Annotated in this window: 799 protein-coding genes, 17 tRNA genes, 2 other RNA genes, 11 pseudogenes and 4 riboswitches (2 of these 833 running past the window's edge); of the genes and pseudogenes, 352 read left to right on the forward strand and 477 right to left on the reverse strand. The window is 72.9% G+C overall.

Annotated features, from left to right (window positions below; translation table 11 throughout):
• From gap to D1J60_RS09520, 5 genes are all read right to left on the reverse strand, one after another.
• On the reverse strand, positions 1-43 hold the 5' portion of the coding sequence (gap, locus tag D1J60_RS09495; RefSeq protein WP_125820810.1) for a type I glyceraldehyde-3-phosphate dehydrogenase. 953 nt of this gene lie to the left of the window's left edge; only the first 43 of its 996 coding nucleotides appear in the window; the start codon lies at positions 41-43; its stop codon lies beyond the left edge, outside the window.
• Between the two features lie 122 nt (positions 44-165).
• Positions 166-1,122, reverse strand: a complete 957-nt coding sequence (locus D1J60_RS09500) for a DJ-1/PfpI family protein (protein WP_125820811.1) — start codon at positions 1,120-1,122, stop codon at positions 166-168.
• 85 nt (positions 1,123-1,207) lie between these two features.
• On the reverse strand, positions 1,208-3,709 hold the full coding sequence (gene pepN / locus D1J60_RS09505; protein ID WP_125820812.1) for an aminopeptidase N: 2,502 nt from the start codon (positions 3,707-3,709) through the stop codon (positions 1,208-1,210).
• An 81-nt stretch (positions 3,710-3,790) separates the two neighbouring features.
• Positions 3,791-4,111, reverse strand: a complete 321-nt coding sequence (locus D1J60_RS09510; protein ID WP_125605821.1) for a chorismate mutase — start codon at positions 4,109-4,111, stop codon at positions 3,791-3,793.
• A gap of 287 nt (positions 4,112-4,398) precedes the next feature.
• On the reverse strand, positions 4,399-5,217 hold the full coding sequence (locus tag D1J60_RS09520; RefSeq protein ID WP_125820813.1) for a serine protease: 819 nt from the start codon (positions 5,215-5,217) through the stop codon (positions 4,399-4,401).
• Positions 5,218-5,420: 203 nt separating this feature from the next.
• Between D1J60_RS09520 and D1J60_RS09525 the strand changes: the two genes are divergently transcribed.
• Entirely contained in the window at positions 5,421-6,110 is a 690-nt protein-coding gene (locus D1J60_RS09525; RefSeq protein WP_125820814.1) for an HAD family acid phosphatase, read from the forward strand.
• Between the two features lie 75 nt (positions 6,111-6,185).
• Here D1J60_RS09525 and D1J60_RS09530 read toward each other — a convergent pair whose 3' ends face one another.
• The 5 genes from D1J60_RS09530 to D1J60_RS09550 all read right to left on the reverse strand — a co-directional run bounded on the left by D1J60_RS09530 (position 6,186) and on the right by D1J60_RS09550 (position 9,992).
• A complete protein-coding gene (locus D1J60_RS09530; RefSeq protein ID WP_125820815.1) occupies positions 6,186-6,464 on the reverse strand; it encodes a hypothetical protein in 279 nt (92 codons plus the stop codon).
• Positions 6,465-6,697: 233 nt separating this feature from the next.
• On the reverse strand, positions 6,698-7,363 hold the full coding sequence (locus tag D1J60_RS09535; protein ID WP_125604920.1) for a DUF4360 domain-containing protein: 666 nt from the start codon (positions 7,361-7,363) through the stop codon (positions 6,698-6,700).
• 40 nt (positions 7,364-7,403) lie between these two features.
• Positions 7,404-8,066 carry a DUF4360 domain-containing protein gene (locus D1J60_RS09540; RefSeq protein ID WP_125604918.1) on the reverse strand — a complete coding sequence of 221 codons (663 nt, stop codon included), beginning with the start codon at positions 8,064-8,066 and terminating at the stop codon, positions 7,404-7,406.
• Between the two features lie 245 nt (positions 8,067-8,311).
• Positions 8,312-9,220: an SDR family oxidoreductase gene (locus D1J60_RS09545; RefSeq protein ID WP_125820816.1), complete on the reverse strand. Its 909-nt coding sequence runs from the start codon at positions 9,218-9,220 to the stop codon at positions 8,312-8,314.
• A gap of 7 nt (positions 9,221-9,227) precedes the next feature.
• Positions 9,228-9,992 carry an SDR family oxidoreductase gene (locus tag D1J60_RS09550; protein ID WP_125820817.1) on the reverse strand — a complete coding sequence of 255 codons (765 nt, stop codon included), beginning with the start codon at positions 9,990-9,992 and terminating at the stop codon, positions 9,228-9,230.
• Between the two features lie 67 nt (positions 9,993-10,059).
• Between D1J60_RS09550 and D1J60_RS09555 the strand changes: the two genes are divergently transcribed.
• Genes D1J60_RS09555 through D1J60_RS09570 form a run of 4 tightly spaced genes read left to right on the forward strand, consistent with a single transcriptional unit; the run spans position 10,060 to position 13,503 of the window.
• Positions 10,060-10,809, forward strand: coding sequence for an enoyl-CoA hydratase family protein (locus tag D1J60_RS09555; RefSeq protein WP_125820818.1), 750 nt, complete (start codon positions 10,060-10,062; stop codon positions 10,807-10,809).
• Positions 10,806-11,657: a CoA-transferase gene (locus D1J60_RS09560; protein ID WP_125820819.1), complete on the forward strand. Its 852-nt coding sequence runs from the start codon at positions 10,806-10,808 to the stop codon at positions 11,655-11,657. Before D1J60_RS09555 ends, D1J60_RS09560 begins: the two co-directional genes overlap by 4 nt.
• Positions 11,654-12,400 carry a CoA-transferase gene (locus D1J60_RS09565; RefSeq protein ID WP_125820820.1) on the forward strand — a complete coding sequence of 249 codons (747 nt, stop codon included), beginning with the start codon at positions 11,654-11,656 and terminating at the stop codon, positions 12,398-12,400. The genes D1J60_RS09560 and D1J60_RS09565 overlap by 4 nt, the downstream gene beginning before the upstream one ends.
• A 35-nt stretch (positions 12,401-12,435) precedes the next feature.
• Positions 12,436-13,503 (forward strand): nitronate monooxygenase, encoded by a 1,068-nt coding sequence (locus tag D1J60_RS09570; protein ID WP_125820821.1) that lies wholly within the window; start codon positions 12,436-12,438, stop codon positions 13,501-13,503.
• Positions 13,504-13,592: 89 nt separating this feature from the next.
• Here D1J60_RS09570 and D1J60_RS09575 read toward each other — a convergent pair whose 3' ends face one another.
• The 5 genes from D1J60_RS09575 to D1J60_RS09595 all read right to left on the reverse strand — a co-directional run bounded on the left by D1J60_RS09575 (position 13,593) and on the right by D1J60_RS09595 (position 18,359).
• On the reverse strand, positions 13,593-15,272 hold the full coding sequence (locus tag D1J60_RS09575; protein WP_125820822.1) for a DEAD/DEAH box helicase: 1,680 nt from the start codon (positions 15,270-15,272) through the stop codon (positions 13,593-13,595).
• Positions 15,273-15,373: 101 nt separating this feature from the next.
• Entirely contained in the window at positions 15,374-15,577 is a 204-nt protein-coding gene (locus D1J60_RS09580) for a cold-shock protein (RefSeq protein ID WP_007263537.1), read from the reverse strand.
• A gap of 189 nt (positions 15,578-15,766) precedes the next feature.
• Positions 15,767-16,924: an acetyl-CoA C-acetyltransferase gene (locus D1J60_RS09585; RefSeq protein WP_125820823.1), complete on the reverse strand. Its 1,158-nt coding sequence runs from the start codon at positions 16,922-16,924 to the stop codon at positions 15,767-15,769.
• Between the two features lie 19 nt (positions 16,925-16,943).
• On the reverse strand, positions 16,944-17,561 hold the full coding sequence (locus D1J60_RS09590; protein ID WP_125820824.1) for a TetR/AcrR family transcriptional regulator: 618 nt from the start codon (positions 17,559-17,561) through the stop codon (positions 16,944-16,946).
• Between the two features lie 15 nt (positions 17,562-17,576).
• Complete coding sequence (locus D1J60_RS09595) at positions 17,577-18,359, reverse strand: SDR family oxidoreductase (RefSeq protein WP_125820825.1); 783 nt, start codon at positions 18,357-18,359, stop codon at positions 17,577-17,579.
• Positions 18,360-18,544: 185 nt separating this feature from the next.
• Here D1J60_RS09595 and D1J60_RS09600 point away from each other — a divergent pair, with 185 nt between their 5' ends.
• Together D1J60_RS09600 and D1J60_RS09605 are read left to right on the forward strand one after the other, a co-directional pair.
• Positions 18,545-19,690 (forward strand): acyl-CoA dehydrogenase family protein, encoded by a 1,146-nt coding sequence (locus tag D1J60_RS09600; protein ID WP_125820826.1) that lies wholly within the window; start codon positions 18,545-18,547, stop codon positions 19,688-19,690.
• The gene (locus D1J60_RS09605; RefSeq protein WP_125820827.1) at positions 19,690-20,664 is read left to right on the forward strand and encodes an acyl-CoA dehydrogenase family protein; all 975 of its coding nucleotides are present in this window, start codon (positions 19,690-19,692) and stop codon (positions 20,662-20,664) included. Before D1J60_RS09600 ends, D1J60_RS09605 begins: the two co-directional genes overlap by 1 nt.
• 98 nt (positions 20,665-20,762) lie before the next feature.
• On the opposite strand, the gene D1J60_RS09610 is transcribed toward D1J60_RS09605, so the two are convergent.
• Together D1J60_RS09610 and D1J60_RS09615 are read right to left on the reverse strand one after the other, a co-directional pair.
• Positions 20,763-20,836: transfer RNA gene (locus D1J60_RS09610), tRNA-Lys, on the reverse strand.
• A gap of 70 nt (positions 20,837-20,906) precedes the next feature.
• Positions 20,907-21,236, reverse strand: a complete 330-nt coding sequence (locus tag D1J60_RS09615) for a hypothetical protein (RefSeq protein WP_125820828.1) — start codon at positions 21,234-21,236, stop codon at positions 20,907-20,909.
• A 65-nt stretch (positions 21,237-21,301) separates the two neighbouring features.
• Here D1J60_RS09615 and D1J60_RS09620 point away from each other — a divergent pair.
• A tRNA-Ala gene (locus tag D1J60_RS09620) sits at positions 21,302-21,376 on the forward strand.
• 3 nt (positions 21,377-21,379) lie between these two features.
• Here D1J60_RS09620 and D1J60_RS09625 read toward each other — a convergent pair.
• Both D1J60_RS09625 and D1J60_RS09630 read right to left on the reverse strand, forming a co-directional pair.
• Positions 21,380-22,279 carry an alpha/beta hydrolase gene (locus tag D1J60_RS09625; RefSeq protein ID WP_241253197.1) on the reverse strand — a complete coding sequence of 300 codons (900 nt, stop codon included), beginning with the start codon at positions 22,277-22,279 and terminating at the stop codon, positions 21,380-21,382.
• Positions 22,276-23,004 (reverse strand): glucose 1-dehydrogenase, encoded by a 729-nt coding sequence (locus D1J60_RS09630; RefSeq protein WP_125820829.1) that lies wholly within the window; start codon positions 23,002-23,004, stop codon positions 22,276-22,278. The genes D1J60_RS09625 and D1J60_RS09630 overlap by 4 nt, the downstream gene beginning before the upstream one ends.
• A 218-nt stretch (positions 23,005-23,222) precedes the next feature.
• On the opposite strand from D1J60_RS09630, the gene D1J60_RS09635 reads away from it, so the two are divergent.
• The 6 genes and pseudogenes from D1J60_RS09635 to D1J60_RS09660 all read left to right on the forward strand — a co-directional run bounded on the left by D1J60_RS09635 (position 23,223) and on the right by D1J60_RS09660 (position 27,237).
• Positions 23,223-23,882, forward strand: coding sequence for a helix-turn-helix transcriptional regulator (locus D1J60_RS09635; protein ID WP_125820830.1), 660 nt, complete (start codon positions 23,223-23,225; stop codon positions 23,880-23,882).
• A gap of 79 nt (positions 23,883-23,961) precedes the next feature.
• Positions 23,962-24,690 carry a VWA domain-containing protein gene (locus D1J60_RS09640; RefSeq protein ID WP_125820831.1) on the forward strand — a complete coding sequence of 243 codons (729 nt, stop codon included), beginning with the start codon at positions 23,962-23,964 and terminating at the stop codon, positions 24,688-24,690.
• Positions 24,691-24,719: 29 nt separating this feature from the next.
• Positions 24,720-25,229 (forward strand): pyridoxamine 5'-phosphate oxidase family protein, encoded by a 510-nt coding sequence (locus D1J60_RS09645; protein ID WP_125820832.1) that lies wholly within the window; start codon positions 24,720-24,722, stop codon positions 25,227-25,229.
• A gap of 61 nt (positions 25,230-25,290) precedes the next feature.
• A complete protein-coding gene (locus D1J60_RS09650) occupies positions 25,291-25,701 on the forward strand; it encodes a hypothetical protein (protein ID WP_125820833.1) in 411 nt (136 codons plus the stop codon).
• A gap of 217 nt (positions 25,702-25,918) precedes the next feature.
• The gene (locus D1J60_RS09655; RefSeq protein WP_125820834.1) at positions 25,919-26,461 is read left to right on the forward strand and encodes a UTRA domain-containing protein; all 543 of its coding nucleotides are present in this window, start codon (positions 25,919-25,921) and stop codon (positions 26,459-26,461) included.
• Positions 26,458-27,237 (forward strand): annotated as a pseudogene (locus D1J60_RS09660) (GntR family transcriptional regulator). The gene D1J60_RS09655 and the pseudogene D1J60_RS09660 overlap by 4 nt, the downstream one beginning before the upstream one ends.
• 129 nt (positions 27,238-27,366) lie before the next feature.
• On the opposite strand, the gene D1J60_RS09665 reads toward D1J60_RS09660, so the two are convergent.
• From D1J60_RS09665 to D1J60_RS09675, 3 genes are all read right to left on the reverse strand, one after another.
• On the reverse strand, positions 27,367-28,827 hold the full coding sequence (locus D1J60_RS09665; protein ID WP_125600100.1) for a glutamate synthase subunit beta: 1,461 nt from the start codon (positions 28,825-28,827) through the stop codon (positions 27,367-27,369).
• Positions 28,820-33,367, reverse strand: coding sequence for a glutamate synthase large subunit (gltB, locus tag D1J60_RS09670; protein ID WP_206436634.1), 4,548 nt, complete (start codon positions 33,365-33,367; stop codon positions 28,820-28,822). Before gltB ends, D1J60_RS09665 begins: the two co-directional genes overlap by 8 nt.
• 400 nt (positions 33,368-33,767) lie before the next feature.
• Complete coding sequence (locus D1J60_RS09675) at positions 33,768-34,499, reverse strand: VIT1/CCC1 transporter family protein (protein ID WP_125820836.1); 732 nt, start codon at positions 34,497-34,499, stop codon at positions 33,768-33,770.
• A 279-nt stretch (positions 34,500-34,778) separates the two neighbouring features.
• Here D1J60_RS09675 and D1J60_RS09680 point away from each other — a divergent pair, with 279 nt between their 5' ends.
• The 7 genes from D1J60_RS09680 (at position 34,779) to D1J60_RS09710 (ending at position 43,237) form a co-directional block, all read left to right on the forward strand.
• Positions 34,779-35,765, forward strand: coding sequence for an ADP-ribosylglycohydrolase family protein (locus D1J60_RS09680; RefSeq protein WP_125600092.1), 987 nt, complete (start codon positions 34,779-34,781; stop codon positions 35,763-35,765).
• Between the two features lie 515 nt (positions 35,766-36,280).
• A complete protein-coding gene (locus tag D1J60_RS09685; RefSeq protein ID WP_206436635.1) occupies positions 36,281-37,504 on the forward strand; it encodes an ADP-ribosylglycohydrolase family protein in 1,224 nt (407 codons plus the stop codon).
• A gap of 7 nt (positions 37,505-37,511) precedes the next feature.
• The gene (locus D1J60_RS09690; protein ID WP_125820837.1) at positions 37,512-38,657 is read left to right on the forward strand and encodes an ADP-ribosylglycohydrolase family protein; all 1,146 of its coding nucleotides are present in this window, start codon (positions 37,512-37,514) and stop codon (positions 38,655-38,657) included.
• Between the two features lie 242 nt (positions 38,658-38,899).
• Positions 38,900-40,276: an ADP-ribosylglycohydrolase family protein gene (locus tag D1J60_RS09695; protein WP_125820838.1), complete on the forward strand. Its 1,377-nt coding sequence runs from the start codon at positions 38,900-38,902 to the stop codon at positions 40,274-40,276.
• On the forward strand, positions 40,273-41,184 hold the full coding sequence (gene rbsK / locus D1J60_RS09700) for a ribokinase (protein WP_125820839.1): 912 nt from the start codon (positions 40,273-40,275) through the stop codon (positions 41,182-41,184). The genes D1J60_RS09695 and rbsK overlap by 4 nt, the downstream gene beginning before the upstream one ends.
• On the forward strand, positions 41,181-42,428 hold the full coding sequence (locus D1J60_RS09705; protein WP_125820840.1) for a CoA transferase: 1,248 nt from the start codon (positions 41,181-41,183) through the stop codon (positions 42,426-42,428). The genes rbsK and D1J60_RS09705 overlap by 4 nt, the downstream gene beginning before the upstream one ends.
• Complete coding sequence (locus D1J60_RS09710) at positions 42,425-43,237, forward strand: CoA ester lyase (RefSeq protein WP_125820841.1); 813 nt, start codon at positions 42,425-42,427, stop codon at positions 43,235-43,237. Before D1J60_RS09705 ends, D1J60_RS09710 begins: the two co-directional genes overlap by 4 nt.
• 584 nt (positions 43,238-43,821) lie before the next feature.
• Here the strand turns inward: D1J60_RS09710 and lgt are convergent.
• The 11 genes from lgt to hisI all read right to left on the reverse strand — a co-directional run bounded on the left by lgt (position 43,822) and on the right by hisI (position 52,951).
• Positions 43,822-44,826 carry a prolipoprotein diacylglyceryl transferase gene (gene lgt / locus D1J60_RS09715; protein ID WP_125820842.1) on the reverse strand — a complete coding sequence of 335 codons (1,005 nt, stop codon included), beginning with the start codon at positions 44,824-44,826 and terminating at the stop codon, positions 43,822-43,824.
• 90 nt (positions 44,827-44,916) lie between these two features.
• Entirely contained in the window at positions 44,917-45,915 is a 999-nt protein-coding gene (locus tag D1J60_RS09720) for a thioredoxin domain-containing protein (protein WP_241253198.1), read from the reverse strand.
• Positions 45,916-46,009: 94 nt separating this feature from the next.
• The gene (gene trpA, locus D1J60_RS09725; RefSeq protein ID WP_125603218.1) at positions 46,010-46,828 is read right to left on the reverse strand and encodes a tryptophan synthase subunit alpha; all 819 of its coding nucleotides are present in this window, start codon (positions 46,826-46,828) and stop codon (positions 46,010-46,012) included.
• Positions 46,825-48,078, reverse strand: a complete 1,254-nt coding sequence (gene trpB, locus D1J60_RS09730; protein ID WP_125603217.1) for a tryptophan synthase subunit beta — start codon at positions 48,076-48,078, stop codon at positions 46,825-46,827. The genes trpA and trpB overlap by 4 nt, the downstream gene beginning before the upstream one ends.
• Positions 48,079-48,287: 209 nt before the next feature.
• Positions 48,288-48,497 carry a tryptophan synthase subunit(beta) gene (locus D1J60_RS09735; protein WP_125594522.1) on the reverse strand — a complete coding sequence of 70 codons (210 nt, stop codon included), beginning with the start codon at positions 48,495-48,497 and terminating at the stop codon, positions 48,288-48,290.
• 7 nt (positions 48,498-48,504) lie between these two features.
• Positions 48,505-49,314, reverse strand: coding sequence for an indole-3-glycerol phosphate synthase TrpC (trpC, locus tag D1J60_RS09740; RefSeq protein WP_125594523.1), 810 nt, complete (start codon positions 49,312-49,314; stop codon positions 48,505-48,507).
• A 181-nt stretch (positions 49,315-49,495) separates the two neighbouring features.
• Positions 49,496-50,002, reverse strand: coding sequence for a DUF2752 domain-containing protein (locus D1J60_RS09745; RefSeq protein ID WP_125820844.1), 507 nt, complete (start codon positions 50,000-50,002; stop codon positions 49,496-49,498).
• A 68-nt stretch (positions 50,003-50,070) separates the two neighbouring features.
• The gene (locus tag D1J60_RS09750) at positions 50,071-50,322 is read right to left on the reverse strand and encodes an HGxxPAAW family protein (RefSeq protein ID WP_007263567.1); all 252 of its coding nucleotides are present in this window, start codon (positions 50,320-50,322) and stop codon (positions 50,071-50,073) included.
• 109 nt (positions 50,323-50,431) lie between these two features.
• On the reverse strand, positions 50,432-51,070 hold the full coding sequence (locus tag D1J60_RS09755) for a TIGR02234 family membrane protein (protein WP_125594525.1): 639 nt from the start codon (positions 51,068-51,070) through the stop codon (positions 50,432-50,434).
• A 14-nt stretch (positions 51,071-51,084) separates the two neighbouring features.
• The gene (locus D1J60_RS09760) at positions 51,085-52,575 is read right to left on the reverse strand and encodes an anthranilate synthase component I (RefSeq protein ID WP_125820845.1); all 1,491 of its coding nucleotides are present in this window, start codon (positions 52,573-52,575) and stop codon (positions 51,085-51,087) included.
• 19 nt (positions 52,576-52,594) lie between these two features.
• Positions 52,595-52,951 carry a phosphoribosyl-AMP cyclohydrolase gene (hisI, locus tag D1J60_RS09765; RefSeq protein WP_185899203.1) on the reverse strand — a complete coding sequence of 119 codons (357 nt, stop codon included), beginning with the start codon at positions 52,949-52,951 and terminating at the stop codon, positions 52,595-52,597.
• Between the two features lie 93 nt (positions 52,952-53,044).
• Here hisI and D1J60_RS09770 point away from each other — a divergent pair, with 93 nt between their 5' ends.
• The gene (locus D1J60_RS09770; protein ID WP_125594528.1) at positions 53,045-53,677 is read left to right on the forward strand and encodes a TIGR03085 family metal-binding protein; all 633 of its coding nucleotides are present in this window, start codon (positions 53,045-53,047) and stop codon (positions 53,675-53,677) included.
• 109 nt (positions 53,678-53,786) lie between these two features.
• Here D1J60_RS09770 and hisF read toward each other — a convergent pair whose 3' ends face one another.
• The 4 genes from hisF to hisH are packed head-to-tail and all read right to left on the reverse strand — an operon-like array spanning position 53,787 to position 56,309.
• Complete coding sequence (hisF, locus tag D1J60_RS09775) at positions 53,787-54,542, reverse strand: imidazole glycerol phosphate synthase subunit HisF (RefSeq protein ID WP_125594529.1); 756 nt, start codon at positions 54,540-54,542, stop codon at positions 53,787-53,789.
• Entirely contained in the window at positions 54,539-54,925 is a 387-nt protein-coding gene (locus D1J60_RS09780; RefSeq protein WP_125594530.1) for a RidA family protein, read from the reverse strand. Before D1J60_RS09780 ends, hisF begins: the two co-directional genes overlap by 4 nt.
• Positions 54,922-55,650, reverse strand: a complete 729-nt coding sequence (gene priA / locus D1J60_RS09785; RefSeq protein ID WP_125594531.1) for a bifunctional 1-(5-phosphoribosyl)-5-((5-phosphoribosylamino)methylideneamino)imidazole-4-carboxamide isomerase/phosphoribosylanthranilate isomerase PriA — start codon at positions 55,648-55,650, stop codon at positions 54,922-54,924. The genes D1J60_RS09780 and priA overlap by 4 nt, the downstream gene beginning before the upstream one ends.
• A complete protein-coding gene (gene hisH / locus D1J60_RS09790) occupies positions 55,650-56,309 on the reverse strand; it encodes an imidazole glycerol phosphate synthase subunit HisH (protein WP_125820846.1) in 660 nt (219 codons plus the stop codon). Before hisH ends, priA begins: the two co-directional genes overlap by 1 nt.
• A 163-nt stretch (positions 56,310-56,472) precedes the next feature.
• On the opposite strand from hisH, the pseudogene D1J60_RS09795 reads away from it, so the two are divergent.
• A pseudogene (locus D1J60_RS09795) lies at positions 56,473-57,675 on the forward strand (RNA-guided endonuclease TnpB family protein).
• Positions 57,676-57,689: 14 nt separating this feature from the next.
• On the opposite strand, the gene D1J60_RS37200 reads toward D1J60_RS09795, so the two are convergent.
• Genes D1J60_RS37200 through hisD form a run of 4 tightly spaced genes read right to left on the reverse strand, consistent with a single transcriptional unit; the run spans position 57,690 to position 60,881 of the window.
• Entirely contained in the window at positions 57,690-57,857 is a 168-nt protein-coding gene (locus D1J60_RS37200) for a hypothetical protein (RefSeq protein WP_164720866.1), read from the reverse strand.
• Positions 57,858-57,859: 2 nt separating this feature from the next.
• On the reverse strand, positions 57,860-58,453 hold the full coding sequence (gene hisB / locus D1J60_RS09800; protein WP_125594533.1) for an imidazoleglycerol-phosphate dehydratase HisB: 594 nt from the start codon (positions 58,451-58,453) through the stop codon (positions 57,860-57,862).
• Positions 58,450-59,562 (reverse strand): histidinol-phosphate transaminase, encoded by a 1,113-nt coding sequence (locus tag D1J60_RS09805; RefSeq protein WP_125820847.1) that lies wholly within the window; start codon positions 59,560-59,562, stop codon positions 58,450-58,452. The genes hisB and D1J60_RS09805 overlap by 4 nt, the downstream gene beginning before the upstream one ends.
• Entirely contained in the window at positions 59,559-60,881 is a 1,323-nt protein-coding gene (hisD, locus tag D1J60_RS09810) for a histidinol dehydrogenase (protein WP_125820848.1), read from the reverse strand. Before hisD ends, D1J60_RS09805 begins: the two co-directional genes overlap by 4 nt.
• 122 nt (positions 60,882-61,003) lie before the next feature.
• On the opposite strand from hisD, the gene D1J60_RS09815 reads away from it, so the two are divergent.
• Genes D1J60_RS09815 through ybaK form a run of 3 tightly spaced genes read left to right on the forward strand, consistent with a single transcriptional unit; the run spans position 61,004 to position 63,874 of the window.
• The gene (locus D1J60_RS09815) at positions 61,004-62,593 is read left to right on the forward strand and encodes an oxidoreductase (RefSeq protein ID WP_125820849.1); all 1,590 of its coding nucleotides are present in this window, start codon (positions 61,004-61,006) and stop codon (positions 62,591-62,593) included.
• A 41-nt stretch (positions 62,594-62,634) separates the two neighbouring features.
• Positions 62,635-63,375, forward strand: a complete 741-nt coding sequence (locus tag D1J60_RS09820) for an LON peptidase substrate-binding domain-containing protein (protein ID WP_125594537.1) — start codon at positions 62,635-62,637, stop codon at positions 63,373-63,375.
• Positions 63,376-63,379: 4 nt separating this feature from the next.
• Positions 63,380-63,874, forward strand: a complete 495-nt coding sequence (gene ybaK, locus D1J60_RS09825) for a Cys-tRNA(Pro) deacylase (RefSeq protein WP_125820850.1) — start codon at positions 63,380-63,382, stop codon at positions 63,872-63,874.
• Between the two features lie 242 nt (positions 63,875-64,116).
• Here the strand turns inward: ybaK and D1J60_RS09830 are convergent, their stop codons facing one another.
• The 4 genes from D1J60_RS09830 to D1J60_RS09845 form a co-directional block, all read right to left on the reverse strand.
• Positions 64,117-64,740 (reverse strand): hypothetical protein, encoded by a 624-nt coding sequence (locus D1J60_RS09830; RefSeq protein ID WP_241253199.1) that lies wholly within the window; start codon positions 64,738-64,740, stop codon positions 64,117-64,119.
• A 47-nt stretch (positions 64,741-64,787) separates the two neighbouring features.
• Entirely contained in the window at positions 64,788-65,576 is a 789-nt protein-coding gene (locus tag D1J60_RS09835; protein ID WP_125820852.1) for an ABC transporter permease, read from the reverse strand.
• Positions 65,573-66,547 carry an ABC transporter ATP-binding protein gene (locus tag D1J60_RS09840; RefSeq protein WP_125823944.1) on the reverse strand — a complete coding sequence of 325 codons (975 nt, stop codon included), beginning with the start codon at positions 66,545-66,547 and terminating at the stop codon, positions 65,573-65,575. The genes D1J60_RS09835 and D1J60_RS09840 overlap by 4 nt, the downstream gene beginning before the upstream one ends.
• 91 nt (positions 66,548-66,638) lie before the next feature.
• Positions 66,639-67,925: an NYN domain-containing protein gene (locus tag D1J60_RS09845; protein ID WP_125820853.1), complete on the reverse strand. Its 1,287-nt coding sequence runs from the start codon at positions 67,923-67,925 to the stop codon at positions 66,639-66,641.
• Positions 67,926-68,139: 214 nt separating this feature from the next.
• On the opposite strand from D1J60_RS09845, the gene D1J60_RS37205 reads away from it, so the two are divergent.
• On the forward strand, positions 68,140-68,304 hold the full coding sequence (locus D1J60_RS37205; protein WP_164720867.1) for a hypothetical protein: 165 nt from the start codon (positions 68,140-68,142) through the stop codon (positions 68,302-68,304).
• 91 nt (positions 68,305-68,395) lie between these two features.
• Here D1J60_RS37205 and dnaE read toward each other — a convergent pair whose 3' ends face one another.
• Entirely contained in the window at positions 68,396-71,938 is a 3,543-nt protein-coding gene (dnaE, locus tag D1J60_RS09850; protein WP_125598660.1) for a DNA polymerase III subunit alpha, read from the reverse strand.
• Positions 71,939-72,116: 178 nt separating this feature from the next.
• Here dnaE and D1J60_RS09855 point away from each other — a divergent pair, with 178 nt between their 5' ends.
• From D1J60_RS09855 to D1J60_RS09875, 5 genes are all read left to right on the forward strand, one after another.
• Complete coding sequence (locus tag D1J60_RS09855) at positions 72,117-73,442, forward strand: DUF2252 domain-containing protein (protein WP_125598657.1); 1,326 nt, start codon at positions 72,117-72,119, stop codon at positions 73,440-73,442.
• An 83-nt stretch (positions 73,443-73,525) separates the two neighbouring features.
• Positions 73,526-74,221, forward strand: a complete 696-nt coding sequence (locus D1J60_RS09860) for a hypothetical protein (RefSeq protein ID WP_125820854.1) — start codon at positions 73,526-73,528, stop codon at positions 74,219-74,221.
• 49 nt (positions 74,222-74,270) lie between these two features.
• Positions 74,271-75,065, forward strand: a complete 795-nt coding sequence (locus D1J60_RS09865) for a DsbA family protein (protein WP_125820855.1) — start codon at positions 74,271-74,273, stop codon at positions 75,063-75,065.
• Positions 75,066-75,192: 127 nt separating this feature from the next.
• The gene (locus D1J60_RS09870; RefSeq protein WP_125820856.1) at positions 75,193-76,842 is read left to right on the forward strand and encodes an alkaline phosphatase D family protein; all 1,650 of its coding nucleotides are present in this window, start codon (positions 75,193-75,195) and stop codon (positions 76,840-76,842) included.
• Between the two features lie 223 nt (positions 76,843-77,065).
• A complete protein-coding gene (locus D1J60_RS09875) occupies positions 77,066-78,031 on the forward strand; it encodes a zinc metalloprotease (RefSeq protein ID WP_125823945.1) in 966 nt (321 codons plus the stop codon).
• 90 nt (positions 78,032-78,121) lie between these two features.
• On the opposite strand, the gene D1J60_RS09880 is transcribed toward D1J60_RS09875, so the two are convergent.
• A complete protein-coding gene (locus D1J60_RS09880; protein WP_125598644.1) occupies positions 78,122-78,691 on the reverse strand; it encodes a dienelactone hydrolase family protein in 570 nt (189 codons plus the stop codon).
• 71 nt (positions 78,692-78,762) lie between these two features.
• Here D1J60_RS09880 and D1J60_RS09885 point away from each other — a divergent pair, with 71 nt between their 5' ends.
• On the forward strand, positions 78,763-79,806 hold the full coding sequence (locus D1J60_RS09885) for a mechanosensitive ion channel domain-containing protein (RefSeq protein WP_125823946.1): 1,044 nt from the start codon (positions 78,763-78,765) through the stop codon (positions 79,804-79,806).
• Positions 79,807-79,871: 65 nt separating this feature from the next.
• On the opposite strand, the gene D1J60_RS09890 is transcribed toward D1J60_RS09885, so the two are convergent.
• The 5 genes from D1J60_RS09890 to D1J60_RS38620 all read right to left on the reverse strand — a co-directional run bounded on the left by D1J60_RS09890 (position 79,872) and on the right by D1J60_RS38620 (position 84,697).
• Positions 79,872-81,464: a Na+/H+ antiporter gene (locus D1J60_RS09890; RefSeq protein WP_125820857.1), complete on the reverse strand. Its 1,593-nt coding sequence runs from the start codon at positions 81,462-81,464 to the stop codon at positions 79,872-79,874.
• Positions 81,465-81,533: 69 nt separating this feature from the next.
• Complete coding sequence (locus D1J60_RS09895) at positions 81,534-82,013, reverse strand: GNAT family N-acetyltransferase (protein WP_125820858.1); 480 nt, start codon at positions 82,011-82,013, stop codon at positions 81,534-81,536.
• Positions 82,010-82,951, reverse strand: coding sequence for an RluA family pseudouridine synthase (locus tag D1J60_RS09900; RefSeq protein ID WP_125820859.1), 942 nt, complete (start codon positions 82,949-82,951; stop codon positions 82,010-82,012). The genes D1J60_RS09895 and D1J60_RS09900 overlap by 4 nt, the downstream gene beginning before the upstream one ends.
• Before the next feature lie 52 nt (positions 82,952-83,003).
• Entirely contained in the window at positions 83,004-83,570 is a 567-nt protein-coding gene (lspA, locus tag D1J60_RS09905) for a signal peptidase II (protein WP_125820860.1), read from the reverse strand.
• A gap of 86 nt (positions 83,571-83,656) precedes the next feature.
• Positions 83,657-84,697 carry a TraR/DksA C4-type zinc finger protein gene (locus tag D1J60_RS38620; RefSeq protein ID WP_164720868.1) on the reverse strand — a complete coding sequence of 347 codons (1,041 nt, stop codon included), beginning with the start codon at positions 84,695-84,697 and terminating at the stop codon, positions 83,657-83,659.
• 557 nt (positions 84,698-85,254) lie between these two features.
• On the opposite strand from D1J60_RS38620, the gene ileS reads away from it, so the two are divergent.
• Positions 85,255-88,401, forward strand: coding sequence for an isoleucine--tRNA ligase (gene ileS, locus D1J60_RS09920; RefSeq protein ID WP_125820861.1), 3,147 nt, complete (start codon positions 85,255-85,257; stop codon positions 88,399-88,401).
• A 251-nt stretch (positions 88,402-88,652) separates the two neighbouring features.
• Here the strand turns inward: ileS and D1J60_RS09925 are convergent, their stop codons facing one another.
• The 16 genes from D1J60_RS09925 to rsmH all read right to left on the reverse strand — a co-directional run bounded on the left by D1J60_RS09925 (position 88,653) and on the right by rsmH (position 106,962).
• Positions 88,653-89,867 (reverse strand): DivIVA domain-containing protein, encoded by a 1,215-nt coding sequence (locus tag D1J60_RS09925; protein WP_125820862.1) that lies wholly within the window; start codon positions 89,865-89,867, stop codon positions 88,653-88,655.
• An 82-nt stretch (positions 89,868-89,949) separates the two neighbouring features.
• Positions 89,950-90,246: a YggT family protein gene (locus D1J60_RS09930; protein ID WP_007263603.1), complete on the reverse strand. Its 297-nt coding sequence runs from the start codon at positions 90,244-90,246 to the stop codon at positions 89,950-89,952.
• A 60-nt stretch (positions 90,247-90,306) separates the two neighbouring features.
• Positions 90,307-90,924 (reverse strand): cell division protein SepF, encoded by a 618-nt coding sequence (sepF, locus tag D1J60_RS09935; protein WP_007263604.1) that lies wholly within the window; start codon positions 90,922-90,924, stop codon positions 90,307-90,309.
• 169 nt (positions 90,925-91,093) lie between these two features.
• On the reverse strand, positions 91,094-91,813 hold the full coding sequence (locus tag D1J60_RS09940; protein WP_125820863.1) for a YggS family pyridoxal phosphate-dependent enzyme: 720 nt from the start codon (positions 91,811-91,813) through the stop codon (positions 91,094-91,096).
• Between the two features lie 3 nt (positions 91,814-91,816).
• Positions 91,817-92,548 (reverse strand): peptidoglycan editing factor PgeF, encoded by a 732-nt coding sequence (gene pgeF, locus D1J60_RS09945; protein WP_125820864.1) that lies wholly within the window; start codon positions 92,546-92,548, stop codon positions 91,817-91,819.
• Complete coding sequence (gene ftsZ / locus D1J60_RS09950) at positions 92,545-93,747, reverse strand: cell division protein FtsZ (protein ID WP_125598159.1); 1,203 nt, start codon at positions 93,745-93,747, stop codon at positions 92,545-92,547. The genes pgeF and ftsZ overlap by 4 nt, the downstream gene beginning before the upstream one ends.
• Before the next feature lie 280 nt (positions 93,748-94,027).
• Positions 94,028-94,885: an FtsQ-type POTRA domain-containing protein gene (locus D1J60_RS09955; protein ID WP_125820865.1), complete on the reverse strand. Its 858-nt coding sequence runs from the start codon at positions 94,883-94,885 to the stop codon at positions 94,028-94,030.
• 23 nt (positions 94,886-94,908) lie between these two features.
• Positions 94,909-96,000 (reverse strand): undecaprenyldiphospho-muramoylpentapeptide beta-N-acetylglucosaminyltransferase, encoded by a 1,092-nt coding sequence (gene murG / locus D1J60_RS09960; protein WP_125598165.1) that lies wholly within the window; start codon positions 95,998-96,000, stop codon positions 94,909-94,911.
• 6 nt (positions 96,001-96,006) lie between these two features.
• Positions 96,007-97,368 (reverse strand): putative lipid II flippase FtsW, encoded by a 1,362-nt coding sequence (gene ftsW / locus D1J60_RS09965; protein ID WP_125598168.1) that lies wholly within the window; start codon positions 97,366-97,368, stop codon positions 96,007-96,009.
• 69 nt (positions 97,369-97,437) lie between these two features.
• A complete protein-coding gene (gene murD / locus D1J60_RS09970) occupies positions 97,438-98,883 on the reverse strand; it encodes a UDP-N-acetylmuramoyl-L-alanine--D-glutamate ligase (protein WP_125598171.1) in 1,446 nt (481 codons plus the stop codon).
• Positions 98,865-99,935, reverse strand: a complete 1,071-nt coding sequence (gene mraY, locus D1J60_RS09975; protein ID WP_007263612.1) for a phospho-N-acetylmuramoyl-pentapeptide-transferase — start codon at positions 99,933-99,935, stop codon at positions 98,865-98,867. The genes murD and mraY overlap by 19 nt, the downstream gene beginning before the upstream one ends.
• Positions 99,932-101,356, reverse strand: a complete 1,425-nt coding sequence (murF, locus tag D1J60_RS09980; protein WP_125598174.1) for a UDP-N-acetylmuramoyl-tripeptide--D-alanyl-D-alanine ligase — start codon at positions 101,354-101,356, stop codon at positions 99,932-99,934. The genes mraY and murF overlap by 4 nt, the downstream gene beginning before the upstream one ends.
• A complete protein-coding gene (locus D1J60_RS09985; RefSeq protein WP_125820866.1) occupies positions 101,353-103,047 on the reverse strand; it encodes a UDP-N-acetylmuramoyl-L-alanyl-D-glutamate--2,6-diaminopimelate ligase in 1,695 nt (564 codons plus the stop codon). The genes murF and D1J60_RS09985 overlap by 4 nt, the downstream gene beginning before the upstream one ends.
• 37 nt (positions 103,048-103,084) lie before the next feature.
• Positions 103,085-105,010, reverse strand: a complete 1,926-nt coding sequence (locus D1J60_RS09990; RefSeq protein ID WP_241253546.1) for a penicillin-binding protein 2 — start codon at positions 105,008-105,010, stop codon at positions 103,085-103,087.
• Positions 105,011-105,520: 510 nt separating this feature from the next.
• Positions 105,521-105,937, reverse strand: coding sequence for a hypothetical protein (locus D1J60_RS09995; RefSeq protein WP_125823949.1), 417 nt, complete (start codon positions 105,935-105,937; stop codon positions 105,521-105,523).
• 65 nt (positions 105,938-106,002) lie between these two features.
• Positions 106,003-106,962 carry a 16S rRNA (cytosine(1402)-N(4))-methyltransferase RsmH gene (gene rsmH, locus D1J60_RS10000; RefSeq protein WP_125596271.1) on the reverse strand — a complete coding sequence of 320 codons (960 nt, stop codon included), beginning with the start codon at positions 106,960-106,962 and terminating at the stop codon, positions 106,003-106,005.
• Between the two features lie 311 nt (positions 106,963-107,273).
• On the opposite strand from rsmH, the gene D1J60_RS10005 reads away from it, so the two are divergent.
• From D1J60_RS10005 to D1J60_RS10020, 4 genes are all read left to right on the forward strand, one after another.
• Entirely contained in the window at positions 107,274-107,825 is a 552-nt protein-coding gene (locus D1J60_RS10005) for a carbonic anhydrase (protein WP_125596274.1), read from the forward strand.
• Between the two features lie 137 nt (positions 107,826-107,962).
• Positions 107,963-108,973: a MoxR family ATPase gene (locus D1J60_RS10010; protein ID WP_007263619.1), complete on the forward strand. Its 1,011-nt coding sequence runs from the start codon at positions 107,963-107,965 to the stop codon at positions 108,971-108,973.
• A complete protein-coding gene (locus tag D1J60_RS10015; protein ID WP_125820867.1) occupies positions 108,973-110,328 on the forward strand; it encodes a DUF58 domain-containing protein in 1,356 nt (451 codons plus the stop codon). Before D1J60_RS10010 ends, D1J60_RS10015 begins: the two co-directional genes overlap by 1 nt.
• On the forward strand, positions 110,325-112,742 hold the full coding sequence (locus D1J60_RS10020; protein WP_125820868.1) for a DUF3488 and transglutaminase-like domain-containing protein: 2,418 nt from the start codon (positions 110,325-110,327) through the stop codon (positions 112,740-112,742). Before D1J60_RS10015 ends, D1J60_RS10020 begins: the two co-directional genes overlap by 4 nt.
• A gap of 302 nt (positions 112,743-113,044) precedes the next feature.
• Here the strand turns inward: D1J60_RS10020 and D1J60_RS10025 are convergent, their stop codons facing one another.
• The 3 genes from D1J60_RS10025 to D1J60_RS10035 are packed head-to-tail and all read right to left on the reverse strand — an operon-like array spanning position 113,045 to position 116,776.
• Positions 113,045-113,671 (reverse strand): TetR/AcrR family transcriptional regulator, encoded by a 627-nt coding sequence (locus tag D1J60_RS10025; protein ID WP_125596284.1) that lies wholly within the window; start codon positions 113,669-113,671, stop codon positions 113,045-113,047.
• A gap of 29 nt (positions 113,672-113,700) precedes the next feature.
• Complete coding sequence (locus D1J60_RS10030) at positions 113,701-115,794, reverse strand: YhgE/Pip domain-containing protein (protein ID WP_125823950.1); 2,094 nt, start codon at positions 115,792-115,794, stop codon at positions 113,701-113,703.
• Positions 115,766-116,776 carry an ATP-binding cassette domain-containing protein gene (locus D1J60_RS10035; protein WP_206436507.1) on the reverse strand — a complete coding sequence of 337 codons (1,011 nt, stop codon included), beginning with the start codon at positions 116,774-116,776 and terminating at the stop codon, positions 115,766-115,768. Before D1J60_RS10035 ends, D1J60_RS10030 begins: the two co-directional genes overlap by 29 nt.
• 192 nt (positions 116,777-116,968) lie before the next feature.
• Here D1J60_RS10035 and D1J60_RS10040 point away from each other — a divergent pair, with 192 nt between their 5' ends.
• The 5 genes from D1J60_RS10040 to D1J60_RS10060 all read left to right on the forward strand — a co-directional run bounded on the left by D1J60_RS10040 (position 116,969) and on the right by D1J60_RS10060 (position 121,186).
• Positions 116,969-117,451 (forward strand): SAV_6107 family HEPN domain-containing protein, encoded by a 483-nt coding sequence (locus tag D1J60_RS10040; protein WP_125596293.1) that lies wholly within the window; start codon positions 116,969-116,971, stop codon positions 117,449-117,451.
• A 75-nt stretch (positions 117,452-117,526) separates the two neighbouring features.
• Entirely contained in the window at positions 117,527-118,285 is a 759-nt protein-coding gene (locus D1J60_RS10045; RefSeq protein WP_125596296.1) for a methyltransferase, read from the forward strand.
• A gap of 309 nt (positions 118,286-118,594) precedes the next feature.
• The gene (locus D1J60_RS10050; RefSeq protein ID WP_125596299.1) at positions 118,595-118,996 is read left to right on the forward strand and encodes a DUF3040 domain-containing protein; all 402 of its coding nucleotides are present in this window, start codon (positions 118,595-118,597) and stop codon (positions 118,994-118,996) included.
• Between the two features lie 101 nt (positions 118,997-119,097).
• Positions 119,098-119,721: a DUF4126 domain-containing protein gene (locus D1J60_RS10055; RefSeq protein ID WP_125820869.1), complete on the forward strand. Its 624-nt coding sequence runs from the start codon at positions 119,098-119,100 to the stop codon at positions 119,719-119,721.
• Positions 119,722-119,752: 31 nt separating this feature from the next.
• Positions 119,753-121,186 (forward strand): NAD(P)/FAD-dependent oxidoreductase, encoded by a 1,434-nt coding sequence (locus D1J60_RS10060; RefSeq protein WP_125596305.1) that lies wholly within the window; start codon positions 119,753-119,755, stop codon positions 121,184-121,186.
• Positions 121,187-121,207: 21 nt separating this feature from the next.
• Here D1J60_RS10060 and D1J60_RS10065 read toward each other — a convergent pair whose 3' ends face one another.
• The 5 genes from D1J60_RS10065 to D1J60_RS10085 all read right to left on the reverse strand — a co-directional run bounded on the left by D1J60_RS10065 (position 121,208) and on the right by D1J60_RS10085 (position 125,452).
• Positions 121,208-122,086 (reverse strand): hypothetical protein, encoded by an 879-nt coding sequence (locus D1J60_RS10065; protein ID WP_125820870.1) that lies wholly within the window; start codon positions 122,084-122,086, stop codon positions 121,208-121,210.
• A gap of 50 nt (positions 122,087-122,136) precedes the next feature.
• Complete coding sequence (gene metF, locus D1J60_RS10070; RefSeq protein WP_125596311.1) at positions 122,137-123,051, reverse strand: methylenetetrahydrofolate reductase [NAD(P)H]; 915 nt, start codon at positions 123,049-123,051, stop codon at positions 122,137-122,139.
• A gap of 86 nt (positions 123,052-123,137) precedes the next feature.
• Positions 123,138-123,776, reverse strand: coding sequence for a thiamine phosphate synthase (gene thiE / locus D1J60_RS10075; RefSeq protein WP_125596314.1), 639 nt, complete (start codon positions 123,774-123,776; stop codon positions 123,138-123,140).
• Between the two features lie 76 nt (positions 123,777-123,852).
• Positions 123,853-124,218: an Rv2175c family DNA-binding protein gene (locus D1J60_RS10080; protein ID WP_042803199.1), complete on the reverse strand. Its 366-nt coding sequence runs from the start codon at positions 124,216-124,218 to the stop codon at positions 123,853-123,855.
• 67 nt (positions 124,219-124,285) lie between these two features.
• Positions 124,286-125,452 (reverse strand): FAD-dependent oxidoreductase, encoded by a 1,167-nt coding sequence (locus D1J60_RS10085; RefSeq protein ID WP_241253547.1) that lies wholly within the window; start codon positions 125,450-125,452, stop codon positions 124,286-124,288.
• Between the two features lie 167 nt (positions 125,453-125,619).
• Positions 125,620-125,732, forward strand: a riboswitch (TPP riboswitch).
• On the opposite strand from D1J60_RS10085, the gene thiO reads away from it, so the two are divergent.
• From thiO to D1J60_RS10120, 7 genes are all read left to right on the forward strand, one after another.
• On the forward strand, positions 125,730-126,911 hold the full coding sequence (thiO, locus tag D1J60_RS10090; protein WP_125820872.1) for a glycine oxidase ThiO: 1,182 nt from the start codon (positions 125,730-125,732) through the stop codon (positions 126,909-126,911). It overlaps the preceding riboswitch by 3 nt.
• Positions 126,908-127,108 (forward strand): sulfur carrier protein ThiS, encoded by a 201-nt coding sequence (gene thiS / locus D1J60_RS10095; RefSeq protein ID WP_125596323.1) that lies wholly within the window; start codon positions 126,908-126,910, stop codon positions 127,106-127,108. Before thiO ends, thiS begins: the two co-directional genes overlap by 4 nt.
• Positions 127,109-127,112: 4 nt before the next feature.
• Positions 127,113-127,907 carry a thiazole synthase gene (locus D1J60_RS10100; RefSeq protein ID WP_125596326.1) on the forward strand — a complete coding sequence of 265 codons (795 nt, stop codon included), beginning with the start codon at positions 127,113-127,115 and terminating at the stop codon, positions 127,905-127,907.
• Between the two features lie 613 nt (positions 127,908-128,520).
• A complete protein-coding gene (locus D1J60_RS10105; RefSeq protein WP_125820873.1) occupies positions 128,521-128,949 on the forward strand; it encodes an ester cyclase in 429 nt (142 codons plus the stop codon).
• A gap of 525 nt (positions 128,950-129,474) precedes the next feature.
• Positions 129,475-131,388 carry a Stk1 family PASTA domain-containing Ser/Thr kinase gene (pknB, locus tag D1J60_RS10110; RefSeq protein ID WP_125820874.1) on the forward strand — a complete coding sequence of 638 codons (1,914 nt, stop codon included), beginning with the start codon at positions 129,475-129,477 and terminating at the stop codon, positions 131,386-131,388.
• Positions 131,389-131,394: 6 nt separating this feature from the next.
• A complete protein-coding gene (locus D1J60_RS10115; RefSeq protein ID WP_125820875.1) occupies positions 131,395-132,255 on the forward strand; it encodes a deoxyribonuclease IV in 861 nt (286 codons plus the stop codon).
• 100 nt (positions 132,256-132,355) lie between these two features.
• Positions 132,356-132,934, forward strand: coding sequence for a DUF4396 domain-containing protein (locus tag D1J60_RS10120; protein ID WP_125820876.1), 579 nt, complete (start codon positions 132,356-132,358; stop codon positions 132,932-132,934).
• A gap of 66 nt (positions 132,935-133,000) precedes the next feature.
• On the opposite strand, the gene D1J60_RS10125 is transcribed toward D1J60_RS10120, so the two are convergent.
• Positions 133,001-133,633, reverse strand: coding sequence for a sulfite oxidase-like oxidoreductase (locus D1J60_RS10125; protein WP_125603658.1), 633 nt, complete (start codon positions 133,631-133,633; stop codon positions 133,001-133,003).
• Between the two features lie 194 nt (positions 133,634-133,827).
• On the opposite strand from D1J60_RS10125, the gene bfr reads away from it, so the two are divergent.
• The gene (bfr, locus tag D1J60_RS10130) at positions 133,828-134,304 is read left to right on the forward strand and encodes a bacterioferritin (protein ID WP_037926968.1); all 477 of its coding nucleotides are present in this window, start codon (positions 133,828-133,830) and stop codon (positions 134,302-134,304) included.
• 9 nt (positions 134,305-134,313) lie between these two features.
• On the opposite strand, the gene D1J60_RS10135 is transcribed toward bfr, so the two are convergent.
• Together D1J60_RS10135 and D1J60_RS10140 are read right to left on the reverse strand one after the other, a co-directional pair.
• Positions 134,314-134,571 (reverse strand): (2Fe-2S)-binding protein, encoded by a 258-nt coding sequence (locus D1J60_RS10135; protein ID WP_125820877.1) that lies wholly within the window; start codon positions 134,569-134,571, stop codon positions 134,314-134,316.
• A 170-nt stretch (positions 134,572-134,741) separates the two neighbouring features.
• Entirely contained in the window at positions 134,742-136,097 is a 1,356-nt protein-coding gene (locus D1J60_RS10140; RefSeq protein ID WP_125603656.1) for a 3-deoxy-7-phosphoheptulonate synthase class II, read from the reverse strand.
• Positions 136,098-136,432: 335 nt separating this feature from the next.
• Here D1J60_RS10140 and D1J60_RS10145 point away from each other — a divergent pair, with 335 nt between their 5' ends.
• The gene (locus tag D1J60_RS10145) at positions 136,433-138,364 is read left to right on the forward strand and encodes an anthranilate synthase family protein (protein WP_125820878.1); all 1,932 of its coding nucleotides are present in this window, start codon (positions 136,433-136,435) and stop codon (positions 138,362-138,364) included.
• A 301-nt stretch (positions 138,365-138,665) separates the two neighbouring features.
• Here the strand turns inward: D1J60_RS10145 and D1J60_RS10150 are convergent, their stop codons facing one another.
• From D1J60_RS10150 to D1J60_RS10170, 5 genes are all read right to left on the reverse strand, one after another.
• Positions 138,666-139,676 carry a 2-hydroxyacid dehydrogenase gene (locus D1J60_RS10150; protein WP_125820879.1) on the reverse strand — a complete coding sequence of 337 codons (1,011 nt, stop codon included), beginning with the start codon at positions 139,674-139,676 and terminating at the stop codon, positions 138,666-138,668.
• Between the two features lie 100 nt (positions 139,677-139,776).
• Positions 139,777-140,808 carry a 6-phosphofructokinase gene (locus tag D1J60_RS10155; protein WP_007263649.1) on the reverse strand — a complete coding sequence of 344 codons (1,032 nt, stop codon included), beginning with the start codon at positions 140,806-140,808 and terminating at the stop codon, positions 139,777-139,779.
• A 155-nt stretch (positions 140,809-140,963) separates the two neighbouring features.
• Positions 140,964-141,608 carry a response regulator transcription factor gene (locus D1J60_RS10160; RefSeq protein WP_042803204.1) on the reverse strand — a complete coding sequence of 215 codons (645 nt, stop codon included), beginning with the start codon at positions 141,606-141,608 and terminating at the stop codon, positions 140,964-140,966.
• 47 nt (positions 141,609-141,655) lie between these two features.
• On the reverse strand, positions 141,656-142,867 hold the full coding sequence (locus D1J60_RS10165; RefSeq protein WP_164720870.1) for a DUF5931 domain-containing protein: 1,212 nt from the start codon (positions 142,865-142,867) through the stop codon (positions 141,656-141,658).
• Positions 142,868-142,924: 57 nt separating this feature from the next.
• Complete coding sequence (locus tag D1J60_RS10170; RefSeq protein ID WP_125823951.1) at positions 142,925-143,701, reverse strand: lysophospholipid acyltransferase family protein; 777 nt, start codon at positions 143,699-143,701, stop codon at positions 142,925-142,927.
• Between the two features lie 160 nt (positions 143,702-143,861).
• On the opposite strand from D1J60_RS10170, the gene D1J60_RS10175 reads away from it, so the two are divergent.
• Positions 143,862-144,641, forward strand: a complete 780-nt coding sequence (locus tag D1J60_RS10175; RefSeq protein ID WP_125604013.1) for an alpha/beta fold hydrolase — start codon at positions 143,862-143,864, stop codon at positions 144,639-144,641.
• Entirely contained in the window at positions 144,634-145,209 is a 576-nt protein-coding gene (locus D1J60_RS10180; RefSeq protein WP_125820881.1) for a hypothetical protein, read from the forward strand. Before D1J60_RS10175 ends, D1J60_RS10180 begins: the two co-directional genes overlap by 8 nt.
• A gap of 612 nt (positions 145,210-145,821) precedes the next feature.
• Here D1J60_RS10180 and D1J60_RS10185 read toward each other — a convergent pair.
• The 3 genes from D1J60_RS10185 to D1J60_RS10195 are packed head-to-tail and all read right to left on the reverse strand — an operon-like array spanning position 145,822 to position 147,960.
• Positions 145,822-146,154: an antibiotic biosynthesis monooxygenase gene (locus D1J60_RS10185; protein WP_241253201.1), complete on the reverse strand. Its 333-nt coding sequence runs from the start codon at positions 146,152-146,154 to the stop codon at positions 145,822-145,824.
• 25 nt (positions 146,155-146,179) lie between these two features.
• The gene (locus D1J60_RS10190) at positions 146,180-146,851 is read right to left on the reverse strand and encodes a YdcF family protein (protein ID WP_241253202.1); all 672 of its coding nucleotides are present in this window, start codon (positions 146,849-146,851) and stop codon (positions 146,180-146,182) included.
• Complete coding sequence (locus D1J60_RS10195) at positions 146,851-147,960, reverse strand: hypothetical protein (protein ID WP_125820883.1); 1,110 nt, start codon at positions 147,958-147,960, stop codon at positions 146,851-146,853. Before D1J60_RS10195 ends, D1J60_RS10190 begins: the two co-directional genes overlap by 1 nt.
• 150 nt (positions 147,961-148,110) lie before the next feature.
• Between D1J60_RS10195 and D1J60_RS37210 the strand changes: the two genes are divergently transcribed.
• Together D1J60_RS37210 and D1J60_RS10200 are read left to right on the forward strand one after the other, a co-directional pair.
• Entirely contained in the window at positions 148,111-148,260 is a 150-nt protein-coding gene (locus D1J60_RS37210; protein ID WP_164720871.1) for a hypothetical protein, read from the forward strand.
• Positions 148,253-148,507, forward strand: a complete 255-nt coding sequence (locus tag D1J60_RS10200; RefSeq protein ID WP_125820884.1) for a hypothetical protein — start codon at positions 148,253-148,255, stop codon at positions 148,505-148,507. Before D1J60_RS37210 ends, D1J60_RS10200 begins: the two co-directional genes overlap by 8 nt.
• Positions 148,508-149,039: 532 nt before the next feature.
• On the opposite strand, the gene D1J60_RS10205 is transcribed toward D1J60_RS10200, so the two are convergent.
• The 6 genes from D1J60_RS10205 to D1J60_RS10230 all read right to left on the reverse strand — a co-directional run bounded on the left by D1J60_RS10205 (position 149,040) and on the right by D1J60_RS10230 (position 154,042).
• Positions 149,040-149,798 (reverse strand): endonuclease/exonuclease/phosphatase family protein, encoded by a 759-nt coding sequence (locus D1J60_RS10205; protein ID WP_125820885.1) that lies wholly within the window; start codon positions 149,796-149,798, stop codon positions 149,040-149,042.
• 70 nt (positions 149,799-149,868) lie between these two features.
• Positions 149,869-150,810 (reverse strand): ROK family glucokinase, encoded by a 942-nt coding sequence (locus D1J60_RS10210; RefSeq protein ID WP_125820886.1) that lies wholly within the window; start codon positions 150,808-150,810, stop codon positions 149,869-149,871.
• Between the two features lie 61 nt (positions 150,811-150,871).
• A complete protein-coding gene (locus D1J60_RS10215; RefSeq protein ID WP_125820887.1) occupies positions 150,872-151,345 on the reverse strand; it encodes a DUF5304 domain-containing protein in 474 nt (157 codons plus the stop codon).
• 67 nt (positions 151,346-151,412) lie between these two features.
• On the reverse strand, positions 151,413-152,567 hold the full coding sequence (locus tag D1J60_RS10220; protein WP_125820888.1) for an ArsA-related P-loop ATPase: 1,155 nt from the start codon (positions 152,565-152,567) through the stop codon (positions 151,413-151,415).
• Positions 152,568-152,719: 152 nt separating this feature from the next.
• Entirely contained in the window at positions 152,720-153,163 is a 444-nt protein-coding gene (locus D1J60_RS10225; RefSeq protein ID WP_007263665.1) for an SRPBCC family protein, read from the reverse strand.
• 96 nt (positions 153,164-153,259) lie between these two features.
• On the reverse strand, positions 153,260-154,042 hold the full coding sequence (locus D1J60_RS10230; protein ID WP_125604040.1) for a metallophosphoesterase: 783 nt from the start codon (positions 154,040-154,042) through the stop codon (positions 153,260-153,262).
• Between the two features lie 254 nt (positions 154,043-154,296).
• Between D1J60_RS10230 and D1J60_RS10235 the strand changes: the two genes are divergently transcribed.
• Positions 154,297-156,093 (forward strand): AMP-dependent synthetase/ligase, encoded by a 1,797-nt coding sequence (locus tag D1J60_RS10235; protein ID WP_125820889.1) that lies wholly within the window; start codon positions 154,297-154,299, stop codon positions 156,091-156,093.
• On the opposite strand, the gene D1J60_RS10240 is transcribed toward D1J60_RS10235, so the two are convergent.
• The 7 genes from D1J60_RS10240 to D1J60_RS10270 form a co-directional block, all read right to left on the reverse strand.
• Positions 156,090-157,697 (reverse strand): GMC oxidoreductase, encoded by a 1,608-nt coding sequence (locus D1J60_RS10240; RefSeq protein WP_164720872.1) that lies wholly within the window; start codon positions 157,695-157,697, stop codon positions 156,090-156,092. The two genes, D1J60_RS10235 and D1J60_RS10240, sit on opposite strands and share 4 nt — an antisense overlap.
• A gap of 803 nt (positions 157,698-158,500) precedes the next feature.
• Entirely contained in the window at positions 158,501-159,643 is a 1,143-nt protein-coding gene (locus D1J60_RS10245) for a glycosyltransferase family 4 protein (protein ID WP_125820890.1), read from the reverse strand.
• A 21-nt stretch (positions 159,644-159,664) separates the two neighbouring features.
• Entirely contained in the window at positions 159,665-160,789 is a 1,125-nt protein-coding gene (locus D1J60_RS10250; protein ID WP_125820891.1) for a hypothetical protein, read from the reverse strand.
• 25 nt (positions 160,790-160,814) lie between these two features.
• Positions 160,815-161,867 (reverse strand): C40 family peptidase, encoded by a 1,053-nt coding sequence (locus tag D1J60_RS10255; RefSeq protein WP_125594491.1) that lies wholly within the window; start codon positions 161,865-161,867, stop codon positions 160,815-160,817.
• A 332-nt stretch (positions 161,868-162,199) separates the two neighbouring features.
• Entirely contained in the window at positions 162,200-163,219 is a 1,020-nt protein-coding gene (locus D1J60_RS10260; protein WP_164720873.1) for an NlpC/P60 family protein, read from the reverse strand.
• A 192-nt stretch (positions 163,220-163,411) separates the two neighbouring features.
• Positions 163,412-164,776 (reverse strand): NYN domain-containing protein, encoded by a 1,365-nt coding sequence (locus D1J60_RS10265; protein ID WP_185899198.1) that lies wholly within the window; start codon positions 164,774-164,776, stop codon positions 163,412-163,414.
• A 39-nt stretch (positions 164,777-164,815) separates the two neighbouring features.
• A complete protein-coding gene (locus D1J60_RS10270) occupies positions 164,816-165,055 on the reverse strand; it encodes a hypothetical protein (protein ID WP_007263676.1) in 240 nt (79 codons plus the stop codon).
• A 113-nt stretch (positions 165,056-165,168) separates the two neighbouring features.
• Here D1J60_RS10270 and D1J60_RS10275 point away from each other — a divergent pair, with 113 nt between their 5' ends.
• Complete coding sequence (locus D1J60_RS10275) at positions 165,169-165,903, forward strand: rhomboid family intramembrane serine protease (RefSeq protein ID WP_125594494.1); 735 nt, start codon at positions 165,169-165,171, stop codon at positions 165,901-165,903.
• The gene (locus tag D1J60_RS10280) at positions 165,900-166,181 is read left to right on the forward strand and encodes an Lrp/AsnC ligand binding domain-containing protein (RefSeq protein ID WP_007263678.1); all 282 of its coding nucleotides are present in this window, start codon (positions 165,900-165,902) and stop codon (positions 166,179-166,181) included. Before D1J60_RS10275 ends, D1J60_RS10280 begins: the two co-directional genes overlap by 4 nt.
• A 199-nt stretch (positions 166,182-166,380) precedes the next feature.
• Here D1J60_RS10280 and D1J60_RS10285 read toward each other — a convergent pair whose 3' ends face one another.
• From D1J60_RS10285 to D1J60_RS10310, 6 genes are all read right to left on the reverse strand, one after another.
• Positions 166,381-167,784: an aminotransferase class V-fold PLP-dependent enzyme gene (locus D1J60_RS10285; protein WP_206436508.1), complete on the reverse strand. Its 1,404-nt coding sequence runs from the start codon at positions 167,782-167,784 to the stop codon at positions 166,381-166,383.
• Positions 167,785-168,010: 226 nt separating this feature from the next.
• Positions 168,011-168,127: riboswitch (SAM riboswitch) on the reverse strand.
• A gap of 88 nt (positions 168,128-168,215) precedes the next feature.
• Complete coding sequence (gene trpD, locus D1J60_RS10290) at positions 168,216-169,280, reverse strand: anthranilate phosphoribosyltransferase (protein WP_125594495.1); 1,065 nt, start codon at positions 169,278-169,280, stop codon at positions 168,216-168,218.
• Between the two features lie 163 nt (positions 169,281-169,443).
• A complete protein-coding gene (locus D1J60_RS10295; RefSeq protein ID WP_125594496.1) occupies positions 169,444-171,081 on the reverse strand; it encodes a cytochrome bc complex cytochrome b subunit in 1,638 nt (545 codons plus the stop codon).
• Positions 171,078-172,136: a Rieske 2Fe-2S domain-containing protein gene (locus D1J60_RS10300; RefSeq protein ID WP_125820893.1), complete on the reverse strand. Its 1,059-nt coding sequence runs from the start codon at positions 172,134-172,136 to the stop codon at positions 171,078-171,080. Before D1J60_RS10300 ends, D1J60_RS10295 begins: the two co-directional genes overlap by 4 nt.
• Complete coding sequence (locus D1J60_RS10305) at positions 172,133-172,942, reverse strand: c-type cytochrome (protein WP_125594498.1); 810 nt, start codon at positions 172,940-172,942, stop codon at positions 172,133-172,135. The genes D1J60_RS10300 and D1J60_RS10305 overlap by 4 nt, the downstream gene beginning before the upstream one ends.
• A 76-nt stretch (positions 172,943-173,018) precedes the next feature.
• Complete coding sequence (locus tag D1J60_RS10310) at positions 173,019-173,639, reverse strand: heme-copper oxidase subunit III (RefSeq protein ID WP_007263684.1); 621 nt, start codon at positions 173,637-173,639, stop codon at positions 173,019-173,021.
• Between the two features lie 186 nt (positions 173,640-173,825).
• Between D1J60_RS10310 and D1J60_RS10315 the strand changes: the two genes are divergently transcribed.
• Positions 173,826-174,227 (forward strand): hypothetical protein, encoded by a 402-nt coding sequence (locus D1J60_RS10315; protein ID WP_125594499.1) that lies wholly within the window; start codon positions 173,826-173,828, stop codon positions 174,225-174,227.
• 97 nt (positions 174,228-174,324) lie between these two features.
• On the opposite strand, the gene D1J60_RS10320 is transcribed toward D1J60_RS10315, so the two are convergent.
• The 4 genes from D1J60_RS10320 to coxB all read right to left on the reverse strand — a co-directional run bounded on the left by D1J60_RS10320 (position 174,325) and on the right by coxB (position 178,795).
• Positions 174,325-175,572 (reverse strand): Ig-like domain-containing protein, encoded by a 1,248-nt coding sequence (locus D1J60_RS10320; RefSeq protein ID WP_125820894.1) that lies wholly within the window; start codon positions 175,570-175,572, stop codon positions 174,325-174,327.
• A gap of 126 nt (positions 175,573-175,698) precedes the next feature.
• Positions 175,699-176,097 (reverse strand): cytochrome c oxidase subunit 4, encoded by a 399-nt coding sequence (locus D1J60_RS10325; RefSeq protein ID WP_125594501.1) that lies wholly within the window; start codon positions 176,095-176,097, stop codon positions 175,699-175,701.
• Positions 176,094-177,824, reverse strand: coding sequence for a cytochrome c oxidase subunit I (gene ctaD / locus D1J60_RS10330; RefSeq protein WP_125594502.1), 1,731 nt, complete (start codon positions 177,822-177,824; stop codon positions 176,094-176,096). The genes D1J60_RS10325 and ctaD overlap by 4 nt, the downstream gene beginning before the upstream one ends.
• Positions 177,821-178,795 carry a cytochrome c oxidase subunit II gene (gene coxB / locus D1J60_RS10335; protein WP_125594503.1) on the reverse strand — a complete coding sequence of 325 codons (975 nt, stop codon included), beginning with the start codon at positions 178,793-178,795 and terminating at the stop codon, positions 177,821-177,823. Before coxB ends, ctaD begins: the two co-directional genes overlap by 4 nt.
• A gap of 304 nt (positions 178,796-179,099) precedes the next feature.
• Between coxB and D1J60_RS10340 the strand changes: the two genes are divergently transcribed.
• Complete coding sequence (locus tag D1J60_RS10340; RefSeq protein WP_125820895.1) at positions 179,100-180,482, forward strand: cysteine desulfurase/sulfurtransferase TusA family protein; 1,383 nt, start codon at positions 179,100-179,102, stop codon at positions 180,480-180,482.
• Between the two features lie 478 nt (positions 180,483-180,960).
• Here the strand turns inward: D1J60_RS10340 and D1J60_RS10345 are convergent, their stop codons facing one another.
• Positions 180,961-181,941 carry a carbohydrate kinase family protein gene (locus tag D1J60_RS10345; protein ID WP_125594505.1) on the reverse strand — a complete coding sequence of 327 codons (981 nt, stop codon included), beginning with the start codon at positions 181,939-181,941 and terminating at the stop codon, positions 180,961-180,963.
• 131 nt (positions 181,942-182,072) lie between these two features.
• Here D1J60_RS10345 and D1J60_RS10350 point away from each other — a divergent pair, with 131 nt between their 5' ends.
• Positions 182,073-182,288: a hypothetical protein gene (locus tag D1J60_RS10350; protein WP_125594506.1), complete on the forward strand. Its 216-nt coding sequence runs from the start codon at positions 182,073-182,075 to the stop codon at positions 182,286-182,288.
• 97 nt (positions 182,289-182,385) lie between these two features.
• Entirely contained in the window at positions 182,386-183,828 is a 1,443-nt protein-coding gene (locus D1J60_RS10355; protein ID WP_125820896.1) for a hypothetical protein, read from the forward strand.
• A gap of 109 nt (positions 183,829-183,937) precedes the next feature.
• Here the strand turns inward: D1J60_RS10355 and D1J60_RS10360 are convergent, their stop codons facing one another.
• The gene (locus D1J60_RS10360; RefSeq protein ID WP_030029080.1) at positions 183,938-184,294 is read right to left on the reverse strand and encodes an iron-sulfur cluster assembly accessory protein; all 357 of its coding nucleotides are present in this window, start codon (positions 184,292-184,294) and stop codon (positions 183,938-183,940) included.
• 361 nt (positions 184,295-184,655) lie between these two features.
• On the opposite strand from D1J60_RS10360, the gene nadA reads away from it, so the two are divergent.
• Positions 184,656-185,834, forward strand: coding sequence for a quinolinate synthase NadA (nadA, locus tag D1J60_RS10365; RefSeq protein WP_125594508.1), 1,179 nt, complete (start codon positions 184,656-184,658; stop codon positions 185,832-185,834).
• A 73-nt stretch (positions 185,835-185,907) separates the two neighbouring features.
• Here the strand turns inward: nadA and D1J60_RS10370 are convergent, their stop codons facing one another.
• From D1J60_RS10370 to cobS, 3 genes are all read right to left on the reverse strand, one after another.
• Positions 185,908-189,036 carry an efflux RND transporter permease subunit gene (locus D1J60_RS10370; protein ID WP_125820897.1) on the reverse strand — a complete coding sequence of 1,043 codons (3,129 nt, stop codon included), beginning with the start codon at positions 189,034-189,036 and terminating at the stop codon, positions 185,908-185,910.
• Positions 189,037-189,181: 145 nt separating this feature from the next.
• Positions 189,182-189,895 carry a response regulator transcription factor gene (locus tag D1J60_RS10375; RefSeq protein WP_125820898.1) on the reverse strand — a complete coding sequence of 238 codons (714 nt, stop codon included), beginning with the start codon at positions 189,893-189,895 and terminating at the stop codon, positions 189,182-189,184.
• Positions 189,896-189,908: 13 nt separating this feature from the next.
• Positions 189,909-190,727, reverse strand: coding sequence for an adenosylcobinamide-GDP ribazoletransferase (cobS, locus tag D1J60_RS10380; RefSeq protein WP_125820899.1), 819 nt, complete (start codon positions 190,725-190,727; stop codon positions 189,909-189,911).
• Between the two features lie 70 nt (positions 190,728-190,797).
• Here cobS and D1J60_RS10385 point away from each other — a divergent pair, with 70 nt between their 5' ends.
• Positions 190,798-191,565 carry a hypothetical protein gene (locus D1J60_RS10385; RefSeq protein ID WP_125820900.1) on the forward strand — a complete coding sequence of 256 codons (768 nt, stop codon included), beginning with the start codon at positions 190,798-190,800 and terminating at the stop codon, positions 191,563-191,565.
• Positions 191,566-191,655: 90 nt separating this feature from the next.
• Here the strand turns inward: D1J60_RS10385 and D1J60_RS10390 are convergent, their stop codons facing one another.
• Together D1J60_RS10390 and D1J60_RS10395 are read right to left on the reverse strand one after the other, a co-directional pair.
• Positions 191,656-191,934 carry a hypothetical protein gene (locus D1J60_RS10390; RefSeq protein WP_125594513.1) on the reverse strand — a complete coding sequence of 93 codons (279 nt, stop codon included), beginning with the start codon at positions 191,932-191,934 and terminating at the stop codon, positions 191,656-191,658.
• 14 nt (positions 191,935-191,948) lie between these two features.
• Positions 191,949-192,743: a PspA/IM30 family protein gene (locus D1J60_RS10395; RefSeq protein WP_125594514.1), complete on the reverse strand. Its 795-nt coding sequence runs from the start codon at positions 192,741-192,743 to the stop codon at positions 191,949-191,951.
• Positions 192,744-193,030: 287 nt separating this feature from the next.
• Here D1J60_RS10395 and D1J60_RS10400 point away from each other — a divergent pair, with 287 nt between their 5' ends.
• Entirely contained in the window at positions 193,031-193,630 is a 600-nt protein-coding gene (locus tag D1J60_RS10400) for a DUF3043 domain-containing protein (RefSeq protein WP_164720874.1), read from the forward strand.
• Between the two features lie 113 nt (positions 193,631-193,743).
• Positions 193,744-194,451 (forward strand): methyltransferase domain-containing protein, encoded by a 708-nt coding sequence (locus D1J60_RS10405; RefSeq protein ID WP_241253203.1) that lies wholly within the window; start codon positions 193,744-193,746, stop codon positions 194,449-194,451.
• A 151-nt stretch (positions 194,452-194,602) separates the two neighbouring features.
• On the opposite strand, the gene D1J60_RS10410 is transcribed toward D1J60_RS10405, so the two are convergent.
• Positions 194,603-194,812, reverse strand: a complete 210-nt coding sequence (locus D1J60_RS10410; RefSeq protein WP_125594516.1) for a hypothetical protein — start codon at positions 194,810-194,812, stop codon at positions 194,603-194,605.
• Positions 194,813-194,915: 103 nt separating this feature from the next.
• Here D1J60_RS10410 and D1J60_RS10415 point away from each other — a divergent pair, with 103 nt between their 5' ends.
• The 5 genes from D1J60_RS10415 (at position 194,916) to D1J60_RS10435 (ending at position 201,232) form a co-directional block, all read left to right on the forward strand.
• Positions 194,916-196,130 (forward strand): bifunctional adenosylcobinamide kinase/adenosylcobinamide-phosphate guanylyltransferase, encoded by a 1,215-nt coding sequence (locus D1J60_RS10415; protein ID WP_125820901.1) that lies wholly within the window; start codon positions 194,916-194,918, stop codon positions 196,128-196,130.
• A gap of 55 nt (positions 196,131-196,185) precedes the next feature.
• Positions 196,186-197,280, forward strand: coding sequence for a nicotinate-nucleotide--dimethylbenzimidazole phosphoribosyltransferase (cobT, locus tag D1J60_RS10420; RefSeq protein WP_125820902.1), 1,095 nt, complete (start codon positions 196,186-196,188; stop codon positions 197,278-197,280).
• Positions 197,281-197,362: 82 nt separating this feature from the next.
• On the forward strand, positions 197,363-199,246 hold the full coding sequence (locus D1J60_RS10425) for a phosphatidylglycerol lysyltransferase domain-containing protein (RefSeq protein WP_125820903.1): 1,884 nt from the start codon (positions 197,363-197,365) through the stop codon (positions 199,244-199,246).
• Positions 199,243-199,992 (forward strand): hypothetical protein, encoded by a 750-nt coding sequence (locus tag D1J60_RS37685; RefSeq protein WP_206436509.1) that lies wholly within the window; start codon positions 199,243-199,245, stop codon positions 199,990-199,992. Before D1J60_RS10425 ends, D1J60_RS37685 begins: the two co-directional genes overlap by 4 nt.
• Positions 199,993-200,056: 64 nt before the next feature.
• Entirely contained in the window at positions 200,057-201,232 is a 1,176-nt protein-coding gene (locus D1J60_RS10435) for a histidine kinase (RefSeq protein ID WP_125823955.1), read from the forward strand.
• Positions 201,233-201,729: 497 nt separating this feature from the next.
• On the opposite strand, the gene D1J60_RS10440 is transcribed toward D1J60_RS10435, so the two are convergent.
• The 6 genes from D1J60_RS10440 to D1J60_RS10465 form a co-directional block, all read right to left on the reverse strand.
• Positions 201,730-201,987 carry a hypothetical protein gene (locus D1J60_RS10440; protein ID WP_125820904.1) on the reverse strand — a complete coding sequence of 86 codons (258 nt, stop codon included), beginning with the start codon at positions 201,985-201,987 and terminating at the stop codon, positions 201,730-201,732.
• Between the two features lie 56 nt (positions 201,988-202,043).
• Positions 202,044-202,475: a hypothetical protein gene (locus D1J60_RS10445; protein WP_125820905.1), complete on the reverse strand. Its 432-nt coding sequence runs from the start codon at positions 202,473-202,475 to the stop codon at positions 202,044-202,046.
• A gap of 60 nt (positions 202,476-202,535) precedes the next feature.
• Positions 202,536-202,844 carry a hypothetical protein gene (locus D1J60_RS10450; RefSeq protein ID WP_125820906.1) on the reverse strand — a complete coding sequence of 103 codons (309 nt, stop codon included), beginning with the start codon at positions 202,842-202,844 and terminating at the stop codon, positions 202,536-202,538.
• A 426-nt stretch (positions 202,845-203,270) separates the two neighbouring features.
• Complete coding sequence (locus tag D1J60_RS10455; protein WP_125820907.1) at positions 203,271-204,119, reverse strand: helix-turn-helix transcriptional regulator; 849 nt, start codon at positions 204,117-204,119, stop codon at positions 203,271-203,273.
• Between the two features lie 3 nt (positions 204,120-204,122).
• Positions 204,123-204,650 carry a DUF6879 family protein gene (locus D1J60_RS10460; RefSeq protein ID WP_125820908.1) on the reverse strand — a complete coding sequence of 176 codons (528 nt, stop codon included), beginning with the start codon at positions 204,648-204,650 and terminating at the stop codon, positions 204,123-204,125.
• Positions 204,628-204,855, reverse strand: a complete 228-nt coding sequence (locus tag D1J60_RS10465; protein WP_125820909.1) for a hypothetical protein — start codon at positions 204,853-204,855, stop codon at positions 204,628-204,630. The genes D1J60_RS10460 and D1J60_RS10465 overlap by 23 nt, the downstream gene beginning before the upstream one ends.
• A 175-nt stretch (positions 204,856-205,030) precedes the next feature.
• Here D1J60_RS10465 and D1J60_RS10470 point away from each other — a divergent pair, with 175 nt between their 5' ends.
• Positions 205,031-205,444 carry a hypothetical protein gene (locus D1J60_RS10470; protein WP_125820910.1) on the forward strand — a complete coding sequence of 138 codons (414 nt, stop codon included), beginning with the start codon at positions 205,031-205,033 and terminating at the stop codon, positions 205,442-205,444.
• A 611-nt stretch (positions 205,445-206,055) separates the two neighbouring features.
• On the opposite strand, the gene D1J60_RS10475 is transcribed toward D1J60_RS10470, so the two are convergent.
• From D1J60_RS10475 to D1J60_RS10500, 5 genes are all read right to left on the reverse strand, one after another.
• Positions 206,056-206,883 carry an endo alpha-1,4 polygalactosaminidase gene (locus tag D1J60_RS10475; protein WP_125820911.1) on the reverse strand — a complete coding sequence of 276 codons (828 nt, stop codon included), beginning with the start codon at positions 206,881-206,883 and terminating at the stop codon, positions 206,056-206,058.
• Positions 206,880-207,533, reverse strand: a complete 654-nt coding sequence (locus tag D1J60_RS10480; RefSeq protein WP_125605169.1) for a spherulation-specific family 4 protein — start codon at positions 207,531-207,533, stop codon at positions 206,880-206,882. Before D1J60_RS10480 ends, D1J60_RS10475 begins: the two co-directional genes overlap by 4 nt.
• A 55-nt stretch (positions 207,534-207,588) precedes the next feature.
• Positions 207,589-209,172, reverse strand: a complete 1,584-nt coding sequence (locus tag D1J60_RS37215; protein ID WP_164720875.1) for a hypothetical protein — start codon at positions 209,170-209,172, stop codon at positions 207,589-207,591.
• Positions 209,169-210,713, reverse strand: coding sequence for a GT4 family glycosyltransferase PelF (gene pelF, locus D1J60_RS10495; RefSeq protein ID WP_125820912.1), 1,545 nt, complete (start codon positions 210,711-210,713; stop codon positions 209,169-209,171). The genes D1J60_RS37215 and pelF overlap by 4 nt, the downstream gene beginning before the upstream one ends.
• 156 nt (positions 210,714-210,869) lie before the next feature.
• Complete coding sequence (locus D1J60_RS10500; protein ID WP_125820913.1) at positions 210,870-212,897, reverse strand: hypothetical protein; 2,028 nt, start codon at positions 212,895-212,897, stop codon at positions 210,870-210,872.
• 356 nt (positions 212,898-213,253) lie between these two features.
• On the opposite strand from D1J60_RS10500, the gene D1J60_RS10505 reads away from it, so the two are divergent.
• The 6 genes from D1J60_RS10505 to D1J60_RS10530 all read left to right on the forward strand — a co-directional run bounded on the left by D1J60_RS10505 (position 213,254) and on the right by D1J60_RS10530 (position 222,771).
• Complete coding sequence (locus D1J60_RS10505) at positions 213,254-214,783, forward strand: leucyl aminopeptidase (protein ID WP_125595534.1); 1,530 nt, start codon at positions 213,254-213,256, stop codon at positions 214,781-214,783.
• A gap of 340 nt (positions 214,784-215,123) precedes the next feature.
• Positions 215,124-216,512, forward strand: coding sequence for a dihydrolipoyl dehydrogenase (gene lpdA, locus D1J60_RS10510; RefSeq protein ID WP_125595533.1), 1,389 nt, complete (start codon positions 215,124-215,126; stop codon positions 216,510-216,512).
• A gap of 53 nt (positions 216,513-216,565) precedes the next feature.
• Positions 216,566-218,335 carry a 2-oxoglutarate dehydrogenase, E2 component, dihydrolipoamide succinyltransferase gene (gene sucB, locus D1J60_RS10515; RefSeq protein ID WP_125820914.1) on the forward strand — a complete coding sequence of 590 codons (1,770 nt, stop codon included), beginning with the start codon at positions 216,566-216,568 and terminating at the stop codon, positions 218,333-218,335.
• Positions 218,336-218,544: 209 nt separating this feature from the next.
• Positions 218,545-219,171: a GntR family transcriptional regulator gene (locus D1J60_RS10520; RefSeq protein ID WP_125595539.1), complete on the forward strand. Its 627-nt coding sequence runs from the start codon at positions 218,545-218,547 to the stop codon at positions 219,169-219,171.
• A gap of 281 nt (positions 219,172-219,452) precedes the next feature.
• Complete coding sequence (gene aceE / locus D1J60_RS10525; RefSeq protein ID WP_125820915.1) at positions 219,453-222,134, forward strand: pyruvate dehydrogenase (acetyl-transferring), homodimeric type; 2,682 nt, start codon at positions 219,453-219,455, stop codon at positions 222,132-222,134.
• A 115-nt stretch (positions 222,135-222,249) separates the two neighbouring features.
• Positions 222,250-222,771: a DUF4240 domain-containing protein gene (locus D1J60_RS10530; RefSeq protein WP_206436636.1), complete on the forward strand. Its 522-nt coding sequence runs from the start codon at positions 222,250-222,252 to the stop codon at positions 222,769-222,771.
• Here the strand turns inward: D1J60_RS10530 and D1J60_RS10535 are convergent.
• Positions 222,768-223,538, reverse strand: coding sequence for an SDR family NAD(P)-dependent oxidoreductase (locus D1J60_RS10535; RefSeq protein WP_125820916.1), 771 nt, complete (start codon positions 223,536-223,538; stop codon positions 222,768-222,770). The two genes, D1J60_RS10530 and D1J60_RS10535, sit on opposite strands and share 4 nt — an antisense overlap.
• A gap of 86 nt (positions 223,539-223,624) precedes the next feature.
• Here D1J60_RS10535 and D1J60_RS10540 point away from each other — a divergent pair, with 86 nt between their 5' ends.
• Positions 223,625-224,278 (forward strand): TetR family transcriptional regulator, encoded by a 654-nt coding sequence (locus D1J60_RS10540; RefSeq protein ID WP_125595530.1) that lies wholly within the window; start codon positions 223,625-223,627, stop codon positions 224,276-224,278.
• A gap of 37 nt (positions 224,279-224,315) precedes the next feature.
• Here D1J60_RS10540 and D1J60_RS10545 read toward each other — a convergent pair whose 3' ends face one another.
• From D1J60_RS10545 to D1J60_RS38005, 3 genes are all read right to left on the reverse strand, one after another.
• Positions 224,316-224,594 (reverse strand): hypothetical protein, encoded by a 279-nt coding sequence (locus D1J60_RS10545; protein ID WP_125820917.1) that lies wholly within the window; start codon positions 224,592-224,594, stop codon positions 224,316-224,318.
• Positions 224,595-224,699: 105 nt separating this feature from the next.
• The gene (locus D1J60_RS38000; RefSeq protein WP_241253205.1) at positions 224,700-224,996 is read right to left on the reverse strand and encodes a helix-turn-helix domain-containing protein; all 297 of its coding nucleotides are present in this window, start codon (positions 224,994-224,996) and stop codon (positions 224,700-224,702) included.
• Positions 224,993-225,739 carry a hypothetical protein gene (locus D1J60_RS38005; protein ID WP_125820918.1) on the reverse strand — a complete coding sequence of 249 codons (747 nt, stop codon included), beginning with the start codon at positions 225,737-225,739 and terminating at the stop codon, positions 224,993-224,995. Before D1J60_RS38005 ends, D1J60_RS38000 begins: the two co-directional genes overlap by 4 nt.
• A 780-nt stretch (positions 225,740-226,519) precedes the next feature.
• Between D1J60_RS38005 and D1J60_RS10560 the strand changes: the two genes are divergently transcribed.
• Positions 226,520-228,970, forward strand: a complete 2,451-nt coding sequence (locus D1J60_RS10560; protein ID WP_164720876.1) for a tetratricopeptide repeat protein — start codon at positions 226,520-226,522, stop codon at positions 228,968-228,970.
• Here the strand turns inward: D1J60_RS10560 and D1J60_RS10565 are convergent.
• A complete protein-coding gene (locus D1J60_RS10565) occupies positions 228,912-229,883 on the reverse strand; it encodes a serine/threonine-protein kinase (protein WP_164720877.1) in 972 nt (323 codons plus the stop codon). The two genes, D1J60_RS10560 and D1J60_RS10565, sit on opposite strands and share 59 nt — an antisense overlap.
• A 195-nt stretch (positions 229,884-230,078) precedes the next feature.
• Between D1J60_RS10565 and D1J60_RS10570 the strand changes: the two genes are divergently transcribed.
• Genes D1J60_RS10570 through D1J60_RS10585 form a run of 4 tightly spaced genes read left to right on the forward strand, consistent with a single transcriptional unit; the run spans position 230,079 to position 238,922 of the window.
• The gene (locus D1J60_RS10570) at positions 230,079-231,488 is read left to right on the forward strand and encodes a PD-(D/E)XK nuclease family protein (protein ID WP_164720878.1); all 1,410 of its coding nucleotides are present in this window, start codon (positions 230,079-230,081) and stop codon (positions 231,486-231,488) included.
• The gene (locus tag D1J60_RS10575) at positions 231,485-232,582 is read left to right on the forward strand and encodes an HU-CCDC81 and SPOR domain-containing protein (RefSeq protein ID WP_125820922.1); all 1,098 of its coding nucleotides are present in this window, start codon (positions 231,485-231,487) and stop codon (positions 232,580-232,582) included. Before D1J60_RS10570 ends, D1J60_RS10575 begins: the two co-directional genes overlap by 4 nt.
• Positions 232,582-236,106: a hypothetical protein gene (locus D1J60_RS10580; RefSeq protein ID WP_125820923.1), complete on the forward strand. Its 3,525-nt coding sequence runs from the start codon at positions 232,582-232,584 to the stop codon at positions 236,104-236,106. The genes D1J60_RS10575 and D1J60_RS10580 overlap by 1 nt, the downstream gene beginning before the upstream one ends.
• Positions 236,094-238,922, forward strand: coding sequence for a DUF3962 domain-containing protein (locus D1J60_RS10585; RefSeq protein WP_125820924.1), 2,829 nt, complete (start codon positions 236,094-236,096; stop codon positions 238,920-238,922). Before D1J60_RS10580 ends, D1J60_RS10585 begins: the two co-directional genes overlap by 13 nt.
• 73 nt (positions 238,923-238,995) lie before the next feature.
• Here the strand turns inward: D1J60_RS10585 and glnA are convergent, their stop codons facing one another.
• The gene (gene glnA, locus D1J60_RS10590; RefSeq protein WP_007263729.1) at positions 238,996-240,405 is read right to left on the reverse strand and encodes a type I glutamate--ammonia ligase; all 1,410 of its coding nucleotides are present in this window, start codon (positions 240,403-240,405) and stop codon (positions 238,996-238,998) included.
• Between the two features lie 184 nt (positions 240,406-240,589).
• On the opposite strand from glnA, the gene D1J60_RS10595 reads away from it, so the two are divergent.
• Positions 240,590-241,057: an RDD family protein gene (locus D1J60_RS10595; RefSeq protein ID WP_125820925.1), complete on the forward strand. Its 468-nt coding sequence runs from the start codon at positions 240,590-240,592 to the stop codon at positions 241,055-241,057.
• A 157-nt stretch (positions 241,058-241,214) separates the two neighbouring features.
• Here the strand turns inward: D1J60_RS10595 and D1J60_RS10600 are convergent, their stop codons facing one another.
• The 5 genes from D1J60_RS10600 to D1J60_RS10620 form a co-directional block, all read right to left on the reverse strand.
• Positions 241,215-241,913, reverse strand: a complete 699-nt coding sequence (locus D1J60_RS10600) for a DUF4191 domain-containing protein (RefSeq protein WP_125595527.1) — start codon at positions 241,911-241,913, stop codon at positions 241,215-241,217.
• Between the two features lie 9 nt (positions 241,914-241,922).
• Entirely contained in the window at positions 241,923-242,120 is a 198-nt protein-coding gene (locus D1J60_RS10605) for a hypothetical protein (protein ID WP_125595526.1), read from the reverse strand.
• A gap of 265 nt (positions 242,121-242,385) precedes the next feature.
• Positions 242,386-243,333: a lipoyl synthase gene (gene lipA, locus D1J60_RS10610; RefSeq protein WP_007263733.1), complete on the reverse strand. Its 948-nt coding sequence runs from the start codon at positions 243,331-243,333 to the stop codon at positions 242,386-242,388.
• 112 nt (positions 243,334-243,445) lie between these two features.
• The gene (gene lipB / locus D1J60_RS10615) at positions 243,446-244,258 is read right to left on the reverse strand and encodes a lipoyl(octanoyl) transferase LipB (protein WP_125820926.1); all 813 of its coding nucleotides are present in this window, start codon (positions 244,256-244,258) and stop codon (positions 243,446-243,448) included.
• A 76-nt stretch (positions 244,259-244,334) separates the two neighbouring features.
• Positions 244,335-244,595: a hypothetical protein gene (locus D1J60_RS10620; protein WP_241253206.1), complete on the reverse strand. Its 261-nt coding sequence runs from the start codon at positions 244,593-244,595 to the stop codon at positions 244,335-244,337.
• Positions 244,596-244,768: 173 nt separating this feature from the next.
• On the opposite strand from D1J60_RS10620, the gene D1J60_RS10625 reads away from it, so the two are divergent.
• Positions 244,769-246,208: a regulator gene (locus D1J60_RS10625; RefSeq protein ID WP_125595524.1), complete on the forward strand. Its 1,440-nt coding sequence runs from the start codon at positions 244,769-244,771 to the stop codon at positions 246,206-246,208.
• Between the two features lie 63 nt (positions 246,209-246,271).
• Here the strand turns inward: D1J60_RS10625 and D1J60_RS10630 are convergent, their stop codons facing one another.
• The 3 genes from D1J60_RS10630 to D1J60_RS10640 form a co-directional block, all read right to left on the reverse strand.
• On the reverse strand, positions 246,272-247,546 hold the full coding sequence (locus tag D1J60_RS10630; RefSeq protein WP_125820927.1) for an NAD(P)/FAD-dependent oxidoreductase: 1,275 nt from the start codon (positions 247,544-247,546) through the stop codon (positions 246,272-246,274).
• Positions 247,547-247,708: 162 nt separating this feature from the next.
• Positions 247,709-248,602, reverse strand: a complete 894-nt coding sequence (locus D1J60_RS10635; RefSeq protein WP_125820928.1) for a TIGR01777 family oxidoreductase — start codon at positions 248,600-248,602, stop codon at positions 247,709-247,711.
• 158 nt (positions 248,603-248,760) lie between these two features.
• Positions 248,761-249,450 carry a VIT family protein gene (locus D1J60_RS10640; protein ID WP_125820929.1) on the reverse strand — a complete coding sequence of 230 codons (690 nt, stop codon included), beginning with the start codon at positions 249,448-249,450 and terminating at the stop codon, positions 248,761-248,763.
• On the opposite strand from D1J60_RS10640, the gene D1J60_RS10645 reads away from it, so the two are divergent.
• Both D1J60_RS10645 and D1J60_RS10650 read left to right on the forward strand, forming a co-directional pair.
• Positions 249,368-250,630 (forward strand): PP2C family protein-serine/threonine phosphatase, encoded by a 1,263-nt coding sequence (locus D1J60_RS10645; protein WP_125823958.1) that lies wholly within the window; start codon positions 249,368-249,370, stop codon positions 250,628-250,630. The two genes, D1J60_RS10640 and D1J60_RS10645, sit on opposite strands and share 83 nt — an antisense overlap.
• A gap of 52 nt (positions 250,631-250,682) precedes the next feature.
• Positions 250,683-251,651, forward strand: a complete 969-nt coding sequence (locus D1J60_RS10650) for a nuclease (RefSeq protein WP_347147185.1) — start codon at positions 250,683-250,685, stop codon at positions 251,649-251,651.
• A 63-nt stretch (positions 251,652-251,714) separates the two neighbouring features.
• Here the strand turns inward: D1J60_RS10650 and D1J60_RS10655 are convergent, their stop codons facing one another.
• Positions 251,715-251,972: a hypothetical protein gene (locus D1J60_RS10655; protein WP_125820930.1), complete on the reverse strand. Its 258-nt coding sequence runs from the start codon at positions 251,970-251,972 to the stop codon at positions 251,715-251,717.
• 106 nt (positions 251,973-252,078) lie between these two features.
• Here D1J60_RS10655 and D1J60_RS10660 point away from each other — a divergent pair, with 106 nt between their 5' ends.
• Both D1J60_RS10660 and D1J60_RS10665 read left to right on the forward strand, forming a co-directional pair.
• A complete protein-coding gene (locus tag D1J60_RS10660) occupies positions 252,079-252,459 on the forward strand; it encodes an ArsC/Spx/MgsR family protein (protein WP_125820931.1) in 381 nt (126 codons plus the stop codon).
• A gap of 135 nt (positions 252,460-252,594) precedes the next feature.
• Positions 252,595-253,806, forward strand: a complete 1,212-nt coding sequence (locus D1J60_RS10665) for an alpha/beta hydrolase-fold protein (RefSeq protein WP_241253207.1) — start codon at positions 252,595-252,597, stop codon at positions 253,804-253,806.
• Here D1J60_RS10665 and D1J60_RS10670 read toward each other — a convergent pair.
• A complete protein-coding gene (locus D1J60_RS10670; protein WP_125820932.1) occupies positions 253,775-254,704 on the reverse strand; it encodes an alpha/beta fold hydrolase in 930 nt (309 codons plus the stop codon). The two genes, D1J60_RS10665 and D1J60_RS10670, sit on opposite strands and share 32 nt — an antisense overlap.
• Between D1J60_RS10670 and D1J60_RS10675 the strand changes: the two genes are divergently transcribed.
• Both D1J60_RS10675 and D1J60_RS10680 read left to right on the forward strand, forming a co-directional pair.
• Positions 254,691-255,203, forward strand: a complete 513-nt coding sequence (locus D1J60_RS10675) for a MarR family transcriptional regulator (RefSeq protein ID WP_125823961.1) — start codon at positions 254,691-254,693, stop codon at positions 255,201-255,203. The two genes, D1J60_RS10670 and D1J60_RS10675, sit on opposite strands and share 14 nt — an antisense overlap.
• A gap of 118 nt (positions 255,204-255,321) precedes the next feature.
• Entirely contained in the window at positions 255,322-255,783 is a 462-nt protein-coding gene (locus D1J60_RS10680; RefSeq protein WP_125820933.1) for a hypothetical protein, read from the forward strand.
• Positions 255,784-256,423: 640 nt separating this feature from the next.
• On the opposite strand, the gene D1J60_RS10685 is transcribed toward D1J60_RS10680, so the two are convergent.
• Entirely contained in the window at positions 256,424-257,347 is a 924-nt protein-coding gene (locus D1J60_RS10685) for a GDSL-type esterase/lipase family protein (protein WP_125820934.1), read from the reverse strand.
• A gap of 605 nt (positions 257,348-257,952) precedes the next feature.
• Between D1J60_RS10685 and D1J60_RS10690 the strand changes: the two genes are divergently transcribed.
• Positions 257,953-258,462: a hypothetical protein gene (locus tag D1J60_RS10690; RefSeq protein WP_125820935.1), complete on the forward strand. Its 510-nt coding sequence runs from the start codon at positions 257,953-257,955 to the stop codon at positions 258,460-258,462.
• Here D1J60_RS10690 and D1J60_RS10695 read toward each other — a convergent pair.
• Positions 258,455-259,384 (reverse strand): Gfo/Idh/MocA family oxidoreductase, encoded by a 930-nt coding sequence (locus tag D1J60_RS10695; protein ID WP_125823962.1) that lies wholly within the window; start codon positions 259,382-259,384, stop codon positions 258,455-258,457. The two genes, D1J60_RS10690 and D1J60_RS10695, sit on opposite strands and share 8 nt — an antisense overlap.
• 199 nt (positions 259,385-259,583) lie before the next feature.
• Here D1J60_RS10695 and glnII point away from each other — a divergent pair, with 199 nt between their 5' ends.
• Positions 259,584-260,603, forward strand: coding sequence for a glutamine synthetase (gene glnII, locus D1J60_RS10700; RefSeq protein WP_125820936.1), 1,020 nt, complete (start codon positions 259,584-259,586; stop codon positions 260,601-260,603).
• A 551-nt stretch (positions 260,604-261,154) separates the two neighbouring features.
• Positions 261,155-261,766 carry a winged helix-turn-helix domain-containing protein gene (locus D1J60_RS10705; protein ID WP_125820937.1) on the forward strand — a complete coding sequence of 204 codons (612 nt, stop codon included), beginning with the start codon at positions 261,155-261,157 and terminating at the stop codon, positions 261,764-261,766.
• A 90-nt stretch (positions 261,767-261,856) separates the two neighbouring features.
• Here the strand turns inward: D1J60_RS10705 and D1J60_RS10710 are convergent, their stop codons facing one another.
• Both D1J60_RS10710 and D1J60_RS10715 read right to left on the reverse strand, forming a co-directional pair.
• Positions 261,857-263,341, reverse strand: coding sequence for a PepSY domain-containing protein (locus tag D1J60_RS10710; RefSeq protein WP_125820938.1), 1,485 nt, complete (start codon positions 263,339-263,341; stop codon positions 261,857-261,859).
• 74 nt (positions 263,342-263,415) lie between these two features.
• Positions 263,416-264,237, reverse strand: a complete 822-nt coding sequence (locus tag D1J60_RS10715) for a hypothetical protein (RefSeq protein WP_164720880.1) — start codon at positions 264,235-264,237, stop codon at positions 263,416-263,418.
• Between the two features lie 197 nt (positions 264,238-264,434).
• Between D1J60_RS10715 and D1J60_RS10720 the strand changes: the two genes are divergently transcribed.
• The 7 genes from D1J60_RS10720 (at position 264,435) to D1J60_RS10750 (ending at position 271,486) form a co-directional block, all read left to right on the forward strand.
• Entirely contained in the window at positions 264,435-265,019 is a 585-nt protein-coding gene (locus D1J60_RS10720; protein WP_125820940.1) for a rhomboid-like protein, read from the forward strand.
• Positions 265,020-265,163: 144 nt separating this feature from the next.
• Positions 265,164-265,958 (forward strand): tyrosine-protein phosphatase, encoded by a 795-nt coding sequence (locus D1J60_RS10725; protein ID WP_125820941.1) that lies wholly within the window; start codon positions 265,164-265,166, stop codon positions 265,956-265,958.
• A 130-nt stretch (positions 265,959-266,088) separates the two neighbouring features.
• Positions 266,089-268,011 carry a hypothetical protein gene (locus D1J60_RS10730; protein WP_241253208.1) on the forward strand — a complete coding sequence of 641 codons (1,923 nt, stop codon included), beginning with the start codon at positions 266,089-266,091 and terminating at the stop codon, positions 268,009-268,011.
• Between the two features lie 205 nt (positions 268,012-268,216).
• Positions 268,217-269,113, forward strand: a complete 897-nt coding sequence (locus D1J60_RS10735; RefSeq protein WP_125820942.1) for a metal-dependent hydrolase — start codon at positions 268,217-268,219, stop codon at positions 269,111-269,113.
• Positions 269,110-270,153 carry a PDR/VanB family oxidoreductase gene (locus D1J60_RS10740; protein ID WP_125820943.1) on the forward strand — a complete coding sequence of 348 codons (1,044 nt, stop codon included), beginning with the start codon at positions 269,110-269,112 and terminating at the stop codon, positions 270,151-270,153. The genes D1J60_RS10735 and D1J60_RS10740 overlap by 4 nt, the downstream gene beginning before the upstream one ends.
• Positions 270,154-270,206: 53 nt before the next feature.
• Positions 270,207-270,932: a TetR/AcrR family transcriptional regulator gene (locus D1J60_RS10745; protein WP_125820944.1), complete on the forward strand. Its 726-nt coding sequence runs from the start codon at positions 270,207-270,209 to the stop codon at positions 270,930-270,932.
• 29 nt (positions 270,933-270,961) lie between these two features.
• Entirely contained in the window at positions 270,962-271,486 is a 525-nt protein-coding gene (locus D1J60_RS10750; RefSeq protein WP_125820945.1) for a GNAT family N-acetyltransferase, read from the forward strand.
• Between the two features lie 92 nt (positions 271,487-271,578).
• Here the strand turns inward: D1J60_RS10750 and pulA are convergent, their stop codons facing one another.
• The 3 genes from pulA to D1J60_RS10765 all read right to left on the reverse strand — a co-directional run bounded on the left by pulA (position 271,579) and on the right by D1J60_RS10765 (position 280,189).
• Positions 271,579-276,984, reverse strand: a complete 5,406-nt coding sequence (gene pulA, locus D1J60_RS10755; protein ID WP_125820946.1) for a pullulanase-type alpha-1,6-glucosidase — start codon at positions 276,982-276,984, stop codon at positions 271,579-271,581.
• Between the two features lie 36 nt (positions 276,985-277,020).
• Positions 277,021-278,739 (reverse strand): carbohydrate-binding module family 20 domain-containing protein, encoded by a 1,719-nt coding sequence (locus tag D1J60_RS10760; protein ID WP_206436510.1) that lies wholly within the window; start codon positions 278,737-278,739, stop codon positions 277,021-277,023.
• A 664-nt stretch (positions 278,740-279,403) separates the two neighbouring features.
• A complete protein-coding gene (locus tag D1J60_RS10765; protein ID WP_125820947.1) occupies positions 279,404-280,189 on the reverse strand; it encodes an alpha/beta fold hydrolase in 786 nt (261 codons plus the stop codon).
• A 167-nt stretch (positions 280,190-280,356) separates the two neighbouring features.
• On the opposite strand from D1J60_RS10765, the gene D1J60_RS10770 reads away from it, so the two are divergent.
• Entirely contained in the window at positions 280,357-280,611 is a 255-nt protein-coding gene (locus D1J60_RS10770; RefSeq protein ID WP_241253209.1) for a hypothetical protein, read from the forward strand.
• Positions 280,612-280,669: 58 nt separating this feature from the next.
• On the opposite strand, the gene D1J60_RS10775 is transcribed toward D1J60_RS10770, so the two are convergent.
• Complete coding sequence (locus D1J60_RS10775) at positions 280,670-280,924, reverse strand: hypothetical protein (RefSeq protein ID WP_125820948.1); 255 nt, start codon at positions 280,922-280,924, stop codon at positions 280,670-280,672.
• Positions 280,925-280,944: 20 nt separating this feature from the next.
• Between D1J60_RS10775 and D1J60_RS10780 the strand changes: the two are divergent.
• Positions 280,945-281,439: pseudogene (locus D1J60_RS10780) on the forward strand (glycosyltransferase family 2 protein); the annotation flags it as partial.
• A gap of 620 nt (positions 281,440-282,059) precedes the next feature.
• On the opposite strand, the gene D1J60_RS10785 reads toward D1J60_RS10780, so the two are convergent.
• From D1J60_RS10785 to D1J60_RS10805, 5 genes are read right to left on the reverse strand one after another with little or no spacing between them, the layout of a single operon-like run.
• Entirely contained in the window at positions 282,060-283,073 is a 1,014-nt protein-coding gene (locus tag D1J60_RS10785) for a LacI family DNA-binding transcriptional regulator (protein ID WP_241253210.1), read from the reverse strand.
• Positions 283,061-284,653, reverse strand: a complete 1,593-nt coding sequence (locus D1J60_RS10790) for a glycoside hydrolase family 13 protein (RefSeq protein WP_125820949.1) — start codon at positions 284,651-284,653, stop codon at positions 283,061-283,063. The genes D1J60_RS10785 and D1J60_RS10790 overlap by 13 nt, the downstream gene beginning before the upstream one ends.
• A gap of 51 nt (positions 284,654-284,704) precedes the next feature.
• Positions 284,705-285,568, reverse strand: a complete 864-nt coding sequence (locus tag D1J60_RS10795) for a carbohydrate ABC transporter permease (protein ID WP_125604048.1) — start codon at positions 285,566-285,568, stop codon at positions 284,705-284,707.
• Positions 285,565-286,596, reverse strand: a complete 1,032-nt coding sequence (locus D1J60_RS10800; protein WP_125820950.1) for a sugar ABC transporter permease — start codon at positions 286,594-286,596, stop codon at positions 285,565-285,567. Before D1J60_RS10800 ends, D1J60_RS10795 begins: the two co-directional genes overlap by 4 nt.
• An 8-nt stretch (positions 286,597-286,604) precedes the next feature.
• Positions 286,605-287,876 (reverse strand): extracellular solute-binding protein, encoded by a 1,272-nt coding sequence (locus tag D1J60_RS10805; RefSeq protein WP_125820951.1) that lies wholly within the window; start codon positions 287,874-287,876, stop codon positions 286,605-286,607.
• 222 nt (positions 287,877-288,098) lie between these two features.
• Here D1J60_RS10805 and D1J60_RS10810 point away from each other — a divergent pair, with 222 nt between their 5' ends.
• The 4 genes from D1J60_RS10810 (at position 288,099) to D1J60_RS10825 (ending at position 292,769) form a co-directional block, all read left to right on the forward strand.
• Entirely contained in the window at positions 288,099-289,865 is a 1,767-nt protein-coding gene (locus D1J60_RS10810; RefSeq protein WP_241253211.1) for a glycoside hydrolase family 13 protein, read from the forward strand.
• A 26-nt stretch (positions 289,866-289,891) separates the two neighbouring features.
• Positions 289,892-290,923 carry a LacI family DNA-binding transcriptional regulator gene (locus D1J60_RS10815; protein ID WP_125820952.1) on the forward strand — a complete coding sequence of 344 codons (1,032 nt, stop codon included), beginning with the start codon at positions 289,892-289,894 and terminating at the stop codon, positions 290,921-290,923.
• A gap of 137 nt (positions 290,924-291,060) precedes the next feature.
• Positions 291,061-291,948, forward strand: coding sequence for a phosphatase PAP2 family protein (locus D1J60_RS10820; RefSeq protein WP_125820953.1), 888 nt, complete (start codon positions 291,061-291,063; stop codon positions 291,946-291,948).
• 227 nt (positions 291,949-292,175) lie between these two features.
• Positions 292,176-292,769: a dihydrofolate reductase family protein gene (locus D1J60_RS10825; RefSeq protein WP_125820954.1), complete on the forward strand. Its 594-nt coding sequence runs from the start codon at positions 292,176-292,178 to the stop codon at positions 292,767-292,769.
• A gap of 42 nt (positions 292,770-292,811) precedes the next feature.
• Here D1J60_RS10825 and D1J60_RS10830 read toward each other — a convergent pair whose 3' ends face one another.
• Positions 292,812-295,799 carry a bifunctional [glutamine synthetase] adenylyltransferase/[glutamine synthetase]-adenylyl-L-tyrosine phosphorylase gene (locus D1J60_RS10830; RefSeq protein ID WP_125820955.1) on the reverse strand — a complete coding sequence of 996 codons (2,988 nt, stop codon included), beginning with the start codon at positions 295,797-295,799 and terminating at the stop codon, positions 292,812-292,814.
• Between the two features lie 181 nt (positions 295,800-295,980).
• Between D1J60_RS10830 and D1J60_RS10835 the strand changes: the two genes are divergently transcribed.
• The 3 genes from D1J60_RS10835 to D1J60_RS10845 all read left to right on the forward strand — a co-directional run bounded on the left by D1J60_RS10835 (position 295,981) and on the right by D1J60_RS10845 (position 301,457).
• A complete protein-coding gene (locus D1J60_RS10835; RefSeq protein ID WP_241253212.1) occupies positions 295,981-298,380 on the forward strand; it encodes a PIG-L family deacetylase in 2,400 nt (799 codons plus the stop codon).
• Between the two features lie 261 nt (positions 298,381-298,641).
• Positions 298,642-300,720 (forward strand): PIG-L family deacetylase, encoded by a 2,079-nt coding sequence (locus D1J60_RS10840; RefSeq protein WP_164720881.1) that lies wholly within the window; start codon positions 298,642-298,644, stop codon positions 300,718-300,720.
• Between the two features lie 56 nt (positions 300,721-300,776).
• Positions 300,777-301,457, forward strand: a complete 681-nt coding sequence (locus tag D1J60_RS10845; protein ID WP_125820957.1) for a hypothetical protein — start codon at positions 300,777-300,779, stop codon at positions 301,455-301,457.
• 65 nt (positions 301,458-301,522) lie between these two features.
• On the opposite strand, the gene D1J60_RS10850 is transcribed toward D1J60_RS10845, so the two are convergent.
• Positions 301,523-302,884, reverse strand: coding sequence for a glutamine synthetase family protein (locus tag D1J60_RS10850; protein ID WP_007263785.1), 1,362 nt, complete (start codon positions 302,882-302,884; stop codon positions 301,523-301,525).
• A 175-nt stretch (positions 302,885-303,059) separates the two neighbouring features.
• Between D1J60_RS10850 and D1J60_RS10855 the strand changes: the two genes are divergently transcribed.
• The 3 genes from D1J60_RS10855 (at position 303,060) to D1J60_RS10865 (ending at position 304,820) form a co-directional block, all read left to right on the forward strand.
• Positions 303,060-303,434 (forward strand): hypothetical protein, encoded by a 375-nt coding sequence (locus D1J60_RS10855; protein WP_125820958.1) that lies wholly within the window; start codon positions 303,060-303,062, stop codon positions 303,432-303,434.
• Positions 303,435-303,504: 70 nt separating this feature from the next.
• Positions 303,505-304,155 (forward strand): DUF3105 domain-containing protein, encoded by a 651-nt coding sequence (locus D1J60_RS10860; RefSeq protein WP_125604828.1) that lies wholly within the window; start codon positions 303,505-303,507, stop codon positions 304,153-304,155.
• On the forward strand, positions 304,152-304,820 hold the full coding sequence (locus D1J60_RS10865; protein ID WP_125604830.1) for a DUF305 domain-containing protein: 669 nt from the start codon (positions 304,152-304,154) through the stop codon (positions 304,818-304,820). Before D1J60_RS10860 ends, D1J60_RS10865 begins: the two co-directional genes overlap by 4 nt.
• Here D1J60_RS10865 and D1J60_RS10870 read toward each other — a convergent pair.
• Together D1J60_RS10870 and D1J60_RS10875 are read right to left on the reverse strand one after the other, a co-directional pair.
• On the reverse strand, positions 304,811-305,680 hold the full coding sequence (locus D1J60_RS10870) for an alpha/beta hydrolase (RefSeq protein ID WP_241253213.1): 870 nt from the start codon (positions 305,678-305,680) through the stop codon (positions 304,811-304,813). The genes D1J60_RS10865 and D1J60_RS10870 overlap by 10 nt on opposite strands.
• Positions 305,677-306,405, reverse strand: coding sequence for a DUF998 domain-containing protein (locus tag D1J60_RS10875; RefSeq protein WP_125820959.1), 729 nt, complete (start codon positions 306,403-306,405; stop codon positions 305,677-305,679). Before D1J60_RS10875 ends, D1J60_RS10870 begins: the two co-directional genes overlap by 4 nt.
• A 546-nt stretch (positions 306,406-306,951) precedes the next feature.
• Here D1J60_RS10875 and D1J60_RS10880 point away from each other — a divergent pair.
• Together D1J60_RS10880 and D1J60_RS10885 are read left to right on the forward strand one after the other, a co-directional pair.
• Positions 306,952-308,436 carry a DUF4190 domain-containing protein gene (locus D1J60_RS10880; protein WP_125820960.1) on the forward strand — a complete coding sequence of 495 codons (1,485 nt, stop codon included), beginning with the start codon at positions 306,952-306,954 and terminating at the stop codon, positions 308,434-308,436.
• A gap of 82 nt (positions 308,437-308,518) precedes the next feature.
• A complete protein-coding gene (locus D1J60_RS10885; RefSeq protein ID WP_125820961.1) occupies positions 308,519-310,273 on the forward strand; it encodes an NAD+ synthase in 1,755 nt (584 codons plus the stop codon).
• Positions 310,274-310,354: 81 nt separating this feature from the next.
• Here the strand turns inward: D1J60_RS10885 and D1J60_RS10890 are convergent, their stop codons facing one another.
• On the reverse strand, positions 310,355-311,383 hold the full coding sequence (locus D1J60_RS10890; RefSeq protein WP_125602964.1) for an endonuclease/exonuclease/phosphatase family protein: 1,029 nt from the start codon (positions 311,381-311,383) through the stop codon (positions 310,355-310,357).
• A gap of 284 nt (positions 311,384-311,667) precedes the next feature.
• Here D1J60_RS10890 and panB point away from each other — a divergent pair, with 284 nt between their 5' ends.
• The 3 genes from panB to D1J60_RS10905 all read left to right on the forward strand — a co-directional run bounded on the left by panB (position 311,668) and on the right by D1J60_RS10905 (position 314,572).
• The gene (gene panB, locus D1J60_RS10895) at positions 311,668-312,549 is read left to right on the forward strand and encodes a 3-methyl-2-oxobutanoate hydroxymethyltransferase (RefSeq protein ID WP_125820962.1); all 882 of its coding nucleotides are present in this window, start codon (positions 311,668-311,670) and stop codon (positions 312,547-312,549) included.
• 155 nt (positions 312,550-312,704) lie between these two features.
• On the forward strand, positions 312,705-313,727 hold the full coding sequence (locus D1J60_RS10900) for an ATP-binding cassette domain-containing protein (RefSeq protein WP_241253214.1): 1,023 nt from the start codon (positions 312,705-312,707) through the stop codon (positions 313,725-313,727).
• Complete coding sequence (locus D1J60_RS10905) at positions 313,724-314,572, forward strand: ABC transporter permease (RefSeq protein ID WP_125820964.1); 849 nt, start codon at positions 313,724-313,726, stop codon at positions 314,570-314,572. The genes D1J60_RS10900 and D1J60_RS10905 overlap by 4 nt, the downstream gene beginning before the upstream one ends.
• Before the next feature lie 63 nt (positions 314,573-314,635).
• On the opposite strand, the gene D1J60_RS10910 is transcribed toward D1J60_RS10905, so the two are convergent.
• A complete protein-coding gene (locus tag D1J60_RS10910; protein WP_241253215.1) occupies positions 314,636-318,283 on the reverse strand; it encodes a BTAD domain-containing putative transcriptional regulator in 3,648 nt (1,215 codons plus the stop codon).
• Here D1J60_RS10910 and D1J60_RS10915 point away from each other — a divergent pair.
• Positions 318,282-319,082 (forward strand): site-2 protease family protein, encoded by an 801-nt coding sequence (locus D1J60_RS10915; protein WP_125820966.1) that lies wholly within the window; start codon positions 318,282-318,284, stop codon positions 319,080-319,082. The two genes, D1J60_RS10910 and D1J60_RS10915, sit on opposite strands and share 2 nt — an antisense overlap.
• Before the next feature lie 19 nt (positions 319,083-319,101).
• Here the strand turns inward: D1J60_RS10915 and D1J60_RS10920 are convergent, their stop codons facing one another.
• Positions 319,102-319,281, reverse strand: a complete 180-nt coding sequence (locus D1J60_RS10920; RefSeq protein ID WP_125599645.1) for a hypothetical protein — start codon at positions 319,279-319,281, stop codon at positions 319,102-319,104.
• Positions 319,282-319,385: 104 nt separating this feature from the next.
• Positions 319,386-320,090, reverse strand: a complete 705-nt coding sequence (gene npdG / locus D1J60_RS10925; RefSeq protein WP_125599642.1) for an NADPH-dependent F420 reductase — start codon at positions 320,088-320,090, stop codon at positions 319,386-319,388.
• 72 nt (positions 320,091-320,162) lie between these two features.
• Here npdG and D1J60_RS10930 point away from each other — a divergent pair, with 72 nt between their 5' ends.
• Positions 320,163-320,771, forward strand: a complete 609-nt coding sequence (locus tag D1J60_RS10930; protein ID WP_125820967.1) for a hypothetical protein — start codon at positions 320,163-320,165, stop codon at positions 320,769-320,771.
• Positions 320,772-320,796: 25 nt separating this feature from the next.
• Here the strand turns inward: D1J60_RS10930 and D1J60_RS10935 are convergent, their stop codons facing one another.
• Positions 320,797-321,039 carry a hypothetical protein gene (locus tag D1J60_RS10935; RefSeq protein ID WP_125599636.1) on the reverse strand — a complete coding sequence of 81 codons (243 nt, stop codon included), beginning with the start codon at positions 321,037-321,039 and terminating at the stop codon, positions 320,797-320,799.
• Between the two features lie 108 nt (positions 321,040-321,147).
• Between D1J60_RS10935 and map the strand changes: the two genes are divergently transcribed.
• Both map and D1J60_RS10945 read left to right on the forward strand, forming a co-directional pair.
• Positions 321,148-322,005, forward strand: a complete 858-nt coding sequence (map, locus tag D1J60_RS10940) for a type I methionyl aminopeptidase (RefSeq protein ID WP_125599633.1) — start codon at positions 321,148-321,150, stop codon at positions 322,003-322,005.
• 158 nt (positions 322,006-322,163) lie between these two features.
• Positions 322,164-322,811, forward strand: coding sequence for a biliverdin-producing heme oxygenase (locus D1J60_RS10945; RefSeq protein WP_125599630.1), 648 nt, complete (start codon positions 322,164-322,166; stop codon positions 322,809-322,811).
• Between the two features lie 150 nt (positions 322,812-322,961).
• Here D1J60_RS10945 and D1J60_RS10950 read toward each other — a convergent pair whose 3' ends face one another.
• Positions 322,962-323,612, reverse strand: coding sequence for a PhzF family phenazine biosynthesis protein (locus tag D1J60_RS10950; protein WP_125820968.1), 651 nt, complete (start codon positions 323,610-323,612; stop codon positions 322,962-322,964).
• 54 nt (positions 323,613-323,666) lie between these two features.
• Between D1J60_RS10950 and D1J60_RS38010 the strand changes: the two are divergent.
• From D1J60_RS38010 to efeU, 4 genes and pseudogenes are all read left to right on the forward strand, one after another.
• Positions 323,667-323,942, forward strand: a pseudogene (locus tag D1J60_RS38010) (hemin ABC transporter ATP-binding protein); the annotation flags it as partial.
• Positions 323,943-324,106: 164 nt separating this feature from the next.
• Entirely contained in the window at positions 324,107-325,258 is a 1,152-nt protein-coding gene (gene efeO, locus D1J60_RS10960) for an iron uptake system protein EfeO (RefSeq protein ID WP_125820969.1), read from the forward strand.
• 31 nt (positions 325,259-325,289) lie between these two features.
• On the forward strand, positions 325,290-326,561 hold the full coding sequence (efeB, locus tag D1J60_RS10965; RefSeq protein ID WP_125599620.1) for an iron uptake transporter deferrochelatase/peroxidase subunit: 1,272 nt from the start codon (positions 325,290-325,292) through the stop codon (positions 326,559-326,561).
• 24 nt (positions 326,562-326,585) lie between these two features.
• On the forward strand, positions 326,586-327,449 hold the full coding sequence (gene efeU / locus D1J60_RS10970) for an iron uptake transporter permease EfeU (protein WP_125820970.1): 864 nt from the start codon (positions 326,586-326,588) through the stop codon (positions 327,447-327,449).
• Between the two features lie 103 nt (positions 327,450-327,552).
• Here the strand turns inward: efeU and D1J60_RS10975 are convergent, their stop codons facing one another.
• Entirely contained in the window at positions 327,553-328,314 is a 762-nt protein-coding gene (locus D1J60_RS10975) for an SDR family oxidoreductase (RefSeq protein WP_125820971.1), read from the reverse strand.
• A 108-nt stretch (positions 328,315-328,422) separates the two neighbouring features.
• On the opposite strand from D1J60_RS10975, the gene D1J60_RS10980 reads away from it, so the two are divergent.
• Together D1J60_RS10980 and D1J60_RS10985 are read left to right on the forward strand one after the other, a co-directional pair.
• Positions 328,423-329,814 carry a multidrug effflux MFS transporter gene (locus D1J60_RS10980; RefSeq protein ID WP_241253216.1) on the forward strand — a complete coding sequence of 464 codons (1,392 nt, stop codon included), beginning with the start codon at positions 328,423-328,425 and terminating at the stop codon, positions 329,812-329,814.
• Positions 329,815-329,823: 9 nt separating this feature from the next.
• A complete protein-coding gene (locus tag D1J60_RS10985) occupies positions 329,824-330,843 on the forward strand; it encodes a small ribosomal subunit Rsm22 family protein (RefSeq protein WP_125820972.1) in 1,020 nt (339 codons plus the stop codon).
• 4 nt (positions 330,844-330,847) lie between these two features.
• Here the strand turns inward: D1J60_RS10985 and ddaH are convergent.
• A pseudogene (gene ddaH / locus D1J60_RS10990) lies at positions 330,848-331,675 on the reverse strand (dimethylargininase); the annotation flags it as partial.
• Positions 331,676-331,833: 158 nt separating this feature from the next.
• On the opposite strand from ddaH, the gene D1J60_RS10995 reads away from it, so the two are divergent.
• Positions 331,834-332,460 carry a TetR/AcrR family transcriptional regulator gene (locus tag D1J60_RS10995; RefSeq protein WP_125820973.1) on the forward strand — a complete coding sequence of 209 codons (627 nt, stop codon included), beginning with the start codon at positions 331,834-331,836 and terminating at the stop codon, positions 332,458-332,460.
• Between the two features lie 149 nt (positions 332,461-332,609).
• On the forward strand, positions 332,610-333,359 hold the full coding sequence (locus D1J60_RS11000; RefSeq protein WP_125820974.1) for a bifunctional DNA primase/polymerase: 750 nt from the start codon (positions 332,610-332,612) through the stop codon (positions 333,357-333,359).
• Positions 333,360-333,587: 228 nt separating this feature from the next.
• Here D1J60_RS11000 and yaaA read toward each other — a convergent pair whose 3' ends face one another.
• On the reverse strand, positions 333,588-334,388 hold the full coding sequence (gene yaaA, locus D1J60_RS11005; RefSeq protein ID WP_125604015.1) for a peroxide stress protein YaaA: 801 nt from the start codon (positions 334,386-334,388) through the stop codon (positions 333,588-333,590).
• 267 nt (positions 334,389-334,655) lie between these two features.
• Between yaaA and D1J60_RS11010 the strand changes: the two are divergent.
• A pseudogene (locus D1J60_RS11010) lies at positions 334,656-336,098 on the forward strand (RNB domain-containing ribonuclease).
• A 34-nt stretch (positions 336,099-336,132) separates the two neighbouring features.
• Here D1J60_RS11010 and D1J60_RS11015 read toward each other — a convergent pair.
• Together D1J60_RS11015 and D1J60_RS11020 are read right to left on the reverse strand one after the other, a co-directional pair.
• On the reverse strand, positions 336,133-336,942 hold the full coding sequence (locus D1J60_RS11015; RefSeq protein WP_125820975.1) for a hypothetical protein: 810 nt from the start codon (positions 336,940-336,942) through the stop codon (positions 336,133-336,135).
• Positions 336,939-337,673: a MerR family transcriptional regulator gene (locus D1J60_RS11020; RefSeq protein ID WP_125820976.1), complete on the reverse strand. Its 735-nt coding sequence runs from the start codon at positions 337,671-337,673 to the stop codon at positions 336,939-336,941. The genes D1J60_RS11015 and D1J60_RS11020 overlap by 4 nt, the downstream gene beginning before the upstream one ends.
• 78 nt (positions 337,674-337,751) lie before the next feature.
• Here D1J60_RS11020 and rnpB point away from each other — a divergent pair.
• Positions 337,752-338,154, forward strand: an RNA gene (gene rnpB, locus D1J60_RS11025) — RNase P RNA component class A.
• Positions 338,155-338,240: 86 nt separating this feature from the next.
• Here rnpB and D1J60_RS11030 read toward each other — a convergent pair.
• On the reverse strand, positions 338,241-339,017 hold the full coding sequence (locus tag D1J60_RS11030; protein WP_125820977.1) for a DUF4352 domain-containing protein: 777 nt from the start codon (positions 339,015-339,017) through the stop codon (positions 338,241-338,243).
• Positions 339,018-339,204: 187 nt separating this feature from the next.
• On the opposite strand from D1J60_RS11030, the gene D1J60_RS38625 reads away from it, so the two are divergent.
• Positions 339,205-341,190, forward strand: a complete 1,986-nt coding sequence (locus tag D1J60_RS38625; RefSeq protein ID WP_125820978.1) for a serine/threonine-protein kinase — start codon at positions 339,205-339,207, stop codon at positions 341,188-341,190.
• Between the two features lie 64 nt (positions 341,191-341,254).
• Here D1J60_RS38625 and D1J60_RS11040 read toward each other — a convergent pair whose 3' ends face one another.
• From D1J60_RS11040 to D1J60_RS11050, 3 genes are read right to left on the reverse strand one after another with little or no spacing between them, the layout of a single operon-like run.
• A complete protein-coding gene (locus tag D1J60_RS11040) occupies positions 341,255-342,679 on the reverse strand; it encodes a bifunctional RNase H/acid phosphatase (protein WP_125820979.1) in 1,425 nt (474 codons plus the stop codon).
• A complete protein-coding gene (locus D1J60_RS11045; RefSeq protein WP_125820980.1) occupies positions 342,679-343,422 on the reverse strand; it encodes a C4-type zinc ribbon domain-containing protein in 744 nt (247 codons plus the stop codon). Before D1J60_RS11045 ends, D1J60_RS11040 begins: the two co-directional genes overlap by 1 nt.
• Complete coding sequence (locus tag D1J60_RS11050) at positions 343,419-344,279, reverse strand: Nif3-like dinuclear metal center hexameric protein (protein ID WP_125605266.1); 861 nt, start codon at positions 344,277-344,279, stop codon at positions 343,419-343,421. The genes D1J60_RS11045 and D1J60_RS11050 overlap by 4 nt, the downstream gene beginning before the upstream one ends.
• 176 nt (positions 344,280-344,455) lie before the next feature.
• On the opposite strand from D1J60_RS11050, the gene D1J60_RS11055 reads away from it, so the two are divergent.
• Entirely contained in the window at positions 344,456-345,613 is a 1,158-nt protein-coding gene (locus D1J60_RS11055) for a hypothetical protein (RefSeq protein ID WP_241253218.1), read from the forward strand.
• A 33-nt stretch (positions 345,614-345,646) separates the two neighbouring features.
• Positions 345,647-346,282, forward strand: coding sequence for an HAD-IA family hydrolase (locus D1J60_RS11060; RefSeq protein WP_125820982.1), 636 nt, complete (start codon positions 345,647-345,649; stop codon positions 346,280-346,282).
• 70 nt (positions 346,283-346,352) lie between these two features.
• Here the strand turns inward: D1J60_RS11060 and D1J60_RS11065 are convergent, their stop codons facing one another.
• The 3 genes from D1J60_RS11065 to D1J60_RS11075 form a co-directional block, all read right to left on the reverse strand.
• On the reverse strand, positions 346,353-347,294 hold the full coding sequence (locus tag D1J60_RS11065; RefSeq protein ID WP_125603488.1) for a 3-oxoacyl-ACP reductase: 942 nt from the start codon (positions 347,292-347,294) through the stop codon (positions 346,353-346,355).
• An 83-nt stretch (positions 347,295-347,377) separates the two neighbouring features.
• The gene (locus tag D1J60_RS11070) at positions 347,378-348,454 is read right to left on the reverse strand and encodes a Zn-dependent alcohol dehydrogenase (protein WP_125820983.1); all 1,077 of its coding nucleotides are present in this window, start codon (positions 348,452-348,454) and stop codon (positions 347,378-347,380) included.
• 40 nt (positions 348,455-348,494) lie between these two features.
• Positions 348,495-349,367 carry a MaoC/PaaZ C-terminal domain-containing protein gene (locus D1J60_RS11075; protein WP_125820984.1) on the reverse strand — a complete coding sequence of 291 codons (873 nt, stop codon included), beginning with the start codon at positions 349,365-349,367 and terminating at the stop codon, positions 348,495-348,497.
• Positions 349,368-349,618: 251 nt separating this feature from the next.
• On the opposite strand from D1J60_RS11075, the gene D1J60_RS11080 reads away from it, so the two are divergent.
• On the forward strand, positions 349,619-349,978 hold the full coding sequence (locus D1J60_RS11080; protein ID WP_241253548.1) for a DNA-binding response regulator: 360 nt from the start codon (positions 349,619-349,621) through the stop codon (positions 349,976-349,978).
• A gap of 81 nt (positions 349,979-350,059) precedes the next feature.
• Here D1J60_RS11080 and D1J60_RS11085 read toward each other — a convergent pair whose 3' ends face one another.
• Positions 350,060-351,364 carry a cytochrome P450 gene (locus tag D1J60_RS11085; RefSeq protein ID WP_241253219.1) on the reverse strand — a complete coding sequence of 435 codons (1,305 nt, stop codon included), beginning with the start codon at positions 351,362-351,364 and terminating at the stop codon, positions 350,060-350,062.
• Positions 351,365-351,590: 226 nt separating this feature from the next.
• Between D1J60_RS11085 and D1J60_RS11090 the strand changes: the two genes are divergently transcribed.
• A complete protein-coding gene (locus tag D1J60_RS11090) occupies positions 351,591-352,853 on the forward strand; it encodes an amidohydrolase family protein (protein WP_164720882.1) in 1,263 nt (420 codons plus the stop codon).
• A gap of 85 nt (positions 352,854-352,938) precedes the next feature.
• On the opposite strand, the gene D1J60_RS11095 is transcribed toward D1J60_RS11090, so the two are convergent.
• Both D1J60_RS11095 and D1J60_RS11100 read right to left on the reverse strand, forming a co-directional pair.
• Positions 352,939-354,123, reverse strand: a complete 1,185-nt coding sequence (locus D1J60_RS11095; protein ID WP_125820987.1) for a lipid-transfer protein — start codon at positions 354,121-354,123, stop codon at positions 352,939-352,941.
• Between the two features lie 33 nt (positions 354,124-354,156).
• Positions 354,157-356,430, reverse strand: coding sequence for an acyl-CoA dehydrogenase (locus tag D1J60_RS11100; protein ID WP_125820988.1), 2,274 nt, complete (start codon positions 356,428-356,430; stop codon positions 354,157-354,159).
• Positions 356,431-356,532: 102 nt separating this feature from the next.
• Here D1J60_RS11100 and D1J60_RS11105 point away from each other — a divergent pair, with 102 nt between their 5' ends.
• The gene (locus D1J60_RS11105) at positions 356,533-356,874 is read left to right on the forward strand and encodes a hypothetical protein (RefSeq protein ID WP_125820989.1); all 342 of its coding nucleotides are present in this window, start codon (positions 356,533-356,535) and stop codon (positions 356,872-356,874) included.
• A gap of 71 nt (positions 356,875-356,945) precedes the next feature.
• Here D1J60_RS11105 and D1J60_RS11110 read toward each other — a convergent pair whose 3' ends face one another.
• Positions 356,946-358,796 (reverse strand): serine/threonine-protein kinase, encoded by a 1,851-nt coding sequence (locus tag D1J60_RS11110; protein ID WP_241253220.1) that lies wholly within the window; start codon positions 358,794-358,796, stop codon positions 356,946-356,948.
• Between the two features lie 64 nt (positions 358,797-358,860).
• Positions 358,861-359,964 (reverse strand): YafY family protein, encoded by a 1,104-nt coding sequence (locus D1J60_RS11115; RefSeq protein WP_125820991.1) that lies wholly within the window; start codon positions 359,962-359,964, stop codon positions 358,861-358,863.
• Between the two features lie 148 nt (positions 359,965-360,112).
• Between D1J60_RS11115 and D1J60_RS11120 the strand changes: the two genes are divergently transcribed.
• The 7 genes from D1J60_RS11120 (at position 360,113) to D1J60_RS11150 (ending at position 365,345) form a co-directional block, all read left to right on the forward strand.
• Complete coding sequence (locus D1J60_RS11120) at positions 360,113-360,523, forward strand: DUF3224 domain-containing protein (protein ID WP_125605829.1); 411 nt, start codon at positions 360,113-360,115, stop codon at positions 360,521-360,523.
• 113 nt (positions 360,524-360,636) lie between these two features.
• On the forward strand, positions 360,637-360,909 hold the full coding sequence (locus D1J60_RS11125; protein ID WP_125820992.1) for a hypothetical protein: 273 nt from the start codon (positions 360,637-360,639) through the stop codon (positions 360,907-360,909).
• A gap of 132 nt (positions 360,910-361,041) precedes the next feature.
• Entirely contained in the window at positions 361,042-361,689 is a 648-nt protein-coding gene (locus D1J60_RS11130) for a class I SAM-dependent methyltransferase (RefSeq protein ID WP_125820993.1), read from the forward strand.
• 104 nt (positions 361,690-361,793) lie between these two features.
• A complete protein-coding gene (locus tag D1J60_RS11135; RefSeq protein ID WP_241253221.1) occupies positions 361,794-362,780 on the forward strand; it encodes an N-acetylmuramoyl-L-alanine amidase in 987 nt (328 codons plus the stop codon).
• A 118-nt stretch (positions 362,781-362,898) separates the two neighbouring features.
• Positions 362,899-363,690: a DUF5336 domain-containing protein gene (locus tag D1J60_RS11140; protein ID WP_125820994.1), complete on the forward strand. Its 792-nt coding sequence runs from the start codon at positions 362,899-362,901 to the stop codon at positions 363,688-363,690.
• A 142-nt stretch (positions 363,691-363,832) separates the two neighbouring features.
• Positions 363,833-364,843, forward strand: coding sequence for an LLM class F420-dependent oxidoreductase (locus D1J60_RS11145; protein ID WP_125820995.1), 1,011 nt, complete (start codon positions 363,833-363,835; stop codon positions 364,841-364,843).
• Between the two features lie 40 nt (positions 364,844-364,883).
• The gene (locus D1J60_RS11150) at positions 364,884-365,345 is read left to right on the forward strand and encodes a hypothetical protein (RefSeq protein WP_125820996.1); all 462 of its coding nucleotides are present in this window, start codon (positions 364,884-364,886) and stop codon (positions 365,343-365,345) included.
• On the opposite strand, the gene D1J60_RS11155 is transcribed toward D1J60_RS11150, so the two are convergent.
• The 5 genes from D1J60_RS11155 to D1J60_RS11175 all read right to left on the reverse strand — a co-directional run bounded on the left by D1J60_RS11155 (position 365,342) and on the right by D1J60_RS11175 (position 369,909).
• Positions 365,342-365,764, reverse strand: a complete 423-nt coding sequence (locus tag D1J60_RS11155; RefSeq protein WP_125820997.1) for a hypothetical protein — start codon at positions 365,762-365,764, stop codon at positions 365,342-365,344. The two genes, D1J60_RS11150 and D1J60_RS11155, sit on opposite strands and share 4 nt — an antisense overlap.
• Positions 365,765-365,790: 26 nt before the next feature.
• A complete protein-coding gene (locus D1J60_RS11160; protein WP_125603956.1) occupies positions 365,791-366,429 on the reverse strand; it encodes a hypothetical protein in 639 nt (212 codons plus the stop codon).
• Positions 366,430-366,643: 214 nt separating this feature from the next.
• Positions 366,644-367,732, reverse strand: a complete 1,089-nt coding sequence (locus tag D1J60_RS11165; protein WP_125820998.1) for a prenyltransferase — start codon at positions 367,730-367,732, stop codon at positions 366,644-366,646.
• The gene (locus D1J60_RS11170) at positions 367,729-368,472 is read right to left on the reverse strand and encodes a class I SAM-dependent methyltransferase (protein ID WP_125604759.1); all 744 of its coding nucleotides are present in this window, start codon (positions 368,470-368,472) and stop codon (positions 367,729-367,731) included. The genes D1J60_RS11165 and D1J60_RS11170 overlap by 4 nt, the downstream gene beginning before the upstream one ends.
• Positions 368,473-368,598: 126 nt before the next feature.
• Positions 368,599-369,909, reverse strand: coding sequence for a glycosyltransferase family 4 protein (locus D1J60_RS11175; protein ID WP_125604761.1), 1,311 nt, complete (start codon positions 369,907-369,909; stop codon positions 368,599-368,601).
• A gap of 251 nt (positions 369,910-370,160) precedes the next feature.
• On the opposite strand from D1J60_RS11175, the gene D1J60_RS11180 reads away from it, so the two are divergent.
• Entirely contained in the window at positions 370,161-370,796 is a 636-nt protein-coding gene (locus tag D1J60_RS11180; protein ID WP_125820999.1) for a TetR family transcriptional regulator, read from the forward strand.
• Positions 370,797-371,332: 536 nt separating this feature from the next.
• On the opposite strand, the gene D1J60_RS11185 is transcribed toward D1J60_RS11180, so the two are convergent.
• The 3 genes from D1J60_RS11185 to D1J60_RS11200 form a co-directional block, all read right to left on the reverse strand.
• The gene (locus D1J60_RS11185; protein ID WP_125821000.1) at positions 371,333-371,935 is read right to left on the reverse strand and encodes a DJ-1/PfpI family protein; all 603 of its coding nucleotides are present in this window, start codon (positions 371,933-371,935) and stop codon (positions 371,333-371,335) included.
• 602 nt (positions 371,936-372,537) lie between these two features.
• On the reverse strand, positions 372,538-372,780 hold the full coding sequence (locus D1J60_RS11195; protein WP_125821001.1) for a ferredoxin: 243 nt from the start codon (positions 372,778-372,780) through the stop codon (positions 372,538-372,540).
• A complete protein-coding gene (locus D1J60_RS11200) occupies positions 372,780-374,231 on the reverse strand; it encodes an aldehyde dehydrogenase (protein ID WP_125821002.1) in 1,452 nt (483 codons plus the stop codon). The genes D1J60_RS11195 and D1J60_RS11200 overlap by 1 nt, the downstream gene beginning before the upstream one ends.
• Before the next feature lie 256 nt (positions 374,232-374,487).
• Here D1J60_RS11200 and D1J60_RS11205 point away from each other — a divergent pair, with 256 nt between their 5' ends.
• The 7 genes from D1J60_RS11205 (at position 374,488) to D1J60_RS11235 (ending at position 382,653) form a co-directional block, all read left to right on the forward strand.
• Positions 374,488-375,537, forward strand: coding sequence for an MBL fold metallo-hydrolase (locus D1J60_RS11205; RefSeq protein WP_125821003.1), 1,050 nt, complete (start codon positions 374,488-374,490; stop codon positions 375,535-375,537).
• Positions 375,538-375,642: 105 nt separating this feature from the next.
• Positions 375,643-375,721: riboswitch (cobalamin riboswitch) on the forward strand.
• Positions 375,722-375,851: 130 nt separating this feature from the next.
• A complete protein-coding gene (locus D1J60_RS11210; protein WP_125821004.1) occupies positions 375,852-377,090 on the forward strand; it encodes a prenyltransferase/squalene oxidase repeat-containing protein in 1,239 nt (412 codons plus the stop codon).
• A 65-nt stretch (positions 377,091-377,155) separates the two neighbouring features.
• A complete protein-coding gene (locus tag D1J60_RS11215; RefSeq protein ID WP_125823969.1) occupies positions 377,156-377,830 on the forward strand; it encodes an SCO2322 family protein in 675 nt (224 codons plus the stop codon).
• Positions 377,827-379,050 carry an energy-coupling factor transporter transmembrane protein EcfT gene (locus D1J60_RS11220; RefSeq protein WP_125821005.1) on the forward strand — a complete coding sequence of 408 codons (1,224 nt, stop codon included), beginning with the start codon at positions 377,827-377,829 and terminating at the stop codon, positions 379,048-379,050. Before D1J60_RS11215 ends, D1J60_RS11220 begins: the two co-directional genes overlap by 4 nt.
• Positions 379,047-381,065, forward strand: coding sequence for an ABC transporter ATP-binding protein (locus D1J60_RS11225; protein WP_125821006.1), 2,019 nt, complete (start codon positions 379,047-379,049; stop codon positions 381,063-381,065). The genes D1J60_RS11220 and D1J60_RS11225 overlap by 4 nt, the downstream gene beginning before the upstream one ends.
• On the forward strand, positions 381,062-381,931 hold the full coding sequence (locus D1J60_RS11230; protein WP_125821007.1) for an ECF transporter S component: 870 nt from the start codon (positions 381,062-381,064) through the stop codon (positions 381,929-381,931). Before D1J60_RS11225 ends, D1J60_RS11230 begins: the two co-directional genes overlap by 4 nt.
• Before the next feature lie 278 nt (positions 381,932-382,209).
• Positions 382,210-382,653: a transglycosylase SLT domain-containing protein gene (locus D1J60_RS11235; protein ID WP_125595411.1), complete on the forward strand. Its 444-nt coding sequence runs from the start codon at positions 382,210-382,212 to the stop codon at positions 382,651-382,653.
• 120 nt (positions 382,654-382,773) lie between these two features.
• On the opposite strand, the gene D1J60_RS11240 is transcribed toward D1J60_RS11235, so the two are convergent.
• Positions 382,774-383,943, reverse strand: coding sequence for a steroid 3-ketoacyl-CoA thiolase (locus D1J60_RS11240; protein ID WP_125603843.1), 1,170 nt, complete (start codon positions 383,941-383,943; stop codon positions 382,774-382,776).
• A gap of 265 nt (positions 383,944-384,208) precedes the next feature.
• On the opposite strand from D1J60_RS11240, the gene D1J60_RS11245 reads away from it, so the two are divergent.
• Positions 384,209-385,453 carry a cytochrome P450 gene (locus D1J60_RS11245; RefSeq protein ID WP_125821008.1) on the forward strand — a complete coding sequence of 415 codons (1,245 nt, stop codon included), beginning with the start codon at positions 384,209-384,211 and terminating at the stop codon, positions 385,451-385,453.
• Between the two features lie 282 nt (positions 385,454-385,735).
• On the opposite strand, the gene D1J60_RS11250 is transcribed toward D1J60_RS11245, so the two are convergent.
• Positions 385,736-386,257 (reverse strand): PaaI family thioesterase, encoded by a 522-nt coding sequence (locus D1J60_RS11250; protein WP_125603841.1) that lies wholly within the window; start codon positions 386,255-386,257, stop codon positions 385,736-385,738.
• A 108-nt stretch (positions 386,258-386,365) separates the two neighbouring features.
• On the opposite strand from D1J60_RS11250, the gene D1J60_RS11255 reads away from it, so the two are divergent.
• Positions 386,366-387,301, forward strand: coding sequence for a helix-turn-helix domain-containing protein (locus D1J60_RS11255; protein WP_241253223.1), 936 nt, complete (start codon positions 386,366-386,368; stop codon positions 387,299-387,301).
• A gap of 92 nt (positions 387,302-387,393) precedes the next feature.
• Here D1J60_RS11255 and D1J60_RS11260 read toward each other — a convergent pair whose 3' ends face one another.
• The 4 genes from D1J60_RS11260 to D1J60_RS11275 form a co-directional block, all read right to left on the reverse strand.
• Positions 387,394-389,436, reverse strand: coding sequence for a bifunctional glycosyltransferase 87/phosphatase PAP2 family protein (locus tag D1J60_RS11260; protein ID WP_125821010.1), 2,043 nt, complete (start codon positions 389,434-389,436; stop codon positions 387,394-387,396).
• Between the two features lie 413 nt (positions 389,437-389,849).
• Positions 389,850-390,233, reverse strand: coding sequence for a DUF6879 family protein (locus D1J60_RS38835; protein WP_347147186.1), 384 nt, complete (start codon positions 390,231-390,233; stop codon positions 389,850-389,852).
• A gap of 556 nt (positions 390,234-390,789) precedes the next feature.
• Entirely contained in the window at positions 390,790-391,434 is a 645-nt protein-coding gene (locus D1J60_RS11270; protein WP_125821011.1) for an MAE_28990/MAE_18760 family HEPN-like nuclease, read from the reverse strand.
• Positions 391,435-391,445: 11 nt separating this feature from the next.
• A complete protein-coding gene (locus tag D1J60_RS11275) occupies positions 391,446-392,549 on the reverse strand; it encodes a DUF262 domain-containing protein (RefSeq protein ID WP_125821012.1) in 1,104 nt (367 codons plus the stop codon).
• Positions 392,550-393,071: 522 nt separating this feature from the next.
• On the opposite strand from D1J60_RS11275, the gene D1J60_RS11280 reads away from it, so the two are divergent.
• Complete coding sequence (locus D1J60_RS11280) at positions 393,072-393,410, forward strand: antibiotic biosynthesis monooxygenase (RefSeq protein WP_125821013.1); 339 nt, start codon at positions 393,072-393,074, stop codon at positions 393,408-393,410.
• A 98-nt stretch (positions 393,411-393,508) separates the two neighbouring features.
• On the opposite strand, the gene D1J60_RS11285 is transcribed toward D1J60_RS11280, so the two are convergent.
• Positions 393,509-393,907, reverse strand: a complete 399-nt coding sequence (locus D1J60_RS11285) for a nuclear transport factor 2 family protein (RefSeq protein ID WP_125821014.1) — start codon at positions 393,905-393,907, stop codon at positions 393,509-393,511.
• Between the two features lie 106 nt (positions 393,908-394,013).
• On the opposite strand from D1J60_RS11285, the gene D1J60_RS11290 reads away from it, so the two are divergent.
• On the forward strand, positions 394,014-394,559 hold the full coding sequence (locus D1J60_RS11290; protein WP_241253224.1) for a GNAT family N-acetyltransferase: 546 nt from the start codon (positions 394,014-394,016) through the stop codon (positions 394,557-394,559).
• 222 nt (positions 394,560-394,781) lie between these two features.
• Here the strand turns inward: D1J60_RS11290 and D1J60_RS11295 are convergent, their stop codons facing one another.
• Positions 394,782-396,830 carry an MFS transporter gene (locus D1J60_RS11295; RefSeq protein ID WP_125821015.1) on the reverse strand — a complete coding sequence of 683 codons (2,049 nt, stop codon included), beginning with the start codon at positions 396,828-396,830 and terminating at the stop codon, positions 394,782-394,784.
• Between the two features lie 949 nt (positions 396,831-397,779).
• Complete coding sequence (locus tag D1J60_RS37220) at positions 397,780-397,944, reverse strand: hypothetical protein (protein WP_164720884.1); 165 nt, start codon at positions 397,942-397,944, stop codon at positions 397,780-397,782.
• A gap of 46 nt (positions 397,945-397,990) precedes the next feature.
• Here D1J60_RS37220 and D1J60_RS11300 point away from each other — a divergent pair, with 46 nt between their 5' ends.
• Both D1J60_RS11300 and D1J60_RS11305 read left to right on the forward strand, forming a co-directional pair.
• Positions 397,991-398,800, forward strand: coding sequence for a peptidoglycan-binding protein (locus tag D1J60_RS11300; RefSeq protein ID WP_125821016.1), 810 nt, complete (start codon positions 397,991-397,993; stop codon positions 398,798-398,800).
• A gap of 132 nt (positions 398,801-398,932) precedes the next feature.
• Complete coding sequence (locus D1J60_RS11305; RefSeq protein WP_125821017.1) at positions 398,933-399,631, forward strand: HAD-IA family hydrolase; 699 nt, start codon at positions 398,933-398,935, stop codon at positions 399,629-399,631.
• Positions 399,632-399,825: 194 nt separating this feature from the next.
• On the opposite strand, the gene D1J60_RS11310 is transcribed toward D1J60_RS11305, so the two are convergent.
• Entirely contained in the window at positions 399,826-400,407 is a 582-nt protein-coding gene (locus D1J60_RS11310; RefSeq protein WP_007263871.1) for a TMEM165/GDT1 family protein, read from the reverse strand.
• A gap of 548 nt (positions 400,408-400,955) precedes the next feature.
• On the opposite strand from D1J60_RS11310, the gene D1J60_RS11315 reads away from it, so the two are divergent.
• The 4 genes from D1J60_RS11315 (at position 400,956) to D1J60_RS37695 (ending at position 404,766) form a co-directional block, all read left to right on the forward strand.
• Positions 400,956-401,630 carry an HNH endonuclease family protein gene (locus D1J60_RS11315; protein ID WP_125821018.1) on the forward strand — a complete coding sequence of 225 codons (675 nt, stop codon included), beginning with the start codon at positions 400,956-400,958 and terminating at the stop codon, positions 401,628-401,630.
• 98 nt (positions 401,631-401,728) lie between these two features.
• Positions 401,729-403,390 carry an alkaline phosphatase D family protein gene (locus tag D1J60_RS11320; RefSeq protein ID WP_125821019.1) on the forward strand — a complete coding sequence of 554 codons (1,662 nt, stop codon included), beginning with the start codon at positions 401,729-401,731 and terminating at the stop codon, positions 403,388-403,390.
• Positions 403,391-403,493: 103 nt separating this feature from the next.
• Positions 403,494-404,108: a VTT domain-containing protein gene (locus tag D1J60_RS11325; protein ID WP_125595442.1), complete on the forward strand. Its 615-nt coding sequence runs from the start codon at positions 403,494-403,496 to the stop codon at positions 404,106-404,108.
• 172 nt (positions 404,109-404,280) lie between these two features.
• Complete coding sequence (locus D1J60_RS37695) at positions 404,281-404,766, forward strand: hypothetical protein (protein ID WP_125821020.1); 486 nt, start codon at positions 404,281-404,283, stop codon at positions 404,764-404,766.
• 11 nt (positions 404,767-404,777) lie between these two features.
• On the opposite strand, the gene D1J60_RS11335 is transcribed toward D1J60_RS37695, so the two are convergent.
• The 3 genes from D1J60_RS11335 to D1J60_RS11350 form a co-directional block, all read right to left on the reverse strand.
• Entirely contained in the window at positions 404,778-405,008 is a 231-nt protein-coding gene (locus D1J60_RS11335) for a DUF2277 domain-containing protein (protein ID WP_125595440.1), read from the reverse strand.
• 7 nt (positions 405,009-405,015) lie between these two features.
• Entirely contained in the window at positions 405,016-405,657 is a 642-nt protein-coding gene (locus D1J60_RS11340; RefSeq protein ID WP_241253225.1) for a hypothetical protein, read from the reverse strand.
• Between the two features lie 300 nt (positions 405,658-405,957).
• Positions 405,958-407,019 (reverse strand): HNH endonuclease, encoded by a 1,062-nt coding sequence (locus tag D1J60_RS11350; RefSeq protein WP_125821021.1) that lies wholly within the window; start codon positions 407,017-407,019, stop codon positions 405,958-405,960.
• A gap of 834 nt (positions 407,020-407,853) precedes the next feature.
• On the opposite strand from D1J60_RS11350, the gene D1J60_RS11355 reads away from it, so the two are divergent.
• A complete protein-coding gene (locus D1J60_RS11355) occupies positions 407,854-409,083 on the forward strand; it encodes a hypothetical protein (protein ID WP_125821022.1) in 1,230 nt (409 codons plus the stop codon).
• Positions 409,084-409,313: 230 nt separating this feature from the next.
• Here D1J60_RS11355 and D1J60_RS38840 read toward each other — a convergent pair whose 3' ends face one another.
• The 3 genes from D1J60_RS38840 to D1J60_RS11370 all read right to left on the reverse strand — a co-directional run bounded on the left by D1J60_RS38840 (position 409,314) and on the right by D1J60_RS11370 (position 410,705).
• Positions 409,314-410,024 (reverse strand): DUF6009 family protein, encoded by a 711-nt coding sequence (locus D1J60_RS38840; RefSeq protein WP_347147187.1) that lies wholly within the window; start codon positions 410,022-410,024, stop codon positions 409,314-409,316.
• A 212-nt stretch (positions 410,025-410,236) separates the two neighbouring features.
• Positions 410,237-410,419 carry an HAD hydrolase-like protein gene (locus D1J60_RS11365; RefSeq protein ID WP_241253226.1) on the reverse strand — a complete coding sequence of 61 codons (183 nt, stop codon included), beginning with the start codon at positions 410,417-410,419 and terminating at the stop codon, positions 410,237-410,239.
• A 211-nt stretch (positions 410,420-410,630) separates the two neighbouring features.
• Positions 410,631-410,705, reverse strand: a tRNA-Val gene (locus tag D1J60_RS11370).
• Between the two features lie 106 nt (positions 410,706-410,811).
• Here D1J60_RS11370 and D1J60_RS11375 point away from each other — a divergent pair.
• The 3 genes from D1J60_RS11375 (at position 410,812) to D1J60_RS11385 (ending at position 413,389) form a co-directional block, all read left to right on the forward strand.
• Positions 410,812-412,056, forward strand: coding sequence for a hypothetical protein (locus D1J60_RS11375; RefSeq protein WP_241253227.1), 1,245 nt, complete (start codon positions 410,812-410,814; stop codon positions 412,054-412,056).
• Between the two features lie 574 nt (positions 412,057-412,630).
• Positions 412,631-413,167, forward strand: coding sequence for a DUF4383 domain-containing protein (locus D1J60_RS11380; protein WP_125823972.1), 537 nt, complete (start codon positions 412,631-412,633; stop codon positions 413,165-413,167).
• 9 nt (positions 413,168-413,176) lie between these two features.
• Positions 413,177-413,389 (forward strand): zinc ribbon domain-containing protein, encoded by a 213-nt coding sequence (locus D1J60_RS11385; protein WP_125821025.1) that lies wholly within the window; start codon positions 413,177-413,179, stop codon positions 413,387-413,389.
• Between the two features lie 42 nt (positions 413,390-413,431).
• Here D1J60_RS11385 and D1J60_RS11390 read toward each other — a convergent pair whose 3' ends face one another.
• From D1J60_RS11390 to D1J60_RS11405, 4 genes are read right to left on the reverse strand one after another with little or no spacing between them, the layout of a single operon-like run.
• Entirely contained in the window at positions 413,432-414,091 is a 660-nt protein-coding gene (locus D1J60_RS11390) for a class I SAM-dependent methyltransferase (RefSeq protein WP_125821026.1), read from the reverse strand.
• Between the two features lie 36 nt (positions 414,092-414,127).
• Positions 414,128-414,961, reverse strand: coding sequence for an HAD family hydrolase (locus tag D1J60_RS11395; protein ID WP_125821027.1), 834 nt, complete (start codon positions 414,959-414,961; stop codon positions 414,128-414,130).
• Positions 414,958-417,513: a phosphoribosyltransferase gene (locus D1J60_RS11400; RefSeq protein WP_125821028.1), complete on the reverse strand. Its 2,556-nt coding sequence runs from the start codon at positions 417,511-417,513 to the stop codon at positions 414,958-414,960. The genes D1J60_RS11395 and D1J60_RS11400 overlap by 4 nt, the downstream gene beginning before the upstream one ends.
• Before the next feature lie 11 nt (positions 417,514-417,524).
• Positions 417,525-418,700, reverse strand: a complete 1,176-nt coding sequence (locus D1J60_RS11405; RefSeq protein WP_125821029.1) for an HpcH/HpaI aldolase/citrate lyase family protein — start codon at positions 418,698-418,700, stop codon at positions 417,525-417,527.
• Between the two features lie 194 nt (positions 418,701-418,894).
• On the opposite strand from D1J60_RS11405, the gene D1J60_RS11410 reads away from it, so the two are divergent.
• A complete protein-coding gene (locus D1J60_RS11410) occupies positions 418,895-419,677 on the forward strand; it encodes a TerD family protein (protein ID WP_125823973.1) in 783 nt (260 codons plus the stop codon).
• Between the two features lie 84 nt (positions 419,678-419,761).
• On the opposite strand, the gene D1J60_RS11415 is transcribed toward D1J60_RS11410, so the two are convergent.
• From D1J60_RS11415 to D1J60_RS11440, 6 genes are all read right to left on the reverse strand, one after another.
• The gene (locus D1J60_RS11415) at positions 419,762-420,502 is read right to left on the reverse strand and encodes a Tellurium resistance (protein WP_125821030.1); all 741 of its coding nucleotides are present in this window, start codon (positions 420,500-420,502) and stop codon (positions 419,762-419,764) included.
• A gap of 117 nt (positions 420,503-420,619) precedes the next feature.
• Positions 420,620-421,753 (reverse strand): DUF475 domain-containing protein, encoded by a 1,134-nt coding sequence (locus tag D1J60_RS11420; RefSeq protein ID WP_125595431.1) that lies wholly within the window; start codon positions 421,751-421,753, stop codon positions 420,620-420,622.
• Between the two features lie 25 nt (positions 421,754-421,778).
• Positions 421,779-422,354, reverse strand: coding sequence for a TerD family protein (locus tag D1J60_RS11425; RefSeq protein ID WP_007263892.1), 576 nt, complete (start codon positions 422,352-422,354; stop codon positions 421,779-421,781).
• Positions 422,355-422,480: 126 nt separating this feature from the next.
• Positions 422,481-423,056 carry a TerD family protein gene (locus tag D1J60_RS11430; RefSeq protein WP_007263893.1) on the reverse strand — a complete coding sequence of 192 codons (576 nt, stop codon included), beginning with the start codon at positions 423,054-423,056 and terminating at the stop codon, positions 422,481-422,483.
• Between the two features lie 170 nt (positions 423,057-423,226).
• The gene (locus D1J60_RS11435) at positions 423,227-423,685 is read right to left on the reverse strand and encodes a peroxiredoxin (RefSeq protein ID WP_007263894.1); all 459 of its coding nucleotides are present in this window, start codon (positions 423,683-423,685) and stop codon (positions 423,227-423,229) included.
• A 241-nt stretch (positions 423,686-423,926) separates the two neighbouring features.
• Positions 423,927-424,352: a DUF3052 domain-containing protein gene (locus D1J60_RS11440; protein WP_185899372.1), complete on the reverse strand. Its 426-nt coding sequence runs from the start codon at positions 424,350-424,352 to the stop codon at positions 423,927-423,929.
• A 438-nt stretch (positions 424,353-424,790) separates the two neighbouring features.
• On the opposite strand from D1J60_RS11440, the gene aceE (D1J60_RS11450) reads away from it, so the two are divergent.
• Both aceE (D1J60_RS11450) and D1J60_RS11455 read left to right on the forward strand, forming a co-directional pair.
• Positions 424,791-427,523: a pyruvate dehydrogenase (acetyl-transferring), homodimeric type gene (aceE, locus tag D1J60_RS11450; RefSeq protein ID WP_125595429.1), complete on the forward strand. Its 2,733-nt coding sequence runs from the start codon at positions 424,791-424,793 to the stop codon at positions 427,521-427,523.
• Between the two features lie 134 nt (positions 427,524-427,657).
• On the forward strand, positions 427,658-428,464 hold the full coding sequence (locus D1J60_RS11455; protein WP_125821031.1) for a potassium channel family protein: 807 nt from the start codon (positions 427,658-427,660) through the stop codon (positions 428,462-428,464).
• On the opposite strand, the gene D1J60_RS11460 is transcribed toward D1J60_RS11455, so the two are convergent.
• Both D1J60_RS11460 and D1J60_RS11465 read right to left on the reverse strand, forming a co-directional pair.
• Positions 428,461-428,841, reverse strand: a complete 381-nt coding sequence (locus tag D1J60_RS11460) for a peptidase inhibitor family I36 protein (protein ID WP_125821032.1) — start codon at positions 428,839-428,841, stop codon at positions 428,461-428,463. The genes D1J60_RS11455 and D1J60_RS11460 overlap by 4 nt on opposite strands.
• Before the next feature lie 199 nt (positions 428,842-429,040).
• Positions 429,041-430,639, reverse strand: coding sequence for an MFS transporter (locus tag D1J60_RS11465; protein ID WP_125821033.1), 1,599 nt, complete (start codon positions 430,637-430,639; stop codon positions 429,041-429,043).
• Between the two features lie 128 nt (positions 430,640-430,767).
• Between D1J60_RS11465 and D1J60_RS11470 the strand changes: the two genes are divergently transcribed.
• The 3 genes from D1J60_RS11470 (at position 430,768) to D1J60_RS11480 (ending at position 433,869) form a co-directional block, all read left to right on the forward strand.
• Complete coding sequence (locus D1J60_RS11470) at positions 430,768-431,430, forward strand: TetR family transcriptional regulator (protein WP_125821034.1); 663 nt, start codon at positions 430,768-430,770, stop codon at positions 431,428-431,430.
• 319 nt (positions 431,431-431,749) lie between these two features.
• Positions 431,750-432,919, forward strand: a complete 1,170-nt coding sequence (locus D1J60_RS11475; RefSeq protein ID WP_125823974.1) for an alpha/beta hydrolase — start codon at positions 431,750-431,752, stop codon at positions 432,917-432,919.
• 86 nt (positions 432,920-433,005) lie between these two features.
• Positions 433,006-433,869 (forward strand): DUF4429 domain-containing protein, encoded by an 864-nt coding sequence (locus tag D1J60_RS11480; protein ID WP_206436512.1) that lies wholly within the window; start codon positions 433,006-433,008, stop codon positions 433,867-433,869.
• 171 nt (positions 433,870-434,040) lie between these two features.
• Here the strand turns inward: D1J60_RS11480 and D1J60_RS11485 are convergent, their stop codons facing one another.
• Both D1J60_RS11485 and D1J60_RS11490 read right to left on the reverse strand, forming a co-directional pair.
• Positions 434,041-435,066 (reverse strand): aldo/keto reductase, encoded by a 1,026-nt coding sequence (locus D1J60_RS11485; protein ID WP_125821036.1) that lies wholly within the window; start codon positions 435,064-435,066, stop codon positions 434,041-434,043.
• A 23-nt stretch (positions 435,067-435,089) separates the two neighbouring features.
• Positions 435,090-435,530, reverse strand: a complete 441-nt coding sequence (locus D1J60_RS11490; protein WP_125821037.1) for a MerR family transcriptional regulator — start codon at positions 435,528-435,530, stop codon at positions 435,090-435,092.
• Positions 435,531-435,584: 54 nt separating this feature from the next.
• On the opposite strand from D1J60_RS11490, the gene D1J60_RS11495 reads away from it, so the two are divergent.
• Complete coding sequence (locus D1J60_RS11495) at positions 435,585-436,403, forward strand: serine hydrolase domain-containing protein (protein ID WP_125823975.1); 819 nt, start codon at positions 435,585-435,587, stop codon at positions 436,401-436,403.
• Between the two features lie 12 nt (positions 436,404-436,415).
• Here the strand turns inward: D1J60_RS11495 and D1J60_RS11500 are convergent, their stop codons facing one another.
• Entirely contained in the window at positions 436,416-437,075 is a 660-nt protein-coding gene (locus tag D1J60_RS11500) for a pirin family protein (RefSeq protein ID WP_125821038.1), read from the reverse strand.
• Positions 437,076-437,156: 81 nt separating this feature from the next.
• On the opposite strand from D1J60_RS11500, the gene D1J60_RS11505 reads away from it, so the two are divergent.
• The 5 genes from D1J60_RS11505 to fabF all read left to right on the forward strand — a co-directional run bounded on the left by D1J60_RS11505 (position 437,157) and on the right by fabF (position 442,050).
• The gene (locus D1J60_RS11505) at positions 437,157-438,368 is read left to right on the forward strand and encodes a helix-turn-helix domain-containing protein (RefSeq protein ID WP_125595165.1); all 1,212 of its coding nucleotides are present in this window, start codon (positions 437,157-437,159) and stop codon (positions 438,366-438,368) included.
• 89 nt (positions 438,369-438,457) lie between these two features.
• The gene (locus D1J60_RS11510) at positions 438,458-439,375 is read left to right on the forward strand and encodes an ACP S-malonyltransferase (protein WP_125821039.1); all 918 of its coding nucleotides are present in this window, start codon (positions 438,458-438,460) and stop codon (positions 439,373-439,375) included.
• A 19-nt stretch (positions 439,376-439,394) separates the two neighbouring features.
• Complete coding sequence (locus D1J60_RS11515) at positions 439,395-440,399, forward strand: ketoacyl-ACP synthase III (RefSeq protein ID WP_125821040.1); 1,005 nt, start codon at positions 439,395-439,397, stop codon at positions 440,397-440,399.
• A gap of 54 nt (positions 440,400-440,453) precedes the next feature.
• Positions 440,454-440,705 carry an acyl carrier protein gene (locus D1J60_RS11520; RefSeq protein WP_125595168.1) on the forward strand — a complete coding sequence of 84 codons (252 nt, stop codon included), beginning with the start codon at positions 440,454-440,456 and terminating at the stop codon, positions 440,703-440,705.
• Positions 440,706-440,784: 79 nt separating this feature from the next.
• Complete coding sequence (gene fabF / locus D1J60_RS11525) at positions 440,785-442,050, forward strand: beta-ketoacyl-ACP synthase II (RefSeq protein ID WP_125595169.1); 1,266 nt, start codon at positions 440,785-440,787, stop codon at positions 442,048-442,050.
• A gap of 67 nt (positions 442,051-442,117) precedes the next feature.
• Here the strand turns inward: fabF and D1J60_RS11530 are convergent, their stop codons facing one another.
• A complete protein-coding gene (locus D1J60_RS11530; protein ID WP_007263912.1) occupies positions 442,118-442,612 on the reverse strand; it encodes a DUF3145 domain-containing protein in 495 nt (164 codons plus the stop codon).
• Positions 442,613-442,860: 248 nt separating this feature from the next.
• On the opposite strand from D1J60_RS11530, the gene D1J60_RS11535 reads away from it, so the two are divergent.
• Entirely contained in the window at positions 442,861-443,751 is an 891-nt protein-coding gene (locus tag D1J60_RS11535; RefSeq protein WP_125821041.1) for an SGNH/GDSL hydrolase family protein, read from the forward strand.
• Positions 443,752-443,851: 100 nt separating this feature from the next.
• Here D1J60_RS11535 and D1J60_RS11540 read toward each other — a convergent pair whose 3' ends face one another.
• The gene (locus D1J60_RS11540; protein WP_125821042.1) at positions 443,852-446,317 is read right to left on the reverse strand and encodes a glycoside hydrolase family 3 C-terminal domain-containing protein; all 2,466 of its coding nucleotides are present in this window, start codon (positions 446,315-446,317) and stop codon (positions 443,852-443,854) included.
• A 153-nt stretch (positions 446,318-446,470) separates the two neighbouring features.
• Here D1J60_RS11540 and D1J60_RS11545 point away from each other — a divergent pair, with 153 nt between their 5' ends.
• The 3 genes from D1J60_RS11545 to D1J60_RS11555 are packed head-to-tail and all read left to right on the forward strand — an operon-like array spanning position 446,471 to position 449,009.
• Positions 446,471-447,046: a TetR/AcrR family transcriptional regulator gene (locus tag D1J60_RS11545; protein WP_125595172.1), complete on the forward strand. Its 576-nt coding sequence runs from the start codon at positions 446,471-446,473 to the stop codon at positions 447,044-447,046.
• 54 nt (positions 447,047-447,100) lie between these two features.
• A complete protein-coding gene (locus D1J60_RS11550) occupies positions 447,101-448,288 on the forward strand; it encodes a low temperature requirement protein A (RefSeq protein WP_241253228.1) in 1,188 nt (395 codons plus the stop codon).
• Between the two features lie 4 nt (positions 448,289-448,292).
• Positions 448,293-449,009 carry a carbon-nitrogen hydrolase family protein gene (locus D1J60_RS11555; RefSeq protein WP_125821044.1) on the forward strand — a complete coding sequence of 239 codons (717 nt, stop codon included), beginning with the start codon at positions 448,293-448,295 and terminating at the stop codon, positions 449,007-449,009.
• Between the two features lie 68 nt (positions 449,010-449,077).
• On the opposite strand, the gene D1J60_RS11560 is transcribed toward D1J60_RS11555, so the two are convergent.
• Both D1J60_RS11560 and D1J60_RS11565 read right to left on the reverse strand, forming a co-directional pair.
• On the reverse strand, positions 449,078-449,785 hold the full coding sequence (locus D1J60_RS11560) for a hypothetical protein (protein WP_206436513.1): 708 nt from the start codon (positions 449,783-449,785) through the stop codon (positions 449,078-449,080).
• Positions 449,786-449,836: 51 nt separating this feature from the next.
• The gene (locus D1J60_RS11565; protein WP_125823976.1) at positions 449,837-450,208 is read right to left on the reverse strand and encodes a helix-turn-helix domain-containing protein; all 372 of its coding nucleotides are present in this window, start codon (positions 450,206-450,208) and stop codon (positions 449,837-449,839) included.
• A gap of 98 nt (positions 450,209-450,306) precedes the next feature.
• Between D1J60_RS11565 and D1J60_RS11570 the strand changes: the two genes are divergently transcribed.
• Positions 450,307-451,200: an NAD(P)-binding domain-containing protein gene (locus tag D1J60_RS11570; RefSeq protein ID WP_125821045.1), complete on the forward strand. Its 894-nt coding sequence runs from the start codon at positions 450,307-450,309 to the stop codon at positions 451,198-451,200.
• Between the two features lie 348 nt (positions 451,201-451,548).
• Here D1J60_RS11570 and D1J60_RS11575 read toward each other — a convergent pair.
• From D1J60_RS11575 to D1J60_RS11585, 3 genes and pseudogenes are all read right to left on the reverse strand, one after another.
• A pseudogene (locus tag D1J60_RS11575) lies at positions 451,549-452,277 on the reverse strand (EI24 domain-containing protein); the annotation flags it as partial.
• 86 nt (positions 452,278-452,363) lie between these two features.
• Positions 452,364-452,789: an organic hydroperoxide resistance protein gene (locus D1J60_RS11580; RefSeq protein ID WP_007263921.1), complete on the reverse strand. Its 426-nt coding sequence runs from the start codon at positions 452,787-452,789 to the stop codon at positions 452,364-452,366.
• 64 nt (positions 452,790-452,853) lie between these two features.
• Complete coding sequence (locus D1J60_RS11585) at positions 452,854-453,876, reverse strand: NADP-dependent oxidoreductase (protein ID WP_125821047.1); 1,023 nt, start codon at positions 453,874-453,876, stop codon at positions 452,854-452,856.
• Positions 453,877-453,972: 96 nt separating this feature from the next.
• Between D1J60_RS11585 and D1J60_RS11590 the strand changes: the two genes are divergently transcribed.
• Positions 453,973-454,395 (forward strand): MarR family transcriptional regulator, encoded by a 423-nt coding sequence (locus D1J60_RS11590; protein WP_125595179.1) that lies wholly within the window; start codon positions 453,973-453,975, stop codon positions 454,393-454,395.
• A 139-nt stretch (positions 454,396-454,534) separates the two neighbouring features.
• On the opposite strand, the gene D1J60_RS11595 is transcribed toward D1J60_RS11590, so the two are convergent.
• Positions 454,535-455,221: a hypothetical protein gene (locus D1J60_RS11595; protein WP_125821048.1), complete on the reverse strand. Its 687-nt coding sequence runs from the start codon at positions 455,219-455,221 to the stop codon at positions 454,535-454,537.
• A 78-nt stretch (positions 455,222-455,299) separates the two neighbouring features.
• On the opposite strand from D1J60_RS11595, the gene D1J60_RS11600 reads away from it, so the two are divergent.
• On the forward strand, positions 455,300-455,884 hold the full coding sequence (locus D1J60_RS11600; RefSeq protein WP_125821049.1) for a hypothetical protein: 585 nt from the start codon (positions 455,300-455,302) through the stop codon (positions 455,882-455,884).
• Between the two features lie 13 nt (positions 455,885-455,897).
• Here D1J60_RS11600 and D1J60_RS11605 read toward each other — a convergent pair whose 3' ends face one another.
• The gene (locus D1J60_RS11605; protein WP_125821050.1) at positions 455,898-456,599 is read right to left on the reverse strand and encodes a triacylglycerol lipase; all 702 of its coding nucleotides are present in this window, start codon (positions 456,597-456,599) and stop codon (positions 455,898-455,900) included.
• 222 nt (positions 456,600-456,821) lie between these two features.
• Here D1J60_RS11605 and D1J60_RS11610 point away from each other — a divergent pair, with 222 nt between their 5' ends.
• From D1J60_RS11610 to D1J60_RS11635, 5 genes are all read left to right on the forward strand, one after another.
• A complete protein-coding gene (locus D1J60_RS11610) occupies positions 456,822-457,859 on the forward strand; it encodes a rod shape-determining protein (RefSeq protein ID WP_125595183.1) in 1,038 nt (345 codons plus the stop codon).
• Complete coding sequence (locus tag D1J60_RS11615; RefSeq protein WP_241253229.1) at positions 457,856-459,466, forward strand: GAF domain-containing protein; 1,611 nt, start codon at positions 457,856-457,858, stop codon at positions 459,464-459,466. Before D1J60_RS11610 ends, D1J60_RS11615 begins: the two co-directional genes overlap by 4 nt.
• Before the next feature lie 562 nt (positions 459,467-460,028).
• A complete protein-coding gene (locus D1J60_RS11625) occupies positions 460,029-460,283 on the forward strand; it encodes a hypothetical protein (protein WP_125821051.1) in 255 nt (84 codons plus the stop codon).
• 597 nt (positions 460,284-460,880) lie between these two features.
• Entirely contained in the window at positions 460,881-462,233 is a 1,353-nt protein-coding gene (locus D1J60_RS11630) for a carboxyl transferase domain-containing protein (protein WP_206436514.1), read from the forward strand.
• An 83-nt stretch (positions 462,234-462,316) separates the two neighbouring features.
• The gene (locus tag D1J60_RS11635; protein WP_125821052.1) at positions 462,317-462,619 is read left to right on the forward strand and encodes a putative quinol monooxygenase; all 303 of its coding nucleotides are present in this window, start codon (positions 462,317-462,319) and stop codon (positions 462,617-462,619) included.
• 38 nt (positions 462,620-462,657) lie between these two features.
• Here D1J60_RS11635 and D1J60_RS11640 read toward each other — a convergent pair whose 3' ends face one another.
• Positions 462,658-463,749 carry an esterase-like activity of phytase family protein gene (locus tag D1J60_RS11640; protein ID WP_125821053.1) on the reverse strand — a complete coding sequence of 364 codons (1,092 nt, stop codon included), beginning with the start codon at positions 463,747-463,749 and terminating at the stop codon, positions 462,658-462,660.
• A gap of 201 nt (positions 463,750-463,950) precedes the next feature.
• On the reverse strand, positions 463,951-465,207 hold the full coding sequence (locus D1J60_RS11645) for an MFS transporter (RefSeq protein WP_125821054.1): 1,257 nt from the start codon (positions 465,205-465,207) through the stop codon (positions 463,951-463,953).
• A gap of 249 nt (positions 465,208-465,456) precedes the next feature.
• On the opposite strand from D1J60_RS11645, the gene D1J60_RS11650 reads away from it, so the two are divergent.
• Positions 465,457-466,566, forward strand: a complete 1,110-nt coding sequence (locus D1J60_RS11650) for a glutamate--cysteine ligase (RefSeq protein ID WP_164720885.1) — start codon at positions 465,457-465,459, stop codon at positions 466,564-466,566.
• A 73-nt stretch (positions 466,567-466,639) separates the two neighbouring features.
• On the opposite strand, the gene D1J60_RS11655 is transcribed toward D1J60_RS11650, so the two are convergent.
• On the reverse strand, positions 466,640-467,626 hold the full coding sequence (locus tag D1J60_RS11655) for a LuxR C-terminal-related transcriptional regulator (protein WP_125821056.1): 987 nt from the start codon (positions 467,624-467,626) through the stop codon (positions 466,640-466,642).
• A gap of 307 nt (positions 467,627-467,933) precedes the next feature.
• On the opposite strand from D1J60_RS11655, the gene D1J60_RS11660 reads away from it, so the two are divergent.
• Positions 467,934-468,152, forward strand: coding sequence for a hypothetical protein (locus D1J60_RS11660; RefSeq protein WP_125821057.1), 219 nt, complete (start codon positions 467,934-467,936; stop codon positions 468,150-468,152).
• A gap of 168 nt (positions 468,153-468,320) precedes the next feature.
• Here the strand turns inward: D1J60_RS11660 and D1J60_RS11665 are convergent.
• The 3 genes from D1J60_RS11665 to D1J60_RS11675 form a co-directional block, all read right to left on the reverse strand.
• Positions 468,321-468,394, reverse strand: a tRNA-Ile gene (locus D1J60_RS11665).
• Positions 468,395-468,579: 185 nt separating this feature from the next.
• Positions 468,580-468,652, reverse strand: a tRNA-Asn gene (locus D1J60_RS11670).
• Between the two features lie 5 nt (positions 468,653-468,657).
• Positions 468,658-468,730, reverse strand: a tRNA-Asn gene (locus tag D1J60_RS11675).
• 145 nt (positions 468,731-468,875) lie between these two features.
• Here D1J60_RS11675 and D1J60_RS11680 point away from each other — a divergent pair.
• The 4 genes from D1J60_RS11680 (at position 468,876) to D1J60_RS11695 (ending at position 474,434) form a co-directional block, all read left to right on the forward strand.
• The gene (locus tag D1J60_RS11680) at positions 468,876-469,175 is read left to right on the forward strand and encodes a YtxH domain-containing protein (protein WP_125596886.1); all 300 of its coding nucleotides are present in this window, start codon (positions 468,876-468,878) and stop codon (positions 469,173-469,175) included.
• Between the two features lie 40 nt (positions 469,176-469,215).
• Entirely contained in the window at positions 469,216-470,661 is a 1,446-nt protein-coding gene (locus D1J60_RS11685) for an FGGY family carbohydrate kinase (RefSeq protein ID WP_125821058.1), read from the forward strand.
• Between the two features lie 120 nt (positions 470,662-470,781).
• Positions 470,782-472,515: an ABC transporter ATP-binding protein gene (locus tag D1J60_RS11690; RefSeq protein WP_125596880.1), complete on the forward strand. Its 1,734-nt coding sequence runs from the start codon at positions 470,782-470,784 to the stop codon at positions 472,513-472,515.
• Positions 472,512-474,434 (forward strand): ABC transporter ATP-binding protein, encoded by a 1,923-nt coding sequence (locus D1J60_RS11695; protein ID WP_125596877.1) that lies wholly within the window; start codon positions 472,512-472,514, stop codon positions 474,432-474,434. Before D1J60_RS11690 ends, D1J60_RS11695 begins: the two co-directional genes overlap by 4 nt.
• A gap of 69 nt (positions 474,435-474,503) precedes the next feature.
• On the opposite strand, the gene D1J60_RS11700 is transcribed toward D1J60_RS11695, so the two are convergent.
• The 4 genes from D1J60_RS11700 to D1J60_RS11715 form a co-directional block, all read right to left on the reverse strand.
• On the reverse strand, positions 474,504-475,649 hold the full coding sequence (locus D1J60_RS11700; RefSeq protein ID WP_241253230.1) for an RNA polymerase sigma factor: 1,146 nt from the start codon (positions 475,647-475,649) through the stop codon (positions 474,504-474,506).
• Positions 475,650-475,755: 106 nt separating this feature from the next.
• Positions 475,756-477,834 carry a molybdopterin oxidoreductase family protein gene (locus D1J60_RS11705; protein WP_125821059.1) on the reverse strand — a complete coding sequence of 693 codons (2,079 nt, stop codon included), beginning with the start codon at positions 477,832-477,834 and terminating at the stop codon, positions 475,756-475,758.
• Positions 477,835-478,022: 188 nt separating this feature from the next.
• A complete protein-coding gene (locus D1J60_RS11710) occupies positions 478,023-478,787 on the reverse strand; it encodes a glucose 1-dehydrogenase (RefSeq protein ID WP_125823979.1) in 765 nt (254 codons plus the stop codon).
• 68 nt (positions 478,788-478,855) lie between these two features.
• Positions 478,856-479,626: an ElyC/SanA/YdcF family protein gene (locus D1J60_RS11715; RefSeq protein ID WP_206436515.1), complete on the reverse strand. Its 771-nt coding sequence runs from the start codon at positions 479,624-479,626 to the stop codon at positions 478,856-478,858.
• Positions 479,627-479,938: 312 nt separating this feature from the next.
• On the opposite strand from D1J60_RS11715, the gene D1J60_RS11720 reads away from it, so the two are divergent.
• The 4 genes from D1J60_RS11720 (at position 479,939) to dnaG (ending at position 485,330) form a co-directional block, all read left to right on the forward strand.
• Complete coding sequence (locus D1J60_RS11720; protein ID WP_125821060.1) at positions 479,939-480,652, forward strand: sirohydrochlorin chelatase; 714 nt, start codon at positions 479,939-479,941, stop codon at positions 480,650-480,652.
• A gap of 56 nt (positions 480,653-480,708) precedes the next feature.
• Entirely contained in the window at positions 480,709-482,025 is a 1,317-nt protein-coding gene (locus D1J60_RS11725; protein ID WP_125821061.1) for a deoxyguanosinetriphosphate triphosphohydrolase, read from the forward strand.
• A 94-nt stretch (positions 482,026-482,119) separates the two neighbouring features.
• Positions 482,120-483,394, forward strand: a complete 1,275-nt coding sequence (locus tag D1J60_RS11730; RefSeq protein WP_125821062.1) for an FAD-dependent oxidoreductase — start codon at positions 482,120-482,122, stop codon at positions 483,392-483,394.
• Positions 483,395-483,428: 34 nt separating this feature from the next.
• Positions 483,429-485,330, forward strand: a complete 1,902-nt coding sequence (dnaG, locus tag D1J60_RS11735) for a DNA primase (protein WP_125821063.1) — start codon at positions 483,429-483,431, stop codon at positions 485,328-485,330.
• A 141-nt stretch (positions 485,331-485,471) separates the two neighbouring features.
• Here the strand turns inward: dnaG and D1J60_RS11740 are convergent, their stop codons facing one another.
• Positions 485,472-485,927, reverse strand: coding sequence for a gamma-glutamylcyclotransferase family protein (locus tag D1J60_RS11740; RefSeq protein ID WP_125821064.1), 456 nt, complete (start codon positions 485,925-485,927; stop codon positions 485,472-485,474).
• A 415-nt stretch (positions 485,928-486,342) separates the two neighbouring features.
• On the opposite strand from D1J60_RS11740, the gene D1J60_RS11745 reads away from it, so the two are divergent.
• On the forward strand, positions 486,343-486,885 hold the full coding sequence (locus D1J60_RS11745; protein WP_241253231.1) for a hypothetical protein: 543 nt from the start codon (positions 486,343-486,345) through the stop codon (positions 486,883-486,885).
• A 130-nt stretch (positions 486,886-487,015) separates the two neighbouring features.
• Positions 487,016-487,714, forward strand: a complete 699-nt coding sequence (locus tag D1J60_RS11750; protein ID WP_241253232.1) for a class F sortase — start codon at positions 487,016-487,018, stop codon at positions 487,712-487,714.
• Positions 487,715-487,736: 22 nt separating this feature from the next.
• On the opposite strand, the gene D1J60_RS11755 is transcribed toward D1J60_RS11750, so the two are convergent.
• Complete coding sequence (locus D1J60_RS11755) at positions 487,737-488,513, reverse strand: TSUP family transporter (protein WP_125821065.1); 777 nt, start codon at positions 488,511-488,513, stop codon at positions 487,737-487,739.
• Positions 488,514-488,685: 172 nt separating this feature from the next.
• Here D1J60_RS11755 and D1J60_RS11760 point away from each other — a divergent pair, with 172 nt between their 5' ends.
• From D1J60_RS11760 to nirD, 3 genes are read left to right on the forward strand one after another with little or no spacing between them, the layout of a single operon-like run.
• Positions 488,686-490,050, forward strand: a complete 1,365-nt coding sequence (locus D1J60_RS11760; RefSeq protein ID WP_125821066.1) for an FAD-dependent oxidoreductase — start codon at positions 488,686-488,688, stop codon at positions 490,048-490,050.
• The gene (gene nirB / locus D1J60_RS11765) at positions 490,050-492,581 is read left to right on the forward strand and encodes a nitrite reductase large subunit NirB (protein ID WP_125821067.1); all 2,532 of its coding nucleotides are present in this window, start codon (positions 490,050-490,052) and stop codon (positions 492,579-492,581) included. The genes D1J60_RS11760 and nirB overlap by 1 nt, the downstream gene beginning before the upstream one ends.
• A complete protein-coding gene (gene nirD / locus D1J60_RS11770; RefSeq protein ID WP_125821068.1) occupies positions 492,578-492,910 on the forward strand; it encodes a nitrite reductase small subunit NirD in 333 nt (110 codons plus the stop codon). Before nirB ends, nirD begins: the two co-directional genes overlap by 4 nt.
• 4 nt (positions 492,911-492,914) lie before the next feature.
• Here nirD and D1J60_RS11775 read toward each other — a convergent pair whose 3' ends face one another.
• Positions 492,915-493,319 carry a VOC family protein gene (locus tag D1J60_RS11775; protein ID WP_125821069.1) on the reverse strand — a complete coding sequence of 135 codons (405 nt, stop codon included), beginning with the start codon at positions 493,317-493,319 and terminating at the stop codon, positions 492,915-492,917.
• 301 nt (positions 493,320-493,620) lie between these two features.
• On the opposite strand from D1J60_RS11775, the gene D1J60_RS11780 reads away from it, so the two are divergent.
• On the forward strand, positions 493,621-494,781 hold the full coding sequence (locus tag D1J60_RS11780; protein ID WP_125821070.1) for an alkaline phosphatase PhoX: 1,161 nt from the start codon (positions 493,621-493,623) through the stop codon (positions 494,779-494,781).
• A 79-nt stretch (positions 494,782-494,860) separates the two neighbouring features.
• Here the strand turns inward: D1J60_RS11780 and D1J60_RS11785 are convergent, their stop codons facing one another.
• The 3 genes from D1J60_RS11785 to dusB form a co-directional block, all read right to left on the reverse strand.
• Entirely contained in the window at positions 494,861-495,889 is a 1,029-nt protein-coding gene (locus D1J60_RS11785; protein WP_125594794.1) for a winged helix-turn-helix domain-containing protein, read from the reverse strand.
• 458 nt (positions 495,890-496,347) lie between these two features.
• On the reverse strand, positions 496,348-499,056 hold the full coding sequence (ppdK, locus tag D1J60_RS11790; RefSeq protein WP_125594793.1) for a pyruvate, phosphate dikinase: 2,709 nt from the start codon (positions 499,054-499,056) through the stop codon (positions 496,348-496,350).
• Positions 499,057-499,422: 366 nt separating this feature from the next.
• Positions 499,423-500,565 (reverse strand): tRNA dihydrouridine synthase DusB, encoded by a 1,143-nt coding sequence (dusB, locus tag D1J60_RS11795; protein WP_125821071.1) that lies wholly within the window; start codon positions 500,563-500,565, stop codon positions 499,423-499,425.
• 70 nt (positions 500,566-500,635) lie between these two features.
• Here dusB and D1J60_RS11800 point away from each other — a divergent pair, with 70 nt between their 5' ends.
• The 4 genes from D1J60_RS11800 to D1J60_RS11815 all read left to right on the forward strand — a co-directional run bounded on the left by D1J60_RS11800 (position 500,636) and on the right by D1J60_RS11815 (position 504,833).
• Positions 500,636-502,159 (forward strand): MFS transporter, encoded by a 1,524-nt coding sequence (locus tag D1J60_RS11800; RefSeq protein WP_241253549.1) that lies wholly within the window; start codon positions 500,636-500,638, stop codon positions 502,157-502,159.
• Positions 502,160-502,308: 149 nt separating this feature from the next.
• Positions 502,309-503,370: an aldo/keto reductase gene (locus D1J60_RS11805; RefSeq protein ID WP_125821073.1), complete on the forward strand. Its 1,062-nt coding sequence runs from the start codon at positions 502,309-502,311 to the stop codon at positions 503,368-503,370.
• 21 nt (positions 503,371-503,391) lie between these two features.
• Positions 503,392-503,985 carry a TetR family transcriptional regulator gene (locus D1J60_RS11810; RefSeq protein ID WP_125821074.1) on the forward strand — a complete coding sequence of 198 codons (594 nt, stop codon included), beginning with the start codon at positions 503,392-503,394 and terminating at the stop codon, positions 503,983-503,985.
• Between the two features lie 146 nt (positions 503,986-504,131).
• A complete protein-coding gene (locus tag D1J60_RS11815) occupies positions 504,132-504,833 on the forward strand; it encodes a VC0807 family protein (RefSeq protein ID WP_164720886.1) in 702 nt (233 codons plus the stop codon).
• A 77-nt stretch (positions 504,834-504,910) separates the two neighbouring features.
• On the opposite strand, the gene D1J60_RS11820 is transcribed toward D1J60_RS11815, so the two are convergent.
• Complete coding sequence (locus D1J60_RS11820; RefSeq protein ID WP_125594789.1) at positions 504,911-506,293, reverse strand: glycine--tRNA ligase; 1,383 nt, start codon at positions 506,291-506,293, stop codon at positions 504,911-504,913.
• Between the two features lie 154 nt (positions 506,294-506,447).
• Between D1J60_RS11820 and D1J60_RS11825 the strand changes: the two genes are divergently transcribed.
• From D1J60_RS11825 to D1J60_RS11840, 4 genes are read left to right on the forward strand one after another with little or no spacing between them, the layout of a single operon-like run.
• On the forward strand, positions 506,448-507,425 hold the full coding sequence (locus D1J60_RS11825) for a metal ABC transporter substrate-binding protein (RefSeq protein WP_125821075.1): 978 nt from the start codon (positions 506,448-506,450) through the stop codon (positions 507,423-507,425).
• Positions 507,426-507,451: 26 nt separating this feature from the next.
• On the forward strand, positions 507,452-508,246 hold the full coding sequence (locus D1J60_RS11830; protein ID WP_125594787.1) for a metal ABC transporter ATP-binding protein: 795 nt from the start codon (positions 507,452-507,454) through the stop codon (positions 508,244-508,246).
• Positions 508,246-509,112, forward strand: coding sequence for a metal ABC transporter permease (locus D1J60_RS11835; protein WP_125594786.1), 867 nt, complete (start codon positions 508,246-508,248; stop codon positions 509,110-509,112). The genes D1J60_RS11830 and D1J60_RS11835 overlap by 1 nt, the downstream gene beginning before the upstream one ends.
• 51 nt (positions 509,113-509,163) lie before the next feature.
• On the forward strand, positions 509,164-509,592 hold the full coding sequence (locus tag D1J60_RS11840; RefSeq protein ID WP_007263971.1) for a transcriptional repressor: 429 nt from the start codon (positions 509,164-509,166) through the stop codon (positions 509,590-509,592).
• Here the strand turns inward: D1J60_RS11840 and D1J60_RS11845 are convergent.
• From D1J60_RS11845 to leuA, 6 genes are all read right to left on the reverse strand, one after another.
• Positions 509,589-510,116, reverse strand: a complete 528-nt coding sequence (locus D1J60_RS11845) for a YcxB family protein (protein WP_125821076.1) — start codon at positions 510,114-510,116, stop codon at positions 509,589-509,591. The genes D1J60_RS11840 and D1J60_RS11845 overlap by 4 nt on opposite strands.
• A gap of 23 nt (positions 510,117-510,139) precedes the next feature.
• Positions 510,140-510,961, reverse strand: a complete 822-nt coding sequence (locus tag D1J60_RS11850) for an isoprenyl transferase (protein WP_125594784.1) — start codon at positions 510,959-510,961, stop codon at positions 510,140-510,142.
• A gap of 10 nt (positions 510,962-510,971) precedes the next feature.
• Positions 510,972-511,718, reverse strand: a complete 747-nt coding sequence (recO, locus tag D1J60_RS11855; protein WP_125821077.1) for a DNA repair protein RecO — start codon at positions 511,716-511,718, stop codon at positions 510,972-510,974.
• 82 nt (positions 511,719-511,800) lie between these two features.
• On the reverse strand, positions 511,801-513,393 hold the full coding sequence (locus D1J60_RS11860; RefSeq protein WP_241253233.1) for a nucleobase:cation symporter-2 family protein: 1,593 nt from the start codon (positions 513,391-513,393) through the stop codon (positions 511,801-511,803).
• Positions 513,394-513,954: 561 nt separating this feature from the next.
• Positions 513,955-514,650, reverse strand: coding sequence for a TerB family tellurite resistance protein (locus D1J60_RS11865; protein WP_125594781.1), 696 nt, complete (start codon positions 514,648-514,650; stop codon positions 513,955-513,957).
• Positions 514,651-514,958: 308 nt separating this feature from the next.
• On the reverse strand, positions 514,959-516,722 hold the full coding sequence (gene leuA, locus D1J60_RS11870; protein WP_125594780.1) for a 2-isopropylmalate synthase: 1,764 nt from the start codon (positions 516,720-516,722) through the stop codon (positions 514,959-514,961).
• A 365-nt stretch (positions 516,723-517,087) separates the two neighbouring features.
• Here leuA and D1J60_RS11875 point away from each other — a divergent pair, with 365 nt between their 5' ends.
• From D1J60_RS11875 to D1J60_RS11890, 4 genes are all read left to right on the forward strand, one after another.
• Positions 517,088-518,164: a M4 family metallopeptidase gene (locus tag D1J60_RS11875; protein ID WP_125821079.1), complete on the forward strand. Its 1,077-nt coding sequence runs from the start codon at positions 517,088-517,090 to the stop codon at positions 518,162-518,164.
• 27 nt (positions 518,165-518,191) lie between these two features.
• Positions 518,192-518,464, forward strand: a complete 273-nt coding sequence (locus D1J60_RS11880; protein ID WP_125594778.1) for a protealysin inhibitor emfourin — start codon at positions 518,192-518,194, stop codon at positions 518,462-518,464.
• 55 nt (positions 518,465-518,519) lie between these two features.
• Complete coding sequence (locus D1J60_RS11885) at positions 518,520-519,329, forward strand: GNAT family N-acetyltransferase (RefSeq protein WP_125821080.1); 810 nt, start codon at positions 518,520-518,522, stop codon at positions 519,327-519,329.
• 121 nt (positions 519,330-519,450) lie between these two features.
• On the forward strand, positions 519,451-520,119 hold the full coding sequence (locus tag D1J60_RS11890) for a class I SAM-dependent methyltransferase (protein WP_125821081.1): 669 nt from the start codon (positions 519,451-519,453) through the stop codon (positions 520,117-520,119).
• Between the two features lie 18 nt (positions 520,120-520,137).
• On the opposite strand, the gene era is transcribed toward D1J60_RS11890, so the two are convergent.
• The 3 genes from era to D1J60_RS11905 all read right to left on the reverse strand — a co-directional run bounded on the left by era (position 520,138) and on the right by D1J60_RS11905 (position 523,934).
• Complete coding sequence (gene era / locus D1J60_RS11895) at positions 520,138-521,079, reverse strand: GTPase Era (RefSeq protein ID WP_042800876.1); 942 nt, start codon at positions 521,077-521,079, stop codon at positions 520,138-520,140.
• 411 nt (positions 521,080-521,490) lie between these two features.
• Complete coding sequence (locus D1J60_RS11900) at positions 521,491-522,174, reverse strand: hypothetical protein (RefSeq protein ID WP_125821082.1); 684 nt, start codon at positions 522,172-522,174, stop codon at positions 521,491-521,493.
• Between the two features lie 731 nt (positions 522,175-522,905).
• The gene (locus D1J60_RS11905; RefSeq protein ID WP_125821083.1) at positions 522,906-523,934 is read right to left on the reverse strand and encodes a helix-turn-helix domain-containing protein; all 1,029 of its coding nucleotides are present in this window, start codon (positions 523,932-523,934) and stop codon (positions 522,906-522,908) included.
• Positions 523,935-524,005: 71 nt separating this feature from the next.
• On the opposite strand from D1J60_RS11905, the gene D1J60_RS11910 reads away from it, so the two are divergent.
• Positions 524,006-525,322, forward strand: coding sequence for an MFS transporter (locus D1J60_RS11910; RefSeq protein WP_125821084.1), 1,317 nt, complete (start codon positions 524,006-524,008; stop codon positions 525,320-525,322).
• Here the strand turns inward: D1J60_RS11910 and D1J60_RS11915 are convergent.
• The 13 genes from D1J60_RS11915 to hrcA all read right to left on the reverse strand — a co-directional run bounded on the left by D1J60_RS11915 (position 525,303) and on the right by hrcA (position 537,420).
• Entirely contained in the window at positions 525,303-526,331 is a 1,029-nt protein-coding gene (locus D1J60_RS11915) for an aminoglycoside phosphotransferase family protein (RefSeq protein ID WP_125821085.1), read from the reverse strand. The two genes, D1J60_RS11910 and D1J60_RS11915, sit on opposite strands and share 20 nt — an antisense overlap.
• A 103-nt stretch (positions 526,332-526,434) precedes the next feature.
• The gene (locus tag D1J60_RS11920) at positions 526,435-526,800 is read right to left on the reverse strand and encodes a cytidine deaminase (RefSeq protein WP_125821086.1); all 366 of its coding nucleotides are present in this window, start codon (positions 526,798-526,800) and stop codon (positions 526,435-526,437) included.
• A gap of 220 nt (positions 526,801-527,020) precedes the next feature.
• A complete protein-coding gene (locus D1J60_RS11925) occupies positions 527,021-527,374 on the reverse strand; it encodes an MmcQ/YjbR family DNA-binding protein (RefSeq protein WP_125821087.1) in 354 nt (117 codons plus the stop codon).
• Complete coding sequence (locus D1J60_RS11930; RefSeq protein WP_125821088.1) at positions 527,371-528,678, reverse strand: hemolysin family protein; 1,308 nt, start codon at positions 528,676-528,678, stop codon at positions 527,371-527,373. Before D1J60_RS11930 ends, D1J60_RS11925 begins: the two co-directional genes overlap by 4 nt.
• Positions 528,675-529,172, reverse strand: a complete 498-nt coding sequence (ybeY, locus tag D1J60_RS11935) for an rRNA maturation RNase YbeY (RefSeq protein WP_125603535.1) — start codon at positions 529,170-529,172, stop codon at positions 528,675-528,677. The genes D1J60_RS11930 and ybeY overlap by 4 nt, the downstream gene beginning before the upstream one ends.
• Before the next feature lie 13 nt (positions 529,173-529,185).
• The gene (locus tag D1J60_RS11940; protein ID WP_125603536.1) at positions 529,186-530,223 is read right to left on the reverse strand and encodes a PhoH family protein; all 1,038 of its coding nucleotides are present in this window, start codon (positions 530,221-530,223) and stop codon (positions 529,186-529,188) included.
• Between the two features lie 122 nt (positions 530,224-530,345).
• On the reverse strand, positions 530,346-531,410 hold the full coding sequence (locus tag D1J60_RS11945) for a PfkB family carbohydrate kinase (RefSeq protein WP_125823983.1): 1,065 nt from the start codon (positions 531,408-531,410) through the stop codon (positions 530,346-530,348).
• A 146-nt stretch (positions 531,411-531,556) separates the two neighbouring features.
• Positions 531,557-532,471, reverse strand: coding sequence for a ribonuclease Z (locus D1J60_RS11950; protein WP_125594827.1), 915 nt, complete (start codon positions 532,469-532,471; stop codon positions 531,557-531,559).
• Positions 532,472-532,474: 3 nt separating this feature from the next.
• On the reverse strand, positions 532,475-532,834 hold the full coding sequence (locus tag D1J60_RS11955) for a histidine triad nucleotide-binding protein (protein ID WP_125594826.1): 360 nt from the start codon (positions 532,832-532,834) through the stop codon (positions 532,475-532,477).
• 428 nt (positions 532,835-533,262) lie between these two features.
• On the reverse strand, positions 533,263-534,009 hold the full coding sequence (locus tag D1J60_RS11960) for a 16S rRNA (uracil(1498)-N(3))-methyltransferase (RefSeq protein ID WP_125594825.1): 747 nt from the start codon (positions 534,007-534,009) through the stop codon (positions 533,263-533,265).
• Positions 534,006-535,097, reverse strand: coding sequence for a nitronate monooxygenase (locus D1J60_RS11965; protein WP_125821089.1), 1,092 nt, complete (start codon positions 535,095-535,097; stop codon positions 534,006-534,008). Before D1J60_RS11965 ends, D1J60_RS11960 begins: the two co-directional genes overlap by 4 nt.
• Before the next feature lie 166 nt (positions 535,098-535,263).
• Complete coding sequence (dnaJ, locus tag D1J60_RS11970) at positions 535,264-536,403, reverse strand: molecular chaperone DnaJ (protein WP_007263998.1); 1,140 nt, start codon at positions 536,401-536,403, stop codon at positions 535,264-535,266.
• The gene (hrcA, locus tag D1J60_RS11975) at positions 536,404-537,420 is read right to left on the reverse strand and encodes a heat-inducible transcriptional repressor HrcA (RefSeq protein WP_125594823.1); all 1,017 of its coding nucleotides are present in this window, start codon (positions 537,418-537,420) and stop codon (positions 536,404-536,406) included.
• Between the two features lie 159 nt (positions 537,421-537,579).
• On the opposite strand from hrcA, the gene D1J60_RS11980 reads away from it, so the two are divergent.
• Both D1J60_RS11980 and D1J60_RS11985 read left to right on the forward strand, forming a co-directional pair.
• On the forward strand, positions 537,580-538,311 hold the full coding sequence (locus D1J60_RS11980) for an MBL fold metallo-hydrolase (RefSeq protein ID WP_125821090.1): 732 nt from the start codon (positions 537,580-537,582) through the stop codon (positions 538,309-538,311).
• Positions 538,312-538,339: 28 nt separating this feature from the next.
• Entirely contained in the window at positions 538,340-539,140 is an 801-nt protein-coding gene (locus D1J60_RS11985; protein WP_125821091.1) for a DUF3097 domain-containing protein, read from the forward strand.
• A gap of 5 nt (positions 539,141-539,145) precedes the next feature.
• Here D1J60_RS11985 and D1J60_RS11990 read toward each other — a convergent pair whose 3' ends face one another.
• The 4 genes from D1J60_RS11990 to lepA form a co-directional block, all read right to left on the reverse strand.
• The gene (locus D1J60_RS11990) at positions 539,146-539,676 is read right to left on the reverse strand and encodes a Uma2 family endonuclease (RefSeq protein WP_241253234.1); all 531 of its coding nucleotides are present in this window, start codon (positions 539,674-539,676) and stop codon (positions 539,146-539,148) included.
• 124 nt (positions 539,677-539,800) lie between these two features.
• Positions 539,801-541,033 (reverse strand): radical SAM family heme chaperone HemW, encoded by a 1,233-nt coding sequence (gene hemW, locus D1J60_RS11995; RefSeq protein WP_125821092.1) that lies wholly within the window; start codon positions 541,031-541,033, stop codon positions 539,801-539,803.
• 250 nt (positions 541,034-541,283) lie between these two features.
• Positions 541,284-543,176 carry an AMP-dependent synthetase/ligase gene (locus tag D1J60_RS12000; protein ID WP_125821093.1) on the reverse strand — a complete coding sequence of 631 codons (1,893 nt, stop codon included), beginning with the start codon at positions 543,174-543,176 and terminating at the stop codon, positions 541,284-541,286.
• Between the two features lie 191 nt (positions 543,177-543,367).
• A complete protein-coding gene (lepA, locus tag D1J60_RS12005) occupies positions 543,368-545,233 on the reverse strand; it encodes a translation elongation factor 4 (RefSeq protein WP_125821094.1) in 1,866 nt (621 codons plus the stop codon).
• Between the two features lie 211 nt (positions 545,234-545,444).
• On the opposite strand from lepA, the gene rpsT reads away from it, so the two are divergent.
• Positions 545,445-545,705 (forward strand): 30S ribosomal protein S20, encoded by a 261-nt coding sequence (gene rpsT, locus D1J60_RS12010; protein WP_030030523.1) that lies wholly within the window; start codon positions 545,445-545,447, stop codon positions 545,703-545,705.
• A 365-nt stretch (positions 545,706-546,070) separates the two neighbouring features.
• On the opposite strand, the gene holA is transcribed toward rpsT, so the two are convergent.
• On the reverse strand, positions 546,071-547,066 hold the full coding sequence (gene holA, locus D1J60_RS12015; RefSeq protein ID WP_206436517.1) for a DNA polymerase III subunit delta: 996 nt from the start codon (positions 547,064-547,066) through the stop codon (positions 546,071-546,073).
• A gap of 61 nt (positions 547,067-547,127) precedes the next feature.
• Here holA and D1J60_RS12020 point away from each other — a divergent pair, with 61 nt between their 5' ends.
• Positions 547,128-547,370, forward strand: coding sequence for a hypothetical protein (locus tag D1J60_RS12020; RefSeq protein ID WP_125594816.1), 243 nt, complete (start codon positions 547,128-547,130; stop codon positions 547,368-547,370).
• Between the two features lie 15 nt (positions 547,371-547,385).
• Here the strand turns inward: D1J60_RS12020 and D1J60_RS12025 are convergent, their stop codons facing one another.
• The 14 genes and pseudogenes from D1J60_RS12025 to D1J60_RS37230 all read right to left on the reverse strand — a co-directional run bounded on the left by D1J60_RS12025 (position 547,386) and on the right by D1J60_RS37230 (position 561,534).
• Positions 547,386-548,246 carry a YceI family protein gene (locus D1J60_RS12025; protein ID WP_185899266.1) on the reverse strand — a complete coding sequence of 287 codons (861 nt, stop codon included), beginning with the start codon at positions 548,244-548,246 and terminating at the stop codon, positions 547,386-547,388.
• A gap of 157 nt (positions 548,247-548,403) precedes the next feature.
• A pseudogene (locus D1J60_RS12030) lies at positions 548,404-550,749 on the reverse strand (ComEC/Rec2 family competence protein); the annotation flags it as partial.
• Positions 550,750-550,865: 116 nt separating this feature from the next.
• Positions 550,866-551,834, reverse strand: a complete 969-nt coding sequence (locus tag D1J60_RS12035; RefSeq protein WP_125821095.1) for a ComEA family DNA-binding protein — start codon at positions 551,832-551,834, stop codon at positions 550,866-550,868.
• A gap of 166 nt (positions 551,835-552,000) precedes the next feature.
• Positions 552,001-552,846: a DegV family protein gene (locus D1J60_RS12040; RefSeq protein ID WP_125602771.1), complete on the reverse strand. Its 846-nt coding sequence runs from the start codon at positions 552,844-552,846 to the stop codon at positions 552,001-552,003.
• A gap of 115 nt (positions 552,847-552,961) precedes the next feature.
• A complete protein-coding gene (locus D1J60_RS12045; RefSeq protein ID WP_125821096.1) occupies positions 552,962-553,747 on the reverse strand; it encodes a hypothetical protein in 786 nt (261 codons plus the stop codon).
• Between the two features lie 119 nt (positions 553,748-553,866).
• Positions 553,867-556,731: a leucine--tRNA ligase gene (gene leuS / locus D1J60_RS12050; protein WP_125602769.1), complete on the reverse strand. Its 2,865-nt coding sequence runs from the start codon at positions 556,729-556,731 to the stop codon at positions 553,867-553,869.
• Positions 556,732-556,988: 257 nt separating this feature from the next.
• A tRNA-Ala gene (locus tag D1J60_RS12055) sits at positions 556,989-557,061 on the reverse strand.
• 135 nt (positions 557,062-557,196) lie between these two features.
• On the reverse strand, positions 557,197-557,430 hold the full coding sequence (locus D1J60_RS12060) for a hypothetical protein (protein WP_007264019.1): 234 nt from the start codon (positions 557,428-557,430) through the stop codon (positions 557,197-557,199).
• A 146-nt stretch (positions 557,431-557,576) separates the two neighbouring features.
• Positions 557,577-557,649: transfer RNA gene (locus tag D1J60_RS12065), tRNA-Ala, on the reverse strand.
• Between the two features lie 134 nt (positions 557,650-557,783).
• Positions 557,784-558,446, reverse strand: a complete 663-nt coding sequence (locus D1J60_RS12070; RefSeq protein ID WP_125821097.1) for a histidine phosphatase family protein — start codon at positions 558,444-558,446, stop codon at positions 557,784-557,786.
• Positions 558,443-558,889 carry a ribosome silencing factor gene (rsfS, locus tag D1J60_RS12075; RefSeq protein ID WP_125602767.1) on the reverse strand — a complete coding sequence of 149 codons (447 nt, stop codon included), beginning with the start codon at positions 558,887-558,889 and terminating at the stop codon, positions 558,443-558,445. Before rsfS ends, D1J60_RS12070 begins: the two co-directional genes overlap by 4 nt.
• A gap of 142 nt (positions 558,890-559,031) precedes the next feature.
• Positions 559,032-560,660: a LytR C-terminal domain-containing protein gene (locus tag D1J60_RS12080; protein ID WP_125821098.1), complete on the reverse strand. Its 1,629-nt coding sequence runs from the start codon at positions 560,658-560,660 to the stop codon at positions 559,032-559,034.
• 24 nt (positions 560,661-560,684) lie between these two features.
• Entirely contained in the window at positions 560,685-561,302 is a 618-nt protein-coding gene (gene nadD, locus D1J60_RS12085) for a nicotinate-nucleotide adenylyltransferase (RefSeq protein ID WP_125602765.1), read from the reverse strand.
• Between the two features lie 64 nt (positions 561,303-561,366).
• Complete coding sequence (locus D1J60_RS37230) at positions 561,367-561,534, reverse strand: hypothetical protein (protein ID WP_164720887.1); 168 nt, start codon at positions 561,532-561,534, stop codon at positions 561,367-561,369.
• Positions 561,535-561,675: 141 nt separating this feature from the next.
• Between D1J60_RS37230 and D1J60_RS12090 the strand changes: the two genes are divergently transcribed.
• Positions 561,676-562,794, forward strand: coding sequence for a M48 family metallopeptidase (locus D1J60_RS12090; protein WP_125821099.1), 1,119 nt, complete (start codon positions 561,676-561,678; stop codon positions 562,792-562,794).
• On the opposite strand, the gene D1J60_RS12095 is transcribed toward D1J60_RS12090, so the two are convergent.
• The 7 genes from D1J60_RS12095 to D1J60_RS12125 all read right to left on the reverse strand — a co-directional run bounded on the left by D1J60_RS12095 (position 562,763) and on the right by D1J60_RS12125 (position 569,226).
• Positions 562,763-563,956: a hypothetical protein gene (locus D1J60_RS12095; RefSeq protein ID WP_125821100.1), complete on the reverse strand. Its 1,194-nt coding sequence runs from the start codon at positions 563,954-563,956 to the stop codon at positions 562,763-562,765. The two genes, D1J60_RS12090 and D1J60_RS12095, sit on opposite strands and share 32 nt — an antisense overlap.
• Before the next feature lie 67 nt (positions 563,957-564,023).
• Entirely contained in the window at positions 564,024-564,563 is a 540-nt protein-coding gene (locus D1J60_RS12100) for a hypothetical protein (RefSeq protein WP_125821101.1), read from the reverse strand.
• Positions 564,564-564,640: 77 nt separating this feature from the next.
• Positions 564,641-565,924, reverse strand: a complete 1,284-nt coding sequence (locus tag D1J60_RS12105; protein ID WP_125821102.1) for a glutamate-5-semialdehyde dehydrogenase — start codon at positions 565,922-565,924, stop codon at positions 564,641-564,643.
• Positions 565,925-566,061: 137 nt separating this feature from the next.
• Positions 566,062-566,619 (reverse strand): hypothetical protein, encoded by a 558-nt coding sequence (locus D1J60_RS12110; RefSeq protein WP_125599674.1) that lies wholly within the window; start codon positions 566,617-566,619, stop codon positions 566,062-566,064.
• The gene (gene proB / locus D1J60_RS12115; RefSeq protein ID WP_007264030.1) at positions 566,540-567,667 is read right to left on the reverse strand and encodes a glutamate 5-kinase; all 1,128 of its coding nucleotides are present in this window, start codon (positions 567,665-567,667) and stop codon (positions 566,540-566,542) included. The genes D1J60_RS12110 and proB overlap by 80 nt, the downstream gene beginning before the upstream one ends.
• A gap of 93 nt (positions 567,668-567,760) precedes the next feature.
• Positions 567,761-568,246: a GtrA family protein gene (locus D1J60_RS12120; RefSeq protein ID WP_125821103.1), complete on the reverse strand. Its 486-nt coding sequence runs from the start codon at positions 568,244-568,246 to the stop codon at positions 567,761-567,763.
• Complete coding sequence (locus D1J60_RS12125; protein WP_125599671.1) at positions 568,246-569,226, reverse strand: glycosyltransferase family 2 protein; 981 nt, start codon at positions 569,224-569,226, stop codon at positions 568,246-568,248. Before D1J60_RS12125 ends, D1J60_RS12120 begins: the two co-directional genes overlap by 1 nt.
• A 159-nt stretch (positions 569,227-569,385) precedes the next feature.
• Here D1J60_RS12125 and D1J60_RS12130 point away from each other — a divergent pair, with 159 nt between their 5' ends.
• Together D1J60_RS12130 and D1J60_RS12135 are read left to right on the forward strand one after the other, a co-directional pair.
• Complete coding sequence (locus D1J60_RS12130; RefSeq protein WP_125599668.1) at positions 569,386-572,256, forward strand: bifunctional glycosyltransferase family 2 protein/CDP-glycerol:glycerophosphate glycerophosphotransferase; 2,871 nt, start codon at positions 569,386-569,388, stop codon at positions 572,254-572,256.
• The gene (locus D1J60_RS12135) at positions 572,253-573,434 is read left to right on the forward strand and encodes a glycosyltransferase (RefSeq protein ID WP_125821104.1); all 1,182 of its coding nucleotides are present in this window, start codon (positions 572,253-572,255) and stop codon (positions 573,432-573,434) included. Before D1J60_RS12130 ends, D1J60_RS12135 begins: the two co-directional genes overlap by 4 nt.
• An 83-nt stretch (positions 573,435-573,517) precedes the next feature.
• Here D1J60_RS12135 and galE read toward each other — a convergent pair whose 3' ends face one another.
• The 18 genes from galE to D1J60_RS12225 all read right to left on the reverse strand — a co-directional run bounded on the left by galE (position 573,518) and on the right by D1J60_RS12225 (position 597,878).
• Positions 573,518-574,534 carry a UDP-glucose 4-epimerase GalE gene (gene galE / locus D1J60_RS12140; RefSeq protein ID WP_125821105.1) on the reverse strand — a complete coding sequence of 339 codons (1,017 nt, stop codon included), beginning with the start codon at positions 574,532-574,534 and terminating at the stop codon, positions 573,518-573,520.
• A gap of 17 nt (positions 574,535-574,551) precedes the next feature.
• On the reverse strand, positions 574,552-576,192 hold the full coding sequence (locus D1J60_RS12145) for a glycosyltransferase family 2 protein (RefSeq protein WP_125821106.1): 1,641 nt from the start codon (positions 576,190-576,192) through the stop codon (positions 574,552-574,554).
• Between the two features lie 66 nt (positions 576,193-576,258).
• Positions 576,259-577,704, reverse strand: a complete 1,446-nt coding sequence (gene obgE, locus D1J60_RS12150; RefSeq protein WP_125599655.1) for a GTPase ObgE — start codon at positions 577,702-577,704, stop codon at positions 576,259-576,261.
• A gap of 170 nt (positions 577,705-577,874) precedes the next feature.
• Complete coding sequence (rpmA, locus tag D1J60_RS12155; protein ID WP_007264038.1) at positions 577,875-578,129, reverse strand: 50S ribosomal protein L27; 255 nt, start codon at positions 578,127-578,129, stop codon at positions 577,875-577,877.
• Between the two features lie 13 nt (positions 578,130-578,142).
• Positions 578,143-578,463: a 50S ribosomal protein L21 gene (gene rplU, locus D1J60_RS12160; RefSeq protein WP_007264039.1), complete on the reverse strand. Its 321-nt coding sequence runs from the start codon at positions 578,461-578,463 to the stop codon at positions 578,143-578,145.
• Between the two features lie 280 nt (positions 578,464-578,743).
• Entirely contained in the window at positions 578,744-582,838 is a 4,095-nt protein-coding gene (locus tag D1J60_RS12165) for an Rne/Rng family ribonuclease (RefSeq protein WP_125821107.1), read from the reverse strand.
• A gap of 233 nt (positions 582,839-583,071) precedes the next feature.
• Positions 583,072-583,851, reverse strand: a complete 780-nt coding sequence (locus D1J60_RS12170) for a TIGR03936 family radical SAM-associated protein (protein WP_125821108.1) — start codon at positions 583,849-583,851, stop codon at positions 583,072-583,074.
• Between the two features lie 109 nt (positions 583,852-583,960).
• Entirely contained in the window at positions 583,961-584,968 is a 1,008-nt protein-coding gene (locus D1J60_RS12175; RefSeq protein ID WP_125821109.1) for a hypothetical protein, read from the reverse strand.
• A 380-nt stretch (positions 584,969-585,348) separates the two neighbouring features.
• Positions 585,349-587,286: a TIGR03960 family B12-binding radical SAM protein gene (locus D1J60_RS12180; RefSeq protein ID WP_125821110.1), complete on the reverse strand. Its 1,938-nt coding sequence runs from the start codon at positions 587,284-587,286 to the stop codon at positions 585,349-585,351.
• Positions 587,287-587,361: 75 nt separating this feature from the next.
• Positions 587,362-588,885 (reverse strand): CYTH and CHAD domain-containing protein, encoded by a 1,524-nt coding sequence (locus D1J60_RS12185; protein ID WP_125821111.1) that lies wholly within the window; start codon positions 588,883-588,885, stop codon positions 587,362-587,364.
• A gap of 83 nt (positions 588,886-588,968) precedes the next feature.
• A complete protein-coding gene (gene rodA / locus D1J60_RS12190; RefSeq protein ID WP_125596870.1) occupies positions 588,969-590,168 on the reverse strand; it encodes a rod shape-determining protein RodA in 1,200 nt (399 codons plus the stop codon).
• 9 nt (positions 590,169-590,177) lie between these two features.
• Positions 590,178-592,340, reverse strand: a complete 2,163-nt coding sequence (gene mrdA / locus D1J60_RS12195) for a penicillin-binding protein 2 (RefSeq protein ID WP_125821112.1) — start codon at positions 592,338-592,340, stop codon at positions 590,178-590,180.
• A gap of 16 nt (positions 592,341-592,356) precedes the next feature.
• Positions 592,357-593,052 carry a rod shape-determining protein MreD gene (mreD, locus tag D1J60_RS12200; protein WP_125596849.1) on the reverse strand — a complete coding sequence of 232 codons (696 nt, stop codon included), beginning with the start codon at positions 593,050-593,052 and terminating at the stop codon, positions 592,357-592,359.
• A gap of 3 nt (positions 593,053-593,055) precedes the next feature.
• Positions 593,056-594,006 (reverse strand): rod shape-determining protein MreC, encoded by a 951-nt coding sequence (mreC, locus tag D1J60_RS12205; RefSeq protein WP_125821113.1) that lies wholly within the window; start codon positions 594,004-594,006, stop codon positions 593,056-593,058.
• Between the two features lie 167 nt (positions 594,007-594,173).
• Positions 594,174-595,193: a rod shape-determining protein gene (locus D1J60_RS12210; protein ID WP_030008578.1), complete on the reverse strand. Its 1,020-nt coding sequence runs from the start codon at positions 595,191-595,193 to the stop codon at positions 594,174-594,176.
• A 316-nt stretch (positions 595,194-595,509) separates the two neighbouring features.
• Entirely contained in the window at positions 595,510-595,920 is a 411-nt protein-coding gene (gene ndk / locus D1J60_RS12215) for a nucleoside-diphosphate kinase (RefSeq protein ID WP_125821114.1), read from the reverse strand.
• A 64-nt stretch (positions 595,921-595,984) separates the two neighbouring features.
• Positions 595,985-596,344, reverse strand: coding sequence for a DUF4233 domain-containing protein (locus D1J60_RS12220; RefSeq protein ID WP_125596843.1), 360 nt, complete (start codon positions 596,342-596,344; stop codon positions 595,985-595,987).
• Between the two features lie 7 nt (positions 596,345-596,351).
• Positions 596,352-597,878, reverse strand: coding sequence for a folylpolyglutamate synthase/dihydrofolate synthase family protein (locus D1J60_RS12225; protein WP_125596840.1), 1,527 nt, complete (start codon positions 597,876-597,878; stop codon positions 596,352-596,354).
• Positions 597,879-597,995: 117 nt separating this feature from the next.
• Here D1J60_RS12225 and D1J60_RS12230 point away from each other — a divergent pair, with 117 nt between their 5' ends.
• On the forward strand, positions 597,996-599,045 hold the full coding sequence (locus D1J60_RS12230) for a rod shape-determining protein (protein WP_125821115.1): 1,050 nt from the start codon (positions 597,996-597,998) through the stop codon (positions 599,043-599,045).
• A gap of 28 nt (positions 599,046-599,073) precedes the next feature.
• On the opposite strand, the gene D1J60_RS12235 is transcribed toward D1J60_RS12230, so the two are convergent.
• Both D1J60_RS12235 and D1J60_RS12240 read right to left on the reverse strand, forming a co-directional pair.
• Complete coding sequence (locus D1J60_RS12235; protein ID WP_125821116.1) at positions 599,074-600,222, reverse strand: histidine kinase; 1,149 nt, start codon at positions 600,220-600,222, stop codon at positions 599,074-599,076.
• A gap of 166 nt (positions 600,223-600,388) precedes the next feature.
• A complete protein-coding gene (locus D1J60_RS12240; RefSeq protein ID WP_125821117.1) occupies positions 600,389-603,010 on the reverse strand; it encodes a valine--tRNA ligase in 2,622 nt (873 codons plus the stop codon).
• 127 nt (positions 603,011-603,137) lie between these two features.
• Between D1J60_RS12240 and D1J60_RS12245 the strand changes: the two genes are divergently transcribed.
• Positions 603,138-604,106 (forward strand): hypothetical protein, encoded by a 969-nt coding sequence (locus tag D1J60_RS12245; RefSeq protein ID WP_125821118.1) that lies wholly within the window; start codon positions 603,138-603,140, stop codon positions 604,104-604,106.
• A gap of 67 nt (positions 604,107-604,173) precedes the next feature.
• On the opposite strand, the gene clpX is transcribed toward D1J60_RS12245, so the two are convergent.
• The 5 genes from clpX to D1J60_RS12270 form a co-directional block, all read right to left on the reverse strand.
• Positions 604,174-605,460: an ATP-dependent Clp protease ATP-binding subunit ClpX gene (clpX, locus tag D1J60_RS12250; protein WP_007264060.1), complete on the reverse strand. Its 1,287-nt coding sequence runs from the start codon at positions 605,458-605,460 to the stop codon at positions 604,174-604,176.
• 154 nt (positions 605,461-605,614) lie between these two features.
• Positions 605,615-606,268: an ATP-dependent Clp protease proteolytic subunit gene (locus D1J60_RS12255; RefSeq protein WP_042803356.1), complete on the reverse strand. Its 654-nt coding sequence runs from the start codon at positions 606,266-606,268 to the stop codon at positions 605,615-605,617.
• Positions 606,269-606,371: 103 nt separating this feature from the next.
• Complete coding sequence (locus D1J60_RS12260) at positions 606,372-606,989, reverse strand: ATP-dependent Clp protease proteolytic subunit (RefSeq protein WP_007264062.1); 618 nt, start codon at positions 606,987-606,989, stop codon at positions 606,372-606,374.
• Between the two features lie 286 nt (positions 606,990-607,275).
• Positions 607,276-608,643 (reverse strand): trigger factor, encoded by a 1,368-nt coding sequence (tig, locus tag D1J60_RS12265; protein WP_125821119.1) that lies wholly within the window; start codon positions 608,641-608,643, stop codon positions 607,276-607,278.
• Between the two features lie 180 nt (positions 608,644-608,823).
• Positions 608,824-608,900: transfer RNA gene (locus tag D1J60_RS12270), tRNA-Pro, on the reverse strand.
• 178 nt (positions 608,901-609,078) lie between these two features.
• Here D1J60_RS12270 and D1J60_RS12275 point away from each other — a divergent pair.
• Positions 609,079-609,149, forward strand: a tRNA-Gly gene (locus D1J60_RS12275).
• Between the two features lie 93 nt (positions 609,150-609,242).
• On the opposite strand, the gene D1J60_RS12280 is transcribed toward D1J60_RS12275, so the two are convergent.
• The 5 genes from D1J60_RS12280 to D1J60_RS12305 all read right to left on the reverse strand — a co-directional run bounded on the left by D1J60_RS12280 (position 609,243) and on the right by D1J60_RS12305 (position 613,952).
• Positions 609,243-609,437, reverse strand: a complete 195-nt coding sequence (locus D1J60_RS12280) for a hypothetical protein (protein WP_007264064.1) — start codon at positions 609,435-609,437, stop codon at positions 609,243-609,245.
• A gap of 164 nt (positions 609,438-609,601) precedes the next feature.
• The gene (locus D1J60_RS12285; RefSeq protein WP_125603371.1) at positions 609,602-610,057 is read right to left on the reverse strand and encodes an HD domain-containing protein; all 456 of its coding nucleotides are present in this window, start codon (positions 610,055-610,057) and stop codon (positions 609,602-609,604) included.
• The gene (locus tag D1J60_RS12290) at positions 610,054-611,445 is read right to left on the reverse strand and encodes a pyridoxal-dependent decarboxylase (protein ID WP_125821120.1); all 1,392 of its coding nucleotides are present in this window, start codon (positions 611,443-611,445) and stop codon (positions 610,054-610,056) included. Before D1J60_RS12290 ends, D1J60_RS12285 begins: the two co-directional genes overlap by 4 nt.
• A gap of 510 nt (positions 611,446-611,955) precedes the next feature.
• Entirely contained in the window at positions 611,956-612,690 is a 735-nt protein-coding gene (locus tag D1J60_RS12300) for an ABC transporter ATP-binding protein (RefSeq protein ID WP_125821122.1), read from the reverse strand.
• Between the two features lie 119 nt (positions 612,691-612,809).
• On the reverse strand, positions 612,810-613,952 hold the full coding sequence (locus D1J60_RS12305; RefSeq protein ID WP_125605290.1) for a PP2C family protein-serine/threonine phosphatase: 1,143 nt from the start codon (positions 613,950-613,952) through the stop codon (positions 612,810-612,812).
• 117 nt (positions 613,953-614,069) lie between these two features.
• On the opposite strand from D1J60_RS12305, the gene D1J60_RS12310 reads away from it, so the two are divergent.
• On the forward strand, positions 614,070-615,305 hold the full coding sequence (locus tag D1J60_RS12310) for a GNAT family N-acetyltransferase (protein ID WP_164720888.1): 1,236 nt from the start codon (positions 614,070-614,072) through the stop codon (positions 615,303-615,305).
• 174 nt (positions 615,306-615,479) lie between these two features.
• On the opposite strand, the gene D1J60_RS12315 is transcribed toward D1J60_RS12310, so the two are convergent.
• A complete protein-coding gene (locus D1J60_RS12315) occupies positions 615,480-616,286 on the reverse strand; it encodes a DNA-formamidopyrimidine glycosylase family protein (RefSeq protein ID WP_125821123.1) in 807 nt (268 codons plus the stop codon).
• 64 nt (positions 616,287-616,350) lie between these two features.
• Entirely contained in the window at positions 616,351-616,839 is a 489-nt protein-coding gene (locus tag D1J60_RS12320; RefSeq protein WP_125604030.1) for a ribose-5-phosphate isomerase, read from the reverse strand.
• A gap of 219 nt (positions 616,840-617,058) precedes the next feature.
• On the opposite strand from D1J60_RS12320, the gene D1J60_RS12325 reads away from it, so the two are divergent.
• The gene (locus tag D1J60_RS12325) at positions 617,059-618,534 is read left to right on the forward strand and encodes an amino acid permease (RefSeq protein ID WP_125821124.1); all 1,476 of its coding nucleotides are present in this window, start codon (positions 617,059-617,061) and stop codon (positions 618,532-618,534) included.
• An 86-nt stretch (positions 618,535-618,620) separates the two neighbouring features.
• On the opposite strand, the gene D1J60_RS12330 is transcribed toward D1J60_RS12325, so the two are convergent.
• Entirely contained in the window at positions 618,621-619,205 is a 585-nt protein-coding gene (locus tag D1J60_RS12330; RefSeq protein WP_125821125.1) for a biotin transporter BioY, read from the reverse strand.
• 281 nt (positions 619,206-619,486) lie between these two features.
• On the opposite strand from D1J60_RS12330, the gene D1J60_RS12335 reads away from it, so the two are divergent.
• From D1J60_RS12335 to D1J60_RS12345, 3 genes are all read left to right on the forward strand, one after another.
• The gene (locus tag D1J60_RS12335) at positions 619,487-620,875 is read left to right on the forward strand and encodes an amino acid permease (protein WP_125821126.1); all 1,389 of its coding nucleotides are present in this window, start codon (positions 619,487-619,489) and stop codon (positions 620,873-620,875) included.
• A gap of 144 nt (positions 620,876-621,019) precedes the next feature.
• Positions 621,020-622,435, forward strand: a complete 1,416-nt coding sequence (locus D1J60_RS12340) for an amino acid permease (protein WP_125821127.1) — start codon at positions 621,020-621,022, stop codon at positions 622,433-622,435.
• Positions 622,436-622,602: 167 nt separating this feature from the next.
• Complete coding sequence (locus D1J60_RS12345; RefSeq protein ID WP_125597991.1) at positions 622,603-623,259, forward strand: superoxide dismutase; 657 nt, start codon at positions 622,603-622,605, stop codon at positions 623,257-623,259.
• A 139-nt stretch (positions 623,260-623,398) separates the two neighbouring features.
• Here D1J60_RS12345 and D1J60_RS12350 read toward each other — a convergent pair whose 3' ends face one another.
• Positions 623,399-624,046: a DsbA family protein gene (locus D1J60_RS12350; RefSeq protein ID WP_125597994.1), complete on the reverse strand. Its 648-nt coding sequence runs from the start codon at positions 624,044-624,046 to the stop codon at positions 623,399-623,401.
• 125 nt (positions 624,047-624,171) lie between these two features.
• On the opposite strand from D1J60_RS12350, the gene pepN (D1J60_RS12355) reads away from it, so the two are divergent.
• On the forward strand, positions 624,172-626,727 hold the full coding sequence (gene pepN, locus D1J60_RS12355) for an aminopeptidase N (RefSeq protein ID WP_125821128.1): 2,556 nt from the start codon (positions 624,172-624,174) through the stop codon (positions 626,725-626,727).
• 201 nt (positions 626,728-626,928) lie between these two features.
• Positions 626,929-627,891, forward strand: a complete 963-nt coding sequence (locus D1J60_RS12360) for a hypothetical protein (RefSeq protein WP_125598000.1) — start codon at positions 626,929-626,931, stop codon at positions 627,889-627,891.
• Here the strand turns inward: D1J60_RS12360 and D1J60_RS12365 are convergent.
• Both D1J60_RS12365 and D1J60_RS12370 read right to left on the reverse strand, forming a co-directional pair.
• Positions 627,867-628,763, reverse strand: coding sequence for a pyridoxamine 5'-phosphate oxidase family protein (locus tag D1J60_RS12365; protein WP_125821129.1), 897 nt, complete (start codon positions 628,761-628,763; stop codon positions 627,867-627,869). The two genes, D1J60_RS12360 and D1J60_RS12365, sit on opposite strands and share 25 nt — an antisense overlap.
• A gap of 23 nt (positions 628,764-628,786) precedes the next feature.
• The gene (locus D1J60_RS12370) at positions 628,787-629,266 is read right to left on the reverse strand and encodes a VOC family protein (RefSeq protein ID WP_125821130.1); all 480 of its coding nucleotides are present in this window, start codon (positions 629,264-629,266) and stop codon (positions 628,787-628,789) included.
• 119 nt (positions 629,267-629,385) lie between these two features.
• On the opposite strand from D1J60_RS12370, the gene D1J60_RS12375 reads away from it, so the two are divergent.
• Both D1J60_RS12375 and D1J60_RS12380 read left to right on the forward strand, forming a co-directional pair.
• Positions 629,386-629,952 carry a CGNR zinc finger domain-containing protein gene (locus D1J60_RS12375; protein WP_125821131.1) on the forward strand — a complete coding sequence of 189 codons (567 nt, stop codon included), beginning with the start codon at positions 629,386-629,388 and terminating at the stop codon, positions 629,950-629,952.
• Between the two features lie 274 nt (positions 629,953-630,226).
• On the forward strand, positions 630,227-633,562 hold the full coding sequence (locus tag D1J60_RS12380) for a S8 family serine peptidase (protein WP_125821132.1): 3,336 nt from the start codon (positions 630,227-630,229) through the stop codon (positions 633,560-633,562).
• Positions 633,563-633,644: 82 nt separating this feature from the next.
• On the opposite strand, the gene D1J60_RS12385 is transcribed toward D1J60_RS12380, so the two are convergent.
• Positions 633,645-635,126, reverse strand: a complete 1,482-nt coding sequence (locus D1J60_RS12385) for a M28 family metallopeptidase (RefSeq protein ID WP_125598018.1) — start codon at positions 635,124-635,126, stop codon at positions 633,645-633,647.
• Positions 635,127-635,389: 263 nt separating this feature from the next.
• Between D1J60_RS12385 and D1J60_RS12390 the strand changes: the two genes are divergently transcribed.
• Entirely contained in the window at positions 635,390-636,418 is a 1,029-nt protein-coding gene (locus tag D1J60_RS12390) for an aspartate-semialdehyde dehydrogenase (protein ID WP_125821133.1), read from the forward strand.
• 56 nt (positions 636,419-636,474) lie between these two features.
• Here D1J60_RS12390 and D1J60_RS12395 read toward each other — a convergent pair whose 3' ends face one another.
• Complete coding sequence (locus tag D1J60_RS12395) at positions 636,475-636,981, reverse strand: DUF1203 domain-containing protein (RefSeq protein ID WP_125821134.1); 507 nt, start codon at positions 636,979-636,981, stop codon at positions 636,475-636,477.
• Positions 636,982-637,119: 138 nt separating this feature from the next.
• Here D1J60_RS12395 and pepN (D1J60_RS12400) point away from each other — a divergent pair, with 138 nt between their 5' ends.
• On the forward strand, positions 637,120-639,690 hold the full coding sequence (pepN, locus tag D1J60_RS12400; RefSeq protein ID WP_125821135.1) for an aminopeptidase N: 2,571 nt from the start codon (positions 637,120-637,122) through the stop codon (positions 639,688-639,690).
• 588 nt (positions 639,691-640,278) lie between these two features.
• Here the strand turns inward: pepN (D1J60_RS12400) and D1J60_RS12405 are convergent.
• Together D1J60_RS12405 and D1J60_RS37235 are read right to left on the reverse strand one after the other, a co-directional pair.
• Positions 640,279-640,533, reverse strand: a complete 255-nt coding sequence (locus tag D1J60_RS12405) for a hypothetical protein (RefSeq protein ID WP_125821136.1) — start codon at positions 640,531-640,533, stop codon at positions 640,279-640,281.
• A complete protein-coding gene (locus D1J60_RS37235; RefSeq protein WP_164720889.1) occupies positions 640,526-640,699 on the reverse strand; it encodes a hypothetical protein in 174 nt (57 codons plus the stop codon). The genes D1J60_RS12405 and D1J60_RS37235 overlap by 8 nt, the downstream gene beginning before the upstream one ends.
• A 137-nt stretch (positions 640,700-640,836) precedes the next feature.
• Between D1J60_RS37235 and D1J60_RS12410 the strand changes: the two genes are divergently transcribed.
• Positions 640,837-642,180, forward strand: coding sequence for a hypothetical protein (locus D1J60_RS12410; protein ID WP_125821137.1), 1,344 nt, complete (start codon positions 640,837-640,839; stop codon positions 642,178-642,180).
• 536 nt (positions 642,181-642,716) lie between these two features.
• Here D1J60_RS12410 and D1J60_RS12415 read toward each other — a convergent pair.
• The 3 genes from D1J60_RS12415 to D1J60_RS12425 all read right to left on the reverse strand — a co-directional run bounded on the left by D1J60_RS12415 (position 642,717) and on the right by D1J60_RS12425 (position 645,680).
• Positions 642,717-643,619: a LysR family transcriptional regulator gene (locus D1J60_RS12415; RefSeq protein WP_125821138.1), complete on the reverse strand. Its 903-nt coding sequence runs from the start codon at positions 643,617-643,619 to the stop codon at positions 642,717-642,719.
• 66 nt (positions 643,620-643,685) lie between these two features.
• A complete protein-coding gene (locus D1J60_RS12420) occupies positions 643,686-644,525 on the reverse strand; it encodes a DMT family transporter (protein ID WP_241253550.1) in 840 nt (279 codons plus the stop codon).
• 165 nt (positions 644,526-644,690) lie between these two features.
• The gene (locus D1J60_RS12425; protein ID WP_125821140.1) at positions 644,691-645,680 is read right to left on the reverse strand and encodes an EamA family transporter; all 990 of its coding nucleotides are present in this window, start codon (positions 645,678-645,680) and stop codon (positions 644,691-644,693) included.
• 166 nt (positions 645,681-645,846) lie between these two features.
• Between D1J60_RS12425 and D1J60_RS12430 the strand changes: the two genes are divergently transcribed.
• Positions 645,847-646,383, forward strand: coding sequence for a MarR family transcriptional regulator (locus tag D1J60_RS12430; RefSeq protein WP_125821141.1), 537 nt, complete (start codon positions 645,847-645,849; stop codon positions 646,381-646,383).
• A gap of 137 nt (positions 646,384-646,520) precedes the next feature.
• Here D1J60_RS12430 and D1J60_RS12435 read toward each other — a convergent pair whose 3' ends face one another.
• From D1J60_RS12435 to D1J60_RS12445, 3 genes are read right to left on the reverse strand one after another with little or no spacing between them, the layout of a single operon-like run.
• Entirely contained in the window at positions 646,521-646,754 is a 234-nt protein-coding gene (locus tag D1J60_RS12435; RefSeq protein ID WP_125604744.1) for a hypothetical protein, read from the reverse strand.
• 20 nt (positions 646,755-646,774) lie between these two features.
• Entirely contained in the window at positions 646,775-648,775 is a 2,001-nt protein-coding gene (locus D1J60_RS12440; RefSeq protein ID WP_125821142.1) for a 4-alpha-glucanotransferase, read from the reverse strand.
• 17 nt (positions 648,776-648,792) lie between these two features.
• On the reverse strand, positions 648,793-649,002 hold the full coding sequence (locus D1J60_RS12445; protein WP_125604740.1) for a hypothetical protein: 210 nt from the start codon (positions 649,000-649,002) through the stop codon (positions 648,793-648,795).
• A gap of 238 nt (positions 649,003-649,240) precedes the next feature.
• Between D1J60_RS12445 and D1J60_RS12450 the strand changes: the two genes are divergently transcribed.
• Positions 649,241-652,237, forward strand: a complete 2,997-nt coding sequence (locus D1J60_RS12450) for a beta-N-acetylglucosaminidase domain-containing protein (RefSeq protein WP_206436518.1) — start codon at positions 649,241-649,243, stop codon at positions 652,235-652,237.
• Positions 652,238-652,500: 263 nt separating this feature from the next.
• Here D1J60_RS12450 and D1J60_RS12460 read toward each other — a convergent pair whose 3' ends face one another.
• A complete protein-coding gene (locus tag D1J60_RS12460) occupies positions 652,501-653,055 on the reverse strand; it encodes an HNH endonuclease (protein WP_125821144.1) in 555 nt (184 codons plus the stop codon).
• A 258-nt stretch (positions 653,056-653,313) separates the two neighbouring features.
• Here D1J60_RS12460 and D1J60_RS12465 point away from each other — a divergent pair, with 258 nt between their 5' ends.
• From D1J60_RS12465 to D1J60_RS12530, 14 genes are all read left to right on the forward strand, one after another.
• Complete coding sequence (locus D1J60_RS12465) at positions 653,314-654,408, forward strand: mechanosensitive ion channel family protein (protein ID WP_125821145.1); 1,095 nt, start codon at positions 653,314-653,316, stop codon at positions 654,406-654,408.
• 122 nt (positions 654,409-654,530) lie between these two features.
• The gene (locus D1J60_RS12470; RefSeq protein ID WP_125821146.1) at positions 654,531-655,742 is read left to right on the forward strand and encodes an ROK family transcriptional regulator; all 1,212 of its coding nucleotides are present in this window, start codon (positions 654,531-654,533) and stop codon (positions 655,740-655,742) included.
• Positions 655,743-655,853: 111 nt separating this feature from the next.
• On the forward strand, positions 655,854-657,188 hold the full coding sequence (locus tag D1J60_RS12475) for an ABC transporter substrate-binding protein (protein WP_125821147.1): 1,335 nt from the start codon (positions 655,854-655,856) through the stop codon (positions 657,186-657,188).
• A gap of 5 nt (positions 657,189-657,193) precedes the next feature.
• Positions 657,194-658,156 carry a sugar ABC transporter permease gene (locus D1J60_RS12480; protein WP_125821148.1) on the forward strand — a complete coding sequence of 321 codons (963 nt, stop codon included), beginning with the start codon at positions 657,194-657,196 and terminating at the stop codon, positions 658,154-658,156.
• A 1-nt stretch (position 658,157) separates the two neighbouring features.
• Entirely contained in the window at positions 658,158-659,006 is an 849-nt protein-coding gene (locus tag D1J60_RS12485; RefSeq protein ID WP_125603722.1) for a carbohydrate ABC transporter permease, read from the forward strand.
• 5 nt (positions 659,007-659,011) lie between these two features.
• Positions 659,012-660,277, forward strand: coding sequence for a 6-phospho-beta-glucosidase (locus D1J60_RS12490; protein ID WP_125821150.1), 1,266 nt, complete (start codon positions 659,012-659,014; stop codon positions 660,275-660,277).
• Positions 660,268-661,257, forward strand: a complete 990-nt coding sequence (locus tag D1J60_RS12495) for a BadF/BadG/BcrA/BcrD ATPase family protein (protein WP_125821151.1) — start codon at positions 660,268-660,270, stop codon at positions 661,255-661,257. Before D1J60_RS12490 ends, D1J60_RS12495 begins: the two co-directional genes overlap by 10 nt.
• A 224-nt stretch (positions 661,258-661,481) precedes the next feature.
• The gene (locus D1J60_RS12500) at positions 661,482-662,888 is read left to right on the forward strand and encodes a hypothetical protein (protein WP_125821152.1); all 1,407 of its coding nucleotides are present in this window, start codon (positions 661,482-661,484) and stop codon (positions 662,886-662,888) included.
• 5 nt (positions 662,889-662,893) lie between these two features.
• A complete protein-coding gene (locus D1J60_RS12505) occupies positions 662,894-663,895 on the forward strand; it encodes a glutamate ABC transporter substrate-binding protein (protein ID WP_185899740.1) in 1,002 nt (333 codons plus the stop codon).
• A 110-nt stretch (positions 663,896-664,005) separates the two neighbouring features.
• Complete coding sequence (locus tag D1J60_RS12510) at positions 664,006-665,265, forward strand: hypothetical protein (RefSeq protein WP_125823986.1); 1,260 nt, start codon at positions 664,006-664,008, stop codon at positions 665,263-665,265.
• On the forward strand, positions 665,262-668,114 hold the full coding sequence (locus D1J60_RS12515) for a serine/threonine-protein kinase (RefSeq protein ID WP_125821153.1): 2,853 nt from the start codon (positions 665,262-665,264) through the stop codon (positions 668,112-668,114). The genes D1J60_RS12510 and D1J60_RS12515 overlap by 4 nt, the downstream gene beginning before the upstream one ends.
• Before the next feature lie 3 nt (positions 668,115-668,117).
• Positions 668,118-669,758, forward strand: coding sequence for a protein phosphatase 2C domain-containing protein (locus D1J60_RS38030; RefSeq protein ID WP_241253235.1), 1,641 nt, complete (start codon positions 668,118-668,120; stop codon positions 669,756-669,758).
• A gap of 41 nt (positions 669,759-669,799) precedes the next feature.
• Positions 669,800-671,128, forward strand: a complete 1,329-nt coding sequence (locus D1J60_RS12525) for a VWA domain-containing protein (protein WP_125821154.1) — start codon at positions 669,800-669,802, stop codon at positions 671,126-671,128.
• 16 nt (positions 671,129-671,144) lie between these two features.
• The gene (locus D1J60_RS12530; RefSeq protein ID WP_125821155.1) at positions 671,145-672,236 is read left to right on the forward strand and encodes an FHA domain-containing protein; all 1,092 of its coding nucleotides are present in this window, start codon (positions 671,145-671,147) and stop codon (positions 672,234-672,236) included.
• Here the strand turns inward: D1J60_RS12530 and D1J60_RS12535 are convergent.
• Entirely contained in the window at positions 672,233-673,234 is a 1,002-nt protein-coding gene (locus D1J60_RS12535) for a methyltransferase domain-containing protein (protein ID WP_125821156.1), read from the reverse strand. The two genes, D1J60_RS12530 and D1J60_RS12535, sit on opposite strands and share 4 nt — an antisense overlap.
• A gap of 108 nt (positions 673,235-673,342) precedes the next feature.
• Here D1J60_RS12535 and D1J60_RS12540 point away from each other — a divergent pair, with 108 nt between their 5' ends.
• On the forward strand, positions 673,343-673,747 hold the full coding sequence (locus D1J60_RS12540) for a globin (RefSeq protein ID WP_125821157.1): 405 nt from the start codon (positions 673,343-673,345) through the stop codon (positions 673,745-673,747).
• 409 nt (positions 673,748-674,156) lie between these two features.
• Positions 674,157-674,504 (forward strand): DUF1036 domain-containing protein, encoded by a 348-nt coding sequence (locus tag D1J60_RS12545; protein WP_125598939.1) that lies wholly within the window; start codon positions 674,157-674,159, stop codon positions 674,502-674,504.
• 96 nt (positions 674,505-674,600) lie between these two features.
• Here the strand turns inward: D1J60_RS12545 and D1J60_RS12550 are convergent, their stop codons facing one another.
• The 3 genes from D1J60_RS12550 to ettA are packed head-to-tail and all read right to left on the reverse strand — an operon-like array spanning position 674,601 to position 677,458.
• Positions 674,601-675,320, reverse strand: a complete 720-nt coding sequence (locus D1J60_RS12550) for a hypothetical protein (protein WP_125821158.1) — start codon at positions 675,318-675,320, stop codon at positions 674,601-674,603.
• Entirely contained in the window at positions 675,317-675,784 is a 468-nt protein-coding gene (locus D1J60_RS12555) for a thioesterase family protein (protein ID WP_125598945.1), read from the reverse strand. The genes D1J60_RS12550 and D1J60_RS12555 overlap by 4 nt, the downstream gene beginning before the upstream one ends.
• 9 nt (positions 675,785-675,793) lie before the next feature.
• Positions 675,794-677,458: an energy-dependent translational throttle protein EttA gene (ettA, locus tag D1J60_RS12560; protein ID WP_125598948.1), complete on the reverse strand. Its 1,665-nt coding sequence runs from the start codon at positions 677,456-677,458 to the stop codon at positions 675,794-675,796.
• A 208-nt stretch (positions 677,459-677,666) separates the two neighbouring features.
• On the opposite strand from ettA, the gene D1J60_RS12565 reads away from it, so the two are divergent.
• Positions 677,667-678,281: a hypothetical protein gene (locus D1J60_RS12565; protein ID WP_125598951.1), complete on the forward strand. Its 615-nt coding sequence runs from the start codon at positions 677,667-677,669 to the stop codon at positions 678,279-678,281.
• Here the strand turns inward: D1J60_RS12565 and D1J60_RS12570 are convergent.
• From D1J60_RS12570 to D1J60_RS12590, 5 genes are all read right to left on the reverse strand, one after another.
• Positions 678,266-679,756, reverse strand: a complete 1,491-nt coding sequence (locus D1J60_RS12570; RefSeq protein ID WP_241253236.1) for a bifunctional phosphatase PAP2/diacylglycerol kinase family protein — start codon at positions 679,754-679,756, stop codon at positions 678,266-678,268. The genes D1J60_RS12565 and D1J60_RS12570 overlap by 16 nt on opposite strands.
• Positions 679,757-679,789: 33 nt before the next feature.
• Entirely contained in the window at positions 679,790-680,974 is a 1,185-nt protein-coding gene (locus tag D1J60_RS12575; RefSeq protein WP_164720890.1) for a TQXA domain-containing protein, read from the reverse strand.
• Between the two features lie 257 nt (positions 680,975-681,231).
• Positions 681,232-681,639: a single-stranded DNA-binding protein gene (locus D1J60_RS12580; protein WP_125598961.1), complete on the reverse strand. Its 408-nt coding sequence runs from the start codon at positions 681,637-681,639 to the stop codon at positions 681,232-681,234.
• A 99-nt stretch (positions 681,640-681,738) separates the two neighbouring features.
• Entirely contained in the window at positions 681,739-683,730 is a 1,992-nt protein-coding gene (locus D1J60_RS12585; protein ID WP_241253237.1) for a YfjP family GTPase, read from the reverse strand.
• A 4-nt stretch (positions 683,731-683,734) separates the two neighbouring features.
• Positions 683,735-685,357 (reverse strand): dynamin family protein, encoded by a 1,623-nt coding sequence (locus D1J60_RS12590; RefSeq protein WP_125821160.1) that lies wholly within the window; start codon positions 685,355-685,357, stop codon positions 683,735-683,737.
• A gap of 324 nt (positions 685,358-685,681) precedes the next feature.
• Here D1J60_RS12590 and D1J60_RS12600 point away from each other — a divergent pair.
• Positions 685,682-685,754, forward strand: a tRNA-Arg gene (locus tag D1J60_RS12600).
• 270 nt (positions 685,755-686,024) lie between these two features.
• Here the strand turns inward: D1J60_RS12600 and D1J60_RS12605 are convergent.
• Entirely contained in the window at positions 686,025-686,534 is a 510-nt protein-coding gene (locus D1J60_RS12605) for a phospholipase (protein WP_125821161.1), read from the reverse strand.
• 265 nt (positions 686,535-686,799) lie between these two features.
• Between D1J60_RS12605 and D1J60_RS12610 the strand changes: the two genes are divergently transcribed.
• The gene (locus D1J60_RS12610; protein WP_125821162.1) at positions 686,800-687,369 is read left to right on the forward strand and encodes a hypothetical protein; all 570 of its coding nucleotides are present in this window, start codon (positions 686,800-686,802) and stop codon (positions 687,367-687,369) included.
• A 10-nt stretch (positions 687,370-687,379) separates the two neighbouring features.
• Here the strand turns inward: D1J60_RS12610 and D1J60_RS12615 are convergent, their stop codons facing one another.
• The gene (locus tag D1J60_RS12615; RefSeq protein ID WP_125821163.1) at positions 687,380-688,156 is read right to left on the reverse strand and encodes an alpha/beta hydrolase; all 777 of its coding nucleotides are present in this window, start codon (positions 688,154-688,156) and stop codon (positions 687,380-687,382) included.
• A gap of 94 nt (positions 688,157-688,250) precedes the next feature.
• On the opposite strand from D1J60_RS12615, the gene D1J60_RS12620 reads away from it, so the two are divergent.
• The 6 genes from D1J60_RS12620 (at position 688,251) to D1J60_RS12645 (ending at position 695,210) form a co-directional block, all read left to right on the forward strand.
• On the forward strand, positions 688,251-688,955 hold the full coding sequence (locus tag D1J60_RS12620) for a 4'-phosphopantetheinyl transferase superfamily protein (protein WP_125821164.1): 705 nt from the start codon (positions 688,251-688,253) through the stop codon (positions 688,953-688,955).
• 120 nt (positions 688,956-689,075) lie between these two features.
• A complete protein-coding gene (locus tag D1J60_RS12625) occupies positions 689,076-689,492 on the forward strand; it encodes a GNAT family N-acetyltransferase (RefSeq protein ID WP_125821165.1) in 417 nt (138 codons plus the stop codon).
• 352 nt (positions 689,493-689,844) lie between these two features.
• Positions 689,845-691,308 carry a S8 family peptidase gene (locus D1J60_RS12630; RefSeq protein ID WP_241253238.1) on the forward strand — a complete coding sequence of 488 codons (1,464 nt, stop codon included), beginning with the start codon at positions 689,845-689,847 and terminating at the stop codon, positions 691,306-691,308.
• A 211-nt stretch (positions 691,309-691,519) separates the two neighbouring features.
• Positions 691,520-692,815, forward strand: a complete 1,296-nt coding sequence (locus D1J60_RS12635) for a hypothetical protein (protein ID WP_241253239.1) — start codon at positions 691,520-691,522, stop codon at positions 692,813-692,815.
• Between the two features lie 103 nt (positions 692,816-692,918).
• Positions 692,919-693,956: a DUF916 domain-containing protein gene (locus tag D1J60_RS12640; RefSeq protein ID WP_125821167.1), complete on the forward strand. Its 1,038-nt coding sequence runs from the start codon at positions 692,919-692,921 to the stop codon at positions 693,954-693,956.
• A gap of 63 nt (positions 693,957-694,019) precedes the next feature.
• Positions 694,020-695,210, forward strand: coding sequence for a hypothetical protein (locus D1J60_RS12645; RefSeq protein WP_125821168.1), 1,191 nt, complete (start codon positions 694,020-694,022; stop codon positions 695,208-695,210).
• A gap of 99 nt (positions 695,211-695,309) precedes the next feature.
• On the opposite strand, the gene D1J60_RS12650 is transcribed toward D1J60_RS12645, so the two are convergent.
• From D1J60_RS12650 to iolC, 4 genes are read right to left on the reverse strand one after another with little or no spacing between them, the layout of a single operon-like run.
• On the reverse strand, positions 695,310-696,809 hold the full coding sequence (locus D1J60_RS12650) for a CoA-acylating methylmalonate-semialdehyde dehydrogenase (protein ID WP_125821169.1): 1,500 nt from the start codon (positions 696,807-696,809) through the stop codon (positions 695,310-695,312).
• 12 nt (positions 696,810-696,821) lie between these two features.
• Positions 696,822-698,708, reverse strand: coding sequence for a 3D-(3,5/4)-trihydroxycyclohexane-1,2-dione acylhydrolase (decyclizing) (iolD, locus tag D1J60_RS12655; RefSeq protein WP_125821170.1), 1,887 nt, complete (start codon positions 698,706-698,708; stop codon positions 696,822-696,824).
• The gene (gene iolB / locus D1J60_RS12660) at positions 698,705-699,562 is read right to left on the reverse strand and encodes a 5-deoxy-glucuronate isomerase (RefSeq protein WP_125823992.1); all 858 of its coding nucleotides are present in this window, start codon (positions 699,560-699,562) and stop codon (positions 698,705-698,707) included. The genes iolD and iolB overlap by 4 nt, the downstream gene beginning before the upstream one ends.
• 7 nt (positions 699,563-699,569) lie before the next feature.
• Entirely contained in the window at positions 699,570-700,493 is a 924-nt protein-coding gene (gene iolC / locus D1J60_RS12665; protein WP_125823991.1) for a 5-dehydro-2-deoxygluconokinase, read from the reverse strand.
• Between the two features lie 115 nt (positions 700,494-700,608).
• Here iolC and D1J60_RS12670 point away from each other — a divergent pair, with 115 nt between their 5' ends.
• The 5 genes from D1J60_RS12670 (at position 700,609) to D1J60_RS12690 (ending at position 705,762) form a co-directional block, all read left to right on the forward strand.
• Positions 700,609-701,523 carry a sugar phosphate isomerase/epimerase gene (locus tag D1J60_RS12670; protein WP_125821171.1) on the forward strand — a complete coding sequence of 305 codons (915 nt, stop codon included), beginning with the start codon at positions 700,609-700,611 and terminating at the stop codon, positions 701,521-701,523.
• Between the two features lie 26 nt (positions 701,524-701,549).
• Positions 701,550-702,563, forward strand: a complete 1,014-nt coding sequence (locus D1J60_RS12675) for a Gfo/Idh/MocA family oxidoreductase (RefSeq protein ID WP_125821172.1) — start codon at positions 701,550-701,552, stop codon at positions 702,561-702,563.
• A 274-nt stretch (positions 702,564-702,837) separates the two neighbouring features.
• Positions 702,838-703,038 carry a MerR family transcriptional regulator gene (locus tag D1J60_RS12680; RefSeq protein WP_042800909.1) on the forward strand — a complete coding sequence of 67 codons (201 nt, stop codon included), beginning with the start codon at positions 702,838-702,840 and terminating at the stop codon, positions 703,036-703,038.
• A 121-nt stretch (positions 703,039-703,159) separates the two neighbouring features.
• A complete protein-coding gene (locus tag D1J60_RS12685) occupies positions 703,160-703,384 on the forward strand; it encodes a cation transporter (protein ID WP_125821173.1) in 225 nt (74 codons plus the stop codon).
• Positions 703,385-703,482: 98 nt separating this feature from the next.
• Complete coding sequence (locus D1J60_RS12690) at positions 703,483-705,762, forward strand: heavy metal translocating P-type ATPase (RefSeq protein WP_125821174.1); 2,280 nt, start codon at positions 703,483-703,485, stop codon at positions 705,760-705,762.
• 356 nt (positions 705,763-706,118) lie between these two features.
• On the opposite strand, the gene D1J60_RS12695 is transcribed toward D1J60_RS12690, so the two are convergent.
• Positions 706,119-707,408, reverse strand: coding sequence for a citrate synthase (locus D1J60_RS12695; protein ID WP_007264147.1), 1,290 nt, complete (start codon positions 707,406-707,408; stop codon positions 706,119-706,121).
• A 183-nt stretch (positions 707,409-707,591) separates the two neighbouring features.
• A complete protein-coding gene (locus D1J60_RS12700; RefSeq protein WP_125821175.1) occupies positions 707,592-709,838 on the reverse strand; it encodes an ATP-dependent RecD-like DNA helicase in 2,247 nt (748 codons plus the stop codon).
• 277 nt (positions 709,839-710,115) lie between these two features.
• Between D1J60_RS12700 and D1J60_RS12705 the strand changes: the two genes are divergently transcribed.
• Both D1J60_RS12705 and D1J60_RS12710 read left to right on the forward strand, forming a co-directional pair.
• Positions 710,116-710,637 (forward strand): DUF937 domain-containing protein, encoded by a 522-nt coding sequence (locus tag D1J60_RS12705; RefSeq protein ID WP_125821176.1) that lies wholly within the window; start codon positions 710,116-710,118, stop codon positions 710,635-710,637.
• A 67-nt stretch (positions 710,638-710,704) separates the two neighbouring features.
• Positions 710,705-711,196, forward strand: a pseudogene (locus D1J60_RS12710) (GNAT family N-acetyltransferase); the annotation flags it as partial.
• Here D1J60_RS12710 and D1J60_RS12715 read toward each other — a convergent pair.
• On the reverse strand, positions 711,147-712,073 hold the full coding sequence (locus D1J60_RS12715) for an EamA family transporter (protein ID WP_125821178.1): 927 nt from the start codon (positions 712,071-712,073) through the stop codon (positions 711,147-711,149). The pseudogene D1J60_RS12710 and the gene D1J60_RS12715 overlap by 50 nt on opposite strands.
• An 82-nt stretch (positions 712,074-712,155) precedes the next feature.
• Here D1J60_RS12715 and D1J60_RS12720 point away from each other — a divergent pair, with 82 nt between their 5' ends.
• Complete coding sequence (locus D1J60_RS12720; protein ID WP_125595329.1) at positions 712,156-713,067, forward strand: LysR family transcriptional regulator; 912 nt, start codon at positions 712,156-712,158, stop codon at positions 713,065-713,067.
• A 59-nt stretch (positions 713,068-713,126) separates the two neighbouring features.
• Positions 713,127-714,947, forward strand: a complete 1,821-nt coding sequence (locus tag D1J60_RS12725; RefSeq protein ID WP_206436519.1) for a glycoside hydrolase family 3 protein — start codon at positions 713,127-713,129, stop codon at positions 714,945-714,947.
• A 34-nt stretch (positions 714,948-714,981) separates the two neighbouring features.
• Here the strand turns inward: D1J60_RS12725 and D1J60_RS12730 are convergent, their stop codons facing one another.
• The gene (locus D1J60_RS12730; protein ID WP_125821179.1) at positions 714,982-716,460 is read right to left on the reverse strand and encodes a S28 family serine protease; all 1,479 of its coding nucleotides are present in this window, start codon (positions 716,458-716,460) and stop codon (positions 714,982-714,984) included.
• An 85-nt stretch (positions 716,461-716,545) separates the two neighbouring features.
• Positions 716,546-716,911, reverse strand: coding sequence for a hypothetical protein (locus D1J60_RS12735; protein ID WP_125821180.1), 366 nt, complete (start codon positions 716,909-716,911; stop codon positions 716,546-716,548).
• A 154-nt stretch (positions 716,912-717,065) separates the two neighbouring features.
• Here D1J60_RS12735 and D1J60_RS12740 point away from each other — a divergent pair, with 154 nt between their 5' ends.
• Positions 717,066-717,620: an EF-hand domain-containing protein gene (locus D1J60_RS12740; RefSeq protein WP_125595325.1), complete on the forward strand. Its 555-nt coding sequence runs from the start codon at positions 717,066-717,068 to the stop codon at positions 717,618-717,620.
• 45 nt (positions 717,621-717,665) lie between these two features.
• Here D1J60_RS12740 and D1J60_RS12745 read toward each other — a convergent pair whose 3' ends face one another.
• The 3 genes from D1J60_RS12745 to speB form a co-directional block, all read right to left on the reverse strand.
• On the reverse strand, positions 717,666-721,448 hold the full coding sequence (locus D1J60_RS12745; protein WP_125821181.1) for an ABC transporter ATP-binding protein: 3,783 nt from the start codon (positions 721,446-721,448) through the stop codon (positions 717,666-717,668).
• Between the two features lie 133 nt (positions 721,449-721,581).
• A complete protein-coding gene (locus D1J60_RS12750) occupies positions 721,582-723,267 on the reverse strand; it encodes a thiamine pyrophosphate-binding protein (RefSeq protein WP_125821182.1) in 1,686 nt (561 codons plus the stop codon).
• 59 nt (positions 723,268-723,326) lie between these two features.
• On the reverse strand, positions 723,327-724,289 hold the full coding sequence (gene speB / locus D1J60_RS12755) for an agmatinase (RefSeq protein WP_125595322.1): 963 nt from the start codon (positions 724,287-724,289) through the stop codon (positions 723,327-723,329).
• 204 nt (positions 724,290-724,493) lie between these two features.
• Between speB and D1J60_RS12760 the strand changes: the two genes are divergently transcribed.
• Positions 724,494-726,023 carry a PucR family transcriptional regulator gene (locus D1J60_RS12760; RefSeq protein ID WP_164721054.1) on the forward strand — a complete coding sequence of 510 codons (1,530 nt, stop codon included), beginning with the start codon at positions 724,494-724,496 and terminating at the stop codon, positions 726,021-726,023.
• A 7-nt stretch (positions 726,024-726,030) separates the two neighbouring features.
• On the opposite strand, the gene D1J60_RS12765 is transcribed toward D1J60_RS12760, so the two are convergent.
• Entirely contained in the window at positions 726,031-727,182 is a 1,152-nt protein-coding gene (locus tag D1J60_RS12765; protein ID WP_125821184.1) for a serine hydrolase domain-containing protein, read from the reverse strand.
• Between the two features lie 295 nt (positions 727,183-727,477).
• On the opposite strand from D1J60_RS12765, the gene D1J60_RS12770 reads away from it, so the two are divergent.
• Genes D1J60_RS12770 through D1J60_RS12785 form a run of 4 tightly spaced genes read left to right on the forward strand, consistent with a single transcriptional unit; the run spans position 727,478 to position 730,949 of the window.
• Positions 727,478-728,635 carry an acyl-CoA dehydrogenase family protein gene (locus tag D1J60_RS12770; protein ID WP_125594120.1) on the forward strand — a complete coding sequence of 386 codons (1,158 nt, stop codon included), beginning with the start codon at positions 727,478-727,480 and terminating at the stop codon, positions 728,633-728,635.
• Between the two features lie 5 nt (positions 728,636-728,640).
• On the forward strand, positions 728,641-729,516 hold the full coding sequence (tesB, locus tag D1J60_RS12775; protein WP_125594121.1) for an acyl-CoA thioesterase II: 876 nt from the start codon (positions 728,641-728,643) through the stop codon (positions 729,514-729,516).
• A gap of 19 nt (positions 729,517-729,535) precedes the next feature.
• Complete coding sequence (locus D1J60_RS12780; protein WP_125821185.1) at positions 729,536-730,537, forward strand: cation diffusion facilitator family transporter; 1,002 nt, start codon at positions 729,536-729,538, stop codon at positions 730,535-730,537.
• A 4-nt stretch (positions 730,538-730,541) separates the two neighbouring features.
• Positions 730,542-730,949, forward strand: coding sequence for a helix-turn-helix transcriptional regulator (locus D1J60_RS12785; RefSeq protein WP_164720891.1), 408 nt, complete (start codon positions 730,542-730,544; stop codon positions 730,947-730,949).
• Between the two features lie 4 nt (positions 730,950-730,953).
• On the opposite strand, the gene D1J60_RS12790 is transcribed toward D1J60_RS12785, so the two are convergent.
• The 3 genes from D1J60_RS12790 to D1J60_RS12800 form a co-directional block, all read right to left on the reverse strand.
• Positions 730,954-731,778: a DUF4253 domain-containing protein gene (locus D1J60_RS12790; RefSeq protein ID WP_125821186.1), complete on the reverse strand. Its 825-nt coding sequence runs from the start codon at positions 731,776-731,778 to the stop codon at positions 730,954-730,956.
• A gap of 193 nt (positions 731,779-731,971) precedes the next feature.
• Entirely contained in the window at positions 731,972-732,778 is an 807-nt protein-coding gene (locus tag D1J60_RS12795; RefSeq protein WP_125594124.1) for a phosphatase, read from the reverse strand.
• A gap of 56 nt (positions 732,779-732,834) precedes the next feature.
• A complete protein-coding gene (locus D1J60_RS12800) occupies positions 732,835-733,413 on the reverse strand; it encodes a TetR/AcrR family transcriptional regulator (protein ID WP_007264172.1) in 579 nt (192 codons plus the stop codon).
• 99 nt (positions 733,414-733,512) lie between these two features.
• Here D1J60_RS12800 and D1J60_RS12805 point away from each other — a divergent pair, with 99 nt between their 5' ends.
• From D1J60_RS12805 to D1J60_RS12850, 10 genes are all read left to right on the forward strand, one after another.
• The gene (locus D1J60_RS12805; RefSeq protein ID WP_125594125.1) at positions 733,513-735,129 is read left to right on the forward strand and encodes a carboxyl transferase domain-containing protein; all 1,617 of its coding nucleotides are present in this window, start codon (positions 733,513-733,515) and stop codon (positions 735,127-735,129) included.
• Positions 735,130-735,154: 25 nt separating this feature from the next.
• Entirely contained in the window at positions 735,155-737,380 is a 2,226-nt protein-coding gene (locus tag D1J60_RS12810) for an acetyl-CoA carboxylase biotin carboxylase subunit (RefSeq protein ID WP_125821187.1), read from the forward strand.
• 11 nt (positions 737,381-737,391) lie between these two features.
• Entirely contained in the window at positions 737,392-738,312 is a 921-nt protein-coding gene (locus D1J60_RS12815; protein WP_125594170.1) for a hydroxymethylglutaryl-CoA lyase, read from the forward strand.
• A gap of 7 nt (positions 738,313-738,319) precedes the next feature.
• Positions 738,320-739,480 (forward strand): acyl-CoA dehydrogenase family protein, encoded by a 1,161-nt coding sequence (locus D1J60_RS12820; protein ID WP_125594127.1) that lies wholly within the window; start codon positions 738,320-738,322, stop codon positions 739,478-739,480.
• A 150-nt stretch (positions 739,481-739,630) separates the two neighbouring features.
• Positions 739,631-740,677, forward strand: a complete 1,047-nt coding sequence (locus D1J60_RS12825) for an ABC transporter substrate-binding protein (protein ID WP_125594128.1) — start codon at positions 739,631-739,633, stop codon at positions 740,675-740,677.
• Between the two features lie 123 nt (positions 740,678-740,800).
• Entirely contained in the window at positions 740,801-741,709 is a 909-nt protein-coding gene (locus tag D1J60_RS12830; RefSeq protein ID WP_125594129.1) for a siderophore-interacting protein, read from the forward strand.
• 156 nt (positions 741,710-741,865) lie between these two features.
• Positions 741,866-743,356: an aspartate aminotransferase family protein gene (locus D1J60_RS12835; protein ID WP_125821188.1), complete on the forward strand. Its 1,491-nt coding sequence runs from the start codon at positions 741,866-741,868 to the stop codon at positions 743,354-743,356.
• Complete coding sequence (locus D1J60_RS12840; RefSeq protein ID WP_125821189.1) at positions 743,340-744,641, forward strand: SidA/IucD/PvdA family monooxygenase; 1,302 nt, start codon at positions 743,340-743,342, stop codon at positions 744,639-744,641. The genes D1J60_RS12835 and D1J60_RS12840 overlap by 17 nt, the downstream gene beginning before the upstream one ends.
• Positions 744,638-745,228, forward strand: coding sequence for a GNAT family N-acetyltransferase (locus tag D1J60_RS12845; RefSeq protein ID WP_125821190.1), 591 nt, complete (start codon positions 744,638-744,640; stop codon positions 745,226-745,228). The genes D1J60_RS12840 and D1J60_RS12845 overlap by 4 nt, the downstream gene beginning before the upstream one ends.
• Positions 745,225-747,006 carry an IucA/IucC family siderophore biosynthesis protein gene (locus tag D1J60_RS12850; RefSeq protein ID WP_125821191.1) on the forward strand — a complete coding sequence of 594 codons (1,782 nt, stop codon included), beginning with the start codon at positions 745,225-745,227 and terminating at the stop codon, positions 747,004-747,006. The genes D1J60_RS12845 and D1J60_RS12850 overlap by 4 nt, the downstream gene beginning before the upstream one ends.
• A gap of 122 nt (positions 747,007-747,128) precedes the next feature.
• Here the strand turns inward: D1J60_RS12850 and D1J60_RS12855 are convergent, their stop codons facing one another.
• From D1J60_RS12855 to D1J60_RS12875, 5 genes are all read right to left on the reverse strand, one after another.
• Entirely contained in the window at positions 747,129-748,700 is a 1,572-nt protein-coding gene (locus D1J60_RS12855) for a YrhB domain-containing protein (RefSeq protein WP_125821192.1), read from the reverse strand.
• Between the two features lie 18 nt (positions 748,701-748,718).
• Entirely contained in the window at positions 748,719-750,362 is a 1,644-nt protein-coding gene (locus D1J60_RS12860) for a putative T7SS-secreted protein (RefSeq protein ID WP_125821193.1), read from the reverse strand.
• A complete protein-coding gene (locus D1J60_RS12865; RefSeq protein WP_125821194.1) occupies positions 750,362-751,003 on the reverse strand; it encodes a hypothetical protein in 642 nt (213 codons plus the stop codon). Before D1J60_RS12865 ends, D1J60_RS12860 begins: the two co-directional genes overlap by 1 nt.
• Entirely contained in the window at positions 751,000-751,464 is a 465-nt protein-coding gene (locus D1J60_RS12870; RefSeq protein ID WP_241253240.1) for an SseB family protein, read from the reverse strand. Before D1J60_RS12870 ends, D1J60_RS12865 begins: the two co-directional genes overlap by 4 nt.
• An 85-nt stretch (positions 751,465-751,549) precedes the next feature.
• Positions 751,550-753,136 carry a beta-N-acetylhexosaminidase gene (locus D1J60_RS12875; protein WP_125821195.1) on the reverse strand — a complete coding sequence of 529 codons (1,587 nt, stop codon included), beginning with the start codon at positions 753,134-753,136 and terminating at the stop codon, positions 751,550-751,552.
• A gap of 63 nt (positions 753,137-753,199) precedes the next feature.
• On the opposite strand from D1J60_RS12875, the gene D1J60_RS12880 reads away from it, so the two are divergent.
• From D1J60_RS12880 to glmS, 3 genes are all read left to right on the forward strand, one after another.
• On the forward strand, positions 753,200-754,084 hold the full coding sequence (locus D1J60_RS12880; protein WP_125821196.1) for a DUF4429 domain-containing protein: 885 nt from the start codon (positions 753,200-753,202) through the stop codon (positions 754,082-754,084).
• A gap of 106 nt (positions 754,085-754,190) precedes the next feature.
• A complete protein-coding gene (locus D1J60_RS12885) occupies positions 754,191-754,466 on the forward strand; it encodes a hypothetical protein (RefSeq protein ID WP_007264192.1) in 276 nt (91 codons plus the stop codon).
• Positions 754,467-754,544: 78 nt separating this feature from the next.
• Complete coding sequence (gene glmS, locus D1J60_RS12890) at positions 754,545-756,362, forward strand: glutamine--fructose-6-phosphate transaminase (isomerizing) (protein WP_125594138.1); 1,818 nt, start codon at positions 754,545-754,547, stop codon at positions 756,360-756,362.
• Positions 756,363-756,464: 102 nt separating this feature from the next.
• Here glmS and D1J60_RS12895 read toward each other — a convergent pair whose 3' ends face one another.
• Positions 756,465-757,031, reverse strand: a complete 567-nt coding sequence (locus tag D1J60_RS12895) for a GPR1/FUN34/YaaH family transporter (protein ID WP_125821197.1) — start codon at positions 757,029-757,031, stop codon at positions 756,465-756,467.
• A gap of 99 nt (positions 757,032-757,130) precedes the next feature.
• Complete coding sequence (locus D1J60_RS12900) at positions 757,131-757,661, reverse strand: universal stress protein (protein ID WP_007264195.1); 531 nt, start codon at positions 757,659-757,661, stop codon at positions 757,131-757,133.
• A gap of 415 nt (positions 757,662-758,076) precedes the next feature.
• Between D1J60_RS12900 and D1J60_RS12905 the strand changes: the two genes are divergently transcribed.
• From D1J60_RS12905 to D1J60_RS12925, 5 genes are all read left to right on the forward strand, one after another.
• Complete coding sequence (locus D1J60_RS12905; protein WP_125821198.1) at positions 758,077-758,463, forward strand: hypothetical protein; 387 nt, start codon at positions 758,077-758,079, stop codon at positions 758,461-758,463.
• 376 nt (positions 758,464-758,839) lie between these two features.
• Positions 758,840-760,012: a helix-turn-helix domain-containing protein gene (locus D1J60_RS12910; protein ID WP_125594141.1), complete on the forward strand. Its 1,173-nt coding sequence runs from the start codon at positions 758,840-758,842 to the stop codon at positions 760,010-760,012.
• A gap of 78 nt (positions 760,013-760,090) precedes the next feature.
• Positions 760,091-760,693, forward strand: a complete 603-nt coding sequence (gene orn, locus D1J60_RS12915; RefSeq protein WP_007264198.1) for an oligoribonuclease — start codon at positions 760,091-760,093, stop codon at positions 760,691-760,693.
• A 94-nt stretch (positions 760,694-760,787) separates the two neighbouring features.
• Positions 760,788-760,860 (forward strand) — tRNA-His (locus tag D1J60_RS12920).
• Positions 760,861-761,042: 182 nt separating this feature from the next.
• Positions 761,043-762,314, forward strand: a complete 1,272-nt coding sequence (locus tag D1J60_RS12925; RefSeq protein ID WP_125821199.1) for an MFS transporter — start codon at positions 761,043-761,045, stop codon at positions 762,312-762,314.
• Here the strand turns inward: D1J60_RS12925 and D1J60_RS12930 are convergent.
• The 4 genes from D1J60_RS12930 to D1J60_RS12945 all read right to left on the reverse strand — a co-directional run bounded on the left by D1J60_RS12930 (position 762,262) and on the right by D1J60_RS12945 (position 765,578).
• The gene (locus tag D1J60_RS12930; protein ID WP_125821200.1) at positions 762,262-762,558 is read right to left on the reverse strand and encodes a DUF3303 family protein; all 297 of its coding nucleotides are present in this window, start codon (positions 762,556-762,558) and stop codon (positions 762,262-762,264) included. The two genes, D1J60_RS12925 and D1J60_RS12930, sit on opposite strands and share 53 nt — an antisense overlap.
• 92 nt (positions 762,559-762,650) lie before the next feature.
• Positions 762,651-763,328: an NAD(P)-binding domain-containing protein gene (locus D1J60_RS12935; RefSeq protein WP_125821201.1), complete on the reverse strand. Its 678-nt coding sequence runs from the start codon at positions 763,326-763,328 to the stop codon at positions 762,651-762,653.
• 196 nt (positions 763,329-763,524) lie between these two features.
• Positions 763,525-764,892: a HAMP domain-containing sensor histidine kinase gene (locus tag D1J60_RS12940; protein ID WP_125821202.1), complete on the reverse strand. Its 1,368-nt coding sequence runs from the start codon at positions 764,890-764,892 to the stop codon at positions 763,525-763,527.
• The gene (locus tag D1J60_RS12945) at positions 764,889-765,578 is read right to left on the reverse strand and encodes a response regulator transcription factor (RefSeq protein WP_185899126.1); all 690 of its coding nucleotides are present in this window, start codon (positions 765,576-765,578) and stop codon (positions 764,889-764,891) included. Before D1J60_RS12945 ends, D1J60_RS12940 begins: the two co-directional genes overlap by 4 nt.
• 78 nt (positions 765,579-765,656) lie before the next feature.
• Here D1J60_RS12945 and D1J60_RS12950 point away from each other — a divergent pair, with 78 nt between their 5' ends.
• Positions 765,657-766,220: a hypothetical protein gene (locus tag D1J60_RS12950; RefSeq protein ID WP_125594146.1), complete on the forward strand. Its 564-nt coding sequence runs from the start codon at positions 765,657-765,659 to the stop codon at positions 766,218-766,220.
• A gap of 30 nt (positions 766,221-766,250) precedes the next feature.
• On the opposite strand, the gene D1J60_RS12955 is transcribed toward D1J60_RS12950, so the two are convergent.
• Complete coding sequence (locus tag D1J60_RS12955) at positions 766,251-767,090, reverse strand: fused MFS/spermidine synthase (RefSeq protein ID WP_241253551.1); 840 nt, start codon at positions 767,088-767,090, stop codon at positions 766,251-766,253.
• Between the two features lie 85 nt (positions 767,091-767,175).
• Complete coding sequence (locus D1J60_RS12960) at positions 767,176-767,625, reverse strand: hypothetical protein (RefSeq protein WP_125821204.1); 450 nt, start codon at positions 767,623-767,625, stop codon at positions 767,176-767,178.
• 282 nt (positions 767,626-767,907) lie between these two features.
• Between D1J60_RS12960 and D1J60_RS12965 the strand changes: the two genes are divergently transcribed.
• Positions 767,908-769,230 (forward strand): tetratricopeptide repeat protein, encoded by a 1,323-nt coding sequence (locus tag D1J60_RS12965; RefSeq protein WP_125821205.1) that lies wholly within the window; start codon positions 767,908-767,910, stop codon positions 769,228-769,230.
• Between the two features lie 218 nt (positions 769,231-769,448).
• Here D1J60_RS12965 and D1J60_RS12970 read toward each other — a convergent pair whose 3' ends face one another.
• Positions 769,449-770,045, reverse strand: a complete 597-nt coding sequence (locus tag D1J60_RS12970; RefSeq protein WP_125594150.1) for a histidine phosphatase family protein — start codon at positions 770,043-770,045, stop codon at positions 769,449-769,451.
• A 126-nt stretch (positions 770,046-770,171) separates the two neighbouring features.
• Between D1J60_RS12970 and D1J60_RS12975 the strand changes: the two genes are divergently transcribed.
• Genes D1J60_RS12975 through D1J60_RS12990 form a run of 4 tightly spaced genes read left to right on the forward strand, consistent with a single transcriptional unit; the run spans position 770,172 to position 774,891 of the window.
• Entirely contained in the window at positions 770,172-771,368 is a 1,197-nt protein-coding gene (locus tag D1J60_RS12975) for a hypothetical protein (RefSeq protein ID WP_125821206.1), read from the forward strand.
• Positions 771,356-772,936, forward strand: a complete 1,581-nt coding sequence (locus D1J60_RS12980) for a hypothetical protein (RefSeq protein WP_125821207.1) — start codon at positions 771,356-771,358, stop codon at positions 772,934-772,936. The genes D1J60_RS12975 and D1J60_RS12980 overlap by 13 nt, the downstream gene beginning before the upstream one ends.
• A complete protein-coding gene (locus tag D1J60_RS12985; protein WP_125821208.1) occupies positions 772,933-774,267 on the forward strand; it encodes an AAA domain-containing protein in 1,335 nt (444 codons plus the stop codon). The genes D1J60_RS12980 and D1J60_RS12985 overlap by 4 nt, the downstream gene beginning before the upstream one ends.
• Before the next feature lie 36 nt (positions 774,268-774,303).
• Positions 774,304-774,891: a hypothetical protein gene (locus tag D1J60_RS12990; RefSeq protein ID WP_125821209.1), complete on the forward strand. Its 588-nt coding sequence runs from the start codon at positions 774,304-774,306 to the stop codon at positions 774,889-774,891.
• Positions 774,892-774,907: 16 nt separating this feature from the next.
• On the opposite strand, the gene D1J60_RS12995 is transcribed toward D1J60_RS12990, so the two are convergent.
• Positions 774,908-775,324 carry a GNAT family N-acetyltransferase gene (locus D1J60_RS12995; RefSeq protein ID WP_125821210.1) on the reverse strand — a complete coding sequence of 139 codons (417 nt, stop codon included), beginning with the start codon at positions 775,322-775,324 and terminating at the stop codon, positions 774,908-774,910.
• 40 nt (positions 775,325-775,364) lie between these two features.
• Positions 775,365-775,859 (reverse strand): MarR family winged helix-turn-helix transcriptional regulator, encoded by a 495-nt coding sequence (locus tag D1J60_RS13000; RefSeq protein ID WP_125594156.1) that lies wholly within the window; start codon positions 775,857-775,859, stop codon positions 775,365-775,367.
• 136 nt (positions 775,860-775,995) lie between these two features.
• Between D1J60_RS13000 and D1J60_RS13005 the strand changes: the two genes are divergently transcribed.
• The 4 genes from D1J60_RS13005 to D1J60_RS13020 all read left to right on the forward strand — a co-directional run bounded on the left by D1J60_RS13005 (position 775,996) and on the right by D1J60_RS13020 (position 777,887).
• The gene (locus tag D1J60_RS13005) at positions 775,996-776,553 is read left to right on the forward strand and encodes an NAD(P)H-dependent oxidoreductase (RefSeq protein ID WP_125821211.1); all 558 of its coding nucleotides are present in this window, start codon (positions 775,996-775,998) and stop codon (positions 776,551-776,553) included.
• A gap of 72 nt (positions 776,554-776,625) precedes the next feature.
• Positions 776,626-776,973, forward strand: a complete 348-nt coding sequence (locus tag D1J60_RS13010) for a hypothetical protein (RefSeq protein ID WP_125594158.1) — start codon at positions 776,626-776,628, stop codon at positions 776,971-776,973.
• A gap of 256 nt (positions 776,974-777,229) precedes the next feature.
• A complete protein-coding gene (locus tag D1J60_RS13015; RefSeq protein ID WP_125821212.1) occupies positions 777,230-777,823 on the forward strand; it encodes a bifunctional DNA primase/polymerase in 594 nt (197 codons plus the stop codon).
• Positions 777,814-777,887, forward strand: a tRNA-Lys gene (locus D1J60_RS13020). Before D1J60_RS13015 ends, D1J60_RS13020 begins: the two co-directional genes overlap by 10 nt.
• Before the next feature lie 62 nt (positions 777,888-777,949).
• Here the strand turns inward: D1J60_RS13020 and D1J60_RS13025 are convergent.
• A complete protein-coding gene (locus tag D1J60_RS13025) occupies positions 777,950-779,149 on the reverse strand; it encodes a M6 family metalloprotease domain-containing protein (RefSeq protein WP_125821213.1) in 1,200 nt (399 codons plus the stop codon).
• Between the two features lie 411 nt (positions 779,150-779,560).
• Here D1J60_RS13025 and D1J60_RS13030 point away from each other — a divergent pair, with 411 nt between their 5' ends.
• Positions 779,561-781,399, forward strand: a complete 1,839-nt coding sequence (locus tag D1J60_RS13030; RefSeq protein WP_164720893.1) for an EAL domain-containing protein — start codon at positions 779,561-779,563, stop codon at positions 781,397-781,399.
• A gap of 69 nt (positions 781,400-781,468) precedes the next feature.
• Here D1J60_RS13030 and D1J60_RS13035 read toward each other — a convergent pair whose 3' ends face one another.
• Complete coding sequence (locus tag D1J60_RS13035) at positions 781,469-783,166, reverse strand: glycosyl hydrolase family 18 protein (protein WP_125821214.1); 1,698 nt, start codon at positions 783,164-783,166, stop codon at positions 781,469-781,471.
• Between the two features lie 266 nt (positions 783,167-783,432).
• On the reverse strand, positions 783,433-784,614 hold the full coding sequence (locus D1J60_RS13040; protein WP_241253241.1) for an LLM class flavin-dependent oxidoreductase: 1,182 nt from the start codon (positions 784,612-784,614) through the stop codon (positions 783,433-783,435).
• 264 nt (positions 784,615-784,878) lie between these two features.
• On the opposite strand from D1J60_RS13040, the gene D1J60_RS13045 reads away from it, so the two are divergent.
• Complete coding sequence (locus D1J60_RS13045; protein WP_125595628.1) at positions 784,879-785,637, forward strand: IclR family transcriptional regulator C-terminal domain-containing protein; 759 nt, start codon at positions 784,879-784,881, stop codon at positions 785,635-785,637.
• 105 nt (positions 785,638-785,742) lie between these two features.
• Here D1J60_RS13045 and D1J60_RS13050 read toward each other — a convergent pair.
• The 5 genes from D1J60_RS13050 to D1J60_RS13075 form a co-directional block, all read right to left on the reverse strand.
• Positions 785,743-785,816: transfer RNA gene (locus tag D1J60_RS13050), tRNA-Lys, on the reverse strand.
• 87 nt (positions 785,817-785,903) lie between these two features.
• Positions 785,904-787,610: an AMP-binding protein gene (locus tag D1J60_RS13055; RefSeq protein ID WP_125821215.1), complete on the reverse strand. Its 1,707-nt coding sequence runs from the start codon at positions 787,608-787,610 to the stop codon at positions 785,904-785,906.
• Between the two features lie 26 nt (positions 787,611-787,636).
• Positions 787,637-788,227, reverse strand: coding sequence for a lytic polysaccharide monooxygenase auxiliary activity family 9 protein (locus D1J60_RS13060; RefSeq protein WP_125823997.1), 591 nt, complete (start codon positions 788,225-788,227; stop codon positions 787,637-787,639).
• A gap of 319 nt (positions 788,228-788,546) precedes the next feature.
• Positions 788,547-790,799, reverse strand: a complete 2,253-nt coding sequence (locus D1J60_RS38035; protein ID WP_241253242.1) for an SPFH domain-containing protein — start codon at positions 790,797-790,799, stop codon at positions 788,547-788,549.
• Positions 790,800-790,810: 11 nt separating this feature from the next.
• Complete coding sequence (locus D1J60_RS13075) at positions 790,811-792,220, reverse strand: peptidoglycan-binding protein (RefSeq protein WP_125823999.1); 1,410 nt, start codon at positions 792,218-792,220, stop codon at positions 790,811-790,813.
• Between the two features lie 235 nt (positions 792,221-792,455).
• Here D1J60_RS13075 and D1J60_RS13080 point away from each other — a divergent pair.
• Positions 792,456-792,529 (forward strand) — tRNA-Lys (locus tag D1J60_RS13080).
• Positions 792,530-792,630: 101 nt separating this feature from the next.
• Here D1J60_RS13080 and D1J60_RS13085 read toward each other — a convergent pair.
• From D1J60_RS13085 to D1J60_RS13145, 13 genes are all read right to left on the reverse strand, one after another.
• Positions 792,631-793,305 carry a class F sortase gene (locus D1J60_RS13085; protein WP_125821217.1) on the reverse strand — a complete coding sequence of 225 codons (675 nt, stop codon included), beginning with the start codon at positions 793,303-793,305 and terminating at the stop codon, positions 792,631-792,633.
• The gene (locus tag D1J60_RS13090) at positions 793,302-793,901 is read right to left on the reverse strand and encodes a hypothetical protein (RefSeq protein WP_125821218.1); all 600 of its coding nucleotides are present in this window, start codon (positions 793,899-793,901) and stop codon (positions 793,302-793,304) included. Before D1J60_RS13090 ends, D1J60_RS13085 begins: the two co-directional genes overlap by 4 nt.
• 113 nt (positions 793,902-794,014) lie before the next feature.
• Positions 794,015-794,794, reverse strand: a complete 780-nt coding sequence (locus D1J60_RS13095; RefSeq protein WP_125821219.1) for an HAD-IIA family hydrolase — start codon at positions 794,792-794,794, stop codon at positions 794,015-794,017.
• Positions 794,795-794,912: 118 nt separating this feature from the next.
• Positions 794,913-796,514 (reverse strand): alkaline phosphatase family protein, encoded by a 1,602-nt coding sequence (locus D1J60_RS13100; protein WP_125821220.1) that lies wholly within the window; start codon positions 796,512-796,514, stop codon positions 794,913-794,915.
• A 169-nt stretch (positions 796,515-796,683) separates the two neighbouring features.
• Entirely contained in the window at positions 796,684-797,784 is a 1,101-nt protein-coding gene (locus tag D1J60_RS13105; protein WP_125821221.1) for a 2-aminoethylphosphonate ABC transporter substrate-binding protein, read from the reverse strand.
• Between the two features lie 83 nt (positions 797,785-797,867).
• Complete coding sequence (locus D1J60_RS13110) at positions 797,868-798,665, reverse strand: ABC transporter permease subunit (protein ID WP_125821222.1); 798 nt, start codon at positions 798,663-798,665, stop codon at positions 797,868-797,870.
• A complete protein-coding gene (locus tag D1J60_RS13115) occupies positions 798,652-799,590 on the reverse strand; it encodes a 2-aminoethylphosphonate ABC transporter permease subunit (protein ID WP_241253243.1) in 939 nt (312 codons plus the stop codon). The genes D1J60_RS13110 and D1J60_RS13115 overlap by 14 nt, the downstream gene beginning before the upstream one ends.
• Complete coding sequence (locus D1J60_RS13120; RefSeq protein ID WP_125821224.1) at positions 799,580-800,629, reverse strand: ABC transporter ATP-binding protein; 1,050 nt, start codon at positions 800,627-800,629, stop codon at positions 799,580-799,582. The genes D1J60_RS13115 and D1J60_RS13120 overlap by 11 nt, the downstream gene beginning before the upstream one ends.
• Positions 800,626-801,291: an HAD family hydrolase gene (locus D1J60_RS13125; protein WP_241253552.1), complete on the reverse strand. Its 666-nt coding sequence runs from the start codon at positions 801,289-801,291 to the stop codon at positions 800,626-800,628. Before D1J60_RS13125 ends, D1J60_RS13120 begins: the two co-directional genes overlap by 4 nt.
• 104 nt (positions 801,292-801,395) lie before the next feature.
• Positions 801,396-802,517 (reverse strand): TIGR03364 family FAD-dependent oxidoreductase, encoded by a 1,122-nt coding sequence (locus D1J60_RS13130; RefSeq protein ID WP_125821226.1) that lies wholly within the window; start codon positions 802,515-802,517, stop codon positions 801,396-801,398.
• A gap of 157 nt (positions 802,518-802,674) precedes the next feature.
• The gene (locus D1J60_RS13135) at positions 802,675-803,442 is read right to left on the reverse strand and encodes a GntR family transcriptional regulator (protein ID WP_125821227.1); all 768 of its coding nucleotides are present in this window, start codon (positions 803,440-803,442) and stop codon (positions 802,675-802,677) included.
• Between the two features lie 223 nt (positions 803,443-803,665).
• Positions 803,666-804,406 carry a hypothetical protein gene (locus D1J60_RS13140; RefSeq protein WP_125821228.1) on the reverse strand — a complete coding sequence of 247 codons (741 nt, stop codon included), beginning with the start codon at positions 804,404-804,406 and terminating at the stop codon, positions 803,666-803,668.
• Positions 804,407-805,185: 779 nt separating this feature from the next.
• Positions 805,186-806,292 (reverse strand): ROK family transcriptional regulator, encoded by a 1,107-nt coding sequence (locus D1J60_RS13145; protein ID WP_241253244.1) that lies wholly within the window; start codon positions 806,290-806,292, stop codon positions 805,186-805,188.
• 55 nt (positions 806,293-806,347) lie between these two features.
• On the opposite strand from D1J60_RS13145, the gene D1J60_RS13150 reads away from it, so the two are divergent.
• Both D1J60_RS13150 and D1J60_RS13155 read left to right on the forward strand, forming a co-directional pair.
• Complete coding sequence (locus D1J60_RS13150) at positions 806,348-807,475, forward strand: Gfo/Idh/MocA family oxidoreductase (RefSeq protein WP_125821230.1); 1,128 nt, start codon at positions 806,348-806,350, stop codon at positions 807,473-807,475.
• Between the two features lie 113 nt (positions 807,476-807,588).
• Positions 807,589-808,788 carry an ALF repeat-containing protein gene (locus D1J60_RS13155; RefSeq protein WP_125821231.1) on the forward strand — a complete coding sequence of 400 codons (1,200 nt, stop codon included), beginning with the start codon at positions 807,589-807,591 and terminating at the stop codon, positions 808,786-808,788.
• Between the two features lie 122 nt (positions 808,789-808,910).
• Here the strand turns inward: D1J60_RS13155 and D1J60_RS13160 are convergent, their stop codons facing one another.
• The 4 genes from D1J60_RS13160 to D1J60_RS13175 all read right to left on the reverse strand — a co-directional run bounded on the left by D1J60_RS13160 (position 808,911) and on the right by D1J60_RS13175 (position 811,931).
• On the reverse strand, positions 808,911-809,768 hold the full coding sequence (locus D1J60_RS13160) for a fumarylacetoacetate hydrolase family protein (protein WP_125821232.1): 858 nt from the start codon (positions 809,766-809,768) through the stop codon (positions 808,911-808,913).
• Between the two features lie 139 nt (positions 809,769-809,907).
• Positions 809,908-810,561 carry a YidC/Oxa1 family membrane protein insertase gene (locus D1J60_RS13165; protein ID WP_125821233.1) on the reverse strand — a complete coding sequence of 218 codons (654 nt, stop codon included), beginning with the start codon at positions 810,559-810,561 and terminating at the stop codon, positions 809,908-809,910.
• A 114-nt stretch (positions 810,562-810,675) separates the two neighbouring features.
• Positions 810,676-811,053, reverse strand: a complete 378-nt coding sequence (locus D1J60_RS13170) for a DUF6412 domain-containing protein (RefSeq protein ID WP_241253245.1) — start codon at positions 811,051-811,053, stop codon at positions 810,676-810,678.
• A gap of 8 nt (positions 811,054-811,061) precedes the next feature.
• The gene (locus tag D1J60_RS13175; RefSeq protein WP_345501397.1) at positions 811,062-811,931 is read right to left on the reverse strand and encodes a class E sortase; all 870 of its coding nucleotides are present in this window, start codon (positions 811,929-811,931) and stop codon (positions 811,062-811,064) included.
• Positions 811,932-811,987: 56 nt separating this feature from the next.
• Here D1J60_RS13175 and D1J60_RS13180 point away from each other — a divergent pair, with 56 nt between their 5' ends.
• Together D1J60_RS13180 and D1J60_RS13185 are read left to right on the forward strand one after the other, a co-directional pair.
• The gene (locus D1J60_RS13180) at positions 811,988-812,983 is read left to right on the forward strand and encodes an SEC-C metal-binding domain-containing protein (RefSeq protein WP_125821235.1); all 996 of its coding nucleotides are present in this window, start codon (positions 811,988-811,990) and stop codon (positions 812,981-812,983) included.
• Between the two features lie 59 nt (positions 812,984-813,042).
• Positions 813,043-814,764, forward strand: coding sequence for a DUF262 domain-containing protein (locus D1J60_RS13185; protein WP_125821236.1), 1,722 nt, complete (start codon positions 813,043-813,045; stop codon positions 814,762-814,764).
• A gap of 44 nt (positions 814,765-814,808) precedes the next feature.
• Here D1J60_RS13185 and D1J60_RS13190 read toward each other — a convergent pair whose 3' ends face one another.
• The gene (locus tag D1J60_RS13190; RefSeq protein WP_125821237.1) at positions 814,809-815,816 is read right to left on the reverse strand and encodes a hypothetical protein; all 1,008 of its coding nucleotides are present in this window, start codon (positions 815,814-815,816) and stop codon (positions 814,809-814,811) included.
• Positions 815,817-816,009: 193 nt separating this feature from the next.
• Entirely contained in the window at positions 816,010-816,552 is a 543-nt protein-coding gene (locus D1J60_RS13195; protein ID WP_241253246.1) for a GNAT family N-acetyltransferase, read from the reverse strand.
• Positions 816,553-816,710: 158 nt separating this feature from the next.
• Here D1J60_RS13195 and D1J60_RS37240 point away from each other — a divergent pair, with 158 nt between their 5' ends.
• Both D1J60_RS37240 and D1J60_RS13200 read left to right on the forward strand, forming a co-directional pair.
• Complete coding sequence (locus D1J60_RS37240; protein WP_164720782.1) at positions 816,711-816,893, forward strand: hypothetical protein; 183 nt, start codon at positions 816,711-816,713, stop codon at positions 816,891-816,893.
• A gap of 123 nt (positions 816,894-817,016) precedes the next feature.
• Complete coding sequence (locus D1J60_RS13200) at positions 817,017-817,319, forward strand: hypothetical protein (RefSeq protein ID WP_042800947.1); 303 nt, start codon at positions 817,017-817,019, stop codon at positions 817,317-817,319.
• A gap of 1,397 nt (positions 817,320-818,716) precedes the next feature.
• Here D1J60_RS13200 and D1J60_RS13205 read toward each other — a convergent pair.
• From D1J60_RS13205 to D1J60_RS13225, 5 genes are all read right to left on the reverse strand, one after another.
• Positions 818,717-819,931 carry a DUF445 domain-containing protein gene (locus D1J60_RS13205; protein WP_125824002.1) on the reverse strand — a complete coding sequence of 405 codons (1,215 nt, stop codon included), beginning with the start codon at positions 819,929-819,931 and terminating at the stop codon, positions 818,717-818,719.
• Positions 819,932-820,135: 204 nt separating this feature from the next.
• The gene (locus tag D1J60_RS13210) at positions 820,136-820,921 is read right to left on the reverse strand and encodes a DUF1707 domain-containing protein (RefSeq protein WP_125821238.1); all 786 of its coding nucleotides are present in this window, start codon (positions 820,919-820,921) and stop codon (positions 820,136-820,138) included.
• Between the two features lie 78 nt (positions 820,922-820,999).
• Positions 821,000-821,971: an ATP-binding cassette domain-containing protein gene (locus D1J60_RS13215; RefSeq protein ID WP_125821239.1), complete on the reverse strand. Its 972-nt coding sequence runs from the start codon at positions 821,969-821,971 to the stop codon at positions 821,000-821,002.
• A 2-nt stretch (positions 821,972-821,973) separates the two neighbouring features.
• Positions 821,974-822,837: an ABC transporter permease gene (locus D1J60_RS13220; protein WP_241253553.1), complete on the reverse strand. Its 864-nt coding sequence runs from the start codon at positions 822,835-822,837 to the stop codon at positions 821,974-821,976.
• A 28-nt stretch (positions 822,838-822,865) separates the two neighbouring features.
• Positions 822,866-823,657: an ABC-2 family transporter protein gene (locus tag D1J60_RS13225; RefSeq protein ID WP_125824003.1), complete on the reverse strand. Its 792-nt coding sequence runs from the start codon at positions 823,655-823,657 to the stop codon at positions 822,866-822,868.
• Between the two features lie 165 nt (positions 823,658-823,822).
• On the opposite strand from D1J60_RS13225, the gene D1J60_RS13230 reads away from it, so the two are divergent.
• Positions 823,823-826,270: a transglycosylase domain-containing protein gene (locus D1J60_RS13230; RefSeq protein WP_241253247.1), complete on the forward strand. Its 2,448-nt coding sequence runs from the start codon at positions 823,823-823,825 to the stop codon at positions 826,268-826,270.
• Between the two features lie 23 nt (positions 826,271-826,293).
• Here the strand turns inward: D1J60_RS13230 and D1J60_RS13235 are convergent, their stop codons facing one another.
• From D1J60_RS13235 to D1J60_RS13245, 3 genes are all read right to left on the reverse strand, one after another.
• Positions 826,294-826,614, reverse strand: a complete 321-nt coding sequence (locus tag D1J60_RS13235; protein WP_030158619.1) for a multidrug efflux SMR transporter — start codon at positions 826,612-826,614, stop codon at positions 826,294-826,296.
• A gap of 32 nt (positions 826,615-826,646) precedes the next feature.
• Positions 826,647-826,719: riboswitch (guanidine-III (ykkC-III) riboswitch) on the reverse strand.
• A gap of 60 nt (positions 826,720-826,779) precedes the next feature.
• The gene (locus D1J60_RS13240; protein ID WP_079427293.1) at positions 826,780-827,121 is read right to left on the reverse strand and encodes a co-chaperone GroES; all 342 of its coding nucleotides are present in this window, start codon (positions 827,119-827,121) and stop codon (positions 826,780-826,782) included.
• Between the two features lie 46 nt (positions 827,122-827,167).
• Positions 827,168-827,485: a DUF3618 domain-containing protein gene (locus D1J60_RS13245; protein WP_125596141.1), complete on the reverse strand. Its 318-nt coding sequence runs from the start codon at positions 827,483-827,485 to the stop codon at positions 827,168-827,170.
• Between the two features lie 116 nt (positions 827,486-827,601).
• Here D1J60_RS13245 and bcp point away from each other — a divergent pair, with 116 nt between their 5' ends.
• The 4 genes and pseudogenes from bcp to D1J60_RS13265 all read left to right on the forward strand — a co-directional run bounded on the left by bcp (position 827,602) and on the right by D1J60_RS13265 (position 829,642).
• Entirely contained in the window at positions 827,602-828,069 is a 468-nt protein-coding gene (gene bcp / locus D1J60_RS13250) for a thioredoxin-dependent thiol peroxidase (RefSeq protein ID WP_007264334.1), read from the forward strand.
• A 137-nt stretch (positions 828,070-828,206) separates the two neighbouring features.
• On the forward strand, positions 828,207-828,857 hold the full coding sequence (locus D1J60_RS13255) for an HNH endonuclease signature motif containing protein (RefSeq protein ID WP_125821241.1): 651 nt from the start codon (positions 828,207-828,209) through the stop codon (positions 828,855-828,857).
• Positions 828,854-829,510, forward strand: a pseudogene (locus D1J60_RS13260) (HNH endonuclease). The gene D1J60_RS13255 and the pseudogene D1J60_RS13260 overlap by 4 nt, the downstream one beginning before the upstream one ends.
• A 48-nt stretch (positions 829,511-829,558) precedes the next feature.
• Positions 829,559-829,642, forward strand: a tRNA-Leu gene (locus D1J60_RS13265).
• A 54-nt stretch (positions 829,643-829,696) separates the two neighbouring features.
• On the opposite strand, the gene rdgB is transcribed toward D1J60_RS13265, so the two are convergent.
• The 4 genes and pseudogenes from rdgB to D1J60_RS13285 all read right to left on the reverse strand — a co-directional run.
• Positions 829,697-830,299 carry an RdgB/HAM1 family non-canonical purine NTP pyrophosphatase gene (gene rdgB / locus D1J60_RS13270; protein ID WP_125821242.1) on the reverse strand — a complete coding sequence of 201 codons (603 nt, stop codon included), beginning with the start codon at positions 830,297-830,299 and terminating at the stop codon, positions 829,697-829,699.
• An 8-nt stretch (positions 830,300-830,307) separates the two neighbouring features.
• The gene (locus tag D1J60_RS13275; protein ID WP_125596129.1) at positions 830,308-830,703 is read right to left on the reverse strand and encodes a hypothetical protein; all 396 of its coding nucleotides are present in this window, start codon (positions 830,701-830,703) and stop codon (positions 830,308-830,310) included.
• A gap of 108 nt (positions 830,704-830,811) precedes the next feature.
• Positions 830,812-831,546: a ribonuclease PH gene (gene rph, locus D1J60_RS13280; protein WP_125821243.1), complete on the reverse strand. Its 735-nt coding sequence runs from the start codon at positions 831,544-831,546 to the stop codon at positions 830,812-830,814.
• Positions 831,547-831,653: 107 nt separating this feature from the next.
• Positions 831,654-831,905: pseudogene (locus tag D1J60_RS13285) on the reverse strand (PTS glucose/sucrose transporter subunit IIB); the annotation flags it as partial.
• A gap of 218 nt (positions 831,906-832,123) precedes the next feature.
• On the opposite strand from D1J60_RS13285, the gene D1J60_RS13290 reads away from it, so the two are divergent.
• Both D1J60_RS13290 and D1J60_RS13295 read left to right on the forward strand, forming a co-directional pair.
• Positions 832,124-833,425, forward strand: a complete 1,302-nt coding sequence (locus D1J60_RS13290; RefSeq protein ID WP_125821244.1) for a PTS transporter subunit EIIC — start codon at positions 832,124-832,126, stop codon at positions 833,423-833,425.
• Positions 833,426-833,748: 323 nt separating this feature from the next.
• A complete protein-coding gene (locus tag D1J60_RS13295) occupies positions 833,749-835,014 on the forward strand; it encodes a PTS transporter subunit EIIC (RefSeq protein ID WP_125821245.1) in 1,266 nt (421 codons plus the stop codon).
• Between the two features lie 128 nt (positions 835,015-835,142).
• On the opposite strand, the gene D1J60_RS13300 is transcribed toward D1J60_RS13295, so the two are convergent.
• The gene (locus tag D1J60_RS13300; RefSeq protein ID WP_125821246.1) at positions 835,143-835,895 is read right to left on the reverse strand and encodes an MBL fold metallo-hydrolase; all 753 of its coding nucleotides are present in this window, start codon (positions 835,893-835,895) and stop codon (positions 835,143-835,145) included.
• Between the two features lie 195 nt (positions 835,896-836,090).
• Between D1J60_RS13300 and D1J60_RS13305 the strand changes: the two genes are divergently transcribed.
• Together D1J60_RS13305 and D1J60_RS13310 are read left to right on the forward strand one after the other, a co-directional pair.
• Positions 836,091-836,507 (forward strand): hypothetical protein, encoded by a 417-nt coding sequence (locus D1J60_RS13305; protein WP_125821247.1) that lies wholly within the window; start codon positions 836,091-836,093, stop codon positions 836,505-836,507.
• Positions 836,504-836,857 (forward strand): DUF488 family protein, encoded by a 354-nt coding sequence (locus tag D1J60_RS13310; protein ID WP_125821248.1) that lies wholly within the window; start codon positions 836,504-836,506, stop codon positions 836,855-836,857. Before D1J60_RS13305 ends, D1J60_RS13310 begins: the two co-directional genes overlap by 4 nt.
• A 147-nt stretch (positions 836,858-837,004) precedes the next feature.
• Here the strand turns inward: D1J60_RS13310 and D1J60_RS13315 are convergent, their stop codons facing one another.
• From D1J60_RS13315 to clpS, 8 genes are all read right to left on the reverse strand, one after another.
• Entirely contained in the window at positions 837,005-837,415 is a 411-nt protein-coding gene (locus tag D1J60_RS13315) for a hypothetical protein (protein ID WP_125821249.1), read from the reverse strand.
• A 185-nt stretch (positions 837,416-837,600) separates the two neighbouring features.
• Complete coding sequence (locus tag D1J60_RS13320) at positions 837,601-838,551, reverse strand: cysteine synthase (protein ID WP_125596108.1); 951 nt, start codon at positions 838,549-838,551, stop codon at positions 837,601-837,603.
• Complete coding sequence (locus D1J60_RS13325) at positions 838,551-838,829, reverse strand: MoaD/ThiS family protein (protein WP_007264347.1); 279 nt, start codon at positions 838,827-838,829, stop codon at positions 838,551-838,553. The genes D1J60_RS13320 and D1J60_RS13325 overlap by 1 nt, the downstream gene beginning before the upstream one ends.
• A gap of 83 nt (positions 838,830-838,912) precedes the next feature.
• Complete coding sequence (locus tag D1J60_RS38845; protein WP_312847437.1) at positions 838,913-839,020, reverse strand: putative leader peptide; 108 nt, start codon at positions 839,018-839,020, stop codon at positions 838,913-838,915.
• Positions 839,021-839,097: 77 nt separating this feature from the next.
• Positions 839,098-839,520 (reverse strand): M67 family metallopeptidase, encoded by a 423-nt coding sequence (locus D1J60_RS13330; protein WP_007264348.1) that lies wholly within the window; start codon positions 839,518-839,520, stop codon positions 839,098-839,100.
• 140 nt (positions 839,521-839,660) lie between these two features.
• Positions 839,661-841,106 (reverse strand): amino acid permease, encoded by a 1,446-nt coding sequence (locus tag D1J60_RS13335; protein ID WP_125596105.1) that lies wholly within the window; start codon positions 841,104-841,106, stop codon positions 839,661-839,663.
• A gap of 349 nt (positions 841,107-841,455) precedes the next feature.
• Positions 841,456-842,058, reverse strand: a complete 603-nt coding sequence (locus tag D1J60_RS13340; RefSeq protein WP_125821250.1) for a DUF2017 domain-containing protein — start codon at positions 842,056-842,058, stop codon at positions 841,456-841,458.
• Entirely contained in the window at positions 842,058-842,372 is a 315-nt protein-coding gene (gene clpS / locus D1J60_RS13345; RefSeq protein WP_125596099.1) for an ATP-dependent Clp protease adapter ClpS, read from the reverse strand. The genes D1J60_RS13340 and clpS overlap by 1 nt, the downstream gene beginning before the upstream one ends.
• 81 nt (positions 842,373-842,453) lie before the next feature.
• Between clpS and D1J60_RS13350 the strand changes: the two genes are divergently transcribed.
• Together D1J60_RS13350 and D1J60_RS13355 are read left to right on the forward strand one after the other, a co-directional pair.
• Entirely contained in the window at positions 842,454-843,785 is a 1,332-nt protein-coding gene (locus tag D1J60_RS13350) for a nicotinate phosphoribosyltransferase (protein WP_125821251.1), read from the forward strand.
• A gap of 134 nt (positions 843,786-843,919) precedes the next feature.
• A complete protein-coding gene (locus D1J60_RS13355) occupies positions 843,920-844,504 on the forward strand; it encodes a nicotinamidase (RefSeq protein ID WP_125596093.1) in 585 nt (194 codons plus the stop codon).
• A 6-nt stretch (positions 844,505-844,510) separates the two neighbouring features.
• Here the strand turns inward: D1J60_RS13355 and D1J60_RS13360 are convergent, their stop codons facing one another.
• Positions 844,511-844,813, reverse strand: a complete 303-nt coding sequence (locus tag D1J60_RS13360; RefSeq protein ID WP_125596090.1) for a hypothetical protein — start codon at positions 844,811-844,813, stop codon at positions 844,511-844,513.
• Positions 844,814-844,925: 112 nt separating this feature from the next.
• Complete coding sequence (locus D1J60_RS13365; protein WP_125821252.1) at positions 844,926-847,337, reverse strand: immune inhibitor A domain-containing protein; 2,412 nt, start codon at positions 847,335-847,337, stop codon at positions 844,926-844,928.
• Positions 847,338-847,756: 419 nt separating this feature from the next.
• Here D1J60_RS13365 and D1J60_RS13370 point away from each other — a divergent pair, with 419 nt between their 5' ends.
• A complete protein-coding gene (locus tag D1J60_RS13370) occupies positions 847,757-848,113 on the forward strand; it encodes a hypothetical protein (RefSeq protein ID WP_125821253.1) in 357 nt (118 codons plus the stop codon).
• A 74-nt stretch (positions 848,114-848,187) separates the two neighbouring features.
• Here the strand turns inward: D1J60_RS13370 and D1J60_RS13375 are convergent, their stop codons facing one another.
• Positions 848,188-848,907: an RDD family protein gene (locus D1J60_RS13375; RefSeq protein ID WP_125821254.1), complete on the reverse strand. Its 720-nt coding sequence runs from the start codon at positions 848,905-848,907 to the stop codon at positions 848,188-848,190.
• A gap of 89 nt (positions 848,908-848,996) precedes the next feature.
• Positions 848,997-850,460 carry an RDD family protein gene (locus D1J60_RS13380; RefSeq protein WP_241253248.1) on the reverse strand — a complete coding sequence of 488 codons (1,464 nt, stop codon included), beginning with the start codon at positions 850,458-850,460 and terminating at the stop codon, positions 848,997-848,999.
• A 290-nt stretch (positions 850,461-850,750) separates the two neighbouring features.
• Between D1J60_RS13380 and D1J60_RS13385 the strand changes: the two genes are divergently transcribed.
• On the forward strand, positions 850,751-851,230 hold the full coding sequence (locus D1J60_RS13385) for an SsgA family sporulation/cell division regulator (RefSeq protein WP_125821256.1): 480 nt from the start codon (positions 850,751-850,753) through the stop codon (positions 851,228-851,230).
• A gap of 50 nt (positions 851,231-851,280) precedes the next feature.
• Here D1J60_RS13385 and D1J60_RS13390 read toward each other — a convergent pair whose 3' ends face one another.
• Entirely contained in the window at positions 851,281-852,651 is a 1,371-nt protein-coding gene (locus tag D1J60_RS13390; RefSeq protein ID WP_125821257.1) for an FAD-linked oxidase C-terminal domain-containing protein, read from the reverse strand.
• A 96-nt stretch (positions 852,652-852,747) separates the two neighbouring features.
• On the opposite strand from D1J60_RS13390, the gene D1J60_RS13395 reads away from it, so the two are divergent.
• Positions 852,748-854,289 carry a tetratricopeptide repeat protein gene (locus tag D1J60_RS13395; RefSeq protein ID WP_241253249.1) on the forward strand — a complete coding sequence of 514 codons (1,542 nt, stop codon included), beginning with the start codon at positions 852,748-852,750 and terminating at the stop codon, positions 854,287-854,289.
• A gap of 246 nt (positions 854,290-854,535) precedes the next feature.
• Here D1J60_RS13395 and hppD read toward each other — a convergent pair whose 3' ends face one another.
• Entirely contained in the window at positions 854,536-855,681 is a 1,146-nt protein-coding gene (gene hppD, locus D1J60_RS13400) for a 4-hydroxyphenylpyruvate dioxygenase (protein ID WP_125821258.1), read from the reverse strand.
• A 129-nt stretch (positions 855,682-855,810) separates the two neighbouring features.
• Here hppD and D1J60_RS13405 point away from each other — a divergent pair, with 129 nt between their 5' ends.
• The 4 genes from D1J60_RS13405 (at position 855,811) to D1J60_RS13420 (ending at position 858,518) form a co-directional block, all read left to right on the forward strand.
• On the forward strand, positions 855,811-856,281 hold the full coding sequence (locus D1J60_RS13405) for an Lrp/AsnC family transcriptional regulator (protein WP_125821259.1): 471 nt from the start codon (positions 855,811-855,813) through the stop codon (positions 856,279-856,281).
• Positions 856,282-856,361: 80 nt separating this feature from the next.
• On the forward strand, positions 856,362-856,958 hold the full coding sequence (locus D1J60_RS13410; RefSeq protein WP_125821260.1) for a helix-turn-helix domain-containing protein: 597 nt from the start codon (positions 856,362-856,364) through the stop codon (positions 856,956-856,958).
• Positions 856,959-857,013: 55 nt separating this feature from the next.
• On the forward strand, positions 857,014-857,226 hold the full coding sequence (locus D1J60_RS37245; RefSeq protein WP_164720894.1) for a hypothetical protein: 213 nt from the start codon (positions 857,014-857,016) through the stop codon (positions 857,224-857,226).
• A complete protein-coding gene (locus D1J60_RS13420; protein ID WP_125821261.1) occupies positions 857,223-858,518 on the forward strand; it encodes an MFS transporter in 1,296 nt (431 codons plus the stop codon). The genes D1J60_RS37245 and D1J60_RS13420 overlap by 4 nt, the downstream gene beginning before the upstream one ends.
• On the opposite strand, the gene D1J60_RS13425 is transcribed toward D1J60_RS13420, so the two are convergent.
• Complete coding sequence (locus D1J60_RS13425; RefSeq protein ID WP_125821262.1) at positions 858,448-859,245, reverse strand: S16 family serine protease; 798 nt, start codon at positions 859,243-859,245, stop codon at positions 858,448-858,450. The two genes, D1J60_RS13420 and D1J60_RS13425, sit on opposite strands and share 71 nt — an antisense overlap.
• Before the next feature lie 146 nt (positions 859,246-859,391).
• Positions 859,392-860,033 (reverse strand): helix-turn-helix domain-containing protein, encoded by a 642-nt coding sequence (locus D1J60_RS13430; RefSeq protein WP_007264382.1) that lies wholly within the window; start codon positions 860,031-860,033, stop codon positions 859,392-859,394.
• Between the two features lie 369 nt (positions 860,034-860,402).
• Here D1J60_RS13430 and D1J60_RS37700 point away from each other — a divergent pair, with 369 nt between their 5' ends.
• Positions 860,403-861,425 carry a hypothetical protein gene (locus tag D1J60_RS37700; RefSeq protein ID WP_206436522.1) on the forward strand — a complete coding sequence of 341 codons (1,023 nt, stop codon included), beginning with the start codon at positions 860,403-860,405 and terminating at the stop codon, positions 861,423-861,425.
• Between the two features lie 69 nt (positions 861,426-861,494).
• Here the strand turns inward: D1J60_RS37700 and D1J60_RS13440 are convergent, their stop codons facing one another.
• From D1J60_RS13440 to D1J60_RS13455, 4 genes are all read right to left on the reverse strand, one after another.
• The gene (locus tag D1J60_RS13440) at positions 861,495-863,282 is read right to left on the reverse strand and encodes a DEAD/DEAH box helicase (RefSeq protein ID WP_007264384.1); all 1,788 of its coding nucleotides are present in this window, start codon (positions 863,280-863,282) and stop codon (positions 861,495-861,497) included.
• 185 nt (positions 863,283-863,467) lie between these two features.
• Positions 863,468-863,863 (reverse strand): type II toxin-antitoxin system death-on-curing family toxin, encoded by a 396-nt coding sequence (locus tag D1J60_RS13445; protein WP_125821263.1) that lies wholly within the window; start codon positions 863,861-863,863, stop codon positions 863,468-863,470.
• Positions 863,860-864,066, reverse strand: a complete 207-nt coding sequence (locus D1J60_RS13450; RefSeq protein WP_241253250.1) for a hypothetical protein — start codon at positions 864,064-864,066, stop codon at positions 863,860-863,862. The genes D1J60_RS13445 and D1J60_RS13450 overlap by 4 nt, the downstream gene beginning before the upstream one ends.
• A gap of 379 nt (positions 864,067-864,445) precedes the next feature.
• Positions 864,446-865,921, reverse strand: coding sequence for an MFS transporter (locus tag D1J60_RS13455; RefSeq protein WP_125594909.1), 1,476 nt, complete (start codon positions 865,919-865,921; stop codon positions 864,446-864,448).
• Between the two features lie 204 nt (positions 865,922-866,125).
• Between D1J60_RS13455 and D1J60_RS13460 the strand changes: the two genes are divergently transcribed.
• Positions 866,126-866,200: transfer RNA gene (locus D1J60_RS13460), tRNA-Cys, on the forward strand.
• 94 nt (positions 866,201-866,294) lie between these two features.
• On the opposite strand, the gene D1J60_RS13465 is transcribed toward D1J60_RS13460, so the two are convergent.
• From D1J60_RS13465 to D1J60_RS13520, 12 genes are all read right to left on the reverse strand, one after another.
• The gene (locus D1J60_RS13465; protein ID WP_125821264.1) at positions 866,295-866,513 is read right to left on the reverse strand and encodes a hypothetical protein; all 219 of its coding nucleotides are present in this window, start codon (positions 866,511-866,513) and stop codon (positions 866,295-866,297) included.
• Positions 866,514-866,687: 174 nt separating this feature from the next.
• Positions 866,688-869,039 (reverse strand): hypothetical protein, encoded by a 2,352-nt coding sequence (locus D1J60_RS13470; protein ID WP_125821265.1) that lies wholly within the window; start codon positions 869,037-869,039, stop codon positions 866,688-866,690.
• A 19-nt stretch (positions 869,040-869,058) separates the two neighbouring features.
• Positions 869,059-869,469, reverse strand: a complete 411-nt coding sequence (locus D1J60_RS13475) for a hypothetical protein (protein WP_125821266.1) — start codon at positions 869,467-869,469, stop codon at positions 869,059-869,061.
• A gap of 28 nt (positions 869,470-869,497) precedes the next feature.
• Complete coding sequence (gene mycP, locus D1J60_RS13480) at positions 869,498-870,661, reverse strand: type VII secretion-associated serine protease mycosin (RefSeq protein ID WP_241253251.1); 1,164 nt, start codon at positions 870,659-870,661, stop codon at positions 869,498-869,500.
• A 631-nt stretch (positions 870,662-871,292) separates the two neighbouring features.
• Positions 871,293-872,132, reverse strand: coding sequence for a hypothetical protein (locus D1J60_RS13485; protein WP_125821268.1), 840 nt, complete (start codon positions 872,130-872,132; stop codon positions 871,293-871,295).
• Positions 872,132-872,653 carry a DUF2563 family protein gene (locus tag D1J60_RS13490; protein ID WP_241253252.1) on the reverse strand — a complete coding sequence of 174 codons (522 nt, stop codon included), beginning with the start codon at positions 872,651-872,653 and terminating at the stop codon, positions 872,132-872,134. The genes D1J60_RS13485 and D1J60_RS13490 overlap by 1 nt, the downstream gene beginning before the upstream one ends.
• An 84-nt stretch (positions 872,654-872,737) precedes the next feature.
• Positions 872,738-875,053, reverse strand: coding sequence for a xanthine dehydrogenase family protein molybdopterin-binding subunit (locus D1J60_RS13495; RefSeq protein ID WP_125824008.1), 2,316 nt, complete (start codon positions 875,051-875,053; stop codon positions 872,738-872,740).
• Between the two features lie 50 nt (positions 875,054-875,103).
• Entirely contained in the window at positions 875,104-877,467 is a 2,364-nt protein-coding gene (locus D1J60_RS38040; protein WP_241253253.1) for a 2Fe-2S iron-sulfur cluster-binding protein, read from the reverse strand.
• Positions 877,464-878,321: an FAD binding domain-containing protein gene (locus D1J60_RS13505; protein WP_206436639.1), complete on the reverse strand. Its 858-nt coding sequence runs from the start codon at positions 878,319-878,321 to the stop codon at positions 877,464-877,466. The genes D1J60_RS38040 and D1J60_RS13505 overlap by 4 nt, the downstream gene beginning before the upstream one ends.
• A 449-nt stretch (positions 878,322-878,770) precedes the next feature.
• A complete protein-coding gene (locus D1J60_RS13510) occupies positions 878,771-880,411 on the reverse strand; it encodes a beta-N-acetylhexosaminidase (RefSeq protein WP_125821270.1) in 1,641 nt (546 codons plus the stop codon).
• Positions 880,412-880,604: 193 nt separating this feature from the next.
• The gene (locus D1J60_RS13515; protein ID WP_125821271.1) at positions 880,605-880,889 is read right to left on the reverse strand and encodes a DUF3039 domain-containing protein; all 285 of its coding nucleotides are present in this window, start codon (positions 880,887-880,889) and stop codon (positions 880,605-880,607) included.
• A 28-nt stretch (positions 880,890-880,917) separates the two neighbouring features.
• A complete protein-coding gene (locus D1J60_RS13520) occupies positions 880,918-881,478 on the reverse strand; it encodes a YqgE/AlgH family protein (RefSeq protein ID WP_125594918.1) in 561 nt (186 codons plus the stop codon).
• Positions 881,479-881,740: 262 nt separating this feature from the next.
• Between D1J60_RS13520 and murA the strand changes: the two genes are divergently transcribed.
• Complete coding sequence (gene murA / locus D1J60_RS13525; protein WP_125594919.1) at positions 881,741-883,078, forward strand: UDP-N-acetylglucosamine 1-carboxyvinyltransferase; 1,338 nt, start codon at positions 881,741-881,743, stop codon at positions 883,076-883,078.
• Positions 883,079-883,237: 159 nt separating this feature from the next.
• Here the strand turns inward: murA and D1J60_RS13530 are convergent, their stop codons facing one another.
• The 9 genes from D1J60_RS13530 to D1J60_RS13575 all read right to left on the reverse strand — a co-directional run bounded on the left by D1J60_RS13530 (position 883,238) and on the right by D1J60_RS13575 (position 895,158).
• A complete protein-coding gene (locus tag D1J60_RS13530; protein WP_007264399.1) occupies positions 883,238-883,519 on the reverse strand; it encodes an HU family DNA-binding protein in 282 nt (93 codons plus the stop codon).
• A 320-nt stretch (positions 883,520-883,839) separates the two neighbouring features.
• The gene (locus D1J60_RS13540; RefSeq protein WP_125821272.1) at positions 883,840-885,273 is read right to left on the reverse strand and encodes an NAD-dependent malic enzyme; all 1,434 of its coding nucleotides are present in this window, start codon (positions 885,271-885,273) and stop codon (positions 883,840-883,842) included.
• 582 nt (positions 885,274-885,855) lie between these two features.
• On the reverse strand, positions 885,856-888,162 hold the full coding sequence (locus tag D1J60_RS13545; protein WP_125821273.1) for a UvrD-helicase domain-containing protein: 2,307 nt from the start codon (positions 888,160-888,162) through the stop codon (positions 885,856-885,858).
• Positions 888,163-888,832: 670 nt separating this feature from the next.
• Positions 888,833-889,363: a GNAT family N-acetyltransferase gene (locus tag D1J60_RS13550; protein ID WP_125821274.1), complete on the reverse strand. Its 531-nt coding sequence runs from the start codon at positions 889,361-889,363 to the stop codon at positions 888,833-888,835.
• A 637-nt stretch (positions 889,364-890,000) separates the two neighbouring features.
• Entirely contained in the window at positions 890,001-890,609 is a 609-nt protein-coding gene (locus D1J60_RS13555) for an ABATE domain-containing protein (protein ID WP_125824009.1), read from the reverse strand.
• A gap of 258 nt (positions 890,610-890,867) precedes the next feature.
• Positions 890,868-891,416 carry a GNAT family protein gene (locus tag D1J60_RS13560; protein ID WP_125821275.1) on the reverse strand — a complete coding sequence of 183 codons (549 nt, stop codon included), beginning with the start codon at positions 891,414-891,416 and terminating at the stop codon, positions 890,868-890,870.
• Positions 891,417-891,425: 9 nt separating this feature from the next.
• The gene (locus D1J60_RS13565) at positions 891,426-892,577 is read right to left on the reverse strand and encodes a uroporphyrinogen-III synthase (protein WP_125821276.1); all 1,152 of its coding nucleotides are present in this window, start codon (positions 892,575-892,577) and stop codon (positions 891,426-891,428) included.
• 127 nt (positions 892,578-892,704) lie between these two features.
• A complete protein-coding gene (locus D1J60_RS13570) occupies positions 892,705-894,084 on the reverse strand; it encodes a nitrate/nitrite transporter (RefSeq protein WP_125821277.1) in 1,380 nt (459 codons plus the stop codon).
• A 105-nt stretch (positions 894,085-894,189) separates the two neighbouring features.
• Positions 894,190-895,158, reverse strand: a complete 969-nt coding sequence (locus D1J60_RS13575; protein ID WP_125821278.1) for a LysR family transcriptional regulator — start codon at positions 895,156-895,158, stop codon at positions 894,190-894,192.
• Between the two features lie 96 nt (positions 895,159-895,254).
• Here D1J60_RS13575 and D1J60_RS13580 point away from each other — a divergent pair, with 96 nt between their 5' ends.
• From D1J60_RS13580 to D1J60_RS13595, 4 genes are all read left to right on the forward strand, one after another.
• On the forward strand, positions 895,255-896,673 hold the full coding sequence (locus tag D1J60_RS13580; protein WP_241253254.1) for an MFS transporter: 1,419 nt from the start codon (positions 895,255-895,257) through the stop codon (positions 896,671-896,673).
• A 94-nt stretch (positions 896,674-896,767) separates the two neighbouring features.
• Positions 896,768-898,195 (forward strand): SH3 domain-containing protein, encoded by a 1,428-nt coding sequence (locus D1J60_RS38630; RefSeq protein WP_125821279.1) that lies wholly within the window; start codon positions 896,768-896,770, stop codon positions 898,193-898,195.
• Between the two features lie 138 nt (positions 898,196-898,333).
• The gene (locus tag D1J60_RS13590) at positions 898,334-898,606 is read left to right on the forward strand and encodes a type II toxin-antitoxin system prevent-host-death family antitoxin (RefSeq protein ID WP_125601867.1); all 273 of its coding nucleotides are present in this window, start codon (positions 898,334-898,336) and stop codon (positions 898,604-898,606) included.
• On the forward strand, positions 898,603-898,866 hold the full coding sequence (locus D1J60_RS13595) for a Txe/YoeB family addiction module toxin (RefSeq protein ID WP_125601863.1): 264 nt from the start codon (positions 898,603-898,605) through the stop codon (positions 898,864-898,866). Before D1J60_RS13590 ends, D1J60_RS13595 begins: the two co-directional genes overlap by 4 nt.
• Positions 898,867-898,926: 60 nt before the next feature.
• Here the strand turns inward: D1J60_RS13595 and ssrA are convergent.
• The 5 genes from ssrA to ftsE all read right to left on the reverse strand — a co-directional run bounded on the left by ssrA (position 898,927) and on the right by ftsE (position 902,865).
• Positions 898,927-899,315: a transfer-messenger RNA gene (ssrA, locus tag D1J60_RS13600) on the reverse strand.
• A gap of 85 nt (positions 899,316-899,400) precedes the next feature.
• Entirely contained in the window at positions 899,401-899,886 is a 486-nt protein-coding gene (gene smpB / locus D1J60_RS13605; RefSeq protein ID WP_007264411.1) for an SsrA-binding protein SmpB, read from the reverse strand.
• A gap of 18 nt (positions 899,887-899,904) precedes the next feature.
• Positions 899,905-901,101: a S41 family peptidase gene (locus tag D1J60_RS13610; RefSeq protein ID WP_125821280.1), complete on the reverse strand. Its 1,197-nt coding sequence runs from the start codon at positions 901,099-901,101 to the stop codon at positions 899,905-899,907.
• A 67-nt stretch (positions 901,102-901,168) separates the two neighbouring features.
• A complete protein-coding gene (gene ftsX, locus D1J60_RS13615) occupies positions 901,169-902,158 on the reverse strand; it encodes a permease-like cell division protein FtsX (RefSeq protein WP_125821281.1) in 990 nt (329 codons plus the stop codon).
• A 17-nt stretch (positions 902,159-902,175) separates the two neighbouring features.
• Complete coding sequence (gene ftsE, locus D1J60_RS13620) at positions 902,176-902,865, reverse strand: cell division ATP-binding protein FtsE (RefSeq protein WP_007264414.1); 690 nt, start codon at positions 902,863-902,865, stop codon at positions 902,176-902,178.
• Positions 902,866-903,093: 228 nt separating this feature from the next.
• On the opposite strand from ftsE, the gene D1J60_RS13625 reads away from it, so the two are divergent.
• Entirely contained in the window at positions 903,094-903,282 is a 189-nt protein-coding gene (locus D1J60_RS13625; protein ID WP_125601854.1) for a hypothetical protein, read from the forward strand.
• 111 nt (positions 903,283-903,393) lie between these two features.
• On the opposite strand, the gene prfB is transcribed toward D1J60_RS13625, so the two are convergent.
• Positions 903,394-904,503 carry a peptide chain release factor 2 gene (gene prfB, locus D1J60_RS13630; protein ID WP_125601851.1) on the reverse strand — a complete coding sequence of 370 codons (1,110 nt, stop codon included), beginning with the start codon at positions 904,501-904,503 and terminating at the stop codon, positions 903,394-903,396.
• Between the two features lie 314 nt (positions 904,504-904,817).
• Between prfB and D1J60_RS13635 the strand changes: the two genes are divergently transcribed.
• The gene (locus tag D1J60_RS13635) at positions 904,818-905,864 is read left to right on the forward strand and encodes a 2-oxoglutarate and iron-dependent oxygenase domain-containing protein (protein ID WP_125821282.1); all 1,047 of its coding nucleotides are present in this window, start codon (positions 904,818-904,820) and stop codon (positions 905,862-905,864) included.
• A gap of 70 nt (positions 905,865-905,934) precedes the next feature.
• Here the strand turns inward: D1J60_RS13635 and D1J60_RS13640 are convergent, their stop codons facing one another.
• Both D1J60_RS13640 and D1J60_RS13645 read right to left on the reverse strand, forming a co-directional pair.
• Positions 905,935-907,200, reverse strand: coding sequence for a serine/threonine-protein kinase (locus D1J60_RS13640; RefSeq protein WP_125821283.1), 1,266 nt, complete (start codon positions 907,198-907,200; stop codon positions 905,935-905,937).
• Positions 907,201-907,391: 191 nt separating this feature from the next.
• Positions 907,392-909,161, reverse strand: a complete 1,770-nt coding sequence (locus D1J60_RS13645; RefSeq protein WP_125821284.1) for a serine/threonine-protein kinase — start codon at positions 909,159-909,161, stop codon at positions 907,392-907,394.
• Positions 909,162-909,610: 449 nt separating this feature from the next.
• On the opposite strand from D1J60_RS13645, the gene D1J60_RS13650 reads away from it, so the two are divergent.
• Together D1J60_RS13650 and D1J60_RS13655 are read left to right on the forward strand one after the other, a co-directional pair.
• Complete coding sequence (locus D1J60_RS13650; RefSeq protein WP_125824011.1) at positions 909,611-912,739, forward strand: FtsK/SpoIIIE domain-containing protein; 3,129 nt, start codon at positions 909,611-909,613, stop codon at positions 912,737-912,739.
• Between the two features lie 104 nt (positions 912,740-912,843).
• Positions 912,844-914,197, forward strand: partial view of an ABC transporter substrate-binding protein gene (locus D1J60_RS13655; RefSeq protein WP_125821285.1) — the 5' portion only. The gene runs 32 nt beyond the window's last position; 1,354 of the gene's 1,386 nt are visible here — the first part of the coding sequence; it begins with the start codon at positions 912,844-912,846; its stop codon lies off the right edge, out of view.

Raw genomic sequence — 914,197 nt, forward strand, 5'->3', positions numbered from 1 at the left:
TGCGTCCGATGCGGCCGAATCCGTTGATGGCGATGCGAGTCATGTGTGCGTGTCCCTTCAGTTCGCGCCCTCAGGTTCGCGCGTGGCGGGCGGGCCTGACAGGGGCGAGATCGCCACGGTTCGAAAGGATCCCGCCACAGGCCGCCGGGGAGGGGCGGGCGGGGGTCAGCCGCCCTGGGTGAAGGTGCGGCGGTATTCGGTGGGGGTGGTGTCGAGGATGCGCTGGAAGTGGAGGCGCAGGTTGGCGCCGGTGCCGAGGCCGACGTCGGCGGCGATCTGCTCGACCCCGCGTTCGGAGCGTTCGAGGAGTTCGCGGGCGAGGTCGATGCGGGCGCGCATGACCCACTGCATGGGGGTGTAGCCGGTGTCCTCGACGAAGCGGCGCGAGAAGGTGCGGGGGGAGACGGCGGCGTGCTGGGCGAGGGTTTCGAGGGTGAGGGGTTCGGCGAGGCGGTGCAGGGCCCATTCGCGGGTGGCGGCGAAGCGTTCGCCGAGGGGTTCGGGGACGCTGCGCGGGACGTACTGGGCCTGGCCGCCGCTGCGGTAGGGGGCGGCGACGAGGCGGCGGGCGGCGTGGTTGGAGGCGGCGACGCCGAGGTCGCGGCGCAGGATGTGCAGGCACAGGTCGATGCCGGAAGCGGCGCCGGCGGAGGTGAGGACGCTGCCCTCGTCGACGAAGAGGACGTTCTCGTCGACCTGGACGTGGGGGTGTCTGGCGGCGAGGGCGCGTGCGTAGTGCCAGTGGGTGGTGGCGCGTTTGCCGTCGAGGAGGCCGGTGGCGGCGAGGGCGAAGGCGCCGGTGGAGATCGCGGCGAGGCGTGCGCCGCGCCGGTGGGCGGCGGTGAGGGCGTCGAGGACGGGCCGGGGCGGGTCTTCGCGGTCGGGGAAGCGGTAGCCGGGGACGAAGACGATGTCGGCCCAGGCGAGGGCGTCGAGTCCGTGGGTGACGTAGTAGGAGAGTCCGTCGCCGCCGGTGACGAGGCCGGGTGCGGCGCCGCAGACGCGGACCTCGTACGGCATGCTCGCGCGGGTCGTGAAGACCTGTGCGGGGATGCCGACGTCGAGCGGTTTGGCCCCCTCGAGGACGAGAACGGCGACGCGATGCAGGTGGGAGGGCGGCACGGGACAAAGGGTACGCGGGTGGGCGGGGCCGTCGGGCGGCCTCCGCGGTGGCGGGGCCGCCCGGCGGGCGGGGGCGCGTACGGGGTCAGGCGCCGCGGACGCGCAGGGCGCGGGCGAGGTCGTCGAGCTGGTCGACCAGGACGCGGCGCAGCATCGGGATGATGCCGGGGTCTTCGAGGCAGGCGTGGCCGGCCTGGAGGTGGGCGGGGTCGATGGCGTGGGCGGGGAAGGCCCAGCGGCCGGCGGCTTCGCCGATGGCGGGGCCGCGGCGGCCGGCGAGGGCGACGGCTTCGGGGTAGTAGCGGGGGACGTAGTCGCGTACGAGGTCGGCTTGTTCGGGCTGCCAGAAGCCCTGGGCGGTGGCGGTGAAGAGGTAGTTGGAGAGGGTGTCGTCGTGGAAGAGGCGCTGCCAGGCGGCGGCCTTGGCCTCGGGGGTGGGCAGGGCGGCGTGGCAGCGGGCGGCACCCTGCTGTCCGGTGGCGCTGGGGTCCTCGGCGAGGGCGGCGTCGATGGTGTCCGCGTCGACGGCGCCGAGGACGCAGAGGCGGGCGAGGATGCGCCAGCGCAGTTCGGGGTCGAGTTCGGGTCCGCCGGTGACGGTGTCGGCGGCGAGCCAGGCGGCGATGGTGTCGGGCTGGGTGGCGCTGTCGATGAAGGTGCGCACGGCGGCCAGGCGCAGGCCCGGGTCGGAGCCGTCCTCGGTGCGGCGCAGCAGGTCGCGGGTGGCGCTGGTGATGAGGCCGAGGGCGGTGTCGCGGTCGGCGGGGGCGGTGTAGCGGTCGGCGATCTGGGTGCGGGCGAAGCCGAGGACGCCCTGGACGACGGCGAGGTCGGATTCCTCGGGGATGTGGGCGTCGAGGGTGTGGAGGTAGTCGAAGGGGTCGAGTTCGCCGTCGCGGACCATGTCGCGCAGGGAGCCCCAGACGACGGCCCGGGTGAGGGGGTCGGGGATGCGGGAGAGGTCGCGCAGGGCGGTTTCGAGGGAGGTCTCGTCGAGGCGGATCTTGGCGTAGGTGAGGTCGCCGTCGTTGAGGACGAGGAGGTCGGGGCGGGGGCCGGAGGCGGAGAGGACCTCGTCGGTGGGGACGTCGAGGTCGAGGAGTGCGGTGCGTTCGAGTACGCCGTCGGCGGCGCGGGTGTAGGTGCCGGCCTGGATGCGGTGGGGGCGGCTGCCGTGGCGGTCGACGGTGAGGGTCCAGCCGCCGTGGCTGTCCTCGACGCGGGGGGTGAGGGTGTCGGGGCCGGTGGTGCGCAGCCAGGTCTCGGCCCAGGTGTGGACGTCGCGGTCGGTGTTGGCGGCGAGGGAGTCCACGAAGTCGGCGAGGGAGGCGTTGGCGAACTTGTGGCGTGCGAAGTGGGTGTTGATGCCGGCGAGGAAGTCCTTCTCGCCGAGCCAGGCGACGAGCTGGCGCAGGGCGGAGGCGCCCTTGGCGTAGGAGATGCCGTCGAAGTTGAGGAGGGCGGAGGCGGTGTCGGGGACGTCGTCGGGGCCGGGGGCGACGGGGTGGGTGGAGGGGCGCTGGTCGGCGGCGTAGCCCCAGGGCTTGCGTTCCATGCCGAATTCGGTCCAGGTGCCGGTGAAGCGGGTGGCTTCGGTGAGGGTCTGGTAGCCCATGTACTCGGCGAAGGACTCGTTGAGCCAGATGTCGTCGAACCAGGCGAGGGTGACGAGGTCGCCGAACCACATGTGGGCCATCTCGTGGGCGATGACCATGGCGCGGCGCTGGCGTTCGGTGTCGGTGACGGCGGAGCGGAAGACGAATTCGTCGCGGAAGGTGACGAGTCCGGGGTTCTCCATGGCGCCGGCGTTGAACTCGGGGACGAAGGCCTGGTCGTAGGAGTCGAAGGGGTAGGGCTCGGTGAACTTCTCGTGGTAGCGGTCGAAGCAGGCGGTGGTGACGGAGAGGATCTCGTCGGCGTCGGCGTCGAGGTGGGGGGCGAGGGACTTGCGGCAGTGGATGCCGAAGGGGAGTCCGGCGTGGGTGGTGGTGACGCTGTGCCAGGGGCCGGCGGCGACGGCGGCGAGGTAGGTGGAGATGGCGGGGGTGGGGTCTGACATCCAGACGGCCGCTCCGTCTTCCTTGCGGTTGCCGAAGGGGCGGGCGACGCCGTTGGTGAGGACGGTCCAGTGTGCGGGGACGGCGACGCTGAAGACGAAGGCGGCCTTCAGGTCGGGCTGGTCGAAGGCGGGGAAGACGCGCTGGACGTCGTCCATGAACATCTGGGAGTAGACGTACGTCTCGCCGTCCGCGGGGTCGGTGAAGCGGTGCAGTCCCTCGCCGGTGCGGGAGTAGCGCATGCGGGCGCCGATGCTCAGCTCGTGGGGGCCGGGGGTGAGGCCGGTGAGCGGGAGGCGGTTGCCGTCGAGGGTGGCCGGGTCGAGGGGGTTGCCGTCGAGGGTGGCGGTGAGCAGCTCGTCCGGCTTGAGTTCGACGAAGGTGTCTCCGGCGGCGCGGGCGGTGAACCTGATGACGGTGTCGGACTGGAAGGTCTCGTCTCCGGTGGTGAGGTCGAGGCCGACGGCGTAGTCGTGGACGTCGAGGAGCTGGGCTCGGAGCTGCGCTTCGGTGCGCGTCAGTGCGGACATGCGGCCCATGCTGCCGGATGGGCGGGTCCGCTCCCAGGGTTTCGGGGGGCGGGGCCGGGCGCGGGCCCGGCCCCGGGGCCGTCACTCCTCGCCGGCGGCGATGGTCTCGTGGTGGCGGATGACTTCGGCGATGATGAAGTTGAGGAGCTTCTCGGCGAAGGCCGGGTCGAGTTTGGCGTTTTCGGCGAGCTGGCGGAGGCGGGCGATCTGGCTGGCCTCGCGGCCCGGGTCGGCCGGGGGCAGCTGGTGCTTGGCCTTGAGGTGGCCGACCTGCTGGGTGCACTTGAAGCGCTCGGCGAGCATGTGGACCACGGCCGCGTCGATGTTGTCGATGCTGTCGCGCAGGCGGGACAGTTCGGCGGTGACGTTCTCGTCGATCTCGTCGATGTCGCTGTTGTTCATGGTTCCCGAGCTTACGTGGCGGGCGTCGTCGGCACCTCTGTCAGTCGGTCCGTGAGACGGGGGGGCGGGGCGCGGGGTCACAGGGGCGGGTGGGCGGTGACGAGCCGGCCGCCTTCGGGGGCGGGTCCGGCAGTGAGGGAGCCGCCGGGGGCTTCGGCGCGTTCGGCCGTTCCGGCGAGCCGGTAGCCGCCGCCGCGGGCGTTCTCGGAGAGTCCGGGCGCCTCGTCCTTCCGGCCGGTTCGGGTCCGGCCGGAAGGACGAGTGCGCGGGTCGGGGGCTGCCGGGGGTTACAGGGTGGCGGCCGCGGACTTGATGGCGGCGGCGAAGGTGGAGACCTCGGTGTAGACGCCGGGGTAGTTGGGGCGGGCGCAGCCCTGGCCCCAGCTGACGATGCCGACCTGGATCCAGGCGTTGTTGTTGTCGCGGCGGAACATGGGGCCGCCGGAGTCGCCCTGACAGGTGTCCGTGCCGCCCTGGGCGTAGCCGGCGCAGATCTCCTCGGCGGGGACGAGTTCGCTGCCGTAGGAGCTCTGGCAGGAGGCGTCGGAGACGAAGGGGACCTGGGCCTTGAGGAGGTAGCGCTGCTGGCTGCCGCCTTCGCGGGCGGCGCCCCAGCCGGCGACGGTGAAGGTGCCGTTGTCGTAGGCCTTGGTCTCGGCGATCTTGAGGGTGGGCAGGTTGATGGGCTGGGCGAGCTTGATCAGGGCCCAGTCCTTGCCCTGGCCGTTGTAGCCGGGGGCCTGGAGCACCTTGGTGGACTTGACCTTGATGGCGCTGCTGCTCTGGAGGTCGACGACACCGGCGGTGGCGGTGATGGAGGTGTTGTTGCCGGAGCCGCTGACGCAGTGGGCGGCGGTGAGGACGATCTGCTGGGTGTAGAGGGCTCCGCCGCAGCCCATGGAGAGGCGGACCATGAAGGGGAACTCGCCCTGCGCGGCGCGGGTGCCGCCGACGACGGGGGCGGGTGAGGCGCTGGCTCCGGCGGGCTGGAGGCTGACGGCGGCGAGGGCGACGGCGCCGACGGCGAGGGAGCGCTTGACGATTCTGCCGAGGGTGGTCACGGTCAACACACTGCCTTTCGTGGGGGGTTGGGCCGTGCGTGTCATCGGGTGAATGACGCGTCCATGACACATCCATCGCCGCACCGCCAACAAGAACGCCTTTTCGGCCACGTTCGGCCCGCCCCGGGAAGAACGAAGATCATTCACCGATCGGCCATGAAAAGTTCCCTACCGGCCAGTAGACACCGGTGGGGTTCTGGCCAACTCTGGTCACGTACATGCCAACCCGTGACCGAGGAGCGCCCCCCATGCGCAGCACCCGCCGCACCCGCACGTCCCGCACCGCCGCAGCCACCGTCGCCGTCGCCGCCGCCGTGCTGGCCCTGCTCCCGGCCACCGCCGCCGAGGCGGCCCCCGCCGCCGCACCCGCGCCGGCCCCGGCCCCGGTCACCGCCGCCGCCCTCACCTCCGCGCCGGGCGGCAACGCCGCGATCCTCGGCATCGACTACGCCACCTGGCAGCGCGACGTGGCCGCCGTCATCGACGCCGCGCGCCCCGCCATCGAGCGGCGCATCGCCGCCTCCCCGGCCGGCGAGAAGCCCGCGATCGTCCTCGACATCGACAACTCCTCGCTGGAGACGGACTTCCACTGGTTCTGGACGTTCCCGACGCCCGCGATCGAGAAGGTCCGCGCGCTGACCCAGTACGCCGCCGAGCGCGGCGTGGCGATCTTCTTCGTCACCGCCCGCCCCGGGATCGTGTTCTCGCTGACCGAGCGGAACCTGAAGTCGGTCGGCTACCCGGTCAGCGGGCTGTACGTACGGGACCTGCCCGCCCTGTTCGAGCAGGTCAGCGCGTACAAGACGGCCAAGCGGGCCGAGATCGAGGCGCGCGGCCACACGATCATCGCCAACATCGGGAACAACGAGAGCGACCTGGTCGGCGGGCACGCCGAGCGCACCGTCAAGCTCCCCGACTACGGCGGCAAGCTGTCCTGACCCCGCGCGCCCGGACGGCCGCCCACCCGGCGGCCGCTCCGCTCCGGCGCCCGCTCCGCTCCGGTGCCCCCGTCCTCAGCCTCCGCAGCCGTAGAGCCGGCTTCCGCAGCTCTCCTCGTGCGTGTGGTCGGCCTCGCCGGAGGCGGGGCCGTCACCGGGTGCGGCGGGCCCGTCGTGGAGGATCGCGAGCGGGATGCCGATCAGCATGGGGAAGCCGAGGAAAATGGCGAGCATCCACCAGCCGATCGCGTCCTGGACGCCCTGGAGGCCGGGATCCCACAGGATCCAGAACTCCGCCGCCCACGCGGCGGCGTTCAGCCCCAGGAAGAGCGTCAACCAGCGTTCGTCCTTCATGCCCAACCCCTGCCGCCGCCGTATCGGGCATGTGTTCCCGTGACGCGGCGGCGGAACACCTACCTCCGTCACAACATGATGGGCGGCGGCGGTTCAGCGGGCGGACGGAGCGGGTAGTCATATGGCAGAGCACGAGAAGGGCTCCGGCCCCGACCCCTCGCCAGGGGGCCGGGCCCGGAGCCCTTTCGCCGTCCGCGCCGAGGCGCGGACGGCGGCGTGGCCGCCGGCGGGGGCTAGCCCTTCTTCGGGCCGGCCGGGCAGACCTGCCAGGCGAGGTGGTAGAGGGTGCTGACGCTGGCGTCGGTGGAGTCCATGGCCATGAAGCTCGTGCTCTGGGGGCTGGAGCTGCCGGCGTTCACGCGCAGTTCGGTGTTGATGTTGAAGTTGCGCTTCTCGCCGCACGGGGCCCAGACGAGGTCGGCGTACTCCGTCTTGTCGCTCGTCTGCCAGTTGTCGTTGAGGGGACCGGTGAACTGGTGGGTCCGCTGGGACGTCTGGGGCATTCCCTGGAAGTAGTAGTTCGCCCGTTCCTGGCCGGAGGCGCCGGGCTGGAGGAAGGCGAATCCGCGGTAGTCGGCCTGCACGATGGCGTAGGTGAAGCCGGAGGGCACGTGGACGCGGAGGTTGAGCTGGCAGTTCTTGCGGAAGGCGGTCGGCGGGGCGCCCGGGCCGACCTGGGCCATGTAGTCGCTGTAGGTGACGGTGAAGGCGGTGTTGTCCGGGGCTACGGCGACCTGGGCGGTGCCTTCGCGGCAGCCGGAGCCGTTGACGGTGGCGAGTTCGATCACGATCTTGTCGGGCGGGACGGTGATCGGGCCGCCGGCGACGGCGGGGGTGGAGGCGGTGACCAGCGCGGCGGCCGCGGCGCCGATGAGCAGGGGGGTCCTGAGGCGAGACATCGTTGTCACTCCTGACCTTCGTTGGCTTCAGGCGCTGCTGTCAGCGGGCGGGACATTCCTTCCACTCGAAGTGGTAGACGGTGCTGACGCTGCCGTCGGTGGAGTCCATGCTCATGAAGCTCAGCGCCTGCGGGCTGGAGGTGCCGCCGTAGACCCGCAGTTCGGTGTTGACGTTGAGGTTGCGCTCCTCGCCGCAGGGGGCCCAGACGAGGTCGGCGTACTCGGTCTGGTCGCTCGCCTGCCAGTTGTCGGTGAAGGGGCCGTTGAACTGGTGGGTGGTGCGGGCGGTCTGGGCGTTGCCCTGGAAGTAGTAGTTCGCGCGCTCCTGGCCGTAGGCGCCGCGCTGGAGGTGGGCGAAGCCGCGGTAGTCGGCGCGGGCGATGGCGTACGTGAAGCCCTGGGGGACGTGGATCCGCAGGGCCAGCTGGCAGTTCTTGCGGAAGTCGGTGCCGCCGGAGCCGGCGCCGGTCTGGGCGAGGTAGTTGCTGTAGGTGACGGTGAAGGCCGTGTTGTCGGAAGCGGCGGCGACGGTGGCGGTGCCCTGGGGGCAGCCGGAGCCGTTGACTCCGACGACGTCGACCGTGATCCGGCCGGGCGGCGGGACGTACGGGGGGTCCGCCGGGGCGTGCGCCTGGGCGGGTGCGGCGGCCACGGCGGACAGCACCGTGACGGCGGCACCGACGGCGATTCTGCGGAACGGCATGTCGGGGTTCCCCAATCGTCGGGAATTCGGCGTGCACATGCCATCACGCGGCCGCTGGGGCGGGGAGGGTGGGATCGGGCCAACGCCGTGCCGGGTTGCCCCGGGGCCGGCTTCCTGGCCGGAACCGGCGGAGCCGGCGCCTCCGCCACCCCGCCCATCAGCCCGGCCCCGCCGCCCCTGATCCACCCCACCCCCCACGATGGCCGGTTCCCCCGGGAACGCACCGCACCCGCATCCGCCCGGGCCTAGCGGGCTCCGTACACCGGCTGTGCCGGCTCCGCGTCGGCGAGGAGCTTCGTGACGGCGGCCCCCGCCCCCGACGGGGTCCAGCGGGCGCCGCGGTCCGCCGTGGGGCCCGGCCGCCAGCCCTCCATCACCGTGATGCGGCCGCCCTCGACCTCGAACACCCGCCCCGTGACCCCCGCCGACTCCTCCGAGCCGAGCCACACCACCAGCGGGGACACGTTCTCCGGCGCCATCGCGTCGAAGCCCCCTTCCCGCGGCGCGGCCATCGACTCGGCGAAGGTCCGTTCCGTCATCCGGGTCCGCGCCGCCGGGGCGATCGCGTTGACCTGGACGCCGTAGCGGTCCATCTCGGCCGCCGCCACCAGCGTCAGGCCGAGGATCCCCGCCTTGGCCGCGCTGTAGTTGCCCTGGCCGACGGAGCCCAGCAGTCCCGCCCCCGAGGAGGTGTTGACCACCCGGGCGGCCCGCGGCCGCCCGGCCTTCGCCTCGGCCCGCCACCACGCGGCCGCCGCCCGCAGCGGCAGGAAGTGCCCCTTGAGGTGCACCCGCATCACCGCGTCCCAGTCGGCCTCCCCGAGGTTGACCAGCATCCGGTCCCGCAGGAACCCGGCGTTGTTGACCAGGGTGTCCAGGCCGCCGAACGCGGAGACCGCGCAGTCCACCAGCGAGGCCGCGCCCTCCTGCGAGGCGATGTCCCCGCCGTGCGCCACCGCCTCGCCGCCCCGTGCCCGGATCTCCTCGGCGACCAGCGACGCCGGGCTGTCCGGTCCGGGATGGCCGTCCAGGCCCACCCCGAGGTCGTTGACGACCACCCGCGCGCCCTCCGCCGCGAAGGCCAGGGCGTGGGCCCGGCCCAGCCCCCGTCCCGCGCCCGTCACGATCACCACGCGTCCGTCCGCAATGCCCATGTCCGCCTCAGCTCTCCTTGTTGACCGTTGCCGCGTCCAGGAACGCGGGCCGCTCCCCGCCGCCGTGCACCAGCAGGCTCGCGCCGCTCACGTAGCCGGCCCGGCCGGAGGCCAGGAACACCGCCGCCTCCCCCACGTCCGACGGCTCGGCCAGCCGTCCCAGCGGCACCGTGGCGCCGACCGCGGCGACACCCGCCTCGTCCCCGTAGTGCAGGTGCGCCAGCTCGGTCCGCACCATTCCCAGGACGAGCGTGTTGACGCGTACCTCGGGCGCCCATTCCACGGCCATCGAGCGGGCCAGGTTCTCCAGGCCCGCCTTCGCCGCGCCGTAGGCGGCCGTCCCGGGCGAGGGGCGGGTGCCGCTGACACTGCCGACCATGACGACCGAGCCGCGGCTCTCGCGCAGCCACGGGTACGCGGCGAGCGAGGCCGTCATCGGGGCCACCAGGTTGAGTTCGAGGACGCGGGCGTGCCGCTCGGCGCCGCCCTCCTCCAGCAGCCGGTACGGGGTCCCGCCGGCGTTGTTCACCAGGCAGTCGAGCCGCCCGTGGCGCTCGCCGACGGCGTCGAGGAACGCCCGTACGGCGGCCGGGTCGCGCAGGTCCACGGCGGTGAATGCGGCCCGCCGCCCGTGCGCCGCCACCGGCTCCCGCGGCGGACGCCGGGCGCAGACGACGACCTCCGCCCCGGCCGTGAGGAACGAGCGCGCGATCCCGGCGCCCACCCCCCGGGTTCCGCCGGTGACGACGACAACCCTCCCCTTGAGCTCCATCGGCTGCTACCTTCCTCACCTGGCAAGCACCTAACAAATGTTTGGTGGAAAGGTAGCTGATCCGCTCATGGGTGTCTCCACCTCCGGCCCGGCCAAGGGCATCGCACTCGTCACGGCCGACTTCCCGCCCGTCAACGCCCTCCCCGTCCAGGGCTGGTACGACCTGGCCGACGCGCTGCGCGCCGCCGGCCGGGACCCCGAGGTCCGCTGCGTGGTCCTGGCCGCCGAGGGCCGGGGCTTCAACGCCGGGGTCGACATCAAGGAGGTGCAGCGCGACAACGGGCACGGCGCCCTCATCGGCGCCAACCGCGGCTGCTACGAGGCCTTCGCCGCCGTCTACGAGTGCGAGGTGCCGGTGGTCGCCGCCGTGAACGGGTTCTGCCTGGGCGGCGGCATCGGCCTGGTCGGCAACGCCGACGCGATCGTGGCGGCCGAGGACGCCGTCTTCGGGCTCCCGGAGCTCGACCGGGGCGCCCTCGGGGCCGCCACCCACCTGGCCCGGCTCGTCCCGCAGCACCTGATGCGTGCCCTGTACTACACCTCGCGCACCGCCACCGCCGCCGAACTCCACGCGCACGGCTCGGTCTGGAAGGTGGTCCCGCCCGAACGGCTGCGCGAGACGGCCCTGGAGCTGGCGGCCGAGATCGCCAGGAAGGACGGCTACCTGATCCGCCTGGCCAAGGCGGCCATCAACGGCATCGACCCTGTCGACGTGCGCCGCAGCTACCGCTTCGAACAGGGCTTCACCTTCGAGGCCAACCTCAGCGGGGTCGCCGGCCGCGTCCGCGACACCTTCGGCAAAGGACGGACCGCATGACGGACAAGACGATGACCCCCGAAGAGGTGGTCGGCCGGCTGGGCAGCGGTATGACCCTCGGCATCGGCGGCTGGGGCTCCCGGCGCAAGCCGATGGCCCTGGTGAGAGCACTGCTCCGCTCCGGGATCACCGATCTCACCGTGGTCTCGTACGGCGGCCCCGACGTCGGGCTGCTGGCCGCCGCCGGACGGATCCGCAGGCTCGTCGCCCCCTTCGCCACCCTCGACTCCATCGCCCTGGAGCCCCACTTCCGGGCCGCCCGCGAGAGCGGGGCCCTCACCCTCACCGAGTACGACGAGGCCATGTTCATGTGGGGGCTGCACGCCGCCGCGAACCGGCTCCCCTTCATGCCCGTCCGGGCCGGCCTCGGCTCCGACGTCATGCGGGTCAACCCGGAACTGCGCACCGTCACCTCCCCGTACGCCGACGGCGAGGAGTTCGTCGCCGTCCCGGCCCTGCGCCTGGACGCGGCCCTGGTCCACCTCAACCGCGCCGACCGGCTCGGCAACGCCCAGTACCTGGGACCCGACCCCTACTTCGACGACCTCTTCTGCGAGGCCGCCGACGCCGCCTACGTCTCCTGCGAGCAGCTCGTGGAGACCGCCGAGCTGGCCAAGTCCGGACCCCCGCAGTCCCTCCTGGTCAGCCGGCACTCCGTCACCGGCGTGGTGGAGACCCCGAACGGCGCGCACTTCACCTCCTGCGCGCCCGACTACGACCGCGACGAGGCCTTCCAGAAGCTGTACGCCACCACCCCCTGGCCCGAGTTCGCCGCCCGCTTCCTGGCCGGCGGCAGCGAGCACGACTACCAGACCGCCATCCGGACCTGGCACGAGGAGCAGAAGTGACCGCCGCCACCGCCGCCACCGCCGCCACCCGAGCGGAGTACTGCGTGATCGCCTGCGCCGAGGCATGGCGCGGCAACGGCGAGGTCCTCGCCAGCCCGATGGGGCTGATCCCCTCCTTCGGGGCCCGGCTCGCCAAGCGCACCTTCTCCCCCGACCTGCTGCTCACCGACGGCGAGGCCCTGCTCGTCGGCCTCGACGGCACGCCCGAGGGCTGGCTGCCGTACCGCCGCCACCTGACGACGGTCACCGGCGGACGGCGGCACGTGATGATGGGCGCCAGCCAGATCGACCGGTACGGCAACCAGAACATCTCCTGCATCGGCGACTGGGAGCGGCCCACCCGCCAGCTCCTCGGGGTGCGCGGCGCACCCGTCAACACCCTGAACAACCCGGTCAGCTACTGGGTCCCCCGGCACTCCCCCCGGGTGTTCGTCGAGCGCGTCGACATGGTCAGCGGGGTGGGCTACGACCGCGCGGAGGCGGCGGGGGTGACCCGCTTCCACCGGCTGCCGCGGGTGGTCAGCGACCTCGGGGTCTTCGACTTCACCGGCCCGGACCACACGATGCGCCTGGTCTCCCTGCACCCGGGCGTCACGGTCGAGCAGGTCCGCGCGGCGACCGGGTTCGAGCTCGTGGTCGCGGACGAGGTCCCGTACACGCGCGAGCCCGGCGCCGAGGAACTGCGGCTGATCCGCGAGGTGATCGACCCCCGGGGCCTGCGCGACCGGGAAGTACGGGTCTGAGGCGCGGCGGCGAAGGAGCGAGGAGTCGGTCGGCGATGGAGACGGCATTCACCAGGCTGGTCGGGGTCCGGTACCCGATCGTGCAGACGGGCATGGGCTGGGTGGCCGGGCCGCGCCTGGTCTCGGCGGCGGCGAACGCGGGCGCGCTGGGGATCCTGGCCTCGGCGACGATGACCGTGGACCAGCTGCGGGCGGCGGTCCAGGAGGTCAGGTCCCGTACGGACGCGCCGTTCGGGGTGAACCTGCGCGCGGACGCCGGGGACGCGGCCGAGCGGGTGCGGCTGGTCATCGACGAGGGCGTACGGGTGGCCTCGTTCGCGCTCGCCCCCTCACAGGAGCTGATCGCCCGGCTGAAGGACGCCGGGGTGGTGGTGATCCCCTCGGTCGGGGCGCGCCGGCACGCCGAGAAGGTCGCGGCCTGGGGCGCGGACGCGGTGGTCGTGCAGGGCGGCGAGGGCGGCGGGCACACCGGTGACGTGGCCACGACGGTGCTGCTGCCGCAGGTGGTCGACGCGGTGGACGTCCCGGTGATCGCCGCGGGCGGCTTCAGCGACGGCCGGGGCCTGGTCGCGGCCCTGGCGTACGGGGCGGCGGGCATCGCGATGGGCACCCGTTTCCTGCTGACCTCCGATTCCACCGTCCCGGACGCGGTGAAGGGCGAGTACCTGAAGGCCACCGTCAAGGACGTCACCGTCACCACGGCCGTGGACGGGCTGCCGCACCGGATGCTGCGCAGCGAGCTGGTCACGGCGCTGGAGCGGTCGGGCCGGGCCGGGGCGCTGGCGCGGGCGGTGCGGCACGCGGCCGGTTTCCGGAAGCTGTCGGGCCTGTCCTGGGCGCGGATGGTGCGTGACGGCCTGGCGATGAAGCACGGCAAGGACCTGTCCTGGAGCCAAGTGCTGCTGGCGGCGAACACCCCGATGCTCCTGAAGGCGTCCATGGTCGAGGGCCGTACGGACCTCGGCGTCATGGCATCGGGCCAGGTCGCGGGGGTGATCGAGGATCTGCCGTCCTGTGCGGAGCTCGTCTCGCGGGTCATGGCCGAAGCACGGCAGGCGATGGAGGCACTGCACTCGCTCCACGCCCCGCCCCCACCGGGGTGATCCCCCTGGGGCCGGGCGGGCCGGGGAACGCGGACGCCGGGCGGGGCGCGATGCGCGCCGCCCGGCGTCCTCTCGTTCGTGCCGCGGGGTCAGACCGCCCGGCGGCGGCCCTGGCCGCCCGTGCCGACGCGGCTGCGCGCGGAGGCCGCGGCGGCACCGCCGCCGGAGGACGAGCCGCCGGAGCGCCGGCCCTGGGCGGGGGCGCCGCCGGTGCCCTGGCCGCCGCCCTGGCCGCGCCGGGCCTGCCCGGAGCCGGCGGCGGGGGCCTGCCCGGAGGCGGAGCCGCCGGAGCGCCGGCCGCGGCCGGCGCCCGCGGGGGCGGAGCCGGTCGCGGAGCCGCCGCGGGGGCCGCCCGAGCGGCGGCGCGGGGAACCGGAGCCGGAGCCCGAGCCGGTGCGCGCCTTGGGCTGCGGGGGCTGGGGGACCTCCAGCACGACGGGGACGCCGGAGGGCTCGCGGGCGCCGGTGAGCCGGGACAGCTCCTCGTCGGAGGACTTGACCTGCGCGGTGCGCGGGGTGATCCCGGCGTCCGACATCAGGCGGGACATGTCGCGCTTCTGGTCGGGCAGGACCAGGGTGACGACGCTGCCGGACTCGCCGGCGCGGGCGGTGCGGCCGCCGCGGTGGAGGTAGTCCTTGTGGTCGGTCGGCGGGTCCACGTTGACGACGAGGTCGAGGTCGTCGATGTGGATGCCGCGCGCGGCGACGTTGGTGGCGATCAGCGCGGTGACCTCGCCGGTCTTGAACCAGTCCAGGGTGCGGTTGCGCTGCGGCTGCGAGCGTCCGCCGTGCAGGCCGGAGGCGCGGACGCCGTCCGCCAGGAGCTTCTTGACCATGCGGTCGACCCCGCGCTTGGTGTCGACGAACATGATCACCCGGCCGTCGCGAGCGGCTATGCGCGTCGCCACGGCCTTCTTGTCGGTCTCGTCCATGACGTACAGGACGTGGTGCTCCATCGTGCTGACCGCACCGGCGGAGGGGTCGACGGAGAACGCGACCGGGTCGGTGAGGAACATCTTGACGAGCTTGTCGATGTTCTTGTCGAGGGTCGCCGAGAAGAGCATGGTCTGGCCGTCGGCCTCGACCTGCTTGAGCAGGGCGGTGACCTGCGGCATGAAGCCCATGTCGGTCATCTGGTCGGCCTCGTCGAGCACGGTGATCGAGACCTGCGAGAGGTCGGCGTCGCCGCGGTCGATGAGGTCCTTCAGCCGGCCGGGGGTGGCGACGAGGACCTCGGCGCCGCGGCGCAGGGCGCCGGACTGCCGGTTGATCGACATGCCGCCGACGACGGTCGCGATGCGCAGGTTGACGGCCGTGGCGTAGGGCGCCAGGGAGTCGGTGACCTGCTGCGCGAGCTCACGGGTCGGTACGAGGACCATCGCGAGCGGCTGCTTCGGCTGGGCGCGGCGGCCGGCGGTGCGGGCGAGCAGGGCCAGGCCGAAGGCCAGCGTCTTGCCGGAGCCGGTGCGGCCGCGGCCGAGCAGGTCGCGGCCGGCGAGCGAGTTCGGCAGGGTGGCGGCCTGGATGGGGAACGGCTCGGTGACGCCCTGGGCGGCGAGGGTCTTCAGCAGCGCCTCGGGCATGTCCATGTCCTCGAACGCGGCGACCGGCGGGAGGGCCGGTACCTGCGGTTCGGGCATGGTGAATTCCTGGGGCCGGGGGGCGGGGGCGGACTTCTGCCGTCCCGCGCCAGCCTTCGGACGTCCCTGGGCCGCACCTCGACCCCGGGTGGGGCGGCGGCTGGGGCGTGCGGAGCTGGAGCTGGTCATGCGGGAAAGCCCTCCTGAAACCGGCAGGTAGAACAAAGGTCGAGACAGCAGACAAGCCGGGGTCCGCACCTCGCGGTGCGGACCCCGGCATGCTGAAGAACTTAGGCGGGGAGGATGTTCTCCGCCTGGGGGCCCTTCTGGCCCTGGGTGACGTCGAACGTCACGCGCTGACCCTCGGTCAGCTCACGGAAGCCCTGGGTGGCGATGTTCGAGTAGTGGGCGAAGACGTCCGGGCCGCCGCCGTCCTGCTCGATGAAGCCGAAGCCCTTTTCCGAGTTGAACCACTTCACGGTACCGTTAGCCATTTGAATCTCCTGAATAGGCGGCAAGGGCCCCATCCGGGAGAATCCGGCAAAAACAATAAAAGCGCCTGCGGAGCAATCCCGTCAGGCGCACATAAAGTTCATGGGTACCACAACTGCAACGCCTCTAAGCTAGCACATCCTGGCCGGGCGGCGCTGCGACCCACGCCACCCGGCCCCGGCCCGCTCCGGCTACAGCCGCTCGATGATCGTCACGTTGGCCTGGCCGCCGCCCTCGCACATGGTCTGGAGGCCGTAGCGGCCGCCGGTGCGTTCCAGCTCGTGCAGGAGGGTGGTCATCAGCTTCACGCCGGTCGCGCCCAGCGGGTGGCCCAGCGCGATGGCGCCTCCGTTGACGTTGACCCGGTCCGGGTCGGCGCCGGTCTCCTTCAGCCAGGCCAGCACCACCGGCGCGAAGGCCTCGTTGATCTCGACCAGGTCGATCCCGTCCAGGGTGAGGCCGGTCTTCTTCAGGGCGTACGCGGTCGCCGGGATCGGGGCCGACAGCATGCGGATGGGGTCCTCGCCGCGGACCGACAGGTGGTGGATCCGGGCCCGGGGGGTCAGGCCGTGCTCGGCGACCGCCCGCTCGGAGGCGATCAGCATGGCCGCCGCGCCGTCGGAGACCTGGGAGGAGACGGCGGCCGTGATGGTGCCGCCCTCGACGACCGGCTTCAGGCCGGCCATCTTCTCCAGGGTGGTGTCCCGGCGCGGGCCCTCGTCCACGGCCACGTCCCCGTAGGCGACGGTCTCGCGGGCGAAGCGGCCCTCGTCGATGGCGCGGACCGCCCGCTGGTGGGAGCGCAGGGCGAACTCCTCCATGTCCTGCCGCGAGATCCCCCACTTCTCGGCGATGAGCTGCGCCCCGTGGAACTGGTTGACCGGCGCGTCCCCGTACCGGGCCCGCCAGCCGGCCGATCCCGCGTAGGGGCCCTCGGTGAAGCCCAGCGGCTCGGCGGCCCGCCGGGAGGCGAAGGCGATGGGGATCATCGACATGTTCTGGGTGCCGCCGGCGACCACCAGGTCCTGGGTGCCGGACAGGACGCCCTGCGCGGCGAAGTGCACGGCCTGCTGCGAGGACCCGCACTGCCGGTCGACGGTGACCCCGGGGACCTCCTCGGGCAGGCCGGCGGCCAGCCACGCCGTCCGGGCGATGTCCCCCGCCTGCGGCCCGACGGTGTCCAGGCAGCCGAACACCACGTCCTCCACCGCGGCCGGGTCCACCCCGGACCGCTCGACCAGTGCCTTCAGGACGTGCGCGCCCAGGTCGGCGGGGTGCACGGCGGACAGGCCGCCGCCGCGCCGTCCCACGGGGGTGCGTACGGCGTCGACTATGTAGGCCTCGGGCATGGCGGGCTCCTCAACGGGGTCAGGGGCGTACGGCGATCCCGTCCAGCACCATCGACAGGTACTGGCGGGCGATCTCCTCGGGGCTGTGCTGGCCGCCCGGCCGGTACCAGGACGCCGCGACCCACACCGTGTCGCGGACGAAGCGGTAGGTGAGGCGGATGTCGAGGTCGGCGCGGAAGACCTGGGCGGCGACGCCCCGCTCCAGCGTCCCCAGCCAGGCCTTCTCGAACTTGACCTGCGAGTCGGAGAGGTAGTGGAAGCGGGGCTGCGTACAGAGGGTGCGGGCCTCCTTCTGGTAGATGGCGACGGCGGCACGGTGCCGGTCGATCTCCCGGAAGGACTCGGTGACGAGGGCCTCGATGGTCTCCCTGGGACCGAGGCCGGCGGCGAGGACGGTGTCGTACCCCGCCCACAGCTCGTTCAGGAAGGCCGAGAGGATCTCGTCGAGCATCGATTCCTTGGAATCGAAGTGGTAGTAGAGGCTGCCGGCGAGCATCCCCGCGGCGTCGGCGATCTTGCGGACGGTGGTGGCGTTGTATCCCTGGGCGGCGAAGACCTCGGCGGCGGTGTCCAGGAGTTCCCGGCGACGCTCCGGCGAGGCGGTCACCTGTGTCTTCTTCGGCTTGTTCGTTGGCACGGGCCCATTCTCGGCCTACGCGCGCTGGCTGCTGACCGACACCGTCTCGCCCGTCATGTACGACGAGTAGCCGCTGACCAGGAAGACGATGACGTTGGCGATCTCCCACGGTTCGGCGTACCGGCCGAAGGCCTCGCGGGCCGTCAGTTCGTCCAGCAGTTCCGCGCTGGTGACCTTCACCAGGTGCGGGTGCATGGCCAGGCTGGGGGCGACCGCGTTGACGCGTACGCCGAACTCCGCGGCCTCCAGGGCCGCGCAGCGGGTGAGGGCCATGACCCCCGCCTTGGCGGCGGCGTAGTGGGCCTGGCCGGTCTGGGCGCGCCAGCCGATGACGGAGGCGTTGTTGACGAGGACCCCGCCGCGCCCGGAGGCCTTCAGGGAGCGCAGTGCGGCGCGGGTGCAGCGGAAGGTGCCGTTCAGGGTGACGTCGAGGACCCGGTCCCATTGTTCGTCGGTCATGTCGACGAGGTGGGCGGTGCCGCCGAGGCCGGCGTTGTTGACGACGACGTCGAGGCCGCCGTGGAGTTCCCCGGCGTGCGCGAAGAGGGCCGCCACCTGTTCCCCGGAGGTGACGTCGCAGGGCAGGGAGGCGATGCGGCCGGGCCCGAACTCGGCGGCGAGGGCGTCCTCGGTCTCCTTCAGGCGCCGGGCGTGGGCGTCGCTGATCAGGACGGTGGCGCCCTCCTCCAGGAAGCGGCGGGCGGTGGCGCCGCCGATGCCGGCCCCGGCGGCGGCGGTGATGACGGCGGTGCGGCCTTCGAGGAGCCCGTGGGCCGGGACGTACGCGGGGGCGGTCATGCCCGTACCTCTTTCGCACGGCCGGGTTCCCGGGCGCGGAACTCGTCGGCGCTCTCGACGCTGCTCATGGCCGTACGTTAACCTACCAAACACTTGTTAGGGAAGGATGTCCCGATGCCCGCCGCCCACGCCCCTGCCGCAGACACCCTGGCCCGACCGGCCGCCCCGAAGGAGGCGAGCCCCCGGTGAACCTCGACCACTCCCCCGAGGTGGAGGCCTTCCGGGCCGAGGCCCGCGACTGGCTCCGCTCCCACGTCCCGGACCGCCCCCTGCCCTCCCTGGAGACCGAGGAGGGCTTCGCCGCGCACCGTGCGTGGGAGGCGCTGCTGCACGGGGACCGCTGGTCGGCGGTGTCCTGGCCCGAGGAGTACGGGGGCCGGGGCGCGGACATCGAACGGTGGCTCGTCTTCGAGGAGGAGTACTGGGCCGCGGGCGCGCCCGGCCGGGTCTCCCAGAACGGCATCAGCCTCCTCGCCCCCACCCTCTTCGACCACGCCACCCCCGAGCAGCGGGCGCGCGTCCTGCCCTCCATGGCGAGCGGCGAGGTGGTCTGGGCGCAGGCCTGGTCGGAACCGGAGTCCGGCTCCGACCTGGCCTCGCTCAGCTCCCGGGCGGTGCGCACGGAAGGCGGCTGGCTGCTGCACGGGCAGAAGACCTGGTCCTCCCGGGCCGCCTTCGCCGACCGGGCCTTCGGCATCTTCCGTACCGACCCCGCGGCGCCGAAGCCGCACCAGGGCCTGACCTACCTGATGTTCGACCTGCGGGCCCCCGGCGTGACCGTACGGCCCATCGGCCGCCTCGACGGCAAGCCGGCCTTCGCGGAGCTCTTCCTGGACGGGGTGTTCGTCCCCGACGAGGACGTGATCGGCGAGCCGGGGCAGGGCTGGCGGATCGCGATGTCGACCACCGGCAACGAGCGGGGCCTGACCCTGCGCTCCCCCGGCCGGTTCCTGGCCGCCGTCGACCGGCTGACCCGGCTGTGGCGCGAGCGGGGCGACCCCGCCGACACGGCGCTGCGCGACCGGGTCGCCGACGCGGTCGTCGGGGCCCGCGCCTACGAGCTGTTCACCTGGGCGGGCGCCTCCCGCTTCGCGGAGGGCGGGCGGATCGGCGCCGAGTCCAGCCTGAACAAGGTGTTCTGGTCCCAGTACGACATCGCCCTGCACGAGACGGCCCTGGACCTGCTCGGCCCGGACGCGGAACTGGCGTCGGGCGCCTGGGCGGAGCCGTGGCTGTTCTCCCTCGCCGGGCCGATCTACGCGGGCACCAACGAGATCCAGCGCGACATCATCGCCGAGCGGCTGCTCGGCCTCCCGAAGGGCCGCCGCTGATGCGCTTCCTGCCGACCGGGGAACAGTGCGACTACGCCCGTACCCTGCGCTCCCTGCTGGGCGCGGCCGCGGTCCCGGCGGCGGTACGGGCCTGGGCGGCCGGGGAGCACGGGCCCGGGCGGGCGCTGTGGTCCTCCCTCGCCGGGACGGGCCTGTTCGCGCTGGCCGTGCCGGAGGCGTACGAGGGGCTGGGCCCGCTGCCGGTGGAGCTGGCGCTCGGCTTCGTGGAGTTGGGGCGGGCGGGGGTGCCGGGCCCGGTGGTGGAGACGGCGGCGGCCGCGGTGCTCCTCGCCGCCCTGGGCGACGAGGCCCTGTCGAAGCGCTTCCTGCCGGGGCTCGCCTCGGGCGGGGCGTCGGCGACGGTGACGCTGCCGGGCGGCTCCCCGTACGCCCTGGACGCGGACGCGGTGACGCACCGCTTCACGGTGACGGAGGCCGGCGAACTGCGGCTGGCCGCCGGCCCCGGCGACCCGCTGTCCTCCACGGACCCGGCGAGGCGGCTGTACCGGCCCCCCGCGGACGGGGAGCTGCTGGCGGCGGGCCCGGAGGTGGCGGCGGCCGCGGGTACGGCCCTGCGCTGGGCTCGGCTGCTGACGGCGGCGCAGTGCCTGGGCGTGGGCGAGGCCCTGCTGGCGCGGACGGTCGAGTACGCGAAGCAGCGCACCCAGTTCGGGACGCCGATCGGCGGTTTCCAGGCGGTCAAGCACCGGCTGGCGGACACCCTGCTGGCGCTGGAGTTCGCCCGGCCGCTGCTGTGGGCGGCGGCGCTGTCCCTGTCCCCCCGGGACGTGGCGGCGGCGAAGCTGACCGCCGGCGAGGCGGCGTACGCGGCCGCGCTCACCGCCCTCCAGCTGCACGGCGCGGTCGGCTACACGGAGGAACTGGACCTCTCCCTGTGGCTGCGCAAGGCCCGCCCGCTGCGCGACGCGTGGGGCACGCCGTCGCGGTGCCGGGCGGAGGTGGTGGCGGGCTGAGTGGTGCCTTTCGGATCTTGCCTGACCCGCGCGGCCCGGGTGGAAACGACTTCGGGCGGCCCCCGGTGGACTGAACCGGAAACCGCCCGAAGGACAGGTGCGCCGCCAGGGACTCGAACCCCGGACCCGCTGATTAAGAGTCAGCTGCTCTAACCAACTGAGCTAGCGGCGCCTCGACAGGAAAAATACCCGGTCCGGCGGGGTCTTCCAAATCGCCGCCGGCCCGGCGGGACCCCTACCCCCTACCCCCGCCGCCCCCGCCGGCGGCGCCCCCGCAGGGACAGCCGCAGCAGCACCGCCGTCTGGAACAGCAGCAGCACCCCGAGCCCCACCGCGGCGGGCAGGCCGCGCCCCTCCCAGGCCGTGGCCCCCAGCCGGGCGGCCCCGACCGCGGTCAGCGCGACCAGGAAGCGCCCCCCGAGCTCCGCCTCGGTGCCGTGCGGTACGGCCGAGCCGGCCACGAACACCGCCAGCAGCACGGGGATCCACGGCGTCCCGGGCTCGCGCAGCAGCGCGGCGGCCGCGGCCTCCACGGCCAGGAGCAGGAGCAGGCGCAGCAAGAAGGCGGGCATGGACACATCATGCAGTCGATATCCCGGTGCGGACCCCGCCCGGTGCCGCCTAAGATCCAGCCCAGGCGGGGTCGTAGCACAGAGGTAGTGCGCCTACACAGCATGGAGGAGGACGCCGGTTCGAATCCGGCCGCCCCGCCCCCTCATCCCACCGGCTCCGTCGCCGCCAGCCAGGCCGCCGCTCCCGCCACCGCCGCCCGCGCGGCCGGCAGCGGGAGGCCCAGGAAGCCGTGGAAGACACCGGGGTGGAGGCGGACCTCGCAGTCGACGCCCGCCTCCCCCAGCCGGCGCGCGTACGCCAGCCCCTCGTCCCGCAGGACGTCGCAGTCCGCGAGGACGATCAGCGTGCGCGGCAGCCCCGACAGGTCGGCGGCCCGCAGCGGCGAGACGTGCGGGTGGGCGGGGTCGCCGCCGTACTGGTCCCAGTACCAGGCCATGTGCGCGGCGGTGTGGAAGTACCCCCGCCCGTACGCCGCCACCGACTCGGAGCCCATGGAGGCGTCCAGCGGTGGGTACGCCAGCAGCTGCCCGGCGACCAGGCCGGGGGCCCGCAGCGCGGTGACCGCCGCCAGGTTGCCCCCGCTGGAGTCGCCCGCCACCACCACGCGGGCCGGGTCGCAGCCCAGCCGTTCCGCCCCGGTCCGCGCCCACAGCAGTACGGCCAGCGCGTCGTCGGCCGCCGCGGGCCAGGGGTGTTCCGGGGCGAGCCGGTAGTCGGCGGAGACGACCACCGCCCCGGAGGCCGACGCCAGGGCACGGCACAGGGCGTCGTGGGTGTCCGGGCCGCACATCACCCACCCGCCGCCGTGGAAGTACACCGCCAGCGGCCGGCCCGCCGCCCCGGGCGCGGGGTCGTACACCCGCACCGGCACACCGCCCGCGGTGGTGTCGTACACGGAGGCCAGATCCGGCCCCGCCGGGCGGCCCGGGGCGCCGGCGGCCACCGCGGCCCGCAGGGCGGCCGCGTCCCCGGGGCCGGGGAACCCGGCGGCCATCGCGTCGCACAGCCGCCGCGCGTCCGGCGACAGCCCGTCCCGGGTCACCGCGCCGTCATCCCGCCGTCGACCGCGAACTCCGCGCCGGTGACGTACGAGGACGCGTCCGAGCACAGGAACAGCACCAGCTCCCCGACCTCCCCCGGCCGGCCCATCCGGCCCAGCGGGACGTGCGACCAGTCCCGCCCCGCGACGGCGTCGGCCACCATCGGGGTGTCAATGGCCCCGGGGTGCACCGAGTTGACCCGAATGCCGTCCGGGGCCAGGTCCAGCGCCGCCGAGCGGGTCAGTCCGCGCAGGCCGAACTTGGTGGAGCCGTAGGCCGCGTGGCCGGGGATGCCGACGAGCCCGGCGGTGGAGGAGACGTTGACGACGGAGCCTCCCCCGCCGGCGCGCAGCACGGGGGCGACGGCCCGGATCCCGAGGAAGGGGCCGAGCAGGTTGACCCGCAGCAGTTCCTCGAAGCCCTCGGGGCTCTGTTCCTCGACGTGCGCGGTGCGCCACAGAGCGGCGTTGTTGACCAGCGCGGAGATGGTCCCGAAGGCGGCGACCGCCTCGCGCACCACCCCGGCCCAGCTGTCGGCGTCGGCCACGTCGTGGCGTACGTACAGGCCCTGGCCGCCCAGTTCGGCGGCGACCGCCCGGCCCTCCTCCTCGCGGAGGTCGGTGACGACGACCCGCGCCCCGGCCCCGGCGCACAGCCGGGCCTCGGCGGCGCCCTGGCCGCGGGCGGCACCGGTGATGACGACGACCTTGCCCTCGAGCGACACCATCTCAGGCCCCCGGGGGGCGAGCGGGGTCGAAGCCCATCTCCTCGACGAGGCCGGTCCGTTCGACGCGGTCGTGGACCGGGCCGACGAGCCGGGCCCCGAAGGGCATCGAGAACTTCACGGGGGTCCCTCCTGCCGGAGTCATACCTAAGAGGAATACTTCTAACAGGCATGCCCCTTCGGGGGAAGAGGGCCGCGGGACCGGTCGTAGACTGCGCTGCGTGGCAGACGAGACGGCCGAGACGGCAGACGAGACGTCGGCGGGCACGAACCCGCGCCCCCTCCCCGCGACCAGCTGGGCGGTGCTCGGGCTGCTCTCCTTCGGCGAGGAGCTCTCCGGCTACGACCTGAAGAAGTGGTCCGACCGGTCGCTTCGCTTCTTCTACTGGAGCCCGTCCTTCAGCCAGATCTACAGCGAGCTCAAGCGGCTGGAGAAGGCCGGCTACGCCTCCTCGCGGATGGTCGCCCAGGACACCGGCACCCGCGACAAGCGCGTCTACCGGATCACCGGCGCGGGCATGGACGCCGTACGGACCTGGGCGCGCGAGGCGCCGGTCGACCCGCCGGTGCTCAAGCACGGGCCGATGCTGCGGCTGTGGCTGGGCCACCTGCTGGAACCGGAGCAGATGCGCGAAGTCCTGAGCCGCCACCAGGAGTTCGCGGAGGACATGCGCCGCCGCGCGGAGGCCGACGCCGAGAGCGCCAAGGACGAGGCGGCCTGGGCGTACCCCACCCTGACCCTCAAGTGGGCCGAGCGGTACTACACCTCCGAGCGGGACCTCGCGGCCGCGATGCTGGAGGACATCGACGCCCTGGAGGCGGCCCGCGCCGCCGCGGGGGCCGCCGGGAGCCCTGCCGGGAAGTCCGCCGACCACCCGTAGCGGCGGCGGAAGCCGGAGCGGCGCCCGCCCGGCGCGCACCCGGCCCGGCCGCACCGCCCGCTGCCGTACCCTCGGCCGCATGACGGGCAGCGCGATCGACCTCCGCAAGATCGAGGAGACGGCCCCGGCGCTCGTGAACCTCTACAAGAGCGCCGGCACCTCCCTCTCCCGGCACGGTCTGGAGGGCGGCCGCGCCTCGGTGTACCTGGTCCTGGACTACTCCGGGTCCATGCGGCCCTACTACGACGACGGCAGCGTGCAGGCCTTCGCCGACCGCGTCCTGGGCCTCTCGGCGCACCTCGACACCGACGGCCGGGTCCCGGTGGTGTTCTTCTCTACGGACGTCGACGCGGTCGAGGAGGTCACCCTGGCGAACCACGAGGGGCGGGTCACGGCGACGGCGGCCCGGCTCGGCCACATGGGCAAGACCTCCTACCACCTGGCGATGGACGCGGTCATCGACCACTACCTCGACTCGGGCTCCGACGATCCGGCCCTGGTCGTCTTCCAGACGGACGGCGGCCCGGTCAGCAAGCTCGCCGCCGAGCGCTACCTCTGCAAGGCGGCCCGCCTCCCGCTCTTCTGGCAGTTCGTCGGCTTCGGCAACACGCGCAGCACCCAGTTCGACTTCCTGCGCCGCCTCGACGAACTGCCTGTGCCCGGGAAACGGATCGTGGACAACGCGGGCTACTTCCACGCCGGCCCCGACCCGCGCGCGGTCCCGGACGCCGAACTCTACGACCGCCTCGTCTCCGAGTTCCCGGCCTGGCTGACGGCGGCACGCGCGGCGGGCATCGTGCGCGCCTGACATCCCTGCCCGGGTGCTTTCATAACGCCATGACGACGAACAACTGGGCAGCGTTCGAGAAGGCGGAACCGGAGTTCGCGGAGGCCGTGCGGGCCCGCTTCGCACGCTTCCCGCACCACGTCCTGGCCACCCTGCGCAAGGACGGCTCCCCCCGGGTCGCCGGACTCAACGTCGACTTCCGCGGCGGGGAACTGTGGCTCGGCATGATGGCGGGCTCGATGAAGGCCCGCGACCTCCAGCGCGACCCGCGCTTCGCCCTGCACACCAACCCGGGCGAGGGCATGGCCATGCCCGACGGGGACGTCCGCATCTCCGGGCGGGCGGTGGAGATGGTGGACCCGCCCGAACTGCACCGGTACGCGGAGGAGACCGACACCCCGCACCCCTTCCACCTCTTCCACGCCGACCTGACCGAGGTGGTCCACATCGCGGTGGACGGCGACGAACTGGTCATCCGCACCTGGACCCCGACCCGAGGCCTGCACACCCTCCGCCGCGGCAACGACGACGAACCCCCGCGCGAGGTCCCGGCCGACTGAGGCCTTGTCAGTGCCGCCCCCTACGGTGAACGGACCGTCACTCGGCACCGAGGGGGAACACATGGCACGCAAGGCACTCACGCTCGCGGCCCTCACCGCGGCACTGACCCTGTTCACCGGAGCGGCCCAGGCCTCCGCGGCCGGGGAACTGATCGGCTATCCGGGCCCGGACGGGGTGATCTGGGTCCCGGAGGTCACCGGTTCCAGCGGCTTCGTCTCGGGCGGCCTCAACGCCCACCTGGACACGTACACCACCTTCGCCTGCGAGGGCGACGGCAGCATCGAGGTGACCTTCGTCCTCGCCAACCACCCGGACCGCAACCCGGCCCCCTTCACCCTGCCCTGCGCCCCGGACTCCCCCACCCGCATCACGGTCCCCCTCGGCCCGGGCCTGTCGGGCGGCTTCGGCGCCACGGTGACCGCCTCGTCCCCGTCGATACGCTGGGGCGCGGTCGTGGTCCAGCCGGAGTAACCCCGCGAAGAACGCAGTGCCCGTCTCCCCCCGCAGGACGAGACGGGCACTGCGAGAACCCCCGCCACGCCATTCAGCCCTCCGGCAGCCGAAAGGCAACGCAAGCCGTCTTGCCGACCTCCTCGTCCCGAACCTCGAACTCTGCACCAGCCACAGCCCGTCGACGTCGTCGCATAGCGTGGGGGCGAAGCATCACCTGGGACGCGCCGGAGGCATCGTGACCAGCAACGAGTGGACGAGCAGCTCCATGCCGTACCTGACGCCACGTACCGCAGGGGACGTCGACGCCTGGACCGAGGAAGCCCGTGGTGCAGGTCGGCGGGGAAGCCAGCGCATCGTGCACGCCGGAGGGGTGCCGGCTCCGGCCGCTGTGGGCCTGATGCTCGGCCTGACGGACGGGGCCACGGTCGTCGTACGCCGCAGGATCATCGAACTCGACGACGAGCCGACCGAGCTGACGGACACCTACTACCCGGTGGCCATCGCCCTCGGCACCCCACTGGCCGGCACGGCGAAGATCCGCGGCGGCGCCGTGACCCTGCTGGCCACGCTCGGCCACGTCGGCGTACGGGTGGTCGAGAACGTGACCGCCCGCATGCCCAGCGACGAGGAGCGCGAGCAGCTCCGACTCGGCACGGGGGAACCGGTCCTGCAACTCGCCCGCACCACGTACGACTCGGCGGATCACGCGATCCAGGCAGACGTCATGGTCATGCCCGCCGGACGCCAGCAGTTGCGGTACGAGATCAGGATCGGATGACCTTGCCCATGCCCGAAGCCGAGGGAATCGACCCCCGACCCCTCCATGCCCGCATCGCCGCCGAACTTCGGGACGAGATCATGAGCGGCGACCTCGCGGCGGGAGCCAAGCTCCCGTCCACCGCCCGGCTGAAGACCCGCTTCGACGCGTCCAACGCCACCATCCAGAAAGCCGTCCAGCTCCTCAAGGACGAGGGCCTGGCGATCGGCCGCGCGGGCGCGGCGGTAACCGTGCGGGACAACCGCCAGCGGACCGTGCGGCCGGCCCGCTCACTCGAACCGGCGGCCGACGGAGCCACGTTCCCGTAGCTTCTCGAGGTGGCCGAAGGCCGTTCGGCGGCGCGCAGCTCTCTGCTTGCCGTCGGGGAGGCACAAGTCACCGGTGACGTGGCGCAGGCCCTCGTCCTTCCACAGGGCGGCTCAGCCGTGTGCCGCCGCCAGCTGATCAGCATCGACGGCGAGCCGGCGGAGCTGGTCACCTCGTACTACCCGCTGGACATCGCGAGTGGCACAGCGCTGGTCGAGGAGCAACGGATCAAGGGCGGCACCCCGAGCCTGTTGACCGCGCTCGGGTTCCCGCCACGCCGCAGCGTCGACCGGGTTTCGGCCCGGGTCCCGACGCAGGGGCAGTGCACCGCCCTACGGCTCCCGGGAGGCCTTCCGGTCCTCAGGACACTGCGCACGGTGTACGGCCCCGACAACCGTCCCATCGAGGTCACCGTCATGATCAAGGCAGGGCACCTCTACGAGCTCGAGTACGAGTTCAGCGCCGAGTAGCCGCACGGAAACGCCACCGCGCCCGCCATCCCTGGTCGGGGACATGGCGGGCGCGGGTCGGAGTTCCGTACGCCGTTGTACGGACCGTATGAGGGGTCCCGCCGTTCGCGCGGCGGGGGCGCTGGGGGGCTACACCATCAGGGAGCGGTCCGTCGGCTTGACCGGGTAGGGGAGGGTGCTGGTGCCGGTCAGGTAGCGGTCCACGCCGCGGGCGGCCGAGCGGCCTTCCGCGATGGCCCACACGATCAGCGACTGGCCGCGGCCCGCGTCACCGGCGACGAAGACGCCGTCGGCGTTGGTCGCGTACGAGGCGTCGCGGGCGATGTTGCCCCGCTCGTCCAGGTCCACGCCGAACTGCTCGACCAGACCGTTGGCCTGGTCGGTGCCGGTGAAGCCCATCGCCAGGGTGACCAGCTGGGCCGGGAGGACCCGCTCGGTGCCGGGCTTCTGGACCAGCTTGCCGTCGATGAACTCGACCTCGGTCAGGTGCAGGGACTGGACGTTGCCGTCCTCGTCGCCCTCGAAGTGGGTGGTGGAGACGGAGTAGATCCGCTCGCCGCCCTCCTCGTGGGCCGAGGTGACCTTGTACAGCATCGGGAAGGTCGGCCACGGCATGGACTCCGGGCGGTCCTCCGACGGACGCGGCATGATCTCCAGCTGGGTGACCGAGAGGGCACCCTGGCGGTGGGCGGTGCCCACGCAGTCCGCGCCCGTGTCGCCGCCGCCGATGACGACGACGTGCTTGCCCTCGGCGGTGATCGGCGGGGCCAGGAAGTCGCCCTCCTGGACCTTGTTCGCGAGGGGCAGGTACTCCATCGCGAAGTGGATGCCGTTCAGGTCGCGGCCCGGGACCGGGAGGTCGCGGGAGACCGTCGCGCCGGCGGCCACGACCACCGCGTCGAAGCGCTTGCGCAGGTCGGTCGCCGTGATGTCACGGCCGACCTCGATGCCGGTGCGGAACTTGGTGCCCTCCGCGCGCATCTGCTCGATGCGGCGGTTGATGTGCACCTTCTCCATCTTGAACTCGGGGATGCCGTAGCGCAGCAGCCCGCCGATGCGGTCGGCGCGCTCGTACACGACCACGGTGTGCCCGGCCCGCGTCAGCTGCTGGGCGGCGGCCAGGCCGGCCGGGCCGGAGCCGATGACGGCCACGGTCTTGCCGGACAGGCGCTCCGGCGCCTGCGGGGTGACGTCGCCGTTGTCCCAGGCCTGGTCGATGATCGAGACTTCGACGTTCTTGATGGTGACGGCCGGCTGGTTGATGCCGAGCACGCACGCCGACTCGCAGGGAGCGGGGCACAGGCGGCCCGTGAACTCCGGGAAGTTGTTCGTGGCGTGCAGGCGCTCCGCCGCGGCGGACCAGTCCTCGCGGTACGCGTAGTCGTTCCACTCGGGGATCAGGTTCCCGAGGGGGCAGCCGTTGTGACAGAACGGGATGCCGCAGTCCATGCAGCGGCCGGCCTGCTTGCTGATGATCGGGAGCAGCGAGCCCGGGACGTAGACCTCGTTCCAGTCCTTGACGCGCTCGGCGACGGGACGGGTGCAGGCGGTCTCGCGCGGGGTGGTGAGGAAGCCCTTCGGGTCAGCCATTGGTCGCCGCCTCCATCATCTTCTCGGTGGTCTCGGACTCGGAGAGTCCGGCCAGCTCAGCGGCGTCCTTGGCGGCGAGCACTGCCTTGTACGTGGTCGGGATGATCTTGCTGAAGCGGGCCGCGGCGGCGTCCCAGTCAGCCAGGAGCTTCGCGGCGACGGTCGAGCCGGTCTCCTCCTCGTGGCGGCGCACCACATCGTGCAGCCACTGCTTGTCGGCGTCGGAGGGGGCCTCCACGGCCTCCGCGTTGCCGACGTTGACCTGGCGGGGGTCGAGGTCGATGACGTACGCGACGCCGCCGGACATGCCGGCCGCGAAGTTGCGGCCGGTCTCGCCGAGGACGACCGCCGTACCGCCGGTCATGTACTCGCAGCCGTGGTCGCCCACGCCCTCCGAGACGACCAGGGCGCCGGAGTTGCGGACGCAGAAGCGCTCGCCGGTGCGGCCGCGCAGGAACATCTCGCCGCCGGTGGCTCCGTAGCCGATGGTGTTGCCGGCGATGGTGGAGTACTCGGCCAGGTGGTCGGCGGCGCGGTCGGGGCGGACCACGATGCGGCCGCCGGAGAGGCCCTTGCCGACGTAGTCGTTGGCGTCGCCCTCGAGCCGGAGGGTGACGCCCTTCGGGAGGAAGGCGCCGAAGGACTGGCCGGCCGAACCCGTGAAGGTCAGGTCGATCGTGTTGTCGGGCAGGCCCGCGCCGCCGAACTTCTTGGTGACGTGGTGGCCGAGCATGGTGCCGACGGTCCGGTTGATGTTGCGGATCGCGACCTGGGCGCGGACCGGCTGGGCCGTCTCGGCCGTCTCGGCGTTCAGCGCGTCGGCGGCGAGCTCGATGAGCTCGTTGTCGAGGGCCTTCTCCAGACCGTGGTCCTGCTCGATCAGGGCGTGGCGGACCGCGCCCTCGGGCAGCTCGGGCACGTGGAAGAGGGGTTCCAGGTCGAGGCCCTGGGCCTTCCAGTGCGTGACGGCCTTGCTGGTGTCGAGGAGCTCGGCGTGGCCGACGGCCTCCTCGATCGTGCGGAAGCCCAGCTCGGCGAGGATCTCGCGCACCTCCTCCGCGATGAACTCGAAGAAGTTGACGACGAACTCGGGCTTGCCGGAGAACCGGTCGCGCAGGACCGGGTTCTGCGTGGCGATGCCGACGGGGCAGGTGTCCAGGTGGCAGACGCGCATCATGACGCAGCCGGAGACGACGAGCGGCGCGGTCGCGAAACCGAACTCCTCGGCGCCGAGCAGCGCGGCGATGACCACGTCGCGGCCGGTCTTGAGCTGGCCGTCCGTCTGGACGACGATGCGGTCGCGCAGCCCGTTGAGCAGCAGGGTCTGCTGGGTCTCGGCGAGGCCGAGCTCCCAGGGGCCGCCCGCGTGCTTGAGCGAGGTGAGCGGGGAGGCGCCCGTTCCGCCGTCGTGGCCGGAGATCAGGACGACGTCCGCGTGGGCCTTGGACACGCCGGCCGCGACCGTACCGACGCCGACCTCGGACACGAGCTTCACGTGGATGCGCGCGACCGGGTTGGCGTTCTTGAGGTCGTGGATCAGCTGGGCCAGGTCCTCGATGGAGTAGATGTCGTGGTGCGGCGGCGGGGAGATCAGGCCGACACCCGGGGTGGAGTGACGGGTCTTGGCGACCCACGGGTAGACCTTGTGGCCGGGCAGCTGGCCGCCCTCGCCGGGCTTGGCGCCCTGCGCCATCTTGATCTGGATGTCGTCCGCGTTGACCAGGTACTCGCTGGTGACGCCGAAGCGGCCGGAGGCGACCTGCTTGATCGACGAACGCCGCGCCGGGTCGTACAGGCGGTCCGGGTCCTCGCCGCCCTCACCGGTGTTGGACTTGGCGCCCAGCTGGTTCATGGCGATGGCGAGGGTCTCGTGCGCCTCCTTGGAGATGGAGCCGTACGACATGGCGCCGGTGGAGAAGCGCTTGACGATCTCGGAGACCGGCTCGACCTCGTCGATGGAGATCGACGGACGGCCCGACTCACCGGTCTTGAAGCCGAACAGGCCGCGGAGCGTCATCAGGCGCTCGGACTGCTCGTTCACGCGCTCCGTGTACTTGCGGAAGATGTCGTACCGGCGGTTGCGGGTCGCGTGCTGGAGGCGGAAGACCGTCTCCGGGTCGAACAGGTGCGGCTCGCCCTCGCGGCGCCACTGGTACTCGCCGCCGATCTCCAGCGCGCGGTGCGAGGCGGGGATGCCGGTGGCCGGGTACGCCTTGGCGTGGCGGGCGGCCACCTCCTTGGCGATGACGTCGAGGCCGGCGCCGCCGATCTTGGTGGCGGTGCCCGCGAAGTACGTGCCGACGAACTCCTCGTTCAGGCCGACGGCCTCGAAGACCTGGGCGCCGCGGTAGGAGGCGACGGTGGAGATGCCCATCTTCGACATGACCTTGAGGACGCCCTTGCCGAGGGCGTAGATCAGGTTCTTGATGGCCTGCTCCGGCTCCAGGCCGGACAGGAAGGTACCGGCGCGCAGCAGGTCCTCGACGGACTCCATGGCCAGGTACGGGTTGACGGCCGCGGCGCCGTAGCCGATGAGCAGGGCGACGTGGTGGACCTCACGGACGTCGCCGGCCTCGACCAGCAGGCCCACCTGGGTGCGCTGCTTGGTGGCGATGAGGTGGTGGTGGACGGCGGAGGTGAGCAGCAGCGACGGGATCGGCGCGTGCTCGGCGTCCGAGTGGCGGTCCGACAGGACGATCAGGCGGGCGCCGGCCGCGATGGCGGCGTCGGCCTCGGCGCGGATCTCCGCGATCCGGGCGGCGAGGGCCTCGCCGCCGCCGGAGACCCGGTAGAGGCCCGACAGGGTGGCGGCCTTCATGCCGGGCATGTCGCCGTCGGCGTTGATGTGGATGAGCTTGGCGAGCTCGTCGTTGTCGATCACCGGGAAGGGCAGGGTGATGCTGCGGCAGGAGGCGGCGGTCGGCTCCAGCAGGTTCGACTGGGGGCCGATCGAGGACAGCAGCGAGGTGACGAGCTCCTCGCGGATGGCGTCCAGCGGCGGGTTGGTGACCTGCGCGAAGAGCTGCGTGAAGTAGTCGAAGAGCAGCCGGGGGCGCTCGGACAGGGCCGCGATGGGCGAGTCCGTGCCCATGGAGCCGAGGGCTTCGCCGCCCGTGCGGGCCATGGGCGCGATGATGACGCGCAGCTCTTCCTCGGTGTAGCCGAAGGTCTGCTGGCGGCGGGTGACCGAGGCGTGGGTGTGCACGATGTGCTCGCGCTCGGGGAGGTCCGTCAGCTCGATCTCGCCGGTCTCCAGCCACTCCGCGTAGGGGGCGGCGGCGGCCAGCTCGTCCTTGATCTCGTCGTCCTCGACGATGCGCTTCTGCGCGGTGTCGACGAGGAACATCTTGCCGGGCTGGAGGCGGCCCTTGCGGACGACCTTGGACGGGTCGATGTCGAGGACGCCGACCTCGGAGCCGAGGACGACGAGGCCGTCGTCGGTGACCCAGTAGCGGCCGGGGCGCAGGCCGTTGCGGTCGAGGACCGCGCCGACCTGGGTGCCGTCGGTGAAGGTGACGCAGGCCGGGCCGTCCCAGGGCTCCATCATCGTGGAGTGGTACTGGTAGAACGCGCGGCGGGCCGGGTCCATGGAGGCGTGGTTCTCCCATGCCTCCGGGATCATCATCAGCACGCTGTGCGGCAGGGAGCGGCCGCCGAGGTGGAGCAGCTCCAGGACCTCGTCGAAGGAGGCCGAGTCGGAGGCGTCCGGGGTACAGATCGGGAAGATGCGGTCCAGGGCGCCCTCGCCGAACGCGGCGGTCGCCAGCTGGGACTCGCGGGCCTTCATCCAGTTCCGGTTGCCCTTGACGGTGTTGATCTCGCCGTTGTGCGCGACGAAGCGGTACGGGTGGGCGAGCGGCCAGGACGGGAAGGTGTTCGTCGAGAACCGGGAGTGGACCAGCGCGAGCGCCGAGGCGAAGCGGCGGTCGGAGAGGTCCGGGAAGAAGGGCTCCAGCTGGCCGGTGGTCAGCATGCCCTTGTAGACGATGGTGCGGGCGGAGAGCGACGGGAAGTACACGCCGGCCTCGCGCTCGGCGCGCTTGCGCAGCACGAAGGCCTTGCGGTCCAGCTCGATGCCCGTGGTGCCGTTGCTGACGAACAGCTGGCGGAAGGCGGGCATGGTGGTGCGCGCGCCGTTGCCGAGCAGGTCGGGGGTGACCGGGACCTCGCGCCAGCCGAGGACCGTGAGGTTCTCCTCGGCGGCGATGGCCTCGATCCGCTCCACGGCGACGGCCTGTGCGGTGCCGTCGGCGGGGAGGAAGGCGATGCCGACCGCGTACGCGCCGGCCCCGGGGAGTTCGAAGCCGGCGACCTCGCGCAGGAAGGCGTCCGGCACCTGGGACAGGATGCCGGCGCCGTCGCCGGAGTCCGGCTCGGAGCCGGTGGCGCCGCGGTGCTCGAGGTTCCGCAGGACGGTCAGGGCCTGCTCAACGAGGGTGTGGGTGGCCTCGCCGGTGAGGTTCGCCACGAATCCGACGCCGCAGGCGTCCTTCTCGTTGCGGGGGTCGTACATGCCCTGCTGGGCGGGGCGACCGTCCATGGGCGACCAGGCGATGTTGCTGGGGCCGGTCGCGGAGTGCGTGGATGCGGAACGCATCGGCTCTCCCGTCGTCGTCGTGGCAATGTGCTGGCCGAGGGACGACGTTGGCCCTCTGCGAAATTTCGTGCAGGTTACATGATGACGGCAATTCCGAGAACCGGATATCACATTCCAGCATGCGGACACTGCGCGAGGCAGAAAGAAGGGACCTTCAAGGGATTCTCGAGTCGCAGACGCCTCTGTGGAGGCCTGCTGGGCAGTACACGGGGTGAAGGTCCCGGCGCGAGACGGGCATCATTGCCCGGCGCCCTGGTGTGATGCCCGGCGGTCACGGAATCGAAACCACCGGGTAACCGACTACTTATGTTGCGTGCTGCATAGTGTCTCACTCCCGCGGCCGTTAGCCTATGGCGCCGCCGATCCAGGTTCCCAGGATGTACGTCACACCCGCGGCGGCGCCACCCAGGACGAGCTGGCGCACACCGCTGTACCACCACGACCGGGCCGTGACCCGCGAGACCACCGCACCGCAGGCGAAGAGCCCGACGAGCGCCAGCAGCACGGCCGGCCACAGGGCGGTCGCCCCGAGCAGGTAGGGCAGCACGGGGAGCAGCGCGCCCAGGGCGAAGGAGCCGAAGGAGGACACGGCGGCGACCAGCGGCGAGGGCAGGTCGTCGGGGTCGATCCCGAGCTCCTCGCGGGCGTGGATCTCCAGCGCCTGGTCCGGGTCGCGGGAGAGCTGCATCGCCACCTCGCGGGCGAGGGCGGGCTCGACGCCGCGCGAGACGTAGAGCTCGGCCAGCTCCTCCATCTCGTCGACGGGGTGCTTGCGCAGCTGCTGGCGCTCCACGTCCAGCTCGGCGAGGACCAGCTCGCGCTGCGAGGCGACCGAGGTGTACTCACCGGCCGCCATCGAGAAGGCGCCGGCGGCGAGACCGGCGAGGCCGGTGATGACGATCGTCGCGGGGGCCACCGCACCGCCGGCCACACCGGTCATCAGGGCGAGGTTGGAGACGAGGCCGTCCATCGCGCCGAAGACCGCCGGGCGCAGCCACCCGCCGTTGACGTCGCGGTGGGTGTGGTTGTCGCGGTGGGCGGTGTGCAGCGGCGCTTCGATGTCGATGATGGACATGGCGTATCTCCCCTTTTGTACGAGTGGGTACGAGCGGGTACGCGAAAGCGACGCGCAGCTGTGCCCGGCGCGGGGCACTCCCCCTGAACACCTCGAAAGTACGCACGATTTCCGGCTCCCGCCAGCAAGGAAGGCCGTACTTACCTGGGGTTTCGCGGGTCGGCGACCGGGTGACGGGGGCGGGCGGGGCGCGTTTCGCGGCGACCGACAAACCTCATGCCGTGGCACAAATCCCCCAAGGGCTCATGATGAGTCCCCCACCAAGTGGAGAGGCGCGCCATGGAGCTGATTGCATGCAATCCGCAGGTCCTCCTCGAACGGGCCAGGGGAGCGCTTCTCGGCCTCGCGGTGGGTGACGCGCTGGGCGCCCCCGCGGAGAACATGAAGCCGTCGGAGATCCGCGCGAAGTGGGGCCGGATCGAGGGCTTCGTCTCGGACGACCCAGCGGGCACGGACGACACGGAGTACGCGATCTTCTCGGGCCTGCTGCTGGCCCGGCACGGCTCCGCCCTGACCGTCGCGCACGTCGAACGGGCCTGGCACCACTGGATCGCGGACCTGGACGAGGGCCCCTTCCGCGGCGCGGGCTTCTCCGAGCGCGGCACCCTGGAGAACCTCCGCCGGGGCCTGGCAGCGCCGATCTCCGCCCAGCACCGGCACGCCTGGTCGGACGGCCTGGCCATGCGGGCGGCGCCCTTCGGGGTGTTCGCGGCGGGCCGCCCGGCGGAGGCGGCCCGGCTGGTCGCGATCGACGGAACGGTCAGCCACGACGGCGAGGGCATCTACGGCGGGCAGGCCGTCGCCGCCGGCGTCGCGGCCGCCATGGCGGGCGGCTCCCCCGCCTCGGTGGTCTCGGCGGCCCTGTCCGTCATCCCGTCCGACTCCTGGACGGCCCGCTCGCTGCGCCGTGCGGTGACCGCGGCCCCGCGCGGGGAGCGGGCGGTGCGGTCGGCGGTGGTCATCGGCGGCTACCCGTGGACGGACCTGGCCCCGGAGGCGGTGGGACTGGCCTTCGGCGCGTTCGCCGCCTGCGCGGGCGACTTCCCGGGCTCGGTCCTCACCGCGGTGAACATGGGCCGGGACGCCGACACCACCGCGGCGGTGGCGGGCGCCCTGGCCGGCGCCCTGTCCGGCGCCCCCGCCATCCCCGCCGCCTGGGCCTCGGCCATCGGCCCGGTCCGCGGCAGCTGCCTCCCCTCGATGCGCGGCTACCACGTCCTGGACATCGCGGACCTCCTCACCCCGGAAACCGAGCCCGCCCGATGACCCAGCCCACCACCCTCACCGACCCGGCCCCGGAAGCGGAGTCCCCCGCCGGAGCCGCCGCCCCGGCCCCGGCTGTCCCCGCAGCCGCCCCCGCCCCGGCCCCGGCCGACGGGGCCGAACCGGTCCCGGACGCCCCCACCGCCGCCCCGGCCGCCCTCGCCGCCGCCCCGGCCAACTTCGCCGAACCGGTCCCGGCTGTCCTCGCCGCCGCGGTCTCGGCCGCCTTCGCCGCCGCCCCGGCCCCGGCCAATGGGGCCGAACCGGTCCCGGCCGCCTTCTCCCCCGTGGCCCCGGCCGCCCTCGCCTACGCCCCGGCCCCGGCCGGCCCCGCCGCCGCGACCCCGGCTGTCCTCGCCGGACCGGTCCCGGCCGGGCCGCCCGGAGGCGGGGGTCCGGCCTCCGCCCCCGCCCCCGGGCAGCCCCCTCGGGAGGCCGCCGCGTGGGCCGTCGTGTCCGCACTGGTGGCGGAGGGGGCCGTCCCGCCTGCCCCGCCCCCGGTTCCGGGAAGGGGCGGGGTGGGGGGAACCGCCCCCGGCCGGACCCCGCCCACGGGGCCGCGTACTCCCGCGACCGCCCCGGAGGCCGCCGCCCCGGCACCGCGTGCCCCCGCCCCGCCGCCGGAGGCGGGCCGGCGGATCGAGGGGTTGCTCCTCGGGCTCGCCGCCGGCGACGCCGCCGGGTGGCCCGCCGCCCGGCACCGCGCCAGCCGGATGCCCGAGTGGACCCGCCGCCTCACCCGCGAGCTCGACACCTTCGCCGAGCAGAACGCCACCACCACCCTCCCCGTCCCCATCGCCCTCAACCAGCCCCCCGAACCCCTGCGCCTCGGCCCCTCCGACGACGCCGAATGGGCCGCCTTCGCCGCCGAATCCGTACTCACCGCCGCGGGTGCCCTGCTCAGCGACCTCTCCCGGTCCCGCCGCATGCGCGCCGCCATCGACCTCGCCTGGAACGCCCTCGCCAGCGAGGTCGCCGCCGCCGCCGAACGGGCCCCCGAGGTCGAGTCCGCCGTCCTGCCGATGCGCGCCCGGATCTCCGTACGCGCCGGCCTCGGCAACCTCGCCGCCGGCCTGCGCCCGCCCGCCACCGGCCACGACAACCCGCACTACTTCGACGACGCCGCCTGCGTCCGCGCCTGCGTCCTCGCCGTCGTGCACCCCGGCGACCCGCAAGCCGCCGCGGACCTCGCCGAGTTCGACGCCCGCTACACCCAGGACGGCGACGGCGTCCACGGCGCCCGCGCCATGGCGGCCGCCGTCGCCGCCGCCCTCGCCGGCGCGGACACCGACACCGCCGTCGACGCCGCGCTCGCGCAGCTGCCCGCCCCCACCGAGATCGGCCGCAACGCCCGGCACGCCGTCAAACTCGCCCGCGCGGAGACCGGCGGCGCCTTCGCGCTCGTCCCCCTCCTGGAACACCAGATCGTCGACCACGTCTACAGCTACGGCATCGCCGCCGCCGAGACCGTCCCCGTCGCCCTCGCCCTCGCCACCGCCGCCGGCGGCAGGACCTGCGAGGCCGTCCCGGCCGCGGCCTGCCTCTCCCGCGTCGCCGACTCCGCCCCCGCCCTCGCGGGCGCCCTCACCGGCGCCCTCGGCGGCGGCGACTCCCTCCCCGCCGCCTGGCGCGACGCCTGCCGCACCCTCTCCGGCTGCGCCCTCCCCCGGCTGGCCGGAACCGACCTCGTCGAACTCGCCGCACTGCTCTCGCGTACGGAACTCACCTCACGGAAGGGATGATTCGGGCATGAGCCTCACACTGGAGGACCGGTTCTCGGGCGCCCTCGTCGGCGCCGCCGTCGGTGACGCCCTCGGCGGGCCGGTGGAGGGCTGGTCCCCGGAGCAGATCGCCGAGCGGCACGGCGGCCGCGTACACGGCATCGTCGGCCCCTGGTACGCGGACTGGCGCACCGCCCGGCCCATCGCGCCCTACCACAAGGGCGACGGGCACGTCACCGACGACACCCTCATGACGCACGCCCTGGTGCGCGTCTACACGGCCGTACGCGACCACCTGGACGCCTACGCCGTCGCCGAGCACCTCGTGCCGGACCTGATGGGCACCCCCCGCTGGATCCCCGAGCTGGAGGCCGAGGCACTGCCCCTCCAGCGGATCTTCCTCGCCGAGAAGTGGATCGTGACCCGGCTGCACTACGCGCACGCCGACCCCCGCGAGGCCGGCACCGGGAACATCGTCAACTGCGGCGCGGCGATGTACATGGCGCCGGTCGGCCTGGTCAACGCGGGCAACCCGGCCGCCGCCTACGCCGAGGCGCTGGACGTCGCGGGCGCGCACCAGTCCTCGTACGGGCGGGAGGCGGCCGGCGTGTTCGCCGCGGCGGTCGCGGCGGCCTGCGCCCCGGGCGCGACGGCCGCGACGGTGGTGGACACCGCGCTCGCCCTCGCCAAGGACGGCACCCGCGACGCCATCGCCGCCGTACGCGAAGTCGCGCTGCGGCACCGGGACTTCGAGTCCGCGCTCGCGCCGCTGCGGGCGGCCGTGGCCCCGTACGACTCGGTCGGGCCGGACTACCGGGCGCCCTCCCTCGGCGCCCGCCGCCCCTCGCGGCTGCACTCCATCGAGGAACTGCCGATCGCCCTCGGCATGCTGCTCGTCGCGGACGGCCGGTACGAGGCCTCCGTGCTCGGCGCCGTCAACTACGGCCGCGACTGCGACTCCATCGCCACCATGGCCGGGGCCCTCGCCGGCGCCCTCGGCGGGGAGTCCGCCGTGCCCGCCGCCTGGGCCAAGCAGGTCGCGGATGCCAGCCGGCTCGACCTGCACGCCCCGGCCGCCGAGCTGGCCGCCGTGGCCCGGGAGGTCTTCGACCGGGACCGGACCCGCCGGCGCGCCCACGAGGCCGCCTTCGACGCCATCGCCTCCCCCCGGTGACGGCCCCCTGCGCCGGCAACCCCCCGGCCACACCGCCCCCACCCCCAGCAGACCCGACCCCCACAGCCCCGGCCGACACGGGCCCAACCACGGCAGGCCCCACCACCACAGCCCCCGCCAGCCCGAACCCGGTCACGGCAGGCCCCGCCACAACACCCCCGGCCCAAACCAGCCCCGCCACGGCAGACCCCGCCCCCACAGCCCCGGCCGGCGCAGCCGCCGCGTGCGGCGCCGGCGGTGCCGTGCGGCTGACCTGGGTGCAGCCCGAGGACCTGGTCGGCCATGAGCTGCGCCAGGCCGCCGAGGACGGGCGCGACCCCGGGCCGGCCCGCTCCGCCTGGCTCGCGGCGGGCGGGCAGGAGGCCCCCGCCCGGGCCGGGGCCTCCCCCGCCCCCGCCGCGCCGGAGCTGCGCGCGCTCGCCGTCCGCCTGCTGGACGGCCTCGCGGAGCTTCCCGTCCCCACCGCCGCCGCGGAGCCCACCGACTGGCCGGCCATCCGTGCCACCTGGCCCGCACCCCTCCCGCCCGGCCCGGCCGCCCCGGTGGATCCCGCGCTGCGCCGCAGGCTGGAGGCCGCCTGGGTCGGCCGGGCCGTCGGCTGCGTACTCGGCAAACCCGTCGAGAAGCTCCCCCTCGACGGCATCCGCGCCCTCGCCCGCGCCGCCGGGAACTGGCCGCTGGACGACTGGTTCACCGCCCGCGGCGTCCCCGCGGAGCTGCTGGCCGCCCACCCGTGGAACCGCCGCTCCGCCCCCACCTCCCTCGCCGAGAACATCGACGGCGCGCCCGAGGACGACGACCTGAACCACCCCCTCCTCGGCCTGCTGCTGCTCCAGCGGCACGGCAAGGGCTTCGCCACCGCCGACCTCGCCCGGCTCTGGCTCGACGAGCTCCCCGCCGGCCGCACCTTCACCGCCGAACGCGTCGCCTACCGCAACCTCCTCCAGGGCCTGGAGCCCCCGCACACCGCCACCCACCACAACCCCTTCCGCGAGTGGATCGGCGCCCTCATCCGCGCCGACGTCCACGGCTGGACCAACCCCGGCGACCCGGCCGCCGCCGCCGAACAGGCCTGGCGGGACGCCACCCTCACGCACACCGCGGGCGGGGTGCACGCCGCCCTGTTCGCCGCCGCGGCCGTAGCCGAGGCCGCCGGCGGCCGGGCCGACGTGCACGGCGCGCTGCGGGCCGGGCTGGCCGTCGTACCGCCCGGCTCGCGCCTCGCCGAGGCGGTCCGGCACGGGATCCGCGCCGCCCGCGAGGAGGCCTGCTTCGACCGGGTCGTGGACCGGCTGCACGCCCGCTACGGCCACTACCACTGGGTGCACGCCGTCCCCAACACCGCCCTGATCGCCGCCGCCCTCACCCACGCCGACGGGGACTTCACCCGTTCCGTCTGCCTCGCGGTGTCCGGCGGCTGGGACACCGACTCCAACGGCGCCACCGCCGGCTCGGTCGCCGGGCTCCTGGCCGGATCCCCCGACCGGATCCCGGAGCGCTGGACCGCACCGCTGAAGAACCGCCTCGCCACCACCGTCGCGGGCTTCGACGGCACCGGCTTCGACACCCTCGCCCAGCTCACCGCCCGGCTCACCACCCAGGAGGCAACCCGCTCATGACGGCCATCGCCGTGCTCGGCAGTACCAACATGGACCTCGTCGCCTACGTGCCCAAGGCCCCCCGCCTCGGGGAGACCGTCACCGGCCGGGAGTTCCGCACGGCCCCCGGCGGCAAGGGCGCCAACCAGGCGGTGGCCGCCGCCCGCCTCGGCGGGGAGGTGGTGATGATCGGCGCGGTCGGGACGGACGAGTTCGGCGTACGGCTGCGGGCCGCTCTCGCGTCGGCCGGGGTCGAGACCGCCGCGCTGCGCACCGTCGAGGGCGCGAGCGGCACCGCCCACATCACCGTCGACGACGAGGGCGGCAACAGCATCATCGTCATCCCGGGCGCCAACGCCCGCGTCACCGGCCTGGAGGCGGGCGACGCGTCGCGGATCGGCGCCGCCGACTGCCTGCTGCTCCAGCTGGAACTCCCCCTGGAGGCCGTCCTCGCCGGGGCGCGGGCCGCCCGCGCGCACGGCGTCCGCACGGTCCTCACCCCGGCCCCCGCGCAGCCCCTGCCGGCCGGGCTGCTCGCCGCCACCGACCTGCTGGTCCCCAACGAGCACGAGGCCGCCGCCCTCACCGGCCTCACCGACCCGCACCGGGCCGCGGAGGCGCTGTTGCGGGAGGTGCCGGAGGTGGTGGTCACCCTGGGCGCGGCCGGCTGCCTGTACGCGGCCCGGGGGCGCGAGCCGCTGACGGTGGCGGCCCCGCGGGTGCGGGCGGTGGACACCACCGCCGCCGGGGACACCTTCGTCGGGGCGCTCGCGGTGGCGCTCGGGGAGGGGCGCGCCATGCCGGGGGCTCTGGCCTGGGCGTCGGTGGCGGCGTCGCTGTCCGTCCAGCGGCCGGGGGCGCAGGACTCGATGCCGGCCCGCGCCGAAGTGGACCGGGCGGCGGGGGCCGCGGCCGGGGCGGAGTCATGACCCCCTCGGACCCGCCCGCCGACGCGCCCCACGCCGACGCGCCCGCCGACGTGCCCCCGGCCGGCCCGCTGGCGGGGCTGCGCGTACTCGACCTGGCCACCCTGTTTGCCGGGCCGCTGGCCGCCACCCTGCTCGGGGACTTCGGCGCCGAGGTGGTCAAGGTCGAGCACCCGCACCGGCCCGACCCCTCCCGGGGGCACGGCCCCGCCAAGGACGGGGTCGGGCTGTGGTGGAAGCTGCTCGGGCGGAACAAGCGGACGATGACCCTCGACCTGTCCGTGCCCGCCGGCCGGGACACCCTGCTGCGGCTGGCCGCCACCGCCGACGTGGTCGTCGAGAACTTCCGCCCCGGCACCCTGGAGCGGTGGGGGCTGGGCTGGCCCGAGCTGTCGGCCGCCAACCCGCGGCTCGTCCTGGCCCGCGTCACGGCCTTCGGCCAGCAGGGCCCGTACGCCCGCCGGCCCGGCTTCGGCACCCTCGCCGAGGCGATGAGCGGCTTCGCGGCGATCACCGGTGAGCCCGACGGCCCCCCGACCCTCCCGCCCTTCGGCCTCGCCGACTCCATCGCAGCGCTGACCTGCGCGTACGCGGTGATGACCGCGCTCGCCGGGCGGGACCGGACCGGTCGGGGCCAGGTCGTCGACCTGGCGATCATCGAGCCGATCCTGACCGTGCTGGGCCCGCACCCGCTCTGGTACGACCAGCTCGGCTACGTCCAGCCCCGCACCGGCAACCGCTCCGCCAACAACGCCCCCCGCAACACCTACCGCAGCGCGGACGGCCGCTGGCTGGCGGTGTCCGCCTCGGCCCAGTCGATCGCGGAGCGCGTGCTGCGGCTCGTCGGCCGGGCCGAGCTGACCACCGAGCCCTGGTTCGCGACCGGCTCCGGGCGGGCCGCGCACGCGGAGGTCATCGACGGGGCGGTCGGCGGCTGGATCGCCCGGCACAAGGCCGAGGAGGTGGTCGCGGCCTTCGAGGAGGCCGAGGCCGCCGTCGCCCTGGTCTACGACGTCCGGGACGTGATGGCCGATCCGCAGTTCGCCGCCCTCGACACGGTCACCGAGGTCGAGGACCCCGAACTCGGCCCGCTCCGCATGCAGAACGTCCTCTTCCGGCTGTCCGGGACGCCCGGCGGGATCCGCTGGGCCGGCCGGCCGCACGGCGCGGACACCGAATCCGTCCTGACCGAGCTCGGCCTGACCGGGCCCGAGATCGCCGCTCTCCGTACCGGAGGTGCCCTGTGATCCTGACCTGGCTCTACGCGCCCGGGGACCGCCCGGAGGTGGTGGCGAAGGCCCTGCGCAGCGGGGCCGACGCCGTCATCGTCGACCTGGAGGACTCGGTGTCGGTCTCGCGCAAGGAGTACGCCCGCGCGGCCACCGCCGAACTGCTGGGCGAACGGCCGCCGGTCCCGGTCCACGTCCGCGTCAACGCCCTCGGCTCCCCCTGGTCGGGCGCCGACCTCACCGCACTGGCCCAGCTGCACGGTCTCGCGGGCCTGCGGCTGCCTAAGGTCGACGCGCCGGAACAGATCACCCGGGTCGCGGACCGCACCGGAGGGGTGGCGCTGTACGCGCTGCTGGAGTCCGCGCTGGGGGTGGAGAGGGCGTACGAGATCGCGCGCGCCCACCCGTCCCTGCAGGGGCTGACGCTGGGCGAGGCGGACTTGTGCGCGGACCTCGGCGTCTGCGCGGAGAGCGGGCTGGACTGGCCGCGTTCCAGGGTCGTCGTGGCGGCCCGCGCCGCCGGGCTGGCACCGCCGGCGCAGTCGGTCTTCCCGGACATCCGGGACCTGGAGGCCCTGGCCGCCTCCTGCGCGCGGGGCCGGGCGCTGGGCTTCCTCGGGCGTGCGGCGATCCACCCGCGGCAGCTGCCGGTGATCGAGCGGGCCTTCCTCCCGGGGCCGGAGGAGGTCACCGCCGCCGAGGAGATCGTCACGGCCGCCCGCGCCATGCCGGGGGCGCTCGCCCTCCCGGACGGCCGCTTCGTCGACCCGGCCGTCGTCGCGGCCGCGCACCGCACCCTGACCTTGTCCCGCCGCGCCCCTTCCTGACGCGCCGCTCGCACGACTCGGCCCCGGGGGCCTCCCCGGCTTCGCGCCGCCGCGCCGGACTCCGTCCGTCGGGCCGCGGGGCGGGGTCGGGTTCCGTGGCCGGGGCCGGTGGGTCGGGTGCGGGTGGGGGGCCGCTGCGCGGGGCTGGGTCCCCTACCCGCCCTTCGCCCGTTCCCAGGGGCTCCGCCCCTGACCCCGCGCCTCAAACTCCCCCAGCTACCGCTGGGAGGTGCCCCCAGGCGGGGCTGGAGTGCCGGGGCTGCGCCCCGGACCCCGATACCGGCCGGTCCGCGCCCGGTGCGCTCAAACGCCGCGCGGGCTGGAATTCCGCTGCGCGAAATCCAGCCCCGCCGGCCACTTCCAGCCCCGCCGGCGCTTGCGGCGCGGGAGTCCGGGGGCGCAGCCCCGAGCCCCTCCAGCCCCGCCGGCGTTTGAGGCGCGGGTCCGGGCAGAGCCCGGGGAACGGGCGAAGGGCGGGTAGGGGATCCAGCCCCGCGCAGCGGCGATCGGCACCGGCGCCGGCCGGGTACGCCGGAGGGGGCGCCGCGCGTCGCGCGGCGCCCCCTCCGGTACGACCCGGTAGGTCAGCTCTTGTCGGCCTCGGCGGCCTTGGTGAGGCTGGTGGCCGGCTTCGCTCCGGCGTCGGGGGTCTCGGCCTCGACGGCCTTCGCGTCGGCCGGGACGGCCTTCGGGTCGGCCTCCGCACCCGCCGGGACGGCCTTCGCGTCGGCCTCGGCCCCGGCCGCAGCGGGCTCACCCGAGCCCGAACCGCCGGAGGCGACCGGCTCGACCACCGTCTCCCGCCCCGGCCGCAGCTTCGCCGAGAGCACGAAGTACACCACCGCGAGCACGAAGACCACGATCGCGGTCCACACGTTCAGCCGCAGGCCCAGGATGTGGTGCGCCTCGTCGACGCGCATGTACTCGATCCACACGCGCCCGGAGCAGTAGGCCGCCACGTACAGGGCGAACGCCCGCCCGTGTCCCAGCTTGAAGCGCCGGTCGGCCCAGATGACCAGGGCGGCGACGCCCAGGCACCACAGGGACTCGTAGAGGAACGTCGGGTGGTAGGTGCCGGCGACCCGGTTCGGGCCGTCGCTGATCTTCAGCGCCCACGGCAGGTCGGTCGCGCGGCCGTACAGCTCCTGGTTGAACCAGTTGCCCCAGCGTCCGAAGGCCTGGGCGACGGCGATGCCCGGGGCGAGCGCGTCGGCCCAGGCGGGCAGCGGGATGCCGCGCAGGCGGCAGCCGATCCAGGCGCCGACCGCGCCGAGCGCGATCGCGCCCCAGATGCCGAGGCCGCCCTCCCAGATCTTGAAGGCGTCGACCCAGTCCCGGCCCTCGCCGAAGTAGAGCTGGTAGTCGGTGATCACGTGGTAGAGGCGACCGCCGACCAGGCCGAAGGGCACCGCCCACACGGCGATGTCCGCGACCGTGCCCGGCTTTCCGCCGCGCGCGATCCACCGCTTGTTGCCGAGCCAGACGGCGACGAAGACGCCGATGATGATGCAGAACGCGTAGCCGCGCAGCGGGATCGGTCCGAGATGGATCACGCCGGTCGACGGGCTGGGGATGTAAGCAAGGTCCATGGCAGACCTGACGCTACCCTGCCGGGCGGTACGGACCGCAACCCGCCCGGCAAGCTGAAACCAAAACCACACATGGCGGGGCCGCCCGGGTCAGCCTCCCGACCCCGTGCCCGCCCCCGCCCGGGAGCCGGAACCGGAACCCGATCCGGAACCGGATCCGGAACCGGTTGCGGAACCGGATGCGGAACCGGATGCGGAGCGGGAGCCGGTGACCGTGGAGGTCTTGGAGCCGGTCTTGGAGCCGCTGCTTCCGGACGCGGAGGCGGAGGGGGACGCCGACGGTGACGGGGCGGTCTTGCCGGCGGTGCCCTCGACCTTCTCCTTCAGCTTCTGCGGGGTCAGCGGGTTCGCCTGGTCGGAGAAGATGTCCTTGCCGTCGAGCAGCACGGTGGGGGTGCCGCGGAACTTCCCGTCGCGGAAGGCCTCGTGCGACTTGCCCACCCAGCTGTTGTGGGTGCCGTCCTGCACGCAGGAGCGGAAGGCGGGGGTGTCCAGCCCGTCGACCTTGCCGGCCAGCTCCAGCAGCTTGGCGTTCTTGCCGTAGGCGTCGTCGGTCTCCGGCGGCTGGTTCTGGAAGAGGACGTCGTGGTACGGGGAGAACTTGCCGGCGTCCTGGGCGCAGGCGGCGGCGTTCGCCCCCTTCAGGGAGCCGGTGCCGCCCATGTTCCCGTCGATCAGGGTGACCAGGTGGTACTCGACCTTGAGCAGCCCCTTGGCCTCCAGGTCGTGGATGGTGGTGCGGTAGTTGTCCTCGAAGGCCTTGCAGGCGGGGCAGCGGAAGTCCTCCCACACCGTGAGGGTGGACTTGGCCTCGTCCTTGCCGGTCTGGATGGCGAGCGCGTCCTTGCCGGTGGCTCCGGAGGGCGCGGCCACCGGGCCGGCCTTGGCGGACTTGTCGCCCTTGCCGGTGTTGGCCGCGATCACGCCGACGACGGCGGCCAGGCCGAGCACGCCGACGACGGTTCCGGCGACCAGGAAGGTCCTCCGGCGCTTGTCCCGGCTCTTCTGCCGCTCGCGCTCCTGCTGGAGTCGCTCCCGGGCCGATCGTTTCGTCGCATCGCGGTTCGCACCGTCGTTCTTCTCGCTCACGTTCGGCCAAACGAAGCGGGGAGGCACTCGCGTGCCTCCCCGCTGCCGAATCCACCCGATCGGGCTACAGAACCTCGTCCTGGGCCCGTCTGGGTCAGGACCTGCGTACGCCTTCCGCAAGCTCGCCCGCCAGTGCCCGCACGGCCGACAGGCCGGCCGGCAGGTCCGGGGCGTCCAGGAGGAGCTTCACGAAGGCGGAGCCGACGATCACCCCGTCGGCGAAGCCGGCGACCTGCTTGGCCTGTACGGCGTTGGAGACGCCCAGGCCCACGCAGACCGGGAGGTCGGTGGTGGTGCGGGTGCGGCGCACCAGCTCCTGGGCCTCGTTGCCGACGGACTCGCGGGTGCCGGTGACGCCCATGAGGGAGGCGGCGTAGACGAAGCCGGAGCCGGCGGCGGTGATGGTCGCCAGGCGCTCGTCCTTGCTGCTGGGGGCCACGACGAAGACGGTCGCCAGACCGTGCTCGGCGGCGTGCTCCCGCCACAGCGCGGACTCCTGGACCGGCAGGTCGGGCAGGATGCAGCCGGCGCCGCCGGCGGCGGCCAGCTCGGCGGTGAACCGCTCGACGCCGTAGCGGTCGATGGGGTTCCAGTACGTCATGACGAGGATCGGGACCCCGGTGGCCTCGAAGGCCTCGCGGACGGTGCGCAGCACGTCGGCGATCTTGACGCCGCCGCGCAGGGCGATGTCGTCGGCGGTCTGGATGACGGCGCCGTCCAGGACCGGGTCGCTGTGCGGCAGGCCGATCTCGACGATGTCGGCGCCGCCCTCGACGATCGCCTTGACGGCCTCGATGCCGCCGTCGACGGTCGGGAAGCCGGCCGGGAGGTAGGCGACGAGGGCCGCCCGGTCCTCGGACTTGGCCTTGGCGAGGGTCGCGCTCAGCAGTTCGATGTTGCCCTGGTTGCTCACTTGTGCTCCCCCTCGGTCTCCGTGCCGTCGTACAGCCCGAAGTAGCGGGCGGCCGTGTCCATGTCCTTGTCGCCGCGGCCGGACAGGTTGACGACGATGAGGCCGTCCTTGCCCAGCTCCTTGCCCAGGTCGAGGGCGCCCGCGAGGGCGTGCGCCGACTCGATGGCCGGGATGATGCCCTCGGTGCGCGACAGCAGGCGCAGGGCCTGCATGGCGGCGTCGTCGGTGACCGCGCGGTACTCGCCGCGGCCGGTGTCCTTGAGGTAGGAGTGCTCGGGGCCGATGCCCGGGTAGTCGAGGCCGGCGGAGATGGAGTAGGGCTCGGTGATCTGGCCCTCCTCGTCCTGGAGGACGTAGCTGCGGGAGCCGTGCAGGATGCCGGGCTCGCCCGCGGTGAGGGTGGCGGCGTGCTCGCCGGTCTCGACGCCGTGTCCGGCGGGCTCGAAGCCGACCAGGCGGACGTCGGCGTCGGGGATGAAGGCGTGGAAGAGGCCGATGGCGTTGGAGCCGCCGCCGACGCAGGCGGCGACGGCGTCGGGGAGCCGGCCGGCGCGCTCGATGATCTGGCGGCGGGCCTCGACGCCGATGACGCGGTGGAAGTCGCGGACCATCGCCGGGAAGGGGTGGGGGCCGGCGACGGTGCCGAAGAGGTAGTGGGTCTGGTCCACGTTGGCGACCCAGTCGCGGAACGCCTCGTTGATGGCGTCCTTGAGGGTCCGGGAGCCGGACTTCACGGCGATGACCTCGGCGCCGAGCATGCGCATGCGGGCCACGTTGAGGGCCTGGCGCTGGGTGTCGATCTCGCCCATGTAGATGGTGCAGTCGAGGCCGAAGAGGGCGCAGGCGGTGGCGGTGGCCACGCCGTGCTGGCCGGCGCCGGTCTCGGCGATGACGCGGGTCTTGCCCATGCGCTTGGTGAGCAGCGCCTGGCCCAGCACGTTGTTGATCTTGTGCGAGCCGGTGTGGTTGAGGTCCTCGCGCTTGAGGAAGATCCGGGCGCCGCCGGCGTGCTCGGCGAACCGGGGCACCTCGGTCAGGGCGCTGGGCCGGCCGGTGTAGTTGACCATGAGGTCGTTGAGCTCGGCGGCGAAGGCCGGGTCGCCCTTGGCCTTCTCGTACTCGACGGCGACCTCGTCCACGGCGGCGACGAGGGCCTCCGGGATGAACTTGCCGCCGAAGTCACCGAAGTAGCCCTCGGTGTTGGGGACGTGACCCTCCGGGTCCGGGATGAAGAACGAGCTGGTGGACATGTGCCACTACTCCTACGGGTACGGAATGCGAGGCTTCGCTCGACGCGGGCTGGATGCACCGTATTGCGCCGCCGGTCCGCCGCCCGCGCACCCCGCTGAGGGGGTGGGAGGGGATGCGGAGGGGACGGCCCGCACCCCCACGGGGGGCGGGGCCGTGCGGGGCCGCCCGTCCCCGGTACCTCAGGGATACCGGGCCGGGAGGGCCTCCGTCACGACGCGGCCGCGCCGCGCCATCGCATGCCGTTGACCTGTCCGGGCTCGGACCCGATCACGTAGCGCACCCGCCTGCCGTGCACGCGGCGGGCCGGGGCGCGACAGCCGCGGGGGCGGCAGCCGCGCGCCAGCGGCGCGTGTGCCGTCGGCACGGCGGCCGGGCCGTGGCCCGGCCGGGTGCGGACGGTGGAGGAGGCGGGAGGCATGGACGGGTCAGCTCCGCCCGTGACGCAGGGCGGGGTGGGCGCCGGCGGCGACGAGGTCGGCCACGGCCGCCTTCGGGTCGCGGCCGGTGACCAGGGACTCGCCGACGAGGACCGCGTCGGCGCCCTCGTTGGCGTAGGCGATCAGGTCGTGGGGTCCGCGGATGCCGGACTCGGCGACCTTCACGATGTGGGGCGGGATCTCTCCGACGACGCGCTCGAAGGTGGAGCGGTCGACCTTGAGGTCCTTCAGGTTGCGCGCGTTGACGCCGATGATCTTGGCGCCGGCGGCGACGGCACGCTCGATCTCCTCCTCGTCGTGCACCTCGACGAGCGGGGTGAGGCCGATGGACTCGGCCCGCTCGATGAGGGAGACCAGGGCCTCCTGCTCCAGGGCCGCGACGATCAGCAGCACGAGGTCGGCGCCGTAGGCGCGGGCCTCCCACAGCTGGTACGCCGTGACGATGAAGTCCTTGCGCAGGATCGGGATGTCCACGCGTGCGCGGACGGCCTCCAGGTCGGCGAGCGAGCCGCCGAAGCGGCGCTGCTCGGTGAGGACGGAGATGACCGCCGCGCCACCGGCCTCGTAATCGGCGGCGAGCCCGGCCGGATCCGCGATCGCGGCCAGCGCGCCCTTGGAGGGGCTGGAGCGCTTGACCTCGCAGATCACCTTGACGCCGTCGCCACGCAGGGCGGCGACGCCGTCCTTGGCCCGGGGCGCCTTGGCGGCACGCTCCTTGAGCTCGTCGAGGCTCACGCGGGCCTGCCGTTCGGCAAGGTCTTCGCGGACCCCTTCGATGATCTCGTCGAGCACACTCACGCGAGCGGCCCCCTTCCGGGTCGATGACGGTCGGCCGCCTTGCAGACACGTTCCACTGCAAGGTCAGCACTCAAATGGTATCCGCAGGTCGCCGAGGCCTCCGCACGGAGTTCTCGGTTTCCCAGGGACTGGACACTCGGAATATGGCCCTCCCGTAGTTCCCCCAAGGCCTCCGCCGGGTTCAGGGGGCCAGCACGGAGCCGAACGGGAGGTTCCGGACAATCGAGAACGCGAGCACCACGGCCCCGATGCCCCACCACCAGGCCGGCCGCAGCGCGATCCGGGGGGCCGGCCGCCCGCGGAGGGCGCTCAGCAGCCACAGGGCCGTGAAGGCGGCGAAGACGAGGTAGCCGGCCACCGCCACGGCGTTGGCGCCCAGCGCGGCCGGCAGGTCGCCGGTGGCGAAGGCGTGGGCGCTGCGCAGCCCGCCGCACCCGGGGCACAGCACCCCCGTGAGCCGGAACAGCGGGCAGACCGGATAGTGGCCCGGTTCGTTCGGGTCCACGGCGCCCACGTACGCGAAGGCCGCCACGGCCCCGGCCAGGGTCAGCACGGGCGCGGCCGCCCGCCGGGCCCGGGGGACCCGTACGGGCGCCCCGCCGGACGGCGGCGGCCCCCAGGGGCCCGCGTGCGGGGCGTGCGGGGCGTCGGTACGAGGGGCGTCCACCCGCTGATTCTCTCCGCTCATGGCAAAAGGCGCAGCCCGACGGGGCCGCGCCTTTCGAACAGCGGACCGGCAGACCCGCGGGATCGCGCTCAGACCTTGGCGGGAACCCGGTTGGCGGCGATGACCTCGGCGAGGTCGCGGTGGGCGGCCTTCGGCGCGCCCATGCCGGCGGCGCGCATCGCCAGGCCGACGACACCGCCGAGCGCGACGACGACCATGCCGGCCCAGAACCCGAGCGGGTTCGCCAGCACCATGAAGGCGCCGGAGACGCAGAAACCGATGAAGGCGATGATGACACCGGTCCAGGCGGCCGGGGTGTGTCCGTGGCTCGTGCCCGCCATGAGTTGCTCCTCGTTGCTCTGTCTCGCGTGCGGTGCCGCACGCTCGCTGTCATTGTCCCGCACGCCGCCGCCGGTTTCTCCAGTGGGTGGCGGTCTCCCGCGGCCCCGGCTAGCGGGTGGGGTCCTCGCCGCGGTCCAGCGCCTTCCACAGGTCCTCCGGCCGGTCCGGGTCCACCGGGGCGGGGGTGCGCCCGCGGGGGCTCCCGTCGCGCTCGTAGCGGCCTCCCATCGCGGGCCAGCCGCTGCCGAAGCGCAGCGCGAGCAGTCCCGCGAGCAGGATCAGGGCGGCGCCGGAAGCGGTGACGTACGGCCACGCCGTATGGGTCAGCTCCCCCACCCGGGCGGCGGTGTCGGCGGTCGCGGTGGCGGCCCGCTCGTCCAGGGCGGCCCGGTCGTCGGCGGCGGCCACCGCGGCCAGGGCCGCGCCCAGACCGCTCAGCGCGAGCAGCCCGGAGACCAGCAGCCGCCCCCGGCCCCGTACGGCGAACACCGCGACCAGGGCGGCGAGGCCGACGATGGCCAGGGCGGCCGGGAGGCCCGTGACGGCCCGCCCGTCCGCGGTCAGGGGCAGGGTCCCGCCCCCGATGGCGGCGCTGCCCCGGGCCCAGGTGCGGCCGGAGGCGAGCAGGACGACGGTGGCGCCGAGCGCGCCGAGCAGCAGGGCGACGGCCACGGTGCGGCGGCCGGTGCTGCTGTCGGGGGCCTCGGCCTCGCTGGGGGGGTGGGGTACGGCACTCACGTACCCCACTATCCCCTACGGCCTCAGCCGCGGTGGAGGCGGTTCGCCGCTCCGACCGCGCGGAGCACGGCGGCGGCCTTGTTGCGGCACTCCCGGTCCTCCAGCTCGGGCACCGAGTCCGCGACCACGCCCGCCCCGGCCTGCACGTACGCCGTGCCGTCGCGCAGCAGCGCGGTGCGGATGGCGATGGCCGTGTCGGAGTCCCCCGCGAAGTCCAGGTAGCCGACGCAGCCGCCGTACAGGCCGCGCCGGGAGGGCTCCAGCTCCTCGATGATCTGCATGGCGCGCGGCTTGGGCGCGCCGGAGAGGGTGCCGGCGGGGAAGCAGGCGGTGAGCACGTCGAACGCCGTCCTGCCCTCGGCGACCCGGCCGGTGACGGTGGAGACGATGTGCATGACGTGCGAGTACCGCTCGATGCTCATGAAGTCCACGACCTCGACGGAGCCCGGCTCGCACACCCGGCCCAGGTCGTTGCGGCCCAGGTCGACGAGCATGAGGTGCTCGGCGCGCTCCTTCGGGTCGGCCAGCAGCTCCTCGGCGAGGTCGTTGTCCTCCTGCGGGGTCGCGCCCCGGTGCCGGGTGCCGGCGATCGGGTGGACCATGGCCCGGCCGTCCTCGACCTTGACCAGCGCCTCGGGGCTGGACCCGACCACGTCGAAGCCGTTCTCGAAGCGGAAGAGGTACATGTACGGGGAGGGGTTGGTGGCCCGCAGCACCCGGTAGACGTCCAGCGCGGACGCCTCGCAGGGGGTCTCGAACCGCTGCGAGGGCACCACCTGGAAGGCCTCGCCGGCCCGGATGCGCTCCTTCACGTCCTCCACGGCCGCCTGGTACTTCTCGCCGCCCCACAGCGCGGAGAACTCCGGCAGCTCGGAGGCGGGCAGCGGGGCCGGGGCGTACGGCGCGGGCCGCGCGAGGTCGGCCTCCATGGCGTCGAGGCGGGCGACGGCGTCGGCGTGGGCCTCGTCGACCCCGGAGTCCAGGTCGTTGTGGTTGATCGCGTTGGCGATCAGCTGGACGGTGCCGTCCCAGTGGTCCAGGACCGCCAGGTCGGAGGTGAGGAGCATGGTCAGCTCGGGGAGCTCCAGGTCGTCCTCGGCGTGCTCGCCGATGCGCTCCAGGCGGCGGACGATGTCGTAGCCGAGGTAGCCGACCATGCCGCCGGTGAACGGCGGCATGCCGCCCGCGAGGTCGCGCGGAGTGTGCAGGGCCTCGACGGTGGCGCGCAGCGCGTCCAGCGGGTCACCGTCCACGGGGACGCCGACGGGCGGGGTGCCGATCCAGTGCGCCTGGCCGTCCTTGACGGTGAGGGTGGAGTCGCTGCGCACGCCGATGAAGGAGTAGCGGGACCAGGAGCGGCCGTTCTCGGCGGACTCCAGCAGGAAGGTGCCGGGGCGTTCGGCGGCCAGCTTGCGGTAGAGCCCGACCGGGGTGTCCCCGTCGGCGAGCAGCCTGCGGCTGACGGGGATGACACGGCGGTCGGCCGCGAGCTTGCGGAACGTCTCGAGATCCATGGGGTGGGACCCTAACTGGCTAGCGGCCGTCGCCGAAAAGGACATCGTCGTCGAAGCAGGTGCGGGCGCCCGTGTGGCAGGCGGCGCCGACCTGGTCGACCTTGACGAGCACGGTGTCCGCGTCGCAGTCGAGGGCGACGGACTTCACGTGCTGGAAGTGGCCGGAGGTGTCCCCCTTGACCCAGTACTCCTGCCGGCTGCGGGACCAGTAGGTGCAGCGGCCGGTGGTGAGGGTGCGGTGCAGGGCCTCGTCGTCCATCCAGCCGAGCATGAGCACCTCGCCGGTGTCGTACTGCTGGGCGATGGCCGGGACCAGGCCGTCCGGGGAGCGCTTGAGGCGGGCTGCGACGGCGGGGTCGAGTGAGGTCGTACTCATGGGCCCCATTGTGCCGCGCGGAAGGACCCGTTACGGATCACCGTCCGCCTGGTGGGCAGCCGCGCGGCCGGCCGCGGCCGTAGGCTGGCCCGTATGTCTACCCATGCGAAGCGTGAACGGCTGCTGCTGGCGGACCTTCTGGAGGCTGCGGGACCGGAGGCGCCGACGCTGTGCGACGGCTGGACCTGCCGGGACCTGGCGGCGCACGTGGTGGTGCGCGAGCGCCGCCCCGACGCGGCGGGCGGGCTGCTGCTGAACGTGCTGAAGGGCCGCCTCGACCGGGCGATGGCCGAGTACGCGGCCAAGCCGTACGAGGAGCTCATCCAGCTGATCCGCACCGGCCCGCCGAAGCTGTCCGTGTACGCGTTGAAGCAGATCGACGAGGCGGCGAACGCGGTGGAGTTCTACGTCCACGCGGAGGACGTGCGGCGCGCGCAGCCGGACTGGTCGCCGCGGACGCCGGACCCGGTGTTCTCGGACGCGCTCTGGTCCCGGCTGGAGAAGCTGGCCCGGCTGACGGGCCGCCGCTCGCCGGTGGGCCTGGTGCTGCGCCGCCCGGACGGGCGCACGGCGGTGGCGCACAAGGGCGTACCGGTGGTGACGGTGACCGGGGAGCCGGGCGAGCTGACGCTGTTCTGCTTCGGCCGGCAGAACGCGGCCGCGGTGGAGCTGGACGGCGAGAAGGAGGCCGTCGCGAAGCTGACGGTCGCCCAGCTGGGCATCTGACACGCCGACGCGCCCCGGGCACCGCCCGGCCGTGCCCAGCCTCCCGGGCTCCGGGCCGCCGCGGCGGCCCCCGGCCGCCCCGAGCGGGGCGGCCGGGACCGGCCAGGGCTCAGCGGACCGGGTGGCCGGCTTCCCGCAGGGCGCCCTTGACCTCGGAGATCCGCAGGTCGCCGAAGTGGAACACCGAGGCGGCCAGGACCGCGTCGGCGCCCGCGCCGATGGCGGGCGCGAAGTGCTCCAGCCTGCCCGCGCCGCCGGAGGCGATCACCGGGACGGTGACGTGCCGGCGCACGGCCGCGATCATCTCGGTGTCGTAGCCGTCCTTGGTGCCGTCGGCGTCCATGGAGTTCAGCAGGATCTCCCCGGCGCCCAGTTCGGCCGCCCGGTGCGCCCACTCGACGGCGTCGATGCCGGTGCCCCGGCGGCCGCCGTGGGTGGTGACCTCGAAGGAGCCGGTCTCCGTACGGCGGGCGTCGACCGACAGGACGAGGACCTGGCGGCCGAAGCGCTCGGCGATCTCCTGGATCAGCTCGGGCCGGGCGATGGCGGCGGTGTTGACGCCGACCTTGTCGGCGCCGGCCCGCAGCAGCTTGTCGACGTCGTCGGCGGTGCGGACGCCGCCGCCGACCGTGAGCGGGATGAACACCTGCTCGGCGGTGCGCCGCACCACGTCGTAGGTGGTCTCGCGGTTGCCGGAGGAGGCGGTGATGTCGAGGAAGGTCAGCTCGTCGGCGCCCTCGGCGTCGTACAGCTTGGCCATCTCCACCGGGTCGCCGGCGTCGCGCAGGTTCTGGAAGTTGACCCCCTTGACGACCCGGCCGTTGTCCACGTCCAGGCAGGGGATCACTCGTACGGCGAGGGTCATCGCGCGGGCTCCTTGTACGCCTCGACCTCCACCTCGACGACCATGTTCGGGTCGACGAAGCCGGAGACGATGATCATGGAGGCGGCGGGGCGGACGGCGTCGAAGAGGGCCTTGTGGGCACGGCCCACCTCCTCCACGTCCCGGGCGTGCGTGAGGTACAGCCGGGTGCGGACCACGTCCTCGGCGCCCAGGCCGGCCTCGGCGAGCGCCTTGAAGGCCACCTCGAAGGCCTTGACCGTCTGGTCGTACGGGCCGCCCGCGTCGGCCGCGGTGCAGCCGGAGACCAGCACCAGGCCGTTGGGCAGGGCGACGGCGCGCGAGTAGCCGATCACGTCCTCGTAGGGGCCGCCGGAGGAGATCCGGCGCACTTCCGCGGAGCTCATGCGCGCACCGCCTCCAGGGCCTCTTCCAGGGTGAAGGCCTTGGCGTACAGGGCCTTGCCGACGATCGCGCCCTCGACGCCCAGCGGCACCAGCTCGGACAGCGCGCGCAGGTCATCCAGGGAGGACACGCCGCCGGAGGCGACGACGGGCCGGTCGGTGGCGGCGCAGACGTTCTTCAGCAGCTCCAGGTTGGGGCCGGTGAGGGTGCCGTCCTTGCCGATGTCGGTGACGACGTAGCGGGCGCAGCCCTCGGAGTCCAGGCGGGCGAGGGTCTCGTAGAGGTCGCCGCCCTCGCTGGTCCAGCCGCGGCCCTTGAGGGTGGTGCCGCGCACGTCGAGGCCGATGGCGATCCTGTCGCCGTGCTCGGCGATGGCCTTGGCGGCCCACTCGGGGGTCTCCAGGGCGGCGGTGCCGAGGTTGACGCGGGTGCAGCCGGTGGCGAGGGCCGCGGCGAGGGTGGCGTCGTCGCGGATGCCGCCGGACAGCTCGACCTTGATGTCCATCGCACGGGTGATCTCGGCGACCAGGGCGCGGTTGTCGCCGGTGCCGAAGGCGGCGTCCAGGTCGACGAGGTGCAGCCACTCGGCGCCGGAGGCCTGCCAGGCGAGGGCCGCCTCCAGCGGGGAGCCGTAGGAGGTCTCGCTGCCCGACACGCCGTGCACGAGGCGTACGGCCTGGCCGTCGCGGACGTCGACCGCGGGGAGCAGTTCAAGCGTGTTCGGCATCAGAGGGTCTCGATCCAGTTGGTGAGGAGCTGGGCTCCGGCGTCGCCGGACTTCTCGGGGTGGAACTGGGTGGCCCACAGGGCGCCGTTCTCCACCGCCGCGACGAACCGCTCCCCGTGCGTGGCCCAGGTGACCCTGGGGCCCTTGATCCGGGGGTTGGTGACCTCCAGCGTCCAGTCGTGGGCCGCGTAGGAGTGCACGAAGTAGAAGCGGGCGTCGGCGTCCAGCCCGGCGAAGGCCTGGCTGTCGGCCGGTGCCTCGACGGTGTTCCAGCCCATGTGCGGGACGACGGGGGCCTTGAGCGGGCCGACGGTGCCGGGCCACTCGTCGAGGCCCTCGGTCTCCACGCCGTGCTCGATGCCGCGCTCGAAGAGGATCTGCATGCCGACGCAGATGCCCATGACGGGCCGCCCGCCGGACAGCCGGCGGCCGATGATCCAGTCGCCGCGCGCGTCCTTGAGGCCCTTCATGCAGGCGGAGAAGGCGCCGACACCGGGCACGAGGAGCCCGTCGGCGTCCATGGCCCGGTCGTAGTCGCGGGTGATCTCGACGTCCGCGCCGACGCGCGCGAGGGCGCGCTCGGCGGAACGGATGTTGCCGAAGCCGTAGTCGAAGACGACGACCGTCTTGTTCCGTCTGGCGGGACTAGCGGCGCTCATCCCAACCTCCTTGCGTGAAAACTCCCGGCTCCCGCCGGGGAGGAAACTCGTCTGCGGCTCGGGACCACACCCGGGCGCGGTGCCGCTGCGTGATGCCGTGACCTGTACTTGTGTTCTGTTCGTGGCCGCCCCTAGCGTGCGGGGCGTGGGGACCGATTCTTCCGTGAAGCGGGCGTTCAAGTACCGCTTCTATCCGACGGCCGAGCAGGCGGCCGAGTTGTCGCGGACGTTCGGCTGCGTGCGCAAGGTCTACAACATCGCCCTCGCCACCCGCAGTGAGGCGTGGTCGGCGCGTGGCGAGAGGATCGGGTACGCGCAGACGTCGGCCATGCTCACGGGGTGGAAGCGGACGGCGGAGCTGTCGTACCTGTCCGAGGTGTCCTCGGTGCCACTGCAGCAAGCCCTGCGGCACCTGCAGCACGCTTTCACCGGCTTCTGGGCCAAGCGTGCGCGTTACCCCCGCTTCAAGTCGAAGCGGAAGTCCCGGGCCTCGGCCGAGTACACGCGCAGCGCCTTCCGCTATGTCGACGGCCGACTGACCCTGGCGAAGATGTCGGAGCCGCTGCACATCGTGTGGTCCCGGCCGCTCCCCCAGGGCACAGTGCCTTCCACGGTCACCGTCTCCCGGGACGGCGCCGGGCGCTGGTTCGTGTCCCTGCTGTGCGAGGACGCTCCTGTGCCGATGCAGGTCACCGCTGCGGCGGTGGGCATCGACGCCGGACTGACCGCGCTCCTGGTCCTCTCTACTGGTGAGAAGATCCGCAATCCCAGGCACGGGCACCGTGACCGGGAACGCCTCGCGAAGGCCCACCGGGCGCTGTCCCGGAAGGAGAAGGGCAGCCGGAACCGGGTCAGGGCCCGCGCCCGCGTGGCGCGGGTCCATGCCCGGATCGCGGACCGCCGCCGCGACCACCTGCACAAGCTGACGACTTGACTCGTGCGCGAAAACCAAACGCTCGTGATCGAGGACCTCGCCGTCCGCAACATGCTCAAGAACCGCGGACTGGCCCGTGCCGTCTCCGACGCGGGCTGGCGCGAGCTGCGGGACATGCTGGAGTACAAGGCGGCCTGGTACGGGCGCACCCTGGTCACCGTGGACCGGTGGTTTCCCAGCACGCGCCTGTGCTCGGCCTGTGGGGTGATCGCCGAGCCGATCCCCCTGGAGGTCCGCGAGTGGACGTGCGATCACTGCGGGACCACCCACGACCGGGACGGGAACGCCGCGATCAATCTTCTGGCCGCCGGGCTGGCGGTCACTGCCTGTGGAGCGGGCGCAAGACCTCATCGGGAGTCCTCCTCTCGGTTGGGGCGGTCCGTGGTGAAACAGGAAACCCCGCCCGCGAGGGCGGGACTCCCCTCCCGGTAGGGAAGGGGAGCAGGTCAATCCCAGATTCCTTGGATTCGCAGGACTCCCGCGGCCAGACACATCACGGAGCCGAGGGCGAGCAGAATGATCACCGATTTCGGCATCTTCTGCTTCTGGAAGGAGTAGACGCCCCCGGCCAGGAACAGGCCGAGGACGATCAGGACGGTGTTGAGGCCGTTCACGGCTAGAGGGCGCCCTTCGTGGAGGGCAGGATGCCGGCGGCGCGCGGGTCGAACTCCGCGGCGTAGCGCAGGGCCCGGGCGAGGGCCTTGAACTGGCACTCCACGATGTGGTGGGCGTTGCGGCCGTACGGGACGTGGATGTGCAGGGCGATCTGCGCCTGCGCGACGAAGGACTCGAAGATGTGCCGGGTCATCGTCGTGTCGTACTCGCCGATCATCGGCGCCATGTTCTCGGGCTCGGTGTGCACGAGGTAGGGGCGGCCGGAGAGGTCCACGGTCACCTGGGCGAGGGACTCGTCCAGCGGGACGGTGCAGTTGCCGAAGCGGTAGATGCCCACCTTGTCGCCGAGGGCCTGCCTGAAGGCGGCGCCCAGCGCGAGGGCGGTGTCCTCGATGGTGTGGTGGCTGTCGATGTGCAGGTCGCCGTCCGTCTTGACCGTGAGGTCGAAGAGGCCGTGGCGGCCGAGCTGGTCGAGCATGTGGTCGTAGAAGCCGACACCCGTCGAGACGTCGACCTTGCCGGTGCCGTCGAGGTCTATCTCGACGAGGACCGAGGTCTCCTTCGTGGTGCGCTCGACCCGTCCGATGCGGCTCATGCCTGCTGCTCCTTCTTCAGTGCGCGAACCGCTTCCAGGAACGCGTCGTTCTCGGCCGGCGTGCCGGCGGTGACCCGCAGCCGGCCCGGTACGCCGTTGTCCCGGACCAGGACGCCCTGGTCGAGGATCTTCTGCCAGGCGGTGTGGGAGTCCTCGAACTTCCCGAACTGGATGAAGTTCGCGTCGGACTCGGTGACCTCGTAGCCGAGGGACCGCAGCTCGGTGACGAGGCGGTCCCGCTCGGCCTTGAGCTGCTCGACGTAGCCGAGCAGGGTGTCGGTGTGCTCCAGGGCGGCCAGCGCGGTCGCCTGGGTGACGGCGGACAGGTGGTACGGCAGGCGTACGAGCTGCACGGCGTCGACGACGGCGGGGTGCGCGGCCAGGTAGCCCAGGCGCAGGCCCGCGGCGCCGAAGGCCTTGGACATGGTCCGGGAGACCACCAGGTGGGGGCGGCCCTCGATCAGCGGGAGGAGGGAGTCGCGGTGGGAGAACTCCACGTACGCCTCGTCCACGACCACCAGGGAGGGCTTGGCCGTCTGGGCGGCCTCGTAGAGGGCGAGGACCGTCTCCGCCTCGACCGCGGTGCCCGTGGGGTTGTTGGGCGAGGTGATGAACACGACGTCGGGGGCGTGCTCGGCGATGGCCCGCTCGGCGGCCGCCACGTCGATGGTGAAGTCCTCGCGGCGGGGGCCGGAGATCCAGCCGGTGCCGGTGCCGCGCGCGATGAGCGCGTGCATCGAGTACGAGGGCTCGAAGCCGATGGCCGTGCGCCCCGGGCCGCCGAAGGTCTGGAGCAGCTGCTGGAGGACCTCGTTGGAGCCGTTGGCGGCCCAGACGTTCTCCTTGGCGACCGGGTGCTTGCCGGTACGGGTGAGGTAGGCGGCCAGCTCGGTGCGCAGCTCGACCGCGTCCCGGTCGGGGTAGCGGTTGAGGGTGCGGGCGGCGTCGGCGACGCGCTCGGCGATGCGCCGCACCAGCGGCTCGGGCAGCTCGTACGGGTTCTCGTTGGTGTTCAGCTGGACGGGGACGTCGAGCTGCGGGGCGCCGTAGGGGGTCTTGCCGCGGAGCTCGTCGCGGATGGGCAGGTCGTCGATCCCGATGGTGGTCACTGTCCGGGCACCTTCCATCCGAAGCGGGCCTTCAGGGCGGCGCCGTGCGCGGGCAGGTCCTCGGCCTCGGCGAGGGTGACCACGTGGTGGGTGACCTCGGCGAGGGCGTCGCGCGTGTAGTCGACGATGTGGATGCCGCGCAGGAAGGACTGCACGGACAGGCCGGAGGAGTGGCAGGCGCAGCCGCCGGTGGGCAGGACGTGGTTGGAGCCGGCGCAGTAGTCGCCGAGGGAGACCGGCGCCCAGGGGCCGACGAAGATCGCGCCGGCGTTGCGGACCCGGGCCGCCCAGGCGGCGGCGTCGGCGGTCTGGATCTCCAGGTGCTCGGCGCCGTACGCGTCGACGACCTTGAGGCCGTCCTCCAGGCTGTCGACCAGCACGATCGCGGACTGCTTGCCGGCGAGGGCGGGCTTGATCCGGTCCTCGACGTGCTTGGTCGCGGCGACCTGCGGCTCCAGCTCCTTCTCGACGGCTTCCGCGAGCTCCGCGGAGTCCGTGACGAGGACGGCGGCGGCCAGCGGGTCGTGCTCGGCCTGGCTGATCAGGTCGGCGGCGACGTGGACCGGGTCGGCCGTGGAGTCCGCGAGGACCGCGATCTCGGTGGGGCCGGCCTCGGTGTCGATGCCGATCCTGCCGGTGAAGTAGCGCTTGGCGGCGGCGACCCAGATGTTGCCGGGGCCGGTCACCATGTTGACCGGCAGGCACTCCTCGGTGCCGTACGCGAACATCGCGACGGCGACGGCGCCGCCGGCCGCGTACACCTCGTCCACGCCGAGCAGCGCGCACGCCGCCAGGATGGTCGGGTGCGGCAGGCCGCCGAACTCCTTCTGCGGCGGGGACGCGAGCGCGATCGACTCGACGCCCGCCTCCTGGGCCGGGACCACGTTCATGACGACGGAGGACGGGTACACGGAGCGGCCGCCGGGCGCGTACAGGCCGACGCGCTCGACCGGAACCCACTTCTCGGTCACGGTGCCGCCGGGGACCACCTGGGTGGTGTGCTCGGAGCGGCGCTGGCCCCGGTGCACGATCCGGGCGCGCCGGATGGACTCCTCCAGGGCGGCGCGGACGGCCGGGTCCAGCTGCTCCAGGGCGTCCGTGAGGGCCTGCGCGGGTACCCGGACCTGCGTGAGTTCGACCCCGTCGAACTTCTGCGCGTACTCGATCAGCGCCGCCGTGCCACGATGATGGACGTCCTCGCAGATGGGCCGCACCTTCTCCAGGGCGGCTTCCACGTCGAACTCGGCACGGGGCAGCAGGTCGCGCAGGGCGCCGCCCTCGGGGAGGGCGTCACCGCGCAGGTCGATACGAGAGATCACGTCCCAATTCTCTCAGACCGCCTCCCACCGCCGTCCGCCCGTATCACTGGCTGATACACGCCCCGGACGTCACCGGCGCCCCTTAGCGTTCTCGTACACGTGAATGACAGCGGGGGGCTGGCGTGACCGAAGTGCAGGGGGACGTACGGCCGGATGGCCTGACCGGGGCCGAACGGCGGATGTGGGAGGCCTTCCGCGCGGGCACGGTCTGCGACCTCGGCGCCCGTGACGCCGGGCTGGACGATCCGCACTCGGGGCGCGTCTGGGGGCCGGAGCGCCGGGTCCGGGCGGAGGTGGTGGCGCACCTGCTGCTGGCCGGGCCCGCGCCCCTCCCGGGGCGGGTGGGGCGGCTGAAGCTGCGCGGTGCGCAGATCACCGGGCTGCTGGACCTGTCCGGGGCCGCGGTCACTCCGTACGTGGAGATCCGCGCGTGCCGCTTCGACGGCGAGGTCCAGGTCTCCGAGACCCGGTTCGGCACGCTCCGGCTGGACAACTGCGCGGTCCCCCGGCTGGAGGGCGCCCGCCTGCACACCGAGGGCGACCTGCACCTGGCGCGCTGCCGGGTGGCGCGCGGGATCCGGCTGACCGACGCCCAGATCGGCACCGACCTGCTGCTCAGCCACAGCGTGGTCCACCGGGACCACCGGGGCCGGGCCATCGCCGCCGACGGGCTGGCGGTGGCGCAGGACCTCCAGGCGGACATGCTGGAGACGCACGGCGAGGTGAGCCTGCGCGGCGCGAAGGTGGGCGCCTCGATGAGCCTGCGCGGGGCGCGGCTGAGCAACAGCGACGGCCGGCGGGCGCTGAACGCCCCGACGCTGACGGTGGAGCGGACCCTGTACCTGACGTCGATCGGCCTGTCCTCCTCGACGGCCGACCCGGAGCGCCCGTACGACTGGGGCCGGACCCCGACGACGGGCGGGCCGGCGCAGCGCTTCGAGTGCCGGGGCGGGCTGCGGCTGGACGACGGCCGGTTCGGCGACTCGGCCGACTTCTACGGGGCCCGGTTCGAGCTGCGCGCGGACCAGGAGGTGTCGTTGCGGCGGGTCCAGACGCCGGAGCTGCGGTTCGTGGGCGAGGCGCCGGAGCGGGGCCGGGTGGTGGTCTCGGGGGCGAAGGTGGTCAAGCTGGTGGACCGGTCGACGAGCTGGCCCGGGCGCGACCGGGTGTCGATGGAGGGCTTCGTCTACGAGGTGCTGGCGCCCCGCGGCCACTTCCCGCTGTCGCGCCGGCTGGAGTGGCTGGAGGCGGCCACCCCCGAGTACTCGCCCGAACCGTACGAGCGGCTGGCCGCGGTGCTGCGGGCCGGCGGGGAGGACGCCGGGGCCCGCGAGGTGCTGGTGGCGAAGCAGCGCTGCCGCCGGGCGACGCTGCCGCCGGCCGCGCGGGCCTGGGGGTACCTCCAGGACTGGACGGTGGTGTACGGGTACCGGCCGGGGCGGGCGGCGCTGTGGATGGCGGTGCTGTGGGCGGCGGGCACCCTGCTGTTCCTGCGGCACGAGCCGGCGCCGATCAAGGCGGACGAGCATCCGCAGTGGGACGCGGCGCTGTACGCGCTGGACCTGCTGCTGCCGGTGATCGATCTCGGCCAGCAGGGGCAGTGGAAGCTGGAGGGCGGCTGGCAGTGGGGGTCGGCGGCGCTGGTGCTGCTGGGCTGGATCCTTGCCACGACGGTGGCGGCGGGTGCGTCGCGGCTGCTGAGGCGGGGTTAACGGGTGACGGGGCGGGCCGTCCGGCCACTACCCTGTGCCTCGTGACCACCGTTCGCCTGCCCCTCTTCCCGCTGAACTCGGTGCTGTTCCCGGGCCTCGTGCTGCCGCTGAACGTCTTCGAGGAGCGGTATCGCGCCATGATGCGCGAGCTGCTGAAGTCCGGGGAGGACCAGCCGCGCCGGTTCGCGGTCGTCGCGATCCGCGACGGCCGGGAGGTGGCCCCGACCGCGCCCGGGCTGCCGGACCAGACGGCGCTGCCCGAGAAGGGCCCGGCGGCCGGGTTCGGCACCGACCCGATCCAGGCGTTCCACCGGGTGGGCTGCATCGCGGACGCGGCGACGATCCGGGAGCGGGAGGACGGCAGCTTCGAGGTGCTGGCCACCGGCACGACCCGGGTGCGGCTGGTGTCGGTCGACGCGTCGGGGCCGTTCCTGGTGGCGGAGCTGGAGGAGCTCGCGGAGGACGCGGGCGAGGGCGCCGGCGCCCTGTCCGAGGGGGTGCTGCGGGCCTTCCGCAGCTATCAGAAGCGGCTGGCGGGGGCCCGTGAGCGGTCCCTGGCCTCGGGGCCGGACCTGCCGGACGAGCCGTCGGTGGTGTCGTACCTGGTGGCGGCCGCCGCCGTGCTGGACACCCCGTCGAAGCAGCGGCTGCTCCAGGCGCCGGACACGGCGACGCGTCTGGCGGAGGAGCTGAAGCTGCTGCGCACGGAGACGGCGGTCATCCGCCACCTCCCGTCGCTGCCGGCGGTGGACCTGACCCGTACCCCGACGAGCCCGAACTGAGGCCATGGCGAAGAAGAGGCCGCAGCCGGCCGGCACCCCGGCCATCACCGCCCTGACCGGGGCGGGGGTGGCGTTCACCACCCACGCCTACGAGCACGACCCCGCGCACCCCTCGTACGGGGAGGAGGCGGCCGAGGCGCTGGGCGTCTCCCCGGAGCAGGTGTTCAAGACCCTGGTCGCCGACGTGGACGGGGCGCTGACGGTGGCGGTGGTCCCGGTGTCGGGCTCGCTGGACCTGAAGGCCCTCGCGGGCGCGGTGGGCGGGAAGCGGGCGGCGATGGCCGATCCGGCACTGGCGGAGCGCACCACGGGCTACGTGCGGGGCGGGATCTCCCCGCTGGGGCAGCGGCGGCGCCTGCGGACGGTGCTGGACGCGTCTGCCCGCGGCCACGCCACGATCTGCGTCTCGGCGGGCCGCCGCGGCCTGGAGGTCGAGCTGTCCCCCGCGGACCTGGCGGCCCTCACGGACGCGGTCCTGGCCCCGATCGCCCGCCCGTAGCCCTCCCGGCCGGGGCCCGGCGCCGCTGCGCGGGGCGAGGTCCCCTACCCGCCCTTCCCCCGTTCCCAGGGGCGCTGCCCCTGACCCCGTTGCGCTCAAACGCCGCGCGGGCTGGATACATCCAGCCCCGCCGGCGTTTGAGGCGCGGGGGTCTGGGGGCGGAGCCCCCAGGGGGTCCGGGCACAGCCCGGGGAACGGGCGAAGGGCGGGGCGGGGAGCAGCCCCGCGCAGCGGGCCGCCCGTCAGGACTGGGGGGTTTCCGGGGTCGCGTGGACGTGTGGCGGCGGGTACTCGCCCTCCCAGGGCGCCGGCGCGGGGTCCCGGGGGCCCCAGACGGCCGTCAGGGCCAGGTGGGCGGCGACGGCCGCCATCGGCCACACCAGCAGCACCCCGTACGCCATCAGCTGCAGCGGAGCGTCGAACGGCACGCCCTTGCCCGCCTTCGCGGCCGCGGCCGCCACGTCCCCGCCGGGGCTCAGCCAGAGCCCGAGCCGCCACCCGGCCAGGGAGGCGAAGCAGGCCCCCACGGCCAGCCCGATCACCAGCGGCACGCCCCCGCGCCGGCGCCACAGGAACACCGCGACCGCGGTGAGCACGCCCAGCCCCAGCGCCAGCAGGAAGAACGTGCCGTCGGCGCCGATCCGCGCCTCGCTCTCGGTGTCGCGCAGGAAGACGGCCTCACCGTTGGAGACGTACTGCGCGCGCGGTGCGAGCCACGTCCACAACAGCCCGAGGAGCACCCCGGACAGGCCCACCGCCAGGGTGACGGCGGCCGCGTCGCGGATGTCCGCCGGGGTGACGGCGGCCTCCGGCTCGGGGAGCGGGGGCAGGGTCGGCTGCTGGTGCGGGGTCACGGCTTCGGTCACCCCCACATCGTGCCAGGTGCGGCCGCGTCCGGCGTCGGCGACCGGCGTCAGCGGACCGCGGCCCGCCGGTACGCCCAGGTGGCCACGGCCAGGGACAGCACGCCGACGGCGGCGCAGACGCCGAGGTCGAGGAGGACGGCCGTCCAGTCGGGGTGCGGGGCGAAGGTCTCCGCGAAGGCCTCGACCCCGTACGTGGACGGCAGCAGGTCCCGCGCCCACACGATGACGTCCGGCATCCGCTCGGCCGGGAGCACGCCCAGCAGCAGCGCTGCCGACATGCCCAGCTGCCCGGCCAGCGTGGCCAGCTCCTGGCGCGGCGCGAGCAGCCCGAGCGCGGCGCCGAGTCCGGCGAGCGCGGCCCCGGCCAGGGGGACGACGGCGGCGAGGATCCACAGGCCGCCCATCGGCAGGCCGAACAGCACGCAGCCGAACACGGCCGTGACCAGCGTCCCCGGCAGGGTGAAGGAGGCGTACGCGGCGGCCGCGCCGAGCACCACCGAGGCGGGCGGCACGGGCAGGGTGGCGTAGTGGTCGAGGCCCCCGCCGGCCCGCAGCTGCCCGAAGTACTGCGCGAGCAGGTTCAGCGCGACGAAGGCGACGACGAGGACGGAGGAGCCGGCGACGACGGCACGGGCCTCGGAGCCGCCGCCCCCGTCGACGACGCCCCGCATCAGGATCATGATGCCGACGGACTGGAAGGTGGCGACGAACAGCAGCGGTATCCGGGCGACCCGCGCCCGGGACAGCTGGGCCCGGTAGACGGCGGCGAGGGCGGGCAACAGCCGCGCCTTCGGGGCCAGGACGCCGACGGGGACGGCGGTGGCGGCAGTGGTCACGACTTGACCAGACCCTTCATCCGGCCGCCCAGCGCGAGGTACACGTCCTCCAGGCTCGGCGTGGCCAACGTGAAATCGTCGAGGGCGGCGAAGGCCGGGCCCGCGGTGACGGCGGCGACGGCCGCGCGGGCCTCGTCCTGCGGCACCCGCAGCACCCAGCGGCGGCCGGACTCGGCGGCCTTCGGGGCGAGCGCGGCCACCTCGGGCACGTCGAGCGGCGGGGCGGTGCGCCAGACGAGCTCCAGGCGGACCTCGTCGGAGACCTCGGCCTTGAGGCCGGCGGGGGTGTCGCAGGCGATGACCTTGCCGTGGTCGACGACGGCGACCCGGTCGAGGACGGTCTCGGCCTCGATGACGTTGTGGGTGACGAGCAGGACGGTGGCGCCGTGGGAGAGGCGGCGGCGGTCCACGGCCTCCCAGACGGCCCGCCGGGCCACGGGGTCCATGCCGGTGGTCGGCTCGTCGAGGACGAGGACGGGCCGCTCCCCCACCAGCGCGGCGGCGAAGCAGGCCAGCCGGCGCTGTCCGCCGGAGAGCTTCTTCAGGGGGCGCCCGGCGATCGAGGTGAGCCCGAGTTCCTCCAGTACGTCGTCCCGTGCGGCCCGGGCCTCGCGCGCGCCGAGGCCGCGCAGGCGGCCGGTGGTCTCGGCGGCCAGCGCGACGGTGAGTTCGTCCAGGGCGGTGGACTCCTGGCCGAGGTAGGCCAGCAGCCGGGAGGCCCGCTCGGGGTGGCGCACGAGGTCGTGGCCGAGGAGGGTGACGCTGCCCGCGTCGGGGCGCATCAGGCCGGTGAGCTGGCGGACCAGGGTGGACTTGCCGGCGCCGTTGGGGCCGAGCAGGCCGAAGACCTCGCCGCGCCGGACCTCCAGGGAGATCCCGTCGTTGGCGCGGGTCTCGGGCAGGGCGGGGGCCCCGCGCCGGCCGCGTACGGCGGGGTACGTCTTGACCAGGTCACGCACCGCGCAGACCACGTCCGAAGCGGCTCCGGCGGCCGCCGCCGTGGTCGTTCCTGCCTGTGCTGTGCCCGTGCTCACGAGGGAGCAGCCTACGCGGCTTCCGGCCCTACTCGGCCGCCGGGGTCATCGGGGCCTGGGGCACGGCGCCCGCCGGCCCGCCCACGTGCTCGGCTGCGGCGCGCACGTCGATCTCCCGCCAGAACCCGGCGCGGATGGCGTAGCGGTCGTGCTCGTCGATCTGGTCGTCCTTGTGGGCGAGGAGCCCGAACCGGGCGGCGTAGCGCAGCAGCTCCCCGTCGATGCGGTGCGGGACGCGGGGGTACATGGTGGCGAGTTTCTGCAGGTGGGCGGCTTCGGGGAGGCGTTCCATCCAGCGTCGGGCGAAGACCTGGCCGACCTCGAAGGGGTCTCCGCCGACGGTGGTGATGTCCTCCTCGCGGTCGGCCCAGCGCTGCTCGGCGCTGGTGAGCTGGGCGAGGGTGGGCAGGGAGGCGGTCTCGGCGGGTTCGCCGAGCGGGCCGGCGCGGTCGATCCACCCCTTGTCGGAGGACCAGCGCAGGGCGCTGCCCGCGGGGCCGGCGGCGGTGGGGGCGGCGGGCGCGGTGGCGGGGACGGCGGCGGGGGCGCGGAGCGCGGCGAGGTCCTTGGGGGTGGGGACGGGTTTGGCGCCTTCGGTGGCGGGCGCCGGTACGGGTGCTCCGTTCGGGCGGGGCTCGGGGGTGGCGGGGGTGCTGTTGCGGGCGGCTTCGGCGAGGGCGGCCTCGGGCAGGGGCGCGGAGAGGATCGCGGCGATCTCGGGGCGGGGGGCGGGCGGCGGGGGGCAGAGTCCGGCGAGGTCTCGGGCGCGGACGGCGCGGGTGATCCAGGCGCGGTCGAGCACGCGGCGTTCGTCGGCTTCGGCGACGAGGTCCTCGGACTGGTTGTAGTCGCCGTCGGCGGCCTGTACGGCCCAGAGGTGGACGGCGACGCCGTGTTCCTTGGCGGACATCAGGCCGGGCAGGAGGTCGCCGTCGCCGGTGACGAGGACCACGTCGGAGCAGGCCCGGTTGCGGGCGAGTTCGGTGAGTTCGGCGTGCATGGCGGCGTCGACGCCCTTCTGCGCCCAGCGGCCGTCGCTGCGGGTCAGGGCGCCGAGCCGGACGGTGACGCGGGGCATGACGCGGAGCCTGCGGTGTTCGGGCTGGGGGACCCGGTCGGGGGCGCCGTCGAACCAGTAGATCCGCAGGAGGGGCTGCTGGGTGTCGGCTTCGGCGCGTTCGCGCAGGCCCTGGATGAGGGCGGAGTGGTCGACGGTGATGCGGGAGCGGGAGGGTTCCCCGGCGAGCAGGCTCGCGGCGGCCCCCAGCAGGTATCCGGCGTCCACCAGGACGACGCAGCGGTCCACGCGTTCCACCCTCTTCCGTGGGGGTCCTCGACAGGTTTTCCCCGAGTCTGCCCGACCGCAAGGGCGTTGACGGCCGGAACTCGATCATCGGCGTGGCGTATCTCTCGGGGCGCCTCGAAAGCGGCCCCCCGACGCCCGTGTCAATGATCCAAAATGCGGGGTTTGTAGGGGTGTGTGAGTGTGAAGGCGGCCCTGGCCCCTACACACCCCACGGAGGCATTCCATGGCCAAGAACAAGAACCAGAAGCAGCCCGCCAAGCAGCAGCCCCGTTCGGGCGGCCAGGAGCGCAGTACGTCCGAGGTCTCGCCGGAAGAGCGCCCCTCGCAGTCGCCGAGTCCGCTGGACATGGCCCACAAGAGCAAGCAGAAGCGCTTCGGCCACAACTGACGCCGCGCGCACGCGTACGAAGGGCCCCGCCTGCAGCGTCGCCGGCGGGGCCCTTCGTGTGCGCGTGCGGGGGTACGGGCCCCCGTGCCGGCTATCCGGCCAGGCAGGAGGGGCCGAGCAGCACCTTGAGGTCGCCGAAGAGGGCGGGGTCGGGCTGGACCCGGTGCCGGTCCAGGCGCAGCACGGTGGTGGTGCGGGGGCCCTGGAGCTTGATCCGCACCTCGGTGTTGCCCTTGTGGTGGCGCAGGATCTCGCCCAGACGGGTCACCATCGGCGGGGTGACCTTGACGGTGGGGATGGTGAGGACGACGGGGGCGTTGGTGCCGGCGGAGGAGAGGTCGGGGACCATCATCTCCATGGCGACCAGGCGGGGGACGTCCTCGCGCTTGTCGAGGCGGCCCTTGACGAAGACGACGGTGTCCTCGACCAGCTGGGTGGAGACGAGCTGGTAGGTCGCGGGGAAGAACATGCACTCGATGGAGCCGGCCAGGTCCTCGACGGTGGCGATGGCCCAGGCGTTGCCCTGCTTGGTCATCTTGCGCTGGAGGCCGGAGATGATGCCGCCGATGGTGACGACCGCGCCGTCGGCGTGCTCCCCGCCGGTGAGCTGCGAGATCCCGGCGTCCGTCTTGTCGGACAGGACGTGTTCCAGGCCGAAGAGCGGGTGGTCGGAGACGTAGAGGCCGAGCATCTCCCGCTCCTGGGCGAGGAGGTAGGACTTCTCCCACTCGACGTCGGAGAACTCCACGTCGAGGCCGAAGCCGGGCTCGTCGCTGCCGCCCTCGTCACCCATTCCGCCGAACAGGTCGAACTGTCCCTCGGCTTCCTTGCGCTTGACGGCGACCACGTTGTCGATCATCGATTCGTGGTGGGCGACCAGGCCCTTGCGGGTGTGGCCCATCTCGTCGTAGGCGCCGGCCTTGATCAGCGACTCGACGGTGCGCTTGTTGCAGACGACGGCCTCGACCTTGTCGAGGAAGTCGGGGAAGGAGGAGTACTTCCCCTTCGACTTCCTGGTCTTGATGATCGAGTCGACGACATTCTGGCCGACGTTGCGGACGGCGGTGAGGCCGAAGAGGATCACGTCGTCGCCCTGGGCGGCGAAGTTGGACTCGGACTCGTTGACGTTCGGCGGGAGCACCTTGATGCCCATGCGCCGGCACTCGTTGAGGTAGATCGCGGACTTGTCCTTGTCGTCCTTGACCGAGGTGAGCAGGCCGGCCATGTACTCGGCCGGGTAGTTCGCCTTGAGGTAGGCGGTCCAGTAGGAGACCAGGCCGTACGCGGCCGAGTGGGCCTTGTTGAAGGCGTAGCCGGCGAAGGGGACCAGGACGTCCCAGAGCGCCTGGATCGCCTGGTCGCTGTAGCCGTTCTTGCGGGCGCCGGCCTGGAAGATCGTGAAGTTCTTCGCCAGTTCCTCGGGCTTCTTCTTGCCCATGACGCGGCGCAGGATGTCGGCCTCGCCGAGCGAGTAGCCGGCGATGATCTGGGCGGCCTTCTGGACCTGCTCCTGGTAGACGATCAGGCCGTAGGTGACCGCGAGCACCTCTTCGAGCGGCTTCTCCAGCTCGGGGTGGATCGGGGTGATCTCCTGCTGCTTGTTCTTGCGCAGGGCGTAGTTCGTGTGCGAGTTCATGCCCATCGGGCCCGGGCGGTAGAGCGCGGACACGGCGGAGATGTCTTCGAAGTTGTCGGGCTTCATCAGGCGCAGCAGGGAGCGCATGGGGCCGCCGTCGAACTGGAAGACGCCGAGGGTGTCGCCGCGCTGGAGCAGCTCGAAGGTCTTGGGGTCGTCGAGCGGGAGGGCCAGGAGGTCGATGTCGATCCCCTTGTTGGCCTTCACCATCTTGACGGCGTCGTCCATGATCGTGAGGTTGCGCAGGCCGAGGAAGTCCATCTTCAGCAGGCCGAGCGATTCGCAGCTCGGGTAGTCCCACTGGGTGATGGTGACGCCGTCGGTGTGCCGCACCCAGACGGGTACGTGGTCGGTGATCCTCTCGCTGGACATGATCACGCCGGCGGCGTGCACGCCCATCTGGCGGACCAGGCCCTCGACGCCGCGGGCGGTGTCGATGACCTTCTTCACGTCGGGCTCGTTCTCGTACATCCCGCGGATCTCGCCGGCCTCGCTGTAGCGGGGGTGCGAGGGGTCGAGGATGCCGGAGAGCGGGATGCCCTTGCCGAGGACGTCGGCGGGCATGGCCTTGGTGAGCCGGTCGCCCATGGCGTAGGGGTAGCCGAGGACGCGTGCGGAGTCCTTGATCGCGTTCTTGGCCTTGATGGTGCCGTAGGTCCCGATCATGGCGACCTTGTCCTCGCCGTACTTCTCGGTCACGTACCTGATCACCTCGACGCGCCTGCGCTCGTCGAAGTCGATGTCGACGTCGGGCATGGAGACGCGCTCGGGGTTCAGGAAGCGCTCGAAGATCAGGCCGTGCGGGATGGGGTCGAGGTCGGTGATGCCCATGGCGTACGCGACGATCGAGCCGGCCGCGGAGCCTCGGCCGGGGCCGACGGCGATGCCCTGGTTCTTGGCCCACATGATGAAGTCGGCGACCACGAGGAAGTAGCCGGGGAACCCCATCGAGATGATCGTGTCCATCTCGTACTCGACCTGCTTCATGCGGTCCTCGGGGATCCCGCCGGGGAAGCGGCGGTGCATGCCCCGCATGGTCTCCTCGCGGAACCAGGTGACCTCGGTGTAGCCCTCCGGGATGTCGAACTTCGGCATCAGGTTCCGGAACGTGAACATGCCCTCGGTGTCGATCTGGTCCGCGACCAGCTTCGTGTTGGCGCAGCCCTGCTGCCAGGCGTCCGAGGAGTCGATCGCGTACATCTCGTCGGTCGACTTCAGGTAGTAGCCGGAGCCGTCGAAGCGGAAGCGGTCGGGGTCCGAGAGGTTCTTGCCGGTCTGGATGCACAGCAGGGCGTCGTGGGCGCCGGCCTCGTGCGCGTAGGTGTAGTGCGAGTCGTTCGTGACCAGCGGCGGGATGCCGAGCTTCTTGCCGATCTCCAGGAGGCCGTCGCGGACCCGGCGCTCGATCTCGATGCCGTGGTCCATCAGCTCCAGGAAGTAGCGGTCCTTGCCGAAGATGTCCTGGTACTCGGAGGCCGACTTCAGGGCCTCGTCGAACTGGCCGAGGCGCAGACGCGTCTGGAGCTCGCCGGAGGGGCAGCCGGTGGAGGCGATCAGGCCCTCCGACCACTGGCTGATGGTCTCCTTGTCCATGCGCGGCCACTTCGTCAGCCAGCCCTCCTTGTACGCGTCGGAGGACAGCCGGAAGAGGTTGTGCAGGCCGGTGGCGTTCGCCGCCCAGATCGTCTTGTGGGTGTAACCGCCGGAACCGGAGACGTCGTCCCGCTTCTGGTGGGGCTGGCCCCACTGGATGCGGCGCTTGTTGCGCCGGGACTCGGGGGCGACGTACGCCTCGATGCCGATGATCGGGGTGATCCCGGCCTTCTGCGCGGAGTGGAAGAAGTCGTACGCCCCGTGGAGGTTGCCGTGGTCGGACATGGCGATGTGCGTCATGCCCATTTCATTGCAGGCAGCGAACATGTCCTTCAGCCGCGCGGCACCGTCCAGCAGCGAGTACTGGGTGTGGACGTGCAGGTGCGTGAACGGCGTCTTGGTCACGGTGGGGGCCTCCTGAGGAGAGAGGGGCGGCAGCTACGAATCCTACGTCCCACGAGTGACAGACCCGGGGCACCGACGGGTACGGTCGGCCGTTGCAGAAGTTGCAGAACCGGGAAGACCGGTCCGGCGTCCAGTCGGTCAGAAGCCGTACCACCCCTTGCACCAGGAGGCATCCGCCATGGCGGTCACCGAGACCACCGACGAGCAGCGCGCCGAGCAGATACTCGATGTGTTCGACACCGCATTCGGCCGGCTGCTCGCCGCCGACCCCGCCGCCTTCCAGGTCAAGTTCCGGAAGATGGCGGCCTCGGCCTTCGCCTTCTACCGGGGCACGGCCTGCCTCTTCTACGCCGACCTGGAGCGCGACCGGCACGGCGGCCCCTACCTGGACGAGCGCACCGGCCGGGTGTGGATCCACGGCGACCTGCACGCCGAGAACTTCGGCACGTACATGGACGCCAACGGCCGGCTCGTGTTCAACGTGAACGACTTCGACGAGGCGTACGTGGGCCCCTTCACCTGGGACCTCAAGCGGTTCGCCGCCTCCGTCGCCCTGATCGGCTACACCAAGGCGCTCAGCGACGAGCAGATCAGCTCCCTCGTGCGGACCTACGCGGCGGCCTACCGCGAGCGGATCCACCAGCTGGCCACCGGCGCCAAGAACGACGAGGTCCCCTCCTTCACCCTGGACACCGCCGACGGCGCCCTGCTCGGCGCCCTGCGGGCGGCCCGCTCGCGCACCCGCTTCGCGCTGCTGGACTCAATGACGGAGATCCGCGACCACGAGCGCCGCTTCACCTCGGACGCCGGGGCGATCGAGCTGGACGCGGCCACCCGCTACAAGGTGCTGGCCGCCTTCGACGGGTACCTGGAGACCCTGCCCGAGGAGTCCCTGGTGCGCCCGGACTCCTACCGCGTCAAGGACGTGGTGGGCCGCCGGGGCGTGGGCATCGGCTCGGCGGGCCTGCCCTCGTACAACATCCTGCTGGAGGGTCACAGCGACGCCCTGGAGAACGACGTCGTGATCTACCTCAAGCAGGCGCAGACCCCGGCCGCGTCCCGGCACATCACCGACCGGTCGGTCCGGGAGTACTTCCAGCACGAGGGCCACCGCACGGTGATCTCGCAGCGCGCCCTCCAGGCGCACGCCGACCCGTGGCTCGGCTGGACCGAGCTGGACGGCGCCGGGCAGCTGGTGGCGGAGGTCTCCCCGTACGCGGTGGACCTGGACTGGTCGGACCTGGACGACCCGGAGGAGATCGCGGCGGTGGTCGCGGACCTGGGCCGGGCCACGGCCACCATGCACGCCTCGGCGGACGAGGCCGAGAGCGGGCAGTCCCTGGTGCCGTTCTCCACCGAGCGGGCCATCGACGCGGTGATCGCCGCGGACGAGGAGGGCTTCCCCGAGCTGCTGGTCGACTTCGCCCACGCCTACGGGGCCCGGGCCCGCGCCGACCACCAGATCTTCGTGGACCTGTTCCGCAACGGCCGGATCATGCCGTAGGCCCTCCGGGAGCGGGGCCCGGCCTGGCCGACAGAACACCCCGCGCTCCCGGCCTCACAGGAACCCGTGGCAGACTCGCGGCGATGGACATATCAGGGGTGAGGATCCGAGGGCTGCGGGCCGCGCTGTTCAGCGCGCTCGTCGTGCTGCTCTCGGCCGGGTCCCACGTGCTCATGTCCCGGGTCCCGCTGCCGCCCTCGATGGTCGCCGGGGCCTTCGCCGGGGTCTTCACGGTCGCCTACGCGTTGGCCGGCCGGGAGCGGGGCTTCGGCCCGATCGCCGCCCTGCTGGTGCCGCTGGAGCTGGCGGCCGACACCGTCTTCACCGCCGGCCAGCACCTCTGCTACGGCCCCGCCGGCGGGCCGGTGGCCGGGCCGCTGCGCGCGCTGGGCCTGGACGAGCTGTGCGGCGGGGCCCCGGTGGGCGGCCCGCTGACCGGGGTGGCCGGGCCCGCCGGGGATCCGGCGGCGCTGCTGGCCTCGCCGGGGCCGTGGACGCCCTGGCTGCTGCTCGGCGCGCACGTCACCGTCGGGCTGGCGGCGGCCGCGTGGCTGCGGCACGGCGAGCGGGCCCTGGTGCGGCTGCTGCGGGCGGTCGCCGCCTTCGCGTTCCGGCCGCTGCTGCTGGCCGTCGCCCCGGCCGGGACCGTCCCCGGGCGGGCCGGGCGGGCGCTGCGGCCGGTGTTCCGCGGCGCGGTGGCCCGTACCCGCTTCCCGGCGCATTCCGTGGGCCGGCGGGGTCCTCCCGTACGCGCGGCGCTCGTGATCGCGAGCGTCTGAGCACGTACGGCACCACCCCCTCGTCCCTTCCCGTTCCACGGAGATCACCATGAGTGCACGCAACAACCAGCAGAACAAGGCCGCCGCCCGCGAGCGGCTGCGCGTCGAGCGCGAGCAGCAGGCGAAGAAGGCCAAGGCCCGCCGCCAGCTGGTGGTGGCCGGCGCGGTCGTCGGCGTCCTCGCCCTGGCCGGCGTTGTCGGCTACGCCGTCGTCCAGGCGAGCGAGCCCGGCCACTGGGAGAAGGCCGCCAAGGCCGAGCTGGTCAAGCCGAAGAACACCACGGGCGAGGACGGCCTGACGGTGGTCGTCGGCAAGCCCGAGGCGAAGAAGACCCTGGAGCTGTACGAGGACTCGCGCTGCCCGGCCTGCGCCGCCTTCGAGCAGTCGGCGGGCGACCAGGTCAAGAAGGACGTGGAGGCGGGCAAGTACAAGCTCCGCTACTTCGGCGCGACCTTCATCGACAACGGCGTCAAGGGCGAGGGCTCGAAGAACGCCCTGAGCGCGCTGGGCGCGGCCCTGAACGTGAGCCCCGAGGCCTTCCTGGAGTACAAGGGCGCGCTCTACTCGAAGGCGCTGCACCCCGAGGAGACCAACGACGCCTTCGCCAAGGACGACTACCTGCTGAAGGTCGCGGACACCGTCCCGGCGCTGAAGGACAACGCCGAGTTCAGGAAGGCCGTCCAGGACGGCACATACGACCGGTGGGCGATGGACATGTCGGCCGCCTTCGAGAAGTCCGGCGTGACGGGCACCCCGACGCTGAAGATGGACGGCAAGAAGATCGAGACCCCGGCGACGGCGGAGGCCTTCACCGCGGCCATCGACAAGGCGCTCGCGGGCTGATGCCCTGACAGATCCGGACATGGCTCCGGAAACACCGCACACGGGCGGGCGAACTCCTCGAGTTCGCCCGCCCGTTGCCTTTCCGCACCTGTTCCCCGCCACATACCGATCAGTAATATGATCGGCCGTGACCAGTCATCTCACCCCTCCACACCCGCGCCGCCGTACGGTCGTCCTGGCCGCGGCGGCCACGGCCGCGCTCGCGCCGATCGGCACCCTCGGCGCCCAGGCGGCCCACGCGGCGGGGGCCGCGCCCGCCTTCCTCCACGGCGTCGCCTCCGGCGACCCGCTGCCCGACGGGGTCCTGCTCTGGACCCGCGTCACCCCGACGCCCGAGGCGGTGCCCGGCTCCGGTCTGGGTCCGGCCACCGCGGTGGGCTGGGAGGTGGCCGAGGACAAGGCCTTCTCCCGGATCGTCGCGAGCGGTTCGGTCACCGCCACGGCCGCCTCCGACCACACGGTCAAGGCGGACGTGCGCGGCCTGCGCCCGCAGACCCCGTACTGGTACCGCTTCACCGCAGGCGGGACCGTCTCCCCGGCCGGCCGCACCCTGACCGCGCCGGCGGCCGGGACGACCACGCCCGGCATCCGCTTCGGCGTGGTCTCCTGCGCCAACTGGGAGTCCGGCTACTTCTCCGCGTACCGGCACCTGGCCGCCCGCACCGACCTGCACGCGGTGCTGCACCTGGGCGACTACATCTACGAGTACCAGACCGGCGGTTACCCCGAGGCGAAGTACGCCGTACGCCAGCACGAGCCGAAGAACGAGATCGTCTCGCTCTCCGACTACCGCACGCGGCACGGCAAGTACAAGACGGACGGCGACCTCCAGGCGCTGCACGCGGCCCACCCGATCGTGGCGATCTGGGACGACCACGAGTTCGCCGACAACTCCTGGTCCGACGGCGCCGGCAACCACACCCCGGGCACCGAGGGCGACTGGGCGGCCCGCGCGGCCGCCGCCAAGCAGGCGTACTTCGAGTGGATGCCCGTACGCCCCTCCATCGCGGGCACCGTCTACCGGCGGCTCCAGTTCGGCACCCTCGCCGACCTGCACCTGCTGGACCTGCGCTCCTTCCGCTCGCAGCAGGCCAAGACCGGCAGCGGATCGGTGGACGACCCGGAGCGCACCATCACCGGGCGGGCCCAGCTGGACTGGCTCAAGTCCGGCCTGGCGTCCTCGAACGCGACCTGGAAGCTGGTCGGCACGTCGGTGATGATCTCGCCGGTGGCCTTCGGCTCGCTGCCCGCGCACCTGCTGAAGCCCCTCGCGCACCTGCTGGGCCTGCCCGAGGGCGGGATCGCGGTCAACACGGACCAGTGGGACGGCTACACGGACGACCGCAAGGAGCTCCTGGGCCACTTGAAGGACCGGAACATCAAGAACACGGTGTTCCTCACCGGCGACATCCACATGGCGTGGGCGAACGACGTCCCCGTGGACATGGCGACGTACCCGGGCTCGGGCACGGCGGCCACCGAGTTCGTGGTGACCTCGGTGACCTCCGACAACATCGACGACATGCTGCACGTGGCGCCGCACACCCTCTCGGTCGTGGCCGAGGGCGCCGTCAAGGCGGCGAACTGGCACGTGAAGTGGCTGGACATGGACTCGCACGGCTACGGCGTGCTGGACGTGACGGCCGAGCGCTCGCAGATGGACTACTACGTCATATCCGACAAGCGGCGCCAGGACGCGAGCTCCGCCTGGGCCCGCTCGTACCGCACGCTGAACGGCAGCCAGAAGGTGGAACGGACCGACCGTCCGGTTAACTGACTTACCGTCAAATCTGCTGTGCGATGGGGTTTCTGGTGCAGACCAGGAGCCCCATCCGCCACATCGGCAACAAATCTTTAACTTACGAGTACTTGCCATCTTGATGACATGCACACATAAACTTCCGGCCAGCGTGAGGAAATACCTCACCCCCCACCACGCTTGCCGAGGAGCCATCGTGCGCGCTGCCGCCCGCATATCCCCCCTTCTCCGCCGCCGCCTCATGGGTACGGCCGTCCTGGCCTCCACCCTGGCGTTCGCCCCGCTGACCGCCCCCACCACGGTCGCCGCCGCCGCCTCCAAGACCGGTGCCGAGGCCTGTGCCGAGCAGGGCTCCGCCCCTGCCAACGCCCGCGTCGCCAAGCCCAAGGACAACCACGCGGCCGAGCCCAACGAGGTCAGCGAGGACCAGGTCAAGGCCATGGACGCCGACCTGCAGAAGAAGCTCAAGGGCCTCCAGCTGTCCCCGCAGCAGGTCTTCGGCTCCGGCGCCGGCGCCTCGCTCGCCGCCGCTGCCACGAACATCCCGGTGTACGTCCACGTCATCACCTCCGGCACCGCCGGAAAGCTGACCGCCACGGACATCAGCAACCAGATCGCCGTCCTCAACGCCGCCTACAGCGGCCAGGGCAACGGCAACGTCGACTCCGGCTTCCAGTTCACCCTGGCCGGCACCGACTACACCGACAACGCCGCCTGGTACAACGTCTCCGACGGCACCCAGGCCGAGAAGGACATGAAGAACGCCCTGCGCAAGGGCGACAAGAACGCGCTCAACATCTACACCGCCAACCTCGGCGGCGGCCTGCTCGGCTGGGCGACCTTCCCGAGCTCCTACACCTCCGCGCCCAAGATGGACGGCGTGGTCCTGCTCAACACCTCGCTGCCCGGCGGCTCCGCCGCCAACTACAACGAGGGCGACACCGCCACCCACGAGGTCGGCCACTGGATGGGTCTCTACCACACCTTCCAGGGCGGCTGCTCGGGCAGCGGCGACTCCGTCGCCGACACCCCGGCCGAGAAGAGCGCGGCCTTCGAGTGCCCGACCGGCCGCGACTCCTGCACCACCAAGGCCGGCGTCGACCCGATCCACAACTTCATGGACTACACGTACGACTCCTGCATGTACCAGTTCACCGCGGGCCAGGTCTCGCGCATGAAGAGCATGTGGACCGCCTACCGCGGCTGACCCGCAGGCTCCACCGCACCCACGACGATGCCCCCCGGCGCCCCGCGCCGGGGGGCATCGCCCTGCGTGTCCCGCTCCCGCTCCCGCTTCCTACAGCGTGTCGAGGAACGCCAGCGCGGCCTTCCAGGTCTCCTCCGCCGCCTCCGCGTCGTAGTCCTCCAGGTCAGGGTCCGTGAACAGGTGCCCCGCGCCCGCGTAGCCGTGCACCTCCACGTCCGCCCCGGCCCGCCGCATCCGCAGGTACCAGGCGGTCAGCCAGTCGTGCGTCTCGTACGGGTCCGGGTCCGCGATGTGCAGCTGCACCGGCAGCTCGTCGGCCGAGGCGTCCTCGTCCAGGTCCGCCGTGCCGTGCAGGAGCAGCAGACCGCGCGCCTTGTCGTCGGCCAGCGCCAGGTGCTGCGCGACCGAGCCGCCGAAGGAGAAGCCCGCGTAGACCAGGCCCCGGTCGGAGAACGGCGCCGACGCCAGCACCGCCCGCTTGAGCAGCTCGTCGCGGCCCACCTCCTCCTGGTAGGCCGCACCCTCCTCGAACGTGTCGAACGTACGGCCCTCGAAGAGGTCCGGTACCTGGACCTCGTGCCCGGCCGCGCGCAGCCTGTCGGCCGCCGCGTGGACCGCGGGCCGCAGCCCGTACGTCGAGTGGAAGAGCATGATGTTCATGCCCCCATCGTGCCATTCTCGGGAAACCGGGAGTCCCGGGGCGCCCCCTGGATACGGTCTCCGGCATGGAGATGCAGAACGTCCTGCGACCCGCCCTGGTCGTCGGCGCCGCCCTGGTCCTCACCCTGGTCGCGGGCTGGGTGCTCGACCTGCTGCTGCGCAAGGCCGACGCCCGGCACCCCGAAACCCCGCTGTGGGGCCTGCTGCGCCGCTGCGGCCCGCCCTTCCGCCTCGTCCTCGGCACCGCGGCGCTCCAGGCCGCGTACCGCCCGGCGGGCATCCTCCCCGCCCACGCGACCGGCGTCGGCCACGCCCTGACCCTGGTCCAGATCGCCTCGACCGCCTGGCTGCTCGTCGGCATCGCGGCGGCCGTGGTGGAGGCCACGTACGCCCGCTACGCCGCCGCCCACCCCGACGACGCCCGGGTCCGCCGGGTCCGCACCCAGGTCACCCTGATCCAGCGGGTGCTCACCGCCGTGGCCGTGGTGGTCGCCGCGGCCGCGATGCTGCTGACCTTCCCGCCGATGCGCACGGTCGGCGCCTCCGTGCTGGCCTCCGCCGGGGTGCTCGGCATCGTCGCGGGCATCGCCGCGCAGGCCTCCCTCGGCAACCTCTTCGCCGGACTGCAGATCGCCTTCGGGGACACCGTGCGCATCGGGGACACGGTGGTCGTGGACAAGGAGTGGGGCAAGGTCGAGGAGATCACCCTGACCTTCCTGATCGTCCGTACCTGGGACGAGCGCCGGATCACGATGCCGGTCTCGTACTTCACCGGCAAGCCGTACGAGAACTGGTCGCGCGGCGGCGCCCAGATGACCGGCTCGGTCGTGTGGCACCTGGACCACTCGGCGCCGGTCCCCCTCATGCGGGACAAGCTCGCCGAGATCCTCAAGGAGGTCCCCGAGTGGGACGGCCGCACCGGCAGCCTGGCCGTCACCGACACCACCCCGAACACCGTCGTGGTCCGCGCGGTGGTCACGGCGAAGGACGGCGACGACGTGTGGACCGTGCGCTGCGCCGTCCGCGAGCGGATGATCACCTGGCTGTCCGCCGAGCACCCGTACGCCCTCCCCCGCGTCACCATGGCGGAGCCGCCCCCGCGCGACACGGCCTGAGCCCGCGGGGGGCGGCGCACCGCGGCGCCCGCAGGCCGGCCGGGCCGACGACGGTCCCGTCCGGCCTACGGGCTGCGCAGGCTCCTGACGTCCAGGTGCCGCAGCACCCGGTCGACGATCTCCGGGTCGGAGCCCGGTTCGCTGCGCGCCGCGAGGACCTCGTGCCGGGCGGCGGACATCATCTCCCGCTGGATGCGCTGCACGTCGCGGATCCGCTCCACCCGCTTCGCGTACGCCTCCCGCCGCTCCTCGTCGACCAGGTCCGGGCTGATCCTGGCCCCGACGTCGTACGCGCGCCGGTGCAGGATCTCCACCAGGTCCTCGGGGAGGTCCTCGACCACCTCGATCTCCTTGAGCCGCCGCTTCGCGGCCTTCGCCGCGCGCAGCGCCAGCCTCCGCCGGGTCTCCCGCTCCACGTCCGTGTCCGCCTCCACCCCCAGCCGGCGCACCAGCCACGGCAGGGTCAGCCCCTGGATCACCAGCGTGGTCATGATCACCGCGAAGGCGATGAAGACGATCTCGTCCCGCGCCGGGAAGGGTTGCCCGGAGTCCGTGCGCAAGGGCAGGGCCAGCGCCAGCGCCACCGACGCCACCCCGCGCATCCCGGCCCACCACATCACGAGGCTCTCCCGCCAGCTCAGCGGGATCTCCTCGTCGTAGTCGCGGCGCCGGTGCAGCTTCTTGGCCAGCCAGGCCGCCGGCAGCAGCCAGACCAGCCGGACGCCGACCACCACCGTGACCACCGCCGCCGCCCACCCGGCCATGGCCCACTCGCGGCCCCCGGCCACCCCGAAGACGTGGTGGAGCTCCAGCCCGATCAGCCCGAACGCCACCCCGGTGACCAGCGTGTCGACGATCTCCCAGAACGTGTGCCCGGCGAGCCGCCCCAGAACGTCGTCGGCGTCGCCGGCGTACTCGGCGAGGAACAGGGCCGTCGTCAGCACGGCCAGCACCCCCGACCCCTGGAGCTCCTCCGCCACCACGTACGCCACGAACGGCACCAGCAGCGTCAGCCCGATCTGGAGCGTGGCGTCGCCGAGCCGGCCCATCAGCCGGTTCGCGGCCCAGCCGAGCGCCAGCCCGACGGCCACCGCCACCACGGCGGACAGCACGAACTCCCCGAGCGCCTCGGGCCAGGAGAAGCTGCCGCTCACGGCGGCGGCGACGGCGACGTGGTAGAGCACGATGGCGGTGACGTCGTTGAACAGGCCCTCGCCCTCCAGGATCGACACCATCCGGCGCGGCAGCCCGAGCGACCCGGCCACGGCGGTCGCAGCGACCGGGTCGGGCGGGGCGACGAGCGCGCCGAGGGCGACGGCGGCGGCCAGTGGCAGCCCGGGCACGACGGCGTACGCGACCCCGGCCACGGCGGCGGTGGTCACGAACACCAGGGCCACGGCCAGCAGCAGGATCGGCCGCACGTTGGCGGCGAACTGCCGCCAGGAGGTGCGCTGCGCGGAGGCGTAGAGCAGCGGCGGCAGCACCAGCGGCAGGATGAACTCGGGCGGGACGTCCACGTTGGGCACGGCCGGCACCAGCGCCAGGCCGACCCCGGCCAGGGTCATCAGCACGGGCGCGGGCAACCCGAGCCGGTCCCCGAGCGGTACGGTCACGACGGCGCCGAGCAACAACAAGAAGAGCAGAGCGAGCTGGTCCACGCCCTCACCCTGTCAGGCGCCCGGGCCACACCCCCGCAGGGGCACGCGGTCCCCTGCGCGGGGCGGGGTCTACGGCAGGCGGCGCCTCATCGCCCGGTGCGGGATGCCCGCGTCGTCGAACTCCGGCCCGTACGCCTCGTACCCCAGCCGCTCGTAGAAGCCCAGCGCATGCGTCTGCGCCCCCAGCGACACCGCCGCCAGCCCCAGCCGCCCGGCCTCCGCCTCGATCGCGCGGACCAGCGCCACCCCGACGCCCAGCCCGCGCGCGGACTTGCGCACGGCGAGCCGGCCCAGCGAGCCGACCTCCGGCGAGCCGGTCTTGGACAGGGCCTCGGGCCCGTGCAGCAGCCGGCCGGTGCCCAGCGGCTCACCGTCCGGGCCGACGGCCAGCACGTGCACCGCGACCGCGTCGTAGGCGTCGTACTCGATCGTCTCCGGCACGGACTGCTCCACCACGAACACCTCGGTCCGCACGCTGTAGCAGGCCGCCCGGTCGGCCTCCGAGGAGGCCACCCTCACCGAGACGGCGGGGACGGGGCCGGCAGTCACTGGCTCTCGGCCCGGATGACGTCCAGCGCGTGCTGCAGGTCCGCCGGGTAGCCGCTCTCGAACTCCACCCACTGCCCGTCGGCCGGGTGCTCGAAGCCGAGCCGCACCGCGTGCAGCCACTGGCGGGTCAGCCCGAGCCGCTTCGCGACGGTCGGGTCGGCCCCGTAGGTCAGGTCGCCGACGCAGGGGTGGCGGTGCGCGGACATGTGCACGCGGATCTGGTGCGTGCGGCCCGTCTCCAGCTTGATGTCCAGCAGGGAGGCGGACCGGAAGGCCTCGATGAGGTCGTAGTGGGTGACCGAGGCCTTGCCGTCCTGGGTCACGGCCCACTTGTAGTCGGCGCTCGGGTGGCGCCCGATCGGCGCGTCGATCGTGCCGCTCATCGGGTCCGGGTGGCCCTGCACCAGCGCGTGGTAGCGCTTGTCGACGACGCGCTCGCGGAACTGGTTCTTCAGCGAGGTGTAGGCGCGCTCGGACTTGGCCACGGCCATCAGGCCGGAGGTGCCGACGTCGAGGCGGTGCACGATGCCCTGGCGCTCGGAGGCTCCGGAGGTGGAGATCCGGTAGCCGGCGGCGGCGAGCCCGCCGATGACGGTGGTGCCGGTCCAGCCGGGGCTGGGATGGGCGGCGACGCCGACCGGCTTCATGATGACCACGATGTCGTCGTCGTCGTGGATGATCTCCATGCCGGGCACGGGCTCGGCGACGAGCTCGACGGGCCGCGGCGGGGCGGGCATCTCGACTTCCAGCCAGGCGCCGCCGTGGACGCGCTCGGACTTGCCGACGACGCTGCCGTCGACCGAGACCTTCCCCTCCGCCGCCAGCTCGGCCGCCTTCGTCCGGGAGAAACCGAACATACGGGCGATGGCGGCGTCGACGCGCTCGCCTTCGAGGCCATCGGGAACGGGCAGGGTGCGGATCTCGGGAATCGTACTCACCCGTCGAGTATGCAGGACTCGGCGCAGGAGCACGCCCGCCCGGGCTCGGCGGTCAGTCCTTGTGGACGGTCCCGTCCGGGTCCAGGCCCTTGAAGGACAGCAGGACGATCAGGATCCCGCCGCACACGATCGCCGAGTCGGCGAGGTTGAACACGGCGAAGTGGGCCGGTGCGATGAAGTCGACGACCGCGCCCCGGAAGACGCCCGGCGAACGGAAGATCCGGTCGGTGAGGTTGCCCAGCGCACCGCCCAGCAGCAGGCCCAGGGCGATCGCCCACGGCAGGCTGTACAGCTTGCGGGCCAGCCGGACGATCACCACGATCACGGTCGCCGCGATCCCGGTGAAGATGATCGTGAAGGCCTCGCCGATGCCGAAGGCGGCCCCGGCGTTGCGGACGGCGGAGAACTTCAGCCACTCGCCGACGATCTCGATCGGCGGCTGGTGCTCCAGCTTGGCCACGACGACCATCTTGCTGCCGAGGTCGAACAGGTACGCGAGCACCGCGACGACCAGCAGCGCCGCGATCCGCCTGCGCCCCCGGGGCGCGGCGGCCTCCGACTGCGGCTCGGCGTCGTCCCCGACCTCCGGCATACCGATGATGCGCTCCGCCTCTGCCACGTGAGTCCCTCGAACTAGCTCGAACCAGGTACGGGAACCTTCATCCCGACGAGACACGAGAGTACGTCAGTACGCGTAGGTCCTGGCTAGTGCCTTCGCTCCTGCTTCTGCTTGCAGTCCACGCACAGCGTCGCCCTCGGGAAGGCCTGCATGCGCGCCTTCCCGATGGGCCGGCCGCAGTTCTCGCAGAGGCCGTACGTGCCCGCCTCCAGCCGCTCCAGGGCCCGCTCGGTCTGCTCCAGCATCGAGGTGGCGTTCGCGGCGAGGGCCAGCTCGGACTCCCGGGTGATGTTCTTGGTCCCGGTGTCGGCCTGGTCGTCGCCCGCGCCGTCGCCGGAGTCCCGCATCAGGCCCGAGATGGCCACCTCGGAGGCGTCCAGCTCGGCCCGCAGCCGCAGCACCTCGCTCTCCAGCTCGGCCCGCGCCTCGGCGACCTCAGCGGGGGTCCAGGGGTCCTCCCCCTCGCGGACGGCCAGCTCGCCGGGGGCCGGCACCGCCGCCGCCTTCGCCTTGGGGAGCCCACTGGTGGCGGTCCCGGCCGTCTTCCTGGCCGTACCCGCAGTCTTCTTGGCAACCACTTTCCGAGCTCCCGTCTTCTGCGCGGCCGGGGCCGCCCCCTCGGACGCGGCCGACTTGGCCGCGGCCTTGCTCGTGGTGCGCCCGGCCGAGGCCGCGCCGGCCACCGCCGTCTTCCCGGCCACCGCCACCCCGGCCGGAGCCTTCCCGACCACCGCCTTCTCGGCAGCGGCCTTCTTGGCCGGAACCTTCCCGACCACCGCCTTCTCGGCAGCGGCCCTTTTGGCCGGAGCCTTATTGGCCGGAGCCCTCTCGGCGGCGGCCTTCTTGGCCGGAGCCTTATTGGCCGCCGCCTTCTCGGCAGCGGCCGTCTTGGCCGGAGCCTTCCCGACCACCGCCTTCTCGGCAGCGGCCTTCTTGGCCGGAACCTTCCCGGCAGCGGCCGATCGTGGCGAAGCCTTCTCGGCAGCGGCCACCTTGGCCGGGGCCCTCTTCGCCGCCGCCTTCTCCGCGGCAGCCACCCCGGCCGGAGCCTTCTTCTTCGCCGCCGCCGCCGATTCCTTGACCGCGGGCCCGGCCACCTCCCGAGTCCCCGTCTTCTTCGCCACCATGCCCGCGGCCCCTTTTCACATACTGTGATCTTCTTCGCAGATCGTGCCGGAACGATAAATCGCCTCCGACCCCACGGCAACGGGGCACGCGTCCGTCGAGGTCAACCTGCATCCGTTGTGCCCAGCGGGGAGCCCCGTAATCCGCCCCACCCGCCCCAGCGGATCCCGGAGCCGCCCGTCAGCCCATCCGGGTCACGCCGCGAGCCGCCCGGCGACGCGCCGCCGGGCCCCTCAAAACCGGTCTGCCGACCCGCGCTCCGGCCCGTACACTGGGCGCAGCGAAAGGCATGGATGGGGACGAGTAGCGTCGGACGCAGCCAGGAGCGACCCGGGGACGGTGAGAGCCCGGGGGCGAGCGCGATGCGAAGGATCACCCCGGAGCCGCCGGAAGAAAGCCCGCACGGACCCCCCGTACGGCGAGTAGAACCGGCTTCGCACCCCAATGAGGGGGCCGCCGGACCCGTCCGGAGGCCAAGGAGGGTGGTACCGCGGGAGCAGCAGACGCTCTCGTCCCTCCGGACGGAAGTGACACCCCGCCGGAGGAAGAGTTCAGCCTCATGACCACACCGCCCCAGTACCGTCCGGTACCCGCCCAGGTCGACCTGCCCGCCCTGGAACACGCCGTCCTCGACTTCTGGCGTGAGAGCAAGACCTTCGCCAAGACGCTGGAGCAGTCCGAGGGCCGCCCCGAGTGGGTGTTCTACGAGGGCCCGCCGACCGCGAACGGCATGCCCGGCGCGCACCACATCGAGGCCCGCGTCTTCAAGGACGTCTTCCCCCGCTTCCGCACCATGCGCGGCTACCACGTGGCCCGCAAGGCCGGCTGGGACTGCCACGGCCTGCCCGTCGAGCTGGCCGTCGAGAAGGAACTGGGCTTCAACGGCAAGCAGGACATCGAGGCGTACGGCATCGCCGAGTTCAACGCCAAGTGCCGCGAGTCCGTGACCCGCCACACCGACGCGTTCACCGAGCTCACGACCCGCATGGGCTACTGGGTCGACCTGGACGACGCCTACCGGACCATGGACCCCGAGTACGTCGAGTCCGTGTGGTGGTCGCTGAAGGAGATCTTCAACAAGGGCCTGCTGACCCAGGACCACCGCGTGGCCCCCTGGTGCCCGCGCTGCGGCACCGGCCTGTCCGACCACGAGCTCGCCCAGGGCTACGAGACGGTCGTCGACCCCTCCGTCTACGTCCGCTTCCCGCTGACCTCCGGCCCGCTGGCCGGCGAGGCGGCGCTGGTCGTGTGGACCACGACCCCCTGGACCCTGGTCTCCAACACCGCCGTCGCGGCCCACCCCGAGGTCACCTACGTCGTCGCCACGGACGGCGACGAGAAGCTCGTCGTCGCCCAGCCGCTGCTGGAGAAGGCCCTCGGCGAGGGCTGGGAGGCCACCGGTCAGACCTTCACCGGCAAGGAGATGGAGCGCTGGGCCTACCAGCGCCCCTTCGAGCTGGTCGAGTTCCCCGAGCCGGCCCACTACGTGGTCAACGCCGAGTACGTCACCACCGAGGACGGCACCGGTCTGGTCCACCAGGCCCCGGCCTTCGGCGCCGACGACCTCGCGGTCTGCCGCGCGTACGGCATGCCGGTCGTGAACCCGGTCCGCGCCGACGGCACCTTCGAGGAGGAGGTCCCGCTCGTCGGCGGCGTCTTCTTCAAGAAGGCGGACGAGCGCCTGACCGCCGACCTCGACGCGCGCGGCCTGCTCTTCAAGCACATCGCCTACGAGCACAGCTACCCGCACTGCTGGCGCTGCCACACGGCCCTGCTCTACTACGCGCAGCCGTCCTGGTACATCCGCACCACCGCCGTCAAGGACGCGATGCTGCGGGAGAACGAGAAGACGAACTGGTTCCCGGACTCGGTCAAGCAGGGCCGCTTCGGCGACTGGCTCAACAACAACATCGACTGGGCGCTCTCCCGCAACCGCTACTGGGGCACCCCGCTGCCGATCTGGCGCTGCGAGGAGAACCACCTCACCTGCGTCGGGTCCCGCGCGGAGCTGAGCGAGCTGTCCGGGCAGGACCACTCGGCCCTGGACCCGCACCGCCCGTACATCGACGACGTCACCTTCCCCTGCACGGCCGAGGGCTGCTCCCTGACCGCCGTCCGCGTCCCGGAGGTCATCGACGCCTGGTACGACTCGGGCTCGATGCCGTTCGCGCAGTGGGGCTACCCGTACAAGAACAAGGAGATCTTCGAGAAGCGCTACCCGGCGCAGTTCATCTCGGAGGCCATCGACCAGACGCGCGGCTGGTTCTACACGCTGATGGCGGTCGGCACCCTCGTCTTCGACAAGTCGTCCTACGAGAACGTGGTCTGCCTGGGCCACATCCTCGCCGAGGACGGCCGCAAGATGTCCAAGCACCTGGGCAACATCCTCCAGCCGATCCCGCTCATGGACCAGCACGGCGCCGACGCGGTCCGCTGGTTCATGGCGGCCGGCGGTTCCCCGTGGGCGGCGCGCCGCGTCGGCCACGGCACGATCCAGGAGGTCGTCCGCAAGACGCTCCTCACGTACTGGAACACCGTCGCCTTCCAGGCCCTGTACGCGCGCACCTCGAACTGGGCGCCGTCCGCCGCCGACCCGGCGCCGGCCGACCGCACGGTCCTCGACCGCTGGCTGCTCTCCGAGCTCCACACCCTCGTCACCGAGGTCACGGACGCGATGGAGGCCTACGACACCCAGCGCGCGGGCAAGCTGCTCTCCGCCTTCGTGGACGACCTGTCCAACTGGTACGTGCGCCGCTCGCGCCGCCGCTTCTGGCAGGGCGACGCGGCCGCGCTGCGCACGCTGCACGACGTGGTGGAGACGGTGACGCGGCTCATGGCCCCGCTCACCCCCTTCATCACCGAGCGGGTCTGGCAGGACATGGTCGTCCCGGTCACCCCGGACGCGCCGGAGTCGGTGCACCTGTCCACCTGGCCGGTGGCGGACACCGCGGCGATCGATCCGACGCTGTCGCAGCAGATGCTGCTGGTCCGCCGCCTGGTCGAGCTGGGCCGCGCCACCCGCGCCGAGTCCGGCGTCAAGACCCGTCAGCCGCTGTCGCGCGCGCTGGTCGGCGCGGTGGGCTTCGACGCCCTGTCCCCGGAGCTCCAGGCGCAGATCACGGAGGAGCTGAACGTCTCCTCCCTGGCCTCGCTGTCCGAGGTCGGCGGCTCGCTGGTGGACACCACGGCCAAGGCCAACTTCCGGGCACTGGGCAAGCGCTTCGGCAAGGGCGTCCAGGACGTCGCGAAGGCCGTCGCCGCGGCGGACGCGGCGGCGCTGTCGCTGGCGCTGCGGTCCGGTTCGGCGACGATCACGCTGAACGGCGAGGAGATCTCCCTGTCCCCGGAGGAGGTCATCATCACGGAGACCCCCCGCGAGGGCTGGTCGGTGGCCTCGGACTCCGGCGCGACGGTCGCCCTGGACCTGGAGATCACCCCGGAGCTGCGGCTGGCGGGCCTGGCGCGTGACGCGATCCGGCTGATCCAGGAGGCCCGCAAGAACTCCGGCCTGGACGTGGCGGACCGGATCGCCCTGCGGTGGTCCTCGTCGGACCCGGAGGTCGTGACGGCCCTGACGGACCACGCCGCTCTGATCGCGGACGAGGTCCTGGCGACGGACTACGCCTCGGGCGAGGGCGACGACTCCTTCGGAGCCCCCTTCACGGACGACTCCCTGTCCCTGACGTTCCGCCTGCGCAAGGCGTGACCCCCGGCCGAAGCGGCCCGTACCCCCACGGGGGTGCGGGCCGCTTCGCCGTTCCCGCCGGTGCCGGCCTTCCAGCCCCGTCGGCGTTTGAGGCGCGGGGTCTGGGGCGGAGCCCCAGGGAACGGTGGAAGGGCGGGTAGGGGACCTCGTCCCGCGCAGCGGTGTGCCCCGCGCCGGGGACGAAAACGGGCCGGGCCCGGCGCCCCCTCAGGGGAACCGGGCCCGGCCCGTGGTGACTGTCGACGGCTACGTCAGTTGTCGTCCTCGTCGATCAGGAAGCCCCGCATGGGAGACGGCGCCTGCATCGGCTGCGGCGCAGCCGGCCGCACCGGAGCCATCGGCTGCGTCATCGCCGGGGACATCTGCTGCTGGCCGCCGTAGGACGGGCCACCGCCCATCGGGGAGGGGCCGCCCATCGGCGACGGGCCACCCATCGGGGACGGGCCACCCATGCCCATGGCACCGGCCGGAGCCATCGACGGGGACGGCGACGGCGGCAGGGCCGGGCCGGCCGGGGTGCGCGGCGGCGCGAGGGAGTCGTCGGCCTGGGTCTCCAGCTGGCGCAGCTGCGACTCCAGGTAGGACTTCAGACGCGTGCGGTACTCGCGCTCGAAGCCCCGCAGGTCCTCGACCTTGCGCTCCAGCGTGGCGCGGGCGGACTCCAGGGAGCCCATCGCGACGCGGTGCTTCTCCTGGGCGTCCCGCTCCAGCGCGTCGGCCTTGGCGCGGGCGTCCCGCTCCAGGCCCTCGGCGCGGCTGCGCGCCTCGCCGACGATCTTGTTGGCCTCGGAGCGGGCCTCCGCGATCGCCTGGTCGGCGGTCTGCTGCGCGAGCGACAGGACGCGGGCGGCGCTGTCGCCACCGGGGCCCTGCTGCGGGAGCTGCGGCTGCTGCATCTGCTGCATCGGCTGCATCTGCTGGCCCATGGGCTGCATCTGCTGCCCCATCGGCTGCATCGGCTGGCCGAGCTGGTTCTGGCCGCCCATGGACTGCTGCTGCATCTGCTGCGGCATGGGCTGCTGGCCCATCTGCTGCTGCGGCGCCATCGGGTGCTGGCCGCCCATGGACTGCTGCTGCATGGGGCCGCCCATCGGGCCCGGACCCTGCGGTCCGTGTCCACCGGGACCGGGCGGCAGCTGCGGCTGGCCACCCGGGAGCTGCGGCGGGCCCATCTGCGGCTGCTGCTGCTGCTGCGGCGGGCCGGATATGGCCGCCGGCACGGGGGCGCCCGGGCGCTGGTCCTGGGGTTCCGGCTTGCGCATGTTCTGCTGCTGCTGCTGGTTCTGCGCGGCGGCACGCGTGGCGGCGGCCAGCTTGGCGCGCAGGTCCTCGTTCTCGCGCAGCAGACGGGTCAGCTCGGACTCGACCTCGTCGAGGAAGGCGTCGACCTCGTCCTCGTCATAGCCTTCTCGCAGGCGGACGGTCGTGAACTGCTTGTTCCGCACGTCCTCGGGAGTCAGCGGCATGTCTTCTTCACCTCTACGTAGTCGTCGGCAGTCGGCAGGACCGTATCGGGACTGTCCCCGCGCCTGCGGGGGAGCTCATCGTTCACACGCTTCTCGCAGCGGTGCTCACGAAGCTGATGAGGATGTAAACGATGATCATCAGAACGAAGAAGGACAGGTCGAGTGCCACGCCCCCGAGACGCAACGGCGGGATGAAGCGCCGAAGAAGCTTGAGCGGTGGATCGGTGACAGTGTAGGTGGCCTCCAGAACGACCACCATCGCCTTGCCGGGTGCCCATGAACGTGCGAACTGGAACACGTAGTCCATGACCAGTCGGAAGATCAACACGATGAGGAAGCACATCAGCGCGATGTAGACCACCTGCAGTGCGACGCCCATCCCGTGCTTCCCTCTCCCCTGCTTCCGCTCTGTTCCCGGTCCCGTTTCTGACGGATCGGTCTAGCTTTGGTTGAAGAACCCGCCCTCCGCGATGCGGGCCTTGTCCTCCGCCGTGACATCGACGTTAGCAGGAGACAGCAGGAACACCTTCTGTGTCACGCGTTCAATACTGCCGTGCAGACCGAAGACGAGACCGGCGGCGAAGTCCACGAGACGCTTCGCGTCGGTGTCGTCCATCTCCGTGAGATTCATGATCACCGGAGTGCCCTCACGGAAGTGTTCCCCGATGGTACGGGCCTCGTTGTAGGTCCGGGGGTGCAGCGTCGTGATGCGGTACGGCTCCCGCTCGGAGACGACCTTGGGCATGATCACGGGGGCGTTCTTCTCCAGGTTGGTGCGGTCAGGTGTGATGGATGCCACGGGGGCAATTCGCGCGGGACGTCCGTTTTCTGACGGAATTGGGAGGGGTTCGCGCGGAGCCGGCGGCTGTACAGCTCGTACCGGTTCGTCCGTTACGGGCGTTTGGTGCACCGGCTGCTGTCTACGATCCCGGTCTCGGGCCCGTTCCGGTTCCGGTTCGGGCTCGAACTCGTCATCGGGGTCGTACCCCGGGTTGTCGTACCGGTCGTCCTCCACGAGGCCGAGGTAGACCGCCATCTTGCGCATCGCGCCGGCCATTCTCCGAGTCCTCCGCTCTGTGGTGGATCGCCCTGTCGCAGGTGTCGAGTGTCCGTCAGCAAAGTAGCTGTGTCACCAAAGTCACCAACTGCCCGCGATCCACGTGGTCTGTCCGCTCATCTGCGGAAATGACCATATTTTCTGCTGTGGTCCGACTTTCTTCGCGACGTTACCCGAGCCGGGGTCTCGCGCCGAGTACCGCAGTGCCGACGCGTACATGTGTCGCACCCGCCCGCACGGCCTGTTCCAGGTCGGCGCTCATCCCGGCCGACACCATCGTGGCAGCCGGATGGGCCTCGCGCAGGCTGGATGACAATTCCATCATCCGCTCGAAGGCGGCCTGTTCGCGCCCCGCGTAGGGACCCGACAGGGGGGCGACGGTCATCAGGCCGTCGATCCGCAGACCCGGCGCGCCGGCGACGAGGTCCGCCAACTCCGCCATCAGGTCCGGGGCGGCGCCGCCCCGGGACCCGCGCTCGCCCGACTCGGCGTCGAGCGCGATCTGCACGAGGCAGCCGAGCTCGCGCCCCTGCGCCTGGGCCGCCGCCGACAGCGCGGTGACGAGCTTCGGCCGGTCCACCGACTGCACGACCTGCGCGTATCCCGCCACGGAACGGACTTTGTTCGTCTGCAACTGGCCCACGAAGTGCCAGCTCAGCGGCAGATCCGAGCAGGCGGCCGCCTTGGGGGCGGCGTCCTGGTCCCGGTTTTCCGCCACATGACGGACACCCAGGTCCGCCAGCAGTCGTACGTCGCTCGCCGGGTAGGTCTTGGTGACCACGATGAGGGTCACCTCCTCCCGCGCGCGCCCGGCCGCCGCGCAGGCGGACCCGATGCGCTCCTCCACCCGCGCGAGGTTCTCGGCGAGCTCGGCCTTACGATCCGTCATTCGTCAGTCCAACCAGACATATCCGGCAAGCCGCCCGGTCACCCGGTCGCGGCGGTACGAGAAGTGGTCCCGCGACTCCAGTGTGCAGACCGGGGATCGGTGCGCTTGCGCCACCCCCGCCTCCGCCAGCTGCGCGTGCACCCCGGCGACCACGTCGACGGACGGAGTCCCCCAGCTGGTCTCGGCCCACGCGGCCGGCACCACTTCGGCGACCGCCTCCCGCATCTCGGCCGGCACCTCGTAGCAGCGGCCGCAGACGGCCGGTCCGGTACGGGCGACGATCCGCGCGGGGTCCGCGCCCAGGGCGGTCATCGCCTCGACGGCGGCGGGCACCACCCCGGCGACCAGCCCGGGCCGCCCGGCGTGGGCGGCACCCGCGACCCCGGCGACGGGGTCGGCCAGCAGGACGGGCGTGCAGTCGGCGGTGAGCACCGCGAGGGCGAGCCCCCGGCGCGCGGTCACCACCGCGTCCACGGAGGGGACGGCGGCGCCGGCGGCCCAGGGGCCGTCGACCACCGCCACGTCCCGGCCGTGCACCTGGTTCATCCAGACCACCAGGTCCGGGTCGATGCCCAGGCCCTCGGCCGCGATCGTCCGGTTCGCGCGAACGGCGGCCGGGTCGTCTCCGACCGCGCCGCCGAGATTGAGCTCCTCGTACGGAACGGCGCTCACCCCGCCCCACCGGTCGGTGAAGGCGAAGTGGGCGCCGTTCTCGCCGTGCTGCCCCAGTGTCACTTCAAGAAGTCCGGTACATCCAGCTCTTCGGCCGGGCTGTCCTGGTAGGGCCGGGCCGTCGGGACCTGCGGTGCGGGGGCCGCGGGCTCGACCGGGATCTCCACCGGCGCCGGGGGCTCCTCGCGGGGGGTGACGGTGCCGAGTCCGCCGAAGGCCGGACGGACCGGCTCGGGCGCGCGGACCGGCGCGGGGGCCGGCTCCTCGCGCTTGGTGGACGCCGCGCCGATGACGTTGTCCCGGCGGGCCGGGGGCTGTCCGCCGTCGAAGCCGGCCGCGATGACGGTGACGCGGACCTCGTCGCCGAGCGCGTCGTCGATGACGGCGCCGAAGATGATGTTCGCCTCGGGGTGCGCGGCCTCGCTGACCAGCTGGGCGGCCTCGTTGATCTCGAAGAGACCGAGGTCCGAGCCGCCGGAGATGGAGAGCAGCACGCCGCGGGCGCCGTCGATGGACGCCTCCAGCAGCGGCGAGGAGATGGCCATCTCGGCGGCGGCCACCGCGCGGTCGTCGCCGCGGGCCGAGCCGATGCCCATCAGGGCCGAGCCGGCCTCGGACATCACGGACTTGACGTCGGCGAAGTCGAGGTTGATCAGGCCGGGGGTGGTGATGAGGTCGGTGATGCCCTGCACGCCGGAGAGCAGGACCTGGTCGGCCGACTTGAAGGCGTCGAGCACGCTGACCTGGCGGTCCGAGATGGACAGCAGCCGGTCGTTGGGGATGACGATGAGGGTGTCGACCTCTTCGCGGAGCTCGGCGATGCCGTCCTCCGCCTGGTTCGCGCGGCGCCGGCCCTCGAAGGTGAACGGGCGGGTGACCACACCGATCGTCAGGGCGCCGAGCGAGCGCGCGATGTTGGCGACGACGGGCGCGCCGCCGGTGCCGGTGCCGCCGCCCTCGCCGGCGGTGACGAAGACCATGTCGGCCCCCTTGAGGACCTCCTCGATCTCCTCGCGGTGGTCCTCTGCCGCCTTGCGGCCGACGGCCGGGTTGGCTCCGGCGCCGAGGCCCCGGGTGAGTTCACGGCCGACGTCGAGCTTGACGTCGGCGTCGCTCATCAACAGCGCCTGGGCGTCGGTGTTGATGGCGATGAACTCGACGCCCTTGAGACCGACCTCGATCATTCGGTTGATGGCATTGACACCACCGCCGCCGACACCGATGACCTTGATGACTGCGAGGTAGTTCTGCGGTGCTGCCACGTCGAAGGCCTCTCGCCTCGAGTTACGTGTCGCCGCCTCGCGGACCTGCGTAGCGACGACTGATGCCGAAATGTGGGACGGTCCGTACACGCCGACCCGAACCCTCACCCTTAAGTTTAGGGTTAGGGGTGTGTCTGTTCCCTTGACTCTTCCGAACAGGACACTAAGTCGACAAGTAGCGCGTGTTCAACGAACACGCCGAACCTCCCGTTTTTCTTTTCACCCTATGTGATCACCCGTATCGGTGGCCAACCAGGGTGCGTCGGTGTTCGACCTGACGTCAACTCCCGGACACCGCAGGTGCCGTGGGGACGCTCACGTCGAAGTGGTCGGCCTTGGGCGAGGCCTTCAGCAGAGCCGTCAGCGCCCGGCCTTTGGCCTCACCCAGTTCGCCGCTCCCCCAGACGACCGTGCGGCCCCTGGTGAGTTGCAGTACGACAGAATCGTACGACCGGACCGTGACCTGCAGCGTCTCCCGGGAGACGGCCTCGGGGAGGCTTCCGGCGATGCCGACGGCCTCGCGCAGCAGCCGCTCGCCGTCGAAACGGCGGGCGCTCGGGGAGCCCTCCGCCGCCAGTTCGAGGACCGGAACGTGCGCGGGTGCTTGCCGAACCGTGTCGAATCGCACACCGGAAGAGTCCACTTCGACGAACTGTCCGTCCTTCTTGATGAGCAGGACCGGTTTGCGTTCCGTCACCTTCAGGGCGATTCCGTGCGGCCAGGACCGCGCCACGTCGACCGAATCGATGCGGGGCAGCCTGACCCTTACCCGGGCCGCGATCTCGTCGGTGTCGACGCTCACCAGGGGTGCGCCGACGGGGACGGCCGCGGCCTCGAGGACCTGACCGGGGGTGAGCACCTCGGTGCCGGAGGCCGTGGCCTTCTCGACGCGGAGCCAGGAGGAGCCGTAGAGCGCCCAGGTGACGCCCGCGGCGAGGAGCACGGCGGCGGCGAGGGAGGCCAGCAGGCGGACCCGGCGCGGCAGTGCGCGCCGGGGCCCCCGCGGGCCGGATCTCCCGGGCGGTTTCGACGACTTGGGCCGCTTGGGTGTTTTGGGCGCTTTGGCGGCGTCCGCGCCCTTCCCGCCCTTGCCTCCCCGGCCGGATGGGCCGCGCTGTGCCGTCGTCGCTCCGGCCACTCCTGTGCCTCCTGGGTCGGCGGTTACCCGCGTGCGGCCGCAATCGCCTCGTACACGAGGCCGACGAGCAGGTCGTCGGCGTCCCGGCGGCCGAACTCGGCGGCGGCGCGGGACATCTCGTACAGGCGGTGCGGATCGGACAGCACCGGGAGGACCTGGCCGAGCACCCAGTCGGGCGTCAGCTCCGCGTCGTCCACGAGCAGGCCGCCGCCGGCCTTGACCACCGGCTGGGCGTTGAGCCGCTGTTCGCCGTTGCCGATGGGCAGCGGTACGTAGGCGGCCGGCAGTCCGACGGCGGAGAGTTCGGCGACGGTCATCGCACCCGCGCGGCACAGCATCATGTCGGCGGCGGCGTAAGCGAGATCCATCCGGTCCACGTACGGTACCGGCACATACGGCGGCATCCCGGGCATGTTGTCGACACGCGGCAGTTCGTTCTTGGGGCCGACCGCGTGCAGGATCTGGATCCCGGAGCGCTGGAGGGTCGGCGCGGCCTGCTGGATCACCTCGTTGAGGCGGCGGGCGCCCTGGGAGCCGCCGGAGACCAGCAGGGTCGGCAGGTTGGGGTCCAGGCCGAAGGCGGCGCGGGCTTCGGGGCGGACGGCGGCCCGGTCCAGGGTGGAGATGGAGCGGCGCAGCGGAATGCCCACGTAGCGGGCGCCGCGCAGTTTGCTGTCCGGGGTGGAGACCGCGACGGCGTGCGCGTAGCGGGAGCCGATCTTGTTGGCCAGTCCGGGGCGGGCGTTGGCCTCGTGGACGATGATCGGCACCCCGAGGCGCTTGGCGGCGAGGTAGCCGGGCAGGGCCACGTAGCCGCCGAAGCCGACGACCACGTCGGCCTTGGTGCGTACGAGGATCTCCTCGGCGGCCTTGATGGTGCCGCGCAGCCGCCCGGGGACGGTGATCAGCTCCGGGGTGGGCTTGCGGGGCAGCGGCACGGCGGGGATGAGGCCCAGCTCGTAGCCGCGCTCCGGTACCAGGCGGGTCTCCAGGCCCCGTTCCGTTCCCAGGGCGGTGATGCCCACGGTCGGGTCCTGCCTGCGCAGTGCGTCCGCGAGGGCCAGCGCCGGCTCGATGTGGCCGGCGGTCCCCCCGCCGGCGAGTACGACATGCACCGAAATTCACCGCTCTCCGGACGGACGCCTCTTGACGCGCCGTCTCATCGACTTCCATATCGGCCCGCTCCGCTTCCAGCCGGCTCTCGGCTGTCGCATCGCGAGCGCCGCCCGCGCCGCCGGTTCCTCCCGCGCGAACGCGATGAGCAGTCCGACCGCGAACATGGTCGGCAGCAGGGCCGACCCTCCGTAGGAGAACAGCGGGAGGGGGACCCCGGCGATCGGCAGCAGGCCGAGCACCGCACCGATGTTGATCACGGCCTGGGCCGTGATCCAGGTGGTCACGCCTCCCGCGGCATACCGTACGAAGGAGTCCTCCGTGCGTCCGGCCACGCGGATACCCGCATAGCCTAGAGCCGCGAACAGGGCGAGCACCGACAGCGTCCCTGCCAGGCCCAGTTCCTCACCGGTGATGGCAAAGATGAAGTCGGTGTGGGCTTCGGGCAGTTGACCCCATTTTTCCACACTCGCCCCGAGACCGGAACCGAACCATCCGCCGGACGCGAGGGCGTAGATCCCGTGTACGGCTTGCCAGCAGAGGTCGTTCTTGCCCGGTTCCGTCGCCCCGAGGCAGGCGAGCCGGTCCATGCGGTGCGGGCTGGTCTTGATGAGCAGTGCGACGATCACACCCGCGAAGGCGAGCACGCCCACGAACAGCCGCGTCGGCGCCCCGGCCAGCCACAGCAGCCCGAAGAGGACGGCCCCGAGGATCATCGCGGTGCCCATGTCCCCGCCGAGCATGATCAGCCCGAGCAGCAGGAAGGCCACCGGGACCAACGGCACCAGCAGGTGCTTCCACTGGGTCAGCAGCCCCTTGTCGCCCTTGCGGGCCAGCAGGTCGGCGCCCCACAGGATCAGCGCGAGCTTGCCGAACTCGCTGGGCTGGAGCATGAACGGGCCGCCCAGGGAGATCCAGTTCTGGTTGCCGTTGATCGAGACCCCTATCCCGGGGACCTGGACCAGGACCATCAGGAACAGGGTGCCGGCGAGCACCGGATAGGACAGGGCCCGGTGCAGCTTGACCGGCATCCGGGAGGCGGCGAAGAGCAGGACGCCGCCGATGAGGGCGGCCAGGAACTGCTTCTTGAAGAAGTAGGCGTCGCCCAGGCCCAGCTGGAGCGCCTTGATCATGGAGGCCGAGTAGACCATCACCAGCCCGAGCACGGTGATGAGCAACGAGCTGCCGAAAATCAGGTAATACGCCGTGAGCGGGCGGTCCCAGGCCTTGCTCAACTGCCGCTGCGTACGCCGCAGCCCGGACAGCGGCCCGCGCCCGCCGGGCCGTTTGGCCCCGCCCGCCGGGCGTTTGCGGCCCTGCGCCCTGACGGCGGCGGGCCGCCGCCCCGGCAGCATCTGCTTGGCCGGCATCTGTGATCTTCCCCTCCACTCGTACGGGGCGAGCGGCCGGCCGGAGGGAACCTGTACCGGTGCCCCGGCCTAGGCCGTGTCCGCGGCACTCCCGGAGGCCAGTTCGCGCACCGCGTCGGCGAACGCGTCCCCACGCTTGTTGTAGTTCGCGAACATGTCCATCGACGCACACGCGGGCGCCAGCAGGACCGTGTCCCCGGGCTCCGCGAGCCGGGCCGCTTCCCGGACCGCTGCGAGCATCGCCCCAGTGTCGGTCCGTTCGAGGTCGGTCACCGGGACCTCGGGCGCGTGTCGCGCCAGCGCCTCGGCGATCAGCGCCCGGTCGGCGCCCATCAGCACCACGCCGCGCAGCCGCTTCGCGGACTTCTGGACGAGCTCGTCGAAGGTCGCGCCCTTGGCAAGGCCCCCGGCGATCCAGACGACCGGTTCGAAGGCCGCCAGGGAGGCCTCCGCGGCGTGCGTGTTGGTGGCCTTGGAGTCGTCGACGTAGCGGACCCCCTCGACCTCGTCCACGAACGCGACGCGGTGCGCGTCGGGACGGAAGTCCCGCAGCCCGTCGCGGACCGCGCGCGGCTCGACGCCGAAGGCGCGGGCCAGGGCCGCGGCCGCGAGGGCGTTGGCGATGTTGTGGGGGGCGGGCGGGTTGACGTCGTCGACGTGCGCCAGCTCCTGGGCGTTCTTCTGCCGGTTCTGCACGAACGCCCGGTCCACGAGGATCCCGTCGACCACGCCGAGCATGGAGGGGCCGGGGGCGCCGAGGGTGAAGCCGATGGCCCGGCAGCCCTCCTCGACGTCAGCCTCCTCGACCAGGTGCTCGGTGGCCGGGTCGGCGACGTTGTAGACGCAGGCGATGGTGTTGCCCTCGTAGATGCGGCCCTTGTCGGCGGCGTACGCCTCCATGGAGCCGTGCCAGTCGAGGTGGTCCGGGGCCAGGTTGAGCACGGCCGCGGAGTGGGCGCGCACCGAGGGGGCCCAGTGCAGCTGGTAGCTGGAGAGCTCGACGGCGAGCACGTCGTACCGCTCGTCGCCGGTCACCACGTCGATGATGGGGGTGCCGATGTTGCCGACGGCGGCGGTCTTCAGACCGGCCGCCTTCAGGATCGACGCCAGCATCTGGGTGGTGGTGGTCTTGCCGTTGGTGCCGGTGATGGCGAGCCAGGGCGCGGCGTTCTCGCCGCGCAGCTGCCAGGCGATCTCGACGTCGCCGACGACGTCCACGCCCGCCTTGGCGGCCTCCAGGAAGAGCGGGCTGTCGGGCTTCCAGCCCGGGGAGGTCACGACCAGGTCGGTGCCCTCGGGGAGGGTCTCGGCGTCGCCGAGGCGTACGGAGACGCCCTTGGCCTGCGCCTCCAGCTCCGCGGCCCGGGCCCGGTGGCCCTCGCTGTCGCCGCCGTCGACCACGGTCACGACCGCGCCGAGGCCGGCCAGGGCGCGGGCGGCGCTGATGCCGCTCACGCCGAGACCGGCGACGGTGATGTTCCTGTCCTGCCAGGAGGTCACTTGTCTGCTGCCCATCCCGCGTAGAAGAGACCGAGACCGACGATCACGCACATGCCCTGGATGATCCAGAAGCGGACCACGACGAGGACTTCGGACCAGCCCTTGAGTTCGAAGTGGTGCTGGAGCGGGGCCATCCGGAAGACGCGCTTCCCGGTCAGCTTGAAGGAGCCGACCTGGATGACGACCGACATCGTGATGAGCACGAAGAGGCCGCCGAGGAGGGCCATCAGGAACTCCGTGCGGGAGCAGATGGCCAGGCCCGCGAGGGCGCCGCCCAGCGCGAGCGAACCGGTGTCGCCCATGAAGATCTTGGCGGGCGAGGTGTTCCACCACAGGAAGCCGAAGCAGGCGCCCATCAGGGCCGAGGCGACGACCGCGAGGTCCAGCGGGTCGCGCACCTCGAAGCAGGCGTTCGGGTTGGTGAGGTCGACCGCGTTGGCGCAGGACTCCTGGAACTGCCAGACGCCGATGAAGGTGTAGGCGCCGAAGACCATCACGGCGGCGCCCGTCGCGAGGCCGTCGAGGCCGTCGGTCAGGTTCACGCCGTTGGACATGGCCAGGATCATGAACAGGGCCCAGACCACGAACAGCACCGGCCCGATGGACCAGCCGAAGTCCGTGACGAACGAGAGCTTCTCCGAGGCCGGGGTCAGTCCGCGCGAGTCCTTGAACTGGAGCGCGAGCACGGCGAAGGCGATGCCGACGATCAGCTGGCCGGCCATCTTGGCCTTGGCCCGCAGACCGAGCGAACGCCGCTTGACGATCTTGATGTAGTCGTCGAGGTAGCCGACCAGGCCCATGCCCGCCATCAGGAACAGCACCAGCAGGCCCGAGAAGCTCGGCTCCTCACCGGTGATGACCTTGGTCAGGGCGTACGCGATGAGCGTGGCCAGGATGAAGGAGATACCGCCCATGGTGGGCGTGCCCTTCTTACCGGCGTGGCCGCGCGGACCGTCGTCGCGGATGAACTGGCCGTAGCCCTTGCGGGCCAGCAGCTTGATCAGCAGCGGCGTGCCGATGACGGTCAGGAACATGCCGATGACACCGGCGAACAGGATCTGCCTCATCGGCCGGCGACCTCGCCCTCGCCCTCGAGCAGCGCCAGCGCCACCCGCTCCAGACCGACCGACCTGGAAGCCTTCACCAGCACGACGTCCCCCGGGCGCAGTTCACTGCGCAACAGGTCGACGGCCGCCTGCGCGTCGGACACGAGCACCGACTCCTCACCCCACGAACCCTCGTTATATGCGCCCAGTTGCAGCCAGGACGCTTCCCTGCCCCCGACTGCCACGAGCCTGCTCACGTTGAGCCGGACGGCAAGCCGCCCCACCGCGTCGTGCTCGGCCAGCGATGCGTCGCCGAGCTCGGCCATGGGGCCGAGCACCGCCCACGTACGACCCCCGTCCGCCTTGCCGGCCTCCCCCATCGCGACGAGTGCGCGCAGGGCGGCCCGCATGGACTCCGGGTTCGCGTTGTAGGCGTCGTTGACGATCGTCACGCCGTCCTCGCGCTCGGTGACCTCCATCCGCCACCGGGACAGCGTGCCCGCTCCGGAGAGCGCTGTGGCGATCTCCTCGGCCGGCATGCCCAGGACATGGGCGACGGCGGCCGCGGCGAGCGCGTTCGACACGTGGTGCTCACCGTACAGCCGCAAGGTCACATCGCTGCACCCGGTCGGTGTGTGGAGTGTGAAGGAGGGCTGTCCCGCGGCCGTCAGCCGGACCTCGGTGGCGCGTACGTCGGCGTCCTCGGCCTCGCCGAAGAGGACCGTACGGGCCTTCGTGCGGGCGGACATGGCGCGCACGAGCAGGTCGTCGGCGTTGAGTACGGCGACGCCGCCCTCGGCCTCGGACGGCAGCGCCTCGACCAGCTCGCCCTTGGCCTGGGCGATGGCCTCCCGTCCGCCGAACTCGCCGATGTGGGCGGTGCCGACGTTCAGGACGAGGCCGATGCGCGGCGGGGTCAGGCCGGTCAGGTAGGCGATGTGGCCGATGCCGCGGGCGCCCATCTCCAGGACCAGGTGGCGGGTTTCCGCGGTGGCCTTCAGCGCGGTGAGCGGCAGGCCGATCTCGTTGTTGAGGGAGCCGGGCGTCCACACCGTGGGCGCGTGGTGCTGGAGCACCTGGGCGATGAGGTCCTTGGTGGAGGTCTTGCCGGCGGAGCCGGTCAGGGCGACCACGTCGGTGCCGAGACGTTCGACGACGGTGCGGGCGAGGGCTCCCAGCGCCTTCTCCACGTCGGGCACCACGATCGCGGGTACGCCGACGGGCCGGGCGGCGAGGACGGCGGCGGCGCCGGCGGCGACGGCCCGCTCGGCGTAGTCGTGGCCGTCGACGTGCTCGCCCTCGAAGGCGGCGAAGAGGCTGCCGGGCTCCACCTGGCGGGAGTCGATGACGACGGGTCCGGCGATCCGCACCGACGGATCCGGTATGTCGTGGGGCCGCCCGCCGGTGATGTCGGCGATCTCGGCGAGGGTAAGGGCGATCACTGGTCCACCTCGGCCTGTCGGGCGCTGAGCTGCTGGTTCTCGATGGCCGCGCGGAGCACGGCGCGGTCGTCGAAGGGGCGTACGACGCCGGCGGTGTCCTGGCCCTGCTCGTGGCCCTTGCCGGCGACGAGGACGGTGTCGCCGGCCTCGGCGCGCGCGACGGCGGCGGCGATGGCCGCGGCCCGGTCGGCGTCGACGAGGACGGTGCCGCGTTCCCCGGCGGGCACGGAGACGGCACCCTCGAACATCGCGGCGAGGATCTTCAGGGGGTCCTCGGAGCGCGGGTTGTCGGAGGTCAGGACGGCGGTGTCGGCGTACCGGGCCGCCGCGGCACCCATCGGGGCGCGCTTGGTGGTGTCGCGGTCACCGCCGCAGCCGAGGACGATGTGCAGCTTGCCGGTGGTGACCTCGCGCAGGGCGCGCAGCACCGACTCGACGGCGTCCGTCTTGTGGGCGTAGTCGACGACGGCCAGGTACGGCTGCCCCGCGTCGACCCGCTCCAGGCGGCCGGGGACGCCGGGGACCGCGGCGACGCCGTCGGCGGCGGTCTGCGGGTCGAGGCCGGCCGCGGCGAGCGTGACGATCGCGGCGACGGTGTTGGCGACGTTGAACGGTCCGGGCAGCGGGGCCTTGGCCCGTACGCGCTGTCCTTCGGGGCCGACCAGGGTCAGGGTGGAGTCCATGTGGCCGCTGACCACGTCCTCGGCGCGCCAGTCGGCGGCCGGGTCACCGGCGGCGGAGAAGGTGACGACCGGGATCGGCGCCTCCTTGGCGAGGCGGCGGCCGTACTCGTCGTCGAGGTTCACCACGCCGAGGCGGGCCCGGCGCGCGGTGAAGAGCTGCGCCTTGGCCTGGAAGTAGTCCTCCATGCCGGTGTGGAACTCCATGTGTTCCGGGCTCAGGTTGTTGAAGACGGCGACGTCGAAGACGCAGCCGTCGACCCGGCCCAGGACCAGGGCGTGGCTGGAGACCTCCATGGCGACGGCCTCGACGCCGCGTTCGCGCATGACGGCGAACAGGGCCTGGAGGTCGGTGGCCTCGGGGGTGGTCCGCTCGGACTTGATGCGCTCGTCGCCGATGCGCATCTCGACGGTGCCGACGAGTCCGGTGGTGCGTCCCGCCGCGCGCAGCCCGCCTTCGACGAGGTACGCGGTGGTGGTCTTCCCGGAGGTGCCGGTGATGCCGAGCTGGAGCAGGCCCTCGCCGGGCCGGCCGTAGATCTCGGCGGCGAGCTCGCCCATCCGGCCGCGCGGGTCGGCGACGGCCAGGACCGGCAGGCCGGTCGCGGCGGCGCGCTCGGCGCCCTCCGGGTCGGTCAGCACGGCGGCGGCGCCGAGGGCGGCCGCCTGGGCGGCGAAGTCGGCGCCGTGCAGCCGGGCGCCGGGCAGGGCCGCGTACAGGTCGCCGGGGCGTACCGCACGGGAGTCGTGCGTGATGCCGGTGATCTGAGCGGCGCCGGACTCGGGCAGACCCAGCAGGGTGGCCAGCTCGCCCAGGGGGGTCGGGCGGGCGGACACGGGCCGGGGCGCTCCCGGCGGCGCTGCCGGGGCGTCTTTCTGGGCGGTTCTGGGCTGATCAGCGTGAGGCACGGCGGTGAGCGTACCGGGCGCGGCGGGCCGCTCGCGAAGCGAGGGGCCCGCTTCGGCGCCGGCGGCCGTCTGGTTCCCCGGTTCCGGGGTGATCGTTGTCACTGGTCGTGCCTCGCGCTCTGGTGGCTGGACGGTCGGTTCACGGCCCGGGCTGGGGACCGGTGGGGGCGCTGCTCGGGGCGGCGGGCGGCGGGGCCGCGTCGTAGGTCACGGGCAGGCCGGCGGGGGCCGTTCCGGTGGGTGCGACCTGGAGGGTCTTGAGGGCGAACTCCATGACCGTCTTGTAGATCGGGCCGCAGATCTGGCCGCCGAAGTAGCTGCCCTTGGTGGGGTTCTGGATGGCGCAGTAGACGGTGATGCGGGGGTTGTCGGCGGGGGCGAAGCCGGCGAAGGAGGCGGTGTAGCCCTTGTAGCGGCCGGTGGCGGGATCCACCCGGTTGGAGGTGCCGGTCTTCCCGCCGACCCGGTAGCCGGGGATCTTCGCCTTGGTGCCGGTGCCCTCCTGGTCGTCGACGACGGATTCGAGCATCTCGGCGAGGGTCTTGGCCGTTTCGGCGCTGATCACCCTGGTCTGTTCGGGGGCCGGGGCCGGGGTGAAGCGGCCGTCGGGGCCCTTGGTGCCGCGGACCAGGGTCGGGGTGATGCGGACGCCGCCGTTGGCGATGGTGGAGTAGACGGAGGCGGCCTGCATGGCGTTGAGGGACAGGCCCTGGCCGAAGGGGATCGTGTACTGCTGGGAGGTGGACCAGGCCTCGGGCCTGGCGAGGATGCCGCGGGACTCACCGGGGTAGTTCAGGCCGGTGGGGCGTCCGATGCCGAACTTGTCCAGGTAGGAGTAGAGGACCTTGTTGGCCTCGGACTGGGTGGCGCCGAGCTGGCCGGTGGCCAGGATGGTGCCGATGTTGGAGGACTTGGCGAGTACCCCGTTGAGGGTCAGGTACCAGGTCGGGTGGTCGACGTCGTCCTTGAAGAGCCGGTCGCCGCGGTGGAGCCGGTTGGGGACCTCGACGCGGGTGTCGGGTCGGGCCTTCTTCTCCTCCAGGACGGCAGCCATGGACATCACCTTGGCGGTGGAGCCGGGCTCGTACACGTCCTGGAGCGCGGCATTGCCCATCGCGGTGGAGCGGGCCCGGGTGAGGTCGTTGGGGTCGAAGCCGGGGGCGTTGGCCATGGCCAGCACCTCGCCGGTGCGGGTGTCCTGGACGATGACGTAGCCGCGGTCGGCGCCGGACTTCTCGACCTGTTCGGCGATGGCGCTCTGCGCGGCCCACTGGATGTCGCGGTCGATGGTCAGCTCGATGTCGTCGCCGGGCACGGCGGGCTTCTCGCTGGATCCCGCGGTGGGGACGCGGCGGCCGCCGGACTGGGCGTAGGTCAGTTCGCCGTCCTTGCCGGCGAGCTTCTTGTCGAGGGCGGACTCCAGGCCGCCGCCGCCCTTGCCGTCGGCGTTGACGTAACCCAGTATCCCGGCGGCGAGGTCGCCGTTCGGGTACACGCGCTTGCTGCTGACCTCGTTGAAGACGCCGGCGATGACGTTGGCGCCGGGGCCGTTCTTCTTCTTGTCGGCGGCCGCCTTGTCGGCGAAGAGCTTCTTGAGGTCCTTGATCTGGTTCCAGACCTGGGGGGTCTGGCGGCGGGCCAGGATCACGTAGCGGCTGTTCTTGGTCTGGAGGCGCTTGGCGAGCTCCGCGGGGTCCGCTCCGAGGATGGGCGCGAGGAGGGCGGCGGCCTGCTGGGGGGCGTCGGGGGCCTTGCTCTCCTGCGGGGTGAACATCTTCGGGTCGGCGGTGATGTCGTACGCGTCGACGCTGGTGGCCAGGGCCACGCCCTTGCGGTCGGTGATCTCCCCGCGCTCGGCGGCCAGGGTGTGGCTGGCGAAGCGGTTCTCGGTGGCCTTGGCGGAGTACGCGGAGGCGTCGACGGCCTGCACCTGGAGGAGCCGGACGACGAAGGCGAGCATGACGAGGGTGAGCCCGACGCCGACGAGGCGCAGCCGGGGCTTGGGGTTCCCGAGCCGGATGGTGTGCGGGGGCCCTGGCCGGGCGTTGACCCTGGCCCGCGGCACCGCCGCTTTGGGGCTCACCGCCGCGCCCTTGCCCTGGCCGGGCGGGAGCACGCGGCCCCGGGGCCCGAGCCGTCGCGGCCGGTCCCCTCCGGCACGCGCCCCCCGGCCGGGTGCACCCCCCGGCGGCAGCCGCCGGCGCTCGAGGCCCGCGTCCGGGCAACGCCCGACCCGTCAGCCACGCCGGCGTATGAGGCCCGCGTCCGGGCAACGCCCGACCCGTCAGCCACGCCGGCGTATGAGGCCCGCGTCCGGGCAACGCCCGACCCGTCAGCCACGCCGGCGTATGAGGCGCGGGTCCGGGCGGCGCCCGACCCGTCAGCCACGCCGGCGTTTGAGGCGCGGGTCCGGGCGGCGCCCGACCCGTCAGCCACGCCGGCGTTTGAGGCGCGGGTCCGGGCGGCGCCCGACCCGTCAGCCACGCCGGCGTTTGAGGCGCGGGTCCGGGCGGCGCCCGGGGAACGGTGGAAGGGCGGGGCGGGGAGTTGCCCCGCAGGGGTCCGCGTCACGACGTCACCTGCCTGGCGTAGGGGTGGGCTGCGGGGTACCGCTGGGAGCCGGTGCCGGGGCCGAGGGGGCGGCCGACCCCGGGGCGGGACCCTGCGAAACCGGCGGGGCGGCTGACGGGGCCGGCGGTGGTGCCGGGGCCTCCGCCGGTGCCGGGGTGCCGGCGGTCTTGCCGTCGGGGCCGAGGAAGACGGGGCTGCCCCCGGGCACCAGCCCCAGCTCGCGCGCCCGCCGCTGAAGCGCGTCCGGCGCCGAGTACGCGTCCACGTCCCGCTGCAGCGCCTGCTGCTCGTCCGTCAGCGCGGTGGTCTCCTTCTTCAGCCGGCTCAGCTGGAAGGAGCCCTCGTTCAGCGCCGAGTTCAGCAGCAGCAGGCTGATCAGCCCGCCCGCGAGCAGTGCCACCACCAGCAGGACGAACGGCATCCGCGCCGCCCCGCCGCCGCCCTGCGGCCTCGGCCGGGCGGCGCCCCCGCCCGCGCGGGCCTTCGTCACAGCCGCGCCTCGCGGATGCGCTCGACGCCCCGGAACCGGGCCGGGGCGGCCCGCCGGTTCTCGGCGATCTCCTCCTCGGTCGGCAGCTCCGCGCCGCGCGTCAGCAGCTTCAGCTTCGGCTGGTACTTCTCCGGGACGACCGGCAGCCCCGGCGGGGCCGTGGAGGTGGCGCCGGCGGCGAAGACCTGCTTCACGAGACGGTCCTCCAGGGAGTGGTACGAGAGCACCGCGATCCGGCCGCCGACGGCGATCCGGTCGACCGCGGCCGGGATGGCCCGCTCCAGGCCGGAGAGCTCTCCGTTGACCTCGATGCGCAGGGCCTGGAAGGTCCGCTTGGCGGGGTTGCCGCCGGTGCGCTTGGCGGCCTGCGGCAGGGAGTCGCGGATCAGCTCCACGAGCCGCGCGCTGTTGGAGAAGGGCTCCTTCTCCCGTTCCCGCACGATCGCGGAGACGATCCGCTTGGCCTGCTTCTCCTCGCCGTACTGGCGCAGGATCCGCACCAGCTCGCCGGGGGCGTAGGTGTTGAGGACCTCGGCGGCGCTGATGCCGGTCGTCTGGTCCATGCGCATGTCCAGCGGCGCGTCCTGGGCGTACGCGAACCCGCGGTCGGCCTCGTCGAGCTGCATGGAGGAGACGCCGAGGTCGAAGAGGATGCCCTGGACGGCCGGGAGCCCGAGGCCGTCGAGGACCTCGGCGAGGTCGGCGTAGATCGCGTGGACGAGCGTGGCCCGGTCGCCGAAGGGCGCGAGCCGCTCCCCGGAGAGCCGCAGGGCCTCCTTGTCGCGGTCGAGGCCGATCAGTCGCGCCTCGGGGAACCGGGTCAGCAGGGCCTCGCTGTGGCCGCCGAGGCCGAGGGTGCAGTCGACGACGACGGCCCCCGGCCTCTCCAGCGCCGGGGCCAACAGGTCCAGGCACCGCTGGAGCATCACCGGGACATGTCGGGACTCGCTAGTCAAAGCGCCCTCTCAGATAACGGCGCGGCAGGCATACGCCGCGCCGCGCACGCGGAGTGTTACCAGGGGGCCGGGCGGCCGGTGAGGGCCGGGCTCCGGCCGGTTCGCGTCACTTTAGTGCAACGGTCGCCGCGGTCAACGAACCGCCCCGCGTCCGGTGCGCCCTTCCCCGGGACAATGCCCAAAAGCCGCGAACCACCCGAACGGCCGCCCCCGTCTCACCCCTGTGGGTTAGCTCACAACAAGGCTCGTTGACGTTCTTTGTCCAGCCTCACTCAGTGCCTCTCCCAGCCGTGACCACTAACGTCTTCACCATGACGACTTCCGCATCCCTGCCCGCCGGCCCCGCGTCCCCGACGCCCGGCGGCGACTCCGTCACCGACCGCCTGGTGGCCGCCAACCAGCGCTACGCCGCCCGGTTCACCGACCCCGGCATGGACGCCCGCCCCGTCCTGCACGTGGCCGTCGTGGCCTGCATGGACGCCCGCCTCGACCTGCACAAGGCCCTGGGCCTGGAGCTCGGCGACTGCCACACCATCCGCAACGCCGGCGGCGTCGTCACCGACGACACCATCCGCTCGCTCACCATCAGCCAGCGGGCCCTCGGCACCCGTTCGGTCATACTCATCCACCACACCGGCTGCGGTCTCGAAAGCCTGACCGAGGACTTCCGGCACGAGCTGGAGGACGAGGTCGGCCAGCGCCCCGCCTGGGCCGTGGAGGCCTTCCGCGACGTCGACCAGGACGTCCGCCAGTCCATGCAGCGGGTCCGGACCAACCCGTTCCTGCTCCACAAGGACGATGTGCGAGGCTTCGTCTTCGACGTGCACACCGGTCTCCTGCGCGAGATCGATCCGGCCACCTGAGTGACAGACCCGGCGGACGCCGTCAAGAATGCGGGGAGACGTCACCCGGAACCTTTCCGGGGCGGTGTCCGTGTTTCGGGGTGGGCCGGTTCATGCGCCAACGGCGTCGGCCCGGAGAAAGGGCCGAGGAGAACCAGGTGACCACGTACGACGACCGAGCGAGCCTCGCTGATCTGACCAGCACGGCCGAGCGGGTCCGCCGGTCGGTCGAAAGCGTGATCGAGGGCAAGCCCGAGGTCGTCCGGCTCGCACTGACCGTGCTGCTGGCCGAGGGGCACCTCCTGATCGAGGACGTCCCCGGCGTCGGCAAGACGATGCTGGCCAAGACGCTCGCCAAGTCCATCGACTGCTCGGTGCAGCGCATCCAGTTCACGCCGGACCTGCTGCCCTCGGACATCACCGGCGTCAGCATCTACGACCAGCAGCGCCGCGAGTTCGAGTTCAAGCCCGGCGCGATCTTCGCGCAGATCGTCATCGGCGACGAGATCAACCGCGCCTCCCCCAAGACCCAGTCCGCGCTGCTGGAGTCGATGGAGGAGCGCCAGGTCACCATCGACGGCACCACCTACGCCCTGCCCAGCCCGTTCATGGTCGTCGCCACCCAGAACCCGGTCGAGATGGAGGGCACCTACCCCCTCCCCGAGGCCCAGCGCGACCGCTTCATGGCCCGCGTCTCCGTCGGCTACCCCAGCCCCGAGGCCGAGCTCCAGATGCTCGACGTACACGGCGGGCCCTCCCCGCTCGACGACCTCACCGCCGTCGCGCACGCCCACGACGTGGTCAAGCTGATCGAAGCCGTCCGCGAGGTGTACGTCGCCGCACCCGTACGCCGCTACGTGGTCGACCTGGTCTCGGCCACCCGCAGCCACCCGGAGCTGCGGCTGGGCGCCTCGCCCCGCGCCACCCTGCACCTGCTGCGCGCCGTCAAGGCCTCCGCCGCCCTGTCCGGCCGGGACTACGTCCTGCCCGACGACGTCCAGCAGCTGGCCGCACCCGTCCTCGCCCACCGGCTGCTGCCCACCGCGCAGGCGCAGCTGAACCGGCGCACCGCCGAGCAGGTCGTCCACGACATCCTCCAGCGCACCCCCGTCCCCGCCGCGCACCACCGCGGCGAGATGCCGCCCGGCGCGGCCGCCCGGAGCTTCTGATGCCGGCCGGTGCCCCGCACGGCGCCGGCGGGCAGGTCAGGGAACCCGGCGGGCTGCGCACCTCGCTCGCCGGGCTGACCACCCGGGGCCGCTCGTTCCTGGCCGCCGGCGCCGCGGCCGCCGTCTGCGCGTACGTACTGGGCCAGGGCCAGCTGCTGCGGGTCGGACTGCTGCTCGTCGTGCTCCCCCTGATCTGCGTCCTCGCCCTGCACCGCACCCGTCACCGGGTCACCGCCACCCGCCGCCTGACCCCGCCGCGGGTGCCCGCCGGCGGGGAGGCCCGGGTGCAGCTGCGGCTGGAGAACGTCTCCCGCGTCCCCACCGGACTGCTGATGCTCCAGGACCGGGTGCCGTACGTCCTCGGCCCGCGGCCCCGCTTCGTCCTGGACCGGGTCGAGTCCGGCGGCCGCCGCGAGGTCTCCTACCGGGTCCGCTCCGACCTGCGCGGCCGCTACCCCCTCGGCCCCCTCCAGCTGCGCCTGACCGACCCCTTCGGGCTGGTCGAGCTGACCCGCTCCTTCACCGCCTACGACACCCTCACCGTCGTCCCGCGCACCCAGCCCCTGCCCGCCGTCCGGATGACCGGCGAGGCCGGCGGCTACGGCGACGGCAGCCGCCGCTCGCTCGCGCTGGCCGGCGACGACGACGTGATCCCGCGCACCTACCGGCGCGGCGACGACCTGCGCCGGGTCCACTGGCGCTCCACCGCCCGCTACGGCGAGCTGATGGTGCGCCGCGAGGAACAGCCCCAGCGCACCAAGGCCACCGTCCTGCTGGACACCCGCGACCTGGCGTACGCGGGCGCCGGCCCCGACTCCGCCTTCGAGTGGGCCGTGTCCGCCGCCGCCTCCACCCTGCTGCACGTCCTGGAGCAGGGGTTCTCGGTGCGGCTGCTGACCGACACCGGCGACTCGGTGCCCGGCGAGGGCGGCGGCTTCTCCTCCGGCGGGGCGGAGTCCGCCGCGGCGGCCGGGCTGATGATGGACACCCTCGCGGTCGTCGGCCACTCCGACGGCAGCGGCCTGGGCCGCGCCTACGAAGCGGTCCGCGTCAACGGAGCGGCCCTGGCCTCCTCCGGCGGCGACGGCCTGCTCATCGCCTTCTTCGGCGACCTGGACGAGGAGCAGACCGAGATGGCGGCCAGGATGCGGCAGCGCAGCGCGGCCGCGGTGGCGTTCGTACTGGACTCCGCGACCTGGACCGGAGCGCCCTCGCGGGCGGAGGAGCGGCTGCGCAGGCTGCGCGACGCGGGCTGGACGGCGCTGGCCGTCCCGCCCGGCGCCGCCTTCGCGGAACTGTGGCGTCAGGCCGGGAACGCTCCCCTCGGCCCGGAGACCTCCGGAGGCCGGGGATGAGCGGGCGCACGCGGGTGACGCTCTTCGCAATGCTGGCGACGCTGCTGACCTCCTGGTCGCTGGCCCCGCTGGTGGAGTCCTCCGGCTGGCTGCTCCAGGCGGCCGCGCTGCTCGGCGTACAGGCCGCGGTCGGCGCGGGCGGGCGGCGGGTGCCGCTGGCCCGGTCGCTGACCGTGGCGGCGCAGCTGCTGGTGTCGCTGCTGCTGCTCGCGCTCCTCTTCGCGGGCAAGGCCGAGTCCACGGGGGGCGGGCCACTGTCCTTCCTGGTCACCGACTTCGGGGCACTGTTCCAGCAGGGCGTGCGGGACGTGGGCGAGTTCGCCATACCGGCCCCGCTGACCGACGGCATCCGGCTGCTGCTGCTGTCCGGTGTGCTGGCGGTCGGGCTGCTGGTGGACGTGCTCGCGGTGACGCTGCGGACCGCCGCGGCGGCCGGGCTGCCGCTGCTGGCGCTGTACTCGGTGGCGGCCGGGCTCTCCACCGGCCAGGGCGGCTCCTGGTTCGCCTTCCTGCTGGCCGGCGCCGGCTACCTGATGCTGCTGCTGTCGGAGGGCCGCGACCGGCTGGCCCAGTGGGGCCGGGTCTTCGGCGGCGCCCCGAGCTCCCGGGTGTCGGCGGCCTCCGGGTACGGGGGCGGCGCGGGCGGCGGGCGGGCCGTGGCGCCCGTGCGCTTCGGGCGCCGGATCGGCGTGGTCGCGCTGGGCGTGGCCGTCGCGGTGCCGGCCGTACTGCCGTCGCTCGGCGGCGGGCTGCTGGGCGGCCAGGGCGACGAGACGGGCGCCTCGGGCCGGGGCGGCGGCACCATCTCGGCGGTGAACCCGCTGGTGTCGCTGCAGAGCAGCCTGAACGCGCAGGACAACCGGGTGGTGCTGAAGTACCGCACGGACAGCCCCCAGCTCGGCGAGCAGTACCTGCGGATCCTGGCGCTGGACGAGTTCAACGGCGTCAAGTGGGAGGCCTCGGGGCGCCCGCTGACGGACGTGCCCGAACGGCTGCCGAACCCGACGGGGCTCGGCGACCGGGTGCGCGAGGGCGCGACCGAGGTGCGGACCTCCGTCTCGGCGGCCGGGACGTACGCCCAGCGCTACCTGCCGATGCCGTACCCGGCCACGCAGATCGACATCGCCGGCAAGTGGCGGTACGAACCCGCCGGCCGGACCCTGGTCGGCGACCAGCTGGGCAAGGACCGCTTCCAGAACGTGCAGGGCGCGCAGTACACCGTACGCAGCCTGCTGCTGCGGCCCACGGCCGCGCAGCTCCAGGCGGCCCCGGCACCGAACCCGCTGGTGCGGGAGGAGTACACGAAGCTGCCGGACAACCTGCCGCCGGTGGTGGCGGAGACGGCGCGGAAGGTCACCCAGGGCGCGCAGGACGACTACACGCGGGCCGTCCGGCTCCAGGACTTCTTCGCGGTGAACGGCGGCTTCCGCTACGACACCAAGGTGTCGTCGGGGACCGGCTCGCAGGCCATCGCCCGCTTCCTGGCGGACAAGGAGGGCTTCTGCGTCCACTTCGCCTTCTCGATGGCGGCCATGTCCCGCTCCCTGGGCATCCCGGCGCGGGTCGCGGTCGGTTTCACCCCGGGCGAGAAGCAGGCGGACGGCAGCGTGAACGTCTCGATGCGCGACGCCCACGCCTGGCCCGAGCTGTACTTCGAGGGCGTGGGCTGGACCCGGTTCGAGCCGACGCCCCGCTCGGGCATCTCGCTGCCGGACTACAGCCGCCCCGAGGCCCCGGCCCCGCAGCCGTCCGCGCCCTCCGCGCTGCCCTCGCAGTCCACGTCGGCCCCGGCGCCCATGCCCTCGCAGGCCGAGGCGTGCCCGCCCGAGCTGAAGAAGCTCGGCGAGTGCGGGGTGCCGGCCGCGCAGCAGAGCACCGGCCGGGGTGCCGGCGGCTTCCCGCTGGGCGCTGTCCTCGGCTGGACCGGGGGCGTGCTGGCTGCCGTGGCGCTCCTGCTGCTGCCGCTGCTGTGGCGCCGCCGGGTCCGCGAGCGGCGGCTGGCCGCCCGGGACGTGCTGGCCGCCTGGCGGGAGCTCGGCGACAGCGCCTGGGACGTGGGCGTCCCGCCCGACGAGGCACTGTCGCCGCGCCGGGCCGCGGGCCGTGTCGTGGTCCTGGGCAAGCTGGACGGTGAGCCCGCGCAGGCCGTGCACCGGGTCGCGGGCGCGGTGGAGCGGGCGCTGTACGCCCCGCCCGGCGCGGACGTCTCGTACCCGGAGCTGGCCGCCGACGTCCGACTGGCCGGTACGGCCCTGCTGGCCGCCGTGGGCCGCCGGGCCCGGCTGCGCGCACTGCTGTTCCCCCGCTCGGGGGCGCGCGTCACCGCCGCGTTCTCGCTCCGCGCCGCCGCCGTCTCGGCCCGCCTGTCGTCCCTGACGGCCCGGGTCCGCCTCCCCCTCCGGAATCGCGGCTGACCGGGCCGGTCGGGCCGGGGCCGGCCCCGCGGGGCCGGCGCCGGGCAAAGGAAAACGCCGGTGCGGCATGGGCTCGTTCCCCCCGAGCCCGCCGCACCGGCGTTCCGTTTCCCCGTGCAGGGACCCGGTCCGCTCCGCGGCCCCGTGTCCGCGGTGCGGGCCGAGCGGCCCTGTCCATGGCTTCCAGTCTGCTGTCTTCGCAGGTGGGAGCCCATCCGTACGCGTACTCATCTGTACGTCTAGGTACGGATACTCAGTTCTACGCCGTCGCCCGGGGCCGGCGGCACCGCCGACCGGGGGGGTCAGCGGCTTCCGCTCACCCGTCCCCGCAGCAGCAGCGACAGCGCGGAGTGCACGTCGTCCAGGGACCGCTCGCTCTGGAACGCCTGCCAGTCCAGCGCCGCCACCAGCACCATCCCGACCAGCGCGGCCGCCGTCAGCGGCACGTCGATCTCGGCACTGAGCTCCCCGCGCTCCACGCCCTCCCGCAGCACCGACTCGACGACCGCCACCGCCTCGCCCCGCACCACCATCAGGGTGGACTGCCAAGCCCGGTTGGTGCGCCAGAGCTCGGCGACGTACAGCTGGGTGAAGGCCGGGTACCGGTCGATGAAGACCAGGCCCGCGCGGATCATCCCGTCGAGGGCCTCGATCCGGCTGCCACCGCGGGCCTCGGTCTCGTCCGCGGCGGCCCGCAGCGAGGCGGTCAGCAGACCCACCCCGTGCCGCAGCAGCTCCTCGAAGAGATCGGTCTTGCTCGCGAAGTTGTAGTACACGGTGCCCTTGGCCACGCCCGCCCGCTCGGCGATCTCGTCGACCGTGGTCGCGGAGAAGCCCTGTTCGGCGATCAGGGTGACGGCCGCCTCGTACAGCTTCTGCCGCGTGGCCTGCCGCCGGGCCCCGCCGGCGGTGGTGCTGCTGCTTTCCATGGCGCTGATTCTCACAGGTCAACAGCCCCTTACAGGCTCAGTTCGGGGTGCAGCCGGTCCATCGTCCACACCTGCTTGCCGCGGGCGGCGAGCGTGGTGAGGGCCAGGGCCCCGACCGTGAAGGCCGCCAGGACGGCGCAGCCCTGCCACACCGGGGTGAGGTCGCCGCCGGTGATCAGGCGGCGCAGGCTCTCGACGATGTACGACATCGGCAGGTACGGGTGGATGCCGTTGAAGAAGTCCGGGCTGGTCTGGACGGGGTAGGTGCCGCCGGCCGAGGTCAGCTGGAGCATCAGGACGGCGAGGACCAGGATGCGGCCGGCCGCGCCGAACTTGGCGTTCAGCCACTGGACGATCGCCGCGAAGCAGGCGGTGACCAGCACCAGGAAGCCGATGGTCAGGGCCGGGTGGGCCATCTTCAGGCCGAGGCCCGGCGCCCAGTGCAGTACGGACATCAGCGCGCCCACCTGCGCGGCGCCGAGGCCGACCACGGGCAGCCAGCCCGCGAGGGCGATCCGCCAGGGCGAGGCGCCGGCGGCCAGGGCCCGCTTGTTCATGGGGGCGATCAGCATGTAGGCGACCATCGCGCCGACCCAGAGGGAGAGCGGGATGAAGTACGGGGCGAAGCCGGTGCCGTAGTTGGGCGCCTTGTGCAGGGCCTGGCTGGCGAGCTGCACCGGGTCGGCCATGACCTGCGTACGGGCGTCGCGCTGCTGCTGGTCGTAGTCCGGGATCTTGCCGACGCCGTCGTGGAGGCCGCCGGCCAGCTGCCCGCTGCCGTCGACGAGCTTGACCATGCCGCCGCCCAGCTGCTGCGCGCCGTCGCCGAGCTTGCCGACGCCCTCGCCGAGCTTGCCGGAGCCGCCGGCCGCGGTGCCGATGCCCTTGTGCAGCTCGACGACGCCGGCGGCGACCTTGTGGGCGCCGTCGTTGAGGGCGTTGGCCTGGGCGACGGCCGCGTCGAGGTCGCCGGCCAGGGCCGGGGCCTTGACGGCGAGTTCGCGGGCCTTGTTCTCCAGGTCGGTGAGCTGGCCCTTGAGCTTGGTGACGTCGCCCTTGGAGTTGCCGAGGACGGTGTTCACGTCGCCCGTCAGCAGGGCGGCCTGGGCCGCGTCGTCCTTGATCTTCTTCTGCAGGTCGCAGAAGCCGGCGGGCAGCTGGGGGTCGGGCTTGACGCAGTACCGGCTGTAGTTGGAGTCGGCGAGCCCCGAGACCTGCCTGGTGATCGCGGCGGCGGCCGGGGCCTTCTCGACGGCCTTGTCGAGGTGGCCGTTGACGACCTTGGCGGTGTCGGCGACCAGTTTGGCGGTGTCCGCGAGGTTCTTGGGGTCCTTGACGAAGGGGCGGGCCTTGTCGGCGGCGCCGTTGACCACGTCGGCGACCTTCTGGGTGCCGTCCGCCACCTGCCGGGAACCGGTCTCCAGCTTGGCGGCGCCCTCGTTGAGCTTCTTCAGGCCCCCGGTGAGCTCGCCAGTCTTCTCCTTGGCGGTGTCGAGGCCGTCGGCGAGGTCCTTCGCGCCCTGCTGGGCCTTGCCCGCGCCGTCCTTGAGCTTGTCGGCGCCGTCGGCGGCCTCGGCGGTCTTGTCGTGCAGGTCGGAGAAGGAGACGAAGATCTTGTCGAGGAACCTGCGGGAGGCCTTGGTGGAGGCGGCCGAGCGGACCTCGGAGAAGACGGTGCGCGAGATCGAGCCGACGATGTAGTTGTTGGCGTCGTTCGTGCGGACCTGGAGGGCCCCGGTGGTGGGGTCGGCGCCGCCGCTGGAGGCGATCTTCTCGCTGAAGTCGGCGGGCATGGTCAGGGAGAGGAAGTACGTCCCGTCCTCCAGGCCCTCGGCAGCCTCCTCCGCGCTGACCTCGCGCCAGTCGAAGGTCTTGCGCTCGCGCAGGTTGCGGGTGAGCTCCCCGCCGACGTCGAGGTGCTCGCCGCCCACGTCCGCGCCCTTGTCGGCGTTGACGAGGGCGACGGGCACCTTGTCGAGGCGGCTGTAGGGGTCCCAGAACGACCAGAGGTACAGGGCCCCGTAGAGCAGGGGCAGCAGGAGCAGCGCGACGAGGGCGGCCCGGGGCAGCTTCCCCCGCCCGAACCGCTTCAGCTCAAGCGCGGCCAGTTTCGGCGAGCGCATCGTCCGTCCCCTTCCCGTCTTCGTCGTTGTCGTTGTCGGTGGTGCCGGCCGGTTCGGCGTGTTTCGGCTTCCGCGGCTCGGGCTCGTCGCGTTCGGGCTCGTCCGGTCCGGGCCTGTCCGGCCGTGGCTCGTCCGGTTCGGGCCGTGCGGCGGCGGGGGCGGCGGGGTCCGTGTCGTTGCCCGGGGGCAGGCCCCAGGTGATCTTCGGGCCGTCGGCGCCCGGGGCGGCGGCCCGCGCGGGCGCGGCCTTTTCCGTGTGCCTGCCGGTCCGCGGCTTCGCGGGGGCGGCCTCGCCGGTGCGCAGCACCGTCACGCCCTCCGGGGCCTCGCTGCACACCGCGAGGACGGTCGTCCCGCGGTCGGCGACCGAGCGGAGCAGGGCCCAGGCCTCGGCGCGTTCGGCGTCCGAGAGCTTGAGGTCGAGGTCGTCGAGGGCCAGCAGCCGGGGGCCGCCCAGCAGGGCGATGGCCACGGACAGCCGTACGGCCTCCAGGCGTTCCAGGTCGCGTACGGAGGTCCGCTCCCCCTTGGGCAGGGTGGCGGGGTCCAGTGCGACGGCGGCCAGCGCCTCGTCGATCCGGGTCCGGGCGGTGGCGCGGCGGTCGCCGCGCGGGCGCAGCAGGGTCCGCAGCGGGGCGTCGTAGCGGCGTTGGAGCATGGCTCCCTCGCGGAGCTGCTCGGCGACGGTGAGGGCCTGGTCGAGGTCGTTGACGCCGGGGACCGGTCCGAGGGCGGTGATCCGGCGGACCGCCGCCATCTTCTTCGGGAGCCGGTGGCGGCCGATCTCGGCGTGGCCCTCGGTGGCCTTCATCCGCCCGGTGAGGGCGAGGAGCAGGCAGGTCCGGCCGCTGCCGGAGGGGCCTTCGAGGGCGATGAGCGATCCGGGGGCCGCGTCGATCCCCACGTCGCGGAACACCCAGCCGCGCGGGCCCTTGAGTCCGAAGCCCTCGGCCTTGACGGCGGCGCCGTGCGGGCTGTCCACGCCCGTCCCCCTCCTTTTGAACTGACCGGTCAGTTCAAAAACTAGCAGGTTCGGGAGCCGGCCGCCGACGTTCGGCCGAGATCAGGACGAACCCGCAGGTCAGCGCGATTGTCAGTGGGGGCCGTCACGATGGATCCACGAACACAGACACCGGCAGCACGCCGAGCACCACGCAACGACAGGAGGTTCGTCATGGCCACACCGTCCCCGTCCCCTGTCCACCCCGTCCCGCGCAGGGCGTCCGCACCGCCGGCCGCCCTCGACCTGCTCGCCAAGGCCCGCAGCGGCCTGGCCGAGGCGGCCCTGCTGCCCCGGCCCAACGAGCGGTACGCCACGGCCCACCTGGCGGCGCTGCGCACCGCCGCGGCCGTGCTCGCCGCACGCGGGCGGCCCGAACCGGCGAACCCCCGGCGGCGGCCCCGGATCCGCAGCGCGTGGGAGGTCCTGCCGGAGATAGCGCCGGAACTGACCGAGTGGAGCGCGCTGTTCGCCTCGGGTGCGGCCCGCCGGGCCCGGGCCGAGGCGGGGATACCGGACGCGGCGAGCGGCCGGGACGCGGACGACCTCGTCCGGGAGGCGGGGATGTTCCTGCGGCTGGTGGAGCGGATGCTCGCCCTGCAGCCTGTGGCGCAGCCCCTGCCGCAACCGCGCCCGGAGCGTCCGAACGCCGGATGAGCTGGCAGGTCGGCCGAGGCAATAGGGTGGGGCACGCACCGCCCCACCCCATTTCGCGCCGAGGAGCCATCAGCCGTGTCGGACACTTCCCGCCCCCGCGCCTCCCTCCGCACCGCCGTGGTGTGGGAGGTCCTCAAGGAGGCCCTCGACCGCCGGGTGAAGGCGACCGGGCGGGAGACGCTGGAGGTGCTGGACACCGGCGGCGGCACCGGCAAGTTCGCCGTGCCGGTGGCCCGCCTGGGCCACCGCGTGACCGTGGTCGACCCCAGCCCGAACGCCCTGTTCGGACTGGAGCGCCGGGTCGCCGAGGCCGGCGTCGCCGACCTGGTGCGCGGAGTCCAGGGCGACGCGCAGGGCCTGCTGGACGTCGTCGAGCGGGACGCGTACGACGTGGTGCTCTGCCACGGCGTGCTGGAGTACGTGGACGACCCGGCCGAGGGCGTGGCCAACGCCGTCGCCGCCCTGCGCCCCGGCGGCATCCTCAGCCTGCTCGGCGCCGGCGTCGGCGGGGCCGTGCTGGCGCGGGCGCTCGCCGGGCACTTCACCGAGGCCCGCACCGCCCTCACCGACCCGGCCGGGCGCTGGGGCTCCGGCGACCCGGTGCCGCGCCGCTTCACCGCCGAGCAGCTGAGCGCGCTGGTCGGGGACGCCGGCCTGGAGGTCGGCGCCGTCCACGGCGTGCGCGTCTTCGCCGACCTCGTCCCCGGGGTCCTCGTCGACACCGAGCCCGGCGCGGTGGACGCGCTGCTGCGTCTGGAGGAGGCCGCCGCCGAGCTGCCCGCCTTCCACGCGGTGGCCACGCAGCTGCACGTCCTGGGCGAGAAGCCCTCCTGATCTGCGGGCTTGCTCGAGCGGGCTTCCGACGGATCCCCTACTTTCCGGCGCGCCGACCCGTATGATCGGGTGCACCGGTCGGCATGGCGGACTGCTCATTGGGGAATAAGCGCCTCGATGACCGCCTTGGCGCCGGTACGTTCGAAGCACCCGTTCGTTCGGCACCGCGTCCGGCTCGCTGGAATTGCCTGGCACGGTGGTTTGCAGAATGTGGCGTAGAGGGCGGGTATCACGGGGGCGATTCCCCGCCTATCCTGAAGGGGACCCCTGGTCGCTACCCCCCGCGACCGACGGATGAGGAGGACTCCCGTGCCGCTCTCGGAGCACGAGCAGCGAATGCTCGAGCAGATGGAGCGAGCGCTGTACGCCGAAGACCCCAAGTTCGCGACAGCGCTTGAGGGCAGTGGACTGCGCACGTACACCCGGCGACGGGTCTACCAGGCAGTCGTAGGCATTGTGGTGGGTATCGCGCTCCTCATGACTGGTGTGATCTGGCAGGAAGTGCTCTGGATCAGCGTGGTGGGATTCCTCGTCATGCTGGCCTGTACGGTCCTCGTGGTCACCGGTTGGCGCAAGGTACCCAAGCCCGGCGAGCAGCCCGTCTCCGGAAGTGCCGGCGGTTCGGCCCGTGGCCGAAACCGGCAGCGTCGGTCGATGATGACCCGTATCGAGGAACGGTGGCAGCGCCGCCGTGACGAACAGGGGCAGTAGCCCCGCACACACTCCGTCGGGGAGGGGACGGCCGCGCGACCGCGGCCGTCCCCTTGCCGTTTCCACCCGCCCGGTCGCCCGCGCTGCGGCATGCTGATCAGATGAGTGTCCTCCCCCTGGTCTTCACCAGCGGCTGGGCCAGCGGGATCAACGCCTATGCCGTGGTCCTGCTGCTCGGCGTGTTCGGCGCGACCGGCCTGTCCGACGAGGTCCCCGCCTCGCTCCAGCGCCCCGACGTCCTGATCGCCGCGGCCGTGCTGTTCCTGTGCGAGGCCGTGGCGGACAAGATCCCGTACGTGGATTCCCTGTGGGACACCGTCCACACCGTGATCCGGCCCGTCGCCGGAGCGGTGATCGGCGCCCTCCTTGCCGGGCAGAGCGGCTCGCTCTCCGACCTCGCCGCCGGCGCGATCGGCGGTTCCACCGCGCTGGCCAGCCATTTCGTCAAGGCCGGCACCCGGATGGCGGTCAACACCTCCCCCGAGCCGTTCAGCAACATCGTGCTGAGCACCGCCGAGGACCTCGGCGTGGGCGCCCTCGTCACCTTCGCCATGTTCAACCCGCAGGCGGCCGCGGTCATCGCGGCCGTACTGCTGCTGGCCGGCCTGGCCCTGATCGTCTTCCTCTGGAGCCGGATCCGACGCTTCCGCCGGCGGCGGGCCCAGCGCCGCGAGGAGAAACGCCTCGCCGCCGCCCGGACCGCCGGCGGGGCACCGCCCGGCTGAGCGGAAGGAACCGCTCGATAGGCTCAGCGCCATGGCAAGAATTGCGGTGATCGGCGCCGGCATGGGCGCGATGGCGACGGCGGCCCGGCTGGCCGTGGCGGGCCACCAGGTGACGGTGTACGAGCGCGGGACCACGTACGGGGGTGCCGTCGGCCGGTACGAGCGCGACGGCTTCGCCTTCGACACCGGGCCCGGGCTGCTGCACCTGCCCGCCGTCTACCGCGACCTGTTCGTCAAGACCGGCAAGCGGCCGCTGGAGGACTGCGTCGACATGGTCCAGCTGGACCCCGCGGTCCGGCACGTCCTGGACGGCACCGCCGTCACCCTCCCCGGCGCCTCCCGGGGCGGGGTGGCCACCGCCCTCGACGGGGCCTTCGGCGCGGGCGCGGGCGACCGCTGGAACGCCCTGCTGGGCCGGGCCCGCGACACCTGGGACGCGACCCGCCGCCCCCTGCTGGAGGAGCCCCTGCGCACCGACTGGCAGGTGCTGGGCCGCGACCCGTACCCGGCGCTGCGCGGCAGCGGCCTGCTGCGCCGCCGTCCGCCCACGCTGGCCGAGGTCGCCCGGCGCGAGCTCGGCGGCGGCCTCGGCGAGCTGCTGGCCGGCCGGGTCCTGGCGTACGGGCTGGACCCCGACACCGTGCCCGCCGCCGCGGCCGCGCTGCCCTACATGGAGCAGACCTTCGGCAGCTGGTACGTCCGGGGCGGCATGCGGGAGCTGGCCACCGCCGTGTACGAGCGCTGCCGGGAACGGAAGGTGGAGTTCGTCTTCGGCGCCGACGTCAGCTCGGTGCTGACCCGCGACGGCAGGGCGGCCGGGGTGCGGCTGGCCGACGGCACCGAGGCCGCCGCCGACCAGGTCGTCTGCGGCATCGACCCGAGGCAGCTGCCGGGCGCCTCCGTGCCCCGGCCGCGCGGCGGCGTACCGGCCCGGGGCGACGAGGCGCCCGGGCGGCTGACCCTGCTGCTGGCCCTGCACGGCGCCCGCCCGGCGGACGCCGTCCACCGCACGCTGGTGCACTCCCCCGGCACCGCCGGCGTCCGGCTGGTCACGGTGCTGCGCCCCGACGACCCCGCCACCCGGCCCGACGCGGACCACGAGGCGGTCACCGTGAGCGCCGTGTGCGGCCCCGCGGGCGGTGCGCCGGTCCCGGACCCGGAGAAGCTGCTGGACCTCGCCGCACGGGCCGTCCCCCGGCTGCGCGAGCGGCTGCTGTGGCAGGAGGTGCGCACCCCGGAGGACGTGGAGGCGGCCACGGGCGCGTGCGGCGGCTCGGTGCCGGCGCCCGCCCTGCCCGGTGACGGCGGCCGGATGCTGTACCCGGCGAACACGACGGCGCTGCCCGGGCTGTACCTCGCGGGCGGCTGGGCGCATCCCGGCGGCGGGCTGGCGCACGCCGGGATGACGGGGGCCCTGGTGGCCGGGCTGATCGTGGAGGGGGCGGAGTTCCGGGGCTCGCGGTGAGCCCCGGCCCGCCGGGCCCCCTCAGTGGCGGTACTGGCCGCCGTACTCCCCGCCGCCGTTGCCGGGGTACGGGTACGGGTACTCCTGCGGCTGCTGCGGGTAGGGCTGCTGCTGCGGGGCGGCGTCGGTGGCGCGCTGCTGCGGGACCCAGACCCCGCCGGGCGGGGTGTCCATGGAGTACTGCTGCTGGGCCGGGTCCGCGTACGGCGGGTAGGCCGTGCCGTCGTAGGGCGGGGCCGGGGAGACCTCGCCGCCGGTGCCGATGTACGGGTCCGAGTAGGCGGCGTAGACCTGCTGCTCGCCGCCGGGGTAGTAGCCGCCCTGGCCCTGCTGCTGGTCGTAGTAGGCCGCGTACTGGTGGGCGTCCTGCTCGGCCGTGGTGAACGGCGAGGCGAAGGGGGTGTCGGCGCCGGGCTGCTGGTCCTGCCGCGGCTGCTGGGGGGCGAAGCTCTGTATCCCGTACGAGCCGGTCTCCTCGGGCACCGGCTGCGGGGTGAACACCGGGTCCTGGGAGCCTGTGTCCCCGCCGGGGCCGGCGTCCTGGTCGGCGTACTCCAGCCCGGTGACCTCCAGCACGGGCTCCGGGGCCGGTGCGCCCCCGGAGCGGCGGCGTCTGCTCTGCGCCTGGGCCGGTGCGGGCCGTCCGCCGCGGCGCAGGGCCCAGCCGGCCACGAAGCCCTTGCGGAAGGACAGCGTGACGAGGGTCTGGCCGACGGCGAACGCGGTCGCACCCACGGCGATCACGAGCACCGACGGCAATATCACCCCGGCCACCACCCCGACGAAGCCGGTGAAGGCGAGCAGGCGCCAGCGCAGCCGGGCCTTGTACTGCATCAGGACCTCGGCAAGCAGCCACAACGCGACGATGCCGAACGCGATGTAGAGGACCGTCATTCCCATGCAAGGCCCCTCTCGGTACGGCCGCCCGCGCGGGAAGAGGAGACGGCCGGTCAGGCCCGCTGGTGCAGGCCCAGGTTCTCGTAGATCTCTAGGGTCGCCGTGGAATTGTTCAGCGTGATGAAGTGCAGTCCCGGAACACCCTCGGACAGCAGCCTCGCGCAGAACTCCGTGGCGAACTCGATGCCAATGGAGCGTACAGCGGCCGGATCGTCCTTGACGGCGAGCATGCGTTCTTTGACCGCGTCGGGGAAGACCGCGGTGCTCAGTTGCGGCAGCCGGTCGAGCTGCTTGATGCCCACAACAGGCATGACCTCGGGGATGATCGGGGTTTCACAGCCCGCCTTGGCGACGCTGTCGCGCAGCCTCAGATAATTCTCGGGATCGAAGAACATCTGGGTGATGGCGTAGTCCGCACCGGCGCGGCACTTGTCCACGAAGTGCCGGATGTCCGTGTCCCAGTCCTCCGAGCGGGGGTGCATCTCGGGAAAGGCGGCGACGCCGACGCAGAAGTCGCCGGACTCCTTGAGCAGGCGCACCAGGTCGGCCGCGTAGTCGACGCCCTCTGGGTGCCGGACCCAGGGGCCCATGGGGTCGCCCGGCGGGTCGCCGCGCAGCGCGAGCATGTTGCGGATGCCGGCGTCGGCGAACTGGCCGATGACGTGGCGCAGCTCGGCGACGGAGTGGTCCACCGCGGTCAGGTGCGCGACGGGCGTCAGGGTGGTGTCGGAGGCGATCTGCTGGGTGGCGCGGACGGTGCCGCCCCGGGTGGAGCCGCCGGCACCGTAGGTGACGGAGACGAAGCTCGGGGAGACCGCCTCGATGCGGCGGAGGGCGTTCCAGAGGTTGCGCTCGCCCTTCTCGGTCTTGGGAGCCCAGAACTCGAAGGAGTACGAGGTTCCGGACGCGAGGAGGTCGCGGACCGTGTGTGCACGGTCCGACCAGGTGGAAGCGGTGCCAAGGGCCATACCGGCAGGTTAGACGCGGCCCGGCGGACACCGAAGCGGTGTCCACAAGATGGACAGATTTTTGGACACCCTCGCGGTCGGCCCCGTCAGCCGAGGCGGGCGCGGACCCGCTTGGCGAGCTCGGCGGCGGCCGCGCCGGGGTCGGAGGCCTCGGTGATGGCGCGGACGACCACGACTCGGGTGGCGCCGGCGTCCAGGACCTCGTCCAGGTTGCCGCCGTCGATGCCGCCGATGGCGAACCAGGGGCGGTCCTGGGCGAGGGAGGCCGTGTACCGGACCAGGTCGAGGCCGGGGGCGTGGCGGCCGGGCTTGGTGGGGGTGGGCCAGCAGGGGCCGGTGCAGAAGTAGTCCACTCCCGGCTCGGCGACTGCGGCGTCCACCTCGGACTCGGCGTGGCAGGAGCGGCCGATCAGGACCCGGTCGCCGAGGATGGCGCGGGCGGCGGGGACGGGGATGTCGCCCTGGCCGAGGTGCAGGACGTCGGAGCCGATGGCGTGCGCGACGTCGGCGCGGTCGTTGACGGCGAGGAGCCTGCCGTGGCGGCGGGCGGCCTCGGCGAAGACCCGGAGGTGTTCGAGCTCCTCGCCCGCCTCCATGCCCTTGTCGCGGAGCTGGACGATGTCGACGCCGCCGGCCAGGACGGCGTCCAGGAACTCGGGGAGGTCTCCCTGCCGCTTGCGTGCGTCCGTGCACAGGTAGAGCCGGGCGTCGGACAGCTGCTGCATGGGAGTACCCCCCTGGTGGTGACGGTGTGCGGGCGGGCCGAGGTTACCCGGCCCGCCGCGTCCGTGGGTCAGCCGGTCAGAGGGCGAGCGCCTGGGCGCGGCGCTTCACCTCCGTACCGCGGTTCTCCCGCAGCGCCTGCACGGGGGTGCCGGGCAGGGAGGGGTCCTCGGTGAAGAGCCACTCCAGCATCTCCTCGTCGGAGAAGCGGTCGTCTCGCAGTACGGTCAGCAGCCCGACGAGGCCCTTGACGACCTTGTCGCCGTCGATGAACTGCGCCGGAACCTGCAGGGCGCGGTTCTCGCCCCGCCGTACGGCGATCAGCTGCCCTTCCTTGACCATCTGGCGGACCCGGGTCACCTCGATGTCGAGCATCTCCGCGATGTCGGGGAGGTACAGCCAGGAGGGGACAAGGGCGTCGATCTTTGCGTCAATCTCGGTCACGGGGACAAGCCTGCCACCTCGGACGGACGGCCGGTACCCGACCCCGTCCGTCCGGGGGCGGGAGGCCTCAGGCCAGGGCCGACTTCAGCGGAACGGCCGGGTCCGCGACCTTGGCGGGGTCCACGGCCGCACCGGTCTCGATCAGCTTCCGGCCCTGCGCGAGGTCCCGCGGGCGGCCCACGGCCAGTACGGCGGCCAGCGCGCCCCCGCGCAGCCAGCACACCGACCAGGCGGCACCGGCCGGGTCGCCGCGCCACAGCAGGGTGTCGGCCCCGCCGTGGTGGCCCGCGTACTGGACGAAGCGGCCGAACTGCTCGGACCAGAAGTACGGCACCGGGTCGTAGACCTGGACCGGCTCCCCGGCCAGGACGTTCGCCGCGACGGCCCGGGGGCCCTGGAGGGCGTTGTCCCAGTGGTGGACCAGCAGCCGCGCCCCGTAGCGGGCCGACGGGAAGGAGGAGCAGTCGCCGACCGCGTACACGCCGGGCAGCGAGGTGCGCAGGTACGCGTCCGCGGTGACGGAGCCGTCGGCGCCGAGCTCGACCCCGGTCCCGGCGAGCCAGTCGGTGGCGGGCCGGGCGCCGATGCCGACGACGACGGCCCCGGCGGGCAGCTCGCGGCCGTCCGCCAGCAGCACCCGGCCCTCGGTGATCCCGGCGACCCTCGCGCCGGTGAGCAGGGTGGCGCCGGCCTCGGCGTACCAGCGGGCCATCGGCTCGGCGACCTCGGCGGGCAGGGCCCCCGCCAGCACCCGGTCCGCCGCTTCCACCACCGTGACGGCGCAGCCTGCCTCGCGGGCCGCGGTGGCGAACTCGGCGCCGATCCAGCCCGCCCCGACCACGACCGCCTCGGGGGCGGCGGCCAGCACCGGGCGCAGCCGGGCGGCGTCGTCGAGGGTGCGCAGCAGGTGGACGCCGGGAACCCCTTCGGTGCCCGGCAGGGTCAGCGGCACGGCTCCGGTGGCCAGCACGAGGACCTCGTACGGGACCGGGCCGGCCTCGGTGTCGACCTCGCGGGCGCCGGCCCGGAGCCCGGTGACCTCGACGCCGAGGCGGAGGCCGATGCGCAGGTCCTCGAAGTCCACCTCGAACGCGGAGTCCTCAGCCTTCCCGAGGAGCACCGCCTTGGAGAGCGGGGGCCGGTCGTAGGGCTGGTGGGGTTCGGCGCCCAGCAGGGTCACGGGGCCTTCGTAGCCCTGTTCCCGCAGGGCCACGGCGGTCTGCACGCCGGCCATGCCGGCGCCCACGATCACGACGCCGGGGTTCGTCTGTTGCGTCTGCTCACTCACGCGGCCCACCCTAGTGAACTGACGCACCGTCAGGAACAGTGGGCGAAAGATCGCGGGCCCGGCACCGGGGAGGCAGCCTTACCGGGCTCCGGCCACGGGGTTAGTCTGGCCACCGTACCTATCGCGGGAGTCCGGGCGCACCGGGCTGAGAGGGAGGCTGGCCGGCCTCCGACCGTACGAACCTGATCCGGGTCATGCCGGCGAAGGGAGGGGCTGGACGCCCATGCACTCATCTAGGAACGGATCCGGCAAGGGATCCGACGTCCTCGTCATCGGGGGCGGCATCATCGGCCTGGTCACCGCATGGCGGGCGGCCCGCCACGGGCTGCGCACCGCACTCGCCGACCCCGACCCCGGGGGCGGCGCCGCCCGCGTCGCCGCCGGCATGCTGGCCGCCGTCACCGAACTGCACTACGGCGAGGAGACCCTGCTCGGCCTCAACGTCGCCTCCGCCGCCCGCTACCCCGCCTTCGCCGCCGAGCTCACCGAAGCCAGCGGCGGCATGGACCTCGGCTACCGCGCCTGCGGCACCCTCGCCGTCGCCCTCGACGCCGACGACCGCCTCCACCTGCGGGAACTCCACGCCCTCCAACGCCGCTGCGGCCTGGAGTCCGAGTGGCTCACCGGACGCGAATGCCGCCGCCTGGAACCCATGCTCGCCCCCGGCGTACGCGGCGGGCTCCGCGTCGACGGCGACCACCAGGTCGACCCCCGCCGCCTCGCCACCGCCCTGCTGGCCGCCTGCGAACGGGCGGGCGTACTGATCCACCGGGCGCGCGCGGAGCGCCTGACCGTCACCGCCGACCGGGCCGCCGGAGCCCTCCTCGACGACGGCACCGCGCTCCGCGCCGACCAGGTGGTACTCGCCGCCGGCTCGCTCAGCGGCCGACTGGCCGGCGTACCCGCCGAAGCGGTGCCGCCCGTACGGCCGGTCAAGGGACAGGTGCTGCGCCTGGCCGTACCACCCGCCTACGCGCCCTTCCTGTCCCGGACGGTACGCGCCGTCGTCCGCGGCAGCCACGTCTACCTCGTGCCCCGCGAGAACGGCGAACTCGTCGTCGGAGCCACCAGCGAGGAACTCGGCTGGGACACCACCGTCACCGCCGGCGGGGTCTACGAACTCCTGCGCGACGCCCACGAGCTGGTACCCGGCATCACCGAACTCCCCCTCGTCGAGACCCGGGCCGGCCTGCGCCCCGGCTCCCCCGACAACGCGCCCCTGCTCGGCCCCACCGACCTCCCCGGCCTGCACCTGGCCACCGGCCACTACCGCAACGGCGTACTGCTGACCCCGCTCACCGGCGACGTGATGGCGGAGCTGCTGACCACCGGCACCGTGCCGGAGATCGCCCGCCCCTTCACCCCGCGCCGCTTCTCCACCACGCGTCAGGAGTCCTACGCATGACCATCTCCGTCAACGGCGAGCCGCGCGAGATCGCGGCCGGCACCACCCTCGACGCGGTGGTCGCCACCCTCACCAGCGCCCCCTCCGGCGTGGCCGCCGCCCTCAACGAGACCGTCGTACCCCGCGGGCAGTGGCCCGCCACCCCGGTGGACGAGGGCGACCGGATCGAGATCCTCACCGCGGTCCAGGGAGGCTGAGCAGATGGCTGACGACGACTTCACCCTGGGCGGCCGGACCTTCACCTCCCGGCTGATCATGGGCACCGGCGGTGCCCCCAGCCTGGACGTCCTCGAACGCGCCCTCGTCGCCTCCGGCACCGAACTGACCACCGTCGCCATGCGCCGCCTGGACCCCACCGTGCAGGGCTCCGTCCTGTCGGTCCTGTCCAAGCTGGACATCGACGTACTCCCCAACACCGCGGGCTGCTTCACCGCGGGCGAGGCCGTCCTCACGGCCCGGCTGGCGCGGGAGGCCCTGGGCACCGACTGGATCAAGCTGGAGGTCGTCGCGGACGAGCGCACCCTGCTCCCCGACGGCGTCGAGCTGCTGGACGCCGCGGAGGTCCTGGTCGACGAGGGCTTCACCGTCCTCCCGTACACCAACGACGACCCGGTGCTGGCCCGCAAGCTGGAGGACGCGGGCTGCGCGGCGATCATGCCGCTGGGCTCCCCGATCGGCTCGGGCATGGGCATCCGCAACCCGCACAACTTCGAGCTCATCGTCGAGCGCGCCGGAGTCCCGGTGATCCTCGACGCGGGGGCCGGAACCGCCTCGGACGTCGCCCTGGCCATGGAACTGGGCTGCGCGGCGGTCATGCTCGCCTCGGCGGTGACCCGCGCCCAGCAGCCGGCCCTGATGGCGGCGGCCATGCGCGACGCCGTCTCGGCGGGCCGCCTGGCCCACCGCGCGGGCCGCATCCCCCAACGCCGCTTCGCCGAAGCCTCCTCCCCGGTGGAGGGCCGCGCGACCCTGGACCCGGAACGACCGGCGTTCTGAGCGGGGGCGCGGGGTGGGGGCGGGGCGGGGGCGGGGCGGGGGGCGGGATCCCCTCACCCCGTCTCAGGGAGGGGTGGGGGCTTCCCGTCAGTCCAATCGTCCTTCCGGTTCGGGCCGGTCCCTCAAGGGCGCTCCCTTCGGTCGCGTCGCTACGCGATGGCCTTCGGCCACCCTTGACCGACCGGCCCGAACCGGAAAGCCGAAAGACTGCCGGGAAACCCCCGAAGAAACGGGACGGACGATCCTTGGAGGGGCGGCCGCCTCAGGGACCAGGCGAGGGGCCGGGCGCCGGCCCGCCCACATCCGGTCCCCACATCTGCGATTCCGGACCAGGGGCGCGGCAACCCGCACGAGAAGACGATCAGAGCAGCCCAGGAAGCCCCAGACGCGTCAGATCGCTACGCGCTCCTCACGTCTCAGCGTCCGACGACCGCCTGTGGCTGATACCCGCACCAGAGGACGAACAGGGCAGCCCGGGGACCCGACGGGCGCGACAGATCGCTACGTGCTCCCCTCGTCTCGGCGGCCGGCGATCGTCTGGGGCTGGTCGGATCATCACCTCATCGAAGGGCCCGGACCTGCCGCAGCCTGAGCGGGGTGCCACACTTCGCCAATGATCAATTCCAAGGAGACCGTTCGCCAGTTCCTCCTGCAGGTGCGATCTGGGCTGCACCCTGACCGAGCCGGTCACTTCATGGCCGACCGGGTCCGGGCCCATCAGGTCGTCTCGGAGGCACCGGTGGTCGTGGAGCGAACGCCACAGCAGTACACCGAGCACGTCCAGGAGATGCTCGACGCATACGGCCCCTTCGCTCTGACCGTGGACGAGCTCATCGCCGAAGGGGATCGGGTCTACGCCCGCTGGACCCAGAACGGGCGACACATCGGACCGGTGGACCACCACCCGCCGACCGGTGCGCAGGTCACGGCGATGACCAGCGCGGTCTATCGCGTCGAGGACGGACTCATTGTCGAGTACTGGATCCAGATCGACCGGCAGGGAATCACTGCACAGCTACAGCAAGCGGTCACCGAGCACTGATCCCGCCCCAAAGCTGGTATTGCCCCCGTACCAGCCCAAGACGGCCGCCGGACGCTGAGATGTGAGGAGCGCGTAGCGATCTGTCGCGTCTGTCGGCTCCCTGGGCTGCTCTGCTCGTCCTCTCGTGCGGGTAGTCGCGCACCCGGCCCGGAATCGCAGATGTGGGGCCCGTATGTCGGGCGGGCCGGCGCCTGGCCCCTCGTCTCAGCGCTGAGGGACCCGCTCCTCCAGGATCGTCCGTCCCGTTTCTTTGGGGGTTTCCCGGCAGTCTTTCGGCTTTCCGGTTCGGGACGGCCTGTCAAGGGTCGCCGAAGGCGATCGCGAAGCGACGCGACGAAGGAGCGCCCTTGACAGGCCGGCCCGAACCGGAAGGACGATGGGACTGACGGGAAGCCCCCAACCATCGATGAGACCGCCCCAGGGGACACCGCCCCCACCCCCGCCGCCGCGCCCCCCATGTCACGGCTGCGCTGCAAGCGTGGACGCCCCGGACGGTCCCCGCAGCCCGGCTCGTAGAATCGGCGGGTGGATACGACCCTGGATGACCCCCTCGTCGGGCGCGTGCTCGACGGCCGCTACCGCGTCGACGCCCGTATCGCGGCCGGCGGAATGGCGACGGTCTACCGGGCCGTCGACACCCGGCTCGACCGGGTGCTCGCGCTGAAGATCATGCACCCGGACCTGGCCGCGGACGCCGCCTTCGTGGACCGGTTCATCCGCGAGGCGAAGTCCGTGGCCCGGCTGGCGCACCCGAACGTCGTGGCCGTCTTCGACCAGGGCACGGACGGCCCGTACACGTACCTCGCGATGGAGTACGTCTCCGGCTGCACCCTGCGCGACGTCCTCCGCGAGCGCGGGGCGCTCCAGCCGCGGGCCGCGCTCGACATCCTGGAGCCGGTCCTCGCCGCGCTCGGCACCGCCCACCGGGCCGGTTTCGTGCACCGGGACATGAAGCCCGAGAACGTCCTGATCGGCGACGACGGCAGCGTCAAGGTCGCCGACTTCGGTCTCGTCCGCTCCGTGGACTCGGCCACCAACACCACCGGCTCCGTCCTCGGCACCGTCTCCTACCTCGCGCCCGAGCAGATCGAGGACGGGATCACCGACACCCGCGTGGACGTCTACGCCTGCGGTGTCGTCCTGTACGAGATGCTCACCGGCGCCAAGCCGCACACCGGCGGCACCCCCGCCCAGGTGCTGTACCAGCACCTCAACGAGGACGTTCCGCCCCCGTCGGCGGCCGTACCCGGGCTGCCCGCCGCGCTCGACGAGCTGGTCGCGCACGCCGCCGCCCGCAGCCCCGAGCTGCGTCCGTACGACGCCGCCGCCCTGCTCGGTCTGACCCGGGAGGTCCGGGCGCGGCTGAGCGAGGCCGAGCTGGACGCCGTACCGCCGCAGGCGCGGGCGCAGGAGCGTTCCGCCGCCGAGGACCGCACCAGCGTGATCCCGCGGCCGGTGGGGCAGGGCGGGCCCGTGCACCACACCTCGCGGCTGGAGCGTCCGCCGGTCGCCGGGCAGCAGGCCCCGGCCCAGGCCCCGCCGCGGCGGGGGCCCCAGCGCGGGATGCTGCTCGTCATCGCCGCCGTCCTGCTCGTCCTCGGTATCGGCGGCGGTGTCTGGTACATCAACTCCGGGCAGTTCACCAAGGTCCCCAACCTCCTCGGCAAGACGGAGGCCCAGGCCCGCGACGAGCTGTCGGCGGCCGGTCTGGGCGTCAAGCAGGTCGACCGGAAGTTCAGCGCGGCCTTCGAGCGGGGGACGGTCATGGAGACCAGCCCCGGCGGCGGCAAGCAGATCCGGGGCAACGGCGCGGTGGTCCTCACCGTCTCGCGGGGTCCCGAGGTCGTCAGCGTGCCCGACCTGAAGGGCAGGCCGCTGGAGGAGGCGAAGGAGGAGCTGACGAAGGCGGGGCTGGCGCCCGGCATCGTCACGCAGGCCTTCAGCCAGGACGTCGCCCAGGGCTCGGTGATCGGCACCGACCCGGCGGGCGGCCAGAAGCGGGCCCCCGACTCGGCGGTCGCGCTGCTGGTCAGCAAGGGCCGCCCCGTGCAGGTCCCGAGCGTGACGGGCATGTCCGCGGACCAGGCGCGGGCAGCGCTGGAGGCGCTGGGCCTGAAGGTGGCCATCGCCCCCGACCAGGTCAACGCCCCCTCCGCGGCCGGTACGGTCGCCAACCAGTCGGCCGCCGCCGGCACCCAGGCCGCCGCGGGCGACACGGTCACGCTGACCCTGTCGAAGGGACCCCGCCAGGTGCAGGTCCCGAACGTCGCCGGGCAGGACGTGGAAGTGGCCCGCAAGACTCTGGAGGCCCTGGGCTTCAAGGTGAAGGTGGACCGCCCCTTCCTCTCCTTCAGCAACACCGTGGACACCCAGTCGGTGCCCGCCGGCCAGAGCGCGCCCGAGGGCAGCACGATCACCGTCAAGACCAAGGGACTCTGAGCTCCAGTGACACGCAATCCCGTGGGCGGGCACGTCCCCGTCGCCGGCGGGCTGGCCTCGGTCGGCCTCACCTACGCCCGTGACATGGGCGCGGAGGCCGTTCAGGTCTTCGTCGCGAACCCGCGCGGCTGGGCCACTCCGACCGGCAGTCCGGCGCAGGACGAGCTGTTCCGCGCCCAGTGCGCCGAGGAGTCGGTACCGGCGTACGTGCACGCCCCGTACCTGATCAACTTCGGCTCGCACACCGAGGCGACCGTCGAGAAGTCCGTGGAGTCCCTTCGGCACTCGCTGCGCCGGGGCCGGGAGATCGGCGCGCTCGGGGTGGTCGTGCACACCGGCTCGGCCACCGGGGGCCGCCCTCGAGAGGCGGCGTACGCGCAGGTCAGGGAGCACATGCTGCCGCTGCTGGACGAGCTGACGCACGACGACGACCCGTTCCTGCTGCTGGAGTCCACGGCGGGGCAGGGCTCCTCGCTGTGCTCGCGCACCTGGGACTTCGGCCCGTACTTCGAGGCGCTCGACCACCACCCGAAGCTCGGGATCTGCCTGGACACGTGCCACATCTTCGCGGCGGGGCACGACCTCGCCGAGCCCGGCGGCACCAAGCAGACCCTGGACCTGCTGGTGGAGACGGTGGGCGCGGGCCGGCTGAAGCTGATCCACGCCAACGACTCCAAGGAGGGCGTCGGCGCCCACAAGGACCGGCACGCCAACATCGGGCAGGGCCACATCGGCCGGGAGGCCTTCGCCGAGCTGTTCTCGCACCCGGAGACGGACGGCGTACCGCTGATCATCGAGACGCCGGGCGGCAAGGAGGGGCACGCGGCGGACGTCGCGCTCCTGAAGGAGCTCCGCGACCTCCACTGACCCCTTTGAAGATCTGTTGAGGAATACCCCCTAGGGGTATACGGTTCTGTCGTACCGACGGGACCGCTGCCAGGCGTTCCCCAGGCTCTCGGGGGTTGTCATGGAGCACGAGCACGGAAACCACGAGCACCACCAGCACCACGCAGACCACCAGCACCACAGCGGACCCGAGCACCAGGGCCATGAGGGCCACGAGGGCCACCACGGCCACGGCGCCCACGCCGGCCACACCCCCGGCGGCAAGGTCAGCTGGGCCATGGCGGCCCGGGCGACCCTGCACTGCCTCACCGGCTGCGCCATCGGCGAGGTGCTCGGGATGATCGTCGGCACCGCGCTGGGCTGGGGGAACGTCGCGACGATGATCCTGGCGATCATCCTCGCCTTCTTCTTCGGCTACGCGCTCACCCTGCGCGGGATCCTCGCCGCCGGCGTGGACTTCCGTTCGGCCGTCCGGGTGGCGCTGGCCGCGGACACCCTGTCGATCGCGGTCATGGAGCTGGTCGACAACGGGGTGATCGCCCTGTGGCCCGGCGCGATGGACGCCCACCTGTCGGAGCCGCTGTTCTGGACGGTGCTGGCGATCTCGCTCGCCGTCGCCTTCGTCCTGACCACCCCGGTCAACAAGTGGATGATCGGCCGCGGCAAGGGCCACGCCGTCGTCCACCAGTACCACCACTGAGCCCACCACGGGGGTACCACCAGGGGGTACCGCCCGACCACGGCGGCCCGTGAGCCACGGCGAGAGCTACAGCTCCGGGCCGTCGCCCGGTTCCTCCTGGTACGAGTAGCGCTGCTCCCGCCAGGGATCACCGATGTTGTGGTAGCCGCGCTCCTCCCAGAAGCCCCGGCGGTCAGCCGTCATGTACTCCACGCCGCGGACCCACTTGGGGCCCTTCCAGGCGTACAGGTGCGGGACCACGAGCCGCAGCGGGAACCCGTGCTCGGCCGTGAGCAGTTCGCCGCCCATGTGGGTGGCGAAGACGGTCCGGTCGGAGGCGAAGTCGGCCAGTCTCATGTTGGAGCTGAAGCCGTACTCGGCCCACACCATCACGTGCGTGACCTGCGGGGCCGGCGGGGCCAGTTCCAGGACGGTGCGCGCCAGCACGCCGCCCCATTCGGCGCCCGTCATGCTGAACTTGGTGACGCAGTGCAGGTCGGCCACGACGGAGTCGAACGGCATGGCCGCGAACTCCTCGTGGTTCCAGCAGTGCTTCTCGCCGTCCGCCGTCGCACCGAAGACGCGGAACTCCCAGCGATCCGGCTTGAACTTGGGCACGGGACCGTAGTGGGTGACGGGCCAACCCCTCTGCAACCGCTGCCCCGGAGGGAGCTCGAGCTGCTCTGCTCCCGGAGATTCCCGGCTTTCCGGCTGACCCATGCCTCCATGGTGACAGACGTGGCGGTGTGGTCACGACCAGGTACGACCCTATTCGGGCAAGTCACGGCAACTCCCACTAAGGAGGCACTTACTGGACGCCCCAGGGCGGCAGTGCGAGGATGCGCGCACTGCCAGTCACCAGCCCCGTCACTAGCCCATTCACTAGCTGACATTGCTTGGAAGGAGCCTCTGCGATGCAGGGCGACCCCGAGGTCCTCGAATTCCTCAACGAGCAGCTGACCGGCGAGCTCACGGCCATCAACCAGTACTGGCTGCACTACCGCATCCAGGACAACAAGGGGTGGACCAAGCTCGCCAAGTACACGCGTGAAGAGTCCATCGACGAGATGAAGCACGCGGACAAGCTCACCGAGCGCATCCTCATGCTCGACGGCCTGCCGAACTACCAGCGCCTCTTCCACGTGCGCGTGGGGCAGACCATCACGGAGATGTTCCAGGCGGACCGGCAGGTCGAGGTCGAGGCCATCGACCGCCTCAAGCGCGGCATCGAGGTCATGCGCGGGAAGGGCGACATCACGTCCGCCCGCCTCTTCGAGGAGATCCTGGAGGACGAGGAGCACCACATCGACTACCTCGACACCCAGCTGGAGCTCATCGAGTCCCTCGGCGAGGCGCTGTACATCGCGCAGCTCATCGAGCAGCCGAGCTAGCAGCAGCCCTCAGGCGGCTTCCACCAGCTGCGGTGCGGGTGCCGCGGCGGGCTCGGCGGCGAGGACGGCCGCGGCGTCGCCCTTCTCCAGCAGCTCCCGGCGGGGGCAGGCCCCACGGCCGAGGATGCCCTGGATGGTGCGCACGCAGGAGCCGCAGTCGGTGCCGGCCTTGGTGGCCGAGGCGATCTGGCGGGGGGTGCAGGCCCCGGCGGCCGCGTGTTCCTTGACCTGCTTGTCGGTGATGCCGAAGCAAGAGCAGACGTACACGCGGTTCACCTCCCTGGAGCGGAACGGTTCGGCAGGCCATCCCCTATTCGGTGAGGCTTACCTAACCGTACCCAAAGTTAGGGTCCCCTAAAAGACCCCGGTACGCCGATGGGGCGCGGATCACATCGATCCGCGCCCCATCGTCGTAGGAAGGCACCTACTGATCGCGACTACTGGTCGCGGTACATCTCGGCGACCAGGAAGGCCAGGTCCAGGGACTGGCTGCGGTTGAGCCGCGGGTCGCAGGCCGTCTCGTAGCGCTGGTGCAGGTCGTCGACGAAGATCTCGTCGCCGCCGCCCACGCACTCGGTGACGTCGTCACCGGTGAGCTCGACGTGGATGCCGCCCGGGTGGGTGCCCAGCGCCTTGTGGACCTCGAAGAAGCCCTTGACCTCGTCCAGCACGTCGTCGAAACGACGCGTCTTGTGGCCGGAGGCCGCCTCGAAGGTGTTGCCGTGCATCGGGTCGGTGACCCACGCGACGGTCGCACCGGACGCGGTGACCTTCTCGACCAGCTCGGGGAGCTTGTCGCGGACCTTGTCGGCGCCCATGCGGACGACGAAGGTCAGCCGGCCCGGCTCGCGCTCGGGGTCCAGGCGGTCGATGTACGTCAGCGCCTCGTCGACCGTGGTCGTCGGGCCGAGCTTGATGCCGATCGGGTTGGCGATCTGCGAGCAGAACTCGATGTGCGCGTGGTCCAGCTGGCGGGTGCGCTCACCGATCCAGACCATGTGGCCGGAGGTGTCGTACAGCTTGCCGGTACGCGAGTCCGTACGGGTGAGGGCGCCCTCGTAGGCGAGCAGCAGCGCCTCGTGCGAGGAGTAGAACTCCACCGCCTTGAACTCGGCCGGGTCGGTGCCACAGGCCTTCATGAAGTTCAGGGCGTTGTCGATCTCCCGTGCGAGCTGCTCGTAGCGCTGCCCGGACGGGGAGGACTTCACGAAGTCCTGGTTCCAGGCGTGCACCTGGCGCAGGTCGGCGTAACCACCGGTGGTGAAGGCGCGCACCAGGTTCAGCGTCGAGGCCGACGCGTGGTACATGCGCTTCAGGCGCTCCGGATCCGGGACGCGGGCCTCTTCGGTGAAGGCGAAGCCGTTGACGGAGTCGCCGCGGTAGGTCGGCAGGGTGACGCCGTCGCGGGTCTCGGTGTCCTTGGAGCGCGGCTTGGAGTACTGGCCCGCGATGCGGCCGACCTTCACGACGGGCACGGAGGCCGCGTACGTGAGGACGGCGCTCATCTGGAGCAGGGTCTTCAGCTTGGCGCGGATGTGGTCGGCGGAGACGGCGTCGAAGGCCTCGGCGCAGTCGCCACCCTGAAGCAGGAACGCCTCGCCCTTGGCGACGGCTCCCAGACGGGCGCGCAGCTGGTCGCACTCACCCGCGAAGACGAGCGGAGGATACGACTCGAGGTCCGCGACGACAGCGCGCAGGGCCTCGGCATCGGGGTACGAAGGCTGCTGCGCCGCGGGAAGGTCTCGCCAGGTCGCCTTGGCGGCGAGGGCTTGGTTTTCAGCGTTCACGGTCACCTCGTACACATTACGTCGTCAATCACCGTGTCCGGCCGGACGCCCACCTGATGAGACGGTGTCGTTCGAAGGCCGTGGGGCCCGGGATGAACGGAATGCAAGGTTCACATGTCGGAAAAAGTCAGATGCGGCGGAACGGCGTCCCCGTGGGCTAGGGTGCCTCCCATGTACGCGCACGCCAACCTGAACTGGTGGTGGCCCGCTCCCGGCGGCCCACTCCTCTCGCGTACCCACTGACACGAGCGAAGCGCAGGCCGCCCCGAGGGGCGGCCTTTTGCGTGTGCCGACACGGGCCGGCCGTCCCTCCCTCCGACACCCACCGGAAGGACGCCCCCATGACCCGCCCCACTCCCCTCACCCCTCCCCGCCCCGATTTCGATCTCGCCCGGCTCCTCGACGACTCCGCCCCGCCCTTCGCCCTGCTGCGCCGGCGGACCCCGGGCCGCGACCACGACACCGTCGAGGTGCTCCTCGGCCCCGTCCACGAGGCCGGCCGGCTCGCCGACCTGCCCGTACGGGAGCTCCCCACCCTCGCCCTGGTCCCCTTCCGGCAGATCCGCGAGCGCGGCTTCGACGTACGCGACGACGGCACGCCGCTGGCCGTGCTGACCGCCGAGGAGGCGTACGAGATCCCGCTCGCACAGGCCCTGGCCGGGCTCCCGGCCCACCACGTCCGGGTGGACGGCGGCGGCTTCGACGTCCCCGACGAGGAGTACGCGGCCACCGTCGACCGGGTGATCCGCGAGGAGATCGGCCGCGGCGAGGGCGCCAACTTCGTCATCCGGCGCACCTACGGGGGCCGGATCAACGGCTTCGGCCGGGCCGACGCGCTGGCCCTGTTCCGGCGGCTGCTGGAGGGAGAGCGGGGCGCGTACTGGACGTACGTGGTCCACACCCCGGACCGCACCCTCGTCGGCGCCAGCCCCGAGGTGCACGTGCGGATGTCCGGCGGCACGGTCGTGATGAACCCGATCAGCGGCACCTACCGCTACCCGGACTCCGGCCCGACCGCCGAGTCGCTCCTCGCCTTCCTCGCCGACCGCAAGGAGACCGAGGAGCTGTCGATGGTGGTCGACGAGGAACTGAAGATGATGTGCACCGTCGGCGACATGGGCGGGGTCGTCGTCGGCCCCCGCCTGAAGGAGATGTCCCACCTCGCGCACACCGAGTACGAGCTGCGCGGACGCTCCTCGCTGGACGTCCGGGAGGTGCTGCGGGAGACCATGTTCGCGGCGACGGTGACGGGGTCGCCCGTACAGAACGCCTGCCGGGTGATCGAACGGTACGAGAGCGGCGGCCGCGGCTACTACGCGGGCGCGCTGGCGCTGCTCGGCCTGGACGCGTCCGGCGCCCAGACCCTGGACTCCCCCATCCTGATCCGCACAGCCGACATCGCCCCCGACGGGGCGCTGCGGGTGCCGGTCGGCGCCACCCTGGTCCGCCACTCGGACCCGCTCGGCGAGGTGGCCGAGACCCACGCCAAGGCCGCCGGGGTACTGGCGGCCCTGGGCGTCCGCCCGGCCGCGCCCCGGCCGGCCCCCTCCGCCGGGGCGGCCGGGCTGGCCGACGACCCGCGGGTGCAGGCGGCCCTCGCCGCGCGGCGGGCGGACCTGGCACCGTTCTGGCTCCGCATGCAGGAGCGGCCGGCGGACGCGGCCGGGCACGCGCTGGTGATCGACGCGGAGGACACCTTCACGGCGATGCTGGCCCACGTGCTGCGGGTGGCCGGGCTGGAGGTGACCGTACGCCGCTACGACGACCCCGGGCTGCGATCCCTCGCCCTGGCCTGGGACGGCCCGGTCGTCCTCGGTCCGGGCCCGGGCGACCCGGCGGACGCGGCCGACCCCAGGATGCGGATGCTGCGCGGGCTGGCGCGGGAGCTGCTCACCTCCCACCGCGGGGGGCTGCTGGGGGTGTGCCTCGGGCACGAGCTGATCGCGGCGGAGCTGGGCCTGCCGCTGGTGCGGAAGGCCGCGCCGGCGCAGGGGGCGCAGGTGGTGGTCGACCTGTTCGGGACGCCGGAGGTGGTGGGCTTCTACAACACGTACGCGGCCTCGTGCGACGCGGAGGCGCAGGCGGAGCTGGCGGCGCACGGGGTGGAGGTGTCGCGTGACGCGCTCACGGGGGAGGTCCACGCGGTCCGCTGCGTGGCGCGGGGCTTCGCGGGCGTCCAGTTCCACCCGGAGTCGGTCCTGACCCTCCGCGGGGCGGACGTCGTCTCGACCCTGCTCCGCACGCTGGCGGGCGCCCCCGCCGAGCCGGCATAGCCGGGGGGCCGTTGCCCTGCGGGGCCGGTCCCCTACCCGCCCTTCCACCGTTCCCAGGGGCGCCGCCCCAGACCCCCGCGCCTCAAACGCCGGCGAGGCTGAAAGAACCGGGGCTCCGCCCCGGACCCCGTCGCGCTCAAACGCCGCGCGGGCTGGATGTGCGCAGCACATCTCAGCCCCGCCGGCGTTTGAGGCGCGGGGGTCTGGGGGCGGAGCCCCCAGGGGGTCCGGGGCGCAGCCCCGGGGAACGGGCGAAGGGCGGGGCGGGGAGCAGCCCCGCGCAGCGGGCCGCCCGCACCGATCAGCCCCCGTGAGGAGCAAGGGTGTTCTCGGAGCGGCGCCCCGCCAGATGGTCCGCCACGTTCCTGACCGTCGCCTCGACGATCTGCCCCACCGCGTCCAGCGTGTAGTACGCCTGGTGGCTGGTCACGACCACGTTCGGGAACGTGACCAGCCGTGCCAGCGTGTCGTCCTCGACCGCCTCCAGGGAGCGGTCCGTGAAGAAGACCCCGGCCTCCGCCTCGTACACGTCCAGGCCCACCCCCGTGAAGCGGCCCGCCCGCAGCTCCGCGACGAGGGCCTCCGTGTCGATCAGCCCGCCCCGGCTGGAGTTCACGAGGACCACGTCGTCCCGCATCGACTTCAGCGCGGCCGCGTCGACGATGTGGTGCGTGGCCTCCAGCAGCGGCACGTGCAGGCTGATCAGGTCGGCGGACGCGAACAGCTCGTCCTTGTCCACGTACGTCATGCCCAGCTCCACGCACGCCGGGTTCGGCGCGAGGTCCCAGCCCAGCAGCTTCATGCCGAAGCCGTGGGCGATCCGGGTGAAGGCCTCGCCGATCTTGCCGGTTCCGAGGACCCCGGCCGTGCGGCCCCGCAGGTCGCGGCCCATCAGGCCGTTCAGGCGGAAGTCGAAGTCCCGGGTGCGGTTGGAGGCCCGGACGATCCGCCGGTTCACGGCCAGGGCCAGGGTCCAGGCGAACTCGGCCACCGAGTACGGGGAGTAGTACGAGACCCGGCTGACGGTCATCCGGAGCTGCCGGGCCACGTCCAGGTCGATGTTGTTGAAGCCGGTGGAGCGCTGCGCGATCATGCGGGTGCCGCCGGCGGCCAGGGTGCGCAGGACCCGCCCGTGCAGGTCGGCGTTGACGCTGGAGGAGACGACCTCGTACCCGGCGGCGATCGGCGCGGTGTCCTCGCCGAGGAAGACGTCGAGGCAGCGGACCTCGTGGCGCCCCTGGAAGTGTTCCTCGAAGGCGCGCTCCAGGAGGGGCTTCTCGTCGGCGGTCACGCTGAAGGCCAGGATCTCCACGCTCGCTCGCTCCCCACAGGTCGTCGGCCACGGGTCGTTTCGTCACGATACGACCCGTGGCCCGGCCCCGCAGGCGCCGGCGCCGGCGCAGGCGCCGGCCTCAGCCGAAGAAGACCCCGACCTCCTCGTACAGCGCGGGGTCGACCGTCTTCAGCTTCGCCGTGGCCTCCGCGATCGGCACGCGGACGATGTCCGTCCCCTTCAGCGCGACCATCTTGCCGAAGTCGCCGTCGCGCACCGCGTCGATCGCGTGCAGTCCGAAGCGGGTGGCGAGCCAGCGGTCGAAGGCGCTCGGGGTGCCGCCGCGCTGGATGTGCCCGAGGACCGTCGTACGGGCCTCCTTGCCGGTCCGCGACTCGATCTCCTTGGCCAGCCACTCGCCCACGCCCGACAGCCGGACGTGCCCGAAGGAGTCGCGGGAGACCGCGTCCTTGAGGACCAGGTCGCCGTCCTTGGGCATGGCCCCCTCCGCCACCACCACGATGGGCGCGTAGCTGGCCTTGAAACGGGAGGTCACCCAGGCGCAGACCTGCTCCACGTCGAAGCGCTGCTCGGGGATGAGGATGACGTTGGCGCCGCCCGCCAGCCCCGAGTGCAGGGCGATCCAGCCGGCGTGCCGGCCCATGACCTCGACGACCAGGACCCGCATGTGGGACTCGGCCGTGGTGTGCAGCCGGTCGATGGCCTCGGTGGCGATGCCCACGGCGGTGTCGAAGCCGAAGGTGTAGTCGGTGGCCGAGAGGTCGTTGTCGATGGTCTTCGGCACGCCGACGCAGGGGACGCCGTACTCCTCGTAGAGCCGGGCGGCCACGCCGAGGGTGTCCTCGCCGCCGATCGCGACGAGCGCGTCGACCTCGAACTTGGCGAGGTTCTCCTTGATGGCCCGGACGCCGTTCTCCGTCTTGAACGGGTTGGTGCGCGAGGAGCCGAGGATGGTGCCGCCCCGGGGCAGGATGCCCCGGACGGCGGGGATGTCCAGCGGGACGGTGTCCCCCTCGACCGGTCCCCGCCAGCCGTCCTTGAAGCCGACGAACCCGTATCCGTACTCCTGCGTGCCCTTGCGGACGACGCCCCTGATCACCGCGTTGAGTCCGGGGCAGTCGCCGCCGCCGGTGAGCACTCCGACCTTCATGGAATCTCCCTTCGCCATGACGGGCACGCTAGTGGTGACCCAGGTCACGGCAAGGGGTGCGGAAAGCCCAATTCCGCCGGAAATGGCGGGCGTTGCGCACGCCCGTTCACTCGTACGGGGAGCCGGGGTGCAAGTAAGTACGACGTACGAACGGGTTACGCGTCGTCGAGCCCGCGCTCTATCGCGTACCGGACGAGCTCCACCCGGTTGTGCAGCTGGAGCTTGCCGAGGGTGTTCTGCACGTGGTTCTGCACCGTGCGGTGGGAGATCACCAGCCGCTCCGCGATCTGCTTGTACGACAGCCCCTTCGCCACCAGCCGCAGCACCTCGGTCTCCCGGTCGGTCAGCTGCGGCGCCTTCGGCACGTCGGGGGCGGCCGGCGCCGGGTCGGTGGCCAGCCGCCGGTACTCGCCGAGGACCAGGCCGGCCAGGCCCGGCGTGAACACCGGGTCTCCGGCCGCCGTACGGCGCACCGCGTCGATCAGCTCCTGCGCCCCGGCCGACTTGAGCAGGTAGCCCGTCGCCCCGGACTTCACCGCCTCCAGGACGTCGGCGTGCTCCCCGCTGGCCGACAGCACCAGCACGCGCAGCGCGGGATCGGCGCCGACCAGCTCCTTGCAGACCTGCACCCCGGGCATGCCCGGCAGGTTGAGGTCGAGGACCAGCACCCGCGGCGCCGCCGCACGGGCCCGGCGTACCGCCTCCGGCCCGTCGCCGGCCGTGGCGACGACGTCGAAGCCCGCGGCGGCCAGGTCGCGGGCCACCGCGTCCCGCCACATCGGATGGTCGTCGACGACCATCACCTTGATGTCCCGCAGCTGGAGCTGGAGCTCGCTGTCGGCGTCGTTCACTGGGTCCTCCCCCTCGGTACTTTCAGTTCCACTTCGGTGCCCTGTCCGGGGACGGACACCAGCTCGGCGCTGCCGCCGAGGTCGCGCAGGCGCCCGCGGATGGACAGGGCCACGCCCATCCGCCCCTCGCCCTCCGCCTGGTCGAGCCGGCCGGCCGGGATGCCCGGGCCGTCGTCCCGTACGGTCACGATCACCTCGTCGCCCCAGTCCTCGACCAGGATCCAGGCACTGGCCCCTTCCCCGGCATGCTTGCGCACGTTGTCCAGGGCCGCGCCGACCGCCGCCGCCAGCTCCCGCGCGGCGGGCGCCGGCAGCACCACGGGGCTGCCCGGCTCGGCGAAGCTCACCCGGGAGCCGGCGTGCGGGGCCAGCAGCGAGCGCAGGTCCAGCTCGGCCTCCTCCGCGCCGGACTCCTCCACCTCGTACGTGTCCACCAGCGCGCCGAGCGCCCCGTCACGCGAGACCCGGGACGGCCGCACCAGCCCGCTGGAGACCAGCGTGCGCAGCGCCACCTCCTGCTCCCCGGCCATCCGGCCCAGCTCGGCGGCCTCGCCGCCCAGCTCGGTGCCGCGCCGCTGGACCATGGCGAGGACCTGGAGGACCCCGTCGTGGATGTCGCGGGCGAGGCGCTCGCGCTCACGGGTCGCGGCCTCGATCTCCAGGGCGCGGGCGAGGGTGGCCTCACTGGCGCGGGCGACCTCGACGACGTAGCCGATGGCGATGGAGGCCACCCAGACCAGCAGCACGTTGTGCAGGGTGTCCCGGGTCGGGTCGCCGCCGTGGATGACGAGGTTGGCGGCGGCCACGAAGGTCGAGGCGAAACCGGCCCAGCGCCAGCCGCCCTTGAGGGCGAAGGCCAGGACCGAGCCGGCGGTCCAGATGCTGGGGAGGGTGGGGCCGCCCCCCGTGATCCGCTCATGGGTGTCGGCGAGCGGCGTGAGCAGGATGCCGGTCAGCGCGACGGCGAGGTCGGCGACGAGGAAGCCCCTGGTGCAGCTGGCCGCGTTGGCCACCCGGCGGTGGGTGGCCAGCGTCCAGACGGCGAGGAGGGCGAGGTAGCCCGCCGCCACCATCGGCTGGTCGAACTTGCGGTAGGCCGCCGCGAAGAGCAGGGCCGCGTAGACCATGGTGAGCAGCCGGTACGCGGTCAGGGCCCGCCACAGCGGCTGCTCGACCGACATCCGTACGACGCGCTCGCGCTTCGCCATCTCCCCCACCCGCCCCGTCCCCGCGGGCCCGCCCACCCGGCCGGCCCGCCGCGCGCGCTATTGCGCGCCCGTCTCTCCCTTGGCCTTCTCGGCCTGCTCCGCTTCGGCCTTCTCGGCCTTGGCCGCCTTGTCGGCCGCCTTGCCGCTCTCCCTGGCCGCCTTCTCCGCGTCCGCGATCTGCCGCTTCGCGGCCGTCGCGTAGATGTCCACGTACTCCTGGCCGGACAGCTTCATGATCTCGTACATGACCTCGTCGGTCACCGAGCGGAGGATGAAGCGGTCCCCGTCCATGCCCTGGTAGCGGCTGAAGTCCAGCGGCTTGCCGATCCGGATGCCCGGACGCATCAGCTTCGGGACGACCTTGCCGGGCGGCTGGATCTTCTCGGTGTCGATCATCGCGACGGGGATCACGGGCGCGCCGGTGGCCAGCGCCACCCGGGCCAGACCGCCCGGCTTGCCGCGGTAGAGGCGGCCGTCGGGTGAACGCGTCCCCTCGGGGTAAATACCGAACAGCTCCCCGCGCTCGATGACCTCGATGCCGCTCTTGATGGCGGCCTCGCCCGCACCGCGCGCACCGGAGCGGTCCACCGGGAGCTGGCCGACGCCCTTGAAGAAGGCAGCCGTCAGCTTGCCCTTGACGCCCGGGGAGGTGAAGTACTCCGCCTTCGCGATGAAGGTCACCTTCCGGTCCAGCACGGCCGGCAGGAAGAAGGAGTCGGAGAAGGACAGGTGGTTGCTCGCGAGGATCGCCGGCCCCTCGGCGGGAATGTTCTCGAGGCCCTCCACCCACGGCCTGAAGGCGAGCTTCAGGGAACCCCCGATGGAGAACTTCATTGCGCCGTAGATCAACTCGAAAGCCTTCCTGTGTCTGTCGAACAGACCATATCCCGTGGGCCCGCGCGGAGCGCCCGACGGCCCTGGTCGGTGTCATCCCGGTCGCGTACGGTGAAGTCACACAGCGCAACGCACCCCCCACCCTTCGAAGGAGACCCTGGTGCCCGTCCTCCCTGGAGCAGAGCCGTTCCGCCACGAGGGCGGAGAGGTGGGCGTACTCCTCTGCCACGGCTTCACCGGTTCGCCCCAGTCGCTCCGCCCCTGGGCCGAGTACCTGGCCGAGCGCGGGCTGACCGTCTCGCTCCCGCTGCTCCCCGGACACGGGACGCGCTGGCAGGACATGCAGCTCACCGGCTGGCGGGACTGGTACGCGGAGGTCGACCGGGCGCTGCGCGAGCTCCTGGAGCGGTGCGAGCAGGTCTTCGTCTTCGGCCTCTCCATGGGCGGCGCGCTGACCCTGCGGCTGGCCGCCAAGCACGGTGACGCCATCAGCGGCATCGTCCTCGTCAACCCGGCCAACAAGGTGCACGACCCGCTGGCCGTCGCCCTTCCGGTGGCCAAGCACTTCATCCGGTCGACGCCGGGGATCGCCAGCGACATCGCGAAGCCCGGCTCGGTGGAGGTCGGCTACGACCGCGTCCCGACGAAGGCCGCGCACTCGCTGCGGCAGTTCTTCCGGCTCGTGGACACCGAGCTGCCGCAGGTCACGCAGCCGGTGCTGCTGCTCCACAGCCCCCAGGACCACGTGGTCCCGCCGGTCGACTCGGCGCGGATCCTGTCCCGCGTGTCCTCGACGGACGTCACCGAGACCCTGCTGGAACAGAGCTACCACGTGGCGACGTTGGACCATGACGCGGAGCGGATCTTCGCGGACAGTTACGCGTTCATCGGGCGGCTCGCGAAGAGTGTCGGCAGGGAGGGGGCGGCCAGCGGTGGCTGAGCACGAGGAGTCCTCCGGGGGCGTTCCCCCGCTGGACGAGGAAGCGGCGTGGGCCGCGATCGTCGCCGGGTACGGGCAGGAACCGCCGGACCCGCCGGGCGCGAGGCCGTTCCGGCCGATCGAGAACCTGATGCTGCCGGAGGAGGACGTCAAGCCCGAGCCGAAGACCGCGACGGCCGACCCGGCCCCGGAGCCGAAGCCCGAGCCCAGGCCGGAGCTGGGCAGCTCGATCACGTTCGCCCCGGGCGTGGGCGCGGGCGTCCCCGTACCCACCCCGGCGCCGGGCCCCCGCGACCACACCCCGGCCGAGCCGACGGACGAGGGCCACTTCGTCCCGCCGGAGCCCGAGCTGCCGGAGGCGGACACGACGGCGAAGTTCGCCTGGCTCGCGGTGGTCGGCGGACCGGTGCTGCTCCTGCTGGCGGTGCTGCTCCAGTGGGACATGACCTGGTGGCTGACCACCCTGGGCATCGGCGGCTTCCTGGGCGGCTTCGCCACCCTGATCGCCCGCATGTCGACGGGCGACGACGACGATGACGACGACCCGGGCCGCGGCGCGGTCGTCTGACGCGCGAACCTGCGGTCTCCCCCCGGCAGTTGCCCACCCACCCCCGGGTGCGGGTGGGGCCGGGGGGGCGGGATCCCCTGGGGCGGTCTCATCGATGGTTGGGGGCTTCCCGTCAGTCCCATCGGCTTTCCGGTTCGGGCCGGTCCCTCAAGGGCGCTCCCTTCGGTCGCGTCGCTACGCGATGGCCTTCGGCCACCCTTGACCGACCGACCCGAACCGGAAAGCCGAAAGACTGCCGGGAAACCCCCAAAGAAACGGGACGGACGATCCTTGGAGGAGCGGGTCCCTCAGCGCTGAGACGCGGCGCCGGGCGCCGGCCCGCCCGACATCCGGGGCCTCAGGTGTCCTGATTCCGGGCCAGGGGCGCGACTACCCGCACGACAGGTTGATCAGAGCCCCCTCCAGACCCCCCAGACGCGACAGATCGCTACGCGCTCCTCTTTTTTCAGCGTCCGCCGACCGTCCCGGGCTGATACCCGCACCTAAGGACGAACAGATCCACCTAGGCATCCGACAGGCGCGTCAGATCGCTACGCGCTTCTCTGATCTCGGCGGCCGGCGGCCGTCTAGGGATACCTCCGGATGAAGCGGCATTGAGTCCGCTCATAGACGTCAATCCACGCTGCCCGTACGTTCGGCCCTCTTCCCCGTGATCGCGTCAAGGAAGGTGACCTCGACGCCTGCAAGGTATTGCTCCCGCTGGGCAAGGAAGTGCCTGGTGTGCGGCTGCGCCTCATGAGCAGCGAAAGCCTGACGGTCCGCGTACAGCTCGTAGAACACGCGCTGCAGGGGTTCACCCTCCGGGACGTGCACCATGTAGGTCAGCGTTCCGGGCTCCGCCCCCTTGATGCCTTCCAGGGTGACCGCACAGAGCGCGTCGAACGCCTTCGCAGCTTCCTGATCACGTAGGGAGAAGCGCACGACCAGGCCGAATCCCTCGCTCACACGTGCTCCTTTCGAGTAGCGACTATCACGGGGTGAGGAGGCAACCGGTGAAGCCGTCCCGGACCAGGGACTTGTATGCCGCATGCACGTCCTGCGGTACGTCCTGGGCGATGGCGAAGCCATGGTTCGGGTACTCGATCACACGTTGCAGGTCGCCGACCATCATGCTGATCACGGATTCCTCGTCGCCCATGCCCTTGAGATAGGCGTCGAAAGACAAGGGGGCAGAAGCGCACACCACTTCGACCTCGGGCCATTGCTGGCGGCAGGTGGCGAAGGCCCGCCGCTCCATGTACGGCATACAGAGCAGCAGCACGGAGCGGGGCCGAATACCGGCGGTGGTCAGCACCTCGCGGGTGAAAGCGATGTTCTGACCGGTATTGGCGGCATTCGGTTCCAGCAGCATCGCGTGGGCGGGAACACCGAGCGCAAGGGCCTGTTCGTGGAAGTGCACGGCCTCTCCCCGGGGGAACACGTCTCTGGTGGCCGCGCTGTTGCCACCGGTGAGCACGAGCGTGGGGAAAAAACCGGCCTTGTATAGGTCTGCGGCGTAGGTGCTGACGCCGAGGTCGTTGCAGCCCAGAGCGATCGCGACATCGCACGGGCGAAGGTCGTGACGCATGTGGTGGTAGTCCCAGATCAGCTCGGCGGCCTGCCGCTGATTCTCGGTGATCTCCTGCGGTCGTCCGTCTGCCACTACCTGCTCCCTGGTCGGTGATGTAGGGGTTTGAAGGCTCCCTCGCACGTCCGCCTGATGGCATCGATGCTACGGAGTTGATGTCCGAGCTCGGCCTTGGCGGCGATCTTCGCGGCTTCATTGAGGAGGCGGAGGCCCTCGTCACGGGTGGCGGGATCAGTGCGAAGAATGTGTGCTTGAGCGGTGGTGAGCTGCACCCGTTGCATCGGGGACCGCACGGTGCCCGTGCTACAGGCGATGTCCAGGAACCGGAGTGCGGCGGTGAGGTCGCCGGCATCGCGGCGGGCGAGCGCGAGTTTCTGGTGTGCCACCGACCAGTCTTCGGGTTCGGCGAGGTCCTCGAAGTCACGCGTCGCGGAGGTCATGACACGCGTCGCGTAGTCGTGCCGCCCGTCCTTGCTCAGCGCCGTCCCCACCCACAATCGGGCACTCGCGCGGTCGCGGGGAGAAAGCCGGTCATCGACAGCCAGGCTTTCGTAGGCTCGAGCAGCCGTCTCCAGCTTGCCGGACATTTCCATGACGACCGCCAGGGACAGGTCGAGCTGGGCCACACGGCGAGGGATGTCGAGGTGTGTGAAGACGGCGCGCGCACCGGCATAGGAGTGTTGGGCGGACTGCAGCCCGACGGGCGTTCCCCGATACCGCTTGAGGTCACCGAGCAAAGTGGTCGAGCGGGCGAAGAGGTAAAGGCCCCTCTCGTCCAGCTCGGGTCGGTTGAAACGGCTCAGCCACCTGGTGAGCAGGCAGTCGGCGAACGCGAAGTCCTGCTGATTGAGCGCCACCACGACCCGGTCCAGGTCATCAGCCCAGGATTCGTACTCCCAGGCGAGTGGAGCTGTGGACGTCACCGACCGGATCGTCCTGGAGCCTCCGGCGTCGGACAGAAACATTTCGAACCGCAGATGGGCGGCAGCGTCCGCACGGGCCAAAGCGGTATCAAGAATCGCTTGGGTGTCCGGGCGAGGTTCGGTAGACGCACGGAGCTTCTCCCACTTGGAGATGGTCCGCACTCCGACGCCAAGGTGATCGGCAAACGCGCGGACGCTCAGCCGCAGCGCCAGCCGGAGTGCCTTGGCCTCCAGCCCGGTCCAGTGGTGCACGGTCGCCACACGCCGCTCCCTTCTCGCCGTCATCGAACCACGGCAGACCGACGAAGGGAGACGCAAGTACAGCGGAAGTGCAACAAACGGCCATTCCCGCGCGGTTGGGACGAGTCCAGGCTGATGGGTGACACCACTGACCTATGGAGGAGTCGACCCGTGACCGACCTCATCACGCACAACTGCATCTGCGAGGTGCCCATCGAGAGGGTGCCAGCCACGTTCGGACCCAGCGCCGATCTGCTTGACCGGGCAACAGCCGGCTGGGAGCGCTTCCTCAGCACCTTCGAGGCGGCGTCCGATGAGTGAGTGCTACGAGTACGTCCCCCACCGCCTCCTCCACCGACGCGTCCGAGACATCGCCTCCGGCACCGAGGGCATCCTCATGGCCGTGATCAACGAGAACGTCTCCGACACCGGCATCGAACGCTGGATGGAACTCGCCTACATCCGAGGCGCCTGCGGCCGCGAATTCACCACCGCCGCCACCAACGTCGAACCCGCCCCGGACCAGACCAAGACGGCCGCCGGACGCCGAGACCAGAGAAGCGCGTAGCGATCTGACGCGCCCCCGTCTCCTTCGGCTGCCCTGTTCGTCTTCTGGCGCAGGTATCAGCCCAAGGCGGTCGCCGGACGCTGAGACGGGGGGAGCGCGTAGCGATCTGTCGCGTCTGGGGGCTCCGTAGGCCGCTCTGATCAACCTCTGGTGCGGGTAGCCGCGCACCCGGCACGGAATCAGGACTCTTGAGGGCCCGGATGCCCGGCGGGCCGGCGCCCGGTCCCTCGTCTCAGCGCTGAGACGCCCGTCCGCCCTCCTCTGGACCGTCCCGTTTCTTTGGGGGTTTCCCGGCAGTCTTTCGGCTTTCCGGGGCGGGTCGGTCTGTCAAGGGTCGCCGAAGGCGATCGCGAAGCGACGCGACGAAGGAGCGCCCTTGACAGGCCGGCCCGAACCGGAAGGACGATGGGACTGACGGGAAGCCCCCAACCTGCTCTGATCCGGTCCGTGGGGATACCGCCCACCCCCCCGGTCCGCGCCCCGGGGCGGGTGGGTAAACCCTCGAGGGGGAGATAGCCCGCCCGCACCGGGCTCACCCCGCCGGGAGCCGCAGCGCCGCCAGGACCGGGAGGTGGTCCGTGGCGGCGTGGAGGTCGGGGGTGGTGATGCCCGGGAGGCCGGTCGGGACTCCGCAGGCCAGGACTTCGACCCCCGGGGAGGCGAAGACGGCGTCGATGCGGCGGTTCGGGGCCGTCGAGGGGAAGGTGTCGCCGTCGCCCCACGGGGAGACCGTCCAGCAGTCCTGGAGCGCTCCCGACAGGCGGCCGAAGGCGGGGCCCCCCGCCGCCTCGTTGACGTCGGCCGCCGCGATCACGTGCGGGGCGCCCAGGGCGGCGGCCCGGTCCAGGAGGAGCTGCGCCTGCGCCTGCCGCTCCGCCGCGTCCAGTGAGAGGTGGGCGCTGACCACCCCGACGCGGGCGGCGCCGAAGCGGACGACGGCGGTGGCGAGGCCCCGGCGGTGAAGGCCGGGGGTACGCGGGAGGAGTACGTCCTCGGTGCGCTCCACGAAGGCCCGCAGGGAGCAGAGCAGCAGCGGTCCGGCCGCGGTGGCTCCGCCTCCCAGCACCACGAGGTCGGTCTTGGCGGCGAGCCTCGCCGCGTGCTTGCGCCAGCGGAAGAACCGGGGTGCTTCCTGGACGAACACCAGGTCGGGGGCGCAGGCGCGGATGACCCGGGCCAGGGCTTCCTCGTCGTCGCGCAGCGAGCGGATGTTGTAGCTGAGGGCCCGGATGACGGCTGAGCCGTCGGGCTCGGTCTCGGACTTCGGCAGCGTGTGCAGCGTGTGCGGCATGCCCCGAACATACGCAGCTGCCCGCCGCTCCCCCAGGGGGCACGGCGGGCAGTCGCGGCGAAAAGGGGTGTCAGCCCTGGCGGGCCAGGTCGGCGGCGCCGACGAGGCCGGCCTTGCCGCCGAGCTGTGCGGCGAGGACCTGGGCGTGCGGGCGCCAGGCGCCGCCGACGAGCCAGCGCTTGAAGGACTTGCGGATCGGGTCGAGGACGAGGTCGCCCTCGTCGGAGACGCCGCCGCCGACGATGAACGCGGACGGGTCGAAGAGGGAGGCCAGGTCCGCGAGGCCGGCGCCGGCCCAGCGGGCGAGCTCGCGGAAGGCGTCGATGGCGACGAGGTCGCCCGCGCGGGCGGCTTCGCTGATGTGCTTGCCCTCGATGCCGTCGGCGGTGCCGTCGCCGAGGCCGAGGAGGATCGCGGCGTTCTCGGGGGTGGCGTTGGCGCGCTGCTTGGCGTAGCGGACGAGGGCGCGGCCGGAGGCGTACTGCTCCCAGCAGCCCTGGCTGCCGCAGCCGCAGAGCAGGCCGTCGGGGACGACCCGGATGTGGCCGAATTCGGCGGCGACGCCGAAGCGGCCGCGGCGGAGCTTGTTGCCGATGATGATGCCGCCGCCGAGGCCGGTGCCGAGGGTGATGCAGATGACGTCCTCGTGGCCCTGGCCGGCGCCGAAGCGGTATTCGCCCCAGGCGGCGCAGTTCGCGTCGTTCTCGACGACGACGGGCAGGCCGATGCGCTGTTCGACCTTGTCCTTGAGGGGTTCGTGCCGCCAGTTGATGTTGGGTGCGAAGAGCACCGTGGCGCGCTTGTCGTCGACGTATCCGGCGGCGCCGATGCCGACGGCTTCGATGGTGTGGCTGCTGCTGACCTCGGAGACGGCGGCGCAGATGGCCTCCGTCACGCCGTCCGCGGTCGGCGGGGTGGGCACCTTGTACGTCTCAAGGATGGTGCCCTCTTCGTCGACCACGCCGGCCGCGATCTTCGTGCCGCCGATGTCGACGCCGATGGTGAGTCCCATTAGTCCCTCGGTTTCCGGTCAAACCCCGCCACGGCCAACCGTACACGGGCCCGGCGGAGGTTCAGTCGAGATCGATCCGCTGGGCTGGGCCGGTACCGGGGCCCTCGTCGCCCTTGCCGGAGGGCGCCGGGGGTGCGGGGGGTTCGTCGTGGGTCCAGCGGCGTTCGTGGCCCTCGACGGCGGAGCGGTAGGCGGCGAGGAGTTCGGATCCGGCGGCGGCGAGGTGGCCGAAGACCTCGGGGTTGCGCTCGATGACGGGCTTGGCGGCGGTTTTGGCCTGGTTGACGAACTGGCGCACGGCGTCCTGGGCGGCGGCGCCGACGGCGGGGTTGTTGAGGGAGGAGACCTTGTCGGCGACGGCTTCGAAGAGCTTGAACAGCTCCTCGGCGGCGGTTCCGGGGCGGTCGGCGCCTCCGGTGCCCCCGGTGTCCCCGGACCGGGCTGACCTGCGGCGTTCCTGTTCGGCGGCGAGGTCCTCGGCGCAGGCCCGCGCCCAGGCGTCGTCGGCGTCGGGGTGGTCGGTGGCCTCGCTCATGGCGGACTCTCCTGGCGGCAGCTGCGGTGGGTCTTCCTTCGACGGTACCCGAACGGCGGTACGGGTCTCAGCGCTCCCTCGGCCAGAGCCGCGGGTCGGGGGTGAAGCGGACGCGGAGGGCGCCGTCGGTGAGGGCGGCTCCGGAGACGGTGCAGCGGCGCAGGGCGGAGGGCAGCGGAACGATCCTGCGGTGCGGTCCCGCGGCGACGAGCAGTTCGTCGCCGCGTCGGATCAGGTCGAGCTCGCTCTTGCGGGCGCGGGGCAGCGGGATCGCCCAGACGAGCACCCCGTCGTCGGCGAGGCGGTCCTCGACGGTCCAGCCGGCGCCGGGTGCGGGGACGGGGCCGGGGGCGAGGTCCCGGGCGGCGGTGAGTGCGGCGAGGCCGCCGGTGCCGCGGGGGTCCCGGCCGAGGTGGGCGAGCTCGTGGACGGGGAGGCCGGCGCCGGTCCACGCGTCGAGGAAGGCGCGCTGCTGCTCGGCGATGCCGGCGGCCCAGGGGTGGGCAGCGGCGGCGTCCGCCGGTACGAGGCGGTTGGCCACGAGGGACTCGGTGCGCAGCTCGTGCAGGGCGAGGCCGAGCATGCCGGTGCGCAGGGCGGTGTCCGCCGCGGGGCCGGGCTCGGCGACGAGGCGGATCCGGGTGGTGGGGGCTTCCACGACGGCCTGGACGGCGGCGAGCTCCTCGTCCCAGCGGGCGGCGGTCTCGTACAGCCACTGCGCGGGCATGGGCACTCCGGCGAGCTGGGCCAGTACGGGGCGCAGGGCGCGGGCGGCCTGGCGTTCGGCGGGGAGGAGCCGGGCGAGGTAGCGGCGGAGCTGGGCGGGGAGGGCGAGGGTGGCCACGGCCTGGTGGAGCGGGGGCATGTCCACGACGACGAGGTCGGTGGCGGGTGCGGCGGCGGCCCGGCGCAGGGCGCGGAGCAGGGCGAACTGTTCGGCGCCGGGGAGCTCGGTGAGTTCCTCGGTGCCGAGGGGGCGGCCGCCGAGCATGCCGATGAGGGCGGCGCCGCGTTCCTGGAGGGCGGCGAGTTCGGTGCGGAACTCCTGGCCGGAGTCGACGGGGGTGACGCGCAGTCCCGGGACGGGGTCGGGGAAGGGGTCGGCGTCAGGGCCGCACAGGAGCAGGACCCGTCGGCCCTCGCGTGCGGCGGCGAGCGCGGTGGCGGCCGCGACGGTGCTGCGGCCTGCGCCTCCCGGGCCGGTGACGAGGAGGGTCTGCATGGTGGTGCCGTGCCTTTGCTGTGCCGGTGGTTCCGGTGCGGGTCGGGGGGCCGGGCGGGCCGGGGGTACCGGCACAGGCAACGGGCCGGGCCGGGCCCGTGCGGCCCCTTCCGGGTGCCGCGCGCGCGGCGTCCCGGTGGGGCCCGGGGGCGTCAGGGGCGGGGGGTCTCGACGCGCTTCTTGAGGCCGGCGAGGGCGCGGTCGATGATGACCTTCTCGGCCTTGCGCTTGATCATGCCCAGCATGGGGATCTTGACGTCCACGGTGAGCTGGTAGGTGACCTCGGTGCGTCCGCCGTCGAGCGGGGCGAGCCGGTAGGAGCCGTCCAGCTGGCGCAGCATCTGGGACTTGTCGAGGGTCCAGCTGACCTCGTCGGCGCCCTTCCAGGTGTAGGCGAGGGTGTGGTCGTCCTTGATGGCGCCGGCGTCCAGCAGGAGGCGGACCTTCTCGGCGCGGCCTTCGGCGTCGGTGGCCAGGACCTCGGCCTCCTTCACCTCGCCGGTCCACTCCGGGTAGCGGGCGAAGTCGGCGATCACGGCCATCACGTCGGCCGGGGAGGCGTCGATGGTGATGCTTGAGCTGGTGTGTTCCGCCATCGCGGTGGCTCCTCCGGGGAGTATTCGAGGAAGTGTGCGGCCCGCGGCCGCCGCGTGCAGGCTACCGTGCGTGTGGGGGTCACCACTCCAGGGAGGTCACCACTCCAGGGCCCATGGCTTTCCGGTGGCGGCGAAGTGGCCGACGTTCACGCACTCGGTGGCGCCGATCCGGGCCCGGCGGGCCAGCGGCTGGTGGACGTGGCCGAAGAGGGCGTAGCGGGGCCGGGTGCGGCGGATCGCGGCCAGCAGGGCTTCGCTGCCGCGTTCGAAGCGGCGGGCGACGGTGTCGTAGCAGAGTTCGGGGACCTCGGGCGGGATGTGCGAGCAGAGGACGTCGACCTCGCCGAGGGCTTCGACCTTGGCGGCGTACTCCTCGGGGTCGACCTCGTAGGGGGTGCGCATCGGCGAGGGGAGTCCGCCGCCGACGAACCCGAAGACGCGGCCGCCGATCTCCACGCGCTGGCCGTCGAGGACGGTGGTGCCGGTTCCGGCGTACTCGCTCCACAGGCCGGGGATGTCGACGTTGCCGTACGTGGCGTACGTCGGGCTGGGGAAGGCCGCGAACATCTGCGCGTACTGCCGTCGGACGGCTTCCTCGATCATCCGTTCCCTGTCGAGTCCGTCCCACAGGCGACGGCCGAATTCGCGCGCTTCCGCGAAGCGGCGGGCGGTGCGCAGTTCGACGATGCGGTGGGCGTTCTCGACGCCGAAGAGGTCGGGGAAGATGCCGCGGGAGTGGTCGGCGTAGTCGAGGAAGAGCACCAGGTCGCCGAGGCAGACGAGGGCGTCGGCGCCCTCTCCGGCGCGTGCGAGCGCGTCGGTGTTGCCGTGGACGTCGCTGACGACGTGGACCCGCGTACGACTCTTCCTGCCACCCATGCGCTCACCCTAGGGGGGCCTGGCTCCGGCCGGGTAGGGGGAGGGTCGCAGGCGGCCGGACCTGCGGTTACTTCCGAGTCGCGAACACGGTCGACTACTGTCGGCAGCGTATTGGCGGGTCTTGCGCCGCATCGCGATGTACAGAATGTGACGCACGGAACATCTGGCCGGTTCCCTCTACCGGGAACCCACTACCGGTGGGTAACGTCCGGTCGGTCCACACGGTGGCGATGGCGCCCAGAGGAGCAGCAGTCTTGCGCGAGTTCAGCCTTCCGGCCCTGTACGAGGTCCCGTCGGACGGGAACCTGACGGATCTCATCCGCCGCAACGCCGCCCAGCACCCAGACACCGCCGTCATCAGCCGCAAGGTCGACGGCCGGTGGCAGGACGTGACGGCGGTGGAGTTCCTCGCCGAGGTGCGGGACGTCGCCAAGGGCCTGATCGCGTCGGGCATCCGCCCCGGCGACCGGGTCGCCCTGATCTCCCGCACCCGCTACGAGTGGGTGCTGTTCGACTTCGCGATCTGGACCGCGGGCGGCGTCACCGTCCCCGTGTACGAGACCAGCTCCCCCGAGCAGATCCAGTGGATCCTCGGCGACTCCGGGGCCGTCGCGGCCGTCGTGGAGAGCCCCGGGCACAGCGCGAACGTGGCCTCCCTGCGGGACCGGCTGCCCGAGCTGCGCGAGGTCTGGGAGATCGAGAAGGACGCCCAGGGCCTGCTGAAGGCCGCGGGCGCGGAGGTCACCGACGCCGAGGTGGACGCGCGCAGCGCCCTCGCGGTCGCCGACGACCCGGCGACGATCGTCTACACCTCGGGCACCACCGGCCGCCCCAAGGGCTGCGTGCTGACCCACCGCAACTTCTTCGCCGAGTGCGGCAACGTGGTGGAGCGGCTGAAGCCGCTCTTCCGCACCGGCGAGTGCTCCGTGCTGCTGTTCCTCCCGGCCGCGCACGTCTTCGGCCGCCTGGTCGAGGTGGCGGCGGTGCTGGCGCCGATCCGGCTGGGCTGCGTACCGGACATCAAGAACCTCACCGACGAGCTGCAGTCCTTCCGCCCCACGCTGATCCTCGGCGTGCCGCGCGTCTTCGAGAAGGTCTACAACTCGGCGCGGGCCAAGGCGCAGGCCGACGGCAAGGGCAAGATCTTCGACGCGGCCGCCGACACGGCGATCGCGTACAGCCGGGCGCTGGACACCCCCTCGGGCCCGTCCTTCGGCCTGAAGCTGAAGCACAAGCTGTTCTCGAAGCTCGTCTACTCCAAGCTGCACGCCGTCCTCGGCGGGCGCGGCGAGTACGCGATCTCCGGCGGCGCCCCGCTCGGCGAGCGCCTCGGCCACTTCTTCCGCGGCATCGGCTTCACGGTCCTGGAGGGCTACGGCCTGACGGAGACCTGCGCGGCCACCGCGTTCCTGCCGTGGGACAAGCAGAAGATCGGTACGGTCGGCCAGCCGCTGCCCGGTTCCGTGCTGCGCATCGCCGACGACGGCGAGGTGCTGGTGCACGGCGAGCACGTCTTCAAGGAGTACTGGAAGAACGAGGCGGCCACCGCCGAGGCGATGACGGACGGCTGGTTCCACACCGGCGACGTCGGCACCCTCGACGAGGACGGCTACCTCAAGATCACCGGTCGCAAGAAGGAGCTCATCGTCACGGCCGGCGGCAAGAACGTCGCCCCCGCGGTGATCGAGGACCGGATCCGGGCGCACGCGCTGGTAGCGGAGTGCATGGTGGTCGGCGACGCGCGGCCGTTCGTGGCCGCGCTGGTCACCATCGACGAGGAGTTCCTCGGCCGGTGGGCCGCGGAGAACGGCAAGCCGGCCGGGGTGACGGCGGCGGAGCTGCGCGAGGACGCGGAGCTGATCGCCGCCGTCCAGAAGGCCGTCGACGACGGCAACGCGGCGGTGTCCAAGGCGGAATCGGTGCGGAAGTTCCGCATCCTGGGCTCCCAGTTCACGGAGGAGTCCGGCCACATCACGCCGTCGCTGAAGCTGAAGCGCAACGTGGTGGCGAAGGACTTCGCGGACGAGATCGACGCCCTGTACCGGGCCTAGGGCCGGGCGAGGATCCGCTCCATGTTCCGCTCGGCGAGGGCCGTGATCGTCACGAACGGGTTCACGCCGAGCGAGCCGGGTACGAGCGATCCGTCGAGCACGTACAGCCCCTGGTAGCCCTTGACCCGCCCGTAGGCGTCGGTGGCCTCGCCGAGGACGCAGCCGCCGAGCGGGTGGTAGGTGAAGTCGTCGGCGAAGGCCCTGTTGTCGCCGAACAGGTCGTGGCGGTAGACGGTGACGTTGCGGCGGTTGATCCGGTCGAAGAGGTTCCTGGCCGCCGCGACCGCCGGGGCGTTCTGGTCCCGGGTCCAGTTCAGCCGTGCCGAGTCGGTCGCGGCGTCGTAGACGAAGCGGCCGCGTTCCGGGTTCCTGGTGATGGCCAGGTACATCGAGATCCAGTGCTCGATGCCCATGGGGAGCGGGGCGATCTCCGCGAAGACCGGGTTGGCGGCGTTGTCCCAGTCGTCGATGCCGAGGGCGGGCATGGTGGCCTGGTTGCAGCCGACCGTGTCCCACAGGTGGTTGGCGCGGGCGGTCATCACGTTGCCGTTGGGGCCCCAGCCGAGCCCGACCTTCTCGCTGAGCGCGGGCAGCGCGCCGGTCTCGCGGGCGCGCAGCAGGATCTCGGTGGTGCCGAGGCTGCCGGCGCCCAGGAACAGCTGCCCGCAGCCGAGTTCGCGGACCTGGGTGACGCGGCCGGTGACGTCGCTCGTGTGGACGGTCAGGACGTAGCCGCCGGCCGGGTCCTGGCGTACGGCGACCACCCGCTGCATGGTCTCGATGGTGACGTTGCCGGTGCCGAGGGCGGCGGCGAGGTAGGTCTTGTCGACGCTCTTCTTGCCGTGGTTGTTGCCGTAGATGACCTCGCCGGCGAGGGCGGAGCGGGTGGCGGTGCCGGCCGCCTCGCGCTTCATGTACTCGAAGTCGTAGACGTTGGGCACGAAGGTGGTCTTCAGGCCGGTGTTCTGGGCGTGTCTTCTGGAGGTCCGCGCGAAGCGGTACCACTCCGTGGACTCGAACCAGGCGGGGTCGATCCCGTTGACGCCGAGCATGGCGCGGGCGCGGGGGAAGTAGGTGCCGTACATCTCCTCGGCGTCCACGCCGGGGAACACCTCGGCGAAGTAGGAGCGTCTGGGGGTCGGGGCCATGCCGCCGTTGACGAGCGAGCCGCCGCCGACGCCGCGGCCGACGTAGACGGAGATGCCGCCGTGGTTCACCCGGTCGAGGACCCCGGGGTAGGGGCTGATGTCGCGGTTGACCACGTCGAGCCAGAGGAACTGGGCGAGCGGGGCCTCGGTGCGGGTGCGGAACCACATGGAGCGCTGGTCGGGCGCGGAGGTGGAGGGGAACACCTTGCCGTCGGGGCCGGGGGTGTTCCACAGCCGCCCCATCTCCAGGACGACGGTGCGCACGCCGGCCTGCCCGAGGCGCAGCGCGGCGACGGCGGAGCCGTAGCCGGAGCCGACGACGACGGCGGGCGCGTACGGGGCGGCGGGGGGTTCGGCCGCGGCGGCGGCGCCGAGGCCGATGCGGGTGATGCCGAGGGCTGCGGCGGCGCGGAGGGCGTTGAGGCCGAGTTGACGGCGCGTCAGGTTGGGTGTCATGGGCGCATCATGAGCGGATTCCACCCAACCGGCCATAACGCGCACCGCCACGCATGTGAGTAACAGTCAGACATGTGTGGACCGTAACCACACCCCGGCGCCGGTCCGCCGCCCTGCACGTTTCCGCCCACGATTGCCCCTGATGGACCGACCTTGCCGCCTCATGCCGGTTCTTGACGCCCACTGCGTCCCTCCGAGGGTGCGTACGGGTCGCGTGCGGGTGCGGGTGCCGCTGCGCGGGCGAGGTCCCCTACCCGCCCTTCCACCGTTCCCAGGGGCTCCGCCCCTGACCCCGTAGGGCCCCCGACGGCCGCCAGTCGCCGAGATCAGAGAAGCGCGTAGCGATCTTCTGCGCCTCGGCGCTCCCCAGGGGGCTCTGATCAACCTCTCGCGTGGGCAGCCGGCCCCCGGCCCCCGGCCCATCGCTGAGGGAGCCGCTCCCCTCCCCCTGCCCCGTGACCGTTCCTCTGGAGGTTTCCCGGCAGTCTTTCGGCTTTCCGGGGCGGGCCGGCCGGTCAAGGGTCGCCGAAGGCGATCACGAAGTGACGCGACGAAGGAGCGCCCTTGACGGGCCGGCCCGAACCGGAAGGACGATGGGACTGCCGGGAAACCCCCAGCCCTTCCTGAGGCCGCCCAGCGGGACACCGCTCTCCCGGCCCCCGGACCCGCAGACAGGGAGGCGGGTGGGCAACCACCGCCCCGCCCCCACCCCTCGCGGGGGAGACAGCCGGCCCGGAGCGGCGCCACGCCCCACCGGCCCGCAGACAGGGAGGCGGGTGGGCAACCAGGCTGCCCGTTCAGCGCTACAGCAGCTCGCGCAGCCCCTCCGCCAGGTGGTCCCAGCGCCACTGGCGTTCCACCCAGGCGCGGCCCGCCTCGCCCATGCGGGCGCGGAGTTCCGGGTCGCCGAGCAGGGTGATGATGCGGTCCGCCGCTTCGTCGGGGGCGCCGCCGCGGACCACCCAGCCGGTCTCGCCGTCCAGCACCGCGTCCGGCGCACCGCCCGAGTCGCCCGCGACCACCGGCAGGCCCGTCGCCGAGGCCTCCAGGTAGACGATGCCGAGCCCCTCCACGTCCAGCCCGCCCCGCCGGGTCCGGCACGGCATCGCGAAGACGTCCCCGGCGCCGTAGTGGGCGGGGAGCTCCGACCAGGGGACGGCGCCCGTGAAGACCACCGAGTCGGCGACCCCCTTCGCGGCGGCCAGCGCCCGCAGGTCCGCCTCGTACGGGCCGCCGCCCACGATCAGCAGCGCCGCGTCCGGCACCGCCGCCAGGATCCGCGGCATCGCCTCGATCAGGGTGTCCTGCCCCTTGCGGGGAACGAGGCGGGACACACAGACGACCACCGGCCGGTCGGACAGGCCCAGCCGCGCCCGGACCTCCGCGCCGCCCGAGCCGGGGTGGAAGGTCTTCTCGTCCACCCCCGGCGGCAGCTGGACCATTCGCGCCGCCGCCCGGTCCGTCACCGCCGAGGCGATCCGCGAACGGGTGTACTCCCCCAGGTAGGTCAGGGTGTCCGTGCCCTCGCCGATCCGCCGCAGCAGCTGCCGCGCGGCCGGCAGCTGCGCCCAGCCGGCCTCGTGCCCGTGCGTGGTGGCGACGATCCGCCGCGCGCCGGCCCGCCGCAGCGCCGGGCCCATCAGCCCGAGCGGGGCCGCCGCCCCGAACCACACCGACTCGCAGCCGTGCTCGCGCAGCAGGGACACCGCCCGCCGGGTCACCCGGGGCGTCGGCAGCAGCATCGTCGTACGGTCGCGGACCACCGGGAACGGCTGTTCCGCGTCGAAGGCGGCGGTGGCCTCGCGGCCCTCCGCGCCGTGCTTCCAGGTGGACGCGTAGACGACGACCCGCTCGGGGTCCAGCCGCAGCGCCATGTTGTGCAGGAAGGCCTGGATGCCGCCCGGGCGCGGCGGGAAGTCGTTCGTCACGATCAGCGTCTTGTGCATCCCCGCCAACGTACCGGACCGCTACCGCAGGTCCGCCCCCAGCGCCTGCCGCCAGGCCTCCGTCAGCCCGGGGAGGTCCGTCCCCAGGGCCTGCTCCAGCGCCGCCGGCAGCGGTTCGCGGCCCGCCAGCTCGTACAGGCGGACCAGCGCCCCCTCGCCCCACCGGGCGGCGACCAGCCGGCAGGCCAGCCAGGCGCCCTCGTAGGCGCGGGCCGCCGCCGACGGGTCGGTGCCGAAGGCGAACGCGTCGTCGGCCGGCAGCGCGCCCGGCAGCTCGCCGCGCCGCACGGCCCGGGCCAGTTCCGGCGCGCCCTCCGCCGGGGTGGTCCCCGTCCCCCGGTACGCCACCCAGTCCGCGAAGCCCTCCGACAGCCACTGCGGGGTCCGCGCCGAGGTCGCGGCGCGGGTCGCGACGTGGGTGACCTCGTGGGTGAGGACGATTCGCCGCCCGGCCTCCGAAAGGCCCGCGTACCCCTCCGGGTTGACCACGACCCGGTCGGCCGGCGCCGGCCCGCCCCCGGTGCTGCCGGTGGTGACGGCGCCCAGGCCCCGGTAGGTGTCGGCCGGCCGCCCCAGCAGCGCGGCCATCGCGTCCAGCGTCGCGGGTGCCAGGACCACCACCCGCCGCGCCCACGGCCCCGGCCAGGCCGCGCCGACGGCCGGCACCGCCCGGTCGGCCCCGTCCGCGAGGGCGGACAGCTCCTGCGGGCTGCGGCCGACCCCGAGGACCAGGCTGTGCGCGCCCCGCACGACGGCCGGCTCCCCCTGGTCCCACAGCTGCGCCGGCGCCCCGGGGGCGGGCCGGTCGGCGGTGACCCGCCAGCCGGTGCCGTCCCGGGTCAGCTCCACCTCGCGGGCCGAGGCCGCCGGGGCCGCGTCGTAGCCGGCCAGCCGGTAGCGCAGCTCCGCGCGCGCGAAGGCGCGTACGCCGTCCTGCCGGACCGTGGCGACCCGGTACGACCAGTCCTCCAGCGGGATCCCGGCGAGCCGCGCGGGCGGGGCCGCCGACCAGTCGGCCACGGCCCGCCGTACCGCCGTGTCGGCCGGGGCCGCGGGCTCGGGGCCCGTGCAGCCGGCCAGCGCCGGGAGCGGGCACAGCGCGAGCGCGAGGAGGCGTACGGCGGTGCGTCGGCGGACCCGGATCATCCGCCGATCGTACGCAGGGGCGGGCTCAGGGCCGGGTCACCGAGGACACCGGCATCATCCCGACGGGGTCGTACCGCACCCGCGCGCCCGGGTACGGGGCGTGCACCACCTGGCCGTTGCCCACGTACATGCCGACGTGGCTGGCGTCGGAGCGGTACGTCACCAGGTCCCCGGGCTGCGCCTGCGACAGCGGCACCTGCCGGCCCGCGTACCGCTGGGCCTGCGAGGTGCGCGGCAGGGAGACGCCCGCCTGGCGGTACGACCACACCATCAGCCCGGAGCAGTCGAAGCCGGAGGGGCCGGTGGAGCCCCACACGTAGGGCTTCCCGACGGCGGCCCGGGCGGCCATCACGGCGGCCATGGCGCGGCCCGAGGCGCGGCCGCCGCCGACGGGCAGGTCGGGCAGGCCGTCGGCGTGGCCCCGGCCGCCGGAGCGGGAGGCGCGCTCGAAGTCGGCGCGCTCCTCGGAGGGCATCTCGTTGAGCAGCCGGCGCGCGGCGGCGAGCTTCGCCGTGACGGAGCGCTTCTGGGTGGCCACCTCGGTGCGCAGCGCCTCCAGTTCGGCGAGCTTGCGGGAGGCGTCCTGGCGCTGCTGTCCGATCCGGCTCTGCTCCTCGCGGAGTTCGGCCAGCTGCTGGGCGCGGCGGCCGCTGAGCCGGCCCAGGACGGCGGCCTTGTCGAGGTAGGCGGCGGGGTCGTCGGAGAGCATCAGCTCGACGGTGGGGTCCAGGCCGCCGGAGCGGTACTGGGCGCCGGCGAAGGTTCCGAGGACCCCGCGCATGGTGTTGATGCGGTCCTGGCCGCGGGCGACGGCGTCCTGGGCCCGGCTGATCTGGGCGCGCAGGGCGTCGGCCTTCTCGCCGGCCTCGTTGTACCGCTCGGTGGCCTGCTCGGCCTCCTCGAAGAGCCGGTCGACCTGGGCGCGGGCGCTTCCGGCGGGTTCCTGGGGGAGGCCCGGGGAGGCGAGCGCGGGTGCGCCCGTGATGGCCACGGCGGCGCCCGCCGCGGCGGCGGTGAAGGCGGTGACCTTGGTGTTCCGGTCGAGGCCGCTGAGCCCGGACCGGCGGTGGGACGCCATGGGGAACCGCTCCTTCCGCTGTGCGGGGCCCGGGTCCGCCCCCCGTGGACGGCCGTGTACCGGGTTCCGCGCTGGCAGACAGTAGCCGCGCGGCCACGCACCGGCCAACGGCCGGCGGGGGGCGCGCATGACGGCTACCCGCCTCAGACGCAGGTCATGGGCGGGGCACGGGGTCAGGGCCCCTCCGCGCAATTCGCCCGGATGGGCGGTGTACGGCGGGCCCGGGGCGGAGGGCCCGGGGCGGAGGGCCCGGGGCGGAGGGCCCGGGGCGGAGGGTCAGATGCGGCGGGCCCGGGGCGGAGGGTCAGATGCGGCGGGCCCGGGGCGGGGGGTCAGATGCGGACGCCGAACTGGAACGGCATGTTGTCCATCGACTCGTACTTGACGCCGCCGCGCGGGTTGGAGGCGTGCAGGGTCATGTTGTTGCCGGCGTACAGGCCGACGTGGTGCAGGTCGTCGTAGAAGAAGACCAGGTCACCGGGCTGGAGCTGGCTGCGGCCGATGCGCGTGCCGTCGTTGGCCTGGGTGTAGGTGGTGCGGCTGATGCCGACGCCGGCCTGGCCGTAGGCCCACTGGGTCAGCCCGGAGCAGTCGTAGGCGCTGGGGCCGGTGGCGCCCATGATGTACGCGCTGCCCAGCTTGGTCTTCGCGGCCGCCAGCGCGGCCCCCGCCCGGCCGGAGGCCTTCACCGCGGGGGCGGCCTTCTGCCCGGCCGCGCTCTGCCTGGCTTCCTCCTCCTTGAGCCGGCCGCGGTCCTGGGCGCTGAGCGTGTTGAGGAGGGCCTGGGCCTCGGCGAGCTTGTCCTGGGCGGCCTTCTTCTTCTCGGCGAGTTCCTTGCGGGTGGCGTCGAGGTCGGCGAGCTTGCTCGCGGCCTCCTGGCGCTGCTGGGCGAGGGCGCGCTGCTTGGCCTGGATCCGGGCGACCGCCTCCAGCTGTCTGCCGCTCAACTGCTGGAGGGTGGAGGCCTTGTCGAGGTAGGTCTCGGGGTCGGCGGAGAGCAGGAGCGCGACGGACGGGTCGAGGCCGCCGCCGCGGTACTGGGCGGTGGCCAGCGAACCGAGGGTGTTGCGCAGGTCGTTGAGCTCGTCCTGGTCGCGGGCCACGGCGTCCTGGAGCCGCGCGATCTCCTTCTCGAGTTCCGCCTGGTGCTCGCGGGCCCCGTTGGACTTCTCGGTGGCCTGCTCGGCCTCCTCGTAGAGGGCGTCGACCTTGCTCTTGACCTCGTCCTTGTCGGGTCCGGCGGGGGCGGCCACGGCGGACTGCGCGGAGAGGGCGACCGCCGCGGCGGCGGTGGCGGTGAGCACGGTCACGCGGGTGCGGGCCGGCGGCCTGGGTCGGCGGTGGGACGCCACGGGGGCGGGCTCCTTCTCCTCGGGGGCCCGCACCCGAACGGGTGCGCTACCGCACGAAGGTTTGAGCGGACCCTAGCGAGCCGTCCTTGATCACTTCAAACCCCCTGCAGAAAAATCCCGACGCCGTTCCGCTTCCTTCACACAAGCCCCACGCTGCGTGCCGAGGAGCTGACGGTACGTCTTCCGCTTGCGTTACGAAACGCGCGAAAGCCGCTTGAGCAGCAATGCGGACGTCACCGGCCGGGCGCCCGCCTTCGCCACCCCGTCGGCCACCTCGCGGTCGGTGGAGACCACCACCACCGGACGGCCGGGCGGCTCGGCCCGCACCAGCTGGCGGATCAACTCGTCCGCCGTCACACCCGCCTTGGAGAACAGCACCCGCACCCCGCGCGGCGGCGCGAGCAGCACCGGCGCCGCCAGCTCCGCACCGTCGAAGACGCACGTCATCTCGGCACCCGTCTGCGCGGCCAGCATCGACAGCCCGCCCAGCAGCCGCAGCCGCTGCTTCTCCAACGGCATCGTCGGATAGCCGGTCTTCGTCACGTTGTAGCCGTCGACCACCAGGTGCGCCTGGGGCAGCGCCAGCAGCTGGTCCAGCAGCGCCGGATCGGTCTCCGACAGGGCGCGCGCCGCGATGTCCTTCGGGGTCATCCGGCCCGGCTCCACCGCGTCCACGGTGTCGGCCGGCCGCGTGGAGACCGGCGGCAGCGCCAGCTCGCGGCGCAGTCCGGCCGCCGCGTCCAGCACGGTGTCCAGCAGCAGCCGCAGCCGCATGTCCTCGACGCTGCGCCCCTCCCGGGTGGCCCGGCGCGAGGTCTCCAGCGCCGACTCCACCTCCGCCAGGCGGGACTTCAGGCGCCGGGACTCGCTCTCGGCGGCGGCCACCTGCGCCGCCGCCTCACCGCGGATCCCGTCGATCTCGCCGCCCAGCTTGCGCAGGGCGGCCTCGCCCCGCTTGACGTCGCTCAGGGCGCTGCGCAGCTTGCGCTGAAGCGATTCCGCTTCCTTGCGGGCGGCCTCCAGCTCGGCCCGCACCTGCTCGCCGCCGGAGCGCTGGGCCTCCTTCAGCTGGGCCAGCTCCTCGCGCAGCCGCTCCAGCTCCCGCCGTGTCTCGTCGCCGACCCGCTCGGCGTCGGCGCGCTGCGCCTCCTCACCGGCGGACGCCACCAGCTTGACCCAGCCGGCCGGGCGCAGCACGTACGCGGCGGCCGCCACGTCCAGCGGGTCCGCGGCGGCGGGCGGGGCGCCCGACTCCAGGGCCCCGGTCAGCTCGGGCTGCGCCTCGCGCAGCTTCTCCGCGATCCGGCTGCGGAAGACCCCGTCGGTCTCCACGGCCGCGGCCATGGCGTTGCCCGCGAACTTGGCGCGGCGGGTCGGGGTGAAGCGGGCGTACTGCCGCAGCTGCGCCGGGAGGTCCCCGACCGTCAGACCGCCGAAGGCGTCCGAGACGATCGCGACGACCCGGCGCCGCACGCCTTCCGGCAGCGGGCGGTCGAGGACCTCCGCGGCGTCGCCGGCCGCGTCGGCCTGCGTCGCGCCGCTTGCTGGCTCCACAATCCGTCACCCCTACCGTGATCTACTGTGGGCCCCGCTCCGTCAGGAGTCGGTGCCCGGCCTGTCCACGAGCTCGATCTGGTCCACCGCGTTGCACCAGCGGCAGCGGACCGACTCGATGGTCTCACTGACCACCTCGCGCTCCTCGACCTTGGGCTCCCCGGCGAGATCGAGGTGGACGTACTCCACGACCTTCGACGATCGGGTGACATCGAACCGCGTGAGGTTGCCGCACAGGGTGCAGCGCCACCGGGTGGTGTCGGTCGGCAGGGGAACCGTCATCAGGCCGCTCTCTCCTTCGTAGCTCATTCAATTAAAGCCCTACGCCGCGGTCGGCGGACCGCAGCACGTAACCCTACGGCCTGGCACCACCCTCAGGTGGGTCCGCCTGCGTCATGCTCTGTCGCATGATCGTAAAGTGGCGGACCCTGTGCGATGCCGCCCGGGGGCCCGTGGTCACGTACGCGCTGATCGCCGCCTGCTGCGCGGTGTTCGTCCTCGGCCCGGCTTCTGGCCTGAACCCGGCCTACGGGACGGGCGATCTGCTCGTGGAGACGGGGACGGCGTACTTCCGGCACTGGGGCGTCGTCCCCGACGAGCTGTTCTCGGGGGCCGGACGCCCGCTCCTGACCCCGCTGACGGCGCTGTTCGTCCACGGCAGCTGGCTGCACCTGCTCGGGAACATGCTGTTCCTCTACGTCTTCGGCGCGATGACGGAGGAGCGGATGGGCCGGGCGCCCTTCCTCGTGTTCTACGTCTGCACGGGTTACCTCGCGCTGGCGGCCTACGCGGCGGCCAACGCGTCCTCGGACCAGACCCTGGTGGGCGCGTCGGGGGCGATCTCGGCGGCGCTGGGGGCCTTCCTGTGCCTCTTCCCGCGGGCGCGGGTGACCAGCCTGTTCCCGTTCCTGCTCTTCCTGCCGCTGCGCTTCCCGGCATGGATCGTGCTGCTGTTCTGGTTCGGCCTCCAGTGGCTGGCGGCGCACCGCGCGGGGAGCGGTCCGGGAGTGGCCTACCTGGCCCACGTGGTGGGGTTCTCGCTGGGCTTCTGCTACGCGTGGGCCCGCTATCGCCGTACGACTAGAGTGAGGAGACCAGTGACTGCCGGCGAGGGAGACAGCCAACCGTGATCACCGCGATCGTGCTCATCAAGACCAGCGTGGACCGGATCCCCGAGATCGCGGAGTCCATCGCGCAGCTGGACAGCGTCAGCGAGGTCTACTCCGTCACCGGTACGTACGACCTGATCGCCCTGGTCCGGGTGGCCCGCCACGAGAACCTCGCGGACATCATCCCGGGCCGGATCAGCAAGATCCCGGGCGTCGAGGCCACCGACACGCACGTCGCGTTCCGCACGTACTCGCAGCACGACCTCGAAGCCGCCTTCGCCATCGGCCTGGACGCGTAGCCCTCTCCCCGGGCCGGTACGGGGTGCCACTGCGCGGGGCCCGTCCTGGGGGCTCCGCCCCCAGACCCCCGCGCCTCAAACGCCGGCGGGGCTGGAATTTGCCGCTGCGCGGCGCTTCCAGCCCCGCCGGCGTTTGAGGCGAGAACGGTTGAAGGGCGGGGAGGGGCAGGCCCCGCGCAGCGGCCGGCCCCGCGCACACCTACACAGCCGGCACGCAGCGGCCCTCTTCCGTCCGGTAGGACCACTTCGCACCGTCCTCGACCAGCTCCCGCACCGCGCGGACGAACCGCTCCACGTGCTCGTCCGGCGTCCCCGCCCCGAAGCTGACCCGGATCGCGTTCAGCGACCGCTCCCCCGGCGCCGCCTCCGGCGCCCCGCACTCGCCCTGGGCCTGCGGCTCGCTGCCCAGCAGGGTGCGGACCAGCGGGTGGGCGCAGAACAGCCCGTCCCGCACCCCGATCCCGTACTCGGCGGACAGCGCGGCCGCGAAGTGCGAGCTGTTCCAGCCGTCCACCACGAACGAGATGACGCCGACGCGCGGGGCGTCGTCCCCGAACAGCGACAGCACCCGCACCGCCGGGACCTCCGCCAGGCCCTCGCGGACCTTGGCGATGAGGTGCTCCTCCCGGGCGACGAGGTTCTCGAAGCCGGCCTCCCGCAGGGCGCGGCAGGCGGAGGCGATGGAGTAGACGCCGATCACGTTCGGGGAGCCGGCCTCGTGCCGGGCGGCGGTGGTGTGCCACTCGACGTCGACGCCGCCGTCCTCGCGGCGGGCCACCTTGCGGGAGGCGCCGCCCCCGGCGAGGTACGGCTGCGCCTCCTGGAGCCAGTCGGCGCGGCCGGCGAGCACGCCCGAGCCGAAGGGCGCGTACAGCTTGTGCCCCGAGAACGCGACCCAGTCCACGTCCAGCTCCCGTACGGAGACGGGGTGGTGGGGGGCCAGCTGGGCGGCGTCCAGCACGATGCGCGCGCCGTGGGCGTGCGCGGCGGTGGCGAGCTCCTTCACCGGCCACAGCTCACCGGTGACGTTGGACGCGCCGGTGACGCACACCAGCGCCGGGCCGTAGCCCTCTTCAATTGATGCAGTGCGGTCGGCGAGGGCCCGCTCCAGGGTGGCGACGGCCTCGCCGGGGGTGCGGGGGGCGTTGAGGTAGGTGACCCGGGCGTCGCCCCAGGGCAGCAGCGAGGCGTGGTGCTCGGTCTCGAAGACGAACACCTGGCAGCCGGCCGGCAGCGCGGCGGCGAGCAGGTTCAGGGAGTCGGTGGTGGACCGGGTGAAGACGACCTGGTCGGCGGGGCGGCAGTCGAGGAACTCGGCGACGGTGGCGCGGCTCTGCTCGAACAGGTCGGTGGAGAGCTGCGAGAGGTAGCCGGCGCCGCGGTGGACGCTGCCGTAGTACGGGGCGTACGCGGCGACGTCGTCCCAGACCCGCTGCAGCGCGGGGGCGCTGGCCGCGTAGTCCAGGGCCGCGTAGGTGACCTCGCCGCCGGTGACGAGGGGAACGGTGACGTCCCGGCCGAGCACCGGCAGCGGCCCGTCACAGGCGGGGACGTCGGCGGCGGTGGCGCAGGCGGCGGTGGCGGCGTTCAGGGATGCGGACATGGCGGTATCTCCCGGCAGGCAGGGCTGAATGGCTTCGGAGTGCCCGTACGCGGGTGCGGCGACGCGCGGCGGCGGCCGTCAGGGGGTACGGGAAGGTCCTCGGACTGATCGGGGGTACGCGGAAGGCACCCTGATCCGAGGGTTGAAGAAGGGGCGGATTCGCCCTATCGCATTCGCTTGCTCACGGAAAACGCTCCTCGAGAGACCAGGACCCCTGGTGTCGAGGGATCCGCGCTTGCCGTAGACCTCGCTGCCTACGGCCTGGTCATCACCCGGGGCACCCCGCCACGGAAGGAGGGTTGCCGGACAGCAAGCCGGGGCCTAAACGCTGTCACTCGTGACCTTGGAGAGCATCCTGCCACAAGATCCCGCACGCGCAAGACCCCGGTCCACATCGTGGACCGGGGCCGTGACCGGAAGGGAACCCGGCCTCAGCGGTTGCTGGCCGCCACCCAGCGGTCCAGCACCGCGCGCGCGGACCCGGAGTCGATGGACTCCGCCGCACGGGCCATGCCGGCCGCGAGCTGCTCCTCCAGCGTGCCGGTGCCGGGGTCCAGCGCCACCAGGGCGCTCGCCGAGTTCAGCAGGACGGCGTCGCGCACCGGGCCCGTCTCCCCCGCCAGCAGGCGGCGGGCGACGTCCGCGTTGTACGAGGGGTCGCCGCCGCGCAGGGCCGAGATGTCGACCGTGCCGAGGCCCACGTCACGCGGGTCGAAGGCGTGCTCCGTGACCTCGCCGTCGCGGACCCACCACACCCGCGAGGTCCCGGTGGTGGTCAGCTCGTCCAGGCCGTCGTCCCCGCGGAACACCAGGGCGGAGGTCCCCCGCCCGGCGAGCACCCCGGCCATGATCGGGGCCAGCCGGGCGTCCGCCACTCCGACCGCCTGCGCCGTGACGCGGGCCGGGTTGGTGAGCGGGCCGAGGCCGTTGAACGCGGTGCGCACCCCGAGGTCGCGGCGGGCCGAGGCGGCGTAGCGCAGGGCGGGGTGGAAGACCACCGCGGCGCAGAAGGTGATGCCGGCCTCCTCGGCGACCTGCGCCACCCGCTGCGGGGTGAGGGCCAGGTTGACGCCGAGCTTCTCCAGGACGTCGGAGGAGCCGCTGGCGGAGGACGCCGCCCGGTTGCCGTGCTTGACGATCTTGGCTCCGGCGCCGGCGGCCACGATGGCGGACATGGTCGAGATGTTGACCGTCTTGGCGCCGTCGCCGCCCGTGCCGACGATGTCCACGGTCCGCCCCGGCACCTCGATCACGTTGGCGTGGGCGTACATCGTGCGGACCAGCCCGGTGTACTCGGCGACCGTCTCGCCCTTGGCCCGCAGGGCCACCGCGAAGCCCGCGATCTGCGCGTCCGTGGCCTCGCCCCGCATGATCCGCTCCATCGCCCAGGCGGTGTCCTCGGCGACGAGGTCCTGACGGGTGAGCAGCGCCTCCAGGATGCCCGGCCAGCCGCGGGCCGCCACGCTGTCGCCGCCTGCCGGGGTCGCAACGTTCATGGTCAGCTCCTGCTGCTCGTCGGGGTCGTACGTCCGATGGGAAGGATCTCAGCCTATCCAGCCCCGGAGACGGCAAAGAGCCCCGTCCAGCGACTGGACGGGGCTCTCGCCGTGGCGACACCAGGACCGGACGGGCCGGTCCCTCAAGCGGTCGTGCCGGAGATCAGTGGTGGCCGTGGCCGGACTGGATCTCCTTGTACTCCTCCACCGTGGGCTTCGGAATCTGGTTGTTCTCCGCGTAGAAGCCCTTGCTGAGCTTCGCCCGCAGCTTCTCGCCGCGCGTCACCTTGCGCTCGACGCCGTTCTCGTCGACCGTCGGGCCGATCTCGATCGGCTTGTACTGCTCGTGCGCGGTGAGCTTGTGCAGGTGGCCCTGCGACAGCGGCTCGTGGACCTCGACGAACTCACCGTGCGGCAGGCGCTTGATGATGCCGGTCTCGCGACCGTGCAGCACCTTGTCGTGGTCGCGGCGCTGGAGGCCGAGGCAGATCCGCTTGGTGACGATGAACGCCAGGACCGGGACGACGAAGAAGCCGATCCGGACGAACCACGTGATCGAGTTGATCGACAGGTGGAAGTACTGGGCGAACATGTCGTTGCCGCCGCCGATGAGGAGCACGATGTACTCCGCGATCCAGGCGACACCGAAGGCCGTGCGGGTCGGGACGTTGCGCGGGCGGTCCAGGATGTGGTGCTCGCGCTTGTCGCCGGTGACCCAGGACTCGATGAAGGGCCAGACGGCGATGGCGCCGAGGACCAGCGGGAAGAGCAGCAGCGGGATGAACACGCCCAGGACGAGCGTGTGGCCCCACAGGTTGATCTCCCAGCCCGGCATGGCTCGGATGAGGCCTTCCGGCATACCCATGTACCAGTCGGGCTGCGCACCGGTGGACACGTGGTCCGGGCGGTACGGGCCGAGCGCCCAGATCGGGTTGATCGAGGCGATCGCCGCGATGGCCGCGATGACACCGAAGACCAGGAAGAAGAAGCCTCCGGCCTTGGCCATGTAGACGGGCAGCAGCGGCATGCCGACGACGTTGTTGTTCGTCTTGCCGGGGCCGGCGAACTGGGTGTGCTTGTGGAAGAACACCAGGATCAGGTGCGCGACCAGCAGGCCCATCATGATGCCGGGCAGCAGCAGGATGTGCACCGAGTAGAAGCGCGCGACGAAGTCGCCGCCCGGGAACTCCCCGCCGAAGAGGAACATCGACAGGTAGGTGCCGACGACCGGGACGGACAGGATGGCGCCCTGCATGAAGCGGACACCGGTACCCGAGAGCAGGTCGTCCGGCAGCGAGTAACCGGTGAAACCGGTGAACATGCCGAGGACCAGCAGCAGGAAGCCGAAGATCCAGTTGACCTCACGCGGCTTGCGGAACGCGCCGGTGAAGAAGACGCGCATCATGTGCACGACCATGGCCGCGACGAAGATCAGCGCCGCCCAGTGGTGGATCTGGCGGATCAGCAGGCCACCGCGGACGTCGAAGCTGATGTCCAGGGTCGAGGCGAAGGCCTCGGACATCATGACGCCCTGCATCGGCACGTACGAGCCGTGGTACACGACCTCGTTCATGCTCGGGTGGAAGAACAGCGTCAGGTACACACCCGTGAGGATGATGATGATGAAGCTGTAGAGGCAGATCTCACCCAGCATGAAGGACCAGTGGTCCGGGAAGATCTTGCGCATGTTGGCCTTGGCGAGGCCGTAGATGCCCAGGCGGCCGTCCGCCCAGTCGGCTACGCGCTCGCCGCGCGACGCGTTGCGCGCCGGGCCGGCCGAGGTGTTCGTGGAGGTGCTCATCCGCGCTCCCAGAATGCAGGACCGACGGGCTCTTCGAAGTCGCCGTGCGCCTCGAGGAAGCCTTCGTCATTCACACCGATCCGCAGCTGCGGAAGCGCGTGACCGGCCGGGCCGAAGATGACGCGGGCGCCGTCGGAGAGGTCGAAGGTGGACTGGTGGCACGGGCAGAGCACGTGGTGCGTCTGCTGCTCGTACAGGCTGATCGGGCAGCCGACGTGGGTGCAGATCTTGGAGAAGGCCACGATCCCGTCGTGGGACCACTCCAGCTCCTGCTTGTCCTTGATGTCCTCCGGCTTGATGCGGACGATCATCAGGGCGGCCTTGGCGATCTGCGTCTGGAAGTCGTGCTGGTCCTCCTCCAGGCCTTCCGGCATGGCGAAGGTCAGCGAACCGACCAGGACGTCCTCGGGACGCAGCGGCTCCATCGTGTTCTGGTTGATGAGCAGCTTGCCCTTGGACCACAGGGTCTTGCGCAGCTTGTCCTCGGGCAGCGGGCCCAGGTCGCGCAGGATCACGACGGCGGAGAGCGGCAGCAGGGCCAGCGCGCCGAGCATCGTGTTGCGGATCAGCGGGCGGCGGCCGATGCCGGACTCGTTCGCACCGTCGGCGAAGTCCTGCATGACCTTCGCCTTGACCTCCGGGGAGGCGGCGATCTCGTGGCGCTCGTCGGCGACCTCGACGTCGGACATCAGCGTGCGGGCCCAGTGGACCGCGCCGGCGCCGATGCAGAACAGGGCCGTGCCGAGCGTCAGACCCAGCGCGAAGTTCAGCGCGCTGACCTTCCCGACGGGGAAGATGAAAACGATCTTGTCGACGGGGATGGCCACGTACGCGGCGATGAAGCCGATCGTGGCGAGCATCGACAGCGTGAAGAGCATCGCGACCGTACGCTCGGACCGCTTGGCGGCCTGCTCGTCGATGTCCTGGATGCGCGGCCTGTGGACCGGGAGGCCGGGGTCCGCGAACGGGTCGTCCGCGACCGCTACGGCACCGTGGTGCGCGTCGCCCTGCTCGCTCGGCAGGTGCTTGTCTTCGGGAATGTCTTGGCTACTCATGACTTCTTGGCCTTAGCGGTGTGGGCCGCGACCCAGACGGCGACAGCGATCAGCGCACCCAGACCGAAGATCCAGCCGAACAGACCCTCGGAGACGGGGCCGAGGCCACCGAGCTTGAGGCCGCCGGGGCTGGTCGACTTCTCGCCGTTGACGTTCTGGAGGTACGCGATGATGTCCTTCTTCTGCTTCTCCGGCATGGTGCTGTCCGGGAAGGAGGGCATGTTCTGCGGGCCGGTGAGCATGGCCTCGTAGATGTGCTTCGGCTCGACGTCCTCGAGGTTCGGGGCGTACTTGCCGAGCGTCAGCGCGCCACCCTCGCCGGTGAAGTTGTGGCACTGCGCGCAGTTGTTGCGGAACAGCTCGCCACCAGCGGCGATGTCGGCACCGGCCGGGTCGTACTGCTTCTCGGTCGGCGTGATCGGGCCGGCACCGAGGGACGCGATGTACGCCGCGAGCTGGTCGATCTGGGGCTGGGTGTAGATGTTCGGCTTCTTCGGCACCTGGGCGCCGGGCTGCTGGGCGGGCATGCGGCCCGTGCTCACCTGGAAGTCGACGGCCGCGGAGCCGACGCCGACCAGGCTGGGGCCGTCAGTGGAACCCTGACCGCCGGTTCCGTGGCAGCTTGCGCAGCCCACGGCGTAGAGCTTCTTGCCCTCCTCGATGGCGAGGGACTGGGCGGTTTCATCGGCCTGCGCCTTGCCCGCGGGCGCGAAGGCGGCGTACAGCCCCCCCGTGACCGCCAGCGCGAAGAGTAGAACGACGACCGCCGCCAGCGGATGGCGTCGTCGTGCGGAGAGCTTTTTCACGGATTACCCCGGTGTCAGGATCTTCTGCGTCGGTGTTTCTGGACGGTGTGCCGAGCGGTACCCGGCGACGTGATCGCTACTTGATCAGGTAGATCGTCGCGAAGAGGCCGATCCAGACGACATCGACGAAGTGCCAGTAGTAGGACACGACGATGGCCGACGTGGCCTGTTCGTGGGTGAACCTCTTGGCCGCGTACGTCCGGCCGAGGACCAGCAGGAAGGCGATGAGACCGCCCGTCACGTGCAGACCGTGGAAGCCGGTGGTCAGGTAGAACACCGTGCCGTACGGGCCGGACGAGAGGGACATGCCCTCGTGCTTGACCAGCTCGGTGTACTCGAACACCTGGCCGCCAATGAAGATCGCACCCATGACGAACGTGATGATGAACCACGTCCGGAGCTTCTTCACGTCACCGCGCTCGGCGGCGAACACGCCGAGCTGGCAGGTGAGGGAGGAGAGCACCAGGATCGTGGTGTTCGTCGCCGAGAAGGGCAGATTCAAGGCCTCGGCCTGCTCTGTCCAGTACTCGGCACCCGTCACGGATCGCAGGGTGAAGTACATCGCGAAGAGGGCCGCGAAGAACATCAGCTCGGAACTCAACCAGATGATGGTTCCGACGCTGACGAGGTTCGGCCGATTGACCGTCGGGTGCGCGTGCCCGGTATCTACTGTCGTTGCTGTCGCCACGACCGACATTATGTCGGTCGCTTATCCCGCCCTCACCCCGGGGGGTGCCGTTCGGAGTGTCAGGGGGGTGTGCAAGGCCCGAACGGCCCATCAGCGGAGCGCTCGCGAGGCTTGCGGAACCGATGTTGACAGCCGGTCGGACGGAGTAGCATCCCGCGCATCATCAGCGTGATTCACGGCCGGGTGGAGGACGAAATGCGGGCGACTGCGCGGGTTCTGGTCTACAGCGACGACGCGGGCACCCGGGAGCAGGTGCGGCTGGCCGCCGGGCGCAGGCCCGCCGCGGACCTGCCGCCGGTGGAGTTCCTGGAGTGCGCCACGCTTCCAGCGGTCCTCAAGGAGCTGGACGCGGGCGGCGTCGACCTGTGCGTGCTGGACGGCGAGGCGGTGCCGGCCGGGGGCATGGGCGTGTGCCGGCAGATCAAGGACGAGATCTTCCGGTGCCCCCCGGTGCTGCTGCTGATGGGGCGCCCCCAGGACGCGTGGCTCGCCACGTGGAGCCGGGCGGACGCGGCGGTCACCCTTCCGGTGGACCCGGTCGAATTCCCCGCCACCCTCGCGGGGCTGCTGCGGTCGCGGCTGTCGTCGGCCGCCTGAGGCTGCTGGGGCGCCCGGGGCGCCCGGTTGCGGACCACGGGCCCGCTGCCCGGCCTGTCGGCCGGGCAGCGGGCCCGTGCGGCCTTCTGCGGGGCTCTCAGACGGTGGGGCGCAGTCGCGCCTGGTCGACGGGGCTGCGGCCTTCCTGGGTGCCTTTGAGGAGGGCGCTGCCCTCGCGCCACTCCTTCCACTCCATGTTCCAGTCGCCGAAGCCGTTGCCGAAGGTGTCCATGTCGTCGCCGATGCTGTTGATCACCTTGACGATGTCGCCCTCGGTGATGTTCTCGTAGAACCAGGCGGCGTTGCCGGTGCTCATGCCGGTGCAGCCGTGGCTGACGTTCTCGTAGCCCTGGGAGCCGACCGACCAGGGCGCGGCGTGCACGTACTCGCCGCTCCAGGTGACGCGGGTGGCGTAGTAGACGGGCAGGTTGTAGTACTCGCTGCCGCCGATGCCCACGGTGTCGCCGCGCATCTGGACGAAGTACTGCTTGCCGAGCACCACCTTGACCCCGTTGCGGGTGGAGAAGCCGGGCTTGCCGGTGGTCACCGGGATGGTGTTGATCACTTCGCCGTTGCGCTCGAAGGTGAGGTAGTGGGAGGCGGCGTCGGTGGTGACCTCGACGCGGTCGCCGATCTCCAGCTTCAGCGGCTTGGACGAGGCTCCGTGGAGCTCGTCGGAGACCTTGATGCCCTCCAGGTTGCTCCGTACGGAGACGGTGGTGTGGGCGGGCCAGTAGTCCTTCGGGCGGTAGTGCAGGTTCTTGTCGTCCACCCAGTGCCAGGCGCCCTCGACGCCGGCGGGCGCGTCGACGACCAGGGCCCGTTCGACGATGGCGCGTGCGGCCTTGTCCTTGACGGGCTCGTTGAGTTCGGCCGTGAGGGGCTGCCCGACGCCGTACTTGCCCTCGTCCGGGCCGAATTCGACCTTGAGGACCTTCTTGGCGGGGGTGGTCTCGAAACTCAGCGTGCGCTGCCCGGGGGCGCCGCGCTGGTCCTCCGTGCTGACGAGGACCGTGTAGCGCACGCCCGCCGCCATGGGGACGGTGCTGTGCCAGCGGTCTCCCTTGGCCGACAGTTCGCCCGCCAGGCGGCGGCCGTGGGTGTCGACGGCCATCACGTCGGTGATCCGCGCCTCGGCTCCCTTGGCGGTGACCTCCAGCGGCTTGTCGGGGTCGGTGGGGCGGCCGCCCGGGGGCTGGTTGAAGGCGATCTGGTCGCCCGCGTCGTACGGGCGGGCGGACAGCGGGTTGTTGTCGCCGGACCCGCATGCGGTGACGCCGGCCCCGAGGGACGCGACCAGCAGGGAGCAGCTGAGTACCGTCCAAAGACGCGGTGAGTGCTTCATGCGCCCAACGCTATGAAGATATGACAAATCCAGCGCGCGGGGTGACTGCAAACGAGGGGCCCGGACTCCTCCGAAAAGGTGTCCGGGCCCCTCAGTACTGCTCGTGAACGCTCGTACCGCCGGTGCTTACTGGTTCTGGTTCTCACCGCGGTAGTACTCGTACACCCAGCCCCACAGGCCGATCAGGATGATCGGGGCCGAGAAGTACATGAGCCACCAGCCGAAGACGACGCCCATGAACGCGAGCGCGCCACCGATGCCCAGCGAGAGCGGCTGCCAGCTGTGCGGGGAGAAGAACCCCAGCTCGCCGGCCTCGTCCGCGACGTCGGCCTCCAGGTTGTCCTGGGCCATCTCGTCCACGCGCTTGGCCGTGAAGGCCAGGTAGTAGCCGATCATGGCGCTCAGGCCGAAGGCCAGCGCGAGAGCGGTGGTTCCGACCGGCTCCTTCGACCAGACGCCGTAGACGACGGTCATGATCAGGATGAAGGCGGAGAGCCAGAGGAACATCTTGCCCTGGATCTTCACTTGCCGGCCTCCTTGCCACCGGTGACGGCCTTGGCCGGGGCGTGGTCCTCGAGGTGGTCGAGGGCCGCGATCTCCGGGTGGTGCAGGTCGAACGCCGGCGACTCGCTGCGGATGCGCGGCAGGGTGAGGAAGTTGTGCCGCGGCGGCGGGCAGGACGTCGCCCATTCGAGCGAACGGCCGTAGCCCCACGGGTCGTCGACCTCGATCTTCTTGCCGTACTTGGCCGTCTTCCAGACGTTGTACATGAACGGCAGGAAGGACAGGCCGAGCACGAACGAGCTGATGGTCGAGATCGTGTTCAGCATGGTGAAGCCGTCGGCCGCGAGGTAGTCCGCGTAGCGGCGCGGCATGCCCTCGGCGCCCAGCCAGTGCTGGACGAGGAAGGTGCCGTGGAAGCCGATGAACAGCGTCCAGAAGGTGATCTTGCCGAGACGCTCGTCCAGCATCTTGCCCGTGAACTTCGGCCACCAGAAGTGGAAGCCGGCGAACATCGCGAACACCACGGTGCCGAAGACGACGTAGTGGAAGTGCGCGACGACGAAGTACGAGTCGGAGACGTGGAAGTCCATCGGGGGCGAGGCCAGGATGACGCCGGTCAGACCACCGAAGGTGAAGGTGACCAGGAAGCCGATCGTCCAGAGCATCGGGGTCTCGAAGGACAGCGAGCCCTTCCACATGGTGCCGATCCAGTTGAAGAACTTCACACCGGTCGGTACCGCGATCAGGAAGGTCATGAAGGAGAAGAACGGCAGCAGCACACCGCCGGTGACGTACATGTGGTGGGCCCACACCGTCACCGAGAGGCCGGCGATGGCGATCGTCGCGGCGATCAGACCGATGTAGCCGAACATCGGCTTGCGGGAGAAGACCGGGATGATCTCGGAGACGATTCCGAAGAACGGCAGCGCGATGATGTACACCTCTGGGTGTCCGAAGAACCAGAAGAGGTGTTGCCACAGCAACGCGCCGCCGTTGGCCGCGTCGAAGACGTGCGCACCGAACTTGCGGTCGGCCTCCAGCGCGAAGAGCGCGGCGGCCAGGACCGGGAAGGCGAGCAGGACCAGGACACCGGTCAGCAGCACGTTCCAGGTGAAGATCGGCATGCGGAACATCGTCATGCCGGGAGCGCGCATGCAGATGATCGTGGTGATGAAGTTGACCGAGCCGAGGATCGTGCCGAAGCCGGAGAAGGCCAGACCCATGATCCACATGTCGGCGCCGATGCCCGGCGAACGGACGGCGTCCGACAGCGGGGAGTAGGCGAACCAGCCGAAGTCGGCGGCACCCGAGGGGGTGACGAAGCCGGCCACCGCGATGGTCGAACCGAAGAGGTACAGCCAGTACGCGAACATGTTCAGCCGCGGGAACGCCACGTCGGGCGCGCCGATCTGCAGCGGCATGATCCAGTTGGCGAAGCCGGCGAACAGCGGGGTCGCGAACATCAGCAGCATGATCGTGCCATGCATGGTGAACGCCTGGTTGAACTGCTCGTTCGACATGATCTGCGTGCCCGGACGGGCCAGCTCGGCGCGCATGAAGAGCGCCAGCAGGCCGCCGATCAGGAAGAACACGAACGACGTGACCAGGTACATCGTGCCGATGGTCTTGTGGTCGGTGGTGGTGAGCCACTTCACGACCACGTTGCCCGGCTGCTTGCGCCGCACCGGCAGCTCGTTCTCGTACGAGTCAGCTGCGGCGGCACCCTGGGATTCGTTGAGGATGCTCACAGTTTGTTCACTTCCGCATTCCGGGCGGGGTCAGTCTGCTTGATGCCGGCCGGCAGGAAGCCGGTCTGCCCCTTCTCCGCGAGCTCCTTCAGGTGAGCCTTGTACTCCGCCGGGGAGACGACCTTCACGTTGAAGAGCATGCGGGAGTGGTCGACACCGCAGAGCTCGGCGCACTTGCCCACGAAGGTGCCTTCCTGGGTCGGGGTGACCTCGAAGACATTGGTGTGGCCGGGGATGACGTCCTGCTTGAACAGGAAGGGCACCACCCAGAAGGAGTGGATGACGTCGTTCGACGACAGGACGAAGCGGACCTTCTCGCCCTTGGGCAGGAAGAGGGTCGGCCCCGGGTTGTTGGTCTGGGGGTTCCGGTCGCCGGGAACGCCCTTCTCGTAGACGCCCTCGGCGCCCGCCGGGAAGTCCTTGATGAAGCGGTCCGGGAGGGAGGCGAGTTCCTTGGGGGTCTCGCCCGCCTTCGGGGTAGCGGCATCGCCGTCGACGTTCTCGACGTAGTTGAAGCCCCAGCTCCACTGGAAGCCGATCACGTTGATCGTGTGCGCCGGCTTGGCGGAGAGGGAGAGCAGCTTCGACTCATCACGCGCGGTGAAGTAGAAGAGCACCGAGACGATGATGAGCGGGACCACGGTGTACAGCGCCTCGATGGGCATGTTGTACCGGGTCTGCGCGGGGACCTCGATCTTCGTCCGGCTACGCCGGTGGAAGATGACGCTCCACATGATCAGGCCCCACACCAGGATGCCCGTGATGAGAGCGGCCGCCCAGGATCCCTGCCACAGGGAGAGGATGCGAGGCGCCTCCTCCGTGACCGGGGTGGGCATTCCGAGGCGGGGGAAGTCTTTCCAGGTGTACGAGCAACCAGTGGCGGTCGCCAGGACCACGCCCGCAGTCAGCGCCTGCAGCAGCTTCCGCCGCATCGGGCGCCGCGGCGAGCGGTCGGAGCCGTAGGGACTCACGTAGCGCCTTCCCGAGAGTCTCGGCCCGCGCGGCCGGCCGCGGCCGTGTTCGGGTCGGTCGCCGGCCCTGACGCAGGCAGGGGTTTGGATGTTTATGCGGACCAAACCCTACTGGACGCTATTTGGGGTCGCGCGGGGAGGGTGCCCAACGCGCCGCTACTGCCCCCGAAGGGATGGATCCGCCGTACGGGGGACGGGCCGGACGGCCCTGAAGGGCGGGCTCCGGACGGCATCTGACGGTCCCTGAACCGGACGCGCGCGGGGCGGCCCCGCCCTGTCTGCGGCCGCCGTCTACCGTGGCCGGATGCCGTACTTCGACACCGCGTCCGCCGCTCCCCTGCACCCCGTGGCCCGGCAGGCGCTCCAGGCCGCCCTGGACGAGGGCTGGGCGGACCCCGCCCGACTGTACCGGGAGGGGCGGCGGGCCAGGCTGCTGCTGGACGCGGCGCGCGAGGCGGCGGCCGAGGCGGTGGGATGCCGCGCCGACGAGCTCGTGTTCACTCCTTCGGGGACGCACGCGGTTCACACCGGCATGGCGGGCGTGCTCGGGGGCCGCCGGCGGGTGGGCGGCCATCTGGTCGTGTCGGCGGTGGAGCACAGCTCCGTACTCCATGCGGCGGACGCGCACGCGGCGGCCGGCGGGACCGTGACGGAGGTCGCGGTGGACCGGCTCGGCGCGGTCTCCGCCGCCGGGTACGAGGCCGCGCTCGGCTCCACCACGGCTCTGGCGTGCCTCCAGTCGGCCAACCACGAGGTGGGCACGGTCCAGCCGGTGGCCGAGGTGGCCGAGGTCTGCGGGGCCGCCGGGGTGCCGCTGCTGGTGGACGCCGCCCAGTCGCTGGGGTGGGGCCGGGTGGAGGGCGCGTGGTCGGTCCTGGCGGCCAGCGCCCACAAGTGGGGCGGCCCGCCCGGGGTGGGCCTCCTCGCCGTCCGCAAGGGGGTCCGGTTCTCCGGCCAAGGGCCCGCCGACGAGCGGGAGTCGGGCCGCTCCCCCGGCTTCGCCAACCTGCCCGCCATCGTCGCGGCGGCGGCCTCGCTGCGGGCGGTGCGCGCCGAGGCGGACGCGGAGGCGGCCCGGCTGCGGATCCTGGTGGACCGGCTGCGGCGGCGGGTGGTCCGGCTGGTGCCCGACGTGGAGGTGGTCGGGGACGCCGACCGGCGCCTGCCCCACCTGGTCACGTTCTCCTGCCTCTACGTCGACGGCGAGACCCTGCTGCACGAGCTGGACCGGGCGGGGTACTCCGTCTCCTCCGGCTCCTCCTGCACCAGCTCCACGCTGACCCCCAGTCACGTGCTGCGGGCGATGGGGGTGCTGTCGGAGGGGAACGTACGGGTCTCCCTGCCGCGGGGCACCTCCGCCGACGAGGTCAACGGCTTCCTGGAGGTGCTGCCGGGCGCGGTGGCGGGGGTACGGGAGAAGCTCGGCGTCCCGGAGGCCGCGGCGTCCGTCCCCCCGGTGGCGGAGTCGGTCGAGATCGACGCGCTGGGCCTGCGCTGCCCGCAGCCGGTGATCGAGCTGGCCCGGGCCATCGCCACGGTCCCGGTCGGCGGCACCGTCACGGTCGTCTCCGACGACGAGGTGGCCCGCCTGGACATCCCGGCGTGGTGCGCGATGCGCGGCCACACGTACCTGGGCGAATCCCCGCGGGGGGCGGCGGTGGCGTACCGGGTCCGCCGCGAGGGCTGACGCCGTTTGCCGACGCGCCGGCCTCACGGCTGCGCCGGTTCGCGTGGCGGGGGCCGGCGGGTCGTGTGCGGGTGGTGTGCCGCTGCGCGGGCTGCTCCCCGCCCCACCCTTCGCCCGTTCCCCGGGGCTCAAACGCCGGCGGGGCTGAAGTCAGCCCCGCCGGCGTTTGAGGCGACGGGCGCGGAGCGCCCGGAACGGGTCCGGGCAGCGCCCGGGGAACGGTGGAAGGGCGGGTAGGGGACCAGCCCCGCGCAGCGGCCCACCCGGCCGCACACGTCCACCGGCCCCAGCCACGCGAACCGGCCCCGCCCCGCAGGCCACCGGACGGAGTCCGGCGCAGCGGCGCGAAGCCGGGGAGGCCCCCAGGGGCCGAGCCGCGCGAGCGGCGCGGGAAAAGGCGTGGCCCCCAGGGGCCGAGCCGCGCGAGCGGCGCGGGAAAAGGCGTGGCCCCCAGGGGCCGAGCCGCGCGAGCGGCGCGTCAGGAAACGGCCAGGTGCGCACGGACCTCGGTGGCCGCCTCGTCGCCGTAGGCCTTCGTGAAGCGCTCCATGAAGTGGGCACGGGCCAGGGTGTACTCCTGGGTGCCCAGGGTCTCGATGACGAGGGTGGCCAGCATGCAGCCGACCTGCGCGGCCCGCTCCAGGCCGACGCCCCAGGCGAGGCCCGTCAGGAAGCCCGCGCGGAACGCGTCGCCGACGCCGGTCGGGTCGACCTTCGCGGTCTCCTCCGGGCAGCCGACCAGGATCGGCTCGTGGCCGACGCGCTCGATGCGCACGCCCTGCGCGCCGAGGGTGGTGACGCGGGTGCCGACCTTGGCGAGGATCTCCTCGTCGGTCCAGCCGGACTTCGACTCGATGAGGCCCTTCTCGTACTCGTTCGAGAAGAGGTACGTCGCGCCCTCCATCAGGGTGCGGATGTTCTCGCCGTCCATGCGGGCGATCTGCTGCGAGAAGTCCGCCGCGAAGGGGATCCCGCGGGTGCGGCACTCCTCCGTGTGGCGGAGCATCGCCTCGGGGTCGTCGGCGCCGATGAGGACGAGGTCGAGGCCGCCCACGCGGTCGGCGACGGCCTTGAGCTCGATCTGCCGGGCCTCGCTCATCGCGCCCGTGTAGAAGGAGCCGATCTGGTTGTGGTCGGCGTCGGTGGTGCAGACGAAGCGCGCGGTGTGCAGCACCTCGGAGATCCGGACGGACTCGGTGTCGACCCCGTGCCGGTCCAGCCACGCGCGGTACTCGTCGAAGTCCGAGCCGGCCGCGCCGACGAGGATCGGGCGGCTGCCGAGCTGGCCCATGCCGAAGCAGATGTTCGGGCCGACGCCGCCCCGCCGCACGTCGAGGTTGTCGACGAGGAAGGAGAGGGAGACCGTGTGGAGCTGGTCGGCGACGAACTGGTCGGCGAAGCGGCCCGGGAAGGTCATGAGGTGGTCGGTGGCGATGGAGCCGGTGACTGCGATGCGCACGGCGTGGATGCTCCTGCGGAGGACGGCGGGTGACATTCAAAACTACCGGGTCCGCGCCCATACGCCGACCCGGCGAAACTACCCCGTAGTAGGACTTCCTTCGCCCAGGATGGCGCCCATACGGTGCCCCCATGACCTATACCGATGGCTTCGGGTACGCGGACCACGCCTTCGACGCGCGGCCCGGCTTCGCACGGCTGCTCGGCGACTGCGCCCGGATGGCTCCGCACTGGGCCGTGGAGCGGGAGCCCCGGCCGGGGCGGGTGGCGCCCTCGCAGATCCACGGGGTCAGGGTCCCGCCCGCCTCCGCCCGGCTGATCGCCGGTACCGCCGCGTACGGCGACTAGGGCTCCCGGCGCGTCCGGGGGAACGAGGGGAACCGGTTTCGCGGCCGACGCGTCACACCCGCATCACGTACGGCGGGACACGCTAAGGAGCGATGCGGTGACCAGCGAACAACCCGACACATCACGCGGCACACGGCGGCGGCCCGCCTGGGCCGTCGGCTCGATCGCGGCCGCCGTCCTGCTGGCCGGCGGCGGTACGGCGTACTGGGCTTCGACGGCGTACGGCGACGGCTCGGGCGGCGGCACGGCCCGTACGGCTGACAGCGCGGCGGTCGCGCCGCGCTCGGCCGGGTCTCCGACGGGCCCCGGCATCGCCCCCGGTGAGCCGGACCCCTCCGGCGGGCCGGTGACGTACCGGGCGGACGTGAAGCTGCCCGACGGGCCGGGTACCGCGCCGGCCTTCGCCGCGTCCGGGGAGGTGGCCTCCGACGAGGTGGCCCGGCTCGCGAAGGCGCTCGGCGTCGCGGGCGTGCCCCGGCTGGTCGGCGACACCTGGCAGGCGGGCGAGGCCGCCGACGGCTCCGGGCCCCGGCTCACGGTGACCCGCAAGGCCCCCGGCACCTGGGCGTTCTCGCGCTACCAGGCCGGCGGCGGCGTGGGGGACGACTGCGTGCGCGGCAAGGACACCTGCGGCCCGGCCACGCTCCCCCAGGGCCCCCAGGAGGGTGCCGGCGCGGCGAAGCCCGTCTCCGAGCAGGCGGCGAAGGCCGCCGCGGCGCCGGTGCTCGCGGCCGCCGGGCAGGGCGACGCCAGGGTGGACGCGCACCTCACCCAGGGTTCCGTCCGGGTGGTGAGCGCCGACCCGGTGGTGGGCGGGCTCCCGACCCAGGGCTGGTCCAGCAAGGTCAGCGTCGGAGCCGACGGCGCGGTGGTGGCGGGCAGCGGGGAGCTGAAGGCTCCGGTCCGTGCGGGCGAGCAGGCCGTGGTCGGGGCCGCCGAGGCTCTGGAGCGGCTCAACGCGGCGGCCAAGGGCGGCGGCGACGGCACCGGCCCGGGCCCGAGCGGCTGCGCGACGACGGTGCCGCTGACGCCGGACACCCCGACGGGCGCGACGGACACCCTGCCCTGCAATCCGGAGCCGCGGCCGATGAAGCCGCCGCGGACCGAGAGCGTGCGGGGCGCCGTGCTGGGGCTGGTCGCGGGAACCGTGGACGGCGGCCGGGGCCTCGTGCCGGCCTGGCTGTTCGAGGTGGCGGGCTCGCAGGGCGGGCCGGGCCGTACGGTGGCCCAGCCGGCCGCGGCGCAGGACGCGGGTACCGCGGCGCCGTCGAAGCCGCACACGGTGCCCGGGTTCTCGTACGCCCAGGCCGACCGGACGCTGACGGTGAACTTCTGGGGCGGGGTGTGCAGCACCTACACCCTGGAGGCCCGGGAGGAGGCGGCCTCGGTCCTGGTGAAGATCACGGACACGCCGAACAAGCCCGGCCAGGCCTGCATCATGATCGCGCAGGAGATGGCGCTGACGGCGACGCTCCAGCAGCCGCTCGGCGACCGCAAGGTGGTCGACGCCACGTCGGGCAAGCCGATCCCGCGCCAGTAGGCGCACGCGCGAAGGGCCCGGGCCCGGTCGGAATCGACCGGGCCCGGGCCCTTCGGCGCACCGCTGAGGTGCAGCCCTGAGGCACAGCCCCGAGGGCCGCCCCCGAGGCTTAGCTGAACGAGTCGCCGCAGGCGCAGGAGCCCGTGGCGTTCGGGTTGTCGATCGTGAAGCCCTGCTTCTCGATGGTGTCGACGAAGTCGATGGAGGCGCCGCCCAGGTACGGGGCGCTCATGCGGTCGGTGACGACCTTGACGCCGTCGAAGTCCTTGACGACGTCGCCGTCGAGGGAGCGCTCGTCGAAGAAGAGCTGGTAGCGCAGGCCGGAGCAGCCGCCGGGCTGGACGGCGACGCGCAGCGCCAGGTCATCGCGGCCTTCCTGCTCCAGCAGGGTACGGACCTTCTCGGCGGCGGCGTCGGACAGGAGGATGCCGTCGCTCACAGTGGTCTTGTCGTCCTGTACGGACATCTGCATTCACTCCCGAAGTGGGCGGCTCCCCGCCGGTGGCTGGGGAAACGTCGGACTCTTGCCGTCGATGGCAACCAGCGGGACCGCGGTTTCATTCCGGGTCCGGCGCCTCGTTTTCTCGTTTCATGCTCGCACACCCCGGCGGCCCGGTGGACCCCGTGACGAGGACCGGTGGAGTGGCGTACCCCGCAGCGGCCCCGCGGGGGCCCCGCAACGGGCGAATGCGTCACATCGACACTATCGGCATCGTCAAAGTGACGTGAAGCGGCTATGATAGATAGCGTCAAATAGACGAGAAGTGGCGATCAAAGCCCCCCGCAGTCCCAGAATTCCTTGTCGCAGAACAGAAAGGGTGCGTGTCGTGACCACCGCCCAGCCTTTGGACGTCCAGCCGACGCCCCTTGCCCTGCTGCTGCTCGGCCGTGAGGCCGACCCCAAGAGCGAGCGCGGGGTGGAGTGTCCCGGCGACCTGCCCTCGCCGTCCGACCCGGACCTGGTCGCACGTGCCCGTGCCGCCAAGGAGAAGCTCGGCGACAAGGTCTTCATCCTCGGCCACCACTACCAGCGTGACGAGGTCATCGAGTTCGCCGACGTCACCGGCGACTCCTTCAAGCTGGCCAAGGACGCGGCGGCCAAGCCGGAGGCCGAGTACATCGTCTTCTGCGGCGTGCACTTCATGGCCGAGTCCGCGGACATCCTGACCTCGGACGACCAGAAGGTCGTCCTGCCCGACCTCGCGGCCGGCTGCTCGATGGCCGACATGGCCACCGCCGAGCAGGTCGCCGAGTGCTGGGACGTGCTGACCGAGGCCGGGGTCGCCGGCGCGACGGTCCCCGTCTCGTACATGAACTCCTCCGCCGACATCAAGGCCTTCACCGGCAAGCACGGCGGCACGATCTGCACCTCGTCCAACGCGAAGAAGGCCCTGGAGTGGGCCTTCGAGCAGGGCGAGAAGGTGCTCTTCCTCCCGGACCAGCACCTGGGCCGCAACACCGCCGTCCGCGACATGGGCATGTCCCTGGACGACTGCGTCCTCTACAACCCGCACAAGCCGAACGGCGGCCTGACCGCCGAGCAGCTGCGCGACGCCAAGATGATCCTGTGGCGCGGCCACTGCTCGGTCCACGGCCGGTTCTCGGTGGACTCGGTCAACGACGTGCGCGAGCGGATCCCGGGCGTGAACGTGCTGGTGCACCCCGAGTGCAAGCACGAGGTCGTGGCGGCCGCGGACCACGTCGGTTCGACGGAGTACATCATCAAGATGCTGGAGGCGGCCCCGGCCGGCTCCAAGTGGGCCATCGGCACCGAGCTGAACCTGGTCCGCCGCCTGGCGAATCGATTCGCCCCGGAGGGCAAGGAAGTCGTCTTCCTCGACAAGACGGTCTGCTTCTGCTCGACCATGAACCGCATCGACCTCCCCCACCTGGTGTGGACCCTGGAGTCCCTGGCCGAGGGCAACCTGGTCAACCGGATCCAGGTCGACAAGGAGACGGAGAGCTTCGCCAAGCTCGCGCTGGAGCGCATGCTCTCGCTGCCGTAGCGGTCGCGGAGCGGAACGCGAAGGGGCCCCGGCCGGCGTCGTCGACGCCGGCCGGGGCCCCTTCGTACGTCCCTCAGACCTTGACCGTGCTGTCGTCCGAGGCGGACGCCGCGGACGGGACCACCGTGAGGCGGGCCTTGCGCTTCGCCCGGCGGCGCTCCTTGCGGAGCTCGATCATCGTGTAGAGCGTCGGCACCAGGAGCAGGGTCAGCAGGGTCGAGCTGACCAGCCCGCCGATCACGACCACCGCGAGCGGCTGCGAGATGAACCCGCCCTCACCGGTGACGCCCAGCGCCATCGGGAGCAGCGCGAAGATCGTCGCCAGGGCCGTCATCAGGATCGGGCGCAGGCGGTGGCGGCCGCCCTCGACGACCGCTTCGACGACGCCCAGGCCCTGCGCCCGGTACTGGTTGACCAGGTCGATCAGGACGATCGCGTTGGTGACCACGATGCCGATGAGCATCAGCATGCCGATCATGGCGGGGACGCCCATGGGGGTGCCGGTGGCGATGAGCAGGCCCAGCGCGCCGGTGGCGGCGAAGGGGATGGAGACCAGCAGGATCAGCGGCTGGACCAGCGAGCGGAACGTCGCGACCAGCAGCATGAACACGATCGCGATGGCCGCGAACATGGCCAGGCCCAGCGAGGCGAACGCCTCGTCCTGGTCCTCGGAGACCCCGCCGATGGCGGCGGTGGCGCCCTCGGGCAGGTCCAGGGCCTTGAGCTTGGACTGGAGCGCGGCGCTGACCGCGCCCGTGTTGTCGCCGACCGGCTTGGCGGTGATGGTGGCGGCGCGGGCGCCGTCGATCCGGGTCATCGCGACCGGACCGGGGACCTCCTTGACCTCGGCGATGTCACCGAGCCTGGCGGGGCCGACCGGCAGGGCCCGGAGCTCGGCCAGGGTGGTGGCCGGCTGCGCGGAGCGGATGACGACGTCCCGCTCGGTGTTGTCGAGCACGGCCTTGCCCACCGGGTTGCCGCGGACGGCCTGGGCGACGATCGCGCCCAGCGCGGCCTGGTTGAGGCCCGCCTCGGCGGTCTTGGGGGTGGCCGTGACCGAGATGCGGGGCACGGACTGGGCCAGGTCGCTCTGGACGTCGGTGACGTCCTTCAGGGTGGCCACCTGCGCGCGGACCTGTTCGGCGGCCTTGGCGAGGACGGCGCCGTCACCGGCCTTGACGACCACGCTCAGGTTCTGGCTGCCGAAGCCGCCGCCCGCCGAGATGGAGGTGTCGCCGATGCCCTGGAGCGTGCCGAGGGCGTCCTGGATGCGCTTCTTGACGGCGTCGGACTGCCCGGCGTCGTCCAGGGTGACCTGGAAGGAGGCCTGGTTGGTGCCCGTACCGCCGCCGAAGGCCGCGAGGAACCCGGAGGAGCCCACGGTGACCTGGTGGTCCTTGACGCCCTCGACGGAGTCCAGGGCCTTCTCCACCTTGCGGGCGGCCTCGTCGGAGGCGGCCAGCGAGGTGCCGGCGGGCAGTTCCTGCTTGACCGTCAGGACGTCCTGGTCGCCCTGGTCGAAGAAGTTCGTCTTCAGCAGCGGGGTCATCCCGAAGGTGGCGACGAGGACGACGGCCGCGATGGCGACGCTGGTCAGCCGGCGGCGGGTGGCGAAGCCGAGGACCCGTACGTAGAAGCGCTGGAGGCGGCTGTTGGCCTCCTTCTCCTCCGCCTCGCGGCGGGCCTTCGCCCGGCTTTCGGCGTCCGCCGACGAGACGCCCTTGGGGGCGCGCAGGAACCAGTACGACAGCACCGGCACGACCGTCAGCGACACCAGCAGCGAGGCCAGCAGGGCGGCGGTGACGGTGAGCGAGAAGGAGCCGAAGAGCTCGCCGATCATGCCGCCGACGAGGCCGATCGGCAGGAAGACGGCGACGGTGGTGAGCGTCGAGGAGGTGACCGCGCCGGCCACTTCCTTCACGGCGGTGGTGATCGCGGCCTCGCGCTCCTCGCCGTAGCCGAGGTGGCGCTTGATGTTCTCCAGGACCACGATCGAGTCGTCGACGACCCGGCCGATGGCGATGGTGAGGGCGCCCAGGGTCAGCATGTTGAGGGACAGGTCGCGGGTCCACAGCACGATCAGCGCGAGGACCACGGACAGCGGGATGGAGACCGCGGTGACCAGCGTCGAGCGGAGCGAGGCCAGGAAGACCAGGATCACGATGACGGCGAAGGCGAGGCCGAGCAGGCCCTCGGTGGTCAGGCCCGAGATGGAGCGGGCGACGGCCGGGCCCTGGTCGCTGACGACGGTCAGCTCGGCGCCGGAGCCGAGCGTCGAGCGCAGCTCGGGGAGCTTGTCCTTGACGGCGTCGGAGATGGCGACGGCGCTGCCGTCCTTGTCCATGGTCAGGACGAGGGCGAGGCTGGGCTTGCCGTTGGTGCGGGTGAGGGAATCGGCCCTGGCCGGCTCCTGCTTGACGGCGGCCACGTCACCGAGGCGGACGGCGGTCCTGCCGGGGCCCGGGGTCAGCCGGAGGTCCTCCAGCTGGGCGAGCGAGGTGTAGCCGGAGCCGACGCGGACGGTGCGGTTCTTGCCCTGTTCGTCGAAGGAGCCGGCGGGGACGGTCGTACCGCCCGCCCGCAGGCCCTCGGCCAGCGCGGCGCCGTCGAGGCCGGCGGCGGCGAGCTTGGCGTTGTCGGGGGTGACGGTGACCTGGAGGTCGCGCACGCCGTCGACGCTGACCTGGCCGACTCCCTCGATGTCCTCCAGGACGGGGACGACGGAACGGTTCAGCTGGTCGGCGAGCGCCTGCTGGTCCTTGTCGGAGGTGACGGCGAGGACGACGGTCGGGATGTCGTCGGTGGAGCCGGCCACGACCTGCGGGTCCACCTCGGCGGGCAGCCGGACGCGGGCCCGGTTGACGGCCTGCTGGACGTCGGCGACGAGCTGCTTGGTGCCGCTGTCGCCGTAGTCGAAGGTGGCGCGGATGAGGGCGTTGCCCTCGCTGGCGGTCGAGGTGATGCCGGTGATGCCGTCGACGCCCTTGAGGGTGTTCTCGATCGGCTCGACGACCTGCTTCTCGACCACGTCGGGCGAGGCGCCCTGGTACGGCGCGAGCACGGAGACCATCGGGAGTTCGATGGAGGGCAGCAGCTGCTGCTTGAGCTGCGGGATGGCTATGGCACCGAACAGGAGCGCCACGATCGACACGAGGCCGACCAGCGCTCTCTGGGTGAGGCTGAAGCGGGACAGCCAGGACATGGGTGTGGGATCTCTCTGCTGGTCGTTCGCGAGGGCCCCTCCAGCCTTCCGTACCCGGGAAGCCCGCTGCGTCGCTCCCAGGTGCCGTCCTTATGTGCGGCATACCGCGTCCGCAGTAGTCCGTCCTACTGCGGTGCGTCGCGGGTCACTCGGCGCGCGGCCGGACCAGTCCCGATTCGTACGCGATGACCACCAATTGCGCCCTGTCGCGGGCCCCGAGCTTGGCCATGGCCCGGTTGACGTGGGTCTTCACGGTCAGCGGGCTGACCTCCAGCCGGGTGGCGATGCCGTCGTTGGACAGCCCGCCGGCGACCTGTACGAGGACCTCGCGCTCGCGCCCGGTCAGCGTGGCGAGCCGTTCGGCGTGGGCGGAGCCGGAGGCGGGGGCGTCTGTGCGGCCGCCCTGCGCGAGGAAGCTGGCGATCAGCCCCTTGGTGGCGGCCGGGGAGAGCAGTGCCTCGCCGGCGTGGGCGACGCGGATGGCGTTGAGGAGCTCGTCGGGTTCGGCACCCTTGCCGAGGAAGCCGGAGGCTCCGGCGCGCAGGGCCGCGGCGACGTACTCGTCGACCTCGAAGGTCGTCAGCATGACGACGCGTACGTCCGACAGCTCCGCGTCGGCGCTGATCATGCGGGTGGCGGCGAGTCCGTCGGTGCCGGGCATCCGGATGTCCATGAGGACGACGTCGGCCCGCCGTTCACGGGCGAGGGCGTACGCCTGGGCGCCGTCCGAGGCCTCGCCGACGACTTCCATGTCGGCCTCGGAGTCGACGAGCACCTTGAACGCGCTGCGCAGCAGCGCCTGGTCGTCGGCGAGCAGGACTCGGATGCGGGCGGGGCCGGCGTCGGCGGGATCGGTCATGCCGTCAGGGTATTCAGCCGAGGGCGAGGACCAGCAGGACGGTGGTGGCGGCGACCTCGCAGACGGCGCCGAAGACGTCCCCGGTGACCCCGCCGAAGCGGCTGACGCAGCGGCGGAGCAGGAGTTCGGCCGTGAGCAGGGCGGCGAGGACGGCGGCCGCGTGCTGTGCGGCGGCGGACGGGCCCGCCGGGAGGGCGGCCAGGGCGGCGAGGGCGACGACGGAGGCGGCCGCGCAGGCGGCGGCCCGGTGCGGGACCACGCCGGCCACCGCCGCGCCGAGCCCCTCGGGGCGGGCGGCGGGGACGCCCTCGCGGGAGGCCAGGGTCATCGCGAGGCGGGCGGTGACGGCGGCGAGCACGGCGGCCAGTGCGCCCCGGATCCAGCTGTCGGCGTACGCGTTGGCGAGGGCGGCCACCTGGACCAGGAAGACGACGAGGAGGGAGATGACCCCGAAGGGGCCGATATCGGACTGCTTCATGATCCGCAGGGCGTCCTCGGCGGGCTTGGCGCTGCCCAGCCCGTCGGCCGTGTCGGCCAGGCCGTCCAGGTGCAGTCCGCGGGTCAGCGCCGCCGGTACGGCGACGGTGACGGCCGCGGCGAGCAGCGGGCCGCCGCCGAGGAGCAGCAGGAGCGTGCCGGGTACGGCGGCGAGCAGGCCGACGGCGAGGCCGGCGAGCGGGGCGCAGGCCATGCCGGTGCGGGCGGCGGCCCGGTCCCAGCGGGTGATGCGCGCGGGCAGGACGGTCAGGGTGCCGAAGGCGAAGCGGATCCCGTCGGCCAGGGGGGCGCGTTGGCCGGGCGGCGGCAGCGGATCATCGGTCGAGTCTGTCATCGGCGCGAACGCTACCCGCTTACGGTGAGCGGTAAATTGCTCAATACGTGTCATATGGGGAGCGGGTGTCGTGGGTCACTGGTGGGAACGCAACATCATCGAGCCGGGCAAGCTCCCCCTGCTCCTCGCCCTGCTGTCCTTCGTACTGTCGTTCCTGGTCACACGGGTGATCACGAGGCTGATCCGGGCCGGCCGGGGGCCCTTCAAGAACATCACCCCGGGCGGGCTGCACGTCCACCACGTCGTGCCGGGCGTGGTCCTCGTCATCATCGGCGGGTTCGGCGCGATCGGCAGCGGCGGACACAGTTTCGGCGCCGGGCTGTCGGCGGTCCTCTTCGGCCTGGGGGCGGGCCTGGTGCTGGACGAGTTCGCGCTGATCCTGCACCTCGACGACGTCTACTGGAGCGAACAGGGCCGCAAGAGCGTGGAGATCGTGGTGCTGACGGCCGCCGTGGTGGCGCTGGTGCTGGGCGGCTTCCTGCCCTTCGGGGTCAACGAGCTGTCGGCGCAGGAGCGGCACAGCCGCGGGCTCGTCGTCATGAACACCGCCACCAACTTCTTCCTGGCCCTGATCGCCCTGTGGAAGGGGAAGCCGCGCACCGCGATATTCGGCCTGGTGATCCCCTTCGTCGCGCTGATCGGGGCGGTGCGCCTGGCCCGGCCCGGGTCCCCGTACGCCAAGCGCTTCTACGCCAACCGCCCGCGCGCACGGGCGAAGGCCGGGCTGCGGGCCTTCCACCACGACCGGCGGTGGGCCCGGCCCCGGCGCAAGTTCGAGAACTTCATCAGCGGGCTCTCCGACCCGGAGAAGCACCCCGCCGCCGACCGGCGCGAGTAGGACCCGGACGGCACGCGGGGCCCGCCCCCGTGCGGTACGGGGGCGGACCCTGCGCGGTGTCGGTGTGCGTACCCGGGTACCCCGGCCGCCTCAGCCCGGGATGAGGCCGTCGTCGCTGAGCATCTCCCGCACCTCTTCGAGCGTCGCGTCGGGCGCGGGCAGGATCAGCTCGGACGGATCCAGCGCGTCGTCCGGCAGCGGACTGCCCAGGCGCCGCACCGCGTCGAGCAGGGCGCCCAGCGTGCGCCGGAAGCCCGCCTCGTCGCCGGACTCCATCTCCTCCAGGAGCTCGTCGTCCAGCGCGGCCAGCTCGGCGAAGTGCTCGTCGGCCAGGCGGACCTGGCCCTCCCCCATGATGCGGACAATCATGACGGGCCCCTGTCCTACTGCTTGTCGAACCGGTGCTGGGTCTGCTGCGGCTGCGCCGTACCGGGGGCGCCGCCCTCGATGGCCTGCTGCTGCGCGGACGGGCCGCCGGCCAGCTCGGCCTTCATCCGCTGGAGCTCCAGCTCGACGTCGGTGCCGCCGGAGAGGCGGTCCAGCTCGGCCTGGATGTCGTCCTTGGATCCCAGACCGCTCTGGTCGTCCAGGGCCCCGGAGGCGAGCAGCTCGTCGATCGCGCCGGCCCGCGCCTGGAGCTGGGCCGTCTTGTCCTCGGCCCGCTGGATGGCGAGGCCGACGTCGCTCATCTCCTCCGAGATGCCGGAGAAGGACTCCGCGATGCGGGTCTGCGCCTGGGCGGCCGTGTAGGTGGCCTTGATGGTCTCCTTCTTCGTACGGAAGGCGTCCACCTTGGCCTGGAGGCGCTGCGCGGCCAGCGTCAGCTTCTCCTCCTCGCCCTGGAGGGTCTGGTGCTGCACCTCCAGGTCGCTGACCTGCTGCTGGAGGGAGGAGCGGCGGGACAGGGCCTCGCGGGCCAGGTCCTCGCGGCCCAGGGCGAGCGCCTTGCGGCCCTGGTCCTCCAGCTTGGCGGACTGGCTCTGCAGCTGGTTCAGCTGGAGCTCCAGGCGCTTGCGGGAGGTCGCCACGTCGGCGACGCCCCGGCGCACCTTCTGGAGCAGCTCCAGCTGCTTCTGGTAGGAGTAGTCGAGGGTCTCGCGCGGGTCCTCGGCCCGGTCCAGGGCCTTGTTCGCCTTCGCGCGGAAGATCATCCCCATACGCTTCATGACACCGCTCATGGGCTTCGCGCGCCCCCTTCTAGACGGACTGTGCTCCAGGTCACCGACAGGACCCACAGTACGGGCCCTGTCTCTATTACCGCACTGTTCGAGTACGGATGCGCTCCTCCTCCAGGACGAGTACCCCGGTGCCGTATCAGGCGTAAGGAGTAGGTGGTCCCCGAGACCCCGGACGCCCGGAATCCCGCGTACCGCGAAGAGGCCCGCACTCGGTAGACGCCCGCCGTTGCCGGATCGTTCCCCGCCGGGGTGGGGCCCGTGGCCCCGACCACGTAGGCTTGGGTTTTGTGTTTGGTAGCCGCTCCTCCAAGGAAGAGAAGGCCTCCGCCACCGACAAGGTGAGCGCCGGCCCCTCGCAGCCCCGTGACCCGCAGGCCCCGAAGGGCCGCCCGACGCCGAAGCGTGCTGTGGCCCAGTCGCAGCGCAAGGCCGTGGTGGCCTCGACCGGCAACCGCAAGGAGGACGCCAAGCGAGCCCGCGAGCGTCGCCGCGAAGAGATGGCCAGGCAGCGCGAGGCCCTCGCCAACGGCGACGAGCGCTATCTGCCCGCCCGCGACAAGGGGCCGGTCCGCCGGTTCGTCCGCGACTTCGTGGACTCCCGCTTCTCGGTCGCCGAGATGTTCCTGCCGCTGGCCGTGATCATCCTCGTGCTGAGCATGATCCGGGTGCCCTCGATCCAGAACATCGCCCTGATGCTGTGGCTCGGCGTGATCGTCCTGATCATCCTCGACTCCATCGGCCTGTGGTTCCGCCTGCGCAAGGCCCTGAACGAGCGCTTCGCGAACGAGCCGCGCCGCGGCGCCGTCGCCTACGGCCTCATGCGCACCCTCCAGATGCGTCGCCTGCGCCTGCCCAAGCCGCAGGTCAAGCGCGGAGAGCGGCCCTGACCGCAGCGACGCCCGGAGCACCAGGGGCATCGTCGGGGGAGGGCTTCTCAGGAGGAGCCCGGCTGTGGCTGGAGGGACTGGGCGGACTGCGCAACGCCGTCCGCCAGGAACTCGTGGGCCGGCAGGTCGAGGAACAGATCACGCACCGCTTCCCGGTGGGACAGCGGCTGCGGGTCCTCGACGTCGGCATGGGCCAGGGCACCCAGGCGCTGCGCCTGGCCCGGGCGGGACACCGCGTCACCGGCCTGGAACAGGACGCCGCCATGCTGGCGGTCGCCCACGCGGCACTCGCCGCCGAACCGGCCGGGATCCGCGACCGGGTCGAGCTGGTGGAGGGCGACGGCCGGGAGACCGGCGCGCACTTCGAACCGGGCAGCTTCGACGTGGTCCTGTGCCACGGCGTGCTGATGTACGTGTCGGAACCCGACGCGATGCTCGCCGGGCTGGCCCGCATGCTCGCCCCCGGCGGGCTGCTGTCCCTGCTGGTGCGCAACGGCGACGCGCTCGCGCTGCGGCCCGGACTGGCGGGCGACTGGGCGGGGGCGCTGGCCGCCTTCGACACCGTCGACTACACGAACCGGCTCGGCCTGGACGTACGCGCCGACCGGCTGGCCGACCTGACGGCGACGCTGTCGGGCATCGGCGCGCCGCTGCACACCTGGTACGGGGTCCGCGTCTTCACCGACGGCACCGAGGCGGCCGCGGAGCTGCCGCCGGACGAGGAACTGGAACGGCTCCTGGCCGCGGAGGAGCGGGCCGGCCGCACCGACCCCTACCGGGGGGTGGCGGCGTTGCTGCACCTGTGCGGAGTGCGCGGGTAGCACGCCGCCGGGGAGCCGCTGCGCGGGCTTGCTCCCCGCCCCGCCCCTCGCCCGTTCCCCGGGGGCTCCGCCCCCGGCCTCCGCGCCTCAAACGCCGGCGGTGCTGGATCCATCCAGCCCGCACGGCGTTTGAGCGCACAGGGGTCAGGGGTCAGGCTTCCGTGGCCGCCCGCAGGCTCATCGGGTAGATCTGCGTGCCGTCCTCGAACAGGGTCACCTTCTCCGCCCCGCCGTCCAGCAGCTCCTTCCAGACCTCACCGATCCAGGACTCCGCGTCCCCCTGCGTGGTGAACTCCTCCGGCTCCACCGCCGGAGCCACCTCGCTGCCGTCGGCCGCCTCGAACCGCCACGTCCACGCCATGTCCGCCTCCGTTGTTCGTCCGCGATCTCACGCTTCTCGCCTTGAGTGTGCCCAGAGAGTAGCCGGGCGCGCAGCACTACCGGCGACGCGGGAGGATCTCTGTGTGGAACTCACTCTGCTCGGCACCGGTACCCCCGAAGGCCTGCCCCGCCCCGGCTGTCCCTGCGCCGCCTGCGCGGTCTCCGTGGGCGGCCTGTCCCGCGGCGCGACCTCCGTCCTCGTCGACGGGGCGCTGCTGCTCGACCTCACCCCCGGAGCCGTGCTGGCCGGGGCCCGCGCGGGGCATTCGCTGGCCGGCGTACGGCAGGTACTGCTCACGCACCCGCACGACGGGCCCCCCGTCGAGCTGCCGCCCGGGCTGCCCGCGGCCGGGCGGGTGCCCGACGGGCGGGAGCTGTCGGTGATCAGCGGGCACCGGGTGCGGGCGGTGCCGATGGACGCCCCTGGCACCGGCTACGAGGTCACCGGCCCCGACGGCGCCCGGCTGCTGTACCTCCCCCCGGGCGGCGCCCCCTCCGGGACCGGTGACGGGGACGCGCAGCGCCCGTACGACCTGGTCCTCGCCGACGTCCTCGGCCGGCCCGAGGCACTGGCCCGGCTGCGCGCCGGCGGCGCCGTCGGCCCCGCCACCGACGTGATCGCCGTCCACCTGGACCACGACACTCCGCCCGGCCCGGAACTCGACCGCCGCTGCGCCGCCGCCGGGGCGCGGGCCGTGCCCGACGGCACCACCGTGGCCGCCGGCGAGTACCGCGCGGTACCGGACGTGCCGCGCCGCACCCTGGTGCTGGGCGGCGCCCGCTCCGGGAAGTCCTTCGAGGCCGAGCGGCGCCTGGCCGCGTTCCCCGAGGTGGTCTACGTCGCCACCGGCGGCACCCGCGACGGCGACGCGGAATGGGCCCACCGGGTCGGCCTCCACCGGGAGCGGCGCCCCGCCACCTGGCGGACCGTGGAGACCTGCGACCTGGCCCCCCTGCTGGAGCGGGACGGCCCCCCGCTGCTGATCGACTGCCTCGCCCTGTGGCTCACCGACGCCATGGACCGGGCCGGCGCCTGGGACGACGCCGTGTGGGCCGCCGAGGGCCGCAAACTGCTGCGCGCACGGGTCGACGAGCTGGTCTCGGCGGTCCGCGCGAGCCGCCGCCCCGTGGTCCTGGTGAGCAACGAGGTCGGGGCCGGAGTGGTGCCCGCGACCGCGTCCGGGCGGCGGTTCCGCGACGAGCTCGGCCGCCTCAACAACGCGGTCGCGGGCGAGTGCGAGCACGTACTCCTGGTGGTCGCGGGGCAGGCCCTCGTCCTCAAGGAACAACCGAGGTGAAGCGGAGCCGGTACACCCCCCGGAACAGGGCCCGGGCGGCTGTAATCTCTGGCAGATGACCACGCTGAATCTCGACGACTTCTCCGATCTGATCGAACGCCCCGACGGGGGCGTCCGGCGTGACGCCGAGGAGCGTCGTGAGCGGCTGGCCGTGCCGCCCGGCGCCCTGGGCCGGCTCGACGAGCTCGCCGAATGGCTGGCCGCCGCGCAGGGACAGGTCCCGGTCAAGCCGATCGAGCGGCCGCGCGTCGTCCTGTTCGCCGCCGACCACGGCATCGCCTCCCAGGGCGTCTCCGCCCGGCCCGCGGGCAGCGCCCACGAGCTGGTGCGCGCCGTCCTCGACGGGGCCAGCCCGGTCTCCGTGCTGGCCGCCCGGTTCGGCGCGGGCGTCCGCGTCGTCGACGCCGGCCTGGACTGCGACCCCGGGCTGCTGCCCGAGGACGTGGTGCGGCACCGCGTACGGCGCGGCAGCGGCCGGATCGACGTCGAGGACGCGCTGACGGCCGAGGAGGCCGAGGACGCGCTGCGGCTCGGGATCCGGATCGCCGACGAGGAGGCCGACTCCGGTACGGACCTCGTCGTCCTCGGCGACCTCAGCGTCGGCGGCACCACCGTGGCGGCCACGCTCGTGGCCGCGCTCTGCGGGACGGACGCCTCCGTGGTCACCGGCCGCGGCGGCCTGCCCATCGACGACCTGGCCTGGATGCGCAAGTGCGCCGCCATCCGCGACGCGCTGCGCCGCGCCCGCCCGGTGCTCGGCGACCAGCTGGCGCTGCTGGCTGCCGTCGGCGGCGCGGACGTCGCCGCGATCACCGGCTTCCTGCTCCAGTCCGCGGTACGCCGTACGCCCGTCATCCTCGACGGGGTCGTCTCGGCGGCCTGCGGGCTGGTGGCCCAGCGGGCCGCCTTCCGCGCCCCCGACTGGTGGCTGGCCGGGCAGTCCAGCGGGGAGCCGGGCCAGGCGAAGGCACTGGACCGGATGGCACTCAACCCGGTGCTCGACCACGGCGTCACAGTAGGGGAAGGCACCGGCGCCCTCCTGGCGCTCCCCCTGGTCCAGGCGGCCGCCGCACTAGCGGCGGAACTCCCGGTGGGGGCACCTCCCGGCGGTAGCCGGGAGCGGGCTGCTGCGCAGCAGCCGACGGACTGAGACACCGGGCACTACGGGCCTGACCAGTCCGCAGTGCTCGCACTGCGCTGCGGACCGGTGACGCCCCATATCATCGCTTTTCATGGGAGAGGTCCGCTTGACCAGCGTAGAAACCGACCGGAGCCTCGATCAGGCCTCCGGCAAGGGTTCCAACAACAAGAAGGAGCAGGGAGGGGAAGCGGCCGCGAAGCCGGAGAGCCGCAGGGGCACTCCCCGGTCGCGGCGCGGTGCCGCCTTCGCGGTCTGGTACCTGCGGATCGTCACCTTCGTCAACTTCCTCAGCGCGGTGTGGCTCTCGCTCGGGCAGGACCTGCGCCGCCACAACACCGCCGACTTCTACACCCCGTACCTGCTGACGGCCGGGTTCGCCTCCGGGCTGTTCTCGCTGCTGCTCGCGGTCACGATGGGCCGCCGCAAGCGGGCCGCCTGGATCCTGAACCTGGTGGTCAGCGGCATGCTGCTGCTCGCCTTCGCGGTCGCCGCGTTCGCGCCCTGCACGAGCGGCGAACTGAGCATGTGCTACCCCGAGTTCCGCCAGCACGCCCAGAACTGGGTCTCGCTCGCCCTGACCGCCGCCTTCGTCGGCGCCCTCCTGCTGGGCCGCCACGAGTTCTACGCCAAGGGCGACCGCTCCAACCCGAAGCTCGCCACCGCCGTGGCCGCCGTCGGCCTGCTGCTCACCTCGCTGATCGCCGCCCTGCTCGTCGGCGCCACCAACACCGACGCCGACCGCGCCGACGCCACCTTCCTGGCCCGCTGGCGGTACGGCGTGATGCGGCTGATCACACTGGCGCCCGACGACAAGGCCTACCGCGCCATCACCACACCCGCCTGGGTCGACGTCGCCATCAACGTGATGTCGATGCTGCTGCTGCTCGCCGTGCTGTTCGCCGCGTTCCGCTCGCGGCGCGCCGTCGACCCCATCACCCCCGCCGACGAGGAGCGGCTGCGGGCGCTCCTCGCCAAGCAGGGCGACCGCGACTCGCTCGGCTACTTCGCGCTGCGCCGCGAGAAGTCCGTCATCTGGTCCCCGACCGGCAAGGCCGCCGTCACCTACCGCGTCGTCGGCGGCGTCTCACTGGCCTCCGGCGACCCCATCGGTGACCCCGAGGCCTGGCCCGGCGCGATCGAGCCGTGGCTGGCCGAGGCCCGCGAACACGGCTGGGTGCCGGCCGTGATGGGCGCCAGCGAGGAAGCCGGGCAGATCTACGCCCGGCACGGCCTGGACGCCCTGGAACTCGGCGACGAGGCCATCGTGGAGACCGACGAGTTCACGCTGGAGGGCCGCGCAATGCGCACCGTCCGCCAGGCGTACAACCGCGTCAAGCGGGCCGGCTACACCGTCCGCATCCGCCGCCACGCCGACATCCCCGCCGACGAGATGGCCGTACTGCTGGAACGCGCCGACGACTGGCGCGACGGCGCGACCGAGCGCGGGTTCTCCATGGCACTGGGCCGTCTGGGCGACCCCGGCGACGGCCAGTGCGTGATGCTGGAGTGCACCGACGGCAACGGCGACCTGCGCGCCGTGCTCTCCTTCGTGCCGTGGGGCCCCAAGGGGCTGTCCCTCGACCTGATGCGCCGTGACCGGGACTCCGAGAACGGCCTGATGGAGTTCATGGTCATCGAACTCCTGGAGCGCTCGAAGGAGATCGGCGTCACACAGGTCTCGCTCAACTTCGCGATGTTCCGTTCCGTCTTCGAGCGGGGGTCCAAGCTCGGCGCGGGTCCGGTGCTGCGCATGTGGCGCTCGCTGCTGAGCTTCTTCTCCCGTTGGTGGCAGATCGAGTCCCTCTACCGGGCCAACGCCAAATACCGCCCGATCTGGGAGCCGCGGTTCATGCTCTTCGAGAAGAGTTCGGACCTGCTGCGGATCGGCATCGCGGCGGGGCGGGCCGAGGGCTTCCTGGAGGCACCCGGTCTGCCCAAGTGGCTGCACCGCAAACACCTGGAGACGATTCGTTGACGTCGTGGAAGACGGAGGTCCGGCAGTTCGCCCGCCGTGAGTGGGGCCCACTGCTGCTGACCGTGCGGGACGCACTCGTCCGCGACACGTGGCGGGCCGTCCCGATGACCCTCGGGGCGGTCGCCCTGACCTCCGTCTTCCAGATCGTCCAGAACACCCCCTGGGGCTTCCAGCCCGTACAGGACCTGGGGTCCGTGAAAGCCGCCGACCCGCTGTGGCTGGCCCTGCTGCGGACCCCCCTCTCCCTCTTCGTCCCCGCCCTCGACCTGCCCGTGTGGGGGGCGCTCGCCCAGATCCTGCTGGTCTTCGGCATCGCCGAGATCTGCATCGGCTGGTGGCGCACCCTGCTCATCGGCTACGTCGCCACCATCGCCGGGACCACGTACGCCCGCGTCGGGCTCTCCCTCGGCCCCGACCACCCCTTCGGGCTGCCGGTGACCGACCGGATCGTCAACGACACCGGACCCTCGGCAGCCGTGGTCGGCCTCGCCATCTACGTGTGCTGGCGCTACCGGGCCTACCTCACCGGGGCCCTGGTGATCATCGTGATGATCGGCGAGGTACTGGTCAAGAACAACCTCGCCGGCAAGGAACACCTCGCCGCCATCGCCGCCGTCATGGCCGTGTGCGTGGTCCGCGCCCGATGGGGACCCGCCCGCTCCCGCACCCCCCTCGGCCCCCGGCCGCCCGCTCCCCCCTCATCGCCCCCGCCGCCGCCCCCGCCGCCGGGATCCGCGCGGCTCTAGCCGCAGCCCGTACCGTGTCCGGGTGACGACAGACCTCGGGCCCTTCGCCGCCACCCGGCAGTGGATGCGGGCGCACCCGCTCGCCACCGACGCCGTGCTCGCGTTCGGGGCACTGGCCGCCATGGTCGTCGGGTCCTTCGCGGACCCCCACGGGCCGCACGGCCCCACCTTCGGCACGCGCACGCCCGAGTCCTTCTCCCTGCTGCTGATGCTGCTCGGCGCGGCCGCCCTCGTCCTGCGGCGCCGCAGACCCCGTACGGTGCTCGCCGTCACCTGCGGGCTGTCCCTGCTGGAACTGACCACCGGCGAGCCGAGGGCACCCGTCGCCATGAGCGCGGTGATCGCCCTGTACACGGTCGCAGCGCTCACCGACCGGCCCACCACCTGGCGGACCGGGCTGCTCACGATGGCCGGGCTCACCGGAGTGGCGATGCTGGCCGGCCCGATGCCCTGGTACGCGCAGGAGAACATCGGCATCTTCGCCTGGACCGGAATGGCAGCCGCCGCAGGCGACGCCGTGCGCAGCCGGCGGGCCTTCGTCGACGCCATACGGGAACGGGCCGAGCGGGCCGAACGGACCCGCGAGGAGGAGGCCCGGCGGCGCGTCGCCGAGGAACGGCTGCGGATCGCCCGGGACCTGCACGACGTGGTGGCCCACCACATCGCCCTCGTCAACGTCCAGGCCGGGGTGGCCGCGCACGTCATGGACAAGCGGCCCGACCAGGCGAAGGAAGCCCTCGCCCACGTACGGGACGCCAGCCGCAGCGCGCTGAACGAGCTGCGCGCCACCGTGGGTCTGCTGCGCCAGTCCGGCGACCCGGAAGCCCCGACGGAACCCGCGCCGGGACTGGCCCTGCTGGACGAACTCCTCGACACCTTCCGGCACGCGGGCCTCCCGGTGGCGGCGACCGTCCAGCTCGGCCCCGGCACCGAGCCGCTGCCGGCGGCCGTGGACCTGGCGGCGTACCGGGTCATCCAGGAGGCGCTGACCAACGTCCGCAAGCACGCGGGCCCGGGAGCGCGGGCCGAGGTCAGCGTGGTCCGGGTCGGGCCCTCGGTGGAGGTGACCGTACTGGACGACGGCGGCGACTCGGCGGACTCCTCCCCGACCCCCCTCGACCCGGGCGGCGGCCACGGCCTCCTCGGCATGCGCGAACGCACGGGCGCCCTGGGCGGCTCCTGCTTCGCGGGCCCCCGGTACGGGGGCGGCTTCAGGGTCCACGCGATCCTGCCGGGGTAGGGGCCCGTGCCTCGGGCCCTCTATCTCCCCTCGAGGGGGTGGGGGGCGGCACCCTGCGGGGCGGTCTCATCGATGGTTGGGGGTTTCCCGTCAGTCCCATCGTCCTTCCGGTTCGGGCCGGTCCCTCAAGGGCGCTCCTTCGTCGCGTCGCTACGCGATGGCCTTCGGCCACCCTTGACCGACCGACCCGAACCGGAAAGCCGAAAGACTGCCGGGAAACCCACAAAGAAACGGGACGGTTCAGAGGAGCAGGGACGGGCGTCTCAGCGCTGAGACGAGGAGCCGGTGGCCGGCCCGCCGGGCATCCGGGCCCTCAGGAGCGGCAATTCCGGACCGGGTGCGCGGCTACCCGCACGAGAGGTTGATCAGAGCCCCCTCCAGACGCGACAGATCGCTACGCGCTCCTCCCGGCATAGCGTCCGACGACCGCCTGTGGCCGATACCCGCACCAGAGGCCGAACAGAGCAGCCCAGGGACCCGACAGGCGCGACAGATCGCTACGCGCTCCTCTGGTCTCGGCGGCCGGCGGCCGTCTTGGGCTGGTCCGGGGCGGGTTCGACGTTGGTGGCGGCAGTGGTGAACTCGCGGCCGGAGGTATCGCGGATGTAGGCCAGCTCCATCCAGCGCTCATGGGCGGCGGAATCCGAGACGTTCTCGTTGATGACAGCCATCAGCTCGCCTTCGGCGCCGGAGGCGATGTCGCGGACACGGCGACGGAGGAGCCGGTGAGGGACGTATTCGTACTGCTCACTCATCGCGTCCTCCTGAAGGCGCATCCGTCAGTGCAGCCGAGGTGGCGGGCAAGAGGTGCCTAGGCACGGTAGATGGTCGGTCGTTCTGCCGTCTGGTCGGGGGTGAGGCCTTCAACGGTGAGGTTTCCCGTCCACAGGTGGTCGCGGTTGGCGTAGGTCGCGTCGAAGCGGACGCGCTTGCCGCCGGGTTCCAGCTTCCAGTCCTGTTCGTGAAAGTGAGTGATGTGGCCGCTTCCGCAGACGAACGAGCGAGTGGCCTGTGTGAGGATCCATTGGGCCAGCTCGTGATCCGTAGCCGTCGCGCGACTGCACGTGCGGGCCATCTGCCAGAGCCGGCCCCACTGGACCCCGGGGGTCAGGGGGCCGGTCACGGCCACATCACCGATACGCCGCTGATCAAGGTGGTGGGTGGCGTAACCGAAGACGATCCCGAACATCGTGAACACGGTGACCCGGCTTCGTCCTGTCAGGCCCTCGCCATTGCTGCTCATCAGTGGAACCCTTGGGATGGTGCGGTCCGGGCGCCGTAGCCACGCCCGGACCGCTGTCGTTCAGCAGCAGGGGCCGTCGCCGCAGCACGCGGACTGGTTGCAATCGGCGGCCGTGCCCCACAGGCTCGTGTCCACCGCGAAACCGGCCGCCTTGATCCGGTCCGCCGTGAACACCATTAGGGGCCTGGTGCGGACCTTGGAGTTCGGGGCGTGGTGCACGAAGAAGCCAAACCGAGCCTGGCACCAATCGGTGTACTCCTGGCTGTGGAGCATGAAGGTGTGCCAGCCCGGGTCCACCTGCTGACTCGGAGCGAGGTCGTAGGCCTTCTCGCTGCCGAGGACGTACACGAACGCGATGGCCTGGTCCATCACACGGTCCGCCAGCACACGCTCGTACCCGTACTCGTCCGCACAGAACGCGCGGCTCCGCCTTCTCCGGTCGTCGGGATTGGAAGGAGCGCCAGGCACGTGCTCGACGTTCCTCGGGCGTCATGTACTCCGCGAGCCGCCTCACGCAGGTACCCGGCACGACTCGACGTGCCGGTACATGGCGACAGGACTGCCAGAGGTACGTTCGGTGGCTCCGCGACGGACGGGCTCCAACAGCCCCAGCCGACAGCGACAGGCCGAACACTTGCTCCCCGGCGGGGGGGTACGTCACGTACTCCCACTCACAGTCCGGAGCCTTCGTCTTCGCCCTCGCCATGTCATCCGCCTTCAAGTCGCCGGCTGTGCTGACAACGGTAGGGACGAAGCCAGCACGGCCTCAACGAACTTGCATGGGCTTGCGCGGAGTCACCCGAGCGCGGTGATGGCTTCCGCGATCAGCGCGCGGGCCGCCTGCCCGTGGCAAGCCAGTTTGGCCAGCTCTGCGAACATGCGGGCGTACGTCTCGATCTCGCTGGGCTGCTTCACGGTGATCTGCGCGGTTGCCAGTTCGATGATCACTTGGGTGTCGTCGTAGATCCAGAACCCTTCGACAGGCCACATGACCCTTTCGACGGTGGTAGGGATCACGCCGAGGCTGACGTTCGGCAGCGCGGCTACTTGAAGCAGGTGTCCCAGCTGCGCGGCCATTACCCCAGGGCCGCCGAAGCGGGAGCGGAGCGCGGATTCCTCCAGCACGATTCCAAAGCGCCGGTGTGTGTCGTGGAGGTAGCACTGGCGGCGCACGCGCACCCTGACCGCCGCCTCGACGTCATCAGGGATCTGTCTGAACGTGACAATGCGGCTCATGATGGCGGTCGCATAGCCAGCCGTCTGAACCAGGCCTGGGATCACTCCGGGCTCGTAGATGCGGAAGCGGCTGGTACGTCCGTACAACGGGACATGGGCCTCTTGCCCATGCTTGAGGCCTGCGCGTTGCAAACGTCTCCACTCCACGTACATCTCGTCGATGCCGTGGGCAGTGGAACGCAGGTCTTCGTACGACTCGGGAACTCCGCAGATGGTGACGTAGGCAAGGAGGTCTCGATCAGAGGGCGACGTCTTGCCGTTCTCGAGGCGAGAGGCCTTGGACTCACTCCAGCCGGCACGCGCGGCCAACGCCCGCGCTGTCAGGCCGGTCGGCTTGCGAATGTCTCGCAGCCGTCTACCGAGAGCAGCGCGGGCGTCTTGGACTGCCGATGAAGGTGACGTGTTCACAGGCTAGGTGGGCTGGTACTCCGAGTGCGGCGTTGCGCGGTCCCAGACCGCTTCGAACGCGCTGGTGCACAGCTTGAGGACCGTCGGGTCCTCCGTCATCTCCAGCCACTCGCCCGGGGCGGACTCGCCGTTCCCGTCGAAGTGCAGGATGAGCACGGTCCTGTTGTCGAACACCCAGAAGTCGTTGCCTGGGAAGGCGATGTCAGTCGCGTGACGGCGGGAGAGCCATCTGATCTGCTCCCCTGCCTTGACGTTGGCGTCCGAGACGTGATGCTCGAAGCGGAGGTAGTCCGACTCCGGAACGGAGAACACGCGGGCCCTTCGAATCACAACGCCTCTGTCCGTGGCCTTGCGAACCCACTTGAGCCAAGGGCGGATCTCAGGATCGTTGTCTTCGGGCAGGTCACGGAAGCCCTGCTGCCAGGCGACGAAGCTTGGGTCGGACTCCATGTAGCCGTCCCGCATCTCCAGATGGATCGCACTGTGCTCGGTCGATGCGAGAAGCTCCTCAAACGACGGGACCGTCGACACCCTTAACCTCCAAGAAGTACTGCACCATGCGCCGTGGCAGCTCGATGACATCTTCGTGGTCCGGGATGTCCATCAACCGCCTACGCTCCGCGTCCGTCACCTTGAATCCCTGCACCAGGTACGTGTCCGTGACGTCGTCGAGGTAGATCGTGGGCGAGCCGCCGTCTTTGCTCTCAGGGTCCTTGCCGAGCTTGTGCAGAGCCATGGGTCCTCCTCGCTCAGGGCTGACGATCGCTGTGTGAAAGCTTGCGATGCAGACGGCATCGGATGCACCCGACTTGCATGAACTTGCACGGTGATGCCCTTGATCAACTTCAGGTAGGGTCCCGCTCGCTAAGGGAAGTCGGCAACCTTGGGGGAACTAAGCGATGAAGCGTTGGATGAAGTGGGCATCCGTCGCGGTGACGGCTGTTCCAGCGGCGCTCGCCGTTGCGGCCTGTGCGGGTGAGAAGTCCCTGGAGGAGGCCGCAAAGGGGACTTGGGACTGCACGATCGCCGCCGGCGCCCGAGGGATCTCCGGAACGGTCACCGTTGGAGACGGCACGTACCAGGTGAGCCAGGGCGGAGGCAGGGGCACCTCCGGGACGTGGCAGATCTCCGGCGGCAAGCTGGAGATCAAGGGTGACGACGGTCCCTACCACGTGAGTAACGTACCCGGCGAGGTGAAAGACCTCATGGAGATGGAGTTCGGTGAGGGCAGCAGCAAGAAGCTGTCGCCTTGGAATGTTGGCTGGAAGGGCAAAACGGTCACCTTCCCGTACCACGGCGCAAAGGTGAGCTGCCAGAAGATGTAGGCCCTCGCCAAGCCCAAACCGACGGTCGGACGCGAGATTCGAGGAGCGCGTAGCGATCTGACGCGCCCATCCGCTTCCCCGGCTGCTCTGGTCAACCTTTCGTGCGGGTAGCAGCCGCAGGCGGTCGTCAGACGCTGAGAAATGAGGAGCGCGTAGCGATCTGTCGCGCCTGGGGGCTTCCCAGGTCGGTCTGATCAACCTCTCGTGCGGGTAGCCGCGCACCCGGCCCGGAATCGCGGATTTGGGGGCCGGATGTCGGGCGGGCCGGCGCCTGGCCCCTCGTCTCAGCGCTGAGGGAGCCGCTCCTCCAGGATCGTCCGTCCCGTTTCTTTGGGGGTTTCCCGGCAGTCTTTCGGCTTTCCGGTTCGGGTCGGTCTGTCAAGGGTCGCCGAAGGCGATCACGAAGTGACGCGACGAAGGAGCGCCCTTGACAGGCCGGCCCGAACCGGAAGGACGATGGGACTGCCGGGAAGCCCCCAACCTGCTCTGAGACCGTCCGAGGGCACCCCGCCCCCCAGCCACCGGCCCGCAGATGAGGGCGCGGGTGGGCAACTACCGCCCGGCCCCAGGGGGTCGATGGGGAGATAGCGGGCCCGAACCGCCAACCCCCGTCAGCACGCCCTCCGCCACGCGTCCAGGTCCAGCTTCTTTTGCAGGGAGCTGAGTTGCAGGCGCTTGGACTGCTTGCAGAAGCGGGACGTCGGGAGTTCGTACTCCGCGTGGAAGACCGCCTTGCCCGCCTTGATGAAGGGGGTCAGGGTGTCGCACTCGTCGTATTCCGCGCACTGTTCGTTGACCGCGAAGTCGTAGTCGCCGACCAGCTGGGGGATCTGGTCGAGGTCGTTCTTGAGGCCGACGGCCATGCCCCGGTCGTGGGCCAGTTTCGCGATGAGGCGGTTGTACGTCAGCTGGTGTTCGGCGGTCAGCGGGAAGCCCGAGTCGTTGCGGTAGGCGTCCATGTTGTCGGGTTCGACCGCGTCGAAGCCCTTGTCGCGGCACATGTCGAAGCGTTTCGCCATCAGCGGTTCCAGGTCACCGACCCGGCGGATGTCGAGCCAGCGTTCGCCCTCCCAGCCGTTGCCCTTGCCGAGGAGCGGGGCCGGGAAGTCGCCCGCGTCGGGGCGGAAGTCCTCCCAGGCGCCGGTGGAGACGTAGCAGATGGTGTGACGGCCCCGGCCCTTGAGGGTGGCGACCTGCTCCTTCGTCGTGTTGAAGCCGTCGACGTCGTACACCGGCACGTCGACCGACGTGTCCAGCTTGCCGGTGAGCTGCCACTGCCAGGGCGTGCCCGGGCGGGGTTGCCAGCGTTCCCCCGGTTTCTGCGCGGGCCAGGTGGGGGCGGGGCCGACGCCCTCTTCGTCATCGCCGGGTTCCGCGGTGCAGGCCGCCGCCGTGAGCAGCAGCAGGCCCGCCACCAGGAGCGGGGGGAAACGCTTCATCCGGATGCCTCCAGGGCGTACGGGAGGGTGCCCCACGGGTGGGCCCCCGTGCCGGGGACCGCGCAGTGCACCCCCGCGTGGCGCTCGGCGGCGAGTTCGGCGGCGGGGGCGTCCGGCGGGACGGCGTACACGAGGTGGCAGAACCGTCGGGCGGGGTGGTCGGCGGTCCACGGGGGCGGGGTGGCGGCCTGGTCGCGGTAGGCGTCCCAGGGGCCTTCGAAGGTGACGAGCAGGTCGGCGAGCCGGAGGTACCCGGGGTGGGGGTGGACTCCGTGGTTCAGTACGAGCGTACGGGCGCCCGCCGCCCTGGCCGCGACGGCGAGCCGGCCGTAGTGCGGGAGGAGCTCCGGGTCGGCGGCGGCTTGGTCGAGGAAGGCACCGTCGGCCCCGTACCAGTCGCGGTGGCGCAGCAGGTCCTGGACGACGGCTGCGTGCGGGCGCCGCCCGTAGTCGGTGTCGGTGTAGCCGAGGACGGGTACGCCGGCGTCGCGGAGCCGGGCGGCGACGGCGGCGAACCGTTCGTCGGGGGCGCGGCCGGGTCCGCTGTCGGGGTTGAGCACCACCGAGTGCAGTTGTCCGGCGGAGCGGATGAGCCGTTCCCATTCCTCGGGCCGGTCGGCGGGGTGCTCGTAGAGCGGCACCAGCAGCATGGGGTTCCTTCGTCTTCCTTCGTCGGCGGTGCGTCGGCGGTGCATCGGCGATGCTTCAGCGGTGTGCGGTGGCGCGGCCGAGGAGCAGGCAGACCAGGACGGCCAGGGCGGCCGCCGCGGTGCCGGCCACCGCCAGCTGGACCAGGCGGGGCGGTCCGATTCCGGTGAGCAGGGCCAGGCTCTGGGCGAAGGCCGCGCCGGAGCAGACCACGGCGGCGGGGCGGACCGCGCCGAAGGACTGCAGGAGCAGCCCGGTCCACATCACGGTGCCGAGCAGCAGCAGGGTGGCGACGCGGAGTCCGGTGAGGCCGGGGGCGTGCGGCCACAGCAGGGTGCCGGTGACGCCGAGGACGAGCAGCACCGCGAGGTACGCGGTGAGGCAACGGGCCAGGGTGGCGAGCATCCGGCGCCAGAACGCGCCGGGTGAGCGGGCCGCCCGCAGCCCGGCGAGGCTGCCGCTGCGGAAGCGGTGGAGGAGCCATTCGGCGGGGCCCATGCTGAGGGTGAGGGCGACCGCGGAGGGTGCGGCGACGGCTTCGGCGGGGCCGCCGCTGAGGACCTCCCCCAGCGCGGCGTAGAGCACGAGCAGGCCGGTGCCGAGGCCGAACACCCCGTAGGGCGCGGAGTCCCCGATGCGGGGTCCGCGCCGGGTGTGGTCCTCCTCGGCGCCGCGCAGCATCCGCCAGCGCACGGGTCCGCCTTCGCCCGGGCGGCGTTCGGCCCAGCGGTGGATCCTGCGCACCCCGGCCCGTACGCCTTGGGCGACCGGCAGCTCCCGCAGGGCGAGGGCGCAGGCGGCCAGCAGGGACACGAGGAGCAGGGTGACGCGTACGGGCACGGGCGGGTCGGTGAACAGGGCGAGGACCGCTCCGGCGGCCATGGGGCCGAGTGCGGCGAGCAGCAGCCGTTCGCGGCCCAGGACCAGGAGCACGGTGGCGGCGCCGACGTAGACGGCCTGGCCGGCGGCGAAGGCGTACGAGAAGGGCGGGCCGCCGGGGACGGCGAAGGCGGCGGCGGTGCCGAGGAGGGCTCCGGCGGGGGCGCCGACGAGGAGGGTGCGTCCGGCGGCGGCCCGGTCGCCGAGGCCGAGCCAGGAGTAGGCGCGGTGGGACAGGCTCTGGTCCCAGACCCAGCCGATGAGGGCTCCGGCGAGGAGGGTGAGGGTGCCGGCGGGAAGTCCGAGCCGGTCGGGGGGGCCTTCGAGGAGGGGTGCTCCGAGGACGTAGGCGAGGCCGGGGAGGGCGAAGATCAGGCCTCGGAGCAGGCAGGCGGTGAGGGAGACCTTCCAGGGGTCGGGGAGGCGGTCGGGTTCGGGGAAGGTGCGGGGGACGCGGGCGTAGAGCTCTTCGGCGAGGGCGAAGGAGTCGTGGCGTCCGTAGGTGAGGCGGATGTGTTCGTCGGTCATCCCGTCGGATTCGAGGATGGCGGCGATCTCGTCGGGGTGGACGGCCGCGCCGGCGAACGCGCCCAGTCGGTCGGCGAGTTCGTCCATGGGGTCGGCGGCCGGGGCCCCGGGGCCGCCGGGGCGGGGCCGGGGCAGGTCGGGCAGGGTGTCGGTGCGTCCGGCGGGGGCGGGGCGGCCGATGTGGACCCAGGTGCCCTCGGGGCCGGGGGGCTTGAGCCAGAGGGATCCGCTCACCACATGCTCCCGTCGGCCGCGAGTTCCTTGTTCCGGGGGTCCTGGGACCAGGGGTCGGTGATCCGGCGGGTCCAGTCGTCGCCGGTGCGGAGGGGCAGGACGGGCCGGTCCAAACGGGTCCGGTCGGCGAGTTCGCGGTAGATGTGCCGGAAGCCGTCGACGGACTGGTGGAGGGTGAACTTCTCGACGACGCGTTGGCGGGACATCCGGCCGAGTTCGGCGCGGCGTTCGTCGTCGCGCAGGAGGGCGAGGGTGGCGCGGGCCATGGTCTCGGGTTCGCGGGGCGGGACGACGAGGCCGGTGTCGCCGACGGCTTCGCGGACGCCTCCGACGTCGGTGGAGACGGTGGTGCGGCCGCAGGACATGGCTTCGATGATGCTGAAGGGGAAGCCTTCGCTGATGCTGGAGAGCATGACGACGGAGCCGGCGGCGTAGGCCTTGGCGACCTGGTCGATGCGGCCCTCGTAGGTGATGCCGTCGGTGACGCCGAGTTCGGCGGCGAGTTTCTCCAGGCGCAGCCGGTAGTCCTCGCAGCCGGCCGGGACGGGTCCGAAGAGGCGCAGGCGCAGGGCGGGGAGTTCCTCGCGCATGAACGCGTAGGCGCGGATGAGGGTTTCGAGGTCCTTGATGGGGTCGATGCGGCCGCACCAGCTGAGGGTGGGCACGTCCGGTTCGGGGCCGGCTTGGGGGAAGGCGTGCGGGTCGACGCCGTTGTAGACGGTGCGGATGCGTTCGGAGTCGGCGCCCCCGCGTTCTTCCCAGCGGCGGTTGTACTGGTTGCAGGGGGTGATCAGGTCGGCCTGCCGGTAGCCCTCGGAGTTGAGCTCGCGGTAGAAGCCCAGCATCAGGGCCTTGACGGGCCAGCGCTGGGCGGCGGTGCGGTAGCCGAGGTAGCGCTCGCGCAGGTAGATGCCGTGCTCGGTGAGGAGGAAGGGCACTCCGTCGAGGCGTTTGGCGGCGAGGGCGGGGAGGGTGGCGAGGCCGCTGCTGACGGCGTGGGCGACGCTGTCGGGCGGGATGCGTACCGCGAGCGGGCGCAGGGCGTGTTCCAGCAGGTCGGTGGCGGTGAGCGCGTCGTGGACGGTGGGTTCGGCGGCGGCGGTGACCAGGCCGGGGCGGGTCCACGCGGTCATCAGCAGGCGCAGGACCGATTCGGAGCGCAGGGCGGGGGCGAGGCGGCCGGCGCGGGCGAGGCGGGCGAGTTCGCCGAGGGCCTCGGAGAAGCCCCCGTGCGCGGGGTCGATGAGGGAGAGCAGGAAGGTTTCGTACGTTTCGGTGAAGCGGCGGCGGGCCTTGCCGCGCAGGGCCGTGCGGCGGGTGCGGGCGGGCGGCGGTCCCCAGAGGGGGACGGCGGTGTGCCGGTAGACGTTGCGCGGCAGCTCCCAGGTGACCGGCTCTCGTCCGGAGCCGGTGAGGGCTATGACGTTGAAGTCGACCTCCGGCATGCCGCGTACCAGCTGGTCGCACCAGGTGCTGACGCCGCCGTGGACGTGCGGGTAGGTGCCTTCGGTGAGCATGGTGACATGACGCCCATGGCTCATGTGGTGTGTCCCCCCAGGACGGAAAAGGGGCCGGCGCCCGTGGTGCGCGCGTGGAGCGCCGGCTCTGGGTGTTACGTGTGCCGCGGTCGTCCGGGCGGCGGTACGGGCAGTACGGCCGGGACGGGTCGCGCGGGTGGTTCGGGTGTGGTGGGCGGGTCAGAGGAGCTTGAGCGTGACCTGCGACTGGAGTGCTTCGGGGGCCGTCCAGGCGGAGCGGGTGCCGGCGTAGGCGGTGCCGAAGTCGGCGGTGCCGAGGAGCAGCTGCTTCTTGGTGCCGTTCGGGGCGGTGACGGGGGCGGCGACTCCGGAGGGGGCCTTGACGACGACGTCCTTGCCGATCTTGTAGGCGGTCACCTTGCCTTCGGCGACGGCCTTGTTCCAGGCGGCGCGTCGCTGGAGCTCGACGCCGGTGTCCTTCATGCTCTGGTTGACGATCGGCGCGCTGGGCGCGTAGAGCGCGCGGTAGGTGTCGAGGACCTTGTTGAGCACCGGGTAGAGGGTGCGGTCCTCGGCGAGGTTGGACTGGTGGACGTAGTGCGGCCGGGGGTCGTTGGCCAGCACGTGGCGCATGGCGGTGCGCGCCTCGGCGGGGACGATGTGGTCGAGGTAGCCGGTGTTGGTGTCCAGCGGGGCCGGCAGGCAGGTGGAGGTCGCCGGGTTGTCCTCGCAGATGCCGCTGCCGCCGTCGGCGCGGCTGGTGTAGATCCAGTTGTACTCGTCGGCCATCTCCGCGTTGGTGCCCGTGTTGTAGTACACGTTCATCGGGTGGCGGGGGACGGTCAGGGCGGCGCCGACGGCCCGCTGGTCGGGTTCGCGGGAGTTGTCGCTGCCGGCCCACTTGACCCCGTTGTCGGCGAGGGCGCCGGCCAGGTTGGGGTTGTCCTGCGGCTGCTGCGGGAGGGTCTTGAGGCCGGAGTGCTCGCCGGTGACCAGCTCGGAGCGGTCGAGGGTGATGCCCTTGGCCGCGGCCCAGTTGTTGTTGTCGCGGATCTGGGCGGAGATGTCGGCGCGGCTCATCCAGTTGGTGGCGCCCTGGGCGTTCTTGGTGCAGGTCCAGGGGTTGGCGCTGGTGTCCTGGACGCAGCCGAGGAAGGGGTGCGTGTAGGTGTGGTTCATCCAGCGGAACTTGGCGCGGTCGGCGACGAGCTGGGCGGTCATCGCGTCGGTGCCGCCGTTCGCGGTCTTCCACTCCTCGCCGGCGCCCGCGTTGAAGAGCATGTCCAGCTTGAAGTTCTTGGACGTCTGCCACTGCGCCGCGTACTGGGCGTCGGCGGCGGTCATCCGGATGGTGCTCTCCTTGCCCTCGCCGCCGGCGCAGGCGTAGTCGCCGGGGGTGCAGTTGAGCTCCTTGCTCCAGCGGGCGTCGGGGGCGAAGACGTCGTCGACGTGGACGGCGAAGTAGCTGCGCTCCTGGCCGAGGTGGACGCCCTGGGTGAGCCAGTCGACGATGCCGCGGGCCAGCAGGCGGAACTGCTGCTGGTACTGGTTGTAGCCGAAGGTGACGACGAGTTCGCTGCGTCCGTCGTGGGTGTACTCGCCGACGAGGGAGGCGCGGCCGCCGGTGACGGGGGCGTCGAGGTAGCTGGTGTAGCCGGTGCGGGGCTTGGCCATGAAGCCGTAGCTCTCCGGAACCATGGCGGAGTTGTCCTCGAAGGTGACCTGACCGCCGAGGTAGCCGAAGGGGCCCGCCTTGCCGGCGGCGGTGACGGCGGCCTGGGTGCCGTCGAGCTGGCCGCTGTAGCCGCCGTTGTCCGTGTACTCCAGGCCGACCCCCGGGTGGGCCCAGGTGTAGGCGTCGACCTGGCGGATCCCGTACGTCGTCTCGTACGCGGTGAGCGCCGCCATCTCGGCGGAGCCTTCGCCGAAGGGGTTCTCGTTGGGCAGCACGACCCCCTGGTACTTGGCCCGCGGGCGGCCGTCGACGGTGTCGGCGAGGAACGCGGCGTCGATGACGGGGCGGCCGGCACCGGCCAGGTCGACCCTGGTGTAGGGGACGCCGGTGTCCTTGAGCTGCGCGGTGATCGCGCCGACCGAGCTGCCGCCGTCGTCGACGACGAGCACCTTCAGGTCGATGCGCGGTGTCGCCGTGGCCGCCTCGGCGGTCGCGGCGGGTACTGCCACGGACATCAGGGCTGCCGCCGCCATCGACGCGGCGGCCCTGTTCATCCGGTTCTTGTTGACCATTTCGGCCTTCCCCCCGCAGGCATCCCTCGACGACGACCCATGGCGGACGGCCGGGCCGGGGAGGCACTGTGGAAATCATGCAAAAGGACCCCACGTCCCCTTGCGAGAGTGATGCGAGTCTCTCGGACCCCGTCAGCTCTAAGGGGCAAACCTGGAGCAGAGTCCACAGATGGGTGAACCTGATGGCGCGTTGATCGAACAACTTGACAAACCTTGCAGTGGCGTACGGACGACTACCTGCGCGTAGGCTCGTTTCCGGCGGCCGCCGGGCCCTAATACGATCGCTGCGGAGCGGCCGGTGACCCCGACGCGACCCAAGCGCCCACTAACACAAACGGAAGCGAGACTTCACCACCGTGACTGCTCTGACTCTCAGCACTGCCGGCGCTGCGACGCTGCGCGCCGACGCCCTCGTGGTCGGCGTGGCGAAGGGCCCGAAGGGGCTCGTCGTGGCCGCCGGCGCCGAGGCCGTGGACAAGGCGTTCGACGGAAAGCTCGCCGCCGTGCTCGACTCGCTCGGCGCCACGGGCGCCGAGGGCGAGACCACCAAGCTGCCCGCCCCGGCAGGCCTCAAGGCCCCGGTCGTGCTGGTGGTCGGCCTCGGTGCGGCGCCTGAGCAGGACGAGTCCTTCGACGAGGAGGCCCTGCGCCGCGCCGCCGGCTCCGCCGCCCGCGCCCTGCACGGCTCGAAGAAGGCCGCGTTCGCCCTCCCCCTGGACGACGCCTCCGCGGTCACCGCCGTCGCCGAGGGCGCGCTGCTCGGCGCGTACGCCTTCACCGCGTACCAGGGTGGCGAGAAGAAGGCCGCCAAGAACGGCGGCCCGAAGCAGCCCCTGGCCGAGGTGGCCCTGCTCGGCGCCAAGCCGCGCGACAAGGAGCACAAGGCCGCGGCCGAGCGCGCCGTCGTCGTCGCCACCGAGGTCAACGTCGCCCGCGACCTGATCAACACCCCGCCGAACGACCTCACCCCCGAGGCCTTCGCCGCCGTCGCCTCCGCGACCGCGAAGGAGAACGGCGTCAAGGTCCAGGTCCTGGACGAGAAGGCGCTGGTCAAGGGCGGCTACGGCGGCATCATGGGCGTCGGCAAGGGCTCCGAGAACGCCCCGCGCCTGGTGAAGCTCTCCTACACCCACGCCAAGGCGGAGAAGACCCTCGCCTTCGTCGGCAAGGGCATCACCTACGACTCGGGCGGCATCTCCCTGAAGCCGGCCGGCCACAACGAGACGATGAAGTGCGACATGGCCGGCGCCGCCGCCGTCTTCGCCGCCGTCATCGCCGCCGCCAAGCTGGGCCTCCAGGTCAACGTCACCGGCTGGCTCGCCCTCGCCGAGAACATGCCCTCCGGCTCCGCCACCAAGCCGGGCGACGTGCTGCGCATGTACAGCGGCAAGACCGTCGAGGTCCTGAACACGGACGCCGAGGGCCGCCTGGTCCTGGGCGACGCCCTGACCAAGGCCTCCGAGGACAACCCGGACGCCATCGTCGACGTCGCCACCCTCACGGGTGCCATGGTGCTGGCGCTCGGCGACCGCACCTTCGGGATCATGGCCAACGACGACGCCTTCCGCACCTCGATCCACGAGATCGCGGAAGAGGTCGGCGAGGCCTCCTGGCCGATGCCGCTCCCCGAGGACCTGCGCAAGACCATGGACTCCCCCACCGCCGACATCGCCAACATGGGCGTGCGGATGGGCGGCGGCCTGGTGGCCGGCCTCTTCCTCCAGGAGTTCGTCGGCGAGGGCATCACCTGGGCGCACCTGGACATCGCGGGCCCGGCCTTCCACGAGGGCGCGCCGTACGGCTACACCCCCAAGGGCGGCACCGGCTCCGCCGTGCGCACCCTGGTGCGCCTCGCCGAGCGCACCGCCACGGGCGACCTGGGCTGACGCCCCGGACCCCGTCGCGCGGGCGTCCGCGTACCAGCTCGTGAGACGCCCGCTGTGACACGCACCGCGCCCCGGGACCCCTGTCGAGGTCCCGGGGCGCGTTCGCTCTGGAAGAAACGTCGAGGATCAGTAGGTTTCTACGCACGGGTAACCCGGATCTCGGGCAGAACGACGGTCCACACCCGGGGCCCGGCGTCCCGCGTTCCCCCGACAAATGCGAAGATGGGTTCTCGGCAGGACAGGGCCCCCACCACAGGGCCGAAGAAACAAGCGGCCGATTACCAGCCGCCGCCCGGTCACAGAGGACCGGTGCCCGGCGCACATGCATGGAGGACGTGACGTGGCGAACGACGCCAGCACCGTTTTCGACCTAGTGATCCTCGGCGGTGGCAGTGGCGGTTACGCCGCGGCTCTGCGCGCATCCCAGCTGGGTCTCGACGTTGCGCTGATCGAGAAGAACAAGCTCGGCGGCACCTGCCTGCACAACGGCTGCATCCCCACGAAGGCTCTGCTGCACGCCGGTGAGATCGCCGACCAGGCACGCGAGGCCGGACAGTTCGGTATCAAGGCCTCTTTCGAGGGCGTTGACATCGCCGGTGTGCACAAGTACAAGGACGAGGTCATCTCGGGCCTGTACAAGGGCCTGCAGGGCCTGGTCGCCTCCCGCAAGGTGACCTACATCGAGGGTGAGGGCCGTCTGTCCTCCCCGACCTCCGTCGACGTCAACGGCCAGCGCATCCAGGGCCGCCACGTCCTGCTGGCGACCGGCTCCGTGCCGAAGTCGCTGCCGGGCCTGACCATCGACGGCAACCGGATCATCTCCTCGGACCACGCGCTGGTCCTGGACCGCGTGCCCCAGTCCGCGATCATCCTGGGCGGCGGCGTCATCGGCGTCGAGTTCGCCTCGGCGTGGAAGTCCTTCGGCACCGACGTCACCGTCATCGAGGGCCTCAAGCACCTCGTCCCGGTCGAGGACGAGAACAGCTCCAAGATCCTGGAGCGCGCCTTCCGCAAGCGCGGCATCAAGTTCAACCTGGGCACCTTCTTCCAGTCCGCCGAGTACACCGAGACCGGTGTCAAGGTCACGCTGGCCGACGGCAAGACCTTCGAGGCCGAGGTGCTGCTGGTCGCCATCGGCCGCGGCCCGGTCTCCCAGGGCCTGGGCTACGAGGAGCAGGGCGTCGCGATGGACCGCGGCTACGTCCTGGTCGACGAGTACATGCAGACCAACGTGCCGACCATCTCGGCCGTGGGTGACCTCGTCCCCACCCTGCAGCTCGCGCACGTCGGCTTCGCCGAGGGCATCCTCGTCGCGGAGCGCCTGGCCGGCCTGAAGGCCGTGCCGATCGACTACGACGGTGTCCCGCGCGTCACGTACTGCCACCCCGAGGTCGCCTCGGTCGGCATCACCGAGGCCAAGGCCAAGGAGATCTACGGCGCGGACAAGGTCGTGGCCCTCAAGTACAACCTGGCGGGCAACGGCAAGAGCAAGATCCTGAAGACCGCGGGCGAGATCAAGCTCGTCCAGGTCAAGGACGGTGCCGTGGTCGGCGTCCACATGGTCGGTGACCGGATGGGCGAGCAGGTCGGCGAAGCCCAGCTGATCTACAACTGGGAGGCCCTGCCGGCCGAGGTCGCGCAGCTCATCCACGCGCACCCGACCCAGAACGAGGCCCTCGGCGAGGCCCACCTGGCCCTGGCCGGCAAGCCGCTTCACGCACACGACTAATCGTCACGGGCGCGACGACCACTTCCGCACTTTCGTTAGGAGCAACTGAAACCATGTCGGTTTCCGTAACCCTTCCGGCGCTCGGCGAGAGCGTCACCGAGGGCACTGTCACCCGTTGGCTCAAGGCCGAGGGCGAGCGCGTCGAGGCCGACGAGCCGCTGCTCGAGGTCTCGACCGACAAGGTCGACACCGAGATCCCCTCCCCCGTCTCCGGCATCCTGGCCTCCATCAAGGTCGCCGAGGACGAGACCGTCGAGGTCGGCGCCGAGCTGGCCGTCATCGACGACGGCTCCGGCGCCCCGGCCGCCGCTGCCGCCCCGGCCGCCGCCGAGGCCCCCGCGGCCCCGGCCCCCGCCGAGGCCCCCGCCGCCGAGGCCCCGGCCGCCCCCGCACCGGCCGAGACCCCGGCTCCGGCCGCCGCTCCGGCGGGCGCCGCCTCCGGCACCGACGTCGTGCTGCCCGCGCTGGGCGAGTCGGTCACCGAGGGCACCGTCACCCGCTGGCTGAAGGAGGTCGGCGAGTCCGTCGAGGCCGACGAGCCGCTGCTCGAGGTCTCCACGGACAAGGTCGACACCGAGATCCCCGCGCCGGTCTCCGGCACCCTGCTGGAGATCCTGGTCGCCGAGGACGAGACCGCCGAGGTCGGCGCCCGTCTCGCCGTCATCGGTGTCGCGGGCGCGGCTCCGGCCGCCGCCCCGGCCGCCGCTGCCCCGGCTCCGGCTCCGGCCGCCGCCCCGGCCCCCGCCGCTCCGGCTCCGGCCCCCGTGGCCGCCCCGGCTCCGGCCGCCCCGGCTCCGGCCGCCGCTCCGGCCCCCGTCGCCGCTCCGGCCGCTCCGGCGCCGGTCGCCGCCCCGGCTCCGGTCGCGCCGGCCGCTCCCGCCGCCGTCTCCGGCGACGAGGGCGCGTACGTGACCCCGCTGGTGCGCAAGCTCGCCTCGGAGTCCGGCGTCAACCTGGCGACGGTCACGGGCACCGGTGTCGGTGGCCGCATCCGCAAGCAGGACGTCCTGGCCGCCGCCGAGGCCGCCAAGGCCGCCGCCGCCCCGGCTCCGGCCGCCGCCGCTGCCGCCCCGGCCGCCAAGGCTCCGGCCGCGGTGTCCGAGCTGCGCGGTCAGACGGTCAAGATGACCCGCATGCGCAAGGTCATCGGCGACAACATGATGAAGGCCCTGCACTCGCAGGCGCAGCTCAGCTCCGTGGTCGAGGTGGACATCACCAAGATCATGAAGCTGCGCGAGAAGGCCAAGGCCGGCTTCCTCGCCCGCGAGGGCGTCAAGCTGTCCCCGATGCCGTTCTTCGTCAAGGCCGCTGCCCAGGCGCTGAAGGCCCACGCGGTCGTCAACGCCCGGATCAACGACGACGAGGGCACCATCACCTACTTCGACTCGGAGAACATCGGCATCGCCGTGGACTCCGAGAAGGGCCTGATGACCCCGGTCATCAAGGGTGCCGGTGACCTCAACCTGGCGGGCATCTCCAAGGCGACCGCCGACCTGGCCGCCAAGGTCCGCGGCAACAAGATCACCCCGGACGAGCTGTCCGGCGCGACCTTCACCATCAGCAACACCGGCTCGCGCGGTGCGCTGTTCGACACGGTGATCGTTCCGCCGAACCAGGTCGCGATCCTGGGCATCGGTGCCACGGTCAAGCGTCCCGTGGTCATCGAGACCGAGGAGGGCACCGTCATCGGTGTCCGCGACATGACGTACCTGACCCTGTCCTACGACCACCGCCTGGTGGACGGCGCGGACGCGGCCCGGTACCTCACCGCCGTCAAGGCGATCCTCGAGGCCGGCGAGTTCGAGGTCGAGCTCGGCCTGTAAGGCCCTGCGCACAGCCCCGGCTGTCGCTCGCGGCGCCCCCGTCCGGATTCGTCCGGGCGGGGGCGCCGTCGTTGTGCCCCGTCGCGCCCCGTTGTAACGAGCCTCACCCTGCGTCCCTGACCACGAACGCATCGGAGCAGGCCACGGCGGCCGTATTGTCTACGCATCAGGCCCCGCGTGTCCGCACACACAGGAGTTGAAACCCGATGATCACCCCACCCGTCGTGCACTCGCTGCGCGAGCAGATCCGCGAGCACATCGTGGAGGGGATCGTCAGCGGCCGCTGGAAGCCCGGCGAGCGGATCGTCGAGCGCCGGATCGCCGTGGAGCTGGAGGTCAGCCAGACGCCCGTGCGCGAGGCGCTGCGCGAGCTGGAGACGCTGCGGCTGATCGAGTCGGCGCCGAACAAGGGCGTCCGCGTACGGAACCTCTCGGCGGCCGACCTGGAGGAGATCTACCCGGTCCGGGCCGGCCTGGAGCAGATCGCGGCCGAGCTGGCCGCCCCGAAGCTGGCGGCCGACTGCTCGGCCCTGGAGCCGCACGTGGAGGCCCTGTGGGAGGCCGACCGGATCCAGGACGGCACGGCGCAGGTGCGGCACACGGTGGGCTTCCACCGGGAGATGGTGCGGGCGGCCGGGAACAGCGTGCTGCTGCACACCTGGGAGAGCCTGGGCATCGAGGTCTTCACGGCCCTGTCCATCCGGTGGCTGGGAACCGTCCAGAAGTCCTACGCCGAGGAGCACGAGGCCCTCGTCGCGGCGTTCCGCAGCCAGGACCCCGATATCGGGGTTCTGGTGAAGCGGCACGTCCTGGGCTGCGCCCCGCGTAGCGCCTGACCCCTCCCCCACACCCCTTCTGACCTGCGGGTTTTAGCGATCCTCCAGTGAATTCCAGCTGGGTTGACATGTACTGATGAAACCGGCACCGGGTGCCTGCCTTCATGGCACCGGGTGCCGACTTTCGTCCCGGCGTCGATTATTGGTCACTTTTATTTGATCGATCATCGATCAGGGATTTACAGTCACTGCGGGCCCCAACCGGGTCCATCGACCCTGTCCTGCCCGTCAGGGTTTTCTTCACCACCTCCTCTCCTTTGTCCGGAAGGCGGCGCACACCGATGTCCGACCCCGTAGGAAAGCTTCCGAGCGAGCTCGACCAGCTCCCGGACCGCGACACCGAGGAGACCGCCGAATGGGCGGCCTCCCTCGACGCCGTCGCCAAGGCCGCCGGTACGCGCCGCGCCGAATACCTGCTCCGCCGCACCCTCCAGCACGCCGAGGCCGCCGGCCTCGCCCTGCCGAAGCTGCTGGAGACGGACTACGTCAACACCATCCCCACCGCCGCCGAGCCGGCCTTCCCCGGTGACGAGGAGATGGAAGCCAAGATCACCGCCTGGAACCGCTGGAACGCGGCCGCCATGGTGACCCGCGGCTCCAAGTACGGCGTCGGCGGCCACATCGCCACCTTCGCCTCCGCCGCGTGGCTGTACGAGACCGGCTTCCAGCACTTCTTCCGCGGGAAGGAGGCCGACGGATCCGGCGACCAGCTCTACATCCAGGGCCACGCCTCCCCCGGCATCTACGCCCGCGCCTTCCTCGACGGGCGCATCTCCGAGCAGCAGCTCGACAACTTCCGCCAGGAGTCCGGCGGCAACGGCCTGCCGTCCTACCCGCACCCGCGGCGCCTGCCGTGGCTGTGGGAGTTCCCCACGGTCTCCATGGGCCTCGGCCCGCTCTCCGCGATCTACCAGGCGCGCTTCAACCGCTACCTGGAGAACCGCAAGATCAAGGACACCTCCAACTCGCACGTCTGGGCCTTCCTCGGCGACGGCGAGATGGACGAGCCCGAGTCGACCGCCGCCCTGGCCCTGGCCTCCCGCGAGCAGCTCGACAACCTGACGTTCGTCATCAACTGCAACCTGCAGCGCCTCGACGGCCCGGTCCGCGCGAACTTCCGCGTGGTCCAGGAGCTGGAGGCCCAGTTCCGCGGCGCCGGCTGGAACGTCATCAAGACCCTGTGGGGCACAGCCTGGGACGAGCTGTTCCAGCTCGACACCACGGGCGCCCTGGTACGCCGCCTGCGCGAGGTACCGGACGCGCAGTTCCAGACGTACGCCACCCGCGACGTGGCCTACATCCGCCAGCACTTCTTCGGCGCCAACGCCGAGCTCGCCGCCCTGGGCGCGCTGCTCTCCGACGCGAAGATCGCCGAGTGCTTCCACACCTCCCGCGGCGGCCACGAGCCCCGCAAGGTGTACGCCGCGTACAAGGCCGCCCTGGAGCACAAGGGCGCTCCGACGGTCATCCTCGCGCAGACCGTCAAGGGCTACACGCTGGGCGCCGGGTTCGAGTCGAAGAACGCGAACCACCAGATGAAGAAGCTGACGATCGACGAGTTCAAGGACATGCGCGACCTCCTTGGCCTCCCGATCCCGGACAGCGCCTTCGCCGACGGCAAGGTCCCGTACGGCCACCCGGGCGCGAACAGCCCCGAGGTCCGGTACCTGAACGAGCGCCGCGCGGCCCTCGGCGGCCCCGCCCCGGCCCGCAAGGTCCACCAGGTGGCGCTGCCGGCTCCGGCCGACCGCTCCTTCGCCCCGCTCATCAAGGGTTCCGGCAAGCAGGAGATGGCCACCACCATGGCCTTCGTCCGCCTGGTCAAGGACCTGATGCGGGACAAGGAGACCGGCAAGCGCTGGGTGCCGATCGTCCCCGACGAGGCCCGAACCTTCGGTATGGAGTCGCTCTTCCCGTCGGCCGGCATCTACTCGCCGCTGGGCCAGACGTACGAGCCGGTCGACCGCGACCAGCTGATGTACTACAAGGAAGCCAAGGACGGCCAGATCCTCAACGAGGGGATCACCGAGGCCGGCGCCATGGCCGACTTCATCGCCGCCTGCACGTCGTACGCGACGCACGGCGAGCCGATGATCCCCTTCTACATCTTCTACTCGATGTTCGGCTGGCAGCGCACCGCCGACCAGATGTGGCAGCTCGCCGACCAGCTCGGCAAGGGCTTCATCGTCGGCGCCACCGCCGGCCGCACCACGCTGACCGGTGAGGGCCTCCAGCACGCGGACGGCCACTCGCACCTGATCGCGTCCACGAACCCGGCGTCGCTCAACTACGACCCGGCCTTCGCGTACGAGATCGCGGTGATCGTCAAGGACGGTCTGCGCCGCATGTACGGCGAGCAGCCCGAGGACGTCTTCTACTACCTGACGGTCTACAACGAGCCGAAGGTGCAGCCCGCGATGCCCGAGGGCGTCGAGGAAGGCATCGTCAAGGGCCTGTACCGGTTCAACACGGCCGCCGACCTGGAGGCGGCCCCGGCCGCCGACGCCCCGAAGATCCAGCTCATGGCCTCGGGCACGGCGATCCACTGGGTCCTGGAGGCGCAGCGGCTGCTGGCCGCCGACTGGAACGTGGCCGCCGACGTGTGGTCCGCCACCTCGTGGGGCGAGCTGCGCCGCGACGCGCTGGAGTGCGACGAGGCGCTGCTGCGCGGCGAGGAGCGCACCCCGTACGTGACCCGCGTGCTGGAGGGCGCCCCGGGTCCGGTCCTCGCGGTCTCCGACTGGATGCGCCAGGTCCCGGACCAGATCAGCCAGTGGGTCCCGCAGGACTACACCTCGCTGGGTACGGACGGCTTCGGTCTGTCCGACACCCGTGAGGGCGCCCGCCGCCACTTCGGTGTCGACGCCCAGTCGATCGTGGTGGCCTCGCTGGCCCAGCTCGCCCGCCGCGGCGAGGTGCCGGCGTCCGCCGTCAAGGAGGCCCGGGAGCGCTACGGCCTCTGAGCCGTGTCCCGCTGACGTGCCGAAGGCCGGTGTCGCACCCCCAAGGGGGTGGGACACCGGCCTTTGGCCGTACGAGCGGTGGCGACGCGGGGGTGCAGCCGTGATGCTGGATCCCGTGATGGACGAGACGGAGTTCTGGGAGATCGTCGACCGTACCCGCGAGGCCGCCGAGGGCGACCCCGAGGAGCATGCCGAGCTGCTCGTGGAACGGCTGGCGCAGCTCGACCCCGACTCCGTGCTGGATTTCGCGCGGCACTTCGAGTCCCGGTACAACCGGGCGTACACCTGGGACCTGTGGGGCGCGGCGTGGGTGCTGCTCGACGGGGCGAGCGACGACGCGTTCGACTACTTCCGGTGCTGGCTGATCGGTCAGGGCAGGGAGGTCTTCGAGGGCGCGGTGCACGATCCGGACCGGCTGGCGGAGCTGCTGGGCGACTTCGACGAGGAGATCGACGGGGACGGCGAGGAGCTGGGGTACGCGGCCGACGAGGCCTACGAGCAGCTGACCGGGGTGGTGGCGCCGGACCTGGGGATCCCGTTGCAGGCGGAGGAGCCGGAGGGCACCCCGCTGGACTTCGAGAACGAAGCCGTGCTGGCGGAGCGCTTCCCCCGGCTCTGGGACCGCTTCCGCTCCTAGTAGTGGGTTCCGCCGTCGATGCGGATCTCGGTGCCGGTGATGAAGGCGCCGTCCTCGGAGCCGAGCATCGCGACGACGCCGGCGACGGTCTGCGGGCCGGCGAAGCCCTGGCCGAGGGCGGGGGCGAGCTTGGCGAACAGGCTCCAGTCGGTGTCCTCGGGCAGGCCGGGGCCGGTGCCGGTGGTCATGCCGCTCTCGATGGAGCCGGGGGCGACGCTGACGAAGCGCAGGCCCTGCTTGCTGTACTCGGCGGCCAGTGCGTGGGTCATGGACTGGATGCCGCCCTTGCTGGCCGCGTAGGCGGACATGTAGGGGTGGGCGAAGCTCGCCGAGGTGGAGCTGAAGTTGACGACGACGGGCTGCTCGCCGGCCAGCAGGGCGGGGAGCGACTCGCGGATCATCAGGAAGGTGCCGGTCAGGTTGACCGAGATCACCTGGTTCCACAGGTCGAGCGTGGTCTGGTGGGTGTGCGCGGAGCGCAGGATGCCCGCCGCGTTGACCAGTACGTCGACGCCGGTGAGCGCGTCGACGGCGGCGGCGACGCCCGTCTTGACGGCGGCCTCGTCGGATATGTCCAGGACGGCGGTGGTCAGCCGGCCGGCGGTGCCGTCGCCGGCCGCCCGGTCGGCGGTGGCCTTGAGTCCGGCCTCGTTCACGTCGACGGCGTGGACGCGGCCGCCCTCGGAGAGAATGCGGTGGACGGTGGCCTGGCCGATGCCCGAGCCGCCGCCGGTGATGAGGACGCGACGTCCTTCGTAACGGTTCATGGGGGCGAGCCTACCGAGCGTGTGACACGTTTTGCCAGCCTGGCATGAAATGCATTCTTCAGCCGGCGCTGGCGTAGTCTTCACCCGTGAGATCTCCCCGCCCGTACTCCCCCCAGAGCGGCCCCGGAACCCAGTCGCTGACCGAGCGCCGCAAGGCCGCCACCCAGCTCGACATCGCCCGCGCCGCGTGCGAGCTCTTCGCCGCGAACGGCCCCGACGGCACCACCGCCGAGGACATCGCCCACCGGGCGGGGGTCGCGCTGCGCACGTTCTACCGCTACTTCCGCAACAAGCAGGAGGCCGTGGCCCCGCTGCTGGCGGGCGGCGGCGACGCCTGGCGGGCGCTGCTCGCCGAGGAGCGCCCGGGAACCCCCCTGGCGGAGGCCCTGGAGCGGGCGGTGCGGCGCTCGCTGAGCGACTCCCGGACCGTCGAGGAGGGGCTGGAGGTCACCCGCGGCCTGCTGCGGGCGGCGGCCTCCGACGAGGCGCTGCGGGCGGTCTGGTACCGGGTGAACCAGGACTCCGAGGAGCGCCTGGTCCCGGTGGTGGCCCGGCTGGCCGGCCCGGAGGCGGACCCGATGTCGGTACGCCTGCTCGCGGCGGCGGCCACGGACGCGATCCGCGTCTCCCTGGAGCTCTGGTCGGCCGGCGACGCCCCGGTCTCGGGCCCCGGCTCCCCCGCGGACCTCGCGGTCCGGGCCCTGCGCGAGCTGACCGGCGCGATGCCCCTGCTCCGCTGAGCGGGGCAGGGGCACCGGGAGTGGGGGTGCGAGGTGGTCAGCGCCAGCCGCCCCAGTCGTCGTACCAGTCGCCGTGGTCGTGCCAGCTCGCGTTGTCCCAACGGCCCCAGTCGTTGTCGTTCCAGCCGTGGTCGTGGTCGCTCCAGCGGCCGTTCCCACCGCAGTCGTCATCGTCCCAGTGGTTCGAGTGGCGGTGGTCCGAGCGCGAGTCCCAGCCACCGTCATGGGCGGAGGCGTTCGCGACCGGCAGCAGACCCAGGGTGAGTCCGGCGGCCCCGGCGACAACGGCTCCGACGATCCTACGGCGCATCTTCATGCACCTCCGATACAAATAGCACTTATCGGGCTTTTAGGTCCTATCCACCGTTACTCCGATCAGGCGAGCTGTCAAAAGCAGCGGATCCGGACGTCTGCGGCCGGTTCAGTGGCCGTCGTCCAAGGGCAGCTGTTCCTGTCGGCATATGGCGGCTCCGTTCTCCACGTCGTCCAGGTAGACGGGCATCTCCTCGATGCCGAGCGACCGCATGAGGACCGCGGTGGCGATGCGGTAGCGCCCTCCCACCCTCCTCACCTCACAGGGGAAGCGGCCCTGGCGCACCAGCTTGTACGCCGTGGACAGGCTGAGCCCGTACGCGGCGGCGGCCGTCTGCAGGCCGACGGACAACGGCAGGTCAAAGGCTTCGCCGAGAGTCAGCCCCGGCTTCCCGGTCCCGGTCACAGCGCCTTCCTCGGGCAGCGAAGGGAAACCGTGGCCACGCGGGTGCGGCCTCGCGTACGGCACCGGGCACGGTCGAGCACATCCCCCAAACCGAGTTCCTCCGCGACCATCCCGAGCCGTTCGCCTTCCGCGGTCCGCGAGCCGGCCGTCAGGCGCAGGGGCGCCGAGAGGCCACCCTGTCGCGCCGGCGCCGGCAGGTGAATCTCCCAGCCGTCGACAGCGAGCGGGTCGCCCTGGGGCGCGCCCCGGCAGGCGGAGAGCAGTTCGGTGTCCTCCACCGCCGTCTCCCGTTCGGCGGACTTGGCGAACGCCCAGGCCCGGCGCCCGGCTGCCACCAGCAGGGCGTGCCCCACGTCCGACGCCTCCGGATCGGCGTCCCGTACCGCCTCGACGAAGCCGAGCAGCAGCTCGGATTCCACGTCCTTGCGCTCGCCACGCGCATAGCGGCCCACCCGGAAACTCAGTCCCCGCAGGACGGGCAGGCCCAGCCAGACGCCGAAGAGGCTCCACGGCTCGCCCGTGGAATCCTCGCCGCGTGCCCGGCGGACCACCTCCGCCCATACGGCGCGCCGCATCGAGTCACCGCCGCCGACGGCGAGAGCGGCGGCACGGGCCTCTCCGACCGGGAGGCTCAGTCCTCCCTCCGCCGTGGCGATCCACAGGTCACGGCTCCCGTCCGGGGCCAGTTCCCCGAACTGTTCGTCCACGGCGTCGAACACGCCGTTCCAGCGGAGCAGTCCCATGCGTTCCCTCCAGTAGGTGTCGCTGAGCAAGTTCGCCGTCGGATCGACCGGGCACCCGCCATCGCGCAGGCACCCGGCCTCCAACCCCTCGGTTTCAGAACCCGCTATACCGCGGGCGGCGCGGGCGGCGGGTCGGTCGGCGGCGCGGTCCTGGGCGGACCGGGGGGCCGCTTCCTGCGGTTCGGCGGAAACGAGCTGCGCCGGGGCGGCACTGCGGCCCGGCGACCGCGCGGCTTCTTCGGCATGCTTTGCACTCCTTTCTTGGGTCGGGTGACCGCGGACCTTCCCGTCGCCTTCTCGGCCGCGGCGATCCACAGAATGGCGGGGCGATCGCATCCGGTGCATCGCGCGTCGGTGACACGGTCGCGACACAGGCCTGTTTCACACCTCTCCCCATGGCTTGAACTGGCCTCACCATCCGGGGTCTTTCGTTGAATCCCCACGCGATCGGATCGACTCCGGGCATGATCGCGAATTACGGGTCAGACACCATTCCGAAAGAGAGCCATGGCGTTCCGCGTACTCGACCGAGTCACCGCCCCAGAGGGCTGTGAACTGGACGTCTTTCGTCATTCACGCCTCATGGGCGTCCTCGCCGCGCTCCTCGTCTCCCCTGGACAACAGGCCTCCCGCGACGACCTGAACAGATGGATCTGGGGAGACAGTCCCAAGAAGTACGCCCTGACGAAGGCGCTGAGCCGGCTCGGATCCTCTCTGCCGGGAGAAATCGCCACCGTGAAGAACGGGGAAATCTGTTCGATTAACGTCCCCCCGGAATCCGTGGACTACCTCAGGTTCCGGCATTCCTGGGCCATCGCCCGGGACCTCGCCAGGCCCGCCCCCGACCGCCTCGCCGCGCTCAGGCTGGGCATGCGCGAATGGAGCCCTCGGGAAATCCTGGGCGGGCTGACCGGCGAATGGGTCGTTCAGGCCCGGAGCCGGCTTCGCATCCAACAGAAGCGCGCCGCCGTAGAACTCGTCCGGGTCACACAGGCGCTGGGCGACCTCGAATCGGCGATCACCGAAGCCGAACAGTTCCTGATGCTCTGGCCCACGGACGAGCAGGTGGTCGAGCGCCTGCTGGACTGCATCGCCGCCGCCCACGGCACCCGCGCCGCCGAGCAGCGGCTCGCCGACTGGTACGCGGAACACCCCGACGGTTCCCCCCGGCTCCGCGCCTACATACGCGACCTGGCCACGCCCGGCCGGTCACAGCGTGTCCTAGGCCGTGCGGCCCACCTGGTGGTGCCCCGCGAGCTCCCTTCTCAGGGCCCGCCCCTCCGCGGCCGCGACAACACCCTGGACGAGCTGGTGTCGGCGATCGGGGCACCGGCCCGGACCTGCGGCGTATTCGTGATCACCGGGATGCCCGGTGTCGGGAAGACGGCTCTCGTCCGACGCCTCGCGAACCTGATCAAGCACCTGTTCCCGGACGGTTCCCTCCACCTGGACCTGCAGGGCTTCACCTCCCCGGACACCGCTCCCCTCGCGCCGGAGATGGCCCTGTCGCACTGCCTCACCGCCTTCGGCCTGACGGACATACCCTCGTCCCTCGCGGACAAGGCAGCCCTGTTCCGCTCGATCCTGGCCGAACGTTCCGTGCTGGTCGTCCTGGACAACGCCCGCAACAGCGACCAGATCCGTTCGCTCATCGGCAGTAACAAACGCTGCGCAACCCTCATCACCAGCCGCGACCGCCTCTGCGACCTGACGGCCGACGAGGAGGTTCACGTGACGGAAATCAGACCGCTCGCCAACGTGGCGGCGAAGAGTCTCTTGGTGGACGCCATGCACGGAGAAGTGGACGGCGAAGCCGACCTGCTGCTGGAGCAGCTGGTCCAATGGTGCAGCGGAGTGCCCCTGGCCTTGCAGCTGGTCGCGGCGCGCCTGCGGAACCAGCCGCCGTCCGCCCTGGGCGGCTTCGTGTCGTCCATGGGCGAGAACCGTGCCGCGGTCCTCGACGACCGGAACCGGCTCGCTGTGTGGCCGGCGTACCGCTGCTCGTACCAGACGCTCAGCCCTGACGCCGGCCGGCTGCTGTGGCAGCTCACCCTCTATCCGGGTGCCGACATCTCCTGGGGCGCCCTGGCCGACATCGCACGTGCCGGAGCCATCAAGGACGTGCACCGCGCGGCCGAGGAACTCGTCACGGGGAATCTCCTGGAGTGCTCCGGGGGCGCGTACCGCATGCACGACCTGATCCGCGCCTACGCCACCGAACTGGCCGAGGCCGACGACACGGGACTGGGCGAGCGGACCCGCGAGCGGGTCTTCGACCATCTCCTCCAGAACGTCTGGGCCTGCGACCGGGTACTCGCGCCGGACCGTGGCCTGCCGATCCAGCCCTGCGCCACCGTCGAGCCGATCCGGCCGAAGGACGAGAACGCCGCCATGGCCTGGCTGCAACAGGCCTACGGACCGGTGATGGCCGCCATCCGACTGGCGAGGGAAGCGGGACAGCACCGCACGATGTGGCTGCTGTCGCTCGCCGTCATGACCTACCAGTGGCGCCTCAACCTGTACGCCGCGGCCGAGGAGAACCTGTCCGCCGCTCTCCACCTGACGCGCGGCATCACCACGCCCGAAGAGCGCTCGACACTCCACCGGATGCTCGCCGGATGCTGCTTCAACCAGGGGCGGCTCGGCGAGGGGGTCGCCCACCTGCACAGGGCCATCGCCCTCGTCGAGGGCTCCGGCGCAGCCGCCGACCGGCTGAGCCTGGGCCGCTCGCTCCACACCCTGGGGTTGGTACGCAAGACCGAGAAGCAGGAAGCGGAAGCCATGGAGCACCTGCACCACGCGCTCGACGTCCTCCGTCCGCTGGACGATCACCCCACCATCGGCGCCGCCCTGGAATGCCTGGCGGAGATCCACTGCGACCGGGGGGAGTACGACCAGGCACTCGACCTCTGCTTCAAGGCCCAGGCCGCCTTCCAGCTGAGCAGGGACCGCAACGGCCGCGCGAGTGTCCAGCGGACCTTCGGCACCATCCACCAGGCACGCTCCGAACCCGGCCCCGCCCAGGCCGCCTTCCGGCAGGCACTGTCGATCTACAAGGACCTCCGCTACGACCGCAACATCGGCAGGACCCTGTGCGCACTGGCAGACCTGCACATCGAAACCGGCGCTGTCCAGCAGGCACGGGAGGCCCTGGAGGAGGCCCATACGGCGTTCACACGCGCGGGCGACGGCTTCGCGGAATCCGTGCGGCACAGACTGGACACGATGTGATCCGCTTGGCCCGCCGCGCAGCAGGGGGCGGCTCCGAGAACACGCAACAACGGTAACGAGCGGTCGGATCCGGATCCCAGGCCTTGACCGGGCGCGGGTCGCCGAGCCGCGGCAGCCGGCCGGCCAGTTCGGCCAGAACGGCCCCGGCATCGCGGGGACGGTGATCGGGGTCGTAGGCGACCATGCGCAGTGCCAGATCTCGGAGCGGAGCAGGGATGAGTGCGGCATCGCCTGCGGCCAAGGGTTCCAGGCCGGCCTCGGGCCTCCCCTCCTGGCCTCCGTAGGGGAGCTTCATCGTCGTCATCTCGATGAGGACGCAGCCGAGCGAGAAGACGTCGGCCCTGGCCGAGACCGGCCCCAGCTGATCCAGGTTCTCCGGTGCGGCATATCCGCTGGTGCCTCCCCTGAAGGGACGCCCGACGAATTCCGCGGACCCGAGATCGAGGATTTGGAGGAGATCGTTACGCGCACTGATGAGGAGGTTCTCCGGCTTGAGGTCGCAGTGGACCAGGCCTCGTTCGTGCATGACCGAGAGCGTCTCGCAGATCTGCCCCAACGTCGCGACCAGCGTGGGCACGCAGCGCACCGGCCTGGCCTTGGAGGTGGCTTCCTGCACCGAGATCCCGTCGACGAACTCGGTGGCCAGGCAGTGCCGTTCTCCGTGCCGACCGTGCCAGTACACCTCCGGCACCCCGCGCACGTCAGCGAGAAACATCCCCAGGTGAGCGGCGTGCGTGAGGTTCTCGCCGTCTGCGCGGTACGTCCTGACCGTCTCAGGACCCCGCGCAAATTGGAACTTCAGTGCGACCTCGTGGTCCGTTTCCTGGTCGACCGCCCGGTAGACCTGAGCCTCCGCGCCAGCGCCCAGGAATTCCCTTACGACAAAACGCTTTCCGACCAGTTGACCCTGCACAGCACTTCCTCCAGTCGTACGGCAGAGAGAGATGTGAGCGTGATGGAATCCAGGCACCACGGCGTGACCCGGACGAGCCGGGCCGTGAGGATGTCGCTGGGCATGTTCTCAGGCAGCAAGTACCGGTGTCCGGTACAGGATTCGATGAGGGCACTCGGATACACAGCGGACAGCCCGCCGCCCGGGCGTCGCGAGGTGCTCGAGCAGGTCGCCCTGCGGCCCCTCATGGACGAGCTGGACGGCCGGCGCGGGCCGACCGCCCCTTGGCGGCACCGGCTCGACCCGGTGCTGGAGAGCTGGACCCGACACGCCGTCGGGGCGTACGACTCGGCCTTCGCCCGCCCGGACGGCGACTCGGGCATGAGGGAGGTCCCGCGCCCCTGGACCTACCGGTACCCGGCCGCCGCGGACGACCACCGGGGCGCCACGGAGTACGGGATCACCGTGTGGGGGCGGTGTCTGGCCTCAGCGGACGGCAGCGTCCGCGAACTCCGTCTGCCGGTGCACCGGTCCGGAGCCCACAACGTACCCCCCGAAGGCTACGTGGCCCTCGCGGCCCTCGTCACCGCCGAGGCCCGGCAGGCGGACCCACCCGAACACGTTCGTGTCGTCCGCTTCCCCGCGGCGGGCACCGGACCCGAGCTGCTCTTCGCCGGAACCCCCGAAGAGGCCAGAGCGCTCCACCGCCGGCACGGGCGGCACACCGTACGCGCCCTGCTCGACTCCGCGGAGTACCGTCCGGGATCCGCCTGCGGCTCCTGCCCGTTCACGTCCGGCTGCCCCGCACTTTTGCGGGCCCCGGGCTTGACGGGCTTGTCGGGGAAGGGCCGTCCGCGGCGGACATGGTCCCCGACCGACGGACGGGAGTACACGGCCTGCCCCCGCCGGAGCAGGGCCCGGTCCCTGCGGCTTCCCACCCTGGACGCGGTCGAGCGGAGCCCGGCCGCCGAACGGGGGCGCGCGGTCCACGCGTACCTGGCGGCCCGGCACCGGGTGGACCCTCCGGTCCCCTGCTCGAACGACATACCCGAGGACTGGGTACCGGCCGGCTTCGCACTGGAGGCGCGGGAACTGCTGATCGCAACCGCCCAGCTCCGCCGGCACGCGGCGGTGTGCCCGCTGCACCGGGTGCTGGGCGCCGAGGACGTACGGGTGGAGCCCACCGTCACCATGGAGGACCCTGCCGCCCGTGTGGTCGTCGTGACCGATCCCGACCTGGTGTACCGCGACGGCGGTTCGTGGGTGTGGCGGGAGGTGAAATCGACCTCGCGGCGCTTCTCCGGCACGTCGAACCTGATGGAGACCTACCCTCAGCTGGCCCTGGCCGTCCTGATGGCCGCGGAGGCCGTATGGCCGGGCAAGCCCGGCAACGTCCGGGTCGAGGCCGAGATCCTCAGGCCGCACGGCGCCTCCCTCGTCACCCTGGACCCCTCGTCGCCCGCCGTCCGGGACCGTGCGCGCAAGGCACTCGCTCCGCTGACGGACGCATGGCACGCCGACGACGCGTTCGAGCCGCAACCAGGTCCGAAGTGTGCCGATTGCCCGGTCAGCCAGTGGTGCCCCGATGTGGCGCTCCCGACCTCCGGCGACCGGGACGACTCATGAGCGGGCGCAGCGCCGCTGCGCCCGCGGCGGACGCGCTGGACGAGGAACTGCTCGGAGCCGTCGCCCGCGCCGTCCTGACCGCCACGGCGCAGGACCGCCTGCAAGCACTCACCCTTCCCTATCCGCGGGACCTCCAGGTCGTGGCGGACCGGATCACCCTGCGATGCCTCCGGTACGGCGTTCCACCGCCCGGCAGTGTGCCGGAGCTACTCGCGTGGTGCGCCCGGCCGCTGGCGGACTGGCCGCTACCGGACTCGGGTCCCGCTTGCGTACTCCCCGGCACCCGGTTGGTCGACCCCGTGGGCCGCACCGCCACACGCTCCTGTGCCGAGCTCGCCGAGCTGGGGCCCGCACCGGGCCCGGAGAGCAAGGCCGAGGCCGCCATGCGCGGCCTCCGCTCCGAACTGGGCCCGCAGCGGTACCGGGAATGCCTGCGCTTCCTGGTGGAACACCCCGTCGTCAGCGCGGACCTGCGCTGGCGCAGGCACTGGGACGTGGCGCTGTGGACACGTGTCAGGCACCTCTACGGCGACGTTCCCAAGTCCCTTCAGGACGACGACAGGCTCCGGATGTGCCGGAGCTGCACCCTCCCGGGACGCCGCCCAGGACCGGCGGCGAGGTGGTGCGAAGGCGAACGCTGCGACCCGGAGGCCGGGTTTACCGAGCTGCGCAAACCGGGGGACGCACTCCTGCTGGACCGGAACCTGCGTCTGTTCGTGACACTGCCCGGGGACCACGAGCGCTCGGTCCTCACCGGGTTGTCCGAGGCCGGGGTGACGTGCACCCGGCTTCCGGTCGCCCGCTCCTCCTTCGAGCTGACCACGTCCGCGGGGCCGCCGGTCACGGCCCTGGTCGTGGACCGGGCACAGCCCCGTCTATGGGCCGACCGCGTGCCGTGGTCCGAGCTGCCCGTCCGCGACGGGCTCCTGGTCATCGTCCCGGAGACCCGCACGGAGCCCGGCCATGCCCGCGAACTGCGCGCCGCCGTCCACTCCGGCTGCGGCGTCCGGCCGGTCGTACTCACCACGCGGCGGGCGGTCCGCCACCTGCTCGCCCCGCCCCCTCGCCGTGCCCACCGTCCGGGAAGGACCTGATGCGTACCCTCGCGTCGCCCCTGAAGAACGTGATCGACGAGCTGGAGGACTTCTCCCGCACCCCACGCCGCCGCCGGCACCTGGAGCAACTCTGCCGCATCGAGTTGGGGCTCTTCCTCCAGCAACAGTTCCATCCCGGTGCACCAGCGCTCGACGCCTGGCCGCTCTTCAGCGGATATCCGTACGCCGTGGCACAGGGCATCGCCGTCTCACGACAGGACCGCCACCGGCTCCGTGTCGCCCGGTACGCGATGTGGACCCTCAGCAGACCGCGGGCCTGGGAGCACGCCCTGGAGTGGTACCAGCGGTTCGATCCCGGGCTGCGCGGCTATGACCTCCCCGACCCGTCGCAGCCCGCCGTACGCACGGACCCGGCACCCGGTGCGGAGCGCTGGGCGGTGTACGGGGAACTACTCGACACCGCACCGCCTTTCGTCCGGCGCCGAGCCACCACGGCGGGACCCGGCCCGTACGAGTTCGTGCTGGGCCGGCACACCGCACCCGTCGAACTGCCGGATCTGCCCGGGCTTGCGACGGTACCCCGCCACGACCTGGACATGCCTCCGGCGAACGGCGGGGATCCCCTGCACCTGACTAGGAGGGAACTCCTGCGGACAGCTGCCCTCATGGACGAGATCAACCCCCAGAAGTGGGTGGAGCGGCTGAACTCACTCGTGTTCCGAGTCCGGTCCGAGGACGCGTTCACGGAACGGCACGCCCTCACCATCGACGGCGTCCAGCACCTCCTGGGCATCGTCGGGGCCGGGAAGAGCACGCTCCGCGACATCGTCGCGGTCCACCTCGCCCGCGAGCGCGGTATGCGCGTGACCGTCGTGGTCAACGACGTGGCCGACGTACTGCGCCTCGTCCAGCTGTACAACACCTTCGCGCCCGGGTCCGCCGTCCCGGTCATCGGCGTGACCAGCCGGGAGCAGCACGCACAGCGCCTGCACCGTCGGCTCGCCGGCCGCGGCGAACACCGGCTCGCCGCACACGACGACCCCGCCTTCGCGCACCTCGGGACCTCGTGCGCCGTCAACGCCCTGCGGGTGGAGGGGAAGGTCCCCGGCGCAGGCGCCCTGCCTTACGGCGCGGCTCCGTGTTCCGGCCTGATGCCGATGGAGGACGGCCCCGGATCCGACGACCCTCCGGGGGAGGACGGCGGTACCCGTACGCGCCGGGGTCCGTCGGCCCGCTTCCTGAAGCGCCGGCCCCGCCACGTCTGCCCCTTCTGGGGAGGGTGTCCGCGCCACCACTCCGCGCGCGGGCTGGTGGAGGCACCCATCTGGGTGGCGACCTCGGCGAGCCTGGTCGACGCACGCCCTCCACGGCCGCAGAACGCCGAGTCGGTCCGGTACCTGGAACTGGCCTGTCGCCGCAGCGATCTCGTCGTCATCGACGAGGTGGACCGGGTCCAGATGCACTTCGACCGGATCTTCGCACCGGCAGTACCCCTGGTCGATCCGGAGGACCCCGAAAACTCCTTCATCGACAACCTGATGCGGCACACCAACCTGGAGCTGGCCACCGGTGCCCGGCTCCAGCTCTCCGACCGCTACGTGCAGGACTGGACGGCGGCGCTGCACACCGCCAAGCTCGCCATCGAGCGGCTCTACGGGATGCTGGTCGCCGACGAGAACCTCCGCGAGCATGTCCGGAGCGGCTATTTCAGCGCCTGGACCCTCCAGGCCGGATTGGTGGAGGAGCGTCATCCCGTGCCGGAGTCGGCCTCGGAGCCCGACCCCGACAAGGACGCGCGGGACCGGCTGACCGACCTGTTCGGAGCCTTCCGGGACGACCCCTTCGGGGACCGGGGGCTGCCGGGCGAACACGACACGGCCGAACTGACCTCCCTGCTGTTCCAGGTGCTCCACACCGACGAGCCCGAGCAGACCCGCGCCCGGCTCGGCGATCTCATGGACCGGATCTTCAACATGGGGCCGGCCGTGGAAGCACGACAGGCCGCCTACGACGAGGCCAAGGCCGAGGAGGCCCGCTCGGCGGGGAGCGGCCCCAAGGGCCGCCGCCGCAAGCTGCCGGCAGAGCCAGCCACGTGGCACCGCTCCCTGCTCACCCGCTTCGAGTTCATGCTGGTGCTCAGCGCCCTCGAACCCCGGCTGGCCCTGATCAACGCCATTTGGCCGCAGGTCCAGGGCGCTCTGAACCTGGATTTCAACTCCCTGTACCGGCGGCCGGACGACTACGGTCCGATGGTGCCCGAGGCACCCATGGGGAACGTCCTCGGCTTCCGCTTCCGCCCCGACGGCCCTCAGGACGACGGCGGCGGAGTGGGGAGCGGCGAGCTGAGCTTCTTCCGGTGCAGCGGACTCGGACGTGGGCTGCTCCAGGCCCTCCCCACACTCGCCACCGTGGACGGCCGTCCCACGACGAACCTCCTCCTGCTCTCCGGAAGCAGCTGGGCCGGGGCGTCCAACCGGTACCACGTCCCGTCCGAAGTCGGGATCGTGCTCGAACCGCGCGCCCGGCAAGTACCGCGTGTCGACATGCGCATGGAACTCGTCCGGGAGGGCGGCGAGGCCGTCACCGTGTCCGGGAGCGGCATGGAGGAGCGGCCCGTCCGGCTGGAGCGGATCGCCACGGCACTGGGCGCGAGTGCGGAGACCTTTCCGGAAGGCGGCCCTCTGGAACGGGAACTCGGGCGGCTGGCCCCCGAGCGGTCGCACATCCTCCTGCTGGTCGGCAGCTACGAGGAGGCCGCACTGGTGGCTGACACGCTGCACAATCTCAACGACCGCTGGCACGACAAGGTGCTCCGGCTGGTCCCGGACGGCGAGGACACCGACGACGTGGATCCGTCCGACCGTCACGGGCGCGCCCGTGTCCTGCGCCGGGGCGACGTGGAACGCCTGGAGGACTGCGGGGCCGACGTACTGGTGGCTCCCCTGCTGGCCATGGAGCGCGGCCACAACGTCCTCAACTCGAACGGCGAGGCCGCCATCGGCAGCGTCTACTTCCTGGTCCGGCCCAACCCCCATCCCGAGGACCTCTCCCTCGCCGTCAGCAGCATCAACAGCTGGATGAGCCGGGCCTTGGACGACGGCCGGTTCAACGCCTGGGCCGGAGCCGGGGCTGGTCTGGCCGCCGGCGCGCTCCGGGTCCGTGCAGCGGCCCGCTCCGAGTGGTACCGGCTGCTGCGCCGGAGCGTCGCCTGGAGCCGCTTGGAGGACGGTGACCGCGCGACGGTGACATGGGACCTGATGGTGGTGATCTGGCAGGTGATCGGCCGGCTCGTACGGGGCGGTGTTCCCGCCCGGGTGGCCTTCGTCGACGCCGCGTTCACACCGAACGCCGCCGCGGTTCCCGCTTTGCCGGACACCGCGGAATCCAGCCTGCTGCACAGCATGACCGACGCGCTGAAGCCCTACTTCACTCCGGGAACCGACGTCCCCGAAGACGACCGGTTCATCGTCACCGCACTCTACGAACCGCTGTGGGAGGGGCTGGAGCGACTGCTCCACCCGCTGCCCGGCACACCCGAGGAGACTCCCTCATGTACAGGCTGATCCGCACCGCCGCGTACGAAGTCGAACCCGATCACGGACCCGTCATCGAAGCGCACCACATGATGCGACCGGACCCCGCCTGGTGGGCCGAACTCGCGGAACGGTACCGAAGTACCAGGCGCAGCGACCCGGCGTACGGGCTGCCGACCAAGCACCTGGGCTCCCTGCTGTGCGCGCTGGCCCCGGGGGTGGTCACGGCGGATGCCCAGGCCGCCTCCACCCACGGCGACACGCCGTGGCTCTACGCCCGGGAGCACGTACCGGACGAGGTCGTCGTCCCGCTGATCGACACCTGGGCGACCGACCTGCTCACCCCCCGACACACCACCACCGACGTCCCCGGTACCGCCGGGGACGACTCCGACGACGAGGACGGCTTCGGGTACTGGTACGAGAACGGGACGCCGGAACACGAGCGCGCCGACTGCGAACCGGCCGGCGCCAAGGGCATCGAGCACCTGCTGGAACAGCTCTACGAAGCACCGCCCGCCTGGACGACGCAGGAGATCGACCTCACCGCCTCGGCCACGTCGCCCGCAGGCACCGCCCTGCCCGGCCGACACGTCTACCGACTGCTCACGGAGTGGGCCGCCGCCCGGCTCACGGCACGCCCCTGGCACGTCCGCGGGCGCACCCTTCGGTTCAAGGCGGTCACCGACGGGGAACGCTCCGAGCTCGTCTCCTGGCCTCCACTGCGCCACGTCACCCACCGGCGGGCCTGGTACTACTCGGCCCGGCTCTCCGTGACCGTACAGACCGTCCCGTTCCACGGTCGGTTCCGTGTGCACGTGAGTCCGGGGATCCGCCGTTGGGTCACCGGCAGCGGGGCCCGGCCCGGGCCCGGGCGGCGCGCCACGGTGCTGATCGACGCCCCGCTGCCGTGGGCCGACTCCGACGAGCGCACCCCACGGCTGATCGGGAACAGCGTCGGCTACGACCATCGGCTGCGCCGCCTGGCATGGCAGCGCAGGAGCACTGCGAAGCTCCTCCCTCACGTGGACATCGTTCGGACCTTCCCGGACCCCGAGGAACTCTTCCGTTCCCCGGAAGACCTGCTTCTCGGCCGCGACTCCTTCCGGGCGGGGATCACGTACCACCCGACCATGCAGGGGACCCACCGCATCGGCCCCGGGCTGATGCCTCGGGAACGCGCCGAGCTGGACGAATGGGTGGCGCAAAGCCTGGCTCCTGTCTTTCGCCGCGTCCCCGATCTCACCCGCATCAACCGCGTGAGCAAGCCGCTCCTCCGCAGGACCGCCGACCCCGACCCCGACCGGAGAGGGGTGACGGCCACCTCCCCGAATCCGGTCGCCGCAGCGGCCGCGGGGCGGCGGCAGGCACTGCACGACGTCCTAGGGGAGCAGCCGCTGCGGCTCGACGTCGTATGGCACTCGAAAGAAGTCCGTGACGAGGTGCTTCACGCCCTGCCGGAGCTTCTCGGGCTGCCACACCCCGAAAGGACGTCCCGCGACGAGTGGACCAGCGAAGCGCACGGCCTGACGGTGCGCATGCACGCCATCCGACGAGGCGGGCTGGGGGGCCCGCTGAAGCTCCCGCAGCGTCGCGGCCTCCGCCGGGCGGTCTCACTGGGGCAGGCGATCACTGCCAGGGCCGAGCAGGTCGCCGGCTCCCCCGCCACCCTGGCCCACGCCACCGTGATCGAACTCGACGGCCGGGCTCGCTACCCCCGGCCAGGAACCGATCCGAAGCACGCGCTGCGGCTCGGGTTCGCCGCGGCGGGCAAGCTGACCCAGTTCATCCAGCCGCCGGGCGAGGAAGCGCCCGATCTCGGGCAGCGGGCCAGATCGGCCTGCCTCGACGTGCTCCGTCAGATCGGTGCGGTGCCCTTCCCGCCGCACCAGGCCGGGAAGGGAGTGCCCGAAAACCTCCAGTACGTCGGGCTGTGGCTGGTCCGTCACACGTCACGCGGCCCCACCCGGTGCGCGACCCGTCGGCTGATCGCCCTGCGGATCCGCCCCGGTGATCACGAGCCGGTGCACGGCTGGGACGACATCGGGGAGGCCTGGGTGCCCTACCGTCGGCTGCTCCTCACCCTGGCGTCCGACCGGGGCCTCGCACAAGACGAACCGGGCACCTGGGTGCCCGGTCGCCCGGACGGCTCTGCCGCCCGCTGGAACGGCTTCGAGAACCCCTGGCGCGAGGATGCGCAGCGGCAGATCCAGAACATCCTGTTCCAGACCCGGGACCGGCCGACCCTGCTGCTGGCGAGCGCCGGCAACCTCCGACAGTGCTGGCCGGGGATCGCGAGCGCCGTCCTGACACCGGACGAACTCGCCTTCGGCGCCGGGGAACCCGGGCAGAGGCTCTCCCTGTACGGCCCCGATCTGCGGTTCGTGCTGCTCAGGGACGCCAACGGCCGGGGAGAGGTCCCGCAGTGGTGGGCACGGGACGAGACCGGAGCGACCGGCTTCTCCGCCGGTCTGTGGACGCCGGGCCACACCGCGGGTCGCGTCTTCTACAGCACGGCGGACGTGCCCCACACGGCCGCCCGGCCGAAAGGCCTGATGAAGCTGGTTCCCGACGCCGATGGCCGTACGGCCCCGACGAAGAACGCGTGGAATCCGCGCGGCTTGGAGATCACGGTCGCCGGATGCCTGTCCGCCAAGGCCCTGGCGGATGCGGGACGCGAGCAGGAGCAGCCCGACGATCCTGCCGACTGGGCCATGCTCGCTCACCAGCTGAGGTTCCATGACTCCTACAGCCCGCTGGCCTGGCCCCTGCCCCTGCACTTGGCGAAGCTCGCCGGCGAGTACGTCCTCCCGCTGGCGAAGGAGCATACGGAAGCTCGGCCGTAACCGAGACGAGGCCTGGGACGGCCGAGGGCCCCTCCGCTCCACAGGGGAGCGAAGGGGCCCTCGGGCACGGCTCTTACAGGTCGAAGTAGAGCTCGAACTCGTGCGGGTGCGGGCGCTGCGCGATCGGGGCGATCTCGTGCGTGCGCTTGTAGTCGATCCAGGTCTCGATGAGGTCGGGGGTGAAGACACCGCCGGCCAGGAGGTACTCGTGGTCCTCCTCCAGGGCCTTGAGGACGTCCTCGAGGCTGGTCGGGACCTGCGGGACGCTCGCGTGCTCGTCGGGCGAGAGCTCGTAGAGGTCCTTGTCGATCGGCTCCATCGGCTCGATCTTGTTCTTGATGCCGTCGAGGCCCGCGAGGAGCAGCGCCGAGAAGGCGAGGTACGGGTTCGAGGACGGGTCCGGCGCGCGGAACTCGACGCGCTTGGCCTTCGGGTTCGAGCCCGTGATCGGGATGCGCATGGCGGCGGAGCGGTTGCGCTGCGAGTACACCATGTTGACCGGCGCCTCGAAGCCCGGCACCAGGCGGTGGTAGGAGTTCACCGTCGGGTTGGTGAAGGCGAGCAGCGACGGGGCGTGCTTGAGGATGCCGCCGATGTAGTAGCGGGCGGTGTCCGACAGGCCCGCGTAACCGGCCTCGTCGTAGAAGAGCGGCTCGCCGCCGGCCCACAGGGACTGGTGGACGTGCATGCCCGAGCCGTTGTCACCGAAGATCGGCTTCGGCATGAAGGTCGCGGTCTTGCCGTTGCGCCAGGCGACGTTCTTCACGATGTACTTGAAGAGCATCAGGTCGTCGGCCGCGGCGAGCAGCGTGTTGAACTTGTAGTTGATCTCGGCCTGGCCGCCGGTGCCGACCTCGTGGTGCTGGCGCTCGACCTGGAGGCCCTGGGCGTCCAGCTCGAGGGAGATCTCGGCGCGCAGGTCGGCGAAGTGGTCGACCGGGGCGACCGGGAAGTAGCCGCCCTTGTAGCGGACCTTGTAGCCGCGGTTGTTCTCCTCGGAGCCGGTGTTCCAGGCGCCGGCCTCGGAGTCGATGTGGTAGAAGCCCTCGTTCGCGGAGGTCGCGAAGCGCACGCTGTCGAACACGTAGAACTCGGCCTCGGGGCCGAAGAACGCGGTGTCGGCGATGCCGGTGGAGGCGAGGTAGGCCTCGGCCTTCTTGGCGATGTTGCGCGGGTCGCGGCTGTAGGCCTCACCCGTGATCGGGTCGTGGATGAAGAAGTTGATGTTGAGCGTCTTGTCCTTGCGGAACGGGTCCAGGCGCGCGGTGGTGATGTCGGCACGCAGCGCCATGTCGGACTCGTGGATCGCCTGGAAGCCGCGGATCGAGGAACCGTCGAAGGCGAGCTCCTCCGCCGGGTCGAACGCTCGCGCCGGGATGGTGAAGTGCTGCATCACACCAGGCAGGTCGCAGAAGCGGACGTCGACGAACTTGACGTCGTTCTCCTCGATGTACTGCTTCACTTCGTCGGCGTTCTTGAACATCCAACTCCTCCTACTCCCGGTCCCGGGGCAGGGACGGGCTTTGTAGCTCGTGGTGCGTCAGTGCGGTGCCGCACGCTGACCGACCATAAGCAGACGGGATTTCCCAAGCATGACCCATTTGTTTCGCACAAGTTAACCAGGGTCCGGTCCAGGCCCCGTGGAGGAGCACCGGTACCGTGGTGGAGTGGACAACAGGCAAGCAATCGGTTCCTGGCTCTCCGGCCCGCGGGCGGCTGCCGAGGAGATGGGCGTCGACTTCGGCTATCCGGGCCAGCGGCTCGGCCTGCCCCAGTCGGGACCCGGCTCCGTGGCCCGCTTCGGACGCCGGCTCGGTGCCGTCCTCGTCGACTGGATCGGCTGCCAGCTGATCGCGTACGGCCTCATCACCCACGGCGACCTGTCCGCCGCGGGGAACTGGACGCTCGCGCTGTTCCTCTCCCTGACCCTGCTGACCGTGGGCACCGTGGGATTCACCCCTGGCAAGCGGATGCTCGGCCTCCGGGTGATCGGGCAGGACGGCGGCCGCCTGGGCATCCCCCGCGTGGTGCTGCGGACGCTGCTGCTGGCCCTGGTCATCCCGGCGCTGATCTGGGACCGCGACGGGCGCGGACTGCACGACCGCCTCGCGGGCGCCGTCCAGGTCCGGATCTAGGCCCGGATCCAGCGGGACACCAGCCGCGCACCACCGCCCGCGCGTAGAGGTGGACGCGTGCGGCGGCGGTGGCCGGAAAGCACCGGTCGTATACGCACAGGGGCGCCCCCGAGCCATCCGGCTTCGGGGGCGCCCCTGTGTGTGTACGAGGAGTGCGTCAGCGCATCTTTCCGCCGCGCGGCATGCGCATGCCCTTGGGCATCGGGCCCTTCGGCACCGGCATGTTGCTCATGAGGTCACCCATGGCGCGGAGCTTGTCGTTGGTCATCGTGATCTGCTCGCCGGACAGCACCCGCGGCAGCTTCAGCAGCGTGGTGCGGACCTTCTTGAGGGGCACCTCGCCCTCGCCGGTGCCCACGATGAAGTCGTGGACCGGGATGTCGGGCATGATCCGGGCCATCTTCTTCTTCTCGGCCGCGAGCAGGGCCTTGACCCGGTTCGGGTTGCCCTCCCCGATCAGGACGACGCCCGCCTTGCCGACGGCCCGGTGGACGATGTCCTGGTTCCGGTTCATCGCGACGGCCGGGGTGGTGGTCCAGCCCCGTCCCACGTTGTCCAGTACGGCCGCGGCAGCGCCCGGCTGCCCCTCCATCTGCCCGAAGGCAGCCCGCTCGGCCCGCCGCCCGAAGACGATCGCCATCGCGAGGAACGCCACCAGCAGGCCCAGGATGCCCAGGTAGACCGGGTGGCCGATCAGGAAGCCGATCGCAAGGAAGACACCGAAGGTGACGATTCCCACGCCCGCGACGATCAGACCGACCTTCGGGTCGGCCTTGCGCGTCATCTTGTACGTCAGGGCGATCTGCTTCAGTCGCCCGGGGTTCGCAGCAGTCTCTGCGTTTGACTTCCTCGCCATAAGGCGAGTTTACGTGTCCTGCGGGGTCCGGGTCGCCGCGGCCTCGAGTACGTGCTCGGTTTCCACGCGGTCCTTCGCCCGGCGGCGGTCCTCCAGGACGGCGGCCCACGCGTTGCGCCGGGCACCGCTCATGAGCAGCGATTCCAGGCCGCGGAAGGCCTCGGTGAAGGACGGAATGGCGATGGCGCGGACTGGCGCGGCCTGCATGATGTCGACCCCTACTCTCGCTGCTCGCATCTTCGGCGTGTGCGGTGCGTGGATCCAGCGTCACTGACTGGTGTTACCAGGGCATGACCGGTCGGTCAAATGTGATGGACACGTTGCAAACACAGACGCGACCCGCCGGGCTCCTCACACGAAAAGAGCCTAGGGGCCGCGTCGATGCGGTGTTACCGATTGGTAGGTATTGTGCGTGAGTTCACACTCACGCACGGTCATGCTCGGCCGCCGGGGATCGCGCGGCCGGGCCGGGTCAGACGGCGGCGCGCTTCTCCATCGCCTGGTTGTACAGGCGGCCCGCGCGGTACGAGGACCGGACCAGCGGGCCGGACATCACACCGGAGAAGCCGATCTCCTCGGCCTCCTTCGCCAGCTCCACGAACTCCGCCGGCTTCACCCAGCGCTCCACGGGGTGGTGCCGCGGCGAGGGCCGCAGGTACTGGGTGATGGTGATGAGCTCGCAGCCGGCCTCGTGGAGCTCCTTCAGGGCCTCCGAGACCTCCTCGCGCTCCTCGCCCATGCCCAGGATCAGGTTGGACTTGGTGACGAGGCCGTAGGCGCGGGCCTGGCGGATCACGTCGAGGGAGCGCTCGTAGCGGAAGCCCGGGCGGATGCGCTTGAAGATGCGCGGAACGGTCTCGACGTTGTGCGCGAAGACCTCGGGGCGGGAGGCGAAGACCTCCTCCAGCAGCTCCGGGACCGCGTTGAAGTCGGGGGCCAGCAGCTCGACCTTGGTGTGGCCGCCCTCGCGGCCGGCCGTCTGCTGGTGGATCTGGCGCACGGTCTCCGCGTACAGCCAGGCGCCGCCGTCGGCCAGGTCGTCGCGGGCGACGCCGGTGATGGTGGCGTAGTTCAGGTCCATGGTGACCACGGACTCGCCGACGCGGCGGGGCTCGTCCCGGTCCAGGGCCTCGGGCTTGCCCGTGTCGATCTGGCAGAAGTCACAGCGCCGGGTGCACTGGTCGCCGCCGATGAGGAAGGTGGCCTCGCGGTCCTCCCAGCATTCGTAGATGTTCGGACAGCCGGCTTCCTGGCACACCGTGTGCAGTCCTTCGCCCTTCACCAGGGCCTGCATCTTGGTGTACTCGGGGCCCATCTTCGCCCGGGTCTTGATCCACTCGGGCTTGCGCTCGATGGGGGTCTGGCTGTTACGGACCTCCAGGCGCAGCATCTTGCGTCCGTCGGGTGCGACTGCGGACACGACCGGCTCCCTGTGACTTCGATTCTTCGGCGCCCACCAGGGTACGCCCGTAAATTCGTACGCTCTTACGTCCGCCAACCGGGGGCCGGTCGGAGGCATTCCCCCGGCCCGGTCAGGCCCCGGCGGCCTCGATCTCGCGGGGCCGCAGCTCGGCGTGCTCCAGCACGTCCTTCAGGTGCCGTTCGACGACCGGGAGCACCTCGGCGATGGTGACCTCGCGGCCCAGTTCGTACGAGAGCGAGGTCACACCGGCGTCCCGGATCCCGCAGGGGATGATCCGGTCGAACCAGGTGCTGTCGGGGTTCACGTTCAGGGAGAAGCCGTGCATCGTGACGCCCTTGGCGACACGGATGCCGATGGCGGCGAGCTTGCGGTCCTCGCGGCGCTGGCCGGCGTTGGAGGGGGCGTACTCGGGGCCGTGGAGCCGGGCGTCGAACTCGTCGTCGCCGGTGCGCGGGTCCGGCGCGGGGACGCTGAAGTCCAGGGAGAGGCCGCCTATGGCCGGGCGATGCTCCACGGGGTCGCCGAGGACCCAGACCCCGGAACGGCCCTCGACGCGGGTGGTCTCCAGGCCGAACTCGGCGGCGGTGCGGATGAGGGCCTCCTCCAGCCGGCGCACGTGGGCGACCACGTCGACGGGGCGGGGCAGCTTCATGATCGGGTAGCCGACCAGCTGGCCCGGGCCGTGCCAGGTGATCTTGCCGCCGCGGTCCACGTCGATGACCGGGGTGCCGTCCAGGGGGCGCTCGCTGGGGTCGGTGCGGCGGCCGGCGGTGTAGACCGGCTCGTGCTCCACCATCAGGCAGGTGTCGTCGATCTCGTCCGCGAAGCGGGCCGCGTGCACCCGGCGCTGCTCTTCCCAGGCCGCGGTGTACTCGACGGATTCCGGCCCGAAGCCCAGATGGACAAACCGAAGCTCAGTCACCGCAGCGCCTCCTCGTTGAACCTGCTGTGTGCACCTATCGCACCGCTCAAGAGTACGGCGACCCGTGCGCGGCCCCTCAGGCCCCCGGCGTCCGGCGGGGGCGCCTGCGGCCCGCGGCCGGCCGGTCCGGGTCCTCGTCGGCCCGGGGCAGCCTGCGGTGGCCCTCGGAGTGGTCGTTGACCCAGCCGCACACCCCGCACGCGTACCGCCCGTCCAGCCCCGCGATGAGGGTGCCGCAGCGGCGGCACTCGGCCTCGGTGATCTCGGGGGCGGGCAGCGGGGCGGTGGATTCCGCGGACGGGTCGGGGAGGTACGCCCCGTGGGGACGGCTGGTCATGTGGCGCAGAGTACGCGGACCAAGCGGGTCGGTCCGTAAAGAGCCCTACCCATTCTGCACACGATCGGATGAATGTGGGGCAGAGAGGGCGGTGTGAGGGGAGTTGGCCGCTACATTCACGCCGTTCACAGGGCCGGGACCCCGGTCCGTCACGTACGGAAACCGTGGAGCCGATGACCGAACGACCTGCCCAGCGTGTCCCCAACCGGCAGCTCGCGGCACTGATCGCGGAAGCCGGGTTCTCCAACGCCGGGCTCGCCCGCCGTGTCGACCAGCTCGGTCTGGAACACGGTCTGGACCTGCGGTACGACAAAACCTCCGTGACCCGCTGGCTACGCGGCCAGCAGCCCCGCGGCACCACCCCGGCGCTGATCGCGGAGGTCTTCACGCGCCGCCTCGGGCGGCGGCTGTCGGCACAGGATCTGGGCCTGGACGCGTGCGCTCCCGTCTACGCCGGGCTGGAGTTCGCGGCCACCCCGGAGGAGGCCGTGGACATCGCGAGCGGGCTGTGGCGCAAGGACTCCGGCTCCCACGCCGAGCTCCGCAAGATCGCCTTCACCCCGGCCGGCCTGGTGGTGCCCAGCCGGGACTGGCTGATCGGACGCGCCGATGAACGCGTCGGCCGCGGCGCCGACCCCGCCGCGCACCGGGTCCCCACCCAGGGCCGCACCTCGGTGCCCCGGCAGCGGCAGATCGACCGGGGGCCCGGACAGCGGGTGACCAGCGGGGACATCGCGGCGCTGCGCTCGGTCAGCGAGCTGTTCCGGACCCTGGACCACACCTACGGCGGCGGCCACGCCCGCCAGGCCCTGGTGCGGTACCTGGAGCACGAGGCCGAGCCGATGCTGCGCGGCACCTACGGGGAGACCACCGGGCGCCGGCTGTTCGCCGCGGCCGCCGACCTGACCCGGCTCGCGGGCTGGACCTCGTACGACATCGCCGCGCACGGGCTGGCGCAGCGGTACTTCGTCCAGGCGCTGCGGCTGGCGCAGGCGGCCGGGGACCGGCCGTACGGGTCGTACGTGCTGATCACCATGAGCCGTCAGGCCGTCTACCTGGGGCACGGCCGGGAGGCGGTGCAGCTGGCCCGGGTCGCCCAGCAGGGCGTGGGCTCGGGGCCGCCGCCGGTGGTGCAGTCGCTGCTGCACGCCTCGGAGGCGCGGGGGCACGCGGTGCTGGGCGAGGTGCGGGCGGCGACGGCCTCGCTGGTGCGGGCGGAGCGGGCGCTGGGCGCGGCCCGGCCGGGGGACGACGTACCGCACTGGGCGCGGCTGTTCGACGAGGGGCAGCTCGCGGACGAGTTCGGGCACTGCCACCGGGACCTCCAGCAGTACCGGGCCTCGGCGCAGCACGCGGAGCGCTCGCTCCAGCTGAGGGCGCCCGGGTTCGCGCGGTCGCGGCTGTTCTGCCGGGTGGTGCTGGCCACGGCGCGGCTGGGGCTGGGCGAGCTGGACCAGGCGTGCGCGCTGGGGGCGGAGGCGGCGCAGCAGGCGATGGAGATGCGGTCGGTGCGCGCGGTGGAGTACGTACGGGACTTCGAGCGGCGGCTGGAGCCGTACCGGGACGCGGCGGCGGTGCGGACGTACCGGGACCGGGTGTCGGCGCTCAGCTGACGGGGCGGCCGGGGGCGGCCACGGGCCCGGCCCCCGGGGGGACCGGGCCCGCGGCCGGTGGTCTCAGGCGGCCGCCGGCAGGGCGGGCTCGGGCCGGGCGGGCAGCGGGATGCCGAAGTCGCGCAGCAGGGCGGTCGCGGCGCGGCGGGCGGAGTGCAGGGCGCCCTGGACGGTGTTGGAGTCGCGGTGGTCGCCGCAGACGTAGAGCCCGGCCAGGACGCGTACGGGCCGCTGCCTGTCGTGGGGCGGGGGCATCGCCGGGACGGCCTCCGGGGTGTGGTGGACGGCCAGCGGCTCCCAGTCCCGCGTCGAGGTGTCGTACAGCCGGGCCAGCCGGGAGGCGACGGTCCGGGCGGGCGGCGGCGGGCCGTGCACGGTGGTGGTGACCAGGCTGCGGCCGGCGGGGGCCCGAGTGGGGTCGATGGCGCTCATCACGGTGGTGTGGGCGAGCGGCCACTTCGGGTCGGCGTCCAGGAGCAGGGAGCCGTCCCAGGGCAGGGGTTCGGGGGTGGCGTGGTGGATGACGGTGACCTCGTGGAAGGCCGGCACGCGCAGTCCCGGGAGGAGTTCGGCGGCCGCCCGGGCGCCGGTGGCGAGCAGGACGGCGCGACAGCCGAAGTCGCCGTGCTCCTCGGTGGTGACGAGGTTGGTCGCCACCGAGCGCACGCGGATCCCGGTGCGGACGGTGCCGGGCGGCAGGGCCGCGGCGAGCATGCCGGGCAGGGTGGCCGCGCCGCCCTCGGGCACGGCGAGGCGGCCTCTGGCGAAGGTGCGCAGCGCGAGGTCGGCGACGCGGCTGGAGGTGGTGAGCTCCGGGTCGCGGAGCAGGGTGGACAGCAGGGGGCGCAGGACGCCGGTCACGGTGCGCGGGGGCAGGCCGCGGGAGCCGAGGGCGGCGAGGGCGGTGCGTTCGGGCCGGGCGAGGACGCGGTCCAGGGGCAGCGCCGCGAGCCGGCCGAGCGCGGCGCTGAAGCGGGCTTGGTCGAGGGAGCCGCTGGCGAGCGCGCGGGCGGGGGTCAGGGCCCCGGCCCGCTGCTGCCTGCCGTCGGCCCCGTGCACCAGGACGCCGGGGGCGAAGGGGCGCAGGACCAGTCCCGTGAGGCCCGGGGTGCGGGCCGGTTCGGTGTAGGCGGTGTTGAGGAGCTGGCCGACCCGGTCGAGCCGGAACCCGTCGGCCGATTCGGTGGCCATGCGGCCGCCGGGGTCGTCGGCGGTCTCCAGGACGCTGACGGTGACCCCTGCCGCGATCAGGTAGTGCGCGGCCGCGAGTCCTGAGACTCCGGCTCCTACGATGACGACGTCCGCGTGATGTGCGGCATGGTGTGAGCTGCTGAGCACGTGCCCCTCCCCGAGGTCGGCGCGGCTGTGTGGGGATCCTCCTTCCCCCAACGGGCTCCGGGAGAACCCGAGTCCGGCTGGGGATTGCGCACAGATCCGGTCGCACGACGGTCGCACACGGGTCACGAACGGTCGCACACGATCACACCCCTGCTCCCGCCTTTACTCGTTGATGGCCGCCCTGATCGACTCCTCGATGCCGGGGTACGTGAACGTGAACCCGGACTCCAACAGCCGCGCCGGACGCGCCCGCTGACTGCCCAGCACGTCCTGGGACAGCTCCCCGAGGGCCAGGCGCAGGGCGGGGGCGGGGACCGCGAACGCGACCGGGCGGCGCAGCACACGGCCCATGGCGGCGGTGACCTCACGGTTGGTCAGGGGCTGCGGGGCGGTCAGGTTGAAGGGCCCGTCGAGGCCGGGCGTCTCCATCAGGAACCGCAGGGCGGCGACCTCGTCGTGCAGGGAGATGAACGACCAGTACTGGCGGCCGCTGCCCAGCCGCCCCCCGAGGCCCGCCTTGAAGATCGGGAACATCCGCCCCCAGGCCCCGCCCCCGGCGGCGACCACCAGCCCGGTACGGGCGGACACGGTCCGGATCCCGGCCTCCCGGGCGGGGGCGGCGGCGGCCTCCCACTCGACGCAGACGGAAGGCAGGAACCCGCTCCCGGCGGGGGCGGACTCGTCGACGGCCCGCTCCCCCGTGTCCCCGTAGTACCCGACCGCCGACCCGCACACGAACACCCCCGGCGGATCGTCCAGCGCCGCCACGGCCCGGGCGAGGGCGCCGGTCCCCAGCACCCTGCTGTCGCGGATCTCCCTCTTGTACGCCTCCGTCCAGCGGTGGTCGCCGACGCCGGCCCCCGCCAGGTTCACGACGGCGTCACACCCGCGCAGCCCGGCGGGGTCGACGTACCCGCTCCGCGGATCCCAGCGCGCCTCCCCCTCCCGGGCGGGGTCGCGCCGCACGAAGCGGACGGTGTCGTGGCCGTCGGCGTGGAGGGAGCGGACGAGGGCCTTGCCGATGAGTCCGGAGGCTCCGGTGATGGCGATGCGCATGCGCCCAAGTCTTCCCCGTTTCCGCCGCCCCGCCCGCGCGGCTCCCCGGCCTCCACCGCCGGTGCGCAGCGAATCCCAGCCCCGTCGGCGTTCGAGGCGCGGGGGTCCGGGGGCGGAGCCCCCGGAGCGGACCCGTCCCCGCCCGGCCAGGGCAAGGGTCAGGCCGAGCCCAGCCAGGTGCCCACCGCGTACGTGACGGCCATCGCGACGGCCCCGCCCACCACGTTCCGCAGCACCGCCCTCGGCACCGGCGCCCCGCCCAGCCGCGCGCTGACGACCCCGCACAGCGCCAGCGCCCCCAGCACCGCCACCACCGTCACCGGCACCCGCCACGACGCCCCCGGCAGGACCACCGCCAGCAGCGGCAGCAGCGCCCCGGCCGTGAAGGCGAGCAGGCTGGCGAAGGCGGCGTGCCACGGGTTCGCCAGCTCGTCCGGCTCGATCCCCAGCTCCACCCGGGCGTGCGCCCGCAGCGCGTCCCGTTCCGTCAGCTGCACGGCGGCCTCCCGGGCCAGGTCGCGGCTCAGGCCCCGCGCGGCCAGCAGCTCCGTCAGCTCGTCCAGCTCCGCTTCCGGCTCCTGCGCCAGCTCCCGCCGCTCCACCTCCAGCGCCGCCCACTCGGAGTCCCGCTGCGAGCTGACCGACACGTACTCCCCCGCCGCCATCGACAGCGAGCCGGCGAGGAGCCCGGCCACGCCCGCCGTGAGGATCGCGGTGCGCGAGGTGGTGGCGCCGGCCACGCCGACGACCAGGCCCGCGGTGGAGATGATGCCGTCGTTGGCGCCGAGCACCCCCGCCCGCAGCCAGTTCAGCCGGGTGCTGATCGCCGCGCTCCGCGTATCCGTCACGCCACCACTGTCGCGGCGCGCGCCCGGCAGGGCCACCCGGCGTGCGCGGTCCGGGCCGCCGTACCAGGGTGGAGGGGTGAGACGCGGACGGGAGGAGCCGGGCTGGCTGCAGGGGGCACCGCCGCCGCGCTGGGCCCGGATCGCGCCCGCGGTGGCCCTGGTCGCCCTCTGCCTCACCCAGTGGACCACCCGCACGGAGGAGCTGGGCTACTTCCTGGCGGCCCTGCCCGCCGTGGCCGCCTTCGCCTACGGGCCCGCCGGCACGGCCGTCTTCGCCGCGATCGTGCTGCTCCTGCTCGGCGTCCCCGAGCTGCGGGTCGGACACGCGCGCGGCAGCGACCTGGCCACCGTGGCCACCGTCGGACTGCTCAGCATGGTCATCGCCTGGGTACGGCGGCGCCGGGACACCCAGCTGGTCAGCGTGCGTACGGTCGCCGAGGCGGCCCAGCTGGCGGTGCTGCCGCCGGTGCCGGAGCGGGTGGGCCGGGTGCGCTGCGCCGGGCTGTACCGGGCCGCGCAGCGGGGCACGCTGGTCGGCGGCGACCTGTTCGACGTACGGGCCGGGCCGTACGGGGTGCGGGTGGTGGTCGGGGACGTGCAGGGGCACGGGCTGGCGGCCGTCGGAACGGTGGCCTCGTTGCTCGGCGCGTTCCGCGAGGCGGTCCTGGACGACCGGGGGCTCGCGGCGGTGGCGACGCGGCTGGACCGGCGGCTGGCGGCGGACGCGGCCGCGGACTGCGTGGCGCACCCCGAGCTGTTCGCGACGGCGCTGCTGCTGGAGTTCCCGCCGGCGCTGGACCTCGTACGGGTCGTGTCGTGCGGGCATCCGCCGGCGCTGCTGCTGCGGGGGCCCACGGTCACGGAGGTGGCCGTGGAGCCGGGGCCCCCGCTGGGCCTGGGCCTGACCGGGCCGGCACTCCCGGCGGTGGCCGAGCTGCCGCTGCTGCCCGGCGACCGGCTGCTCGCGCACACCGACGGGGTCACCGAGGCCCGCGACGCGGCCGGGCACTTCTACCCGCTGGCGGTACGGGTCCCCGTGCTGGCGAACGACCCGGCGGGGCTGGTACCGGCGGTGTGGCGGGACCTCGCGGCCTTCACCGCCGGCGGCCCGCGCGACGACGTGGCGCTGCTGCTGCTGTCGCCCGAACAGCGGTTGCCGGGCGCGGCGGGGCCCGCCTAGTTTCAGGGGGCATGCACTGTGCGTCCTCGTCCCGACACCCGTGGGAGCCGCCATGTCCATGCCGATGCTGCTGATCAGGGGAACCTTCCGCGCGAAGGGCACCAAACCCGACGGGGACACCCTCTCCTTCACCCCGGACGACGTGAGCGACTGGAAGCGCGTGCCGGGCGCCAGGCCGGTCGTGCCAGGGGCCTTCGGCAGCGCCTCCATCCGCCTCGAGAGCATCGACGCCCTGGAGACCCACTACGGCGACAAGGACTCGCCCTCGGGCGTACAGCACCAGCCCCTGGCCCTGGCACACGCGGCCGCGGACGCGCTGCTGAAGGCGGTCGGCTTCACCGACTTCCACCGGGCCGGGGACACGGCCGGGGGCGGGACCGGGACCGGCGGCGGGACCGGGGCAGGAACCGGGACCGGGGGTACGGCCGGCGACGACGCCGAGAAGATCACCAGCACCATCCCGGAGACCGTCCAGGGCTGGATCCTCACCCGCGGCGCCGACGTCTACGGCCGGTGCGTGGCCCTCGTCGGCAAGGGCCTGCCGCCCGCGTTCAACGGCTACGAGGTCGACGTGGACGACGCGGTGCTGGAGAAGACGGTCAACTACCAGCTGATCAAGGACGGCCTGGTCTACCCCACCTACTACAGCGGCTTCTCCGAGGTGCTGCGCGCGTCCCTCACCTCGGCCGCCGCGGCGGCGCGGGAGACGGGCAAGGGCGTGTGGAAGGAGGACCGAACCCTCAGGGGGGCCGAGGTCGTCTCCCTGTCCTCGCTGACCGGCGACCAGGGGGCCGTGATCCTCCCGAAGCTCTTCCGCCGGCTGAAGGACTACCTGGACCTGGAGCCGGGGAACCCGTCCCTCGCCTGCTTCCGCGCCTACCTGGCGGGGGCGTGGGAGGACCGGTTCCACCTCCAGGGCAGGCCGGGCGTCTTCAGCGGCATGCACCACATCGTCGAGGTGGAGGGGCAGGTGGTGAGGATGACCCACGGCCCGACGGAGGTCGTCTTCGTGGAGCGGTGAGCGGCGGCCCGCCGGCACTTCCCCGGGCCGGCCGGCCGCCGCCCCCGCCTGCGCACCCGTGCGTCAGCCGCCGTTGGCCACGATGAAGGCGCGGACCATCCGGCAGGTGACGTTCGACGGGCGGCGGATGCCCACCCGCACCGCCATCGTGCGTATCTTGCGGTTGGTCGCGCGCTTGGCGTCGTACGTCCCCGTGTCGAGCAGGGAGATCGCGAGCCGCATCGCCTTCAGACGGCGGTTGTGGTTCTCGTACCACTCGCGGGGCAGGCCCGCCGGCAGCGGCTTCTTCTTGGGCATCGAAATGATCGCGGCAGCGGCCATCTACAGCCTCCCAAACGGTAGTTGGCTTCCTGTCGTTCTCCTTCGATTTTACCGGCGGGCACTGACAAAAGCCCTGGCCGGACAGAGTCTGACTACCCTTGCGGGCATGGAGATCTGGATCAATCCCGCCTGTTCGAAGTGCCGGAGCGCGCTGACCCTGCTGGACGCGGAGGGCGCCGACTACACGGTGCGCCGCTACCTGGAGGACGTACCGTCCGAGGCCGAGATCCGGGAGGTGCTGGGCCGCCTCGGACTGGAGCCGTGGGACATCACGCGCACCTCCGACGCCCTCGCGAAGGAGACCGGCGTACGGGACCTGCCGCGCGAGGAGACGGACGGGGCGCGGGCCCGCTGGATCGCCCACCTCGCCGCCCACCCGAAGCTGATCCAGCGCCCGATCATCACCGCCGAGGACGGCACGGCGGTGGTAGCCCGCTCGGAGGAGGCCGTCCGCGACGCGCTCTCTCGGTCGGGCGGGGGCCGCTAATGGTCACCGATAGGTGAACAAATGCGGCAAATTCTGCCTGTTCTGCAACCGGAAGGTACGTTCTCCCATCAAGACTGACAGGGAGATACCTCCGCTCGCCCGCTGGGCAGCCCCGACCGCTCGGAGTGAAGTTCGTTGCAGCAGCAGTACCCGCAGACATCGCCGTACGCGCAGCAGCCGCAGCCGCAGCCGCAGCCGTCGTACGGGCACCCGCCCATGGGCCACGGCGCCGGCCCCGAGCAGCTGTGCGTGCACTGCGGGCAGCCGCCGTTCGGCCCGCCCCGCCCCAAGCGGTCCCGGGCCAAGCTCTGGATCGGCGGGGCCGTGGTCGCCGCGCTGCTCGCCGGCGGGGGCGGCTACGCGTACTGGGGGACGGACTGGTTCGACGGCAACGGCGAGGACGTCACCTTCGCCAAGCCCAAGACCCCGGCCCAGGGCGCGGGCGCGGCCTCCGGCGGCGGCGCGGCCGCGAACGGCCCCGACCCGGACGTGTCGCTGCCGACCGGCCCCGCCTCACAGTTCAAGCAGTCGACCAAGCTCGACGACGGCACCCGAATATCGAAGACCCGCCTCAAGGGCGCCAAGTCCGGCTTCGAGGGCGACGTCTGGGTGTGGACGCCCAAGGAGTACGACGAGGCGAAGTACGCCAACAGCGCCTTCCCCGTGATGATCGCCCTCCCCGGCGGCAACGGCTACCCCGACAACTACTGGGCGACCATGCCCAACATCGGCCTCCAGAAGGCGATAGCGGAGTCCTCCGCCAAGGGCACGGGCCTGCCCTTCATCCTGGTCATGCCGCTGCTCAACCCCGACAACAAGAACTACTACGACGGCTCCGACATCCCCGGGCAGCCCAAGATGGGCACCTGGATCGCCGAGGACGTCCCCGACCTGGCCAAGGCCAACTTCCGGACGTACAAGTCCCGCGACGGCTGGGCCATCATGGGCAACTCCTCCGGCGCCTTCGTGGGCCTCAAGCAGGTCATGCAGCACCCCGAGAAGTTCCGCGGCGTCATCGCGAACGGCGGCGAGACGGCCCCCGACTCCCCGCTGTGGAAGAACAACAAGGCGGAGATGGACGCCAACGACCCCGCCAAGCTGGCCCAGAAGCTGATCCAGTCGAAGGGGCCGGAGGTCTACGTCAACTTCCAGTACGGGACGAAGGAGGGCGGCCGGGACCGGCTGGAGAAGTTCCAGCGCGAGAACGGCAAGGGCCCCATCAAGATCGACCTGTACGAGATCCAGGGCGGCGACCACAACGGCTGGGACTACGTGCGCGGCATGAAGGAACAGGGCCTGGCCGCCCTGAGCAAGGTCATGAAGGGCCCGAAGCCGAGCGCCGGCTGACCGGGGCCGCCAGGCGCCGGGCGATCTCGGCGGCCGCCGTCAGCGGCAGGGCGTGGTGCGACACCCCGGGCAGTACGTCGACCCGCGCGCCCGGCAGCGCCCGCCGCGCGGCGGCGGCAGCCCGGCCTGGGTCATGGCAGCGGGCCCGCCCGGCGAAGAGGACCTCGACCTCCACCTCCACCGGCAGCCCGCCGAGCCGGGCCAGGTCGGGGCGCGGACCGGTGACCGGCCGCACGGCGGGGAAGGCGGCCGCCGCCTCCTGGAGCCGCGTCCAGACGGGGTCGAGCGCCGCCCCGCCGGTCTCCCAGGCCAGGAAGGACCGGACCCGCGTCGGGGTGGGCCGCACCAGCATCGGCAGCGCCCGCAGCACGTACCCGGGGCGCAGCCCGGCGAAGACCCGGGTCGGGTCGAGCAGGACGAGCCGGTCGAACCGCCGGGGGCGCCGCGCGGCGACGTGGGCGGCGATCCAGGCCCCGTAGGAGTGCCCGGCGAGGGTCACGGGGCCACCGACGAGGCCTGTGAGCCCGTCGAGCCCGTCGAGCAGCGCGTCGAGCCAGGCGGCGAGGTCCCCGACCCGGCGCACCGGCCGCCCGGGCGCCGGCACGCTGAGCCCGGGCTCCCCCACCAGGTCCACGGCATGCACCCGCCGGTCCCGCCCCAGCCCGGCCGCCGCACAGGCCCCCCACCCGGCGGAACTGGCCCCACCGCCGGGCAGCAGCACCACCGGCGGCGCGGCGGCATCGACGGGCCCGAAGCTGTTGACCCGGGTGACCCCGTACGGCGTGGGCACGTCGACGGCCTCGACGGGGAGGGGCCACCGGGCGAGGGCCTGGTCGTAGGCGCTGCGGAAGGAGGTGGTGCGGGAGGTGGCGGTGCGGGAGGTGATGGTGCGGGACACGGTCGACTCCAATCCCTCGCTGAGCGATAATCTCGCCCAGCGAGAGATCCTAGAGCGGAGCGACGTGGACGACAACCTTGAACTGGTGCACCTGCTGCGCGCGGTGACCGTCGAATTCGGCCTCCGCCAGGCGGAGTTCGCCGCCGCCAACGGCATGCACCCGACCGACGTACGGGCCCTGATCTGTCTCCTGGACGCGGCCCGCGCCGCCGAACCCGCCACCCCGGGCCTCCTGGGCACGCGACTCGGCCTCAACTCGGCCGGCACCACGTCGGTGGTCGACCGCCTGGAGCGCCTGGGCCACGTGGAACGCGTCCGCGACCCCGCCGACCGCCGCCGCGTCCTCATCCGCGTCCGCCCGGAAGCCGTCACCCTGGGCCAGGAATTCTTCGGCCCCATGCTGAACGGCGTCCTGAAAGCCCTGACCCCCCTCTCCCCGGCCGAACGCACCACGATCCACGCCTTCCTGACGGCGGCGAGGGAGGCGTTCACGGCCTGAGGACCGCGCGCGCCGGAGGCGAAGTGGCGTTTCGGCTGGTGAAAGGGATGGGCCGAACGGGTGAGGGCGTCGTTTCTGCGCTGTCGCGGGCAGGTGCGGGGCGCCTAGAACGGTCGGCATGATCAAGAACCTCGTGAGGCGCGGTCTGCCCGCGCTCGCCCTCGCCTTCCTGCCCGTCCTGACCGCCGTGCCGGCCGCCGACGCGACCCCCGCCAACGCCGCCGCGTCCGCCAACGCCCTCCGGCGCGACGCCCACTTCTACGCCCCCTCCACCATCCGCCAGAACCAGGCCTGGACCTCCGGCAACGGCCGGACCGTCCTCCGGGTCCAGGAGGACGGCAACTTCGTCCTCTACAAGGACGGCCGCCCGGCCTGGCAGGCCCCCAACGTCTGGCCCAAGGCCGCCACCGCCGTCATGCAGGAGGACGGCAACTTCGTCGTCTACGACAGCTCCGGCACCCCCGTGTGGGCAGCTGGCACCTGGTCCAAGGGCCGCTACCTCGCGGTCCAGGACGACGGCAACGCCGTCGTCTACGACGGCTCGGGCCGCCCCGTCTGGGCCACCAACACCGGCGACTGAGCGGAGGGGGTTGGGGGAGGGCCTCGTCCGGGATCGGGCGGGGCTTTCCCTGCGTACGGGGGAGGCCGGGGGCGGGATCCCCTCGGGCGGTCTCAGGGAGGGTTGGGGGTTTCCCGTCAGTCCCATCGTCCTTCCGGTTCGGGCCGGTCCCTCAAGGGCGCTCCCTTCGGTCGCGTCGCTACGCGATGGCCTTCGGCCACCCTTGACCGACCGACCCGAACCGGAAAGCCGAAAGACTGCCGGGAAACCCCCAAAGAAACGGCACGGACGATCCTGGGAGGAGCGGGTCCCTCAGTGCCGAGGCGAGGGGCCGGGCGCCGGCCCGCCCGACATACGGCTCCCTATGTCCGTGATTCCGGTCCAGGGGCGCGACAATCCGCACCAAAGGTCGATCCGGGCGACCTGGGAAGCCCCCAGACGCGTCAGATCGCTACGCACTCCTCATCTCTCAGCGTCCGGCGGCCGTCCTGGGCTGATACCCGCACGAGAGGACGAACGGAGCAGCGCAGGGAGCCGACGGGCGCGACGGATCGCTACGCTCCCCTCGTCTCGGCGGCCGGCGACCGCCTGTGGCTGATACCTGCACCAGAGGGTGGTCAGGACGGGCGGGAAGCGCGTGGGCGGCAAACGACTGAAGCGGTCAGCCGACGAGGTACTCGTACAGCGCCTGGTGGCCCTCGCCACTGGGGTGTATGCCGTCGACGAGGAGGCCGGGCCTGTCGCGCAGGGGCTCCCACATGTCGACGAAGTCGACGTGGTTGTCGGCGCACCAGCTCCGCAGGGATTCGCGCAGCTTCAGGGCCCGGTCCCGGGTGAAGCGTAGACCCTCGTAGTCCCCGGTCCGTTCCTCGTCCAGCCAGATCGGTCCGAGGACGACCAGGCGCGCGTTGTGCGCATGGGCGGTGGCCGCCAGCGCGTCGAGACCGTTCGCGATGTCCGCCAGCCCGTCGGTGTCCGGCGCCGCGAGGGGGACGGCGGAGTCGTTGATCCCTGCGGCGAGAAGAATGGTGTCGGGCAGGCGAGGGCGCAACAGGACGGGGGTCTGCTCGCTGACGGCGGCCAGGGTCGTGCCGGGTATGGCGAGGTTGAACACCCGGTGCGCGGCCTCGTTCTCGGCGATGTGCGTAGCCGCCAGCCGGGCGGCCCATCCCCCCTCCGGGTCGCAACGCCCGTAGGCGATGCTGTCGCCCACGATCAGGATCCGCGCCGCCGGCCGCAGCGGCTTCGCGTCCAGGTACGCCCAGGCACTCTCCCCGGAGGCGAGGAGCACCCGTCGTCGCGCGTAGTCGTCGACCTCGTAGCCGTCGGCCGCCACCAACTGCTCGTCAGTGAGCTCGAGAACGACTCCGTCGACGACACCACCGATCCTGCGCTCCAGGATCAGGTGCACGTCGAGGCCACTGGCGGCGATCACGTCCGGGTCTGTGATCTTCAGCGGCCTGGTCGCGTACCCGGCCAGCGAGGCGGGGCGACTGGGTACGACCTGGCCGAAGAGGGCCGTCTGGACCTTGGGGTCCATCAACGTGCCGAACGAAAAGAGGACGTGGGGGCGCGAATCGCTCACGATGAGGCTTTCTTCAGAATCGATCAGCTGTGTGGATCAAGGTACCCATCCCCCTGCGCATCCCGGGCTGCTCCGTTCGTCCTCCGGTGCGGGTAGCAGCCACAGGCGGTCGCCGGACGCTGAGACGAGAGGAGCGCGTAGCGATCTGACGCGCCTGGGGGGTCTGGAGGGGGCTCTGATCGACCTCTCGTGCGGGTAGTCGCGCACCGGCTCCGAATCTCGACTCTTGAGGGCCCGTATGTCGGGCGGGCCGGCCACCGACCCCTCGCCTCAGCACTGAGACGCCCGCCCCTCCCAGGATCGTCCGTCCCGTTTCTTTGGGGGTTTCCCGGCAGTCTTTCGGCTTTCCGGTTCGGGTCGGTCGGTCAAGGGTGGCCGAAGGCCATCGCGTAGCGACGCGACGAAGGAGCGCCCTTGAGGGACCGGCCCGAACCGGAAGGACGATGGGACTGACGGGAAGCCCCCAACCATCGATGAGACCGCCCCGGGGGACACCGCCCACCCGCACCCGCACCCGGCCCCCACCTTCACGCCGCCCCCACCCCCGTCCCCCTTAGGGTGGCCCGAGGAGAAAACAGTACGAAACCCCACCAAAGGACCACCCCATGTCCCAGCCCACATCCCGCCCCACCCGTCACCGCCGGGGAGCCGACTGGATGTTCGGCGGGGTGTACGGGACCGTGCTGGCCAGTGCGCTGCTGGCCGCGCTGGACGAGCGGGGCGGGCATTACACCCCGCTCGCCGACGCCGCCTGGATCCTGGTCACCGCCGCCGCCGCAGCCCTCGCGCACGGGTACGCGCACCACATGGCCGACCACCTGGCCGGTGCCGCCGCGCACCGGTGGCGGTTGCTGGCCCGGGCGCTGTGGAACGAGTGGCCGATGATCGCGGCCACCGTCCCCACCCTGCTCCTGCTCCTGCTCGCCGAGATCGCGGGCTGGGAGCCGTACGGGGTGACGGCGGTCGGGCTCGGGCTGAACACCGCGCTGCTGTTCGCCTGGGGGTCCTTCGTGGCGTTGCGGGTCGGCTACCGGATCGCCTCCGCGCTGCTCATCGGCCTGGCCGACGCAGCCATCGGGCTGGCGATCATCGTCGCCAACGCCGTCATCAAGTAGGCAGCTGCCCCTCCGCCTCGGCCAGGATCTCCGTCAGCCGGGCCCCGAACTCCGCCCCGCGCGGGTCGGGTACCCCCGTCCGGGCGGCGTCGAGCAGTGCGTCCAGGGCGCGCCCGTAGGCGCCCGGCACGTCGCTCCAGTCCGGCAGCGAGAAGACGCCCTCGGCCCCCCGCAGTTCCAGGCCCACCCCGGCGGCCGCGCGCGGCGCGCCCAGGCTGAGCACGGCGGTGCTGGCGGCTCCGGAGGCGTGCCGCAGGGCCAGCTGGACCACGTCGGACGGGCCCCCGGTGGCGGTGACGGCGGTGACCTCGCCGAGCACGGGGATCAGGACGGACAGGGCGTGCGGGCCGACGTCCCACAGGCCGCCCTTGGCCTTGCGCCAGGGGGAGTCGGCGTACGCGCTGGGCTCGCCGTCGGGCGGGAAGACGGCGCCGAGCCAGTGCGCGGAGGCGGTGAACCAGCCGGAGCGCCCGGCTTGTTCGCGGACCCACCCGGCGGTCGGCTCGGCGAAGCGCAGCGTCAGGAAGACCACGGAGGCGACGCCGTGTGCCGCGGCGGCGTCGGCGACGGCGCGGGCGTCCTCCACGGTCGTTGCGACGGGCTTGTCGAGGAGCAGGTGGCAGCCGGCGGCGGCCGCGCGCACGGCGAGCGGGGCCTGGACGTCAGGCGGCAGGGCGAAGGCGGCGACGTCGCAGTCGGCGAAGAGGGCGTCGGGGTCTTCGTACACCTTCACGCCGTACGCGTCGGCGAGCTCGGCCGCGGCTTCGGGGCGGCGGCCCCAGACTCCGGCGAACTCGGAGCCGGTGTGCGCGGCAAGGGCGGGGGCGTGGGTGCGGCGGGCCCAGGGGCCGGTGCCGAGCAGGCCGACGCGGGGGCGGGGGCGCCGGGGGCCTTCGTCCGGGGCGCCACCGGCGGAGTTCAAATCGTATGAAATGCTCACCCGCCCAGTCTGCCGCACCCGGACGGATGTACGGTGACCGACTCGATCAAGCCACCCGACCTGCGGCGTAAACCCCGGTAACACGGGGTTCACGCACGGGCAACGGATGAGAAATCGCCACGGGGCACGCTGCGGTCAACACCGCAGCGTCCCGCAGCACCCGCAGAGTCAGGATGGTCCCGTGAGCTACAAGGCTGAGTACATCTGGATCGACGGCACCGAGCCGACGGCGAAGCTCCGCTCCAAGACGAAGATCCTTGCGGACGGTGCGGAGCTGCCGGTCTGGGGCTTCGACGGCTCGAGCACGAACCAGGCCGAGGGCCACGCCTCGGACCGGGTCCTCCAGCCCGTCTTCTCCTGCCCGGACCCGATCCGCGGCGGGAACAACCTCCTCGTCCTGTGCGAGGTCCTCAACATCGACATGACCCCGCACGAGTCGAACACCCGGGCGCTGCTGCGCCCCGTGGCGGAGAAGTTCGCCTCGCAGGAGGCCGTCTTCGGCATCGAGCAGGAGTACACCTTCTTCGACGGCACCCGCCCGCTCGGTTTCCCGGTGGGCGGCTTTCCGGCGGCGCAGGGCGGTTACTACTGCGGTGTCGGCTCGGACGAGATCTTCGGCCGCGACATCGTCGAGAAGCACCTGGACCACTGCCTGGCCGCCGGCCTGGAGATCTCCGGCATCAACGCGGAGGTCATGCCGGGCCAGTGGGAGTTCCAGGTCGGCCCGCTGGGCCCGCTGGAGGTCTCCGACCAGCTGTGGATCGCACGCTGGCTGCTGTACCGCACGGCCGAGGACTTCAACGTGTCGGCGACGCTGAACCCGAAGCCGGTGAAGGGCGACTGGAACGGCGCGGGCGCGCACACCAACTTCTCCACGAGGGCGATGCGCGAGGACTACCGCGCGATCATCGCGGCGTGCGAGGCGCTGGGCGAGGGCAGCAAGCCGCTGGACCACGTCAAGAACTACGGCGCGGGCATCGACGAGCGCCTGACGGGTCTGCACGAGACGGCTCCGTGGAACGAGTTCAGCTACGGCGTCTCGGACCGCGGGGCCTCGGTCCGCATCCCGTGGCAGGTGGAGAAGGACGGCAAGGGCTACATCGAGGACCGCCGCCCGAACGCGAACGTGGACCCGTACGTGGTGACCCGCCTGATCACGGACACCTGCTGCACGGGCCTGGAGAAGGACGGTCTGGTCTGACCGCCCCGGAACCGGCCGCGGCACCCACCCTCCCCTCCCGGAGGCGGGCGCCGCGGCCGTTGTCCGACCTCGTGGCGCCGCTGGACCCGGAGGTGGCGCAGGGGCTGGCGTGGGTGTGGGACGGATTGGTCCAGGATGCGGTACGGGTGACCGGGGTGGACTGGCGGAAGCGGGTCTTCGGTTGACGGTATGTCGAGATTGTGACGGGGTGACGAAGACTTTACGACAGAATATGAGATTGCTATCCAGCAGGTGAGATACCACCTGCCCCAGGCTCCTGGTTTCTGCTTCAATGGCGCCCATGGCCAGCCATTCGTACTTCCCGACAGGTCGCAGCGACCTGGAGCCGTTCTGGCCGTCCCGTCAGGATCACGACTTCGACCGGGTGTGTTGCCGCGCCGAGAACGCGCCGGCCCTCTAAAGCCTCCGGGACCCTCTCACCAGACCCGCCCCGGGGCCTTCGGTCTGCGCGGTACGCAACGACTACGTGCACTCGCACATGCACACGTACGTCTTCTGCCGATCACTCCGCGTGAAAGAGCTGACCACTCATGACGAACACCCGTTCCTTCGCTTCTGCCGCCTCCGCTGCGACCACCGCTCCGCTGCCCTTCCCGCCCAGTCCCCGCCACCGGCTGCGCGCCGTGGACCGGGACGAGGTGGCCCGGGTGGTGGACCTGCTCCCGCCGGGCGCCACCTGGCTGCCCGCGCCCCAGCACGCCGTTCCGACGCTGCCGGGCCAGCCCCCGATGGTCGGCTACCTGGTCCTCGTACCGGCCGACCAGCAGCAGATCGCGTTCGCCCCGCAGTCCGTCCCCGTGCCCGTCGCCGGACCGGTTCCTCACGCCCAGCTTGCGTCCGAGCCGTCGACGACGACTGGAGACGCGCTCGTGCGGATCGACTCCGCCCAGCGCACGGCCGAGGTCGACGGCGAGCTGCTGGACCTGACCTACCTGGAGTTCGAGCTGCTCGCCCATCTGGTGGCCCACCCGCACCGGGTCCACAGCCGGGACCAGCTGGTGACGACGGTGTGGGGCTACGGGCACGTCGGCGACGGCCGGACCGTCGACGTCCACATCGCCCGGCTGCGCCGCAAGCTGGGCGCGGCGCACCGCGGCGCGATCCAGACCGTCCGCCGCGTGGGGTACAAGTACACCCCCTGACGCCCGGCGGCCGGCGCCCTACGTGCCCGGCATGACGGTGGGCCCGTACCCGCTCTCGCGCGTACGGGCCCACCGCCGTTCGGGCACCGGTCAGGCGGCGGCGTCCGCCCCGCGACGGCGCGCGGCGAAGCCCACGGCCAGGTCGATCACGAGGAAGGCCACCAGGCTGAGCCCCAGCAGCGGGACGAACCAGCCCACGACCGCCGTCGCGCAGGCGAACGGCAGCAGCACGGTCACCGGCAGCTTCCGCCAGGCTCCGCGCGGCTGGGCGCGGCCGACCGAGCGGCGGTCCTCCTTGGTGGGGCGGCGCATCCACCACATCCGGTAGCCCCAGACGATCAGGAACATCACGGCGACGGCGAGGGCGGCCAGCGCGATCTGGTTGGCGAGCCCGAAGGTCAGGCCCATGTGCAGGTCGATGCCGAAGCGGGTCAGCTGGGCCAGCAGGGGGTAGTCGGCGAAGCGCAGCGTGTCCATGACCCGCCCGTCGGCGGGGTCGACGGCGACGGAGTCCAGGTGGACCGGCAGCGTCTTGTCGTTCTCCTTGATCACGTAGCCCTTGCCCTTGGCGGGCAGGGTGACGCGCAGGCTCTCGGTGACTCCGGCGGCCCGGGCGGCGGCCACGGCCCCGTCGATGCCGATGTCGGTGACGGGGGCGGGCGGGGGCATCTCCATGCCGTCGGTCATGACGTGCCCGGCGTGCTCGTCACCGCCGTCGGCGCCGGCGCCCGCGCCGGGGTTCAGCTTGGCGGCGACGGAGGGGGTGGCTCCGCCGAGTCGGTCCTGGAGCTGTCCGATGTTCTCGCCTGCGTAGTTGGACCAGGTCAGGCCGGTCGCGGAGAGGCCGACGAGGCCGACGGTGGCCCACAGGCCGACGGTGCCGTGCCAGGAGAGGGTCTTGCGGCGGCCGGTGGCCTTGCGGTCGGGCACGACGAGGTCTGCCTTGCGGGCGCGGCGGCGGCCGATCCAGAGGGCGAGGCCGCCGAGGGCGACGACCCACAGCCAGCTGGCGGCGAGTTCGCTGTAGTTGCGTCCGAACTCCCCGATCTGGAGGCTCGCGTGGAACTCGCTCAGCCAGGCGCGCAGCGGCAGGGCGTCACCGGAGGTGGTGAGCTGCCCGCGGACCTCGGTGGTGTAGGGGTCGACGAAGACGGTGAGGGTCTCGCCCTCCCCGAGCCCGGGCTTCTCCATGATGACCCGGGTGGTCGCGTCGGCCTCGGGGGCGGGCCACACGCCGAGCACCTTGCCCTCGGGGGCGGCGGCCTGGGCGGCCTTCACCTGGGTGCCGAGCGGAACGGCGCGCTCGCCGACGCTGTCGACGGTCAGCTCGTGGGAGTAGAGGACGCGCTCGGCCTGCCACGAGCCGGCGTACAGCAGTCCGGTGGCGGCGGCGAGGAAGAGGAACGGGGCTATCAGCAGTCCGGCGTAGAAGTGCATGCGCAGGAGCAGCGGCCGCAGCGCGGCCCAACCCCCGCCGGTGCGGCGGGGGGACGTGGCCGGGGCTTCGGCCGCGTCGGCCACGTCGACGGGGTCGGCGTCACGGCCGGGGCCGTGCTGGAGTTCGTCAAGGGACATGTCGGTCCTAGGGTTCGGCGAAACGGGGGGACCGGCCCCGGGTTCCGCTCCGTTCCGCGTCCGGAGCGCGCCGGTCAGGCGCGCGCGGGGTGCGGGACGGGTGCCGCCGGTGCCGCTCCGGCCGGTGCGTGCGCGCGCGAAGGGGCGCACCGGCGGCCCGCGGCGACGCGGTGTGCGTACGCGGCGGGGGCCGTCGGCCGGGCGGGGCTCTGGCGGCACGGCCTCGGGGCCGTGCTGTGGGTGTCTCGCCACCCGGGGGGACCGCGCCGGACCGCGGTGTGGGCGTGTACGGCTCCGCGCAGCCGGCGCGGGCGTTCGTACGCCGGGCGGTGCGCGGGCGGTTCCGGTTCGGGGGCCGGCCGGGCCGGCAGCAGCGCGAGTACGCGGGCGAGCGGCCGGGCGGCGAGCAGCGCGGTGGCGCCGAGGACGCGGGCGAGCCGGAAGACGGCGGCCTCGCCCCAGGCGAGCCAGGCGGCGCAGAAGACCCCGGCGAGGACGTGCGCGGCGATCATCCCGAGGCCGCCGTGCCCCGCCATGTCGGCCATGTCGGCCAGGCCGCCGCCGCCCATGCCGCCCAGCCCGTCGACCAGGTCGCCCACGCCGCCCGCCATGTCGCCGGCACCCGCCGCGCCGTCCGCCGCGGCGGTGGTGCCCGTGGGGGCGTCCATCCGCATGCCGGGTACGTGGTGGTGGCCGGGCATCGGTTCCGCGGGGGCGGGCGCGGTGTGCCCGTGTGCCGCGGCCTGGCCGGCGGAGAAGGCGATGTGCAGGACCCCTTGTACGGCGAGCAGCGCGGCGGTGATGCCGGCCGGTCCCCGGCGCCGTCCGGCGGCGGCCCAGGCGAGGGCCCCGGTGACGGCGAAGGCGGCCAGCAGGCTGCCGAGGGGGACATTCATCCCGGACATGTACGAATGCCCCACCGCACCCAATGCCACGCACACGGCCGCGAACATCGCGGCCCGCGTACCGCGCACCGGCGCACGGGGTGGGGATCCAGTCATGTTCCGGTCATGGTCTCACGGGGCCCGCCGCCTCCCGCAAGAGGGCGGTGTCCGATCATGGACCGGTGAACCCATCGCCACGGTCATGGTCATTGCCGCTGGGAGCGGCCTACGCGGGCGGCGTCCAGCTCGGCGCCCACGCCCTCGGACGGCTGGATCCGGCCGAGCGGGAACGGGTGCTGCGCGGCTGCTCGACGAACGTCGACAACCTCGGCACCGGCCACTGGGAGACCCTGCTGAGCAGCGCCTTCGTGGTCGAGGAGCCCATGCCGCTGCCGTACGCCCTGCTCCTGGTCGCGGTCCTGGGCTACGCGGAGTACGCGTACGGGGCGTGGTGGACGGCCGCCGTCTTCCTCTTCGGGCACGCCTCGGCGACCCTCCTGGTCTACGGCGCCCTGCGCCGGACCGCCGACCGGGAGACCCGCCGGGCCCTGGACGTCGGCACGAGCTACGGCTTCAACGCCGTCCTGGGCGCCCTCACCTCGGCGCTGCCGCGGGGGGCGGTCCGCAACTCGGCCCGGGCGGGGCTGCTGGCCGTCGCCGCGCAGCCGGTGCTGCGGCGCGGGCGGACCTTCACCGACGCCGGGCACCTCGTGGCGCTGGGCGTGGGCATAGGGCTGTCGGTGGCCGTCGATTGTCTTTCCGGATCAAACCGTCGGAAAATCGCACATACCTGACGCCACCTGTCGGCGCCGGACGACACCTGCCGGCACTTGCCGGCACCCGACGCCATGAACGAGCACCACCGGGCGCACCACCCGCATCCGCACCCCGCCCGGACACGTCACGCACGAACGAGCCTCACCGCTGGAGCCGCCACGATGACCGCCACCCCTTCCACCACCGTCGCCAACCTCCGCGACCTCGGTGGCACCCCGCTCGCCGACGGCCGCACCGTCCGCCCCGGCCTCGTCCTGCGCGCGGGCGCCCTCGACCGGCTCGACCTCGACGCCGACCCGGCGGTGGCGGCCCTGGGGCTGCGGACCGTCATAGACCTGCGCAGCGACGCCGAGCGGGCCGACCACCCCGACCGGATACCCGACGGGGTCCGGCTGCTGGTGCGCGACGTGCTGGCCGACAAGATGAGCGACCACCGCATGCCGGCCGCCACCCAGCTCAAGGACCTCCTCGGCGACCCGGCCGTGGCCGAGGAGCACCTCGGCGGCGGCAAGGCCCAGGCCCTGTTCGGCTCCGTGTACCGCTCCTTCGTCAGCACCGGCTCCGCGCACGCCGCGTACCGCACGCTGCTCACCGAGGCCGCCGACCCCGACGCGGGCCCGCTGCTCTTCCACTGCACCGCCGGCAAGGACCGTACGGGCTGGGGCGCGACGCTCGTCCTGTCGCTGCTCGGTGCCGACGAGGACACCCTGATGGCCGAGTACCTGTCCGTGAATCCGGCGGTGAAGGAGGCCTTCGCCCCGCTGATCGAGGGCTTCACCGCCTCGGGCGGGGACCCGGACATCGCCCTGGCGCTGATCGGCGTGTTCCCCTCCTACCTGGAGGCGGGCCTGGACGAGGTCCGCGTCCGGTACGGCTCGATGGAGAAGTACGTGCACGAGGGCCTCGGCGTATCCGAGGAGACCGTGGCGGCGCTGCGGGCGAAGCTCATCGCCTGATCCCGTGATCCCGTGATCGCGCTGTCCGGCAATCCCGGCAACTCGGCACGTACACCTCGAAACCCGAAATTCGCCCGAACGGGTGCGCGAAGACGGGTGACCATCCGACGATTCGCTCGTTCTGCTGAACGTGACTGCGCCGGATACCGCCACCCGCCCCCTGCCCCCCGACGTCGAGCAGGCCGAGGCCGCCATCGTCGAGCACTACCCGCGGCTGGTGCGGCTGGCCTACCTGGTGCTCCCGCCCTCCCTGGGCCGCAACCGGCGGGTGCTCACCGCCCACTCGCTGACCCAGCGGGCGCTGCCGCGCGGGCGGCGGGGTGCCGAACCGGCGGCCGTGCAGGGCGGTGTACCGGCGCAGCGCGGCGGGCTGGGCGGGCCCGAGTCCGGGTACGCGTACGTCCGGCTGCGCGTGCTGCGCTCCGCCCTGGAGGCGGGGATCCCGCTGACCTTCAAGGCGCTCCCGCTGCGCGGGCAGCTGCCCGCGCTGCTGCCGCAGGTCTGGGGGCTGCGGCTGTTCCCGCGCGCGGGCGGGGCCGAGGAGCTGGCGCTGGACCAGTGGCTCGCCACCCTCAACGGCCCGGGCCGCGCGGCCTGCGTCCTGCGGGCGCTGGAGGGGCTGGACGGGCCGGAGGTGCTGCGGGTGCTCGCGGAGGCCGGGGTCGCCGACCCGGCGGCGGCGGTCGCGGAGTCGGGGGATCCGGCGCACGACGGCCTGTTCTCCTCCCCCGAGTTCGACCCGTGCGTGCTCCAGGCCCGGCCCACCGACCTGCTGCGGCGGCGCCGGCTCGCGCGGGCCGGGCTGGCCGCGGCGGCCGCGCTCGCGGTGTGCGGGACGCTGCTGGCGCTGCCGGGCGGCGGCTGGGGCTCCGACGGGCCCTCCGCCCCGCCGTACGCGCGCAACGCGGCGGCCGAACAGGCCCTGGACCCGGGGCAGCTGCTGCGGGTGGCGCCCACGGTGTGGCGTACGTCCTCCCGTACGGACTACTCCGCCTGGCCTGCGCGCGGCGACCGCGCCCAGGACGCCGAGCTGCTGCGCCGGGCGCTCGCGGTGTGGGCCCGGCCCGGCAGGGAGGTGGTGGTCTCGGCGACGCCGGGCACCCCGTCGGGGCCGCCGATGGGCCCGCCGCAGCTGCTCTTCGCGGGCACCGTCGACCAGGCCGTGGTGGTCCTGCTGTACGACGGGCTGCGCGTGGTCCGGTACGCCGAGCCGCGCAACGGGACGGCGGGCGCCGCCCTCGACTTCGCCCGGACCGACGGGGCCACGGCCGACACGGCGACGGCGCTGGTGCTGAGCCGGGTCGACGGCAACGTCCGCTACCTGACGGCCCCCTGGGTGACCGCGGCCGCCCTGCGCGACCTGCTCAAGCCCGGCGAGGAGCCGGCCGCGCTGAAGCTCACCCCGGACGGGGTGACCCCGCCGGTGCTGGGTCCCGCCCCGAGCGGCGACTGCACCAGCTGGAGCGCGCTGTCCCTGACCGGCGACGGCGCCACCCGGCTGGTGACCGACCTGGGCGAGCTGACCCCGGCCCGGCTGACCTCGGGCGCGCCGGGCGCCGCGCGGGACGTCACGGAGGCGGCGGAGCTCGGCGAGTGGTCGAAGACGGCTTGCCTGCTGCCCTCGGTGCGCTCGCACGGGGTGCGGTCGGTGAACGCCTGGACGTACGCGAAGCAGCCGCTGCCCGAGGGGGACGGGACGGCGACCTGGCTGTGCAGCCGGGCCGAGACCTGGCGGGGCACGGCGGACCGGGTGCAGGCCCAGTTCCTGGCCCCGGGCGCGCCGCTGGCGGCGCAGGCGGCCAAGGCGGAGGGCTCCCCGGCGTGCGGGACGCGGGAGCCGCGGGTGCTGGCCGGGGTGCTGTGGAAGTCCCGGGCCGGGCAGTGGTACGTACTGGCGGCGGGCAGTGCGCAGTTCGCCTCGCTGTCGGCGTCGGGCGCGGGGGTGAGCGGGAGCGCGAACGGCAACCGGCTGGCGCTGAAGGCGCCGGAGGGGGCACAGGTGGACCTGTCGGGGAAGCTGACGGACGGCAGCAAGGCCGGGGCGCTCCGCTAGGTTTGCCGGGCGGGGTGCGGTGCGTTGCGTGTCGGCTGCGGGTCCTCCGTGGCTGGGCGCGCAGTTCCCCGCGCCCCTGTGCGTGGTGCTCGTCGCGTGTCGGGTGCGGTTCGGTGGGGGGCCGGTCGCTCGTTCCCCGCGCCCCCGCGGGATTCGGTGGTGCCGAGGGGTTTTCCTGGCGGGTACCCGTCAGTACATTGACGCCATGTCTAATAGGTCGCCCGCCCCCGCCCCCGTGGCGTCGGAACACATAGACCTCGCACCCCGCGACGTGTCCTTCTCCTGGGAGGACACCCCGCTGCACTGGCTGCCCGGCGAGCCCTTCGCCGGGCACACCATCAACGTGCTGCACCTGCTGCTGCCCGCCGGTGAGCGCTGGTTCGTGCACGTGTACAAGCAGGCGCTCCCGCTCATCACGGACGAGCGGCTGCGGGTGGACGTCATCGGCTTCATCGGGCAGGAGGCGATGCACGCCGCCGCGCACGACGACGTGCTCCCCCACCTCAAGCGCCTCGGCCTCGACCCGACCCCCTACACCGCCCAGGTCGACTGGATGTTCGAGAAGCTCCTCGGCGACCGGACCCTCCCCCCGGGCCGGGCCCGCCGCTGGTGGCTCATGGAGCGGGTCGCGATGATCGCCGCGATCGAGCACTACACCGCCTTCCTCGGCGACTGGGTGCTCAACGCGAAGGAGCTGGACCGGCGCGGCGCCGACCCGATGATGCTGGACCTGCTGCGCTGGCACGGCGCGGAGGAGGTCGAGCACCGCTCGGTCGCCTTCGACCTCTTCATGCACCTCGACGGCAGCTACCGCCGCCGGGTGCGGACCTGGGCCAGCGCCTTCGCCGCCCTGCTCTTCCTCTGGCAGCGCGGCGCCCGCTTCTTCGTGGAGAACGACCCCCACCGCCCCGGCGCCAAGGCCTCCTACGGGCAGTTCCTGCGGGCCGGCCGCAACGGCGTGCTGCCCTCGGCCGGGGCGATGGCCCGGTCCATCCCGACCTACCTCTCCCGCACCTACCACCCCTCCCAGGAGGGCTCCACCGCCCAGGCCGTCGCCTATCTGGCCTCCTCGCCCGGCGCCAACGGCGGGGTGCGGCCGTGAGGCGGGCCCTGGCCGTCACGGCGGTGGCGGGGGCCGCCGTCCTGACCCGGCGCGCACTGCTCAAGCGGATCGGCCGCTCCCCCCTGTGGCCGCTGCCCGCGCTGGAGGACCCGGTGTCCGGGTACTCGCCCCGCCGGACCCTGCACGCCCGGATCACCTCCCGCACCGAGCCGGCCGAGGGCGTGCTGCGCCTGGTGCTGGAGTCCGACGAGCTGCCGTCCTGGACCCCGGGCGCCCACGTCGACCTGACGCTGCCCTCCGGCCTGGTGCGCCAGTACTCGCTGTGCGGCGACCCGGCCGAGGCCGGCCGCTGGACCATCGCCGTCCGGCTCGTCGCCGACGGCCGCGGCGGATCCCGCGAGGCACACGAACGCCTCCTGGAGGGCACGGAGGTGCGGGTACGGCCGCCGCGCAACCGGTTCGAGCTGGAGCCCGCGCCCTCGTACGCCTTCGTCGCGGGCGGCATCGGCATCACCCCCGTCCTGCCCATGCTCCGCGCCGCCACCGCGGCCGGCGCCGACTGGACCCTCCTGTACGGGGGCCGCTCGCGCACCTCGATGCCGTTCCTGCCCGAACTCGCCGCCTACGGGGACCGGGTGACGATCGCGGCCGAGGACGAGACGGGCCTGCCCGACCTGGCCCCGCTGTCCGGGATCCGGCCCGGCACCCTGGTCTACTGCTGCGGCCCCGAACCCCTGATGCGGGCCGTCACCGAAACCGTCCCCGCCCCGGACGCGGTCCGGCTGGAACGCTTCGCGGCGGCGGCCCCCGCCGAGGCGAAGCCCTTCACCGTGGAACTCGCCCGCACCGGCACCGCCGTGGAGGTCGCGGCGGACGAGTCCGCGCTGGCGGCGGTGCGCCGGGTGCTGCCCGCCACCCCGTACTCCTGCGAGCAGGGCTTCTGCGGGACCTGCCGGCACCGCGTCCTCTCCGGGCGGGTGGACCACCGCGACGAGCTCCTCACCGACGGGGAACGCGCCGACTCGATGCTGCTGTGCGTCTCCCGCGCGGACTCGGACCGGCTCGTACTGGACCTGTAGCGGGGCGCCTTCACCCGTACGGCCCACCCCCGCCCGGGAAGTAGGGTGTCGGCATGACAACCGGGGTGCGACGCAGGATGGGTGTCGAGGAGCGGCGGCAGCAGCTGATCGGGGTGGCCCTGGAGCTGTTCAGCAACCGCTCCCCCGACGACGTGTCCATCGACGAGATCGCGGCGGCCGCCGGGATATCCCGCCCGCTCGTCTACCACTACTTCCCCGGCAAGCTCAGCCTGTACGAGGCCGCGCTGCGCCGGGCCGCCGACGAACTCGCGGCGCGGTTCGTCGAGCCGCAGGAGGGCCCGCTGGGGCCCCGGCTGCTGCGGGTGATGGGCCGTTACTTCGCCTTCGTCGACGAACACGGCCCCGGCTTCTCGGCGTTGCTGCGCGGCGGACCGGCGGCGGGCAGCAGCCGGGCCAACGCGATGATCGACGAGGTCCGGCAGGCCGCGTACGAGCAGATCCTCGTGCACATCGGCGTGCAGGACCCGCCGGCCCGCCTGGAACTCGTCGTACGGTCCTGGGTGTCGCTGGCCGAGTCCACGGCGCTGCTGTGGCTCGACGGGCGGCGGATCCCGCGGGCCGAGCTGGAACTCCAGCTGGTGCACGACTTCGCGGCGCTGGCGGCGGTGAGCGCCGCGTACGACGCGGAGATGGCGGGGATCCTCGTACGCATCCTCGCGGACGAGCCGGCCGACGGGCCGTTCGGGGAACTGGTCGGGCGGCTGGCGGGCCTCGTCCCGGGGACCGGGCCGCGAGAGCGGGAAGAGCCGGGAGACTGAGCGGTCGCTCGGCTGGCGATAATGCCCGCGTGATCATTGACGACGGGATACTGTTCCGGGCGGCCGGGGAGAAGGACGCCGCCACGCTGGCGAAGCTGTACGACCAGGCCGCCCGGTGGATGCTCGGCCGGGGGATCGACCAGTGGAAGCCGGGCGACAAGGACGCCGAGCACTTCCGCGCGCGGATGCGCGACGGTGAGGTCTGGCTCGCCGAGGACGCCGACGGGCGGCTCGTGGGGGCGTACGAGCTCTGGTGGTCCGACGAGGCGGCCTGGGGCGTGCAGCCGCCGGTCGCGGGCTACGTGCACCGGCTGATGGTGGAGCGGAAGGCCGCACCGCCCGGGACGGGCATGCGGATCCTGGAGCACGCCGAGTACCGGATCGCCCGGACGGGGCGGGAGCGGGCCCGGCTCGACTGCGTGTCCACCAACCCGAAGCTGCTGGCGTACTACCGGAGCGCGGGCTACCGGGTGGTCGGCGAGTTCCCCTCGAAGGTGGGCAAGGACGGCCGGGTGTACGGGGTGATCCTGCTGGAGCGGCGCCTCGACGTCTGAGGCACGGCCGGAGCGCCGCCGGGCACGGGCGGGGAACCGCCGAGGGGGAGGGACCGGACCGCAGCCGGTACCTCCCCCTCGGAGTGCGCGCGTCAGCCGCGCCTGAACACCGCGACCGTGCGCGCCGGGGCGGTGAACTCACCCGTCGCCGGGTCGTACGCGGACCGCTTCACCGCCGCATCCGCGCCCGCCGCCTGCACGGGGTGCAGGGCGTAGCCGGCGCCGGCGAGGGCGGGGACGCGCTGACGCTGGTCGGCGGGGGTGGCGTTGAAGACGACCACCAGGTCGCCGAGGGCCATGGTGAGGACGCCCGGGGTCTCCTCGGGCCCGGACAGCGGGAACGACAGCCGCTGCTGTACGGCCTCGGCGGTGGTGAGGGCGAACGCCGGCTCCGTCGTACGGATCCGCAGCAGGTCGCGGTAGGCGGCGGAGGCTCCGGTGATCTCCGCGCAGCCGGGGGCCGGGCCGGTCAGCAGGGGCTTCGCGTAGGGCCACTTGGCGCGGTTGTCGGCGGCGGGCGGCAGGCCCCGGCCGAAGCCGTTGCCGTCGCGGCAGTCCCAGTGCAGGGCGTTGAACCAGTCTCCGCTGTCGAAGGAGTTGCGGTCCAGCGACTTCGAGCGGAGCAGGTCGGTGCCCGCCTGGGAGAGGGCCGGGCCCTGGGAGAGGGCGGCGGTGGCCATGGCGAGGACCTGCATGCGGGCCCGGTCGGCGGTGGAGGTCCCGGCGGGCAGCTTGTAGGCGAGGGCGTCGTACAGGGACTCGTTGTCGTGGGCGTCGGCGTAGGCGAGGGCGTCGCCGGGGGCGGCCGCGTAGCCGGCCGGGGCGCCGTTGTAGTCGACCCCGGCGCCCGTGGTGCGGCGGCCGGCGGAGTCGGTGAACGCGTAGGAGGCCAGGTTGCCGGAGAGGCCGACCTTCAGGAGGTCCTGCGCGTGCAGCAGGCGGGCCCGCTGCTCGGCCGGGGTGCCGGCCGCCGGTGAGCCGTTGGGGTCGGTGAACAGGCCGGAGGCGAAGCCCTGGACGCGGGGGTCCTCGTCGAAGGGGCCGCCGCCGCGGACGGCGTCGCGGGCCCGGTCGGAGAAGGTGGCGATGCCGGTGCCGGCCATGTTCTTCTGCGTGGCCTGCACGAAGCGGGCGTCGTCGGCGACTTCGCCGAAGTTCCAGCCCTCCCCGTAGAGGACGATCTTCTTGCCGTCGACGCCGTCCTTGGCGACGGTCAGCCCGTCGAGGGCCTTGCGGACGGCCAGGATGTTGGCCTTCGGGTGGTGGCCCATCAGGTCGAAGCGGAAGCCGTCGACCTTGTACTGCCTGGCCCAGGTGACGACCGAGTCGACGACGAGGCGGCCCATCATGGCGTTCTCGGGGGCGGTGTTGGAACAGCAGGTGGAGGTGGCGACGGAGCCGTCGGCGAGGAGCCGCTGGTAGTAGCCGGGGACGATCCGGTCGAGGACCGACTTGTCCGACTGCCCGGAGGCGACGGTGTGGTTGTAGACCACGTCCATGACGGTGCGCAGGCCGGCACCGTTCAGCGACTGGACCATCCTGCGGAACTCGACGGTGCGGGCGGTGCCGTTCGGGTCGCTCGCGTAGGAGCCCTCGGGGACGGTGTAGTGCAGCGGGTCGTAGCCCCAGTTGAAGCCGTCCTTGGCGGCGGCCGCGGCGACGCAGGCCTGCTGCTGTTCGGAGTCGGGGGCGTGGGCCCCCAGGTCGCAGGCGGGTTCGGTGCGGGCCTTGGGGTCCTCGGGGACGGTCCCGAAGTCGAAGGCGGGCAGGAGGTGGACGTAGGAGGTGCCGGCGGCGGCCAGGTCGCGCAGGTGCCGCATGCCGTCGGAGCCGGTGTCGGTGAAGGCCAGGTACTGGCCGGGGTGTCTGGTGGTGGCGTCCGCGACGGAGAAGTCGCGGACGTGCAGCTCCTGGATCTGTGCGCTGGTGAAGGGGACGGGCGCGGGCTTGCGCAGTTCCTTCCAGCCGGGCGGGGCGAGCTTCGGGTCGGCCAGGTCGACGGCGAGGCTGTGGGTGGAGTCGGTGGTCAGGGCGGTGGAGTAGGGGTCGGTGACCAGGTTGCGGACGATCTGGCGGGTGCTGGGCGCCCAGACGGTGACGGCGTAGCGGTAGGGCTTGCCTGTCCAGGAGCGGTCGCCGCGCACCGACCAGACGCCGGTGGTGTCGTCGCGGCGCATGGGGACGGTGCGGCCGTCGAGTTCGAGGGCGACCTGCCGGGCGGTGGGGGCCCAGACGGAGAGGGTGGGGCGGCCGTCCTCGAAGGCGGGGCCGAGGGGGGCGTCGTTGGCGTACAGGTCGTCGAGGACGCCGGCGAGCTGGACGCCGGTGGCGGCGAGGACGGCGCCGTTCGCGGCGCGGGCGCTCGCGACGAGCTGGCCGCGCAGGGCCTCGCGTACGCGGTCGCGGTCGCGGGGGTCGACGGTGTGCGCGGTGTACCCGGCCAGGTGCGGGAACTTCTGCTTCTGGGCGGGGGTGAGGGCGGAGCGGTTCAGCCGCAGCCACTGGGCGCCGGCCTCGTGGAGGACGCCGCCGTCGGTGGTGATCCGGCCGTCGCGGGAGGCGAGGAGCTGGAGGGAGGCGGCCGTCGTGGGGGCGTTCCAGGCGAGGGTGTCGCGGTCGATCCAGACGGCCTCGGCCTTGGTGAGGTCGAGGGCGGCGGAGGAGCCGGCGGGCTGCGGGAGGAGGTACTTCTCGCGGCCGCCGAGCAGCCACACCTCGTGGCCGGTGGCCTTCAGGTCGAGGGACTGGTCGGTGGGCAGGTCCTTCTGGTCGCCCTTGTGGAGGATGTAGCTGAGGCTGGTCGCGCCGGGGGTGAGGGGGACCTCGTAGACGGCGCCGTAGGAGTCGGTGCGGGTGGGCGGGAGGGGCTTGGACCAGTCGGTGGGGGTGGCGGCGCCGTTCCACACGTGCAGGCCCCAGCCGTCGTGGGAGCCGTCGGGGCGCTGGTAGTGCAGGACGGCCTTGGCCTGGTCCTGCGGCGGGTAGGCGGGGCGGTCGGTGCGGGCGGGTTCCTGGCCCTGTTCGAGCCAGATCTCGCCGGTCCGGGTCAGGTCGAGGGTGCGGTCGGCGGCGACGTCCTTGTTGCCGTCCTTGTCGATGACGAGGTAGCCGAGCGAGGAGGCGCCGGGCTTGAGGCGGACGTAGGCGAAGGCGCCGTAGGCGTCGCGGCCGGTGAAGGGGTGACCCTCGGGCCAGGGGGTGGCCTCCCCGTCGGCGAGGTCGCCCCAGGCGTACAGGCGCCAGTTGGTGTAGTCGCCGTCGGGGCGGTGGTAGTGGACGACGGCGTGGTCGCGCTGGGTGGCGGTGGGGGGTGTGGGCGGCGGGGTCTGCCCGGTGGTGGAGGCGGCGAGGGCGGAGGCGGTGCGGCCGGCGGAGTCGACGGCGACGGCCTTGTAGCGCAGGGGTGTTCCGGCCGGGGTGGCCTGGTCGATGGGGTGGGTGACCTTGTAGGGGGCGTGGTCGGCGGAGCCGAGGACCTGCCACTTGCCGGTGCCGGTCTGCGCGGCGAAGACGACGCGGGTGAGGGCGCCGGGGCCGGTGCCGGGGGTGAGGTCGGCGGACAGCTCGACGGTGCCGGTGGCGCCGGGGGCGGGGGCCTTGAGGGTGAGCGACGGCTTGGCGGTGGGGGCGGGCAGGGGGGCGGTGGCCTGGAGGACGACGGTGCCGAGGGCGGGCAGGTTCAGGGTGAGCTTGCCGGCCGGGGAGGCGGTGACGGGGGCGGGGGCGGCGTAGGGGGTGCCGCCGGGGCCGGTGGCGCCGTACAGGGGCCGGTAGGAGGCGCCGGGCGGGGCGTCGACCTCGACGGTGCGGGCGGTACCGCTGTTGTTGGCGGCGACCAGGTATTCGGTACGGGTCTTGGGGTCGGTGCGGGCGAAGGCGTACGCGGAGCCGTCGGCGAGGCGCTCGCTCTGGATGCCGTCGCGCAGGGCCGGGTGGGCCTTGGTCAGCTTCGAGAGAGCACTGATCTGGGTGTAGAGCGGGTGCTCCGGATCGTATGCATCGCTCTCGTGCGTGCGCGCCGTTCCGAGCTGGTCGTCGTCCAGGTAGTCGGCGACGCGGGTGGCGAACAGCGGCTGGCGGGCGTCCTTGTCTCCGCCGGAGCCGGTGAAGCCCTGCTCGTCGCCCGAGTAGATCACCGGGTTGCCCCGGGAGAGGAACATCAGCTCGTTGGCCAGCCGGTACCGGTCGAGCAGCTCCCGCTCCCCCGCCCCGGGCCGGTCCTGCTTGAGGAAGGAGGCGAAGCGGCCCATGTCGTGGTTGCCGAGGAAGGTCACCTGCTCGTAGGCGTTGGCCTTGTCGGTGGTGTACCGGTAGTCGTCGGCGAGTACGGAGCCCAGCCGGCCGGCGGGCGCGCCCTGGGAGGCGTAGGCGCGGAGGGTGTCCTGGAGCGGGAAGTCGAGGGTGGCGTCGAGGCGGCCGCGGGTGACGTAGGGGGAGGTGACGGCGGTGTCGGCGGAGTACACCTCGCCGAACATGAAGAAGTCCGGGCGGCCGCGCTGGGCCGCGTACTTGTCGAGGGCGGTCGCCCACTGGGTCCAGAAGCCGGTGTTGACGTGCTTGACCGTGTCGATGCGGAAGCCGTCGATCTCGTAGTCCTTGACCCACTTCTGGTAGATCTTCTCCATCCCGCTGACGACCTCGGGGCGCTCGGTCCACAGGTCGTCGAGGCCGGAGAAGTCGCCCTGCTCCGAGGACTCCCCGGCGAAGGTGGAGTCACCCCGGTTGTGGTACATCGCCGGGTCGTTGAGCCATGCGGGGACCTTGGCGTCCTTCTTCCCCTCGGGCACGAAGGGCGTACGCGGGAAGGACCGGCCGGCGTCGACGGCGGGGAACCTCTCCTTCCCGCCGGCGCGGCCGTCGCCGTACTCGGAGTCGTCGAAGGGGACCCCGTCCTTGGTCAGGTAGGGGAAGGCCCCCTTCGACAGGTACTCGTGCGAACCCTCGCGGTAGTCGACGACGTCGGCGGTGTGGTTGGTGATGACGTCGAAGAAGACCTTCATCCCCTTCCGGTGCGCCTTGTCGACGAGCCGTTCCAGGTCGGCGTTGGTGCCGAAGTGCGGGTCGACCTGGGTGAAGTCGGTGATCCAGTAGCCGTGGTAGCCCGCCGAAGCGTCCGCGCCCCTGCCCTGGACGGGCTGGTTCTTGAAGATCGGCGCCAGCCAGATGGCGGTGGTGCCGAGCCCCTTGATGTAGTCGAGCCGGTCGGTGAGCCCCTTGAGGTCCCCGCCCTGGTAGAAGCCCTTGTCCGTCGGGTCGTAGCCGGTCTCCAGGCGGCCGCCGGCCAGCCCGCCCCGGTCGTTGCGCGGGTCGCCGTTGGCGAACCGGTCCGGGAGCACGAAGTAGAACTGCTCGCGCGTCAGGTCGTGCCGGGCGGGCTCGGCGGCCAGCTTCGCGTCCGACGGCGGCGCCGGGGCCTGCGCGGCGGCGGCCGCGGGGAGGGCGGGCAGGAGCGTCACGGCCAGGGCGGCTGCGACGGCTCCCGCGGCGGGGCGTATCAAGGGGTCACTCCTCGGGTGGGGCGGTGCGGTCGGGGGTCAGTTGCGCCAGGTGTCGGTCAGCGTGACCTTGCCGTTGGCGGGGACGGTGGCGTTGCGGTTGGCCCCGCTCTCCCAGGTGACGTTCCCGGAGGCGTCCTTGCGGACGTACTTGTATGCGAACGAGGTCCCGGCCGGGAGGGTGACGTCGAGCTTCCACACGGGGTAGGAGGCCGGGTCGAGCTTGAGGGCGGCGGCGGTGTTCCAGCCGCCGAGCTCGGGCCGGTCGCCGGTGACGTAGACGTCCTGGCCGGGGACGGTGGTGGCGTTCACGGCGAACGAGGCCCCGGCGGAGGACGCCTGCGTGCAGGCGCGGGCGCCGGTGTGCAGGGCGAGGGCGGTCTGCGGCTGGAGCGTGGCGGTGAACCGCCCGCCGGAGTCGACGGTCACGGCGCGGCCGCCCTGCACGTCGCAGTAGGTGCCGGCGGGGAGGGAGGTCTGGAAGGTCCGGGTCAGCGCGGTCGCCTCGTGGTTGAGGGCGACGTACGCCTTGGCCCCGCGCCCGAAGGCGATCTGGTCACCGCCGTTGTCCCACCAGTCGCTGACGCCCTGCCCGCGGGCGGTGTTGCGCCAGGCGACCATCGAGGAGATCTCCGGCCAGGCGTGCTGGCACTTCCACCCGTCGGTGTAGCAGGCGTTGACGGTACCGCCGTTGGGCGGGCCGGCGTCCTTGTCGGTCCACTCGTACCCGGAGTGCACGTCGGGCGAGCCGTAGGGCCAGGCCAGCATGAACACGCTGGCGAGGGTGTAGTCGGCGCCGTTCTTGTAGGTGAGGGTCTCGCCGTTGCGCTCGGTGTCGTGGTTGTCGACGAACACCCCGGACGCGCCGGAGGGCATGTACCCCCAGGCCTCCCCGAAGTTCTTGAGGTAGGCGAGGTTCTCGCTCTGGAAGACCCGCTTGAGGTCCCGGGCGTACCGGAACTCCTGCACGTCGCCGGACGGGAGGTACTCGGCCGGCGACACCGACTCGCCGGCCCCGTGTATCGCCTCCTGCTTCCAGTACGCGGAGGGGTTGCTCAGCCGGGACTTGATGTTGGCGAGGTCGGCGGCGGGCATGTGCTTGGCGGCGTCGATCCGGAACCCGTCGACCCCGAGGGAGAGCAGGTCGTTGAGGTACCCGGCGATCCGGCCGCGCACGTACTCCTCGCCGGTGTCGAGGTCGGCGAGCTTGACGAGCTCGCAGTTCTGGACGTTGGCCTTGTCCTGGTAGTTGGAGATCTCGGCCCGGCAGTCGTCCATGTCGGCGCCGGAGTAGAGCCCGGGGTAGGAGTACTTGGAGTACGCCGACCCGCCGGTCCCGGTGAACGTCGCACCGGGGTCGGCGGGGCCGGCCATGTGGTTGATCACGGAGTCGGCGACGACCTTCACCCCGGCGGCGTGGCAGGCGTCGACCATGCCCTTGAAGGCGGCCCGGTCCCCGAGCCGCCCGGCGATCTTGTAGCTGACGGGCTGGTACGAGGTCCACCACTGGGACCCCTGCACGTGCTCCTGCGGGGGCGACACCTGCACGTACCCGTACCCGGCGGGCCCGAGGCTGCCGGCACACGCCTTGGCGACATCGGCGAACCGCCACTCGAACAGCACGGCGGTGACGTCCTTCCCCCCGGGCGGAGCGGCCGAAGCCTGCGGCGCCTGAACGGTGAGCGAGACGGCGGCCAGCGCGGCCGTCGCCAGCGCGGCTCTGCCGGCGCGCGCGGACAGGGATCTGGATCGAGCCATGCGGGGGTCCTCCTGGCGGGAAGGCGTGGGGGGTTGCACGCGACCGTAGGGGGCGCCCAGGAGTGTTGCAAGACCTTGCGCAAGAGATTGCAGAATTGTTTCCGAGCAAGGGCGGAGGGCGGCGAACGAGTGAGACACGCGCCGCGCCCGGCTCAGGGGACTTTCCCAGGGGCAGGACGGGCGCCTACGTCATCACGGTCGCCAACCGGGCCAAAGGGGCCGGTCGTGCCGTACTTCCCGGGCCCGTCTCAGGGAGGGTTGGGGGTTTCCCGTCAGTCCCATCGTCCTTCCGGTTCGGGCCGGCCCGTCAAGGGCGCTCCTTCGTCGCGTCACTTCGTGATCGCCTTCGGCGACCCTTGACCGACCGGCCCGAACCGGAAAGCCGAAGACTGCCGGGAAACCCCCAAAGAAACGGGACGGACGATCCTGGAGGAGCGGGCGTCAGCGATGAGGCGAGGGGCCGGGGGCCGGCCCGCCCGACATACGGGCCCTCACATCCGCGATCCCGGACCGGGGCGCGACTACCCGCACGAGAGGCCGACCAGAGCCCCCTCCAGACCCCCCAGACGCGACAGATCGCTACGCGCTCCTCACGTCTCAGCGTCCGGCGACCGCCTTGGGCTGATACCCGCACCAGAGCCGAGGAGCGCCCTGTCGGCCAGTGCTACACGGCGAGGAACGTGCTCAGCTGCGCGGCGAGTTCGTCCGGGGCGTCCAGGGCGATGAGGTGGGCGGCGGTCGGGAATTCGACCAGGGTCGCGCCGGGGATCTCGGCGGCGTAGCGGCGGGCGATGTCCTGGAAGTCGGCGACATCGAGCTTGCCGACCCCCACCAGCGTGGGCACGGAGATGCCGGCGAGGTCAGACGTCCCCGGCCCCTGGCCGTGCTGGTCGCGGACGCCCATGTTCACCAGCGACGTCCGCATCGGCCCGCGGACCCGGTCGGCCAGACCGGCCGCGACGTCCGCCCACTCCCGGGCGGGACCCCGCAGCCACATGTCCAGGTTGACCTGCGTGGCGGCGTCCACGTCCCCCGCGGCCAGGGCGGCCGTCTCCGCGCCGTCGTACGCGTGCATCTGCGCGGACCAGTCGTAGCCGGGCCAGGGCGCGGCGAACAGCGCCAGCGAGTGCACCCGCTCCGGATGCGCGAGGGTGAAGTCCACGGCCACGCGGCCGCCCCAGGACGCGCCCACGAGCCGGACGCGCTCGTGGCCGAGGTGGTCCAGGAGGCGCCGCAGGTCGTCGACGTCGCTGTACGGGCCGGCCGGCGGGGCGGATTCGCCGAAGCCGCGCAGGTCGTGGCGGATGACGGTGTACCGCTCCGCGAGGCCGGGCACGACGGCGTCCCACATCTGGTGGTCGGCTACGCCGGCGTGCACGAGTACGACGGCCGGCCCGTCACCGGAAACGACGTACGCGAGATGTCCGAGATCATCGGCAAGTCTGATCATCCGGAGATGCTTGCACAGCCCACCCAACCGGCGGAAGCGCGGGAAGGCGAAACGATACAGCTGCGGGCATTGGAGTGAACGGCCGTTCCTGGCGGCGCCCGCGGACGGTTGGACCGGCCGACGCGCGGATCGACCGGCGCGTCCGTCCATTGATCCTTAGGGGAGTCATGCGTATTCGTTCCGCTGTCACCGCGTCCGTCCTGGCTGCCGGCATCCTCCTGGGCGGGGCCGGTGCCGCCCTGGCCAACGACGGGGTCGAGATCGACTACTTCGACGCCGGCCACAAGACCTACTCGTCGGACTGCTCGACGTTCGCCGCGGTCCCCCACAACCTCCCGGCGTTCGCCGGCCCGGTCTACCAGTCCTCCTGCCACAAGGACGGCGAGAAGGACTGGGCGAACGGCTCCCACCTGGGCGCCTGACCCGGAACGACCCCGCGGGGGCGGCCCGACGACAACGTCGGTCCGCCCCCGCGGCGTTCTAGCGCAACGTGAGCTGCTTCCCCCGCTCCCGCGGCGTCCAGCCATGACGCTCCAACGCCCGCCGGATGACACCCGCGACGAGCCCGGGCGCGATCACCGTCCCGTGCTCGACCCACGTCACCATCCGCTGCCCGTCCACCTGGTCGTGCACGACCACGATCCCCAGCCCCGGCTCGTCATCGGCCGCGACCACCCACCGGTACCTCTCGCCGTCCACGACGATCGTCCGCGTGCCCTTCTTGGCGATCCCCATGCGGCGCAGGCTCTCACAGCGTGGATACGGTCGAGCCGCCGGAGAACCTCGGCATCCCGGGCGGCCGCAACGAAGGTGTCCGCGCGCTGCGTGAGGCACACGCGGCGGACCTCGTCGTCGTCTTGGACGACGACGGCCTCCTCCCCCGCACGGACACCCTTCGACTGGTCAGCGACGCCTTCGCGGAGAACCCCCGGCTCGGCCCGTGAGCTTCCGGATCGCCGACGAGAACGGCCTGAGCCAGCGCAGGCACGTCCCCCGCCTGGGTGGGGCGGACCCTTACGGGCCGCAACCGCGTATGGCTGGCCAAGCGCCACCTGCCCGCCGTCCTCGTCCCCGTCTACCTCGCGACCTGGGCCGCCTACACCCTGGCGCAGCGACCCCCGCTCCCGGGCCTCGCCGCATGGTGGGCCGGCTTCTTCGAGGGCGTCCGCCGCCCCTGCCCACCCCGACGCCCCATCAGCTGGCGAACGGTGTGGCGGATGGCCCGCCTGGGCCGCCCACCCGTGATCTGACACTGCTCTGATCAACCTCTGGTGCGGGCACCAGCCTCGGACAGCCGCCGGACGCCGAGAAATGAGGAGCGCGTAGCGATCTGACGCGCCCCTGCGCATCCCGCCCTGCTCTGCTCGTCCTTTCGCGGCGGTATCAGCCACAGGCAGCCGCCGGACGCCGAGAAAAGAGGAGCGCGTAGCGATCTGACGCGCTCGGAGGCTCCGCAGGTCGCTCTGGTCAACCTCTCGTGCGGGTGGTCGCGCCCCGGCGCTGGGCCAAGGCTGGACGGGCCCGGATGCCCGGCGGGCCGGCGCCCGGCCGCTCGCCTCAGCACTGAGACGCCCGCCCCTCCAAGGATCGTCCGTCCCGTTTCTTTGGGGGTTTCCCGGCAGTCTTTCGGCTTTCCGGGGCGGGTCGGGCTGTCAAGGGTCGCCGAAGGCGATCACGAAGTGACGCGACGAAGGAGCGCCCTTGACAGGCCGGCCCGAACCGGAAGGACGATGGGACTGACGGGAAGCCCCCAACCTGCTCTGAGACCGCCCAGCGGGACACCGCTCGCCCGGCCCCGGACCCGCAGACAGGGAGGCGGGTGGGCAACCCCCGCCCCCACCCGCCCGAGCCGCAAGCGGCGTACGCCCCCCTACCCCCGCACCATCCCCGTCGACCCCCGTACCACCAGCTCCGGCTGGAAGACGTACTCCGTGCGCTGGACCGGGGTGCCGGCCACCGCTTCCAGGAGGGCGCCGACCGCCGCCGTGGCCATCGCGCGGACCGGCTGGCGGACCGTCGTCAGCGGGGGGTCCGTGAAGGCGATGAGCGGGGAGTCGTCGAAGCCGACCACCGAGACGTCCTCGGGGACGCGCAGCCCCCGCTCCCGGGCGGCGCGGATGACGCCGAGGGCCATCATGTCGCTGGCGCAGACCACGCCCGTGCAGCCCCGGTCCAGGAGGGCGCCGCCCGCCGCGTGGCCGCCCTCGACGGTGAACAGGGTGCGCTGGACCAGCCCTTCCTCCGCCGCCCCGGGCCGTACGGCCAGGAACCCCTGCTCCTTGCGCGCCGAGGGGACGTACCGGGTCGGCCCGATGGCGAGCCCGATGCGCCGGTGTCCGAGCTCCTCCAGGTGCCGTACGGCCATCTCCGCCGCCGCCCGGTCGTCCGGGGAGACGAAGGGGGCGCTGATGGCCTCGTTGAAGCCGTTGATCAGTACGAACGGCAGCCCGCGCGACGAGAGCCGCTGGTAGCGCGCCGGGTCGGCCGACGAGTCCGCGTGCAGCCCGGACAGGAAGACGATGCCGGTGACCCCCCGCTCCTCCAGCTGTTCGACCAGTTCGTCCTCGGTCGCGCCGCCCGGGGTCTGGGTGCACAGCACCGGCGTGTACCCCTGCCCGGCCAGGGCCTGCTCGATGACCTGCGCGAACGCGGGAAAGATGGGGTTGGTCAGTTCGGGGATCAGCAGCCCGACCAGACCGTTGCTGCGCCGCTTCAGCCGCACCGGCCGCTCGTAGCCGAGCAGGTCCATGGCGGCCAGCACCCGGTGCCGGGTGCCGGCCGCCACGCCCGCCTTGCCGTTGAGGACGCGGCTGACCGTCGCCTCGCTGACCTGGGCCTGCGAGGCGATGTCCGTCAGCCGCAGCGGGGAGCTCACCCCTGCCACCACACCGCCGTGTCACCGGGGAGGACGTCCGCCTCCGGCAGTTCGCCGCTCGCCAGCAGCACCGCACCCGTCATCCCGGGTATCCGCACCGCCTCGCCCGTCGTGTTGGCCGCGCACACGAAGCCGCCCCGGCGGAACATCAGGACCCCTTCGGGGGCGTCCAGCCACTCCACGGCGTCCCCGGCGCCCAGGTCGGCGTGCTCGCGCCGGATGCGCAGGGCGGTGCGGTACAGCTCCAGCGTGGACTCCGGGTCCCCGGTCTGCGCCTCGACGCTCAGCCCCGCCCATTCCTCCGGCTGCGGGAGCCAGCTGCCGCCGGTCCCGAATCCGTACGGGGCGGCGTCGCCGGACCACGGGAGCGGGACGCGGCAACCGTCGCGCAGCCCGTCCTGCCCGTTGGCCTTGAAGAAGGAGGGGTCCTGGCGCACCTCGTCCGGGAGGTCGGTGACCTCGGGCAGTCCGAGCTCCTCGCCCTGGTAGACGTACGCGGAGCCGGGCAGGGCCAGCATCAGCAGCGCGGCGGCGCGCGCCCGGTCCAGGCTGCCGAAGCGGGTCCGGTGGCGGACCACGTCGTGGTTGGACAGCACCCAGGTCGTCGGGGCGCCCACGGGCCGCATGGCGTCGAGTGACGCGTCGATGGTGGCGCGCAGGGCGGCCGCGTCCCAGCCGGTGGTCAGGTAGTGGAAGTTGAACGCCTGGTGCAGCTCGTCGTGGCGTACGTAGAGGGCGGTGCGTTCGACGTTGGGGGCCCAGGCCTCGGCGACGCCGATGCGGTCGCCGGCGTACTCGTCGAGGACGGTGCGCCACTTCCGGTAGATCTCGTGGACGCCGTCCTGGTCGAAGAAGGGCAGTACCTGGTTCCCCAGCAGCTTGAGCTGCTCGTCGCGCCCCAGGTCGGGCAGTCCGGCGGCCTTCACCAGCCCGTGCGCGACGTCGATCCGGAAGCCGTCCACCCCCAGGTCGAGCCAGAACCGCAGCACGGACCGGAACTCGTCCTGTACGGCGGGGTGTTCCCAGTTGAAGTCGGGCTGTTCCGGCGCGAAGAGGTGGAGGTACCACTCCCCGTCCTCGACGCGGGTCCAGGCGGGGCCGCCGAAGATGGACTCCCAGTCGTTCGGCGGCCGCTCGCCCGACTCGCCCTTCCCCGGGCGGAAGTGGAAGCGTTCGCGCAGCGGGGTCCCGGGGCCCTCCCGGAGTGCCTGCTTGAACCATTCGTGCTGGTCGGAGCAGTGGTTGGGGACGAGGTCGACGATGATCCGCAGGCCCAGGGCGTGCGCTTCGCGGATCACGGCGTCGGCGTCGTGGAGGGTGCCGAACATGGGGTCGATGGCCCGGTAGTCGGCGACGTCGTAGCCGGCGTCGGCCTGCGGGGAGGCGTAGAAGGGGCTGAGCCACACGGCGTCGACACCCAGGTCGCGCAGGTAGGGCAGCCGGCTGCGGATGCCTTCGAGGTCCCCCATGCCGTCCCCGTTGGAGTCGGCGAAGCTGCGCGGATAGACCTGGTAGATCACCGCGTCTCTCCACCAGCCGGGCTGGGTCCCGGTCGGGGTGGGGAGTGCGTCGGCGAGGTGCTGGGTCATGGTGTCCTTGAGAGATCGGGCCGGTGGAACGCGGGAACGGACGCCGGGTGGTCAGCCCTTGGTGGCGCCCGCCGTCATACCGGCGACGAGGTGACGCTGGGCGAAGAGGAAGAAGACGGCCGCCGGGATCGCGATGAGGACGGATGCCGCGCTCATGGCGCCCCAGTTGGAGGTGTACTGCGTGACGAAGGTCTGCAGGCCGCCCGCGAGGGTGAGGTTCTCCTCGCCGACCATGAAGGCGGAGGCGTACGCGACTTCGCCCCAGGCGGTGATGAAGGCGTAGAAGCCGGTCACGGCGAGGCCGGGCTTGGCGAGCGGCAGGATCAGGCGCCAGAAGGTGCCGAAGGGGTTGAGTCCGTCGACGCGGCCGGATTCGTCGATCTCGACCGGGATGGTGTCGAAGAAGCCCTTCATCATCCAGGCGCAGAACGGCACGGCGATGGTGAGGTACGTGATGATCAGCCCGAGCGGCTGGTTGAGCAGCCCGAGGTCTCCCATCAGGTTGTAGAGCGGGACGATGAGGATGGCCATTGGGAACATCTGCGTGATGAGCAGGGTCCACATCAGCGGCTTCATGCCCGGGAACTTGAAGCGGCTGACGGCGTATCCGGTGGTGGCGGCGATGAACACGCCGAGCACGGTGGTGACGCCGGCGACGAGCACGGAGTTCCAGAACCAGCTGAGGAAGTGGCTGTCCTCCAGCAGGTGGGAGTAGTTCGAGAGGGTGGGTTCCTTCACGAAGTCCGTGGTGATGGCGTACTTGGCCGGCTTGAGCGAGGTCAGCAGGATCCACAGCACGGGGAAGACGGCGATGACGGACGCGACGACGAGCGTGGCGTGCAGTGCGAAGGAGGCGAGCGGGGAGCGGCTGCCGCGCGGGCGCGCCGCCTGCGTCTCGTTGGTGGTCACGGTCACCACACCTCTCCCTGCTTGCGCAGCGAGCGCCGGTAGACCAGCGCGAAGATCATGAGCAGGCCGAGGATCAGCACGCCCCAGGTCGCGGAGCCGGCGAAGTCGCGCGGGCTGGCGATGAAGGCCTCGCGGAAGGCCTGGGTCACCAGGATCTCGGTGGAGTCGCCGGGGCCGCCCCGCGTCAGCAGGAAGATCACCGGGAACATGTTGAAGGTCCAGATGGTGGAGAGCAGGATCACCGTCATGCTCACGGCCCGCAGTCCGGGCAGGGTGATGTGCCGGAAGCGCTGCCAGGGGCCGGCGCCGTCCATCTCGGCGGCTTCGTACAGCTCGCCGGGGATGGACTGGAGGCCGCCGAGGAGGGCGACCATCATGAAGGGGATGCCGAGCCAGACGTTGACGGCGATGACGGAGAGCTTGGCCCAGGTGGGGTCGTCGAGCCACGGGATGGCGGAGATGCCGCCGCCGTCGAGGACCTTGTTGAGGATGCCGTTGTCGCGGTTGAAGAGGAACCGCCAGGCGAAGACGGAGACGAAGCCGGGCACGGCCCAGGGCAGGATGAGCGCCATCCGGTAGGCGGCGCGGCCCCGGAACTGCCGGTTGAGCATGGTGGCCAGGGTGAGGCCGAGGACGAAGGTGAGGGAGACGCAGGCGACGGTCCACACCACCGTCCACACCAGCCGCTGCCAGAAGACGGGGTCGCCGAGGACCTCCGTGTAGTTGTCGAGCCCGACGAACTCGTACGTGGCGTCGATGTGGCGCACGCCGATGGTGCGGGCGACGTTGCGCTCGTTGGCGTTCGTCAGCGACAGGTAGATGCCGCGGACGAGCGGCCAGCCCACGATCACGCCGAGGACGAGGACGACCGGGGCGGCCATGGTCCAGGCGTACCAGTGCGTGGCGAGGGCGCGGCGGAGGCCGCCGCGCGGGCTTCCGGCGTTCTTGGCAGTCGTGCGGCTGGGGCCGCGGGCGGCGAGGGTCGTCTCGCCGTCCGCGGCCTTCGCCACCGACCGGCTGGTGTCAGCAGCCATCGTCCGTACTACTTCCAGCCCTTGAGGATCTTGCGGAACTCGGTGCCGGCCGCCTTGGCCGCGTCCTCGGGGGTCGAGGCGCCGGTGACGGCCTTGGTGTACTCGACCTTCAGCGGCTCGAAGAGGGAGCCGTTCTCCGGGATCCAGGCGCGCTCGACGGCCTTGTCGACGGCCGGCTTGAAGAACTGGACCATCTCGCTGCTCTTGACGTCCGGCTGCTCGTAGGCGGCGGTGCGCGTGGGCAGCAGGCTCAGGTCCTTGGCGGACTGGACCTGGACCTCCTGGGAGGTCATGTACTCGACGAAGGCGTGTGCGGCGGCGGTGTTCTTGGAGCCGGCGTAGACGGCGAGGTCGTGGCCGCCCTGCGGGGCGCCGGCCTTGGCGGAGCCGGCCGGGACGGGGGCGACGCCGAGGTTGGACTTGTCCTTGAACTGGTCGCCCGCGTAGCTGTCCGCGACGGCCCAGGGGCCGTTGATCATCATCGCGACCTCCCCGGACTTGAAGGCGGTCTGCATGTTGGTCCAGCCGTCGGTGGCGTTGGTGACCGCCGCGCCGGAGGTGACCAGGTCGCGGGCGGCCTTGAAGCCCTTGACGCCGGCCGCGTTGTCGACGGTGACCGTCTTGGTCTTGGCGTCGACGAGGTCGCCGCCCTCGCCGTAGATGAAGGGCAGGAACCAGTAGGAGTCGTCGCCGCGCAGGTAGAGGCCGGTCTTGCCGGTCTTGGCCTTGATGGCGGTGGCGGCGGCCTTCAGCTCCTCAAGGGTCTTGGGGGGCTGGACGCCGGCGTCGGCGAGCATCTTCTTGTTGTAGAAGAGGCCGAGGGTGTCGATGACCTGCGGGACGGCGTAGGTCTTGCCCTCGAACCTGCCGCTGGCCGCGGCCTGCGGGAGGAACTCGGTGTCGATCTTCTTCGCGGTGTCGGCGGGGACCTCGTCGAGGTAGCCGAGCGAGGCGAAGTCGGCGACCCAGCCGACGTCGGCGCGGATCACGTCGGGGGCGTCGGCGCCGCTGCTGAAGGCGTTCTTGACCTTGTTCTGGGCGTCGCCGTAGGGCACGTTGACGTACTTGACGGTCACCTTCGGGTGCTTCGCGGTGAACGCCTCCGCGATCTTCTGGAAGCTCGCCTTCTCGGCGTCGTTCGAGGTGTCCCACCAGGTGACGGTGCCGGACAGCTCGCCGCCGGCCTTCTGCCCACCGTCGTCCTTGGTGTCACCGCCGCAAGCCGTCGCCGCGAGCGCCAGGGTCGCGACCAGCGCGGTGGCCGCTATGCCACGCCGCATATGAACTCCTTCGATGATCCCGGCCGCGCCCTCGCGGTCCCGAGTTGCCAGGAACGTAACAAGCCTGAAAGCCGACCGAAAGACCTTGCGGCAATTTTCTGCAAGCGGAGGCGATCGTTACATCCGTGTGTCCCTACGGTTGCCGCAGCTTGCTGTTAGTTCGAGTCCCCTTCGACTGCACGGGCCCGCAACCACGGGGTGTGTACGCGCGTTGACTGCGGTATGAACCACGAGTTGACGGCCGTGCCGCTTGCAAGAGCTTCCAGCAACGCTTCCAACGGCGCCTGCGGCGACCCGGCCGTGAGCGGTGCCTGGTGGCGCGATGCCGTCATCTACCAGGTGTACGTCCGCTCCTTCGCGGACAGCGACGGCGACGGCGTGGGCGACCTTCGCGGGGTGCGCGAGCGGCTGCCGCACCTGGCCCGGCTCGGGGTGGACGCCGTGTGGCTGACCCCCTTCTACGTGTCCCCGCAGGCGGACGGCGGCTACGACGTCGCCGACTACCGGGCCGTCGACCCCCTCTTCGGGGACCTCTCCGACGCCGACGACCTGGTCCGGGCCGCGCACGCGCTCGGCCTGCGGGTGATCGTGGACGTGGTGCCGAACCACACCTCGCAGGCCCACCCCTGGTTCCGGGACGCCCTCGCCGGCGTGCCCGGCGCCCGCGAGCGGTACCTGTTCCGCCCGGGGCGGGGCGCCGACGGGGAGCTGCCGCCCAACGACTGGGAGTCCGTCTTCGGCGGCCCGGCCTGGACCCGGGTGCCGGACGGCGACTGGTACCTGCACCTCTTCGCCCCCGAGCAGCCCGACCTGGACTGGGAGCACCCGGAGGTCGCCGCGGAGTTCGAGTCGGTGCTGCGCTTCTGGCTCGACCTCGGCGTCGACGGCTTCCGGGTGGACGTGGCCCACGGCATGGTCAAGGCCCCGGGCCTGCCCGACATCGGCCGGGGCGCGCAGGCCACCCTGATCGGCACCGAGCCGCTCCCCTTCTTCGACCAGGACGGGGTGCACGCCATCCACCGCTCCTGGCGGCGGCTGCTCGACTCGTACGGGGACGGGCGGATCGGGGTCGCCGAGGCGTGGGCGCCGTCCTCGGAGCGGCTGGCGCTGTACGTGCGGCCCGACGAGCTGCACCAGGCCTTCAACTTCCGGTTCCTGAACTGCCCCTGGGACCCGGCGGCGATGCGGACGGTGATCGACGAATCCCTGGCCGCGACCGCATCGGTGGGCGCCCCGACGACCTGGGTGCTGTCCAACCACGACGTCGTGCGGCACGTCACCCGCTACGGGGGCGGGGCACGGGGCCTGGCGCGGGCGCGGGCGGCGGCGCTGCTGATGCTGGCGCTGCCCGGGTCGGCGTACGTCTACCAGGGCGAGGAGCTCGGCCTGCCCGAGGTCACCGACCTCCCGGACGCGGCCCGCCAGGACCCGGCGTTCCGCCGCTCCCCCGCGGGGGGCCGCGGGGGGACCGGCGGGGGCGGGGCGGAGGCCGGGGCCGGGGAGGCCGAGGGGCAGGACGGGTTGCGGGACGGGTGCCGGGTGCCGCTGCCCTGGTCCGGCGAGGAGGCCCCGTACGGCTTCGGACCCGGCGGCAGCTGGCTGCCGCAGCCCGCCGGCTGGGCGGGGCTGAGCGTCGCCGCGCAGACGGGCGACCCGCACTCGACGCTGGAGCTGTACCGCGCCGCCCTGGAGCTGCGCCGGGCCATGCCGGGGCTGGGCGCGCCGGAGTCGGGGCAGGGCGGCTGCCGCGAGGAGTGGCCCGGGGCGGGGGCGGGACCGGCGGTGTTCGCGCGGGGGATGCGCTGGCGGCCCGCGCCCGACGGGGTCCTCCTCTTCACCCGCCCCGGCTTCGCCTGCACCCTGAACACCAGGTCCACCGCCGTGGAGCTGCCCTCTCCGGGCCGGCCGGTGCTCTCCAGCGCACCGGTGGAGACCGACGGCCGCACCGTCCGTCTTCCCCCCGATTCCTGCACGTGGTGGGCGATGTGAGCCGGCTACCGGTACAGTCCAGTGCCGTGACCGCACGGCTAGCCGACATCGCAGCCCAGGCGGGGGTCAGCGAAGCCACAGTCAGCCGGGTGCTCAACGGCAAGCCCGGTGTGGCCGCCGGCACCCGTGAGTCCGTGCTGGCCGCGCTCGACGTGCTCGGCTACGAGCGGCCCGTGCGGCTGCGGCAGCGCAGCGCCGGGCTCGTCGGGCTGATAACCCCCGAGCTGGACAACCCCATCTTCCCGGCGCTCGCGCAGGTCATCGGGCAGGCGCTGACGCGGCAGGGGTACACGCCGGTGCTGGCGACGCAGACGCCCGGCGGGTCCACCGAGGACGAGCTGACCGAGATGCTGGTGGACCGGGGGGTTTCCGGGATCATCTTCGTCTCGGGGCTGCACGCCGACACCACCGCCGACATGGGCCGCTACGACCAGCTGCGGGCGCAGGGCGTCCCGTACGTCCTCATCAACGGTTTCTCCGACAAGGTGCGGGCCCCCTTCGTCTCCCCCGACGACCGGGCCGCGATGCAGCTGGCCGTGACCCACCTGACGGCGCTGGGGCACACCCGGATCGGCCTGGCGGTCGGCCCGAAGCGGTTCGTGCCGGTGCTCCGCAAGATCGAGGGCTTCCGGGCCGCGATGCGGGACCGGCTCGGGCTCGGCGAGGCCGAGGTGGAGGAGCTGGTCCAGCACTCCCTGTACACCCTGGAGGGCGGCCAGGCCGCGGCGGCCGCGCTCGTGGGGCGGGGCTGCACGGCGGTGGTGTGCGCGAGCGACATGATGGCGCTCGGTGCGATCCGGGCCGCCCGGCAGCAGGGGCTGCGGGTGCCGCAGGACGTGTCGGTGGTCGGCTTCGACGACTCCCCGCTCATAGCGTTCACCGATCCGCCGCTGACCACCATCCGGCAGCCGGTGCAGGCGATGGGGCAGGCGGCGGTACGGACCCTGCTGGAGGAGATCGGCGGTACGCCGGCCCCGCACAGCGAGTTCGTGTTCCTGCCCGAGCTGGTGGTCCGGGGCTCGACGGCCTCGGGGCCGGCGCAGCGGCGCACCGTTTAGAGCCCCTTGGCACTGCCTGGCACCTACCCCGGTACCCCCTAGGGGTTGCGGGGTAGTCCCCCGGGGTGAGAAGAGGCGGAGAAGACCGTCCCGAGGGATGATCGGAGGCGGTAACGCATCTGGCAGACTCTCTGCCCATGGGTGAAGCGAGCGTGAAGACACTGGAAACCCGGACGGACGTCTCGTCACCCACCGTGACGGAGCACGGGACCCGTCCGGAGCCGGACGCTGCGCTGCTGACCCGGTTGCGGGCTCCGCGGCGGCCGCGGATCTGGTTCGAGGTCCTGCTGATCGCCGTCAGCTACTGGACGTACTCGCTGATCCGGAACGCCGTGCCCGAGCAGAAGGCGGCCGCGCTCGCGAACGCCGACTGGATCTGGTCCGTGGAGCGCGGGCTCGGCATCGCCGTGGAGCAGTCCGTCAACCACGCCGTGAACTCGGTGACGTGGCTGGTCGTCGGGATGAACTACTACTACGCGACGCTGCACTTCATCGTGACGATCGGCGTGCTGGTGTGGATCTACCGCTTCCATCCCGGGCGTTACGCCGCCACCCGCCTCGTCCTCTTCGCCACCACGGGCGTCGCCCTGGTCGGCTACTACTTCTACCCGCTCGCGCCGCCCCGGCTGATGAACGGGGGGCACTTCGTCGACACCGTGCTGGTGCACCACACCTGGGGTTCCATGGCCTCGGGCAACCTCAAGCACATGTCGAACCAGTACGCGGCGATGCCCTCCATGCACATAGGGTGGTCCCTCTGGTGCGGGCTGACGATCTTCGCGGTGGCCTCGGCGCCGTGGGCGCGGCTCCTTGGGCTGCTGTACCCGGCGGCGACCCTGGTCGTGATCGTGGCCACCGCCAACCACTTCTGGCTCGACGCCGTCGGCGGCGTGCTCTGCCTGGCCTTCGGGTACACCGTGTCCCGCGCCTGGTACGGCTCGCTGCCGCACCGGCTGCCGCGCCGGCCGGTGAGCACCGGCCCGCACCCGGCGTCGGATCTGCTGAACCGCTTCCGCAGGGCCTGAAGCCCGTCGCGGCGGGGCCGGCGGCGGGCGTGCGTTCACCTCCACCCATTGCAATGGAACGACCGCCAGACCTTGCGTTCACTTCAGATCCACTGCAACGATTAACCCCGCTTGACCATTGCATACACCCGCCTCCCCCAAAGATCTGATTGCCGTCTCACTGAACGCCGCATAGCTTTCCCCTGTCGTGAACGAACCCGACGGACAGCAGGAAGCGAGGCATTCCCATGCGCATCGTGGTGGGCGAATTCATCAGCCTGGACGGCGTCGTCCAGGCACCGGGCGGCCCGGAGGAGGACACCGACGGGGGCTTCGCCCACGGCGGTTGGACGCACCCTTTCTTCGACCCGGAGGTCATGGGCGGCGCGCTGGCCGAGTGGGCCGCCGCCACGGACGCCCTGCTGTTCGGGCGCCGCACCTGGCAGACCATGGCGGCGGCGTGGCCGGAGCGGGCGGGCGACCCCTTCGCCGACCACATGAACGGCGTCGCCAAGTACGTCGTGTCGGGCACGCTCGGCAAGTCGGACCTGACGTGGAACAACACCACGCTCATCCCGGCCGGCGAGGCCCTCGCGCAGGTCCACAAGCTCCGCGAGGCCGAGGGTCGCGACCTGGTGGTCATGGGCAGCGCCTCGCTGGCGCGGACCCTGCTGAGCGAGGACCTGGTCGACGAACTCCGGCTGATGATCATGCCGGTGGTCCTGGGCGGCGGCAAGCGGCTCTTCCCGGACGACGGCGTGCTGCGCACGTTCGACCTGGCCGCGACGGTCACCACCGCCACCGGCGTCCACGTCTCCACCTACCGCCGCCCGACGGCCTGACCCGAGCCGCCCGCCTGTACGGCCGCGGCCCGCATCGTGGAGCTAGGCCCCGTAGAAGAGTTCGTCCACGACCGCTCGGGCGCGGCGGGTGGTGCGGCGGTAGTCGTCCAGCATTTCGCCGACCTTGCCCTCCGGGTAGCCCAGGTAGCGGCCGACGGCGGCCAGTTCGCGGGCGTCCGAGGGGAAGGTGTCGCCGGCGCGGCCGCGGACCAGCATGACGGCGTTGCGGACGCGGGTGGCGAGGACCCAGGCCTCGTCGAGGATCTGCGCCTCCTCCGTCGGGAGCAGCCCGGCGGCGTGGGCGGCGGCCAGGGCCTGGCGGGTGCGGGTGGTGCGCAGGCCCGGCTCGGCCCAGGCGTGCTGCATCTGGAGCAGCTGGACGGTCCATTCGACGTCGCTGAGCCCGCCGCGGCCGAGTTTGGCGTGCAGGGTGGGGTCGGCGCCGCGCGGCAGGCGTTCGGACTCCATGCGGGCCTTGAGGCGGCGGATCTCGCGGACCGCGTCCTCGCCGAGGCCTTCGGCGGGGTAGCGCAGCGGGTCGATCAGTTCGATGAAGCGGTTGCCGAGGTCGATGTCGCCGGCGACGGGCTCGGCGCGCAGCAGGGCCTGGCTCTCCCAGGTCAGCGACCAGCGCCGGTAGTAGGCGGCGTACGAGGAGAGGGTGCGTACGAGGGGTCCTGAGCGGCCCTCGGGGCGCAGGTCGGCGTCGATGAGGAGCGGCGGGTCGGCGGTGGGGAGCTGGAGGAGCCTGCGCATTTCGGCGATGACCGTCTGGGCGGCCTTGGCCGCTTCCTGTTCGTCGACGCCTTCGCGGGGTTCGTGGACGAAGAGGACGTCGGCGTCGGAGCCGTAGCCCAGCTCGTGTCCGCCGAAGCGGCCGACGCCGATGACGGCGAAGCGGGTGGGGAGGGTCTCGCCCCACTGGTCGCGCACGGCGGCGCGCAGGGCGCCGGCGATGGTGGCGGCGGTGAGGTCGGAGACGGCGTCGCCGACCCGGTCGACGAGGGCGCCGCAGTCCTTCTCGGCGGGGCTGTCCTCGGTGCCGTAGGAGGCGATGATGTCGGCGGCGGCGGTGCGGAACAGCTCGCGGCGGCGGACGCCGCGGGCGGCGGCGACGGCCGCTTCGCCGCTCTCGGCACGGCCGACGGCGGAGAGCACCTCCTGTTCGAGGGCCTCGTGCGTACGGGGCTGGAGGCCTTCGGGGTCGCCGAGCAGGGCGACGGCCTCGGGGGCGCGCATCAGCAGGTCGGGGGCGAGGCGTCCGGCGGAGAGCACGCGGGCGAGGTTCTCCGCGGCGGCGCCCTCGTCGCGCAGCAGGCGCAGGTACCAGGGGGTCTTGCCGAGGGCGTCGGAGACCTTGCGGAAGCCGAGGAGTCCGGCGTCCGGGTCGGCGGAGTCCGCGAACCAGCCGAGGAGGACCGGCAGCAGGGTGCGCTGGATGGCGGCCTTGCGGCTGACGCCGGAGGAGAGGGCCTCCAGGTGGCGCAGGGCGGAGGCGGGGTCGGCGTAGCCGAGGGCTTCGAGCCGCTGGCCGGCGGCGCGCGGGGAGAGCCGGGTCTCACCGGGGGCGAGCTGGGCGACGGCGTCGAGCAGCGGCCGGTAGAAGAGCTTCTCGTGCAGGCGGCGCACGACGGAGGCGTGCCTGCGCCAGGCCTTGCCCAGCTCGGCGACGGGTTCGGTGCGCAGGCCCAGGGAGCGGCCGAGGCGGCGCAGGTCGGCCTCGTCCTCGGGGACGAGGTGGGTGCGGCGCAGCCGGTAGAGCTGGATGCGGTGCTCCATGGCGCGCAGGAAGCGGTACGCGTCGTGCAGCTGGGCGGCGTCGGCGCGGCCGACGTAGCCGCCGGCGGCGAGGGCGTGCAGGGCGTCGAGGGTGGTGCCGGAGTGCAGGGTGGCGTCGCTGCGGCCGTGGACGAGCTGGAGCAGCTGGACGGCGAACTCGACGTCGCGCAGGCCGCCGGGGCCGAGCTTGAGTTCCCGGTCGACCTGGGCGGCGGGGATGTTGTCGACGACGCGGCGGCGCATCTTCTGGACGTCGGCGACGAAGTTCTCGCGTTCGGCGGCCTGCCAGACGAGGGGGGTTATGGCGGCGACGTACTGGGCGCCGAGGTCGGGGTCGCCGGCGACGGCGCGGGCCTTGAGCAGGGCCTGGAACTCCCAGGTCTTGGCCCAGCGCTGGTAGTAGGCGAGGTGGGAGGAGAGGGTGCGCACGAGGGGGCCGTTGCGGCCCTCGGGGCGGAGGTTGGCGTCGACGGGCCAGATGCTGCCCTCGACGGTGGTCTCGGAGCAGATCCGCATGAGGTGGGAGGCGAGGCGGGTGGCGGACTGGAGCGCCTTGTGTTCCTCGGCGCCGGGGACGGCCTCGCCGACGAAGATCACGTCGACGTCGGAGACGTAGTTGAGCTCGTTGCCCCCGCACTTGCCCATGGCGATGACGGCGAGGCGGCACCGGGCGGCGTCCTCGGGGGCGGCGGCGGTCGCCATGCGCAGGGCCGCGCGGAGGGTGGCGGTGGCGAGGTCGGCGAGTTCGGCGGCGGTCTGGGAGAGGTCGATGGTGCCGCAGACGTCGCGGGCGGCGATGGAGAGCAGGCAGCGGCGGTAGGCGACGCGCAGGGCGACGGGGTCGTGGGCGTCGGCGAGGCCCTGTTCGAACTCGGCGAGGCCGGGGTGCAGGTCGGCGGCCTCGTAGGTGACGAGTGCCTGCCAGTCGCGGGGGTGGCGGGCGAGGTGGTCGGCGAGGGCCTCGGAGGCGCCGAGCACGCCGAGGAGGCGGTCGCGCAGGGGCTTGGCGCTGACGAGGGTGTCGAGGAGCCGGGGCAGGTCCTCGGGGGTCTGGGCCTCGGCGAGGCGCACCAGCCCGTGCAGGGCGAGGTCGGGGTCGGCGGTGGCGCCGAGGGCGTCGAGGAGGACCGGGTCGGCGCGTACGGAGGCCAGCGCGTCGGCGTCGAGGAGCCGGGCGGCGTGCGTGGGGTCGGTGAACCCGCTGCGCAACAGCCTGATGAAGGTGCTGCTCCTGCGTCCCGGGACTGTCATCCCGTCGCCTCCCGAGGTGCGTCGCTGGCGTCTGGCCCAGGGCGAGCCTAGCCGGAGCAGGCGTTCGACTCACCGGGTGCCGTGGCCGATATCATGAGGCGGATTATCGGATTATCTGCTTACTTGTTAGATCTATGTCCGAGGGGCCCGGTCCCCGCCCGACCGGCCGCGAGGAGCCCCCATGTCCGACGGACCCGCCGGCTCCGCCGCGACCCCGGCCGAGCCCCTCGCGGGGAGCCAGGAGAAGGACGCCCCCGCCCCGGCCGCGGCCCCGCAGACTGCGCCCCGCGTACCGGCGCCCCGGGCCGCGGGCGCGGAGGCGCATGCCCGCGTGCCCGCCCCGCGGGACGCCGGGACGGGCGCGGCCGGGTCGGCGGCGGAAGCCGACCCCGGCGCCCCCGCCGCCGCGGGCCGCGCGGCGGAAGCCGGGCGGGACGCGGACCGGGGTCCCGGGAGCCGCGGCGCAGCCACCCCGCACCCGGTCGCCCGGAAGATCGTCAAGGCCGTCGGCCTCGTCGCCGCCACCGCCGCCGGCGGCATGCTCGTCATCCGGGGCAACGAGGCCCTGGCCGCCTACGACGCGCCGACCGCCGCCGATTCCAGGGCCACCACCGCCACCGCCGTGGACGCCCCCGACCCCGGCCGGGTGCTGCAGATCGTCGCCCACCCCGACGACGACCTGTACTTCATGAACCCGGACCTGCGGTACTCCATAGCCGCCGGCCACCCCGTCACCTCCGTCTACCTCACCTCCGGCGAAGCCGACGGCATCAACGCGGGCGCCGCCAAGCTGGCCTCCACCCGGCCCGACAAGCCCGCCTACGCCGAGGCCCGCCAGAACGGCATCCGCGCCGCCTACGCCAAGATGGCCACCGGCGACCGCAGCAGCGCCTGGAAGCGCACCGTCATCCCGACCAAGGGCGGCGGCCAGGCCGAGGTGGACGTCCTCGTCGCCAAGCCCGAGATCAACCTCGTCTGGCTCCAGCTCCGCGAGGCCGGCAACGTCTACGCGGACGTCCCCGACAGCCTCCACGGCCTGTGGGACGGCCGCGTCCCGCACCTGGAGTCGGTGCTCGCCTCCGGCTCCCCGGTCCGGCACGGGTTCACGTACACCAGGGAGCAGGTCGTCCGGACCATCGAGGGCATCCTGGAGCGCTACCGGCCCACCACCATCCGCGCCCAGGACCCGACCCCCGGCCGGTTCCAGGACACCAAGCGCTACACCGACCACCAGGACCACTTCTACGGCGCCCGGTTCGCGCAGGCGGCCACCGCCGCCTACGCGCAGGAGGTCAAGGACCGCCCGCACTTCGCCGTGCAGAACTACATCGGCTACTTCAACGGCTCGCTCCCCAGCGCCCTCGACCCCGGCGAAGCCAAGGAGAAGCTGGACATCCTGGACACCTACGCCTGGCTCGACAAGGAGAACCACTGCGGCAGCGAGGCCGGCTGCGGTGACCTCAAGGTCGCCGACCACCCCTCGGGCAACCGCTGGACGCAGTCCATCAACTACGCCCGCGGCACCAGCACCTCCTGGCTCGCCTCCGACGCCGAGCACGGCCTGTGGGCCTTCAAGGTGCTCGACGGCCAGGTCGCCGTCTGGCACCGCACCGGCCTGATCGGCAGCTGGACCGGCCCCGACCTGCTCCCCGGAACCGGGATGGACCAGGGCATATCCACCGTCACCCTCCAGGACGGCCGGATCGCGGCCTTCGGCACCCGCACCTCCTTCGGCGACAAGCCCGCCGACTACCTCCGCGAGGTCGTGTACGCGGTCCAGCAGGCCCCCGGCTCCGCCGAGTTCGGCCCCTGGCAGTCGCTCGGCACCCCGGAGGGCGCCGACGACGCCTGGACCTCCGACATCAGCGCGCCCGCCGTCTCGGTCGACGGCACCGGGGCGCTCGCCGTGTACGTCCGCGACGGCGCGTCCACCCTGCGCGGCCGCGTCCAGCGCCCCGACGGGGAGTGGGGCCCCTGGGACTCCCTCGGCGGCTCCGACCTGCACGGCACCCCGGCCACCGCCACCGACGGCGCCGGGCGGCGGATGGTCTTCGCCGCCACCACGAAGACGGTGACGGCCTGGGCGCAGCCGGAGCCCGGCGCCCCGTTGGGCCCGGCCACCCCCACCGGACTGCCGGACACCACGCTCCCGCTGACGGCGCAGGGGCGCGAGGGCGGCGTGCGGCTGCTGTTCCGCAAGCCGGGGTCGGGCAACGTGCGCTCCGCGCTGGTGACGGCCGACGGCGGGCTCAGGGCGGACGCCCTCACCGACCTGGGCGGGCTCCAGGGCTACGGGCCGGTGACGGCGAGCGGGCACGTGCTGGCGGGCCGCTCGGCGGGCGGGCAGCTGGGGTCGGACGTCGGCCCGGGCGGGGCGTGGCAGCGCTCGCCGCTGATGTTCGTGGGGGCCCCGTCCAGCACGATGACGGGGAAGAACCTGGTCAGCCTGGCCGTCGTCGGCCTGGACGCGCGGCTGTACGTCACCTCCTCGACGGACGACTCGAACGCGTACCTCGCGCCGTGGCAGCCGGTGGGCCCACGCAACACGGCCCCGTCACCGGCGCATCCGCCGGCCCCGTAGCCGGCCCGGGCGTCGGCCCGGCCTCGGTCCGGCCTCGGTCCGGCCTCCGGTCCAGCCGCCGCCCCCGTAGCCGGCACCAACCCCGTCCACGATCCGGGCGGTTCGGCAGGGCACGGACGCCGGCAGGGCACAATCACATCCGGTCGTTTTCGGAAAAGTGCGCGTCATCGGCGAAATCGGTGAACCAACTCCCCCGATTTGGCCTCTCACTGACTGCACAGCGGTTCTTCCTGCCCGAAGCGACCTCAAGAGGCCGTGACCATGCCCCTTTCCCGCCGCCGCTTCCTCCTCGCGGCCGTGCTGCCCATGCTGACCGTGGGCGCCTCCGGTGTCCTGTCCCTCACGTACGGCCAGCAGACCTCGGCCGAGACCGCCGACGGGAAGGGCCCGGCCGCCGCCCTGCCCGCCAGCACCACCTCCGGCACGGTCGTCCAGATCGTCGCGCACCCCGACGACGACCTGTTCTTCATGAACCCCGACCTCAGCCGCTCCCTGCTGGCCGGAATGCCCGTCACCACCGCCTACCTCACCTCCGGCGAGGCCGACGGCCGCAACGAGGCCCGCGGCGGCGAGGCCAAGGACCCGGAACAGCCCGCCGACCGCGCCCAGTACGCGGAGGCCCGGCAGAACGGCATACGGTCCGCCTACGCGGAGATGGCCACCGGCGACCGCACCGGCGCGTGGAAGCGCACGGTCATACCCACGGCCGGCGGCGGACAGGCCGAGCTCGACGTCCTCGTCGCCCGCCCGCAGGTCAACCTGGTCTGGTTCCAGCTGCGCGAGGCCCGCAACCCGGCCGCGGAGAACCCCGACAGCCTGCGCGGGCTGTGGAACGGGCGGATACCGGCGCTGGAGGCGCAGCTCACCACCGGCACCCCGGTCAAGCAGCAGTTCTCGTACACCAAGGACCAGGTGGTCCGCTCGATAGCCGGGATCCTGGAGCGGTACCGGCCGACGACGATACGGATGCAGGACCCGACGCCGGGCCGGTACGCGGAGACCGGGAAGTACACCGACCACCAGGACCACATGTACGGCGCACGCTTCGCGCAGGCCGCCGCCGCCCTGTACGCCGAGCAGGTCCCGGACCGGCCGCGGTTCTCGGTCCAGAACTACCTCGGCTACCACAACGGCAGCCTCCCCCACGCGCTCGACCCGCAGACCGCCGAGACGAAGACCGGCTTCCTGAAGACGTACGCCTGGCAGGACCGGTCCGACTACTGCGGCGGCTCCCCCTCCGGCTGCGGCGACCGCAAGGTGGCGGGCAGCCCCACCGGCCGCAACTGGGCCCAGTCGCTGCGCTACGCCCGCGCCGACACCTCCTCCTGGCTCACCGAGGGCACCCCCGGCCGGCTCTGGGCCTTCGCCGTGCTGGACGGGCGGATGGCCGTCTGGAACCGCGACCGGGCCGGGGCCTGGACCGGGCCCGCCCTGCTCCCCGGCACCGGCATCGACCCCGGCGCCACCGCCGTCCGGCTCCCCGACGGCCGCGTCACGGTCCTCGCCACCCGCACCACCCTCGGGCCCGGGCCGGCCGACTACCGGCGCGAGGTGGTGTACGCGGCCCAGGCCGCGCCCGACGGCCCGTTCGGGGCGTGGCAGTCACTCGGCACCCCCGAGCCGGGGGACGAGCCGGGCACCTCGGCCGTCAGCGCCCCCGCCGCGGCCGTCGACGCCGGGGGCCGGCTCACCGTCTACCTCCGCGACACCCGCCGCACCCTGCGCGCCCGCGAGCAACAGCCGTCGGGGGCCTTCACGGACTGGCAGCAGCTGGGCGGCGAAGACCTCCAGAGCGACCCGATAGCCGTCGTCGACTCCGCCGGCCGGCGCCACGTGTACGCCACCACCACCAAGTCCGCCCTGGCCTGGACGCAGCCCACCCCCGGCGCCCCGCTGGCCGGGCCGTTCCCGACGGGGCTCCCGGCCACCACGGTCCCCCTCTCGGCGGCCCCGGACGGCGCGGGCGTCCGGCTCTACTTCCGCCGGCCCGACTCCGGGGTGGTGCGCAGCGCGCTCGTCACCGCGGGCCCGGGCGCCCCGCAGGTCTCCAGCGTCTCGGAGTCCGGCGGCCGGGCCGGCTACGGCGCGGTCGGCGTCGCGGGCCGCTCGGTGACGGGCCGCGCGGACTCCGGCACCGTCGCGGCGACCACCCTGGGCGGGCCGCCCGCCTGGACGGAGTCCCGGATGCTGTACGCGGGTGCCCCCTCGGCCGTCCTCGACCCGTCCGGCACCACGACGACGGCGGTCCTGGGCCTGGACGCCCGGCTCCACACCACCACCGGCCGCCCCGCCGCCCCCGCCCCGACCTGGCACCCGGCGGTCATCCCGCCGCCCGCCTGACCCGCCGATATCCTGGGAGGAGCATCGGGGGCTTTCCCGTTCCGGAGGTCAGCACGATGATCCGGCACCGCAACCTCACGCTCCTCGCCGTCCCGCTCCTCCTCTCCCCGGCCGCCGCCCTCGCGTCCCCGGCGGCCGCGGCCCCGCTGCCGGCCGCCTCGTGCGAGCTGGTCGCCACCGGAGAGGGTGGGAGCGGCCCGTACACCCTGGTCCTGGAGGGGTTCGAGCCGAACCAGTCCGTCACGATCAAGGGCCCGCAGGGCAGCCAGCGCACCCGGGTCGGCGCCGAGGGCACCCTCGACCGGCAGGGCGCCCGCTACGGCCAGTACACCGTCACCGCCAAGGGCAAACGCACCGGCTGCCTGACCCCGCCCCGGCAGCAGCCCGACGGGGGCAAGCAGGGGAAGGTACAGGTCACGAAGGTCGAGGTGTTCACCCTCACCAAGCCGGGCACGGTCGTCGACTGCACCAAGCCGAGCAGGGCCGAGTTCGACGGCAAGATCACCGGATCGGGCAACGGCAAGGTGCCCTACTACTGGACCTACGCCTCCAGCAGCGAGCCCTACGCCTCGGGCACGGCCACCTTCGGCCCGGGCGTCGAAAGCGTCTCGCTCCTGAAGGTCGTCCCCCTCTCGCCGACGGTGAACGGCGTCTCACCGAGCGTCTTCGTCACCCTGCACGTGGGGAACATGTCGGCCCGCAGCGACCAGGTCACCCTCACCTGCGCCAAGCCCTGAAACACCTCCGGGCCCCGGGTTGACGCCCGGGGCCCGGAGGAACAGGAAACGGTGCGGCCGCCGCCCTAGAGCACCGGGAGGTTCTTGCGGAGTTCGAAGGCGGTGACCTCCGAGCGGTACTCCTCCCACTCCTGCTTCTTGTTGCGCAGGAAGAAGTCGAAGACGTGCTCGCCGAGGGTCTCGGCGACCAGTTCGCTGCGTTCCATCAAAGAGATGGCCTCGCCCAGGTTCTGCGGGAGGGGTTCGATGCCCATCGCGCGGCGTTCGGCGTCGGAGAGGGCCCAGACGTCGTCGTCGGCGCCCGCCGGGAGTTCGTAGCCCTCCTCGATGCCCTTGAGGCCCGCCGCCAGGAGGACGGCGTACGTGAGGTACGGGTTGGCGCCCGAGTCGATCGAGCGGACCTCCACCCGGGAGGAACCGGTCTTGCCCGGCTTGTACATCGGGACGCGGATCAGGGCCGAGCGGTTGTTGTGGCCCCAGCAGATGTACGAGGGGGCCTCGCCGCCGGAGCCGGCGGTGCGGGAGGAGCCGCCCCAGATGCGCTTGTAGGAGTTGACCCACTGGTTGGTGACCGCGGCCGTCTCCGCGGCGTGGCGCAGGAGGCCCGCGATGAAGGAGCGGCCGACCTTCGAGAGCTGGTACTCGGCGCCCGACTCGTAGAAGGCGTTGCGGTCGCCCTCGAAGAGGGACAGGTGGGTGTGCATGCCGGAGCCCGGGTACTCGGAGAAGGGCTTCGGCATGAAGGTGGCCTGGACGCCCTGTTCGAGGGCGACCTGCTTCATGACCAGGCGGAACGTCATGATGTTGTCGGCCGTCGAGAGGGCGTCGGCGTAGCGGAGGTCGATCTCCTGCTGGCCCGGGGCGCCCTCGTGGTGGCTGAACTCCACGGAGATGCCCATGGATTCGAGCATGGTGATCGCCTGGCGGCGGAAGTCCATGCCCACGTTCTGCGGAGTGTGGTCGAAGTAGCCGGAGTTGTCGGCGGGGACGGGGCGGGTGCCGTCGAGGGGCTTGTCCTTCAGCAGGAAGAACTCGATCTCCGGGTGGGTGTAGAAGGTGAAGCCCAGGTCGGAGGTCTTGGCCAGGATGCGCTTGAGGACGTAGCGCGGGTCCGCGAAGGACGGGGAGCCGTCCGGCATCAGGATGTCGCAGAACATCCGGGCCGTCCCGGGTGCCTCGGCGCGCCACGGCAGTATCTGGAAGGTCCCCGGGTCCGGCTTGGCGATCATGTCGGACTCGTAGACCCGGGCGAAGCCCTCGATCGCGGAGCCGTCGAAGCCGATGCCCTCGTCGAAGGCCTGCTCCAGCTCGGCGGGGGCGACCGCGACGGACTTCAGGAAGCCCAGCACATCGGTGAACCACAGGCGCACGAAGCGGATGTCGCGCTCCTCGAGCGTCCGGAGGACGAATTCCTGCTGCTTGTCCATGCCTTCATCCTCGCAGTTCAGACGATCTGTGCACCACCACCCCAAAGGGACGGGGGGCGCAGCCGGGCCCGTCCAGTATCGCCAGTGGTGGTTTCCGCCACATTACGCACCCCCGAAGGCCGATGGCACCCCCGCTCTGACCCAGGGCCCGTCATGAGCATTACCATCAGCGCCCATGGGGGGCTGGGAGCACACGCGGAGCGGACGCCACGGGCGCCCCTTCCGGCGTGCCGTCCTCGTGCTGCTGGTCGCGGCCGGGGTGGCGGCCGGCATGGCCTTCCTGTGCGTGCGGCCGGCGGCGGAACCCGGACGGGTGCACGCCGGACACGGAGCGCACGCCACCTGCGTGTCCCCGTACGACCCTCCGGGCTGCTCCCCCCTCTCCCATGTGACCCCCGCCGTGCTGCCCGCCCCGCCGCCCGCCGCGGCCCTGCCCGGGAGCGGCCCGGCACCCGCCGCCCGCCCGGGCGCGGCCCAGGGGCCGGTGCGGCCGCCCGGCACCCTCGCGCGCGCCCCCGGCCTGCACGTCCTGCAAGTGCTGCGGACCTGAGCGCTCCGGCGCACCGCACGGCATCACGGCACCATCCCCACACCCCCCTCAGCAGAAGGATCAAGGGCACATGGCCAGCAGGACGTCACAGCAGAACTCCCGCCAGCAGCGCATAGCCGAGATGCGCCGCGCCGAGCAGTCGCGCGAGCGGCGCAACAAGTTCCTCGCGATCGGCATCTCCACGGCGATCGTCGCCGGACTCGTCGGTTTCGGGGCCTGGGTGCTGATGGACCAGAAGCAGAAGGAGAAGGACGAGGAGGCGGCCCGCAAGGCCCCCGTCTCGGGCGAGCAGACCTGGGACGCGAAGAAGCTCGGCCGCAACCACGTCGAGACGCCGGTCAAGTACGAGATGAACCCGCCCGTCGGCGGTGACCACCACCCGCGGTGGATGAACTGCAACGGCGACGTCTACAAGAACGCGGTCCCCGAGGTGAACGCCGTGCACTCGCTGGAGCACGGCGCGGTCTGGGTGACGTACAACGACAAGGCCGACAAGGCCGAGGTCGACAAGCTCGCGGCGAAGGTCGGCAAGACCCCCTACACGCTGCTGAGCCCCGTCAAGGAGCAGACCGGGGCGATCATGCTCAGCGCCTGGGGCAAGCAGCTGACGGTGGACAAGGCGGACGACCCCCGCGTGGCGCAGTTCTTCACCAAGTACGTGCAGGGCCCGCAGACCCCCGAGCCGGGCGCGGCCTGCACCAACGGGCTGGGCGAGAAGTGACCCGTACGTACTGGGCGGCGGGCGCGGCGGTCGTGCTGGCCGTGCTGTTCGCGGTGGGGGCCACGGTCGCCACCGCGAACGGCCCGGACGGCCGCGGCGAGCGCGCCGCGCCGGCCGCGCCCGCCCTGTACTCGCCGGACGCCGGCTTCGCCCGGGACATGGCGGTGCACCACCAGCAGGCGGTGGAGATGTCCTTCATCGTCCGCGACCGCACCCAGGACGAGCCGGTGCGCGGGCTCGCGTACGACATCGCGAACACGCAGGCCAACCAGCGCGGGATGCTGCTGGGCTGGCTGGACCTGTGGGGGCTGCCGAAGGTGGTGGCCGACGAGCCGCCGATGTCCTGGATGCAGGCCGGCGAGGGGCACGGCGGCCACGCGGGGCACGGCGCCGCCAAGCCCGGGGCTCTGATGCCGGGCATGGCCACCAAGGAGGAGCTGGAGCGGCTCGGCGCGGCGAACGGCCGGGACGCCGAGGTGCTGTACCTCCAGCTGATGACCGACCACCACAAGGGCGGCGTCGCGATGGCCGAGGGCTGTGCCCGCCAGTGCGCCACCCCGGCGGAGAAGGCGCTCGCGCAGGGCATGGTCGAGGCGCAGCAGTCGGAGCTGAAGCTGATGGAGGACATGCTCCGCCAGCGGGGGGCCGCGCCGCGTCAGGCCTGAGCCGTCCGCAGGACCGCCCGGGCCACCTGGTGCGGGCGGTCGAGCATGACCAGGTGCCCGGCCGGTGCGGCGACCTCGAAGCGGGCGCCGAGCGCGTCGGCCAGGGCCGCCTGGCGGCCGAGCCAGCGCGGGGCGGGGCCGCCGGGCGGCCCGTCGTGGCCGGCCAGGACGGTGGCGGGGGCCTTCAGCGGGTGCTCCGCGCGCAGGGCGAGCAGCTCGGCGGCGGTGTCCGGGTAGCGGGAGTTCTCCAGGAGGGCCCCGCGCCAGACCCGGCCCGTGCGGTAGCAGCGGCGTACGAGGTCCCGCGCGGCCGGGTCCGCGGCCCGGCCGGCCCGGGAGGCGCGTACGGCCGCGCCCCGCAGCGCGGGCCCCAGCGCGGCGGGCAGCCCGGCGGCGGTGACGGCCCGGCCGAGGGCGCGTGCGGCGCCGGTGCGCAGCGCGGCGGGGAGCTGCGCGCGGGGGGCCTCCTCCACGCTGGAGTCAACCAGCACCAGGGCGGCGGTGCGCTCCGGGTACAGGCGGGCGAAGGCCTCGGCGTGGAACCCGGCGATGGAGTGCCCGACGACGGTGACGGGGGCGGTGCCCGGCCCCGGCGTGCCCGGCCCCAGCGCGTCCAGCAGCCCGGCGATCCGGTGGGCCTCGGCGGCGGCGCCGGACGGCGCGTCGGCGGGGGCGCTGAGGCCGTGCCCGGGGCGGTCGAAGCGGATCACGGTGCGGCCCCGGGCCACGAGCAGGGCCGCGACGGGGTCCCAGTCGAACCAGGCCATGGCGAGCCCGGCGCTCAGCACCACCGGGGGCCCCGCGCCCTCGACGACCACGTGCAGCGGGACGCCGTCCACGCGGACGAAGCGGGTGTTCACGTACGGCCCTCCTTGTGGACGGAGCGGGCCAGCAGCCCCAGCCAGAGCGCGACCAGCAGCACCTGGAGCCGCTGCCCCGCCCCGAGCGCCCAGGTGCCGTGCCCGGCGGTGAACAGGGCGATGGCGGTCAGGGTCCAGGCGGTGGCGAGGAACTCCAGCAGGACGAGGGCGGGACCGTAGCGGGCCAGGGGCGCGTGCCGCCGGTAGCGGCGGGCGGCGACGGTGAGGGCCACTATCCCGATGAGGGCGCCGGTCATGGCGAGGCTGCTGCTGACGGCGTGGGCCTGGTGGGTGGCCGGGACGAGGCCGGCGGTCTCGCGGGCGGCGCACTCCGGGTCGGCGGTCGGCTGGCAGCTGAGCGGCAGCCACGCGTCTGCGGCGGTGGCCGCGCCGAAGAGGGTGACCCCGGCCCAGCCCGTGACGGCCCAGAAGCCGCGGGACCCGGGGTGGCGGACCAGGCGGGCCAGGGCGAGCAGCCCGCCGAGGAAGACGAGCAGGCCGGCGGTGAAGTCGGTGGCCCGGAAGAGTCCGCCGAGGGGCTGGTCCTGGGCGGCGAGCTCGCTGACGTAGGTCTCGATGGGGTTCAGGCCGGTGGAGAGGACGACTTCGAGCACCCAGGCGGTGTAGGCGGCCGCGCCGAGACCGACGAGGAGGGCGACGGGCCAGGTGGTGGGGGGTGGGGCTCCTTCGGGGCGGTACGGGTGGTTCGGGCGTTCTGTACGCATGGTGTGAATGATCCTCAGCAGATCCGGCGTCGGCGTGCGGCACCCCCGGGCGGCGCGGCCGCTGGGGATCGCCGGGATGCGCGTCCTGGGCCATCCGGCCGAATCCCCACGCTGGAAACGTGCGCACCCGCCACCGCGTTCCCCGCGGGGCCCGGTCACGGCCGCCCGACCCGCGGCTCCCGCCCACGTCCGACACCGACGCGCGGGCTGCCGCGTTCCCGGGGCGCCGGGCGGATCACGGCCGGACGGCCCGGGTGCCCGGCGGATCACGGCCGGACGGACCGGGGCCCGGCGGATCACGGCCGGACGGACCGGGGTGCCCGGCCACCGCCGGGACGTGCCCGAGGTGCCCCGCCGGGGTCCGGGCGGCCGGGGCCGGCCTGGGTGGAGGTCCTGATTCCGGCACATCGGCCGATACCGTTCGCCGGTGCGGGGGCCGGGGCCGAAACGGCTTGGAGGGGGCCGGGGGGCATGGCAGTCTGCCCGCATCGTCCGTACACCGCGTTCCCGCCCCGTACGCCGCACACTCCAAGGACGCCGCCAGGTATGAGCACGCCCCCGAACCCGCCCGGGACCCCGTCCGGTCCGCCGCCCGAGCCCGAGGCCACGCCCATACCGGAGGCGGCGAAGCCGTCCCTGGAGAAGCCCCCGCCCGCGGACGCCCCGGCGCCCGCGGCACCGGCGCCGGAACCGGCGAAGCCGTCGCTGACGAAGACCCCGCACGACGCGACCGCGCCGACGGAGCACGCCGCCCCCGCGACCGCGGCCCCGGCACCCGAGCCGGAGAAGCCGTCGCTGACCAAGACCCCGCACGACGCGACCGCGCCGACGGAGCACGCCGCCCCCGCGACCGCGGCCCCGGCACCCGAGCCGGAGAAGCCGTCGCTGACCAAGACCCCGCACGACGCGACCGCGCCGACGGAGCACGCCGCCCCCGCGACCGCGGCCCCGGCACCCGAGCCGGAGAAGCCGTCGCTGACCAAGACCCCGCAGGGCGGGGCCGCGCCGGCGGAGCACGCCGCCCCTCCCGGACCGGCGCCGGTCGCCGGCCCGGCCCCGGCACCCGCCCCGCAGGCGCAGGCGCCGGGCGGCGGGGCGTTCAACCCCTGGGCGAGCCCCGCCCCCGGGGCCGTCCCGCCGCCCCCGCCGCCCGCCGCCGGGTGGGGGCCGCCCGGGCAGCCCCCGACGGCGCCCTACGGCGCGTGGCCCGGATACCCCGCGTACCAGCCCGTGCCCCCGGCGCCGTCCAACGGGATGGCCGTCGCCGCGCTGGTGCTGGGTCTGGCGGCGGTGCCCGTCGCCCTCGTGCCGTTCGTGTTCTGGATCGGCACGCTCCTCGGCGTGACCGCCGTCGCCCTCGGCATCGCCGCCTTCGTGCGCGCCCGGGCCGGCGCCCCGCGCAAGGTGATGTCCCTCTTCGGCGTCGCCCTCGGCGTCCTCGGGCTCGGCGCGAGCGTCGGCGGCTGGCTCTTCACCGTGTCCCTCGTCGACAAGGCCGTCGACCGCGCCCGCCACGCCGCCGCGGTCGATCCCGACTGGGACGAGGACTGGGAGGACGACGGGGACTGGGAGGACGGCGAGGACTGGGAGGTGGACCCGCACCCCACCCCGCCGCCCGGCCCCGGCATGACCACCCCGCTCGAATTCGGCCGTACGTACACGTACCCCAACGGCGTCAAGGTGACCGTCGAGGCGCCCCGGAAGTACACCAGCGGCAGCAAGTGGATCGAGGTGGTCAACGCCGTCGAGGTGCCCTTCACCATCACCAACACCTCCAACGAGCCCCTCCGCGTCGTCCACGCGATCCCCGAGGTCCGCGACGGCAGGGGCTCCGCCGGCAAGCTCGTCTTCGACGGCCGGATGCCCAAGCGCGTCGACCGGGTGCTCGAACCCGGCCAGACGGCCTCCGGCAGTGCCGCGTACGAGCTGCCCGGCGGCACCACGAGCATCGGCGTGGAGCTGTCCCCCGCCGTCATGCTGGCCCCGGTGAAGTTCAGCGGCCCCGTCAGCCAGGCGCCTGCCCGCCCCTGAACCGCCCGTCGGACCACCCCGAACCGCCCGGAACGGCCGGGGCCCAGGACATCGCGTCAGAAAGACGATTAGACTGGGCCCCGTGCCTCAACTTCGCCTCGCTCTGAATCAGATCGACTCGCAGGTCGGCAACATCGCCGCCAACTCCGACTCGGTCGTGCACTGGACGCGGCACTCCGCCGAGCAGGGCGCCCACCTGGTGGCGTTCCCGGAGATGACGCTGACGGGCTACCCCGTCGAGGACCTGGCCCTGCGGGCGTCCTTCGTCGACGCCTCCCGTAACGCGCTGACCGCGCTGGCCCGGCGGCTGGCGGACGAGGGGCTCGGCGGGCTCCCCGTCGTGGTCGGCTACCTCGACCGCAGCGAGCGGGCCGCCCCCCGGCTCGGCCTGCCCGCCGGCTCCCCGGAGAACGCCGCCGCCGTGCTGTACGGCGGCGAGGTCGTGCTGCGGTTCGCCAAGCACCACCTGCCCAACTACGGCGTGTTCGACGAGTTCCGGTACTTCGTGCCCGGCGACACCCAGCCCGTCGTCCGGGTCCACGGCGTCGACGTGGCCCTCGCCATCTGCGAGGACCTCTGGCAGGAGGGCGGCCGCGTCCCCGCCACCCGCTCCGCCGGGGCCGGCCTGCTGATCTCCGTCAACGCGTCCCCGTACGAGCGCAACAAGGACGACGTACGCCTCGAACTGGTCCGCAAACGCGCCAAGGAGGCCGGCTGCACCCTCGCCTACCTGGCGATGATCGGCGGCCAGGACGAGCTGGTCTTCGACGGCGACTCGATCGTCGTCGACGCCACCGGCGAGGTCGTCGTCCGCGCCCCGCAGTTCTCCGAGGGCTGCGTCCTGGTCGACCTGGACCTCCCGGCCGCGCGCCCCGACGCCCCCGAGGGCGTCGTCGACGACGGCCTGCGCATCGACCGCGTGATCCTCTCCGAGGAGCCGCTGGAGGCGTACGAGCCGGTCGTGACCGGCGGCTACGCCGAGCGGCTGGACGACGACGAGGAGGTCTACGACGCGCTGGTGGTGGGGCTGCGCGCGTACGTCCGCAAGAACGGCTTCCGCTCCGTCCTGATCGGGCTCTCCGGGGGCATCGACTCGGCGCTCGTCGCGGCCATCGCCTGCGACGCGGTCGGCGCGCAGAACGTGTACGGCATCGCCATGCCCTCGAAGTACTCCTCGGAGCACTCCGAGGGCGACGCCGCCGATCTGGCGGCGCGGACAGGGCTGAACTTCCGCACCGTCCCGATCGCGCCGATGTTCGACGCCTACATGGGATCGCTGGGCCTGACCGGCCTGGCCGAGGAGAACCTCCAGTCCCGGCTGCGCGGCACCATGCTGATGGCGGTGTCCAACCAGGAGGGCCACATCGTGCTGGCGCCGGGCAACAAGTCCGAGCTGGCCGTCGGCTACTCCACCCTGTACGGGGACTCGGTCGGTGCCTACGGGCCGATCAAGGACGTGTACAAGAGCGACGTCTTCCGGCTCGCCCGCTACCGCAACCGGGCCGCCGAGGAGCGGGGCGAGACCCCGCCCATCCCGGAGAACTCGATCGTGAAGCCGCCGAGCGCCGAGCTGCGCCCGGGGCAGGTGGACACGGACTCGTTGCCGGACTATCCGGTGCTCGACGCGATCCTCGACCGGTACGTGGACCGGGACCAGGGCCTGGAGGAGATCGTCGCGGCCGGCTTCGACCGGGAGCTCGTCGCGAAGACGCTGCGGATGGTGGACACGGCGGAGTACAAGCGCCGCCAGTACCCGCCGGGCACCAAGATCTCCGCGAAGGGCTTCGGCAAGGACCGCCGGCTGCCCATCACCAACGGCTGGCGCGAGGGCCCGTAGACCGTACGGGGCCGCCCGCCACCGGGGCGTCCGCCACCGGGGCGGCCGGCCCCGGCGGCGGACGCCCCGCAGCCGCGCCGCCTACTTGCGCACGCTCAGCCGGGCCGCGACCGGCAGGTGGTCGCTGCCCGTGCGCGGCAGGGTCCAGGAGGCCTCCGGCTTCGCCCCGCGGACCATGATCTGGTCGATGCGGGCCATCGGGAACTGCGCGGGCCAGCTGAAGCCGAAGCCGTTGCCGGCGGCGCCCTGCGTGGAGCGCATCTGCGAGGTGACCTCGGACAGGGAGCGGTCGTTCATGGTGCCGTTGAGGTCGCCGAGCAGGATGACGTTCTTCAGCGGTTCGGCGGCGAGGGCCGCGCCGAGCGCGTCGGCGCTGTTGTCGCGCTGGTTGGCGGTGAAGCCGGCGTTGAGCTTGACGCGGACCGAGGGCAGGTGGGCGACGTACACGCCGATCTCGCCGAAGGGGCTCGCGACGGTGGTGCGCATGGCGCGGGTCCAGCCGAGCCGGATGTCCACGGGCTTGCTGGAGGTCAGCGGGTACTTGCTCCACACGCCGACCGTGCCCTCGACCGCGTGGTACTTGTACGTGCCTTCGAGGGCCTTCTCGTAGACGGGGACGGCGCCCGCCTTGAGCTCGGTCAGGGCCAGGACGTCCGCCTTCGACTTGGCGACCGCCTCGGCGGTGCCCTTCGGGTCCGGGTTGTCGGCGTCCACGTTGTGGGTGGCGACGGTCAGGTTGCCGCCGGAGCCCGACTTGTCGGTGACCAGGCCGCCGAAGAGGTTCACCCAGACCGCGGCCGTCAGCAGTATCGCGATCAGGGCGGTCGCGGACTTGCGGACCACGGCGATGGCCAGCAGCACCGGTACGAACACGCCCAGCCAGGGCAGGAAGGTCTCGGTGAGACTGCCGAGGTTGCCGACGTCGTTGGACAGCTCCGCATGGAAGATCATGATCAGCGAGATCAGCGCCGCGAACCCGGCGGTGACGGTCCCGCGCTTCCAGATGCCCCGGTCACGGCGTAGCTCGGCGAGCCGGCGCTTCAGTCCGGATCCGGAGGGCCCGGGCTCGGAGCCGCCGTTCCCCGTCTCCGTCATGTACGCCTGTGCCATGCCCATTCCTCGCTGCCGTGCTCGCGCTCCGTCCCCGCCCCTTGACCCTAGGCGATGACGGGAGCCTTCCGTGCCGACCTCGCGGCCGTACAACCGGGAGGACGAACGGCCGTGCGGCAAGGGTTCCGGTTGTCACGAAACGCGCACATTGGCTCCGGCGCGCCCGGAGCGGGCCGGGAGTGTGACGGACGGGTCAGCGCGTCGCGGCTCGGACACTTCCGTCCACGGCCGCACGGGTGCCACCATGGTGGGTGAGTCCGGGGACGCCGTGAGGGCGCCTCGAGATGACACAAGGAGCAGTTGCAATGACGCATGCCGTTTCGCCTGCCCGCGAAGCCGTCTCCCCCACCCTGTACGGAGGCACCGGCACCCGGCGGATCACCGTCCGCGACCTCATGCTCGCCAAGGAGCGCGGCGAGAAGTGGCCCATGCTCACCGCGTACGACGCCATGACGGCGTCCGTGTTCGACGAGGCCGGCATCCCGGTGATCCTCGTCGGTGACTCGATGGGCAACTGTCACCTCGGCTACGACACCACCGTCCCCGTGACGATGGACGAGATGACCCTGCTGTCGGCGGCCGTCGTACGGGGCACCAGCCGTGCCCTGGTCGTCGGTGACCTGCCGTTCGGCTCCTACCAGGAGGGCGCCGTGCAGGCGCTGCGCAGCGCCACCCGGCTGGTCAAGGAGGCCGGTGTCGGGGCGGTCAAGCTGGAGGGCGGCGAGCGCTCGCTGCACCAGACCGAGCTGATCGTGCAGTCCGGCATCCCGGTCATGTCCCACCTGGGTCTGACCCCGCAGTCCGTGAACGCCATGGGCTACCGGGTGCAGGGCCGCACCGACGAGGCCGCGCACCAGCTGCTGCGCGACGCGAAGGCGGCGCAGGACGCGGGCGCGTTCGCGGTGGTCCTGGAGCTGGTCCCGGCCGAGCTGGCCGCCGAGGTCACCCGGTCCCTGCACATCCCGACCGTCGGCATCGGCGCCGGCTCGGAGTGCGACGCGCAGGTGCTGGTGTGGACCGACATGATGGGCCTGACCGGCGGGAAGATGCCGCGCTTCGTGAAGCAGTACGCGAACCTGCGGCAGACCATGGGTGACGCGGCGAAGGCCTTCGCCGAGGACGTGGTCGGCGGAACGTTCCCGCAGGAAGAGCACGCCTTCCACTAGTCCCGAAGGCGCCGCCCGGTGACACCGGCCGGCGGCACCGCCCGGCACCGGCCGTCCGGTGCCGGGGACCCTCCGACAGCCCGCCGACAGCCCCGTCGGCGGGCTGTCGGTCGGCTGTCGGGGCTTTGTCAGTGGCGGCTGGTCCCATGGTGGACATGACGCGAAACGACAAGAAGCCCAACGCCGTGGAAGTGCGGGGGCTGGTCAAGCACTACGGCGAGACCAAGGCCCTGGACGGGGTCGACCTGGACGTCCGCGAGGGCACCGTGCTCGGTGTCCTCGGCCCGAACGGCGCCGGCAAGACCACCCTGGTCCGCTGCCTGTCCACCCTGATCGTCCCCGACGCCGGCACGGCCACCGTCGCCGGCTTCGACGTGGTCCGCCAGCCCCGGCAGCTGCGCCGCACGATCGGCCTGACCGGCCAGTACGCCTCGGTCGACGAGAAGCTCTCCGGCTGGGAGAACCTCTACATGATCGGCCGGCTGCTGGACCTGTCCCGCAAGGACGCCCGGGCCCGCGCGGACGAGCTGCTGGAGCGGTTCTCCCTCACGGAGGCCGCGAAGAAGGCGGTGATGAACTACTCCGGCGGCATGCGCCGCCGGCTCGACCTGGCCGCCTCGATGATCGGCCACCCGGCGGTGCTCTACCTGGACGAGCCGACCACCGGCCTGGACCCCCGCACCCGCAACGAGGTGTGGGACGAGGTGCAGCGGATGGTCGCCGAGGGCGCCACCGTCCTGCTCACCACCCAGTACATGGAGGAGGCCGAGCAGCTCGCGAACGAGCTGACGGTCATCGACCGCGGCAAGGTCATCGCCAAGGGCAAGGTCGACGAGCTGAAGGCCCGGGTCGGCGGCCGCACCCTGCGGATCCGCCCGGTGGAGGCCTCCGACCTGCCGGGCATGGCCCGCGCGCTGGCGGAGACCGGCCTGGACGGCGTCGCCGGCTCCCAGGCGGTGCCGGACGAGGGCGTGCTGCTGGTCCCGGTCCTCAGCGACGAGCAGCTGACCGCGGTGGTCGGCCTGCTGGCCGCCCGCGGGTACGCGATCGCCGACATCGGCACGTACCTGCCCAGCCTGGACGAGGTGTTCCTGTCCATCACCGGCCAGAAGCCGGAGAAGGCCGGGGACGCCGCGCCCGCCCGTAAGACCGAGACGGATCAGGAGGTCGCGGCATGAGCACCGTAACCACGACGAAGCCCAGCACCACCGCGGCCCCCACGGCCGCCTCCCCGCTGCCCGGCGAGGGCCGGATCGGCCTGCGGGGCAACGTGCGTCACATCGGCGCGCTCGTCCGCCGCAACGCCCTCCAGATCAAGCAGGACCCGGAGTCGATGTTCGACGTCGTGTTCATGCCGATCATCTTCACGCTGCTGTTCGTGTTCGTCTTCGGCGGCGCGATCTCCGGCAAGGGCAACAACGGCGAGTACGTCAACTACGTCGTCCCGGGCCTGATGGCGATGATGGGCATGAACATCGCCATGGGCGTGGGCACCGGCGTCAACGACGACTTCAAGAAGGGCGTGATGGACCGCTTCCGGTCCATGCCCATCGCCCGGTCCTCGGTCCTCATCGCGAAGATCGTGGTCGAGCTCGGCCGGATGATGGTCGCCATCACGATCCTGCTCACCGTGGGCTTCGTCCTGGGCCTGTCCATCAAGTCCTCGGTGCTCGACCTGTTCCTGGCCATCGGGCTGTCGGCCGTCTTCGGCGCCTCCCTGATGTGGATCTTCATCCTGCTCGGTCTGACCCTGAAGACCGCCCAGGCCGTCCAGGGCATGGCGATGATCGTCCTGATGCCGCTGCAGTTCGGCAGCTCGATCTTCGCCCCGCCGACGACGATGCCCGGCTGGCTGCAGAGCTTCACCGACGTCAACCCGCTGTCGAACCTGGCCGACGCGGCCCGCGGTCTGATCAACGGCACCCCGCTGGGCAACTCCGTGTGGATCACGCTGGCGTGGTCGGTGGGCATCACCGCCGTCACCATGCCGATCGCGGTGCGCAAGTTCCGCCAGAAGACCTGATCCCGGGCGGCCGGTCCGTCCGGATCGCGTCCCGGACGGCACCGCACGGGGGAGCCGGCCGGATCAGATGAGGGCGGTGGCCTCCTCCAGGGAGAGGCCGCCGCCTTCGGCGTACGCGGCCTCGTACGCCGCGTCGCCCAGCACCGCCCTCGCCCCTTCCTCGGCGCGGGCGGCGTCCGCGCGTTCGGAGGAGACCGGGACGTGCCCGGGCGGCAGCTGGGCGCGGTAGGCGCCGACCAGCCGGGCGGCCTCGTACGCCTGCTCCGGGCCGCCGAGGCCGAGCCGGGCCACCGCGGCCGTCAGCAGGTACAGGGCGGGCATGTACGGGGCGACCATCATCGCCAGCGGGTGCCGGACGGCCCCGGCGGCCTCGCGGGCCACGCTCAGGGCCGCCTCGTACTCGCCCTCCTGGTTGTCCAGCCAGGCCGTCGTGGCGAGCAGGAACACGTCGAAGACGGCGAACGCGCCCATCGCGAACTCCTCGCGCAGCAGCCGGACCTGCTCGCGGGCCTCGGGGATCCGGCCGGTGCGCCCGTAGACGGAGGCGAGGAACATCCGCGCGGCGGGCACGGACTCGTTGGCGAACCGCACGGTGGTGGTGAGGGTGTCGGTGAGGATCCGCTCGGCCTCCTCGATCCGGCCGCTCTCGACGAGGGAGCCCGCCATCCGCACGCGCAGCACCGTCACCTGCGCCTTGGCGCCGAGGCGTTCGGCGTGTTCGATCGCTTCCAGGTAGTCCTGGGCGGACAGGTCGTACTCCCCGCACTTCTCCCGGGTCTCGGCGCGGGCCGACAGGGCCTCGGCGCAGCCCCAGTCGTCGCCGAGCTCGCGGAAGAGGGCCAGGCTCTCGTCCGCGTCGCGGGAGGCGTCGCCGGCCCAGTCGGCCCGGTTGGCGAGGATGTTGGCGCGCAGCTGGAGGCCGGAGGCGAGTTCCCAGCGGTAGCCGAGCTCGCGGGCGGTGTCGACGGTCGCGTCGACGACCCGTTTGAGCAGCCCCGCGTCCCCCGCGATCATCACGGCGTAGATCCACAGGGAGGCCGGGGTGCGGCAGGTCTGCGGGAGGCCGGGCCGGTAGGTGGCGAGCACCCCGGCGACCTGCTCGCGGACCTCCGGGCTGTCCCAGTCGGTGTTCGTCTGGTCCCGGGCGGCGAGCCGTACGAGGTGCAGGGCGCGCCAGCCCTCGGCGAGGATCTCGCCGGAGTAGGGCGGGGGCGAGTCGACGAGCCGTTCGTGGACGGGCTCGGCGGGGGTGTGGGGCGCGAGGAAGGGGTCGGGGCCGAGTTCGGCGACGGCGTCGGACCAGTGGCGGGACTCGGCGCGCAGGTCCTGCATGTGCCAGTACCAGCCGAGGGAGTGGACCAGGCACAGCGCCTCGTGGGCGTCGCGGGTGGCGACGGCGCGGCGCAGGGCGCTGCGGAGGTTCTCGTACTCGGTGGCGATCCGGTCGGCGGCCGCGCGCTGGCCGTGGCCGCGGAGCAGGGGTTCGGTGGCGCGGGCGAGTTCGCGGTAGTGGACGAGGTGGCGGTGCTCGGTGGCCGCGCGGTCGCCGGCTTCGGCGAGGCGCTCGGCGGCGTACTCGCCGACGGTCTCCAGGAGGCGGTAGCGCATGTCGCCGGCGGGGCCGGGGGCGGCGACGACGAGGGACTTGTCGACCAGGGTGGCCATGGCATCGGCGACGTCGACGGCGTCCTCGGCTCCCGCGCAGACGGCTTCGGCGGCCTCCAGGTCGCAGCCGCCCGCGAAGACGGACAGCCGCCGGAGCACGGCCCGTTCGGGCTCGTCCAGCAGCTCCCAGGACCAGTCGACGACGGCGCGCAGGGTCTGCTGGCGGGGCAGGACGGTGCGGGCGCCGCCGGTCAGGAGGCGGAAGCGGTCGTCGAGCCGGTCGGCGATCTGGCGGGGGGTGAGCAGCCGCAGCCGGGCGGCGGCCAGCTCGATGGCGAGCGGCAGCCCGTCCAGGCGGCGGCAGATCTCGGCCGCGGCGGCCGGGTCCGCGGCGACGCTGAACCCGGGCCGGGCGGCGGCACCGCGGTCGCCGAGGAGCCGTAGCGCGACGGGGTCCGGCAGGGGTTCGACGGGGCGCAGGAACTCCCCCGGCACGCCGAGGGGTTCGCGGCTGGTGGCGAGGATCCGCACGCCGGGGCAGTGGGTGAGGAGGCGTTCGGCGAGGTGGGCGGCGGCGGCGATGACGTGCTCGCAGTTGTCGAGGAGCAGCAGGAGCCGGCGGCGGGCGCAGTGCTCGGTGAGCCGGTCGAGGGGGTCGTCCCCGCCGCGGTCGGTGAGGGCGCGCAGTTCCTCGGCGGCGGCGCCGCGCAGTTTGGTCTCGCGGGCGCCGAGTGCGGTGAGGACGGCCTCGGGGACGTCCTCGGGATCCTCCACGGGCGCCAGCTCGACGAACCACACCCCGTCGGGCCAGCCGGCGCCGTCGCCGGCGGTGCGGGTGTGGGTCTCGGCGGCCTCCTGCGACAGCCGCGTCTTCCCGGCCCCGCCGGGACCGAGCAGGGTGACGAGCCGCGCCCTGCCGAGGTCGTCGCCGATGACGCGGATGTCCTCCTCCCGCCCGACGAAGGTGGTGAGCCGGGCCCGCAGGTTCCCGGGAACGGGTGCCCCGGCCGCCCCGGAGCCCGCGGCGGCCGGGTGCGGGGCGGGGGCGGTCCCAGCCGGGTGCGGGGCCGGGGCGTGCCCGCCGGAAGCCGCCGCGGGGTCCCCGTCGGCCGCGGGCCGGGCGCCCTCGGCCGCGCGCCCGGACGGGCCGGAGGGCGCCGGGGCGCCGGGAGTGGCCGGATGCGGGGCCGGGGCGGTGGGCCGCGGGGCGGGGGCGGGGGCCGGGGTGGTCCCGGTCGGTTGCGGGGGGTGCGGGGGCGGGGCGTCGCCGGCGTCGGGGGTGGGGGCGGTCGCGGGCCACCGGGCCGGGGTGGGGCCGGCGGGCGGGGCGGGTGCCGGGGCGAGGAGTTGCGCGTGGAGGGCGCGGAGGGCCGGTCCCGGGTCCGTGCCGAGGCGGGCGGCGAGGTCCTGACGGACGGTCTCGTAGGCGGCCAGCGCCTGCGCCGGGCGGCCCGCCGCACGCAGGGCCCGGATCCGCAGCACCTGAAGGGACTCGTCCAGGGGCTGCCGCGCACACAGTTCGGTCAGCTCCGGGAGGGCCTGTTCCGCTTCGCCCAGGGCCAGCGCCGCGCCCAGGCGGCCCCGGCGCGCGTCCATCCGTACGGCCTCCCAGCGCGCGGACTCGGCCGCCGGATCGGGGAGGGAGGCCAGCGCGGGGCCCCGCCACAGCGCGAGCGCCTCGTCGTACAGGGCCGCCGCCCGGGCCGGGTCCGGGTCCGCCGCGGCGGCGCGCGCGAGACGTTCGAAGCGGTACAGGTCGACGTCCTCCCGCTCCGCCTCCAGCTGGTAGCCGCCCTCCACGGACCGTACGGCCGCGTGCCCCAGCGCCCGCCGCAGCCGCCCCACCAGCGCCTGGAGCGCGGCTATGGCTTCGGCCGGCGGGTCGGCGTCCCACACCTCGGCGACGAGCAGCCCGGCCGGGACCGCGCGGCCGGGGCGCAGGGCGAGGGCGGTCAGGAGCGCGCGCAGGCGTGCTCCGCCGACGGCGACGGGGCTGCCGTCGTCGCTGATGGCCTGGGCGGTGCCGAGAATCGCGTAGCGCACCGGCCCATTCTCCCCGGCCCCGCACCCCCCTCGCCGCCGAGCCCGGGATAGGTTTCGCCGCATGGGTCATCAGGGCGTCCGCGGCGAGCGGCAGATCAGTTCCGTGTTCCTCGGCATCGTCGCCGTCATGGCGGTGACCGGCTGGGCGGTGTGGACGGGCTACGCGGCGAGCCCGGGGCTGGCCGTGTTCCTCTTCGTCACGTCGGCGTGGGTGGTCTCGCTGTGCCTGCACGAGTACGCGCACGCCCGCACCGCGCTGCACGGTGGTGACATCACGGTCGGCGCCAAGGGCTACCTGACCCTGAACCCGCTGAAGTACACGCACGCGCTGCTCAGCATCGTGCTGCCGGTGGTCTTCGTGATCCTGGGCGGGCTGGGCCTGCCGGGCGGGGCGGTGTACATCGAGCGCGACCGGATCCGGGGCCGCTGGAGGCACAGCCTGGTGTCGGCCGCGGGCCCGCTGACGAACGTGGCCTTCGCCGTCGTCTGCACGGCACCGTTCTGGCTGGACGCCCTCGACGGGGTGCCGCTGCCGTTCCGCTTCGCGCTGGCGTTCCTCGGGCTGCTCCAGGTCTCGGCGGCGATCCTGAACTTCCTGCCGGTCCCGGGTCTGGACGGCTACGGGATCATCGAGCCGTGGCTGTCCCACCGGGTCCGCCGCGAGCTGGCCCCGCTGGCGCCGTTCGCGCTGATCGGGGTGTTCGCGCTGCTGTGGATCCCGGAGGTGAACGCCGTGTTCTTCGACGCGGTGAGCGGGGTCCTGCGCGGGCTGGGCGTCTCGGACCTGGAGACCTACTGCGGCCGCGACCTGTACCGCTTCTGGCAGGACTCCGACGGGTTCTGCACGGCGCCGCAGGACTGACCCGGACCGGCCCGGCGGACTACGCCGCCCGCTGCTTGTCGGCCTTGGCCTTGCGGACGTAGAACCAGGCCATGTTGGACGTGACGCCGGCCAGCAGCACCCACACGATCCCGAGGAAGCTGCCCTCCACGAAGGCGACCACGGCCGCGGCCACGGCGAGGACGCAGACGACAACGGCGAACAGGGCAAGGCGGGGCATCCGGAACAGCTCCTCGGCGACACGGAAGGGGGTCGAACCCCTCCAGTGTCCCCCATCCCGTCCGGGCCCCGTCGTCGGTGCGGGGCCCGGGAGGGGCGGCGGGGTCACACGTCGGTGAGGCGGAGGCCCGCGTGGGCCTTGTAGCGGCGGTTGGTGGAGATGAGGTTGGCCACCATCGCCTCGACCTGGTGGGCGTTGCGCAGGCGGCCCGCGAAGACGCCGCGCATCCCGGGGATGCGGGCCGCGAGGGCCTGGACGACGTCGGTGTCGGCGCGGGATTCGCCGAGGACCATCACGTCGGTGTCGATCTCCTCGACCGAGGCGTCCTGGAGGAGGACGGCGGAGAGGTGGTGGAAGGCGGCGGTGACGCGCGAGTCGGGGAGCAGGGCGGCGGCCTGCTGGGCGGCGCTGCCCTCTTCGACCTGGAGGGCGTAGGCGCCCTGCTTGTCGAAGCCCAGGGGGTTGACGCAGTCCACGACGAGCTTGCCGGCGAGGTCCTCGCGCAGGGCTTCGAGGGTCTTGGCGTGGCCCTCCCACGGAACGGCGATGATCACGATGTCGCTGCGGCGGGCGCACGCGGCGTTGTCGGCGCCCTCGACGCCGAGGCCGAGTTCCGCGGCGGCGGTCTCGGCGCGGTCCGCGGCGCGGGAGCCGATGATCACCTTCTGGCCCGCGCGGGCGAGCCGGTAGGCGAGGCCGCGGCCCTGGTCGCCGGTGCCGCCGAGGACGCCGACGACGAGGCCGGAGACGTCGGGGAGGTCCCAGGGGTCCCTGGCCGGCGGCTTCTGCGTGCTGTCTGAGGAAGTCATGCTGGCGAGCGTACTGCCGGGTAGGCCGGACGAGGAGGGCCGGATGGTGCAGGATGCGGCCATGGATGCCGCATGGATGCCGTGAGGGTGGCGCTGCTGCGCGAGGTGCTCGCGGGGACGCGGTGGCCGGACGAGGCCCGGCGCTTCGCGGGTTCGCTGCGGCGGTCGGTGGCGCCGGCCGGCGGGAGCCTGCTGCTGGTGGGCACCGAGCAGTACGAGCCCTGGCACCTGGCGGCGCACCTGGTGGACGAGGCCGCCTGGTCGGGTCAGCCGGAGCTGGCTCCGACGCTGGTGCGCCATCACGTGCGGCCGGGCGAGCCGCCGCACCTGTCGGTGGGGCTGGGCCGGCTGGAGGCCGCCCGGCGCGGGCACACGCTGCTGGTGGTGGCTCCGGAGCGGCCCGGCGGGGGGCTGCTGGAGCGGGTGCACGACGCCCGGCGCGCGGGGGCGACCGTACTGTCCCTGGACGGCGGGGACCCGGACCTGGCGGGGCTGGCCCACGACGCCCTGTCGGTGCCGGCCGCCGGCTCCGAGCTGGACCTGGACACGGTGCAGCACCTGGTCAGCGCGGCGGCCGGGGAGAACGTCCCGCCGGAGCGGCGCGGCCCGCGGCGGCTGCGCGACCGGCTGGCGCGGCTGGCCGACCAGCTGACCGCCCCGCCGTCGCCCGCCCGCTGGTAGGCCCGGGTCTGGTGGGCCCGGGGCTTCAGGGGGTGGCGCCGCCGCCTTCCTCCTCCTCGCGGGTCTTGTCGTTCCACTTGGGGTCGTTCTGCCATTCGAGGTTGCGCTCCTGCGCCGTCTCCATGGCGTGGGCGGCCTCCTCGCGCGTGGTGTAGGGGCCGAAGCGGTCCTTGGCGGGGCACTCGGGCCCTTCCTCCACCTTGCGGTGGACCAGGCAGTAGTACCACTCGCCCGGTTTGCCCACCTGACGCTTCTTGAACAGGGCCATCGCCTCGGGACTCCTTCCGGCGCGGTCTCCCGGCACCGCCGCTCGATACCGTTCGATACCGCTCCTCGTCGCCATGCTGCCCCATCACCGCTGGATACACTCGCTTGCATGTCTGGCCAGTCGCTGCTCGTTCCAGGCGAGCTCTCTCCCGTCCGTTCCGTCCCCGGAAACATCCGCCGGCCCGAGTACGTGGGCAAGCCCGCGCCCGCTCCGTACACCGGACCGGAGGTGCAGTCGGCCGAGACCATCGAGGCCATGCGCGTCGCCGGCCGGATCGCCGCGCAGGCGATGGAGGAGGCGGCGAAGCACATCGCGCCGGGGGTGACCACCGACGAGCTGGACCGGGTCGCGCACGAGTACATGTGCGACCACGGCGCCTACCCGTCGACGCTCGGCTACCGCGGGTTCCCGAAGTCCCTGTGCTCCTCGCTCAACGAGGTCATCTGCCACGGGATCCCGGACTCGACCGTCCTGCGGGACGGCGACATCGTGAACCTCGACGTGACCGCGTACATCGGCGGGGTGCACGGCGACAACAACGCCACCTACCTGTGCGGCGAGGTCGACGAGGAGTCGCGGCTGCTGGTGGAGCGCACGCGCGAGGCCCTGAACCGGGCGATCAAGGCGGTCAAGCCCGGCCGTCAGATCAACGTCATCGGCCGCGTCATCGAGTCGTACGCGAAGCGTTTCGGGTACGGGGTGGTCCGGGACTTCACCGGGCACGGCATCAACTCGTCGTTCCACTCGGGCCTGATCATCCCGCACTACGACAGCCCGCACGCCACGACCGTCATCGAGCCCGGGATGACCTTCACGATCGAGCCGATGCTGACGCTGGGCACCCACGAGTACGACATGTGGGAGGACGGCTGGACGGTCGTCACGAAGGACCGCAAGCGCACCGCGCAGTTCGAGCACACGCTGGTGGTGACGGACACCGGCGCGGAGATCCTGACCCTGCCGTAGGGGCGGCCGGCGGACGCCGGTGGCGGGATTCCCGCCGCCCGGAGGTTTTTACCGACAACGCGTCGGGAACACATTGACTTAGGTAAGCCTAAGCAGGAGGATCGGGCGTGGCGGCGGCGTGCCGCCACGGCCCGCTCCTCACCTGACGGAGGTCAGTCTTGGACGCGTTCTCCACGGTCATCCGTGTCGCCTCGCACGAGCAGCACACCGAAGCCGAGACCTCCTCGTTCATGAGCGACCTGCTCGGCGGGCGGCTCGGTGTGGACGCGTACACCCGCTACACCGAGCAGCTGTGGTTCGTGTACCGGGCGCTGGAGGACGGCGCCGCGTCCCTGCGGGACGACCCGGTGGCGGGTCCCTTCATACGGCCCGAGCTGATGCGCGTCGCGGAGATCGAGCGCGACCTGGCGCACCTGCTGGGCACCGGCTGGCGCGACGCGGTCAGCGCGCTGCCGGCGACGCGGGCGTACGCGGCCCGGGTCGCGGAGTGCGCCGCGTCCTGGCCGGGCGGGTACGTGGCCCACCACTACACGCGCTACCTGGGGGACCTCTCCGGGGGCCAGATCATCCGGGACAAGGCCGAGCGCACGTGGGGCTTCGAGCGCAAGGGCGACGGGGTGCGGTTCTACGTCTTCGCGGACATCTCCAACCCGGCGGCCTTCAAGCGGGGTTACCGGGAGCTGCTGGACGCGATCGCCGCGGACGACCTGGAGAAGCAGCGGATCATCGACGAGTGCAAGCGGGCCTTCGACTTCAACGGGGCGGTCTTCCGCGAGCTGGGCGAGGAGTTCCCGCTCAGCGCGTAGGCCGGGGCCCTGACCGGGCGGTTTCGGGTGAGGGGGCCGGGGCGGGTGCGGACGCACCGTCCCGGCCCCCTCGGCGCGCATCACGCCGACGTGGCGCCGGGCCCGGTCGCGGTGCCCGCGGGCCCGTGGTGCGGTCGAGGCCCACGAGGCCTACGAGGCGAAGCGGACGCGGCCGCCGATCTCGATCGTGCCGTCGGGGCCCGGGGCGGTGAGGATCTGGGAGCCGGCGCCCTGGGTGATGTTGAGGGCGCGGTTCAGCTGGGCGGTGAGGAGGATCGCCGCCGAGCCGGTGGCCTCGTCCTCGGTGATGGCCCCGTCCGGGCGGCGGGGGAAGCCCCGGGCGCGGATCCGTCCGGCGGCCTCGTCCTCCCAGGCCCACGCGTACAGCCAGCCCTCGCCGGGCGGCGGGGCCGGCAGGGCGTCGACGTCGGCGGGGGTGGCGTACTGCTCGGTGCGCTTGCCGGTGACCCACTCGGGGCGGGCGGTGATCCAGGTGAACTCCCCGTCGTCGCGGGCCCATACGGGGCCGGCCGGCGGCTGGAGCTCCTCGATGTCCAGCAGCCAGGCGACCCCGACCAGCGGGTGTCCGGCGAAGGACATCCGCGTGCCGGGGGTGCGGATGTCGACGACCCCGCGCTCGGGGTCGTCGACGAACACCGTCTCGCTGTAGCCCAGTTCGGCGGCGAGGGCCTGCCGGGAGTCGTCGTCGGGGCAGGTGCGGCCGTCGCGGACGACTCCGAGCAGGTTGCCGAAGCGGCCGTCACCCGCGCAGAAGACCCTGATCACGTCTAGATCGTTCACGCTGGCATTCAAGCACGCCCCGGTGTACGGGCTTTGTCAGCTCCGGGCCGCCCGGCGGCGGCGTACGCGGACCGGGCGGCGGTGCCGCACGGTGGCCGGATCCCGACGGCCGGACCCCCGGCGGAGGTGTTCGTGGGCGGGCTCCCGAGCCGGGTCCCCGGGCAGCCGGCGGAGGTGCCGGCGCACCCCCGGACGGGGGCTGCGCTGGTGCTCCCGGTACGGGACGCGGGCGTTCCGGATCAACCTCCCGCCCAGGCGCCGCAAGGGATCGAACCGGTCGGTAACAACGGCTCCGCACGGAACGCGGACGGCGACTTGACTCCCGCTTGACCCTCGCTTGAGCCGGTCATGGAACGCCCGTGACGGGCTCGTGTCCGTGGCCGGAAGGTGAGAGCTGAATCACTGGACGACTGGGTATCGGTCAGGTAAGCCTCGGTTAAGTTAGGTCCGCCTCACCGGCCCTCGTCCAGCCTCCACCCCCGCCAGGAGCCCACATGCGCCCCGCCCGCCTCACCGTCCTCACCGCGGCCGCAGCCGTCGCCGCGCTCACCGCAGTCACCGGCTGCGCCGAGAAGAGTGACAAGGCCGGCTCCGGCGCGATCCACGTGAACGCGACCGACAGCGCCTGCGAGGTCTCGAAGACCGAGTTCCCGGCGGGCAAGGTCACCATCGAGGTCGAGAACAAGGGCTCCAAGGTCACCGAGCTGTACGTGCTCTTCCCGGACGACCGGATCGTCGCCGAGCGCGAGAACATCGGCCCCGGCACCAAGGCCACCATCACCGCCGAGATCAAGGCGGGCTCCTACACCTTCACCTGCAAGCCCGGCATGAAGGGCGACGGCATCCGCACCCAGGTCAAGGCCACCGGCAAGGGCGGCACCGAGAAGCGCAGCCCCGAGCTGGACGCCGCGGTCGCCGCGTACCGCAAGTACGTCCAGGAGCAGGCCGACGAGACCCTGCCCAAGGCCCAGGCCTTCGCCGACGCCGTCAAGGCCGGCGACCTGGAGGCGGCGAAGAAGGCCTACGCCCACTCCCGCATCGGCTGGGAGCGCACCGAGCCCGTCGCCGAGTCCTTCGGCGACGTCGACCCGAAGGTCGACGTCCGCGAGGACGGCCTGGAGGCCGGCCAGGACCCGGCCAAGGACTGGACCGGCTGGCACCGCCTGGAGAAGTCCCTCTTCCAGGACAACAAGATCGACGACAACGACAAGAAGCTCGCCGACACCCTGATCACCGACCTGACCGAATGGCAGAAGAAGGTCGGCCAGGCCGAGATCACCCCCACCTCCATGGCCAACGGTGCCAAGGAGCTGCTCGACGAGGTCGCCACCGGCAAGGTGACGGGCGAGGAAGAGCGCTACAGCCACACCGACCTGGTCGACTTCAAGGCCAACGTCGAGGGCGCCCAGAAGTCCCACGAGCTCCTGAAGGCGGTCACCGCCAAGAACGACCCGGAGCTCGCCAAGCAGCTGGATACCCAGTTCGCCGCGATGAACACCCTCCTGGACAAGTACCGCGCCGACAAGAACGGCTACGAGTTCACCTCCTACGACAAGGTCGGCGAGGCCGAGCGCAAGGAACTCTCGGACGCCGTGAGCGCGCTGGGCGAGCCGCTGTCCAAGCTGGCCGCCGCGGTCGCCAAGTAGTCCGGATCCAGGCAGAGGCGGGAGAAGCACCATGACCGACCAGGTGTCGGAAGAGACCACGGGCGCCACGGGCGCCGCGGGCGCGCCGTCGCGCCGTGCCGTCCTCGGCTGGGGCGGCGCGGGGCTGGCGGTCGGGGCGGCCGCCGCCGGCGGCGCGGTCGCCGCGTTCGGCGGCGGCTCGGACCTCTCCCCGGCGGCCTCCGCCGGGGCGGCCGTGCCCTTCCACGGCGAGCACCAGGCCGGCATCGCGAGCGCCGTCCAGGACCGGCTGCACTTCGCGGCCTTCGACGTGAAGACGAAGAGCCGCGACGAGCTGGTCACGCTCCTCAAGGAGTGGACGGCCGCGGCCCGGCTGATGACGGCAGGCCTGCCGGTCGGCGACGTGTTCGAGGGCGCGCCCGAGGCGCCGCCCACCGACACCGGCGAGGCCCTCGGCCTCAAGCCCTCCCGCCTCACCCTGACCATCGGCTTCGGCCCGGGGCTGTTCGCCAAGGACCGCTTCGGTCTGGAGGGCAAGCGCCCCGAGGCCCTGGTGGACCTGGAGCTCTTCCCCGGCGACAACCTGGACCAGGCCCGCTCCGGCGGCGACCTGTGCGTCCAGGCCTGCGCCGACGACCCGCAGGTCGCCGTGCACGCCATCCGCCAGCTGGCCCGCATCGGCTTCGGCAAGGTCGTCGTCCGCTGGTCGCAGCTCGGCTTCGGCAAGACCTCCTCGACCACGCCCGACGAGCAGACCCCGCGCAACATGATGGGCTTCAAGGACGGCACCCGGAACATCTCCGGCACCGACAAGGCCGCCCTGGACAAGCACGTGTGGGTCGGCGCGGGCGACGGCAGCGACTGGCTGACCGGCGGCTCGTACCTGGTCGCCCGGCGCATCCGGATGCACATCGAGACCTGGGACCGCACCCCCCTGCAGGAGCAGGAGGACATCTTCGGCCGCGACAAGGGCGAGGGCGCCCCCGTCGGCAAGTCCAAGGAGCGCGACGAGCCGTTCCTGAAGGCGATGAAGCCGGAGGCGCACGTGCGCCTCGCGCACCCCGACAGCAACGACGGGGCGACGATCCTGCGCCGCGGCTACTCCTTCACCGACGGCACCGACGGCCTGGGCCGCCTCGACGCCGGCCTGTTCTTCCTGGCCTACCAGCGCGACGTCCGCAAGGGCTTCATCCCGATCCAGCGCCGGCTGGCGAAGGCGGACGTCCTGAACGAGTACATCCAGCACGTGGGTTCGGCGATCTTCGCCGTCCCGCCGGGCGTCCGCGACAAGGACGACTGGTGGGGCCGGTCCCTGTTCGCGTAGTCCCCGCCGGAGAGGAAAAACGCCGTGTTCGGCAACTATCTGATCGGCCTGCGCGAGGGGCTGGAGGCCAGCCTGGTCGTCTGCATCCTCGTCGCGTACCTGGTCAAGACCGGGAACCGGGCCGCCCTGCGCCCGGTCTGGCTCGGCATCGGAATCGCCTGCGGGCTCTCGCTCACCTTCGGCGCGCTGCTGGAGTTCGGGACCCAGGAGCTGACGTTCCAGGCGCAGGAGCTGCTCGGCGGCAGCCTGTCGATCATCTCGGTGGGCCTGGTGACGTGGATGGTCTTCTGGATGAAGCGCACCGCGCGGCACCTGAAGGCCGAGCTGCACGGCAGGCTCGACTCGGCGCTCGCCATGGGCACCGGCGCGCTGGTGGCCACCGCGTTCCTGGCGGTGGGCCGCGAGGGCCTGGAGACGGCGCTGTTCGTGTGGGCGTCGGTCCGCGCGAGCGGCGAGGGCTCCTCGGCCCCCCTGATCGGCGTGCTGCTGGGCATCGCGACCGCGATCGTCCTCGGCTGGCTGTTCTACCGGGGCGCGCTGAAGATCAACCTGGCGAAGTTCTTCAAGTGGACCGGCGGGATGCTGGTGGTCGTCGCCGCGGGCGTGCTCGCGTACGGGGTCCACGACCTCCAGGAGGCCGAGTTCCTCGGCGGCCTGAACGACAAGGCCTTCGACATCAGCTCGGTGATCGCGCCGGACAGCTGGTACGGGGTGCTGCTGAAGGGCGTCTTCAACTTCCAGCCGGACCCGACGGTCTTCCAGCTGGTGGTGTGGTCCCTGTACCTGGCGCTCGTGCTGTCCCTGTTCCTCCTCCCGGCCCGCCGCCCGCGCACCCCCGCGCAGGCGCCGGCCCCGGCGGCGTCCGTGGGCGGCCGCGCCGAGGGCTGACCGGATCCGCACGCGCGAGGGCCCCGGCCGCGTTCCCCCTCGGGGTGGGGCGGCCGGGGCCCTCGCGCGTACCGGGCCGTGCCGGGAGCGTCAGGGGATGCGGTCAGCCGCGTCCGATGTACGGCATCGCGGTGGCCATCACCGTCGCGAACTGGACGTTGGCCTCCAGCGGGAGCTCCGCCATGTGCAGCACGGTGCGGGCCACGTCGGCGGCGTCCATCACCGGTTCCACCGCCAGCTGCCCGTTGGCCTGGAGGATGCCGGTCTGCATGCGCTCGGTCATCTCGGTGGCCGCGTTGCCGATGTCGATCTGCCCGCAGGCGATCCGGTACGGGCGCCCGTCGAGCGACAGGGACTTGGTCAGGCCGGTCATGGCGTGCTTCGTCGCGGTGTAGGCGATGGAGTTCGGGCGCGGGACGTGGGCGGAGATGGAACCGTTGTTGATGATCCGGCCGCCCTGCGGGTCCTGCTCCTTCATCACCCGGAACGCCGCCTGGGCGCAGAGGAAGGAGCCGGTGAGGTTGACGTCCACGACCTGGCGCCAGGCCTCGTAGCCGATGTCCTCCAGCGGGACCCCGGCGGGGCCGAAGGTGCCGGCGTTGTTGAAGAGCAGGTCGAGCCGCCCGTACCGGTCCCGTACGGCCCCGAACAGCGCGGCGACGTCTTGCGGGTCGCTGACGTCGGCCGGTACGGGCAGTACGTCCGCGCCCGCTCCGGCCGCGGCGGCCGTCTCCTCCAGGGGCCCGGGCCGACGCCCGGCCACGGCCACCGACCAGCCCGCCCCGGCCAGGGCCAGGGCCACGGAACGGCCGATCCCGGAGCCGGCGCCGGTCACTACGGCGATCTTCTTCGCGGATGCGCTCATGGGGCCGCAGGGTACGTCACAGCCGTCATCCGGCCCGGGACGTTCCGACAGCTGAGAGCATGGGTCGGTCAGGGGTGCATAAAGCAGATGAAAAGACTGGAGTTCCGCATGTCGGAGAGCGGCCCTTCCACGGCCCCCTCGCACGGGCCGTCGGCCCAACCGTCACCCGATCCCTCACCCGCTCCGGCACCCGCCCCGGCACCCGGCGCCGCCCCCCTGACGGCCGCGCGCCGCACCGGCCTGCTGGTCACCTTCATCCTGGGCGGCCTCACCGCCCTCCCCCCGCTGTCCATGGACATGTACCTCCCGGCCCTGCCCGAGGTCACCGCCGCCCTGCACAGCCCCGCCGCGACCGTCCAGCTCACCCTCACCTCCTGCCTCGCCGGCATGGCCCTCGGCCAGCTGGTCATCGGCCCGATGAGCGACAAGTGGGGCCGCCGCAGACCACTGCTGACCGGCATGGCCGTCTACGTCCTCGCCACCGCGATCTGCGCCCTCGCCCCGAGCGCCGAGCTGCTCATCGCCTTCCGGCTGCTCCAGGGCCTGGCCGGCGCGGCCGCCATCGTGATCGCCCGGGCCGTCGTGCGCGACCTGTACGAGGGCGTCGAGATGGCCCGCTTCTTCTCCACGCTGATGCTGATATCCGGCACCGCCCCGATCATCGCCCCGCTCATCGGCGGCCAGGTGCTCCGGTTCGCCGACTGGCGCGGGGTCTTCGTCGTCCTCACCGCCGTCGGCCTCGCGCTCACCGTCGTCGTGTGGCGCAGCCTCGGCGAGACGCTGCCGCCCGAGCGCCGCCAGACCGGCGGGGTGGGCGCCGCGCTGCGGACCATGCGCGGACTGCTCGGCGACCGGGTCTTCGCCGGCTACACCCTGGCGGGCGGCTTCGCCTTCGCGGTGCTCTTCTCCTACATATCCGCCTCGCCCTTCGTGGTGCAGGAGATATACGGGGCCTCCCCGCAGGCCTTCAGCCTGCTGTTCGGCCTGAACTCCGTCGGGCTGATCGCCGTCGGCCAGGTCAACGGCAAGCTGCTGGTCGGCCGGGTCAGCCTGGACAAGGCCCTGGCCACCGGGCTCGCCGTGATCACCGCCGCCTCGGTCGCCCTGCTGCTCATGTCCGCCGGGGTGTTCGGGAAGGCCGGGCTGCCGGCGGTCGCCGCCGCGCTGTTCGTGCTGATGTCGGCGATGGGCCTGGTCCTGCCGAACACCAACGCGCAGGCCCTCATGCGCACCCCGCACGCCGCCGGATCGGCGTCCGCGCTGCTGGGCACCTCCTCCTTCCTGGTCGGCGCGGTCGCCTCGCCGCTGGTCGGGATCGCGGGCGAGGACACCGCGGTGCCGATGGCGCTGGTGCAGCTCAGCTGCTCGCTGCTGGCGGTGGCGTGCTTCCTCGGCATGTGCCGGCCCTGGCGGACGCGGGAGCCCATGGCCGGGCCCGGGGCGGGTTCCGGGGCGGTTTCCCCGGGCACGGGCTCCGAGGCGGGTTCCGGGGCGCCGTAAACTTTCCAGGTGAACGCCGCACCCGCCCCCACCACCGCCGAAACCCTCCGCAGCGCGCTCGCCGGGCTGCTCGACGGGCTCCCGCCGAAGCAGGCCTCGGCCGCCGTCGAGCGGCTGATCGCCAACTACCGGGGGGCCACCCCCACCGACGCGCCCGTGCTGCGCGACCGCTCCGACGTGGCGGCGTACGCGGCGTACCGGATGCCGGCCACCTTCGAGGCCGTACGGTCCGCCCTGGACGGGCTGGCGGAGGCCGCCCCGGACTGGACGCCGGGCTCGCACGTGGACGTGGGCGGCGGCACGGGCGCCGCGACCTGGGCGGTGGACGCGACCTGGGACGGGCCCCGCGCGACGACGGTGCTGGACTGGGCGGAGCCGGCGCTGGCGCTCGGCAAGGAGCTGGCGGGCCGTTCGCCGTCGGCGGTGCTGCGCGCGGCCGAGTGGCGCCGGGCCGTCATCGGCAGCGGGATCGGCCTGCCGGACGCGGACCTGGTGACCGTGTCGTACGTACTGGGCGAACTGACGGCGGAGGCCCGTACGGCGGTCGTCGCCGAGGCGGCCCGCGCCGGACGGGCCGTCGTCCTGATCGAGCCGGGCACGCCCCAGGGGTACCTGCGCGTCCGCGAGGCCCGCGAGCAGCTGCTCGCGGCCGGGATGACGGTGGCGGCGCCGTGCCCGCACGACGGGGCCTGCCCCATCGAGGTCGGGCAGGACTGGTGCCACTTCTCGGCGCGGGTCAGCCGCTCCTCGCTGCACCGGAAGGTCAAGGGCGGGTCCCTGCCGTACGAGGACGAGAAGTTCGCCTACGTCGCCGCGACGCGGTTCCCCGTGACGCCGGTCCCCTCCCGGATCACACGCAAGCCGCAGATCCGGAAGGGGCTGGTCCTGCTGGACCTGTGCGGTCCCGAGGAGGCGGGGCTGTCCCGGGCGACCGTGACCAAGCGCCACGGCGGCCTCTACAAGGCGGCCCGGGACGCCGAGTGGGGCGACGCCTGGCCGCCCGCCTCCGCCGGCGCCGAAGCCGAGTAGGGGTCTACGGCCTCAGCTCCTGGGTGCAGCACTTCACGCTGCCGCCGCCCTTGAGCAGCTCGCCCAGGTCCATCGGGACCGGCTCGAACCCGCGGTCGCGCAGCCGGGCCGGCAGTCCGGTCGCGCCCTGCGGGAGCAGGACGTGCCGCCCGTCGGAGACCGCGTTCAGGCCGAAGGCCGCCGCGTCCTCGTCCTCCACGACCAGGGCGTCCGGGAACAGCCGGCGCAGCACGGCCCGGCTGCCGGCGGAGAAGGCCGGCGGGTGGTACATGATCTCGTCGCCGTCGAGGACGCAGAGCGCCGTGTCCAGGTGGTAGTAGCGCGGGTCCACCAGGTCGAGGCCGATGACGGGGCGGCCGAAGAACTCCTGGGCCTCGTCGTGCGAGAGCGGGCTGGAGCGGAAGCCCCGGCCGGCCAGGATGTAGGTGGCGGTGACGGCGAAGTCCCCCTCGCCCTCGTTGACGTGCGAGGGCTCGTGGACGTCCGTGAAGCCGTGCGCGCGGAACCAGTCGAGATGGATCTCCGCCTCGGCGGCGCGTTCCGGGTGGGCGAAGCGGGCGCCGAGCACCCGGCCGTCGACGACGAGCGCCCCGTTCGCCGCGAAGACCATGTCGGGCAGGCCGGGGTCGGGGGCGAGGGTCTCGACGGTGTGCCCGAGGGAGAGGTAGCGGTCCCTCAGGTCCTCCCACTGGGCGAGTGCGAGGGGCAGGTCCACCGGTTTCGTGGGGTCCATCCACGGGTTGATGGAGTACGTGACCTTGAAGTGCGCGGGTGGGCACATCAGGTAGCGCCGGGGTGTGGCGTCTCTGCGCAAAGAAGGCTCCTCACGACTACGACTACGACTACGACTACGACTACGGACTCACGGTGCTGTGCGCGTGTCGAGAGAATCGTCTCTCCTCGGGGGTTGCCGCGCAGTGAACCGACCGGGTGAATTACCACAACGGCCGGAAGACGAGACGTCTCGGACCGACTTGGTACGTTGGGGCGGTGACCAAGACCCCCGATGCCACCCGCCGCAGCGACCGCTCCCGGCGCGCCATCCTCGACGCCTCCCTCGTGCTGGTCGGCGAGCTCGGCTACAACAAGCTGACCATCGAGGCCATCGCGGCCCGTGCCGGAGTCGGCAAGCAGACGATCTACCGCTGGTGGTCCTCGAAGGCCGAGGTGCTGCTGGACGCATCGCTGGCGCTGGCCGGGGAGGCGGGCGCGGAGGCCGGCTGGACGGGCTTCCCGGACACCGGGGACCTGGCGGCGGACCTGAAAGCCGTACTGCGGGCCACGGTCGACGAGTTCGCCGACGCCCGGTACGAGGCCCCCGCGCGCGCCCTGACCGCGGCCGGCGCGACCGACCCGGAGCTGGGGGCGCGCTTCACCGAGCGCCTGCTGGAGCCGCAGCTCGCGCTGTACGAGGCCCGGTTGCGGTCGGCCCGGGAGGCCGGGCAGCTCCCGGCGGCCACCGACCTGCGGCTGACGGTGGAGATGCTGGTGGGCCCGCTGACGTACCGGTGGCTGCTGCGGACCGCGCCGCTGACGCACGGCTTCGCCGACGCGCTGGTGGACCGGGTGCTCGCCGGCGTGGGATACGTCACCGCCGGGCGGCCGGACAGCGGGTGACTCCGGCACGGCCGAGAACCATATGGCCCGATTGTGCGGTTATGTGGGGCACTCGTTCGGGGAGTCCCTCCGGGGGGTGCGGTCACCCGGCGCTCCCGATGGTGGGACCATGGAATGGTCTGCCGGGGCAACGGTGAGGTAGGGGATAGATGGGGTCTGAGTCCGGCCGCGTCAAACGCGGCGAGCTGAGCAGGATTTCCCAGTGGCTGCGCCGCCGCTCGAAACCCGCCCCCGAGGACCCCGGCGAGGAGCGCGAAGCGCTCCTGCTCGCCGTCGCCGCCGCCGGACTCCCCCTCGCCCCCGCCGCCCATCCCTCGGGGTACCGGTGTTCGTGCGACCGCATCGGCTGTCCCACGCCGGCCCGGCACCCCGTCTCCTTCGCCTGGCAGACCCAGTCGACCACCGACCGCGCGCAGATCGAGCGTTGGGCCCGCAACCAGCCCCACGCCAACTTCATCACCGCGACGGGCATGGTGCACGACGTCCTGGACGTCCCCCTGGAGGCCGGCCGCAGCGCGCTGGAGCGCCTGCTGGCCGCGGGCATCGAGGTCGGCCCCGTCGCCGAGTCCGGCGGCACCGGCGACCAGGCCCGGATGCTCTTCTTCACGGCGACCCGCGGTACGCCGGAGGACGAGGACGAATGGTGGCCCTGCGAACTGGACTGCCACCCCGAGACGATGGACGAACACCCCGGCCTGCGCTGGCACTGCCGCGGCAGCTACGTCCTGCTCCCCCCGGCGGCCCTCCCCGGCGACCACGCGGTGACCTGGCTCCGCGACGTCCGCCACCCCCTCCCGGACCCGCTGACCCTCCTGGAAACCCTGACGGACGCCTGCGCCCAGTACGCGGGCGCGCTGGACCAGACCCCGGCCGCAGTCGCCTGGCCCCCGGGCCACTAGCCGGCCGCTGCGCGGTGCGGGTGCTGTGCCGCCGCTGCGCGGGGCCGGTCCCCGGGGGCTCCGCCCCCAGACCCCCGCGCCTCAAACGCCGACGAGGCTGGATGTGCCGCTGCGCGGCAACGGGGTCAGGGGCAGCACCCCTGGGAACGGGCGAAGGGCGGGTAGGGGACCTCGCCCCCGCGCAGCGGCACAGCCACCCGCACCCGACCCGCCAGCCCCGCCACGGGATCAGTGGATCTGGGTGACCACCACATCGAGGGACCACGCCTTCGCCGGCTTCGCCGGAGCCTCGGCCTCCACCGCGTAGCCCAGGTCCCGCAGGGCCGTCACCAGCTCCGCCGGCGAAGCCGGAACGGCGCCGGCGAGCAGCAGGTCGCGTACCAGGCGGCCCTTGGTGGCCTTGTTGAAGTGGCTGACCACCGACCGCTTCTCCACCCCGTCCACCACCTGCGAGTGCAGCACCCGCACGGTGGCCGTGCGCCCCGCCGTCTCCCCCTTCGGCTTCCACGCGGACGCGTACGCCGACGAACGCAGGTCCAGCACCAGCCCGTCCCCCGCCGCCTGCGGCATCACCTCGGCCATCGGCGTGCGCCAGTACGCGCCCAGCGCGCCCAGCCCCGGCAGCTTGACGCCCATCGAGCAGCGGTAGGAGGGGATCCGGTCCGTCACCCGCACCGCGCCCCACAGCCCGGAGAACACCAGCAGCGTCCGCTCGGCCAGCTCCCGCGCGGGCGCCGGCAGCCCCGCGAGGTCCAGGGCGTCGTAGAGCACACCGGTGTAGATCTCCCCGGCCGGGAGGGCCGGCGCCGAGAGCAGGGCGGCGTTCTTCGCGACCTCACCGCGCAGGCCCTCGCTGAGCCCGAGCACCTCGCGCGCCTTCGGCTCGTCCGCCGCGCACAGCTCGACGAGCTCCTCCAGGACGGCCGCCCGCGCGGGGGCCAGGCCCGGCAGCGACAGGGACGCGGGGTCGAGCGGTGCGCCGGAGCCGCCGGCGGCCTTTCCCTCGGAGGGCGGCAGCAGCACGAGCACGGTGGTTCTCCTTCAGACGACGCGGCGCAGGGGATGCGGCCCCCCGGCCAGGGTAGACGCCCCGCCGCCCCCCGCTCACAGCCGAACGCCCACGGCCGCGGCCGCTGGGGCCGGGGGCGGACCGTGGCCGCCGTGGCGTCGGCGGACGACGGGCCGGCGAAGCCGAGCAGGGAGGCCACTGCCAGTGCCGGCGCTGCTGCCGCGTTCCACCGCGCGGCGGGATTGCGGGCCCGCGCGGATCCGCCGGAGTCGGCCTACGCTCGGTCCATGCCACGCCGTCACATGCACATGGCCGGAGCGGACGGGGCGGTGCTGCGCGCCGCGCTGGGCGAGCTGCGGACGCGACTGGGTGTGCCCGGGACCTTCCCGGCGGAGGTGCTCGCCGAGGCCGAGCGGGCGGCCGCCGCGCCCCGGCTGCCGTCCGAGGACCTGACCGGCCTCCCCTTCTTCACCGTCGACCCGCCCGCCTCCGTCGACCTCGACCAGGCCATGCACCTGGCGAAGCGCCCCGCCGGCGGGTACCGCGTGCACTACGCCATCGCCGACGTCGCCGCCTTCGTCAGCCCCGGCGGCGCCCTCGACGCCGAGGCCCACCGCCGGGTGACCACCCTCTACTTCCCCGACGGCAAGGTCCCCCTGCACCCGCCCGTGCTCTCCGAGGACGCGGCCAGCCTGCTGCCCGACCGCACCCGCCCGGCCCTCGTGTGGCGGCTGGACCTCGACTCCGACGGCCGGGTCGAGACCACCGACGTCCGCCGCGCCCTGGTGCGCAGCAGGGCCAGACTCGACTACGACGGCGTGCAGAAGGCCATCGACACCGGCACCGCCGAACCCTCCCTGGCGCTGCTGAAGGACATCGGGATCCTGCGCGAGGCCCTGGAGGCCGAGCGCGGCGGCGTCTCCCTGAACGTCCCCGAGCAGTAGGTCGTCGAGCACGGCGGCTCGTACAGCCTGGCCTACCGGGTCCCGCTCCCGGCCGACGGCTGGAACGCCCAGGTCTCCCTGATGACCGGCATGGCGGCCGCCCAGCTGATGCTCTCCTCCGGCACCGGGATCCTGCGCACCCTCCCCCCCGCCCCCGACGGCGCGGTCGGGCGGCTGCGCCGGGCGGCGAAGGCGCTGCGGATCGACTGGCCGCACCACGTCCCGTACGCGGCGCTGGTCCGCTCCCTCGACCCGCGCGTCCCGGCGCACGCCGCCTTCCTCCAGGAGTGCACGGCCCTGCTGCGCGGCGCCGGCTACACGGTCTTCACCGGCGGCCGGACCCCTGACCCGGCCCTGCACGCGGCGGTCGCCGCCCCGTACGCGCACTGCACCGCCCCGCTGCGCCGGCTCGTCGACCGCTACGCCGGCGAGCTGTGCGTGGCGGCGGTGGCGGGGGCGGAGCCGCCGGCGTGGGCGGTCGAGGCGCTGGAGGCACTGCCGCGCGAGATGGCGGAGGGCACCCGGCTGGCGAACTCGGTCGAGCGGGAGTGCGTGGACCTGGTGGAGGCGGCGCTGCTCAAGGACCGCGTCGGGGAGACCTTCGAGGCGATGGTGATCGACGTGAAGGAGCAGGAGCCGAAGACCGGCACCGTCCACCTGGAGGAGCCGGCCGTGGTGGGGCGGGTCGTGTCGCCGACGGGGCGGCTGCCGCTCGGGGAGCGGATCCGGGTCCGGCTGACCCAGGCCGACCCGGGCACCGCGAAGGTCCTCTTCGCGCCGGCCTAGAGCGACGCGGCGGACCACGCGGTGCGGCAGCCCGTCACGGGGGTGCGGGTTGCCGCAGTGCGGCAACCAGCGCGCGGGGTTCGTCGGTGTGGAAGCGGATCGTACGCGCCCTGGCGCGGGCGCCGAGCGGCCGGCGGAAGTCCAGCGGGCGGTTCAGCTCCAGGGTGACGGTCGTCTGGCTGCCCACGATCAGGTCGAGCACCCCGTCCTCGGAGACCGTGACGAGCCGCCCCTCGGGGTAGCGGCGCTCCGCCCGGGCCGAGGCCACCGCGTCCGGCGGGACGGTGAGGTCGAACAGGGCCCCGTAGCGGATCCGCAGCGACCCGTCGGCCCGCAGCACGTGCGGCCGGGTCACGCAGGCGGCGTGCAGGGCCAGGAACAGCAGCACCCCGTACACGTCGAGGACCAGCACCACGCGGTGCACGGCGGGCCAGGGGACGAGGACGGCCAGGCCGACGGTCTCGACCACCGACACGAAGAGGAACCCGTACATCATGGCCGTCTGCGGCCCCGTGTACGCGGCGGCGAGGTCGCCGGGGCCCACCCCGTGCCGGCGGCGCACGATCCACCGGCCGAGCGAGGCGGCGGCCCGCAGCTCGTGCAGCAGCAGCCGCAGCACCGGCTCGGGCACGACGGCCCTCACGGCCCGCCGCCAGGAGCCGGTGCGCCGCCGCAGCGAGCCCAGCACCCAGGCCTCCAGCGCCAGCACGCCGAGCACCAGCGCCTCGGCGGCGGCCGTCGCCCACGGCGGCGGGCGCACCCCGGCCGCGAGGCACAGTACGAGGACCAGCTCGGCGGGTACGACGGCGCAGGCCGCGGTCCGCGCGACCCGTACGGCGCTCACGCCCGCCCCCGGCCGACGAAGGCCGCCATCACCCGGCGTACGACCTCCGCCTGCGCGGGGGCGTACTCGGCGAGCAGCGCCTCACCGAAGCCGGGGACGACGGGCCCGCCGGACGGGATCGCGGCGAAGGCCTCCTCCGGTACGGCGGCGACCATCGCCTCGGCGAGCGGCCCGATCCGGGGGTCGTCGACGGCGGCGCCGGCCAGCTCGTCGAGCCGCTCGTACAGCGCGAGGACGTCGGGGTCGGCGGCGAGCGGCCCGAGGACGGAGTACAGCTCCTCCCCGGCGGCGCCGGTGGCGTCGAGCAGGGTGAGGTGCTCGCGGTCCTTCGCGGCGGCCGGCGAGTCCGTCGCCGGGGCCTTCGCCAGCAGGGCGGCGAGCGCCGGTGAGACCGGCTCGGCGTCGCCGGGGCCGGCGGCGAGCAGCACGGCCAGCCGGCGGCGGCGCCCGGCCAGCTCGGCCTCCTGCCGCGCGAGGTCGGCGTCCAGTTCCCGCAGTACGTCGGCCGGCTCGCGACCGGCGTCGCCGGCGAGGACGTCCCGCACCTCGTCGAGGCCGAGCCCGAGCTCGGTGAGCCGGCGCACCCGGGCCAGCAGCACGGCGTCGCGCACGGTGTAGGCCCGGTACCCGTTGGGTCGCCGCTCCGGCTCCGGGAGCAGCCCGACATGGTGGTAGTGCCGGACCGCCCGGGTGGTGACCCCGACCAGCGCGGCGATCTCTCCGATCCGCATGGCCCCCAGTAGAAACCCTGCCGCTGCGTCAAGGTCAAGGCGGTGCGGACGGCCGGGTAGCATGGTCGGCACGACAGACGAGTCGGCCGGGCGGCCGCGTCGGGGTCCCCGGACCCCGCCGAGGAACGTCCGGGCTCCACAGGGCAGGGTGGTGGGTAACGCCCACCCGGGGTGACCCGCGGGACAGTGCCACAGAAAACAGACCGCCGGGGGCTTCGGCCTCCGGTAAGGGTGAAACGGTGGTGTAAGAGACCACCAGCGCCTGGGGTGACCCAGGCGGCTAGGTAAACCCCACCTGGAGCAAGGTCAAGAGGATCCGTCCCCGGACGGGTCTGCGCGAACGCTTGAGGGCTGCCCGCCCGATGTTCGCGGGTAGACCGCACGAGGCCGGCGGCAACGCCGGTCCTAGATGGATGGCCGTCTCCCCGGCGACCGCGAGGTCTCCGGGTGACAGAACCCGGCGTACAGGCCGGCTCGTCTGTCGTTCTCCTCCCCCCGGAACCCCCGGGCCCTCCCCCGGGCCCCCGGGCGGGACCCGCCGCAGCGGGGCCCGCCGGAGTCGCGCGGCTACTTCACCGGGGCGGTGTACGACTTGCCGACGAAGCCGTTCCTGAAGGTGACCGTCTTCGCGGTGATCTTGCCCTTGACCGTGATGGTCCCGGTGGCCTTCTCCCCCTTGGCGAGCTTGACGGTGTCGATCTGGTCCTCGGCCGCCGCCAGTTCGATCTGCCTGCGCGTGCCGTCGTCCCCCGTCACCTCGAAGTAGAAGACGTTGACGTCGACCTGCTTGGCGGAGTTGTTGACGATGGTCACCTGGACGGAGGTGTAGTCGCCGCTCTGGGCCAGGACGCTGGGCTTGAAGGGGGTCGGCGAGGCGGTCAGCGTCACGTCGGCGTTCTTGTCGGCCGTCCCGGCCGGGGCGTCGGAGTTCCCGGGCGCGGGCTGCATCGGCGCCGCGTTGGGGGCCGAGGAGGCGCCGGGCGCGGTGGGCACCGTGATCGGGGTGTCCTTCTTGGCACCGCTCTTGGCGGCGCCGGTGAACACCGCGCCGCAGGCGAAGAGGACCAGCGACAGCAGGACGATGCCGCCGCAGCCGAAGCCGATGATCTTGCCGGCGTTGCTCTTCTGCGGCTGCGGCTGCGGCGGCGGGGCCGGGTAGCCGTAGGGCGGCGGGGGCTGCTGCCCGTAGGGCGGCGGGGGCTGCTGGCCGTACGCCGGCGGGGGCTGCTGGCCGTAGGCCGGGGGCTGCTGGGGGTATCCGTAGCCGGGCTGCTGACCGTACGGCTGCTGCGGCTGCCCGCCGTAGGGCTGCTCCGGCTGCTGGCCTGGGTAAGGGGTGGTCATGGGGACTCCTCCGCTGGGTGGTTGCCGTCGGGCTCAGGGCCGGATGCCGAACACCCTCGGAAGGAGCGCCGTGAACGCGGAACATGAGCGCCGCCCAGCTTAAATAAAACGCCAAAGCGTGACATAGGGAGTTCCAAAAATGAGACGGTCTCCTCCGAATCAGCCGCGCTGACAGAGAGAAGCCCCCTTGAGAAGCACCGCCCCCGGCGGGCGGGTTCACCCCGCCCACCCCGGCGACCCGAAGAGGATCGGCCCCTACCGGATCATCGGGCGCCTCGGCACCGGCGGCATGGGCACCGTCCACGCCGCCCTCGACCCCCGGGGAACGCGGGTCGCGGTCAAGTCCGTTCACCTGGCCCAGGCCCAGGACCCGGAGTTCCGGGCCCGGTTCCGCCGCGAGGTCGCGCTGTCCGCCCGCGTCCAGGGCCCCTGCCTGGTGCCCGTGCTGGCCGCCGACACCGAGGCCGAACGCCCCTGGCTGGCAGCGGAGTACGTGCCCGGCCCCACCCTGGACCGGCACCTCGCCGCCCACGGCCCGCTCACCGGCGGCAGCCTGTACGCCTTCGCCGCCGGGACCGCCCAGGCCCTCTCCGCGATCCACCGCGCCGGCGTGGTCCACCGGGACGTGAAACCGCAGAACGTCATCCTGAGCCCGGCCGGCCCCCGGATGCTGGACTTCGGCATCGCCCACGCCGCCGACGGCACCTCCGTGACCCGGACCGGCGTCATGACCGGCACGCCGGGCTGGATCAGCCCCGAGCACTACCGCTCCGGCACGACCGGCCCCGCCGGGGACCTCTTCGCCTGGGGCGCCCTCGTCGCCCACGCCGCCACCGGCCGCCTCCCCTTCGGCACCGGCGCCCCCGACGTGGTCGCGTTCCGCGTGATGTCCGGGGACCCCGACCTCGACGGACTGCCCGCCGCCCTCCGCGAAGTGGTGGAGGCGGCCCTCGCCAAGGACCCCGCGGCCCGGCCGACCGCCGAGCGGGCCGCCGGCCGCTGCTCGGCCCTGCTCGCCGCGGAGGCCACCCAGCTCCTCGCGGCCGGCGCCGCGCCCGCGGCACCCACCCTGGCCGGCGACCCGATCGCCGCCCAGTGGCACCTGCCCGCCGTCGACGACCCCGCCTGGCCCTCCCCGCCGGCCCCCGGCCGGGGGCGCCTGCTGCTCGCCGTCACCGTGGGCGCGGCCGTCCTCGGCGGGGCCGTCGGCGGGCTCCTCGCCCTGCCCGCCGCGTCCCGCGACGACGCCCGGGCCGGCGGGGCCCCGGCCGTCGCCACCCCGGGGAACGCGTCCCGCACCACCGGCACCCCGGCCGCCCCCGTCCCGTCCGCCGACCCCAAGGGCGCCACCGCCGACGGCGGGCCCACCCTCGCGACCTGGCGGCAGGCCCGCGCGGCGCTGACGCCCGCCGAGCACGACGCCCACCCGTCCATCGGAACCGGAGCCTGGCTCGGCACCGGCGACGGTCCGGGCCAGGACTTCGCCCTGACCTTCCACCAGCCCCGGGGCGAGGTCTACGTCACCTCCTCCGGCCCGGCGCTCGACGCGCCTTCGCTCCGCGAGGTCGCCCGGACGGTGTGCCTGGGCCTGCGCCACCTGCGCAGCGCCTACCCGGACCTCCCGTACGGCACCTTCGTGATCGTCGACACCGGGCGCGCGGCGGGTCCCGGCATCGTCTGGTCGGACGACTTCCGTACGAACACCACCTGCTCGGCCTCCCTCACCGACCGGGCCGCCGACCGACCGACCGGCCCGAGCGGACCGGGCGGACAGGCAGCCGACTGGTACCCGGCCGCGGGCGGACTGGCCGTCGCGAAGATCCCGTCCAGCGACGCGGACGAGATCCGCGTCGCCGACCGGACCGCGACGTCGATCATCGGCGAGTGGAACGCCGGCGGCGCCTCCGGCGGCCGGCTCGGCCACGAGAACCTGGCCGTCGGCTTCGACCCGGCCGACCGGGTCATGTACGTCTGGGCGGTCAAGCCCCTGTGGGACCGGACCACCCGCGAGGAGTGGGCCCTCAAGGCCGCCCGGCGGGCCTGCGCGGACCTCACCTCCGAGTCCGCGAGGTCGGCCGGCTGGCCCTACGCCCGGTACGCGGTCTTCGCCGAAGACGGCTCCGGCGGCGGCGAGTTCCTGCGCTGGGGCACCGCCGGCAGCTGCGGGGACTGACGGCGCACGCGCAGGCCCCCGCCCGGGATCGGGCGGGGGCCTGCGGGTGCGCGTGGCGGGGCCGTCAGCGCAGGTGCGAGGTGTCGTTCAGGAGCCGGACCGAGGCGTTGCCGTCGGCGTAGTAGGCCACCGCCGACAGGGACGCCGCCGACAGCTCCATCCGGAACAGGGACTCCGGCGGGGCGCCCAGCGCGAGGCGGACCAGCGTCTTGACCGGCGTCACGTGCGTGACCAGCAGCACCGTGCCGCCCGCGTGCGCGGCCAGCAGCCGGTCACGCGCCGCCGACACCCGCCGGGTGACGGCCGTGAAGCTCTCGCCGCCGCCCGTCGGGGCGGCACGCGGGGAGTCCAGCCACGCCTGGAGGTCGTCCGGGAAGCGCTCCCGCACCTCGGCGAAGGTCAGCCCCTCCCAGGCCCCGAAGTCCGTCTCGCGCAGCCCCTCTTCGACCGCGACGGGCAGCCCGAGCCGGTCCGCCACGGCCTGCGCGGTCTCCCGGCAGCGGCGCAGCGGGGAGCTGACGACGGCCTGTACGGTGCCCCGCGCGGCCAGCGCCTCGGCGACGGCCGCGGCCTGGCGGCGGCCGGCCGGGGACAGCTCCGGGTCCGTGCCGCCGCTGCCGGAGAAGCGCTTCTGCGGGGTCAGGGCGGTCTCGCCGTGACGCAGCAGCACGAAGGTGGCGGGGGTCCCCATGTCGGGGCCGCCCCATCCGGTCCCGGTGGCGGCGGGAGCCGCCGCGGCTCCGGCCGCGGGGGCACCGGCGGGGGCCGGGACACGGGCGGGGGCGGCCGGTACCTCGGCCGGCGCGTCCGCGAACAGGGTGTCCGCCCCGGACGCGGCAGCGCTGCGGGCGGCCCGCACGTCGGCGCCGGCCGCACGGGTGCCCGTACCGGCGCCTACGGCCGCTTCGGCCCCGGCGGCACCGTGGGAGCCGGTGCCGACCTCGGCCGCACGGGTGCGCGTACCACCGCCGGAGGCCAGGGCGGCGCGCACCGCGGCCGCGCCCTTCGCCGCGTCGCCGGGGGGCCCGGCCGGGGCGGGGGCGAGGTCGGCCGTCGAGGCGGACGGCTCCCACTGCCTGCCGCGCTTGCCCGCGTCCATGGCCTCGTTCGCGAGCCGGTCCGCGTGCTTGTTCCGCTCGCGCGGGATCCACTCGTACGTGACCTGCGCGCGCGGGAGGATCTTCGCCGCCTCGGCCGCGAGCGGCTTCATGTCGGGGTGCTTGATCTTCCAGCGGCCCGACATCTGCTCCACGACGAGCTTCGAGTCCATCCGGACCCGGACCTCCGCGTCCGGCGCCAGCTCGGCCGCCGCCCGCAGGCCCGCGATCAGGCCCTTGTACTCGGCGACGTTGTTCGTCGCGACGCCGATGAACTCGGCGCGCTCGGCCAGCGTCTCACCGGTGGCCGGGTCGAGGACGACCGCCCCGTAGCCGGCGGGGCCCGGGTTGCCCCGGGAGCCGCCGTCCGCCTCCACGACGAAACGCGGCATCAGATGCCCGAGTCCGCCGCACGGACCAGGATGCGGCCGCAGTTCTCGTGGCGGACGACCTGGTCGCGGGCCGCGGCCTTGATCTCGTTGATCTCGGCCATGTCGAGCTCCAGCCGGCAGCCCTCGCAGCGGCGCTGGTACAGGCGCGCGGCGCCGACCCCGCCCTGCTTGACGCGGATCTTCTCGTACAGCGCCATCAGGTCGGACGGCATGGAGGCCACGATCACCTCGCGGTCCTTGGCGACCTTCGCGGCCTCGGCGTCGAGCTCGCCGGTGGCGGCGTCGCGGCGCGCGGTGGCGTCCGCCAGCTTGGCCTCCAGGGCGGAGACGCGCCCGGTGATCTCGGTGACGCGCTCCTGGGCGCCCTCCAGCCGCTCCATGACCTCAAGGACGACGTCCTCCAGGTCGGCCTGGCGCTTGGCGAGCGAGGCGACCTCGCTCTGCAGGTTCGCCAGGTCCCGGGCCGAGATGCCCGCGCCGGAGTCGAGCCGCTGCTGGTCCCGGGCCGCGCGCTGGCGCACCTGGTCGACGTCCTGCTCCGCCTTGGTCTGCTCGCGGGCGGCGTCGCTGGCCTGCGTCTGGGCGGCGACGAGGAGGTCGCGCTGCTGGCTGAGGTCCTTGGTCAGCGAGTCGACCTCGGCGTGCTCGGGCAGCGACTTGCGCTTGTGGGCGAGCTGAGACAGCCGGACGTCCAGGGCCTGGACGTCGAGAAGTCGGATCTGGTCGGCGGGCTCGGCGTTCAGTTGGGGGCTCCAGAGGCACTAGAAGGGGGTGTGGCGGACGGCGCGTGCGCCGTCCAGGGGTCGGTGACCGTGCGCGAGACGTGGGTCCGCAGACCCCAGCCGTGGCGCTCGGAGATCGCGTCGAGCTGCGCGGCGGCCTGCTCGCACCAGGGCCACTCGGTGGCCCAGTGCGCGGCGTCGACGAGGGCGAGCGGGCTCTGCTCGCGGGCCTCGGACACCGGGTGGTGGCGCAGGTCGGCGGTGAGGAAGGCGTCCACGCCGGCGGCGCGGACCTGCGCGAAGAGGCTGTCGCCGGAGCCGCCGCTGACGGCGACGGTGCGGATCAGCGCGTCCGGGTCGCCGGCGGCGCGAATGCCCTGCGCGGTGCGCGGCAGCCGGGCGGCGGCGCGGGCGGCGAACTCGCGCAGGGTCTCGGGGTGGTCGAGCTCGCAGATGCGGCCCAGGCCGCGGCGGCCCGCCGGGTCGGTCGGATCGGGCACGAGGGGGCCGGTGACACGCAGGTCGAGGGCGCCGGCGAGGGCGTCGGAGACGCCGGGGTCGGCGGTGTCGGCGTTGGTGTGGGCCACGTGCAGGGCGATGTCGTTCCTGATCAGGGTGTGCACGACACGGCCCTTGAAGGTGCCCGCGGCGACGGTGGTGGTGCCGCGCAGGTAGAGGGGGTGGTGGGTGACGACCAGGTCGGCGCCGAGCTTCACCGCCTCGTCGACGATCTCCTGTACGGGGTCGACGGCGAACAGCACCCGGGTGACCTCGGCATCGGGGTCGCCGCAGACGGTGCCGACGGCGTCCCACTCCTCGGCCCGCGAGGGGGGCCACAGAGCGTCCAGCGCGGCGATGACTTCAGAGAGACGGGGCACGGGCCAAGGCTACCGTCCACGGCGACCGCCGGTCCCCTGACCGGGGCGCCAGCACAACCGCCTCCGGCGCCACCGGCGAATCGGTGGTCGGCCACCCGTACGTGTGAAGCGGGCCGGGACGTGTTGTTCGGCTGGAAGTGCGAAAACTAGCTTCCTGCCCGGAGGTGACGGCCCGGATGACTGTCTGTGCCACCGAGATCACGACGAACACCGCGCTCCCGGACCCCGAGATCCCCGAGGTCCCCGAGGTCCCCGAGCTCCCGGATTCCCCGGGGGCTCCCGAAGGCCCGGCCCCGGCCCCCGCCCTGGCGGTGTCCGCCGACGGGGCGTACGCGGCCCGGCTGGCCGGGGAGGGGGAGGCGCGCTACCCGGAGCGGTGGACGCTGGGCGGCCCGGAGCCGTACGCGGTGCCGCTGCCGCTCGCGCAGCCGGAGGAGGCCGACAGCGAGGTGCTGGCACTGGCCGACGGGCAGGTGCTGATCCACCGCCGGGTCGCCGACCGGCACGAGTTCTCCCTCCTCTACCCCTCGGGCGCCGCCTCCGGCCCCCGCACCGGGGAGTTCCGCCTCGGCGCGGTCGACGCCGAGGAAGGGCTGCGGGTCCGCCTGCTGCCGCCGTCCCCCGACGGGTGCGGGGCCTTCGCCCTGGCGGTGGGGGCCGGGGAGAGCACCGTCTGGCGGGTGGCCGGGGGCTCCGGCGGGCCCGAGCGGGTCGCGGTGGTCCCGGGCCGCTGCTCGGGCGGGGTCTGGCTGGACCGTACGGGCCGGCTGCTGGCCCTGGACCGCGAGGCCGACGGGCGCACCAAGGCCGTCGCGGTGGACCTGGGGCGGGGCGGGGTGGTCAGCCCGCTGCTCCAGATCGCCGAGGACAGCGACGACCGGCTGCTGCTGGCGGCCCCGGACAGCGGGCTGCTGCTGATCCGCTCGGACGCCCCGGGCGAGCCCCGGCTGGGCTGGGGGGTGCTGGGCAGCGAGCGCCCGGTCCGCTTCCCGGAGTGCCTGCGGCTGGAGGACGCCCACCCCTTCGCGGTGCAGCCCGGGCAGGTCCTGATGCCGGAGACCTGCGGGGTGGCGCTCCGGCTGGGCGACGGCGGGCTCGCGCTGTGGCGTCCCGCCGACCGGTACGTCTTCCGGCTCGGCGCCCCGCAGGGCTGGCTCGGGAGCGGGCTGTGGACCCCGGACGGGCGGCTGTGCCTGCCGTACGCCACCCCCGGGGTGCCGTGCGGCGTCGTCAGCCTGAGCCAGCCAGCGGCCCCGCCGCCGCCGGTGCGCGTGGACCCGCCCCCGGCGCCGGCGCCGCGGCCGGTGCCGCTGCAGCAGGCGCCGCTGGGCTGAGCCGCGTACGGGGCCCCGTGATAGGGAAGGGGCGTGACGATCACCGAACGCCCCGCCGCCGACCGGCCCTTCGACGCGCTCCTGTGCGACCTCGACAACGTCATCCGCTTCTACGACTGCGGCGAACTGGCCGCGCTGGAACGCCTGGCCGGCCTGCACGAGGGCACCACGGCGAAGCTGGCGTTCTCCCCCGAGCTGGACCGGCCGCTGCTGCTCGGCCGGATCACCCGGGAGCAGTGGGCGGACTCCATAGCCGAGCGGCTCCGCGAGGACTACGCCGAAGCCCGCTCGTGGGAGCTGGCCGAGGCGATGACCCGGTCCCCGTTCGCGGCCGACGAGGCGGTGGTGTCCGTACTGCGCGGGGCGCGGGCGGCCGGGCTCTGCCTGGTGCTGGTGACGAACGCCGCCCTGGACCTCGACGAGGACCTGGCGGCGATGGGGCTCACCGACCTCGCGGACCACGTGGTCAGCAGCGCACGGGAGGGCGTGGCCAAGCCGGACCCGGAGATCTACGCGATCGCCGCCGCGCGGGCGGGCGCCGCCCCGGAGCGGTGCCTGTTCGTGGACGACCGGCCGGAGAACGTGGAGGCGGCCGTCGCCTTCGGGATGACCGGTGTGCACTACCGCGGGCCGGACGACCTGCGCGCGGCGCTCGCCTTCCTGGACTGAGGGGCACCGCTGCGGACGAGGTGCGGCGGTGGCCCGGGGGTCCCCTCCCCGGGCCGCCGCCGTGCACCGCTCAGCCGTGCTTGAGGCCCAGGACCTCGGCCGCCGCGAAGGTCTCGTTCGCCGGGCGGGAGTCGTAGTGCGGGGTGAGGAGGGCGTCGAGCTCCTCGTAGGAGAAGACCTCCTTGGCCGTGTCGAACTTCGCGGCCACCCGCGGGCGTTCCATCACGACGACGATCCCGCCGTGCACGACGAAGAGCTGTCCGTTGGCCTTGGCGGAGGCGGGCGAGGCCAGGTAGCCGACCAGCGGGGAGACGTGCTCGGGGGCGAGGGCGTCGAGCTCGCCGTCCTCGGGGACCTGGAAGCCGGCGAAGACGTCCTCGGTCATCCGGGTGCGGGCGCGCGGGCAGATCGCGTTGGCCGTCACCCCGTACTTGGCCAGGGCCAGGGCGGTCGAGGTGGTCAGGCCGACGATGCCGCCCTTGGCGGCCGCGTAGTTGGGCTGGCCGGCCGAGCCACCGAGGAAGGCCTCCGAGGAGGTGTTGACGATCCGCCCGTACACCGGCCCGCCGGCCGCCTTGGAGCGTTCCCGCCAGTGCGCGGCGGCGAAGCGGGTGGTGTTGAAGTGGCCCTTGAGGTGGACCCGGATCACCGAGTCCCACTCGTCCTCCGTCATGGAGAAGACCATCCGGTCGCGCAGGATGCCGGCGTTGTTGACGAGGACGTCGAGCTTGCCGAAGGAGGAGACGGCGAGGCCGACCAGCTCCCGGGCCTGCTCGAAGTCGGCCACGTCGCCCAGGTGGGCCACCGCCCGGCCGCCCGCCGCGCGGATCTCCTCGGCCACCTCCTCCGCCGGCGCGGCCGAGGCCTCGCCCGAGCCGTCGCGGCCGCTCTGCCCGAAGTCGTTGACGACGACGCTCGCGCCGAGCCGGGCGAGTTCGAGGGCCTCGGCCCGGCCGAGGCCGCGGCCCGCGCCGGTGACGATGGCGGAGAGCCCCTCAAGTGGGAGTGACATCCGTGGCGTTCCTCTCAACGGTGAGCAGCGGTGGACAGTGGCCGGTGGGCGGCGGTCGGTCGGCGGCCGGTCGGTCGGCGGTCTCAGAGTTCGATGCAGGTGCGCAGGGCCACGCCGGTGCGCATCTGGTCCAGGGCGTCGTTGATCTCGGCCAGGTTCACCCGGTGGGTGATCAGGTTCTCCAGGTCGATCCGTCCGGCCCGCCACAGCGCGATGGTGCGCTCGTAGGAGCGCAGGACGTCGCCGCCGCCGTACATGGAGGGCAGGATCTTCTTCTCGTCGAAGAACAGGGAGAACATGTTGACCTGGAAGTCGTCGTCGAGGGCGCCCGCGCCGACCACGACGACGGAGCCGCCGCGGCGGGTCGTCTCGTACGCCTTCTGCGCGGTCGCGGACTTGCCGACGACCTCGAAGACGTAGTCGAAGCCCTCGCCGGCGGTGATCCGGTTCTTGGCGTCGGCGAGCTCCTGCGGGGAGACGGCCTCGGTGGCCCCGAACCGCAGGGCGGCCTCGCGCCGCGAGGCGACCGGGTCGACGGCGATGATCTGTGCCGCGCCCTGGACCTTGGCGCCCTGGATGACGGAGATGCCGACGCCGCCGCAGCCGATGACGGCGACCGAGGAGCCGGCCTCCACCCTGGCGGTGTTGATGGCCGCGCCGAGTCCGGTGGTGACGCCGCAGCCGATGAGGGCGGCGATGTCGAAGGGCAGGTCGTCGGGGATGGGGATCGCGCAGGCGGCCGGGACGACCAGCTCCTCGGCGAAGGTGCCGGTGCCGGCGAAGCCGAAGACGTCACTGGCGGCGCGCCTGAAGTTGGGGGTGGCGACGTTCCCGAAGGCCTCCAGGCACAGGTGGCCCTGGCCGCGCTTGCAGGCGGGACAGTGGCCGCAGGGCGGCAGCCAGCAGACGAGGACGCGGTCGCCGATCCGGTGGGAGGTGACCCCGTCGCCGACGTCCGTGATCACGCCGGAGCCCTCGTGGCCGGGTATGAAGGGGGCCGGCTGCGGCAGTACGCCGCTCATCGCGGAGAGGTCGGAGTGGCACAGGCCGGTGGCCTTGACGCGGATCCTGACCTTGCCGGGGCCGAAGCCCACGGCCTCCATGTCGTCGACGACCTCCAGCTTGTCCTGGCCTATCTCGCTCTGCAGTGCTGCGCGCACGGTGCGGCTCCTTAATGGGTGCTACGAGTGCTACGAGGTGCTACGAGTGTTCGACGACGGTGTCGGCGAGGACCGGCGCGTCGTCCCGTTCGGCGGCGGTCACCGAGACCAGGACGCGGCCCTCCTCGCGCCACATCCGGATGCGCAGCGTCTCTCCCGGGAAGACGATCCCGGCGAAGCGCGTGCGGTAGGCGCGGACCCGGGAGACGTCCCCGTCCAGGACGGTGTCGACGACGGCCTTGAGGGTCATCCCGTACGAGCACAGGCCGTGCAGGATCGGCTTGTCGAAGCCGGCCAGTTTGGCGAACTCCGGGTCCGCGTGGAGGGGGTTCCAGTCCCCGGAGAGGCGGTAGAGCAGCGCCTGCTCCTCGCGGATGGCCCGTTCCTCGGTGCGGTCGGGGGCGCGGCCGGGCAGTTCCTCCTTGACGGAGGGGCCGCGCTCGCCGCCGAACCCGCCTTCACCGCGTACGAAGATCTGCGCGTCGCTGGTCCACAGCGGCCCGTCGGCGTCCGCGACCTCGGTGCGCAGCACGATCACCGCCGCCTTGCCCTTGTCGTAGAGGGCGGCGACCTTGGCGGAGGAGGTGGCGTTCCCCTTGACGGGGATGGGCCGGTGCAGCTCGATGGACTGGCCGCCGTGCAGGACGTTGGCGAGGTTGACCTCGATGCCGGGGGCGGCGAGGCCGCCGAGCATGGCCATTCCGGCTCCGGCGACGGTCGCGAAGCTGGGCAGGACGTGCAGCTTGGACTCCAGGGTGTAGCGGAGCTCGTCGGGGTCCGTGGCGAGGCTCTGGCCGTTCAGCGACGCGCCCGCTCCGAGGCCGAGGTGGTAGAGCTGGACGTCCTTGTGGTCCCAGCCGATGTTCCCCTGTCGGGGTTCGGCGGCCAGGGCCCTCGCGGCATCGATCGGCATGAGGATGCTGCTCCTTCGGTTCCTTGGAAGACCTCGGTGCGGCCGTCCGCACCGTCGGCCGCACCGAGGTCGTGTGCGGAGCCGGACGCCACCGCACGCGTTCTAGAACGCGTTCTAGCGTCGGCTGAAGGCATGTATAACGCACGCCCCAGCACTTGGGAAGACTCCTGACCTCGCGTCAGATGACCTTTGGCCGGAGCGTGTTGCCCACCGCGCCGGACACCGGCGGATACGCTTCGCCGGTGGACGAAATGCCCGTGACGCACCGGCCCGCACGCTCGCTGCGCGTCCTGCTGGAGCCCCCGGACCCGGCCCTCGCGCTGCTGCTCGGCCTCCAGCCGGACATCGAGGTGGTCGACTCCCCCGTGGCCCGGCCCGAGGTGGCGCTGGTGGAGGAGGTCGCCGCGGTGACCGCCCTGCTGGCCGAGGACCCCGAATGCCGGGTCCTGGTCACCGCCCGCTCGGCCCGCCCCGGCCTTCCGGAGGCGGCCCTGGCGGCGGGCGCGGCGGGACTGGTCCTGCGGGACGGCCCCGTCGAGGACCTCGCGGACTGCCTGCGCCGGGCCTCCATGGGCGAGACGGTGATCGACCCCGCGCTCGGGGGTACGTAGACGTCCCCGGACGCCCCCCGGACATCCCCGAGGCCCTCCGCCGGCGCCGGCGGAGGGCCTCGGGGATGTCCCTGCGGGGGCTCAGCCCGCGGGCTTGGTCCAGTCGTCGACCATCCGCGACGGGTCCAGCGCCACCGGCAGCCGCTCCAGCCCCCGGAAGGCGGGGAACGGCCCCTTCAGCCAGTCGCCGCCGTGCGCCGACGGCATCGCCAGCACCATGTCCGGGAAGCGGTCCAGCAGCGACGTCAGGCAGATCTCCAGCTCCAGGCGGGCCAGCGGGGCGCCCAGGCAGTAGTGCGCCCCGAAGCCGAAGCCGAGGTGGTTGCCCTGGAGCCCCTCGCGGGTGACGTCGAGCCGGTCGGGGTCGGGGAACTTCTCCGGGTCGCGGTTCGCCGAGGCGAGGGCGATCTGCACGACCGCACCCCGCGGAATGAGCGTCCCGCCGATTTCCACGTCCTCCAGCGCGTAACGGAAAGTGGAGGTTTCCACCGATCCCTCGAAACGGACCATTTCCTCGATCGCCTGCGGCAGGAGTTCCCGGTTCGCCTGGACCGCCTCCAACTGGTCCGGATTGGTCAGCAGGCTGTACACGCAGTTGCCGATCTGGAGGGTGGTCGTCTTGTGCCCGGCGAAGAGCAGCACCCAGATCATCGAGACGAGTTCGTCGTCCGTCAGCGGTTCCTCGTCGTGCGGGGTTTCCGCCAGCACGCTCAGGAAGTCGTCGGTGGGGTTCTCGCGGGTGCGGTGGATCAGGTCCGTGAAGTAGTCGCGCAGCCAGTGCTCGGCCTCGACCAGTTCGTGCCTGAGGTCCCGGCTGAAGCGCGAGCGGGTGACCTGGGAGAACCACTTCAGCACCTCGACGCGCTCGTCGCCGACGATGCCGAGCAGCTCGCAGATGACCATGACGGGCAGCGGCAGGGCGAAGGCGGCCATCAGGTCGACGGGCTCGTCGGTCGGGCACCGGTCCAGCAGCCCGTCCACCAGCTCCTGGATGTGCGGGCGCAGGTCCTTGACGTGGCGCGGGGTGAAGGCGGTCTTGGCGATGTGGCGCAGCCGGGTGTGCCGGGGCGGGTCCGCGAAGAGGAGGTTGTCGTCGAGCGCCTCGCACGCGTCCCCGAAGAGGGCGTGGTAGGTGTCGATGGCCTCGTGCATGTCCTTGCCGATGCGGTGGTCGGCGAGGATCGCGTGGGCGTCCTCGTACCGGGTGACGAGGTACGTGTCGACCCCGTGGCCGGGGGTCAGCCGGGCGATCGGGGCCTGTTCGCGCAGCGACCGGTAGACCGGGTAGGGGCACTGCCGGTATTCCGGCGTGCCCTTCGTCACCGCCTCCACCGCGTCTTCGAGGGCGGGTCCGTCCCCCACTGCCACCGTCGGTTCAGTCGTCACGCGCCCATACCTCTCGGGTATCCCGGAATTGACAGTCGGCTCCTTTCCCTGGGCCGAACGAAGACAAAACCGCGTTGACCCGTTCGGAGCCGAATCCTCCCCCTCGGGAATGTCCGGGCGACGGCGGCCCGGGCCCGCCCTAGGGTGTGCGCTGATCCCGTTCCGCGACACTTTCCGCGACACGTCGTGCGAAACGTCGTGCGGCCCGAAGAAAGGGAATGCGCGCATGCCGGAATACGGTGCCGGCGGTTTCACCGCCAGCGGTGCGTCACTGACCGGTTCCACGGCCCCGGAGCACGAGGACGACGGCAGCCGGGCGGTGATCGACGTCCACCACCACTTCTGCGCGCCGCAGTGGCGGGAGTGGGGTGAGGCGCGGGGGCTGGTCAACCCCGCGGCGCTGCCGCCGTGGGCCCACTGGGACGCGGAGTCCGCGCTCGCGCTGATGGACCGGGCCGGGATCGCCACGGCCGTTCTCAAGCCGATGCTGCCGGCGCGGTACGAGAGCTCCGCGCAGCTGCGGGAGGCCATCACGGTGACCCTGCGGGCGGCGGTGGAGGCCGTCGAGGCGCATCCGGGCCGCTTCTTCTTCCACACCCCGCTGTTCCTGGACGATCTGGAGGTGTCCTCCTGGGCGCTGCGCCACGGGCTGGACGAGCTGGGCGCGGTCGGGGTGAACGTCACCGCCAACTACGGCGGGGTGTACCTGGGAGACCCCGTGTACGACGGGATCTTCGCCGAACTGGACGAACGCTCGGCGGTGGTGGACACCCACCCGCACAACCTCCCGTCGCCACCGAGTGCCGGGATCCCCGCCAGACCGGTCCCGGGCGCAGCCGCCAGGCCCGGAGCACCCGAGGCACCCGGCGCGGGGCTGCCAGGCGGGCCCGGCGCGGCCGGCGGGACACCCTTGGGCAGGCCCGGAGCGCGGGTACCGGCAGGCGGGCCGACGGCGGCCGGGGGCCCGTACGGGTCCGCCCGGCCGGGAGGGCCCGGGGGCGCCACCACCGCCGGCCGGCCGGGGCCTCCGGGGGTGACCGTGCCCGGGGTTCCGAACTTCCTCTGCGACTTCCTCCTCGACACCACCCGCGCCGCCGCCAACATGATCCGCAACCGGACCCTGGACCGCTTCCCCCACCTCTCCGTGATCCTGCCGCACGGCGGCGGGTTCCTCCCCCACATCGCGACCCGGCTGGAGGCCTTCGCGGGCTCCTTCGACCCCCCGGTCGAACCGGCGGTGGTCCGGGACCACCTGCACCGCTTCTACTACGACACCGCCGGCCCCATGTCCCCGGCCGGCACCCTGCTGGCCACCGTCGACCCCTCCCGGATCCTGTTCGGCAGCGACTGGCCGGCCTGCCCCGCCGACATGGTCACGGACGTCGCCGTCCCCGCGCTGGCCTCGGACCCGGCGCTGACGCCCGCGCTGCGCCGCGCCGTCAACCGGGAGAACGCGCTGCGCCTGATGCCGCGCCTCGTCCCGGCGTAGGGGCACCTGGCGGGCCGGGCCGTGGGTCCGGGGCGCGGGCCGTACCCCGGCCCGGCCCCCGGAGCCCCCCTCCCCCCGGCGTGAGCTACCTCCGCAGCAGGGTCACCACCGCCGCGCCGCCGAGCCCGATGTTGTGCGCGAGCCCGACCCGGGCGCCGGGGACCTGGCGGGCGCCCGCCTCGCCGCGCAGCTGCCACACCAGTTCCGCCGCCTGCGCGAGCCCGGTCGCCCCGAGCGGGTGGCCCTTGGAGATCAGGCCGCCCGAGGGGTTGACCACCCACCGCCCGCCGTACGTCGTCGCGCCGCTCTCCACGAGCTTGCCGGAGGCCCCGTCCGCGCACATGCCGAGCGCCTCGTACGTCAGCAGTTCGTTGACGGAGAAGCAGTCGTGCAGCTCGACGACGTCGACGTCCTCGATGCCGAGCCCGGAGTCCTCGTACGCCTTGCGGCCGGCGGCGGCCGTCATCGGCTTGCCGACGACGTCGATGCAGGAGCCGCCGAAGCTCTCGGCGGTGTCCGTGGTCATCGCCTGGGCGACGATCTCCACGGCCTTGTCGTGCAGCCCGTGGGCCACCAGGAAGCGCTCCGAGACGACGACGGCCGCCGCGGCCCCGTCGGAGGTGGGCGAGCACTGGAGCTTGGTCAGCGGGTCGTGGATGGTCTTGGCCGCGAGGACCTCCTCGACCGTGTACACGTCCTGGAACTGCGCGTTCGGGTTGTTCGCGGAGTGCCGGTGGTTCTTGGCGCCGACCGCCGCCAGCTGGGCGGGCGTGGTCCCGTACCGCTCCATGTGCTCGCGGGCCGCGTTCCCGAAGATCTGCGCGGTGGGCGGGGACATCTCGAAGCCGTGCGCGGCCGCCATGATCCCGTAGTGCCGGGCCACCGGAGACGTCTTGAAATCACCGCCGTCGGCGCCGCCGCCCAGCGCGCCGCGCTTCATCTTCTCGAAGCCGACGGCGAGCACGCAGTCGGCCAGTCCGCCCTGGACGAACTGTCGCGCCATCATCAACGCCGTCGAACCCGTCGCGCAGTTGTTGTTGACGTTGTAGACGGGCACGCCGGTCAGGCCCAGTTCGTACGCCGCCCGCTGCCCGGCGGTGGAGGGCTGGAAGCAGTAGCCGGCCGGCACCTGCTCGACGAGGCCGTAGTCCACGCCCGCGTCGGCGAGCGCCGCACCGCCGGCCTCCTTGACCATGTCCCAGTACTGCCAGTCCCGTGACTCCGGCTTCTCGAACCTCGTCATGCCGACGCCCACGATGTACGACTTCATCTGCGTGACTCCTCGTCCGTGTCCGTTGGTCGTTCAGTCCCTGGGGAGGCCGAGGATCCGCTCGGCGACGACGTTCAGCTGGACCTGGGTGGTGCCCCCGGCGATGGTCAGGCAGCGGGACATGAGCGTCCCGTGCACCGCCCGCTCCCCCGCGCCCTCGCACACCGCGCCCGCCGGGCCGAGCAGTTCGAGCGCCAGCTCGGCCGTCCGCTGCTGGTGGGGGGTCTGCACGAGCTTGCGTACGGACGCGCCCGCGCCCGGCTCCAGCCCGGACACCTGCTGGAGGGTGGTCCGCAGGCCGATGCAGGCGAGGGCGTGCGCCTCGGCGGCGAGCGCGCCGATGCGGGCCCGGTAGGAGTCGTCGAGTCCGGTGGAGCGGGCGATCAGCGCCTCCAGTCCGGTGTCGAAGGTCATCTGGTCGGCCATGTGGACGCGCTCGTTGCCGAGGGTGTTGCGGGCCACCTTCCAGCCGCCGTCGGCCGCTCCGACCAGGGCGTCGGCGGGGAGGACGGCGTCCTCGAACCAGACCTCGTTGAAGAGGGCCTCGCCGGTGATCTCCTTCAGCGGGCGGATCTCGATGCCGGGGGTGTTCTTCATGTCGACGACGAAGTAGCCGAGCCCCTTGTGCTTGGGTGCGGCCGGGTCCGTGCGGGCGAGCAGGATCCCGAAGTCGGCGGTGTGCGCGGAACTCGTCCACACCTTCTGCCCGTTGACCTTCCAGGAGCCGTCGGGGGTACGCTCGGCGCGGGTCCGCAGGGAGGCCAGGTCGGAGCCCGCTCCCGGCTCGGAGAAGAGCTGGCACCAGGTGGTGTCCCCGCGCAGGGTCGGCAGGAGGTGGGCCGCGCGCTGCTCGTCGGTGCCGTAGGCGAGGAGCGAGGGCACGACCCAGGTGGCGATGCCGAGGTCGGCGATCCTGACCCCGGCCTCCTTCAGCTCCTGCTGGACGACGAGCTGTTGGGCGGGTCCGGCGCCGAGTCCGTACGGCGGCGGGAGGTAGGGGGCCGCGTAGCCGGTGGGGGCCAGCGCGCGGCGGGCGGCGGCCGGGTCGAGTCCCCGCGCGGCCGCGACGGCGGCGCGGGCGGCGGCCCGGTGGGCCTCGGCCTCCGGCGGGAGTTCGAGGCGCAGCTCGCGCCGGGCGCCGGCGGCGGCGAGGCGCACGGCGTGGATGCGGTGGGCGTCGCCGGGGCCGAGGAGCTGGCGGGCGACGAGGGCGCGGCGCAGGTAGAGGTGGGCGTCGTGCTCCCAGGTGAAGCCGATGCCGCCGAGGATCTGGATGCAGTCCTTGGCGCAGGACCAGGCGGCGTCGAGGGCGGTCGCGGCGGCGAGCGCGGCAACGAGCGAACGCGCCTGCGGGGCCTGAGGGGCGGGCCGGTCCAAGGGCTCGGCTGCGGTCTCGGCCGCGGGTCCGGTGGTGGGTCCGGTGGTGGTCTCGGTGGCGGGCCGGGCGGCAGTCTCAGCCGCAGGTCCGGCGGCCCCGGCCACGGGCCGGGCTGTGGTCTCGGCTGCGCTGTTCGCGGCGTCCCAGGTGAGGGCGCGGGCCTGTTCGAGGCGGACCAGCATGTCGGCGCACAGGTGCTTGACGCCCTGGAAGCGGCCGATGGGGCTGCCGAACTGCTCGCGCGTCTTCGCGTACTCGGCGGCGGTGTGGAGCGCCCAGGCGGCGGTGCCGCAGGCGTCGGCGGCGAACAGGGTGCGGGCGAGGTCCCGGACGAGGTCGGGGTCCAGCTCCAGCAGCCGACCGGGCGGGACGGTGACGGCCCGCGCGCGGACCTCGGCGGTGGGTCGGGTGGGGTCGGCGCTCTCGTGGGTGCGGATCTCCAGCGCGGCGGCGTCCACGGCGTACCAGCGGGTCCCGCCGTCCGCCTCGGCGGCGAGCAGCACGAGGTCGGCCTCGGCGGCACCGAGCACGGGCGGCGCGACCCCGTCCAGCCGCCAGCCACCCCCCTCGGCGGGGACGGCGGTGACACCGCCCACCCCGAGGGCGACGGCCCCGACCCGCGCGTCGAGCGGTTCGGCCCCCGCCCGGTCCAGGAGTACGGAGGCCAGCGCGCTCGGCAGGAAGGGCCCGGGCAGCGCCGCCCGGGCGGCCTCCTCCACCACGACGGCCAGATCCAGCAGGGTCCCGCCCTCCAGGTGAGGCGACAGCAGCCCGGACGCGGCCAGCCCGTCCCAGTAGCCGGGCCGCGTACCCGCCTGCGGCGGGGCGTCGAGCAGCTTGCGCACCTCTTCGGGCGGGACGGCCCGCGCCACCCAGCCGCGCACGGCGTCGGCCAACTCCCGCTGTTCTTGCGTGATTCCGATGCCCATGCGCGGCAGACTAGAACACGTTTCAATCTGACGGAAGGTCAGAAACGTTCTCTTCTCGACACTCCCCTTGCGGCGGTCCGGGGGCTGCGGTGGGCTGTCGCCATGAGCCCGGACTGCCCGCGTTGCGGGAGAGCGCTGACGGCGCTGAGCGTCACCTACCGCCGCAACCGCTGGGGCGGGGCACCGCCGTCCCCGAGGCCCGAACAGTGGTGGCAGTGCACCGGATGCGGCTGGCTGGGCTACCGTCGGGCGGCCGACCGGCCGCTGCACCCGATGCGGCGCCTGGAGGGCGACGAGGGGACCTGCGTCTTCTGCGGCGAGGAGGACTCCAACGCCGCCGGCGAGCCCTGGGAGACCGACACCGGCCAACTCCACGACTGGCTGGTCTGCCTCACCTGCGGCACGAGCAACCGCCGCCGCCTCACGCCGCCCGCGGGAACCTGACGCCGCCCCGAACCGCCGGCCGTCCACCGGCGGAAGGCGCCCGCCGGGGGGCCGCGCCGCAGGCGCGGGCGTCAGTCGGCCGGCACGGCCGCGAGGGCGGCGCGGGCGATCGCCACGACCTCCGAGCGGCACTCCGGCGGCGCGGCGGGCGACTCGCTTGCGCCGGACCCGTTCCCGGACGGCGTGCTCTCACCCGAGTCGCTTCCGCTTCCGCTCCACACGGAGAGCCTCAGGTTCCCGTCGCGGACCACGAGCTCACAGCTGTCCTTCCACAGCGTCTCGTCGCCGAGCCCCACCTTCGTCTGCTCCACCGGGCGCACGGCCGCCTCCACCGTCCGCCGGTCCGAGGCGAGGCGCTCGCGCTGCTCCTCCGGCCCGTCGCGGCCGCCCACGCCGTCGAGCTTCAGGGCCCACTCCGCGATGACGCGGGGCTTCCCCCCGCCGAACCAGTAGCAGCGCACCGAGGTGGTGGGCCCGGCCCCGCGTTCCGGCAGGACGGTGTCCAGCGTCGGCGCCCGGTCCACCCCGGCCGGCAGCGGCAGCTTGGCGCCCGCGCTGTCGCAGCGGCTCAGCTTCGTGTGCACCTTCTCCCCCCACCACCCCCCGGGCTGCTGCCCGTACGCCCACACCCCGGCACCGGCCGCCACCAGGGCGAGGGCCCCCAGCAGCGGACCGGCCACGCGCAGCACGCTCCGGCGCCCGGGCCGCCCGTCCGCCCCTGGAGCCGGGGCTCCCACGGCGACGGGCGGTTCGTCCGGAAGGTGGACGAGCGTCGGCCGGGGTTCCCCGGCGGCACGCCCTGGAACGGCCGCGACCGTCGCCGCGTCCCCGGCCGGGCCGCGATCCCCGACCGAGTCCGGGTCCGTGGCCGCATCCCCGGCCGGGCCGCGGTCCCCGCCCCGGCCCGGGTCCGCGTACGGGTCCTGCGTCCCGCCCGGCGCCGCCGCGCGCGCCCGGCCCGGGGCCGGGTCCTGCCGCCGGGCCGGGGGCTCCGCGGGCACGGGGCCCGCGACCGGCGCCGGCGCCTCCGGCTCGGCCGGGCGGACCGCGCCCCCGGCGGCGGCGCCCAGCAGACGGTCGATGGCGGTGCCCTGCTCGGCGATCATCCGGTGCACCGCCGGAGGCCACGGCAGGCGGCCCGCCGGGACCACCGGCCCGAGGAGGCCCAGCAGCTCCGCCGGGGCCGGGCGGGCGGCGGGGTCCTTGGCCAGGCAGCGCTCCACCGCGAGCCGCAGCCCCGCCGGGACCGCGGCCAGGTCCGGCTCCGCGTGCACCACGTCGTACAGGGTCATGAGGGTCGACGAGCCCGCGAACGGCTTGCGTCCCGTGGCGGCCAGGAACAGCACCGAACCCAGCGAGAACACGTCGCTCGCCGGGGTCAGTTCCCGCCCCTCGGCCTGCTCGGGCGACATGAACGGCGGCGAGCCGATCACCAGACCCGTGTGCGTCAGCCGGGTGTCGGCCCCGCTCTCGGCCGCCCGCGCGATGCCCAGGTCGATCACCCGGACCCCGTCCTCGGCGAGCAGTACGTTTTCGGGCTTCAGGTCCCGGTGCACCAGACCCGCCCGGTGGATCTCCGCGAGGGCCGACGCCAGCCCGGCCGCGAGGCGGCGTACGGTCTCCTCGGGCAGCGCCCCGACCGCCTCGACGGCCGCCCCCAGCGAGGGCCCGGAGACGAACACCGAGGCCAGCCAAGGGGTACGCGCGTCCGCGTCGGCCTCCATCACGGCCGCCGTATAGGCCCCCGAGACCTTGCGGGACGCCGCGACCTCCCGCCGGAACCGGGCCCGGAACCCGTCGTCGTCGGCGAACCGCGCGAGGACCTGTTTGACGGCCACCAGCCGCCCGTCCGGCGCGGCGCCCAGCAGCACCCGGCCCATACCGCCCTCGCCGAGCACGCCCAGCACACGGAACGGCCCCACGTGCGACGGCCCCGACGGCCCTAACGGCTCCATGCCTCCCGCCCTCCCCAGGTACGGGAGGGGATCATACAGAGCCGTCAACTCCCGCTGCCGGTACGGGCGGTACGGACGGCGACCCTGACGCCACGGTCGGCCCCGCCGCCACGGCCGGCCCGGACGCCACGGTCGACCCCGGCACCACGGCCGGCCCCGCCACCGGCACCGCGTACCGGCCCGCCAGGACGGCCACCGCCGCGGCCACCGCCGCCCGCAGCTCCGGCGGGCCGAGCACCTCCGCCTCCGCCCCCAGCCGGAGCAGGTCCCCCACCGCCACGGCCCGCGACTCCACCGGCAGCTCCACCTCCGCCCAGCCGTCCCCGTCCGCCGGCCCGGCCCCCTCCAGGGCCCGCACCCCCGGCGCCCCGAACTGCACCGGCAGCAGCCGCTGCGCACGCGGCGAGACCCGCAGCCGCGCCACCCCCTGCCGCAGCGCCGCCTCCAGGCGCCGGGAGGACTCCTCCCAGTAGGCCGCCAGCCCGAACCCGGCGGGCCGCTCGAAGCCCTCCCCCGTCTCCCGCACCGACAGCAGCCGCGACACCCGGTAGGTGCGTACGCCCTCGCCCGCCGGCGCCGCCACCAGGTACCAGATGCCGCCCTTGAGGACGACGCCCAGCGGATGCAGCTCCCGCTGCCGGACCTCACCCGACCAGCGCCGGTACTCCACCCGCACCGCCCGCTGCTCCCACACCGCCGCCGCCACCGCGGCCAGGTGCGGCACCGGGTCGGCGTCCCGGAACCAGGCGGGCGCGTCCAGGTGGAAGCGGTCCCGCACGAGCCGGGCCCGGTCCGCCGGTCCGGCCGGCAGCGCGGCCTGGAGCTTCAGCTGCGCGGTGGCCAGCACCGCGCCCAGCCCCAGCTCCCGCGCGGGCCCCGGCGCCCCGGCCAGGAACAGCGACGCCGCCTCGGCGTCGGTGAGCCCGGTCAGCCGCGTCCGGTAGCCGTCCATCAGCCGGTACCCGCCGGCGGGCCCCCGGTCGGCGCGTACGGGGACACCGGACGCGCCGAGCGCCTCGACGTCCCGGTACACCGTACGGACGGAGACCTCCAGCTCCGCCGCCAGCTCAGGGGCGGTCATCCGGCCGCGGTTCTGGAGCAGCAGGAGCAGGGAGAGGAGCCGGTCGGCGCGCATGCGCCCATTCTGGCCGCGGCAGCGCCGTACCTGACAGGAGGTGTCAGGTACGGCATCCAGGCTGTTCACAGCACGGGGAAAGACCCCCGCGCCGCCCCGAGCCCCGCACCCCGCACCCCGCACCCCGCACCCCGACGAGAGGACCCCCATGCCCACGCGCACCACCACCGGCCACTTCACCTTCGCCGACTGGGAGGAGCGGCCCGCCGGCCCCGCCGACTCCCTGCCCCGGCTGGCGCAGGCCACGGTCGCCAACACCTTCTCCGGCGGCATCGAGGCCGCCGGCACCGTCTGCGCCTACACGATCGCGTACCTGACGGCGACGACCGGCTCCTACTCGGGCACGGAACTGCTCACGGGCAGCCTCGACGGCCGCGAGGGCGGCTTCGCCCTGGAGGAGCGCGGCACCTTCCACGAGGACGGCACCACCCACTGCTCCTTCGCGGTCGTCCCCGGCTCCGGCACGGGCGGGCTGACCGGTCTGCGCGGCACCGGCAGCTTCCTCGCCCGGCACGGCGAGCGGTCCGTCCCCTACACCTTCGCGTACGACCTCGGCTGAGCGACCCGAGCGGCCGACCCGAACGGCCCAGCCCGGACCGCCAGTCGGGCGAAAGCCCGGCCCCGCCCGGCCCACACCCACAACCGGGCGGGACGAAGGCCGTTGGGGCGGTCATGGCTCACCTCAACCTCGCCCGCGCCCTGTCCGGCGCCGCCCTGGCCCTGGCCATCGGTCTCGCCGCCGCCCCCGCAGCCCAGGCCGCCCCCTCCGCCGCCCGCCCGGCCCCCGCCGGCCGGGCCGCCGGCCCCCTCAGCCTGGACAACCTGCTGTCCCTGCGCTTCCTCACCCCGACCGTCAAGGACGCCAAGCACCAGGTCTCCGGCCTGCTCACCGGCCTCTCCCCGGCCCCGGCGAGCTCCACCGCCCTCGGCGGCCTGCTCAGGTAGGTCACCGGCGGGGGCCGCGCCCGGACCTCCGTGGTGGACGTCATCGACGGCGCCCATGACCCCGGCATGGTGCCCTACCGGGCGGTAGGGCACGATGGGCCGCCACACCCGCTCACCGCCGGAGGAACACCCATGGCAGCCGCCGCCCCCAAGCCGGAGACCCTCGCCGCCTTCGAGGCCGCCAAGGGGTTCATGCCCGTACGCGAGGGCCTCGCCCTGTACGAGGCGGCCGCCGAGGCCGCCGCCCTCGGGCTCCCGCTGCTGGAGGTCGGCACGTACTGCGGGCGCTCCACCATCCTGCTGGCCGACGCGGCTCGCGAGGCGGGGGTCGCCGCGATCACCGTCGACCACCACCGGGGCAGCGAGGAGCAGCAGCCCGGCTGGGAGTACCACGACCCGACGGTCGTGGATCCGGAAGTCGGGCTGATCGACACCCTCCCCACCTTCCGCCGCACCCTCCACCGGGCCGGTCTGGAGGAGCACGTCATCGCGGTCGTCGGCCGGTCCCCGCAGGTCGCCGCGGCCTGGGGCGGCAAGCTCGGCTTCGTCTTCATCGACGGCGGCCACACCGACGAGCACGCCACGGGCGACTACGAGGGCTGGGCCCCGCACGTCGTGGAGGGCGGCACGCTCGTGATCCACGACGTGTTCCCGGACCCGGCCGACGGCGGCCAGGCCCCGTACCGGATCTACCTGCGCGCGCTGGCCTCCGGCGCCTTCGAGGAGGTCTCGGTGACGGACTCCCTGCGCGTCCTGCGGCGCACCGGCGCGGGCGTCTAGGGGGCGCCTCCGGGGCGCGGCGGGGCGTAAGACGACAATCACACCACGCCCCCGGATGGCCCATGGTCCGTACGGGGCCCGCGCGGGCGTTCTAGCATCGCGACGTGCGCTACGACGACAGCCCCCCGCTTCCCGAGTCCCGGTCCTCGATCAGCCCGGACCGGCCCTGGTTCGCGCGCCGGCCCGCCCTCACGGTGGCGCTGGCGGCGCTCGCCCCGACCTGCCTGGCGGGCTGGGTGCTGACCCAGGTCCTGACCGGCTCCGACTCCGGCGGGCGGCAGCCCGGGGGCATGCCGCTCGCCGCCTCGCACACCACGGCGGGGTCGGACGCCAAGGCCAGCGCCTCCCCGACGCCGGGCGCGGGCACGGCCGCGAGCCCGGCCCAGAGCCCGTCCGCGGCCGCCGCTGCCGCGAAGGGTCCGCTCACGGGCCGGACCGTGGTCATCGACCCCGGCCACAACACGGGCAACTTCCGGCACTCCGCCGAGATCAACAAGCTGGTGGACATCGGCACCAACCGCAAGGAGTGCGACACCACCGGCACCACCACCAACTCCGGTTACATGGAAGCGGAGTTCTCCCTCGACGTCTCCCGCCGGGCGCGCGCGCTGCTGGAGGCCAAGGGCGCCAAGGTGGTCTTCACCCACGAGGGAGACCGCCCGTGGGGCCCCTGCATCAACGAGCGCGCCCGGATCGGGAACGAGGCGGCGGCCGACGCCGTGGTCTCGGTGCACGCCGACGGCGCCTCCGCCGGCAACCGGGGCTTCCACGTCATCCTCCCCGCCCGGGTCAAGGGCGGCGCTGCGGACACCGCGAAGATCGTCGGCCCCTCCCGCGACCTCGGCGAACGCGTCGCGAGCAACTTCGGCCGCACCACCGGCTCCTCGCCCGCCAACTACCTGGGCAGCGGCACCGGGCTCGTGGTCCGCGACGACCTGGGCGGGCTCAACCTCTCGACCCGGCCGAAGGTGTTCCTCGAATGCGGCAACATGCGTGACGACAAGGACGCGGCGCAGCTGATGAGTGCGGAGTGGCGGCAGAAGGCGGCGCAGGGCATCGCGGACGGCATCACCGGCTTCCTGGGCGGGTAGTTCACGGGGCAGTCGTCGCGGGGCGGCTCGGCCGCCCCGATCCTCTCGGCCGCGCGAAGCTCCGTACCATGGGGGCGCCCGCTCGCCCCAGCCAAGACCGAGAAGGACACCCCCAGACGTGAACATCCGCTCCCTCACGCGAGGTGACGGCGTGGTGATCGGAGCAGCGGTCCTGCTGTTCATCGCCTCGTTCCTCGATTTCTACTCCGCCACCCTCCTGAACCTCCCGAGTGCGTGGGACACGGACTACTTCGGGCTGGCGCTGCCGACCGTCTTCCTGACCGGCTTCATCGCCGCCGGGCTGCTGATCGGGGCCCGCTTCCAGCCCGAGGGCCGCAAGCTCGGGAACCTGACCCTGACGGCGTGGGGCACCGTACTGGCCGTGGCGGCGGCCTGGGCCTCGCTGTGGTCGCTGATCACCTGCCCGTCCAAGTGGGACCTGGGCGCGGGCAGCATCATCGCCTTCCTCGCCAACCTCGCCCTGGCGGGCGTCGCCGTCGCCGGTACGAAGATCCCCGCGCTGGCCGGGCCGCTCGTGCCCGAGCCGCGGCCCGCCGCGCCGCAGCCGTACGGCGCCCAGCCCGGCAGCGGCTACGGCTACCCGGGGCAGCAGCAGCCGCAGGGCTACGGGTCCACGCCGCAGCCGGTCCCGCCGTACGGGGGCACCTCGGCGCCCGGCCCGCAGGAGGCGGCGCCGGCCCCGGCGGCGGACTTCACCCCGTTCTGGTTCGCGGTACCGGTGGCCCGGCCCCTCTACGGCGAGGACGGCTCCCCCGTCCCGGTCGCGGAACTGGCGCCGGGCACCTGGTACCTGGCCGTCGACCAGCGCGGCCCGTCGACGCTGGTGGCCCAGACCCAGGACGGCCGCCGCGGCGTCCTGAACGACACCTCCGGCATCCAGCGCGGCTGACCCGGCCCCGCACCACGGCCCACGGCCCCCCGCCCCGACCCGGGCGGGGGGCCGCCGCACTTCCCGGCGGGGCGCGCGTGCCCTACAGTCGCCTGACGTCAGCTGACGCACCGTCAGATCCGGCTTGCGGAGAGGACCGTACATGCGCCTCGGACTCGCACTCGGCTACTGGGGCCGCGGGCCCAGCCCCGCCCACCTCGACCTCGCCACCGAAGCCGAACGCCTCGGCTACCACTCGGTGTGGACCGCCGAGGCCTGGGGCTCCGACGCCTTCACCCCGCTCACCTGGATCGCCGCGCACACCTCCCGCATCCGGCTCGGCACCGCCATCGCCCAGATGGCCGCCCGCACCCCGACCGCCACCGCCATGCACGCCCTCACCCTCGACCACCTCTCGGGCGGCCGGATGATGCTGGGCCTCGGCCTGTCCGGACCCCAGGTGGTGGAGGGCTGGTACGGGCGCCCCTTCCCCGCGAGCCCGCTCACCGCGACCCGCGAGTACGTGGACGTCGTACGCCAGGTGCTGCGCCGCGAGGCCCCCGTCACCCTCGACGGCCGCTTCCACAGCCACCCCTACCGCGGCGGGGACGGCACCGGCACCGGCAAACCCCTCAAGCCCATCACCCACCCGCTGCGCGCGGACCTCCCGCTGCTGCTCGGCGCGGAGGGCCCCAAGAACATCGCCCAGACCACCCGCATCGCGGACGGCTGGCTCCCCCTCTACTGGTCACCCACCCGCACCGACGTCTACCAGGCCTCGCTGACCGGCCTCCCCGACGGGTTCATGATCGCCCCGATGGCCCGCGCCCAGGTCTGCGACGACGTCGCCGAGGGGCTGCTCCCGGTCAAGGCGATGCTCGGCTTCTACATCGGCGGCATGGGCCACGCGGCCCGCAACTTCCACGCCGACCTGATGGGCCGCATGGGCTACGAGGCCGAGGCCCGGCGCGTCCAGGAACTGTTCCTGGCCGGGCGCAGGCAGGAGGCGGTACTCGCCGTCCCGGACGCGTTCGCGGACGAGATCTCCCTCGTCGGGCCGCGCGAGCGGATCGCGGAGCGGCTGGAGCTGTGGCGCAAGGGCCCCGTCACGGACCTGCTGGTCACGGCCCCGGACCCGCACACCCTGCGGGTGCTGGCGGAGCTGGGCGGCTGAGCAGCCGTACGTTAGCGAAGCGTTTGCGCCGCCCCGGAGCATGGTGCCCGACCACCGGTACACAGCTCCACAAAGGGGAACAGCCATCATCACCAACCGGATCAAGGCGGGCGTCCTCGCCGCCGCCACCGTCGCGGGCCTGGCCCTGGCCACCGCTCCGGCCGACGCGGCCGACCACTGCAAGGCCGGCGGCGGCGCCGTCTACGTCTGCCAGTACGGGGTGACCAAGCACAAGCTGCCCGACGGCGGGAAGCAGCAGTTCCTGGTGGGCACGGACAACGCCGTGTGGACGCGCTGGACCGACTCCGACGGCGACTGGACCCACTGGTCGTCCATGGGCGGCACCGCCAGGAGCAGCATCGTCGTCATCGACCGCTTCAGCGGCGGCGACCCCTGGCAGTTCAGCCTCTCCGTCGAGGGCAACGACGGCTGGCGCTTCGTGAAGACCCGTCACCACGACGGCAGCTGGACCGACTGGTTCCCCATGCCCGACCCGGTCTAGCCGGTCGGCTCGGGCCGCTGGGGCGGCTCCGGCCGGCCCGTCGCCTCCGGCACGGCTTCGAGAAGCTCGCGCAGGTCCAGCGGCATCACGGCGATCTCCATCGTCCCGCCGCCCTCCAGGTCGCAGGCCACGATCCGCGAGCCCGGGTTGATGGAGAGGCCCTCCCGCACGGAGGGCGCCCGTACGGCGGTGGCCCGGGCGCCCGCCAGGGACACGGCCGGGCCCCGGCCGGGCTGCCAGCGGGCGGCGCCCCCGTCCGCGTACAGCCGTCCGGAGCGCCAGCGGCCACCGCCCGCCGGGGTCCGGGCCATGCCCGGGATCCCGGCGGGGCTGCCGGCCGCCACCCGCCGCCGGTGCTTGCGGCGCAGCAGCCAGCCCAGGCCGGCGGCCACGAGGGCGAGGAACAGGAACTCGATCACACCGGCCATTCAAACAGGCGGGCGGATCAGCCGGTCAGCTGCGAGGTGCTCGGCACCGTGTCGGTGACCGTGGCGCCCGCGCTCTTCCCGGCTTCCTTGACGCCGTTGATGACGTTGTTGAAGGCGTCGATGTCGGCGTCGCCCGCCTCGCCCTTGCGGAGCTTGGTGGCCAGCCCCTTGAGGGACTCGATGCCCGCCGTCAGCGGGCCCATCGCCTTCGACAGCAGCGGGTCGCCCTTGGCGTTCTCCGCGGCGGCCTTCAGCCGGTTGTACGCGAAGGCACCCGCCAGACCCGCCTTGATCAGCGCGAACGTGCGCCCCTTTGCGCCCTTCTTGAACTTGCCCTCGCGGTACGGCTTCACGATCCACTGGTACGTCGCCCCGGCCGCGAGCCCCGCGTTGGCCACGAACCGCGTCTTGGCGAACTTCTGCTTCTCCGCCGAAGTCGTCGGCGAGGGCGTCGCGGCGGCCAGCTCGTCGGCCGCCGCCGCGTCCGGCTCCGCCACGGCCAGGACCGCCAGCTCGGCGGCGGCCGCCGAGGAGATCTCCTCCCGCTGCCCCCGGTCGCCACCGTTGCCGCACGCGGTGGCACCGGCCAGCAGCGCGGTGGACAGCACCACCGCCGTGAGGGCTCGACGGATACGGACGGTTGCGGGTACGGCCACGGTTGCCTCCGGGGACTGAGGTGTCCCCCGCAGCCTCGCCCCGTGCACCGGGCCCCACCACCGGGGGGACCCGTTCGGGGGTCCCCGCAGCCCGCGGCACGGCCGGCACCGGGACCCCGGCCCCGGATCCCGCCCCGCGGCTCCGGCCTGGCGACTCCGGCCCCGCGGCTGCGGCCCGGCGACTCCGGCCCGCCCCCGGTTCAGGAGCGGCAGCTCAACGGCAGCAGTCCGGCTCCAGGCCCGCCGGCAGGGCCAGCCCGCCGAAGACCTCACCGGTGGCCTCGTCCCCGCCCAGCGCCGCCACCGCGAGCAGCAGCGAACCCGCCGTCCAGGCCGTCTGCTCCACCGGCCACACCGCCCGGTCCTCGAAGACGTAACCCGTCCAGTACATGCCGTTCTCGGCGCGCAGGTGCCCGATCGAGCGCAGCACCTCCAGCGCCCGGTCCGACTCCCCCATCACCCACAGGGTCAGCGCCAGCTCGCAGGACTCCCCGCCCGTCACCCACGGGTTCGGCAGCACGCAGCGCACCCCCAGGTCCGGGACGACGAACTCGTCCCAGCGCCCGTCGATGCGCGCCTTCGCCTCCGGCCCGGACAGCGCCCCGCCCAGCACCGGGTAGTACCAGTCCATCGAGTAGCGGTCCTTGTCCAGGAACCGCTCCGGGTGCCGGCGTATCGCGTGCGCGAGCGCACCCGTCGCCAGTTCCCAGTCCGGCTGCGGGTCGCCGCGGTGGTCCGCGATGGCCAGCGCGCAGCGCAGCGCCTGGTGGATCGAGGAGGAGCCGGTCAGCAGGGCGTCCGTGACGGGCGTGCCGTCCGCCTCCCGCTTCCAGCCGATCTCGCCGCCCGGCTGCTGGAGCGCGAGGACGAACTCGACGGCCGCGACGACCACCGGCCACATCCGGTCCAGGAAGGTGTCGTCGCCGGTGGCCAGGTAGTGGTGCCAGACGCCGACGGCTATGTAGGCGACGAAGTTCGTCTCCAGGCCCGCGTCCTGCGGGACGGCCGTGTCCACCCCGTCGGGCCGGTCCGCGTACGCCGCGTACCAGGAGCCGTCCTGGTTCTGGTGCCGGGCCAGCCACGCGTAGGCCCGCTCGGCCGCCTCGTGCTCGCCCGCCGTGTCCAGGGCCATCGCGGCCTCGGTGTGGTCCCACGGGTCGAGGTGGTGGCCCCGGAACCACGGTATGGCCCCGTCCGCGCGCTGCACCGCCAGGATCCCCGCGACGGTCCGCGCCGCCTCCTCGGCGGTCAGCACGCCGTCCAGGACGAGGTGCTCGGGTACGGTGCGCTCCGGCGAGCTCACTGGGCGGAGCCGGCCGCGCCGACGGGCAGGTGGGGCTTGGTCGCGTACGCCACGAAGCTCTTGCCGATCACCGGGTTGAGGGCCTGCTCGGCGAGCCGGGTCGCGAGGGGCTTCTTCATGATGTCCCAGACCAGGAGCTTGTGGTACGCCTTGACCGGCAGCGCCTTGTCGTTGTCGACGCCGAAGGCGCACTTGAGCCACCAGTACGGGGAGTGCAGGCCGTGCGCGTGGTGGGTGCCGTAGGGCTTGAGGCCCGCGGCCTCCATCTTGGCGAGGAGCTCGTCCGCCTTGTAGATGCGGATGTGGCCGCCCTCGACCTCGTGGTAGGCGTCGGACAGCGCCCAGCAGATCTTCTCCGGGCCGTAGCGCGGGACGGTGACCGCTATCCGGCCGCCGGGCTTGAGCACGCGCACCATCTCGGCGAGGACGCCCTTGTCGTCCGGGATGTGCTCCATCACCTCGGAGATGATGACGACGTCGAAGGACTCGTCCGGGAAGGGCAGCGCCAGCGCGTCGCCCTCCATGGCGGTGGCGGTGGCGCCGGCCGGCGCCTCACCGGCCTCCTTCATGGCGGCGAACCACTTGGCGACCTCGCGGATCTCCTCGCCGTTGCGGTCGACGGCGACGACCTGGGCGCCGCGCCGGTAGCACTCGAAGGCGTGCCGGCCTGCGCCGCAGCCCAGATCGAGCACACGGTCGCCTGCGGCGAGCGGGAACCGGGAGAAATCGACGGTCAGCACGGGGTCCTGCCTTCGCGGTCACGGGGGTGAAGGGTGGTGCGGGTCATACGGGTCACGCGGGTGCTACGGGTGCTACGGGGCTACGGATATCGCGGATGCTGCGCGCGGGGCCCTGGGGCGCGCCGCTCACCGCGTCCGGGCGGCGGCGGCCCGCGCGATGGCGGCTCTGTAGTGCGCGGCGGTGCCCTCGGCCGCCTTGGCCCAGGTGAACCGGGTCAGCACCCGCTCCCGGCCGGCGGCCCCCAGACGGGCACGCAGCTCCGCGTCGCCCAGCAGCCTGCCCAGCGCACCGGCCAGCGCCCCCGCGTCACCGGGCGGCACGGCCAGGCAGGTCTCCCCGTCGGGGCCGGACACCTCGGGGATGGCCCCGCCGGTGGTGGCGACCAGCGGGGTGCCGGTGGCCATGGCCTCGGCCGCCGGGAGCGAGAAGCCCTCGTACAGGGAGGGCACGCAGGAGACCTGGGCGCTGCGCACGAGGTCCACGAGCTCCGCGTCGGTGATGCCCTTGACGAACCGCACCGCGTCCTGGAGCCCGTACGACTCGATCGCGCGGGCGACCGGCCCGCTCTCGGCGCGCTTGCCGACGACGACGAGGTGGGCGTCGGGGCGCTCGGTACGGAGCTTGGCGAGGGCCTCGACGAGGTGGACGAGCCCCTTGAGCGGGACGTCGGCGCTGGAGGTCGTCACGATCCGCCCGGGAACCTCGGCGACGGACGGGTCCGGCGACCAGAGGTCGGTGTCCGCGCCGATGTGCACGACGTGGATGCGGTCGTCGCGCACCCCGAGGTGCTCGGCGATCTCCTGCTGCGAGGAGCCGGAGACGGTCAGCACGGAGGGCAGCCGGCGGGCCACCCGGCCCTGCATGCGCGTGAACGCGTACCAGCGCCGCACGGAGGCCCGCTTCTTGCGGTCCTTCGCGGCGGCGAGGTCGAGCCCCCGGTCGACGGTGATGGGGTGGTGGATGGTGGTCACCAGGGGCGCGCCGAGGTCGCCCAACAGGCCGTAGCCGAGGGTCTGGTTGTCGTGGATGACGTCGAACTCGCCCGCGCGGGCCCGCAGGTGGCGCCGGGCGCGCAGCGAGAACGTCAACGGCTCGGGGAAGCCGCCCGTCCACATCGTCGCGACTTCCAGGGCGTCGATCCAGTCCCGGTACTCGTCGCGCTTCGGGGTGCGGAACGGGTCGGGGCTGCGGTACAGGTCCAGGCTCGGCAGCTCGGTGAGCGTGGCGCCGGTGTCCAGCACCGGGTAGGGCTGCGCGCCGATGACCTCGACGGAGTGCCCGAGCTTCACCAGCTCCCGCGAGAGGTGGCGGACGTAGACGCCCTGGCCACCGCAGAACGGGTTCCCCTTATAGGTGAGGAGCGCGATGCGCAACGGGCGGTCGCCGTCGGTGGCGGAACCCGCGAAAGGGCTCGCCACCATGGCCTCTGCGGACACTCTCGGCCCCCTTCTCCCTGCACTTTCGCCGGAGCGTAACCGCTCGGATAATGTAGAACAAGTTTCAGAGTTGATCCTCTGAAGACCATTGAATCTACCGGCCGGAAACCACACCGTAAGAGGCGGAGCAGGTGATTCGCGCCACGACTCGGACGCCTGACATGCTGACCCCCGGACCATCCCGGAATCAGCCGCCGCAACGACGCGTACGACACGTAACACCAGGAAACGGAACGCCAGGAACGGGACACATGACAGCGGATGCGAAGACCGTGACGCCTCCCCTGACGGAGCGCCAGGAGGCGCGCCGTCGTCGGATCCTGCACGCGAGCGCGCAGCTGGCCAGCCGGGGCGGCTTCGACGCCGTGCAGATGCGGGAGGTCGCCGAGTCGTCGAACGTCGCGCTGGGCACCCTGTACCGCTACTTCCCGTCCAAGGTGCACCTGCTGGTCGCCACCATGCAGGACCAGCTCCAGCACATGCACACGACCCTGCGCAAGCGCCCCCCGGCGGGCGAGGAGCCGGCGGCCCGCGTCGCGGAGACCCTGATGCGCGCCTTCCGCGCCCTCCAGCGCGAGCCGCACCTCGCGGACGCCATGGTCCGCGCCCTGACCTTCGCGGACCGCAGCGTGTCCCCCGAGGTGGACACGGTCTCGCGGCTGACGACGGCGATCATCCTGGACGCCATGGGCCTCGACGCCCCGCCGACGGCGGAACAGCTCTCGGCGGTCCGGGTCATCGAGCACACCTGGCACTCGGCCCTGATCACCTGGCTCTCGGGCAGGGCGTCCATCGCCCAGGTGAAAATCGACATCGAAACGGTGTGCCGCCTGATCGACCTGACGGGGGCCGGGACGCGGGCGGGGACGCGGCCCGGAAAGGCCTGATTTCGGCGGGGGGGGTGGGGCGGTATCCCCCGGGGCGGTCTCCGAGTGGGTTGGGGGCTTCCCGTCAGTCCCATCGTCCTTCCGGTTCGGGCCGGTCCCTCAAGGGCGCTCCTTCGTCGCGTCGCTACGCGATGGCCTTCGGCCACCCTTGACCGACCGACCCGAACCGGAAAGCCGAAAGACTGCCGGGAAACCCCCAAAGAATCGGGACGGACGATCCTTGGAGGGGCGGCCGCCTCAGGGACCAGGCGAGGGGCCGGGCGCCGGCCCGCCGGGCATCCGGGCCCCCACATCCGCGATCCGGGACCAGGGGCGCGACAACCCGCACCAAAGGTTGCTGCGGGCGACCTGGCAAGCCCCCAGACGCGTCAGATCGCTACGCGCTCCTCACGTCTCAGCGTCCGACGACCGCCTATGGGCGATACCCGCACCAGAGGACGACCAGGGCAGCCCAAGCAGTGGATGGGCGCGAGAGAGATCGCTACGCGCTCCTGCCGGCATGGCGTCCGACGACCGCCTTGGGCTGATATCCGTACTCAGGAGGTCATCGCGGCCTCACCGGCGCGGACGGCACGGAGGGAACGCTCGACGGTTTCGAGCTTCTCACCGACCGGGCCGGCGTAGTCGATGACGGCGCGCGCGACCTCCTCACCGAGGGTGCGGGTGATGACCCACGTGGCCAGGTACTGGGACGCGAGGCAGCCGCCTGCGGTGGCGATGTTCCCCTCGGCGTGGAAGGGGGCGTCCAGCACGGTCACGCCCTCGGCCTCGACGAACGGGCGGCTCGTCATGTCCGTGCAGGCCGGCATGTCACCCAGCAGCCCGAGCTTCGCGAGGACCAGCGCACCGGAACACTGCGAACCGATCAGCTGCCGAGAGGGGTCGAGCGGCAGCATGGAGAGCAACCGGTCGTCGGCGACCACGTCGCGCGTCTTCACACCGCTGCCGATGAGTACGACATCCGCCTCGGTCACGAAGTCCATCGACCGCTGGCCGGTCACCTCGACACCGTTCATCGAGGTCACCACGGGGGTGGGCGTCGTGATGCAGGCCTTGAGCCCGGCCTTGCTGATCAAAGCCGAGGCAATGAAGCTGTCGAGCTCGTTGAACCCGTCGAAGGTGACCACTGCTACCTGCATCACAACTCCCTTGATGGACAGGCCCGCAGTCTCGCATCCGCAGTCTCACCGAATGGTCTCCTGCCCGACGACGACCAGCCCAAGACGGCCGCCGGACGCTGAGATCCGAGGAGCGCGTAGCGATCTGACGCGCTCACCCGCTCCCTGGCTGGCCTGTTCGTCCTCCGGTGCGGGTATCAGCCCAGGGCGGTCGTCGGACGCTGAGACGGGAGGAGCGCGTAGCGATCTGTCGCGCCTGGGGGCTTCCTGGGCTGCTCTGGTCGTCTTCTCGTGCGGGTTGCCGCGTCCCTGGCCCAGAATCACGGACATGGGGAGCCGTATGTCGGGCGGGCCGGCGCCCGGCCCCTCGCCTCATCGCTGAGAAACCCGCCCCTCCAAGGATCATCCGTCCCGTTTCTTTGGGGGTTTCCCGGCAGTCTTTCGGCTTTCCGGTTCGGGACGGTCTGTCAAGGGTCGCCGAAGGCGATCACGAAGTGACGCGACGAAGGAGCGCCCTTGACAGGGCGGCCCGAACCGGAAGGACGATGGGACTGACGGGAAGCCCCCAACCATCGATGAGACCGCCCCAGGGGACACCGCCCCCACCCCCCGCCCCGCCCCCCTCACTCCTCCGGCGGGAACACCGCCTCCCCCGTGCCCGACAGGGTGATGAGGATGGCCTCCACCGGGCAGCCCTCGGCGGCCGTCAGGGTGGGTTCGTTGGCGGTCGTCTCCGCCGACCGGGGGTGGGACTGGCGGGCCGAGTCGAGGGTGAAGGCGTCGGGGGCGTGGGTCACGCACATGCCCGACCCGATGCAGACCCCCCGGTCGACCTCGACCTGCCAGCGGTCCCCTCGGTCCCCCATCACGCACCCGCCGGGAGGTGGATCATCTTGTGCTCCAGGTACTCGCCCAGTCCCTCCGGGCCGAACTCCCGCCCCACGCCGCTGTTCTTGTAGCCGCCGAACGGCCCCAGCATGTCCAGGCTGAAGGTGTTCACGTTGAAGGTGCCGGTGCGCACGCGCCGGGCGAAGTCGATGCCGTGCTCCACGTCGGCCGTCCAGACGCTGCCGCTCAGGCCGAACTCCGAGTCGTTGGCCACCCGTACGGCCTCCGCCTCGTCCCCGTACGGGATCAGGCACACGACCGGGCCGAAGATCTCCTCGCGGGCGATCCGCATCGAGTTGTCGACGTCGCCGAAGAGGGTGGGTTCCACGTACCAGCCCCGCTCCAGGCCCGCCGGGCGACCGCCGCCCGCCAGGACCTTCGCACCCTCCTCCTGGCCGATCCGGATGTAGTCCAGCGAGCGCCGCTGCTGCCGCTCGGCGACCAGCGGCCCGAGCTGCGTCGCCGGGTCCAACGGGTCGCCGACCACGAGGGCGCCGGCGGCTGCCGCGAGGGCCTCGGCGACCTCCTCGTAGCGGCTGCGCGGGGCGAGGATCCGGGTCTGCGCCACGCACGCCTGGCCGTTGTTCATCCAGGCGGCGGGGACGATGCCCGCCACGGTGGCCGCCAGGTCCGCGTCCGGGAGGATCACGGCGGCGGACTTGCCGCCGAGTTCGAGGGTGACCCGGGTCAGGTTGCGGGCGGCGACCTCCATGACCCGCTTGCCGGCGGCGACGGAGCCGGTGAAGGCGACCTTGTCGACGCCGGGGTGCCCCACCAGGTACTCGCTGACCTCCCGGTCGGCGGGCAGGATGGACAGCACCCCCTCGGGCAGCCCGGCCTCCCTTGCGATGTCCGCCAGGATGAAGGAGTCCAGCGGGGCCTCGGGCGAGGGCTTGAGGACCACCGAGGAGCCGGTGAGCAGCGCGGGTGCGAGCTTCGCGGCGGCCACGAACTGGGGGACGTTCCACGGGATGACGGCGGCGACGACCCCGACCGGTTCGCGGCGTACGAGGATCGGGCCGAGCGCGCCCTGGCGGCGCTCCTCGTACGGGTAGGCGGCGGCGACCTTGATGGCGGAGTCGTAGACCATCATCGCGCCGAGCGCCTGGGCGAGGACGCTCCAGGAGTACGGGGAGCCGTTCTGGGAGCTGATGGAGCGGGCGATCTCCTCGTGCCGGACGGCGATGGCGTCCTTGATGCGGGAGACGACGGCGATCCGCTCCTCCAGGGACAGGCGGGGCCAGGGCCCCTCGTCGAAGGCCCTGCGGGCGACGGCGACGGCCCGGTCCACGTCCGCCTCGGAGGCGTGGGGGACGCTGCCGATGACCTGCTCGGTGTGGGGGGAGACGATCCGGATGGTGCCGGTGCCCAGCGGATCGGTCCATTCCCCGCCGATGAACAGTTGGCCGTGTTCCACGAGCTCGGTCATGTCCGATGCCTCCAGGGGCTGCGCACGATCTCACCGATGTCGCAGAACTGATACCAGTTCTAGTTCCAGGAGTCCACGGTCGGCACAGGGCTCCGGATGATCCGATGAGCGGTCAGGGCTTTTGGGAAACGGTCGACTTGGGCTACTACTGAAACGCGTTCTCGTCAGAGCGGGGTCGAGCCGGCGAACCACCACCCAGCGGACCAACCAGCGAACAAGCGAATCAGCGAACCAGCGGACCACCCAGGGAGCACCCATGCCAGAGGTCATGCCACAGGTCACCGACCACGGCGGCGGTGTCCACGCCATCCAGGTCCCGATCCCCGACAACCCCCTCGGCCACACCCTCGTCCACGTCCTCGACACCGACGCCGGGCCCGTCCTGATCGACACCGGCTGGGACGACCCCGCCTCCTGGGACACCCTGACCGCCGGGCTCGGCGCTCTCGGGATCGCCGTCGCCGACGTGCACGGGGTGGTCATCACCCACCACCACCCCGACCACCACGGCCTGTCCGGGCGGGTCCGGGAGGCGTCGGGCGCGTGGATCGCGATGCACGCCGCCGACACCGAGGTCGTGCTGCGGACCCGCTCCTCCGAGCCAGGCGTCTGGTTCGACTACATGAGCGGGAAGCTGGCCGCCGCCGGGGCGCCCGAGGAGCACGTCGCCCCGCTCCGCACGGCCCGGGCGAGCGGCCGCGTGCGCACCCTGCCCGGGCTCAGTGCCGCCGTGCCCGACCGGGAGATCGTCCCCGGGGAGCTGCTGCCCCTCGCCGGGCGCCGGCTCCGCGCGATCTGGACCCCCGGGCACACCCCCGGCCACGTCTGCCTGCACCTGGAGGAGCGGCACCCCGCCGGCCTCCCCGGCAACGGCCGGCTCTTCTCCGGTGACCACCTCCTGCCCGGGATCTCCCCGCACATCGGCCTGTACGAGGCCCCGGAGGACACCCGCGTCACCGACCCGCTCGGCGACTACCTCGACTCCCTCGAACGCGTCGGCCGCCTGGCGCCCGCCGAGGTGCTCCCGGCCCACCAGTACGCCTTCACCGACGCGCCCGCCCGCGTCCGGGAGCTGCTGGAGCACCACGAGGAGCGGCTGACCGGGCTGTGGCGGCTGCTGGCCGAGCCCCTGACCCCCTGGGAACTCGCGGAGCGGATGGAGTGGAACCGGCCCTGGGAGCAGATCCCGTACGGCTCCCGGAACATCGCCGTCTCCGAGGCGGAGGCGCATCTGCGGCGGCTGGTGAAGCAGGGCCGGGCGGAGGCCGTCTCCGGGACGGAGCCGGTGGCCTACCGGGCGCTGTAGCCCGGCGGCGGGTATCGGCCAGGGCCGACCGTACGGGCCCCCGGGCCCCGGGGCCCGGGAGCTACGGGCCGGTAGAGTGAGCCCGTCGTCCACACATCCGTATGGGGGGAAGCCGGTGCGAATCCGGCGCTGACCCGCAGCCGTGACCCGGCCCGCACAACGCGGGACGGCAGCCGGAATGCCCCGTGCCGGAGGTGCGCGGCTCGTGCCGCCGGGGCCTCCGGCGGCCGGCACCGTCGAGGTAAACGGAGCCGGAGCCCGGTGCCTGCGCGTGCCTGTCTCCCGCCCCCCGTACGAGAGGCACCCGCCCCGCCATGAACGTCCGCCGCAGCGCAGCCGCGCTCGCCGCCTCCGCCGTGCTCTGCGTGGGCGCCGCCCCCGCCGCCCTCGCCGACACGCCGTCGCCCTCCGCGCCGCCGGTCGTCCCGTCGGGCCTGTTCGGCAAGGCCGACCCGACGTACGACGGGGTGTGGCGCCAGTCCCTCGCGCTGCTCGCGCAGCGCACGGTGGGCCTGAAGCCCGCCGCGCAGGCCGTGGACTGGCTCACCGGCCAGCAGTGCGCGGGCGGCGGCTTCGCCTCGTTCCGCGCGGACGCCGGCGCGGCCTGCGACGACAAGACGATGTACGACACCAACGCGACGGCGGTCGCCGTGCAGGCCATGAAGGCCCTCGGCGGCAAGGACGCGCAGGTCAAGAAGGCGACGGACTGGCTGAAGTCCGTACAGAACGACGACGGCGGCTGGGCGTACGTGCCCGGCTCGCCCAGCGAGGGCAGCTCCACCTCCCTCGTGATCAGCGCGCTCGCCACGGCCGGCGAGAAGCCCGCCGAGGTGAAGTCGAAGGCGGGCAAGTCCGCGTACGACGGCCTGCTCTCCTTCCAGCTCGGCTGCTCCGCCGAGCCGGCCGCCGACCGGGGCGCCTTCGGGTACCAGCCGGCCGACGGCAAGCTCGCCGCGAACGCCGACGCCACGGCCGCCGCCGCGCTGGCCGCCCTGGGCAAGGGCATCGTCGTCGAGCCGGCCGCCACGGACACCCCGGCCGCCGCCCTGGCCTGCCCGGCCGGCCCGGCCGACCCGGCGGGAGCGGCCCAGGGCGCGGCCGGCTACCTGGCCGAGGCGTTGAAGAAGGACGGCCACCTGACGGCCGTCACCCCGGGCTCCGACCAGCCCACGGCCGACACGGGCAACACCGCCGACGCCGTGATCGCCCTGGCCGCGGCCGGGCACCGGCAGGCGGCGGCGGGCGCCCTGGAGTGGCTGCAGAAGAACTCCACCGCGTGGGCCAACCGCAACCCGGCCGCACTGGCCACCCTGGTCCTGACCGCCCACGCGACGGGCACCGACCCGAAGGCCTTCGGCGGCGTCGACCTGGTGGCGGCGCTGAACGCCACGGGCCCGGCCCCGGTCGCGCCCGACGCCGAACCGCAGAAGGTGGAGGGCGAGGAGAAGCCGGGCTCCGGGAACCAGAACATCTGGTGGATCGTCGGCGCGGGCGCCGCGGCCGGCATGGGCATCGGCATCCTGCTGAGCGGCCGCAGGAAGAAGCAGCAGTGATCCGCCGCCGCACCCGCACCCGGGCCCGCCGCACGGCCGGCGCGCTGACCGGCGTCCTGGCCGTGCTGGGCCTCGTACTGGCCCTGTTCGCGGCGTCCCCCGCCCTGGCGGCCGGCTACCGCTACTGGTCGTTCTGGGACGGTGCGGGCGGCAGCTGGGCGTACGCCACCCAGGGCCCTTCGACGGCCCGCCCCGCGGACGGCGCCGTGCTCGGGTTCCGCTTCTCCGTGAGCAAGGACGCCGCCGCCGAGGCGGCCCGGCCGCGCGCCGCCGCCGACTTCGAGGCGGTCTGCGGCGGCACCGCTCCGGCGGAGGGGAAGAAGCGGGTGGCGCTCGTCGTCGACTTCGGCGTGCCCGAGGACGCTCCCGCCGGCGAGGCCCCGCCGCAGGGCAGCCCGCGTACGGCCTGTGCGCAGCTGGCGCCCGCGGCCACGGCGGCCGAGGCGCTGGCGGAGGTGGCGAAGCCGCTGCGCTACAACGGCGCGGCGCTGCTGTGCGGGATCTCCGGCTATCCGAAGACGGGCTGCGGCGAGCCGATCGAGGACGCGGCACAGCCGAAGCCTTCCGCTTCGGCAGCGGCCTCGGCCGCGGCCGCGGCTTCCGCTTCGGCTTCGGCAGCCGCGGACGCCGGCTCGGACTCCCCCGGCAGCGGCCCCTCGGCCGGCCTGTTCCTGGGCGTCGCGGCGGTCCTCGCCCTGGGCGCCGCCGCCGTCTGGCAGTCCCGCCGCCGCAGGCGATGACGCCGCGCCCCACCCTCGGCGCGGGCACGCACGGCGCGGCACGTGCCCCCATATCCCCGGCCGGGCGCGGTGCCGCCGGGCGGCCGGGTACCCCGCACGCGCCGGCGTACGACCGACGGAGGCGTTGGCGGGCCCCCGAGGCACGGCGCGGGAACGCCCTGCACGCGGGGGCCTGGTGGCTGTGGGCCCTGGGGCTTGCCACCGCCGCGTCCCGGACCACCAACCCGCTGCTGCTCGGGCTGATCGTCGGCGTCGCCGGGTACGTGGTGGCGGCGCGCCGGACGCAGGCGCCGTGGGCGCGTTCCTACGGGGCGTTCGTCAGGCTCGGCCTGTTCGTCATCGGGCTGCGGCTGGTCTTCTCGATGCTGCTGGGCTCGCCCATCCCCGGCACACACACCCTGTTCACCCTCCCGGAGGTCCCGCTGCCCTCCTGGGCGCAGGGCATCCGGTTCGGCGGCCGGGTCACCGCCGAGCAGCTGGTCTTCGCCCTCTACGACGGCGCGAAGCTGGCGACCCTGCTGATCTGCGTGGGCGCGGCGAACGCGCTGGCCAATCCGGCGCGGCTGCTGAAGTCGCTCCCCACCGCGCTCTACGAGGCGGGCGTGGCCGTCGTCGTGGCCATGACGTTCGCGCCGAACATGGTCGCGGACGTGGCCCGGCTGCGGACCGCCCGCCGGCTCCGCGGGCGCCCCACGGGCGGGGTGAAGGCCGTCCTCCAGATCGGGCTGCCGGTGCTGGAGGGCGCCCTGGAACGTTCCGTCGCGGTCGCCGCGTCGATGGACGCGCGCGGCTACGGGCGTACCGCGCAGGTCCCGCCGGCCGTGCGGCGCACCACGAACGCCCTCACCCTGGGCGGGCTGCTCGGCATGTGCGCCGGCACGTACGGGCTGCTCGCGGCGGAGGGTGCCGCGTACGGGCTGCCCGTGCTCGGCATCGGCCTCGTGCTGGCCCTCGCGGGGCTGCGCCTCGGCGGCCGGCGCAGCCTCCGCACCCGGTACCGGCCGGACCGGTGGGGGGTGCGGGCCTGGCTGGTCGCCGGTTCGGGCGCGGCGGTCGCGGCGCTGCTGGTCCACGCGGCCTCGGTGGATCCGGAGGGGCTGCGGCCGGGCGTGGTCCCGCTGGTCGCGCCCGCACTGCCGCTGTGGCCCGCGGCGGCGGTCCTGATCGGCCTGCTCCCGGCCTTCGTGGCCCCCGTACCTTCCGAGGAGTCCTCCCGTTGATCCGCTTCGAGCAGGTGTCGGTGACCTACGACGGTGCCGCGCGGCCGTCCCTCCGCGACGCGGACTTCACCCTCCCGGAAGGGGAGCTGACGCTCCTCGTCGGCCCGTCGGGGGTCGGCAAGTCGACCCTGCTGGGGGCGGTGTCGGGGCTGGTCCCGCACTTCACGGGCGGGACGCTGCGCGGGCGGGTGACGGTCGCGGGCCGGGACACGCGTACGCACATGCCGCGCGAGCTGGCGGACGTGGTGGGCACGGTCGGGCAGGATCCCGTGTCCCACTTCGTGACGGACGTGGTGGAGGACGAGCTGGCGTACGGGATGGAGTCCCTGGGCCTGCCGCCCGCGGTGATGCGGCGCCGGGTGGAGGAGACCCTCGACCTGCTCGGCCTGAACGAACTCCGCGACCGCCCGATCGCGACGCTCTCGGGGGGCCAGCAGCAGCGGGTGGCGATCGGTTCGGTCCTGACGACGCACCCGAAGGTGCTCGTCCTGGACGAGCCGACCTCCGCGCTGGACCCGGCGGCGGCGGAGGAGGTACTGGCGGTGCTCCAGCGGCTGGTGCACGACCTGGGCACGACGGTGCTGATGGCGGAGCACCGTCTGGAGCGGGTGGTCCAGTACGCCGACCGCGTCCTGCTCCTCCCGTCCCCGGGCGAGCCCCCGCGCCTGGGGACCCCGGCCGAGATCATGGCCGTCTCCCCGGTCCACCCCCCGGTGGTCTCCCTGGGCCGTCTCGCGGGCTGGACCCCGCTGCCCCTCTCGATCCGCGACGCCCGCCGCCAGGCCGCTCCGCTCAGGTCCCGCCTGTCCCTCGTCCCGGCCCTGCCGGCCCTGCCGGTGGCGACCGGCCCGGACCCGCTCTGCGGAACTGCCGCTGCGCGGGACGGGTCCAGGGGCGCTGCCCCTGACCCCGCGCCTCAATCGCCGGCGGGGCTGGAAGAACGGGGCTCCGCCCCGGTGCGCCCAAACGCTGTGCGGGCTGGATTCGCGCAGCGAATTCCAGCCCCGCCGGCGTTTGAGGCGCGGGGGTCTGGGGGCGGAGCCCCCAGGGGGTCCGGGGCGCAGCCCCGGGGAACGGGCGAAGGGCGGGTAGGGGACCAGCCCCGCGCAGCGGCCCCCGCGGCACCGGCACCGGCACCGGCACCGGCGGGCAACGCCACCGGCAGCGGCCTCCTCGCCCGGCTCCGCCGACTGGCCGGACGCCGTCCGGAGCCGGGCGCGGACGCCGGCCCCGCCACCCCGGCGGAGGCCTGCCGTACCGCCGCCTCCGCGAGGAACCTCGGCGTGCGCCGCGCCCGCACCGAGGTCCTGCACGACGTCACCCTCCAGGTGGCCCCCGGCGAGACCGTCGCCCTCATGGGCCGCAACGGCGCCGGCAAGTCCACCCTCCTCGCCGCACTCACCGGCACCCTGGCCCCCTCCACCGGCCAGGTGACCGTCGGCGGCCGCACCCCGCACCGCACCCCGCCCCCGGAGATGGTCCGCCGGGTCGGCCTGGTGCCGCAGGAGCCGCGCGACCTCCTCTACGCCGACACCGTCGCCGCCGAGTGCGCCGCGGCCGACGCCGACGCCGGGGCGGCCCCCGGGACCTGCCGGGCCCTGGTCGGCGACCTGCTGCCCGGGGTGCCGGACGACACCCACCCCCGGGACCTGTCCGAGGGGCAGCGCCTGACCCTGGCCCTGGCCCTGGTGCTGACGGCCCGCCCGGCCCTGCTCCTCCTCGACGAGCCGACCCGCGGTCTGGACTACGCGGCCAAGGCCCGCCTGGTGGCGACCCTGCGCGGACTCGCCGCCGAGGGCCACGCCATCGTCCTGGCGACGCACGACGTGGAGCTGGCCGCCGAGCTGGCCCACCGGGTGGTCGTCCTGGCGGGCGGGGAGATCGTCGCGGACGGTCCGACGGCCGAGGTCGTCGTCTCCTCGCCCGCCTTCGCGCCCCAGGTGGCGAAGGTCCTGGCGCCGGGCCACTGGCTCACGGTGTCCCAGGTCGCCGCCGCCCTGGAGACCGCCCCGTGACGAAGCCCCCCGTGACGAAGCCCCCCGCGCCGCCCCGCCCCGTCCGCGTCGGCCCACGCGCCGCCGCGGCCCTGGTCCTGGTCACCCTCATCGGCATCGCCGCCTTCGGCTGGCCCCTGCTCGCCGACCGCCAGTCCGGCCTGGCCCACTCCCAGGACGCCCCGTGGCTGTTCGCCGCGCTGCTCCCCCTCCTCGTCGCCGTGGTCATCGCGACCATCGCCGACAACGGCATGGACTCCAAGGCCGTCGCCATGCTCGGGGTGCTCGCCGCGGTGGGGGCGGCGCTGCGGCCGCTGGGCGCGGGCACGGCCGGCCTGGAGCCCATGTTCTTCCTGATGGTGCTCAGCGGCCGTGTCCTCGGCCCCGGCTTCGGCTTCGTCCTCGGCTCCGTCACGATGTTCGCGTCCGCGCTGCTCACGGGCGGGGTCGGGCCGTGGATGCCGTTCCAGATGCTGGCCCTGGGCTGGTTCTCGCTGGGTGCCGGGCTGCTGCCGGGGCCGGAGCGGATCCGGGGGCGGGCCGAGCTGGCGATGCTCGCCGCGTACGGGTTCCTGGGCTCCTTCGCGTACGGCACGGTCATGAACCTGCAGGGCTGGGTGCTCCTGCAGGGCATGGGGCAGGGGATCTCCTTCCACCCCGGTGACCCGGTGCCGCAGAACCTGGCGCGCTTCGCCGCGTACTGCCTGGCGACCTCGGTGGGCTGGGACCTGGGGCGGGCCGCGCTGACGGTCGTCCTCACGCTCACCCTCGGCGGCACGCTGCTGAGGGCGCTGCGCAGGGCGACTCGGAAAGCCGCGTTCGACGCGCCCGTTTCCTTCGATTCGGGGGCTGGAAGTGACGCGGGACACCCACCACACAGGGTCTGACCGGTTACGTGGGGTGACATCCGGGCGGTCTGCCGGTGAGGCGGCCCACAGGACCCAGGTCACATCCGGCCCGGGTTAGTAGCCCGCCCGGCCCGCTCCCGCCCGCGTTTGGGGCCGGGGCGCGGGTCCCGGTGTGCGAGGGCGGCTAGTAGGCGGGGGCTTTGCCAGGGCGTCGGGGGCCTGGCTAACTGGGTGATGTCGCCGAGGCGGCCGGGGCGCGAGCCCCCCGCCGGCAGAGCCCCTCCCACCTGTGTGAGTGGTTCACGCATGTCTTCGGCATGCGGCGGCCGTCCTTGTTCCCGTCGGAAGGTTCCTCCGTGTCCAACGCTGTCATCCGCCGCATCGCCGCTTCGAAGAAGGCTCTGGCCGGTTCCGTGCTCGCCCTGGGTGTCGCGGGTTCCGTGCTCGCCGCCGTTCCGGCGCAGGCGGCTCCGACGGGCGCCAAGGCGATCGCCCAGCAGATGATCAAGGACCCGGCCCAGTTCGCCGCCTTCGACAAGATCGTCACGCACGAGAGCGGCTGGGACTACACCGCCACGAACTCCTCCTCCGGCGCCTACGGCCTGGTCCAGGCGCTGCCCGCGTCGAAGATGTCCTCCGCGGGCTCGGACTGGAAGACCAACCCGGCCACCCAGATCAAGTGGGGCCTGGACTACATGAACGAGCGCTACGGCAGCCCCGTCGAGGCCTGGAACTTCTGGCAGGCCAACCACTGGTACTAGACCGGCGGGCACCACAGCAGCAGACGTGTGAAGGCCCCGGTGGCCGGCCTCCCCAGGCCGGCCACCGGGGCCTTCCGCCCATCCCATCCCAGGGGGTTCAGCGGGCGCCCGGAGCGGTGCTCACAGGCGCTGGATGATCGTGCCGGTCGCCAGCGCGCCGCCCGCGCACATGGTGATCAGCGCGAATTCCTTGTCGCGCCGCTCCAGCTCGTGCAGCGCGGTGGTGATCAGCCGGGCGCCGGTGGCGCCGACGGGGTGGCCGAGGGCGATGCCGCCGCCGTTCACGTTGACCTTCTCCAGGTCCTGGCCGAAGACCTGCGCCCAGCTGAGGACGACGGAGGCGAAGGCCTCGTTGATCTCGACGAGGTCGATGTCCTTGAGGGACATCCCGGCCTTGCCCAGCACGGCCCGGGTGGCGTCGATCGGGCCGTCCAGGTGGAAGTGCGGGTCGGAGCCCACCAGCGCCTGGGCGACGATCCGGGCGCGCGGCCTGAGCTTGAGCGCGCGGGCCATCTTGCGCGAGGCCCACATCACGGCGGCGGCGCCGTCGGATATCTGGGAGGAGTTCCCGGCGGTGTGCACGGCCGTCGGCATGACCGGCTTCAGCCGGGCCAGGCCCTCCATGCTGGTGTCGCGCAGCCCCTCGTCCCGGTCGACCAGCCGCCACATGCCCTGCCCCGCGGCCTGCTCCTCCTCCGTCGTCGGCACCTGGACGGCGAAGGTCTCGCGCTTGAAGCGCTCCTCGGCCCAGGCGGTGGCGGCCCGCTCCTGCGAGAGCACGCCGAGCCGGTCGACGTCCTCGCGGGTCAGGCCCCGGTGCCGGGCGATCCGCTCGGCGGCCTCGAACTGGTTGGGGAGGTCGACGTTCCACTCGTCCGGGAAGGGCTTGCCAGGGCCGTGCTTGGAGCCGGATCCGAGCGGGACGCGGCTCATGGCCTCGACCCCGCAGGCGATGCCGATGTCGATGACGCCGCCGGAGACCATGTTGGCGACCATGTGGTTGGCCTGCTGGGAGCTGCCGCACTGGCAGTCGACGGTGGTCGCGGCGGTCTCGTACGGGAGTCCCATGGCGAGCCAGGCGTTGCGGGCGGGGTTCATGGACTGTTCGCCGGCGTGGGTGACGGTGCCGCCGACGATCTGCTCGACGCAGTCGGGCTGGATTCCGGTTCGGGCCAGGAGTTCGCGGTAGGTCTCGCCGAGGAGGTAGGCGGGATGGAGGTTGGCCAGGGCTCCCCCGCGTTTCCCGATGGGGGTGCGTACGGCTTCGACGATGACGGGTTCCGCGGCCATGAGCTCGTCCTCTCCTGCACACTCTGCACAGCGCCGGCGTGGCGGGCCGTCCGGCGACTGCCCCGCGCGAACTAGTACGCGTTCTACTTCTCCCCCGCAGTCTTATGACCTCGGCGCCCGGCACGCAAGGGTCTTGCACGCGGCTTCCACGGATTCCACACGCAACAGTTGACGCGGGAGCCCTTGTGACTTCTAGAACTCGTTACTACCTTCAAGCCAACATCTGATGGGCCGTCAGACCCTTGTCAGACCTTGGAGTCGCCCGATGCCCTGTCCCGCGCTGCCCGAAGGCTTCGACGCCACCGACCCCGACATCCTCCAGGACCGCGTCCCCTTCCCGGAGTTCGCTCAGCTGCGGCAGACCGCGCCCGTGTGGTGGTGCCCGCAGCGGCGGGGCGTCACCGGATTCGACGACGAGGGCTACTGGGCCGTCACCCGGCACGCGGACGTCAAGTACGTCTCCACGCACCCGGAGCTGTTCTCCTCCACCACCAACACGGCGATCATCCGCTTCAACGAGCACATCCAGCGCGAACAGATAGATGCCCAGCGCCTGATCATGCTGAACATGGATCCGCCGGAGCACACCCGCGTACGCCAGATCGTGCAGCGCGGCTTCACCCCGCGCGCGATCCGCGGCCTGGAGCAGGCGCTGCGCGACCGGGCCCGGAAGATCGTGGAGGAGGCCCGGGAGGCCTCCGCGGACGGCTCGTTCGACTTCGTCACGCAGGTGGCGTGCGAACTCCCGCTCCAGGCGATCGCCGAACTCATCGGCGTACCGCAGGAGGACCGCTCCCGCATCTTCGACTGGTCGAACAAAATGATCGCGTACGACGACCCCGAGTACGCGATCACCGAGGAGGCCGGCTCCAACGCGGCCGTGGAACTCATCGGCTACGCGATGAACCTCGCCGCCGAGCGCAAGGAGTGCCCGGCCAAGGACATCGTCACGCAGCTGGTGGCGGCGGAGGGCGAGGGCAACCTGCGCTCCGACGAGTTCGGCCTCTTCGTGCTGCTGCTGGCGGTCGCGGGCAACGAGACCACCCGCAACGCCATCAGCCACGGCATGCACGCCTTCCTCACCCACCCCGAGCAGTGGGAGCTGTACAAGGCGACCCGGCCGTCGACCGCCGCCGAGGAGATCGTGCGCTGGGCCACGCCCGTGGTGTCCTTCCAGCGGACCGCCACCCGGGACACCGAACTCGGCGGCCAGAAGATCAAGGCCGGCGACCGGGTGGGGCTCTTCTACTCCTCCGCCAACCACGACCCCGAGGTCTTCGAGGACCCGGACGCCTTCGACATCACCCGCGACCCGAACCCCCACCTCGGCTTCGGCGGCGGGGGCCCGCACTTCTGCCTCGGCAAGTCCCTGGCGATCCTGGAGATCGACCTGATCTTCAACGCCCTGGCCGACGCCCTGCCCGACCTGCGCGCCGCCTCGGACGGACCGCGGCGGCTCCGCGCGGCCTGGCTCAACGGCATCAAGGAGCTCCGGGTCAGCGCCGGCTGACGGACCCACGAACCGCGGGCCGGCGCGAGCCCGCCCGTGAACCGGTGCGGCAGGGGCCGCCACACCCACGCCCCGGCCCCTGCCGTCCGCCGGTGTGCCGCCGCGCCGTCCGCTGGTACACCGCTACGCCGTCCGCCGGTGCGGTGTTCGCCCGAGTGGCGGAATCCCGCGACCTGGCCGATCCTGACAGGACGCGACGATCCACCGAAGGGGCGCCGGGGACACCATGCCCCGGCGTTCCTTCGGCCAATGCCCGCCCCCTCCAGGTCGCGTGCCCCTCCGTCAGGCGGGTCGCAGGACCGCGCAGGTCGTCGTCCCGTGGGCGTAGAGCTTGCCGTCGTGCGTGCCGACGACCCGGGCCTCGGCGGTCGCGGTGGTACGGCCGACGTGCAGGGCCGTGCCCTCGCAGCGCAGGGCGGGGGTGTCCGCCAGGACCGGGCGGATCATGTGGACCCCCAGCTGGACGGTGGTGTAGGCGGTGCCCGCCGGCAGCCGGGTCATCACGGCCGAACCGAGCGCCGAGTCCAGCAGGGTCGCCAGGAAACCGCCGTGGACCGTGCCCATCGGGTTCAGCAGGTGGTCGCCGGGGTCCCCCTCGAAGACGACGGAGCCCTCCTCGACCTCGGTGAGCCGGAAGCCCAGGGTGCTCATCATCGAGGCGGCCGGCAGGGTGCCCTTCAGCGCCGCCCGGAGGATCTCCAGGCCGCTCATGCCCAGGATCTCCGGCGTGGCCGCGGGCCTCGGCTCCCAGGTGTGGGTACGGCTGCGCAGGCCCTCGGGGGCGGTGGTGCGATACGTGGTCATGCCATCGACCCTAGGCGGGGCGACACCCGCCCGGGAGTGTCGGATCCGGCAGCTTGCGGATCGATTCCGACACCCCGGCGGCCCGGGTCCCGGAGCTACCCTGGGCCGGTGAAAGTCGCCGTACTGGCCCTCGACGGGGTCTTCGACTCCGGGATCTCGGCCGTCCTGGACGTGCTGCACACCGCCAACGCCCTGCGCCGCGAGCTCCCCGGAGCCGCCCCGCCCGCCTTCGACATCCGCACGGTCGGCGTGCGCCGGCACGTCCGCAGCGGGCTGGGCCACCGCATCGACACCGAGCCCGCCCGCGAGGCGGAGGACGCCGGGCTCCTCGTCCTGCCCGCCCTGGTGGAACGCCGCCCCTCCGCGCTGCTGGAGGCCGTCGCCGCACCCGGGCAGCGCACGGCCCGCCGGATCCTGGCCGAGGCCCGCGAGCGGCGCACCCCGCTCGCCTCCTCCTGCACCGGCACCTTCCTGCTCGCCGAGTCCGGAGTCCTGGACGGGCTCCGGGCCACGACGAGCTGGTGGCTCGCCCCGGTGTTCCGCGAGCGCTACCGGCGGGTGACGCTGGAGGAGACCCGGATGGTGACCACCTCGGACGGGGTCACCACGGCCGGCGCCGCCTTCAGCCACCTCGACCTCGCGCTCTCCCTCGTCGCCGGGCGCAGCCCGGCCCTGGCGGACCTGGTGCGGCACTACCTGGTGGTCGACGACCGGGCCTCGCAGGCCGCGTACATGATCACCGGCGCCATGGCCCGGCACGAGCCGCTGGTCGCCGCCTTCGAGCGGTGGGTGCGCGCCCGCATCGAGGAGCCCCTGTCCATCGCCGACGCGGCGCGCGACCTCGGCGTCAGCGAGCGCACCCTCCAGCGCACCATGGCCCGCACCCTGGGCCGTTCCCCGATCCGCCTGGTCCAGGATCTGCGGGTCGAGCAGGCCGAGCACCTGCTGCGCACCACCGCGCTGCCGCTCGCCGCGGTCGCCCGCCGGGTCGGGTACGAGAGCCCCGGCCCGCTGCGCGCGCTGCTGCGCCGGGGACGGGCGTAGGAACCCCGGCGGCCGGGGCGGACGCTCGGGGGCGGGCCCGCGCTACGGCCGGCCCGCGTTACGGCCGGGCCCGCGTTACGGCCGGGCCCGCGCTACCGGCGTCCCGAGCGCGCGGGGGTGCGTACGGGATCCAGGGCGTCAGCGGCCTCGTCCGCGTCCTCGGTGGTCCGGCGCTGGCCGGGGACGGCCGCCTTCAGCCCGCGCGGTCCGGACAGCACGTGGACCAGCCCGAAGCCGACGGAGACGACGGCCGCACCGCCGACCGCGTCCAGCACCCAGTGGTTGGCGGTGGCGACGATCGCGCAGACCGTGATCAGCGGGTGGAGGGCGCCGAGCAGCTTCTGCCACCCCCTGGGCGCGAGGACCACGATCACGGTCCCGCACCACAGGGACCAGCCGAAGTGCAGCGAGGGCATCGCCGCGTACTGGTTGGAGATCGCGGTCATCGCCCCGTAGGAGGGGTTGGCCAGGTCCTGGACCCCGTGCACGGTGTCGACGAAGCCGAGGCCCGGCATCAGGCGCGGCGGCGCGAGCGGGTACAGCCAGAAGCCCGCCAGCGCCAGGACGGTGGCCAGCCCGAGGGAGGCGCGCGCCCAGCGGTAGTCGGCGGGGCGGCGCCAGTACAGGACGGCGAGGATGGTGAGCGGGACGACGAAGTGGAAGGAGGTGTAGTAGAAGTTGAAGAAGGCCTCCAGCCAGGGCGTGTCCACCACCGCACGGTTGACGGCGCGTTCGATGTCGATGCCGAGCGTCCGCTCGATCCCGAGGATCTGGCCGCCGTTGCCCTCGGCGAGGGAACGGCTGGTGGGGGCCGCGGCGCGGATGTGCGAGTAGATCGAGTAGCCGACCCGTATCAGCAGCAGTTCCAGCAGCAGGTTGGGGCGCGAGCGCACCCGCCGCCAGAACGGCAGCAGCGGGATCCGGGACCAGCGCGCGTCGGCCGGCTCGGCGTAGGCGGTGGGTACGGGCCGGCGCCAGTACGGGGAGGAGCGCGGCAGGAACGGCACGGCGCAGGCCGCCGCGAGGGCCGCGAGGAGCAGCACGTTGTCGCGTACGGGGGCCAGCGCGGCCAGGTTGGGCAGCAGTACGGCGCTCGGCAGGCTCATGGCCAGCACGACGGCGACGGGCCACACCCGGCGGTCGGCGGCGCGCGTGCCCACCTTGCCGGCCACGGCGAGGAGCACCCACAGCAGCTGGTGGCGCCAGCCGGCCGGGGACACGGCGACGGCGACGCAGCCGGTGACGGCGACGGCGAGGAGCAGCTGGCCGTCGCGGGCGTAGCGGACGGCGCGGCGCAGGCCGGTCCACGCGACGGCGGCGGCGAGCGCGAGGGCGAGGGCGATCTCGCCGGGGCCGCTGAGGCCGAGGCGCAGGAGGGCGCCGTGCAGGGACTGGTTGGCGAGGGCGTCGGGGGCGGCGCCGAGGCCGGTGCCGGCGAGGTACTCGACCCAGTACGTCCACGAGTCGCGCGGCAGCGAGGCCCAGGACAGCACGGTGGCTCCGGCGAAGGTCACGGCGGCGGCCCGGGCGGCCGGGCGGCGGCCGGTGAGCCAGAGCAGCGGGGTGAAGAGCAGCAGCGCGGGCTGGAGGGCGGCGGCGAGGCCGGCGAGGAAGCCGGCGGGGCGGCCGCCGGGGACCCGGAACACGGCGAGGAGCACCAGCAGGACGGGCAGCACGGCGGTCTGCCCGGGGGAGGCGGCCTCGCGGACGGGGAGGGAGGCCATCATCAGCGCGACCAGCGCGGGCGCGGCGAGCAGCGCGGTGCGGCGGGGCACGGGGTCGGGGAGGGCCCGAGCGGCGACGAGGCCGACGCCGGCGACGAGGAGCAGCGTCACGCAGGTCCAGGCCACCTCCAGGGAGGGGGCGGCGAGGCCGGCGAGCGGTTTGAGGACGAGGCCGGCGAAGGGGGTTCCGGTGAACTGCCCGGCGCCGTAGAGCGGTCCGGGCAGGCTTCCGGGGAGGTCGAGGCCGCTGAGCCACTCGCCGGGCGGCACGCGCAGCACCGCGGCCGCCTGTCGGACGCCGAGGACCGCGGCGAGCGCCCACAGCAGGATCCGCACCGCCCCGAGCCGGCCGCCACCGCCTATGACCCCGGCATGCCCCCCGGCACCACCGCGCTCCACCGCATCAGCCACGCCCCGCCGCCCTCCGCCCTGTCGACCGCCGGTGTCGCTCCGCCTGGCTGCCGCGCGTCGTGCCCCGTTCCCTTACCGGGACGACGATATCCCGGGCGGGATCCCGGGGATGGCGGGCATGAGGGTGTCAAGGCACTCGCACGGGGCCTCACCACCGGGCGGTACCCGCCGTGGCGCCCCCATAGGCCCCCCTGGCCCTCCGGAATCTCACGGACGCGGGCTCTCGACGCTCCACATGACCTGTAGGCAGCGCAGGCACCCGCAGGGCGGGAACACGTCCCTGAAGCCGTCCCAGTAGGCCACATCGACCGGGGCGCGTACGAACGGGCGACCGGGCTTACCGGAACGGAAAATCCAAAGGGGGCCGACGGAGCCGCCTTTCACCACGCGCACGTTGAGGCGGGAACGCCCCCTCATGCCCCGGTCACCGGACACGCTCCACCACGGCGTCTTCGGAAAACTCCCGTGGGAACGTCATGTGCCCGGTGCGGCCGGTGTGCTGAATACCGGAACGATTCGCCGGCCGCGATGTTCGTGCACGTGCAGTCGTACTCGTAGCGCACGTAGGCACTGACCCGTTCCGACGCGATCCGGAGCCGCAGGACGACGACCTCCCGGCCGGTCGCCTCACGCACGACGTCGTGCACCCACCACGAGGTCAGGTTGGCAGGGTCGAGGCGCTCACCCCGCTGCCACGCCATGAACCCGGGGTCGTCCAGCGTGTAGCGGTCGCGCAATTCGAGGTGCACCGCCGAGTGCCGCGCTCGCGCCAGGGCTTGCCCTGCGGGTGGCTGCACTGCGTGCCTCTCAGTCGTCTTCGCGGGGCGGGATGTACTTCAGCATGACGCCGGAAGCCTGACGATCGCCTCATGGTCCGGAACGTCCGTGGAGCGGACCGGAATTGAACCGACCCCGGCACGCCTTCACCTCGTCCTCGGTCGCCTTGTATGACTGGATCAGAAGGTCGCCGGTCTCCTCGTGGAGCCAGCTCGTCAAGACTCGTCAGTTGGCGAGTTGGGGATGATGCCGAGAAACTCCAAGGTCACGGTCGCCCCCGCCGTCGAGTGGGTTGCACCAACGCGCACGAGCGATTCCCTCGGGGAGCATGAGCACAAGAGGCTCTATATCCAAAGGGGTTGGAACAGCCAAGCGGCAAGAGAAATCGACACAGCGAACTGCGGCAGTGGCGTCCGGCGTGCCTCACGGGCGTTCAACCTTGCCGCAGGGGTACGGCCCACATCTGCCAGGGGTCAATCGTGTCCCCTCGATACCGCAGGCGCATCAAGGCGCGGCCGCGAAATCCACGATATCCACCCTCCCATCGACCCTTCCTCCACAAAAAGGAATCCAACATCACCGCATTCGAAGGAAAGAGCTGTCCCGAGCCGCATCAAGAACCTGATTCGCAAACATGTCCAGCAGAATTCGCACGGTTTCGATTCTTTCAGCGACATCCGCAGACCTGAAGGGGACTAGCTCCCCATGTGCGATCTGATTTCGACTGAATACCAATTTTTCATCGATGAAAGCCTGCCGGGTGGAGTAGAATTCCAGATAAGGGAGCCCAATAGATCCGACAATGTTTCGGAAAACCTCTGACGTCAAGTTGCTCTCAGTATCAACAAGCTTGGCTGGATCGACGAAAAATGTCGCCCTTCTATCCAAGTCTATCTTGTCCAATAATTCGGCAAGAAAAGGTATCCGCACACCCTTCGACGCCCGATTCAGGTGAGTCTGTACATGTGCTGCCTGAAAACACGGCTTCAGGTCAAGGACGGGAACCTTGCAAGAATTTACGTACTCCACATAGAGCTTACTGACCTGCTTTACAAATCCCTCCCAATGCGCGTAGGCCAGGACGATCGAGGACCGGCACAAAACCGACTCCTGCGAGGTATCCCGATGAGATCCGTTAACCATGATGCTAAGACGCGAAAGCTCGGCTTTTCGATGCGCCAAGCCCTTCTGGGTCTTTTCGGCGAACTTCTGGAGGTCCAAAAGACGCTCCGTCAGCTCGAAAAAAGCTGACGACCGAATGGGATTGTCCTCTTCATCCTCTGGTCGCCACGAACACCTGTCGCACGGCCAGCCGAGAACTGAGGATTCGACCACAGGACTCTCTGCTTGCCTCCGATATCGCTAAAATTAGACTTTCGCCCGGGAAGGTTGTACGCAATCCCGAGGGCCAATACCTCGAATGCGGTGAGCGAGAAGTATCCTTCGGGACGGCTCTTTGCGTAATTCCACCGCCGGAGCAAGTCAGCACCACCCGATTCCGCAAGAATCTCGAACGTCCGCGTGAAAACGCTCATCTCCTCCTCCAGCCGACGAGGCGAGAGGTCGGCAAAGTTTACAAGTTGCTCGGTGAGGAATTCTCCGATGTTACGGATGGACGACAAGCGGGGCTCTGGAATCGAGTGGAGGAGAGTGAATCGGAGAGCGAGCTCCATGTGGTACCGTTCGTCGAGAAGCCTCTGCGGCATGTCGAGAACTTCAAGGAAGTTCCGATCGCTAGAGACAGCGGTGAGCCACTCGAAGTGAGGCTTGCTCATACTGACGAGCAAGCAATTGCGAAGCTCTTGCTCCGTCGCAACCGACCCAAAGGAATTCAAGCGCTGAAATAGGTCATACTTTGCCCTATTGTCGCTTTCACGCTTAATGATCTTCATGTCAACGCGAGCACGCTTGAAGTCCAGCCTCTGCGTTGGAGTCAGAGACTTCTCGGCCCCCTCGACCGCGTCGTATGAGCACCCATCCAAGTGGGTTAGAAACGGGGCGTCAATGCAGATGAGAGGATCAAAAAGTTCTCCCTCCTCTCCTCGCAGGATCCCCATGAACTGAAAAATGGTTGACAGCCTCTGCACTCCGTCGACCACATCCCAGATTCCTTTGTCATTCTGAGCGACGAAGATGCTAGGCAACGGGATACCCAGAAGTACGCTCTCGACCAGGCGGCTCTTCTGTCCATCCCTCCACCTGAAGATCCGCTGGAATTCCGGGTGGATGTCTATTTCGCCGTCGCGGTAAAGATTTGCCAACTCGCCGATCGACATGGGATAGGAATCCGTGGCAATCTGACGCCTGTACATTTCAATCTGGTCTTCAAGAAGCACTGCGCGCTCCCCCCGCGTGAAGTGTCGTCCGTTAAGGCTGCGGAGAGTCTAGCGCTCAAGGCATACGAACTTGTCTTAATCCTCCAAGTCCGTGCCGCATCACTCGCCGCCGCGGTTGTCCTGCAGTCCTCTGCAGGAGCCGTGCCACGAGGTGCAGCAGGGGAAGCAGAGCAGCTACCCCCGCCGCCTGGTGGGCCGGTGGGGGCGCCACGATGAGGCGATGAACCTGGCAGCTGTGGCCCTGATAGGGGCGCCGGCAGCGGTGATTCCAGCTTCGATGATCATCATCCTCCAACCCCGGTCTGCGGAAGCTCGGGTCGCAACTGGACTTGCCGGCGTCCTCGAAGTGGCAACGCGTCGCCCACCCCGTCGAGCGGCGAGCCGGGCGGACCGGTCGCGCTGCGCCATCGGGGGCGCCCGGGAGTCGTCCTCACGACGCTTTGACTGGCGGATAGAGGAGACTGCACGTACGTGATCAAGGCTAGGTGCAGTGCCCGGCCTGTGTTTCCTGAGAGGTGCCACGTGCCGAGCATCGTGAAGATCAACGTGCTGACCGTCCCGGACGAGCAGCGGGAGCTGCTGGAGCAGCGGTTCGCCTCGCGGGCGGGCGCCGTGGAGGGTTCGGACGGGTTCGAGTGGTTCGAGCTGCTGCGGCCGATCGAGGGTACGGACCAGTACCTCGTGTACACCCGGTGGCGATCCGAGGAGGACTTCCAGGCGTGGATGGAGGGTCCGATGAAGGCGGCGCACCAGGGCGGCGGCGCGGGCGGCGCCGGCGGTGAGCGGCCGAAGCCGGCGGCTTCCGGGTCGCAGGTGTGGTCGTTCGAGGTCGTACAGCAGGCGGCGCCGAAGAAGGCCTGACGCCTCCGGTCGGTGCGAGGTGCGCGGAGGGGCCCGGGGCGCTTCACCCCGGGCCCCCTTCGTCTTCTCAGGCCGCCTCGGGCCGCCCTCGGGCCGTCTCAGGCGGCCCAGAAGGCGTCGCTCTCGTCGATGTCCTGGGTGCACTGGTCGATGTCGGTGATCTTGCCTCCGACGATGGTGAAGAAGAGCCCTTCGTGGATCTCGATGCCCCGGTCGCCGCGGTCGCCCTGGGCGACGTGCACGGACATCGCGTGGCCGCGGCCGTCCACCATGACGTTCTCCAGGCGGACCCGGAAGGTGCCGTTGGTCTCCTCCCCGAAGCGGCGGTAGAGATCGAGGACGGCCTCCCGGCCCTTGTGGTGCCCCGAGAGCATGTTGTTGCCGGGCACGTGGTGGATGACGTCGGCCGTCATCAGCGTGCCCAGGGTCTCCATGTCGCCCTTGCCGAAGGCCTCGTAGCCGCGGCGGATCAGGGCACAGTCCGGATGCTCCGACATGACGGTTCACACCCTCCGTTTGTGCGATTTACGTCTTTCCTCATCATCGGCCCGTGCCTGTGGATATTCCACGCGGGCCATCAGGGAGGCGTCGGACAATGACGCCATGGACAGAAACACGATCATGACGACAGGAGCCACGCCCCCAGGGAACAGCAGGTGGGAGGTGGTGGCCGAGCCCTTCACCACCCCGGACGCGACGGTGCTGCGGCGGGCCTACTACGCGGAGGTCGCCGGGCGGTACTGGAAACGGTCCGTCACCGAGGCCGAGATCGACCAGGGGATGCTGGACTTCCCGGCCGACGAGCTCCTGCCGCCGACGGGGCAGTTCATGGTCGGCCGGCTCGACGGGCGGCCGCTCGCGTGCGGCGGCATACGCCTGCTCGACCCCGCCACCGCCGAGCTGACCAGGGTGTACGTGGACCAGCGCGCCCGCGGCACCGGCGGCGGGGCGGCCCTGCTGGCCGCGCTGGAGGAGGCCGCCCGCGGGCTGGGCGCCACGCGGATGCGCCTGGACACCCGTTCGGACCTTGTGGAGGCCCGCGCCCTGTACGCGCGCCACGGGTACCGGGAGATACCGGCGTACAACTCCGGGCCGTACGCCCAGCACTGGTTCGAGAAGACCCTCGACCCCGTGGCATCCGCGCCCTAGGGTCTGTCGTCAAACTCCCGTCGTCGCCCGGAGGGCGGCCCCGCGGCTCCCCCAGCTACCGCTGGGAGGTGCCCCCAGGTGCGTGCTCTCGGCGCGCCGGGCGGAAGCCCGCGTACTGGACGTACTTGGCTTTCGCCCGGTGCGGCGAGAGCGCGTGCCAGGCATCGCGGGGCTGGGGGCACCTCCCAGCGGTAGCTGGGGGAGGGAGTTTGACGACAGACCCTAGCGAGCGGAGTGGTCCCGGCGGGGCAGGGCGTCGTAGGGCTCCTCGGCGTCGGATCCGCAGAGCTCCCGGTTGAGTTCCTCGACCAGCTTGATGAGGTCGGTGGGCCGGTCGGGACCCCACCAGTCGCCGAGCAGCTCGGCCAGGGACTCCTGCCGCGCCTGCGCGAGCCTGCCCGCCACCTCCCTGCCCCGGGTGGTGAGGACGAGCCCGAGCCCGTCCCGGGTGGCCAATCCGCGCTCCTCGGTCTGGCGGGCGGCGTCCGTGACGATCTTGAGCGGGATGGCGGTGCGCTCCGCCAGTACGGCCGGTTCGACGGAGCCGTACTTGTTGATCCGCAGCAGCAGCCAGCTGGCGGCGGGCAGCAGGTCGTAGCCGGCCTTCGCGGTGATCTTCTCGTAGACGTGGCGGCGGCCTTCGCGGGTGCCGAGCAGGGACAGCGCGCGGGCCACCTCCTCGTGCGAGGAGCGGTGCACGGGGTTGGAGGCGAGGGTCTCCGTCACATCGGGCGCGGTGACGGACGCGCGGAGCTTGTCCTCCTTCAGGAACCAGGAGATGACGAAGGCGACCAGGACCACGGGCACCGCGTAGAGGAAGACGTCGGTGATCGCGGAGGAGTAGGCGTCCAGCACCCTGGGGCGCAGTGCGGGCGGGAGCGCGCCGATGGCCCGGGGATCGGCCTCCAGCCGGGCGGGCGTCGCGGTGGGCGGCAGCGGGACTCCGGCGAGGGCGGCGTCCAGCTTGTCGCCCAGCCGGTTGGTGAAGACCGTGCCGAAGATGGCGACGCCGAAGGAGGCGCCGATGGAGCGGAAGAAGGTGGCACCGGAGGTGGCGACCCCGAGGTCGGCGTAGCTGACCGCGTTCTGCACGACGAGGACGAGCACCTGCATGACCAGTCCGAGGCCCACGCCGAAGACGAAGAAGTAGGCGCTCGTCTCCCAGTCGGAGCTGGTGCGCTCCAGCTGGTGCAGGAGCAGGAGGCCGACGGCGGTGACGGCCGTGCCGGCGATCGGGAACACCTTCCAGCGGCCCGTGCGGCTGACGATCTGCCCCGAGAGGGTGGAGGCGATCAGCAGGCCGAACACCATCGGCAGCATGTGGACGCCCGACATGGTCGGTGAGACGCCCCGCACGACCTGGAGGAAGGTCGGCAGGTAGACCATCGCGCCGAACATGGCGAAGCCGATGACGAAGCTGATCACCGAGCAGAGGGTGAAGGTGCGGATCCGGAACAGCCCCAGCGGCAGGACGGGTTCGGCGGCGCGCCGCTCGACGAGGAGGAAGGCGACGAGGAGGACGGCCCCGAGGACCGCCAGCCCGATGATCCGGGTCGAGCCCCAGCCCCAGGTGCCGCCGAGGGACGCGACGAGCACGAGGCAGGTGGCGACGGAGGCGATGAGGAAGGTGCCGAGGTAGTCGATGGTGTGCCGGGAGGAGCGGACCGGGATGTGCAGGGCGGCGGCGATGACGACGAGCGCGACGAGACCGATGGGGAGGTTGATGTAGAAGACCCAGCGCCAGGAGAGGTGGTCCACGAACAGGCCGCCCAGCAGGGGCCCGAGCACACTGGTCGCACCGAAGACGGCGCCGAAGAGCCCCTGGTACTTGCCGCGTTCGCGGGGCGGGACGATGTCGCCGACGATCGCCATCGACAACACCATCAGTCCGCCGCCGCCGAGGCCCTGCAGGGCCCGGTAGCCGATGAGCTGGGGCATGTTCTGGGCGAGGCCGCAGAGGGCGGACCCGATGAGGAAGATGACGATGGCGGCCTGGAAGAGCTTCTTGCGCCCGTACTGGTCGCCGAGCTTGCCCCACAGGGGTGTCGCGGCGGTGGACGCCAGCATGTACGCGGTGACCACCCAGGACAGGTGCTCCATGCCGCCGAGGTCGCTGACGATCGTGGGGAGGGCGGTGGAGACGATGGTCTGGTCGAGTGCGGAGATCAGCAGGCCGAGCAGCAGCGCCCCGATCGAGACGAGCACCTCGCGTGAGGCGTGCTCGGCGGCGGGCTTCGGGTCCACGGCCGACGCGGTCACGTCCTGAGCCATCGGCACCTCCTCAGGCAGGATCAACATCTCCATCCTGAGCGGTGTGTCCGGTTATGGCCTCTCGGAAGGGTTGGGTGGGGCCAAAGGGGTCTGCATAATCGCTGGCAGTGTCCAGGGAGGGGTACCCAGTGAGCGCAGAGCGCTGTCCGGAATGCGACGCCGTGGGCGTCGGCTGCGAGTGTGGGCGGGGCGTGGGATTCAACCCTCTGCGCATCCGCCCGTACGTGGCCATGCCGGAACCCGACCAGAGCCCCCCGCCACCCCAACCGGTCCTGGGCGCCCTGACCCCACCGAACGCACCCCCCACCACCCCCTTCCCCACCCTCCCCCCGAACCCGGCCCACGCGGAGCCCCCGACGTCCCCACCGGGAAGCTTCGCGGCCCCACCGACCCCGACGGGAAGCTTCGCGGCCCCACCGACCCCGACGGGAAGCTTCGCGGGCCCGGCGACCCCGGCGGGGGCCGCCCCAGGCAGCCCGGCGGGTTCGGCGACCCCGGGCGGCCCGTCGGCGGGCCCCCCGGGAAGCTTCGCGGCCCCGGTGGGAGCCTCCTCGGCGCCGGCCGACGGCACGGCGCCCCCGGCCGGAGCAGCCACAAGCAGCCCGGCGGGCCCGGTAACCCCGGGCGGCCCGTCGGCAGCTCCGCCGGCGGGCCCCGCGGAAAGCTTCGCGGCCCCGGTGAGAGCCTCCTCGCCCCCGGCCGACGGCACGGCGCCCCCGCCGGAATTCTGGGCTCCCCAGCCCGCCGCCCCCACACCCCCGCCGGGCAGCCCGAGGCCTGCGACCGAAGCCCCACAGGGCCCGACGGGAGCCTTCGCCGCGCCGGACGAGTCCTGGGCAGGCCAGCCGGGCGTCCCGACATCTCCGCCGGGCACTCCGACGCCCCTGGCCGATGCCCCGCAGAACCCGACAGCCCCGACAGCCCCGACAGGAGCCTTCGCGGCCCCGGCTCACGGCATGGCGGCCTCGGCGGAGTCCTGGGCGGCCCAGCCGGGCGGCCCGACGCCCATGGCCGCAGCCCCCGCGGACGCCTTCGCGGCCCCGGCCGACAGCCAGACGGCCCTGACGGAGCCCTGGGCGCCCCAGTCCGGTCTGCCAACGCCCCCGCCGGGCACTGCGACACCCGTAGCCGACGCCCCGCAGGGCCCGGCAGGGCCGTGGATGGCTCAGCCCGGCGGACCGGCACCCGTAGCCGACATCCCGCCGGGGTCGGCCGGTCTGCCCGCGTCCGACGGTGACGAGGCCCCGACCGCCATACTGGCGCCCGTCCCGGCCGGACCGCCGGCCGAAGACCCCGTCACCCCGGCGTTCGGAACACCCGCGCCCGTACCAGTACCGCCGACGGAGCAGACGGTGCAGCTGCGGGCCGTCCCGCCGCGCCGGCGCGGCGGCGGCGCCGGGCAGCCGCCGCGCTCCCGGCGGCTGCCGCTGCTGGCCGCGGCCGGTGCGGCGGTGGCCGTCGGCGCGGTGGCCCTGGCCCTGGTGATGTTCACGGGGTCCGACGGGCACGACGCCGCACTGGTGGATCCCAAGCCGTCGTCGCCCGTGACCGAGTCCGCCCCGGCCGGCCCGTCGGAGGCGCCGTCCGCCCCGACGGCGAGTTCCTCCGCACCGGCCTCGCCCTCCCCCTCGGCAAGCGCCTCCCGCTCGGCGTCCGCGTCCGCCTCCCCCAGCGCGTCCCGCTCGGCCTCGCCCTCCCCCTCCGCGTCGGCGGGGACGAGCCGCGCCCCGAGCCCCACCGCCCCGGCGAAGCCCGTACAGGCCGCGACGCTGCGCCGCGGTGACTCGGGGCCCGAGGTGGAGAAGCTCCAGCGGCTGCTGTCGGAGCGCGGCATGTACCGGGGCAGGGTCGACGGCCGGTACGGCCGCAGCGTGGAGGGGGCGGTGGCGAGCTTCCAGATGGAGCACGACGTGTACGACGACGAGTTCGGCGTCTACGGCCCGGCGACCCGCCGCGCCCTGGAGGGATAGGTCACTCGCCCCACGGTGGCGCGCACCCCGCCGGGTTTTGTATCGTGAAGAAACAAAGTGGTTCCGTCCGCAATCCCTGACCGGTGGACGGAACCGCTTGTTCTCTTTAGCCGCCCGTCTGGAGCCCCGCCGATGCCGGCCAGCACCACCACGACCACCACCCCCGAGTCCTCCACCGTCCTCACCGCCCGGGCACTGCTCCTGGACATGGACGGGACCATCGTCAACTCCGACGCGGTGGTAGAACGCTGCTGGCGGGAGTGGGCGCTGGAGCACGGGCTGGACCCGCAGGAGGCCCTGAAGGTGGTCCACGGCCGCCAGGGCTACGCCACGATGGCGATCCTGCTGCCCGAGCGCCCGATGGAGCTGAACCACGCCGAGAACGCGGTGATGCTGGCGCGCGAGACCGCCGACACCGACGGCGTGGTCCCCGTCGCGGGCGCCCCGGAGTTCATGGCGTCGCTCGCGGGCCTGCCCCACGCGCTGGTGACCTCGGCCGACGCCGCCCTGGCCGAGGCCCGGATGGCGGCCGCCGCTCTCCCGATGCCGCAGGTGCGGGTCACCGCCGAGTCCGTCGGGGCCAGCAAGCCCGACCCCGAGGGCTTCCTCAAGGGCGCCGCCGAGCTGGGCGTGGACCCGGCCGGCTGCGTCGTCTTCGAGGACTCCGGCGCCGGTATCGCGGCGGGCCTGGCGGCCGGCATGCGCGTGATCGGCATAGGCCCCCGCGCCGCCGAGCACGGCCCGACGGCCCACGTCCCGGACCTCACCGCGGTCCGCGTCGCCCCCGCCGCCGACGGCACCCTCCGCCTCACCCTCACCCAGCCCGCCTAGACAGACCCTCTGCCTCAGGACCGGCGCACGGCGCTCGTCCCGGCCGGGGCCTCGCAGGGGACGCCGTAACCCGCCCACCTGATGCGGAACGGCGGGCCCGCCCCCTGACGCGGACCGCCCGCCCCCCTGGCACGGCGCGGACGGCGCCGGCCAGCCCGCCGCCCCGCCCCCGCCCCCGCCGGGACCCGGCCGGGTCAGCCCGCGATGGCCTCGTACAGCGAGAACGCGGCCAGTGCCGCCATGACGGCCGCCGCGACCTTCGTGATCAGCCGCAGCGGTACGTACTTCATGAGCGTCCGCCCGCCCAGGATGCCGATGCCGGCGACCGCCCAGAGCGCCAGCACCGCGCCGAGGCCGACGGAGAGCGGGTTGTCGTACCGGGCCGCGAGGTTCGCCGTCATGATCTGGGTGAGGTCACCGAACTCGGCCACGAGGATCAGCATGAAGCCGGCCCCCGAGACCTTCCAGAAGGACTGGTCGGCGGGCGGCTTGACCTCCTCGTCCTCGTCGTTCTTCTTCAGGAGCAGCATGGCCGCGCCCGCGAGGAAGAGGACGCCGACGACGGCCTGGACAAGCCGGTGCGGCAGGAGCGTGAGCACGCTGCCCGCGGCGATGGCGAGCGCGACGTGCACGGCGAAGGCGGCGGCGACGCCCGCGAAGACGTAGGAGGCTCGGTAGCGGGTGCCGAGCATCAGGCCGGCGAGGGCCGTCTTGTCGGGGAGTTCGGCCAGGAAGACGACGCCGAAGGCGATCGCGAGGACGGTGAAGCTGAACACGGGGTGAAAACCTCGATCGGTCGGTCGGGCAGGACGCCGTGGGACCGAGAGACCTGGGGTGTTTCAGGGGTCGCTTCGGCTCAGCGGCGCCCTGGGAGGCGTGAACACGTCACGCGCCACGCATCAGCATGCGTCGCACGCGCCGCACCACATGGACAGGGCACTGCGGCCGAAGGTCTCGCTGGCCGACCGCTGACGCGGCCTGCCTCCGGGCGCCGGCTGGGTGACCCAGCAGTATGTCGACGGTCCGGCGAAGAGCTACTCCCCTTCTGCTCCGTCCAGGGTACGTGACGGCGCCCGCGGGACGAAGGCGTCCGTTATGTGAGCTTGGCCCCACTCCAGCTCCGCTCCACCGCCGGTCCACCTCCGCCCCGAGAGCCGGAATCTCAACTTCCCTTTGAATCCGGGGCATTGATTGCCTTGATGTGACGTGCCCATGTCGGCAATCTGTCACCTGGTGCCCGTCCCAGCGACATCTGGCGCCGCCACCATGGCCGCGCCCCGCCGGGGTCCGCACGGCCACCACCCCCCGCACCAGGGAGCCCTCCATGGCCCTCATAACCACCCGCACGCCCTCCGTCTACGCGCGTCGCATCGGGCGCGCCGGCGTCCTCGCGTCCGCCGTCGCCCTCGCCTCCCTCACCTCGCTGGTGAACGCCCCGGCCGCCCTGGCCTCCCCGCCCGCCCCCATCAGCGCCGCCGAGGCCCGCTCCTACCTCGCCACGGTCACCCCCGCCGCCGAGGGCTCCCTCACCGGCTACAGCCGCGCCCAGTTCCCGCACTGGAGCACGGTCTCCGGGACCTGCAACACCCGCGAGACGGTCCTCAAGCGCGACGGCGTCAACGTCGTGACCGACTCCTCCTGCGCCGCCGTCAGCGGCAGCTGGTACTCGGAGTACGACGGGGCCACCTGGACCGCCGCTTCCGACATCGACATCGACCACATGGTGCCGCTCGCCGAGGCATGGCGCTCGGGCGCCAACTCCTGGACCACCGCCCAGCGCCAGCAGTTCGCCAACGACCTGACGCGGCCCCAGCTCATCGCGGTCACGGACAACGTCAACCAGGCCAAGGGCGACCTCGACCCCGGCAAGTGGCTGCCGCCGCGCACCGCGTACCGCTGTACGTACGCCCGCATGTGGGTCCAGGTGAAGCAGTACTGGGGCCTGAAGATGGACTCCGGGGAGAAGACCGCCCTGGTGAACGTCCTGAACGGCTGCTGACGCCGAGTTTTCACCCTGCCTATCCCCCGCGAGGGGGAGGCCGGCCCCCACTCCGCCCCGTACCGTGATCGAAAGGGCTTCCGAGGAGGGGGAATTGGATGGCCGGGCTGCGACTGGGACCACTGCTGCGACACGTCGACTGGGACACGGGCGACTCCGCCACGATATGGGTCGAGGCGGACCGCCCGTGCACCGCCGAGGTGCGGTGCGCCGACGGATCCGGCGGCAGCGCCCGCACCTTCCAGATCTCCGGCCACCACTACGCGCTGGTGCCGGTCACCGGCCTGACACCGGGCACGGCCACGGCGTACGAGGTACTGCTCGACGGGGTCCTCGTCTGGCCACAGACCGGCGGCGGCTTCCCGCCGAGCACCATCACCACGCCCGCCGTCGGCGGCCGCCCCGGACGGCCCTCGCCCGGACTGCGCGTCACCTTCGGCTCCTGCCGGCAGGCGGCGCCGCCCGCCGACCGCCGCGGACCGCACGGGGCCGACGCCCTCGACACCCTCGCGGCGCGGCTGGCCCGCGACCCAGCCGAGGTCCGTCCGGACGTCCTGCTGCTGCTCGGCGACCAGGTCTACGCCGACCACCTCTCGCGGGAGACCCGCGCGTGGCTCGCCGCCCGCCGCGACCTGCGGGAGGCACCGGGCGCGCAGGTCGCGGACTACGAGGAGTACACCCGGCTGTACTACGAATCCTGGCTCGACCCCGAGATCCGCTGGCTCCTCTCCACCGTCCCCAGCCTGCACGTATTCGACGACCACGACGTCATAGACGACTGGAACACCAGCGCGTCCTGGCTGGCGGAGATGCGGGCGACGGCCTGGTGGCCGGAGCGGGTGCTCAGTGGGCTGATGTCGTACTGGGTGTACCAGCACCTGGGCAACCTCTCCCCCGCCGAACTCGCGGCGGACGCGCTCTACGCTGCCGTACGCGCCACCCCGGACGGCACCGACGCGCTGCGCGCCTTCGCGGCCGGGGCGGACGCCGACCCGGCTTCGGCGCGCTGGAGTTACCGGCGGGACTTCGGCCGGACGCGGCTGCTGATGGTGGACACCCGGGCGGCCCGGGTGCTCGCCGAGGACGGCCGGGCCATGCTCGACCCGGCCGAGCAGCTCTGGCTCCGGGAGAACGCCCTGGAGGGGCACGGGGATTACGACCACCTGCTGATCGGGTCCTCCCTGCCGTGGCTGATGCCGCCGTTGATCCATGACGCCGAGGTGTGGAACGCCGCGCTCTGCCGGGGCGAGCGCGGGCCTCGGTGGGCGCGGATCGGGGAGGACCTGCGGCGGCGCAGCGATCTGGAGCACTGGGCGGCGTTCCCGGCCTCGTTCGCCGCCCTGAGCGACCTGATCGAGGAGGTGGGCACCGGCCCGAAGGCCCCCGCGACGGTGTGCGTACTGTCCGGGGACGTCCATCACGCGTACGTGGCCGAGCCCCGAATACCCAGCACCGCGAGGGTGTTCCAGCTGACCTGTTCCCCCGTGCACAACTCCATCCACACGGCGGTGAAGTGGGGGTTCCGGCTGGGCTGGTCGCGGCTGGGCCGGTGGCTGGGGCGCGGCTTCTCCCGGCACGGCCGGACGGGCCGGCCGCCGGTGACCTGGCGGCGTACGGGCGGCCCGTGGTTCGGCAACCAGCTGATGACGCTGGCGCTGGCGGGCCGGAGCGCCCGGCTGCGGCTGGACCAGGCCCGGTCGGGCCGCCCGGGGGCCCGACTGGTGACGGTGCTGGACCGGGAACTCACCGCCGCGGAGTAGGGCGGCCCGCCGCCGCAGCGGTGGCGGGCGTACGCTGTATGGCTGTCAGCCGCCCCTGCCGCTCCCCGCGACGACGCGGCGCCTCGGACGGGGGAGTCCCGCTTTGCTTGAGACTCTGGGGTCGTTGACCGCGAGCCCCTGGATCTACGCCGCGGTGGCGGTGTCGGTGCTGCTCGACGTGTTCCTGCCGGTGCTGCCGAGCGGAATGCTGGTGATCAGCGCCGCCGCGGCCGCGGCGGCGGCCACCGGCCCGTCGGCGGAGGTCCCGGACATCCGGCTGCTGCTGGTGGTCGCCGCGACGGCCTCGGTGCTGGGTGACATGGCGGCGTACCGGCTGGCCCGGCGCGGCGGTGCCCGGCTGGACCGTGCCGTCGCCCGCTCGCGCCGGCTGACCCGGGCACAGGAACGCCTGGGCACCGCCCTGGCGCGGGGCGGCGGCGCACTGGTGGTCCTCGCCCGCTTCGCCCCGGCCGGCCGCTCGGTGGTCTCCCTGGGGGCGGGCCGGACCCGGCGGAAGGTGACGGAGTTCCTGCCCTGGTCGGTGCTGGCGGGCATGAGCTGGGCGAGCTACAGCGTGTCGCTGGGCTGGTTCGGCACCCAGTGGCTGGGCGGTACGGCCTGGCTCGGCACCGCGGTCTCCACGGTCGCCCTGTTCGCGGGCGGCTCCCTGGCCGCCTACCTCGTGCGCCGCCCTTCCCCGGACCCGGCGCCGGCGTGACACACCGGCGGGGCGCCTCACGTCCCCCGGAGGGAGCAGCCCAGTCACCCGTTCACCCGGCACCGATCGCCGCCCCACCCCCGGGCTTCTAGCGTCCGGAGAACGGCGCGACCGAACGCGTCGACGTCCGGCCCTGGCCGCGCCGTTTCGACGAGCCCGAGGAGCCCCCTCCATGTCCCCCACGCGCCCGCGCAACCGGCGCCGCCTGACCGGGATCGCGGCCGCGGCACTCATCGCCGCGACCGTCACACCCGCCTCAGCCGCCCCCTCCGCCACGGTCTCCCCGGGCACCGTCGCGCCCGGCAGCCGCGTCACCCTCACCGTCGACGGCTGCGACAGCTCGGCCGCGCGGGCGTCCTCCCGCGCCTTCGGCGACGTCTCCCTCTCCCCGGCGAGCCGCGCGTACGGCTTCACCGGCTCCGCAACCGTCTACCGCGACGCCGCCGCCGGCTCCTACCCCGTGACCTTCGACTGCGGCGGCAGCGGCCGCCGCGTCACGGTGACCCTCACCATCAGCCCCGGCGCCGCCCGCGGCGGCCTCGGCGGCAGCATCGACGCCATGAGCCCGGCCCGGATCGCCCTCGGCGGCACCCTGGCGGCCGGCGCGCTCGGCACCGGCGTCTGGCTGCTGCGCCGCCGCTGGGCCCACGCCCGCTGACGGCCGGCCGGTCAGACCGCCGCGGCGGACGTCCGGCCCCGGACCTGCACCCCGTCGAGCAGCGCGGCGGTCGCCTCCGCGACGGCGTCCACGGCGGCGTCGAACACCTCCTGGTTGTGCGCGGCCGGAGCACGGAAGCCGGACACCTTGCGTACGTACTGGAGCGCGGCCGCCCGGATCTCCTCCTCGGTGGCCTTCTCGGGGATGGCGGGCGGGCGCAGGGTCTTAATGGAGCGGCACATACCTCCACTATGGCGCGGACGGCGGCAGCTCGGCCCCGGAAAGCTTCATGATGAGCGCGGCCTGCAGCCTTGCGCGCAGCACCGGGTCGGCTACGTCCTCCAGGAGCCCCATCGCCTGCTGGGTGCTCTCCGCGGCCCGCCGGTCCTCGCGCAGGGCGGCCGTCTGGGCGGCCATGTGCCGCAGGGCCAGGTCCGCGCGCCGGTGGAACAGCTGCCCGACGAGGGTGACGACAAGACCGACGGAGCTGGTGACCACCCCGAGGTAGGCGTCCCCGGCGTCCTCGGCCTTCCACACGGCAAGCCCGACCCCGAAGAGCAGCACGGCCGCACCGACCCCGGCGAACAGCTGGCTGGTCGCGAAGCTGCTGCGCGCCTGCGTCAGCCCGTAGGCGTAGTACTCCACCAGGATCGGGGTGAAGTCGTCGTGCCGGTCCCCCAGCTCGGCCGGCGCCCCCCGGTGCGCCCCGGCGTCGACCAGCCGCGGCTCGCCCTCGTCCCGCGGCCCGCCGCCCAGCCCCGCGAGGAGCCTCTGCCGCTCGGCGTCCCGCTCCCGCTCGAACCGCGCCCGGCTCATCACCGCAGCCGTCAGCAGCCCGAGCCCGGCCACGCCGAGCCCCACGACCCAGACCCACTCCGCCGCGCCTGCCACACCTTCCAGTTCCCCGCCCCACCGCGCGGGAAACCGGCCCGGAACCTAGACTGACGAACGCCCGACCCTTCCGGCCCCCAGGGAGCGACACATGGCCAAGCGAGGAAACAAGAAGCGCGCCCGCAAGAAGAAGAAGGCCAACCACGGCAAGCGCCCCAACGCCTGAACCGCGAACCCAGACACACAAGAGGCCCCCGACCGCAACCGGTCGGGGGCCCTCGCGTTTCGAACCGCCGACAACCTTGTGAGTTCGTCCGATGACGGCCGAGCACCCCGACGGCTCCGGCAGTGGCTGTCAGATCACGGGTTCGGCATCTGCTCGTCAGCCGCCCTGCGTGGCCGTGCGATGGCTTCCGCGGCACGCCTGTCAGCTGCGTGCTTTCGCTCGATGGAGGCCCGCAGCTCCTCAGGGGTCGGCCATGGCGCCCGCCGATGGATCATACGGTGACAGTTGGCGCATATGAGAGCAAGATCGCTGAGCTTGGTCCGCCCCTCGCCCGCTTCGTGCAGTGGCACGACGTGATGGCACTCGATGTACCCGGCGCCGCGGTCGCCGTAGACCTCCTCGAAGTCGAACGCACACGCCTCACAGGCCAGCCGCCCACCGCGCTCAATTACAGAAGCGATCTTCTTCTTCCGCAGGCTCTTGTTCCGCTCGCGGGCGTGGTGCCGGCGCATGAGGAGCCGTCCCTCGGGAGCGCTGTAGTCGTCGAACTCTTCGTCCTCGATCGGGGGAAGACTCTGCAGCTCGCCGCTCACGATGCCCTGCCGAATGAGCCGAGCGGCCTCGGCCATCTCGTCGGGCCGGTCAAGGAACTCCATCAGCACCGCAACATCCAGAGCGCCGCCGTTGGTGGGCTTGCCCTGGTACTCCGGATGCCGCGTGGCAATATCGAACGTCTTGCGTGCCACTCCGTTCGGGTTGCGGAACTTCTCGTTGCGCTCCGCCTCCGCGTAGATGGGAAGCAGCTGCAGCAGGCCGGACAGCTCGACCACCCTGGCGTCCTGAGCGTCCAGCCCCTTCCAGCCGTTCTCCATCACGAGCTGACAGGCAAGGATGATCTCGTCGCGAGCCCAGTCAGGATTCTTGACCGCCTTGACCTGGAAGCCTGCCCGCTTCAGCCACGCCGCGGCATGCTCCTTGCCTCCGCTGAACTCATCTGGTCTGAGGGCTCGCCCCTGATCCCATTGGTGCGCCACGCCCGCTATGGCTTTGGAGTCGTACTCCCGCCCGTCGTGCACCACAACGTACGAGCGCGCCTCGCCAAAGCCGTACTGCGCCAGGAACGCTTCCCGACCCAACTCGTCGTACTCCGCAATGGCCTTGAGCACGGATCCATGTGTGATCACTCCTCTGTGCATGGCGGCAGCGTACGGCCCACCAGGCTGACCAAGAACGAACGGCTTCACGACCGAACGTCCCCGTTGGGGTCAGCCGTGGACGCAAAAGACCCCCCGCCATGATCGGCGGGGGGTCTTCTTGCTGGTGGGCGTGGACGGTCGAACCGCCGACATCTGCTTTGTAAGCTCGCCCAGGGGCAACCTGTCACGGGCTGATCCCAGGATGCGGAGCCTCTACGCGGCTGCTCGCGAGTGCCACGGTCCACCCACGTTGATGTCAGCTACGGATGTCAGCGGTCGGTCACCACCAAGACCACTTCTTCTTCCGAAGCACCTGCTTCTTCGCCTTGGCTTCCGCCGCCTCGCGGTCCACCACCCCACGGGGCGTCCACTTGCCTTGATGCTGGTAGCACTGACCGCTGCCTACGATGGCCGGCCTCGCGCACCGGCCACCGCCCTTCTTCGCAGCTCCACACTTCGGCTGGCTCACTCCCTCGTGCCTCCTTTCCCCTGACCACACGGACGCTGGCAGCGTCTCGCTGGCTATACAGACTGGGAAGGCGCACACGGGAGCACAGCAGGGCACACGGCTCCGGAGGGCCCGTGCGTCTCGCGCGTTCCAGCAGGTCAGCAGGGTAGGGGTCGGCGGAAGGAACATGCCAGTCCACGAATAGGCCACACAGGCAGGATCATCCTGCGTGCAGGATGAGGCAGGTGGAATCAGTCGGTCGATCGGAGGCGGGAAGGGGCCGGGAGTAGTTCACCTCACCAGTCGCTCCAAGGCATGCCTCAGAGGACCGACACTTCGGCATCATCGAGGGAGGGAAGCGACCAGTACAAGGAGACGGGGGCAGGTTGCACACCCAGCGCTTTATGGAGATGGCCGGCGAGATGATGCGCTCGGCTCTAAAGGCATGGCGAGGCGGGAACCGTTTGTTTGCAGCTCTGCATGCGGGTATGGGGGCCGAGCATGCTCTCAAGGCGATTCTCTGCCACCACGATCCGCTGCTCATCTCCGCGCACGGTGACCGTGCGTTGAGGTTCCACGCTCTAGGGTTCAGCGGTGAGAGGGGCGTCAAGCCTCTGGAACAGGCCCGCACGATCGGCATGGCGGAGGCGTTCAAGGACGCTGAGGTTGTGATGCGTGGCCAGATGCCAGTAACACTCGAATCCTTCACGCCAGTGATGGACGCCCGGAACGGCATCGCTCATCTTGCCCACCACGACCCGGCCACTGGGGAGCATGTGGTCGCCACAGCACTCAAGGTGGCGGAGGCCGTACGAAAAGTGTTGAAAACGCCGACGCGTGACTTCTGGGGCGACTACGTTCACGTCTTTGGCGACCTTGCGCAGGTCGCGGCTATGCCCGACCTTCCGGAGATCGACCTGCAGAGGGCCGCAGAAGGCCTTGCCCAGGTGGAGGCGGCCGAGGCTGAGCACGCGGCGCGGGAAGTTGTTCGTGCCGTGGCTGCCACGGCGAGTGAGGCGATCACCCAGACCCCACTCTGGGGTGATCCTCTGGGCACCAGCGAGGCTGCCAAGAGTGCACTTAACGTAGCCCGCCGAGCCATCGTTTCGGCTGCCCTCTATACGACTGCCACGCGGGCTCAACGCGCAACATCGGCGCTCTTGCGGTCGTACGGCTATCTGTCGCGCAGGGAGCCGACCGCTCCCGTGTCGGCGCATGATGCGGTGGCTGTGAAGACCCTCGTGGCGCGTGAAGTCGAAGGAGCCTTTGCGTCTGCGCTCCCGAAGGAGTTGCAGTACATCCTCACGGCCCCCTCCAGCGACGTGATCTGGCGCCCGCGCCTGTATGAGCCGTCGGCCTACGGCATGAATCTCTCCCGTTGGGAGACGTGCCCCGCGTGCCCGGCCTGGGGAGATTTCTACGGATACCTAGAGCCTGGTAGGTGCAGCGACTTCGAGTGCAATGCGGGTGGGTCCTACTGCGGGCAGCACGACGAGGGACCTCCCACGACGGCCCACGCGCGAGCCTACGTTTGCCCGATGTGCTGCCTGGTTCTCGACACTGACCAAGAGCTGGAAGCGGCCTACATGGAGATGGTGTCTCTATACGAAGGCTAGCAAGTTCATGTGCCCTGGCTCGCTCGTGCCCGAGCCAGGGCACATGGCTTACGCCCTTCGAACCGAAGCAACTCGGGCGGGTCTCCGCATTGGGCTGGAGTGTCTTTACACCTGCCTTGATGCTGCGCACACGGTCGCACTTGTCCGCCGCTGTTCGTCGGCGTTGTCTCTCAGTTAGACACTCACGACCGGCACGGATGGGGCATGGCGAAGCCACACCGACTGATGGTTCACGGGAGCTTTCCACCCCAAGCTCGCTCCGTCAGCTCGCCCCAGACGCCAGGGGCTACTGTGCGGGGGTCTACTGCTTCGGTAGGTGCACCCGTGCTGTACACCCCGTCTGGCTGCTCAGAACGATCATGCTCCTTAACCCAAAAGACGCGGCGCGAAAACATGCCAGGGGCACCGTCGGAGTTGGGGGCGTCTTGCTTCAGAACCGCGTAGCCGACTCGGCGCCCTGCGTGGCCACGCCAAGAGACAGGCCGTCGCCGAGTGCCGGCGTTGTCCACCACAGTCTCGCGGACGTAGTCGAACGACTCGACGTCCTCCGTCCACACGATGTCGTCTTCGTGCCCGATGTCCCCGTGTCGATTCTTCACCCTGTACCCCTCCCGAAGATCTCTGAATGCGGAGCCTTCCCAGGCTGGCATAGCTGAGGGGGCGATGGGGCTGGATGGCGCAGATAGGCCGCTAGCCCACCCGCCCCCAACTCCCATCCCGTCTGCCGTCGACCCACACGCATGTGGAGCGGGCGCGGTGCCGGGCGTCCAGGTGGAGCGCCCAACTGGACGTACGACCTGGACGCCCGGTGCCGTGGCTGCTCGGCTTGTCCTGGGTCGATGGCAGACGGGATGGGAGTTCCCCGCCTCAGCCCCATTCGGCCGGCACTCGCCAGCGGCGCCCCCGCCATCCCGGAGTCGGAGCGCCCCCGCCGGAGGCATGTCGGTGAGGGAGGGATCCTGCGGCCCGTAGAGCTCGCCTCATGCCTTCGGACCTATCCCGTCTTGCAGGGGCGGGCGTCGGCGCAGCGCGCGCGGAGCGGGCCGAAGGCAGGAGCGTCGCGCGGAGCGGAGCCGGAAAGCCCGCCCGGCGGAGCGGAGCGCAGCCGGGTGCTTGATGAGGTAGAGAAACCTGTAACAGCTCCGCGTGACTCCTACGGCGAAGCCGTGGGGAATGCCTGCGCGATGGCGTGCATGGTGTCGGTGATGGCGTCGGCTCCGGCTTCGGCGAAGAGCGGGGGCTTGTTGGCGTAGGCGATGACCGTTGCGCCGGCGGCGTGAGCGGCCTGAACGTCGGTGAGCGAGTCACCAATAAGGGTGCAGTCCGCTACCCCCACCCCGCGCGCTCCGCCGCCCTCATGATCGGGAATGGGTTGGGCTTCATCAGGTGTGGGGGCTGCCCGACCGGCGTCCGGCTATACCCCCGCCACCGCCTGACGGCATGGACCGGCTGCTCAGGACCCGGCGCGGTCGTCCCTGACCGTCCCCGATGATGTCAGCCGTGGATGCAGAAGACCCCCCGCCATGATCGGCGGGGGGTCTTCTTGCTGGTGGGCGTGGACGGTTTCGAACCGCCGACATCTGCTTTGTAAGAGCAGCGCTCTACCCCTGAGCTACACACCCGTGGACGAGTGGACAGCCTACATGCAGGGCGGACCCCCCACGCAATCTCGTTCCCTTGGGGGAGAATGGACCGGGGCACGGGCGGACGGGGTACGGGAGTGGGACTGTGACGACGGCATCCCGGCGGTGGTTCGGCGGGCGGGACGAGGGTCGGCGGGCGGATGCGCAGGCGGCCAAGGACGCCGCCGCGGCCGCGTTCTACGAGCTGGACACCGCGCAGCGGGATCTGCGGATCTCCATGGAGACCATCGCCGCCGCGGACGGGTCTCCCGCGGCGCGGCAGGCCGCCGAGGGGTTCGCCGCGCTCGGGCGGCGGATCGACGAGGTCAGCCACGCCTACATCGAGGCCGTCGACGCGCACGACCTGGACCGCGTCGACCTGGAGGGCTCCGTCGCGGCGCAGGCGCGGCAGCAGCTGACGCGGGCGCGGGACGAGCTGGTGCGGGTCAAGGGGGAGCTGGAGCGGTTCGCGCAGGGGCTGCAGCCGCTGCTGGACAAGGCGGAGACGCAGCTGGCGCGGGTCGCGCCGGCGCGGGAGCGGGCGCGGGCCGCGCTGCTGGCGGCGAGTGACGCGCTGGACGCGGCTCGGGCCGGGGGGATGCGGGCCGACGACCTCGCGGCGCGGCTGGCGGCGCTGGGGCCGGAGCTGACGAAGCTGAACCAGGGCGCGGCCCTGCACGGGGTGCAGGAGACGGTGCAGCGTGCCGACCGGATCCTGCGGGACGCGGAGGCCGTGCGGGCCGAGGCGGCGCGGCTGCCGGAGCGGGCCGCGGAGATCGACCGGCGGCTGGTGAGCCTGCGGACCCGGGCGCAGGCGCTGCGCAACCGGGCGGACCGGGTGGATCCGGTGCTCAGCGAGCTGAGGCGCCGTTTCAGCGCGGCCTGCTGGCAGGACCTCCAGCACGTCCCCGACCAGGCGGTGCGGGACGTCGCGCAGGCGGAGGACCGGCTGGCTGAGGCCGCCCGGGCGCGCGAGGAACAGCGCTGGGCCGACGTAACGGCACTGGTCGAGGCGGTGCGGGCCGCGCTGGACGCCACCGACGAGGCGGTGTCGGCCGCGCAGGACCGGCTCACACGGCTGGAGGCGGTGGCGCGGGACCCGAAGGCCGAGGTGGAGCGGACCCGCTTCGCGATCCGGGACGCGCAGCGGCTGGCGATGGCCGGCCGGAGCGTGCCCGATCCGCGGCACGCCCGGCCGCTGGACGAGTCGGTGGCGCGGATGGAGCGGGCGCTGGCCGGGCTGGAGGGGCGGCACCCGGACTACTGGCACTTCCTCCAGGAACTGGAGCAGGTCCGGGCGGCGGTGGCCCGGGTGGTATCGGACATCCGCGGCGAGCGCGCGGTCGGGTAGCGAGGCCGCGGGCTGCGCGCGGGCGGGCGGGGAGGTGCGGGCTGCGCGCGGTCGGGTAGCCAGGGCGCGGGCGGCGCACGGTCGGGCAGGCGCAGGCGGCGGGCGGGCGGGCGGGCGCGGCCGCGGTCGGGCAGGCGCAGGCGGCGCGCGGGCGGGCGGGGAGGTGCGGGCTGCCCGCGGCGGGGTAGCCAGGGCGCAGGCGGCGCGCGGTCGGGCAGGCGCGGGCGGCGCGCAGTCGGGCAGGCGCGGGCGCAGGCAGGCGGGCGCGGACGGGCAGGCGCGGGCGGGCGGGGCCGCGGGCGGCGGGGCGGTGCGGGCTGTGGGCGGTGGGGTGGCCTGGGCGGGGGCGGCGGCGGATGCTGGAACGGAACAGAGGACTGAGGAGGGCGCCATGGCTGCCCACACGTTCCACCGTCCCCGCACGCGCCGGCCGGCTCCCCCGGTACCCCACGAGCCGTACGTGGCGCACGCGGCGTACGGGTGCACCGAGCCGCACGAGCACTACGCGCCGTACGTGCCGCACGAGCCGTACGGTCCCCCGCCGGAACGGCAGGGGCCGCGCCGGCTGGAGCGGATGCTGCACCCGGTCAACGCCCGGCTGGACGAGCACCTCCCCGCCGACCACAAGCTCAGCAAGGTGTACCGGATCGGCGCGGGCCTGACCGGGCTGCTGCTGGTGGCCTTCGGCATCCTGGGCCTGATCGACCGGATCGGCTTCTTCGACACGGGCGGCGACACGGTGCTGGCCCTGAACACGAACGGCGCGCTGAGCGTGCTGTCGATCCTCATCGGCGCACTGCTGTTCGCCGGGATGGTGATCGGCGGGACCTTCGCCTCCACCCTGAACATCGTGCTCGGGATCGCCTTCATCGTGAGCGGGTTCGTCAACCTCGCCCTGCTGGACACCGACCTGAACTTCCTGGCGTTCCACATCCCGAACGTGCTGTTCAGCTTCGTCGTCGGCGTGATGCTGATGTGGTTCGGGATGTACGGGCGGGTGGGCAGCGCCCTGCCGCACGACAATCCGTACTGGCGCGCCCGCCACCCCGAACAGGCGGCGCGCGAGACGCGGGTCCGCGAGGGATTCCGGTCGGGCCGCCCCACTGCGTAGCCTGTGCGCATGCCTCGTTACGAATACCGCTGCCGGACCTGCGACGACACCTTTGAGGTCAGCCGGCCGATGGCCGAGTCGTCCGCGCCCGCCGACTGCCCCGCGGGGCACGCCGACACCGTCAAGCTGCTCTCCGCCGTCGCCGTCGGCGGGACCAGCAGTGCCCCCGCGCCCGCGCCCGCCGCCGGGGGCGGCTGCTGCGGCGGGGGCGGCTGCGGCTGAGCGGGCGCCGGGCGCCGGGCACTCGGCACTCGGCACTTGCGCTCAGCGCTTGCGCGAGAGGGTCAGGCCGTCCGAGATCGCCAGCAGGACGGAGTCCATGCGGGTGTCGGCCTTGGCGTGCTCGTTGAACGCGCGGACGCTCGCGCCGCGGCTCTGCGGTGACTCGTCGAGAACGGTGCCGTGGTACAGGGTGTTGTCGGTGACGATCAGGCCGCCCGGCCGCAGCCTCGGCACCAGTTCCTCCCAGTAGAGGATCTGGTTCTCCTTGTCCGCGTCGACGTACGCCATGTCGATGTGCGGCTCCTCGGGCATGGCGCGCAGCGTCTCCAGCGCGGGGGCGATGCGCAGGTCGATGCGGTCCGCGACGCCGGCCGCGGCCCAGGCCTCGCGGCCGTAGGCCGTCCACTCCTGCGAGACGTCGCAGGCGATCAGGCGCCCGTCGGCGGGGAGGGCCTGGGCCATGGACAGGGCCGAGAAGCCGGTGAAGGTGCCGATCTCCACGATGTGGCGGGCGCCGGTCAGCCGGACCAGGAAGGCCAGCAGCGGGCCCTGTTCCTCCGCGGACTGCATGCCGGCCGACTCGGGGAACTTCTCCCAGGTGGTCCGCACGAGCCCCCGCTGGATCTCGTCCAGCGGGGGGTTGTGGGCCAGGACGTACTGGTAGAGCTCGTCGGTGATCTTGGTGCTGTTGCCCTTGGTCATGCGGTCAGTGTGCCAACCGCCCGCGGCGGCCCGGGGTCATGCGGCCGGTGTGCCGACCGCCCGGACGAACTCGCGGACGATCTCCTCGCCCGCCAGGACGCCCGCCGCGCTCAGGGCGGTCACCGTGGGGGCGGTCCAGCCCGCGTCGGCCAGTTCGCCGTGCCCCGGCCGCCAGGCCCGGTCGGCCGCGAGCAGCAGGTCGGCGTCGAGCAGGGAGTCGCCGGCGGCGAGGGTGGTGGCCGCTCCCGTGCGGCGGACGACCTCGCGCATCGCGGCGCTCTTGGTCAGCGGGCGCGGGACGGCGTAGATCTTGCGGCCCTGGAGGGAGACCGTCCAGCCCCGGGCCCCGGCCCACTCGGTGAGGGCCTTGAGCCACTCGTCGGGCACCAGCGCCCGTTCGACGACGAGGTACGCGAAGAGGTCCTCGGCGAGGCGCGTCTTGCGCAGCCACACGGGGTCGGAGACGGCGACCAGGTGCTGGTGCACCTCCTCCAGCGGGGCGCACTCCGCCGCGAGGCGTCCTGCGACCGCGCGCCGCCAGTCCCGGTCGGGGACGCCGTCCACCAGCAGCTGGCCGCCGTTGGCGCAGATGGCGTACCGGGCCGGGGGGCCGGGGAAGCGGATGCGCTGGTACTGCTTGCGGGTGCGGGTGGTGGTGGGGACGAAGACCGCCGACGGGTCGGCGGCCAGTGCGGCGAGCAGCGCCGCGGCCGTCTCCGTCATGAAGGACAGCGGCCTGCCCTCGTGCACCTCGACGCACAGCAGCCGGGGGGCCTGCGGGTCGGGCACGGTCAGGCCGAGGGCGGCCGAGGAGTAGATGAGCGTCCGGTCGAGGTCACTGGCTACGAGGACGGTCTCTTGGCGGGTCACTGGGAGGCCACTGCCTTTCCGTCGGCGCCCGTGGCGCCGCGCGTGAAGCGGGGGTGGATGAGTCCTACACAGGTGTACGGGAGGTCGTCGGCCTCCTCGACCGGTACCCCGCGCTGCGCGGCCAGCAGGCGTACGTGGTCCAGGTCGGAGCCGGCCCCGCGCCGGGCCAGGATCTTCCACGGCACGCGGCGCAGCAGCACGCGCGTGGTCTCGCCTACGCCGGGCTTGACGAGGTTCACGTCGTGGATGCCGTACTCCTCGCTGATCCGTTCCACCGCCGCCCAGCCCACCCATGTCGGGGTGCGGTCGGCGGCGAGGAGCTCCTTGACCTCGGCGGCGACGGCGTCGGCGACCTCGTCGAAGCGGTCGGCGACGGTGTCGACGAAGGCGGCGGAGACATCGGCCCCGGCCAGCTCCCGGTAGAACTTCGCGCCGTGGAAGTCGTGGGGGCCGACCAGGTCGGACCTGAGCACCGTACGCGAGACGAGTCCGGAAACGGTGGAGTTGAGGCAGGCGGAGGGGATCAGGAAGTCCTCGCGGGTGCCGTAGGTCTTGACGCAGGAGCCGGGGTCGGCGAGGACGACGATCTCCGGGTCGAAGCCGGGGAACTCCTCCAGGGCCTCGCGCAGCTCGCGGGTGATGGCGCCCTTGCCGGTCCAGCCGTCGACGAAGACGACGTCGGCGGGGTCGTGGTGGGCGGCGAGCCAGCGCAGGGCGTTGGCGTCGATGCCGCGTCCCCGGACGATGGAGACGGCGTAGTGCGGCAGGTCCAGGCCGTGCCGGGCGCGGGCCCAGCGGCGCATCAGTACGCCGACGGGCGTGCCGGCGCGGGCCAGGGAGACCAGTACGGGCGAGGGGGAGCGTTCGGCGAGCACGGTCTCGGTGACGGTGCCGACGGCGCGGGCGATCCGGGCGGCCGAGGCCTCCAGGGCGCCGCGGTAGAGCTCCTGGTAGCGCGGTGAGGGCTGGTACTCGACGGGCAGGGACTCGGCGTAGTGGGCGCCGCCGGCCTGGATGGCCTCCTCGCGCTCCTCGGTCGGGGCCTCCAGCCGCACGTCGGAGAGGTCCTGCAGGAGCCAGCCGACGTCCTCGGGGGCGTACGAGGAGAAGGCCGGCCCCCGCAGCGGTTCGGGCAGCGGGGGCTGGGTCACGGTCGGCTCCTGCCGGTCGTCGGGTACGTAGGACGGGACGACGGCCAGGACGACCCGGCCGGTGTGCGGGGCGAGCCGGGCCAGCAGGCCGGTGTGCAGCTCGGGGGTGTCCCCGGCGGAGTCGACGACGGCGACGACGGTGTCGAAGCCGGCGCCGGCGACGTTGTAGGCGTAGCGGTCGCCGGGCCCGTCGGCGGGGGCGTCGTGGGCGGGGAAGACCAGCCGGGTGCGGATGGCGTAGCCGGGGTCGTCGACGGCGAGGACGGGCGAGCGGGTGGTGGTGGAGAACCGCACCTCGCGGGCCGTCCCGGACTCCTCCAGGGCCCGCGCGAGGCGCAGCGGCGCGTACATCAGCTCCTCGTTGCCGAGTACGAGGACTCGTCCGGGCCGCGCGCCGAGCGCGTCGGCGAGCCGCGCGGCCATGGCGGGCAGGGCGGCCTCCAGTTCCTCGCGGTGGGCGGCGGTGAAGCCGTGGCGGCCGCCGTCGGGCAGCCCGGCGGGCCAGCCGAGCGGCACCCGGGTGACCACCGGAACCTCAGGGTCCGGGGCCGCGCCGTGCGGGACCGTGCCCTCCGAGGCCGTGCCGCGCGGGGCCGTGCCCTCCGGGGCGCCGGCGGCGGCAGGGTCGGCCGGGGGCGTGGTGCCCGCGGCCGTGCCCGGTGCCGGGTCGTGTTCCTCCACCAGGGCCCGCCCCTTCTCCAGGACCCCGTCCGGGAGGGAGACCGTCCCGGACGCCAGGGCGATCAGGTCCACCCGCGCGCCCAGCTCGGCGGCGAAGCCGGTGAGCCGGTCGCGGTCGGCGGCGGAGCGCATGTCCACGAGGGCGACGACCACGTAGTGCGTGCGCGGGTGGCGGGCGTGCAGGTCGCGGATGGTGTTCAGGACGGTGTTGCCGGTGGAGAACTCGTCGTCGACGAGGACCAGCGGCCCCTCCCCCGCCAGCAGCGCGGGGTCCTCGGGCAGCAGGAGGTGGGACGTGGCGTGCGAGTGGGCCTCCTCGAACCCGCCCGCCGGCCGCAGCCCGGGCACCGGGCGGCGCGTGGAGTGCAGGTAGGGGGCGGGGCCCAGGCCGTCGGCGACGCAGTGGCCGAGCCCGGTGGCGGTCTCCGCGTAGCCGAGGACGACCGCGTCGGCGGCCGAGTCGCCGAGCAGCTCGCGGACCCGGACGCCGAGCCCGTGCCCGGCCGCGTAGACGGCGGCGGGCGACTGCGGGACGTGCTTGCCCAGCACCTGGGAGACCAGCAGGTGGGCCCGCTTCGGGTTGCGCCGCAGGGCCAGCCCGAGCAGTTCCCTCAGCTCGGGCGAGGGCCCCCCGTCGGCTCCGCTCAGGTCCACGCCCAGCCGCTCGGCGACCCAGGTTCCCGACCACACCGTGTCGATCGTCTTGCCCTTCCTCGTCATGGCCGGCCCGCTCACACCTGGAGCCCGGCCGTCAGGAGGTCGACGAAGCCGACCTCCTCCTTCGCCACACCGAAGACCTCGGCGCGCAGCATGGTGCGCTCGGCCCAGGCCCGGTGGGGCTTCACCTCGTTCATCTTGTTCGTGTAGGCGGAGCGCATCACTCCGCCGCCGCCGCGCTCGGGGCGCAGGATGTCCTGGGCGTCGCTGAACTCCTCGTGGGAGACCACCGACAGCGCGTGCACCGGCGTGACGTGGCCCGGGTGGATGCAGGTCTTGCCGGTCAGCCCGTTGGCGCGGTCGAGCTCGATCTCCCGCAGCAGGCCGTCCAGGTCGTGTTCGATCAGCGCGGTGCGCAGCTCCTCCACGCCCTCCTCCAGGAAGGGGCTGCGGCGCAGCTGCGGCTTGAAGAGGCGCTGCTGGCTGCGGAAGTACTCCCAGACGGGGCCGGTGACGGTGAAGCCGGTGCCGTCGGCGCGGCCGAGGACGTTGACCACGTCGGCGATGACGCCGGCGACGATCTGGACGTCGTAGGCGGTCATGTCGGGGGTGCGGCGCAGTCCGTACACGGAGCAGAAGTCGGTGACGCCCAGGCGCAGGGCGAGGACCCGCTCGCGGTAGCGGTTGACGGTGTGCTTGATGCCGGCGAGGGCCGGGGCGCGGGTCTCCAGGTGGAGGAGGTCGGGGGTCTCCAGGACGGGCATGGCATACAGGCGGGGCAGTCCGGCCTCCGCCTCGGCGTCCGCGACGGCGTCCAGGAAGGCCGTGCCACGGCTTTCGGTGAACTTCGGTAGTACGAATCCGGCCAGGTTCCGGGCCGAGGCCCCGAGCCGCCGGACGAGGTCGGGTATCTGCTCGGGGGTGCGCACGCGGATGAACAGGAGCGGCAGCCCGTGGGGGCCGGGGCCTTCGGCCTCGAGGGCCGCGAACTGCCGGACGAGGTTCTCCTCGCCGCCCACGACCTCGGCGTCGCTGATGGAATCCTCCAGGCAGAGGACCATGGAGACGACGCCCCGCCCGGCCTGCTTGCGGATGTCGTCGGCCAGCCTGGGGCGGACGGCCGGGCTGTAGAGGGTGGCTCCGAGGGCGGCCGCGAGGGTGCGGGCCGGGGAGGCCAGGTCGAACTCCGCCGGCTCCTGGTGGAAGAGGTCCTTGCGAACAGTGGGCGATATGTGCCCGAAGTGACGCATGCGCTTCCCCCGTACTGCCTCGGCGGCCCAACTGGCGTGGCCGGTAATAGTACGTACGAACGTGAGTCAAGAGTTCCTCAAGCACATGAAGTTCAGGTAACCCTCTTGCACCATGCCCAGCTCTCGCGTCCGGTACAAGGCCCTACGGGGGGCCGCATTGTCCCGGTCGGCCCCGGGAGGGCAGGATGACGGGCATGACGCACGCGATGCAGAAGGGCTCCAACATCCCGGTGACCGCCACGGCGGTACGGGCGGTGCTGCGCTGGACCACCGGACCGGAGGTGCCGGACGTGGACGCCTCCGCGCTGCTCGTGGGGGCGGACGGGCGCGTGCGCTCGGACGAGGACTTCGTCTTCTACAACCAGCCGCGGCACCCTTCGGGGTCCGTGTGGCGGCTGGGCAAGAAGCAGGTGGGCGACGGGGTCACCGACGCGGTCCAGGCGGACCTGCGGTCCGTGCCGCCGGCCGTGGACCGGGTCCTGGTGGTGGCCTCCGCCGAGGACGTGCCGTTCGAGCAGGTCCGTGACCTGCGGATCCAGCTGTACGACGCCACGCCGGCCGGCGCTCCCGAGCCGCTGGCCCACTTCGACGTCCGCCCGGAGACCGGCGCCGAGACGGCGCTGATCTGCGGGGAGCTGTACCGCCGGGGCGAGGGGTGGAAGTTCCGCGCCCTGGGCGAGGGCTACTCCGACGGCCTGGTGGGACTGGCCACCGACCACGGGATCTCCGTCGACGAGAACGCCGCCGAGGCGGCGGGAGCGGCGCCGGAGCCTGCCCCGGCCGGCGCCGGCGCTCCGGGGGACGACCGGACCGCCGCGATGCGGCCGCCGGCGCAGACCCCGGTCACGCAGGCCCCGCCGGCCGCCCAGCCCGCGTACGGGTACCCGCAGCCGGTGTCGCCGGTGCCGGTGCCGGCTCCGGGCGGGGACCCGTCGTTCCGGCTGCCGGTGCAGGGTCCGCAGTTCATCCGCCGCTGAGGCCGGGAGGCCGCAGACGCCACTGGCGCCGCCGACGCCGCTGACGGGACGGGGGCTTCCCGGCCCCCGCCCCGCACCCTGCTCTCAGGCCTTGGTGCTCTTGTAGCCCCGACCCCACTGGAGCCCCCAGCCGTACAGCCGGTCCAGCTCGGCCTGGAACCCGTACACGAACTTCACCTCGCGGCGCACGATCAGCTCGCCCCTGACCTTCTCCATGGACAGCACCGCGCAGGAGCGGGCCTGCGGGTGCCGCTCGTCCAGCGGGATCTCGATCCGGGGCCCGGCGGTCGGGTAGAGGGTGACCAGGGCGTGGGTCCGGTCGAAGGCCGGGGTCTGGTCGTAGATGTAGACGAAGACCAGCAGCCGTTTGATCTCTTCGGCGTGGTCGAGGTTGACGTAGAGGGTCTCCCCCGAGGCCGAGCCGAAGCGGTCGTCGCCGCTGAGCTTCACGTAGGGCGGGTCGTTGAGGTCGCCGAGCAGGTTGCCCAGCGGCTGGACGGCGCCGCGGGTGCCGTCGGTCAGCTCGTAGAGGCAGCCCATGTCCAGGTCCACGTTGACCATGCCCTGGGTGTGGGCCTGCACCATGTCGGGTTTGAAGAGTTTGAACGGGTGCCGGAAGAGCTGCCCGCTCTGGCCGGAGCGGCCCCCGAAGTCGGAGGTGCGCATCCGCCAGGACAGGTTCACGCGCATGTTGCCGTGGACGGCCTGCTGTTTGGTGAGCGACACCGTCGGCTGCCGCCGGGTGAGCTCGATGGCGTTCGACGAGGCGTTGCCCGAGTCGAAGCCCATGGCGCGAGCGCCCCTGATCCCGTCGAAGAACCCCATGTTCCAACCCCCCAGGTCGGTCCGTGCAGCGGAGAATGCGGCGAGGCGGCCGCGCGGTCCAGTGGATCCGCGCGGCCGCCCCGTCGTTACTGGAAGCGTTCCGCAATCAGCGCCGGGTCACACCCCGGCACCGACCTCCGCGGGGCTCTCTCCGCCCTCGGCCTCCAGCCGCTTGTTGCGGCGCACGGAGGACCAGAAGGACCAGGCGATGAGCACGACACCGACGAGGCCGGTGATGACCTCGTTGATCTCGTACTGGATGGTGACGAGCAGGATCACGGCGAGGGCGCCGATCGCGTAGTGCGCGCCGTGCTCCAGGTAGACGTAGTCGTCGAGGGTGCCCTGGCGGACCAGGTAGACCGTGAGCGAGCGGACGTACATGGCACCGATGCCGAGGCCGAGGGCCATGAGCACGATGTCGTTGGTGATGGCGAAGGCGCCGATGACTCCGTCGAAGGAGAAGGAGGCGTCGAGGACCTCGAGGTAGAGGAACATGAAGAACGCGGCCTTGCCGGCCATGGCGACGGCCGAGACGGGCTTGCCGGTCTTCTTGGCCTCCTCCTCGGCCTCGTGCTCGGCCTCTTCCTCTTCTTCGAGCTTGTTCTCGAAGTAGCCGGAGAGACCGCCGACGATCATGTAGGTGATCAGGCCGAGGACGCCGGAGACCAGGACGGTCTGCGCCTTGTCGACGTGGACGCCGCCGTGCTGGTGGGCGTGGGCGGCGAAGGTCATCGAGGTGATCACGAGGACGATCAGCGCGATGCACGCCGACAGCATGTCGATCTTGCCGAGCTTGGCGAGCGGGCGCTCCAGCCAGGCGAGCCACTTGATGTCGCGGTCCTCGAAGATGAAGTCGAGGAAGATCATCAGCAGGAACATCCCGCCGAAGGCGGCGATGGACGGATGGGCGTCCGTCACCAGCTGCTCGTACATCTCCTTGTCGGTCAACGCCAGATTGACGGCCTCGATGGGCCCGATCTTGGCGCTGATCGCCACGATGACGACGGGGAAGACCAGCCGCATGCCGAACACGGCGATGAGAACGCCGACCGTGAGGAAGATCTTCTGCCAGAAGGCGTTCATCTTCTTCAGGATTCCGGCGTTGACCACCGCGTTGTCGAAGGACAGCGAGATTTCGAGGACGGACAGGATCGCCACGATCCCAAAAGCGGTCCACCCCCCGTAGAACACCGCTGCGACCAGACCGAGCGCAGTGACTGCGAACGACCAGCCGAAGGTTTTGAGAACCACTGGCACCCCATCGTCTTGTACGGCTTTACGAAACGTTGACCCCGAAGTCTAGAGCGATGCCCCGCAGCCCCGACGCGTACCCCTGTCCTACCGCACGGAACTTCCACTCACCCCCGTACCGGTAGACCTCGCCGAAGATCATCGCGGTCTCGCTGGAGGCGTCCTCGGTCAGGTCGTAGCGGGCGAGTTCCTGGTCGTCGGCCATGTTCACCACGCGGATGAAGGCGTTGCTCACCTGGCCGAAGCTCTGCCGGCGGGAGTCCGCCTCGTGGATCGAGACCGGGAAGACGATCTTGTCGACCTGGGCGGGGACCTTCGTGAGGTCGATGATGATCGACTCGTCGTCGCCTTCACCCTCGCCGGTGAGGTTGTCCCCGGTGTGTTCGACGGAGCCCTCGGGGCTCTTGAGGTTGTTGTAGAAGACGAAGTACTCGTCCCCCAGCACCCGGCCGCTGTTGCACAGCAGTGCGCTGGCGTCGAGGTCGAAGTCCGCCCCCGTGGTCGAGCGCGCGTCCCATCCCAGTCCGACCAGAACCCGGGTGAGGTTCGGTGCGGCCTTGGACAGCGAGACGTTGCCCCCCTTGGCGAGTGTGACGCCCATGATGTGGTCCTCCCCGGACGACGTGATGGTGGTGGCCGAGCCACCCGCTCATGGTGGCAAAGCCGGTCCGGCGCCGTACACAGGGGTGCACGGCGCCGGACGGACGAACTGCTCTGGGGTTTCGGCTCAGACGTTGACGCCGAAGTCCTGCGCGATGCCGCGCAGGCCCGAGGCGTAGCCCTGGCCGATGGCGCGGAACTTCCACTCGGCGCCGTTGCGGTACAGCTCGCCGAAGACCATGGCGGTCTCGGTCGAGGCGTCCTCGGAGAGGTCGTAGCGGGCGAGCTCGGTGTTGTCGGCCTGGTTCACGACGCGGATGTAGGCGTTGCGGACCTGGCCGAAGCTCTGCTGGCGGGTCTCGGCCTCGTAGATCGAGACCGGGAAGACGATCTTGGCGACGTCGCCCGGGACGCCGGCCAGGTTGACCTTGATGGCCTCGTCGTCGCCCTCGCCCTCGCCGGTGGTGTTGTCACCGGTGTGCTCGACCGACCCGTCCGGGCTCTTCAGGTTGTTGAAGAACACGAAGTTCGAGTCGTTGGCGACCTTGCCCTGGTCGTTGGTCAGGATCGCGCTGGCGTCGAGGTCGAAGTCGACACCGGTGGTGGTGCGAGCGTCCCAGCCCAGACCGACGATGACCGCCGTCAGGTTAGGCGCGGCCTTGGTCAGCGAGACGTTGCCGCCCTTGCTGAGGCTGACTCCCACGGGTCCTCCATTGGTATTCGTATGGGGCGGGGCCCCGTCGTGCGTTGCTACCGGATCAACGGTTCGATCCTAGTGACGGGTTCCCGCCCACAGGCGGTTTTCGTGCGGAAGCCGAGGACGGGTCCGCTCACGGGCCGGCTCCGGCCCGGTACGGGAGCCGTCGGGGCGCCTCAGAGGCTGTCGAGGGCCTTGATGTACTCGTTCAGGTCACGCGCGTCGGGCAGGCCGTTGACGACGGTCCAGCGCACGATGCCGTCCTTGTCGATGACGAAGGTGCCGCGGACGGCGCAGCCCTTGTCCTCGTCGAAGACGCCGTAGGCGCGGGAGGTCTCGCCGTGCGGCCAGAAGTCGGACAGCAGCGGGTACTCCAGGCCCTCCTGCTCGGCGAAGACGCGCAGGGTCGGGACCGAGTCGTTGGAGACGGCCAGCAGCTGCACGTCGTCGTTCTGGAAGCGGGGCAGCTGGTCGCGCAGCTCGCACAGCTCACCCGTGCAGACGCCGGTGAAGGCGAAGGGGTAGAAGAGCAGCACCACGGCCTTCTCGCCGCGGAAGTCGGAGAGCCTCACGGTGGCGCCGTGGTTGTCCTTGAGCTCGAAGTCCGGGGCCTTGTGTCCGACCTCGATCGCCATCTCTCGCATCCCTTCGTTTCCTGCGTCCCCGCACGGGGCCGTTCGGGTGAGACCCAGCCTACGGCCCGCCCCCGCGGGGCGGACCGCAGCGGCGCGCCGGAAGCGCCGCCCGCGCCGGCGGCCGCGGGGAAGTACCGCCCGCGCCGCCCGCGCCGGCGCCCGGTCCCTGAACGCGCACACCCCGCCGGCCGGGGAGTCCCGGTCGGCGGGGTGTGCGTTCCGCTTGGCTGCGGGGCGCAGATCAGCGCTTGGACTTGGCCGCCTTCGGCGTCACCAGCTTGGTGGAGGTCCACTCCTTGCCGACGGGGCCGCCCTTGGCGAGCGACAGTCCGGCCGTCTCGGCGGCCTCGCTGATGTCGCTGGCCTCGATGTATCCGTCACGGCCCGTCTTGGGGGTCAGCAGCAGGATCAGTGCGCCGTCCTCGACCAGCTCGGTCGCATCGACCAGGGCGTCCGTCAGATCGCCGTCCTCGTCGCGGAACCACAACAGCACCGCGTCGGCGACGTCGTCGTATTCCTCGTCGGCGAGCTCGCTGACGAGCTTCTCGACGGCGTCACGGAATTCCTGATCGACGTCCTCGTCGTAGCCGATCTCCTGGACCACCTGTTCGGACTGGAAACCCAGCCGGGCGGCCAGGCTCTCCGCGTGGTCCGCGGTCGCGCTCACGGGGTGCCTCCTGCTCATGTTCGGTGAATGTCTTTCGGCGGCGCGCGTACGCGCAGCATTGGGCGTAGTCCACACGGGCGCGGCGGATCGCGCAAGTACCCGGCCGCCGAGACCGTCTAAACGGTGACGATTACGGCCGTCTCGCCGCAACTTTCAGGCTTCCCTGATGGACCACCGGTGATTCATCCCACACCATTCCAGCTCATTCGGCATCGCATGAGGACTTTCCTACCTGTTTGAGCGACGAACGTCCTTACGATCCGGGTGATCGCCTTGGGCGTAAGGTTGCGATTCGGCCCGGCAGCCGGCCAGGGCACACCGGCCGCTCCTTCGCCGCTCGAGGTGTTACCCAGTGGTAGAGGTGAAGATTCGGGCCGGGCGTAAGACCATGGGAGGCGGCGACCCAGGGCACGACTCCCCCGACAGCGAAGGAACAGCGTGGCTTCCGCATCCGATCGCAACCCGATCATCATTGGCGGTCTTCCGAGCCAGGTCCCGGACTTCGATCCGGAGGAGACGAAGGAGTGGCTCGACTCCCTCGACGCCGCGGTCGACGAGCGGGGCCGCGAGCGCGCCCGCTACCTGATGCTGCGGCTGATCGAGCGGGCCCGCGAGAAGCGCGTGGCCGTTCCGGAGATGCGCAGCACGGACTACGTCAACACCATCGCCACCAAGGACGAGCCGTTCTTCCCCGGGAACGAGGAGATCGAGCGCAAGGTCCTGAACGCGACCCGCTGGAACGCCGCGGTCATGGTCTCCCGCGCCCAGCGCCCGGGAATCGGCGTCGGCGGCCACATCGCCACGTTCGCCTCCTCCGCCTCCCTCTACGACGTGGGCTTCAACCACTTCTTCCGGGGCAAGGACGAGGGCGACGGCGGCGACCAGATCTTCTTCCAGGGCCACGCCTCCCCGGGCATCTACGCCCGCGCCTACCTCCTGGACCGGCTCTCCGAGCAGCAGCTCGACTCGTTCCGGCAGGAGAAGTCGAAGGCCCCGCACGGCCTGTCCAGCTACCCGCACCCGCGGCTGATGCCGGACTTCTGGGAGTTCCCGACGGTCTCGATGGGCCTCGGCCCGCTCGGGGCGATCTACCAGGCGCGGATGAACCGGTACATGGAGGCGCGCGGGATCGCGGACACCTCCAAGTCCCACGTTTGGGCGTACCTCGGCGACGGCGAGATGGACGAGCCGGAGTCGCTGGGCCAGCTGTCGCTGGCGGCGCGTGAGGGCCTGGACAACCTGACCTTCGTCGTGAACTGCAACCTCCAGCGCCTCGACGGCCCGGTGCGCGGCAACGGCAAGATCATCCAGGAGCTGGAGTCGATCTTCCGCGGGGCCGGCTGGAACGTCATCAAGCTGATCTGGGACCGCTCCTGGGACCCGCTGCTGGCGCAGGACCGCGACGGCATCCTGGTCAACAAGATGAACTCGACCCCCGACGGGCAGTTCCAGACGTACGCCACCGAGTCGGGCGCGTACATCCGGGAGCACTTCTTCGGCGGCGACCAGCGGCTGCGCGCGATGGTCGAGAACATGACCGACCAGCAGATCCAGCACCTGGGCCGCGGCGGTCACGACCACAAGAAGGTCTACGCCGCGTACGCGGCCGCCAAGGCCCACAAGGGCCAGCCGACGGTGATCCTGGCGCAGACGGTCAAGGGCTGGACGCTCGGCCCGAACTTCGAGGGCCGCAACGCCACGCACCAGATGAAGAAGCTGACGGTCGACGACCTCAAGCGCTTCCGGGACCGCCTGCACATCCCGGTCACGGACGCCCAGCTGGAGAGCGGCGCCCCGCCGTACTACCACCCGGGCCGCAACTCGCCCGAGATCCAGTACATGCACGACCAGCGCAGCGCCCACGGCGGCTACGTGCCGACGCGCGTGGTGCGGGCCAAGCCGCTGCAGCTGCCGGACGAGAAGACGTACGCGGCGGCCAAGAAGGGCTCCGGGCAGCAGTCGATCGCCACCACGATGGCCTTCGTCCGCATCCTGAAGGACCTGATGCGAGACAAGGAGATCGGCAAGCGCTTCGTGCTGATCGCCCCGGACGAGTACCGCACCTTCGGCATGGACGCGTTCTTCCCGAGCGCCAAGATCTACAACCCGCTGGGGCAGCAGTACGAGGCGGTCGACCGCGAGCTGCTCCTCGCGTACAAGGAGTCCCCGACCGGCCAGATGCTGCACGACGGCATCTCGGAGGCGGGCTGCACGGCCTCGCTGATCGCCGCGGGTTCGGCGTACGCGACGCACGGCGAGCCGCTGATCCCGGTCTACGTCTTCTACTCGATGTTCGGTTTCCAGCGCACCGGTGACCAGTTCTGGCAGATGGCCGACCAGCTGGCGCGCGGTTTCGTCCTGGGCGCGACCGCCGGCCGGACCACCCTGACGGGTGAGGGCCTCCAGCACGCCGACGGTCACTCCCTGCTGCTGGCGTCGACGAACCCGGGCTGCGTCGCGTACGACCCGGCCTACGGCTACGAGATCGCGCACATCGTCAAGGACGGGCTGCGGCGCATGTACGGGCCCGACGCCGAGGACGTCTTCTACTACCTGACCGTCTACAACGAGCCGATCCAGCACCCGGCCGAGCCGGCGGACGTCGACGTGGACGGCATCCTCAAGGGCATCCACCGGGTCTCGCAGGGCACCTCCGGCGCGGTCTCGGCGCAGATCATGGCCTCCGGCGTGGCGGTGCCGTGGGCCCTGGAGGCCCAGCGGATCCTGGCGGCCGACTGGAACGTCCGGGCGGACGTCTGGTCGGCGACCTCCTGGAACGAGCTGCGCCGCGAGGCCGTCGAGGTGGAGGAGCACAACCTGCTCCACCCGGAGGAGGAGCAGCGCGTCCCGTACGTGACGCGGAAGCTGTCGGGTGCGGAGGGGCCGTTCGTGGCGGTCTCGGACTGGATGCGCGCGGTGCCGGACCAGATCTCGCGCTGGGTGCCGGGCGCCTACACCTCGCTGGGCGCGGACGGCTTCGGCTTCGCGGACACGCGCGGCGCGGCGCGGCGCTTCTTCCACATCGACGCCCAGTCGGTGGTCCTGGCGGTGCTCACCGAGCTGGCCCGGGAGGGCAAGGTCGACCGTTCGGTGCTGAAGCAGGCCGTCGACCGGTACCAGCTGCTGGACGTGGCGGCGGCCGACCCGGGCGCGGCGGGCGGCGACGCCTGACGCCTGCGGCGAGCCGGTGAGCGTGGGCCCCGTCCGGATGTTCCGGGCGGGGCCCTCGCGCGTGAGGCCCCCCGTCCGGGTGCTCCCCGATCCGCCGGGCGCCCGTCTTGCACCCTTTCCCTACGATGCTCCGCATGAAGGAAACCTCCCGCCAGCTGCTGTGGGAGCGGCGGAGCCAGACCCCGCTGCTCGTCCTCGCGGTGGCCTTCGCCGCCGCGTACGCCGTGCCGATCGTCGCCCCGGACGCCGACCCGTCCGTGCACCGGGCCTGCACGTACGCGGAGTGGGCGGTGTGGGGTGCCTTCGCCGTCGACTACCTCGTACGGCTGGGCCTGACGCGGGACCGGCGGCACTTCGTGCGGACGCACTGGCTGGACCTGGCCGCGGTGGTGCTGCCGCTGGTGCAGCCGCTGCGGCTGCTGCGGCTGGTGGCGACCCTGCTGCTGGTGGGGCGGCGGGCGCGGATGGCTCCGCAGATCCGGCTGACCACCTATGTGGCGGGGGCCGTGGTGGGGCTGCTGATGTTCGGCTCGCTCGCGGTGTTGAGCGTGGAGCGGGACGCCCCCGACGGGAACATCAAGAACCTGGGCGACGCGGTGTGGTGGTCCTTCACCACGATGACCACGGTCGGGTACGGGGACCACTCCCCCACCACCGGTCTGGGCCGGGTGCTGGCGGTCGGGCTGATGCTGTCGGGGATCGCGCTGCTCGGTGTGGTGACGGCCAACATCGCCGCCTGGTTCATCGCCCGCTTCGAACGGGACGACCAGGCGGAACGCCTCCAGCTGGCGGCGATCCGTGAGCTCCGGGAGGAGGTACGGGCGCTGCGTGCCGAGGTCGCGCTGCTGGGCGGCGGCCAGGGCGCGATGCCCGCCCAGGCCGCCCCCGGCGTCCCCTCCGGCGCCTCCGCCGGGGAGCAGGCGGGCCAGGCCGTGTCCTAGCGCTCCCAGATCTTGAACGCCCTGATCTGGAAGGCGGACTGCGGCAGCCAGGTGCCGTCGCCCGGGTAGGTCTGGAACTCTCCGGTCTCCGCGCACTCGGCCGACTGGTACGTGGTCACCGGGCGCCCGGTCCGGTTGATCAGCGACTGGTAGGCGGGGCCGGCGGGCAGGGCCGTGCAGCTGTTGATGTCGAGGGTGCTCAGGTCGTACACCTGCTTGGTGCCCTTGAAGTCGGGTTTCGCCCACAGGCACAGCTGCCCGGTGGCGCAGGGCGGCCCGGCCGCGTGGGCTTGGCCGGCCGTGCCGGGGACGAGGGTGGCGGCGGCCAGCAGGGCGGCGGCGAGGGCGGTGGCTCGTGCGGTGCTCCACGTACGCATGACGGGGTCAACTCCTCCTTGACGGACGGGCTCCGGACTCCTTCCGGTGCTCCGTCGACACCACGCTGACCTGCGGTGACGGCCGGGCGGAAGGGGCTGCGGGCGGGTCCACCCGGATAGGCGACAGCCCCGCCGGAACCGTCCGGCGGGGCTGTGGCGGGCGCGGGGTTGACGTACCCGTAACGCGTCGGCGCGCTGCTCAGATGTGGGCCGCCGCGCCCGCTCCGGCTTCGGCGTTCTGTCCGCGCTTGGTGAAGCAGGCCACCACCGCGGCGAGGACGGCGACGACCGCGGCGCAGGTGAAGGCCGTGCTCATGCCGGACACGAAGGTGTCGTGCGCGACGCCGGCGATGGTCCGCGCCACCGGCTCGGGCACGCCGGGCGGGACGGGGGCGATGCCGACCTGTACGCCCTTCTCCGCGAGGTCGAGCTGTTCCGGGGTGAGCGGGGGCAGGCCGGCGCCCCGCCAGTTGTCCCCGAACGTGTGACTGACCTCGGCCGCCATGACCGCTCCGAGGACGGCGGTGCCGAGGCTGCCGCCGACCTGCATGGCTGCCTGCTGGAGGCCGCCCGCCACACCGGACAGCTCCAGCGGGGCGTTGCCGACGATGACCTCGGTGGCGCCGACCATGACGGGGGCGAGGCCCAGGCCGAGCAGGGCGAACCAGAGCGACATGGTGAGCGTGCCGGTGGCGGGGGTGAGCCGGGCCATGCCGAAGCAGGCGACGGCGGTGGCGACCATGCCGGCGACGAGCGGGATCCGCGGGCCGACCTTGGTGATGGCGGCGCCGGCCAGCGGCGAGCCGACGATCATCATGCCGGTGAGGGGCAGCAGGTGCAGGCCGCTGTCGACCGGGCTCATCCCGTGGACGTTCTGCAGGTAGAAGGTGACGAAGAACAGGCCGCCCATGAAGGCGAAGGCCATCAGCACCATCAGCACGGTGCCCGCGGACAGCGGCAGCGAGCGGAACATGCCGAGGGGGATCAGCGGCTCGGGGACCCTGGTCTCCCAGACGGCGAAGAGGACGAAGCACAGCAGCGAGGCGCCGAGGAACAGCAGGGTCTTCGTGTCGCCCCAGCCCCACTCGGCTGCCTTGATGAGCGCCCAGATCAGGGAGAACATCGCGGCCGACAGCAGCACGATGCCCGGCAGGTCGAAGGAGCGCGGGGCGTTCTCGGCGCGGTGGTCGAGCAGGATGACCAGGCCGAGGACCAGTGCGATCACGCCGACCGGCACGTTGATGAAGAAGACGGACTGCCAGCTGACGTGCTCGACGAGCAGGCCGCCGACGATCGGGCCGGCGGCGGTGGAGGCGCCGATGACCATGCCCCATATGCCGATGGCCATGTTGAGCTTCTCGGCGGGGAAGGTGGCGCGCAGCAGGCCGAGGGCGGCCGGCATCAGCAGGGCGCCGAAGACGCCCTGGGCGACGCGGAAGCCGATGACGAGCCCGACGCCGGTGGACAGGCCGATCGCCGCCGAGGAGAGCGCGAAGCCCGCGATGCCCACGAGGAAGGTCTGGCGGTGCCCGAAGCGGTCGCCGAGCTTGCCGGCGGTGATCAGGGAGACCGCGAGGGCCAGCAGGTAGCCGTTGGTGATCCACTGCACCTCGGCGAGGCTGGCGCCGAGGTCCTTCTGGATGGCGGGGTTGGCGACGGCGACGATCGTGCCGTCGAGGGTGACCATCATGACGCCGACGGCCACCGCGAACAGGGTGAGCCAGGGGTGGCCGCGCAGACCGGCGCGCGCTGCCGGATCCGGGCCCGTTTCCTTGGCGAGCGTGATCTGATTCGTCATGCGAACAGGCTAGTGACAGTCGCTGACACTTCACAAACGGCTTAACGCGACAGCGGCTGTCAGGTCCGTCACAGGTACCCTGACCGCTTACTCAGCGTCAGATCAGGATCAGAGGGGACCCCGCGGCGATGACCGACCAGCGGCCCGCGCCGGCGGCCGGACTGCGCGAGCGCAAGAAGCGCCGCACCCGGGACGCGCTGCTGCGCGCCGCCCTGATGCTCTTCGTCTCACAGGGCTACGAGCGGACCACGGTCGACGAGATCACCGACACCGTCGAGGTCTCGCAGCGCACCTTCTTCCGGTACTTCGCGAACAAGGAGGAGGTCGCCTTCGCCGTGCAGGACGTGGTCGAGTCCCACTTCCTGGCCGCCCTGCGGACCCGGCCGGCGTCCGAGGCCCCGCTGGAGGCCCTGCGCAACGCCGTGCTCGCCTCCTGGGACACGGTCGAGGAGGCCCTCTCCGACGTGGTGCCGGTCGACCTCTACATGCGCAGCTACCGGCTGATCGAGTCCACCCCCGCCCTGCTCGCCGTTCACCTGCGGCGCTCCACCGAGCTGGAGGAAGAGATCGCCCGGCTGATCGCCGCCCGGGAGGGGCTCGACCTGGACGCCGACCCGCGGCCCCGGGTGGCGGTGGCGGCGTTCAGCGGAGTGATGCGCGTCACGGGGCGGCTCTGGGGGCAGGGCGAGGACACCAGCGTGGCCGCGATCCGGCGGATGACCGTGGCCTACCTCGACCAGATCGGCCCGGCCCTGGCGCAGGACTGGCGCCGGGCGCCCCTGGCGGGCTGACCGCGGGCAGGCCGACGGGGTCCGGGGTGGCCGCGAGCCTGGCTGGGGCGGACGCGGACCGGGGGCGCGGGAGGCGCCGCGCGAGGGGTTCGAGGAGGGGTTGCGGGAGTGGTTCCGGGCACACCCGCCGGGCCCGCGCGGGCCACCGGAGCCGCAACAGAGCGTGATCGGCGGGGAGATGTGTCCCACGACCGGCCGTGAGCCCGGTCACCCGGCGCGCCGCAGCCTCCACCGGTCTCCTAGTCTGGCTCCAGTGAACCTGCCCGGCCGCCCCGCCCCCACCACCCCGGACGCTCCCGAGCGCCCCGCCGCCCTGCGCATGCTGCTCGCGCTCGGCGTCGTGTTCCTGATGCTGGCGACGACCGGCTGGACCGCCGTGCACCGACCCGACGCCGGGATCCAGGCGCGGGCCGCCGAGCTCGTCGCGTGGGCCTCGGCCCGGATCGACGGCCGGCCCGTACCGCCCGCCGACGCCCCCGTACGCACGGTCGCCCGGTTCTTCGCCGACCTCGACGGCGCCCAGCGCAGCCACCTCGTCGACGGCTACCCGCTGGTGGTCGGCAACCTCGACGGGGTCCCCGCCGAGCTGCGCTACCGGGCCAACCGCCGCTCCCTGGCGCTGGCCGCACGCCTGGAGGAGTCCCGGGGACGGGACGTCGCCCTGACCCCCGCCGACCGGAGCACCGCCGTCCGGCGCGCGCACCGCTTCGAGTCCCTCGCCGAGCCCGGCCGGCAGATCCTCGTCTTCGACCCGACCGGCGGCGGCCTCGTCGCCGAGGTCTTCGGCGACCTCTCGGCGGCCCGCCGGGTGTCGGTGGTCGTCCCCGGCGTCGACACCGACGCGCTCACCTTCGAGCGCTCCCAGCGCCGCCTCACCGCCCCCGCCGGCATGGGCCGTTCCCTCTACGAGGCGGAGCTGTCGGCCGCGCCGGCCGGCCGCACCGCCGTCATCGCCTGGGCCGGCTACACCGCCCCCACCGGCGTCGGCGTGGACGCCGCCACCGGCAGGCTCGCCGTCCAGGGCGCCGCACGGCTGGAGGCCCTGGCCGCGGCCCTGCCCGGGGACGCGAGCGTGGCCCTGTTCTGCCACAGCTACGGATCGGTGGTGTGCGGCGTGGCCGCGCACCGGCTGCCCGGCCGGGTGACCGACCTGGTGGTGGCCGGCAGCCCGGGCATGCGCACCGAGAACGTCGCCGGGCTGCACACCTCGGCCCGGGTCTGGGCGATGCGCGACGAGGGCGACTGGATCTCCGGCGTACCGCACATGGAGGTCGGCGGGCTGGGCCACGGCGCGGACCCGGTCTCCCCGGCCTTCGGCTCTCGGCTGCTGTCCTCGGAGGGCGCCAGGAGCCACACCGGCTATTTCGAGCCAGGCACGGCCTCGCTGGACAACTTCGCCAAGATCGGAACCGGCACCTTCGGTTCCGTCGCGTGCGCGAACGGGAGCGAGGACTGCCGCCTCGGAATTTCCGCCACGCACGGTGACTGACGGGGACATCCCCGCCGCGGACCCGTAGCAAGCAGAAAAACCGGGCCGGAAGACGAGGGGGACGCGCGGGGGCGCGTCCCTCTACCATGTGCCGCATGGGTGACGTACTGGCCGGAAATCATGCCGTCTGGGAGTTCGACTCGGACTCGGTGCTCATCCGCTTCGCACGGGGGATGCGAACTCCACGGCTCTGGCACGCGCTGGGCGAGCGCCGGATCCCCCTGGAAGCGTTGTCCGGGGTGGACGTGAGCGCCGCCGCCGGGGCGATGGGCCGACGGGAGACGGTGGTGCTGCGCGCCGTCCCGCGCGCGGGCGCCGATCCGCTGATGGAGGCTGCCGCCGGGCAGCTGAAGGAGGGCTGCGACCCGTACCGGCTGGTGCTGCCCGGGGACCGGGCGCCACAGGCCGCCGCCTTCGCCGACGCCGTGCGCGAGCGGCTGGCGCCCGACCGCGCCGAACCCGCCGACCGCTTCCTCGTCGAGGTGCCGCAGCCGCCGCTCCAGCTGAAGGCGTACGACGCCCGGCTGGGCTTCGACGGCTCCGCGGTCACCTTCCACTGGTCCCGTACGGGTGCCAGCAGCGCCAAGTGGCGGGCGGGCGACCAGCGTTTCGCGCTGGCCGACCTGTCCGGCGTCGAGTGGGCCTCCCCGGACCGCCCGGGCGGCGGGTACCTGCGGCTGCGGCCCCGGGACACCGCCGCGGACCCCGCCCCGCCGGACCACGACCTCGCGGCCGCGGTCTTCGGCACGGGGTACGGGGCGGTGCACGAGTCGCTGCCGTTCGCGGCAGCCGTGCTCGCCGCGCTGCGCGGACGGGCGCCGGTGGCCGCGGTCCCGCGCGCACGGGCGTCCGACGACCGCCTGACGCACCTGAGCGAACTGCACAGCACGGGCCTGCTGACGGACGCCGAGTACGCGACCCTCCGCGCCAGCTTCACCGCCGGCGCCTAGGCCGTGTCTTTCGGATCTTGCCGGTTAAGCCCGCGTTGTCCGGTGCCGTGCCTCGGCGCGTTGGCGGGGCGCCCTTGTACTGGACGTACTCGGGTGCTCCGCCAACGCGGCGAGGTGCGGTGCCGGGCGGCGCGGGTCAGGCAAGATCCGGAAGACACGGCCTAGCACGGCCTACGCCTCGCGGGAGTCCGAGGTGTAGGTCATGTCCGGGTAGCGGGCGCCCGCCACCTGCCCGGCGAGCGGCTCCAGCAGGGCCAGTTCCGCGTCGGTCAGCGTGATCCGGGTGGCGGCGGTGTTCTCCAGCAGCCGGCCCGGCTTGCGCGTGCCGGGGATCGGGACGACCGTCAGCCCGTGCACCACCGCCCGCTGCTGCACCCAGGCCAGCGCCACCTGCGCCGGCGTGGCCCCGTGCGCGGCCGCGATCTCCCGGACCGGGGCCAGCAGGGCCGCGTTGGCCCGGGCGTTCTCGCCCGAGTACCGGGGCTGGTGCCGCCGGAAGTCGTCGGCCGGCAGCTCCGCCGCCGCGTCCGCGAACGCGCCCGTCAGGAAGCCCCGCCCGAGCGGGGAGTACGGCACCAGGGCCACGCCCAGTTCCGCCGCCGCGCCGACCACGCTGCGCTCCACGCCCCGGCTGAACAGCGACCACTCCGACTGGACCGCCGCGACGGGGTGCACGGCGTGCGCCTCGCGCAGCTCGGGCCCGGTGACCTCGCTGAGGCCCAGGTGGCGCACCTTCCCCTCGCGCACCAGCTCGGCCATGGTGCCCACCGACTCGGCGAGCGGCACCCGCGGGTCGCGGCGGTGCATGTAGTACAGGTCGATCACGTCGACGCCGAGCCGCCGCAGGCTGTCCTCGACCGCCCGGCGGACGTACGCCCGGTCGTTGCGGACGCCCCGGTACGCCGGGTCGTCGTTGCGCTCGATGCCGAACTTCGTGGCGAGGGTGATCTCGTCCCGGTGGGCGGCCACGAAGGGCGCCAGGAACTCCTCGTTCGCGCCCCGCCCGTAGACGTCGGCGGTGTCGAAGAGGGTGACCCCGGCGGCCAGCGCCGCGTCCAGGGTCTCGCGGGCGGCCGTCTCGTCGGTCTCCCCGTAGAACTCGCTCATGCCCATGCAGCCGAGGCCCTGGACGCCGACCACCGGTCCGCCCTTGCCCAGTTCGGCCCGCTCGATGGGGGTGGTGCCGTGCTCCGTCATGTCCGTGCCTTCCCCGCGACCGTTCAGGCGCTCGTCGCCCGTGTACCCGTCGCCCGTGTGCTCGTCGTCTGTGCGCTCGTCGTGCTGATCGTGTTCATCGCATACATGTTGATCTTGAAGTCCAGGACGCCGAGCGCGTCCGTCAGCTCCGCGAGCCGCGCCCGTACCTCGCGGCGCGTGCGCTCCAGCAGCTCACGGCGCTCGTCGACGGTGTGGTCCCCCTCGCGGACCAGCTCGGCGTAGCGGACCATGTCCGCCACCGACATCCCCGTCGCGCGCAGCTTGCCCACGAAGGACAGCCAGCCCAGATCCTTGTCGGTGAACCTTCGCTGCCCCGAATGGGAGCGGTCCACGTGCGGCATCAGGCCGATCCGCTCGTACCAGCGCAGCGTGTGCTGGGTCAGACCGGTCCGCGCCTCGACCTCGCTGATCGTGTACCGCGTCTCCGTCAGGTCCATGCCCATACGCTAGAACCCTGGAGTGCACTCCAAGCAAGTAGGCTCGGCCGCATGGAGACCATGCACAGCCTGCGGACCATCGAGACGTGGCCGGTACCCGCCGCCGCGGCGGCCGTCGTACGCGCCGACGGGAGCATCGCCGGCTCCCACGGGGACACGGCCCGCCGCTTCCCGCTCGCCTCGGTCACCAAGCCGCTCGCCGCGTACGCCGTCCTCGTCGCGTACGAGGAGGGTGCGCTCGAACTGGACGAGCCGGCCGGCCCCGAGGGGTCGACGGTCCGTCACCTCCTCGCCCACACCAGCGGCCTGGCCTTCGACGAGCACCGCGCCACGGCCCCGCCCGGGCAGCGCCGGCTCTACTCCAACGCCGGTTTCGAGGTGCTCGGCGACCACCTCGCCAAGGCCACCGGGATCCCCTTCGCGGAGTACCTGCACCAGGCCGTCTTCGAGCCGCTGGGCATGACCTCCTCCAGCCTGGAGGGCTCCCCCGCCAAGGACGGCGTCTCCACCGTCGCCGACCTCGTGCGCTTCGCCGCCGAGCTCCAGGCGCCCCGGCTGCTCGACGTGCGCACCGTCGCCGAGGCCACCTCCGTGGTCCACCCGGGCCTCAAGGGCGTCCTGCCCGGCTACGGGCACCAGTCGCCCAACGACTGGGGCCTCGGCCTGGAGATCCGTGACGGCAAGTCCCCGCACTGGACGGGCCTGACCTCCTCCCCGCGCACCTTCGGCCACTTCGGCCAGTCAGGCACGTTCCTGTGGGTGGACCCCGACGTCCGCGCCGCCTGCGTGGCCCTGACCGACCGCGCCTTCGGGCCCTGGGCCGTCGAGGCCTGGACGCCCTTCACCGACGCGGTCCTCGCGGAACTGCGCGCCGGCTAGGCCGCCGGGCCGCTACGCCGGAAGCTCCCAGATCAGCAGCTCCCCCGGGGACCCCGCGGTGATCTCCAGGCCCTTCTCGCCGGTGATCCGCGCCGAGTCCCCGGGGCCCAGCTCCTGCCCGTCGATCCGCAGGTCCCCGCGCACCACGTGCAGGTAGACCCGCTCGCCCTCCGGTACGGGGACCCGCTCGCCCGCGCCCGGCCGCCGCACGTGCAGCACCGCGCCCGCCCCCGGGACCTCGTACGGGGTGCCGTCCGGGAGGTCCCGCACGACCTCGTACGACGGCTCCCCGCCCGCCGTCAGCGGCGCGAGCCAGGTCTGCACGAACCGCAGGGGAACCCCGCCGTCGTTGCGCTCGACGTGCCGCGCCCCGGATCCGGCACCGAGCCGCTGCACGTCCCCGGGCCGGACGGCGGCGGTGTGCCCGCCGGTGCTGTCCTCGTGGGTGAGCTCTCCCTCCACCACCCAGGTGACGATCTCGGTGTGGCTGTGCGGGTGCTCGTCGAAGCCCGCGCCGGGCGCGAGGCTCTCCTCGTTGCAGGCCAGCACCGGACCGAAGCGGATGTTGTCGGGGTCGTAGAAGGACCCGAAGGAGAAGGCGTGGCGGGTGGTGATCCCGGCGTCCGGATCCCCGCCGGCGTACCGGTCGGCGGCGCGGCGTACATCGATCATGTGGGCCACCGTAGCCGCCGCCCGGGGCCCTCGGCGCGGACCCGAGTCCGAGCCGGGCCGCCGATAAGGCAGTCTTGTCCCGTGCCCCAACCCGAACGTGAGCAGTCCCCCGAGGTGCGTCCCGCGCATCCGGTCCACCCGCACGCCGCGACGCTGCGCCGGCTGGAGAAGTCCTCCGGCCGGCTCGCCGCCAACGCCATCGCGCGGATGGACGAGAACCTGCCCTGGTACCGGGCGATGCCACCGGAGAACCGGTCGTGGATCGGTCTGGTGGCGCAGGCCGGCATCGCGGCCTTCACGGAGTGGTTCCGGCACCCGGAGACCCCGCAGGCCATTTCCACCGACGTCTTCGGAACGGCTCCGCGCGAGCTGACCCGGGCGATCACGCTGCGCCAGACCGTCGAGATGGTGCGTACGACGATCGAGGTCATGGAGGCCGCGATCGACGAGGTGGCCGCCCCCGGAGACGAGTCGATCCTGCGCGAGGCGCTGCTGGTGTACGCCCGGGAGATCGCCTTCGCGACCGCCCAGGTGTACGCGCAGGCCGCCGAGGCGCGCGGCGCGTGGGACGCCCGGCTGGAGTCCCTGGTCGTGAACGCCGTGCTGTCGGGCGAGGCCGACGAGGGCGCGCTGTCGCGGGCGGCGGCGCTCGGCTGGAACTCCCCGGAGCACGTGTGCGTGGTCCTCGGCACCGCTCCGGAGGGGGACAGCGAGCTGACGGTGGAGGCGATCCGCCGGGCGGCCCGCCACCACAAGCTCCAGGTGCTGACCGGGGTGCTCGGCGACCGCCTGGTGGTGATCGCGGGCGGCAGCGACAACCCGATGCAGGTGGCCAAGTCCCTGATCGGGCCGTTCGCCGCCGGTCCGGTGGTGGCGGGGCCGGTGGTCCCCGACCTGCTGAACGCCACGAAGTCGGCGCAGGCCGCGGCCGCCGGGCTGAAGGCCTGCACGGCCTGGCAGGACGCGCCCCGCCCGGTGCTGGCGGACGATCTCCTGCCGGAGCGCGCCATCGCCTCGGATCCCTCGGCCAGGGAGCAGCTGGTGGAGGAGATCTACAGACCTCTGGAGGAGGCGGGCTCGGCGCTGCTGGAGACGCTGAGCGTCTACCTGGAGCAGGCCAGCAGCCTGGAGGGGGCGGCGCGGATGCTGTTCGTGCACCCCAACACGGTGCGCTACCGGCTCCGACGTGTGACCGACGTCACCGGCTGGTCGCCGTCCGATGTCCGTTCGGCGTTCACGCTGCGGATCGCCCTGATCCTCGGGCGTCTGGCCGACGGCGATCAGCAGCCCTAGACTTTTGTCGGACATCAACAATTAGCCCGACGGTTCTTCGTCCCTGTCCCCACGGGCGGCGGAGACCATCAACAAGAGAGAGTGTGAGGGTGCTCGTACTCGTCGCTCCCGGCCAAGGCGCTCAGACGCCCGGCTTCCTGACTCCCTGGCTCGAACTCCCCGGCGCCGCCGACCGCGTCGCGGGCTGGTCCGACGCCATCGGGCTCGACCTCGCCCACTACGGCACGAACGCCGACGCGGACGAGATCCGCGACACGGCGGTGGCCCAGCCGCTGCTGGTCGCGGCCGGCCTGCTGTCCGCTTCCGCGCTCGGTTCGCCGACGGCCTTCGGTGCCGTCGCGGGCCACAGCGTGGGTGAGATCACCGCCGCCGCCGTCGCAGGTGTGCTGAGCGAGGGCGACGCGCTGTCCTTCGTCCGCACCCGCGGTCTGGGCATGGCCGAGGCCGCCGCCGTCACCGAGACGGGCATGGCCGCGGTGCTGGGCGGCGACCAGGACGTGGTCGTCGCGCACCTGGAGAAGCTCGGCCTGACCCCGGCCAACATCAACGGCGCGGGCCAGATCGTGGCCGCCGGCACCGCGGAGCAGATCGAGGCGCTGGTCGCCGAGAAGCCCGAGGGCTCGATGAAGGTCGTGCCGCTCAAGGTCGCGGGCGCGTTCCACACGCACCACATGGCCCCGGCGGTCGCCACGCTGGAGAAGGCCGCCGAGGCCCTCGCTCCGGCGGACCCGGCGCTGACGTACGTTTCGAACAAGGACGGCCTCGTCGTCGCCTCGGGTGCCGACGTCGTCGCCCGCCTGGTCGGCCAGGTCGCGAACCCGGTCCGCTGGGACCTGTGCATGGAGAAGTTCGCCGAGCTGGGCGTCACCGGGATCATCGAGCTGTCCCCGGGCGGCACCCTGACGGGTCTGGCGAAGCGCGCGCTGAAGGGCGTGCCCAGCGTGGCCCTGAAGACGCCGGACGATCTCGACAAGGCCAAGGCGCTCATCGCCGAGCAGACGGCCTGAGAGAAGGAGCCCACACAGCATGTCCAAGATCAAGCCGGCCAAGGGCTCCCCGTACGCCCGCATCCTCGGTGTCGGCGGCTACCGCCCGACCCGGGTGGTGCCCAACGAGGTCATCCTCGAGACGATCGACTCCTCCGACGAGTGGATCCGCTCCCGTTCGGGCATCGCGTCCCGGCACTGGGCCTCGCCCCAGGAGACGGTCGCGGCGATGTCGGTGGAGGCCTCCGGCAAGGCGCTCGCCGACGCCGGCGTGTCCCCCGAGCAGATCGGTGCGGTGATCGTCTCGACGGTCTCGCACTTCAAGCAGACCCCGGCGGTCGCGACGGAGATCGCGCACCGGATCGGCGCGGGCAAGCCCGCCGCGTTCGACATCTCGGCGGGCTGTGCCGGCTTCGGCTACGGCCTGACGCTCGCCAAGGGCCTGGTGGTGGAAGGTTCCGCCCAGTACGTGCTCGTCATCGGTGTCGAGCGGCTCTCGGACCTGACCGACCTGGAGGACCGCGCGACGGCCTTCCTGTTCGGCGACGGTGCCGGCGCCGTGGTCGTCGGCCCCTCGGACGAGCCGGCCATCGGCCCCACGGTGTGGGGTTCGGAGGGCGACAAGTCCGAGACCATCAAGCAGACCGTGCCGTGGGACGAGTTCCGCAGCACGGACACCGCCCAGAAGTTCCCGGCCATCACGCAGGAGGGTCAGGCGGTCTTCCGCTGGGCCGTCTTCGAGATGGCCAAGGTGGCCCAGCAGGCGCTCGACGCCGCCGGGATCACCCCGGACGACCTGGACGTCTTCATCCCGCACCAGGCCAACATGCGGATCATCGACTCGATGGTGAAGACTCTCAAGCTGCCGGAGCACGTCACGGTCGCCCGTGACGTCGAAACCACCGGCAACACGTCGGCCGCCTCGATTCCGCTCGCCATGGAGCGGCTCCTGGCGACCGGAGCGGCGAAGAGCGGCGACACCGCGCTCGTCATCGGCTTCGGGGCGGGGCTCGTCTACGCCGCGACGGTCGTTACCCTCCCCTAGGGCCGGGATCACTTCCCACCCTGATCCACCAGTTAGCTACAGAAGGAGCGCCACATGGCCGCCACGCAGGCAGAAATCGTCGAGGGTCTCGCGGAGATCGTCAACGAGATCGCGGGCATCCCGGTCGAGGACGTCGAGACCGACAAGTCCTTCACCGACGACCTGGACGTCGACTCGCTGTCCATGGTCGAGGTCGTCGTCGCCGCCGAAGAGCGCTTCGACGTCAAGATCCCCGACGAGGACGTCAAGAACCTCAAGACGGTCGGCGACGCCGCCGACTACATCCTGAAGCACCAGGCTGCCTGAGCCTGACGAGCGTTTGTCGCCACCCGGCGGTGGCGCCGTGACAATTCAGCACCCCCTTAGACGTGGAGAAAGAATTCCTGTGAGCCCGACCAATCGCACCGTGGTCGTCACCGGTATCGGCGCAACCACTCCGCTGGGTGGCGACAGCGCTTCGACCTGGGAAGGTCTGCTCGCCGGCCGGTCCGGCGTCTCGCCCCTGGAGGGCGAGCGCTTCGCCGAACTGCCGGTCCGCATCGCCGCCCAGGCCGCTGTGGACCCGGGTGAGGTACTCCCCCGCCCGCTGGCCCGCAAGCTCGACCGCTCGGCGCAGTTCGCCCTCATCGCGGCCCGCGAGGCCTGGGCCGACGCGGGTTACACCGCCCCGGCCGGCGAGGACGAAGCCGTCGTCCCCGAGCGCCTGGGCACCGTGATCGCCTCCGGCATCGGCGGTGTCACAACCCTGCTCGACCAGTACGACGTACTGAAGGAGAAGGGTGTGCGCCGGGTCTCCCCGCACACCGTTCCCATGCTCATGCCGAACGGCCCCTCGGCCAACGTCGGCCTCGAGGTCAACGCCCGCGCCGGTGTGCACACCCCGGTCAGCGCGTGCGCTTCGGGCGCCGAGGCCATCGGCTACGCCGTCGAGATGATCCGTACCGGGCGTGCCGACGTGGTCGTCGCCGGCGGTACCGAGGCGGCGATCCACCCGCTGCCGATCGCGGCGTTCGCCAACATGATGGCGATGTCCAAGAACAACGAGAGCCCCACCACGGCCTCCCGCCCGTACGACAAGGGCCGCGACGGCTTCGTCCTCGGCGAGGGTGCCGGCGTCGTGGTGCTGGAGTCCGCCGAGCACGCGGCCAAGCGCGGCGCCCGCGTCTACTGCGAGGTGCTGGGCCAGGGCCTGTCCGCGGACAGCCACCACATCGCGCAGCCGGAGCCGACGGGCCGCGGTGTCGCCGCCGCCCTGCAGAACCTGCTCGACAACACGCAGCTGGACCCGTCCGAGCTGGTCCACGTCAACGCGCACGCCACGTCCACCCCGCAGGGTGACACGGCCGAGGTGAAGGCCCTGCGCAAGGTCCTGGGCGACGACCTCGACCACATCGCGATCTCCGCGACCAAGTCGATGACCGGTCACCTGCTGGGCGGCGCGGGCGGCATCGAGACCGTCGCGACCGTGCTGGCGCTGTACCACCGGATCGCCCCGCCGACGATCAACGTCGACGAGCTGGACGACGACATCGACGCGGACATCGTGCTCGGCGAGCCGCGCAAGCTGCCCGTCGACGGCCCGATCTCCGCGATCAACAACTCCTTCGGCTTCGGCGGCCACAACGTGAGCCTCGCGTTCCGCACCGTCTGATCCCGTACCACGACGAAGGCCCCGCCCGGCAGCTGCCGGGCGGGGCCTTCGTCGTGGTACGGGGCGGCTAGACGACCTGGTGGAGCCAGCGGACCGGGGCGCCCTCGCCCGCGTAGCGGAAGGGCTCCAGTTCGTCGTCCCAGGGCTTGCCGAGCAGTTTGGCGATCTCCGCTTCCAGGTCGGTCTCGCCGCGCGCGGACCGGGCCAGCGCCGCGCGCAGCCGGTCCTCGGGGATCAGGATGTCACCGTGCATGCCGGTGACGGCGTGGTAGATGCCCAGCTCCGGGGTGGAGCTGTAGCGCTCGCCCTCGGCGGTGGGACAGGGTTCGGCGGTCACCTCGAAGCGGAGCAGGTGCCAGCCGCGCAGGGCGGAGGCGAGTTTCGAGGCGGTACCCGCCTCGGCCTGCCAGGAGAACTCGGCTCTCCAGGTACCGGGGGAGGCGGGCTGCCTGATCCAGTCGAGGTTCACCCGCACCCCGAGCACGCCCGCAACGGCCCATTCCACGTGCGGGCAGAGCGCACGCGGTGCGGAATGCACGTACAGAACTCCACGTGTCGTCACCGGGACCTCCAGTGTGGGACGAGGTCGGGAATAAACTCCAGAAAACGGACAGTATGTGACGTGATGTAATGTAACGGAAATTATTTGACATTGCGCTACGGCACCTGCGGCCGAAACGCCACGGGAAAAAGCTACCGTGCGCCAGGGGTCATGGTGTGACGTACGGTCGCTCCGAGGCCCGTAAACGCAGAGCATTCACTCAGCAGGACGCCCCCGGAAGCACGGGGGCGACGAGGGAGGACCACCCGATGCGCACCACCGCCGTCCGCCGTCGCGCACGCCGGACGTCCGCGGGCCTGGCGGTGGCCCTCCTGGCCGCGACGGTCACGGGCTGTGACTCCACCGCCCCGCCGGCCGGGGGTGACCGGGGCGCGCAGGCCGCGCCCCGCTGGAACACCGCGCCCGCCTCGGTCGCCGCCGTCGGCGACTCCATCACCCGTGGTTTCGACGCCTGTTCCGTACTGGCCGACTGCCCGGAGGTCTCCTGGGCCACCGGCAGCGATCCCGCCGTGCGCTCGCTGGCCGCCCGGCTGCTGGGCGACGCCGAGGTGCCCGCGCGGAGCTGGAACTACGCGGTGACCGGCTCGCGCATGGCGGACCTCCCGGGGCAGGTGGCCACGGCCGCGCAGCACAAGCCCGGCCTGGTCACGGTCATGGTGGGCTCGAACGACGCCTGCCGGCCCACGCCTTCGTCGATGACCCCGGTGGCCGAGTTCCGCGCCGATTTCGAGCGCGCCCTGAAGGAACTGCGGGGCGCGTCGCCGCAGTCCCAGGTCTACGTGTCCTCCGTGCCGGACCTCCAGCGGCTGTGGCAGCAGGGCAAGGACGACCCGCTCGTCCGGCAGGTCTGGAAGCTGGGGATCTGTCAGTCCATGCTGGCCGAACCGCTGTCGGCCGAGGCGGGGGCCACCGCCCGCCGGGAGAAGGTGCGGGCGCGGGTGGTCGAGTACAACGAGGTGCTGCGCGAGGTGTGCGCGGCCGACGCGCTGTGCCGCTACGACGGCGGGGCCGTCTTCCAGTACCCGTTCGGGGCGGAGCAGCTGAGCCACTGGGACTGGTTCCACCCGGGCCGGGACGGGCAGGCGCGGCTCGCCGAACTCGCGCACCGACAGGTGACGGCGGCGGCGCCGCCGCGTTGACGCGCGGAGGGCCGGAGGCGCTGTCAGGGTTCGCCTCCGGCCCGGTTCACGGGTTGTTTCCGGCCAATTGCGCGCTACGGCGTGTCGTGGCGGCCCGCGGTCACAGGCCGAGGGTGGCGGTCAGCCGGGTGTCGGCGTGCGAGCGGCTCGCGCGGACTTCGTAGGTGCCGCCGATCCGGCGCCAGGCGTGCGCCTGCTCGTCCCAGATCTCGAAGGCCCGGGCGGGCAGCTCGATCTCCGCCTCGACGCTCTCGCCGGGGCCGGCCTCCACGGCCGCGAAGCCGGCCAGCCAGCTCGCCGGGCGGCCGTCGCGGTCGTCGGCGGGCGCCAGGTAGACCTGGACCACCTCGCGGCCCGGCCGGGTCCCGGTGTTGGTGAGCCGGACCCGCACCCGGTCGGGGCCCGCCTCCAGGGACTCGTACGCCCAGTCGGTGTAGCCCAGGCCGTGCCCGAACGGGTAGGCGGGCTCCACCCCCCGCGCCTCGTACGCCCGGTAGCCGATGAACAGCCCCTCGTGGTACTCCAGCCGCCCCCCGTCGGGGACGACCTCGGTGACGGGCGCGTCGGCGAGCGCGGCGGGCCAGGTGGTGGGCAGCCGCCCGCCCGGCTCCGCCCGGCCCAGGAGTACGTCGGCCAGCGCGGCCCCGCCCTCCTGCCCGGGGAACCAGGTCAGCAGCACGGCGGCGACCTCCCCGCGCCAGGGCAGCTCCACCGGGGAGCCGGCGTTGACGACGACCACGGTGTTCGGGTTGGCGGCGGCGACGGCCCGCACCAGGTCGTCCTGGCGGCCGGGCAGGGCCAGGTCCCGCCGGTCGAAGCCCTCGGACTCCACCCGCTCGGTGGTGGCGACGACCACGACGGCCGTGTCGGCGTCGCGCGCTGCCTCCACCGCCTCGGCGATCAGCTCGTCGGCGTCGCGCCGCGGCCCCAGGTGGAGCAGGGAGAACATGACCGCCCGCAGCGGCAGCGCGCTCAGGTCGGGCACCTGGTAGGTCAGCGACACCTCGACCGGCTCGCCCGCGGTGAGGAGGACCCTGGCACGTTCGCTGGGCGCCCCGAAGAAGGCCTCGAAGGGGTCGGCCTCGTCGCCCATCTCCTGGACGCCCTCCCACAGGACGCGGCCGCCGACGGCGAGGGTGAAGGCGCCCAGGCCGCGGGTGCCGAAGGCGTGCTCGCCGCTCTCCCGCGGCACGTAGGTACCGGTGACCTCGATGGAGGCCATCGTCTCGTACGAGGCCCCCTCGGGCAGGTCGTCGCCGATCCACTGCACCTGCCCGCTCGGCAGGCCGCCCTCGCCGACGACGGCCCCGGCGGCGTCACGGCAGACGGCGCGCAGTTCGAAGCCCTGCCCGGCGGGGACGAGTTCGTCGCTCGGGTCGGCGCCGACGGCGAAGGTGAGCGCGCCCTCGGGCAGCGCGGCGGTGAGCCCGTCGAGCGGGGACAGCACCCGCTCGGGGAAGACGGTCGCGGAACCGCCCCCCAGGACGCGGGCGTCGCGGGCGGCGGCGCCGATCAGGGCGACGGTGCGGCCGGGGCCGGCGTCCAGCGGGAGGGCGCCGGCTTCGTTGCGTACGAGGACGGACCCGCGGGCGGCCAGCTCGCGGGCCAGTGCCTGCCCGTCGACCGGGGCCGGCGGCCGGGGGACGGCGGCGGGGGCGCCCTCCAGGAGGCCCACGCGGGCCGCGAGCCGCAGGACGTTGCGCACGGCGGTGTCGACGGCGGACTCGGGGACCTCCCCGGCGCGGACGGCGGCGGCGAGGGCGGGACCGTAGACGGTCTGCGGGCCGGGCATGGCCACGTCGAGGCCGCCGAGGATGTCCCCGGTGGTGGAGCGTGCGGCCATCCAGTCGGAGACGTTGCAGCCGTCGAAGCCCCACTCGCCGCGCAGGACCTCGTTCACCAGGTGGTGGTGCTCGGTCATGGTCGTGCCGTTGACCCGGTTGTAGGCGGTCATGACGCCCCAGGGGCGGGCGTTCTTGACGATGGCCTCGAAGGGGGCGAGGTAGACCTCGCGCAGCGGGCGGGGGGCGATGACGCTGTCGACGGTGAAGCGTTCGGTCTCGGCGTCGTTGCCGACGAAGTGCTTGACGGTGGTGCCGACGCCGCCGTCCTGGACGCCGTTGACGTAGCCGCTGCCGATGGCGCCGGTGAGGTGGGGGTCCTCGGAGTAGCACTCGAAGTGACGGCCGCCGAGCGGGGAGCGGTGCAGGTTGACGGTGGGCGCGAGGAGGACGTGGACGCCCTTGCGGCGGGCCTCCTGGGCGAGCAGCCGGCCGGCGCGGCGGGCGAGGTCCGGGTCCCAGGAGGCGGCGAGGGCGGTCGGGGAGGGCAGGGCGATCGAGGGATCGTCGGCGGTCCAGCGCACGCCGCGGACCCCGACGGGGCCGTCGGACATGACCAGGGAGCCGAGCCCGATGCCGGGGAGGGCGGGCAGGGTCCACATGTCCTGGCCGGACAGCAGGCGGGCCTTGGTGTCGAGGTCCAGCTTGCCCAGCGCGGTTTCCACGGCGTCCTCGCGGGCCTGCTCGTCGCTGCCTTCTTGGCGTACCTGATCGGCATCGGTCACGGCCGTGCCTCCTCGTCGATGGGGTGCGGGTGCGGTGCGGTCGGGCCCCATCGTGAACCTGCTACCTGTAGAACGGTAGGGCTTGTAATCTTTTCGTGATGTCATCATGTCGTACGGCCCTGCTGGCAGGTGTGAGCGGAAGGGGTGCCGGCGATGGCCAGGGCGAAGAGCGAGGAGCGGCGCGGCGAGATCGTCCGCGCGGCGGTCGAGGTGATCGCCGAGCGCGGCTACCGGGGCGCCTCCCTGGGCTCCGTCGCCGAACGCGTCGGCCTCACCCAGCAGGGGCTGCTGCACTACTTCCCCACCAAGGAGGCCCTGCTCGTCGCCGTCCTGGAGGAACGCGACCGCTGGGACACCGGGGGCGGCTCGCGCGCCGCCGCCGGCACCTGGCGCCTGGACCTGCTGGAATCGCTGGTCGAGTACAACGCCATGCGCCCCGGCATCGTGCAGACCTTCTCGGCCCTGCTCGGCGAGAGCGTCACCGACGGGCACCCGGCCCGCGACTTCTTCACCGACCGGTACGCGCAGGTGCGCGCGGAGATGGGCGCGCTGCTGCGCGCCGAGTTCGGCGACCGGCTGCCCTCCGGCCTCACCCCGGAGCAGGCCGCTCCGCTGCTGACGGCGGTGATGGACGGCCTCCAGTACCAGTGGCTGCTCGCCCCGGAATCGGTGGACATGCCCGCCGCGTTCCGCTCGTTCATCACCCTCCTGAGGGGCCCCGGCGCATAGTCGCGCCGCCCGAGCGGGCATCCTTTCCCCGAACTTCTAGTGGGGGGACACGAGATGGAGTCACACGAGCCGACCGGACACCCGGCGGCCGGGGCGCACGAGCAGCCCGAGAAGAAGGTCGCCTGGTCGGAACTCTTCTTCGACCTGGTGCTCGTCTTCGCCGTCACCCAGGTCTCCGCCCTGCTGCACCACGACCACGGCTGGGCCGGCACCGGCCGCGCCCTGATCGTCTTCGTGCCCGTCTACTGGGTGTGGGTCGGCAACACCGTCCACGCCAACACCCACGACGCGGACCGGCCGCTGAACCGCATCGCGCTCTTCGCCGCCGGGCTGTGCGGCCTGCTGATGGCCCTCGCCCTGCCCGAGGCCTTCGGGGACCGCGGGATCCTCCTCGCCGGCGCCTACTTCTGCGCCCGCCTGGTGCTCGCCGCGCTCGCCCACGGCCGCAGCCGCCGCCTGCGGCCCACCCCCGTGACCCTGTCCGTGCTGGTCAGCGGGCCGCTCATGCTGGCCGGCGCCTTCCTCGACGGTGGGCTCCGCGTCGGACTGTGGGCCCTGGCCGCCGCCGTGGACCTGGCCGCGCCCCGCCTGACCCGCTCCAGCATGGTCCGGCTGAACCTCGACTCGGGCCACCTCGCCGAGCGGTTCGGCCTGTTCGTGATGATCGCGCTCGGCGAATCCATCGTCGCCGTCGGCGCCCCGGTGGCCACCGCCCCCGACCTCGACACGGGCACCCTGACGGCCGTCGCCCTGGCCTTCGTCCTCGTCTGCAGCCTGTGGTGGGTGTACTTCCACCTGGCCGCCGGAGCCGTCCGGCACGGGCTGGAGACCGCCGCCGTACGGGCCGACGTGGCCCGGCAGGTCCTGTCGTACGGCCACCTCTCCCTGATCGCCTCGATCATCGCGGTGGCCGTCGGCATGGCCGAGGCCGTCGCCCACCCCGGGGCCCGGCTGCCGCTCGGCGTCGCCGCCCTGCTGTACGGCGGCTGCGCCCTCTACCTCGCCACCTTCGGGTACACCCGCTGGCACCTGTTCCGCTCCTGGTCGGTGACCCGGCTGGCGGCCGCCGCGGCCGTGCTGGCCCTGCTGCCGGTGGCCGCGCTGCTGCCCTCCCTCGGGGCGCTCGCGCTGCTGACCCTCCTCGTCACCGCCCTCAACCTGGCGGAGCTGGGCCTGGTGCGCCGCCAGGGCACCCTCCCCGGGGGCCGGGCCCAGGAGACCCCGCGGGCCTTGGCATCCTGAGGCCATGAAGATCGCCGCCGCGCAGCTCACCTGCGTCCCCGCCGACGTCACCGCCAACTGCGCCGGCGCCGCCGCCCTCGCCGACCGGGCCCGCGAGCGGGGCGCGGAGCTGGTGGTGTTCCCGGAACTCACGCTCACCGGGTACCAGCTGGAGGCCCTCGCCGCCGACCCCGGCCTGTGGCTGGCCGACGCCGAGGACCCCCGCCTGGACGGGCTGCGCTCCACCGGGATCGCCGTGGCGGTCAACGCCGCCCTGCGCACCGACGGGCCGCTGCCCGCCCTCGCGACCCTGGTGTACGACGCGGACGGCGCGCACGTGACGACGTACGCGAAGCAGCACCTCTACCAGCACGAGCAGGGCGCCTTCGCCGCGGGCACCGCCGACGGCCGCTTCGAGCTCGGCGGCGTCCGCTTCTCGCTGGGGGTCTGCTTCGACAACCACTTCCCGGACCTCGCGGGCCGGGCCGCGGCCGACGGCTGCACGGTGCACCTGGCGAGCTCCCTGTACGGCACGGGCGACGGCATCGCCGAGCGGGCCACCGTGTACCCCGGGATCGCGAAGGAGCACGGCCTGTACGTGGTCCTCGCCAACCACGTCGGCCCGGCGGGCCCCTGGACGGGCTGCGGCGGCGCGGCCGTCTGGTCCCCGGACGGCACCCTCCTCGCCGAGGCCGGCGCCGACGGCCCGGACGTGGTCACGGCCGACGTCCCCGCGGCCTGAGAGCTCGGGGCCTTCCCCCTGGGAGCCGCTCGGGCCCCGGGCCGTCCCCCTCCGCGTCCCCGCCCGGTCTACGCCGCGGGCCCCGGGCCGTCGCCGGTGCGGGGCGGGCCCTGGCCCGGATGACCGGCGCGGAGCCGCTCGGCGAGGGCGTCGAGGTGCTGCGGGCCCGTCAGGACGGACACCACCGCCTCCTGCATGCGGTGGAGGGCGGCCGCGTCCCGGCGCAGCGCGCGAAGGCGCACGCGCAACCGCGGCCGCGTCCGCCAGGGCTGCCACAGCGCCCCGAGCAGCAACTGGGCGGTGGCCTGCCGGTACTCCTCGCAGGCCACCGTCAGCTCGTCGAGCGGCGCACCGAGCACACCGCCCAGCCGGGCGTCGACCGCCCGGAGGACCTCGCACCGCAGGGCATGCTCCGCGCCGCCGCCGGCGAAGTCCAGGACCCGGCGGGGCACACCGGCCGAGAGGGCGGCCACCACCAGCTCCGCGACCGCCTCCCGCTGCGCCCGCTCGGCGTCCCGGCCGTCCTCCAGGACCGCCACCGCTCCGAAGCGCGCCGCGACGGGCGCCCGCACCCCCGCCGGCTGCCGCGCCGGGCCCTCCCGCCGGCTCGGCGCGATCCCGTACACCTCGTCGCGCACCGCCGTGACGCGGAGCAGCTGCTGCATGACCGCCGCCCGCAGCTCGCGGCGTTCCTGGGTCCTGGACAGGTGGTGGGTCACCGCGGCGCCGACGACGCCGCCGGCCGTCGTGTACGCCAGGTCCATCCAGCCGGGCATGGGCGCCGCCTCAGGGTGCCGGGAGCGGGCAGGTCCTCGCGACGCCGAAGCCTAGGCGGGCCCGGCACGCTCCGGAAGACGGCCCCCGGCCGCGTCCGCCAGGAGGTGCTTCGCACCCCACTCCCCCAGCGCCTCCAGGGCCCCGTTCAGCTCCTCGCCGAGCGGGGTCAGGGAGTACTCCACGCGCGGCGGGACCTCGTCGTACACCTCGCGGTGGACTATGCCGTCGGTCTCCAGCTCGCGCAGCTGCGCCGCGAGCACCTTCTCCGACACCCCCGGGACCAGCCGGCGCAGCTCGCCGAAGCGGCGGCGCGGACCGCGCTCCAGCTCCCACAAGAGGGAGACCTTCCACTTGCCGTCGATCACCGCCATCGCCGCGGCGATCCCGCAGTGATCCGCCCCCGGCCTCCGTACCACCGCCATCGCGCACACCCCTCCCACCTGCTCGCTCACCGCGGGGTAACCACCCACTCCGAAGTGCGTACTTGAGCGCTCCACCGCCCGCAACCAGGCTAAACGGCATGACCGACACACACGTGACGAACCGTCCGCTCACCCTGCTCGGCCTCGGCGACATGGGCACCGCCCTGGCCCGCACCTGGCTCGCCGCCGGGCACCCCCTGACCGTCTGGAACCGCACCGCCGCCAAGGCCGACGCCCTGGCCGCCGAGGGCGCCGCCGTCGCCGCGAGCCCCGCCGAGGCCGTCGCCGCGAACACCCTCGTGGTGCTCTGCCTGCTCGACGACGCCAGCGTCGGTGCCACCCTCGAAGGCATCGACCTCACCGGCAAGGACCTGGTCAACCTCACCACCGGCACCCCCGCCGAGGGCCGCACCCGGGCCGCCTGGGCCGAGGCCCGCGGAGCCCGTTTCCTGGACTCCGGGATCATGGCCACGCCCGCGATGATCGGCGTCCCCGAAGCCGGCGGGTACGTCTTCCACAGCGGTTGCCGCGCCCTCTTCGACGCCCACCGGGCCACCCTCGAGGTCCCGGCGGGGGCCCGCTTCGTCGGCGAGGACCCCGGGCACGCGGCCCTGCACGACGTGGCGCTGCTCAGCGCGATGTACGGGCTGTTCGCGGGGGTCTCGCACGCCTACGCGCTGATCGAGGGCGAGGAGATCGCCCCCGGGTCCCTGGCGCCGCTGCTGTCGGAGTGGCTGGGCGCGATGGGCTTCTTCGTCGGCAACGCCGCCGACCGGCTGGCCTCCCGGGACTTCACCACCGGGGTGGTGTCCAACCTGGCCATGCAGGTCGCCGGCAGCGGCACCCTCCTGCGCGCCTCCGCCGAGCAGGGGGTCAGCGCCGAGCTGGTCCGCCCGTACCTGGACCTGATGCGCGAGCGCCTGGAGGCCGACCTGGCGGCCCACGCGGGCGAGGACACCACCGGGGCGATCACCCTGCTGCGGCGCCGGTAGCCACGGTCAGCCCTGGGCGTAGGGGTTGGCGGCCTGCCCGTGGGGCCCGGGACCCTGGGCGTACGGGTTGGGGGCCTGCCCGTAGGGGGCCTGACGGTGCGAGGCCTGCCCGCTCGGGGCCTGCCCACTCGGGGCCTGACCGTAGGGGGCCTGCCCGTACGGAGCCTGCCCGTGCGGGGCCTGACCGTGCGGGGCCTGGCCGTAAGGGCCGTACGCCTGGGACTGCCCGTACGGCTGCTGGCCGTACGGCCCCTGGGGCGCCGCCGGGCCCGTGCCGTACTGCTGCCCGCCGGGCCCGTCGTCGCCGTCCGGCCCGTCCTCGGACCCGTCCTCGGAGGAATCCGCTCCGACCAGCTCCCGCGCCATCAGCGTCGCCCCCGCCACCGCGCCGGGCATCAGGAACACCGCGACGAACGGGACCAGGAACAGCAGCACCAGCGGCACGCCGAAGCCCAGCGCCTGCGCCCGCCGCGCGCGCAGCAGGACCAGCTGCTCGGCCAGGTCCACCCGGCGCCGCTGGAGGGCGACGGAGGTGAGCTCCTGGGTGAGGAAGAAGCCGGACACGCAGAACCCGATCGCGGGCACCACGGTCTGTCCGATCACCGGGATGAAGCCGAGGGCGAAGAGCAGGATCCCGTACAGCATCACCCGCACCAGCAGCCGCGCGCTGTCCCGGGCGGAGATCCACACGTCCTCCCAGAACGAGCGCCCCGACTCGGGGACCTCGCCGCCCTCGGTCCGGTCGACCTGCTCGGAGAGGGACTCGTAGAAGGGCTGCCCGACCAGCAGGGTCACGGCGGTGAAGGTGATCACCGAGAGGAAGAGCCCGAGGGAGACGACCACGGCCGTCAGGAAGCCCCGGAACACCTTCAGCCAGCCCGAGGACCAGTCCGAGGCGAAGGGCGTGGCCCACCGGACGAAGTCGTCGGCGCCGTAGAGCAGGCCGACGAGCGCGGCGGCGTACAGCGCCAGCGCGACGAGGCCCGGCAACAGGCCGAAGCCCAGCCAGCGGCCGTTCCGGAACACCCATCTCTGTCCGGCCAGCAAGTACCGGAAGCCCCCCGCAAGATCACGCATGGGGCCAGTTTATGGGCCGGGTACGGCGAAGGCCGCACCCCCTGGGGGGTGCGGCCTTCACCAGGCGTGTGACGCGGTCACAGACGTCAGGCGACGTTCAGCTCGACCGTGATGTTGCCTCGGGTGGCCTTGGAGTACGGGCAGATCTGGTCGGCCTTCTCGACCAGGTCCTTGGCCGTGGCGGCGTCCACGTTCGGGATGGAGGCCGTCAGCTTGACGATGATGCCGAAGCCCTCGTCGTTCTTGCCGATGCCGACCTCGGCGGTCACGGTGGAGCCCGTGACGTCGAGGTTCTCGTTGCGGGCGGCGACGCTGAGGGCACCCTGGAAGCAGGCGCTGTAGCCGGCGGCGAACAGCTGCTCCGGGTTGGTGCCGGCGCCGCTGCCGCCGAGCTCCTTCGGCGGGTTCACGACGACGTCGAGCTGGCCGTCGTTGGTGGCGACGCGGCCGTCACGGCCGTTCTCGGCGGTGGCGACGGCCGTGTACGCGACGTCGGTCTGCGTGATGGACATGAAGACTTCCTCCAGATGAATCGCCGCGATGCGCGCCCACGATCGCGACGGTCGTGGGGTGAGCCTAACCCGAGAAGGAAACGATCATCTTTCCGGTGTTCTCCCCGCGCAGCATTCCGAGGAAGGCCTCGGTGGCGTTCTCGACGCCCTCGACGACCGTCTCGTCGTAGCGGAGCTCGCCGGAGGCCAGCCATCCGGCCACGTCCTTGACGAACTGCTGCTGCAGTCCGTAGTGGTCGCCGACGAGGATGCCCTGGAGGCGCAGCCGCTTGCCGATGACCATCATGAGGTTGCTCGGGCCCGGGGCCGGCACGGTGTCGTTGTACCCGGCGATGGCGCCGCAGAGGGTGGCGCGGCCGTGGACGTTCATGGCGGAGATGGCCGCCTCCAGGTGGTCGCCGCCGACGTTGTCGAAGTAGACGTCGACGCCGCCGGGGGCCGCCGCGGGGAGCTGCTCGGCGACGGGGGCGTTCTTGTAGTTGAAGGCGGCGTCGAAGCCGTACTTCTCCGTGAGGAGGGTCACCTTCTCGTCCGAGCCGGCGGAGCCGATCACCCGGGAGGCGCCCTTGATCTTCGCGAACTGGCCGACGAGGCTGCCGACCGCGCCCGCCGCGCCGGAGACGAAGACGGAGTCGCCCTCCTTGAAGGAGGCGACCTCGAAGAGGCCCGCGTAGGCGGTCAGGCCCGGCATGCCGAGGACGCCGAGGTAGGCGGAGAGCGGGGCGAGGGAGGCGTCGACCTTGGTGGCGTGCTGCGCGTCCACGTCGGCGTACTCGCGCCAGCCCAGGGGGTGCAGGACGTGGTCGCCGGCCTGGAAGCCCTCGGCGGCGGAGGCGACGACCTCGCCGACCGCTCCGCCCTGCATCGGCTGGTCGAGCTCGAAGGGCGGGATGTAGGACTTGCCCTCGTTCATCCGGCCGCGCATGTAGGGGTCCACCGACATGTGGAGGTTGCGCACCAGGATCCGGCCGGGGGCGGGCTCGGCGGAGACGGGCACCTCGCGCAGGGCGAAGTCCTCGGCCACGGGCCAGCCCTGCGGACGGCGGACGAGGTGCCACTCGCGGCTGACGGCGGGGATCTGAGACATGAGGGACTCCTGGGGGAACGAAGATTTACTTCAGAACGTGAAACAACCATGCGCCTGGATATTTCATGTTGTCAAGTAAACGGGTACCCTGGAGCCATGCCCAGTCGTCGCGCAGACCCAGTCACCGTCGAGGTCGTCGAGCTCATCGGCGACGTCGTGGCCCGCTACCACATGGAGTACGAGGAGGCGGCCGCCCGCCACCAGCTCACCGGGGCCCAGGCCAAGGTGCTGAACCTGCTCTCCCTGGAGCCGCTGCCCATGCGGCGCATCGCGCAGAAGCTGCGCTGCGAGCCCTCGAACGTGACCGGCATCATCGACCGGCTGGAGACCCGGGGCCTGGTCGAACGCCGCCCGGACCCGGCCGACCGCCGGGTGAAGCTGGCCGCCCCCACGGAGGCGGGCGTCGAGACGGCGGAGCGGCTGCGCGAGTCCCTGGACTTCGCGCGCGAGCCCCTGGCCGGCCTCTCGGAGGAGGAGCGTACGGCGCTCCGCGACCTGCTCAGGCGCATGCTGGCCTGATCCGGGTACCGGCCAGCCGGGCCGGGCGGGCAGGGACGCCGGGACGGACGGGCCGAACGCCGGTCGGGGGCCGGTGCCGGCAGACCGCGCCGGGCCCTCTACCGCCGCACCGGGCCGCCGGGCCACCGGCGGGGCCCGATCAGCAGAAGATCCAGAAGACGCATTCCTCTGTCGGCTCGGGCTTCGGCTTGCCCGGCTTGGTCTTCGTCGGGGACGGCTTCACCGTGCCCGTGGGGCCCGGCGCGGGCTGCTCCGACCTGGACGGCTGTACGGACGTCCCCCCGCCGGAACCTTTCTGCGAGGGCGTCGCCGCCGAGGCGGAGGCGCTCGCGCTCGCCGAAGGCGTCGCCGAGCCGCTCGGGCTCCCGCTGGGCCGGGCCGTCTTCGCCGCCCCGCCGGAGGCCTTCGGCAGGACCGCCGGCACGGAGGGCCCCGCCACGCTCGGCACCGCGTCGGGCTGCTTGGGCCCGCTGTCGGTCAGCACCACCTTGTCGGCCCGGTCGACGCCCTCGTCGTCCCCGACGATCCGGGCCACGGCGATCGAGCCCCCGGCCGCGAGCACCACCCCCAGGCCGAGCGCCAGTACGCCCCGGCCGCGCCTGCGGCGGGTGGCGGCCCGCTTGCGAGTGCCCGCCCGGCCCTCCGGGGGGCCCGACAGCACGACGAGCGAATCGGCGAACACCTCGGCCAGCGCGGGCTGCGGCTCGGGACCCCGGCCCGGCGCGCTGGGCGCCGCGACCTCCAGGTGCTCGGCCGGCGTTCCGCACCCGGCGCAGGCGAGCGCGCCGTTGAGGTGCCTCTGACATGCGGGACAGAAGTAGTTCATGGCGCCCACAAACTATGCGGTCCCCGGCAACATAAGCATTCCGGGATCGTAAGGATCCTGTGTGGAATCGTTACGTCCATGACAGCGACCCCGAATCCGGGACGGCCCGCGACCTTCGGGCCGGCCGCCTTCCAGCTGGTGCTGCTGCGCAGGATGGCCGACTTCCAGCCCGGCCTCGCCGAGGAGGCCCGGCTGCGCCTGGGCGCCTCGCTCGCGGAGCAGCGGGAGGCCAACCGGCGCTGGCAGGCCATGGTGCGCTCGCCCCGCTCCCGCGGGGCCCTGGCGCGCTACCGGTCGGTGCTGGGGCCGCCGGAGGCCGCGCAGCCGCGCCGGATCGGGGACCTGGAGTGCGAGGCCCTGCTGTGGCCGGTTCCGCTGTGGCCGGAGCTGCGGTTCGAGGTGCTGGCCGCACCGGACGGGGCGGTGTGGAACGAGTGGCTGGTCCGGGCCCCGGGCGCGCGGGGGCCCGTACTGGAGACGGCCGGGGACCTGCTGCCCTGGTCGGCGACGGTGGACGAGGTGGCCCGGGCCTTCGCGCCGGCGCGGCCGATGGAGGGCACGGCGCCGACGCGCTGGCGGCTCGCGTTCACCGCGTCGGGCCGGCCGCTGGTCGCGGAGTTCACGTACGGGCTGCTCCAGCGGGTGGAGGAGGGGACGGCCTAGCGGAGGGGACGGCCTAGCTGCGCAGGAAGGCGCGGACCCCGGCCGAGGTGGTGTCGTCGCCGAGCAGGTCGTTGTGCTTCAGGCAGCCGACCGGCGTGTTGAGGGCGCCGGAGAGCGGGACGCTGCTGTCGGGGTTGACCACCTCGTCGCAGTCCGACCAGAAGGTGGCGTACTTGACCGCGCCCGGCGTCTCGTCGCCCGCCGCCAGGTTCTTCACCACGTACGAGCCGGGGGTCATGTCGCGGCACGCCTGGTCCCACAGGGCGCAGGCCCAGGCGGTGGACGTGCCGTGGTTGGGGCCGGCCAGCGAGATCCAGTGGTCCACGGTCGCGGCGCCGCCGCCGTACTTGACGTACCAGCGGCTGACGAGCGATCCGAAGGAGTGCCCCACGACGTCCACGCGCGCGGCGCCGGTCTGCCGGCGCACCTGGTCGACGTAGGCGGCGAGGCGGCCCGAGAGCACCTCGTTGACGGACTGGTGGGTGTCGTAGCCGAAGGAGAAGAGCTGGGAGTCCGCGTAGCCGTCGGCCCTCAGGTCCTCGCGCAGGGACCCCCAGACCCCCGGGTCGGCGTTGTACCCGTGGACGAGGACCACGGGATTGCGGGCGGTGGGCGTGTCGGCCGCCGGTCCGGCGGCCGCCCGGGCCGGAAAGGGCGCCAGGAGGGCCGGGCAGAGGGTCAGGAACGCCAGCGTTCTCTGGCGGGGCGTCAGCATCGGGTCCCCTTTACCTTGTTACGGGCGAGTAGCGCGGATGGTCCGCGCATGCTGCTGCCTGTCGGTACAGAAATCCACCCCCGTGCAGCACCCCTCACCCGTACGACACGCCCCACCCGGAGCATTCCAACGGGCGATATGACCTATTTATCCGAGAAGATGTGGAGTGCGATCGGCAGCTGCCGGTCTCATCCTTCGTCAGCGCTCTCGGGAGGATCTGCCGTGACCGTCAGTCTTGAGCAGTTGCGCCGCTGCCACGTCGCCGTCGACCTGGGAGCCGCGAGGACCCGCGTCTACGTCAAGGGAGCCGGACTGGTCGTCGACGAGCCCAGCGTCGCCGCGGTCAACACCCGCACCGGCGCCCTCATCGCCGTCGGCACCTTCGCCGAACGGATGACCGGACGCACCCCCGACTACATCCGCGTCGTGCGCCCCGTCTCCGGCGGCACCGTCGTCGACATCGAGATGGCCCAGCGGATGCTGCGCCACCTCCTCGGCGAGAAACTGCGCCGCGCCCTGCGCCGCAAGCCCCGCCTGCGCGCCGCCTGCTGCACCCCGCACGACGCCGACCCGCTCGCCCAGCGGGCGGCCGTGGAGACCATGGTCGGCCTCGGCGCCCGGCGCGTCGAACTCGTCGACACCCTCATCGCGGCCGCCGTCGGCTGCGGCCTGCCCGTGGAACAGCCGACCGCGACCATGATCATGGTCTGTGGAGCGGCCGCCACCCAGATCGCCGTGCTCTCCCTCGGCTCGATCGTCACCGCCGAACGCATCCCCGTCGGCGGCGAGGCCATCGACCACGCCGTCGTCCAGCACCTGCGCCACGCCCACGAGCTGATGCTGCCCAGCCAGGCCGTACGCCCCCTCCAGCTGGCCCTGCACGGCAACGGCATCACCCCCGAAGGCCCCGCCTCCACCCTGATCCACGGCCGCGACGTGGCCACCGGGCTCGCCCGCTCCGTCCACGTCGACACCGCCGCCGTCCGGGACGCCATCCACACCCCGCTCACCGCCGTCCTCGACGGCATCGGCAAGGTGCTCCGCGACTGCCCGCCCGACCTGGTCGCCGACCTGACGGACAAGGGGATCATGATGGTGGGTGGCAGCGCCCTGCTGCCGGGCCTCGACCAGATGCTGCGGGACTCCACCGGAATGCCCGTCGCCATCGCCGAACGGCCAGACGTGTGCGCCGTGCTGGGACTCGGCGCGATGCTGGAAGGAAAGATCGCCCCCATGGTCCTCAACCCGCTGGCCGGATGACCCTGGACGGACCCGCCGGAGCCGACGACGGTGCCGGCTCCGGTGGGGCCGGTGCGCCTTCGAGCAGCCTCCCGGTCCTGCTGGAGGCGGTGCTCAGCGTCGGCTCCGAACTGGAGCTGCACACCACCCTCCAGCACGTCGTGGACTCCGCCACCGAGCTGTGCGGGGCCCGGTACGGAGCGCTCGGGGTCGTCGACCCCGAGCGCGCCCGGCTGACCCAGCTGTTCACCTCCGGAATGACCGAAGCCGAACGGGCCGCGGTCCCCCGCCTGCCCGACGGCCGCTCCGGCGTGCTCGGAGCCCTGATCAGCGACCCCCGGCCACTGCTGCTCGACGACCTCACGAAGGACCCCCGCTCGGCCGGCTTCCCGCCCGGCCACCCGCCCATGCGCAGCTTCCTCGGCGTGCCCATCCGGGTGCACACCGAGGTCTTCGGCAACCTCTACCTCACCGAGAAGCGCGGCGGCGGCCCCTTCACCGACGAGGACCTCGCCCTGATGCGCGTACTGGCCTCGCAGGCCGGGATAGCGATCGGCAACGCCCGGCTGTACGAGACCGCCCGCCGGCGCGAACGCTGGATCGAGGGCGCCGCCGCCGTCACCACCACCCTGCTGGCGGGACGCCCCGCGGCCGACGCCCTGATGTGCGTCGCCGAACGCGCCCGGCTGCTCGCGGACGCGGCGGCCGGCGTCATCCTCCAGCCCACCCCGGAGGGCGGCATGGAGATCGTCGCCGCCTCCACCCACGGCGACCCCGGCGACCTGGTCGGCACCGCCATCGCACCCGGCTCACCGGTGCTGGTCCAACTGCTGGGCGGCGAACCCGTCTTCATAGAGGACTCCGCCACCGACCCCCGCATGACCACCCACGTGCGCGAACGCTTCGGGCCGAGCATGATGCTGCCGCTACAGAGCGGCGGACAGCTGATCGGCACCCTCGCCCTGCCCAGGGCCCGGGGCGGCCAGCCGTACGACGCGGTGGACCGGCTGCTGGCCTCCCAGTTCGCCTCCCAGGCCGCGCTGGCCCTGGTCCTCGCCGACGCGCAGCACGACCGCGAGCAGCTGGCCGTCTACGAGGACCGGGACCGCATCGCGCGCGACCTGCACGACCTGGTGGTGCAGCGGCTGTTCGCCACCGAGATGATGCTGGAGAGCACCCGGCGGCGCTCGGCCAACGCCGCGGCCGGCGACGACGGGGCCGGGGACGAGGTCGGGGAGGAACTGGGCCGCGCGGTGGACGAGCTGGACTCCACCATCCAGGAGGTCCGCACGGCCATCTTCGCCCTCCAGCAACCCCCGAGCGACGCCCCCACCACCTTCCGCGGACGGGTGCTCCGCGAGACGGGCGGAGCCGCGGTGCTGCTGGGCTTCCAGCCGTCGGTGCACTTCGCGGGCGCGGTCGACGCCCTCCTCCCGGACCCCGTCACCACGGCCCTCCTCTCCACCCTGCGCAGCGCCCTGGCAGCGGCCCACCGCCGCAGCGAGGTCACGTCGATCGAGGTCGAGGTCGACGCCACCCCCTCCCGCGTCCGCCTCACGGTCTCCGACGACGGCCGCACGGAATCGGGCACGCGGGGAACGACGGTGGTGTGGGAGGCGGGGCTGTAGGGGGCTCGCGGCGGGGGCCGGCTATCTCCCCCTCGAGGGGTGGGGGCTGGGCGGTGTTTGCCCACCCGCCTCCCTGTCTGCGGGCCGGTGGGCCGGGGGCGGTAGCCCCCTGGACCGGATCAGAGCAGGTTGGGGGCTTCCCGTCAGTCCCATCGTCCTTCCGTGTCGTGCCGGCCTGTCAAGGGCGCTCCTTCGTCGCGTCGCTACGCGATGTCGCTTCGCTCCACCCTTGACAGACCGACCCGCCCCGGAAAGCCGAAAGACTGCCGGGAAACCCCCAAAGAAACGGCACGGTCCAGAGGAGGAGGGACGGGCCTGTCAGGGACGAGGCGCAGGGCCGGGGGCCGGCCCGCCGGGCATTCGGGCCCCATATCTGCGATTCCGGGCCGGGGGCGCGGCTACCCGCACGAGAGGTTGACCAGAGGGATCATGACGACGGACATCAGATGTGACGCTGAAACCTGCCGGGCATGTGGCGAAGCTCGGACGCCCAGCCCGGACCTGCTCGATCGCGCCTGGGCCGGCTGGCAGCGCTTCCTCGGCTCCATCGAGGAGTCGGCCGGTGAGTGAGTGCTACGAGTACGTCCCGCACCGCCTCCTGCGCTGCCGCGTCCGCGACATAGCCTCCGGCGTCGAGGGCGTGCTGATGGCAGTGATCAACGAGAACGTCTCCGACACCGGCGTCGAGCACGGGATGGAGCTCGCCTACATCCGCAACTCCACGGGTCGTGAGTTCACCACGGCCGTCACCAACGTCGAGCCCGCCCCGGACCAGCCCCAGACGGCCGCCAGCCGCCGAGACCGGAGAAGCGCGTAGCGATCTTTCGCGTCTGTCGGATTCCCGGGCTGCTCTGTTCGTCCTCTCGTGCGGGTATCAGCCCAAGGCGGTCGTCGGACGCTGAGATGTGAGGAGCGCGTAGCGATCTGTCGCGTCTGTCGGCTTCCCGGGGGGATCTGGTCAACCTCTCGGGCGGGTAGCCGGGCCACGGCTCGGAATCTCGACTCTTGAGGGCCCGGATGCCCGGCCGGCCAAGCCCCGGCCCCTTGCCTGATCCCTGACGGACCCGCTCCTCCAACGTTGGACCGTGCCGTTTCTTTGGGGGTTTCCCGGCAGTCTTGCGGCTTTCCGGTTCGGGGCGGGCTGTCAAGGGTCGCCGAAGGCGATCACGAAGTGACGCGACGAAGGAGCGCCCTTGACAGGCCGGCCCGAACCGGAAGGACGATGGGACTGACGGGAAGCCCCCAACCGGCTCTGAGACCGCCCAAGGGGACACCGCTCCCCCGGCCTCCGGCCCGCAGAGAAGGGGGCGGGTGGGCAGCCACCGCCCCACCCCACGGGGTCGAGGGGGAGGTAGCGGGCCCGCGCCACGAGCGGTCGATGGCCGTGCGAGCCGGCTGCGCCTAGGGTGGGCGGGTGACGACCCGTCTGTCGGCCCGTGCCGCCATCGCCGCCCTCATCGACCCCGACTCGTTCGCCGAACTCCCCGTCCCGGGTGCGGAGTCGCCCGCCGACGGGCCCATCGGCTGGGCCGGGTACGACGCCTCCCGGGCCCGGGCCGGTGCGCGGACCGGCGAGTCGGAGTCGGTGGTCATCGGCACCGCCCTCGTCGGGGGCCGGCCGGCCACCGTGATCTCCTTCGAGTTCGGCTTCCTCGGCGGATCCCTCGGGCAGCGCACCGGAGACCGGCTCGAAGCCGCGTACACGCACGCTCGGGAGCAGCGGCTGCCGCTGGTGTCCCTGATCGCGACCGGCGGCTCGCGGATGCAGGAGGGGATGCTCGCGCTGACCCAGCTCCAGCGGGTGGCGCGGCAGTGCGTGCTCACCCGGGCCGCCGGGCTGCCGCAGATCGCGGTGCTGCGCGACCCCACCACCGGCGGCGGGTGGGCCACCCTCGGGGCGGGGGCCGATGTCGTGCTGGCGCTGCCGGGGGCGCAGGTCGGCTTCGCCGGGTCCCGGGTGCGGCCGGCGGACGCCGATCCGGCGGCGTACACCGCCGAGGGGCAGTACGGGGCCGGGCACGTCGACGCCGTCGTCCCCGCGGCGGAGCTTCCGGGGACGGTGGCGGACTGGCTGCGGGTGCTGGGCGCGCCCCGGCCCGCCGGGCCCGCCACGCCCGTCGAGCCCCCGGCCGCGCTGGCCGGCGTCACGCCCCCGGAGACCGGCTGGGACGCCGTCCGGCAGGCCCGGCGCCCGGACCGCCCGCGGGCGCAGGCGTACCTGGACGCGTACTTCGAGCTGCGCCTCCCGCTGCGCGGGGACCGGGCCGGGGCCGCCGACCCGGGGATGCTGTGCGGGTTCGGGCTGCGCGGGGGGCGGGCGGTCGCGTACGCCGCCCAGTGCGGCACGGCCACCCGTCCGGCGGGTTACCGTACGGCGGCCCGGGTGATCCGGCTGGCGGACCGGCTCGGGATCCCGGTGCTCACCCTGGTGGACACCCCGGGCGCGGCCAACGACGCGGCGGCCGAGCACGCCGGTGCCGGGCCGGCCATCGCCGACACGTTCGCGGCGCTCGCGGAGGCCTCCGTGCCGGTGACCACCCTGCTGATCGGGGAGGGCGGCTCCGGCGGGGCGCTGGCCCTGGCCGCGCCGGGGAACACCTGGGTGACCCCGGACAGCTACTTCTCGGTGATCGCCCCGGAGCTGGCGGCCGCCATCCTCAAGCGTCCCGTCGAGGAGGCCCCCGCCACGGCGGAGCAGCTGCGCATCCGGCCGCAGGACCTGGTCGCGCTGGGCGTGGCCCGGGGAATCGTCCCTCCCGCGGGCTGACTCCGGCGGCTGTCGCCGCCCGCCGGTCTCACCCACTGAACGCGCCTTCCGGCCTCCGGAGTTGGCGACGTACGCTCCGCCACATGTCCCAGCCCGTGCAGCTCCTCGTCCTGATCACCACCCTTCCCGGCCGGGGGCCCGAGCAGGTCGAGGCGTACGACCGCCTCGCGCCGGTCGTCCGGGCCGAGGAGGGCTGCCTGCGCTACGACCTGCACGGGGTGAGCGGCGATCCCGACCGGTTCGTCCTCATCGAGCGGTGGGCGTCGCAGGCGGCTTTGGACGCCCACGACGCCGCTCCGCACATGGCCGAGTCCGACGTGGCCTGCGCCGCGTTCCGGGCGGGGCCGGCCGAGGTGCTCCGGCTGGACGCCGAGCCGCCGGCCTGACCGGCCGGGCGACGGGCCGGGCCGCCGGGCCGGTCCCGTCAGCCGAAGCGGCGGGCCGGCAGCCGGAGGTCCACCGTGTACAGCCGGGTGATCTGCTGCGGGAACTCGTTGTCGTCACTGGCCAGCAGCAGCCGTACGCGGCCGCGGCCGTCGTGGTCGGTGACGACCATGCCCTCGATGTTGTCCACCAGCGGGTGGTTCTGCGGCAGCTTCGAGGGGGCGCCCAGCGTCGGGCAGTCGTCGAAGTCGCCGAGCGGCGTCTTGCGGGCGGTCCGCAGTCCCGGGCCCTCGGCCAGTGCCTGCGTCCTCGAGGTGTCGCTCGCCCCGAGCGGGTCGGCGAGGTACAGCCTGGCCGTGATCGCGAACTCCCGCGTGAAGCCGCGCTCCAGCACGATCAGCCGGCCGTCGCGGGTCGCCGCGAGCTCGGCGAGGCCGTGGCCCGGGTCGACGGGATACGCGTACTGCCGGCCGAGGACGAACTCGCCGCTCGCGCGCCGCTCCCAGGTCTGGATGCGCTGGAGGGTGCGGCCCTTCGCGTCCTTGCCGTCGCCCGCGAGCGGCCCCTCCAGGCCGGCGACGAGGGTGTGCCCGCCGGGGAGGAGGGTGAGCGACTCGAAGGTCTGGTTCGCCGTGGCCCGGCCCTGGGGCGCGAGGGCGAAGGCGGGCGGGACCGGCAGGGTGGCCAGGACCTGGCCGGTGCGGCTGTAGCGGCGGATGGCCGGCGCGGTCTCGTCGGTGACGAGGTAGGTGCCGTCCCGGTCGACGACCACGCCCTCGGAGTCGGTGACCTTCCCGGCGCCGTCGGTGAGCGGGAGCCGGGCGGTGGCCCTGGCGGAGGGGGTGTTCCCGCGGGCCACTTCCAGGCGGTAGAGCGCCGACTTGTCGGAGACGGCGGCGACGCTCCCGTCCCGGTCGAGGGCGAGGCCGGAGATGCCGCCGGCGAGCTTCCCGTCGAGCAGGGTCTTGTCGAGCGAGTCGGAGAAACCGGCGACGGACACGTACGGGGAGCAGGCCGCGGGCTTGGCGGGATCCTCGGCGGGGTTCTGTCCGGCGGCGGTGGCGGTCGGGGCGAGCGCCCCGGTGAGGGTTGCGGTGGCCACCGCGGTGGTGACGAGCGTGCGAAGGCGCATGCGGCCTTCCTCCTGGACGGGTCGGGGGTACGGAGCTGGACCGGGACCGGACGGGGACCCTGCCGAACTGTCATATGCCTGACCGAAACAAAAGGGAAGGGTGGGCGGCGCGGTGGCAACGAACTCGCCAACTCCCGTTCACACGGGGGGCGTCTCCGGGGCTGCCGCTGCACGGAGCCTGCCCCTCCCCGCGGCCCGGGGCTACGGCTCCGGCGTGCGGGCGTCGTAGCGGGCGAAGGAGCGCCAGCGGGCGGCGAGCAGGGCCAGCACCAGGACGCACGTGAGGCCGCCGCCCGTGATGGCCACGGCCGGGGACGTGAGGTCGGCGGCGGTGCCGGCCAGGAAGTCCCCGAGCCGGGGCCCGCCCGCGACGACGACGATGAACACGCCCTGGAGGCGGCCCCGCATCCCGTCCGGGGTGGCGGTCTGCATCATCGTGGAGCGGAACACCATCGAGATGGTGTCGGCGCACCCGGCGAGGGCCAGGAAGAGCAGCCCGAGCCAGAGGTTGCGGGTCAGGCCGAACACGGCGATGGCCAGCCCCCACGCCGCGACGGACAGCAGGATCGCCAGCCCGTGCCGCCGGATCCGTCCCTGCCAGCCGGAGAACAGCCCGCCGAGCAGCGCGCCGACGGCGGGGGCGGCGACCAGCAGGCCGACGGTCCTGGCGTCGCCGCCGTACCAGAGGACGGCGACGGCGGGGAACAGCGCCTTCGGCTGCGCGAAGACCATCGCGGCCATGTCGGAGAAGAAGGTCATCCGGATGTTGGGCGTGGTCGCGAGGAAGCGCAGCCCGTCCATCACGGAGGCCCGCCCGCCCGTGCGCCCCTCCGGCAGCATCGAGGGGAGCCGCCACATGGCGTACAGGGCCGCGACGAAGGTCACCGCGTCGATCAGGTACGCGGCCTGGTAGCCCCACCAGCCGACGATCACGCCGCCGAGCACCGGGCCCAGCATCGTGCCGGAGGTCATGGTGACGGAGTTCAGCGCGTTGGCGGCGGGCAGCTGCTCGGGCGGCAGCAGTTTGGGGATCATGGCCGAGCGGGCGGGTCCGTTGAGCGCCCCGCAGACGGCCTGGAGGGCGACGACGGTGTAGAGGAGCCAGACCCGGTGGTAGTCGAGCAGGGCGGCGGCGGCCAGGCCGACGGAGAGGACGGTGAGCCCGATCTGGCTGTGGAGGCCGAGCTTGCGCCGGTCGACGGTGTCGGCGATGGCACCTCCGTACAGGCCGAAGGCGACGAGCGGGACGAGCGAGAACAGCCCGACCAGGCCGACGGAGAAGCTGGAGCCGGTTATCTCGTAGACCTGGAGCGAGATCGCGAGGGCGGTCATCGCCTGGCCCATCCAGGAGATGGTGCCGCCCACCCACAGCCGCCGGTAGTCGGCGGAGGTGCGCAGCGGGGTCAGGTCGGCGAAGAGGCGACGCTTCTGTCGCGGCGGGGAGGCGGTTCCGGTCACACGGGATCCTAACCAGGTCCCGCTGGGGCGGCTCTGGAGACCGGGGAGCGTTCACACACCCGCAACGCCCTCACCACGAGGATCCGGGGCCCCAGAGGGGGGCCGCCCTTGCCGCTAACCCGCCACTGTCTCCAGACATTTGACCAAATCGGCGTACCCTCCACGCCCCCTGTCCGCTCATGATGAAAAGACTCGTATGTCCAGGGAGGCGTAGTGATCGAACCTGGCAACAGCACAACGAGCACCACCGTGAGCGGAGTTCCCGCCCCCCTCACGGTCGGCGTCGAGGAGGAGTTCCTGCTCGTCGACGCGACCACCTTGCGGGTGGTCCCGGCCGCACCGCTCGTCCTGGCCACCGCCGCCGGACTCCCGCAGCAGCTGCACGCCGAGGGGACCCGGTACCAGGTGGAGATCTCCACCCCGGTCGCGGATTCGGCGGTGACCCTCCGCGAGGAGCTCGCCGTCCTGCGGCGCGCGCTGTCCGCGGCGGCCCGTGCGCACGGCTGCCGTCTGCTGGCCGCGCCCTCGCCCGTCGTGGCGGTGGAGGGGCCCCTGCACCTGACCGACGACGAGCCGCGCCAGCGGGAGCAGCACCGGCGGTTCGGCGCGCTGACGGACACCCTGGTGAGCTGCGGCCGCCACATCCACATCGGCACCCTCGACGTGGACACCGCGGTGGCCGTGTCCAACCGGGTCAGACCATGGCTGCCCACGCTGATCGCGCTGGCCGCCAACTCCCCCTTCTGGGGCGGCCGGGACACCGGGCACTCCAGCTGGCGGGCCATGGCCTGGTCGGGCTGGCCCTCCGCGGGGCCGCCTCCGCACTTCACGTCCACGGCCCATTTCCGGCACTCGGTGGAGACCCTGCTCGGCTCCGGTGCGGCCCTGGACACCAAGATGGTCTATTGGGACCTACGTCCCTCCGGGAACTGGCCCACGCTCGAGATCCGGGCGCCCGACATGTCCCCGGACATCGACACGGCCGTGCTCCAGGCGGAGCTGGGGCGCGCCCTGGTGGCGTCGGCGCTGCGGGCCATCGCGGAGGGGCGGCCGGATCCGCCCGCACGGGACGACGTACTGCGTCTCGCGCGGTGGCGGGCGGCGCACGACGGCCTGGAGGGCTTCGGCCTGGACCCGTACACGGGTGCCGAGGTGCCGGCGGCGGACCTGGCGGAGGCGCTGCTCGACCTGGTCGCCCCGGACCTGGCCGCCGTGGGTGACCTGGACCACGCGGCGAAGACCCTGGGCGGGCTGCTGCGCGACGGGTCGGGGGCCGCGCGGCAGCGGACGGCCTTCGCCCGCCGCGGGGACCTCACGGACGTGCTGCGCCATCTGGTGGAGGAGACGGAGAACTTCTAGCCGGTCCGGCCCGTCCGTTCCGGCCGCCGCGGCCGCGGGTGCCCGTTCGGGGCGTCCGCGGCCGCGGACCGTCTCAGAGCCAGCCGCGCTGGGCGGCGCGCAGTCCGGCCTCGAAGCGGCTGGTGGCGTTGAGGCGTTCCATCAGCGCGGACATCTGGCGGCGGACGGTGCGCAGGGAGACCCCGAGCCGCTTGCCGGCGGCCTCGTCGGTCAGGCCGGAGGCCAGCAGCTTGAGGAGTTCGCGTTCTGCGGCGGTGATGCCGTCCTCGGTGGCCTGTTCGCGGGCGGCGCCGAGGGGGACGGCCTGCTCCCAGGTCTGTTCGAAGAGGGTGACGAGGGAGGCGACGATTCCGGGGGCGGTGGTGCAGAGGGCGCCGAGCTTGGAGTTCGTGGGGTCGATGGGGACCACGGCGGTCTTCCGGTCGAAGATCACCAGGCGGGGCGGCAGCACGGGGCTGGTGCGGACCTGCGCCCCGAGGTCGGTCGCCCACTGGACGTAGGTGAGGGTGGCCGGGTCGTTGCGGACGCTGTCCTGATAGACGGAGCGCAGCTGGATCCCGCGCCGCAGGGCATCCTCGTCCAGCGGCCGCGAGGCGTCCAGGCTGGCCTGGGACTGGGCGCCGCCCGGCATGATGGAGAGGCATTCGGCGGTGAGGTCCCGGGCGAGGACCTCCAGCCGGGACTGGATGGCGTCGAGGCCCACGAGCCGTTCGGCGCCGTCGGACTGGGTGTTGGGCCGCAGGCCCGCGAACTCCGCGACGGCCCGGGCCGCCGCCGCCTTGCTGGCCGCCAGTTCCTGCTGGCGGCGGAGCAATTCCTCTTCCTGACGGCGCAGGATCTGCTCCAGCCCGGCCTCGGGGCTGACGGCCCGCAGCCCGCCCGCGTGGTCGCGGGACGGGGTGAGCAGGTCGAGGTCGACGAGCCGGTCGAGTCCTTCGCGCACCTCCGCCTCGGTGATCCCCAGCCGTGCGCCCAGTTCGGCCACTCCGCCGGTCGGATCGGCGAGCATCTCCCGGTAGACGGCCTCTACGAGGGTGTCCAGTCCCAACGCTTCCAGCATGCTCGTGCCCCCCGGCCAGTCGGTCAGGCGGATGATTTCCCGCCGTTGTCTTGATCTTAAAGGTGCGCAGGTGGGGCCATAGGCAGTCTCTTTCGATCTTGTTCGATCCGGCCGTCGCGGCACCTTGGTGCCTGTCACCTTGGTGCCATCCGTTTCCTCTTCTGCGTCCATACGCGGGCTTGCAGGATGGTGTTCACCGGGACGGCGGGGCACACGGAGCCCCACCCCAGGCCAGGGCCGAAAGGCCGGACCGGTGCAGCGCGCCCCAGCCGCACCACGCCGATACCGCTCACGTCCAGGGGGATCCATGTCTCGCACCGCTCGCCTGATCGCCGCCGCCGGCCTGACCGCCCTGCTGTCCTGCACCGCCGCCGTCACCACCGGGCCGGAGATCATCGGCTGGGACTCGGTCCAGGCGGCCACGGCCCCCGGCATCATCGGGTGGGACTCGGTGCGGGCGGCGGGCCCCCTGGCGGTCGGCGTGGGGTCGGCCACCACCGACAAGCGCATCATCGGCTGGGACTGATTCCCCGTTCGGCGCCGGACGGAGGGCGGCGCCGAACGGGCGAGGACCGGCAGCGGGGACCGACCATCCCTCCCCTGCCGTGACGTACGCCACACCCCCGCCCGCGTTCCCCTTCCCCGGGAACGCCGAAGCCGCAGGTGCAATCGTTTCTGCACCTGCGGCTTGCGGTGGGGCGGGTGGGACTCGAACCCACGGCCGACGGATTATGAGTCCGCTGCTCTAACCGGCTGAGCTACCGCCCCGTTACGGCGTGGCGCGTACATGTGTGCGCGCCGTCTGCCGCAGCATAGCCGCTCATACGATCTCCTGCCTCGGATGCCCCGCATGATCGGCTGCGCTCGTTCAGAGAGACCGTACCGAGGGCTGCCCGGTTCCCGGATCAGGGCAAAAAGAAAGAGGACCCTCCCGGGTCCTCTCCTCTTCAATGCTCCCCCGACTGGACTCGAACCAGTAACCTGCCGGTTAACAGCCGGCTGCTCTGCCAATTGAGCTACAGGGGACCGCGCTCCCCCGACTGGACTCGAACCAGTAACCTGCCGGTTAACAGCCGGCTGCTCTGCCAATTGAGCTACAGGGGATTGCTGCGGTGCACCGAACAGCCCACCTCCGGCCTTGCCGGGGGGCGAGCGCCCGTTGCGAGTCATAGATTAGCGCAAGCAGGGGGGTGCTCCGCCAATCGGTATCGCAGCAGGCCGGGCACCGAGACAACGAAGGGTGGCAGGCATGCGCTACAAGGTCACGTTCCTCGCCGGGGTAGCCCTGGGATACGTCGTGGGCACGGCGGCGGGGCGCGAGCGGTACGAGGAGTTGAAGAAGTCCGCCCGGCGCATCGCGCAGAACCCGGCGGTGCGCAACGCCGCCGAGACCGCCGGGCAGACCGGACGGCAGTTCGCGGGCAAGGCGTTCGCGGCGGTCGGCGACAAGGTCGGCGACGTCGTTCCCGATTCCGTGGCGAAGCACGTGCGGTCGCTGCGCGAGCGGGGGCAGGGCACCGACGACGAATGGGGCACGAGCAACACCTGAGGCGGATGGTTCCGGCCCGGCGTGCGGCAGAATTCTCCGCATGGGGATAGTCGCCGGGCTGGACAGCTCTTCCGCCTTCACTCGCATCGTCGTCTGCGACACGGACACGGGGGCCGTGCTGCGCCAGGGCTACGCGCCCCATCCGCAGCCCGCCGGCGAGGCCGTCCCCCACGAGACCGACCCGCAGGCCTGGCTGCTCTCCCTCGGCGAAGCCGCCGGGGGCGGGCTGCTGGAGGGCGTCCAGGCCATCGGCGTCTCCGCGCAGCAGCACGGCCTGCTGCCGCTGGACTCGCAGGGCGCCCTGGTCCGCCCGGCCATGATCGGCAACGACAAGCGCGGTCAGGTCGTCGCCGCCGACCTGATCGGGGCGCTCGGCGGCAAGGCCGCCTGGGTGGCCGCCGTCGGCGCCGTCCCGCACGCCGCGCAGCCGATCACGAAGCTCGCCTGGCTGGCCCGCAACGAGCCCGAGGCGGCGCGCCGGGTGGCGGTGGTGCTGTCCCCGCACGACTGGCTGGTCTGGCAGCTGCTCGGCCGGCCCGCGCGCCGCACCACCGACCGGGCCGGGGCCTCGGGTACCGGGTACTGGTCGGCGGCCACCGGTTCCTACCGTCCCGACCTGGTCGAGCTGGCGCTCGGGCACCAGGCGCTGCTGCCCGAGGTGCTCGGCCCCGCCGACGCCGCCGGGATGACCCCCGAGGGGCTGCTGATCTCCGCCGGGACCGGGGAGACCACGGCCGCCGCGCTGGGGCTGGGCATCGGCCCGGGCGACGCGGTGGTCTCGCTGGGCGCCTCCGGTTCGGTGATGGCCGTGCACCACGAGGCGCTGTCCGACCCGGGCGGCCTGATCACCTCCCTCGCCGACGCGGGCGGCATGCACCTGCCGGTGGTGAACACCTCCAACGCCGTACGGGCCCTGCGCGGCACCGCCGACATGCTGGGCACCGACCTGGAGGGGCTGAGCGCGCTCGCGCTGAAGTCGACCCCCGGTGCACACGGCCTCGTACTCCTGCCGTACCTGGAGGGAGAGCGGACCCCGAACCTGCCGCACACCGCCGGGACCCTGTCGGGGCTGCGCCGGGACTCGATGAAGCCCGAGCACCTCGCGCGGGCCGCCTTCGAGGGCATGCTGTGCGGGCTGGTCGACGCCCTCGACGTGCTGCGGCACCGGGGCGTGGGGATCCGCCGGGTGTTCCTGCTCGGGGCCGCCGCCGAGCTGCCCGCCGTACAGGCCGCCGCGCCGGGGCTGTTCGGGACGCAGGTCGTCGTGCCCGCTCCGGCGGACTACGCGGCGCTGGGCGCGGCCCGTCAGGCGGCCTGGGCGCTGGGGGTGCGGCAGGGCACGCTGGCCCCGCACGTCCCGCCGCTGTGGCCGGCCCCGCCGGCCCAGGTGTTCGAGCCGGGCGAGGACTACCCGGCCTGGCAGGCCGTCCGCCAGCAGTACGTCACCACACGGGAGCAAATGCACCCGGGGGCGTTCGGGTTCTAGGACGGAAGCCGCGGGCTCCTGGTCCTTTTGACCGGCCTTTGCGAAATCCGGTGGGGTTCGGCCCTGCGTTGGCCGAAGATGGAGTGAACCCCCCTCGATCTTGCCTACCGGAGCCTGCGCGTGCTCATACGACTGCTGCGGACCCACCTGGGTCCGTACAAGAAAGCCATCGCCGCACTGGTGCTGCTGCAACTCCTGCAGACCAGTGCGAGCCTCTACCTGCCCACCCTCAACGCGGACATCATCGACAACGGTGTCGTCAACGGGGACACCGGCTACATCCTGCGCTTCGGCGCGCTGATGCTCGGGGTCTCCCTCGTCCAGCTCGTCTGCAACGTCGGGGCCGTCTACTACGGGGCGCGCACGGCGGCCGCGCTCGGCCGCGACGTGCGCGCCTCCGTCTTCGACCGGGTGCAGAGCTTCTCGGCGCGGGAGCTGGGCCAGTTCGGCGCCCCGTCGCTGATCACCCGTACGACGAACGACGTCCAGCAGGTCCAGATGCTGGTGCTGATGACCTTCACCCTGATGGTCTCGGCGCCGATCATGTGCGTCGGCGGCATCGCCATGGCGCTCTCGCTCGACGTGAAGCTGTCGGGCGTGCTGCTCGCGGTGGTGCCCGTGCTGGGCGTGTCGGTCGGCGCGATCGTCTGGAAGACGCGACCGCTGTTCCGCCTGATGCAGGAACGCCTCGACGTCGTCAACCGGGTGCTGCGCGAGCAGATCACCGGCAACCGCGTGATCCGCGCCTTCGTCCGCGACGGCTACGAGGAGGAGCGCTTCCGCCGGGCGAACTCCGAGCTGACCGCGGTCTCGCTGGCCTCCGGCAAGCTGCTCGCGCTGATGTTCCCGGTCGTCATCCTGGTCGTGAACATCTCCAGCGTCGCCGTCATCTGGTTCGGTGCGATGCGGGTGGACGGGGGCGGCATGGAGATCGGTCAGCTGACCGCCTTCCTCGCCTACCTGATGCAGATCGTCATGGCCGTGATGATGGCCACCTTCATGTTCATGATGGTGCCGCGCGCCGAGGTCTGCGCCGAGCGCATCCAGGAGGTCCTGGACACCGAGTCCAGCGTGGTCCCGCCCGTCGACCCGGTGCGTACGCTCTCCCGGCGCGGGCAGCTGGAGCTGCGCGGCGCCGACTTCCGCTACCCGGGCGCCGAGGCCCCGGTGCTGCGCGGGGTGGACCTGGTGGCCCGCCCCGGCGAGACCACCGCGGTGATCGGTTCCACCGGCAGCGGCAAGTCGACGCTGCTGGGCCTGGTGCCCCGGCTGTTCGACGCGACCGGCGGTGACGTGCTGGTCGACGGGGAGGACGTACGCCGGATCGACCCGGAGCTGCTGGCGCGGACGGTCGGCATGGTCCCGCAGAAGCCGTACCTGTTCTCCGGGACGGTCGCCTCCAACCTGCGCTACGGGCGCCCGGACGCGACCGACGAGGAGCTGTGGCGGGCCCTGGAGGTGGCCCAGGCCAAGGACTTCGTGTCCGAGCTGGAGGGCGGTCTGGAGGCGCCGGTCACCCAGGGCGGGACGAACGTCTCCGGCGGCCAGCGCCAGCGTCTGGCCATCGCCCGCACGCTCGTGCAGCGCCCGGAGATCTACCTGTTCGACGATTCCTTCTCGGCCCTGGACTACGCGACGGACGCGGCGCTGCGCGCGGCGCTCGCCCGGGAGACCGAGGACGCGACGGTCGTCATCGTCGCCCAGCGGGTCTCCACGATCCGCGACGCCGACCGGATCATCGTCCTCGACGAGGGCCGGGTGGTGGGCGAGGGCCGCCACCACGAGCTGATGGCCGGCAACGAGACCTACCGGGAGATCGTGCTCTCCCAGCTGACGGAGGCGGAGGCCGCATGAGCGGGCCCGGAGGACGGATGATGATGGGGCCGGCCCAGCGGTCCATGGACTTCAAGGGGTCCGGCAAGCGGCTGCTGCGCCAGCTGGCGCAGGACCGGGGCAAGCTGTGGGGCATGGTCGCGGCCGTGGTCGGCAGTGTCGGCTGCGCCGTGCTCGGGCCGAAGATCCTCGGCGGGGCCACCGACCTGGTGTTCGCGGGGATCGTCGGCCGGCAGATGCCGGACGGCCTGACCAAGCAGCAGGCGCTGGACGGGCTGCGCGAGCGGGGCCAGGGCGGCATGGCGGACATGCTGTCCGGCACCGACTTCACCCCGGGGCAGGGCATCGACTTCGGTGCCGTGGGGGTGACGGCGTTGTGGGCGCTGCTGGTGTTCGTCCTGGCGGGCCTGCTGATGCTGGTCGCCACGCGGCTGTCGAACCACGTGATGAACGGCACCGTCTACCGGATGCGCGAGGAGCTCCAGGCGAAGCTGTCGCGGCTGCCGTTGTCGTACTTCGACCAGCAGAAGCGCGGGGAGGTGCTGAGCCGGGCGACGAACGACATAGACAACATCGGCCAGACCCTCCAGCAGACGATGGGCCAGCTGCTGAACTCGCTGCTGACGATCGTCGGCGTGCTGGTGATGATGTTCTGGATCTCGCCGCTGCTGGCGTTGGTCGCGCTGCTGACCGTGCCGGTGTCGGTGGTGGTCGCGGCGAGGATCGGCAAGAGGTCGCAGCCGCAGTTCGTGGCGCAGTGGAAGACCACGGGCGCGCTCAACGCCCACATCGAGGAGATGTACTCCGGCCACGCGCTGGTGAAGGTCTTCGGGCGGCAGAAGGAGTCGGCGGCGGTCTTCGCCGAGCAGAACGAGGAGCTGTACCGGGCCTCGTTCAAGGCGCAGCTGGTCAGCGGCATCATGCAGCCGGTGATGTTCTTCATCTCGAACATCAACTACGTGCTGGTCGCGGTCGTCGGCGGTCTGCGGGTGGCCTCGGGCACCCTGTCGATCGGTGACGTGCAGGCCTTCATCCAGTACTCGCGCCAGTTCTCGATGCCGCTGTCGCAGGTGGCGTCGATGGCGAACCTGGTGCAGTCGGGCGTCGCCTCGGCGGAGCGGGTGTACGAGCTGCTGGACGCGCCGGAGCAGGAGCCGGACGCGGAGGTCCCGGAGCGTCCGCGGGAGCTGCGCGGTCAGGTGACCCTGGACAAGGTGGCCTTCCGCTACGAGCCGGACAAGCCGCTCATCGAGAACCTCTCGCTGACGGTGGAGCCGGGGCAGACGGTCGCCATCGTCGGCCCGACGGGCGCCGGCAAGACCACGCTGGTCAATCTGCTGATGCGGTTCTACGAGGTCACGGGCGGGGAGATCGCCCTGGACGGGGTGGACATCGCCAAGATGACCCGCGAGGAGCTGCGCGGCGGGATCGGCATGGTGCTCCAGGACACCTGGCTGTTCGGCGGGACGATCGCGGAGAACATCGCCTACGGCGCGTCCCGCGAGGTGACGCGCGGCGAGATCGAGGAGGCCGCGCGGGCGGCGCACGCGGACCGTTTCATCCGCACGCTGCCGGACGGCTACGACACGGTGCTGGACGACGAGGGCGCGGGTGTCAGCGCGGGTGAGAAGCAGCTGATCACCATCGCGCGGGCGTTCCTGTCGGATCCGGTGATCCTGGTGCTCGACGAGGCGACGAGTTCGGTGGACACCCGTACCGAGGTGCTGATCCAGAAGGCGATGGCGCGCCTGGCGCACGGCCGTACGTCCTTCGTGATCGCGCACCGGCTGTCGACGATCCGCGACGCGGACGTGATCCTGGTGATGGAGAGCGGCTCGATCGTGGAGCAGGGCACGCACGAGGAGCTGCTGGCGGCCGAGGGCGCGTACGCGCGGTTGTACGCGGCGCAGTTCGCGCAGGCGGTGGCCGAGGTCGACTGACCGGCCGGCGGTGTGCGGGTGGGGGCGTCCTTCGGGACGCCCCCTCTTCCGTTCCGCGGCCGGCGCGGGTCAGTCGAGGTAGCCGCGCAGCTGGTCGGCGAAGGCGTGGTCGCGCAGCTTGTTGAGGGTCTTGGACTCGATCTGGCGGATCCGCTCGCGGGTGACGCCGAAGATGCGGCCGATCTCCTCCAGGGTGCGGGGGCGGCCGTCGGCGAGGCCGTAGCGGAGCTGGACGACCTTGCGTTCGCGTTCGCCGAGGGTGGAGAGGACGGCTTCGAGGTGTTCGCGCAGCAGGAAGAAGGCGGCGGACTCCATGGGGGAGGCGGCGTCGCCGTCCTCGATCAGGTCGCCGAGGGCGACGTCGTCCTCCTCGCCGACCGGGGCGTGCAGGGAGACGGGTTCCTGGGCGAGGCGGAGCACTTCCAGGACCCGCTCGGGGGTCAGTTCCAGGTGGACGGCGACTTCCTCGGCGGTGGGTTCGTAGCCGCGTTCCTGGAGCATGCGGCGCTGGACGCGGATGACGCGGTTGATGAGTTCGACGACGTGGACGGGGACGCGGATGGTGCGGGCCTGGTCGGCGAGGGCCCGTGACATCGCCTGCCGGATCCACCAGGTGGCGTAGGTGGAGAACTTGTAGCCGCGGGCGTAGTCGAACTTCTCGACGGCCCTGATCAGGCCGAGGTTGCCCTCCTGGACCAGGTCGAGCATGGTCAGTCCGCGGCCGACGTAGCGCTTGGCGACGGAGACGACGAGCCGCAGGTTCGACTCGATGAGCCGGCGTTTGGCCATCCGGCCCATGACGACGAGTTTGTCGAGGTCGACGGCGAGCTGGGAGTCGAGGTCGGTGGCGCCGGCGAGTTTCTCCTCGGCGAAGAGTCCCGCTTCCACGCGCCGGGCGAGTTCGACCTCTTCGGCGGCGGTGAGCAGCGGGATCCTGCCTATCTCGCGCAGGTACTGGCGGAAGAGGTCGGCCGAGGGCCCGGTCCCGGCGCCGTTGTCGCGGGCGCGCTGCGGGGGTACCGGTTCGATGAGTTCGAGGACCTCGGGTTCCTCGTCGCCGGCGTCCTCCACCGTGTCGGCCTCGGCCTCGGGATCCGGATCGGAGGCGTCTGCGGCGGGGCGGCTCGCGTTCACGGTCAGGGTCTGGGTCTGCACGGGGGCGACCTCCAGGGCTCCGAGGACGGTGGCACCGCACCTCAGTGTGGGGTACGACACATCGCTGCCACGAGGGGCGTGCGAGCACTTTCTGAGCCCGCTGCGTGACGGATGGTTACCCCCTGGCGGGAATCCCGATGCGGATCGGACTCATGTCCGACCGGAGTCACGCGGGTTCCACGCGGACCGCGCAGACCTTGAACTCGGGCATGCGCGAGACGGGGTCCAGGGCCGGGTTGGTGAGGGTGTTGGCGCGGCCCTCGCCGTACCAGTGGAACGGCATGAACACGGTGTCGGCGCGGACGGCGTCGGTGACGCGGGCGGGGGCGACGGCGCGTCCGCGGCGGGAGGTGACCGCGAGCGGGGTGCCGTCGGTGACGCCGAGGCGGGCGGCGAGGCGCGGGTGGAGTTCCACGAAGGGGCCGGGGGCGGCGGCGTTGAGTTCGGGCACGCGGCGGGTCTGGGCGCCGGACTGGTACTGGGCGACGACCCGGCCGGTGGTGAGGAGCAGCGGGTAGTCGGCGTCAGGGACCTCGGCGGCGTCGCGGTGGGAGACGGGCGTGAAGCGGGCGCGGCCGTCGTCGGTGGCGAAGCGGTCGAGGAAGAGACGGGGCTGTCCCGGGGAGCCTTCGGGGCAGGGCCAGAAGACGCCCTGTTCGGCTTCGATGCGGGCGTAGGAGATGCCGGAGTAGTCGGCGGGACCGCCTTCGGAGGCGCGCCGCAGCTCGGCGAAGACCTGTTCGGGGTCGGTGGGGAAGCCCTTCTCCACGCCGAGGCGGGCGGCGAGTCCGTGCAGGACGTCCAGGTCGCCGCGGACGCCGGGGGGTGGGGTGAGGGCGCGGCGGCGCAGCAGGACGCGGCCCTCCAGGCTGGTGGTGGTGCCGGTCTCCTCCGCCCACTGGGTGACGGGCAGGACGACGTCGGCGAGTGCGGCCGTCTCGGAGAGGACGACGTCGGCGACGGCGAGGAAGTCCAGGGAGCGGATGCGGTCTTCGACGTGGGCGGCGCGGGGGGCGGAGACGAGGGGGTTGGAGCCCATGAGCAGGAGGGCCTTGACGTCGCCGCCGAGGGCGTCGAGGAGTTCGTAGGCGCTGCGGCCGGGGCCGGGCAGGCTCCGCGGGTCGACGCCCCAGACGCGGGCGACGTGTGCGCGGGCGGCGGGGTCGGTGAGCTTGCGGTAGCCGGGGAGCTGGTCGGCCTTCTGGCCGTGTTCGCGGCCGCCCTGGCCGTTGCCCTGGCCGGTGAGGCAGCCGTAGCCGGAGTGCGGGCGGCCGGCGCGGCCGGTGGCGAGGCAGAGGTTGATCCACGCGCCGACGGTGTCGGTGCCCTTGGACTGCTGCTCGGGGCCGCGGGCGGTGAGGACCATGGCGGCGGTGGGGGCGCAGAACATGTCGACGGCGCGGCGCAGTTCCGGGAGGGCGATGCCGGTGATCCGCTCGACGAGTTCGGGCCAGTGGGCCATGGCGGCGGCCCGGGCGTCTTCCCAGCCGGTGGTGCGTTCGGCGATGAACGCCTCGTCGGTGCGGCCCTCGGCGACCACGAGGTGCAGCAGGCCGAGGGCGAGGGCGAGGTCGGTTCCGGGGCGCGGCGCGAGGTGCAGGTCGGCCAGTTCGGCGGTGCGGGTGCGGCGGGGGTCGACGACGATCAGGGTGCCGCCGTTCGCCTTGAGTTCGGTGAGGTAGCGCACGAACGGCGGCATGGTCTCGGCGGGGTTGGAGCCGACGAGGACGACGCAGCCGGTGCGGGGGATGTCCTCCAGCGGGAAGGGCAGTCCGCGGTCGAGGCCGAAGGCCTTCTGGTGCGCGGCGGCGGCCGAGGACATGCAGAAGCGGCCGTTGTAGTCGATCTGGGAGGTGCCGAGGGCGACGCGGGCGAACTTGCCGAGGGCGTAGGCCTTCTCGTTGGTCAGGCCGCCGCCGCCGAAGACGGCGACGGCGTCGGGGCCGTGGGCGCGGCGCGTGCGGGCGAGGCCGGCGGCGACGGCGTCGAGGGCCTCCTCCCAGGTGGCCGGGACGAGCGGGCCGCCGGCGTGGGTGCGGATGAGCGGCTCGGTCAGGCGTACCCGGGAGGAGAGCAGGGCGGGGGCGGTGCGGCCCTTGCCGCACAGGGCGCCCCGGTTGACGGGGAAGCCGGTGCGCTCCTCGACGGTCACCGCGTCGCCCGCGGGGGCGGGGCGCAGGTTCATGCCGCACTGCAGGGCGCAGTAGGGGCAGTGGGTGGCGGTGGCTTCCGGGGAGCTGTGCATGCCCCTCAGGGTGTGGTCCGGGTGTTACGGAGGCCGCGCGCCCCCGTTACGGGCGGGGGTGCTGACCCTCATCCCGGTCCGGCGGGGGCGGTGAGGGGGCGGGCAGCCGCGGGGGGTGTCGGGAGGGATGGTTCGCCACCCGCCGCGCGCCGGCGCCGGCACGGCTCGCGCGGTGAGGCCGGGAGGGGTCACTGGCCCGTGAGGTACTTGACCGTGAGGCCGGCCGTCCAGCCGCCGTCGACGGCGAGTTCCGCGCCGGTCATGTAGCCGGCGGCGTCGGAGAGCAGGAACGCGACGGCGGCCGCGATCTCCTCGGGGACGCCGACGCGGCCCAGGGGGGCGCCGGGGTAGTTGCCCTCGCCGGCCTGGATGCCGATGGGGGCGGTCATCGGGGTCAGGGTCATGCCGGGGTGGACGGAGTTGACTCGGATCCCCGCCTCCGCCAGTTCGACGGCGCCGATCTTGGACAGGCCGCGCACGCCCCACTTGGAGGCTCCGTACCCGGCGGTGAGGGCGAGTCCGGTGAGGCCGGCCGCGGAGGAGATGTTGACGACGGATCCGCCACCGCCCGCCCGCAGCAGGGGTATCGCGGTCTTGATGCCGATGAACACGCCGACCAGGTTGACCTCGACGACCTGGCGGAAGTGCTCGACGCTCTCGTGTTCCAGGAACTCGCCGGTCGGGATGCCGGCGTTGTTGACGAGCCCGTCGATCCGGCCGAACTCGGCGACCGCGTACTCCAGCGCCGCCGTCCAGTCGGCCTCGCTGGTGACGTCGTGCCGCAGGAAGCGGGCCGCGTCGCCGAGCTTGGCGGCCGTCTCGGCGCCCTCGTCCTCCAGCAGGTCGGTGATCAGCACCTTGCCGCCGCCGTCGACGACCGCCCGTGCGGCCGCCGCGCCCAGGCCCCGGGCCCCACCGGTGATGACGACCACCTTGCCGCCGAGATCCACCACAGCCACGATCCACACCCCTGACGCAGACAGATAGGTATATGACTAATCGGCATACGCCGATCGAGGCGTCAGTCTGTCAGAGCGGCCAGGACCCGCGACACCCCTTCTTCCTTCGGGCCGAGGAACCTCGGCTCCGGCTGGAACGCCGCGTCCAGGGCCGCCTTGCCGGCCGCGAGGACCTCGCGGGCGCCGCCGTAGTACCAGGTGACGTCGTGCTCGTCGTCCACCCCGACGCCGTAGGAGTCCACTCCCGCCGCCTGGCACAGGGCCACCGCGCGGTGGATGTGGAAGTGCTGGCTGATCAGCACCGCCCGGCGCACCCCGAATATCTCCCGGACCCGCACGCAGGAGTCCCAGGTGTCGAATCCGGCGTAGTCGCTGACGATCCGGTCGTCGGGTATGCCGTGCCCCCTGAGGTACGTCCGCATCGCGCCCGGCTCGTCGTACTCCGTGCGGCTGTTGTCGCCGGTCACCAGGACCACCTTCACCTTGCCCGCCCGGTAGAGCTCCACGGCCGCGTCGAGCCGGTAGGCGAGGTACGGGGTCGGGCGGCCCTTCCACAGGCCGGCCCCGAAGACCACCGCCACCCCGGCGTCGGGCGCCTCCGCGGTGGTCCGCAGCCGGTCGGCGGCCGCCGCGTGCGTCCACGTCGAGGGCAGCAGGGCCAGCACGCACAGCACCATCACCGCCTGCACGGCACGCCGACGCCCCCGCACCGTCCGCAGCCATACCCTCCAGCGGCCGACACCGAGCCGCCCCGCCCGTCCCCGTCCCCGTCCCTGCTCCTGCTCCTGCTCCTGCTCCTGCCCCTGCCCCTGCCCCTGCCCCTGCTGTCCCATGACCGGCCCCCCTCGTCCGCACGCCCTTCGCACGGATTGACGAACCGCCCCCGCCCCCCAGTTCCGCCCGACCCCCCTTTCACTCGTACGAATGACCGAGTGAGCAGCAGGAAACCACCCGTCACCCCCGCGCAACGCCCACGCAATCCGGGCCCCGCAGGATCGGTCCATGACGGAGCCGGTGCACCCTCCCGCCACCCAGTCCTTCCCCTTCGGCAGCGCGGCCGAGCTGCTGACGCGGATCACCGACCAGCTCGGCACCCAGCTCAGCGGCCTGCGCCCGCCACGCGCCCGGCACCACGGAGTCCCCCCATGCACCCCACCCTCGTCGCCGTGGCCCACGGCAGCCGCGACCCGCGCGCCCCGCACACCGTCCTCGCCCTGCTCGAACGGGTCCGCGAGCTCCGCCCCGCCCTCGACGTCCGCCTCGGCCACGTCGAACTGAACCGGCCGCTGCTGGCCGACACCCTGCGGGACACCGCCGGAGCGGCCGTCCTCGTGCCGCTGCTGCTCGGACGCGGCACCCACGTCAAGCGGGACCTGCCCGCCGCCGCGGCCCGCGCCGGGCACCTGCGGATCCGGATCGCCGCCCCGCTCGGCCCCCACCCGCTGCTCGTGGAGGTCCTGTTCGAACGGCTCCTGGAGGCCGGCTGGACCCCGGGCACGGCCGTCGTGCTGGCGTCGGCCGGGTCCCTCGACCCCGACTCCGCCGCCGACACCCGCCGCGCCGCCGACCTGCTCTCCGAACGGCTCGGCGGGGTCCCCGTGGTCCCCGCGTACGCCTCGGCGGCCGCCCCGGGCGTGCCGGACGCCGTCCGGGCGCTGGCCGCCCGCGGGTACCACCGGGCCGCCGTGGCCTCGTACTTCGCCGCCCCGGGCCGGTTCGCCTCCGCGAGCGCGGCCGCCGCGACCGGCCCGGCGGCGGCCCCGCTCGGCGCGCACCCGGCACTGGCCCGGCTGGTGCTGCGCCGCTACGACGAAGCGCTCGCGCGCGGCGCGCGGGAGCCGGAACCGGCCATCGCGTAAAGGCCGCGTAGGTTCGGATTGCTCGGATTGTCGGTGACTCCGGTTAACGTCTCAGCATGGAAGGCACCGCGCACGTCCCCGCCTACGAGTCCTACGATCCGGCCGCCACCGAGCGATGGGCCGCCGAGCCGGACAAACGGCCCGGCCGCACCGCCTTCCAGCGTGATCGCGCCCGCGTACTGCACTCGGCCGCCCTGCGCCGCCTCGCCGGGAAGACCCAGGTCGTCACCCCGGGCACGCGTTCCTTCGACTGGGACGCCAGCCCCCGCACCCGGCTGACGCACTCCCTGGAGTGCGCGCAGGTCGGCCGGGAGCTCGGCGCGGCCCTCGGCTGCGATCCGGACCTGGTCGAAGCGGCCTGCCTCTCCCACGACATGGGCCACCCGCCGTTCGGGCACAACGGCGAGGAGGCGCTCAACGAGTTCGCCAAGGACTGCGGCGGCTTCGAGGGCAACGCCCAGTCGCTGCGCCTGCTGACCCGGCTGGAACCCAAGCGCTTCGTGCCCGACCCGGCCACCGGCGACCCGGTCAGCGTCGGCCTCAACCTGACCCGCGCCTGCCTGGACGCGGCCACCAAGTACCCGTGGGCGCGCGGCGGCCACCCCACCGACCCGGACTCGGTGAAGTTCGGGGCCTACGAGGACGACCTGCCGGTCTTCGAGTGGCTGCGGCGGGGCGCACCCGCGGACCGCAAGTGCTTCGAGGCCCAGGTCATGGACTGGGCGGACGACGTCGCGTACTCCGTGCACGACTTCGAGGACGGGCTGCACGCCGGGCACCTCGACCCGAACCTCCTCTTCGCCGAGCCCGAGCGGGCCGCCATCTGGCAGGTCGCCATCGGCCGCTACGTGCCCGCCGGCACCTCCCCGGAGGAGCTGCGCGAGGCGCTGGACCGGCTGATGGAGGAGGACTGGTGGCCGCACGGCTACGACGGGTCCGCCGTGGCGCAGGCCCGCCTGAAGGACGCCACCAGCCAGCTGATCGGCCGGTTCTGCCTGGCCGCCGAGGGCGCCACCCGCGAGGCGTACGGCTCCGGCCGGCTCACCCGCTACGCGGCGGAGCTGGTCGTGCCGCGCGAGGCGCGCAACGAGTGCGCGGTCCTCAAGGCGGTGGCCGACCTGTACGTGATGCAGCGCGACGAGCAGGAACGGCTGCGGGCCGACCAGCGCATCGTCCTGGCCGAACTGGCGGAGGCGCTGAGCGCCCGCGCGCCGGAGGGCCTGGACCCCCAGTTCCGGGCGATCTTCGACGCTGCGGCGGACGACAAGGCCCGCAAACGCGCGGTCATCGACCAGATCGCCTGCCTGACCGACGCGTCCGCCCGTTCACTGCACGCACGCCTCACCCGGCGCGGGCGGCGCGCCGAAGGGTGAGCCGATCGGGCCATTCCCCCTTCACGAGGCAGGCTGGGTGCGGGACGCTCGCAAGGTGGCCGCAAGTGGCCGAGAGGTTATGAGGAGGCATCAGGTGGTCGACGCAAACCAGACGTTCATCATCGTCGGCGCGGGGCTGGCCGGGGCCAAGGCCGCCGAAACGCTGAGGGCGGAGGGGTTCACGGGCCGGGTGATCCTGATCGGCGACGAGCGCGACCATCCCTACGAACGGCCCCCGCTGTCCAAGGGCTACCTGCTGGGCAAGGAGGAGCGCGACAGCGTCTTCGTGCACAAGCCGTCCTGGTACGCGGGCGCCGACATCGAGCTGCACCTGGGCCAGCCCGCCGTGCACCTGGACCGCGAGGCCAAGACGGTGCGCCTGGGCGACGGCACGCTGATGCACTACGACAAGCTGCTGCTGGCCACCGGTGCCGAGCCGCGCCGGCTGGACATCCCGGGCACCGGGCTGGCCGGGGTGCACCATCTGCGCCGGCTCGCCCACGCCGACCTGCTGCGCAAGGCGCTGGCCTCCCTGGGCCGGGACAACGGCCACCTGCTGATCGCGGGCGCGGGCTGGATCGGCCTGGAGGTCGCGGCGGCCGCGCGCGGGTACGGCGCCGAGGTGACGGTGGTCGAGCCGCTGGCCACGCCGCTGCACGCGGTGCTCGGCCCGGAGGTCGGCCGGCTCTTCACCGACCTGCACACCGAGCACGGGGTGCGGTTCCACTTCGGGGCGCGGCTGACGGAGATCGTCGGCCAGGACGGCATGGTGATGGCCGCCCGGACCGACGACGGGGAGGAGCACCCGGCGCACGCGGTGCTCGCCGCGATCGGGGCGGCGCCGCGCACCGCGCTCGCCGAGACCTCGGGGCTGGCGCTGGTGGACCGGGAGCACGGCGGGGGCATCGCCGTGGACGCCTCGCTGCGCACCTCCGACCCGGACGTCTTCGCCGTCGGTGACGTGGCCGCCGCCCACCATCCGGCGCTGGGCACCCGGCTGCGCGTGGAGCACTGGGCGAACGCCCTCAACGGCGGCCCGGCCGCCGCGCGGGCGATGCTGGGGCAGGAGGTCTCGTACGAGCGGGTGCCGTACTTCTTCTCGGACCAGTACGACGTGGGCCTGGAGTACTCCGGGTACGCGCCGGCGGGCGGCTACGACCAGGTGCTGGTGCGCGGGGACGCGGGCAAGCGGGAGTTCATCGCGTTCTGGCTGTCGGACGGCCGGGTGCTGGCCGGGATGAACGTGAACGTGTGGGACGTCGTCGAGCCCATCCAGGCCCTGATCAGGTCGAAGGCGCCGGTGGACCGCGAGAGGCTGGCGGACCCCTCGGTTCCGCTTGAGTCGCTGGTGGCGGCGGAGGGGGCCTGACGGGATTGCCGCCGCCCGGCCGTAGAATTCACGGGTGGCAGGACGGATCAACGACGACGACGTGAAGGCGGTACGGGACGCGGTCCCGATCGACGCCGTGGTCTCGGAGTACCTCCAGCTGCGCAACGCCGGCGGCGGCAACCTCAAGGGCCTGTGCCCCTTCCACGACGAGAAGTCCCCGTCCTTCCAGGTCAGCCCCAGCAAGGGCTTCTACCACTGCTTCGGCTGCCAGGCCGGCGGGGACACCCTCGACTTCATCATGAAGATCGACCACCTCTCCTTCTCGGAGGCGGTCGAGCGGCTGGCCGGCCAGGCCGGCATCACCCTGCGGTACGAGGAGGGCGGCTACACCGCCGGCACCAGCGGCCGCGGCGAGCGGATCCGCCTGGTCGAGGCCCACAAGGCCGCCGCCCTCTTCTACGCGGACCAGCTCGGCGGCGCCGAGGCGGAGATCGCCCGCCGTTTCCTGGCGGAGCGCGGCTTCGACCAGGCGGCGGCCCAGCACTTCGGCGTGGGCTACAGCCCGGCCGGCTGGGACCACCTGACCCGGTTCCTGCGCGGCAAGGGCTTCACCGACAAGGAGCTGATCCTCTCCGGGCTCGCCCAGGACAGCCGCAGCGGCAAGCCCATCGACCGCTTCCGGGGCCGGCTCATGTGGCCGATCCGGGACATCAGCGGCGAGGTGGTCGGCTTCGGCGCGCGCAAGCTGCGCGAGGACGACAACGGGCCGAAGTACCTGAACACCCCCGAGACGGCGATCTACAAGAAGTCCCAGGTGCTGTACGGCATCGACCTGGCCAAGAAGGAGATCGCGAAGACCTCCCGGGCGGTGGTCGTCGAGGGCTACACCGACGTCATGGCCTGTCACATGGCCGGGGTCACCACCGCCATCGCCACCTGCGGCACGGCCTTCGGCGGGGACCACATCAAGATCCTGCGACGGCTGCTGATGGACAACGCCACCGCCGAGGTGATCTTCACCTTCGACGGTGACGCGGCGGGCCAGAAGGCCGCGCTGCGGGCCTTCGAGGACGACCAGAAGTTCGCGGCGGAGACCTCCATCACCATCGCCCCGGGCGGCATGGACCCCTGCGACCTGCGCCTCGCACAGGGCGACGCGGCGGTCGTCGACCTGGTGGACGCCCGCACCCCGCTGTTCGAGTTCGCCCTGCGCCACATCGTGGGCCGGCACAACCTGGAGAACCCGGCGGGGCGGGCGGCCGCGCTGGCCGAGGCGGCGCCGGTCGTCGCCAGCATCAAGGACCTCTCGATCCAGCACGAGTCGGCCGTCCAGCTGGCCGGGATGCTGGGCATCCTCGACGAGCAGTTCGTGGTCAAGCGGGTGGCGCAGCTGGCGCGCTGGGCCCGCGAGCGCGGCAACCAGCCGCAGCAGCAGGGCCGGGGCCGCCCCCAGGAGCCGGCCCCCGCACCGCCGTCGGCGGCCGTCGGCGGCGGGCCCGCGCTGAACCTGCGCAGCCCCGCCCACCGCACCGAGCGCGAGCTCCTCAAGCTGGCGCTCCAGCGGCCGGCCCTGGTCTCCCCCGCCTTCGACGCGTACGGGATCGACGAGTTCACCGCCCCGCCCTACGCGGCCGTGCGCCAGGCCATCCAGGACGCCGGCGGCGCCGCTCAGGGCACCGAGGACTACCTGGCCCGGGTCCGCGAGGCCGCGCCGAACGACACCGTCCGCGCGATGGTCACGGAGCTGGCGGTGGAGGCCATCCACGCCAAGACGGTGGACGAGGTCTACGCGGGCGTCCAGCTGGTGCAGGTCCGGCTGCGCGCCGTCGACCGCCGGGTCCTGGAGATCCAAGGCGCCCTGACCCGGCTCAGCCCGCAGGCCCCGCCGGAGCAGCACGCGGCGATCCAGCAGGAGCTGTGGGTGCTCCAGCAGTACGGGCAGCGCCTGCGCAACCGCGGCGCCGAAGGACTCTGACCGCCGGGACCGGGCCGCGGTGACCCGGCAACGGACCGGCCCCCGCTCAGCCGCACCCCGTGGAGCCGTGCCGCCGGGCACCCCCACCGGCCCGGCAGGACCCCGGGCGGGGCAGGGCCGGCCCGGGCCGCCGGGCGCCCCCTAGCGGCGCAGCCAGTCCCCGCCCGGGATCTCGGTGCCCGTCTGCGCGAGGCGGCGGGCCAGCGGGGCGGCCGCCAGGTAGACCCAGGCCCGGACCCGGCCGCCGTCGGGGCGCACGGCCTCGCGGGCGACGCGGTCGTAGACGTTCCCCGGGCGCCCCGGGCCGGCGTACTCCTCCAGCAGGTCCAGCGCGACCAGCAGTTCCGCGTACTCCCCCGGCGCGGCGGTGATCAGCTCCCCGGCTATGGCGGAGCCCGGGCGGTCGACGGCGTACGGGTAGCCGGGCCCCTCGTACAGCGCCGCGTCCGGCAGCCGGGCGGGCTCCTCGGCCGCCGTCCGGCCCTTCAGGAACAGGTCGTGGTTGACCTCCCCCGGCCGCAGCGTCCCGTACACGAAGAACGGCAGTACGCCCGGTCCGGTTCCCGCTCCCGATCCCGGCCGATCGACCGATGCCACAGGTCCCTCCCTCGACTACCACTGGACGGTGCGGGGTCCGGGCCCAAAGGCCCCTCATCGCCGCGCACCACCACCGTACGCACCGCTGTTACACAATCTCCCGGCTCCCGTGACGGGCGCCCCATAACGTCAGGTTCGCCCGTTTCCCCACCCCGCCCCGCACCCCTCATGACGCAAAGGCATGCGCCGGCCGCCGCCCGCGCCGCTGCCGGACGGGCCCGAGGTGGGTGACCCTGCCGCCGGCCTGACGTCACCCGGACGGCGTGGGCGCACACGGATGCCCCAGCACGGCCCTGACCTGCACGGATACGGTTCGACGGGGTGCCTGCGGCGGGATCCGGGGCGGACTTCGGCAGGCGGTGGGCGGGCGGGCCGGTTTTCCTCGGAACACGACCCCGTGTCCCCTGGAGTACCCATGCGCCGCAGCACCGCCCACGTGCTCACCGCCACCGCGCTGACCGCCGTCGCCTTCGCCGGTCCGGTCGCCGGGGCGGTGGCCGCCGCGGAGCTCGGCATGGCGCCCTTCGCGCCCGGGGACTTCGCCGTGCTGGAGGTGTGGCCGAAATCCGCCGCCCCGGGCACCACCGTCACCGTGCACACCAAGGCCTGCGGCCGGGGCAGCCGGGCCGAGGGCGACGCCAGCACGGTGGCGGGCGGCCGCTTCGAACTGGCCCCGGGCAGCCGCGAGGACGCGGTCACGGGCCGGTTCCGGATCGGTCAGGGCCTGCGGCCGGGCACCTACGGAATCGGCGCCACCTGCGCGAACGGCAAGTTCGCCACCGGCGACCTGGTCGTCACCGAACGCGGCCCGCAGGGCCACGTACGGACCGGGGTGGGTGGTGGCACGACCACCGCCACCGACCCCGCCAAGATCACGGCGGGAGCGGCAGTGCTGGCCGCGGCCGCCGTCGGCGGTACCTGGCTCCTGCGTCGCCGGGCGAGCGGCACGCGGAGCTGACGGGCGCCCACCGCGGCTGCGGCCGCGGTCCGACCGGTACCGCCCCCCGTCGCCCGCCCCGCGAGGTCCCCCCGTTCGCGGGGCCGGGCGACGGCCACTGCAGGAACGGCGAGACGAGGGGGTACGGCGCATGCGTGGCGGCTTCCCGGGTCTGCGGGGACGCCCCCCGGCCAGGGCGAGCGGACGCCCCGGCGCCCGCGCGAGGGGCTCCGCCGGGGCGCTCGCGGCGCGGGCGGGCCTGGTCGCGGTGGCCGTGTGCACCGGGGTCTGGCTCATCGGCAGCGGCTCGGCCGTGACCGTGCGGCCCCCGCTGCCCTCCGCGGCGGAGGCGTTGAGCGCGCAGCCCCTCTACGCCGGGAGCATCGACCCGCTCCCGGGCTCGCCGCCGGTGCGGATCAGGATCCCGTCGATCCGGGTGGACGCCCCGCTGACCGGTCTGGGCCTGGACCGCGACGGCAGCCTCGAAGTGCCCCCGCCGGCCCGCCGGGAGCTCGCCGGCTGGTACCGGGACGGGACCACTCCGGGTGCGACGGGCACCGCGGTGATCGCGGGGCACGTCGACCACGCCAGCGGCCCGGCGGTCTTCTACCACCTGGGGGCGCTGCGCCGGGGGGCCGCGGTGGAGGTCGACCGGGCGGACGGGCGGACGGCCGTGTTCACCGTGCACGCGGTCGAGGTGTACGACGCCGGGGCGTTCCCGGACCGGCGGGTGTACGGGCCCTCGCCGCGCGCCGAGCTGCGGGTGATCACCTGTGGCGGCGCGTTCTCCCCGCGCACCGGCTACCAGGGCAACGTGGTCGTCTTCGCGCACCTCACCGGGGTGTCGTGAGACCGGCTGGGAAGGGGCTCCCCTAGCCCCACTGTTCGAGGCCGAGCTTGACCACCAGGGCGCCCACCACGGTGAGGAGCACGCCGCGGACGAAGCCGCTGCCCTTCGTCAGCGCCATCCGGGCGCCGACCATGCCGCCGGCCAGGTTGAAGACCGCCATCAGGGCGGCCAGCTGCCAGAACACCATGCCCTGGTAGGCGAACATCGCGAGCGCGCCGGCGTTGGTGCAGCAGTTGACGATCTTCGCGGTGGCGGAGGCGGTGACCAGGTCGAGGTGGAGCAGGGCGGTCAGGGCCAGCACCAGGAACGTGCCGGTACCGGGTCCGATGAGGCCGTCGTAGCAGCCGATGCCCAGGCCGGCGAGGGCGATGGTGAGGAGCACGCGGCCGCGGGAGACGGGCACGGCGGAGGGGGCGGCGCCGAAGCCGGGCTTGAGGATGACCACGGCGGCGACCACCACCAGCACCCCCATGATCAGGGGCCGCATGGCGTCCTTGCTGATCCCGCCGGCGAGTGCGGCCCCGCCCATCGATCCGGCGAGCGCGGCCAGCCCGATGCGGACGGCGAGCTTCACGTCGCCGGCGGTCTTGCGCGCGTAGGTGACGGCGGCCCCGGCGGTGCCGACGATGGCCACCGCCTTGTTGGTCCCGAGGACGGCGGCGGGCTGGGCGGCCGGCAGGCCGAGCAGCAGGGCCGGCAGGAGCAGCAGTCCGCCACCGCCGACCACCGCGTCGATCCAGCCGGCCGCGGCGGCGGCCGCACACAGCACGATGATCATGGTCGTTGATATGTCAGGCACGGCCACGACCCTAGGTACCGCATCGGTGCAGGGACCATCGATCCCCGGAAACTTGCGCAAAGGTTGAGGTTGCGCGGCCTCACGCGCCGCCGGCCCGGGCGCTGAGGCCGGTGTTCCGTCCGGGTAACAGGGGCGATGCGGCGGGGAAACAGCCCGCCCGCACGCTCGTGCCATGACCTCGGAACAGCGTGTGGTGGTGATCGGCGGCGGCCTGGCGGGCCTGCGGCTCGCCGCGCGGCTGGGCCCCGGTGCGGCGGTGACCGTGCTCGGGGAGGAAAGCCGCGCCCCCTACAACCGGGTCCTGCTCGCCGAGGTGCTGGCGGGCCGGTACGCCCCCGAGGTCACCGCGCTCCCGGCCCCCGGCCCGGCGCTGCGCCGGGGCGTCCGGGCGGTGCGGATCGACCGCGCGGACCGGACCGTCCACTGCGACGACGGTTCGGCGGAGCGGTACGACACGCTGGTGCTGGCCACCGGCTCGAACCCGGTGCTGCCGCCGCTGCGCGGGCTGTTCGCCCCCGACGGGCGGGAACTCCCCGAGGGGGTGCACGCGTTCCGCACCATGGACGACTGCCTGGCCCTCGCGGCGGCCGTACGCCCGGGCGTACGGGCGGTGGTGATCGGCGGCGGACTGCTGGGCGTCTCGGCGGCCCGTGCGCTGGCCGTGCGGGGTGCGCGGGTGGTCCTCGCCCAGCAAGCGGAGCGCCTGATGGAGCGCCAGCTGGACGCCGACGCCTCCGCCCTGCTGCGGGACCACCTCACGGCGCTCGGGGTCGAGGTCCACACCGAATGCCGCGTCAGGGGCCTGACCACGACGGGTGCGCCGCAGGGGGTTCCCTCCCCGCCCCGCCCTTCCTCCGTTCCCCGGGGCTCCGCCCCGGACCCCGGTCCTCAAACGCCGGACGGGCTGGTTGATCCGCCCGCCCGTCGGCGGCCCGGTACCGCGCCCGGCCAGGGCACCCGGCGGGTGAGCGGGGTCGAGCTGGCCGACGGGTACCGGCTCGACGCCGACGTCGTCGTCCTCGCCTGCGGGGTCCGGCCGCGCACCGGGCTCGCCCGGGCGGCCGGGCTGGAGGTCCGCAAGGGCGTCGTGGTCGACGGCCGGCTGCGCACGAGCGACCCGCGCGTGCACGCCGTCGGCGACTGCGCCGAGCACGACGGCCGGGTGTACGGACTGGCCGGTCCCGCCCTGGAGCAGGCCGACGCCCTCGCGGCGGTGCTGCGCGGGGACGACGCCGAGTACACCGGCACCCGTGCCCTCACCCGCCTCACCCTCCCCACGGCCGGCGGCCCCGGCCCCTTCGACCTCGCCGCGTTCGGCGACCCCACCCCGCTCCCCGGCGACGACGTGCTCCGCCTCGCGGACGCCACCCGCCGCACCTACCGCAAGGTCGTCCTGCGCGGCGGCCGGCTCGTCGGCGGGGTGCTGCTCGGGGAGCTCTCCACGGTGGGGGCCCTCGCCCGCACCTGGGAGGGCGACGCGTACCTGACCGCCCCGCACGACCCGTTCCACCTGCTCACCGACGACGGAGGCCACTGATGACCGTGCCCGAGCCCCTGCCCGCGATCGTGCTCATCGGACACGGCATGGTCGGCCAGCGCTACCTGGAGGCCCTCGCCGAGCGCGGGGCCACCGCGACGCACCGGATCACCGTGCTCTGCGAGGAGCCCCGGCCCGCATACGACCGGGTCCACCTCACCTCGTACTTCTCCGGAAGGACCCCCGAGGACCTCTCCCTGACCCCGGCCGGCTTCATGGAGCGGCACGGCATCGAGCTGCGCCTCGACGACCCCGCCGAGCACGTCGACACGGCCGCCCGTACCGTCACCGCCCGCTCTGGGCGGGTGGTCCCGTACGACGTGCTCGTGCTGGCGACCGGCAGCCACCCCTTCGTGCCGCCCGTCCCCGGCAGGGACGCCCCGGGCTGCTTCGTGTACCGCACCATCGAGGACCTCCTCGCGATCGAGGAGTACGCCAAGACCCGCTCCAGCGGGGCCGTCGTCGGCGGCGGCCTGCTCGGGCTGGAGGCGGCCGGCGCCCTCCAGGGGCTCGGGCTCGCCACCCGCGTCGTGGAGTTCGCCCCGCGCCTGATGCCCGCCCAGGTGGACGAGGGCGGCGGCGCGGCCCTGCTGCGCACCATCGAGTCCATGGGGCTGACCGTGCACACCGGCGTCGGCACGCAGGAGGTGCTGACCGGCCAGGACGGCTCGGTGTGCGGGATGAGCCTGTCGGACGGCTCCACCGTCGAGACCGGGCTGGTGGTGTTCTCGGCCGGGGTCCGCCCCCGGGACCAGCTGGCCCGCGCGGCCGGCCTGGCCGTCGGTGAGCGCGGCGGCATCACCGTCGACGCCCGCTGCCGCACCTCCGACCCGCGCGTGTACGCCATCGGCGAGTGCGCGCAGGCCGTCGACGGCCGCGTCTACGGGCTGGTCGCGCCGGGCTACGAGATGGCCGAGACCGCCGCCGAGGACCTCCTGGGCCGGGAGAAGGAGTTCACCGGGGCCGACCTGTCCACCAAGCTCAAGCTGCTCGGCGTGGACGTGGCCTCCTTCGGCGACGCGCACGGCACCGCCGAGGGCAGCCTGGACGTGGTCTGGTCGGACTCCCGCTCCGGCGTCTACAAGAAGCTGGTCGTCTCCCCCGAGGGGGTGCTGCTCGGCGGCGTGCTGGTCGGCGACGCCGACGCGTACGGGCTGCTGCGCCCGCTGACCGGCAGCGTCCCGCCGGTCGCCCCCGAGCGGCTGGTGCTGCCCGCCGGGGCCGGCGCGCCCGTCGCGCTCGGCCCGTCCGCGCTGCCGGACACGGCGGTGATCTGCTCCTGCCACAACGTCACCAAGAAGGCCGTCACCGCCTGCGCCACCCTGGCCGAGGTCAAGAAGTGCACCAAGGCCGGCACCGGCTGCGGAAGCTGCCTGAAGGTGATCGGACAGCTGCTGCCGGCGGCCGCCGGCCAGGGGCTGTGCGGCTGCTTCCCCTACACCCGGGCCGAGCTGTACGAGATCGTCCGCACCCGGCGCCTGGCCTCCTACCGGGACATCCTGGACGGGCACGGCAGCGAGGAGGCGCGCGGCGGCGACGGCTGCGAGGTCTGCAAGCCCGCCGTCGGCTCGATCATCGCCTCCCTGGCCCCGGCCCTGGGCGCCAGCGGCTACGTGCTGGACGGGGAGCAGGCGGCCCTCCAGGACACCAACGACCACTTCCTCGCCAACCTCCAGCGCAACGGCTCGTACTCGGTCGTCCCGCGCGTCCCGGGCGGTGAGATCACCCCCGACAAGCTGATCGTGATCGGGGAGGTGGCCCGCGACTTCGGCCTCTACACGAAGATCACGGGCGGTCAGCGCATCGACCTGTTCGGCGCGCGCGTGGACCAGCTCCCGCGGATCTGGGCGCGGCTGGTGGACGCCGGTTTCGAGTCCGGGCACGCGTACGGCAAGGCGCTGCGGACGGTGAAGTCCTGCGTGGGGCAGACCTGGTGCCGCTACGGGGTGCAGGACAGCGTCCGGATGGCCATCGACCTGGAGCTGCGCTACCGGGGCCTGCGCGCCCCGCACAAGCTGAAGTCGGCGGTGTCCGGCTGCGCCCGCGAGTGTGCGGAGGCGCAGAGCAAGGACTTCGGGGTGATCGCGACGGCGAGCGGCTGGAACCTGTACGTCGGCGGGAACGGCGGGGCGGTCCCGCGCCACGCGGACCTGCTGGCGCAGGACCTGTCGGACGCCGAACTGGTGCGGCTCGTCGACCGGTTCCTGATGTTCTACATCCGCACCGCCGACCGGCTGGAGCGGACGTCCACCTGGCTGGAGCGGCTGGAGGGCGGCCTGGACCACCTGCGGGACGTGGTGGTGCACGACTCGCTGGGGCTGTGCGACGAGCTGGAGGCCCTGATGGCCGACCACGTGGCGCACTACCGTGACGAGTGGGCCGAGACCCTGTCGGACCCGGAGCGGCTGCGCCGGTTCGTGTCCTTCGTCAACGCGCCCGGCGCGCCCGACCCGACCGTGAGGTTCGTTCCCGAGCGCGACCAGGTCAAGCCCGACCTGGCCGTCCTGACCGTGGGAGGGGCGGCCCGATGACCGTCGAACTGGAGGTGGCCGGGGGGTGGCTGACGGTATGCCCGCTGTCGGCGCTGGTCCCGGGGCGCGGGGTCGCGGTCCTGCTGCCCGACGGGAGCCAGGCCGCGGTCTTCCTCGACCGCGCGGGGCGCCCGTACGCGATCGGCAACCAGGACCCCTTCACCGGGGCGCACGTCCTGTCGCGCGGGCTGGTGGGGCGTGCGCAGGGGCGGCCCTTCGTGGCCTCGCCGCTGCTGAAGCAGCGCTTCGACCTGGAGTCGGGGCGCTGCCTGGACGACGAGGAGGTGGCGGTCCGGACGTACCGGGTACGGACCGCCCCCGCCCCGTAGGGCCTCAGCCCTGGACCGCGGCCGGATCCATCCACACGAACTCCCACACGTGGTGGTCGAGGTCCTCGAAGGCGCGGCCGTACATGAAGCCGAGGTCCATGACGGGGCGGGGTTCGACGGCGCCGGCCGCGACGGCGGCGTCGACGACCTCGTCGACCTTCTCCCGGCTGTCGGCGCTGAGCGCGACCATGACCTCGGTGGTCTTCGAGGCGTCGGCCACCGGCTTGGTGGCGAACTCCTTGAACTTCTCCTCGGTCAGCAGCATCGCGAAGATGCTGTCGCTGACGACCATGCAGGCGGCGGTGTGGTCGGTGAACCGGGGGTTGAAGGAGTAGCCGAGCTTCTCCCAGAAGGCCTTCGCGGCGTCCAGGTCCTTCACCGGCAGGTTGACGAAGATCATCTGGCTCATCTCGGTTCCTCTTCCCTGGTGGGGCGTGGTGCGTGGTGCTTTGTCGAAGGGGTAGACCCGGGGATCCGGCAGAACTCATCGCTGTCCGGCGGAGTTTTTTCAGGGATCTCGTTTCCGCAGTTCACAGGCTTCGGAAGGGCGGCGTCCGGCTGCCTGGCGGGGGTAGGGCGACTGCCCGCGCACCGGTCGCCCCGGCGTCACGGGGAGTTGGCGTCCCGTCCATGCCGCGCCCCTAGGTTCCTCGACGCATGCGAACCCGCGCCCGGCCGGTCGCGGGGGCCCTCCTCCCACAGGAGTGACCGTGGAACGTCGTACCTTCCTGCGCGGTGCCGTGATCGGCACCTCCGCCGCCGCCTTCGCCGGAACCCTCGGCCACGGGGCCGCGTACGCCGCCCCGGCCCAGCCGGGCGCCGGTCCCTACGGGGCCCTCGGCGCGGCGGACGCCAACGGGATCATGCTCCCGTCCGGGTTCACCAGCCGGGTCGTGGCCCGCTCCTCGCAGACGGTCAGCGGCACGTCGTACACCTGGCACAGCGCCCCTGACGGCGGCGCGTGCTTCGCGGACGGCAGCGGCTGGATCTACGTGTCGAACTCGGAGATCAACCCGAGCGGCGGTGCGAGCGCGGTGAAGTTCAATTCCTCGGGCACGGTCACCGGGGCGTACCGGATCCTGGCGAACACCCGGCAGAACTGCGCGGGCGGCAAGACCCCGTGGAACACCTGGCTGTCCTGCGAGGAGGTCAGCCTCGGGTACGTCTACGAGACCGACCCGTACGGGGTGAACGCGGCCGTGCAGCGGCCCGCGATGGGCCGCTTCAAACACGAGGCGGCGGCGGCCGACCCGGTCCGCCAGGTGGTCTACCTGACCGAGGACGAGACGAACGGCTGCTTCTACCGGTTCGTGCCCACCACCTGGGGCAGCCTGTCCGCCGGCACGCTCCAGGTCATGGTCGCCGGAAGCGGCACCTCCGGCTCCTTCAGCTGGCAGAACGTGCCGGACCCCGACGGCTCCCCGACCACGACCCGCACCCAGGTGTCCGGCGCCAAGCACTTCAACGGCGGCGAGGGCTGCCACTACGCGAGCGACACCGTGTGGTTCACCACCAAGGGCGACAACCGGGTCTGGCAGCTCAACCTGGCGAGCAGCACCTACGAGCTGGCCTACGACGACTCCCTGGTCCCCGGCGGCGCGGCGCCGCTGACCGGTGTCGACAACGTCACCGGGTCGACGTTCGGGGACCTGTACGTCGCCGAGGACGGCGGCACCATGGAGATCTGCGTGATCACCCCGGACGACGTGGTGGCGCCCTTCCTGCGGATCACCGGCCAGTCCTCCTCGGAGATCACCGGCCCGGCCTTCTCCCCCGACGGCAGCAGGCTGTACTTCAGCAGCCAGCGCGGCACGACCGGCTCCTCGACCGGCGGCATCACCTACGAGGTGACCGGGCCGTTCCGCGTCTGACGCGCCCGCCCGGCACCCGGCCCGGCGGGGAGGAGCCGACCTCCCCGCCGGGCCGCGGCGCGTCCGGAGAACCGATCCTTCAGGAGACCACCGCGCCTCCCTTGAGCAGGGCCGCGCCCAGCGGGGTCACCGTGTGCAGGACGGCGTTGCCGTGGCGCAGGGTCGTCACCAGGCCCGCCTCGCGCATCACGCAGGCGTGCTGGCTCGCCGAGGCCAGGGAGACCCCGGCACGGCGGGCCAGCTCGCTGGTGGTGGCCCCGTCGCCGATGGCCCGCAGCACCACCGAGCGGGTGTGGCCGACCAGCTTGCCCAGGGTGCGCTGGCGCTGCTCCTCGGCCGGCCGGGCGGCCTCCCCGTTCCCGGCCGCGGAGGCCAGCTGGGCGGCGGCCGGGTAGACCAGCACCGGCGGCAGCTCCGGGTCATGCAGGGTCACGGCCGTACGGCGGCAGAAGAAGGACGGCTGGAGCAGCAGCCCGCGCCCGCGCAGCCGTACGTCCCGGTCCACCGGGTACTCGCACTCCAGCACCGGGGCCCGCCAGCGCAGCATCGGCGGCAGGGAGGCGAGCAGCTCGTCCGCGCCGCCGTCGAGGAGCGCGCGGCCGCGTGCCGCCCGTTCGGCCTCTATCTGGGCCTGGATGTGGCTCCAGTACGGCTCCACGGCCGCCCGGTGGTAGGCGCGCAGCTCGCCCAGCAGCCGGGGCAGGTGTTTGGTGCCGCCGTCCATGAACTCCCGCAGCCGGGTCGGCGGCGGGGTCCCGAAGGCGGCCCCGAAGCCGGTCCCGGCGCCGGCGCCCACGAGGGACAGCTCCCGGCGCAGCCGCTCGGGGCGCAGCGCGCGCAGCGCGTCGAGCCCGAGGTCCCACCCGTACTGGCCCTCGGCCGGGGTCAGGAAATCGGGGAAATAGCCGCGAGCCGGTATGAGCGCACCCAGCAGCCTTGTTTCACCATTCAACCTGCTCCGGGTTTCCGTGCGCCATTCGCCGAAGAACCGGGCGTCACGCCGGTCTCTTAAGCGATGAAAACTAAGAATCGTTTCCCACAACGCATCGGGACGCCCTGCCATCCGTACGCGTGCCAGGTCCACTCCAGTGAAATGGATACGAAGCACCGAACCCCCACCTGTGCAACCGCAATCCCCCCGCCCCACGAGTATGCATGCCGTCACACGTGGTCACCACGCCCTTTCGGCCACAGTTGAAACCCCTTTCGGCGGAGGCGTGACAAGCGAAATCCTGTACTCCGCCAGGCACACTCCGGTGCGACCGAAACGCTCCGTGAAGGCCGTGGGGGGCTTTGCGGGGCCTGGCGGTCGGTCGCACCGGGAAGCGCCGACGTGCCTGGCGGATAGGCGGCAGGCGGTGGACGGGTGGGGATCCGTCCACCGCCTGGCGCTGTAATGACATTGTTGAAAATTTCGCGATACGGGCGGTCTCGCACCCGCCCCCGAAATGGGATGCGCCCTCCCCCGGCAGTCAGGGAACCGGGGGAGGGCGCAGTCTGTGGGGCTCGGGGAGCCCTGGGGGCCTCACGGGCCCGGGCGGGGCCCCGAAGGGCCCCTGGAGGGTCTCAGCGGCTGTCGGAGCCCTTGGCCTCGGCGGCGGCGCGGCCGGCCTCCAGGCGCGCCACCGGGATCCGGAACGGCGAGCAGGAGACGTAGTCGAGGCCGACCTCGTGGAAGAAGTGCACCGACTCCGGGTCGCCGCCGTGCTCGCCGCAGACGCCGAGCTTGAGGTCGGGGCGGGTGGCCCGGCCCTGCTCGACCGCGTGGCGCACCAGGGAGCCGACGCCGTCCCGGTCGATGGTCTCGAAGGGCGAGACCCCGAAGATGCCCTTCTCCAGGTAGGCCGTGAAGAAGCTGGCCTCGACGTCGTCGCGGGAGAAGCCCCACACCGTCTGGGTCAGGTCGTTCGTGCCGAAGGAGAAGAACTGCGCGGCCTCGGCGATCTGGGCGGCCGTCAGCGCGGCGCGCGGCAGCTCGATCATCGTGCCGACGGAGAGCTTGAGGCTGGTGCCGGTGGCGGCCTCGACCTCGGCGATGATCGCGTCGGCCTCCTCGCGGACGATCTCCAGCTCCTGGACGGTGCCGACCAGCGGGACCATGATCTCGGCGCGCGGGTCGCCCTTGGCGTTCTTGCGCTCGGCGGCGGCCTCGGCGATCGCCCGGACCTGCATGGCGAACAGGCCGGGGATGACCAGGCCGAGGCGGACGCCGCGCAGACCCAGCATCGGGTTCTGCTCGTGCAGCTTGTGCACGGCCTGGAGCAGGCGCAGGTCGTTCTCGTTGGCGTCCTTGCGGGACTCGGCGAGGGCGACGCGCACCGACAGCTCGGTGATGTCGGGCAGGAACTCGTGCAGCGGCGGGTCGAGCAGGCGGACGGTGACGGGCAGGCCGTCCATCGCCTCGAACAGCTCGATGAAGTCCTGCTTCTGCAGCGGCAGGAGGGCACTGAGTGCCTCCTCGCGCTCGCCGTCGGTGTCCGCGAGGATCAGGCGCTCGACCATCTCGCGGCGCTCACCGAGGAACATGTGCTCGGTGCGGCACAGGCCGATGCCCTGGGCGCCGAAGCGGCGGGCGCGCAGCGCGTCCTCGGCGTTGTCGGCGTTGGCGCGGACCCGCAGGCGGCGGACGCGGTCCGCGTACGCCATGATCCGGTGCACGGCGGCGACCAGCTCGTCGGCGTCGTCGGCGCCGGCGTGCATGCGGCCCTCGAAGTACTCGACGACCGGGGACGGCACGACGGGTACCTCACCGAGGTACACCTTGCCGGTGGAGCCGTCGATCGAGACGACGTCGCCCTCTTCGATGACCGTCTCGCCGACCGTCATCCGGCGGCGCTTGGTGTCGACGTCCAGCTCCTCGGCACCGCAGACACAGGTCTTGCCCATGCCGCGGGCGACGACGGCGGCGTGCGAGGTCTTGCCGCCGCGGGAGGTCAGGATGCCCTCGGAGGCGATCATGCCGTCAAGGTCGTCCGGGTTGGTCTCGCGGCGGATCAGGATGACCTTCTCGCCGGAGCGGGACCACTTGACGGCCGTGTACGAGTCGAAGACGGCCTTGCCGACCGCCGCGCCCGGGGAGGCGGCGATGCCGCGGCCCAGCAGGGTGGTCTTCGCGCCCTCGTCGAAGCGCGGGAACATCAGCTGGGCCAGCTGGTGGCCGGTGACGCGCTGGAGCGCCTCGGCCTCGCTGATCAGGCCCTGGTCGACGAGCTGGGTGGCGATGCGGAAGGCGGCGCCGGCGGTGCGCTTGCCCACGCGGGTCTGGAGCATCCACAGCTGGCCGCGCTCGATCGTGAACTCGATGTCGCAGAGGTCCTTGTAGTGGTTCTCCAGCGTCGTCATGATCGTCATGAGCTGGTCGTAGGAGGCCTTGTCGATGGTCTCCAGGTCCGCGAGCGGGACCGTGTTGCGGATGCCCGCGACGACGTCCTCGCCCTGGGCGTTCTGCAGGTAGTCGCCGTAGACGCCGGCGTGGCCGCTGGCGGGGTCGCGGGTGAAGGCGACGCCGGTGCCCGAGTCGGGGCCGAGGTTGCCGAAGACCATGGAGCAGACGTTGACCGCGGTGCCCAGGTCGCTCGGGATGCGCTCCTGGCGGCGGTAGAGCTTGGCGCGGTCGGTGTTCCAGGAGTTGAAGACGGCCTCGACGGCGAGGTCGAGCTGCTCGCGGGCGTCCTGCGGGAACTCCCGGCCGGCCTCCTTGGAGACGATCTTCTTGAAGACCTTGACCAGCTTCTTGAGGTCGGCGGCGTCGAGGTCGGTGTCGACGGCGACCTTCTTGGCGGCCTTGGCCTCGTCGAGGGCGTCCTCGAAGAGCTCGCCCTCGACGCCGAGGACGGTCTTGCCGAACATCTGGATGAGGCGGCGGTACGAGTCCCACGCGAAGCGCTCGTTGTCCGCCTGCGCGGCGAGGCCGACGACGGACTCGTCGGAAAGGCCGATGTTGAGGACCGTGTCCATCATGCCCGGCATGGAGAACTTGGCTCCGGAGCGGACGGAGACCAGCAGCGGGTCGTCCGACTGGCCGAGCTTCTTGCCCATCTTCGCCTCGAGGGCGGCGAGGTGCGCGCTGACCTCGTCGCGGAGCTCGGCCGGGGCCGAACCGCTGTCGAGGTAGACCTTGCAGGCCTCAGTGGTGATGGTGAAGCCGGGAGGGACGGGAAGACCCAGGTTGGTCATCTCGGCGAGGTTGGCCCCCTTGCCGCCGAGAAGGTCCTTGAGGTCCCGGTTGCCCTCGGTGAAGTCGTAGACGAACTTCTGATCTTTGTTTTCCGACACGGGTCTCGACTCCTCGAGGACTCGGGTGGCTGCCCTGACGGCCAGGAACATACCCAGATCGAAGGCTTATCGGTACGTCCACTTGGCGGTCATGGGGCCGTAACCACCCGTGCGCCACCGTATCGAAAGTAACCGATGGGTAATGCGATCGTACGAAGAGCCTTCAGAAGCCGAAGCCCGAGCAGCCGTTTGAGGCTTGATCCCGCTCGGATGAGCGATCATCGATACATTTGCGTTCAACTCTTGAACGAACAAAGGGTGGCACCCAGTGCCACCCTTTGAAAGTCTTACCCGTGACTTACGCGCTCATCTGAGCGAAACCTCTCCCATGCGTGGCGTATATCACGCGGCACGCAGGGCGATTTCTCAGCCTCCGGACGTGTCCAGCTCGGCATCCTCGCTCACGCCGGCGCAGTCGTAGGGATCCTTCAACCAGCCGTCCGGCAGGACAACTCGGTTGTTTCCGGACGTCCTGCCCCGCGGACCGTCCGCACCGTCAGGCCAGGGCTGGTCCAGGTCCAGCTCGCTCAGATGAGCGTCCAGTTCGGCCAGGGAGGAGGTGACGGCCAGCTTGCCGCGCATCTCGGAACCGACGGCGAAGCCCTTGAGGTACCAGGCCACGTGCTTACGGAAATCGATCACACCGCGCGCCTCGTCGCCGATCCACTCCCCCAGCAGCTGCGCGTGCCGCAGCATCGTGGCGGCGACCTCCCGCAGGTTCGGCTTGTGGAAGTCCTCGGGGCGCCCCTCGAAGGCGGCGACCAGGTCGTTGAACAGCCAGGGCCGCCCCAGGCAGCCGCGTCCGACCACCACGCCGTCGCAGCCGGTCTCGCGGACCATGCGCAGCGCGTCCTCGGCGCACCAGATGTCCCCGTTGCCGAGCACCGGGATCTCCGGGACGTGCTCCTTGAGCCGGGCGATGGCCTCCCAGTCGGCGGTGCCGCCGTAGTGCTGGGCGGTGGTGCGGCCGTGCAGGGCGATGGCGGTGATCCCCTCCTCGACGGCGATCCGGCCGGCGTCGAGGTAGGTGAGGTGCTCGTCGGTGATGCCCTTGCGCATCTTCATCGTCACCGGCAGGCCGCCGGCGCCCGCGACCGCCTCGCGCAGGATGGCGCGCAGCAGGTTGCGCTTGTAGGGCAGGGCCGAGCCGCCACCCTTGCGGGTGACCTTGGGGACCGGGCAGCCGAAGTTGAGGTCGATGTGGTCGGCGCGGTCCTCTTCCACGATCATGCGGACGGCCTTGCCGACGGTCACGGGGTCCACCCCGTACAGCTGAATCGAGCGCGGCTTTTCCGTCGCGTCGAAGTGGATCAGCTGCATGGTCTTCTCGTTGCGCTCGACCAGGGCGCGTGTCGTGATCATCTCGCTCACGAACAGCCCCTTGCCGCCCGAGAACTCGCGGCAGAGCGTACGGAACGGGGCGTTGGTGATGCCGGCCATGGGCGCGAGCACCACGGGGGGCTGCACGGTGTGCGGGCCGATCGCGAGGGGCGGAGGGAGCGTGGTCATCCCTCCATTCTCGCCCACGCGCCGTTCGTTAGTTAGCCGTACTATCGGCGGTATGCATCACACGAGTGTCGTGGATCACATGAGCCGTAGGCGCCGCCTGCTGGTCCTCGCGATCTGCTGCATGAGCCTGCTGATCGTCAGCCTGGACAACACCGTGCTGAACGTGGCGCTGCCCGCGATGCGCCGCGAGTTCCACGCCTCGGTCTCGGGCATGCAGTGGACCATCGACGCCTACACCCTGGTCATCGCCTCGCTGCTGATACTGGCCGGGTCCACGGCGGACCGGATCGGGCGCCGCCGGGTGTTCGCCTGGGGGCTGGTCCTCTTCACGGCGGGATCGGTGCTCTGCTCACTGGCGCCGACCCTGGAATGGCTGGTCGTCTTCCGGATGCTCCAGGCCGTCGGCGGGGCGATGCTCAATCCGGTCGCCATGTCGATCATCACCAACACCTTCACCGACCCGAAGGAACGCGCCCGGGCCATCGGCGTCTGGGGCGCGGTGGTGGGCATCTCGATGGCCGCGGGGCCCCTGGTCGGCGGGCTGCTGGTGGACTCGGTGGGGTGGCGGTCCATCTTCTGGGTCAACGTGCCGGTGGGGCTGCTCGCCCTGGTGCTGACCCTGCGGCACGTCCCCGAGTCCCGGTCCGAGCGGCCGCGCCGGGCGGACCCGGTGGGCCAGCTGCTGGTGATGGCGCTGCTGGGCGGGGTGACGTACGCGATCATCGAGGCGCCGGCCGAGGGCTGGAGCTCGCCGCCGATCCTCGGGTGCGCGCTCGGCGCGGCGGCCGCGCTGGCCGGGCTCCTGTACTACGAGTCCCGGCGGGCGGACCCGCTGATCGACCCCCGGTTCTTCCGCAGCGCCCCCTTCAGCGGGGCGACCGTGATCGCGGTGAGCACCTTCGCCTCGCTGTCCGGCTTCCTCTTCCTGACCACCCTCTACCTCCAGGAGGTGCGGGGGCTGGACGCCCTGGACGCCGGGCTGCACATGCTGCCGATGGCCGCGTTCGCCTTCCTGTGCGCGCCGGTGTCGGGGCGGCTGGTCGCCAGCCACGGGCCGCGGCCGTCGCTGCTCGTCTCCGGCGTGGCCATGGGGGCGAGCGGGCTGCTGTTCGCGGCGTTCTCGGCGGAGACGTCCACACCGTTGATGTTCACCGGGTACGTGCTGTTCGGCATCGGCTTCGGGCTGGTCAACGCGCCGATCACCAATACGGCGGTGTCCGGGATGCCGCGCGCCCAGGCGGGGGTGGCGGCGGCGGTGGCCTCCACCAGCCGACAGACCGGCGGGGCGCTGGGCGTGGCCGTGATCGGGGCGGTGCTGGCGGCCGGCACGGCGGGCGGTGCGGACTTCGCGACGGCGACCCGGCCGGCCTGGTGGATCATCACCGGCTGCGCGCTGCTGGTCGTCGTGGTCGGGGCGGTGACCACCGGCCCGTGGGCCCACGCCACCGCGCTGCGCACGGCGCAGTCCCTCGAAGCGCCCGCCGCCCCGCCTTCCGCTCCCCCGCCGGCTCAGGCCTCCGGCCCCGCTCCGGGCTCCGGCTCCCGGATGGACGGCGGGCTGCCCCCGGCGACGGGTCCGGCCCCGGCCGGCTGACCTCCCGCGACGCGCGTCCCCGTGCGGCCGGACCCTTTCGCGGGTCCGGCCGCACTCGTGTCTCCCGCTCCTTCCCTTCCCGGGCCGTCTCCGCACACGTACGGATGACAGATATTGAAATCTGTCATCCGTCATGCCATTCTCGTTCCATGACGACGAACGAGAACACCGCGACCGCCACCACGTCCGCCCCCGCCCCCACCCGCCGGCTGGGTACCACGGGCCCCGCCGTCTTCTCCCTGGGGCTGGGCTGCATGGGCATGTCCGCCCTCTACGGCGAGGCGGACCGGGCCGAGTCGCTCGCGACCATCCACGCCTACCTGGAGGCCGCCCCGGAGGGCACGAACGCGCTGCTCGACACCGGCGACTTCTACGGCATGGGCCACAACGAACTGCTGATCAACGAGGCCCTGCGCACGGCGCCGACGGCGGCCCGCGAGCAGGCGCTGACCAGCGTCAAGTTCGGTGCGCTCCGTACGGTCGAGGGCGGCTTCACCGGCTACGACGGCCGGCCCGAGGCCGTGAGGAACTTCCTGGCCTACTCGCTCCAGCGGCTCGGCCGGGACCACATCGACATCTACCGGATCGCCCGCGTGGACCCGGACGTCCCGATCGAGGAGACGGTCGGGGCCATCGCCGAGGCCGTCCAGGCCGGGCACGTACGGCACATCGGCCTCTCGGAGGTCGGCGCGGACACCCTGCGCCGCGCGGCGGCCGTCGCTCCGGTCTCGGACCTCCAGATCGAGTACTCCCTGATCTCGCGCGGCATCGAGGACGAGATCCTGCCCACCGCCCGCGAGCTCGGCATAGGCGTCACGGCGTACGGGGTGCTCTCCCGCGGCCTGATCAGCGGGCACTTCACCCGTGACCGCGCCCTGACCCCCGGCGACTTCCGCGGGATGAGCCCCCGCTTCCAGGGCGACAACCTGCACCGCAACCTCGACCTGGTCGAGGCCCTGCGCAAGGTCGCCCAGGAGAAGGGGGTCACCGTCGCGCAGACCGCCATCGCCTGGGTGCTCTCCCGGGGCGAGGACATCGTGCCGCTGGTCGGCGCCCGGCGCCGGGACCGCCTCACCGAGGCACTGGGTGCCATGCGCGTGGAGCTGACCGCCGGCGACCTCGCCGCCATCGAGGAGGCCGTCCCCGCGGGATCCGCCTCGGGCGAGCGCTACCCGGCGGCGCAGATGGCCCACCTCGACAGTGAGCACTGAGCTGGCGGTACGGTCGTACCCATGCCCTCCGCTGCCGCCGAGCCCCTGACCCCCGAGCGCATCCTCGAGACCACCGAGGAGGTGCTGCGCCGCTTCGGCCCCACCAAGGCGACCGTGGTGGACGTCGCGCGCGCCCTCGGGGTGAGCCACGGCAGTGTCTACCGGCACTTCCCCTCGAAGGCGGCGCTGCGCGAGGCGGTCACGGACCGCTGGCTCGCCAAGAGCGTGGTCATGCTGGAAAAGATCACCTCGGCGCCCGGGGAGCCCGCGCCCTCCAAGCTGGAGGCCTGGCTGGAGGCCCTCTTCGAGGCCAAGCGGCACAAGGCGGGCGACGATCCCGAGCTGTTCGCGACGTACACGGTGCTGCTCGGCGAGAACAGCGGGGTGGTCGAGGCGCACCTCGGCGAGCTGATCGACCAGCTGACGCGGATCATCGCCGAGGGCGTGGCCGCCGGCACCCTGGTCGCGCCCGACGTCCCGGCGGCCGCCCGCGCCGTCTTCGACGCCACGGGCCGGTTCCACGACCCGCAGTACGTGGCGGACTGGCTCTCCCCCAGCATCCTCACGGAGTTCGAGGCCGTCACGGCGCTGCTCATCCGGGGCCTTCGCCCCTGAACGGCCCCCGCTGCGGGCCCGGTTGACCGGAATCATCCCTTCCGGACAGCTTGGCGATCATTTTGGGGCATGTCGGCTTGTACATGTCACTGGTGGTTCTTTACGGTCCCCTTACCGCACTCATCAGGTACGTCCAGGGGGACCCCTTGTCCACAGCAGCGCAGCCCGCACCACCCGCACGGTCCGGCGGGGCCGCCGCGATCGGTTTGCTCCTGACCATCGCCTTCAACGTGGTCGCGCCGATCCTCACCTACAACATCCTCACCGAGGACCACGGCTGGAGCGAGGCCTCGGCGCTGCTGGCCAGCGGCATCTGGCCGGTGCTCGACAGCGTGGTCATGGTGGCCTGGCGCCGCAAGCTGGACGAGTTCGCCGTCATCACCCTGGTCTTCCTGGTGATCACGGCCGTCGTCTCGCTCGTCGGCGCCCAGTCCACCCGGGCCCTGCTGGTCAAGGACTCCGCCGTGACCGGCCTGTTCGGACTCCTGTGCCTGGCCACGCTGCTCGCGCCGCGTCCGCTGATGTTCTACTTCGGCCGGAAGTTCGGCACCGACGGCACCCCGGCGGGCGTGGCCTACTACAACGGCCTGTGGCAGTACGAGGGCTTCCGCAACGCGCAGCGCCGCATGACGCTGGTGTGGGGCGTGGTCTACCTCATCGAGGCGGCCGTCCGTGTCGCCCTGTCGTACGCGCTGGACACCTCCACCATGGTGGCCCTCAGCCCGTTCCTGATCTACGGGACGCTCGGCGGCCTGGCCCTCTGGACGGTCCGCTTCGTCAAGCGCACCAAGGCCGAGGGGGAGAAGCGCGCGGCGGCCGCGGCCGCCGCGGAGGCCCCCGCGGCCTGACGCCCGCGGCGGACGCACGAAAGACCGGTGGCCCGGTGCGCGGATCGCGCACCGGGCCACCGGTCTTCGAGCGGGAACTAGCAGCCCAGCAGACGGCTGCCGAGGTAGCTCTGGATCTGGTCCAGGGAGACGCGCTCCTGCTTCATGGTGTCGCGCTCGCGCACGGTCACCGCGTTGTCGTCGAGGGTGTCGAAGTCGACGGTGACGCAGAACGGCGTACCGATCTCGTCCTGACGGCGGTAGCGGCGGCCGATGGCGCCCGCGTCGTCGAACTCGATGTTCCAGTTCTTGCGCAGGTCGGCGGCGAGGCCCTTGGCCTTCGGCGACAGGTTGGCGTTGCGCGAGAGCGGGAGGACGGCGACCTTGACCGGCGCGAGGCGCGGGTCGAAGCGCATGACCGTGCGCTTCTCCATGGCGCCCTTGGCGTTGGGGGCCTCGTCCTCGACGAACGCGTCGAGCATGAAGGCGAGCATGGCGCGGTTGACGCCGGCCGCCGGCTCGATGACGAACGGCGTGTAGCGCTCGTTCGCCTCCTGGTCGAAGTAGGACAGGTCCGTGCCGGAGGCCGCGGAGTGCGCCTTCAGGTCGTAGTCGGTGCGGTTGGCCACGCCCTCGAGCTCGGAGAACTCGCTGCCGCCGAAGTTGAAGCGGTACTCGATGTCGGCGGTGCGCTTCGAGTAGTGGGACAGCTTCTCCGCGGGGTGCTCGTACCAGCGCATGTTCTCCTCGCGCATGCCGAGGCCGCGGTACCAGTTCCACCGCTCCTGCATCCAGTACTCCTGCCACTGCTCGTCCTCGCCCGGCTTGACGAAGAACTCCATCTCCATCTGCTCGAACTCGCGGGTGCGGAAGATGAAGTTGCCGGGCGTGATCTCGTTGCGGAAGGACTTGCCCATCTGGGCGATGCCGAACGGGGGCTTCTTGCGCGAGGAGGTCTGCACCATGGCGAAGTTGGTGAAGATGCCCTGGGCGGTCTCGGGACGCAGGTACGCCTTCGAGCCGGTGTCCTGGGTCGGGCCGAGGTGGGTCTCCAGCATGCCGGAGAACTGCTTCGGCTCGGTGAACTGGCCCTTCACACCGCAGTGGGGGCAGTTGATGTCGGCCAGGCCGTTCTCGGGGAGGCGGCCGTGCTTGGCCTCGTACGCCTCTTCCAGGTGGTCGGCGCGCTGGCGCTTGTGACACGAGGTGCACTCGGTCAGCGGGTCGGAGAACGTGGCGACGTGGCCCGAGGCCACCCAGACCTCGGGGGCCAGGATCACGGAGGAGTCGAGGCCGACGACGTCCTCACGCCCGGTGACCATGGCCTTCCACCACTGGCGCTTGATGTTCTCCTTGAGCTCGACACCGAGCGGGCCGTAGTCCCAGGCAGCCCTGGAGCCGCCGTAGATGTCACTGCACGGGTAAACGAAGCCACGGCGCTTGCTCAGGCTGACGATGGTTTCGATCTTGTCGGCGGCCACGGTGCTCTCTTCATTACGAGGACGAACGCGAATGCCTCAGGTTACCGGCGCCCGCACCCCCCCTTTCAAATCGGGTATGCCCTTCCGCGGCCCCCGCTACCCCTCCCACCTGGGTTTTTGACAACGGTTTCCATCTTTGATGAAAATGGATGTCATGAACGTACGACGCCTCATACCCACGACCGCCCTCGCCGCCGCCGTCGCCCTGGGCGCGACGGCCCTGACCGCCTGCTCCGGCACGGCCGGCGCTGCGGGCGCGGAGGACGGAAAGCTGCACGTCACGGCGTCGTTCTACCCCCTGCAGTTCCTCGCCGAGCAGATAGGCGGGGACCACGTGAAGGTCGACACCCTGACCAAGCCGGGCGTCGAGCCGCACGACCTGGAGATCACCCCGAAGCAGACCGGGCGGCTCTCCGAGTCCGACGTGGTCCTCTACCTCAAGTCGCTCCAACCGGCCGTCGACAAGGCCATCGCCCAGTCCGGCGTGAAGAACATCGTGGACGCGGCCACCCTCACCAAGCTGGAGGTCCACGGCACCTCCGGCGAGGAGGACCACGACCACGCCGCCGAGGGCCACGACCACGATCACGGCCACTCCCACGGCGAGGCCGCCGAGGACCCGCACGTCTGGCTGGACCCCGTCAAGTACACGGAGATCGCCAAGGGGTTCGGCGCCGCCCTGGAGAAGGCCGACCCCGGCCACGCGGCGGACTACCGGAAGAACACCGGCGAACTCGTCGCCAAACTGGGCGCCCTGGACACCGAGTTCAAGGACGGCCTGAAGAACACGGCCTCCAGGACCTTCATCACCACCCACTCCGCCTTCGGCTACCTCGCCGAGCGCTACGGCCTCGACCAGGAGGGCATCTCCGGCGTCGACCCCGAGTCCGAGCCGAGCCCGGCCCGGATGAAGGAGCTCCAGGCCGTCGCGAAGAAGGACAATGTGACGACCGTGTTCTTCGAGACCCTGGCCAGCGACAAGACGGCCAAGACCCTCGCCCGGGACACCGGCCTGCAGACCGACGTCCTCGACCCGCTCGAGGGCATCACCGACACCTCGCAGGGCACCGACTACCTCGAGGTCATGCGGTCCAACCTGAAGAACCTCCAGAAGGCGCTCGGAACCAAGTGACGACAGCAGCAACGGAGGCGCGAGCCATGCAGTCAACGCCCCGCCCGGCGGACGACGACCAGACCGTCATATCCCTGCGCGGGGCCACCGCCTCGCTCGGCTCGCGCCCCGTGCTGCGCGGGATCGACCTCACCGTCCGCCGCGGCGAGGTCGTCGCCCTCCTCGGCGCCAACGGCTCCGGCAAGTCCACGGCCGTCCGCGCCGTCGTCGGCCAGGTCCCCCTCACCGACGGCGCCCTGACCCTCTTCGGCACCGACTTCAAACGCTTCCGCCAGTGGTCGCGCATCGGGTACGTCCCCCAGCGCACCACCGCCGCCAGCGGTGTCCCGGCCACCGTCCGGGAGGTCGTCTCCTCCGGCCGCCTCGCCCGCTCCCGCTTCGGGATCCTGCGCAAGGCCGACAAGGCCGCCGTCGAGCGGGCCCTGTCCCTGGTCGACATGGACGGCTACGCCGACGCCTCGGTCAACGCCCTCTCCGGCGGCCAGCACCAGCGCGTGCTGATCGCCCGGGCCCTCGCCGTCGAACCCGAGCTGCTGATCATGGACGAGCCGATGGCCGGCGTGGACCTCGCCAACCAGGAGGTCCTCGCGAGCGCCCTGCGCGAGCAGGTCGCCGCCGGGACCACCGTGCTCCTCGTCCTGCACGAGCTGGGCCCGCTGGAGCCCCTGATCGGCCGCGCCGTCGTGCTGCGCGACGGCTGCGTCGTCCATGACGGCCCGCCCCCGGAGGCCGTCGGGCAGCACGCCCTCCCCGGCCACGACCACGTACACCCCCACGCGGCGCACGACGCCGAGCCCCTGCGGACGGGACTGCTGAGCTGATGGACCTCCTGCACTACGCCTTCATGCAGCGCGCGCTGATCGCCGCCGCGCTGGTCGGCATCACCGCGCCCGCGATCGGCACGTACCTCGTCCAGCGCCGCCAGGCCGTCATGGGCGACGGCATCGGCCACGTCGCCATGACCGGTGTCGCCCTGGGCTTCCTGCTCAACACCAGCCCGGTCTGGATGGCCACCCTGGTCGCCGTCGCCGGCGCGGTCGGCATGGAGCTGATCCGCTCCCGCGGCAGGACCAGCGGCGACATCGCGCTCGCCATGCTCTTCTACGGCGGCCTGGCCGGCGGTGTCATGATCATCAACCTGGCGCCGGGCGGTTCCACCGCCAACCTGAGCAGCTACCTCTTCGGCTCGATCACCACCGTCTCCGCCGAGGACATCACCGCCGTCGTGATCCTCGCCGCGTTCGTCGTCGCCGTCACCCTCGGCCTGCGCCGCCAGCTGTTCGCGATCAGCCAGGACGAGGAGTTCGCCCGCGTCACCGGTCTCCCGGTGCGCGCGCTGAACCTCCTGATGGCCGTCACCGCCGCCGTCACCGTCACCGTCGCCATGCGCATCGTGGGCCTGCTGCTGGTCAGCGCCATGATGGTGATCCCCGTCGCCGCCGCCCAGCGGGTCACCCGCGGCTTCGCAGCGACCCTGTCGCTGGCCATGGCCATCGGCGTGGTCGTCTCCCTGAGCGGCACCGCCGCCACCTACTACATCGACGCGCCGTCCGGTGCCACGATCGTGCTGCTCGCCATCGCCGTCTTCATCGTCACGACGGCCCTGTCCACACCCCTGGCCAGGCGCCGCGCGAAGGCCTCCCGGGCCGCCGAGGAGGTCTGCGTCCAGGACGACGTGAAGGTCTAGGCCCCTCGGCCGCCTGGCACAATGGCGGCAGGCCGAAACGAGGAGGAACCGGTGGCGACTGCGCCTGGCGAGACGGGTACCGCGCCAGTACGAGGGCGATCCACCCGGCAGCGGGCAGCCGTGGCGGCGGCGCTGGACGAGGTGGACGAGTTCCGCAGCGCCCAGGAGCTGCACGACATGCTCAAGCACCGCGGTGACTCCGTGGGCCTGACCACCGTGTACCGCACCCTGCAGTCCCTCGCGGACGCGGGCGAGGTCGACGTGCTGCGCACCAGCGACGGCGAGTCCGTCTACCGGCGCTGCTCCACCGGCGAGCACCACCATCACCTGGTCTGCCGCAAGTGCGGCAAGGCCGTCGAGGTGGAGGGCCCCGCCGTGGAGAAGTGGGCGGAGTCGATCGCGGCGGAGCACGGCTACGTGAACGTGGCGCACACCGTGGAGATCTTCGGCACCTGCGCCGACTGCGCGGCCGCCGGCTAGCCGATCCGGGTCAGGTTCCGGTCGAAGAACGATCGGATCCGGTCGAGATCCCCGGGGGCCGCGGCGGCACGCTTCGGCAGCCAGCCCAGGTCCCCGCCCCGGAACACGAGGACGAACAGGCTCCGGGTCTCGGCCCAGCCCCGGTACCTGTCCCACGTGTGGGCCACCGCCGTCCCGTCGGGGCGGTGGTTCCGCGTCCCGAGCGCCGTGACCACGCAGGTGTACTCGGGGTGCTCCGCGGCCCAGCGGTGCATCCGGCGCGCCCGCCGCCGCAGGTCCAGGCAGTGCCAGACCGCCCCCAGGACCATCCCCACCCCGCCGGCGAAGGCCAGGCCGGCCGGGTCCGCCGCACGGCCGTGCTGGGCCGCGACCAGCGCCACGGGCACGGCCGGGAGGGCCACCAGCCACAGCAGCAGTCCCCTGCGGCCCGCGGGCGTCCTCAGGGCGCGCCACCGCAGCACCTCCCACGCGTCGCGGCCGGCCGCGACGTACCGCAGCTCCACCGCCGGTTCGGTCGTGTCCATGGCGGCGGAGCCTAGCGGAGGCCTCAGCTCCCGGTGCCCTCGGGCTGGTTCGGGACCGCGCCGCCGAAGCGGCGGTCGCGCTGCGCGTACTCCAGGCAGGCGTCCCAGAGGTTGCGGCGGTCGAAGTCCGGCCACAGCACGTCCTGGAAGACCATCTCGGCGTATGCGCTCTGCCAGATCAGGTAGTTCGAGGTGCGCTGTTCGCCGCTGGGCCGCAGGAACAGGTCCACGTCCGGCATGTCCGGGTAGTAGATGTACTTGGCGAAGGTCTTCTCGTTGACCTTCGACGGGTCCAGCTTGCCGGCGGCCACGTCGCGGGCGATCGCCTGCGCCGCGTCCGCGATCTCGGCGCGGCCGCCGTAGTTGACGCAGAAGTACAGGGTCATGGCGTCGTTGTCGACGGTCTGCTCCTGCGCGACCTGGAGCTCCTGGACGACGGACTTCCACATCTTCGGCATCCGGCCGACCCAGCGGATCCGGATCCCGAGCTCGTTCATCTCGTCGCGGCGGCGCCGGATGACGTCGCGGTTGAAGTTCATCAGGAAGCGGACCTCGTCGGGCGTGCGCTTCCAGTTCTCCGTCGAGAAGGCGTAGAGGGAGAGGTTCTTGACGCCCATCTCCAGGCAGCCCTTGAGCACGTCGAGGACGACGCCCTCGCCGACCTTGTGGCCCTCGGTGCGCGGCAGGCCGCGCTCCTTGGCCCAGCGGCCGTTGCCGTCCATGACGATGGCCACGTGGTTCGGGACCAGCTCGCCGGGGATCTTCGGCGGGCGCGCACCGGACGGGTGCGGCTCGGGAACCTTGTACTCGCGGCGAGAGCGTCCCAGAATCCCGCGTCGTGCCATGTGCCAGCTCCTATTTCTCGACGTATCGGAGCGAGCGTAGCCCGCGCTCCAGATGCCAGTGCAAATAGGCCGAGACCAGCCCGCTGCCCTCCCGGGCGTGACGGGCCTCGCAGGCGTCCGCGTGCTTCCAGTCGCCCGTCAGCAGGGCGCTGAGCAGGGCGATGGCCTCCGACGAGGGTACGACGGAGCCCGGCACCCGGCAGTCCCCGCATATGACCCCGCCGGCGGCGACGGAGAAGTGCCGGTTGGGACCGTGGATCCCGCACTTCGCGCAGTCCTCGAAGCTGGGGGCGTAGCCGTTGACGGCGAGGGAGCGCAGCAGGAAGGCGTCGAGGATCAGGTGCGGTTCGTGCTCGCCCCGGGAGAGCGTGCGCAGGCCTCCGACCAGCAGCAGGTACTGCTGTACGGCGGGTTCGCCCTCGTTCTCGGTGAAGCGCTCGGCGGTCTCCAGCATGGCCGTGCCGGCGGTGTAGCGGGCGTAGTCGGTGGCGATGCCGTTGCCGTAGGGGGCGATGATCTCGGTCTGGGTACACAGGGGGAGGCTGCGGCCGACGAGGTCGCTGCCGCGCGCGAAGAACTGCACGTCGGCGTGGGAGAAAGGTTCCAGCCCGGCACCGAACTTGGACTTGGTGCGCCGGACGCCACGGGCGACGGCCCGGACACGGCCGTGGCCTCGGGTGAGGAGCGTGATGATGCGGTCCGCCTCACCCAGCTTCTGGGTGCGCAGCACGATGCCGTCGTCGCGGAACAGACTCATGGCCCCATTGTCCCCCGGGCGCGGACAGCGCCGACCCCCGGCCGGACCGTGTCCGGACGGGGGTCGGCACCCCTTGGGAGGATCAGGAGGCGGGGGCACCCGCGTCGTCGGCCGTCTCGGTCTTCTCGGCCTTCTCGGTCTTCTCGGCCGTCTTGACGGCCCCCTCCTCGGCCGTCTGCTCGGCCGTCGCCCCGGCAGCCTGCCCGGCCGTCGGCGCGGCGGCCGTCGGCGCGGCGGCCTTCTCCGCGCCGGCCGGGGCGGCCGCCGGCTGGCCGGGCAGCCCGATCTCGGCGGGGCCCGGGAGGGCGGTCCGGGCGTCGTCCCCGGCCAGGCCGTTGAAGATCAGGTTGAGGACGATGGCGGCCGTGGCACCGAGGGTGACGCCGCTGTTGAGGAGGGAGGACAGGTCCGGGTCCATGTGCTTGGAGAAGAGGACCGGGACGGTGGCCGGGAGCAGGGCGAAGGCGAGGGAGACGCCGACGACCAGCGCGTTCCTCTCCTCCTTGAGGTCCACCTTGGCCAGGGTCTGGATGCCGGCCAGGGCGACCATGGCGAACATGACGGTCGCGGCGCCGCCGAGGACCCCGTGCGGGACGGCGGCGACGATCGCGGCGGCCTTGGGCAGCAGACCCAGGATGATCATGAAGACGCCCGCGGCGACCACCACGAAGCGGCTCTTGACCTTGGTCATCCGCACCAGGCCGACGTTCTCGGCGAAGGCGACGTAGGGGAAGGAGTTCAGGACGCCGCCCAGGGCGGTCGCGGCGCCGTCGGCACGCAGGGCGCGGGCCACGGTCTCGCTGTCGACCTCCTTGCCGACGATGTCGCCGACCGCGTAGGTGTCGCCGGTGGTCTCGACCATGGTGATCAGCATGACGATCAGCATCAGGACGATCGGGAACCACTCGAACTTCGGGACGCCGAAGTGGAAGGGGGTGCTGACGCCGATCCAGCCGGCGTTGCCGACGTCGCCGAACTTCGCGTCCCCGAGGACGAACGCGACCACGGTGCCGGCCACCAGTCCGAGGAGGATGGCGATGCTGGAGAGGAACGGCTTGCCGATCTTCATCAGGACGAGGATGAAGAGCATCGTGCCGCCGGCGTAGGCGAAGTTCTTGGGGTCGCCGAAGTCCGGGGTGCCGAGACCGCCGGCCGCGTCGTTGAGGCCGACCGGGATCAGGACGATGCCGAGCACCGTGATGACGGTGCCGGTGACCACCGGCGGGAAGAGCCGCATGACCGCCCGGAACGCCTTGGCGGGCAGCCAGGCGAAGGCGAAGGTCGCCATGCCGGCGGTGATGACCGCGCCGTAGATGACCAGCAGCGCGGCGGTGCCGCCGCCGGCGCCGAGGCCTATGGCGATCATCGGGGACACGGCGGTGAAGGTGACGCCCTGGATCAGCGGCAGTCGCGCGCCGATCCTGCCGATGCCGAAGGCCTGGATGATCGAGGCGATACCGCAGGTGAAGAGGTCCGCGTTGATCAGGTAGACCAGTTGTTCAGGGCTCAGCTTGAGTGCGCTGCCCACGATGATCGGGACGATCACCGCGCCGGCGTAGAAGGCGAGTACGTGCTGGAAGCCGTACAGCGCGAGCTTGGGGAGGGGGAGCACCTCGTCGACCGGGTGCGTGCTCTGCTCTCCGTTGGCGGAAAGCCGGGCGGCGACACGTGCCATCTCTGCCTTGCCCTTCAAAGGTAGGTAACTGAGAGGAATTCGGGGGGGATCTGGTTGCCCCTGGCCGGAGTGGGTCGTTAACCCGTTGGTCCGCCTGGGTCGTCCGTGGGAACACGCGAATCTCGTCGTCGTGTGACCGGAATTGAACGCCTGTGGAAGTGCTCACAGATATCGGCGACTTCGACAAAGAGTTGACGTTCTGGGACGCCCGATCTGGAGGTTCCTCCAGTGGCGGAGGCCCGCGCCGAGGAGTATGGGACGACGGGCCCCGAGCACCCCGTTCCGCTGCACACCTGCGAAGTTCCCCGCCCCTGACAGGCGCTTACCGGGTTCGCAAGTATTCGGTCACGCAAATCAGGGGGGCTAATTCCGGCCGTCCGGAATGCGGAAATCTTGTACGGAAGTGGGGGATCCACCTCTTGCACGGATCAAACTACCGGCCGGTTCGGCTCCGCGAGGCCGGATCGTTACCTCTCGGAACTCCGCATGCCGGAATTCCGCCCCAAAAAACGTCCCGGGCCCGGCGGAAGACCGCCGGGCCCGGAGTCGTACGTGCTCCTCCTACGGCGCGCGGACCGCCGACAGCAGCCCGTTCACCTCGTCCGCTGTCATCCGCAGCGCCGCGCCGACGGTGGCCAGCACCTCGCGCTCGGCCGGGATGTAGGGCCCGTCCGCGAGCGCGATCCGGGCGCCCTGGAGCAGGATCGACTCCCGCCCCGGCCCCGCCAGGTGCGGGGCGAGCGGCTCCAGCGCCTCGTGGAGCTCGATCGACAGCGCGGCCCCGCAGCACTCGGGCCCGTCGTAGAGCCCCAGCCGGCCCTCGTCGGTGGCCAGCGCGTCCACGAGGGACTCCAGCTGCTCCGCGGTGCAGTCCTGGAACCCGGCGGCCCGTACGGCCGACACGGCGGCCTCCAGGGCGCTGCGCGAGGCGGTCCCGCCCGCCGCGAGGACGGCCAGCGCCACGGTGTGCTGGGCGTCGCGCAGCAGGGCCGAGAAGCGGGTGGTGGTCAGGTGGTCCAGCACGTCGGTGTCGAAGCGCTGCCGGCAGCCCTGGCACTCGACGACGGGCCCGGCCTGGCCGCGCGGCAGCAGCGGCACGCCGAGCACGGTGAAGCGCCGGCGTCCGGTGCGCCTGCGGTAGTTGCGGTCACCGCCGCAGTCGGGGCAGAAGAACTCCCCGTCTCCCACGGTGCTCCAGGTGGTGCGGATGCCCCAGACGGTCAGCTTCCGGCCGTCCCCACCCCGAACTGGCAGCACGTCGCACCTCCATAACCTTCCGGCGGCACCGCCGGACTGGCGTGATGTTAGCCACATCGGTGAGGCTGCGTCAGTCGTGCGACAAGACAACATCGCGCGGGGCCGGGAGTTGGCCGAAGTGCGCCCCCGCCGCCTGGCGGTTTCGGCGAAGGGCCGTGCGCGTGAACGCCGTTCGGGTTCCCCGCCGCTCCCACGGACGAGTGACCGAGTACACGTACGTCGACCGGTAGCCCCTCCACACCGGCCCGCGGCGGGAACGGCGGAGCCCCCGCCCCTCCGGTCGGAGGGGCGGGGGCCCGTCGGGATGACTAGCGGCCCGCGCGGTTGACGGCGGAGATGACCGCCTTCAGGGAGGCGCGGGTGGTGTTGGCGTCGATGCCGATGCCCCACAGGACCCGGCCGTCGATCGCGCACTCGATGTACGAGGCGGCCACGGCGGAGGCGCCCTCGCTCATGGTGTGCTCGGTGTAGTCCAGCAGGCGGGCGTCGACGCCGATGCCGGCCAGCGCGTCGAAGAAGGCCGAGATCGGGCCGTTGCCGGTGCCGTTCAGGACCGTCTCGACGCCGTCCACGACCGCCTCGACGGTCAGCGTGTCGGTGCCGTCCTTGTCGGTGGCGGTGGAGCCGGAGCGCAGCTGGATGCGGCCCCACGGGTTCTCGGGGTTGGGCAGGTACTCGTCCGAGAAGACGTCCCAGATCGCCTTCGGCGTGACCTCGCCGCCCTCGGCGTCGGTCTTGGCCTGGATGATCCGCGAGAACTCGATCTGCATGCGGCGCGGCAGGTCCAGCTTGTGGTCGTTCTTCAGGACGTACGCGATACCGCCCTTGCCGGACTGCGAGTTGACCCGGATGACCGCCTCGTAGGACCGGCCGACGTCCTTCGGGTCGATCGGCAGGTACGGGACCGCCCACTCGATGTCGTCCACGGTCTTGCCCTGGGCGGCCGCGTCGGCCTCCATGGCGTCGAAGCCCTTCTTGATGGCGTCCTGGTGGGAGCCGGAGAAGGCGGTGTAGACCAGGTCGCCCGCGTAGGGGTGGCGCGGGTGGACCTCCATCTGGTTGCAGTACTCGCTGGTACGGCGGATCTCGTCGATCTGGGAGAAGTCGATCTGCGGGTCGATGCCCTGGGAGAACAGGTTCATGCCCAGGGTGATCAGGTCGACGTTGCCGGTGCGCTCGCCCTGCCCGAACAGGCAGCCCTCGATGCGGTCGGCGCCGGCCATCAGCGCCAGCTCGGCGGCGGCGACGGCGGTGCCGCGGTCGTTGTGGGGGTGGACGGAGATGCAGACGTGCTCGCGGCGGGTCAGGTTGCGGGCCATCCACTCGAAGCGGTCCGCGTGGGTGGACGGCGTCGAGCGCTCCACGGTGGCGGGCAGGTTCAGGATGATCTCGCGGCCCTCGCCCGGCTGCCAGACGTCGCAGACGGCCTCGCAGACCTCCAGGGCGAAGTCCAGCTCGGTGTCGGTGAAGATCTCCGGGCTGTACTGGTAGCCGAAGACGGTCTCGGGGCCCAGCAGCTTCTCGGCGTACTCCATGACCAGGCGGGTGCCGTCGACGGCGATCTGCTTGATCTGCTCCTTGGAGCCGCGGAAGACGACCCGGCGGAAGGTCGGGGCGGTCGCGTTGTACAGGTGCACGGTGGCGCGCTTGGCGCCGATCAGCGACTCGACGGTCCGCTCGATCAGGTCCTCGCGGGCCTGGGTCAGTACGGAGATGGTGACGTCGTCCGGGATCGCGCCCTCTTCGATGATGGAGCGGACGAAGGCGAAGTCGGTCTCGCCGGAGGAGGGGAAGCCGACCTCGATCTCCTTGTAGCCCATGCGCACCAGCAGGTCGAACATCTCGCGCTTGCGGGCGGGGGTCATCGGGTCGATCAGCGACTGGTTGCCGTCGCGCAGGTCGGTGGAGAGCCAGCGGGGCGCCTTGGTGACGCGGGCGTCCGGCCAGGTGCGGTCGGGGATGTCCACCTGCTCGTACGCGCCGTACTTGTGGATCGGCATCCCGGAGGGCTTCTGGGTGTGGGTCGCGTTGGTGATGGGCGTGGGGCGACCGACGAAAGTGTGCTGGCTCATGGCGTTGGGCTCCTCGCGTGTCCGCGTGTAGTTCGCTGAACGGCCGACGGCGGTCGTAAAAACCGCAACACCAAACTCCGCGGGGAGGGGGCCGGCCTACGACTACAGACCCTCGCCGCGGCAGCTAAGGAGAAGCAGCCCGAAACGCATGATGGGCCGAGCCTAACCGAGCCGCGCCGTATCGCGAGGACCTGTTTCAGTATGCAAGACCCGGGTGCCCGATTTGCACCCTTTGTGAGTTACGACTCCTTCCGTGCGCCCGGTTCAGGGTGATCCGTCAACACGGCGCGTCAGGTTTGAGACAACCGAATGAATCATGGTCGCCGCTAGTGACAGCGTCATGACCCACTGCCACATTTCCGTGCATGGATGCCATCCTTTCCCCAGGCCACACCCCCCACCGCCCCGTCTTCTGCACCGTCGTGCCGCCGCACCTGCTCCGCAAGGCCGCCCAGTCCGCGGACAGCGCGCGGGCCGACGCCGCCCTGCGCACCCTCGAACACGACAGCGGCCTGCGCGAACGGCGCCAGGTCAACGCCCTCAGGGGGGTCGCCCCCTCCCTGGCCGACGCGCCCTCCGAAGGGCCCGCCCGGACGGTCTACGACGCCCAGCACCGCACCCGGCTGCCGGGGAAGAAGGTCCGCGCGGAAGGCTCCGAACCGGTCAAGGACGCCACCGCCAACCGTGCCTACGCCGGGCTCGGCGCGACCTACGAACTGTTCCTCAAGGCCTTCGGGCGCCATTCCATCGACGACTCCGGGCTGCCGCTGGACGCCACCGTCCACTACGGCCAGGACTACAACAACGCCTTCTGGGACGGCCGCCAGATGGTCTTCGGCGACGGCGACGGCGACCTCTTCCTCGACTTCACCGTGTCGGTGGACGTCATCGGGCACGAGCTGGCCCACGGCGTCACCCAGTACACGGCCAACCTCGATTACCACGGCCAGTCCGGGGCGCTCAACGAGTCCATGTCGGACGTCTTCGGCTCGCTGATCAAGCAGTACTCCCTGGACCAGACCGCCGACCAGGCGGACTGGCTGATCGGCGCCGGGCTGCTGGGGCCGAACGTCACCGGGGTCGCGCTGCGCTCCATGAAGGCGCCGGGCACCGCGTACGACGACGACGAGCTCGGCAAGGACCCGCAGCCCGCGACCATGGACGACTACGTCACCACCTCGCGCGACAACGGCGGCGTCCACATCAACTCCGGGATCCCCAACCACGCCTTCTACATCGTGGCCACCGAGCTGGGCGGCAAGGCCTGGGAGCGGGCCGGGCGGATCTGGTACGACACGCTGACCGGCGGACAGCTGGGCGAGAAGGCCACCTTCAAGGACTTCGCCCGGCTGTCGACGGCCGCCGCCGTCGCCCGCTACGGCGAGGGCGGCGCGGAGCACCAGGCCCTCCAGAAGGCCTGGTCGGCCGTCGGCCTGGCCTAGGCCGTCCCGCTCCGATAGAAGGGCACCATGCGGATCGAAGTGGTGCGGACGGGCGGTTTCGCGGGGATCGAGCGCCGGGCCGAGGTGGACACCTCGGGCCGGCCCGACGAGGAGGAGTGGCAGGCGCTGGCCCTGCTGGCGCTGCGCCCGGACCCCCGGGCCGCCCAGGGGCCGGGCGGGGTGCGGGACGGGTTCTCGTACCGGATCACGGTGGACGGGCGGACGGTGTCCTGCCAGGACCCCCACCTGTCGGACGCCCAGCGCAGCCTGGTCTCCCGGGTGCTCAAGGAGGGCGCGTAGGCACGGCCCGGGAAAGGGGATGCCCGGGTCGTGGTGGTCCTGCTTGGATGGCGGGATGACTGGAACGATCTTGAACGCCCTGGAGCAGTACTACGACACGGTCCCCCGCCGGGGCGGTGCGCGGGGCGAGGACTTCGGGCCGCTGACCCTGTTCGTGCAGGAGGGGGAGGGCTGGCAGTACTACGCGCGGCCCGCGCCCGGCGGCGCCGACGCGACCGCCGCCGACGTGCTCCGGGTGCTGGAGAGGCAGCGGGAGCTGAAGGTGCCGGAGGCCTTCGAATGGGTGGCCGAAACCACCCCCTCGCTGCGGGCCGCCGTGGAAGCCGCCGGGCTGCACGTCCACGCCCACCCGCTGATGACGCTGGACGCCGGCGCCGAGCCGCTCCCGCCGCATCCCGAGGTCCGGCTGCTCGGCGCCGACGACCCGCTGCTCCGGGCCGCCGTGACCGTACCGGCGCTGGCCTTCGGCGAGCCGGGCACGGCCCTGGGCACCGCGGGCCCGGCGGAACTGGCGGCGGCCGTGGCGGACCCGGGGGCCGAGGAGCGCCGGGCCCGCGTGTCGGCGATGCTCGCGGACGGGCGCACCGCGGTGGCCGCGGCCGTGCGCGACGGGCTGGTCCTCTGCTCCGGCCAGTACAACCCGGTCGGTGACGTCGCCGAGATCGTCGGCGTCGGCACCCTGCCCACCGCCCGGCGCCAGGGGCTCGCCCTCGGGGTGACGGCGGCACTGGTCGCCGAGGCCCGCGCCCGGGGCGCCCGTACGGTCTTCCTGTCGGCCGGGGACGAGGACGTGGCCCGGATCTACGCCCGCGCCGGGTTCCGGCGGGTGGGCACGGCCCTGATAGCGGAGCCGGCGGCCGGCTGAACGGGGAAGGAGTTGCCGGTTCGGCAACGGAAGTTGCCCGGGCGGCGGCACCGGCGCAGCATCGGCCGTACCGGCAGACCCTCCCCCGGCCACCACCGGGGGACCCCATGGAAGAGGCCCCGTGACCCAGCACCAGCACCACCAGCACCAGGACCAGGAGCAGCACCCCGACGGCGCGAGCGAGGGCTGGTGGGACGCCCGCTACCGCGAGAGCGACCGCATCTGGAGCGGCAGGGCCAACGAGGTCCTGGTCCGCGAGGCGTCCGGCCTCACCCCGGGCCGCGCCCTCGACCTCGGCTGCGGCGAGGGCGCCGACGCCGTGTGGCTGGCCCGGCAGGGCTGGCGGGTCACCGGCACCGACATCTCCGGGGTCGCCCTCGCGCGGGCGGCCGGGCACGCCGCCGAGGCGGGGCTCGGCGACCGCGTCGACTGGCAGCGGCACGACCTGGCCGAGTCGTTCCCCGACGGGCGGTTCGACCTGGTCTCCGCGTGCTTCCTGCACTCGTACGGGGACTTCCCGCGCGAGCGGATCCTGCGTACGGCCGCCTCCGCCGTGGCCCCCGGCGGGATCCTGCTGATCGCCGGCCACGCGGGCGGACCGTCCTGGGACCCGGACGCGCACGCCGACGTACGCTTCCCGACCCCGGACGAGGTGCTCGCGGACCTGGAGCTGCCGGAGGGCGCCTGGGAGGTGCTGGTCTCGGCCGAGCACGAACAGGCCCTGACGGCCCCCGACGGCCGGCCGGGGACCCGCAGGGACAACGCCCTGAAGCTGCGGCGCCTCGCCTGACGGCGGCCGGGGCGTCCCCTAGAAGCCGAGCTTGCGGAGCTGCTTGGGGTCGCGCTGCCAGTCCTTGGCGACCTTGACGTGCAGGTCGAGGAAGACCGGCGTGCCGAGCAGCGCCTCGATGTGCTTGCGCGACTTCATGCCGACCTCCTTCAGGCGCGAGCCCTTCGGGCCGATGATGATGCCCTTCTGGCTGGGGCGCTCGATGTAGACGTTGGCGTGGATGTCCAGCAGCGGCCGGTCCGCGGGCCGGTTCTCGCGCGGGATCATCTCCTCGACGACGACGGCGATGGAGTGCGGCAGCTCGTCGCGCACGCCCTCCAGCGCGGCCTCGCGGATCAGCTCCGCGACCATCACCATCTCGGGCTCGTCGGTGAGGTCGCCCTCCGGGTACAGCGGGGGGCTCTCGGGCAGCAGCGGCGCGATCAGGTCGGCCAGCAGCTGCACCTGGGTGTCGCCGACCGCCGAGACGGGGACGATCTCCGCCCACTCGATGCCGAGCTCGGCGCCGAGCTGGTGGATGGCGAGGAGCTGCTCGGCCAGCTGCTTGGACTCGACCAGGTCGGTCTTGGTGACGATGGCGATCTTGGGGGTCTTCTTGATCCCCGCGAGCTCCTTGGCGATGAACTTGTCGCCGGGGCCGAGCTTCTGGTCGGCGGGCAGGCAGAAGCCGATGACGTCGACCTCGGCCCAGGTGGTGCGCACGACGTCGTTGAGGCGCTCGCCGAGCAGCGTGCGCGGCTTGTGCAGGCCGGGGGTGTCGACCAGCACCAGCTGCGCGTCCGGGCGGTGCACGATGCCGCGGACGGTGTGGCGGGTGGTCTGCGGCCGGTTGGAGGTGATCGCGACCTTGGTGCCCACGAGCGCGTTGGTCAGGGTCGACTTGCCCGCGTTGGGGCGGCCGACGAAGCAGGCGAAGCCCGCGCGGTGCGGGGCGGTGGGCTCGGGGGAACGATCGCTCATACGGGCCATTCTCCCCGATGCGGCCCCCCGCGCCGACCAGGCTCCCGCGGAGGCGGGTGGGGCGCCGCCCGGCTCGGACCCACCGGGCCCCGAAGCCGCCGCCCGCTGCGCCGTCCCTGCGGGGCCGCGCGGGCCCCGGCCGCCGCCGACCGAGCCCGGTGGCCCGTGCCGTCGGCGGGTCCGCTGCGCGGGCCGAGTTCCCCTACCCGCCCTTCGCCCGTTCCCCGGGGCTGCGCCCCGGACCCCCTCCCGGGGGCTCCGCCCCCAGACCCCCGCGCCTCAAACGCCGGCGGGGCTGGATGCATCCAGCCCGCGCGGCGTTTGAGCGCAACGGGGTCAGGGGCAGCGCCCCTGGGAACGGGCGAAGGGCGGGTAGGGGGCCAGCCCCGCGCAGCGGTCCGGCGGCCCGCGTCAGGAAGGCAGCAGCGTCAGGGTGAGGAGCGCCCGGTAGGCGCCCGGCCGGGTGTACGCGGGGAGCGTGAGGGTGAGCACGGCGTCGACCGTGGCGGTCCCGGCCCCGCCCGTGGCCAGGACGGCCCCCTCCGGCCCCGCCGGCCCCGCGGGACCCGCGGCGCAGCCGCCCCGGCAGGACGGGGTCCAGGACGGCACGCCCCCGGGGGCGCCCGCCGTGAGCGTCGCCGTCAGCTTCCACCGCCCGCCGCCGGCCCGGGTGTCCGTGACCGTGACCGTGCCGATCCGCCCGGGGGCCGCGCCGCCGCCCCCGTACGCGACCGCCCCCAGGGTCACCGCCGCCCCCGCCTGGGTCAGCGTCAGCCCGCCCGGGGCGGGGGCGGAGACCGCGTAGGGCGCCGGGGCCGAGCCCCGTGGCGGCGACCAGGCCGGGCCCTCGTACGCCAGCACTCCCGTCGTGGCCCGGTCCGTGACGGGCAGCTCCACCGCGACGGCCCCGCGCGCGTCCGCGATGACCCGCGCCCGGTCGGCCGTCGGGGCGGCGGCCGCGCGGCCCTCCACGGTCACGGCCGCGCCGGGGGTGAAGCCGACGCCCGCGACGCGGACCCGCGCCCCGGGCTCGCCGCCGGCCGCGCCGAGGGTGACGCGGCGCAGGTTCATCAGCGGCGGCGGGCCGTCGGGCATCCCGCACGCCCCGCCCCCGTCCTCCCGCGCGGGGGAGGACCCTCCCGTCGACCCGGGGTCGCCGCCCCCTGGTTCGGAGGAAGCCCCGCCAAACGCCGGGGCCGCCACCCTGGTCGGGTCGCCGCCGCCCGGGGCCGCGCCGGGAGCGGACGCCCCGTTCGCGGTCTCCCGCTCGGGGGAAGCCCCGCCCGGGGTCGCGCCCCCGCCCGGCACCGGGGCCGGCACCGGGCCCGGGTCACCGCCGCTCGGCTCCACCCCACGGGCGGACGCCCCGCCCGCGACCCCGGAGCCGGACAAGGTCCCACCAGACGCCGGGGGCGTGACCGTAGCCGGGGCACCCCCGCCCGGCACCGGGGCCGGCACCCGGCCCGGGTCACCGCCGCTCGGCTCCACCCCACGGGCGGACGCCCCGCCCGCGACCCCGGAGCCGGACAAGGTCCCACCAGACGCCGGGGGCGTCACCGTGGATGGGGCACCGGCGCCCGGGGCGGAGGGGGCCTCGGGGGGCGGCGGGAGCGGTGCCGCGGCGGGCCTCGGCTTCGTGGTGGGGGCCGACGACGGGCAGTGCCCCGGCCGTGGCTCCTCCTCGGCCGCCGCCGGGGTGCCCAGCGCGGCCGCCGCGAGCACCGCCGTACCCACGGCCGCCGACCACCTCCTGCTGCGCGCGCGTGTCCGCACCTGCCCGCCCCCTCCCCGACCGGGGGCCATTCACGGGCGGGCGGCGGGAGAAGTCAATGCACGGACCCCGCACCGACTGATGGCCCATCAGAAGACGGCACGGTCTCCGTCGCCCGGAAGGTGCGCCGGTAGGCCGTCGGGCTGACCCCCAGCGCCGCCTGCACGTGCTTGCGCAGTGACTGCGCCGTCCCGAAGCCCGCCTGCCGGGCCACCGCCTCGACCGGCAGCTCCGTCCGCTCCAGCAGTTGCCGGGCCCGCTCCACCCGCTGCCCGGTGATCCACTCCCCCGGGCTCACCCCGCACTCCTCGCGGAACCGGCGCGTGAAGGTCCGTACCGACATGGACTCCTGCCGGGCGAGGTCGCTCAGCCGCAGGGGCTCGTGCAGCCGGTCCAGCACCCAGGCCCGCGCGGCCGTGGTGCTGGCCTGCTGCGGCCCGGGCACGGGCCGCCGGACGAACTGGGCCTGCCCGCCCTCGCGGTGCGGCGGTACGACGGTCCTGCGGGCGGTGTCGTTGGCGACGGCGGCGCCGTGGTCGCGGCGCACGATGTGCAGGCACAGGTCGATGCCGGCGGCGACCCCGGCGGAGGTCAGCACGTCCCCGTCGTCGGTGTAGAGCACGTCGGCGTCGACCCGCACGGCCGGGAACATCCGCTGGAAGTGCTCGGCGTGGGCCCAGTGGGTGGTGGCCCGGCGGCCGTCGAGGTACCCGGCGGCGGCCAGGACGTAGCCGCCCGTGCAGATGGACACCATCCGGGTGCCGGGCCGGACGTGGGCGAGGGCCGCCGCCAGGCCGTCGGTCAGCCGGCCCTCGGAGTGCACCGGGCCCAGCTCGTGCGAGGCGGGGACCACGACGGTGTCGGCCGTCGCGAGCAGCTCGGGGCCGTGCTCGACGTACACCGTGAAGTCGGCGTCGGTGGGGACCGGGCCCGGGGCGAGGCCGCAGGTGAGGATCTCGTACAGGTGCCGCTCTTCGGGGTCCTTGGCCCGGCCGAAGATCCGGTGCGGGATGCCGAGTTCGAAGGGCAGCAGCCCGGCGAGGGCGAGGACGACGACGCGGTGCGGCTTCTCGACGGTGGCCATGGCCCGATCGTAGCGAAGCATGACAGTCAGGCCACTGGTCGCGCAGGGGCCCCGGGCCGGAAGCTGTCGGCGTGACCCAGACAGCCCCCGCCTCCCCCGCCTCCTCCACCACCGCCGCCCGCGCCCCGCGCGAGCCCGGCCGCGTCCACCGGGCCTGGTTCGCCGCCGCCGTGGCCTTCGTGACGATCATCGGCGCGGCCGCCTTCGCCTCCCTCCCCGGGCTGCTCATCGAGCCGCTGCACGCCGAGTTCGACTGGTCGCGCGGCACGATCGGCTTCGCGGTCTCCGTCAACCTGGCGCTCTACGGGCTGACCGCGCCCTTCGCCGCCGCGCTGATGGACCGTTTCGGCATCCGCAAGGTCGTCGCCGTGGCCCTGACCGTGATCGCGGGCGGCTCGCTGGCCACGGTGTGGATGACGGCCGCCTGGCAGCTGGTGCTGTTCTGGGGCGTGCTGGTGGGCCTGGGCAGCGGCTCGATGGCACTGGCCTTCGCGGCGACGGTGACCAACCGCTGGTTCACCGCCCGGCGCGGCCTGGTCACCGGCATCCTGACCGCGGCCGGCGCCTCCGGCCAGCTGATCTTCCTGCCGCTGCTGTCCTGGCTGGTGGAGAACCACGGCTGGCGCCCGGCCTCGGTCACGGTGGCGCTGGCGGCCCTCGCCGTCGTCCCCTTCGTCTGGCTGCTGCTGCGCGACCACCCGGCCGACGTCGGCCTCGCCCCGTACGGAGGTGCGTACGAGCCCAAGCCCGCGCCCGTGCCGGGTGCGGCCCGCCGGGCCGTGGGCGTGCTCTTCCGGGCGGCCCGCACCGGCCCGTTCTGGCTGCTGGCGGGCACCTTCGCGATCTGCGGGGCCTCGACCAACGGACTGGTGCGCACCCACTTCACCCCGGCGGCGCACGACCACGGCATGCCGGTGACGGCCGCCGCCGGACTGCTCGCGGTGATCGGCGTGTTCGACGTGCTCGGCACCATCGCCTCCGGCTGGTTCACCGACCGCTTCGAGGCGCGCCGGCTGCTGGCCGTGTACTACGCCCTGCGCGGGGTGTCCCTGATGTTCCTGCCGGTGCTGCTGGCGCCCAGCGTGCACCCGCCGATGGTGTTCTTCATCGTCTTCTACGGCCTGGACTGGGTCGCCACCGTCCCGCCGACCATCGCCCTGTGCCGCGAGCACTACGGGCAGGACAGCGCGGTCGTCTTCGGCTGGGTCCTGGCCTCGCACCAGGTGGGCGCGGCCCTGGTGGCCTTCCTCGGCGGGGTCGCCCGTGACGCCTTCGGCTCGTACGACCTGGTCTGGTACGCGGCGGGCGGGCTGTGCGCGGTGGCGGCGCTGATGGCGATGGTCATCCGCCGCCGGGTGCCGGAGCCGGCTACAGCGGCGGCCGGTTGAGCAGTTCGCGCAGCCAGCGGGCGCGGTCGGCGTCGCCGGTGTCCCCGGCGGCTCCGCCGTCCGCTTCGCGGGGGCCCGCGGGGAAGAAGCGGCCCCAGGCACTGACCCGGCCGATGGCCGCGAGCCGCCAGGCCAGCCGGGCCGCGCGGCGCAGCTCGCCGGGGGTGCGCCCGGCTCCGGTCCACGGCTCCAGGTAGGCGTCGCGCAGCCGGGGCAGCACGTCGGGCCCGTACCGCCGGGCCGCGGCCCGGCCGGGGACCAGCAGGCTGCAGAAGGGGTGGGTGACGCGGGCGTCGCCCCAGTCGAAGAAGGTGTACCGGCCGGGTTCCGGGGTGAAGACCTGCGCGTCGTGGAGGTCGCAGTGGTCGAGGGTGTCACCGATGCCGGCCCCCGCGAGTTCCGCGCACCAGTCGGCGAAGCGGGGCCGCAGCGCGTGCAGGGCCCGGCGGTCGGTGTCGTCCAGGGCGGTGTTCTCCTCGGCCATCCGGTCGAGGATCCCGGGCAGTGCGGCGGTCCGCGCGCCGGGGACGCCGAGCGCCTCGATCTCGGGGGTGTGCGGGAGGAGGGAGCGCTGGAGTTCGGCGTACCGGCCGAGCACCGCCTCCCAGGCGCGGGGTCCGCCGCCCCGGCGGTCCTCGTCCAGGGTCTGCCGCAGGAGCGGGCCGCCGTCCGGCAGCAGGGCCCAGCCCCGGGCGGCGTCGACGGCCAGGGGCCGCAGCACGCTGCCGGGGACCCAGTCGGCCAGGGCCCGGGTGAGCCCGGCCTCGAAGGCGCCGGCGGGCGGGTTGGCCTTGAACCAGACGGGCCCGCTCCCGCCGACGGAGAACCGGAGCAGTACGGACCACGGCCGCAGCCGGACCTCCCTGGGACCGTTCTCGGCCAGTCCGTGCGCGGCCAGGGCGTCGGCGGCCCAGCGGAGCGCCTCCGCGCGCCAGTCGGGCCGGTCCCAGGGGGTCACGGCCCGGGGGAAGTCCCCGCGGTCCGCGGTCTCGCGCGCGTCGGGCTGCATCGGCCCATCACACCACCGCGCCGGCGGGCGCCGCCATCGGATTCCAGCCCGCCCGGCGGCCCTGCCGGGCCGTCGCCCGCCGCGGACCGCCGGAGGGCTCGGCTCAGGCTCCGGCCGGGGTGGTGGACTTCAGGGTGCCGTCGGGGGCGGCGAGGAGGACCGGGGTGTCGGGGCCGCCCAGGTCGCGGACGGCCGCGCGGTCGGCGTCGGCGGGGGCGTCGGCCGCGCTGACGACGGCGGCGGCCTCCAGGGAGGTCGCGCCGCTGGCGACGGCCATGGCGACGGCCGTCTGGAGGGCGCTCAGCCTGAGGGAGTCGAGCTCCACGGTGCCGGCGACGTACGTGCGGCCGGTCTCGTCCCGTACGGCCGCCCCTTCCGGGACTCCGTTGCGGGCCCGCGCGCTGCGTGCCAGCGTGATGATCTTGCTGTCCTCGGGGTCGATCCCGTTGCCCACGGTGCTCTCGCTCATAGGCGAAAGCATAGGGAGCGCCCCGGTGCGGTCGTGCGACGACCCCGCCGGGGCGCTCACTCGCGCTCCCCGCCCCCCGCCGTTCCCCCGTGGAGCAGGACAAACCTAAGCGAAAGGTAAGGGACTCCTGGGTTCCAAAGGTCCCGTCCCCACATGACCTTCGACCCTCTTCCGTGCGGCGGCGGCACGCCCCGGCCGCACCGCCGCGCCGCACCCGTCGTCACGCCCGGTCGAGCTTCAGCCGCTCCGCCCGCGGCAGCCCCGCCACGACCAGGTCGTACGAGTCCTCCACCAGCTCCCGCACCAGCGCGTCCGGAAGGCCGCCCACCGTCACGGTGTTCCAGTGCCGCTTGTTCATGTGCCAGCCCGGCACGATCGCCTCGTGCTCGGCCCGCAGCCGCACGGCCGCCTCCGGCTCGCACTTGAGGTTCACCTTCAGCGGTTCGGCGTCCAGCGCGGTGAGGGCGAACATCCTGCCCAGCACCTTGAACACCGAGGTCTGCGGGGTGAAGGGGAACTCCTCCACCGCCGCGTTGAAGCCCAGGCAGAACGCGCGCAGCTCCGCGGGGGTCATTCCCCCTCCTCCCCTTCGGCCGCCGCCCCGGCGACCGGCTCCACCAGCACCGTCACGATCTTGTTCCGGCGTCCCGCCGGGGACTCCGCCGTCAGCCGCAGCGGCCGCCCGTCGGGCAGGTCCACCACCGCCGAGGCGCCCGCGATCGGGACCCGGCCCAGCGCCTTGGCCAGCAGCCCGCCGACCGTCTCCACGTCCTCGTCGTCGAAGGCCTCCACCCCGAACAGCTCGCCGAGGTCGGTGATGTCGAGCCGCGCGGTGACCCGGTAGCGGTCCTTGCCCAGCTCCTCGACGGGCGGGATCTCCCGGTCGTACTCGTCGGTGATCTCGCCGACGATCTCCTCCAGGATGTCCTCGATGGTGACGATGCCGGCCGTGCCGCCGTACTCGTCGATGACGACGGCCACGTGGTTGCGCACCGACTGCATCTCGCGCAGCAGGTCCCCGGCGTTCTTGGTGTCGGGGACGAAGACCGCCGGCCGCATCACCGTCGAGACCAGGTCGGCCTCCGCCTCCCGGTTGATGTGCGTACGGCGGACGAGGTCCTTCAGGTACACCATGCCGACGATGTCGTCCTCGTTCTCCCCGGTGACCGGGATCCGCGAGAAGCCGGACCGCAGCGCGAGCGTCGTCGCCTGCCGGATCGTCTTGTAGCGCTCGATGCAGACCAGGTCGGTGCGCGGCACCATCACCTCGCGCACGAGGGTGTCCCCCAGCTCGAAGACCTGGTGCACCATCCGGCGCTCGTCGTCCTCGATCAGGGATTCCTTCTCCGCGAGGTCCACCATCGCGCGCAGCTCGGCCTCGGAGGCGAAGGGTCCCTTGCGGAAGCCCTTGCCGGGCGTGAGCGCGTTGCCGATCAGGATCAGCAGCTGCGGGACCGGCCCCATCACCCGGGCCAGCGGTACGAGGACGTACGCGGCCGCCGTCGCGGTGTTCAGCGGGTGCTGGCGGCCGATGGTGCGGGGGGAGACGCCCACCGCCACGAACGACACCAGCACCATCACGCCGATGGCGGTGAGCAGCGCCGTCCAGTTCTCGCCGAACGCGTCGAGGCAGACGTACGTGACGAGCACGCCGGCCGCCATCTCGCAGGTCACCCGCACCAGCAGGGCCACGTTGACGTACCGGGTGGGGTCGGCGGCGACCTGGGCGAGCTTGGCGCTCCCGCGCCGGCCCTCCCGTACGGCCTGCTCGGCGCGGAAGCTGGAGACGCGGGCGATCCCGGACTCGGCGCAGGCCGCGAACCAGGCCACCACGGTCAGCAGGACCGCCCCGGTGATCAGCTGGGCGGCGCCGGTCACGAGACGGTGGGGGCCGGGGAGGGGCCCGTGAGGCCGCGCTCGGCGCGCCAGCCGTCGACGATGGCCGCCTGGAGGCCGAACATCTCGGCCTTCTCGTCCGGCTCCTCGTGGTCGTAGCCGAGCAGGTGCAGCACCCCGTGGACGGTCAGGAGCTGGAGCTCCTCGTCCATGGAGTGCCGCGTCGGCGCCTCGTCGCCCTGCTTCTTGGCCACCTCGGGGCAGAGCACGATGTCACCGAGGAGCCCCTGCGGGGGCTCCTCGTCGTCCTTCGCCGGCGGACGGAGCTCGTCCATCGGGAAGGACATGACGTCGGTCGGTCCGGGGAGGTCCATCCACTGGATGTGGAGCTGCTCCATGGCGTCCTCGTCGATGACGATGACGGAGAGCTCGGACAGCGGGTGGATCCTCATCCGGGTGAGCGCGTAGCGGGCGATGTCGAGGATCGCCTGCTCGTCGACCTCGGTTCCGGACTCGTTGTTGACGTCGATCGACATGGTGCGCTGGGTTCTACTTCCGCTGGTGGCCGTTCGGGGCCGGGTGGGCATCGTCGTACTTGGCGTACGCGTCGACGATACGGCCGACCAGCTTGTGCCGGACCACATCCTCGGACGTGAGCCTCGAGAAGTGGATGTCCGGCACCCCGTCGAGGATCTCCTGGACCTGGCGCAGACCGCTCTTGGCGCCGCCCGGGAGGTCGACCTGGGTGACGTCACCGGTGACGACGATCTTCGAGTCGAAGCCGAGCCTCGTCAGGAACATCTTCATCTGCTCGACGGTGGTGTTCTGCGCCTCGTCCAGGACGACGAAGGCGTCGTTGAGCGTCCGGCCGCGCATGTACGCCAGCGGCGCCACCTCGATCGTGCCCGCCGCCATCAGGCGCGGGATCGAGTCGGGGTCGATCATGTCGTGCAGGGCGTCGTAGAGCGGCCGCAGGTACGGGTCGATCTTGTCGAAGAGCGTGCCCGGCAGGAAGCCGAGCCGCTCGCCCGCCTCGACGGCGGGGCGGGTCAGGATGATCCGGCTGACCTGCTTGGACTGGAGCGCCTGGACGGCCTTCGCCATGGCGAGGTAGGTCTTGCCGGTGCCGGCGGGGCCGATGCCGAAGACGATCGTGTTCTTGTCGATCGCGTCGACGTACCGCTTCTGGTTGAGGGTCTTGGGGCGGATGGTGCGGCCGCGGCTGGAGAGGATGTTCTGGGTGAGCACCTCGGCCGGGGTCTCCGTGTCACCGCCACCGCTGCCGTTCGCCTTGAGCATGGCGATCGAGCGTTCCACTGCGTCCTCCGTCATCGGCTGCCCGGTGCGGAGCACCAGCATCATCTCGTCGAACAGGCGCTGGATCAGGGCGACTTCCGCCGCCGCTCCGATCGCGCTGACCTGATTGCCCCGAACATGGATGTCGGCCTTCGGGAAAGCCTTTTCGATCACGCGCAGCAGGGCGTCGCCCGAGCCGAGCACGGTCACCATCGGGTGCGTCGCCGGGACCGTGAAATGGGCTCGCGCCTGGCCCTGCGCCGGGGTGTGGGCTGTCGGTGTCTGAGTCATGGGCCGGCACTGTGGCCTGCGCATACCTCCCACTGAGGGGCCGATCCCATCGCCGGCCTCCGGAGTACCAAGGGTACGTCCACGCAGGGTCGCGCCCGAGGGGTTTTCCGGGCGGGCCGGGCCTAGACGGGGTGGCGGAAGCCGATGGTGGGGACCGCGCGGCGGCGCGGGCAGGGGGCGGCGCCGGGCGGGACCAGGGCGTCCAGGAAGGCGTAGCGGCCGCGGAGGGCGTCGGGGGCCGTGCGCCACCAGTGGGCCACCTCGGGCCAGCCCGGGGCGGAGAGGGAGCCGCCGAACTCCTGCACCGACAGGGCGGCGGTCAGCCCGGCGAAGGCCAGCCGGTCGGCGAGCGGCCACCCCGCGAGGCTGCCGGTGACGAACCCGGCCACGAACACGTCCCCGGCCCCGGTGGGGTCCAGGGCGTCCACCGTGATCGCGGGGACCTCCGCGGTCTCCCCGGTGCGGCCGTCGACCGCGTACGAGCCCTCCGAGCCCATGGTCACCACCGCGACCGGGACCTTCTCCGCGAGGGCCCGGGCCGCGGCGCGCGGACACTCGGTCCGCGTGTAGCGCATCGCCTCCCCCGCGTTGGGCAGGAACGCCTCGCAGTGCTCGAGGTCGGCCAGGGCCCCCAGGTCCCACCGCCCGGTCTCGTCCCAGCCGACGTCCGCGAAGATCCGCGAGCCCCGGCGGGCCGCCTCGGAGATCCAGTCCGCGCCCTGTCCGGCGCCGAGGGAGGCCACCGCGGCCCGGGCCTTCGGGGGGCACCAGGGGAAGGGGCCGGGGCCCGCCGGGGGCGGCGCCTCGTGGCCGTGGGAGACCATCGTGCGCTCGCCCTCGTACGCCATGGAGACGGTGACGGGGCTGTGCCAGCCGGGGATGGTGTGCGACATGGACAGGTCGATGCCCTCGCCCTGCTCCAGGGCGTCCCAGCAGTACTCGCCGTAGTGGTCGTCGCCGAAGGCGGCGGCCAGCGAGGTGCGCAGGCCCAGGCGGGCGAGGGCGGTGGCCATGTTGGCGACGCCGCCGGGGCTGGACCCCATGCCGCGCGCCCAGGACTCCGTACCGCGCACGGGCGCGGAGTCCAGGCCGGTGAAGATGATGTCGAGGAAGACCGTGCCGGTCAGGAACACGTCGCAGCCGGGCTCGTGAGGGTCGCGCACCGGGCGGAGCGGGTCGAGGGTGATGCGGCTGTCCCGACTGGTCACGGCGTACTCCCCGTTGGTGTGTCGTTTCTGCGTACGGTCCGGAAAGCTGCCAGCCCTGCCCGGGCCCGACCGGACCAAACCCCAGTGTGACGCACCTCACTGGACGCGGTGCGCCCACGGAGCCCCTAGCGCTTCGGCAGTGCCACCCGCCCCAGGTCCGCGGCGACCGTCAGCTCGCCCTCGAACCCCGCCGCCCGGGCCTGGCGTTCGAACTCCGACGGGTCCGCGTACCGCTGCGAGAAGTGCGTCAGCACGAGGTGCCGCACCCCGGCGTCCCGCGCCACCCGGGCCGCCTGTCCGGCGGTGAGGTGGCCGTGGTCCTCGGCCAGCCGGACGTCCGCGTCGAGGAAGGTCGACTCGATGACCAGCATGTCGCAGCCCTCCGCCAGCGCGTCCACGCCCTCGCAGAGCCGCGTGTCCATGACGAAGGCGAACCGCTGACCCGGCCGGTGCTCACTGACGGCCTCCAGCGTGACCTCGCCCTCCGGCCGCTCCAGCCGCCCCTCGCGCTGGAGCCGGCCCACGTCCGGCCCCTTGACCCCGTACCGCGCGAGCAGTGCGGGGACCATCCGGCGCCCGTCCGGCTCGGTCACCCGGTAGCCGAAGGACTCCACCGGGTGCGAGAGCCGCCGCGCCTCCAGGACGTACGAGGGCCCGCTCGCGAGCACCCCGTCGGCGGCCACCGGCTCCTCCCGCAGCGCCACGGTCTCCCGGTAGGCGGTGGCGTACCGCAGCCGGTCGAAGAACCTCTGCCCCGAGGCCGGGTAGTGCGCCGTCACGGGGTGCGGGACCTGGTCGAGGTTGATCCGCTGGATCACCCCGGCCAGGCCCAGGCTGTGGTCACCGTGGAAGTGCGTGACGCAGATCCGGTTGATGTCGTGCGCCGCGACGCCGGCCCGCAGCATCTGCCGCTGCGTGCCCTCGCCTGGGTCGAAGAGGATGCCCTCGCCGTCCCAGCGCAGCAGGTAGCCGTTGTGGTTGCGGTGCCGGGTGGGAACCTGGCTGGCGGTGCCGAGGACCACGAACTCGCGTACGGACACGACTTATCCGGGCGGCCACTGGAGGCCGCGGCCGCCCAGGACGTGCAGGTGGGCGTGGAAGACGGTCTGGCCCGCGCCGGCCCCGGTGTTGAACACGACCCGGTAGCCCTGGTCGGCGACCTCCTCCGCCGCGGCGATCTCCCCGGCCTCACGCAGTATGTCGGCGATCACCGTCGGCTCGGCGGCGGCGAGGGAGGCCGCGTCCGGGTAGTGCACCTTGGGGATGACGAGCACGTGGGTCGGCGCCTGCGGGTTGATGTCCCGGAAGGCGAGGGTCGTCTCCGTCTCGCGGACGAGCGTCGCCGGGACGGACCCCGCGACGATCTTGCAGAACAGGCAGTCCGCCTGCGGTTCCCCGGCCATTGCTGCGCCTCCCGTGACGTTGATCGGTCCGGGCATGCTATCGGCCCCGCGGCGCGGGCTCCCGCCGCCCTGGCCGGGCACGACCGGCTCCCGACCGCCCCGCCCGGCCGGGACCCGGCGCCGCTGCGCGGGGCTGGGTCCCCTACCCGCCCTTCGCCCGTTCCCCGGGGCTGCGCCCCGGCCCCCCTGGGGGCTCCGCCCCCAGACCCCCGCGCCTCAAACGCCGGCGGGGCTATATGTAGCCCCGCCGGCGTTTGAGGCGCGGGTCCGGGCAGAGCCCGGGGAACGGTGGAAGGGCGGGTAGGGGACCTCGCCCCGCGCAGCGGCACCCCCCGCGCCGGCCCCGCAGCGCAACGCCCCGCAGCTCAACGCCCCGCACCGGCAACCGCCCGGCCAAAGCAGAGGCCCGGCCAGGGCAGGGGCGATCGTTACGACCAGCGGCCCGTGCGGGCCAGGAGGACGGCCGCCGCAGCCGTGCCCGCGGTGGACGTGCGCAGCACCGACCGCCCCAGCCGGTACGGCCTGGCGCCGGCCTCCGCGAAGACGGCCAGTTCCTCCGGCGAGACCCCGCCCTCGGGGCCGACCACCAGCACCACCGACCCCTTCTCCGGCAGCGGAGCCGTCGCCAGCGCCTGCGACGGGGTGTCACGGTCCTCGTGCAGCACCACCGCCAGATCGGCCTGCGCCAGCAGCGCGGCCACCTGCTTCGTGGACATCGCCTCGGCCACCTCCGGGAACCGGACCCGGCGCGACTGCTTGCCCGACTCCCGCGCCGTGGAACGCCACTTGGCCAGGGACTTCGCCCCCCGGTCGCCGCGCCACTGCGTGATGCACCGCGAGGCCTGCCACGGCACGATCACGTCGACGCCGGTCTCCGTCATCGTCTCGACCGCCACCTCGCCCCGGTCGCCCTTCGGCAGCGCCTGCACCACCGTGATCCGGACGTCGGGCTCCGGCTCCTCCAGCACGGCCTCCAGGTCCGTGACCACCAGCCGGTCCTTGCCCTCGGCCGCCTTGACCACGCCCTGCGCCCACCGGCCGCGCCCGTCCGTGAGGACCACGTCCTCGCCCGGGCCCAGCCGCTTCACGGACACCGCGTGCCGCCCCTCGGGGCCGTCCAGCACGAACTCCGGCCCCGCCGGAACCTCTTCGACCACGAACACGGGGGCCGTCATGACGTTCTCCTCATCTGCAATGCGTTCAACGCGTTCTGCGCCCCGGCCAGTTCGGCCGCCAGCACCTCCACCAGCTCCCCGGCCGGCAGCGCCCGTGCCAGCCGGTGCCCCTGGCCCGCCCACAGGGACATGCCCTGCGGGTCCCCGGCCGCCGCGGCCGCCTTGCGCAGCCCCGCGGTCATGTGGTGGACCTGGGGGTAGGCGGCCGGCGCGTACGGCCCGTGCTCCCGCACGAAGCGGTTGACCAGGCCCCGCGCGGGCCGGCCCGTGAAGGCCCGGGTCAGTTCCGTGTGCGGGAACATCAGGTCGGTCAGGGCCTTCTTGTGCATCGGGTGCGCGCCCGACTCCGGGCAGGCCAGGAAGGCCGTGCCGAGCTGCGCCGAGTCCGCCCCGGCCGCCAGCACCGCCGCGATCTGCGCGCCGCGCATCAGGCCGCCCGCCGCGGTGATGGGCAGGGCCACGGCCTCCCGTACCTGGGCGACCAGCGCGAGCAGTCCGACGCCGGCCGTGCCGTCGGTCTCCGGGTCGTCGCGGTGGGTGCCCTGGTGGCCGCCCGCCTCGACGCCCTGGACACAGACGGCGTCGGCGCCCGCCGCCTGTGCGGAGCGGGCCTCCTCGACGGAGGTGACGGTGACGACGGTACGGGTGCCGGCCCCGCGCAGGCGGGCGAGGACGTCGGGGGCGGGCGTGCCGAAGGTGAAGGAGACCTCCGGGACGGGGTCCTCCAGCAGGATGGCCAGCTTCGCCTCGTAGCCGTCGTCGCAGTTGCCGACGGTGTCCTCGGCGGCGAGCGAGACCTCGTACCAGCCGGCCTCGCCGGCCAGCTGCCCGCGGTAGGTCTCGACGGCGGCCGGGTCGACGTAGCCGGTCTGCGGCATGAAGATGTTCACGCCGAAGGGCCGCCGGGTGAGGCCGCGCGTCTGCTTGATCTCCTGGTACATGCCGTCGGCGGTCTTGTATCCGCCGGCCAGGTAGCCGAGTCCGCCGGCCTCGCACACGGCGGCGACGAGCGGCGGGCACGAGACGCCGCCCGCCATGGGACCCTGCACGATCGGGTACCGGGGGAGGCCGTTCGGTGCGGAGGACATGCACCGCATCGTGCCACGTCCCGGCCACCGGGCCGAACCGTCGCATTCGCCTGGCATAGTCCGCTTCCCCGGTGTGTCCGGGAATCGCCCCGCGCGGTGTCCGGGAAGCACGGAGCCCGGCCCGGGATTCCCCGGACCGGGCTCGTACGACGTGCCGCCGCCCGCGTCAGCGGCCGTTGAACGCGTCCTTCAGGCGGCTGAACAGGCCCTGCTGGCCGGGGGCGAACTGGCCCATCGGCCGCTCCTCGCCGCGCAGCTTCGCGAGCTGGCGCAGCAGCTCCTCCTGCTGGGCGTCCAGCTTGCCGGGGGTGGTGACCTCGACGTGGACGATCAGGTCGCCGCGGCCGCCGCCGCGCAGGTGGGTGACGCCCCGCCCGTGCAGCGGGATGGCCTGGCCGGACTGGGTGCCGGGCCGGATGTCGATCTCCTCCATGCCGTCCAGCGTCTCCAGCGGGCACTTGGTGCCCAGGGCCGCGGCCGTCATGGGGATGGTGACCGTGCAGTGCAGGTCGTCCCCGCGCCGCTGGAAGGTCGGGTGCGGCAGCTCGTGGATCTCCACGTAGAGGTCGCCGGCGGGGCCGCCGCCGGGGCCGACCTCGCCCTCGCCCGCGAGCTGGATCCGGGTGCCGTTCTCGACACCGGCGGGGATCTTGACGGTGAGGCTGCGGCGGGAGCGGACCCGGCCGTCGCCCGCGCACTCGGGGCACGGGGTCGGGACCACGGTGCCGAAGCCCTGGCACTGCGGGCAGGGGCGCGAGGTCATGACCTGGCCCAGGAAGGACCGGGTGACCTGGGAGACCTCGCCGCGGCCGCGGCACATGTCACAGGTCTGCGCCGAGGTGCCGGGGGCGGCGCCCTCGCCGGAGCAGGTGCCGCAGACGACGGCGGTGTCGACCTGGATGTCCTTGGTCGTGCCGAAGGCGGCCTCGTCCAGTTCCAGGTCCAGGCGGATCATGGCGTCCTGGCCGCGGCGGGTCCGCGAGCGCGGGCCGCGCTGCGAGGCCTGGCCGAAGAAGGCGTCCATGATGTCGGAGAAGTTGCCGAAGCCGCCCGCTCCGAAGCCGCCCGCGCCGCCACCGCCGCCCGAGGAGGACAGCGGGTCGCCGCCGAGGTCGTAGACCTGCTTCTTCTGCGGGTCCGAGAGGACCTCGTAGGCCGCGTTGATCTCCTTGAAGCGCTCCTGCGTCTTCGGGTCCGGGTTCACGTCCGGGTGGAGTTCACGGGCGAGGCGGCGGAAGGCCTTCTTGATCTCGTCCTGCGATGCGTCGCGGCGCACGCCGAGTACGGCGTAGTAGTCCGTGGCCACTTACGACTCCGCCAGGATCTGTCCGACGTAACGTGCCACTGCGCGTACCGCTCCCATCGTTCCGGGGTAGTCCATGCGGGTCGGTCCGACCACGCCGAGTTTGGCGACTGCTTCGCCGCCCGAACCGTAGCCGACGGACACGACCGACGTGGAGTTGAGTCCCTCGTAGGCGTTCTCGTGACCGATTCTTACGGCCATTCCCGACTCACCGGCCTCGCCCAGCAGCTTCAGGAGCACGACGTGCTCCTCCAGCGCCTCCAGCACGGGCCTGATGGTCAAGGGAAAGTCATGTCCGAAGCGGGTGAGGTTGGCGGTGCCGCCGATCATCAGCCGCTCCTCCGCCTCCTCCGCCAGCGTTTCGAGGAGGGTCGCGAGGACGGCCTTGACGGTCGCCCGGTCGTCGATCTCGAACGACTCCGGAAGGTCCTGCACCAGCTGCGGCACGTCCGTGAAGCGGCGGCCGACGACCCTGCTGTTCAGACGCGCCCGCAGGTCGGCGAGGGAGTTCTCGCCGAAGGGGGTCTGGGTGTCGACGAGGCGCTGCTCGACGCGGCCGGTGTCGGTGATGAGCACGAGCATCAGCCGGGCCGGGGCCAGCGACAGCAGCTCGACGTGCCGCACGGTGGAGCGGGTCAGCGACGGGTACTGGACGACGGCGACCTGCCGGGTGAGCTGCGCGAGCAGCCGTACCGTGCGGCCGACCACGTCGTCGAGGTCGACGGCGCCGTCGAGGAAGTTCTGGATGGCCCGGCGCTCCGGCGTCGACAGCGGCTTGACGCCGGCCAGCCTGTCGACGAAGAGGCGGTAGCCCTTGTCCGTGGGGATGCGGCCGGCGCTGGTGTGGGGCTGCGCGATGTAGCCCTCCTCCTCCAGCACGGCCATGTCGTTGCGCACGGTGGCGGGCGAGACGCCCAGTTTGTGCCGCTCGGTGAGGGCCTTGGAGCCGACGGGCTCCTCCGTCCCGACGTAGTCCTGGACGATGGCACGCAGCACCTCGAGTCTGCGTTCGCTGAGCATCGCGCACACCTCCGGATGCGGTCGGTCGTCGGTCAGGCCGTCGGGGCCGGTCCTGGCTTGTTGGCACTCTGCGCGTGTGAGTGCCAGAGATCCCCCGGTCAGTGTACGGCCGGGTAGTACGCCGCAGGCAAGGGCGGCCCGCCAGGGTAGCGTCACCGCATGGACGTACGTTGGGAAGAGGCGGGCTGGGAAAGGGTCACCGGACGGGTCGGCCGGAGACGGCTGCCGGTGTGGGACTGCACCGTGGGACTGGTGGTGGGGGACGAGTCGGTGCTGCTGATCGACCCGGGATCGTCCGTGCGCGAGGGCGCGCAGGTGCGGGCCGAGGCGGAGCGGCTGACGGGCCGGCGCGTGACCCATATCGCATTCACCCACGGACATTTCGACCACGTGCTGGGCGGCGGAGCCTTCGCCGGTGCCGAGTTCTTCGGGGCGGTGGGCCTGGAGCGGCTGCTGTCGGCGCCGACGGGCCGCGAGGAGGTGCGGACGAGCGCGGTCCGGATGGGTCTGGCGGAGGCGGAGGCCACCGAGGCGGCGGACCTGCTCCAGGCGCCCCGGCACCTGGTGTCGGGCGAGTGGACGCTGGAGCTCGGCGGGGTACGGGTGCTGCTGGCGAACCTGGGGCCCGCTCACTCCGAGCACGACCTGGCCGTCTTCGTGCCGGGCGAGCGGGAGGCGGTGTTCTGCGGGGACCTGGTCGAGGAGTCGGGCGAGCCCCAGGCCGGCTCGGACGCGGTGCCGGGCCAGTGGCCGGCCGCACTGGACCGGCTGCTGTCGCTGGGCGGAGACGACGCGGTGTACGTGCCGGGTCACGGAGCGCTGGTGGACGCGGAGTTCGTGCGTGCGCAACGCGACACACTGGCGGCCAGGTTCGGCGTGTCGGGGGCCTGAGGGCGCCGGCTCTCCTAGTGTCGGCCGGATGCGTGAGTACTCCCCCGACCTGACCCCGCAGTGGAAGCGCTCCAAGCCCGTGCCGGAGGTGCCGGCGGACCCGGACCTGGTGGTCGAGGTGGCGGGTACGGACTTCTGCGGCGCGGTGGTGGCCTGCGAGGCGGGCACGGTGACCCTGGAGGACCGCTTCGGCAAGCGCCGGGTGTTCCCGCTGGAGCCGCGCGGCTTCCTGCTGGACGGCGCGGTGGTGACCCTGACCCGCCCCGCGCGGGGCCCCGCCGCGCCGGCCCGTACGGCTTCGGGCTCGATCGCCGTCCCGGGGGCGCGGGCGCGGGTGGCGCGGGCGGGGCGGATCTACGTGGAGGGGCGGCACGACGCCGAGCTGGTCGAGCGGGTCTGGGGCGACGACCTGCGCATCGAGGGCGTGGTGGTGGAGTACCTGGAGGGCGTCGACGACCTGGCGGCGGTGGTCGCCGACTTCGCCCCCGGCCCGGACGCCCGTCTCGGCGTCCTGGTCGACCATCTGGTGCCGGGCTCGAAGGAGTCCCGGATCGCGGCCTCGGTGACGGGCCCGGACGTGCTGGTGGTGGGCCACCCGTACGTGGACGTCTGGCAGGCGGTGAAGCCGTCGGCGCTGGGCATCCGGGCCTGGCCGGAGGTGCCGCGGGGGCAGGACTGGAAGACGGGCGTGTGCAGGGCGCTGGGCTGGCCGGAGAACACCGGGGCCGCCTGGCAGCACATCCTGTCCCGTGTGACGTCCTACCGGGACCTGGAGCCGACGCTGCTGGGGCGGGTGGAGGAGCTGATCGACTTCGTCACCGCTCCCTGACCGGGCTACGACAGGGTGCCGAACTCGGTGGTGTCGAGCGTGACGCCGAGGACGTCGAGCGGGACCGGATCACCGAACTTGCCGGTCCACTCGTTCCGGTAGTCGGCCTCTTCTCCGGCACCGAAGGGTTCGGTGAGCACCACGCACTTGGCCTGGAAGGGGTCGATGATCAGGTAGGCGGGGATCCTCCCGCCCGCGTAGATGGAGCGCTTGGTCACGTAGTCGCGCAACTTGCTGGTCTTGGAGACGACCTCGACCACCATCGTCAGCACCCCTGCGGGCAGCAGACGGCCCGACTCGGGCGCAGCCTCGATGGGGAGGACCACGAGATCCGGCTGCGGCTCGGACGATTCCGCCGGGATGTCCACGTCCTGTGTCTGGAGCGGATACCAGCGATCCATGGGGATCTGCCGCTGCACGAACATGACGATCAGGTTGTGGACCACGTCCGGCCCCGCCATCATCACGATTTCCCCCCTGAGGAGCTCGACCTTGATCCCCTCGGGAGCCTCGAAGCTCTCGAAGTACTCGGTCATCCGGCGATCATCCACAGCGGTCATCTCCGTGCCCTCCACTTCTGCCGCCGGGGTTGCGACAGAAGGCTACGAACAGGCTAGGCCGCACCCGCCCGTATTCGCAGCGATTCACTCCGGGGAGTGATCAGTCCACCAGGTCCCGCACCACCGCGTCCGCCAGCAGTCGCCCGCGCAGGGTCAGGACCGCCCGTCCGGCCTCGTACGGGGCCGGCTCCAGCAGGCCGTCGGCCAGGGCGCGGCGGGAGGCCGCCAGGCCCGCGGGGGCCAGCAGGGACAGCGGGACGCCGTCGACCAAGCGGAGCTCCAGCAGGATCCGCTCCACGCGGCGGTCCTCCGCCGACAGCAGCTCGCGGCCCGCGCCCGGGGAGCGGCCCTCCGCGAGGGCGGCCGCGTAGGCGCCGGGGTGCTTCACGTTCCACCAGCGGACCCCGCCCACGTGGGAGTGGGCGCCGGGGCCCGCGCCCCACCAGTCGGCGCCGCGCCAGTACAGCTCGTTGTGCAGGCAGCGGCCGGCCTCGGTGGTGGCCCAGTTCGACACCTCGTACCAGGAGTAGCCGGCCCGCTCCATGATCTCGTCGGCGATCAGGTACCGGTCGGCGTGGACGTCGTCGTCGGTCATCGGGACCTCGCCGCGGCGGATCCGGCGGGCCAGCTGGGTGCCCTCCTCGACGATCAGGGCGTACGCGCTGACGTGGTCGGGCCCGGCGCCGAGCGCGGCCTCCAGGGAGGCCCGCCAGTCGTCGTCGGACTCGCCAGGGGTGCCGTAGATCAGGTCGAGGTTGACGTGTTCGAAGCCAGCCGCGCGCGCTTCGGCGACGCAGGCCTCGGGGCGGCCGGGGGTGTGGGTGCGGTCGAGGACCTTCAGGACGTGCTGCTTCGCGCTCTGCATGCCGAAGGAGATCCGGTTGAAGCCGCCCGCGCGCAGCTCGGCGAGGTACTCGGGGTCCACGGACTCCGGATTGGCCTCGGTGGTGACCTCGGCGTCCTCGGCGAGCCCGAACTCGTCGCGGATCGCCGCGAGCATGCGTACGAGGTCTCCGGCGGGCAGCAGCGTGGGCGTGCCGCCGCCGACGAAGACGGTCCGCACGGGGCGCGGGTCGTCGCCGAGCACCTTGCGGGCGAGGCGGACCTCGTCGATCAGGGTGTCGGCGTAGTTCTCGCGGGAGGCGAGGACGCCGCCGGTGCCGCGCAGCTCGGTGGCGGTGTAGGTGTTGAAGTCGCAGTACCCGCAGCGGGTGGCGCAGTACGGGACGTGCAGGTAGAACCCGAGCGGCCGCTCCGCGGCGCCCTCCAGGGCGTGCGACGGCAGCGAGCCGTCTTCGGGCATGGGGTCACCGTCGGGCAGTGCGGAAGGCATGCCGCCATTGTCCCGCACCGCCCCATGGTCGTTTACGCCTCGCCGGACGCGGGCGCGGGGCGGCGCGTGGCCGCGTACGGCGAACGGCGGTCGGGACCGGGCCCCCGGCCCCGACCGCGCCGCCGTCCCCGACCGCGCGGGCAGGACCCGACCGCGCCGCCGCGCACGGCCCGCACCCGTCCCGGGCACCGGCGCGCGGGGTGCGCGGGGCGGCCGCACCGCCCCGCCCCGTCCGGCCCGCCGCCAGGCGTCAGGCTTCCCGGGAGCCCTCGTACATCTCCTCGATGAGGTGCTTGAACTCACGCTCGACGGCCGGCCGCTTCAGCTTGAGGCTGGGGGTGAGGTCGCCGTGCTCGACGTCGAGGTCGCGCGGCAGGATCCGGAACTTCTTGATCGTCTGCCAGCGCTGGAGGCCCTCGTTGAGGGTCTGGACGTAGGTCTCGACCAGCCGGTTGGTCTCGGCCGCGGCGAGGACCTGGGCGTACGTCCTGCCCTCCAGGCCGTTCTCGGCGGCCCAGCCGAGGATGGCGGGCTCGTCGAGGGCGATCAGGGCGGAGCAGAAGTTCCGGTCGGCGCCGTGGACGACGATGGTCGACACGTACGGGCAGATCGCCTTGAACTGGCCCTCGATCTCGGCCGGGGCGACGTACTTGCCGCCGGAGGTCTTGATCAGGTCCTTCTTGCGGTCGGTGATGCGCAGGTAGCCGTCCGGGGAGAGTTCGCCGATGTCGCCGGTGTGCAGCCAGCCGTCGCTCTCGAGGACCTCGGAGGTCTTCTCGGGCTGGCCGTGGTAGCCCTGCATGATGCCGGGGCCGCGCAGCATGACCTCGCCGTCGTCGGCGATGCGGACCTCGGTGCCGGGGAGCGGCTTGCCGACCGTGCCGGTGCGGTAGGCCTCGCCGGGGTTGACGAAGGAGGCGGCGCTGGACTCGGTGAGGCCGTAGCCCTCCAGGATGTGGATGCCGGCGCCGGAGAAGAAGTAGCCGATCTCGGGGGCCAGGGCGGAGGCGCCGGAGACGGCGGCGCGCAGGCGGCCGCCGAAGGCCTCGCGGAGCTTGGAGTAGACGAGCGCGTCGGCGACCTTGTGCTTGGCGGTGAGCGCGAGGGGGGCGGTGGCCCGGCCGGTGCGGCGGTAGTTGTCCTGGGTGACCTTGGCGTACTCGCGGGCGACGCCCACGGACCACTGGAAGATCTTGTACTTGGCCCCGCCGCCGGCCCGGGCCTTGGCGGCGACGCCGTTGTAGACCTTCTCGAAGATGCGCGGGACGGCCGCCATGTAGGTGGGCTGGACGACCGGCAGGTTCTCGATGATCTTGTCGATGCGGCCGTCGACGGCGGTGACGTGGCCGACCTCGATCTGGCCGGAGGTGAGGACCTTGCCGAAGACGTGGGCGAGCGGCAGCCACAGGTACTGGACGTCGTCCGAGTTGATCATCCCGGTGGCCACGGTGGCCTTGGCCATGTACGACCAGTTGTCGTGCGGCAGGCGCACGCCCTTGGGGCGGCCGGTGGTGCCGGAGGTGTAGATCAGGGTGGCGAGCTGGTCGGGGGTGATGGCCGCGATCCGGTCCTTGACCGCCGCGGGGTGCTTGGCGAGGTACTCGTTGCCGCGCTCCTCCAGCTCGGCGAGGGAGAGCACCCAGCCCTCCGGGTCGCCCTCGGCGGGGACGGCGTCGGCGGCTTCCAGGACGACGACGTGGGCGAGGTCGGGAAGGTCGGCGCGGCGCTCGCGGGCCTTGGCCAGCTGCTTGGCGTCCTCGGCGATCAGGACCCGGCTCTCGGAGTCCGAGAGGATGAAGGAGGACTCCTCGGCATTGGTGCTGGGGTAGATCGTGGTCACCGCGCCGCCCGCGCACATGACGCCGAGGTCGCAGAGGATCCACTCGACGCGGGTGTTGGAGGCGAGCGCGACGCGCTGCTCGGAGTGCAGCCCGAGGGAGATCAGTCCGGCGGCGATGGCGAAGACCCGGTCGGCGGCCTGCCCCCAGCTGAGCGACTTCCAGTCGTCGGGACCACCCTCTCGGCCGGCCGCGGCCACGGGGAAGCGGTAGGCCTCCGCGTTCGGCGTGGCGGCGACGCGGTCAAGGAAGAGGGCCGCCACGGTGGGCGGACGGTTCTCGATCAAGGTCTGTGTGTCGCTCACGGACGTCCTCCGGACCACGCGGCAGGGCCTGCTCGGGCATGACTAGGGCATGACTACGGGCTTGTAACTGGCGAGTAACCAATGCTCAGAGTAGGGGGACTCCGGCTGGCGCGTAAGAGCCAACCGGCGGCCGATTCATAACGAAAGAGGCCCCCGGGCGTACGCTCGGGGGCCTCTTTCGCATACAGCCGCTACTTCTTCTTGGCGCCGGACTCGTCGCTGGACAGGACCGCGATGAAGGCCTCCTGCGGGACCTCCACGGAGCCGACCATCTTCATCCGCTTCTTGCCTTCCTTCTGCTTCTCCAGCAGCTTCCGCTTACGGGAGATGTCGCCGCCGTAGCACTTGGCGAGGACGTCCTTGCGGATGGCGCGAATGGTCTCGCGGGCGATGACGCGGGAGCCCACGGCGGCCTGGATCGGCACCTCGAAGGCCTGCCGCGGGATGAGCTCGCGCAGCTTGGCGACCAGGCGCACGCCGTAGGCGTAGGCGGCGTCCTTGTGGCAGACGGCGGAGAAGGCGTCGACCTTGTCGCCGTGCAGCAGGATGTCGACCTTGACCAGGCTGGAGGCCTGCTCGCCGGTGGGCTCGTAGTCGAGGGAGGCGTAGCCGCGCGTCTTGGACTTCAGCTGGTCGAAGAAGTCGAACACGATCTCCGCGAGCGGGAGCGTGTAGCGGATCTCGACCCGGTCCTCGGAGAGGTAGTCCATGCCGAGCAGGGTGCCGCGGCGCTGCTGGCACAGCTCCATGATCGCGCCGATGAACTCGGTCGGCGCGAGCACGGTGGCCCGTACGACCGGCTCGAAGACGTCCTTGATCTTGCCTTCGGGGAACTCGCTCGGGTTGGTGACGGTGACCTCCGTGCGGTCCTCCATCACGACCCGGTAGACCACGTTGGGCGCGGTGGCGATCAGGTCGAGGCCGAACTCGCGCTCCAGGCGCTCGCGGACCACGTCCAGGTGCAGCAGGCCGAGGAAGCCGACGCGGAAGCCGAAGCCGAGCGCCGCCGAGGTCTCGGGCTCGTAGACGAGCGCGGCGTCGTTGAGCTGGAGCTTGTCCAGGGCCTCGCGCAGCTCCGGGTAGTCCGAGCCGTCGAGCGGGTACAGGCCCGAGAAGACCATCGGCTTCGGGTCCTTGTAGCCGCCGAGGGACTCGGTGGCGCCGCCCACCTGCTGGGTGATGGTGTCGCCGACCTTGGACTGGCGGACGTCCTTCACACCGGTGATCAGGTAGCCCACCTCGCCGACGGAGAGGCCGTCGGCCGGGAGCATCTCCGGGGAGTTGGTGCCGATCTCCAGCAGCTCGTGCGTGGCGTTCGTGGACATCATCCGGATGCGCTCGCGCTTGTTGAGCGTGCCGTCGACCACACGGACGTACGTGACGACGCCCCGGTAGGAGTCGTAGACCGAGTCGAAGATCATCGCGCGGGCGGGGGCGTCCTTGACGCCGACCGGGGCCGGGACGGTCTCGACGACCTTGTTGAGCAGGGCGTCCACGCCGAGGCCGGTCTTCGCGGAGACCCGCAGGACGTCCTCGGGCTGGCAGCCGACCAGGTTCGCCAGCTCCTCGGCGAACTTCTCCGGCTGGGCGGCCGGCAGGTCGATCTTGTTCAGGACCGGGACGATCGCGAGGTCGTTCTCCATCGCCAGGTACAGGTTGGCGAGGGTCTGGGCCTCGATGCCCTGGGCGGCGTCCACCAGCAGGATCGTGCCCTCGCACGCGGCCAGGGAGCGCGAGACCTCGTAGGTGAAGTCGACGTGGCCAGGGGTGTCGATCATGTTCAGGATGTGCGTGGTGCCCGTGCCGGCGCCCTCGGTGGGGCTCCAGGGCAGGCGGACCGCCTGCGACTTGATCGTGATGCCGCGCTCACGCTCGATGTCCATGCGGTCGAGGTACTGGGCGCGCATCTGCCGCTGGTCGACGACACCGGTGAGCTGGAGCATCCGGTCGGCGAGGGTCGACTTGCCGTGGTCGATGTGCGCGATGATGCAGAAGTTACGGATCAGCGCCGGGTCGGTACGGCTCGGCTCGGGCACGTGGCTGGGGATGGCGGGCACGCAGTGTCCTGATTCTCGGGTCGCTGTCGGGATCTGCTGTCGGATCGGTAGGCAGACTTGTACGCAGACTCCCATGGTCCCATGGACGCGGGCATGCGCTCGGTTTGGGCCGGTCGAAGCACGCCTGGTAGCCTGGGTGGCTGTGTCTCGCATGCCCTCTCAGCAGACGAGGCACATTCCGAAAAAACTCTGAACCTGAAAAGGCTCTTTCGTGGCGAACATCAAGTCCCAGATCAAGCGGAACAAGACCAACGAGAAGGCTCGCCTTCGCAACAAGTCGGTCAAGTCCGAGCTGCGCACCTTCATCCGCAAGGCCAACGAGGCCATCCTCGCCGGCGACGCGGAGAAGGCCACCGCTGCGGCCCGCCTGGCTTCCAAGAAGCTGGACAAGGCCGTCTCGAAGGGTGTCATCCACAAGAACGCCGCCGCCAACAAGAAGTCGGCGCTGGCCTCCAAGGTTGCCGCCATCTGAGTTCCGCACTCGATGTGATCGCCGGGACGGACCCAGCGGGCCCTCTCTCCCGCTCCTGACCGGCACCCCGCGCCGCACGCGGCCTGCGTTCGCCACGCGGGTGCGGCGCACACAGCAGTGACCGAAGGCCCCGGTTCCCCCTTCCCCAGGAAGGAACCGGGGCCTTCGCGTACCCAGCCGACCCCGCCGACCCTTACTTACCGCCCCGCCGGCCCACCCGGCCCCTACAGCCCCGCCGGCGTTTGAGGCGCGGGGGTCTGAGGGCGGAGCCCCCAGGGAACGGCGGAAGGGCGGATAGGGGACCGGCCCCGCGCAGCGGCGCCCCGCACCGGCACCGACCCCACCACCAAGCGGCAGCGCGCCGGCTACCGCCCCCGCGAGGCCCTGGCGGCACGGGCCACCGCCACCACGGCCTTTTCCAGCGCGTACTCCGGGTCGTCCCCGCCCCCCTTGACCCCCGCGTCGGCCAGCGCCACCGCGCGCAGCGCCTCCGCGACCCCGTCCGCCGACCAGCCCCGCATCTGCTGCCGGACCCGGTCGATCTTCCACGGCGGCATGCCGAGGTCCCGCGCCAGATCTCCCGGCCGGGCCCCCCGCGGGGCGGACGCCAGCTTCCCGATGGCCCGCACCGCCTGCGCCAGCGCGCTGGTGATCAGCACCGGTGCCACGCCGGTCGCCAGGGACCATCGGAGGGCTTCGAGGGCCTCCGCGGCCCGCCCCTCGACCGCCCGGTCGGCGACCGTGAAGCTGGACGCCTCCGCGCGGCCCGTGTAGTAGCGGCCGACCACGGCCTCGTCGATGGTGCCCTCGACGTCCGCGCACAGCTGCGCCGCCGCGCTCGCCAGCTCGCGCAGGTCGCTGCCGATCGCGTCCACCAGCGTCTGGCAGGCCTCGGGGGTCGCCGAGCGCCCCAGGGTCCGGAACTCCCCGCGGACGAACGACAGCCGGTCCGCCGCCTTCGTCATCTTCGGGCAGGCGACCTCGCGGGCACCCGCCTTGCGCGCCGCGTCCAGCACGCCCTTGCCCTTGACCCCGCCCGCGTGCAGCAGGACGAGGGTGATCTCCTCGTACGGGTCGGCGATGTAGGCCTTGAGCTCCTTCACCGTGTCCGCGCCCAGGTCCTGCGCGTTCCGCACGATCAGGACCTTGCGCTCGGAGAACAGCGAGGGGCTGGTCAGCTCCGCCAGGGTGCCGGGCTGGAGCTGGTCGGAGGTGAGGTCCCGCACGTCGGTGTCGGCGTCGGCCGCGCGGGCTGCCGTCACGACATCCCGTACGGCGCGGTCGAGCAGCAGGTCCTCCTGCCCCACCGCGAGGGTGATCGGGGCGAGCAGGTCGTCGGTGGGGTTCTTCCTGGTGGCCATCGCCCCCAGCATCCCACGCCGCACTGACAGCACCCCTCGCCCGGTGCCCGAGAATGGTCGGGTGAACGTGCGACATGTACTGGTCCTGCCCGACCGCGACGCCGCCGAGGAGGTGGCCCAGGAGGCCGTGGACCGCTTCGGCCTCCCGGAGGAGCCCCAACTGGTGCGCGACGCCCTCGCCGGCGAGGACGACGCCGAGGACGCCCAGTGGCTGGTGGTCGTCGAGGACCCCGCGGAACGGCTCGACGCCACCTCCCTGGACGAGCTCGCCGCCGAGTACGAGGGCTGGCTCGAAGCCCCCTAGGGTCGGCGCCCCCTCCTACGCCTTGTGGACGATCTGCACGTCCAGCGCCACTTCCACGCTCGGCCCGATCGCCGCGATCCCCTGCGCCAGCACCGACTGCCAGTTCAGCGCGAAGTCGCCGCGGTTCAGCTCGGCCGTGGCACGGCAGGCGGCGCGCGGCTCGCCCTCCAGGCCCGTGCCGTGGCCCAGGTACTGGGTGTCGAGGGTGACCGAGCGGCTGACCCCGTGCAGGGTGAGGGCGCCCGCCACGGCCCAGCGGCTGCCGCTGCGGTGGATGAACCGCTCGCTGTAGAACTCCACCCGCGGGTGCCGGACCGCGTCCAGGAAGTCGGCGGACCGCAGGTGGTCGTCCCGCCTGCGCATCCCCGTGTCGATGCTCGCCGTGTCGATGATCACGTGCATGGAGGAGTCCTCCATGCGCTCGGCGATCCGCACCGCGCCGGCGAAGGTCGTGAACCGGCCCTGGATCCGGGCGAAGCCCATGTGCCGGGCGGTGAAGGCGATCGACGAGTGCGTCGGATCGATCTCCCAGTGCCCGGGCTGCGGCAGCAGCGGCGGCTCCACCGAGTCCAGGATGATCTCCGCGGTGCCGGGCTGCGCGGGGTCCCCCACCAGCGTCGCCCCGTGGAAGGCCGCGTAGCCCTCGGCGGTGACGGAGAGCCGGTACTCGCCCTCCGGCACGGCGGCGGTGAACCCTCCGTACGGGTCCGTCTCCCCGCTGACGACCCGTCGGCCTATCGGGTCGGTGACCTCGAACTTGGCCTGTCGGATGGGCTGGTGGACCGTATCGAGCACCCGACAGCTCAACAGCCGCGCCGTGTGCGGCAGTGTGAGAGTGGCGGATGTGGTCGAAGCGGCACCATTGGTCGTCTCCATCCCCCGTCGGCGACCGAACATGGCTAGTGCACCCCCGTGCTGTGTGGACTTGGACCGTTCTGGCGACGACGCATTCGATCATGCTGTCGGGTTGTGGGCAAACAGAATGGTCGCGCCCGGTATGACCACGCGCTTTCGGACGCCGTCCGGCTGGAAACGCACGCATCCGCGCACCGCTTCCGGAGACCGCCACGGAGCCGTCCTCGTCGGTGCGCAACACGGCCGCTCCACGCCCTCTGAGCTGCGCGATCGTGCTCGGAGCGGGATGGCCGTAGCGGTTGCCGGCGCCGACGGGGACGATCGCGAGGCGTGGCCGGATCCGGTCCTGGAGGCCCGGGTCCTGGTGCGCCGATCCGTGGTGGGCGACCTTGAGCACGTCCACCGGCCCCAGTTCCGGATGCTCCCTCAGAAGTGCTTGCTGGGAAGGGGGTTCGAGGTCCCCGAGCAGCAGGAGCACGAGGCCCGCGGAGCGCACCAGCACGGCGACGCTGGCGTCGTTGGGCCCGTCCGGCGGCGGGGCCGTCGCCGAGGGCCACAGCACCTGCCACTCCAGCGGGCCGGTCCGCCTCCGCTCCCCCGGCACCGCGGGCACGACGGGCACCCCGGCCCGCGCCGCCGCCCGGCGGACCGCGGCCGCCTGCGCGGGCGGCTCCTCCAGCACGGTGGTCTCGATCACACCCACGGACCGGCCCCGCAGCACCCCCACGACCCCTCCCACGTGGTCGGCGTGAAAGTGCGTCAGCAGGAGCAGCGGGACCCGGCTCACGCCGAGGGCGCGCAGGCAGTCGTCCACCGGCCCCGGTTCGGGCCCGGCGTCGACCACGACGGCCGTACCGGGACCGGCGGCCAGCACCCCGGCGTCGCCCTGGCCCACGGCGCACTGGACGTAGCTCCAGTCCGGCGGCGGCCACCCGGTGACGGTACGGATCAGCTGCGGCGGCCGCACCACCGCGACCAGCAGCACCACGGCCAGGGCGGCGCAGACCCCGCGCCGGCGCCCGAACCGCACCCCGAGCGCCACCGCGGCCGCCGTCACCGCGGCCAGCAGCAGCCCGCCCGCGAGCCCGCCGGGCCAGGGCAGCTCCGCCCCGGGCAGCCGCGCCCCGCCCCGCGCCACGGCGGCGATCCACCCGGCCGGCACTCCCGCGCACCGGGCCAGCAGCTCCGCCACGGGCATGGACAGCGGGGCCGCGGCGAGGACGGCGAAGCCGAGCACGGTGGCGGGACCGGCCGCCAGCTCCGCCAGCAGGTTGCACGGCACGGCGACCAGGCTCACCCGGGCGGAGAGCACCGCCACCACCGGCGCGCACACCGCCTGGGCCGCGAGGGCCGCCCCCAGGGCGTCGGCGAGGCGCGGCGGCGTCCCGCGCCGCCGCAGGGCCTCGCCCCAGCGCGGCCCGAGGGTGAGCAGCGCCCCGGTGGCCAGCACCGAGAGGAGGAACCCCGCGCTGCGGGCCAGCCACGGGTCGTACAGCACCAGCAGCAGCACGGCCCCGGCCAGCGCGGGGACCAGGGACCTGCGCCGCCCGGTGGCGAGGGCCAGCAGGGTGACCGCCCCGCAGGCGGCGGCCCGCAGCACGCTCGGGTCGGGCCGGCACACCACCACGAAGGCCAGCGTCAGCGCGGCCCCACCCAGGGCGGTGGCCCGCAGCGAGAGCCCGAGCCTCGGCGCGAGCCCGCTCCGCTCGGCGCGCTGCGCGCGGGCCGGGGGCCCGATCAGCAGATACAGCACCACGGTCAGGTTGGAGCCCGAGACGGCCAGCAGGTGCAGCAGGTCGGTGGCCCTGAACGCCTCGTGCAGCTCGGGCGGGACCCGGGAGGTGTCCCCGACCACCAGCCCCGGCAGCAGCGCCCTGGCGTCCCCCGGGAGCCCCTCGGTGGCGTCTCTCAGCCCGGCCCGCAGCGCCCCCGCGAGCCGCTGCACCCGGTCGGGGCCGCCCGTCACCCCGGGCGGGGTGTCAGCGGCCGGGCGGAGCAGGGCCACGGCCCGCTCCCCGTCCCGGGCCGGCGCCAGCCGGGCCACCACCGCGACCCGGGTCGAGGGCTCCAGGCAGGCCCACCCCGGATGCCCGGCCAGCACCCGGACGGGCGTCTCCACCCGGGTCCGCGTCCCGTCGGGCCCGCTCACCCCGGTCAGTACCGCGTCCAGCACCACCAGCGGCGGCCCGGCCCCGCCGCGGGCCGTCCGGGGGTCCGAGCCGACGGTGAGCTCCGCGCGCACCCGGGCGTGTTCCCCGGCCAGCCGGGCCACCGGCCCCGCCCGCGCCTCGGCCCGCTCCAGCCCGGCCACCCCCGCCCCGGCGGCGGCGCAGAGCAGCGCGGCGGCCACGGCCGGTCCGACCCCCCACCAGGGCTGCGACCCGCGACGGCCGACGAGCAGCAGCACCCCCGCCGCGGCCGCCGCGAGCCCCGCCCCGGCGGCGCTCCACCCGCCCGGCACCCCGAGCGCCAGCGCCGCCGCGCCCCAGGCCGCCACGGCCGGCACCGCCAGCCGCAGATCCACGGGCCCGGCCCGCTCGCCCCCGGCCGCCTCACCCGAGCCCCGCTCGCCCCCGGCCGCCTCACCCGAGCCCCGCTCTCCCGCGGCCGGCTCACCCGTGCCCGGCTCCCCGGCGGCGCTCACGGCCTTACCAGCCTTCGCAGCTCGGCGAACCTCCGCTCGCCGATCCCGTCGACCTGCCGGAGGTCCTCCACGGCCCGGAAGCCGCCCCGGGCCGTCCGGAACTCGACGATGTTCCGGGCGAGGACGGGGCCCACCCCGGGCAGCCCGTCCAGCTGCTCGACCGTCGCGCCGGCGAGGCTCAGCGGACCGGCCCCGCCACCGGCGCCCCCGCCGGGGGCCGGGCCGCCCGCGGCCGGCTGCGCGGTGACGCCCACCAGCACCTGTTCGCCGTCCACCAGCACCCGGGCCCTGTTGAGCCCGGTGGTGTCCGTGCCCGGCCGCACTCCCCCGGCGGCGGCCAGCGCGTCCTCCACCCGCGAGCCGCTGGGCAGCCTCCGCACGCCGGGGTCGCGGACCCTGCCGCCGACGTCCACCACGATGCGGGCCCCCGAACCGGCCGGGCCCGCCGACGGCACGGGGGCGGCGGCGACGGTGCCGGGCCCGAGCACGGCCGGAGCCGTCACCGGCCGGGGCCGGCCCGACCAGTACTGCTGGGCGGCGAACCCGACGGCCACCACCAGCACCACCGCCACGGCGGCCACCGTCCTCGGCTCCACCCCGCACCGCACCTGCACCCACACCGGCAGCCGCTCCCGCAGCGCGAGCCCGCGCGCCTCCCGGGCCCCGAGCGGCTCCCCGGGCTCCGGCCCGGCACCGGCAGCCGGATCCGCCGCACCGCCCGGCGGGTCGGCGACCCGCAGGGCCGTCTCCTCCACCCCGGCCCGGCCGCCCAGCAGGGCCTCGGCCCTGCGCCGCAGCACGACGGGGTCGGGGCGGGTCCGGTCCCGCCCCCGGATCCGGTCCCGCCCCCGGGGGCGGGAGCGGAGCCTGCCGTCGGACCGGCGCGCCCGCCCGGGCCCGCTCCCGCCGGGGCCGTCGGAAGGGGAGGCCGTGGAGATGCCTGGAGTACGCGTTCGAAGAGTCATGCCCCGAAGCTAGAACCGACCCCCGGTTCCCCGCTCGGAGGCCTCAATTCCGGTGAATAACCACCCCGTTGTGGACAACCCCGCCACCCTTCCGGGTGACCAACGGACCCGAGCCCAACCAACCCCGGGCACCCAACAGGCAGGCTGACCAACGGACCCCCGACGCTCAGCGCGGCGAGACGACCGCCGCCAGCAGCCCCGGCCCGGTGTGGGCGCCGATCACCGCGCCGACCTCGCTGACGTGCAGCTCGACCAGGCCGGGGATCCGCTCGCGCAGCCGCTCGGCGAGTTTCTCGGCCCGCTCCGGGGCCGCCAGGTGGTGCACGGCGACGTCGACACCGCGCGCCCCGGCCCGCTCGACGGCCAGCTCCTCCAGCCGGGCGATGGCCTTGGAGGCCGTGCGCACCTTCTCCAGCATCTCGATCCGCCCGCCGTCCAGGGTCAGCAGCGGCTTGACCGCCAGCGCGGAACCGAGGAGCGCCTGGGCGGCCCCGATCCGGCCGCCGCGCCGCAGGTAGTCGAGGGTGTCCACGTAGAAGTAGGCCGACATCTCCGCGGCGCGCTTCTCGGCGGCGGCCACGGCCTCGTCGGCGGACCCGCCGGCCTCGGCGGTCTCGGCGGCGGCGAGGGCGCAGAAGCCGAGGGCCATGGCGACCATGCCGGTGTCGACGACGCGGACCGGCACGGGGGCCGTCCGGGCCGCGACCACGGCGGCGTCGTAGGTGCCGGAGAACTCGGCGGACAGGTGCAGGCTCACGATGGCGGTGGCACCGGCCTCGGCGGCGTCCTGGTAGGCGCGTACGAACTGCTCCGGGCCGGGGCGGGAGGTGGTGACGGAGCGGCGCTTCTGCAGGGCCGCGGCGAGGCTGCGGGCCGAGATCTCGGTCCCTTCCTCCAGGGCCTCGTCGCCCAGGACCACGGTCAGGGGTACGGATGTGATCCCGTGCCGCGCCATCGCCTGCGGGGGGAGGTAGGCCGTGGAATCGGTGACGATCGCGACATGGCGGGACATGAGCCGGAGGTTACCGGCAGCGGAGGCCTTCCGGCAGCCCGGTCCGCCCCCTCGCCCGGAACCACCCCCGGACGCCCCTCTCCTCACACGCTCACACGCGCTCAGGCGCAGGCGCTCAGGTGGTGGCCTCCGGCCGGGCCGCCTTCTGCCAGGGGTGCGCGGCCGCCGGGGCGGCGGGGTCCAGCGCCGGCCGGGCGGGCTCCGCCGGCCGTGCCGCTTCCCCGGCCCGCTGCGCCGGCCGGGCGGCCCGGGGACCGGGCTCGGCGTCCGGGGCCGCGCCGGGGCCTCCCGCGGCCTCCTGGCGCGCGTCCCAGGCCGCCGCCGCGGCCGCCAGGTCGTCGACCGACTCCCGGGACCAGTCGCGCAGCGCGTCGGACTCGACCTCGATCTGCTCCGAGAGCAGCGTCAGCTCGTCGTCCGCGAACCGCCGGGCGCGGTCGCGCGCCGCCCACCGCAGGGAATCGGCCGACTTCGTGATCTTGAGGGTGCGCTCCCGCAGCTCGGGCAGGGACTCCGCGATCCGCTGGCGGTCGGGCTCCTGCTCCAGCCGCTTCAGCTCGTCGTCCAGCTCGTGGCCGTGGCGGCTCAGCCGCTCGAAGAGGGCGACGGACTCCTTGAGCGAGCTGTCCGACTGCACCCCCTGGTACAGGGCGGCCTGCGTGGCACGCATGGAGTTGCGCAGGTCGAGCCGCAGCTGCGCCAGCGCGCCGGCGACCCCGCCCTGACCGATGCTCCGGGCCCGCAGGGTGGTGTCCTCCACCGTGCGGCGAGCCTGCGTGATCGTCCGGTCCACGCCGCGCTTGGCCGCGCCGACCGCCTTGACCGTCGCCCAGGCACCCAGCCCCAGGAAGGCGAACAGCACCACCAGGGCAAAGATGATGATCAACGCGCCTACCTCCATGAGGTTCCCTTCCCCGGCTTGTTCCCGTCCCTCCCACCGTAAACGCCACGGGCAGGCCGGGGGTTCCATTCGAACCCCCAACCTGCCCGTACGGGATCACCCCGAGGGGCCGTCACCCGTCAGACGACGATGTTCACCAGCTTCGGCGCGCGCACGATCACCTTGCGGATCTCGGCCCCGCCCAGGGCCGCGACGACACCCGCGTCGGTGACGGCGAGCTGCTCCAGGTCGGCCTCCGAGATGCCCGGCGGCACCTCCAGGCGCGCCTTGACCTTGCCCTTGACCTGCACCACGCAGGTGACCGTCTCGTCCACGACGTACGCCGGGTCCGCGACCGGGAAGTCCTGGTGGACGACCGAGCCGGTGTGGCCCAGGCGGTGCCACAGCTCCTCCGCGATGTGCGGCGCCAGCGGGGCGACCAGCAGCACCAGGCGCTCGGCCACGGAGCGCTCCAGCGGGCGGCCCGCCTTGGTCAGGGTGTTGTTCAGCTCGGTGATCTTCGCGATGGCCGTGTTGAAGCGCAGGGCCGCCATGTCGGAGCCGGCCCCGTCGATGGCCTTGTGCAGGGCGCGCAGGGTGGCCTCGTCGGGCTCGCCGTCGACGACGGTGACCTCGCCGGTCTCCTCGTCCACGATGTTGCGCCACAGGCGCTGCAGCAGGCGGTACTGGCCGACGACGGCGCGGGTGTCCCACGGACGCGAGACGTCCAGCGGGCCCATCGCCATCTCGTACAGGCGCAGGGTGTCCGCGCCGTACTCCTCGCAGATCTCGTCGGGCGTGACGGCGTTCTTCAGGGACTTGCCCATCTTGCCGTGTTCGCGCTTGACCGGCTCGCCCTGGTGGAAGTACCCGCCGTCGCGCTCCTCGACCTCGGCCGCCGGGACGTACACGCCGCGCGCGTCGGTGTAGGCGTACGCCTGGATCATGCCCTGGTTGAACAGCTTGTGGAACGGCTCGGCCGAGGAGACGTGGCCCAGGTCGAAGAGCACCTTGGACCAGAAGCGGGCGTACAGCAGGTGCAGCACCGCGTGCTCGGCGCCGCCCACGTACAGGTCGACGCCGCCGTGCGGCGCGCCCTCGCGCGGGCCCATCCAGTACTGCTCGATCTCCGGGTCCACCAGGGCGGACTCGTTGTTCGGGTCCAGGTAGCGCAGCTCGTACCAGCAGGAACCGGCCCAGTTGGGCATGGTGTTGGTCTCGCGGCGGTAGGACTTCACGCCGTCGCCCAGGTCCAGCTCCACGTTGACCCACGCCTCGTTGCGCGACAGCGGGGTCTCCGGCTTGGAGGTGGCGTCGTCGGGCTCGAAGGTGCGCGGCGAGTAGTCCTCGACCTCCGGCAGCTCCAGCGGCAGCATCGACTCGGGCAGCGAGTGGGCGACGCCGTCCTCGTCGTAGACGATCGGGAAGGGCTCGCCCCAGTACCGCTGGCGGCTGAACAGCCAGTCGCGCAGACGGAAGTTGACGGTGCCCTCGCCGATGCCGCGCTCGGTCAGCCAGTCGGTGATGGCGGCCTTGGCCTCGACGACGCCCAGGCCGTCCAGGGAGATGCCCTCGCCGGCGGAGTTCACCAGCTTGGCGTCGTGGGAGACGAACGCGTCCTCCCACTCGGCGGTGTCGGTGCCCCGGCCGTCCGTCGGCTCGACGACGCAGCGGATCGGCAGCTCGAATGCGCGGGCGAACTCGAAGTCGCGGGTGTCGTGCGCCGGGACGGCCATGATGGCGCCGGTGCCGTAGCCCATCAGCACGTAGTCGGCGATGAAGACGGGGACCTTGGCGCCGCTGACCGGGTTGACCGCGTACTCGCCGGTGAAGACACCGGTCTTGTCCTTGGCCTCGGCCTGCCGCTCGACGTCCGACTTGGAGGCGGCCTGCTTGCGGTAGGCGGCCACGGCCTCGGCGGGGGTGGCGTAGCCGCCGGTCCACACGTCGTGGGTGCCCTCGGGCCAGGCGGCCGGGATGAACTTCTCGACCAGCGGGTGCTCGGGCGCCAGGACCATGTAGGTGGCGCCGAACAGGGTGTCGGGTCGGGTGGTGAAGACGGTGATGGCTTCGTCGCCCAGCGCGAAGTCGACGCGGGCGCCCTCGCTGCGGCCGATCCAGTTGCGCTGCTGCAGCTTGATGGCCTCGGGCCAGTCCAGCGCGTCCAGGTCGTCCAGCAGGCGGTCCGCGTAGGCCGTGATTCGCATGTTCCACTGGCTCAGGCGGGACTTGAAGACGGGGAAGTTGCCGCGCTCGGACCGGCCGTCGGCGGTGACCTCCTCGTTGGCCAGGACGGTGCCCAGCCCGGGGCACCAGTTCACGGGCGCGTCGGAGGCGTAGGCCAGGCGGAAGCCGTTCAGCACGTCGGCGCGCTCGGCGCCGGTCAGGTCAGCCCAGGCACGGCCTCCGGGGACCTCGCGGGTGCCGTCCTCGAAGGCGGCGACCAGCTCGGAGACCGGGCGGGCCTTCTTCGCGTCGGCGTCGTACCAGGAGTTGTAGATCTGGAGGAAGATCCACTGGGTCCACTTGTAGTACTCGGGGTCGATCGTCGCGAAGGAGCGGCGCTTGTCGTGGCCCAGGCCCAGGCGGCGCAGCTGGACCTTCATGTTCTCGATGTTCGCCTCGGTCGACACGCGCGGGTGCGTGCCGGTCTGCACGGCGTACTGCTCGGCCGGCAGGCCGAAGGCGTCGAAGCCCAGGGTGTGCAGGACGTTGTGGCCGGACATCCGCTGGTGGCGGGCGTAGACGTCGGTGGCGATGTACCCGAGCGGGTGGCCGACGTGCAGGCCCGCCCCGGAGGGGTACGGGAACATGTCCATGATGAACTTCTTGGGGCGGGCGACGACGGCCGGGTCGCCGGCCAGGTCACCGGTCGGGTTCGGCGCCTCGTAGGTGCCCTCCGCGTCCCATACGTCCTGCCAGCGTGCCTCGATGTCGGCGGCCATGGCAGCCGTGTAACGGTGCCCCTCGGCCGCCTCGGGGGCCGGGGTGTTCGTCTCGCTCATGATTCCTGAAGCTCCATCGATCGTCTCTGCCGTCTCTGCCCGCCCAAACGAAAAAGCCCCTCGCACAGGAGGGGACGCCGCGCCGATGCCGACCTTCTCGAGGGGTCGGTACTGATCAGCGCGGCTCGGTAAGCAGAAGGCGCACGGCACGCATGGCGTCAGGGTACCGCAGCGGCCCCGGCGGGCGCTCGGACGTTCCACCGGTCGGGCACGACGAGAAGCGGGCCACCCGATCCGGGTGGCCCGCTTCTTCACTGTGGAGCTAAGGAGAATTGAACTCCTGACCTCCTGCATGCCATGCAGGCGCTCTACCAACTGAGCTATAGCCCCTTGTTTCTCTCTGCCGCCGGGCCCCTTCTCGGTTTCCCTTGCCGGTTCCCCCTGGCGACATCGAGAACATTACACGGTCATGGCCCCAGACCAAAAATCGGTTTCCGGTGGGCCGTTATGTCCGTTTCGCACCGATCACGCCCGGGCGAACTGGTAGAAACGCTTCAGCGTGCAGTGCTCGTCGAGCAGACGGCCGTAGATCGGCTCGCCCTCCAGCTCCCGATACGTCTCGATCGGGTCGCCTTTTATGATCAGCGCCCGCGCGCATTCCTCGCACCAGTACTGGTAGTCGGGATTGACGGGCTCCATGTCCCGCACGATCGGCGTGCCGTTGTTGCACCAGTCGCACCGCCGCCGGTGTGCACCCATCCGTCAGCGACTCCCTCCCGCGTCGGGCCGTCGTGTCCCCCTCCGGCCGTCCGATTCTGCCACGTCGGCAGCGGACGGGTCAGCAAGCACACAAAAGGGAACAAACGCAAGGATCCCGCCCCCTGTTGGGGACGGGATCCTGATTGTGGAGCTAAGGAGAATTGAACTCCTGACCTCCTGCATGCCATGCAGGCGCTCTACCAACTGAGCTATAGCCCCGCTCTCCGCCGCGTTCCCCCCGTTTCCGGTGTTCTTCGCTGCGAACAAGAAGAACTCTAGCCTGTGACCAGCCGGAAAGTGAAATCCGGGTCCCGGCGGCCCTGCGGGCCACACGGAGGGCCCCGGCGGAAGCCTCAGTCGTCGTCGCCGAGCACCGGCTCCGGCAGGGTGCCGGCGTTGTGCTCCAGCAGGCGCCAGCCGCGCGCGCCCTCGCCGAGGACGGACCAGCAGCAGTTGGAGAGCCCGCCCAGGCCCTCCCAGTGGGGCGGCTCCAGACCCAGCAGCCGCCCGATGGTCGTACGGATCGTGCCGCCGTGGCTGACGACGACGAGCGTGCCGCCCTCGGGCAGCCGGTCCGCGTGCTTCAGCACCACCGGGGCGGCGCGGTCGGCGACCTCGGTCTCCAGCTCGCCCCCACCGCGGCGCACCGGCTCGCCGCGCTTCCACGCCGCGTACTGCTCGCCGTGCTTGGCGAGGATCTCCTCGTGCGTGAGGCCCTGCCACTCGCCCGCGTACGTCTCGCGCAGCGCCGCGTCGTGCGCCACGGACAACCCCGTGACGCCGGCCAGCTCGGCGGCCGTGTCCGCGGCCCGCCGCAGGTCGGAGGCGACGATGGCGTCCGGCTTCAGCGAGGCGAGCAGGCGGGCGGCGCGGCGCGCCTGCGCCACACCCGTCTCGGTCAGCTCGATGTCCGTCGAGCCCTGGAAGCGGCGCTCGAGGTTCCACGAGGTCTGGCCGTGCCGCCAGAGGACGATCTTCCTGCCGGGCTTGCCGGCGGTCGTCGTGGTCGTGCTCAGAACAGATCACCGTCCATCTCGTCGTCGCCCTGCGCCTCGCGCAGCTTGGCGTGCTCCTCTGCCTTGCCGATGGTGAGCTTGGCGTCCTCGGGGAGCTCGATCTCGGGGCAGTCCTTCCACAGGCGCTCCAGCGCGTAGAAGACGCGCTCCTCGCTGTGCTGGACGTGGACGACGATGTCGACGTAGTCGAGCAGGATCCAGCGGGCGTCGCGGTCGCCCTCGCGGCGCACCGGCTTGGCGCCGAGCTCCTTGAGGAGGCGCTCCTCGATCTCGTCGACGATCGACTTGACCTGGCGGTCGTTGGGCGCCGAGGCGAGCAGGAAGGCGTCGGTGATCGACAGCACGTCGCTGACGTCGTACGCGATGATGTCGTGCGCGAGCCGGTCGGCCGCCGCCTGGGCGGCGGTGGTGATGAGCTCGATGGAGCGGTCCGTGGCGGTCACTGGCCATGCTTTCGGGTTGGCGGACAGATATCCCCAAGGGTCTCACGTACCGCCGACGCCGCCCGCGCGGAAGGTCCGGCGCGGGCGGATGCGCAGGTGGGAGCCGGGACGGGACGGGGGCCGCCCGCTCCGGGCCGCCCCGTCAGGACGGCTTGTAGTCCTTGCCGAGCACCACCACGACGTCCGCGTTCACCGGGCTCTCGGCCTTCTGCACGGCCGATTCCGGCAGGCCCAGCGTCTTGGCGACGTCGACGGCCCGGTCCCGCTGGGCCTGGTCCTGGTACGTGATCCGCGTGGCGGCCGCCGTCCGGTCGGCCCTGCCGCCGTCCACGAAGCCGTAGCCGCCGTTGAGCAGCGCCGCCTTCGCCGCGACCTGCGCCTTCTCGTCCCCGGTGGCGTCCTTGAGGCCGACCCGCGGGGAGGCGCCGGGCTGGGCCGCGCCGAAGGAGCCGCCGAGGACCTCCTTGACGACCTTCCGGCCGGCCTCGTCGGTCAGGCCGCCGTCCGGTTTCACGGTGAGCACCTCGGTGCGGTACGCCGCCACCTTGGCGTGCTCGCCGATCCGCGACAGCAGCCCGCCGAGGTTCTTCGCGTCGAGCCCCGGGTCGAGGATCTGGCCCATGCTCTCGACGGTCGTGGCCGCCGCCCCGGGGTCGCCCGGGATCTTGCGGAGGACGGCGTAGAGCACCCGGCCGGTGCGCTCCAGCTGCTTGGCCTCCGGTTCGCCGCGGCCCCGGTACGTGGCGTACGCGACGGCCATCGCGCCGGTGAGGCTCTGCTTGGGCCCCTGTGCCACGGCGGGGGTCTTGGCCTGCTCGTCGGCCGGGACGGCGGCGTCGGTGTCGGCCTCGATGCCCCCGACCAGCTCGACGAGGCGTTCCAGGAAGGGGGTGTCCAGGCGCCAGGTGCCGCCGATGCGGGTGCCGAGGACGGTGTCGAGGGACTCGCGGGTGCCGAGACCGCCCTCCTCGACGGCCTTGCCGAGGGTGGTCGCGGTGCCGTCCTGCTGGGGGACGCCGAGCGTGTTGGGGATCAGGACGGTGGCGCCCTGCCCGGTCGTGACGTTGTCCACGAGGAGGGCGGTGGAGCTGCCGCCCCGCTTGGTGTTGTGCAGGTGGACGACGATCATGTCGCGCTTCTGCGCGCCGGCGGCGGCCGCGGCGGGCTTCTTCCGTCCCGGGCCGTCGAGGAACGGCAGCCCGCCCGTGTACCAGAGGTAGCCCAGCCCTCCGACCGCGGACAGGGCGAGGACGACGACCAGCGCGACGACCCGGTTGCGGCCGCGGCGGCGGGCCTCCTCACGGCGTTCGGTCCGGCTCTCGGTGAAGGCGAGCCAGTCGATGACGTCCTCGGAGTCCTCGTCGGGCTGGTCGATGAACGAGAACTGCTCCGTGCGGTAGTCGCGGCCGCCGGGTGCGTCCGCGACGCCGGCGGCGGACTCGGCGGGCGCGGCCCGGCGCGGCTCGGGCACCGGGGCGGGCGCGGGTGCCTGGGCCGGCTGCTGCTGCGGGGCGGCCTGGTGCGGGATCCACTGCGCGGGGTCCGGCGGGCCCGGGTACGGGTCGGGAGGCTGCGGCTCCGGGTACGGCTGCTCGTACTGGGGGTACTGCGGGTACGCCGCGTACTGCTGCTCGTACGGGTGCGGTACGGGCTGTGCGGGCTGTACTGGCTGCGCGGTCACCTGTCCGTACACCGGTCTGCCGTACGCGTCGTAGCCGATGAGCTGCTGCTGGGCGGCGTACGGGTCGTACGGATCCTGTGGGTCGTTCACCGCGGGGCCCCTCTCTCCGGAAGCTCAGGCTCCCCGGTACAGCTCGCGCTTGTCGATGTAGCGCACCACACCGTCCGGAACCAGATACCAGACCGGGTCGCCCTGGGCGACCCGCGTGCGGCAGTCCGTGGAGGAGATCGCGAGCGCGGGGACCTCGACCAGCGAGACCCCGCCCTCGGGCAGTCCGTCGTCGGTGAGGACGTGGCCGGGCCGGGTCACTCCGATGAAGTGGGCGAGGGAGAACAGCTCGTCCGCGTTGCGCCAGGTCAGGATCTGGGCGAGGGCGTCGGCACCGGTGATGAAGAACAGGTCGGCGTCGGCGTTGAGCGCGCTCAGGTCCCGCAGGGTGTCGATGGTGTACGTCGGTCCGCCGCGGTCGATGTCGATGCGGCTGACGGAGAACTGCGGGTTGGAGGCGGTCGCGATGACCGTCATGAGGTAGCGGTCCTCGGCGGGGGACACGGCCCGCTGCGACTTCTGCCACGGTTCGCCCGTGGGTACGAAGACCACCTCGTCGAGGTGGAAAAGGGCGGCCACCTCACTGGCGGCCACCAGGTGTCCGTGGTGGATCGGGTCGAACGTCCCGCCCATCACTCCGAGCCGGCGCTTGACCGGGCCCGTAGGCCTTTCCTGCTCTCCCATGAGCGCAGAGCCTACTGGCCCGGTGACACGCGCGCGGCGGCCCGGTCCCTACGAGGAGCCCGGTCTAGCGGTCGCGGTTCAGGCGGGTGGTCACCCAGAGCATGAGCATCAGGATCACGAACGCACCGCCACCGGTCAGGTAAGGGCTCAGGCTGTCGTGGTTGCCGCTGTGCTGCCCACCTTCCTCCGCAGCGAGGAGGACCAGGTCGTGGGCGGTGGTGGAGAGGCTCATCAGGCAGGTACCTATCGAGTCGGGGAGCGAGCGGAGACTTCCCTCACATCGTATGCGGGGGCCCCGGGCACGCTCACGCCGACTCAGGCGTTGGGGAGGATGGGCACACGTCACCACAGCCGACCGAGGGGGAAGGGCGCCATGACGAACAGCGGTTCCGAGACGTCACCGGCACGCGATCGCAGGAGGTTCCCGGGGATTTCCTCGCGGGCCTACGAGCATCCGGCGGACCGCTCGGCGCTGGTCGCGCTGCGCAGGCTCGCCGGTTTCGACACGGTGTTCAAGGCCCTCAGCGCACTGCTCCCGGAGCGCAGCCTGCGGCTGCTGTTCCTGTCGGACTCGGTGCGGGTGGGCGAGACCCAGTTCCCCCACCTGCACGCGATGCTGCGCGACGCCTGTTACGTCCTGGACCTGGAGAAGGTCCCCCAGATGTACGTGCAGCAGGACCCGAGGCCCAACGCGATGTGCATCGGGCTGGACGAGCCGATCATCGTGGTGACCACGGCCCTGGTCGAGCTGCTCGACGAGGAGGAGATGCGGGCGGTGGTGGGCCACGAGGTGGGCCACGCGCTGTCCGGGCACGCCGTGTACCGCACGGTGCTGCTGTTCCTGACGAACCTGGCGCTGAAGGCGGCGTGGATCCCGCTGGGCAATGTGGCGATCACGGCGGTCGTCACCGCGCTGCGGGAGTGGTTCCGCAAGTCGGAGCTGTCGGCGGACCGGGCGGGGCTGCTGGTCGGGCAGGACGTGAACGCCTCGATGCGCGGTCTGATGAAGCTCGCGGGCGGCAACCACCTCCACGAGATGAACGTCGACGCCTTCCTCGCCCAGGCCGAGGACTACGAGCAGGGCGGTGACCTGCGCGACTCCGTCCTGAAGATCCTCAACATGCTGCCGCGCACCCACCCCTTCACGACGGTGCGGGCGGCCGAGCTGAAGAGGTGGTCCCAGAGCCGGGAGCACCAGCGGATCATGGACGGGCACTACCCGCGCCGGGAGGAGGACAAGGACACCTCGGTGACGGACTCCTTCCGCCAGTCCGCCTCGCACTACGCGGAGTCCGTGCGGACCAGCAAGGATCCGCTGATGAAGCTGGTCGGCGACATCGCGGGCGGTGCGGGGGACCTGGGCGGGAAGCTGCGCGACAGGTTCACCGGATCGGGCGGCGGCGCCGCGCGGCAGTCCGGCGACCCGAAGGGAGCCCCCGGCACCCCCGGCCCCGCGGGCGCTACGGACTCGGGCTCGGGCGGGCGGGACTGACGGTGGACGGCGGGGCCGCCGGCCGGGTCGGGTCCGGCGGGCCGCTGGGCGCCCCGGCCGGTGCCAGGACGCCGCACAGCCCGGCCGTGCGCCGTGGGTTCCCGGCGGCGTACGGGTCGCTCGCGGGCGGTCCCACGGTGGTGGGCCCGGCTCCGGCCGGGAGGGGCCGGAAGCCCTCGGCGGGCTCGGTGGCGCAGTCCTGCGGCCCGGCCATCACGTAGGCCGAGGAGATCTCCGCCCGGCGGGCCGTGAGGTCCTCCCGGTCGAAGCGCAGGCGCAGCTCGCGGCGGACGGTGAACAGCGAGGCCCCGTCGGCGGCGGCGGGCGGTCCGGTCGCCGGCCGGACGGCGTACACGAAGGTGTGGTCGGTGCTCACCTCCAGCGACTCGGGGTTCAGCTCCTGGAAGGCGAGGATCCCGCTGACCCGGACGCGGCTGTCGGCGACGACGGCGGTGGCGGGGTCGAAGCGGACCAGCCAGCCGGTGGCGGCGTGCCGGCCGTCGCCGGAGGGTGAGGCCACGCTCTCGTCGAACTGGGCCAGCTGCCCGGGGTCCAGGAGCACCCGCACGGGCCGGGAGGCCACGCCGGCCAGGACGTCCGGGTCCAGCGAGGACTGCACCAGGTAGTCCTTGGCGATGGACAGGGCGGCGACGACCTGGCTCTCGGTGAAGTGGTGCGTGCGCCGCACGGCCGGGAGGGTGATGCCGGCGGCCCCGATCCCGTAGTCGGCCGCCGGGCTGTTCGCGTAGAGGTCGGCCGGGCGGCCGCCCGGCACCGGGACGGCCGGTGCCAGGGGGACGACGGTGCTGGTCAGCGGCTCGGCGTTACCGCCGGCCGGGGGTACGTACGGATTGCGCATGCCCATGTACACGGCGATGGCGAACGCCGACGCGATGAGCAGCACGAGCAGCATCCCCTGGCGGGCGCCGCGGCCCGGGCTGCCGGTGCGGGGGCCGGCGGAGCCGCCGGACCAGATGGAGCGGCTGCGGACGGCCCGGGCGTGCTCGCCCATGCGTTCCTGGGCGGAGAACTCCTGGAGCCGGGCAGCACGGACGAAGTCCTCGTCGAACACCACCGAGCGGAGTTCGTCCGGGCGCAGTTCGTCGTCACCCCCGCCGATGCCTTCGGGGGTGCCGTTGGGCGGATCTCCTGGTACGGCCATCGCTTCTCCCGCTGTCCCCGCTTCAGAGAAGCCCCCAGCTCCGGAGCGAACGAGTGGGGTCGTACCTTCAGGGTTGGCGGCCGACGGGGTACGTAAACGCGCCGACGCCCGTGACTTCCCTGAGCGGCGTGCTGGCCGGGGCGGGAGCGGGGTCCTGGTCGCCGGCGGCGCTGCGGTAGACGGCGCTGAAGGCCAGCGCGACCATGCCGAGCCCCATCACGACGGCGAGCACCCACGCGACGGGGCGCAGCCAGGGGGCGCGGCCGCGGTAGGGGCGCATGGCTCCGCCGTAGACGCCGTACGGGCCGTCCGCGTAGCCGTGCCCGTACGGGCCGTGCTCCCATCCGGAGTCGTCGAAGCCGTACCCGTCGGGGTGTCCGTAGTCGTCGTCGGCCGCCCAGCCTCCGGCGACGCGGGCGGCCTCGGCCTCGGCGCGCGCCCGGTCGGCGGCGCGCTGGCGCTCGGCCGCGCTCGGTTCATGGATCTCGGCGTTCCGGACGAAGTCCTCGTCGAGCACCACGGAGGCGAAGTCGAAATCCGCGCCTCCGCGGTCGTCGTCGGGCTCCCCGTCGTCCGGGAACGGCTTGCCCCCCACGTCGTCCGGCACGGGACCAGCGTAGACCTGGGGGGCGGGTTTGGGCAGGGTGTAAGGCCGAATCCGGCCACACCGTGTCCGGGCGGCGGTTACCGGACGTGACCGTCGCCGGTGACGATGTACTTGGTGGAGGTCAGCTCGGGAAGGCCCATGGGGCCCCGGGCGTGCAGCTTCTGGGTGGAGATGCCGATCTCGGCGCCGAAGCCGAACTGGCCACCGTCCGTGAACCGGGTGGAGGCGTTCACGGCGACCGTGGTCGAGTCGACCAGCTGGGTGAAGCGGCGGGCGGCGGCCTGCGAGGTGGTGACGATCGCCTCGGTGTGGCCGGAGGTCCAGCGGCGGATGTGGGCGACGGCGTCGTCGAGGGAGTCCACGACGGCGGCGGCGATGTCGTACGACAGGTACTCGGCGGCCCAGTCCTCGTCGGTGGCGGGGACGGCGGTGACCTTGCCGCCCTCGGCGGCGGCCAGCACCTGTCCGTCGCCGTGGACGGTCACGCCGGCCTCGGCGAGCGCGTCGAGGGCGCGCGGCAGGAAGGCGGCGGCGATGTCGCGGTGCACGAGGAGGGTCTCCGCGGCGTTGCAGACGGAGGGCCGCTGGGCCTTGGAGTTGACGAGGATGTCCACGGCCATGTCCAGGTCGGCCTGGGCGTCGACGTAGACGTGGCAGTTGCCGGTACCGGTCTCGATGACCGGAACGATGGACTCTTCGACGACGGTCTTGATGAGCGAGGCACCGCCGCGCGGGATGAGCACGTCGACGAGGCCGCGGGCGCGCATCAGCTCGCGGACGGAGTCGCGGGACTCGCCGGGGACGAGCTGGATGGCGTCGGCGGGCAGGCCGGCGCTCTCGATGGCGTCGCGCAGGATGGTGACGAGGGCGGTGTTGGAGGCGTAGGCGGAGGAGCTGCCGCGCAGCAGGACGGCGTTGCCGGACTTCAGGCAGAGCGCGGCGGCGTCGACGGTGACGTTGGGGCGGGCCTCGTAGATGATGCCGACGACGCCGAGGGGGACGCGGATCTGGCGGAGGTCGATGCCGTTGGGGAGGGTGGAGCCGCGGACCACCTCGCCGACGGGGTCGGGCAGGGCGGCGACGTCGCGCACGTCGGAGGCGATGGCGCGGACGCGCTCGGGGGTGAGGGTGAGGCGGTCGATGACGGTCTCGCTGGTGCCGGCGGCGCGGGCCTTGTCGGTGTCGACGGCGTTGGCGGCGACGATCTCGGCCGTACGGGCCTCCAGCGCGTCCGCGATGGCCAGCAGGGCCGTGTCCTTGGCGGACCGCGGGAGTGGCGCGATGGCGGCGGCGGCGGTGCGGGCCGCGTGCGCGGTGGCGGTGACGGGGGAGGCGGTGGTGGCGTCGTCGAGCGAGGTCATGCCGCCCAGGGTAATCCCCGCCGCCGTGGGCCCCACCGGCCCTTCCACCCCCCGAGACGTCCTGCCTCTCGCCGCGCCGCGCACACGGCGCGGCCCCCGGGGGGCCTCCCCGGCTTCGCGCCGCGCGAGCGGCGCGTCTAGTAGGGGTGCACGCCGACCGGGTGGGCCGGTGGGGGGCCGTAGCCCTCCGCGACGCGGGCGTGGTACGTGGGGCGGTCGATGACCTCCAGGCCGACGATCTCCCACGGCGGCAGCTGTGCCGTCGAGCGGTGTTCGCCCCAGAGCCGCAGGGCGACGGCCGCCGCGTCGTGGAGGTCTCGGGCCTCTTCCCAGTACCGGATCTCCGCGTGGTCGTCGGCGTACCGGCTCGTCAGCAGGAAGGGGTGGTCGTGCGCGAGCTGTTCCAGCCCGCGCCGCACCTCGGACAGCGGCGCCGGCTTGCCGGAGACGCTGAGGGTGATGTGCCACAGGCGGGAGGTCTCGGCCTGTTCGTCCCCGCCGCCGCCCACGCTGGTCAGCGCTCGTCTCACCAGCCCGCCTCCTGTCTGCGCTACGCGTGTCCGCCCCACACAGTTGACCAGTCCCCGGCCCGCCGTGCGGCGGTTTTCCCGAACCTCAGCCCTGCAGCAGCACCAGATCGTCGCGGTGGACGACCTCCCGCTCGTACGCGGGTCCGAGCTCCCGCGCAAGCTCACGGGTGGAGCGGCCGAGGAGCTGCGGGAGTTCCTTGGCGTCGAAGTTGACCAGGCCCCGGGCCACGGCGCGGCCGTCGGCGGCGCGCAGTTCGACGGGGTCGCCCGCGCTGAAGTCGCCTTCGACGGCGGCGATGCCGGCGGCGAGCAGTGAGCTGCCGCGTTCGGTGACGGCGCGCACGGCGCCGTCGTCGAGGACCAGGTGCCCCTGGGGGGTGGAGGCGTGCTGGAGCCAGAGCAGCCGGTCGGCGGAGCGGCGGCCGGTGGCGTGGAAGTGGGTACCGGTCTCGCGGCCGGCGAGGGCGTCGGCGGCGTGGCTGGCGGAGGTCAGGACCACCGGGATCCCGGCGGCGGCGGCGATCCGCGCGGCCTCGACCTTGGTGACCATGCCGCCGGTGCCGACGCCCGCCTTGCCGGCGCTGCCGATGGAGACGTGGGCGATGTCCTCGGGGCCGCGCACCTCTTCGATGCGGGTGGTGCCGGGCAGGGACGGGTCGCCGTCGTACAGCCCGTCGACGTCGGAGAGGAGGACGAGGAGGTCGGCGCGGACGAGGTGGGCCACGAGGGCCGCCAGCCGGTCGTTGTCGCCGAAGCGGATCTCGTCGGTGGCGACGGTGTCGTTCTCGTTGACGACCGGCAGGGCGCCCATGGCCAGGAGCTGGTCCAGGGTCCGGTAGGCGTTGCGGTAGTGGGCGCGCCGGCTGGTGTCGTCGGTGGTCAGCAGGACCTGGCCGACGCGGATGCCGTAGCGGGCGAAGGAGGCGGTGTAGCGGGCGACGAGGAGGCCCTGGCCGACGCTGGCGGCGGCCTGCTGCCGGGCGAGGTCCTTGGGGCGGCGGGCGAGGCCGAGCGGGGAGAGGCCGGCGGCGATGGCTCCGGAGGAGACCAGGACGATCTCCTTCTCGCCGCCGCTGCGCGCCTTGGCGAGTACGTCGACCAGGGCGTCCACCCGGTCGGCGTCGAGCCCGCCGGCCGCGGTGGTCAGGGAGGAGGAGCCGACCTTGACCACGATCCTGCGGGCGTCCACGACACCTTGCCTAGCCGTTGACACGTCTTTCCCCTCACCACAGAACCCGATGGCCCACTGGCCTACCGACCGACTGGCCCAATCTACGGGGTGGGGCGGCGGGGCCGCCCGCCGGTTTCAGACCGTGGACGAGGACCGGCCCCGCGCCGGGCCCTCGGTGGTGCCCGAGGCGGTGCCCGAGGCGGTGCCCGAGGCGGGGGCCGCGGCGGCGGCTCCGGTGCCGGGGATGAGGATCTTGCGCGAGAGCAGGAAGGTGAAGGGGATGGCGACGACGGCGGCGACCAGCGGCGCGATGCGGGTGTCCATCGCCGCCCAGGTGACCAGGGCGTAGAGCCCGGCGGACTGGATGACGTAGTTGGTGACGTTCGTCAGCGGGAAGAGGAGGAACTTCTTCCAGGTGGGGCGGGTGCGGTAGGTGAAGTAGGTGTTCATGAAGAACGACCCGATCATCGACAGCACGAAGGCGAGCGTGTAGGCGGCGAAGTAGGGCATCCACGGGTGCAGCAGCAGGTAGATGCCGAAGAAGGTGCCGGTGTTCACGCCGCCCACCAGGGCGAACCTCAGGATCTGGCCGAGCTGGTCGCGCCGGCTGTGGTCGCCCATCAGCGGCTGCGCTCCGCGATCACGGCTTCCGAGATGCCGGGCATGCGCTCGGGGTCAGCGCCGTGGGCCTCCTTGACCAGGAAGTGCGGGCGGCGCTTGGTCTCGTAGTAGATGCGGCCGATGTACTCGCCGATCAGGCCCAGCATGATCATCTGCATGCCGCCGATACCGGCGATCATCGCGACGATCGTGACGTAACCGGGCGAGTCGATGCCGTTGGTGATCGCCATCACGGTGATCCACAGCGCGTACAGTCCGGTCAGCGCGACCAGCGACACGCCGAGCCAGATGCCGAGGCGCAGCGGCTTGTTGTTGAAGGAGATCAGCCCGTCCATGCCGTAGTTCAGCAGGGACCCGAACTTCCACTTGGTCTCGCCCGCCTCGCGCTGGGCGTTCTGGTAGTCGAAGTGGACGGTGTCGAAGCCGATCCAGGAGAACAGGCCCTTGGAGAAGCGGTTGTACTCGGGGAGCGCGAGCAGGGCGTCGACGGCGGGCCGCGAGAGCATGCGGAAGTCGCCGACCCCGTCGGTGAGCTCGACGTCGACCCAGCGGTTGACCCCGCGGTAGTAGAGGCGGCTGAGCGCGGAGCGGACCTTCTTGTCGCCCTCGCGGGTGCGCCGGGCGATGATCTGGTCGTGGCCCTGCCGGTAGTGCTCCAGCATGGTCGCGATCAGCTCCGGCGGGTGCTGGAGGTCGGCGTCCATGATGACCACGGCGTCGCCGGTGGCCTCGCGGAGCCCGGCGAGCATGCCCGCTTCCTTGCCGAAGTTGCGGCTGAAGGAGACGTAGCGGGTGCGGTCACCGTGGTCCGCGGCGATCTTGCGGAGCTTTCCGAGGGTGCCGTCGCGGCTGCCGTCGTCGACGTAGCAGACCTCGTACTCGACGGGCAGGGCGTCCAGCACCTTGCGGATCTCGGCGTCGAACCGGTCGATGACGGCTTCTTCGTTGTAACAGGGGACAACTACCGACAGCTTGGTCATGAGCACTTCCTGCTGGCGTCCTAACGGGTGATTGTCGGCGACCGGGCCCGCCACTCACCTCTTCCTTAGAAGTATGCACGCCGGCGGTCGGCCTGCCCGAGTCGCGTGCGGCACACGGTAGCTTTGACGGGATAAGCGGAATGGAACGAAAGGATCGAGGTGCACGTGCCTGACGTCTCCGTGGTCGTCATCGTCTACAACGACGCAGAGCGTCTGCCGGCGGCCGTCCAGTCGGTTCTGGACCAGACCCTGCACGGGGTCGAGGTCGTGATCGTGGACGACTGCAGCAAGGACCGTTCCTACGCGGTCGCCCGGGAGCTGGAAGCCGCGAACCCGGGGCGGGTGCGGGCCTTCCAGCTGCCCGAGAACAGCGGGGGCTGCGGCGCCCCCCGCAACCACGGCATCAAGCAGGCCACCGGCACCTACGTCATGTTCCTGGACAGCGACGACGTCCTGGACCGCAACGCCTGCCGGAACATGCTGGCGGCCGCCGAGCGGACCGGATCCGACCTGGTCTCGGGCATGTGCGTGCGCGTGCACCTCGACAACCGGTGGGGCAAGACCACCGAGTGGTACCCGTGGATCTACTCCCGCACCCGGACGCTGGAGTCCATCACCGAGTACCCGGACCTGCTGGTCTACGACACCCTCTCCACGAACAAGTGCTACCGGCGCGCGTTCCTGCTGGAGCAGGGCCTGGAGTTCCCGGTGGGCATCCACTACGAGGACCTGCTGTTCTCGGCGCAGGCCTACGTCGCCGCCCGCCGGATCACGCTGATCCCCAACCACGTCTACTACTGGAACGTGGTCGAGAAGGCCGCCGCCAAGTCGATCAGCAACCGGCGCCACGAGATCGCGAACTTCGTCCACCGGATGGAGATCCACCGCCGGGTCGACGAGCTGCTCGCGGCCAAGGGCCACACGGCCATCAAGACGGCGAAGGACGCCAAGTTCCTCAAGCACGACCTCGTGCTGCACCTGCGCGACCTGCCGCTGCTGGGCGACGCCTACCGCCAGGAGTTCGCCCGGCTCGCCAACGGCTACCTGGCCGGCATCGACCCGGCCGCGTACGAGAACGTCACGTACCTCCAGGCCATCTGCGCCTACCTGCTCGGCAAGGAGGACTGGAAGAACCTCCTCCCGGCCGCCGACGCGATGACCAACAAGGGCCGGCTGTCCTCCCCGCTGGCCGAACGCGACGGGCGGGTCTACTGGTGCGCCGAGCACCTCGACGACGCCGAGGGCCGCCGGATACTGGACGTCACCGGCCAGGGCTTCCACACGGCCCCGCTGTCCTCCCTGGCCCTGGGCAACCGCCTGACCTCGTACGAGGACGACGGGCGCGGCACCGTCACCCTGTCCGGCACGGTCGTGAACCCCCTGGGCCGCATCCAGGAGGACGCCGGTCTGAAGGCCTCCCTGGAGTTCCGGGCCCGCCGGCAGATCGGCGTCCGCTCCTTCAGCTTCCCGGTGGCAACCGTGCGCCACGCCGGTAACACGATCGAGTGGACCGCCACCGCCGACATCGGCAGCACCGTCCGCCCCCTCGGCATCATCGACGCCGTCTGGGACGTGCGCCTGAAGCTGACGGCCGGCGCCGACAAGCTCACCACCCGCGTCTCGGTCGGCGGCGTCGACCTGGAGTCGGCGGCCCGGCTGCGGGTGCGCCCGCGCCTGACCCGGCTGGTCTCGGACCGCTTCGAGCCCGAGGTGACCAAGAAGGGCAACCTCTCCTACGTCCTGACCGCCGAGGGCCCCGCGGCCGTGCGCACCCAGACGCTGCTCGGCAGCGCCATGCACGGCAAGGCCGCCGGCCTGGTCAAGCGGAGCCTGCGCCGGGCCCTGAAGGCCCGCCGCAACATCGGCTCGGGCGAGCAGAAGGTGAAGGTCTACCACGAGGTCTTCTCGAAGCTGCCGGTCAAGAAGGGCACGGTCGTCTTCGAGAGCCACATGGGCAAGCAGTACAGCGACAGCCCCAAGGCGATCTACGAGGAGCTGGTCCGCCAGGGCGCCCCCTTCGAGGCGATCTGGTCCTACGCCGGCGCCAAGCCCACCGGCTTCCCCGAGCAGGCCACCCTCGTCAAGCGCTGGAGCTGGCAGTACCTGCGGGCCCTGGCACAGGCCGAGTACTGGGTCGACAACCAGGGGTTCCCGCTGGCACTGACCAAGCGCCCCGGGACCACGTACATCCAGACCTGGCACGGCTCCGCACTCAAGCGCATGGGCTTCCACGAGCCCCGCACCAAAGCGCAGGGCAAGACCGCCCAGGACCGCTTCCAGAAGGCCGTCGACCGCTTCGACCACTTCCTGATCCGCTCCGAGCACGACGTGCGCACCCTCGCCAAGGGCTTCCGGCTGCGCGACGAGGTGCTGCTGCGCACCGGCTACCCGCGCAACGACGCCCTGGTCGAGGCCCACCGCGCCGAGGCGCAGAGCGGGGAGCGCGTGCGCGGCCCGCTCGCCGCCGAGCTGGGCATCGACCCGGACAAGCGGGTGCTGCTGTACGCGCCGACGTTCCGGGCGAGCGCGGACGGCACGGTGGAGGGCTTCGAGTTCCCCTTCGACGTGGAGGAGTTCGCGGACCGGCTCGGCGACCGCTTCACGCTGCTGGTGCGCACCCACTACCTCAACAGCGTCTCGCTGCCGCCGTCGGTGGCGGGCCGGGTGGTCGACGTGTCCCGGCACCACGACATCACCCCGCTGCTGGCGCTCGCCGACGGGCTGATCACCGACTACTCGTCCGTGATGTTCGACTACGCGGTGCTGGACCGGCCGATGCTCTTCTTCGCGTACGACTACGAGAAGTACTCCACCGACATCCGCGGCACCTACTTCGACCTGAAGGAGAAGGCGCCCGGCCCCGTGGTGGCCACGGCGGACGAGCTGATGCAGGCCGTCTCCGCCTTCGACGAGGCCGACGCCAAGTACGCGGAGGCCCGGGAGCGTTTCCTCGCCGAGTTCGGCGAATACGACCGCGGGGACGCGGCCCGCCGGATCGTAGAGAAGTTCTTCACCAGGAGCGGCAAGTGACCCAGCAGCCCCACGAACCCGCGGCGCAGGGCGGCCGGGACGTCTTCATCGTCTCCAACAGCGTGGACGAGCTCGGCGGCGTGACCACCTGGTCCCACCAGATGGCCCGGCTCTTCACCGACCGGGGCCACCGGGTGCACATCGTCGGCATCGCCCCCGTCGCCGAGGAGATCCGCCAGCAGCTGCCGGAGGACCTCCCGTACGAGATGACCACCCTGTACGAGACCCACCCGCCCCGGGCCCGCCGCCTGCGCGGCCTCAAGGGCCGCCTCAACGCCCCGGAGCGGCGCCGGCAGGCGGCCCGCCGGGCGGGCATGCGCGCCAAGGCGGAGACGCTGAGCGCCCTCTTCCGGGCCGCCCGGCCCGGCGCCGTGGTCATCGTCACCCAGGTGTGGGCGATGGAGTGGGTGGCCCTCGCCGACACCAAGGGCCTGTCGGTCATCGGCATGAGCCACGAGTCCTTCGAGGCCAGCCAGACCTCCACCCGGGGCGCGCGGGTCCGCCGCTTCTACCCCGAGGTGGACCGCCTGCTGGTGCTCACCCCGGAGGACGCGGACCTGTGGATCCGGGCCGGCATGGAGAACGTGGCCAGCATGCCGAACCCGCTGCCGTTCATGCCGGACTCCCCCGCCCCCCGCACCGAGAAGGTCGTCGCGAGCGTCGGCCGCCTCGCCTTCGAGAAGGGCGTGGACCTGCTGCTCGACGCCTGGGCGGACGCGGCCCCGCGCCACCCGGACTGGACCCTGCGGATCTACGGGGCGGGCACCGAGGAGGCGACGCTCCGGGCGCACTGCACCTCGCTGGGCCTGGACGACTCCGTGGAGTGGATGGGCAGCACCGCCGACGTGCTGGGAGCGCTGCGCGGGGCGTCCGTCTTCGCGCAGGCCTCCCGGGCCGAGGGCTTCCCGATCACCCTGCTGGAGGCGATGGCCGCCGGCCTGCCGGTGGCCGCGTTCGACTGCGCGCCGGGCGTGCGGGAGATCGTGCGGCACGGCGAGGACGGGCTGCTGGCCCGCCTGGGCAACACGATGGAGCTGGCCGGGCACCTGGACGCCCTCATGTCGGACCGCGAGACGCGCGAGGCCCTCGGCGACGAGGCGTTCCGCAGCGTGCGACGCTACTCCCCCGCGGAGATCACCGACCGGTGGGAAGAGCTGTTCGCCTTCCTGGAGCGCTGACCCGCCCCGCGCCCGGTACGTACGAGGGAGCCGCCCGCCCCGGACCTGGTCCGGGGCGGGCGGCTCCCTCGTACGGGCGGTGCTCAGACCGTGTGGACGTCCCGGTGGTGGCCCGGGTGGCCGGGCTTGCGGTTGGCCTCCCAGCCGGCCCACGCCGAGGTGATCATCTCGCGGACGTCGTGCCGCGCCTTCCAGCCCAGCTCCGAGGCGATCCGGTCGGCCGAGGCGACCACCTTCGCCGGGTCACCGGGGCGCCGCGGGGTGACGACCGGCGCGTAGGTGTGCCCGGTGCCCGCGTTCAGCAGCTCGACCATCTCCTTGACGGAGACGCCCTCACCGCGGCCGATGTTGACGGTGAGGTCCTTGTACTCCCCCGCCGCACCCCACTCGGCGAGCCGGCGGGCCGCCACCACGTGCGCGTCCGCGAGGTCCTCCACGTGGATGTAGTCGCGGATGCAGGTGCCGTCCGGGGTCGGGTAGTCGTCGCCGAAGATGCGGGCGCCCTCGCCGGCGTCGTAGCGCTCGAAGACCATCGGCACCAGGTTGAAGACCCCGGTGTCCGCGAGCTCGGGGGCCGCCGCGCCGGCCACGTTGAAGTAGCGCAGGCAGGCGGTGGAGATGCCGTGCGCCTTGCCGGCGGCGCGGACCAGCCACTCGCCGGCCAGCTTGGTCTCCCCGTACGGGCTCAGCGGCCTGCACGGGGTCTCCTCGGTGACGGAGTCCACGTCGGGCATGCCGTACACGGAGGCGGAGGAGGAGAACAGGAAGTTGCGGATGCCCGCCGCCGCCACGGCCTCCAGCAGCACCGTGAGGCCCTGCACGTTCTCGCGGTAGTAGTACAGCGGCTTCTCGACGGACTCGCCGACCTGCTTCTTGCCGGCCAGGTGCACCACGCCGGTGATCTTGTGCGCGCGGATGGCCTCGTCCAGGGCGAGACGGTCCAGCACCGAGGCCGTCACCAGCGGGACTCCCTCCGGCACGCGGTCCTCCCGGCCCGTGGAGAGGTCGTCGAAGACCACGACCTTCTCACCCGCGAGCAGCATCGCCCGGACGACGTGCGCGCCGATGTATCCGGCGCCACCGGTGATCAGAAATGTCATGCGTATTCTCCCGAGCTCTAGCGTGACCTGCGCGTGCGGGCGCGGTCGAGGCGGTTGCGTACGAAGGTCAGCGCGCCCCCGGCACCGGGCGCGAGGCGCACGGCCAGCGCACCGGCGGCCGTGCGGTAGGGCTGCGCCAGCAGAACACCGTACCGGCTGCTGGGCAGGGCCCTGCGGCGGAGCAGACCGCCCAGGGGGCGCAGGGAGGTGTGCAGGGAGCTCCCGTCGGCGCAGCGCACGCCCACCCGGACGTCCCACGCCTGCATCCCGCGCAGCCCCCGGCGGCGCCCCTCGGCGGCCAGCGCGGCCGGCCGGAAGGGCACCTCGGCACTCCACCCGTCCCCGTCGCCGGCGGCCCGCAGCTCCACCGGCCGCAGCAGGACGGGGTCGCCTCCCGCCCGGGGCGGGAAGCTCAGCTGGACGGTCTGCGGACCGGCCCCGGCGAGCCGCCCGTACAGGTCGCGCACCCGCAGCCGGAGGGCCCCCGCCCCCGCGGGCTCGGCGTCGACGGTGACGGGCAGCTCCGCCACCGGCAGGGCGTCGAGCCCGTCCAGCGGCACGGGCAGCTCCGCGCTCCACACCGGCTCCCCGGCCGCGTCACGCGCGTACGGCGGCAGCAGCCGCGCCGGCTCGGCGGCGAACCGCATCAGCCGCTCCATGTCCCCGGGCGGGGTCTCCGCGGCCGCCAGCACCCGGGCCGCCCAGCGGGCACGGGCGGGCGCGGCGGCGACGTCGGCGGGGTCGAAGCCGGCCAGGTACTCGCGGGTCAGCGCCCACCAGTCGGCCCGGTACTCCGGGTCCTTGCCCAGCTCGCGCAGGTACATCCGCAGGTCGTAGTCGAGGAACTTCACCTGGCAGGCGCGGCCCAGCACCGGGGAGGCCGCGGCGAGGGTGCGGGAGGCCGTGCGGTGGGCCTCGACGCGCGAACGCCAGTTGCCGACGTCCTCACGGGCCAGGGAGATCGACACCTGGGCGGCGCTGCGGCGCACGTGCCACACGTAGACGAGGTCGCCGACGACCGCGATCCGGGGCCCGGCGGCCAGGACGCGGGAGGTGAAGACGAAGTCCTCGTACACGAACCGGCCGTCGGGGAAGCGGATCCCGTGCTCGTCGAGGAAGGCGCGGTCGTACAGCTTGTTCACGCAGAGGGTGTCGCGGACCAGCTCGGGCCGGTCCGCGGGCCGCTCGATGACGTCGCCCGGCGCGTACAGACCCGGCATCCAGGGCACCTCGCGGCCCTCGGGCAGCTCCCGGCGCACGCACGCGCCGACGGTGACGGGCGCCCGGTGCTCCTCGGCGGCCCGCAGCAGCGCCTCGGCGGCACCCGGCGGCAGGACGTCGTCGCTGTCCAGGAAGAGGATGTACGGGGAGGTCGCGGCGGCGATCCCGTCGTTGCGGGGGGTGCCGCAGCCGCCGCTGTTCTCCGTGCGGTGCAGGACCTTGAGGCGCGGGTGGGCCGCCGCCAGCTCGTCCAGCACGCCGGCGGTCCCGTCCGAGGAGGCGTCGTTCACCGCGATGACCTCGGCGACCACCGGGCCCTGGGCGAGGGCCGAGGAGACGGCCTCGCCCACGAGCCCGGCGTCGTTGTACGCGATCACCACCACCGAGACCGAGGGGCCCGCGGCGGTGTCACTGCTGGAATGGCTGCTGCTGCTCACCCGCAGGATCCTAGGCGAACGGCGTAAAGCCGACTTCAAAGCCGGCCCTCCGCCGCCCCCGCCCGGTCAGAAGGGACGGAACTCGTCGTACTCCTTCTGGGCCGAGTCGCCCCGGCGGGCTTCCTTCTCGTTGCGGCGCTGGGTCGCCGGACGCGGAGCCTCCAGGCGGTGGTCCTCACCGCGGCGGCCCAGCATCTCGGCGCCGGCCATCACGGTCGGCTCCCAGTCGAAGACGACCGCGTTCTCCTCGGAACCGATCGCGACGCCGTCGCCCGCCTTGGCACCGGCCTTCTTCAGCGCGTCCTCGACACCGAGGCGGTTGAGCCGGTCGGCGAGGTAGCCGACGGCCTCGTCGTTGTTGAAGTCGGTCTGGCGGACCCAGCGCTCCGGCTTCTCGCCGCGCACCCGGTACACGTCCTCGACCTCGTCGTAGGTGACGGTGAACCCGGCGTCGTCCACGGCCTTCGGGCGGATGACGATGCGGGTCGCCTCCTGCTTGGGCTTGCGGGCGCGCGCCTTGGCGACGACCTCGGCGAGGAAGTAGGAGAGCTCCTTCAGACCCGTACGGGCGACGGCGGAGACCTCGAACACCTTGTAGCCGCGGGCCTCCAGGTCCGGGCGGACCATGTCCGCGAGCTCCTGGCCGTCGGGGATGTCGACCTTGTTCAGGACGACGAGGCGGGGACGCTTCTCCAGACCGCCGCCGTAGATCTTGAGCTCTTCCTCGATGACGTCGAGGTCGGCCACGGGGTCGCGGTCGGTCTCCAGGGTGGCCGTGTCCAGCACGTGCACGAGGACGGAGCAGCGCTCGACGTGGCGCAGGAACTCCAGGCCGAGGCCCTTGCCCTGGCTGGCACCGGGGATCAGGCCCGGGACGTCGGCGATGGTGTAGACGGTCGAGCCGGCGGTGACCACGCCCAGGTTCGGGACGAGGGTGGTGAAGGGGTAGTCCGCGATCTTCGGCTTGGCGGCGGAGAGCACCGAGATCAGCGAGGACTTGCCGGCGCTGGGGAAGCCGACCAGCGCCACGTCGGCGACGGTCTTCAGCTCCAGGACGATGTCGCCGCTGTCACCGGGGACGCCGAGGAGGGCGAAGCCGGGCGCCTTGCGGCGGGCGGAGGAGAGCGCGGCGTTGCCGAGGCCGCCGCGGCCGCCCTCGGCGGCGACGTACGTGGTGCCCTGGCCGACGAGGTCAGCGAGGACGTTGCCCTGCTTGTCGAGGACGACGGTGCCGTCCGGCACGGGCAGGACGAGGTCCTGGCCGTCCTTGCCGGAGCGGTTGCCGCCCTCGCCGGGCTTGCCGTTGGTGGCCTTGCGGTGCGGGCTGTGGTGGTAGTCCAGCAGGGTGGTGATCGCCTGCTCCACCACGAGGATCACGTCACCGCCACGGCCGCCGTTGCCGCCGTCGGGGCCGCCGAGCGGCTTGAACTTCTCCCGGTGTACGGAGGCGCAGCCGTGGCCCCCGTTACCCGCGGCGACGTGCAGCTCGACGCGGTCCACGAAGGTGGTCATGGGTGTTCCTCCAGATACATACGGGAATGTCCCGGGCAGGCCTTGCTGCCCATTAAACGTGTCTATGTGACAACGCGCCGAGGGCGGACCTCTCTTCCCGGCGCCTGCCGGAAAGAGCTGAGATCCGCCCTCGGGGTGTTACGAACGCGTGTGATTCAGCAGGAGCTGGATCAGGCGGCCGGAACGATGTTGACGACCTTGCGGCCACGGTGCGTACCGAACTGCACCGCACCCGGCAGCAGCGCGAACAGCGTGTCGTCGCCACCGCGACCGACGCCCGCACCCGGGTGGAAGTGGGTGCCGCGCTGGCGGACGAGGATCTCGCCGGCGGAGACGACCTGACCGCCGAAGCGCTTCACGCCGAGCCGCTGAGCATTGGAATCGCGCCCGTTCCGGGTGGACGATGCGCCCTTCTTGTGTGCCATGTCTCAGTCCCTCTTACTTCGCAGCCGTGGGGATACCGGTGACCTTGATCGCCGTGTACTGCTGACGGTGACCCTGGCGACGGCGGTAGCCGGTCTTGTTCTTGTAGCGCAGGATGTCGATCTTGGCGCCCTTGGTGTGGTCCACGACCTCGGCCGTGACCTTGATCCCGGCCAGCACCCACGGGTCGCTGGTCACGGCGTCGCCGTCGACAACGAGCAGGGTCGAGAGCTCGACCGTGTCGCCAGCCTTGGCAGTGGAAATCTTGTCAACCTCAACGATGTCGCCGACAGCAACCTTGTGCTGGCGACCACCGCTGCGCACGATGGCGTACACGCGGATCTCTCTCTCACTCGGGACGGATGCTCCTGAAGCCAGCCGCTCACACGGGCCGGGGCCCACGGTGATCCGGATTGGACGAGCGGCCTCTCCCGTGACCCGGCCGCTTGCGCGGTCGTCCGGGAGGAAGGTGCTCAGGAGCGCGACGCACGCTGAACGGAAAATCGTCCAAGACACGCCGACGGTCTAGGTTACGGGGCTGGTTCCGGAGGGTCAAACCGGGCCCCGCAGCACCGTGGACCCCGCCCGGAGGCGGGGTCCACGGTCACGGAACGGATCAGGCCTCGGTCGGAGCCGTGACGGACGGAGCGTTCTGCTCCGCCGCCGCGGTCTTCTTCGTGGCCCGCTTCGCCGTGGTCTTCTTGGCCGTCGCCTTCTTCGCGACGGTCTTCTTGGCGGCCGCGGCCTTCTTGGCCGGAGCCTTCTTCGCCGTGGTGGCCGCCTTCTTGGCCGGAGCCTTGCGGGCGGCCTTCTTCGCGGGAGCCGGCGCCTCGGCCTCGGCTGCCGGGGCCTCGGCCGGGACGGCCTCCGCGACCGGCTCGGCGGCCGGGGTCTCGACGACCACGACGGCGGCCTCGGCCGCACCCGCGGGCGCGGTGGCCTTGCGGACGGCGCGACGGCGCGGACGGGCCGGGGCGGCCTCCACGACGGGCTCGGCCGGGGTCTCGACGACGGGCTCGGGCTGCGCCTCGGGCTCGACGACGGGCTCCTCGACCACGGGCACCGCCACCGGCTCGGCGACGGCCTCAACGACCGGCTCCGGCTCGGCCACGGCCACCGGCTCCTCGGCCACGACGGGCTCCGGCTCCGGGGCGGTCGCCTTGCGCGTCGCCCGGCGACGGGTACGGCCCTTCGGCGCGGCCTCCTCCACCGGCGCGGCGGGGACCGCCTCGACCGTCTCGGAGGCCGCCACGGCCTCGGCGACGACCTCGGCGGCCGGCTCCAGCACCGTGTCCGCGGGCTCGGTGACCGGCTCCGCCTCCACCACCGGGGCCACCGGCGCGGGAGCGGCCGGCGCCGGGGCGGCGTACCGCTCGGCACCGCGCGGGGCACCCGCCGGAGCGGTCGCCTTGCGGGTCGCACGGCGACGGTTGCGGCGCCCGCTGATGCCCGCGGCGGCCTCGGCCTCGGCCGGGCTGCTGTACAGCTCCTCGTCCGGCACGAACGCCGGCTCCGGAAGGGCGCGCGGAGCGGCGATCTCCGCGGCCACCTCGGCCTCGGTCTCGGCTTCCAGCACCTCGGCCTCGGCGGTCTCGACCGTCTCCGCCTCGTGCCCGTGCTCGTGCTCGTGCTCCACGGCGCGGCCACCGCGGCGCTTGGCGCGCTTGCCGTTGCCACCGCCGCCGACCGCGGTCGGGGTCTCCATGTGCACGATCACACCCCGGCCGTTGCAGTGGACGCAGGTCTCGGAGAAGGACTCCAGCAGACCCTGGCCCACCCGCTTGCGGGTCATCTGCACCAGGCCAAGCGAGGTGACCTCGGCCACCTGGTGCTTGGTGCGGTCACGGCCCAGGCACTCCAGCATGCGCCGCAGCACCAGGTCGCGGTTGGACTCCAGGACCATGTCGATGAAGTCGATGACGACGATGCCGCCCAGGTCGCGCAGCCGCAGCTGGCGCACGATCTCCTCGGCCGCCTCCAGGTTGTTCCTGGTGACGGTCTCCTCGAGGTTGCCGCCCTGACCGGTGAACTTGCCGGTGTTGACGTCGATGACGATCATCGCCTCGGTCTTGTCGATCACGAGGGAGCCGCCCGAGGGCAGCCACACCTTGCGGTCGAGCGCCTTGGCGAGCTGCTCGTCGATCCGGTACGTCGCGAAGACGTCGACCTCGGAGGTCCAGCGGGACAGCCGGTCGGCCAGGTCCGGCGCCACGTGGTTCACGTAGCCGTGGATGGTCTCCCAGGCACTGTCACCACTGATGATGACCTTGGAGAAGTCCTCGTTGAAGATGTCGCGCACGACGCGGACCGTCATGTCCGGCTCGCCGTACAGCAGGCTCGGCGACGAGGTCGTGATCTGCTTCGACTTCTTCTGGATGTCCTCCCACTGCGCCTGCAGACGCTCGACGTCGCGGCGCAGCTCGTCCTCGCTCGCACCCTCGGCGGCGGTGCGCACGATGACGCCCGCGTCCTCGGGGACGATCTTCTTGAGGATGGTCTTCAGACGCGCGCGCTCGGTGTCGGGCAGCTTGCGGCTGATACCGGTCATCGAGCCCTCGGGCACGTACACCAGGTAGCGGCCGGGCAGCGAGACCTGGCTGGTCAGACGGGCGCCCTTGTGGCCGATCGGGTCCTTGGTGACCTGCACCAGGACCGACTGGCCGGACTTCAGGGCGGACTCGATGCGGCGCGGCCCGTTGGCCATGCCGAGCGCCTCGAAGTTGACCTCACCGGCGTACAGGACGGCGTTGCGGCCCTTGCCGATGTCGATGAAGGCGGCCTCCATCGACGGCAGCACGTTCTGGACCTTGCCCAGGTAGACGTTGCCGACGTACGAGGTGGCCTCTTCCTTGTTGACGTAGTGCTCGACGAGCACGTTGTCCTCGAGGACGCCGATCTGGGTGCGCTCACCGGACTGGCGGACGACCATCACGCGCTCGACGGCCTCGCGGCGCGCCAGGAACTCGGCCTCGGTGATGATCGGCACGCGGCGGCGGCCCTGCTCGCGGCCCTCGCGGCGGCGCTGCTTCTTCGCCTCCAGACGGGTCGAGCCCTTGATGGACTGCACCTCGTCGGACGGCTCGGCCTTCTCGCGTGCCGGGCGCGGCTCGCGGACCTTGAGCACGGTGCGGACACCGTCCTCCTCGCCCGCCTCGACCTCGACGGCACCGTCACCGCTGCGGCGGCGACGACGGCGGCGGCGACGGCTGGAGGTGGAGGCGAGGGCGTCGTCGCCCTCCTCGTCCTCTTCGTCCTGGTCGGCTTCCTGCGGCTCGGCCTCCTGCGCGGCGGCCTCGCCCTCGGTCTCCTCGTACCCGGACTCGTCCAGGTCGGCGGCCTCCCCGCGACGGCGGCGACGGCCACCACGACGGCGGCGGCGCGACGGGCGCTCACCCGACTCGTCCGACTCGTCCTCGTCGAAGCCGTCGGCCTCGGCCTCCGGCTCCTCCTCGACGAGCTCCGGCTCGGCCGCGGGCACGGGCTCGGCGACGGCGCCGCGACGGCGGCGACGGCGGCCGGCGGGCTGCGCGGCGGGGGCCTGGACCTCGGCGGCGGCCTCGGCCTCGGCCTCTTCCTCCTCCTCGGCCTCCTCCGCCGAAGCGGCGGCGGCAGCGGCCGCGGCGGCCATGGCCGCGGTCTCCGGGGTCTGGAACATCGGCTCGGCGAAGACCGGAGCCTGGAAGACGGCCACGGCCGGACGCGCGGCACGGCGGGCGGCGCGGTTCGGGGCGGCCTCCGGCGCGGCGGCGGCCGGAGCGGGCTGGGCGGCGGCGGGGGCGGCCGGGGCCGAGGCGCGGGTGGCGCGGCGGCGGCCGCGCTTGGGGGCGTCCACGGCGTCGGCGACGGTGACGGCGCGGGTGGCGGCCTTCGGGGCCTCCTCCGCGACGGCCCGTACCTCTTCCTCGGCCTCCTCCTCGTCCTCCACGGCGGGGGCGTCCTCGGCCACGGGGGCCGGAGCGGCGACGGCACGGGTGGCACGGCGGCGGGCACGCGGGGCGGGAGCGGCCGGAGCCTCCTCCTCCACCGGCGCGGGAGCCGGCGCGGCCTCCACGACGACCTCGGCGGCCTCGGCGGCCGGAGCGGCGACGGCACGGGTCGCACGACGGCGGGCACGCGGGGCGGGGGCGGCCGGAGCCTCCTCCACGGCCGGCGCGGCAGCGGCGGCGGGCGCGGCCTCCACCACGACCTCGGCGGCCTCGGCGGCCTCGGCGGCCGGAGCGGTGGCGGCACGGGTGGCACGGCGGCGGGCACGCGGGGCGGGAGCGGCCGGAGCCTCCTCCTGCACCGGCGCGGGAGCGGCGGCCGGCGCGGCCTCCGCAGCGGCTTCGGCGGCCTCGGGCGCCGGAGCGGTGGCGGCACGGGTCGCACGGCGGCGGGCACGCGGGGCGGGAGCGGCCGGAGCCTCCTCCTCCACCGGCGCCGCAGCGGCGGCCGGCGCGGCCTCCACCACGACCTCGGCGGCCTCGGCGGCCGGAGCGGCGACGGCACGGGTCGCACGACGACGCGTACGCGGAGCGGGTGCGGCCGGAGCCTCCTCCACGGCCGGCGCCGCAGCGGCGGCGGGCGCGGCCTCCACGGGCGCCTCGGCGACGGCGCCGCCGGGCGGCCCGGCCGGCCGGGAAGCCGCTCGGCGACGCCTGCGCGGGGGCAGGTTGTCGCTGGGGCTGCCACTGTCGGCGGCGGGGGTGTTGTCGTTTTCGTTGTTGAGCATGCGGGGTTCTCCCGTCACGCTCCCGGGCGCCGCGGCTGACGTCCGGTCCGGCACGGCTCCGCGCGATGGGGCGCGGAACCGGCCTCCGGGGCGCGTTCGCCACACGGGAGCTGTAGTCCATGGCCGCCGGTTCCGTACGTGTTGTCCGTACGGCCTGGCGGAAGTCTTCAGGTCAGTGCGCTGCCCGACCCAGGTGGCTCCCGAGTTCCAGGGCGGCGCGACGACGACGGTCCTTACGCGGCGGGACCTTCCGGCGCCTTCGCGTCGGCGTTCACGGCGGCCGTGGGTGGGGCGGCCGTGACAGCCTCGCGGTCGGGCGCGAGCGGGTCGGTCACCGTGCCGGACTCCTCGTCGAAGAGCCCCTGCGCCAGCCTGGTCACCGCTGCGGGGACCGGCGGCGCCAGGTCGGCCACAGCTTGGAGACCGGACAGGACGTCGTCGGGTCGCACGGCAGGTGTCAAATGCCGAACAACCAGCCGCAGTATCGCACAGGCATTGTCCAGCGGCCTATCAACCTGGGCAGGAAGGGCTTCGAGGCTGACGACGGCGCCGCGGGTGTCGAAGGTCCGCATGCCGTTCTTGGTCCGGCGCTGCACCTCCACCGTCTCGGCGGCGAGGAAGACCTCCACCGCCCGCGCGGCGTCGGCGGGCTCGACGCCCTCCAGGCGCAGCTCCCAGACGGAGGCCGTCAGCCGGTCCGCGAGCCCGGAGGTCCGGGCCTCGACGGCGTCGACGATGTCCAGGCCGACCGGCATCGACTCGTCGAGCAGCTCGCGGAGCTTCTCGGGGTCGCGGTGCTGGGCGAGGCCGATCTCCAGGTACTCGGCCTCACTGCCGGTCCCGGTGGGAGCGGCGTTCGCGTACGAGACGCGGGGGTGCGGGGTGAAGCCCGCCGAGTACGCCATGGGCACCTCGGCGCGGCGCAGGGCGCGTTCGAAGGCGCGCTGGAAGTCTCGGTGGCTGGTGAACCGGAGGCGGCCACGCTTGGTGTAGCGCAGTCGGATGCGCTGCACCACCGGTGCGGGAGGCGGGCCTTCGGGCTGTCGCTTGCCCAGGGGTTCTTCTCCTTGTGCGGGGCGTCGCGGCTCGCGCGTCGCCCTGAGGTCTGTCGACCCGTCCGGCTCACCCCCGCCGTTTGCGCGGGGAGATCTCGGGAGCGGGTGCCGCGTCGGCGGCTGTCGTACTACCCAGAGTACGCGCCCGTGACCTCGTCGGTTCCCCCGGCGGCCCCCCGAACAGCAGGCGGCGCACATCGGCCCGCGCCTCGCGCACCGCGGCGCGGGCGGTGCGCCACACCTCGCGCACGGCGTGCCCGACGGGTGTGGCCACCTGCCGGTACACCCACGCGGCGGGCCGGGCGACCCAGCCGCGCCACAGCCGGCGCAGGCCGCGGCCGAGGGCGCGCAGGATCCGGCCGGCGAGGTGCCAGGCGCCGACGAGGAGCTCCCCGAGCGGCAGGAGGACGTACCGGTACAGCAGGGTGAGCGGCGGCAGGAGCAGGTACCGCCCCACCCAGGCCGCTCCGTGCCCGGCCGGTACGAGCACGTTGCGCCCCACCCAGGCCATCCCGTGCCCGGCCGGCACGACCGCGTACCGCCACGCACCCACCCATGGCCAGACGAACACCAGCATGCCGAGCCCGCGCACCAGCCACCGCAGTCCGTGCCCGACGGGCGTCAGCACCTCCCGGTACAGCCATCCCGTCGGCAGCACCACCACGTGCCGCAGCACCCAGGCAATCCCGGTCCCGGCCGGCACCAGCACGTACCGCCCGAGGGCCACGCACAGCCAGGCGGTCCCGAGCCCGAGCGGCCGCAGCAGGTACCGGTAGGCCACCTCGCCGACGGGCACGGCGACGTAACGCCACAGCCCCACCCACGGCCAGTAGAAGAGGACGAGCAGCAGCGGCCGCAGCAGGTACCGCCACACCCGCACCAGGACCCACCCGGCAGCGTCCCCGAGCGGCGCCAGCACATGCCTGCGCGCACCCCGCGCCGCCACCACGAGCAGGTCCCACAGGGCCCGCACCGGCAGCACCACGAGCACGGCGACGACCTTCACGGGCACCCGGACCACCCCGGCCAGACACCCGCCCCCACCAGGCGCGGCCTGCGCCTTCTCCATCTGCATGCCGCTAAGGACACCAGATCCCGCGCTTCCGTTGCGCCGCGGTCCCGCCCATCCGTCGATCGCCCCGGGCTCGGCCGTCAGCCGACTCCCCTACCGAGAATTCGACATTCGGTGCTCACGGATACCACCACTTCCCCCTTACGCCAGCCGGGGCCACCAGGCGCCCGTCGAAGAGCGGTGGCCAAGGACCTGGTCCGCGCGGGCATCACCTGCAAGGTCACGAGGACCAGGGTCCGGAAGGTCCGCGCCCCGCAGGTCCATATGGAGCTCGTCATACCTGAGGACGCGCGCCGACTCCTCGTGATCACCAGGGACGGGTTCGCGTCCGGGCCCGGGAAACGTGAATGCCCCTGCCTTGTGCCAGGGGCATTCACTCAACGTCACGACTTGGGGTTGTCGCCCACCACGCTCAGTGGGAGCAGCTTCTTGCCCGTCGGTCCGATCTGAATTTCGGTCTGGAGCGCAGGGCACACCCCACAGTCGAAGCACGGGGTCCAGCGGCAGTCCTCGACCTCGGTCTCGTCGAGGGCGTCCTGCCAGTCCTCCCAGAGCCAGTCCTTGTCCAGGCCCGAGTCCAGGTGGTCCCAGGGCAGGACCTCCTCGTACGTGCGCTCGCGGGTCGTGTACCAGGCCACGTCCACGCCGTACGCCGGCAGGGTCTTCTCCGCCGCCCGCATCCAGCGGTCGTACGAGAAGTGCTCGCGCCAGCCGTCGAAGCGGCCGCCGTCCTCGTAGACCGCGCGGATGACGTCGCCGATGCGGCGGTCGCCGCGCGAGAGGAGGCCCTCGACGATGCCCGGCTTGCCGTCGTGGTAGCGGAAGCCGATGGAGCGGCCGTACTTCTTGTCGCCGCGGATCTTGTCGCGGAGCTTGCCGAGACGGGCGTCCGTCTCCTCCGCCGAGAGCTGCGGGGCCCACTGGAAGGGGGTGTGGGGCTTGGGGACGAAGCCGCCGATCGACACCGTGCAGCGGATGTCGTTCTGGCCGGAGACCTCGCGGCCCTTGGCGATGACGTTGACCGCCATGTCACCGATCTGGAGTACGTCCTCGTCGGTCTCGGTCGGCAGGCCGCACATGAAGTACAGCTTCACCTGGCGCCAGCCGTTGCCGTACGCGGTGGCGACGGTACGGATCAGGTCCTCTTCCGAGACCATCTTGTTGATGACCTTGCGCATGCGCTCGGAGCCGCCCTCGGGGGCGAAGGTCAGACCGGAGCGGCGGCCGTTGCGGGTCAGCTCGTTCGCCAGGTCCACGTTGAACGCGTCCACGCGGGTCGACGGGAGGGACAGGCCCACCTTGTCGTCCGAGTAGCGGTCCGCGAGACCCTTGGCGATGTCGGCGATCTCCGTGTGGTCCGCGGAGGACAGGGAGAGCAGGCCGACCTCCTCGAAGCCGGTCGCCTTGAGGCCCTTCTCGACCATTTCGCCGATGCCGGTGATGCTTCGCTCCCGCACGGGGCGCGTGATCATGCCGGCCTGGCAGAAGCGGCATCCGCGGGTGCAGCCGCGGAAGATCTCCACGGACATGCGCTCGTGGACGGTCTCGGCGAGCGGGACCAGGGGCTGCTTGGGGTAGGGCCACTCGTCGAGGTCCATGACGGTGTGCTTGGAGACGCGCCACGGAACGCCGGAGCGGTTCGGGACGACACGGCCGATGCGGCCGTCCTCCAGGTACTCGACGTCGTAGAAGCCCGGGATGTAGACGCTGCCGGTCTTCGCGAGGCGCAGCAGCACCTCCTCGCGGCCGCCGGGGCGGCCCTCGGCCTTCCAGGTGCGGATGATCTCGGTCATGTCGAGGACGGCCTGCTCGCCGTCGCCGATGATGGCCGCGTCGATGAAGGCCGCGATCGGCTCGGGGTTGAAGGCCGCGTGGCCGCCCGCGAGCACGATGGGGTGGTCGACCGTACGGTCCTTGGCCTCCAGCGGGATGCCCGCGAGGTCCAGGGCCGTGAGCATGTTGGTGTAGCCCAGCTCCGTGGAGAAGGACAGGCCGAACACGTCGAAGGCGGAGACGGGGCGGTGGCTGTCGACGGTGAACTGGGGCACCTGGTGCTCGCGCATCAGGGCTTCCAGGTCCGGCCACACCGAGTACGTGCGCTCGGCGAGGACGCCCTCGCGCTCGTTCAGCACCTCGTAGAGGATCATGACGCCCTGGTTGGGCAGGCCCACCTCGTAGGCGTCCGGGTACATGAGCGCCCAGCGGACGTCACAGGACTCCCACGGCTTCACGGTGGAATTGAGCTCACCACCGACGTACTGGATGGGCTTCTGCACATGCGGGAGCAGAGCTTCGAGCTGTGGGAAGACCGACTCGGACATCACGCGACTTTCGTGAAGCGGGCAGGGGGCGACTCTCAAGCGTACCTTGAGGGCCGGATACCCCCGCCCACGTGATCACTTGAGGGCGGCCCGCAGCCCGGGGGCGGCCGCCTCGGCCCAGGCGGCGGGGAGGGCGCGTTCGACGCGTTCCGCGCGGGCTTCCTCGCGGCCGTGGAGCAGGCCCCAGGTGAAGGAGGGTTCGCCGGCGCCGTGGGCCTGGTGGGCCAGTTCGCGCAGGGCGGCGCGGGCGACGACGCTGTCCTGGTGCTCGCCGAGCAGGCTCTGGACGCCCTTCATGGCCTTGGCGAACTTCCGGGCGGGTTTCCCCAGGGCGGGCTCGGCGGCTTCGGCGGCGTAGCGGGCGCGTTTGGCGGCCTTGCGGGCCTGGTGGAGGGCGCGGTCGGCTTCCTGGCCGGGGTCCAGGGAGAGCGCGTGCTCGACGCGGGAGGCGAGTCGGGCGTAGTCGCGGAGCACGGCCTTGGGCAGGGCCTTGGCGGCGGGCTTGGCGGCGCCGGGCAGCAGGGGCGGGTCGGTGAGGAGGGCTTCGAGGGTGTCGAGGAGGGTGAGGTGGCGGGGGCTGTCGAGGACCGTGAGGGCGCGGCGGCGCGAGGCGGCGCGGCGGGTGGTGTTCCAGGTGCGCAGGCGCCCCCGGACGGGTCCGGCCTGGAGGGGGCGGGGGAGGTCGGCGAGGGCGGTCCGGAAGTGTTCGTGGAGGACCTCGCGGTCGCGGTCGGCGCCGAGTTCCGTGCCGAGGCGGCGCAGTTCTTCCCCGATGGGGTCGGTGACCTCGCGGTCGAGGACCTTGCGGTAGGTCTTGAGGGCGCTGCGCAGGCGGCGGGAGGCGACGCGCATCTGGTGGACGGCGTCGGGCTGGTCGCGGCGGACGCCGGGGTCGTGGGTGATCAGGGCGGTGACCTGTTCGCGCAGGTACGCCAGGACGTGCGCGCCGGCGGTTCCCTCGTCGGCCGGGTCGGGGCGGGGGCGGGCGGGGGGCTCGTCGCCGGTCTCGGCGAGGGCGCGGGCGAGTTTGGAGGGGGCGGCGGAGACCTTGAGCCCGGCGTTCCCGAAGGCCTTCTCGACGGCGTCGAGGAGGGCGGGGTCGGTGCCGTCGGCGAGTTCCACCTCGACCTCGGTCCAGGTGGCGGTGGTGTCCCGGTGCTCGGCGGTGACCTGGTCGGTGGTGAGTTCGGCGAGGAGGGCGCCGTCGGCGTCGAGGAGGTGGCTGGTCCGGCGGGAGGAGAGGAGCCGGACCATGGGTTCGAGGGGGGCGTCCCGGACGCGGGAGCGGACGAGGTCGGCGAGGGGGCCGGGGACGGTGTCGCCGAGGGGGGCGGTGACCTCGTCGCGTACGCCGGGGGCGACGGGGAGTTTGAGGTGCCAGCCGGAGTCGTGGCCGCCGGTGCGGCGGCGCAGGGTGAGGCCGTCGGCGGCGAGCCGCTGGTCGGGGGTGTCGTAGTAGACGGCGTCGAGGTCGGTGACGCCCTGGTCGACGACGGCGGCGATGCCGGCCGTGCCGGTGAGGTCGGGGACTCCGCGCTGCTCCGCCCCGGGCGTCGTGAACTCGAATTTCCGCTCGATTTCGCGCTTCGTGTCCGCCATGGACCGAATCTAGTCCGGATCGGTGCGCAGTGGGAGGCCGCCTCGGCGTCCGGCGGAAGGCCTCCCACCGCTTGGGGTGCGCGTCAGGCCGAGAGGGGCCGTTGCACCTTGATCGACTGGAGTAGGCCGATGGCCACCCAGACGGCGAACATCGACGAGCCTCCGTAGGAGACGAAGGGCAGGGGCAGGCCGGCGACGGGCATGATGCCGAGGTTCATCCCGATGTTCTCGAAGGCCTGGAAGGCGAACCAGGCGATGATCCCGGCGGCCACGATGGTGCCGTACAGCTCGGTGGTGGCGCGGGCGATCATGCAGGCGCGCCACAGGACGACGCCGAGGAGGCCGAGGATGAGGATGCCGCCGACGAAGCCGAGTTCCTCGCCGGCGACGGTGAAGACGAAGTCGGTCTGCTGTTCGGGGACGAACTGTCCGGTGGTCTGCGGGCCCTTGAAGAGGCCGGAGCCGGTCAGGCCGCCGCCGCCGATGGCGATGCGGGCCTGGTTGGTGTTGTAGCCGGCGCCGGAGGGGTCGAGCTCGGGGTTGGCGAAGGCGGCGAAGCGGTTGATCTGGTACTGGTCGAGGACGCCGAGCTGCCAGATGAGGAGGGCCCCGGCCGTGCCGGCGCCCATCAGGCCGAGGACCCAGCGGTTGGAGGCGCCGGAGGCGAGCAGCACGCCGAGCACGATGACGACCATGACCATGACGGATCCGAGGTCGGGCATCAGCATGACGATGCCCATGGGGGCGGCGGCCAGGCAGAGGGCCTTGACGACGGTGCGGTGCTCGGGATGTTCGAGGTCGCCGGCGTCGACCCGGGCCGCCAGCAGCATCGCCATCACCAGGATGATCGTGACCTTCACGAACTCCGAGGGCTGGAGCGAGAAGCCGCCGCCGATGACGATCCAGGCGTGGGCGCCGTTGATGGTGGCGCCGAGCGGGGTGAGGACGGCGGTGACGAGGACGAGCGAGAGCCCGTAGAGGACCGGGACGGCGCCCCGCAGGTTGCGGTGGCCGAGGAGGACCGTCCCGATCATCAGTACGAGGCCGATGCCGGTGTTGAGCAGGTGGCGCCAGAGGAAGTACTGCGGGTCGCCCTGGTTGAGGGTGTCCCGGTGGCGGGTGGCGGACCAGACGAGCAGGGCACCGGTCAGGGACAGGCCGAGCGCCGACAGCAGTATCGGCCAGTCGAGCCGGCGCAGGACCGAGTCGCGGGCCGTCAGCCGGGCGAGCGTGCCCTTCTGGGGCGCGTACCGGGACACGGAGAAGTTGTTCGCGGTCTGCATCATCACGTCTCAGTCATGCCGCAGGGGCGGCGGGCCGGCGAGCACGGGCGGCGTCAGCTCCTCCGGGGACGGGGGCACGTACGGCTTGATCTCGGGGGAGTCGATGGTGCCGTCGGGGTGGACGGTGGGCAGCTGTGCCTGCGGCTTGGGCAGGAGGGCCTTGCCGGTCTCCTTGCCGTCCATGGTGAGCCCGTACATCGCGTTGTAGATGTTGCGGACGGCGGGGCCGGAGGCGCCGGAGCCGGTGCCGCCCTGGGAGATCGTCATCACGATGGTGAAGTCGTCGGTGTAGGTCGCGAGCCACGAGGTGGTCTGCTTGCCGTAGACCTGGGCGGTGCCGGTCTTGGCGCGCAGCGGGATCTTGTCCAGGGGCCAGCCGATGAACCGCCAGGCGGCGGTGCCGCCGGGTTCGACGACCATGCGCAGGCCCTTGTCGAGGTCGCCGATGGTCTTGGCGTCGACGGGCAGTTTGCCGTGGGACTGGGGCTTGATCTCCTCGACCTTGCCCTGGGGGCTGACGACGGCCTTGCCGACGGTGGGGTTGTAGAGGGTGCCGCCGTTGCTGATGGCGGCGTAGGCGGTGGCCATCTGGATCGGGGTGACGAGGACGTCGCCCTGGCCGATGGCGAAGTTGATGCTGTCGTAGGCCTTGAGCTGGTTGCCTTCGAGGCAGCTCTCGTAGGCGATCTGCTCGACGTAGGTGCCGCCCTTCTTGCCCTGCTTGCACCAGGAGTCCTTGTTGGCCTCCCAGAAGCTCTGCTTCCAGTGGCGGTCGGGGATGCGGCCGCTGACCTCGTTGGGCAGGTCGATGTGGGTCTCGGAGCCGAGTCCGAACTCGCGGGCGGTCCGGTAGAACCAGTCGTGCGGGTTCTTGGGCTCGAGGCCGCCGTCGCGCTGCCACTCCTTGTGGCCGAGGGCGTAGAAGACGGTGTTGCAGGAGAACTTGAGGGCTTCGCCGAGGGTGATGGGGCCGTGGCCCTTGGACTCGAAGTTGGCGAAGCTGCGGCCGCCCATGTTGTAGGAGGCGCTGCAGTTGTACTTGTCGTCGAAGCCGTAGCCGGCGCGGACGGCGGCGCTGGCGGAGACCACCTTGAAGATGGAGCCGGCGGGGGCCTGGCCCTGGATGGCCCGGTTGAGGAGGGGGTAGTTGGAGTCCTTGCTGGTGAACTTGGCGTAGTCCTGGCCGGAGATCCCGCCGACCCAGACGTTGGGGTCGTAGTCGGGCTGGGAGGCCATGGCGACGACGCGGCCGGTCTTGGTCTCCATGACGACGACGGCCCCGGAGTCGGCTTCGTACTTGCGGCCGGTGATGTTGTCGGTCTCGTTGCGGACGACCTTCATCGCCTCGGCGAGCTCGTACTCGGCGACGGCCTGGACGCGGGCGTCGATGCTGGTGACGAGGGTGGATCCGGCGATGCCGGGGTCGGACTTGGTCTCGCCCATGACGCGGCCGAGGTTGTCGACCTCGTACGAGGTCACCTGGGCCTTGCCGCGCAGCTCCTTGTCGTACGTGCGCTCGATGCCGGAGCGGCCGACCTGGTCGGAGCGCAGGTGCGGCGAGTCGGTGTTCTTGGCCTTCTGGATCTCGTCGTCGGTGACGGGCGAGAGGTAGCCGAGGACCTGGGCGGCGCGGCCGCCGCCGACGGCCGGGTAGCGGCGTACGGCGGTGGGTTCGGCGGTGATGCCGGGGAAGTCCTCGGGGCGTTCGCGGATCTGGAGGGCCTGCTGGGTGGTGGCCTCGGTGGTGACGGGGATCGGCTGGTAGGGGGAGCCGTTCCAGCAGGGCTTGGGGGTCTGGGAGTCGCAGAGCCGGATCTTGTCCATGACGTCCTGCGGCTTCATGTCGAGGACTCCGGCGAGGCGGGTCAGTACGGCCTTGCCCCGGTCCTTTATCCGCATCAGCTCGGTGCGGGAGGCGGAGACGACGAGGCGGGTCTCGTTGTCGGCGAGGGGGACGCCGCGGGCGTCGAGGATGTCGCCGCGCACGGCGGGCTGCACCACGCGCTGGACGTGGTTGCTGCGGGCCTCGTCGGCGTATTCGTGGCCGTTGCGGATCTGGAGGTACCAGAGGCGGCCGCCGAGGGTGAAGAGCAGGGAGAAGACGAGGATCTGGATGATGACGAGCCGGATCTGCACCCGGGGGGTGCGGCCGGTCTCGGGAATGTTGGTCATGCCTGGTGCTCCCCCGTCACAGCTTCTTGACGTTCTTCACGCCTTTGACGCCCTTTATCCGCACGGCCCGGTTGGCGCGGCCGCGGGCGGTGCGCAGCCGCAGGCCGCCGCGCTGGCTGCCGATCCTGAGGCCGGTGCCGCCGGTGAGCCAGCCCGTGGAGACGTCGGCGCCCTGCGGCGGGCCGTTGTTGGCTTCGACGGCCATGGGGTCGTTCTCGGCGCGGCGGGCCAGGGCCATGATCCACGGCACGGTGAAGGGGGCGAGCAGGAGGTCGTAGAGGACGGCGGTGAACAGCAGCCCGCCGAGGCCGACGTGGCGTTCGGCGGTGTCGCCGACCAGGGCGCCGACCCCGACGTACAGCATGATCGATCCGGCGGCGGCGGCGAGGACGGTCAGCATGGGGCCCCAGGCGGAGCGGAACCGGCCGTTGTCGGGGCGGGCCAGGCCCACCAGGTAGCCGATGATGCACAGGACGAGGGCGTACCGGCCGGCGGCGTGGTCGGCGGGCGGGGCCAGGTCGGCGAGGAGGCCCGCCCCGAAGCCGAGGACGGCGCCGGAGGTGGGTCCGTACACCAGGGACAGGGCGACGACCGTGAGCAGCATCAGGTCGGGGACGGCGCCGGGGAGCTGGAGCCTTCCCAGGACGGTGACCTGGATGACGAGGGCGACCACGACGAGGGTGGCGGAGAGCAGGATCCGGTTGAAGCGCATGGCTCAGCGTTCCTCCTCGTCCGCGGGCCGGCCGGAGACGCTCGGGGTGGGCGTGACCGTGACGGTGACCGTGGGTGTGGGCTTGGGGGGTTCGGGCTTGGGGGGCAGGACGGTGTCGCGGGGGTCCTGGCGGGGCGGGACCACGACCACGCCGACGATGTCGAGGCGGGAGAAGCCGACGAAGGGGCGGACGTGGATGGTGCGGGTGAGGCCGCCGTTGGAGGGGTCGACCCGGACGACCTCGCCGAGCGGGACGCCGGGGACGAAGGGCTTGTTGGCGCGGGAGCCGAAGGTGACCAGGCGGTCGCCGGGGCTGACCTTGGCGCGGCCGTTGAGCATCTGGACGGCCAGGGGGCGGTCGCCCTGGCCGGTGGCGAAGCCGAGTTCGCCGCTGGCCTCCAGGCGGGTGCCGACGGTGAAGTCGGGGTCGCTGGCGAGGAGGACGGTGGAGGTGTCGGGGCCGACGGTGGTGACGCGGCCGACGAGTCCGTCGCCGTTGAGGACGGTCATGTCGCGTTCGATGCCGTCCTTGCTGCCGGCGTCGATGGTGACGGTCCAGGAGAAGCCCTGGGCCGCTCCTATGGCGATGACTTCGGCGCCCTTGATGCCGTACTGGCCGGCGCCGGCCCGCTTGAGCATCTCGTCGAGTTCGCGGATGCGGCTCTTGGCCCGTTCGTCGCTGCCCATCCTGGTCTTCAGGAGGGCGTTCTCCTGCTCCAGGCGGGTGACGCGGTTGTGGCGCTCGTCGGAGTCGCGTACGGCCCCTATGGCGTTGGCGACCGGGTCCACGGCGGTCGCGACGCCCTTCTCGACCGGACCGAAGACCGCTGCGGCGGCCTTGCGGGCACCGTCGACCGGTGACTCCTCGCCCGCTCTGATGTCCACCGTGATCAATGCGAACGCGATGGCGATCAGCAGCACCAGGAGCAGCCGGCTCTCTCGTGTGTCCCTCACGTGCGGCGGCCGTGCCTTCCTCGTAGAAAACCCGTGCGGCGGAGCCGCTCCGGCGGAGCCGGGGCTGCACCGGACTGTGCCTGTATATCAACGATCCGCCGCACGGGCGCGGTAGCACCCGTACGGCGGATCCTTGTGTTCCGCATGCCCCGTTGGAGGGGGTTTGGTCATCGCCGGGGCTGGGCGTCCAGGACCTGCTGGAGGGCTTCGAACTCCTCGACGCACTTGCCGGAGCCGAGGGCCACGGAGTCGAGGGGGTCCTCGGCGATGTGGATCGGCATGCCGGTCTCGCGGCGCAGCCGCTCGTCGAGCCCGCGCAGGAGCGCGCCGCCGCCGGTGAGGACGATGCCGCGGTCCATGATGTCGCCGGAGAGTTCCGGCGGGCACTTGTCGAGGGTGGTCTTGACGGCGTCGACGATGGAGTTGACGGGCTCCTCGATGGCCTTGCGCACCTCCGCGGCAGAGATGACGACGGTCTTCGGGAGACCGGAGACCAGGTCGCGGCCGCGGATCTCGGTGTGTTCGTCCTTGTCGAGGTCGTACGCCGACCCGATGGTGATCTTGATCTGCTCGGCGGTGCGTTCGCCGAGGAGGAGCGAGTACTCCTTCTTGATGTGCTGGATGATCGCGTTGTCCAGCTCGTCGCCGGCCACCCGGATGGACTGCGCCGTGACGATTCCGCCGAGGGAGATGACGGCGACCTCGGTGGTGCCGCCGCCGATGTCCACGACCATGTTGCCGGTGGCCTCGTGGACGGGCAGGCCCGAGCCGATGGCGGCGGCCATGGGCTCTTCGATGATGTGCACCTGGCGGGCGCCGGCCTGCGTGGACGCCTCGATGACGGCGCGCCGCTCCACCCCGGTGATACCGGAGGGCACGCACACGACGACGCGCGGGCGCGCCAGGTAGCGGCGCTTGTGGATCTTGAGGATGAAGTACCGGAGCATGCGCTCGGTGATCTCGAAGTCGGCGATCACGCCGTCCTTGAGGGGCCGTACGGCGACGATGTTGCCGGGCGTGCGCCCGATCATCTTCTTCGCCTCGGAGCCGACCGCCAGGATTCCACCGGTGTTCGTGTTGATGGCGACCACGGACGGCTCGTTGAGAACGATTCCCCGGCCCCTCACGTACACCAGCGTGTTGGCGGTCCCGAGGTCGATCGCCATGTCACGGCCGATGAACGACATGTTGTTCCCCTTGTTCCCCATGAGGAGCGTCTGGCCTTCCAGTTGATAGCGGCTGCTGTCAGGTCGGCGAGGTGGGTGTGTGGGTGGAGGCCCCATCGTAAGGCCGCGAGTACCGGTACCGCGCGACGGGACTCCGGCGATGCCGCCGGACGGGCAACCCGCCCCCATAGTGGTGACGTCGTGTTCTTGCCATGCGTTCCCGGATGCTTCCGGCAATACCGAAGGGCGACCGAAATTACTTCGGTCGCCCCAGGTCATGAGCGCTATTTGGCTGATGTCTCGTCAGGAAAGTGCGCTCGGGAACGCTCCGCTACGCTCAGAGGGCCGGGAAGAAGAGCTTCAGCTCGCGCTCCGCGGACTCCTCGGAATCCGAGGCGTGGATCAGGTTCTCGCGCACGATGGTGCCGAAGTCCCCCCGGATGGAGCCGGGCGCCGCGGCGATCGGGTCGGTGGGGCCGGCCAGCTGGCGCACACCCTCGATCGCGCGTTCCCCTTCCACGACCAGGACGACGACGGGGCCGCTCGCCATGAAGCCCATCAGGGGCTCGTAGAAGGGCTTGCCCTTGTGCTCACCGTAGTGGGCCTCCAGGGTCTCCGCGTCCAGCGTGCGCAGCTCCATCGCGGGGATGGTCCAGCCGGCCTTCCGCTCGATGCGGCCGATGATCTCGCCGACCAGGCCGCGACGGACGGCGTCGGGCTTGAGGATGACGAGCGTGCGCTGGGTCATGTGACAACTCCTTGCGGCAAACGGGTGCGGTGCGACGAATCTACAGGGCCGAAACGGTGAACCGTCACGCAGCGTCAGGAGCTGCGGCTTCCGCCTGACGGGCCGCCCAGCTGGCCTTGATCGCGTCGATCCTGCGGCCGTAGTGCACCGAGCACCACCACAGGCCCGCGAAGACCGCGCCCAGGAAGAACATCGTCGGGACCACGAAGCCGCTCGCGATCAGCCCGATCTGCAGTGCCCAGCCGATCTGCACCGCCCCGGGGCGCGACAGCATCCCGCACAGCAGCACCGACAGCAGCATCGTCACACCGCAGACCGTCCACACCTGGGCCTGGGTCAGGTCCGGGTTCTTCATGGCCACCAGGCCCGCGAAGCCGACGATGAAGAATTCACCGATCAGCGTGCTCGCGCAGAGCGTGCGCATCGATCCCTCAGCCCTTCTTGAACAGCAGGCGGGCCTCGCCCACCGTGATGACGGAACCGGTCACCAGGACGCCGGCCCCTCCGTATTCGGCCTCTTCCTCCGCAAGGGTGACGGCCGCCTCCAGGGCGTCGTCCAGGCGGGGCTCCACCTGCACCCGGTCCGGGCCGAAGACCTCGACCGCGATGGCCGCCAGCTCGTCCGCGCCCATGGCCCGGTGGCTGGTGTTCTCGGTGACCACGACCTCCGCGAAGATCGGCTCGAAGGCCTCGAAGACGCCCTTGACGTCCTTGCCCTCGCTCGCGGCCACGACCCCGATCAGCCGGCTGAAGCCGAAGGCCTCGGTGACCGCCTCCGCGGTGACCCGCGCGCCCGCCGGGTTGTGCGCGGCGTCCAGGATCACCGTCGGGCTGCGGCGCACGACCTCCATGCGGCCCGGCGAGGTCACCGAGGCGAAGGCCTGCCGCACCGTGTCCGCGTCCAGCTCCCGCGCGTGCTCCCCGCCGACGCCGAAGAAGGCCTCGACGGCGGCCAGCGCGACCGCCGCGTTGTGCGCCATGTGGGCGCCGTACAGCGGCAGGAAGATGTTCTCGTACTCGCCGCCCATCCCGCGCAGGGTCAGCATCTGGCCGCCGACCGCCACCTCGCGGGAGACGACACCGAACTCCATCCCCTCGCGGGCGACGGTCGCGTCGACCTCGACGGCCTTCTTCAGCAGCACCTGCGCCGCGTCCACCGGCTGCTGGGCCAGGATCACGGTGGCGTCCTGCTTGATGACGCCCCCCTTCTCCTGGGCGATCTCACCGGGCGTGGAGCCGAGCCGGTCCGTGTGGTCCAGGCTGATCGGGGTGATCACCGCGACCGTCCCGTCGATCACGTTGGTGGCGTCCCAGGTGCCGCCCATGCCGACCTCGACGACGGCGACGTCGACCGGCGCGTCCGCGAAGGCCGCGTACGCCATGCCGGTGAGCACCTCGAAGAAGGACAGCCGGTACTCCTCGGCCGCGTCGACCATCTCCACGTACGGCTTCACGTCGTGGTAGGTCTCGATGAACCGCTCGGCGCTGATCGGCGCGCCGTCCAGGCTGATCCGCTCGGTCACCGACTGCACGTGCGGGCTGGTGTAACGGCCGGTGCGCAGGTCGAAGGCGTTCAGCAGGGCCTCGATCATGCGGGCCGTGCTGGTCTTGCCGTTGGTGCCGGTGACGTGGATGGACGGGTACGCGTGCTGCGGCTCGCCCAGGACGTCCATCAGCGCGGCGATCCGGCTGACGGACGGCTCCAGCTTGGTCTCGCCCCAGCGGGTGGCGAGCTCCTGCTCCACCTCCAGCAGCGCCTTCGCCACCTCCGGGTCCTCGGGGCGGGCCGGCACGGGGTCGCCCGCGGGCGGCCCGGCCTGGGCGCGCAGGGTACGGCTGCCGGCCTCGATCACCGCCAGGTCGGGGTCGCGGTCGGACTCTTCCGCCACGATCTGGTCGAACTCGTCGAAGGGACGGTCGCGGTCACGGTCGTGGCTCTCGGGCTGCTGCTCACTCACGGGTCCAGTCTACGGACGGGGTCCCGCGGGACTTTCGACCCGGCCGTTTCAGGACCATCGGCCGCGAAAGCGACCTGATCGTTATGCAAGCCTTGCGGACAGGAGATAGGGGAACGAATGCCGCAGGCCAGCACCACCACGTCCGCTTCCAGCCGCGACATAGGGATAGACCTGGGGACCGCGAACACCCTCGTCTACGCCCGCGGGCACGGGATCGTCCTCAATGAGCCGTCCGTGGTGGCGGTCAAGGCCGGCACCACCACCGCCCTGGCCGTCGGGGCCGAGGCCAAGGAGACCATCGGCCGCACGCCGGGTTCCATCACCGCCATCCGCCCCCTCAAGGACGGGGTGATCTGCGACTACGAGGCCGCCGAGGAGATGATCCGGCACTTCGTGCGCAAGGCGGTGCCCGGCCGCCGCCCCCGCACCCGGATGGTGATCTGCGTCCCGTCCGGGGTGACCCCCGTCGAGCGGCGGGCCATCGTCCACGCCTCCACCCGGGCCGGGGCCAGGACCGTCCACCTCATCGAGGAGCCCATGGCCGCCGCGATCGGCGCGGGCCTGCCGGTGGCCGAGCCGCGCGGCTCCATGGTCGTGGACATCGGCGGCGGCACCTCCGAGGTCGCCGTGATCTCCCTCGGCGGGATCGTCACCTCGCGGTCCCTGCGGGTCGGCGGGGACCGGATGGACGCCGCGGTCATGGACTACGTGCGCAAGGAGCACGCGCTGCTCATCGGCGAGCGCACCGCCGAGGACGTGAAGGTCGCCATCGGCTCCGCCTGGCCCGTCCCGGACCGGCCCGAGCTGGAGACCCGGACCTTCACCGTGCGCGGCCGCGAGAAGGTCGGCGGCATGCCCAAGACCCTGGAGCTGACCGCGCCCGACGTCCGGGCCGCCCTCGACGAGCCCGTCGAGGCGGTCATCGCCGCGGTCCGCGCCACGCTGGAGGACTGCCCGCCGGAGCTGTCCGGCGACGTCATGGAGCACGGCATCGTCCTCACCGGCGGCGGCGCCCTGCTGCCCGGCCTGGACCTGCGCATCGCCTCCGCCACCGGCATCCCGGTCTTCGTCGCGGACGCCCCGCTGGACTGCGTGGCCCTCGGCTCCGGCCGCTGCGTCGAGGACCTCGACACCCTCAGCGGCCTGCTCTCCCCCGCGAAGGCCTGACCACGCCCCTCGTCCGGGACGGGCCCGGTCAGCCGCGCGGCAGCACCGCCACGACCTCGTACGAGTCGGGCGTCCGCGTCGCCGTCAGCGTGCCGCCCAGGCTGCGGACCCGCTCGGCCATGCTCGCCGTGCCCGAGCCCGCCGAGACCGGGGCCCGGCCCGGGACGCCGGCCGGCAGGCCGTTGCTGACCGCGATCCGCACGTGCGGGCCGTCCGCCCGCACCGACACCTCGATGGTCTCGCCGCGCGCGTGCTTGGCCGCGTTGGTCAGGCACTCCTGCACCACCCGGTACACCGCCGCCTGCCGCAGCGGCGACAGCCCGTGCGCCTGCGGGTCCATCGCCAGCCGGACCGGCGAGCCGGCCCGCCCGCTCTCCTCCGCCAGCGCCGCGAGCCCCTCCACGCCGGGCGTGGCGGCGCGCTCCCCGCGCTGCACGATGATCTCGTTCAGCACCAGGTGCGCCCGCCGGGCCGTGTCCGACAGCTCCTCGAAGTCCTTCGCGTACGGGGTCTCGCGCGCCCGCATCGACAGCACCTCCGAGCGCACCGTCAGCAGGGTCAGCTCCCGGCCGACGAAGTCGTGGACGTCCCGGGCGACGGAGGTCCGCTCCTCCTGCACCGCGTTGAGCACCGCCGACTCGGCCCGCCTGGCCTCCAGCTCGCGCACCAGGTCGTGCCGGTAGGCGGCGATCCCGACGGCCGAGGCGAGCACCCCGATGGGCACCACAAGGCCGAGGAAGGCGCTGAGCGTCGCGGCCTTCGGCTCGGGCCAGCCCGGCACGCAGAACACCGCCACCGCGAAGACCAGGTACCCGACGGTGGCCGACACCGCGGCGCGCCGCCCCCGGTAGCGGCCGACGGAGTACAGGGCGAACTGGATCAGGGTCAGCTCGTGCAGCCAGCCGATGAACACCAGGGCCGTGAGGTACGCCGCCCACGGCATCCGGCGGCGCAGCAGCAGCGTCGAGCAGCCGACGGTGAGCACGACGGCGGCCCCGGCGCCGTTGAGGGAGTTGTCGGCGGCGGCCAGGCCCGGCAGGTCGAGCGCCATCAGGGCCAGGCAGCTCAGCGCCGCGAGGACGTCCTGCGCCCGCGGGGAGGCGCCCGGGCCCTCGGCCGGCCGGCGGCCGGGGGCCACGAGCCGGAGGAACGCCGACGCGGCGGGCTTGACGTGCATCTCCCCATCATCCGTGGTCCGCGCCCGGGATCGGATCGGCGGGTGGGGCATATCAAGTGATATGCGGCACTCCGCTTCGGCGCCGGCCTCCTCCGAGCACGCGCGAGGGCCCCCGCACCGTCCGGGAACGGTGCGGGGGCCCTCGTACGACGGTCCGGCTACGCGGCTACGCGGCGGGCAGGCCGGCCAGCTGAGCCTGGATCCGGGCGATGTCCGCCTCGGCCTTGGCCAGACGGCCCTTGATCTTGTCCACGACGTTGTCGGGCGCCTTGGCGATGAACGCCTCGTTCGCCAGCTTCGCCTCGGCCTGCTGCTTCTCCTTCTCGGCGGCGCCCAGGTCCTTCGTCAGGCGCTTGCGCTCCGCCTCGACGTCGATGGTGCCCGACAGGTCGAGGGCCACCGTGGCACCGGCGACCGGGAGGGTCGCCGAGGCGCTGAAGGCGTCGCCCTCCGGCTGGAGGCGCAGCACCTGGCGGATGGCCGCCTCGTGCGCGGCGAGCACCGTACCGGACAGGTCGAGGCGGGCCGGGACCTTCTGCTTGTCGTCGAGGCCCTGCTCCTTGCGGAAGCGGCGGACCTCGCGGACCAGGTTCTGGACGCTCTCGATCTCGGCCTCGGCGGCCTCGTCGCGGAAGCCACTGTCCTTCGGCCAGTCGGCGATGACGAGGGACTCGCCGCCGGTCAGCGTGGTCCACAGGGTCTCGGTGACGAACGGGACCACCGGGTGCAGCAGACGCAGCATGACGTCGATGACCTCGCCGAGGACCCGGCTGGAGACCGTCGCCTGCTCGCCGCCCGCGAAGAAGGTCGTCTTCGACAGCTCGACGTACCAGTCGAAGACCTCGTCCCACGCGAAGTGGTAGAGCGCCTCGCTGAGCTTGGAGAACTGGAAGTCCTCGTAGTAGCCGTCGACCTGCGCGACCGTCTTGTTCAGGCGGGAGAGGATCCAGCGGTCGGTGGCCGACAGCTGCTCGGCCGGCGGCAGCTCGCCCTCGATCGTGGCGCCGTTCATCAGCGCGAAGCGCGTGGCGTTCCAGATCTTGTTGGCGAACTTGCTGGACGCCTGGACCCAGTCCTCGCCGATCGGCACGTCGGTGCCGGGGTTGGCGCCCTTGGCCAGGGTGAAGCGGACGGCGTCGGAGCCGTACTTGTCCATCCAGTCGAGCGGGTCGACGACGTTGCCGAAGGACTTCGACATCTTCTTGCCGCGCTCGTCGCGGACCAGACCGGTCAGCGCGATCGTCTTGAAGGGGACCTCGCCGTCCATGGCGTACAGGCCGAACATCATCATCCGGGCGACCCAGAAGAAGATGATGTCGTGGCCGGTGACCAGGACGTCGGTGGAGTAGAACTTCGCCAGGTCCGGGGTCTTCTCCGGCCAGCCCAGCGTGGAGAACGGCCACAGGCCGGAGGAGAACCAGGTGTCCAGGACGTCGGTGTCCTGGGTCCAGCCCTCGCCCGAGGGCGCCTCCTCGTCGGGGCCGACGCAGACGACCTCGCCGTCCGGGCCGTACCAGACCGGGATGCGGTGGCCCCACCACAGCTGGCGCGAGATGCACCAGTCGTTGAGGTTGTCGACCCAGTCGAAGTAGCGCTTCTCCATCTCGACGGGGTGGATCGCGACCCGGCCGTCGCGGACCGCGTCACCGGCGGCCTTGGCCAGCGTCTCGACCTTGACCCACCACTGGAGGGACAGGCGGGGCTCGACGGTGGTGCTGCAGCGCGAGCAGTGCCCGACGGAGTGCAGGTAGGGGCGCTTCTCGGCGACGATCCGGCCCTGCTCGCGCAGCGCGCCGACGACCGCGGAACGGGCCTCGAAGCGGTCCAGGCCGAGGAAGGGCCCGTGGACGGTGATGACGCCGTGCTCGTCCATGATCGTCATGTTGGGCAGGTTGTGGCGCTGCCCGATGGCGAAGTCGTTCGGGTCGTGCGCCGGCGTCACCTTGACGCAGCCGGTGCCGAACTCCGGGTCGACGTGCGCGTCCGCGACGACCGGGATCGAACGGTCGGTGAGCGGCAGCTTGACGAGCCGGCCGACGAGGTGCTTGTAGCGCTCGTCGTCGGGGTGGACGGCGATGGCCGTGTCACCGAGCATCGTCTCGGCGCGGGTGGTGGCGACGACGAGGCTGTCCTCGCCCTCGCCGTACCGGATGGAGACGAGCTCGCCGGCGTCCTCCTGGTACTCCACCTCGATGTCGGAGATGGCCGTCAGACAGCGGGGGCACCAGTTGATGATGCGCTCGGCGCGGTAGATCAGCTCGTCGTCGTAGAGCTTCTTGAAGATGGTCTGGACGGCCTTGGACAGGCCCTCGTCCATGGTGAAGCGCTCGCGCGACCAGTCGACGCCGTCGCCGAGGCGGCGCATCTGGCCGAGGATCTTGCCGCCGTACTCTTCCTTCCACTGCCAGACGCGCTCGACGAACTCCTCGCGGCCCAGGTCGTGGCGGGACTTGCCCTCCTCGGCGAGCTGCTGCTCGACCTTGTTCTGGGTGGCGATGCCGGCGTGGTCCATGCCGGGCAGCCACAGCGACTCGAAGCCCTGCATGCGCTTGCGGCGGGTCAGGGCGTCCATGAGGGTGTGCTGGAAGGCGTGGCCCAGGTGGAGCGAGCCGGTGACGTTCGGCGGCGGGATGACGATGGTGTACGCGGGCTTCTCACTCGCGGCGTCGGCCGTGAAGTAGCCACGCTCTACCCAGCGCTCGTAGAGCTTCCCCTCTACCTCGGCCGGCGCGTACTGGGTCGGCAGTTCGGAGTTGGGGGCACTGGGTGTCTGCGTGTTCTCGGTCACGGGCACAGTTTAGAGGCGTAACGGTCCGGTATTGAAACCGGTAATCCGGGGGCCCGGCGCCCCTGCCGCCCCGGCCTTCCGCCAGGATGTGTGAAACGGATAAGCACACCTCACAGGGGGACGCGGGATGAGTTACAACCAGCCGGGGCCATACGGCCAGCAGCCGCAGCAGCCGGGTCCCTACGGACAGCAGCCGAACCCGTACGGCCAGCAGCCCCAGCAGCCGGGCTACGGCTACCCCCAGCAGCCCCCCGCCCCGTCCTACCCCCAGCAGGCCCCGCCGCCGCCCCCGGCCTACCCCCAGCAGGGCGGCTACCAGACGCCTCCCCCGCCCCCGCCGGCCCCGCAGCCCGCGTACGGCTACCAGACCCCGCAGCAGCCGCAGCCCGCGTACGTCCCCCCGGCACCGGCCCCGCCGAAGAAGTCGAAGGCCGGCCCGGTCATCGCGGCGGTCGTGGCCGTCGCCGTCATCGCGGGCGGCGCCTGGTGGTTCCTGGGCTCCGGCGGCTCGGTCTCCGACGCGACGAAGGGCTACAAGCTGGTCGCACCTGAGTCGGTGGGCGAGTTCCAGAAGAACCCGAAGTACACCGAGAAGCCCATGACGGACAAGGACAAGCAGGAAGCGCAGGCCGCGGGCATCAAGAACCCCACCCAGGTGGGAATGAGCTACCTTTCCGGCGACCCGAAGAACCCGCTGACGCAGAAGGGGCTCACCTTCAGCGGCCTCTACGGCGAGATCGCCGACCCGGAGAAGGCGGTGGACGGATACTTCGCGCTCTTCAAGGCGAAGACGACCGAGAGCAACGACAAGTCGACGGCCGAACTCATCGGCAGCCCCAAGGAGATCACCCCGGACGGCTTCGAGGGCGCCATACTCAAGTGCCAGGACCTCAAGCTCACTTCGAAGGACCCGGCGACGGCCAAGGGGCCCAAGGAATTCACGCTCCCCGTCTGCATCTGGGGTGACTACAGCACCCTGAGCGTCGTGAGCGCCAGCGACGCCGTCTCCATCCTCGCCGGCAAGCCGGGCTACACCCTGGAGCAGGACGCGGAGCTCGCCGCGAAGCTCTACAAGACCGCCCGCGTCAAGAAGTAACCGCACGGCACGTACGCGGAAGGGGCGCTCCCGGTGGGGAGCGCCCCTTCTCGTATGTGCCGTGCGGTTACGCCGACTTCTCGTGCGGGCCCTGGTCCTTCGGGACGATGCGGGGGACCAGCGTCGGGTTGACGTTGGAGCGGACCACGTCGGCCGTGATGACCACGCGGGCCACGTCCTTGCGGGACGGGACCTCGTACATCACCGACATCAGGACCTCTTCCATGATGGCGCGCAGGCCGCGCGCGCCCGTCTGGCGGAGGATCGCCTGGTCCGCGATGGCCTCGAGGGCCTCGCGCTCGAAGTCCAGCTCGACGCCGTCGAGTTCGAACAGGCGCTGGTACTGCTTCACCAGGGCGTTGCGCGGCTCGACCAGGATCTGCAGGAGCGCCTCCCGGTCCAGGTTGTGGACCGAGGTGATGACGGGCAGGCGGCCGATGAACTCCGGGATCATCCCGAACTTCACCAGGTCCTCCGGCATGACCTCCTGGAACTGGTCGCTCGCCTCGATCTCCCGCTTCGAGCGGATCGTCGCCCCGAAGCCGATGCCCTTGGCGCCCGCACGCGACTCGATGATCTTCTCCAGGCCGGCGAAGGCGCCGCCCACGATGAAGAGCACGTTCGTCGTGTCGATCTGGATGAACTCCTGGTGCGGGTGCTTGCGGCCGCCCTGCGGGGGGACGGAGGCCGTCGTGCCCTCCAGGATCTTCAGGAGGGCCTGCTGGACGCCTTCGCCGGAAACGTCGCGCGTGATCGACGGGTTCTCGCTCTTGCGGGCGACCTTGTCGATCTCGTCGATGTAGATGATCCCGGTCTCGGCCTTCTTGACGTCGTAGTCGGCCGCCTGGATCAGCTTGAGCAGGATGTTCTCGACGTCCTCGCCGACGTACCCCGCCTCCGTCAGCGCCGTCGCGTCGGCGATGGCGAACGGGACGTTGAGCATGCGGGCCAGGGTCTGGGCCAGCAGGGTCTTGCCCGAGCCCGTGGGGCCCAGCAGGAGGATGTTGGACTTCGCGAGCTCGATCGCGTCGTCACGGCCCTGCGCGCCGCCGTTCTCGCCGGCCTGCACGCGCTTGTAGTGGTTGTAGACCGCTACCGAGAGCGCCTTCTTCGCCGGCTCCTGGCCGACGACGTAGCTCTCCAGGAACTCGTAGATCTCACGGGGCTTGGGGAGTTCCTCCCACCGGACCTCGGAGGTCTCCGCGAGTTCCTCTTCGATGATCTCGTTGCAGAGGTCGATGCACTCGTCGCAGATGTACACACCGGGTCCTGCGATGAGCTTCTTCACCTGCTTCTGGCTCTTTCCGCAGAACGAGCACTTGAGCAGGTCGCCGCCGTCACCGATGCGTGCCACGAGGTGCTTCCCCTTCGCCTGGGAGACGCTTTGGTTCAGCGCTCCTGGTGCCTCATATCCGACGGTACCTTGCCGGGGGCCCCGTTCGGGGCCCCCTTGACGCGGTTCACATCGCGGGATTCCGCGGTGCGGCCGCGCCGAGTGGCGGCAAGGATCAGACCGCGTTCATCTTCCGGGTCGAGACGATCTGGTCGATCAGCCCGTACGCCAGCGCGTCCTCGGCCGTGAGGATCTTGTCGCGCTCGATGTCGTCGCGGATCTTCTCGATCGGCGTCGACGAGTGCTTGGCCAGCATGGTCTCCAGCTGGTCGCGCATGCGCAGGATCTCGTTGGCCGCGATCTCCAGGTCGGAGAGCTGCTCGCGGCCGGTGCCGCCGGACGGCTGGTGGATCAGCACGCGGGCGTTCGGGAGGGCCATGCGCTTGCCGGGGGTGCCGGCGGCGAGCAGGACCGCGGCGGCGGAGGCCGCCTGGCCCATGCAGACCGTCTGGATGTCCGGCTTCACGAACTGCATCGTGTCGTAGATGGCCGTGAGGGCGGTGAAGGAGCCGCCCGGGCTGTTGATGTAGATCGAGATGTCGCGGTCCGGGTCCATCGACTCCAGGCACAGCAGCTGCGCCATGACGTCGTTGGCCGAGGCGTCGTCGATCTGCACGCCGAGGAAGATCACGCGCTCCTCGAAGAGCTTCGCGTACGGGTCGTACTCGCGCACGCCCTGCGAGGTGCGCTCGACGAAGCGCGGGATGACGTACCGGTTGTCGACCTGAGGGCCGGAGTAGAGGCCGCTCGCGGAGAAGTTGTTCTGCATCTGGGTGTTCACCGTCCTGGTGGCGTTCTGCGGGCTGTGGGTGCCTGGCACGGGCGGGCGGGGCGCAGGGTCCTCGTACGGGACCCCGTGCGCCGGGCCGGGGTCAGGCCCCGGTGCCGCCGCCGCCCGGGACCAGGGACGCGGCGGAGATGATCTCGTCGATGAGGCCGTAGTCCTTGGCCTCCTCCGCCGTGAACCAGCGGTCGCGGTCGCCGTCGCGGATGATCGCCTCCACGGTCTGGCCCGAGTGGTGCGCGGTGATCTCGGCCATGCGCTGCTTGGTGCGCAGCAGGTACTGGGCCTGGATCTTGATGTCCGAGGCGGTGCCGCCGATGCCGGCGGAGCCCTGGTGCATCAGGATGTCGGTGTTGGGGAGCGCGAAGCGCTTGCCCGGCGTACCGCCGGTGAGCAGGAACTGGCCCATGGAGGCGGCCATGCCCATGCCGATGGTGACGACGTCGTTCGGGATGTACTGCATGGTGTCGTAGACCGCCATGCCCGCCGTCACGGAGCCACCGGGGCTGTTGATGTACAGGTAGATGTCCTTCTCCGGCTCCGCGGCCAGGAGGAGGAGCTGCGCCGTGATCTTGTTCGCGATGTCGTCGTCAACCTGCTGGCCGAGGAAGATGATGCGTTCGCCGAGCAGCCGGTTGTAGACATGGTCGCCGAGGCCGCCACCGATGGACGGCTCACCCGCGGCGTAAGGCTTCAGATTCGTCACGTATCCACCTGCTCGTCTCCGACGGCCACATGCCGTCTCAGCGTCTCGTTCTGGGGCGCGGACCTACCGGGGGTCGATGCCCGCCGGCTTCGGGTACTCCCGTGCCCTCGTATTCATGGACCCTAACGCGCAGGTAGGACAACGCCATCCCGCTTCCCGAACTGTTCGCTCGGAGCGCAAGGTCCCGAGCGCCCCGCGAGGGCACGCGCAAGGGCCCGGACGCGGCTGCGTCCGGGCCCTTCGGGGCACTGCTCAGGGGGCTCCGCAAAGGCGCCTCCCGGAGGTGTTACTTGGCCTCGGCGTCACCCTCGACGGCCTCGGCGGCCGTCTCGGTCTCGTCCTCGTCGTCGGAGAGGTCGACGACCTCACCGTTGGTGTCGACGACCTTGGCGGCCTCGACGACGACCGCGAGGGCCTTGCCGCGGGCGACCTCGCCGACCAGCATCGGGACCTGGCCACCCTCGACGACGGCCTGGGCGAACTGGTCGGGGGACATGCCGGAGGACTGCGCGCGGCGCATGAGGTGCTCGGTGAGCTCCTCCTGGTTGACGCCCAGCTTCTCCTTGTTGACCAGCGCGTCGAGGACGAACTGGGTCTTGATGCCCTTGACGGCCTGCTCGGAGGTCTCGGCGTCGAACTCCTCGACCGTCTTGCCCTGGATCTCGAGGAACTTCTCGAGGTTCAGGCCCATCTGGCCGAGCTGGTGGTGCTCCAGGTTGTGCTTGCGGGTCTGGACCTCGTCCGCGAGGAGCTTCTCGGGGATCGGGACCTCGACGAGCTCCAGCAGCTTCTCCAGGACGCGCTCCTGGGCCTGCGTGGCCTGGTCGTACTGCTTCATGTTCTCGAGGCGCTTGCGGCTGTCGGCCTTCAGCTCGTCGAGCGTGTCGAACTCGCTCGCCATCTGGGCGAACTCGTCGTCCAGCTCCGGCAGCTCGCGGGCGGAGACCTTGGTGACCTTGACGGTGACCTCGGCGTCCTGGCCCTCGGCGGAGCCGCCCTTCAGCTGCGAGGTGAAGGTGGCCTCGCCGCCGGCCTCGAGGCCCGTGACGGCCTCGTCGATGCCGTCGAGGAGCTCGCCGGAACCGATGGTGTAGGAGACGTCGGTGGCGACGCCGTCCGCGAGGACCTCGCCGTCGACCTTGGCCTCCAGGTCGATGGTGACGACGTCACCCTCGGCGGCGGCGCGCTCGACGTCCTTGGTGGACGCGAAGCGGCCGCGCAGCTGCTCGACCGACTTCTCGACGTCCTCGTCCGAGACCTCGACCGCGTCGACCTCGACCTCGATGCCGGAGTAGTCCGGGATCTCGATCTCGGGGCGGACGTCCACCTCGGCGGTGAAGGTCAGCAGCTCGCCGTCCTTCAGCTCGGTGATGTCGACCTCGGGCTGGCCCAGCGGGTTCAGGTCCGCCTCGTTGACGGCCTCGGTGTAGAACTTCGGGAGGGCGTCGTTGACGGCCTCCTCCAGCACCGCACCGCGGCCGAAGCGCTGGTCGATGACGCGCGCAGGGATCTTGCCCTTGCGGAAGCCCTTCACCGTGACCTGCTGGTTGATCTTCTTGTACGCCGCGTCGAGGCTGTCCTTGAGCTCCTCGAAGGGCACCTCGACAGTGAGCCGAACCCGAGTCGGGTTCAGGGTCTCCACGGCGCTCTTCACGGTTCGGTCTCCTTGTGGCTGACTGCTGGGGGTTCTGCCGGAACGCTGCGATTCAGCGGCCTCGACGGATTCGGCCCGGTACATCAGACACACGGGCACGCAGCTTGCATAGTAACCGCAAGCGGCAATCAGCCCACAACGCGATCTTGGCGGACGATCGATGGCGCGGGCGGTACTGAGTGGTCGGGGTGGCCGGATTCGAACCGACGACCTTCCGCTCCCAAAGCGGACGCGCTACCAAGCTGCGCCACACCCCGTCGGTGCGACACGTAGGGTACATGCCCGGAGACCCTCCGACGCCCCCGGTTTCCCCGGCGGGCGCACGCGCGTACGGGGGCGGGCCCGGACACGGCGGGAAAAGCGGTGTGCACTCCCCCCGCGCGACCCGCTAGGATGCTGTCGTGCCGCGGTCCACGGACCTGCGGCGCGCGTGTTGCGGGTGTAGCTCAATGGTAGAGCCCTAGTCTTCCAAACTAGCTACGCGGGTTCGATTCCCGTCACCCGCTCTTCATGGCTCGGGGCCAGGCCGGAGATCTTCTCCAGGACCTGGCCCCTCGTCGTTTCCGCGGTCTTCCCGCCGTCGTTCCCGCGGCGTCCGCTCAGAGCTTGATGCCCGCGATGGTGTCCGCGAGGGAGTTCAGGAAGCGGTTGACGTCCGGGGCGATGGAGCTGGACGCGAGGAAGAACCCGAAGAGGACCGCGATGATCGCGGGGCCCGCCTTGATGTGGTTGCCGCGGATCAGGATCACCAGGATGACCGCCAACAGAACCACCACTGACAGCGAAATGGCCACTACTGATCACACCTTCGGTCGTCCCCTGGCCGGCCCGGCGCGCGCGGCGTTGCGCGCCCCACATGCACCATCCTCCCACCAACCGGGCCCGGCTATCCGCACCGTGACGAATCGCCATCGCGGCTTTCCCGCCAAACGGCCGCCCACCCGGCACATTTCGGGCGTCAGGGGACGGTGATGCCGAGGAGGGAGCGGACGTGTGCGTACTTGGCGGTCAGCCGGTCGCGGGTGGGTGCGTCCAGTACGGACAGGCGTACGGGGTCCGCGTTGTGCGCGAGGTCGGCCTCCTTCACCAGGACGGCGCCGGGGGTGGCGAGGATGCGGGCGGCGTACTCCCCGACCGGTTCGCCGGGACGTTTGGTGAGGGCCAGCACCATGTCCTTGACCTCCTGCGGGAGGGCGGCGGCCGCGAGCTGTTCCGGGCTGAGCGCGTCGTCCTCCACGGCGTCGTGGAGCCAGGCGGCGGCCTGCTGGGCGGGGCTGCCGCCGCGCAGGCGGACGCCCTCGGCCACGGCCGCCAGGTGCTCGGCGTAGGGCCGTCCGGCCTTGTCGGTCTGGCCCTCGTGCGCGGAGCGGGCGAGGGCCTCCACCTCGGCGAGGGTCAGGGAGCGGTCCGTCATGCGATCTCCTTCGCTGCCGCGCGCAGGGCCCGGGCGGCCCGGTCCACGTCCGCGGGTGTGGTGCGCCAGTTGGAGAACGCGGCGCGCAGGCCGGCGGTTCCCCCGAGGACGGTGGGGGTGACGAAGACGTCGGCGGCGACGGCCTCGCGCAGGGCGGTCAGCCGCTCGGGGGTGGGGGCTGCGGCGAGGGTGAAGCAGACGACGTTGAGGCGGACCGGGGCCAGCAGCCGGAAGGCCGGGTCGCGGTCGAGGCGTGCGCCGAGGTCGCGGGCGCAGGCGACGTCCCGTTCGACGATCTCGCGGTGGCCCTCGCGGCCGTAGGCGCGCAGGGTGAACCAGGCGGCGAGGGCGCGGAGCCGGTGGGAGTTCTCGGGGGTGAGGTGGACGAGGTCGGGGTCGGGGCCGAGGGGGCCGAGGTAGGCGGCGGCGTTGGCGAAGACCCGGGACTGGAGGTCGCGGCGGCGGGTGAACTGGACGGCGCTGTCGTAGGGGACGTTGAGCCACTTGTGCAGGTCGACGCAGACGGAGTCGCAGGCGTCGAGTCCCGCGACGAGGTGGGCGTGCTCGGGGCTGAGCGCGGCGAAGGCGCCGAAGGCGGCGTCGGTGTGGAGCCAGAAGTCGTGGCGTTCCCTGAGGGCGGCGACGGCCCGCAGGTCGTCGAAGTCGACGGTGTTGACGGTGCCGGCGTTGGCGACGACGACCGCCGGGCCGGGTGCGTCGGCGAGGGCGCGGTCCAGGGCGGCGGGGTCGACGGCCTCCCGGCCGGGGAGGGTGGGCACCGGTACGAGGGCGGAGCGGCCGAGGCCGAGGACGGACAGGGCCTTGGCGATGGAGGAGTGCGGGGCTCCGGAGAGCACGCGGACGGGGCCGAGGGCGGCGACGCCGTCCTGGGCCGGGGAGACGCCGAGGCGTTCGCCGAGCCACTCGCGGGCGATGGCGAGGCCGGCGGTGTTGGACATGGTGGCGCCGCTGACGAAGGTGCCGGTGTGGGCGTCGGAGAGGCCGAAGAGCTCGCGGAGCCAGCCGGTCGTCTCGCGTTCGAGGTGCTGGCCCGCGCCGTCCATGGCGGAGTTGGAGTTCTGGTCGTGCACGGCGGTCAGCCAGTCCCCGGCGAGGGCGGCGGGGGTGGCGCCGCCGGTGACGAAGCCGAGGTAGCGGGGGCCCGCGGAGGCGGAGAGGCGGGGCTCCCAGCGGGCCCGGAACTCGGCGAGGGCCGCTTCCGTGCCGGTGCCCTGCGCGGGGAGCGGCGCGGGTCCGGGCGGCGGGGCGTCCTGCGGGGGTACGACGGGGCGTTCGTCCAGGGTCGCGAGGGCCTCGGCGGCGGCGCGGCGGGTGGCGTCGAGGAGCTCGGGGAGGCGGGCCAGGTCGGCGGCGAGGGTGCGGTCCATTCCCCGGACGCTAGCCCCCGCCGGGGGTTCGGGGACGGGCCAATCCGCGCCGAGTGGCCTTTGCCGTGAGGGGCGTTGCCGTTGCCGTGGCCCGGCGGGGTGGGCCGCTGCGCGGGGCTGGTTCCCCTACCCGCCCTTCACCCGTTCTCGCCTCAGACGCCGGCGCGGCTGAAAGACCCGGGGCTGCGGCCCGGCCCCCTGGAGGCTCCGCCCCCAGACCCCCGCGCCTCAATCGCCGGCGGGGCTGGATTCTCCAGCCCCGCCGGCGATTGAGCGCACCGGGGCGGAGCCCCGGTTCTTCAGCCCCGCCGGCGTTTGAGGCGCGGGGTCAGGGGCGGCGCCCCTGGGAACGGGCGAAGGGCGGGTAGGGGACCCAGCCCGCGCAGCGGCCCGCCCACCCGCACCCGGCCCGCCGGCCCCGGCCACGGAACCCGGCCCCGACGGACGGAGTCCGGCGCAGCGGCGCGAAGCCGGGGAGGCCCCCTGGGGCCGAGCCGCGCGAGCGGCGCGTCAGAAGGGAGCGGCGGTGGTGCGGGGGACGCGGTCCGCGATGAGGCCGTCGGCGAGGAAGAGCACCTCGTCGGCGTGGGCGGCGGCGGCCGGGTCGTGGGTGACCATGACGACGGTGGCGCCGAGGGAGTCGACGGCGTCGCGGAGCAGGCCGAGCACCTCGGCGGCGGTGGTGGTGTCGAGGGCGCCGGTCGGCTCGTCGGCGAAGACCACGTCGGGCCGGGTGACCAGGGCCCGGGCGATGGCGACCCGCTGCTGCTGTCCGCCGGACAGTTCGGCGGGGCGGCGCCGGCCCTTGCCGTCCAGGCCGACGCGGGCGAGCAGCTCGGCGGCCCGGGCCCGGTCCTGGCGGCCGCCGCCGAGGCTCAGCGGGAGCATGACGTTCTGCTCGACGGTGAGCGAGGGCAGCAGGTTGAAGGCCTGGAAGACGAAGCCGAGGCGGCTGCGCCGCAGCTCGGTGAGCTCGTTCTCGTCCATGGTGGCGATCTCGGTGCCGCCGAGCCGGACGGAGCCCTCGGTGGGGGCGTCGAGTCCGGCGGCGCACTGGAGGAAGGTGGACTTGCCGGAGCCGGAGGGGCCCATCACGGCGGTGAAGCTGCCGCGCGGCAGGGTGAGGTCGATGCCGCGCAGGGCGTGCACGGCGGCGGCGCCGCGTCCGTAGACGCGTCGTACGCCGTTCAGCTCCACGGCGGGTCCGGTCCGCGCGTCGTGTCGCCTGGTCCGCCTGAGCCCCATGGTCTGCCGCCTTCCGTACCGGTGTGCGCTGGTGTCCCCGACGCTACGGAGGGGCGTGGCGCGGGGGCCATGGAGCGGCCCGGCGGACGGCTGGTGGGGTAATCCCCACCCCGGGGCCGTCAGGGTGAGCGGCGGATGAGGAGCAGCGCGCGGTCGTCGTTGACGTCCTTGGCGACCTTCTCGATGAGGTGCCAGGCGGCGCCGTCCCAGCCGGCGGCGACGTAGCGGTCGGCTTCGCCGGTCAGGCGGTCGATGCCTTCGCTGATCTCGCGGTCGGCGGTCTCGACGAGGCCGTCGGTGAAGAGCATGAGGACGTCGCCGCGCCGCAGGTTGCCGCGGGCGGGTTCGAAGTCGGCGCCGTCGTAGACGCCGAGCAGTGGGCCCTCGCCGGTGACTTCGCGCCAGCGGCCGGTGCCGGCCGAGAGCTGGAGGGCGGGGAGGTGTCCGGCGGACAGCAGTTCGTAGTCGCCGGTCTCCAGGTCGAGGACGAGGTGGATGGAGGTGGCGAAGCCCTCGTCCCAGTCCTGGCGCAGGAGGTAGCCGTTGGCGGCGGGGAGGAAGTCCTGGGGCGGGAGGGCACCGAGGAGGCCGCCGAAGGCGCCGGAGAGGAGGAGGGCGCGGGAGCCGGCTTCCATGCCCTTGCCGGAGACGTCGGTGAGGACGACTTCGAGGGTGCGGCCGCCGTTGGTGCGGGCGGCGACGACGAAGTCGCCGGAGAAGGACTGGCCGCCGGCCGGGCGCAGGGCCATCTCACGGTGCCAGCCGCGGGGCAGGGCGGGCAGCTTGCTCTGGACGCGGATGCGTTCGCGCAGGTCGAAGAGCATGGTGCCGCCGCGTCTCCAGGGCACGCCGACGCGGCTGCGGAACTGGGCGATGACCAGCCCGAAGAACCCGCACGCGGCGACGACGAGCACGGTGCCGGGGGTGACCCGGGCGGGGCCCTGGGTATAGGGGCCGAGGACGAGGGCCTCGACGATCAGGGCGGCCGCGGCGGCGGCGTACAGCCCGAGGAGGCTGGCGGGGCGCAGCAGGAGGCCGCCGGCGACGATGGGCAGGACCAGGGCCGACGGGGAGAACCAGACGGGCATCAGGAGGGTGCCGCAGGCTATGGCGGGGACGGTCAGCAGGAGGCCGGCGAAGGCCAGCCAGTCGGAGGCGTCGCCGCGGAAGTAGTCGACGGCGGATTTGCGCAGGGCTGTGCGTGCCCGGTGCGAAAGCATGCGCATCCGGGCCATGAACGTCTCCACGCGTGCTCCGGCCATTGCTTCGGGACCATATCCATCCCGGCTGTGAGTGCGCAGGGGGACCCCCGGACCAATGGCGCTTCGCGGGGCGAAAACCCTTCGACTGCGGCGGACGGGCCGCGTGAGGATGACCGCATGGCTCTTGAGATGCGGGTTTTGCAGCGGAATGAGTGGGATGTCTGGTTCGATCATCTGGAGCTGGCCTTCGGTGGTGTGAGGGAACCCGCACCGAGCCGGGAGCACCTGCGCTCGCTGACGGAACCGGAGCGCTCCCTCGGTGTCTGGGACGGCGAGGACTGCGTCGGCTCGGCCTCGGCCTTCGGTTTCCGCCTCTCGGTGCCGGGCGGGGCCCTGGTTCCGGTGTCGGGCGTGACCCTGGTGGGTGTCGCGCCGACGCACCGCAGGCGCGGGGTGCTGACGTCGCTGATGCGGCGCCAATTGGACGACATCCGTACGAGTGAGGAGCCGATCGCCGTGTTGACGGCATCGGAGCCGGAGATCTACGGCCGCTTCGGCTACGGCACGGCCGCGTACTCCCTGGCCGTCGACATCGACACCACCCGGGTACGCCTGTCCGTGCCGCCGGGGACGGACGCGGTGCGGCTGCGGCTCGTGGACCCGGACGAGTCCCTCGCGGACTGCGAGCGGGTGTACGCGGGTCTGGTCGCGGCCCGGCCGGGCATGCTGGCGCGGCAACCGGGCTGGGAGCGGGACGGGGTGCTGGACGTGCCGGAGCTCCGGGGCGGGGCCTCGCCGCTGAAGTGCGTGGTGGCCGAGGACGCGGACGGCGGGGTGGCCGGGTACGCGCGCTACCGGGTCAAGCCCGACTGGGAGCTGTCCGGCTCGGACGGCAAGGTCGAGGTCAGCGAGGTGCACGCGCCGGATCCGGCGGCCTACGCGGCGCTGTGGCGCTACCTCTTCGGGATCGACCTGACCTGGCACGTACGGGCGTACAGGCGGCCGGTCGACGACGCGCTGCTGCACCTGGTCAGCGACGTCCGGCGGTGCGGGATCCAGCAGCGGGACGCGCTGCACCTGCGGCTGGTGGACCTGCCGGCGGCGCTGGAGGCGCGGGGGTACGGGGCCGCGGTGGACGTGGTGCTGGAGGTCGAGGACGCGTTCTGTCCGTGGAACGCGGGGCGGTGGCGGCTGACCGCCGGGCGCGACGGGGCGGTGAGGTGTGCGCCCTCGTCGGACGCGGCGGACCTGGCGCTGTCGGTGCGGGAGCTGGGGGCGGCGTACCTGGGCGGGGTCACGCTGACCTCGCTGGCGGCGGCCGGGCGGGTGCGCGAGCTCCGGGTGGGGGCGCTGCGGGAGGCCTCGCGGGCCTTCGCCGCCGACGTCGCCCCTTGGCTCCCGCACAACTTCTAGCCTCTGCCGCGCGGGGGCGGACGCGGGGCGAGGTCCCCTACCCGCCCTTCGCCCGTTCCCCGGGGCTGCGCCCCGGACCCCCTGGGGGCTCCGCCCCCAGACCCCCGCGCCTCAATCGCCGGCGGGGCTGAGATGTGCTGCGCACATTCAGCCCGTTACCGGTGCGCCGCGCGGCTAGCGCTGTTGGCAGGTGGGGCACCAGAAGAGGTTGCGGGCGGCGAGGTCGGCGGTGCGGATCTCGCCCCCGCAGATGTGGCAGGGCATGTTCGCCCTCCGGTAGACGTACACCTCGCCGCCGTGGTCGTCCACCCTCGGCGGGCGCCCCATCGCCTCGGGGAGGTGCTCGTCGCGGACCGTGTCGATGCGGTTCTTCCGGACGCCCTCGCGCATCAGCGCCACCAGGTCGGCCCACATCGCGTCCCATTCGGCGCGGGTGAGGTCCCGGCCGAGCCGGTAGGGGTCGATGCCGTGCCGGAAGAGGACCTCGGCGCGGTAGACGTTGCCTACGCCCGCGACGACCTTCTGGTCCATCAGCAGGGCGGCGACCGTGGTGCGGCTGCGGGAGATCCGGGTCCAGGCGCGGCCGGGGTCGTCGGCGGGGCGCAGCGGGTCGGGGCCCAGGCGGTCGTGTATCGCCTTCTTCTCGCCCTCGCCGATCAGCGCGCAGGCGGTGGGGCCGCGCAGGTCGGCGTAGTGGTCCTCGTTCAGCAGGCGCAGCCGGACCGTGTCGGTGGCCGGCGGGGCGGGGGCGGGGCCGAAGCCGAGCTTGCCGAAGAGGCCGAGGTGGATGTGGATCCAGGCGTCGCCCAGCTCCAGGAAGAGGTGCTTGCCGTGCGCCTCGGCGCTCTCCAGCTCGCGTCCGTCGAGCAGTGCCGCGCTCTCGGCGAAGCGGCCCTGGGGGCTGCTCACCCGTACCGGGCGGGCGGCGAAGCGCTCGGTGTGGTCCTGGGCGAGGCGGTGGATCGTATGCCCCTCGGGCACGGCGGCGCTCCTCGATGCGAACGGGCGTGCCGCCGGACGGGGGGGTGTCCGGCGGCACGGCGTACTACTGGTCCTGCGGGTGGTGGGCCGGGATCGGGGGCAGCTCGCCGGTGGTCTCGTACGCGGAGAGCATGTCGATGCGGCGCGTGTGGCGCTCCTCGTCGGAGTACGGGGTGGCCAGGAACGCCTCGACGAAGCTGGTGGCGTCCTCCTGGCTGTGCATGCGGCCGCCGACGGAGATGACGTTGGCGTTGTTGTGCTCGCGGCCGAGCTTCGCGGTCTCCACGCTCCAGGCGAGGATGGCGCGGACGCCCTTGACCTTGTTGGCGGCGATCTGCTCGCCGTTGCCGGAGCCGCCGATCACGATGCCCAGGCTGTCGGCGTCCGCGGCGGTCTTCTCCGCGGCGCGGAGGCAGAACGGCGGGTAGTCGTCGACGGCGTCGTAGATGTGGGGCCCGCAGTCGACGGGCTCGTGGCCGTTGTTCTTGAGCCAGTCCACGAGGTGGTTCTTGAGCTCAAAGCCTGCATGGTCGGATCCGAGATACACGCGCATGGGTCGAGTGTGGCATGCGCGCCCCCCGCCGACCGCAGAGGGGTGTCGCATAAATCACTTCTAAACCTCAAGTAAACCCAAAGAACGCAGACAGGAGGGGTCGGGACCTTGGTCCCGCACTGGGGGCCTCAGGTAACTATCGGAAGAAGGTCTTCCGTACTGGCCGGAAATCGGGTTTGAATGCCGGAACTCTCCACCCGAGAACCTAAGGATTCGTCCATGAGCACGACGACGACCCTTCAGAAGGCAGGCGGCCCCGGCGAACCCGGTTCCACCCAGCCCTCCGACGGTCTCAAGGCCGGTCTCAAGAACCGCCACCTCTCCATGATCGCCATCGGCGGTGTCATCGGCGCCGGACTCTTCGTCGGCTCCGGCGGCGGCATCGCCAAGGCCGGCCCCGCCATCCTGATCTCGTACGCCCTCGTCGGCGCGATGGTCGTCTTCGTGATGCGGATGCTGGGCGAGATGGCCGCCGCGAGCCCGAACTCCGGCTCCTTCTCCGCCTACGCCGACCGCGCGCTGGGCCGCTGGGCCGGCTTCTCCATCGGCTGGCTGTACTGGTTCTTCTGGGTCGTTGTCCTGGCCGTCGAGGCCACCGCCGGCGCCGTCATCCTCGAAGGCTGGATCCCGGCCGTCCCGCAGTGGGCCTGGTCCCTGATCGTGATGGCCGTCCTGACCGCCACCAACCTCGGCTCGGTCGCCTCCTACGGCGAGTTCGAGTTCTGGTTCGCGGGCATCAAGGTCGTCGCCATCGGCGCCTTCGTCGTCGTCGGCATGCTCGCCGTCTTCGGCGTCCTGCCCGGCTCCGACAACCCGGGTGCCGGCTTCGCGCACCTCACCGACGCCGGCGGGTTCATGCCCAACGGCTGGGGCTCGGTCCTCACCGGTGTGCTGATGGTCGTCTTCTCCTTCATGGGCAGCGAGATCGTCACCCTGGCCGCCGGCGAGTCCGAGGACCCGCGCCGCGCCGTCACCAAGGCCACCAACTCGGTCATCTGGCGCATCGGCGTCTTCTACCTGGGCTCGATCTTCGTCGTCCTGACCCTGCTGCCGTGGAACGACAAGTCGATCGTCGACAAGGGCTCCTACGTCGCGGCCCTCGACTCCATCGGCATCCCGGCCGCTGGCCAGATCATGAACGTGATCGTCCTGACCGCCGTGCTGTCCTGCCTGAACTCGGGCCTCTACACCGCCTCCCGCATGGCGTTCTCGCTGGGCGAGCGCGGTGACGCGCCCAAGTCCTTCGCGAAGGTCAACAAGCGGGGCGTGCCGATGGCGGCCATCCTCGGCTCCACGGTCTTCGGCTTCGTCGCCGTGATCTTCAACTACACCAACCCGGACACCGTCTTCAGCTTCCTGCTGAACTCCTCCGGTGCGATCGCGCTCTTCGTCTGGCTGGTCATCTGCCTGACCCAGCTGCGCATGCGCAAGATCCTCGTCGCCGAGGCCCCGGAGAAGCTGACGGTGAAGATGTGGCTCTTCCCGTACCTGACCTGGGCCACCGCCGCGATGATCACCTTCGTCCTGGGCTACATGCTCTACGACGACGGCAACCGCGAGACGGTGCTGTACTCCCTGCTCGTCGCCGCCGTCGTGATCGTGGTCGGCGTGGTGCGCCAGTCGCGCCGCAAGGGCGAGCTCGCGGCCGGGGCCGCCGCCGAGGTGGCCGTCGACGCCGCGGTCGACGCCTCCTGACCCGCCCCCGCACATGACAGCAGCCCCGGACCGCACGCTCGCGGTCCGGGGCTGCTGTACGAGGGGGCGCCCGTACGAAGGGGGCGTCAGCCGCGCCGGCCGGCCAGCTTCCAGGCGGCCGGGAGCGCGCCCATGGCCAGGGCGGCCTTGAGGGCGTCGCCGATCAGGAACGGGGTCAGGCCCGCCGCGACGGCCGCGCCGAGCGACATGCCGGTGGCGGCCATCAGGTAGGGCACGCCCACCGCGTAGATCACGGCCGAGCCCACCACCATCGTGCCCGCGGTGCGGAGCGCCGAGCGGTCGGCGCCGCGCCGCGCGAGGGCGCCGACGAGGGTGGCGGCCAGCAGCATGCCGAGGACGTAGCCGAAGGAGGCCCCGGCCGCGCCGGAGGTGCCGTCCGCGAACCACGGCACGCCCGCCATCCCGGCCAGGGTGTACAGCGCCAGCGCCAGGAAGCCCCGCCGGGCGCCGAAGGCCGTGCCGACGAGCAGGGCGGCGAAGGTCTGGCCGGTGACCGGTACGGGCGAGCCGGGGACGGGTACGGAGAGCTGCGCGGCCAGGCCGGTGAGCGCGGCTCCGCCGACGACGAGGACGGCGTCCCTGACGCGGCTCGCGGGCAGCAGGTCGGCGAGGACGGCGCCGGGCCGGAAGGAGACGGAAGCGGTGCTCATCGAAGGCTCCGGGAGGTGGGTGATCGGGCGGGACACCGCGACGTTAGCCGTCGCCGCACGGCCGCCCCCACCGCCGACCGGGACAAAGCCATACTGTCCGGTTTGGTGGAGACCGCACAAAGATGCTGCCTTACACCTGAGTTGAAGTGATCCCGATCACGGGCCACATTCGACGACACATCCTTTTTGCTCCCCGGGGTCCACTCCAGCGAGACTGTAGGTTCCCGCCAAACCCCCCGGATACCCTGCGTCGCTTGCCTACCGAGAGTACGAATCTGCTCATGCGCGAAGATCTGTCCGTCACCGGGAGCGAACTGCCCCCGGAACCCCTGAGCCACAGCCTCAAGCAGCGGCACCTGACCATGCTGGGCCTCGGCGGCGTGATCGGCGCCGGCCTGTTCGTCGGCTCCGGCGCCGGCATCGGGATCGCCGGCCCCGCGATCATCTGCTCGTACCTGCTGGCCGGCGTGCTCGCCATGCTGGTGATGCGGATGCTCGGCGAGATGTCCGCCGCGATGCCCGCCTCCGGCTCGTTCTCCGTGTACGCGGAGAAGGCCCTCGGGCGCTGGGCCGGCTTCTCGGCCGGCTGGCTGTACTGGTTCCTGCTGGTGGTGGTGCTCGCCGTGGAGGCGACCGGCGCCGCGAACATCGCCCACGGCTGGGTGCCCGCGGTCGACCAGTGGCTGTGGGTGCTGATCTTCATGGTGGTCTTCACCCTCAGCAACCTGGCCGCCGTCCGGAACTTCGGCGAGTTCGAGTTCTGGTTCGCCGCCCTCAAGGTCGGCGCGATCGTGCTGTTCCTGATCCTGGGCACCCTGGCGGTCTTCGGCCTGCTCCCCGACACCGAGCCGGTGGGGATGGCCAACCTGACCGGGCGGGGCGGCTTCTTCCCGGCCGGGATCGGCGGGGTCATCGCGGGCATGCTCGCCGTGGTCTTCGCCTTCGGCGGCCTGGAGGTCGTCACCATCGCGGCCGCCGAGTCGGACGACCCGGCCAAGTCGGTGTCGCGCGCGGTGCGCAGCGCGGTGTGGCGGATCCTCTTCTTCTACGTCGGCTCGATGCTGGTCATCGTGACCCTGCTGCCGTGGGACTCGCTGGAGCCGGGTCAGAGCCCGTACGTGGCCGTGCTGGACTCCATCGGGATCCCGGCGGCCGGCCAGATCATGAACATCGTGGTGTTCGTGGCGCTGCTGTCGGCGCTGAACGCCAACCTGTACGGCTCCTCGCGGATGGTGTTCTCGCTGGCCGAGCGGGGCGAGGCGCCGAAGTCGCTGCTGAAGGTGTCGGGCAGCGGGGTGCCGACGCGGGCGGTGCTCGCCTCGGTGGCGTTCGGCTTCGTGTCGGTGGTGCTGAACCTGCTGTGGCCGGACACGGTGTTCCTCTACATGCTCAACGCGGTCGGCGCGGTGCTGCTGTTCGTGTGGGCGCTGATCGCGGTCTCGCAGCTGCGGCTGCGGCCCCGGCTGGAGCGGGACATGCCGGAGCGGCTGACGCTGCCGATGTGGGCGTTCCCGTACCTGACGTGGGCGGCGCTGGCGGGGATGGCGGCGGTGCTGGTGCTGATGCTGTTCGACGACTCGGCGCGGCCACAGCTGCTGTGGTCCTCGGGTGCGGCGGCCGTCGTGCTGCTGGTGGCGTGGTACCGGGAGGTCCGGGACCGGCGGTCCTGACCGTCCGGCGATCGTGGCGCGGGCCCGGGACTTCGGTCCCGGGCCCGTTCCGCTTTCCGGGGCGGGCGGTCACGTCCGGTGAGAGCGGTGTCCGGATAATGGACGTACGACGTCCGATAAACGGACGATCGGCAGACTGGCGCCATGAGTCAGAGCACCACCACCGCACCTCCCGAGCCCGGGGCGCCCGCGCCCGCGCCCGCGAAGGCCGCCTCCCCCCTCGGCAACGGCCTCAAGCAGCGCCACCTCTCGATGATCGCCCTCGGCGGGGTCATCGGCGCCGGCCTCTTCGTCGGCTCCGGCGCCGGCATCGCGGCCGCCGGCCCCTCGATCGTGCTGGCGTACGCAGCGTCCGGGCTGCTCGTGATGTTCGTGATGCGGATGCTCGGCGAGATGTCGGCTGCCAACCCGGCCTCCGGTTCCTTCTCGGTGCACGCCGAGCGCGCCGTCGGGCCCTGGGCCGGCTTCACCGCGGGCTGGATGTTCTGGACCCTGCTGGTGGTGGGCGTCGCCATCGAGGCGATCGGCGCGGCGCACATCCTGGCGGGCTGGTTCCCCGGCACCCCGTCGTGGATGTGGGTGCTGGTGCTCATGGTGGTCTTCACCGTCGCCAACCTGGGCGCGGTCGCGCGCTTCGGCGAGTTCGAGTTCTGGTTCGCCGCCCTCAAGATCGGCGCCATCGCGCTCTTCCTGGGCCTGGGCGTGCTCGCCGTCCTCGGCCTGCTGCCCGGCACCTCCTCCCCCGGCGCCGGCAATCTGCTGCACGACGGCGGCTTCCTGCCCAACGGCGTCGACGGCCTCCTCGTCGGCCTGCTCGCCTCGGTCGTCGCGTACGGCGGCCTGGAGACGGTGACCATCGCGGCCGCCGAGTCCGAGGACCCGGTCAAGGGCGTGGCCAAGGCCGTGAAGACGACCATGTGGCGGATCGCGATCGTCTACGTCGGCTCGATGCTGGTGATCGTCACCCTGCTGCCCTGGAACGACCCGGCCGTCACCGAGCACGGCCCGTACGCGGCCACCCTGGACCACCTGGGCATCCCGGCCGCCGGCCAGATCATGAACGTGGTGATCCTGATCGCCCTGCTGTCCGCGATGAACGCCAACATCTACGGCTCCTCGCGCATGGCCTACTCCCTGGTCGCCCGGGGCCAGGGCCCGAAGGCGCTGGGCAAGGTCTCCGGCGGGGTGCCGCGCCGCGCGGTGCTGGCCTCCGCGGGCTTCGGGTTCGTCACCGTCCTGCTGTCCTACTGGTACCCGGACACCCTGTTCGCCTGGCTGCTGAACATGGTCGGCGGGGTCATCCTCATCGTCTGGGGCTTCATCGCCGTCTCGCAGTTCGTGCTGCGCCGGCGCCTGGAGCGCGAGGCCCCGCAGAAGCTGGTCGTGAAGATGTGGGGCTTCCCGTACCTGACCTGGGTGGCGCTGGCGGGCGTGGCCGGCGTGCTGGTGCTGATGGCCCTGGGCGAGGACACCCGGACGCAGGTGGTCTTCACCGGCGGGCTGACGGCGGCCCTGGCGGCGACCGGTTACGCGATGCAGCGCCGGGCGGCGCGCGGCTGACGCCCCGACAGGCCTTTCCCGAGAGGCGGACCCCGTGTGCGACGCGGGGTCCGCCTCTCTTCGTACAGAGGTGACCCTTACGTGTGAGGCGGAATAGATACTGCTAGCGTGCAGTTGCGCATTAATTGCAATAAGCGATTGGCACGCCGAGGGGACCGGATACACGCATGGCCATCTACACGCTTCCTGAGCTTCCGTACGACTACGCGGCCCTGGAGCCGGTGATCAACCCGCAGATCATCGAGCTGCACCACGACAAGCACCACGCGGCCTACGTCACGGGCGCCAACACCACGCTGGAGCAGCTGGAGGAGGCGCGCGACAAGGAGAACTGGGGCGCCCTCAACGGCCTGGAGAAGAACCTCGCGTTCCACCTCTCCGGCCACATCCTGCACAGCATCTACTGGAACAACATGGCCAGCCCGAAGACCGGCGAGGGCGGCGGCGAGCCGACCGCGGCCGACGGCGTCGGCGACCTGGCGGACGCGATCACCGAGTCCTTCGGCTCGTTCGCCAAGTTCAAGAAGCAGCTGACCTTCGCGTCCTCCGCGACGCAGGGCTCCGGCTGGGGCGTCCTCGCGTACGAGCCCGTCAGCGGCCGGCTCGTCGTCGAGCAGGTCTACGACCACCAGGGCAACGTGGGCGTCGCGAGCACGCCGATCCTGGTCTTCGACGCCTGGGAGCACGCCTTCTACCTCCAGTACAAGAACCAGAAGGTCGACTTCATCGAGGCCATGTGGAACGTCGTCAACTGGCAGGACGTGGCCAGGCGCTACGCCGACGCCAAGGCGAACACCCCGCTGCTGATCCCCGTCAAGGGCTGATCCGCACCCCCGCAGACCCGTCCGCCTCGTGATCGTCTTCTCAGCCTTCGCGTGCGGGCGTGTACAGCGGAAGACCCCCGTGAGGACGTGACTCACGGGGGTCTTCCGTACGTACGGGGCCGGACGGGCCTGGGCCGGACTACTCGAAGGACGGGCCCTGGGTCCGGGTGCGCTTGATCTCGTAGAAGCCGGGGGTCGAGGCGACCAGCAGGGTGCCGTCCCACAGGCGGGCCGCGGCCTCGCCGCGCGGGGCGGGCGTGACCACCGGGCCGAAGAAGGCCACCTCTTCGCCGTCGGCGCCGGGCACGGAGATCACCGGGGTGCCGACCTCCTGGCCGACGCGCTCGATGCCGTCGTTGTGGGAGTCGCGCAGGACCTCGTCGTACTCGTCGGAGTCGGCGTAGGCGAGCAGCTCCGCCGGCAGGCCGACCTCGGCCAGGGCGTCGGCGATGACCTCGCGGGTCGCGCCGCGGCCGTCGTTGTGGATCTTGGTGCCGAGGGCGGTGTACAGCTTGCCGGTGACCTCGTCGCCGAACTTCTGCTGGGCGGCGACGACCACGCGCACCGGAGCCCAGCCCTTGGGGCCGAGCAGCTCGCGGTAGCGCTCGGGCAGTTCGTCGAGCTTGTTCTCGTTGAGCACGGCGAGGCTCATCACGTGCCAGCGGACTTCCACGTCGCGGACCTTCTCGACCTCCAGCATCCAGCGGGACGTCATCCAGGCCCAGGGGCAGAGCGGGTCGAACCAGAAGTCGACCGGCGTCTTCTCGCGCACCTGGGTGTCGGTCATGGCTCTCCTCAAGTCACATAAGGCGTCACGGGTCATGTTCTTATCCGCCAACCAGCCCGGGATCGCCCGCATTCCCCGTGGGAGGATTCCAGCGAAGACCGTGATCACGCACGAAGGAGTGCAACGTGCCCGGAGAGAACCTGTCCCGCGACGAGGCCCGCGAGCGGGCCGAACTGCTGTCCGTCGACGGGTACGAGGTGGTCCTCGACCTGAGGTCCGCGGTGGACGAGGCCGAACCGGCCGAGGGCCCCCGCACCTTCCGCTCGGTGACCACCGTGCGCTTCCGGGCCGCCGTCCCCGGCGCGTCCTCCTTCGCCGACCTGATCGCCCCCTCGGTGAACTCCGTCACCCTGAACGGCCGCGCGCTGGACCCGGCCGCGGTCTTCGACGGCGCGCGGATCGCGCTGGAGGGCCTGGACTCCGAGAACGTGCTGGTCGTCGACGCGAACTGCGCCTACAGCCGGACCGGCGAGGGCATGCACCGCTTCGTGGACCCGGAGGACGGCGAGGTCTACCTCTACACCCAGTACGAGCCGGCGGACGCCCGCCGCGTGTACGCCAACTTCGAGCAGCCCGACCTGAAGGCGCCCTACCGCTTCGAGGTGACCGCGCCCGAGGGCTGGCGGGTGTGGAGCAACGGCGCCGAGGAGTCCCGCGACGGGCAGACCCGGCGCTTCGCCGAGACGGCGCCCATCTCCACGTACATCACCTGCGTGGTGGCGGGTCCGTACCACTACGTCACGGACACCTACACGCGCGGGGACCTGACCATCCCGCTGGGCGCGATGTGCCGCAAGGGACTGGCGAAGCACTTCGACGCCGACGACGTGTTCCTCGTCACCAAGCAGGGCTTCGACCTCTTCCACGAGATCTTCGACTACCCGTACCCCTTCGGGAAGTACGACCAGGCCTTCGTGCCCGAGTACAACCTCGGCGCCATGGAGAACCCGGGGATGGTCACCTTCCGCGAGGAGTACATCTTCCGCGGGAAGGTCACGCAGGCCTCCTACGAGCGGCGCGCGAACGTCATCCTGCACGAGATGGCGCACATGTGGTTCGGCGACCTGGTCACCATGAAGTGGTGGGACGACCTGTGGCTGAAGGAGTCCTTCGCGGACTTCATGGGCTCCTTCGGACTCGTCGAGGCCACCCGCTTCGACCAGGCCTGGGTCACCTTCGCCAACAGCCGCAAGGCGTGGGCGTACCGGGCCGACCAGCTGCCGTCCACGCACCCCGTCACGGCCGACATCCGTGACCTGGAGGACGCGAAGCTGAACTTCGACGGCATCACGTACGCCAAGGGCGCCGCGGTGCTCAAGCAGCTCGTCGCGTACGTGGGCCGGGAGGCCTTCCTGGACGGCGCGCGGCGCTACTTCAAGGCGCACGCGTACGGGAACACCACCCTGGACGACCTGCTGTCGGTGCTCGGGGAGGTCTCCGGGCGGGACATGGCCGAGTGGTCGCGGGCCTGGCTCCAGACGGCCGGCGTGAACGCGCTGACGCCGGTGGTGACCTCCGACGCGGCCGGGCGGCTGACGGAGCTGGCGGTGGTCCAGGAGGGCGACGAGCTCCGCCCGCACCGGGTCGCGGTGGGCCTGTACCGGCTGGAGGCCGACGGGTCGCTGGTGCGCTACGCGCGGGCCGAGGCGGACGTGGCGGGCGCCCGGACGGTGGTGGCGGAGCTGGCCGGGCTGGAGCGGCCGGACCTGGTACTGGTCAACGACGAGGACCTCACGTACTGCAAGATCCGCTTCGACGAGGCCTCCCTGGCCACGCTGCGCGGCCACCTGGGCGACCTGACGGACCCGCTGGCGCGGGCGCTGTGCTGGTCGGCGCTGTGGAACCTGACGCGGGACGCGCTCATGCCCGCGCGGGACTTCGTCTCGCTGGTCCTGGCGCACGCGGGCCGGGAGACCGACGTCGGCGTGCTCCAGCAGCTGCACGCGCAGGCGCTGAGCGCGGTGGCGCACTACACGCCGGCCCAGCGGCGCGAGCAGACCGGACGGGACCTGGCCGCGGGCGCGCTGCACGAGCTGCGGCTGGCCGAGCCGGGCTCCGAGCACCAGCTGACCTGGGCCCGGTTCTTCGCGGCCAGCGCGGCGACGGAGGGCGACTTCCAGCTGCTGCTGGGCCTGCTGGACGGCACCGCGCGGATCGACGGGCTGGAGGTCGACCAGGAGCTGCGCTGGGACTTCCTGCTGCCTCTGGTGGCGCACGGCGCACTGGACGAGGCGGCGGTGGAGGCCGAGCTGACCCGGGACGACACGGCTTCGGGCAAGCGGCACCAGGTCCGGTGCCTGGCCGCCCGGCCGTCGGCGGCGGTCAAGGACCAGGCGTGGGCGGCGGTGGTGGAGTCGGACGCGCTGTCGAACGCGCTGGTGGAGGCCACCATCTCCGGGATGCAGCAGGGCTCGCAGCGCGAGCTGCTGGCCGGCTACACGGAGCGCTACTTCGAGGTGATCGAGCGGGTCTGGGCGCAGCGTTCGATCCAGATCGGCATCGACGTGGTGAAGGGGCTCTACCCGATGCTCCAGGACGCGCCGGCCACGGTCGAGGCCACCGACGCGTGGCTCGCCGCCCACCCGGACGCGGCCCCCGCGCTGCGCCGGCTGGTGCTGGAGTCCCGCGACGACCTGGCCCGCGCGCTGCGCGGCCAGGCCTGCGACGCGGCCGCGGGCTGACCCCGTGTCCGGCGGGGTGCGGGCCGGCGGCCCGCACCCCGCCGGCGTCGGGTGGCGGCGCCCGTGAGTTCGTAGGATGGTCGGACCCAGCGGGCCTATTCGGCACTCGAACGCCCGTACTTTAGCCCCAGCTTGTCCGGATTTGTCGACGGGCGTGTAACAGGGGTTAGCAAGGCCATGGCCTGAGGGAATCACCGCGTCATGAACCAGAACGCACCCCTCCCCCTCGCCCACCTCACCGCCAGCCGCCCCCGCGTGCTGACCCTCGCACAGCTGCGCGAGCACGGCGTCAGCGCCTCCGAGGCCGCCGGGCGGCCCTGGCAGCAGGTGCTGCCCGGGGTGTTCCTGCTCCACTCCGGCCCCGCGACCAGCGAGGAGCGGCTGCACGCCGCCCTGCTGTACGCCGGCCGGCGCGGCAGCGGCGAGGTCATGATCACCGGGCTGGCCGCCCTCGCGCTCTACCGGTTCTCCGCCACCCCCGCCCTGCTCGCCCTCTCCCACATCGACGTGCTCGTGCCCAACACCCGCCGGCTGCGCTCCACCGGTGACGTCCGCGTGGTCCGCGCCCACACCCCGCCCCGCCCCGTGGAGGTGACCGGCCTGCCGGTGGCCCCGGTGGCGCGGGCCGTCGCCGACGCCGTCGGACAGGTCTCCGACGCCGGCACGGTACGCCGCATCCTCAGCGAGGCCGTGCGCGGCGGCCACTGCGAACCGGCCGCCGTCGTACGGGAGCTGACGGTGGCCCGGCTGCTGAACCGGCCGCACGTGGTCGACGCCGTCGAGTCCCTCCTCGCCGAGGGCCGGGCCATCGCGGAGGACCGGCTGTACCAGCTCGTACGCGGCTACGAGCTCCCCGAGCCCGTCTGGAACGTGGACCTGCGCCTGCCCGGCGGCCCGCACCTGGGCGGGGTCGACGCGTACTGGCCCGAGCAGGCCGTCGCCATCGAGATCGACACCCGGGCCCCGCGCCAGGGCGAGGACGAGGACTGGTCGGAGGCGGTCCGCAAGCGGGAGACCCTGGAACGCCTCGGGGTGACCGTCCTGTACCTGACGCCCCGCAAGCTGCGCGACTGGCCCGAGCAGCAGGCGGCGGTCGTCCGGACCGCCCTGACGGCGTCCGGCGACCGCGAGCCCGCCGCCTACCTGGTCGTACTGCCCCGGTGAGGCGGGTTGGCCGGGGAGTACTCCGGGGCGCTCCAGCGCAGCCGCCCCGGATGCAGGCTCTCCACCACCGCCTCCACCCGGAAACGCACCGCCCGGCTGCCGCCGGGGCCGTACTCGGTCCGGGCCCGCCCGCTCAGCTGGAGCAGCCCGCCGCCCTCCCAGTCGGGGAAGAGCAGACCGGCCCGCTCGTCGGCGGCCAGGTTGCCCAGGGTCAGGAACATCGCGTTGCCCGCGTAGTCCGGCCAGAGCAGCTCCGTCGGCGAGAGCACCTCCACGAAGCCGGGCATCCCGCCCCGGTGGCTGGCGTCGACCCCGTCCGCCTCGGCGGTGGTGGCGACGAAGAAGGTGTCGGCGGCGCGGACGGCCCGCTCCTGGCCGGGGGTGAGCGCCTCCCCGCGCCGCACCACACCGGGCCCGTCGGGCACCAGCTCCAGCGGCTGCCGCTTCTGCAGGTACTTGGGGCAGTTGGAGAACACCTGCTCGGCCGCCACCGCGAAACCGCCGGGCGCCACGGCGAGGGTCCCGTTGAGCCGCATCCGGCGCCGGGTGCGCGGGTCGAGGGAGATCGTGCCGACCCGGGTGCCGGCGGTGGCCAGCGCCCCGGCCAGCGGGTCGCCCTCCGGAAGGCCGCCCGAGACCCGGACGCGGTCCGGCCCGGTGGCCCGTACGAACCCGGGCGCGCCGGTGAGCAGCGAGGCCCACAGCCGCCCCGCGCCGTCGGCGGCGCCGACGACCAGGTGGGGCTGCTGGGCGAGGAAGGCCGCCGCGACGTCGCGGATGTCCGCGCCGATGGAGCGGCCGACGTGCTCGGCGAGCTCGCGTACGCCGACCCGTTCCTGCACGGCCAGCGAGCCCTGGTGGTACCGGCCCATGATGTCCCCCAATCCTTGAGTTCCTAGAAGAAGCCGCAGGTCGGAGCGTCCGCCGTGGGGGCGGGAGCACCCTGCGCGCCGGTGGGCACGGAGATCTCCAGACGGGTGCCGTCCGGGTCGTGGAAGAAGATCCCCCCGGAGGCGGCGCCCTCGCGGTGGGCGACGACGCCCTCGTGGGCGAACTCGACGCCGAGGCCGCGCAGCCGCTCCTCGTACGCCCGGACCTCCTCGATCGCGCCGGCCGAGAACGCGAGGTGGTGCAGTCCGGCGGCCCGCGGCCGGTAGGGGCCCTCCGCCTGCTGCCAGAGGGTCAGGACGAGTTCGCCGTCCCGGCCGAGGAACGCGTACCTGCGGCCCTCCTCCTTGCCCTCGCCCAGCAGCGCGAAGCCGAGGGCGTCCCGGTAGAAGGCGAGCGAGCGCTCCAGATCGGTGACGTTGAGGCCGATGTGGCCGGTGCGGAGCGTGCCGGTGGTGTCCGTGGTGCCTGTGGTGGCGGTCGACATGAGGGTCCCTTCCCCGAGGTCCGAGAGTTTCTAACCTTCTATCTCGAGATTACGGGTTAGGCAGAACTCCGTCAACCGGTCACGTACCCTTGAGGGGTTAGCGGCGCGAGGAGGCGGACATGACGGCGGCGACCACGGACCCACGCCCACTGACGGGCGAGCCCGTCTCCCTGGACCTGCTGAACACGCGCTGGATGCTGGACGGCGAGATCGCCGACCTCTTCGCGGGGGCCTATGGGCTCAGCCGGCTGGAGGGACTGGCCGTCTGGCTGGAGAGCACCGGCCTGGCCGGCCGCTTCCGTGCCGACAAGTCGACCCTGGTCCACCTGCTGACCGCGCGCGAGGCCATCGCCCGCGCGGTCGCGGACCCGGCCGACGAGGGCGCGCGCTCCCTGGTGGACGCCGTACTGGAGCACGGCCGGATCCGGGCCACCCTGACCTCCGACGGCCCCGGCGAGCGCGCCGAGTTCGCCGACCCCTCCTGGGGCCCGGCCTGGACGGCGGCCCGCGACTACCTCGGCCTGCTGGCCACCGCGCCCGACCGGATCCGCAAGTGCGCCTCGGAGACCTGCGTCCTGCACTTCCACGACACCTCGCGCAACGGCACGCGGCGCTGGTGCTCCATGGCCGTCTGCGGCAACCGCGCCAAGGCCTCGCGGCACTACGCGCGCACGCGCGAGCGCTGAACGGTCGGAATCTGTCACACCGGTCGTGAGACGGAAGGCCGATCCTTCCCCGTAAGAAGGTCGGAAAGTCGATAAATCAACTCACCGGGCCTTGCGAGTCGCCCCGGCTTGCCCCGTCATGTCCTCACTGGCGGAGCCTCCGCACTGACGGGAACCCGCCATGTCAGGTCTCGGTCAATGACAACACTCCCCAAACAGCAGTCACTTAGGCAAAGCTGACCGGTCATCCGGCACCGAATTCCGGACCGTATCTTTCACTTAGCCAGGGATGCTGATGACCCTCGACTCCCCCAGCTCCACCACCGGGGCCATACCCGGCACCAGGCGCGCGGCCCGCGTCGCGGCGGCCGCGGGCCTGGTGGCCGCCCTCTGCGCCACCGGCGCGGTGCCCGCCTTCGCGGCGGCCGGCGACGACCCGTGGACGACCGCCCCGGTCAAGTCCGCGGACCAGAAGCTCGGTTCGGCCGACGCCGAACTGCTCCAGGAGGCCAAGGCCAAGGGTGACGCGACCGTCACCGTCATGGTCGCGACCGCCCCCGGCCAGACCAAGCAGGTCGCCGACCAGCTGGACGCCGTCCAGGGCGCCTCGATCGGCCAGACGTACGACAAGCTCGGCTACGTACGCGCCACCCTGCCGACCGACAAGGCGGAGGCCGCCCTGAAGGCGGCCGCCAAGCTGGAGTCCGTGCACGGCATGGACCTGCGGCACGAGATCCGGCTCCCGGACCCGCGCCCCGAGGCGAGCAAGGACGGTTCGGCGAAGAAGACCGCCGCCGAGACCTACCCGGCGCCGGACAAGAACACCCCGGCCAAGAACCCGTACAACCCCTCGTTCGAGACCGGCTCGGTGGACTTCGTCAAGAAGAACCCGCAGGCCGACGGCCGTGGCGTGACCATCGGCATCATGGACTCGGGCGTCGACGTCAGCCACCCCGCGCTGCAGAAGACCACCACCGGCGAGCGCAAGATCGTCGACTGGGTGACCGCGACCGACCCGATCACGGACAACGACGGGACCTGGCGCGCCCAGATCACCCCGGTCACCTCCGCGGGCGGCGCCTTCACCGCCGGCGGCCAGAGCTGGAAGGCCCCCGAGGGCAGCTTCCAGTGGAGCCGCTTCAGCGAGTCGATCACCGCCAACGGCGACATGAAGGGCGACGTCAACCGGGACGGGGACACCACCGACCGGTTCGGCATGCTCTACGACCCGGCCGCCGGCACCGTCCGCGTCGACACCGACCAGGACGGTGACTTCACCAACAACGAGCCGATGAAGCCGTACAAGGACGGCTTCCAGATCGGTTACTTCGGCAAGGACGACCCGGCCACCGAGGTCGCCGAGCGGATCCCGTTCACCATCGAGATCCGCAAGGACGTCAAGATGGACCCGCTCGGCGGGGACTGGGTCGGCAAGAAGGCCGACTTCGTCAACATCGGCATCATCGAGTCCGAGCACGGCACGCACGTCGCGGGCATCACCTCCGCCAACGGCCTGTTCGGCGGCCAGATGAACGGCCAGGCGCCCGGCGCCAAGCTCGTCTCCTCCCGCGCCTGCTCCTGGTCCGGCGGCTGCACCAACGTCGCGCTGACCGAGGGCATGATCGACCTCGTCGTCAACCGCGGCGTCGACATCGTCAACATGTCGATCGGCGGCCTGCCGGCGCTCAACGACGGCAACAACGCCCGCTCCGAGCTCTACAAGAACCTCATCGACACCTACGGTGTCCAGCTCGTCATCTCGGCGGGCAACGAGGGCCCGGGCGTCAACACCATCGGCGACCCCGGCCTCGCCGACAAGGTCATCTCCGTGGGCGCCGCGGTCTCCAAGGAGACCTGGGCCGCCAACTACGGCTCCGGCGTGACCAAGAAGTACAACATGTTCCCCTTCTCCTCGCGCGGTCCGCGTGAGGACGGCGGGTTCACGCCGACCATCACCGCCCCCGGCGCTGCCATCAACACCATCCAGACCTGGCTGCCCGGCGCGCCCGTGAAGGAGTCCGGCTACAGCCTCCCGGCCGGCTACGGCATGCTCCAGGGCACCTCGATGTCCTCGCCGCAGGCCGCGGGCGCCAGCGCCCTGCTGATCTCGGCCGCCAAGCAGGCGAAGATCGCCCTGCCCCCGGCCAACCTGCGCGTGGCGCTGACCAGCACCGCCAAGAAGATCGACGACGTCCCGGCCCACGCACAGGGCGCCGGTCTCATCGACATCCCCAAGGCGTGGGAGTCGATCCAGCGCGGAGCCAAGGCCAACGAGTTCACGGTCAAGGCCCCCGTCGACACCGCGCTCGACCAGTTCCTGAAGACCCCGGGCTTCGGCACCGGCCTCTACGACCGCGAGGGCGGCCTGAAGGTCGGCCAGAAGAAGGTCTACGACGTCGTCGTCACCCGCACCACCGGCGTCAAGTACGGCACCCGGCACAACATCAGCTGGCGCAACAACGACGGCACCTTCAAGGTCGTCGGCGGTGGCGGCTACGACTACGTCACCCTGCCGCTGAACAAGCCGGTCACCATCAAGGTCGAGGCCAACGTCAAGTCGGCCGGCGTCCACAGCGGCATCCTGCAGCTCGACGACCCCACCACCGAGGGCGTCGACAAGCAGATCCTGGCCACGGTCGTCGCCTCCACCCCGCTGGCGCAGCCGTCCTTCACGCTGTCGGACACCTCCACCGTGCAGCGCAACAGCCACAAGTCGTACTTCGTGACCGTTCCGCAGGGCGCCAAGACCCTCGAGGTCGCCCTCGGCGGGCTCGCGGCGGGCAGCCAGACGCGCTTCATCTCGATCCACCCGTACGGCACGGGCGTCGAGGACAGCGCGACCACCCAGTGCTACCCGAACTACGACAACCCGGCCAACAAGTGCCGCCCCGACCTGCGCTCGTACGAGAACCCGCAGCCGGGCGTCTGGGAGATCGAGGTCGAGTCGCGCCGCACGTCGCCGCTGCTCGACAACCCGTTCAAGCTGGACGTCTCCGTCCTCGGCGCGGGCTTCGACCCGGCCGTCAAGGTCCTGCCCGAGGTCAAGCAGGGCACCCCGGCGCCGGTCCAGTGGACCGTGAAGAACGACGCCGCCGCCATCTCCGGCGGCAAGCTGCGGGGCGGCCCGCTCGGCTCCGCGAAGGTCGACAAGCCGACCATCGCCGCCGGCGAGACCAAGACCACCGAAGTCACCGTCGGTGAGGGCGCCGCCCGCCTCGACGTGGCGATCAACAAGCCCTCGGACACCGCCGCCGACCTCGACCTCGAGGTCTACAAGGACGGCGTCAAGGTCGGCTCCTCCGCCGACGGCGACTCCGACGAGTCCGTCAGCCTGCTCAAGCCCGCCGCCGGCACCTACACCATCAAGGTGATCGGCTACGCGGTCCCGGCCGGCACGACCACGTACGACTACCGCGACGTGTTCTTCTCCGCCGCCCTGGGCTCCGTCCAGGTCGACGAGGCCGCCGCGGTCAACCTCGCCACCGGCGCCTCCGCGCAGGTCTCGGCGAACGTCCTGGTGACGGGCGCGGCCCCCGAGGGCCGTCAGTTCTTCGGCCAGGTCCAGCTGCTCAACGCCCGCGGCACCGCCGCCGGCACCGGCAGCGTGCAGATCGACAAGGTCATCCCGTAACGGTGTGAACGCATGACGGAGGGGCGGTGCTCGACCGAGCACCGCCCCTTCGGCTTCCCCCTCGCGTTCCCCCCTCGCGGCGCTACTTGCCGAGCGTGCGCAGGGACTCCGCGTACGTGCCGACCGCGTGGGCGATGACGTCCAGGTTGGTGTCGAACGCCTTGAGGTCGATGTTCTTCAGGTTGTCGCCCGCCCCGTGGTAGTTCGGGTCGTACGCCGCCCCGGCCGTGCCGCCGTAGCGCTTGGCCTGCTCGGCGGTCTTGATGCCCTCGGCCCCGGTGAAGGTGCCGCCCGCCGGGATGCCGTTCTCGATGAACGGGCCGTAGTCGGAGCGGCCGTCGAAGTCACTGCCCTCGTGCGGCTTGCCCTTCTTGTCCAGGAAGCCGTTGATCAGCGCCTCGATCTGCGCCGAGCCCGCCGGGCCGGCGCCCGCGCCGGTCTTGTCCGAGTCGTCGCCGTCGTAGACGAACTGCGCCGGGTTCGGCGAGGCGATCATGTCGAAGTTCAGGTAGAGCGCGATGTCCTTCTTCTGCTTCTCGGACAGCTGCGCCACGTAGTGCTCGGAGCCCAGCAGGCCCAGCTCCTCCGCCGACCACCAGGCGAAGCGCACCTTGTTGGCGGGCCCCTTGTTCTTCTTGTTTGCACCCTCGTCGGCGAGCTTGAGGGCCACTTCCAGGAGGCCGGCCGAGCCGGAGCCGTTGTCGTTGATGCCGGGGCCCTCGGGAACCGAGTCCAGGTGCGAGCCGACCGTCACCACGCGGTCGGCGCGCCCGCCGCGCGTCTCGGCGATCACGTTGCGGGTGGTCTTCTTCACGTGCTCCTGGTCCAGGTCCAGGCGCACCTTCACCTCGCCCTTGGCGGCGGCCGCGGCCAGCGCCTCACCGTCGGCCAGGGTGATGCCCGCGCTCGGGATGACCCCCTCGGCCGGGGAGGAGAACCCGCCGCGGACCGGGGTGGTGCCGCTGTGGTTGTAGACGATCACGCCGACCGCGCCCGCCGCGGCGGCGGCCCGCTGCTTCTCCACGAAGGTGCACGCACCCCGCTTGACCAGCGCGATCTTCCCGGTGAAGGTGCCGGACGCGTAGTCGTCGGCGGTGCAGCCCGGGGTCTCGTCGACCCGGGCCAGGGCGAGCGGGGCCGCCAGGCCGCCGGCCGGGGTGGACTTGGTGAAGGTGAAGGCGGCGGTGGCCAGCTCGCGCGGCTGGTCGCCGAGGACGGTGGTCCTCTCCGTCTTCGTGTGCGCCTCGTAGATGTCGAAGTCCTGGTACGAGACGTCGTACCCGGCCTTCTTCAGCGTGTCGTGGACGTACGCGGCCGAGGCGGCGTGGCCCGGGGTGCCCGCGGCCCGGTTGCCGCCGTTGGCGTCCGCGATCTGCTGGAACTTCGCCAGGTGGCGGTAGGCCCCGCGCGCGGTGACCTCCTCCACCAGCTCCTGGGCCAGCTTCCCCTCGCGCGGGTGGGCGCTGGCCGGCGTGGCCGCCAGCAGCACGGGAGCGGCGACGGCCGCCGCCGCGAGGGCGGCGAGGGCCGGTATGGACCGGCGGTGGCGGTGGATCTTCGGCATGGTGTGGTCCCCCCGGGGTGCGGGTGTATCGGAGTCTGGTGCGCCGCGTCCGGATAACGATCACGGCTGAACGGAAGCTAACCGCCCCTGACCAGGCAAAACGGACTTTCGGTGGCGGTGAAACACGGCCGTCACGGACTCGTCACCCCGGTTCACGAACCCGACACTGTCCGCACCTCGGACAATGGATTGGACAAGCCTCGTGGGGTCGAACGCATGATGGCCTCACGCGCGCCCGCGTCCACGTATTTGAAGGAGTCACCGTGAGGGTCGGAATCGTCGGAGCCACCGGACAGGTCGGCGGAGTCATGCGCGGCATCCTCGCCGAGCGGAAGTTCCCGGTGGACGAGCTGCGGCTGTTCGCCTCGGCCCGTTCCGCCGGCTCCACCATCGACTGGCAGGGCCGGGAGATCACCATCGAGGACGCCTCCACGGCCGACTACTCCGGCCTGGACATCGTGCTCTTCTCCGCGGGCGGCGCGACCTCCAAGGCCCTCGCCGAGAAGGTCGCCTCCCAGGGGGCCGTCGTGATCGACAACTCCTCCGCGTGGCGCAAGGACCCCGAGGTCCCCCTCGTGGTCTCCGAGGTCAACCCGCACGCGATCAAGAACCGCCCCAAGGGCATCATCGCGAACCCGAACTGCACCACCATGGCCGCCATGCCGGTGCTGCGCCCGCTGCACGAGGAGGCGGGGCTCACCGCCCTGATCGCCACCACCTACCAGGCCGTCTCCGGCTCCGGCCTGGCCGGCGTCGCCGAGCTCGACGGCCAGGTCAAGGCCGTCGCCGCCGACGCGACCAAGCTGGTCCACGACGGCGAGGCCGTCGAGTTCCCCGAGCCGGGCGTCTACAAGCGCTCCATCGCCTTCAACGTGCTGCCGCTGGCCGGCGCCATCGTCGACGACGGCTCCTTCGAGACCGACGAGGAGCAGAAGCTCCGCAACGAGTCCCGCAAGATCCTGGAGATCCCCGGCCTCAAGGTCTCCGGCACCTGCGTGCGCGTCCCCGTCTTCTCCGGCCACTCGCTCCAGGTCAACGCCCGCTTCGAGCGTCCGATCAGCGTCGAGCGCGCCTACGAGCTGCTGAAGGACGCCCCCGGCGTCGAGCTGTCCGAGATCCCGACCCCGCTCCAGGCGGCCGGCAAGGACGCCTCGTTCGTGGGCCGCATCCGCGTGGACGAGACCGTCGACAACGGCCTCGCCCTGTTCCTCTCCAACGACAACCTCCGCAAGGGCGCCGCGCTGAACGCCGTCCAGATCGCGGAGCTGGTCGCGGACGAGCTGCGCGGCTGACGCCACCGGTCCGACGCGGAGGGGCGGTGCCGGTACGGCACCGCCCCTCCGGCGTGTCAGGGCCGGCGGACCTCGAAGAGGAAGCAGCCGTACTCGGCCGCGCGGACGTGGACGAGGGCGGTGCGCGGGTCGGCGAAGGCCTCCGCCAGGGCCTGGTCGACGGATTCGGCGGCACCGGCTTCGGGCAGCGTGAGGACGCGGCCGCCGAGGATGCGGCCACCCGCGTCGTAGCGGCGGACCGTACGCAGGGCCCCCGCGTTCGCGAAGGGGTGGCCGGACCCCGCCCCGGGTCCGCCGCACTCCGCGCCGTGGACGAAGACCGGGCCCTGCTCGTCGTACGCGCCCGGGTCGGCTCCCGTGGCGGCGGCCCAGCGGCGCAGCGGGGCGTAGGAGACGAGGGCGATCAGCTCCCCCGGCCGGCTGCGGCGCAGGCAGCAGCGCAGCGGCGCGCCGCCCTCGGGGTCCTCGTACGGAACGCAGGGGCGCCCGGCGTCGTCCCGCGCCCGCAGGGCGGTCAGGGTGGCGGGCGGGATGGGGAGCGCGGTGTGCGTCGTCGTGGTCATGGGTCCAGGGTGCGCGGGCGGCCCCGCCGGGTCTGGCGGGAATCGGACCTCGTGTTCGCCTCTGGATTAGTCCCGCCCGGCGGCCCGGCCCGCGTGGAAGGATGGCCGGGCAACGTCACCATCAAAGGAGATGAACGCGTGCCTGGCACGAATCTCACCCGTGAAGAGGCTCAGCAGCGGGCGAAGCTGCTCACCGTCGACTCGTACGAGATCGAACTCGATCTCAGCGGCGCGCAGGAGGGCGGCACCTTCCCGTCCGTGACCACCGTGCGCTTCCAGTCGGCCGAGGCAGGCGCCGGGACCTTCATCGACCTGGTCGCGCCGGCCGTCCACGAGGTCGTCCTGAACGGCAAGTCGCTGGACGTGGCCGCCGTCTTCCGCGACTCGCGGATCGCCCTGGACCACCTCGCCGCCGGGGCCAACGAGCTCCGTGTCGTCGCGGACTGCGCCTACACCAACACCGGCGAGGGCCTGCACCGCTTCGTCGACCCCGTCGACCAGCAGGCTTACCTGTACACCCAGTTCGAGGTGCCGGACGCGCGGCGCGTCTTCGCCAGCTTCGAGCAGCCCGACCTGAAGGCGACGTTCCAGTTCACCGTGACGGCCCCCGAGGGCTGGACGGTCATCTCGAACTCCCCGACGCCCGAGCCGAAGGACCGGGTGTGGGCCTTCGAGCCCACCCCGCGCATCTCCTCGTACATCACCGCGCTGATCGTCGGCCCGTACCACGCGGTGCACAGCTCGTACGAGGGCCCGGACGGGCAGTCCGTGCCGCTCGGCATCTACTGCCGCCCCTCGCTCGCCGAGTTCCTCGACGCCGACGCGATCTTCGACGTCACGCGGCAGGGCTTCGACTGGTTCCAGGAGAAGTTCGCCTACGACTACCCCTTCGCGAAGTACGACCAGCTCTTCGTGCCGGAGTTCAACGCGGGCGCGATGGAGAACGCCGGCGCGGTCACCATCCGCGACCAGTACGTCTTCCGCTCGAAGGTGACGGACGCGGCGTACGAGGTGCGCGCCGAGACCATCCTCCACGAGCTCGCCCACATGTGGTTCGGCGACCTCGTCACCATGGAGTGGTGGAACGACCTGTGGCTGAACGAGTCGTTCGCCACCTACACCTCGATCGCCTGCCAGGCCTACGCCGAGGGCTCGAAGTGGCCGCACGCGTGGACCACGTTCGCGAACTCCATGAAGACCTGGGCGTACCGGCAGGACCAGCTGCCGTCCACGCACCCGATCATGGCCGACATCCGCGACCTGGACGACGTCCTGGTCAACTTCGACGGCATCACGTACGCCAAGGGCGCCTCGGTGCTCAAGCAGCTCGTCGCGTACGTGGGCATGGACGCCTTCTTCAAGGGCGTGCAGGCGTACTTCAAGGCGCACGCCTTCGGCAACACCCGCCTTTCGGACCTGCTGGGCGCGCTGGAGGAGACCTCCGGCCGCGACCTGACCGCCTGGTCGAAGGCGTGGCTGGAGACGGCCGGCATCAACGTGCTGCGGCCGCAGATCGAGACGGACGCGGACGGGGTCATCACCGCGTTCGCCGTCCGCCAGGAGGCCCCGGCGCTGCCGGCGGGCGCCAAGGGCGAGCCGGTGCTGCGGCCGCACCGCATCGCGGTCGGCCTGTACGACCTGGAGGGCGGCAAGCTCGTCCGCAAGGACCGGATCGAGCTGGACATCGACGGCGAGCTGACCGCCGTACCCGAGCTGGCGGGACGCGCCCGTCCGGCGGTCGTGCTGCTGAACGACGACGACCTGTCGTACGCGAAGGTGCGGCTGGACGAGGTCTCGCTGGCGAACGTCACCGCGCACCTCGGCGACTTCACCGAGTCGCTGCCGCGCGCGCTGTGCTGGGCTTCGGCGTGGGACATGACGCGTGACGGCGAGCTGGCCACGCGCGACTACCTGTCCCTGGTCCTGTCGGGCATCGGCAAGGAGACCGACATCGGCGTGGTGCAGTCCCTGCACCGCCAGGTGAAGCTGGCCGTCGACCTGTACGCCGACCCGGCGTGGCGGGACCAGGGCCTGGCCGTCTGGACCGAGGCCACGCTGGAGCACCTGCGCGGCGCCGAGCCGGGCAGCGACCACCAGCTGGCGTGGGCGCGCGCCTTCGCGGCGACGGCCCGCACCGAGGGGCAACTGACCTACCTGGCGGCGCTGCTCGACGGCTCGGCCGAGGTCGAGGGCCTGGTCGTGGACACGGAGCTGCGGTGGGCGTTCCTGGAGCGCCTGGCGGCCACGGGTCGCGCCGACGAGGCGGCCATCGCGGCGGAGCTGGAGCGGGACGCGACGGCCGCCGGCGAGCGCCACGCGGCGACGGCGCGGGCCGCGCGCCCGACCGCCGAGGCCAAGGCGGAGGCCTGGGCCTCGGTGGTGGAGTCGTCCGACCTGCCGAACGCGGTCCAGGAGGCCGTGATCGGCGGCTTCGTCCAGACCGACCAGCGCGAGCTGCTCGCGCCGTACGCGCAGAAGTACTTCGCGGTGGTCAAGGACATCTGGGAGAGCCGCAGCCACGAGATCGCGCAGCAGATCGCGGTGGGCCTGTACCCGTCCCTCCAGGTGTCGCAGGCGACCCTGGACGCGACGGACGCGTGGCTGGCCGCCGCCGAGCCGAACGCCGCGCTGCGCCGCCTGGTCTCGGAGGCCCGCGCGGGCGTCGAACGCGCCCTGAAGGCCCAGGCAGCGGACGCGTCGGCAGCCTGACGGTTTGGGCCCCCGCCCCTGCCCCTGGTGGGGGCCGGGGCGGGGGCCGGCTATCTCCCCCTCGAGGGGGTGGGGCGGGTCGGTGTTTGCCCACCCGCCCCCTCGTCTGCGGGCCGGAGTCCGGGGGCGGTGTCCCCCGGACCGGTCTCAGGGAGGGGCGGAGGCTTCCCGTCAGTCCCATCGTCCTTCCGGTTCGGACCGGTCCCTCAAGGGCGCTCCCTTCGGTCGCGTCGCTACGCGATGGCCTTCGGCCACCCTTGACCGACCGACCCGAACCGGAAAGCCGAAAGACTGCCGGGAAACCCCCAAAGAAACGGGACGGACGATCCTTGGAGGAGCGGGTCTCTCAGCGCTGAGACGAGGGGCCGCGGGCAGGCCCGCCTGACATCCGGCCCTCAGGTGTCCTGATTCCGGGCCAGGGGTGCGGCTACCCGCACGAGAGGTTGATCCAGGTGGCCTCCAGACCCCCCAAGCGCGACAGATCGCTACGCGCTCCCCATTTCTCAGCGTCCGACGACCGCCTTGGGCTGATACCCGCACCAGAGGACGAACAGATCGACCTGGGAGTCCGGCAGGCGCGACAGATCGCTACGCGCTTCTCTTGTCTCGGCGGCCGGCGGCCGTCTTGGGCTGGTCCGGGGCGGGTTCGACGTTGGTGGCGGCGGTGGTGAACTCGCGGCCGCAGGCGCCACGGATGTAGGCCAGTTCCATCCAGCGTTCGATGCCGGTGTCGGAGACGTTCTCATTGATCACCGCCATCAACAGGCCTTCGGTGCCGGAGGCGATGTCTCGGACGCGTCGGTGGAGGAGGCGGTGGGGGACGTATTCGTACTGGTCAGTCATCGCAGGGCTCCTCGAAGGACGCGGTGAAGCGCTGCCAGCCGGAGCGGGCTCGGTCCAGCAGCTCCTGGGTGGGCGTGAACGAGGCCTCCAGGCCGAGCCAGGGGTCGCCCGACGTGTCGATCCCCAACACGCCCTTGGCGCAGCTGTGGATGATCCGGCTGGTCATGGTCGGCTCCTTACGTCGGCGCGGGACGGCCGCGCGATCACTGATCGGTGTGAAGAGGTAACCGCGTGTCGCCCCCGCGCGAGTACCGTTGGAGGGTCGGAGAAGCATGCAAGTCATGCACTTGTGGGGAGTTGCTCATGGCTCGACGCTCACGCACACCCAACACCGGCCTGTCGACGCTCCTTGAGCAGGCCGGATGGTCAAGAAGCCAATTCGCCTCGATCGTCAACCGCATGGGGGCGGAGGCCGGACTCGCGCTCAAATACGGTCAGCCTGCGGTGTCCCAGTGGGTAGCGGGGCACCAACCGAGGCCGCAGGTCAGGGCGCTGGTCGTCGAGGCGTTCGAACGGAAGCTGGCACGGCCGGTCACCTACGCCGAGGCGGGGCTCACGCCCCCGGGCGGAACGGCTGAGGCGGACACTGTGCGGGAACTCGTAGACCTCGGAAGGGCCGACATGGATCCGTCCCGGCGCCGCGTGATCGCGGCCGGAGTCTTCTCCGCAGCGCTCAGCATCCCGCTGTTCCCGACCCTCGCGCGGGCCGACAGCCCGGAGCCGATCAGGCCCGGGAAGGCGACGACGAAGGTCGGACAGGCGCAGGTGGACGCTGTGGCTGCGATGACGGACCGGATCGCCGACATCCTCGACGAACTCGGCGCTGGCCACGCCCGGCCGATGGCGGCAGCCTTCCTCGTGAACACCGTCGGCCCATGGCTGAAGGCTGAGGCTGCGGCCCCGGTCCGGCGCAGCCTCCTCGCCGCCGCCTCAGACCTGGTCTACCTGACGGGGTGGATGGCCATGTACGAACGGCAGCACCGGCTGGGCCAGGACTACTACGTGTCCGCGCTGAAGCTGGCCGGGGAGGCGGAGGAGCACACCACCTACTGCCGGACCCTGCGCGGCATGTCGCTCCAGGCATCCAACCTCGGGTACGGGAGGAGGGCCCTGGAACTCGCCGACTCGGCGGCGGAAGCGGCACCCTCCGCCGGCCCGCGCCTAGTAGCGTTCCTGCGCGGCCAGCAGGCGCATGGCGCGGCCATGGTCGGAGACAAACGACAGGCCTTCGTCCGCCTGCGCGAGGCCGAGGAAGCGCTGGCCCGAGCCGACGACCGCCGGGAATCCATCGGCGGCTACGACCGGACCGCCTACCTGTTCCACGTCGCGCACGTCCTGAACGAGACGAAGGATGTACCGGGCTCGGTAAGGACCTTGCGTGAATCGATCCGGCTGCAGCCCGCCAACGAGCGCCAAGGCCGCCTGCACGCCTACGGAGTCCTCGCACAGCGACAGCTGTCCATCGGCCACGTCGAGGCCGCGTGCGAATCGTGGAGCCGCTTCCTGGACGAGTACGAAGCCCTCTCCTCCGCACGGGGCGACGAGCACTTCGAGGTGATGAACCTCAGGCTCCGCCCGCACGGCACCGTTCGCGCAGTACGAGAACTCCGCGAGCGCGCCCGGCTCGTTGGCGCGCTCAAGGGCTGACCGGGCAGTCGCCATTGGGTTCATGTGCCAGCCCAGGACGACCGTCGACGCTGAGATCCGAGGAGCGTGTAGCGATCTGTCGCGCCCGTCGGGTCCCTGCGCTGCTCTGATCGGCTCTTGGTGCGGGTATCAGCCACAGGCGGTCGTCGGGCGCTGAGACGAGAGGAGCGCGTAGCGATCTGTCGCGCCTGGGGCGCCGCAGGTCGCTCTGATCAACCTCCCGTGCGGGCTGTCGCGCCCCTGGTCCGGGATCTGGACTCTTGAGGCCCCGGATGTCGGGCGGGCCGGCGCCTGGCCCCTCGTCTCAGCGCTGAGGGACCCGCCACTCCTCCTCTGGACCGTCCCGTTTCTTTGGGGGTTTCCCGGCAGTCTTTCGGCTTTCCGGTTCGGGCCGGTCGGTCAAGGGTGGCCGAAGGCCATCGCGTAGCGACGCGACGAAGGAGCGCCCTTGAGGGACCGACCCGAACCGGAAGGACGATGGGACTGACGGGAAACCCCCAACCCTCCCTGGGACCGCCCCGCGGGGTGCCGCCCCCTCAGCCCAGCCTCCCCGCCGCCCTCTGGAGGGCCCGCAGGGCCTGGGCCAGGGCCGGGGCCGCCTCCGTGCCCCGGCGGAGGGCGGCGATGACGTGGCGGGTGGGGCGGTCGTGGGTGAGGGTGCGGACCGTTACGCCCGAGGCGCGGGCCGAAACCATGCGGGGGACCAGGGCGACGCCCATGCCCGCCTCGACCATCGCCAGGATCGCGGTCCACCCCGAGGCCGAGTGGGCCTGTTCCGGGACGAAGCCCGCCGGTTCGCAGGCCGACCGGGTGATCTCCGACCAGGGGCCGCTGCCGCCGTAGATCCACCGGTCCGCCGAGAGGTCCGCCAGGCGGAGTACGGGTGCGGCCGCCAGGGGGTGGTCCGGGGGGAGGGCCACGTCCAGGGGGTCTTCCAGGAGGGTGATCCGGGTGAAGCGGGTGTCCTGGGCGGTCGGGGCGTGCGCGGCGAGGGAGAGGGCGAGGTCGACGGTGCCGGCGGAGAGGAGTTCGTACGACTCGGCCGCCTCGGTCTCGCGGACGCGGAGTTCGATGCCCGGGTGGGTGAGGCGGAGGGCGGCGACCGCCGGGACCACGAGGACCGGGACGGCGGTGGAGAAGGCGCCGACGCGGACTTCGCCCGACTCGCCGGACCGGTAGCCGGTGAGTTCGGCGTCGGCGCGTTCGAGCTGGGCGAAGACGGCTTCGGTGTGGCGCAGCACCAGGTGGGCGGCGTCGGTGAGGCGGACCCGGCGGCCCTGGGGTTCCAGGAGCGGCACCCCCAGCTGGCGGGAGAGGTTGGTCAGCTGCTGCGAGACGGCCGAGGGCGTCATGTGCAGCGTCTCGGCCGTCGCGGTCACGGTGCCCTGGTCGGCCAGGGTCCGCAGGATGCGGAGCTTCTTGATGTCCCAGTCGGTCACAGGGGGGAAGTTACCTGCGGGCAGTTACCTGCGGGCAGTTACCTGTTGGCAGATACCCGCAGGCAGTTACCTGCGGGCCGTGCTGCCGAAGGCGACTCCGCCGAGGATCAGGGCCATGCACAGGAGCTGGGCGGGGCCGGTGCGTTCGCCGAGGAGGAGCAGGCCGAGGGCTGCGACGCAGACGGGCTGGAGGTAGTAGACGACTCCCGCGCGGGCCGCGCCGATGAGGGAGATGGCCTTGTTCCAGGCGAAGAAGGCGACGGCGGAGGAGAAGACGCCGACGTAGAGGAGGGGGCCGACGGTGTGGGGGGTCGCCTCGAAGCCGCCCTGGACGGTGAGGGAGACGGCGTACGCGGGGGCCAGCATCAGGGCGCCGAGGACGAAGGTGCTCAGGAGGAAGGCGAGGCCGCCGATCTCGGCGGGCTTGCGCTTGAGCAGGGCGCTGTAGGTGGCGAAGGAGAGGGCGGCGCCGAACATCCAGAGGTCGCCGGCGCCGAAGTCGAAGCCGAGGGAGCCGTCGCCGACGAGCAGCAGGACGCCGAAGGCCGCGAGCAGCATGCCGCAGGAGCGGCGGGCGCCGAGCCGTTCGCCGCCGAGGCGGGCGTAGAGAGCCATGATGACCGGCGAGGCGGCCATGATCATGCCCATGTTGGAGGCCGAGGTGGTCAGGCCGGCCTGGTGCACCAGGGTGTTGTAGAGGGTGACGCCGAAGAGCGTGGCGAGGCTGATGTAGCCGAGGTGCTTGCGGAGCAGGGCCCGCTGCTGCCAGGCCTGGCGGGCGGCGAAGGGGGTGACCGCGACGGCGGCGATGATCCACCGCCAGAAGACGGCCTGGACGGGCGGGACGGTCTCGGCCATGCCGCGGGTGGCGACGAAGCTGCCGGACCAGACGACCGTGGCGACCAGGGCGAGGAGTACGCCGAGTCCGGCGGCTCCCTTCCTCGCCTTGTCTCCGGCAACGGCGCCGCCGCCGGCGAGGGTGCCGGCGGCGGTGGGTGCGGTGCGGATGCGGTCGGTGACGGTCACTGGTGGTGTCCCCCTGCGTGTGTGGTGTGGGTCGTGGACCCACTCTCACACCTTCGCTTCACCCAGGTCCATCGAAAGATTTTGACGGTTTCCTTCAGTCTTGCTGAACGGTCCCGGCGCGACCCGGGCCTCGGGCCCCACCTCACCCCCGGCCCCACCCCCGGCCGCGCCCTTCGGCGCCCGCCCCGGGAGCTGCCCGAAGACCGTGGCGCCGAAGGCGATGGTCATGCCCACCAGCTGTACGGGGGTCAGGGCCTGGCCGAGGGCGGCCCAGCCGATGACGGCGGCGGTGAGCGGCGACAGCGGGCCGAGCAGGGTGACGGACGTGGCGGTGAGCTGGCCGATGCCGCGGAACCAGAGGAAGTACGCGGCCCCGGTGTTGATCAGCATCATGTAGCCGTAGCCGAGGAAGGCCTTGCCGTCGAGGGCGGGCGGCGCCCCCTCGACCAGTGCGGCGATCGGGATGATGACCAGGCCGCCCGCGGTGAGCTGCCATCCGGTCACGGCCAGCGGGCCGACGCCCTCGGGGCGGCCCCAGCGCTTGGTCATGACGGTGCCCGCGCCCATGGAGGCGGAGGAGACCACGCCGGCTATGACGCCGATGAGGTCGAGCTTCGCCTCGGCGGTCAGCACCACCATGCTCACGCCGAACGCGGCGACCACGGCGGCGAGTACGGTCCGCAGCCGGGCCCGCTCCCCGAGGAGGAGGGCGGCGAGCCCCACGACGAAGAGCGGCCCGGCGGAGCCCAGTACGGCGGCGACGCCGCCGGGGAGCCGGTAGGCGGAGAGGAAGAGCAGCGGGAAGAAGGCGCCGATGTTGAGGGTGCCGAGGACCGCGGACTTCCACCACCAGGCGCCCTTGGGCAGGACGCGGGAGAGGGCGACCAGCAGCAGGCCGGCGGGCAGGGCGCGCATGGCCCCGGTGAAGAGGGGCCGGTCGGCGGGCAGCAGCTCGCTCGCGACGAAGTAGGTCGAGCCCCAGGAGATGGGGGCGAGCGCGGTCAGGAGGGTGGTGGTGACGCGGTTCACGGTCACTCCTCGGCGGTGAGGATCGGCTGGCGGGGTGAGGCTGGCCGCGACCTGCCCGGGGGCCCGTCCCCGGACCTCCCCGGGTAGGTCGCTGATAAGTAGCTTACTCCTAAGCTACTTTTAAGCAAGCTACTTTCTTGCGAACCACTGAGCGGAATCGGATACTTCATTTATGACCGAGGTGAAGAAGGACGCCCAGCCGGACGCCGTCGACGCGATCACCACGCAGTGGGCCGCGGAGCGACCGGACCTGGACACCGCCCCGATGGCCGTCTTCGGCCGGATCTACCGCATCGCCAAGGCCGTCGGCGACGCCGTGGAGCGCGCGTACAACGGCTACGGCATCAGCCGCGGGGAGTTCGACGTCGTCGCCACTCTGCGCCGCGCCGGGGCCCCGTACACCCTTTCGCCGCGCCAGCTGGCGGCCACGCTGATGCTGACCACCGGCGGGATGACGGGCCGCCTGGACAAGCTGGAGAAGGCCGGCCTGCTCACCCGCAGCCCCGACCCGCACGACCGGCGCGGCCTCCAGGTGACCCTCACCGACCGCGGGTTCGCCCTCGCCGACGAGGCCGTCTCCGCCGGCCTGGCGGTGCACCGCCGGGCCCTGGAGGGCTTCGACGCCGAAGAGGTCGAACAGCTCACCGGGATGCTGCGCAAGCTGCTCGCCGACGTGTCCCGGGGGACCCTGGGGGCCGAGGGACCCTGAGGACCGCCGGCCCCGGGGGATCCCGCGGGCCCCATCCGGGTACGCCAAGGCGCCGGAGGTCGCGTCGGGACCGGCTCACACCGGTTCCGCGGACCTCCGGCGCCCGGAAGCCTTGACGAAGGACCTGCCCGGTCGGGTCAGGCCTGGTTCTTGCGCGACTTGTCGCCGACCATCACGAGACCCGCGATGACCAGGAACAGCACGATCGGCGCGGCCACGAACACGCCGAGCGTCTCGCCAATGCTCAGGCCCGGGCCCGGGTCGTCACCGTCGTCGCGGGTCCGCGCGAGGGCGGGAGACGTCATCAGCAGCATCATCAGCGTCGATCCGGCCGTGACAACGCCGGCGCGCAGAGCGTTCTTCTTGTCCACGGTGCAAACGTAGCGAACACCTAAACGGGGCGCGCGCCCGGGGGTGCCGTACGGGTCTGCGCGCCCTCCCGCACCGCGCTCAACAGGGCGTTCGCCCGGGGTGAGGCGGTCAGCGCCTCCAGGGTCACGGGGCGGCCCTCCGCGTCGGCGACCGGCAGCCGCCAGTTGGGGTACTGGTCCCAGGTGCCCGGCAGGTTCTGCGGCCGCCGGTCCCCCACCGCGTCCGGCAGCCAGACGCCGACCAGCCGGGCCGGGGTGCGCAGCAGGAAGGCGTACAGGGCCCGTACGGCGGCCTCCTCGCCCTTGGCCTCCAGCCCCAGCCGGTCCAGTACCGCCAGCCACTCGGCGGTGTCGGCGGCGTCCTCGGCCCGCTCCAGGTCCAGAGGGCGGGTCAGCAGGCCCAGCCGGTCGCGCAGTTCGACGTGGGAACCGGCCAGCTTGGCGGCGGTGGGCGGCAGGTCGTGGGTGGTGGCGGTGGCCAGGCACTGCGACCGCCAGGCCCCGGCCGGCAGCGGTGCGCCGTCGCCCGCCCAGTCCCGCTCGAACCACAGCACCGAGGTGCCGAGGATCCCGCGCCGGGCCAGCGCCCGCCGTACCTCCGGCTCGACGGTCCCGAGGTCCTCGCCGACCACCAGCGCCCCGGCCCGGTGGGCCTCCAGGACCAGTACGGCCAGCATCGCCTCCCCGTCGTAGGAGACGTACGTACCCTGCGCGGGCGGGGTGCCCCGCGGGATCCACCAGAGCCGGAAGAGGCCCATCACGTGGTCCACGCGGACCGCCCCCGCGTACCGGAACACCCCGCGCAGCAGGGCCCGGAACGGGGCGTACGACCGGGCCTCCAGGACGTCGGGCCGCCAGGGCGGCAGCCCCCAGTCCTGGCCGCGCGCGTTGAAGGCGTCCGGCGGGGCGCCCACGGACATCTCCCGCAGGTGCAGGGGGCCGCTGCGGGCGTCCGAGCCGTCCGGGTGCACCCCGACGGCCAGGTCGTGGACGATGCCCACGCTCATCCCGGCCTCCCGCGCGGCCCGCTGGGCACCGGTCAGCTGGGTGTCCGTCAGCCAGACCAGCCAGCAGTGGAAGTCGGTGCGCTCCTTCGGGTCCTCCCCCGCGACGGCCGCGCACCAGGCGGCGTGCCGGGCGAGCTCCTCGCCCTGCGCGGCGCGGAAGGCCCGGTAGGCGGCCTCCCGGGCGGGCGCCCGCGGGACGGCGTACAGCAGTTCCAAGGCCGCGCGCTTGAGGGCCCACACGGCGTCCCGGTCGATCAGCGCCCCCTTCTCCAGCACCTCCCGGCGCAGCTCCCCGCCCCGGCCGGCGAGTTCGGCGAGGGCGTCCCGGTCGGGGCAGTCCGCCCACTCGGGGAGGTCCTCGACGCGCAGGTACACCGGGTCGGGGAAGCGGCGCGAGGCCGGCCGGTAGGGGGACGGGTCGGTCGGGGTCCCGGGGAGGGCCGCGTGCAGCGGGTTGACCTGGACGAACCCGGCGCCGTGGGTGCGGGCGGCCCAGCGGGCCAGCTCCGCGAGGTCGCCGAGGTCGCCCATGCCCCAGGAGCGCTCCGAGAGCAGGGAGTAGAGCTGGACGAGCAGCCCGTGGGCGCGGTCGGGCGCCGCCGGGGCCCGGTCGGGGGCCACGATCAGGGTGGCGGAGGCGGTGTGCCCGTCCGGCGTCCCGGCCGCCAGCCGGTGCACCCCGGGGGGCAGGCCGGGGTGCCAGTCGGCCTCCCCGGCCCCGTCCTCCAGGGTCACCCGCAGCCGGGTCCCGGCCGGCAGCGCGGCCAGGGCCGCCGGGGCGGGCTCGCCCCGCCAGTGCACCAGCGTCCGCGGGAGCAGCCGCCCGGCCCGCTCCCGTTCGGCCGCTGCGGCCTTGACCCGCACGTCCTCGGGGGTGTCGACGGGTACGCCGATCAGGCCCAGCACGGTCCGGACCGTGGCCTCGGGGACCTGGACGGTGACGTCCTCGGCGGGCTGGTAGGAGGTGGCGACGCCGTAGAGGGCCGCGAGCCGGGCGAGGTCGTCCATCGTCATCCTTGGCTGGGTGAGGGTTAGGTGAGCGGCTCGCTGGTGAGGGGGGCCTCGGCCACGAGCGGGGACTCACTGGTCAGGGGCGCGTACGCGGCACCGGCCAGCGGGGGTTCGCTGGTCAGCGGCGGGTGCGCGGCGCAGGCCGGCCCGTCGGCGGGGCCGGACGGCACGGGCAGGTGGGCGAGCGGGGCGGGTTTCCTGCGGTGGCCGGACGCGGTGCGGGCGTTCATGGGGTCCTCCCTCTGCGGTCCTCGGGACCGCCGTGCGGTTCTCGGGACCGTGCTGCGGTTCTTCGGACCTCCCATGCAACACCCGCGTCGAACACCGCAGCCATACCCAGTCAGGGGCATCGCATTCCTGGCGGATCCCGGTCAGATCACCCCACGCGCATTGACACCCCGGCAGCACGGGTGGTGGGCTCGGGCCCGTTCACACGGTCGGGGGACGACTCGGGACTGGGGAGGCTCCGTGCAGCTCAGGGGCAGGAAGCGGACCACGGCCGCGGCCGTCGCGGTCATCGGGAGCCTGCTCGGCGGGGCCGTCGCCTCGGCTCCGCCGCGGATCACCGCCTCGCCGGGGAACTCGGGATCCCCGCGCCCCGACAGCGGGTCCGTCCCCGTCTCCGCGGCGGGACTCGGGTCGGCCATCGACCCGGGCTCCGACGTTCCCCGAGCCGCTTCCGAGGGGCCGGCCGTGTGGCCGCGGCCGCAGTCGGCCACCGCCGATCCGGGCCGGGAGCTGCCGGTGCCGGCGGAGGCCGTCCTGGTGCTGCCGGTGGACGTGGACCCGTACGCCGCCGACGTCGTACGCGCCTCCCTGCGCGCGGCCGGGGTGCGCACCCTGCACGAGCGGCCCCCGGGCGCGGCGCTGCCCGAACGGGCCCTCGTCGTACGGCTCCAGGGCGCGGACGCCGAGGAGGCCCTGCTGGCGCTGGGCGCGGCCCCGGCCGGTGACCTGCCGGCCGGCGGCTACCGGCTGGCGGTGGGCCGGACCGGCGGGCGGGACACGGTCGCGCTGGCCGGGGTGGGCGGGGACGGGCTGTTCCACGCCGCGCAGACGCTGCGCCAGCTGCTGGCGGCCGGGCACGGCAAGGTGCCGGGGATGCTGGTGCGGGACTGGCCGATCGCGCCCGTGCGCGGGATCACCGAGGGCTTCTACGGGCAGCCCTGGAGCCGGGAACAGCGGCTGGCGCAGCTGGACTTCCTGGGCCGCACCAAGCAGAACCGGATGCTGCTGGCGCCCGGCGACGACCCGTACCGCACCACGGCCTGGCGCGAGGAGTACCCGCGCGAACGGCAGGAGGAGTACCGGGCGCTGGCGGAGCGGGCCCGCGCCAACCACGTCGTCCTCGGCTGGGCGGTGTCGCCGGGGCAGTCGATGTGCCTGGCGTCGGCGGACGACCGGGCGGCGCTGCTGCGCAAGGCCGACGCGATGTGGGAGCTGGGCTTCCGGGCGTTCCAGGTGCAGTTCCAGGACGTCAGCTACACCGAATGGGGCTGCCGGGCCGACCGGGTGCGGTACGGGACGGGCCCGGCGGCGGCGGCGAAGGCGCACGCGGAGGTGGCGGGCGAGCTGGCCGCGCACCTGGCGGCGCGGCATCCGGGGGCGGCCCCGCTGTCGCTGCTGCCGACGGAGTACTTCCAGGACGGCGCCACCACCTACCGGACGGCGCTGGCCGGGGCGCTGGACCCGCGCGTGGAGGTGGCCTGGACGGGCGTGGGCGTGGTGCCGCGCACCATCACGGGCAGGGAGCTGGCGGGGGCTCGGGCGGCGCTCGCGCACCCGCTGGTCACCATGGACAACTACCCGGTCAACGACTGGGACCCGGGCCGGATCTTCCTGGGGCCCTACGCCGGGCGGGATCCCGCGGTGGCGGGCGGTTCGGCGGGGGTGCTGGCCAACGCGATGGCGCAGGGCACCCTGTCGCGGATCCCGCTGTTCACGGCCGCGGACTACGCGTGGAACCCGCGCGGCTACCGGGCCGGGGAGTCGTGGGCGGCGGCGGTGCGGGACCTGTCCGGCCCGGACCCGAAGACGCGGGCCGCGCTGGCGGCGCTGGCCGGGAACACCGCCTCCTCGGGCCTGAAGGTGGAGGAGTCGGCCTACCTGAAGCCGCTGGTGGAGGAGTTCTGGCGGGCCCGTGCCCTCGGGGACAAGGCCGCCGGCGAGCGGCTGCGGGCGGCGTTCACGGTGCTGCGGGAGGCCCCCGGGCGCCTCGACGCACCGGTGGCGGCGGAGGCCGGGCCGTGGCTGGAGCGGCTCTCGCGGTACGGGGCGGCGGGCGAGCTGGCCGTCGACCTGCTGCGGGCCGAGGCCCGGGGCGACGGGGCGGCCGCCTGGCGGGCCTCGCGGGAACTGGCGGCGGCGCGGGAGGCGCTGGCGGAACCGGGCGGGGTGCGGGTGGACGGCTCCGTGCTGGACCCCTTCCTGGCGAGGGCGGCGGCGGAGTCGGACGCCTGGACGGGCGCGGCCCGCGAGGACGGCACCGTCCGGGAGGAGCCCGGCGCCTACACCGTCCGGCTGGACTCCGCGCGGCCGCTCGCCGCGGTCACGGTGATGACGGACCCGCTGGCGCCGGGCGCGCGGGGCGCGGCCGTGGAGGTGCACGTGCCGGGCGAGGGCTGGCGCCGGCTGGGCGAAGCGGCGGTGTCCGGCTGGACGCAGGCCGACGCGCAGGGAGTACGGGCGGACGCGGTCCGGCTGTCGTGGGCGGGGCCGGCGCCCGTGGTGCACAAGGTGGTCCCGTGGTTCGCGGACGGCCCGCGGGCCCGCTTCGAACTGGCCGACGGGGGCCGGGCCGACGTGGAGGCCGGGGGCGGCGCGCGCACGGTGACGGCGCAGCTGTCCGGGCTGCGCCCGGGGGAGTTCCGGGGCCCGCTGACGGCGGCCCCGCCGGCCGGGGTCCAGGTCCGGCTGCCGCAGGACGTGGTGGTGCCCCGGGGTGCGACGGTCGCCGTCCCGGTGGAGGTCACCGTCGCGGCGGGCACCCCGTCCGGGGAGTACGCGGTCCCGCTGTCCTTCGACGGGGAGGTGCGGGTGCTCACCGTCCGGGCGGTGCCGCGCACCGGCGGCCCGGACCTGCTGCGCGGGGCCCGCGCCACCGCCTCGGGGGTCGAGGGCCCGCAGTTCCCGGCGTCGGCGGCGGTGGACGGCTCCGCCGCGACGCGCTGGTCGTCCCCGGCGGTGGACGGCGCGTGGTGGCAGGCCGAACTGGCGGCGCCGGCGCGGGTGGGCCTGGTGACCCTGCACTGGCAGGAGGCGTACCCCGTGAGGTTCCGGGTGGAGACGTCGGCCGACGGCGTGACGTGGCGCCCGGGTGCGGTGGTGTCCTCCCGGGGCGGGGTGGACGCGGTCCGGCTGGACGCGCCGGACACGCGGCTCGTCCGCGTGACGTGCGAGCGGCGCGCGACGCGCTTCGGCTGCAGCCTGTGGTCCGCGACGGCCCAGGCGGTGGCGGCCCCCTGACGGGTGCCGGGCCGCTGCGCGGGTCTGCCCCTCCCCGCCCTTCACCCGTTCTCGCCTCAAACGCCGGCGGGGCTGATCTCAGCCTCGCCGGCGTTTGAGGCGCGGGGTCTGGGGCGGAGCCCCAGGGAACGGGGGAAGGGCGGGTAGGGGACCGGCCCCGCGCAGCGGTTCCCGCACCCCGGCACCGAGCGGCAGCGGCAGCGGCAGCGGCAGCGGCAGCGGCAGCGGCAGCGGCAGCGGCAGCGCACCCGCCCGGTGGTCCGTCAGGACGCGGCGGCGGCCGTCGCCGTCGGGACGCCGATGCGCTCCAGCGCGTCCTGCGCCCCGTACGGCTGGAGGTACGGCATCCACCGCGGATCCCGGTGCCCCGTCCCGATGATCCGCCACGCCAGCCCCGACGGCGGAGCGGGCTGGTGGCGCAGGCGCCAGCCGAGTTCCAGCAGGTGCCGGTCCGCCTTGACGTGGTTGCACCGCCGGCATGCGGCGACCACGTTGTCCCAGACGTGCTGGCCCCCGCGGCTGCGCGGGATCACGTGGTCCACGCTGGTGGCGACGGCCCCGCAGTACATGCAGCGTCCGCCGTCGCGGGCGAACAGCGCGCGGCGGGTGAGTGGAACGGGCCCCCGGTAGGGGACCCGCACGAAGCGCTTGAGCCTGACCACGCTGGGCGCGGGGACGGCGCGTGTCGCGCTGTGCAGGAAGGCGCCCGATTCCTCCAGGGAGACTGCCTTGTTCTCCAGGACGAGGACGAGCGCGCGGCGGAGCGGTACGACGCCGAGGGGCTCGTACGACGCGTTGAGGACCAGGACGTGCGGCACGGACTGCCTCCTTGTACGCCGGCGGCGCGTGGCTCGCGCCGGGACGATCTGCTCTCAGTCTCCCCTTACGGCTGGTCGAAGCGCCACCACGCGCCGGTAACGGGCCCGGGGTGTTTTCGACCACACTCCCTTTCATCCCCAGGTGAGTCCTGTCTCTCCCTCGAACAACGCAACGAGGTCGCTCCCGTGCCCCGTTAGTGTGGATGGCCTGCCCGCACCACCAGCACGACCGCATGACGGTTCCGCGGGCGGACCGCTATGCCCCTGGAGGTTCCCGCCGTGCCCTCGCCCGCCACCCTGCTGCCGCAGGCCGCGTCCACCACCGACGACGCCGCCGAGAGCGTGACGAACGCCGCGAGCTTCGTCGAGGAGAACTGGGCCACCTGGCTGAGCATCGGCCTGCGGATCCTGCTGATCATCGTGATAGCGGTGGCGCTGCGCAGCGTGGTCCGCAAGGCCCTGACGAAGCTGATAAGCCGGATGAACACCAGCGCGGAGGCCGTGGAGGGCACGGCGCTGGGCGGGCTGCTGGTCAATGCCGAGCGGCGGCGCCAGCGGTCGGAGGCGATCGGGTCCGTGCTGCGTTCGGTGTCCTCGTTCCTGATCCTGGGTACGGCCGCGCTGATGGTGCTGGCGGCGCTGAAGATCGATCTGGGGCCGCTGCTGGCGAGTGCCGGTGTGGCCGGTGTGGCGATCGGTTTCGGTGCGCGCAACCTGGTGACGGACTTCCTCTCCGGCGTCTTCATGATCATGGAGGACCAGTACGGCGTGGGCGACAAGATCGATGCCGGGGTGGCCTCCGGCGAGGTGATCGAGGTCGGTCTGCGCGTGACCAAGCTGCGCGGCGACAGCGGTGAGATCTGGTACGTCCGAAACGGCGAGATCAAGCGCATCGGGAACCTGAGCCAGGGCTGGGCGACGGCGGGCGTGGCCGTGCAGGTCAAGCCGACGGAGAACCTGGCGCACATCCGCGAGGTGGTCCAGGGCGTCGCGGACACCCTGGCCAAGGAGACCCCGTGGGACGAGCGCCTGTGGGGCCCGGTGGAGGTGCTGGGCCTGGACGAGGTGCTGCTGGCCTCCATGACGGTGAAGGTGTCGGCGAAGACCATGCCGGGCCAGCAGTTCGCGGTGGAGCGCGAGCTGCGCTGGCGGATCAAGGAGGCCTTCGACGCGGCCGGCATCCGGATCATCGGCGGCGCACCGGCCCCGGGCGAGGACGAGGCCCCGGCCGACCCGGCGGCGGCCGTCTCGGCGCCCTCCGCACTCGCCAACCCGGCCTCCCCCCAGTCCCTGGCCACCGCCCCGATACCGCCGGCGCCCGCGCCCGCTCCGGGGGTCCGGCTGCCCAAGTAGACCTCCGCCCGCCCCCTGCGCAGCCCCGCCGGTCCGTTCCGGCGGGGCTGCGGCATTGACAGGCCTCCGAAGCCAATAGGAAACTTACCTAACAGTCTTCTCGGTGAGGGAGGGACCCCGCCATGCCCGCCACCACCCCGGGAACACCCAGCCTGCTGCGCGCCATGAACGACCGCGCCGCCCTGGAGCTGCTGCTGGCGCACGGCCCCCTGTCCCGGACCCGGATCGGGCACCTCACCGGGCTGTCGAAGCCCACCGCCTCCCAGCTGCTCGCCCGGCTGGAGGCCGCCGGGCTCGTCGTCGCCACCGGCACCGACGGCGGCCGCCCCGGACCGAACGCCCAGCTGTACGCGCTCAACGCCCGGGCCGCCCACGTCGGCGGCCTCGACGTGACCCCCGACCGGGTGCTCGCCGCCGTCGCGGACCTGGCCGGCACCGTGGTCGGCGGCTTCGAGCTCCCCTACACCGAGGGCGCCGACGCCGTCGGCCAGGTCACCCGCGCCCTCGGCGGAGCCCTGGAGGACGCCGGGCTGACCCTGCCCGACCTGCACCGCCTGGTCATCGCCACCCCCGGCGCCTTCGACCCGCGCACCGGACGGCTGCGCTACGCCAGCCACCTCCCCGGCTGGCACTCCCCCACCCTCCTCGACGAGCTGGCCGCGGCACTGCCCCTGCCGGTCGAGTACGAGAACGACGTCAACCTCGCCGCGGTCGCCGAGCAGCGCCTCGGCGCGGCCCGCGGCCACGAGGACTTCGTCCTGCTGTGGAACGAGGAGGGCCTCGGCGCCGCACTGGTCCTCGGCGGACGGCTGCACCGCGGCTGGACGGGCGGCGCGGGCGAGGTCGGCTTCCTGCCCGTACCCGGCCACCCCCTGGTCCGCCAGGTCACCCGGGCCAACACCGGCGGCTACCAGGAGCTGGCCGGCGTACAGGTGCTGCCCGCGCTCGCCGCCGCGGCCGGACTCGGCCCCGGCTGCGCCCCGGGCGCCCCGCACACCGCGCAGGTGGCCGCCGGGGCCGAGCTGCTGCGGCGGGCCGCCGCCGAACCGGAGGGCGCCCGCCTGGCCTTCCTCCGGTCGTACGCCACCGCGCTCGCGACCGGTCTCGCCTCGCTGGTCGCCGTACTCGACCCGGAGATCGTGGTCCTGTCGGGCGCCCTGATCACCGCGGGCGGCGACCCGCTGCGCGCCCTGCTGGAGGACGAGCTCGCCGAACTGGCCCCCTCCCGGCCGCGGCTGGTCACCGGCGAGGTGCGCGAGCGTCCCGTGCTGCGGGGCGCCCTGGAGAGCGCGCTGGCCGCCACCCGCGAGGAAGTCTTCGACACCTCCCGCTGACGCCGCACCCGTCGCCCGTAGCCCATAGCACCTGGTCCGTAACCGCAGCCCGCAGCCCGCAGCCCCCGTGACGCCCCCCATCCAGTTCTCCCCCAGAGAGCGAGCCCCGCCATGCCCCGAGCCGCACGCCTGACCACCACCGCGGCCGCCCTTGCCGCCATATCCGTACTCGCCACCGCCTGCACCGGCCAGAACGGCACCGCCGCGGCCGACGACCCGAAGGCCGACGTCACCCTCTCCTTCTGGCACGGCTGGTCCGCGCCCTCCGAGGTCAAGGCCATCCAGGACAGCATCGACCGCTTCGAGAAGGCCCACCCGAACATCAAGGTCAAGGCCACCGGCAACATGACCGACGACAAGATCAACCAGGCGCTGCGCGCGGGCGGGGACAAGGCCCCCGACGTCGTCTCCTCCTTCGCCACCGACAGCGTCGGCAAGTTCTGCAACTCCGGCGCCTTCGCCGACCTGAACCCCTTCATGGAGAAGTCAGGGATCGACAAGGCCAAGGTCTTCCCCGCGACCCTGCTGGAGTACACGCGGTACAAGGACAACCAGTGCACCCTGCCGCTGCTGCACGACGCCTACGGCCTCGTCTACAACAAGACCGCGTTCGCCGCCGCCGGGATCACCGAAGCGCCCGTGACGTGGAGCGAGTTCGCCGAGGCCGCGCAGAAGCTCACCAAGGCCAAGGGCGATTCGTACGAGCAGCTGGGCGTGATGCCCACCTTCCACGGCTACGAGACCACCCCGATGCGGCTGGCCGCGCAGTGGAGCCCCACCTACTTCACCGCCGACGGCACGTCCAACCTGGCCGGCGACCCGGCCTTCGCGAAGATGCTGACCGCGCAGAAGGACCTGGTGGCCAAGCTCGGCGGCTACGAGAAGCTGGAACGGTTCCGCGCCGGCTTCGGTGACGAGTGGAGCGCCGAACACCCCTTCCACAAGGGGCTCGTCGCCATGCAGATCGACGGCGAGTGGCGCCCGGCCATGGCCAGGGAGGCCGGCGTCCCCTTCGAGATCGGCACCGCCCCGCTGCCCGTGCCCGACGACCAGCGGGCCGACTACGGCAAGGGCTACCTCTCCGGCACCATCATGGGCATCTCCTCCGCGAGCCGGAAGCAGAACGCCGCCTGGGAGCTGGTGCGGTACATGACCACCGACACCGAGGCCGTCGTCGCCTTCGCCAACGCCATCCACAACATCCCGTCCACGCTGGCCGCGCTGCGCTCGCCGCAGCTCCAGGTCACCCCCGAGTCGAAGACGTTCCTCGACATCGCCCGGCACGCGAAGTCGAACACCACCCCCGCCCGGGCCGACGGGGGCGCCTACCAGCTGACCTTCCAGGACTTCGCGTACGCCGTGGAGAAGGGCGACGTCCCCGACCTCGCCGCCGGGCTCGCCCGGACCGACCGGCAGATCGACACGGACATCGCGAAGGCCGAGTAGCCCCGATGACCACGGCCGCGGACACCCCGCGCACCCCCGCCCTGCGGGCCAGGCACCGGCGCGCCGCCCTGCGGACCCTCGCCTTCCTGTCGCCCTGGCTGATCGGCTCCGCCGTCTTCTTCGCCTACCCGCTGCTGTCCACCCTCTACTTCTCCTTCACCCGCTACGACGGCTTCCGGCCCCCGGTCTTCAACGGCCTGGACAACTGGAGCTACGTCTTCACCGACTATCCGCTCTTCTGGCCGGCCATGCGCAACACCCTGTGGCTGGTCGTGGTCATGGTGAGCTGCCGGGTCGTCTTCGGCCTCGGCGTCGGGCTGCTCGTCACCCGGGTCAAGACCGGCGCCGGCCTCTTCCGGACCCTGTTCTACCTGCCCTACCTGGCCCCGCCCGTGGCCGCCACCCTCGCCTTCGTCTTCCTCCTCAACCCCGGCACGGGCCCGGTCAACACCCTGCTGGACGCCGCGGGGCTGCCCGCGCCCGGCTGGTTCACCGACGCCGGCTGGTCCAAGCCCGCGCTCACCGCCCTCGCGGTGTGGGGCACCGGCGACCTGATGGTGATCTTCATGGCCGCGCTGCTCGACGTACCGAAGGAGCAGTACGAGGCCGCCGAGCTGGACGGCGCCGGGGCCTGGGCCCGCTTCCGGCACATCACCCTGCCGAACATCTCCCCCGTCGTGCTGTTCGCCGTGGTCACCGGGGTCATCCAGGCCATGCAGTACTACACGCAGCCGACGGTCGCCTCGAAGGCCGCCGCCGGGATCATCGGCGGCTCCGGCCAGCAGACCGAGCCCGGCTACCCCGGCAGGTCCACGCTGACCCTCCCCCAGACCGTCTACCACCTCGGCTTCCAGCGCTTCGACTACGGCTCCGCCTGCGTCCTGGCCCTGGTGCTGTTCGCCCTCTCCATGGCGTGCACCGCGCTCCTGATGCGCCGCCGCGGCGGACTGGCCGGAGCGGGTGACTGACATGGCCGACATGCGCGCACACCGCCGCACAGCCGTACTGCACTGGGTCGGGGTGCACTCCCTGGCCGTCGCCGCCGCCCTGTTCTTCGTCCTCCCCTTCGTCTTCCTCCTCCTCACCTCCCTGATGAGCGACCAGCAGGCACTCACCCGCGAGCTGTGGCCGCGCACCTGGGAATGGGGCAACTACGCGCAGGTCTGGCACACCCCCGGCTTCCTGACCTGGTGGCGCAACACCCTGCTGTACGCCGGGCTGGGGACCGTGCTGACCGTGGTGTCCTCGGTACCCGTCGCCTACGCCCTCGCCAAGTTCCGCTTCCGCGGACGGCGGCTCGCGCTGCTCCTGGTGATCGCCACGATGATGCTGCCACCCCAGGTGGTCGTCATCCCCATGTACCTCTTCTGGGCGAAGCAGCTCGACCTGTCCGGCACCCTGTGGCCGCTGATCGTGCCCCTGGCCTTCGGCGACGCGTTCGCGATCTTCCTGCTGCGGCAGTTCCTGCTGACCATCCCCGACGAGTACCTCGACGCGGCCCGCGTCGACGGCTGCGGCGAGGTCCGCACCCTGCTGCGCGTCGTCCTGCCCATGGCGAAGCCGGGGATCGCGGCCGTCGCCCTGTTCCAGTTCTTCTACGCCTGGAACGACTACTTCGGCCCGCAGATCTACGCCTCCGACAACCCGGCCGCCTGGACCCTCAGCTACGGCCTGGAGTCCTTCAAGGGGGCGCACCACACCAACTGGAACCTGACCATGGCGGCGACGGTGCTCGTCATGGCCCCGGTGATCGTCCTCTTCTTCTTCGCCCAGAAGGCGTTCGTCGAGGGAGTCACCCTGACCGGAGTGAAAGGCTGATCCCGATGAAACTCGCAGTGGTGGGCGGCGGTTCCACCTACACGCCCGAACTGGCCGACGGCTTCGCACGGCTGCGCGACACCCTGCCCGTCAGCGAACTCGTCCTGGTCGACCCGGCCGCCGAACGGCTTGAGCTGGTCGGCGGCCTGGCCCGGCGGATCTTCGCCCGCCAGGGCCACCCGGGGCGCGTCACCACCACCTCCGACCTGGACGCGGGCGTCGCCGGCGCCGACGCGGTACTGCTACAGCTGCGCGTCGGCGGGCAGGCAGCCCGGCTCCAGGACGAGACGTGGCCGCTGGAGTGCGGCTGCGTCGGCCAGGAGACCACCGGCGCGGGCGGGCTCGCCAAGGCCCTGCGGACCGTACCGGTGGTCCTCGACATCGCCGAACGGGTCCGCCGGGCCGCGCCCGACGCCTGGATCATCGACTTCACCAACCCGGTCGGGATCGTCACCCGGGCCCTGCTCCGGGCCGGGCACAAGGCCGTCGGGCTGTGCAACGTCGCCATCGGCTTCCAGCGCAAGTTCGCGGCGCTGCTGGACGTGGCGCCCGCCGAGGTCCACCTCGACCACGTCGGCCTCAACCACCTGACCTGGGAGCTCGGTGTCCGGCTCGGCGGCCCGGACGGCACCGACGTGCTGCCGCGGCTGCTGACCGAGCACGGGGACGCCGTCGCCGCCGACCTGCACCTGCCCCGGGCGCTGCTGGACCGGCTCGGCGCGGTGCCCTCGTACTACCTGCGCTACTTCTACGCCCACGACGAGGTGGTCCGGGAACTCGGCGCGAAGCCCTCGCGGGCCGCCGAGGTCGCCGCGATGGAGCGGGAACTCCTCGCCCTGTACGCCGACCCCGCGCTCGACGAGAAGCCCGCACTGCTGGCCAAGCGGGGCGGGGCCTTCTACTCCGAGGCCGCCGTGGACCTCGCGGCGGCCCTGCTGGGCGGCGGCGGGCCCTGCGTCCAGGTCGTCAACACCCGCAACGGCGGCACCCTGCCGTTCCTGGCGGACGACGCCGTGATCGAGGTGCAGGCACGGGTCGACGGAGGCGGCCCGGTACCGCTGCCCGCGCCCCGGCTCGACCCCCTGTACGCCGGGCTGGTCGCGCACGTCACCGCGTACGAGGACCTCGCCCTGGACGCGGCCCTGCGCGGCGGGCGCGAGCGGGTCTCCAGGGCCCTGCTGGCCCATCCGCTGGTCGGACAGTACGACCTCGCCGAGAAGCTCGCCGACCGGCTCCTCGCGCACAACAAGGAGCACCTGCCGTGGGCGTAGCCGTCCCGCCCGCCTGCGCCGTCGTCGCGATCGACGCGGGCAACAGCAAGACCGACGCCGCGCTGGTCGCCGCCGACGGCACCGTCCTCGGCACCGGGCGCGCCGGGGGCTTCCAGCCGCCCGTGACCGGTGTGGAGGCCGCCGTCGACGTCCTCGCGGAGGCGGTGGCCGGGGCGGCGGCGGCCGCCGGGCTGCCCGGGGTGCCGCGCGCGGCCCGGGTCTCGGCCTGTCTGGCCAACGCCGACCTGCCGGTGGAGGAGCGCCGGCTCACCGAGGCGGTGGCGGCGCGGGGCTGGGGCGCGGCCACCGAGGTGCGCAACGACACCTTCGCGATCCTGCGGGCGGGCGCGGACGGCCCGCTGGGGGTCGCCGTGGTCTGCGGGGCGGGCATCAACTGCGTGGGCATGCTGCCCGACGGGCGGACCGCCCGCTTCGCCGCCCTCGGGCAGATCTCCGGGGACTGGGGCGGCGGGGGCGGCCTGGCGCAGGAGGCCCTGTGGTGGGCGGCCCGCGCCGAGGACGGGCGGGGCGGTCCGACGGCCCTGGCGGCGGCGCTGCCGGGGCACTTCGGTCTGGCTTCGATGGCGGCGCTGATCGAGGCCCTGCACCTGGGCGGGCTGGACCGGGGGCGGCTGCACGAGCTGGTGCCGGTGCTGTTCGCGGTGGCGGGGGCGGGCGACGCGGTGGCGGCGGCGCTGGTGGAGCGGCAGGCCGAGGAGGTGGTGGCGCTGGCGGCGGTGGCGCTGGAGCGGCTCGGCCTGCTGGGGCGGGAGGCGCCGGTGCTGCTGGGCGGCGGTGTGCTGGCGGCCGGGCACCGGGGGCTGAACGGCCGGATCGGGGAACTGCTGGCCGCCCGCGCGCCCCTGGCCCGGCCCTCGGTGGTCACGGCCCCGCCGGTGCTGGGCGCGGCCCTGCTGGGCCTGGACGCGCTGGGTGCGCCGGCCCGGGCGATGGCGAGGCTGCGTGCCCGGTTCGAGTGAACCCGGGGCGCGGGCGGGCGTCTCAGGAACCACGGGGACCGCTGCGGCGTATTGACGGTGAAGGGTGACGGGGGAACGGCCGGGGGCAGGAGCCGGGGGCGGCGGCCGGAGGTCCGTGAGGGGGTCCGGGAGGGGGATCGTCCAAGATCGGGCACCGGGTGCTGTGGTCGGGCGCCGCTACGGCCATACTGCTGCGGAGCAGAGGGACCGAGGGGGAGGTCACGGTGGCCATCACGACACGCGCGTCCGCGCCCGGGGGCGGTACCTCCGGGGCGCCCGCCGGGCCGGGCGGGAGACCGTCCGCGCCGCCGGGGCGCAGTACGGCCTGGGCCGAGGGCGTGGAGCGGGTGCGCGCCGCGGCGACGACCGAGCCGGGCCGGCTGCGGATCATCGGCGCGGTGCTGGCCGCCCTGGTCGTGCTGTTCGGCGCGGTGGCGGTGTGGGAGGTGGCCGGCCGGGTCACCGCCGCGGAGGACGTGGTGGGCCGCAGCCAGCCGCTGAGCGCGGACGCCGCGAGCATCTACCGCTCCCTCGCCGACGCCGACACGGCCTCCTCCAGCGGTTTCCTCGCGGGTGCCCAGGAGCCCCGGGAGGTCCGCCGGCGCTACGAGAAGGACATCGCGAACGCCTCCCGGCTGCTGGTGAGCGCGGCGGCCAACACCGGGGCCGGCGGGGAGTCCCGCAAGGAGATCGCGCTGCTCGGCGAGCAGCTGCCCCGGTACACCGGTCTGATCGAGCAGGCCCGCGCCACCAACCGGCAGGGCCTGCCGCTGGGCGGCGCCTACCTGCGCTACGCCAACGAGCAGATGAGCACGGTGCTGCTGCCCGCCGCGCAGCGGCTGTACGAGGCGGAGACGGGCCGGCTGTACACGGACTACGACGAGGCCCGGTCCTGGCCGGTGGCGGCGACGGGCGCGGGCGTGCTCGCGCTGGGCGCCCTGGTGTGGGCGCAGCGGCGCAACTACCGTCGTACCAACCGGGTCTTCAACCACGGGCTGCTGGCGGCGACGGCCGCGGCGTCGGTGGTGCTGCTGTGGCTGACGGTGGGGCAGTCGGTCGCGCGGGCGGGGCTGGGCGAGGCCCGGGCCGAGGGGCAGGAGTCCCTGAAGGTGCTCAACGACGCGCGGATCGCCTCGCTCCAGGCGCGGGCGAACGAGAACCTGACGCTGATCGCGCGGGGTGCCGTACTGGCCGAGGACAAGAAGTCCGACAAGTACGACGTGGACTACGAGAAGAACATGAAGCAGCTCGACGCCGGTCTGGCGCGGGCGCTGCGGCTGGCCGACGACGCGAGCGGCCGGGAGCCGGTCTCGAAGGCCGTCGAGGGTGTGGCGCAGTGGAAGCAGCGGCACGCGGCGGCCCGGGACGCCGACGTGAAGGGCGACTACGAGCAGGCGCTGCCGCAGGTCATCGGGGACGCGCGGCACAAGGACAGCAGCGGGGCCTCGTTCGACACGGTGGACGCCTCCCTGGAGCGGGCCGTGGCCCATGAGCAGAAGCAGTTCACCCTGGCCGCCCGGGACGGGCTCGGCGCGCTGGGCGGCCTGCTGACGGGCTCGGCGGTGCTGGCGGTCGCCGGCGCGGCGGCGGCCCTCCTCGGCATCGGCCGCAGGCTTTCGGAGTACAGGTGAGATCGATGCGGATACGAGGCACACGGGTGCGGCGCGCGGCGGACCGGCTGCGGGGCTGGGGCGGGGTCAGCGCGATGGCCGCGGCCTGCGCGGTGACGGCCGCGGCGGTGCTGCTGCCGCTGGCCGGGTCCGCGCCGTCCGGCGGCTCCGCGGTGGTCCGCGACCCGGCGTCGGTGGCGGTGCTCCCGTACGCGCCGGCCGACACCTGTCAGGACCCGGAGGCCAGTCTGCGCCCGTCGGGGCTGGACGGCCCGGCGATCGAGCGGATCCGCAAGGCGGGCAAGCTCGTGGCGGGCGTGGACCAGAACAGCTTCAAGTGGGGCTACCGCAATCCCGACGGCCACCTGGACGGTTTCGACATCGACCTGGTCAAGGCGATAGCGAAGGACATCCTGGGCAACGAGGACCTGGTGATCTACCGGGCGATCCCGACCAGTCAGCGCGTCCCGGCGCTCCAGGAGGGCCGGGTCGACATCGTGGTGCGGACCATGACGATCAACTGCAAGCGGCTGGAGGACGTCGCGTTCTCGACGGCCTACTTCGAGGCGGGCCAGCAGGTGCTGGCGCCCAAGGGTTCGCCGATCACCGGCTACGACGCCTCGCTGAAGGGCCGCCGGATCTGCACGGCGACCGGTTCGACGGCGGAGGCGGCCCTGAAGTCCCAGTCGTACGGGTCGGTCGGGGTGTCGGTGGCGAACCAGCTGGACTGCCTGGTGCGGCTGCAGCTGGGCGAGGTGGACGGGATCATCACGGACAACGCGCTGGCCGCCGGGCAGGCGGCGCAGGACCCGTCGGTGCAGCTGGTCGGGGCGCCGTTCACCCGCGAGCTCTACGGGGTGGCGATGAACAAGGACGCCTCCGACCTGGTGCGCCGGGTGAACAAGGTGCTGGAGAACTACCGGGCGGGCGGTGACCAGAGCCCGTGGGCGACCTCGTACCGCAAGCACTTCGAGGACGTCCTGCCGAGGGCGAGCGTGCCGCCGGCGCCCAAGTACCGGGACGGCTGAGGCCCATGGCGGATTCGGAGCGGTACGTGAGCGAGCGGGGCGGACTTCATGCGGGCGGGGACCGGGCGGGCGGCTTCCGTGCCGGGCGGCCGTGGCCGGGGGCCGCGGTGATGGACCGGGACGACGTGGACCGTGCGCTGGCCCGTCTGGGCGCGGAGCACGAGGCCGTGGAGACGTCCCTGCTCGCGCTCCAGGACCACGCGGGCCGGCGCCTGCTGGAGGGCGCCGCGCTGAGCGGGGTCACCAAGGAGCGGTGGGCCGCCGCGGACGCGGCGGTGACCCGGCTGTGGACGTACTTCGACGCGTACAGCGGGGCGCTCGACGCGGCCCGGGAGATCCGCGAGCGGCGCCGCTGGCCGAGCCGGGAGGACCTGGCGGAGCTGACGGAGCGGCTGCGCGGCCCGGGGGTGACGATCGCCGGGGCCGGCGCGGAGGGCGTCGCGCTGGCGGAGCGCTTCTCGCTGGCCGAGCTGGTGTCGCGGATGAACGAGCTGTACGCGGCCTCCCTGGACGTGGTGGTCGCCGCCGACGCGGTGTGGTCGGCGCTGCCCGCGCGGATCGACCTGCTCGCCGCCGAGCTGCACCGGACGCGTTCGCTGGCGCACTCGGTGGGGGTCCGGCCGGGCGAGCACCCTTCGGGGGACGACCTGGAGGAGATCACCGCCGAGCTGGCGGAGCTGCGGCGGGCGGTGATCGCCGACCCGCTCGCCTTCTGGGTGCCGGTGGCGGGGAGTTCCGCCCCGGGCGGGGGCCGTCCGGACACCGCCCGCTACGACCGGGCGGCGCGCGCGCTGGACGACGTACGCCGGGAGGTCGAGGCGGTCCTGACGGTGCGGCAGGACGCGGAGCAGCGGCTGATCGCGGTGCGGGACCTGCTGTCGCGGGCGGACCGGACCCTGGCGGAGGCGCGTACGGCGCGCGGCGAGGTGCTGGCGAAGATCGCGGCGTCGGAGGTGCCGGCGGTCAGCGGCCCGCCGACTGCCCTGCAGGAGCAGCTGGCGGCGGCCGCCGAGTACCGGCGGCAGTCGCAGTGGCACCGGCTGTCCCCGCTGCTCGACGCGCTGGAGGACCGGGCCGAGGAGGAACTGCGGCGGGCCCGTGAATCGTTGACCGCGGTGACGGCGCCGCTGGCGGTCCGGGCGGAGCTGCGCGGGCGGCTCGACGCGTACAAGGCGAAGGCGGCCCGGCACGGCCTGGCGGAGGACCCGTTGCTGACCGAGCGGTACGACGCGGCCCGGCGGATGCTGTGGAGCGCGCCCTGCGACCTGCGGGCCGCCGAGCAGGCGGTGTGGCGCTACCAGCAGGCGACGGCGGAGGCGCTGGCCCCGCAGGACCACCGGCCCGGACGGCCGGGAGAGGAGGAGGCATGAGCCTGATCGGATCGCCCTGCCTTCGTCCGGGCTGCCCGGGGTCGTACGAGGACATGGGCGGCGGCGAGGTCTACTGCGACACCTGCGGGCTCGCCCCGGTGGGAGCGGTCGCGGCGGGCGCGGAGGAGCTGGTGTCGCCTCCGACGGGGATGACGAGCGCCGCCCGGCAGGGCGACTCGCGGGGTTCGGCGGGTTCGCGCGGTTCGGGGCGTTCCTCGGCGTCGGCCCGCTCCTCGCGGTCCTCGCGGTCCTCGTCCTCGCGGCGTTCGGTGTCGGGGCGGCTGTCGCGCGCGCTGTCCGGTTCGGGGTCCACCCGGTCGGTCTCGGTGCGCAGTTCGGGCTCGTCGGCGTCCTCGTCGGGGCGCGGCCGGCTGGGCGCGGGGCTGGTCAGCGTCCCGGAGGTGCCGCGTCCGGATCCTTCGGCGGCGGTGCTGGAGAACCCGGAGGTGCCGGAGCGCAAGCGGTTCTGCTCGCGCTCGGACTGCGGGGCGCCGGTGGGCCGGGCGCGCGGCGACCGGCCGGGGCGCACGGAGGGCTTCTGCACCAAGTGCGGGCACCCTTACTCGTTCGTGCCGAAGCTGCGCGCCGGGGACGTGGTGCACGGCCAGTACGAGGTGGCGGGCTGTCTCGCGCACGGCGGGCTCGGCTGGGTCTACCTGGCGGTGGACCGGGCGGTGTCGGACCGGTGGGTGGTGCTCAAGGGCCTGCTCGACACCGGGGACCAGGACGCGATGGAGGCGGCGATCTCCGAGCGGCGCTTCCTCGCGGAGATCGAGCACTCGAACATCGTGCGGATCTACAACTTCGTGGAGCACCTGGACCAGCGGACGGGTTCGCTGGACGGGTACATCGTCATGGAGTACGTGGGCGGCAAGTCGCTGAAGGAGATCGCCAACGAGCGGCGGCGGCCGGACGGCCGGCGCGACCCGCTGCCGGTGGAGCAGGCGTGCGCGTACGGGATCGAGGCCCTGGAGGCGCTCGGGCACCTGCACAGCCGGAACCTGCTGTACTGCGACTTCAAGGTCGACAACGCGATCCAGCAGCAGGACCAGCTGAAGCTGATCGACATGGGCGCGGTGCGGCGGATGGACGACGAGGAGTCGGCCATCTACGGCACGGTGGGCTACCAGGCACCGGAGGTGGCGGAGCTGGGGCCCTCGGTGGCCTCGGACCTGTACACGGTGGCGCGCACGCTGGCGGTGCTGACGTTCGACTTCCAGGGCTACACGAACGTGTTCGTGGACTCGCTGCCCGATCCTGAGCACATCGAGGTGTTCCAGCGGTACGAGTCCTTCTACCGGCTGCTGGTGCGGGCCACGGATCCGGATCCGGGGCGGCGTTTCGCGTCGGCGCAGGAGATGGCCGACCAGCTGACGGGGGTGCTGCGGGAGGTCGTGGCGCTGCAGACGGGGCGGCCGCGGCCGTGGCTGTCGACCCTGTTCGGGCCGGAGCTGCGGGTTCCGGACACGGAGTTGTACGAGGACGCGGCCGGGGCGGAGGTGTCCCGGCTGGGTGTGCGGGCGGTGGCCCCCCGGCGGGGCGGGTCCCTCTTCGGGCGGCGCTCCGGCGGGGCGGGTGCGGCGGGTGCCGTGCCGACCGGTGCCGCGGCGGCCGTGCCTGCCGGTGCTGCGGCGGCTACCTCCGGCGGCGGGGGCGTCGCCGGCGGCGGGACCGTGGCCCCGGGTGTGGCCGGGGGCGCCGGTGCGGCCGGGAGCGGGGCGGCGTACGCGGGTGCGGCCGGGGCCGAGGCGGCCGCCGCCGGGGCCGTTGCGCCCGCCGGGCGGGGGGCGTTGCCCTCGCTCGGGACCACCGCCACGCACGTCGCCGGGGCCCCCGTGCCCGGGCCGCGGCACGCCGCGCCGGCGCCCGCGCAGGCGTTCGCGCCGCTGGCGGTGGCCCGTACGCCCGTACCGGCGGCGGCGGGGCTTGCCGTGCTCGACGCCCGTGACACCGCCCTCGCCCTGCCGGTCCCGCTGGTGGACCCGGCCGACCCCAATGCCGGGTTCCTCGCCGGACTCCTCGCTTCCGCGCCCGCCGACCTGCTCGGCGCCCTGGCCGCGGCCCCGGCCGACTCCGCCGAGCTGAGGCTCCGCGAGCTGCGCGCCCGGCTCGAACTGGGCGAACTGGCCGTGGCCGGCGAGGCCCTGGCCGAGCTGGAGGCCCGCCATCCGGACGACTGGCGGGTGGTGTGGGCGCGCGGGATCGCCTCCCTGGCCACCGGGGACGACGAGATAGCGGCCCTGTCCTTCGACGCCGTCTACGACGCCTTCCCGGGCGAGCCGGCTCCGAAGCTGGCGCTCGGGCTGTGCGCCGAGGTCCTGGGCCAGCTGGACAACGCCGCCGAGTACTACCGGCTCGTCTGGATCACCGATCCGGGCTTCGTCAGCGCGGCGTTCGGGCTGGCCCGGGTCCAACTGGCCGCCGGCGACCGGGAAGCGGCGGTGGACACCCTGGAATCGGTACCGGAGGCGTCGATCCACTACACCGCCGCACGGGTGGCGGCGGTACGGGCACGCCTGCGCGACCGGTCCCCGGACGAGGAGCTGCTGGCCGATCTGGTGGCTGCTTCCGGCCAGGTGGAGGCGCTGCGGCGGTTCGGCCTGGACCCGGAGCGGCAGGAGCGGCTGACGACGGAGGTTCTGGGCTCCGCCCTGGACTGGGTACTGTCGGGTAGCCGGGGTGCCGACCCCGGCCGGACCTCGCTGCTCGGCAGTCAACTGGACGAGCGGGGGCTGCGCTTCGGCCTGGAACGCTCCTACCGTGTCCTCGCCCGGCTGGCGCAGCGGGGCGAGGAGCGGATCGAACTGGTGGAACGGGCAAACCGTTTCCGTCCCCGGACGTGGGTGTGAGTGATGTCGATGCATCGGCCGTCGGGCTGCCCCAGCTGCGCGGAACCCCTGGAAGAGGGTGACCGTTTCTGCGGGGTGTGCGGATACGCCCTCTCCGCCGCTCCACCGGACGCGGACCCCACCCCGACCCTCCCGGTCACCCCGACCGCGGGCGCGACGGGCCGGGCCGGTCACGAACCCCCGTCCGCCCCGCCGCCGGCACCGGCCCCCGCGCCGCCGGCCGCGGCCCCGGCGCCACCGGTTCCGGCGGCGGCTCCGGTTCCGCCTGCCCAGGTCCCGGCTCCGGCTGTGCCCCCGGCACCGGCGGCCGCGCCACAGACTCCTCCGGCCCCGGCCCCGGCCCATCCTGCCGCGCCGTCGGGGGCCGCGGCTCCCGTGACCGCGCCCGGCTGGGAGCCCGGGTACGGGGCCCCGGCGGGCGGGGCCCCCGACGCGCCCGGCGCCGAGGCCGTGCCCGCCCCGGTCCCGGCCGCGGCCGCGTACTCCGCCTCCGCCCCCGGCTACGGCGGGACCCCGGCCGGGTACGGCGTGCCCGCGCCCGGCTGGGAGGGCGAGCCCGGCCCGGACGCCCCCTGGGCCTCCGCCGGCGCCGGCCCCGACGGCCCGCACGAGGACCCGTACGCCCCGGCCGCGCCCCCGCAGAACACCGCCACCGGAAGCGGGGAGGCGCTCGCCGCCGCCCCGCAGGGCGAGGGCCGGACCTGCGTCGCCTGCCGCGCCGGGCACGTGGACACCGACGGGTACTGCGAGCACTGCGGCCACGCGCAGCCCCGCGAACGGGACCACCTGGAGGAGGAGCTCTGCAGCGTCGCGGCCGTCAGCGACCGCGGCCTGCGCCACCACCGCAACGAGGACTCCTTCGCCGTCTCGGCCACCGCCCTGCCCGACGGCTCCGCCGCGACCGTCGCCATCGTCTGCGACGGCGTCTCCTCCGCCAGCCGCCCCGACGAGGCGTCGGCCGCCGCCGCCGGCGCCGCCAACGAGGCGCTCCTGGAGGCCCTTCCGCGCGGCGCCGACCCGGTGGAGGCCATGCACGGGGCGATCCTCGCGGCGGCCGCCGCGGTGACCGCGCTCGCCCCGCCCACCCCCGGCGCGCAGAACGCCCCCGCCTGCACGCTGGTCGGAGCCGTCGTCAGCGGCGGCGTGCTGACCATCGGCTGGGTCGGCGACAGCCGCGCCTACTGGGTGCCGGACGACCGCGCCGCCCTGTCCCGCCGGCTCACCGAGGACGACTCCTGGGCCGCGCAGATGGTCGCGGCTGGCCTGATGGGCGAGGCCGAGGCCTACGCCGACGTCCGGGCCCACGCCATCACCGGCTGGCTCGGCGCCGACGCGTACGACCTCGAACCGCACACCGCCAGCTTCAGACCGGACCACCCCGGCGTGGTGGTCGTCTGCACGGACGGCCTGTGGAACTACGCCGAGTCCGCGCGGGAGATGGCGCAGGTCCTGCCCGCGGACGCCGCGGACCGGCCGCTGCACAGCGCGCAGGTCCTGGTCGGGCACGCCCTGGACGGGGGCGGCCATGACAACATCACCGTCGCCGTCGTGCCCTTCGCGGGCCCGGCGGAGCCCCACGCCCAGACCGGAGCGGAAGCCGGAGCGGAGCCCGAAGCGGAACCGCAGGCCCGCCCCCGGGCCTGAGCACGCACCACCCCAGCCGGCCCGGAGGAGGAGACCGACCGATGGCGAACTTCGCCAAGCCGAGCGCACCCCGCTTCAGCGTGGAGGTGTACCAGAACGAGTTCCTGCCCGAGGGCGGGCGGGACGTGCACGCCATCGTGACGGTCACCTCCACCGGCGGAGCCACGGCCACCGCCGCGCACGCGCCCGGCGGCCAGGACGCGGCCGTCGTGATCATGGTGGACTGCTCCGGTTCCATGGAGTACCCGCCGGACAAGATGCGCGGCGCCCGCGAGGCCACCGCCGCCGCCATCGACACCCTTCGCGACGGCACCGCCTTCGCCGTGATCGCCGGGACGCACGAGGCCCGGGAGGTCTACCCCGGCCAGGGCGGCCTCGCCACCGCCGGACCCGCCACCCGCGCCCAGGCCAAGGAGGCCCTGCGCGGCCTGCGGTCGGGCGGCGGCACGGCCATCGGCACCTGGCTGCGGCTCGCCGACGGCCTGCTGCGCCGCACCCCGGCGACGATCCGGCACGGCATCCTGCTCACCGACGGCCGCAACGAGCACGAGGACCCGGCCGTGCTGCGCGCCACCCTCGACGCCTGCGCCGGCCGCTTCACCTGCGACGCCCGCGGGGTGGGCACGGACTGGGAGGTGAAGGAGGTCACCGGCATCGCGAGCGCGCTGCTCGGCTCCGCCGACATCGTCGCCGATCCGGCCCACCTCGCCGAGGACTTCACGCGCATGATGGAGCAGGTCATGGGCAAGGAGGTCGCGGACGTCGCGCTGCGCCTGTGGACCCCGGTCGGCGCGGAGGTCCAGTACGTCAAGCAGGTCTCGCCCTCCGTCCACGACCTGACCGGCCGCCGCACCGAGGCGGGCCCGCGCGCCGGGGACTACCCGACCGGCTCGTGGGGCGACGAGTCCCGCGAGTACCACGTGTGCGTCCGGGTGCCGGGGGCCGCCGTGGGCCAGGAGATGCTGGCCGCCCGCGCCTCGCTGGTCCTGCCGGGACCGGACGGCGAGCCCCGGCCGCCGCTCGCGCAGGGACTGGTCCGGGCGGTGTGGACGGACGACCTCGCCGCGTCGACGGCCATCAGTCCCCAGGTGGCGCACTACACGGGACAGGCGGAACTCGCGGAGGCTATCCAGCAGGGCCTGGAAGCCCGCAAAATGGGCGATGTCGACAGTGCGACGGCGAAGCTGGGCCGTGCCGTGCAGTTGGCGAGCGCCTCCGGGAACGCCGACACCGCCAAACTGCTCGCGAAGGTGGTGGATGTCGTCGACGCGGCGGCGGGTACTGTGCGGCTGAAGGCGAAGGTCGCCGATGCCGACGAGATGACCCTTGAAACGCGTTCGACGCAGACCGTCCGAGTGAAGAAGACCTGAGAAGAAGCCTGACGCGATGACGCAGGAAAAAGGGGGAACCGCCGCGATGCCGACCTGCCCGAACGGCCACCAGTCCGCCTCCGACGACTGGTGCGAGGTCTGCGGCCTCCGCATGACCGCCCCCGCCGGCGCCGCCTCCGCCGCCCCCTCCTACGGCTACGGCTACCCTCCCACCGGCGGGGAGCCGACCGCCCAGGCCGAGCTGTGCCCGCAGTGCCGGACCCCGCGCGAGGCGATGGCCCCCTTCTGCGAGGAGTGCCGGTACAACTTCCTCACCCGCTCGGCGACCCCGTACGCCGCCGAGCCCGCACCGGCCGCCGCGCCGGGCGCGTCCGGGCCCGGCACCGGCGCGGTGACCGCCCCGCCGCCCCCGCCGCCGGCCCCGCCGCAGCCGGTGTTCTCCCAGGACCACTTCGAGTACCAGGGCTCCCGCCCCTCGCGGGTCAACCGGCCGGCCGAGCCGCTGCAGAGCGATGACGACTGGCTGCTCCAGCCGCCCGCGCAGGAGCAGCCCGTCGTGGCGCCGGAGCGGCCGCAGCCCGTGCCGCAGGAGTTCCGTCCCCAGTCGGAGTACCAGCAGTCCGAGTACGCGGCTCCCGAGCACCCGCAGTCCGAGTACCAGCAGCCCCGGCCGCCGCAGCCGTCACAGTCGCCGCAGCCGTCACAGCCGGAGCCGTTCGCGGCCCCGGACCGCGGCGGCAGCGCCTCCTGGTCGGCGACGATCGGCCCCGACCGCTCGTACTTCCTGGCGATGATGCAGCGCAGCGGCCCCGAGGCCGCCGCGCTCAACCTGCCCGCCTACTCCCCGGAGCTCCACCTCCCGCTCTCCGGCGGGCAGATCACCATCGGCCGCCGCCGCGCCTCCACGGGCGAGTCCCCGGACATCGACCTGTCGGTGCCCCCGGAGGACCCGGGCGTCTCCCACCAGCACGCGGTGCTGGTCCAGCAGCCGGACCTGACCTGGGCCGTGGTCGACCAGAACTCCACCAACGGCACCACCATCAACGGCGGCGAGGACCCCATCCAGCCGTACGTCCCGGTCCCCCTCGCCGACGGCGACCGCGTCCACGTCGGCGCCTGGACCACCATCACGGTCCGCCGCGGCTAGTCGCGGGGCGGGGCCTCCTCGCCCAGGGGCCACACATAGGGGCCCTGGGGGTCGTCGAGCCAGGCCCACTGTCCCTCCGGCGTGACCGTGACCCCGAAACGTTCGCGCGCCGGCCGGCCCTCGCCCCGCCACAGGTCCAGCGCCTCGCGCGGGTGCAGCACGTCCGCGGTCAGGATCAGCAGGAACTGGAAGCGCTCGTTGTCGACCAGTTCGTACGGGATCCCGTGCAGCGGCCCGGTCGCCCCGGGCGGGCCCGGCGCGGCCGTGGCCCCACGCAGCGGGACGAAGTAGGCCGGGGTGTGCAGGAAGCGGCCCTCCGCGAAACCGGCGTCCCGGACGGTCAGCGCGATCAGCCCGGTCGACAGCGGGGCCAGGATCCGCGCCCCCGGCCGGCACTGGCCGAGCCAGGCGGGCGGGATCAGCGGCAGGGTGCAGGTCACGAGGATCCGGTCGAAGGGCGCCCGGGCGGGACAGCCGCGCGCCCCGTCGCCGGTGACCACGGCGGGCCGGTAGCCGACCCGGGCCAGGTGGGAGCGCGCCGACTCGGTGATCTCCTCGTCCAGGTCCACCGTCGTGACGAGGCCGTCGCCGAGGCGGTGGCAGAGCAGGGCCGCGTTGTAGCCGGTACCGGCGCCGATCTCCAGCACGTTGTCCCCGTCGCGCACGCGCAGCGCGTCCAGCATCTTCGCCATCAGGGAGGGCTGGCTGCTGGAGGAGACCAGCTCGCCGTCGCGCAGCCGCGTGGCGAGCGGGGCGTCGGTGTACACCCCGCGCAGCCAGCGGGCCCGCTGCTCGGGATCCGGATCCTCGCCCCACAGCCGCTCGTGCCCCGCTCCGCGGCCGGTCCAGAAGTACGGCACGAACAGGTGCCGGGGCACGGCGGCGAAGGCCGCCCGCCAGGCCGGGTCCTCCAGCACGCCGGCGGCGGTGAGTTCCCGTACCTGGGCGGCGTGCGCCGTCTCCCGCAGGTCCTTCTCCGCGGCCCTCGCCGTGCCCATGTCTCCACTGTGATGCGGGCGGGCGCGGGGTGCGACCTCTCGGCAGGGACGGGCGGCGGCGGTCCTAGGACCGGGGTCCTCCGTCCGGGCGTCTGAGACGATGGTCGGGTGAATGACGACGCGCAGAGCACGGTGCAGGAGACGACCTTCTACGATCAGGTCGGCGGCGAAGAGACCTTCCGCCGTCTGGTCCACCGCTTCTACCAGGGGGTCGCGGGGGACCCGCTGCTGCGCCCGATGTACCCGGAGGAGGACCTCGGGCCGGCCGAGGAGCGGTTCGCGCTGTTCCTGATGCAGTACTGGGGCGGCCCGACGACGTACAGCGAGCACCGCGGGCACCCGCGCCTGCGCATGCGGCACGCGCCGTTCCAGGTGGACGCGGCCGCGCACGACGCGTGGCTGGCCCACATGCGCGTGGCGGTGGACGAGCTGGGGCTCGCGCCGCAGCACGAGGCCCAGCTGTGGCGGTACCTGACCTACGCGGCCGCCTCGATGATCAACACCGCGGGCTAGCCGGGCCTCCGGCCCCTACCGGACCGGCGCCCCCTGCGTGCAAGGGTCCCTGCAAGCGGCCGAACGCTTCCCCTCGGCCGAGGGCTCCTGCCAGGCCCGTACGGGGCACGGGCGGGGCGCCCGCGGTACCCGGTGGGCCCTCCCGGGAACCCCTTCCGTCGCACCAACACCGACGGAACTGGAGGTTCCATGTCGCAGGGCACCGCAGACACGGTTGATCCGACCACCGACGCGGACGGGGAGGCGCTGGACCGCGCCCTCGCCGCGAACGCGTCCGGCGCGGATCCCGGCCTGCACGAGAGTACGAGCGCGAGTTCCTCCCAACCCGCCCGCGGGCCGGCACCCGAGTACGGGTCCGGCGGCCGCACGGCCGCCCGCAGGCAGCTGGACTCGGAATAGGGGGCGCGCCATGTCCATGAGGTTCCAGAACAACTACCACCGCGAGATCTGGACGATGGTCGAGCGGCACCATCCCGGCTGCTCCGACGGCAGCAACTGGGTCAAGGAGGGCTGGTGGAAGCTCGGCCCCGGGGAGAGCGCGGTGGTCTACGGCGGTGACGTCCTCGCGCTCAACCAGATCTGGTACTGCTACGCGTTCGCCGGCGACGGCGCCGAGTGGCGCGACCGCTTCCGGGAGACGGTCCCGAACAGCGCCTTCGAGTGGTGTGCGAACACGTCGGACTCCAACTCGCGGACGATCTTCATGAGCGAGTTCGTCGTGAGCCGCCCGAACCACGTGCACTCGTTCAACCCGTAGCCCGGCCGGGAACGGCAGGGCACGGCACGACGCACGGAGCAGGCCCGTCCGCCCCCGGTCCCCGGTGGGCGGGCGGCCCGGCCCGGGACGGGAGCCCTAGACGGGCCGCACCTGGATGCCGCCCAGGCCGGCGAGGGCGCCGGGGCGGCGCGTGGCGACGGAGCCGTACGGGGTGCTGAGCCGCAGCCAGCCGCCGGAGGCGAACAGGGCCACCGGGGCGGGAGCGCTCGCGTCGGGGGCGCCCGCGGGCACGGGGGTGCGTACCGGACGCAGGAAGCCCAGGGACTGGGCGGCATGCGCGGCGCGCAGGGGCAGCTCGGTGTCGCCCAGGGTCCGGGACCAGATCTCGCGGCCGATGCGGTCCCGCTCGGAGCGGGTCCGGTGCTGCGGGGGCAGGGCCTCGTCGCGGGCGCGGAACTCGGCGACGGCGGCGGCCACGGCCGCGCGTACCGCCTCGGCGGCGGGCAGGCCGGGAACCGGACTCCAGCCACCGCGGGGCGGCAGGACGCCCGTCCAGGGCGGGCCGGTGACGGGTCCGGGCACGGTCACCGCGGCGCCGCTCTCGTCGACGGCCTCCAGCAGCTCGCCCGCGGAGACGGTGACGTCCAGCGGGGCAGCGAGGGGCTCGGCGAGGCGTGCCGCACGGACGGCCAGGACCTCGAAGGAGGGCGGGCGTCCGAAGACGGCGAGCGCGCCGCCGCCCGCCGCCGCCTGGAGGCGTACGGCGGCGGCGCGGTCGTAGTGCACCAGCCGGCCCAGGAAGGCGGCGAGGTCCGCCGCCTCCCCGGAGTCGGCGAGGCGCAGCTGTCCGCTCATGCCGCGAGGCGCCCTTCGGCGGCCGCGGGGGCTTTCTCGGGCTGGTCGAGGTACTGCTCCAGGAAGTGCCGTTCCTCGTCGGTGATGCGGCGGGGCCGCCCCTCGGCGAGGTTGTAGGGCACGACGACCGTCTCCGCGCGGACGTAGACGGTCTCCGGAGCGTCCTCGGTCGCCTCGTCCTTGACCTCGTAGCGGATGGTCAGGGACGCGGCGCCTATCCGGGTCACCCAGGACTCGATGAGCACCGGCTCGTGCCGGTGCACGAGGGGGAGCTTGTAGTCGATCTCGTGGCGGGCCACGACGGACCCGCCCGTGAAGGACTCGCTGCCCTCCCCCGGCGCCAGGCGGAACATGAAGTCGATGCGCGCCTCCTCCAGGTAGCGGAGGAAGACGACGTTGTTGACGTGCCCGAAGGCATCCATGTCCGCCCAGCGGAGGGGGCACCGGTAGTGGTGTCTGGCCATGACCGCGACCTAGCCCCGGGTGAGCTTCTTGTAGGTGGCACGGTGCGGACGGGTGGCGTCCGGGCCGAGCCGCTCGACCTTGTTCTTCTCGTAGGACTCGAAGTTGCCCTCGAACCAGAACCACTTGGACTCGCCCTCGTAGGCGAGGATGTGCGTGGCCACCCGGTCCAGGAACCAGCGGTCGTGGGAGACGACCACGGCCGCACCGGGGAACTCCAGCAGCGCGTTCTCGAGGGAGCCCAGGGTCTCGACGTCGAGGTCGTTGGTGGGCTCGTCGAGGAGCAGCAGGTTGCCGCCCTGCTTGAGGGTGAGCGCGAGGTTCAGGCGGTTGCGCTCACCGCCGGAGAGGACGCCGGCCGGCTTCTGCTGGTCCGGGCCCTTGAAGCCGAAGGCGCTGACGTAGGCGCGGGACGGCATCTCGACGTTGCCGACGTTGATGTAGTCCAGCTCGTCCGACACGACCGCCCAGAGGGTCTTCTTGGGGTCGATGTTGGCGCGGCCCTGGTCGACGTACGAGATCTTGACGGTCTCGCCGACCTTGATCTCGCCGGAGTCCGGGGTCTCGAGGCCCTGGATCATCTTGAAGAGCGTGGTCTTGCCGGCGCCGTTCGGGCCGATGATGCCGACGATGCCGTTGCGCGGCAGCGTGAAGGACAGGTCGTCGATGAGGACCTTGTCGCCGAACGCCTTCGAGAGGTTGTTGACCTCGACCACGATCGAGCCCAGGCGGGGGCCCGGCGGGATCTGGATCTCCTCGAAGTCGAGCTTGCGCATCTTGTCGGCCTCGGCCGCCATCTCCTCGTAGCGAGCGAGACGGGCCTTGGACTTCGCCTGGCGGCCCTTGGCGTTGGAGCGGACCCACTCCAGCTCTTCCTTGAGGCGCTTGGCGCGCTTCTCGTCCTTCTTGCCCTCGACCTTGAGGCGCTCGGCCTTCTTCTCCAGGTAGGTGGAGTAGTTGCCCTCGTAGGGGTGGGCGCGGCCGCGGTCGAGCTCCAGGATCCACTCGGCGACGTTGTCGAGGAAGTAGCGGTCGTGGGTGACGGCCACGACGGCGCCCTTGTACTGGGCCAGGTGCTGCTCCAGCCAGTTCACGGACTCGGCGTCGAGGTGGTTGGTGGGCTCGTCGAGGAGCAGCAGGTCGGGGGCCTCCAGCAGCAGCTTGCAGAGGGCCACGCGGCGCTTCTCACCACCGGAGAGGTTGGTGACGGGCCAGTCGCCGGGCGGGCAGCCCAGGGCGTCCATGGCCTGCTCCAGCTGGGCGTCGAGGTCCCACGCGTTGGCGTGGTCCAGGTCGTCCTGGAGCTTGCCCATCTCCTCCATCAGCTCGTCGGTGTAGTTCGTCGCCATTTCCTCGGCGATCGCGTTGAACCGGTTGAGCTTCTGCTTGATCTCGCCGACGCCGTCCTCGACGTTCTCCAGGACGGTCTTGGACTCGTCGAGCTTGGGCTCCTGCATGAGGATGCCGACGGAGTAGCCGGGCGACAGGAAGGCGTCACCGTTGGACGGCTGCTCGATGCCCGCCATGATCTTCAGGACGGTGGACTTACCGGCACCGTTCGGGCCGACCACGCCGATCTTGGCCCCCGGCAGGAAGTTCAGGAAGACGTCGTCGAGGATCACCTTGTCGCCGTGCGCCTTGCGCGTCTTGCGCATGGTGTAGATGAACTCAGCCAAGAGAAACCGTCCGGCAGATCGATGGTGGGCAGATACACCCCATACTGCCGTACGTCCATCCCCCGGGGGAAACCAGTACGTGCGCGGGGGGAGGCCCGGGGCGGTCCGGCCTGGGCGGCCTGACCGTGAGTACTCCTGGTATTACGGGTACGACAGGTGCCGCTCGGCAGGTACGACGCGGCGGGTACGAAGCTCTGGGGGGAGTTCGATGGACGGCTGGCTGCTGCCGCTCTCGATAGCGCTCATCGGCATGACGGGCACGCTCTTCGCGCCGCTGCTGACGCAGCGGCTGGTGGGACGGGTCCAGTCCGAGCAGTTCGAGCGGCAGGAACGGATGGCCGAGGGCCAGTGGCAGCGCGAGCAGCGGGCGGCGGAGCTGGACGTCCGCCGGGCCTGCTACGTGGCGGCGATGGCCGGGTACCGGCGCTACCGGATCGAGCTCATGAACTTCCTGTGGCTCGCCCACAAGGCCGGGGCGGCCGGGGACGGGGACGGAGCCGGGAACGGGAACGGGGACCGGGACGCGGTGAGGGCCGCGGGCCGGGCCGACCTGGAGGCGGCCCGGCAGGCGATGCACCTGGCGTTCGCGGAGGCGCAGCTGGTCGGCTCGGAGGCCGTGGTGGCGGAGCTGGACGCCACCGCGGAGCGGCTCTCGCAAGCCTTCTACCGGGTGCTGCGGCTGGACGAGGGCGATCCGGTACCGGACGGCGGCTTCGAGGCGGTCAAGGCGGATCTGCTCGGGCTCGGAGAGCGGTGGAAGGAGATGCGCGCCGTGATGCGGGCCGACCTCGGGACGGACGCCCGGCTTCAGCGGGGGCGGTAGACGGTCAGGGCGTCGGGGAGGGCGTCCAGGGTGAGGGCGGTGGGCGCCTGGGCGTACTCGCCGTCGTAGGCGAGCGGGGTGCCGGGCGGGACGTCCGCGACGCGCAGGCGGCGCAGCCGGGTGGCGACGTGGACGGGGGACCGGCTGAGCGGGCCGGCGAACGCGGCGGCCAGCAGGCGCGGGCCGGGGCGGCCGCCGCCGTGGACGATCCGCAGGTCGAGCAGGCCCTCGCCGAGACCGGCCCGGCGGCGGGGTGTGGGGCCGGTGCCCTGGTAGGTGCCGTTGCCGGCGAAGAGCAGCCACGCGCTGCGGGGCCGCCCGGCCAGGGTCATCCGTACGGGCCGCTCGGCCCGCAGCACCCGCCAGGCCGCCAGCACCGCGGCCGGCCCGCCCCCGATCCGGGGCGCCCACCGCAGACGGTGCCGCAGCAGCTCGGGGTAGGCGCCGATGCTGAAGTTGTTCAGGAAGTACCGGACCCCCTCCCCGGACTGCCCGGACCCGTCGGCCGGGGTGATGCGGCCCAGGGAGACGCGGACCGCCTGGCCGGCGAGGAGGGCGCGGCAGGTGTCCTCCGGGCCGATGAGGCCGAGGTCCAGCGCGAAGTGGTTGAGGGTGCCGCCGGGGAACACCGCGAGCGGCACCCCGGCCCGCAGGGCGGCGGTCGCGGCGGTGTTGATGGTGCCGTCGCCCCCGTACACGCCGAGCACCTTCGCCCGGGCGGCGGCCTCCGTCATCGCGGCCTCCACCTCGTCCCCCGCGCACTCCACGACCTCCGCCAGGGGCAGCAGCTCACGCAGTACGGCGAGTCCCGCCCCGCGGGGCGTGCCGGACGCGGTGTTCACCACGACCGTCAGCCCGGCCCCGTCCGGCAGTGCGGGCGCGTCGGCCGCCGGGCGCTCCGCGCCGGGGACGGCCCGCGCCCGTTCGGCGCGGCGCACGAGCCCGCGTACGGCGAACCCCGCCGCGACCCCGAGGGCCGCGCCCGCCAGCACGTCGGAGGGGTAGTGCACGCCGGTGTAGACCCGGGAGAAGGCCACCGACGCGGCCACCGGCGCCACCGCGGCCCCCCACCCGGGGGATTCCAGGGCGAGGCCGGCGGTGAAGGCGGCGGCCGAGGCGGAGTGCCCGGACGGGAAGGAAGTGGTCCACGGCTGCACGGCCGGCAGCCGCGCCACGGGCACCCCTTCCAGCAGCGGCCTGGGCCGGCGCACGGACCACTTGCCGACGGTGTTGATGGTGGCCGAGGCCAGCGCCAGCGAGGCGGCGGCCGTCAGCGCGCCCTTGCGGGCCCGGGCCGAGCCGACGACGGTGATCGCCGCGGCGGTCGCGCCCCACAGCACCCCGTGGTTCGCGGCCCGGCCGAGGGCGGGCAGCACCCGCTCGCCCCCGGGCCAGTGCCGTTGCGCCACGAAGTCGAACAACCGTCGGTCCCAGGCCGCGAGGGTGCCGCGCCAGGTCAGTTTCTGATCAGCCACAACCACGCCTCTACCCCGGGCCGCCGCCCGGAATCAGCCCTCGCCGTCCTCCCCCTCGAACGGCCGCTTGCGCAGCAGCAGCACGACCATGCCGCCCAGCACCACCAGCCCGACCGCGAGGGAGGCGATGACCGGGGTGGCCGCGGAGCTGCCGCTGGTCGCCAGCCGCTCCTCGTCCGGGGAGTCCGGACCGGCCGAGGCGGACTCGGCGGCCACCGCCACCTCGGACGTTCCGCCCAGCTGGCCCACGGCTGCGGCCGTGCCCGCCGCGACGGCCGGCGGCTGCGGCCAGACCGCGGTGGCGGTGGCGGCCGCCGCGGACTCGCTGGAGCCGGCCACGATCTGCGTCTCGGCCGGGATCCCGCTGGTGAACACGCGCCCTACGGGCACCTTGGTGGAGCCGTGCACGGTCACCGAGGCCGTCCCGTCGGGGGTGCCGGCGGGCACCTCGAAGTAGAGCCGGCTGCCGTTGCCCGCGGAGGTCACCGGCCGCCCGTCGGAGTCGACCACCCGCACCCCCATGGCGGTGGCGGCCGTGTCAGGGCTGACGGTGACGCTCTGCGCGCCCGTCCGGACGGTGACCGGGCCGAGCCGGGTGCCGACGGCTCCCGTCAGCGGACCGGACACCTGGCCGGGGTCCAGGTCCAGCGACGCCGGCGGCTCCGGCAGCCGGCCGGCCTCCCGCTGGAGGTAGTCGGCGAGCAGTTCCGCCGCCGGGTCGGCCGCCTCCACCTGCGCTCCGTCGGCCAGCCGCCAGATCGCCACCTGGGTCCCGGCGGCCGCGCTCTCCGCGGTCAGCGTCCCGGCCCCGGCGGCCTTCGCCAGCCCGGCCAGGTCGTTGTGCTGGGGGTAGGAGTGCTCCAGGACCCAGCGGATCCGGCCGCCCGCGTCGGTGTTCCGGGCGAGGGGGCTGCCGCCCCAGCCGCTCTCCGTGTACCGGGCCTGGGGCTGCGCGTAGCCCGCGATCCCGACTCCGTACGTCTGGAGCATGCCGCCGCCGTCGACCCGCATCTCGTACAGGCCGGCGGGGATCTGCCGGACCGAGCCGTCCCCGCCGCGCAGGACCGCCTGCCCGTACGTCTTGAGGCCGTCGAGCACGGCGCTCGCGCCCCCGGAGGTCCGGCCGGCGGCGGCCGGGCCGGAGTCCGCCGCGGCGCGGGCACCGGGCGCGGCGGTGAGGGCCGCGGCCAGCAGGGCCGCCGCCAGGGGCCGGCGCACGGAGCCGCGTACCGCACTCGCGGCGGCGGTGGCGGCACCGGGACCGCCACCGGCTGGAAGCGGAACGTCCGGCCGGACGGGTCCGGCCTCGGGTGGGACGGTGGGCGCGGAGGCCGGCCCGCCCGCGGACGCGGTGGACGCCGCGCGGGGCTCGGAGGATGCGGAGGATGCGGGAACAGCAATCGACACAGTTCTCCCCTTCGGGCCGAAGACCAAGGTGCCCGTGAGTACCGGGGAATCCTAGCCGCCTCGAACACTCAGACCACCGCCGCCTTCTGAGGGCCCATCAGTGGGGTGTCCGTCCTGACCACCCTGCGGAAGGCCGCCGTTCCGCGGGTGAGGTCGTGTCCGACGGCGATCGCGTCGATGTCCGCCGAGAACCAGCGGACGCCCTCGCCGTCGGGCGGGTCCTCCCGGACCCGCAGACGCCCGTGCACCACCAGCGGTTCCCCGACCGAGACGGAACTGGCCAGGTTGACCGCCAGCACCCGGCGCGCCCACACCGTGTAGAAGCTGGTGGGAGCGTCCGTCCAGGTCTCCGTGCGCCGGTCGAAGTACCGCGGGGTCACGGCGAAACGGAATCTCGCCGACGGACCGGTCACCGTCTCCTTGAAGTCGATCTGCGTCGCCACGTGCCCCACCAGCGTCACCAGGGTGTCGTTCATCCCGGCCGCCCTCCCCCGCACTCCGTACCCGTGCGGACCATCCGCACGAGGTACGACCATGCTGGCCCCGGGCCCCGGCATCCCGCTCCGGCCTGTGGATTACTGGCGGGTTGTGGACAACTTCGTCCCCCCTGCGGCGACCGCCGCGTACTGTTCGCGCACCTCGCGGTAGCGCAGCAGCTCGGCCGCCACCGGTTCCAGCACCCGGGCCCGGCCGCAGCCGGCCGCCGCCTGCCTGAGCCGCCGTTCGGCGTCCTGGCCGTACCTGCGCGCCGGGCCCCGGGCGGCGATCGAGCAGGCCCACTCCACCAGCGGCCCGCCGACGATGCCCGCCACCATAAAGAGCACGGGCGGCAGCAGTTTCGGCTCCAGGACACCGACGATCTGCCCGACCAGCCACAGGCCGCCGAAGATCTGCACCAGTGTCATGGCCGCCTGCGCCAGCACCGCGACCGGCCACCAGGCGGGCCGCGGCGGCTTCGCGCCGGGTACGGCGACGGCCGCGCCCAGGGTCACCGCCAGCTCGTCCAGCGCCTCCGGCAGCCGCTCGGCGCCGCGCACCGCGGTCTCCCGTACGGCCTGCGCCCAGGGGTCGGGCAGGCCGGTGACCGCTTCGTCGGCGACCGTGCGTACGGCCTGCTCCACGCGCTGACGGGCGGTCACCTCCTCCTCGGGGGGCGGGGCCGCGACCGCGCCGGAGCCGCGGCCCTTGGCCGACATCAGGGCCAGGGACGCGAGCGAGCGCGGGGCGCGCCGGCTCTCGTACCAGCGCCACAGCCGCAGCCAGGGCGTGCCGCAGGCCTTGCCGGCGTTGCGCCGCCAGGCCCGCTCGGCGGCGAGGCCGGCCGCGTACGCCCCGACGGCTTCCGCGAGCCGGTCCTCGAACTCGGCGCGCGCCGCCTCGCCGATCTCGGGCCCGGAGGGTCCGCAGTGGCCGTCGGCGACGTAGAGCGGGCGCAGGCGCAGCGCGGCCTGGTCGACGTCGGCGGAGATCCGCCGGGTCGCGGCGCCCTTCTCCTGGGTGAACTGTCCGAGGAGCTCGCGGAGTTCCCCGACGCCCTCACCCGTCAGGGCGGACAGTCCGAGGACGGTGGCGCCGGGCTCGCCGTGCTCGCCGAGGGCGATCCCGTCGTCGTCCAGCAACCGCCGCAGGTCGTCGAGTACGAGGTCGGCGGCGTCGCCGGGGAGCCGGTCGACCTGGTTCAGCACGACGAAGGTGACCTCGGCGTGCCCGGCCAGCGGCCGCAGGTACCGCTCGTGCAGGACGGCGTCCGCGTACTTCTCCGGGTCCACCACCCACACCACGGCGTCGACCAGCGCCAGCACCCGGTCGACGTGCTCCCGGTGCGCGCCGAGCGCCGAGTCGAGGTCGGGCAGGTCGACGAGGACCATGCCGCGCAGCGCCTCGGCCTCCGGGGTCTCGCGGGGGCGGCGCCGCAGCCGTCCGGGGATCTCCAGCCGGTCGAGGAGGCCGGCGGCGCCGTCGGACCAGCTGCAGGCGATGGGGGCGGCGGTGGTGGGGCGGCGCAGTCCGGTTTCGGAGATCTGCACTCCGGCGAGTGAATTGAAGAGGGTGGACTTGCCGCTTCCGGTGGCTCCGGCGATGGCGACGACGGTGTGCTGGGGGGACAGGCCCCGGCGTGCGGCGGCTTCGTCGAGGACCCGGCCGGCTTCGGCGAGGGTCTTGCCGTCGAGGCGGGTGCGGGACAGCCCGACCAGCTGGCGCAGGGCGTCGAGGCGCGTCCGCAGGGCCTGGGCCTCGGGGCTGAGCGGGGGCGAGGGCGCCTTGCCGCCGTCGCTGCCGGCGCCGGAGACGGCCCGCACGATCGCCTCGTCGGCGCCGTCCGCGTCGTCGTCCTCGGCGCCCGCCGCCTTCCGTCGGCCTTCCGCTCCGTCTTCCGCCTGCTCGTCGAGGCCGCCGGCGAGGAGGGCGGCGTCGAGCAGCGCGTCGTCGATGAGGGCGTCGCCGGCCCGCGCGCCGCTGCCGCGCGGGCCTCCCTTGCGGTTGGCCCGGTGGCGGGAGCGTGCGATGAACCCGTCGTCCCACCGGTCGCCGGCGTGGTCGCGGTCGCGGTCGGTCACGGCGGTCACCGCGTCACCTCTCCTTCTGCAGTACGGACAGCGCGGCGATCAGCTCGGCCTGTGGTTCGGGGGTGACTTCGAGGGCCTGGAGGGGGGCCAGCCGGCGGTCCCGTTCGGCGCGCAGGACCTCGTCGAGGTGGTCCCCGACGAGTTCGCCGCCGCGGTCGCGCAGGCGCAGGGCGGCCTGTGCGCCGATCCGCTCGGCGAGCTTCTCCCCGGCCGGGCGGGCCCGTTTGCCGCCGAGGAGGGCGGCGACGAGGAGGGCGGCGACGCCGTCGGGGTCGGGCGCGGGCTGCTTGCCGAGCTTGGCGACCTCCTCCTCGGCGAGCTCCTCCAGTACGCGCCGCCAGCGGCGTACGGCCACGCCGATGCGTTCCGCCGCCTCCCGGTCGGGCGCGGGCAGCGGCACGGCGCCGGAGGCGGGTTCGCGCCGCCAGACCTCGGCGATCCGCTCGTCAGCGGCGGCGACGGCGCACTGGAGGAGCGCCGCGAGGGATTCCGCGAGGGAGTCGAGGAGTTCGTCGGCGCTGGTGTCGAGGGGGTAGCCGCGCCACCGGGTGAGGGCGTCGCCGGCGAGCACGGCGCCCTTGTCGAGGCGGTTGCGGACCCGCTTGCCCTCCTGCCGGTACGCATCCTCGACGGCGGTGGTCAGCCGGACGGCGGCGGCGTGCTGCGCGGCCACGGCGGAGGCCAGCTCCGGCATGCGGCGCTTGAGGGAGTCGAGGGCGCCGAGGGCGGTCCGGCCGACCGCGTACTGCCGGGCGGCGGGGTCGTGGACGTGGTGGGTGAGCCAGGCCAGCAGCGGCGCGACGGCGCTGGCCGGCAGCAGCCCGCCCCCGCCGGCCGACTCGGGCAGTTCGGGCACGGTGAAGCGCGGTACGTCCCCCAGCCCGGCACGGGTGAGCAGTGCCCCGTACTGGCGCGAGACCTCGGCGAGCACCTGGTGCGGGACGCGGTCGAGGACGGTGATCAGGGTGGCGTTGTACTGCTTGGCGGTGCGCAGCAGGTGCCAGGGGATGGCGTCGGCGTACCGCGAGGCGGTGGTGACCATGACCCAGACGTCGGCGGCGCAGATCAGCTCGGCGGCGAGGGTGCGGTTCTCGACGAGGAGGGAGTCGATGTCGGGGGCGTCGAGGACGGCGAGTCCGCGCGGGAGGGTCGACACGGTCTCGATCCGCAGCTCGCTGGTGGCGCCGGGGTGGCCGGGGGGCCGCACGCGGTTCTTCCTGGAGGAGGGCACCAGCTCCTCGTCCTGCTGGGGCGCCCAGACGCGCATGAGGTCGGGGAGGATCCGCATCCCGGCGAACCAGTGGTGGTCGTCCGGGTGGCAGACGAGCACCGGGGTGCGGGTGGTGGGGCGGAGCACTCCGGCTTCGCTGACCTGGCGGCCGACGAGGGAGTTGACGAGGGTGGACTTACCGGCCCCGGTGGAACCGCCGACGACGGCGAGGAGCGGCGCCTCGGGCGCCTTCAGCCGGGGAACGAGGTAGTCGTCGAGCTGCGCGAGCAGCTCTGCTCTGGTCTGGCGGGCGCGTGGGGCGCCCGGCAGGGGCAGCGGCAGACGCACGGACGCGACCCGGTCGCGCAGGGCGGACAGGGCATCGAGCAGCTGAGGCCGAACATCCAAGGTCACCACAATGCGAAGAATGCCCAATTTGGGACCATTTTTGAAGCTTATACGCCCTCTGCGCGCCGACCGCGACTCCTGAGGGACATCATGGACACGGCGGACGAGTGGGACGCAGGCATAACGAGTGCACAACACCCAGGCCGACGCGGCGCAAAAGCGGTGCGAGAATCGCACCTGCCTGCGATTATCGGGACCGCTTCACCGAACCTCCACAACGTGGCACGCGAGTGAAGCAACCGGGACAAGGCAACCGGAGCCCTATCCTTGACCCGGCACGGACCGCAGTCCCACCCCCACCAAGGGGCTCCAGGCCACCACGGTCACCTTCCGGCCCCCGTAGCTCAGTGGATAGAGCAGGCGCCTTCTAAGCGCTTGGCCGCAGGTTCGAGTCCTGCCGGGGGCACTTCCTTCCACCTCCCCGGGGTTTCCCGGGCCGCCCGGGCCGCCTCGAAGAGCGGTCGTCGCGGCGTCCGCGACTGGCGGAAATTCACTCGACCGGACCCTTGCGGGATCCTTGCACCCGCAAAAGCGGAAAGCCCGGAACCGGAAGAGCACCGTCCCGCCCGACGGGGGTTTGTTCGGGCGGGACGGCGTGCGGGGCGGCGCCGGATCGGGTCCGGTCCGGATCGGATCGGGCCCTGGTCCGGGTCCCGTTCCTGGTCCGGGTTCTGGCTCAGCCGGCCTGGGGGGCGGGGGCGGGTTCGGCGGGGGCCGCGTCGGCCGGGGCGTCCTGCGGGGAGACACCGAAGGCCTTCACGGCCTGGTAGTACGTCCAGGCCGTGCTGTCGCAGGAACCCTTCTTGACGCCCGAGTACTGCGAGCAGACCCGCTTGAGGTCGGCGTAGAAGGCGTCGTCCAGCCGGGACTTGTTGGCGGAGAAGGTGCCGGCCGCCTTGTAGTTGCGGTAGCCGAAGTCGTGGCGGGCGCAGGCCGTCTGGAAGGGGAAGCCGAAGGGGTTGTCGGGGGACGAGGAGCAGTAGTCCGTCGACCAGTCGAAGGCGTACGAGGCCCAGTTGCCCTGGCTGCCGCGCGCCGCCACCCAGGCGTTGTGGCTGGAGGCGCTGGTCTGCGTCCAGCCGCTCAGCACCTGCGGCTTGTCCGCCGGGACCGCCGAGGCCGGGGTGGCGAGGGCCAGCAGGCCCGCGGACACGGACGCGAGCAGGGGTACGAGACGGCGACGCATGGCATTCCTCCGAGTGGGGGCGGCGGGCGGGCGGGCGACGGGGCCGCCCGGTCCAACTCCCGGCGCGGCGTCGGGACTCACCCTCGGAGCACGCCATATCCCCGACCCCTACCGCCCCTATAACGCGGCCCGGACGCCTACGTGTCGGCCCCTCCCCCTGGACCGCACCCCTCTCAGGTATGACCCCGCCTCCGACCTCCGGCAGATTCGAGGTTGATACCGGGGAGGGACGCGCGCGTGACTCCCACCCCGAACACTTATGGGTATGAACCGCCGTCCGCTCGTCATCGCCGCCGCCGTCGCGGGAGTCCTCGCCCTGGCCGCCTTCGCGCTGCCCAACCTGCCGCCCAACCCGGTCACGGACGCCCTGCAGAAGCAGGTCCTGCGGGAGAAGGGCACGCGGTACGCCAGTGCCGCCGACGCCCCGAAGAAGGGCGACCGGGCGTTCGTCCTGCCCAGCTGGATACCGGGGGACGCCACCGACATACGGATACGCGCGCGCGGCGACGGCGGGGCCCGGCTGATCCGGTTCACCCTCGGCAAGACCCCGCTCGACGGCCCGCAGTGCGCGGCCGGAACGCCGAAGAAGGCGGGCGGCCCCCGCCTGGGCGCCCGCTGGTGGCCCGGCGACACGCGGCGCGAGGAGCGGCCCGAGTGCCGGGACCGCTACCAGTACCAGGTGTCGGTGCGCGGCCGGCAGGTGTACGCCTGGACCGACGGCACGCCCTCGCCCGGAGCCCGAATACCGGACGGCGGGGGCCTGAACGGCGGCGCCCCGAACGGCGGCCCGGCCGTCGCGCCCGCCGCGGTGTCCGGCGGCACCCCCGCCAGGTAGGGGAAGCCGCTCAGACGGCCTCGCGGTCGAGGACCGCGGCCGTGGCCCGGGCGAAGCCCTCCGGGTTGTCGAGCATGATGTTGTGCCCGCAGTCCGGTACGGCCACCACGGTGACTCCGGCGGCCTCCAGGGCTTCGGCGCCGGCGAGCGGCCCGTCCTGCTCCGGGAGGAGGAAGCCGCGCGGGATCTCCAGCTCCAGCAGGAGCTCCCGCATGGTGGGCGTGGTGCCCGCGGCCAGGTTCACGGCGCTGCGGTACAGGGCGGTGCGGCCGGCCAGCCGCATGGTCGACCACCAGTGCGCGCCGACCCGGTCGCGGACCTCCGCCCAGCCTCCGGCCAGGAACTCCTCCTCCGTGTAGGAGGCGAGGCCGCTGCTGCCGGCCGTGCCCGGGACGGGCGGCTGCGGGTCCAGGTTGGCGTCCACCAGGACGAGGCGGGAGACCAGCCGGGGGTGACGGGCGGCCAGCACGATGGCCACCGCTCCGCCCATGCTGTGGGCGATCACCTCGGCGCCTTCGGCACCGGCCGCGGTCATGGCCCGCGCCACGGCGTCGGCGTGGGCCTCGAGGGTGTACGAGAACGTCTCGGGACGGTCGCTGTGCCCGTGCCCCAGCATGTCGAGCAGCAGCGAGCGCCGCCCGGCCAGCAGCGGGTGCACGGCGCTCGCGGCGAAGTAGGCGGGAGAGGTCGAGCCGAGCCCGTGCAGGTAGACGCGGGGCGCGTCCGCTCCCGGCAGTTCGACCCAGCGGATCCGGTCGCCTTCCGGCGTCACGATGGCACTGTGCACGGCGAGTTCCCCCTGAAGTGATGCGCGAAGTGATGATCGACAAGTCCGGCACGAGGGTAACCAGGGCTCCAGCGGCCTCCTCTACCCTCGTCGGATGACCTTGTACGTGAACCAGCTCGGCGGCGCCGTGCCCCTGACCGGACCGCCCCCGGCCGGGGCGGGTGTGGCGGTGTGGTCGCTGGACACCACGCGCGAGGCGATCGGCGGTCACGAGGCCGGCGGGGCGCGGGCGCTGCTGGACGCGGCCGAACGGGAGCGCGCCGAACGGCTGCTGCGGCCGGCCGACCGGCGCAGCTACCTCGCCTCGCACCTGGGGCTGCGCGTGCTGCTCGGCGGGTACCTGGGGCTGCCGCCGGAGGAGGTCGCCCTGGTCCGCGAGGACTGTCCGGGGTGCGGGGGGCCGCACGGCCGTCCCGCCGTGGCCGGCGGCGCGGTGCACTTCTCGCTGTCCCACAGCGACGACGTCGCGTACTTCGCCTTCTCGGGGGTGCCGGTGGGCGTCGACGTGGAGGGGATACCGCGGGCGAGCGCGGTGGCGGACGTCCTGAGCAGCCTGCATCCGGCGGAGGCGGGTGAGATCACCGCGCTCCCGGAGGCGGAGCAGCGGGTGGCGCTGGCCCGGGTGTGGGCCCGTAAGGAGGCCTGTCTGAAGGGCACCGGCGCGGGGGTCGCCTTCGGCCTGGCCGAGCCGTACGTGGGTTCCGGCCCCGACCCCGCCCCGGTCCCCGGCTGGACCCTGCGCGACCTCCCCGCCCCGGCCTCCTACGCCGCCGCGGTCGCGACCCGCGCCGCCGCCTGACCTCCGGCGGCCGGCGCCGCGTGGGCCGGTTCCAGCGCCCGCCGCACCGCCTCCGGCGCCGACCGCGTCCTGCGTCATATCCGCATGCTCAGACGTCCCCGCCGCCCTACCCTGGCCGTCATGGACATCCGCCGCGCCCGCAGCGCCGCCGAACTCGCAGCCGCGGAGGGGCTCTTCGACGGGCCCGCCCGGACCGAGTGGTCCGAGCTCTTCCTCGCCCGGTCCGGACACCTGATGCTCATCGCCTACGTCGACGGGGTGCCCGCCGGCATGGTCTCCGGCGTCGAGATGACCCACCCCGACAAGGGCACCGAGATGTGCCTGTACGAGCTGTCCGTGGGCGAGGGGTACCGGCGGCGCGGCATCGGCCGGGCCCTGACGCTGGCCCTCGCCGACGAGGCCAAGACCCGCGGCTGCTACGGCATGTGGGTGGGGGCCGACACGGACAACGAGGCGGCGCTGGCCACCTACGCGTCGGCGGGCGCCGAGGACGAGGGCCTCTTCTCGATGCGCGGCTGGCCCCTGCGCGACGCCTGAAGGTGCGCGGCGCCCCCGGGGAAGCCGGGCCCCGACGGCCGGGGACGACGCCGGTGCGGACCCGGTCCGGGTCCGGCCCGGTCCGTCCGCACCCTGCGGCGGCGATTAGGGGGCCAGACCGCGACGCCTGGAGGTGCGCGGCCCGCCACGTGCCGGAAACCCGGTCCAGGGCCGGCCCGTCCGCCCGCACCCCTGCGCCGGCGTGTCGGGGGCCGGTCGGCGACGCGGGCGCACCATGTGCCGGGAGACCCGGTTCGGGGGCGGTCCGGGCGCACCCCTCCGGCGGCGTGTCGTGGGGCCAGTCGGCGCACCCTCCGCGCGGGGGCGGTCGCGCTGGCCGAGCATCGGCCGCATGACCGCCATGACCTCCCTGCTCCCGGCCGCCGTCCTGCTGGTGGCGGCCGCCGTCCTGCCACCGCCGCACCCCGCCTCCGCCGCCGCCCCGGCCGCCGAAGACGCCCCCGCCTCCTACGTCGTGATGCTGAAGGACACCACCTCCCGCGCCCCGACCCGGGCCCTGGCCGCCGAGGCGGCGCGGGCGGGGGACGCGGTCGGAGCGGTCTACGACGCCGCCCTCAACGGCTTCGCGGTGCGCACCACCGCGGCTCGCGCCGCCGCCCTCGCCGCCGATCCCCGGGTCGCCTCCGTGGAGCCGGACGCGCCGTTCCGGATCTCCGGCTCGGCCCCCGCCCCGGAGCCCCCGGCCGGCTTCCCGCAGCCCCCGGCCGTCCCGGTCTCGGTCCCGGCCCCCACCCCCGCGCCGGTCCTCACGCCCGCACCCGCACCCGTCCCCGTGCCAGCCCCGGCCCCGGTCCCGGTCCCGGCCCCCGTCCCGGCGCCGGTCCTCACACCTGCTCCCGACCCCGTCCCGGTCCCGGCCGTCCCGGCCGTCCCCGTCCCCGTCCCCGCGCCCGTCCTCACGCCCGCGCCCGCGCCCGCCCCCGCCGCCCTGACCCAGCGGCCCGCCCCCTGGGCGCTCGACCGGATCGACCAGCGCGAGCTGCCGCTCGACGGTTCGTACACGTACTCCGGCAACAAGGGCCAGGGCGTCACCGTCTACGTGGTCGACACCGGGATCAACACCCTCCACCAGGAGTTCGGCGGCCGCGCCCGCAACGGCTACAACGGCTACAACGGCCTGTTCCAGGGCGGCGCCCAGGACTGCAACGGCCACGGCACGCACGTCGCGGCCACCATCGGCGGGGCGACGTACGGGGTCGCCAAGGGGGTCTCCCTGGTCGGTGTGAAGGTGGCCGACTGCCGGGGCGACGGGAGCCTCTCGGTGATCCTGCGCGGCCTCGACTGGATGGTGAAGGACCACCTCAGGAACCCGGCCCGGGGTCCCGCCGTCGCCAACATGAGCATGGGCGGCACCCGGAGCCACTCCATGGACGCGGCGGTGATCCGCGCGGTGGCCTACGGGATCACCTTCACCGTCGCCGCCGGCAACGAGGCCCGGGACGCCTGCGCCGGCTCCCCGGCCGCCGTCCCGCAGGCCCTGACGGTCGGCGCGACCGACGACGCCGACCGGCGTCCGCGCTTCTCCAACCACGGCCGCTGCGTGGACATCTCGGCACCGGGGCAGTCCGTCGTCTCGGCCTGGAAGGGCTCCCCGACCGCCCTCGCCCGGGCCTCGGGCACCTCCATGGCCGCCCCGCACGTCGCGGGCGCCGCCGCGCTGCTCCTGGCGGACGGCCGGGCCGGAACCCCCGCCGAGGTGGGCCGGCTGCTCGTCCTCGACGCCGTCCCGGACCGGATCACGAACCTGCCCGCCGGAACCCCGAACCTGCTCCTGCACGTCCCCGCCGCACCGTAGCCCGACGACACGGCAGCCACCGACCAGTCGGTATCCGATGTCCCACCAGACCGGGTCTGATGGGACATCAATGTCTGTGCGCTTCGGGCGAAAGCAAGCCATTGACTTCTCGGCACCGCGACGCGTCAATGACGGCCATCCGCACCGGCTCGGCCTTCCCCACACAGCGGGTGGGGGGAGGGGTTCGTCATGACGAAGGAGTCGCGACCCTGTGAGTACGAGAACCCTCAGACGAAGAGTGCTGGCCGGGGCGGGCGCCCTGTCCCTGGCCCTGACGGGCGGCGTCGTGGCCCTGACGGGGCCGGCGCAGGCCGCGACCAAGACCACCCCCGTGCCGGTGAAGTGCGTCGCCCCCGCGCCCCAGCCGGGCGCCAACGGCAGCCAGGACTACACCGTCACGGTGCCGGACACCGCCAAGGCGGGCGAGACCGTGCCCATCACCATCGACCCCGGCGAGACGCCGGTCGTCCCGATGTTCACCATCGACACGGTCAACACCATCAAGGCGAAGCTGCTCGTCGGCGGGGTCGCGCAGACGGTCACCAGTCCTGCCGTGAACAGCCACCAGGAAGCCGGCAAGAAGGCCGACCCGCCCGCGTTCAGCGGCACGGTCAAGATCCCGGACGGCACCGAGGGCACGACGGTCCAGATCACGATCGACCAGGTGGTCACGGACGCCGACCTCGGCGGGACGGTCTACACGACGACCTGTACGCCGGACCCGCGCCCCAGCGCCCCGGTCGCCTCGATCGCCGTCGAGGCCCTGCCGAAGGACCCGGTCACCACCAAGCTGACGCCGAACAGCGGCAAGGCCGGCACCGCCGTCACCGCGACCGGCGCCAACTTCCCGGCCGGCCCGGTCACCTGTTCCGCCCAGCTCGCGGGCGCGGCGACCGGTGACGCCGGTACCGGCACGGCGGACGCGTCCGGTGCCGCCACCTGCAACATCACGATCACCAAGAAGGCCGACACGATCAAGATCGACGGCTCGGTCGCCCCCGGGAAGCCCTTCGTGTTCATCGAGGAGCAGGCGGGCGTGCGGAACCCGGTGGACATCGAGGTGCTGCCCGGGCCGCTGGCCCTGGGCCCGAAGGACGGCCAGCCGGCCGTCAGCTTCGGAGCGGTCACCATCAACGGCAAGGCCCAGTCGGTGTTCGGCGCGTTCAACGCCGCGACCGTCCAGGACTTCCGCGGGGGCAGCCTCGGCTGGGACGTGACGGCGACCCGTACGCCGTTCCTGAACCAGGCGACGGGCCACTCGATGGCCAAGGCGCAGCTCGGCATCCAGCCGTCCTGCACCGTGACCAACCCGGACAGCCCGAGCACCTGCACGGCCGGCGCGCCGGGCGCCATCTCGGGCACGCCGATGAAGGTCGCCTCCCAGGCGGCCGGCGGTGAGGAGCTGACCGGCGGCGAGTTCGCCGTGGGCGGCGCGGCGATGATCCAGCTGCCGCCGTTCATGTTCGCCGACACCTACCAGTCGGTCGTGACCTTCTCCATCGCCTGATCGCCTGATCGCCTGACGGACGACCCGACCCGGGTGGTGCGGCGCCGTTGCGCCGCACCACCCCCTCCGCGTTCCACCCGCCGCGACCTGGAGACCGACGCCCATGCGCCTCCGCACCGCTGTCCGCTCCCTCCTCCCGGCCCTGTCCGGCACGCTGGTGCTGCCGGCGCTGCTGCTCCCCGCCGCCCCCGCGAGGGCCGCGGACAACGGCACGTGGGGGGTCTTCCCGACTCCGCCGGCCGGCGCGTCGGTGACCGACCGGGCGTACTTCTTCCACCAGGGCGCCGCCGGGACCACCGTCAGCGACAGCGCGACGATCGTGAACTCCTCCGACAGGGAGCTGACCTTCCGGGTCTTCGCCACCGACGCGATGAACACCCCGTCGGGCGGTGCCTTCGCCCTGCTGCCCGTGCAGACCAGGCCGAAGGACGTCGGCGCCTGGGTGGCGCTGGCGCCCGGGGCGGAGGCCACCGTCACCGTCCCGCCCCGGGGCCGCAAGGACGTCCCCTTCACCGTCAAGGTCCCCCAGGACGCCGTGCCGGGCGACCACGTCGGCGGGATCGTCGCGCTGAACACCGAGGTCGAGGGGGTGCGCAAGGAGGGCAAGGTGCAGGTCGGGGTGCAGCGCCAGGTGGGCGCCCGGATGTACTTCCGCGTTCCCGGCCCGCTGACGCCCGGACTGACCGTGGAGGACGTACGGGTCACCCGGGGCGCCCCGCTGCTGCCGTGGGTCAAGGACGCCCGGGCCACCGTCACGTACACGCTGGTCAACCGGGGCAACGTGGTCGTCGAGCCGAGGGTGGCGGTGTCCGCCGAGGGGCTGTTCGGGCGCCGGGTGCTGAACCGGCCCGCCCGGGACCCGAAGCTCGTGCTGCTGCCCGGACAGCGCGTCGAGCTGACCGAACCGTGGCCGGACGCCCCGCAGTTGGACTGGGTGTCCGTCAAGGTCCGCGCGGGTGCGGCCGCTCACCCGGACCTCGCCCCGGAAGCCGGTACGGACTTCGTCGCCGTCCCGTGGCCCGCCGCGGGCGTGCTCCTGGTCCTGGCGGGGGCCGGCACCACCCTCCTGGTGCTGCGCCGGCGGCGCCGCGCCACCACGGAAGAAGCGCTGAGCGAACCGGACTTGGCGCGGGCCCGCTGACCGGCGAGGGTGTCCCCGGGGTGACGGCATCCGGCCATCACCCGTGACGGGGAGGCACGACGGATGGAACGAGAGCACAGCGAGACCGGGTCCGCCGCGCCCGTCGCCCGGCCGGTCAGGGGCGTGGGCCTGCTGACCCGCATCGAGCGGGCGCTGGGCACCGGGACCGCCGCCTACCTGCCCGGGGACGGCTGGATACGGCTCACCCTCCCGCTCGACGACGGCGGCCCGGCGCCCGTCACCGTGGACGTGGTCGCCGACACCCTGCGGGCCCCGCACGGGATCGCGTACCTGCTGCCCGGCGGTGGCCTGAACTTCGCGGCGGACTTCTTCACCCCGGCCCGCGACAACCTGGCCCACCACCTGCGCCGCCAGGGCCTGCTGGTGGTCGGGGTGACCCCGCGCGAGGACGCCGCCCGCCCCGAGGAGGTCACCGCGGACTTCGGACTGGCCGCGCACCGCCGGGACCTGGCGGCCGTGGTGGCCGCGCTGGACTCCGTACTGGGCCTGCCGTACGCGTACGCGGGCCACTCGGCCGGCGCCGCCCTGGCCCTGGACGCGGCCTCCCACGACTCCTCGGAGCGGCTGCTGCGGGTGCTGGCCCTGGACACGACCGGCCCGTACGCGGGAGCCCTGGCCGAGCGGGCCGCCGAGACCCGGGAGGCGTACGAGGAGCAGCTCGCGCGGGGTGTCCACGCGGCCGACCCGGGCCTGGCGGCGCTGGTCGCCCGGGCGGTCGCGGACCCGGCGGGCGCGTCGCAGGCGCCCTGGCCGCCGGACCCGGCCCGGCGCTTCACGCACGCGGGCCTGGCCCACTTCGCGCTGCTGCGCACCGCGGCCCTGCCCGGTCCGGCGAACTGGATCTACCGCCAGGGCCACGCCGCGGGCGAGTACGTCTTCGGCGCCTCCCCCGCCGAGGACCGCTTCGCGCCGGCCCACACCCCGCTGGCCGCCTGGCACGCGGCGACGGCGGCCCTGGGCAGCGGGCTGGTCCCGACCGCGCTGATGCGGGACCTCGCGGCGGTGTGGGCGGGCGACGGCAAGGCGTACGGGATCGCGTGGGAGCGGATCCGCTGCGAGGTGGTGTGGGTCAACACCGAGCTGGGCCGGGGCGACGAGCCGCGCGGCGCGGAGCTGATCCGGGCGGCGGGCAACGACCGGGTCCGCTTCGCCGTGGTCCCGGGCTACGGGCACGGCGACGCGGTCTGGTCGCGGACGGCGGCGGCGGACGTCTGGCCGCTGCTCCGGGGCTGAGGGGACGGCGCAGCCCCCGGCCGGTGAGGGTTGGCCGGGGGCTGCTGGTGCGGCGGGGCGCCGGGCCCGGGCGGTCGCGGCCCGGGGGACGGCCCGGGCTCAGTGGTTGCGGGGGAAGCCCAGGTCGACGCCGGCGGGGGCGTCGGCCGGGTCGGGCCAGCGGGTGGTGACGACCTTGCCGCGCGTGTAGAAGTGGATGCCGTCGTTGCCGTAGATGTGGTGGTCGCCGAAGAGCGAGTCCTTCCAGCCGCCGAAGGAGTGGTAGCCCACCGGCACCGGGATCGGGACGTTGACGCCGACCATGCCGGCCTGGATCTCCAGCTGGAAGCGGCGGGCGGCGCCGCCGTCGCGGGTGAAGATCGCGGTTCCGTTGCCGAACGGCGAGGCGTTGATGAGGGCCACGCCCTCCTCGTAGGTCTCGGTGCGCAGCACGCACAGGACCGGGCCGAAGATCTCGTCGCGGTAGGCGTCGGAGTCGGTCTTCACGTGGTCGAGCAGGGACAGGCCGATCCAGTGGCCGTTCTCGTACCCGTCGACCGTGTAGCCGGTGCCGTCCAGGACCACGTCGGCGCCCTGGGCGGCCGCGCCCTTGACGTACGAGGCGACCTTGTCGCGGTGGGCGGCGGTGATCAGCGGGCCCATCTCGGAGGTCGCGTCGTTGCCGGGGCCGATCTTGATCTTCTCGGCGCGCTCGCGGATCTTCTCGACCAGCTCGTCGGCGATGGCGCCGACGGCGACGACCGCCGAGATGGCCATGCAGCGCTCGCCGGCCGAACCGTACGCGGCGGACACGGCCGCGTCGGCGGCGGCGTCCAGGTCGGCGTCCGGGAGCACCAGCATGTGGTTCTTGGCGCCGCCCAGTGCCTGGACGCGCTTGCCGTTGGCGGAGGCGGTGGTGTGGATGTGGCGGGCGATCGGGGTGGAGCCGACGAAGGAGACGGCGGAGATGCCGGGGTGGGCGAGGAGGGCGTCGACGGCGACCTTGTCACCGTGGACGACGTTGAGGACGCCCGCCGGCAGGCCGGCCTCGGTCATCAGCTCGGCCAGCTTGACGGAGGCCGACGGGTCCTTCTCGCTCGGCTTGAGGATGAAGGTGTTGCCGCAGGCGATGGCCAGCGGGAACATCCACATCGGGACCATCGCGGGGAAGTTGAACGGGGTGATGCCCGCGACCACGCCGAGCGGCTGGCGGATGGCGGAGACGTCGACGCGGTTGGAGACGGAGGTCGACAGCTCGCCCTTGAGCTGGGTGGTGATCCCGCAGGCCAGCTCGACGATCTCCAGGCCGCGCGCGACCTCGCCCAGCGCGTCGGAGTGCACCTTGCCGTGCTCGGCGACGATCAGCTCGGCGATGGCGTCGCGGTGGGCGTCCAGCAGGGCGCGGTAGGCGAAGAGCACCTTGGTGCGGGCGGCCAGCGAGGACTGACCCCAGGTGAGGAAGGCTTCCTGGGCGACCTTGACGGCCGCGTCGACCTCCTCGGCGGAGGCCAGGGCGACCTGCGTGGTGACCTCGCCGGTGGCGGGGTCGGTGACCGGGCCGTAGTTGCCCGACGCGCCCTCGACGGTCTTGCCACCGATCCAGTGGTTGACGGTCTTCATTGTGCTGCTCCTTCACAGATGGCGACGTCGCTGCGCGGCTTGCCGGTCGTACTCTTCACGGGCCAGGGCCGCCGACGCACGGGTCGCGGTCTCGGCCACAGGAACATCCCACCACGCCTGTGCCGGGGGCGGGCCCGACACAGTGTCGGGTGTTCGGGTCTGTGCGTAGACACATGTGGGCCGGTCCGACAGGCGGGCCTCGGCCAGGGCTTTTCGCAGGTCACCGATGGTGCGGGTGTGGATCACGGCCATCCCGAGGGAGGCGGCGTTGGCCGCGAGGTCGACCGGAAGCGGGTCCCCGGTGTACGCGCCGCCGGGTGCCCGGAAGCGGTAGGCCGTGCCGAAGCCCTCGCCGCCGACCGCCCCGGAGAGCCCTCCGATGGAGGCGTAGCCGTGGTTGTCGAGGATGACCACCTTGACGGGGATCCCCTCCTGGACGGCGGTGACGATCTCGGTGGGGTTCATCAGGTACGAGCCGTCGCCGACGAGCGCCCACACCGGGCGGTCCGGGGCGGCGAGGGCCACGCCGAGGGCGCCGGGGATCTCGTAGCCCATGCAGGAGTAGCCGTACTCCACGTGGTACTGGTACGCGGAGCGGGCCCGCCAGAGCCGGTGCAGGTCGCCGGGGAGCGAGCCGGCCGCGTTGACGATCACGTCGGTGTCGTCGACGAGGGCGTCGAGGAGGCCGAGCACCTGGGCCTGGGTGGGGACGGCGTCCCCGTCGGGGGCGTGGAAGGCCTGGTCCACCAGGGCCTCCCAGAAGAGCTTGGCCTTGCGGTACGTCCGCTCGTACGCCGGGTCCACGCGGTGGCCCGCCAGCTCCGCGCGCAGCGCGTCCAGGCCCTCGCGGGCGTCGGCGACCAGCGGCAGCGCGGCCTGCTTGTGGGCGTCGTACGGGTCGAGGTTGAGGCCGAGGAAGCGGACGCCGGGGTCCTGGAACAGGGTCGAGGAGGCGGTGGTGAAGTCGGTCAGCCGGGTCCCGGCGGCGATGACCAGGTCGGCGGCGCGGGCCAGGTCGTCGGCGGTGGCGGTGCCGGTGTGGCCGACGGCGCCGACCTCGGCGGGGTGGTCGTGGCGCAGTGCGCCCTTGCCGGCCTGGGTGGCGGCGACGGGGATGCCGGTGGCGTCGGCGAAGGCCCGCAGGGCGTCCTCGGCGCCGCTGTGGCGGATGCCGCCGCCGACGACGAGGAGGGGCCGGCGGGCCGCCCGTACGGCCTCGGCGGCGGCCCGCAGCTCGTCGGTGTCGGGCCGGGGGCGGCGCACCCGCCACACCCGCTCGGCGAAGAACTCCTCGGGCCAGTCGTACGCCTCGGCCTGCACGTCCTGCGGGAGCGCGAGGGTGACGGCGCCGGTCTGCACGGGGTCGGTGAGCACCCGCATCGCCTGGAGCGCGGCCGGGACCAGGGCCTCGGGGCGGGTGATCCGGTCGAAGTGGCGGGACACCGGCCGCAGGGTGTCGTTGACGGAGACGTCACCGGCCCAGGGCACCTCCAGCTGCTGGAGCACCGGGTCGGCGGGCCGGGTCGCGAAGGTGTCCCCGGGCAGCAGGAGCACCGGGATCCGGTTGATCGTGGCGAGGGCGGCGCCGGTGACGAGGTTGGTGGCGCCGGGCCCGATGGAGGTGGTCACGGCGTGCGCGGAGAGCCGCCCGCGCTGCCGGGCGTACCCGACGGCGGCGTGCACCATGGCCTGCTCGTTGCGTCCCTGGAGGAAGGGCATGGCCTGCGGCCCGCTCTCCAGCAGCGCCTGCCCGATCCCGGCGACGTTCCCGTGCCCGAAGATCCCCCAGGTGGCGGCGATCAGCCGGTGCCGGCGCCCGTCGCGCTCGGCGTACTGCACGGACAGGAAGCGCACGAGGGCCTGCGCGGTGGTGAGCCGGACGCTGCGCCGGGCCGTCACGGGGTCTCCTCGGGTCGGGGGGCGGTGGGTTGCGCACGGGGTCCCGTGCCGGGGTCCGGGGTCCGGGGGAAGGGGAGGCGGGGGTCGACGGCCCGGGCGGGCCAGGTGTCGCGGATCCAGGCGTGGTCGGGGTGGTCCCGGATCAGCCACTCGCGCTCCGCGTCCGGGCCGGCCATCACGTTCAGGTAGTACATGTCGTGCCCGGGCGCGGCGATCGACGGGCCGTGCCAGCCGTCGGGGATCAGGACGACGTCACCCGACCGCACCTCGGCGAGGACGTCGGTCTTCCCCGCGGGCGAGGGCGTCACGCGCTGGTACCCGACGCCGGGGGTGCCGCCGTGCGGGGCGATCTCGTAGAAGTAGATCTCCTCCAGGCGGGACTCCTCGCCCGGGTGGTGCTCGTCGTGCTTGTGGGGCGGGTACGAGGACCAGTTCCCGCCGGGGGTGAGCACCTCGACGGCGATGAGCCGGTCGCAGTCGAAGGCGTCGGCGGCGGCGAAGTTGTGCACCTGCCGCGAGCACTGGCCGGCGCCGCGCAGCTCGACGGGCACCGCGGCGGCGGGGCCGTACCGCGCGGCCAGCCGCCGCTCGCACCGCGCCCCGACGAGCGCGAACCGGCCGCCCGCGGCGGAGGCGATGCCGGCGCGGGCGTCCCGCGGCAGGTACGCGAAGTCGGTCGGCCCGTCGAACACCGACGCCCGCCCCCGCAGCGGGATGCTCCCGGCGGAGTTGGCCGCGTAGCGGACGTCGCAGGCGCCCGACAGGGGGAGGACGATCCACTCCGCGTCCCCGCACGTGTGCGCGTACTCCTCCCCCGGCGCCAGTTCCAGCACCACCAGCCGGGTGAGTTCCATCCCCGCCTCAGACCGCACCGGCACGTCCCAGCACCTCCTCCACCTCGTGCGGGAACGGCATCGCCGACGAGCACGCCAGCCGCGAGGCCACGATCGCCCCGGCGGCGTTGGCGTACCGCAGCACCCGCTCCAGGTGCCAGCCGGCCAGCAGCCCGTGGCACAGGGCGCCCCCGAAGGCGTCCCCGGCGCCGAGCCCGTTGACGACCTCCACCTCCACCGGCGGCACCTCCACCGCCGTCCCGTCGCGGTGGACCGCGAGGACGCCCCGCGGCCCCCGTTTGACCACCGCCAGCTCCACCCCGGCCGCGAGCAGCGCCTCCGCGGCGGCGTACGGCTCGCGGCGGCCGGTGGCCACCTCGCACTCCTCGGTGTTGCCGACGGCCACCGTCGCCAGCCCGAGGGCCCGCTCGTACCAGGGCTGCGGCGGGCCGTCCCACAGCGTCGGCCTCCAGTCGAGGTCGAAGACCGTGGGCCCGGACTTCGAGCGGGCCTCCAGCGCGGCCAGGGTCGCGGCGCGGCTCGGTTCGGCGCTCAGGCCCGTGCCCGTCATCCAGAAGACGCGCGCCGCCCGCACCGCCGTCCGGTCGATCTCGTCCGGGGCGATCTCCAGGTCGGGCGCCTTCGGGAGGCGGTAGAAGTAGAGGGGGAAGTGGTCGGGCGGGAAGACCTCGCAGAAGGTGACGGGTGTCGGGTGGGCGGCGACCTCCGTCACCCACCGGTCGTCGACCCCGAACGCCCGCAGCTCGGCGCGCAGGTACGCGCCGAAGGGGTCGGCCCCGGTGCGGGTGATGACGGCCGTGCGCCGTCCCAGCCGGGCGGCCGCGACGGCGACGTTGGCCGGCGAGCCGCCGAGGAACTTGCCGAAGGTGTCGGCCTCGGCCAGCGGTACGCCGGTCTTGAGCGGGTAGAGATCCACCCCGATCCGCCCCATCGTGATCAGGTCGTGGACGGCCCGTCCGTCCGACGTCTGCACAGCCGGTTCTGCTCCCACGCGTTCTCCCACTCGTCCTCCCTCTTCGCCCAAGCCCGCACCTAAGGTGGCCGTCATGACCTCCTCCCCGCCCGCGTTGACCCGTATCCGTGTCGGTTCGGCTCCGGACTCCTGGGGTGTCTGGTTTCCGGAGGATCCCCTGCAGACCCCCTGGGAACGGTTCCTCGACGAGGTCGCGGACGCCGGGTACGAGTGGATCGAGCTGGGCCCGTACGGGTATCTGCCCACCGATCCGGTCCGGCTCGCCGACGAGACCGCCAAGCGCGGGCTGCGGGTGTCCGCGGGCACCGTCTTCACCGGACTCCATCACGGCCCCAGCGTCTGGGAGCAGACCTGGGCGCACGTGTCGCGGATCGCCGCGCTGGCCCGGGACACGGGGGCGGAGCACCTCGTCGTGATCCCGGCCTTCTGGCGCGACGACAAGACCGGCGGGATGCTGGAGGACCCGGTCCTGAGCCCCGCCCAATGGCGTGAGCTGACGTCCCAGACCGAGCGCCTGGGCCGGGAGGTGCGGGAGCGGTACGGGCTGCGGATCGTGGTCCACCCGCACGCGGACACGCACATCGACACCCCGCAGAACGTGGCCCGGTTCCTGGACGCCACCGATCCGGCACTGGTCTCCCTGTGCCTGGACACGGGGCACTACGCGTACTGCGGCGGGGACAGCGTCGAGGCGATCGAGACGTTCGGCGAGCGGATCGGCTACCTGCACCTGAAGCAGGTCGACCCGCGGGTCCTCGCCGAAGTGCGGGCGCAGGGGACGCCGTTCGGCCCGGCGGTGGCGCGCGGGGTGATGTGTGAGCCGCCGTCCGGGGTGCCCGCGCTGGAGCCGGTGCTGGCGGCGGCGCAGCGGCTCGGGGTGGAGCTGTTCGCGATCGTGGAGCAGGACATGTACCCGTGTCCGCCGGAGCGTCCGCTGCCGATCGCCCGGCGCACCCGTGCCTATCTGCGCTCCTGCGGCGCCCGTTGACGACCCCGAACCCCTGGAGGACAGACATGAGCACGCTCGGCATCGCCGTCATCGGCACCGGGAAGATGGGCGCCGACCACGTCCGCCGGATCGGCGAGGCGGTGGGCGGGGCGCGGGTGGTGGCCCTGGCCGACCCGGACGGGGACCGGGTCAAGGAGGTCGCGGCGGGCCTGGACGGGGCGGGCGCGTACACCGATCCGGCCGCGGCGGTGGCGGCGCCGGGGGTGGACGCCGTACTGATCGCCTCGCCGGGACCGGCCCACGAGGAAGCGATTCTGCACGCCCTGGGGCGGGAGTTGCCGGTGCTCTGCGAGAAGCCGCTGACGCCGGATCCGGAGGGGGCCCTGCGGGTGCTGGAGGCGGAGCGCAGGCTCGGCCGGCGGCTGGTGCAGGTGGGGTTCATGCGGCGCTTCGACGCCGAGTACGAGCGGCTCAAGGAGCTGCTGGACGCGGGCGGGATCGGCCGGCCGCTCTTCCTGCACTGCCGCCACCGCAACGCCGCCTCGCCGTCCTTCTTCACCAGCGACATGCTGATCAGCGACTCGGTGGTGCACGAGGTGGACGCGGCCCGCTGGCTGCTGGGCCAGGAGGTGACGGCGGTGACGGTGCTGTCCCCGACGCCGTCCTCGGCCGCGCCCGAGGGGCTGCGCGATCCGCGGCTGGTGCTGCTGGAGACCTCGGGCGGGGTGGTGGTGGACGTGGAGATCTTCGTGAACTGCGGGTTCGGCTACCAGGTGCAGTGCGAGGCCGTCGGCGAGTCGGGCAGTGCCCGGATCGGTGACGGGCACGCGATGGTCGTCCAGTCGGGCGGCCGCTGGGGCGGGGAGATCACCCAGGACTTCACCACGCGCTTCGCCGACGCCTACGACCGGCAGGTGCGGCGCTGGGTGGCGGCGGCCGCGCGGGGCCGGGTGGACGGCCCCGACGCCTGGGACGGGTACGCGGCCGCCGCCGTGTCGGAGGCCGGGCTGGCAGCGGCGCGCAGCGGCGTACGGACCCCGGTGCGGCTGGCGGAGCGGCCGCGGCTGTACGCCCGCTGAGCGCGCGGGGTCGGGCCCGGGAGCCCCGCCGGGGCCCGGCCGGGCCCACCACGGGGGGGGAGGGCTCCTGTGTCACTTACGTCACGGGAGTCGCCGTCGTGTCACACATGTCCGTACTACGCGGGTTTTCCGTCACAGGGAGTTCACAGACCCTCCCCCGCCCTCACCGAGCGTCGTTCTCCGGGCACAACCCGAGTGATCGTCAGTGTCCACGCGCCGGCTCCCCCGACGGCCTCCCGGCCGGCCCCGCGCCGTGGACCAGGAGGTGGCGTGGATGAGCGACCGACAGCTGTGGTCCTACAAGGAGATCGCCGCCCATATCCGGGTCCAGCCGGACACCGTGCGCTCCTACCGCAAGCACGGACTGCTGCCCGCCCCCGACCACGTGGAGGGCGGCAAGCCCTACTGGTACGCCGACACCATCCGGACCTGGGTCTCGCGCCGCCCCGGCAACCGGGGCCGCCGCGAGGAGTGATCCGGCGGCGGGCGCACCGTGGTGGCCATGATGGGGGTGGACGCGCGCCCAATTCCCGCTCAATACCCCCTAGGGGTATAGACTGGGAGAGACAGACGTCCCCCCGACAGAGGAGAACGACATGACCGCCGTGACGGTAACCGTGTACAAGGTCACCGGGATGACCTGCGGGCACTGCGAGGGCGCGGTGACCGCCGAGCTCACCGCCCTTCCCGGCGTGACCTCGGTCAAGGCCGTCGCCGCCACCGGCGAGGTCACCGTCGAGTCCCAGGCCCCGCTCTCCGAGGAGGACGTGCGCGCCGCCGTGGACGAGGCCGGGTACGAGCTCGCCGGCGTGGCGGCCTGAGCCAGGCCCCGGCACCCCTCGCACGGCAGTACCCGCCGGGCCGCACCCGCCAGCTCATACTGGACCGTACGGCCCGGCCCTCCCCCTGGAGCGGGAACATGAGCAGCAGCACAGTGCACGACGGGCCCATAACGGAGGCCCCCGCCTCCGAGGTCGAACTGACGATCGGCGGGATGACCTGCGCCTCCTGCGCGGCCCGCATCGAGAAGAAGCTCAACCGGATGGACGGCGTCAGCGCCACCGTCAACTACGCCACCGAGAAGGCCCGGGTCTCCTACGGCGGAGCGGTCCAGGTGGCCGACCTGATCGCGACCGTGGTCAGGACGGGCTACACCGCCGAGGAACCCCCGCCGCCACGTCCCGAACCGGAAGCGGAAGCGGAGCCCGGGGACACCGCCGCCGTACGCGACCCCGAACTCGCGGCGGCACGGCAGCGGCTGCTGGTGTCCGCCGTCCTGGCCCTGCCGGTGGTCCTGCTCTCGATGGTCCCGGCCCTCCAGTTCGACAACTGGCAGTGGCTCTGCCTCACCCTCGCCTCACCCGTCGTGGTGTGGGGCGCCCTGCCCTTCCACCGGGCCGCCTGGACCAACCTCCGGCACGGCGCCGCGACCATGGACACCCTGGTCTCGGTCGGCACGCTGGCGGCCTACGCCTGGTCGCTGTGGGCGCTGTTCCTCGGCCACGCCGGCATGCCCGGCATGCGGCACGGCTTCGACCTCACCGCCGGGCGGACGGACGGCTCCTCCGCCCTCTACCTGGAGGTCGCGGCGGGCGTCGTGACCTTCATCCTGCTCGGCCGCTACCTGGAGGCCCGCTCCAAGCGGAAGGCGGGCGCGGCGCTGCGTGCGCTGATGGAGCTGGGCGCCAGGGACGTGGCCGTCCTGCGCGACGGCCGCGAGGTGCGGATCCCCGTCGGCGCGCTCGCGGCCGGGGACAGGTTCGTGGTCCGGCCCGGCGAGAAGATCGCCACCGACGGCACCGTCGTCGAGGGCTCCTCCGCCGTGGACGCCTCCATGCTGACCGGGGAGTCCGTCCCGGTCGACGTCACCCCCGGGGACGCCGTCACCGGCGCCACCGTGAACACCTCCGGGCGGCTCGTCGTCGAGGCCACCCGGGTCGGGGCCGACACCCAGCTCGCCCGGATGGCCCGCATGGTCGAGGAGGCCCAGAACGGCAAGGCCGAGGTGCAGCGGCTCGCCGACCGGATCTCCGCCGTCTTCGTGCCCGTCGTCCTGCTCCTCGCGCTCGGCACCTGGGTCGTGTGGCTGCTGCTCACCGACGACCCCACCGCCGCGTTCACCGCCGCCGTGGCCGTCCTGATCATCGCCTGCCCCTGCGCCCTGGGCCTGGCCACGCCGACCGCGCTGATGGTCGGCACCGGCCGGGGCGCGCAGCTGGGCATCCTGATCAAGGGGCCGGAGGTGCTGGAGTCCACCCGGCGGGTGGACACCGTCGTGCTCGACAAGACCGGGACGGTCACCACCGGCCGGATGACCCTCACCGGGGTGCACGCGGCCGAGGGCGTGGACGAGGGGGAACTGCTGCGGCTCGCCGGCGCCCTGGAACACGCCTCCGAGCACCCGGTGGCCCGGGCGGTCGCCGCCGGTGCCGCCGAGCGGGCCGGGGAACTGCCCGCGCCCGGCTCGTTCGAGAACCTCGCCGGCCTGGGCGTCCGGGGCACGGTCGAGGGGCACGAGGTCCTGGTGGGGCGCGAGCGGCTGCTCAGGGACCACGGCATCACCCTGCCCGCCCCGCTCGCCGCGGCCAGGGAAGCCGCCGAGGCCGCCGGCGCCACCGTGGTGCTGGCCGCCTGGGACGGCGCGGCCCGCGGGGCGCTGACCGTGACCGACGCCGTCAAGGGGACCAGCGCCGAGGCCGTGGCCCGGTTGCGGGCCCTCGGCCTCACCCCGGTGCTGCTGACCGGCGACAACAGGGCCGTGGCCGAGGCGGTGGCGCGGGAGGTGGGCATCGACGAGGTGATCGCGGAGGTGCTCCCGCAGGACAAGGTGGACGCGGTCCGCCGGCTCCAGGCCGAGGGCCGCACGGTCGCCATGGTCGGCGACGGTGTCAACGACGCGGCCGCGCTCGCCCGGGCCGACCTGGGCCTCGCCATGGGCACCGGCACCGACGCGGCCATCGAGGCCGCCGACCTGACCCTCGTACGCGGTGACCTGCGGGTGGCGGCGGACGCGATCCGGCTCTCCCGGCGGACCCTGGCCACCATCAAGGGCAACCTGTTCTGGGCCTTCGGCTACAACGTGGCGGCGCTCCCGCTGGCCGCCGCGGGGCTGCTGAACCCGATGATCGCGGGGGCCGCGATGGCGTTCTCGTCGGTCTTCGTGGTCACCAACAGCCTGCGGCTGCGCTCGTTCCGCTAGAGGACCTCCTCCCCGTTCCCTCCACAGGTCCTTCACTGGAGACGCAGATCACAGTGATGGCAACGTAACCATCCGGGGTGGTCACGGGTCTAATGGGGCGATGCCGGAAAACGTCTTGGGGGACGTTTCACGGAGGTCCTTGGGGGGGCTTCCGGGCATCCGCCGGCCGGGACGCGTGCCCTCGGGAAGCTTTGAGCGGCCCACCCGACCCGAACGGGTCCCGGCACCCACCGACGCCCCGGCGCGGATCCCGTGGGGGGAATCCGCCGCCGGGGAAAAGGGAAGCGCCCCGACCGTCGACCCGTGGGGGGATCGACGGCGGGGCGCTTTCCGCGAACCGGAGCGGCCGGGAGGACCTAGCGGGCCTCGACCGGGACGAACTCGCGCAGGACCTCGCCGGTGTAGATCTGGCGCGGGCGGCCGATGCGGGAGCCGGGCTCCTTGATCATCTCGTGCCACTGCGCGATCCAGCCGGGAAGGCGGCCGAGCGCGAAGAGCACGGTGAACATCTCGGTCGGGAAGCCCATGGCCCGGTAGATCAGACCGGTGTAGAAGTCCACGTTCGGGTAGAGGTTGCGGGCGACGAAGTACTCGTCGGCCAGCGCGTGCTCTTCCAGCTTGAGCGCGATGTCCAGCAGCTCGTCGCTCTTGCCGAGCGCCGAGAGGACGTCGTGCGCCGCCGCCTTGATGATCTTCGCCCGGGGGTCGAAGCTCTTGTAGACGCGGTGCCCGAAGCCCATGAGGCGGACGCCGTCTTCCTTGTTCTTCACCTTGCGGATGAAGGCGTCGACGTCGCCGCCGTCGTTCTTGATGCCCTCGAGCATCTCCAGGACGGACTGGTTGGCGCCACCGTGCAGCGGGCCCCACAGGGCCGAGATGCCGGCGGAGATCGAGGCGAACATGTTCGCCTGCGAGGAGCCGACCAGGCGCACGGTGGAGGTCGAGCAGTTCTGCTCGTGGTCCGCGTGCAGGATCAGCAGCTTGTCGAGCGCGGAGACCACGACCGGGTCCAGGTCGTACTCCTGGGCCGGCACGGAGAAGGTCATGCGCAGGAAGTTCTCGACGTAGCCGAGGTCGTTGCGCGGGTAGACCACCGGGTGGCCGACCGACTTCTTGTACGCGTACGCGGCGATCGTCGGGAGCTTGGCCAGCAGACGGATCGTCGAGAGGTGGCGCTGCTTCTCGTCGAACGGGTTGTGGCTGTCCTGGTAGAACGTCGACAGCGCGCTGACCACGGACGACAGCATGGCCATCGGGTGGGCGTCGCGCGGGAAGCCGTCGTAGAACCGCTTCACGTCCTCGTGCAGCAGCGTGTGCTGGGTGATCTCGTTGCGGAACGACGCGAGCTGGTCGACCGTCGGCAGCTCACCGTTGATCAGCAGGTAGGCGACCTCGATGAAGGTCGAGCGCTCCGCCAGCTGCTCGATCGGGTAGCCGCGGTAGCGCAGGATGCCCTGCTCACCGTCGAGGTAGGTGATCGCCGACTTGTAGGCGGCGGTGTTGCCGTAGCCACTGTCCAGCGTGACGAGCCCGGTCTGGGCCCGGAGCTTCGAGATGTCGAAGCCCTGGTCACCGACGGTGCTTTCGACCACCGGGTAGGTGTATTCACCGTCCGCGTACCGGAGTACTACAGAGTTGTCGCTCACGTCATCCCTCACCGACGTAGTGCCTCTTCTTCGAGGTGCCCTGACTGCCTCTACCTTCCCCCATTTGGCGCAGGAGAGTGCACTCGGGGTCGGCCTTTGGTCTCTTTGACGGCACTGAGTGCCTTCAACCTGCTCATCCTGCCCCCTCCCCACCTGTTGTCGGAACCCCAAATGATCGATCATCTAGGTGATGTTTCCCACCGAGACCCGGCCGGCGAGCCGCGCGGCCACCGCCGTGTACCTCCTGCCTGCGGAAACGGTACGCACCGCCTGCCCCAGGGCCTTGCGGGACCCGACCAGGACGACCAGTTTCTTCGCCCTGGTCACGGCCGTGTACAGCAGGTTCCGCTGGAGCATCATCCAGGCCCCGGTGGTGACGGGGATCACGACCGCCGGATATTCACTCCCCTGGGAGCGGTGGATGGTGACGGCGTACGCGTGCGCCAGCTCGTCCAGCTCGGCGAATTCGTACCCCACCTCCTCGTCCTCCTCTGTACGCACCGTCAAGCGCTGCTCGTCCGGGTCCAGAGCGGTGACCACGCCGACGGTGCCGTTGAAGACGCCGTTGGCGCCCTTCTCGTAGTTGTTGCGGATCTGGGTGACCTTGTCGCCCACCCGGAAGACCCGGCCGCCGAACCGCTTCTCGGGCAGGCCCGGCCGGGCCGGGGTGATCGCCTGCTGGAGCAGGCCGTTGAGGTTCCCCGCGCCGGCCGGGCCCCGGTGCATGGGGGCCAGGACCTGGACGTCCCGGCGCGGGTCGAGTCCGAACCGGGCGGGGATCCGGCGGGCGGCCACGTCCACGGCGAGGAGCCCGGCCGCCTCCGTGTCCTCCTCCGGGAAGAGGAAGAAGTCCGGCAGGCCGTCGGTGATGGGCGGCACCCCGGTGTTGATGCGGTGCGCGTTGGTGACGACGCCCGACTGCTGCGCCTGGCGGAAGATCCGGGTCAGCCGGACGGCCGGCACCGGCCCGCCCTGCGCCAGCAGGTCCCGCAGGACCTCGCCGGCGCCGACCGAGGGCAGCTGGTCCACGTCGCCGACCAGCAGCAGGTGCGCTCCCGGCGCCACCGCCTTGACCAGCTTGTTCGCCAGCAGCAGGTCCAGCATCGAGGCCTCGTCGACCACGACCAGGTCGGCGTCCAGCGGCCGGTCCCGGTCGTACGCCGCGTCCCCGCCGGGCTTGAGCTCCAGCAGCCGGTGCACGGTGGAGGCCTCGGCCCCGGTCAGCTCGGACAGCCGCTTCGCGGCGCGGCCCGTGGGGGCGGCGAGCACCACCTTGGCCTTCTTGGCCCGGGCCAGCTCCACGATGGAGCGCACGGTGAAGGACTTGCCGCAGCCGGGCCCGCCCGTGAGCACCGCCACCCGGCGGGTGAGGGCCAGCCTGACCGCGTCCCGCTGCTCGGGGGCGAGGCTGGCCCCGGTACGGCCGGCGAGCCAGCCGAGGGCCTTGTCCCAGTCCACGTCCTGGAAGCCGGGCATCCGGTCCTCCTCGGCGTTCAGCAGCCGGCGGACCTGGCCGACCAGCGAGAGCTCCGCCCGGTGGAAGGGGACCAGGTAGACCGCGGTGAGGGGATCGGGGCCGCCCTGGGGGTCGGGCACGGGCTCCCGCACGACGCCCTCCGGATCGGCGGCGAGCTCGGCCAGGCACTCGATGACCAGCCCGGTGTCCACCTGGAGCAGCTTCACGCCGTCGGCGATGAGGCGCTCCTCGGGGAGGAAGCAGTGCCCCTGGTCGGTGGACTGGGACAGGGCGTACTGGAGGCCGGCCCTGACCCGCTCGGGGCTGTCGTGCGGGATGCCGACGGCCTGGGCGATGCGGTCGGCGGTGAGGAAGCCGATGCCCCAGACGTCGGCGGCGAGCCGGTACGGCTGGTTCTTGACCACCGAGATGGAGGCGTCCCCGTACTTCTTGTAGATGCGGACCGCGATGGAGGTGGAGACGCCGACGCCCTGGAGGAAGACCATGACCTCCTTGATGGCCTTCTGCTCCTCCCACGCGGCGCCGATCAGCTTCGTCCGCTTGGGGCCGAGGCCGGGGACCTCGATCAGCCGCTTCGGCTCGGCCTCGATGACGTCGAGGGTGTCGAGGCCGAAGTGTTCGACGATGCGGTCGGCGATCCTCGGGCCGATGCCCTTGATGAGGCCGGAGCCGAGGTAGCGGCGGATGCCCTGGATGGTGGCGGGCAGGATCGTCGAGTAGTTCTCGACGGTGAACTGCCTGCCGTACTGGGGGTGCGAGCCCCAGCGGCCCTCCATGCGCAGGGACTCGCCGGGCTGCGCGCCGAGCAGCGAGCCGACGACGGTCAGCAGGTCCCCCGCGCCGCGGCCGGTGTCGACCCGGGCGACCGTGTAGCCGCTCTCCTCGTTGGCGTAGGTGATGCGCTCCAGCACCCCCTCGACGACTGCCGGTTGCACCGCCCCGTTGTTCACCATGGCACGAAGCTACAGTCCGCCGCCGACAGGGCGCCGGGGCCTGTGGACGAACGAAAGGGGGTCCGGCCTCGCGGCCGGACCCCCTCACGGTTACCCCTCCCTCGTCGGACTTCCCGATCCCCCCAGATCCCCACCCGGAAGTCCCGACGTTCCATACGACCCGCGTGGCGCCCGGAGGGTTGCATGCGGAATCACAGCTTTACCTTTCCATTACGTTCAGCCACCCGGGGAGTACTCCGAGGTGCCGTGAAATCACCGCACACGTAGCGTTTCCGGCATGAGCGACTCTTCCTTCGAGGACGACGTACTGGGCGAACTGGGCGAGGACAGGCTCCAGGAGATCGCCACCCTGCTCGGCACCGACACCGACGACGCCCGCGCGACCGTCTCTCAGACCGTCGGGGCGATGACCGGCGGTCTCCAGGAGAAGGCCGACGCCGGCGACGACGAGGTCCGCCAGGCCTTCGCGGAGGTGTCCGAGCCCCCGCTCCAGGGCGTGGCCACCCTCGGCGGCGGCCTCGGCGGCCTGCTCGGCGGCGGGATGATGGCCGGGGTGCTCTCCAAGGTGAGCAGGCCGGTGGCCAACGCCGTCTCGAAGAAGACCGGCATCCCCGCGCCGACGGTCATGCGCGTCATCGAGCTGCTGATCCCCGTGGTGATGGCCGTCTTCGCCAAGCGCGCCGCGGGCAGGGGCTCCGCCACCGCCGGGGCCCCGGGTGCCGCCGCCCCGGGCGCCGCGGCCTCCGACGGTCCCGGCCTCGGCGACCTGCTGGGACAGATCCTGGGCGGCAGGAAGTAGCCACGTCCCGCCCGTCGGCCCCGCGCTATCCTCGGCAGCCATGGAGACTTCCGCCGCGGCGGTGCGGCTGCGGGAACCGGGGCCCGGTGAGCTGGGCTGGATCGTGCAGCGCCACGGCGCGCTGTACGCCGCCGAGTACGGCTGGAACCAGGAGTTCGAGGGGCTGGTGGCGCGGATCGTCGCGGACTTCGCCGAGGACCACGACCCCCACCGGGAGCGGGTCTGGATCGCGGAGTACGAGGGCGAGCCGGTCGGCTCGGTGATGTGCGTGCGCGAGGACGGCTCGCCCGGCACGGCCCGGCTGCGGCTGCTGCTCGTGGACCCCGCCGGGCGCGGCCTCGGGGTGGGCACCCTGCTCATCGCCGCCGTCGTCGCCTTCGCCCGTTCGGCCGGTTACCGCGAGCTGGTGCTGTGGACCAACGACGTGCTGACCGCGGCCCGTTCGCTCTACGAGCGGGCCGGCTTCACCCTGGTCGCCGAGCGCCCGCACCGCTCGTACGGGGTCTCCCTCACGGGGCAGGACTGGCGGCTGCCGCTGCGCGAGGACCCCCCGCGCTGACCGGGCCCGTACGGGTCTTCGCGCGCGCGGGGGCCAGCGAGGTCAGGCCCACCCCGCCGACCAGCAGCACCGCCGCCACCCAGCGCGGCCCCGAGATCCCCTCGCCGAGCACCAGCGCGGCCGAGGACATCCCGAACACCGGCACCAGCAGCGAGAACGGCGCCACGGACGAGGCCGGGTAGCGGCGCAGCAGGTAGCCCCAGGCGCCGAAGCCGAACACCGTGGACACCCAGGCGACGTAGCCGATGACGGCCACGCCGGACCAGTCCAGGGCGCGCAGCGCGGCCAGGTCCCGGCCGGGTCCCTCCAGCAGCAGCGAGAGCCCGAACAGCGGGACCACCGGGACGGTGCACACCCACACCATGAAGTTCAGCGCGTCGGGCGGGGCGGCCTTGCGGGTGAGCACGTTGGACACGCCCCAGCAGGCGGCGGCCGCGACGACCAGGACGAAGCCGGTGACGGGCCCGGACAGGCCCCGGTCGACGGCGGCCACCGCGATCCCCGCCAGCGCCACGGCCATGCCCAGCAGCCGCACCCGGCCGGGCCGCTCGCGCAGCACGACGGCGGCCAGGGCGGCGGTGAAGACGGCCTGGACCTGGAGCACGAGCGAGGACAGCCCGGCCGGCATGCCGGCCGCCATGCCCGTGAACAGCAGCCCGAACTTGGCGATGCCGAGGGCGGCGCCGACCCCGAGGACCCACTTCCAGGCGACCTTGGGGCGCCCCACGAAGAACACGGCGGGCAGCGCGGCCACGAGGAAGCGCAGCGCGGACAGGAGCAGGGGCGGGAAGTGGCCGAGGCCGATCTCGATGACGACGAAGTTGAAGCCCCAGACGGCGGCGACGAGTACGGCGAGTGCGGTGTGTACGGGACGCATGCTCCGAGCATCGACGCCCGGATCATGTAGCACCAGCGCGGATCCCTACCGGGATGGATGAAGCAGTGCTTACGATTGGCGGATGCTCGACCTGTCCCGGCTGCGCGCCCTGCACGCCGTCTCCGTCCACGGTTCGGTCGCGGGCGCGGCGGCCGCCCTCGGCTACACCCCCTCCGCGGTCTCGCAGCAGATCGCCAAGCTGGAGCGGGAGACCCGCACGACGCTCCTGGAGCGGCGCGGGCGGGGGGTCGCGCTCACCGAGGAGGCCCGCCACCTGGCCGACACCGCCCGTGAGCTGCTGGCGATCGTGGAGCGCGCCGAGACCACCCTGGAGGAGCGGCGCGGCCGGCCGAGCGGCCTGCTGACGGTGGCGGCCTTCGCGTCGGCGGCGCGCGGCCTGCTGCCGGGGGTGCTGGCCGAGCTGGCGCGACGCCATCCCGCGCTGGACGTACGCCTCACGGAGGTCGACCCCCACCTGTCGGTGGACCTGGTCGCCCGGGGCGTCACCGACCTGGCGGTGGCCCACGACTGGGACATCGCCCCGCTGCCCGCCCCCGAGGGCGTGGAGCAGGCCGTCATCGGCGACGACCCCTGCGATCTGGTGGTCCCGGCCGGACACCCCTTCACCACCCGGCGGGCGGTGCGCCGGACGGACCTGGGGGGCCAGCGGTGGGTGTGCCAGCCGCCCGGGCGGGTGTGCCACGACTGGCTGGTGCGGACCATGCGCACGGCGGGGTTCGAGCCCGACATCGCGCACACCGCCGAGGAGAACCACACGATCGTCGCGCTGGTCGCGGCCGGCCTCGGGGTGGCGGTCGTTCCCCGGCTGGGTACCGGGGCGCTGCCGCCGGGCGCGGTGGCCGTACGGCTGGAGCCCGGGCCGGTGCGCAGGCTGTACGCCCTGTGGCGGACGGGAGCGGCCCGCCGGCCCGCGATCACCGAGACCGTGCGCACCCTCCAGGGCCACTGGACGGCGGCGCGGGAGCGTCCCTAACGGGCCATTCCCGAGTGTCCGTCAGGCGTGGCGCCGGGTACGGCAGTAGGGTCCCACGGGTGCCGAACCACGCCTCCCGCCGGGCCCTGCTCGCCGCCGCCGCGATGGCCGCCGTCACGGCCGCCGGAGCCGCCGGGGCCGCCTCCACGGCCTCCACCGCCGCTCCCGGGACCCCGGACGACTCCCGGGCCCCCGGCGGGCCGCCGGGGCGCGGCCCGGACCGGGAGCGGCTGCGCGCGCTGGTCTCCGGGCTCGGGCTGCCCGAGCTGGTGGGGCAGCTGTTCGTGTCCCGGGCCTACGGGCATTCGGCGACGGACCCCGACCCGGCGGACGCCGAGCTGAACCTGAAGCACTTCGGGGTGCGCACCGCCGCCGAGCTGGTGGCCCGCTACCACCTGGGCGGGGTCGTCTACTTCGCGTGGGCCCACAACACGCGTGACCCGCACCAGATCGCCGCCCTGTCCAACGGGCTCCAGCGGGCCGCCGCGGACTCGGGGGCGGGGATCCCGCTGCTGCTGTCGGTGGACCAGGAGCACGGGGCCGTCGCCCGGATCGGCCGGCCCGCGACCCTGCTGCCGGGGGCGATGGCGCTGGGCGCGGCGGGCTCCGCCGAGGGGGCCCTGCGGGCGGCCCGGGTGGCGGGGACGGAGCTGGCGGCGCTGGGCATCCGGCAGGACTGGGCTCCGGTGGCCGACGTGAACGTGAACCCGGCCAACCCGGTGATCGGCGTGCGCTCCTTCGGCTCCGACCCGTCCGCCGTCGCGGCCCTGGCCGCGGCCCAGGTGCGCGGCTACCAGGGGGCGGGGGTGGCGGCGGCGGCGAAGCACTTCCCGGGACACGGGGACACCGAGACCGACAGCCACGTCGGGCTGCCGGTGATGCGGCACTCCCGCGCCCAGTGGGAGGAGCTGGACGCGCCGCCGTTCCGGGCGGCGGTGCGCGCGGGCGTGGACGTGATCATGACGGCGCACATCGTCTTCCCCGCCCTCGACCCCTCGGGGGACCCGGCGACCCTCTCGCGGCCCATCGTGACCGGCCTGCTGCGCGAACAGCTGGGATTCCGCGGGGTGGTGGTCACCGACGCCCTCGACATGGCGGGGGTCCGGCAGAAGTACGGGGACGACCGGGTCCCGGTGCTGGCCCTGAAGGCGGGCTGCGACCTGCTGCTGAACGCGCCGGACCTGGGCCTCGCGCAGCGCGCGGTGCGGGCGGCGGTGGAGTCGGGCGAGCTGTCGCGCGGCCGGGTCGAGGAGTCGGTGCTGCGGGTCCTGGAGCTGAAGGCCCGCCGGGGCCTGTTCGAGGACCCGTACACCTCCGACGCGGCGGTGGACGCGGCGGTGGGGACGGGCGGGCACCTGGCGGCCGCCGACGCGGTCGCGGCGGGTACGACGACGCTGCTGGCCAATCCGCGCGGGCTGCTGCCGCTGGACGCGTCGGCCGGGCCGAAGCTGCTGGTCACCGGCACCGACCCGGTCTCCCCCACCGGCACCACGGGCCCCCCGACGGCGGTCCTGGCGCGGGAGCTGACCGCCCTGGGGTGCCGGGCGCAGGCCCTGCCGCCCGAGCGGGCGGCGGCGGCCGCGCCGGGGCACGCGGCGGTGCTGGTGTGCACGTACAACGTCCCGGAGGGCGAGAGTCCGCAACGCGCGCTGGTGGCGGAGCTGGTCGCGACGGGCGTCCCGGTGGTGCTGCTCGCGGTCCGCAACCCGTACGACCCGGCGCGCCTGCCCCGGTGCGCCGCCGAGGTGGCCACGTACACGTGGACGGACGTGGAGATGCGGGCGGCGGCCCGGGTGCTGACGGGCGCGAGCCGGCCGTCGGGCCGGCTCCCGGTGCCCGTCCCGGGCCGCTACCCGCTGGGCCACGGGCTGTCGTACTGAGGCGCGCCCCCGTACGACAGCCCGTCGGGGACCCCTACCGGCGCAGCGAGTCGCGGCGCAGGTCGGTCTGGTCGAGCACCGGGTCCGGTGCGGCGAGCGGGGCCACCGCCTGCGGGGCGGCGGCGCCGTCGGTGCGGAACACGTCGGCCGCGGGGGCGACGCCGGCCCACTGGAGGATCCGCGCGGTCGCGAGGGCCTTCTCGCCGTCCTGGAGCTTGGCGACGTTGGCCCCGTGGTTGGCGCCCGGAGCGGTCATCACGTAGCTGTCGCGCGTCCCGTACCCGAGGTGGAAGGGCTCGGCGCCCCACGGGTCGTTCTGCCCGTACACGAACAGCATCTGGTGGGCGTTGTTGCGGACCCAGTTGTCCACGTCCGCCATGGCCGCCGGCTGGAAGGTCATGGGGATGTCGCGCGGCACGAAGTTGCGCGGGGGCTGGTAGCCGTAGCGGCTCAGGCCCTTGAGGTGGGGCTGCTTGATGTCGGGCGAGCCGAGCTGCGTGCCGGCCTGGTAGTAGTACGGCGTGTACGTCTCCAGGCCCTGGTCGGCGTAGGCCGAGAAGCCGGAGATCGTGTCGACCGTGTCCCAGATCTGCTGGTCGGTGGCGGTTTTGGCGTCCGGGATCGTGGCGCAGTCGGCGAGCAGGCTGTACTGCCAGAAGGCCCAGGTGTAGTCGAGGACCACGGCCTCGAAGGCCTTGTCGAGGCTGCCGACGGTGTTGAAGGTCCAGCCGTTCTCGGCCGCGGCGGCCTTGTACTTGGCCTCCAGCGGCTCGCGGCGGATCAGGGCCTCGCGCTGGACGTTGTTCAGCTTGTCGCGGCACTCCTTGGTGCCGACCTTGCCGAAGAACCGGTCGTAGGCCGAGTCCTCCTTGTTGACGACGTCGTTGGGCGCCACGTAGGCGACGACACCGTCCATGTCGCGCGGGTAGAAGCGCTCGAAGTACGTCGCCGTCATGCCGCCCTTGCTGGCGCCCGTGGACAGCCAGTTCTTGGGGTAGATCTTCTTCAGGGCGGTGAAGAGGCGGTGCTGGTCGCTGGCCGCCTGCCAGATGTCGAGCTTCGACCAGTCCGCCGGGTCGGGGCGGGACGGGTTGAAGAATCGATACTCCATGGACAGCTGGTTGCCGTCGATGATGGTCGTCGGCTCCGCGCGGCGCGGGTTGGTGTTGACGTTGTAGCCCGAGGTGAAGAACACCGTGGGGCGGGAGACGTCCTTGTGCAACAGGGTGACGCGCTGCTTGAAGGTGCCCTTCCACGGCTGCCGGTGGTCGACCGGCTGCTCGTAGTTCAGTACGAAGAACCGGTAGCCGGGGTACGGCTTCTCCTCGATCAGGCTCATGCCCGGGATCGCGAGGATCTGGTCCTTGATGTCCGCGGCGGATGCCTGTCCCGCGGTGGCCCGCGTGGCGGCGGCCGGCTCTGCGGCGGTGGCCGTCTGAGCCGTGAGACCGGCCGTGCCCGCGGCACCGATCAGCACCGCGACGGGCAGTATCCGGCCAAGCGTCTTGCGCATTCACCCTCCCCTTGAGTTCACTGTGGTCGCCCGTGAACCTAGCGGGATCAACGCGTCCGTGAACAGCCCCAGTTGGGACGCCGGCTCAGCACAGGATCCAGCCAGATTCGACGGATCCGGCCGCCATCTCGCCCCTTACATACACACACCGGCTGATCGCGCCCACGGTGACGGGGCCCGCGTAGCGGGTGAATTGCCCCGCATCGCCCACCGGCACCCCGCCGCGCGGCTGAACGCTGACGGCCATGTGGCGGCGCTCCCCCGGCCGCAGGGCGACGGTCATCGCGCAGACCTGGGTCCGGCTCTTGAACACCCGCACCTCGCCGCCGGGCAGCGGCATCGCCTTGACCAGCTGGCCGGCACAGCCGCCGGTCGCCGCCGACGCGGCGGGCGCCGCGAGGACTCCCCCGACCGCGAGCCACAGCGCGCCCCCCAACACCCCCAGGGACACGGCCCGTCCCCGACGCCCGCGGTCCTGCCTCATCCTGTCCCCCCGATCGGTCGTACGTAACACGTACGCACGTACGACGCTCAGCCGACCCGGAAGGTTGCACTACCCTGGGCGATCGACCGAATGCACACCGTAGCCGTGAAAGGCAGCCGACATGACGACCGATCTGCTCGACCGCAAGCTGGAGCGCGCGTTCGCCCACCTGGACGCCGACGACAACGGCGTGATCGACGAGAAGGACATGATCGCGCTCGGGTCGCGGCTGCTGACGGCGCTGTCGGAACCCGCCGACTCCCCCAAGGCGGCCGAGGTGTTCCGCGGGCTCACCGACTTCTGGGTGGACCTCTTCAACGAGCTCGGCGTCGGCCAGGACCAGAAGCTGACCCCGGCGCAGTACCGGGACGGCATGACCCGCCTGTACAAGGACGGCGGCCCGGCCTACGAGAAGTCCTTCCGGCCGATGATGAAGGCCATCCTCACGGTCGCCGACACCAACGGCGACGGACACATCAGCCCCGAGGAGTTCCACAAGGCGCAGCTGGCCTTCGACACCCGGCTGGAGCCCGCCGACGCGGACACCCTCTTCGCGAAGATCGACAAGAACCACGACGGGTACCTGTCGGTGGACGAACTCCTCGACGCCGTGCGCGAGTACTACACCGGTGACGACGAGGACGCCCCCGGGAACCTGCTCTTCGGCGAGCTCTGATCCCGGGGGCGCCCTCCCGCGGCCGCGGCCGCGGCGGCCGGCCGGCTACGCGGCGGCGGCCGCCTCGTCCTCGCCGGCGAAGGTCTGCCACAGCACCGCGTACCGCCCGCCGCGGGCCAGCAGTTCCGCGTGGCTGCCGTCCTCGACGACCCGGCCCCGGTCCATGACCACCACCCGGTCGGCCCGGGCCGCGGTCGTCAGCCGGTGCGCCACCACGAGGGTGGTCCGCTTGCCCGCGAGGCGTTCGGTGGCCTGGTTGACCTGCGCCTCGGTGGCCAGGTCCAGGGCCGCCGTGGCCTCGTCGAGCAGCAGCACGTCCGGGTCGACCAGCTCGGCGCGGGCCAGCGCGATCAGCTGGCGCTGGCCCGCCGAGAGGTTGCGGCCGCGCTCGGCGACGGCGTGCAGGTAGCCGCCGTCGAGGGTGGCGATCATGTCGTGGGCGCCGACCGCGCGGGCGGCGGCCTCCACCTCGGCGTCGCTCGCCCCGGGCCGCCCGTAGGCGATGGCGTCGCGGACCGTCCCCGGGAAGAGGTACGGCTCCTGGGGGACGACCCCCAGCCGGTGTCGGTACGCCGTCAGGTCCAGCTCCCTCAGGTCGGTGCCGTCGGCGGTGACCCGGCCGGAGGTCGGGTCGTAGAACCGGGCCACCATCTTGACCAGCGTGGACTTGCCCGCCCCGGTCTCACCGACGAAGGCGACGGTCTGCCCGGCGGGTATCCGCAGGCTGATCCCGGCCAGCGCCTCGCCCTTGCTCCCGCGCTCCTCCGCGGTGCCGTACCGGAAGCGCACGCCCTCGAAGGCGATCTCCCCGCGCAACGCGGTGACCTCGCGGGGCTCGGCCGGGCGCGGGGTGGTGGTGGGCTCGCGCAGCAGGTCCTGGATCCGGCCGAGGGAGACGGTGGCCTGCTGGTAGCCGTCGAAGACCTGGGACAGCTGCTGGACCGGCGCGAAGAACAGGTCGATGTACAGCAGGTACGCCACCAGCGCGCCCGTGGTGAGGGTGGCCGCCTCGACCCGGCCCGCGCCGACGATCAGCACGGCCGCCGCCGCGCCCGAGGACAGCAGCTGCACGAAGGGGAAGTAGACAGATATCAGCCACTGGCCGCGCACCCGCGCCTCGCGGTACGCGTCGCTGCGCTCGGCGAACCGGGCCCGGCCCGCCTCCTGCCGGCGGAAGGCCTGCACCAGCCGGATGCCGGCCACGGACTCCTGGAGGTCGGCGTTGACCAGGCTGACCCGGTCGCGGGCGAGCTCGTACGCGGCGACCGACTTGCGGCGGAACACGACCGTGCCGATGACCAGCACGGGCAGGGTGGCGAAGACGATCAGCGCGAGTTCGACGTCGAGGACCAGCAGGGCTACCAGGATGCCGAAGAAGGTCAGGACGGAGACGACGGCGGTGACCAGCCCGGTCTGCAGGAAGCTCGACAGGGAGTCCACGTCGGTGGTCATCCGGGTCATGATCTTGCCGGTGAGCTCGCGCTCGTAGTAGTCCAGGCCGAGCCGCTGGAGCTGCGCGAAGATCTTGACGCGCAGGGAGTAGAGCACGCGCTCGCCGGTGCGCCCGGTCATCCGGGTCTCCGCGAACTGCGCGGCCCACTGGCCGAGGACCACGGCGAGGGCGAGCAGGGACGCCGCCCACACCGCGCCCAGCGCGGCCTGCTCGACGCCCTGGTCGATGCCGTGCCGGATCAGGACGGGGAGCAGCAGCCCGGCGCCCGCGTCGAGGGCGACCAGGCCCAGGCTGACGGCGAGCGGGGCCCAGAAGCCGGCCAGCAGCCTGCGCAGGCCGTAGCTCTCCTCGGCGGCCGCGGACCGGGCCTCGTCCACACCCGGCTCGTCGTCGGCGGCCGGCAGCGCGGCCACCTGCGCCAGCAGTTCGGGCGTGGCGCCCGGAGCCGGTTCGGCCTCGGTCCGCTCCTCGCGGCGCCACAGCTCGGGGGTGACGCCGGCCACGCGCCGCTTGGCGTTCACCGGCTCGGAGTCGATCTCCGCCTCGAGCTCGATGTCCTTCTCCAGGTCCCGCTCGAACTCCGCCATGGCCGGCGCGTCCGGGGTCCGCGGCGAGTGCGCGCCGAGGACCTCCGGGTCGGTGAGCAGCCGCCGGTACAGCGGGGAGCGGCGCTCCAGCTCCTCGTGCGTGCCGATGTCGGCGAGCCGCCCGTGCTCCATGACGGCGATCCGGTCGGCGAGCGCGAGGGTGGAGCGCCGGTGGGCGATCAGCAGGGTGGTGCGGCCCGCCATGACGGCCCGCAGCGCCTCGTGGATCTCGTGCTCGACGCGGGCGTCGACGGCCGAGGTGGCGTCGTCCAGGAGCAGCAGGCGGGGGTCGGTGAGGATGGCGCGGGCGAGCGCGACGCGCTGGCGCTGGCCCCCGGAGAGGGTCAGGCCCTGCTCGCCGACCTTGGTGTCGTAGCCGGCGGGGAGGGCTTCGATGAAGCCCTCCGCCTGGGCGGCGCGGGCGGCGGCCCGGACCTCCTCCTCGGAGGCGCCGGGGCGTCCGAAGGCGATGTTGGCGCGGATGGTGTCGGAGAAGAGGAAGGAGTCCTCGGGCACCAGGCCGATGGCGCCGCGCAGCGAGTCGTAGGTCAGATCGCGCACGTCACGGCCGCCGACGCGGACGGTGCCGCGGTCGGCGTCGTAGAAGCGCGGCAGGAGCAGGGAGACGGTGGACTTGCCGCTGCCGGAGGCGCCGACGAGGGCCACGGTCTCGCCCTCGGCGAGGGCGAGGGAGAACCCGTCGAGGACGGGGCGGCCGGGCTCGTACCCGAAGCGGACGTCCTCGAACTCGACGGTGGCGGGTGCGTCGGCGGGGAGCTCCTCGGTCCCCTCGCGGATGTCGGGCTCGGTGTCGATCAGCTCGAAGACCCGCTCCGCTCCGGCCCGGGCCTGCTGGGCGACGGTGAGCACCATGGCGAGCATGCGGACGGGGCCGACGAGCTGGGCGAGGTAGGTGGAGAAGGCGACGAAGGTGCCGAGGGTGACCTGTCCCCGGGTGGCCATCCAGCCGCCGAGGGCCAGGACGGCGACCTGTCCGAGGGCGGGGACGGCCTGGAGGGCGGGGGTGTAGCGGGAGTTCATGCGGATGGCGCGCATCCGCCCGCCGAAGAGCCGGCGGCCGGCCGCGCGCAGCTTGCCGGTCTCCTGCTCCTCCTGCCCGAAGCCCTTGACGACGCGTACGCCGGTCACCGCGCCGTCGACGACGGAGGCGACGGCCGCGGCCTGCTGCTGGGCGTACCAGGTGGCGGGGAAGAGCTTCCTGCGGCTGCGCTTGGCGATGAACCAGAGGGCGGGGGCCATCAGCAGCGCGACGAGGGTCAGCAGCGGGGAGAGCCACAGCATGACGCCGAGGGATATCCCGAAGAGCAGGAAGTTCCCGATGGTCATGGGCAGCATGAAGAGCAGCCCCTGGATCAGCTGGAGGTCACTCGTGGCCCGGCCGACGACCTGTCCGGTGGACAGCTCGTCCTGCCGGCGCCCGTCGAGGCGGGCGATGGTGTCGTACATGTCGGTGCGCAGGTCGTGCTGCACGTCGAGGGCGAGGCGGCCGCCGTAGTACCTGCGTATGTAGGTCAGTACGTAGACCAGTAGGGCGGCGCCCAGGAGCAGGCCGGCCCAGGGCCCCATGGGCCTGCTCTCGTCGCCGATGACGTCGTCGATGATGACCCGGGTGACGAGGGGGACGAGTGCCATGACGGCCATGCCCGCCAGCGAGGAGCCGAGCGCGAGGAGCACGTTGGCCTTGTACCGCCAGGTGTAGGCGGCCAGCCGTCTGCCCCAGCCCCGCTTCTCACCAGCCGCTGTCTCCCCAGCCTGCGCCGCCGTCACGTGGTCGCCTCCCCGTAGGTCCTGTCCTGCCGCCTCCCCCAACGCCCCCACCGGGGGATTTCATCCCGCTGCAACAATCGCACCGGTGTTCCGGGAGGGCTCGGCGACTTCGCCCGGACGGGCTAGACACGGGCTAGAGGTGGGTCGGGGCGAACATCTTGAGGGTGGCCGGGAGGACCAGGACCGAGGGGCCCGGGGTCTTCAGGGCCCGGGTGAGGTCCTCGCGGAGGGTGTCCGGGGTGGTGGTGGACGCCGGGACGCCGAAGGAGGCCGCCAGGGCGGTGAAGTCCGGGCGGGTCAGTTCGGTGGCCGTGGTGCGGCCGTCGAAGGAGGCCGTCATGTACTCGCGGAGGATGCCGTAGCCGCCGTCGTCGACGATCAGCCAGGTGACGTCCAGGTCGTGTTCCCTGGCGGTGGCCAGCTCCGAGAGGGAGTACATGGCGCCGCCGTCGCCGGAGACCGCGAGGACGGGGGCGCCGGGTTCGGCGACCGCCGCGCCCAGGGCCGCCGGGAAGGCGTAGCCGAGGCCGCCCGCGCCCTGTGCCGAGTGCATGGTGTTGGGGTGCTTCGGGTCGAACGCGGACCAGGCCCAGTAGGCCAGGATCGTCATGTCCCAGAAGGACGGTGAGCGGGGCGGCAGGGCCTGCCTGATGGAGTCCAGGAGTTCCCGTTCGAGGGTGACGTCCTGCGGGGCGAGGCGGTCCTCGACGGCGGCGAGGAGCCCGCGGACCCGCTCGGGGGCCTCGTCGTCCTCACGGGGTTCGACCGTCTCCAGGAGGGCCTGGAGGGCGAGGCGGGCGTCGGCGTGGATGCCGAGGGCCGGGTGGTTGGACTCCAGCTTGCCGAGGTCCGCCTCGATCTGGACGACCCGGCCGGTGGGGAAGAACGTGTGGTAGTTCGAGGACAGCTCGCCCAGGCCGGAGCCGACGACGAGGAGGACGTCCGCGTCCTCCAGGAAGTCCGTCGTGTGGCGGTCCTCCAGCCAGGAGCGCAGGGAGAGCGGGTGGTTCCACGGGAAGGCGCCCTTGCCGCCGAAGGTGGTGACGACGGGGGCGTTCAGGCGCTCCGCGAGCTGCCGGAGCTTGCCGGCGGCGTCGGCGCGGACCACGCCGCCGCCCGCGATGATCACGGGGCGGGAGGCCTTCGAGAGCCAGTGCGCGGCCAGTGCGGTGAGCTCCGGGCGCGGGGCCAGTTCGTGCGGGGTCGCGTCCATGCCGGTGACCTCGGGGATCAGCGTCCCGGCGCGCAGCACGTCCTCGGGGATCTCGACCCAGACCGGGCCGTGGGGGGCGCTCAGCGCGGACTCCCAGGCTTCGGCGATCACGGAGGGGATCTGGGAGGGGGTGCGGGCGGTGTGGACGGACTTCACCACGTCGCGGAAGGACGCCGACTGGTCCCGCAGCTCGTGCAGGTGGCCCCGGCGGCCCCCGCCCAGGCCCGCGGTGGGGACCTGGGAGGAGATCGCGAGGACGGGCGCGGAGGCGGCCGCGGCCTCCGCGAGGGCGGGCAGGGACATCAGTGCCCCGGGCCCGGTGGAGAGCAGCAGCGGCACGGCCTCGCCGGTGAGGCGCCCGTACGCGTCGGCGGCGAAGCCGGCGTTGTTCTCCGTGCGCAGGGTGACCAGGCGCAGGTCGGAGCGGCCGACGGCGTCGAAGAGGCCCAGCGCGTGCTGGCCCGGCAGGCCGAAGACGGTGGTGGCGCCGAGCCCGCGCAGCGTCTCCACGACCAGGTCCCCGCCCGTGCGGCCCGGCGGCGGGGCCAGGGCGGCCGCCGTCTGGGCCTCGGTGGGACGGAGTACCAGGTCGTGGTCGTGCGTCACGGGTGTGGGGTGCCCTTCGTGCTCGGCTGCCGCACCGTCCTCGCCGCCGCGGCGGGGGTTCAGCCCTGGCGGGAGGCGGCGATCTGACGGCTCATGATCGTGGTCAGCTCGTACGCGGTGTGCGAGGCCGCGACCGAGGTGATCTCCGCGTGATCGTACGCCGGGGCGACCTCGACGACGTCGGCCGAGACCAGGTTGCAGGACGACAGGCCGCGGATGATCTCCAGCAGCTCGCGGGAGGTCATGCCGCCGGCCTCGGGCGTGCCGGTGCCGGGCGCGTGGGCCGGGTCGAGCACGTCGATGTCGATGGAGATGTACAGCGGGCGGTCGCCGATGCGCTGGCGCAGCTGGTCGGCGACCTCGTCGGCGCCGCGGCGGTAGACGTCGGCGGAGGTGACGATGCCGAAGCCCATCTTGGCGTCGTCGTCGAGGTCCTGCTTGCCGTACAGCGGGCCGCGGGTACCGACGTGGGAGAGCGCCTCGGTGTCGAGGATGCCCTCTTCGACGGCGCGGCGGAACGGGGTGCCGTGGGTGTACTCGGCGCCGAAGTAGGTGTCCCAGGTGTCGAGGTGGGCGTCGAAGTGGAGCAGGGCGACCGGGCCGTGCTTCTTCGCGACCGAGCGCAGCAGGGGGAGGGCGATGGTGTGGTCGCCGCCGAGGGTCATCAGGCGGGAGCCGGAGGAGAGGAGCTCGTCCGCGGCGGCCTCGACCGTCTCGACGGCCTCGTTGATGTTGAAGGGGTTCACCGCGATGTCACCGGCGTCCGCGACCTGCGCGAGGGCGAACGGGGAGGCGTCCTGGGCCGGGTTGTACGGGCGCAGCAGGCGGGAGGCCTCGCGGATGGCGTTGCCGCCGAAGCGGGCGCCGGGGCGGTAGGAGACGCCGGAGTCGAAGGGCACGCCGACGACGGCGACGTCGGCGGAGCCGACCTCGTCGAGGCGCGGCAGGCGGGCGAAGGTCGCCGGGCCCGCGTAGCGCGGGATGCGGGAGGAGTCGACGGGGCCGCGCGGCTGCGTGCTCATGGGGGGGTGCCCTTCTGGTGGTCCTGCTGGTGCGGTCCTTCGAGCGTAAGCGTGCCGCGCGGGGGTGGGGAGGGTACGTTTCATCCATCGGGCAGCACTGGAATGTACGGAGTATCCATGGCGGAGGTTCCGCTCGGGGTCCCCTCGAGCCCCGGCGACGGGCCGCGGGCGGGGGTGCCGGCGTCGGCGCCCGCCGGTGAGCCGATGACGCCGCCCGTGGGGCTGGCGGCGCTGCTCGGCGAGCGGGGGCTCGGGCTGCGGCACCTCGCGGGTCCGGCGGTGGCGGAGGTGCACGGGGTGCACGCCTCCGAGATGGCGGACCCCTCCCCCTACCTGCTGGGCGGTGAACTCCTGCTGACGGCCGGGGCCGAGCTGACGGAGGCCGGCGCCGCCGGCTACGTCGCCCGGCTGGCCCGCGCGGGGGCCGCCGCGCTCGGCTTCGGCGTGACCCCGGTTCACGAGGTGGTGCCGCCGGGCCTGGCCGGGGCGTGCGAGCGGTACGGGCTCCCGCTGGTCGAGGTCCCGCCCGGGACCCCGTTCACGGCGGTCGCCCGCAGCGTCGGGCGGCTGATGGCGGAGGCCCGTACCCGGGAGCTGCGCCGGGTCGCGGAGGCGCAGCAGGCCCTGGCGGCGGCCGCGGCCCGCCCGGACCCGGTCCCGGCGCTGCTGTCCCGCCTGGCGGCGAGCCTGACCGGCTGGGCCGCCCTGCTCGACCCGGCCGCCGGGCCGGGGGCCGGGGCCGGGGCCCCCGGCCCCGCCGGGGGAGCCCGGAGCACCGGTACCGCCCGGGCCGCCGGAACCGCCCCGGGTGCCGCTCCGGGTGCCGCCCGGGCCGCAGCTTCGGCGGGGGTTCCCGCGGCGCCCGCGGCCGGCGGAGGCACCGACACGGTTCCGGGCGCCGTCGCCGCCGCCGGGGGCGTTCCGGACGCGGAGGTGCTCGGGGCCCTGGCCGCGCTGGTGCGGCGGGTGGGGCCCGGGGCGGCGGCCACCGCCACCGATGCGCTCGGCCCGGTGAGCCTGGCCGCGTACGCCGTCGGCGGCGGGCGGGTGCTGGCCCTGGCCACCCCGGGGCGGACCCCGGGCGACCACACCATCGCCTCGATCGCCGCCGTACTGCTGAGCCTGGTCACCGCGGAGCACCCCGCCGGGGACGAGGCGGCGGCCCTGACCCGGCTGCTGCTGGACGGGGATCCGGCCGGGGCGCTCGCGCCCGGGCCCTGGTACGCGGTCCACGCCCGCGGCGACGGCGACCCCCGGGCCCTCGCCGCCGCGCTGGGCACCGTACTGCTGGACCCGCGCGGGGACGGCGTACGCCTGCTCACCGACCGCGAGCCCGGCCCGCAGCCCGGCTGGCGGCTCGGGGTCAGCGCCCCGGCCGCGCCCGGCGCCCTGGCCACCGCCGCGGCGCAGGCCCGCCGCGCCCTCGCGCGTGCCGAGGCGGCGCGGACCCCGCTGTCGCGGCACACGGACCCCGGCTTCGCGGGCCTGGTCGGCGAGGAAGAGGCGCGGGCCCACGCCGAGGCCCTGCTGGAGCCCCTCTCCCCCGCCCTGCGGGACACCCTGCGCGGGTGGCTGGCCCACCACGGCAGCTGGGACCGCAGCGCGGCCGCCCTCGGCCTGCACCGCAACACCGTCCGCCAGCGCGTCGCCCGCTGCGCGGCACTGCTGGACCGGGACCTCGACGACCCGGACACCCGCATGGAGCTGTGGTTCGCGCTGCGCCGCCTGCCGTGAGGCCGGCTCAGCGGTTGAACGCGGCGAGCCCGAAGCGCTGGACGATCTTCAGGCCGTCGCTCTTGGCGTCCGTGCTGTTGACGGAGTAGACGAGGGTGCGGGACAGGTCCCGGGTCGCGGCGATGACCGTGTGGTAGCCGGGGCGGGCTCCGGTCTTGCCCCAGACCTCCCTGCCTTTGACGACGAGCCGTTCCAGACCGGCGCTGCGGGTGGCACCGGGGAGATCGGGGACGGTGAACATCTCCTTCAGCTGCGGTTCGGGTACGACCTGGCCGCGGAACAGGGCGAAGACGAAGCGCTCCAGGTCCCGGGTGGTGGAGATCATGTCGCCCGCGGCGAAGCGGTCCGTCATGTTCCATTCGGTGACGTCCACCTGTTCACCGCCGATCAGCTGGTAGCCGCGGTTGTGCGGGCCGTGGATGCGCGGGTCGGCGCCCCTGGGGAAGGAGCTGCCGGTCATGCCGACCGGGCGGAAGATCCGGACCTCGGCCTGGTGGGCGTACGAGTCGCCGGTGACCTTCTCCACCAGCATGCCGAGGATCGTGTAGCCGATGTTGCCGTACTGCTGCCTGGTGCCCGCTTCGAACGCGGGGCCCTTGGACAGGCCCCCGGCCACGACCTCCTGGTAGGGGAGGGTCTCGAAGCGGTGCGGGTACTCCTCCTCGACGGTGTCGCCGAAGGAGGCCCCGGGCTGGATGCCGCTGGTGAAGTTCAGCAGGTGGCGGACGGTGACGGGCGTGGTGAAGCTCGCCGGGACCAGGCCCGGCAGGTAGGTGTTCACGGGGGCGCCGAGGTCGACCTTGCCCTCGGCCGCGAGCTGGAGGACGAGGGCGGCCGTGACGACCTTGGTGGTGGAGCCGGCCCGGAAGCGGGCGTCGGCCAGGGCCGGGGCCCCGGTCCTGAGGTCGCGCACGCCGGCGGTGCCGGTCCACCGGCCGTCGCCGCCCACGCGGATCAGCGCGGCGGTCGCGTCCCGGTCGGGCAGCCCGGCGATCCCGGCGCGCAGGGCCGCCACGTCGGGGCCCTGTCCGTCGGCGGCCCTGCCTTCGGCGGCGCCCGGGGCGGACGGCGCCGCGAGGGCGGCGGTGGCGGTCACGGGTCCGGCGGCGAGGCCGAGGAGCAGGACTGCGGCCAGGGCGGTGCGGGTGCGTCGGTTCACTGCGGCTCCGGTGGGCTCGGTTCGGCGGCGTTCGTTCGGACAGGTCCATCCTGGTGAGCGCGCCGCCCCGCCGGATCCTGCGCGCAGAGGACCCCGACGGCCCCTTTCCCCTCCGGGACGGGGCCGTCCGCCTCAGGGTGATCCCGGGGTCCGGCCCCGGGGGCGGCCCGCCTCCGGGCGGCGTCGGACGGTGTGACCGACCCGCTATGGACAGGATCGACAACCCGCCGGTAACTTAGCTATGAGCAAGCGCTTAGACATGGGCGGCGGACCGCCGCGACGAAGGGAGCCGGCCGTGCGCCGTACGGTGTTCAACGAGGACCACGAGGCGTTCCGCGAGACCCTCCGCGCCTTCATCGAGGCCGAGGTCGTCCCCGTCTACGACGAGTGGTTCCAGGCCGGCCAGGCGCCGCGCGACTTCTACTACAAGCTCGGCGAGCTGGGCATCTTCGGCATCAACGTGCCCGAGGAGTTCGGCGGCGCGGGCCTGGACACCCACAAGTTCGAGGCCGTCCTCTACGAAGAGACCTCCCGCGCGGGCGTCAACTTCGGCGGCTCCGGCGTGCACGTGCTGCTCGCCCTGCCCTACATCAAGATGCTCGCCACCGACGAGCAGAAGAAGCGTTTCCTCCCGAACTTCGTCTCGGGTGAGGAGATGTGGGCGCTGGCGATGACCGAGCCGGGCACCGGTTCCGACGTCGCGGGCATGAAGACCACCGCCAAGCTCTCCGAGGACGGCACCCACTACGTCCTCAACGGCTCCAAGACCTTCATCACCGGCGGCGTGCACGCCGACCGCGTGATCGTCTGCGCCCGCACCTCCGCCCCGTCGGCCGAGGACCGCCGCTTCGGCATCTCCCTCTTCGCCGTGGACACCAAGTCCGAGGGCTACTCGATCGGCCGCAAGCTCGACAAGCTGGGCCTGAAGACCTCCGACACCGCCGAGCTGGCGTTCGTCGACGTCAAGGTCCCGGTCGAGGACCTGCTCGGCGAGGAGGGCAAGGGCTTCTACTACCTCGGCCACAACCTGGCCTCCGAGCGCTGGGGCATCGCCTTCGGCGCCTACGCCCAGGCCGCCGCGGCCGTCCGGTTCGCCCAGCAGTACGTCACCGACCGCACCGTCTTCGGCAAGCCGGTCTCGCACTTCCAGAACACCAAGTTCGAGCTGGCCGCCTGCCAGGCCGAGGTGGACGCGGCCCAGGCCGTCGCCGACCGCGCGCTGGAGGCCCTGGACGCCGGCGAGCTGACCCCGGCCGAGGCCGCCTCCGCGAAGCTCTTCTGCACCGAGGTCGCGCACCGCGTCATCGACCGCTGCCTCCAGCTGCACGGCGGCTACGGCTACATGAACGAGTACCCGATCGCCCGCCTGTACGCCGACAACCGCGTCAACCGCATCTACGGCGGCACCAGCGAGATCATGAAGTCGATCATCGCGAAGTCGATGGGCCTGTAACCCACTTGAACGACTCGCTGGCGGACCTCCTCGATCTGCTCGACCTGGAGCAGATCGAGGAGAACATCTTCCGCGGCACGAGCCGCACCTCCCTGGTGCCGCGCGTGTTCGGCGGCCAGGTCGCGGCCCAGGCACTGGTCGCGGCCGGCCGCACGGTGCCCGCGGACCGGCTGCCGCACTCGCTCCACTCGTACTTCCTGCGCACCGGCGACTCCGGCGCGCCGATCGTGTACTCCGTGGACCGGATCCGCGACGGGCGGTCCTTCACCACCCGCCGCGTGGTCGCCGTCCAGCACGGACAGCCGATCTTCCACCTCTCCGCGTCCTTCCAGACGTACGAGGAGGGCATGGAGCACCAGGCCGTGATGCCGGCCGCGCCGGACCCGGAGTCCCTGCCGACGGCGGCCGAGGCGCTGCCCGCCCACCGGGACGTCTTCCGGGACCCCGGCACCGTCGAGCGGCTGCTGGAGGCGCGCGGCGCCGTGGACCTGCGGTACGCGACCACCCCGCCGTGGGGCTCGGTCGGCGAGCCGCGGGAGCCCCGCTCCCAGGTCTGGTTCCGCACGCAGGGCAAGCTCGCGGACGACCCGCTGCTGCACATCTGCCTGGCCACCTACGTGTCCGACATGACCCTGCTGGACTCGGTGCTGCTCGCGCACGGCCGGGGCGGCTGGGCGGTCGGCGACGTGGTCGGCGCCTCGCTGGACCACGCCATGTGGTTCCACCGTCCCTTCCGCGCCGACGAATGGCTCCTGTACGACCAGGAGTCCCCCTCGGCGTCCGCGGGACGGGGCCTGGGACAGGCCCGCATCTGGACCCAGGACGGCCGCCTGGCGGTCACCGTCATCCAGGAAGGTGTCGTGCGCGTCCCGCGCGGCTGAGCGGACATACCGTCGGCCCATGCCGGTCGTAGCCGAATCCGACGTCGCAGCCGACGGGGCGGGATCCGAGAGCGTCACCACGGTGGTCGTCGCCGTGGTCACCAACCTGGCCATCGCCGCCGCGAAGGCCGTCGCCGGGATCGTCAGCGGGTCCAGCGCGATGCTGTCCGAGGCCGCGCACTCGGTGGCCGACACCGTCACCGAGGTGCTGCTGCTGGCCTCCCTCAGACGCAGCGCCCGCCCCGCCGACGAGGCGCACCCGCTGGGGTACGGGCCCGAGCGCTACATCTGGGCGCTCCTCGCCTCGATCGCCACGTTCGCGGGCGGTGCGGTCTTCGCCGTCTACGACGGGATCCACACCCTGGTGCACGGCGAGGACCCCCGCGACCCGGTGTTCTCGTACGCCGTCCTCGCGGTCGCGTTCGTCCTGGAGGGGTACTCGCTGCTGGTGGCGTGGCGGCAGGTGACCGGCGAGGCGGCGCGGATGCGGGCGCCGCTGGGGCTGTACGTGAAGCACACCCCGGACACGGCGGTGAAGGCGGTCCTGCTGGAGAACGCCGCCGCGCTGGCCGGCCTCGTGCTGGCGGCGGGCGGGCTGCTGGGGGCACAGCTGACGGGGTCGGGCGTCTACGACGGGGTGGCCTCCCTGCTGATCGGGGCGCTGCTGGTGGCGGTGGCGTGGGAGCTGGGGCGCTCGAACGCGGGGTACCTGATCGGGCGGCCGCTGCCCGCGGCGATGCGGGCGGAGGTGCGCGAGGAGCTGCTGTCGGTCCCGCACGTCGAGGGGGTGCTGGAGCTGACCACCCTGGTGCAGGGGCCGGACGAGGTGCTGATCGCGGCGAAGGTGGACTTCCACGACCTGGCGTCGGCCCGGCAGGTGGAGGCGGCCTGCGAGGACGCGGAGGCCCAGCTGCGGGAGCGGTGGCCGGCGGTCCGCCGGGTCTACCTGGACCCGACGCCGACCCCGCCGCCCGCATCCGCGGCGGAACCTTCGCTACCGCCCGGGGCTGTGCAAGGCTGACCGGGTGAACCTGGAGGACCTCGCCCGACTGCGCCGGGCCCGCGACCTGATGGACCGCAACTACGCGGAGCCGCTCGACGTCACCGCGCTGGCCCAGGTCGCGCTGATGTCGGCGGGGCACTTCTCGCGCAGCTTCCGCGCCGCCTACGGGGAGACCCCGTACAGCTACCTGATGACGCGCCGGATCGAGCGGGCCAAGGCGCTGCTGCGGCGCGGCGACCAGTCGGTGACGGAGGTGTGCTTCGCGGTGGGCTGTACCTCGCTGGGGTCGTTCAGCGCGCGGTTCACGGAGCTGGTGGGCGAGAGCCCGAGCGCGTACCGGGCCCGTGACCACGGGGCGGACGCGGCCCTGCCGGCCTGCGTCTCGAAGGTCCACACCCGGCCGGTCAGGAACGGCCCCCACGCCGGCTGACCGGTCAGTCCCACCAGAACGACCAGTGGGCCGTGCCCACCAGCGCCTGCGCGGCGTAGGCACGGACCGTGCCGGAGCCCTGCCGGACGTTGTCGGGGCAGAACGCGAAGTGCTCGGCGGCGACCGGGAGGGCCTCGGCGAGCGTGCGGGGCGGGGCCGCCACCGAGAGGTCGAGCCGGTCGAAGCCGAGGGCGAGGACGCGGGCGCCGAAGCGGTCCTCCCAGGAGCGCAGCACGGCGCAGATCCGGGCGGTGTCGCCCTCGTGGTGGACGGGACCGCGCCAGCCGATCGCGGCCGGCAGATCGGCCCCGCGCCCGGCCGGGGCCAGCGCGAGCCGGGGGCCGTCACCCAGCCACCCCCGCGCGAGCAGCCCGCCCGCCACCGCGTCGGCGGCCGCCCCGGGCTCCGCCGTCGGGGTGCCGGACCGGGCGGCCCCGGGCCAGGCCCGGCCGAAGGGGGCGATCAGCTCCGCGCCCTCCTCCCCTTCCTCCGGGTCGGGGACGACGGCGTCCCAGTACTCCCGCAACACGGTCCGGGCGTCGTGGTCGCCCGGGTCGGAACAGCGCTCCGGCTCCACGTGGTCCTCGTCCCGCCACCACTCCCGCGGCCCGTACCGGTCGTGGAGCAGTACGGGAAGCAGCCCGGCGGGAACCGGGTACGCGGCGGCCGGGGCGTCCACCGGCCCGTCGGAGAGCCACAGCAGCGCCTCGTACCGCACCCGCCGCAGCGGCCCGCGCCGCACCGGCCGGGTGACGAGACCCCCCGGCGGCAGCCCGGCGATCCCGCCGGCGGCATCGAACGCGGACCACGGGCTCGGCACATCGACCATGCCGCTGACCGTACCGCCGCCCCCCCGACACCCCCACCGAACCGCGAGCCGGCGCCGCTGGGCCGGGACGGCGCGGCCAGGCCGCCGAGCCTGGGCCGGGGCAAGCCGATGCCGCAGGGCCGGCCCGCCAAGCCGGGGCCGGGCCAGGGCAGGCCGGGGCCGGGCAGGGGTCCCGCACCCCGCCCGGCCAGGCCTAACGCAGGCCCGCCGCCGCGAGGAGGTACGCCACCATCGGGTCGTAGAAGCGCGGGTCGCGGACGTGGTCGTCCAGGGGGACGGCGACCTGGAGGGTGCCCTCCGCCTCGCCGAGGAACAGCGCCGGGTCGTTGCAGTCCGCGTACCCCACCGCATCCAGCCCGCGCTGCGCCGCGCAGCCCGCCCAGCCGTGGTCGGCGACGACCAGGTCGGGCTGCGGGCGGCCCTCCGCCGCGAGGCCGTCCAGGATCGCGGCCATCGGGGCCGGGGAGTGGGTGTGCCACAGGGTCGCGCCCCGCTCCAGCACGGCCACGTCGGCGAACTGCCACACCGAGCCCTCGTCGGCGACCAGGCCGGACGGGATCCGGACGATCTCGCAGCCCGCGGCGCGCAGCGCGTCGGCGGTGGCGCGGTGGACGTCGAGCAGGCCGCCGGGGTGGCCGGTGGCCAGCAGCACGCTGTGCCGGTCGAGAGCGGCCTTGTGCAGCCGGGCGGCCATGCGGTCCAGGCCGGCGAGGGTCAGTTCGGGGTCGATGGTGTCCTGGCCGGTCCGGTGGGCCGGGTCGTCGACGACGCCGACGCGCTCGGCCATCACGGCCAGTACGTCCTGCTCGTCGGCCCAGCGGTCGCCGAGTTCCAGGCCGAGCCAGTAGTGCCGGTCGCCGTTGGCGAGCTTGCGGTAGTGGGAGAGGTTGTTCTCGCGCGGGGTGGCGACCTGCCCCGCGATCCGCGTGCGGACCAGGTGGTCGATGAGTTCGGCGCGGCTGGGTACGGGCGTCTCTATCGGCTTCGGCATGCGGCCCATTCTGCCGCCGCCCGCCCGGAGGCGTCCGTTCCACCAAGCACCCCTCGAGCCGGGCCTCACCCCGACAGCGCCCCGAAGGCCCCGTTGGCCAGCCTGCGCAGCAGGGACTCGGTGGCCTCGCGGCCCGGCGCGGCCAGGTGGGGGGTGGAGTTCAGCAGGCCGAAGACGGCGTGCACGGCCACCCGCACCTCCGCCTCGCCGACCTCGGGGTGCAGTTCCCGTACGACCTCCACCCACAGCTCGACGTACTGCCGCTGGAGCTGGCGCACGAGTTTGCGGTCGGCCTCGCGCAGCCGGTCGAGTTCGCGGTCGTGCAGGGTGATCAGCGCCCGGTCGTCCAGGGCGAAGTCGATGTGCCCCTCGACGAGGGAGGCGAGGATCGCCTCCGGGTCCCCGGCGGCCTCCTCGACCCGCCGCCGGCCGCCGGTCAGCAGCCGCTCGCTGATCCCGACGAGGAGCTCGGCGAGCATGGCGTCCTTCCCGGCGAAGTGCCGGTAGAGGCCGGGGCCGCTGATGCCGACCGCCGCCCCTATCTCGTCCACGCCGACGCCGTGGAAGCCGCGCTCCGCGAAGAGACGAGCGGCCTCACTGAGGATCTGCTCACGACGGGTCGGGGTGGCCGCTCTGGTGCTCATGGAAATCCATTCTAGACAGGGCGGTTAGCGCTCGTTAACCTGAACCCAAACGCGTTAACGGTCATTAACAAAGCGTGCACGAGCAAGGGAGCTCGACCGATGCAGCAGGCACCAGTGCTGACGAGCGCCGCGGACCCGGCGTCCGAGGCCTGGCGGACCAATGAGGCCGCCCACCGCGAACTGGCCGAAGGCCTGCGCGCCCGGCTCGACGCGGCCCGCCTCGGCGGCGGCGAGAAGGCCCGCGCCCGCCACACCGCGCGCGGGAAGCTGCTCCCCCGCGACCGGGTGGACACCCTCCTCGACCCCGGTTCGCCGTTCCTGGAGCTGGCCCCGCTGGCCGCCGAGGGCATGTACGGGGGCGCGGCCCCCGCCGCCGGGGTGATCGCGGGCATCGGCCGGGTCAGCGGGCGCGAGTGCGTGATCGTCGCGAACGACGCCACCGTCAAGGGCGGCACGTACTACCCGATGACCGTGAAGAAGCACCTGCGCGCCCAGGAGGTGGCCCTGGAGAACCGTCTCCCCTGCCTCTACCTGGTCGACTCCGGCGGCGCCTTCCTCCCCATGCAGGACGAGGTCTTCCCCGACCGGGAGCACTTCGGCCGGATCTTCTACAACCAGGCCCGCATGTCCGGGGCCGGCATCCCGCAGATCGCCGCCGTCCTCGGCTCCTGCACGGCCGGCGGGGCGTACGTGCCGGCGATGAGCGACGAGGCCGTCATCGTCCGCAACCAGGGCACGATCTTCCTCGGCGGCCCGCCGCTGGTGAAGGCCGCCACCGGGGAGGTGGTCACGGCCGAGGAGCTCGGCGGCGGCGAGGTCCACTCGCGCGTCTCCGGCGTCACGGACCACCTCGCGCAGGACGACGCGCACGCGCTGCGGATCGTACGGAACATCGTGGCGACCCTGCCCGCGCGCGGGGCCCTGCCCTGGTCGGTCGAGGCTCCCGAGGAGCCCAAGGTGGACCCGTACGGCCTGTACGGCGCCGTCCCCGTCGACTCCCGCACCCCCTACGACGCCCGCGAGATCATCGCCCGCGTCGTGGACGGCTCCCGCTTCCAGGAGTTCAAGTCGGAGTTCGGGCAGACCCTGGTCACCGGCTTCGCCCGGATCCACGGCCACCCGGTCGGGATCATCGCCAACAACGGCATCCTGTTCGCCGAGTCCGCCCAGAAGGGCGCCCACTTCATCGAGCTGTGCGACCAGCGCGGCATCCCGCTGCTCTTCCTCCAGAACATCTCCGGCTTCATGGTCGGCCGCGACTACGAGGCGGGCGGCATCGCCAAGCACGGCGCGAAGATGGTCACCGCGGTGGCCTGCGCCCGGGTCCCGAAGCTGACCGTGGTCGTCGGCGGCAGCTACGGCGCGGGCAACTACTCGATGTGCGGCCGGGCGTACTCGCCGCGCTTCCTGTGGATGTGGCCCAACGCCAAGATCTCGGTGATGGGCGGCGAGCAGGCCGCCTCGGTGCTGGCCACCGTCAAGCGCGACCAGATCGAGGGCGCCGGCCAGGAGTGGCCCGCCGAGGACGAGGAGGCCTTCAAGGCCCCGGTCCGCGCCCAGTACGAGGAGCAGGGCAACGCCTACTACGCCACCGCGCGGCTGTGGGACGACGGGGTCATCGACCCGCTGGAGACCCGGCAGGTGCTGGGACTGGCCCTGACCGCGTGCGCGAACGCCCCCCTGGGCGACTCCGGCTTCGGCATCTTCCGTATGTGACGTGAGTGACGTGAGGACCCCTTCGATGTTCAGCACTGTTCTGGTCGCCAACCGCGGCGAGATCGCGGTACGCGTCATCCGCACCCTGCGGCAGCTCGGCATCCGCTCCGTCGCCGTCTTCAGCGACGCCGACGCCGACGCGCGCCACGTACGGGAGGCCGACACGGCCGTCCGGATCGGCCCGGCGGCCGCCGCCGAGAGCTACCTGTCGGTGGAGCGGCTCCTCGACGCCGCGAAGCGCACCGGCGCCGAGGCCGTCCACCCCGGCTACGGCTTCCTCGCCGAGAACGCGGCCTTCGCGGCGGCCTGCACGGAGGCCGGGCTGGCCTTCATCGGGCCGCCCGCCTCCGCCATCTCCCTGATGGGCGACAAGATCACGGCGAAGGAGACGGTCCGCGCGGCCGGCGTCCCGGTGGTCCCGGGCTCCTCCGGCAGCGGCCTGACGGACGCCGAACTGGCCGCGGCAGCCTCGGAGATCGGCATGCCGGTGCTGCTCAAGCCCTCGGCGGGCGGCGGCGGCAAGGGCATGCGGCTGGTGCGGGACGAGGCGGTGCTCGCCGAGGAGATCGCGGCCGCCCGCCGCGAGGCGAAGTCCTCCTTCGGCGACGACACCCTGCTCGTGGAGCGGTGGATCGACCGGCCCCGGCACATCGAGATCCAGGTGCTGGCCGACGCGCACGGGAACGTGGTGCACCTGGGCGAGCGCGAGTGCTCCCTCCAGCGGCGCCACCAGAAGGTCATCGAGGAGGCCCCCTCGGTGCTGCTGGACGAGAAGACCCGCGCGGCGATGGGCGCGGCGGCCGTGGAGGCGGCGCGCTCCTGCGGGTACGTCGGCGCGGGCACGGTGGAGTTCATCGTCCCGGGCGGGGACCCGTCCTCGTACTACTTCATGGAGATGAACACCCGCCTCCAGGTGGAGCACCCGGTGACCGAGCTGGTCACCGGCCTGGACCTGGTGGAGCAGCAGCTGCGGGTCGCCTCGGGCGAGCCCCTGCCCGTCACCCAGGACGGGATCCGGCTGACCGGGCACGCGATCGAGGCCCGCGTCTGCGCGGAGGACCCGGCGCGCGGGTTCCTGCCGTCCGGCGGCACGGTGCTGGCGCTGTCGGAGCCGGACGGCGGCACGGTGCGCACCGACTCGGGGCTGACGGCGGGCGTCCCGGTGGGCTCGACGTACGACCCGATGCTGTCGAAGGTCATCGCGTACGGGCCCGACCGCGCGGCGGCCCTCCGTGTCCTGCGGGGTGCGCTGGCGGACACGGTGATCCTGGGTGTCCAGACCAACGCCGGCTTCCTGCGTCGTCTGCTCGCGCACCCGGACGTGGTGTCCGGCGACATGGACACGGGCCTGGTGGAGCGGGACCTGAGCAGGCTCCTGCCCGACGGCGTCCCGCCGGAGGTGTACGCGGCGGCCGCACTGCTGGCCTCTGTCCCCCACCCCGCCCCTTCCCGAAACCGGGCCCTGCCCGGACCCGCGCCTCAGGCGCCGGCGGGGCTGGACGGGGGCGCTGCCGGCCCCGGCGGCCAGACCGGCGGCTCCGCCGCGTGGGTGGACCCCTTCGGGGTGCCCAGCGGCTGGCGCCTGGGCGGCACGCCCGCCTGGACCGTCCACCACTTCCGCCTCCCCGGCGAGGAGCCGGTGGCCGTCCGCTCCCGCCCGGCAACTTCAGCCTCGCCGGCGTTTGAGGCGCGGGGTCTGGGGCAGAGCCCCAGCACCACCGGCCCGCAGGTGGAACTCCTCCTCCCGACGGCCTCCGACGGCGGAGCCGCACCAAACTCAGCCCCGCCAGCGATTGAGGCGCGGGGCCTGGGGCAGAGCCCCAGCGGCCCGGCCCGGGCCCGGATCGTGGACCGCACCGCCGACACCCTCACCCTCGAACTCGACGGCGTCACCTACCGCTTCAGCCACGCCACCTCCCCGGACGGGGTCTGGCTCGGCCGCGACGGCGACAGCTGGCACGTCCAGCACCACGACCCCGTCACCGCCTCCCTCAGCGGCAGCGGCAGGGCGGGCGCCGACACCCTCGCGGCCCCCATGCCCGGCACCGTCACCGTCGTCAAGGTGGCCGTCGGCGACCAGGTCACGGCCGGGCAGAGCCTGCTGGTCGTCGAGGCGATGAAGATGGAGCACGTCATCTCCGCCCCGCACGCCGGCACCGTCACCGAACTCGACGTCACCCCGGGCACCACCGTGGCCATGGACCAGGTCCTGGCCGTGGTGACCCCGGACGACGGGGAGGAGGCCTCGTGAACGGGCTGCCCATGACCGTCCCGGCCCCCGCCGGGCTCCCGCCCCGCGTCCGCATCCACGAGGTCGGCGCGCGCGACGGGCTGCAGAACGAGAAGACGGCCGTACCGACCGCCGTGAAGGCCGAGTTCGTCCACCGGCTCGCCGCGGCCGGCCTGACCACCATCGAGGCCACCAGCTTCGTCCACCCCAAGTGGGTCCCCCAACTCGCGGACGCCGAGCAGCTCTTCCCGCTCCTCTCCGACGTGGACGCGGCGCTCCCGGTCCTGGTCCCCAACGAGCGCGGCCTGGACCGGGCGCTGGCCCTGGGGGCGACCCGCATCGCCGTGTTCGGTTCGGCCACGGAGACCTTCGCCGCCCGCAACCTGAACCGGACGGTCGCCGAGTCCCTCGCCATGTTCGAGCCCGTCGTGGCCCGTGCCAAGGCCGGGGAGGCGCACGTGCGGGGCTACCTCTCGATGTGCTTCGGGGACCCCTGGGAGGGGGCCGTCCCGGTCCACCAGGTGGTCCGCGTCGCGAAGGCCCTGCTGGACCTGGGCTGCGACGAGCTGAGCCTCGGCGACACCATCGGCGTCGCCACGCCCGGCCACGTGCAGGCCCTGCTGTCCGAGCTGAACGCCGCGGGGGTGGGGACCGACCGGATCGGCGTGCACTTCCACGACACCTACGGCCAGGCGCTCTCCAACACCCTCGCCGCGCTCCAGCACGGCGTGACCACGGTCGACGCGTCCGCCGGCGGCCTCGGCGGCTGCCCGTACGCGAAGAGCGCCACCGGCAACCTCGCCACCGAGGACCTGGTGTGGATGCTCGACGGCCTCGGCATCGAGACCGGGGTCGACCTGGCCGCCCTCACCGCCACGAGCGTGTGGATGGCCGAACAGCTGGGGCGCCCCAGCCCCTCCCGTACCGTCCGCGCCCTCTCCCACAAGGAGTAGTCACACCATGTCCCTCGACCACCGGCTCACCCCCGAGCACGAGGAACTCCGCCGCACCGTCGAGGCGTTCGCGCACGACGTGGTCGCACCGAAGATCGGCGACCTGTACGAGCGGCACGAGTTCCCCTACGAGATCGTCCGCGAGATGGGCCGCATGGGCCTGTTCGGCCTGCCGTTCCCGGAGGAGTACGGCGGCATGGGCGGCGACTACCTCGCCCTCGGCATCGCCCTGGAGGAGCTGGCCCGCGTCGACTCCTCGGTCGCGATCACCCTGGAGGCGGGCGTCTCCCTGGGTGCCATGCCGCTGTACCTGTTCGGCACGGAGGAGCAGAAGCGGCAGTGGCTGCCGAAGCTGTGCTCGGGCGAGGTGCTCGGCGCGTTCGGCCTGACCGAGCCCGGTGCGGGCAGTGACGCGGGCGGCACCCGCACCACGGCCGTGCGCGACGGTGACGAGTGGGTGATCAACGGGTCGAAGTGCTTCATCACCAACTCCGGTACGGACATCACGGGCCTGGTCACGGTCACGGCCGTGACGGGCCGCAAGGCCGACGGCCGCCCGGAGATCTCCTCGATCATCGTCCCGTCCGGCACCCCGGGCTTCACGGTGGCCGCTCCGTACTCCAAGGTCGGCTGGAACTCCTCCGACACCCGCGAGCTGTCCTTCGACGACGTGCGGGTGCCGCTCGCCAACCTGGTGGGCCAGGAGGGTCGCGGCTACGCCCAGTTCCTGCGGATCCTCGACGAGGGCCGGATCGCCATCGCGGCCCTGGCGACGGGCCTCGCGCAGGGCTGCGTTGACGAGTCGGTGAAGTACGCGAAGGAGCGGCAGGCCTTCGGCAAGCCGATCGGTGACAACCAGGCCATCCAGTTCAAGCTGGCCGACATGGAGACGCGCGCCCACATGGCCCGCATCGGCTGGCGCGACGCGGCCTCCCGGCTGGTGCACGGGGAGCCGTTCAAGAAGGAGGCGGCCATCGCGAAGCTGTACTCCTCGACGGTCGCCGTCGACAACGCCCGGGACGCCACGCAGATCCACGGCGGCTACGGCTTCATGAACGAGTACCCGGTGGCCCGCATGTGGCGCGACTCCAAGATCCTGGAGATCGGCGAGGGCACGAGCGAGGTGCAGCGCATGCTGATCGCCCGCGAACTGGGCTTCGCCGGCTGACCCAACACCCGCGCCGCGCGCGGGGAACGACGAGGGGACCCGAAAATAATTAGGGTCCCCTTACCGTTTTCGGCCAAGGTTAGGCTAACCTTCCCACCGAACGGCCTCGGGTCCCCCGGCCGCCCTGCACGCACGAAAGCGGAATTCCCCATGCCCAAGCCCAGCTCCACGTTCCTCTCCCGCCGCGGTCTCGTCGCCGCCGGCGGCGCCCTCGGCCTCGTCGCGGCTCTCACCGCGTGCGGCGGCAACGACAAGGCGAAGGACGCTGAGGGCGGCAAGGGCGGCACGGCCGCCGCTTCGGGCGCGTGGAGCTTCAAGGACGACCTGGACAAGACGGCCAGCGCCAAGTCCACGCCGAAGAACATCGTGGCCTACACCGGCACCGCCGCCGCGCTGTACGACTACGGCGTGCAGGTCAAGGGCGTCTTCGGCCCGACCAAGCTGGCCGACGGCAAGGCCGACCCGATGGCCGGCTCGATGGACATCTCCAAGGTCGAGATCCTCGGCAACGTCTACGACGAGTTCAACGTCGAGAAGTACGCGGCCCTCAAGCCCGAGCTGCTCGCCACCAACACCTGGGACGGCACGTACTGGTACGTCCCCGAGGCCTCCAAGGACAAGATCCTGAAGCTGGCCCCGGCCGCCGCGATCGGCGTGGGCGACAAGGTCTCCATGGACAAGGCCCTGGAACGCACCGCGGACCTCGCCAAGTCCCTGGGCGCCGACCTGAACTCGAAGAAGGCCGCCGACGCCAAGGCCCGCTTCGACGCCGCCTCCGCCAAGGTCCGCGAGGCCGTCAAGGCCAACCCGGGCGTCAAGGTGCTCGTCGGCTCCGGCGCCGACCAGCTCTTCTACGTCTCCACCCCGAAGACCTCGGCCGACCTGAAGTACTTCGAGTCCCTGGGCGTCGAGTTCGTCTCCCCCGAGCAGGACAAGCTGGACCCGCAGGGCTTCTACGAGAGCCTGAGCTGGGAGAACGCCGGCAAGTACAAGGCCGACGTCGTCCTCCTCGACAACCGCACCCAGGCCCTGCAGCCCGAGGCCCTGAAGGCCAAGCCGACCTGGAACGAGCTGCCCGCCGTCAAGGCCGGCCAGGTCGCCCCGCGCGTGACCGAGCCGATCTACTCGTACGAGAAGTGCGCGCAGATCCTCGAGGACCTCGCCAAGACCATCCAGAACGCCAAGAAGGTCTCCTGACCCTCTCGCGCCGGTCCTGAGGGCCGGGCCGCGGGCCACCGCCCGCGGCCCGGCCTCCGGCACTGACCGCCCGGCACCACACCCGCCGCCGGCGCCCATTCGAATCCCAGGGGGGACTCGCGCATGACCGCCACCGCATCCGAGGCCGAACAGGCCGTGGCGCACTTCCGCTTCTTCACGATGGAGGTGCTGCGCACGCGCCGCCTCGGCCACTCGTTCCTGCGCGTCACCTTCGGCGGTGAGTCCCTGGCGGACTTCAGGTCCGGCGGGTACGACCAGAGCCTCTCGCTCTTCCTGCCGCCGGCGCACGCCGAGCACACCGAGCTGCCGTCCACCGACGAGGACACCTGGTTCGGCGCCTGGCGCGCGATGCCGGACGAGGACCGCCCCGTGATGCGCTCGTACACGGTGCGCGAGCAGCGGCGTACGGACGCGGGGGTGGACGAGGTCGACATCGACTTCGTCCTGCACGGGGACGCCTCACCGGCCTCCCGCTGGGCGGGCCGGGCCGTCACCGGCCGCCGGATCATGGCGATCGGGCCGGCGGTCGCGGAGAACAAGTCCGTGCGCTTCCAGCCCCCGGCCGCCACCGACGCCTTCCTGATGTACGCGGACGAGACGGCCCTGCCCGCCGCCGCCGCGATCCTGGAGCGGCTCCCGGCCGGCGTGAAGGCCAGGGCCTGGTTCGAGGTCCCGCACGCGGACGACCGGCTGGCCCTGCGCACCGACGCCGACGCCGACATCACCTGGATCGTGCGCGCGAAGGGCGCGTCCGGCCCCGACCGGGCGGGCCGCGTGGTGGAGGAGATCCGCGCGGCGGAACTGCCCGCCGCCGAGGCCCCGTACGCCTGGCTGGCGGGCGAGGCCGGCACGATCCGCGCGGTACGCCGCCACCTGGTGCAGGAACGTTCCATCAACCGGCGCGCGGTGCGCTTCACCGGCTACTGGCGGCTCGGCGCCAGCGAGGAGCAGCTGCTCGCCGAGGCGTACGCGGGCCAGGCCCCGAGCGAGGACCCGGCGTCCGAGCTCTAGCCCCAACGCCCTTGCGGCACACGGAACTTCATGCGGGAGGCCCCGGCATTCGCCGGGGCCTCCCGCATTTGTGATCGAATTAAGGTTAGGCTAACCTAACTCTCGCACCCCACGCCTTGCCCGTCCCCCCGCTCACCCCTGCCCGGAGGAAAGTTGATGCGCCAGCATCTGCTGAACGAGACGACCGCGGACCTCTACCGGCGCTCCGTCACCGAGGGCGTCGACCGCGTCGCCGCCAAACTCGCCACGACCGAGCGGCCCCACACCGGCATATCCGTCGACGAACTCGCCCCGGTCATCAACGGGATCGACCTCGACCAGCCGCTCGGCGACGCCGCCGCCGCCCTCGACGAGCTGGAGGACGTCTACCTCCGCGACGCCGTCTACTTCCACCACCCGCGCTACCTGGGCCACCTCAACTGCCCGGTCGTCATCCCCGCGGTGGTCGGCGAGTCGGTCCTCTCCGCCGTCAACTCCTCCCTCGACACCTGGGACCAGTCCATCGGCGGCACGCTCATCGAGCGCCGCCTGATCGAGTGGACCGCCCGCCGCATCGGCCTCGGCGAGGGCGCGGACGGCATCTTCACCTCCGGCGGCAGCCAGTCGAACTTCCACGCCCTGCTCCTGGCCCGCGACGAGGCCTGCCGGACCGTGATGAAGCGGGCGCTCGACGAGGGCACCGAGCTCACCAAGGCCGAACTGCTGCCGAGACTGCGCATCTTCACCTCCGAGGCCAGCCACTTCAGCGTCCAGAAGTCCGCCGCCATGCTGGGCCTCGGCTACGAGGCCGTCATCTGCGTGCCCGTCGACCGCAACCGCCGCATGGACACCTCCGTCCTGGCCCTTGAGCTGGAGAGCTGCGCCGCCGAGGGCCTCTTCCCGATGGCCGTCGTCGCCACCGCCGGCACCACCGACTTCGGGTCCATCGACCCGCTCCCCGAGATCGCCCGCCTGGCCGGCGAGCACTCCGCGTGGATGCACGTGGACGCCGCCTACGGCTGCGGACTGCTGGTCTCCCCCACCCGCCGGCACCTCCTCGACGGCATCGAGAAGGCCGACTCGGTCACCGTCGACTACCACAAGTCGTTCTTCCAGCCCGTGAGCTCCAGCGCGATGCTGGTCCGCGACCGCGACACCCTCAAGCACGCCACGTACCACGCGGACTACCTCAACCCGCGCCGGATGGCCGAGGAGCGGATCCCCAACCAGGTCGACAAGTCCATCCAGACCACGCGCCGCTTCGACGCCCTCAAGCTCTGGATGACCCTGCGGATCATGGGCGCCGACGGCGTCGGCTCCCTCTTCGACCAGGTCGTCGACCTCGCCGCCGCCGGCTACGACGTCATCGCGGCCGACCCGCGTTTCGAGGTCGTCGTCGAGCCGCAGATCTCCACGCTCGTCTTCCGCTACCTGCCCGCCGGCGAGACGCGCGGCGACCTCGTCGACGAGGCCCAGCTGCACGCCCGCAAGGCCCTGTTCGCCTCCGGCGAGGCCGTCGTCGCCGGCACCAAGGTGGACGGGAAGCAGTACCTGAAGTTCACCCTCCTCAACCCGCAGACCACGACGGCCGACATCGCGGCCGTCCTCGACCTCCTCGCCGCACACGCCGAGCAGTTCCTGGGAGAATCCCTTGCCGTCCACCGCTAAGCCCCACGACTTCATCGGCATCGGCCTGGGTCCCTTCAACCTGGGACTGGCCTGCCTGACCGCGCCGATCGACGAGCTCGACGGGCTGTTCATCGAGTCGAAGCCGCACTTCGAGTGGCACGCCGGGATGTTCCTGGACGGCGCGCACCTGCAGACGCCGTTCATGTCGGACCTGGTCACCCTCGCCGACCCGACCTCGCCCTTCTCCTTCCTGAACTACCTGAAGGACAAGGACCGGCTGTACTCCTTCTACATCCGCGAGAACTTCTACCCGCTGCGCGCCGAGTACAACGACTACTGCCGCTGGGCCGCCGACCGGCTCGACAACGTCCAGTACTCCACCTCCGTCACCGAGGTGACGTACGACGAGGCCGCCGGCGTGTACGAGGTCCACACGGACCGCGGCGAGACCCACCGGGCCCGCCGCCTGGTCCTGGGCACCGGCACCCCGCCGCACGTCCCGGCGTCCTGCGCGGGCCTCGGCGGGGACTTCCTGCACAACTCCTCGTACATGCAGCACAAGGAGACCCTCCAGAAGAAGAAGTCGATCACCCTGATCGGCTCGGGCCAGAGCGCGGCCGAGATCTACTACGACCTCCTCGCCGAGATCGACGTACACGGCTACCAGCTCAACTGGGTGACCCGCTCCCCGCGCTTCTTCCCGCTGGAGTACACCAAGCTCACGCTGGAGATGACCTCCCCGGAGTACGTGGACTACTTCCACGCCCTCCCCGAGGAGACCCGCTACCGGCTGGAGGGGCAGCAGAAGAACCTCTTCAAGGGCATCGACGGCGACCTCATCAACGCCATCTTCGACCTGCTCTACCAGAAGAAGATCACCATGCCGGGCACGGTCCCCACGACCCTGCTCACCAACAGCTCCCTGAACAGCACGGCGTACGACACCACCACGGGCACGTACACGCTCGGCCTGCGCCAGGAGGAGCAGGAGCGGGACTTCACCCTGACCACCGAAGGCCTGGTCCTGGCCACGGGCTACAAGTACGTGGCACCGGAGTTCCTCACCCCGATCCACGACCGGCTGAACTTCGACGGCCACGGCCGCCTCGACGCCGGCCGCAACTACGCCGTCGACGTCACCGGCCGCGGGGTGTACCTCCAGAACGGCACCACCCACAACCACTCCCTCACCTCGCCCGACCTGGGCATGGCCGCGTACCGCAACGCGTACATCGTCGGTGAGCTGCTCGGCCGCGAGTACTACAAGGTCGAGAAGTCCATCGCGTTCCAGCAGTTCGCGGCCCCGGAAGGCATGCACGCATGAGCACCACCCCTGAAATCCTCTTCGCCCGCACCGACGCGGCCCTCGGGACCTTCGCCATCCGCCCCCTGGACCCCTTCGCGGACGCGGAACTCCTGCACGGCTGGGTGACGCACCCGAAGGCCGCGTTCTGGATGATGCAGGAAGCCTCCCTCACCGAGGTCGAGCGCGAGTACGCGCGCATCACCGCGCACGAGGACCACCACGCCTTCATCGGCCTCCACGAGGGCCGCCCGGCCTTCCTGATGGAGAGCTACGACCCCTCGAAGCTGGAGCTGGTCGGCCTGTACGACGCGCGGCCCGGCGACATCGGCATGCACTTCCTGGTGGCCCCCTCGGACACCCCCATATCCGGCTTCACCCGCGCGGTGATCACCACGGTCATGGCCTCCCTCTTCGCCGACCCGGCGGCGGAGCGCGTGGTCGTCGAGCCGGACGTCCGCAACAAGGCGGTCCACGCCCTGAACGAGGCGGTCGGCTTCGTCCCCGAGCGCGAGGTCCAGAAGCCCGAGAAGACCGCCCTGCTCAGCTTCTGCACCCGCGCCCGGTTCGAGGCGGCCACCGCCCTCACGACGGGAGTCCCGGCATGAGCCTCGCCGACGCCGTCTCCCACCTCTCCCCCGAGCTGTGGGCCCGCGCCAACCGCGCCCTGGTCCGCAAGGCCCTCGCGGAGTTCTCCCACGAGCGCCTGCTGACGCCCGAGCCGCTGGGCGGGGACCTCTACTCGGTCCGCAGCGACGACGGCTCGGTCGAGTACCGCTTCCGCTCGGCCCTGCACGCCCTGGACCACTGGGCGGTGGACGAGGAATCCATCACCCGCCACGGCAACGGCACCGAGCTCCCGCTCGACGCCCTGGACTTCCACATCGAGCTCCGGCAGACCCTGGGCCTGAGCGCGGAGGTCCTGCCGGTCTACCTGGAGGAGATCTCCTCCACCCTGGCCGGCACGGGCTACAAATACACCAAGCCCCAGCTCAGCTCGTCCACCCTCGCGAAGTCCACGTTCCAGGACATCGAGACGGGCATGACGGAGGGCCACCCCTGCTTCGTCGCCAACAACGGCCGGCTGGGCTTCGGCGTGCACGAGTACCTCTCGTACGCCCCGGAGACGGCGAGCCCGGTCCACCTGGTGTGGGTCGCCGCCCGCAAGGACGTCTCCACCTTCACGGCGGGCGCGGGCCTGGACCACGACACCTTCATGCGCGAGGAGCTGGGCGAGGACGCCCTCACCCTGTTCGCCGCGAAGATGACCTCCCTGGGCCTGGACCTGGCGGACTACCACCTGCTGCCGATCCACCCCTGGCAGTGGTGGAACAAGACCACGGTCACCTTCGCGGCCGAGATCGCCAACCGCCGCCTGGTGCTGCTGGGCGAGGGCTCCGACGCCTACCTCGCGCAGCAGTCGATCCGCACCTTCTTCAACACCACCACCCCGACGAAGCACTACGTCAAGACGGCCATCTCGGTCCTCAACATGGGCTTCATGCGCGGCCTGTCCGCCGCCTACATGGAGGCCACCCCGGCCATCAACGACTGGCTGCACCAGCTGATCGAGTCCGACGAGGTCCTGCGGTCGGTCGACTTCTCGATCATCCGCGAGCGGGCGGCGATCGGCTACCACCACCGCCAGTACGAGCGCGCGACGGACCGCTACTCGCCGTACCGCAAGATGCTGGCCGCCCTGTGGCGCGAGTCGCCGGTGAACTCCCTGCGCGAGGGCGAGCGCCTGGCCACCATGGCCTCGCTCCTCCACGTGGACGCGGACGGCAGGTCCTTCGTGGGCGCCCTCATCGAGGAATCGGGCCTCACTCCCGCCGAATGGCTGAAGCCGTACCTCCGCGCCTACCTCCTCCCCCTCCTCCACTGCTTCTACCAGTACGACCTCGCGTACATGCCGCACGGCGAGAACACCATCCTGGTCATCAAGGACGGCGTCGTACAGCGGGCGATCTTCAAGGACATCGCCGAGGAGATCGTCGTCATGGACCCGGACGCGGTCCTCCCGCCGGCGGTGGAACGCGTCCGCGCGGACATCCCGGAGGACATGAAGCTCCTGTCGATCTTCACGGACGTCTTCGACTGCTTCTTCCGCTTCCTGAACTCCATCCTGGTCGCGGAAGGCATCTGCGACGAGTCCACCTTCTGGCAGGCGGTGGCGGACTGCGCCCACGACTACCAGGCCTCGACCCCCGCCCTGGCGGACCGCTTCGCGCAGTACGACCTCTTCACTCCCGAGTTCCAGCTGTCCTGCCTGAACCGCCTCCAGCTGCGCAACAACAAGCAGATGGTCGACCTCGCCGACCCGGCGGCGGCCCTCCAGCTGATCGGCACCCTCAAGAACCCCGTCGCGCCCTTCGCGCGGCGGTGACCGGTGGGGGGGCGGGCGCGGCGTCGATACGGTCCCTCGAAGCCGCACCCGCCCTCCGCCCCGACGCCGGGGCCGCGAAGCCCTGACTGGCCCTCTTCGCGGCCCCGGCGTCGTGCCGTCCCTCAGCGGTAGCGGACGACCCGGACCCCGGACTCCCGGAACCCGTCGAGGCTCTTGAGCTCCTCCGCCGAACCGTCCACGAGCCCCACGAAGCCGCCCTCGGAACGCAGGCCGGTGAGCAGCAGACCGGTGGACTCCCGCCCCCGCCCGTCCAGCCGGCGCACCCACACCAGGGCGCGGCCCCCGGGCGGCAGGGCCGCGAGCGCCTGGACGGAGGCGGTGACCGTCGGGAACTCGGACACCTGCATGACGGGCCCCAGCTGCGCCATCGTCGAGGCGAACCAGTCGGCCTTCCCCGGCTCGGGCGTGGGCCCGGCCGCCTCGCCCCGGTCCCAGCGGGCGAAGAACCCCCACGGGTCGGAGTTGGGCAGCAGGAACGGCGCCCCCGGCCCCTTCGGCACCACCAGCGCGGCGTCGAGCATCGAGTGCCGCCAGTCGCCCGTCCGCAGCGCGGCGGTGGTCTGGCAGGCGAACAGCCACCCCCGGGCCGTCTCGTCGGCCGGATCCGGCGCCACGAGCTCGACGGGCACCTCGTACGTCTCCCCCAGCCACGCCTCGGCCTTCGCCCGCGCCGCCCCGAAGTCCTCGGCGGACTGCGGCGCCCCCGGCCGGAACCGCGCGAACACCAGCTCCAGCACGCTCTCGGTGTCGAGCCGGGCGAGCCCGCCCGTCATGCCGTCGAGGAACACCACCGTGCCGCTGTGGTTGTGCGCGTACAGCAGGTGCCCGCTGACCTCGGTACCGCCGATCGCCCGGCGCACCCACATCACGCCCTGGGTGTCCGGCCCGGTCTCCTCGACCCGCCGGATCACCTCGTCCCAGCTCCCGCACCGCAGCTGCTCGGCGGTCGGGAAGTACCGCTTGAGCAGCAGCTCCCACCACCCGGGCGCCTCGTGCGAGGGCTGCCAGGGCAGCGGGCTCGACGGAGCCCCGGCGATGGCCGCGGCCACGGTGACGACACACCCGCGCGAGTTCAGCCGCCGGGCCTCCACTTCAGGATCGCGCTTGGCAGGAGCACGTGTATACGCCGCGACGTCCCCCCAAGGGTCATCAGAGGAAGGGTGGAAAGGCCGACCCGGCGTCTTGGGCACGACGACCGACGCTGCCAGCATCGGCGTCCGCGGGTATCCCGGCTGCTCGACCGTCCTGCAGGCAAACAGCCACGTGCCCGCGTCCTCGGCCACCGGCTCGATCCCCACCAGCTCGACGAGCCCGCGATAGGTGTCCAGGAGCCACTGGAGCGCCTGCTGCCACGGCTCGGCCTCGACGGTCCTTCCCTTGGCCGCCGTCTCCCAGCCTCCGTGGCGCACGAAGGCGAGGTAGTCGGCGACCGGCATGTGACTCGGCGGGAAGTGAACCTCCGCTCCGTCCTTGGGTACGATCACCACCTTCGTCAGGGGCCCCGCCCACCGGTTCCCCGAGTCGATGCTTTCCTGCGCATCGATCCTGATGATCCAGGCCAGCTCGTGCTCTTCGCTGAGCTCCGGCTGCATGACGAGCGTCCACGGCCCATCGGAGTACGCGCGCTCGGCATAGGGCCTGGCCGCCTCGACGGCCTCGTTCAACGTGAGCATCTCTGAATCCTGACGTAGCTATTTGTAGGGGACATGGGCGATCTCGCTGATATTCGCGGTCTCCAGCTTGGCCAGGGTTCCGGTTTGCCCGTCCAGGAAGACGACGCCGTGCGGAGTGTTCACGGCGTTGAAGACGTGCCCCATGCCTCCGTGACGGGAGATGGCGACCACACTGCGTGAGCCCTCACCCCGCTTCTCCAAGTCCTTGATGATGTCGTCGTAGCTCTGGACGACTTTCGTCGCACTCGGCTCCACCCCGAGCTCCTTGAACGGTATGTCACCCCCGGTCACCCTCGGCGCCGCCGAAACCTCCACACCGTCCAGCCGCCTGTCGACCGTCACCACGTTGTGCGTGCAGTTGTACTGATAGCCCGGCTGTTGCTTGTGGTTCAGATCCCTCATCCACGGGAACTCCTCGTCGAGGAACTTCTGAGCGTCCTCGATGTCGACCGAGTCCGCATGGATCGCATCGCGCTTCGTCACCCCCTTCGCGGGCCGCGCCAGGTGCGACCACTTCGACGGGTTCGCCGCCGCCTCCGCCGCCGCCTCCGCGACCCGCGCGCCCGTCTTGGCGCCGCCCATCCCCTTCGTGCCCAGCAGCTCCGGTACCAGGCGGCCGAGGCCCTCGCTGGGGTCGTCCTTGAGGGGGTCGAGGAGGGCGCTCGGGATGCGTTCCGGGTGGGCGGCCGTGGAGACGAGGCCCGCCAGGGTCATGTTGACGTGCTGGGAGTACTCGGCCGGGTGGGTGAGGTTGTACGGGTCGTACGGGTTCAGGCCGCGGGCGAAGTCGACGGTGGCCGCCGTGCCCTTGAGCACGCCGCCGACGAAGTGGTTCAGCTCCAGCGCCTGGCCGGCCTCGTGGTCGACGAAGCTGCCCCAGGCGCGCTCGGACGCCGACGGCATGGCCGGGGCCTTCTCCGTAGCCGCCTCCACGGCCCGCTGGGCCGTTCGGGCGGCCTCGTCGCGCTGGCGGCGGGCCTCCGTGAGGATCTCCTGCGCGCGCCCCCGCGCCGCCTCGCCCGGGTCGGCGCCCGGTGCGGGGCAGGGGCCCGGGTCTCGGCCGGCCTTGGCCGCGGCCTCGTACGCGTCGGCCCTGGCCCGGTAGGCGTCGGCCGCCTCCTTCGTGGCCTTCACGCCCTGCCGGTAGAGGTCGACGGCCTGGGCGGCCTGCTTCTGGGCCCATTCCACGGTGTCCGCGTAGTGCTTGAGGGCATTGGCGCCGTCCTGGCAGGCGTCCGACGCGTGGAACCAGTCCGTGGGGTGCATCGCGAACTTCTCGCGGAACGCCTCGGCGGCCGCGCCCTTCCAGTTGCCGGTTTCCAGGGCCTTCATGCCCTGGCCGACCTTGTCGAAGGCGGAGTGGAAGTCGGCGAGGTGGGCGGCCGCCTCGCGGATCGCCGTCGGCTTGCCGTGGACGAGTTCGTCGGCCTGCTCGGTCTGGCCGAGCTGCTGTTCGCCCACGGAGGCGCCGAGGTTCGAGGCGACGCCGTCGCCCCAGTCGTCGACCTTGTCCGCCCAGCCGTGCGCGCCCACCTGGTCCAGGACGTCGCCGACGCCGTGGGCGGCGCCGCTCACGCCCTCGCCGACCGCCTTCTTGGTGGCGTCCCAGCCGTCCTCCAGCTTCTCCAGCCCCCGGTCGACCAGACCTCCCCAGTCCGGCATCAGTGCTCACCGCCCTTGCCGCCCTTGCCGGCCTCCGGTGCGGGCCCGACCCAGCCCTCCACGGCCCTGTCCATGTCGTCCCGCAGACCGGTGGCGTCCAGCAACTGGTTGTGGAGGAGGGTGTCGGAGCTGTTCACGTCCCGTACCGCGCCCTTCCAGGCCTCCGTGCTGTTCCGGTCGGCCCGCTGGAAGGACTCCGCGCTGTAGTCCGCGTCCCTGACCTGCGTGTACGGGTTGTCGGCGAGGACCTCGCCCCAGTCCTTCCCCGTGATGTCGCCCTCGGAGGCGTACGGGTTGCCCAGGGCCGAGTTGACCAGCACCTTGAAGCCGCCCTGGATGTACTGGTCCTGTTCGTGCACCAGGCCGGCCGACAGGCCCACGTTGGCGGCGAAGTCGTTGCCCTGCTGGACCAGGGAACGCACGCCCCACTCCCAGCGCTCGCAGAACGCGTTGAAGGAGGAGGTCAGGCCGTCGTGGCCGGTCTCCAGCCCGGACAGCGACAGGTCCGAGAAGCCCCGGCCCATGCTGGCCGTGCCCACCATCCCGAGCTCCTTCAGCTCGGCCAGCGTCTTCGTGATCCCGTCGGCGATCTGACCGAGTGCCTGCTTCGACACGTCCAGGTCGGAACCCTCCCCGCTCACGCCGCCACCTCCCCGTCCAGCGCCGCCGCACCCGGCACGATCCCGCGCACCGGCGGGAACACCGCGCCGTCGGGACCGGCGGCGTCCAGAGCCACCCCGCAGGGGAAGTCCAACTCCGGGATCACCTCGTCCAGCAGCCGGGCACCGGCCACCCGCCGGAACGCCCACTCAGACCCGGCTTCGCCCCGCGCCTCGGCGAACCGGGCAAACGTTTCCTCTCCCGAGAAGGCGCAGATCCAGTCCAGCCCGCCGAGCCGAGCGGTCCACAACCCGCCCAGCGTGTCCAGCGGTACCAGCACCAGCTGCCTCCGGAACGCGGCCAGCCGCGCCCCGGCCGCCTCCCGCGCCTCACCGAGCGGATCCGCCACTGCCGCGACCCGGCCCGGCGTCACACCGGGCCCTGCGGTCAGCCGCGCGGCCGCGGCCGCCCGCAGCTGAGCCCACTCCTCGTCAAATCCCATCCGAAAATGCCCCCTTGGCTCCCGCCGACCGACCCCCGCCTCCGCAGATCGTGGCACGGACCGGCGACAGCCACGCCGTCGGCGGCTACTCCCAGGGCACCTCCGGTGCCCGGTAGTACGCCGTCCCCTGCGCGGCCAGGCGGGGGCCCTGGGCCGCCAGGCGGTCGCGGTAGGCGGGCCAGGAGAGGGCCGCCGCCGGGGACCAGCCGAGTTCCGCGAGGCCCAGGAGGCGGGGGAAGGCCATCAGTTCCCAGTCGGCGCGGCCGGCGATGGTCTCCGTCCAGAGGGGGGCTTCCACGCCGAGGACCGCGGATTCGGGGACGTCGGGGAGGTGGGTGCCCGGGTTCCAGGAGTAGGAGCGCTGCACCGGGACGTAGCCGGCCCAGGCCAGGCCCGGCTTCGTCTCCTTGTCGTACTTCATGTCCAGGTAGGCGCGGTCCGCCGGCGAGAGGATCAGGGGGTGGCCCGCGCGGGCGGCCGCCGCCACCGCCGACTTCTCCGCCGCCGCTGTCTTGTCGGTGCCCCAGTACTGGAGGACCGCGCCCGGCGCCGGGCGGGCGTTCGCGAGCTGGTGCCAGGCCACCACCGTCTTGCCGTGCCTCGCCACCACCGCCTGGGCGCGGTCCATGAAGGCCGCGTAGTCCGCCGCCGGGGTGGAGTGGGCCTCGTCGCCGCCGATGTGGAGGTAGCGGCCGGGGGTGAGGGCGGCCAGTTCGCCGAGGACGTCGTCGATGAACTCGTACGTGCGCTCCTTGCCGACACAGAGGGAGCTGAAGCCGACCTTGACCCCGGTGTAGCGCTCGGGGGCCCTGCCGTCGCAGTTCAGCTCCGCGTAGGAGGCGAGGGCGGCGTTGACGTGGCCGGGCATGTCGATCTCCGGGACCACGTCGACGTAGCGGCGGGCCGCGTAGGCGACCAGGTCCCGGTACTCGTCCTTGGTCCAGTGGCCGCCGGGCCCGCCGCCGACCTCGCTCGCGCCGCCGTACGCCGCCAGGCGCGGCCAGGAGTCGACGGCGATGCGCCAGCCCTGGTCGTCGGTGAGGTGCACGTGCAGGGTGTTGATCTTGTACTGGGCCACCTGGTCGACGTACCGCTTGACCTGTTCGACGGGGAAGTGGTGGCGCGCGACGTCGACCATGGCCCCGCGGTACGCGAAGCGGGGGGTGTCCGTGACCTCGCCCCCCGGGACCTCGCCCGCGCCCCGCACCGGCAGCAGCTGCCGCAGCGTCTGCCCGCCGCGGAAGAGGCCCGCCGGGGCGTGCGCGGTCACGGTGACCCCGGAGGCGGTGGTCCGCAGCCGGTAGCCCTCCGCGCCCAGCTCCCGGGCCCCGGGGTCCAGCCGCAGCCGGATCCCGTCCCCGTCCCCCTCCTCCCCGCCGGCCACCGGCAGCGGCAGTCCGCTCGGCCCGCGCAGCTGCTCCGCGAGGAGTTCGCCGACCCGCCGGACCTCCTCCCCCGAGCCCGGCCCGGTACGGATCACCGTGCCCGGGCCGAAGGCGTACCCGGCACCGCCCGAGGCCCGCGCGGAGACCGGCGCCGGCAGGAGCCGTTCGTAGGGGGTGAGGACGGCGGAGGCGTGCGGGTGCCCGGCGTCGTCGCCGTGGGCCGCCGTGCAGGAGACGGCGGCGGCCAGGGCGAGGAGGGCGGCGAGCGTGCGGCGCGGGGCTCTCATCCGCCCAGGTATAGGCCAAACGGCCCGCCCTCGGGCGGCACTTGGCGGTGGGAGAATCATCGGATGGCGGAAATCATCCAGAAGGACGGTACGTGGACCTTCGACGGGGACGCGGTGCGCATCGTGCCGGGCCGCGACAAGGGGGTGGGGCTGCTGCGGCAGCACCTGGGCGAGGTGGTCGTGCCGCTGCGCGCGATAGGGGGGATCAGTTACGAGCCGGGGCGCAAGGCGGGCCGGCTGCGGCTGCGGCTGCGGGACGGGGCGGACCCGCTGGTGCAGGTGACGGGCGGGCGGCTGCCGGAGGCCTCGGACCCGTACCGGCTGTCGGTGGAGTCGGACCGCAGCGGCGTCGCGGAGTACTTCGTGGACGAGGTACGGAACGCCCTGCTGCTGGACGAGGTGGATCCGGGGCCGTGCGACGCGTACCTGATGCCGGGGCCGCCGTTGCCGCTGTCGTTCGGGGCGGGCGACGCCACGGTCTCCTTCGACGGCGACCGGGTGGTGCTGGACTGGAACTGGACCACCGAGGAGGCCAAGCGCTCGGGCGGCCCGTGCGAGTTCCGGGTCGCGGACGTGCGGGCGGTGGACTGGTCCCCTTCGAAGGGCCTGGACCACGGATGGCTGCGGTTCACCCTGGAGGGGGCGACGAAGGCCCCCGCACCCAAGTACGACCGCTGCGCGGTGGAGCTCTTCGGCTTCAAGAAGGACCCGCTGATGGCGCTGGTCGCGGCGGCCGTGGCGGTGCGGATGCCCCATCCGGCGGCTCCCGCGCCCGAGCCGGCGCGGCCCCTGCCCCTCGCGGACGCGGCCCCGGCGCTGGCGGGCGAGCCCGCGGACCACGACACCCTGCTGCGGCGGCTGCGCGAGGTGGGCGAGCTGCACCAGTCGGGGATCCTCACCGCAGATGAGTTCTCGGCGGCGAAGGCGGCGATTTTGGGTCGTTTCTGACCACGGAGTACCGGAATCTCCTATTCCCTGGTCCAGACCAGCGAGATCCTGCCCGATATCGGGCAGGATCTTTGCGTTTCACTCCTTGGACAGTCAATATCTACTGGTGCTCGACCGCCGCCCGTCGCATGACGACCTCGTCGACCACCTGGTGCGCAGCACCGCGCTGCAGCGCGGGGAAGCCGCCCGGGTGGTGCTGGACGTGCTCGCCTACTTCAACGAGACGACGGAGGAGTTCGTCCGCCGCCGCCACCGCGAGCTGCAGTCGGGCGGCGCGGTCAACGCCGAGATCTTCGAGCGGATCGCGGCCGAACTGCCGCACCGCGCCGTGGCGCCACCGGAGCTCTCGCTCCGGCAGCTGCGCCGCATCGTCTACGGCTGACCGGGGCCGGCGCGGCGGGCCCGGGCCGGCCGCGCGGGGAAGAGCACGACCACCGAACCTCAGGAGGGGCAACACCGTATGTGCGGAATCGTCGGTTACATCGGCAAGCGTGACGTGGCGCCGCTGCTGCTCGAAGGCCTGGCACGACTGGAGTACCGCGGATACGACTCCGCCGGCATCGTCGTCAACAGCCCGAAGGCCGCCGCGCTGAAGATGGTCAAGGCGAAGGGCCGCGTCCGCGACCTGGAAGCCCGCGTCCCCAAGCGCTTCGCCGGCACCACCGGCATCGCCCACACCCGCTGGGCCACCCACGGCGCCCCGAGCGACACCAACTCGCACCCGCACCTGGACCCCGAGAACAAGGTCGCCGTCGTCCACAACGGCATCGTCGACAACGCCGCCGAGCTGCGCGCCAAGCTGGAGGCCGAGGGCGTCGTCTTCGCGTCCGAGACCGACACCGAGGTGATCACCCACCTGATCGCCCGCTCCCAGGCCGACAGCCTGGAGGAGAAGGTCCGCGAGGCGCTCAAGGTCATCGAGGGCACCTACGGCATCGCCGTCATGCACGCCGACTTCGCCGACCGCATCGTCGTCGCCCGCAACGGCTCCCCGGTCATCCTCGGCATCGGCGAGAAGGAGATGCTCGTCGCCTCCGACGTGGCCGCCCTGATCGCGCACACCCGCCAGGTCGTGACCCTCAACGACGGCGAGATGGCGACCCTCAAGGCCGACGACTTCCGCACCTACACCACCAGCGGTACGACGACCACCGCCACCCCGGAGACCGTGGAGTGGGAGGCCGCCTCCTACGACATGGGCGGCCACGACACCTACATGCACAAGGAGATCTCCGAGCAGCCCGACGCGGTCGACCGCGTGCTGCGCGGCCGGATCGACGACCGCTTCAACACCGTCCACCTGGGCGGCCTGAACCTGGACCCGCGCGAGGCGCGCGGCATCCGCCGGGTCAAGATCCTGGGCTGCGGCACCTCGTACCACGCCGGTCTGATCGGCGCCGGGCTGATCGAGAGCATGGCCCGCATCCCCGCCGACGCCGAGCCGGCCTCCGAGTTCCGCTACCGCAACCCGGTCGTGGACCCCGACACCCTGTACATCGCCGTCTCCCAGTCGGGTGAGACGTACGACGTGCTCGCGGCCGTCCAGGAGCTCAAGCGCAAGGGCGCCCGCGTCCTCGGCGTGGTCAACGTGGTCGGCTCCGCCATCGCCCGCGAGGCGGACGGCGGCGTGTACGTGCACGCCGGGCCCGAGGTCTGCGTCGTCTCCACCAAGTGCTTCACCAACACGGTGGTGGCCTTCGCACTGCTCGCCGTGCACCTCGGCCGGATCCGGGACCTGTCGGTCACCGACGGCAAGCGGATCATCGAGGGCCTGCGCAAGCTGCCCGCGCAGATCGAGGAGATCCTGAAGGGCGAGGAGGACATCAAGCGCCTCGCCGCCGAGTACGCCGACGCCAAGTCGATGATGTTCATCGGCCGCGTCCGGGGCTACCCGGTCGCCCTGGAGGCCTCCCTCAAGCTGAAGGAGATCTCCTACATCCACGCCGAGGCCTACCCGGCCTCCGAGCTGAAGCACGGCCCGCTCGCCCTCATCGAGCCGGCCATGCCGACGGTCGCGATCGTCCCGGACGACGACCTGCTGGAGAAGAACCGCGCGGCGCTGGAGGAGATCAAGGCCCGCAGCGGCCGCATCCTGGCCGTCGCGCACCGCGAGCAGGAGAAGGCCGACCACACCATCCTCGTGCCCAAGAACGAGGACGAGCTGGACCCGATCCTGATGGGCATCCCGCTCCAGCTGCTGGCGTACCACACGGCCCTGGCCCTGGGCCGGGACATCGACAAGCCGCGCAACCTGGCGAAGTCCGTCACCGTCGAGTAGTCACGGCGCGCGCACGCGGAAGCGGGCGCGGGCACGGCACGCGGAAGGGGTGCCACCGGAACTCCGGTGGCACCCCTTCGCGCTACCCGCGGTCCGGGCCCGTCAGCCCGCGGCGACCGCCCGTCCGGAGGTCCTGCCCAGCGCCATCGGCCAGTTGGCCAGCGCGGCCGTGGCCCCGTACCAGGCCAGCAGCCCGGACACGGCCGCGACCCAGCCGCCCGCCTTGGCCAGGGCGGCGGTGTCCGCGAAGGCGGCTATGGCCAGCAGGAGGAGGGAGAGGGTCAGCAGGCCGTAGACGCCCTGGCCGAACAGCCCGCTCGACGCGGCGAGCGTCAGGGTCAGCGCGAGCATCGCGAAGAGGACGAGAAACGTTCCGGCCGCCTCGTCGGAGACCGAGGCTCCCGCGCCCTTGGCCCAGGTGAACCAGAAGATGCCGAGGCCCGCGAAGGCGGTGCCGTTGAACCCGTTGCCGCCGCGGTACTCCAGGAGGCCGAGGAGGAAGAGGGCCGCCCCGCCGACGTACATGGCGAGCGAGACGGAGTTGGCGGCGGTCACACCCGAGAGGACACCCGTGTGGCCGATACCGAACGCGAGAAGGGTGAGACCCAGGGCGATGTTCCCCAGGGTCGAAGTCGAGGCCTTGCTTCCCGCAGAGACACCATTGTCCACGGCGGGCTCCCTTCGATCTGCAGTTGTTTGCTGCGTCCCAGCAGCATTTATCTACCCTTTACAAGAGGGTTCACAACCGCACAATCGACATACAGCGGGTTACGGAATGACAACAACGGGTCGCTGTGCCCGCTTCGCCAGCCGCCCCGCGACCGAGCCGAAGATCCGGCCGACGATCCCGTGGGTGGAGCCCACCACGATGGCGTCCGCCGAGTACTCCCGGCCGACCTCCTCCAGCTCGTGGCAGATGTCGCCGCCGCGCTCGACGAGGATCCACGGCACCTCGGACAGGTAGTCCGCGCAGGCCAGCTCCAGGCCCAGCACCTCGGTGCGGTGGTCGGGGACGTCCACGAAGACGGGCGGCTCGCAGCCGGCCCACACCGTGGTGGGCAGCCGGTTCGCGACGTGCACGATGATCAGACCGGAACCGGAGCGCCGGGCCATGCCGATCGCGTACGCCAGGGCGCGTTCACTGGACGTGGAGCCGTCGAAGCCAACCACCACGCCGTGACGGAAGGCCGGGTCGCAGGGGTGGCGCGTCTGTTCCACCGCGCGCAGGTCGCTCGATACGGAATCGGCGAGGTGCTTGCGCTTGCGGTCCGCGGGTTCGGGGAATTCGTGACCGGCCATGGTGTCTCGGGGAGGAGTCCTCGGGGGAAGCGACAGGGACGGTTTCGGCGACTCGGATCTTCTGACGACGGGGCCCGTGCCACGAGCGTTTTCGGCGACGCAGCGTGACCATGCTCTGTCCTGGAAGCATCTTTCCAAGCCCTTACCCACCAGGGTACGGCGACACTCCTGTCCTGCACAGGGCATGCCGCCCTTGGAGAGCGTCCCAGGGAGCATGCCGGAGCGCGGGCGCCTTGGCAATGGCAGCTGTCCCCTACAGGCAGTGACCAGAGACCCGCGCGCCACCCGTGCGCGCAGTGACCGAGGGCCGCACCGGGACGTTGGACAGGAGTCCGACCGTCCAGGAAGAGCCCGCAGGGAGTACGCCGTGCCCGGCCATCCGGTTCACCCCGTCCCGCCCGTCCAGCCCGCTCCGATGACGCGGTCCGCCCGGTCCGCCCGCTCCGCGCCGCCCTCGGCGCGCGCTCCGCTTCACCCGTCCGTGCAGTCCGCCGGACGGGTACACGAGGACCCGGCGGGTGACGTGGTGCGCTGGGCGGCCTTCAGCTGCCTGCTCGTGCCGGTCGTCCTGGTGGTCTACGGGACCTCGTACGGCGGGGCCGCCGTGGCGACCCTGGGGCTGGCCGCCGTCACGGCCGCCTGCCGGGTGCTGCTGCGGTACTCGGAGAAGACGGAGCGGGCCGCGGCCCGCGTCCTGTCGGAGGATCCGCTTCCGTCCGGGCACCGCGGCCGGCACTCGCGCACCGGGGCCGGTTCGCACCGCGGCTGCCACGGTTCCGCAGGGACGTCCCCTCACGACTGACCGATTCGCACGTACACACCCGGTTGTTTTCAGCCAACTTCCGGACCCTGTGCTTCCCTTGCCGGAATGTCCCCCCAACCCCCCTACCATCAGCGACTACGGGCGACAGGGGACGATTCGACCCCATGAGTACTGGCCACGGCCGGATCGCGGGCTTCCCCGTCGGGTAGCGGAGTGGAACGCTTCCTGATCGAATGCTTTTCGCCAAGTTGCCAAGTCGACATAGCGCTGCGTGCTGAACTTGTCACGCCGACACCACGGGACGCAGTAGATTCGATCATGTATTTACGGCGGGGGATCCACGTGCAAGGCCGAGGGGAAACGTGCAGGTGCGACCAGACCAAGGAGTCGCGACACCCAAGGGGGGCTTAGCGCCATGAGCCAGGATTCCACCGCCGCTGTCGTCGCAGACGCGGGCCGGAAGCTCGCGGGGCGTCGTCGCAGGGAGATCGTCGCCGTGCTGCTGTTCAGCGGCGGGCCGATCTTCGAGAGTTCCATTCCGCTGTCCGTGTTCGGGATCGACCGGCAGGACGCGGGAGTTCCACGCTACCGACTGCTCGTGTGCGCCGGGGAGGACGGTCCGCTGCGGACCACCGGCGGACTCGAACTGACCGCGCCGTACGGGTTGGAGGCGATCGCCCGGGCAGGCACGGTCGTCGTCCCGGCCTGGCGCTCCATCACCTCGCCGCCCCCGCCGGAAGCGCTCGACGCGCTGCGGCTGGCGCACGAGGAAGGCGCCCGGATCGTCGGCCTGTGCACGGGAGCCTTCGTGCTCGCCGCCGCCGGGCTGCTCGACGGCCGGCCCGCGACGACGCACTGGATGTACGCGCCGACGCTGGCCAAGCGCTACCCGTCCGTCCACGTCGACCCGCGCGAGCTGTTCGTCGACGACGGCGACGTGCTGACGTCCGCGGGCACCGCGGCCGGAATCGACCTGTGCCTGCACATCGTGCGCACCGACCACGGCAGCGAGGCGGCCGGGGCCCTGGCCCGCAGGCTCGTCGTCCCGCCGCGCCGCACCGGCGGCCAGGAGCGCTACCTCGACCGGTCGCTCCCCGAGGAGATCGGCGCCGACCCGCTCGCCGAGGTCGTCGCCTGGGCGCTTGAGCACCTCCACGAGCAGTTCGACGTGGAGACGCTGGCCGCCCGCGCCTACATGAGCAGGCGCACCTTCGACCGGAGGTTCCGCTCGCTCACCGGCAGCGCGCCGCTCCAGTGGCTGATCACCCAGCGGGTGCTCCAGGCACAGCGGCTCCTGGAGACCTCCGACTACTCGGTCGACGAGGTCGCCGGACGCTGCGGCTTCCGCTCGCCGGTCGCCCTGCGCGGCCACTTCCGGCGGCAGCTGGGCTCCTCCCCGGCCGCCTACCGCTCCGCCTACCGCGCCCGCCGTCCCCAGGCCGACGTGCCGGTGTCGGAGATGCAGGGCTCGCCCGTGCCGCACCAGCGCACCCCGCAGCCCCAGCGGGCCGCGGCGGCCCTGGCCGCCTCCGGCCCGAGCGTGACCGAGCTGTACGCCCCGAGCAGGGTGCTGCGCGAGCACGCGTAGCCGTCCCCGCGCGAGCGGAGGGAGGTCCCCCCACCGGTGGAGCACCGGTGGGGGGACCTTCCGCATAAGGTGGGGCGCATGAACGATCGCATGGTGTGGATCGACTGCGAGATGACCGGGCTCTCGCTGACGGACGACGCACTTATCGAGGTGGCCGCGCTGGTCACCGACTCGGAGCTCAACGTGCTCGGCGAAGGCGTGGACATCGTGATCCGCCCGCCGGACGCGGCCCTGGAGACCATGCCGGACGTGGTGCGCGAGATGCACACCGCCTCCGGCCTGCTCGACGAGCTGGCCGCCGGCACGACCCTCGCCGACGCCGAGGCCCAGGTCCTGGCGTACGTGCGGGAACACGTGAAGGAGCCGCGCAAGGCCCCGCTGTGCGGGAACTCGGTCGGCACCGACCGCGGGTTCCTCTCGCGCGACATGCCCGCGCTGGAGAGCCACCTGCACTACCGGATCGTGGACGTGTCCTCGGTGAAGGAGCTGGCGCGCCGCTGGTACCCGCGGGCGTACTTCAACAGCCCGCCGAAGAACGGCAACCACCGGGCGCTCGCGGACATCAAGGAGTCCATCGCCGAGCTGCGCTACTACCGGGAGGCGGTCTTCGTGCCGCAGCCCGGACCCGACTCCGACACCGCCCGCACCATCGCCGCCAAGCACGTCGTCACGGACGAGTAGGCCCTCCGGAGGGGGGCGCGGGGGAAAGGTGGAGCGAGCACCCTCCAACACCCTGTACCCTTTTCTTCGGCCGGTCGTTCTGCGACCGGACATGGTGGGTGTAGCTCAGTTGGTAGAGCACCTGGTTGTGGTCCAGGTGGCCGCGGGTTCAAGTCCCGTCACTCACCCTGCGGGAAGGCCCCGGTACGCGAAAGCGGACCGGGGCCTTCTGCGTTCCCACGGTGCCCTTCCGGTGCCCCGGCCGCCCGGGGCCTTCCGAAGGGGGCGTTCCGTGACTAGCGTCACGGCCGACGGGCAACGGTGTGCGCCGGAGAAACGGGAGGGTCGGCGTGCGGCTGGAGGCTGCCCCATGTCCCGTTCCACCGTGTCCCGGCCCGAGGCCGGGGCCGCTCCCGCAGGGCTGCGCGGGGTGTTCGCCCTCGGCGGGCGCGTCCTGCCCGTGCACGCGTTCCTGGCCCGGCTGCCCGCCGCGCTCTGCCCCGTCGGCACGCTGCTGCTCATCAACGACCGCGACGGCATCGGCGACGCCGGCGCCGTCGCCTCCGCGCTCTGGCTGGGCCAGGCCCTGGGCGGGCCGGTCATCGGGAGGCTGGCCGACCGGCGCGGCCACCGCCCGGTGCTGCTCGTCGCCTGCGCCGCGAACGCCGCCGTGCTGTGCGCCCTGGTCGCGGCCGTGCTGGCCGGGCTGCCGCTGGCCGCCCGGATGGGGCTGGCGGTGGCGGCCGGGCTGACCGTCCCGCAGGTGGGGCCGCTGGCGCGGGCCCGCTGGGCGCGGCTGGCCGGGGAGGACCGGGCCCTGCTGGGTTCCGCGCTGTCCTTCGACACCACCCTCGACGAGATCGGCTTCGTGGTGGGGCCCGCGCTGGCCGGGATCCTCGCGGTGACCGTGCACCCGGCCTCGGCGCTGGTGCTGGCGGCACTCCTGATCCTGGTGTCGGGGACGCTGTTCGCCCTGCACCCGAGCGCGCCCGGACCGGTCGCGGCGGGGGGCGCGCGGGCCGGCGTACGCCTGTGGTCTGCGGGGCTGGCCCTGCTGTTCACCATGGCCGTGCTGCAGGGAGCCGCGTTCGGCGGGGCCAACACGGGCGTCAACGCGCTGGCGGGCTCGCTGGGCGAGGGCGGCGCGGCCGGGCTGGTCTGGGCCGGGATGGCGGTGACCAGCTCCCTCGCCGGCCTGGTGACCGTGGCCCGGCCCGGGAGCGCGGACCTGCCGGTGCGGCTGCGCTGGACGGTCGGGATCCAGGCGCTGCTCACGCTGCCGCTGCTCGCGGTGTCGGGGCTGTGGGGTGCGGCGGCGGCCGTGGCCGGGATCGGGCTGGCCGTGGCCCCGCACCTGATCGCGCTGTTCGGGCTGGCCGAGCGGACCGGCCCGGCGGAGCGGATGGGCGAGGCCATGACCGTGCTGGGCAGCGGCCTGATCGTCGGGCAGGCCCTCGCCGCGGCGGCGGCCGGGCCGCTGGCGGCCGCGTACGGGTACCGGGCCGCGTTCGCGGTGTCGTGCGGGGCGGTGGCCGCGTCGGCCCTGCTGGGGACGGCGGCCGCGGGGCGGGTCCGGTTCGGGCCCGCCGTCACGAGGAACGCAACGCCCCCAGTGCCTTCGCCAGGTCTTCCCCGGTCATGACGGGGGCGACCTCGATCTCGGCGTTGAACTCGTGGAACAGGTCCCAGGTCAGCGAGGGCAGCTGCCCGCTGTCCTGGAGGTCGAAGACGATCCAGCAGGAGCGCACGCCCTCGTGGAGGCCGAAGTAGGCCGCCTCGGGCTTGACCCTGTCCATCAGGCTCTTGATCGCCTGGGGCAGGCCTCCGGTCGTGATGCCCTCGTTGGTGGCGGCCGTGTCCATGTGGGCCCTGAGCATGACTCTCATGCGTGGCTCCTTCCGTCACGGCCACCCTCGGCGCGGTACGGGGGCGCGGCAACATTTGCGCCCCCGTCCGGCGGAGCGGTGCGGGGCGGCGGTCAGGCGGAGGGGCCGCCGGCCGCCTGGATGTGGAAGTTGAACTCGGAGTGCCCGAGGGCGCCCATGACGCGCAGCCACACCGGCAGCAGCATCTCGGTGCCGCGCGCGGTCTCGATGCCGCCGAGGTCGAGGATGGCGCGGTCCGGCCAGCCGAAGGAGCCCAGCAGGTCGTGGACGGTCTTCTTGGCGTCGGCGTCCTCGCCGGAGAGGAAGACGGTGTGCTCGCCCGGCACCCGGGCCGGGTCCACCATGATCTGGCAGTTCATGGTGTTGAGGGTCTTGACCACGCGCAGCCGCGGGAAGGTGCGCTGGATCAGCTCGCCGAGGCTGTCGTCGTTGGCCGGGTCCAGGACGGGCGGGAAGCCCTTGGAGAAGTCCAGCGGGTTCGAGATGTCGATGAGGACCTTGCCGTCCAGGTCGGCCGCGTCGGCCTCGCCCAGGGCGTCGACGCTGACCCGGCCGCCCGTGGCGTTGACCAGGACCTCGCCGTCCCGCGCGGCCGGCGCGAAGCCCGCGAGGCCGATCTCCGGGTGGGCGGCCTGCCATGCGGCGTACTCGGCGCGGGCGAGGGTGGACCGCGGGTCTCGGGTGCCGATGACCACCTCGTGGCCCAGGGAGGCCAGCCGGGCGGCCACCGTACGGCCGACGACACCGGTGCCGAGAACTGCGTAGCGCATGTGGATGTCCCATCAGGTTCGGTTCTGCACGTGCCGGCGCGGGATGCGGCCGCTACGGGGAGGGGGTGTTTACCGGCCCCCAACTGGCGCGATCCGTAAGGTATTCCACGACTCGGCGGAACGTCTGCGTCCAAGATCCCGGCGATTTCCGGAAGGTCGTCGTCCGCGCCGTGGTGCGGGGCCGGCGTGGGGCGCGTCAGGCGCCGCGGCGCTTGCGGCGGGCCCGGCGGCCGCCCTCGCCGCCCCGGGCCCGGCCGTCCAGGGCGATCCACACCCGCACCTCGGTCCCGCCGAGCACCGAGCGCCCGAGCCGCACGTCGCCGCCGGTGGACTCGGCCACCCGGCGCACGATGTCCAGGCCCAGCCCCGTCGAGCCGTCGCGGGCGCCGTCGTTGCCGCGCCGCAGGGCGGCGTCGGGGTCGGCGATGCCGGGGCCGCCGTCGGAGACGAGGACGATGACGGCGTCTCCGGCGTCGTGCACGTCCACCGCGAAGGGCGTGCCCTCCGGGGTGTGCCGGAACACGTTGCCGAGCATGGCGTCGAGCGCGGCCGCCAGCTCGGGCCGGGCCACCGGGATCCGCACCGTGCGGTCCACGCCCGCGAGCCGGACCTCGCGGCCCTCGTCCTCCGCCAGCGCCGACCAGAAGCCCATCCGGTCGCGGATCACCTCGGAGGCGTCGCAGCCGGCGGTGGCGGTGCTGGCGGGCGGGCGCTGCTCGCGGGCGGTGCGGATGATCGTGTCGACCTCCCGCTCCAGCTGCTCCACCGCCGCCCGGGTGTGCTCGGCGGCCGGGCCGTCCCCCAGGGAGGCCGCGTTGAGCCGCAGGACGGTCAGGGGGGTGCGCAGCCGGTGCGAGAGGTCGGCGGCGAGCTCCCGTTCGTTGGCGAGGAGTTCCACGACCTGGTCCGCCATCGAGTTGAACGCGAGGGCCGCCGAGCGGAGTTCCTTGGGGCCGTCCTCGGGCACCCGCGCCCCGAGCCTGCCCTCCCCCAGCTGGTGCGCGGCGTCCGCGAGCCGTTCGGCGGGGCGCACCAGGCGGGCGCCGAGCCGGTCCGCGACGGCCACCGAGCCGATGACGAGGGCGAGTCCGACGCCACCGAGGATCAGCCAGGCGGTGGTGACCCCGTTGCTGACCTCGCTCTCCGGCACGTAGATCTCGATGACCGCGATGTCCCCGGAGCCGAGGGCGATGGGCTGGAGCAGGGCCGATCCCCCGCCGGGGACGCGGGCGGTGGTCGCCCGGCCCAGGGAGCGGGTCTGGGCGACCGCCTGCGCGTCGGCGCGGCCGTCGCCGATGTCCACGGGGGCGGCGCCGCCGATCGCGGGGACGTGCACGGCCATCCGTCCGGCGGCGCCCATCTCGGTGGACTCCACGGCCCGGCGCAGCTGTGCGGGGTCGGTGGTGATGGACAGGGTCGGCCCCATGGTGGCGGCCTGCCGTTCGGCGTTGGAGAAGGCCCGGTCGCTGGCCATCTCCCGCACCACCATCGCCAGCGGCACGGCGAAGGCCAGGACCACCATGGTCGTGACCGCGAGGCACACCTTGACCAGCGCCCATCTCACAGCGGCGGCTCCAGCTTCACCCCGACCCCGCGCAGGGTGTGGAGGTAGCGGGGCCGGGCGGCGGTCTCGCCGAGTTTGCGGCGGAGCCAGGACAGGTGCACGTCTATGGTCTGGTCGTCGCCGTAGGACTGCTGCCAGACCTCGGCGAGCAGCTCCCGCCGGGCCACGACCACCCCGGGCCGGCCGGCGAGGAAGGCCAGCAGGTCGAACTCCCGCCGGGTGAGGTCGAGTACGGCGCCGTCGAGTTCGGCCTGGCGGCGCAGGGGGTCGATGGCGAGGCCGCCGACGCGCAGAACGCGCGAGGGCGGTTCGGCGCCCGCGGCGGCGCGGGCGCGGCGCAGAACGGCGGCCATGCGGGCGGAGAGGTGCTCGACGGAGAAGGGTTTGGTCAGGTAGTCGTCGGCGCCGTCGTTGAGGAGCCGGACGATCTCGGCCTCGTCGTCGCGGGCGGTGGCGATGATGACCGGTACGTCGGTGATGCCGCGCAGCATCTTCAGGGCCTCGGAGCCGTCGAGGTCGGGCAGTCCGAGGTCGAGGATGACCACGTCGAAGCGGTTGTGGGCGACTTCGCGCAGGGCCTCCAGGGCCGTGCCGACGCTGCGCACGGTGTGGGAGGCCTCGGTCAGGTGCCGGATGAGGGCGGAACGTACGAACTGGTCGTCCTCGACCACGAGCACACTAGCCATGGGCGCACCGTAGTCCATCCGGGGGACCCGGGGAGGTGCCGGGACGGGTCTGTGACGTGTGGTGCACTATGTGCCCTGATGCGACGAGGACCTGTACATGCCATGGCCTGGGTGCTGGCGACCGCGGCCGCCGTGACCCTGTCGTGGTGGGGTGTGCACACGGTCATGTCCGGGACGGCCTACGATCCCCCGCGCGCGGTGCCGCTGACGGCCAGGGCGCCGGACGCGACGCCGTCGTCCTCCTCCACCCGGGCGCCGGATCCGACGCCCTCGCCTTCCGGTTCACCGTCCGCGTCCCCGTCCGCCTCCGCGTCCGCGCCGGACCGGGCCGGGGCGGCGCCCTCGGCGTCCGCGAGGTCGAAGCAGGCGCCGGCGCCGGGCCAGCGCCCGTACCCGGAGGGCGGTCAGGGCGGCGGGTCCGGCACGGTGAAGAGCTACTCGGTGTCGGGCGGCCGGGTCGTCTTCGACCTCGGGGCCACCTCGGCCGGGCTGGTCTCGGCGACACCGGAGGCGGGCTGGCGGATGCAGGTGTGGAAGCAGGACTTCTGGATCCGGGTCACCTTCACCCAGGGCAGCCGCGAGGTGTCGGTGTTCTGCACCTGGCACGACCATCCGCCGATGGTGGAGACCGTCGACCCGTAGGGGCTGGGCGCGCTCCCCGCGGCCCGCCGCTCAGCGGAAGACCGAGGGCGGGGGCTGGGGGGAGGGGACCGCGGAGGCGTCCCTCACCGGGGTGGCTCCGCCCGTGAAGCCGGCCAGGGCGCGGCCGTGTTCGACCCGGCCGGGGTGCGGGTCGCTCGCCACGCGGCGGGTGAACTCGGCCACGGGCAGCTCCCGGTCGGAAGCCACGAGGACCGCATTGCCGAAACGTTTCCCCCGCCAGACGACGGGGTCCGCCGCCAGCGCCAGCTCCGCGAACCGGGAGGCGGCCGTCGCGACCTGGCCCCGCAGGTGCGCCAGCGGCGGGCCGTCCGCCAGGTTGGCCACGTACCAGCCGGTGGGCGACAGCGCCCGGCGCACCTCGTCCAGGAACTCCCCGCTGGTCAGGTGGGCCGGGGTGCGCGCCCCGCTGAACACGTCCGCGATGACCAGGTCGGCCCAGCCGTCCGGCACCTTCGCGAGCCCCGCCCGCGCGTCCACGGCGCGTACGCGGATCCGCGCCTGCGGGTCCAGCGGCAGGTGTTCCCGCACGAAGGCCACCAGGGCCCCGTCCACCTCCACCACCTGCTGCGTGGACCGGGGGCGCGCGACGGCGGTGTAGCGGGCCAGGGTGAAGGCGCCGCCGCCCAGGTGCACCACGTTCAGGGGCTGCCGGGCGGGCGCGATCAGGTCGATCAGGTGGCCGATCCGGCGCTGGTAGGCGAAGTCCAGGTGGCCGGGGTCGTCCAGGTCCACGTGGGACTGCGGGGCGCCGTCGATCAGCAGGGTCCAGGCGCGGGAGCGCTCGCGGTCCGGTGCCAGCTCCGCCAGCCCGCCGCCCACCTGTCCGCAGAGCGGTCCGGCGGCCGGTATCGCGCCGCCCCTGTTACCCCTGCCGCCCTTGCCTCTGCTGCCCTTGCCTGTGCCTGCCACGCCCCCATTATCGCTGGCCAGGGCATCACCGGCAGTTGTCGGCCGCCTCGATGAGCCGGGCCGCCTCGCCCAGCGCGGCGCGCAGCACCTCGGGGTCGGTGACCGGCCCCACGGCGTCGGGGGGCAGCAGCCAGCCCGTACCGCCCGCCGTGGGTGCGGCGGCGAGGTCACCGAAGCGCATGCCGCGCCCGTTGCTCTGCGTACAGGCACTGCCGGGCAGGTCCCATGCGTCGGCCGTGCCGGGCGGGACGAGGAAGGCGAGGGTGTCGCCGGAGCCGTCGTGCAGGACCGGGCCGACGCCGGGGGCGGCCAGGCCCGCGCCGCGCCGGATGATGTCCACCGCCTCCAGGCCCTGACGGGCGGGCACGGTCACCAGGTCCGGGGCCTCGAGGGGGACCCGCAGGCCCGGAGCCGGGGCCGGGGCCGGGGAGGTCGCGCCGGGCTCGGGCGCGGTGTTCGTTCCGATGCTGTCCATGCCGGCCTCCACCAAGGGGAACCCCTCCTCGATCCGTATCCGCATGGGTTCAACGCGCGGAAGCGTCAACGGGTGCGGCGGCAAGACGCCGCAAAGGATGGCAGTTCATGGCGGATCGCGGGTGAGATATCCGTTTTGTAGCCAAACACCGTGTGAGGCGCCCGGCGGCGGCGGTACGTTCATGCGCGCCGGAACCCTGAATCCGGAGCGAGACCGACAGGGATCGACGGGGGTCCTGCCTTCCTGCGGGACACCCGGGATCGTCCAGAGAGGCACACGTCCATGGCGGCGTCCCCCCACTCACCCAACTCCTCCTTCCGCCGCCTGCGCGGACAGCACTCCCCCGCCGAGTTCGCGGCCATGGTCCGCCGCGCCGCCCGGGAGATCGGCGAAACGGTTTCCTGCGACGCCCGCTACATCGGCCGGGTCGAGTCGGGCGAGATCCGCTGCCCCAACTACGCCTACGAGCGGGTCTTCCTCCACATGTTCCCCGGCCGCACCCTGGCCGACCTCGGCTTCTCCCCGCGCGAGGCGGTGCGCGGCCGGGGGGCCCAGCGCGCACTGCCGACGCCGCCGGTCTTCACCCACCTCGTCCAGCGTTCCAAGGAGAGCGACGTGCTGCGCCGCGCGTTCATGACGGGCGGCTCCGCGACCGTGGCGGCCGCGACGCTCAGCCTCACCCTGCTCGGCGACGCCCGCAGGATCCCCTCCCGCGCCGGGGAGGCCGAGGCGGCCGCGGTCGAGGACGCGGTACGGCAGATCCGGCTGCTGGACGACCGGCACGGCGCCGACGCCCTCTACCGGCGGGCGGCACAGCCCCTGAGGACCGCGTACGCGCTGCTCGACGCGGGCACCACCCGCCAGTCCACCGAGGACCGGCTGCACGCGGGGGCCGGGGAACTGGCCATCTCGGTGGGCTGGCTGGCGCACGACTCGGGCCGTTTCGAGGACGCCCGCTCGCACTACGCGGAGGCCCTCGCCACCGCCCGGGTCTGCGGCAACGCGGCCCTGGAGGCGCACGCCTTCAGCAACATGGCCTTCCTGGCCCGGGACCGCGGCCGCCACCGCGAGTCGGTACGGGCCGCCCAGGCGGGCCGGCGCGCGGCCCGCTCCCTGGGCTCGCCCCGGCTGCTGGCGCTGCTGGCGCTGCGGGAGGCGGGCGGCTGGGCGGGCCTCGGGGACCGCCGGGCGTGCGAGGAGTCCCTGGCGCGGGCGCACGCGGAGTTCGCGCGGGGGACGTCGGCCGCCGACCCGGAGTGGATGTCCTTCTTCGGCGAGGCCGAGCTGGAATCGCTGGAGTCCGGCTGCTGGGCCGCCCTCGGGGAACACGCCCGCGCGGCCCGGCACGCCCGGCGGGCGGCGGACCTCCAGGACCCGCACTTCGCGCGCAACGTCGCCCTCTACACGGCGGAGCTCGCCGACGACCTGGCCCGGGCGGGAGCGCCCGACGAGGCCGCCTGGGCGGGCGGCCGGGTCCTGGACCTGCTGACCGAGGTCCACTCGACCCGGATCCGGTCGATGCTGGCGGGCACGGCCCACACCCTGGTCCCCCACCAGCGCTCCCCGCGCGTGGGCGCCTTCCTGACGCGCCACGCCCAGGCCTGACGCTCCGCCGGTGGCGCGGGGCGCCCTGCGGGGAGGGCGGCCCGGGGTTCGGGTGCGGGTGCGCCGTGGCTGGTCGCGCAGTTCCCCGCGCCCCTGGCGGGGGCACGGCCCCGGCGGCGGCTGGCCTGCCGGGGCCGGGCGGCCCGGGGTTCGGGTGCGGGTGCGCCGTGGCCGGGCGCGCAGTTCCCCCCGCCCCTGGCGGGGCAGGGCCCGGGCGGTCAGCCTTCCAGGTGGCCCGTGTCGTTCCAGCGTTCCAGGGCCGGGGCGCCGTAGGCCCAGCCCAGGACCGACAGGGAGGTGGGGTCCAGGCGGATGCGGGCGCCGAAGGAGGCCTCGAAGCCCAGCCAGCGGGCGGCCAGGGTGCGCAGGATGTGGCCGTGGGCGAAGACGAGGACGTCGCGTTCGGCCGCGCGGGCCCAGGCCACGACCTCGTCGGCGCGCGCCGAGACGTCGGCGACGGACTCGCCGCCGGGGACCCCGTCGCGCCAGATCAGCCAGCCCGGCCGGACCGCCTGGATCTCGGCCGGCGTCATGCCCTCGTAGTCGCCGTAGTCCCACTCCATCAGGGTGTCCCAGGCATCGGCCTGGGCCCCGAAGCCGGCCAGGTCGCAGCTCTCGCTCGCGCGGACCAGCGGGCTCGTGCGCACCTCCAGGCCGCGCAGGCCCGCCCAGGGTTCCCGGGCCAGGCGCTCGCCGAGCCGCTTCGCCCCCAGCCTGCCCTCCTCCAGCAGCGGCACGTCCGTGCGTCCCGTGTGCTTGCCGAGCAGGGACCATGCCGTCTGGCCGTGGCGGGCCAGCAGGATGCGGGGGGCCATCTGTGTTTCTCCCGGTCCGTGGGGGTTCCGTCCGTCCATCATCGCCGACGCCGTCGCAAGCGCGGCGACCGGACCGTTTCCGCCGTATGACCACGATTGTCAGTGGCGGATGGGACACTTCCGCCCGTGAGCTCCTACCCGCCCGACGGCCCGCCCCAGACGACACTGCGGCAGCGGCTCGCCGACCTGCGCGGCCCCGCCGTGCCGCCGCGCCCGCTCGACGCGCGCGCGCTCGCCGCCCTCGCCGCCAATCCCGGCTGCGGCAGACGGGCCCTGCTCGACGGCGCCGGGGTGGACAAGACGGCGCTCGCGGCCGCGCTGGGCTCCCCCGCCGCCTTCGGGCAGTCGCAGTTCGCGATCGTCCGCGGCAACTCCTTCGAGGCCCGGGTCAAGGGCGACGGCGGAGTGGAGCTGCTGCGGCTGACGCACGCCCGTCTCGGCGGGGGGGCCGAGCCGCCCGGGCCGGACTCCCGGGTGCCGGACCTGACCGCCGCCGGGCCCGAGGGGCGTGCCGCGCGGACGGCGCTGGCCCTGCGGGAGGCCACCGCCGCGGGGACGTGGACGCTGCTGGACCATCCGATGCTGGCCCTGGAGGTGGCGGGCACCCCCGCGTACCTGGAGCCCGACGCCGTCGTGGTCCACCCCGACGGCCGCTGGACCGTGGTGGAGATCAAGTCGTTCCCGATGATCGACGGGGCCGCCGACGCCGCGAAGGTGGGGGCCGCCGCGCGGCAGGCCGCCGTGTACGTGCTGGCCCTGGAGCAGACCGCCGGGAAGCTGGCGGGCGCCGAGGTCGGCCACCAGGTGCTGCTCGTCTGCCCGAAGGACTTCTCCAACCTGCCCGCCGCCGCGCTCGTGGACGTACGCCGGGAGCGGGCGGTGACCCGCCGCCAGCTGGAGCGGCTGACCCGGGTGGAGGAGCTGGCCGAGGGGCTGCCGCAGGGGCTGTGCTTCGACCCCGCCCGGCCCGCCGCCGAGCTGACCGAGGCCGTCTCGGCGGTCTCCGCCTCCTACGCCCCCGAGTGCCTCGCCGCCTGCGAACTGGCCTTCCACTGCCGGGAGCGGGCCCGCGAGGCCGGGGAGCCGGCCGCGCTGGGCCGTTCCGTACGGGGCGAGCTGGGCGGCCTGACCACCGTCGAGGCCGCCCTCGCCGCAGCCGCCGGGGCGCGGTCCGACGCCGGAGCGCACGCCGGCTCCGGACCTGGCACCGACCCCACCGCCGCCGCCCTGCGCGAGGCGGCCCGGCTGCGGGCCGAGGCGCTCGCGTCGGCCGCCGCCCGACCCCCGTACCAGGCCCCGGAGACCCCCGAATGCCCCTGCTGAGCACCCTGGCCCGGCTGGAGGCGGTCCGCGCGGGCCGCGCCCAGCCGCTCGCGACCGTGCGGCACCGCCACCTGAGCGAGCGACCGCTGGTCTTCGTACCGCTGACCACCGCCGGCGAGGCGGGCGCCCCGCTGGGCGCGATGCTGGGCACCGACCGGCACGAGCCGCGGATCTTCGTCATACCCCAGCCCCGCGACCGGGACCTGCGCTGGCGGTTCCTCGGCGACCTCGCCGTGCAGGTGATGGCGTACGTGGACGCGTACGCGGACGTCGTCGAGCCGGCCGAGCGCACCGAGACCGACCCGGAGACCGGCAAGAAGGTCAAGGTCGAGGCCGAACTGTGCGTGGACGCCCCGCAGATCCTCGTGCCGAGCCGGGCGGGCATCGAGTACGTGCGCCTGCTGGGCCGGTCCATGCGCTTCCGCCGGACCGCCGAGGAGGACCCGGAGAACCCCTACCCGGCCCCCACCCAGGTGCCGCTGCTCGGCCGCTGGCTCACGCACCTCGCCGAACGCTCCCGCGTCCCCGGCTCCTCCATGCTGCTGTCCGCCACCGACCTGCTGGGCCGGCACTGGGCCACGGGCCAGAGCGACCTGGAGGACCAGCACCTCGGGGCGCTGCTCGGCTGGATCGACCCGCCGGAGGGCCTCTCGGGCGCCGAGTTCGCGCTGCGCGTGGAGCTCGCGCGGGGCGCGGACGGGCAGCTGGAGGTCCCGCCGGCCGGCCCGGCCACCGACCCCGCCTTCGACAACAAGCTGCTCGCGCCGGCGATCGCCAGGTTCGACGCGGCCCGGGCGGCGGTCGGCGGGACGTCCGAGGGGGACGGCGTACGCCGGGCCGAGCGGGCGGTCCGGCAGCTGGTCCTGAGCCAGATGGAGACCGCCTGGTGGCAGACCTGGGCGGCCGTCGACCTGATGCGCACGCTGCCGCCGGGCGAACGGACCGAGGAGCGCTGGACCCGCGACCGCTGGTCCTTCACGGGTCACCGCGACCGGGTCCGGGCGGGCGAGCCGCCGCAGCCGCGCCGGGACGACGCGGTGACGGCCGCCCAGAAGCTGGCCACGCGGGAGACCGAGCAGGTGCGGCTCGACGCGCAGGAGGCGCTGGACGACCCGCTCGTGATGGCGGGCCGGCGGTTCGCGGGCGAGGCCTTCGCCGGGGAGGTCACCGAGGTGCTGATGGAGTGGTCCGAGGGCAAGCGCCCCCGGCCGCGCCCCCTGGTGACGGTGGCCACCGAGGACCGGCCGCAGCTGGCGGACGCGGGCGGCGGGAAGGTGTTCCGCTCGCTGGACGGTCGGCAGCAGGCCTTCGAGTTCGTGCGGTACGAGGAGGACGGGCAGCTGGTGCTGCGCGTGCTCGACAAGATGGGCGCGGGCCGGGAGCCGGTGGCGGGCTCGGTGCCGGAGAAGGGCGACCGGGACTGCTGGACCCTGTTCGAGCACGACGCGCGCGGCGGCCCGAAGCTGCCCGACCCGGAGCACACCCCGTGGACGCACGGCGGGCCGCCGGGCTCCGCGACCGCCGCCGCCCCCGCCCTGGACGCCGTGACCGACGAGGACCTGCTGTGACCGCCGCCTTCGACCCGGGCGCGGCCGCCGACCGGGCCACCGCCGCAATCCTCCACGACACCCTGCACGGCACCGCGCGGGGCGTGGTGGTGGACTCCCCGCCGGGCGCCGGCAAGTCGACGCTCGTGGTGCGGGCGGCCCGGGAGCTGGCCGCGGCCGGGCGCCGGCTGATGGTGGTCGCGCAGACCAACGCGCAGGTCGACGACCTGGTGCTGCGGCTCGCCGAGAAGGACCCGGAGCTGAAGGTGGGCCGGCTGCACAGCAGTGACGGCGACGCCTACGACCCGGCGCTGCGCGGGCTCCCGTCGGTCACCCTGTCGGCCAAGCCGGCGGACCTGGCGGAGCTGCCGGTCACCATCTCCACGGCCGCCAAGTGGGCGTACGTGAAGGCCGACGCGCCGTGGGAGCACGCGATCGTCGACGAGGCGTACCAGATGCGCTCGGACGCGCTGCTGGCGGTGGCCGGGCTGTTCGAGCGGGCGCTGTTCGTGGGCGACCCGGGGCAGCTGGACCCGTTCAGCGTGGTCGGCGCGGAGCAGTGGGCCGGGCTGTCGTACGACCCTTCGGCGTCGGCGGTCTCCACCCTCCTCGCGCACAACCCCGGGCTGCCGCAGCACCGGCTGCCGGTGTCGTGGCGGCTGCCGGCGACGGCGGCGCCGCTGGTCTCGCGCGCCTTCTACCCGTACTCGCAGTTCCGCAGCGGCACCGGCCCCGGCGAGCGGCGCCTCGCGTACGGGGTCGCGGGCGACGGCTCGGGCCCGGACCGGGTGCTGGACGAGGCCGCCGCGTCGGGCTGGGGGCTGCTGGAGCTGCCGGCCCGGCACACCCCGCGGACGGACCCGGAGGCGGTGGGGGCGGTGGCGCTGGTGGTGCGCCGGGCACTGGACCGGGGCGCGGTGACCTCCGACGAACGCTCCCCCGCCCCCACCCCGCTGACGGCGGACCGCATCGCCGTCGGCACCGCCCACCGCGACCAGGCGGCGGCGGTCCGTACGGCGCTGGCGTCCCTCGGCGTCACGGGGGTCACGGTGGACACCGCGAACCGGCTCCAGGGCCGCGAGTACGACCTCACGGTGGTCCTGCACCCCCTGTCGGGCCGCCCCGACGCGACGGCGTTCCACCTGGAGACGGGTCGCCTGTGCGTCCTGGCCTCCCGGCACCGGCACGCCTGCGTGGTGGTGGCCCGGGCGGGGATAGCGGAGCTGCTGGACGACCACCCGTCGACGGAGCCGGTGCAGCTGGGCGTGACCGTCAAGTTCCCGGACGGCTGGGAGGCGAACCACTCGGTCCTCGCCCACCTCGCCGAACACCGCGTCCCCTGGCGGCCGTGAGAGGATCCGGGGCGGTATTCAAGGGGGGCGGTCCGCATGGGACTTGACTACGGCTACCAGATCTACCTGCCGGCGCGGAACGTCGCCCGGGCACTGGGCGAACTCACCCGGCTGGCGCCGCCCCACGACCGGGTGCCGCCGCTGGCGGTCACCCTGCCCGGCGGTGAGCGGGTCACCGTCCCGTTCACGTCCGGGTTCAAGAGCGAGCCGGTCGACTGCTCCGCGGGCGGCTCGCTCGACCTCGACACCTCGATCATGTTCGGCGCCGACGACGCTGTGCGCGCGTACGTCGACGGCCGCGGCCTGGTGCCCGACGGGCTCGGGAGGCTCCAGGTCGGGTACATCTACATGATGGGGACGTTCGAGTCGCCGCTCCACCCCCGCCACGCGCTGCTGGATTTCACCGCGGCCACCTCCGAGATGAGCCGGCTGTTCGAGCGCTCGGCGAGCATCAGGGAGGTGTTCACCGGGCTGGCGGCCGCCTCCGGCGCCGTGTGCTGCCTGCTCGACACCGAGAGCGAGACCTCCCGGGCGACCTGGCTGAACGGCCGCCCAGTCGACGAAGCCGTCCCGGGCATCTACTCCGAGGGCTTCCGCGAGTTCACACAGACCTGGGACGACTGACGGCCGGCCGGGACGGCTACTGCTCGCCGAACAGCATCCACTTCTCCACCGTCTCCAGCGGCGCGAAGCCGGCGCGGGCGTAGACCTCGTGCGCGTCGGCGGTGGCGAGCATGATGCGGCGCAGGCCGTACGGGGCCAGGTGGGCCTTCACCGCCTCGACGAGGGCGCCGCCGAGGCCCTTGCCGCGCGCGCCGGGGTCCACGTACACGTCGCAGAGCCAGGCGAAGGTGGCCAGGTCGGTGACGATCCGCGCATAGCCGAGCTGGGCGCCCGAAGCGCTGTCGTACAGGCCGAAGTTCAGCGAGGAGGCGACCGCCCGGTCGTGGCTCTCACGACTGCGGCCGAGGGCCCAGTAGGCGTCCTCGGAGAGCCAGCGGTGGATCCGGTCGCCGTCGAGCCGGGAGGGGTCGGTGGAGATCTCGTAGCCGTCCATCGGGCCATCCAAGCAGCGCCGGCCGGGGCCCGGCCAGCGGTTATCCGGTGTGGTCCTTGCGGGTGACGCCGAAGTGGCGGCGGAGGGTCTCGCCGGCGTCGGCGAGGGCGTCCAGCTGCTGCGGGGTGAGGACGTCGATCAGGTGCCGGCGTACGGATTCGACGTGCAGCGGGGCCGCCGCGGTGATGGTGTCCACGCCTTGGCCGGTGAGCACCACCTCGGCGCCGCGGCCGTCGCCGGGGACCTCCTCGCGGGCGACGAGGCCGCGCTGCTGCATCCGGCTGATCTGGTGTGAGAGTCGGCTGCGGGACCACTGCATCAGCACGGCGAGCGCGCTGATCCGCATGCGGTGGCCCTCGGTCGAGCCGAGGGCCGACAGGACGTCGTAGTCGGCTTCGGAGAGGGCGCTGTCCGTGTTGAGGTCACGCGCGATCTCCGCGTCCACGAGGGGGAACATGCGGCGCCAGGCGTACCAGGCGTGCTGTTCGGACTCGGTGAGCCAGCGGGGGTGGGCCGGCTCGGGCGCGTCGGTCATGGCAGCAGACTACCCGGTTTGGTGATACATCAACAATGTAGTTGACATATCACGCGGCACCGATTTTCCTAGGTGACACGTCAACAACCACACTGTGGACCACACACCGCACCAGCATCCAACGGGAGTTCACGCCATGACCCGACTGCTCGTCATCTCCGCCGCGACCCGCCCCACCTCCTCTGGACGCCCCGTCGCCGAATGGGTCGTCGGCCAGGCCCGCGACCACGGCGCCTTCGAGGTCGCCCCGGTGGACCTCGCGGAGCTCGCCCTGCCCTTCCTGGACGAGCCGGAGTACGCCTCCACCGGCAACTACGCCCACCAGCACACCCGCGACTGGAGCGCGATCGTCGACGCCGCCGACGCGGTCCTGTTCGTCCTGCCGATGTACAACGGCGGCTTCACCGCCCCCTTCAAGAACGCCGTCGACTTCCTCTACCGCGAATGGCAGGGCAAGCCGTTCGGCCTGGTCAGCTACAGCGCCGGCGGTACCGGCGGCGCCCCCGCCGCCCGGATGCTGCTGCCGGTGCTCACCCAGCTCGGCATGCTCCCCGCCGAGCGCTCGGTGGCCATCGCCGGCATCAACGGCCTGGTCGGGGCAGAGGGCTTCAACGCGCCCGAGGGTCTGGCCGCCGAGCTGGCGGGCGTCCTGGACGACGTCGCTGCGCTGGTCAAGGAGCCCGTGTCGGCCTGACTCCCGGCACCCTTGCGCGACGCTGGACAATGGAGGGTGGCCCAGGATCCGCAGCGCAGCAGGAGGACACGCATGGCAGAGCCCGAGCGGACCGAGCGGAGGCAGCGGCCGGCGCCGCTGCTCTTCGAGCCCTCGGAGGCCGCCACGGACCCGGAGCACTTCTTCGACCTGGAGTCGATCGAGGACCCCCGCGAGCTGTTGACCCGGGCCACCGAGCTGACGCTGGCGTTCCGGGCAGCGCAGGACCGGGCGGTGGAGTTCCAGGCCCTGGCGGCGGCCCAGCTGGCGGACCCCCGGCGCTTCGACCGGCTCCCGCCGCAGGCCATCGCCGCGATCGCGGAGTGGACCGAGGACTACGCCCGCAAGATGATCGAGTTCGGCGAGGACCTCCAGCGCGGCACCACTCCCGACACGGTCTAGCCGTACGGAATGCCGGGCCCGGGCCCCCGCCGTCGGGTGGGGGCGACCGGGCCGGGCCCGGTGTCGGGACCCGTCACCCACGGTCCCGCCCCGGCCGGCCCTCGGCCCGGGCCGCCGCCGGAGCGCGGCCCGGGGGTCCGGGACACGGCCGAGCCCCCGGCATATGCGCGGCGCAAGATACCCCAGGACCACCCGCCCCGTCCCGGTTTTCGGTAACTCCACGAAAGGGTCACACTACGCCGGGTACACCTGGCATATGACGACCCTGACGACGGCCGGCGGCTGCCCCGCCCTCGACGGCCCCGACGCACGCACCGCGCCCGCGACCCAGGTGACCGCACAGGGCGCCGCCTGGCTGGCCTCCGCTTCGGCCCACCCGGGGGAGACCCTCGCGGCCTGGGAGGCGCGGCCCGCCTCGCCCGCGGTGCTGCCCTGCGGGACCGCGTTCGACGTCGTCAACGTTCCGCTCGTGGTCGGCCGCCGGATGCTCGACCTGCTCTGGGAGCGGGGGCCCGGCTCGGGGCCGGCCGCCGTCCACCGCGGCCGGATGCTGCTCTTCGCCGCCCCCGGCACCGCCCAGCGGCTCCCGGCGCTGCTCGCCTGGGAGGAGTGGGGCCCGGGCGCCCCGGCCCCGCTGTGCCACGGCCACGGGGACGCCGTCACCGTGCCGCCACTGGCCCCCGCCCCCGGCCCGTCGCGGTGGCTGGTGGCCCCGGACACCCGGCTGCCCTGGCTGCCGGGGCCGGACTCCCTGCTCTGGGCGTTCCTGCACGCCGTCCGCGGCCCGGTATCGATTTTTGGTTCGGCCGAAACGGATGCTAGTGTCTACGACGTCAGCAGGCGCCGCTAGCTCAGTTGGTTAGAGCAGCTGACTCTTAATCAGCGGGTCCGGGGTTCGAGTCCCTGGCGGCGCACAGACGGGAGAAGGCCCCCGCTCTTCGGAGCGGGGGCCTTCTTCGTGTGCGCGGACGGTCCCTCAGGTCGTGATCTTCACCGTGTAGGCGCCCGACTGGGTCCGGTCCGCCACCTCGATCGTGATCCGCTCCCCCGGCACGGTGAAGGTCTCCCCGACCTCCAGCGGCGCGTCCGCGAGCGGCGGGTACACCGAGCGGTCCCAGCAGGCCTCCGTGCGGGGGTGGCCGTCGAGCACCTCGATCGGCCCGCCGCCCGAGGCCGCCTCGTTGCGGACCCGGTAGACCAGGACCCCCTCCGTGCAGGTGTCCCCGTCATTGCCCGCGGAGCCCCGCGCCTCGACCGCGATGGCGCTGCCGGGGCCCGTACGGATCACCGCGAGCCGGGTGCCGCCCGTACCGCCGGGCGGCGGGGCCTGTGACAGCGGCTGGAGGGTGTGCAGCGAGGTGCCGGACCGTACGCAGTCCACCTGGGCGGGATCCAGCCAGCCCAGCTTCCACTTGTGCCAGGCGAACAGGTCCGGTGACATCCCGAACTGGCTGCCCATGACGTCCCAGTCGCCGACGTACGTGTCCCAGTCGCCCTTGCCGTCCGTCGGGCGGTGGTAGAGGTCGGGCAGGTCGAAGACGTGCCCGGTCTCGTGCGCCAGCACGTTGCGGTCCGGCGGGTGCTGCTCGAAGACGGTCACGATCCGCCGCAGCGACGCGCCGTCCGCCACGATCGGGCGGTCGAAGTTGACGACCTTGGTGGCGTCGGAGTCCACGCCGGGGGCGCCCGGGTCGGCGACGAAGTACACGACGTCGTACGCGCTGAAGTCGACCAGCGGATCGGCGGCCGCGACAGCGTCCCGCAGGTAGGCCGCCCGGTCATCGGGGGCCCAGTCGCGCTGTATCCCGTACGCGGTCGCCGGCCGGGGCATCTGGATCCACCGCTCCTGCGGGTGCGGGACCAGCCGGAACCGGCCGTAGGAGGCCCGCTCGAAGAAGTCGCTGGTCGCCGGGAAGTAGTCGGCCGTCAGCTCCCGGGGCGTCACGGCGGCGCGGTGGCCGGGGAAGGAGAGGAACACCATGACGGCGTTCAGGGTGCGCTCGGGCCTGGGGTACGCGGCGTTCCAGGTGTCCACGCCGAGGGAGTGGTGGGCGGCCGTCCGCGTCAGCGCGCAGGGCCCCGCGGCGGCCGTGTCGGCCGCCACCGCCGGCCCGGCGACGAGCGACATGGCGGCGAGCGCCGTCAGGGAGGTGAGCGCCGCGGCCGTACTTCGCATGCGGGAGCGGTCCACTCCCCCGGGTGTCTGCTCTCGCCGCACATCGACCTCCCGATGGTGGATTCGTCCCGTCCCATCCACCTTGAGGCGATTGTCTGACTAATGTCCTGTTCCGGTGCCCCACATGAGTGAGCGCTACGGCAAGCCGGTGACCCCGCCCCTTGACGCCTGTCACTACGGAACGTCACGCTCGATCACGTGAGAACAGTTAGCGTCACCAGGTGTTCACAGGCGTGCGCAAACGGTCGCCCGGCTGCCGTCCGACCCCCCGTCAGCACCTGCCCCCGAAGGCGTCAGCACGGCGACGGACCCCGCCCCACACGGCGACGCCGCTGGATAGGGCCTCCCGGCAGCCTCTATGATCGGCACACTTTCCTGCGCGGACACTCACGAACACAGCGGGAGCGAACGGTGAGCGGAACCTCAGAGGAGACCGGTTCGGCGGCCGAGAGCATCCGCCCGGCCCTTACGGAGCGTCACCCTGCGGTGCCTGTCGTGCCCGAACCGCGCGACTACCGCGCCGCCTTCGACGCGGCGCACCTCGCCATGGCCGTCGTCGGCCGCAGCGGCGAGGTGATCGCCGCCAACCGGGCCCTGGCCGCCCTCCTGGGCGCCGAGCCCCACGCCCTCGCCGGGCAGTGCGCCGCCGACCTGGTGGACCTGGCGGCGGAGGCCCGTACCTGGCAGGCCTACCAGGAGGTGCTGCGCGGCCGGCAGGCCCGGCTGCGCTGCACCCGCCGCCTCAAGCACCCCGACGGGCACTCCCTGTGGACCGAGGTCACCCTGGGCCCGGTGACCGGCACCCCGGACGTCCTGCTGTCCGTCGCCGACATCAGCGACCGCCGCGACCTCCAGGCCCGGCTGCGGCACCTCCAGATGCACGACCCCGTCACCCGGCTCCCCAACCGGGCGCTGTTCTTCGAGCGGCTCTCGGCCGCCCTGGAGGCCTCCGCCTACGGCACGGCCGGCACCGGCCGGATCGGCCTGTGCTACCTCGACCTCGACGGCTTCAAGGCGGTCAACGACACCCTCGGCCACCGCGTCGGCGACCGGCTGCTGACCGCCGTGGCCGCCCGGCTCACCCAGTGCGCCGACCAGTCCGGGTACGGCCGCTCGGGCGGGCACCTCGTCGCCCGGCTCGGCGGCGACGAGTTCGCCCTGCTGGTCGAGGACTCCACCGGCACCGAGCAGCTCGCGGACCTGGCGCGCAGCGTCCTGGCCGCCGTGCAGGAGCCGTTCGACCTGGCCGGACAGCGGCTGTCGGTGTCCGCGTCGATCGGCGTGGTGGAGCGGGACGCGGCCGGCACCTCGGCGACGGGGCTGATGCAGGCCGCGGACACCACGCTGTACTGGGCGAAGGCGGACGGCAAGGCCCGCTGGACCCTCTTCGACCCCGAGCGCAACGCGCACCGGATGACCCGGCAGGCGCTCTCGTCCAGCCTGCGCCCGGCCGTGGAGCGCGGGGAGTTCGAGCTGGAGTACCAGCCGCTGGTGGACCTGGAGAGCGGGGTGGTGCGCGGGGTGGAGGCCCTGGTCCGCTGGAACCACCCCCAGTTCGGCATGCTGACGCCGAATCGGTTCATCGGGATCGCCGAGGAGGACGGCTCGATCGTGCAGCTGGGCCAGTGGGTGCTGCGCACGGCGTGCCGGCAGGCGCGGCGTTGGCAGATCGAACAGCCCAGTGACTCGCCGGTGTTCGTCTCGGTGAACGTGGCGGTGCGCCAGGTGTGGGACTCGGACCTGGTGGGGGACGTGGCGGAGATCCTCGCCGAGACCGGTCTCGCCCCGCAGCTGCTCCAGCTGGAGCTGACGGAGTCCGCGGTGATGGGGTCGGCGGGCCGGCCCCTGCAGGCGCTCCAGGCGCTGAGCGACATGGGCGTGCGGATCGCCATCGACGACTTCGGGACCGGCTACTCGAACCTGGCCTACCTCAGCCGGCTCCCGGTGTCGGTGCTGAAGCTGGACGGCTCCTTCGTGCGCGGCTTCCGCTACGAGGAGGGCACCCACCCGAACCCGGCCGACGAGACCATCGTGGAGGCCCTGGTGCAGCTCGCGCACCGGCTCGGGCTGACCGTCACCGCCGAGTGCGTGGAGACCGCCGGGCAGGCGGCCCGGCTGCGGCGGGTCGGCTGCGACACGGGCCAGGGCTGGCTGTACTCCCGGGCGGTGGCACCGGAGCGCATCGCGGAGATGATCGCGCCGCCGCCGGGCGCCCGGTTCGCGACGGGGACCGCGCAGCCGCCCCGGTGAACCGGAACCGCCCCGCCCCTCGGGAGGAGGGGCGGGGCGGTCCGGCGCTCGGCGCGGGGTGGGGGGAGATCAGCAGGCGCCGAGGTCCTTCCAGACACCCCATTCACCGGTGGTGCCGGGCACCTCGTTCTGCGTCCACCACTGGGCCCGGTACTTGCGGCCGTTGTGCGAGACCTCGTTGCCGGCGGTGTAGACCGTGCCCGGGACGTAGGCCGGGACGTTGCCGCAGCCGGTGGTCGGGGGCGTCGTCGGCGGGGTCGTCGGCGGCGTGGTGGGCGGAGTGGTGGGAGGCGTCGTCGGCGGGGTGGTCGGCGGCACGGTGGTCCCGCCGAGGGCGTCCGAGATCTGGTTCAGCAGCGTGGTGTTGTTGTCCAGGCCGAGGAGGGAGTACATCATCGCGCCGGCCAGGCCGCGCTGCTTGCCGTAGTCGACCCGGGCCTGGATCGACTTCTGGTTCAGGCCGGTGAAGAACTCGCCGTCCTTGTAGAAGTAGGAGGCCTTGGCCTGGTCGTCCCAGTAGGTCGTCGCCGGGTTGTCGACGATCCCGCCGAGCTCCTTGTAGTTGGCGATGCCGGCCTGCTGGCTGGTGGGCCGGGCGCCGGAGGCGCCGGTGGCGGGCTGGGCGAGGCCGCCCGCCGCGCCGGCGGGGACGCCCTTCCAGCCGCGGTAGTAGAACTCGTAGCCCAGGGTCAGCTTGTTGGCGGGGAAGCCGCCGGTGATGCCGTAGGCCGGGTTGCCGTCGATCCAGGAGTCGATGGCGTTGTCGATGCTGTACTTCTGGGTGCCCGGGGCGATCGGGTCGGTCGGGTCGTTGGTGCCGGAGTACAGCGGGGACTGGTGGTACGTCGGCCCGTCGCCGTCCCAGGCGCCGTGCATGTCGTACGTCATGATGTTCGCGTAGTCGAGGTACGCGCCGATCTTGTCCGTCTCGATGTACTTGATCTTGTCCTGGCCGGCCGGGAGGGCCGAGGTCAGCAGGTACTTCTTGCCGCCGTTCGCCTTGCCGTAGGCGTCGAGCTGCTCGCGGAACTCCTTGAGCAGGAGGGTGAAGTTCTGCTTGTCCTCGGGGGCGTAGTGGTTGCCGAGGTGGCCGCCCGACGAACCCGGGTACTCCCAGTCGATGTCGATGCCGTCGAAGATCCCGGCCGCGGTGCCGGGGCCGCCGTAGCCGTCGGCCTTGGGCAGGTTGCCCTTGATGTACTGGTCGATGCAGGAGGAGACCAGCTTCTTGCGGGAGGCGTCGGTCTTGGCCGCGTCGCTGAAGTACTTCGAGTACGTCCAGCCGCCGAGCGAGATGTTGATCTTCAGGTGGGGGTACTTGGCCTTCAGCTGCTTGAACTGGTTGAAGACGCCCACGATGGGCTGGTCCCACTTGTCGGCGGTGCCGCTGACGCTGTCGGCCGCACTGAAGGACTTCTGGTAGTCGGCGTACGAGTCGCCCGCGCCGTCACCGGCGTTGGGGTTGTTGTCGTCACCCGCCGCCTTGTTCGCCTCGAAACAGGTGAGGTCGGTGGGGTGGATGTTGCCGAACGAGTAGTTGATGACGTCCAGCTTCCCCGCTATGCCCCTGGTGTCGAGGTGCTTGGGGTAGAACGCGTTGCCGTACACGCTCCACTGGTCGTAGTAGGCGATCCGCACGCCGCCGGCCGCGGCGGTGGTGGAGGCGTCGGCGGCCTGGGCGGTGCCGAGTCCCGCGAAGGCGGCCAGCGCTCCGGCTGCCAGCGCGGCCGTGGCGGCGGCCGCGACGAGGGGTTTACGGATGTGCATGAACTGCCTCCGTGGGGGTGGGAGGGGAGGGCGTCAGCTGTAGGTGAGAGAAGTGATAGCGATCACCCGCCACCCCAGTCAATGGTTTGGACCAAAGAAGGACTAGACCACTCGGCGGCCAAATGCCCTCGTCAGAGACTTGGGCGCACACCAGAAACCGCCCGCCACCCCGGGTGACGAGCGGTTTAAGGCTCCCTTAGGTCATGCTGCGGCAAGGTTTCGGCAACAAACCAGCCAAACGCCGTTCTTCACGGATCCGGCCCCGCTCAGCGCGTCGTCAAGGGCTCCGTCGGCATCCCGTACGCATTGGCAACGAGCCCGTAGGAGCGGACGCGGGCGGCACCGCTGTGGGCGCTCGCCGTCAGCATCAGCTCGTCCGCACCCGTCCGCTTCACCAGGGCGTCCAGCCCGGAGCGGACCTCGTCGGCGGTGCCGTGGACGATGTTGGCGAGCCAGGAGTCCACGAACTCCCGCTCCGCCGGGGAGAAGGGGTACGCCGCCGCCTCCTCGGGCGTCGGGACCAGCCCGGGCCGCCCGCTGCGCAGCCGGAGCATCGCCAGCGCGCCGGCGAGCGCCTGCGCACGGGCCTCGGCCTCGGTGTCGGCGGCCAGCGCCGAGACCCCGATCATGGCGTACGGGGCGTCCAGCACCGCCGACGGGCGGAAGCTCTCGCGGTACAGCTCCAGCGCGGGCAGGGTGCCGGCGGCGGAGAAGTGGTGGGCGTACGCGAAGGGCAGGCCCAGCTCAGCGGCGAGGCGGGCGCTGAAGCCGGAGGAGCCCAGCAGCCACAGCGGCGGGCGGCCCGAGGGCCCCTGCACCGGGCCGGGGACGGCGTGCACGCGGGAGTACGGGTGCCCGTCGGGGAAGTCGTCGTCGAGGAAACGGGTGAGCTCCGCGAGCCGCCGGGGGAACTCGTCCGCCGCCTCGTCCAGCCGCCCGGGCCCGCGCAGCGCGGCCGCCGTACGCGGGTCGGTGCCCGGCGCCCGGCCGAGCCCGAGGTCGATCCGGCCCGGGGCCAGCGCCTCCAGGGTGCCGAACTGCTCGGCCACGGCCAGCGGGGCGTGGTTGGGCAGCATGACCCCGCCCGAGCCGAGCCGGATCCGGGAGGTGTACGCGGCGAGGTGGGCCAGGATCACGGCCGGGGAGGAGCTGGCGACCCCGGGCATGGAGTGGTGCTCGGCGACCCAGTGGCGGTGGTAGCCGCGGGACTCGGCCTGGCGGGCGATCCGCACGCTGGTGCGCAGGGACTCGTGCGCGGTGGAGCCGCTGCCGACGGTGACCAGGTCGAGGACGGACAGCGGCACGGGCGCCTCGCCGCGCGCGGTTCCGCGGACCGGGTCCTGGGCGGGGTCCCGGCCGAGGTCCTGGCCGGGGTCCTGGACCGGCCCCCCTCGCGGATCCTCCGGCCGCCCGCCCGTGCGCCGGCCCGTGTCCCCGGTGTCGCTCATCGTCGCTCCCGTCCCGTCCCCGCTCGTGCGCCCGCGGCGCCCCGTACGCCTCGTACGGCGTTCGTACGAAGAAGTCGAACGGGATGCGCCCGCCGGGCATTCCCGGCAGACCGGGGCATGCCCGTGCCGCTGGCATATGCCATTCGAGTAGGCCCAGGCAGGGGGACCTGATTAAGCCATCAATCTCATCAACACACGCTCCACGTGGGCCTCTTGATGGCTATCGTGGTAGAGCAAGCGGTAACAACCTGGTAGGGGGAAACCGTGGCGCTGAAGCCCGAGCCGACCGCGCCGTTCCACTCGGTGCAGTACGCCCTGCGCGTACTCGAAACGATCTCGCGGCACACCGGCGGTGTGACCGACGTGCAGATCGCGCGTGAGACCGGCCTGCCCGCGGTCCATCTCGCCCCGATGCTCCTCATGCTGCGGCGCGAAGGGTACGTGCTCCAGGTCTCGGACGGCGCCTACGCCATAGGGGACTCCCTCGTCCTGCTCGGCTCCGGCCAGGACCGGCAGCAGGCCCTCCAGGAAAAGCTCCAGGAAACCCTCGACAGGCTGCGCGACTCGGTCGGCGCCGCCGTCTACATCAGCCGCTACGTGGACGGCGAGGTCCGCATCACCCAGTTCGCGGACAGCCCCCGCACGCCCAAGGTGCACGAGTGGGTCGACTTCCGCTCGGCCGCCCACGCCAGCGCGGTCGGCAAGTGCCTGCTGACCCAGCTCGACCTGAACGGGCGGCGCGACCACCTGTCCCGGCACAAGATCGCCCGGCTGACGTCGAAGACGATCGTGAACGAGCGGATCCTCTTCTCCAAGCTGGACGCCCAGCCGGCCACCGTCCCCGTCCTGGACCTCCAGGAGTACGCCGTCGGCACCGTCTGCGCGGCCGTCCCCATCACGGCCGGCGCCGCCGTGGGCTGCCTCGCCCTGTCCATGCCCGTCGAGCACGCCCACCGGCTGCGCGCCGCGGCCGACGCCCTGAACCGCAAGGCCGCGCCGCTGCTGCTGTCGCTCACGCTCTGAGGCCCCGGGCAGGGGGCCGAGGTGCGGGGCGGGGAGGACGGGGCGGGCGGCCCGGAAAACACTTCGGGCGGTTCCCGGTGAACCGGAAACCGCCCGAAGGACAGGTGCGCCGCCAGGGACTCGAACCCCGGACCCGCTGATTAAGAGTCAGCTGCTCTAACCAACTGAGCTAGCGGCGCCTGCTGACAGAGAAAATACTACCTGCTCCCCGGGGGTGCTCCAAACCAATGACAGGGGCGCCGCCCGGCGGCCCCTCAGCGGTCCGGTCAGCGGTCCAGCAGCTCCCGGCGGCCCCGGGCCTCGTACGCGGCCAGCAGCGCGGCCAGGTCCTCCCCGTCGAGCGGGCGGTAGGCGCCGCCGGTCCGGTGCCAGACCGGGCCGGGGCCGAGGAAGCCGGCCCGGCGCAGGGCCACCCGGTGGACCTTGTTCGTGGCGGTGACGGGCAGCTCGTCGAGGATCCGGACGTAACGCGGGGCCATCTTCGTGCCGAGGTCCGGCTGGGCGGCGAGGAAGGCGCTGAAGGCGTCAGGGGCGAAGGCCGCGCCCTCCCGCAGGGCCACGGCGGCCATCACCTGGTCGCCCGCGACCTCGTCCGGGACCGCGTACACGGCGACGGCGGCCGCCGCCTCCCAGCGGGCCAGGACGTTCTCGATCACGGCGGCGGCCAGGTTCTCGCTGTCGACCCGAAGCCGGTCGTCGGTGCGGCCCGCGAAGTAGAGGAAGCCCTCGGGATCCCGGAAGAAGAGGTCGCCGGTCCAGTACCAGCCTCCCCGGGTGCGGGCCGCCTCGGCGTCGGGATTGCGCCAGTAGCCCTCGAAGGCGCTCCGGCCCCGGTTGACGAGCTCGCCGATGGCCTCCTCCCCGTTGAGCAGCCGGCCCCGCGCGTCCAGCCGGGCCGGCGGGCACTCGCGGCCCGTCTCCGGATCGACCACGGCCAGGTCGTCCCCCGGGGCGGCCCGGCCCAGCGCGCCCTCCGGGGTGCCGGGGCCGCGCTGGACGGAGGCGCCGCCCTCGGTGGCCCCGTACCCCTCGACCAGCCGGACCCCGAACCGTTCGGCGAAGCGGGCCGCGTCCACCGCCCCCGCCTCGGTGCCGAAGCCGAGGCGCAGCCGGTGTGCGCGGTCGTCGGGGCGGGGCTCGGTGGCCAGCAGGTACTGGACGGCCCGGCCGACGTAGGTGAAGTACGTCGCCCCGTAGGCCCGTACGTCGTCCAGGAACGCGGAGGCCGAGAAGCGGCGGCGCAGCGCGACCGGGGCGCCGGCCCAGAGGGCGGGCAGCCAGTCGGCGATGACGGCGTTGCCGTGGAAGAGCGGCATGCAGACGTAGTGGACGTCGTCCGGGGTGACCGAGAAGTGGCGGGCGAGCGATCCCCCGGCGGCGGCGAGGCGGCCCTGGCTGCAGACGGCCGCCTTGGGGGCGCCGGTGGAGCCGGAGGTGAAGTAGAGGAGCAGCCGGGTGTCGGGGCGGGGGCCGCCGGGCCGTACCCGGGCCTCGCCGGGCTCCGCGGCGGCGTACGGGGCGAGCAGGGCCGCGTACTCCTCGGTGCCGGTCACCAGGAGGCGTACGCCGGGCAGGTCGAGGCCGCGCAGGAGGGGGAGGTGCGCGGGCTCGGTGACCAGGATCCGGCAGTCGGTGTGCAGGATGTCGCGGGCCAGCTCGGGGCCGCGCCGGGTGGGGTTGATCCCGGCGACGGCGGCCCCCGCGAGCGCCGCCGCGCCGAGCCAGGCCGGGAACTCGGGGGTGTTGTCGAGCAGCACGCCCACGTGCGGTTCCGCGCCCGCCGGCAAGAGGTCGGCGAGGAGCGCGGCGCGTACGGCGGCCTCCTGGGCGGCCCGGTGGCGGCTGAGGACGGTGGGCCCGGCGCTGTCGGCCGCGCCGGCCCCGTACATCAGTCCCGGCCGGTGGTCGCCCCACTGGCGCGCGACGAGTTCCGCGACGGTCTCGGCGGCATCGGGTGCTGTCGTGGTCCGCATGCCGCCGGAGGTTAGCTGACGTTCCGTCAGAATTGAACGTCGGAGCAGGCGTAGAAGGCCATCGGGGTGTCGTTGACGGTCCAGACGGCCAGGATCATGTGCCGCCCCGACTTGCCGGCGGGCATGGAGCCGCGGTGGATGGTGGTCATGTCCGGGCGGCCGCCGTTGTAGGGGACGACGAGGAAGGGCTGCGGGTCGAGGGAGGCCCGGGTGAGGGGCCTGGTCGGGTCCCAGCCGTTCTTGGTGACGTAGTACCTGAAGTCGGTGGTGGAGTGGTTCGCGGTGAACTGCCAGCGGAAGTCGAAGGGCTGGCCGGAGTTCACGCGGGTCGCGGGCCAGTTGCCGCCGCGCGGGTCGTCGAGCTGGGCGAACTCGGCGTGACCGCCGGCGCATATCTTCCCGTCGGCGGGACCGGCCGCCGGGAAGCCCTTGTAGCCCTCGACGCTCTGCGGTTCCCACTGGATGGGTCCGCAGTCGGAGACCGTCCTGTTGGCACAGAGCTTCTGGCGGCTGATGGGGGTGTCGGTGTAGCCGTGGCCGCTGGCGCTGGGCGCACCGAACAGGGCGGCGCCGGCGAGGAGGCCGAGACCGGCCGTCGCGGCCGCGCCGACGCGCACGGAGCGCGAGGGGCGTCCGGGGCGCGTGGGGTTCGTGGGCCATGAGGGCATGCGGAAGGAACGCATGGTGCTCCTTGGGCGTGTGGGGGGATGGTCGGGGATTCCGGCGGGGGGCCGTGCGCGCGCGTGGGGATCGGCCCTGGCGGGCCGGTGGGGACTGCGACTCCGAGCGGTGGCACTAGGTCTAGACCAAGTCCCACAGTATTGACGGGAGTTGGCCATGTCTATACCAATGCGAAAACGGGTGGTCCGGTCATTACCGGCCACCCGTCTCCGCCTGGAACTCCGTGGAACTCCCGTGCAACCCCTGCGACTGCCGCTACTGGTCGGACCGCCCGGTGTAGAAGGCGACGGTGAGGTCCTTCACCAGGGCCTTGCGTTCGTAGTCGTCCAGCTCCACGATGCCGCGCGAGGTCAGCCGGTGGACCGTGTCGTCCACGGCGTCGACCACCGAGGTCAGCACCGTGTCCCGGTGCTTCGCGTCGATCGCGGCGACCCGGCGGCGGCGCATCGCCTCCGCGACCTCCGGCGCGTACTCGATCCGGGTGGGCTGGGCGGAGAACACCTCGATCCCCACCGCCTCCGTCTCGGCCGCCACCATGCGGGTCAGCGCGTCGCCGACGGCCTCGGCGTCGCGCAGGGTCGGGGCGTCCTCGTGGAAGGCGTCGGCCGGCAGCTGGGACAGCACCCGGGCCATGGCCGACTCGACCTGCTCGGCCAGGTAGTCGATGTGGTCCTCGACGGCGAGGGTGGCCCTGGCCGTGTCCTTCACCTGCCAGACGACCTGCACCACCACCTGGAGGGCGAGGCCGCCGGAGTCCACGGCGGCCATCGGCTCGCTGCGCCAGTGGCGCAGCCGGACGTCGACCCGCTGGCGCAGCAGGAGCGGGCTGATCCAGGTCAGGCCGGTACGCCGGACCGTGCCGCGGTAACGGCCGAAGAGGGTGAGCACCCAGGCGTGGCCCGCCTTGGCCCGGCCGAGGCCGCCGAGCGCGAGGAGGGTGACGATGCCGAGGAAGGCGAGCGGGGGCCAGTGCGCGGCGCGCAGCCCCTGGTAGGCGCGGGGCGTGGCCCCGAAGGCGGCGACCACGGCGGCGGGGACCACCCCGGCCCGCCACAGCACGGCCGCGCAGCCGAGGAGGGCGAAGCCGCCGACCAGCACCGCGATCCAGCCGGGCAGCACGGGCCCGCGGTGCTCCCGGAGCCGGTCGTCACCCCGGGGCACGCGGCGCCCGGCGGGCGGCTTCCTCGGGGCACGGGCGACGGGGGCGGCGGCCGGGGAGGCGGGGGCGTGCGGCTGCGGGCGGAACGGGAGGTGCAGCGGGACCTGCGTGACGGCGGTGCCGGTGCCGCTGCCGCGCGGGGGGCGCGGGAGGCCGTCGCGCGGGCCGGGGTCCTCGGTGCGCATCCCGCGCGCGACGGCCCGGGCGGCGATCTCGGCGGGCCCGGGCCCGGGCACGCCGGACGGGGGCTCGGGGGTGGGGTGCGGGATCCCGGCCCCGCCCCCGTCCCCGCCCTGACCCCGGGCGGCGGGCACGTCCCCCCGCGCGTGCTCCGCCGCCGGCCCGGGCACGGCCGGTTCCGGGCCTACCGGGTGCGCGGCGGCGACCCCGGACCCGAACCGGGTGGCCCCGAACGGCTGCGTCGCCGCCGGGGCGGCCTCCACCGGCCCGGTCCGCGTGCCGGGCGCGGCCGGGCGCGCCGGCGCGGGGGCCGCCGACGTCCAGGCGGCAACCTCCGGCGCCGGGCCGACAGGGGCCGGCTGCGGCATCCGCGCGGACTCGGCCGGCTGCACCACCGGCCGGGCGGGGACCGCCAGCTCGGTTGCGGCTGCCCGGGCGGGGACCGCCGGCTCGGTTGCGGCTGCCCGGGCGGGCTCCGCACCCGGCACGGAGTACCCGGCGGGGGCCGGCGCCGCCCAGGCTCCGAGCTGCGGAGCCGCCTGGCCGGCCGGCCAGGCGGGGACCGGCTGCGCCGCCGGGCGCACGGAGGCCAACGGTTCGGCCCGCAGGCCGGGCACGACCGCCAGGGCGGGCTCCGCCCCCGGCACGGGGTGCCCGGCGGGGTCCGACTGCGGCGTCCGCGCTCGGGCGGGCTCGGCCGGGTGCGCAGGTGCGGCGGGCGCAGGCTGCGCCGCCGGCGCGGGGGTGGCCGGCCAGGCGGCAGCAGCCGGGCCGGGTGCGGCCGCCCGGGCCGGCTCCACCCCTGGGGCGGGGTGCCCGGACGGGGCCTCCGGACCCGCCGGGCCGGCCGGATGCCCGGCAGGGGCCGGCTGCGGCGTCCGCGCGGGCTCGGCGGGCTGCGCCGCCGGCGCGGGGGTGGCCGGCCAGGCGAGGGCCGCCCGGGCCGGCTGCGCCCCCGGCGCGGGGTGCCCGGCGGGGGCCGTCGGCAGCGCCCGCGCGGGGTCGGCCGGGTGCCCGGCGAGGGTGGGCTGCGTCGTCGGCGGCGGGGTGGTGGGGGGCGGGGCCCAGGTGCCCCGGTACACCGCGACCGGTTCCGCAAGCGTCGCCGCAGGCGGAACGGCGGGGAGCCGGCAGGTGCCCGTCGTGAAGGTGGTGCGGGTGGGGTACATCGTTGCCTCCGTCATGCGAACAGCCGGCGCCAGGTTTCCGGGCCCGGGTAGCCGTCGGCCGAGGCGCCGCGCCAGCCCTGGGCGCGCTGGAAGGCCTCGACGTTGCGGCGGTCGGCCTCGCTCCAGCGCAGGCCCGGGCCGGACGTGTAGTACTTGCCGAAGCCCTTCTGCACCAGCCGGCGGCCGAGGGCGAGTACGGCCGGATGGGACTGCCCCGGGCGGAAGACCCGCGGCCCGGGATAGGCGGGCACCCCGACGGAACCCGGCAGGGCCCCCGGCGGCGCCTTCGGCGGCTTCACGGTGCCCGGAGCCGTCCGGCCCGTCGGCGGGATGTCGTTGCCCTGGCGCTGCACCAGCAGCCGCCAGGTGTGCTCGCCGGGGATGCCGTCGGCGTCGGCGCCCGTCCAGCCCTGCGCCTGCTGGAAGGCCTGCGTGGCCTGCCGGTCGGCCTCGCTCCACTTCGAGCTCGCCCCCTTGGGGTAGAACCGCAGGGCGCCCCGCCCGATCAGCATCCTGGCCAGCTCGGTGACGTACTCGTTGTCGGCGCCCGGGCCGAACTTCGCCGCGCCGGGGAAGGCCGCCGTGCCCGCCGCCGGGGCGCCCGGAACCGGCACGTCCGGGAGGACCCCCGTGGTCACGCCGTTGTAGCGGTACGGGAGGTACTTCTCCGAGTTCTTCCAGTACCCGTACGGCGTGGCCAGCTTCCGCGTGTACGGGCGGGTCTGCTCGTACGCGACGTAGTGGGTGCGCGTCTCGTCGGCCCAGCCGCCGAAGATGACGACGTGCGAGCCGTTGTTCGGGTCCGCCGGGTTGTGGAAGAGCAGCATGTCCCCCGGCAGCAGCTCCTCCTTCGTGATCTTCGTGGCGAAGGTGTCGAGGCTGCCGGTCCACTCGTTCGTCCCGAGGTTCCAGACCATGGAGACGTACCCCGAGCAGTCCTGCCGGTAGCCGTCCGACCAGTACTCGGACATGCTGTAGGGGACCTGGGCGTCCAGCCAGATCTTCGCCCGGTTGATGATCGTGGCCCGGTCGATGGCCCGCACCGCGGGCGGCGCGCCCGGTCGGCCCGCCGCCGAGGACGGCGGACGCGGACCCGTGACCGGGGCCGGGCGTCCGTGCAGCGGGGCCCGGCCGCCCTGCGGGGTGCCCGGACCGTCGGAGCCGTTGCGGTCGTCCAGCGCCACCGGCCCCGGACCCGGCACCTTCCCGGCCGCGGCCAGCGCCGCCGAACCGCCGCCGCCGAGCACCACCCCCGCCGCGGTCGCCAGCACCAGCGCCCGGCGCGCCCCGCGCGCGGCCGGGTGACCGCCGTCCCGGAGCGCTATGGCCCGCCCGCGCGCGAGGGTGCGGCGCCGCTGCGCGCACCCGAGGCACACGCAGTCGCCGGCGGGCTCGTACTCCTCGAAGACCGGCATCGTCATCGGCGTCGGCGGCGTCGGCATCTGCACATGCACCGGAGGCTGCATCGTCATGCGGTTCCGTCCACTCCCCTGCTCGTCCACTGGTCGGCCGGGCACGCATCTGTCGGGGCATCAGATTCGGCTCGACCAGACATATCGTGCACGATAAACCCCCAAACATGGGTTAATCGGACAACACGGGCGCGGCTGGTCACGAGCACCTCGGCAGGTGGGGTAGAGTTTTCCCTGTCAGCAAGCGCCGCTAGCTCAGTTGGTTAGAGCAGCTGACTCTTAATCAGCGGGTCCGGGGTTCGAGTCCCTGGCGGCGCACAGACGAGGAGAAGTCCCCCGCAGCGAAAGCTGCGGGGGACTTCTTCGTTTCCGGAATCGTTTCCGAATCGCCCCCGGCTCCGTTCCCCGGTCCGGACGGGTCAGACCGCGGCCGCGCCCGTCCCCGCGACCGCGCCCGCCCCCGTCAGGTACGCGGAGACCACCACGTTCGCCGAGTACTGCCGGGCCGTCTTGTCGTAGTTCCCGCCGCAGGTCACGAGCCGCAGTTCGGCCCGGCCCTTCACCCGGGGGCCGTACGCCGCGTGCGGGTCGAAGCCCGCGCGCTCGTAGACGCGTACGTCCTCCACCGTGAACTCGGCGACCGTCGCGTCCGCCCGCGCCACGCGGATCTTCTGGCCCGGCTTGAGCGTGCTCAGGCCGTAGAAGACGGCCGGCTTGGACTTCGTGTCCACGTGCCCCACCATCAGCGCCGCACCCGCCGCCCCGGGCGCGGGGCCCGCCCCCCACCAGCCCACCGTGCCCGGGAGCTCGTACGGCGGCGGGTCGATCGCCCCCTGCGCGTCGAGGCCCCGCGCGATCACCGGCGCCCGGACCCCCAGGTCCGGTACGTCGACCCGCGCGGGCATCGCCCCGGACAGCGGGGCCCGCGCGGCCGGGAGGGCCGGCCCCGACTGCCCGGCGGCCTGCTGCCCGGCGGGCGCGGCGGGCGGAACCCCGGTGATCTCCTTGCCCCACAGCCACAGGCCCATCACCAGCACCGTCCAGGCGGCGAAGGTCAGCAGCCGGCCGCCCGCGGAGGCCCTGGGCTCGCTCATCCGCCGTTGCGGCGGCGGCGCAGGGTGATGGCCCGGCCGGCGACCGCCAGGGTGGCCGCGGCGGCGAGGACGGCGCCGATCACGGTGTGGGGCAGCCCGGGACCGTCGCCGCCGTGGCTCTTCTTCGCGGCCGTCGCCAGCCGGGTCGTCTCCGCGACCTCGGCGGACATCCCGCCGCCGCCCGCGTGGACCGGCCAGACCGGCGAGTGGTGCGGGTCGGGGCGGTGGTGGTCGCGGCGGATCTCGATGGAGCCGCGCAGGCCGTCGGCGCCCTCGCACTTGATCCGGATCTCGTGCCAGCCCGGGTCGGCGTGCGGGCGGATCTTCGCCTCGCCATGGAGGGTCCGGCCGTCGCCGTGCCCCGGGAAGAGCCGGGCGTCGGAGACGAAGACGGGCGAACGGGCCACCCCCCAGTCGCCGTCGCAGCCCCGGACGCGGATCTTGACGTGCGCCCCCGGGTCGGCCGGGTTCGGTTCCGCCGAGACGCCGCCGCGGTCCCACTCGTTCGCGAGGGCGGCGGGGGCGGTCACGGCGGCGAACGCCGTCAGGGCGACGGCGGCCCCTGCGACACGGAGAGCGATCAGAGAACAGCGCATGGTGAACCTCCTCAACAAGGAGATTCACGCGCGGCGCGCCGCTCCGCATCCGGAGCGGCGCTCTCTTGGCCCGTACGTGTCAGCCGTACGCGCTAACGCGCGGCCGCGGGCGGCTAGACCAGGTCGACCAGGTCGGCGATGGAGTCGACGGTCTTGGTGGGCCGGTAGGGGAACCTCTCGGTGTCCTGGGCCGTGGTCAGACCGGTCAGCACGAGGAAGGTCTGCATGCCCGCCTCCAGGCCGGCCAGCACGTCGGTGTCCATGCGGTCGCCGATCATCGCGCTGGTCTCGGAGTGGGCGCCGATGGCGTTGAGGCCCGTACGCATCATCAGCGGGTTCGGCTTGCCCGCGAAGTACGGCTTCTTGCCGGTCGCCTTGGTGATCAGCGCGGCGACCGCCCCCGTCGCCGGGAGGGGGCCCTCGGTGGAGGGGCCGGTCTCGTCCGGGTTGGTGCAGATGAAGCGGGCGCCGCCGTTGATCAGCCGGACCGCCTTCGTCATGGCCTCGAACGAGTAGGTCCGCGTCTCCCCGAGGACCACGTAGTCGGGCTCGTGGTCGGTCAGGACGTAGCCGATGTCGTGCAGGGCGGTGGTCAGGCCCGCCTCGCCGATGACGTACGCGGTGCCGCCCGGGCGCTGGTCGTCGAGGAACTTGGCGGTGGCGAGCGCCGAGGTCCAGATGTTCTCGACGGGCACGTCCAGGCCCATCCGGCTCAGCCGGGCCTGCAGGTCGCGCGGGGTGTAGATGGAGTTGTTGGTCAGCACCAGGAAGGGCTTGCCGGAATCGCGCAGCCGCTTGATGAAGGCGTCCGCACCGGGGATCGGGGTGCCCTCGTGGATGAGGACGCCGTCCATGTCGGTGAGCCAGGATTCGATCGGCTTGCGCTCCGCCACTGACTTCTCTCCGCTCTGGTGGCCGCTGACCTGTGGGTCTGTGGTCTGTACCACCACCCTAGCGGGCGCGGGCCGCGGACGCGGGGGGCGTCCACGGCCCGGACGTACCGGCCGGGGACTACTGGCCGAGGCGGACGTCGTCCACGGTCCAGTACCAGTTGTTGCTGCCGCTGTAGCGGAAGCGGACCTGGACGTCCGTGGCACCGGCGGGGACCTGGAGCTGGAGGGACTCCGCCCTGGCGACGGCGTCGGCGGTGTACGTCTTCACCACCGCCGGGGCGCCGCCGTCGTACGAGACGAGGACCTGCGCGGTCTGGCCGGCCTCGTGGCGGTAGTGCGTCCGGAAGTCCAGGGTGCGCGTGGTGCCGCCGGTGACCGCCCACTTGGGGGTGATCAGGGTGGAGTCGAAGGTGCCGGTGTGGGCCTTGTCGTCCCACTCGTCGGAGTCGGCGACGGCGAACACGTCGCGGGAGCGGACGTTCAGCTCGCGCCACTGGTCGCGCTGCGCCTGGCTCCAGAACTCGTCGGTGGCGAAGGCCCAGCCGGCCCATTCGGTGACTCCGCCGGTGCCCATCTTCGAGTTGTCGACGGACCAGCCCGCGGGCGGGGTATGCGTGAAGCCCTTGGTGCCGACGGGGATCCCGGTCTCGTCCACGCGGGCCTGGAGGCTCGGGCGCAGCGTGTCGAAGGGGTCGCCGTCCGGGCTCGCCAGCGGTACGCCGTCCAGGGCGGCCGTGCTGACGCCGAGCTGGGCGAGCGCGGTCGCGGCGACGTCGACGAGGCGCACGTCCTCGCGCACGGAACCGGCCGGGATGCCCGCCCCCCTGGCGATGACGAAGGTGCCGCGCTCCTGGATGGTGGAGCCGCCGTGGCCGCCGCCGTCGGTGTGCCCGTGGTCGGTGGTGACCAGGATCTTCCAGTTCTCCTGGGCGTACGTCGGGCGGTTCTTGACGGCGGTGAGGAGCTGGCCGACGAGGGTGTCGACGCGGCCGATGGCGTCGAGGTACTGCTGGCTGGCGGCCCCGTAGGAGTGGCCGGCGGAGTCGACCTGGCCGAGGTAGACGAAGGCGGCGTCGGGGTTGCCGTCGCGCAGCTCGGCGGAGGCGGCCGCGGCGATCTTCGGGTCCTCGTTGCCGTAGCCGTCGCGGTCGCCCTTGAGGGAGAGCCGCTTGTCGACCTTGGCGGAGAAGACCGGGCCGTTCTGGTCGGTGGAGGTGATGGGCTCCCAGTCGGCGGCCGCGTAGGTGTTGAGGGACGGCTTGGCGTTCTCGGCGCGGGTCAGGAAGTCGGGGTGGGCGCCGTAGTTCTTGCCGGTGAAGGAGTTGTCCTTCACGCCGTGCTTGTCGGGCCAGACGCCGGTGGCGATGGTGGACCAGCCGGGGCCGGAGGAGGTGGCGGCCATCGGGTTGGCGTAGAGGGTGCTGCGGGCGGTGAGGCCCTCGGCCATCAGGCCGCCCAGGTGGGGGGCGTTGGCGGCCTTGACGCGGTCGAGGACGACACCGTCGAGGCCGATGACGAGCACCTTGTCGGTGTTCGCCTGCGCCGCGGCGGGGGCCGGGGCGGAGGCGGCGGCCTTGGCAGCGGCCTCGGCCGCCGCCTTCGCGGGGTCGGTGGGGTGGGGGGCGGCCCAGGCGGTGGCGCCGAGGCCGAGGGTGGTGGCGAGCAGGACCGTGGCGGTGGCGGCCACGGCGAGGGTGCGTCCGGGCGGGACAGTGGACACGTGCTCCTCCAGGAGCGTCGGGGAAGGCGCGGCGGATCGAGCGGGAACCTGCGGAGTGGGTGCGTGCACGCGGACGTGCGGCGGGCCCGGACCGCAGGGAGCGACCTTCGGTCCAGACCCGTTATGTACTGGTGACTGTCGCGGCCGTGGGTGGCCGCCGGGTTACGTCTCAGCTGCCGGTCGCGGACTTCCACGCGTCGACGTGGGCGGTGAGGTTCTTGTCGATGTCGGCCCAGTCCGGCTGGAAGACCTCGACTCCGGCCATCAGCCTGGTGAGTTCGACGGCGTTGGCGTCGGTCGGCTTGACGTCGGCGCGCGCCGGGAAGCCGCCGCCGATCTCGCTGACCTGCTTCTGCGCCTCCTCGCCGAGCATGAAGTCGAGGAGCTTCCTGCCGTTCTCGGCGTGCGGGGCCTTGGCGACCAGGCCGGCTGCGTAGGGCAGGGCGAAGGTGGTGGGCTTGCCGCCGTCCTTGGCGGGGAACCAGATGCCCAGGTTGGGCATGGACTTGGACTGCGCGAAGTTCATCTGGACGTCGCCGTTGGCGACGAGCAGCTCGCCCTTGTCGGTCTTCGGCGCGAGCTTGCTGGTGGAGGAGGACGGGCCGACGTTGTTGGCCTGGAGCTTCTTCAGGTACTCCAGCGCCGGCTCCTTGCCGCCGAAGTCGTGCATCGACTTGATCAGGACGGCCGTGCCGTCGCCCGCGACACCCGGGGTGGAGTACTGGAGCTTGCCCTTGTACTTGGCGTCGAGCAGCTCCTCCCAGGTCTTGGGCGCCTGGCCGAGTTCCTTCTTGTTGTAGACGAAGCCGAAGTAGTTGTTGACGACGGAGGTCCACTTGCCGTCGGCGGCCTTGTCGGCCCCGTTGACCTGGTCGGAGCCCTGCGGGGCGTACGCCTGGAGCAGCCCCTTTCCGTCGGCCTGCTGGATGAAGGGGGGCAGCGTGATCAGTACGTCGGCCTGGGTGTTGGTCTTTTCGCGGACGGCGCGCTGCACCATCTCGCCGGAGCCGCCCTCGACGTACTTGACCTCGATGCCGGTCTTCTTGGTGAACTCGGCGAAGACCTTGTCGTACCAGCCGTCGCCCTTGTCGCTCTTGAGTCCGTCGGCGCTGTAGACGGTGACCACCTTCTCGCCGCCGTCCCCGGCGTCGGCGGCCGGGGTGGATCCGCCGCCGCAGGCGGTGAGGGAGGCGGCGAGGGCGAGGCCGCCGGTGAGGGCGGCGGCGGTGCGGAGCGTGAACGTGGACGTGGACGTGGACGTGCCGGTCATGGAACTTCCTTACGGGGAAAGGGAGTCTGCGGGGGACGGGGACACCGGAGGGGGGTCGGCGGGGGCGGGGTTACCGGAGGGAGTCAGCGGTAGGAGGCGCGGGTGCGGACGCGGGAGACGGCCAGCAGCACCAGCAGGGTGGTGGCCATCAGGACCACGGCGACGGCGGAGCCGGCGAAGAGCGAACCGCGGTCGGTGGCGGTGAAGATCCGGACCGGGAGGGGCATCCAGTCCGGCGGGTAGAGCATCATCGTGGCGCTCAGCTCGCCCATGGAGAGGGCGAAGCACAGACCCGCGGCCGCGGTGAGGGACGGCAGCAGGAGCGGGAGGCGGATCCGCCACAGCACGCGGCCGGGACGGGCGCCCAGGGAGGCCGCGGCCTGCTCGTACGCGGGGTCGAGACGGACGATGGCCGCGGAAACCGACTGGTAGGCGAACGCCGTGACGAGGACCGTGTGCGCCAGGACGACGATGGAGCCGGTGCCGTTGAGGAGGACGGGCGGCCGGCTGAAGGCGACGAGCACGGCGAGTCCGACGACCACGGACGGCACGGCGACGGGCAGCACGAACAGGGCGTCCAGGCACCGCTTGCCGCGCCGGCCGAGGGACGCGGCGGCCAGCGCGGCCCAGGTGCCGACGGTCAGCGCGAGCAGGCTCGCGGCCAGGGCGGTGGCCAGGGAGGTGGTCAGGGCCTGGAGGGACTCCCCGCGGACGGCCGCGGCGTAGTTCGCCGTGGTCGGGCCGGAGGGAAGGGCCCCGGACCAGTGGGTGGCGAAGGAGGCGGCCACCACCACGAGGAGGGGCAGGGCGAAGAGGGGCAGGAAGAGGACGCCGAACAGGCCCCAGGCGGCCCAGCGGCCGCCCTTGCTATGCACCAGCACGCTTGCCCACCACCCGGTAGAGGCCGAACAGGCCGACGGATATCGCGATGTTGACGACGGCGACCACGCAGGCGGCCGCGTAGTCGGATTCGAGGATCGCCTTGCCGTAGACGAGCATCGGCAGGGTCGTGACGTCCTTGGCCCCGGTGAACAGGACGATCCCGAACTCGTTGAGGCACAGGACGAGGACGAGGCTGCCGCCGGCGGCCAGGGCGGGCAGGGCCTCGGGGAGGATCACCTGCCGGACGATCCGGGCGGGGCGGGCGCCGAGGCCCGCGGCGACCTCCAGCTGAGCGGTGTCCAGCTGGGAGAAGGCGGCGAGCAGCGGGCGCATCACGAAGGGGGTGAAGTACGTGATCTCCGCGAGGAGGACGCCCCAGGGAGTGGTGAGGAAGTGGAAGGGGCCCTCGGAGACGCCGAGGACGCCGGTCCAGACGCCGTTGGCCATGCCCACCGTGCCGTAGATGAAGAGCAGGGCGAGGGTGATGAGGAAGGAGGGGAAGGAGAGGAAGACGTCGATGAACTTGGCGACGGCCCTGGCCCCGGGGAACGGTACGAACGCGATGACCAGGGCGAGGGTGAAGCCGAGGAGGAGGCAGCCGGCGGTGGCGCCGACGGCCAGCCAGACGGTGGTGCCGAGGGCCTCGCGGAAGGCGTTCGAGGCGAAGACGGCGGAGTAGGCGTCTAGGGCGCCGCCGCCGTTCTCGGGGGTGAAGGACTGCCGGACGACCAGCGCGAGGGGGTAGAGGAACACCAGCGCCAGCACCACCACCGGGGGCAGCGCCCAGACGGCGCGGGGCAGGCTCAGCCGCGGGTCGGGGCCGGCGCCGGGGGTGTCCGGGCCGGGGCCGGGGGCCGGCGGAGCGGGGGCCGGCGGAGCGGGGGCGTGCCGGGCGGGGGCCGGCGAGGTGGCCTCAGCCATCACAGACCCCCGCCGCCAGCAGCACCGCGTCGCGGGGCTCGAAGTGCAGGGTCACCTCGTCGCCCAGCGCCGGGGTCTCCCTCAGCTCGGGCAGGTCCGCCTTCACCCGGTGCCCGCCCACGTCCACGTACAGCCGGTGCGTCGAGCCGCGCCACTGCACCTCGGTGATCGTGCCGCGCAGGGCGTTCGGCCCCTCGCCGAGTCCAAGCAGGTGCGGGCGTACGCACAGGGTGGCGGTGGAGCCCGGGGCCGCGGGCCCGGCGTCGAGGGCCAGCGGGCGGCCCGCGAAGACGGCCCCGCCGTCGGCCACCGTCACCGGCAGCAGGTTGGCGTTGCCGACGAAGGACGCGGTGAACTCGGTGCGCGGCGCCCGGTACAGCTGCTGCGGGGTGCCGCAGTCCTGGAGGCGGGCCCGGTCCATGACGGCGATCCGGTCGGCCAGCGTCAGCGCCTCGACCTGGTCGTGGGTGACGTACAGGATGGACACCTCGGGCAGTTCGCGGTGCAGCCGGGCCAGCTCGGCCAGCATCCCGGACCGCAACTGGGCGTCGAGGGCCGAGAGCGGCTCGTCCAGGAGGAGGACGCCGGGACGGATGGCGAGGGCGCGGGCGATGGCGACGCGCTGCTGCTGGCCGCCGGACAGTTCGCGGGGGTAGCGGCGGGCGTAGGCGGCCATCCCCGTCATCTCCAGCGCCTCGGCGACACGGGCGGGGACCTCCGCCTTGGGGGCCTTCTGCGCCCTGAGCCCGAACGCGACGTTGTCCTCGACGCGCATGTGCGGGAAGAGCGCGTACTGCTGGACGACCATCCCGATGCCGCGCTTGTGCGGCGGCAGGGCGGTGACGTCCCTGCCGCCGAGCAGCACCCGCCCGGAGGCGGGCCGGACGAAACCGGCGACCGCGCGCAGGGCGGTGGTCTTGCCGGATCCGGAGGGGCCGAGGAGGGCCATGACCTCGCCGGGCTCGACGGTCAGGTCGAGGGAGTCCAGGACGGTGGTGCCGTGGTAGGCGACCGAGACGGAGTCGAAGCGGATGCCGCTCACGACGGCTCCGCGAGCGGGGCGAGGAGGGCGGGGAGCTCGGTGACGGAGCCGAGTACGTGGGTCGCGCCGTGTCCGGCCAGCGTGGCGCGGTCGTGAGCGCCGGTGAGGACCCCGGCGACGGTGCCGGCGCCGGCGCGGCGGCCGCTGAGCATGTCGTAGGCGGTGTCGCCGGCGACGACGGTGTCGCGTACGTCGGCCACGGCGCCGGTGCGCAGGAACGCGGCCAGCACCATGTCCGGGTAGGGGCGGCCGCGGCCGCCCGCGTCGGCGGGGCACAGGGTGAGGTCGGCGAGGTCGCGCCAGCCGAGGGCGTCGAGGATGGCGTCCTGGGTGACGCGGGCGAAGCCGGTGGTCAGGGCGACGGTGTGGCCGGCGGCGCGGAGTTCCTCGATGGCGGCGCGGGCGCCGGGGAGCGGGGCGACGAGGCCGCCGTCGACGAGTTCCGCGTACGCCTCCTCGAAGGCGGAGTTGGCGAGCCGGGCGCGCTCCTGCGTGCCGAAGAGGTGGCGGAAGACGGAGATCTTCGACTCGCCCATGGTGTCGCGGACGTACTGGAGCTTCTCGGCGTGGCCGGGGGTGCCCGGTTCGACGCCGAGGCGGGCGGCGGCCTGCTCGAAGGCGCGCTCGACGAGACCGCCGTCGGCGACGGTGGTGCCGGCCATGTCGAGGACGACCAGCTTCCTGGGGACGTTGCCGAGGATGCCGTTGGGGACGTTGCCGGGCACGTTGTCGGGGATGTTGTCGGGCACGTTGTCGGTCATGCGGTTCACCAGCCCAGTTCGTTCGCGGTGGTCTCGGCTATGGCGGGCGAGCAGGTCATGCCGCGGCCGCCGGGTCCGGTCACCAGCCAGACGCCGTCGGCCACCTGCTGGCGGTGGACGACGCGGGTGGTGTCGGTGCACTGCGCGTACACGCCGGCCCAGCGGTGCCTGATCTTCGGCAGGGGCCGGCCCAGGAAGGACTCGACGACCTGGGTGAGGTGGTCGTAGGGGTCTTCGAGGGTGTCGAACGCGAAGGGGTGCTCGTACTCGTGGGTGTCGCCGATGGTCAGTCCGCCTTCGAGGCGCTGGACCATCAGCAGCTGCATCCTGTGCGCGGCGGCGACGGGTGTCTGCGCCTGCTCGGCGTTGAGGACGTCGAGCGCGTCGCCGCGGTAGGCGGGGTAGTAGCGGAAGCTGTCGGCGTCGGCGACGGAGGTGGTGAGCGGCTCGCCCAGCGGGGCGGTCTGCATCATCTGGAGCCGGACGCGGCGGACGGGCAGTTCGGGGGCGAGTTCGCGGACCAGGCCGGACAGCCAGGCGCCGGTGGCGAGGACGACGGCGTCACCGCGGTGGACGTCGCCGTGGTCGTCCCGGACCGCGCCCGGGCCGGCCAGGTCGCGCACCTCGCGGCCGGGGACGAAGGTGTAGCGGCCGGAGGCGCGGAGGGCCTCGCGGAGGTGGAGCTGGGCGGTGCGCGGTTCGACGGCCGCGTCGCGCTCGCACCACAGGGCGGCCTCGAAGGCCCCGCGCAGGGCCGGGTTGACCGCCCGTGCCTCGGCGGCGGAGACCAGCTCGTAGCCGCGGGCGGCGGCGTCGGGGCGGGCGGCGGCCGCCTCGGCGACCGCGTACTCGCGGGCGTTGCGTACGGGGGTGAGGGAGCCGATGGCGCGGAAGCCCAGGCCGGGCACCTCCGCGCCGATCCGCTCCCAGAGCTCCCGGGCGCGCAGGGCGGTGTCGAGCTCCTCGCCCCCGGCCCGGCCGCTGACCCAGATCTGGCCGAAATTGCGCAGTGAGGCGCCGCGCGCCTCGGCCTCGCGCTCGATCTGGACGACCTCGTGGCCGCGTTGGACTGCTTGCCAGGCGTGCATGGTGCCGACCACGCCGCCTCCGACGACTATGACTCTCACGGCGTCCACGGTCGGCGCGACCGGTGACCCGGGGGGATCGCGTGGGCGACGGGGCAGTGAACAGCCCTCGACGCTTGGACTAGACCCGTTATCGTTCCGTGATGCGAGTGGGCCGCTGTTTGTCCGATTGACGGGGATTCGAGCGGGACTCGCCGGGCTATTCGGGCCGCAGGTGGGTCGTGAAGCTGAACCGGTCGCCACGGTAGAGCGAACGCACCCGTTCCAGCGGCCGACCGTCCCGGTCCCGCGAGAAGCGGTGGATGAGGAGCATCGGGAGCGCGGGCGGGGTGCCGATCAGCAGGGCCTCGCGGGGGGTGGCGAGGACGGTCTCCAGCTTCTCGTCCGCGTCCCCGAAGGAGATGCCGAGGCTGTCGTGGAGGTAGCCGTAGAAGGAGGAGTCCGGCTTGAAATCGACGTCGAGGCGGGGGACCCGGGCAACCCGGATGTACGTGCTCTCCAGCCCGACGCGCTCGTCGTCGGCGAGCAGCACCCGCTCCAGGTGCCAGACGGGCTCGCCCGCCTCGGCGCCGATGCCGGGCGCGAGGTCGGGCGGGCAGGGGAAACGCTCGAGGCCGATCAGGTTGCGGCCCGGGCGCCGGCCCTGACGGCGCACCCCCTCGGTGTAGCTGGCGAGGGAGAGCGGCTGCTCCAGCTTGGGGCCGGCGACCACCGTCCCGCGTCCGGAACGGCGCAGCCGGCCTTCGAGCAGCAGCTCGCGCAGGGCCTGGCGTACCGTCTCGCGGGCCACCTCGTACCGCTCGGCGAGATCGCGCTCGGTGGGCAGCAGGCCGCCTTCGCCGAGCTCGTCGAGGAGGTCGGCGATGCGGGCCTTGACGGCGTAGTACTTGGGGATGCGGCCGTGCTCGGGGATGCCGGAGCGGACGGGCGAGCCGGGGCGGTGGGGCGGCGTGTTCTGGTCTTCCACGCTCGGACTGTACGCGGGGCAGGTGTACGGGGCGGGCGGGCTACGCGTACGGGGCGGGGTTACGCGCAGGGGCCTGGTCAGGCGTACGGGCCTGGCTACGCGTACGGGGTCTGGTTACGCCGACGGGTCATGCCGACGGGGACGGCGAAGGGTCACGGCGAAGGGTCACGCCGACGACGGTCACGCCGAGGGGTCACGCCGACGCGGGTCACGCCGACGACGGTCACGCCGACGCCCTGATCCTCCGCGCCCCGAGCAGCAGCCCGCCCCCGGCGGCGAGCGCCGCGACGGCCATCCCGCCGTAGGCCCACTCGCGGGGACCGGTGTGCGCGAGCGAGCCCGCCTCGGCCGGGTCCTGCGGCCCCTGCACCGTGAAGCGGTACCCGCCGGCCTCGCCGACCCACTCGCCGTCGTCGGCCTGGCGCTGGACCAGCGCGGCGTCGGCGACGACCTCGCCGAGGGGGGCGTCGGGGGCGAAGGCGAGCCGCACCTTGACGGTGGCCGAACCCCCGGCCGGGACCGACAGGCCGGAGAACCTGCTCCCGCCGTCGAACACGGCGATGATCTCGCCGCGGTCGGAGCGCTCCAGGGTGACGGGGTAGGGGCCGCCGGGCGCGTCGAACTCCATCTTGAGGTGGGCGGGGCGCAGGGCCCGGGCGGGGTCGGTGAAGACGACCACGGGGTGGATGGCCGTGCAGGTACCGCTGGTGGTGTTGGTCAGGTCCAGCAGCCAGCTCTGCGGCCCGGCACCGGCCCGGTAGACCGCCGGCCCGCCCCGGATCCGCGCCCCGATGGGGAAGGCGGTGGCCTTGCCGTCGCCGCAGGTGGCGTGCGCCCGGGAGGGCAGCGCGGGGGCGGGTCGGGCACCGCCGCCGTTGCCGATGTCGGCGGTGGCGGTGGGGGCGCCGAGGGCGAGCAGGAGGGCGGTGAGGGCAAGGGCGTTGCGGGTGTCGCGCAGTCGCATGGAGGACCCTTTGCTGCTCGCCGGACGGTACGGAAGGCAACGAACCAGAACGATGTTCGGACGAGGCGACAATCACCCCGCCCCTTGTCCGCACCCTGCCACGACCCCGCACCCCGGGCCCCGCACCCCACGCGCGAACCCTGCCGGTTTACGCCCGAACGGCGGCCGGGGTCAAACCGGGCCCCCGACGCGCGGGGCCCGGAGCCCCCGATCTAGCCCACCGGCGCCTGGGGCGCGGGGCGCGGGGCGGAGCCACCGGTCCAGCCCCACCGGTGCCTGAGGCGCGGGGCGCGGGACTCGGGGCGAAGCCCCCCCACCGGCGCCTGAGGCGGGGGGCTCGGGGGGGGGGCGGAGCCCCCCTCCAACCCAACCGGCATTTGAGGTGCGGGGTTCGGGGCGAAGCCCCCACCCAGCCCCACCGGCACTTGAAGCGCGGGGCTCAGAGCGGAGCCCCCATCCAGCCCACCGGCGCCTGAGGCGCGGGCCTCGGGGCGAAGCCCCCCCCATCCAGCCCCACCAGCGTTTGACGTGCGGGGCTCGGGGCGGAGCCCCCCATCCAGCCCCACCGGCATTTGAGGCGCGGGCCTCGGGGCGAAGCCCCCCATCCAGCCCCACCGGCGTTTGAGGTGCGGGGTTCGGGGCGGAGCCCCGAGGAACGGTGGAAGGGCGGGTAGGGGATCCCGCCCCGCGCAGCGGCCCACCCCGCCCGGCCCGCCGGCCCGGCCCCGCCAAGGCCCGGCCCCGGCGCAGCCCCCCGCACCCCGCCGGCCAGGCCAGGGTCAGGCCCACCCGAACACCCGCCCCCGCACCAGCGCCGCCGCCCCCTCCGCGACCCCGGCCGGGGACGGCTCGACCGACGGCGGGCGCTCCAGCAGGACGCGGGACGCCAGCACCGCGCGGACCCCGGCCACGAAGGGCTCCGGGTCCACGTCCACCACCCGGCCACCGAGCAGGATCCGGTCCACGTCCAGCAGCGCGGCCAGATTCGCCGCCCCTTCCCCCAGGATCCGCGCCGCCTCCGCCACGTCGCCCCGGGCCACCGCCGCCAGGCAGAGCACCTCCAGGCACCCGCGCCCGCCGCACCGGCACGGCGGCCCGTCCAGCCGCAGCACCTGGTGGCCGAACTCCCCCGCCGCCGAGCGCGCCCCCCGGTGCACCGCCCCGTCGATCCGCAGCCCGGCGCCGAGCCCGCTGCCGACGTGGAGGTACACCGTCGTGCCGGAGCCCGGCCCGCCCGGAGCCCCGGGATCCCCCGGAGCTCCCGCCGCGACCCCGGCGTTGGTGTCCTTGTCCAGCACCACCGGCAGCCCCAGCCGCCCCGCCAGCACCTCCCGCAACGGGTACCCCGCCCAGTCCGGGAACCCCGTCACCCTCCCGAGCACCCCGCTCCGCCAGTCCAGCGGGCCCGGCGCGGCGGCGCCCACCCCGAGCAGCGGCGGCCCCGCCCCCGCCTCTCCGGACACCCGCGCGACCGCTCGTACGACGCAATCCACCACCGCCCCGGGGCCGGCCCCGAAGTCCAGCGGCCCGCTCCACCGCGCGACCACGCCGCCCGCCAGGTCGACGCGGACCGCGCTCAGCTCGTCGCGGTCCAGGTGCACCCCGACCGCGTGCCGGGCCCCGGGCACCAGCCGCAGCAGCGTGCGCGGCTTGCCGCCGGTCGAGGGGCCGCGGCCGGCCTCGGCCACGAGCCCCTCCGCCACGAGCCGGGCGGTGATCTTGCTGACGGCCTGCGGGGTGAGCCCCGTACGCGCCGCGAGCTCGGCGCGGCCCAGCCCCGGCGCCCCCGCGGCGCGCAGCAGGTCCAGCAGCAGCGCCTCGTTGTGCCCGCGCAGCGCCGGCAGGTTCGCCCCGCCACGCCCGCTCCCGCCCTCGCCCCTGTTCACCAGCCCATTGTCCACCCTCCTTGCACTTACACAACGCTGTTGCCAAAGTGTCCCCATGAACGCCACCCCCTCCCCGGCCTCCGCCTCCTCCCCCGCCTCCCCCTCCTCCCCGCTGCGCGTAGCGCTCATCGGCTACGGACTCGCCGGCTCCGTCTTCCACGCCCCGCTCGTGTCCGCGACCGACGGCCTCCTCCTCGACACCGTCGTCACCTCCGATCCCGGCCGGCAGGCCCAGGCGCGCGAGGCCCACCCCGGCGTCCGCATCGCCGCCTCCGCCGACGAGCTGTGGCAGCGGCCGGACGCGCCCGACCTGGTCGTCGTCGCCTCCCCCAACAAGACCCACGTGCCCCTCGCCACCACCGCCCTCACCGCCGGCATCCCCGTGGTCGTGGACAAGCCGCTGGCCGCCACCGCCGCCGAGGCGTACGGACTGGCCGCGCTCGCGGAGCGCACGGGGACCTTCCTCTCCGTCTTCCAGAACCGCCGCTGGGACAACGACTTCCTCACCCTGCGCCGCCTCCTCGCCGACGGCGAGCTCGGCGAGGTCCAGCGCTTCGAGTCCCGCTACGAGCGCTGGCGGCCGCAGCTCAAGGGCGGCTGGAGGGAGTCCGGGGCCCCGGAGGAGATCGGCGGCCTGCTGTACGACCTCGGCAGCCACGTCGTCGACCAGGCGCTGGTGCTCTTCGGCCCGGCGGTGCGCGTCTACGCGGAGACCGATGTGCGCCGCCCGGCCGCGGAGGCCGACGACGACACGTTCATCGCGATCACGCATGCGAACGGTGTCCGCTCCCACCTCTACGTCAGCGCGACCGCGGCCCAGCTCGGCCCGCGGTTCCGCGTGCTCGGCTCGCACGCCGGCTACGTCAAGTACGGCCTGGACCCCCAGGAGGCCGCCCTGCGCGAGGGCCTGCGGCCGGGCGGCGGCGACCCCGGCGCGCAGCCCTGGGGCGAGGAGCCCGAGCACCTGTGGGGGCGGCTGGGCTCCGGCGAGTCCCCCCTGACCGGCGGCGGAATCCCGGTGCGCACTTCTCCCGGGGACTACCCCGCGTACTACGCCGCCGTCGCGGCGGCGCTGCGGACGGGCGGCCCGGCGCCGGTCACCGCGCAGGAGGCGGCACGCTGCCTGGCGGTACTGGAGGCGGCCCGCAGGTCCTCCCTCGAGGGGGTGACCGTGGAGATGTGATCCGCCCGGCGTGACCGGCCTTTGTCGGAAAATCGATGCATTGAGCACCGAATCGCGATCTATCCTGCACGGGCTGTTGATCATCACACGTGTGAAGAACGGAAACCCTGCCTGTGAAGCTGCCCCGGATCGCGTCCGTCGTGGCCACCGCCGCGATCGCCCCGGCTGTCCTGCTCTCCTCGCCCGCCTTCGCGGCCGACGCCTCGTCGGCGACGGCCCCGTCGTCGCCGACCGCGCCCGACCAGGACCCGCAGGGCGGCGCGCAGCCCACGACGACCCCGGCGAAGACCCCGGCCGAGGACCCGGCAGCCCAGGAGCGGGCCCGGGTACAGCAGATCCTGAACGACCCGGCGAGCGGCCCCGGCGTCCGCGAGGCCGCCGCGAAGGCGCTCAAGGGCGACGCCGACGCCGTGCGGCACTTCCTGAACGTCGAGTACGCACGGCAGCAGTTCGACGACGACTACGTCCGGATCTCGAAGATCATCGACGTCGGCGGGAAGGCCGTGAAGGCCGCGGCCAAGGAGGCCCTGCTCAAGAACAACCAGGACGCCTTCACCGAGTTCCTCAAGAACGGCCAGCACGTGGCCCGCCTCGAGGACGACCGCGTCGAGATGATGCGCATGCTGAACGGCGCCGGCCGGGGCATCACCCAGGCCGTCAACGACCTCATGAGCCACGGCACGCGCGAGCAGATCCGCGAGTTCGTCGCCACCGGCCAGCACAAGGTCCGCGCCGAGGACGACCGGGTCGCGCTGCTCGGCATGCTGAAGGACGCGGGGCCGGGCCTGAAGGAGGGGATCATCAAGCTCCTCGAGAGCAACCCGACCCCCGAGCAGCTGCGCGAGTTCGTGAAGAACGAGCAGCACCTGCTCCGCGACGACGACAACAGGGTCGACATCGCGAGGATGGTCGCCAACGCCGGCCCGGAGCTGAAGAAGGCCGCCCTCGCCGCCCTCAAGGGCACCGCGGCGGACCGCACGGAGTTCCTCAAGACCGGCCAGCACGTGGCGCGCGCCAAGGACAAGGCCGCCGGCCACACCGGCGGCTCGGGCACCACGGGCGGCACCGGAACCGGCACGAACACCGGCACGGGCGCGGGCACCGGCACCGCCGGCGTGGTCCAGCCCGCCGTCGCCAAGGGCACCGGCGGCAACGCCAACGCCACCCCGGCCGGCGGCTCCGGCTCCACCCCGCTCGCCAGCACGGGCGCCGGCTCCGAGACGTGGATCGCCGGCACCGGCGCCGCCGCGCTCGCCGCGGGCGCCGGCCTGGTCGTCGCCAACCGCCGTCGGCGCGCCTCGGCCGAGGGCTGACCGGCACCGCTCCACCGTCACGCACACGGGGAGGGGCGGGCCGCCACCGGCAGCCCGCCCCTCCCCGCACTCCCGCCCAACGCGCACAGTGCGGGCTGCGCGGGCTGCGCGGGCTGCGCGCACTACGCGCTCTTGAACTCCTGCCGCTGCCGGCCGAGCTTCTCGATCTCCAGCTCCACCACGTCGCCGGCCCGCAGGTACGGCTTCGGCTCCGGCTGGCCCATGGCCACGCCGGCCGGGGTGCCGGTGACGATGACGTCGCCCGGGTACAGGGTCATGAACTGGCTCAGGTACCGCACGACCTCGCCGACCGGGAAGATCTGGTCGGCGGTGTTGCCGTCCTGCCTGAGCTCGCCGTTGACCCACAGCTTGACGTCCAGGACCTGCGGATCGGGGACCTCGTCGGCTGTGACCAGCCACGGGCCGAGCGGAGTGAAGGTCTCGCAGTTCTTGCCCTTGTCCCAGGTGCCGCCGCGCTCGATCTGGAACTCGCGCTCCGACACGTCGTTGACCAGCACGTAGCCGCCCACGTGCGCCAGACCCTCCTCGGCGGAGCCCAGGTAGCGGGCGGTGCTGCCGATGACGACGCCGAGCTCGGCCTCCCAGTCGGTCTTCACGCTGCCGCGCGGGATGAGCACGGTGTCGTCGGGGCCGACCACGGTGTCCGCGGCCTTCAGGAACAGGATCGGCTCGGCCGGCGGCTCCGCACCGATCTCGGCCGCGTGCCCGAAGTAGTTCAGCCCGATGCCCACGACCTTGCCGATCCGGCCGACCGCGGAGCCGATCCGCAGCCCCTCGGCGTCCAGGACCGGCAGCTCGCCGCCCTCCGCGGCCTCCCGTACCCGGGACAGTACGGACTCGTCGGACAGCAGGGCGCCGTCCACATCCGTGATCAGGCCGGACAGGTCCCGCAGGGTCCCGTCCTGGTCGAGCAGCGCGGGGCGCTCCGACCCGGCGGGTCCGACACGCAGCAGCTTCATGGGCATTCTCCCGTGGTCGTGGGTGGTCGACCCATGGGCATGCCGGTGGAACGGGCACGGCACGGGCCGGCCGATGGGTTGCGGCCATCGGAGGATTGGCTGATCCTCCAAGAAGTCCGGCCAATCCGCAAGACCCCGTTCACAGACTGGAACGCGCGGCGCTCTCCTTCCGGTACTGGAGCCAGGCCCGCTCCCCGACCGACCAGGCGGTGGTGGTCAGCAGGTAGAGCCCGGCGGCCAGCGGGACCACGGCCGCGGTCACCAGCGTCCCGAACGACAGCAGGGGCACTACGCCGCCCAGCTTCCGCATCGCCTCCACCTGCTCGGCACTCAGCGCCGGCGAAGCCCCCTTCCCACCGACCGGCACCGGCACGGGCGCGGGCACGGGCGCGGCCGCGGCAGCCCGCCGCCCCCGCACCGCGCTCCAGGCGGCCACCACCGCGATGGCGGCGAACAGCGCGAGGAACACCAGCCCCTGCGCTCCGAACGGGCCGCCCTCCTCCAGCGCCCCCGTCCAGCGGGCCCCGAGCGGCGCGGCGAACAGCCGGTGCCCGAGCAGCTCCCCGCCCGAGGAGAACGACCGGTACATCAGGTAGAACACCGGCAGCTGCAGCAGCATGGGCAGGCAGCCGGCCGCCGGCGTCGCCGCACGGAACGCGGCACGGCCCAGCGGGTACAGGGCCAGCCGTACGAGAACGGTGAACAGCACGATCGCGGCAGCGGTCGCGGACTCGGCCAGCACCGGCTCCAGAAGCCGGCCCAGCTCGACGACAAGATCAGTGAAAACGGACACGCGGGCCCTCCGAGGGGTCTCGTCAAACGTCGAAAGAGGTGCATTTCGGCGTGACGACCCGCGAGGGGCGACAACAGCGATCGGTCAGCAGAAGGCAGGAGGCACTGCGCGCCCCTACGCGGCCGTCAGGACCGGACGGCCGGGTGCCCTGGGCCGCGACCGGCCCGAGGCGTCGGGATCGCGCTGCGGCAGGAACGCCGTGCGCTGCTCGCGATCACGGATCGCGGTACGTATTCGGTGCGGCGGCACGGGCCGTACGAGGGACGCGGCCAGTACGGCGGCCCCCACGGCGACGGCGGCGGCCAGCACGACCACCCCGGCGGCCAGCCCCGCGTCCCCGGACACCAGCCCGAGGAACCCGCCGAGCAGCAACAGCGCGACGAGCACCCGCACCACGCGCGAGGACGACAGGACGGAGGAGACGAAGAAGGACCGCGCACGGACGAACCGCTCGAACACCATCCCCACCCCCTCCTCGAAAGTCGAACCCACGCCCGATACTAATGCTCCGCACTGACAACGGTCTTGAGGGCCCCCCACACCACCATCCGGTACCTGGAGCTGTACTCGGGCGTGCACGTGGTCAGCGTGATGTAGGAGCCGGCCACCTCATAGCCGTACCCGGGCTTGACCCCGCTCCGCGGCACCGGAGCGATGACCCCCACGTCCCCCGGGCTCGTCTCCGCCAGCACCTTCCCCACCACGTACACGTACCGCCGCCCCCGCACGTCGACGTACACCTCGTCCCCGTCCCGCAGCCGGTTCAGGTACCGGAACGGCTCCCCGTGCGTGTTCCGGTGCCCGGCGAGCGCGAAGTTCCCCTCCGCACCGGGCTGCGCGGTCCCCGCGTAGTGGCCGGCGTACCCCTTGTCCAGCACGGCCCGCTTGTCCACCCCCTCGGCGACGGGCACGGCGAGCCCGATCCGCGGAATCCGCAACACCGCGTACGCCTCGTCCCGCGCCGGCACCCGGCCCGCCGGAGCCTTCCCCCCGGGTGGCGGCGACGGCGAGGCCGCCCCGCGGCCCTTCCCCGGAGCAGGCGCCACCGGAGGACCGCTGGACCCACCCTCGACAACGACCGGATCCCCACCCCCGTCGCCCGCCGGAGCCCCGGCCCCATCCCCGGAAGGGGACTCGGACGCGACGACGCCCCCGGACCTCCCCCACCCCTCCTCCAACACCTGGACCTGCTCCTGCGCGGCCGCCGCGGCCTGCCGGTTGGTCCACCACACCTGGTGCACGACCAGCAGCGCCACCACCACACCCACCGTGGTGAGCACCTCGCCACCCACCCACCACAGCCGCACCAGACCCGCCCGCCCCACCGGCCGGCCGCCCCTCTGCACCACCACCCGCACGCGATCCCGCACGGCGGGCACCCTAAGACCTCCCCCCTCAACTGACCAGCAGCAGTACGGTGTGAACCATGCGCCCCGACACGCCTGCCGAGCACACCGCCGAAGCCGAGCGTCTGATCCGCACGGCGACCCGCTACCCCGAGGACCAGGAGCCCTTGCTCCTCCAGGCCGCGGCCCACCTCGAACTGGCCGACGCCCGGGAACGCGCGAGCGCCCTCTACGACCAGCTCCTCTCCTCCTCCCCCGCCAACCCCCACCTGATCAAGGCTCTCCAGGCCGCGAACCTGTGGGAGTACGGCCACGAGGCCGAGGCCCGTGCCCTGATCTCCGGCATCCGCGCCGCCGCCCCCACGGACCCGGCACCCTGGGAAGTCATCGCCGAGGCCCTGGAATCCCACGACGAACTCGAGTCCTCCCACGAGTGCTTCACGGAGGCGGCCACCCTCCTCACCTCGGAGGACACCCCCCTCACCCACGCCACCACCGCACTCCTGACGGGCCGCCACCGCGTCCGCAGGCTCCTCGGACTCCCCCACGACGACTGGGACATGGTGGCCGACACCCGCCACACAGGCCCGATCCCGCTGGACGAACTCCACGACCCGAAGCGCATCTGGGCCCTGGGCTCCGAAGACCCTGCCGAACTCCGCGCCGAGATCGCCCGCCTCCGCGCCGAACTCGGCGACCGCCGCGCCGCCCTGTCCCGCCCCTTCCCGGTGGCGATCCTGCACTGGCCGGCCCGCGAACTGTCCGAGCTCCTCACCAGCTACCCCACCCTCGCGACGGAGTACCCCACCCGGGAAGCCCACCTCCAGTCCGTGGAATCCTCCCTCCGCGCCCTGTCAGCCTCCGGCACCACGAACCTCGGCATCGTGACGGGCAGCGTCCCCTCGTACGAAGCCTTCGCGGCCTCGGAGAAAACCTCCCCGGCCTCCCCGGCCCTCCTCCCGGAATACGCCACCACCCTGGCCGCCCGAGGCAAAGCCACCCCCTGGCCCCCCACCCCCACGTCCCCCTGCTGGTGCACCTCAGGCAAGCCCTACGCGGAGTGCCACGGCGCCTGACAACAGTGGGAAACCGAACGGCTCCCAGCCAAGACCCTGTCTTCATCCCGAAGGATTCCATGACCAGCGCATACGAGTCGGACCCGATCTTTCAGACCCACCCGCTGCAAGTCCTGAACCTGGTGACCCGGATCCAGAGCAGCGAGATCGCTCTACCCGACTTCCAGCGGGACTTCGTATGGGACCCCACTCGTACTGCCGAACTCCTGGGATCCATCATGTCCCGCTACCCCGTGGGGACACTCCTTTTCTGGGAACAGGACAAGGAACAGAGTTTCGCCAGCAGAAGTTTTGACGGCGCCCCAACAACCTCTCTCAACCTGCCTTCCGTGCTCGTCCTCGACGGTCAACAACGTCTGACGTCCCTCTATCAGGCATTGACCGGCTCTGGCGATGAGCGATACTTCATAAAAGTTGACGAGTTTGTTGATATCCCTTCGCGAAAGGTACGGGAGGTGGCAGACGTCGACTTCGAAAAGGCGATCTTCTCCATGCCGGTCGCACCCAAAGCCGGACGCAGAAGCCAGGCCCTGCTCCCTTCTCACCTCCCCATAGCCGAAGTGCACCAGTTCGACCAGTGGTTGGATGACTACGCAGACGCCCTGGAAGCCGATCCGCAGACACCCCTCACCGCAAGGGAGGCAAAGAGCCTGTACCGAGAAATGCGCGACAAGTACATCAGCCCGCTCAAGACGTACGGCCTCCCTGTCCTCACTCTTCCGAGTTCGACCTCAATGGATGCCGTCTGCACCATCTTCGAGACACTGAACCGGACGGGAAAGCCGCTCGGCCCCTTCGAACTCCTCACCGCGCGCTTCTTCCGACAGGGGGTCAATCTCCGAGATCTCTGGGACGAAGCCGAGGCCAACCACAGGTCTCTCAAGGAGTTTCGAATCGACCCTTACAACGTACTTCAGGCGATCTGCCTGCGAGCCCGAGGAAGCGCACAACGTTCGGACGTACTCAAGAAGCTGACCGGCGACGACATCAATACGCACTGGAAGAGTGTTACCGCAGGCTTTGCGGGCGTCATCGACATGATCCAGTCAGACTGCGGTGTCACTTCGCAGAAGTGGCTCCCGTACGGAATGCTCCTCACCCCCATGGCAGCAGTTTGGGAACAGCAGAAGGACCTCAAGCCCCTGGATCGCTCTCAGGCCCTGCGTCGACTGCAGCAGTTCTTCTGGGCGAGCGTCTTCACAACGAACTACGACCAGGGCGCCAACAGCCAGATGGGGGCTGACTACTCCCGCCTCTCCAAGTGGATCACCGCCGCCGAGGAAGAGGCCCCCGAGGCCGTGAGCGAGTTGCCCATCAACGCGGCGACCTTGCGCACGGCAACAGTCCGCCGCAAGGCCCTTTATTCAGGCCTCATTTGTCTACTCGTCAAGAACAGGGCGGCGGACTTCCACACGGGGCAGAGCATGACAGCAACCCGATCCCCGGAGGCCGAGTCTCACCACATCTTTCCGAAATCATATCTGGCAAGGCAGCCGGCCGGAGAAAGCTCCGAGCTGATGCTTAACCGCTCCCTCATTGACGGAGAGACGAACCGCATCATCGCAAACCATGCGCCAAGTACGTACATCGAGAAGATGAAAGCCACCTATGGCGAACAGAGGTTGGCGGACGTTCTGGCCTCACACGCCATCGCAAGTCACGAAACCAGCGGACTTCTGCGTGACAACTACACGATGTTCCTGGATGAGCGCCTGGAGATCGTCATTCAACTCGTCGAGGAGGCTACAGGCAAGGTGATCCAGCGCGATGTAACCCACTAGAAAACTCTCCTTTTGCTCCTCGAGCCCACGGGACTCCCGATTTGCTAGAGGTCGAACGGTAGGCCCAACTGCTCGTGGCCGCGGGCTGTGGCCCTGGGTGGGGTGGGGCGGGTGGTGGCCAGGGTGAGGAGGGTGCGGAGGGCTTCGATGACCTCCTTCGGGGTGTCGCGGATCATCGACGGGGTCGCGCTGGCCACCAGGATGCCGTGGGCCTCCAGGCGGAGGCGGCGGCGGAGGGTGGCCTGCCAGGCGTCCCGGGTGTAGTGGTACTCCGCCGAGTCGACCTCCAGGGCCACGCCCTCGTCGGGCCAGTAGGCGTCCGGGCTGGCCAGGAAGGTGCCGTCCGGCGTGTAGAGGCGGGCGTTCCACAGCGGGGCCGGGAGGTCGGTGCCGGTGAGGGCGTCGCGGGCCCGGGCCTCGGCCGGCGAGCGGATCCCGGCCAGGAGTTCCCCGGCGGCGGCGCGGATCGCCGGGCGGGCCAGGAGGCGGGCGCTGCGGAGTTCGGCGTGGAGGTCGTGCGGGTGGCACCAGCCCGCCTGCACGACCTGGGCCAGGACCGAGCGGATCCGGTCGGGGTGCGCCTCGGGTCCCGGGCGGGCGGCGAAGTCGGCGGCGGCGCGGACCGGGCGGGCGCTGGGGACGCCCGCGACGGTGATGGTGCGGGGCCAGCGGGAGGTGGTCAGGGGCCGGACCTGCGGGGTGCCGGCGAGCCGGCGCGGAGCGCGGATCAGGACGTCGGCCGGGGCGGGTGGGGTGTCGCGGATGCCGAGGAGGGAGAGGGCGGCGGCGCCGGTGAGGGCGGCGGTCTCGCCGGAGAGCGGGTCGGCGGCCGGTTCGGCGGCGTACAGGACGGCGGCCAGGGCCCGTTGGCGGTGGTCGGGCGGGCCCGTCTGGAGGAGGTAGACGCGGGGCAGCAGGCGTTGCCAGGGCCCGCCGGGGCGGGTGCGGGAGGTGACGGTGCCACCGGGGACGCCGGCGGTGGCGGTGAGCTGGTGGCGGGTGGCGAGGCCGAGCTGGCGGCGGGCCACTTTGGCGGTTCCGGGCGTGATCATGCCGCGGGTATGCCCGCTGCGCACCCGGCTAGGCCGTGTCTTTCGGATCTTCCCGGTCAAGCGCGCGTTGTCCGGTGCTGTGCATCGGCGCGTTGGCGGGGCGCCCTTGTGCTGGACGTGCTCGGGTGCACCGCCAACGCGGCGAGGTGCGGTGCCGGGCGGCGCGGGTCAGGCCGGATCCGGAAGACACGGCCTAGCGGGGACGCCCCGGGTGGTTCGGGGACAGGAAGACGACGACGCCCGTCTGGGTGCCGGGGAGCGCGGGCACCTCGTGCCAGCCCAGGCGGCGGTACGTGGCCACCGTGTCGGTGGCGAACCGCGAGGTCAGCAGCCAGGCCCGGCGCTGCGGGGCGTCCGCGGTGATCTCCGCGAGCAGGGCCCGGCCGGTGCCGTGGCCGCGCGCGTGGGCCCGTACGGCGAGCTCGTCGATCTCCAGCGCCCCGACGAGCAGCTCTCGTACCCGTTCGGCTCCGAGCTGGGCCGCGACCTGCGGGTACGCGCGGTGCTGCGGGAAGGGGGCCTGCGTCAGCCAGCCGGTGGCGAACCCGTCGACGCCGGCCTCGGACTGCGCGAAGGCCATACGGAACCCCGGGCGCCGGACGTCCGTCTGGAGGCGGGTCGAGAACTGGCGAATGGTTTCTTCGCATTCGTTCCAGGGCGCGGCGGAGAAGACCTCGGCGTAGGTGTCGACCAGTTCGTCCGCGAGGTCCAGGACGGTGCGTCCGTAGGAGATCACTGTGTCGACTCCTGGGGTGATTGGGCTGATTCCTGCTGGAAGACCGAATTTACGCGCACGGGGTTCCCGCGTCCGGTGATGCGCAGAAGCGGCGTGTGTGCGACAAATCGCCTCCGCGTCGTCCGTGTCGCGGACGGGGATGGGGCGTTGAGCAACCCGTGAACACGGACAGACTGCTGCGGGCGGCGGGGCGGTGCGCGCTCGCCTTCCTCCTCGTCCTCGGGGTCGTCGCGCTGTTGCCGCGCGCGGTACGGGAGGCGCTGCCGGACGCGGTGGTGGGCGGGGCGGTGCTGGTGCTCGGGGCGGTGGGGGTACGGCGGGCCTCGAGGGGGCCGCGTTAGGTTTGACGGGTGGGTGCGGTGCCGGGCGGCCGTGTGCGGGGCGGGGCCGGGCCGGGCCGGCCATGGCATGGCAGATCAGTTCCGTTCAGTTCATGGAAGACACGACGTGTGAGGGAGTTCGAGATGGCTCGGGTACCGAGTTCCGCGGTGGCGGCGGCTGGGCTGGTCGGCGGTTACGCCGTGGCCCGCTGGACCAAGAAGCGGCCGCTGGGCGGTGTCGTGCTCGGCGCCGCCGGGCTCGTTGCCGGGCGCGAGTGGCACAAGCGCGGCGGGGTGCCGGCCGCGGCCGGGCTGGGGGCGCTGTACCTCGCCGGCTTCGCGGGGGCGCATCCGCTGGCGAAGAAGGTCGGGGCATGGCCGGCGGTCGTCGGTGCGGCCGGTGTCGTCGCCGCGACCGCGTGGGCCGTGGCGGACCGCTCCGCCTGACCGGTCCCTCCGGGGGGCTGGCCAGTACCCGCCGGGGGAGCCGTGTCCCCCGGGGGTGCCGTGTCCCCTGGGGGTGCGCTGTCCACCGGGCCGGGGACCTTGCTCTGGCCGGGGGGCGCTCCTCGGGCCGGCGCCCCGTCCCCGGCGCGGGTTCCGGGGGCTGGTGGCCCGCCCCTCGGGTCGGGGCCGCTCCCCTGGCCGGGGTTGTCGAGGGGGGCCGCTGCGCGGAGCTGTCCCCTACCCGCCCTTCCACCGTTCCCCGGGCTCCGCCCGGACCCGCGCCTCAAACGCCGCCGAGGCTGGAAGGCCCCGAGCTGCGCCCGGCGCGGGAACTCGACCCACGGCCGAATCCCCCGAGCTGCGCCCGAGCCCGCCTGAGCCTGAAAGCCCCCCGGGTGCGCCCGGGGCCCTGGGAGGCTCCACCGAGGCTGAAAGACGCCCAACGGTGCCCGTGCCCGCTGGCTAAGACCGAGGCTGAAAGGCCCCGGGTGCCCGGCCCCCTGGGGCTTCGCGCCGCAGGCGCCGGCGAGGGTGGATATGCCGACCCGGTGCCCGTCGGCTTCTCGCGGCGCCCCGTTCGTCCTCAAGTGCGGGTACGAGCCCCAGACCGGCTGAGGACGCTGCGACGTGGGCAGCGCGTAGCGATCGAATGCGCCAGGGCGTTCCGCAGGGGGCTCTATGCATCTTCTGGGGTGGGTAGCGGCGCCAGACGGTCGCCGGCCGCCGAGATGTGAGGAGCGCGGAGCGATCTGGCGCGCTGGGGGACTCCGTCGGCTGCTCTGATGGACCTCTCGTGCGGGTAGCCGCGCCCCCGGATCGGGTTGGCGGCTGCTGAGGGCCCGGATGCCCGGCTGGGGAAGGCACGCGGCCCCTCGCCTCATCGCTGAGACCGGTGCCTGTCTCTTGGACCGTGCCGTTTTTTGGGGGGTTTCCCGGCAGTCTTTCGGCTTTCCGGTTCGGGCCGGCCTGTCAAGGGTCGCCGAAGGCGATCACGAAGTGACGCGACCGGAGGGAGCGCCCTTGACAGGCCGGCCCGAACCGGAAGGACGATGGGACTGACGGGAAACCCCCCACCCCTCCCTGAGACCGCCCCAGGGTATGACGCTCCCCGCACCACACGACCGCGCACACCGCGCGCGCCGGCACGGCTGGGGTCAGCGCCGCCCCCACCCCGCCCGGCCGCAGCGTTGAAACCGGCCGCCACGAGCCGACGTACGCACCGACCCGCAGACGGGGAGGCGGGTGGGCGACCACCGCCCGGGCTCGGTACATCGAGGGGGAGATGGCGGGCCCCCGCCGGAGGCGACGTACAGCAACCCTGCGGACCGGAGCCAAGGCTGAACCGGCGGGCCCGCGCCGCGCGACGGCGTGCCGCACCCCGAGGCCCGCACCACCCCCTACCCCCCCAACACCCGCGACACCGTGTAGATCAGCAGCCCCGCCAGGGCGCCCACCACCGTGCCGTTGATGCGGATGAACTGGAGGTCGCGGCCGATGTGGGCCTCGATCTTGCGGGAGGTGTGTTCGGCGTCCCAGGCCGCCACCGTGTCCGTGATCAGCGACGTGATCTCCCTGCGGTAGGTGGTGACCACGTACACCACCGCGCCCTCGATCCAGCTCTCCACCTTCTCCTGCAGGCGCCCGTCCGTGGCGAGCCGGGCGCCCAGGGACATCAGCGAGGACCGGACCCGCAGCCGCAGCTCGCTCTGCTCGTCCTCCGCCGCCGAGATGATCATCGTGCGGATCGCGGACCACGCCGACGCGATCACGTCCTGGATCTCGTCCCGCGCGAGGACCTCGGACTTCAGCCGCTCCACCCGCGCCCGCGTCTCCGTGTCCGACTGGAGGTCCACCGCGAAGTCGCGCAGGAAGCGGTCCACCGCCCCGCGCGCCGGGTGGCCCGGCATGTCGCGCATCTCCGTGACGAAGCGCAGCAGCTCCTTGTACACCCGGTCGCCGATCTTGCGGTCGACGAAGCGCGGGGTCCAGCCGGGGGCTCCGCCCTGGACGGCGTCCATGACCGAGTCCCCGTGGGTGACCAGCCAGTCGTGGACCTTGGCGCACACGAGGTCGACGGCGCGGTGGTGGCCGCCGTCGGCGACGACCCGCTCCAGGGTCTTGCCGATGCCCGGGGCGATCTCCGCCGCCTCGGCCCGCCGCGTGATGGCCTCGCCCACCACGGCCTGTACGTCGGAGTCCCGCAGCACGGTCAGGGCTCCGCGCAGCGCGGTGGCCAGCTCCGCCGTGACGCGGTCGGCGTGTGCGGGCTCGGCCAGCCAGGCGCCGAGCCGGCCGCCGATGGCGAGGGAGTGCAGCCGTGCGCGTACGACGTCCGCCGACAGGAAGTTCTCGCCGACGAACTCTCCGAGGGAGATCCCCAGCTGGTCCTTCTTGGTGGGGATGATCGCGGTGTGCGGGATGGGCAGGCCCAGCGGCCGCCGGAAGAGGGCGGTCACCGCGAACCAGTCCGCGAGCGCGCCCACCATGCCCGCCTCGGCCGCGGCGGCCACGTATCCGGCCCAGGCGCCGGCGCCCCAGGCGTTCTGCGCGCACTTGGCCAGTACGTAGACGACCGCGACCAGGAGCAGCAGCCCCGTGGCGGTCGCCTTCATCCGGCGGACGCCGTGCCGGCGCTCCTCGTCCGCCGCGTTGAAGACGAACCCTCCCCTTGGCGGGGCCGGAGGGCCGCCCCTCGTACGCTCACCCGTGCTGCTGTTCACGTGCCGCTCCTGCCCTTCCCCCGATGGCCGGTTTTGTCTGCATAGCATCCGACTCCCGGGAGGTCCGGGGAGTTCCCGGCGCGCCGCCGGCAAACCCTAGAGCTCCTTGCGGGGCGCACCTCCATCGAGCCCCTTCTGCCCCTTCGGCTGCTTGACCTTGACCGCGACCCCGCCCCAGAGGGCCAGGCCGTTCACGACGACGCGCGGGGCGCCGGGTTCCGGCCGGTTGTCCAGGGACTTGCCCTGGTCGAAGGCGCCCATGATGCCGATGCCGCGTACGTCGACCTCGACGCCCGGCGGGACGGTGATCTCGATGCCGCCCATGACGGCGACGCAGGTGATGACGACCTCGCGCTCCGCGAAGTCCGCCTCCCGCAGGTCGAGCTCACCGCCGCCCCAGATCGCCACGGCGTTGAACCGGGCGGGCACGGTCCAGCGGCCCTTGCGCTGGAAGCCCGACATGACGGCGACGGCCGTGGCGGAGGTCCCCGTACCGCCGATCCGGTCCGGCCATGCCGAGGAGGGGCCCGGAGCGGAGACGGGTGCGGGGGACGGGGAGGAGCCGGCCGCCGGCAGGTCGCGGGTCAGCGGTTCGAGTTCCGCGTACGTACGGGACGTGTAGGCCGCCTCCAGCCGTTCCTCGAACTCCTCCATGTCGAGCCGGCCCTCGGCGACGGCGTCCCGCAGCCGGTCCACGACGCGCTCGCGGTCGGCGTCCGACGCCCTCAGCGCGGGCGGCTCGGCCGCCGCCGCGCTCTCCGGGGAGGGCTGCCCCGTGGCGGGCTTCTCCAACGAGGTCTTCCCCGGCGAGGTCTTCCCCGGCGAGGGCTTCTCCAGCGAGGTCTTCTCCGGCAACGGCTTCTCCGGCCGCTCGTCACTCATGTGGCCCACCCTATGCAGACGCCCGGCGCCCCACCCCGGGGCGAACCCTGATTTCCCCCTACCTCGATCCCCGGCCCCTCACCCCCGCCCCGCGTACATGCGCGCGATCACGTCCTCGATGTCCGGATCCCGTACCGACAGGTCCAGCAGCGGGTACCTGGCCGCCACCGCCGCCACCAGCGGTGCCGCCGACTCCCCCGCCGGGAACGCCAGCCACTGCCGCGGCCCCTCCACCCTCACCACCCGGGCTCCCGCCACCTCCAGCGGCGGGAGCTCCCGTTCCAGGTCGACCACCAGCGTCCGCTCGCTGCCCTCCCCCAGGGCGTGCAGTCCGCCGAGCGCCCCGTCGTACACGAGCCGGCCGTGGTCGATCACCATCACCCGCTCGCACAGCTGCTCGATGTCCTGGAGGTCGTGGGTGGTGAGCAGCACCGTGGTCCCGCGCTCCTCGTTCAACTGCCGCAGGAAGCCGCGTACGTTCGCCTTGCTGACGACGTCCAGCCCGATCGTCGGCTCGTCCAGGTACAGCACCTCCGGGTCGTGCAGCAGCGCCGCCGCGATGTCCCCGCGCATCCGCTGCCCCAGCGACAGCTGCCGCACCGGTACGTCGAGCAGCCCGGCCAGGTCCAGGCGTTCGACGCACCTCTCCAGGTTCTCCGCGTAACGCGCCGCCGGGATCCGGTACATCCGGCGCATCAGCCCGTACGAGTCCTTCAGCGGCAGGTCCCACCACAGCGTCGTGCGCTGCCCGAACACCACCCCGATCCGGTGCGCGAGCCGCATCCGCTCCCGTGCCGGGTCGATGCCGGCGACGCGCAGCCGGCCGCTGCTCGGGGTGAGGATGCCGGTCAGCATCTTGATGGTGGTGGACTTCCCGGCCCCGTTGGGCCCGATGTAACCGACCACCTCCCCGCGAGCGATCGTGAAGCTGATCCCGTCCACGGCCCTGACCTGCCGTTTCTCCCGGCGCATCAGCCCCACCCGGCGCCGGACGTCGAAGACCTTCTCGACCCGGTCCAAGGAAATCAGCTCGTCGGGCACGCTCGGCATGATCAACTCCCCGTACTCCGGTACGAACGCACACCCGCGCGCCACGCCAGCGACGCGGGCAGGAACACCGCGAAGGCCACCAGCGGGCTCAGGAACGCCACCCACCCCGGCAGCCCCAGCGGATCGGGCCGGCCCAGCACGTACAGCGCGGGCAGCCAGTTGACGAAGGCCAGCGGGACCACGAACGTCGCCCCGCGCAGCAGCTCCTTCGCGAACACCGTCGGCGGGTACTGGAGCATGGTGCAGCCCCCGTACGTGAAGGAGTTCTGCACCTCCGCCGCGTCCCCGGCGACGAACTGGAAGGCCGCTCCGGCCACCAGCACCCCGCCGAAGATCCCCGCCCCGGCCACCACCATGACGGGCACCAGCAGCACCTTCGCCGGGGTCCAGTGCACGTCCAGCACCGACACGGCCCAGCCGAGCACCCCCAGCCCCTGCACGATCCGCCCCAGTCGGCGCAGCGCGAAGCGGTCCGCGGCGACCTGGGCGAGCAGCGGGACGGGGCGTACGAGCATGGTGTCGAGGGAGCCGTCGCGGATCCGGGTGCCCACCCGTTCGGTGTTGCCGAGGAGCAGGTCCGCCAGGCCCAGGGAGGCCGAGCAGGCCCCGTACAGCAGGGCGATCTCGGGCAGGGTGAAGCCGCCCAGGGCGTCCACGTGGGAGAACATGACGGCGATGGCGACGAAGTCGAGGACGGTGATCGCCGCGTTCCCGACGGTGGCCAGCAGGAACGACATCCGGTACGTCATCGTCGAGCGGATCCACATCCCGGCGATCAGCCCGTACCCGCGCAGCCCCTCCCACAGCCGTCCCCGGGGCCCCGCCTCACCCGGCCCCGCCTCACCAGCCCCCGCCTCCCGGGTCACCGCCGCGGTCCCAGCCGCAGCCGCGGCCTCAGCCACCCTGCACCACCACCTTCCGCGTCGCCGCCGACTGGACCAGCCGCCCCGCGCCCAGGAGGGCCAGCGCCCACGCGGCCTGGAACCCGAGCGCCCGTACGGCTCCCCCGGCCCCGGTGTGGGTGCCGAGCAGCACGTCCAGCGGGACCTGGAGCATCGCGGCCCACGGCAGCAGCCGCACCAGCTCGCCGAAGCCGCCCGGGAAGACGGTCAGCGGCAGCAGCATCCCGGAGCAGAAGATGGTCACGACGGTGGCCATCATGTTGACCCCGGACCCCTCCAGCAGCCAGAACGCCGCGAGCCCGAGCAGGTACCGCACCGCGAACCCGACGACCAGTCCGAGGCAGACCGACACCAGGAACAGCAGCCAGCGCAGCGGGTCGGACGGCAGCGCCAGGGTGAAGGCGCACGCCCCGGCCACCAGGGGCAGGACCCCGCGCCCCAGCAGCTGGAAGCCGGCCCGGCCGAGGTCGGCCGCGAGCCACCACGCCTGGAGGTCGGCCGGGCGGTACAGGTCGACGGCGATGTCACCCGTCCGGATGCGTTCCTGGAGCTCCTCCTGGAAGCCGCCGCCGATGAGCGAGCCGGCGGCCAGCAGGGACTGGCTGACCCAGACGAAGGTGAGGGCCTGGGCCTGGTCGTAGCCGCCGAGGTGGGGGCGCTCGTCCCACAGGGCGAGGTACGTGTAGGCGACGATGAAGCCGAAGACGGTGTTGGTGAAGACCCCCGCGGCCGTCGCCGTCCCGTAGGTGGCGTACCGCCGGAACCCGCCGGCCGCGACGGACATGTACAGGCGCACCGCATCCCTCCGTTTCCCCCGTCGTTCCCACGTCGGCCAAAGCGCGCGAGCTTAGTGCGGAGGGGCGAGCCACGCGACCGTTTTACGCCAGTCCATCTGGACACCATGAGGTAAAAATGTGGATATTTCCCACGGTCACGAGGAGCCCTGGAGATGAGCGACCAGTCACCACCCCCCGGCTGGCCCCCTCGCGACCCCGACACCCCGCCCAACGCCCCGCCCCACGCCCCGCCCGGCACCCCGAGGCCGCGCCCCGCCCCGAAGGGCCGCCCCGGACGCCCTCCACGCACCGGCTGGCGCCGCCTCCTGCCCACCTGGCGCATGGTCCTCGGCGCCCTGCTGCTGGCCGCCCTCCTGATCGGCGGCGCGCTCGTCGCCGGCTACCTGCTGGTCGACATCCCACCGGCCAACTCCGCCGCGACCGCCCAGTCCAACGTGTACCTCTACGCCGACGGCTCCCAGCTCGCCCGCGACGGAGAGGTCAACCGCGTCAACGTCCCCCTGTCGCAGGTCCCCCTGGGCGTCCAGGAGGCCGCACTCGCCGCCGAGGACCGGGACTTCTACTCCGAACGGGCGGTGGACCCGAAGGCGATGGTCCGCGCCGCCTGGAACACGGCGACCGGCAAGGGCACCCAGTCCGGTTCGACCATCACCCAGCAGTACGTCAAGAACTACTACCTGGGCCAGGAACAGACGATCAAACGGAAGGTCAAGGAGTTCTTCATCGCGATCAAACTCGGTCGCGAGAAGTCGAAGGACTACATCCTGGAGGGGTACCTGAACACCAGTTACTTCGGCCGCAACGCCTACGGCATCCAGGCCGCCTCCCAGGCCTACTACGGCAAGGACGTCAACAAGCTGACCACCGCCGAGGGCGCCTACCTCGCCACCCTCCTCAACTCCCCCAGCGCCTTCGACGTCGTCTCCCACCCCCAGAGCCGCGACCGCGCCGTCGCCCGCTGGAACTACGTCCTCGACGGCATGGTCAAGAAGAAGTGGATGACGCCCGAGGAGCGCGCCGCCGTCCGGTTCCCCGAGCCCGGCAAGGTCCGCGCGGCCGCCGGCCTCTCCGGACAGCGCGGATACCTCGTCGAAGCCGTCAAGGACTACATCACCGAACACAAGATCCTCGACGACAAGACCCTCGCCGAGGGCGGCTACCGGATCACCACCACCATCGACAAGCGCCGCCAGAACGCCTTCGTCGACGCCGTCCAGAAGCAGCTCGTGGACAAGCTCGACCCCGAGGCACGCCCCGCGGACCGCGTGGTCCGGGCCGGCGGGGCCTCCATCGACCCCGCCACCGGCAAGATCGTCGCCCTCTACGGCGGCATCGACTACACCAAGCAGTACGTGAACAACGCGACCCGGCACGACTACCAGGTCGCCTCCACCTTCAAGCCGTTCGTCTTCGCCTCCGCCGTCCAGAACGACTCCCGCACCCAGGACGGCCGCCGGATCACCCCGAACACCCTCTACAACGGCGACAACAAGCGCCGCGTCGTCGGCACCCGCATCCCCTACGCCCCCGAGAACGAGGGCCAGCAGTCGTACGGGGACATCACCGTCACCACCGCGACCGACCTCTCCGTCAACACGGTCTTCGCCCAGATGGTCGTCGACGTCGGCACCGAGAAGGTCAAGCGCACCGCCATCGACCTCGGCATCCCCGAGGACACCCCCAACTTCGTCGTCGGCCCGGCCATGGCCCTCGGCACCATGCAGGCCAGCGTCGTCGACATGACCCAGGCCTACGCCACCCTCGCCGACCACGGCCGGTACACCCCGTACACCTTCGTGGAGAAGATCTCCAAGGACGGCGACGACGTCCACCTCCCCGACCGCACCCCCCGCCAGGCCGTCCCCCGCGAGGCCGCCGACACCACCACCTCCATGCTGGTCAGCGTCGTCGACAACGGCACCGGTACGGAGGCCCTGGCCGCAGGCCACCCGGCCGCCGGCAAGACCGGAACCGCCGAGCTGGACCGCGCCGCCTGGTTCGCCGCCTACACCCCGGACCTCGTCACGGTCGTATCGGTGATGGGCCAGGACCCGGACACCGGCACCCTCCAGTCCCTGTACGGGGCGCTCGGCGAGGCCCGCATCGGCGGCGGCGGCTACCCGGCCCGGATCTGGGCGGCCTACACGAAGGCGGCCCTGGAGGCCACGGACCCGGAGGACTTCGACCTGGAGCTCCAGCCCGGCGCGGCCCAGCTCCCGCCGCCCCCGCCGGTCCAGCCCACCACCCCGCAGCAGCCCGACGGCAGCCGCCCGCCGTGGCAGCGCCCCGACCGGCCGACCCCGCCGGGCCCGCCCACCCCGCCGGGCCCGCCGAACGGCGGCCAGACCCAGGGCGGGCAGGACAACGGCGGCCAGACGAATGGCGGCCAGACCACCGGCGGCGAAACGAACGGCGGCCAGACGAACGGGGGCCAGACCACCGGAGGCCAGACCAACGAGGGCCAGACCACGGGCGGCGAAACGAACGGCGGCCAGACCACCGGAGGCCAGACGACCGGCGGCCAGACCAACGGGGGCCAGACCAACGGCGGCACCACCCAGGGCCCGGGCCGCCGCCCGCCGTCCCACTTCCTGGAGTAGGCCCGGCGGCGGCCGGGGCGCGTTCAGTGCCCGGAGGTGGCCTTCAGCCCCACCACCGCGACCAGCAGCAGACAGATGAAGAAGATCCGGGCGGCGGTGACGGGCTCCCCCAGCACCGCCATCCCGAGGACGGCCGCCCCGGCCGCGCCGATGCCCACCCACACGCCGTACGCCGTGCCGATGGGCAGGGTCTTGGCCGCGTACGACAGCAGCACCATGCTGGCGACGATCCCGGCACCGGTGAACACGGACGGCCACAGCCGGGTGAAGCCCTCCGTGAACTTCATGCCGATCGACCAGCCGACCTCGAGCAGACCGGCGACGAGAAGAAGAACCCAGGCCATGACAGGCACCTCCGGGACGAGAGCGGAAACGGGGTGCGTCGTCTTTGCGTCCTGCTACCCGGTACGGCGCGTCTCGTCGGGGGTTCCGCTCCACCGTAGCAAAGGGCACGCAAAAGGGCCGGTGACACCGGTCACCGGCCCTTCGACGGTCGTCTCACGGGTCTCTCAGAGGTACAGCCCGGTGGAGTCCTTCGACCCCTCCAGCCGCTCCGCCGCCACGGCGTGCAGGTCCCGCTCGCGCATCAGCACGTACGTCGCCCCGCGCACCTCGACCTCGGCGCGGTCCTCCGGGTCGTACAGCACGCGGTCCCCGGGCTCGACGCTGCGTACGTTCTGCCCGACCGCGACCACCTCGGCCCAGGCGAGCCGCTTGCCCACCGCGGCCGTCGCCGGAATCAGGATGCCGCCGCCCGAGCGCCGCTCGCCCTCGGGCGTGTCGGACTTCACGAGCACGCGGTCGTGGAGCATGCGGATGGGCAGCTTGTCGTGGGTCGTGTTCTCGCTCACGAACCGAACCTACCTGCCGCCCACCACCCTGTAAGCCGGAGGGTGGTCACGGCTTGCGGCGCGAGGAGGCGACGAGCAGCCCCACCACGCCGGCCGCGAAGAGCGCGACCGGCACGATCCGCTCGAGGCGCGGGGCGCCGTCCTCGTGGCGCAGGCCGTCCTTGACGTCGGTGACGAGCCGGTTCACGGCGACGAAGGCGCGGCCGACGGTGTGGTCCACCGCCGAGGCGACCCGGGCCTTCGCGTCCCCGATGATCGTCTGCGGGTGCATGCGCACGCCGATCTCGTCGAGCGTCTCGGCGAGCTGCTCGCGGCGGCGGACGATGTCCGCCTCGATCTGTGCGGGGGTCCTGGCTTCCGGCACCGCGCTGCCTCCGTCGTCGTTTCGTCGTCTGTGGGCTTGATCCGTCATGGACAGTCTGTCAGCTAAGTCAGCTTAGGCTCATGCCGTACGGATCCCCTCCCGAGGAGAGCACTGACATGAGCGAGCGACTCCAGCCGGGCGACATCGCCCCCGCCTTCACCCTGCCCGACGCGGACGGCAACGAGGTCTCGCTGGCCGACCACAAGGGCCGCAAGGTGATCGTGTACTTCTACCCGGCGGCCCTGACGCCGGGCTGCACCAAGCAGGCCTGCGACTTCACGGACAACCTGGACGTCCTGGCCACGGCCGGCTACGACGTCATCGGCGTCTCCCCGGACAAGCCGGAGAAGCTCGCGAAGTTCCGCGAGCAGGAGCACCTGAAGGTCACCCTGGTCGGGGACCCGGAGAAGGAGACCCTGGCGGCGTACGGCGCGTTCGGCGAGAAGAAGCTGTACGGCAAGACGGTCACCGGGGTCATCCGCTCCACGGTGGTCGTGGACGAGGAGGGCAAGGTCGAGCACGCCTTCTACAACGTCAAGGCCACCGGCCACGTTGCGAAGATCATCAAGGACCTGGGCATCTGACCCCGTCCGGCCCCTCCCCCGCGAAGTCCCGCACCACAAGTGGTGCGGGACTTTCCGTTTATCGCACGTAACCTCCCGTGATGCTGATCGGTTAGCCCGTGCGAGGCCGGAGCACTCGGCCGGAACGGAGAACGGCGATGGCAGTGAGCCCGTACACGCGGGAGCGACTGGCGGAGGCGGCGAGCGCGTCGCGCACGCTGACGGAGGCGCTGGAGAGACTGGGGGTGGACCCCCAGAGCGGCTCGCGCACGTACATACGCGAGCGCATGAGCCGGCTCGGGGTGGACGTCGCCCACTTCGAGCGCGAGGGGCACCGGTGGACCCGGGCGCTCCTGGAGGAGGCCGTGGGTGCCTCCAAGAACATGTACGAGGTACTGCGGCTCCTGGGGCTGGATGCAGTGGGCGGGAACCACACCCACATCAGCCGCCGCGTCCGCGCACTGGGCATCGACACTTCCCACTTCACCGGCCCGTCGCGAACCGACGCGATGCGCGACAACCGCCGACGGCGCGCACCGGCCGAAATCCTGCGCGAGGACCGCGGCCCACATCCCCGGCGCACCCCGAACTCCATGCTCCGCCGCGCGCTCCGAGAGCTGGGCGTCGAAGATCTCTGCACCCAATGCGGAATCGGCACGCTTTGGCTGGGCGAGCCGCTGCCACTGGAAGTCGACCACATCAACGGCAACTGGCGGGACAACCGCGTCGGCAATCTCCGCCTGCTGTGTCCCAACTGCCACTCCACGACGGACACCTATCGAGGTCGCGGCAAGGGGCGGCGTCGGTGAGCACCAGGCGCGCCTACACCCGTGAAGTGCTGGCCGAGGCCGCCGCACAGTGTCGCAATCTCGACGAAGTCGTCGCCCACCTCGGCACGACGCCCTACGAACAGCTCAAACGCTACCTCCAGCGGAGGTTCGCCCACTACGGCATCGACATCTCGCACTTCGAGTAGACCGGGCGCCGCCCTCGGCCTTCGGAGGAAGAACTCGCCGTCGCAGTCGCCCAATCCGCCGGCATGGCCGAGGCGCTCCGGCGCCTGGGGCGACCCGACAACAGCCGTCAACGCGCCTGCCTGCGCGAGTGGATCGCCGCCGACGCGGTCGACACCTCCCATTTCGTGGGGCAGGCCCATCAGCGGGGGAAGAGGGGAACGACGCCGGCCAAGACCGCCGAGGAGATCCTGGTTCGCCATGACGGGCGACGCCGGACCGGAAGCGAGCTCCTGCGTCGCGCCCTCAGAGAGGTGGGCGTTCGGGAAACGTGTGACCGGTGCGGCTCACCCCCTCAGTGGCATGGCCGTCCGATGACCTTGGAAGTCGACCACATCAACGGCGACTGGAGCGACGACCGTCGCGAGAACCTGCGACTGCTGTGCCCCAACTGCCATGCGATCACCAGCACCTGGTGCAGGGGAGGTAGTCGCACGAAGATCGGTTGATCTTGCCTGACCCGCGCAGCCGCCTGCCGCTATCATGGCAGGCGGCTAGCGGCGGTGGCGCAGAGGCGACGCAGCAGACTTAGGATCTGTGGCCTGTGAAAGGGCTTGAGGGTTCGAATCCCTTCCGCCGCACGAGAGCGGCCTGCGAATCAAAGGAATGATTCGCAGGCCGTTTGTTTGCCGCCGTCAGCCCAGCAGCTCCCGGAGCACCGGGATCAGGCCGCGGAAGGCCTGGCCGCGGTGGGAGATGGCGTTCTTCTCGTCCGCCGTCAGTTCCGCGCAGGTGCGGGTGTCGCCCAGGGGCTGGAGGATCGGGTCGTAGCCGAAGCCGCCGCCGCCCACCGGGGTGTGGCGCAGGGTGCCCAGGAGGCGGCCCTCGACGACGCGTTCGGTGCCGTCCGGCAGGGCGAGGGCGGCCGCGCAGAAGAAGTGGGCGCCGCGGTGTTCGTCGGAGATGTCGCGCAGCTGGGCCAGCAGGAGGTCCAGGTTGGCGCGGTCGTCGCCGTGGGCGCCGGCCCAGCGGGCGGAGAAGATGCCGGGGGCGCCGTTGAGGACGTCCACGCAGAGGCCGGAGTCGTCCGCGATGGCGGGGTGGCCGGTGGCGCGGGCGAGGGCGTGGGCCTTGAGGAGGGCGTTCTCGGCGAAGGTGACGCCGGTTTCCTTGACGTCCGGGATCTCGGGGTACGCGTCCGCGCCGACCAGCTCGTGCGGCAGGCCGGCGGCGGACAGGATGGCGCGGAGCTCGGTGACTTTGCCCGCGTTGCGGGTCGCGAGGATCAGGCGGGTCATGGTCCCCATTATCCCGGGGTGCAGACCTTGGAGATCTCCGCGGCGGCGTCGGCGATCGGCTTGACGTCGGGGGTGGTGTCGCCGTTGTTGACGGCGGTGCGGACGTTCTTGACGGCCGTGCTCATGGAGTCGACGGCCTTGCCGAGGTCGGCGTTGCCCGTCGTGTCCTTGATCTTCTTGAGGTTGGTGTCGATCTGGTCGAGCGCGTTCTGGGTGTCCTGGATGCTGTTGCCCGCGTTGGAGACGGCCTGCTGGAGGTCGTTCACGCTGTCCGCGATGGCGACGGCGGTGTTGGCGCAGTCCATGGCGGTGGAGATGGCGTCGCAGGCGGTGAGTGCCGGGACGGTGAGGGCCGCGGCCAGGGCGACGGCGGCTATGCGGAGTTTCGGCTTGCTCTGCTTCATGGATCGGTCCCCCCGGGACGGGCTGGATGCGTGGACGGGCGCACGGTCGTGAGACCGGGCGCCCGTACCTGGTGAGACGCTCGTCCGCCTCGGGCGGTTGCCCGGGGGCTAGAGGGCCTGGAGGTTCAGGGCGCCGAGCTGGAGGGCCTCCAGGTCGGCGCAGCCGCCGGCGGCGAGGTCGAGGAGGGCGTTGAGTTCCTTGCGGTCGAAGGGCTCGCCCTCGGCGGTGCCCTGGACCTCGACGAAGCGGCCGTCGCCGGTGCAGACGACGTTCATGTCGGTCTCGGCGCGGACGTCCTCCTCGTAGCAGAGGTCGAGGAGGGGGACGCCGTCGACGATGCCGACGGAGACGGCGGCGACGGTGCCGGTCAGCGGCTTGCGGCCGGCCTTGATGAGCTTCTTGCCCTGGCCCCAGGCGATGGCGTCGGCGAGGGCGACGTAGGCGCCGGTGATGGCGGCGGTGCGGGTGCCGCCGTCGGCCTGGAGGACGTCGCAGTCCAGGACGATGGTGTTCTCGCCGAGGGCCTTGTAGTCGATGACGGCGCGCAGCGAGCGGCCGATGAGGCGGGAGATCTCGTGGGTGCGGCCGCCGATCTTGCCGCGGACGGATTCGCGGTCGCCGCGGGTGTTGGTGGAGCGGGGCAGCATCGAGTACTCGGAGGTGACCCAGCCTTCGCCGCTGCCCTTGCGCCAGCGCGGGACGCCTTCGGTGAAGGAGGCGGTGCAGAAGACCTTGGTGTCTCCGAAGGAGATGAGGACGGAGCCCTCGGCGTGCTTGCTCCATCCGCGTTCGATGGTGACCGGGCGGAGCTGTTCGGGCGTGCGGCCGTCGATGCGAGACATGGCTGTGAGCCTAGTCGGTGCGGGGGTACGCGTGGACCCCGTCCGGTGTGGCCGGGACGGGGTCCGCGTACTGCCTCTGGTGGTGTGTGCCGAGCCGGGGGCTCAGCTCACATCATGTCTTCGATCTCGCCGGCGATCGGGTCGGCGTCGGTGCCGATGACGACCTGGATGGCGGTGCCCATCTTGACGACGCCGTGGGCGCCGGCGGCCTTGAGGGCGGCTTCGTCGACGAGGGAGGGGTCGGCGACCTCGGTGCGCAGGCGGGTGATGCAGCCCTCGACCTCTTCGATGTTGTCGATGCCGCCGAGCCCGGCGACGATCTTCTCAGCCTTGGTGGCCATGTGTTTCTCCCTGAGTGTTTCGAAGGACGAGTCCTGGCGGCCGCGGCCGGCCGGCTACCCGCTGCGTCCTCTTCGTCACGTTAGCTCACGTTGCTCACGGTTGGCCTATCTGCGCGAGCGCGAGCCGGACGCCTGTCGAAGGATGACGATCAGCAGCAGCCTGCCCGCAACTGGTCTACACCAGTGTGCCGCACGTACTGCGACCGCCAAAACGGGCCGGGTCAGGGAGGAAGCGGATGAGCGCGAGCAGCGCAGCGGAGGTGCCGCGCAGGCAGTGGTGGAACGGCCTGTTCCAGGGGTTGCAGAAGATGGGGCGGAGTCTGCAGCTGCCGATCGCGGTGCTGCCGGCGGCGGGCATCCTGAACCGGCTGGGGCAGCCGGACGTGTTCGGCGTGGAGGGTCTGGACTGGTCGGCCGTCGCGAGGGTGATGGCGGGGGCGGGCGGGGCGCTGCTGGACGCGGACCTGGGGCTGCCGCTGCTGTTCTGCGTGGGTGTCGCGATCGGCATGGCGAAGAAGGCGGACGGGTCGACGGCGCTGGCGGCGGTGGCGGGGTTCCTGGTCTACCGGGGGGTGCTGCACGCGTTCCCGAAGCCGTGCCCGGCGGGGACGAAGGACGTGGGGGGCGGCTGTCTGACGCCGACCGACACGTTCGCGGGGTACGCGTACCAGAACCCGGGGGTGTTCGGCGGGATCGTGATGGGGCTGCTGGCGGCGTGGTTCTGGCAGCGGTACCACCGGGTGAGGCTGGTGGACTGGCTGGGCTTCTTCAACGGGCGGCGGCTGGTGCCGATCATCATGTCGTTCGTGGCGATCGGTTTCGCGGTGCTGTGCCTGTGGATCTGGCCGCCGGTGGGTGACGCGCTGGAGAGCTTCTCGGACTGGCTGGTGGGGCTGGGCGCCTGGGGTGCGGGCATCTTCGGGGTGGCGAACCGGGCGCTGCTGGTGATCGGTCTGCACCAGTTCCTGAACGTGCCGGTGTGGTTCCAGTTCGGCAGTTACACGAAGCCGGACGGGGTGACGGTGCACGGTGACATCAACATGTTCCTGGCGGGCGACCCGAACGCGGGTCTGTTCCTGTCGGGCTTCTTCCCGATCATGATGTTCGCCCTGCCGGCGGCGGCGCTGGCGATCACGCACTGCGCGAAGCCGCAGCGGCGCAAGGAGGTGGGCGGGCTGATGCTGTCGGTCGGGCTGACCTCGTTCGTCACGGGGATCACGGAGCCGTTGGAGTACTCGTTCCTGTTCGTGGCGCCGGCGCTGTACGTGGTGCACGCGGTGCTTACGGGGGTGTCGATGGCGGTGACGTGGGCGCTGGGGGTGCACGACGGGTTCAGCTTCTCGGCCGGTCTGATCGACTACGTCATCAACTGGGGGCTGGCGACGAAGCCGTGGATGATCATCCCGATCGGGCTGGGTTTCGCGGTGGTCTACTACGCGGTGTTCCGCTTCGCGATCACGCGGTGGAACATCCCGACGCCGGGGCGGGAGTCGGACGAGGAGATCGCGGCGATGGAGGCGGAGAACACCAAGGCGTAGCCAAGCCGTTATACGGGCGGGCGGGCGTCCGTTTTCGGGTCCTTCGACCCGCTCGACAGGCCTCCGGATCCCTGAATCCGGGGGCCTGCGGCATGTCCGGAAGTCCGTGGGCGGGCGGGGCGGGGCGGCGGGCGGGGCCGGATCGCGGACCGGGGGTAATTGAAGGTTCCTTATCTAACCCCGACCGTGCTACAACTGGTCTACACCACGCATTGGTGTAGACCACGCGGGCCTGCAGCAGCGCCGCGCGTACCCCCTTTCGAAGACGTCGCCTCCCCCTTCAGTGATGCCCGGGCGGCGCCTTGCCCCCATGGAGGAAGTTGATGAGTACGGCTACCGCCGCGCCCGCCAAGAAGCGGGGCTCCGGCCTGATGCAGGGCCTCCAGAAGGTCGGCCGCAGCCTTCAGCTGCCGATCGCGGTCCTGCCCGCCGCCGGCATCCTGCTGCGCCTCGGCCAGCCGGACGTGTTCGGCAAGGACGGCCTCGGCTGGGGCAAGGTCGCCTCGGTGTTCGCCACCGCCGGTGACGCCGTCTTCGCCAACCTCCCCCTGCTCTTCTGCATCGGTGTCGCCATCGGCTTCGCCAAGAAGGCGGACGGCTCCACCGCCCTGGCGGCACTCGTCGGCTTCCTGGTCTACAAGAACGTCCTCACCGCGTTCCCGGTGACCGAGGCCGTCGTCAACACCACCGAGAACAAGGGTGTGGACGTCGCCGCGACGTACAACAACCCCGGCGTCCTCGGCGGCATCATCATGGGTCTGCTGGCCGCGGTCCTGTGGCAGCGCTTCCACCGCACCAAGCTGGTGGACTGGCTCGGCTTCTTCAACGGCCGCCGCCTGGTCCCGATCATCATGGCCTTCGTCGGCGTCCTCGCCGGCGTCTTCTTCGGCCTGGTCTGGGAGCCCGTCGGCGAGGTCATCTCCAACTTCGGCGAGTGGATGACCAGCCTGGGCGCCGGCGGCGCGGGCCTCTTCGGCCTCATCAACCGCGGTCTGATCCCGATCGGCATGCACCAGTTCGTCAACACCGTCGCCTGGTTCCAGATCGGTGACTTCACCAACGCCGCGGGCGAGGTCGTCCACGGCGACCTGAACCGCTTCTTCGCCGGTGACCCCGACGCCGGCCTCTTCATGACCGGCTTCTTCCCCATCATGATGTTCGGCCTGCCGGCCGCCGCCCTGGCCATCGCCCACTGCGCCCGCCCCGAGCGCCGCAAGGTCGTCACGGGCATGATGGTCTCCCTCGCCCTGACCTCGTTCGTCACCGGTGTGACCGAGCCGATCGAGTTCTCGTTCATGTTCATCGCACCGCTGCTCTACGCGATCCACGCCGTCCTGACCGCCGTCTCGATGGCCGTCACCTGGGCGCTGGGCACCCACGCGGGCTTCACCTTCTCCGCGGGCCTGATCGACCTCGGCCTCGGCTGGAGCAAGTCCACGCAGCCCTGGATGATCATCCCGGTCGGCCTGGTGTTCGGCGTGATCTACTACGTGCTCTTCCGCTTCGCGATCACCAAGTTCAACCTCCCCACGCCGGGCCGCGAGTCCGACGAGGAGCTCGCCGAGATGGCGAAGGCCGAGGCCAAGTAAGGCCCGGGCCCCGCGGACCCCGCGGCCCCGCAGTTTCGTAGGCGGCAACTACGCGACGGAGCCCCCGCTCTCCCGGAAGGGAGGGCGGGGGCTCCGTCGTTGCCGGCGGGCCGGCGGGGTGCCGGGCCTCAGACCTCGTAGACGGCGCCCGCGTGCGCCAGGTCGACGCGGCCGTCGAAGACCGCGCGGGCGTCCGCCAGGTTCCGCGCGGCGTCCGTCCACGGCGGGATGTGCGTCAGCACAAGCCGGCCCACGCGGCCGTCGCGGGCGTACTCGCCGGCCTCGCGGCCGTTGAGGTGGAGGTCCGGGATGTCCTCCTTGCCGTGCGTGAAGGAGGCCTCGCACAGGAACAGGTCCGCGCCCTGGGCCAGCATCCCCAACTCGGGGCAGACCCCGGTGTCGCCCGAGTACGCCAGCACGCGGCCGCCGTGCTCGACGCGGATGCCGTACGACTCGACGGGGTGGCAGACCTTCTCCGTGCGGACGGTGAACGGGCCGATCTCGAAGACGGCCGGCTTCAGGGTCCGGAAGTCGAAGACCTCGCTCATCGAGCGCTCGTCCGGGACGTCCTCGTACGCCGTGGTCAGGCGCTGCTCGGTGCCCTCGGGGCCGTAGACGGGGATGGTGCCGCAGCGGCCGCCCTCGTGCCGGTAGTAGCGGGCCACGAAGTACGCGCACATGTCGATGCAGTGGTCGGCGTGCAGGTGGCTCAGGAAGATCGCGTCGAGGTCGTAGAGACCGCAGTGGCGCTGGAGCGCGCCGAGGGAGCCGTTGCCCATGTCGAGGAGCAGCCGGAAGCCGTCGGCCTCGACGAGATAGCTCGAACATGCCGAATCCGCGGCCGGGAAGGACCCCGAACAGCCGACGACGGTGAGCTTCATGGAGCGTGAACCTCCGGGGACGGTCCGTGGACGGAATGCGGGCCGTGCGTGGGTCGAGCGTAAGGCGCGAAACCTCCGGTCGCTCCTCCGCGGCGGGCCGTTGTGGGGGGAATCACCTGTGGTGTCACCCGGCAGAGCGATGGGGGGCACGGGCGTTGCCGTGCCGGGGGCGGCGTGCGCGGCTACGGTCGGAATATGGACACGTCGTGGTGGCCCGCCGTGGTGGCGGCGGTCGCCGTGGCGGTGGTGGTGCTGCTCCCCCGGCGGGCCACGGCGCGGGCGGCGGCGCCCCCGCCCCACGGCCCGGCGCCGGCGCCGCGGGTGCGGCCGGGTGAGCTGTGGCGGCTCGCGGACGGCCGGACCTGCCTGGTACTGGCCGTACGGGCGCACCGGGAACGGGTGCGGGTGGCCTGGATCACCGGGAAGTACGACGACCGGCGGGCCGGGGTGATCCCGGTGCCGCCGGGGATGGCCGGGTGGCACGGGCGGGGCGGCTTCCTGGAGGCGGACCGGCCCGAGGAGGTGTCGCTGTGGGAGTTCCGCACGCCGGTCGGGACACTGGACCCGGTGTTGTGGGACGAGGCCAAGGGGCTGGGAGGCGGTGCGCGGTGATCCGGCTGCGGCGCGTCTACGATCCCCCCGAGCCGGGGGCGGACGGCGTGAGGGTGCTCGTGGACCGGCTGTGGCCGCGCGGGCTGTCGAAGGAGGCGGCCGCGGTGGACCGGTGGCCGCGGGCGGTGACGCCGTCGGCGGAGCTGCGGAAGTGGTTCCACGCGGGCGGCACGCCGCAGGAGTTCCGGGCGCGGTACGAGGCGGAGCTGGCCGCTCCCGGGGCGGTGGAGTGCCTGGAGCGGCTGCGGGAGCTGGCGGCGGCGGGCCCGCTGACCCTGGTGACGGCGGTCAGGGACCCGGACCACAGCCACGCGGCGGTGCTCGCGGAACTGCTGGAGCCGCGCGCGTGAGCGCGCCCCGCCCGCCGCGGGGTGCGGCGGGCGGGGCGGGGGCGATACCGGAGCGGCGCCGGGGCCGGGGCCACGGCGATGCCGGGGCAGGGCCGGTGCCGGGGCCACGGCGGTGCCGGAGCGGTGCCGGGCCGCGGCGGCCGCGGGTCAGATGTGGCGGACTGGTTCGCGGTCCGTGCACAGGGCCCAGATGATGAACACCCCGAGGGCGATGGCGATCAGCGACCACAGGGGCTGGTACGGCAGCCACAGGAAGTGCAGGATCACCGAGATCGAGGCCAGGACGACGCCGGCGACCCGGCCCCAGTGGGCGCCCTTGAGGATCGCGACGCCGACGGCGAAGACGATGATGCCGAGGATGAGGTGGATCCAGCCCCAGGCCGTGAGGTCGAACTTGAAGGTGTAGTCGCCGACCGGCAGGTACACCTCGTCGTTGGCGAGGGCGGCGATGCCCTCGAAGACGCTGAACACGCCACTGACGGTCATCAGGACGCCGGCGAAGGCCGAACCGCCGGTGGCCCAGGCGTTGGGGGAGGTACTGCCCGGGGTGGTGGTCATGTCGCCACCTTCCTGCTGCGGGGAACCGGTCGTAGCAAGCCTGCGCGCGCGGGGCGGGGCTCGCGACCCCGAGGGGGCCGAACGGGTGAACGGCAGGCACCGGCCGCGGGCCCGGACGCCGGAACGCCGCCGGCCCCGCGTGCTGCGCGGGGCCGGCGGCGTTCCGGAGGGTGCCGTGCGTACGCTCAGGCCCAGAGCTGGCCCTGGAGGACCTCGATGGCCTCTTCGGTGGTCGCCGCCGTGTAGACGCCGGTCGACAGGTACTTCCAGCCGCCGTCGGCCACGACGAAGACGATGTCGGCGGACTCCCCGGCGGCGACCGCCTTGCGGCCCACGCCGATCGCCGCGTGCAGCGCGGCCCCGGTGGAGACGCCCGCGAAGATGCCCTCCTGCCGGAGCAGTTCACGGGTGCGGGTCACCGCGTCGGCCGAGCCCACCGAGTAGCGGGTGGTGAGCACCGAGGCGTCGTACAGCTCGGGGACGAAGCCCTCGTCGAGGTTGCGCAGGCCGTAGACGAGGTCGTCGTAGCGCGGCTCGGCGGCGACGATCTTCACGCCGGGCACGTGCTCGCGGAGGTAGCGGCCGACGCCCATGAGGGTGCCGGTGGTGCCCAGGCCCGCCACGAAGTGGGTGACGGAGGGGAGGTCGGCGAGGATCTCCGGGCCGGTGGTGGCGTAGTGGGCGCCCGCGTTGTCCGGGTTGCCGTACTGGTAGAGCATCACCCAGGAGGGGTTCTGCTCGGCCAGCTCCTTCGCCACCCGCACGGCGGTGTTCGAACCGCCCGCGGCCGGCGACGGGATGATCTCGGCTCCCCACATCGCGAGAAGGTCGCGCCGCTCCTGCGAGGTGTTCTCCGGCATCACGCACACGATCCGGTAGCCCTTGAGCTTCGCGGCCATGGCGAGCGAGATGCCCGTGTTGCCGGAAGTGGGCTCCAGGATGGTGCAGCCGGGGTACAGGCGGCCGTCCTTCTCCGCCTGCTCGACCATGTGGAGCGCGGGGCGGTCCTTGATCGAGCCGGTCGGGTTGCGGTCCTCCAGCTTGGCCCAGATCCGGACGTCCTCGGAGGGGGACAGCCGGGGCAGGCGCACGAGCGGGGTGTTGCCGACCGCCGCGAGGGGGGAGTCGTAGCGCATTACTTCGAGCCGCCGGCCACGGCCGGGAGGATGGTGACGCTGTCGCCGTCCTTGAGGGCGGTGGAGATGCCGTCGATGAAGCGGACGTCCTCGTCGTTGAGGTAGACGTTCACGAAGCGGCGCAGCTTGCCGTCCTCGACGATGCGCGCCTCGATGCCCTGGTGGCGGGTGTCCAGGTCCGCGAACAGCTCGGAGAGGGTGGCGCCCTCGCCGTTCACGGCCTTCTCGCCGTCGGTGTAGGTGCGGAGGATGGTCGGGATGCGGACCTCGATGGCCATGGCGGGCTCCAGTGTCGTGAAGGGGGCGAAGAAGTGTGCGGGCGCGCGTTGGTGCGGCCCCCGCGCGGAAGGGGCCCCGGTGCTCAGACGGCAGGACAGATGGCGCTGGCGAGGCGGCACAGGTCGACGTGCAGCCGCGCCACGAGCAGCAGCCTGCCGGGCGTCTCGATGCTCACGTCGTGGGAAACCATGCGGTCATGTTAACGATTCCCGGTCCGGTGTTTGGAGTGTGATCCCGCATCGTGGACGCAGTCGGCTCACATACTGGTCAGTAGGCGGCGACGACCTGCACTTCTTCCTCCGTGATCACGCCGTCGACGATCCGGTAGGAGCGGAACTGGAACTCGCCGAGGCCGTCCTGGTCGGCCGTCGAGACGAGGACGTAGTGCGCGCCGGGCTCGTTCGCGTACGTGACGTCGGTGCGCGAGGGGTAGGCCTCGGTGGCGGTGTGCGAGTGGTAGACGATCACCGGCTCCTCGTCCCGGTCGTCGAGCTCGCGGTAGAGCTTGAGCAGATCCTTCGAGTCGAACTCGTAGAACGTGGGCGACCGGGCCGCGTTGAGCATCGGGATGAACCGCTCGGGGCGGCCGGTGCCCGCGGGGCCGGCCACGACGCCGCACGCCTCGTCCGGGTGGTCCTTGCGGGCGTGCTCGACGATCTGGTCGTACAGGGCCTGGGTGAGGGTCAGCATGAGCCACAGGATAAACAGACGGGCCCTCCCGTACCGAGGAGTGGTACGGGAGGGCCCGAATGGTGGACACATCCCCCTGGGGCAGGGCCCGGGGGCGGGTTCCCGGCCGCGGCAGGCGGCCGGGAACCGCGTTCAGCCGGTCAGCGGGTGACCTTGTTGAAGGCGGCGCCCTGCGGGTTGCGGGCCTTGAGGACGAGGTAGGAGACGCCCAGGATCAGACCCCACAGCGGGGCGCAGTACAGCGAGACGCGGGAGTCCTTGTCGACGCCCATCATCACGATGACCATGCCGATGAAGAGCAGGGCGAACCAGCTGGACCACGGGGCGCCGGGGGCGCGGAAGGCGGACTTCGGCAGCTCGCCGCGGTCGGCCTTGGCGCGGTAGCGGATCTGGCAGACCAGGATCATGACCCAGGCCCACATGCCGGAGATGGTGGCGAAGGAGACGACGTAGTCGAAGGCCTTGCCCGGGGCGACGTAGTTGATCCAGACGCCGACCAGCATCAGCGCGGCGGAGAAGGTGGTGCCGGCGAGCGGGGTGCCGTTCTTGGTGAGCTTGGTGAAGAACTTGGGGCCCTGGCCGTTGAGGGCGAGGTCGCGCAGCATGCGGCCGGTGGAGTACATGCCCGAGTTGCAGGAGGACAGGGCGGCGGTCAGCACGACGAAGTTGACGATCGCGGCGCCGATGCCGAGGCCCATCTTCTCGAAGGCGAGGACGAAGGGGCTCTCGCCGGCCTTGAAGTTGGACCACGGGATGACCGACATGATCATGATGAGCGCGCCGACGTAGAAGACGGCGATGCGCCACGGCACGGTGTTGATGGCCTTGGGCAGGGTCTTCGCGGGGTCCTTGGACTCGCCGGCGGTGACGCCGACCAGCTCGACCGCGAGGAAGGCGAACATCACGATCTGCAGGGTCATCAGCGTCTCGCCGATGCCGTTGGGGAAGAAGCCGCGGTCGTTCCACAGGTTGGAGACGGAGGCGGTCGCGGCCGCGTCGGAGAAGCCGACGGTGAGGATGCCGGCGCAGATCAGGATCATGCCGACGATGGCGGTGACCTTGACCATGGAGAACCAGAACTCCAGCTCGCCGAAGAGCTTCACGGAGATCAGGTTGGCCGCGTAGAGGATCACGGTGAAGATCAGCGCGTACGCCCACTGCGGGAAGCTGTCGTTCGTCCAGTACGACATGTACTTCGCGGCGGCGGTGACCTCGGTGATGCCGGTGACCACCCAGAACAGCCAGTAGGTCCAGCCGGTCGCGTAGCCCCAGAACGGGCCCAGGAACTCGCGGGCGTAGTCCGAGAAGGAACCGGAGACGGGCCGGTACATGAGCAGTTCGCCCAGGGCCCGCATGATGAAGAAGATGACCAGTCCGGCGATGGCGTAGGCCAGGATCAGGCTGGGTCCGGCCTTGGAGATCGCCTTGCCGGCGCCCAGGAAGAGGCCGGTGCCGATGGCTCCGCCGATCGCGATCATCTGGATCTGGCGGGCTCCGAGCGCCCGGTGGTAACCCTCCCCGTCGCCTTCGCCCTGACCGCCCTCGCCGGGCGTCCTGTCGTTCTGCTCGACCTGCACAGAGGTCATGTCTTGGTGCGCCTTTCTCCACGCCGACCCGCGCCTCGAACGGCTGCGGATCGGGTACCTCGATCCCCCCGGATACGGATGGAGTTGCACGCCGGCGGTCAGCCGGTTCCAGCGGGCCGGGGGACATGGGTGGCGTCCCGTCGGCGGTCGTGAAGATCTATCACGTGGTCGCGGGCGGGAGAAGGGCGCAAAAGCGGCACAGGGCACGGCGATATCAGGACACGGCGCCACAAAAGGATCAGACCACCGCATGACGGTGATCTGATCGTTATCCGGATTTGAGCGTCCGCTGAGCGAACACACACGGGGACGTGACGTTCGTGGGGCGGACGGGCCCGCCCCGCCCGCCTCAGAGGGTCTCGATGAGGGTCTCCTGGAGGCCGCCGAGCCAGAGGTACGCCATCACCATCGGCTTGCGCGGGTCGTCGTCCGGGAGCCGGAACAGCACCGCGCTCTCGTCGTCCTCGGTGATGTCGAGCCGGGCCGCGATGGTCAGCCGCAGGTCGTTGAGCGCGCCGAGCCAGCGCAGCGGCAGCTCGCCGGTCAGCTCCAGCACCGCCGCGTCCTCGCCGGCCGGGGTGAGGGAGTCGAGACTGCGTACGACGGCCAGCGCGTCCTCCCGCTTGCGGGAGCGCAGGTCGTTCTCGGTGAAGCGGCGGAACTCCGCCGAGCGGGCCCGCAGCTCCTCGGGGTCCTCCCCGCCGCCGGGGCCGTCGGGGCCCCCGTAGGCGTCCGGGAAGAGCCGGGCGAGCGCCGGGTCGGCCGGGGGCTCGGTGGGGCCGTCGGAGGCGAAGAGCACGGCCAGCGGGTCGGCGTCCGCGGCGGGCTCCGGCTCGCCGGGGCCGATAAGCTCCAGCAGCTGCACGGCCAGCGAGCGCAGGATGGAGATCTCGATCTCGTCCAGGGCCACCGCGGCCCCGCCGCCCTCCAGCGGCTCGAACACGCCGCCCATCAGTTGCGGTCCTGCGAGAGGGTCGCCCAGAGCCCGTAGCCGTGCATGGCCTGCACGTCGCGCTCCATCTCCTCGCGGGTGCCGCTGGAGACGACCGCCCTGCCCTTGTTGTGGACGTCGAGCATCAGCCTGGTCGCCTTGTCCTTGGGGTATCCGAAGTACGCCTGGAACACGTACGTCACGTAGCTCATGAGGTTGACCGGGTCGTTGTGCACCAGGGTCACCCACGGGACGTCCGGTTCGGGGACCGCGAAGGTCTCCTCGGCCGATTCGGTGCGTTCGATCTCAATAGGAGCAACACTCACTTGTCCCATGCTGCCACTGTGACGGGCCGGTCGCACAAACGGGCCCCCACATCTCGTCACTTTGACGAGATGTGCGCTAGCATCCGTGGCATGAACCCTGCGGACCTGGGCCTGCCGGTGGACGTGCCGTCGACAGCGCTCTTCACGGATCACTACGAGCTGACGATGCTGCAGGCCGCCCTGGCGAACGGCACCGCCGAACGCCGCTCGGTCTTCGAGGTCTTCACCCGGCGGCTGCCCGAGGGGCGGCGCTACGGGGTGGTGGCCGGTACCGGGCGCGTCCTGGACGCCGTGGAGAACTTCCGCTTCGACGGCGCGGTACTGGAGTTCCTGCGGGAGCGGGCCGTCGTCGACATGCGGACCCTGGACTGGCTGGCGTCGTACCGCTTCTCGGGTGACATCTGGGGATACCCGGAGGGGGAGGTCTATTTCCCCGGCTCGCCCGTCCTGCGGGTCGAGGGCAGCTTCGCCGAGTGCGTCCTGCTGGAGACGGTCGTCCTCTCGATCCTCAACCACGACTCCGCCATCGCCGCGGCCGCCTCCCGGATGGCCTCGGCGGCCGGCGAGCGCCCGCTGATCGAGATGGGCGCGCGCCGCACCCACGAACTGGCGGCGGTCGCGGCCTCGCGGGCCGCGTACGTCGGCGGCTTCACCTCCACCTCCGACCTGGCGGCGGGCTTCCGGTACGGGATCCCGACGGTCGGGACCAGCGCGCACGCCTTCACCCTCGTCCACGACAGCGAGCGGGACGCCTTCACCGCGCAGGTCGCCTCGCTGGGCAGCGGGACCACCCTGCTGGTGGACACGTACGACGTCGCCGAGGCCGTACGGACGGCCGTCGAGGTCGCCGGGACGGACCTGGGCGCCGTACGCATCGACTCCGGCGACCTGCTGCTCGTCGCGCACCGGGTGCGGCAGCAGCTGGACGAGCTGGGCGCGACGCGCACCCGGATCGTGGTCACCTCCGACCTGGACGAGTACGCCATCGCCTCGCTGGCGGCGGCGCCGGTGGACGCGTACGGGGTGGGCACCCAGCTGGTGACCGGCAGCGGGCACCCGACGTGCTCGATGGTCTACAAGCTGGTCGCGCGGGCCGCCTCGGCGGACCCGAAGGCACCGCTGGTGCCGGTGGCGAAGAAGTCCTCGGGCGGCAAGACGTCCGTCGGCGGCCGCAAGTGGGCGGCGCGCCGGCGCGACTCCGCGGGGGTCGCGGAGGCCGAGGTAGTCGGCACCGGGCCGGTGCCGGCCGCGCTGGCCGGCTCGCAGCTGCTGGTGCAGCTGGTGAAGGCGGGCGAGGTGGTGGCCCGCGAGCCGCTGGAGGCCGCGCGCGACCGCCACCGGGCGGCCAGGGCCGGGCTCCCGCTCTCGGCGACGCAGCTGTCGCGCGGCGAGGCCGTGATCCCGACCGAGACGCCTTCTTAGCGCGCCGCCGGCGGGGGCCCGGCCCAGGGCCCGTGATCACAGGTTCGGGGAGGGGCGGGGCAGGGGAAGAGGACCCGCGGGGCCCGCCGCGCCGCACCGCACGACCACACACACCGACCCGAAGGACACGCGACATGCACCGCGCACTGATCGTCGTCGACGTACAGAACGACTTCTGCGAAGGCGGCAGCCTCGCGGTCACCGGCGGCGCGGACGTCGCCGCCGCGATCACGGAGCTGATCGGGCAGAGCACCCCCGGCTACCGGCACGTCGTGGCCACCCGGGACCACCACGTCGACCCGGGGTCCCACTTCGCGCGGCCCCCGGCCGAGCCGGACTACGAGACGTCCTGGCCGGTGCACTGCGTCGCCGGGACCGAGGGCGTCGGCTTCCACCCGAACTTCGCCCCCGCCGTCGCCTCCGGGGCCGTCGCCGCCGTCTTCGACAAGGGCGCCTACGAGGCCGCGTACAGCGGTTTCGAGGGCACCGACGAGAACGGCCGGGGCCTGGCCGAGTGGCTGCGCGACCGGGACGTGAGCGAGGTCGACGTGGTCGGCATCGCCACCGACCACTGCGTGAAGGCCACCGCGCTCGACGCCGCCCGCGCCGGCTTCACCACCCGCGTCCTGCTGGACCTGACGGCCGCCGTGGCCCCCCACACCACCGAGAAGGCCCTGGAGGAACTCCGCACGGCCGGCGTGACCCTGGTGGGCGGCTGAGCCCCCTCAGCCGCCCAGGAGGGCGCGGATGGGGTGCCAGAGTTCGTGGCCCGGGTCGGGGGCGCCGCGCCACAGGAGGCCGTCGGGGTGGTGCAGGACGGCGGTGACCTCGTCCGGGGTGGGGGGCTGGGCGTTGCCCCTCAGGTACACGGCCCGCATCCCGAGGTTCCGCAGCCTGGTCAGGGCGCGGGCCCGGTTCACGGCGTGCACCAGCACGCGTACGTCGCCGCCGTCGCCGGACGGCCTCGGCAGCGTGAGCGCGACCACCACGCTGCCGCCTGGCAGTCTGACGAAACCTCCACCGGGCATGATCCTCAGCTCCCCCGTCAATAAGAACAGTCGTCCCCGCATCTAAACGCGATCGGCCGCCGCCCGCTAGAGGGCGACGGCCGATCATGTTTTGACCTGCGGCTTTACCGAATTACTTGGCGGCGGGGCCGACCTCGATCGTCATCTGGAGGCCGTCGTAGGTCTCCTTCGCGATCTTGATCTTGGTGTTGGTGTCAGCGACCTTCACCGAACCGGTCGGGTTCTCGTCGTAGTAGTACTTGCCCTTGTGGTCGTCGAAGACCAGGTTCGCGGGCTTCGGCTTGACGAAGAGCGACTCGCCCTTGTTGTGCAGGGTGAACGCGTCCGTCGAGTACGCGCTGAACGTGGCGTCGTACGGCTGGATCTTGTTGCGCAGCAGGGTGCCGTCCGACCACTTCATCGGCTTGGCGTTGGCGTCGATCGGCAGGATCAGACCCGAGCCCGGGTGCTGGCTCGTGTTGTTGTCCTTCTGGGACTTGTCCCACAGCCAGATCAGCAGGCCGTCCTGGTACGGGTAGTGCTCGACCCAGTTCGGCTTGGTGTTGGCCCAGCCGAAGTTGTACGGGCCGGCCTTGAGGGTGCGGTCGTAGGAGACGTAGCGGCGGTTCTCGGCGATGTAGTACTGCGGGTACTCCTTGGTGAAGCCCGCGCCGATGCGCTCGAAGCCCTTGCCGGTCCAGCCGTTGTCGCCGTTCTCGGCGCCGTCGGTGAACAGCGTGGCGCCGTCCGCGGTCAGGGTGACGGCGTCGGCCGTGAAGCCCTTGCCGCCCGCGCCGCCGTCCGTCTGGTAGCGGAAGCGGAGGTCGACCTTCTTGCCCGCGTAGGCGTCCAGCGGGAAGTTCAGCGACTTCCAGGCGCCGGAGGTGCCGGTCAGCGACGGGCTGCCGGAGGCGTCGGCCGGGATGGCCGCGCCGTCGGCGGTGCCGGCCAGCGCGTGCCAGGTGGCGCCGCCGTCCGTGGACACCTCGGTGTAGAGGAAGTCGTAGTCGGCCTCGATGTCCCACCAGCCCTTGAGGGAGAGGGCGGCGGACTTCTTGCCGGTCAGGTCGACCGAGCGGGTCAGGGTGTTCTTGAGGTCGTCACCCATCTGGCTCCACCACTGCGAGGAGCCCTCGGCGGGAGCGACGATGTCGGTCTTGACCTGCTTCTTGGGCAGCTCGACGACCAGCGCCTGCTTGTCCTTGGTGTTGTACTCCGACACACCCAGCTTGTGGGTGGACTTCGTCGCGGCCTTGGCCTGGTCGTAGTTCAGCCAGCCCAGCTGCAGCTTGTCCCAGGCGGTCATGTCGCCCGGGAGGTCGCCTATGGAGTCCTTGCCGTTGCCGAGCCAGGAGCCGGCCGACATCAGGGACCAGAAGCCGACCGAGTTCTCGCCGCCACCGGAGGTGTCGTAGAGGTCCGGCAGACCGAGGTCGTGGCCGTACTCGTGCGCGAAGACGCCGAGGCCGCCGTTCTCCGGCTGCATCGTGTAGTCGCCGACCCAGATGCCGGTGTTGCCGATCTGGGTACCGCCGGCCTTGTTGTTCGCCGGGCCGGTCTTGCCGACGTCGGTGCCGTACGCGTACCAGCGGTGCGCCCACAGCGCCGTCTTGCCCTGCACGCCGCCGCCGGCCGACTCGTCCTCGCCCGCGTGGACGATCTGGAAGTGGTCGATGTAGCCGTCGGGCTCGTTGAAGTTGCCGTCGCCGTCGAAGTCGTTGCGGTCCCACTGGTCGTACTGCGCCAGCTGGGCCTTGATCTGCTCGTCGGTCTTGCCGGCCTTCTTCTGGGCCTCCGTCCACGCGGTGACGCCGTCGCGGACGGTGTCCCACACGTTGGAGCAGTTGGTCTGGCCGCAGTAGTTCGAGCCGTAACGGCCCTCGTTGTACGGGACCTTGACCCAGTCGGCGACCTCGCCCTCGACCGAGTAGCGGCCCGAGGAGGTCTTCTCGTAGTAGGTCTTCAGCGAGTCCTTGCCCTGGCCCGTACCGAAGTACAGGTCCTGGAAGTAGTCGCGGCTGAAGTCCTTGCGCCAGGCGGTGCTGTTGTTCGACGCGCGGTCGGGCTGCGCGATCGTGTTGTGCAGCGGGCCGGGCGTGCCGCCGTACTTCGGCTCCGGCGGCTTCGGGCCGGTCGGGCCGTCCGGGTCGAACATGGTCGTGTTGTCGACCTGGTCGCCGAACTCGACGAGGATCGTGAAGATCTTGTCGGTCTTCTCGCGGCCCAGCTCGACGTACTTCTTGTCGTCGAGCTTGACGACCTTCGAGGCCCCGCGCTGCTCGACGTTCTTCTTGCCCGCCAGCACCTGGTCAAGGGCCGCTTCACGCGCCTGCGCGTTCTGCTTGCTGAACGGGGTCTCGAGGTTGTGCTGGACCTGCTCCTTCGCGGGGGAGCTCGGGTCCTGCTTGTCGGCGGCCGGAGCGCCGCCCCAGCTGCTGTCGGCCTGGGCCGTGGTGATGAAGGCGCCCGAGGCCGCGGTGGCGGCCAGGGTCACGCCGACGGCGGCGGCGCGCAGCGCGCGACGCCTGGTGGAGTTACCGGTCACTTGATGTCGTTCCCCTCCCGCGGCCGCGACGTAGGTCGGAACATCTCCGTAGGAGTGGGGGGTTCCGCGCGGCGCGCGTCTCAAGTGACGACATTTGACCGGAGAGTCTAAAGAAAAGACAGACCTTGACTTCTTCCTTACAACTGCACTATGCGGTCAGCGAGTTCCGCTATTCGGACGTTCCGTCGCCATACGGGCTCATCCGGGGCGAAGGCCTCCGCTTGCCGGGTCCCGCGGCCGGTCGCGCGGCCGGTCGTGCGACACCGTGCGACGCCGTGCGCCCCTCCGTGCACCGGCACCGTGGGTAAGGTCACGCTTACTTGCCGCTCCGTCCGGGCATCCCTCACGGGAGTCACTTGACGCGTGCGCGATCTGTCGATGCGACTCCCACCCTCCACGCCTTGAGGACGGAAAACGCCATGCCGCGTCCGACTGCCGCACAGCTCGCCTACGGCTCCGCCACCGTCGTCGTGTCGACGATCGCCATGCTGCTGCTCTCGCAGACGAGCACCGGGATCGGGGTCGCGGTCATCTCCGCCGCCGCGCTCGCCCTCGGCCTGCTGGTCGCGCTCACCGTGCCGCTCCCGCGGCGCCGGGGCCGGCACGCGGCGCGGCGCGGCGGGGCGCAGGCATCCGCCACCGGGGCGGCCGGGGCGGGTTCCGGCGGGGGTTCCGGCGGGGGTTCCGCCGCGCGGGACGGGGCGGCGGCGGGAGCGGGTGCCTCCCGGGTGCCCGAGCCCCGGACCGCCTCGGCGGACCACCCCGTCCACCACTGACCGGACACCGGCGCGGGCGGCCGCCCCCACCGGGGTCGGCCGCCCGCGCGTGCCCTCGTACGAAGGGATCCGGCTCAGGTCGCGGTGACCACCACCGTCTTGGCCACCTTGTCGTGGAGCCCCTGCCGGTACGGCTTGTCGACGAGCATCGACACGATCAGCGCGAGCGGCCACAGGCAGAAGCAGCACACCAGCGCCGGCACCCAGAGCACGACGCCGCGGCCGAGCGCGGCGCCGGAGGGCGGCACGCTGCCGTCGTTGAGCATGGCGACGCGCAGGCCCATGGCCCTCTTGCCGACGGTCCGCCCGTTCTTGTGCGTGAACCACCAGTCGTAGCCGACGTACGCGACGATCGTGATCAGCGTCCACACCAGGCCCGTGCCGCCGTACGACTTCGTGATGACCTCGGTGACGTCCTCACCCTTGTCCGTGTCCACGACGTACCGCCGGGACCCGAAGGGCAGTTGGATGAGGAACAGCGGTACGCCGACGATCAGCAGGTCGATCACGCGCGCGGCGAGCCGCTTGCCGAAGTCCGCGAGCGGGGGCATCCCGGCGAGCGGATCGGGCATGCCGTGGCCGCCACCACCGCCGTACGGGTCTCCGGGCCCGCCGCCGTACGGGGGCGGGGGGTAGCCGCCGGGGGGCGGGGGCGGGGGGTAGCCGCCGCCACCGGGGGGCGGGGGCGGCGAGCCGTACGGCGAACCGCCCGACGGGGGCGTCGGATCGTGGGGCTTCTTGAGGAACGGGTCGTCCTCGGGGGGCTGGCCCGGCGGCGGCTGGTCGGTGCTCATGGCCCGAGTCGAACCCGGCTCCGCGCGCCCCGCAACGCGGCCGCGTCCGTCCGGGGCACGGGCCCGTCGCGGCGGCGGCGGCCGCCCCCTCAGCGGGTCACGAACGTCCCGGCGGCGCGGTCGTGCCAGGCCCGCCTGCGGGGGCGGTCCACCAGGCACCACAGGCTGCCCGGCAGCCCCAGGAAGGCGTACACCAGCCAGCGGCCCAGGGCCGCGCCGAAGCCGGGCGGGCGCAGGGTGGCGGTGGCCAGCACCCGCACGCCGAGCAGCTTCTTGCCCGGGGTGAGGCCCCAACGGGCGGTGGGCAGGGCCTCGTAGAGGACGCCGAAGAGCAGGACGGCACCGAGTACGAGGCCCAGGTAGCCGGCGGTGGTGGCGTCGAGCAGGTACACGGTGGTGGTGCGGCCGCTCGCCCGGGCGGCGTCGACCTTCGCCTCCAGATGGGCCGTCACCCTGGGTACGACGGGCACCGCGACGGCCGCGGCGACGGCGGTGTGCACGAGGGAGTCCAGCAGCCGTGCCACCCCCCGCCGCCCCAGCCCCGCGGGCCGCACGGCCCGCTCCGCCATCCGCTCGAAGACGGCCCGGCTGTCCTCCCGCGCGGGTGCCTCCGGCGGCGGTACGGGGGCACCCGCGCGGGACCCCGAGGGCGCGGGGGCGGGCTCAGGGGCGCGGCGTTCGGCGGCGGGGCGTTCCGGGGCGTGGGCCCGTACCGCGCTGGCGTCCCGGGGTTCCGGCCCGGGGGCGCGTCCCGCCGCCGGGGTCCGGTGCTCCGGGTCGGGGGCCGGTGCCGGCCCGGGGGTCCGGCGTACCGTCGCCGGCTGCTGGGGGTGCTGCGGGTGCTGCGGGTGCGGCTGCGGGTGCTGCGGCTCCTGCGGCCGTTGCGGCGGGGTGTGCGGGGTGGCCTCCGGCCAGCTGGAGGTGAGGCCCGAGGTGCCGGCGCCCGGGGCGTCGGGCCAGGCCGGCGGGCGGGCCGACAGGATGCCGACGCTCTCGGCGGCGGCCTGCGCCGGGAGCCGCTGCGCGGTGGCGGCGGCCGCGGGCCGGGCCAGGGAGATCCCGGCGGGCCGGCCGGGCTCGGGCTCCGCCGGGTCGCCCCAGGAGACCCGCGCGTCGCGGGGCCCGCCGAAGCCGGCCTGGTGGACGGGGTCGACCTGCCACCCGCCCGGCCCCCGGCCCGGCTCGGCCCCGCCACCGCCCGGGCGCGGCTCCGGTTCCGGTTCCGCTGCGCCGCCCCGGCCGGGGTCCGGGGTTCCGCCCCACTGCGGGCCCGGGGCGGAGTCCCGGAGCCGGGCCGGGGCGGGGTCCCCGTGGCCGGCGGGGCCCCACGGCGTCGGGCCCGGGTCCCGCAGGGCCTCCGTCATCGAGGTGTCGTCCAGGAAGACCGGCCCCGTCTCCTCCACCCGGACGGCCGTGGGAACGGCGGCGGCGGGACGGCTCGTACCCGGGACCCAGGACGCGCCGTTCCAGTACCGGACGTACCCGGGGATGGACGGGTCGGGGTAGTAGCCCTCGCGGGCCGCGTGCTCTCCGTCACCAGGGGAGGCCGTCAATGTCCCCAACTCCGATCGTGGCTTGAGGCTTGTGCAGGGGAGGACCCAAGGGGAGGACCATAGCCAAGAACCCCCGCCCGGCAGGTCCGGTAACGGGAGATTCCAAACGTTCGGGCGAACCTCGCCCCACCCCCACCCCACCCGACGGGTTCCGGTCAGCCGACAGGTTTCGGCCAACCTGACATTCGGTGCGGAAACCCGCGTCATACCCGGGCACGAGGGTGCTCTCTCCTCGTGCGGGGCGAGATCCGCCCCGCGTCCGCAGACGAACCCACCGAAGTGAGGCCGCGATGCACCACCCCGTCATCGAGCGCGAACTCGAGCTGAAGCTGGTCCTGTCCCCCGAGCGCAGCATCCCCGTCCCCGCGAAGCTGCTGTACCTCACCGACGACCCCTACGCCGTGCACGTCACCTTCCACGCCGGCTCCAGCACCCCCGTCAACTGGACCTTCGCCCGCGAACTGCTCGTCGAGGGGGTGTTCCGCCCGTGCGGCCACGGCGACGTCCGGATCTGGCCCACGAAGATCGACAACCAGTCCGTCCTGTGCATGGCACTGAGCTCCCCCGACGGCGACGCCCTTCTGGAGGCCCCGGCCGGCTCGGTGTCGGCCTGGCTGGAGCGCACCCTGCGCGTGGTCCCGCCGGGGACGGAGGCGGAACGGCTCGGTCTGGACGCCGCCCTGGCCGAGCTGCTCACCCCCACCCCCGCCGACGAGCTGTGGCTGCGCGACCCGTGGCCCTCGGACGAGGCCGCGGACGGCGACCTGTGAACGGCACCCACGGCACCAACGGCACCCCGTACGACGGGACGACGCGGACCTCAGAAGAGCTTGCCGGGGTTCAGCAGCCCGAGCGGGTCGAAGGCCTGCTTCACGGCGCGCTGCATCTCCAGTGCGACCGGCCCGAGTTCGCGGGCCAGCCACTCCTTCTTCAGCACCCCCACCCCGTGCTCCCCGGTGATCGTCCCGCCCAGGGACAGCCCCAGGGCCATGATCTCGTCGAAGGACGCCCGGGCCCGCCGCGTCTCGTCCTCGTCGGCGGGGTCGAAGCAGACCACCGGGTGGGTGTTGCCGTCGCCGGCGTGCGCGCAGACGCCGATGAGGAGGTCGTGCGCCGCGGCGACGACGGCCGTCCCCTCCAGCATCTCGGCCAGCCGCGAGCGCGGTACGCACACGTCGTCGATCATCGTCGCCGGCCGGAGCGCCTCCAGGGCGGTGAGGGACATCCGGCGGGCCTGGAGCAGCAGTTCCGACTCCGCCTCGTCCTCGGCGGGTACGACGGACGCCGCCCCGGCGGCGGCGCACAGCCTGCCGACGGCCTCCAGGCCGGCGGGCGCGTCCGGGGTGTCGAAGGCGGCGAGCAGCAGTGCCTCCGTGCTCTCGGGCAGGCCCATCTTCCCGAGGGCGTTGACGGCGCGGACGGTCGTACGGTCCATCAGTTCCAGCAGCGAGGGCGTCAGGCCCGCCTCCATGACGGCGCAGACGGCCTCACAGGCGGCGGCGACCGAGGGGAACTCGGCGGCGAGCGCCAGCTGCCGGGGCGGCGCCGGCCGCAGCGCGAGGACGGCCCCGACCACCACCCCGAGGGTGCCCTCGGAGCCGACGAACAGCCGCGTCATGTCGTACCCGGCGACGCCCTTGGCGGTACGGCGGCCCGTGCGCAGCAGCCGCCCGTCGGCCAGCACCACGTCCAGCCCGAGCACGTACTCGGCGGTGACGCCGTACTTCACGCAGCACAGCCCGCCGGACGCGGTGGCGATGTTGCCGCCGATGGTGCACTGCTCCCAGCTGGAGGGGTCGGGCGGGTAGAAGAGGCCCTGTTCGGCGACGGCCCGCGAGAGGACCGCGTTGACCACGCCCGGTTCGACGACGGCGATCCGGTCGACGGTGGAGACCTCCAGGATCCGGTCCATCCTGACGAGGGACAGCACGATGCAGCCGTCGGAGGCGTTGGCGGCCCCCGAGAGACCGGTGCGGGCGCCCTGGGGGACCACGGGGACCCGTAGGGCGGTGGCGGTGCGCATGACGTGCCGCACCTGTTCCACCGTCCGCGGCAGGACGACGGCGGCGGGGGTGCCGGCGTCGCAGAAGCCGGCGGTGTCGCGGGCGTAGGAGGCGGTCACCTGAGGGTCGGTCAGCAGCGACCCGGGCGGGAGTCCTTCGCCGAGTCGCACGATGAGATCGTCATCCATGTGGCCACAGTGGCAGCCGGGGCCATCGGTGTGAACACGGCGGCGACCGGCTTCGGACACCTCGGCGGGCTCTTCATATTGACGCACAGTGAGCGCATGCACGGTTTCGACGAGCAATCCCAGCAGCCCGCGCCGCCCGTGACCTTCACCGGACGCAAGACGGTCGTGGCGGCCGCGGTGGCGGTGGTCCTGATCGCCGGGGCCCTGCTGATCCGCCCGGCCCGTACCGGTGACGACGCCCGCCCGCCGGGGCCGAGCGAACGGGCCGCGTCGGCGGTGGGCATGGGTGCCCCGGCGGCGGCGGTGGACCTGACGGCGCTGGTGGCGGACCGGGAGAAGTGGGTCGCCTCGCACGCCGACGACGACGCTTCGTGGGCGGTGCTCGGGTCGGCGTACCTGGAACAGGCCCGGCGGACGGCCGATTCCGCCTGGTACCCGAAGGCGGAGAAGGCGCTCAAGCGGTCGCTGGAGGTCCGCCCCGCCGAGAAGGGCAACTTCGACGCGATGACCGGCATGGGCGCGCTGGCCGACGCCCGGCGGGACTTCGTGACGGCGCGGAAGTGGGGCGAGCTGGTCCGGGCGCAGGCGCCGCGGCGCTGGACGGCGTACCCGGTCCTGGTGGACGCGTACACGGGCCTCGGCGACTACAAGGCCGCGCAGCGGGCGATGGACCGGCTGATGGAGCTCCGGCCGGGCCTGGCCGCGCACCTGAGGGCGGCCCAGGTGTACCGGGACCGGGGCTGGCGCGAGGACGCGGTGGTGGCGCTGGAGGCGGCGGGCGGGGAGGCGAAGGCCCCCGCGGAGAAGGCGTACGTGCTGTTCCGGCTCGGGGAGCTGGCGTGGGAGCGCGGCGACCCGGCGGAGGCGCTGCGCCAGTACGAGGCGGCGCTGCGCACCGACCCGGCGCAGGGCGAGGCGCTGGGCGGCCGGGCCAGGGCGCTGGCGGCCCTGGGCCGGGGCGGGGAGGCGGTACGGGACTACCGGCTGGCGCTGGGCCGCACCCCGGTGCCGAGGCTGGCGCTGGAGCTGGGCGAGCTGCTGGACTCGCTGGAGCGGCCGGAGGAGGCGCGGGTGCAGTACCGCTCGCTGGCCGCGCTGGCGGCGGCGGGCGCCGCGAACGGGGTCAACGAGGAGGTCGTCCTCGGCCTGTACGAGGCGGACCACGGCGATCCGGCGCAGGCGGTGCGCCGCCTGTCGGCGGAGTGGGCGCGGCACAAGAGCGTGCAGGTGGCCGACGCGCTGGGCTGGGCGCTGCACAGGGGCGGGGAGGACTCCGAGGCGCTGGAGTACGCGAAGAAGGCGACCGACCTCGGGCTGCGGAGCGCCGAGTTCTCGTACCACCGGGCGATGATCGAGCGGGGGCTGGGCGACGAGGCGGCGGCGCGGCGGAGCCTGCAGACGGCGCTGCGCACGAACCCGGTGTTCTCCCCGGTGCGGGGGCCGCTGGCGAAGGAGGCCCTGGCGGCGATCGGGCAGCCGCCGGCGGGCGGGCCGGAGAACATGCAGCCGCGCACGCCGTGGGTGGCTCCGGAGCTCCCGAAGCCGAGGGCGGCGGCCCCGAAGCCGAAGCCTGCGGCGGCCAAGCCGAAGTCGCGGCCTGCGGCGCCGAAGCCGAAGTCCCCGTCCGCCGGCACGTAGCGGGCCGCTGCGCGGGGCGAGGTCCCCTACCCGCCCTTCCACCGTTCCCCGGGCGCTGCCCGGACCCGCGCCTCAAACGCCGGCGGGGCTGCATGCAGCCCCGCCGGCGTTTGAGGCGCGGGGGTCTGGGGGCGGAGCCCCCAGGAGGGGTCCGGGGCGGAGCCCCGGGGAACGGGCGAAGGGCGGGTAGGGGACACGGCCCCGCCGGGCACCCGGCGGAGCCGCCCCCGCAGCCGAAGCCGCAACCTACAGGTTGCCGCGCTTCTCCTGCTCCCGCTCGATCGCCTCGAACAGCGCCTTGAAGTTGCCCTTGCCGAAGCCCATCGACCCGTGCCGCTCGATGATCTCGAAGAACACCGTCGGGCGGTCCTGCACCGGCTTGGTGAAGATCTGCAGCAGGTAGCCGTCCTCGTCCCGGTCCGCGAGGATCTTCAGCTCGCGCAGCTCGTCGATCGGCACGCGGGTGTCGCCGACCCACTCGCCGAGGGTGTCGTAGTACGTGTCCGGCACGGACAGGAACTCCACGCCCGCCGCGCGCATGCTGCGCACCGTCGAGACGATGTCGTTCGAGGCCAGCGCGATGTGCTGGACGCCGGGGCCGTTGTAGAACTCCAGGTACTCGTCGATCTGCGACTTCTTCTTCGCGATCGCCGGCTCGTTGATCGGGAACTTCACCTTCTTGGTGCCGTCCGCGACGACCTTCGACATCAGCGCCGAGTACTCGGTGGCGATGTCGTCGCCCACGAACTCCTTCATGTTCGTGAAGCCCATGACCTTGTTGTAGAACGCGACCCACTCGTTCATGCGGCCCAGCTCGACGTTGCCGACGCAGTGGTCGATCGCCTGGAACGTCCGCTTGGCCGGCGCCGCGACCAGCGGCTCGCGGGCCACGTAGCCCGGCAGGTAGGGGCCGGTGTAGTCGACGCGCTCGACCAGGGTGTGGCGGGTCTGGCCGTAGGTGGCGATGGCGGCGAGCACGACGGTGCCGTTCTCGTCCTTGACCTCGTGCGGCTCGTCCAGGCCGCGGGCGCCCTGCTCGACGGCGTAGGCGTAGGCGGCACGGGCGTCCGGGACCTCGATGGCGAGGTCGATGACGCCGTCGCCGTGCTCGGCGACGTGCTCGGCGAGGAAGCGGCCGTGGTCGGTGGTCGCCTTGATGACGGAGGTCAGGACGAACCGCGCGGAGCCGTTGGTCAGGACGTAGCTGGCGGTCTCGCGGCTGCCGTTCTCCGGTCCGGAGTAGGCCACGAGCTTCATGCCGAAGGCGGTGGAGTAGTAGTGCGCGGCCTGCTTGGCGTTGCCGACGGCGAAGACGACCGCGTCCATTCCCTTCACCGGGAAGGGGTCTGCCTCACGCGCGGTCTGCGGGGTGGTGTCCAGGGTCTCAGTCATGAGCGCAGATTCCCGCGCTTCCACAAGCTGCGCAATAGTTTCCATTTCCGCTGTACAGAATGCCCAGCCGAGCCGGAGGATGACTGAGAGATCTGTGCAGTATGACCAGCCGATCGAGGGAAGGTTTCCATGGGCATCGACGAACTCGACGGCCGCCTCATCGTCCTGCTGGCGCGCGAGCCCCGCATCGGCGTGCTGGAGGCCTCCCGCCGGCTGGGCGTGGCGCGCGGCACGGTCCAGGCGCGGCTGGACCGGCTCCAGTCGAACGGGGTGATCCGCGGGTTCGGCCCGCAGGTGGACCCGACGGCGCTGGGGTATCCGGTGACGGCGTTCGCCACGCTGGAGATCAAGCAGGGGCAGGGGGCGGACGTACGGGCGCACCTGTCGGGCGTTCCGGAGGTGCTGGAGCTGCACACGACGACCGGGCACGGGGACATGCTGTGCCGGCTGGTGGCGCGGTCGAACGCCGACCTCCAGCGGGTGATCGACCGGGTGGTGGGCTTCGGGGGGATCGTGCGGGCGTCGACGGCGATCGTCATGGAGAACCCGGTGCCGCTGCGGATCATCCCCCTGGTGGAGCAGGCGGCCGCGGACGGCTGAGGGCGGGCCCCGTCGAGTTCCAAAGAAGAGTTTGCAAAGAAACCCTTGCAGAGAAGCCTTTGCAACCTTACGGTTGAGCCATGCCCGACAAGAACGCCGAAGGCCCGCAGCAACAGCCCGTGGTCCGCACGCTCGACGCCCGCTCCCTGCGCGGCCTCGCCCACCCCCTGCGCATGCGCATGCTCGCCGCTCTGCGCCACGACGGACCCGCCACCGCCTCCCAGCTGGCGGAGCGGCTCGGCGAGTCCAGCGGCTCGACCAGCTACCACCTGCGCCAGCTCGCCGCGCACGGCTTCGTCGAGGACGCACCCGGACACGGCAAGGGCCGCGAACGCTGGTGGAAGGCCGCCCACGACGGCACGGCCTTCGATGAGTCGCTGATGTACGACGGCGACCCGGAGACGCGCGGCGCCGCCGACGCCTTCCTCCACGAGATCGCGACGATCCACACCCAGGAGATCAGCACCTGGCTCGGCGACGCCCACAACTGGTCCAAGGAGTGGCGGGCCTCGTCGGACCTCAGCGACTTCACGCTGCGCCTGACGCCCGCCCAGAGCCATGAACTGATCCACCGGATGCACGAACTCGTCAACAGCTACCGCGACCTGCCGCAGGCCGAGGGCGCCGAGTCGGTCCGCTTCCACACGCACGCCTTCCCGCGCCGCGGCAACGCCTGAGCCCCGACCCCGGCCCCGCACCTCCACCCCGCGTTCACCCAGAAGGAGTCCTGCCATGCACACCTTCCCGCACGCCCTGACCCACGCCGCCCGCACCGCCGAACTGACCGCCGAGGCCGCCGCCTGGCGCCTCGCCCGAGAGGCCGCCCCCGCCGCTCCCGCCCTCCCCGCCCTGCGCAACCGCCTCGGCGAGGGTCTGATAGCCGTCGGCACCCGCCTGCTCCAGCCGGTCCCCGCCCACGCCCGCGTCCGGCACCAGGCCGCATGAGCCGCCGGCCCTTCACCGCGGTCCTGGCCGCCAACACCATCTCCATCGCCGGCAGTTCGCTCACCCTCATCGGCGTCCCGTGGTTCGTGCTCCAGACCACGGGGAGCGCCGGCCGGGCCGGGGTCGTCGCCTTCTGCGCCACCCTCCCGGTCGTCGTCGCCGCCCTGGTCGGCGGCCCGGTCATCGACCGGATCGGCCGCCGCCGGGTCTCCGCCGCCTCCGACGTGGTCTGCGCCGCGTCGGTCGGGGCGATCCCCCTCCTGCACCACGCGGGGCTCCTCGAGTTCTGGATGCTGTGCGCGCTGATGGCCGTCGGCGGCCTCGCGCACACCCCGGGCCTGACCGCCCGCTACGTCCTCCTCCCCAGCCTCGCCGAGCACGCCGGCACCACCGTCGCCCGCGCCGCCGGCCTCTACGACGGGGTCTCGCGCGGGGCCCGGATGATCGGGGCCGCGGTGGCGGGCGTACTGATCGCCGCCCTGGGTGCGGAAGCGGTTCTCCTCCTGGACGCGGCCACCTTCGCCGCCTCCGCCCTGCTGATCTCGGCCTTCCTGCGCGGGGTCGCCGCCGCCGAGCCCCAACGCACCGGCGAGAAGCCCTCGTTCGCCGCGTACCGCACCGACCTGGCCGAGGGCCGGCGGTTCCTGACCCGCTCACGACTCCTGCTGGGCATCACCCTCATGGTGATGGTGACCAACGGCCTCGACCAGGGCTGGTCCTCCGTACTCCTCCCGGTCCACGGCCGCGAGGACCTCGGCGACGCGACCGCCCTCGGTCTGATGGTCTCCCTCTTCGGCGGCTTCGCCCTGCTCGGGGCGCTGCTCTACGGGGCCTGGGGCCAGCGCTTCCCCCGCCGGGCCGTGTTCGCGGGCGCCTTCCTGATCTCGGGCGCCACCCGCTACGTGGTCGCCGCCGTCACCGACACCCCGCTGCCCCTCGCGGTGACCATGGCCCTGTCCGGCCTGGCCGCGGGCGTGCTCAACCCGATCCTGACCACCGTGGTCTACGAGCTGGTGCCGGAGGACATGCGCAGCCGGGTCTCCAGCGTGAGCATGGCGGGCAGCGAACTGGCCATGCCGATGGGCGGCCTCGCGGCGGGCCTGCTGGTCGACGCCTTCGGCGTGACCCCGGCCCTGCTGGCGTTCGCCGCCGTCTACCTCCTGGCGACGCTGATCCCGCTGGTCTTCCCGTCCTGGCGCGGCCTCGACGGAAAGCCCTCCGTCAGCAGGACGGAACGTCCCCGTTCCGGTTCAGCGCCCGCAGCGAGCCCACCGCGTCCGTCAGCGAAGTGACGGGGACCAGCCGCAGGCCCTCGGGGAGGTCGGACTTCGCGTCCGAGCACTCCGCCTTCGGCACCAGGAACACGGTCGCCCCGTCGCGGCGCGCGGCCTGGGTCTTCAGGCCCACCCCGCCGACGGCGCCGACCGTGCCGTCGGCGGTGATGGTGCCCGTACCGGCGATGCTGCGGCCGCCGGTGAGTTCGCCGCCGCTGCCGTCGCCGTCGAGCTTGTCGACGATGCCCAGGGTGAAGAGGAGTCCGGCGCTCGGGCCGCCGACGTCGGCGAGGTTGAGCTGGACCTTGATGTCCTTGGGGTCCTTCTTGAGGAAGCCGAGGGCGGCGGCCGCGGCGGCCGACTGCGACTGGGCCATTTCCTCCAGGTTGTGCTCCTCGATCTGCTTGTCGCTTCCGCCCGAGGGATACACCGACTCCCGGGGCATGACGGCCTGGTCCGTCTTGAACCAGTGGCCGATCAGCTCGGGCAGCTTCATCGTCGAGGAGGGGCCGGTGGCCCGGATGGTGGTCATCCGGAGCTGGCCCTTGGTGTCCCGCACCGGGGCGCCGGTGACGGTGATCACCGGCTTGCCCTGGTCGGAGCCCAGTACGTCGGCCGTGGGGCCCGGCACGGCCACCACGAAGGGCAGCGGCGCGAGGGCCGCGACGGCGAACAGCCCGAGGACGGGCGCGGCGCAGACGGCCAGGGCGGCGGGACGCGGCAGACGTGTGAGGCGAGAGAGCACCCGGCCAATCTACCGACCCGGGCCGCCCGGCCCGTCCCGGCGGGCCCGGAGCCGGACCGCCGCGGCCTCCCCGCGACGGCCTGGCGGCCCGGCGGGAGGGACCGGTGCGACGACTCCGCCCGACGGCGGCTCCGCCCGGCGGCGGCTCAGCGCAGGGCGTCGGCGACCTCGCGGGCCGCGTCCACCACGCGGGGCCCGACCCGCTCCGGGACGGCGTCGGCCAGCATCACGACGCCGACGCTGCCCTCCAGTCCGGTGATGCCGACGAGCGGTGCGGCGGCGCCGCTGGCGCCCGCCTCCAGCTCGCCGTGGGTCAGGGTGTAGCCGGGCTCGATGAGGGAGCCCTGGCGGGCGGCCAGGATGGCCCGGCCGGCCGCGCCGCGGTCCAGCGGGTGGCGGAAGCCGGCCCGGTAGGCGACGTGGTAGTCGGTCCAGGTGGGCTCCACGACGGCCACGGCGAGGGCCTCGGTGCCGTCGACGAGGGTCAGGTGCGCGGTGGCCCCTATGTCCTCGGCGAGGGAGCGCAGGGCGGGCAGCGCCGCCTCGCGCACGAGCGGGTGGACCTGCCGGCCCAGGCGCAGCACGCCGAGCCCGACGCGGGCCCGGCCGCCGAGGTCGCGGCGGACCAGGGCGTGCTGCTCCAGCGTGGCGAGCAGGCGGTAGACGACGGTGCGGTTGACACCGAGGCGGTTGGAGAGCTCGGTGACGGTCAGACCGTGGTCGGTGTCGGCGAGCAGCTTGAGGACTCTCAGCCCTCTGTCGAGAGTCTGGGAGGTTTCCGCGGTCACGACGCCTCTCCCTCTGTGATCGGTGGGCGGCGGTGACTCTCACACGGTGCAGCGCTGCCGGTCCCTCGGCGACGCACGGAGAGGCCGCCGGTGGCGGCCAAGGCACCGGCTGCGCTCCCGCGGCGGCGCTGCCACGGGGCGTTCGATGCGGGGACAGTAGCGAGCGAGTCCGCTGAGCGAAAGGCCTCGTCCAGAATCCGGGCGCCTACTGCCGGTTTAAGACGTTTTCTGCACGGGGCTGTATCGATTCGTAATGTCCCCTGACCGAAAACCGGTTTACACGGCGCTTAGGCTGATCGTGTTCAAAAAGATGTTGGGGGGGCGGGGTGCAACGTACCCCGGCACGCATACAAGGGGAGAGAAGCAACAGTGAAGCTGAAGCGCATGGCCGTCGTGGCCGCTGCCGCTGTCGTCGGTCCGACGGTCCTCATGGCCACGCCCGCCATGGCGGACGAGGCCCAGACCCCGGCCGTCACGACGCCCGACGCCGCGCCGAAGGACGACGCCGCGCCCGCCGCCGAGACCCCGGCGAAGGACGCGAAGCCGGCCGCCGAGACCCCGGCGAAGCCCGCCGCGGAGAAGCCGGCCCCGGCTCCGGCCCCGGCCAAGCCCGCCGCCGAGAAGCCGGCCTCCAAGCCGGCCCCGGCTCCGCAGGTCGAGGACGCGGACGAGTACAAGGAGGGCCCGAAGCTGGGCCTGAGCGGCCTCCCGGCCGGCGGCTTCAAGGCCGGCGGCGACTGGACCGAGGTCACCCTGAAGGTCGACAACCGCGGCATCCAGGGCTTCAAGGACTACGGCTTCGCCGTTCTCGGTGGCAACGACAACGACACGCTGCACGCCAAGCACCTCGACATCCAGATCTACAACGGCACGAAGTGGGTCGCGGCCGACAAGGACCCGTCGGGCCAGACCGCCGGCACCGTCTTCGACAGCTACGTCGACGAGGACGAGGTCTTCACGGTCAAGCTGCGCATGAAGTTCAGCAAGGACGCTCCGCTCGGCAGCATCGAGTTCGTCGTCGCCGGCGGCAGCAACAACGTCGACGAGGAATTCGCGTCCGACGCGCAGTTCTACACGTCGAAGATCGTCCGGGGCTCCACCGGCGGTGGCAACACCGGCGGCAACACGGGTGGCCACAACAACGGTGGCAACACCGGCGGCAACACCGGTGGCAACAACAACACCAAGCCGAACGGCGGCGGCACCACCACGCCGATCGTCGACACCAACACCGGCTCCGGCAACACCGGCGGCACCCACACCGGCGGCGAGCTCGCCGAGACCGGTGCGGACGCCGCCACCAGCTGGGCGCTCGGCGCCGGCGGTGTCGCGCTCGCCATGGGTGCGGCCCTGGTCGCCGGCACCGGCCGTCGTCGCCGCGTCACCAACTGACCCGGGCTCCACGAGAACGGGGTCCGTGCGCACCGCGCACGGACCCCGTTTCCCGTTCTCAGGAGGGTCTCACCGCATCCGGGTGGCCCACTCCTGCACCTTCTTGATCCGCTCCTTCAGCTGCCCCGCCGTCGCCTCCGCGCTCGGCGGCCCGCCGCACACCCGGCGCAGCTCCGTGTGGATCACCCCGTGCGGTTTCCCGCTCTGGTGGACGTACGCGCCCACCATCGTGTTCAGCGACTTCCGCAGCTCCAGCAGCTCCTTGTGCGAGACCACCGGCCGCCGGTCGGCCGGCAGCTCCAGCAGGTCCGCCTCGGAGTCGGGCTTGCGGCGGCTGTGCGCGATCTGCCGGGACTGCCGCTTCTGCAGCAGCAGCTGCACCTGGTCCGGCTCCAGCAGACCCGGGATGCCGAGGTAGTCCTGCTCCTCCTCGCTGCCCGGGTGCGCCTGCATGCCGAACTCGGCGCCGTCGTACAGCACCCGGTCGAAGACGGCGTCGGACTCGAGGGCCTCGAAGGACATCTGCTCGTCCTCGCCGGTGTCCTCGTCCTCCTGCCGGTTCGCCTCCTCCATCTCCTTCTCGGACTCGGCGTACGGGTCGTCGTCCTCGCCCGCCTTCTTCGGCCGGTCCAGGACGTGGTCGCGCTCGACCTCCATCTCGTTGGCGAAGCCGAGGAGGTAGGGGATCGTCGGAAGGAACACGGACGCCGTCTCGCCGCGCCTGCGCGATCGTACGAAGCGGCCGACGGCCTGCGCGAAGAACAGCGGCGTCGAGATCGTCGTCGCGTACACGCCCACCGCGAGGCGCGGTACGTCGACGCCCTCGGACACCATGCGGACCGCGACCATCCAGCGGTCGTCGTTCCCGCTGAAGGTGTCGATGTTCTTCGAGGCGCCCGCGTCGTCGGAGAGCACGAGGGTCGCCTTCGTGCCCGTGATCTCCCGGATCAGCTTCGCGTACGCGCGCGCCGCGTCCTGATCGGCGGCGATGACGAGCCCGCCGGCGTCCGGGATGCCCTTCCTGACCTCCGTCAGGCGCTGGTCGGCGGCACGCAGCACGTTCGGCATCCAGTCGCCGCGCGGGTCCAGGGCCGTGCGCCAGGCCTGCGAGATGGCGTCCTTGGTCATCGGCTCGCCGAGGCGGGCCTCGATCTCGTCGCCGGCCTTGGTGCGCCAGCGCATGTTGCCGCTGTAGGACAGGAAGATCACGGGGCGGACGACGCCGTCGCCGAGGGCGTTGCCGTAGCCGTAGGTGTAGTCGGCGGAGGACCGCCGGATCCCGTCGTTCCCCTCCTCGTACGTGACGAAGGGGATCGGGTTGGTGTCGGACCGGAAGGGCGTGCCGGTCAGGGCCAGGCGCCGGGTCGCCGGGTCGAAGGCCTCCAGACAGGCCTCGCCCCAGGACTTCGAGTCGCCGGCGTGGTGGATCTCGTCGAGGATCACCAGCGTCTTGCGCTGCTCGCAGCGGTTGCGGTGCAGCATCGGGCGCACGCCGACGCCCGCGTAGGTGACGGCGACGCCGTGGTAGTCCTTGCTCAGCGGCCCGGCCGAGTACTCGGGGTCGAGCCGGATGCCTATGCGGGCGGCGGCTTCCGCCCACTGCTTCTTCAGGTGCTCGGTCGGCGCGACCACGGTCACCTGCTGCACCACGTGGTGGTGCAGCAGCCAGGAGGCCAGCGTGAGCGCGAAGGTGGTCTTGCCGGCGCCGGGGGTGGCGACCGCGAGGAAGTCCCGCGGCTGGGTCTGGACGTACTTGTCGAGCGCCCCCTGCTGCCAGGCTCGCAGCTTGCTGGCGGTACCCCAGGGGGCACGGCCGGGGAAGGCGGGTGAGAGGTGGTGGGAGGCGGTAGTAGTCACGGTCTCCGGTTCGTTGCTCTCGGCGGTCGTGGCAGTCGTGGCCGTCCCCGCCGACGTGGTGGTCGTACGTAGGACAACCGGGCCACCTTACCGGCGCGCGCCCGCCCCCCGCGGAGGGACAGGCCCGTGACCTCGGCGGGTGCGGCGAGGGTCACACCGGCCGGACACCCTCCGCCGCGCACGCGTCACAGCGAGCGCAACCGCCGGGCGATCGAGGCGAGATCGGCCTCCCGCCCGGCCGCGACGTCCACGACCAGGCCGTACGCACGGTCCTGATCGGCGTCCGCGAGGTCCACCCCGTTCACGGCGAGGAAAGTGGCCGCGGCGAGCCAGGCCGTGCGCTTGTTCCCGTCGACGAGGGGGTGGTTCACGGCGATGCCGTGCAGCAGCGCGGCGGCCTGCTCGTACGGGTCCTCGTAGGCCGGCGTCCCGAACATGCGGGCGCGGGGCCGGTGCACGGCCGACTCCAGCAGCCCGGGAGCCCGCAGCTCCACGGGCTGCTCCCGGGCCAGGCAGGCGTGCCGGGCGAGGTCCAGGACCTCGGCGAGGGTCAGGTGCCGGACCGGGGCGGCGGCGCTCACTGCCCGAGCCTCTCCAGCAGCCCGGCATGCCGCACCGCCAGCCGCGCGGCCTGTGCCCCGACCCGCTCGCGCTCCCGGCGCAGGTACGCCCGTACGGCCTCCAGGGCCAGGGCCTCGGGGGTCGAGTCGGTGGCGTCGGCGAGATCGGCCAGCTCGGCGCGCTCGGCGTCGGAGATCGGAAGGGCCAGCGCGTTCACGTCCACGAGGGCAGCGTAACCAGCGCAGCCGACGGCCCCCCACCCCTTTTCCGCGCCCCCGGGCACCGCTGCGGCGTCCCGTGCCCAGCCCCCGGCGGGGGGCTCAGGATCCGACGGACGGCCCGGCCCTCGGCGGAGGCGGGGCCAGGCCCCGGCAGGCGCAGCCGCACGTCCCCGCGGCGTCGGCCCCAGGCCGCGGGACCGGGCTCAGGGCCGGCGGGGCTGGGGTCAGGCCCGACGGGGCCAAGCCCAGGCACGGCGGAACCGGCCTCAGGCGCCCGCAGGGTGCGGCTTCCGGCGCGGCCGGTTCAGGCACCCGCAGGGTCCGGGTTCCGGCGGGGTCGGGGTCAGGCGCCCGCAGGGTGCGGGGTCCAGCGGGACCGGGTCAGGCGACCGCGGGGTGCGCAGGCGGGTGGGGTGGGTCCAGGCGGGTTGCGACCCAGGCGCCGGCCAGGGCCACGCAGGCCATCGGGAGGAACACCACCAGGAACGCCGCCGGGTGCGAGGCCGCGGCCCCGGACGCCGAGGCGGCGGCGTCGTGCCCCGCGCCCACCGCCCCGCCGCCCAGCGCGGCGAACGCCGCGCCCCCGGCCGCCAGCAGCACCACGTTCGCCAGCGCGTCCGAGATCTGCAGCGCGGCGGAGTTCGCCCCCGCCTCCTCCGGCGCGGACAGCTTGAGCAGCAGCACGCTCGTCGAGCCGATCACCAGCCCCATGCCGAGCGAGCCCACCGCCCAGGCCAGCGCCAGCGTCCACACCGGCACCGCCTCGACCAGCACCGCCGGGGCCCCCGCGATGGCCACCGCCACCATCACCATCCCGGCGACCATCAGCCGCTCCCGGTAGGGCGCCGTCCGGCCCTGCGACTGCACCCACGACCCCAGCGCCCACGTCACCCCGCCCAGCGCCAGCGAGAAGCCCGCCCACGTCGGGCTCAGCCCGCGCTGGGTGACCAGCATCAGCGGCACGAAGCTCTCCGCCCCGATGAACGCCCCCGCCGCCACTCCGCGCAGCAGCACCACCGACGGCAGCCCGCGCCGCGCCCGGTACGTGCCGCGCGGCAGCAGCCCCAGCACCGCCGGCACCAGCAGGGCCGCGCCCGCGAGGCCGGGCAGCAGCGACAGCCACCGCAGGTCCTGGGCGGCGTACTGGAGCAGCCCGGCGCCCAGCGAGATCCCGAGCGCCAGCCGGATCCGCCGCCGGTCGAACGCGACCGGCGCGGCCGGGTCCACCGGCCCGGACGCGGTGCGCCGGATCGCCGGCAGCGCCACGATCAGCGGTACGACGACCAGCGCGGGGATCCCGAGGAACACCCACCGCCAGCCGAGGCGCTCGGTGACCGTCCCCGCCGCCAGCGGCCCGACGATCGACGGCACCACCCAGCTCGCCGCGAAGGCCGCCATGATCGCGGGCCGCAGCCGCTCCTCGTAGGCCCGGCTGACCACCACGTACAGGGCGACGATCACCAGCCCGCCGCCGAACCCCTGCACCGCCCGGCCGAGGACGAACACCCCCATCAGCTGCGCGGTCCCGGAACACACCAGCCCGGCGGCGAACGCCCCGATCCCCACCGTCAGCGGCCGCAGCGGCCCCTGCCGGTCGGCCCACTGCCCGGACAGCACCATGGCGAAGAGGCTGGTGGTGAAGTACGCGGAGAACCCGAAGGCGTAGAGCCCGATCCCGTCCAGCTCCCGCGCGGCGACGGGCATCGCCGTCCCGACGGCGGTGGCCTCGAAGGCGATGAGGAAGATCACGGAGATGATCCCGACGCTGAGCGTCCGGTACGCCGGCCCGAGAATGCCGCCCTGCGGCGGCGGGGCGGCGACGGTGGTCTCGGATATCCCGGGTTCAAGGGCGCTCATCGCCCCAGAGTAAGTTCCAAGGGCCACTCTCGCCCCTGTCATTTCGACCGATCCCGCCTCGGCCGCGCGACCTAGGTCCGCGAGCCCGTGTGAACGCGGCATGGCAGTCACATTGCAGACGCCGCGCCGCCCTTCCCCCGCCGCACGGGCCCCCGTACGTTCGTACTCGTCACCACGCACCACCGCACCACCTCATCACCACACAGCCGTGTGCCCGAGTGGTTGAGGGACTCGCCTGCAAAGCGGGTTACGCCGGTTCGATTCCGGTCACGGCTTCCACTGCCCCTGACCAGGCAGAACGGATGGGAGGCACCCCGCACGGGGTGCCTCCCGTTCCTTCGTCCGCCTCCGGCGGGCGCTTCGCGGGCGGGGCTCAGTCGACCTTCTCCCCGTCATACGTGCCGCCCTGGCAGTAGTCACCCGCGTCGTTGATCGCGGGGGTCCCGCCGCCCTCCCTGCACTGGGACGGAGTGACGACGGTGACGGCGGATGGTGCGCCCTGAGCGGTGGCGGCCGTGGCCGCGCCCGTGAGGCCGATGCCGGAGAGGGCCGTCGCGGCGGCGACGGCAGCGAGGATTCGTCGAATGCGCATGTGGTTCCCCTTTCGCGGTGTTCCCGTCCAGGAAACAGAAGCCCCTCACTCCAGGCTGCGCCCCATCGATGAGGTGTGCGAGTCCAGCGCGACGGCCCGCGGCCGCCACTCCACGGGCACACGACCGGCCCCACGGCCAGGAATGCCGACGGCGCGTCCGTGCGCGCCCCGGACTCACGTGGCTTCCTTCGCCTGCGCCTCGTGGCCCTGCTGCCGCGCGATGGTGTTCCCGGACACGTACCCGACCCGCACCGACTCGACGAGGTCGTTGCCGAAGTCGCCGTCGGGGTCGATGCCGTGGCGCGCCACGAACTGCCTCATGGGCGCCTCGGCGTTGTGCTCACCCGCCTGGAACATCGCCTTGTTGGAGGCGTGCGTCCGGCCGTCGACCTCGTCCTTGTGCTTGTCCTTGGTCTCGTCCGACCACTCCCCGATGACGCCCGAGACGGCCTGCTCCACGGCACCGCTGCCGGTGTCCACGGCCAGCGGGACGACGACCGCCGCCGCGCCCGCCACGGCGGCCGTGGCCGGCAGGAAGGCCGCACCGGCGGCGATCGCGGCGGTGGTGCCGAACTCCGCCCAGTGCGAGCTCCGCTCGTGCGCCTTCTCGTACGCCTCGTTCTCCTTCTCGCCGGCCGCCCGGACCTGCTCGGCGCGGGACTCGTCGAGGATGCCCTGGACCTCGGCCCCGGTACGGACCACCGTCCGGGCCCGGCCCTCGTCGATCGTGCCGCCCTGCGCCGCCCGGCTCTCCAGGACGCTCGCGGAGTAGACCCGTTCGGCGGTGGACACGGTGGCGTAGGCGTCGGGGTGCTGGGCGAGGGCGGCGAGCAGGTCCCGGGCGGACGCCCGGTTCAGGTTCGCGTGCTTGTGCCCGTCGTCGGCTCGCGGTGCGAAGACGCTCGCCTTCTCCTTGCCGTCCACCGCCTGGTTGACGTCGTCGATGTACCCGGCGGTCATGCGGCCCAGGCTGTCGACGAGTGCCTCGTGGTGCTTGAGCAGCCCGGCGTCGCCGCCGTACTTCAGCACGGCGGCCTCCATGACCCGCGCTCCGGCCCCGGTCCGCTCGAGTGCGGGCGCGGGGTCGTCCCAGGCGTGGCCGAGGGCGGCCGCCTCCAGGGCGTGACCGAGGGCGTCGGGCATGTACGAGCGGGCCCTCTCCAGGTCCTGCGGCCTGGTGCTTCCCGTGTCGATCGTGGAGCGGTACCCCTCGGCGGCGAAGAAGTCGAGGTAGTGCTCGACGCGCCCACCCGTGGCGTCCCTGCCGAGGTCGGGGGCGCCGGACCGCACGCGCCCGTCGGTGGTGTAGGCGGGGCGGTTCCGGTCCGTGTCGAAGAACTCGGCCGCGGCGGCCGGGCTGTGTCCCAGGGCCTCCAGGAAGCCGACGACGGGGTCGTAGCCGGCGCCGTTGACCCCCGAGGGGTTCAGCAGGTTCCTGCCGTAGCCGGCGCCCAGCTGGCGGCCCCGGTCGAAGAAGCCGGGGTCCTTGGCGTGGATCTGGGTGGCGTGGTCGGCGATCGGAACCAGGAACCGGGGGTCGTAGTTCCCGTACCGCATGATGCCGCCCAGCAGCTGGTACCCGAACGGCGGGTTCTGCTCGTACCGCCCGACGGGGATCTGCTGGGTGCCGAGCCTGCGCAGCTCCTGTGCGTAGCCGTCGGGCAGGTGCGGCTCGGTCGTGGAGCGGGTGGCGGTGGCCAGGTTGAGGCCGAGGTTCTTCTGGAGTTCCTGGACGTCCGTCAGGCGCTGCTCGTCGAGCCTGCCGTAGGAGTGGGTGTCGGTGGCCATGGTGCCGAAGAAGCGGAGCGCGCCGCTGGGGCCGAGGTTCCCGTAGAAGGCGGTCGCGAACTCCGGCTTCGTGGCGTTGTCGGCCAGCAGCTCGTTCAGCTCCGCCAGCTCGGCGTGCGAGAGGTCGCGGCCCTTGCGGGCGAGGTCGGTCGCGCGGCCCGCCTGCTCGGCGGTGAGGCCGGCGAACGCGGGGGCGGTGAAGTCGTGGTCGTCGGCGAGGTTGGCGCCGAGGAGCCGGGCGAGGGAGCGGTCCACGTCGTCACAGGCGTCGACGGCCGCGTCCACCTTCGCCTGCCAGCGGGGCCGGTTGACGCGCAGGGACTCCTGGTAGTCGGGATCGTGGCGGGCCGCGTGCCGGTCGGCGTCGGTGGCCAGGGGTAACGCCTCGACCTTCCCCTTCCCGTCCACCCGGAAGCCCGCGGCGGGGGCCTCCTCCTCGGCGATCCTCCTCAGCCGGTCGCGGGAGGACCTGAAGGTGTCGTGGCCCTGGGCGAGGGCCCGGTGGACGCCCTCGGCCTCCTTGGCGGCGTCCTCGAACTCCTTGGCCGTCCTGTCGACGAACGGCCGCGCCACGCCGGCGGTGACCCCGCTCCACTCGGCCTTGTCGGACTTGGCCTTCATGCCGTTGCGGGCGGCCTCGGCCAGCTCCTCCAGCTTGGCGGCCATGGCCTGCCAGTCGCGGACGGCGGTGGCGAGCTTGTCGATGGGGGCGTTCAGCACGTTCTCGTACGTCACCACGGCGGTGCCTGCTCCCCGACTACTTGAGGTAGGCGTCGAGCTTGGAGGTGGTGAACTCCGCGTAGAGGCACTGCTCGTCCCTGCGGTGGGAGGAGAGCGAGTAGTTCAGCCCGTTGGAGATCTGCGCGCAGGCGGCGGCGAGGGTCTCGACCTGGGATTCCCACCGGGCGTTCGCCTTGGCGAGCGCGGCCCCGCTGCCGAAGCCCTCGCGCGAGAGCGCGCCGGCGGCCTCGGCGGAGGCGGTGGCGGCGTGCCGGCCGTCGGCCTGGAGGCGGGAGTGCAGCTTGTGGGCCTCGCTGCCGATGGCGCCGATGTGGTCCTGGTTGAGGACGAGGTCGGCGGGGCCGGGGGCGGGGGCCTGGTTGAGGCGGGTCGAGATGTTGGCCGCGGCGGTGGCGCGTGCGGCGGACCACTCCTCTTCGAAGGACATCCCGGGTACTCCCCACTCCGTGTCTGCGTCAGGACCTCGCCCGCCGTACGACGACTGCGGCGACGGCTCCGCCGATGAGGACACAGGCCCCCAGCCCGAGGGCGATCCAGGACAGACCGCCACCGCCGTCGCCCTTGTCTACCGCAGCCCCGGCCCGGGGCGGGGGCGGGGCGGTGATCTTTCCCCCGGTCGAGGGAACGGGAGCGCCCGATGCTGCCGTTCCGGCTGCCGCCGCGGCTGCCGCGAGGTCGGGCAGCGGATACACGTCCGCCGGGCCGGGGTCCCCGGGGGTGGGGAGGGCGACGCGGGGGCGGACCACGCCGTAGCCGATGTAGTCGTTCCGCTCGACGCCGTCGACGGGCTTGCCGGCGGTGTTGAGGAGGACACGGAGGATCTGGTTGTTGGTCCAGGTGGGGTGAGCGGACCAGAGGAGGGCGGCGGAGGCCGAGGTTAGGGCGGTGGCGTCGCTTGTGCCGTGGCCTGTGCAGAGGCCTGTACCGCCGCTGCACGCGGTAACGATGTCGGTTCCAGGCGCGGACATGTCCACCGCGGCATTGTGCTGCGACTCCTTGGTCGCCGCGCCGTCGCGGTCAACGGCCGCGACGCCTACCACTCCCGGTGTCGCCGCAGGGTAGAAGGTGTCGTCATTGCCGTCGTTTCCGCTACTAGCAAAGATCAATTTGCCCTTCGCGAGTGCCTCCTTGACCGCGTTCGACAGATCCGGCGAATCGGGCCATGAACCCATCGAAACATTAAGGATCTTCGCGTTGGAATCTGCCGCGTACCGGATAGCATCGATCAATGTGGTATTGCGCGAGATGCCATTTCCGTGAAGATCAACACGCAGTGGGAGAATCTTCGCACCAGGGGCCAGACCGAAGGCGCTGTCTACGCCGCCTGGCCCCTTTCCATTGGCGGCGATGATCGAAGCCATGGCAGTGCCATGGTTCTTATAGTCACTGCGCTCATCACCCGCAATCGCCTCCGGGGCAAAGTCCTTACCCGGTAGAACTTGGCCTTCAAGCTCCGGAATGCGAGCCACGCCGGTATCGATCACCGCAACGGTGACTCCTTCGCCCGTGCTGGCCTTCCAGATGTCGTCGGCCCGCATGGCATCGAGATGCCACTGCTGCTCTCGGACGGTCTGCGCATTGGCTGGGGTCGCCGCAACTCCAGCCAGCAGCAGTCCCACCAGGGCTGAGTTGACCTTACGCATGGGCATCCCGTGCAACTTCCGCTCCACTCAGTCGATCACTGGCGGAACAACTCGACGGTTGCCCTGCCAGGTCTCTTCGTCCTCAGCAAGGTAGCCGGGACGGTAGCCACCCTGGCCCCCACGCCTCCTGCTCGGAGCAGGTGGAGCGACCCCACCATTACCCAACCCGCCCACGGCGGCCCCTCCGCGGGTGAGGCCCGAACCACCTTGGGTGAAGGCCTGACTCCCAGCGGTCTGTCGACCACCGACAATGCCGCCAGGTTCCGTGGCCAGCCGCCGTCCGCTCGCCGGGCCACCAGCGGCTCCATGGGGACCACCAAAGCCGCCGCCCATCATCCCTGGCGTTGGGCGACCACCCGTGTGGGGAGCGTCTCCGCCAATGACCGTGCCACGGGGGATGGCCGTGCTGCTTCCACCGGTGGCGATTGGACGCCCTCCGACGATCCCACTGTCACGCGGAGGGAGAGGGGCTACGACACCAACCTCACCGCCAAGAGCAACCGGGGGGCGCTTAACCGGCAATGAGCCCCCAAGACCAGGCGGCCCACCACCCGGCGGAAGGGGCACAGTCGGGACCGGCCCGCCGGGAAGGGTCCAACCAGGCCCGTTAGAGCTCGGGGCCAGTAGGCAGGCTCGGGGCGAGGGGCAACACCTTGTCGGGCAGCGTGGCCACATGATCGAGTTCCACATCGGGGCCACGATCCGGTACCACCGGCCCCAGCCCCACAGCGGGAGACATTGCGGCATCAGGCAAGGACCGGGGTGCAGGCGACGAGCCGGACGCACTCAAGGGCGCACCAGACGAGGGTGAGGACGGCGAAGGCCCATACGCTGCACCACCCGCACCAGAGTCTGCCGGGCCTGCGCCTGCGCCTGGGCGCTCTAGATAGGCCCCGTGACGATTGTCGATCGGCGGCACGAAGTCCGGCGGCGGCGCCGGAAACGTCGGCACAGTCGCCTTGTTCATCTCCGCCGACGACTGCTCGTACGACTGCGCGAGCTTCGTCAGCTGCTGCACCGCCTGCTGGTGGTCCGCGGTCAGCTTCGTGTGGGCGGTTCGGCCGAGTTGTTGGGCGTCCGGGTCATTGTGGAACTTGTGCGCCGCGTCCAGGTTCTCGGCCGCCGACGTGTCGTACTTCGGGGTGTTGGCCTTCACCTCGATCATCGTCTGCGCCGCCTGCGTCATCCACTTGCCGCCGGCCTCGCTGTAGTCGCCCAGCAGCAGCGTCGCGTTGCCCGCGCGGCTGACCCACTCCTGGAAGGCGTGCGCGGCCTCGCCCTCCCAGCCCTTGACCTGGTGCTTCTTGAGGGCGCTGCCGATCTCCTTGATCACGGTCGCAGCTTCCGCCAGCTGCGTCGCCCGGGCCTTGACCGTTTCCGGGTTGACCGACGCGATCATCGCCAGCAGCTGCTCGTGCGAGTAGCCCTCGAAGTTCGTCGTCGCCATCAGATCGTGCCCTTCGACGTACTCGGGTTCGGAGTCGGGGGCGCGGTCGGGGCGTGCTTCTGGGCCTCGCGTTCCTGCTGGACCAGGGGGTCGCGGTCCGGTACGTAGGCTTCCTTCGACTGCTTGATCAGCGCCCGCATGCGGGCCTGCGTCTCCTCGTCCACGCCGCCGTAGCCCTTGCCCGCCGTCAGGATGGCGATGCCCAGCGCCTCGATCTGGCCCGCCAGGCCCGCCGACAGCTTCTGCAGCTCGCCGTGGACCGTCGTGTACGCCTTGAACAGGGCGTCCGCCTCGGCGAAGCCCGTGCCCAGGGTGCCCGCCGGCAGGGTGCCGTGGGCCAGTTTGCCGGCGTCCGCCTCCGAGCCGTCGAGGGTCTTCAGCAGGGCGTCGACCCGGTTCTTGTAGTCGGTCAGGGAGTCGTACTCGACCTCCAGGGCCTTCGCCTGGGCCATCAGGCCGGCCGCCACCCCACTGGCGACGTTCACCCCCAGCAGCCCCGGACCCGCGTTGTCCACCGCCACGACGCCTCCCCCGCTCCCCGTCCCCGTCCCCGTTCGCACCCGCTCGCGCCACTCTAACGATCGGCGCCGACAGGCCCCAAGCGGTTAGGAGTTGGGCGCCGCCGGCACCGGTGCCGCGACCGCCGCGGATGGCCGGATCGGGATCCTGTTCACGGGCCGGCCCGTCGCCGCGCGGACCGCCGAGGCCACCGCCGCCGGGGTCGTCACCACCGGGACCGCGCTCGCCGCCTTCGCGCCGAACGGGGCCACCACGTCCCGCTCCTCCACCAGACGGACGATCCGCACCGCCGGGGCGTCCAGGGACGTCGGCAGGGCGTAGCCCGTCAGGTCCGGGTGGCGGACCAGGCCGGCGACCGAGCGGAGGTTCTCCGTCAGGGCCGCGCCGACGCCCTGGGTGACGCCCGCTTCGATACGGGCCTCCAGCTGGCGGGGGTTGAGGACGCGGCCGACGTCCTGGGCGACGGCGAGCTCCACCACCCTCACCGTGCCCAGCTCGATGTCCACGTCGACGACCGCGCGGATCGCGCAGAACGCGAGCCCGACGAAGGCGTCGCCCTGACCGTCCGAGTCCAGCGGCTCCGTGGGATGGGGGCGGCACTGGGCCGTCGCCCAGAGCTCCTTGCCCTCTATGGCCTCCGCGACGGACATGGAGAAGGCCCCGTCGTACGACGTGATCCGGCCGTCCTGGATCTGGAGGAGTTCCGTCGACATGCCGAGCTTGTGGGCCATGGGCTGGAGGAGCTGCGTGCGGACCATCTTCGCGGCCCGTTCCACGGCCCCGCCCGACACCCAGGTGTGGCGGCCGTGGGCGGAGGGGCCCGCCGGCGGCTGGTCGGTGTCGACGGGGGCGCAGGTCACCTCGTCGATGCCGAGGACCTCCTGGACGATCTGGCGGGCGAGGGTGGCGAAGCCCTGCCCGGTGTCGACGGCCGCGCAGATGACGGTGGCGGCGCCGCCGACCACCTTCACGGTGGCGGTGGAGACCTCGTCCGCGCCCTCGGCGCCGAGCATGTGGACCATGCCCACGCCGTAGCCGACGCCGCGCCGCACCGCGCTGGGTTCGCCCGCGCCCTCGGGGCCGCCGGGCAGCAGCCACTCCTCCTCGGGGGTGTCCTTGGGGAGGGAGGGCAGGGGGAAGTCGCGGACCGAGCGGAGGAGTTCGGCGACGGGGGCCGGGCAGGTGACGGTCTGGCCGGTGGGGAGCAGGTCGCCGGTGGCCAGGACGTTGCGCAGGCGCAGCTCCGCGCCGTCGATGCCGAGGGCGGCGGCGAGCTTGTCCATCTGGCCCTCGTACGCGGCGCAGACCTGCATGGCACCCTCGCCCCGGACGTGGCCGGAGGGCGGGTTGTTCGTGCGGACCGCCCAGCCCTCGACGAAGGCGTGCGGGACGACGTACGGGCCGCAGGCGAAGGCCACGGCCGCCGCGAGGGACTCGGCGGAGGCGTCGGCGTAGGCGCCGGCGTCCATCAGGATCTGGGCCTCGACCTTGACCAGCCGGCCCTCGGCGTCCGCGTGGTGGCGGTAGCGCAGCAGAGTCGGGTGCCGGTGGGCGTGGCCGAGGAAGGACTCCTCGCGGGTGGCGGCCAGCTTCACCGGGCAGCCGGTGCGCAGGGCCAGCAGGCCGAGCGGCAGCTGGAAGGCGGCGTCCTCGCGGTCGGCGGTCGCACCGGGCACGCCGGTGACGACGACGCGTACGCGGTCCGGCTCCAGGCCGAAGCAGGCGGCGGCGAGGTCGCGGTCGGTGTGCGGGTCGGTGGAGGCGGTGTAGATCTCCACGCCGCCGTCGGGGCGGGGCACGGCGAGGCCGGCCTCGGCGCCGATCGGGGCGGGGTCCTGGCGGCCGATGCGGTAGAGGCCCTCGACGACGACCTCGCCGGTGGCCTCGGGGTCGCCGTAGCGCAGCGGGATGTGCCGGATCAGGTTGCCGTCCGGGTGCAGCGGGGCCGCGCCGAAGGACTGCTCGGGGTCGGTGACGGCGTCGAGGAGTTCGTACTCGACGATGATCGCGGCGGCGGCGAGGCGCGCCGTGTCGGGGTGGTCGGCGGCGACGGCGGCGATGGGCTCGCCGTGGTGGCGTACGACGTCGTGGGCGAAGACCGGCCGGTCGGCGATGCGCCGGCCGTGGGTGGTCGCGCCGGGGACGTCGGCGTGGGTGATGACGGCGCGCACGCCGGGCATCTCGGCGGCGGCCGAGGTGTCGATGGAGCGGATGCGGGCGTGGGCGTGCGGTGAGCGCAGCACGGCGGCCCACAGCAGGCCCTCGGCCCAGAGATCGGCGGCGTAGGGGAAGGTGCCCTCGGCCTTGGCGCGGGAGTCGGCGGAGGGGACGGAGACGCCGATGCCGCGCAGGGGGCGCGGCTGTTCGGTGTCGCCGTCGGCGCCAAGGCTGACCGTCGCCATGGTGGTGGTCGTGGTGGTGCCGGCCGTCGCCGTGGCCGCGTCCTGCCCGCTCACGCCATGCCTCCGTTGTGCTGGTCCCCGCCGAATCCGTTCCCGTGCAGGCCGCCGAGCCCGTCGGGTCCGTGTGGCCCGGAGGGTCCGTCCGGTCCGGGGAAGCCGTCGGGGCCGAGGTGGCCGGTCGGGATGCCCCGGCCGTCGGTCCCGTGCGGGCCCGCCTGGCCGTCGAAGGCCGCCTGGCCGCCGTCGTAGCCCGTCTGGCCGCCGTCGTAGGCCGTCTGGCCGCCGTCGAACACGCCGGATCCCGGGTTCGAGCCGAAGGGGTCGAAGCCGTCCGTCCCGTGGGCCGCGTGGATCCCGCCCTCGCCGGGCTGCGCCTGGTGCGGGATGAGCGCGTCGGCCTCCGCGGCGGTCGCCTCCCGCTCCGCGACGACCTCGCGGACCGCCTCGATGACGCCCTTGTAGCCCGAGCAGCGGCAGAGGTTGCCGCACAGCGCCTGGCGGGTCTCGAGGTCGCTGGGGGCGTGGTTGCCCTCCAGCAGGTCATGGATGGTCATGGCCATGCCGGGTACGCAGAACCCGCACTGCACCCCGCCCGACCTGCACAACGCCTGCTGCACGTCCGAGAGTTCCCCGCCGCTCGCGAGGCCCTCGACGGTACGCACCTCACTGCCGGCCGCCGTCGCCGCCGGGACCAGGCAGGAGGCGACGAGCCGCCCGTCGACCTGGACCGCGCAGGCTCCGCACTCGCCCTGCGAGCAGCCGTCCTTGGCGCCGGCCAGGCCGAGCCGCTCGCGCAGCACGTACAGCAGGGACTCGCCGATCCACGCCCCGGTGACGGGCCGGTCGGCGCCGTTGACCCGCAGGACGTACGACGCCGACGGGTGCTCGTGCTGGGCGACGGCGGGGATCCGCTCTTCCTCGTACGCGGTCTCCTGGACCGGGAAACTCCCGGTGTCGCCCTCGGCCGGAGGTGTCGCACCGCTGTCGGCACCGCCGTCACCCGGCACGGGCGCGGCCTCCGCTTCGGCCGGAGCGGCCGCCGGGGGCTCCGCGAAGGCGGGTCCGGCGGTCTCGGCGCCCTCGGCACCGCCGTCGGCCTCCACCGGACGCGACCGCTCACCCTCGACCGGCATCTCGGCCGGGCCGTGCGAGGCCTCGATGTCCGGGGCGGCCGCGGGCACGGCCTCGGGCTCCGGCCCGGCCTGGAGGTAGCCCTCGGGCAGCGGGGTGCCCACGCCGGGGCCGCCCAGCACCCTCGGACCGCGTCCGGCCGACAGCGCGGCCGCGGGCGCACCGGCGGCGCCGCCTGGGAGCACGCCGGAGCTCAGCAGCACCCCGGGAGCCGCCTCGGGCGCCGCGGGCTGCTCCCAGGGCGCGGGCGTCCCGCCGGCGGGACCGCCCCAGCCGCCGTCCAGGGCGGGGTCGCCGGCGCCGCCGGGCAGCGTCCACTGCCCCGTCGCCATCGCGTCCTCCGGGCGGTGCACCGCCTCGGGGAAGTGCCACTCGGCGGTCGCGCCGGGATCCGGCTCGGCGTGGGGGTCGGCGTAGGGGTCGGCGTGCGGGCCCGTGTGCAGCCCGCCGCCCAGCGTCCCGTGCGGGCCACCCTGCGGGGCGGCATGCGGGTCCAAGTGCGGCACACCCCCGTGCGAGCCCCCCTGCGGGTCGGCCTGCGGGGCGGCCTGCGGGTCCAAGTGCGGCACACCCCCGTGCGGGGCGGGGTGCGCCCCGAACGGGCCACCCTGCGGCGCGGCGTGCGGCCCGCCCTGCGGCTCCCCGAGCAGGCCGGCGTGCGACGCCCCCTGCGGCTCCCCGTGCAGGCGGGCACCGCCCTGCGGCTCCCCGTGCGGGACGCCGCCCGACGGCTCCCCGTACACGGCGCCACCCGACGGGTCGAAGTGCAGCCCGCCGCCCAGCGTCCCGTGCGCCCCGCCGGCGGACGGCTCGGCGTGTGCGGAACCGTTCTGCGGCTCGGCCTCGGCCTCTCCCGCGGGCGCCGCCGCGAACGCGGCCGCCACCGACGCCGGGAGCGGGATCGACGCCGGGATCGGCGCGCGGGCGGGCGCCTGCGCGGCGGCTCCGGCGGACGGGCCGGAGCCCGCCGCCCCGGGGGCCGTTCCCGAGCCGGCGTCCGGCCACTGCACCGGCATCGTCCAGGTGCCGGTGGCGGAGGGGTCCGCACTGCCCGACCCCAGCGGCACGATCATCGGCGGCGGCACGAAGCCGTGCCCGGGCGCCGCGAGCGGCTCCCCGCTGTCCAGCGCGTCCAGCATCTCCTGCGGCAGCTGCACGAAGGCCGTGGCCTCGTTGTCGTACTCGCCGCCCTGCGGGACCGGCTCCCAGCCCCAGCCGTTGCCGGCCCCGGCGCCCTGCCCCGCGTTCCCCGTCGTTCCGCTCACGTTCTCGTTCTCACTCATGAGGTCAGCGCCCTCCCCAGGGCCCTGCGCGCCAGCACGGCCACCGTCCGCCGCAGGTGCAGTACCGCCGAGGACACCTGCTCCCCCTGGTCGGGCACGCAGGCGGCCGCGACGTACTCGCCGAAGGCCTCCAGTGCCTCGGGGGCCAGGCTGCGGTCCCCGTCCCAGTCGATCAGCGAGGCCACCCACTGCTCGGCCTCCAGCGGCCGCAGCGGCATCGGGGCCACCGCGCCGATCGCGCACCGCACTCCGCGGCGCGCCGGGTCCAGTACGAGTCCCACGGACGCCACCGCGCGGCCCGGGCCGGTACGCCCGGTGGCCTTCAGGAACACCTGAGGGGCGTGCAGCAGCGGCACCCGCACGAAGCCGATCAGCTCGCCCGGCCGCAGCATGTCGCGGCCGGCCAGCAGGTGGGAGACGGGGATCTCGCGCTGCGAGCATCCGGTGTCGCCGAGGCTGCCGGGGCCGACGATGACCAGCTCGGCCTCCAGCGCGGCCAGCACCGGCAGGGCGTCACCGGTCGGCGCGGCCGAGGCGATGTTGCCGCCGAGGGTGCCGGCGTTGCGGATCTGCGGCGGGCCGGCGGCCCTGGCGGCCGCGGCCAGCGCCGGGATCAGGGCGGCGAAGTCCGGCCGTCCCATCCGGGCGTGCGTCAGTCCGGCGCCGAGGAGCGCGTGCCCGTCCTGGTACTGCCAGCCGCGGATCTCGTTGATCCGGCCGAGGCCCACCAGGGCGGCGGGGCGCAGCAGCCCGGCGTTGACGGCGGCCATGAGGTCGGTGCCGCCCGCCACGGGCACGGCCGCGGGCATGGCGGCGAGTGCCGCGACGGCCTCGTCGAGCGAGGCCGGCAGCATCACGGACTGCGCCCGCTCCGCCTGCGGCCCGAGAGACGAGTGCGGTGCGTGCGGCCCCTGAGCCGAATGCGGTGTGTGCGGTGCGTGCGTGGTCAACCCGGCTGCCCCTTCCCGATGTCCCGGTCCCGGCGCTCACGCCTGTCCGCCGTACGGTACGTGCTCACCGCCGGGACGTGGCAACTCTGGCACATCTTCGGGAGCGCCCGGCGCGAGGGTCGCCCGGGTACGGGGTGCCGGCCCGCGGGCCGGTGCCGTCCGCGCGCGGCCGGGGCGGGGCCCCCGGGCGGGGCGTGCGGGCGGGCCGGCGCCGCCCGCGGCACGGTCCGGCCCCCCTCCGCCCGAACGTCCGTTTTCCCCTGGATCAGCCTCCTTTGGGCGAGAGTTCCAAAGGTTCCCGAAGAGTTCCGCTTCCGGACAGGCGGCGCCGGAGCGCCCCCCGTGCCCCCGGGTCACACGATCGGGGGCGCGCCTTCGAGCGGGCGTCCCACGACCCCCGGACGCCGCTGCCACGGCAACGGTCCGGCCAGTGGCCGGTAGTCGACCCCGAGGGCGTCCAGGCGGGCCAGGTGGGCGGCCGTACGCGCCTCGAAGCCGGCCCAGTCACGGGATTCCGGTTCGGGCAGCCGCGACCAGACCGTCTCGGCGAAGGCGGCCAGCCGGGGGAACACCTGGTAGTCCACGCGGGACTGGTTCTCCATCACCTCGGTCCACACGTTGGCCTGGGCGCCCAGCACGTGGGCGGCGGCCTCCGGCGACAGCTTCGGCGGCACCGGCTCGAAGCGGTAGACGTCCTCCAGGGTGCGCACGTACCCGATGGGCATCGGCTCGTCGGGGCCGTCCGCCTGACGGTGGTCCAGGTACACCTGCTGCTCGGGGCACATCACCACGTCGTGCCCGGCCTCGGCGGCGGCGACGCCGCCCGCGTACCCGCGCCATGAGGAGACGGCGGCGCCGTCGGCGAGTCCGCCCTCCAGGATCTCGTCCCAGCCGATGAGCCGGCGGCCGCGGGCGGCGAGCCAGCCGTCGAAGTGCCGGATGAACCAGGACTGGAGGCCGTCCTCCCCGTCGACGCCGAGCTCGCGGACGCGCGCCTGCGCGGCGGGCGAGGCCCGCCACTGCTCCTTGGGGCACTCGTCGCCGCCGACGTGGACGAACGGCGAGACCTCGGCCGGGAAGAGGTCCAGCAGTTCCTCGAAGACCCCTTCGTAGAAGCGGAGCACCTCTTCGGTCGGGGCGAGGACGTTCTCGCTGATGCCCCAGTCGTCCCACACGCCGAGCGCGGCGGTGTCCACGACGTCCGCGTTGCCCAGCCACGGGTAGGCGGCGATGGCGGCCTGCGAGTGCCCGGGGACGTCGATCTCGGGGACGATCCGTACGTGCCGCTCGGCCGCGTACGCGACGATCTCGCGGATGTCGTCCTGGGTGTAGAAGCCGCCGTGCGGGGTCTCGTTCCACAGCGGGGAGGCGCGGTGGCCCCAGCGGCTGCGGGCCCGCCAGGCGCCCACTTCGGTGAGCCGGGGATGGCGCTCGATCTGGACGCGCCAGCCCTGGTCGTCCGTCAGGTGCAGGTGGAGCACGTTCAGCTTGTGGGCGGCGAGCAGGTCGATGTGGCGCAGCACCCCGTCCTTGGGCGTGAAGTGCCGGGCGGTGTCGAGCATCATGCCGCGCCATCCGAAGCGGGGGCTGTCGGTGACGGCCGCGTACGGAAGGCTCCAGGTCCGGCCGGGCCGCAGGGGCGCCCGCCGGTAGGCGTCGGGGCCGAGGAGCTGACGCAGCGTCTGGGCGCCCCAGAACAGCCCGGCGGCGTCCCCGCCGGTCAGCTCCACGCCGTCGGCGCCGATGTCGAGCCGGTACGCCTCGGACCCCAGCCCCTCCGCTCCCCCGGGCCCGATCCGCAGCCGTACGTCGCCGCGCGCGCCGGCGGCCGGCGCGGGCAGGGCCCATCCGGTGGCGGCGCCCACCTCCCGGCGCAGCCAGCGCGCGACACCCCCGGTGCCGGGCCCGGCGTCGAGCACGGGGTCGGGTCCGAAGGTGTGGCGGCGCCCCTCCGGGTCGGGAACGAGGTGTTCGGGGAGCGGGATCAGGTCCATGCGTCAGTCCTCCGCGTCGGCCGGCCGGTCACCCGCGCGGAGGCGGCGGCCGGCCCGCGGCGTCCCGCTCGGCACCCGTCCCCGCGGGGCGACGCTCGTCGGGCCGACCCTAACCCGCCCCGCGCACACGGCGAAGGCCCCCGGACGCGCTCGCGCGCATCGGGGGCCTTCGGCGGCACAGACCAGGACCTGGTTACTGGTCCTTGCCGCCCTTGTCCTTGTCGCCGCCGGCGCCCATGGACTCGTAGATCTCCTTGCACATGGGGCAGACGGGGTACTTCTTCGGGTCGCGGCCCGGGACCCAGACCTTGCCGCAGAGCGCGACGACGGGGGTGCCGTCGAGCGCGCTCGCCATGATCTTGTCCTTCTGGACGTAATGGGCGAAGCGCTCGTGGTCGCCGTCGCCGTGGGACACCTGCGGCGTCGGTTCTACGAGGGTCCCCGTACCAGTCCCGCGCTCGGGCTCAAGAGTGCTCATAAATCCAGGGTACTGAACCCCGCCGGGCTCAGTTCAGCGACGGGTCGTCCAGATAGGTGGCGACCATCGCGAGCTCGCTGCGCTGGCGGCGCAGCACCGCCCGCCACAGCCGTTCGGGGTCCGGGTAGGAGACGTCGCCCGGTTCTGAGTCGACGACGTACCAGGCGCCCTCGCCGAGCTCGTCCTCCAGCTGGCCGGGGCCCCATCCGGAGTAGCCGGCGAAGATCCGCAGGGCGCCGAGGGCGGTGGCGAGGAGTTCGGGCGGGGCCTCCAGGTCGACGAGGCCGATCGCCCCGTGCACCCGGCGCCAGCCGAGCGGCCCCTCCTCACCGGGTATCACGGCGACGCCCAGGGCGGAGTCCAGTGCGACGGGGCCGCCCTGGAACACCACCCCCGGATCGCCGGCCAGCGGGGCCCAGGGGAGCAGGATGTCGCGGACGTCCACGGGGGTGGGCCGGTTGAGGACCACGCCGAGCGAGCCCTGCTCGTCGTGGTCGAGCAGCAGCACCACCGCGCGGTCGAAGTTCGGGTCCGCGAGGGCGGGGGTGGCCACGAGCAGCCGCCCTGTGAGGGAGGACACCTCGGTCATGGGCACATGATCTCGCACAATCGCCCCTCGGGGGGAGCGGGCGACGGCAACGGATCAAGCGCAGCTCAGGGCGCACGGCGACAGAGAGGAGCGCGCGCCGCCCCGCACGCCGGAACGCAACACTCCGCTACCTGGCGGACACCGAGGGTGCTGTGCCGTATTCATGACAGTCCTACGGCCCCGTCACCCATACAAACATGGGGGTGGTGGCCCTTACCCTTACGTCTGGTCCCCTGCCCATCCACTCCGGAACGCGAGATCCATGACCGGCAACGATGTCCTGCTTGTCCACGGCGGAACCCCGCTCGAGGGCGAGATCCGTGTCCGCGGTGCGAAGAACCTCGTGCCGAAGGCCATGGTGGCCGCCCTGCTCGGCAGCGAGCCGAGCCGGCTGCGCAATGTTCCCGACATCCGTGACGTGCGGGTCGTGCGCGGTCTGCTCCAGCTGCACGGCGTGACCGTGCGCCCCGGCGAGGAGCCGGGCGAGCTGATCCTCGACCCGACCTACGTCGAGAGTGCGAACGTCGCCGACATCGACGCGCACGCGGGCTCCTCCCGCATCCCGATCCTCTTCTGCGGCCCCCTGCTGCACCGCCTCGGCCACGCCTTCATCCCGGGCCTGGGCGGCTGCGACATCGGCGGCCGTCCGATCGACTTCCACTTCGACGTGCTCCGCCAGTTCGGCGCGACCATCGAGAAGCGCGAGGGCGGCCAGTACCTCGAGGCCCCGCAGCGCCTCCGCGGCTGCAAGATCCGCCTGCCCTACCCGTCGGTCGGCTCGACCGAGCAGGTCCTGCTGACGGCCGTCCTGGCCGAGGGCGTGACGGAACTCAGCAACGCCGCCGTCGAGCCGGAGATCGAAGACCTCATCTGCGTCCTGCAGAAGATGGGCGCGATCATCTCCATGGACACCGACCGGACCATCCGGATCACCGGTGTCGACCGCCTGAGCGGCTACAACCACAAGGCGCTCCCGGACCGCCTGGAGGCCGCGTCCTGGGCTTCCGCGGCCCTGGCGACCGGCGGCAACATCTACGTGCGCGGCGCCCAGCAGCGCTCGATGATGACCTTCCTGAACACGTACCGGAAGGTCGGCGGCGCCTTCGAGATCGACGACGAGGGCATCCGCTTCTGGCACCCGGGCGGCCCGCTGAAGGCCATCGCCCTGGAGACGGACGTGCACCCCGGTTTCCAGACCGACTGGCAGCAGCCGCTGGTCGTCGCCCTGACGCAGGCCACGGGCCTGTCGATCGTGCACGAGACGGTCTACGAGTCCCGCCTCGGCTTCACCTCGGCGCTGAACCAGATGGGTGCTCACATCCAGCTGTACCGCGAGTGCCTGGGCGGCAGCGCCTGCCGCTTCGGCCAGCGCAACTTCCTGCACTCGGCGGTCGTCTCCGGCCCGACCAAGCTGCAGGGCGCCGACCTGGTCATCCCCGACCTGCGCGGCGGCTTCTCGTACCTGATCGCGGCGCTGGCGGCCGAGGGCACCTCGCGCGTCCACGGCATCGACCTGATCAACCGCGGCTACGAGAACTTCATGGAGAAGCTCCAGGAGCTCGGCGCCAAGGTCGAGCTGCCCAACGGCGACCTGGTCTGACCATCTCCCCGCGGGGGCCCGACGGGGCCCCTGCCGGGCCCCCTGCGGGGCCCTGGAAAGGCCTGAGGGCGGCCACCCCGAACGGGGTGGCCGCCCTCGGCCGTTCTACGTACCACTGCCGTCCCGAGGGCCTGTGCGGCCCTCGGCACAAGGGCGGTACTACTTGCCCTTGGCGGCTTCCTTGAGCTTGGAGCCCGCGGAGACCTTCACGCTGTAGCCGGCCGGGATCTGGATGGGGTCGCCGGTCTGCGGGTTGCGCGCGGTGCGAGCGGCACGGTGGGTGCGCTCGAAGGTCAGGAAGCCGGGGATGGTGACCTTCTCGTCGCCCTTGGCGACGATCTCGCCGACGGTCTCGGCGAGCGCGGCCAGAACGGCGTCGGCGTCCTTGCGGGTCACCTCGGCGCGCTCGGACAGAGCGGCCACCAGCTCACTGCGGTTCATGTTGTACTCCCGTGTTCAACTTGCCTTAGAGGCGTGAGATCGAAGCCGATGCTGCCAGGGCCCTAGGACAGTGCCCGGACCCGGGTCTGAACGTCAGACCCTCTCGCCCGGTTACGCATCCTGCCCCCACCAGCGGCGGGAAAGCCAATCCGGCACCCGCCAGGGTCACACGAAAAGCGCCACAGTCACGCCGCGGTGACGCTCCGTCCGCACCATGGGCTCCGGGGGATGGCTCCGGTGGATGCGGACCGCGGGCCACGCGGGCATCCCCGCAACCCTATGGGCGCCCCGGGGGGCCCGCATCCCGCGACGCGCCGGTATCAGGCCGTGGGCCCCGTCACAGCGGGAGTCTGAGCGGCCTGCGCGGCCTTGCGGACGGCGCCCGCGACGGCTCCGGCGACCTTGTCGTTGAAGACGGACGGGATGATGTAGTTCGCGTTCAGCTCGTCCTGGCCGACGACGTCGGCGAGGGCGGCCGCGGCGGCCAGCATCATGTCGGTGTTCACGGTGCGCGACTGCGCGTCGAGCAGGCCGCGGAAGACGCCGGGGAAGACCAGCACGTTGTTGATCTGGTTCGGGAAGTCCGAGCGGCCGGTGGCCACGACGGCGGCGGTCTGGCGCGCGACGGCCGGGTCGACCTCCGGGTCCGGGTTCGCGAGCGCGAACACGATGGCGCCCTCGGCCATGGCGGCGACGTCCTCGCCCGAGAGCACGTTCGGGGCGGAGACGCCGATGAAGACGTCGGCGCCGACCACGGCCTCCTTGAGGGTGCCGGTGTAGCCCTCGGGGTTGGTGTTGTCGGCGATCCAGCGCAGCGGGGAGTCCGGCGCGGCGTCGACCAGGTCGGGGCGGCCGGCGTGCACGACGCCGTGGATGTCGGCGCTGACGGCGTTCTTGACGCCCGCCGCGAGGAGCAGCTTCAGGATGGCCGTACCGGCCGCGCCGGCACCCGACATCACGACCTTGACGTCCTCAACTGCCTTGCCCACGACGCGAAGTGCGTTGGTGAGGGCGGCGAGGACGACGATCGCGGTGCCGTGCTGGTCGTCGTGGAAGACCGGGATGTCGAGGGCCTCGCGCAGGCGGGCCTCGATCTCGAAGCAGCGCGGCGCGGAGATGTCCTCCAGGTTGATGCCGGCGAAGCCCGGGGCCATCGCCTTGACGATGGCGACGATCTCGTCGGCGTCCTGGGTGTCGAGGCAGATCGGCCAGGCGTCGATGCCGGCGAAGCGCTTGAAGAGGGCGGCCTTGCCCTCCATGACGGGCAGCGCCGCCATCGGGCCGATGTTGCCGAGGCCCAGGACGGCGGAGCCGTCGGTCACGACTGCGACGGAGTTGCGCTTGATGGTGAGGCGGCGCGCGTCCTCGGGGTTCTCGGCGATGGCCATGCACACGCGGGCGACGCCCGGGGTGTAGATCATCGAGAGGTCGTCACGGTTGCGGATGGGGTGCTTGGACGACATCTCGATCTTGCCGCCGAGGTGCATCAGGAAGGTTCGGTCGGAGACCTTGCCGAGGCTGACGCCCTCGATGCCGCGGAGCTTCTCGACGATCTCGTCGGCGTGCGCGGTGGAGGTGGCGGCGATGGTGACGTCGATACGGAGCTTCTCGTGCCCGGAGGCGGTGACGTCGAGGCCGGTGACCGATCCTCCGGAAGACTCCACGGCGGTGGTGAGCTGGGAGACCGCGGTTCCGCTCGCGGGCACTTCCAGGCGGACCGTCATCGAATACGAGACGCTGGGCGCCGTTGCCATGGCCGTGTTTCCTCTTCTGTCCCTGGTTTCGCTGTACACGGATCCCGCCCCACGCCGTCCACGGATGGGCGGGTGCGGCAGGACCTGTTGTCCGATCGTCCCACCTACCAGCCGGTACAAGGTAACCAGCTACAAATTTCGGAAAGACTCTTCCACCATACGAGAGAACTCGGGCGCCTGGAATGGTGGGTTGATACAAAACAGGTCCGCGCCCCCCACTCGGTGGAGGGCGCGGACCTGGTGCAATCACGGCTAAGACACCGACCCGCCATGCTCGCCTCGCGGCAAGTGGTCGCTCTAAGCGACGAAGGTTGGGCCCGGGGGCTTGGATCGAGCCGGTGTCGTACCCAGGCTAACAAAGGATCGCCGGAAGCGACCCCCCTCCCGCGCGTTGGACACCCCGATCACGCGCCTGGCCGCCAGCCGTCCGGGAACGGCCCGCCACCTGCCGGGCGCCGGCGAAGCCGGGCCGGCCAGGACGCCGCCCCGGGCCGGACGGCCCAGGGCGGCCCCGGCGGGCCTCCACCGGGGCTCCGGCGGGGCTGCGGCGGGGCTGCGGCGACCGGCGGGCCGGCGGGCGCGTTACGGCCGCAGGAGCTCCGGGACGCCGTCCGCGCCCGGCTTGTCGCCCGCCGCCGAGACCACCGTCAGCTGCTGCGTCGCACGCGTCAGCGCCACGTACAGCACCCGCAGACCCGCCGGGGACTCCGCCGCGATCTCCGCCGGGGACACCACCACCGTCGCGTCGTACTCCAGGCCCTTGGCCTCCAGGCTGCCCAGCGCCACCGCCCGCTCGCCCAGGTCCGCCAGCCAGCCCGCGGCCTCCGCACGCCGGTCCATGGCCACGACCACGCCCACCGTGCCGTCCACCTGCTCCAGCAGCCGCCGCGTCTCCTCCCGCACCGCCGCGCCCAGGTCCTCCCCGGCCGCCGTGAAGCGGGGCTCCAGGCCCGTCGAGCGCACCGCCGTCGGCGGCTCCATGCCCGGCATCGCCAGCTCCAGCACCCGGGCCGCCACCTCGGCGACCTCCGCCGGGTTGCGGTAGTTCACGGTCAGCGTGAACCGCCTGCGCGGCCGGGAGCCGAGCGCCTCGTCCCGCGCCGCCGCCGCCTCGTCGGGGTCCGTCCACGAGGACTGCGCCGGGTCACCGACCACCGTCCAGGTACCCGTCCGGCCCCGCCGGCCCACCATCCGCCACTGCATCGGCGTCAGGTCCTGCGCCTCGTCCACGATCACGTGCGCGTACTCGGTCCGCTCGGCCGCGATCCGCTCGGCCCGCTCCCACTGGGTCTCCTCGCGGGTGGGCATCAGCTCCTCCAGCCCGCTGAGCTGGTCCAACGGGTCCAGCTCCCGCTTCCGCTTCGGGCGCGCCGGCGCGCCGAGGAGCTGGTTCAGCTCGTCCAGCAGGGCCACGTCGTGCACCGACAGCGGGCCGGAGCCGTCCGCGCCCACCCGGCGCAGCGAACGCGCCAGCTGCCGCGTCTCGCGCGGGTTCAGGTCCCGCCGCGACCAGCGGCCCAGCCGCCGCTCGTCGGCCATCGCCGCCAGCACCCGGCGCGGGGTCAGCTCCGGCCACCAGGCGTTCAGGAAGCCGAGGAAGTCGTCCTCGGTGGAGATGTCCTCGTCGAACGCGCTGCGCAGCTCGGCCGCCAGCTCCGGGTCGCTGTGCCGGCCGGACGCGCCCGTCTTCGCGTACAGGGCGTCCAGGAGCAGCTTGCGGGCGCGCGGGCGCAGCAGGTTCACGGGGGCGGTGCCGCCGAGCACGTTCTGCCGGATCCGGTTCAGCTCCGGCGCCTCCAGCTCCACGCGCCGGCCGAACGCCACCACGCGCAGCCGCTCCGGCGCCTCGCCCAGCTCCAGGGCGCCCCGCACCGCCTTGCGGAGCACCTTGAGCATGCGGGAGGAGCCCTTGATCCGGGCCACGGACGGTTCGTCGTACGTGGTCGCCTCGGCGCCGTCGACGAGGGACCCGAGCGCCCGGATCGCGACCTGGCCCTCCTCGCCGAGCGAGGGCAGGACGCCCTCGGTGTAGGCGACGAGCAGGGGGGTGGGCGAGACGATCAGGATGCCGCCCGAGTAACGGCGGCGGTCGTGGTAGAGCAGGTACGCGGCACGGTGCAGCGCCACGGCCGTCTTCCCGGTGCCCGGCCCGCCGGCCACCTCCGCGACGGAGGCGGCGGGGGCGCGGATCACCAGGTCCTGCTCCGCCTGGATGGACGAGACGATGTCCCGCATGGTGTGCGTACGGGCCCGCCCGAGGGCGGCCATCAGCGCGCCGTCGCCGATGGCGGGCAGCTCCCGCCCGTCGAGGGAGGCCGTGACCTCCGGGCGCATCAGGTCGTCCTCGACACCGAGCACCTTGCGGCCCTTGGAGCGGATCACGCGGCGGCGGATGACGCGGCCGGGGTCCTTGGGGGTCGAACGGTAGAACGGCGCGGCCGCCGGGGCCCGCCAGTCGATGACGAGCGGCGAGTAGTCGGAGTCGAGCACGCCGATCCGGCCGATGTGCAGGGTCTCCGCGATGTCGGCGGTGAGATCGGCGCGGATCGCGTCGTCGGCGGGCTGGACGGAGGTGTAGGCCCCGTCGGGGCCGCGCTCCCCGTCCTTGCCGAGGACGAGGTCGATCCGGCCGAAGAGGAAGTCCTCGAACTCGTTGTTGAGCCGGTTGAGGTGGATCCCGGCGCGGAACACCTGCGCGTCCCGCTCGGCGAGCGCCCCGGGGGTGCCCACCTGGCCGCGCTTGGCGGCGTCGTTCATGAGGAACTCGGCCTCGTGGATCTTCTCCTCAAGGCGTCGGTACACCTGATCGAGATGCGTCTGCTCGACCGCGATCTCCCGATCGCGAACGGAATCCGCCGTGCTGTCGACAGCGGCATTCTGCGCGGCCACCAAGGCCCCCTTCTGACGTGCATGGGCGACCGTCAACCGTACGCGAATCCAACCGCTCTCCGCACGCCGGTCTCGGGGGTCGGGTGGGCGGGCGGGGACGGCATCCCCTCGGACGGCCTCGGGGAGGGTTGGGGGCTTCCCGTCAGTCCCATCGTCCTTCCGGTTCGGGCCGGTCCCTCAAGGGCGCTCCTTCGGCGCGTCGCTACGCGATGGCCTTCGGCCACCCTTGAGGGACCGACCCGAACCGGAAAGCCGAAAGACTGCCGGGAAACCCCCAAAGAAACGGGACGGACGATCCTTGGAGGGGCGGGTCCCTCAGCGCTGAGACGAGGGGCCGGGCGCCGGCCCCGCCCGACATACGCCCCCCACGTCCGTGATCCCGGGCCAGGGGCGCGACCACCCGCACGAGAAGACGACCAGAGCAGCCCAAGGAGCCGACAGGCGCGTCAGATCGCTACGCGCTCCTCCCGGCATAGCGTCCGGCGACCGTCCTGGGCTGATACCCGCACGAGAGGACGAACAGGGCAGCCCACGGAGCGGACGGGCGCGGCAGATCGCTACGCGCTCCTCTCTTCTCGGCGTCCGGCGACCGTCTGTGGCTGATACCCGCACGAGAGGACGAACGGATCAGCCCGGCGATCCGACGGGCGCGTCAGACCGCGACGGACGGCTAGGGGAGGCGGCGGGCCAGGACCTGGCCCGGCCAGGCGCCGGACAGGAAGGCTTCGGTCGGGGTGAAACCGTTGCGCTCGTAGAAGGCGACCAGCTCGCCCCCGCCGCCCGCCCAGCAGTCCACCCGCAGGAGTTCCAGGCCGGCCCGGCGCGTCTCGTCGGCGGCGTGCGCCAGCAGGACCGCACCGATACGCAGACCCGCGCGCCGGCGGTCGGAGACGAGCAGGCGCACGTACACCTCGGCCTCCTCGGCCGGCTTGATCGGCATCTGGGGACTGGGACCGGAGTCCAGCACCATGGCCCCGACGGGAACACCGTCCAGCTCCGCGATCCAGGGCTCGTTCTCGGTCAGGTACCGCTCGACCCGCTCCACCCCGCCGGGCTTCTGCGAGTACGGCGTGGTGCCCCACTGCTCGGTGTTGCCACGGGAGTTCATCCACGCGACAGCCCCGTCGAGCAGGTCGAGAACGGCCGGCGCGTCCGCGAGGACGCCGCGCCGGACGCGTATGCCATGTGTCGTCTCGTTCACGCCCGAAGCCTAGCCAGGGCCTGTCCCTTAACCACGTGACCCGAACAGGTGGAGCCGGGGTGACGCGCCGGAACCGACGTGTCCGGCCTGTCGGATCGCCGGGCTGATCCGTTCGTCCTCTCGTGCGGGTATCAGCCACAGACGGTCGCCGGACGCCGAGAAGAGAGGAGCGCGTAGCGATTTGCCGCGCCCGTCCGCTCCGTGGGCTGCCCTGTTCGTCCTCTCGTGTAGGTATCAGCCCAGGACGGTCGGCGGACGCTATGCCGGGAGGAGCGCGTAGCGATCTGACGCGCCTGTCGGCTCCCTGGGCTGCTCTCGTCGTCCTCTCGTGCGGGTAGTCGCGCCCCTGGCCCGGGATCACGGACGTGGGGGGCGGATGTCGGGCGGGGCCAGCGCCCGGCCCCTCGTCTCATCCCTGACGGACCCGCCCCTCCAAGGATCGTCCGTCCCGTTTCTTTGGGGGTTTCCCGGCAGTCTTTCGGCTTTCCGGTTCGGGACGGTCTGTCAAGGGTCGCCGAAGGCGATCACGAAGTGACGCGACGAAGGAGCGCCCTTGACAGGCCGGCCCGAACCGGAAGGACGATGGGACTGACGGGAAGCCCCCAACCCGCCCTGAGACCGCCCCAGGGGATCCCGCTCACCCCGCCCCCGCCACCTCCCGCACGCGGCGCCGGTGGCGGGCCACCCGCTCCCTGTTGCCGCACAGTTCGCTGGAGCACCACCGGCGGCGTCGGCCGCGGGAGGTGTCCAGGTAGAGGCGGGCGCAGCCGTCGCCCTCGCAGGACCGGATCAGGGCCAGGTCCCCCGGGTCGGTGAGGAGCTCCACCGCGTCCCGGGCCACCGTGGCCAGCATCCCGGCGCACTCCACCCCGCCGCAGAGTTCCCGGACGAGGTGGCCCTCCTGGTTCCGTACCGCGCACACGCCCGGGGGCGGTCCCGCGGCGGCCGCGTTCACCCGGGCCAGGGCTTCCTCCTCCGGGCCGGTGCCGGCGAGTTCGGCCCGTACGAGGGTGCCCACGTCGTGGCGCAGCGCGCGGAAGGCCTCCACCCAGTCGGGCCCGAGCCGGCGGAGCGGGGTGTGGTCGGGGACGAGGCCGGCACCGACGAGCCACAGCCGCAGCGCATCACCGTCCCGGAGCCCCTCCCGGAGCCCCTCCCGGAGCCCCTCCCGGAGCCCTTCGCCGGACCCTTGCCCGGCGCCTCCCCGGCCCCCTTCCCGGAGCCCTTCCCGGAGCCCCTCCCCCATCCCCTCCCGGCATCCGGAACCGGCTCCTTCGAGGCCGTCCGTGGCCAGCAGGTCCAGGCACACCCGCCCGGAGTCGAACCACATCCCCGCGCGCATGCCCGTACGCATCCCGGTACGCACGCCCGTCGTGCCCGTCGTGCCCGTCCACATGCCCGTCACCGCCTCGTCGCCGCCTCGTCGCCGTGGGACCGGACCGCCTCCCCAGAGTGCCGTCGGCGGGCGGGAAGCGGAAGCCCCCGCGCGGGGCGGGAGGGGTGGCTATGCGGCGGGTGCCTCGTCGTGCAGCACGCGCTGGAAGAGGCGGTGGTCGCGCCAGGCTCCGTTGATGTGGAGGTACCGGGGGGCGAGTCCGATCTCGGTGAAGCCGTTCTTGGCCAGGACCCGTATGGAGGCGTGGTTGTCGACCAGCGTCTGCGCCTCCACGCGGTGGAGCCCGAAGTCCTCGCGGGCGGCCCGGAGGACTTCCGCCAGCCCTGCGGTGGCCAGGCCCTTGCCGTGCCAGTCCCGGTCCATCCAGTAGCCGACGCCGCCGCTGCACAGGGGGCCGAGCGCGATGCTGCCGAGGTTCATCGCTCCGACCACGGCGCCCCCGCCCGCCTCGACGAACACGTACGGGACGAGCCGGCCCGCGTCGCGCTCCTCCAGCATCCCCTCGATGCGGGCCAGCTGCCCGGCCTCCGTGTAGAAGGCCTCGCTCCGCAGGGGCTCGTACGGCGCCATGGCGGCCCGGTTGCGCGTCAGTACGTCGGCCAGCCCGGCGGCGTGCTCGACCGCCAGGCCCTTCATCTCCACCCCGTTGATGATCACCCGGGCACGCTAGCGGATCCCCGCCGCGGTGCTCCAGCCCTCGCCCTCCCCCGCGTCCAGCGAAAGCCGGTACCCCCGCTTGACCACCGTCTGGATCAGCCGCGGCGCCCCCAGGGCCGCCCGCAGCCGGGCCATCGCCGTCTCGACGGCGTGTTCGTCGGTGCCCGCTCCCGGCAGCGCCCGCAGCAGCTCGGCCCGGGACACCACCCAGCCGGGCCGCCGGGCGAGCGCGGCCAGCAGAGCCATCCCGGCGGGCGGGACCGGGCGCAGCCCGTCGTCGACGAGCACGGCGTGCCCCCGGATCTCCAGGCGGTGTCCGGCGACGGGCAGGACCCGTGCCCGGCCGGGGAGTTCGCGGCACAGCACCTGCACCAGGGGCCCGAGCCGGAACCGCTCCGGCTGGACGGTGTCCACCCCTTCGGCCTGGAGCGGCAGTGCGGTGACGGGCCCGACGCACGCTGCCGCGACGGGCCCGCGCAGGGACTCCAGGACGGCTTCGCGCAGTCCCCGTTCGGCGGCGCGGGACAGCAGGGAGGCGGCGGCGGGCGCGGAGGTGAAGCTGACGGCGTCCACGGCCCCGACGGCGATGGTGTCGAGCAGCCGGTCCAGGGGTGCGAGGTCCTCGGGCGGCATCCACCGGTAGACCGGTACGGGGACCACCTCGGCCCCGCCGTCGCGCAGGGCCTCCACGAATCCGGGGAGGGGTTCTCCGTGCAGCTGGAGCGCGATGCGCCGCCCGGCGACGCCGGCCGCGAGCAGCCGGTCCAGTACCTCGGCCAGCGATTCCGACTGCGGGGACCAGGCTTCCACCAGTCCGGCGGCCCGTACGGCGCCCTTGACCTTGGGGCCGCGCGCGAGCAGTTCGGTGGTGCGCAGCCGTTCCAGCAGTTGTTCGCCGATGCCCCAGCCGTCGGCGGCTTCGATCCAGCCGCGGAATCCGATGGCGGTGGTGGCGACGACGGCGTCGGGCGGGTCGTCGACGAGTTCCTTGGTGGCGGCCATGAGTTCGCCGTCGTCGGCGAGGGGCACGATGCGCAGGGCGGGGGCGTGGATGACGGTGGCTCCGCGCCTGCGCAGCAGGGCGATCAGTTCGTCCGCCCGGCGGGCGGCGGTGACTCCGACGGTGAATCCGGCCAGGGGGCCGTGCGTGGCGTCGTCCATCGTGGTTGCCTGCCTTGCCCAGAAGGTGTGCGTCGGGGGTGTTCCGAGCCTGCCAACGCGGCGTGTCAGGCTCGGTTCCACCGCATTTCCGGTCGGTTAACCGGCCGGTGACCGCCTCGGCCGTGCCTCACACCGAGGTGAGCTGGGGCCTCTTCCCGTCCTGTCCGTCGGCGGCGGGGGCCGGGGTGGCGGTGGGCCGGCGAAGGTATACCGCCCAGGTGATGGCGCAGCACACCGCGTAGAAGCCGAGGAAGGTGGCGAAGGCGGCCGTTCCGGAGCCGGATTGGAGGAAGGCGGAGCGGAAGACGAGGTTGATGGCGAGGCCGCCGAGCGCGCCGACGGCTCCGATGAGTCCCATGGAGGCGCCGGAGAGGCGCCTTCCGTGGGCGGCGGCCGCTTCGCCGTCGAGGCCCCGTGCGAGGGCCTTGGCGGCGAAGATGCCGGGGATCATCTTGTAGGTGGAGCCGTTGCCGAGGCCGCTGAGGGCGAAGAGCGCCACGAAGCCGGTGAGGAACACCGGCAGGGACGCGCGTACGGAGGCCAGCAGGACCACTGCGGTCGCGGCGGCCATCGCCACGAAGGTGGCCAGGGTGATCCGGGCGCCGCCGAACCGGTCGGCGAGTGCCCCGCCGACGGGGCGGGTGAGGGAGCCCAGGAGCGGACCGATGAAGGTGAGGGAGGCGGCCTGGAGCGGGGTGCGTCCGAACTGGGTCTGGAGGACGAGCCCGAAGGCGAAGCCGTAGCCGATGAAGGAGCCGAAGGTGCCGACGTAGAGGAAGGCCATGATCCAGGTGTGGGCCTCGCGGGCGGCTTCGCGGACGGCGCCGCCGTCGCTGCGGACCGGCGCGAGGTTGTCCATGCGTACGAGGGCCAGGGCGGCGGCGAGCACGATCAGCGGCAGGTAGGTCCACAGCAGCAGCCGGGGGTGTCCGGCTCCGGCGGTGCCGATGACGAGCAGGGCGGCGAGCTGGACGACGGGGACGCCGATGTTGCCGCCGCCCGCGTTGAGGCCGAGGGCCCAGCCCTTCTTGCGGAGCGGGAAGAAGGCGTTGATGTTCGTCATGGAGGAGGCGAAGTTGCCGCCGCCGACGCCGGTGAGGGCGGCCACGGCCAGGAAGGTGCCGTAGGAGGTGCCGGGTTCCATGACGACGAGGGCGGCGATCGTCGGCGCGAGGAGGAGCAGGGCGCTGACGACGGTCCAGTTGCGGCCGCCGAAGCGGGCGACGGCGAAGGTGTAGGGGATGCGGACGAGGCCGCCGACGAAGGTGGCGGTGGCGATGAGGAAGAACTTGCCGGCCGGGTCGATGCCGTACTGGGGGCCCATGAAGAGGACCATCACGGACCACAGGGACCAGATGGAGAAGCCGATGTGCTCGGAGAGGACGGAGTAGAGGAGGTTGCGGCGGGCGGTCCGTTCCCCGGTCTCCGTCCAGAAGGCCTCGTCCTCGGGGTCCCACCGCTCGATCCAGCGGCCTCCCCTGCGCGGTGCGGTCGTCGCAGCGGTCATCACACGCCTCCACCCTCCACAGCTGTCGTGCTCTGTGGTGAGGAGGCTAGGAACGGCGCGTTTCGGTCCCGGTCCCCGCCGGATGACCGGTGGGAAACCGTGCACTCACCCGCCGTCCGGGCCGGGTGTGAGCGCTGCGGGGAGCCAGCTGTCCGGGGGGACTTCCAGCCAGCCGCCGGTGTTCTGGAGTTCGGTCACGGCGCGGTGGAGGGCGTCGAGGCCGGGGTGGCGGTGGCCCTTGCGCCACACCATGGCGAGCGGGGAGAGGGGTACGGGGTCGACGAGGGGGCGTTTGACGCTGCCGGGCATGTCGAGGAAGCCGACGGTCGCGAGGACGGGGTTGCGGGTCTTGGCCATGACGCGGCCGAACTCCTCCTTGCCCATCGCGACGGGGGCGGGCGGGGCGACGGCGATGCCGCGTCCGGCGAGGAGTTCGCGGGCCAGGCCGGTCCACTCCAGGGTGCGGGGGTTGCCGGCTCCCGCGTAGACGGTCTCGCCGGCGAGCGCGGCGAGCGGTACGCGGTCCAGGGCGGCCAGCGGGTGGTCCTCGGGGAGCAGCACGGCGAGGGGTTCGTGGCGTACGGGGCGGTGGTCGAGCCGGGCGCGCAGGGCGGGTGCCAGTCCGGCGGCGTACCCGAAGGAGACGTCGAGCCGTCCGGCGGCGATCTCGCCGGCGGCGTGGGTGAGGCCGCTCTCGAAGCGGGCCATCAGTTCGCAGCCGGGGGCGAGTTCGCGGGCGCGTTCGAGGACGCGGCGGCCGGTGCTGGGGCCGTCGGTGTTCATGTCGACGAGGAGGGCGCGGGGTGGTCCGGCGAAGGCGGCGGCGAGTTCCTCGTGGGCGCGGAGCACTTCGCGGGCGTGGGGCAGCAGGCGTTCGCCGTCGGGGGTGAGTTCGACGGTGCGGGTGGTGCGCAGGAACAGTGCTGTGCCGAGGGTCTGTTCGAGGCGGCGGACGTCGCGGCTGAGGGCCTGCTGGGCGATGTAGAGGCGGGCGGCGGCGCGGGAGAAGTGCAGTTCCTCGGCGACCGCGAGGAAGCCGCGCAGCAGGCGGGGGTCGACGTCACGGGCGGTCATCCCCGCAGGTTAACCCGGCGATTGACAACGTGAGCGCGTGAATGGTCCCGGAACAGGTGTTGGACCGGGGCCGGGGGCGGGCCGCAGGCTCGGTGCATGCCGCAACAATCCCCGCTGATGGCCGTGACCGGCAGCACCCTGGTCCTGGCCGCCCCGTCCCCGGCCGCCCCGTCCCGCGCCCGGGCGTCCGCCCCGTCCCCGTCCCGTGCCCGGGCGTCCGCCCCGTCCCCGGCCGCGTCCCGTGCCCTGGGGCCCGCCCCGGCCGCGTCCACCGCGCCCGCGTCCGCGTCCGCGCCCGCCCCCGCCGGCGTCGCCGCCGCCCCGGCCCGTGACCGTGTCCGCGGCCCGTACGTGCGTCTCTTCGCCCGCCCCGGCACGCGCGGGTTCACCGCCGGGAACCTGCTGGCCCGGCTGCCGATGGGCATGTTCGGCGTCAGCGCCGTGATGATGATCGCCGGGCAGCGCGGCTCGTACGCCCTGGCCGGCGCGGTCACCGCCACCGGGCTGGCCGCCACCGCCCTCGTCGCGCCCTGGACGGCCCGGCTGGTCGACCGCCACGGGCAGGCCCGGGTCGCCGTACCGGCCACCGTGATCGCCGTCCTCGGCTCGCTCTCCCTGGTCCTGTGCGTGCGTACGCAGGCCCCCGCATGGACCCTGTTCGCCTCGTACGCGGCCACCGCGACGACCCCCAACATCGGCGGCATGTCCCGGGCCCGCTGGACCCACCTGCTGCCCCGCTCCGAGCAGCACACCGCGATGTCCTTCGAACAGGCCGCGGACGAGCTGTGCTTCATGCTCGGCCCGGTCCTGGCGGCCTTCCTGTGCACCGCCGCCTTCCCGGAGGCGGGCACCCTCGCCGGAGCGGCCCTGCTGCTGACCGGCATGCTGGTCTTCACCGCGCACCGGGCCACCGAACCCCCCGCGACCGGGGCGCCGGCCGCCGCCCTGGGACCGTCGCCGCTGCGCGCCCTGCTCCCGCTGCTGGGCCTGCTCCTGGCCACCGGTGCGGTGTTCGGCTCGATGGAGGTGGCCTCCATCGCCCACCTCGCCGCCCTGGGCCTCGGCGGCGCCTCGGGGCCGGTACTGGCGCTCCAGGCGGCGGGGTCCTGCGCCGCCGGGCTGTTCTACGGGACGCGCCGCCCGCGGAGCCTGCGCACCTGCCTGCTGGCGCTGTCCGCGGCGATGGCCCTGCCCTGGGCGGCCGCCGCGACCGGCTCCCTCGCGCTGCTGGCGGGGGCCCTGCTGCTGGCCGGGATGGCCACGGCGCCGGTGATGGTGGGCGCCATGGCGCTGGTGCAGCGGGCCACTGCGCCCGGCCGCCTGAACGAGGGGATGAGCCTCGCCGTCACCGCGATCCTGGCGGGCATCGCGGCCGGTTCCGCCGGCGCGGGCCAGGCCGTCGACCGGCTGGGCTCCACCGCGGCCTACGCCCTCCCGGCCGGCGCCGCCCTGCTCGCGCTGGCCCTGTCAGCCACAACCTCCCTATTTATCCGTATTGTTCCGGCGGGCGAGTGACGCGCCCGCGTGGTACGCACCACTCCTCCGCGCGATCCCGCATAACTGGGGGTGCTTTCCCCCAGCGGCCCTTCCCTTCGCGGAGGAACTCCCCTTGCCTGCTTCCCGCTCCGTCTCCTCGGCCCTCGTCGTCGCGGCCGTCACCGCGTCCTGCCTGGTGCCGGCCGTACCGGCCCTGGCCGACGCGTCCGAGATCCGGTTCTTCCAGCCGTACGTCCCCTCCATCGCCCCCGGCAAGACGGGCCGCGTCGTCATCGCGGCCGTGAACGGCCAGGAACCGGCCCGCAGCAGCACCTTCCGGATCACCGCCCCGGAGCGGACGACCTTCCCGGAGGCCCGCTTCTACTGGGACGGCCGGCGTGCGGCCGGCTCCTGCACCCGCTCGGCGGACGCGCGCCTGCTGACCTGCGACGCGGGCACCCGCGCCGGCTTCGCCTTCCCGGCCGATACGCAGACGCGGCTGGCGGTGACCCTGAAGGTGGACCCGAAGGCCCCCCAGGGCACGACGCTGGACGGCGGCGAGTGGTCCAACGGCACCGACGCCCCCGCCTTGTTCGCCGTCGCCACCCCGGTGACGGGCCCGAAGGGCGACGACGGCCGCCCGGGCCACGACGGCCACGACGGCAGGCCCGGCCACCACGGCAAGCCGGGCCGCCCGGGCCCGCAGGGCGAGAAGGGCGAGAAGGGCGACAAGGGAGACCGCGGCGAGCGCGGGGAAACCGGCGAGCGCGGCCCCAAGGGCGACCGCGGCGACACCGGCGAGCGCGGACCGCGGGGCCCGAAGGGCGAGACCGGCCCGGCCGGAGGCCCCCAGGGCCCCGCAGGTCCGCAGGGCCCCAAGGGCGACACGGGCAAGGACGGCCGCGACGGGAAGAACGGCAAGGACGGCAAGGCAGGCCCCCGCGGCCCGCAGGGCGTGAAGGGCGACACGGGCGCCCGGGGCCCGCAGGGCCCGAAGGGCGAACCCGGCCCCGCCGGAGGCCCCCAGGGCCCCAAGGGCGAACCGGGCAAGGACGGCCGGGACGGCCGCGACGGGAAGAACGGCAAGGACGGCAAGCCCGGCCCCCGCGGCCACGACGGCAAGCCCGGCGCCGACGGCCGGCCCGGCAGGGACGGCAAGCCCGGCCCGCAGGGACCGGCGGGCCCCCAGGGCATCCCCGGCCCGAAGGGCGAGAAGGGCGACACCGGTAAGCCCGGCGGCACCTGCAAGAAGTGCGGTGACCACCACGGCAAGGACGACCACCACGGCAAGGGCGGAAAGGACGACCACGGCAAGGGCGGCCACAAGGCCACCCCGAAGGCCCGCATCGTCACCTCCGGCCAGGGCCTCGGCATCCGCTCCGGCCCCGGCACGGGCTACGGCAAGACCGGCAAGATCGCGGCCAACACCGTCGTCGCGCTCCAGTGCAAGGTCAACGGCCAGACCGTGGGCGACAACCCGATCTGGTACAAGCTCGCCGACGGCCGCGGCTGGATCGCCGCCCGCTACGCCCTGAACCTGAACAAGGTCCCGTACTGCTGAGCCCCCGGCGTCACGCCCCGGCATGACGAAGGCCCCGCAGCCAACAGGCTGCGGGGCCTTCTCGCACACCCTCCGGTACCCGAATCCGGTACGAGAGCGGTACCGTATCCAGGTACCACTCTGAGAGGGAGAGCAACCATGCCCATAAGCGCCAGCGAAGCCCGCAAGACCCTCTTCCCCCTGATCGAGCGCGTCAACAACGACCACACCCCGGTGCGCATCAGCTCCAAGAACGGCGACGCCGTCCTGATGTCGGCCGAGGACTACGACTCCTGGCAGGAGACCGTCTACCTGCTGCGCTCGCCGGCGAACGCCCGCCGCCTCATGGAGGCCGTCGCGCGCGACCGGCAGGGCACGGCCGGCATCGCCAAGAGCATGGACGAGCTGAACGCGCTGGCCGGTGAGGAGTGAGGAGCGTCCACTTCGACCCGGACGCCTGGGAGGACTTCCTCTACTGGCTCGCCGCGGACCGGAAGATGGCCAAGCGCATCACCCGCCTGATCGGCGAAGTCCAGCGGGCACCCTTCGAGGGCATCGGGAAACCGGAAGCGCTCAAGGGCGACCTGTCCGGCTACTGGTCCCGCCGGATCGACGACGAGCACCGGCTCGTCTACCGGGCCGACGACAAGGAAGTGAAGATCCTCAAGGCCCGCTACCACTACGCCGACTGACCCCCGGCATGACGAAGGCCCCGCAGCCAACAGGCTGCGGGGCCTTCGCCCACATGGGATGAGTGGAGATGGCGGGAATCGAACCCGCGTCCAACGGTGCAGAAGCAGGGCTTCTCCGAGCGCAGTCCGCTGCGATTTTCTCGGCCCCGGAGATCACACGGACAAGTCTCCGACGGGCTCAGTCACTGTTTGGTTTCCCTCCAACCCCCGTGACCGGGGCTAGAGGTTTAGATCCCTTGTTGACGCCAGGATCCGGACCGGGACCACTTCCGGGCTGACGCTCCTCACAGAGGCTTCAGCTCACTGTTATTAGGCAGCGAGGGTGAAGCGGGAGTTATCGCTCTTGGTGTTGGCGATTATTTTTTGCGACATGTGGTTAGCGAGATCATTGCCGCTTCCTCGGCTCGCTTCCCCTGCATCGACAGCCGCTGTCGAAACCGATCATCCCCATGTTTTGTTAACAAAGTGCTCCGACCCCGGAGGGCCGGTGCTGAACCCCATGGTACGCGAAGTGGACCACCGGGTGCCAGGAGATTAAACCGTGCCCCGCTGCTTGCGCCGGACCGCCGAGATCGCGCGCTGCGTCTCGCGCGTGTCCTGCTTCTCGCGCAGGGTCTGGCGCTTGTCGTACTCCTTCTTGCCCTTCGCCAGCGCGATCTCGACCTTCGCCCGGCCGTCCTTGAAGTACAGGGACAGCGGGACGACCGTGTGGCCCGACTCCTCGGCCTTGCGCTCCAGCTTGTCGATCTCCTCGCGGTGCATGAGGAGCTTGCGCTTGCGCCGGGCGCTGTGGTTGGTCCAGGTGCCCTGGCTGTACTCCGGGACGTGCACGTTGTACATCCAGACCTCGCGGCCCTCCACCGACACGAAGCCGTCCACCAGCGAGGCCCGGCCCTGGCGCAGGGACTTGACCTCGGTGCCGGTCAGGACGATCCCGCACTCGTAGGTGTCGATGATCGCGTAGTCGTGCCGGGCCTTCTTGTTCTGGGCGATCAGCTTGCGCCCTTTTTCCTTAGCCATAGTGCGGTCATTTTCGCACTACGACCCCACCCCGAGGCCACCCAATACCGTGCGCGCCCGCTCCTCCGCCCCGTCGCCGGCCGCGAGGTCCGGGGTGATGCCCCCGCCGTCGAGGCTGCGGCCCGCCGGGGTGCGGTACGTGCCCACCGTGAGCTCCGCCACCGCGCCGCCCGGGAGCTCCGTCGGCATCTGCACCGAGCCCTTGCCGAAGGTGCGGGTGCCCACCGTCACCGCGCGGCCGCGGTCCTGGAGGGCGCCGGTGACCAGCTCGGCCGCGCTCATCGTGCCGCCGTCGACGAGGGCCACGAGGGGACGGGCGGTGTCCCCGCCCGGGTCGGCGTACAGGGCGCGCTCGGAGCCGCGTACGTCGTACGTCGCCACGAGCCCGCCGTCCAGGAACGCGGAGGCCGCGGCCACCGCCTCGGTGACCAGCCCGCCCGGGTTGCCGCGCAGGTCCAGCATCACCCCGGCGCCCGGCGGGGCCTCGCGGACGGCCGCCCTGACGCGGTCCCCGGAGCCCCGGGTGAAGGAGGCCACCTTGATCACGGTGATGCCGCCCGCGAGGCGGCGTACGGTCACCGGCTCGGTACGCAGCTGCGCGCGCCGGACGGTGACGGTGAGGCCGGCGCCGTCCCGGCTGAGGCCGAGCACCACCGGAGTGCCCGCTTCCCCGCGCAGCAGCGCCACCACGTCGGCCACCTCCAGCCCGGTCACGCTCCGGGCGTCCACGCTCAGCAGCCGGTCCCCGGCCCGCAGGCCGGCCCGGTCGGCGGGGCTGTCCGGCTGGACCCGGTCGACCTCGATCCGGCCGTCCCGGCGGCGTCCGGCCCAGAGCCCGACCCCGGTCCAGCGGCCGTCGAGTTCCTCGGCGAAGGCGGCGTACTCGCCCCGGTCGTAGACGGTGCCCCAGCGGTCGCCGCTGCGGCTGACGACCTCCTGGGCGGCCTTCTTGCCCGACTTCCCCTCGGCGACGGCCTCGGCGGCGGCCCGGGCGACGGCCTCCCGGTCGGCGGTGCCGGTCCCGGTCTCGGGGGCCGGGGGCCGGTCCGGTGCGCCGGCGCCCGCCAGGAAGGCCGTGCCCGTCTCCTGCGCGTCCGGCGAGGACCAGCACCCCGTGCCCGCGGCGGTGCCCACGCAGACGAGGAAGACCAGCGTCAGAGCGGCCCCGCGACGCAGGTCGCGGGGCCTCGTACAGAAGGCGGGCAGACCCGGCATGCCGCCGAGTCTAGGACAAGCCCCGCCGCGGCAAGCCCGGTTGAGCACGGAGCACAGGAGGCGCTCGTCATACCTTCAGGTACTTGCGCAGCGCGACGAACGCGGCCAGGGAGGGCATCAGCAGGCCGATGACCAGCACCAGCGGCAGCTTCGTGAGGACCGCGTCCCAGCCGATGAAGTTGATCAGCTGGAGCTTGTCGCGGAGCGCGATGCCGTGGTCGATCACGAAGTACTGGCCGGTGCCGAGCATCGCGCAGGCGAAGACCGCGCCGATGAGGCCGGCCACGGCGGCCTCCATGATGAACGGCACCTGGATGTAGAAGCCGGAGGCACCCACGAGCCGCATGATGCCGGTCTCGCGCCGGCGGCTGAACGCCGAGACGCGCACCGTGTTGACGATCAGCAGCAGGGCCACGATCAGCATGACGAGCATGATGCCGAGGGCCGCCCAGTTGAGGGTGCCGAGCAGGGCGAAGAGGTTGTCGAGCTCGGTGGACTGGTCCGCGACCGACTGGACGCCGTCGCGCCCGGCGAAGGCCGAGGTGATGACCTCGTACTTCTCCGGGTTCTTCAGCTTGACCCGGAAGGAGTCGGGCATCTGGTCGGGGGTGACGACGGAGGCCAGCGCGGTGTGGCCGAAGCGCTCCTTGTAGTGCTTGTAGGCCTCGTCCGAGGACTCGTACATGACGGTCTGGACGAGGTCCATCTTCTTCAGCTCGGACTCGATGCCCTGTTTCTGCTCGGGGGTGACCGCCCCCTTGGCGCAGGGCCGGCCGCTGCCCGCGGCGGCGCCGGCGGAGGCCGCCGGCGCACCCGCGGCCGCGCCCGGGGCGGCGGCGCCGGCCGCGTCCAGGGCGTCGTTCTTCGTGCAGAGGTAGACGGTGACGTTGACCTTGTCGTACCAGTACCCCTTCATGGCGCTGACCTGGTCGCGCATGAGGAGGGAGCCGCCGAACAGGGCCAGGGACAGGGCCACGGAGATGATGACCGCGAAGGTCATGGTGAGATTGCGGCGGAGGCCGACGCCGATCTCCGACATGACGAACTGGGCGCGCATGACGTCTCAGGGGCCTTTCAGTGCTGGTAGCCGTAGACGCCGCGCGACTGGTCGCGCACGAGCCGGCCCTGTTCGAGTTCGATGACGCGCTTGCGCATCTGGTCCACGATCTGCTGGTCGTGCGTGGCCATGATGACGGTGGTCCCGGTCCGGTTGATCCGGTCCAGGAGCTTCATGATGCCGACGGAGGTCTGCGGGTCGAGGTTGCCCGTCGGCTCGTCGGCGATCAGCAGGGCGGGGCGGTTGACGAAGGCGCGGGCGATGGCGACGCGCTGCTGCTCGCCGCCGGAGAGCTCGCCGGGCATGCGGCCCTCCTTGCCGCCGAGGCCGACCAGCTCCAGGACCTGGGGGACGGCCTTGCGGATCTCGCCGCGCGGTTTGCCGATGACCTCCTGGGCGAAGGCCACGTTCTCGGCGACCGTCTTGTTGGGCAGGAGGCGGAAGTCCTGGAAGACGGTGCCCAGCTGGCGCCGCATGTGCGGGACCTTCCAGTTGGAGAGCTTCGCGAGGTCCTTGCCGAGGACGTGCACCTGGCCGTGGGTGGCCCGTTCCTCGCGCAGGACGAGCCGCAGGAAGGTGGACTTGCCGGAGCCGGAGGAGCCGACCAGGAAGACGAACTCGCCCTTGGCGATGTCGAGGGAGACATCTCTGAGTGCGGGCCGGTTCTGCTTCGGGTAGGACTTGGAGACGTTGTCGAATCGGATCACGGGAGCACCACGGTCGCCGGGAGTAGGTGACCGTGACCATACGCGACCGGACGACGGGTGGGGACCCGGCAACCGGAGTTGCCCGATATATCCACCGGTGCGGGAGGAGTCGGATCGTGATTGCCCGGACGGGCCGCGCCGAATGTCGGCGGAGCTGGCACAGTGGTAGGGGGAACGGACCGCGTCCCCGCACCGTTGACCATGTCGAGGGGACGAGAGGAGGAGCGCATGACATATGACCGGCTCGTGTGCGCGAACTGCGCCGCACCCGTCAGCCAGGGCCGCTGCCCGGTGTGCCGGGCGAACCGGGAGCGCCTCCAGCAGGAGGGCCCCTTCGCCGGGCTGAATCCGGCGACGGTCATCGCGCTTCTGGTGGTGCTGGTGGCCGCGCTGGCGCTGGTGGCACGGTCCGCGTAGACCGCGTCGCGTCCCGATCAGCAGGCATCACCGTGTGGCCGCGTGGATCACACGTAATGGGGAAGGGCCCGGACACCGCCTGGTGTCCGGGCCCTTCCTCGTGCTCACGCGTTACGCGGTCTGCTCCTGCTGCTTGCGCCAGCGGATTCCGGCCTCCAGGAAGCCGTCGATCTCGCCGTCGAGGACCGCCTGCGGGTTGCCGACCTCGAACTCCGTGCGCAGGTCCTTGACCATCTGGTACGGGTGCAGGACGTAGGAGCGCATCTGGTTGCCCCAGGAGCTGCCGCCGTCCTTGAGCGCGTCCATCCTGGCCTGCTCCTCCTGGCGGCGCCGCTCCAGCAGCTTGGCCTGGAGCACGTTCATCGCGCTGGCCTTGTTCTGGATCTGCGAGCGCTCGTTCTGGCAGGAGACGACGATGCCGGTCGGGATGTGCGTGATGCGCACGGCCGAGTCGGTGGTGTTGACGCCCTGGCCGCCGGGGCCGGAGGCGCGGTACACGTCGACGCGCAGCTCGGACTCGTCGATCTCGACGTGGTCGCTGGTCTCGACGACCGGCAGCACCTCGACGCCCGCGAAGGAGGTCTGGCGGCGGCCCTGGTTGTCGAAGGGGGAGATGCGCACGAGGCGGTGGGTGCCCTGCTCGACGGAGAGGGTGCCGTAGGCGTACGGGGCCTTGACGACGAAGGTGGTCGACTTGATGCCGGCCTCTTCCGCGTACGAGGTCTCGTAGATCTCCGTCGGGTAGCCGTGGCGCTCGGCCCAGCGCAGGTACATGCGCTGGAGGCGCTCGGCGAAGTCGGAGGCGTCCACGCCGCCGGCCTCGGCGCGGATGTTGACCAGGGCCTCGCGCTCGGCGTACTCGCCGGAGAGCAGGGTCCGGACCTCCATCTCGTCCAGCGCCTTGCGGACGGACGTCAGCTCGGCCTCGGCCTCGGCGAGGGTGTCCGCGTCGTCCATCTCCTGGGCGAGTTCGAACAGCACCGCGAGGTCGTCGATGCGGCCGCGCAGGGTCTCGGCCTTGCGGACCTCGGCCTGGAGGTGCGAAAGCTTGCTCGTGATCTTCTGGGCGGCTTCCGGGTCGTCCCACAGGGACGGCGCGGCGGCCTGCTCCTCGAGCACGGCGATATCTGCCCTCAGCTTGTCGAGGTCCAGGACGGCCTCGATCGACCCCATGGTCGAGGAGAGGGACTTCAGCTCTTCGGAAACATCGACGACTGCCACGGGTCAAGCCTAGCCGGTCCTCGGACGGCACTGTCCGGGCAGGCCGGATCGGACCGTACAGAGGAGCGCCGATACGGGCGTACGCTCCTCGTATGACCGTTCTACTCGTGAAGCGCCGCCATGTGGACCACATGCGTGTCACCACGACGAGCTGTCTGCCGCCGGACCAAGCACAAGCCTGATCAACCCCGATCCGACTTCGGTCCTGCACGCGGCCACGCTGTCCCGGCGCCATCCCTGCCGGCGGACCGCTCCTCCGCACGCCCCGCCATCTCTGGGGCACAGGACCCTGTGACATCCGAAACGGAGCCGTCATGCCGTCCGCGCACCCCTCTTCCCCTTCCTCCACCTCCTCCGCCGCCGCGTCCGCGCCCGCCCTGGCCGTCATCGACCTCTCTCGGGCCGACGACCCCGCCGAGCGCCCCGACTTCCTGAAGCAGCTGCACGCCGCGGCCCGCGACACCGGCTTCCTGTACCTGACCGGACACGGCATAACCGAGGCGGAGACCTCCCGCATCCTTGAGCTGACCAGGGCTTTCTTCGCGCTCCCGGAGGCCGACCGGCTGGCCGTGAGCAATCTGAACTCCCCGCACTTCCGCGGCTACACCCGCATCGGCCACGAGCTGACCGGCGGAGCCTCCGACTGGCGGGACCAGCTGGACGTGGGCGCGGAGCGGCCGGCGCCGGTCCTGGGGCCGGAGGACCCCGCGTACCTGTGGCTGGAGGGCCCGAACCAGTGGCCGTCGGCGCTGCCGGAGCTGAGGGAGGCGGTCCTGGGCTGGCAGGAGCGCCTGGCCGGGGTGGCGCACCGGCTGCTGCGGGAGCTGCTGGCCTCGATCGGCGCTGCTCCGGACTTCTTCGACGCGGCCTTCGCGGACCGCCCCCACCTGCACACGAAGCTGATCCGCTACCCCGGGTCCGCGCCGTCGGGCGCCGACCAGGGCGTCGGCGCGCACAAGGACTACGGCTTCCTGACGCTGCTGCTCCAGGACTCGGTGGGCGGGCTCCAGGTGGTCCGGGACGGCGGCTACGTAGACATCGAGCCACGGCCGGGCGCGTTCGTGGTGAACCTGGGCGAGCTGCTGGAGATCGCCACCGAGGGGTACCTGCGGGCCACCGACCACCGGGTGGTCAGCCCTCCGGGGGCGGTGGAGCGGTTCTCGGTGCCGTTCTTCTACAACCCGAGGCTGGACGCGGTCGTGGAGACCGTCCCCGGCGACTACCTGCGTGCGGCGCCGGGCGTGGCGCACGACGCGTCGAACCCGCTGCACGCCGAGTACGGCCGCAACGAGCTGAAGGGCTGGGTCCGCGCCCACCCCGAGGTCGCCCGCCGCTGGCACCCGGCCCTCACCGCGGTGTAGCGGGCGGTCCGGGGCGCCGATCGGGGCGTCCCGGCCGGGCCGGAGCGGGTCCCACCCGGGCCGGGGGGTCCTACCTGGGCTGGGACGGGGCCGACTGGCGGCCCTTGCCGTCGCGCGGCGGAGGTGCCGGGTCGTCGCCGGAGACGGCGATCCAGCTGCCCAGGCCCACCGCCGCCACCAGGGCCAGCGCCGACGCGGAGAGCACCAGGCGCCGCTTGCGCTCGGCCTCGGCGCGGTGCCGGGCGGAGCCGGGCCGGTGTCCGCCGGCCGGGCGGGGGACGCGGGCGGTGCCCAGTGCCCCGCCCGCCAGTTCCTCGGGGCCCGGGACGCGCATGGAGGTGTGGGTGTCCCGGTTGGAGTCGGTGGCGGAGCCGGGGACCAGTGGGACCACGCCCCGCCTGCGGACCGGGTCGGCGCCGGCGTCGGGCTCCCGCTCGGGCTCGGGCTCCGGGTCGGCGTCGTCCGGCTCGTCCACGTCGAGCGGCGGCATCCCGGCCAGCAGCGGCAGCAGGTCCCGGAGCCGGGCCGACAGCTCGGAGGCGCGCAGCCGGGAGGCGGGGGCCTTGGCCAGGCACTGGACCATCAGCTGCCACAGCTCGTCGGGGATGCCCGGCAGCGGGACGACGGTCTCGGTGACGTGCCGGCGCAGCACCGCGCCGGGGTGGCCGCCCCCGAAGGGGGTGAAGCCGGCCAGCAGCTCGTACAGCACGGTGGCCAGGGCGTATATGTCGACGGCCGCCCGCGGCGGCAGCCCCTCCACTATCTCCGGGGCCAGGTAGTCGGGGGTCCCGATGATCCGGGTCGTGGGGGCGGTGCCGCGGCCGGCGCCGGCCCGGCGCGGGGAGTCGATGAGCTTGGCGACGCCGAAGTCGGTGAGGAGCGCGGGGTGCGCGCCGCCGGGGCCGAGCGGTCCCTGCATGTCGAGCAGGACGTTCTCCGGCTTGACGTCGCGGTGGACGACGCCGGCGGCGTGGGCGGCGGCCAGGGCGTCGGCGACGTCGGCGACGATGGCCACGGCCGCCTCGGGGGCGAGCCGGCGCTCGCGGTCGAGGCGGGTGCGCAGGTCGGTGCCGCGTACGAGGTCCATGACGAGGGCGAGGTCGTTGCCGTCGACGACGAGGTCGCGTACGGAGACGACGTGCGGGTGCTCCAGGCCGAGGAGCGCGCTGCGTTCCTGGACGAAGCGTCCGACCAGTTCCTGGTCGGAGGCGAGGTCCTCGCGCAGGAGTTTGACGGCGACGGGGCCGTCCGGGCCTTCGCCGAGCCACACCGTGCCCGCGCTGCCGCGCCCCAGGATCTGGTGGGCGGTGTACCGGCTGCCGATCTTCCGTGCCACGACTGCTCCCTCAGCGGCTGGCGTAACGGACCAAAACTACGCGGCCGTGTGGGTGTTGGGGTGGCCGGATCGCGGTGACCTTCACTTCTGCGGGCGAAATCACGTCCTGGATGTCGACAAATCCACAAGGTCGGCGCTACGGGAGGCTCCGGAGGACCCCGGCGAGGGTCCTCCGGAGGGCCGGAGGGCGTTCAGGAGCCGCTGCCGCCGCCGGCGCCGTCCCCGATGGAGCCGACGAAGTCGACGACGTCGGTGCCCCAGCTCCAGACCTGGTCCCACCAGCCCTTGCCGGTGCCGATCCACTCCTGGAGCGGGGTGAGCTCCCAGACCAGCCAGCCGCCGACGAAGAGCAGCAGGATCAGCACCAGGCAGCCCTTGAGGCAGCCGAGGCCCGGGATCCGCACGGGGTTGGCGCTGCGGCGGCGCGGCTCGCGCGGCGGACGGGGCTCGCGCGGGGGCGCCTGCGGCCGGCGCTGCTGCGGCGCGGGAGGCGGCTGCGGCGGCTGCTGCTGGGGTGGCGGCTGGGGCTGGCGGTACTGGGGCGGCTGCGGCGGCTGGTACTGCTGGGGCTGGTAGTGCTGCGGCGGCTGCTGGGCGTACTGCTGCGGCGGAGGCTGCTGCTGGTACTGCTGCTGCGGCTGGTACTGCTGCGGCGGCGGTGCCTGGCGGTGCTGCTGCCGGGGCGGCTGCTGCGGGGGCGGCGGCATCTGCGGAGCCGGGCGCTGGGGGCGGCGGCGCAGGGGGTCCTCGCTCGGGTCGAGGTAGTGCATCTGCGTCTGCTCGTTGCGGTCGCGCGCGGCCCGCATCTGCGACTGCCACGGATGCGGCGCGTCGGGCTGCTGCACCGGGGGCATGACGGACGTCGGGTCGGGCGCGCCGCCGGGGGCGCCGGGCGCGGTGGTGGCCGGCAGCACGGTGGTGGCGTCGGCGCCGCCGACCGGCGGGAGCACGCTCGTCATGGCGTTCGGGTCGTACGCGTCCGGGTCGTACGCCCCGGCCTGCGCGGCGGCGGAGCCGGGGGCCGCCGGCGCGCCGGGGACCGGGGCGGGCGAGGGGTCGGGGGCGAGCAGGGCGGCGACACCGAGGGCGGCCTCGACCTCGTCGGGCGAGGAGTGGACGCGGATGCCGGCCGCGACCACGCGCAGACCGCGGGCCAGACTCTCGGCGCTGGGGCGCTCGTCGGGCTCCTTGCGCAGGCAGTGCTCGATGACGATCCACAGCGCCTCGGGCACGCTGGGGGGCCGCTGCGGCTCCTCGCTGAGGTGGCGGTGGAGGACTTCGAGCGCGGTGCCGCCGGCGAACGGCGGGCGGCCGGTGACCAGCTCGTAGAGGAGGATGCCGGCGCCGTAGATGTCGACGGCGGAGGTCTGCGGGCGGCCCTCGGCGGACTCGGGGGCCACGTAGGCGGGGGTGCCGACGAACTCGTGGGTGCGGGTCAGGCCCGGGGAGTCGGCCAGGCGCGCGATGCCGAAGTCGGTGAGCATCGGCTTCATCTGGCCGTGGCTCTCGTCGAGCAGCACGTTGGCGGGCTTCAGGTCGCGGTGGACCACGCCGTCGGCGTGGCTGGCGGCGAGGGCGTCCGCGATCTGGGCGGTCAGCAGGGCGGCGGCGACCGGGCTGAAGGGGCCGTTCTGCCGGATGTACTTGTGCAGGTCCGGGCCGTCGACGAGGTCCATGACCAGGGCGAGCAGGTCACCCTCGACGACGAGGTCGCGGGTGCGCACGATGTTGGGGTGGGTCAGGCGCAGCAGGACGGAGCGCTCGCGCAGGAAGCGCATGACGATGTCCGCGTCCTGGGCCAGCTCCTCCTTGAGGACCTTGATGGCCACGGTCTCGCCCGGCTGGCCGGCGACGGCGGCTTCCGCACCGGCGGTCTCCCGCTGGCGGGCGCGCCAGACGGTGCCCGTGGCGCCGCGTCCGAGCGGCTCCTCGAGCAGGTACTTGCTGCCGACTGGCCGCACGTCTCGCGCTCCCTGCTGTCGTCTTTCCGGCTGATTCCGCCGAGTGGGTTTCCGGCCCAACTCTAGGGGGTGTCCCGGTGGAAGACGCGGGGCGACGGAGGTTGGTTGCCGCACATATGTGCGAAGGGTGAGTTTTGTGGGTTATGCCGGGGGCCCATTTCCCCGGTTTTCCCCCGACGGGGTGGCCGCATTCGCCCCGGTGGGTGAACCCCGCCACCGGAATCCAAGATCATTTATTGACGGGTGCCGGGCGTGTTGCGGGCGACAGGTGCGAGGATGCACCCGTACGGAACGGCCGGGACGGGAGCCCTGCCTTCCGGCATACCTGAACGGACGACGCGTCCGTGCCGGGCGGGGGGTCGATCGGGCGGGCAGCCACCGCCGTCCCCCTGCCGGGCGCACGCACGCACCGCGCACTGCGCTCCGCGCAGAAGGGACCGCTGACGGCGATGCAGATCCGGCTGACCGTCCTCGGGTCGCGCAGCGGCCACCAGGCCGCCACCGCACCCGCCGGCTGTGACGTGCTCGTCACCGCGCCCGCCGGGACCGCGCTGGCCGCGGTCGCCTCCGGACTCGCGGCGGCCGCGGGCGGCCCCGACACCGGGGGCACCACCGTGCTGTACGCCGGTTCGCGCCGCCTCGACCCGCAGCGCGCCGTACTCGGCGAACCGCCCCTGGTGGACGGGGCGGTGCTGCACCTGCACGTCCCCGGACCCGACACCGCCGCCGTCCCGGCCGCCGACGGTCCGGGCACCCCGCAGCTGCACGTGGTGTCCGGTCCCGACGCGGGCGGGGTCCACCTGCTGCACCCCGGGTCCGTGCGGATCGGGCGCTCGGCGGACGCCGACGTGCCGCTCGACGACCCGGACGTGTCGCGGCTGCACTGCGCGGTGACCGTGCTGGCCGACGGCCGGGTCACGGTCGCCGACCTCGGCTCGACGAACGGCACCACCCTGGACGGCGCCGACGTCGGCGCCGCCTCGGTCCCGCTGGCGCCGGGCGCGCTGCTGCGGATCGGCGAGTCCACGCTCCGGCTCGCCCCCGCGGGCGGCGAACGGCCGCTGGCGGTCGTCCCGGACCTGGAGGGCCACCTCGGCCTGCCGGACGCCTCCGGCGGAGGTACGGGAACCCGCGCGGCCGGGGACACCGGCCCCGGCGACGCCGCCCGCCCCGGCCACTCCGGCGCGCCGGGCGCGGCCCCGGGGGCCGACGGCGGCACGGGCACGGGCCCCGGCACCGGCGGAACGCGGCCCGGCCCGGGTGCGGGTGCCCCCGAGCCCGGTACGGGGCCGCAGGCCCCGGCCGCCGCCGGACCGAAGCGGCCCTTCCCCGCCCCTTCGCGCAACGCCGGCTCCGCCCCCGACCCCACCCCGGGCCCCGGCGTTGCCGGGTCGGCGCCGCTGGGCGCGGCTGCGGCCGAGGCGTACCCCGCCGGCCCCGCGGACGGCGGGGCCAGGCCGCCGCGCCGCCGGGGCGGGATCGGCGCGTGGGCCCGCAAGTGGGTGCGCGGCGACGAGGACGACCCGGGCCGGCCGGCCGATCCGGGGACGCCCGCGCAGGCCGCCCCCGACGAGGACGACCCCGCGGCCCTGCTGCTGGCGGCGCTCGGGCCCACCGGACGGCTGTGGTCGCGCGGGGCCGGGCACCCCCGGTTCATGGAGGTGGGGCTCGGCGCGGGCAGCCGCGTCACGTTCCCCGAATGCGGCTCGCTCGGCGTCGCCGGACCCCGGGCACGGCTGACGGGAGTGGCCCGCTCGGTGATCGCCCAGCTCGCCGCACTGCACTCGCCGGCCCGGCTGGAGATCGTCCTGCTGGCCGCCGACCGCGCCCGGCCCCTGGCGGAACGGCGCCGCGACTGGGGCTGGCTCGGCTGGCTGCCCCACGTCCGGCCCGCGCACGGCCAGGACTGCCGGCTGCTGCTCGCCTACGACCGCGACCAGGCGGCCGCCCGCACCGCCGAACTGACCCGGCGGCTGGAGGACGGCCCGCTCGGCACCGGCTGGGCGGCCGCGGACCCGGCGGCGCTGCGGCAGGCCGCCGCCGGGTACGAGGGCCCGCGCACGCTCGTGGTCCTGGACGGCGACCCGGACAGCGCGGCCCTGCGCGACCTCACCGGCCGCCTCGCCTCGCACGGGGCCGCGGCCGGCATCCACCTCCTGGTCCTCGCGCAGACCCCGGCCGCCACCGCGGCCTCCCCCGTCGCCACGACGTACGAGTCGGCCTGCGCCGCCACCCCCGCGTTCCGGGACTGCGGCCGGATCGCCCTGCTCAGCGGCGACGTGGCCACGGCCGTACGCGGCTTCGCGGTCAGCGGCGGCCGCCCGGTCGCCGCCGGCCCCACGGCGGTCGCCGACGGCGTCTCGGCGGCCTGGGCGGAGCGGTTCGCCCGGGCCCTGGCCCCGCTGCGCGCCGACGGCGTCCAGCCCGGCCCCGGCGCCCCCCGCCCGGCCGCGGCCAACCTCCCGGCGGCGTCCCGGCTGCTGGACGAGCTGGGGCTGGCCCGCGCCACCCCGGCCTCCCTGATGGCCCGCTGGGCGGAGGCCACCGAGCAGGGGCAGGGCGTCGGCGGCCTCGCGGAGGTCGTCCTCGGCTCCGGGCGGCGCGGGCCGGTCGGCGCCGAGCTGGTCCACGACGGCCCGCACCTGCTCGTGCAGGGTCCCGCGGGGAGCGGCCGCACGGAGCTGCTGCGCTCCATCGCCGCGTCCCTGGCCGCGGCGGCCCGCCCCGACCGCCTCGGCCTGCTCCTCCTCGACGGCGCCGGCGGCGAGCGCGGCGACGGTCTCCTGCCGTGCACGGAACTCCCGCACGTGTCGGCCCACCTCGTGGCCTGCGACCCGCTGCGCATGCGCGAGTTCGCGCAGGCCCTCGGGGCCGAGCTCAAGCGCCGCCACGAGCTGCTGGACGGCGTCCCCTTCACCGAGTGGCACGCCCGCCGCGAGCTCTCCGACCGGATGGTCTCGCCCCGCCGGCCGGCGCCCGGCGAGCTGAACGGGGACATCGACTCCCCGCGCACGGGCACCCTGCGGCTGCGCGCCGCCGCCACCCGCACCGAGCCGGCCGCCGGGCCGACCCCGCTGCCCCGGCTGGTGGTGCTGGTCGACGACTTCGACGCGCTGGTGGCCCCGGCGCTGGGCAGCCCCGGCCGGCCCGCCGCCGGTTCGCTGGTGCGGATCCTGGAGGGGGTGGCCCGGGAGGGCACCCGGCTGGGCGTGCACCTGGTGGTGGCCAGCGCCCGCCCGGAGCGGACCGCCGACACCGAGGCGGCCCGGCTGGCGACGCTGCGGGTCGAGCTGGACGCGCCCGACCAGCCGGGGCCGGGCCGGGGGCGGCTGCTGTACGCCGACGGGCGTGCGGTGCCGTTCCAGGCGGGCCGGGTCACCGGCCGGATCCCGCGCACGGCGACCCTGAGGCCGACCGTCGTTCCGGTGGAGTGGGAGCGGATGGGCGACCCGCCGGCCCGCCGCCCGGTGCGCGAGCTGGGCAACGGGCCGACCGACCTCGCACTGCTGGCCAGCGCCCTCGACCGGGCCTCCCACCTGGTCTCGGCGATACCGGTGCCGTTCCCCCAGGCCCCCTGAGCCGCCCCGGCTCCGCGGCGCGCGGTATTGCGGGGGTGCGCGGGTCGGCGTAGACCTTGTGGCACGCGGCACACCACGGGCACGACGGCATCGGGGGCGAAACCATGCGCACACAGCACGGAACCGGCCACACGAAACGCACGGCGGCAAGAGTCTGGGCGGCGCTCGCCGCGGCGGGCGCGCTCGCGCTCACCGCCTGCGGCGGCGGGGACGGCGACGGCGGCGGCACGGGCGGGTCCACTCCGTCCGGGCAGCAGAGCGCCCACACCGTCGAATTACCGAAACTGCCCGGCGAGAAGCTGGAGGTCGCCGCGGTCTGGACGGGGCCCGAGCAGGCGAACTTCACGAAGGTGCTGAAGGAGTTCGAGAAGCGCACGGGCGCGAGCGTCACCTTCGTCCCGGCGCAGGACCCCATCGTCACCTTCCTCGGCACCAAGATCGCGGGTGGTCAGCCGCCGGACGTGGCGCTGCTCCCCCAGGTCGGGGCGCTGACGGCGGCGGTGCGGAACAAGTGGGCGCAGCCGGCGGGCCCGGAGGCGCGGGCGCAGCTGGAGAAGAACTACGCGCCGGGCTGGCGCAAGCTGGGCGCGGTGGACGGCACCCAGTACGGCGTCTACTACAAGGCCGCCAACAAGTCGCTGGTCTGGTACAACGCGAAGGCCTTCGAGGCGGCGGGCGTGAAGCCCCCGGCGACCTGGAAGGACTTCCTGTCGGTCGCCGACACGCTCTCCGCGTCGGGCACGGCGCCGGTGTCGGTGGCGGGCGCGGACGGCTGGACCCTCACGGACTGGTTCGAGAACGTCTACCTGTCGCAGGCGGGTCCGGAGCTGTACGACCGGCTGGCCCGGCACGAGATCAAGTGGACGGACGACAGCGTGAAGCAGGCGCTGACCACCCTGGGGCAGCTGTTCGCCCGCAAGGACTTCCTGGCGGGCGGGACGGCCGGGGCGCTGGCGACGGAGTTCCCGAAGTCGGTGACGCAGACCTTCACGGGCGGGGACCGGCCGGCGGCGGCGATGGTCTTCGAGGGTGACTTCGTGGCCGTGAACATCGCGCAGACCAAGGCGAAGGTGGGCGAGGACGCCCTGGTGTTCCCGTTCCCGGCGGTCGGCGCGAAGCCGCCGGTGGTCTCGGGCGGGGACGTGGCGGTGGCGCTGAAGCCGGGCAAGGGCGCGCAGGCGCTGCTGACGTTCCTGGCGTCGGCGGACGCGGCGGCGGTCCAGGCCCGGGAGGGCGGGTTCGTGTCGCCCAACAAGGCGGTGGACCTGGCCGCGTACCCGAACGACATCCAGCGGGGCATCGCGAAGGCGCTGATCGCGGCGGGCGACGACTTCCGCTTCGACATGTCCGACCAGGCTCCGGCGGCCTTCGGCGGGACGCCGGGCACCGGTGAGTGGAAGGCGCTCCAGGACTTCCTGGCGAACCCGTCGGACGTGGCGGGGACGCAGGAGAGGCTGG

Source organism: Streptomyces sp. W1SF4, from assembly GCF_003950035.1.
Taxonomy (GTDB): domain Bacteria; phylum Actinomycetota; class Actinomycetes; order Streptomycetales; family Streptomycetaceae; genus Streptomyces; species Streptomyces racemochromogenes.

Bases quoted from the DNA above. Each gene is read 5' to 3' on its own strand.
- D1J60_RS38620 (WP_164720868.1), bottom strand. From the start codon at position 84,697: ATGGTGGCGAAGAAGACGGGGACTCGGGAGGTGGCCGGGCCCGCGGTC.
- D1J60_RS12810 (WP_125821187.1), top strand. From the start codon at position 735,155: ATGTTCAGCACTGTTCTGGTCGCCAACCGCGGCGAGATCGCGGTACGC.
- D1J60_RS09510 (WP_125605821.1), bottom strand. From the start codon at position 4,111: ATGAACAACAGCGACATCGACGAGATCGACGAGAACGTCACCGCCGAA.
- D1J60_RS10675 (WP_125823961.1), top strand. From the start codon at position 254,691: ATGGTGCGGGACACGGTCGACTCCAATCCCTCGCTGAGCGATAATCTC.
- D1J60_RS09760 (WP_125820845.1), bottom strand. From the start codon at position 52,575: ATGGATCTCGAGACGTTCCGCAAGCTCGCGGCCGACCGCCGTGTCATC.
- D1J60_RS10310 (WP_007263684.1), bottom strand. From the start codon at position 173,639: ATGTCGGTCGTGGCGACAGCAACGACAGTAGATACCGGGCACGCGCAC.
- D1J60_RS11470 (WP_125821034.1), top strand. From the start codon at position 430,768: ATGACCGACCAGCGGCCCGCGCCGGCGGCCGGACTGCGCGAGCGCAAG.
- D1J60_RS11860 (WP_241253233.1), bottom strand. From the start codon at position 513,393: ATGGCACGTGTCGCCGCCCGGCTTTCCGCCAACGGAGAGCAGAGCACG.
- D1J60_RS11080 (WP_241253548.1), top strand. From the start codon at position 349,619: ATGCCCGTGACGCACCGGCCCGCACGCTCGCTGCGCGTCCTGCTGGAG.
- D1J60_RS10375 (WP_125820898.1), bottom strand. From the start codon at position 189,895: ATGACCGATCCCGCCGACGCCGGCCCCGCCCGCATCCGAGTCCTGCTC.
- D1J60_RS12515 (WP_125821153.1), top strand. From the start codon at position 665,262: ATGAGCCTGATCGGATCGCCCTGCCTTCGTCCGGGCTGCCCGGGGTCG.
- D1J60_RS13275 (WP_125596129.1), bottom strand. From the start codon at position 830,703: ATGAAGCAGAGCAAGCCGAAACTCCGCATAGCCGCCGTCGCCCTGGCC.
- D1J60_RS10315 (WP_125594499.1), top strand. From the start codon at position 173,826: ATGCGGGCGACTGCGCGGGTTCTGGTCTACAGCGACGACGCGGGCACC.
- D1J60_RS11180 (WP_125820999.1), top strand. From the start codon at position 370,161: ATGACAGCGGATGCGAAGACCGTGACGCCTCCCCTGACGGAGCGCCAG.
- D1J60_RS13375 (WP_125821254.1), bottom strand. From the start codon at position 848,907: ATGAGCACCGACCAGCCGCCGCCGGGCCAGCCCCCCGAGGACGACCCG.
- D1J60_RS11555 (WP_125821044.1), top strand. From the start codon at position 448,293: ATGAAGATCGCCGCCGCGCAGCTCACCTGCGTCCCCGCCGACGTCACC.
- D1J60_RS11090 (WP_164720882.1), top strand. From the start codon at position 351,591: ATGCCGGAATACGGTGCCGGCGGTTTCACCGCCAGCGGTGCGTCACTG.
- D1J60_RS13230 (WP_241253247.1), top strand. From the start codon at position 823,823: ATGAGCGACCAGTCACCACCCCCCGGCTGGCCCCCTCGCGACCCCGAC.
- thiS (WP_125596323.1), top strand. From the start codon at position 126,908: ATGACCATCTCCGTCAACGGCGAGCCGCGCGAGATCGCGGCCGGCACC.
- D1J60_RS12350 (WP_125597994.1), bottom strand. From the start codon at position 624,046: ATGACCGACACCCAGGTGCGCGAGAAGACGCCGGTCGACTTCTGGTTC.
- D1J60_RS11925 (WP_125821087.1), bottom strand. From the start codon at position 527,374: ATGACCCCCGCGGAGCTGCGCGCGTTCTGCCTGGGCTTCAACGCGGCG.
- D1J60_RS11415 (WP_125821030.1), bottom strand. From the start codon at position 420,502: ATGGGGTTCTTCGACGGGATCAGGGGCGCTCGCGCCATGGGCTTCGAC.
- D1J60_RS12490 (WP_125821150.1), top strand. From the start codon at position 659,012: ATGAAACTCGCAGTGGTGGGCGGCGGTTCCACCTACACGCCCGAACTG.
- dusB (WP_125821071.1), bottom strand. From the start codon at position 500,565: ATGACCACGCTCCCTCCGCCCCTCGCGATCGGCCCGCACACCGTGCAG.
- D1J60_RS10270 (WP_007263676.1), bottom strand. From the start codon at position 165,055: ATGACGGTTCCCCTGCCGACCGACACCACCCGGTGGCGCTGCACCCTG.
- thiE (WP_125596314.1), bottom strand. From the start codon at position 123,776: ATGCAGCAGCTGTCCGACGCCCGGCTCTACCTGTGCACGGACGCACGC.
- D1J60_RS12565 (WP_125598951.1), top strand. From the start codon at position 677,667: ATGGACGGCTGGCTGCTGCCGCTCTCGATAGCGCTCATCGGCATGACG.
- hrcA (WP_125594823.1), bottom strand. From the start codon at position 537,420: ATGCTCAGCGAACGCAGACTCGAGGTGCTGCGTGCCATCGTCCAGGAC.
- leuS (WP_125602769.1), bottom strand. From the start codon at position 556,731: ATGAGCGAGACGAACACCCCGGCCCCCGAGGCGGCCGAGGGGCACCGT.
- D1J60_RS12650 (WP_125821169.1), bottom strand. From the start codon at position 696,809: ATGAAGACCGTCAACCACTGGATCGGTGGCAAGACCGTCGAGGGCGCG.
- D1J60_RS12345 (WP_125597991.1), top strand. From the start codon at position 622,603: ATGGCCATCTACACGCTTCCTGAGCTTCCGTACGACTACGCGGCCCTG.
- D1J60_RS12555 (WP_125598945.1), bottom strand. From the start codon at position 675,784: ATGGCCAGACACCACTACCGGTGCCCCCTCCGCTGGGCGGACATGGAT.
- D1J60_RS10760 (WP_206436510.1), bottom strand. From the start codon at position 278,739: ATGGCTCGATCCAGATCCCTGTCCGCGCGCGCCGGCAGAGCCGCGCTG.
- D1J60_RS09680 (WP_125600092.1), top strand. From the start codon at position 34,779: ATGGAGCTGATTGCATGCAATCCGCAGGTCCTCCTCGAACGGGCCAGG.
- rph (WP_125821243.1), bottom strand. From the start codon at position 831,546: ATGTCTCGCATCGACGGCCGCACGCCCGAACAGCTCCGCCCGGTCACC.
- D1J60_RS12990 (WP_125821209.1), top strand. From the start codon at position 774,304: ATGGGACTTGACTACGGCTACCAGATCTACCTGCCGGCGCGGAACGTC.
- D1J60_RS10320 (WP_125820894.1), bottom strand. From the start codon at position 175,572: ATGAAGCACTCACCGCGTCTTTGGACGGTACTCAGCTGCTCCCTGCTG.
- D1J60_RS13370 (WP_125821253.1), top strand. From the start codon at position 847,757: ATGCCGCGTCCGACTGCCGCACAGCTCGCCTACGGCTCCGCCACCGTC.
- D1J60_RS12535 (WP_125821156.1), bottom strand. From the start codon at position 673,234: ATGGGCACGGCGAGGGCCGCGGAGAAGGACCTGCGGGAGACGGCGCAC.
- D1J60_RS10825 (WP_125820954.1), top strand. From the start codon at position 292,176: ATGCGCATCGTGGTGGGCGAATTCATCAGCCTGGACGGCGTCGTCCAG.
- D1J60_RS12610 (WP_125821162.1), top strand. From the start codon at position 686,800: ATGAACCGCCGTCCGCTCGTCATCGCCGCCGCCGTCGCGGGAGTCCTC.
- D1J60_RS12730 (WP_125821179.1), bottom strand. From the start codon at position 716,460: ATGCGCAAGACGCTTGGCCGGATACTGCCCGTCGCGGTGCTGATCGGT.
- D1J60_RS12365 (WP_125821129.1), bottom strand. From the start codon at position 628,763: ATGGGCCGGTACCACCAGGGCTCGCTGGCCGTGCAGGAACGGGTCGGC.
- pelF (WP_125820912.1), bottom strand. From the start codon at position 210,713: ATGAGCCATGGGCGTCATGTCACCATGCTCACCGAAGGCACCTACCCG.
- D1J60_RS11490 (WP_125821037.1), bottom strand. From the start codon at position 435,530: ATGGGCATGGACCTGACGGAGACGCGGTACACGATCAGCGAGGTCGAG.
- D1J60_RS09750 (WP_007263567.1), bottom strand. From the start codon at position 50,322: ATGGCGGGCACGAGCCACGGACACACCCCGGCCGCCTGGACCGGTGTC.
- D1J60_RS12870 (WP_241253240.1), bottom strand. From the start codon at position 751,464: ATGGGATTTGACGAGGAGTGGGCTCAGCTGCGGGCGGCCGCGGCCGCG.
- D1J60_RS10845 (WP_125820957.1), top strand. From the start codon at position 300,777: ATGATCCGGCACCGCAACCTCACGCTCCTCGCCGTCCCGCTCCTCCTC.
- D1J60_RS11705 (WP_125821059.1), bottom strand. From the start codon at position 477,834: ATGCACAGCTCCCCGGAAGCCACCGCCACCCACTGCCCCTACTGCGCC.
- cobT (WP_125820902.1), top strand. From the start codon at position 196,186: ATGACCACGCTGAATCTCGACGACTTCTCCGATCTGATCGAACGCCCC.
- D1J60_RS13355 (WP_125596093.1), top strand. From the start codon at position 843,920: ATGCACCGCGCACTGATCGTCGTCGACGTACAGAACGACTTCTGCGAA.
- D1J60_RS38030 (WP_241253235.1), top strand. From the start codon at position 668,118: ATGTCGATGCATCGGCCGTCGGGCTGCCCCAGCTGCGCGGAACCCCTG.
- D1J60_RS09690 (WP_125820837.1), top strand. From the start codon at position 37,512: ATGAGCCTCACACTGGAGGACCGGTTCTCGGGCGCCCTCGTCGGCGCC.
- D1J60_RS10545 (WP_125820917.1), bottom strand. From the start codon at position 224,594: ATGAAGATGCGCCGTAGGATCGTCGGAGCCGTTGTCGCCGGGGCCGCC.
- D1J60_RS10715 (WP_164720880.1), bottom strand. From the start codon at position 264,237: ATGAATGTCCCCCTCGGCAGCCTGCTGGCCGCCTTCGCCGTCACCGGG.
- D1J60_RS10980 (WP_241253216.1), top strand. From the start codon at position 328,423: ATGTCGGAGAGCGGCCCTTCCACGGCCCCCTCGCACGGGCCGTCGGCC.
- D1J60_RS12925 (WP_125821199.1), top strand. From the start codon at position 761,043: ATGTCCCGTTCCACCGTGTCCCGGCCCGAGGCCGGGGCCGCTCCCGCA.
- D1J60_RS10230 (WP_125604040.1), bottom strand. From the start codon at position 154,042: ATGGGTGGCAGGAAGAGTCGTACGCGGGTCCACGTCGTCAGCGACGTC.
- D1J60_RS13185 (WP_125821236.1), top strand. From the start codon at position 813,043: ATGACCAGCGCATACGAGTCGGACCCGATCTTTCAGACCCACCCGCTG.
- D1J60_RS12035 (WP_125821095.1), bottom strand. From the start codon at position 551,834: ATGACTCTTCGAACGCGTACTCCAGGCATCTCCACGGCCTCCCCTTCC.
- D1J60_RS09940 (WP_125820863.1), bottom strand. From the start codon at position 91,813: ATGACGGATCGTAAGGCCGAGCTCGCCGAGAACCTCGCGCGGGTGGAG.
- D1J60_RS11495 (WP_125823975.1), top strand. From the start codon at position 435,585: ATGCACAGCCTGCGGACCATCGAGACGTGGCCGGTACCCGCCGCCGCG.
- D1J60_RS10840 (WP_164720881.1), top strand. From the start codon at position 298,642: ATGCCCCTTTCCCGCCGCCGCTTCCTCCTCGCGGCCGTGCTGCCCATG.
- D1J60_RS12325 (WP_125821124.1), top strand. From the start codon at position 617,059: ATGAGCACGACGACGACCCTTCAGAAGGCAGGCGGCCCCGGCGAACCC.
- D1J60_RS10745 (WP_125820944.1), top strand. From the start codon at position 270,207: ATGACAACCGGGGTGCGACGCAGGATGGGTGTCGAGGAGCGGCGGCAG.
- D1J60_RS11200 (WP_125821002.1), bottom strand. From the start codon at position 374,231: ATGACCGAGCTCGTGGAACACGGCCAACTGTTCATCGGCGGGGAATGG.
- hisB (WP_125594533.1), bottom strand. From the start codon at position 58,453: ATGAGCCGCATCGGACGGGTCGAGCGCACCACGAAGGAGACCTCGGTC.
- D1J60_RS10275 (WP_125594494.1), top strand. From the start codon at position 165,169: ATGCTCTGTCGCATGATCGTAAAGTGGCGGACCCTGTGCGATGCCGCC.
- D1J60_RS12900 (WP_007264195.1), bottom strand. From the start codon at position 757,661: ATGGCCGGTCACGAATTCCCCGAACCCGCGGACCGCAAGCGCAAGCAC.
- iolB (WP_125823992.1), bottom strand. From the start codon at position 699,562: ATGGAACTCACCCGGCTGGTGGTGCTGGAACTGGCGCCGGGGGAGGAG.
- D1J60_RS11590 (WP_125595179.1), top strand. From the start codon at position 453,973: ATGCCCAGTCGTCGCGCAGACCCAGTCACCGTCGAGGTCGTCGAGCTC.
- D1J60_RS10245 (WP_125820890.1), bottom strand. From the start codon at position 159,643: ATGCACAAGACGCTGATCGTGACGAACGACTTCCCGCCGCGCCCGGGC.
- D1J60_RS10500 (WP_125820913.1), bottom strand. From the start codon at position 212,897: ATGGTCAACAAGAACCGGATGAACAGGGCCGCCGCGTCGATGGCGGCG.
- sepF (WP_007263604.1), bottom strand. From the start codon at position 90,924: ATGGCCGGCGCGATGCGCAAGATGGCGGTCTACCTCGGCCTCGTGGAG.
- D1J60_RS11960 (WP_125594825.1), bottom strand. From the start codon at position 534,009: ATGACGGCCCCCGTGTTCGTGGTCGAAGAGGTTCCGGCGGGGCCGGAG.
- efeO (WP_125820969.1), top strand. From the start codon at position 324,107: ATGCGCCCCGCCCGCCTCACCGTCCTCACCGCGGCCGCAGCCGTCGCC.
- D1J60_RS13205 (WP_125824002.1), bottom strand. From the start codon at position 819,931: ATGAAGGCGACCGCCACGGGGCTGCTGCTCCTGGTCGCGGTCGTCTAC.
- D1J60_RS09540 (WP_125604918.1), bottom strand. From the start codon at position 8,066: ATGCCGTTCCGCAGAATCGCCGTCGGTGCCGCCGTCACGGTGCTGTCC.
- D1J60_RS13610 (WP_125821280.1), bottom strand. From the start codon at position 901,101: ATGCCGGGTCTGCCCGCCTTCTGTACGAGGCCCCGCGACCTGCGTCGC.
- nirD (WP_125821068.1), top strand. From the start codon at position 492,578: ATGACCGTCGAACTGGAGGTGGCCGGGGGGTGGCTGACGGTATGCCCG.
- D1J60_RS38840 (WP_347147187.1), bottom strand. From the start codon at position 410,024: ATGCCTCCGGCGGGGGCGCTCCGACTCCGGGATGGCGGGGGCGCCGCT.
- D1J60_RS09550 (WP_125820817.1), bottom strand. From the start codon at position 9,992: ATGGAGCTCAAGGGGAGGGTTGTCGTCGTCACCGGCGGAACCCGGGGG.
- D1J60_RS11545 (WP_125595172.1), top strand. From the start codon at position 446,471: ATGGCCAGGGCGAAGAGCGAGGAGCGGCGCGGCGAGATCGTCCGCGCG.
- D1J60_RS11065 (WP_125603488.1), bottom strand. From the start codon at position 347,294: ATGTCACTCCCACTTGAGGGGCTCTCCGCCATCGTCACCGGCGCGGGC.
- D1J60_RS12950 (WP_125594146.1), top strand. From the start codon at position 765,657: ATGCGACGAGGACCTGTACATGCCATGGCCTGGGTGCTGGCGACCGCG.
- D1J60_RS10915 (WP_125820966.1), top strand. From the start codon at position 318,282: ATGGGTCATCAGGGCGTCCGCGGCGAGCGGCAGATCAGTTCCGTGTTC.
- D1J60_RS11030 (WP_125820977.1), bottom strand. From the start codon at position 339,017: ATGACCACCCCTTACCCAGGCCAGCAGCCGGAGCAGCCCTACGGCGGG.
- D1J60_RS12805 (WP_125594125.1), top strand. From the start codon at position 733,513: ATGCAGCAGGCACCAGTGCTGACGAGCGCCGCGGACCCGGCGTCCGAG.
- D1J60_RS11205 (WP_125821003.1), top strand. From the start codon at position 374,488: ATGCCAGAGGTCATGCCACAGGTCACCGACCACGGCGGCGGTGTCCAC.
- D1J60_RS10890 (WP_125602964.1), bottom strand. From the start codon at position 311,383: ATGGCACAGGCGTACATGACGGAGACGGGGAACGGCGGCTCCGAGCCC.
- holA (WP_206436517.1), bottom strand. From the start codon at position 547,066: ATGGCCACCAGGAAGAACCCCACCGACGACCTGCTCGCCCCGATCACC.
- D1J60_RS11460 (WP_125821032.1), bottom strand. From the start codon at position 428,841: ATGCGTACGTGGAGCACCGCACGAGCCACCGCCCTCGCCGCCGCCCTG.
- D1J60_RS11695 (WP_125596877.1), top strand. From the start codon at position 472,512: ATGAGCGGGCCCGGAGGACGGATGATGATGGGGCCGGCCCAGCGGTCC.
- D1J60_RS11605 (WP_125821050.1), bottom strand. From the start codon at position 456,599: ATGCTGACGCCCCGCCAGAGAACGCTGGCGTTCCTGACCCTCTGCCCG.
- D1J60_RS11560 (WP_206436513.1), bottom strand. From the start codon at position 449,785: ATGCCCGGCTGGATGGACCTGGCGTACACGACGGCCGGCGGCGTCGTC.
- nadD (WP_125602765.1), bottom strand. From the start codon at position 561,302: ATGGGAGAGCAGGAAAGGCCTACGGGCCCGGTCAAGCGCCGGCTCGGA.
- D1J60_RS11550 (WP_241253228.1), top strand. From the start codon at position 447,101: ATGGAGTCACACGAGCCGACCGGACACCCGGCGGCCGGGGCGCACGAG.
- D1J60_RS13000 (WP_125594156.1), bottom strand. From the start codon at position 775,859: ATGACCGACGCGCCCGAGCCGGCCCACCCCCGCTGGCTCACCGAGTCC.
- D1J60_RS10830 (WP_125820955.1), bottom strand. From the start codon at position 295,799: ATGACAGTCCCGGGACGCAGGAGCAGCACCTTCATCAGGCTGTTGCGC.
- D1J60_RS11425 (WP_007263892.1), bottom strand. From the start codon at position 422,354: ATGGGCGTCACACTCGCCAAGGGGGGCAACGTCTCGCTGTCCAAGGCC.
- galE (WP_125821105.1), bottom strand. From the start codon at position 574,534: ATGACATTTCTGATCACCGGTGGCGCCGGATACATCGGCGCGCACGTC.
- D1J60_RS13455 (WP_125594909.1), bottom strand. From the start codon at position 865,921: ATGAGCGCCCTTGAACCCGGGATATCCGAGACCACCGTCGCCGCCCCG.
- D1J60_RS10210 (WP_125820886.1), bottom strand. From the start codon at position 150,810: ATGGGACTCACCATCGGCGTCGACATCGGCGGCACGAAGATCGCGGCC.
- D1J60_RS10450 (WP_125820906.1), bottom strand. From the start codon at position 202,844: ATGGACCAGGCCATCGCGTTCGTGTACGTCCTCGGCAGCGAGAAGGCC.
- clpS (WP_125596099.1), bottom strand. From the start codon at position 842,372: ATGGGACAAGTGAGTGTTGCTCCTATTGAGATCGAACGCACCGAATCG.
- D1J60_RS10435 (WP_125823955.1), top strand. From the start codon at position 200,057: ATGCGGGCGCACCCGCTCGCCACCGACGCCGTGCTCGCGTTCGGGGCA.
- D1J60_RS10060 (WP_125596305.1), top strand. From the start codon at position 119,753: ATGGCAAGAATTGCGGTGATCGGCGCCGGCATGGGCGCGATGGCGACG.
- D1J60_RS11805 (WP_125821073.1), top strand. From the start codon at position 502,309: ATGACGACGAACGAGAACACCGCGACCGCCACCACGTCCGCCCCCGCC.
- D1J60_RS12230 (WP_125821115.1), top strand. From the start codon at position 597,996: ATGCCGCAGGCCAGCACCACCACGTCCGCTTCCAGCCGCGACATAGGG.
- D1J60_RS10575 (WP_125820922.1), top strand. From the start codon at position 231,485: ATGAGCGGGCGCAGCGCCGCTGCGCCCGCGGCGGACGCGCTGGACGAG.
- leuA (WP_125594780.1), bottom strand. From the start codon at position 516,722: ATGAGCCAGCACACTTTCGTCGGTCGCCCCACGCCCATCACCAACGCG.
- D1J60_RS12340 (WP_125821127.1), top strand. From the start codon at position 621,020: ATGAGTCAGAGCACCACCACCGCACCTCCCGAGCCCGGGGCGCCCGCG.
- mraY (WP_007263612.1), bottom strand. From the start codon at position 99,935: ATGAGGCAGATCCTGTTCGCCGGTGTCATCGGCATGTTCCTGACCGTC.
- D1J60_RS10015 (WP_125820867.1), top strand. From the start codon at position 108,973: ATGCCGGCCGGTGCCCCGCACGGCGCCGGCGGGCAGGTCAGGGAACCC.
- D1J60_RS10120 (WP_125820876.1), top strand. From the start codon at position 132,356: ATGGAGCACGAGCACGGAAACCACGAGCACCACCAGCACCACGCAGAC.
- D1J60_RS11845 (WP_125821076.1), bottom strand. From the start codon at position 510,116: ATGGACACGACCGAACCGGCGGTGGAGCTGCGGTACGTCGCGGCCGGC.
- D1J60_RS12550 (WP_125821158.1), bottom strand. From the start codon at position 675,320: ATGAGCGGACAGCTGCGCCTCGCCGACTCCGGGGAGGCGGCGGACCTC.
- D1J60_RS11105 (WP_125820989.1), top strand. From the start codon at position 356,533: ATGAGCCCGGACTGCCCGCGTTGCGGGAGAGCGCTGACGGCGCTGAGC.
- D1J60_RS10410 (WP_125594516.1), bottom strand. From the start codon at position 194,812: ATGGCGTGGACGTGGCGGTTCGAGGCGGCCGACGGCAGCGAGGTGGCT.
- D1J60_RS13255 (WP_125821241.1), top strand. From the start codon at position 828,207: ATGGCAGTGAGCCCGTACACGCGGGAGCGACTGGCGGAGGCGGCGAGC.
- D1J60_RS12385 (WP_125598018.1), bottom strand. From the start codon at position 635,126: ATGCCGAAGATCCACCGCCACCGCCGGTCCATACCGGCCCTCGCCGCC.
- D1J60_RS10600 (WP_125595527.1), bottom strand. From the start codon at position 241,913: ATGGCGAGGAAGTCAAACGCAGAGACTGCTGCGAACCCCGGGCGACTG.
- D1J60_RS09580 (WP_007263537.1), bottom strand. From the start codon at position 15,577: ATGGCTAACGGTACCGTGAAGTGGTTCAACTCGGAAAAGGGCTTCGGC.
- D1J60_RS11920 (WP_125821086.1), bottom strand. From the start codon at position 526,800: ATGAGCGAGAGCACCGTGGGCAACGGGATCGACCCCGAGGACAGCAAG.
- D1J60_RS12970 (WP_125594150.1), bottom strand. From the start codon at position 770,045: ATGGCCCCCCGCATCCTGCTGGCCCGCCACGGCCAGACGGCATGGTCC.
- D1J60_RS13200 (WP_042800947.1), top strand. From the start codon at position 817,017: ATGGCTCGGGTACCGAGTTCCGCGGTGGCGGCGGCTGGGCTGGTCGGC.
- D1J60_RS12300 (WP_125821122.1), bottom strand. From the start codon at position 612,690: ATGGGGCTCAGGCGGACCAGGCGACACGACGCGCGGACCGGACCCGCC.
- D1J60_RS11515 (WP_125821040.1), top strand. From the start codon at position 439,395: ATGTCCAAGATCAAGCCGGCCAAGGGCTCCCCGTACGCCCGCATCCTC.
- D1J60_RS13405 (WP_125821259.1), top strand. From the start codon at position 855,811: ATGGGCATCGACGAACTCGACGGCCGCCTCATCGTCCTGCTGGCGCGC.
- D1J60_RS09545 (WP_125820816.1), bottom strand. From the start codon at position 9,220: ATGGGCATTGCGGACGGACGCGTGGTGATCGTGACGGGCGCGGGACGG.
- D1J60_RS10475 (WP_125820911.1), bottom strand. From the start codon at position 206,883: ATGAAGCGTTTCCCCCCGCTCCTGGTGGCGGGCCTGCTGCTGCTCACG.
- D1J60_RS10105 (WP_125820873.1), top strand. From the start codon at position 128,521: ATGATCAATTCCAAGGAGACCGTTCGCCAGTTCCTCCTGCAGGTGCGA.
- D1J60_RS09925 (WP_125820862.1), bottom strand. From the start codon at position 89,867: ATGCCGCTGACTCCCGAGGACGTGCGGAACAAGCAGTTCACGACCGTC.
- D1J60_RS10620 (WP_241253206.1), bottom strand. From the start codon at position 244,595: ATGACCAGCCGTCCCCACGGGGCGTACCTCCCCGACCCGTCCGCGGAA.
- D1J60_RS11250 (WP_125603841.1), bottom strand. From the start codon at position 386,257: ATGACCACGTATCGCACCACCGCCCCCGAGGGCCTGCGCAGCCGTACC.
- D1J60_RS11075 (WP_125820984.1), bottom strand. From the start codon at position 349,367: ATGCCGATCGATGCCGCGAGGGCCCTGGCCGCCGAACCCCGACAGGGG.
- D1J60_RS12905 (WP_125821198.1), top strand. From the start codon at position 758,077: ATGACGCGGTCCGCCCGGTCCGCCCGCTCCGCGCCGCCCTCGGCGCGC.
- cobS (WP_125820899.1), bottom strand. From the start codon at position 190,727: ATGACAGACTCGACCGATGATCCGCTGCCGCCGCCCGGCCAACGCGCC.
- mreD (WP_125596849.1), bottom strand. From the start codon at position 593,052: ATGCGCTTCAACCGGATCCTGCTCTCCGCCACCCTCGTCGTGGTCGCC.
- D1J60_RS11020 (WP_125820976.1), bottom strand. From the start codon at position 337,673: ATGCGGATCGGAGAGATCGCCGCGCTGGTCGGGGTCACCACCCGGGCG.
- D1J60_RS10220 (WP_125820888.1), bottom strand. From the start codon at position 152,567: ATGCAGACCCTCCTCGTCACCGGCCCGGGAGGCGCAGGCCGCAGCACC.
- D1J60_RS11640 (WP_125821053.1), bottom strand. From the start codon at position 463,749: ATGCGCCTTCGCACGCTCGTCACCACCGCGGTGGCCACCGCAACCCTC.
- D1J60_RS10580 (WP_125820923.1), top strand. From the start codon at position 232,582: ATGCGTACCCTCGCGTCGCCCCTGAAGAACGTGATCGACGAGCTGGAG.
- aceE (WP_125820915.1), top strand. From the start codon at position 219,453: ATGTCCGACCCCGTAGGAAAGCTTCCGAGCGAGCTCGACCAGCTCCCG.
- D1J60_RS10690 (WP_125820935.1), top strand. From the start codon at position 257,953: ATGTCCCAGCCCACATCCCGCCCCACCCGTCACCGCCGGGGAGCCGAC.
- D1J60_RS10125 (WP_125603658.1), bottom strand. From the start codon at position 133,633: ATGGGTCAGCCGGAAAGCCGGGAATCTCCGGGAGCAGAGCAGCTCGAG.
- D1J60_RS11480 (WP_206436512.1), top strand. From the start codon at position 433,006: ATGTGCCGCATGGGTGACGTACTGGCCGGAAATCATGCCGTCTGGGAG.
- D1J60_RS12220 (WP_125596843.1), bottom strand. From the start codon at position 596,344: ATGCGCACGCTCTGCGCGAGCACGCTGATCGGTGAATTCTTCATCGTC.
- D1J60_RS09520 (WP_125820813.1), bottom strand. From the start codon at position 5,217: ATGACACGCACGGCCCAACCCCCCACGAAAGGCAGTGTGTTGACCGTG.
- D1J60_RS38005 (WP_125820918.1), bottom strand. From the start codon at position 225,739: ATGGGACTGCTCCGCTGGAACGGCGTGTTCGACGCCGTGGACGAACAG.
- D1J60_RS11600 (WP_125821049.1), top strand. From the start codon at position 455,300: ATGACAGCGACCCCGAATCCGGGACGGCCCGCGACCTTCGGGCCGGCC.
- D1J60_RS10735 (WP_125820942.1), top strand. From the start codon at position 268,217: ATGTCTAATAGGTCGCCCGCCCCCGCCCCCGTGGCGTCGGAACACATA.
- D1J60_RS11115 (WP_125820991.1), bottom strand. From the start codon at position 359,964: ATGCGCGCCGACCGGCTCCTCTCCCTGCTCCTGCTGCTCCAGAACCGC.
- D1J60_RS10535 (WP_125820916.1), bottom strand. From the start codon at position 223,538: ATGAACCGTTACGAAGGACGTCGCGTCCTCATCACCGGCGGCGGCTCG.
- D1J60_RS11235 (WP_125595411.1), top strand. From the start codon at position 382,210: ATGCGGCGGCCGTCCTTGTTCCCGTCGGAAGGTTCCTCCGTGTCCAAC.
- D1J60_RS11880 (WP_125594778.1), top strand. From the start codon at position 518,192: ATGCGGATCGAAGTGGTGCGGACGGGCGGTTTCGCGGGGATCGAGCGC.
- D1J60_RS13420 (WP_125821261.1), top strand. From the start codon at position 857,223: ATGAGCCGCCGGCCCTTCACCGCGGTCCTGGCCGCCAACACCATCTCC.
- D1J60_RS12430 (WP_125821141.1), top strand. From the start codon at position 645,847: ATGACCGAGGTGAAGAAGGACGCCCAGCCGGACGCCGTCGACGCGATC.
- D1J60_RS38040 (WP_241253253.1), bottom strand. From the start codon at position 877,467: ATGAGTGAGAACGAGAACGTGAGCGGAACGACGGGGAACGCGGGGCAG.
- D1J60_RS12185 (WP_125821111.1), bottom strand. From the start codon at position 588,885: ATGGCGGACACGAAGCGCGAAATCGAGCGGAAATTCGAGTTCACGACG.
- D1J60_RS12680 (WP_042800909.1), top strand. From the start codon at position 702,838: ATGAGCGACCGACAGCTGTGGTCCTACAAGGAGATCGCCGCCCATATC.
- D1J60_RS12825 (WP_125594128.1), top strand. From the start codon at position 739,631: ATGCCCAAGCCCAGCTCCACGTTCCTCTCCCGCCGCGGTCTCGTCGCC.
- murD (WP_125598171.1), bottom strand. From the start codon at position 98,883: ATGGGCAGCAGACAAGTGACCTCCTGGCAGGACAGGAACATCACCGTC.
- D1J60_RS13325 (WP_007264347.1), bottom strand. From the start codon at position 838,829: ATGGCCATCGAGGTCCGCATCCCGACCATCCTCCGCACCTACACCGAC.
- hppD (WP_125821258.1), bottom strand. From the start codon at position 855,681: ATGACTGAGACCCTGGACACCACCCCGCAGACCGCGCGTGAGGCAGAC.
- trpB (WP_125603217.1), bottom strand. From the start codon at position 48,078: ATGTCCACCAGCTCGTTCTTCATCCCGGACCCGGAGGGTCACGTCCCC.
- D1J60_RS11305 (WP_125821017.1), top strand. From the start codon at position 398,933: ATGCCGGCCAGCACCACCACGACCACCACCCCCGAGTCCTCCACCGTC.
- bfr (WP_037926968.1), top strand. From the start codon at position 133,828: ATGCAGGGCGACCCCGAGGTCCTCGAATTCCTCAACGAGCAGCTGACC.
- D1J60_RS13035 (WP_125821214.1), bottom strand. From the start codon at position 783,166: ATGCACATCCGTAAACCCCTCGTCGCGGCCGCCGCCACGGCCGCGCTG.
- D1J60_RS09535 (WP_125604920.1), bottom strand. From the start codon at position 7,363: ATGTCTCGCCTCAGGACCCCCCTGCTCATCGGCGCCGCGGCCGCCGCG.
- D1J60_RS12090 (WP_125821099.1), top strand. From the start codon at position 561,676: ATGACGAACAGCGGTTCCGAGACGTCACCGGCACGCGATCGCAGGAGG.
- D1J60_RS10585 (WP_125820924.1), top strand. From the start codon at position 236,094: ATGTACAGGCTGATCCGCACCGCCGCGTACGAAGTCGAACCCGATCAC.
- D1J60_RS13565 (WP_125821276.1), bottom strand. From the start codon at position 892,577: ATGGACGACGCCACGCACGGCCCCCTGGCCGGATTCACCGTCGGAGTC.
- D1J60_RS13085 (WP_125821217.1), bottom strand. From the start codon at position 793,305: ATGAGCGAGCCCAGGGCCTCCGCGGGCGGCCGGCTGCTGACCTTCGCC.
- era (WP_042800876.1), bottom strand. From the start codon at position 521,079: ATGAGCGATCGTTCCCCCGAGCCCACCGCCCCGCACCGCGCGGGCTTC.
- ileS (WP_125820861.1), top strand. From the start codon at position 85,255: ATGACCACACCGCCCCAGTACCGTCCGGTACCCGCCCAGGTCGACCTG.
- lgt (WP_125820842.1), bottom strand. From the start codon at position 44,826: ATGGACCTTGCTTACATCCCCAGCCCGTCGACCGGCGTGATCCATCTC.
- D1J60_RS10810 (WP_241253211.1), top strand. From the start codon at position 288,099: ATGAACCACGAGTTGACGGCCGTGCCGCTTGCAAGAGCTTCCAGCAAC.
- D1J60_RS12375 (WP_125821131.1), top strand. From the start codon at position 629,386: ATGACGGCGGCGACCACGGACCCACGCCCACTGACGGGCGAGCCCGTC.
- D1J60_RS12465 (WP_125821145.1), top strand. From the start codon at position 653,314: ATGCCCCTGGAGGTTCCCGCCGTGCCCTCGCCCGCCACCCTGCTGCCG.
- D1J60_RS09745 (WP_125820844.1), bottom strand. From the start codon at position 50,002: ATGAGCGGAGAGAATCAGCGGGTGGACGCCCCTCGTACCGACGCCCCG.
- D1J60_RS13580 (WP_241253254.1), top strand. From the start codon at position 895,255: ATGCCGCAACAATCCCCGCTGATGGCCGTGACCGGCAGCACCCTGGTC.
- D1J60_RS11210 (WP_125821004.1), top strand. From the start codon at position 375,852: ATGAACGTCCGCCGCAGCGCAGCCGCGCTCGCCGCCTCCGCCGTGCTC.
- D1J60_RS12640 (WP_125821167.1), top strand. From the start codon at position 692,919: ATGCGCCTCCGCACCGCTGTCCGCTCCCTCCTCCCGGCCCTGTCCGGC.
- D1J60_RS11410 (WP_125823973.1), top strand. From the start codon at position 418,895: ATGACGCACGCGATGCAGAAGGGCTCCAACATCCCGGTGACCGCCACG.
- D1J60_RS12040 (WP_125602771.1), bottom strand. From the start codon at position 552,846: ATGTCCCGCCATGTCGCGATCGTCACCGATTCCACGGCCTACCTCCCC.
- D1J60_RS12830 (WP_125594129.1), top strand. From the start codon at position 740,801: ATGACCGCCACCGCATCCGAGGCCGAACAGGCCGTGGCGCACTTCCGC.
- D1J60_RS10725 (WP_125820941.1), top strand. From the start codon at position 265,164: ATGACCGCCACCCCTTCCACCACCGTCGCCAACCTCCGCGACCTCGGT.
- D1J60_RS12945 (WP_185899126.1), bottom strand. From the start codon at position 765,578: ATGGCTAGTGTGCTCGTGGTCGAGGACGACCAGTTCGTACGTTCCGCC.
- D1J60_RS10395 (WP_125594514.1), bottom strand. From the start codon at position 192,743: ATGAGCGGTGTCATGAAGCGTATGGGGATGATCTTCCGCGCGAAGGCG.
- D1J60_RS10240 (WP_164720872.1), bottom strand. From the start codon at position 157,697: ATGACACCCAACCTGACGCGCCGTCAACTCGGCCTCAACGCCCTCCGC.
- D1J60_RS09605 (WP_125820827.1), top strand. From the start codon at position 19,690: ATGCGCTTCCTGCCGACCGGGGAACAGTGCGACTACGCCCGTACCCTG.
- D1J60_RS10155 (WP_007263649.1), bottom strand. From the start codon at position 140,808: ATGAAGGTCGGAGTGCTCACCGGCGGCGGCGACTGCCCCGGACTCAAC.
- D1J60_RS12445 (WP_125604740.1), bottom strand. From the start codon at position 649,002: ATGAACGCCCGCACCGCGTCCGGCCACCGCAGGAAACCCGCCCCGCTC.
- D1J60_RS10705 (WP_125820937.1), top strand. From the start codon at position 261,155: ATGACGAACACCCGTTCCTTCGCTTCTGCCGCCTCCGCTGCGACCACC.
- rdgB (WP_125821242.1), bottom strand. From the start codon at position 830,299: ATGACCCGCCTGATCCTCGCGACCCGCAACGCGGGCAAAGTCACCGAG.
- D1J60_RS10025 (WP_125596284.1), bottom strand. From the start codon at position 113,671: ATGGAAAGCAGCAGCACCACCGCCGGCGGGGCCCGGCGGCAGGCCACG.
- D1J60_RS10215 (WP_125820887.1), bottom strand. From the start codon at position 151,345: ATGAGCGAGGCCACCGACCACCCCGACGCCGACGACGCCTGGGCGCGG.
- D1J60_RS10065 (WP_125820870.1), bottom strand. From the start codon at position 122,086: ATGGGAATGACGGTCCTCTACATCGCGTTCGGCATCGTCGCGTTGTGG.
- pepN (WP_125820812.1), bottom strand. From the start codon at position 3,709: ATGTCCGCACTGACGCGCACCGAAGCGCAGCTCCGAGCCCAGCTCCTC.
- D1J60_RS13505 (WP_206436639.1), bottom strand. From the start codon at position 878,321: ATGCTGCCGGCCTCGCTCGACGAGGCCGTCGCGGCACTCGCCGCCATG.
- D1J60_RS12410 (WP_125821137.1), top strand. From the start codon at position 640,837: ATGGCTCGACGCTCACGCACACCCAACACCGGCCTGTCGACGCTCCTT.
- D1J60_RS37230 (WP_164720887.1), bottom strand. From the start codon at position 561,534: ATGAGCCTCTCCACCACCGCCCACGACCTGGTCCTCCTCGCTGCGGAG.
- D1J60_RS10605 (WP_125595526.1), bottom strand. From the start codon at position 242,120: ATGCAGGCCGCGCCAGTCCGCGCCATCGCCATTCCGTCCTTCACCGAG.
- D1J60_RS10805 (WP_125820951.1), bottom strand. From the start codon at position 287,876: ATGCGGCGTGGCATAGCGGCCACCGCGCTGGTCGCGACCCTGGCGCTC.
- D1J60_RS12370 (WP_125821130.1), bottom strand. From the start codon at position 629,266: ATGTCGACCGCCACCACAGGCACCACGGACACCACCGGCACGCTCCGC.
- D1J60_RS12510 (WP_125823986.1), top strand. From the start codon at position 664,006: ATGGACCGGGACGACGTGGACCGTGCGCTGGCCCGTCTGGGCGCGGAG.
- D1J60_RS10635 (WP_125820928.1), bottom strand. From the start codon at position 248,602: ATGCGCATCGCCATCACCGGAGCCTCCGGACTCATCGGCAAGGCCCTC.
- D1J60_RS09575 (WP_125820822.1), bottom strand. From the start codon at position 15,272: ATGACCAGCTCCAGCTCCGCACGCCCCAGCCGCCGCCCCACCCGGGGT.
- D1J60_RS13515 (WP_125821271.1), bottom strand. From the start codon at position 880,889: ATGAGCACTCTTGAGCCCGAGCGCGGGACTGGTACGGGGACCCTCGTA.
- D1J60_RS09705 (WP_125820840.1), top strand. From the start codon at position 41,181: ATGACCCCCTCGGACCCGCCCGCCGACGCGCCCCACGCCGACGCGCCC.
- D1J60_RS10440 (WP_125820904.1), bottom strand. From the start codon at position 201,987: ATGAGTGAGCAGTACGAATACGTCCCTCACCGGCTCCTCCGTCGCCGT.
- D1J60_RS11195 (WP_125821001.1), bottom strand. From the start codon at position 372,780: ATGGGGGACCGAGGGGACCGCTGGCAGGTCGAGGTCGACCGGGGGGTC.
- iolC (WP_125823991.1), bottom strand. From the start codon at position 700,493: ATGGGGCGGATCGGGGTGGATCTCTACCCGCTCAAGACCGGCGTACCG.
- D1J60_RS13385 (WP_125821256.1), top strand. From the start codon at position 850,751: ATGCACCACCCCGTCATCGAGCGCGAACTCGAGCTGAAGCTGGTCCTG.
- D1J60_RS10710 (WP_125820938.1), bottom strand. From the start codon at position 263,341: ATGTCCCTTGACGAACTCCAGCACGGCCCCGGCCGTGACGCCGACCCC.
- D1J60_RS11320 (WP_125821019.1), top strand. From the start codon at position 401,729: ATGGCCGGGCTGCGACTGGGACCACTGCTGCGACACGTCGACTGGGAC.
- D1J60_RS13010 (WP_125594158.1), top strand. From the start codon at position 776,626: ATGGCAGAGCCCGAGCGGACCGAGCGGAGGCAGCGGCCGGCGCCGCTG.
- D1J60_RS13040 (WP_241253241.1), bottom strand. From the start codon at position 784,614: ATGAGCGACACCGGGGACACGGGCCGGCGCACGGGCGGGCGGCCGGAG.
- thiO (WP_125820872.1), top strand. From the start codon at position 125,730: ATGCACTCATCTAGGAACGGATCCGGCAAGGGATCCGACGTCCTCGTC.
- murA (WP_125594919.1), top strand. From the start codon at position 881,741: ATGACCGGCAACGATGTCCTGCTTGTCCACGGCGGAACCCCGCTCGAG.
- recO (WP_125821077.1), bottom strand. From the start codon at position 511,718: ATGAGTCTGTTCCGCGACGACGGCATCGTGCTGCGCACCCAGAAGCTG.
- D1J60_RS12545 (WP_125598939.1), top strand. From the start codon at position 674,157: ATGTCCATGAGGTTCCAGAACAACTACCACCGCGAGATCTGGACGATG.
- D1J60_RS12440 (WP_125821142.1), bottom strand. From the start codon at position 648,775: ATGACGATGGACGACCTCGCCCGGCTCGCGGCCCTCTACGGCGTCGCC.
- D1J60_RS11315 (WP_125821018.1), top strand. From the start codon at position 400,956: ATGGCCCTCATAACCACCCGCACGCCCTCCGTCTACGCGCGTCGCATC.
- D1J60_RS10040 (WP_125596293.1), top strand. From the start codon at position 116,969: ATGGCCACACCGTCCCCGTCCCCTGTCCACCCCGTCCCGCGCAGGGCG.
- D1J60_RS09865 (WP_125820855.1), top strand. From the start codon at position 74,271: ATGAGTGCACGCAACAACCAGCAGAACAAGGCCGCCGCCCGCGAGCGG.
- D1J60_RS13650 (WP_125824011.1), top strand. From the start codon at position 909,611: ATGCAGATCCGGCTGACCGTCCTCGGGTCGCGCAGCGGCCACCAGGCC.
- D1J60_RS11595 (WP_125821048.1), bottom strand. From the start codon at position 455,221: ATGAACTACTTCTGTCCCGCATGTCAGAGGCACCTCAACGGCGCGCTC.
- D1J60_RS37235 (WP_164720889.1), bottom strand. From the start codon at position 640,699: ATGACCAGCCGGATCATCCACAGCTGCGCCAAGGGCGTGTTGGGGATC.
- D1J60_RS10680 (WP_125820933.1), top strand. From the start codon at position 255,322: ATGATCAAGAACCTCGTGAGGCGCGGTCTGCCCGCGCTCGCCCTCGCC.
- D1J60_RS09735 (WP_125594522.1), bottom strand. From the start codon at position 48,497: ATGCCTCCCGCCTCCTCCACCGTCCGCACCCGGCCGGGCCACGGCCCG.
- D1J60_RS12675 (WP_125821172.1), top strand. From the start codon at position 701,550: ATGAGCACGCTCGGCATCGCCGTCATCGGCACCGGGAAGATGGGCGCC.
- D1J60_RS13215 (WP_125821239.1), bottom strand. From the start codon at position 821,971: ATGCCGAGCGTGCCCGACGAGCTGATTTCCTTGGACCGGGTCGAGAAG.
- D1J60_RS12380 (WP_125821132.1), top strand. From the start codon at position 630,227: ATGACCCTCGACTCCCCCAGCTCCACCACCGGGGCCATACCCGGCACC.
- D1J60_RS10100 (WP_125596326.1), top strand. From the start codon at position 127,113: ATGGCTGACGACGACTTCACCCTGGGCGGCCGGACCTTCACCTCCCGG.
- hisH (WP_125820846.1), bottom strand. From the start codon at position 56,309: ATGAGCGCCGCTAGTCCCGCCAGACGGAACAAGACGGTCGTCGTCTTC.
- sucB (WP_125820914.1), top strand. From the start codon at position 216,566: ATGTCGGTTTCCGTAACCCTTCCGGCGCTCGGCGAGAGCGTCACCGAG.
- D1J60_RS10470 (WP_125820910.1), top strand. From the start codon at position 205,031: ATGAAGTGGGCATCCGTCGCGGTGACGGCTGTTCCAGCGGCGCTCGCC.
- D1J60_RS12850 (WP_125821191.1), top strand. From the start codon at position 745,225: ATGAGCCTCGCCGACGCCGTCTCCCACCTCTCCCCCGAGCTGTGGGCC.
- D1J60_RS13540 (WP_125821272.1), bottom strand. From the start codon at position 885,273: ATGGCAACGGCGCCCAGCGTCTCGTATTCGATGACGGTCCGCCTGGAA.
- D1J60_RS12025 (WP_185899266.1), bottom strand. From the start codon at position 548,246: ATGGAGACGACCAATGGTGCCGCTTCGACCACATCCGCCACTCTCACA.
- rbsK (WP_125820839.1), top strand. From the start codon at position 40,273: ATGACGGCCATCGCCGTGCTCGGCAGTACCAACATGGACCTCGTCGCC.
- D1J60_RS11905 (WP_125821083.1), bottom strand. From the start codon at position 523,934: ATGGCCACCGTCGAGAAGCCGCACCGCGTCGTCGTCCTCGCCCTCGCC.
- D1J60_RS12045 (WP_125821096.1), bottom strand. From the start codon at position 553,747: ATGGAGGTAGGCGCGTTGATCATCATCTTTGCCCTGGTGGTGCTGTTC.
- D1J60_RS12965 (WP_125821205.1), top strand. From the start codon at position 767,908: ATGGCGGCGTCCCCCCACTCACCCAACTCCTCCTTCCGCCGCCTGCGC.
- D1J60_RS10835 (WP_241253212.1), top strand. From the start codon at position 295,981: ATGTCCGACGGACCCGCCGGCTCCGCCGCGACCCCGGCCGAGCCCCTC.
- D1J60_RS12720 (WP_125595329.1), top strand. From the start codon at position 712,156: ATGCTCGACCTGTCCCGGCTGCGCGCCCTGCACGCCGTCTCCGTCCAC.
- D1J60_RS12335 (WP_125821126.1), top strand. From the start codon at position 619,487: ATGCGCGAAGATCTGTCCGTCACCGGGAGCGAACTGCCCCCGGAACCC.
- nirB (WP_125821067.1), top strand. From the start codon at position 490,050: ATGACCGTGCCCGAGCCCCTGCCCGCGATCGTGCTCATCGGACACGGC.
- D1J60_RS11520 (WP_125595168.1), top strand. From the start codon at position 440,454: ATGGCCGCCACGCAGGCAGAAATCGTCGAGGGTCTCGCGGAGATCGTC.
- D1J60_RS09595 (WP_125820825.1), bottom strand. From the start codon at position 18,359: ATGACCGCCCCCGCGTACGTCCCGGCCCACGGGCTCCTCGAAGGCCGC.
- D1J60_RS12690 (WP_125821174.1), top strand. From the start codon at position 703,483: ATGAGCAGCAGCACAGTGCACGACGGGCCCATAACGGAGGCCCCCGCC.
- D1J60_RS10820 (WP_125820953.1), top strand. From the start codon at position 291,061: ATGGGTGAAGCGAGCGTGAAGACACTGGAAACCCGGACGGACGTCTCG.
- D1J60_RS09860 (WP_125820854.1), top strand. From the start codon at position 73,526: ATGGACATATCAGGGGTGAGGATCCGAGGGCTGCGGGCCGCGCTGTTC.
- hemW (WP_125821092.1), bottom strand. From the start codon at position 541,033: ATGCCTTCCGCACTGCCCGACGGTGACCCCATGCCCGAAGACGGCTCG.
- D1J60_RS11725 (WP_125821061.1), top strand. From the start codon at position 480,709: ATGGAAGGCACCGCGCACGTCCCCGCCTACGAGTCCTACGATCCGGCC.
- D1J60_RS11290 (WP_241253224.1), top strand. From the start codon at position 394,014: ATGGACAGAAACACGATCATGACGACAGGAGCCACGCCCCCAGGGAAC.
- D1J60_RS37695 (WP_125821020.1), top strand. From the start codon at position 404,281: ATGTCCCCCACGCGCCCGCGCAACCGGCGCCGCCTGACCGGGATCGCG.
- D1J60_RS11150 (WP_125820996.1), top strand. From the start codon at position 364,884: ATGGTGCCCGACCACCGGTACACAGCTCCACAAAGGGGAACAGCCATC.
- D1J60_RS10860 (WP_125604828.1), top strand. From the start codon at position 303,505: ATGGCCAGCAGGACGTCACAGCAGAACTCCCGCCAGCAGCGCATAGCC.
- D1J60_RS11565 (WP_125823976.1), bottom strand. From the start codon at position 450,208: ATGGCGGTGGTACGGAGGCCGGGGGCGGATCACTGCGGGATCGCCGCG.
- D1J60_RS11680 (WP_125596886.1), top strand. From the start codon at position 468,876: ATGCGCTACAAGGTCACGTTCCTCGCCGGGGTAGCCCTGGGATACGTC.
- D1J60_RS10625 (WP_125595524.1), top strand. From the start codon at position 244,769: ATGACCGAACGACCTGCCCAGCGTGTCCCCAACCGGCAGCTCGCGGCA.
- D1J60_RS10005 (WP_125596274.1), top strand. From the start codon at position 107,274: ATGACGACTTCCGCATCCCTGCCCGCCGGCCCCGCGTCCCCGACGCCC.
- D1J60_RS13025 (WP_125821213.1), bottom strand. From the start codon at position 779,149: ATGCGAAGTACGGCCGCGGCGCTCACCTCCCTGACGGCGCTCGCCGCC.
- ftsW (WP_125598168.1), bottom strand. From the start codon at position 97,368: ATGCCGGCCAAGCAGATGCTGCCGGGGCGGCGGCCCGCCGCCGTCAGG.
- priA (WP_125594531.1), bottom strand. From the start codon at position 55,650: ATGCCGAACACGCTTGAACTGCTCCCCGCGGTCGACGTCCGCGACGGC.
- D1J60_RS12995 (WP_125821210.1), bottom strand. From the start codon at position 775,324: ATGGACGGCTACGAGATCTCCACCGACCCCTCCCGGCTCGACGGCGAC.
- D1J60_RS09885 (WP_125823946.1), top strand. From the start codon at position 78,763: ATGCAGAACGTCCTGCGACCCGCCCTGGTCGTCGGCGCCGCCCTGGTC.
- D1J60_RS12480 (WP_125821148.1), top strand. From the start codon at position 657,194: ATGACCACGGCCGCGGACACCCCGCGCACCCCCGCCCTGCGGGCCAGG.
- D1J60_RS11775 (WP_125821069.1), bottom strand. From the start codon at position 493,319: ATGAGCCAGATGATCTTCGTCAACCTGCCGGTGAAGGACCTGGACGCC.
- hisF (WP_125594529.1), bottom strand. From the start codon at position 54,542: ATGACCCTCGCCGTACGAGTGATCCCCTGCCTGGACGTGGACAACGGC.
- D1J60_RS12330 (WP_125821125.1), bottom strand. From the start codon at position 619,205: ATGAGCACCGCTTCCGTCTCCTTCCGGCCCGGCGCCGTCCTCGCCGAC.
- D1J60_RS10145 (WP_125820878.1), top strand. From the start codon at position 136,433: ATGACCCGCCCCACTCCCCTCACCCCTCCCCGCCCCGATTTCGATCTC.
- metF (WP_125596311.1), bottom strand. From the start codon at position 123,051: ATGGCCCTTGGCACCGCTTCCACCTGGTCGGACCGTGCACACACGGTC.
- D1J60_RS09645 (WP_125820832.1), top strand. From the start codon at position 24,720: ATGACGACGAACAACTGGGCAGCGTTCGAGAAGGCGGAACCGGAGTTC.
- D1J60_RS12060 (WP_007264019.1), bottom strand. From the start codon at position 557,430: ATGGGTGCACACCGGCGGCGGTGCGACTGGTGCAACAACGGCACGCCG.
- D1J60_RS13075 (WP_125823999.1), bottom strand. From the start codon at position 792,220: ATGACGATGCCGGTCTTCGAGGAGTACGAGCCCGCCGGCGACTGCGTG.
- D1J60_RS11390 (WP_125821026.1), bottom strand. From the start codon at position 414,091: ATGACCAAGGGCAACAGCACCAAGATCACCGACGAGCTCTACCAGTAC.
- D1J60_RS12175 (WP_125821109.1), bottom strand. From the start codon at position 584,968: ATGCAGATGGAGAAGGCGCAGGCCGCGCCTGGTGGGGGCGGGTGTCTG.
- D1J60_RS13410 (WP_125821260.1), top strand. From the start codon at position 856,362: ATGCCCGACAAGAACGCCGAAGGCCCGCAGCAACAGCCCGTGGTCCGC.
- D1J60_RS10390 (WP_125594513.1), bottom strand. From the start codon at position 191,934: ATGATTGTCCGCATCATGGGGGAGGGCCAGGTCCGCCTGGCCGACGAG.
- D1J60_RS10285 (WP_206436508.1), bottom strand. From the start codon at position 167,784: ATGTCCGCATCCCTGAACGCCGCCACCGCCGCCTGCGCCACCGCCGCC.
- D1J60_RS10935 (WP_125599636.1), bottom strand. From the start codon at position 321,039: ATGGCCCTGTTCAAGAAGCGTCAGGTGGGCAAACCGGGCGAGTGGTAC.
- D1J60_RS09530 (WP_125820815.1), bottom strand. From the start codon at position 6,464: ATGAAGGACGAACGCTGGTTGACGCTCTTCCTGGGGCTGAACGCCGCC.
- D1J60_RS10165 (WP_164720870.1), bottom strand. From the start codon at position 142,867: ATGGCGAAGCGCGAGCGCGTCGTACGGATGTCGGTCGAGCAGCCGCTG.
- D1J60_RS11350 (WP_125821021.1), bottom strand. From the start codon at position 407,019: ATGCACAGAGGAGTGATCACACATGGATCCGTGCTCAAGGCCATTGCG.
- D1J60_RS11125 (WP_125820992.1), top strand. From the start codon at position 360,637: ATGGCTCACCTCAACCTCGCCCGCGCCCTGTCCGGCGCCGCCCTGGCC.
- D1J60_RS12470 (WP_125821146.1), top strand. From the start codon at position 654,531: ATGCCCGCCACCACCCCGGGAACACCCAGCCTGCTGCGCGCCATGAAC.
- D1J60_RS12740 (WP_125595325.1), top strand. From the start codon at position 717,066: ATGACGACCGATCTGCTCGACCGCAAGCTGGAGCGCGCGTTCGCCCAC.
- D1J60_RS12305 (WP_125605290.1), bottom strand. From the start codon at position 613,952: ATGGCCGGAGCACGCGTGGAGACGTTCATGGCCCGGATGCGCATGCTT.
- D1J60_RS10205 (WP_125820885.1), bottom strand. From the start codon at position 149,798: ATGCCGCACACGCTGCACACGCTGCCGAAGTCCGAGACCGAGCCCGAC.
- D1J60_RS12245 (WP_125821118.1), top strand. From the start codon at position 603,138: ATGAGTTACAACCAGCCGGGGCCATACGGCCAGCAGCCGCAGCAGCCG.
- D1J60_RS13105 (WP_125821221.1), bottom strand. From the start codon at position 797,784: ATGACCGGCACGTCCACGTCCACGTCCACGTTCACGCTCCGCACCGCC.
- D1J60_RS10370 (WP_125820897.1), bottom strand. From the start codon at position 189,036: ATGTCCTGGCTGTCCCGCTTCAGCCTCACCCAGAGAGCGCTGGTCGGC.
- orn (WP_007264198.1), top strand. From the start codon at position 760,091: ATGAACGATCGCATGGTGTGGATCGACTGCGAGATGACCGGGCTCTCG.
- D1J60_RS09780 (WP_125594530.1), bottom strand. From the start codon at position 54,925: ATGAGCTCCGCGGAAGTGCGCCGGATCTCCTCCGGCGGCCCCTACGAG.
- ybeY (WP_125603535.1), bottom strand. From the start codon at position 529,172: ATGTCGATCGACGTCAACAACGAGTCCGGAACCGAGGTCGACGAGCAG.
- D1J60_RS12800 (WP_007264172.1), bottom strand. From the start codon at position 733,413: ATGAGCACCAGAGCGGCCACCCCGACCCGTCGTGAGCAGATCCTCAGT.
- D1J60_RS13320 (WP_125596108.1), bottom strand. From the start codon at position 838,551: ATGCGCTACGACTCCCCCCTCGCGGCGGTCGGCAACACCCCGCTCGTG.
- D1J60_RS12620 (WP_125821164.1), top strand. From the start codon at position 688,251: ATGACCTTGTACGTGAACCAGCTCGGCGGCGCCGTGCCCCTGACCGGA.
- D1J60_RS12930 (WP_125821200.1), bottom strand. From the start codon at position 762,558: ATGAGAGTCATGCTCAGGGCCCACATGGACACGGCCGCCACCAACGAG.
- D1J60_RS10850 (WP_007263785.1), bottom strand. From the start codon at position 302,884: ATGGACAAGCAGCAGGAATTCGTCCTCCGGACGCTCGAGGAGCGCGAC.
- rodA (WP_125596870.1), bottom strand. From the start codon at position 590,168: ATGCAGACCGCGAACAACTTCTCCGTGTCCCGGTACGCGCCCCAGAAG.
- D1J60_RS13395 (WP_241253249.1), top strand. From the start codon at position 852,748: ATGCACGGTTTCGACGAGCAATCCCAGCAGCCCGCGCCGCCCGTGACC.
- D1J60_RS10975 (WP_125820971.1), bottom strand. From the start codon at position 328,314: ATGAGCGCATCCGCGAAGAAGATCGCCGTAGTGACCGGCGCCGGCTCC.
- D1J60_RS11850 (WP_125594784.1), bottom strand. From the start codon at position 510,961: ATGGCACGACGCGGGATTCTGGGACGCTCTCGCCGCGAGTACAAGGTT.
- D1J60_RS12180 (WP_125821110.1), bottom strand. From the start codon at position 587,286: ATGTCCGAGTCGGTCTTCCCACAGCTCGAAGCTCTGCTCCCGCATGTG.
- D1J60_RS10645 (WP_125823958.1), top strand. From the start codon at position 249,368: ATGATGCCGTCGTTGGCGCCGAGCACCCCCGCCCGCAGCCAGTTCAGC.
- D1J60_RS09570 (WP_125820821.1), top strand. From the start codon at position 12,436: ATGGAGACGGCATTCACCAGGCTGGTCGGGGTCCGGTACCCGATCGTG.
- D1J60_RS11455 (WP_125821031.1), top strand. From the start codon at position 427,658: ATGAAGGAAACCTCCCGCCAGCTGCTGTGGGAGCGGCGGAGCCAGACC.
- D1J60_RS11220 (WP_125821005.1), top strand. From the start codon at position 377,827: ATGACGCCGCGCCCCACCCTCGGCGCGGGCACGCACGGCGCGGCACGT.
- D1J60_RS13150 (WP_125821230.1), top strand. From the start codon at position 806,348: ATGAACGCCACCCCCTCCCCGGCCTCCGCCTCCTCCCCCGCCTCCCCC.
- D1J60_RS13190 (WP_125821237.1), bottom strand. From the start codon at position 815,816: ATGATCACGCCCGGAACCGCCAAAGTGGCCCGCCGCCAGCTCGGCCTC.
- D1J60_RS09555 (WP_125820818.1), top strand. From the start codon at position 10,060: ATGGGTGTCTCCACCTCCGGCCCGGCCAAGGGCATCGCACTCGTCACG.
- D1J60_RS11040 (WP_125820979.1), bottom strand. From the start codon at position 342,679: ATGCCGCGTTTCGTCGTGGAGGCGGACGGCGGCTCCCGGGGCAACCCG.
- D1J60_RS13330 (WP_007264348.1), bottom strand. From the start codon at position 839,520: ATGCTGACCCTCACCCAGGCCCTGTACGACCAGATCGTCGAGCACGCC.
- D1J60_RS11990 (WP_241253234.1), bottom strand. From the start codon at position 539,676: ATGACCGAGTACTTCGAGAGCTTCGAGGCTCCCGAGGGGATCAAGGTC.
- D1J60_RS13485 (WP_125821268.1), bottom strand. From the start codon at position 872,132: ATGGCGACGACGAACTTCGAGGGCTACTCGCACGAGCAGCTGCTGGCG.
- D1J60_RS11185 (WP_125821000.1), bottom strand. From the start codon at position 371,935: ATGCAGGTAGCAGTGGTCACCTTCGACGGGTTCAACGAGCTCGACAGC.
- D1J60_RS10030 (WP_125823950.1), bottom strand. From the start codon at position 115,794: ATGCGCTCGCCGAAACTGGCCGCGCTTGAGCTGAAGCGGTTCGGGCGG.
- D1J60_RS11955 (WP_125594826.1), bottom strand. From the start codon at position 532,834: ATGGCCGGGGAACCGCAGGCGGACTGCCTGTTCTGCAAGATCGTCGCG.
- ndk (WP_125821114.1), bottom strand. From the start codon at position 595,920: ATGACCCAGCGCACGCTCGTCATCCTCAAGCCCGACGCCGTCCGTCGC.
- D1J60_RS12880 (WP_125821196.1), top strand. From the start codon at position 753,200: ATGGCGGAAATCATCCAGAAGGACGGTACGTGGACCTTCGACGGGGAC.
- D1J60_RS10855 (WP_125820958.1), top strand. From the start codon at position 303,060: ATGGGGGGCTGGGAGCACACGCGGAGCGGACGCCACGGGCGCCCCTTC.
- D1J60_RS11940 (WP_125603536.1), bottom strand. From the start codon at position 530,223: ATGACTCAGACACCGACAGCCCACACCCCGGCGCAGGGCCAGGCGCGA.
- D1J60_RS10340 (WP_125820895.1), top strand. From the start codon at position 179,100: ATGCCGTACTTCGACACCGCGTCCGCCGCTCCCCTGCACCCCGTGGCC.
- D1J60_RS13510 (WP_125821270.1), bottom strand. From the start codon at position 880,411: ATGGACCTGATCCCGCTCCCCGAACACCTCGTTCCCGACCCGGAGGGG.
- D1J60_RS13315 (WP_125821249.1), bottom strand. From the start codon at position 837,415: ATGACCACCACCCCGGGCAGTACCTCCCCCAACGCCTGGGCCACCGGC.
- D1J60_RS38035 (WP_241253242.1), bottom strand. From the start codon at position 790,799: ATGTACCCCACCCGCACCACCTTCACGACGGGCACCTGCCGGCTCCCC.
- D1J60_RS13125 (WP_241253552.1), bottom strand. From the start codon at position 801,291: ATGGCCGGCACCACCGTCGCCGACGGCGGTCTCGTCGAGCGCGCCTTC.
- bcp (WP_007264334.1), top strand. From the start codon at position 827,602: ATGAGCGAGCGACTCCAGCCGGGCGACATCGCCCCCGCCTTCACCCTG.
- D1J60_RS11095 (WP_125820987.1), bottom strand. From the start codon at position 354,123: ATGAAGTCGTACATCGTGGGCGTCGGCATGACGAGGTTCGAGAAGCCG.
- hisI (WP_185899203.1), bottom strand. From the start codon at position 52,951: ATGAGTACGACCTCACTCGACCCCGCCGTCGCAGCCCGCCTCAAGCGC.
- D1J60_RS12860 (WP_125821193.1), bottom strand. From the start codon at position 750,362: ATGCCGGACTGGGGAGGTCTGGTCGACCGGGGGCTGGAGAAGCTGGAG.
- glnA (WP_007263729.1), bottom strand. From the start codon at position 240,405: ATGTTCAAGAACGCCGACGAAGTGAAGCAGTACATCGAGGAGAACGAC.
- D1J60_RS12395 (WP_125821134.1), bottom strand. From the start codon at position 636,981: ATGACCACGACGACGCACACCGCGCTCCCCATCCCGCCCGCCACCCTG.
- D1J60_RS13225 (WP_125824003.1), bottom strand. From the start codon at position 823,657: ATGTCCGTCGCGGCCGGCGGGTTCCGGCGGTACGCCACCTACGGGACG.
- mrdA (WP_125821112.1), bottom strand. From the start codon at position 592,340: ATGACCAACATTCCCGAGACCGGCCGCACCCCCCGGGTGCAGATCCGG.
- D1J60_RS11535 (WP_125821041.1), top strand. From the start codon at position 442,861: ATGCGCACCACCGCCGTCCGCCGTCGCGCACGCCGGACGTCCGCGGGC.
- D1J60_RS11245 (WP_125821008.1), top strand. From the start codon at position 384,209: ATGCCCTGTCCCGCGCTGCCCGAAGGCTTCGACGCCACCGACCCCGAC.
- D1J60_RS11130 (WP_125820993.1), top strand. From the start codon at position 361,042: ATGGCAGCCGCCGCCCCCAAGCCGGAGACCCTCGCCGCCTTCGAGGCC.
- D1J60_RS09770 (WP_125594528.1), top strand. From the start codon at position 53,045: ATGTCTACCCATGCGAAGCGTGAACGGCTGCTGCTGGCGGACCTTCTG.
- D1J60_RS12875 (WP_125821195.1), bottom strand. From the start codon at position 753,136: ATGAGAGCCCCGCGCCGCACGCTCGCCGCCCTCCTCGCCCTGGCCGCC.
- D1J60_RS10875 (WP_125820959.1), bottom strand. From the start codon at position 306,405: ATGCGTACAGAACGCCCGAACCACCCGTACCGCCCCGAAGGAGCCCCA.
- D1J60_RS12125 (WP_125599671.1), bottom strand. From the start codon at position 569,226: ATGACCAAGCTGTCGGTAGTTGTCCCCTGTTACAACGAAGAAGCCGTC.
- D1J60_RS09880 (WP_125598644.1), bottom strand. From the start codon at position 78,691: ATGAACATCATGCTCTTCCACTCGACGTACGGGCTGCGGCCCGCGGTC.
- D1J60_RS13530 (WP_007264399.1), bottom strand. From the start codon at position 883,519: ATGAACCGCAGTGAGCTGGTGGCCGCTCTGTCCGAGCGCGCCGAGGTG.
- D1J60_RS10900 (WP_241253214.1), top strand. From the start codon at position 312,705: ATGACGCGAAACGACAAGAAGCCCAACGCCGTGGAAGTGCGGGGGCTG.
- D1J60_RS11980 (WP_125821090.1), top strand. From the start codon at position 537,580: ATGGACGTACGTTGGGAAGAGGCGGGCTGGGAAAGGGTCACCGGACGG.
- D1J60_RS11655 (WP_125821056.1), bottom strand. From the start codon at position 467,626: ATGCTGGAAGCGTTGGGACTGGACACCCTCGTAGAGGCCGTCTACCGG.
- D1J60_RS11685 (WP_125821058.1), top strand. From the start codon at position 469,216: ATGGGGATAGTCGCCGGGCTGGACAGCTCTTCCGCCTTCACTCGCATC.
- panB (WP_125820962.1), top strand. From the start codon at position 311,668: ATGACACAAGGAGCAGTTGCAATGACGCATGCCGTTTCGCCTGCCCGC.
- D1J60_RS13590 (WP_125601867.1), top strand. From the start codon at position 898,334: ATGCCCATAAGCGCCAGCGAAGCCCGCAAGACCCTCTTCCCCCTGATC.
- D1J60_RS13495 (WP_125824008.1), bottom strand. From the start codon at position 875,053: ATGGCGACGGTCAGCCTTGGCGCCGACGGCGACACCGAACAGCCGCGC.
- D1J60_RS10360 (WP_030029080.1), bottom strand. From the start codon at position 184,294: ATGTCCGTACAGGACGACAAGACCACTGTGAGCGACGGCATCCTCCTG.
- D1J60_RS11055 (WP_241253218.1), top strand. From the start codon at position 344,456: ATGACTGTCTGTGCCACCGAGATCACGACGAACACCGCGCTCCCGGAC.
- D1J60_RS10765 (WP_125820947.1), bottom strand. From the start codon at position 280,189: ATGATCAGACTTGCCGATGATCTCGGACATCTCGCGTACGTCGTTTCC.
- D1J60_RS12715 (WP_125821178.1), bottom strand. From the start codon at position 712,073: ATGCGTCCCGTACACACCGCACTCGCCGTACTCGTCGCCGCCGTCTGG.
- D1J60_RS09930 (WP_007263603.1), bottom strand. From the start codon at position 90,246: ATGGGCGTCGCACTGCAGGTGGTCTACATCGCGCTGATGTGCTTCCTC.
- D1J60_RS13335 (WP_125596105.1), bottom strand. From the start codon at position 841,106: ATGACCTCTGTGCAGGTCGAGCAGAACGACAGGACGCCCGGCGAGGGC.
- D1J60_RS12795 (WP_125594124.1), bottom strand. From the start codon at position 732,778: ATGGGCCGCATGCCGAAGCCGATAGAGACGCCCGTACCCAGCCGCGCC.
- D1J60_RS11750 (WP_241253232.1), top strand. From the start codon at position 487,016: ATGCGTGGCGGCTTCCCGGGTCTGCGGGGACGCCCCCCGGCCAGGGCG.
- efeB (WP_125599620.1), top strand. From the start codon at position 325,290: ATGACCGACCAGGTGTCGGAAGAGACCACGGGCGCCACGGGCGCCGCG.
- D1J60_RS13235 (WP_030158619.1), bottom strand. From the start codon at position 826,614: ATGGCCTGGGTTCTTCTTCTCGTCGCCGGTCTGCTCGAGGTCGGCTGG.
- D1J60_RS13465 (WP_125821264.1), bottom strand. From the start codon at position 866,513: ATGCGCATTCGACGAATCCTCGCTGCCGTCGCCGCCGCGACGGCCCTC.
- D1J60_RS11405 (WP_125821029.1), bottom strand. From the start codon at position 418,700: ATGCGTCACTTCGGGCACATATCGCCCACTGTTCGCAAGGACCTCTTC.
- D1J60_RS13570 (WP_125821277.1), bottom strand. From the start codon at position 894,084: ATGACCGCTGCGACGACCGCACCGCGCAGGGGAGGCCGCTGGATCGAG.
- D1J60_RS13160 (WP_125821232.1), bottom strand. From the start codon at position 809,768: ATGAAGCTGCTGCGTGTCGGACCCGCCGGGTCGGAGCGCCCCGCGCTG.
- D1J60_RS12960 (WP_125821204.1), bottom strand. From the start codon at position 767,625: ATGGACAGCATCGGAACGAACACCGCGCCCGAGCCCGGCGCGACCTCC.
- D1J60_RS13340 (WP_125821250.1), bottom strand. From the start codon at position 842,058: ATGGGCGGCGTGTTCGAGCCGCTGGAGGGCGGCGGGGCCGCGGTGGCC.
- D1J60_RS10650 (WP_347147185.1), top strand. From the start codon at position 250,683: ATGTCCATGCCGATGCTGCTGATCAGGGGAACCTTCCGCGCGAAGGGC.
- D1J60_RS09640 (WP_125820831.1), top strand. From the start codon at position 23,962: ATGACGGGCAGCGCGATCGACCTCCGCAAGATCGAGGAGACGGCCCCG.
- D1J60_RS11385 (WP_125821025.1), top strand. From the start codon at position 413,177: ATGCCTCGTTACGAATACCGCTGCCGGACCTGCGACGACACCTTTGAG.
- D1J60_RS11580 (WP_007263921.1), bottom strand. From the start codon at position 452,789: ATGTCCATCACGCAGACCGACGTCGCGTACACGGCCGTCGCCACCGCC.
- D1J60_RS11120 (WP_125605829.1), top strand. From the start codon at position 360,113: ATGCCCACGCGCACCACCACCGGCCACTTCACCTTCGCCGACTGGGAG.
- D1J60_RS12910 (WP_125594141.1), top strand. From the start codon at position 758,840: ATGAGCCAGGATTCCACCGCCGCTGTCGTCGCAGACGCGGGCCGGAAG.
- D1J60_RS12360 (WP_125598000.1), top strand. From the start codon at position 626,929: ATGAACCAGAACGCACCCCTCCCCCTCGCCCACCTCACCGCCAGCCGC.
- D1J60_RS13575 (WP_125821278.1), bottom strand. From the start codon at position 895,158: ATGACCGCCCGTGACGTCGACCCCCGCCTGCTGCGCGGCTTCCTCGCG.
- D1J60_RS10425 (WP_125820903.1), top strand. From the start codon at position 197,363: ATGGGAGAGGTCCGCTTGACCAGCGTAGAAACCGACCGGAGCCTCGAT.
- D1J60_RS13475 (WP_125821266.1), bottom strand. From the start codon at position 869,469: ATGTCCTTCGAAGAGGAGTGGTCCGCCGCACGCGCCACCGCCGCGGCC.
- D1J60_RS12580 (WP_125598961.1), bottom strand. From the start codon at position 681,639: ATGAACGACACCCTGGTGACGCTGGTGGGGCACGTGGCGACGCAGATC.
- D1J60_RS10250 (WP_125820891.1), bottom strand. From the start codon at position 160,789: ATGATCCGGGTCCGCCGACGCACCGCCGTACGCCTCCTCGCGCTCGCG.
- D1J60_RS13300 (WP_125821246.1), bottom strand. From the start codon at position 835,895: ATGAAGCTCACCGTCGTCGGCTGTTCGGGGTCCTTCCCGGCCGCGGAT.
- D1J60_RS11500 (WP_125821038.1), bottom strand. From the start codon at position 437,075: ATGATCGATGTACGCCGCGCCGCCGACCGGTACGCCGGCGGGGATCCG.
- D1J60_RS10905 (WP_125820964.1), top strand. From the start codon at position 313,724: ATGAGCACCGTAACCACGACGAAGCCCAGCACCACCGCGGCCCCCACG.
- D1J60_RS11875 (WP_125821079.1), top strand. From the start codon at position 517,088: ATGGATGCCATCCTTTCCCCAGGCCACACCCCCCACCGCCCCGTCTTC.
- D1J60_RS13360 (WP_125596090.1), bottom strand. From the start codon at position 844,813: ATGCCCGGTGGAGGTTTCGTCAGACTGCCAGGCGGCAGCGTGGTGGTC.
- D1J60_RS12780 (WP_125821185.1), top strand. From the start codon at position 729,536: ATGCCGGTCGTAGCCGAATCCGACGTCGCAGCCGACGGGGCGGGATCC.
- D1J60_RS11435 (WP_007263894.1), bottom strand. From the start codon at position 423,685: ATGGCGATCGAGGTCGGACACAAGGCCCCGGACTTCGAGCTCAAGGAC.
- D1J60_RS12705 (WP_125821176.1), top strand. From the start codon at position 710,116: ATGAGCGACTCTTCCTTCGAGGACGACGTACTGGGCGAACTGGGCGAG.
- D1J60_RS11475 (WP_125823974.1), top strand. From the start codon at position 431,750: ATGCTGCTCGCGCTCGGCGTCGTGTTCCTGATGCTGGCGACGACCGGC.
- D1J60_RS12835 (WP_125821188.1), top strand. From the start codon at position 741,866: ATGCGCCAGCATCTGCTGAACGAGACGACCGCGGACCTCTACCGGCGC.
- D1J60_RS11660 (WP_125821057.1), top strand. From the start codon at position 467,934: ATGTCTCGCACCGCTCGCCTGATCGCCGCCGCCGGCCTGACCGCCCTG.
- D1J60_RS12475 (WP_125821147.1), top strand. From the start codon at position 655,854: ATGCCCCGAGCCGCACGCCTGACCACCACCGCGGCCGCCCTTGCCGCC.
- D1J60_RS12700 (WP_125821175.1), bottom strand. From the start codon at position 709,838: ATGGTGAACAACGGGGCGGTGCAACCGGCAGTCGTCGAGGGGGTGCTG.
- D1J60_RS12625 (WP_125821165.1), top strand. From the start codon at position 689,076: ATGGACATCCGCCGCGCCCGCAGCGCCGCCGAACTCGCAGCCGCGGAG.
- D1J60_RS12285 (WP_125603371.1), bottom strand. From the start codon at position 610,057: ATGACGGACCGCTCCCTGACCCTCGCCGAGGTGGAGGCCCTCGCCCGC.
- D1J60_RS12935 (WP_125821201.1), bottom strand. From the start codon at position 763,328: ATGCGCTACGCAGTTCTCGGCACCGGTGTCGTCGGCCGTACGGTGGCC.
- D1J60_RS11295 (WP_125821015.1), bottom strand. From the start codon at position 396,830: ATGGCTCAGGACGTGACCGCGTCGGCCGTGGACCCGAAGCCCGCCGCC.
- D1J60_RS12630 (WP_241253238.1), top strand. From the start codon at position 689,845: ATGACCGCCATGACCTCCCTGCTCCCGGCCGCCGTCCTGCTGGTGGCG.
- D1J60_RS11830 (WP_125594787.1), top strand. From the start codon at position 507,452: ATGCAGTCAACGCCCCGCCCGGCGGACGACGACCAGACCGTCATATCC.
- D1J60_RS13555 (WP_125824009.1), bottom strand. From the start codon at position 890,609: ATGGGGGAGGGGCTCCGGGAAGGGCTCCGGGAAGGGGGCCGGGGAGGC.
- D1J60_RS11570 (WP_125821045.1), top strand. From the start codon at position 450,307: ATGACCGACACACACGTGACGAACCGTCCGCTCACCCTGCTCGGCCTC.
- D1J60_RS10350 (WP_125594506.1), top strand. From the start codon at position 182,073: ATGACCTATACCGATGGCTTCGGGTACGCGGACCACGCCTTCGACGCG.
- D1J60_RS10480 (WP_125605169.1), bottom strand. From the start codon at position 207,533: ATGCTGCTGGTGCCGCTCTACGAGCACCCCGCCGACCGGCCCGAGGAA.
- D1J60_RS10880 (WP_125820960.1), top strand. From the start codon at position 306,952: ATGAGCACGCCCCCGAACCCGCCCGGGACCCCGTCCGGTCCGCCGCCC.
- D1J60_RS12485 (WP_125603722.1), top strand. From the start codon at position 658,158: ATGGCCGACATGCGCGCACACCGCCGCACAGCCGTACTGCACTGGGTC.
- D1J60_RS12980 (WP_125821207.1), top strand. From the start codon at position 771,356: ATGCCCCTGCTGAGCACCCTGGCCCGGCTGGAGGCGGTCCGCGCGGGC.
- D1J60_RS11100 (WP_125820988.1), bottom strand. From the start codon at position 356,430: ATGGGCATCGGAATCACGCAAGAACAGCGGGAGTTGGCCGACGCCGTG.
- D1J60_RS09995 (WP_125823949.1), bottom strand. From the start codon at position 105,937: ATGCCGTTCGTCCTGCTGGTGGTGGCACTGCTCGCGGGCGGGCTGATC.
- glmS (WP_125594138.1), top strand. From the start codon at position 754,545: ATGTGCGGAATCGTCGGTTACATCGGCAAGCGTGACGTGGCGCCGCTG.
- D1J60_RS11915 (WP_125821085.1), bottom strand. From the start codon at position 526,331: ATGCAGCCCGACGCGCGCGAGACCGCGGACCGCGGGGACTTCCCCCGG.
- D1J60_RS11335 (WP_125595440.1), bottom strand. From the start codon at position 405,008: ATGTGCCGCTCCATTAAGACCCTGCGCCCGCCCGCCATCCCCGAGAAG.
- D1J60_RS10790 (WP_125820949.1), bottom strand. From the start codon at position 284,653: ATGACCCAGCACCTCGCCGACGCACTCCCCACCCCGACCGGGACCCAG.
- D1J60_RS10445 (WP_125820905.1), bottom strand. From the start codon at position 202,475: ATGAGCAGCAATGGCGAGGGCCTGACAGGACGAAGCCGGGTCACCGTG.
- D1J60_RS12405 (WP_125821136.1), bottom strand. From the start codon at position 640,533: ATGACTGACCAGTACGAATACGTCCCCCACCGCCTCCTCCACCGACGC.
- D1J60_RS11900 (WP_125821082.1), bottom strand. From the start codon at position 522,174: ATGCCCGACGGCCCGCCGCCGCTGATGAACCTGCGCCGCGTCACCCTC.
- D1J60_RS12105 (WP_125821102.1), bottom strand. From the start codon at position 565,924: ATGACCTCGCTCGACGACGCCACCACCGCCTCCCCCGTCACCGCCACC.
- D1J60_RS10160 (WP_042803204.1), bottom strand. From the start codon at position 141,608: ATGGTCGTCGACGACCATCCGATGTGGCGGGACGCGGTGGCCCGCGAC.
- D1J60_RS12845 (WP_125821190.1), top strand. From the start codon at position 744,638: ATGAGCACCACCCCTGAAATCCTCTTCGCCCGCACCGACGCGGCCCTC.
- D1J60_RS10770 (WP_241253209.1), top strand. From the start codon at position 280,357: ATGCGTATTCGTTCCGCTGTCACCGCGTCCGTCCTGGCTGCCGGCATC.
- obgE (WP_125599655.1), bottom strand. From the start codon at position 577,704: ATGACCACCTTCGTGGACCGCGTCGAGCTGCACGTCGCCGCGGGTAAC.
- D1J60_RS11285 (WP_125821014.1), bottom strand. From the start codon at position 393,907: ATGTCGGAGCATCCGGACTGTGCCCTGATCCGCCGCGGCTACGAGGCC.
- D1J60_RS10910 (WP_241253215.1), bottom strand. From the start codon at position 318,283: ATGCGGCGAAACCTATCCCGGGCTCGGCGGCGAGGGGGGTGCGGGGCC.
- D1J60_RS13055 (WP_125821215.1), bottom strand. From the start codon at position 787,610: ATGCGGACCACGACAGCACCCGATGCCGCCGAGACCGTCGCGGAACTC.
- D1J60_RS11300 (WP_125821016.1), top strand. From the start codon at position 397,991: ATGGCTCAGCCCGGCGGACCGGCACCCGTAGCCGACATCCCGCCGGGG.
- D1J60_RS13290 (WP_125821244.1), top strand. From the start codon at position 832,124: ATGAGCGCGAGCAGCGCAGCGGAGGTGCCGCGCAGGCAGTGGTGGAAC.
- D1J60_RS10200 (WP_125820884.1), top strand. From the start codon at position 148,253: ATGAGTGAGTGCTACGAGTACGTCCCCCACCGCCTCCTCCACCGACGC.
- D1J60_RS13295 (WP_125821245.1), top strand. From the start codon at position 833,749: ATGAGTACGGCTACCGCCGCGCCCGCCAAGAAGCGGGGCTCCGGCCTG.
- D1J60_RS12815 (WP_125594170.1), top strand. From the start codon at position 737,392: ATGACCGTCCCGGCCCCCGCCGGGCTCCCGCCCCGCGTCCGCATCCAC.
- D1J60_RS09525 (WP_125820814.1), top strand. From the start codon at position 5,421: ATGCGCAGCACCCGCCGCACCCGCACGTCCCGCACCGCCGCAGCCACC.
- D1J60_RS11380 (WP_125823972.1), top strand. From the start codon at position 412,631: ATGCTGCACCCGGTCAACGCCCGGCTGGACGAGCACCTCCCCGCCGAC.
- D1J60_RS09560 (WP_125820819.1), top strand. From the start codon at position 10,806: ATGACGGACAAGACGATGACCCCCGAAGAGGTGGTCGGCCGGCTGGGC.
- D1J60_RS11720 (WP_125821060.1), top strand. From the start codon at position 479,939: ATGCACCCCACCCTCGTCGCCGTGGCCCACGGCAGCCGCGACCCGCGC.
- D1J60_RS11885 (WP_125821080.1), top strand. From the start codon at position 518,520: ATGACTGGAACGATCTTGAACGCCCTGGAGCAGTACTACGACACGGTC.
- map (WP_125599633.1), top strand. From the start codon at position 321,148: ATGTCTGGCCAGTCGCTGCTCGTTCCAGGCGAGCTCTCTCCCGTCCGT.
- D1J60_RS11835 (WP_125594786.1), top strand. From the start codon at position 508,246: ATGGACCTCCTGCACTACGCCTTCATGCAGCGCGCGCTGATCGCCGCC.
- D1J60_RS11585 (WP_125821047.1), bottom strand. From the start codon at position 453,876: ATGTCTCAGATCCCCGCCGTCAGCCGCGAGTGGCACCTCGTCCGCCGT.
- D1J60_RS12165 (WP_125821107.1), bottom strand. From the start codon at position 582,838: ATGCTCAACAACGAAAACGACAACACCCCCGCCGCCGACAGTGGCAGC.
- D1J60_RS11965 (WP_125821089.1), bottom strand. From the start codon at position 535,097: ATGTCCTCCGCACCGAACGGCCTCCCCCGGTACCCGATCGTGCAGGGT.
- D1J60_RS11145 (WP_125820995.1), top strand. From the start codon at position 363,833: ATGCGCCTCGGACTCGCACTCGGCTACTGGGGCCGCGGGCCCAGCCCC.
- D1J60_RS13140 (WP_125821228.1), bottom strand. From the start codon at position 804,406: ATGCGACTGCGCGACACCCGCAACGCCCTTGCCCTCACCGCCCTCCTG.
- D1J60_RS09585 (WP_125820823.1), bottom strand. From the start codon at position 16,924: ATGCCCGAGGCCTACATAGTCGACGCCGTACGCACCCCCGTGGGACGG.
- D1J60_RS11635 (WP_125821052.1), top strand. From the start codon at position 462,317: ATGTCCCAGCCCGTGCAGCTCCTCGTCCTGATCACCACCCTTCCCGGC.
- D1J60_RS13390 (WP_125821257.1), bottom strand. From the start codon at position 852,651: ATGGATGACGATCTCATCGTGCGACTCGGCGAAGGACTCCCGCCCGGG.
- D1J60_RS09630 (WP_125820829.1), bottom strand. From the start codon at position 23,004: ATGGTGTCGCTCGAGGGCAAGGTCGTCGTCATCACCGGTGCCGCCCGC.
- ybaK (WP_125820850.1), top strand. From the start codon at position 63,380: ATGGCGAAGAAGAGGCCGCAGCCGGCCGGCACCCCGGCCATCACCGCC.
- D1J60_RS13015 (WP_125821212.1), top strand. From the start codon at position 777,230: ATGACGACCCTGACGACGGCCGGCGGCTGCCCCGCCCTCGACGGCCCC.
- D1J60_RS13305 (WP_125821247.1), top strand. From the start codon at position 836,091: ATGGACACGTCGTGGTGGCCCGCCGTGGTGGCGGCGGTCGCCGTGGCG.
- trpD (WP_125594495.1), bottom strand. From the start codon at position 169,280: ATGAACGTTGCGACCCCGGCAGGCGGCGACAGCGTGGCGGCCCGCGGC.
- D1J60_RS09650 (WP_125820833.1), top strand. From the start codon at position 25,291: ATGGCACGCAAGGCACTCACGCTCGCGGCCCTCACCGCGGCACTGACC.
- D1J60_RS11240 (WP_125603843.1), bottom strand. From the start codon at position 383,943: ATGGCCGCGGAACCCGTCATCGTCGAAGCCGTACGCACCCCCATCGGG.
- D1J60_RS10295 (WP_125594496.1), bottom strand. From the start codon at position 171,081: ATGAGCACCTCCACGAACACCTCGGCCGGCCCGGCGCGCAACGCGTCG.
- D1J60_RS12790 (WP_125821186.1), bottom strand. From the start codon at position 731,778: ATGGTCGATGTGCCGAGCCCGTGGTCCGCGTTCGATGCCGCCGGCGGG.
- D1J60_RS37245 (WP_164720894.1), top strand. From the start codon at position 857,014: ATGCACACCTTCCCGCACGCCCTGACCCACGCCGCCCGCACCGCCGAA.
- D1J60_RS12095 (WP_125821100.1), bottom strand. From the start codon at position 563,956: ATGGCCGTACCAGGAGATCCGCCCAACGGCACCCCCGAAGGCATCGGC.
- gltB (WP_206436634.1), bottom strand. From the start codon at position 33,367: ATGGACGGTCGCCCCGCCCAGCAGGGCATGTACGACCCCCGCAACGAG.
- D1J60_RS10085 (WP_241253547.1), bottom strand. From the start codon at position 125,452: ATGGCCGGCGTGCAGACCGCCGTGGCCCTGCGGGAACAGGGCTACGAA.
- D1J60_RS12670 (WP_125821171.1), top strand. From the start codon at position 700,609: ATGACCTCCTCCCCGCCCGCGTTGACCCGTATCCGTGTCGGTTCGGCT.
- D1J60_RS11810 (WP_125821074.1), top strand. From the start codon at position 503,392: ATGCCCTCCGCTGCCGCCGAGCCCCTGACCCCCGAGCGCATCCTCGAG.
- D1J60_RS12235 (WP_125821116.1), bottom strand. From the start codon at position 600,222: ATGCACGTCAAGCCCGCCGCGTCGGCGTTCCTCCGGCTCGTGGCCCCC.
- D1J60_RS12685 (WP_125821173.1), top strand. From the start codon at position 703,160: ATGACCGCCGTGACGGTAACCGTGTACAAGGTCACCGGGATGACCTGC.
- D1J60_RS12645 (WP_125821168.1), top strand. From the start codon at position 694,020: ATGGAACGAGAGCACAGCGAGACCGGGTCCGCCGCGCCCGTCGCCCGG.
- D1J60_RS11000 (WP_125820974.1), top strand. From the start codon at position 332,610: ATGGGGTCTGAGTCCGGCCGCGTCAAACGCGGCGAGCTGAGCAGGATT.
- D1J60_RS11715 (WP_206436515.1), bottom strand. From the start codon at position 479,626: ATGGGACAGCAGGGGCAGGGGCAGGGGCAGGGGCAGGAGCAGGAGCAG.
- D1J60_RS38845 (WP_312847437.1), bottom strand. From the start codon at position 839,020: ATGGTTTCCCACGACGTGAGCATCGAGACGCCCGGCAGGCTGCTGCTC.
- D1J60_RS11825 (WP_125821075.1), top strand. From the start codon at position 506,448: ATGAACGTACGACGCCTCATACCCACGACCGCCCTCGCCGCCGCCGTC.
- D1J60_RS09675 (WP_125820836.1), bottom strand. From the start codon at position 34,499: ATGTCCATCATCGACATCGAAGCGCCGCTGCACACCGCCCACCGCGAC.
- rpmA (WP_007264038.1), bottom strand. From the start codon at position 578,129: ATGGCACACAAGAAGGGCGCATCGTCCACCCGGAACGGGCGCGATTCC.
- D1J60_RS10300 (WP_125820893.1), bottom strand. From the start codon at position 172,136: ATGAGTAGCCAAGACATTCCCGAAGACAAGCACCTGCCGAGCGAGCAG.
- ftsX (WP_125821281.1), bottom strand. From the start codon at position 902,158: ATGCGCGCCCAGTTCGTCATGTCGGAGATCGGCGTCGGCCTCCGCCGC.
- D1J60_RS12820 (WP_125594127.1), top strand. From the start codon at position 738,320: ATGTCCCTCGACCACCGGCTCACCCCCGAGCACGAGGAACTCCGCCGC.
- D1J60_RS12525 (WP_125821154.1), top strand. From the start codon at position 669,800: ATGGCGAACTTCGCCAAGCCGAGCGCACCCCGCTTCAGCGTGGAGGTG.
- D1J60_RS10020 (WP_125820868.1), top strand. From the start codon at position 110,325: ATGAGCGGGCGCACGCGGGTGACGCTCTTCGCAATGCTGGCGACGCTG.
- D1J60_RS13210 (WP_125821238.1), bottom strand. From the start codon at position 820,921: ATGAGTGACGAGCGGCCGGAGAAGCCGTTGCCGGAGAAGACCTCGCTG.
- D1J60_RS12605 (WP_125821161.1), bottom strand. From the start codon at position 686,534: ATGCGTCGCCGTCTCGTACCCCTGCTCGCGTCCGTGTCCGCGGGCCTG.
- D1J60_RS13350 (WP_125821251.1), top strand. From the start codon at position 842,454: ATGAACCCTGCGGACCTGGGCCTGCCGGTGGACGTGCCGTCGACAGCG.
- D1J60_RS10920 (WP_125599645.1), bottom strand. From the start codon at position 319,281: ATGCCCCGCCTTGCCCTGTTCGCCGTTGTCGTCTGCGTCCTCGCCGTG.
- D1J60_RS11745 (WP_241253231.1), top strand. From the start codon at position 486,343: ATGCGCCGCAGCACCGCCCACGTGCTCACCGCCACCGCGCTGACCGCC.
- D1J60_RS13090 (WP_125821218.1), bottom strand. From the start codon at position 793,901: ATGCGCTGTTCTCTGATCGCTCTCCGTGTCGCAGGGGCCGCCGTCGCC.
- D1J60_RS10800 (WP_125820950.1), bottom strand. From the start codon at position 286,596: ATGGCTGCTGACACCAGCCGGTCGGTGGCGAAGGCCGCGGACGGCGAG.
- D1J60_RS12320 (WP_125604030.1), bottom strand. From the start codon at position 616,839: ATGCGCGTGTATCTCGGATCCGACCATGCAGGCTTTGAGCTCAAGAAC.
- D1J60_RS12530 (WP_125821155.1), top strand. From the start codon at position 671,145: ATGACGCAGGAAAAAGGGGGAACCGCCGCGATGCCGACCTGCCCGAAC.
- D1J60_RS12255 (WP_042803356.1), bottom strand. From the start codon at position 606,268: ATGCAGAACAACTTCTCCGCGAGCGGCCTCTACTCCGGCCCTCAGGTC.
- D1J60_RS11465 (WP_125821033.1), bottom strand. From the start codon at position 430,639: ATGACGAATCAGATCACGCTCGCCAAGGAAACGGGCCCGGATCCGGCA.
- speB (WP_125595322.1), bottom strand. From the start codon at position 724,289: ATGAGCACGCAGCCGCGCGGCCCCGTCGACTCCTCCCGCATCCCGCGC.
- D1J60_RS10465 (WP_125820909.1), bottom strand. From the start codon at position 204,855: ATGGCTCTGCACAAGCTCGGCAAGGACCCTGAGAGCAAAGACGGCGGC.
- D1J60_RS37205 (WP_164720867.1), top strand. From the start codon at position 68,140: ATGGCCAAGAACAAGAACCAGAAGCAGCCCGCCAAGCAGCAGCCCCGT.
- D1J60_RS12505 (WP_185899740.1), top strand. From the start codon at position 662,894: ATGCGGATACGAGGCACACGGGTGCGGCGCGCGGCGGACCGGCTGCGG.
- D1J60_RS09665 (WP_125600100.1), bottom strand. From the start codon at position 28,827: ATGGCTGACCCGAAGGGCTTCCTCACCACCCCGCGCGAGACCGCCTGC.
- D1J60_RS09875 (WP_125823945.1), top strand. From the start codon at position 77,066: ATGGGTACGGCCGTCCTGGCCTCCACCCTGGCGTTCGCCCCGCTGACC.
- D1J60_RS13180 (WP_125821235.1), top strand. From the start codon at position 811,988: ATGCGCCCCGACACGCCTGCCGAGCACACCGCCGAAGCCGAGCGTCTG.
- D1J60_RS13625 (WP_125601854.1), top strand. From the start codon at position 903,094: ATGACATATGACCGGCTCGTGTGCGCGAACTGCGCCGCACCCGTCAGC.
- D1J60_RS12210 (WP_030008578.1), bottom strand. From the start codon at position 595,193: ATGTCGTTCATCGGCCGTGACATGGCGATCGACCTCGGGACCGCCAAC.
- D1J60_RS10660 (WP_125820931.1), top strand. From the start codon at position 252,079: ATGGAGATCTGGATCAATCCCGCCTGTTCGAAGTGCCGGAGCGCGCTG.
- D1J60_RS11760 (WP_125821066.1), top strand. From the start codon at position 488,686: ATGACCTCGGAACAGCGTGTGGTGGTGATCGGCGGCGGCCTGGCGGGC.
- D1J60_RS10655 (WP_125820930.1), bottom strand. From the start codon at position 251,972: ATGGCCGCTGCCGCGATCATTTCGATGCCCAAGAAGAAGCCGCTGCCG.
- D1J60_RS12855 (WP_125821192.1), bottom strand. From the start codon at position 748,700: ATGCTCACGTTGAACGAGGCCGTCGAGGCGGCCAGGCCCTATGCCGAG.
- D1J60_RS12310 (WP_164720888.1), top strand. From the start codon at position 614,070: ATGGCTCTTGAGATGCGGGTTTTGCAGCGGAATGAGTGGGATGTCTGG.
- D1J60_RS12290 (WP_125821120.1), bottom strand. From the start codon at position 611,445: ATGGACCGCACCCTCGCCGCCGACCTGGCCCGCCTCCCCGAGCTCCTC.
- D1J60_RS11400 (WP_125821028.1), bottom strand. From the start codon at position 417,513: ATGACGAGGAAGGGCAAGACGATCGACACGGTGTGGTCGGGAACCTGG.
- D1J60_RS11615 (WP_241253229.1), top strand. From the start codon at position 457,856: ATGACCCTGGACGGACCCGCCGGAGCCGACGACGGTGCCGGCTCCGGT.
- D1J60_RS10170 (WP_125823951.1), bottom strand. From the start codon at position 143,701: ATGAAGTTCTCCATCGGGGGTTCCCTGAAGCTCGCCTTCAGGCCGTGG.
- D1J60_RS12120 (WP_125821103.1), bottom strand. From the start codon at position 568,246: ATGGGCGACCACAGCCGGCGCGACCAGCTCGGCCAGATCCTGAGGTTC.
- D1J60_RS10930 (WP_125820967.1), top strand. From the start codon at position 320,163: ATGGATGCCGTGAGGGTGGCGCTGCTGCGCGAGGTGCTCGCGGGGACG.
- D1J60_RS10255 (WP_125594491.1), bottom strand. From the start codon at position 161,867: ATGGCGTCCCACCGCCGGTCCGGGCTCAGCGGCCTCGACCGGAACACC.
- D1J60_RS09855 (WP_125598657.1), top strand. From the start codon at position 72,117: ATGGCGGTCACCGAGACCACCGACGAGCAGCGCGCCGAGCAGATACTC.
- D1J60_RS11485 (WP_125821036.1), bottom strand. From the start codon at position 435,066: ATGACGGAGCACGGCACCACCCCCATCGAGCGGGCCGAACTGGGCAAG.
- D1J60_RS13005 (WP_125821211.1), top strand. From the start codon at position 775,996: ATGACCCGACTGCTCGTCATCTCCGCCGCGACCCGCCCCACCTCCTCT.
- smpB (WP_007264411.1), bottom strand. From the start codon at position 899,886: ATGGCTAAGGAAAAAGGGCGCAAGCTGATCGCCCAGAACAAGAAGGCC.
- npdG (WP_125599642.1), bottom strand. From the start codon at position 320,090: ATGACTTCCTCAGACAGCACGCAGAAGCCGCCGGCCAGGGACCCCTGG.
- D1J60_RS13635 (WP_125821282.1), top strand. From the start codon at position 904,818: ATGCCGTCCGCGCACCCCTCTTCCCCTTCCTCCACCTCCTCCGCCGCC.
- D1J60_RS12760 (WP_164721054.1), top strand. From the start codon at position 724,494: ATGACGCCGCCCGTGGGGCTGGCGGCGCTGCTCGGCGAGCGGGGGCTC.
- D1J60_RS11985 (WP_125821091.1), top strand. From the start codon at position 538,340: ATGCGTGAGTACTCCCCCGACCTGACCCCGCAGTGGAAGCGCTCCAAG.
- D1J60_RS10055 (WP_125820869.1), top strand. From the start codon at position 119,098: ATGAGTGTCCTCCCCCTGGTCTTCACCAGCGGCTGGGCCAGCGGGATC.
- D1J60_RS09615 (WP_125820828.1), bottom strand. From the start codon at position 21,236: ATGCCCGCCTTCTTGCTGCGCCTGCTCCTGCTCCTGGCCGTGGAGGCC.
- D1J60_RS13520 (WP_125594918.1), bottom strand. From the start codon at position 881,478: ATGACCGAGGTGTCCTCCCTCACAGGGCGGCTGCTCGTGGCCACCCCC.
- D1J60_RS10225 (WP_007263665.1), bottom strand. From the start codon at position 153,163: ATGGCGGAACACACCAGCTCAAGCATCACCATCGACGCCTCCCCGGCC.
- D1J60_RS10775 (WP_125820948.1), bottom strand. From the start codon at position 280,924: ATGGGGATCGCCAAGAAGGGCACGCGGACGATCGTCGTGGACGGCGAG.